Genomic DNA, 809237 nt, shown 5'->3' on the forward strand with positions numbered 1-809237 from the left:
AGCAGCGGCGCCACCTCCGCCTCCGAGGCCTGCACCGCCACCATCACCCCACCCGCCGGCAGCGCCTGCATCAACCGGCCACGCGCCACCACCAACCGCACCACATCCGCCAGATCCAGCACCCCGGCCACATGCGCCGCCGCCAACTCCCCCACCGAATGCCCCACCAGCACATCCGGCCGGACCCCCCACGACTCCAGCAACCGGAACAACGCCACCTCGAACGCCACCAACGCCACCTGAGCGAACTCGGTGCGCCCCAGCACCTCCGCCGCGCCCCCGCCGCCCTGACCCCGGTCCGCGTCCCCGCCCTTGCCCGGGTCCTGGTCCAGGTCCTGGTCCTCGGCGAACATCACCTCCCGCAACGACCGCCCCAGCTCCACGTCCGCCACCGCGCACACCGCGTCCAACGCCTCCGCGAACACCGGGAACGCCGCATACAACTCCCGGCCCATCCCCGCCCGCTGCGCCCCCTGACCCGAGAACAGGAACCCGGTCTTCCCGCCACGCATCTCCCCGACAGGACCGTCCCCGGCCAGCTCCCGCAGTGCACGCACCGCGCCTTCACGATCGGCGGCCGTCACCACCGCACGCCGCTCGAACGCCGCCCGCGTGCTCACCAGCGACAAACCGACATCGGTCAGGTCCAGCTCCGGACGCGCCTCCACGTGCGCGGCCAGCCGCCCCGCCTGCGCCCGCAGCGCCTCCACGCTGCGGCCCGACACCACCAGCGGCACCACCGGCGGCATCGGAATCCGTCCAGGCGCGGGCATCGCCCCGGACACGGGCACGGGTGACGCCTCCGCCTCCGCAGAGGGCTCCTCCGTCGCGGGCGCCTCCTCGATGATGACGTGCGCGTTGGTGCCGCTGATGCCGAAGGAGGACACGCCCGCCCGGCGCGGGTGACCGTTCTTCGCCCACTCGCGGGCCTCGGTCAGCAGCTCCACCCGGCCCGCCGACCAGTCCACATTCGGCGACGGCTCGTCCACGTGCAACGTCTTCGGCATAACCCCGTACCGCATCGCCTGAATCACCTTGATGATTCCCGCGGCGCCGGCGGCGGCCTGGGTGTGGCCCATGTTGGACTTGATCGAACCCAGCCAGAGCGGCCGGTCCTCCGGCCGGTCCTGGCCGTAGGTGGCGATGACGGCCTGCGCCTCGATCGGGTCGCCCAGCCGGGTCCCCGTACCATGTGCCTCCACCATGTCGACGTCCGCGGCCGTCAGGCCCGCTCCGGCCAGTGCCTGCTGGATCACCCGCTGCTGGGAAGGGCCGTTCGGCGCGGTCAGGCCGTTGGAGGCGCCGTCCTGATTGATCGCCGTACCCCGCACGATCGCCAGTACCGGATGCCCGTTGCGGCGCGCGTCCGACAGCCGCTCCAGCAGGAGTACGCCCGCGCCCTCGCCCCAGCCGGTGCCGTCGGCGCCCGCGGCGAAGGACTTGCACCGGCCGTCGGGGGCCAGACCCCGCTGCCGGCTGAACTCGACGAACACCTCCGGCGTCGCCATGACCGCCACACCACCGGCCAGCGCCAGCGAGCACTCCCCGGACCGCAGCGCCTGCGCCGCCAGGTGCAGCGCCACCAGCGACGACGAGCACGCCGTGTCCACGGTGACGGACTGGCCCTCCAGCCCCAGGGCGTAGGAGATGCGGCCCGACACGATGGCGCCTGCGGCGCTGTTGAAGGCGTAGTCGTGGTACATCATCCCGGCGAACACGCCGGTCCGGCTGCCCTTCAACGACGCGGGATCGATCCCCGCCCGCTCGATCGCCTCCCACGAGGTCTCCAGCAGCAACCGCTGCTGCGGATCCATGTACAGCGCCTCGTTCGGACTGATCCCGAAGAACCCCGGATCGAACTCCGCCGCGCCGTACAGGAAGGCGCCCTCACGGGCGTAGGTCTTGCCCTCCACGCCGGGCTCGGGGTCGAACAACCCCTCGACGTCCCAGCCGCGGTCCGGCGGGAACTCCCCGACCGCGTCCGTCCCGTCCGCCACGAGCCGCCACAGGTCGTCCGGCGACTCCACGCCGCCCGGATACCGGCACGCCATCCCCACGACCGCGATCGGCTCACGCAGCGAAGCCAGTAGGTTCCGGTGCTCGGCTCTGATCCGCTCCGTCTCCTTCAGGGACGTACGGAGCGCCTTGACAAGCTGCTCTTCGTTGGCCATCTCGAAGTCACGCCCCTTGAGTCGCGTCGGTGGCGTCGACACCGTCGAGCGCCATGTTGATCAGGCTCTCCAGGTCCATGTCGTCGATGGACCCGTGCGTGCCGTCCGCCTCCGATACGGGCTCGGTGGATCGGGCTCCGCCCAGTTCGAGGAGAACGTCCATCAGCCCGGCGTCTCGGAGCTTGGTGAGCGGAATGCTCTCCAGGATCCGGCGGATCCGCTGCTCGCCGGAGTCATGGCCGTTTCCGGCGCCCGGGTCGGGTGCCAGTTCGGAACCGAGGTGAGCGGCCAGGACCATGGCGTTCGGATAGTCGAACACCAGCGTCGGTGGGAGCCGCAGTCCGGTGACCTCGTTGAGCCGGTTGCGGAACTCGACCGCGGAGAGGGAGTCGAAGCCCAATTCCTTGAACGCCATCTCAGGTTCGACCGCCTCCGGGCCGGCGTGGCCGAGGATGCCTGCGACGTGCGTGCGAACCAGTTCCAGCAGGGCGGCTTCGCGTTCCTGCGCCCCCAACCCGGCCAACCGACGACCCAACCCGCCCGCACCACCACCGCCACCGGCCGCCCGCCGCCGCACCACCGGCACCAACCCCGCGAACACCGACGGCAACCCCGCCCCCGCCCCCGCCAGCACCCGCACATCCAGCCGCACCGCCACCACCGCCGCGACATCCGCCCCCGCAGCCGCATCCAGCAACGCCAGCCCCTGCTCCGGCGCCAGCGCCCCCATCCCCATCCCCGCCATCCGCCGCACCTGCGCCGCCTCCAGCCCGGCACCCATCCCGCCACCGGCCCACAGACCCCACGCCACCGACTGCGCCGCCAACCCCCGCGCCCGCCGATACGCCGCCAACCCGTCCAGGAACGCGTTCGCCGCCGCATAATTGCCCTGACCCGCATTACCCAGCGTCCCGGCCAGCGACGAGAACAACACGAACGCCGACAGACCCAGGTCCGCCGTCAACTCGTGCAGATACCAGGCCGCATCCGCCTTCGGCCGCAGCACCGCATCGATCCGCTCCGGCGTCAGCGCCGCCACGACCCCGTCGTCCAGCACCCCGGCCGCATGCACCACACCCCGCAGCGGATGCTCCACCGGAACAGCGGCCAGCAGATCCGCCAGCGCCTGCCGATCGGCCACGTCACACGCCGCCACCGTCACCCGCGCCCCCAGCGCCTCCAGCTCGGCGGCCAGCTCCACCGCACCCGGCGCCTGAAGGCCCCGCCGGCTGGTCAGCACCAGATGCCGCACCCCGTGCTCGACCACCAGATGCCGCGCCACCAGCGCACCCAAACCCCCGGTGCCGCCGGTCACCAGCACCGTGCCGTCCGCACCCCACACCGGAGCAGGCCCGTCCGCACCCGGCACCGCCCCGCCCGCAGCCGGATCGGCCGCCGCCCGCTCCTGCGGAACCGACACCGCAGCCCCGACCGGCACCCGGGCCAGACGCGCCACCCGCAGCTCACCGCCCCGGACCACCACCTCCGGCTCACCAGAGGCGACGGCCGCCTCCAGAACCTCACCGGACTCGTCCATGCCGTCGGTGTCGACCAGCACGAACCGGCCCGGGTTCTCCGCCCGGACGGCCCGCAGCAGACCCCACACCGGAGCCAGCCGCACATCGACGTCCTCACCCGGCAGCGCCACCGCACCCCGCGTCACCACCACCAGCCGCGACGAGGCGAACCGCTCCTCGGCCAGCCACGCCTGCACCACCCCCAGCACCTCGGCCACGGCCGACCGCACCATCCCAGGCACATCCACCCCGGACACGTCCGGCGCGTCCGATCCGAGAACCCCGCCACCCGGCACCGAACACTCGAACACCACCGCCTCGGGCACCTCGGCCCCCTCGACCAACCCGCTCCACCGCCCCCACGACACCGGGACCGCGGAGGAACCGCCAGAAGCCGCAGGAACCCCGACCCACTCCAACCGGAACAACGAGTCGCCCACCGACACCACCGCCCCACCCAACCGCTCCAACGCCACCGGCAACGACACCAGCGACCCCACCGACACCACCGGCCGGCCCTCCTCATCGGCCAGCACCACCCCGACCGCATCCCCACCCGCCGGAGCGATCCTCACCCGCGCCACCGACGCCCCACCCGCATGCAGCACCACCCCGCCCCACGCGAACGGCAGCACCGCCTCCTCCCGCTCCCCGCCACCCGCCACCAGCAGCGCATGCATCGCACTGTCCAGCAACGCCGGATGCACCCCGAACCCCCCGGCCTCACCACGCACCGCCTCCGGCAACACCACCTCGGCGAACACCTCGTCCCCGCGCCGCCAGGCCGCCTTCAACCCCTGAAACACCGGCCCGTACCCGTACCCCGACCCGGCCAGCACCTCATAGGCACCGTCCACCTCCACCGGCACCGCACCCACCGGAGGCCACTCAGCCAGATCCGCCGTGACCAATGGAATGTCGGCCGCCAGCACGCCCTGAGCGTGCGACGTCCAGGGCAGATCTCCTGCTCCGTCCGGTCGCGAGTAGACGGCGACCGTCCGCCGCTCGTCCTCGTCGGGGGCACCGACTACCACCTGGATCGCGACCGCGCCGCGCTCGGGCAGCACCAGCGGCGCCTCCAGCGTCAACTCCTCGACCGCACCGCAACCGACCTGATCCCCGGCCCGGATCGCCAGCTCCACGAACCCCGTCCCCGGAAACAGCACCACCCCGCCCACCACGTGATCGGCCAACCACGACTGCACCCCCACCGACAACCGGCCCGTCAGCACCACCCCACCGGAGTCGGCCAACGCCACCGCCGCCCCCAGCAACGGATGATCCGCCGCCGACAGACCCGCCGCGCTCACATCCCCCGCCCCCGCACGCGCCTGCAACCAGAACCGCTGCCGCTGGAACGCATACGTCGGCAACTCCACCCGCCGCGCACCCGACCCGGAGAAGTACCGCGCCCAGTCCACGGTCATGCCGTGCGCGTAGGCCCGGCCGACTCCGGTCAGCAGCGTCTCGACCTCGTCCCGGCCCCGCCGCTGCAATCCCACCGCCTGCACGGCACCCGCACCGGCACCGGAGCCCGTACCGCCCGCGGGGTCGGCACCGCCCGGGCCATCCGCAGAGTCCGTACCGGCCGCGGTCGGCAGCTGGGACGCCAGCGCGGTCAGCACCGCGTCCGGACCCACCTCCACCCACCGCGACACACCCAGACCCCGCGCCGCATCCACCGCGTCGGCGAACCGCACCGACCGCCGCACATGCTCCACCCAGTACTCCGCCGACCCCCACTCCCCGGCGACCGGCGCGCCCGTCACCGTGGAAACCGCCACCGGCCCCGACACATCCGGCTGCCGGTAGGTCACCGACTCCGCCACCCGCCGGAAGTCCTCCAGCACCGGCTCCATCAACGGCGAATGGAACGCATGCGACACCCGCAACCGCGACCACCGCCGCCCCCCCGGCAGAGCCGCCACCACCGCCTCCACCGCCGCCTCCTGCCCGGAGACCACCACCGAGGACGGGCCGTTGACCGCCGCGATCCCGACTCCGGCCGTGAGCAGCGGCGCCACCTCCGCCTCCGAGGCCTGCACCGCCACCATCACCCCACCCGCCGGCAGCGCCTGCATCAACCGGCCCCGCGCCACCACCAACCGCACCACATCCGCCAGATCCAGCACCCCCGCCACATGCGCCGCCGCCAACTCCCCCACCGAATGCCCCACCAGCACATCCGGCCGAACCCCCCACGACTCCAGCAACCGGAACAACGCCACCTCGAACGCCACCAACGCCACCTGAGCGAACTCGGTGCGCCCCAGCACCTCCGCCGCGCCCCCACTCTCGCTCTCGCCCTGGCCCCGGTCCGCGTCCCCACCCCGGTCCGCGTCCCCGCCCTCGCCCGGGTCCTGGTCCAGGTCCTGGTCCTCGGCGAACATCACCTCCCGCAACGACCGCCCCAGCTCCACGTCCGCCACCGCGCACACCGCATCCAGCGCCTCCGCGAACACCGGGAACGCCGCATACAACTCCCGGCCCATCCCCGCCCGCTGCGCCCCCTGACCCGAGAACAAGAACCCCGTCCCACCACCACGGACGGCCTCGGCCACCGGCGCACTCCCGTCGGCCAACGCGGCCAGACCCGCCAGCGCCTGCGCCCGGTCGGCGGCCACCACCACCGCACGCCGCTCCAGCGCCGCCCGCGTCGTCACCAGGGAGAATCCGACGCCGGCCAGGTCCGGCTCGGCTTCGGCCTCCACCTGCGCGGCCAGCCGCCCGGCCTGCGCCCGCAGCGCCTCCACGCTCTTACCGGACACCACCAGCGGCACCACCGGCAGCGCAGCGCCCTCGGACGCGGGCGACGGCTCCACCGTCTCTTCGATGATCTCGACCGGCGGCGCCTCCTCGATGATGACGTGCGCGTTCGTGCCGCTCAGTCCGAACGACGACACGCCCGCCCGGCGCGGGTGACCGTTCCGCTTCCACTCCCGCGCCTCGGTCAGCAGCTCCACCCGGCCTTCCGACCAGTCGACCTGCGGCGTCCGCTCCTCGGCGTGCAACGTCTTGGGCAGCACATCGTGCCGCAGCGCCATGACCATCTTGATCACGCCCGCCGCGCCCGCGGCCGCCTGGGCGTGCCCGATGTTCGACTTGAACGAGCCCAGCCAGAGCGGCCGGTCCTCCGGCCGATCCTGACCGTAGGTCGCGATGACGGCCTGCGCCTCGATCGGGTCGCCCAGCCGGGTCCCCGTACCGTGCGCCTCGACGGCGTCGACCTCGGCAGGGGCCAGCCCGGCGTTGGCCAGCGCCTGCCGGATCACCCGCTGCTGCGACGGACCGTTCGGCGCGGAGAACCCGTTCGAGGCGCCGTCCTGGTTGATCGCCGTACCCCGCACGATCGCCAGCACCGGATGCCCGTTGCGCCGCGCGTCCGACAACCGCTCCACCAGCAGCACGCCCACGCCCTCCGAGCAGCCGGTGCCGTCCGCGTCGGCCGAGAACGCCTTGCACCGGCCGTCTGCGGCCAGACCCCGCTGGGTGTTGAAGTACATGAACATGTCCGGCGCGCCCATGACGGTCACGCCGCCGGCCAGCGCCAGTGAGCACTCCCCCGACCGCACCGCCTGCGCCGCCAGGTGCAACGCCACCAACGACGACGAGCACGCCGTGTCCACCGACACCGACGGCCCCTCCAGGCCCAGCGTGTACGACACCCGGCCCGACACCAGACTGCCGCCGCTCGTCGTACCGGCCTCCACCCCCAGGCCGTAGTCGTGGTACATCACCCCGGCGAACACCCCGGTCCGGCTGCCCTTCAACGACGCCGGATCGATCCCCGCCCGCTCGATCGCCTCCCAGGAGGTCTCCAGCAGCAACCGCTGCTGCGGATCCATGTACAGCGCCTCGTTCGGACTGATCCCGAAGAACCCCGGATCGAACTGCGCGGCGTCGTACAGGAAGCCGCCCTCCCGGGCGATGCTCTTCCCGGGCTTGCCCGGCTCGGGGTCGAACAGGTCGTCCAGATCCCAGCCCCGATCGGTCGGGAACCCCGACACCGCGTCGACGCCGCCGGCGACCAACCGCCACAGATCCTCCGGCGAGGCCACCCCGCCCGGATACCGGCACGCCATCCCCACGATCGCCACCGCGTCCTCACCCGCGGCCATCGGCACCGCCGCCACCGCGGCCACCGGCGCCTCCACCCCCGACAGCAGACCACCGACGAACTCCGCCACCGCCACCGACGTCGGATAATCGAAGACCAGCGTCGCCGGCAACCGCAGCCCCGTCACCGCGTTCAACTGATTGCGCAGCTCCACCGCGGTCAACGAGTCGAACCCCAGCTCCTTGAACGCCCGATCGGCCTCCACCGCCTCCACCGAGGCATGCCCCAGCACCGCCGCCACCTGAGCCCGCACCAGCTCCAGCAGCACCCGGCCCCGCTCGGCCTCCGCCAGCCCCGCCAGCCGCCGCTCCAACTCACCACCGGACGCACCCGCACCCGCCCGCGCCGCCTGCCGCACCGGCACCCGCACCAGACCGCGCAACAGCGCCGGTACGGCATCGCTCCGGGTCCGCAGGGCGGCGGTGTCCACCCGGATCGGCACCAGCGCCGCCTCATCGGTGGCGGTCGCCGCGTCGAACAGCGCCAGTCCTTCCTCCGCGGAGAATGCGGGAAGTCCCTGACGGCGCATCCGCTGGAGGTCGGTGTCGCTCAGCCACCGGCTCAGGCCGGTGTCGACGTCCCACAGCCCCCAGGCCAGTGCCTGCGCGGCCAGGCCCCGGGCCCGGCGGTGCGCCGCCAACCCGTCCAGGAACACGTTCGCCGCCGCGTAGTTGCCCTGACCCGCCGCCAGCACCATCCCGCCCGCCGACGAGAACAGCACGAACGCCGACAGATCCAGCTCCGCCGTCAACTCGTGCAGATACCACGCCGCATCCGCCTTCGGCCGGAACACCGCATCGATCCGCTCCGGCGACAGCGTGCCCACCAGCCCGTTGTCCGCCACCCCGGCCGCGTGCACCACACCCCGCAGCGGATGCTCCACCGGAACCGCCGCCAGCAGATCCGCCAGCGCCTGCCGGTCGGCCACGTCACAGGCCGCCACCGTCACCTGCGCCCCCAGCGCGGTCAGCTCGGCGGCCAGCTCCACAGCACCCGGCGCCTCCAGCCCCCGCCGGCTGGTCAGCACCAGATGCCGCACCCCGTGCTCGACCACCAGGTGCCGCGCCACCAGCGCGCCCAGACCACCCGTGCCACCGGTCACCAGCACCGTGCCGTCCGCATCCCACACCGCAGCGGCCCCGTCCGCACCCGGCACCCGCACCAGGCGCGGCACCTGCAGCTCACCGCCCCGCACCGCCGCCTCGCTCTCCCCGAGAGCGGCCACCGCCGGCACCACCTGGGCCGATTCGGCCGCGCCGTCGGTGTCGACCAGCACGAACCGGCCGGGGTTCTCCGCCTGCGCCGCGCGCAGCAGACCCCACACCGGAGCCAGCCGCACGTCCACGTCCTCGTCTCCGACCGCCACCGCGCCCCGGGTCACCACCACCAGCCGCGACGCCGCGAACCGCTCCTCGGCCAGCCACGCCTGCACGACCGCCAGCGCCTCGCCCACGGCCGACCGCACCGCCCCGGGCACATCCGCCCCGGACGCATCCGACACGTCCGGCGCGTCCGATCCGGGAATCCCGCCGTCAGGCACCGGGCACTCGAACACCACCGTCTCGGGCACCTCGGCCCCCTCCGGCAGTGCGCCCCACGGCGCCCACGACACCGAACCGGGCGTGACCGGGACGGGCGTCCACCTCACGCTGAACAGCGAGCGGCCGTGCGCGTTCGGGGAGGCGTCGAGCCGGTCGGCCGCGACCTCCCGGGACACCAGTTCGCCCACCGACAGCACCGGCCGGCCGGTTCCATCGGCGACCTGCAGCGACACGCTCTCCGGACCGGCGGCGACGTTGCGGACGCGCAGCTCCGTCGCGCCGACGGCGTGCAGCGTCACCCCGTTCCAGACGAACGGCAGCACCGTCGCACCGTCGCGACGCCCGTCGTCGTCGAAGAGACCCGCGTGCATCGCGGCGTCCAGCAGCGCCGGGTGCAGGCCGAACCGGCCTGCGTCGGCACGCGCCTTCTCCGGCAGGGCGACCTCGGCGAACAGCTCCTCGCCGCGCCGCCAGGCCGCCTTGAGCCCCTGGAAGACCGGGCCGTAGCCGTAGTCCTGGCTGAGCAGGAAGTCGTAGGCGCCCTCCAGGTCGATCGCGGTGGCACCGGCCGGGGGCCACTGCTCCAGGTCGAAGGAGGGCGCCACGGCACCCGACGCGAGGACGCCCTCGGCGTGCAGCGTCCACGGCAGGTCCGCCTCTTCGTCGCTCCGGGAGTGGACGGTGACGTCGCGCGTCCCGGACGCGTCGCCCGCGCCGACGGCGATCCGCAGTTGCACCCCTCCGCGCGGGGGCAGGATGAGCGGCGCCTGGAGCGTCAGTTCCCGCACCACGTCGCAGCCGACCTGGTCACCGGCCTGGACCGCCAGTTCCACGAAACCGGTGCCGGGGAAGACGACTGCCTCCCCGACCTTGTGGTCGGCGAGCCACGGGTGGGTCGCCAGCGAGAGGCGTCCGGTGAGGATCACGCCGTCCGAGTCGGGGGAGACGACCGCGGCGCCGAGCAGCGGATGCTCGACGGCCCCGAGCCCCATCGACACCGGGTCACCGCCGCCGGCGCGGCTCCGCAGCCAGTACGGCGTGCGCTGGAAGGCGTACGTCGGCAGCTCCACCCGGCGCGCACCCGAACCGGCGAAGAACGTGCCCCAGTCGACGTGACCTCCCCGGGCGTGCACCTCCGCGACGGAGGCCAGGAACCGGCCGAGGCCTCCGTTGTTCCGCTGCAGCGAACCGACGATCACCGAGCCGTCCGAGTCGGAGCCGAGGTCCTCGATCGAGTCCTGGATGCCGCTCTTCAGCACCGGGTGCGGGCTGCTCTCGACGAACCTCCGGTGCCCGTGCTCGTGCAGGAGCCGTACCACCTGCTCGAAGCGGACGGTGTGCCGCAGGTTGCGGTACCAGTAGTCGGCGTCCATGCAGGTGGTGTCGAGCACGTCACCGGTCAGCGTGGAGTAGAAGGCGATCTGCGAGGCGCGCGGTGCCGTGTCGGCGAGGAGCTCCGCGAGTCGCTCCCTGATCGGTTCGACCTGTGCGCAGTGCGAGGCGTAGTCGACCGGGATGCGGCGGGCGCGGACGTCGTCCGCGGCGCAGCGCGCCAGCAGTTCCTCGACGGCGTCGGTCTCTCCGGACACGACGGTCGAGGAGGGGCCGTTGACCGCGGCGACGCTCAGCCGCTCGCCCCACGGGGCCAGGAGCTCGCGCACCCGCTCGACGGGCTGCGGCACGGAGACCATGCCGCCGGTCCCCGCGAGCGCGATGAGCGCCTGGCTGCGCAGCGTCACCACGCGGGCCGCGTCCCGGAGCGTGAGCGCGCCCGCGACGTACGCGGCGGCGATCTCGCCCTGCGAATGTCCGACGACGGCGTCGGGGGTCACCCCGAGCGAGCGCCACAGCGCGGCGAGGCTGACCATGACCGCGAACAGCACCGGTTGCACGACGTCCACCCGGTCGAGCGAGGCCGCGCCGTCCCGCCCGCGCAGCACGTCGACCAGCGACCAGTCGACGAACTCCTCGAACGCGTCGGCGCAGGCCTGGATCTCCGCGGCGAAGGCCGGGGAGGAGTCCAGCAGCTCGACGGCCATGCCGACCCACTGGGACCCCTGCCCGGGGAAGACGAACACCGTCCTGCCCGCGGTGTCGGCACGCCCCCGGACGACGTTGGCCGCGGGCTCTCCGCCGCCGAGCGCGCGCAGACCGGCCAGGAGGCCTTCGCGGTCCTCGGCGATCACCGCCGCCCGGTGCTCGAACGCGGTACGGCCGGCCGTCAGGGAGAAACCGGCGTCCACGGGAGCCAGCTCAGGATCGGCCTCGATGCGGTCCGCGAGCCGTACGGCCTGCGCGCGCAGCGCCTCGGTGCTCTTGCCCGACACGATGAGCGGCACCACCGGCGGGTCCACGCGTCCAGCCGGATCCTCGGCCTCGACCGGCGGCGCCTCCTCGATGATGACGTGCGCGTTGGTGCCGCTGATGCCGAAGGAGGACACGCCCGCCCGGCGCGGGTGACCGTTCTTCGCCCACTCGCGGGCCTCGGTCAGCAGCTCCACCCGGCCCGCCGACCAGTCCACGTTCGGCGACGGCTCGTCCACGTGCAGCGTCTTGGGCAGCAGGCCGTGCCGCAGTGCCTGCACCATCTTGATCACGCTGGCGGCGCCCGCCGCCGCCTGGGCATGGCCCATGTTGGACTTGATCGAGCCCAGCCAGAGCGGCTGGTCCTCCGGCCGGTCCTGGCCGTAGGTGGCGATGACGGCCTGCGCCTCGATCGGGTCACCGAGCGTCGTGCCGGTGCCGTGCGCCTCGACGGCGTCGACCTCGTCGGAGGCCAGTCCGGCGTTGGCCAGCGCCTGCCGGATCACCCGCTGCTGCGACGGACCGTTCGGCGCGGAGAACCCGTTCGAGGCGCCGTCCTGGTTGATCGCCGTACCCCGCACGATCGCCAGCACCGGATGCCCGTTGCGCCGCGCGTCCGACAACCGCTCCACCAGCAGCACGCCCACGCCCTCGGCCCAGCCGGTGCCGTCGGCGCCCGCGGCGAAGGACTTGCACCGGCCGTCGGGGGCCAGGCCGCGCTGCCGGCTGAACTCGACGAACATCTCAGGTGTGCCCATGACCGCGACTCCGCCGGCCAGCGCCAGTGAGCACTCCCCCGACCGCACCGCCTGCGCCGCCAGGTGCAACGCCACCAACGACGACGAGCACGCCGTGTCCACCGACACCGACGGCCCCTCCAGACCCAGCGTGTACGACACCCGGCCCGACACCAGACTGCCGCCGCTCGTCGTACCGGCCTCCACCCCCAGGCCGTAGTCGTGGTACATCACCCCGGCGAACACCCCGGTCCGGCTGCCCTTCAACGACGCCGGATCGATCCCCGCCCGCTCGATCGCCTCCCAGGAGGTCTCCAGCAGCAACCGCTGCTGCGGATCCATGTACAGCGCCTCGTTCGGACTGATCCCGAAGAACCCCGGATCGAACTGCGCGGCGTCGTAGAGGAAGCCGCCCTCGCGGGCGTAGGACTTGCCCTCCACGCCGGGCTCGGGGTCGAACAGGTCGTCCAGGTCCCAGCCCCGGTCCTCCGGGAACTCCGAGATGGCGTCCAGCCCGCCGGCGACCAACCGCCACAGATCCTCCGGCGAGGCCACCCCGCCCGGATACCGGCACGCCATCCCCACGATCGCCACCGCGTCCTCACCCGCGGCCATCGGCACCGCCGCCACCGCGGCCACCGGCGCCTCCACCCCCGACAGCAGACCACCGACGAACTCCGCCACCGCCACCGACGTCGGATAATCGAAGACCAGCGTCGCCGGCAACCGCAGCCCCGTCACCGCGTTCAACTGATTGCGCAGCTCCACCGCGGTCAACGAGTCGAACCCCAGCTCCTTGAACGCCCGATCGGCCTCCACCGCCTCCACCGAGGCATGCCCCAGCACCGCCGCCACCTGAGCCCGCACCAGCTCCAGCAGCACCCGGCCCCGCTCGGCCTCCGCCAGCCCCGCCAGCCGCCGCTCCAACTCACCACCGGACGCACCCGCACCCGCCCGCGCCGCCTGCCGCACCGGCACCCGCACCAGACCGCGCAACAGCGCGGGAAGGTCGTCGCCCCTGCCGCGCAGGGCCGTACGGTCGATCTTGACGGCCGCCAGCACGGGCTCGTCCGCGAGGACGGCCGCGTCGAACAGGGCCAGGCCCTCCCGCACCGAGACGGCGGGCAGGCCCAGCCGCCGCATCCGCTGTTCGGCCTCGTCCAGGAGGTCGCTCAGGCCGGTGCTGGTGGCCCAGAGGCCGTAGGCGACGGCGGTGGCCGGCAGGCCCTGGGCCCGGCGGTGCGCCGCCAGCCCGTCCAGGAACACGTTCGCCGCCGCGTAGTTGCCCTGACCCGCCGCCAGCACCATCCCGCCCGCCGACGAGAACAGCACGAACGCCGACAGATCCAGCTCCGCCGTCAACTCGTGCAGATACCACGCCGCATCCGCCTTCGGCCGGAACACCGCATCGATCCGCTCCGGCGACAGCGTGCCCACCAGCCCGTTGTCCGCCACCCCGGCCGCGTGCACCACACCCCGCAGCGGATGCTCGGCGGGAATCTCCGCCAGCAGTCCCGCCAGCGCTTCCCGGTCGGCCACGTCACAGGCCGCCACCGTCACCCGCGCCCCCAGCGCGGTCAGCTCGGCGGCCAGCTCCACCGCACCCGGCGCCTCCAGCCCCCGCCGGCTGGTCAGCACCAGATGCCGCACCCCGTGCTCGACCACCAGGTGCCGCGCCACCAGCGCACCCAAACCCCCGGTGCCACCGGTCACCAGCACCGTGCCGTCCGCATCCCAGACGGTGCTCTCGTCCGTCTCGGAGACCATCGTCCGGGTCAGGCGCGGCAGCCGGATCCGCCCGGCCCGGACCGCCGCCTCCGGCTCGCCGGAGGCGGCCACCGCCCCCAGCGCCTCACCGGACTCGGCCATGCCGTCGGTGTCGACCAGCACGAACCGGCCCGGGTTCTCCGCCTGCGCCGCCCGCACCAGCCCCCACACCGGGGCCAGCCGCACGTCCAGATCCTCACCCGGCAGCGCCACCGCGCCCCGGGTCACCACCACCAGGCGGGAGTCCGCGAACCGCTCGTCGGCCAGCCACGCCTGCACCACCGCCAGCACCTCGGCGGCGGCCGACCGCACGCCCTCGGGCACGTCCGTCTCGGGCACCGGGCACTCGAACACCACCGTCCCGGGCACCGCACCGCCCTCGGCCACCTCCCACCAGGCCGCCCACGGCACCGCGCCGGAGGCGGCGGCAGGGGCCTGGACCCACTCGACCCGGAACAGCGAGTCGTGATGCGCCGCCGACGAGGTGCTCAGCTGCTCGGCCGAGACGGGGCGGCCCACCAGCGACTCCACCGACAGCACGGGTCCGCCTTCGGCGTCCGCCACCGCCAGTGAGATGTCGCCCTCGCCGACGGAGGAGATCCGTACCCGCAGCTCCGTCGCGCCGACGGCGTGCAGCGTCACCCCGTTCCAGACGAACGGCAGCACCGTCGCGCCGCCGCGCCGCCCGTCGTCGTCGAAGAGCGCCGCGTGCATCGCGCTGTCGAGCAGCGCCGGGTGCAGGCCGAACCGGCCTGCGTCCTCACGTGCCTGCTCGGGCAGGGAGACCTCGGCGAACACGTCGTCTCCCTGACGCCAGGCCGCCTTCAGCCCCTGGAACACCGGGCCGTAGCCGTACCCCTGCTCGTTCAGGAAGTCGTAGGCTCCGTCCACGTCCACCGGGACGGCACCCGCCGGGGGCCACTGGGTCAGGTCGAAGGAGGGCGCGGCGGCGCTCGGGGCGAGGACGCCCTCGGCGTGCAGCGTCCACGGCTCGTCCTCCCCGCCGGAGCGGGAGTAGACGTTCACCGAGCGTTTCCCCGACCCGTCGGGCGCGTCCACGATCACCTGAAGCCGGCGCTCCTCCCGGCCTTCCAGCACGAGCGGTGCGCGCAGGGCGAGTTCCTGGAGGAGACCGCAGCCGACCTGGTCACCGGCCCGGATCGCCAGCTCCACGAACCCGGTGCCCGGCAACAGCACGCTGCCCAGCACCTCGTGGTCGGCGATCCACGAATGGCCGTCCAGGGACAGCCGGCCGGTGAGCACCAGCCCGCCGGAGTCGGGTGAGGCGAGGGACGCTCCCAGCATGGGGTGCTCGACCGTGTCGAGCCCCGCAGCGGTGACATCCCCGATCTCCTCGCCGAACCAGGACGCGATCAGGTACTCACGCGCGTCCATCCAGTACGGCTCGCGCTGGAAGGCGTAGGTGGGCAGTTCCACCCGCCGCGCGCCCGACCCGGAGAAATACCGCGCCCAGTCCACCGTCACACCGTGCGCGTACGCCTGACCCAGCCCGGTCAGCAGCGCCTCGACCTCGTCCCGGCCCCGCCGCTGCAACCCCACCGCCTGCACGACACCCGCACCACTCGCACCGTCCGTGCCATCCGCAGAGCCCGCACCGGCCGCGCCGTCCGCAGGATCCGCGGCCAGGACCTGGGCCGCCAGCGCGGTCAGCACCGCGTCCGGACCCACCTCCACCCACCGCGACACACCCAGGTCCGCCCGCGCCGCATCCACCGCATCGGCGAACCGCACCGACCGCCGCACATGCTCCACCCAGTACTCCGCCGACCCCCACCCCGCAACCGAACCCGACACAGACCCCTCGGAAGCCGCAGAACCGGGCAGGGAACCCCCGGAAACCGCAGAACCCCCGGAAGTCTCGGCACCCGGCACCGCAACCCCGACCCCGGTCACCGGCGCGCCCGTCACCGTGGAAACCGCCACCGCCGCCAGCGACGCCTCGCGGTAGGTCACCGACTCGGCCACCCGCCGAAACTCCTCCAGCACCGGCTCCATCAACGGCGAATGGAACGCATGCGACACCCGCAACCGCGACCACCGCCGCCCCCCCGGCAGCCCCGCCACCACCGCCTCCACCCCGGCCCGCTCACCGGAGACCACCACCGAGGACGGGCCGTTGACCGCCGCGACCCCCACCCCGGCCGTCAGCAGCGGCGCCACCTCCGCCTCCGAGGCCTGCACCGCCACCATCACCCCACCCGCCGGCAGCGCCTGCATCAACCGGCCACGCGCCACCACCAACCGCACCACATCCGCCAGATCCAGCACCCCCGCCACATGCGCCGCCGCCAACTCCCCCACCGAATGCCCCACCAGCACATCCGGCCGAACCCCCCACGACTCCAGCAACCGGAACAACGCCACCTCGAACGCCACCAACGCCACCTGAGCGAACTCGGTGCGCCCCAACGTCTCCGCCGCGCCCCCGCCGCCCTGGCCCCGGTCCGCGTCCCCGCCCTGGTCCGCGTCCCCGCCCCGACCCTCGCCCCGGTCCGGGTCCTGGTCCAGGTCCTGGTCCTCGGCGAACATCAACTCCCGCAACGACCGCCCCAGCTCGGCATCCGCCACCGCGCACACCGCGTCCAACGCCTCCGCGAACACCGGGAACGCCGCATACAACTCCCGGCCCATCCCCGCCCGCTGCGCTCCCTGACCCGAGAACAGGAACCCGGTCTTCCCGCCACGGACGGCCTCGGCCACCGGCGCACTCCCGCCGGCCAGCTCCCGCAGCGCACGCACCGCGCCTTCACGATCGGCGGCCGTCACCACCGCACGCCGCTCGAACGCCGCTCGCGTGCTCACCAGCGACAAACCGACATCGGTCAGGTCCATCTCCGGACGCGCCGCCACGTGCGCGGCCAGCCGTCCGGCCTGCGCCCGCAGCGCCTCGGTGCTCTTACCGGACACCACCAGCGGCACCACCGGCAGGTCCACGTGTCCGGCCGGCTCCACGGCCTTGACCGCGGGAGGCTCCTCGATGATCACGTGGGCGTTCGTGCCGCTCAGCCCGAACGACGACACACCCGCCCGGCGCGGATGACCGTTCTGCGCCCACTCCCGCGCCTCGGTCAGCAGCTCCACCCGGCCTTCCGACCAGTCGACCTGCGAGGTCGGCGCGTCCACGTGCAGCGTCTTCGGCATCAGCCCGTGCCGCATCGCCATGACCAGCTTGATGATTCCCGCGGCGCCGGCGGCGGCCTGGGTGTGGCCCATGTTGGACTTGATCGAGCCCAGCCAGAGCGGCCGGTCCTCCGGCCGGTCCTGACCGTAGGTCGCCAGCAGCGCCTGCGCCTCGATCGGGTCACCGAGCGTCGTGCCCGTGCCGTGCGCCTCCACCACGTCGATGTCCGAGGGGGTGAGCCGGGCGTTGGCCAGGGCCTGCTGGATCACCCGCTGCTGGGAGGGGCCGTTCGGCGCGGTCAGCCCGTTGGAGGCGCCGTCCTGGTTGATCGCCGTGCCCCGCACGATCGCCAGCACCGGATGCCCGTTGCGGCGCGCGTCCGACAGCCGCTCGACCAGGAGCATGCCCACGCCCTCGCCCCAGCTGGTGCCGTCCGTGGAGTCCGCGAAGGACTTGGCCCTGCCGTCGGGGGCCAGGCCGCGCTGCCGGCTGAACTCGACGAACACCTCCGGCGTCGCCATGACCGCCACGCCGCCGGCCAGCGCCAGCGAGCACTCCCCGGACCGCAGCGCCTGCGCCGCCAGGTGCAGCGCCACCAGCGACGACGAGCACGCCGTGTCGATCGACGCCGACGGCCCCTCCAGGCCGAAGACGTAGGAGATTCGGCCTGACGCGATCGCACCCGTGCTGCTGTTGGCCGCGTAGTCGTGGTACATCATCCCGGCGAACACGCCGGTCCGGCTGCCCTTCAACGACGCCGGATCGATCCCCGCCCGCTCGATCGCCTCCCAGGAGGTCTCCAGCAACAGTCGCTGCTGCGGATCCATGACGAGGGCCTCGTTCGGGCTGATCCCGAAGAACGCGGGGTCGAACTCCGCCGCGCCGTGGAGGAAACCGCCCTCCCGCGTGTACGTCGTGTCCGGCCGTTCCCCGGTGGGGTCGTAGATCCGCTCCACGTCCCAGCCCCTGTTCTCGGGGAACTCCGAGATGGCGTCCGTTCCCTCGGCCACGAGTCGCCACAGGTCGTCCGGCGATTCCACCCCGCCCGGATAGCGGCAGGCCATCCCCACGATCGCGATGGGCTCGTCGGTGAGCGCGGTGGTCGCCGCGACCACTGCCGGCTTCCCTCCGTCATCCGACATGAGGTCCAGGAGGTGGTCCACCAGGACGGTCGGCGCCGGGTGGTCGAACACCAGCGTGGGGGACAGGCGGAGCCCGGTGGCCGCGTTGAGCCGGTTGCGGAACTCGACCGCGGTGAGCGAGTCGAAGCCCAGCTCCTGGAACGCCCGGTCGGGTTCGACCGCTTCCGGGCCGTCGTGTCCGAGGACTCCTGCGACGTGCGTGAGCACCAGGTTCAGCAGCGTCTTCGGCCACTCCTCCTGGGGAAGCGCGGCCAGCCTCCCGCGCAGAGCGGCGGAGTCGGCTCTGCCCGCCACACTGCGGCGGCGGCTCACCGGGACGAGGACACGGAACATCCGGGGAAGGCCGTCGCTCAGCGTGCGCAACATGATGAGGTCCAGGTTCACGGGCACCAGCGCCGGTCCGCCCGCATTCTGCGCCGCGTCGAGCAGGGCGAGTCCTTCGTCCACGGACAGAGGGATCACGCCGCCTTGAGAGGTCCGCGGCCGACCCGTCCGCTTCAGCGCGTCGTCCATCCCGCCACCGGCCCACAGACCCCACGCCAGCGACTGGGCCGCCAGACCACGGGCCTGCCGATACGCCGCCAGCCCGTCCAGGAACGCGTTCGCCGCCGCGTAGTTGCCCTGACCCGCGCTGCCCAGCGTCCCGGAGGCGGAGGAGAACAGCACGAACGCCGACAGACCCAGGTCCGCCGTCAGCTCGTGCAGGTGCCAGGCCGCATCCGCCTTCGGCCGCAGCACCGCATCGATCCGCTCCGGCGTCAGCGCCGCCACGACCCCGTCGTCCAGCACCCCGGCCGCATGCACCACACCCCGCAGCGGATGCTCCACCGGAACAGCGGCCAGCAGATCCGCCAGCGCCTGCCGATCGGCCACGTCACACGCCGCCACCGTCACCCGCGCCCCCAGCGCGGTCAGCTCGGCGGCCAGCTCCACCGCACCCGGCGCCTGAAGGCCCCGCCGACTGGTCAGCACCAGATGCCGCACCCCGTGCTCGACCACCAGATGCCGCGCCACCAGCGCACCCAAACCCCCGGTGCCGCCGGTCACCAGCACCGTGCCGTCCGCACCCCACACCGGAGCAGGCTCCACCTCATCGGCCCGGTCCACCCGCGTGTCAGAGGAGGTCCCCGCAGGCACCCGTACCAGGCGCGCCACCCGCGGCTCACCGCCCCGGACCACCGTCTCCGGCTCACCCGAACCGATCACGGCACCCAGTGCCTCGGCCGATCCGGGTGCGTCATCGGTGTCGACCAGCACGAACCGGTCCGGGTTCTCCGCCTGCGCCGCCCGCACCAGGCCCCACACCGGGGCCAGCCGCACGTCCACGTCCTCACCCGGCAGCGCCACCGCGCCCCGCGTCACCACCACCAGCCGCGACGCCGCGAACCGCTCCTCGGCCAGCCACGCCTGCACCACCCCCAGCACCTCGGCCACGGCCGACCGCACCATCCCAGGCACATCCACCCCGGACACGTCCGGCGCGTCCGATCCGGGAACCCCGCCATCAGGCACCGGGCACTCGAACACCACCGCCTCGGGCACCTGCGCACCCTCGACCAGCCCGTTCCACCGCCCCCACGACACCGAACCGGCGGAGGCACCGGCAGCGGTCTGGGCCCACTCCACCCGGAACAGCGAATCATGGAACGCCGAGCGAGCCTCCGCCAGCTGGTCCATGGCGACCGGTCGCAGGGCGAGGGAGTCGACGGACATCACCGGTGCGCCGGCGCCGTCCGCCACGGTGAGGGTGACGGTTCCCGGCCCGATCGGCGCCAGCCGCACCCTCGCCGCGACGGCGCCTGTGGCGTGCAGCGTCACCCCCGTCCATGCGAACGGGAGAACGGCCTGGTCTCCGAGCGAGTCGGTGAACGTGGACGCGTGGAGGCAGGCATCCAGAAGGGCGGGGTGCACGCCGAAACGCCCCACTTCGGAGCGTCCCTGTTCCGGAAGGTCGATCTCGGCGAACACATCCTCGCCTGACTTCCACGCCGCCGTCAGCCCTCGGAAGAGCGGTCCGTAAGCCAGCCCGGACTCCGCGAACTGCTCGTACAGTGTCTCCAGCGATATGGGCGTCGCCTCAGCCGGCGGCCATTGGGACAGCCCCGTCCCCTCGCTCGCCGGTCCGTCGACGAGAACGCCGGTCGCGTTACGCGTCCAGAGCAGGTCCGCGGCGGGATTGTGGTCACGGGAGTAGATGTTCAGCGTCCTGGCGCCGGTCTCGTCGGGGGCGCCGACCACGACCTGCACCTGCACCCCGCCGCGCTCGGGCAGCACCAGCGGCGCCTCCAGCGTCAGCTCCTCGACCGCACCGCAACCGACCTGATCCCCGGCCCGGATCGCCAGCTCCACGAACCCCGTCCCCGGAAACAGCACCACCCCGCCCACCACGTGATCGGCCAACCACGACTGCACCCCCACCGACAACCGGCCCGTCAACACGACTCCGCCCGACTCCGGTGACGCGAGCGCCGCACCGAGCAGCGGATGCTCGACGGCCTCCAACCCGACACAGGCCACGTCACCCGTGGCAACCGTGCTCTCCAGCCAGTACGGCTTGCGCTGGAAGGCGTAGGTGGGCAACTCCACCCGCCGCGCACCCGACCCGGAGAAGTACCGCGCCCAGTCCACCGTCACACCGTGCGCGTACGCCTGACCCAGCCCGGTCAGCAGCGCCTCGACCTCGTCCCGGCCCCGCCGCTGCAACCCCACCACCTGCACGACACCCGCACCACTCGCACCGTCCGTGCCATCCGCAGAGCCCGCACCGTTCGCGCCGTCCGCAGGATCCGCGGCCAGGGCCTGGGCCGCCAGCGCGGTCAGCACCGCGTCCGGACCCACCTCCACCCACCGCGACACACCCAGGTCCGCCCGCGCCGCATCCACCGCATCGGCGAACCGCACCGACCGCCGCACATGCTCCACCCAGTACTCCGCCGACCCCCATCCCACAACCGAACCCGCACCGGAACCCGACACGGAAGTCTCGGACACCTCGGACGCCGCCGAACCGGGCAGGGAACCCTCGGAAACCGGCGCGCCCGTCACCGTGGAAACCGCCACCGGCCCCGACACATCCGGCTGCCGGTAGGTCACCGACTCGGCCACCCGCCGGAAGTCCTCCAGCACCGGCTCCATCAACGGCGAATGGAACGCATGCGACACCCGCAACCGCGACCACCGCCGCCCCCCCGGCAGAGCCGCCACCACCGCCTCCACCGCCGCCTCCTGCCCGGAGACCACCACCGAGGACGGGCCGTTGACCGCCGCGATCCCGACTCCGGCCGTGAGCAGCGGCGCCACCTCCGCCTCCGAGGCCTGCACCGCCACCATCACCCCACCCGCCGGCAGCGCCTGCATCAACCGGCCACGCGCCACCACCAACCGCACCACATCCGCCAGATCCAGCACCCCGGCCACATGCGCCGCCGCCAACTCCCCCACCGAATGCCCCACCAGCACATCCGGCCGGACCCCCCACGACTCCAGCAACCGGAACAACGCCACCTCGAACGCCACCAACGCCACCTGAGCGAACTCGGTGCGCCCCAGCACCTCCGCCGCGCCCCCGCCGCCCTGGCCCCGGTCCGCGTCCCCACCCCGGTCCGCGTCCCCGCCCCGACCCTCGCCCCGGTCCGGGTCCTGGTCCAGGTCCTGGTCCTCGGCGAACATCACCTCCCGCAACGACCGCCCCAGCTCCACGTCCGCCACCGCGCACACCGCGTCCAACGCCTCCGCGAACACCGGGAACGCCGCATACAACTCCCGGCCCATCCCCGCCCGCTGCGCTCCCTGACCCGAGAACAGGAACCCGGTCTTCCCGCCACGCATCTCCCCGACAGGACCGTCCCCGGCCAGCTCCCGCAGTGCACGCACCGCGCCTTCACGGTCGGCGGCCGTCACCACCGCACGCCGTTCGAACGCCGCCCGCGTGCTCACCAGCGACAAACCGACATCGGTCAGGTCCAGCTCCGGACGCGCCTCCACGTGCGCGGCCAGCCGCCCCGCCTGCGCCCGCAGCGCCTCCACGCTGCGGCCCGACACCACCAGCGGCACCACCGGCGGCGCAGCGCCCTCGGGCACGGGCGACGTCTCGACGTCCGGAGAAGACCCCTCCTCGACCGCGGGAGGCTCCTCGATGATCACGTGGGCGTTCGTGCCGCTCAGCCCGAACGACGACACGCCCGCCCGGCGCGGATGACCGTTCTGCGCCCACTCCCGCGCCTCGGTCAGCAGCTCCACCCGGCCCGCCGACCAGTCCACATGGGTCGACGGCTCATCGGCGTGCAGCGTCTTCGGCAGCAGGCCGTACCGCATCGCCTGCACCATCTTGATGATGCCGCCGACGCCCGCGGCGGCCTGGGCATGCCCGATGTTGGACTTGATCGAGCCCAGCCAGAGCGGCCGGTCCTCCGGCCGATCCTGGCCGTAGGTCGCCAGCAGCGCCTGCGCCTCGATCGGGTCACCGAGCGTCGTACCCGTACCGTGGCCCTCCACCGCGTCCACCTGCGCCGCAGGCACACGGGCGTTGGCCAGCGCCTGCCGGATCACCCGCTGCTGCGACAGGCCGTTCGGCGCGGTCAGCCCGTTGGAGGCGCCGTCGGAGTTGACCGCCGAACCACGCACCACCGCCAGCACCGGATGCCCGTTGCGGCGCGCGTCCGACAACCGCTCCAGCAGGAGCATGCCCACGCCCTCGGCCCAGCCGGTGCCGTCCGCGGCATCGGAGAACGCCTTGCACCGGCCGTCGGGGGCCAGACCGCGCTGCCTGCTGAAGGCGACGAACGGCGCCGGTGTCGACATCACCATCACACCGCCGGCCAGCGCGAGGGTGCACTCCCGCTGGCGCAGCGCCTGGACCGCGAGGTGCAGCGCCACCAGCGACGACGAGCACGCCGTGTCCACCGACACCGACGGCCCCTCCAGACCCAGCGTGTAGGACACCCGGCCGGAGATCACCGCCGCCGCGCTCGCCGTGCTCATGTACGCTTCGGCGACCTCCGGAGCGGCGTCCAGCAGGTCCTCGTAGTCCTGGATGCCCGAGCCGGCGAAGACGCCCACCTGCTCACCGCGGACGGATCGGGGGTCGATGCCCGCCCGCTCGAACGCCTCCCAGCAGACCTCCAGCATGAGGCGCTGCTGCGGGTCGGTGGCGAGTGCCTCCCGCGGGCTGATCTCGAAGAAGTCGGCGTCGAAGTCACCGGGTCCGTGGATGAAGCCGCCCTCGCGGACGTAGCTCCCCCCGTCGTTCTCGGAGTCCGGGGCGACGAGCCGGTCGATGTCCCAGCCTCGGTCGGTCGGGAACCCCGAGACGGCGTCCACCCCACCGGCCACCAGCCGCCACAGGTCGTCCGGCGACTCCACCCCGCCCGGATAACGGCAGGCCATGCCCACGATCGCGATCGGCTCCAGGTCCTCGCTCTCCACCTCACGCAGGCGCTGGCGGGTCTGGTGCAGGTCCGCGGTGACCTTCTTCAGGTATTCAAGGAGCTTTTCGTCGTTCGCCATGGAAGCTCACGAGTCCTTTCGTGCCGAAGGCTTTGTCCCGCGCCTGGTCAGGCCAGGCCCAGTTCGGTGTCGATGAAGGTGAAGATGTCGTCGGCCGTGGCGGCCTCTAGTCGGCTGCTGACGTCGGCGCCGGAGTCTCCGGCGAGGTTCTCGTTCAGCTTCGTGATCAGCGCCTGGAGTCTGCCGATGATCCGGGTGCTCTCGATCTCCTCGGGGAGGAGATCGGCTGCGGTCTCTTCCAGCTGATCCAGCCGGGTGAGTACGGGACGGGCCTGGACGCCGCCGCAGAGTTCCGACCTGAGGTACTCGGCGAGCGCGGTGGGCGTCGTGTGGTCGAAGACCATGGTGCTGGGCAGGTTCTTCCCGGTGGCCGCGTTCAGGCGGGTCCGGAGGTCGACCGCCGCGACGGAGTCGAACCCGAGATCGTCGAAGGCGCGGCCGGCGTCCACTTCAGCGGGGTCGTCGTAGCCGAGCAGCGCCGCTACGTGCGTCCGCACCAGATCCAGCAGCTCGCGGCTCTGCTCGGCCTCCGGGAGGGAGGCCAGCCGCGCGACCGGCGAGGTCGCGTCCGCCGTCCCGCCGCTTCCGCTTCCGTCCAGGACCTCCCGCACGTCGGGCAGATCGTTCAGGAGCGGACGGGGACGGGCGAGCGTGTAGGCGGGGATGAACCGCGGCCAGTCGAAGTCCGCGACGACCAGATGGCTCTCGTCGTGAACGGCCGGCTGTCCCAGGACGCCGGCGGCGGCCGCGGCGGGCATGGCGGGTGCTCCGATCCGCTTCATGAGCGCACCGAGCTCCTCGTCCACCATCCCGGCGTCCCACGAGCCCCAGGCGATCGAGGTGGCGCGCAGTCCCCGCGCCCTGCGCCGGTGGGCGAGGCCGTCCAGGAACGCGTTGGCGCCGGCGTAGGCGGCCTGACCCGCGCTGCCCCACACCGCGGCGCCGGAGGAGAACAGCACGAAGGCGGACAGGTCCCGGTCGGCGAGCAGTTCGTCCAGATGCACCGCACCGAGGATCTTCGCCTTCCCGACCTGGGCGAACTCGTCGATCGTCAGGTCGGAGGGCGGTGCGATCCGCTGGGCCGTACCGGCCGCGTGCACGACCCCGGTCAGCGGGAACTCCTCGGGCACCGTGCGGAGCAACGCCGCGAGTTCGTCCCGGTCGGCGACGTCGCAGGCCTCGATCGTGATCCGGGTGCCCCGGGCGGTCAGCTCCTCCACCAGCTCGGCCGCGCCCGGCGCCTTCATTCCCCGGCGGCTGGTGAGGAGCAGGTGCTCCGCGCCGTTGCCGGCCAGCATCCGTGCCACGTGAGCGCCGACGCCGCCGGTTCCCCCCGTAATCAGGACCGTTCCCTCGGGGCGCCAGGAAACCGCAGGGCGGCCTCCGGCCGGAGCCCTGACCATACGGCGGGCGAAGCATCCGTCCTCCCTGATCACGAGCTGGTCCTCGCCGTCCGCCGCGGAGAGCGCGTCGCACAGCCGGAGCGCCACCCGCTCGTCCGGCCGGGCGGGGAGGTCGACCAGCCCGCCCCAGGTGCCGGGGAGGTCCAGCGCGAGCCCCGCGCCCAGACCCCACACCGCCGTCTGACCGGGGCTCACCGAGGCTGCTTCACGGCCGGCGGGCTCACCCTCCCGGTCGACGGCGACCGCTCCGGAGGTGACGCACCACAGGGGTGCGGTGATCCCGGCGTCCTCCAGGCTCTGGACCAGGGTGACCGTGCCCGCGCAGCCGTACGACAGCTGCGGGTGGATCGGGTGCGGCCGGTCGTCGAGCGCGAGCAGGGACAGGACTCCCGCGACGTCCTCTCCCGAGGCCGCCGAGGCGAGCCGTCCGCCGAGCTCCGCCCGGTCCGCGCGGGCGGCCTTGACGGTTACGACCTTCGCCCCGCGCTGGGCGAGGGCACCCAGAACGATCGGGAGCAGCCCTGCGCCGCCGAACGCCTCGGGGACGACGACGAGCCAGGTTCCGTCGAGTGCGCGGGACCGCCGCTCCGCGATCGGCCGCCAGGTGAGGCGGTACCGCCACGAGTCCACGACGGCGTGTTCGCGGTGGCGTCGCCGCCATGCCGTCAGCGCGGGCACGACTTCACCGAGTGCGGAGGCGTCGACGTCCAGCCGCGCGGCCAGGGCGGAGAGGTCCTCCTGCTCCATGGCGTCCCAGAAGCCGCTCATCGGATCGTCGCTCCGGGGAGGCGTGCTGTCCGCCCAGTACGGCTTGCGCTGGAAGGCGTAGGTGGGCAACTCCACCCGCCGCGCACCCGACCCGGAGAAGTACCGCGCCCAGTCCACGGTCACACCGTGCGCGTACGCCCGGCCCAGCCCGGTCAGCAGCGTCTCGACCTCGTCCCGGCCCCGCCGCTGCAACCCCACCACCGCAGAATCCGCACCGCTCGCGGAACCCGCACCGCCTGCGGCGCCGGCACCGCCCGGGCCATCCGCAGAGCCCGCACCGGCCGCGCCGTCCGCAGGATCCGCGGCCAGGACCTGGGCCGCCAGCGCGCTCAGCACCGCGTCCGGACCCACCTCCACCCACCGCGACACACCCAGACCCCGCCCGACGGCCACGGCGTCGGCGAACCGCACCGACCGCCGCACATGCTCCACCCAGTACTCCGCCGACCCCCATCCCACAACCGAACCCGCACCGGAACCCGACACGGAAGTCTCGGAAGCCTCGGAAGCCGCTGAACCGGGCAGGGAACCCTCGGAAACCGGCCGGCCCGTCACCGTGGAAACCGCCACCGGCCCCGACACATCCGGCTGCCGGTAGGTCACCGACTCGGCCACCCGCCGGAAGTCCTCCAGCACCGGCTCCATCAACGGCGAATGGAACGCATGCGACACCCGCAACCGCGACCACCGCCGCCCCCCCGGCAGAGCCGCCACCACCGCCTCCACCCCGGCCCGCTCACCGGAGACCACCACCGAGGACGGACCGTTGACCGCCGCGACCCCCACCCCGGCCGTCAGCAGCGGCGCCACCTCCGCCTCCGAAGCCTGCACCGCCACCATCACCCCACCCGCCGGCAGCGCCTGCATCAACCGGCCACGCGCCACCACCAACCGCACCACATCCGCCAGATCCAGCACCCCGGCCACATGCGCCGCCGCCAACTCCCCCACCGAATGCCCCACCAGCACATCCGGCCGAACCCCCCACGACTCCAGCAACCGGAACAACGCCACCTCGAACGCCACCAACGCCACCTGAGCGAACTCGGTGCGCCCCAGCACCTCCGCCGCGCCCCCACCACCCTCGCCCCGGTCCGCGTCCCCACCCCGGTCCGCGTCCCCGCCCCGACCCTCGCCCCGGTCCGGGTCCTGGTCCAGGTCCTGGTCCTCGGCGAACATCAACTCCCGCAACGACCGCCCCAGCTCCACGTCCGCCACCGCGCACACCGCGTCCAGCGCCTCCGCGAACACCGGGAACGCCGCATACAACTCCCGGCCCATCCCCGCCCGCTGCGCCCCCTGACCCGAGAACAGAAACCCCGTCCGGCCCTCGGCGCCCACCGACCCCGTCACCGCACCACCCGGCACCCGCCCATCGGCCAGTTCCCGCAACCCGGCCAGCGCACCCTGCCGATCGGCGGCCGCCAGCACCGCCCGGTGCTCCAGCGCCGCCCGCGTCGTCACCAGCGACAACCCGACATCGGCCAGACCCGGCTCCGCACCGGCCGCCAGATGCTCCGCCAACCGCCCCGCCTGCGCCCGCAGCGCCTCGGCGCTCCGGGCCGACAGAACCAGCGGCACCGCCGTAAGCGCCACGTGCGCGGACGCGAGCGCGGGCGGCTCCCCGCTTCCCGAGACAGGCTCCACTCCGTCCGGAGAAGACTCCTCGGCCGAAGGATGCTCCTCGGCCGCGGGAGGCTCCTCGATGATCACGTGCGCGTTCGTGCCGCTCAGCCCGAACGACGACACCCCCGCCCGGCGCGGATGACCGTTCCGCTTCCACTCCCGCGCCTCGGTCAGCAGCTCCACCCGGCCCGCCGACCAGTCCACGTTCGGCGACGGCTCGTCCACGTGCAGCGTCTTCGGCAGCAGGTCGTGCCGCAGCGCCATGACCATCTTGATCACACCGGCCACACCCGCCGCCGCCTGGGCGTGCCCGATGTTCGACTTGAACGAGCCCAGCCAGAGCGGCCGGTCCTCCGGCCGGTCCTGACCGTAGGTCGCCAGCAGCGCCTGCGCCTCGATCGGGTCCCCCAGCCGGGTCCCCGTACCGTGCGCCTCCACCGCGTCGACCTGGTCCCCGGACAGCCGGGCGTTGGCCAGGGCCTGCCGGATCACCCGCTGCTGGGAGGGACCGTTCGGCGCGGTCAGCCCGTTGGAGGCGCCGTCGGAGTTGACCGCCGAGCCCCGCACGATCGCCAGCACCGGATGCCCGTTGCGGCGCGCGTCCGACAGCCGCTCCAGCAGGAGCATGCCCACGCCCTCACTCCAGCCGGTGCCGTCCGCCGCGGCGGCGAACGACTTGCACCGGCCGTCGGCGGCCAGGCCGCGGTCCTGGCTGAAACCGACGAACGAGACGGGCGTCGACATGACGGTCGCCCCACCGGCCAGCGCCAGCGAGCACTCCCCCGACCGCAGCGCCTGGCAGGCCCAGTGGAGGGCCACCAGCGACGACGAGCACGCCGTGTCCACGGTGATCGCCGGCCCCTCGAGGCCCAGCGTGTACGCGACCCGGCCGGAGGCCACACTCGCCAGGCTTCCCACGTCACCGCTCGCCGAGTAGTCGTGGTAGACGATCCCGGCGAAGACCCCGGTCCGGCTGCCCTTGAGGGACGTCGGATCGATCCCCGCCCGCTCCAGCAACTCCCACGACAGTTCCAGCATCAGCCGCTGCTGCGGGTCGGTCCCCTTGGCGTCCCTGGGGCTGATCTTGAAGAAGTCGGCGTCGAACTCCGCCGCGTCGTGCAGGAACCCGCCGTGCTTGGAATAGGTCTTGCCGGGGGTGGCGGGCTCGGGATCGAACAGGTCCTCCACGTCCCAGCCGCGGTCGCGGGGGAACTCCGAGACGCCGTCACCGCCCGAGGCGACGAGCTCCCACAGGTCCTCCGGAGAGGTGATCCCGCCGGGATAGCGGCAGCTCATCGCGACGATCGCGATCGGCTCGCTCTGCCTGGCCTCGACATCGCGCAGCCGCCGCCTGGTCTGCTGCAGCTCGGCGGTGGCGCGCTTGAGATATTCCCGCAGTTTCTCGTCGTTCCCCATCGCAACCTCGCATTTCGAACCGTTCACGCTCCGGGCACGTACGCGTCAAGCGATCCCGAGTTCGTCGTCCAGGACCTTGAAGAGCTCGTCGTCGGTCGCCGTCCCGTAGTCCTGGCCGGCCGGCTCCTGCGCGGGTCCGGCCTGCGCGTCGTACCAGCCGCGCAGCAGCGCCTCGAGCCGGGCGGTGATCCTGTCGTGGCTCTCCCCGTCCCGGGGTACCGCGGCCAGCACCTTCTCCAGCCGCCCGACCTCGTCGAGCACCGGTCGCACCGGGTCGGCGGCGGCCGGGGCGAGTTCCGCCGCGATGAACTCCGCCGTCGTCCGGGACGTCGGGAAGTCGAAGACCAGGGTCGCCGGCAGCACCGCCCCGGTGGCCGTGCCGAGCCGCTTGCGCAGTTCCACCGCGGCCAGCGAGTCGAAGCCGAGCTCCTGGTACGCCCGGTCGGGTCCGACCTCGTCGGCGGACGCATGTCCCAGAACCGCGGCCGCGTGCGTCCTGACCACGTCGAGCAGCAGGCGCAGGCGCTCCGCCTCCGGCAGTCCGGCCAGGCGCTCGCGCAGTTCCCGCCCCCCTCCGGGGGACCGCCGCGCGGGCACCCGCGCCACGTCGCGCAGTACGGCGGGCAGATCCTCCCCGATCGCACGCAGGGCGTGCCGGTCGAACCGGGCCCCCAGGACGGCCGCCTCACCGGCGCCCAGCGCCGCGTCGAACAGGTCCAGGCCCCCTGCCTCGGAGATCGCGGGCATTCCCAGCCTCTCCATGCGGCGCAGGAGGGCGCCGTCCGGATCGGCGGTCGCGGTCCAGGGGCCCAGGGCCAGCGAGGTACCGGGCATTCCCTGGGAACGGCGGTGTCCGGCCAGGGCGTCCAGGTAGACGCTCGCCGCGGCTTCGGTGGCCTGGCCCGTGCCGTACACGAGCCCCGCGGAGGAGGACACGAGGACGAACGCGGAGAGTTCCGACCCGCCGGTCATCCGGTGCAGGTGCCAGGCCGGATCGGCCCCGCGCCGCAGCGTATCCGCCAGCCGTTCCCCGGTCAGCGCGCCGAGCAGCCCGTTGTCCCCGGCACCGGCGACGTGCACGACGGCGGTGAGCGGTCGTTCCGGCGGGATGTCCGCCAGGAGCCCGCTCAGGACGTCCGGGTCCGCGGAGGCCGTGGTGACCTCCGCCCCGAGAGCGGCCAGCTCGTCGAGGACGTCCGCCCGGGGTTCCTCCGCACCTGCCAGCAGCAGGTGCCGGACTCCGTGCCGGGCCACCAGATGGCGGGCCAGCAGCGCGCCGACGCCCTCGGTGTCTCCGGTCACCAGGACGGTGCCACCGGCCAGATCGGGGGCCGACCCGGCGGTGCCGTTCCCACCGGTCCCACCGATCCCGCTGGTCCCACCGGTCCCGCCGGTCCCGACCAGTCTGGGCACCAGGACGGTGCCGCCGCGGACCGCCACCTCGTCCTCGTCCGCCGCCAGCGCGGCGGCCAGCACCCGGCGCGGCTCCGCGGACCCGTCGAGGTCGACCAGCGCGAACCGCCCGGGGTGCTCCGCGGCGGCCGCCCTCACCAGGCCGGCCACCGGCGCCTGTGCCAGGTCGGCGGGGATCCCGCCGGCCGCGACGGCACCGCTGGTCAGCACCACGAGTTTCGCGGACGCCAGCCGTTCCTGCTCCGGCCACGAACGGGCCAGCTCCAGTACCTCCGCCACCGGCGCGTCCGCCTGGGACGGGATCTCCGGGTTCCGTGCGGGGCACGGGAACAGCACGACTCCGGGTACGGGGGCCCCCGCGCGGATCGCGTCGTTCAGCGCCTCCAGGCCGGAGTGGACCGGCCAGCCGTACCCCTCGGCGTCGCCGGAACCCAGGACCGCCACCGCCGCGTCGGAGGAGGAGATCGAAGGTGCCTGCACCCAGTCCAGGCGGTACAGCGCCTCCGGGCGCGCTCCGCCCGTCACCGGGAGGAGGTCCCGGGAGATCTGCCGGAACCGCAGGGAGCCCACCGTCAGCACCGGCCGGTCGGCGACGTCGGTCAGCGTCATGGTCACCCGCCCGTCGGCTCCGGGGGCGACCCGCACCCGGGCCTCCACGATCCCCGGTGCGTGGACCGTCACCTGCTCCCACTCGGCCGGGATCGACACCCGTCCGGGCGAACCCGCCCGGTCGCCGTGGAGCAGGTACGCGTGCGTCGCCGCGTCGAGCAGGGCGGGATGGAGCAGGAAGCCCTCACCCGCGGCCTCCTCGGGAAGCGCCACCTCGGCGAAGATCTCGTCGCCCCGCCACCACGCGGCCCGCAGTCCCTGGAACACCGCACCGTGGCCGTGGCCTCGCTCCAGCAGCTCCGCGTAGGCGCCGGACACGTCGAGCACGGTCGCGCCGGCGGGCGGCCACTCGACCGGTCCCGGCTCTTCCCGTACGGCGGTGCGAGCCAGGGTCCCGGTCGCGTGCCGGGTCCAGGACGCGTCGCCGGTCTCGGGACGGGAGGAGATGTCCAGGCGTCTGGCACCGGGCGTCCCGGCCTCGTCGGGAGCGGGACCGCCCACGACCACCCGGAGCACGAGCGCACCCTGCTCGGGCAGCACGAGCGGCGTGTCGACGGTGAGATCGCGCAGAGTGGGGCAGTCCACCTGCTCACCCGCGTGAAGTGCGAGCTCGGTCAGCGCGGCGGCCGGCAGTACCGGGACATCCCACAGATCGTGATCGCCCAGCCAGGAGTCGCCGTCGGCGGTGAGCCTGCCGGTAAGGACCACGCCCTCGGCATCGGGCAGCGAGACGACGGCCCCCAGCAGCGGATGATCCGCCGCCGCCAGACCCGCCGCGCTCACATCCCCCGTCCCAGCACGCGCCCGCAACCAGTACGGCTTGCGCTGGAAGGCGTAGGTGGGCAGTTCCACCCGCCGCGCACCCGACCCGGAGAAGTACCGCGCCCAGTCCACGGTCACACCGTGCGCGTACGCCTGACCCAGCCCGGTCAGCAGCGCCTCGACCTCGCCCCGGCCCCGCCGCTGCAACCCCACCACCGCAGAATCCGCACCAACCGCAGAATCCGCGGTCAGGGTCTGTACGGCCAGCGCGGTCAGCACCGCGTCCGGACCCACCTCCACCCACCGCGACACACCCAGACCCCGCGCCGCATCCACCGCGTCGGCGAACCGCACCGACCGGCGCACATGCTCCACCCAGTACTCCGCCGACCCCCACTCCCCGGCGACCGGCGCGCCCGTCACCGTGGAAACCGCCACCGGCCCCGACACATCCGGCTGCCGGTAGGTCACCGACTCCGCCACCCGCCGGAACTCCTCCAGCACCGGCTCCATCAACGGCGAATGGAACGCATGCGACACCCGCAACCGCGACCACCGCCGCCCCCCCGGCAGAGCCGCCACCACCGCCTCCACCCCGGCCCGCTCACCGGAGACCACCACCGAGGACGGGCCGTTGACCGCCGCGACCCCCACCCCGGCCGTCAGCAGCGGCGCCACCTCCGCCTCCGAGGCCTGCACCGCCACCATCACCCCACCCGCCGGCAGCGCCTGCATCAACCGGCCCCGCGCCACCACCAACCGCACCACATCCGCCAGATCCAGCACCCCCGCCACATGCGCCGCCGCCAACTCCCCCACCGAATGCCCCACCAGCACATCCGGCCGAACCCCCCACGACTCCAGCAACCGGAACAACGCCACCTCGAACGCCACCAACGCCACCTGAGCGAACTCGGTGCGCCCCAGCACCTCCGCCGCGCCCCCACCGCCCTGGCCCCGGTCCGCGTCCCCACCCCGGGCCGCGTCCCCGCCCCGACCCTCGCCCCGGTCCCGGGTCCTGGTCCAGGTCCTGGTCCTCGGCGAACATCACCTCCCGCAACGACCGCCCCAGCTCCACGTCCGCCACCGCGCACACCGCATCCAGCGCCTCCGCGAACACCGGGAACGCCGCATACAACTCCCGGCCCATCCCCGCCCGCTGCGCCCCCTGACCCGAGAACAGAAACCCCGTCCGGCCCGCACGCACCGAACCGGCCGCCACCTCTGCCGACTCGCCCCCCGCGGCCAGCACCGCCAGGCCCCGCGCCAGCCCGGCGCGGTCGGAACCCACCACCACCGCCCGGTGCTCCAGCGCCGCCCGCGTCGTCACCAGGGAGAATCCGACGTCGGTCAGGTCCGGCTCGGCTTCGGCCTCCACCTGCGCGGCCAGCCGCCCGGCCTGCGCCCGCAGCGCCTCCACGCTCTTACCGGAGACCACCAGCGGCACCGCCGGAAGCGGGACACGCGCGGACTCCGGAGCCTCCGCAGCGGGAGAGGACTCCGCTCCGTCCGGAGAAGACTCCTCGACCGAAGGATGCTCCTCGACCGCGGAGGGCTCCTCGATGATCACATGGGCGTTCGTGCCGCTCAGCCCGAACGACGACACGCCCGCCCGGCGCGGATGACCGTTCCGCTTCCACTCCCGCGCCTCGGTCAGCAGCTCCACCCGGCCCGCCGACCAGTCCACGTTCGGCGACGGCTCCTCCGCGTGCAGCGTCCTGGGCAGCAGGTCGTGCCGCATCGCCTGCACCATCTTGATCACACCGGCCACACCCGCCGCCGCCTGCGTGTGACCCATGTTCGACTTGATCGAACCCAGCCAGAGCGGCCGGTCCTCCGGCCGGTCCTGACCGTAGGCGGCGATCACCGCCTGCGCCTCGATCGGGTCACCGAGCGTCGTGCCCGTACCGTGACCCTCCACCACGTCCACGTCCTGCGGCGACAGGCGGGCGCTGGCGAGCGCCTGCTTGATCACCCGCTGCTGGGAAGGGCCGTTCGGCGCGGTGAAACCGCTCGAGGCCCCGTCCTGGTTGATCGCCGATCCCTTGACCACGGCCAGGACCGGGTGACCCTTGCGGCGCGCGTCCGACAACCGCTCCAGCAGGAGGACGCCCGCGCCCTCCGAGCAGCCCATGCCGTCGGCGCCGGCCGAGAAGGACTTGCACCGGCCGTCGGCCGCCAGCCCACGCTGGTTACTGAAGTAGACGAACATCTCCGGCATGCCCATGACGGTGACCCCGCCGGCCAGGGCCAGGGTGCAGTCCCCGCGCCCCAGCGACTGGCAGGCCAGGTGCAGCGCCACCAGCGACGACGAGCACGCCGTGTCCACCGACACCGACGGCCCCTCCAGGCCCAGCGTGTACGACACCCGGCCGGACACCAGGCTGCCCGCGCTGCTCGCGCCGGCCTCCACGCCGAGACCGTAGTCGTGGTACATGACCCCGGCGAACACCCCGGTCCGGCTGCCCTTCAGCGACGCCGGATCGATGCCCGCCCGCTCGATCGCCTCCCACGACGTCTCCAGCAGCAACCGCTGCTGCGGGTCCGTCGCCAGCGCCTCGTTCGGGCTGATCCCGAAGAAGTCCGCGTCGAACTCCGCCGCGCCGTACAGGAAGCCGCCCTCGCGGGCGATGCTCTTCCCGGGCTTGCCCGGCTCGGGGTCGAACAGGCTCCCAAGGTCCCAGCCGCGGTCCTCCGGGAATCCGGACACCGCGTCCGTCCCCCCGGCGACCAGCCGCCACAGATCCTCCGGCGACTCCACCCCGCCCGGATACCGGCACGCCATCCCCACGATCGCGATGGCCTCGTCGTCCGGCTTGCGCGCGGCCTCGTCGAGGCACCGGCGGGCCTCCCTGAGGTCCGCGAGGGTGCGCTTGAGGTACTTGAGGAGCCTTTCCTCTTCTTCGGTCACTGACGGCCGTCCCTCGCCTGTATCGCACCCGCCGTGAGCAGGTCGCCGAACTCGGGGTACTGCGCGATCGCCTGCTCGGCGGTGAGCGGGACGTTGCGCGGACCGCGCATGACCGCCCACATCAGGCCGGGCGTCATCATCTGCTCGGGCGGAGCGCTGAGCGCGGTCACAGCGTAGGTGGCCTCGGCCACCTGGAGGTTGTCCGCGGCGGTACGGGCCCAGCGGGTGCTGAACCCTCGCTGCAGCGGGCCGAGCAGGCCGCCGAGGTCCAGGCCCAGCAGGCGTCTGGACCGGATGTTCGTCTCGGCTCCGGGGAACCAGCGGTCGTTGCCGGTGGCCATCTGCCACGACCACTCACCGGCCTTGGCCACGGCGGCCTGCACCGTCCGCGACAGGCCGGGCCGCAGTCCTCCGTCCTCCAGCCCGTCGCGCAGCGCCTCGGCGCCGAAGGCCGCCATGGACATGCCCGTGGCGTAGTTCGGGCTCAGCACCAGCGCCGCGTCGCCGATGGCGAGGAAACCCTCCGGCACCGGGAGGCGGTCGAAGTACCTGCGCCGGTTCGCCAGCGCCCGCGACGACCTGATCGGGGTGAGCGGGCGCGCGGCGGACAGGAGGTCGGCGACTATCGGGTGCCGCAGCCCGCGCGCGAACTCCAGGAACCCGTCCTCGTCGTTCGGCGGGGTGCCGCCGCGCGTCCCCATCAGGCAGACGATCCACCGGCGGTCCTCCTGGAGCATCAGCGCGGCGCCCCTGCCGGGCCGGCCGGTGCCGGGCTCGGTCTGGATGAGGATTCCGGGGAAGTCGTCGCGGGTGCCCTCGGGGATCTCGTAGAACCGCCCGGCGTAGGTGAGCCCGGCGTCGACGAACTCCTCCTCGACCGGGGGGAGCCCCAGCTCCGCGAGCCACTGCGGGGCCTTGGAGCGGCTGCCCGTGGCGTCCACCACGAGGTCGGCGGTGATCGTCCTGTCGGGTTCGGCGCGGACACCGGTCACCCGGCCGGCGTCGCCGGTCAGTCCCGTCACCTTGGCGGACTCGATGACCTCGATGGTCCCCTCGCGCAGCGCCTGCCCGCGGACGACGTGGTCCACCAGGGGACGGCTGCAGTTGATCACGTAGGCGTCGCTGTGCAGCCGCCGGAACCAGCCCTGGGCCGAGAGCGTGAGCAGCTGCCCGATCTTCCGGTGGTGGGCGCCGCGGGCGTACAGCGCCGCCGTGGTCCCGGGCAGCAGCCGGTCGAGCGCGTCGGCTCCGCCGCCCATCAGCATGTGGTTCTGCTGCGCCTGGGGGACTCCCCGCCGGGGCTGGGGGCCGTCGGGGAACCGGTCGGCCTCGATGACCACGACCTCGTCGGCGTACTGGGCCAGCACCGACGCGGCGAGCATGCCGGCCATGCCGCCGCCGAGCACCACTGCCCTGGTCATCGGCTGCTGCCCGTCTCCGCGGCGCGGCGCCGGGCCTCCTGCTCGAGGGCGGCGAAGGTGTGGTGCATGTCGCGCCGCATCGACTTCATCCAGAACAGCCGGAACACCGGGCCGAACGCGCCGTGCAGCCTGACGTCCCTGCTGACCTCGACCCGGCCGGAGCCGGCCGGCTCGAACCCGTAGTCGATGCACATCTTCCCGAAGGGCATCGGCGACTCGGTGGAGAAGGACCGCTCGGGGTCCACGGCCGTCACCGTGAACGGGCCCCTGGCCTTGCTGGGGGTGCCCTTCAGCCGGGTCCAGCCTCCGGAGCCCGGGGCGAAGGGGCCGTCGAACCCGCAGTCGAGCAGGTGCGGGTCCCACTCGGACCAGGATCCGGCGTCGGTCGAGGTGCGCCAGATCGACGCCAGGTCGCCGCTGATCGTGGCCGATTCGCGAAACGCCAACAACATCGGAACCTCCAGGCTCCAGGGGTGTGAGGACGGAAGCCTCAACACCTGCGGCATCGAGGCGGAAGGGGGGTCACGACTGGGGGAACGACTCCATGTCGGTCCTGATCACGTAGTCGGAGACGTCCGCGGTGTTCGGCTCGATCCGCTCCAGCGCCTCCTTGATCGGTACGGCGAGCCGCTCGCTCTTGACGGCCTCGCTCTCCACGCGCCGCTCGGCGAACTCCGGCATGACCTCGGCGGCGAAGAGCTCCAGCGCCTCGCAGATGTGCTCGTGCCGCGTGCTGCCGATCTGCGTCTGGAAGATGATCTGGTCGACGCCGGCCTCCTCGTAGGAGCGGATCATCTCGGCCAGCTGCTCGGGCGTCCCGATCCCCCGGCGGAGCGAGTCGATCCGCGCCTTCAGCGTCGGGTCCATGCCGGCCGGCGGGTTCCTGGTCAGGCCGATCATCTCGCGCGCCTGCTCGAACCCCGCGGCGATGTCCGTGGTCCCCGGCCGGTGCTGACCGTTGACGTAATAGTGCATGAATCCGTAGAAGAGCGAATACGCGCCGTCGAGACCCCGGTCGAGGGCGATTTCCTCGTCGGAATGGCACATGAAAGGCGTGACGACGGAGAAGTTCGGGTTGACCGCCTTACCGAGCGGAACGCATTCCTCGGAGGTGAGGATCCGGTAATAGGACTCCGCCCATTCCCGGGCCTCCTCGACCGTGACGAAGGCCAGGGAGAGCGCTCCCATTCCGTAGCGCGCGGCGGCCGCGATGGTCTCGGGCGAGCTGCACGCCACCCAGAGCGGCGGGTGCGGCTTCTGCTTGGGCTTCGGGACCACGTTGCGGGGCGGCATGCTGACCCACTCGCCCTGGTGACCGGTGAAGGGCACCTCGGTGAGCATGCGGGTGACGACCTCGATCGCCTCGCGCCACTGCTCGCGCTTGGTCGCCCGGTCGATCCCGAAGGCGCCCAGCTCGTGCTGGGTGCTGCCCTGGCCGGAGCCGAAGTCGACGCGGCCGCCGGAGATCAGGTCGAGGGTCGCGAGGCGCTCGGCGACCCGCGCCGGGTGGTTCACCGAGGGGGGCAGGGTGACGATGCCGTGGGCGAGCCGGATGTTCTCCGTCCTCGCCGCGGCGGCGGCGAGGAAGACCTCGGGCGCGGAGGAGTGGGAGTACTCGTCCAGGAAGTGGTGCTCGGTGGCCCAGACGTAGTCGAAGCCCAGCCGGTCGGCCAGTTCGACCTGCTCCAGGGCCTCGCGCAGCACCCGCTCCTCGCTCTCCTCGGTCCAGGGCCGAGGCACTTGAAGATGGTAGAGAAGTCCGAAACGCATGCTCGCTCCCCATTGTTGCCGTAATTATCAGCAAATTCCCGGAATGATGCCTTAGTGAGTATTCGAGCCCGCCGATCGGCCACGCAAGAGTGACCGCGGAACATAGGAATGGGGCCGCGAATCCTAGGGGGCGGACCGGGGACGCCTAGGGGTTCCGGCGGCGCGATCGCGCGTCCGGAAACAGCCGACGGGACCCGCTGTACCCGTCCGGCGGGGACATGAGGGGGCGGGCAGGGGTTCTTCCCGCCGCTTCCCCGCTCCGACACTCGGTTTGTCCGATAAGCCGCGCTACCGGCGCTGTCCGATGGGCCGTGCCGCCGGCTGAAGCACCGACCCGATGAAAGGCCCGATCCGTGACGTTATCGGCGCCTAGCCCTGTGTCCCTGGTCGACGCTCAACAGTTCCGCGACGCGATGACGCTGATCGCCGGCCCCATCACCATCGTCACCACCATCGACCGCGAGGGCCGCCGCTGGGGGTTCACCGCCAGTTCGGTGACCTCCGGTTCGCTGTCCCCCCCGCTCGTGCTGGTCGGCCTGTCCAGGACGTCCAGCTGCCATGAGGCGCTCGTCTCGTCCTCCGAGTTCGTCATCAACGTGCTGGGCGACCAGCACCGCGACCTGGCGCTGAAGTTCGCCGCCCACGGCGTCGACCGGTTCGCCGACAGCGATTTCGCCGTCTGGCCGGGGGCCCGCCTGCCGTACCTGCCGGACGCGCACGCGTCCTTCCGGTGCGTGCGGTGGGGCACCGTCCCGATCGGCGATCACGATCTGCTGGTGGGGGCACTGGCCGAGATCCGCTCCGGCGGTCCGGGCAAGGCCCTGCTCTGGTACCGGCGGGGTTTCCACACCCCCGGGTGACCCGCCGTCCCCGCCGGGCGGCCGGCCCGGCGGGGACGGGCGCCGGTCCGGCGCCGGGGTCCCCTCAGGCGTCCGCGCCCGCGTCCTCGTCGAAGGCCTTCACCAGCCGCTGCGGGGCGCTCAACCGCCAGGCCTCGGCGACCAGCTCGCGCAGTTCCTCCTCCGCCAGCTCCGCCGTACGCACCAGCATGTACCGGTGGTTCTCGTAGTGCGGGGTGACGAGGAAGACCTCGGGGCGCGCCTCGGTGAGCGCCTTCCGCTCCTCCGGAGAGACCTTGACCACCGTGAGTTCGGGGTCCTCGTAGCGGCGCAGGAAGAGCCGGCCCCGGACCTTCAGCGAGGGCGTGCCCCAGGACACGGACTCCTCGACCTCGGGCAGCTCCAGAGCGATGTCACGCACACGATCGAAATCAGACACGTTCCATGATCGCATGTACCGCGTCCGCAGGACCCCGCCGGGGAAGGCCCGGCCCCGGGCGCGGTCGCCCGGCAGGTCCGGGGGCGGACAGCGGCCGGGTCACTCCTCCTGCGGCGGTTCCGCGGGCAGGCGGACCGTGAAGACGGTGCCGCCGCCCTCCCTCGGCGCCGCCGTCACGGTCCCGCCGTGCGCCTCGACGATCGCCCGGATGATGGCCAGTCCCAGGCCGGTGCCCTTGATCCCGGCCTCCTTGGCGGTGGAGGCGCGGAAGAACCGGCCGAACAACTGCGGATACTGCTCGGAGGGGATTCCGATGCCGGTGTCCGCCACCGTGACGGTCACCTCGTCCCCCTCGCGGCGGGCGGCGACGGTGACGGCGCCCCCCGCGGGGGTGTACTTGACCGCGTTGGACAGCAGGTTGTCCACCACCTGGCGGAGCCGGGCCGGGTCGGCGTGCACGCGCAGGTGGCGGTCCAGGTCGACCCGGACGGTCAGCCGTTTGGCCGCGGCCGCCGGCCGGTGGTCCTCGACGCTCTGGTTCAGCAGCCGGGTCAGCGAGACCGGGCGGGGGTCGATGGCGATGCGCCCGGCGTCCAGGCGGGCCAGGTCCAGCAGATCGTCGACCAGCCGCTGCAGGTCGGCGCTCTTGCGGTCGATCACGTCGGCGAAGGCGCGCTGCTCGCCGCCCAGGTCCGGGTCGTCCAGCAGCATCTCGGCGTAACCGCGGATGGCGCCGATCGGGCTGCGCAGCTCGTGGCTGACCAGCGCCACCAGCTCGTCCTTCATCCGGTCCAGCTCCCGCAGGCGGCGCACCTGCCGCTGCTCCTCCGCCAGCAGCCGTTCGCGCTCCTCGGCCATCCGGTGGCGCTCGGTCACATCGGTGGAGATGCCGTCGACGAACAACCGGTCGCCCTCGCGGCGGGGCAGCGCCCGGATCCAGGCCCAGCGGGTCACCCCGTCCAGCCCGGCGAGGCGGAACTCGGCCTCCGCCGGGCTGCCGGAGATGAGCCGCTCGCAGAAGGCGGTGAAGACCGGCCGGTCGTCGGGGTGCACGTAGCGGCCGACGATGGCGACCATGTCCCCGCCGTCCCCGCCGTCCCCGCCGTCCCCGCCCCCGGGCGGCACCCGCTCGCCGAGGATCCCGGCTCCGGAGGTGCTGACGTACACCGGACGCGCCCTGCCGTCGGGGGTGATCTCGGCGGTCCACACGTCGTCGTTGACGTGGGTGACGATCTGCTCGAACCGGCGGCGGCTGGCGGCCAGCGCCAGGGCCAGCTCCTCGGCGCGGAGGCGCTCCATGTACCGGCCCACGTGGGCGCAGACCCCGTCGAGCAGCGCGATCAGCTCGTCGTCCCGCTCCTGGACGGTGTCGCTGGCGAAGACCAGCACGCCCAGCACCTGCCGGCCGCTGCGCACCGGGAGCGCGACGGCGGCGCGCAGCCCCGCCCGCAGGGCCTCCTCCCTGCGGAGGAAGTCACGGGGATCCCGGGACAGATCGCAGATCCACAGCTCGCGGCCGGTCTCCCACACCCGGCCGAGCAGTCCCCGCCCGCGCTGGAGCCTCAGCCGGGATCCGGCGGTGAAGTCCCGGAGGTCGCGTCCCGGACGGTTCCACAGGCCGATGCGGGTCAGGCCGTCCTCTCCGGGATCCACCTGCCAGTACTCCCCGCAGGTCCAGCCGAGGGCGTCGGTGACCGCGGCCACCACGCCGGTGGCCGCCTCCTCGCTGGAGGAGGCGTCGACCAGCACCTGGGCCACGGCGTGCTGGGCCCGGTGCAGCGCCTGGGTCCGGTGCTGGTCGGTGACGTCGCGGACGGCGACCACCGCTCCCAGGCGGCGCCCGTCGGCGGTCTCGATCGGGCGGCCGTTGACGACGGTCCGGCACGGGCCGCAGTCGCCCGTCCGCACCACCACCTCCTGGCCGTCGACCCGCTCGCCGGCGAACGCCCGCGCCAGCGGCACCTCCTCCGGCCGCAGCGGGGTCCGCCCGTCCGCCGCGAACATGCCGTAAAGCCCGGCCAGGTCGTCGACGTGCACCCCCACCAGGGGCGGCCGGCTCTCCCGCAGCACCCTGTTGACCAGGACGACCCTGCCGTCGCGGTCGCAGGCCGCCACCCCCGTGTCCAGGCTGTCCAGCAGCGCCTGCAGGAAGGTCTGCCCCTCCTCCGGCCGGCCTCCGCCCACCCGCAGCGCGGAGAGCTCCTCCTCCACCGTCCGGGCGAGGTCACCGGCCAGCTCCAGCTGCGCGCGGCTCCACCGGTGGGGTTCGGTATCGATCGCGCACAGCGCGCCGAGCGTCTCGCCGCCGGGTCCGTGCAGCGGGAACGCGGCGCAGGCGGCCGCCTCCAGCCCGCCGATGACCCGGTCGCGGCGCAGCCGCTCGTCGGTCCTCGTGTCGGAGACCACCAGCGGGCCGTCGCCGGCCGCGACGCGCTCGCACAGCGAGGCGGGCAGGGGCGGCCGCGGTCCCGGCCGCCGCCCGGCCGGTCCGGCCGCGCCGACCACCACCTGCCCGCCGTTGCCGGTGAGGGCGACCAGCGCGGCCGGTGTCTCCAGCAGCCGGGCGGCCAGGTGGGTCAGCCGGTCCAGCAGGGCGGCGCCGGGCACGGAGGGCGCACCGGGCGGGTTCTCGGTCCGCGACCGCCGTGCGTCGCCAACGCGCTGTGCTGCCTCCACGGCCCCGTCTCTCCCCCTCAGGTCCCTGCGTCCGATCGGCCCGATCCGCGACTGCGGCCGAAACAGAGGCCATAGACCCATCTTTCCCACCAGGCTATGACAATGCGGACATATACGACTTTTTCTTCCTGCATACAGAATCGAGCCGGTGTATCGCGGGTACGGCTCCGCCATGGTTCAGCGAGAGGCGCCCGTGTCCCGTTCGGGCGACCATGACGAGATCAGGCGGTCGGCGCTGCCGCTGGCCGTACCCGAGGACCTCGACCCGCTGCTGGAACGCATCGGCGACGCCCGGTACGTCCTGATCGGCGAGGCGAGCCACGGCACGCACGACTTCTACGCCTGGCGGGCCGCGCTCACCCGGCGGCTGATCACCGAGAAGGACTTCCGGTTCGTCGGCGTCGAGGGCGACTGGCCCGACTGCCACCGGATCCACCGGGCGGTCACCGGCATCGGCGACGAGTCTCCCGGCGAGGCCGTGTACGGCTTCGCCCGCTGGCCCTCGTTCATGTGGGCCAACGAGGAGGTCGCGGATTTCTGCCGGTGGCTGCGCGGCTGGAACGACTCCCTGCCGACGCGGGCGCGCTGCGGCTTCCACGGCCTGGACGTCTACAGCCTGTGGGACTCGCTGCGGGCCGTGCGCGGCTACGCCCTCCGCCACCTGCCCGAGCAGGCCGACGCGGTGCTGCGCGCGCTGCACTGCTTCGAGGCCCGCGGGCACGACCCGCAGCAGTACGGCCTGGCGCTGCGCCTGCTCCCGGAGTCCTGCGAGGAGGCGGCCGTCGGCCTGCTGACGGCGGTCAGGCGGTCCGCGCCGGACGACGAGGCGGGTTTCGCCGCCCGGCAGAACGCCGAGGTCGTGGCCGGGGCCGAGGAGTACTACCGCGCCATGCTGCGGGGCGGGGCCGAGTCGTGGAACGTCCGCGACGTCCACATGGCCGACACCCTCGACCGGCTGACCGGGTTCTACGGGGACGGCGCGAAGGCGGTCGTCTGGGCCCACAACACCCATGTCGGCGACGCCCGCGCCACCGACATGGCGGCGGCCGGGATGACCAACCTCGGGCAGCTGGTCCGGGAGCGGCACGGCGGGAACGGCGGGAACGGCGGCGGTGGCGGTTCCGACGGCGACGGCGGTGCGGTGGTGCTGGTCGGTTTCGGGACGCACCGGGGCACGGTGGTCGCGGGCGACGAGTGGGGCGCGCCGGCCGAGGTCATGCCGGTCCCGCCCGCCCGGTCGGCGTCTCTGGAGTCGCTGCTGCACGAGGCCGAACCGGAGGGCGCGCTGTTCGTCGTGCCGCCGCCCGGCGACCGGCCCGGGTGGTACGACCGGCCGGTGGGCCACCGGGCCATCGGCGTGGTCTACCACCCGGAGCGCGACCACCTGCGCAACTACGTCCGGACGGTTCCCGGCCGCCGCTACGACGCGTTCCTCTGGCTGGACCGGACGAGCGCCCTGCGCCCCCTGCACGGCGAGCCGCCCGGCGAGGCGGAGCCCGAGACGTTCCCCACGGCGCTGTGAACCACGATCCCGTGAACCACCGCTCCGCGAACCGCCATCCCGTGAACCACCGCCCCGCGAACCACGGCGCTGCCGACCACCGCCCCGTGCGCCCGCCGGATCACCAGCGGTGGTGGACCTGGGGCCGGATCAGCTCGTCGTAGACCTCCCGCACCCGCTGCAGGGTGTCCGCGGGCAGCGGGGGCGCCTCGGCGGCCGCCGCGTTGGCGCGGGCCTGACCGGGGTTGCGGGCGCCGGGGATGACCACGGAGACACCGGGCTGGTCGATGATCCAGCGCAGCGCGAACTGCGCCGTGGTCATCCGCTCCGGGACGAGCGGGCTCAGGCGGCGCACCGCCTCCAGGCCGGTGGCGTAGTCGACGCCGGAGAAGGTCTCGCCGACGTCGAACGCCTCGCCGTGCCGGTTGAAGCTGCGGTGGTCGTCGGGGGCGAAGACGGTGGACTCGTCGTACTTGCCCGACAGCAGGCCGCTGGCGAGCGGGACCCGGGCGATGATGCCGACCCCGGCCTCCGCCGCGGCCGGGAGCACCCGCTCCAGGGGCTTGAGCCGGAAGGCGTTGAGGATGATCTGCACGGTGGCCACGCCCGGCCGCGCGATCGCGGTCAGCGCCTCTTCGCAGGTCTCCACGCTCACCCCGTAGGCGGCGGTGCGCCCCTCCTCCACCAGGGTGTCCAGGGCGTCGAAGACGGCGCCGGAGGAGTAGACCGGCGTGGGCGGACAGTGCAGCTGCACCAGGTCGAGGGTGTCCACGCCGAGGTTCGCGCGGGACCGGTCGGTCCAGGCGCGGAAGTTGTCCAGCGTGTAGGCCGACGGCTCCTGGGCGACGCGCCGGCCCATCTTGGTCGCCACGGTCAGCCCGGGCCGGTCCTTGAGCAGGCGTCCGACGATCTGCTCGCTGCGGCCGTCGCCGTAGACGTCGGCCGTGTCGATGAAGTTCACCCCGGAGTCCACCGCGGCCTCCAGGGTGGCCAGCGCCTCGTCCTCGCCCACCTCACCCCAGTCGGCGCCCAGCTGCCAGGCCCCGAGTCCGACGACTCCGATGTTTCTACCGGTTTTTCCTAGAATGCGCTGTTCCACGTGCCCGATCGTAGCCGTACGGCGCACCCTGGCCGGGCGGGGACCCGCCGGAACGGCCCGGCGGACGGGCGGGCCCGCGGAGCGGACCGTCAGCTCCGCCCGGCGACGGCCTTGCTGACGGCGTTGGGCCCGTCGTACTCCCTGTCCGGGACCTCCTGCAGCGCCTTGATCATCTCGTCGTCGGCCCCTTGCTCCCGGGCCGCCCGCACCAGGTCGTCGCGTCTGGCCGGGTAGTCGACGCCCGAGAGGTGCTTCTGCAGTTCGATCGGATTCGGTGTGCCGGTCATCGGACTCTCTTCCCCCGAGTTCATTCCCTGCCAGGGACCGACTACCCGGAGTGACGGCTGATCACTCATCCGCCGGAGGACCGCGAGGAGCCCCGGACCCGGGGTCCGGGGCCCCGTCTCCAGCAGCCGCCGCGCCGCCTCGATCCGGGGTGGGAGCACCCGGCGGCCCGCCAGCGCCCGGGGCAGCCGCCGGACGGCGTGCCACAGCCCCCGCCGTCCCTCCGCCCCGCCGCACGCGGCGGTGAGCGCGCTGCGGGCCACCACCGGCCACGGCCGCCTCAGGACCGCGGTGAGCAGCGCGTTGCGCACCGCCAGGACCCGCCTGCCCTGCGGATCCCGCGAGGGCGACGGGTGGTGGTGGGCGACGACGTCCTCGACATAGGACAGTCCCCAGCCGGCCGCCGCCAGGTCCACCGCCAGCCGCTCCTCCTCCCCGTAGAAGAAGACGACATCGTCGAAGCCGCCGGCCGCCAGGTACGCCTCCCGCCGCACCACCGCTCCGCACGCCATGAACCCTAGGACGCTCGGGCCGGGAAGGTCCGGTTCCGTCCCGAGCGGGGAACCGGCCATCTCCGCACAGATCGGGTCCGGCCGCTCCTCCGGGCCCACCAGCATCCGTCCGGCCAGCACCGCCAGGCGGGGGTGGGCGTCCAGCACGTCCGCGGCACGCTCCAGCGCGCCGGGGGCCCACCAGGAATCGTCGTCGGCGAAGGCGACGTAGGGGGTCGAGGCGTGCCGCGCGCCGACGTTGCGGGCCTGCGCGCCGAGGTTCCGCCCCAGCTCGATCACCCGGACACGGGGGAAGCGCCGCCGCACGAAGGCCGGGCTGCCGTCGACCGAACCGTTGTCGACGAGGATCACGGGGCACTCGTGGCGCGCCAGGGACCGTTCGAGATCATCGCGGCGGTCCCGGCTGGCGACCACCACCGTCACGCGTCCGGCCGCCGGCCGGCCGGTCCCGTCCGCCGCGTCCCCCCGCCGCGCCGGGCACGCGCAGACCGACGGGTCATCACGGACCGACGGATCATCGCAGACCGACGGATCTTCACCGGCCGACGGATCATCACAGGACAGGGTGCTCACATCCGATCGGTGCCCGGGCCGGGGGGCTCTCGCCCGCGCCCGGCCGGTCGGAGGGCCGCACGTCCGTCTCCCCGAGTCGGGGAGGGCGCGGCGTTGGCGCGACCGGCCTGCCGTGCGCAGCCGCCCGGCAGGCTTGCCGCCGGAGGTCTCCCTCCGGCGCGAGACGGTCGCAAGCCGCCATTTACCCGGCCGGAGAAGACGGGAAACCCCGTCGACCGGCCTCCCGCGCGGAGGATCCGGCCGCCCCCCGGAACCGGCCGGTCCCGGGCCGAACCGGAGCCTCCCCGCCGCGGTCCGGTCGGGCTCCGACCCGGCCCGGTCCCCGGCCCGGTTCGGCCCTCGGTCTGGCCCCGGCCCGGCGGGGTCCTGTGCCCGGCCTCCGACCCGGCGGGGTCCTCCACTCGGCCTCCGGCCCGTCTCAGTCCTCGGTCCTCGAGGGCTTGAGCGGATCGTGGCCGACCTCCATCAGGACACGCCGCCGCTCGTCGTCCTCGGCCGCGGAGGCGCCTGCCTTCAGGCTCCCCACGAGCTCGACGACCCTGCGCATCGTGTCGAGGTCGTCAGGGGTGAGATCGACCTTGCGTTTGGCGAGGACGGTGAGCACCCCGCGGCCGAGCTCCGGCATGGCCTGCTCCGCGTCCACGGGAAGGGCGTCCTCTCCGGAGGCGGACGCCATCAGGAAGGCCCGCAGTTCCTCCGAGGTCATGTTCACGGACCGGTGGAACTCGTCCCACAGGTGGTCGCGCTCCGGGTCTGAACGGTCGGTCATGATGATCCTCCTGTCCTGCCGTCCCGGCGGTGTGCGGTCCGGGTCCGGCGCAACGGTGACCGTACCCACCGGGACCTCGACCATCGCCGGTCCGCGGCATTCGCCGGTCCCTCCCGCGCGCCACGGACCACACGCCACCGACCACCGACCACCGACCACCGACCACCGACCACCGACCACCGACCACGAGCAACGGCAACGGCAACGGCAACGGCAACGGCAACGGCAACGGGCAAGAATCCCCAGCCGGGGAAGATCTGCCGCGCCGCGGGCGTGAAGCCGGGCCGGGTGCGGTACGACCTGAGCAGACACCGGTTCGCATCCGGAAGAAGGACGTGCCGTGACCGAATCCGACCTCTCCCAGCCGCCGACACGCGACCTGTGCGGCACCATGCTCGTGCACCGGAGGCTGCTCAACGAGAGCACGACCTACCGGTCCCGGCGCGCGGTGATCGAGAACCGGGCGCTCCAGTACGAACGGGGGCGGCGCTCCCCGGCCCGCACCGACGTGGTCACCATCCCGGTCGTCGTCCACGTGGTGCACAATCCCGCCGTCCCGGCGCAGAACATCGGCGACGACCAGGTCCACAGCCAGATCGCCGTCCTCAACCGGGACTTCCGCGCCGCCAATCCCGACCTGGACAAGGTTCCCGAGGTGTGGCGGCCGCTGGTGGCGGACGCGAGGATCGAGTTCCGGCTGGCGGCGCTGGACCCGGAGGGCGAGCCGACGGACGGGATCGTCCGGGTCCCGACCGGCCGGACGTCGTTCGGCTTCGACGACGCCGTGAAGTCGTCCGCGTCCGGCGGCTCCGACCCGTGGCCCACCGACGAGTACCTCAACGTCTGGGTCTGCCAGCTGGGCGGCGGGCTGCTCGGCTACGCGCAGTTCCCGGGCGGCCCCCCGCAGACCGACGGCGTCGTGATCCTGCACAGCGCGTTCGGCACCACCGGTACGGCCGCGCCCCCGTTCGACGGCGGACGCACCGCGACGCACGAGATCGGCCACTGGCTGGACCTGTACCACATCTGGGGCGACGACGACGGGGCCTGCAGCAGCGACGACAAGGTCGCCGACACACCGAACCAGGCCGACGCGAACACCGGCTCCCCCGTCTTCCCGCACGTCTCCTGCGGCAACGGCCCGCACGGGGACATGTTCGTCAACTACATGGACTACACCGACGACGCCGCCATGTTCATGTTCACCCGCGGCCAGTCCAAGCGGATGGACGCCTGCCTGGAGGGCGCCCGGGCGTCCTTCCTGGTCGCCTCGGGCGCCCTGACGGCTCCGTCCCCGTCCCTGTCCGCCCTGTCCGCCCCGCCTGCCGCGGGCGGGCCGGTCAGGAACGGGACCGCCCCGGGCGGGATCACCCAGCAGGCCGCGATGCCCGGACCTGCGCACTGGCCCGCACCCGCCGCCGCTCCGGGTGTGACCGGTACGGCGGGCACGGCGGGCGCCGCCGCGGCGGACGCGGCGACGGTACCCGCGCAGCCCGGTCCGGACGGGCATGCCGGACCGGACGGCGAGGTGGGACGGTTGCTGCGGGACAGCGAGCGGCTGGCCGCCGAGGTCCTGAAGGAGATCCGTACCGTGATCGACATGGTCGGCGGCGGCGACCGCCCCGGCGGATGACCGGCCGCCGCGAGGACCCCGCGGACGGCGGAGCGGCGGCCGGGACCCCCGACATCGTCGGCACGTGGCTCCACTCCCACGAGGAGGACACCGGCAGCACGGCGGTGTACCGCCCCGCCGAGCACCCGTTCCAGCCCTCCCGGCGGGTGCGCGACGGGCTGGAGTTCCGGCCCGACGGGACGTTCGCCGAGCTCCGTCCCGGCCCGGACGACCGCCCGCGGGAGACGCTCGGCCGGTGGCGGGACCACGGCTCCGGCCGCGTCCGGGTCTCCTTCCCCGAGGGCCGGGGCGACCCCTTCGAGCTCGTCGTCCTCTCCTGCGAGGACGGCGTGCTCACCGTCGCCCGATGAACCCCGACGCACCCCGGCGAGCCCTGATGAACCCCGGCGAACCCCGGCGAACCCCGGTGGATCCTGATGAACGCGGTCACCGGCACGGTGGGTCGTGGGGCAGGTCCGGGACGTGCTGCCGCCACTCCTTCCCGGTGATCGCTGCCCCGGCCCGCTCGCAGACGTAGCGGACCGACTCCTCGACGCCGGAGTCCCACAACTGGATCCCCTCGTCGCCGGCGGTGGCGATCACGTCCCCCCGGGGCAGGAAGGCGACGTCGCCCATCGGCCGGTCGTCCCGCTGCAGGACCGCGCGCAGTCGCGGGCGGGCCGGATCCGCCACGTCCCACAGCCGCAGGGCGGCCTCCTCCCCGGTGGTGGCCAGCGTCCGGCCGTCGGGGCTGAACGCCGCCCCCATGCCGGAGACCGGGTGTCCGGCGAACGAGGCCAGGCGGGACGGGCGCGCGGGGTCGGAGACGTCCCACAGGCACACGGTGCCGTCCGTCGAGGTGGTCGCCAGCAGGCGCCCGTCCGGGGCGAAGCCCGCCCCCGCCAGTGTGCCGCCGGGGGGTGTGAGTGTGCCCAGCCCGACCGGCCGCCGGGGGTCCCGCACGTCGTACAGGCGGACCGACCGCCCGGTGGGGACCGCCGCCACGACTCCGCCGCCCGGGCTCGGCGCCAGGCCGGAGACCTTCTCCCGCAGGCCGGGCAGGGTCGCCACGGGCCTCGGCCGGGCCGGGTCGGCCACGTCCCACAACCGGACCGTCCCGTCCTGCGAGGAGGTGATGAGGGTCCGGCCGTCCCGGCCGGCGAACAGCACCGACAGCGCCAGGTCCCCGCCGGGGCGGAGGACCGCCAGCGTCCGGGGCCGGGCGGGATCGGCCACGTCCCACAACCGGACCGTCTCGTCCCAGGACGCGGTGGCCAGCAACCGCCCGTCCGGGCTGAAGACGGCCTGCTGGACGCCGTTGCCGTGTCCGCTGAGCGTTCCCATGATCCGCGGCCGCTCCGGGTCCCGCACGTCCCACAGCCTGCCGGTGCCGTCGCCGAACACCCCGGCGACCGTACGGCCGTCCCGGCTGACGGCCATGTCCCACAGCTCCCCCCGCTGCCCGACGAGACGGGGCGTGCCGGGGACGCCGCCCGCCCCGGCGGCGGGCCAGACCCGCAGCGTCAGGTCGCCCGAGGCGCTCACGAGGTCTCCGCGCCCGGCGGCCCCGGAAGCTCCGGAGGTTCCGGACGCCCCGGCAGGGGCGGCACCGCGAGGAGCCGCGGCGACCGCGAAGACGGTGTCGGTGTGTCCCTCGAGGATCTCCGACAGGACCGGTGCGCCCCCGGCCCGCGTCTCCCACACGTAGACGCCGCCGTCGTTCGAGGAACCCGCCATGACACGGCCGCCCGCGCCGAACGCCAGGTCGTAGACGCTGTCGGTGGCGTCGGTGAGGTGCGCGGCCCGCCGGGGCCGGGCGGGGTCGCGCACGTCCCAGATCCGCACCGTGGAGTCCTGGCTCCCGGTGGCCAGCGTGGTCCCGCCGGGTGCGAACGCCACGGCCTGGACGGGCCTGACATGGCCCCGCAGGACGGAGACCGCCCTCGGGCGGGCGGGATCGGTGATGTCCCACAGCCGCGCCGTGCGGTCCATGGAGGCGGTGGCGAGCGTCCGGCCGTCCGGGCCGAACGCGATCCCGCGCACCTCGTCGGCGTGCCCGGCCAGCACGGCCGCCGGCCGGGGGCGGGCCGCATCGCGCGTGTCCCACAGCCGGGCCGTGCCGTCGGCCGACGACAGCGCGAGCAGCGTGCCGCCGGGGCTGAACGCCACCGCGTTCAGGCTCCCGGCCCCGGCGCGGAACTCCGAGACCCGGCGCGGGGAGCGCGGTGCTCCGACGTCCCAGATCCGCACGGCGCCGTCGGCGGAGGAGGTCGCGAGCAGTCTCCCGCCGGGGTGGAAGGCCACCCCGTGGACCTCGTCGGCGTGGCCGGTGAGGACGGCGGCCTGCCGGGGCCCGCCCGCGCCGGTCGTGTCCCACAGCCGCGCCGTGCCGTCGGCCGAGGCCGAGGCGAACGTCCGGCCGTCGGGGCCGAAGTCGACGTCGTAGACGTAGCCCGTGTGGCCGAGGACGCGGGCCCCGAGCGGCCGGGTGCGGGCGGCCATCACCGCTCCGCGCGTCTCCGGGATCGGGGCCAGCCGGTAGGCCTGGAGGCGCAGCTGCGCGGCCAGCGCGGTGTCGGGGACCTTCAGCGCGGTGCCGACCAGCTGACGGGCGGTCGCGCGGTTCCGCTGGTCGAGCGCCTCCTGCCCCTGGACCCGGGCGTACACGCCCGCCGTCACCGCGACCAGGAGCAGGGACGCCAGCGCGGTGATCACCGATGCCGCGACCCGCCTGCGGCGGCGGTCGCGCCGCGCCGACGCCTCCAGGAAGGCCCTCTCCGGTCCGGCTGGCCCGTCCTCGGCGGCGGCGCGGACCGCGGCCCGCGCCGCGGCCAGGCGGCTGTCGGAGTAGAGGTAGGAGGGGTCGCGCGAGTGCCGCTCCCACGCCTCGGCGTCCGCCGTCAGGCGCCGGCGCACGAGCAGGCCCGCCCGGTCGGCGTCGAGCCACTCCCGCAGCCGGGGCCAGGCGTGGATGAGCGCCTCGTGGGTGATCTCGGCGGTGTCCTCGTCCACCGTGACCAGGCGGGCGCGGACGAACTCGTCGAGCACCTCCCGGACGGCCGCCCCGCGGTGGCCGTCCTCCGGCAGCAGTTCGGCGACGGCGACCCTCCGGCGGGTGTCGTCGGTCCCGGCCTCCAGGTGGACCAGGCGCAGGAACAGCTCGCGGGCGACGGGCCGCGCGTCCGGCCCGAGCCGTCGCATGGTGTCGTCCGCGCTCATCGCCAGGGACCGCGAGATGCCGCCGGAGGCCCGGTAGGCGGCGAGCGTCAGGACGGGACCGGTGCGCCGCTGCCAGGTGGAGAGCAGCGCGTGGGAGAGCAGCGGGAGCACCCCGGGCCGGGCCTCCGCCGGGCCGGACGTCCCGAGGTCCTCCAGGAGGAGGTCCACCAGGCCCTCCTCCAGGACCAGGCCCGCCTGCGCCGCGGGCTTCTCGATCGCCTCCCGGAGCTGGGCCGCGGTCATCGGGCCGACCACCTCCGGGTGCTTGAGCGCCTCCAGCAGTTCGGGGTGGGCGGCGCAGTGGCCGAAGAAGTCGGCACGGACCGCGACCACGACCGCGGTGGGCGGCCGTCCCTCCCCCTCCCGCCTCTCGCAGATCCCGGTGAGCGCACCGACGAACCTCCGGCGCAGCGCCTCGTCCGGGCAGGCGGTGAAGAGCTCCTCGAACTGGTCGACGACGACGAGCACTGGCCCGTCACCGCCTTCCCGCCCGTCACCGCCTTCCGGTACGGCGAGCGGCGCGACCCGCCGGACGAACTCCGCCACCGGATCGGTCCCGGGGGTGAGGACGACGCACCGCAGGCCGCCGGCGGTCGCGCGCCGCAGCGCCGGGATCAGACCGGCCTGCAGCAGGGAGGACTTCCCCGACCCGGACGGCCCGGTGACCAGCAGCGGACCGCCTTCCCGCAGCCGCTCCCGCACCCGCCCCACCAGGCTCCGCGTCAGTTCCCGCCTGCCGTGGAACAGCCGCTCGTCGGCGGGGCCGAACGCCCTCAGCCCGCGATAGGGGCTCTCCTCGCCGGACTCCACCGGTCGCGGGGCGGTCGCGGCGGCCGGGGCGCGGTAGGCCGGGTTCACCGCGAACGGGCAGCGGTCGCCGAGGTCGGTGGCCTGCCGCCGGGGGCGGGGGAGGCCCTTCTCCGGCAGCGCCCGCGCCAGGAACCGGTAGACGTGGTCGAGTGTGAGCACCGGCGGGCCCGTGGGGTCGCCCTCACGCAGCAGGCGGAGCAGTTCACCGGTGAACGCCGTGCACCGCTCGCCCGGCAGCGCCCACGACGCCTCGTCCCTGCCGGACGAGGTGAGCAGGTAGGCGCCCGGCCAGGCCGCGTCGAAGGCGTCGCTGGCCCCCGGATGCGGCGCCCCCCGCGCCCGCCCGGCGAAGCAGCAGTCGAGGACGACCACCACGTTCTCGGCCGGGCACTGCGAGAGCACCTCGCGCACCACCGAGTACGGCAGCGCCTGATAGGCGGCCGCACCCCGGGTGAGATCGGCCGTGGCGCAGGTGGCGAGGTGGAGCTCACCGCTCGGGCTGACGACCCCGTGGCCCACGTAGTAGAACATCAGGACCGACGTCGCCTCCCGGGCGCCCCGGACCACGGCCTCGCTCAGCCTCCCCGGATCGGCGGGGTCGACCAGCGTGGTCAGGTCGGCGGGGTCCAGGCCGGCCCGCTCGACGAGACAGCCCCCGAGGTCCTCGATCGTGGCCGGGACGGCGGGGACCGGGGGGAGCCGCGAGCCGGGGCCGTGCGTGCCGGTCCCGGCCAGGAGCACCCTGGTCCCCGGCGCGGACAGCGCGAGCCGCGGAGCCTCCCACGGCTCCGGCGGCGGCCCGCCCGCCGTCACCGCGTCAGGCGGGTGCGGGGCCCCGTCCGCCGCCACGGGTCACCCTCGGCTGCCGGCCTTCTGGAAGGTCTGGACGACCTGCTCGGTGATCTCGTCGACCTGCGTGTGCTCGAGGTTCCGCAGGCCCGAGGCGCCGACCTCGATCTCCCTGTCGCCGTCGGCGAGCCTGACGCTCACCTCTCCGGTGCGGGTGCGCAGCCAGGCGATCACCGTCGCGGCCGTCGAGCAGAGCGTGCCCCCGGCGTCGAGCAGGACCTGCAGCGCCTCGGGGGACGGCCCCATCGTCCCGGGATCGGGCGGCCGCTCCTCCATCACCACGCGGCCGCGCAGGTCCGTCTCCTCCTGCAGCCACGCGTACAGCTCCCGCAGGTGGTCCCGGCTTCCCGTCTCCGCGTTCACCACGATATGCATGACATTTCCCCCGTTTCATCCCCAAAGTAGACAGCGGGGGTCGTTCCGTGAACTCCGCTCTCCTCACAGGGGGGTAAAGAGATCTCTCGCGTGGTCGGCCACGGCCGCGCCGGTCACGGTCGCCCGGATCGGCAGGAAGTCCATGCAGAGCCGGATCGCGCCGGGCAGCACCGCGTGCGGCACCCGCATCGACAGCGTGCAGTGCGGCACCCAGCCGCCCGGCCGGTAGACGTCGAAACCGCCGATCCCCGCCGCGTCGAGCCGCCCGTGCACCGCCGCGTGGTGGGCCAGCAGCTCCGCCGTGGGGACCGGGCCCAGCCAGAGCACCCGGCCCAGGAACTGCCCGACGAAGTCGAACCGCAGCTCCAGCGGCGGGGCGGCGTCCATGCCCGCCAGCGCCGCGGCCACTCCGGGGCCGTCCAGCTCGGCGGCGCTGAGCAGCGAGACGTGCGGGCGGTGCCGGCCCTTCAGCAGCTCCCCCATCGACTGGACGCCGGCCTGGGCCAGCGCCCTCCACAGGGTCCTGATCCGCTTCTCGGCGGCCGGATCGAGGTAGAGCTCCAGCGCGGCGACCATGCCGGAAGACTAGCGCCGCCGGATCGGCACCGGCGATTCCGTCCTGATCTCCCACTGGGCGGAAGACCGGCCTCGGCAGCCGGCGCCGCCGCCCACCATGCTCACCGCATGCGAACTCAGGTCGGGATCATCGGAGCGGGCCCCGCCGGTCTCCTGCTCTCCCATCTGCTCCATCTGCGCGGGATCTCCTCGGTGGTGCTGGAGCGCCGCAGCCGCGAGTACGTGGAGAGGCGGGTGCGGGCGGGCGTGCTGGAGCAGGGGACGGTCGACACCCTCGTCGCCGCGGGGGTGGGCGAGCGGCTCCTGCGCGAGGGCCTCCCCCACCGGGGCATCGAGCTGCGGTACGGCGGCGCGGGCCACCGCATCGCCTTCGAGCGGCTGGTGCCGGGCCGGGCCATCACCGTCTACGGCCAGCAGGAGGTCGTCAAGGACCTCATCGCCGCCCGGCTCGCGGCGGACGGCGACGTCCGCTTCGAGGTGGACGACGTGGCGGTGCACGACATCGGCACCGACCGGCCGTACGTCACCTTCGGCGGCGGCGAGCGGCTGGACTGCGACGTCATCGCCGGCTGCGACGGCTTCCACGGGGTGACCCGGCCGTCGATCCCGGACGGCGTGCTCACCGCCTACGAGCGGGAGTACCCCTTCGCCTGGCTGGGCGTCCTGGCCCGCGTCGAGCCCTCCGCCGAGGAGCTGATCTACGCGCGGACCGAGCGCGGCTTCGCCCTGCACAGCATGCGCTCGCCCGAGGTCAGCCGGTTCTACCTGCAGGTCCCCGCCGGCACCGACCTCGCCGACTGGCCCGACGAGCGCGTCTGGGCGGAGCTGAGGACCCGCCTGGAGACGGTGCCGGGCTTCTCCCTGGCCACCGGCGAGATCTTCGAGAGGGGCGTCACGCCCCTGCGGAGCTTCGTCGCCGAGCCCATGCAGTACGGCAGGCTGTACCTGGCCGGCGACGCCGCGCACATCGTCCCGCCCACCGGCGCCAAGGGCCTCAACCTGGCGGTCGCGGACGTGCGGGTGCTGACCGGGGCGCTGGCCCGCTTCTACGCCGACGGCTCCACCGAACTGCTCGACGGCTACTCGGCGGCCTGCCTGAAGCGCGTGTGGCGGGCCCAGCACTTCTCCTGGTGGATGACGACGCTGCTGCACACCTTCGACTCCGACGACGCCTACGGGCGGCGCCTGCAGCTGTCCCACCTGGACTACGTGACGTCGTCGGAGGCCGCGGCGGCGACGCTCGCGGAGAACTACGTCGGCCTGCCGTACGAGGACGGGGACCCGGCAGGACCGTGAGGACCTGGCCGCCGCGCCCCGGCGCGGCTGGTCAGGGGGCGAGGGCGCGGCGGTCAGGCCCGGGGGCCCAGGCACGGCGGTCGGGCGGGTCCGGGGCTCAGGCCCGGGGGCCGGGGGCGCGGCGGAAGGCGAAGGGCTGGCTCTCGCGGCCCGGGACCACGAACCAGCACTCCCCCGTGCCGTCGCTGTCCAGCAGCCGGAAGAACGTGTCGACGACCTCGGAGACGTCCAGGATCGGGAAGCCCAGCTGCTCCAGCACCGCCTTGCCCTCACCCAGGATCGCGGTGTCGGCGAACGACGGGCACAGGCCCTGCACCTTGATGCCGGAGGACTGCAGGTCCTGGCCGAGCGAGCGGACGAGGCCCACGACGGCGTGCTTGTTGGCCGCGTAGATGGGGTCGTGCGGGATGCCGACGATCCCCGCCATGCTCGCGGTGGCCACGATCGTCCCGCCGCCCGCGGCCCGCAGCGCGGGGAGCGCGGCGTGCACGCCGAACACGACGCCGTCGAGGTTGACGCCCATCGCCAGGCGGTAGCGCCGGACGTCGAAGTCGTCGCCCAGCCCGCAGCCGGAGGAGATGCCGGCGTTGAGGAACGCGAGGTCGAGCCTGCCGTACCGCTCGGCGGCGACGGCCACCGCCGCCTCGTTGTCCTCCAGGCGGGTCACGTCGCAGTGCGTGAAGACCCCGCCGATCTCGTCGGCGACCTCCTTGCCCGCGGCGTCGTCGACGTCGGCGAGCACGACCCGGGCGCCCTTCGCGGCGAGCCGCCGGGCCACCGCCGCGCCGATCCCGTTGCCGCCGCCGGTGACCAGGGCGACCTTTCCGCCGAGCCGGTCGCCGCGGACCTCGTTGAAGCCCGCCGCCGGCCGCTCGCCGGGGTCCGCGCCCATCCCGCTGAGCAGTCCGCCGCCCGCGCCGAACCGGTCCTGCGTGGTCTCGCTCACAGCGGCAGCCCTCCCGTGGCGGCGTTGGTCGAACCGGTGGCCCGGTACGCCGCGATCGTACGCTCGGCGATGCGCATCTGGTGGATCTCGTCGGCCCCGTCGGCGAAGCGGGCCCAGCGGGCGTGCTGGAACATGTGGGCCAGCGGAGTGTCGGTCGAGTAGCCCAGCGCGCCGTGCACCTGGATGGCCCGGTCCACGATCCGGTTGAGGCTGTTGGCCACGAAGTGCTTGGCCATCGAGACCTCGGTGCGGAAGTCCTCGCCCTTGTCGATCTTCGAGGCGGCGTGCAGGACCATGAGCTTGCACTGGTAGAGCTCCATGGCCGAGTCGGCGATCAGCCACTGGATGCCCTGCTTCTCGGCGAGCAGCGAACCGTGGCTGTAGCGGTTGAGCGCCCGGTCGACCATCATGTCCAGCGCGGTCTCGGCCTGCGAGATCCAGCGCATGCAGTGGGCCAGCCGGGCCGGGCCGAGGCGGTACTGGCCGAGCTTGTGGCCGTTGCCGCGCCCGCCGAGGATCTGACTGTCGGGGACCCGCAGGTCGGTGATGACGATCTCGCTGTGGCCGGTCGAGCCGTGCATCGTCTCGACCTCGCGGACGTCGTTCCAGCCCTCCTGGGGGATGTCGACGAGGAACGCGGTGTTGGCGCCGCGGGCGCCCTCGGGCATGTCGGGCTCGGTGCGGGCGATGAGGATGGCGAAGGCCGCCCGGCGGGCGTTGGAGATGAACCACTTGTGGCCGTTGATCACCCACTCGTCGCCGTCCTTGACGGCGTGGGTGCGGATCAGCGTCGGGTCGGAGCCGGCCACCTCCGGCTCGGTCATCGCGAAGCACGACATCTTGTGGCCCTTGAGCAGAGGCTTGAGGTATTTCTCCTTCTGCTCGTCGGTCGCCCAGTGCAGCAGGGTGTGCATGTTGCCCTCGTCGGGCGCCTGGCAGTTGAACACCCACGGCCCCAGCCGGGTCTTGGCCGCCTCGGACTGCACCATGGCCAGCTCGACGTGGCCCAGACCCATGCCGCCCCACTCCTTCGGCATGTGCGGCAGCCAGAGCCCCTCGGCCTTCGCCTTCTCACGCAGCCCGAAGATGGTCCGGATGTACTCGTCGCGGCTGAGGACCTTCTCCTCGTCGTCGAAGCCCTCGACCGCCGGGATGATGGTCTCCTGCACGAAGGCCCGCACCCGGCGGCGGATCTCCTCGTGCTCGGGAGCGAGTGTGAAGTCGATGGCCATGCGTGCGAACCCTCTGTCCTGGTCGATCTGCCCTGGTCGACGTCCCGCGCGATGTCCTCCGCGGCGCCGCCACGATTTGATGCGACTGCATGACGTTTTCAGTCACATGCATGATTAGCTTAACGAGCCCTCCCGCCGCCATCAAGGGCGGTGCGGGACGCGATGATCCGGTGAACCCATGGACGCCAGGAGGAGGAGCACCGATGCCGCCCAACCCCGAGGCCACGTGCAGGCGGCTGGTCGCGGCCGCAGAGCGCCTGTTCGCCGAGAAGGGGATCGAGGGGGTGTCGCTGCGGGAGATCAACGCCGCGGCGGGCCAGCGCAACTCGACGGCGCTGCAGTACCACTTCGGGGACCGGGCGGGGCTGCTGACCGCGGTCCTGGCCAAGCACCAGCCCGAGGTGGAGGTCCGCCGCCACCAGCTGCTCGACGAGTACGAGGCGCGCGGCGGCCTGCCCGCCGCCGAGGCACGCCGCACGCTGGCGGCCGCACTGGTACGGCCGATGGCCGCGAAGCTGGCCGACTCCGACGGCGGCCGGTCCTATCTGCGGATCATGGAGCAGCTGGTGCACCGCAGCCGCCTGCCGGCGCTCCGCGACGCGCAGGACGACCCCGGCCAGAGCATCAACCGCTGGCGGGAGCTGGTGGCCCCGCTGCTCTCCGAGGTCGCCGTGCGCCGGCTGCACCAGCGGTTCATGGCCATCCGGGTGACCTACGTGGAGCTGGCCCGCCGCGCCGAGGGGCCCGGGGGGAAGGACGACCGGCTCTTCACCAGCCATCTGATCGACGTCGTCTCGGCGGTGCTGGCCACCGAGGTGTCCGACGAGACGGCCCGGCTGCTCGCCGAACGCGACGCCCGCCCCCGGCCGGAGCCGGGCGGTCCGGCGGACGGCCTGGGAGGCCTGCGTCGCCGGGAAGGGCGGGGGAACGCGTGAGCGCCCGCCTCCGGGTTTTCCGGGGAGGCGGGCGCTGGGTCGGGGCCGGTCGGGTGCGGCGGGCGGTCGGTTCGGAGTGGGCGGTCGGTGCGGGATGGGCGGTCGGTGCGGGGCGGGTGGTCACTTCAGGATCGGCAGGCGCTCGACCAGGGGGGTGGCGGCCCAGCGGGCGCCCAGGCCCAGGGTGTCGCCGGCGCGGGTGAGGGCCAGGGTGACCAGGACGACGGCGTAGACGATGTGGTCGTCCACGGCGGGGTTGGTCTCCAGGGGCAGGGCCGCGGCCCACATCAGCAGCATCATGGTCGCGCCGGCGCCGGCGGCGACGCGCAGGCCGATGCCCAGGAGCAGGGCGGTGCCGACGCCCGCCAGGCCGAGCATGAACAGCCAGTCCACCCAGGCCTGTCCGGCCAGGGCGCCGAACAGGCCGCCGAGGGCGTTGTCGCCGGTGCCCTTGAGGAAGCCGGTGGTGGGGCTGCCGCCGTTGATCCAGGCCTTGGCGGCGGGGGTGGCGAAGCCCAGGCCGAACAGCTTGTCGACGAAGGCCCACAGGAAGACCCAGCCCAGCGCGATGCGGGCGGCGGCCAGGCCGTGGACGGCGGCCGGGGTCAGGGTGCGGGCGGCGGCCGGGGCGGCCGCGACGCGGATGGCGGTGGGGGCGGTGCGGCGGCCGGTGCGCTGGGTGCGGCCTTCGATGATCGCCATGGTGGGCTCCTCGGGGGGTTTTCGTCTCTCGGTTACGTCACCCAGTACATCAGCTCGCATCCCCGGTTCCGCAGAGCCGTACGGCTCGCCCGGGCCGACCCGAAGTCCCGGCGTGGAAGGACTTTCGGCCCTGCCGGCCCTGCCCCGCGCACCCGCCCGCGCAGGAGGGCCGTGGTCACGACGGAGTGCGGCTTCCGGCCCCGCCCCGCACCCGCCCGCCGGGGAGGGCCGGAGACCGGCCCCGGGCGCCCCGCACCGGGGACCTCAGGCAGCGCCCAGCCACAGGTCGGGGCCGAACACCTCGTAGTGGACGTCGCGCGCGGCGACCCCCGCCCGGAGGAGCTGGGCGCGCACGTCCCGCATGAACGGCAGCGGGCCGCACATGTAGACGACCGCGCCCTCGGGGACGTCCACGTCGGACAGGTCCATCCGGCCGGAGCGGGCGCGGCCGCAGGCCCCCTCCTCGTACCAGAGGACCCGCTCGCCGCCAGGCAGCGCCTCGGTCAGCCGCTCCATGTCCTGGCGCAGGGCATGCTCGGCCTCGGACCGGTCGGCGTGCAGCACCAGGACGCGGCGGGTGGCGCCGGTCAGGGCCAGGTGCTGCAGCATGGCGGTGACGGGCGTGCAGCCGATGCCCGCGGAGACGAGGACGAGAGGCGCGTCCCCGTCCTCCAGCACCACGTCCCCGAAGGGGGCGGACAGGGTCAGCTCGTCCCCTTCGGCCACGGTGTCGTGGAGCAGGGCGGACACCTCCCCGTCCGGGGAGCCCTCCACCCGCGCCCGCTTGACGGTGATGCGGCGCAGCCCGTCCTCGCCGTGCCCCGAGAGGGTGTACTGCCGGAGCTGGTGCACGCCGTCGGGCAGCTCCACCCGCACGCTGACGTACTGGCCGGGGCCGGCCGGCGGGACGGGTTCGTCACCGGTCGGGGCCAGCACGAAGGAGACCGTGTCCGCCGTCTCCTCCCGCCGCTCGACGACCCGCCACCGCCGCCAGGTGCGCCCGCCGCGCGCCCCGGCCTCGGCGTAGATCCTCGCCTCCATCGCGATCAGCCCGCCGGCCATCAGCCAGTAGACCTCGTCCCAGGCGGCGGCGACCTGCGGGGTGACGGCGTCGCCGAGCACCTCGGCGATCGCGGCGAAGAGGTACTTGTGGACGATCACGTACTGGTCGTCGGTGACGCCGACCGCGGCGTGCTTGTGCGCGATGCGGGAGAGCAGGTGGTCGGGGCGCTCGTCGGGATGGTCCAGCAGCGCGGTCGCGAACGCCGCGATGGAGCCCGCCAGCGCCCTGCGCTGCTCGCCGTTGCGCTGGTTGCCCCGGTTGAACACGCCGTCGAGCAGCTCCGGGCGCTCGGCGAACATCGTGTCGTAGAACCGCGCGGTGATCGCGTCGAGGGACGCACCCACCGCGGGGAGAGTGGCGCGGACGGTCGCGGCGGACTCGGCGGACAACATGTCGACCTCCAGGGACGGCGGAACGGAGATCCCTCTTAAATTGGAATCTGAAATACAGATTAAGAGGCAGGTCCGCCGCTCCCCCACCGGGGGTCGTCCGGACGCCGGAGCGACTGCTCCGCCACGGAGGTCAGGGAGAGCAGGACGGGCCCCGTGGGCGCCGCGACCAGGGAGTCGACCGTGACCGCGTCGAGGGAGGCGTAGAAGGCCTCCTGCGCCTGGCGGAGCGCCGCCCGCAGACGGCAGGCCGCCCGGAGCGGGCACGGCGGGTCGTCCTCGCATCCCACCACGTCGTCCGCGCCCTCCAGCGCGCGGACGACGCCGCCGACCGACGCCCCGCGCCCGGCCTCCGACAGCCGCATCCCGCCGCCCCGCCCGCGCCGGGCCTCCACCAGCCCCAGCTCGCTCAGGCGCGCCACCGCCTTGGCCGCGTGGGTATACGGCACGGCGAGCATGTCCGCGACCACCCGGGTGGTCAGCAGCTCGCCCTCCCCCGCCACGGCCAGCCGCATCACGATGCGCAGCGAGATGTCGGTGAAAGCGGTCAGACGCATGGCCTTACGGTAGGCGCTCCGCGTCCCTGCTCCGCGGGCCTCGGCCGTACGGCCCGCCCGTACGGCTCACCGAGCGGCCCGTCCGGGCGGCCCGCGGGACCGGCGGCCCCTCGGAGAACGAGCCGGAACGCGGGCCGGAGCCGCGCCGGAGGCGCGGGGCGCCGGGCGGGGATGGATGGACCCGACCGGGCCGGGTACGTCACCGGTTCGATGTTCCCGAACCGAGGAGTGATCGTCCGATGAGCGAATACCAGCGTTCCCGCACGATGACCGCGCCGCCGGAGACGGTGTTCGACAGGGCCAGCGACCTGGACCGGCTGGACTCCTGGCTCCCCCGGGACCTGCACGTGCGGGCCGAGGACCCGCCGGCGGTGACCGTGCACGAGGACGGCAGCGGCAGGGACGAGCGCGCGCTCTTCCGGGCGCAGCGCGACCAGCTCCGGCTCGAGTGGGGGACGCGCGACGACAGCCGCTACGCGGGCTGGCTGCAGGTCGCGAGCATCAGCGACCAGGCCAGCGAGGTGACCGTGCACCTGTCGTTCTTCGACGAGGAGCACGCCCCCTCCGGCGACGAGGTCGACCACGCCCTGGAGAAGAGCCTGGAGCGGCTGGCCGAGCAGGTGCGGGTGTAGGTCCGCCGGAACCGCACGGGAGAGACCGCACCCGCACCCAGACGGGCCGCCGGAACCGCGCGGGAGAGACCGCACCCGCACCCGGGCGGCCCTCCCGCAGGGGAGGGCCGGGGACCCGCCTCCCGGTCAGAGGTGCAGCTTGCGCTCACCCGCGCCGTGCCATTCCAGCAGCAGCACGGTGGCGTCGTCCTGGAGCTGCCCCTGGTGGTAGTCCAGGACGCTGCGGACGAGGCGGCGCAGGGTCTCCGGCACCGGCAGCCCGTCGGCGTTGCGGCGGATGATGAAGTCGGCGAAGCGGCTGAGGCCGAACTCCTCGCCGTCGCGGTTGCGGGCCTCGGTGATGCCGTCGGTGTAGAGCAGGACGCGGTCACCGGGTTCGAGCTGCTCCTGGCAGAGCGAGACGGGAAGGCCCAGGTCGAGGCCCACGGGGTGGGCGGGGTCGCACTCGAGGGTGGAGACCCAGCGCCCGCCCCGGATCACGATCGGCGGGTGGTGCCCGCGGGTGACCCAGGAGAAGACGCCGCTGCGCAGGTCCAGCTGGGCCAGGATCGCGGTGGCGAAGCGGCTGCCCCGGCCGAACTCCTCGATCAGGGCGTGCTCGATCGCCACGCTCGTGGTGATCAGGTCGGCTCCCTGGCGGCGGCTGTTCCGGCAGGCGGCGACGGCGAGGCTCGCGGTCAGGCCGGCGGAGGCGTCGTGGCCCATCGCGTCGAAGACCGCCAGGTTCACCAGGTCTCCGGCGAGGGCGTAGTCGAAGGCGTCGCCGCCGATCTCGTAGGCGGGCTCCAGGACCGCACCGACCACCACCTCCTCGTTGGCGAAGGTCAGCGGCGGCATGAGGTTCCACTGCATCTCCGCGGCGACGCTCATCGAGCGGGTCCGCACCAGCCGGGCGTAGGAGTCGCTCTGCGAGCGCTTGCTCACCATCAGCAGCGCCACCAGCGACGCCAGGGCCCGCATGTCCTCCTGGACCCGCTCGTCGGCGCCGTCGGCTCCGTCCGCGCCGATCCGCAGCACCCCCAGGCGCTCGGTGCCGTCCAGCAGCGGCACCCACCAGCCCCCGCCGCCGTCCCCGCCCGGCCTGGCGATGATCCGCATCTCCTGGAAGGCGCGGCCGGCGAGGGTCCCCTCGATCCGCAGTTCGTCCCTCTCCAGTTCGGGCTCCTCGTAGGAGTGCACCCCGTGCCCGGTCAGCAGGCGGAGCACCTCCTGGCGCAGGTCGGCCACGTAGATCAGCACCTCGTTCAGCCCGGCGTGGGCGGCGCACTCCTCGACCAGGGACGGCAGCTGCTCCATCCCCGACAGGTGGCTGCCCCCGACCAGCCCCTCCAGCATCCGCACCCGGCCCGCGGAGACATCCATGGCGCCGTCCCCTCCCCGCACGCGACGTCCCGGGCTCCGTCCTCCACCCCCTGGACGCTCCGCGGCCCCCTGCGCGGCAGGCGGGAACGCGGAGCCGGAACGGCCCCGGACCCTTCTCCTACCCCGGCCGCTCGATCCCAAGTCACCGTCCGTCCCGCCGGCGCACCTTCAGCTCACCGTCAGCGCCCCGCGGGCTCCACCACCGGCGCCTCGCGTACGGCGGAGCGGGGCCGCAGGGAGCCGGCCAGCCCGACGCCCGCCAGGGAGACGGCCGCGATCAGGCCGAACGCGGCGGGCAGCGAGGTCACGTCGGCCACCCAGCCGATCACCGCCGGGGCCACCAGGCCGGACAGGTAGGTGATCGTCGCGATCCCCGCCACGCCCTGGCCGGGCGTCGGGGTGGCGTTGCCCCCGGCGGCGAAGACCAGCGGCACGGTCACGGCGACGCCCAGGCCCAGCAGGACGAATCCGGCGACGCCCGGCCCCGGGGTGCGCGCGACGGCGACCAGGACGCAGCCGGCGGCGGCGAGCAGGCCTCCCGCGCGGACGGTCAGGACCGGCCCGAGCCGGTCGACGACCAGGTCGCCCGCCAGCCGGGTGACCGACATGGCCAGGGAGAAGACGGCGAAGCAGGCCGCCGCGAGCCCGGCTCCGGCACCGGTGACGTCCTCGATGTAGACGGCGGCCCAGTTCCGGCCGGCGCCCTCGGCGAAGGTGGCGCAGAACCCGACGACGCCGATCGCGAGGATCGCCCGCGACGGCACGGCGAACCGGGGCGGAGGCTGCTCCCCGGGCTCGGGCCGGGTGTCGAGCAGCCCGCGGCTCACCACGGCGCCGGCGGCCAGCAGCACGAGCGCCGTCGCCGCGTGGTGCAGGCGCGCGTCGACGGCGAACTCGGCGGCGAGCGCGCCCACGCCCGCACCGGCCAGGGCGCCGACGCTCCACATGCCGTGCAGCCCCGACATGACCGAGCGGCCCAGCCGCTGCTCGACGACCACTCCCTGGGCGTTCATCGCGACGTCGCACGTGCCGGCCGCGGCGCCGTACAGGAAGAGCGCCGCGCAGAGCCAGGGGAACCCGGGGGACAGGGTGGGGAGCGCGAGCGCGGCGCACCACAGGGCGAGCAGGACCCGCGTCGCCGTCCGCCCGCCGTACCGGTGGACCAGGCGGCCGGACATCGGCATGGCCACGAAGGCTCCGAGCGCCGGGAAGAACAGGGCGAGTCCCAGCGCGGCGGAGTCCAGTGCGAGGTGGTCCTGCAGCCACGGGATGCGGGTCGCCCAGCTCCCGGCGACCGCGCCGTGCACGGTGAACACCGCGGCGACGGCGATCCGGGCACGTTTCGTGTCGGTATGCATGGGTTCCAAATTAACAGGCAGGCTCCCTGATGAAAAACGTCTTTTTCCGGCCGTGGACAATGGGCGGCATGAGGACCGCCACCCCGCAGCTGGCCCGAGTGATCAACGACCGCCTCGCCCTCGACCTCCTGCTCGAGCACGGGCCGCTGACCGCCCCCCAGCTCCGGGAGCTCACCGGCCTGTCCCGCCCGACCGTGTCCGACCTGATCGAGCGGTTGCAGGCGAACGGGCTGATCGCGGTCACCGGGGAGGCCGGGGGGGACCGCCGGGGACCGAACGCGCGCCTCTACGGCCTCGTCGCCGACCGCGCCCACGTGGCCGGCGTGGACGTGCGCCGCGACGCGGTCAACGTCACGGTCGCCGACATCACCGGCCGGACCGCCGGCTCGGCCGCGCGGCCCCTGCGGGCGGGCGACGACCTGGCCGGGACCGTCACCGGCGCGGTCGCGGAGGCGGCGGGACCCCGGGCCGTGCACGCGGTCGTGCTCGGCGCCCCCGGCCTGTTCCACCCGGCCACCGGGAGCCTGCTGACCGACAACGGCGTGCCCGGCTGGCGGCCCGACCTGCCGCGCGTCCTCGGCGCGGGCCTGGGCGCCCCCGTCACCCTGGAGAACGAGGTCAACCTCGCCGCCGTCGCCGAGCACCGCGCCGGGGCCGCCCGCGACCGCGAGGACTTCGTCCTGCTCTGGCTGGACGACGGGGTGGGTGCCGCGGTCGTCCTCGGCGGGCGGCTGCGGCACGGCGCGTCGGGGGGCGCCGGGGAGATCGGCTGGATCAAGCTGTCCGGAACGCCGTTCTGCGACCTGGTGGGCGCCGCGGCCGTCCGCGACATCGGCCGGGACGCCCTGGCCGCCAGGATCGCCGAGGGCGTCCTGGCCGCGGTCGCCGTCCTGGACCCCGGTCTCGTCGTCCTCGGCGGCCGGACCGGGCGCTCCGGCGGGCAGGACCTGGCGGAGCGGGTGGGCGGGCACCTCGCCGCGCTCTCCCCCGCCCCCACCCTGGTCCGCGCGAGCACCGTGGAGGGCAACGCGGTCCTGCACGGCGCCGTCTTCACCGCTCTGTCGATCGCCCACCGGGACGTCTTCGGCGGCCTGCCCGGCTGACCGCCGGTCACCCGACCGCCCGCCGGGACGCCTCCGGCCGCGTGTCCGGCCGGCGGCGGGCCGCCCGCCGGAGCGCCTCCGGTCAGCCGGAGCCCGCCCGCCGGGACGCCTCCGGCGGCATATCCGGATGGCGCAGGAATGGCCGTACGGCCACGCTCCCCATATCAGGGAATTCCCCGGCGGCCTCCTCCGCGGCATGAATCTTTCATCTGTTCCATGCTTTCCGCCACCCCTGCGAACTGGGCGTACTCCCCCGGAACGGCCCCGCCGGACCGCCTTTCGTTTACACCTTTGTGACGGCGGCTTAGAGTCCGATCCGCGTAAGCGCTTCGCTGCAGTCGATCGGTAAGTCCGCCATCCCCGAAAGGTCGGTCAGTTCAGTGCGCAATTGGCGAAGGATCGCTGTCGCCTGCGCGGTCACGTTCATGTCCGCGCTTCTCGCGGTCGTCCTCGTTCCGAGCTCGGCCTCGGCTCACGGTGCCATGATGGTGCCCGGCAGCCGGACCTACTTCTGCTGGCAGGACGGGCTCAGCCCGCAGGGGAACATCGTCCCCATCAACCCGGCCTGTGCGGCGGCCGTCGCCCAGAGCGGCGCCAACTCCCTCTACAACTGGTTCAGCGTGCTCCGCTCCGACGGCGCCGGGCGGACCCGCGGCTTCGTGCCCGACGGAGAGCTGTGCAGCGGCGGCAACCCCAACTTCACCGGGTTCAACCGCCCCAGCACCGAATGGCCGGTGACCCATCTGACCGCCGGGCGGCAGATCCAGATCAAGTACAACAAGTGGGCCGCCCACCCGGGCTGGTTCTACCTGTACGTCACCAAGGACGGCTACGACCCCACCAAGCCGCTCACCTGGAACGACCTGGAGGAGCAGCCCTTCGACACGGCCGACCACCCGAACAGCGTCGGCTCGCCGGGCACCAACGACGCGCACTACTACTGGAACGCCACCCTGCCTTCCGGTAAGTCCGGCCGCCACGTCATCTACTCGGTGTGGAAGCGCTCCGACAGCGCCGAGACCTTCTACAACTGCTCCGACGTCGTCTTCGACGGCGGCAACGGCGAGGTGACCGGCGTCGGCCGCGACTCGGGCCCCGACCCGGACCCGACCATCACCCCGACGTCGACCCCCACCGACGGCCCGGCCTCCTGCACCGCCTCCTTCAAGACCGTCAGCACCTGGTCGGGCGGCTTCCAGGGCGAGGTCACCGTGAGCAACCCCGGCTCCTCCGCCCTCAACGGCTGGACCGTCAAGTGGACGCTGCCCAGCGGGAGCAGCCTCAACAGCGTGTGGAGCGCCAGCCATACCGTCTCCGGATCCTCCGTCACGGCGAAGAACGCCGACTGGAACCGGGCGGTCCCCGCGGGCGGCTCGACCACCTTCGGGATGACCGGTAACGGCGCCCCCGGCTCCCCGTCCCTGACCTGCACCAGTCCCTGACCGATCCGGGTCCCGGCCGGCCCGCCCGGCCGGGCCCCCTCCCCTCCCGAGGAGGACAGCCGTGACGCAGGGGAAAGCCACCACGATCCTGGGCGCCCTCTCCCTGGGAGCCGCGGTGGCCCTGCTCGCGGCGGCCTGCGTCGGCGGCGGCGATCCCGCGGCCCGGCACACCGCCGCGCATCCGATGGTCCCGGCGGGCACCTCCGCCGCCCTTCCGGCGCCATCTCCCCCGGCGCCGGCGGGCGCGTCCTCCTCGCTCCCCGCCGACCCCTCGGCCCTGCCCGCGCCCCCGGCCCGCAGCTGCAAGGCCACGCTCAAGCTCGTCGAGACCTGGCCGGGCGGGTACCGCGCCGCCGCGACGATCACCAACACGGCCGACACGCCGCTGGGCGGCTGGTACATCCAGTGGGTCCTCCCCAAGGGCGCGACCATCACCCAGGCCTGGAACGGCACCCACATGCAGAGCGGCCCCATCGCGATGATCCACGCGCTCGGGGACGACAGGTCCGTCCTGGCACCGGGCGCCACCGCCGCCGACATCGGCTTCGTCGGCGCCGCCCAGTCGCCCCCCACCTTCACCGAGATCACCTGCGGCTGACCCCGGAAGGACCGGGCGGACCGGTTCCGCCGCCCACATCTACATCGGCGAGAAGGACTGCTGGGGCAAGGGCTGCGGCACCGACGCCACCCGGGTGATCCGCCGGTACGGCTTCGACCGGATGCGGTCGCACTCGATCGCGCTCTGGGTCGTCGCCGAGAACGCGGCCGCGACCCGGGTCTACGAGAAGGCCGGTTTCTCCGCGGACGGCAGAAGGCGCCATTCCTTCCGCCGCGACGGGAAATGGCACGACCACCTCATCATGACCCTCCTGGAAGGCGAGCCGACCGGCTGACGCCCGTACCCCCGGGAAAACATGTCGCGCCGGGCCGTCCCGGCGTGACACGCTCGGTCCGCAGAACACGGAAAGGAAACCGGAATGCGCCTCCGACGCCGAATGAACATGCCCGGGCGGGCTCGCATGTGACGATCGGCGATGTCATGTGCGAGCCGTCCCGGGCATTCGGACCGGGACGGCTCTTCGCATTCCCGGCGGGTGGGGGCGCTGGCGTGCCCGGCGGTTTCATAAGCCGCTCAAGGTGGGTTCGATTCCCACACCCGCCACGCGGCACCCGGCCTCCGCGGCGCACCGGTCATCCGGCGGGCAGGCGCACGGTGAAGGCGGTGCCGCCGCCCTCCCGGGGCGCGGCGGTGATCGTGCCGCCGTGCGCGCTCACGATGGCCTTGGTGATGGCCAGACCCAGCCCGGTGCCCTTGATCCCCGCCGCGCGGCCGCTGGAGGCCCGGAAGAAACGTGAGAACAGGTGCTCGTACTGCTCGGGCGGGATGCCGATGCCGTTGTCGGCGACGGTCACGGCGGCCATGCGCGGAGGGCCGCCGCCGCCGGGCGGAGAACCGCCGCCGTCGTCGTCCGGCGGGACGGCGGTGACGGCGACGGCGCCGCCGCCGGGCGTGTACTTGATCGCATTCGACAGCAGGTTGTCCATCACCTGGCGCAACCGCACCGGGTCGGCCCGCACGTGAAGATAGTGGGGCAGCTCGGCCGTCAGGGCGATGCCCTTGGCCTCCGCGGCCGCCCGGTGGTCTTCGACGGCCTGGTGGATCAGCCGGGTCAGCCACACCGTGCGGACCTCGACGGCCATCCGGCCGTCCTCCAGGCGCGCCAGGTCCAGCAGGTCGTCCACCAGGCGCTGCAGGTGCTCGCTCTTGCGGTCGATCACCTCCAGGAACGCGGCGTGCTCCTCCGGCAGGTCCGGTGCCCCGCGCAGCATCTCGGCGTAGGCGCGGATGACCCCGATGGGGGAACGCAGTTCGTGGCTGACCATCGCCATCAGCTCGTCCTTGAGCCGGTCCAGCTCCCGCAGACGGCGTACCTGCTCGCGTTCGCGGAGCAGCAGGCGCTCGCGTTCGTCGGCCAGCTCGCGGCGCTCGGTGATGTCGGTGGTGATGCCGTCGACCAGCAGGCGTCCGCCGTCACGGCGGGGGGTGGCCCGGCTCCAGACCCACCGGGTGACGCCGTCGATGCCGGTGAGGCGGTACTCGGCCTGGACGGCCCTGCCCGCGGACAGGGCCGAGTTGAAGTCCTCGAACGCCTCCCGGTCGTCGGGGTGGATGTAACGGGTCAGCACGGCGACGATGTCGATGTCGGGGAGCTGGCTGCCGAGCACGCCGACGGTGTTCGGGCTGCGGTACAGCAGCCGGAACCGGCCGTCGGGCAGGGCCTCCGACGTCCAGATGTAGTCGTCGATCTGGGCGACCACCTGGTCGAAGCGGTAGCGGGCGACCTCCAGGGTGCGGGTGAGGTCGTCGGCGCGGCGCCGCTCCGCGTACCGGCCCAGATAGGCGCAGACGCAGTCCAGCAGGTCGGCCAGTTCCTCGTCGGGTTCGGCGACCGCGTCGGTGAAGAGCGTCAGCACGCCCAGCATCTGACGCCCGCCGTGGACCGGCAGGCCGATCGCGGCGTGCAGCTCCGCCAGGCGGGCCTGCCGGACGCGGGCGAATGCCCGGGGGTCGGCCTGCAGATCGGGTGTCCAGATCCGCTCTCCGCCGGCCCAGACCCTGCCGGGCAGGTCCTCGCCGCGGGCGAGGGTGAGCGGCCGCAGGCCGGTGAACGCGGCCAGGTCCCGGTCGGGCCTGCTCCAGGAGGCGACGCGGGTGATCGAGGCCTGGTCGTCGTCGACCTGCCAGTACTCCCCGTAGCACCAGCCGAGGGCGCCGCAGATCGCGGCGATCACCCCGGCCGCGGCCTCCTCGGTCCCGCCGTCCTCGGCCAGCGCGCGGATCACGGCGCGCTGGGCGGCGCGCAGCACCGCGGTGCGGTGGGAGTCGGCCCGGCAGAGTCCGCGGGCGATCTCACTCTCGGCCACCGCGGCCAGGTCCTCCAGCGCCGCCAGCTGCTCCGCGCTCCACCTCCGGGCCGTGGTGTCGATCACGCACAGCGCGCCCAGGACGTGGCCGTCGCCGTGCAGCGGCATTCCGGCGTAGGCCTTCAGCGGCCCGTCCCCGGCCGTCTGCACGGCGTTCCAGCGCTCGTCGGCCGGGACGTCCGGCACGGTCAGCGCCGCACCGGTGGCGACGATGTGCCGGCACAGCGACTGCGACAGCGGCACCGGCTCCTCGCGCCACGGGCCGGCCGGTCCCGCCGAGCTGACGACGGCCTGACGGTCGGCGTCGACCAGCGACACCATCGCGATCGGCACCGACAGCCACCGGACCGCCAGCCGCGTCACCCGGTCCAGCGTCGGCGCCCCGGTCCCCTCCAGCAGGCCGGTGGCGTGGAGCGCCCGTATCCGGTCCCGGTCCTGGACGCGATCGTCCGTGCTCATCCCCTCACCCCGAAAGAGCACATACCCCTCAAACCGCACTTGTCGTCACGGCAATCCGGAGAGGCCGCCGACGCCTCCCGCCGTCCCCCGCCTGCCGGCCGGGATCCGTGACCTGACCGGAGAACCGGCGTCCGTACGGCGGGCGGGCCGATCCGCCCGCCGTACGGGATCGGACCTCCGGGCGGGCGGGGCGCGCGGTAGCTTGGGGGCGTCCATCACAAGGGGAAGAAGACCGTGACGACTTCTATTCATCAGCGGATCGCCGAAGAGCTGGGCGTGCGCGAGCGGCAGGTGCAGGCCGCGGTGGAGCTGCTCGACGGCGGGGCCACCGTGCCGTTCATCGCCCGCTACCGCAAGGAAGCCACCGGCATGCTCGACGACGCGCAGCTGCGTACGCTCGAGGAGCGGTTGCGCTACCTGCGCGAGCTGGAGGAGCGGCGCACCGCGATCCTGGAGTCGGTGCGGAGCCAGGGCAAGCTCGACGACGCCCTCGAGGCGCAGATCATGGCGGCCGACTCCAAGGCCCGCCTGGAGGACGTCTACCTGCCCTACAAGCCCAAGCGGCGGACCAAGGCGCAGATCGCCCGGGAGGCCGGGCTCGAGCCGCTCGCCGACGGCCTGCTCGCCGACCCGTCGGTCGACCCGCAGGCCGCCGCCGCGGCCTTCGTCGGCGAGGGGGTGCCCGACGCGGCCGCCGCGCTGGACGGGGCCCGCGCCATCCTGGTCGAGCGGTTCAGCGAGGACGCCGACCTGGTCGGCGAGCTGCGCGAGCGGATGTGGAGCAGAGGGCGGCTGGTCGCGGCGGTGCGCGAGGGCAAGGAGGAGGCCGGCGCGAAGTTCTCCGACTACTTCGACTTCGCCGAGCCCTTCACCAAGCTGCCCTCGCACCGGATCCTGGCGATGTTCCGGGGGGAGAAGGAGGAGGTCCTCACCCTCACCCTGGAGCCGGAGGAGGAGCCCACCGGCACCTACGAGGCGTCCATCGCCCGCAGGTTCGGCATCTCCGACCGGGGGCGGCCCGCCGACGGGTGGCTGGCCGACACCGTGCGCTGGGCGTGGCGCACCCGCATCCTCGTCCATCTCGGCATCGACCTGCGTATGCGCATGTGGCAGGCGGCCGAGGACGAGGCGGTCCGGGTGTTCGCCGCCAACCTGCGCGACCTGCTGCTGGCCGCCCCGGCGGGAACCCGGCCGACGATGGGGCTGGACCCCGGCCTGCGCACCGGGGTGAAGGTCGCGGTGGTGGACGGCACCGGCAAGGTCGTGGCGACCGACACGATCTACCCGCACGAGCCGCGCCGCCAGTGGGACCAGTCCCTGGCCACGCTCGCGAAGCTGGCCAAGGACCACGGCGTGGAACTGGTCGCGATCGGCAACGGCACCGCCTCCCGGGAGACCGACAGGCTCGCGGCCGACCTGCTCAAGCTGGTCCCCGGACTGACCAAGATCGTGGTCTCGGAGGCCGGCGCGTCGGTCTACTCCGCCTCCGCCTACGCCTCGCAGGAGCTGCCCGGCCTGGACGTCTCGCTGCGCGGCGCGGTGTCCATCGCCCGCCGCCTCCAGGACCCGCTGGCCGAGCTCGTCAAGATCGACCCCAAGTCCATCGGCGTCGGCCAGTACCAGCACGACCTGGCCGAGAGCAAGCTCTCCCGCTCGCTCGACGCGGTCGTCGAGGACTGCGTGAACGCGGTGGGCGTGGACGTCAACACCGCCTCGGCGCCGCTGCTGACCCGGGTGTCGGGCATCACCTCCGGCCTCGCGGAGAACATCGTCGCCCACCGCGACGCGTGCGGCCCGTTCCGCTCCCGCCGGGCGCTCAAGGACGTCGCCCGGCTCGGGCCCAAGGCGTTCGAGCAGTGCGCGGGCTTCCTGCGCATCCCCGGAGGCGACGACCCGCTCGACGCCTCCAGCGTGCACCCCGAGGCCTACCCGGTGGTACGGCGCATCCTGTCGGCGACCGGCGGCGAGATCACCAAGGTGATCGGCAACACCGCGGTGCTGCGCTCCCTCAGGCCGCAGGACTTCGTGGACGACACGTTCGGCCTGCCGACCGTCACCGACATCCTCTCCGAGCTGGAGAAGCCGGGCCGCGACCCCCGCCCGGCCTTCAAGACCGCGACGTTCAAGGAGGGCGTGGAGAAGATCTCCGACCTCACGCCCGGCATGCTGCTGGAGGGCGTGGTCACCAACGTGGCGGCCTTCGGCGCGTTCGTCGACGTCGGCGTGCACCAGGACGGCCTGGTCCACGTCTCGGCGATGTCGCGCACGTTCGTCAAGGACCCGCGCGAGGTGGTGAAGCCCGGTGACGTGGTCCGGGTGAAGGTGCTCGACGTCGACATCCCGCGCAAGCGCATCTCGCTCACCCTCCGCCTGGAGGACGAGGCCGCGGGCCGCTCCGAGCAGGGCGGCGGCCAAGGCGGCCGGCGCGACGGCCGGCCGGGGAACCGCCGGCCGGAGGGCGAGGGGGAACGCCGGGGAGACGGCCGGGAGCGCGGCGGGCAGCAGCGCGGCGGCCAGGCCCGGGGCGGACAGCAGCAGGGCGGCCGGCCCCGGGGAGGCCAGCCGCGCAACGCGCCGGGCGGTGCCATGGCCGAGGCCCTGCGCCGCGCCGGTCTCGACGGCGACGCCCGCGGCCGCTGAAGCCGTACGGCCGCCGCCCCGCCGGGCGGCGGCCGTACTCACCGGATGCCCGCCGGATGTCCACCGCGTGCCCGTCGGCCGCCGCCGGCCGCCGTCGGCCGCGGTGTCCTGCTCCGGGCGCGGTGTCTCCTGTCGCGAGGTCAGCGGCGGAGGTAGAGGTCGCGCAGCAGGGCGATCTCGGCGCCGTGGTGGACGACCTCCCGGTTGATGTGCAGGACCAGCGCCGCCATCGGGTGGTCGGCGAACGGCCCCTCGGCGGGCCCGCACGGACGGCCCAGCCCTTCAGCGCCGAGCCCCCGCACCCCCTCGATCCAGGCCGCGTAGGCCCCGTCGAGCATGTCCAGCGCCTCACCCGCCGTCCCCGCGTACGCGAAGCCCTGGTAGTCCGTCGGCGGCCCGCCGAAGTGCGCGGCGTTCCTGACGCCGAGGACGCCCACGATGAGGTGGCCGAGCCGCCAGGCGATGGTCGTCACCGGCGCCGGATCCGGCTCGGGCCAGGCGTAGTCGATGACGAATTCACCGGCTCCGACGCCGCGGTCCGGGTCGGCCGGGTCGCGAGGGCGGACGTTCCAGCATCCGGGGACGGGCTCCCACAGGTATTCGTCGTCGCTCAGGCCGTCGAGGCGCCGCCGCAGCTGGTTCTGCCAGTGCCAGTCGAGCTGGTCGACGAGTTCCCGGTTCCAGTCGATGGTCATGCCTGCGATGCTACGAGCGGACGCCCGTCTCCGTGCGCGCGTGCCCGCCTCCGATGGCGCCCGGCGGGCACGGGCCGTACCGCAGGACGGGCCGCACGATCCCGCCGCCGTACGGCCCCGGCCCGCACTCGGGCTCTGATCCCCGGACCCGGGGATCAGAGCAGGCGCCGGATGTCGCCGTAGGCGCGGTAGAACCCGCCGCGCCCGGAGGAGCGGACGCCCTCGACGAGATAGCGGGCCCCGGCCTCGCGTACGTTCTTGGGGAACTGCACGTTCCACCGGGAGTCGTAGCCCTCGCTGACCACCCGGACCCGGAGCCGCTCCCCCTCCCGGAAGCACTCCACGACCACGCCGCCGTCCGCTCCGGCCGCGCCCGCCGAGACGCTCTCCACGGAGACGGTCTCCAGCGCCGTCTCCGGCTCCACCGCGGCCAGCCCGGCCGCGGCCTTGACGTCCACCGGCTCGGGGACGGTGCCCGACTGCGCCGCCCTGATCGCCTCCTCGGTGGCGTCGATGCAGGCCAGGGTGCCGTCGGTGGTGACGATGTAGAGGCGGTCGTCGAGGTACTGCATCGAGAAGGCGGAGCCGCAGCCGGTGGCCAGCTTCCACAGTCGCGTGCCGTCGGCGGCGAAGCAGTAGACGGAGGAGTGGTTGTCCCCGGCGAAGACGTACCGGCCGTCGGGGGCGGTGGCGCAGGAGAAGACGGAGCCGTCGCAGCGGTAGACCGCCTCGCTCCGGCCGTCGGACTTGCGCAGGCGGTGCACGGCGCCGCGCGAGGTGCCCGCGTAGACCGAGCCCTCCTCCTGCCAGCCGAACAGCACCTCGCCCTGCACCCCGGTCCGCCAGACGGGGGCGCCGTCGGCGGCGTCGTAGCGGGCCACGCCCGTGGACGTGCCGTGGTAGACGGCCTCGTCGTCGCAGCGGACCATCCAGCCGGAGTCGCCCTGGCCGCCGCGCGCCCACTGGAACTCGTCCTCGTGGTCGATGGTGGTGACGCGCCCGGCCCGGTCGGACACGCCGAGCACGCCGTCGTGGATGTCGAGCCAGTAGATGTCGACGTCCTCGGCGATCTCGTAGGCGACCCGGGGCACCTTGCCGCTGAGGTCGTAGACCTTGCCGTCGTCGGCGCCCGCGTAGATCCAGAAGTCGTCGGCGACGATGCACTTGACGCCGTCGGGCAGCCGGAACCGGCCGGTGACCGTGCCGCCGTGGGTGACGGTGTAGACATCGCCCCGCTGGTTGCCGACCCAGCAGCGCTCGGCGTCCACGAAGATGCCGAAGGCCGCCGCGCCGCTGGCGAAGCGCCACAGCACCGGAGCCTGCTCGGCCGTGGAGCGGGAGCTGACCATGCTGCGCCGGGTGACCGCCCGGGCCTGGCGGACCCCGCGGACCGCCGGGGCGTAGCCCTTGCGGACCTTCTCGCCGATCTTCTTCGCCGCGGCGGCCTCGGCCTTCTCCGCGGTGGCGAAGGCCGACACCTTGGTCTGCCCGCTCTCCCCGATCCGGCCGTAGCTGATCGTCACCTGCGTCCCGTCGAGCACCACCTCGTAGAACTTGTGCGAACCGCCGCCGTCCTCGGACAGTTCCAGGTAGGTGCTCCGCGCCGCCATGTCACGCCTCTTTCGTTGATCGACTTTCGGCGGAGCGTACGGCAGGCGAGCGACAAAACCATAGAAGTCAGGAGAAGTACCGGCGCGGGTTGTCCACCAGCATCCGGTCGATCTGCGCGTCCGTCACCCCGGCCTCCCGCAGCGCCGGGAGCACGTCGTCGTGGATGTGGTCGTAGCGCCAGTCGGGTGCGGCCTGGGTCAGCACGTCGTCCCACGCGCCGCCGAAGTAGTCCATGAAGCAGGCGGCGTCGTGGCTGAGCACCATCCGGTCGGCGTATCCGCGCTCGCAGAGCGCCGCGACCGTCGCCACCCGCTGCGCCGTCGGGTTGTACAGCTCCAGCCCGAACCGGTCCATGCCGAGCGTCGCCCCGGTGTCGGCCAGCCGCATCAGGTAGTCCAGGTCGTTGCTGTCGCCCGCGTGCCCCACCACCACCTTGGTCAGGTCCACGCCCTCCTCGGCGAACAGGTCCAGGGCGGGCAGCCCGCTGCGCGTCCCGGAGTCCGTGTGGACGGTGATCGGCGCGCCGGTCCGCACGTGGGCCTGCGCCACGGCGCGGCAGATCCGCTCGACGCCCGGGGTGAGTCCCCTGCTCTCGACCACGCACTTGAGGAAGGCCGCCCTGACCCCGGTGTCGGCGATGCCCTCGGTCAGGTCGCGGGTGAAGTCCTCGGTCATCGGCTCCGGCATGTCCAGCAGCAGGCCCGGCCCCCGGTGCTCGTACTGGTGCGGGACCTCGTCGTAGGAGTAGAGCCCGGTGGCGACGATGATGTTGATCTCGGGCACCTGCTCGGCCACCCGCCGCACCCGGGGGATGTACCGGCCCAGCCCCCAGACCGTCGGGTCGGCGATCGTCCGCACTCCCTTGGCGGCGACGGCCCGCAGCTTGGCGACGGCGTCGGCCACCCGGACGTCCTCGTCCCACCAGGAGCCCCTGCCGTAGTTGTCCAGGTGCTCGGTGGCCAGGACGAAGACGTGCTCGTGCATGAGGGTCGGCCCCAGATCGGCCGCGGGCACGGGCCCGAGCGCGGTCTCGACGGCGGGGCCCGTCGCGGAGCTGACGGTCGACATGCGCATCCTCCACACCCGTTGCGTACCGACTGGTCGGTGCCGTGACCGTAGATCCGCGGGGCGGGGGCCGTCAACGGTCACCGCGCCCCGCGCCCCGGTGCCCCCGCGCCCCGGTGCCCCCGCGGCGACACCCTGCGGTCACACGAACTCCTCGACGCGGACGGCGTGCCGGTCGTCCCCGAAAGCACCCGTGCGTTGCCGAGGGACGGTTCCGGCCGCCCCACCGGCCGCCGGGACCGGCCTCCCACGGCCGCGGACGGGCCCGCTCCCCAGCACCAGCCCGAGCATCGCCAGCACCGCCACCTCGGAGACGACCACCAGCCGCTGGATCGCCCCGGTGGGCACGCCGGCGGGCTCGAGGCCGAGCATCCGCACCACGTACGGCACGACCACCAGGACCAGCACGCCCAGCGAGGCCAGGCTGAGCGCCTTCACCGCCCTGGCGTACGGCCGGCCCTCGTGCCGCCGGGCCAGGATCAGGCCGGCGACCGGCATCGCCAGGAAGGCCGCGAAGGCGGCGTAGCGGTGGATCCCGCCGGACATCGAGAGCGGAACCCCGGGCCGGTCGGTGGGGAAGGCCCCGACCAGCAGCATGCACAGGCCCCAGACCCCGACCAGCAGCGCCGCCTTGCGGTCCTCGCCGCGGCGGGCCAGCAGCACGGCGAAGGCCGTCGCGCCCACCGCGAAGAGCGTCAGCGAGGTGGGCAGCAGCCAGCCGTCCGGCTCGAACGCGTACTCGCTGATCACGGTGTGCAGCGGGTCGAGGCCCGCGGCCATGTGCAGCCCGATCATGGACACGGCCCCGGCGCCGATCGCCGCGTAGCCGAGGAGCATCGTCCGGGTCCCGGAAGTCTCTGTGCCTGCTGTTCCTGCCATGGCTCAACCATCGCGGCGGGCCAGGTCACGGACCATCCGAGATGATCCCCAGGGATCCCTGAGCGCCCCCGGAGGAACCCCGGGAGGGGGTGGGGCGGGCGTCAGGGGGATGCCCCCGGCAGGAGGCCCGTGAACTGCGCGAAGACCGCCCGGGGTAGGGTCCGCCCCCTCAGGGTCGGCGCGCCGGAAGGGGGCGGCTTGACTTGGAGTGCACTCGAAGGTGCACGGTGGTGCCCATGGGCATGACGGGCATCACCATCCAGGAGGCCTCCCGGACGTCCGGGCTGAGCGCGCACACGCTGCGCTACTACGAGCGGATCGGGCTCGTCCCCGAGGTGGGACGCGACGCGGCGGGGCACCGCAGTTACACCGGCGCCGACCTCGCCTGGCTGGAGTTCCTGACGAAGCTGCGCAGGACCGGGATGCCGATCGCCGACATGTGCCGCTACGCCGAGCTCGTCCGCCGGGGACCGGAGACGGCGGCCGAGCGGCGGCGGATCCTCCAGGCGCACCGGGAACGGGTCCTGGAGCGCATCGCCCAGCTCAACGGGGACCTCGCGGTCCTCGACCGGAAGATCGACATGTACTACGGGATGGAGAGCTCTTGACTTCCTCCCCCGCCCTAAAGGCGGGGGATTCCAGCGGTCGCCCGCTGGGGTTCCTGCTTCACCGACGACCGCCCCGTCCGGGAGGACTCCCGTTGAGGTCTTACACCGTCTCCACAGGCAGACGCCGCCAGCCCGGCGGCCAGGATGTTGCGTGCCGCGTTCACGTCGCGGTCATGCACGGTGCCACAGTCGCACGTCCACTCGCGGACGTTCAGCGGCAGCTTCTCGCGGATCGTGCCGCAGGCTCCGCACAGCTTGGAGCTGGGGAACCAGCGGTCGATCACGACGAGTTCGCGCCCGTACCAGGCGCACTTGTACTCCAGCATGGAGCGCAGTTCCGTCCACGACGCGTCCGAGATGGCTCGCGCGAGCGAGTGGTTCTTCAGCATGTTGCGGACGGTGAGGTCCTCGATCACGACCGTTTGGTTCTCACGGACGAGTCGAGTGGTCAGCTTGTGCAGGAAGTCGCGGCGGCGGTCGGCGATCCGCGCGTGGACGCGAGCGACCTTGCTGCGGGCCTTCTCTCGGTTGGCCGAACCCTTCGCCTTCCGGGACAGCTCACGCTGCGCGCGGGCGAGGCGGGCGCGGTCACGCCGCTCGTGCTCAGGGTTGGCGATCTTCTCCCCGGTGGACAGGGTCACCAGGGACGTGACCCCGGCGTCGATGCCAACCGCGTTCGTAGTGGCGGGCGCGGGCGCGATGGAGTCCTCGCACAGCAGGGACACGAACCAACGCCCGACCGCATCACGGGACACCGTCACGGTCGTAGGCTCCACGCCTTCGGGCAGGGGACGCGACCAGCGGATGTCCAACGGGTCGGCCATCTTCGCCAGCGTCAGCTTCCCGTCACGCCACTTGAACGCACTACGGGTGTACTCGGCCGACGCACGGGACTTCTTCCTCGACTTGAAGCGCGGGTACTTCGCACGCTTGGCGAAGAAGTTCCCGAACGCGGTCTGAAGGTGGCGCAGCGCCTGCTGGAGTGGGACGGAGGACACCTCAGCCAGGAAGGCAAGCTCCTCGCTCTTCTTCCACTCGGTGAGCTCCGCCGAGGACTGCACGTAGGAGATTCTGCGCTGCTCGCCGTACCAGGCCCGCGTGCGCTCCTCCAACGCCTTGTTGTACACGAGGCGGACGCAGCCGAACGTGCGGGACAGCTCAGCTGCCTGCTCGTCCGTGGGGTAAAAGCGGTACTTAAAAGCCCGCTTGACCTGCTGCGTCATGCCTCACATCGTATCAGTTTCCGTGTGAGCGGCGGGTTTCGGCCGGTGGCCGTAGACGCCGAATCGCCCTGGCGGCGATTCGCCTTTCCCTGCCCCGCTATGCGGGAGCTTCGTTTCCTCCCCGGCCTGAAGGCCGGGGTATCCACGAAGGAGGCCCCATGATGAACAAGCGACGTCTCGGCACCGGCGGCCCGGAGGTGTCCGCGCTCGGACTCGGCTGCATGGGGATGTCGGAGTTCTACGGCACGGCCGACGAGTCCGAGTCGGTCGCCGTCATCCACCGGGCGCTGGAGCTCGGGGTGAACTTCCTCGACACCGCCGACATGTACGGCATGGGCCACAACGAGGAGCTGGTCGGGCGGGCGATCGCCGGCCGCCGCGACGAGGTGGTGCTGGCCACCAAGTTCGGCATCGTCCGGAGCGCGAACCCCGCCGAGCGCACCATCGACGGCAGCCCCGAGTACGTCAGGAAGGCCTGCGACGCCTCCCTGCGCAGGCTCGGCGTCGACCGCGTCGACCTGTACTACCTGCACCGCCGGGACACCCGGGTGCCGATCGAGGAGACCGTCGGCGCGATGGCCGAGCTCGTCGCCGCCGGCAAGGTCGGCCATCTCGGCCTGTCCGAGGTGAGCGCGGAGACGCTGCGCAGAGCCCACGCGGTCCACCCGATCGCCGCGCTGCAGAGCGAGTACTCCCTGTTCACCCGCGGCATCGAGCAGGAGATCCTGCCGGCCGCCCGGGAGCTGGGCGTCGCGCTGGTGGCCTACTCGCCGATCAGCCGGGGCCTGCTCGGCGGGACCCTGCCGCCCGCCGGGGAGCTGCCCGACGACGACTTCCGCAAGCACCTCCCCCGCTTCACCGGGGAGAGCGGGGCGCGCAACGAGGCGCTCGTCGCGGAGGTCCGGAAGATCGCCGACGAGGTGGGCTGCACCCCGGCCCAGCTCGCGCTGGCCTGGCTGCTGACCCGGGGTGAGGACGTCGTCCCGATCCCCGGCACCAAGCGGCTGCGCTACCTGGAGGAGAACGCGGCGGCGGCCGGCATCGAGCTGACCGCCGACCAGGTCGCCGCCCTGGAGTCCGCCGTGCCCGCCGAGGCCGTGCTCGGCGACCGCTACCCGGACATGTCCTCCATCGAGCAGTGATCCGGGCACGGTGCGGGACCGGGCACGGTGCGGGACCGGGCACGGCACGGACGCCGGGGCCCGGCCGTACCACGCGTCGTCGAGGCGCGCTCCGATCCTTCATCCGCCTGAAGATGGATTTCAGGGGTGAAAGATCCCTCTACGCTCTGTTCCCATGAGTCACCGCCCGCCTCCCACCGTGGTCGACTGGACGGTCGCGGTGGCCGTCGCGCTGTTCGTCGCGCTGTTCGTCGCGGTGACGGTGTCGGTCACCGGGCCTCCGGGAGCCGGTGACGTGGCTGTCGCGCTGCTGGTGCCCGTCGCCTCGGGCGGCGCGGGCGTCGCCGTACGCCGCCACCGGCGGCTCGCGGTGCGCGCGCGGGAGCTCGCGGTGCAGGCGGAGGAGCGCGGCGAGCTGCTCGCCCGGGAGGCGGTGACCGAGGAGCGGGTCCGCATCGCCCGGGAGCTGCACGACGTCGTCGCGCACAGCGTCAGCGTGATGGTCATGCAGGCGGGGGCGGCGCGGCTGATGCTCGACCCCGGCCAGGCCGCCCAGCGCGAGGCGCTGACCGTGGTGGAGGAGACGGGGCGCGAGGCGGTGGAGGAGCTGCGCCGCATGGTCGGGCTGCTCCGCACCGGACCGGACGGGGAGGGGCTCGCCCCCCAGCCCGGCCTGGCCCGGCTGGACGACCTGGTGGAGCAGGTCCGCGCGGCGGGGCTGGAGGTCGCCCTGAGCGTCGAGGGCGTGCCCTCCCCGCTCCCGACGGGCCTGGACCTGTCGGCCTACCGGATCGTCCAGGAGGCGCTCGCCAACACCCTGCGCCACGCCGGCCCGACCAGATCCGAGGTGACGGTCGCCTACCGGCCCCGGATGCTCTGCCTGGACATCGTCGACGAGGGCCCGCGCGACGGCCGCGCCCCCGCCCCGGCGGGGACGGGCCACGGGCTGATCGGCATGCGCGAGCGCGTCGCCCTGTTCCACGGGCGGCTGTCCGCCGGCCCCCTGCCGGAGGGCGGGTACGGCGTGCGGGTCTCCCTGCCGCTGGCCGGGCGGATGACGGTGGTCTCCTGACCGTCTCCGCCCTGCCCGCCGGCGACCGGGCGGCGATCCGCCGCGGACCCGGAGCCGTCATCGGCGCCCAGCCGGACCTCCGGGTGGCCGACGTGGCCGCGGACGACCGGGAGGCGGTGGAGCCCGCGCGAGCCGCCGGGAGCGTCAGCGGCGGAACCGCTCCGCGATGGCGTTGAGGCTCTCCGCCAGCCCCGCCAGTTCCGTGGCGGCCGCCTCCGTGTGAGCGGCGCCGTCCCGGGTGGTGCGGGTCGCCTCGGCGAGGCTCAGGATCGAGCCGGTGATGTCGTCCGAGGACCGGGAGACCACGTCGATGCCGTCGCCGATGGAGCGGGTGGCCTGACTCTGCACCTCGATCGCGGTGGCGATGGAGCGCTGGATCTCGTCGATGCGGTTGATCACCGATCCGATGCGGCCGATCGCCTCGATCGCGTCCTCGGTCCCGCCGCGCATCGCCGAGACCTTGCTCTCGATGTCCTCGGTGGCGGCGGCGGTCTCCTGGGAGAGGTCCTTCACCTCGCCGGCGACGACGGCGAACCCCCTGCCCTGCTCCCCCGCCCTGGCCGCCTCGATCGTCGCGTTCAGGGCGAGCAGGTTCGTCTGCCGCGCGATGGAGTTGATCATGTTGACCACGGCGCCGACCTCCCCGCTGGAGGCCCGCAGCCCCTCGATCGTGCGGTTCGTGGTCGCGGCCAGCTCCACCGCCTCCGCGGCGACCTCGACGGCCTCGGCGACGGCGCCGTTGATCTCGCGGATGGAGCCCTGCAGGCTCCGGGCCGCCTCGTGGGTCGTGCCGACGCTCCGCCCCACCTGGTCCACGTTGGACGAGGCGCTGTGCGCCTGGTCGGCCGCGGTGCGCGCGCCGCCCGCCAGTCCCCGGCTGGTCTCCGAGAGCCTCCCCGAGGCCGAGATGAGCGCGGCGGCGTTGTCGGCGATCTCGCCGATCGCCTCACGGACCGTGGTGACGACCTCGTCGATGCTTCCGGCGAGGTCGGCGAGCTCGTCCCCGCCGCCGATGTCCGCGCGCGCGGTGAGGTCCTTGCCCGCCAGCGCCTTCATCGCTTGCACGCAGGCGTCGACCCGCCGCGACACGCGGCGCGCCAGCAGTACGGCGGCGCCGCCCAGCAGCACGGCGGCCAGTCCCGCGGTGGCCAGGGTGAGGGCCTTGGCGTCGGAGGCCATCGCCTCGGCCGCCTCGGAGGACTCGTCGGCCTTCTCCGCGATCGACCGCGCCAGTGCGGGCAGCGCCTCGTCGAACCGGGCGTAGCGGCTCTCGAAATCCGGCCGCGCCCCGGCGGCGCCGACCTGCCCGGGATCGCTGACGACCCGGCTGGCCAGGGTCACCACCCGCTGCCCGGCGGCGATCATCTCGTCGACCGTGCCGTCGAGCTCGGCCACCCGGGGAGCCAGCTCCGGCCGGGCGCCGACGACGTCGGCCAGGCCCGCGCGCAGGTTCGCCACGTGCGTGCCCAGCCGGTCCAGCACGGCCTGCCGCTCCGTGCTGTCGCGCGTGGTCAGCGCGTTGAGCACGTCGCCCCGGAACGCCACCCGGGCGCTGTCGGCCGTGCCGACGGCCCGCAGGGCCGTCGCCGAGGCGCGGGCCGCGGCCTGCGCCTCCTCCAGCCGGGAGATGCCCCGGTGACCGATCAGGCCGGCCGCGGTGACCAGGAGGAACCCGGCGGCCGCCAGGGCCAGGATCTGGTGCCGGATCGTGAGTCTCATCAGTGCCTCTCCGCTCTCTCGCAGCATGGATCGGCCGACGATCGACGGAGCTGAGGACTCAGGTGACGCAGGTCACTGCCGATTCCCCTGTCAAGAAGCGACAGCTCCACCGAGTACCCAGGGACGTCCCATGCGCCTGACCCCATGGCTCGCGGCTCTCACCGCCGGCTTCGCCCTCACCGGATGCTCCACCGGCCCGGCCGCGCAGGAGGCCGCGCGGACCCCCGCCCAGGTCTCCTCCGCCCGCGCCCACGTCCCCGACGACATCCGGCGGGCGGGGGTCCTGGTCATCGGCTCCGACCTGTCCTACGCGCCGATGGAGTTCACGGAGGGCGGCGAGCAGAAGGGCTTCGACGTCGACCTGGCCCACGCCGTCGCCGCCCGGCTCGGCGTGCGGGCGGAGCTGCGGCAGACGTCCTGGGGCGACCTGCTGGGCCACGTGGAGTCCGGTGAGGTCGACGCCGCCATGGCGTCCATCACCGACACCGCCGAGCGGCAGGCCCGCGTCGACTTCGTCGACTACCTCAACGTCGGCTCGGTCGTCGTCGCGAAGGGCGCGCTGGACGGCGAGGGGATCACCGCCCTGTGCGGGCGGCGGGTCGCCGTCCCGGCGGACACCATCTACGTCGGCCTCGCCCGGGCGCAGGACGCCCGCTGCCCCGCGGGCCGGAAGATGACCGTCGTCACGGTCGGCGCGCTGGCCGACTCCAAGAAGGCGGTGCTCGCGGGCAGGGCCGACGCCTACCTGGAGGACTTCCCCCCGGCCGCGGTGGCCGTCCGGGAGAACCCCTCGCTGCGCATGTCCGGCGCGCAGATCGAAGCCGCGCCGTACGGCATCGCGATCGGCAAGAATCGGGGCACCCTGGCCAAGGCCGTCCAGCTGGCGCTGTACGAGCTGTTCCGCGACGGCACCTACGACGCGCTGCTGGAGAAGTGGGAGATCGGCGAGGGCTCGCTCAAGACCGGCGCCGTCAACGGCGGCGCGTGAGCCCCGGGGTGCCCGGACCGTCGGCACGTGAGCCCGGGGTGCCCGGACCGGTGGCAGACCTCCGGCCCGATGGCCGCTGACCAGTGAGAACATCGTGACCCGGAAGCGATCTGCGGGGATTACCCTCCGTTGACATGAAGAGTAAGAAGCTCGCCGTCGTAGGCGTGGCCACGGCGGCGGCACTGGCCGTTCCCGCGGCCGCCTCGGCGTCCTCCCCCGAGAAGTCCGTGACGGTGACCGTGATGGGCACCTCCGACCTGCACGGCAACACCCTCAACTGGGACTACTTCAAGAACGCCGAGTTCGCCGACGGCAAGGGCAACCACGTCGGCCTGGCCAAGGTCTCGACCCTCGTCGACCGGGTCAGGGCCGAGCGCGGCGCCGGCCGGACCCTGCTGTTCGACTCCGGCGACACCATCCAGGGCACCCCCCTGGCGTACTACTACGCCAAGATCGAGCCGGTCAGCGAGACCGGGAGACTCCACCCGATGGCCCGCGCGATGAACGCCATCGGCTACGACGCGGTCACCCTGGGCAACCACGAGTTCAACTACGGCCTGCCGCTGCTGGCCACCTGGGTCAGGCAGATGAAGGCCCCGGTGCTCGGCGCCAACGCCGTGCACGCCAGGAGCGGCCTGCCCGCCTACCAGCCGTTCGTCATCAAGACCATGAAGGTCAGGGGCGAGAAGCCGGTCAAGGTCGGTGTGCTCGGCCTGACCAACCCGGGCGTGGCGATCTGGGACAAGGCCAACGTCGAAGGGAAGCTGCGCTTCACCGACCTGGTCGCGAGCGCCAGGAAGTGGGTGCCGGTCATCCGCGGGCTGGGCGCCGACGTGGTCGTGGTCACCGCGCACGCGGGCGACAACGGCCTGTCGTCCTACGGCGGCGACCTGCCGGTCGAGAACGCCTCGGCGCTCGTCGCCGAGCAGGTCCCGGGCATCGACGCGGTGCTGTTCGGGCACGCGCACAACGAGGTGGCGCAGAAGTTCGTCACCAACAGGGCCACCGGCCGGCAGGTGCTGCTGTCCGAGCCGGGCAAGTGGGGCCAGCGGCTGAGCGTGCTGGACTTCACCCTCGCCAAGCAGCGCGGCCGGTGGGTGGTGACCGGCAAGTCCTCCACGCTGCTGAACACCAACACCGTGGCCGAGGACCCGAAGATCGTCGAGCTCATGAAGGAGCAGCACGACACCACGGTCAAGTACGTCAACACGGTCGTGGCCCAGTCCAGGGAGCAGCTGTCCGCGGCGGAGTCGCCGTACAAGGACACCCCGATCCTGGACTACATCCAGAAGGTGCAGACCGAGACGGTCGCCAAGGCCCTGGAGGGCACGGCCGACGCCGCCCTGCCTGTGCTGTCGATCTCGGCGCCGTTCAGCCGGAGCGCGGTCTTCCCGGCCGGGCCGGTCAGCGTCCGCGACATGGCGGGCCTGTACATCTACGACAACACGCTGATGGCGGTGAAGCTCACCGGCTCGCAGCTCAAGGACTACCTGGAGTACTCCGCCCGGTACTTCAACCAGCTCGCGCCGGGCGCCCCGGTGGACCTGGCGGCGCTGACCAACGCCGGCGGGACCCCCGACTACAACTACGACCAGCTGGCCGGCGTCACCTACGACGTCGACGTCGCCAAGCCGGTCGGCCAGCGCATCGCCGGCCTGTCCTACCAGGGGCGGCCGGTCGCCGCCGACCAGCAGTTCGTGGTCGCGATCAACAACTACCGGCAGTCGGGCGGCGGCGGCTTCCCGCACGTCACCACGGCCCCGGTGGTCTACAACGCCCAGGTGGAGATCCGCCAGGCGCTGATCGACCACGCCACCGCCACCGGCACCATCGACCCGGCGGCCTTCGCCGAGGCTAACTGGAGGCTCACCCGCGACGGCACGCCGCTCTTCTAGCGGTTCCCGCCCGCGGAGGTGAAGGGGCGGCCGGTCCTCCGGCCGCCTCTGCACCGGTTCCGGCCAGGGGCCTTTCCTCGTTCCCGGCCGGAGGCGGGGTCGCGGTCCGGGCCACCGGACCGCCGTACGGGTCCCGCTCAGCGGGCGGGGCCGTCCTGGCCGAGCCCCAGGTCGTCCAGCTCCTTCAGCAGCGCGGACCTGGAGTCCTGCGGCAGGGCGGGCGCCTTCGCGCGGCGGCGCTCGCGGAACAGCCAACCGCCCACGAGGCCGCCCAGGAATCCGAACAGGTGGCTCTGCCAGCCGATGCCCTCCTGCGGCAGCAGCCCGACGAAGTAATCGGCGAAGCAGAATGCCATGACCACGCCCACCACGATGTCGATCGTGTTCCGGTCGAACAGCCCACGCACCAGGACGTAGCCGAAGTAGCCGAAGATGACGCTGCTCGATCCCGCGCTCACACTGCCGACGTCCGACGTGAGCCACGAGCCGAAGCCGCTGACCACGATGATGAACCCGGTCACGCCGAGGAACTTGACGACACCCCGGTAGGCGGCCAGGAATCCGAAGACGAACAACGGCCCGGAGTTGCCCTGCAGATGTCCCCAGTCCCAGTGCAGGAAGGGCGCCGAGGCGATGTCGGGCAAGCTGGAGAGCTCGCGGGCCTCCCTTCCGTGCTCGTAGGCCAGCCTGTAGCCCGAGAGCGCGTTGGGGATGTGCAGCGCCCAGATGAGGGCCAGGAAGCCGACCATGACCCAGAACGCCTTCCGGGCCTCGTCGATCATGATCTCGGCCGTGCGGCCCTTGGCTTCCACCCTGTTCCTCCCGGTTGTCCGTTTCCCGCAGCCGGACCAGTATCCGGGCACAAGGTCACGAATGCAGTCGGACCGCTCCCTCCAGCCCGCCGGACGGCGGGGAAGACGGCCTCCCACGCCCCGCAGGCGCAGGCCGGACCGGGGTCGGACCGGGCAGGGCCGCTCCCCCGCCGGGGCGGGTCAGCCCAGCCGGGCGGCGAGCACCTTGGCCCGGGCGAGCTGGACCTCGCGGGCCTTGCGTGCGGCGAAGTTCAGCAGCGGCCGGGCCCAGGCGTGCACGACGAGCGTGTCCTCGACCTCCGTCCCGTCCCCGGACTCCGCCAGCAGGAACCGGTAGTCCATCCGCACCCCGCCGGGACTGGTGACCTTCCCCTCCACGGCCGCCGGTGCGCTCCGCAGCGTCACCCTGATCGGGTTCTCGTAGGTGAGGCCGAGGACCTTGAACCTCTCCACCGCGACGTAGCGCGACTCGTCCTCCCCCTGCTGGATGTCGCGCACCGCGACGACCAGCGGCGAGAGCCCCACGTAGCTCTGCGGCTGGCTCAGGTGCGCCCGGAGCGCGGCCGGGGTGTTCCGAACGTGGAAGGTATGTCGCAAAGTAACTTTCGGCACCGATCTGCCCCCAAATAAAGATCTTTATGGGGAGACAGTAACGGGTTCGGCCATGTACCACCGGGCGTTCTTCTCACCTCGCGCGAGCGAGTCGAGGCGGCGGGGCAGCTCCCTGCGGGAGAAGGGATCGGCGGCGGCGTTGCGGATGTGGATGCCCACGGCGTACATGTCCCGCACCTCCATCAGCGTGGAGTAGCCCGGCCACGACCTCAGGTCGCTGCCGTAGGCGTCGGCGAAGGCGTCCACGTCGGCCGAGGTCAGCCCGAAGCGGCGCTGCCCGTGGTAGGTGTGGACCAGGTCCCACTCCCGGGGTCCGACCGCCACGCCGTCCCAGTCGCACAGGACCACGTGGCCGTCGGCGCAGCGGAGCAGGTTGTCGATCCAGGCGTCGCCGTGCAGCAGCACCGGCGGGCCGTCGGCGTCGAGGTCGGTCCAGCGGTCGGTCAGCTCCGCGATGCGCTCGCTCAGCCAGGCGCGCTGCCCTGAGGTGAGCACCGCCGAACGGCTCACCGCCCCGCGCACCTCCGCCAGCGGGTCGGCGAACCGCTTCAGCGGATGCGGCGGCACCGGCAGCCGGTGCAGGCTGCGCAGGATCTCGCCCAGCTCCGTGGTGGTGGGCCGGCCGCTGGCCGGGACGTAGTGCCAGAACGTGACGACCCGGCCGCCGTGCTCCACCGGCTGCTCGGAGATCTCGTCGGCCGGGCGCACCGCCGGGAACCCCTGGCCCGCCAGCCACCGGGCCACCGCGAGCACCACCGGCAGCCGGGCCCGCGCGCCGGGCGAGGTGGCGATCCGCACCACGATCTCGCTGCGCAGCTTGAAGACCGCGTTGCTGCGCACGCGCAGCAGCCGCGCGCCGCGGTGGTCGATCCCCATCCCGTCGCAGACCTCCCGCAGGATCGCGAACGCCTCCGCGGCGAGTGCGCTCATGAGCCCGCCGGAGAGGTGTCGGCGAGCAGGTCCGCCAGCCGGCGCACCGCCGGCGCCTTCCGCAGCCCCGGCCGGATCGCCGACAGCAGCGCCCGGGCCCGGTCCACCACGATCGAGGTGCGGTGCTCCGGCGGCACCTGGAGCAGGGCCTTCTCCGCCAGCCGGCAGCCCTCCTCCTCCTGGCCGCCGCGCACCCGGTGCGCGGCCTGGTCGAGCAGGATCAGCACCGGGTCGATGGTGTAGGGGCCGGAGGGGCCGGGCGCCCAGTCGACCTCCTCCCCCAGTTCGATCAGCGTGCCGATCCGGTAGAACTGCAGTCTCCGCTCGGAGAAGCGGAACGCCAGGTGGTCGTGGCCCTCCGGAGGCATCCTGGCGAAGATCTGCTCGGCCTCGGCCAGCGCGACCCGGGCCGCCTTGTGCTCGCCCATCCTGGCCAGCGCCCGCGCCTCGGCCGCCGCGCCGAGCGCCGCCGGGGAGCTGGGAGCGTTCCCGGCCAGCATCCTGGCCTCGCGGGCCAGCCGGACCGTCTCGGTCAGGTCGCCGTAGTAGTAGGGCAGCATCGCCTCCTGGGCCCGGACCAGGGCGCGCAGCCGCAGGTCGCCCATGTCGTCGGAGGCGGTGCGGGCGGTGCCGTACCAGGCGTGGGCCTGGCGGGTGTCGCCGAGCTTCATCAGCGCGTCCGCCGAGAGCAGCGCGAGCATCACGGTGGCGTTGAGCAGCCGGCGCTGGAACATCGCGGGCTGCCGGGCGGCGACCAGCGTCCGCACGTCCGACAGCTCCAGCGTCAGCCGGTAGAGCATCGGCAGTGGTGCACTGGTGATGTACTCGCGCCGGTAGCGGACCACCTGCTCGTCGAGCCGGTCGAGCTGCTCCTCGGTCACGCTCGACACCGCCAGCGTGCGGTCCAGGTCCTGGCGGGCCCGCTCGACCTCGGCCATCAGCCGGCCGCTCATCGCGAAGCGCGAGCCGAGCAGCGCGTGGTGGAACAGCGCGCGCCGCTCGGTGTCGTCGTCACCGCGGCCCGCGGTCTCGTGCAGCGTGCGGGCCTCGCCGCCGGCGACCACCACCACCTTGGCGTCGTCCGCGCCGTCCTCGGCGTAGTCGCCGGCCAGGCCGAGCCGTACGGCGTTGGCGCGGTAGAGCCGCGCGAGCAGCTCGATGGTCTGCGGACGGGGGCGGGCGCGGTGGTTCTCCCAGGCGTTGAGCAGGTCGATGCTGGCCCTGGCCTCGCCGAGGCCCTGGCGCTCGCACAGCTCCTCCAGCTCGCGCACCGCCTCCCTGGCCGACCAGCCGCGGGCCAGCCGGTGCGCCTTGAGCAGGCTCACCCCGCAGCAGCCGTGGATCGCCTGCGCGGTCTGCCACGGAGTCCACTGCCGCGACTCCGCCTGCTCCCGCCAGCGTCTGGCGCAGGCGGGCGAATGTTCCCCTCGGGCCACGGCGCCCCTCCCGGTCGCTGTTCGCACAACATTAACGAGGGCGCACCGCAGAGTAATCAGACCTGTGCACCACAGTTCCTTTACCCGTGGTTTCCGCGCGGAATACCGGCGGGTTCCTCAGGTAATCCACGGTTCCGCCCTCCTTCCGGGGAAGGAAACCGATTGCCGTTCTGCTCTCCAGGCCGCACCCTGCGGGAAAGACAGACACCAGCGCCCGTCGGGGGTGATCCGGATGACGACTGACCGGGGCGAGGCAGTCGACCATTTGCGGCGTCTCGCCGCCCAGTTGGAGGCGCAGTCCTTCCGTACGCGCCTGCAGACGCGGGAGGAGCCCTCCCCGCGCCTGCACGTGATCAATCCGATGGCCCCGGCCAGGACCGAGGACGTGCTCGCCGCCCACGAGGAGGACGGCGAATGGTGGTTCTGGCTCTCCTGGGCGGGGCGCATCGGACACGCCGAGGACGTCGCCACGGCGGCCGAACGGGTCGTGAGCGTGCTGCAGGTGATCCGGAGATAGGTGTTTCTTGGGTGGCACATGGGTAACACCCGTGATCAAGAGCAGAAAGGAGCGGCACGTGAAAAGGACCCAGATCATCCAGCGCCCGCGTCCGCCGCGCAAGCCGGTGTCGCTCGACCTCCGGACGCCGTCCGGCCGGGTGCTCCCCTTCTGAGGGGCTCCGGCCCGGCGCGGCCCGTCGGCCCGGCGCCCCGGGGTCCGGCATCCGCCGGTCCGGGGGCATCCGTCAGCCCGGCACCCGTCAATCCAGCACCCGTCAGCCCGGCACCCGCCGGTCCGGCGTCCGTCAGTCCAGCGCCCGGGAGAGGTCTTCGGCGTAGAGCCAGCCGGTCGCCCTCTCATAGAAGTACCGGAGGACCAGCGGCATGACCAGCTCGTTCATCCGGCGGCCGACCGGGCCCGCCGTCTTGGCGTCGCGGTTGGCGCTCGCGGCCCTGGCCATCTTCGTCAGGCGGGCACGCCGCTCGCGGTCGTAGCGGGCCAGCGCGGCGGCCACGACGCCCGCACGCGCCCCGCCCCCGCCCCCGCCCCCGCTCCCACTCCCGTTCCCACGGTCCTCAGCCCCGCGGCCTGCGCGGCCCTCCCGACCCGTACGGATCTCCTCCCGCAGTGCCCGGCCGAGGACGACGGCGTCCTCGATCGCCATGGACGCGCCCTGACCGGCGCCCACGGGATGCGCGGCGTCGCCCACCAGCACCGTCCGGCCGTCCTGCCAGAGCGGCACCTCGGCCAGCACGTGGTGGAGCACGAGCCGGTGGAGCCCGGTCGTCGCCCGCATGATCTCCAGAGGGACCCGCTCCGACCGGTAGAGCTCGGCCAGCCGTTCCAGGCCGATGTCCGAGGGCTCCCGGGCGTCGGCGACCTGCGCCGACCACCAGATCGTCCCGTCCGGGCGGACGATGTGGACGAAGGCCCCGTTGCGGGCGAAGGTCATGTTGAACGTCCCCGGCTCGGTCGCGGCGCTCCGCGGCACCCCCTCCGACACCCCGGAGATGCCGTAGAGGCCGCCGTAGCGCGGCACCGGGGCCGCCGGGTCCAGTGCCCTGCGGACGGCCGACCAGATCCCGTCCGCCCCGACCACCAGGTCCGCCCCCTCGAAGACCCCCTCCGTGAGGGGACCGCCCGCCGGAGAACCCTTCCCGGGGGCCTTCCCCGCCAGGGCACCCCCGGCCGAGGCGGTCCCGGCGGAGGAACCCCCGGCCGAGACGCTCTCCACCAGGACGCCCTCCGGCTCGAACCGCCGGCCCGTGACGATCTCCGCTCCCGCGCGCAGCGCCGCGGCGCGCAGCTCCTCGACCAGGTGGCCCCGCATCAGCGTCACGCTGTTGCGCGGGTCGCCCGACCTGCGCCCGCGGGGCACGTCGCCGAGCAGCCGCCCGGAGGCCCCCCACATCCGCTGGCGCGGCACCTCGAACCCGCGCCCGGCCACGGCCTCCGCGCAGCCCAGCGCGTCGAGCGCGCGCAGCCCGTTGGAGGCGAGGCTCAGGTAGGAGCCGACCTCCCCTGCGGGGTCCTCGTACGCCTCGATGACCGTCACCTCGGCCCCCGCCCGCCGCAGCGCGATCGCACTCGCCGCCCCGGCCACCCCCGCACCCACCACGACCGCCTTCACGACATCTCCCTGAATCTAGATTCACCGAATTCAAATTCAGTATGCGGGTTGCTACGGTCGGGGTCAAGAAGGGGCGAGGAGGACCTGTGGGAGTGCGCAAGGCGAAGGCGGCCGAGACCGAGGCCGCGTTGAAGGACGCGGCCCGCCGCCTGTTCGCGGAGCGGGGATACGTGAACACGAAGATCACCGACATCACCGCCGCCGCCGGCCGGGCCACCGGCTCCTTCTACGACCACTTCGCAGGCAAGGAGGAGCTGCTCCAGGCGCTCCTGCGGGACATGAACGACCAGGCCGACGCCGAGATCGCCGCCTACGACCACCCCCGCGACCACGACCTGACCGACCGCGGGCAGCTCCGCGACCACCTCGCCGTCGCCTGGACGGTCTTCCGCGACCACCTGCCGGTGATGGTCGCCCTCCACCAGTCGGCGATGACCGAGAACCTCGGCTCCGGCCGCGCCTGGAAGAGCCTCACCGAGGACACCGCCGTCCTCCGCGACCACCTGGAGTACCTCCGGGAGCGGGGGCACCGGCTCCCCGGCGACCCCGCCCTGGTGAGCGCGGCGATGGGCGCGATGCTCTCGATGCTGGCCTACGCGGTGCTCACCTCGGGCGAGAAGGGCCCGCAGATCACCGACGACCAGGTGGTCGACACCCTCACCGACCTCCTCCTGCACGGCCTGGCGGGCCCCGGGGCCGACCGGCCGTAGCGGTGTGGCAGGATCGCGATCATGCGTTACATCGTGATCGGGGCGGGAGCGGTCGGCGGCACCATCGGAGGACGGCTCTTCCAGGCCGGCCACGAGGTGCTCCTGGTCGCCCGCGGCGCGCACCGCGACGCGCTCGCCCGCGACGGCCTGCGCCTGCTCACCCCCGAGGCCGAGCACCGGCTCGACGTCCCGGTCGCCGACGGCCCGGTACGGCTCCGCGACGACGACGTGCTCGTCCTGGCCGTCAAGTCGCAGGACACGGTCGCCGCGCTGGAGCCCTGGCCCCGGCACGCGCCGGTGGTGTGCGCGCAGAACGGGGTCGCCAACGAGCGCATGGCGCTGCGGCGCTTCGAGCGGGTGTACGGCATGTGCGTCTGGCTGCCCGCCCTCCACCTCGAACCCGGCACCGTGGCCGCCTACGGCGCCCCGAAGTCCGGCCTGCTCCAGGTCGGCCGCTATCCGGGGGGCACCGACGAGCTGTCGGAGCGTTTCGCCGCCGACCTGTCCGCCAGCGGCTTCCTCGGCCTGGCCGTACCCGACGTGATGCGGTGGAAGTACGCCAAGCTGGTGGGCAACCTGGGCAACGCCTACGACGCGCTCTGCGGGGACTGGACCGGCAGCGACCCGGTGATGGAGCGGGTGTTCGCCGAGGGCAGGGCCGTGCTCGACGCGGCCGGGATCGCCTACGCCTCCGTGGAGGAGGAGCGCGGCAGGCGCGGCGACCAGGTCGAGCCCCGGCCCGTCGGCGGGGCCGGACGCGGCGGCGGCTCGTCCTGGCAGAGCCTGGCCAGGTCCAGCGGCTCGATCGAGACCGACTACCTCAACGGTGAGATCGTGCTGCTCGGCCGCGAGCTCGGCGTCCCGACCCCGGCGAACGAGGTCCTGCAGCGCGAGGCCGGCCGCTTCGCCCGCGAGCACCTGCCGCCCGGCTCGATGCCCCCGCAGGAGCTCGCCGCCCTCGTCGACGCCGCCCTCGCCGGCACCGCCTCCGCCTGACCCGTCCGGCCCCCTCCGCCCGGCCCGTCCGGCGCCGGCGGGACCTCGCGTACCCTTCTTGTCCGTCGTGCCGGGGACCTCCGGAGAACCGGGTGTGACCGGTGTCACTCGAACACCGGGCCGCCGGCGGACAGGGACGGACGTGGACCATTCCCTGCGAGAAAGAGTGCGGTCCGGGGATCCGGCCGCGTTCGGGCAGCTCTTCGACGAGCACGCCCGGACCGTCTACCGCCATGCCCTGCGCGTGTCGGGTGATCCCTCCGCGGCCGAGGACGTCGTTTCGCTGACCTTCCTGGAGGCCTGGCGGATCCGGGAGCGCGTCCTGCCCGGCGACGAGAGCCTGCTCCCCTGGCTGCTCGGCATCACCACCAACGTCCACCGCAACGTCGCCCGCAGCGCCAGGCGGCACCGGGCGGCCCTGGAGCGGCTGCACGAGAACGACGTCAACCCCGACTTCTCGCACGAGCTGGTGGAGCGGGTCGCCGACAGCGAGGAGCTGCGCGCCGTCCGCGCCGCGCTGGGGCGGCTGCGCCGTACCGACCGCGAGATCTTCACGCTGTGCGTCTGGTCGGGCCTCGACCACGCCGCCACCGCCCAGGCCCTGGGCGTCCCCGTGGGGACGGTGCGCTCCCGGCTCTCCCGCGCCCGCGCCCGGCTGCGCGAGCTCACCGCCGAGGAGCTGAGGAAGTCGCGCTCCGGGACGCAACGCCGCGACGGCACCGGACAGGTACAGGCAGGCCGCCGGAGCGCGGCCCGGTCGACACAGGAGACAGCCCGTTGACTTCCTCCCCCGCCCTAAAGGCGGGGGATTCCAGCGGTCGCCCGCTGGGGTTCCTGCTTCACCGACGACCGCCCCGTCCGGGAGGACTCCCGTTGAGGTCTTACACCGTCTCCACAGGCAGACGCCGCCAGCCCGGCGGCCAGGATGTTGCGTGCCGCGTTCACGTCGCGGTCATGCACGGTGCCACAGTCGCACGTCCACTCGCGGACGTTCAGCGGCAGCTTCTCGCGGATCGTGCCGCAGGCTCCGCACAGCTTGGAGCTGGGGAACCAGCGGTCGATCACGACGAGTTCGCGCCCGTACCAGGCGCACTTGTACTCCAGCATGGAGCGCAGTTCCGTCCACGACGCGTCCGAGATGGCTCGCGCGAGCGAGTGGTTCTTCAGCATGTTGCGGACGGTGAGGTCCTCGATCACGACCGTTTGGTTCTCACGGACGAGTCGAGTGGTCAGCTTGTGCAGGAAGTCGCGGCGGCGGTCGGCGATCCGCGCGTGGACGCGAGCGACCTTGCTGCGGGCCTTCTCTCGGTTGGCCGAACCCTTCGCCTTCCGGGACAGCTCACGCTGCGCGCGGGCGAGGCGGGCGCGGTCACGCCGCTCGTGCTCAGGGTTGGCGATCTTCTCCCCGGTGGACAGGGTCACCAGGGACGTGACCCCGGCGTCGATGCCAACCGCGTTCGTAGTGGCGGGCGCGGGCGCGATGGAGTCCTCGCACAGCAGGGACACGAACCAACGCCCGACCGCATCACGGGACACCGTCACGGTCGTAGGCTCCACGCCTTCGGGCAGGGGACGCGACCAGCGGATGTCCAACGGGTCGGCCATCTTCGCCAGCGTCAGCTTCCCGTCACGCCACTTGAACGCACTACGGGTGTACTCGGCCGACGCACGGGACTTCTTCCTCGACTTGAAGCGCGGGTACTTCGCACGCTTGGCGAAGAAGTTCCCGAACGCGGTCTGAAGGTGGCGCAGCGCCTGCTGGAGTGGGACGGAGGACACCTCAGCCAGGAAGGCAAGCTCCTCGCTCTTCTTCCACTCGGTGAGCTCCGCCGAGGACTGCACGTAGGAGATTCTGCGCTGCTCGCCGTACCAGGCCCGCGTGCGCTCCTCCAACGCCTTGTTGTACACGAGGCGGACGCAGCCGAACGTGCGGGACAGCTCAGCTGCCTGCTCGTCCGTGGGGTAAAAGCGGTACTTAAAAGCCCGCTTGACCTGCTGCGTCATGCCTCACATCGTATCAGTTTCCGTGTGAGCGGCGGGTTTCGGCCGGTGGCCGTAGACGCCGAATCGCCCTGGCGGCGATTCGCCTTTCCCTGCCCCGCTATGCGGGAGCTTCGTTTCCTCCCCGGCCTGAAGGCCGGGGTATCCACGAAGGAGGCCCCATGATGAACGCGATCCCGCCACGTCCGGCCGGACCCGGAGAGCACCCGGAACCGTCCGGGCCGCTACCGGTGCCCGCCGTACCGGACCTCTCTGCCGACCGCCATCACGTCCTCAGGGAGCATCTGATGAGCGAGATCCGGACGGCACGCGAGTCCGAGAGGTCCCCGGCCCGGCGCCGGCCCCTCCTCCGGTTCTACCTGCCGCTCACCGCCGTGGCCGCGGCGGCCTGCGCCACCGCGCTCGTGGTCGGCGGCGTCGTGCCCGGAGTCCCCGGCGGCCCCGGCGGCTCCGTCTCCGGCGGCGGGACGGCGGCCGGAGCCGGCGGGACGGGCGCCACGCCCCGGTCCACCGCGGCCACCGTGGTCGAGCTGGGCACCGCCAGCTCCGACGGGGTCGTGCGGCAGCTGGAGCGCATCTCCCTCGCGGCGGCGAAGCGGACCGCGCAGGTCCGCGCCGACCAGTTCGCCTACCAGAGGAGGATGCAGGCGGGCTCGATCCCGGCCCTCGAGCGGACCATGCCCGGCGAGGGCCCCATGGTGCTGACGCCGATGGCCCACCGGCAGATCTGGATCCCCCAGGACCCGCGCGGCGACCACGGCCTGATCATCGAGAACGGGGTCTCCGAGGACTGGGACCTCACCGCGACCGGCAACCCCTACGCCTACGGGCTGCTGGCCGCCTACCCCACCGACCCGGACGAGCTGCTGGCGAAGATCTACGGCGGCCTCGGCTCCGGGCTCCACGACGGCACCACCCGGGACCAGCAGGCGTTCAACGCCGTCGGCGAGATCCTGGACGGGGCGGTGCTGCCCCCGGACCTCGGCGCGGCGCTCTACCGGGCCGTCGCGAAGATCCCCGGCGTGGTCCTCGTCGACCGCGCGCAGGACGCGGCCGGACGCACCGGGATCGCGGTGGCCCGCGAGGACGACGGCGCGCGCACGGAATGGATCTTCGACCCGGAGACCCTGGAGTACCTCGGCGAACGCAAGGTCCAGGTGAAGGCCACCCGGTGGCTCCGGCCCGGGACCCTGCTGTCCACCAGCGCCGTCCTGGAGAACGCCATCGTCGACGGGAAGGGCGAGGTCCCCGGGACGCGCTCCTGACCGTGACGGGCGGCCATCGCTCTCCGGCCCACCAGGGGACCCGGTCTGATCTGGGCTTTTACCCGGCGCGCCGGGCAGGGCGCCCACTAGACGGGACGACAGCGGGTAGAAGTCCCGGACACGCCACGGCGAGAGAGGGGAACGTGATGGCGCAGGCGCCGGCTCCGGACGACGAGGCCGCCCGGTTGCGGGAGCTCGACGAGCTGGGAGCGCTGGAGGTCATCGTGGAGCCGGTCTTCCAGGCCATCGCCTCCCTCGCCTCCCAGATCTGCCGCACGCCCATCGCCCTGGTCAACCTGCTCGGCCGCGACCGCCAGTACTTCAAGGGGCACATCGGCGTCAGCTCCGTCAGCATGGACCGGCGGGTGACCTTCTGCCCCTACACCGCCACGACCCGGCAGACGCTGGAGGTGCCCGACGCGCTGGCCGACCCGCGCTTCCGCGGCGATCCCATCGTGACCGGAGACCCGTATGTGCGCTTCTACGCGGGCGCGCCGATGGTCAACAGCCGTGACATCGTCCTGGGCGTGGTGTGCGTGTTCGACCACCGGCCGCGCCGTCTCGCCGCGGAGCACCTCCGGGCCCTGGAGACCCTGGCCCTCTGCGCCGTCGGCATGCTGGAGCTGCGCCACCACGCCCGCCAGGCCGAACGGGTCATGGCCCGGCTGCGCGAGCTGGAGGAGCTCAAGCACCAGTTCCTGCGCACGGTCAACCACGAGCTGCGCACCCCGCTGACCTCCATCCGCAGCTATCTCCAGCTGCTCCAGGAGGGCGGGCTGGACCCGGAGACCGAGCAGCGGTTCATGCAGGTGATCGAGCGCAACGGCGACCGCATCCTCGATCTGGTCGACGGGCTGCTCCTGATGGCCAGCCTGAACGCCCGGACCGCGATCTTCCATCCGGCCCGGACCGACCTGGCCGAACTCGCCCGCCAGGCGGTCGCCGAGGCCACCGCCAAGGCGTGGGGCAGCGACCAGTCCCTCACCCTGGACGCCCCGGAACGGCTGGACGTGCTGGCCGACGCCGGGCGGATCCGGCACGTGATGGCCCAGTTGCTGGACAACGCGATCAAGTTCACCCCGTCCGGGGGGCGGGTCACCGTCACGGTGACCGGCGATCCCGTCCCCGCCGTGGAGGTCCGCGACACCGGCATCGGCATCGAGCCGGACCATCTGGAGCACGTCTTCGACGACTTCTACCGCGCTCCGCAGGCCGAGTACCACGCGATCGGCGGCACCGGGATCGGCCTGTCCATCGTGCAGAAGGTCATGCGCATGCACGGCGGGAGCGTCCGGATCGTGAGCCGCCCCGGCGAGGGCTCCTCCGTGCGCTTCACCCTGCCCGCCGCGCCCCCGACGCCGTCCCCGTAGGACCGCCGGTCCTCACGCCCAGGCCGCCAGCAGATCCTCCGGCGTCCAGCCCGCGGCGAGGGGAAGCCCCGGCTCGAACCCGGCCCTCGACACGGCCACCTTCGGCGTGTCCGCGGTCGCCCCGGGCACGGCGGCCGAACCGCGGACCAGCTCGTCGTGGTCACGGCGGTCGAACGGCCGGGCGTCCAGCCACTTGATCGATCCGGTGAAGTGCACCCGGTTCGCGACAGGTTCACGGTCCGCGCCCACGAGGTCGATCTCGGGATTGTTCCGCCGGTTCCACCATCCGCCCACGGCCTCGGTGTCCGGCCAGGCGTCGTCCGGGAGCATCCTGGCCAGCGAGTCGCGCACGAGCGGTTCCACCGCGCGGCCCCGCCAGGCCGTCCAGGAGCGTTCGATCCTGCGCAGCGCCAGATCCGGCCTGCCGCGTTCGCTGTCCGCGAGGGCCCGTTGCAGAAAGGCGAGCCAGAACCGGAGATAGTGATCCGCGATCCGGTACCGCTTGTTCTTCGTGTCGGGCTGGTCGGAGAGGGGAAGGTCGGCCGCCACGACCCGCTTGGCGATCAGGTTCGCGAGAATCGGGGACAGGGTGCCGGACGGCAGCGGCGCCGCGCCTCCCACGTTCGCGGCGATCGCGCTGAAGGTGCGTTCTCCGGCCCCGATGGTCCCCAGCACGGCCCGGGCATGGGTCGCCGACGGGAACTCCCCGAGCAGGGACAGTTCTCCCGCCGCGAGCAGAGGGGACAGGGGGTTGGCGAGACTGGCTCGCAGGAAAGCGGTCCTGTCCATACCCGGTTCCCATGAGCGGAGCACCTCGGGGAACCCTCCGGTGATGAGCAGGGCGTCCACCGCGTCGGCGGCGGCGAGTCCTGTCATGTCCGCGACGTCACCGAGGTCGAGCGGCTTCACCGTCATATGTGCGGCCCGGCCGAAGAACGGCCGGCCGTACTCCTGCAGGGCCTCCATCACCGACAGGTCGCTGCCGACCAGGAGGAGCAGGATCGGCCGGCCGGACAGGTGCCTGTCCCAGACCGTCTGGAGCGCTCCCTCGAACTCGCCGTCCTGCTCGATCAACCAGGGGACCTCGTCCAGGACGACGATGCACGGCGTCTCATCGCCCGCGGCCAGCGCCAATGTGCGCAGCGCGTGGTTCCAGTCCTGGGGCACGGCCCCCTGGACGAGTTCGCCCCCCACGAGCCCGGAGCAGGCGACGGCCTCGGCGAAGTCGCTCCGCTCCGCGACCGGGTTCCTCCCCCTCGTCGCCTGGAAGACGACGTACGGGCGGCCCGAGCGGTCGCAGAACTCCTGGACCAACCGTGACTTGCCGACCCGCCTGCGGCCGGTGACGATCACCGCCCTGCCGCGCGTCCCTCCCCGCCCCTCCGCCACCAGGCGCAGCTGGGCGTCGAGCCGATCGAGGTCGGAAGCCCGTCCGGCGAAGTCAGTCGATTTCATCTTAGTAAGATCCCACATTACGTAGATTCAATCTACCTTTATCGGCAGGCCGAGGCGGTCCGGGCGACTTCGCAGAAATACCGGGGCGGCCCAGTCCGTCCCGGTGCCTGAGAGGGGCGCCGCTGGGAAGATGCCGGGCATGGTGGGTGTGCGGGTGGTGGCGGTCGCGGTCGTCGGAGCGTTCCTGGCGGCGGGGTGCGGTGCGGGCCGTACGGCGCGGCCCTCCCCGCCCGCGCCGGAGCGGATGACGGCGACCCTGCCCGCCCCCGCGCCGGGCCGTACGGCCTCCGCGGGCGCGACGCCTGCCGAGAACGCCCGGAGCACCGGCGCCACCGGGGACGCCGGGGCCGCCGGGGCCGCCGGGGACGCCGGGGACGCGGCGGTGGCGCCGGAGTGGCGGGCCGTGCCGGGGGCGGAGCTGGAGGGCGCCGCCGCGCTCGTCGACGTGGCGGTCGCCGGGCCGCGGGACGTGTGGGCGGTCGGCTACCAGGCGAGCGCCGAGGACCGGGAGGGCTCGCCCGCCGTCGTGCGGTGGGACGGGGACCGGTGGCGCGAGGTCCCGCTGGACGGCGGGCACGGGCTCTTCCACGTGGAGGCCGTGAGCGCGGGCGGGCCGGACGACGTGTGGATCGCCGGGAACGGCGAGGGCGCCGTCGCCGGGCGCTGGACCGGCCGGGCCTGGAGCTGGGAGCGGCCGTTCGGGGTGGCGCAGGACTACCGCCTGGCGGACGTGGCGGTGGCCGGGGACCGGGTGTGGCTCGCCGCGAACGGCCCGGCGGGAGCGGTGGTCGTGGAGTGGGACGGCCGGGGGTTCCGCACCGCCCACCGGGCCGACGGGACCGTCCGCGCGATCACCGCGCGGGCGGGCCGGGTCTGGGCCGTGGGCCACGACGACGGCGGGCCGGCGGCCTGGCTCGGCTCCGGAGAGCCCGCCGCCCGGGTGTGGGAGGAGACCGCGATGCCCGCGATCCCCGGCGGGCGGCTGGGCCGCGTCTGGCAGGTCTCGCCGTCCGAGGCGTGGGCGGTGGGCGAGGTCGCCCCCGGCCCGGTGAACGTCTACGGCCGCAGGGAGGGGGAGCCGCTGGTCCTGCGCTGGGACGGGTCGCGCTGGACGCGGTCGCCGGTCCCGGTCGCGCGGGGTGCGCTGCACGGCGTCACGGCGTTCGACGGCGGCGACGTCTGGGCGTCCGGGACCGACGCGGCCCACCCCGGCCAGGCGCTCCTGCTCCGCTTCGACGGCACGCGGTGGAGCGCCGGGTACGGCCCCCGCCTCCGGGCCCGCGAGCAGGAACCGCGTTACGACGTCTCCGCCGACGTCGGGCGGACCGGCATCGCCAGGGTCCCGGGCACCGGCACGCTCTGGGCGGTGGGCTCGGTGGGCTGGGGCGACGACGAGGACGTCTTCGTCCTGCGCCGGGCATCCCGCTGAGCACCGCGCCGCCGACCCGCCCTTGCGGGTTCCCGCCGGGACCCGTCCGCGCTCCCCCGGCCGGGCCGCCGCCCTCGGGACGCGGCTACCTGTGCGCGGGTGGGGAGAAGATGTCGGCGGCCGTGACGGACAGGACGTCGGCGTCCGCGTTGGTGACGCTCTCCCTGGCGCATACCGCATAGCGCAGATCATCCGGATCCGCCGCCAGATGCGTCGCCTTCGCCGCGAGACCCGCCCTGATCCGGGCCGCGTTCACTTTCCCGCCCCATTTGGCCTCGCCCACCAGGATGGGCGTCCTCGACCTCCCGCTGAGCGCCACCGCGTCGATCTGGTGCTGTCCGTCGCCGCGCCACCAGGGGCCGACCGCGACCACCTCGGGCCCGATCTCGGCGGCCCGCAGGCGCAGGTGGTCGCGGAACGCCTCCTCCCACACGCCTCCCATGTGGTCGTCCAACGATGCCATCAGCACCGGCAGGACGGTCTCCCCGAGACCCCGGTCGATCTCCGGCAGCACCCGGGAGAGTGTGCCCAGGTAGAAGGCGAGGAAGTTGTCGGTGATGCGGTAGACCTTCCGGCGGGTCCGCGCCGACTCGGTGACCGGCTGGATCCTTTCCACCAAGCGGAGGGTCAGCAGATCGTTGAGGGTGCGGGTGGGGTCCGCGCCGATCGCGTCGGTGATCTCGTTGTGCTTGGTGCAGCCTTCGGCGATGGCCTGCAAGGTGGCGGCGAGGTGCGCTCCCTGCCCCGCCTCCGTGGCGAGGACCAGGTCCCCTTCACGGATCATCTTCGCGTCGGGACGGCAGGCGAGTCTTCTGATGTTGTCCTCGATCGAGAGCTCCTGACGCCACCACGACAGGTAGAGAGGCGTCCCGCCGAGGATCCCGTAGACCAGTGCCCGATCCGGAGGGGACAGGTCCGGCAGCATCTCCGCCGCCTCGTGGGGGCGGAACGGGTGGAGCTGCATCGTCAGGTCGAAGCGCCCGTAGAGCGGCGCGCGGTACTCCTGGATCGCACGCATCGTGCGCACGGCCGACCCGCACAGGATGATCCGGAGCTTGGTCCGCCCATGCGCGTGGTCGAGGAAGGCCCGGAGGACGCCTTCCAGCTCGGGCGCCCGGCCGATCATCTCGGGGAACTCGTCCAGCACCAGGAGAAGGGGTTCGTCCTCCGCCTCGCGGCCGAGGTGGTCGAGCGCTTCGTCCCAGTTGCCGAAAGGACGCGAGACCAGGTCACGGGTGGAGGACGGCGCGTTGGCGGCGACACGGTGGGAGAGCGCCTCCAGCTCACGGCGGGGCGCGCGGTTCCCCCCCGTATGGAAGACCGCCCGCTTGCCCTCGGCGAACTCCTGCAGCAACGCCGTCTTCCCGACCCGCCGGCGGCCCCAGAGCAGAGCCGGCCGGGCATCCGCCTCCTCCCACCACTCCCGCAGGGCCGCCAACTGCTCTTCACGTCCGACGAAAGCCATGGGACAACGCCAACCGACATCGACGTCGCCGACATCCATGTCGGCGACGTCGATGTCGGTTTCCCTTGAAGTCAATGGCGACCGTGCCTAAGGGACCATCGCACGAAGTTCACAGAGCGCCCGTTTCGAGACAAAGAATCCCAAGGGATGGACGAAACAGTCGGCGGGCTGGCGTAGCCTCCCTACTCTGACAAAAGGGAGCAGGAGATGAAAAAGGAGCAAATCACTCAGAAGCCTCGGCCGCCCCGGCGGCCCGATCCGCTCGACCTCCGCACGCCCTCAGGGCGGCGGCTGCCGTTCTGACCCGGGCTCAGGACGATGACCGCCGTTCTGATCCGGGCCGCAGACCGCCCCCGCCGCCCATGAAGAGCCGGTTCACCAGCCACAGCAGCGCGCCGACGCCCAGCAGCAGGCCCGCGCGGGCGTACACGTCGGCGCCGCGGCCCGTGACGGGCAGCGCCAGCACCAGGCAGACCACCGCGCCCAGCGCCGGCATCCAGCTCGGCGCCCGGAAGTGGTCGTGCGCCACGGGATCCCTCCGCAGGACCAGCACCGCCACGTTCACCATCGTGAACACGCACAGCAGCAGGAGCACCGTGGTGTCGGCCAGGCCCGCCACGTCCCCGGTGGCGACGAGCACCGCCGCGACGGCCACGGTGAACAGGATGGCCACCCAGGGGGTGGCACGCCGGGGGTGGACCACCGCGAAGGCGCCGGGCACGATGCCCTCGCGCGCCATGCCGTACACCAGGCGCGAGGCCATGATCATGTTGATCAGCGCCGTGTTCCCCACCGCCAGCAGCGCGATCAGCGCGAAGAGCTTGGGCGGGAAGGCCAGGCCCGCGACCCTGACGACCTCCAGGAGCGGGCCGGTCGACGCCACCAGCGTCTCCGTCTCCACCAGCATGGTCGCGGTGAACGCGACCGCCATGTAGATCACCGTCGCGGCCGCCAGCCCGCCGAAGAGCGCCCGCGGGAAGTCACGCGGCGGGTCCTTCGCCTCCTCGGCGAGGTTGACCGAGTCCTCGAAGCCGAGCAGCGCGTAGAAGGCCAGGGCCGTGCCGCCCAGCACGCCCATGAAGGCGCCGTGCTCCGGATGGAACTCCAGCGCCCGGGCGGGCTCGCCCTCGCCGGTGAGCAGGGCGTAGACGCCGATCGCGACGATGACCAGCAGTCCGAACGCCTCGATGACCGTCAGGACCACGTTGACCCTGACCGACTCGGAGATGCCGGCCAGGTTCACCAGCGTCACCAGCGCCAGGAACCCGAACGCGCCGACGACGGTCGGCAGCGTCACGAACTCGCCGAGATAGGACCCGCCGAAGGCCCGGGCCGCCGCGCTCGCCGAGGTGACCCCGCTCATCATCACCGCGAAGGCCACCAGGAACGTGACGAACGGGATGCCGAACGCCCGGTTGGCGTAGAGCGCGGCCCCGGCCGCCTTCGGGTACTTCCCGACGAGCTCGGCGTAGGCGGTCGCGGTCAGCGCGGCCAGCACGAAGGCCACCAGGAAGGGCAGCCAGAGCGCCCCGCCGGCGTGCCCGGCCACCTTCCCCACCAGCGCGTAGATCCCCGCGCCCAGGATGTCGCCCACCACGAAGAGCAGCAGCGTCCGGCGCCCGATCACCCGCTTCAGGGAGTGCGGGGCGGCGGGACCAGCGGTCGTCTCGGCCATGCGCCCCCACTACCCGCGACCCGGCCGGGATCACGTCCGAGATCGCGCCCGGGATCACAGCCGAGATCACGGATGAGAACACCGTTGGGATCACGGCTGGGATCACGGCCGCCCCGGGAGCCACCCGTGTAAGCGGCGTGTAAGTGATCCGCAAGGAGGGGGCCTAGAGTTCCACTCGTCACAGATTGCAGTGAAAGGCAAACAATGTTCTCCCTCCTCTCCTCCCGCCGCATCGCCGTCACCCTCGCGGGAGCCGCACTCATCTCCATGACCGCCGCCTGCGGCGGCGCCGCCAACGCCGAAGCCTGCACCGAGGCGCAGAGCATCCTGACCAACGCCACGACCTCGATGTCCACCGCGGGCACCGACCCGGCGAAGTTCAACGAGGCGACCCAGAAGGTCGCCGACGACTTCAAGGCCCTGGCCGCCAAGACCGACGGTGACCTCGCCACCGCGATCACCGGCTTCGCCGACGTCTGGGCGAACATCAAGATCGACACGGCCAACCCCGCCGGGCTCGCCACGTCGATCCAGGACCTCACCTCGAAGAGCCAGGCGTTCAGCACCGAACTCGCCAAGGCCTGCTCCTAAACAGGACCCTGTGCCCCCTGTGGGGAGGGGGCGCAGCCGGGATGCGGCCGCCGTTCCGCCTGCGGGGGGCAGGACGGTTCGGCGGCCGCGCCCGACCCCGCTCGACCGGAGACCCCGGCCCGCCACCACGGGCCGGGGTCTTCGCGCGCCGCCGTACGGCGCCGCACGCGACGATCGGCTCAGCCCCGCAGCGTGCGGGCCTGCTCGTAGCAGCGGTCGAAGCCCTCCAGCACGGCCGGCCACGAGCTGCGGACCGGCTCGGTCTCCCGGTTGTGCGCGGCGATCGACTCGCGCAGCTCCCGGTCGCGGGCCAGCCGGGCCACCGCCGACACCAGCTCCTCGAAGCTCGCGCCGAGCAGCCCCTCCTTGCCCGGCCGGACGAAGTCGGCCACCCCGCTCTCCGTCCTCGCCACCACCGGGACCCCCGCCGCCCGCGCCTCCAGCGCCGCCAGCCCGAACGACTCGCGGGGCGCCGGGGCCACGAACACGTCCGCCGCGGCGAGCAGCTCCCGGATCCGCTCGCGGCTGTAGCGGCCGGGCAGCGACACCCAGCCGGTCATCCCGTTGGACCGCAGGTAGCGCTCCATCTGCGCGCGCGCCGGGCCGTCCCCGACGATGGTGGCCCGCAGCGGCACCCCCGCCGGGACCTGCGCCCGCGCCTGCTTCAGCAGCCGGAGCAGCCGGACCGGCTGCTTGCGCGGGGCCAGCCGCCCCACCGCGACCACGTGCACCGTCCCGTCCGCGGGCCTCGCGCCGATCCCCCGGCCCGCCGCGCCCTCCGGTCCCTCGCCCGGCCCGCCGTACGACGGCTCACCGGCCGCCCCGCCCTCCGGTCCGCCCGCCGGGACGTCATCCGGGGCGCCGCCCGGCGCGGGCCGCACGGCGGGCGCCTCCGGGCGCCAGGCGGACAGGTCCAGGCCGTTGGAGACCACGTGCACCGGCACGCCCGGCCCGGCCACCGCCCGGATCGGCCGGGCCGCGGCCTCGCTCACCGCGGTGCCCACCAGCCCCCAGCGCTGCCAGCCGTACAGCGCCCGCAGGCTCCGGTAGATCCCGCGGGTGACCGGGTCCCACATGCTGTGCACGGTCACCACCAGCGGCAGTCCCGCGCGCGCCGCGGCGCGCACGCCCATCCAGGCGAACGGCGAGACCGCGCCGGTGTGCACGTGCACCACGTCCGGCCGCCGCGCCGCCATCAGCCGGAGCAGGTGCCCCGTCCCGGCGGGGTGGACCGGCAGGTCGAAGGGGAGGTTCGCGACGGTCCGGTGCACCCCCGGCAGCGGCTCCCCCGGGGTGGCGGTCACCACCTCGGCGTCGTGCCCCGCCTCGCGCTGCGCCCGAACCAGATCGGCGACCTGCACCTCGATCCCCCCGAGGCGCGGCAGGTAGCAGTCACTGACGTGGATGATCCTCACGCTGCCAGCGTAGCCCCGCGTGAGATCATGGCCGAGTGCGCGCTTCCACGACCCGTCCGTCCGCCCCCCGCACCGCCGTGTTCTTCCACGCCCACCCCGACGACGAGGCCCTGCTGACCGCGGGCACCATGGCCATGCTCGCCGCCGAGGGCCACCGCGTGGTCCTCGTCGTGGCGACCTCCGGCGAGCGCGGCCAGGCCGACCTCGCGCCCGGTGAGGCCCTCGGCGAGGCCCGGATGGCGGAGCTGTACAAGTCGGCCGCCGCGCTCGGCTGCGCCCGCGTGGTGAACCTCGGCTACGGCGACTCCGGGCTGGCCCCCGGCGGCGGGATCGCCGAGGACCGGCCGCCGAACGCGTTCATCGACGCCGACGGCGAGGAGGCGGCCCGGCGGCTGGCCGCGGTCCTCACCGAGGAGAAGGCCGACCTGCTGACCACCTACGACCCGGCCGGCGGCTACGGCCACCCCGACCACGTGCAGGTGCACCGGGTGGGCGGCCGGGCCGCGGAACTCGCGGGCACCCCGATCGTGCTGGAGGCGACGGTCAACCGCGACCCGCTGCTGCGGGGCCTCAAGCTGGCCCGCCGGTTCTACCCGCAGCTGGACGTGCGGGCCTTCGAGCGGGCCTACTCCCCCGGTGAGGAGATCACCCACCGGGTGAACGTGCGCCGGTTCGCCCGGCAGAAGCGGGCCAGCATGGCCGCCCACGCCACCCAGGCCACCGGGGCCGACACCCGGACCCTGGGCGTGATGCTCAAGGTGCCCGGCCCGCTGTACCGGCTGGTCTTCGGCACCGAGTGGTACGTCCGGCGGGACGTCCCGGCCGGCGCGAGGCTGAGGCACCCCTTCGAAACTCCTCCCAAAGCATGAGGCCCGTACCGGCACACTTGTTCCGGGAGGGCATATGAAGAACAGATGGGTCCAGATCGGCCTGTCGGTCGCGTCGCTGGGCCTGGCCGCCGCGCTGGTGGTCTTCCTGCCGCAGATCGTGCAGGCGCTGACGGGCAAGACCGTCTCCTGGACGGAGATCGGCGCCCGCTTCGCCGCGCTGAGCTGGCAGGCGGTGGCGCTGATGGCCGTCCTCTGGCTGGCCAGCCTGCTCGCCTACACGTTCGTGCTGACCGCCTCCCTGCCCGGCCTGACCCACCTGCAGGCCCTCACCCTGAACGCGGGCGGCAGCGCGGTGAGCAACCTGCTGCCCTTCGGCGGCGCCGCCGGGGTCGCGCTGACCTTCGCCATGACGAAGGGGTGGGGCTTCCCGGCCCGCGCCGTCGTCGTCTCCACGCTCTCCAGCGGCGTCTGGAACACGCTGTTCCGGTTCGTGCTGCCCGCCGTGGGCATCCTGGCGCTGCTGGCCAGCGGCAAGGCGCTCAGCCCCGCCGTCGTCCAGGCGGGCTGGGCCGGCGCCCTGTCCATCCTGGTGCTGGTCTGCGTCGCGGGGGCCGCGCTCTACTGGGACCGCGCCGCCGCCCTGCTCGGCCGCGCCCTCGACGCCCTCATGCGGCTGGCGCCCCCGGCGGTCCGCCCCGGCGAGCACGCCGCCTCGGCCGCCCTGGAGCGGCTGCGCGCCGACACCTCCGCGGTCGTGCGGACCCGCTGGCGCGGGCTGACGCTGGGCATGGTCTCCTTCCTCGGTCTCCAGTGGCTGGTCCTGGTCTGCTGCCTGCACGCGACGGGCGCCTATCCGGGCCTGGCCCAGTCGATCGCCGCCTTCGCGCTGTCCCGGGTCCTGACCACCGCCCTGGTCACCCCGAGCGGGACGGGGATCATGGAGGCCGGGACCATCGGCGCGCTGGTCTTCTTCGGGGTGCCCGCCGATTCGGCGACCGCCGCCGCACTGCTTTTCGGGTTCTGGACCTACACTGTCGAAATCCCCTTCGGAGGTCTGGCCCTGGGTGCGTGGGCGCTCCTGCGCCGACGCGAGGGCGCCCAGGCGGCGCCCGCCGAGGAGCCGGCCGGCCGTTAGGGGGTGCCCGCGGACCCCGCCCCGGCAGGACCCACCGGCACCCCGGGGTGCCAGCACCTGCCAGATGGGGAAAAACCTTGTGCGCGATTCGAAGGCACGCATAGCGTGACTGCTGACATGGTGGCGTTCCGGGTTCTCGGTCCGGTCGAGGCGTACCCCGGTGACAACGGGGGTGACGACGGGCTCGACCTCGGCGGGCTGCGGCAGCGTGCCGTGCTCGCCCGGCTCCTCGTCGCCCGGGGCCAGGTCGTCCCGGTCGACACCCTGCTGTACGACCTGTGGGACGACGACGCCGCCAAGGGCGCGCAGTCGGGCCTGCAGGTCTACATCTCCCGCCTGCGCCGGGTCCTGGAGCCCGGCCGGCCGCGCGGCGGCCCCAACCGGCTGCTGGTGACCGTGGCCTCCGGCTACGCGCTGCGGGTGGCCCCCGACCAGGTGGACGCGCTCCGCTTCGAGTCGCTGGTCCGCGCCGCCGGGGAGCAGCTGGAGGGCGACGATCCCGCCTCCGCCCGGGTCCGGCTGGAGAAGGCCCTGGGCATGTGGCGCGGCACCCCCTACTCCGAGTTCGCCGACCAGCCGTGGGCCGAGGCCGAGGTGAACCGCCTGACCGAGCTGCGGCTGGTCGCCCGCGAGCGGCACGCCGACAGCGGCCTGCGCCTGGGCATGCCGTCGGAGGCGGTGCCCGACCTGGAGGCGCTGACCACCGAGCACCCCCTGCGCGAGGAGGGCTGGCGGCTGCTCGCCCTGGGCCTGTACCGGTGCGGGCGGCAGGGCGACGCGCTGTCCGCGCTGCGCAGGGCCCGCACGATCCTCGCCGACGAGCTGGGCATCGACCCCGGCCCGGCGCTGCGCAAGCTGGAGTCCGACATCCTGTCCCAGGACCCCGGCCTGGAGCTGCCCGTCCCGCAGGGCAGGCAGCGCCCGGTGGTCCCGGCCGACACCTGGCCGCCCCGGCCCGCCGCGCTGGCCCCGGTCGAGCCGCCGCCGCTGGAGCCCGAGCCGTTCGTGGGCCGCGACGCCGAGCTGGAGCGGCTGACCGCGGCCGCGGCCAGGACCGGCCGCTTCACCGTCGCGGTGATCAGCGGGGACGCGGGCGCGGGCAAGAGCACGCTGGTCCGCCAGCTCACCATGCGGCTGTCGGCCGACGGCTGGGGCACCGCCTCCGGCGCCTGCCCGGACAGCAGCGCCACCCCGCCCGGCTGGGCCTGGGTGGAGATCCTGCGCACCCTGGTGGGCATGGCAGGTCCCGGCGAGTACGCCCCGCTGCTCGCCCCGCTGCTGGACGACGCGGCCCCCGATCCCGACGACGACCAGGCGTCCGGCGGCTTCCGGCTGCACCGGGCGGTGGGCGGCTACATCGCCGCGATCGCGCGCGACACCCCGATCCTGCTCACGCTGGAGGACCTGCACTGGGCCGACGACCAGACGCTGGCGCTGCTGCGCGCGCTGCCGAGCCTGCTGGCCGGGAGCCGGGTGCTGCTGGTGGTCACCTGCCGTGACAGCGAGCTGACCGACCGGCAGGCCGAGGTGCTGGCCGCGCTGGCCCGCCTCGGCCCGGTCCGGGTGGCCCTGTCCGGGCTGGACCCCAAGGCGGTGGCGGAGCTGGTCCGGGCGACCTGCGTGCGCGAGGTGGACGAGGAGGCCGTCGAGAGCATCGTGGAGCGGACCCGCGGCAACCCCTTCTTCGTCCGGGAGACCGTGCGCCTGCTCGACGCCGAGGCGGTCAGCGACCGCGCCACGGCCGCCGAGGTGATCTCCGGGGTGCCGTCCGGCGTCCGCGACGTGCTGCGGCGGCGCATCTCCCGGCTGCCCGCCGCCGCCCAGCAGATCCTGCTGCAGGCCGCGGTGATCGGCCGCGACGTCGACGTGGACGTGCTGGTGGACGTGGCCGGCGACGAGGACGCGGTGGTCGAGGCCGTGGAGGCCGCGCTGCTGGCGGGCCTGGTCACCGAGCCGGGTCCCGGCCGGCTCCGCTTCGACCACGACCTGATGCGCGACACGCTCTACTCCGACGCCTCGCGGCTGCGCCGTTCCCGGCTGCACGCCGCGGTGGCGGCGGTGATCGAGCGCAGGAGCCCCGGGGACGTGGCCGCGCTGGCGCACCACTACGACGCGGCCGGGACCACCGAGACCGCGGTCAAGGCGGTGCACTACGCCGGGCTCGCGGCCGAGCAGGCCGAGCGCCGCTTCGCCCACCGGGAGGCGGCCACCCTCTGGGAGCAGGCCGTCGCCGCCTTCGACCGCTCCGGCGTGACCCAGACCCCGGAGACCGCCCGCGAGCGGCTGCTGCTGACGCTGCGGCTGATCAGGGCGCTGGCCCTGTGCGGGGACATGGCGGCGGCCCGCCGCCACCGGCGCGAGGCGATGGAGGCGGCCCGCCCGCTGGGCGACCTGGAGCTCACCGCCCGGGTCGCCGCGTCGCTGGCCGTACCGCACAAGGGCATGGCCCGCGACTTCACCCGGACCGCGTGGGAGATCGTGGACGTCGCCGAACGGGCGCTGGTGGAGTTGCCCGCCGCCGAGCAGTCGCTGCGGGCGAGCCTGCTGGCCACGGTCGCGCTGGAGCTGGAGGGCTCGGCCACCTCCCGGGGTGAGCAGGCCTCGCTGGAGGCCGAGGAGCTGGCCCGCCGGACCGGCGACCCGGCGCTGCTGGCGACCGCGCTGAGCGGGCGCCTGCGCCAGTCGTACGGCATCGCGCCGGTCGGCGAGCGGGAGGTCATCGGGCGGGAGCTGCTCCAGGTCGGCGAGGCCAGCGGGCAGGTCGCGGTGCAGGCCCTGGCCCACCTGGTGCTGATGGAGTGCTCGGCCGCCTCGGGCGCGTTCGCCGAGGCCGACGCGCACGTCGCGGCGGCCGAGCGGCTGGCCCGGCGGTACGGCCTGCCCGCGCCTGTCGCCGTCGGCGCGTGGTACGCCGGTCAGCGCCTGATGATCGCCGGTGACTTCCCCGGCGCGGAACGGGCCTACCGCGACGCCGCGCGGCTGACCGCCCGGGCCGGGATGCTGGAGGGCCGCCAGGACCTGCCGCTGATCACCACCTTCTGCCTGCGGCTGGTCAACGGCCAGGCCGCGGAGATGGTGGAGCCGCTGGCCGAGGCGCACCAGCGCGGCGCCAAGTGGACGCTGGACGCCTACGCGGTGGCGCTGGCCTCGGCGGGGCACGAGCGCGACGCGCGCGCGGTCATCGCGGTGAAGACGCCGGTGCGGCCGGACTTCCTCTACGAGCTGGCACTGATCTGGCGGGCGCTGGCGGGCATGCTGCTCGACGACCGGGAGCGGATGGTCGAGGCCTACGACACGCTGAAGCCGTTCTCCGAGCGGATCGCGGGAGCGGGCACCGGCGTGGTCGCGCTCTGGCCGGTCGCGCTGACGCTCGGCGACCTCGCGCTCCGGCTGGGTTTCACCGACGCGGCGCGGTCCCACTACGCCAAGGCGCTGGAGGTGGCCGAGCGGGTCGGCGTGCCCCGCTGGGTCGAGGCGGCGCAGCGCTCCCTGAACGGCTGAGAAGGACCGGACCCGGCCGGGTCAGCAGCTGACCATGAACTTCTCGCTGCGCAGGGTGGCGCCGCCGTCGACCGAGAGCTTCACCCGGTACAGGCCGGGGTTGCCGACGATCCGGGGCTCCCACTCGGCGGTCCGGCTCGCGCCGGTGAAGCCCGAGCCGGAGGTGAGGTAGGTCCGCCAGGTCCTGGTCGCCGGGCTCCAGCGCTGCAGGCGCCAGCCGTACGAGACGGTCTCCCCGGGGTCGGGGTTGCCGACCAGGCTCCGCACCCGGTAGGTCCGCTCGCAGCGCCCGCCCCCGGGGACCTCGTCGACGGCCACCGTGCCGGGCTCCGGCGTCCGCTCCGCGGCGGACCTCCCCGCCTGCGCCGAGAGGGTCACCGTCCGCACCCGCTCCGGTCCGGCGGCCTCGGCCCGAGCCGAGCCGTCCAGCGACTCCGCCCCCGCGTAGAGCGCGGCGAAGACGAGCGTGGCCGACAGCAGTCTCAGGACGGTCGCGGTTCCGCTGGCGACCACCGGTACGACGCTGCTCCGCGGGCTCATGACAGGCACCTCTCCTTCGTTCCACCCCAGGTGTACGGCGGAGCAGTTGATCCTTGCTTGCGGACTGCTTGCAGTGGCCTTCAAGGTCTAAAGTGAGGTAAGCCTGACCTAAGACCTCAAAAGGTCAGGCACCACGATCATGGCGGTGACGTTCACAGATGCGACCCCTCTCGGCTGCCCTTCCCGATCCCACCTCCGCCTCCGTCTTCGGCCTGCCGCTCTGGCTCTGGGTCGTGCTGGGCGGGGCGGCCCTGTTCGGCGCGTTCCAGGCCTACTACTGGATCGGCCACGCGCTCGGGCCGCGGCTGTACGCCTCCCGGGTCGGGCGCAGGATCAGGCCCGAGCACGTGCGGGCGGCCGAGAACGCGGTGCGCCGCTGGGGCGCGCTCGCCGTCTACGGCTGCTTCTGGGTCCCGGTGCTGCGGCACACGCTGCCGTGGGTGGCGGGCGTGCTGCGCGTCTCCTACCCCTGGTACGTCGTGGCCAGCGCGCTCGGCTGCCTGACCTGGGTGCCGGTCACCTCCTTCGGCCTGTACTCGGTGATCTGGGGGTGGGCGGGGCTGGCCGGGGAGTCGCCCCTCGCGGCGGGCGCCGTGGCCGCCGCGGTGGTCGCCGCGGTCGTCCTGCTCGTCCGGTGGCGCCGCCGCAGGGCCGCCCGGCGCGCCGAGGAGGCGCGGCTCCCGCGGAGCCCCGAGGCGCTCTGCCACGATGACTCGCATGCCTAACGGGGGAATCCTCCTGACCGCCTGCGTCACCGTGTTCGGACTGACCGGACCGACCGGCCCGCCCGCCCTGGCCGGCCCACCCGGACCGACCGGGCCGACCGGGCCGCCCGCCCTGGCCGGACCGGCCGCCCCGGTGGGACGCATCATCCTGGCGGAAGCCGCGTCCCTGACCGGACCGGCGGCACCCGTCGTCCTGACCGGACCGCCCGGCCTCACCGGACCGGCCGTCCCGGCGGCCCCCGCCGTCTCCGCCCGCGCCGCCTACCTGGTCGACACGACCACCGGAACGGCCCACTTCGGCAAGGAGGCGACCCGGAGGATGCCGGTCGCCAGCCTGGCCAAGATCATGACGGCGTACGTCGTGCTGCGCGAGGCCCGGCTGACCGATCTCGTGACGGTCAAGGCCGGGGACGTGGCGTACGCCCGGCGGAACGACGCCACCGACGCCTCGCTGCGCGCCGGGGAGCGGCTGACCGTCAAGGACCTGCTGCACGGCGCGATGCTCCCCTCCGGGGCGGACGCCACCCACGCGCTGGCCCGCGTCTACGGCCCGGGCCAGAAGAGGTTCGTCGCCAAGATGAACGCCACGGCCCGCTCCCTGGGGCTGGCCGACACCGTCTACACCAACGCCGACGGGCTGCCCCGGCCGCGCGGCGGCCACTCCACCGCGGCCGACCAGGTGAGGCTGAGCGACCTCGCGCTCCGCCACCCGGTGCTGTCCGCCATCGCCTCCACCGAGAGGTACGTCGTGCGCAGGACCGCCGCACACCGCCGGCACGTCTGGACCAACACCAACGAACTGCTCGGCGCACCCGGCGTGCTGGGCGTCAAGACCGGCTACACCGGCGCCGCCGGCTACTGCCTGGCCTTCGCCGCCGACCGCGACGGCCACCGGCTGGTCGGCGTGCTGCTGGGCGAGACCCGCTCCAAGCGGCGTTTCCAGACCGCCGGGCGGCTGCTGGACTGGGCCGAGAGGCTGATCGAGGAGGCCCCGGTGCCGAACGGCCCGCCGCCGGGCGGCGGGGAGCCCGCGCCGCCCGCTCCGCCGGGAGGTCTGCCGGACCTGCCGGCCCTGGACTCCACCGTCCTGTGACGCCCTCCTCGCGGAACGAGGGGGACGCCGCCCCGATCCCCGCCCGATGAGGAGACCGGGCCGGGGCTCCCGGTTCACCGGTCCCGGCGCATCAGGCCGTGGCAGGCGATGGCGGCGGCGGCCACCACGTTGAGGGAGTCGACGCCCAGGCCCATCGCGGCCGGGCTCATCGGGATGCACACCGGCAGGTCGGCCTCGTGCAGCCACCGGGAGGAGAGCCCGTCGCCCTCCGACCCCAGCAGCAGCGCCACCCGCTCCGGCATCTCCACCCCGTCCAGGGGCGCGGCGGCCTGGTCGGGGGTGAGCGCCAGCGTCAGGAAGCCCGCCGCGCGCAACTCCGCCAGGCCGTCGTACCAGTCGGCCATCCGCGCGTACGGGATCGCGAAGACCGCGCCCATCGAGACCTTCACGGACCTGCGGTAGAGCGGGTCGGCGCAGCGGGGCGAGAGGATCACCGCCTCGACGCCCAGGGCCGCGGCGCACCGGAAGATGGCGCCGACGTTGCCGTGGTCCACGAGGTCCTCCAGGACCAGGACGCGGCCGGGAGCGCTCCGCTCCCCGGTCGTCCGGGCCCCGCCGTCGCGGCCCTCCCCCGCCGCGGCCTCCTCCGCTCGGACCGGCTCCGCCGCAGCTTGCGCGCGGCCCGGCTCCGCTGCGACCTGCGCGCGCACCGGATCCGCCTCCGCGGTCCGGCCGCCTCCGCGGGGCGGCCCGGCGAGGATCTCCGCCACGGAGGGCAGGACCCGCCGTTCCATCGAGGCGAGCGCGCCCCGGTGCACGGGAAACCCCGTGATCTCCTCCATCACGTCGTCGTCCACCACGTGGACCCGGTCGCCGAGGCCGGCGAGGACGTCGGCGAGGGAGTCGACCCAGCGGCGGGTCAGCAGCACCGAGCGCACCGGGTAGCCGGCGGCCACGGCCCTGCGGATGACCTTCTCCCCCTCGGCGATGAACAGGCCGTGCTCGGCCTCGAGACTCTTGCGGAGCTCGACGTCGCGCAGGTGGACGAAGTCGGTCAGGCGGGGATCCGGGGCGTCGTGCACCTTCGAATCCTGCCACGGCCCGCGGTCAGGCCTCCCGGGAGGGCTCGGCCGGGCTCCCGGGAGGTCCGAGCGGGCGACGCGGCCGGGCGTGGACGGCGGGCGTCCGGCCGGAGGCGAGCGGATCGTTCCGGCGTCTCGCGGTCGGAACCCGCTTCCCCGGAGCCGGAGATGGACGGTCACCGTAGGGTAACGTTCCGTGACGGGCGGAGGGACCGTCACCGGGAGAGGACGGGGGAGCCCGTGGCCGAGCAGGGGGCGGAGCGGACCGCGACAGGTCCGGTACGGCCGGCGCACGACGGCGGCTGGCTCCGCGACGCCCGCCGGGCGCGCACGCTCTCGCTGGTCACCCTCGCCTGGCTGGGCGCCGAGAGCGCGCTCGGCATCGCCGCGGGCCTGCGGGCCCACTCGGTCGCGCTGATCGGCTGGGGGGTCTGGTCCCTGGTGGAGGCGCTCGCCAGCCTCATCGTGGTCTGGCGGTTCACCGGGTCCCGGATGCACTCGGCGGACGCCGAGGACCGGGCGCGCAGGGCGGTGGCGGTCAGCTTCTGGCTGCTCGCCCCCTACCTCGTGGTGCACGTGGCGCACGACCTGGACGCGGGGCACCGGGCGGAGCCCAGCGCGCTCGGGATCGCGGTGACGGCGGTCAGCCTGGTGAGCATGCCGCTGCTGGGCGCGGCGAAACGACGGCTCGGCGCGCGGCTGCACTCGACGGCCACCGCGGGCGAGGGCACCCAGAACCTCATGTGCGGGCTGCTCGCCGCGGGCGTGCTGACCGGACTCGTGCTGAACGGCGCCGGCTGGTGGTGGGCGGACCCGCTGATGGCCGTGTGCCTGGCCGTGGTGGCCGTGCGAGAGGGACTGCGGACCTGGCGAGGGCACTCCTGCTGCCACTGAGGCCGCAGCACCGCCGCCACGGCGGCCGTTGAGGCCGCAGCACCGCCGCCTCCGCGACCGTTGAAGCCGCCGGACGGCACCACCGGTGGCCGCCCGGACGGCACCGCCGCCCTCACCGGTGGCCGCCGGGCCGGCGGCAGGTCGCGACGGTCCGTGCCCCCGGCCGGACGCCGCGCGATCGTCGCACACCATGAGTCCCCTTTTCGTCACGTGAAGTAATACCCACACCAAAAGGGGCGTTTTGCCGTAGTAAGTGTTCCCAGTACAGTTCCGTGAATATTGCGGTTTACCTCCCGATAAGGTGACCGCTGGCTTCAGGACATCGACACCGAAGAGGACATCGTGGGCGGACGCCACCGGACGGATGAACTCGACGACGGCTACACCTCCCCCCGCGAGGCGTCCCGGCGGCGGCGGGGCGGGCGGGGGAAGGTACTGGTCCCGCTCGCGGGATCGGTGGCCTTCGCCGTACTGCTCGGGGTCGCCGCCTTCGTGATCGTCAACCGTGACGGGGGATGCGCGGAGGACGCGACCGGTCTCCGGGTCACCGCCTCGCCCGACATCCATCTCGCGGTCTCCCAGATCGCGGAGCGCTTCAACAAGGCGGGCCAGGAGGACGGCGGCGGGTGCGCCTCCGTCAAGGTGACCAAGGCCGCCTCGGCCACCGTGGCCTCCGGGCTGGGCGGGAGCGGCGGCGAGGTCGGCGCGATGGACCTGTGGATCCCCGACTCCAGCCTCTGGGTCACCGGCGTCCGGGCGAAGAACCCGTCCGTCCCCGAGCCCGCCGTGTCCGTCGCCCAGTCCCCCGTCGTCATGGTGGCCTCCGGGTCGGTGGTACCGAACCTGAAGAAGAGCTTCGGCGACGCCAGCTGGACCGGAATGATCAACGCCACGAACGCGGCCAACGTGGACGGCCCCGGCCGCAAGGTCCGCGTGCTCGCGCTGGACCCCGCGCTCAACTCCGCCGGGCTCGGCGCGCTGCTGGCCGCCGCCGGGGTGGCCACGGCCTCGGGCGTCGGCGACGAGCAGCTGGTCGGCGCGATGAAGACGCTGTCCACCTCGACCGTCAAGGACCAGGGCGCGCTCCTGGCCAGCCTGGGCGTCAAGGGCCGCCGCGTCCCGCTGGGCGTCTCCTCCGAGCAGGGCGTCTGGGCCTTCAACAACACCAAGAAGCCCGAGGTCCCGGCCGTCCCCCTCTATCCGGCCGAGGGCACCTTCAACCTCGACTACCCGGCGGTGGTCACCGCCCAGGACGCCGGCGTCCGCAAGGCGGCCGAGGCGTTCGTCAAGGAGCTCGGCACCCCCGCCGCCCAGAAGACCCTCCAGGACCAGGGCTTCCGCACCCCGGACGGCAAGGGCGGCAAGGCCATCTCCGACGCGGACGGCTTCCAGGCCGAGGCTCCGCAGGCGCTGCCGACCCCCGACCCCAAGACCGTGGCGAGCATGTCCCAGTCGTGGTCGCGGATCAACCTCGGCACCAGGCTGGTCACCCTCCTGGACGTCTCCGGCACGATGGCGCTGCCGATCCCGGGCACCGGGCTCACCCGGATGCAGGCGATCAGCAGGATCGCCATCGAGGGCATGAAGCCGTTCCCCAACAGCAGCGAGATGGGGTTGTGGGAGTTCTCCACCCATCTCGACGGCAAGGGGGTGGACTACCGCGAGACGGTCTCGGTCGGCCCGCTGACCGAGACCGTGGACGGCGTGCTGCGCCGGAACCTGATCAACCAGAAGCTCGCCGGGGTCCAGGCCAGGGCCACCGGTGACACCGGGCTCAACGACACCCTCGCCGCCGCCTACCGGATGATGAAGGACGGCTACAAGAGCGACAAGATCAACACGATCCTCATCATGACGGACGGCGCCGGGAACGACGACCCCGACGGCGGGATGAGCAACCAGGAGCTCCTGAAGCTCCTGAAGGACGAGTTCGACCCGGAGAAGCCGGTCAGCATCCTCATCATCGCCTTCGGCCCCGACGCCCCCAAGGGCAAGCGGCAGATGGACGCCATCGCCAAGGCGACCAACGGCGACGCCTACATCGTCAAGGACATCCTGGAGATCCGGAAGGTCTTCCTGGAGGGCATGAAGCGCCGCCTCTGCTCCCCCCACTGCTGATCTTCCCGCTCTTCCGACGGCCGGCGCCCCACGGGTACCGGCCGTCACGTTCTTCCCCGCCATCCCAGTTCTCCCAGGTCATGCCGGGTCGGCATATCAGGACAACCCCTCCCGGACAGGCGGCGTCCCACTCGCGTGGGGTCTCGGGCGTGTCCCGTGAACGAGCCCGTCTGCGTCGGGGAGGAAATGTCCGTGCCCGGATGGCCGACCGTCGGCCGGACCGACGATCAACGACTCGCGGAGGCGCTCCGGCGCGCCGACGCCCAGGCGCCCGCGCGGCTGTTCGACGCCTACGCCGAACGGCTCGACGACTACGCCTTCTCGCTGCTGGGCGACGTCGACGCGGCGGCCGACGCCGTGCACGACGCCCTGGTCGTCGCGCACGGGTGCGCGGACCGGCTGCGGGACGCCGGACGGCTGCGCCCCTGGCTGTACGCGCTCGTCCGGGTCCGGTGCGCCGCCGACTCCCGCGGCGGACGGGGCACGGGGCCCTCGCCGGTCGTCGACGAGCCCGACGACCCCGGGGAGCGCGAGCTGGCCGCGCTGGTCCGGGAGACGCTGGCGGAGCTGGGCGGGCAGGAGCGGGAGGTGCTGGAGCTCTCCCTCCGGCACGGCCTGAGTTCCGGCGAGGCCGGCGCGGTGCTCGGCCTGACCTCCCGGCAGGCCGCGACCCGCCTCGGCCGGGCCCGCGACCATCTGGAGAACGCCGCCGCCGCGGTCGTGCTGGCCAGGATCGGCCGGGCGCACTGCCCGGACCTGTCGGCGATGGTCGACTCGTGGGAGGGGCCGCTCACCCCGGCGCTGCGCAGGAGGCTGTCGGCCCACATCGCCCGCTGCGAGGTCTGCGCCGGACTGCGCGACCGGCACGTCCCGGCCGGGCGGCTGCTGGACCTGCTCCCCGCCGCCCTCCCGCCGCTCTCCCTGCGCCGCCGGACGATCGCCACCTGCGTGGACCCCGGGCAGAGCGGGACCCGCGCCGCCCTCGTCGCCGCCGGGGACCGCTTCGACCGGACCGGCTTCCCGGTCGCCGGGGAACGGCGCGCCGTACCGAAGGCCGCGCGCCGCAGGAAGCGGACCGGGCGGGCGGCCCCGGTGATCGCGGCGGCCGTGTGCGTGCTGGCCGCGACGGCGGGCGTGATCGTGGTCACCGGACAGGACCTCGTACGGGGTTCTGCGGGCCGGGCGGAGTCCGCGCCCGACCCGGAACCGGCGATGATCGTCTCCCCGCCGGAGCCGGAGCCGGAGCCGGAGCCGGACGCCGCGCCGGAGCCGGAGGAGCCCGGACCCGGCCTGGAGGAACCCCCGGCGGAGGAGTCCGGGCCCGAACCGGCGGAGAGCGCCCGCAGCACCGCACCGGGTCCCGGCACCGGCCGCCCCGCCGCCTCCCGCCCCGCCGTACCCCGCCCGGCGGCGGACCGGCCGCGCACCACCCGTCCGCCCGCGCCCCGGCCGTCCGCCCGGCTGAGCGTCTCGTGCCCGTCGAGCATCGGCGCCGGGGCGGGGCGGATCCGGCTGACGGCGCGGGGCGCCGCGGTCGAGTGGTCGGCGACCACCTCGGGAGGGCTGGTCGTCCACCCCGCCGGCGGGCGGCTCCGGGCCGGCGCCTCGGCGATGATCTGGGTGACCGCCGCCGATCCCGGGGAGAGCGGGTCCGGGCGGGTCGCGTTCCGGTCGTCCGGGGGCGGCACCGCCTGCGCCGTCTCATGGGACGGTCCCGCCCCCGAGGACTCCGAGCCCGCACCCGATCCCACCGAGGCTCCCGAGCCGACCCCTACGCCCTCCGTGAGCCCGGAGCAGGAGGCTGCCTGATTTCCTGACCGGACGCTGAACGACTTCACGACATCCCTTAGCAATTGGGTAAACCATGGGCCTATGGCAAACGTCGCCATTGACGGCCCTGAGGGACGGTTGGTCACATGGGGTGGCGGTCAGCCACGCCCTACCAGTCCGGGAGTCGGGAGATGCGGATCATCCGCAGGGTGCTCCGAGGGGCGCTCGTGTTCGCATGTGCGACAGGAGCGGCCCTGGCACTCACCGGGACCGAAGTTTTCTTTCGTTCTGCCCTGGTTCTTCTGTTTCTTCTGTTAACTCCCGCCGTCGCTCTGATCGGAGTGTTGCGTGATCGTAACCCTCTCAGGGTGATAACGACTGGGATAGCGGTAAGTGTCGCTGTTAACACGCTCCTTGCCATAGCCATGCTCTCTTTTGACGCATGGTCGCCACGTGCCGGAGTGGCGACGATCGCGGTTGTGGGAGCGTTCTTGTGGGTGCTGCGCACGCTGTATCGGGGCGACGGAGGCCTGCGGGCCGAACAGGGGGCGAGGTCAGGGTGAAGATCACTGTTGTTTGTCCGGGGGAGCTCGGCGAGCCGGAGATCAACCGGTGGCGTGAGATCCAGAAGGCCTCTCCGGCTCTCGACAATCCGTTCCTGTCCGTGGACTTCACGCTGGCCATGGGCCGGCTGCGCGACCGCGTCAGGGTCGCGGTCATCGAGGACGGCGGCACGGTCACGGGCTTCTTCCCCTACGAGCGGCACGCCTTCGGCGTCGGCAGGCCGCTGGGCGGCTTCCTCGTCACCTGCCACGGAGTGATCGCGACGCCGGAGTTCAAGATGGACGCGCGCGAGCTGCTCCGGGCCTGCAGGCTCTCGGTCATCGACTTCGACTACCTGGTCGCGGGCCAGCCCACGTTCTCCCCGTACGAGACGGACGTGCGCCCGGCCCCCGTCATGGACCTCGGCTCCGGGTTCGACGCCTACGTCGAGCAGATCCGCGCCGCCTCGCCGAAGAACTACAAGACCGTGCGGTACAAGGAACGCAAACTCGGCCGCGAGCACGGCGAGGTCAGGTTCGACTGGGAGTCCGCGGACCTCGGCGCGCTGCACACGCTCCTGCGCTGGAAGTCCGACCAGTACCAGCGGACCGGCCGGGTCGACCGCTTCGCCCAGCCCTGGATCATCCGGCTCGTCGAGGAGATGCACGCCGCCCGGTCCGACGACTTCGCCGGCGTCCTCACCATGGTCTACGCCGGGGACACCCCGGTCGCCGGTCACTTCGGCCTGCGCACCGCGCAGACCCTCGTCGGCTGGTTCCCCGCCTACGACACCGCCTACGCCCCCTACTCGCCCGGCATCATGCACCACCTGCACCTGGCCGAGCACGCCGCGCGCGCCGGCCTGCACCAGATCGACATGGGCAAGGGCGACCGCGAGTACAAGGACTGGCTGAAGACCGGCGTCCTGATGGTCGCCGAGGCCCGCGTCGCGCGCCCGTCCCCCACCACCGCCGTGCAGTGGGCGGGCAGGGTCCCCCTCAGCCGGCTGCGCACCGCCGTCGTGGACGACCCGCGTCTCTTCAAGGCAGCCGACCGCCTGCTCAAGGCCTACGGGCAGGCAAAATCACGCCTCCGACCGCGTTTCCGCTCGCACCAGTCAACGCGGACACGGTAACCATTCCCTTCACGGCCATTCGATTCCCGATGTGACACCTCTCTCGCTCTCAGTCGCGCTCGTCCTCGTCTCGTGCCGGGAACCGAGCGCGCGGAAGGACCATCCGTCATCATGAACCACGAAACGATCAGAGCCAACGGCAAGCAGAGCGGCACGCTCCGCTCCATCCCGCCCCTCGAGCGGTTCACCCCGCTCACTCCCCACATGGCCATCTCGCCCACCGTGAGCGTCGTCGTGCCCGCGATGAACGAGGCGGAGAACCTCCCGCACGTCTTCGCCACGCTGCCGCAGTGGATCGACGAGATCATCCTGGTGGACGGCAACTCGGTGGACGACACCGTCGCCGTCGCCAAGAGGCTGCGGCCCAACGTCCGCGTGGTCACCCAGACCGGCAAGGGCAAGGGCGACGCGCTGGCCGCGGGCTTCGCCGCCTGCACCGGCGACATCATCGTGATGATCGACGCCGACGGGTCCACCGACGGCCGGGAGATCATCCAGTTCGTGAGCGCACTGGTGGCCGGCGCCGACTTCGTCAAGGGTTCGCGCTACGCCTCCGGCGGCGGCAGCGACGACCTCACCTTCACCCGCACGCTCGGCAACAAGGCGCTGACCGGTCTGGTGAACAGGATCTACGGGACCCAGTACAGCGACCTGTGCTACGGCTACAACGCCTTCTGGGCCCGCCACCTCGGCGTCCTCAACGTGGACTGCGCGGGCTTCGAGGTGGAGACCCTGATGAACATCAGGGCGGCCAAGGCCGGGCTGAAGATCCACGAGGTGCCCAGCCACGAGCGCTGCCGCATCCACGGGGAGAGCAACCTCCGTGCGGTCCGCGACGGCCTCCGGGTGCTCAGGACGATCATCAGGGAGTGGCGCGGCGGTTCCACCGCCAGAGTGCCCGAGCCGCGGACCGCCACCCCCGCCGCGGACCAGGGTGCCGCCTGACCATGAAGATCAGCGTCGTCATCTGCGTCTACACGGAAGACCGCTGGGAGGACATCCGGGAGGCCGTCGAATCGGTCGAACGGCAGCGGCGCAAGCCGTACGAGGTCATCCTGGTCGTCGATCACAACCCGGACCTGCACCTGCGGCTGAAGCAGGAGTACCCCGGCGCGATCGTGGTCGAGAACGCGCACGAGCAGGGGCTGTCCGGTGGCAAGAACACCGGCGCGGCGACCGCCTCGGGCGACGTCGTGGCGTACCTGGACGACGACGCGGTGGCGGAGCCCGGCTGGCTGGAGGCTTTGGAGGAGGGCTTCCAGGACCCGGCCGTCGTGGGGGTGGGCGGGTCGACCAGGCCGCTGTGGGCGGCGGGCCGTCGCCCGCGCTGGTTCCCACCGGAGTTCGACTGGACCGTGGGATGCACCTACGTGGGCATGCCCACGGTCCGCGCGCCGATCCGCAACGTGATGGGCGGCAACGCGGCCTTCCGCCGCGAGGTCGTGGGCGCGGCCGGCGGTTTCCACACCGGCATCGGCCGCAGCGTGCAGGGCCGCAGGAGCCGCCCGCTCGGCTGCGAGGAGACGGAGTTCTGCATCCGCCTCTCCCAGCGGTTCCCGGGAGCGGTGATGCTGTTCGAGCCGGCGGCGGTGATCGGGCACAAGGTCTCGGCGCAGCGGGAGCGGTTCGCCTACTTCAGGTCCCGCTGCTACGCCGAGGGCCTGTCCAAGGCCCTGGTCGCCTCCAGCGTCGGCACCCGGGACGGTCTCTCCAGCGAGAGGGCGTACGCGACCAGGACCCTGCCCGCCGGAGTGCTGCGCGGGATCGGCGCGGCGTTCCGGGGCGACCCGGCGGGCCTGTCCAGGGCCTTCGCCATCGTCGTCGGCCTGGCCTGGACCGGCTGGGGCTATGTGGTGGGCACGACACGTCTGAAGTCGAGGCGATCATGACACGCGTTCCGATCCTGATGTACCACGCGGTGAGCGAGCGGCCGACCGAGGAGACCCGGCCGCTCGCGGTCTCGCCGCAGCGCTTCGCCGAGCAGCTGGAGATGCTCCGGGAGCAGGGTTTCACCCCGATGACCATGTCCGACCTGGTCGCCGGGGTGAACCGGACCGGCCCGCTGCCGGACAGGCCGGTGGCGATCACCTTCGACGACGGCTACGCCGACTTCCACGACGAGGCGCTGCCGCTGCTCGCCCGGTACGGCTATCCCGCGACGGTCTTCGTGACCACCGGCTGGATCCGGGACGCCGGGGCGGAGTCCGCCGGACGGCCGCTGGGCCCCACCCTGGCCTGGAACCAGATCCGGGAGGCGGTCTCCTGCGGCATCGAGATCGGCGGGCACAGCCACAGCCACCCGCAGCTCGACCAGCTCCCCGGCCGGGAGCTCCGTGACGAGCTGCGCAGGAACAAGGCCCTGCTGGAGGACCACCTCGACCGCCCGGTGGCCACCATGGCCTATCCCTACGGTTACTCCAGCGCCCGGGTGCGCCGGGAGGTCCGCAGAGCGGGCTACTGGACCGCGTGCGCCGTGGCCAACGACGCCTTCTGCGAGGGCGACGAACTGCTGGCGCTGCCGCGGCTCACCGTCACCGAGCACACCTCGCCGATGAAGTTCGCCAAGGTGATCGCCGGGCAGGGCCTGCCGCTGCTCTACCTGCGCGAGCGGGCGCTCACCAAGGGATACGCGCTCGTGCGGCGCACCCGCTACGGGTTGCACCGGACCGGCGCCCTGCTGCGGGCCGGGACAGGTAATGGGCGGTGACTGAGACGAGTGCGCCGGCGGGGAGGACGGAGGGCGCGAAGCGGCGGCGAGGGTCGCTGGGCACCCTGCGGGACCGCCTCCCCAAGGACCTGAACGACCCCCTGCTCCGCAACGCCTACTCGCTGATCGTCAACGCCGGTGCGGCCGGCGCCCTCGGGCTGGCCTACTGGACGGTCGCCGCACGCTTCTACGGCGACGCCGACTACGGCCGCGGCTTCGCGCTGATCGCCGCCATGCGGCTGCTCGCGGCGCTCACCGCCTTCGGCTTCGTCGGCGCGCTCACCCGGTTCCTGCCCGAGGGCGGGCGGGCGACGGGCCGCCTGGTCGGCTGCACCTACCTGGTGGGCGGCGGCGCGGCCGCGGCCGCGACGGGGCTCTTCCTCGCCACGCTCCCTTCCTGGGGCGCCAACTTCGGCGGCCTGTCCGGGCTCGCGCCCGCGGCCTGGTTCCTGCTGGCCGTCGTCCTGTGGTGCGTGTTCACGCTCCAGGACGTGGTGCTCACCGCGCTGGGCAAGGCGCCCTGGGTGCCGCTGATCGGGGTGGCCGTCGGGGTGGCGAAGCTCGGACTGCTGATCGTGCTGGCCCCGTCCTTCCCCGCCTCGGGGATCTTCCTGGCCTGGACGATCCCGGTGGCCTTCACCGTCGTGCCGATCAGCATTGCGATCTTCACCAGGCTGGCGCCGCGGGCCGCCGCCCGCAGCGGTCACCGCCCGCCGCCCCCGATGCGCAGGATCGGCCGCTTCCTGGCCGGCGACTTCCCCGGCACGCTGCTCATCCTGGCCAGCGTCTACCTCGTGCCCGCCCTGGTGTCCGGGGGCGTGGACGCGCGCATGGCGGGTTACTACGGCGCGGCGGTGACCCTCGTCGGCGTCTTCGACATGCTCGCCCTCAACATGGCGATCTCCCTGACCATCGAGGGGGCCGGCGACCCGGCGGCGCTCGCGGGCAGGTGCAGGCTCGCCCTCCGGCGGACCATGATGCTCCTGGTCCCCGCGGTGACGGTGACGGCTCTGGCCGCCCCGCTCATCCTCCGGCTCGGCTGGGGGGAGTCCTACGCCGAGCACGGGGCGGACGTGCTCAGGCTGCTCGCGTTCGCCTCGATCCCGCACGCCGTCATCGAGATCTACCTGGGCGTGCTGCGCGCCCGCAGCCGCGTGCGGGCGCTGCTGCTGCTCCAGGCGCTGCTCTGCGTCCTGGTCGTGGGGCTGTCGTTCGTCTTCTTCCGCGCCCACGGCATCACCGGTGTGGGCCTCGGCACCCTCGCCGCCCAGGTGATCGTCGCCGCCGTCATCGCCCCCGGGCTGTTCCGGGTGCTGCGGACGGCCGGCGCACCGGGCACCGGACTCCCGCCGGACGCCGACCTCTCACCGGACAACGTCCCGACCCTGGTGATGATGACGGTCGACGCCCAGCCCACGGTCACCCGGCTCCGGGACGGATCCCCCTTCCCGGACGGCGGCCCCGCGCCACGGCCCCGGCACGCGCGGCCCGCGGCACCGGACCCGGGTGCGGGGCGCACCGCACCGGACCCGGGTGCGGGGCGCACCGCACCGGACCCGGGTGCGGGGCGCACCGCACCGGACCCGGGTGCGGGGCGCACCGGACCGCATCCCGGGCGCGCCGTACCGGCACCGCGCGCGCCCCGCCCGGTGCCGGGTCCGCGGACACGGCCCGCCGTGCCGTGGTGGGAGTGGACGCGCGCCCTGCTTCCGCCGCTGATCGCCGCCGAGGGCCTCGTGATCGTCGTGCTCACCGTGGCGGCGGGCGGGCGCTCGCCCGCCGTACCCGTGCCCGCGGTGACCCTGGCCGGCGCCGGGCTGGTGGCGATGGCGCTCCTGGCCGAACTCGTGATGCGCCACCGGACCTGGCTGCTGTGGGTGCAGCTGCTCACCGTGGCGCTGTGCCTGCACGGGACGGAGGCGCTGTCCGGCTCGACCGGCCGTGCCACCGCCGCCACCGCCGACGCAGTCGTGAGGGTGATGGCGACCGGCGAGGCCGGCCCCGGGGAGTGGCCGCTGGCCCTGCCCGCGTTCCTGGCCCGCGCGATGGGCCTGACCGACCCCACCCCGCTGCTCGTGTGGGCGCCGGTCGCCCTGGCCGTGGCGAGCCTGGCCCCCGCGCTGCTCGCCGCGCGGCTCGTGCACCACGACGAACGCGTCCGCTGGGCGCTGGCGCTCGCGGTGACGACGGTGCTCTGGCTCGCGCCCGCCGAGTCGGTCACGGCCTCCACCGCCTTCCTGCTCTGCCTGTGCGCGCTGGCCCTGGCGCCGGCCCGCGCGCCGCGCCGGACCGCTCCCGCGGCCGCCGAGGACGGGCGTCTGGAGACGGCGGCCTAGATGAGGACCACGACCGGCGACCCGCCCTCCGGCCCGGAGCCCGTCCCCGGGGGCCCGAGAGGGCCCGGGACCGCTCCGGCCTCCATGACCTCCCGAGTTCCCATGAGTTTCCCGAGTTCTAGGAAAGGACCTGCCGTGAACGACTGGCCGGCGATCACCGTGGTGATCCCGACCCGCAATCGCACCGGACTCCTCCAGGAGACGATCGACTCGATCCTCGGCCAGGACTATCCGGGCGACATCACCTGCGTCGCCGTCTTCGACCAGAGCCCCCCGGACGAGTCGTTCGCGACCTCCCGTCCCGGGCGGCGGGTCATGGTGACGCCCAACACGCGGCAGCCGGGGATCGCCGGCGCCCGCAACACCGGCGTGCTGCTCGACGACGGCGAACTGGTCGCCTTCTGCGACGACACCGACCTCTGGCTGCCGCACCGGCTCCGGTCCCAGGTGACGGCGCTCGGCGGCGGCCACTTCGCGACCTGCGGGATCGAGCTCTTCAACGACGAGGTGGCCTTCGCCAGGTCGGTGCCCACGCCGACGGTGACCCTGCAGGACCTGCTGCGCAAGCAGCTGCCCTCGATGCACCCCTCGACCTACCTGATGCGCCGCGACGCGCTCACCGGCGGCTTCGGCCTGGTCAGCGAGGAGCTGCCCGGCGGCTACGGCGAGGACTACGAGCTGCTGCTGCGGGCCGCCCGGTTCGGGCCGATCGTCAACGTGCCGGAGACGGGGGTCAGGGTCAGGCTGCACACGGCCTCGCACTTCTCCGTCGTCGAGTCCAGCGAGACGATCTCCACGGCGCTGCGCTGGATGCTGGAGCGCTATCCGGAGTTCACCGGGGCGCCGGGCGGCTACGCCCAGCTCGCCGGGAAGATCGCCTTCGCCGAGGCCGCGCTGGGCCGCTCCGCGCAGGCGCTGCGCTGGATCGGCAGGGCCGTACGGCGGCGCCCCTGGGAGCCGCGCGCCTACCTGGCGCTGGCCGTCACGGCGGGCATGCCCGCTCCGGCGATCGTGGGCCGCCTGCACCGGATGGGGCGCGGCATATGAAGATCGACGTCATCCGCCCCGGGGAGCTGGGCAAGGCCGAGATCGACGCGTGGCGCGAGATGCAGCACGCCACGCCGCGGCTGGGCAACCCCTTCCTCAGCCCGGAGTTCACGGTCGCGATGGGCGAGGTCTGCGCCGAGGCCCGGGTCGCGGTCGTCTCCGAGCAGGACGGGCCGGTCGGCTTCTTCCCGTTCGAGCGGCACCCCGGCGGCGTGGGCACCGCGCTGGGCGCCTGGGTCTCGCTCTGCCAGGGCGTGGTCCACGCGCCGGGCGCCGAGTTCGATGCCGAGGCCCTGCTGCGCGCCTGCGGGCTGCACGTGTGGGAGTTCGGCTGCATGGTCGACGGGCAGAAGTGGTTCCAGCCGTTCGAGGTGCTGCGCCAGGAGGCCGTGGTCCTCGACCTGGTGGACGGCTACGCCGCCTATCTCGACGGGCTGCGCGAGCGCTCCCCCAAGTTCCTCAAGTCCACCCTCTACAAGGAGCGCAAGCTCGGCCGCGACGCGGGCGAGCTGACCTTCGACTTCGCGGTCCGCGACGAGGAGCAGTTCCGGTTGCTGCGGAGTTGGAAGTCCGCGCAGTACCAGCGGATGGGCCGCCCCGACCGGTTCGGCAGGGCCTGGGTCGTGGAGCTCGCCGAGCGGCTGCACGCGATCGACACCCCCGACTTCGCCGGGCCGCTGTCCATGCTCTACTGCGACGGCAAACCGGTCGCGGGGCACTTCGGGCTGCGCTCGGACACGATCCTGATCGGCTGGTTCCCGGCCTACGACCCGGAGTTCGCCAAGTACTCCCCCGGCCTGATCCAGCACCTGAGGATGGCCGAGGCGGCCGCCGCCGCCGGGCTGCGCTCGATGGACCTGGGGATCGGGACCGGCTCGGAGTACAAGGACGCGCTGCGCAGCCGGGGCGAGCCGGTGAGCGAGGGGTGCGTGCGCCGCCGCTCGGCCGGCGCGGCGGCGTACTGGCTGCGCCGCACGCCGGTGCGCCGGGCCCGGCAGTTCATCCTGGACAGCCCCGCCCTGTACGGCGCGGCCGACCGGGCCATGAAGCGGTACGGGAACCTGCGGGCACGGTTGAAGACGCGATGAGCCGCACCCTCGAATCGATCATGAGTGAGCGGGTCGGGGCCGCGTGCCTGCACGTGCCCTCGGCCCGGTTCGGCCTCTACCTCGCCCTGCGGCACTGGTTCGGCGCCGGAGACCGGGTGCTGATCGCCCCGACCAACTGCGAGACCGTGCTGTTCATCGCGCTGGCCGCGGGCCTGCGGCCCGTCATGGCGCCCGTCTCGGCGGACGACGGCAACATCGACCCGGACCTGGTCGACTGGACCGGCCTGGCGGGCGTGCTCACCACCCACCTGTACGGCCAGCCCGACCGGGTGGTCCGGCTGCGCGCCGAGTGCGACCGCCGCGGCCTGGTCCTGATCGACGACGCCGCGCACGCCATGCTCACCACGGTGGACGGCCGACCGGCCGGCACGTTCGGCGCCGCCGGCGTGTTCAGCCTGGCCAAGCACGGCAGGGCCATGTCCGGCGGGTTCCTCACCGTGGAGGACCCCGGCGAGCTGCCCGCCCTGACCCGCATGCGCGACGGGCTCCTGCTCGACGGCGGCCCGCGCGCGCAGGTCCTCGGCGCGCTCCGCCCGATGCTGCGGGAGACGGTCTACCGGACCGGGCTGGTCCGGCCGATGTGGCGGGCGCTCAAGGCGCTCGGCGTGATCGAGTGGACGGGCCACCGCTGCGCTCCGCGCGAGGAGGAGCTGCTCGCGGCTTTGGAGGCGGTGGGGGACCCGGAGGCGCCGGGCGGGCTCGACGGGCTCGGCCACTGGCTCCGGATCGACCTGGACGACTGGCGGATGCGGCAGGGCGGGCTGCTCCGGGCCTACCAGCGCTCCCGCTTCCGGGTGGTCGACCGGGAGCGCGAGCGCCGGCTGGCCGGGGTGGAGCTGCTGCGCGGGCTGCCGTGGGCCGCGCGGGGCGTGGCCGGGTCGCCGCCGGCGCCGCTGCTCCGGGTGCCGCTGGTGGTCGAGGACCGCGACGGGGTCGTCGCCGCGCTGGAGCGGCACGGCGTGGTCCCGGGGTTCGTCTACGACCCGCCGCTGGACGACTATCTCGGCCTCGTGCCCGCCGGGCCGACCCCGGAGGCCGCGCGCTGGTGGACGCGGCACGTGCTCCCGGTGGACCCGTTGCGCGCGCGGCGCGTCGCCGTACTGCTGGACCGGCTGGGGGTGCGGCCGGCCGGCCCGCCCCCGCCCCGCTCTCCGGGCCCGCCCCCGGCTCCGTCCGCCCCCGCGGCCTCGACGGAGGAGACGGGCGCCCGGACGTGAACACCGAAGACAGCGCAGCGTGACCTTACGCTCACCATAGCCCACCCCCTTCATGATCCATGAGAGCTGATGAGTCAAGCAGAGCGCCCGGAGAGTGATCACCCCATGTCGGCTTCAGCCGGTCCGCTGGACCCACGCGTTCGGAGGACCACATGACCATGCCCGGCAGGGGGAGGCACGCCCGCCGCGACCGGGGGCTGCCCCCTTCCAAGTGGATTCCGATCTCGCTGGTGGCGGCCCTGGTGGCCGCCCTGGCCGTCACCGCCGTGGTCTACATGTACGCCTCCCCCGTCGAACGCAGTGCCGCGCCGCCCCCGCCGACCGTGCCGGGGGTCCGGCCGACCCCCACCTCCTGCGTGCCGACCTCCGACCTGGTGCCGCCGTGCGGGGCCTGGTGGGGGATGCACGTCCCGCCGGACCGGGAGCGCGGGCTGGTGGCCGACGTGACGGCGATGGAGTCGCAGATCGGCCGGAAACTCGACATCACCATCAGTTACCACGACATGTCCGAGACCGACGCGGGCCGCTTCTTCCGGGACGACGAGAGCGACCTCGCCGAGGAGCGCGTGCTGTTCCTCGGCTGGGAGTCGACGATCTGGGCCGGGAACGTGGACATCCCCTGGCACGCCATCGCGCGCGGGGAGCTCGACCGGGTCATCGACGCCCAGGCCGAGCGGGTCAAGGAGTACGGCAAGCCCGTTCTGATCGGCTTCGACGGGGAGAAGGACCGCGAGGAGAGCGGCCAGACCCCCGAGGAGTACATCGCGGCCTACAAGCGCATCGTCGACCGCTTCCGGCAGGCGGGCGCGGACAACGCGCTCTGGGTCTGGGGCGTCACCGGCTACTACCCGTTCCGCGACCGCTGGAAGCCGTACTACCCGGGCGACGACTACGTCGACTGGATCAGCTACGACCCCTACAACTTCGCCACCTGCCGCGGCGCGAAGTGGCAGAGCTTCGAGGAGACCGTGCAGCCCACCTACGAGTGGTTCCAGCAGAACGGCTTCGCCCACAAGCCGCTGATGCTGGCCGAGTACGGGACGGAGAGCGACTCCGCCGACCCCTCCGCGCGGGCCGACTGGTACCGCGGCATCCCGGCTGCGATGAAGCGGATGCCCAACCTCAAGGCGATCATCCAGTGGAACAACACCGACGCCGACGACTGCGACTTCTCGCTCACCGGTCCCGGCGTCCTGGAGGCGTTCGCGGAGGCGGGCAAGGATCCCTACTTCCGGCAGCCCCTCCCCTGACGGAGGGGCCGCGGAGCCGGGGCCGCGGAGCCGGACGCGCCCGGCGGAAGACGCGCGGCGGCACGGACGGACCAGGTCAAGGCCCTCTGTGGCCGTACGGCGGTGATACGGCGAAAGCGAAGCGACGCGGAGTAAAGTCGGCAACGATTAGCTCCCGTCGACTACCCAGGGAAGGGTGCGTGTGGAGGGCAAGCAGGCTGAAGAGGTGATCGACGAGGTGATCACCCGACCGATGAGGCGCCCGGCCTCCACCGCGGTCGAGCCCTCCGAGCCCTCCGAGCCCGGCGAGCCCGGAGCCGGGCCCGCGGCCGGGTCCACGGGTGAGCCCGCGGCCGAGTCCGTGACCGGACCCGCGGCCGAGCCCGGCGGGAGCCCGGCTGGGAGCGCACCTGACGGGAGGGCCCGGGATGACGGGCCCGCCGCGGAGCGCGGAACCGGACCCGACGACTCCGGCGGACTCGGCGTCTCCGGCGTCTCCGGCGTCTCCGGCGTCTCCGGCGTCTCCGGCGTCTCCGGCGTCTCCGGCGTCTCCGGCGGGGAGGACGTCCCGGAGACCGCGGACGAGGTCTCCGGGGACGGGATCTCCAGGGACGGGATCTCCGCGGAGACGATCACCGTCGCGCCGATCGGGCGGGGCGGCGTGAGCGACGGCGCGCCCACCGTCGCCTGGCGGGTGCCGGTCCCGAAGATCCCGGCCGCCCGCGGGGAGCCGGAGCTGGAGAAGACCGCGCCCGAGCAGGAGGAGACCCCGCCCGATGAGACGGTCGTCCCGTCGCTGTCGGTCGTCGTCGTCGCGGGCCCCGCGCAGTCGCGGTTCCGCCTGGCCGTGACGGTCAAGGCGCTGCGGGCCCAGGAGCCGGCCCCCGAGGAGATCGTCCTGGTCGTGGACCGCTCCCCCGAGCTGGCCGAGTGGGCCGAGGCCGAACTCTGCGGGACCGACGGGGCCGGGGAGATCACCGTGGTGCGGGAGCAGGAGGCCGCCGGCGCCGCCTCCGCCCGCAACCTGGGGCTGGCCCGCGTCCGGGGGGACGTCGTCGCCTTCCTCGACGGCGACTCCGCTCCCGAACCGGGTTGGTCGGCGGCGCTGCTGGAGCCGTACGCCGACCACGACGTGGTCGCGGTCCGCGGCCGGGTGGCGCTGCGCTGGAGCTCGGGCAGGCCCGACTGGTTCCCCGCCGAATTGGCCTGGGTGCTGGGGGTGCCGTTCACGGGTTCCCGCATCCAGCCGGACCGCGTCGACGACCTGTACGGCGGTGCCCTGTCGTTCCGCCGGGAGGCGCTGGCCGAGGCCGGCGGGTTCCCCGAGGAGCCCGACCAGCGCCCCGAGGAGATCTCCGCCGAGCCCGCGGGCGGTGTGAAGACCGAGCTCCGCTCCCGCCTGCTCGACCTGCGGCCCGGCGCGAAGCTGCTCCACGAGCCTTCGGCGGTGGTACGGCTGGACGTGCCCGAGCGGCGCTCCCGCCTGGCCTACTTCCTGGCCCGGTGCACCGCCGAGGGCCGGTCGCAGGCGGACGTGGGGCGTCGCACCAACGGGTGGGAAGGGCTCCTGGCCCACCTGGCACCGGTCCGGAACGGCCTGCCCCGGGCGGTGTTCCGCGCGGTCACCTTCACCGGGCCGGCGGACATCAAGGGGTGGAAGGCCCTGCTCGTGATGCTCCTGGGCATGGCGGCGGCCAACGTCGGCTACGTGAGCGGGAGGCTGCGCACGACGCGGGCCGACGGGACCCCTCGGGAGACGGGCCAGTGGACGTGGTTCCTCTCCCGGACGGCGCTGCCGGTCGCCACCGTGCTGTGGGGGCTCTCCCTGCGCGAGGTCGACCTCGACCGGATGACCGACCTGGGACTGATCACCGTCCTGCCCGTCCTGTTCTGGATCGCGGTCGCGGTCATGATCATCGGGTTCGTCGCGCTGCTCGGCGACCGGAAGGCCCTGGAGCTCTGGCACGCGGGCTACACCCTGGTGCTGATCGCGGTCCTGCACGCGACCCCCGCGCTGCTCTACCCCTCGCTGCGCTACTCCTGGGCGTGGAAGCACGTCTCCGTCATCGACTACCTGATCCGGCACGGCGCCACGGACCCGGAGCTCAGCCCGCTGGCCGCCTACCACCAGTGGCCGGGCTTCTTCTCGTTCTTCGCGATGATGACGGAGGCCGCCGGGCTGCCGGACGCCCTCGGCATCGCCGCGTGGGGGCCCGCCGTCTTCAACACCGCGATGCTGCTCCCGCTGCTGCTGCTGTTCCGCACGGTGACGCGCAACCGGCAGCTGGTGTGGGGCGCGGTCTGGGTCTACTTCTCCTGCTCCTGGGTGGGCCAGGACTACTTCTCGCCGCAGGCCACCACCCTGGTCCTCTACCTGACCGTGCTGGTCGTCGTGGTGCGGCGCTTCCGGCGCGGGCCGATCAGGGCGGGCGACGACCCCGAGGGGCTGGGTGCGGAGCCCCCGCCCGTCTCCGGAACGCGCAGGCGCCTGGTCTGGACGATCCTGCTGGCCCTCCCGATCGTGGCGATCGCCTCCTCCCACCAGCTGACGCCGCTCATGCTGGTGGCCGGGCTGGCCGCCCTGTCCGTACTGCGGCGCCACCGCAACCTGGGCATCCTGCTGTTCACCGGGTTCACCGTGCTGGTGTGGGACGCCGTGGCCGCCTGGCAGCTCCTGGAGGCCCGGTTCAGCGACATCGTGGAGTCGCTCGGCGACGCCGGCGGCAACCTGGACGACGGCCTCCTCTCCCTCGGCACCGCCGCCCCCGGACAGGTGATCGTCGCCTACGCCGACCGCGCGCTCTCCGCGGGGCTGTGGCTGCTCGCCGCCGGCGGCGCCCTGCTGCGCCGCCGCTGGCTCAGGCGGCCGGGCCTGCCCCTGCTGGTGATCGGGCTCAGCCCGCTGCTGTTCCTCGCCGCGGGGAGCTACGGCGGGGAGATCATGTTCCGCATCTACCTGTTCACGCTCCCGCTCAGCGCGTTCCTGGCCGCCGCGCTGTTCCTGCCCGCCCGCCGGGCCTTCGTCCGCGTCCTGATCCTGCCGCTGGTCCTCATGCTCATGGTCACGGGCTTCTTCTTCGGCAACTACGGCAAGGAGCAGTCCAACTACTTCACCCAGGACGAGGTCCGGCTCGTGCGCGCGGTGCACCGCGCGGCGCCGGAGGGGTCGCTCATCGTGGCGCCCACGTTCTTCCTGCCCGCCGCCTACGACTACTACGAGCGCTACCAGCACAGCTGGCTGGACGAGCTGCCCCGCTCGCGCGACGCCGCCCCCGGGATGCCGAAGTACGTGCCCACCCGGGTGGAGCTGGTGCAGGACCCGGTGCCGTCGCTCATCGGCCTCATGTCGAGCGTGCCGCCGGACGGCAAGGCCTACCTGGTGCTCAACCGCGCGCAGAAGGCCGCCATCGAGACGGCGGGCATCTTCCCGAAGGGCACGATCGACCGGCTGCGCCGGGGGGTCGAGGCGTCCGACCGGTTCCGGGTGCTCGTCCGCAACTCCGGGGGCGCCGTCTACGAACTGATTCCGAAGAGAGCGGCGGCGACCCCGTGACGGCGGGGCTCCGCGCTGGAGGCAACCGATGAACACCATACGCTGGCCGCTCCTGCTGCTCGCCTCCTCCGGCTGGCTGGCCCTGCTCACGACCGAGACTCCCGGCGGCGCTCCGCTGCGCGTCACCGTCACGGTGGTCTTCCTGCTCACCTGTCCGGGAGCCGCCGTGCTGGCGCTGTTCCGGCCGCTGCTGGCCCCGCGCGACCACACCGGGGACGCCATGGAGAGCATCGCGCTCACGGTGGCGCTCAGCGTCGCGCTGGGCATCCTGGTCAGCGAGGCGTTCTTCATGACGGGCGCGTTCACGGTGTACCGGGTGCTGACGGCGCTGGCCACCATCACCTCGCTCGCCGCCCTCGGCGTGCCGCTCACCGCGTACCGGGCCCGCCGGCGCGCGGCGCGCTCGCCGGAGGCCGCCTGAGACCGTCCGGCGCCGCGCCCCGCCCGGCACCGCCCCGGGGTCCGCGCCGTACGCGCCCCGCCCCGCCCCGGGTCCGCGCCGCCGTACCCCGTCCCGGACCGCCGCCCCGGGGTCCGCGCGGCGTGCGTACGGAGGGTCAGGCCGGGCGCTCGTCCAGCGCCCGGTGGGCCCGCGCGACCAGGACGGGGACGGAGGCGCCCAGGTCGCCGAAGCCCTCGCCGACCGTCTTGCCCTGGACGAAGCGCGCGTGGATGCCCTCCAGGATCACGGCGAGCTTGAAGTTGCCGAAGGCCAGATAGAAGTCCAGGTCGCTCAGGTCGGCCCCGGACACCTTCGCGTAGTGGGCAGCGAACCCCTTCGCGTCCAGGAAGCCGGGGGTGAGCGTGACGTCGCCCGCCACCGGGACGGAGGAGCGCGCGGCGTCACCGGGGTCGTGCCAGTAGGTCAGGGTGAGGCCGAGGTCGGCGACGGGGTCGCCCAGGGTGGACATCTCCCAGTCGACCACGGCCCGGATCTGCGGGTCCGCGCCGGGTGCCAGCCGTACCAGCGTGTTGTCCAGGCGGTAGTCGCCGTGCACGAGAGCGGCGGACGGCCGGTCGGGGAGGCGTTCGCGCAGGCGGGCGACGAGCTCGTCGTACTCGGGGAGCTCACGGGTCTTCGAGCGCTCCCACTGCTGTCCCCAGCGCTCCAGCTGGCGCGCCAGGTAGCCCTCCGGTCGGCCGAAGCCGCCCAGGCCGACCGCCTCGTAGTCGACGGCGTGGATCGCGGCGAGCACCTCGGCGAGCCGCTCCGACAGCGCCCTGGCCCGGGCCGGCGCCAGGTCGGCCTGACCGCGGGAGCGCAGGGCCTCGCCCTCGACGTGGGCCATCAGGTAGAAGGGGGCGCCGATCACGTCCTCGTCGGCGCAGAGGGCGACCGGCTCGGGCACCGGCACGGGGGTCGGCGCGAGCGCGGAGACGACCCGCCACTCCCTGCGCATGTCGTGGGCCGTGGGCAGGACGTGGCCGAGGGGCGGGCGGCGCAGGACCAGCCTGCGGCCCGGCGTCTCGACCCGGTACGTCAGGTTGGACCGGCCTCCCGAGATCAGCGCGATCTCGGTGGGCTCCCCCGCGTCGGGGACGTGGCGGGCCATCCACGCGACCAGGCGGGTCCGGTCGATGCCAGGGATGCTCATGGCCCACTATTAGAACGTTATTCTGCACCGTCCGCCAGTCCCGGCCCCAGCAACCGGGCCAGGATCGCGGCCCCGGCCCGCACCTGGGCGAGCGAGGCGGAGCCGTAACCGATCACCAGGCCGTGCCGGCCGGGCGGCCCGTGGTGGTGGCGGTCGGTGGTGTCGAGCAGGACGCCGCGGGCGCGGGCCGCCTCAACGAGGGGACCGACCCGGTGCTCCGGGAGCCCGACCATGACGTGCAGGCCCGCGGTGTCCCCCGTCACCCGGGAGCCGAGCGCCGCCACGAGCGCGGCCCGCCGCCGGGCGTACTCCAGCCGCATGCGGCGCAGGTGCCGGTCCAGGTCGCCCCGCTCCAGCAGTACGGCCACCGCCTGCTGGGCCGGGCCCCCGGTGCGGTCGGTCAGGTCCTCGCGGGTCCGGGCGACGGCGTCGAGCAGGCCGGGGGAGGCGACCAGCCAGCCGACCCCGATGTCCGGGGACAGGGACTTCGACAGGGTGCCGAGCAGCACCACCTGATCGGGGTCGAGGCCGTACAGGGCGGGCAGCGGGGCGACGTCGTAGCGGAACTCGGCGTCGTAGTCGTCCTCCACGACGAACGCGCCGCTGCGGCGGGCCCAGGCGAGCAGGCGCTCCCGGCGCGCGATGGGCAGGCGCCCGCCGAGCGGGTACTGGTGGGCGGGCGTGGTGTACAGCAGGCCGAGGTCCTCCGGCAGCCCGTCGACGAGCACCCCGTCGGCGTCCACCGGGCAGGGGACGATCTCGGCGCCCCGCGCCCGGAGGATCGTCCGCGCCCTGCGCCAGCCGGGGTCCTCGACGCCCGCCCGGTCGCCGGGGCGCAGGACGGTGGCCGCGAGCAGGTCGAGGCCGTTGCCGGTGCCGCGGGTGACCATGACGTTCTCCGGGCCCGCCGGGACGCCCCTGGTCCTGCGCAGGTGCACGGCCAGCGCCTCCCGCAGCCGCGGCAGGCCGTAGGGGTCGGGGTCGTCCCCCGGCGGCAGGTCGGCGGCCTGCCGCCACGCCCGCCGCCACGCCGCCTCGTCGTAGTCCCGCACCCACGGCCGTCCCGGCCGCAGATCGATCAGGGGCCCGCCGTCCGGAGCCGTCGCCGCGCCCGCGCGGCGCGTCACGGGCCTCCCCCGCGTCGCACCGGCCGGCTCCGCCGCGGGGCCCCCGGGTACGGCGGGCGCGGCGGACGACCCGCCCGGGACCGCGGCGGGGGCGGTTCCCGAGGTGCGGGCCGCCCCGGAGCCGTGCATGGGACCGGAGCCGTGCGCGGGACCGTGCCAGGAGAGGTCGAGGTCGGCCACGTAGGTGCCGGAGCCGTGGCGGCCCTCGATCCAGCCCTCGGCGTAGAGCTGCTGGTAGGCCTCGGTGACGACGGTGCGGCTGACGGCGAGCTGGCGGGCCAGCGCGCGGGTCGAGGGCAGCCGCTCACCGGGCTTGAGGGTCCCGCCGCGGATGGCGGCGCGCAACCGGTCGCCGAGCTGGACGGTGAGGGAAACCGGGGCGGCGCGGTCCACCGCGAGGGGCAGGTCGACGGGGATGGGGGGCAAAGTGGTCTCCCGGATCAGACGGGAAGTGGACGTGTTCCCGGTGTCCACTCCCTGTCTAGGTTAGGACCATGTCCTCACCCTCCTCGCCGCCCGCCCCGTCCTCACCCTCCTCGCCGCCCGCTCCATCCTCACCCTCCTCGCCCTCCGCCCCGTCCTCACCCTCCTCAGCGCTCTCGCCGCCCTCCGCCCCGTCCTCGGCGTCCTCGCCGCCCGCACCGTCCGTCCCGCCGCTCTCGGCGACCCCCCGCACCGTCCTCGGCCGTTCGCGGGAGCGGGCCCGCACCGACCGCGCCGACCTGTACGCCGTGCTGGACGCCGGGCTCATCTGCCACCTGGGCGTGGTGGCCCGTGGCGTCCCGATGGTGGTGCCCACCGGCTACGGCCGCATCGGCGACACCCTCTACCTGCACGGTTCCACCGGCGCCACCTCCCTGCGGGCCGGCGGAGGCGGAGGCGAGGTCTGCGTCACCGTCACCCACCTGGACGGCATCGTGCTGGCCCGGTCGGCCTTCCACCACTCCGTCAACTACCGCTCGGCCATGGTCTACGGCACCCCCCGCCTCGTGACCGACCCCGACGAGCACCTGGCCGGGCTGCGCGCGATCACCGAGCAGCTCGCTCCCGGCCAGTGGGACGCCGTGCGCCCGCCGACCCGCAAGGAGCTCGCCGCGACGGCCGTGCTCGCCCTCTCCCTCGCCGAGGCCTCGGTGAAGATCCGGCAGGGGCCGCCGGTCGACGACGAGGAGGACTACGGGCTGCCGATCTGGGCCGGGGTCCTGCCGCTCCGCACGACGTGGGGCGAGCCCGAGCCGGACCCCGCCCTGACGGCGGACCTGCCCGTACCCGGACATATCGCCTCGCGAAACATAACCATCGGGTAAGGCTGTTCCGGCAAACCGGATACCCGGCCCAGACGTCTCATCAGAGGATCATCGAAGGAGCCTCACCCCGAACCCACTGGAGAGCGTCATGGCCGCCGGCGGATGGAGCGTGCCCGGCTACACCGAGCTGCGCGAGCTCGGCGCGGGCGGTGGAGGCCGGGTGGTGCTCGCCCGGCACGACGAGTCGGGCGTGCACGTCGCGATCAAGTACCTGTCGGAGTCCCTCCGGGACGACCCCGGCTTCCTCGCCCGGTTCCGCGACGAGGCGCGGCTCCTGGTGGAGCTGGCCGACCCCAACGTGACCCGGCTCTACGAGTACGTCGAGGAGGCCGGGAACGCCGCGATCGTGATGGAGGCCGTCGACGCGGTCTCCCTGCGCGAGCTGCTGCGCGAGCACGGCGCGACCGGCCCCGAGGCCGCCCTCGTCGTGCTCAAGGGCTCGCTGCTGGGACTGGCCGCGGCGCACGGGAGCGGCTTGGTGCACCGGGACTACAAGCCGGAGAACGTCCTCGTCCAGGCGGACGGCGCCAGCAAGCTGGTGGACTTCGGCATCGCCGTGCGCGCCGGGCAGGCGGACGCTCCCGCGGGAACGCCGCCGTACATGGCGCCCGAGCAGTGGACCGGCGCGCCCGCCTCGCCCGCCACCGACGTCTACGCCGCCACCGTGGTGTTCTTCGAGTGCCTGACCGGGCGCCGGCCGTACCGGGCGGGTGACCGGGCCGTGCTGATGCACCAGCACGCGCACGCGCCGATCCCGGTGGAGGAGGTGCCCGGGCCCGTCCGGGACCTGGTCGCCCGGGGCATGGCCAAGGACCCGTGTGACCGGCCGGTCTCCTCCGCGGGGTTCGTGGCCGAACTGGAGGCCGTGGCGACGGCGGCGTACGGACCCGACTGGGAGGAGCGGGGACGGTCTCGGCTGGCCGCCCTGGCGGCGCTGCTCCCGCTGCTGTTCCGGCTCCGCGCGCCCGGCTCGGAGGGCGGGACCGCCCTGTTCCAGAGCACGCTGTTCCGCACCGTGCTGGGCGCGTTGCGCGGCAGGTCGGCGGGGGTCGCGGTCGGTGCCGGGCTGGTCCTGGCCGCCGGCGGCGTCAGCGTCTACGTGCTGGCCGCCGACCGGGCTCCGGAACCGCAGCGGATCGACGTCGTGGCCGCCGCGCCGCCGTCCGGCGCTCCGGGTTCACCCGGCCCGGAGAGCCTCTCCCCTCCCCCCACCTCCGGCGCCCCGACCGCCCCCGGGAGCCCTTCTGGAGAGCCCGCGACACCACCCGGCCTGACGACACCGCCCGGGACCGGGGAGCCGTCCTCCGCCGGACCGTCGAGCCCGCCCGCGGCCACCGCCCCCGCCGGCGGCCCCACGACCGCTCCCACGACCGCGCCGGCCCCGGGTCCCACCGCCACCGCCACTCTCAACCCGACCCCGACCCCGACCCCGACCCCGACCGCCACGCCCACGCCCACGCCGACCCTCACACCCACGCCGACCCCGACCGCCACGCCCACCGCGGCTCCGAGGCCGCTGGTCCGGCGGGTGGACGTGGCGCGGGCCGCACTCGACGCCAGGGGCGCGGCCGTCGCCTCGGTCACCGTGGGCGCCGCGAACACCCGGCAGGTGCGGCTGCGCGTCGCCTTCCGGGTGGGCCGGAGCGTCCAGCAGACGACGGTGGCCCTGGCCGGGGCGACGGACTACACCCGGACGGTCAGGTTCTCCTTCCCGAAGGTGCCCTGCGGGTCGGGATGGAGCGTCGTGGCGACCGGGCTGCCGTCGGGGCGTTCCGACAGCGCGAGCGGCAGGACCGCCCCGTGCGCCCGGCCCACCCCGACCGCCGAACCCACCCCGACGCGGCGGCCCACCACCGACCGCACGACGCCCACGGCTGACCGCACGACGCCCGGGACCACGCAGAAGCAGACGGCCAAGGCCACGGTGAAGCCCACGGTCCGGATCACGGTGAAGCCGACGCTCAAGGCGCCCACGACCCGGAAGCCGTCGCCTAAGCCGCCCGCGCCGGCCCGGACGGTCCCGCCCCGCACGAAGAGCACCGCGCCGTCCACGGAGGCCGGGACGGGGCCCGACCGGATCGGATGACCGCCGGTCACTCCACTCTTATGAGATGAATTCGTGATTTATCAGCGCAGCGCGCTGTTTGATGGCTAAGCTACGGTCCGTTCTTTTACGGGTGGGGGTCCCGGCAACGGAGGAGACCGTTATGTACGGCATGCCATCGGCTTGGCGTGTCCCTGGTTACACGGAGATCCGCGAGCTGGGCGCCGGCGCCGCCGGGCGCGTGGTGATGGCCCGGCACGACGCCGAGGGCACGCTGGTCGCGATCAAGTATCTGTCCGACGAGCTCCGCGGCGACGCGGGCTTCGCCGCGCGCTTCCGGCACGAGGCACGGCTGCTCCACCGGCTGAACGGCTCGCACGCCGTCCGGCTGTACGACTACGTGGAGACCAGCGAGGGCGCGGCCATCGTCATGGAGCTCGTGGACGGCGTGTCCCTGCGCGCCATCCTCCGCTCCGAGGGACCGACCGGTCCCGAGGCCGCGCTCGTGGTGCTCAGGGGCTCGCTGCTGGGCCTCGCCGCCGCGCACCGGGCGGGGATCGTGCACCGCGACTTCAAGCCCGAGAACGTCATGGTCGACGCCGGCGGGACGAGCAAGCTGGTCGACTTCGGCATCGCGCTCCCCACCGGCGACGGCGGCGCGCCCGCGGGAACGCCGCCGTACATGGCGCCCGAGCAGTGGGGCGGCGCGCCCGCCTCGCCCGCCACCGACGTCTACGCCGCCACCGTGGTGTTCTTCGAGTGCCTGACGGGCGCCCGGCCCTTCCGCGCGCAGACCGTCGCCGCACTGGCCCGGCAGCACCAGACCCTCGAGCCTCCCGTGGACGAGGTCCCGCCCGCCCTGCAGGGGCTGGTGGAACGCGGCCTGGCCAAGAACCCCGCCGACCGGCCGCCGACCGCCGCCGCCTTCGTCACCGAGCTGGAGGCGGTCGCCGTCGACGCCTACGGGCCGGACTGGCAGGAGCGCGGGCGCCGGCGCCTGTCCGGGCTCGCGGGGCTGCTGGCGAGCCTGTTCCCCGACCAGCCGGAGACCCCGGAGACCGGCACCTCCCTGGCGGAGACCGACCTCGGCGGCGGTGACGAGTCCCTGCTCGGCAGACTGGGCGTCAAGATCGCGATCGGCGTCGCGTGCATCGCGGTGATCACCGGGGTGGCCGTCGTGCTGGTCGGTTCCGGAGACGACCCCGTGCTGCAGTCGCAGAGCTCGGTCACCGCTCCGAGCGACTCCCCGTCCGACCCCGTCGAGTCCCCGGAGGAGGAGCCCGAGGAGCCGGCGGAGCCGGAGGAACCGGAGGACGGGCCCGAGGCGACGCCGACCCCCACCCCGGCCGGGACCACCGCTCCTCCGTCGGCCGCGCCCAGCACCGCCCCCGCCGCCCCCTCCTCGGCCGCACCCAGCCGCACCCCCTCCGTGACGCCCACCAGGAAGCCCGCACCGGCGACGACGAGACCGGCCGCCCCCGCCGAGGAGGAGCAGGACGAGGGCTCCGAGCCCGGCGGACCGGAATCCGTCTCCGCCGACAGACCGACGCGGACGCGGTCCGCGCCGCCGCCACCGGCGACGACCGCGCCGCCCCGGACCTCCGCCCCCTCCACCCCGCCCCCGGCCTCTTCGGAGCCGACGCCCAGCGAGGGCGGTTCCGCCCCGGTCACCGCCTCGCCCGTCGTGCTAGAGACGCCGCGCTGACCTTCCCCGTGCCCCGTCGCACGGCACCCGTCCCGGAACCGGTGACGGGTGCCGTGCGTTCCGTCCACACTGATGGGGGGCGGTGGGAGAACGGGACTGCATCGGAGACGACGGCGGAACGGAAACGATCTTGAGCGACGGGCAGATGGAACTCGCCGGACACCGGCTGACCGGCCGGACGTGGATCGGCGAACTGGGGACGTGGTACTCGGCGGTGGCCCCGGGCGGCCGGCCGGCGAGCGCGCTCAGGTTCGACGCCCGGCCGTTCACCGACCCGGCGGCACGGGACCGGCTGGTCGCGGCCGTGGTCGCCGACCGCAGGCTCCTCCAGGACGGTCTGACGGGGCTGGTCCCGGTCACCGATCTGATCACCGCGCGGGACGAGATCTGGCTGCTCACCGGGGAACCGGTCAGTCCGACCGTGACCGATCTGCTGACCCGGCCGCCCGGCGGTCCGCGGCCCGGCGCGAGCGAGGCGGCCACCGTACTGGCGGAGACCGCACAGACGCTGCTGGCCGTCCACACCGCGGGGCTGGCCCACGGCGCGGTGCATCCCGGCACCGTGGTGATCGCCCCGGGCGGATCGGTGCTGCTGGCCGAGCGCGGCCTGGCCGACGCCCTGCACGGGCGGCCCTCCGTCCCGGACAGGGACGTCGCGGCCTGGGCCTCGCTCGCCCGCGGTCTGGCGGCGAACTGGGCCGTGGACGCCCCCCGGGCGGCCGGATTGTTCGAGCGGGTCGCGGTGACCGCCACCACCCACGGCCTCGCGGCGGCCCGCGACGCCCTGCTCACCGGTCGTGACCTGCTCCCCTCGGGGTTCCCCGCCCGCGACCGGCTGACGGAGACCGCGCACCGGTGGTCCGTGCACGACGAGCCCACCCGGGCGGCGCATCCGGCTCCGGCTCCGGCCCCGCTCCAGGCCGGCCGGGACGAGGAGGAGGCCGTCACGCTGCTCCAGGTTCCGGAGGGTGGCGGCCGTACCGGAGCCGCCGTGCGGTTCGGTCCCGGAGTGCCGGCGGAGACGGCCGCCGCGCAGATCTGGCGGGAGGGAAAGAGCGGACAGGCCACCGTGCTCGGCTCCGGCGGGGAGCGGGCGCCCCGGCCGTCCCGGCCCTCCGCCCGGCGATACCGTACGGCGCTCTCCGCGGCGGTCCTCGCGCTGATGGTCGCGGGAGCGGTGGTGGTCTGGCTGCTGCGGGGCCCGTCCGTTCCCCTGGCGGTGACCGGGGTGGAGGTGCGGGCGCCGAAGCAGACGCAGCGGTGCGGCGAGACCATCACCGTCCGGGGCGTGCTCACCACGAACGGCTCCCCGGGAGAGGTCCGCTACCGGTGGAGGCAGAGCGACAAGAAGGACGAGCCGATCGAGCAGGCCCAGCGGGTGGCGGCCGGGAAGACCGAATACGTGGTTCCCATGCACTGGCGTGTGAAGGGCAAGGGGAGCTTCAGGGGAACGGCCACCCTGGAGGTCGTCTCGCCGGTTCCGGACGGTTCGAAGATCTCCGACAAGGCGAGCATCACCTACAGATGCTGACGGAGCATCCCAAGGTCCACAATGCACTGCATACCGGATTCTTACTACTCTGACCACTATGACCACGCAGACCCCCGCCGGCTGGTACCCCGATCCCTACGGTTCACCGCAGCTGCGGTGGTGGGACGGCAGCCAGTGGACCGACGCCACGCACCCGCTCGACTCGCCGCCCGCCGGGCAGGCCGGGCTCTCGGCGCCGCAGGGACCCCGTCAGGGACAGCCGGGAGCCCAGGGACACCCGGCGGGTCCGTCCCCGGAAGGGGCGGCGCAGAGCGGCATGACGGTTCAGATGGAGCAGCCCCAGTGGAGCTCCGCCCCCGATGCCACCCTCCGGATGCCCCCCGCGGAGCAGGAGGGCGCGGCGCCCGCCGCACCGTACGGAGGACCGGCGCCCGCCGCACCCTATGGCGCACCCGCCCCGGCCGGGCCCTACGGGGGACCCCCTCCCACCGGACCGTACGGCGCACCCGCTCCCGCCGGACCGTACGGCGCACCCGCTCCCGCCGGACCGTACGGCGCACCCGCTCCCGCCGGATCGTACGGCGCACCCGCCCCGGCCGGGCCCTACGGGGGACCCGCCGCACCCTACGGCGGAGGACCCGCCGCTCCGGCGGCCGGACCCTACGGCGGGCCCGGCGGGCCTTACGGCGCGCCTCCCGGACCGCAGCCGGGCGGGAAGAGCCCGTGGCCCTGGATCCTCGGCGGCGGCGGGGTGGTCGTCCTGATCATCGGGGTCGTGGTCGCCGCCATGTTCCTGATCGATGCGGACGGCAGGCCGGCCGCGAGCGGCTTCACCCCCCCGCCCGTGCCGACCGTGACGCAGGAGCCCACTCCCGAGTCGACGCCCGAGCCCTCGCCGACCCAGGAGAGTCCTTCCGGTGACATGCCCCAGCCGGAGAACGGGCGCATCACCGACCCTGTGACCGGTCTGTCCTACGAGTTCCCCGGCGACAAGTGGCAGGTGCCCACCGGAAACCCCTCGGGTGCGCTCGGCTTCACCTGGACCAGCGCGGTGGAGACCACGTCCCACGAGAACTACGACGGCCAGGGCCACAGTTGGCTCGGCACCATTTACAGCGCGGAACTTCCCGCCCGGTACGCCTACGACGGGCCGAAGAGCATGGACTCCGTCACGGCGCAGATCATGCTGGGGCTGGAGCCGATCTTCTACAGCCCCGAGCACCGGCGCGAGCCCGTCGATCGCAAGGCCATCAAGGTCAGCGGCAGGGACGCCTGGCTGGTCTCGTTCGACCTGGACTTCACCGAGCTCTCGGAGAAGAACGGGTGGAAGTGGAAGAAGGAGCGGGCCACCCTCGTGCTCGTGGACCGGGGGGAGGGCAAGCGCCCCGCGCTGCTGTACATGTCCATCCCGGACAACCTCGACACCTCGGTGACCGACCGGCTGCTCAAGTCGCTCGAACTCTCCTGACCCGGGGGCACTACGCTGAAGGTTATGAGTGACCTGCTGGTCTGGATCGACTGTGAGATGACCGGGCTCGACCTCGGCCGTGACGCCCTCGTCGAGGTGGCCTGCGTGGTCACCGACGGCGAGCTCAACCAGCTGGACGAGGGCGTCGACGTGGTCATCAAGCCCCCGCCCGAGTCGCTGGAGCAGATGTCGGAGGTGGTGCGGGAGATGCACACCGCCTCGGGCCTGCTGGACGTGCTGGGCGGGGGTGTCACGCTGGCCGAGGCCGAGGCGCTCGTCCTCGACTACATCAAGGGCCACGTGCCGGAGCCGAAGAAGGCACCGCTGTGCGGCAACTCCATCGCCACGGACAGATCCTTCATCGCGCGGGACATGCCCCTGGTGGACGCCTTCCTGCACTACCGGATGATCGACGTCTCCTCGGTGAAGGAGCTCGCCCGGCGGTGGTACCCGCGGGTCTACTTCGCCTCCCCGGAGAAGCAGGGCGGCCATCGGGCGCTGGCCGACATCGTCGAGAGCATCCGCGAGCTCCGCTACTACCGCGCGGCGGTCTTCGTGCCCCAGCCCGGGCCCGACTCCGCCACCGCCCGCGAACTCGCCGAGAGCGTCTCCACCCCGCCCTCCGCCTCCACCTGAGCCGCGGCGCGCAGCGTCGCCGTGAAACCCGCGAGGGGGCTCCGTCGTCTGGACTGAGGAGCGCGCGCAGCCCGCGAGGGGGCTCCGTCGTCTGGACTGAGGAGCGCGCGCAGCGAAGCGAGCACGCGACGAGGGAAGACGGCGGTTACCGGCCCCCGAGCCGCGACGCGCAGCGCCGCCGCAAAACAGGGTGCGTGACGACTCCCAAAGACCGCTACACTTTTCATGTGCTGCCGCCGCGAGGCGACGGACATGGTGGGCGTAGCTCAGTTGGCAGAGCGCCAGGTTGTGGTCCTGGATGCCGGGGGTTCAAGTCCCCTCGCTCACCCCAGGTGAACGGCCGGTCCTTCGGGACCGGCCGTTCTGCATTTCCCCCAAGGATTCAACTTCCCCACCAAAGAGGGACATCACGGGTTATGCTCGCTGCTACTGCTGCGCCGTAAGACCGGGGGCCTCGGCGACCTGACCGTGTTGCTTCCGCGGAGGCGGGATGAGAGTCGACGATGCAAGGTTCAACGCCGAACCCGGAGTCGTGACGGGCTTGAGCAGGCGCGAGGCCGAGGTCATGGAGCTGATCGCGGACGGTCACTCCAACGGCCAGATCGCCCGTCACCTGTTCCTCAGCGAGAAGACCGTCAAGAACCACGTGAACCGGATCTACGCCAAGCTCGGCGCGGACTCGCGGGTGACCGCGATCGGCCTCTGGCGGGGACGGAAGGCTCCCGGCGCGCCGTCCCGCCGTGAACCCGGAGAGGACCCGCCCCGGTAGCCTCGCCGCCGCTCCGGAGACGGACCGGGCCGCCCGGGTGGAGGGCGGGGGCCGTACCGACGGGCCGAGGCGGGCGGCTAGCGGACCGGGTCCAGGACCCGGGCGATGGCGGCCGCGCCCTCCTGGAGTTCCTCCCTGGTCACCGAGAGAGCGGGGCGGAGCCGTACCGACCGCTCGCCGCAGGGCAGCACGAGCACCCCCTCGTCCTCCCGCAGACGGGCCACCGCCCGGTCCCGGTCCGCTCCCGAGGGCAGGTCGAAGGCGCACATCAGGCCCCGTCCCCGGGCGTTCCCGACCCGCTCGGGGAACTTCGCCTGGATCTTCAGGAGCATCGCCAGGAGTTCCTCTCCCAGCTCTCCGGCCCGCGGGATCAGGCCGTCACGCTCGACGATCTCCAGGATGCGGCGGGAGCGGACCATGTCCACCAGCCCGCCGCCCCAGGTGGAGTTGATCCGGCCGCTGACCCGGAACACGTTGTCCGGCACGAGGTCCACCCTGCGGCCCGCCATCACCCCGCCGACCTGGACCTTCTTGGCGAAGGCGACCACGTCGGGGCGCAGGCCGAGCTGCTGGTAGGCCCAGGGGGTGCCGGTGGTGCCGCCCCCGGTCTGCACCTCGTCCAGGACGAACAGCGCGTCGTGGGCGTGGCAGAGCCGTTCCATCGCCTGGAGGAACTCGGCGCGCATGTGGTTGTCGCCGCCCTCGCCCTGGATCGGCTCGGCGATGAAGCAGGCGATGTCGTGCGGGTGCCGTTCGAACGCGGCCCGCGCCTGCGCCAGCGCCCGCTCCTCGGCGGCCTCGACGTCGCCGAAGTGGACGGCGGGCACGTCGATGCGGGGCCAGCCGAACGTCGGGAACCGGTCGGTCTTGACCGGGTCGGTGTTGGTCAGCGAGAGGGTGTAGCCGCTGCGGCCGTGGAAGGCCCGGGTGAGGTGGAGCACCTTCGTGCCGAGTCCGGCGGGCCGGCCGTTCGCCTCGTTGTGCCGCGACTTCCAGTCGAAGGCGCACTTCAGCGCGTTCTCCACGGCCAGCGCGCCGCCCTCGACGAAGAACAGGTGGGGCAGCTCGGGATCGCCGAGCACGCGGGTGAAGGTCTCGGCGAAGTCGGCGAGGTGGGCGGTGTAGAGGTCGGAGTTGGCGGGTTTGTTCGCGGCGACCCGGCCGAGCAGCGCGAGGAACTCCGGATCGTCGCCGAACGGGTTCACGCCGAGCGGCGCGGACGCGAAGAAGGTGTAGAAGTCCAGGTAGGAGCGGCCGGTCCGGGCGTCGACGAGCCGGGATCCGCGGCTCCGTTCGAGATCGAGAACCAGCCGGTAACCGTCCACGAGCAGGTGGCGAGCGAGGCGGCCGTGCACGTCCATGTCCCCTCCACGGTGAGCTGGACAGATGATTCCCCCGCGTTGATCCTCTTACTTGAAGATATTACGTAATATCCCTGATATTTGTGAAGATTATGCGGTGACCGTCCAGTGACACCGGCGACCTCCGCGACCCCGGCGGGGAGGACCTCACCTCCGCCCGGGGCGCCGGGTTATGGTTCCCTCGGAGAGCCCGTCCGTCCAGGAGGAGTGCCCGGTGTCCCTTCGCGAATCCGCCGCCGACATGCGGGACGAACTGGTCCGTCTCCGCCACGACCTGCACCGGGAGCCCGAGCTCGGCCTCGACCTGCCCCGGACCCAGGAGAAGGTGCTGACCGCGCTGTCGGGCCTCCCCCTGGAGGTACGGCTCGGCGAGGGGCTGAGCTCGGTCACCGCGGTCCTCCGGGGCGACCGGCCCGGCCCCACCGTGCTGCTCCGCGGCGACATGGACGCCCTGCCGGTCTCCGAGCGCGGCAGTGCGGAGGAGGTCTCCCGGCTGGACGGGCGGATGCACGCCTGCGGCCACGACCTGCACACCACCATGCTCGCCGGGGCCGCCCACCTGCTCTCGGCCCGGCGCGACCGGCTCGCCGGGAACGTGGTCTTCATGTTCCAGCCGGGCGAGGAGGGGCACCGGGGCGCGAAGATCATGATCGATGAGGGCGTGCTCGACGCGTCCGGCGAGTGGCCGGTCGCCGCCTACGCCCTGCACGTGATCAGCTCGGTGCTCCCGAACGGCCTCTTCCTCACCAGGACCGGGCCGATCATGGCGGCCGCCGACCGGCTCGTCGTGACCGTGCGCGGCGCCGGAGGGCACGGCTCGGCACCGCACCTGGCCAGGGACCCGATCCCCGCCGCGTGCGAGATGGTCCTGGCGCTCCAGTCGATGGTGACGCGGGGCTTCGACGTGTTCGACCCGGTGGTGGTCACCGTCGGCTCCTTCCACGCGGGCACGGTCGACAACGTGATCCCCGAGGAGGCCAGGTTCGAGGCGACGATCCGGTCGTTCTCCGCCGCCTCCCACGAGCGGGTCCGGGAGCGGGCGGTCGCCCTCGTCGGAGGCATCGCCGCGGCGCACGGGCTCGAGGTGGAGACCGACTTCGAGATGGGCTACCCGGTCACGGTCAACGACCGTGCCGAGGCCGACTTCGTCGGCGAGACCGTCCGCGAGGTCTACGGCGAGGAGCGGTTCGTCCGGGCGCCGCAGCCGTTCACCGGCGCGGAGGACTTCTCCTACGTGTGCGACCGGATCCCGTCGGCGTTCGTGGCCCTCGGCGCGTGCCCGCCCGACCTCGACCCGCGCAGGGCCGCCTACAACCACTCCCCCGAGGCCCGCTTCGACGACGGGGTCCTGACCGACGGCGCCGCCCTCTACGCCGAGCTCGCCGCCCGCCGCCTCGGCCTGGCCGCGGGCTGACCGCCGCCGGAGGGCCTGCCGGGATGTGCGGACCCGCCGCCGGAAGGCCTGCCGGGCCCGGAAGGCCTCTCTCCGCTCCGGAACGCGGCAGGCCGGGCACGGAGCCGGACGGGCGCGGCTCAGCCGGCGGGGGTGATACGGATGCCCACGGTGCCCGCGCCACCCCTGCGGAGCCTGCTGCCGAGGATGACCAGCCGGGCCTGCAGACCGTACTTCCGCGTCAGCAGATCTCGCACCCGCTCGGTCTCCTCGGCGGACATGATCTCCGCCCGGCCCCCGACCTCTTCGCCCCGCGCGTTCCCCCGCACGTCGCACGCCCTGACCACGACCTCCGGGTTGTTGCGGATCCGCTTGACCTTGCCCGCCGAGACCGGCGTCCAGATCACCAGGGCCTCACCGTCGGGAGCCGCCCAGACCGGCGTGGCGACCGCCGCGCCGTTCCTGCGGTAGGTCGTCACGGAGACGTACGGCTCGGCGGCCAGCTCCCGGATGCTCGTCATGGCCGGAATCCTAGGCCGCGGCGGCGCCGTACCGCCCCGCGGACACGCCCCGGCCACGCCCCGGCCGACTGAAGGTCCTCCGTACGGCGGGGCTGATCGACTGCGAGCGGCGCGGCACGCGGGTCCACTACCGGATCGTCCCCGAGACGGTGAACCGGCTCGGCGCCCTGTTCACGCCGCCGGCCGAGCCCGCGCACATCGAGACGGCGTTCCCCGCCGGTAGACCCGGCGCGACCTGGGCATGGACAGGTGGGTACGGATGCTCGGGCACGGATGAGCGCCGACGAGCACAGACCAGCACGACTCGGAACGGACGACCTCGAAGCGAGTCGCCGGAAGACTTTGGACGCGTTGCGGATGCCGAAGACACCGATACCGGCCGACGAGGCCGAGCGGCTGCGGGAGATGGACGACCTGCAGGTGCTGAACCCCGCCCTCGAGCCCGAGCTCCAGGCCATCGCCACGCTGGCCGCGCGCATCTGCGGGGTCCCCATCGCGCTGGTCAACCTGGTGGGCGGGGAGCGGCAGTACTTCAAGGGCCGTGCGGGCATCGCGCTGAGCGGCGTGGACCGTGACAGCGGGTTCTGCCCGTACACCGTCTTCGAACGAGAGCTGCTGGAGGTGACCGACGCGCTGACCGACCCGCGCTTCCAGGAGGACCCCCTGGTCGCCGGCGAACCGCACGTGCGCTACTACGTCGGCGTGCCGATGCTCAGCAGCCGGGGCCATGCTCTCGGCACCGTCTGCCTGTTCGACCACCGGCCGCGCCAGTTGACGCCCGAGCAGCACCAGGTCCTGCGCGTCCTGGCGGCCAACGCCACCATGCTGCTGGAGTTGCGGGGCCACGCCCGGGAGTCGGAGCGGGTCACCCGGAGCCTGCGCGAGGTGCAGGAGCTCAAGGCGCAGTTCCTGCGCACGATCAACCACGAGCTGCGCACCCCGATGACCTCGATCCGCAGCTACCTGCACCTGCTGGAGGAGGACGAAGGACTGGACGAGCGCACCCGGGACAGGTTCCTGCAGGTCGTCGAGCGCAACACCACGCACCTGATGGACCTGCTGGACGAGTTGCTGCTGCTGGCCAGCCTCAACGCCGGGACCGCCGCGTTCACCCCGGCGCGGGCGGACCTGGCCGACATCGCCCGGCGCGCGGTCGACGCCGTCTCCCGGGAGGCCGAGGACAGGGAGCACTCCCTGCGCCTGCACGCTCCCGCCGGGGCGCAGGTGCGGGTCGACGCCGAGCGGCTGGAGCACGCCCTGCGGCACGTGCTGGGCAACGCGATCAAGTTCACCCCGCCCGGCGGCTCCATCGACGTCGCCGTCAGCCGCGACCCCGTGCCCACGCTGGAGATCCGCGACACCGGGATCGCCGTCGGGATGGAGGACCTGGAGCACGTCTTCGAGGACTTCTACCGCGCCTCGAACGCCGAGGAGCAGGCCATCGCCGGTCTGGGCATCGGCCTGGCCGTCACCTCGAAGATCGTCCGGTGGCACGGGGGCGCCGCGCGGATGGAGAACGAGGAGCACGGAGGCATCCACGTCACCCTCACCCTTCCCGTCCCCACACCCCGCACGGCTCAGGACGCCCCGTAGACCACCAGGGAGACCGCGATGTACTGCACCAGGTAGGCGGCGAGGGTGAAGGCATGGAAGACCTCGTGGAACCCGAACCAGCGGGGCGAGGGGTCGGGTCGGCGCAGGCCGTACACGACGCCGCCGGCGGTGTAGAGGACGCCGCCGACGAAGATCAGCGCCACCGCGGCCACGCCCGCGCCCTCCGCGAGCTGGGGCAGCACGAAGACGGCCGTCCAGCCGAGGGCGATGTAGAGGGCCGTGGACAGCCAGCGGGGCGCGCGGGTCCACAGCACCCGGAACAGCACGCCCGCGATCGCGCCGGCCCAGACCACGGACAGGACCACCACGCGGGCGGAGCCGTCCAGCGCGAGCAGCGCGAACGGGGTGTAGGTGCCCGCGATGATCAGATAGATGTTGGCGTGGTCGAGCCGGCGCAACACCTCTTCCAGGCGCGGTGAGAGCGTGCCGCGGTGGTACGTCGCCGAGATGCCGAACAGCAGGCCCGAGGTGATCGCGTAGATCACGGCGGCGAGCCGCGCCTGCAGGGTCGGCCCCAGTGCCACCAGGACGAAACCGGCGACGAGCGTGACGGGCAGCGCCCCGGCGTGCAGCCATCCGCGGAGCCGCGGCTTGATCGACTCCGGGAGCGACGTCTTCTCAGAAGCGGTCGTGGTCATGAACCTACGGTATCGTAAGTTACGCCTACGTAGGTTGTGATCCGCCCTACATCTCCTCCCCTACAGGGCCCGCAGGAAACGGGCCGCGACGGGCAGGGCCGTCCCCGCCCCGCTCCCGCCGTTCTCCACGAACACCGCGAAGGCCACCCCGTCCCGGTAGCCGACGAACCAGGCGTGCTCCCCGGTGGCCGCCTCGGCGGTGCCCGTCTTGCCCGCCGTGCCCTCCGGGAGCGGCACGCCCGAGGCGCTCCCTTCCGTCACCACCGCCCGCATCATCGTGCGCAGCCCCTCGGCGACGCCCGGCGGGAGCGGGCGGTCCTCCTCCTCACCCCGCCGCCGCGTCATGGTCGGGGAGTGCCAGTGCCCGCTCTCCACCGCGGCGGCGGCCAGTGCCATGCACAGCGGGCTGGCCTCCACCGAGTTCTGCCCGAAGGAGTCGGCGGCCAGCTCGTCGCCTGTCGTGTGCGCCCGGATCGAGCCGCACCGGCCCGGGACCCCGGGAAGGGGCCGGTTGAACCCGAACAGCTCGGCGGCCCGCACCAGGCCGCCGTCCTGCAGGCCGGTCACCGCCCGCTCGGCGAAGGCGGTGTTGCAGGAGACGGCGAAGGCGCGGGTCAGCGTGGTCTCGCCGAGCGCGGTGACGGACGAGGCGTTGCGGAACGGGTACCCGCCCGGGGGCGAGTAGGAGTCCGGGCAGGACACCGGCGAATCCGGGGTGAGCCCGGCCGACAGCAGCGCGGCGCCGGTGACCACCTTGAAGGTCGAGCCCGGCGGATACAGGCCGAGGAACGCCTTCCGGCCGCCCAGCCGGTCGGCGACCGCGAGGACCTCGCCGGTGCCGGACTCGACCGCGACGATCGCGGCGGGGCGGCCGACGCCGTCCAGCGCCCGGGCCGCCGCCGCCTGGACCCGGCGGGAGAACGTGGTGCGCACGTCCTCGGCGGGCGGCGGCTCGGACCCCAGGAGCCGCCGGACGCCGCCGCCCGGCTCGACCGCCTCCAGCACGAGACCCGCGGCCTCCCCGTCCTCCTCACCCTCCTCGGCGGCCTCGCCGAGCAGGCCATCCCGCAGCTCCGCGAGGTAGTCCTCCGCCCCGCTGTCGCGCGGGAAGCGGGCGCCGGAGGAGGTGACCAGCCGGGCCTGCGGCGCCGGGATCTCCCTGATCCGCAGCCGCCCGCCGCCGGCGAGCGCCGGGTGGAGGGTCTCCGGCGCCCAGGCCACCTTCCACTCCCCGTCCTCGCGGGCGAGCCTCAGCGTCGAGGCGAACGGCCACTCGCCGAGGTCCTCGACCTCGCGGACCCCCTCGAACGGCAGCTCGGCCGCCCGGTCGCCCCGGAGCCTGATCGCCCCCGGGGTGACGGTCAGCGACTCGACGCCCAGTTCCTCGGCGAAGGCCCGGTGCCGCTCGACGAGGTCCGCCGGGGCGCCGCCCGCGAGCCGTTCCATCGCGGCCAGGTCGCCGCCCTCCCAGGCCGCCAGATAGGACCTGGCCACCTCCTCCGCGCTCGCCGGGCGCCGCTCCTCGCTCCCGGCGGACGGCAGGGGCCGCGTGAGCGCGTAGACACCCCCGCAGATGATGACGAGCACGACGGTGACGAGAGCGAGGAGCGGCCGGGTGCGCATACGGTTTCTCCCAGAAGAGTCTCCACCCGGTGTATATCAGAGGAAAGAGGATCAAAGGGATGTCCAGGCGGGAAGCACAGGGGCCGATGCCGGGCCGTTACCCGGTGACCTTCGGGGAGGTCGACCTGCTGCGCGACCTCGACAGGCCCTCGGGCTGGGTCGTCTCCTCCGGCGGCGTCCCCCAGTCCTACGTCGACCTGGACGACCCCACCTACCTCGACTTCGAGTACGTCCAGCTGATGGCCCTGGTGATCGACCTGCTGGACGAGGGGCCGCTGGACGCCGTGCACGTCGGCGGCTGCGCCTGCACCCTGCCCCGCTACGTCGCGGCGACCCGCCCGGGATCCCGGCAGATCGTCGCCGAGCCCGACGGCGGCCTGGTCCAGCTCGTCCGCGACCAGCTCCGCCTGAAGTCCGTGCCCCGGCTCAAGGTGAAGATCCTCGACGGCCGCAGCGCCACCGCCGGGCTCGCCGACGGCTCGGCCGACCTGCTCGTGCTCGACGCCTTCAGCGGCGCCATGATGCCGCTCGACCTGGCCACCTCCGAGTACATGGGCGAGGTGGCCCGCGTGCTGCGCCCGTCCGGGACGCTGCTGGTCAACATCGCCGACGGCAAGGGACTGGCCTTCGCCCGGCGGGTGCTCGCGACGATCGGCGGGACCTTCCGCCACGTGGCGATGCTGGCCGAACCCGGCGTGCTGCGCGGCCGCCGGTTCGGCAACCTCATCGCCGCCGCCTCACCCGCGGCCCTCCCCCTGGCCGGGCTGACCCGCCGGGCCGCGGGCGGCCTCACCCAGGCCCGCTGCCTGCACGGGGAGGAGCTGTCCCGCTTCGTCGCCGGGGCCCCGCCGCTGAACGACGGCGACTCCGTGGTCGTCCCCGTCCCCCCGCCCGCCGTCTTCGGCTGACGGCGGTCCGGTCCTGTCCCCGGGTCCGAGCGGCCCGGGCCTGTCCCCGGGTCCGAGCGGCCCGAGCGCGGGCCCCGCCCCGGATCCGTGCCCGGGCCTGTCCCCAGGTCCGGGCCTGGGGACAGGCCCGGCCTCAGGCACAGAACGGGACACCGGCACCGGCACCGGCACCGGCACCGGCACCGGCACCGGCACCGGCACCCAGGCTCGCACCCGGGTCCCCTCCCCCGGCGCGCTGGACACCTCCAGGCTCCCGCCGAGCGCCCGCAGCCGGTCGGCCAGCGGCCCGAGCCCCCGCCGGCCGGTCACCGCCGGGTCGAAGCCCCTCCCGTCGTCGGCCACCACGGCCTGGAGCCGCCCCGCGGCGTGCGCCAGCCGTACCTCGATCCGGGTGGCGTCGGCGTGCTTGAGCGCGTTGGCCACCGCCTCGCTCACCGTGAAGTACATCGCGCCCTCGACCTGGTCGGGGAAGCGTCGGGCCCGCAGTTCGGGGGCGGCGGTCACGGTGGTCGCCACCGGCAGGCGCGAGCAGCGCTCCTCGACCGCCTCGGCCAGCCCACCCTGGCTCAGCGCGGACGGGTGGATGCCCGCCGCCAGCTCCCGCAGGTCGGCAAGGGCCTGGCGCGCCTGCTCCCGCAGCAGCGCCAGCAGCTCGGGCTCCCCGCCGGTGGCCCTGGCCAGCTCCAGGCCCGCGATGAGCGCGACGAGCTGCTGCTGCGCGCCATCGTGGATGTCCCGTTCGATCCGCCGCCGCCCCGCCTCCTCGGCGTCGACCAGCCGGGCGGCCAGCGCCGCGCTCCGGATCGCCAGCCCGACCGGTACGGCCAGCGCCCCCAGCAGTCGCCGGTCCTCGGCCGTGACGGGCCCGGCGGTCTTCGGGCCGCAGGCGATGTGCCCCAGCCCGGCCGGCACGGTGAGCACCGCCTCGCCGTCCTCCTCCCCCGCGACCACCCGCGTGCCGTCGGCCAGCGCGACGGCCGCCCACCGGACCTCCAGCCCGGCCCGTACGGCTCCCGCCAGCCGTTCGAGCTGCTCGACCGGGTCGGCGTCCTCCAGTCCCGGACCGATCTCGGTCAGCAGCTCGTCCACCGTGGGCCGCAGGTCGAAGACGAGGAAGAGCCGCGACCCCCGGATCCCCACCCGGACGTCGAGCAGGTTGTGCCGGAACACCGCCGCCGCGATCACGGCGGGCATGGCGGCCATGATGGTGAGGGCGCCGAACCAGCCCGCGGCCTCCTGGCCCTTCTCGGCGAAGAGCCCCGTCAGGACGTACCCGCCGAGGTTGGCGACCGTCCCGGCGATCATCCAGCGCAGCGGGCGGCGCTCGGCCGCCGGGCTCCGCAGGCAGCGCAGGACGAGTGAGGCCAGCACCGCGAGCGCGGCCAGGAAGGTCGCCAGCTGCCCCAGCCCGCCCGCGGCCCCGGCGACCAGGCCGGCCGTCCCGCCGAGGCCGAACGGGTTGCCCCCGGAGAAGAAGGGCGCGTAGACCTCGTCCGGGCTCAGCAAGATGCCCAGCCAGTAGACGGCGATCACCGCCGCGGCGATCCGGGCACCCGCCCGCCAGCGCCGCGAGGGCAGCCGCCCGTCGGGGAAGAGCAGCGGGATGAAGACCCAGCTCAGACCGTAGAAGAGGGGGAAGAACGAGAGCATCAGGACGCCGGCGGCGACCGCCGGTCCCGGGCCTCCGCGCAGCAGGAGGCCGTATCCGGACGCCCCGAGCCCCAGGCAGCCGGCGGTGGCCAGCAGCAGCCAGCCGTACACGTTGTCCGGGCGGCGCCGCGCGATGAGCAGGCCGAGGGCGGGCAGCGACAGGCACGCCGCGATGAACACCCACTCGGTGAACGGGACGGGCAGGCCGGTCTCCATGACCGCGCCCGCGACGATCCCGGCCGAGGCCGCGCCGGCCGCCGCGCCGGAGAGGAGACGGGCCCTGGTGGATGCCATGGAACGCAGCGTGGCCCGCCACCGGGCCCGCCGTCCATGAGGTTGTCCGCACACCGGGTGCAGTTTGCCGCACCCCGGAGGACGGGGGCCTGCCGGGTACTGCGCCGCCGTGCCGCTCCCTAGGTTCGGACCGAGGCCGCCGGAGGGGCGGCCGGCACCACGACGACGAGGAGTCCCCATGCGACCGCTGTCCCGACCGACCCGCCTCCTGGCGGCGGCCCTGGCCGCCGCGGCCGTCCCGGTGATCGCGCTCACCGGCGGGCAGGCGGCGCAGGCCGCGCCGGTCACGCAGGCCGCTCAGGTCACTCGCGCCGCTCAGGCCATCCAGATCACTCACGCCGCTCAGGCCGCCCAGATCACTCACGCCGCTCAGGTCACCGCCTCCGCGGTCACCGCCGCCCCGGAGATCCCCGACAGCCCGGCCGGCCGGCAGCTCCGCTGGTTCCTGGGCGCGCCGGACCGGGCGCCGCTCTCCGGGAGCGAGCTGGCCGAGCACGTCGAGGCCGCCTTCCTGGCGGAGCTGACCGTCGAGAAGTTCAACGCCTTCCTCGCGGACGTGCGCGGGCTCACGCTGGAGAAGCTCACCGAGGTCACGCCCACCGCGCTGACAGGGACGGGGAGGATCGGCAAGGAGGAGGTCACGGTCCAGCTCCGGGTGAACGCGGAGGGGAAGATCGACAGACTCGGGGTGGGGGCCCCGCAGCCGCCGATCCCGGCCGCCCCGAAGAGCTGGGCCGAGCTCGACGCCCGGCTGCGCAAGGCCGCCCCCGAGGTGGGCTTCCTCGCCGCGGAGATCGACTCCCGGGGCCGGTGCCAGACCGTGCACGGCCTGGCCGCGGGCAAGGCCCGGCCGCTGGGCTCGATCTTCAAGCTCTACGTGCTCGGCGCGGTGGCCGAGAAGATCCGGGACGGGAAGCTGAGCTGGGACACCGAGCTCACCATCAGGCCGGAGTGGAAGAGCCCGAGCGAGGGCGGCCTGTTCGAACGGCCGGACAACAGCACCGTCACGGTCCGCGAGGCGGCCGAGCTGATGATCTCGATCAGCGACAACACCGCCACCGACATGCTCATCCACACCGTCGGCCGCAAGGCCGTCGAGGCCAAGGTGCGCCAGTGGTCCGGCCACCCGAAGGGCAACATCCCCTTCCTGACCACCAAGGAGTCGTTCCTGCTCAAGGGCGTCGACTATCCGAAGCACGCCAGGGCCTACCTCGCGCGGGACGCCCGGGGCAGGCGCGCGTACCTGGAGAACGTCGTCGCCGGGCTGAAGCTCACCGACATCAAGGTGTGGACGGCGCCCCGCGAGATCCACACGCTGGAGTGGTTCGGCTCGCCGAAGGACGTGTGCCGCGCCTTCAGCGGGCTGGCGAAGCTGTACAGCGAGCCGCTGCACGGGGCGCTCTCGGCCAGCGACATCGGGATCGGGCTGGACCCCGCGAAGTGGCCCGTCGTCTGGGCCAAGGGCGGCTCCGAACTCGGTGTGTTCGACCTGGCCTACGCCGCCCGCACGGCCGCCGGGCGGACCTACGTCGTCGTCCCGCTGGCGAACGACCGCAGGAAGCCGCTCGACGAGGCCAAGGTCGCCCCCGAGCTCATCTCGCTCAGCCGTGGCGCGTTCGCGCTGCTCGCCAAGGGCTGACCCGGACGGCGGGCGCCTGTGGCACCGGTTCGTGCCCTCCCCCGAGGAAGGCGCGAACCGGTGCCCGTCTCAGCTCGCCGCGAGCGTGACGCAGGCGACCCGGGGTCCGGCGGAGCCCGCGTCGGCCCCGGCCGTCCTGGTCGGCTCGGCGTGGACGACCAGCGAGCGGGGCGGCCGGCCCGGGGCGAACGCCCAGTCCTGCTTCGCCGTCGCGGTGGCCGCGCCCCGCCGGTCGGTGGTGAAGTCGAGCCAGACCTCGCTGGCGGCGCTGGCGTGGGAGTGGTGGCCGTCGCGGTAGTGCGGCCCGGCGTCGTCGGGGTCGGCGCCGCACGGGTTCACGTGCAGGTGCACGCCGTACGTCCGGCCGGGCAGGAAGCCGCGGACCTCGACCTTCGCCGTGGACAGCACCGCCCCGGACTCCGCCGTCACGCGGGCCCACGCCCCGGGCGGCACCAGCGCCCTGTCGTAGGCGATCGCGGTGGCCCGCGGGGCGGGCGCGCCGAACGTGCCGCCGCCGGAGAGCACGGTCCCCCCCGGGGTCACGTCGTGCACGGCCGGCCGGGCCCTGCCCTCCGGGTCGCCCTGCCCGCCGCACGCCGCGGCGAGCAGGGTGACGGCGGTGAGAATCCACGGCAGGCGGCGCATCGGCATCTCCTCGGCCCGGCGGGAAGGACGCCCCACTCTAACGAGTGACCATCCGGGCACGCAGGGTGTTCGCCTGATGGAGCTCCCACTCCTCTCCCGGCGCGCTCACGCCGTACGGCACGCTCACGCCGTACGGCGGGCCCACATCGCACGGCGGGCACCGCAGCACCGGGAGGAGCGGACGGCCGGGAGGGCCGGACGGCCGTCAGGCCCCGTGGGCGGCGGCGATCCCGTCGATGCGGGCGGCCAGTGCGAAGTCGTTCTCGGTCAGGCCGCCGGCGTCGTGGGTGGTCAGGGCCAGGTGCAGGGTGCGCCAGCGGATGTCGATGTCGGGGTGGTGGTTCATCTTCTCGGCCTCGACCGCGATCTCGTCGACGATGCGGATCGCGGTCGGGAAGTCGGGGGCGGTCACCTTCCGGCGGATCTCGTCGCCCTCGCGCCGCCACTCGGGCACCTCGGCCAGCCGCCGCTGCACGGCGGAGTCGTCAAGCAGGTCCATCGCTCCAGGAGATCACATCGGAGGCGGGACGCCGAATCACGCCACGCCCGTTCCCGGGCCCAGGAGGCCGTCGCGTCGCGGGCGCGCCTTCCGCATGACGGAGCAAGTTGCGGTTTGCCCCTTATTACCGGAAAGCCCTACGTTTATGGTCATGCTGCTGGCCGACCAACGCCGTCTGCTGTGCGAGTACGGCCGCCGGGCCGCCGAGACCGGACTGGTCGTCGGGACCGCCGGCAACCTGAGCGTGCGCGTCGGGGACCTGGTCGCGGTCACGCCGAGCGGGGTCCCCCTGGACCGGCTGGAGCCCGAGGCCTGCCCGGTCGTCGACGTGGCGGGCCACCTGGTCGACGGCGCGCTGCAGCCCTCCTCCGAGACGCCGATGCACCTGGCGGTCTACGCGAGCGGCGACGCCGGGGCCGTGGTGCACACCCACTCCGTCTTCGGCGCCGTGGTCGCCGCCACCATGACGGAGCTGCCGCCGATCCACTACACCGTGCTCCTGCTCGGCGGACCGGTCCGGGTCGCCGAGTACGCCACCTACGGCACCCCGGAACTGGCCGCGAACGTCCGCGCCGCCCTGGAGGGCGGCAGGAGGGCTGCGCTGCTGGCCTCCCACGGCGGCGTCACCCTCGGCGACGACCTGGCGGGCGCCTTCGAGGCGACCCGGCTGCTGGAGTGGCTCTGCGAGGTCTACGTCCGCGCCAGGGCGGTCGGCGAGCCCCGGGTGCTCACCGGCGAACAGCTCGCGGCCGTGGCCCACCGCGCCTTCAACCCCCCGACGTTCCCCACCCGCGAGGACTGACGATGCCCCTCCAGCTGACCGGCTCCCCCAGCGACCCGGACCTGCTCCGCCTGCCCTGGGACGTGCCCCTGGAGAAGTGGCCGGAGCACCGCCTGGTCTCGCTGCCGCGCGGCATCTCCCGGCACGTGGTGCGCTTCGCCCGGCTCTCCGGCCGGGTATACGCGATCAAGGAGATCAGCGAGCACTACGCCAAGCGGGAGTACCGCCTGCTGTGGGACCTGCACCGGCTGGACACCCCCGCGGTGGAGCCGGTGGCGTACGTCACCGGCCGGACCGGCGCCGACGGCGAGCCGCTGGACTCCGCGCTGATCACCCAGCACCTGCAGTTCTCCCTGCCCTACCGGGCCGTCATGTCGGGGACCATCCGGCCCGACACCCTCAACCGGCTCCTGGACGCCCTGGCGGTCCTGCTCGTCCGGCTCCACCTGAACGGCTTCTACTGGGGCGACTGCTCGCTGTCGAACGTGCTGTTCCGCAGGGACGCGGGCTCCTTCGCCGCCTACCTGGTCGACGCCGAGACCGGCGAGCTCCACCCGATGATCAGCGAGGGGCAGCGCCGGCACGACATCGACGTCGCGCACACCAACCTCTACGGCGAGATGCTCGACCTGGAGGCCGGCGGCCTGCTCCACCCCTCCATCGACCCGGAGGAGGTGGCCGACTCGGTCTGCTCGCGCTACCACGCGCTCTGGGGCGAGCTCACCTCCGACGAGATCATCGAGGAGGTCGACTGGCACATGATCGACCAGCGGATCCGCCGGCTGAACTCCCTCGGCTTCGACGTCGCCGAGATGATGGTCCGCCGCAAGGCGGGCACCGGCCGGTTGATCGTCCGGCCCAAGGTCGTGGACGCCGGCCACCACCAGCGCAGGCTGCTCCGCCTCACCGGCCTGGACGTGGAGGAGAACCAGGCCCGGCGGCTGCTCAACGACCTCGACTCCTTCCGCGTCTCGTACGGCCTGCGCCACGAGGACGAGGCGATCGTGGCCCACCGCTGGCTGGCCGAGGTGTTCCAGCCGACGGTCGAGGCCGTCCCGGAGGAGATGCGGCGCAAGCTGGAGCCCGCCCAGCTCTTCCACGAGGTGCTCGACCACCGCTGGTACATGTCCCAGGAGGCGGGGGCCGACGTCGGGCTGCAGACCGCCGTGCAGTCTTATGTGAAGAACATTCTTATTTTCAAGCCGGACGAGAAGGCACTTATCTCCGAAGATCAGTAGACGGTGTTGCACACGGAGTGCACTTCCTTCTACCCGGTGGATGAAACTTCCTCCTCCCCACATCTCCATTTTTAATAGGACACATAACCCCCTCGGGAATTCCCTACTCTGGCCGGGCGACGTTTTCCGCAGCCGTCGGCGAGGGAGTTCGAGTGCTCGGAATCGAAGAGTGCCTGACCGAGGTGATGGCCATCCCCGGCGCGCTGGACGCGATCCTGATCGACCAGACCAGCGGGATGGCCGTGGCGACCGGCGGCGGCAGCCGCCACCTGGACGCGGAGAAGTCCGCGGCCGGCCTCAGCGGGACCCTCCAGGCGACTCTGGACGGACTCGCCGCGACCTCCCCCACCGGCACGGTCCGCGTCAATGAAATGATCATTACCGCGGACGATGGGCATCATTTACTGAAACCCCTGGAAACAGTTTTCGATGGCCCATTGGTGATATATGTCCGACTCGATCCCGGCCGTTCGAATCTGGCCCTGGCCCGCCACCGGCTCCAGGCGCTTTCCGGCCGGCTCATAACGACGTGAGCCATGCCGACCGCCGAGAGCGTCCTGCGCGGACTCGCCGACGACCGGGCGACCGGCGCCCTGCGCCTGGGGAAGGCCGGGGTGTTCTACCTCACCGGCGGCCGGGTCACCTACGCCGAGAGCGCCTGCTGCCCCCGGGCCGAGGACCTGCTCGTCGCCGGCGGCCGGATCTCCGCGCACGCCGTACGGCAGGCCAGGCAGGCCGCGTCGGAGCAGCGGCCGGGCGGCGGCCTGCTGGTCGACCGGGGCCTGCTCACCCGGGGCGAGCTGGAGTTCTGCGTGCTGGGCGCGGTGCTCGACGCCGCGTTCTTCCTGTTCGACGCCACCGGCGTCCGGATGCGGTTCCGCCCGGAGGACCGGCACTGGCTCGGACCCCAGTGGTATTTCGACGTGACCGGACTGCTCCGGGAGCACGGGCGAAGGAGGGCACAGTTGGACCAGGCCTGGCCATCCGCCGAGCTGGACACCCTTCCCGTCGTCCCGCTGGCGCGCATCCCCGCCCAGCAGGTCATGCTCACCTCCCTCCAGTGGGAGGTCCTGGTCGGCGCGGACTCCTCCGCGACCCCCGCCGACCTGGCCCGCAAGCTGGGCCGTCCCGCCTACTCGGTACTGCTGGCCGTACGGCAGCTCGGCGCGGCGGGGCTGCTGCGCCGGCCGGAGCCGCCGCCGGAGGCCCCTCCCGCCGAACCGCCGGAGGCCCCGCCGAGGACATCCCCGAAGACGTCTCCGGAGGCGCCGGCCGGGGCGCCTCCGGAGACCCGGTCCCGCGTCCCGTCCGGCCCGCCACCCCAGGCTCCGGCACCCGGGGCGTCCGCTCCGTCCGGGGTCCTCCCCCGGCGGGCCGGCGGCGCCGCCCGCGCCGGGACCGCCCCGCAGGACGGGACCGCCCCGGAGGCCGGGGCCGAAGCGGTCCGGCCCCGGCCGTCCCCGGAGTGGCTCCCCGCCGCCACGGGGGACCCCACCGACGTGAACCTGCTCATCCGGCTGAGGAACGCATTGGAGGCGCTCGCATGAGGTCGGTCTCGTGCCGCTGACCCTGAGGCTGCGGACGCTGAAGCTGATCGGAAGGAGGATGCCCGTGGAACTGCGTGACGAGGTGTACCGGGAGATGGTCCTGCTGCGCCGGCGCATGCCCGACGTGGACGGCAGCGTCGCGTGCAGCGTGGACGGCCTGGTGATCGCCGGTGACATGGCCGGCAGCGTCGAGCAGACCGGCGCGCTCTCCTCCGCCCTGCTGGCCCTCAGCCGCCGGATGACCGGCCTCATCGGCAAGGGCGCCCTGGAGGAGACCCTGATCTCCGGTACCAACGGCTACGCGGCCTTCTACGCCGCCGGCCCCAAGATCGTCCTCGCGGTCACGGCCCGCCCGGGCACCAACCTCGGGCTGCTGCGACTGGAGGGCCGCAGGACGGCGGCGAACCTGGCCGCCATCGGCGAACGCATGTCGGCAACGACCAGACCTTCGACAACACAGTGACTCGACAACTCAGTGATCGGAGAGACCAATGGCCAGCATGGACGTGTCCCTCAAGGAGATGATGGCGATCGACGGCGCCGTCGGCGCGGTGGTCGTGGACTACAACAGCGGGATGGCCCTGGGCGCGCTCGGGGGTTCCAAGGACCTCGACCTCCAGGTCGCGGCGGCGGGCAACACCGAGGTCGTCAAGGCCAAGCTGCGGACGATGGAGTCGCTGGGCCTCAAGGCCACCATCGAGGACATCCTCATCACCCTCACCGACCAGTACCACATCATCCGGCCGATCACCGGCCGGGGCGGCAAGGGCCTCTTCCTCTACCTCGCGCTCGACCGCGGCCGCGCCAACCTGGCGCTGGCCCGGCACACCCTGCGCGGCATCGAGGAGAAGCTCGAAGTCTGAACCTCCGGCCGCGGTCCGCGCCCCGGGAGGCGGGGGCCGCGGCCGGAGCCGCGGGGCCTAGCGCTCCGCGGCGGCGGTCAGGCCGCCGATCTCGGCGGCGAACTCCGGCCAGAGCGGGCGCGGCAGGTCGTGCCCCATGCCCGGGTAGGTGACCAGCCTGGCGCCGGGCACGGCGTCCGCCGTGGCGATCCCGCCGGGCAGCGGCACGAGCTGGTCCTGCTCCCCGTGCAGGACCAGGGCCGGCACCGGCAGCTCCTTGAGCAGCGGCGCGCGGTCGCCCGAGGCCATGATCGCGGCGAGCTGCCGGGCCACCCCGGCGGGGTCGTAGGCGCGGTCGTAGCTCAGGCCCGCGAGCCGGGCGATCCGGTCGGCGTCGAAGGGGTAGCCCGGCGAGGCGATGACCTTCCAGGTCTCCAGGGCCCGCGCGATCGCGGTCTCCCGGTCGGGCGAGGGCGGCGACATGAGCGCCGCCATGGCCGCCTCGGTGGGCGGGGCGGCCTGCGGGCTCGGCGTGGACATGATCGAGGTCAGGCTGCGCACCCGGTCCGGGTGGCGGATGGCCATCGCCTGGGCGATCATCCCGCCCATGGAGACGCCGGCCACGTGCGCCGACTCCAGGCCGAGCGCGTCGAGCAGGCCTGCGGCGTCGTCGGCCATGTCGCCGAGCAGGTACGGCGCGTCCGCACTGGAAACAGGGCCGAAGGAGGGCGTGCCCGCGTCGTGGAAGTGGGTGGACTCGCCCACGTCCCGGTTGTCGAACCGGATGACGTGGTGGCCCCCGTCCGCGAGCAGCGTGCAGAACTCCTCGTCCCAGTGGATCATCTGGGAGCCCAGCCCCATGATCAGGAGCAGCGGGCGCCCTCCCGGGGACCCGAAGGTGTCATAGGCGATCTCGATGCCGTTCGCCGAGGCGCGCAGAGCCATCTCACTCCCACCGTGCTCGTCCGTCGGAACAGAATCTCATTCTGGAAGCGTGACGACAAGAGCCATGTTCTGTTCGCGATCGCGATCACAGCGGCGGCCCCCGGCGGCCTCCCCGTACCGGGCCCACCGGACGGGCGGACGGGCGGACGGGCGGAGCGAACCGAACCGGCGGGCCGGGGCGGGCGGGCGGGCGGGCCGGAGCTGAGCAGGCGGTGCCCGGTCCCGCCGGAACGCCCGGTCGTTCCGGCGGGGCTCAGTCCCACCAGAACGACCAGGCGTTCCTGCCCATGATCTGCTCGGCGTAGTCGATCAGCGTCCCGGCTCCCTGCACGATGCTGTCGGGGCAGAACGTCCAGTGCTCGGCGGCCAGGTGCAGGGCGTGCTCCCGCGTGACCGGAGGGGCCGCGACGCTCAGGTCCAGGGTGTTGAAGCCCATGCCGACCACCCGTGCGCCGAACCGGTCCTCCCAGCTGCGCACCACGGCCGCCAGCGGCACCATCCACTCGTTGTGGTTCAGCGCACCCTGCCAGCCCATGGCCGCCAGCGCGTCGGCCCCCCGGTCCACGGCCACCAGGCCGAGGGGGGTGCGGCGCTCGGCCACGAGCCCGGCGTACCAGTCGGCGACCACGTCCGGGTCCGCCATCGGCGTCCCCGGCCCGGCCGGACCGGGGCACCGCGGGCCGAACGGGTCCAGGATCTCCAGCTGGCCGGGATGGGCCTTCTCGATCCAGTCGGCCCACACCTCGGCCATGAACGCGGCGGTGTTGTAGTTGTCGATCTCGGCGGGGGCGTCCGGGGCGATCTGGCCGGCCGTCCACGGCTGGACGGTGTCCTCCAGCAGCACCGGCCACAGGCCCGAGTGCGGGTGCTCGGCCCGCAGCCTGGTCCACAGCTCGGCGGAGACGACCGTGTCGCTGAGCCAGAACGCCGGCTGGTGGTACGAAGTCGTCAGCAGCGACGTGTAACCGGGGTCGGGCCAGACCAGGTCTCCGGTCGGCAGCTCGACCGCGAGGGTCCGCCCCTCGCCGCCGTCGGCGAACAGCTGCCCCAGCAACGGCGGAAGCCGCTCACGCTCGCAGTCACCCATCTCAACCGTCCCGATCCCGACCACGCCCCAATTTTGCCTGCCGGTCGCCACGCGCACGGCGGAAGCCACCGATGCCCGGCCAGGGACAACTCGCCATAATTCCATCTACCAGCGGAGTGCCGTCCCGCGGAGGCGCCTTCCCCGGGTGCGGCGTTGCTAAAGTTGGCAATTGCCCGGAGTGCCGGGGCGCGCGGGAGGCGGTCGCGACGCGGTGACCGCTCCGGCGTCCGCCGGGATCCGGGGTCCGGGCGGCGCGGCCGTCCGCGCGGAGCCCGTACGGACGTCCACGCGGGACCGCGGGAGACGGCAGTGCCACGGGAGGGAGGGCGCCGCGGTGAGCGCACCGCTGTACCAGCTGAAGGCGGAGTTCTTCAAGACGCTCGGGCACCCCTCGCGCATCCGGGTGCTGGAGCTCCTCAGCGAGCGCGAGCACTCCGTCGCGGAGATGCTCCCCGAGGTCGGCATAGAGCCGGCGCACCTGTCTCAGCAGCTGGCGGTGCTCCGGCGGGCGAACCTCGTCACGGCCCGCAAGGAGGGCTCCACCGTCTACTACTCGCTGACCCATCCGGGCCTCGCCGACCTCCTCGCCGTGGCCCGGTCCATCCTCACCGGCGTGCTGTCCGGGCAGGCGGAGCTCCTGGAGGACCTGCGGGCCTCGGCCCGCGAACGGGGGTGAGCAGACCCCTGGCGTGGGCGATGGCCGCCGGGGTGCCGGGGAAGACCAGCCCGTCGCGGCGCAGGTGCTCGGCGACGCCGAGCGCGGCCAGGACCTGGTCGTGGCCCGGCCGGATGCCCGACAGCAGCACGGTGATGCCGCGGCCCTCCAGACGGGGGGTCGTGCTCATCTGCGGGCCTCGGCGCGCAGCTCGGCCAGGAGTTCTCCCTGCCCGGCCAGCAGGTCGGCGAGGATCCGCCGCGCCGCGACCAGCAGCTCCGCCACGTCCGGGGTGGACAGGGCGTAGACGACGGTGGTCCCCTCGCGCGTGGCGCCCACGATCCCGGCCCGGCGCAGCACCGCCAGCTGCTGGGAGAGGTTGGACGCCTCGACGTCGACCGCGGCGAGGAGGTCCCGGACCGGCAGCGGACCGGTCTGGAGCAGCTCCAGCACCCGGATGCGGACCGGGTGCCCGAGCGTGCGGAAGAACTCCGCCTTGGCCTGGTTGAGCGGCACCGCCATGATCACGCCGTTTCGCCGGCGGGCGCGCCGACCCCGTGCCGCACCTCGACGCCGTGCTGCCCGGCGATGCGCAGCAGGTTGTCCAGCCGGCCGGACAGGACCTCGACCGCGTGGTCGTCGTGCGCCTGGCGCACGAGCCGCAACTCCGCGTCGACCTCGTCGATACGCGCCAGCAACTCAGCCGTGAACTCGCTCATGCATCCTGCTTCCCGTGGACTTCCGGTGGACTTCCCGCGGACCGGCGCCGGTGCACCGGCGCCCGGGTGGCGGGAACATGCTACTTACAAACTCACCAATTGCGTAATTCTTCAAGTCGTAAGGGGCTTGGGTAAGATGGCGGCGGTGGTCCGCTCCCGGAGGTCTCCCCCGCCGGCCCAGGTCCCGATCCGCATCAGGTCAGGACCGGGCGGGGCACGCCGGGTAAGGTCACCGGCGAGCGAGGACCGGCCCGGGATACCGGGCCGCGCTGGCCCGCGATGCGACAATGACGAGAGGCCGGGCACGGTCTACGTGAGGGAGTGCAGCCAATGGGACGGGGTCGCGCCAAGGCGAAGCAGACGAAGGTCGCTCGCCAGCTGAAGTACAGCAGTCACCACATCGATCTCGAGCGGCTGCGTGAGGAGCTCGGCTCCGGAGACGACCGCGCGCAGGACCGCCCCGAGACCGACGCCCCCGCGGGGGAGCCGGCCGACAGATAGCGGCCGGGAGCACGCAGGGCGCGGCGGCGGGTCCCAGGACCCGCCGCCGCCCGCGTCTTCGCACCGCGGCCCGGGCCGGGTCCGCCCCGCATCGTGGACGCCCCGGAGAGAGAACCCGGAAAGAATTCCGGGAGCCGTGTCGAACGGACCACCGCCCGTTCGACGCGTCAGCGGGAGGCCGGGAACGGACCCGGCCGCAACGACAGGGAGCACCACGATGCGGTTCCTCATGATGACCACCGAGACCGAGAGCATCCCGGACGAGCGGATGATGGCCGAGATGGGCCGGTTCATCGAGGAGATGAGCCGGGCGGGGGTGCTGCTGGCCACCGGCGGCCTGGACCCCCGGGCCACCCGTATCACGTCCTCCGGCGGCAAGGTCACCGTGACCGACGGCCCGTACACCGAGGCCAAGGAGGCCGTCGTCGGGTTCGCGCTCATCGAGACGCGCACCAAGGAGGAGGCGGTCGAGCTGTCCAAGCGCTTCTGGCGGATCGCCGGCGACGGCGCGGGCGTGATCCAGCAGGTGTTCGGTCCCGAGGACCCGATGCCCGGGCGGTGAGCCCGCCCGGGTCCTCCGGCCCGGTGTGAGCCGCGGGCCCGCTCCGTGGCCCACATCGGGCCCACGACAGACCCCGCGCCGGAGCCCGCGGCGGAACTTGCGCCGACGGTCCCACCGGTGCTCTCATCGTCGGGGTGACGGCCTCTGACCCCCGGCCGGGGACGCACCGGGACGAGCACCGGAACGCACATAGGGATGCGCACCGGGCGATCGACGCGGTCTGGCGGATGGAGGCGGCCCGGATCATCGCCGGCCTCGCGCGGATGGTGCACGACATCGGCCTGGCCGAGGAACTGGCGCAGGACGCCCTGGTGGCGGCGCTCGAACAGTGGCCGGAGTCAGGCACGCCGGACAATCCGGGTGCCTGGCTCATGGCCGTCGCCAAGCGCCGGGCCGTCGACCGGATCCGCCGGCAGCAGCGGCTGGAGCGCAAGCTGGAGGAGATCGGGCACGGGCTCGATGACGAGGATCCGGCCCCGGAGTTCGACGCCGTCCTGGACACCGACCCCATCGAGGACGACCTCCTCCGGCTGGTGTTCACCGCCTGCCACCCCGTCCTGTCCGCCCAGGCGCGCGCCGCGCTCACGCTCCGCCTGCTCGGCGGCCTGACGACCGAGGAGATCGCCCGCGCCTTCCTGGCCCCCGAGGCGACCGTCGCGCAGCGGATCGTCCGCGCCAAGCGCACGCTCGCCGAGGCGGGGGTGCCGTTCGAGGTGCCCGAGGGCGCCGAGCGCGCCGACCGGCTGGCCTCGGTCCTGGAGGTCGTCTACCTGATCTTCAACGAGGGCTACACCGCGAGCGGCGGCACCTCGTGGATGCGGGTGGACCTGTGCCAGGAGGCGCTGCGCCTCGGCCGCGTCCTGGCCGGGCTCGCCCCGCAGGAGCCCGAGGTCCACGGTCTCGTCGCGCTGATGGAGATCCAGGCCTCGCGCACCCGCGCGCGCACCGGCCCGTCCGGCGAACCCGTCCGGATCCTCGACCAGAACCGCGGCCTGTGGGACCGGCTGCTGATCCGGCGCGGCTTCGCGGCGCTGCTGCGCGCGGAGAAGCTCGGCGCACCGCCCGGCCCGTACGTCCTGCAGGCCGCGATCGCCGCCTGCCACGCGCAGGCCCGCACCGCCGAGGAGACCGACTGGGCGCGCATCGCCGCCCTCTACGAACTGCTCGTCCGGCTGACCCCCTCGCCGGTGGTCGAGCTCAACCGCGCCGTCGCACTCGGGATGGCGTACGGCCCGGCGCGCGGGCTGGAGGTCGTCGACGCCCTCGGTTCGGAGCCCGCGCTCAAGGACTACCACCTGCTGCCGTCCGTGCGCGGGGACCTGCTCGCCCGGCTGGGCCGCCTCGACGAGGCCCGTAGGGAGTTCGAACGCGCGGCCTCCCTCACCCGCAACCTCCCCGAGCGCACCCTCCTGCTGTCCCGCGCCGCCGCGTGCGCGCCCTTCTGACCTGCAACGACCTTCCTCTCACGCGGGCGGTGGGCGGCCGCCGGAAAAAAGTCCCGAGAAAAATCCGGAGTCGTGTCGAACGGGCCGTCACCCGTTCGACGCGTGGTCAGAGAGCAAGAAGACCAGCATCCGGAAGGACAGCCGCCATGGCCGCCGCACAGATCCCCGCCACCGGCACCACCACCGACACCGACACCACCGCCGCGGGAACCGGCACCGGCACCACGGACGCCGCCGGCCGTCACGGTGCCCCGCACGGCACCCCCCGCGGTTCTTCCCGCGGCACCGCCCGCAAGGTCCTGTGGACCCTGCAGATCCTCATCGCGCTGTTCCTGGTCGTCGCCTCCGCCCTGCCCAAGCTCGTCGGCGAGCAGAACGCGGTGGAGACCTTCGAGCTGATCGGCTGGGGTCAGTGGTTCCGGTACGTGACCGGCGTCGTCGAGCTCGCGGGCGGGATCGGCCTGCTGATCCCGCGGCTGGCCGGGGCCGCGGCGACCGGACTCATCGGCCTGATGGCCGGCGCCGCCCTGACCCAGATCCTGGTGATCGAGCCCGCCTGGGCCCTGCTCCCGGTCGCGTTCGGCGCCGTGCTCGCGCTCGTCGCCCGGGACCGCCGGGAGCAGACCCGCGCCCTGGTCCGGTCCCTGTCCCTGAGCCGCTCGCGGCGGCGCTGATCTCCCGGACGGAAAGGCGGAAGGCTCCGGATCCGGCCGGAACGCCGGGTCTCCGAGCCCCGCCGGATCATCGGATCCGCCCCTTCACCGGCCTCCTCCGGCGGAAGAACGGCCCGTGCGCCCCGAGGGCGCACGGGCCGTCCGGCTCCTCCCGGACCCGCCCCGGCACAGGGCCGGTTCCCTCCCGCGTGACGGGCCGGATCGGGTGGTCTCAACGGCGTCCGTGGTGCTTGTGCTTGCCGTAACCGCCGTAGTTCCCGTAGCCGCCGTAGCCGTGGTCGCGGTCGTATCCTCCGTAGTTCCCGTAACCGCCGTACTTGTTCTTGTGCTTGCCGTAACCGCCGTAACCGCCGTAACCATAGCCGCCGTGGTTCCCGTAACCGCCGTAACCGTAGCCGCCGTGGTTCCCGTAACCGCCGTAACCGTAGCCGCCGTGGTTCCCGTAACCCCCGTACTTGTTCTTGTGCTTGCCGTAACCGCCGTGGTTCCCGTAGCCGCCGTGGTTCCCGTAACCACCCTGGGAGTAGCCGGAGCCTCCGTAGGGGTACGGGTGGTCGCTGTCGGCCAGAGCCCCGCCGTGCCCGGCGAGTCCGAGGGCCGCGACGGCGCCCGCGACCACTGCGGCACGCCGAATCTTCATGATCATTACGATTGCCCCCTTTGCGGCCCACGATCGGTGGACACCACAGATCACCAGGAGGGACGCCGCGCGATCAGCCTCCGGGACCGGACACGGTCGACGCCCCAGGCTGAGGGCCGCTCTCCCAGCCAGCCTATGCTCACAGGCCCCGTCGGCCGTCGCAGAAAACCCATATGTCTACAAGGGCAGCAAATGATGATTTGGCATCGGGCACTGCTCTCCCACGACGGTGTGCGAGGATTCATGGCTGTGTCCCGACGATCACCCGGCTCGGGCGACGGAGCCTCCGGGTTCCGCCTCGGACGGATCGACGGGAACGGACAGGTCTCAACGGGTCGGGTCCGCTGACGGGTACCGAAACTCTGGGAGAAGAACATCGTGAAGCACCGGGCCCTCGCCGCAGGCGCCGTACTCACCGCATTCGCCGTGTCCACCGCGACGACCGCCGCACTCGCCGGGCCCGCGCAGGCCGTACCGGCTCGGAGCACGTCCGCGCAGGCCGAATCAGCGCAGGTCGTATCCGAGCAGGCCGTACCCGCCCGGAGCGCGCCCGCGCAGGCCGCGCCGGCTCCGCTGACCGGCGGGGGCGTCTACCTCGGCTACGGCAGCGGCGTCCGCCTGGTGACGGAGAGCGGACGGGCCCTCTGGACCGACCGCTCCGGCTACGGGCAGTTCTCCGTCTCCCCCGACGGCCGGAAGGTCGCCTGGATCGACGGCAGGGGGCGCCTGCACGTCTCCGTTCCCGCCGCCGGCACCGGGAAGGCCTCCGACAAGGTCGTCGCCCGAGGAGCGGCCTCCGGCGGTCCCTGCCTGACCCCCGCCTGGTCGGCCGACTCCCGGCGGATCGCCTTCCCTCTGGCCGGCCAGGCCGACAGGCTGACCGTCGCGGTGGTCGGCGCGGACGGCAGGGGCCTGGACAAGGTCGGCGCGACCCTCGGCGTCTGCCACCTGACCTGGTCCGCCGACGGCCGCACCCTCGCCGGATACGCCGGGACCACCGAGGGCGTCCACCTCCTGGACACCGCCTCCCGCACCTCCCGGCGGGTCCCCGGCATCAGGCTGGCCAACCACGTGGCGGGCCTGTCCCCCGACGGCCGCCGAGTCGTGGTGCACGCGATCGGCCCGGACGACGCCGCCGGAGACGGCTCCTGGCCGACGGAGTTCACCCCGTCGGTGTACGACACGCGGACCGGGAAGAAGATCGCCCTCCCGGTCCGGGGCAGGCTGATCGGCGCCCTGTACCTGCGCGACGGCCGCCTGGCCGTCCGGGTCGCGGGCCGGACCGCCAACACGCTGATGGTCCTCTCCCCCTCCGGCAAGCGCCTGCAGACCCTGTCCGAGAAGCCCCGCAACAGGCGGCTGGGCCTCCTCCAGGTGCGCTGACGGGAACAGCCGTACCGGTGCCACCGGTACGGCTCACACCCCCGGCGAGGCCCCCGACTTCATCGAGCGGCCGGGGGCGGAGCGTCCCGGACGGCGTCCCCGGCGGCGCGGTCACGGTTCCCCGTAGAGCTCCGCCAGGTCCACGAGCAGGACGTCGGAGTCGCTCCGGGCGGCGAGGGCCCGCAGCTCGTCGGTGAATCCCGCGCCGCTGAAGCAGGCGAGCCGGGTCGGGGCCGTGTCGTAGCGGTCCCCGCGGGCGATGAGGGAGCGGACGTGCCTCAGCCGGTCCAGGTGCCCCATCCCCATGACGTCGTTCCACTTCGCCTCGCCGATCAGCAGCAGCGGTGCCTTCCGTCCGTCACCGATGCCGGCCACCGCGACGTCGACCTCGTGACCGGTACGGCGGGCCGCGTCGTTGACGACGCCGTGCCCGACCCGCGCGGGCAGGCCGCCCAGGAGGTCGGGATCGGCGTGGTGCGACGCCCAGTCCCGGAAGACGTCCGCGTCGCGGTGGAGCAGCCCGGCGTCCTCCAGGACGTTGATCGGATGCGCGATGTCCGCGGCCTTCCGCTCCAGATATCCGGCCATGCCGCTGCGGGTGGCGTTGCCCTCGGCCACCGCCGCGAGCACCGAATGGTACAGGGTGGTGTCCCGCAGGTCCGGCTCCTCCGCCAGCAGGTATCTCGCCTCGCGGAACAGGGGGCTCTCCGGGCTCAGTACGGTGCGGACCACCCAGTCGTCGAAGTCCTCCGGCCCGCTCGGACTGTCTCCCCGGGCGAACTCCTTGCGGTAGGCGGGCGTGCCGCCGACGATCGCGTTCACCCGCAGCGCCAGGTGCGGGTCGGTGATCTCCCAGAACCGGGCGGCGAGCCGGTGGTCCAGCGTGCGCACGACCAGTTCGAGACCGGCCCGGCCGCGCAGCGGGGCGTTTCCGGCGAGCAGCTTCCCCATGGAGGAGAGCGCGGATCCGCAGAGCAGCAGCCGCGTCCGCGACTCGGAGCGCTCCCGGCGCAGCGGGCGGAGCTGATCCGGAAGCTCAACGAGGGCGGCGGCCTGCCGTCGACGCGCGGGGACTCGTCCGCCTCCCCGGCGAGCTGGAGGACTCCGAGCTCGCTGGGAGTGATGGTTACATGCGGTGCAGATCCGTGCTGTCGATGACGAAGAACGCGTCGTGCCCGTGGCAGCCTGCGGGTGGTGGGTACCTGGCATAGGCCGGATGATCCGGGCGGATCCACGATCCGCCTCCGCTCACCGTGTCTCCGTCGAGGATCTGCTCTCCCGCGGGGGTGGTGACGCCCCGCCTGCCGTCTGGAGCGCGCAGTGGCACGGTGTTCTCGGGCCACACCGGGATGACGGTTTGTTCCGGCGGATGTTCGGCGGTGATCATGACTAGGCAGGAGCCGTCCTCGATCCACTTCAGGCGCGCGTTCAGCGGCATCATCTGGCTTCCGCGGCGGTTGGCGTGCACGAGGATGATCGGGTCGGTGCCGATTGCCGCAAGGGAGGGAGTGGGTGGTGTTGCGGTGTTGCCGCTGGCTTGACCGTCGGACGTGCAGGCGGTCAATGCCGTGATGCCGGCCAGCATGGCAGCCAGGGTCGCATGTCTCATTGTGGGCTCATCTCTGGCAAGGGTGCTGGGCCACACCAGTCCGTCGGACGGGCAGGCACGGCCCAGCGGCGGAGCTATCGGGTCCAGACGTAGTAACTGGCCCCGTTGTAGTAGCGGTTCACAGGCGTGAAGGCGCACCGGGGGATGCCCTCGGCGTCGTAGAGGTATCCGGTCAGAACCCCGTACGCCTCCCCGCCGTTCCGGTGGAAGGGCCCCCCGCTGTCGCCCCGGAAGCAGTTGTCGAGATCCTCTGCCGGGATGGTCGTCCTTACCAGGCCACCAGTCAGGTCCCCGTCATCCTGGTTGATCGCGGTGACGGTGCCGCAGCTTCGCCCAGTCCGGAACCCGAACTTGCACACCGCATCCCCCACCTTGGGACCTGAGGATCTGGCGTCAGCGTACTTCTTCTGACCCCAGTCCCAGTAGAAGGTGCGGGTGGGCTTGAGCTCCGTGCCGTGATCGAAGAAGCCGACGTCGCCGCCGTTTCCGATGTAGCTCCACCTGCCGGTGACGGTGGTGCAGTCACCGTCGCCGGACTGGTTGCAGTAGGTCCTCTGCCCGCCAGGCGACACGCAGTGCCCGGCTGAGCCGAGCCGCTTGGTGGTGCCGCTTGCGGAGATCAGGTTGAAGCTGGTGGTGCACTGCTGCGAGTCGATGTTGCCGCCTCCGCGGATCCACTCGTCATAGGCGCCGCCAAGCCGCTCTGCGGCCGCGATGGACACGTTGACCTTGATGGCGGGGTTCGCCGCCGTCAGTGACGCCAGAGATGATTGCAGCGTGTCGTCAGTCAACGCTGATGGTGCATCCGCCGAGCGCGTCACAATACCCCCGACCCCTTGCTTCGGGTCATACCAGGTACTCACCGCCTTCACGCCGGGCATGCGCCGCAGGGCGCGGTCGATTCGAGCCTGGGCCTTGGGCAGCTCAACCTCGGCATAGCCGAGATTGCCGCGCAACTCGACTTTGCCGGGGAGAGTCTTGGCCAGCCGGACGGCCTGGTCCGGGACCGCGCCCTTGAAGCCGATCCAGGCGCCGCCTCCGTCCTCGTTGGTGAAGCCAGAGAGCTGATCGGGGAAGGCGGCTTTCAGCTGGTCTGCGACCCGGTCGCCGTAGCGCTGGTAGCTGTACCGTTCGATCGATTCTTCTAGAGTGATCTTCATGGACTCGGCCATCCCCTCCAGATCGTTGATCTGCGAGGCCGACAGGTCGTCGATCATGACATCGGGGATGTCCACCGGGCCGTCCACCCAGTTGGCGGTCGCGGAACGCTCGGTCTTGGCCTTCTCGTCGATGTAGGAGTGGATCGCCTGCTGCAGGGTGATTCCCTGGGCGGCCGCTTCCTGCTTGAGCCGGTCGAGGGTGGGGCGATGAACTTCCGGCTGCTGCTCGACGGCAAGCACCACCGTCTCGGTGGAATCAGGAGAAGCCTGAGCGGGTGATGTCATTGCGATTGGGGTCAGCACCGTGAAAGCCGCCAAGGTGCTGCAGAGGCCGGCCGATAACCGGCGCCGATATGCCACCTATTTACCTCCATGATCGAATAGGCGCGCGACGCCGTAAGTCAACATGATCAATTGATGCGGAGTAAGACTTGACTTCGACATTCCCGAGAGCGGTCCGCGCCGTAAGCGGACTGCCACCCTCCGCGCTCTCCGTCTCGCCGAAGAGACTTGCTTCCACGGCGATCCGTGACGCACTGCTCGGCCGGGCGTGGATGCCGCCCGATCCGGCACCGGCGACGGTCCGTGGCCCTTCACGGCTGAAAGCGGCCACATACCGCGATCACACAGCACCGGAATGCACTGGACGTGAATGCTTGCGGACGCCCCTCTGCGACGGACCGCCGCAGCCGGATCTCTCGTACCGCCCGTCCGCCGCCATGGCCCGACCTCCAGAGTGCTTTCCGAGGCGCGCGACCGGGACGCGGAATGAAACCGTCGCATTCAAGAGCGACCAAACTCGCATGCAACGAAAGGGGATTTTTGATCGGGAGAATCCTCCGCTCGTGCTCGTCGATGCAGGTGTGCCACGCCGCAAAGTCGGTGGAGCCGAGGTAATGCGCGAACAGCTCGGCCACCTGTTGAAGGCTGTACAGAGACCGACCGTCTACATCCAGATCGTCGACCCGGAGCGTCTGACGGGCCTGCTGAGCGCTTTCATGATCGATGAGCTTCCCAACGGACAACCCGATGCAGTTCAGGTGGATTCTTCCGCCACAGGACAGGTCACGACCGAAGATGAAACCGTGAACGCGATCTGGAAGCGCTATGAGGCGATCCGGCGGTGGGCCTATCCTGATCTCATATCCGCCAAAATGATCGGGGAAGCGAGACGGGAATGGATCTGAACGCTGCCGCGTGGCGGAAGTCCTCGCAATCCGGAGACAACGGCGGCCAGTGCGTCGAGGTCGCCGACAATCTGCCCGGGGTGGTCGCGGTTCGCGACAGCAAGGACCCGGACGGTCCCAAGCTGCTCTTCACCCCCGCCGAATGGCGTGCATTCGTCGGCGGCGTCAAGTCCGGCGAGTTCGACTCCGTCGGCTGACGGCTCCACGGGTCCGGGTCACGTCGCGGCGACCGCTTCGGGCGTGACCGCTCCGTGGACCCGCTGGAGATATTCCACGGCGTGCTCCGTAGCCGGGTCGTGGTTCAGCCGGTCGCGGTAGAAGTGGAGGCGGCCCTCGCAGTCATCGATGATCTCGCTCCAAGTCCTCGCCCAGATACGGACGCCGTTCTTCCACTCGGCGATGCACCCGGGCGGGCGGTTCGGCGCACTCGCGTCCTCTCTGACGACGTCGTCCATCTCGGTGGAGACCACCCAGAAATCCCAAGCCACCCGGGCGTCATGGAACTGCGGGTCACCGACGACGGCCTTGGCGTAGCTCTTGATCTGCGCGACCTCCACCTGACCGATCTTGACCTTGGGTGCTTTGAGCTGGACCACCAGGTGCTCCCGCCCGGAGCTTCCCCGATGCGCCCGGCCCAGTAGGAGGTCGATGATGCCCTTTTTGCCGTCCTCGCGGCGCACCGGGTCGAGCCGGCCGTTCTCCGGCTCACGGCCCAGCTCCCTGAGATGCCGTTTGAGCACCGTGTCCAGGCTCTGGTCGCTGACCATCAGCGCGTAGGCGTCACCGAAGATCCACGTCTCACGCTCCAGGATCTTGTGGAGCTCGCTCCGTTCCCTGACCGTCCTGCTGATCTCCGGCTCGAAGACGAGCTTTTTCAGCGCGGCGAGGAAGTCGAGCCGATCGGTCACCTGGCCCGTCGCTTTGATCACTTCGGAGAGGCTGGTCCGCTGGAGGATGCGCTTGAGCTCCTCCTGCTCCGACTGGGGCAGCCGGAAGAGTTCGTCCAGCACGGGGTAGAGTCCGCTCGGATCACGGGAGATGACCTCCCTGAGCAGCCGCAGGGTGGTCTTCTTGCTCTGCGTCGCCCCTGGCAGCCGGCGGGCGATCCTGGTCGCCACCTCGTCGAACATCTCTCGCTCGACCGCCTGTGCGGGCTCGGCCGGCTTTCCCGAGTAGGGGTACACCCCCTCGGTCCTCCACTCCTGGATCAGCCGGACCCGGCGCTCCTGGTCGCGTCTCCTGAAATGGGCCCGGAGCGTTTCCCTGGCGAGCTCCAGCAGCGGGCCGATCTCGTCCATCTCCGCCAGCCGCAGATCGTTTCTGCGTTCGGCGAAGCCGTCCCAGAGCAGGTAGGCCGTGAAGTGGTAGCCGGGTGCCTGGATGCCCGGTGAGGGTTCGTCCAGGACGATGCCGTCGGTGTCGCAGAGGGCGAGCACCCGGCCGACGTCCTTCGGCCATTCGATGACACGGAGCAGCGGTTCGGCGTATCCCGCCGAGTCCGGCCAGGACAGCGGATATTCGGCCATGTCGGTCCAGACGGTGGCCGGGTCGAGCGGCATGCCCTGGTAGACGATCCGCACGTCGGGGTTGGCCGTCAGGAACGGCGCGAACGTCGAGGCGAGTTGCTGGGCCGTGTCGTCCTGGGTGAGGCGGTTCACGAAATCCGCCGGGACCGACGCCTCCACCCGCGTTCCGTACGGCAGCCGGACGACTTCCGGTTCGGAGATGCCGAAGTCCACGGGACGGTCGACGGCACCGCTGATGACCGCGCGTTCGATCCGCCCGTCGGCCGCCTCCGCGACAGTGATCCACCGGACCTGCTCGCCCAGTGCGAACGCACGGAGCCTGCCCTGCCCGCTCCGCCCGTGCAAGCCGCGTTCGAGCTCGGGCGAGACCTTGGCGGACATCTTCCATGATCCGCCCAGACCGCCGAAGTAGTCCGCGCAGGACGCGTTCGGCATCCCGTGGCCGTCATCGGTGACGCTGACCGATTCGACGCCGTCCAGTTCGTTGATCTCCAGATCGACGGTGACGAGCGTCGCCTCCGCGTCCAGCGCGTTCCAGATCATCTCCACGACCGCACCCACCGGATCCTTCTGGCGGGCGAGCCGCAGCAGGTGATCAGGTTCGGCCTCGATGTGAACGGTGCCCATCCGGCCACTATCCCAGTCGACCTGCGGAACCGTACGGAAGATCAACAGAACGGACCCGGCCTCTCCTCCCGGGGCCGGGCCCGCCGTACGGCCCGCCACCGGCGCGGCCGGTGAGCCGAGCCGTACGGCGGAAGGCCATGGTCGCGTCATGGCCGGTCAGGCGGGACGCTGCCACGATTCCTTGAGCGTGCCGAGCCGCCAGGGCGTCATCTTGAGCACGGTGATGCGTTCGTCCCGGTGGTCCTGCCCGCCCAGGATGCGCGGGTCGTAACCGAGCGGCTCGTCGGCGCTCGCGAACAGGTCCCACACCTTCTTCCGCGTCTCCTCGTCGCCGGCGAAGGCCGCGTCGCACTCGGCCACCGCCACCTCCTGGGCCGGGTCCCAGTACGAGCACGACACGTACGGATGGCGTGACAGGTGCGCCACCTTGAGCGGGGTGGGCCGGGTGAACGCCCATCCGACGACGCCTTCGCCGGTCCGCTCCCAGTACGGGTGCATGACGCGCGAGCGCGGCCGACCGCGGCCGTCCACGGTGGCCAGCGTGCACCACACGATGCGGTGCGCGATCCTCACGAACTCGTCGAGGAGTCCGGCGGGCGGGACGATAGGATGCACAACCATGGTTGTGCATCCTAGTGCGGAGAACCTCGACCTGTCTCTGGTGGCCCTGTTCGCCGGCTGGGCTATGACCGACGAGGTGCACCGCCGCTTGACCGACGAGGGCTTCGGCGACCTGCGCTTCAACGACGGCGTGGTCATCCAGCACCTCCTGCGCGAACCGCTGTCCGTCACCGCCCTGGCCCGGTGCATGGGCGTCACCCAGCAGGCGGCGTCCAAGGCCGTCACCGACATGGAGCGCCGCGGCCTGCTCACCCGCGAGCCGGCCCCCGGCGACGCCCGCACCCGCCTCCTCCGCCTGACGCCGCACGGCGCGGCCGCCGTCGAGGCGGCCCGCGCCCACCGCGCCGCGCTGGACGCCGAGCTGGCGGAGCGGTTCGGCGCGGACCGGATCGCCGAGACCCGCGCGCTGCTCGCGGCCGTCCTGTCCCACCTCGACCGCGATGACGCCGTCCGCAACCGCAGAGTCCGCCCGCCCGCCTGAACGGCGGGTCAGGCCGTGCCGTAGAGGGCGTCGACCTCGTGGGCGTACCGGTCCAGCACGTAGTGACGCCGGACCTTCTGCGTGGGGGTGAGCTCCCTGCCGACGGTGAAGACGCCCTCCAGGAGGCGGAAGCGCTTGACCGCCTCGGCCCGCGACACCGCCCGGTTTGCCACGTCGACGGCCTCCTGGATCGTGCGCAGCAGGTCGGGGTCGTCACGCAGCTCGGAGAGCTCCGCCTCCGGCGGTTTGCCGTGGTCGTGCTTCCAGCGCGGGAAGGACTCCGGATCCACCGTGACCAGAGCGCCCACGTACGGCCGGCCCTCCCCCACGACGACGCACTGGTCGACGAGCCAGTGGGCGCGCAGACGGTCCTCGATGACCGCCGGGGCGACGTTCTTGCCGGAGGCGGTGACGATGATCTCCTTCTTGCGGCCGGTGACGCGTACGAACCCGTCGGCGTCCAGCTCGCCGAGGTCGCCGGTGCGCAGCCAGCCGTCGGCGTCGAACGCCTCGGCGGTGGCCTCCGGGTTGCGCCAGTACCCTCGGAACACGTTCGGTCCCTTGAGCAGGAGCTCCCCGTCGGGCGCCACCCGTACGGCGTAGCCGGGCAGCGGCGGGCCCACGGTGCCCATGCGCGGCCGGGCGGGCGGGTTGAGCGTGTGCCCGGACGTGCTCTCGGTCAGCCCCCAGCCCTCCACCACGGTGATCCCCGCACCGCGCATGAAATGGCCCAGCCGGACGCCGAGGGGGGCGGCGCCGCTGACGGCGTGACGTGCCCGGCCGCCCATGGCGGCGCGCAGCTTGGCGTACACCAGCCGGTCGAACACCGCCCGCCGGAGCCGCAGGAACGGGCCCGGACCGCCTCGGTCGAGCGCTCGGCTGTAGGCCACGGCGGTGTCGGCGGCCATCGCGAACAGCTTCCCGTGCCCCTCGCTCTCGGCCTTGAGCAGCGCGGCGTTGTAGGCCTTCTCCAGCACCCGGGGCACGATGAGCATGAGGGTGGGCCGGAAGGCCCGCAGTTCGGCCGGGACGTCCTTCATGTCGGGGCTGTATCCGACGAGTACGCCCCGGTGCAGGGCGGCCAGCTGGACGGCGCGCGCGAAGACGTGGGCCAGCGGCAGGAACAGCAGGACCGAGGCGTTCTCGTGCAGGACCAACTCGCCGACGCCCTCGACGCGCGTCACGTTCCGCACCTCCGCCACCAGGTTCGCATGGGTGATCATGCAGCCCTTCGCGGGACCGGTGGTGCCCGAGGTGTAGACGATCGTGGCGAGATCCCCGGCGGTCAGCTCCCGGCGGCGCGACTCGACCTCGGCGACCGGGACCCCGAACCCCGGCTCGATCACCTCGCCGAGCCGGTCCAGGTGCCACACCTGCCGCACGGCGGAGGGCTCGGCCTGCCGTACCACCGCCTCGCACCGGTCGTCGCCGGCGAACACCGCCACGGCGCCCGAGTCGGCGAAGATCCACCCGACCTGGTCCGCCGACGAGGTCTCGTAGATCGGTACGGTCACCGCCCCCGCCGCCCAGATCGCGAAGTCGCACAGCGCCCACTCCAGCCGGGTCGCCGACATCAGCGCCACCCGGTCCCCGGGCCGGACCCCCGCGGCGATCAGCCCCCGCGCCAGGGACACGACCTGCTCGGCGAGCTCCCCCCAGGTGAGCGGCGTCCAGACTCCGGCCGCCTTGCGGCTCACCGCGGCGCGGTCCGGCCACCGGGACGCCTGCGCGAAGACGTCGTCCAGCGCCGTGCCCGCGTCCCGGGCGTCCTCGCCGGAGACCGCCGGAGGCGTCCGCCACTCACCCACCCCAGAGGAACGCTGCATGTCTCCAGCTTGCTCCGCCCCCGGCTCCGGAGTCAGGGACCGCGGACCCGGAATGGGGAGCAGTTGGACCTCTGTTGGGCCGGGAATGCCGCTCCCGGCGTCCCTCGCCGGTACGGCTTCCGCCCTCCGGGGGCGGTTACCATACCGGATTCTTCGTGGCCGTGAGCATCACGAACAGATGTCCCGGCGCGATTCACCGGGGGAAACGTCCCATGCTCGCCCCCAATGGGCGCATACTGGGAAAGATGAAATCGTCCCACGCCGCGACCCGGCGCATCCTGCCTGGCAGTCCCTTCAACCGCACCATCGTGCCGCCGCCCCCCGTCGAGCAGTACGCCCTGAACGACCGCGTGAGCCACGACAAGTACGGCCTCGGCGTGGTCATCGGAGTCGAGGACGAGCTCGCCGTGCTCGTCGACTTCGGCCCCGAGCAGCGGCGGATCACCACGCCGTTCGCCAAGATGACCCGGCTCTGAGCCCACCGACACCACCGTCCACCGACACCCACCGGGAGTCCACCGACACCCGGCGGCGGGTCCGGTGACGCGTCCGCCGACGCGTCCGGGACACGCCCACCGACGACGACGGAGGCCCGCACGCCGGCGTGCCTCCACCCCGCCCCGGACGCATGCGTCCCGGAAGGCCCGACCCGCCCAGGACGCATGCGTCACCGGAAGGTCCAGGCACATGAGTCCTCACGGAGCCCGGACGACGAGCCGGAAGAAGACGAGGAAGACCCGCGCAAACGAAATCGGCCCGCCGATCAGGCGGGCCGATTCCGGATCCGCCGGTGGACCGGCGGGATGGTGCGCCGCCAGGGACTCGAACCCCGGACCCGCTGATTAAGAGTCAGCTGCTCTAACCAACTGAGCTAGCGGCGCGTGAAGCACTTGAAGAGTAGCGCATCCGCGGGCGTGCTTCGAAATCGGCGGGTTCGACCCGCTAGGCTAGAACAACATTCGGTTCTGCCCGGGAGCACACATGTGGTTCGCCTCGCCCGCCGACGTCCGTGAGCGTCTCGCCGCCGTCGACTACCTCCCCGACGACGCCATCGCGACCTCGGTCTTCCTCGCCGCCGCGCTCGGCAAGCCCCTGCTCGCCGAGGGACCCGCGGGCGTGGGCAAGACCCAGCTGGCCAAGGCCGTCGCCGCCGTCACCGGGGCGCGGCTCGTCCGCCTCCAGTGCTACGAGGGCCTGGACGAGGCCCGCGCCCTGTACGAGTGGAACTACAAGAAGCAGCTCCTGCGCATCCAGGCCGCGGGCGGCCAGGACTGGGACACCACCCACGACGACATCTTCACCGAGGAGTTCCTGCTGGAGCGGCCGCTGCTCTCGGCCATCCGCTCCGAGACCCCCACGGTCCTGCTGATCGACGAGACGGACAAGGCCGACGTCGAGGTCGAGGGACTGCTGCTGGAGATCCTCTCCGACTTCCAGGTCACCATCCCCGAGCTGGGCACGATCACCGCCGTGCGCAGGCCGTACGTCGTGCTGACCTCCAACGCGACCCGCGAGCTGTCGGAGGCGCTCAAGCGGCGCTGCCTCTACCTGCACCTGGAGTACCCGTCGCCGGAGCGCGAGCGGGACATCGTGCTGGCCCAGGTGCCCGCGATCGAGGCGGGCCTGGCCGAGCAGCTCGCCCGCACGGTCGCCACGCTGCGCACCCTGGAGCTGAAGAAGTCCCCTTCGATCGCCGAGACGATCGACTGGGCCAACACCCTGCTCGCGCTGGGCCGGACCGAGCTGGACGAGGAGACGACCGGCGCGACCCTCGGCGTGGTCCTCAAGCACGCCTCCGACCAGCAGCGGGCCCGCAAGGAGCTCGGGCTGTGAACCGGATCGCGGACCGGGCCGGTCAGGCTGTGAACCGGATCGCGAGCCGGGCCAGGCTCCCGGAGGCCCCCCACCGAACGGCGCCTCCGCACGGAACGATCGCCCCCCGCCGCACCACGGCCCCGCGGCCGGGAGAGGCGGCGCGGTGAGCCTGCTGGACCGGCATGTCGGTTTCGTGCACGCGCTGCGCGAGGCGGGGCTGCCCGTGTCGCCCGCCGAGGGGCTGGACGCGGCGCGGGCGCTGCAGGTGATCGACCTGACCGAGCGGGAGTCGCTGCGCGCCGCCTACGCGGCGACGCTGGTCAAGCGACCCTCGCACCGGCCCGGCTTCGACACGCTGTTCGACCTGTGGTTCCCCGCCTCCACCACCGGTCTGTACGGCTCCCGCCCCGCCGCCGGACCCGATCCGCGGACCGCCGGGGTCCCCGAGCTGCGGGACCGGCTGGCCGAGCTGCTGCTGGAGGCGGGCGAGCGGCCCGGAGAGCTGGACGCGTTCGCCCGGGAGATGGTCGAGCGGTTCGGCCGCCAGCCCGCGAGTCCCGGCCGGCAGAACTGGTTCTCCTACCCGGTGCTGCGGGCCCTGTCCCCCGAGACCCTGATGGCCCGCCTGCTCGCCGAGGTCCTGGCCGGGGCCGAGCGCGGCGGCCTGGCCGAGAAGGTCGCCCGCGAGCGCGTCACCCGCGGCATCCGGCGGTTCGAGGAGGCCGTCTCCACCGACGTCCGGCGCCGCATCGCCGAGGAGTCGGGGATCGAGCGGATCGCGCGCTCCGCCGTACGGCCCCCGCTGGAGCAGGTGGACTTCCTCCGGACCACCAAGGCCGACCTGGCCAGGCTGCGCCGGGAGGTGCACCCGCTCGCCCGCCGCCTGGCCGCGCGGCTGACCGTCAAGCACCGGCTGGGGCACCGCGGCCGGCTGGACTTCCGCCGCACGGTCCGGGCCTCGCTGTCCACCGGCGGCGTCCCGCTGACCACCCACCTCAAGCCGCGCCGCCCGCACAAGCCCGAGCTCGTCGTACTCTGCGACGTCAGCGACTCGGTCGCCTCCTTCGCCCACTTCACGCTGCTGCTGACCTACGCGCTGCGCGAGCAGTTCACCAAGGTCCGCGCGTTCGGCTTCGTGGACACCGTGGACGAGATCACCCGCTTCTTCGTCCCCGGCGCCGACGTGGCCGAGGCGATGACCCGGCTGGCCCGGGAGGCCGACATGGTGCGGTTCGGCCGCACCGACTACGGCCGCGCGTTCGAGCGCTTCGCCGAGCGGTACGGCGACGCCGTCGGGCCGAAGACCTCGCTGCTGATCCTGGGCGACGCCCGGTCCAACTACCAGCCGCCCGCCCTGGAGACCCTGAGGCGCCTGAGCGCCGGTGCCCGGCACGCCTACTGGCTCAACCCCGAGCCGGTCGCCCAGTGGGACACCGGGGACTCCTCGGCGACGGCCTACGGCGGGATCGTCCCGATGTACGAGTGCCGGAACGTCGTCCAGCTCTCGGCCTTCATCGAGGAACTCGCCTGAGGGCGGCCCGAGGGGGCACCGGCCGTCCGGCGTCCCCTCTCCCCGTTCTCCCCGCGGCCTGCCGACGGGAGAACCGGGGGTCACCCGCCGAGCCCCGCGACGCCGCCCGCCGCCGTCTCAGTAGCGGAAGCCGGAGACCAGCTGGTGCAGCCGGGTCGACAGCCCGGCCAGCTCGGCCGCGGCCCGCCGGCTCTCGCCCACGCCCCCCGGCGGTGACCTGGGCGGCGTCGGCCAGCACCGCGATGTTGGCCGCGATGTCGGCGCTGCCCTGGGCCGCGTCGGCCACGCTGCGGTTCATCTCGTTGGTGGTGGCGGTCTGCTCCTCCACCGCGCTGGCGATGGTCAGCTGGTAGTCGTTGATCCTGCTGATGATCGAGCTGATCTCGGCGATGGCCGTCACCGCGCTCTCGGTGTCGGCCTGGATCGCCTCGACCCGCTTGGAGATGTCCTCGGTCGCCTTGGCCGTTTCCTGCGCCAGGTCCTTGACCTCACCGGCCACGACCGCGAAGCCCTTGCCCGCGTCCCCGGCCCGCGCCGCCTCGATGGTGGCGTTCAGCGCCAGCAGGTTGGTCTGCTCGGCGATGCTCGTGATGGTCTTGATCACGCTGCCGATCTCCGCCGACGAGGCGCCGAGCTTGGCGACGGTCTCGTTGGTCGACTCCGCCACCTCGACCGCCTGCGCGGCGACCCTGGCGCCCTCGCCGGCGTTGTGCGCGATCTCCCGGATCGACGACCCCATCTCCTCCGAGCCCGCCGAGACGGTCTGCACGTTCTGCGAGACCTGGCCGGCCGCCCCCGCGACGTTGCTAGCCTGAGCCGACGCCTCGTCGGCCGAGGCGGCGATCCGGTCGCTGACCGCCGACAGCTCGGTCGAGCTGGCGGCCAGCGTGTCGGCGTTCTCCGCCAGCGCCTCGATGGTCCGCCGGACGGCGTCGTTGGCCTGGTTGACCGCGACCGCCATCGCACCGGCCTCGTCCCGCGAGGTGATCTCGGCCTTCTGGGTGAGGTCGCCCCGGGCCGTGGCGTCCAGCACCCGGGAGACGGCGTTCAGGGCGCGGACGATCTGGCGGGCCGCCACCCGGGACAGGGCCAGGGCGAGCAGCAGGCCCACCGTCACCAGCGTCAGGATGAGGACCCGGGAGCTCTCGTACTCGTCGATCGCCGTGGCGGCGACCGTCTCGGCGTTGCTCGTCTCGAACGTCGTCAGGTTGTCCATCGCGGCGGTGAAGGCCTTCATGACCTTGTCGAACTGGGCGAGCGCCTCCGGAGTGAGGTCCTGGGGGTCGCCCGTGGACTGCGTGCCGGAGACGTAGGACAGGTAGGCCTGCCACGCCTCGTCGAAGGCGGCGACGTGCCTGCGCGCCTCGGGATCGTCGGAGGCGACGGCCTTGTAGGCCTCGAACGCCCGGCCGATCCCTTCGAAGTCCTCGTTCAGCTGCTGCGCGAGCTGCGCCTTGGCCGCCGGGTCCGTGACGGTGTACATGGTGCTGGAGTTGAGAAGCAGGTCGGTCATGTGGCCGCGGGCCTCGCCCAGGTGGGACAGGCGCTGGACGTTGCCCTGCCGGAGCGCCTGCAGGTCGCCGCTCAGGTCGCCCATGCGGCTCAGCGCCACGAAGCTGACGCCGGCGCCCATGAGCGCCACGACGAACACGGTGATCATGATCTTGGCGCTGATGCGGCGGTCGGCGAACCAGCCGAGCACCGGGTTGCGGTGCACGGTCACCACGGGCCGTGCGGTGTCTGCGGAGAGGTCGGTCACGTCGGATCCTTCCATAGCGGGACCGGGAAGCTGTGCGGCAGCGCGCGGGGTGGAACGCCGCATCGTCCCATCGGCCGCCGGGACCGCGACCTGAGCCGATCGGCCCGGCTCTCCGCCGCCGGGCCGATCGGACCGGGAGGTCAGCCCATACGCCTCAGCACCCGGGCGGCCGTGCGGGTGAGCACCTCCACCTGGCTCTCGTCGAGTTCCTGGCGGGGCGCGCCGAGGATCCAGGAGGCCGCGTGCCGGGGCTTGAGCAGCGTGACGCCCTCGGCGGTGACCGTGCGCCGGCGCTCGGTGCCGTGCACGAGCTGGCCGCCGTGCACGGCCAGCAGCGGCTCGATCGCGACGGGGACGCCCGACTCCCGGCTGAGCACCCCGGCCAGCGCCTCCGCGGCCTCGACGAGCGCCCTGGCCTCCTTCGACCCGTACTTCTCGCCGAAGAACAGCCGCCCGCCGTACGTGGCGATCTCGGTGTCGGGGTCCCACGCCTCGTTGTCCACGACCCAGACGCCGCCGGGGCCGATGACCAGGTGGTCGATCGAGGCCTGCCCGGGCACGGCCCGGCCGTCGAGCACCCGGTAGCCGTGCCTGCGGAGCCGGCGGCGGAGCAGCCGGGCGGTGACGGTCTCGCCGCGCCGCCTGCCCCGCCAGACCGCGGTCGACCTGAAGGACCACCAGTCCCAGGCCAGGTCGGCGACGGCGACCAGCACGCCGAGCGCCGGCCCGAGCACCACCGGCGACAGGCCGAACCGGTAGGCCAGCGCGATGCCCGCGACCAGACCCCCGGCCGCCTTGAGACCGCGCGCCTTCCAGCGCTCCTTGGCCTCCTCGCGCCAGTTCTTCTCGTACATCACCTGCGGTGACAACCCGTGAACCTGGTCATCGGGCGGTACGTAGATAGATCCGCCAGGCACAACGAACCCCCACAGTTCGAGTGGATGGAAGGGCATGGACCTGCCACGCTGAAGATCCTTGGATAATGAAATACCCAAGTGGGAGCTCCAGGCAGGAGAAGGTGACGCAAGTAACACGGCTTCGTCATCCGGTGGGCACTCTGACCGACCAGTCGGTATGCTTTCTCCACCACGTACAAGGGGAGCACATGGCCCAGGACCAGGAGCCGGTACGGCAGCGGCTGCTCAGCGAGGCCACCCGCCTCTTCGCCGAGCAGGGTTTCGAGAGCACCTCGGTGCAGGAGATCGTCACCGCGGCGGGCGTCACCAAAGGCGCCATGTACCACTATTTCGACTCGAAGGACGACCTGCTCCGTGAGATCTACGGCCGGGTCCTCCGTATGCAGATGGAGCGGCTCGTCCAGTTCGCCGACGGTCCCGGCACCGTGACCGAGCGCCTGTACGGCGCCGCCGCCGACGTCGTGCAGACCTCCGTCGAGAACCTCGACGACTCCAAGATCTTCTTCCGCTCGATGCACCTGCTGGCGCCCGACACCCGCAAGGGCGTGCGAGCCGAGCGCCGCGTCTACCACGAGCGCTTCCGGGACCTGATCCTGGAGGGCCAGCGCGAAGGCGTCTTCCGCACCGACACCCCCGCCGACATCGTCGTCGACTTCTTCTTCGGCTCGGTCCACCACCTCAACACCTGGTACAGCCCGGAGGGACCGATCTCCGGCGCCGCCCTGGGCGCCTACTACGCCGACCTCCTGCTCACCTCGCTCCGGCCCCAGGACCGGCCCGCCGGCTGAGACCGGCCCCAGGACCGGCCTGCGGCCTCGGGGACCTGTTCCACGAGCTCGGACCGGCCCGCGGTCTCCGGACCGGCCCGCGGCCTCCGCAACGACCCGCAAGCCGAGCACCGGCCCGGCGGCCCCGGGGAGGAGGTCCCAGGGCCGTCGGGCCTGCCGGACGATCAGGCGGGAGCGGGCAGGTCCGCCAGCTCGGCCACGGCGTCGCGGTGGGCGCCGGGCGAACCCAGCGCGATCTGCCCCGCCTTGGCGCGCTTGAGATACAGGTGCACCGGGTGTTCCCAGGTCATACCGATGCCCCCGTGCAGCTGCACGCTCTCCTCGGCGACGTGCAGCGCCACCTCCGAGCACCACGCCTTGGCCACCGCCACGGCCAGCTCCGGCGACTCCCCGCCGGGCTCGGCCAGCAGGTCGGCGGCGTTGCGGGCGGCCGCGCGGGCGCGCACCACGTCCAGCCAGAGGTCGGCCATCCGGTGCTTGATCGCCTGGAACGAGCCGATCGGCCGGGCGAACTGGTGGCGCTCCCTGATGTAGGCGAGCGTCGTGTCCAGGCACCACTGCGCCACGCCCAGCTGCTCGGAGGCGAGCAGCCCGGCGCCGAACGCCAGCACCTTCCCCCGCTCGAAGTGCCCGAGCACCTCGCCGGGGGCGCCGTCGAAGGTCACCGTCGCGACGGGCCGGGTCAGGTCCAGCGAGGGCACGACCTCGATCCGGGCGTCCCCGGCCTCCACCTGGTAGAGCGCGCCCGGACCGACCGGGACGAGCAGCACGTCGGCGACGTCCGCGCCCGCGACCGCACGCACCCGCCCGCTCAGCGTGCCGTCCGCGCCGACGGTGACGCCCTCCGGCAGCGACCGGTACGGCGAGGCGGCCAGCGGGACCACCAGCGCCGCCGTGGTCTCACCGGAGGCGAGCTCCTGGATCAGGTCCTCCTCGCCGATCTCCAGCAGCGCCTTCGTCGCCAGCACGGCGCTGGTCAGGAACGGCACCGGCGCGACCGCCCGGCCCAGCTCCTCCAGCACCACCGCGACCTCGCGCGCCGTCGCCCCCGCCCCGCCGAGCGCCTCCGGCACCAGCAGGCCCGCCACCCCGATGTCCCGGGATAGCGTCTTCCACAGCTCCATGTCGTACGGCGCGGCCGACTCGATCCGCGCCAGCACGGCGTCCGGCCCGCAGCGGTCGGCGAGCAGGTCCCGCACGGAGGCCCGGAGCTCCTCCTCGACCTCGGTGTACAGCAGTGTCATCGGTCGCTCACCACTCCTCGCTCACTGCACGGGCCACTCGTACCTCGCGGACCGCTCCGCTCACTCCGTCGGGTTCGCTCCGGGTCATCGGGGGAGGTCCTTCCAGGGCACGTCCTTGTCGACGCGGGGCTCCGACGGCAGGCCGAGCACGCGCTCGGCGACGATGTTGCGCAGGATCTCCGAGGTCCCGCCCTCGATCGAGTTCCCCTTCGCGCGCAGGTAGCGGTATCCGGCGCCGCGGCCGAAGAAGTCCACGCTGTCGGAGCGGCGGAACGACCAGTCGTCGTACTCCAGCCCCTCCTCCCCGCGCAGCTCGACGTCCAGCCCGGACAGCGCCTGGTTGAGCGAGGCGAAGGAGAGCTTCATGCCCGACCCCTCGGGACCGGGCTGCCCCGCCGCGAGCTGCTCGCGCAGCCGGGCCCCGGCCAGCCGGGTCACCTCGGCCTCCACCCAGAGCTTCAGCAGCCGCTGGTGCAGGTCGTGGGTGCGCAGCTCGGGCCGGGACCGCCAGATCTCGGCCACCACGCCGACCATGCCGCCGCCGCGCCGTACCGGGGCCCCGCCGATGGCGACCCGCTCGTTCATCAGGGTCATCTGCGCGACCCGCCAGCCGTCGCCGACCTCGCCGAGGCGCAGATCGTCGCCGAGCCGCACGCCCGTCAGGAAGACCTCGTTGAACTCCGCCTCACCGGTGATCTGCCGCAGCGGCCGGACGTCGACACCGGGCGCGTGCATGTCGCAGACGAAGTACGTCAGCCCCCGGTGCTTGGGCACCTCCGCGTCGGTCCGGGCGACCAGGATCGCCCACCGGGAGTGGTGCGCCCCGGAGGTCCACACCTTCTGCCCGTCCACGACCCACTCGTCGCCGTCGCGGACCGCGCGCGTCGCGAGGGTCGCCAGGTCCGAACCGGCGCCGGGCTCGCTGAAGAGCTGGCACCAGATCTCCTCGCCCGTCCACAGCGGCCGCAGGAAGCGCTTCTTCTGCTCCTCGGTGCCGAACGCCAGGATCGTCGGCGCGGCCATCCCGAGGCCGATCCCCTGGACGCCGGTGTCGAGCTGCGGCGTCCCGGCGAGCACGCGCTCCACCACCTGCTGCAACTCCCGGTGGACGCCCAGGCCGCCCAGGCCTGCGGGGAAGTGCACCCAGGCGAGCCCCGCGTCGAACCGGGCCCGCAGGAACTCCAGGCGGTCACCGCCCGGATCGTGCGCGGCCAGGAACTCCCTGGCCAGCGATTCGACCTCTTCAGCCGTCATCAGCGGTCTCCCATGTGCTTCTTCAGTTCGCGGTGGGCGAGCGAACGCTTGTGCACCTCGTCGGGGCCGTCGGCCAGGCGCAGCGACCTGGCCGCGGCCCAGAGGCCGGCCAGCGGGAAGTCCTGGCTGACGCCGCCGGCTCCGTGGACCTGGATGGCCTTGTCCACGATCCACTCCACCTCGCGCGGAGTGGCGATCTTGATGGCCTGGATCTCGGTGTGGGCGCCCCGGTTCCCCACCGTGTCCATCAGCCAGGCGGTCTTCAGCACCAGCAGCCGGAGCTGCTCGATCTTCACGCGCGACTCGGCGATCCAGTCCTGCACGACGCCCTGCTGGGCGATCGGCTTGCCGAACGCGGTCCGGGCCAGGGCGCGGGCGCACATCAGCTCGACGGCCCGCTCGGCCATCCCGATCAGCCGCATGCAGTGGTGGATCCGGCCCGGCCCGAGACGGGCCTGGGCGATGGCGAAGCCGCCGCCCTCCTCACCGATGAGGTTGGCCACCGGCACCCGCACGTCGGTGAAGTCGATCTCACCGTGCCCGCCGTGGTCGGCGTCGGTGTAACCGAACACGTGCATGCCGCGCCGGACGTGCACGCCCGGGGTGTCCGTGGGGACCAGGACCATCGACTGCTGCCGGTGCGACGACGCCTCGGGGTCGGTCTTGCCCATCACGATGAGGATCCGGCAGTCCGGGTTCATCGCGCCGGAGGCGAACCACTTGCGGCCGTTGATCACGTATTCGCCGCCGTCGCGCGTGATCGACAGCGAGATGTTCGAGGCGTCGGAGGAGGCCACGGCAGGCTCGGTCATCGCGAACGCCGAGCGGATCTCCCCGCGCAGCAGCGGCTCCAGCCACTCCTTGCGCTGCCGCTCGTCGCCGAACTGGGCCAGGACCTCCATGTTGCCGGTGTCCGGGGCGGCGCAGTTGGTGGCGGCGGGCGCGATCCTCGGCGACCGGCCCATGATCTCGGCCAGCGGCGCGTACTGCAGGTTCGTCAGCCCGGCGCCGTGCTCGCCGGGGAGGAAGAGGTTCCACAGGCCGCGCTCACGCGCCTCCGCCTTGAGCCCCTCCAGCAGCGGCGGGACGGTCCAGCCGCTCTCGGCGGCCTGGGCCTCGAAGGCCTCCTCGGCCGGATAAACGCACTCGTCCATGAACGCGAGCAGCCGTTGCCTCAGCTCCTCGGTCCTGGCGTCGAACCCGAAGTCCATCGGTACTCCTCACCTCGTCCCACCGGAGCGTACCGACCGGACGGTATGAGTGTCGACCGTCCCTCCCGAATCCGGGTGGTCTTCCGGGAAAACCCACCAAGTGGACCTTAGGTCCGACCGCTTCCCCCTTCTAGGGTCGTCCGCATGACCGCGACCATGCCCTCTCCCGTCACCCTCGAAGGCACCGCCGTACGGCTGGAACCGCTGACCCCCGCCCACCTCCCCGACCTCTTCGCCGCGGGGGGCGGCGACCCGGAGGTCTGGCGCTGGCTGGGGGTCCCCGTGCCGGGGACCGAGGCGGAGCTGGCGGCGATCGCGCGCCACCTCATCGAGGACGACCGGCACGTGCCGTTCGCGGTGGTCCTCCGGGCGACCGGCCGGGCGACCGGCTGGACCTCCTACATCGACGTGCCGGGGTTCGACCACAGCGTCGAGATCGGCTGGACCTGGTACGGCAGGGCGGTCTGGCGCACCGCGGTGAACACGGAGTGCAAGGTCCTCCTGATCGACCACGCCCTCGGCGCACTCGGGTTCAACCGGGTCCAGCTGAAGACCGACCACCTCAACACCCGCTCCCAGGCCGCCATCCGGCGCCTCGGCTGCGCCTACGAGGGCACCCTGCGCCGCCACCGCCGCCGCCCCGACGGCACCTGGCGCGACACGGTCTACTTCAGCGTGCTCGACCACGAGTGGCCCGCCCACCGCGCCCGGCTGACCGCCCGCCCGGCCGCCGGCCCCGAGACCGCCCGCCCCGCCCGCACCTCCGACCCCCACGCCTCCGGGCCCGACGCCTCCGGGCTCACCGCCGGGGCGCCGGTCGGCGCCTCCTAGGCATCCGGCGCGGAACCGGTCGGCGTTCCTCAGGCGTTCCTCGGGCGTTCCTCAGGCGCGCGGCGCGGAGCCGCCGGACAGCATGCCCGCGAGCAGCTCCCGCACGCCGCGGCGGAGGTCGCCGAGGGTGGGCTCGGCACCGGCCCCGACGATGGCGTCGAACATCACGCCCTCCCCGAAGACGACCAGCTGGCGGCCGTGCCGTACCGGATCGGGAGAGCCCGCGGCGGCGAGCAGGGCGACGGCCGGTTCCCGGAACCGGCCCCCCGCCCGGTCGTAGATCGCCCGGAGCTCGGGGCGGCGGGTCGCCTCCAGGGCCAGCTCGTAGCGGGCCACCGTACGGCGGCGGTCGACGGTGAGCTGCGCCCACAGCACCCGGGCCGTCATCTCCGCGAGCGCGTCCAGGGCGTCCCCGCCGCTCCCGGGCTCTGCACCCTCCCCGCCCGGCAGGCCCCCCCGATCCCCCGGACCACCGGACCCGGGCTCTGCACCCTCCCCGCCCGGCAGGCCCCCCCGATGCCCCGGACCACCGGACCCGGACGGCAGGCCCGGGCCTCCTGGAACAGGCGGCCCGCCCACGGCCCCCGCCATGAACGACGAGAAGAGCTCCACCTCCAGTTCGGTGAGCCGGGCGAGGGCCAGCTCCAGCAGGGCCGAGCGGGTGCGCGCCAGGTTGGACGTGGAACCGGGCGGCAGGCCGGCCGCCTCGTCGACCGCCCGGTGGGTCAGCCCGCGCATCCCGCGCTCGGCCAGCAGGGTGATGGCGGTCTCCGCGACCAGTTCAGCGCGTTGGGACTTCACCCACGGGATACTACATTTGTAGTTGGACTACAGGGGTAGTACTGTTCACTACATCCGTAGTGAAGGAGATGGGCATGGCGCGCGCAGTGGTGGTCGGGGCGGGAATCGGCGGACTGACCGCGGCGGTGGCGCTCCAGCGGCACGGCTGGGACGTCACGGTGCTGGAGCGGGCGGCGTCCCTGGAGCCGGTCGGCTCCGGGCTGGCCGTCGCGGCCAACGCGTTGAAGGCGCTGGACACGATCGGTGTCGGCGACGAGATCCGCGGGCTCTCCGCCGTCCAGGGTGACGGCGGAGTGCGCAGCGCGGACGGCCGCTGGCTGGTGAGGACCAGCGCGGAGGCCGTGACCGCGCAGTACGGAGACTCCGTGGTCCTGCTGCGCCGCGCGCAGCTGGTCGACGCGCTCGTCGCGCGGCTGGCCCCCGGCACCGTACGGCTGGACACCACGGTCACCGGCGTGGACCCGGAGGCCGGCGCGGTGACCGCCGTCACGGCCGGGACGGCGGCTCCGGACCCGCGCGCCGCCCGCGCCGGTCGCGCCACCGGCACCGGCACCGGGCCCCGTCCCGGGACCGGCGGCGCGACCGGCGGGCCGGAGGCCGTCCTGGGGGCAGGGGTCGCGGGCGGCGGGCGGGAGACCGTCCTGGAGGCCGAGCTCGTGGTGGCCGCCGACGGCATCCACTCCCCCGTCCGGGCGGCGCTGTTCCCCGGCCACCCCGGCCCGCGCTACTCCGGGACCACGAGCTGGCGGGTGCTCGTCCCCGCCGAGGGCGTGCCCGGCCAGGCGTCGGAGAGCTGGGGCGCCGGCCGGGTCTTCGGGATCATGCCGCTGGCCGGCGGAACGACCTACTGCTACGCCACCGACACCGTGCCCGCGGGTGGCGGGAACGGTGCGGGCGGCAACGGCGCGGGCCGCGGGGACGACGGCGGGCTCCCGGAACTGCGGCGGCTGTTCGGCGACTGGCACGCCCCGATCCCGGCGCTGCTCGCCGCGGCCTCGCCGCAGGACGTGCTCCGCAACGACGTCCACTACCTGGCGACCCCGCTGCCCGCGATGCACCGGGGCAGGGTGGCGCTGCTGGGGGACGCGGCGCACGCCATGACGCCCAACCTGGGCCAGGGCGCCTGCCAGGCGATCGAGGACGCGGTCGTGCTGGCCCACGTCGCCGGGTCCGGGGAGGGCGCCGCGCCCGACGTCTCCTCCCGGCTGGGCGCCTACACCGCCGCCCGCCTGGAGCGGACCTCGAAGATCGTCGCCCGCTCCGCCGCGATCTGCCGAGCCACCAAGATCCGCAATCCGCTCGCCGTACGGCTGCGCGACACGGCGATGCTGCTCGCCGCGCGGCTCGCACCGGGCCAGGCCGCCGGCGCGGCGGACGACATCTTCGGCTGGCGCCCTCCTACGGCGTGACCTGGACGCTCCCGGAGGCAGGGGTCGGAGTGGGGGCGGCGGGCCCGGGGACCGGCTCGGCCTCCGCCGCGCGGGCCGGAGCGGAATCCTCGGAGGACTCCGGGAAGACGGCGGGGGCGGCTCCCGGGGAGAGCGCCGGGGCCTTGCGGCCGGAGGTCTTGCGGTCGAGGCCCTCGTGGCCGGCACCGTCCCGGTCCGAAGCCGTGTGGCCGGAGGTCCCGCGCTCGGAGGCCTTGTGTTCTGAGGCCTTGTGGTCGGGGGCGAGCCGCCCGAGGGTGAGCGTCCCCCAGACCATGAGCGCGCCGGCCAGGAGCGCCGGGAGCACGTTCGACCAGCCGGAGGGCATCGCCTCGTCCAGCAGGAGCGCTCCGGCGAGGATCGAGGTGATCGGGTCGACCACCTGCACGCCCGCGTAGGCGATGCCGAAGTAACCCACCTCGTAGGACTTCTGCAGCAGCACGACCGCGCAGATGAGCAGCACCGGGACGGCGAGGGTGAACCAGCTGAGCAGGTTGGCCCACTCACCGCCGAAGTTCCCGCCCACCACCCGGACGAAGGTGGAGACGCTGGCCGTCACCGCGCCCGCGGCGACCGAGAGCACCAGCGCCTTGGCCGGGCCGCGCGCCCTCCGCCCGGCCAGATGGGTCACCAGCACGACCAGCCCGATGCAGCCGAGGAAACCGAACGCCTCCCGGCCCGTCATGTGCGGCGTCACCGCGTGCGAGGGCACCAGCAGCAGCAGGCCCAGCAGCCCGACCGCCACCGCGGCCGAGCCGACGATCTCCGCCCGGTGGGCCTTCCTGCCGTGCAGCATCGCCGCGAGCGGCACCGCGAACACCAGCGTCGCCACACTGATCGGCTGCACCGCGACCAGCGGCGCGAAGCTCAGCGCCACCGCGTGCAGGGACGCGCCGGTGAATCCGATGACGCCGCCCAGCCACCAGCGGGGGCGCCTCATCAGCTTGAGCGAGGCGCCCTCCGTGACCGCCTCGAACTGCTGGAGCGCGGCGCCCAGGGCGTAGCCGAGCGCGCCGACGAGAGCGATCGAGATCCCGACCCAGGTCATCGCCACCCGCCCTCGGGGGAAGCCGCGCATGGGTAAAAAAGCGATACTCGGGTCATCCATCCAGCTTAGGGCTCTCGACGGCCTGGTAAGGGCCTCCTCAAGTCCGATCGACCGTCTTCGCCGCCTTCCGGAGGCCTTCCGGCCGGTCCCGGCGGCGCCGCCGGGACCGGCCGGGTCGACCTCGGACGGCGCAGAGGAGCCGTCAACCTCGGACGGCGCAGAGGAGCCGGTCGTGACCGCGCTGCCAGAGACAGCCGACCTCGGTGAAGCCCGCGTCGCGGAGGGCCTCGGCGTGCTGGGAGAGCAGCGGGGACTCCGAACCGTGGTGGTCGGCGCCCGCCGTGGTGCGTGCCGCGTGGAGCTCGGCGAAGGCGGGGTCGGCGGTGACCGCGTCCCACCACTGGCGCCAGTCCTCGGGCCGCCGGCCGGCGAACCTGCGCTCGGCCTCCCGCTCGTGCAGGGTGCGCTCGAGTCGGGCGAGAGCCGGGGTGGCGTCGTCGGTCTCCAGGTGGTCGCCGTTGAGCAGGAGCCCGCCCGGACGCAGCACGGTCGCCAGCTCGCCGTACATCTTCGGCAGGTCCGCCGCGGAGATCCAGTGCAGCGCCGTGGTGCTCACCGCGGCGTCGGCGGGCCGGTCCAGGCCCAGGGAGCCGCTCCAGCCGGGGGTGCGCAGGTCCGCGGAGACGAACCTGAGCCGAGGGTAGGCGGCCCGGCCGAGGCTGAGCAGCAGCGGGTCCGCGTCGACCGAGACCACCGTCGCCCCGGGCAGCCGGTCCAGGAGCCGGGCCGACAGCGAACCCGGCCCGCAGCCGAGGTCGACGACCAGCGGATCGGGACGGCCCAGCGCCTCGACGGCGTCGATCAGCGCGGTGAAGCGCTCCTCCCGGTCGGGCAGGTAGCCCTCCTGCTGGCGGTCCCAGCGCGAGATCCATTCGAGTGCGGCATCGTGGGTGAGCACAATCGACTCCCTGTAACTGTCGTATAAACTGATGACAGTTACAAGCTAGACCCGGAGAGGTAACTGGTCAAGTGGATTTCAACAGTCACGCTGACGCGATCGTCCGGGTGGCGGTGGGCCTGGTCAACGAACTGACCCCGGGAGAGAGACGGGGCCGCGACCTCCCTCCCCCGCACGACCTGGCCGCCGCCGCCACCGAGGGCCTGCGCGCCGGTTACCCCGGCCACCGGGAGGTCACCGAGGAGGAGGCCCGCGAACTCGCCGGGGTCGCGGCACGCCTGCGCGCCGTCTTCGACGCCGTCGCGGCGGAGGACGTCGACGAGGCGGCCCTGCGGGTCAACGCCCTGCTGGAGGAGACCCGCGCCCGGCCGCTGCTCCAGCGGCACGACGGGGAGCCGTGGCACCTGCACTTCCACGGCACCGGGGGCACCGCCGCCGAGGACTGGGCGGCGAGCTGCGCCACCGGGCTGGCGATCGTGCTGGGCAGCGAGTTCCACGACCGCCTCGGCGTGTGCACCGCACCGCACTGCGACCGGGTCTACGTGGACGTCTCCCGCAACGGCACCCGCCGCTTCTGCGGCACCGCGTGCCAGAACCGCGTCAAGACGGCCGCCTTCCGCGCCAGGGGCAGGACCCCCTGAGGGCGCGCCGCCGCGGTTCCCCGCTCATCGGCCGGACAGGCAGGTGAAGAAGCGGCGGATGTCCTCGCCGAGCAGGTCCGGGGCGTCGTGCGCGGCCCAGCGGCCGCCGCGGTCGAACTCGTGCCAGGACACGATGTACCGGTGGTCCCGCTCGGCGAGTCTCCGGACCGGGCGGAAGTCGTGGGCGAAGCTCGCCAGGCCGATCGGGAACGTGGTCGGGTTCGGATACGCCGAGGCGCGGCCGCTCTCGTGGTGGAAGCGGGCCGCGGACGCCGCGGTGCCGGTGAACCAGTAGATCGAGGCGTTGGTCAGCACCGCGTCCGGGCCCACGCCGGCCAGCGACCGGCAGATCCAGGCGAGCTGACCGGCCGGTGAGCCGGCCGGCCCGCGGCGGAGGACCCGCGGTCGCTCCCGCCGAGCCCTGTCGTGGACGGCAGGGCCGGCGAAGGAGTGCGGGAGGTCCTGGTACCCCGTGTCCTCCGGAGGGGGACCCTGCGACTCGGCGGGGTCACCGGAGGGGAAGATCTGGTTGACGTGCACGGCGATCACGTGTTCGGGATCGATCCGGCCGAGCACCGGCGAGATGACCGAGCCCGCGTCGTTCCCGTGCGCGCCGTACCGGTCGTAGCCGAGCCGCCGCATCAGCTCGGCCCAGGCCCGGGCGACGCGCACGGCGTCCCAGCCCTTCCCGCGGGTGCGCCCGGAGAAGCCGGACCCGGGGATGGACGGGATCACCAGGTGGAAATCGCGTGACAGCGGCTCGACCAGGGCCAGGTACTCCACGAAGGTGCTGGGCCAGCCGTGCGTGAGGATGAGCGGCGTCGCCGCGGGGTCCGCCGAGCGCACGTGCACGAAGTGGACGGTCTGGCCGTCGATGACGGTCGTGAACTGCGGATAGGAGTTCAGTCTCGCCTCCTGCGCCCGCCAGTCGAAGGAGTCGCGCCAGCGCTCGGCGAGGTCCCGCACGTACGCCGACGGCACGCCGTACCACCGGTCCGGCCGCACGGGGCCGGACGCCGGCCGGTCAGCCGGCTCCGCGGGCGGCGGTTCATCCGTCCAGCGGGTGCGGGCCAAGCGGTCGCGTAGATCGTTGACGGCGGCTTCCGGGATCGCGATCCGGAACGGCCTGATGTCCTCTGCCATGCCTCCACGATCCGGGATCGGACCGGCATGACGGCAGTGCCTGGCGCACCGGTCCAGCTGCCCATCGCATGACACCAACCTGCAAAATGCACATAATCATGGGTTCCGCAGGTGATCGGGGGCTGGATGAGCAGGTTCGGCTGGACGCTCGTCCTCGCCATGGTGTGCGCCCTCGCCGTCGCCCGTGTGGGGGACTTCCTGCGCGAGCCCCTCCCCGCCCGGGACACCGCGCTCGGTGTCGCCGCCATCGCGGCGGTCGCGGCCCTCCACGTGGTGATCGTCATGCGGCCGTGGCGGCCGCACCTCCTGCTGGCGGCCCAGGCGTTCCTGGTCTTCGCACCGTACCTCGCGCTCGGGAGAGCGTGGGGCCCCCTCTCCGGATTCCTGGGCGCGGCGATCCTGCTGACCGTGCCCGCCCCGCTGTCCTGGCCGCTGTTCGCGCTCACCGCGGCCGCCGACACCGCCATCGACGCCTACCGCGGCTCCGATCCGCTCTCCGTGGCGGGCATCGCGATCGTCGTCCTCAACACCGGTCTCGGCATGTTCGCCGTCACCCACCTGGCCAGACGGCTCGACCAGGCGACCGGGCAGCGCGAACGACTCGCCGCGCTCGCCGCCGAGCGGGAGCGGCTGGAGAGCACGGCCCGGCTGCGCGGCACGCTCGGAACCGAACTGTCCAGGATCATCCAGCTGATCCGCGGCGGCCTGACCGCGCCGACCACGGAGCGGCTGGCCCGCGTGGCCGACCTCGGCCGTACGGCGCTGGCCACCGCACGCACGATCGCCGACGCCCAGCGCGTGGTGGTGCCGGCCGTGCCGCCGGCGCCGGACGCCGACCGGACGGCGCGGATCCGGCCCCGCCTCGCCTGGTGGTTCCTGGTCCTCATACTGGCCGACCACTCGGCCATCACCGTGATCAGCCTCGCCCTGGAGCCCCGGACGGAGGCGGGCGTCTGGGCGCTGGCCGGCTCGTTGACGGCGGTCTCGGTGGGGCTGCAGCTGTATCACGGGGCTCCCCGCGCGCCCGGCCCCGAGCCGCGGGCCTGGCCGTGGACCCTCACCCTGCACGGGATCGTCGTGGTCATCGCCACGGCGATCCCGTTCTGGTCGCCGCAGTCCGTCCTGGCCCCGCTCCTCCCCGTGGCCGGCGCCGCCGTCGTCCGGCTGCGCCGCCTCTGGGCATGGGCGATCCCCCCGCTCTTCGCCCTCATGCCGGCTCTCGTCTCCGACCGGCACTGGACCGGTGCCGGCGACTACGTCTACTGGAACGCGGGCGTCATCGTCATCACCATCCAGGTGTACGCCCTGTGCCGCATCCCCGAAGTGACCCGCGAGCTCGAGGAGACCAGCGGCGACGCGGCCCGTGTCGCGGCCGTCACCGAACGCCTGCGCCTGGCCCGCGACCTCCACGATCTGCTCGGCATGAGCCTGTCGGGGATCAGCCTCAAGGCCGAACTCGCCGCCCGCCTGCTGCCGACGGACCCCGATCGCGCCCGGCGCGAACTCTCGGAACTGCTCGTCCTGGCCGAACGCGCCCGCGACGAGGGCCGCTCCCTCACCGCCGAGCTCTCCCTGCCGGAGGAGATCGAGGCCGCCCGCTCGATCCTGGAGGCCGCGGGCCTGCACGTCACCGTCTCGACGTCCGGACCGCCCCCTGACGCCCCGCTCCTGGCCGTCGCCCTCCGCGAGGCGGTGACCAACGTCATCCGCCACTCCACCGCGAGCACCTGCCGCATCTCCGTGGTCTCGATCCCCGGCGGGGTACGGCTGCGCGTCACCAACGACGGCCTCGCACCGGCCGTACCGCAAGGCCCGGGAACCGGGCCGACGACCGCGCCGGAACGCCGGGGGACCGGGCTGGCCGGCCTCACCGAGCGCATCACCCGGGCGGGCGGGCGGCTGGACGCCGGTCAGCGCGACGGCACGTTCACGCTCACAGCCAGCCTGCCGCGGTAGCGATGCGGACCGCGTCCACCCGGTTGCGCGCTCCCAGCTTGGTCACCGCCGAAGCGAGGTAGTTCCGTACGGTGCCATAGCTCAGGTGGAGCTGCGCGGACACCTCGCGCGGTGTCGCACCGGACGCGGTCAGGCGCAGCACGTCGGCCTCCCGAGCGGTCAGCGGGCTGCCCGCCACGTCCAGCGCCGCGTAGGCGAGCTGCGGGTCGATCACCCGCCCGCCCGCGGCCACGGTACGGATCGCGTCGGTCAGATCCTGCGGCCGGGAGTCCTTCACCATGAAGCCCGCCACCTGAGCGGCGATCCCCCGGCGCAGGTTCCCCGGCCGTCCCACCGCGGTCAGGATCAGCGTCCTGCAGTCCGGGAGCCTGTCGCGCAGCTCCGCCGCCGCCTGGAGACCGTCCACCCCGGGCAGCTCGATGTCGATCACGGCGACGTCCGGCCGGTGCTCCAGCGCGGCGGGGACGATGCGGTCACCGGACCCGACCGCGGCCACGACCGCCATGTCGCTCTCCAGCTCCAGCAGGCCGCACAGCGCCTCACGCAGGATCCGCATGTCCTCAGCGATGAGCACCCGGATCATCCGCACCTCACCGCTCGGATCGCACTCGGCAGCCGCACCCGCCGCAGCCTATCGACCTACGGTCCCGTACCGGCCGACCGGCCCACGTCCGCCGTCCGGCGAGCCCCCGGCGGCCGGGGGTGACGTCGCCGAACGGCGGGCCCGGTCCGTGACCGGCCCCCAGGTCACGGACCGGGCCCGGCCGGGTCAGTCGCGGGCCGGGCAGACGCAGAACAGGTGCCCCTCGGGGTCGGCGAGCACCGTCCAGTTCTCCCCGCCGGGCTGGAAGTCCGGCCTGCTCGCGCCGAGCTCCACGTACTCCGCGACCGCCCGGTCCACGTCCGGGACGCGCACGTCCAGGTGGAACTGCTTGTCCGGGCCGGGCCAGGCGGCGGGCCTGCGCTCGGTGTTCTTCTGGAAGTAGATCGTCATGGTGCCGTCACCGATGCCGGCGTACTCGTCCTCGGCGTACTGGACCTCGTAGCCGAACACGGCGGCGTAGAAGTCGGCGAGCCGCTTGGGCTCGGCGCAGTCGAGGGTGACGGCGAGGAACTTGGCTTTCGTGGTCATGAGGGCCATCGTGGCGGCCGTACCTGTCAGATCATGTCAGGTACGGCGAAGATCTTCGCCGCCCCCACGGCGGGACCGGCTCGTGACCCGCTACGGCAGGACCAGCTCGTGGACCTTGACCGCCATCGGACCGGCCGGGTCGTAGACGACCTTCACCGGGATCCTGCCCTTGCGGAGCCGGTCGTACAGGTGGATCGGGTCGCAGCGCCTGGTGCCCAGCTCGTACCTGCTGCGGGTGTCGTACGGATGTCCCGCCGGGGGCCTGCCGCACTTCTTGTTCACCTGGCGGAAGTCGAGCCCCTCGGTGTAGTCGATCCGGACGGGGGCGCCCCTCCGCCTGCCGATGTACCAGCCGCCGTTCTCGCCCTCGCCGTGGCCGTAGCGCCTGACCCGGTGCGGGGTGACGATCATGGCGGAGTTCCCGGACCTCCTCGCCCAGCCGTACACCGTCTTCAGACCGGACTCCCGCTCGGCGGCCGGCGCGGACGCCGCCGGGGCCGAGGCGGGTGCGGCGGCCAGGGCGGGCGCCGCGGAGGCGAGCAGGAGGGCGGCGGCGAGGGCCGCGGTGGCCGAGGTCTTGTTCACGTCTTCTCCGATCGTGGGATCGGGATCATCCTGGCACGGGAAACGCCCTGCACAGAGGGGGTGATCCCGTGATTCATCCCATGCCGGAACGGAACAACCTTCTACCGGAAAAGCGCGTCACAGGATTCTCCGGACCTCGGCGCTCCCGGTCGCGGGCGGCCCGCGGGAACCGCAGGGGCCCTACGAGTCCGCCCGGGCGGCGGCCCGGTCCCCGGCCGTCTCCGCGACCGGCGGGTCCTGCCGCTCGGCGGAGGCCTCCCCGGATCCGGACGGCTCCGGATCCGGCTCCCCGCCGGTCGCCGGGAGGGCGATGACGAAGCGCGTCCCCCCGGTGTATCCGGTGTCGAGCCAGATCCTCCCCCGGTGGTGCTCGACGATCTTCCGGCAGATCGCCAGGCCGATGCCCGTCCCCTCGTAGGCGTCCCGGTTGTGCAACCGCTGGAAGATGACGAAGATCTTGTCGGCGAACCGGGCGTCGATGCCGATGCCGTTGTCCGTCACGGTGATCAGCCACTCCCCGTCCTCGCGCCGCGCCTCGACCCGGACCACGGGCGCGCGGTCGGGGTGGCGGAACTTCAGCGCGTTGCCCAGCAGGTTCTGCCAGAGCATCACGAACTGGGACCGGTCACCGGTCACCTCGGGCAGGGGGCCGAGCTCGATCTCGCCCCCGGACTCCTCCACCGCCGCGGTGAGGTTGCGCAGCGCCGAGGCGATCGTCTCCTCCAGGCCGAACGTCACCGGCTCCCGGGTGATCCGGCCCACCCGGGAGAAGGTGAGCAGTTCGTTGATGAGCACCTGCATGCGCTTGGCGCCGTCCACCGCGAAGGCGATGTACTGCTTGGCCCGGTCGTCCAGCTGCTCGCCGTACCGCTGCTCCAGCATCTGGGTGAAGCTGGCCACCTTGCGCAGCGGCTCCTGCAGGTCGTGGCTGGCGACGTAGGCGAACTGCTCCAGCTCGGCGTTCGAGCGCCGCAGCTCGGTGGTCTGCTCCTCCAGCAGCAGCCGGGCCCGGCGGCTCTCCTCCAGCTCGGCCACGATCCGCTCGCGCATCGCCTCCATGTCGCGGGACAGCGCCGCGATGTCGGCCGGGCCGCCGGTGTCGACGTGGTGCTCGAAGTCACCGCCGGTGACCCGGCGCGAGGCGGCGCTCAGCCGGTCCAGCGGGCGGAACACCACCACGCGCAGCAGCACCGCCACCGCGATGATCGCGAACAGCAGGACCGTGAGGATGCCGAGGAAGGCGGCGTCGCGGAGCAGCCGCGCGTCGCCCAGGTTGGCGCGCGCGTCGTCCCGCGACCGCGTCCAGGCGTCGTTCTGCGCGTCCAGCGCGGCGCGCACGGTCTCGAAGGACTGCCTGCTCGCCTCCGCCTGCGCCGTGCTCACCTTCTCCGCGCCCTCGTCCCGGGTCCGCTCGATCATCGGCTCGGCGTGCCGGGTCCGCCACAGCCCGATGAGGCGCTCCACCTCGTCCAGCTCGCGCAGCGGCCGCCCCTGCCGGATGAGCCGCCTGATCTCGCCCACCGACTCCCGCTCGGCCTCCAGGCCGGCGGTGTACGGCTCCAGGAACTCCTCCCTGCCGGTGAGGACGAAGCCCCGGACTCCGGTCTCCTGGTTCAGCAGGGCGGTCTTCAGCCGCTCCGACTCGACCCGGGCCGGGGAGATCTGGTCCACCAGCCGGTTGGACACCTGCGCGGTGTTGCGCAGGGCGGTGGCCCCCGTCACCGCGGACCCGGCGAGCAGGAAGGCCATGGCCAGGAGCACGACGTTGACCCATCCCTGCGCGCTCCAGCGGCCCGCCCGGGCCCTCGCGGGGGACGGTGCGGCCTTCTCCTCAGCGGTCATCGCCCTCTCACCTTCCGGCGGTACGGCCCCGCGGAGCGCGGGGCCCGGTGCCACTGCCCCGCGCGGAGCGGGACTCACAGCGGGGACAAGATACCGGTACGGGGCCCCGGACCCGGCCCGGAGTCCGGCGGCCGGGCGGCCCGGATCCGCTCCGGTTCCGCGACGCCTCACCGGCGGACGCGACGCCTCACCGGCAGAGAGGAACGCGATCCGGGGAGCGGGCACCGGCGGACGGGAACGCGATCCGGGGAGCGGGCGTTGGAGGGAACGTGGCGTCGATAAAGCAGTTCGTCAGGCGGTTCCTGGAGCGTCCCGGTTCGATCGACCTGACCCCCTTCGAACGGACGGTGGCGGCCTCCCGGGCCCACGAGGAGCGCCTGCGGGCCCTCCCGGAGCTGCCCGAGCCCCGGGTGGACGACCCGGCCGCCTTCTGCGCCCTGCTCCGGGAGGCCGCCGACCGGTCGCTGGGGCTGCGCCCGTACGACGTGCAGCTCGTCGGCACGCTGGCCCTGCTCTCCGGCAACGTCGCGGAGATGGCCACCGGCGAGGGCAAGACCCTCTCCGGGGCGATGGCCGCCGCCGGATACGCGCTGCAGGGCAGGCGGGTCCACGTGATCTCCGTCAACGACTACCTGGCCAGGCGCGACGCCGAGTGGATGGGCCCGCTGTACGACGCGCTGGGCGTCACGGTCGGCTGGATCGACCAGAACTCCACGCCCGAGGAGCGCCGCGAGGCCTACGCCAGGGACGTGACCTACGGCTCGGTCAGCGAGATCGGCTTCGACGTGCTGCGCGACCGGCTCCGCACCGATGTCGCCGAGCTGGTCGTGCCCGAGCCGCAGGTCGCGCTGGTCGACGAGGCCGACTCGGTGCTGGTGGACGAGGCCCGGGTGCCGCTGGTGCTGGCCGGGGCCGCCGATCCGGGCGACGCGGTGCCGGAGATGGCCGCGCTGGTCCGGCAGCTCGTCAAGGGCTACCACTACGAGATCGACGACCAGGCCCGCAACGTCCACCTGACCCCCAAGGGCATCGACACGGTCGAGAACGCCCTGGGCGTCGAGCTCTACGACACCCCCGGGACCCTGGCCGAGGTCAGCCTCGCGCTGCACGCCCACGCCCTGCTCACCAAGGACGTCGACTACATCGTCCGCGACGGCCGGGTCCATCTGATCAACCCGTCGCGGGGCCGGGTGGCGCTGCTGCAGCGCTGGCCGGACGGCCTGCAGGCGGCGGTCGAGGCCAAGGAGGCGCTGCCCGCCTCCGAGACCGGCGAGATCCTCGACTCGATCACCGTCCAGGGGCTGATCACCCGCTATCCCGTCAAGTGCGGGATGACCGGCACCGCCGTGGCCGTCGGCGAGCAGCTCCGCGAGTTCTACGGCCTCGAGGTGGCCGTCGTCCCGCCCAACCGGCCGCTGGTCCGCGCGGACGAGCCGGACCGCCTGTTCGAGCACGCCCTGGAGCGGGACCGGGCGCTGGCCGACGAGATCGCCGAGGCGCACGCGACCGGCAGGCCGGTCCTCATCGGCACCCTGGACGTGGCGGAGTCCGAGCGGCTCGCGCTGACCCTGGCCGGCCGCGGCCTGGAGTGCGTGGTCCTCAACGCCAAGAACGACGCCGAGGAGGCCTCGATCATCGCGGCGGCCGGGGAGCGCGGCGCGATCACGGTCTCCACCCAGATGGCCGGGCGCGGCACCGACATCCGCCTCGGCGAGGGGGTCGACGCGCTGGGCGGGCTGTACGTCATCGGCTCGGGGCGGCACGCCGCCAGCCGCTTGGACGACCAGCTCCGCGGCCGCGCCGGCCGGCAGGGCGACCCCGGCGGCTCGGTCTTCTTCGTCAGCGGCGAGGACGACCTGATCGCCCGTTACGTCGCCGACGAGTACACCGGCGGGGTGCCCTCCCAGCGGCTCGTCGCGCACGCCCAGCGCGTTGCCGAGGGCGTCAACATGGAGATCCACCGCAACACCTGGCGTTACACGCGCCTGCTGGAGCGGCAGCGCGAGGAGGTCCTGGAACGGCGGGACAAGGTCCTGCGCGGGCGTACGGCCTCCGAGGCCCTGGCCGCGGCCGCCCCCGAGCGCTGGGCCGAGGTGTTGGAGAGCCTGAGGACCGGGACCGGGACCGGGGCCGGAGCCGGAGCCGACCGGAGGGACGGGAGCGACGGGACCGACGGGGGCGGGAGCGGCACCGGTCCCGACGAGAACGGGACCGGCGCGGGGCCCGGCGCCGAGGGGGCCGCGGACGTGCTGCACGAGGCGGCCCGGCAGATCGTGCTGTTCCACCTCGACCGCTGCTGGGCCGAGCACCTGGCCTACCTCGGTGAGGTCCGCGAGGGCATCCACCTGCGCGTCCTCGGCCGGGCCAATCCGATCGACGAGTTCCACAAGGAGGCCGTCGGCGCCTACCGGCGCATGCTGGCCGAGGTGGAATCCCGCTCGGTCGCCGCCTTCGAGGCCGCCGAGATCACCGCCGACGGCCTCGACCTGGAGGGCGCGGGCCTCAAGCGCCCCACCGCCACCTGGACCTACCTCGTCCAGGACAACCCCTTCGGCACCGAGCTGGAGCGCATCACCAGCCGGCTGGCCCGCGGGTCCAGGCGCCGCTGACGGCCGCCCGCCCCCGGCGGGTCACCCGTCCCCGCCGGGTCACCCGCCGGGCCGCCCGCCACCAGGCCGTCCCCGGCGGGTCACCCGCCGGACCGGCCGCCGCCGTCGAGGGAGGCCGCGGCGGCCAGGGCCGCGCGGATCTCGGCCGCCGGATCACCCTCGTGGTAGACGCGCTCGCTCGTCTCGATGCCGTCCAGGAACTCCTGGTAGCGCACCGCGTACGCCAGGCGCGCGAAGGGGCCCGCCAGGGCCAGCGCCCTGGCCGGGTCGGAGCCGGGGACCAGCGCCGCCCAGGCCGCGGTCCACGCGCCGGTCACCTCGTGGCGGCGGCCGGCGGGCAGGAACTCGCACGTCCGCAGCGCGTCCAGCGCGGGGTGGCCGAAATGGCAGTCGGCGAAGTCGACGGCGGCCGTGCGCCGCCCGTCCGACCGCCAGTTGCCGGGATGGAAGTCGGCGTGCACCAGGGTGTGCGGCAGGCCGCACTCCTCCAGCGCGGCGGCCGGCCCGGGCAGCCCGTCGGCCAGCCGTCGCGCCGCCGACAGCTCGGCGGCGGACAGGCCGGTCGCGGCCTCGCCGTCCAGGAGCCCGTGCGCCAGCTCCGCCAGGGCCCGCGGGGTGCGGTCCGGCAGGCCGTCCGGGATCCCGTCCCGGCGCCGCGCGACCGCCGCCTGCGCCGCGGCCCAGCGCCCGGTCATCGCGCGGACGGTCTCCGCCGGGGCCTCCCAGCAGTCCTCGCCGGGCAGGTGGTCGAGGATCACCCGGCGGCGGCGGGCGTCGGACGCCACGACGGCGGGGACGATCTCCGGATCCACCGCCGCGAGCGCCTCCATCGCGTCCGCCTCCCACGTCGCGAAGCCGGGTGTCTCCTTCAGCCAGACCGGGCCCTGCGCGGTGGGGATGCGGAACAGTCCCGACAGGTTCCAGGTCTTCACCTGCCGCACGGGTCCGCTCACCGGGCGGCCCGCCGCGCGCAGCGCCTCCCGGGCCCACTCCAGGGACTCCCGGAGGCCGGACGCGGTGGCCCACCCGGCCCGGCGGGCGGCGGGCCGCAGCAGCCCGGCCGCGCCGGCGGGCGGCGGGCCGAGCAGTCCGTCGCGGGGGCGGCCGAAGGCCTCGGCGTGGTAGGTCACGTGCCCGTCCCTGGCGCCGTCCCCGCCCCGCACGTCCACCAGCCGCAGCACCATGACGGGCACGCCGAGCACCTCCGTCAGGTGGTCGGCGACCGGCCCGGCGTCCGCCCACCAGGGGGTCGCCACCGGGAACGGCCCGAGGCTCCCCAGGCACTCGCCCTCCGACGTCACCACCGCGCCGGCCGTACGGCCCCGCTCTCTTCCCATCGGGCCAGTCTGACCGCCCGCGCCCCGCCGACGCGAGCGGTTATCCGGTCCCGCACCCCGGTCGGAGGCCGCCGCGGGGCCGGTCGGGACGACAGCGGCCGGGCATGATCCCGTACGCGGTCAGGCCGGGTAGGCGTGGGTCTCGGTGGCCTTGAGGGCGGCCCAGACCCGCGCGCCGGGCCGGAGGCCGAGCTCGGCGACCGCGGCGGCGGTGACGTCGGCGGAGGCCTCGACCGGACCGGTGAGCAGCACCCGGACGTGGTCGCCGTGCCGTTCCACCCCGCCGATCACCGCCTCCCAGAGGTTGCGCGGGGTGCCGTCCGGGCGGGTGCGGTAGAGGGCGACCGCCGTGGGCGGGAAGGCCACGAACACCGGGCCGTTCTGGGACTCGGCCGCGTTCAGCGTGACGCCGTCCAGCCGTACGGCGTGCCCGTCGGCGACGCCCCGGTAGAGGTTGAGCCCGACCAGCCGGGCGACGTAGTCCGTGCGGGGGCGGCGGGCCACGGCCGAGGGGGCGCCCTCCTGGACGACCGCGCCGTCCTCCACCACGACGAGCCGGTCGGCCAGCACCATCGCGTCGAGCGGGTCGTGGGTGACCAGCACGGCGGCGCCGTCGAAGTCGCCGAGGTGGCGGTGGAGGGCCGCGCGGACCTCCAGGCGGGTGTGCGCGTCGAGGGCGGCGAGCGGCTCGTCGAGGAGGAGCAGGCGGGGCCGTACGGCCAGCGCCCGGGCGAGGGCGACCCGCTGGGCCTGCCCGCCGGACAGCTCGCGGGGCCTGGCCCTCTCGTGCCCGGCCAGGCCGACGCGCTCCAGCCATTCGCCCGCAAGCTCGCGGGCCCGCCGCTTCGGCACGCCGTGGCAGCGCGGGCCGAAGGCGACGTTGTCCAGCGCGGACAGGTGCGGGAAGAGCAGGTAGTCCTGGAAGACCATGCCCACGGGACGGCGCTCGGCGGGGGTCGTGTGCAGCGGCTCACCGTCGAGGCGGATGTGCCCGGCGGACAGCGGCAGCAGTCCGGCCAGCGCCCGCAGGACCGTGGTCTTGCCCGCGCCGTTGGGGCCGAGCAGCGCGACCACCTCCCCGGCGGCGACCTCCAGTTCCAGGTCGAGGCGGAACCTCGGCCGCTCCACCACCAGCCTGCCGCTGATCATGATCCTCCCTCCCGCCCCGAGGGGGCCGGCCCGGCGCTCACGGTGTCCCCGCCCACCGGTCGCGGAGGCTGGCCAGCACGAGCACGGAGACCGCGAGCAGGACCAGGCTGAGCACGATCGCCGCCTCGGGGTCGGTCTCCAGCGCGAGGTACACCGCCAGCGGCATGGTCTGCGTCCGCCCCGGGAAGTTCCCGGCGAAGGTGATGGTGGCCCCGAACTCCCCCAGTGCCCGCGCCCAGCACAGTACGGCTCCCGCCGAGACGCCGGGCGCGACGAGCGGCAGCGTGACGCGGGTGAACACCCGCCACCGGGACGCCCCGAGGGTGGCCGCGGCCTCCTCGTAGCGCAGGTCCGCCGCCCTCAGCGCGCCCTCGACGCTGATCACCAGGAACGGCATGGCCACGAAGGCCTCGGCGAGCACCACCCCGGCCGTGGTGAACGGGAACGAGATCCCGAACACCTCGTACAGCCACCGTCCGGCCAGCCCGTTCCGGCCGAGCACGAGCAGCAGCGCGACGCCGCCGACCACGGGCGGCAGCACCAGCGGGACGGTCACCAGGGCCCGGATCAGCCGCCGCCCGGGCGGGTTCCCCCGGGCCAGCAGCCAGGCCAGCGGGACCCCGAACAGCAGGCAGATCGCGGTGGCGAGGGTGGCGGTGACCAGCGACAGGCGCAGCGCCTCCAGCACGAGCGGTTCGGCCAGCCGCTCCCCCATCTCCGCCCACGGGGCCCTGACCAGCAGGCCGAGCAGGGGCAGGACGAGGAAGACCAGTCCGGCGACCGCCGGGACCACCAGCGGCCACGGCATCCGTCCTCGCATCCGGCCGTCCCCTCCTCTCGCACCACCCGCCCGTGTCCACGGGAGACGAGGAGCACGCGGCGGAGCCGGTCAGGAGCGCCGGCACGGCCGGCGCCGGCACCCGGGACTCCGAGGCCCACGCCGTCCGATCCTGGCACACGCCGCGGCCGCGGCGGCCTCCGGGATGTCACGGTCTCCGTTACATCGACGGTAATGGTTTGGCGGATCATTGCCGGATATTGTGTTATTTGTGACCACCACCAGCGCGAACCGGCCGGTAGGCGAGCTGCTGCGCCAGTGGCGGGAGCGCCGGAGGATGAGTCAGCTGGACCTGGCCATCCAGGCCGACATCTCCACCCGGCACCTGAGCTTCGTGGAGACCGGCCGCTCCAAGCCCAGCCGGGACATGATCCTCCACCTCGCCGAGGAGCTGGACCTGCCGCTCCGCGAGCGCAACCACCTGCTGCTCGCGGGCGGTTTCGCCCCGGTGTTCGCCGAGACCCCGCTGAACTCCCCCGAGATGGCCTCGGTCCGCGAGGCGCTGGGGCAGGTGCTGAGCGGGCACCAGCCGTACCCGGCCGTGGTCGTGGACCAGCGCTGGAACCTGGTGGACCGCAACCCCGCCACCGGGCTGCTGCTGCGCGGCGTCGCCCCGGAACTGCTCGAACCACCGGTCAACGTGCTGCGGCTGAGCCTGCACCCGAAGGGCATCGCGCACCGGATCCTCAACCTGGGCGAGTGGCGCGCCCACCTGCTGCACCGGCTGCGCCGCCAGATCAGCCTGACCGCCGACCCGGAGCTGACCGAGCTCTGGCGGGAGCTCGTCGACTATCCCTGCGACCAGCCGGAGCCCGAGCTGGGCAGCGGCCCCGGGCAGATCGTGATCCCGCTCCGGCTCCGCCGCGGCTATCGTGAGCTGGTCTTCTTCAGCACCATGACGACCTTCGGCACCCCGCTCGACATCACCGTGGCCGAGCTGGCCATCGAGGCGTACTTCCCCGCCAACCCCGAGACCGCCGCCTACCTGCAGCACCAGCACCACCCCGACTAGGGTCCGCCCGCCGTTCCGGCACGGCGCACCCGGCCGGCGCACGGAGACGCCCGCCCGGCACACGGAGACGGCGGGCCGCCCGGCCGGAGACGCGGCTAGTCGATCACCGCGGTGGCCTCGATCTCGACCAGGAGGTCCGGCTCCGCCAGCGCCGCGACGCCCAGCAGCGTGATCGGCTTGACCGGGTCGACGCCCAGCTTCGCCGCCGCCCGGCTCACCCCCTCGCCCAGCAGCTGCATCTTCTCGGGGCTCCAGTCGACGACGTAGGCGGTCAGCTTCGCCACGTCGTCGAAGGAGCCGCCGATCCCCGCCATGGCGGTGCCGATGTTGAGGTAGGCCTGCTCGACCTGGGCGGCGAGGTCTCCCTCGCCGACCCGCCGGCCTTCGGCGTCCCGGGCCACCTGGCCCGCGATGAACACCAGCTTCGACCCGGTGGCGATCGACAGCTGCCGGTAGGCCTCGGGCTTCGGCAGTCCTTCGGGGTTGACCAGCGTCACGGCCATGACTTCTCCTCCACGTCGGGAACAGGATCGATGTCTTCCGAAAGCATAGCAACGTTATGCATTGAAGCATGACAACGCTATGTATTCTGGCGCGATGGCTAGGACGAAAGATCCGGCGGTCCGGTCCCTGCTGCTGGAGCGAGCCGCCCAGATGCTCCGGGCCCGGCAGCCCGTCACGCTCCGCACGCTGGTCGCCGGCACCGGCGTGTCGACGATGGCCGTCTACACCTACTTCGGCGGCATGGACCAGCTGTGGCAGGCGCTGCGACAGGAGGGCTTCACCCGGCTGGCGGCCAAACTCGCAGCCGTCCCGGCGTCCGCGGACCCGGTGCGGGACCTCGCCGCCCTGGCCGCCGCCTACCTGGCCAACGCCCTGGAGAACCCCGACCTCTACCGCGTCATGTTCGACGCGGACTTCGAGCTCGAGGACGCCGAAGCCGCGGACGAGACCCTGCACTACCTCGTCCGGGCCGTCGACCGGGCCAGGGCGGCCGGCCGCTTCCGCGACGACGTCTCCCCGCCGGAACTGGCGACGCAGAGCTGGATGATCGGCCACGGACTCGCGTCGCTCGTCGTCACGGGCCCCCTGCCGCACCAGGCGCTCGGCCACGCCGTGCCCATGCTGACCGCGCTGTTCGCCGGCGCGGGGGACGAACCCGGCAGGTGCCGCCGGTCGGTGGAGCGCGGCTGGGACGGGCCCTGACGGACACGGATCCGGCCGTGCGCCGCCGCGTGCCACCGGGCCCGGCGGCTCGCGGCGGCACCCGAGGGCGTCATGGACGAAAGCCGGCCGGCTCCCGCCGGAGGGTGCCACGGGAGCCGATCGCCTCCCCCGGAGTACGTCACGGAGGGCGACCGTCTCCCACCGGAGGCCGCTCCGGCCGGAAGGCGGTCAGTCCTCTGCCGGGGAGGGCGCGGACGGCATCAGGACGGTGGTGACCACCCTCCTCGTCCGCCCCTCCCCCGGCCCGTTGCCCGCCCTGGCCTGGAACACGGCCCGCAGGTCGGCCGCGAACGCGGCGAACTCGTCGTCGGAGAGCCACAGCGCGGTCTGGCGGTAGCCGACGCCGTCGCGGCGCAGGTCGACGTCGCCCCGGTCGAGATAGCGGTCGTAGCCGGCCAGCAGCCCCGCTACGAAGGCCATGAACGCCCGCCGGTGGTCTTCCGGGGACATCGCGGCCAGGTCCTCGTCGGCGACCTGCGCCGCCGCCAGGTGCAGCGCGTAGGTGCGCTCCACCGCACCCCGCACCCGCTGCTCGCCGACGGTCTCCAGCACGCCCGCGTCGGCCAGCAGCGCGACGTGGCGGTACAGCGTGGCGGTCGAGACGTCGGAGAGCTCCGCGGCGAGGGCCGCGGTGGTCATGCGGCGGTCGCCGAGCAGCGCCTGGACGATGCGCAGGCGGACCGGATGGAGCAGCAGATCGGCCGTCGTCTTCATGGATGAACACTCTCATATTTGACATCAATCTCAAAGATGAGAATACTCATGATTGAACATAGAGGAAAGGACGCATGATGGCGACGATGACGATGACCGGTGGCGAGCTGGTGCTGGCGCTCGGCCGGGGCGAGCAGGTGGCGGGACTGCACGGGGACATCCGGGTGCCGCTCTCCGCGGTCCGCGAGGTCGCCGTCGTGCGGAACCCGATGGCGGAGGTCCGCGGCCTGCGCGCCCCCGGCCTGGCCGTCCCCGGGCGGACGAAGATCGGGACCTGGCGGCGGGCGGGGAGCCGGTCGTTCGTGGTCGCCCGCCGAGACGTGCCCGCCGTGCGGGTGGCGCTGAGCGGCGCCCGCTACGACGAGCTGCTGATCAGTGACGCGGCCGCGACGGAGCTCGCCGCACGGATCCGCGAGTCGGCCGGCCTGCCCGCGCCGGTCGCCGAGGAGCGCGTCACCTTCTCCTCCGGCGACCTCACCCTCGGCGGCACGCTCGCCCTCCCGCCCGCCGGCACGGCCCCGGCGGACCCGGCCGCCGCACCGGCCTCCACCGGCTCGGCCTCCGCGGGAACGGCCCTCACCTGCTCGGCCTCCGTGGGAACGGCCTCCACCGGCTCGACGCCCACGGGAACGGCCTCCACCGGCGCGGTCTCCGGTGCCGGGCGCGAGCCGTACCCGGTCGCACTGATCATCACCGGTTCGGGCCCGCTGGACCGGGACGCGAACCACCCGCGGATGCCCCTGGGGATCAGCCGCGACCTGGCGCACGCGCTGGCCCGGGCCGGGGTGGCGTCCTTCCGCTACGACAAGCGCGGCGCCGGGGAGTCCCAGGGGTCCTTCCTCGCCGCGGGCCTGAACGACAACATCGACGACGCGCGCGCCGCGCTGGCCTGGCTCCGGACCCGCCCGGAGATCGACCCGGCGGCGGTGTTCGTCATCGGGCACAGCGAGGGCGCCGTCATCGCCACCGCCCTCGGCGCCGAGCCCGCCGGGCCGGCGGCGGACCTGGCCGGGATCGTGCTGCTCTCGCCCATGGCGAAGACGGGCGAGGAGACGCTGGCCTGGCAGACGCGGCAGATCGCCGGAGACCTGCCCGCGCCGGTCCGGGTGATCCTGCGCCTGCTCCGCACCGACATCGCCGCCAAGCAGGCGGAGGCCGTCGCCAGGCTCAAGGCCACGACCACCGACGTCGCCCGGATCCAGGGGCGCAGGACGAACGCGCGCTGGCACCGCGAGTTCATCGCCTTCGACCCCGAGCCCGCGCTGCGCGCGCTGCGCGCCCCGGTCCTCGCCGTCACCGGGGCCGGCGACGTCCAGGTGGACCCCGCCGACCTCGACGCCATCGCCGCCACCGCGGGCCGCGACGGCGGCACGGCCGAGGGAGACGCCGCGAAGGGCTACGACACTGTGACGGGCGACGTCACGACCGTGCGCGTGCCCGAGCTGAGCCACCTGCTCCGCCGCGACCCGGACGGCGGCGGCCTGCGCACCTACAAGCAGCAGATCCGCAGGCCCGTCGACCCCGGTCTCCTCTCCCTCGTGACGGACTGGATCACCGACCGCCTCCCCCGGGCCTGAACCGGCCCGCCGCGCTCTCCTGTCTAGACTGGGGCGGTGACTTCGAGCGGCCCCGACAGCGCAGAACCCGGGCGGCAGGGGCTGACCGTCGCGAAGATCGCGCATCTCGCGGGGGTGTCCGCGCCGACCGTCTCCCGGGTCCTCAACGGCCAGCCCGGAGTGGCGCTCGGCACCCGGCAGCGGGTGGAGGCCGTGCTCCGGGAGCAGGGATACCAGCGGCGGGAGAGCGGCCCGGCCGCCATCCTGGAGCTGGTCTTCCACGCGCTGGAGAGCCTGTGGGCGCTTGAGATCATCCGCGGCGTGGAGCAGGTCGCCCGGGAGCACGGGCTCGCCGTGGTGCTCACCGAGATGCAGGGCCGGCTCACCCCCGGCCGGGCGTGGACCGAGCAGGTCCTCGCCCGGCGCCCGGCAGGTGTCATCGCGGTCTTCTCCGAGCTCACCGTCCAGCAGCAGTCGCAGCTGGCCACCCGTTCGATCCCCCTGGTCGTGCTCGACCCGACCGGTGAGCCGCTGCACCGCACGCCCTCGGTGGGCGCCACCAACTGGAGCGGCGGGATGGCCGCGACCCGGCACCTGCTCGACCTGGGACACCGGCGCATCGCCATGCTCAGCGGCCCGACCGGGTGGCCCTGCTGCCGCGCCCGGCTCGACGGCTACCGGGCCGCCATGGACGCCGCGGGCGTGCCGGCCGACCCGGATCTCGTCCGCGTCAGCACCCTCTACGTCGAGGGCGGCCTGCGCGACGGCGGCGAGTTGCTCCGCCTGCCCGACCCGCCGACCGCGGTCTTCACCGCCAACGACCTGCAGGCGTTCGGCGTCTACGAGGCCGCCCGTCAAGCCGGCCTGCGGATCCCGGAGGACCTCAGCGTCGTCGGGTTCGACGACCTGTCGTTCACCCGGTGGGCCGGGCCTCCCATGACGACCGTGCGCCAGCCGCTGGTCCGGATGGGCGCCGCCGCGGCCAGGATGATCGTCGCCCTGGCGGGCGGCGAGGAGCTCGAACAGCACCGCGTCGAACTGGCCACCGAACTCGTCGTACGGCAGAGCACGGCCCCGCCGCCCCGGCGCTGAGCCGCGCGGCGGAACACCACCCGGCCGAGCCGTACGGCAGAGCACCGCCCCCTTCCCTGCCCGGCGTCGGCGCCGACGCCGACGCCGACGCCGACGCCGACGCCGACGAAGAAAGTTTCATCCCCGCCGCGTCCGCCCCCGCAGGCCGTACCAGGTCACCGGCGCGCCTCCGGGCGGGCGTGCCGGAGTGCCTTGCCCGTGGAAATGTTCCGCCGGATACTCCGGAACGTTTCAGAAGGCTCGCGCCGTGCGGCCCGTACCCGGAGGACAGGACAGCCGATGAGGATGAGAAGCAGGGTGATGGGCGCGCTGAGCACCGTAGCCGCCGTCGTGATCACCGCGGTGGCCGCCGTCGTGGCGCTCGCCGTCACGGGACTGGTCGCGGCGCCCCCGGCGTCATCGGCCTCCCTCACCGAGATCACCGGCTTCGGGACCAACCCGACCAACCTGAGGATGCACCTCTACGTCCCGGACAGCGCTCCGGCCAGGCCCGCGATCGTGGTGGCCGTGCACTACTGCACCGGCTCCGGCCCGGCCTTCCACTCGGGCACGGAGTTCGCCTCCCTGGCCGACCGGTACGGCTTCATCGTCGTCTACCCGTCCGCGACGAGGAGCGGCTCCTGCTTCGACGTCTCCTCGCCCCAGGCCCTGCGGCGCGACGGCGGCAGCGACCCGGTGGGGATCATGTCCATGGTCAGGTACGTCCAGCAGCGCCACAACGGCGACCCCGACCGGGTCTACGTCACCGGCGCGTCCTCCGGCGCCATGATGACGAACGTCCTGCTGGGCGACTACCCCGACGTGTTCAAGGCCGGGGCCGCGTTCATGGGCGTGCCGTTCGGCTGCTTCGCCACCGCCGACGGCTCCTCCTGGAACAGCGCCTGCGCCAACGGCCAGGTGGTCAGGACCCCGCAGCAGTGGGGCGACCTGGTGCGCGCCACGTACCCCGGCCACAGCGGCCCGCGCCCCCGGATGCAGATCTGGCACGGCACCGAGGACGCCACGCTGCGCTACCCGAACTTCCAGGAGCAGATCAAGCAGTGGACGAACGTCCACGGGATCGGCCAGACCCCGGTGCTCTCCGACACCCCGCGGCCGGGCTGGGTGCGGACCCGCTACGGGAGCACCGGTGAGCAGGCCCCGGTGGAGGCGATCAGCCTGCCGGGGGTCGGGCACAACCTGCCGATGGGCGGCATGGCCGAGGCCGTCATCCGGTTCTTCGGCCTGACCGGCGGCCCCACCGCCTCGCCCACCCCGACCGTGACGCCGACCGTCACCCCCACGGCGACGCCGACCGTCACCCCGACCTCGACGCCCACCGTCACCCCCGGCACTGGCTCCTGCCGCGTCACCTACACCGTGAACGCCTGGAACACCGGCCTCACCACCGCGGTGAAGATCACCAACACCGGCTCCGCCGCGGTCGACGGCTGGTCCCTGGCCTTCACCCTGCCGGGCGGGCAGACAGTCTCCAACGCCTGGAACGCCGCCGTCTCACCGAACAGCGGCCAGGTGACCGCCAGGAACGTCTCCTACAACGGCACCATCGCACCGGGCGGCTCGGCGGAGTTCGGCTTCCAGGCCGTCCACACCGGGAACACCGGCGCGCCGGCCTCCTTCACCCTCAACGGCACGCCCTGCACCGTCGGCTGACCGGGACGACCGGGTCCTCCCACCGCGGGGGTACGGCATGCCGTACCCCCGCCGGCCGTGGGGTGTTCCCTCCCGCCGGGTAGCGGGTGACGTAGGGGGTAGCCGCGCAGGCGGACGAAGGCGAACGTAGAGGCAGGCCGCCTTTCCCGTGACGGCTCTACCATGAGGACATGGCGGAACTACACGGACTGGCCCACAGGCTTCAGAAGTTCGCCGAGGTCAGGGATTGGGAGCGGTTCCATACTCCGAAGAATCTCACGATGGCACTGGCCGGAGAAGTGGGCGAACTGCTCGCCGAGCTCCAGTGGCTGACACCTGCGGAATCCTCGACCGCCATGGAGGACCCGCGATTCGCCACACGTCTCCGCTCAGAGGTGGGTGACGTCATGATCTACCTGACCCGGCTCGCGGACGTCCTGGGAATCGACCTGGTCGAAGCCGCCCACGCCAAGCTCGACGAAAGCGAAGAGCGCTATTCCGTGGCGGAATATCACGGTTCCGCTCGGAAAGCGCCGCCGCTGGCCTGATTCCATCCTATGATCACGATAATCTTCCTGCTGTAGTGATGCGGCCCGACGGGCTTTCGCCGATCGACTGATCGCGGACACGCCCCCATACCGCACGAGTCTCTCGTGCTGCCTGGGGGTAGGTCCGTGACGGCATTTCGGCACTCCGCCGAAAGTCTGGCCAAGCTGGCGACCGATGTCTCCGTCCCGGAAAGACGACTCGGCGAGGCCGTCGCCGAACATCTCCGCACAACCATGGGCGTCAACCCCTCCCCTTCGGAGCGCAGGTCATGGGACCGGAGCCTGCCGGTCCTGGCCCGCGACCTGGTCGACGCCGGGCTCGGCCACGTCGAGATGCTGGTCGAGTACCGGTTACCGCTGACCAGCAAGCGCGCCGACGTGGTCCTCGCGGGGGTCGACCGTCGTACCGGTGGCGACGCCTACGTGGTGGTGGAGTTGAAGCAGTGGAGCGGCGCCGAGCCATTCGAGGGCGACCCCAGGCTCGTGCTCGTCGAGAGTGCTCCGGGCGGCCCGAAACTGCATCCTGTTCTCCAGGTCCAGGGCTACTGCGAGTACATCGCCGGTTTCGTCGGCGCTCTCGAGGGCCGGGACGACGCGATTCGCGGGGTGGCCTATCTTCACAACGCCGCCGACCCCGATGTCCAGGACCTCTACAACGATGTCCTGGACGACCGCACCCGTCTGTTCACCAAGACGCGGCGGGGCGCGTTCCTGGAGTACCTCCGCGAGCAGTTCGCCCCCCGCTCCGGTGCCGGAGCGGCCGACCGCTTGCTCAACGGCGCCGTCCGCCCCTCCAAGCAGCTCCTCTCTCTCGCAGCGAGGGAGGTCAGGGATCGTGAGCAGTTCGTCCTCCTCTCGGAGCAGCGACTGGCGTACGAGATCGTCCTGAACTCCGTGGAGAGGGCCCGTCGGGCGGATTCGAAGGAGGTCGTCATCGTCACCGGCGGCCCGGGGAGCGGTAAGAGCGTCATCGCCCTGTCTCTGCTGGGCGAGTTGTCCAGACGGGGACGCCGGGTCCTCCACGCCACGGGGTCCCGTTCCTTCACCGAGACGATGCGGCGGATCGCGGGCAGGGGTTCCTCTCAGGTGAAGAGCATGTTCAAGTACTTCAACAGCTTCATGCAGGCCGACCGCAACGGCCTTGAGGTCCTCATCTGCGACGAGGCCCACCGGATCCGGGAGACGTCACAGAACCGCTACACCCCGGCGCGCCTCCGCAGTGACCGCCGCCAGATCGACGAGCTCATCGACGCCGCGAGAGTCCCCGTCTTCCTGCTGGACGAGCATCAGGTCGTACGGCCCGGAGAGCTGGGAAGCGTCGCCGAGATCAGAGCCCATGCGGAGGCACGCGGCTTCCGGGTCCACGAGATCTCACTCGACGGGCAGTTCCGCTGCGGGGGGAGTCGCGCCTACGAGGACTGGGTGCTGCGGCTCCTCGGCCTGCGGGGCGGCGAACCCGTGCCGTGGGCGGGGGACGACCGCTTCGAGGTCTCTCCGGTGCAGTCCCCCCAGGAACTCGAAGCCCTGTTGCGCGCCAAGCTGACCGAGGGATACTCAGCCCGGATGACCGCGGGTTTCTGCTGGCCGTGGAGCGAACCCCGCAAGGACGACACACTCGCCTGCGACGTCCGGATCGGCGATTGGTCGCGCCCGTGGAACGTCAAGGGCGACAGGGCCGTGGGCGGCGCGCCCGCGAGCGCGCTGTGGGCCACCGCGGACGGTGGTTTCGAGCAGGTCGGTTGCGTCTACACCGCCCAGGGATTCGAGTACGACTGGAACGGCGTGATCATCGGCCCGGACCTGGTCGTCCGCGGCGGAAGGTTCGTCACGGTCAGAGCGGCCAGCAAGGACCCCGCTCTCACCCGTGGCACCACAGACGCCGAAGCCGACCGGCTGATCCGCAATACCTACAAGGTGCTCCTCACGAGAGGAATGCTCGGCACACTCCTCTTCTCGGCAGATCCGGAAACCCAGTCCTTCCTCGAAGAACTGCTCGGGAGCGAGTCACTTGAAGAGTGACCGCAGGGGCTTACGGGGATGATCAAGGCGCGATATCCTCCTCATCAGGAAAAGCGGTCCGACGGGCTTCTGCCGATCTGACTCCGGTGGACACGCCCCCATCCGCACGAGCTTCTCGTGCTGCCTGGGGGTACGTTCGTGAAAGTCGGGCACCGGATGACCGCCGAGAGCCTGCGCACCTCTCCGATAGAAAGAATCGTGGCCCATCTGGTCGACCAGGTCCGGGGTCCGACCAAGGCGGAACAGACATCATGGAAGAACAGCCTTCCAAGGCTGGCCGAAGATCTCGTCGAGGCCGGACTCGGCCAGGTTGAAATGCTCATCGAATCCCAGTTCCTCGACCTCAGTCGTGCTGACGTCGTGCTGGCGGGAATCGATCACGACGGGCGGGACACGTATGTGGCGGTGGAACTCAAGCGCTGGCGCAGCGCGAAGCTCTGCGACGACGACCCGGACCACGTTCGTGTGCCAAACCTGAAAAGCAACCCCAAGCACCCGCTTGTCCAGGTGAGGGGCTACTGTGACCGCTTGATCTCTCTTGCCGGTCCACTGCACGGGGAGGCCGACCGCATCGGCGGCGTCGCCTATCTGCACAACGCCGAGGAGTCAGCGGTCATCGACCTCTTCCACCTCGCCGTGGACGAGCACACCAGGATATTCACCCAGAGCACACGCGGCGCATTCATAGAATATCTCCGCATCAGGTTCTCCCCGAAGCCCGGGAAAGATGCCGCGGATCGATTGCTGAAGGGCTCCGAAGGTCCCGCGAAACCTCTGATGCTCTACGCGTCAGACGTCGTGAAAAAACGCGACCACTTCGTTCTGAGCACCGAGCAGCAGGTCGCCTACAACCAGGTGATGAATGCGGTCGAAGACGCCCGTCGGGCGAGACTGCGGCGGGTCGTCGTCGTCACCGGCGGCCCAGGAAGCGGCAAGAGCGCCGTCGCCCTGCAGTTGCTCAGCGACCTCGGAGCCCGGGGAATCACCGCCTCCATCGCAACCGGTTCCCAGTCGTTCACCCAGAGCCTGCGCCGGTTCGCCGGAGGGGGGAACGGCCGACCGCAGCAACTCTTCCAGTACTTCAACAGCTTCGTCGAGGATAAAGGCCCCAGGCAGACAGTTCTTCTCTGCGATGAGGCCCACCGTCTCCGCGCTACATCCAGACTTCATTTCTCGCAGAAGCACCTCGAGACAGGCCGTCCTCAGATCGAGGAGTTGGTGAACGCGGCCTACGTGCCGGTTTTCCTCCTCGACGAGCACCAGGTCGTCAGGCCGGACGAGATCGGCAGTCTCGCCGCGATCCGCGGTTACGCCGACGCGGAAGGACTCGCGTTCACCCATGTACACCTATCCGAGCAGTTCCGGTGCGGCGGCAGCGACCTGTATGACCGGTGGGTGCGCGACCTTCTGGGCCTTCCTCTCAACGGTCCCGCTCGCACACCCGGGGTCTGGCCGGGCGATAAACGCTTCGGGGTGACCCTGGCCGGGACTCCGGCGGAGATGGAGGCGATTCTCCACGAGAAGATGCGGATGGGATACAGCGCCCGTATCTCAGCTGGGTTCTGCTGGCCATGGAGCAAGCCGGTCGACGGCAGACTTGTGCCTGACATCCGCATCAACGGGTGGGAACGCCCGTGGAACGTCAAGGGTGAACGGAAGGTCGGCAACGCCCCTACCCAGTCCTATTGGGCGCTCGCGGAGGGCGGATTCGACCAGGTCGGATGTATCTACACCGCCCAAGGGTTCGAGTTCGACTGGGCCGGGGTCATCATCGGTCCCGACCTCGTCGCCCGAAGCGGGCGGCTCAGGACCGAACGGAATGGCAACTGCGATCCCAAGGTCAGCGCGCGCTCGGTGGACGACCCGAAGTTCGACCTGCTCGTCCGCAACACCTACAAGGTGCTCCTGACCAGAGGGCTGGCCGGTGTCGTCATCTACGCGGTCGACGACGAGACCCGCGAGTTCCTGGCCACGCTCATCAAGTGAGCCGGTCGGCGCAGGCCGCCGCTTCACCGTCCGGTCAGTGCACCGACCAGCGCACCGGTTCGGCGAGTACGGCGGCGGCCCCGCCGAGGTCGGCCAGCCGGGCGGCGAGAGTGGCGGCGGCGAGGCGTCCAGGAAGCGCCACGCTGAACTTCAAGCCGTGCAGGGCCTTGTCGTCCACGTCGGGAAGACAGAGCCTCCCGGCGGCGCCGGCCGTTCCCGCTTTCCACGTCTCGAGAGTGAGGTCGTCGCGCAGGCGGACGGAGGCGTGGTCGACGCGCTGGCCGGGAACCGCGACGCCCTCCAGAGTGGCGGCCAGCGTGGCGTTGGCACGACAACCCGCCCAGGTCCACCAGCGGACGTCACCCGTCCCGGGATCCCGGGTGACGACCGTGCCTGCAGGATCAACGGTGTCGGGCGCGTCCTCCCTGACGGCGGCGAGCCGCTCGGTCGCGCGGCGGCTGAGCCGTACCGGGGGGTCGGCGCCGCACAGGACCGAGCGCATCGCCCGGGACAGTGCGAAGGAGAGCCCACCGTACCCGGGCCCGCCCCAGCGGGCTCTGCCGTGCCCGTCCGCGGGCTCGACGAAGCAGCGCCGTCTCGACCAGTCGATGGAGGTGACCCGCCAGGTCCGCCCGGCGAGCAGTAGCAGGCGGGGACCTTCGACCTCCTCGGTGAGGAGCGCGGGATCGGTCCGCCCGATCTCCTTGCGTCCGGACAGCACGGTGAACTCGGGCGCGGCGGTGAAGACCGCCGTCATGTCCATGAAGTGGCGGCGGCCGAACCGGCGTTCGGCCTCGGGACCGACGAAGAGCATGCCATCGTCCTCGTCCAGATATCCCTGGGCCAGCAGGTGCCGGAGAATCGGCACGGCAGGTGCGCCGAAGGGGCCGAGCCCGCTCCACCACTCCTGCCAGGTCCGGTCACCGATCCGGTGCTCCTGCAGGCAGAGGGCGAGGATCTGCTGGGCGGCGATGTGCCGGGGCTCGGGCGGCGCGGTGACCGGCTCGACGAACCCCTGCCCCCACAGGTGCAGGAGTCCCGCGGCCTGCAGCAGCGACTCCTCGTCCAGTGCCAGGAACAGGCAGTTGCGGACAGAACCGGGCCTGCGGCCGGTGCGGCCGATCCGCTGCAGGAACGAGGCGACCGTGGCCGGCGCGCCGATCTGCACCACCCGGTCGAGGTCGCCGACGTCGATGCCGAGTTCCAGCGTGGAGGTGGCGACGATGACGCAGTCACGCGCCTCGGCGAAGGCCTGCTCGGATCGGTGCCGCTCGTCGGCGGAGAGCGAGGCGTGGGACAGGAACACGGTGACGCCCCTGGCGCGCAGCGCGTGTCCGAGCTCCTCGACCAGCCGCTTGGAGTCGCAGAACACCAACCGCTTCTCCCCGCGGTGCAGCGCGGCGAGGAGCGTCGCGGCGTTGGAGACCGACCCGACGTAGTCGAGTTCGACGTCACCCGGCGGCACTGGCGCAGATCCGGCCGCCCCGTCGGCGCTTCCCGGTCCGGACGCGGCCTTCCCGCCAGGATCCCCCTGCCCGGACGAGGCCGTCCCGTCGCAGGCTGTACGGCTCGGCACGGGCACGGACTCCGTCTCCGGGGCCACGACCGCTCCCGGCCTGGTCCCCGCCCCCGCCCCCTGCAACCAGCCGAGCAGTTCCGGTGGGTTGCCCACGGTCGCCGAGAGACCGACGCGCTGGATCGGTCTCCCGGCCAGGCGGGTGAGCCGTTCCAATACGGCCAGCAGGTGCCAGCCGCGGTCGTCACCCGCGAAGGCGTGGACTTCGTCGACCACGACCGCCCGGAGTCCCGCGAAGAGCCGCCGGTGATCCACGTTCACGCTGACCAGCATCGACTCGATCGACTCGGGTGTGGTGAGCAGGATGTCCGGCGGATCGCGCAGGATCCGCCCACGCTGCGCGGTGGAGACGTCACCGTGCCAGAGCGCGGCGCGGCGGCCGGTCCAGCCCGCGTAGCCCTCCAGCCTCGGCAGGAGATTGTTGAGCAGGGCCTTGATCGGACAGACGTAGAGCACGGACAGCCCGCGCCAGTCCGCGGTGGTCATCCGGCTGATCAGCGGGAACATCGCCGCCTCGGTCTTACCGCCCGCGGTGGGCGCCAGCAGCAGGGCGTCCGACCCGGCGAGCAGCGGTCCGACGGCCGCCTCCTGCAGCGGCCGCAGCCCCGGCCAGCAGAGCGTGTTGACGATGTGGTGCAGGACGACGGGGTGAAGGCCGCCCGCGTCCGGGGACGACCCGGCCTTCACGGCAGGTCCAGCTCGATGTCGTCGGTCGTGAGCGCGTTCCGCTCGATCTCGTTGAGCTCCGCGGAGCGCACGGTGAGCCGGTAGTGCTCGCGGGGGTCGAAGTCGGGGAACTGGTCGACCCGGTCGAGTACGTCGCCGACGAGCTTCTTCAGGAAGACCCGGGGCGCGACTCCCGCCCTGCCGCCGAGCGAACCCGCGACCGCCTCGGCCAACAGCGCGACGTAGGCGTCGTCGACCAGGTCGGGCACCCGGGAGGACGCTCCGGCCGCATACAGGTCGCGGACCCGGCTGCCCAGCTCCAGCAGGCCATCGCGGGTGAAGCCCGGCAGCCGGATCTGCACCGCGCGCGGGTTGTCGAAGCGCGGGTCGGTGGTGAAGTCGGCCGCCAGCCGGGAGGCCAGCGGGGGCAGCCGCTGCAGGCCCTGGTGCCCCTCGAAGAAGGCGGGGGTCCCGGTGACGAGCACGTACAGCCCGGGGAACCGCCCGGAGTCGATCTCGTCGACGAGCTGCCGCAGCGCGTTCAGCGCCTTGTCCCGCACGTCGGAGCGGACCCGCTGCAACGTCTCGACCTCGTCGAGGACGAGCAGCAGGCCCCGGTGGCCGGAGTCGCGCAGGACCGTCAGCAGCCCCTGCAGGAAGCCGAGCGCGCCGAAGTGGTCCAGGTCCCCGCGCACCCCAGCGGCGCGTTTGGCCGCCGCCGACACGTGCGGCTGGCCGCCCAGCCAGGCGAGCACGCCCTCGGCGGTCACCGGATCTCCCCCGGCGACGGCGGCCCGGTAGCCGCGCAGCGCGGCGGCGAAGGTGGGCGCCGAGCGGCTGACCTCGGCCAGCCGTTTCTCCAGCAGCGCCTCGACCGCCCTGTCCAGCGCCTCGGTGTCGGACTCGGAGACGCCGCCGACCAGCGCGTCCTCCTCCAGAGTGAACATCCACGCGTCGACGACCGAGCGGAGCGCGCTGGGCGGGAACTCCGCGGTGGACAGGTTCTCGCAGAGCCGCCGGTAGACGGTCTCCAGCCGGTGCAGCGGCGTCTCGGTCTCGGAGATCTGCACCTCGGCGACGGCCAGGCCGTGCCGCTTGGCCCGCTCGGCGAGCCACCGGGCGAAGAACGTCTTGCCGGAGCCGTACTCGCCGCGGACCGCCTTGAAGACCGCTCCGCCCTGGGCCGCCGTCTCCAGCTCGGCGTCGAGCGCGGCGGTGAAGCGGCCAAGGCCCACCGCCAGCAGGTCGAGCCCGGCGGAGGGGACGGTCCCGCGCCTCAGCGCGTCGATCACCTCGCGGCGGCGGCGCTCACTGACCTTCACCATCTGTCCCCCCCTCACGGTCCGTCCCGCCTCCTCGTGCCCTGCGACGTCGCCTGCGGCCCGCGCCGTTTCCCGGTGTCCTTCCACGGTCTCGTGCCCCGTCACGGCCTGGCGACCCCGAATTGATCGGCGAGCAGGACGGCGTCGAGTTCCACCGTCACCTCGTCGGGGTCGTAACTTATCGGATCGTAACCGTCGACGCTGAGCACCCTCCGCACGGCGGCCAGCACGTTCCGCAGGCGCGCGGCGGGGACCTCCGCGGCGGCCGACAGGGTGCTCTCGTGGAGCCGGCACCCGCCCGCGAGCAGGGCGCCGAGGACGGCGCGGACCCGGGCGTCGTCGGGGGCGGCTCGGCCCGCGCGGGCCTTCTGCGCCGCGTACGGCTCCGATCCGAGCAGGTCGTCGAGGAAGCGCTCCCAGCCGGGAGCGGCCGGTGCGGCCGGTGCGGTCACCTCCTCGATCGCGATCAGCTCGCCCTGCGCCTCGGGGGCCTTCGACCTCGCGGCGGTCTTGGCACCACCCCTGGCGGCGGCCTTCGCACGGGCCGCACCGGTAGGCGGCTCCCCCGCCGGGCCCGCCGTCGCCACCGCGCTGTGCCACCAGGCGGGCTCCTGGGCCGGGGCGGGCCGCCATCCGGCGATCTCGTCGACCGGGGTGGCGCTGAACACCGCGAACGGCACCGCGACCTCGGCCCCGGACACGCCGCCGTGGTAGCCGGCGCGCTTGTACCCGTAACGGATGTCCTCCCGCCAGGGCAGCACGACGCGACCACCGCCGAGGAGCACCCGCCGCCCGGAGACGAGGATCTCTCCGTCTCCGGCTGGCTTGCCCGACGGACGCCAGCGCCCCGACTCCGACCCGGTGCCGGAGCGCAGCTCGCTGTCGCGTTCCACCACGTGGCCGTGGTCGGAGGTGAGGACGAGCAGCCGCCCGGAGATCCGGGCGGCCTCCAGCAGCGCCTCCAGGTGCGTCACCCGGTCGGCCGTCCACGCGATGGCCGGTCCTGTCTTGTCGAGCGAGTCGTCGACCGCGTTGAGCACGACGCCGACCACCTTCGCAGGCCCTTCGACGGCCGCCTTCACCCCCGGGTCGAGGGCGTGCCCGTCGGGGGCGCGCAGGTCGTCCTTGTGGAACAGCCGTGCCTGCGCGTCGCCGACGGCGCCGGGGAACGCGGTCTTCTCGTCGTATTGCCCGCCGGTGTGCAGCGTCCCGGTGAGCAGGCTGGTACGGCAGGCCTCGGTGACGGTGGGCAGCGCCGGGAGCAGCACCCGCCGGTGCCCGAGGGAGGAGTCGACCAGTTCGGTCCAGCGCCGCGCGGCGAGGCTCTCCGCCAGCTCGGCGAGCACGCCTGCGGACATGCCGTCGACGACGACGAGGAGCGACCTGCCGAGCGGGCGCACGAGCGTGGCGAGCGCCGACTCGATCGGGACGAGGGTGCCGGGGTCGCTGTCGGCGGCGATCACCGCGGCCAGGTGCCCGGCGAGCCTGCGGTCATGTTCGCCGCGGCGGGCCGCGACGGCGGCCAGCAGGTCCCGGTAGGCGGCGGCGACCGCGTCGTCGGGGTCACGGACCCCGCGGAAGGCCCACTCCACGTAGGCGCCGGTGCGGACCTGCTCATGCAGCGCGTCGGCGAGGGTGGCGGCCTCCCCGCCGGGGACGGCCAGCCAGCGGAGCAGCCGCAGCGCCATCCTCGCGGCGTCCGTACGCGCGTTGAACCCGGCCAGCTCGTGCGCCGCGACCCGGCCGTGCGCGGCCTCCGCCGCGGCCAGCGCCGCCGCGTCCGGGACCGTGTTCAGCGCCGTGTTCAGCACTGTGTCCGGCGCCGTGTCCGGGACCGCCGTGTCCCGCGCGGGGAGGCAGCGCCGCAGCTCCGTGGCGAACGCGCGCAGCCGCAGCTCGTAGGAGCCGGGCAGGAGGGTGGAGTCGACCAGGAGCCCCTCGGCGTTGAACTCTCGCAGCAGCGCCTCGGCCCGCTCCAGCAGGCTGTCGGGACGGTCGAGCTGGCCGACCAGCGCCTCCGCCGCCCGCGACCAGGCCTGCGCCTGCTCGGCGGGCAGGTCCGCTCCGCCGACCCGGGCCCTCAGCAGGCCGCGGGCCTCGGCCGCGTCCCGGGCGCCGTCCCTCCAGAGCAGCCCCGCGACCAGCGCGAGCGGTACGGCGTCGCCGCTGTGCCCGGCCTCCGCCGCGCGCAGCGTCCAGGTCCCGGCCGCCCCGGTGACACCGCTCAGCCAGCCGGTGAGTCCTTCCCGGACATCGTCGGGCAGGGACGTCAGCCGGTGGACGGCGACCGGGTCCAGGCTCCAGCGCAGCAGCCCGAGCGCGTCGGGGTGGTCCGGGGAGAGGTGGCGGTCACCGTCCCGGGACGCGCCGAGCACGGCCGAGGCCAGATGGCCGAGGGCGTGGTCGCGGGTGAGCGTCCCGCCGGGGGCCTTCGGCCAGCCCTCGGCGGGCTCCCAGCGGGTCAGGGCCCCGGCGGCCCAGCCCTCGTCGAGCAGGAGCGGGTCGATGTCGCGTGCCTGGAAGGACTGCTTGAGCATGTCCCAGGGACGCAGCGTGAGCAGCCGTCCCCGGAGGAGGTGCGCGCGGATCCCGATGCCGAGGTCGGCGTCGTCGAGATCGGTGACGACGACGAGATAGCCGTCGCCGTGCCGGAGCATCGCCTCTCGTACGGCGAGCGGGGACGGGCAGACCTCGACCCGGACGGCGGTCCCGTTCACGGTGAGCTCCCGCTCGGCGGTCCATTCCAGGCGGGCCTGGATGCCGACCACGCCTCTGCGGTGGCCGGACTCCTGGAGCCCGTTGACGATCGTGCGGATCAGCGGCAGGGTCGCGGCGGTCAGGGAGGAGCCGGACGACGGCCGGGGGTGATGGGCCGAGGTCGCGGGCGCGGTCACGGGCGCACGCTCCAGGTGACGGTGATCCGCGCACCGGGGTTGCGCTCGGCGAAGGTCCGCACTTCCGCCAGGGCGTCGGCGATCCGGTCCGCCTCGACGGTGATCGAGCCCGCGGGGGGCGGATCGGGCGGGATCCGGCCGGCCAAGAGCTCCCGGGCGGTGCGGCGGGCCTCCAGCAGCACCGCGCCCAGCGCGGTCTGGAACTCGTCGCGGGCCGCCGCCTCGCGGAGCCGTTCCAGCACCTCGGCCGCGCGCGGCTCGTGCGTCATGGAGGCGACGGCCTCCAGCAGGTCCCAGTCCATGTCCTTCAGCCGTGCCGCGACGTCCCGGGCGGAGCTGAGCGACTTGGCGAGGACCTCCTCCACGGCGGACGCCCGCGCCTGCACGAGGGCCTCGGCGAGGTCTGCGGCATCGCCGTTCTCGTCGAGCAGCCCGGCGACCAGCGCCGCCGCGTCCCGGGCGGTGGCGTACCGGCCCGCGTCCTCCATCAGTCCGAGGACGTCGCGGTGGGTGCCGAGCAGGGCGACGAGCTCGCGGGCGGGGAGCTGGAGGTCACGGGCCCGCTCGCGGACGGCCGTGGCCAGCCGGTTGACATTGGCCGCCGTGCGCAGCGGCGTGACGTGCACACCGAAGAGTTTCGCCGCCCGCTCCACGGCCCGCCTCCAGGTCGCCTCGTCCGGGAGCCGGGGGAGCCGGAGCTCGTAGCCGCCGTCGATGCGCTCCAGCGGCGGCCGGGCGACGGGCCCGCCGCCCTTGGCGTACCACTCGCGGTCCTGGGCGAGCGCGAAGGCCGCGACGACCAGGCCCCGGGTCAGCGGGTCGAGCCCGCGCGGCTGCGGCTGGTCGAGCCACGCGATCAGCCGGTCGACGCCGATGGCCTCGTCGAGGCCCTCCTGTGCGGCCCGCTGGATGAAGTGCCTGCGCAGCGGGAACGTGTCGGCGTTGAACAGGAAGGCGTTCTCCAGCGCCTCGCCGACGCCGAGCGGGTTGGCGACCTTGCGGAGCACCTCGCGGTCCTTCACCGGCATGGGGACGCGCCTGCTCTCCTCCGCGGCGGCTGCGTCGAGATACTGCAGCACGAGGGCCGCCTCGGCCCGGCGGACCTCACCGGCGAACTTCGGATGGTCGGGGTACTGCGAGCCGAGCATCTGGTCGAGCAGGTTCGCCAGGCAGTCCGCCAGCCGCGCGCCGACCGGCGCCCCGAGGGTGAGCCGGGGGTCGAGGGTGGCGTAGAACGCCGTGTGCCCGCGGGTCGTGTCGATGTCGGCGGGGTCCCGCGGCGCCGCGCCGTACGCCTGCTGGACCACCTCCCGGATCTTGGTCTCCAGGGTGGTCCGCCGGTTGGCCAGCAGCGCCCTGGCGGCGGCGCGGTCCTGGACCGACAGGTGGCTGGCGTTCTGCTCGTAGCGGTCGGCGGAGGCCAGCAGGTGGCGGAGCGCGACCAGCTCGCCGAGGTCCCGCTCGCGCTCCTCGGTGAAGAAGGCGGGGACCCACGCCACGCTCCGGCTCTCGACGCCCTCGCGCTCCAGCTTCTCGAAGCGGGCCAGGTCGTGCTCGGGACCGTATCCGGCGTCGTCGAACGGGAAGTCGATGACCAGCTTCCAGCGGTCGCCGTCCGCGCAGAGCGCGTCCCGGCTCAGCAGGTCCTCGTTGCGGATGTTGCCGTAGACGATGTCGACGACCCGGCGGCTGCCCCGCCAGACGAACGAGTGCGTGTAGACGCCGCCGATCGTCTCGGTCGGCACGGTCACGCCGAGCGAGTCGAAGACGATCTCCCGCAGCAGGCGCTGCCGCTCGCCCTTGGTGTCCTGGTTGCGGACCCGCTCCAGCACGCTCTCGTAGTCGACCCCGGCGAGCTGGACGCTGATCAGCGGGTTGGCGGGGTCGTCGGCGAAGTGGATCTCGCTGACCCCGGAGCGGGCCAGGTGCTTGAAGAGCGCCAGGACTCGCTTGTCCTCCTCGCCCCTGAGCGGGGTGACGATGGTGCCGTGGTTGAGCGCGGCCAGCTTCCGCGCGGTGAGCGCGGCCAACGCCGGGACGCCGGGCGCGAGGGCGGCCAGCAGGGCGGTCTTCACCAGGCGGGCGTCGGTGACGAACGGGTGGGTGCGCGGCAGGCCCCGGGTCTCCTCGACGGAGGCGAGCTTGTGCTTCTGGAGCAGCCGGGGCAGCAGCTTCTCCTCGTACAGCGCGCGCGCGTTGGCGAAGTGCCGCTTCATCTCGTCGGTGAGCGGCACCACCCCGGCGTCCATCAGCACGTCGTAGACGTCGCCGACGGGGATGATGTCGTCGACGGTCAGCTCGCCCCGGCCGCGCCGGAGCAGCTCGGCCATGGTGCGCAGCGCCGTGCGCTCCCGCTGGAGCAGCCCGGAGAGCGCGACCATCGTGGAGACCAGCGCCGGGGAGAACGGGTAGGTGCTCTGGAAGGCCGCCGCGTCGGAGGAGCCGTCGGGGCCCTCCAGCAGCACGTTCCAGACCTTCGGCTCACGGGTCACCTTGCGGAAGGCCGCCTCCAGCGTGCCCTCGGCCCCGGGCCGCTCCTGCAGCAGCCGCCGCTTCAGGATCACCGGGAGGTTCCGGTCCTCCAGGGTGATCTTGTTGAAGCGGTCCTCCCACCAGCGGAACGTCTCGCCGATGGCGTACTTCTCCGCGCCGGGGATGTTCGTGCCGAGGAAGTCGCGCAGGTCGCGCTGGCGGGCGACGAAAGACACCAGCGGGATGGCGCGCCGGCCGGAGGCCGACTCGACCAGCTTGGCGACCTTGGCGCCCTCCCGGCCGACGAAGGCCGGGTCGGAGCTGCGGGAGGCGAGCCAGAGCACCAGCTCGTCGAGGAAGAGCACGGCGCAGTCGTAGCCGAGCCTCCGGGCGTGGGCGCTGACCGCCTCCAGCCCCTCGTCGAGCGGGAGGTAGGCGGCGCCGCGCGTGTAGCCAGTGAAGTAGGCCCCCACCAGCGCGGAGACCAGGCTGGCCCGCGTGGGGTCGCCGGCCTCGGCCCGGCGGGCGGCCTCGTAGGAGGCGGCGTCCCAGTTCCCGGCCAGGCCGCCCCAGCCGGGGTTGGACATCGTGCCGAGCCCGGCGAAGAACACCTCGTCGCCGAGGCGGGCCCGGAGGTTGTCGGCGTCGGCGAACAGGCCGTCGGTGCTGTGCACCTCGGGCAGATCCGCCTCCGGGTGGAGCCGGCGGATCTGCTCGACGTAGCCGCCGAGCACGGCCTCCTCCAACGTCTCGACGCCGACCAGGTGGTAGGTGAGGCAGAGGATCCGGCGGCCGGACAGCCACGGGTCGTGCCTGGCGAGCGTCGGCGCCAGGTCCCGCATCCCCCAGGCGTCGGGGTCGTGCCGGAGTACGGCGTGCAGCACCGACATGAAGTGGCTCTTGCCGGAGCCGAACGAGCCGTGCAGGAAGGCCGCGTCGCTCCGGTTCTTCTCCAGCGCGCCCTTCACCAGGGACAGGGCCGCGTCGAAGCTCCCGGCGAGCTGGTCGGTGACGACGTAGCTGTCCAGGGTCGGCTTGACCGCGGAGACGCCTTCGCCGAGCTTGAGCACGAAGTCGTTCGCGCTCAGCTCCTCGGGGATGTGCAGGACGTCCCTGAGCGGGGTCGCCATCGGTCAGCTCTCCTTCCGCGCGGCGTCCGCGGCGGTGTCGGTGTCCACTGTGCTCTTCTTCGCCGCACTCTTCTTCGCCGGGTCCGCGGCTCTCCCGCCGCGCCGCCCGGCCTCGGGCCGCCAGTCGGCCAGCGCCTCGCGGGTGAGCCCCCGCTCGGCCAGTTGACCGTCCAGCCAGGCCGTGAAGTAGTCGGCCGGCGAACCGGCGTACAGATCGGCGTACTCGTGGTGCCACTGGTGCAGCCACGGCTCCAGCTCGGCCAGGCCCGCCAGCAGCGGCACGGCCCGCCCGTCGCCGGCCGGGTACTCACGTTCGATCAGCGTGTTGGCCAGCGCGGTGGCCCGCTGCAGGTGGTCCCAGCCCGCCCAGCCGAGGACGGGGGTGGCGTCGTTCTCCCGCTGCGCGCCGGGGTAGCCGACGAACCGCTCCTTGGGCACGTCGAGCTTGCCGCGGTGCCGCCAGTAGGAGGGGTTGGCGAAGTCCTTCGGGGTGTACTTCGGCGGGACGTCAATCTCGACCTTCTCCCCGGCGTCCTCGCGGCGCTGGCGCGCCCAGACCTCCTCCCAGTCCCGGCGCTTGAGCAGGCCGGTGGGGGTGTGGCGGAGGGCGGCGAGGTAGGGGACGTGCTCGTCCTTCAGCAGGGCGGTCAGCTCGGTGGTGAGGTCGTGGTCGGGGCGGCCGACGTAGAGGTCCATGACCTGCCGGAAGTCGGCGTCGGTGCGGACCAGGTCGGCGAGCTGCGCCACGCTGAGCGTGCGGGGCGTGCCGTGCTCCCGGCCGCCGTCGAACCAGATCTCCTCGGCCTCCAGCCGGTCCAGCAGCCAGGTGCGCAGCGCCTCGGCGCGGGCGTCCTCGTACGGCTCTGACCGCCAGCGCCGCTTGCACTCGGGCGCCTCGACGAGCCTGATCAGCGGCCGGTCCCCGATGACCTCGATCCGGCGGCGGACGAGGTCGCGGTACGGCTCCGGCCAGTCGGCGGGCACGTCCCGGATGGGGGTGGAGCCGTGCCGCTCGAACCACTGGGTGTCGTCCTCCCCGTCGAGCACCCGGGCGCCGAGGACGATCTCGAAGGCCCGCTCGCCGAGCGCCAGGCCGGGCAGGTCGTCGCCGTGGTAGGTCAGGTTCTCGTCCAGGATCCCGTAGAGCCGGTAGACCTCCCAGTCCAGCTCCTCCTGGACGGCGATCATCTCGGCCCGGACGGCGTCGTGGCGCTTGCGCGCCTCGGCCAGCGCCTCGTGGGACGGTACGGCGCGGGCGCAGACGGCCTGGGGGGTGAGGGTGGCGAGCTGCTGGGCGAGGGCGTCGAGACGACGGGCCTTCTCCAGGGGGGCGCCGTCGGGGAGGGGGAACTTGGCGACGTTGGTGGAGTTGAACTGCGCGAACCGCTCCCAGGCCGCGCTCGTGATGCCGCCGCCCTCACCACGGTTGCCCTTGTCATGGCAGACCTGCTTGAGCCAGAAACAGGCCGTGGAGGAGTTGAGCAGGCCGAGCAGCCGGAGGTGGTCGTCTTCCGTCGCCCCCTCCGGCAGCTTGATCACCGGAGCGGTCTGTTTGAAGACCTTTCCGCCACGATCCAGCACGAAGTGATTATGGGTCGCCACTTCCCCAAACGTGATCGACAAAGGTGTAGCGTATGCAGAAGCAGTGTGCTGCATATATTCCCACCACTTCAACCCTGCAGCAGCCATATCTCCTTGGAATGTTCTTCGAGCAGCAAGCAGTGCACGGAATGGCCAAAGCTCGCTCTTGACAGAAGAGTCAACAACACCGTCACGATAGGGGTACCAAATAAACTCAATCGGAGATGCAGACCAGTCTCGAACCACCTCTCCAGCCATAACAGGCTTCAGTAGATCCACACTAGCACCCGACATTCCAAAAGCTAGACGAGATCTAACAAATACATCATCAGCGCCAGCACGAATCGCACGACCAACTGGAGCTTCTACGCAACTCAACAGAGGGGAGCAGCCAGCCTCGATCAAGAGCTTCAAGTCGGCAGCCCCCCCACCCGAAAGCGACCATGGATGGGAAGAGAACCGCTCTCGCGGCAAACTCACCAAAGAAACATACGAACCATCCGCTCGACCATGACTAATACTTTCAATAATGGCAATCCACACCAGCCCTTGACTAGGATCAGCAGGCTGAGCGGGCTCACCGCGAACACCGAGGACAGCACGGATTTCACCGAGGCGATTCCTATCCCGGTTCTTGCCGATCAGAATGACCGTCGGTGTCCCATGACCCGGAATGTAAGCCCCTGATGTGTCGATGACATGCGTGAGGTCGACCTTGTGGGCGAAGAACTCTTCGATCAGCTTCTTGCCGAACTCGCGTTTCATGAACGAGTTGGCGGTGATCTGACCGACATGTCCCGGCCGATCGTTGTCTTTGACCGCGAGCCGGAAGAACAGCTCCGCGAACGGCACCGAGAGCGCGTATGTCCCTGAGCACGTCGTATAGCGATCCCGATACGCCTGGTTGAGCGCCTTGTCCTTGACCGTGATGTAGGGCGGGTTGCCGACGACCACGTGGTAGCGGCCGTAGTCGAGGATGCCGGGGAAGTGGTCGATGTCCTCCCAGGCGTAGAGATGGGAGGCGAGCGGGTCGTTCTCCAGGACGTCCAGGGTCATCTGACGGCCGCCCCCGGCCGCCCTGCCGCCGCCGTACAGCAGCGTGTCCCCGGTCGCGATGTTGAGACTGAGCGCGGGCACGTCCGGCCCGTCGAGGCGGGTGACCCCGCACGCCTTCAGCGCCGCCACCATCAGGCGGAACTTCGTGATCGCCGTCGCGGTCGGGTTGATGTCCACGCCGTGGACGGCGTCGAGCACCTTCTGCACCCGGACCCGCTCGTCCATCCCCGGCTTGCGCGTGTTCCACTCCTCCAGCAGCCGGTCGAACGCGCCCAGCAGGAAGTGGCCCGACCCGCACGTCGGGTCGATCAGCCTGAGCCCTTCCAGCCCGAAGTCGTCCAGCGCCGGGTCGAGGACCCGCTCCAGGATGAACTCCTCGACGAAGACCGGGGTCTGCAGCAGGGCGTAGCGCTTGCGGATGTGCTCGGACAGGTCCTGGTAGAGGTCGCCGAGGAAGCGGGTGTCCAGGTCCGGGCTGTGGAACCCGTCGTGCGCCAGCCGTACGCCCTCCGCGTCCCGGCGGCGGAAGAGCGCGATCAGCTCCTCGGCCTGGTCGGCGGAGAGGTCCCACCACCAGACGAAGTCGGAGTCGGGGAAGAGCGCGTGCCCGGCCCGGGTGGAGCGGAGCCAGGTGAAGGACTCACGCAGCCACTCGCGGGCGGTCAGCCGGGGGTTGCGCTGGATCCAGGCGGCCTCGGCGTCGGCCGCCTCGGACGTGGCGAGACCGGCCACGTCGCGGGAGGCGATCCAGCGGTGGGTGGTCAGGTCGTTGTCCTCGCAGAAGCGGATGAAGGCGCAGGCGACCACCCACGCGCTGGCGGCCTGGGCGCTCTGCGCGATGAGCCAGTCGTTCCAGCTCTCCCCGGTCCGGCCGATGCCTCCGGCCCGGCGGTGCATCTCCTTGAGCCGGTCGCCGATCTCCGGGATCCGGCCCGCCTGCTCGCGCAGGTCGTCGGCGACGCGCCGTGCCTGCTGCTGGAGGTCCTTGAGCAGTGCGGCGGAGATAACCGACACCTGATCACCCTTCCCGTCCCGTCACCCGCCGGCCACCCCACCGCGGCCTGCTGCGCGGCCTGCCGTGCCCGGTCAAGCCCCGCCGCCCCTGTCGCGGTCCGCAGCGGTCCACCGCGCCGGACACGCCCTGCCCTGTCAGTTTCGCAACTCCAGCAGGGCACGCCGAACCAGCGCAATAACAATACGGGCGCATAAGCGACTGACGAAGCCGATCATCGGAAACCGGCCGTGACCATGTCGCATCGGCGGACGGGCCGTGGCATCGATGATGAAGGCAGCCCTGGTGCTCCGAACCGGCGAGCGACCGCCATGCTCGACATCCTCGTCGGCAGAGCCGGATCAGGCTGCACTACACCGAGGCGCGGCCGCCGCAACACGGAAGATCAAATCGGGCGCCCTGGAGCGCGCCCCGACCTGCGCAGCGTCGATCAGTCCTGACCGTCGAACTCGCCGTCCTTCACGCCGGCGAGGAAGGCGTCCCACTCGGACGGGGTGAAGGTCAGCACCGGCCCGTCCGGGTCCTTCGAGTCCCGGACCAGGAACAACCGCTCGGCGTCCGCCTTGTGCCCGCCCACGGCCTGGGCATCATCGGCGAGCGCCACCTCGATGCAGTTGGAGCCGCCCCCGCTGTGACTGCTCTTCCGCCACACGCCGACCTCAACGCAGTCTTGTCCGGCGCCGCTGAGAGAACTCTTGCGCCAGGTGATACGAGACAGATCCACCTCAGCCATTCCATGCCTCTCCCACGAGATCAGCCAAGCCGTGCAGCCGCCTCCTCGATAAGACGCCGGGATTCATCCGGGTCCAGCGCCCTGGCGCGAAGGTGGTCAAATGCCACCGTATAACGGTATACATCCGCGTCCTTCTCGACGTAGAGGCTGTCGGTCAAGTTCTCCAGGAACACCACGTCCGGATCGGCAGGCTCAGGAAACTCCATGATCTGGAACGCCCCGCTTGTTCCCGAGTGTGCTCCGGTCGCGAAGGGCAGGAGCTGGATGGTGATGTTGGGGGCCTCCATCACCTCAAGGAGCCGCTTCAACTGGGCATGCATGACGGCGGGCCCGCCGATGAGACGCCGGATGACGGCTTCGTCCAGGACAGTCCAGAGCCGGAGTGGCTCGTCCCCGGCAAGAACCGACTGACGCGCCATACGGATCTCGATGCGGTGCTCGACCTCGCCAGGCGGTGAGAGGACCAGTCCCGCCCGGATGACCGCGCGAGCGTAGTCCTCCGTCTGCAGGAGACCGGGGAGGACCACGGGCGCGAAGCTCTTCATCGATGCGGCCTCTGCTTCGAGCCCAATATAGGAGGCGTACTCGCTGGAGAGGTCGTCATAGGCGTGCCACCAGCCCTTCTTCCGGGCGTCCCGCGCAAGCTTGAGCAGTTCCTCACGCCTGAGACCGTCCACCCCGTAGAGGCCGAGGAGTCGCTCGACGTCCTTCGGGGTGACTCCTACCCGAGACGTCTCGATGCGGGAGATCTTCGTGGTGGACCACCCGAGCTGCTGGCCGACCTCCTCCAGCGTCAACTGGGAACGTTCGCGCAGGTGACGGAGGTCCGAAGCCAGTCGACGCCTGCGCACCGTGGGACTCCCCGTTTGCCTCATCTTCAGCCTCCTTTGAGTCGAGACCAACGGTAGCGACCTCCTGACACAACGCGCTTACGCTTTCCCAGAAGCAATTTTGCTTTTCTACTGGCACATCGATGAGAGACGGTGCATGCTCTGCGCATACGGCCAGTGACTCTGGGATGACTTCGGGCTTCTCCGATGACGCATGCAGGGTCAGGGATCGACGGAAGGGCGGGCAACGGATGGAGACGTATGACCTTCGCGTGTGGAGCGGCCAGTTGGTGGAGCTGGCCTGGGAGTTGAACGAGCTGGGGTTCGACTCCGTGGTCCGGCTCCCGCCTGGCGGGCGGCCGAGCATGGAGATCTTCCTTCCCGCCGGTCGGCCCTGGGCCTCGACCGCGCAGCACGGCCACGTCTCGGTCTTCACCTGGGAGCGGGGCCGTCCCCGGAAGGTCCGCACCTGGCGGAGCCAGACCTCGCACGGCCGGGAACGGGACCGAGATCTGGACCCGGACCGGCGGAACCGTGATCAGCAGAGCCGCGCTCCGGACGGCCGTACCGCGTGGAGCGCCGCCCTGCGGGACGGCGGCGCGATGCGGGCGGTGGCGGAGCGGATCCTGGAGGTCGCACGATGAACGGACCGCGGCTGCTCGGCCAGACCGGCCTCCCCGGCGAACTCGCCGCCGTGCCCCGGGCGAGACGCTACGTCCGCGACCTTCTCGACACCTTCGGCCACACCCGCACCGACGACGCCCTGCTCCTCGTCACCGAGTTGGTCGCGAACTCCGTACGGCACTCCGACTCCGGCCGCGCCCCCGGCGGCCGGGTGGACCTGGCCGTCATCATCTGGGATGGAACGCTCCACGTCGACGTGATCGACGCGGGCTCCGCCGGGAGCGCACCCCGCCTCCGCACGGACGCCTGCGCCGAGAGCTGCGGTGGGCGCGGCCTCCGGCTGGTCCACGAGCTGGCCACCGCCTGGGGCTGGTACGCCGTTCCGTCCGGGCGGGTGGTCTGGTTCCAGCTCGCCGGGACGGAGGCGTGCACGTGAGCCCGCGCGGTTCACGCCTCCCGGGTCGCGACGTCCCGGAACCAGTCCAGGCAGGCGACCACCACGTCCCAGGCACTCTCGGAGGCGAGCACGGTCACCGGGAAGGACGGGTAGCCGTCCAGCTTCGTCACCGGGACCTCCACCCCCGGGATGTCGTTGAGCCGCTCCCTCATCTCCTCCCGGACCGCGGTGTCGTCGAACGGGCGCCGCGTCATGAAGGTGCCGAACGAGACCTCCACCTTCTTCGGATAGATCCGGAGCGCGGCGAACCGGTCCCTGCCCCGCTTGAGGGCCGCCGCGCAGGAGGCGCCGCCCGCACCGTACTGGATCTCTCCGCCGCCCGCCGACCAGTGTTCCAGCAACCGCTGAACCGCCCCGGCCGCCCGGGGACCGGCCTCCACCCCGAGCTGTCCGAGGAAACGCCGCTGCTTGTCGTCGATGCGCTGGTGCTCACCCCGCACGGGGCCTGTTCCGTCCGGCGCCTCCGGCTCCTCCCACCCCAGCAGTGCCGCCAGCTCTCCCCCGGTGATCCGGTGCTCGGCCTTGGCGCGGCCCAGCTCGTCCAGAGTGATTCCCCGGCTCTGCAACGGTGCCATGGCCTGGCGCAGCTCGGCCCGGCTCACCATGCGGCCCTCCGCGGGCGGCTCCCCGTCCGCCGTCAGCACCCGGTCGCCGTTGGGCAGGTCTGCATTGCCGAGGTACACCCGCACCGCCAGGACGTGCGAGCCCACCAGCCGCGCGAGGTCTCCGTAGGAGATCCACTTCGCGGGCGGGAGCGCGGCGAGTGCGCGGGTGAGCGGCGACCAGTCGGGCACCACCCCCCGGACCTGTTCGGACTCATCCGGTCCCGGCCAGATCCGTACGGCGCGCTCGGCCAGGTCGGCCGCCCTGGCGAGGATCTCCGCCTCCCCCCACCGCTCGCACTCCGCGATCACATGGTTCATCGCGATGGCGCTCCGGCCGAGGATCACGCGCTTCTCCACGAAGGGCGCGTTACTCAGCTCCGAGTTGTAGCCCGTGAGGGTGAGGTTCCCCAACGTGTGAACCAGCCGGCGGTGCGCCGAGCGGGCGTCGCCCTCCAGGACGAGCCCGTCGAGCCAGTCCTGGGTGGGGCTCTGCGGCAGCACGTGCTCGATGCTGATCTCCTTGACGGAGAGGTCGGTGCGCTCTCTGAAGGGGTGGTCCTCCTCCAGCCGCCTCAGCACGGCCTTCCGCTGCGCGTGGGTGCCGTACCGGTAGAAGTCCTTGGCCGCGATGTCCCGGCGGAAGTCGGCGTCCGACGGCCACCCCCACCGCACCGGGGAGAGCTCGTCCCGGACCGTGTGGTCCACGGGCTGGTCGGGCGTCAGCGTCACCGCGAGCCGGTGGAGGACACGGGTCAGCGAGGGCATGGCCACCTGCCCGACGAATCGGCGCACGACGAAACTCTCGACGTACCGCAGGGCGCGGGCGACCTCCTCGTCGGCCGCGTGTCCCTCGTCGTGGAGTTCGAGCAGCCGCATGATGACGGGATAGACCGTGGCCGGCTTGAACTCCTTGAGGAAGGCGATGCTGGAGCCGATCTCCGTCCGCTCGTCCGCCTTCAGGATCCGGTCCAGGTAGCGACCGCGCCGGGCGAGGGAACGGACGTAGTCCTCGACCTTCTCCTCGTCGTCCCGGAACTCCTCCAGCATCTCCTGATGGCCTCGGTAGACGTCCAGGCGCTCCGCCTGCTCACCGTGGTTGAGCACGTGCACCACGTGCATGAGCCGGTCGAACTCCTTGAGGCCGAGCAGGCGCTGGGTCGGTAGCCACTGGTTCTCGTAGACCTCGGCGCCCCGCTCCGGCAGGCACATGAAAACGTAGTTGCGGATGAAGTCGACCGGGCTGAGCCGCATGCCGGTGTTGTTGATCGACTCGAAGATCTGGAAGGCGTTGTCCTCTTTGTCCACCACGATCTGCACCAGGTCGAGCCGGTCGAGGATCACCGTCTCGACGTGCCGGACGTCGTCCGGGGAGGTCAGTCCCTCGAACACGGCCAGCTTCCCCCGGAGGAAGCGGTAGGCGGCGCCGATGTTGCCGTCCGCGTCCTCGATCGCGCCCTCGACGCACGACTGGAACGCCTGCCGGTCCATCCTGGTCGGGCGAAGACGGTACCGGCGCTCTCCGGACTGCTCCTTGTTGATCAGGAAACCGTTGTTCATCCGGCTGCGGTGACCGAGGTCCTCCTCCTCCGCCCGATGGTCGCGGATCGCGCACAGCGCCAGCAGAAGCGTGGTCAGCCGCTGCTGCCCGTCCACGATGACCCACTGCTCGTCCCCGGGCATCAGCTCGGGGGCCGGGGCGAGGACGATCGACCCCAGGAAGTGGCCGGCCTGCCCTCCCTCACCGAGGCTGCACGCCTGCCTGGTGATGTCGCGCCAGAGGCGGTCCAGCTTGTCCTGCTCCCAGGAGTAGGGCCGCTGGTAGATCGGCACGACGTACTGCGGCTCCCCCTTGATCAGCTTGCGCAGTGTGATCGGCCTGGCCTGCACGCGGCCTCCTTCGACAGGAATGCGAGAACTCGCCGGAGATTCGGCGATCATCCTACGAACCGAAAACGGCCACGAACAACCGAATCCGAGATAAGTGAACGGCTTTCATCTTTCCCCGGAACCCGCCTTCGGAGAATTTCGGCCACCCAATGGACGGGGGCGCTAAACCATTACAAGATGCCAGCAAACGGTCAGTCGCGCCCCGCGGAGGACGAACCTTTCTCCGGGACGGATCGGAGCTCCTCCGCCACGGCATCGATGAGGGCCCGGGCCGCCTGGCGGAACCCTACGCGGCGGACGCTCAGGCTCTCGGCGACGGACTCCCACGAGAACCCGACCCGGACAGGTGCCCCCGAGGGCGCGGTCTCCGGACCGCTCCCCACCTCCTTTCCAGGAGCCCGAATAGCCATTAAAGGCCGGTAAAGCGCCGCTAAAGCCATCCGGCGTGCCCATAGATGTCGGTAGAAACCAGCTTCGCGCCAGTCTCATCTCCCAGGGGGAGGCCGTACAGGCCATGGAGGAGGGAGCGCCGGCGGCGTTGCTCCTCTTCTACGGCGTGGAGTGCGGCCTGAAGGCGGCTCTCCTCGACCGCCGGGCGCTGAAATCCACCGCCAAACTGCCACCGCATCTCAGAAGCCACGATCTGCACAGCCTCGCCAAGGAGTTGCGGCTCCCGCCGCAGCTCTGCGGCCGGATGCAGCCGTGCACGAGCCACAAGCAGGAGAACGAGCAGGTGGCCTTCGCGGACCTCCACCAGGCATGGCGGTACGGCCACGCCCTCAGAAAAGACCACGACGCATCGTCCGCACTCTCGGCGAGCCGCTCCCCTATCCGGAGTCCTCGTTCCCGGGCGGTGTGCGGATCGCCGCCCTGCACTCCTTCAAGGGCGGCGTGGGACGCACCCTCCACGGGGTGGCGCTCGCCGACGCCGTCGCCCAGCGCGGCGAGCGGGTGCTCCTGGTCGACGCCGACCTCGAAGCGCCCGGCATCACCTGGATGTTCAGCGCCCAGGGCAGGCGCGTCGACTTCGGCTACGAGGACTTCCTCGCGCTGCTCCACTCCTCCGACGACGGCCGTCCCGACGACGCGGTGCGGCTGGGGGCGGCCTACCTGCCGAACCAGCTGATCGACAATGTGATCGTCATGCCGACCCGGCGCTCACTCCTCGACATCGCCCCGCCGCGCCTCGAACCCACCGATCTGCTGACCCCGGACCGGTCGATCTACTACCTGACCGAGTCCCTCGCCGCGCTCGCCGACCGGCTCGGCGCACGGACGGTCCTGATCGACCTGCGGGCGGGCAGCAGCGAACTCGCCGCCCCCGTCCTGCTCGATCCCCGTGTCCAGCGGGTCTTCGTCACCACCGTCAGCGACCAGTCGCTGTACGGCACGCTCCGGACCATCCGGGAACTCGGCCGCCGCGCGCCGAGCCGTACCGACGATCCGGCGAGCGTGGCCGTCATCACCCAGTTCCGGGAGGACGGGCACCGGGAGCTAGCCGTCTCCGCCGCGACCCGGCTCTGCGATGCGATATCCGGGACCCTGGAGCCGAACAACCACGAGGGTGAGGACCGCACCGTCGACCGTGACGTCACGCTGGAACCGATCTTCAGTGTGTTCCAGGACCGGCTGCTGGCGCTGCCCGCCTCCTGGGACGCGGTGGTGGACCTGGTACGGCGTCAGCGCCTCGCGGAGCCGCTCGCCCCGCTCGTCGAGGGACTCACGGTCCCGGAGGAGCAGACGCTCACCGATCAGGGACCGGCCGCGGAGTCGCTCCACGTCGCAGTGGACGGCGGCGACGTGATCCGCCTCCGGGCGGTCCTCAGCGAGTTCGCCGGACGACTGGCGTACGCCGAGACCACGGACGACACGGACTTCCTGCCGACCGAGTCGCTCCGGAACATGCTCGCCTCCCACCGGACCGAGCCGCCCCTGTGCGTGGTCACCGGAGCCAAGGGCTCGGGGAAGACCTTCACCCAGCTCCAGATGTGCTTCAGGAGAACCTGGCGGGACTACGCGCACGCCGTCGGCGTCGCGGGCGTGGCCCTGGACGCCCCGCTGGCGCCGGTACTCGTCTCCAAGAACCTCAGCGAGTCAGCTCTCGAACGGGTCGGTGAGATCCAGCGGAACGCCGCCGCCTTCCGGAGGGCCGAGCCCGCGACCCAGCTCGCACTGCGCGATCTGATCGACGAGGCCCTGCGTTCACAGCTGACCGACATGCAGTGGCGCCGGGTCTGGCTCACCTGTATGGCCAGAGCGCTGGGCATCGACGCCTCTCCGGAGAACGTCGAGGCGGAACTGGCCGAATTCGCTTCCGTGAACATGCGGATCTTCCTCTTCGACGGGCTTGAGGACCTCCTGCAGGACCTTCTCGACAGCGAGGTCCAGCGGCAGGCGCTCCGCGTCCTCCTGGTCGACTGTCTCGACTGGCTGCGCAGCCTCCGCGGCCGGCCGCTCGGGCTGGTGATCTTCGCCAGGCGTGACCTCGTGCAGTCGGCCATCCGGCAGAATCACGGGCAGTTCCTGGCCCGCTACCGCGACTACGAACTCAAGTGGAACCATTCCGAGGCGCTCCGGCTCGCCCTGTGGGTGGCGCAACGCTCCGAAGCCCTCCCCAGGGGGAGTTCGGTACGGCGGCCTCGGTGCGGAGCCAGGATCTCAGCACGGCTCTCCACCCGCTCTGGGGCGAGAAGATGGGATCTCCCAAATCCCGGGAGGCACGCTCGGACGGCTGGTTCCTCGCCGCTCTGTCCGACTTCAACAAGCAGATCCAGGCCCGTGACATCGTGACCTTCCTCAAGGAGTCGGCTGCCTTGTCCGTGGAGGACAAGAACTGGCCGACCCGGCTGCTCACGCCGGCCGCGATGAGGAAAGCACTCGTACAGTGCAGCCTGGGCAAGATCCGCGCCATCACCGAGGAGAGCCCGCAGGTCGGAGAGCTTCTCAGGCGCCTCGGCAGCCTCCCCGTGGACAAGAAGAAGATCCCGTTCATCCCCGAGACCGTCGGTCTGTCAAGCCAGGAACTGGAGGTTCTCTCCGGTAACGGGGTCGTCTTCCGGGAAGAGGACCAGTACTGGATTCCCGAGATCTTCCGGCACGGTCTCTCGTTCAAGGCCACGGGCCGCCCGAAGATCCTGGCGATCGCCAACATGGTCCGCCGTCAGAACAACCTCGACTGACAGCCCGCAGGAGCATCGACCTGCGAGCAGGCCCCGGGAGCCGGTTCCCGGGGCCTGCTGGGCCGGCTACGAAACCGCCAGGTGGCGGTGGGCGTCGACCCAGTTCGTGGAGACCTTCAGCGCGTCGAGGGTGCCGGGGGCGGGCCGGTCGTCGATGTACGGCGCGCCGCCCCGCTCGACCGGCAGCAGCAGCCACCGGGCCGCGGGCCGGGCGGTCGCCTTGTCCGCCAGGCGCTCCAGCGCGCTCAGCCGGTCGTAGCGGGCCAGCGGCGCCGCCTCGACGACCAGCAGCGGCTCCGGGTCGGAGACCAGGCGCCCCTCCAGGCCGACCGCGGCGAGCGCGACGAGCCTGCGCAGGTTCGCGGCGTCCTGCGGGGCCGCGTCGGGGCGGTCGGAGCGCAGCACCAGCGACCAGTCGACGTTGAAGCTGTCGGCGGTCGTCCGCATCGCGGTGACCAGCTCGGCGGTCACGTCGAGCACCTCGGCGCCGAACCGGGCGCTCAGCACGGCGATCGCGTCGGTGTAGAAGCGGTAGTCCACGCTGAGCGTGAGGAACCCCCGTTCGCGGGCGGCGAGCGTCATGCGCCGCTCGAAGTCGGCGAACTCCCGGCCGCCCGCGCTCCCGCTGAGGCTCGTCAGGCCCCGGCTCCGCGAGGACGGCAGGATGCCGCCCTGCACCTTGCGCGGCTCGTAGGTTCCCTTCGCGAAGACCAGCGGGACCCCGGCCTGCTTCAGCAGCTCGTTGAGCCTGCCCGGCTCCTGGCCCGGAGGGTCGTACGGGAACGGCCCGACCCTCGGGTAGCGGGCGCGCACCCGTTCCTTGAGCTGCTCGGGATTCATGCCGTGGCGGACCACGCCCAGCGAGGAGGCCATCTGCTCCAGGGCCCGGCGCGGGTCCAACCCGTCGGGGTAGACCTCCCCCCGGCCGTTGGCCGCGGCGGTCCGCGAGGCGGCGGCGGCCAGCGGCGCCAGCCGTTCGGCGGGCAGCTCCGGGCACCCCTCCGGCCTCCGTACGGCGCGCAGCCTGGCCTCGGTGTGCGCGGCGCCGGGCAGCGGGCTCTCGGCGGCGAGCTGGTCGGCGACCTTGCCGAGCCGTACGGCGTAGTCGAGCAGGTCCGTGCCGGGCACCGCGTCGGGGTCGGTGGGCTTCTCCAGTGCGACGATCACCGAACGGTGCGAGCGCCGCTGCAGGAGCCTGGCCTCTCCGCCGCGCTCCGCCTCGACCTCGACGGCCGCGCGGACCAGGCCCAGCGCGCCGCGCAACCACCGCTCCCCGACCGCACCGGGGCTGCGGGAAGCGAGCAGCGCCTCGGCGATGCCGGTGGCGTCCATCACCCCTCCGGCACCTTCTACGATCTCCACGATCTCGTCGCGGACCTGGGTGAGGACCCTCTTCGACCGCCAGCCTCGGCGCGCGGTGGGGATGATCTGGCCGACCCTGCCCGGGGTGACCCCGGCGACCCGCGCCAGCTCGGCGTTGCCCGGCCAGTCGGACGTGCCGTGCTCCAGACCGAGGTAGAGCCGGAGCACCCGCGCCCCCGTGGAGTCCTTCCGGACGCTCTTCGGCACCAGGGCGGCGAGGACCGAGCCGATCCCGCGATCGGACCCCTCCTTCAGATCCGCCGGGTCCGGGGCGTCGGTGAGCGGCTGGAGCCGGGCCCGCCACTGCTTGGCCCGGCGCCTGATCTCCCGTTTGGTGGGATCGGCCACGCCGGACAGGCGGGAGAGCTCGAACGGCGAGCGGGCCAGCAGGTCGCGGACGGTGCGCACGTCGATTCGGTGCAGAGCGTCGACCGCCCGCGGGGTGAGACCGGCCGAGGCGATCGCCGTGTCCAGACCCGCTCTGGCCGCGGCCTGGTCGAGCTCCTCCCCCGTCACCGGGTTGACGCTGGTCGGTGTGGCCGCCGCGGGAGGGATGGCGTCGCAGACCGCCTGCCAGGCGATCCGCATGGACTCGATCGAGTCGTGGCGGGCCTTGACGTCCCGGGAGAGCGCGCAGCGGAGGAACGCGACGAGCGCGTCGCGGGCGGGGCCGGGCTCGAAGTCGTCCGGGTCGATCACGACGTCGCCGTCGATCACCGCAGGGTGGCTGCGGCTGCCACCGGCACCGTAGGACGGGGTCCTGCCCGTGGCCATCTCGTGCAGCGTGACGGCCGCCGCGTACCGCTCGGCCGCCGCGTCGTAGCGGGGCCGGTGCACCGGGTCGAAGAACGGGTCGAGGTAGGGCGGGGTGCCCACCCCGGTCTGCTCCAGCGGCGCCCGCGAGAGCGAGAAGTCGAAGAGCGTCAGGTGCACCTCGCGGCTCTTGCCCTGCTCGCGGAAGGCGAGGTTGTCGGGCTTGATGTCGCGGTGGTTGACCCCGGCGAGGTCCAGTGCGGCGAGGATCTCCAGCAGGTCCTTGCCCCAGCGGGTGAGGAAGTCGAGGGAGAGCCGCCCCTCGCGGCGGATCACCGCGGCCAGGCTCTCCCTTCCGGCGTCCTCCAGGAGCAGGGCCGTACGGCCGCCGACGGTCAGCGGGCCCTCTAGCGCACGGGCGATGCGCGGGTCGCGGGCGAGCTTGAGCACCTCGGCCTCGTCCAGCAGCCGTCGGCGCGCGCCGCCCTCGTCCAGCGCCACCTTCAGCACGGCCTGGCCGTGCTGGGGGTCCTTGACGAGCAGGGCCAGCGCGGTGGAGCCCTGGCCGAGCCGCTGGACGACCTCGAACCGGCCGGGCTGCTCCCGGGTGCCGACCACCGAGCCGGGTGTCGCATCCAGCGGATCGACCTGCTGCGCGAGCTCCTCCCGCAGCACGATCTCCTGGACCAGTGCCTCGAGCTCCTGCGTGAACCTCTCCGCCGACTCGGTACGGAGATCGACGTCGCCGGCCGTGGCGTTCCGCACCAGGTCGATCATCGCCTGCGGGGCGCCGTCCAGCTCGACGCCGACGTCGAGGCCTCGCTCACGGGTGAGCCGCTGCTGGAGCTCCTCGCCCGTGACCGCGGGGGCGTTACCAGTGAAGATCAAGAAGGAGACGGCGCCGAGTCCGAAGACGTCGGCCAGGACCGGGTCGGCGTCGGGGGTGTGGAACGTCTCCGGTGCGATGTACCCGTGGGCGGCCCGGTCGGTCAGTGCCTCCAGGGTGCGGGTGCCCGCGACGTAGCTGCCGTGCCCGGGCGAGCCCGGCACCGGGCGTCCGGCGGTGTGCCAGTCGCGGACCCGCACGCCGTACCGGCCCTGGGCGAGGGTGCGGACGAAGACGGACAGTGGGCTGAGCCTGCGGTGGACCAACCGCCGTGAGTGGGCGTAGCGCAGCGTGTTGGCCAGCGTGCGGACCAGGTCGATCCGCGCGTCCAGGGAGAGTTCCGCGGCTCTCTGCCTCAGGAAGTGGTCCAGGCGCACCTCGCTCACGTCGTGGTCGAAGACGACGGCGAGGCCCCGCTCGTGCTCGTAGAACTCGATGGCGCGGGCGATGCCCGGGTGGTTGACGTTCTCCAGGGTGACGAATTCGCGCTTGGCCGCCCGCAGGATCGCGGCGTGCTCTTCCTGGGAGACGCTCCGGTCGACCAGGTGGAAGCGGACCCTCCGAACGCCGTCGAGCAGGGGGTGACGGGCGAGGTAGTCCTGCCAGCCGGGGCCCTCGGCCAGCGGGCTGTCCGCCAGTTCCAGGTTGCCGACCTTGCGGTCGCGGACACTCCGCCGGACGCCCGCCCTTTCGATCAGCCGGGCCAGTTCGACCGAGCGCCTGCGGTCGACGGCGTTGCGCGGGTGCGACGGTGTGGCGGCCAGTTCGTCCCTGATCAGCTCGGCCAGACCGTCCGGGCCCTGGCCGTCGATCCGGTAGACGCCGTGCCTGCCCCGCTCGGTGAGCCTGACCTCGGCGGACGGCTGGTGCAGGACCACGCCCGCGTGCACGAACGGCAGATCCCTGCCGCCGACGTCCTCGAGCAGCTGCTTGAAGTGCTTGGCCTTGGTGTCGGCGAGGACGCGGGGGTGGTCCTCGGCCGCGCCGTTGTGGAACCAGGTCTGGTGGTCACCGGTGATCCGGCCGGACCAGTGTTTGAGCTCCAGGAGGTGGATGCCGCCCCTGCCGATGACCAGCAGGTCGACCTCGTACTGACGCCCGCTGCGGGTGGTGAAGCTGAAGTTGCTCCACGCCCGGTAGGGGTCCTCGTCCGGCAGCAGGGCTCTGATCGCGGTGAGGCCGCTCCGCTCGTGGCTGTGCCCAGAGGGTGCGACCTCCACCCAGCGCCTGCTTCCGGCATCCACGCGCAGTCCTCCGTTCCTCGGTGCGGAGTCTAGTCCCGCGAGGGCTTCCCCTTCTCGGGGAACAGGCCTGCGGCGACCCGGTCGAGCCACTCCGGCATCAGCGCACCGAACGGTACGGCCTGCCAGCCCGGCGCGACGTTGATCATGTACAGCAGTACCGTGTCGACGATGACGGCGACGCTGTAGCCGAATCGGCGTGCGGCGGCGACGGGCACGATCACCGGTGCGGTGGCTCTCGTGGCGGCCTCCAGAGGTCCGGTCGGAATCCCCCGCCGAACCCACGTTATGCCCGGCCAGTCGGGCCGGGCAGAGGCGAAGGTCCATCGGATCCGGGTGGTGGGTCGTCGCGCGGGTCTACGGGAACGCGCGGGCCGCAGCTGCCACGGCCCGGCCTGACCCGCGCGCCGTACGCCCGAGTCGATCTCTGTGGTGGAATGCTCCGGTGGATCGGGCGCGGGTGAGGCAGCTGCTGGGCGAGATGCTGGTCTGCTGTTTCGTGATCGTCGTGCTCAGCGGCGGCTTCCTGGCGTCCTTCTACACGCCCAGCGGCGAGATCATTCCCTACAGCGGAGCCTACGAGCCGCTCCGGGGCATCCCCATGAGCGCCGCCTACCACTCGATCCTGGACATGAGCTTCGAAGGGGGCACAGGGCTGTACGTGCGGCGGCTGCACCACAGCGCCTCGCTCCTGCTCGGCGTGGGCACCGCCTTCTGGGCGCTGCTCGGCCGGTTCCGGTACGCGTTCGCGGTGCTGTGCCTGATCATCCTCGGCGGGATCGCCGGTTACGGAGCCGCCGACGACCTGCTGTCCGGGACCGTCCTGGACCGGGTGCCCGTTCCCCTCTGGTACGGCCTGCACCTGCTGCTGGCTCTGATCGTGGGCGCGGCGCTGGTGCTCTCCTCCCGGCGGGAGGCGGCCCGGCGGCCCAGGACGATCCCCTTCGTGGCGCTGAGCGTCGGCCTCACCCTCCTGGCGGTCTTCGTGCTCTGAGGCCGTCGCCGTCAGCCGGCGACGATCACGTCCCCCACCGCGGAGGTGACGGTGAAGGAGTCGAGCCGCCGCAGCCGGCCCGTCGTCCGGTCCAACCGGTACCAGGTGTAGACGTGGTACTCCTCCCCGCTCCGCCCGCGGTAGGAGTCGGTCAGCACGTCCAGTCGGCCCGCCCTGTCCCAGCGCGCCCGGTAGGGGGCCTCGCCCTTGCGGAGCCGGAGCGGGAACGTGCGCCGCTTCCCGGTGGCCAGGTTGCGGACGGTGACCGCGTTCTTCGAGGGGTGGACGTCGTCCCGCCGGGCCTTGGCCACGGTGACGCCGTCGCGGCCGAGGTCGCCCATCATGTAGGCCGACCGCCGCAATCTCACCGACCAAGTCCCGGTCTTGTAGACCACCGCCCCGCGCACGTGGGTGGCCATCAGGTGCTTCTCGTCCGGGCTGAACCTCGCCAGGTCGTGTCCCCGGGGCAGGTCGAAGGCCTTCCCGGTGGCCGTGTCCACGATCCGGTCGACCGGTTTCAGGGAGACGAGGTGCTCTCCGTCGATGCCGACGAACCGCCCGCGCGGGGAGAGGGTCAGCTCGGTCACCGACACGGACTCCGGCCGCCTCACCGCGGTCCGGCGCGCCTTCCCGGTGGCGGCCTCCCAGATCATGAGCACGCCGTCGCTCCTGCGGAAGTACGCGGCGCGGGTGCCGTCCGGGGAGAGCGCCATGAGCCCCATCGCCGGGTGGTCCCCGTCGGGCCGCTGCGCGTCGGGGAGCGTCCGGACGCGGCTGTCGCTCAGCCAGAGCCTCCACGGCCCGCACGGGTGCCGCCCGACGCCGCCGTCGTTCCGGCAGGCACCGAGGCCTGCGTGGCGGATCACCGGCTTGACCGGCGCGGCCCCGGCCGGGAGGCCGGTCATGAGCACGACCGCGGCCGTGACCGCGGCCGTCACTGTCCGGAACGGCATGCCCGCATCCTCCCACAGCACCGTGGAGTCCGCAGGGCCCGAAAAACCCGCAGAGACCGCGGATCGACCAGGCCAGCCGGTCCCAGAACCGCCGCGGCCGGCGAGCAGCGGGAACTCACCTCTCGGCGGCGACCCGGTCGAGCCACTCCAGCATCAGCGCGTCGAAGAGCTCCGGCTGCTCGAACTGGGCGTTGTGCCCGGCCACGTCGAGCACCGCGTAGCTCGCCCGCGGGTAGTGCTCGAGCAGCGCGAACGCGTCCGCGTAACCGACCACGTGGTCCTGGCGACCGGCGATGATCACGGTCGGCCGGTCGAAGTTCCGGCTCTCAGAGGGTTCCGGATCCAGCCACCGGTTCGGCGCGATGCGCTCCAGCGCCGCGGTGTCGGCGCAGTCGAGGCCGACCATGATCTCGTCGCGGAACCGGCGCAGGGTCTCCGGGGTCTGCACCACGGCCATCTCCGCGAACTCCGCGGCGAGCCGCGGCTCCGTCGAGGCGAGCAACCCGGGGTCGGACCGCAGTACCTGGAAGTCCGGGAGGACACGCTCGGTGGCGCCCAGCCTGTCGGCGACCGGGCAGATCAGCGCCAGTCCCAGCACCCGCTCCGGCCGCAGGCCCGCCAGGGCGCGGGCCAGGTAGCCGCCGTACGACTCACCGGCCAGCAGGAACGGCTCGTCACCGAGGACGTCGTCCACGAAGGCCAGCACGGCGTCGAGCAGGTCGGCGGCGCTCGTCACGGACGGCGGAGCCGGCGACCTCCCCATGCCCGGCAGGTCGGGGTAGAGCCGCCGGTATCCGTCGCGCCGGGCGAAGACCGGCTCCAGGCAGCCGAGCATCAGCCGGTGGTCCGGCGTCCAGCCGTGCAACGCCAGGACCGGGGTGCCGGTCCCGTGCTCCACGAAGTGCAGCGGCGCGGACGTACGTACCGACGACATGACCGACCTCCGATGATCTTGCAGTTGATTCCGCCGCATCCTGCCACAGCGCACTGACAGATCTGCGCACGAGCGCCCGGCCGGCACCGAACGGCCCCAGGGGCGCCACGGCCTCGCAGCCCGGTGTGCGGACTGCTCCGGACGAGGTCGCCCGCACACTGGAGCTCCGCCGGGTCAGCCCTGGCCGGCAGGGCACAAAGGCAACGCGCGCCGGATCGTGCGGGGGGGCGGGAATCATCCCCACATGCGCGGGGAGCACAACGAGGTCGGCGCGAAGCGCATGGGGCCCGAGGGACCATCCCCGCGCGGGGATGGTCCCGGTCCGGGTGTAGCTCTGGCCGTCAGCGGAAAGTGCTCCCCGCGCACGCGGGGATGGTCCTGAATGTCGCCGCCTGCTGCCCGGCCGGCCCGTGTGTTCCCCGCGCACGCGGGGATGGCCCCAGCCGGGCCGGATGCAGGAACGCATTGGCGGGATGCTCCCCGCGCACGCGGGGGTAGCCCCACATTCCTTGTAAACCGGCGATCTATCCCGGTTCTCCATCGCCACGCGACACGAGCGACCCGGCAGCGACCCGGTTTTTCGGAAACCACGGTCGGTCGCGGGGATCTGGGTACGGTCGGGGAGTCGCGAAAGCGAGCACAGACTTCACCGAGGCAGACGCCCGAGGACGCGGTCTCCGGACCGCGTCCTCTTTTCACTTCCCCCGTCTTCCCCGAGGTCTCGCGGTGGGTCTCGATCCGGTTCGTGGAGGTCTTCAGCGCGCTGAGAGTGCCGGGACCGGAGCGCCGGTCTGTGCCTATTCCCATCCGCGCAGGTCCGCCACGTAGCGGTCATGGGCGGCGGCCTCCCACTCCTCCATGGAGGAGTGCCTCCCCCGGCAGTAGCGGCCGACCAGGTGCGCCAGGAACGCATCGCACTCGGCGTCGTCGCGCAGGCGCAGGCCCGGGTCCGCGCTCCCGGCGCGCAGCAGGTGGCCGCCGCCCGGTTCTGCGGTCAGGGTGACCTCGCCGCTCCGCCGCTCCCGGCGGGGTGGGCGCACGGCCAGGTAGGCGGCGTAGACGTGCCGGTAGGCGAACTCGTCGTACGCGTCGTGGATCCGGTCGAGCCAGGAGCCGATCTCGTCGCCGGCGGTCCCCGTTCCGGGTCTCGTTCTCATCGCCCCATTCTGACCGCCGGCAAGAACGATGTGTCTCGATATAGAGCGGGCGGGCGTCGGCGCCGAGGCGGCCGGGCGTCCGGTCACGGCCGGGTGCGCTCACGGTGCACGACCACGTCGTCCCCGCGCCCGGGGTAGGCCATGATCAGCAGCCGCTGCGGACCGGCGTACTCCTCGCCCTTCCACGGGAGCCAGGCGTAGTGCACCCGGATCCGGTAGTCACCGGCCCTGCCGTGCAAGGCGAGGTTCGGGTACTGCGGGCCGCTCATCGGGTCGCCGAGCTCGATCCTCCCGCCGGGACTGCGGTAGCCCACCTCGACGACGTGCTGCCAGCCCCTCGTCTCCACGGGCGGGCGGCGCGAGTAGGTCTCGAGCGTGAGGCACGTCGGCGCGTCGGAGTGGATGTCGATCTCCAGCTGGCCGGGGAGCGCGGACACCAGTCCATTCCCCTCCGGCCGCCCGGACGGATCCTCCTCGGAGGGGTCGAACTCGGCGGTCTCCTCGGACACGCCCAAGACCCCGTAGTCGGTCCACACCGGCTTCCCGACCACCGTCGCCGACGCCGGCCTGATCAGCGGGCGGTGGCGGGGCGCCTCGTCGCACATGCGCTGCCGCTCCGCCTCCCACTCCCGCATCTCGCGCTCCTCCTCCGCCGTCTCCGCCCTGACCACCGCGTCGGCGGCCGGGCAGACCTCGTCGAGGACGTACGTGAACTCGCGCACGTCGACGCCGCTCACCGCGCGGACGCGGGCGATCTCCCCGGGGTCGTTCCGCGTGTAGACGCCGCAGAGCCGGCGGCCGTACGCCACCAGCGCCGGATCGGACAGGTCCTCGCCCACCGGGAGCGTCGTCCGGCCGGCGCGCACCTCGCACACGAAGGCCGGCTCTCCGCTCAGCGGAGGGGTCTCGACGCGCCGCCCGTACGCGTCGGTCGCGGACCGGAGCCGCCCGCACTCGCCTTCGGTGGTGAACGGGCCGCGGGCGAGGTCCGCCGAGGGGAGCAGGCAGAGCGCCGTCACCGACACCGCGCACACCGCCGCCGTCCGGTACGGCGAGCGCCGGGCCGGGCGCCGGCCGTACCGGAGCAGCAGGATCAGCGCCGACGCGGCGCAGGCGGCGCTGTGCCAGAGCGGCGGGACGCCGGTGAAAACCGTCGCACCGCCCTCCCCGGCGGCGGACACCCAGTCGGGATAGAGCTGCGGGCCCCCGTATCCGAAGGACACGTAGCCGGAGGACGGGCCTCCGCCCTCGTCGACGTACCCGGGCTCGGTCCGGGGGACGGGTGCGGCGGTGGCCGCGGTGATCGCCCCGGCCGCGGCCGCCAGGAGCAGGACGCCCGCTGCCGTCCGTACGTGGCGGGGCGTCCGGTGCACCACCGCGGTCAGGGCCAGGAGGGCGAGGCCGCCGATCCCGACGAGGAGGTCGGCGCAGAACCAGAGCAGTGCGAGCTGGGGGTGCAGCGCACCGGTGAGGGTTCCGCCGATCGGCCCCTCCGGCCCGAGCCAGAAGGGGACCCCGCGGGCGAGACCGGCGAGTACGGGCAGCAGCGGCAGCACGACCGCCATGACCGGGAGCGGCCATCGTCCGAGCGGGGCCCGGTCCGGTGCCGGCCGATCCCCGCCCGGTACGGCTCCGGCGTCCGGTACGGCTCCCGCCCTCGACGCGGCTCCCGCCTCCGGTACGGCTCCCGCATCCGGCGCGGCCTTCGCGTGCGGGCCGCCGAGGTCGTGGGCGGACCGGGCCAGCCAGACCGGGACGAGGACCTGGAAAACCACGATGAGGCCGGTGAGCACCGTGCCGGAGTCCCCCCACGGGAAACGGAGGGTGAGGACGAGAGGCGTGACGAGGAGCGACATCGCCGGATCCGCGACTCCGACCCACACGGTGGTCCGGCCCCACCGGCCGTCCCGCGCCTGCATCACCAGGACCAGCACCGTCCACAGCGTCCAGGGCACCCCGCCCAGGCCCCCGAACTGGAAGACGTCCCCGGCCGCGTCGAGGTCGAGGGCGTCGCACACCCTCGCACCGGTCGACGCCGCCGCGGACAGCGTCCCGGCCGCGAGCGCGGTGAACCTCACCCCCCGGGACGCACCGGACAGCACCCGGTGGAACAGCAGCACGAGAGCCAGCTCCGCGAGGCTCCAGCAGATGTCCGCCCACCACGGTGACGAGAGCCCGGTGAACCGGTGGAAGACCAGGTGCAGGGCCAGGTCCGCGTAGAGCACCCGGCGCAACCAGCGCACGGCCTTCCCCGCGGATCTCGCGGACCCCGTAGGAACCGCGATCCCCACAGGGGCCACGGCCTCCGAGGGATCCGTGGCCCCGGAAGGCTCAACGGGTTCCGGGGGCCCGACGGGCCCTGCCGGCGCGGGGGGATCATCGGTCACCGGGCCGCGGAGGATCTGCCAGAGCGCCCAGCCCTGCACTGCTCCGGCCAGGAGCAGCGGCAGTAGGGACCAGCCCGACAGGTTCTCCGCCGGATCGGACTCCGACCACATGCCGAGGGACAGCACCCCGGCGAGGAGTCCGTCGCCCCCCGCCGCCGCGACGACACCCGACACGGCGACCGCGGCCGTGTAGCCGCCCGCGAGCAGTGCCGCCGGCCACCCGAAGCGGTACCGGCGACCGAGACGAGGAAGGCGCACGCGTATCCCCTGGAGACAAGAAGGGTCAACCGAACAAAGCGCCCAACCCTAACGGGAACGTCCCCCGGAGTCGATCACCGCGGTGTTGGGGGTCAGACCCGGAAGTGCGCGACGGACCGGTTCAGGCCGACGGCCAGGTCCGCCAGCTGCCGGGCGGCCCCGGTCGCCTGCGCCGCGCCGGCGTTGGACTCCTCCGCCGCCTGCGAGACGTCGGCGACGCTGCGCGCGATCTGGTCCATGCCGGTGGCCGCCTGGCCGACGCTGCGACTGATCTCCTGCGTGGTCGCCGTCTGCTCCTCCACCGCCGAGGCCACCGTGGTCTGGTGCTCGTTGATCCGCTCGACGATCCCGGTGATCTCCGACAGCGCCTGGGCGGCGTCGGTGCTGCTGCCCTGGATCGCGGCGATCTTGCGGCTGATCTCCTCGGTCGCCTTGGCGGTCTCCTGAGCCAGTTCCTTGACCTCGGTCGCCACGACCGCGAAGCCCTTGCCGGACTCCCCGGCGCGCGCCGCCTCGATGGTCGCGTTCAGCGCCAGCAGGTTGGTCTGCTCGGCGATGCTGTTGATCACCTTGACGACGTCGCCCACCTCGCTGCTCGCCGTACCCAGGGCGGCGACGGAGGCGTTGGTCTGGGCGGCGACGTTCTGCGCCTGCTGCGCGATCTGGACCGCGCTGGCGGCGCTGCGCGAGATGTCGGCGATCGCCGCGTTCATCTCCTCGCTGGCCCCGGCCACGGTGGTGACGCTGGCCGAGACCTGCCCGGCCGCCGAGGCCGCGCTCTGCGACTGCGCCGCGGTGACGGTGGCGCCCGACTCGATCCGCGCCGCCAGGCCGGTCAGCTCCGCGGAGGCCCCGGTCAACCGCCCCGCCTGGTCCTGCACCTCCTGGACGCTGGCGCGCATGGCGCCCAGCGAGCGGCTCAGCGCCTCGGACATCACGCCGACCTCGTCGCGGGTGCCGGTCTGCGGCACCTGGATGGTCAGGTCGCCGTCGGCTACCGCGCCGAGGGCGTCCGCGACCCGGCGCAGCGGGCGGCTGATGCCCCGCGACACCCGTACGGCCAGCGCCAGGCCGAGCAGCACGGCCGCCCCGAGGAAGACCAGGGAGAGGGTCACCGCCGTGTCGTACTTGCCGTCCAGGTCGGCGGCGGTGGCCGCCGCCTCGCTCTTCTCGGCCTCGACCATCTCCTTGAGCAGGGTCTTGCACTCCTCCCAGGGCGCGTTCGCCGCCCCGGTGTCCTTGATCGACATGTAGGTCTCGACGTCGCCCTCGATGGCGGCGGGCAGCATCTGCTGCTCGGCGACCGCGCTGTAGGCGTCGAAGCTCTCGCGGAACTCCGCGACCTTCTCCGGCGCGGCGGCGATCGGGCCGTACTCCTCCAGCAGCCCGTTGATGCTCTCGATGTCACCGTCGATCTTGTCGAGCATCTTCCGCAGGTCCTCGGAGCCCGTCTCCAGCAGGGGCACCTGGTTCTGGTCCAGGCGCAGCACGCGGAGCACGTCGCGCAGGTCGGAGGCCACCACCATCGGCTGGACGTTGCCGGTGTAGATGGACTGGCCCGCCGAGCGCACCGCGCTGGTCTGGGCCAGTGTGACGAGCGTGGCGGCGGACGACACGAGCACCGTGACCAGCACGGTGACGCCGATCTTCACGCCGACCGGCAGATCGCCCCAGGGCCGGCGGCGGCCGCCTGCGGCCGCGTGCGTGTTCATGGATTCCACGGTGTTCCCTTTGTGAGTCAGGTCACAGCAGAAGGCTGTGACCTGACTCATCGGCTTCCACCGGCCCGAACGAAGGAGAAATCCGGAACCCTGTCCTCAGGGTCGCCCCCCCGCCCCGCCCCCGCAGGTCCTTGCAACCGGTCCGCGGAACCGGCCGGCTCGCCCCGTTCCCCCGGCAGCGCAGGGGAAGAGGACCCCGGTTTCGATTTCCTTGACGCCCGGCGGAGACCGTCGCTAGCTTTGGGAGCGCTCCCAAAGATCGGATATCCCGCAGACGCCGCTCGCCCTCGAGCCGGTCCGTCGGAGGAGTCGAGACATATGCCGAGTGACATGGCTCCGAAGGCTGGACTCCCCGGTGAGGACACGCGGCGGCCGACGCCCGGGTCCCGGCCGGGCTCGGAGATCCCGCCCCGCGTCCCCTCCGACGACGTACCGCTCACCCCGGCGCAGCAGCGCCTGTGGTTCCTGGACCGCGTCGGGTTCGACGGCGCCGCCTACCTGCTGTGGCTGGGGGTCCGGATCACCGGGCCGGTCGACCTGGCGGCGCTGCGCGGCTCCCTGGGCGCCCTGGTCCGGCGGCACGAGGCGCTGCGCACCGCCGTCGTGGAGACGGACCGCGGGCCGAGGCAGGTCGTCCGCGACCTGCCCGAGGACGAGCTCGCCGGGCTGCTGCACGTCGAGGATCTCAGCGTGCTCTCCGCGCCGGGCTCCGGGATCGAGGAGCGGGAGTCGCTCGCGCGGCGGCGCACCCGGGAGGTCCTGACCGCGCCGTTCGACCTCGCCCGCCCACCGCTGCTGCGGGTCACGCTGCTCCGCCTGGCCGAGGACGAGCACGTGCTCCTGATGAGCGTGCACCACATCGTCGCCGACGGGCCTTCCCTGGCGGTCCTCTCCGACGAGCTGTTCGCCGGCTACCGCGCCGCCGTGACCGGTGAGCCGGAACCGGCCTCCCCCGGCGACATCGCACAGTTCCCCGACTACGCCGTGTGGCTGGCCGGCCAGGATCCCGAATCGCTCCGCGCCGACCGCGACTACTGGCGCGACCGGCTCGACGGCGTCCCGCCGCTGCTGCCGCTGCCCACCGACCGGCCGCGCACCGCCTCGCAGGGGACGGACTCCGGCCGCTGCTCCGCGCGGCTGCCCGACGAGGTGGCCCAGGGCCTGCGGGCGCTGCTGCGGCGCGAGAGGTGCACGCCGTACATCGTGCTGCAGACCGCTTTCGCGGCGGCGCTGGCCCGGGTGTGCGACGTGGAGGACCTGGTCATCGGGACGCCGGTGGCCAACCGCGACCTGCCCTCGCTGACCCGGTCGGTGGGCATGTACGTCAACACCCTGGCGATGCGCGCCGACGTGCGCGGCAATCCCACGCTCACCGAGCTGCTCCGGCGCACGCGCGCCGGGTTCCTCGGCGCCTTCAAGCACCAGAGGTTCCCGTTCGACCAGGTGGTCGAGCTGGTGAACGCCCCCCGCGACCTCGCCCACAACCCCGTCTTCCAGGTCATGCTGGTCGTCCAGGGGGCCGACCGGTCCGACCACGGCGTGCCCGGCTGGTCCATGCGCGAGTGGGAGACGCCGTCTCCGAGCGCCCGGTTCGACCTCACCATGCACGCCGTCGTGGGCACCGATATGGACATCAGCATCGACTACTCCACCGCCCTCTTCGACGCCGGGACCGCCGAGCGCATGAGGGACCACGTGGTGCGGATGCTCACCGAGCTGGCGGCGCGGCCGGAGACCCGGGTGTGGGACGTCGACCTCACCGGTGACGGGCCCGGCGGCGCCGCGGCCCTGCCGGCGGGCACCGGGCGGGACGAAGCCGGGCGGAGCGAGGCCGTACGGGATGAGGTCGGGCGGGGCGAGGCCGTACGGGATGAAGCCGTACGGGACGCGGCCGCGCGCGCCGCGGAGCCGCGGGTGCACGAGCTGGTCGCGCTCCGGGCCGCGCAGACGCCCGAGGCGCCGGCCGTCGTCGCGGGGGACGGGCGCACCCTCTCCTACCGGGAGCTGGACCGGCGCGCCGACGACCTCGCCGGCGAGCTGGCCGGTGCGGGCGTGGGCCCGGGAACGCTCGCCGGCGTGGTCCTGCCCCCCGGCCCGGAGGCCGTGGTGGCGATCCTGGGCGTGCTCAAGGCGGGCGGCGCGTACCTTCCGCTCGACCCCTCCCACCCGCCGACCCGCCTGCGGGACATCCTGCGGGAGTCCGGAGCCCTCGTGACCCTCTCGGCGGGCGGCGGCGGCATCGAGGTCTCCGCCCCGGCACCCGGCGGCGGTACGGTGGCCGGGACCCCTTCGGCTCCGGCACCCGGCGGCACGGTGAGCGGGACCTCCTCCGCTCCGGTGACCGGCGGCGGCGCGGCATCCGGGAACCCCTCCGGCCGTCCCGGCCCGGACGACCTGGCGTACGTGATCTACACCTCGGGCTCCACCGGCCGTCCGAAGGGGGTCATGGTCACGCACGGGACGCTCTCCCGGCTGACGGAGTCCTTCGTCCGCGTCCACGGGTTCGGCCCGGGGCAGCGGCTGCTCGTGCTCCCGCCGCTGACCTTCGACGCGTCGGTGGGGGACGTTTTCCCCGCCCTGGTCTCGGGTGCGGCCCTGGTGTTCCATCCCGAGCCCGCCCTGCTCGACGGGGCGGAGCTCGTGCGGTTCTGCGCCGAGCGGGGGGTGACGGCCGTGGACACCGCGGCCGCCCTGTGGCGGCGCTGGGCCGGGGAGCTGGACAGGACGGGCGTGCCCGGCGACTGGCCGGTGGACGTCATGATGATCGGCGGGGAGCGCGCGCCCATGGACGCGGTGCGGGCCTGGGCGCGGGCCACCGGCGGCCGGGTGCGGCTCTTCAACCACTACGGCCCGACCGAGGCCACGGTCTGCGCCACCGTCCACGCCACGGTGGACGGCACGGTGAACGACGCTAGCGACGGGACGGTGAGCGGCGCCAAGGACGGCACCGGCGACGGCACCGTGAACAGCGCCAGGGACAGGACGGTGAACGGCACCGGGGACGGCACGGGCGACGGCACCGGGAACGGCGCAGAGAACGGTTCCGAGGAAGGCACGGGGAACGGCGCGGTGGCCGCGGGCACCGCCCACCTGCCGATCGGGCGGCCGCTCCCGCACGTCCGCGCGTACGTCTGCGACCGGCACGGCGGGCGGGCCCCGGTGGGCACGCCCGGCGAGCTGTACCTGGGCGGTGACTGCCTGGCCCGCGGATACCTCGGCGACCCGGCGATGACCGCCGACCGGTTCGTGCCCGATCCGTTCGCCGCCGCGCCGGGCTCGCGCATGTACCGCACCGGCGACCTGGCCCGGTGGCTGGCCGACGGATCCCTGGAGTTCCTCGGCCGGGCCGACCGGCAGGTGAAGATCCACGGTCATCTCGTCGAGCCCGCCGAGGTGGAGGCGGCGCTGGCGGCGCATCCGGCGGTGGGCGAGGCGGCGGTCGCGGCCCTGCCCGACCCGGCCGGCCACCACCGGCTGATCGCCTACGTGACCGGCGGCGAACCCGGTGATCTCCGGCGCCACCTGCGGGACCGGCTGCCGGACTACCTCGTGCCGGCGCTCTTCGTCCGGCTGGACGCCCTCCCCCGCACCGCGCACGGCAAGACCGACTACGCGGCGCTGCCCGCGCCCGAGCCCGGCGGCTCCGGACCGGAGGAGCACACCCCGCCGCGGGGTCCCGTGGAGGAGGCGCTCGCCCGGGTCTGGGCCGGCGTGCTCGGCGTGGAACGGGTGGGCCGCCACGACGGCTTCTTCGCCCTCGGCGGGCACTCCCTGCGGATCGCCGAGGTGGTGACCCGGGTGCACGCCGAGCTCGGCGTACGGCCCTCCGCCCGCGACCTGTTCGAGGCCGCCGACCTGGCCGAGTTCGCGGCGCTGGTCACCGCCCGCGCCGGCGGCTCCCGCGACGGCGGCGCGGACGACGACGCACCGGACCTGCGGGCCGAGGTGAGGCTGCCGGACGAGGTGGCGGTGGCCGCCCGGACCTCCGACCGGCCCGGTCCCGGGACGTTCCTGCTGACCGGCGCCACGGGCTTCCTCGGCGCGCATCTCGTCGCCGAGCTGCTGGAGCGCACGACGGGCCGGGTGATCTGCCTGGTGCGCGCCGGCTCCCCGGAGCACGCCCTGCGGCGGGTGCGGGAGAACCTGGTCCGGTACGGGCTGGAGCGGGTCTCCGGCGACTCCCGGCTGGTGGGGCTGCCCGGTGACCTGGCCGCGCCGCGCCTCGGGCTGGACGCCGAGGCGTTCGGCGAGCTGGCCCTGCGGGTGGACGCCGTCTGCCACAGCGGCGGGCTGGTCAACTTCGCCCAGCCGTACGCCCTGCTGCACCCGCCGAACGTGGCGGGCACGGTGGAGGTGCTGCGGCTCGCGGCGCTGGGCGGCGGGGTCCCGGTGCACCTGCTCTCGACCCTGGGGGTGTACCTCGGCGACGCCTACCGGGGGCGGCCGGTGAGCGAGCTCGATCCGCCGGAGGACCCCGGCGGGCTCGGCGGCGGGTACAACCAGAGCAAGTGGGTGGCCGACCGGCTGGCCGAACCGGCACGGCGGCGCGGCATCCCGGTGACCGTGCACCGGCCCGCCCGGATCGGCGGGGACAGCCGCACCGGGATCGGGGCTCCCGACGACTACTTCGGCCGGTTGCTGATCACCTGCGCCCAGGTCGGCATGGTGCCCGAGCTGGGCTTCGAGGAGGACCTGTCCCCGGTGGACCAGGTGGCCGGCGGGGTGGCCGCGGCGGTCGCCTCGGCCCAGCCTCCCCCTCACGACCTGCACTACTTCAATCCGGCGACGGTCGGCTACGGGCGGATCGCCGCGGCCCTGGCCGAGCGCGGGTGCCCCGCCGACCTGGTGCCCTGGTCCCGGTGGCGGGCCGCCGTACTGGCCCGGCTGGCCGCCGGGGAACCGACCGCGCTCGAGCCGTTCGCCGCCGGGCTGGCCGAGACCGAGCCGCGCTTCGACCGGCCGCTGTTCGACTGCGCCCGGACCGAGAAGTGGCTGAGCGGGGCGGGCGTGCCGCCCGCACCCGACGGGTCGTGGCTGCTCGGCCGCTACCTGGACGCGTTCGCCGCCGCGGGCCTGCTGCCGGGCGCGGGGAGCGGGTCGTGACCGCCCGAGGGGACCTGGTCAGGTTCGGCGGGGTGTGGCTGGCCTCGCTGGTGTCCGGCGTGGGGTCCAGCATCACCTCCTTCGTCCTGGGCGTATGGGTGTTCCAGACGACCGGGTCGGCCACCCTGTTCGCCTTCGTGATGCTGAGCTCCATGCTTCCCGGCCTGGTCGCCGGGCCGTTCGCCGGGGTGGCGATCGACCGCTTCAACCGGCGGACGGTCATGGTGGTCACCGACAGCCTGGCGGCGGTGTCCACCGCCGCGGTCGCGGTCCTGCTGTACCTGGACGCGCTCGCGGTGTGGCACGTCTACCTCAGCGCGACGGTGAGCGCCGCGTGCGGGGTCTTCCACCTGACCGCCTACCAGGCGATGACGCCGATGCTGATCCCCAAGCGGCACCTGGGCCGGGCCAACGGGCTCATGCAGGCCGCCACCGCGATCCAGATCGCCGCCCCGCTCCTGGCCGCCTCGCTGCTCGGGGCCGTGGGCATGGTCGGCGTGCTCGTCGTCGACCTGGCGTCGTTCGCCTTCGCGATGGGCACGCTGCTGGTGGTGAGCCTGCCGGCGCCGGTCCTGCGCCCGGCGGAGCGGGCCGGGCGGCCGTCCCTCGGCTCGGATCTCACCTTCGGCCTGCGGTATCTCCGGGCCCGGCCCGCGCTCCTCGCGTTCGTCCTCATGCTCACCGCGTACAACTTCCTCTTCGGGGTCGCCGGAGTACTGGTCCAGCCGCTCATCCTGTCCTTCTCCTCGGCGGCCACCCTCGGCGTGCTGATGTTCGCGGGCGGGTCCGGGCTCTTCGCGGGCGGGCTGCTCATGGGCGCCTGGGGCGGGCCGAAGCGGCGGGTGGCCGGGATCGCGGTGTTCATGGCGCTCGGCGGAGCGGCCCTGGCCCTGCACGCGCCCTGGACGTCGGCGGTGGTCGTGGGGGCCGCCGCGGCCGTGTTCCTGTTCACCCTGCCCGTGGTCCAGGGCACCGTCGTCACGGTCCTGCAGAGCAAGGTCGAACCGGCCTCGCTGGGCAGGGTCATGGGCACCTCGCACACCCTCGGCCAGCTCGCGATGCCCGCCGCCTACCTGCTGGCGGCACCGCTGGCCGAGAACGTCGTGGGCCCGGCCCTGGAGCCCGGCGGCCCGCTCACGGGCTCGCTGGGAGCGGTCGTCGGGGTCGGTGAGGCGCGCGGCCTCGCCGCGGTGGTGCTGGCGGACGGGATCCTGCTGGTCCTGCTCGCGGTCGTCGTGATGCTGGTCCCCGCGCTCCGGCGGCTGGAGCACGACGTTCCCGACGCCGACGCCGTCCCCGGCGCCGCCCCGGATGACGGTGCGGTCGAGGGCGACGGGGACGGCGGGAACGGGGAGGGCTCGCAGGACGGCGTGCAAGGGACCGGCGTGCGAGGGACCGGAGCGCTGCGGGGAAGCGGCGCCTCAGCCCTCGCGGTCGGCGACGAGCAGGCAGAACGCGGCCGACCGGGTGAGATCGCGGCGTTCGACTGAGCCGCAGCCCGCCGCTTCCATCCACCCGGCGATCGTCTCCACCGGATGGAGCCTGCCGCCCTGGGTGTGGATCAGGTTGAGGTCGAAGCCGCGGGTGAACGCCTCCTCGCGGACGCTGCCGACCGGGTCGGGGAGGGTCTCCATCACGATCAGCCTCCCCCCGGGGCGCAGTGCTCCCGCCGCCCGGCCCACCAGGGCCCGGGCGGTGTCGGCGGGGAAGCCGTGCAGCACGTTGAACAGCAGCACGACGTCCTGTCCCCCGGGCGCCTCGGCCGTACGGAGGTCCCCGGGGAGGAAGGTGAAGCGCTCCGCCAGCCCTGCGGCCTCCACCGCCGCGCGTCCCGGCTCCAGGGCCTCGGGCAGGTCGAGGACGGTCGCGGACAGGCCGGGGTGGCGGCGGCAGTAGGCGAGGCTGTACCTGGCGTGCCCCCCGCCGAGGTCCAGCAGGCGGGCCGGCTCGCCGGGCGGTCCGGCGAGCTCCAGCACCTCCTCCTCCAGCCACTCGGCGATGCGGAGCTGGACCCCCTGGAATCCGGTGAGCACGTCGGGACGTTCCTGGAGCCAGGCGTAGAAGTCCCGCTGCGGCTTTCCGGTGCGCACGGTCTCCTCCAGGTTCTGCCAGAGCCCGCCGATCAGGGAGTGCCAGAAGTCCAGCACGGCCCCGAACCCGTCGTCCGGCCCGGCCAGCCACGCCCCGGCCGGGGTCCGCTCGTAGCCGTCCTCGCCCTCGGCGAGGTAGCCGCCGGTGACCAGCAGGCGCAGCAGCGCGCGGAGGTTCGCCTCGTCCACGGCCAGCTCGCCGGCGAGGGCGCCGAGCTCGCGCGGCCCCCGTTCGAGCGCGCTGAACACGCCGAGCCGCAGCGCGGCCACCGCGGCATGGAAGATCATCGTCTGGATCAGGTCGATCTGGACGGCCGGGCCCTCTCCTCGGCGCAGGGTCGCGGCCTCGTCGGGCGGCAGGTCGAGTGGCACGTCGCTCCTCGGTCGGTTCATCGGCCCGGGTGCCCGGCGGCCCGGGCACCCGGCGGTCTCGTCAGCTCAGGCTCTCGGCGGCGGCGCGCACCGACTCCCTCAGATGCGAGGGCACCTCGTCCCCGAACCACGACAGGTAGGAGCGCACGTGGTCGTCGTCGTCCCGGAGGAAGGGGAAGTCGGTCGCCACCATGCGCCTGATCACCAGCATCGCCACGGGGCTGGACAGCGGGCGCAGGTCGGGGTTCCACAGGCCCGGCTTGTCGGGCGGTCCCGGGTGGAACTCGCCGATCATGAGCCCCTCCGAGACGTACGACGCCTTCAACGCCGCCTGGGCCGCGTCGATGGCCGGGAGGTCCTCCCTGCGCGCGTCCGGGAAGAGGATCATCAGGGTGGTGTAGATGGAGAGGGCCTCCCCCGCCGGGGCCAGCCGCAAGAACCACTCGCGGTACGGCCGGACGGAGCGCACCACCTCCTCCGGGTCGGCCGGGTGGCCCGGCCGTACCGCGAGGAAGGTCCGGCCCTTGTCCATCGACGTCGAGGTGTACGGGCACACCGCTCCCCTGCGGCCCAGCTCGGGCAGCGGCCTGCACAGGTAGTCGCCCATCCACTCCCGCACGGTGCGCAGGACGGGAAGGTGTCCGGCGGCCTCCGGCGGCGGTGTCAGACCGAGGTCCCCCATCTCGAAGAGGACCAGGTCGTCACGGTCGGGATGGCGTATCACCCGGTCCTCCTCGCGGAGGCTCCGGTACGGCGCCGCAGCCGCCGGACGGCCGCGGCCGCGCCCAGGGCGGCTCCCGCGGACAGCGCCGCCGCGGCCGCGCCCAGCAGCGCGTTCTGGCGGCGGGCGCGGTGCAGCGCCTCGCCGTAGGGCATCGAGGTGTGCGAGATCATCGTGTACAACGGCTGCCATCCTCGGGGGAAGATCCGGTTGAGCGTCAGGTCGGCGCGGGCCCGGAGCAGGCGCACGGGAGAGCGCAGGCCGTCGCGCAGTTCCAGGAAGTTCTCCTTCGACAGCTCGGCCAGGACGTCGGTGTGCGGTCGCCTCAGGTCCTGGTACTCCCGCAGCGCGGCGCCCCGGTCCGCGGGATGCCGGGCCAGGCACTCGTCGAGCACGAGGCAGTCCTCGAAGGAGGCGTTCATGCCCTGCCCGTAGAAGGGGTAGACGGCGTGGCAGGCGTCTCCGACGAGCACCACCCGCTCCCCCGCGTGCCATGCCGAGGTGCGCACGCTGACCAGGCGCCCGACCGGGTTGGCCTCGAACTCCTCGGCCAGGTCCGGGATGAGCCGCAGGGCGTCCGGGAATCTGCTCCGGAAGAACCGTTCGGCCTCGGCGCCCGAACCGAGCGAGGCGAAGCTCGACCCGCCCTCGTGCGGCAGGAAGAGCGTGCAGGTCAGCGAGTTGTCGGTGTTGGGGTGCGCGACGATCAGCGCGCGGTCGGCCGGCCAGAGGTGCAGCGCCTCGATCGGGGTCCGCGGGCCGCCGTCCGGCGCCGGCGGGATCGTGAGCTCCTTGTACCCCCATTCGAGGAATTCCTGGTGCAGGTCCGCGGACCTGCCGCGCTGCATGAGCCGGCGCACGGCGGAGAAGGCCCCGTCCGCACCGACCACGAGATCGGCCTCGACCCGCCGCGTCTCCCCCGAGATCGTGTCGGACAGCGTCAGCGTGCCGGTGTCCGCGTCGAGGTCGACGCAGCGCAGCCCGTAGAAGAACGCCACCCCGCCGAGGGCTTCGGCGTGCTCGATGAGCAGCGCGTTGAGCACGCCGCGGCGGATCGAGTAGAGGATCTCGTGGTCCGCCGTGCCGTACGGCTGGAACGTCAGCTCCCCCGAGGGGGAGTGGATCATGCGTCCCCGCATCGGCACGGTGTGCGGCCACAGCTCCTCGAGCAGCCCGGCCCGGCGCAGGGCCCGGATGCCGCGCGCGGAGAGCCCCAGGTTGATGGAGCGTCCGTCGCCCTCGTCCTTGCTCAGGCGCGGGTCGTCCCGGTGCTCGTAGACCTCGACCCGGAAGCCCCGCCGGGCCAGGAACAGGGCGAGCAGGGACCCGGACAGCCCCGCGCCCACGATCGCGGCGCGCGGCCCGGACCGGGTGTTCTCGTGCAGCGGGGGTCGTGAGAGATCGTCATCCGTCATCTGGTCTCCACCGGTTCGTCGTGCCGCGGTAGGGGGTCATGCCGCGGACCTGTGCGGTGGCGCGCACCGGGTGTCCTCGGCGGCTCCGGTCAGCGGCTCCGGGCCCTCGCCCGCGAGCGGTTCCCGGCTCACCGCCCGGCCGTCCGCCCGCCGCACCCGCCCGGTTCCGTACGGTGACCGCGGGCTGGCCGGCCTGTGAATACGGACACGAATCCAGAAACGGTCATTTAAGGAATTGAAGGCGCAGGTCATCACACTCTCCCCGTAGAGGGAAATTCGATTGGCCGTTCGCGAGCCGGGCGATAATGCGCAGAGCTCCGCGGGCCCCGGCACACGGAAGCCCAGGGCTCGCGGCTTCGCGGAAGCGGTACCGGAGGACACCGGAACGTCCCGGCCGGCGGGCGCCGTACCGGGGCGCCGACGCGTCCGGACCTCCGGTTTCAGGCATCGTCGGCAGAAGCCGCGACAGGTCCCCGAGGTCGTCGGAAACCTGCGGACTCCATCGGACGCTCGGTCACGATGGCGACCGAAACGTTTCATGGGAGCGCTCCCACCACCCGTGGGAACGCTCCCACTTGCCGAAGATATGGACACGGGATATCACCCGTCAAGATACTGTCACTAACGCTTAATGACATTAACGATAGAAATTTTCAGTCATGCCCAGTAATCGCAGGTCATGGCCCCATACCGACCGCGGGCACCGTACGGCCCGGGCCCGGCCGCGCCCGGCTGCCGCCGCGAAGAACTCCGCACGCTGTGTCGATCCCGCGGAAGGCCGTTCGTGTAGGAAGTGAGAGGCCGGCCGGGGCCGGCCACGACGTCCGACACGTCAAGGAGACGGGAAGATGAAGCACTATCTGCTCAGCATCCAGCAGCCCGACGGCGGTCCTGCCGCACCCGAGGTCCTGGAGCCGATCATGAAGGACGTGGAGGCCTTCAACGACGAGCTCCGGGCCGCCGGCGCGTGGGTCTTCGCCGGCGGACTGCACGACCCGGGCACGGCCACCGTGGTCCGGGTCCGCGACGGGGAGGTGCTCGTCACCGACGGCCCGTACGCCGAGGGCAAGGAGCACGTCGGCGGTCTGTCCGTCATCGCCGCGCCCGATCTGGACGCCGCGCTGGAGTGGGGAGGCAAACTCGCCCGGGCGACCACGCTCCCGGTGGAGGTGCGCCCGTTCCAGGGCGAGCCCGGTGAGCACCTGCCGTAGGACGCCCGTGAACACCCGCGCGGAGATCGAACGCGTCTTCCGTGAGGAGTACGGCCGCGCGGTCGCCGTCCTGGTCCGCCGCTTCGGTGACATCGACGCCGCCGAGGAGGCGGTCCAGGAGGCGTTCACCGCGGCGCTGCGGCGCTGGCCGGTCGAAGGGCCGCCGCCGAGCCCGGCGGGCTGGATCATCACCACGGCCGCCAACCGGGCCGTCGACCGCCACCGCCGGGAGGCCTCGCGCGACGACCGGCACGCCCAGGCCGCCCTGCTGCACACCCGGGACGAACCGGCCGAGGAGGGCCCCGTGCGCGACGACCGGCTGCGCCTGCTGTTCACCTGCTGCCACCCCGCGCTGGCCCCCGCCGCACGTGTCGCGCTGACGCTGCGGCTGCTGGGCGGGCTCACCACCGCGGAGATCGCGCGTGCGTTCCTGGTGCCCGAGCCGACGATGGCCCAGCGGCTGGTCCGGGCCAAGAACAAGATCCGCGACGCCCGGATCCCCTACCGGGTCCCGCGTGAGGCCGACCTGCCGGACCGGCTGCGCTCGGTGCTGACCGTGGTCTACCTGATCTTCACCGAGGGGCACACGGCCGGCTCGGGCGAGCGGCTGGACCGCGGGGACCTGTGCGCCGAGGCGATCCGCCTGGCCCGCCTGCTCGCCGAGCTCATGCCCGACGAACCGGAGGTCCTGGGGCTGCTGGCGCTCCTGCTGCTCACCGAGTCCCGGCGGGCCGCCCGCACCGGTCCGGACGGCGGCCTGGTCCTGTTGGCCGACCAGGACCGCGCCCGCTGGGACCGCGACCTGATCGCCGAGGGCCAGGCCCTGGTGCGCAGATGCCTGCGGCGCGGCCGGCCGGGGCCGTACCAGGTCCAGGCGGCGATCAACGCCGTGCACGGCGACGCGCCGGACGCCGCCGCCACCGACTGGCGGCAGATCCTGCAGCTGTACGACCTGCTCCTGACCCTGGACCCGAGCCCGGTCGTGGCGCTCAACCGCGCGGTCGCCGTCGCCGAGGTCGACGGGCCGCAGGCGGCGCTGGCCCTCGTCGACGCCCTGGGCCGGGAACGGGCGCTGCACCGGGCGATGGACCGCTACCACGTGTACCACGCCGTCCGCGCCGACCTGCTGCGCCGCCTGGGCCGCGGCACCGAGGCGGTCCAGGCCTACGAGGCGGCGGCGGCCCGCACGCAGAACGCGGCCGAGCGCGCCTTCCTGCTGCGCCGCCGCCGGGAGCTCACCCGGGACCGGTGACCGCGCCCGCCCCGGGAGCACCTCGGGCGGCCCGCCCGGGGCGGGCCGCCGCGCCCGGGCGGGGCGCTCGGGGTCTCCGGCCCGCGCCGGTGCGGATCAGGCGAGGACGCCCGGCACGGACAACACGACCGGCACGACTGGCACGGATCAGGCGAAGGCGCCCGACGCGCGGTGGAGCGCCCCGTACGGCATGCATCCGCCGCCGAGCACGAACCAGACGATCTTCCCGCCGGACTCCGGCCAGGACACGCCCCATTCGGCGGCGAGGGCGTCGACGATCTGCAGGCCCCTGCCGCCGGTGGCCTCCATGTCCGCCTCGCGCATCCGGGGCGCGCCCGTGCCCGGGTCGAAGAGCTCGCCGTACACGTGGGCGCCGTCGCCGCCGAGGCGCAGCGCGCAGGCCGCGCCCCCGTGGCGGACGGCGTTGGTGACCAGCTCGCTCACGATGAGCACGCAGTCGTCCACCAGGTCTTCGGCGCCCCAGCCCGGGAGCTCGCGGCGCACCAGGGAACGGGCCTCGCGCACGCTCGCGGGGGCCGCGGCCAGAAGGCCTTCGAAGGTGTGGACGAGGTCTGCTGGCGCCATGAGCGAGCCGTTCTGGGGGGACACTGGCTTCTCCTCAGCTATGGGAGCGCTCCCATAGCAAATGTAGAACATCCACCCCGGGGATGTGAACCGCTCACGACATTCTCGTTTCGAAAATATGTCGAAATGTCACCTGAGCTGCGGGAGGACCTTCGCGCCGAACGCGTCGATGAACGCCGACTGCTCCTGGCCGACGTGGTGCAGGTAGATCTCCTCGAAGCCCAGTTCCGCGTACTCGTTGATCCGGGCCGCGTGCCACCCCAGATCGGAGGAGACGTTGACCACCTCGGCGACCCGGGCGGGCGCGACCTCCTCCGACACCACGTCGAACAGCTCGGCCGTGTCGAGATCCCAGCAGACCGGGGGGCGGAAGACGTTGCTGCGCCACTGCTCGTGGGCGACCGCCTCGGCCTCCTCCCGGCTCTCCGCCCAGCTCAGGTGGACCTGGAGCGCGAGCTTTCCGCGGCCCCCCGCCTCCCGGTAGGCGTCCGCGACCTCGCGCAGCGTCTCCAGCGGAGCGTTCACGGTGATCAGCCCGTCGGCCCACTCGGCGCACCACCGGGCGGTCTCCACGCTCACCGCCGCCCCCACCAGTTTCGGCGGGGTCTCCGGCCGGGTCCACAGGCGGGCCCGGTCCACGGTGACCAGCCCGTCGTGGCTCACCTCCTCGCCCGCCAGCAGCGCCCGGATGACGTCGACGCACTCGCGCAGCCGCGCCGTGCGCACCGCCTTGCGCGGCCAGCGCTCCCCGGTGATGTGCTCGTTGCTCGCCTCCCCGGTGCCCAGCGCGGCCCAGAACCGGCCGGGGAACATCGCGCCGAGGGTGCCGATCGCCTGGGCGATGACCGCCGGGTGGTAGCGCTGCCCCGGCGCGTTGACCACGCCGAACGGCAGGCCGGTGGCCTGGAGCGCCGCCCCCAGCCAGGACCAGGCGAAGCCGGACTGCCCCTGCCGCTCGCTCCACGGCGAGAAGTGGTCCGACGACATCGCCGCCGCGAAACCCGCCTGCTCGGCCCGCGTCACCGCCTTCAGCAGCTCGGCCGGGTGGATCTGCTCGTGTGATGAGTGAAAGCCGTAGGTCGCCATGGTCTCCATCGCTACCCAGCCGGCGGCGCTCCAGACCGCCTCGGGCGGCCCTTCTCCGGCCGACCGGCCGACCGGTCAGCCGCTCCCCTCGCGGCCGGCGGGGCCGTCCCCGTGGGCGGGGAGCGCTCGCGGGCCGATCACCGTCACCGGGCAGCAGGCGTGGTGCAGCACGCCGTGGCTCACCGACCCCAGGAAGAGCCCTGCGAGCGCCCCCTTCCCGTGGGATCCCATGACGAGCAGGTCCGCCGCCTCCGAGGCGTCGACGAGCGCCTGGACCGGATGGCCCATCACCTGCTCGTGGACGATCTCGAGCTCCGGATGCGCCTTGGCGACCGGGCGCACCGCGTCCTCCAGGATGCGCGTCCAGACGTCCTCGATCTCGGTGAGGTCGAAGAGCGACGGCGGGAGCAGGGTGGACGCCGCGACGGGCAGGTTCCACGCCAGGAGCGCCCGCAGGCGCGCCCCGCGGACCGACGCCTCCTCCGCGGCGAACCTGAGCGCCTCGGCCCCGGCGGGCGACCCGTCCACGCCGACCACGACCTCCCCGAACTCCCGCTCCGGCTCCACCGGGCCGCGGATCACCGCCACCGGGCAGGAGGCCTGGGAGACGATCTTCAGCGCGACGGACCCGAGCAGCAGGCTGGAGATCCGGCCCTCCCCGCGCGAGGCGACCACGAGCAGGTCCCCCGGCCCCGCCTCGGCGGCCAGCGCGTGCGCGGGCTCGCCGAAGGCCACCGCGTCGGCGACCTCCGCCTCCGGCGCGGACTCACGCGCGTGGGCCACCGCCTGGTCGACGATCTCGCGGCCGTTGTGCCACATCCACTGCCGCACCTCCTCGATCTCGCCCTCCGCCCGGGAGTGCAGCCACTCGTGCACGACGTGCACCACCCGGACGGGAAGACCGCGGCGCCCCGCCTCCCGCACCGCCCACTCCACCGCGCGGAGACTGTTCGCCGATCCGTCGACCCCCACCACCACATGTTCCATGGCGGTGCCCATACCCAGTCGTGTACGGACCGTCACAGCCTCCGACGGGGTCCGCGGACGGACCGCCGGGACGGTGCCACCGGGCCGGTGGAAGCCCGCCGATCCGCGCCGGGCCGGTGGAAGCCCGCCGGACCGCGCCGTTCCGGTGAAAGCCCGGCGATCCGCGCCGGGCCGTGGACGGACCACCGCAATCCGCCTGCAACCGGCGTGAAAGCAGATCGCGGTTACCTGTCGGCGGCAGCACGGACGCGGCGCTCCGGAGCGTCACCGCAGAACGGTGACCCGGAGCGGCATACCGGAGAGGACGAGGGAACGTCGATGGCACGCATGGGCAAGCTGGGTGTGGGGGTCGGGATCTGCGGGGGCCTCCTCCTCGCGGCGGGGGTCACCGGGATGACCATGTGGCCGATGCCAACCTGGGCCACTCCGGCCTTCGTCGTCGGGATGATGACGACCTTCGCCGGGGTCTTCACCTCGGCCTGGTCGTTCCACACGACGGCCTTCCGCCGGGGGATGTCGGTGTTCGAGGAGCAGCTCGGCCCGGAGAAGTCCGGCGGGCTCTTCGGCATGGTCCGGGACCTGCAGGACATGGCCCGGGGCAACGGCGACCTGCTCGCCGGCGGGGTGCCCGCCACCGCCGTCGTGCTCTCCATGAGGGACACCGGCATGACCCTGAACGACCAGCCCATGGTCGGCTTCGAGCTGGAGGTCCGCCCCGGGGGCGCGGCCCCGTACCGGGTCGCGCACCGCGAGACCCTGCCCCGGCTGCTCGTCGGCGCGGTGCTGCCCGGCTCCGTGCTGTCCGTGCGGATCGACCCGGCGGACCCGCGGCGGCTGGCCGTCGACTGGAACCGCGCGCCCGGCCGGGAGGAGCCGGTGGTCGCCGAGCACCTGTCCGCAGCCGACCTGCTCGCCCGGGGCCTGCCCGGCACCGCCACGGTGATGGGCACCTTCGACCTGAACGGCATGACCGCCGGCAACGGCGACCCGATCGTGGGGTTCGTGCTGCAGGTGGTCCCCGACGGCGGGGGCGCGCCGTACCAGGTGCGGCTCGGCCACCGCGTGCCCCCGGCCCACCTGCACCGTACGGTGCCCGGCACCCGGCTGCCCGTCCGGATCGCCGCGGAGGACCCGGAGAAGGTCGCCGTCGACTGGGAGGGCGAGGCCGCCGCCCGCGCGAAGACCGCTCCGACGGCGTTCTGAGCCCGGTCCCGCCGAGGATCCCGCCGCCGTGCCCGGGACGGCTCCCCGGGTGGACGGGCCCTCACGACGCGCCCGGCGCGGGAGAGGTCACCGCGCCGTGACGGGTGTGAGCTCGTCGGCCACCTGCCGGGTGACCATCCGGCCGATCATCGCGACGAGCTTGCGGGGCCGTCTCGGCATCAGGTGGGACACCGCGAAGTTGCCGAGGCCCGGCACCACGTAGCCGCGGTCGCGGTCGAGCGCGCGCAGCGCCGAGGTCACGACCTGCTCCGGCGTGCTCATCTTCGCCCCGATCGCCGCCTTCCGCGTGCCGATCCCGTCGAAGAACGCCGTCTCGACCGGGCCCGGCGCGACGGCCAGCACCTTCACCCCGGTGCCGCGCATCTCGCTCCACAGGGCGAGGCTGAAGTTGAGGACGAAGGTCTTGGAGGCCCCGTACGTCGCGAAGTAGGGGGTGATGTTGAACCCCGCGGTCGACCCCACGTTCACCACCGCCCCGGAGCCCCGCGAGAGCATCCCGGGCAGGAAGGCGTGGGTCAGTCCCACCAGGGCCACGACGTTGACCATGAGCTCATCGTGCTCGCGCTCGGCCGCGATGCCCTCGAAACGCCCCGCCGTGCCGAAACCCGCGTTGTTGACCAGCAGGTCGACCGCGATCTCCCGGGCGGCGAGCGCCTCGGCGACCCGCGTGGCGGCGTCGGGGGCGGACAGGTCGTGCGGGACGACCTCGGCCCGGACTCCGTAGGCGCCCCGCAGCTCGGCGGCCAGCGCCTCCAGCGCGGGCACCGAGCGGGCGACGAGCACCAGGTGGTGGCCGCGGGCGGCCAGTTGACGGGCGAACTCGGCACCGATGCCGGAGGAGGCGCCGGTGATCAGGGCGGTGGTGTTCTGCGGCTTCATGAGAGGGAACGTATCAGATAAATACTGATCTGCAACAACTAGTCTCAGTTACACGTCGGAGCCGAGCGAGGTTGTAGCGTCTTCCCATGAGTGGTACAGCAGGCAGGCCATTGCGGGCGGACGCCGAACGCAGCATCAAAGCGATCATGAGAGCGGCCGAGGACCTGCTCGGCACCAATCCGGCCGCCACCATGGAGCAGATCGCCGAGGCGGCGGGGGTGGCGCGGGCGACCGTCCACCGCAGGTTCGCCAGCCGCGAGGCGCTGCTCGAGACGATGGAGGTCACCGCCTGGCGCGAGATCGAGCAGGCAGTCGAGGCTGCCCGACCGAAGACCGCGCCCCCGCTGGTCGCCCTGCACCAGGCCACCGCGAACATCCTGCAGGTCAAGCCGGGCTGGCGCTTCACCCTGACCCGCCCGGTGCCGCTCAGCCCGCGGGCGCAGGCCGTCCACGCCACCGTGATGGCGAACTGCGAGACGGTCTTCGCGAGGGCCGTGGAGTCCGGTCTGCTGCCGCCGGACATCGACACGGCCTGGGCCAGGCAGGCGTACCTCGCCCTGCTGGGCGAGGCCGCGCACCACACCGGCCGGGACGCCGGCACCGCCTGCGCCGTCCGGGCCACCGATCCCGACGCCCTCGCCACCCTCGTCATCGACACGCTGATGTACGGCCTGGCCCGGCCGGCGCCGCCGCAGAACCACCGCACGGAACGGGACGGCTAGCGCTCGGCGACGCCCTCCCGGAGCCGGGTCCCCGACCCCGGCGGGCCGGGCCGTTCATCCCCGCTCCCCTCCGCGGCCGGGCGGGCGGCCGGTCGGACGGGTCCCGCCGTTCGTCGCGTCCGCGAGGGCGTCGACCTGGTCGAACCCCGACCGCCGCCGGACGGCGGCCGAAAGGCCCTGCCGCCGGGGACCTCCGCCCCTCCTCGCCGGACCCGCCCGGCGATGGAATGGAGGGGCGGGAGATCCCGGGCCGGGAGACGGATCCGGCCGGGCGACCGCGCCGAACCGCGGGGCCGCGCGGGCGGGCCGGCGCAGGCCGGGGTCCCGTCCCCGCTTCCCCCGACGCCCCACCGGAGGTTCACCGTGAAGATGACCGTCAAGGACGTCATGACCACCGAGGTCGCGGCCGTGCGGGCGAACGCGCCCTTCCACACGATCGCCGCGCTCCTCATCGACCGGGGCGTGAGCGGCGTCCCTGTCGTGGACGCCGCGCAACGGGTGGTCGGCGTCGTGTCCGAGGCCGATCTGGTCCGCAAGGAGGAGTTCAAGGAGCGCTACTACGGCGAGGCGTACCGCCCGCCGCTGCGCACCCGGCTCCGCCACCGCCTGGGCGAGGACGGCGACGTCGAGCGCCGGGCGGCCGGGGACACGGCCGAGGAGCTGATGACCTCCCCCGCCGTCGTCACCACCCCCGACTCCTCCATCGTGCTGGTCGCCCGCATGATGGACCGGCACGGCGTCAAGCGGCTCCCCGTGGTCGCCTCCGACGGCACCCTGGTCGGCATCGTCAGCCGCCGCGACGTGATCCGCGTGTTCGTGCGCAGCGACGCCGAGATCGAGCGCCGCGTCCGCGACGACGTCATCGTGCGGAACCTCTGGGCGGATCCGGAGGCCGTACGGATCACCTCGCGGGAGGGGATCGTGACGATCTCCGGCGAACTGGAGACGCGCAGCCAGGCCGCCGCGGCCGTCCGCGTGACCCGCAACCTCGACGGGGTCGTCGACGTCGTCGACGAGCTCTCCTGGCGGGCCGACGACACGGTGCCCGTCCCGGTCGTCTGGGGCGGAGCCTGAACTCCGTCGCGTCCGGACGGACCGGAGACGCCGGAGGGGCCAGGGACCCCGGACGGACCGGAGACCCCGGAGAGGGGGAAGGGCTCAGAAGGTGTGGCCTTGGCCGGAGTCCTCGGTCCCGTGCGACCTCTCCAGCTCGGCCTCCAGGCCGGGGACCAGGCGTTCGAGGGCCTCGTGCCACTCCCGGTGGCGTCCGGGGTGTTCGACCATGGCCCCGCAGGTCCGGCACAGGGGCAGCGGATTGATCGTCATATCGTGATCCCTCCGGGGGTGGGCGATCGGCGTGCACGGTCAACTGCCCCCCGGCGGGCCTTCCTATCGCGATCGCCGCGGGAGAAGCCGTTCCGGCCGTCCGGTCCGGGAGCCCGGATGAGTCCGGACGAGTCCGGACTCATCCGGGAGCCAGTGGGCCGGGGGTGCCGGGAGTCAGGGATACCGGGGTACGGGGCTACCGGCGGCGCAGGGGGTCGGCGGGGAGTCAGGAGTTCAGGAGTTCAGGAGAAGACGTAGCACTCCACCTCGGCCCTGCGCTGCGTCAGCCCGCCCGTCACCCACTTCTCGACGCACCCGCGCTCCCGCTCGCTGAGCGGGAGCCGGCCGCACACGGTGACGCCGGAGTACGTCCGGCAGTCCAGGTCGCGGTTCTCCCGCCCCACCCGGTAGCCGCGCCGGACGGCCGCCAGGCACTCCTCCCGCAGCCCGGCCGTGTCGGCGTACCGGCACTGGCCGGTCAGGATCCGGTGCTGCTCCGGGCTCACCTCGGCCCCGCCCGCGGAGGACCCGTCAGGAGACCCGCCCGGCGTCCGGTCCGGAGTCCGGTCCTTGTCGGCCCCGTCCGGCTTCGCCTCGTCCGGCCGGGCCGGATTCACCGCCGTCCCCGCCGCCGGGACCTGCGGCGGCGCCTGCGCCGGGGCGCTCTCCGGTCCGGAACCGCAACCGGCGGCCGCCATGGTCAACGCCAGCACGCAGACGAATGCTCTCATATCGTGACCCCCGGCCCAGAGTAACCCGAGCCAGGTCTGATCCCGGAAAACTCCGCGCATCGCTTGGGTACGCGGACCCCGCCGCGGCCCGGCCGGACCGCCCTCCGCCCGCTCCCGGCGACCCGGCGACCCGGCGACCCGGCGAGCATGCCGGAGGCCCCGGGCGTCCGCGCACGGAAGGAGCCGGACGGGGAAAGGAAAGAGCCCGGGTCACAGGTGACCCGGGCTCTCCGCCGGTGCGCCGCCAGGGACTCGAACCCCGGACCCGCTGATTAAGAGTCAGCTGCTCTAACCAACTGAGCTAGCGGCGCTTGACCAGCAAAAGACTACAGGACTCCGCCCGGTGGTCCGTACATCGCACGACATGTACGGAGTTCGCTGCTCCAGCGCTTCCCGTGTCCGCTGCGGTCCCGGCGTTCCGCGCTCACGGCCAGGCCGGGTCGCCCTCCGAGTCGACGGGGTCGGAGATCACGCCCAGCCGCTCCAGCAGGATCAGGAAGGTCGAAGCGTACGGCGAGTCCCGGACGACCGCCGCCACCCGGTTCCAGTCGACCTGCTCGCGCAGCGCCCGGACCTGCGGGAGCAGGGAGCCGTAGTCGCAGGCGTGCTCCGAGAGCGGCAGCAGCCACGAGATCACCAGGTCGGTCGCCTCCAGGACGGGCACGATCACCGCGGAGGCCTTCAGCGGCTCGGCCCGCTCCAGCAGCGCGGGGGTGACCGCGTTGTCGGCGATCCGGAAGATCAGGTCCACCAACCGGCCCTCATCGTAGGCTTTGACCAGCCAGTCCTCCGGCGGTTTGGCCGTGGTGAAGCCCAGTTCGCTCAGTGCCTCCAGGGCGGTCGGCACGTCCTCCTGCGGCAGGACGAAGTCGACGTCGTGCAGCGAGGGTGCGGCCCCGCGCGCGTAGGCGGCGCATCCGCCGGCGAGCGCGAAGCGGACACCGGCGTCTTTGAGCGCACTGCTCGATCGCTTCAACGTCTCCAGAATGGCGTCGGTGACCTCATGGCTGTGGCTTCCCATAAACGAGTGGCTACCCCCTGGACCGGCCGGTAGTCCCCAGGTATGACCTGGGTAAGCCCGGGTAATGGACTTCGATGATTCAACCTGAAGAAGTCCGTACAGAACCCCCCGCACCCGGTGAGAGTCACAAGGAGCGCGTTGACCGCGAATTGACCGAGCTGCTCCAGGGACTGCGCGTCGCGGTCACCGGGGTGCAGGTCCTCTTCGCCTTCCTGCTGACGCTGCCCTTCTCCGCCGGTTTCGGGAAGGTGGACACCCTCGGCCGCTGGCTTTTCTTCATCTCGCTGCTCAGTTCGGCCTTCGCCTCGGTCTGCTTCATCACGCCGGCCGCCCAGCACCGCCTGCTGTTCCGCACGGGGCTGAAGGAGAGGATGCTGCACCGCGCCAACGAGCTCGGCATCGTGGGTGCGATCGCGCTCGCCGTCGCGATGACGAGCGCGGTCGCGCTCGTCACGGAGACGGTGATCCCGGGCTGGCCGGCCGCGGTCTTCGGCGGGGCCGTGGGGCTGCTCAGCGCCTGGTTGTGGTTCGTCCAGCCGATGATCGATCTTTACCGGGACAAGGACGTTAGTTGACGATTCCTTGGGGCAGTCGCCTTTCATGGCTACCTTGCTCTGGATCATCGCAGTCGTACTGGTCATCTCCGGGATCTACGTGATCCTGGCCCGCCGCGACCTCCTCTGGGGGATCGTGCTCATCGTGCTCGGCTTCCTGGTCGGTCCGGGGGGTGTGAGCATCTTCAACGTCTGACGCGGGCCATGGCCCGCCGGCACCACCACATCGAAGTCCCGTCACAGAGTCCAGATCACAAGACCTAGCGGGCCGGGTTCCCACCCGGCCCGCTTCCGTGTCCGCCTCCCGCCGCCGTTCCCGGCACCGCCGCGTTCGAGGTCTTTCCGGGACCTCGCCTCAGGACCGCCGCGTTCGGGGACTTTCCGGGACCTGCGCCTCAGGACCGCCGCCACCGTCGGCTCAGCGGTCCCGGCGGCGCCTCCGGCGGCCGGCGGCTCAGCACCGGCCGTCGCCGTCGCGGCGGCTCAGCACCGGCCGTCGCCGTCGCGGCGGCTCAGCACCGGCCGTCGCCGTCGCGGCGGCTCAGCACTGGCCGTCGCCGTCGTGGCAGTAGACCGCGTAGGCCCGGCCCAGCACCGGCAGCGCCACGTTGCGCACCCGGATCCCGCCGGGCGTCATGCCCTTCTCGGTCCCCTTGTGCGCGTGGCCGTGCACGATCAGGTCGGCGCCCTCGGCGTCCACGGCCTCGGCCAGCAGGTAGCTGCCTAGGAAAGGGTAGATCTCCAGCGGCTCGCCCTCCAGCGTGTCGTTGACCGGAGAGTAGTGCGACAGGACGACGCGCACGTCGGCCTCGGTCTCCTTGAGCGCGCGCCGCCAGCGGTCCGCGATCCGCTTCGTGTGGTTCACGAACGCCTTGATCTCCGGCTCCCCGAACTCGCTGGCGCACTTGCCGGCGAACCCGCCGCCGAATCCCTTGCCCCCGACCACGCCGAGCCGCGTCCCGCCGATGTCGAGCACGACCGCGTCGTCGTGGAGCACCATGATCCCGGCGTCGCGCAGCAGAGCCGCGATCTCCGCGGGCCGGTCGGAGTGGTGGTCGTGGTTGCCGAGCACGGCGACCACCGGGATGGGCAGGTCGCGGAACTCGTCCGCCACCACCTGGCCCTCCTCCAGTGTGCCGTGCCGGGTCAGGTCTCCGGCCAGTAGCAGCACGTCGGCCTTGTCCTCGATGCCGGCGAGATGCTCTCGGTAGCGGCCCCGGACGTCCTCGCCCAGGTGCACGTCACCGACCGCCGCGATGCGCAGCTTGCTCACAGCTTCTCCTCCCCTCCCGGTTCCCGGATGTCCGCCACGGTGAGCTCGTTGCGGACCGCCAGTCCGGGAGCCGCCTCCTCCGCCACGCCGGCGATCAGATCGCGGCGTTCCTCGGAGGTCACCTGGCCGCGCAGGAAGAGCTGCTCTCCCCTGACGTCCACCCGGATGCCGAGTTCGGTGGTGCGTTCGTCCTCCGCCAGCGCCTGTTGCACCCGCGCGGCGACGTACTGCGGAGCCTCCATGATCGAACTCCTTTCGCCCTCAGAACAGATCGCCTTCCCGCGCTGCCGGAGGGCAAACGGAGAAGGAGACCGACCAGAGGCCGTACCGTCCGGTCCCGGGCAGGCGAAAGCCCCGGCGCCGTCCTGGGGCCGGGGCTTTCGCCGCGGGCACACGGAAGCCCCGGCGCCCTCCTCGGGGCCGGGGACCTCGCGCGGGCCGCGTCGGCGGCTCTACTTCCCGGTGGCCTGGTGCAGGCTCCGGGACGTGGAGCGGTCGATCGCCGCCTTGACCATGCCGTAGATCGCGCCCTGCACGGCCGCCGCGACGAGGATCTCGCCCCAGCCGTACTCCTCGGACGTGGCCTGCGGCGCGTCGTCCTTGCCCGCCGCCAGCTTCCAGACCTGCTTGAAGATGGCTCCGGCGACGAGACCGCCGAGCATTCCGCCTGCGGTCCCCACGCCTCGGGATACGAGAGTGCTCAATGTCCGTCCTCCGTCTCACGTTGCGGGAATCTCACACGACCGGCGGGTCGTCGTAGTGACGCTCCTCGTAGACGCGCCGGTGGGTCACCGGGTCCTCCTCGACGACCACCGTGGTGGGCGCGATGGCCCTGCGGGCGACGTTCATCCGGTAGATGGCGATCAGCAGCCAGACCAGGCCGCCCAGCATCAGGATGACGCCGAGGATGTTGATGTCGAACCCCGCGAGATCGAATTCGACCGCCCATGTGAAGATGGCGCCGAGCATGATGAGGATGATTCCGCCTGCGATGGTCATGGGATTTCCCTCCTTCGTGCCAACGCCACTTCACCTATCCCCCACACGGATCTCAAACGTTGACCTCGGAGGCCGCCGTGAAATTCAACCGTCCGATCGTCGTGACGGGCCTGATGGGCGCGGGCAAGTCCTCCGTGGCCCGCATCCTGGCCGCGGAGCTGGGACGCGAGCTGCGTGACAGCGACCCCGACCTCTCCGCCCGGTACGGCGGCGCCACGGCGGCCCAGACGGCCGAGCGGGAGGGCGTGGAGGAGCTGCACCGCCGGGAGGCCGAGCACCTGCGCGAGTCCCTCGCCGAGCAGCCGCCCCCGGTGATCGCCGCGGCCGCGAGCGTGGTGGAGGACCCGGCCTGCCGGGAGGCGCTGGCCTCCGCGCTGGTGGTCTGGCTGGACGCCCCGGCCGAGGTCCTCGCCGAGCGGATGCTCTCCGGCGGGCACCGCCCGCACTTCGAGCCCGACCTCGACGTGATGCTCACCAAGCAGCGGGCCCGCAGGGGGCCGTTCTTCGCCGAGGTGGCGGACCTGACCTTCGACGTGTCGGCGGCCGAACCCGCGGAGGTGGCCTCCTCGGTGCTCGCGTCGCTCGGCGACCGGTGAGCCGTACCCCGCCCGGCCCGCCCCGCGCGCCGGACGGGCCGGACGGGCCTAGCGCGTCGGATGGGCCGGGTGGTCCGGGCGTGCCGAGCGGCCCGGGCACGCCGGATGGGCCGGAGCGCGCCGCCGGTTCATCCCGGGAGCGTCTCGCCGCCGATCGGAGCCAGGACCTCCCCGGTGTAGTAGGAGGAGAGCCGGTCTGAGGCGAAGAAGACGTACGACGGCGCGATCTCGTCGGGCTGGGCGGGGCGCTTCATCGGCACCTGCTCGCCGAACTTGCCGACCTTCTCCTCCGGGAAGGTCGCGGGGATCAGCGGTGTCCAGACCGGCCCCGGCGCCACCGCGTTCACCCTGATGCGCCGCTCGACCAGGGTCTGCGCGAGCGAGTAGGTCAGGGCGTTGATCGCCCCCTTGGTCGCGGAGTAGTCGATCAGGGTCTTGTTCCCGCGCAGCCCGTTGATCGAGGAGGTGTTGACGATGGCGCTCCCGTCGGGCATGTGCGCGAGGGCCGCCTTGGTCACCCAGAAGTAGCTGTGGATGTTCACGGCGAACGTGCGCTCCCACTGGGAGTCGGACAGCTCCTCCAGCGACTCCACCGGCGCCTGCGTGGCGACGTTGTTGACCAGCACGTCGAGGCCGCCGAGCGCGGAGACGGCCGACTCGACCACCTGGCGGCAGTGCGCGGCGCTCGCCAGGTCACCCGGGAGCAGCACGCAGCGCCGCCCCTCCTTCTCGACGAGGCCCTTGGTGTGCTCGGCGTCCTCGTGCTCGTCCAGGTAGGCGATGGCGACGTCGGCGCCCTCCTTGGCGAACGCGACCGCCACGGCCCGCCCGATGCCGGAGTCGCCCCCGGTGATCAGCGCGCGCTTGCCGGCGAGGAGGTCGCGGCCGGCGTAGTCGCGCATCTCGTCCCTGGGTTCGGGTGTCATCGCCCCGCTCTCCCCGGGGTAGGGCTGGGTCTGGGGCGGCGGCGTGCTGCTCTGTTCCTGTGGCATACGGCCCGCCTACCCGATGTCCCGCGCCGCATTCCGCCGTACCCGGCACGGCGTCCCGCCGTTCTCCGGCCCTCCCGGTCTCCCCCGGTCCCGGCGGGGTCCCGGCCGGGGCCGCGGGGCCGTACGGCCTCAGCCCCCGAGCAGCTCCAGCATCCGCTCGACCTGTGCCGTGCGGGAGGCGTCGATCCGCCCGGCCAGCTCCCTGACCTCGGGATGCAGCCCGGCGATGGCCTCCGCCCTGGCCAGCTGCGCCGCGTCGTCCTGGTGGGCGATCATCATGTTGAGGAAGGCCCGCTCGAAGTCGGCCGGGGCCGCGCCCGCGACCGAGGCGATCTCGCGCGCGGCCGTCTCCGGCATCCCGCCGTGCGCGGCGTGCTCGTCGGGCGGCGCGGTCGGCGGCTGTCCCCAGTCGCGCAGCCTGCCCGCCATGGCGGCCGTCTCGGCCTCCTGCGTCACGGCGATCGCCGCAGCGAGGGTGCCGACCTCCTCGCGGACCTCCCGGCCGCGCGCCAGCCGGGCCAGCTCGACGCCCTGGCCGTTGTGGACCACCATCATCTGCAGGAACATCACGTCGGCGGAGTTGAAGCCCCGGGCGGCGCCGGCCGCGGCCGCCCGCTCGGCCATCGCCTCCCGCGCCCACCGGCCCTCGGGGGCACCGCAGCCGGTGACGGCCACGAGGGCCGCGACGGCGAGCAGGGCCACCGGGAGGGCCGGTGGGACGCGCCGCGCTCCGCACTCCGCACGGGGTCGCGTCATGGCGGTCGGATCAGAGCCGCTGCCAGAGGGCCGGGGCGTTCGGCGGTTCCCAGCCCGTCAGGGAGGTGTGCGCCTGGCGGCACTGGTAGGTCGCCCCGCCGTAGGTCACCCGGGCGCCCGCCGCGTAGGCGGTGCCGGGGGCCCAGGTGCCGCCCGGCTGCGAGGTCGGGGTGGGCGTCGGGGTGACGGTCGGCGTGGGGGTGGGCGTGACCGTGGGGGTCACGGTCGGGGTGGGCGTCGGGGAGGGGTTGGAACCGCCGCCGAAGTCGACGTCGCTGCAGGTGTAGAAGGCCTCCTCGCTGCCGACCACCCGCTGCCAGATCGAGTAGATCAGGGCGCGGCCGCTCCGCTGCGGGAGGTTGATCGTCCAGTTGGTGTAGGTGCCGGGGTTCTGGTTGTTGAAGGTCCTGATGTGCTCCAGGTCCGACCAGCGCAGCGGCTGGGCCGGGTTCCAGCCCGGCTTGGTGATGTAGAACTCGAAGTTGCTGTTCGCGTGCGGCGCGGTCGCGTGGTAGGTGATCGTCAGCGGTCCGGGGCTGACCCGGGTCGCGGGCCAGTCGGTGCGGGCGAGGTTGAGCCCGCGGTACTTGTCCCGCCCGGCGCCGCAGAGCTGGCCGTCCGGGATGATCTCGCGGTGCCGCCCGCCGGCGTCGAGCCGGGACACCTCGTGCCAGTCGTAGAACGCCTGGGTCCCGCCGGCCGCGACGGCTGCCTTGCACGCGGCGGACTTGGGGTTGTCCGGGCCCTCGGTCTTGCAGACGTAGGCGCGGCTGGGCGGGTTCGACATGGATCCGTGGGCCTGCGCGGGGGTGGTGGGGATCACGGCCAGCAGGGATCCGAGCATGAGGGCAGCGGCCCCGGTGGCCGCCTTGGGTCGCACGTACACGTGGACGCCTCCTGATTGGGGGAAATGGAGGTAGAGCATGTCCAACGGCCGACGGATAGCACGTTATTAATAGGAAACCTTACTAAGAATTTCCACCGGGGGCCACCCTCCCGTCCTCAGCCCACGGTCAGGACCACCTTGCCCCGCCCGTGCCGCGCCTCGACCTCGCGGTGGGCCTCGGCGGCCCGCTCCAGCGGGTAGGCCCGGCGGACGTGCCAGGCCAGGGCGCCGCGGACGTGCAGCTCGGCGAGCTCCGCCAGCCGGGAGGCCAGGCGGACGCCCCGGGTCGTCTGCACGCCCAGCTCGGCGGCCCGGCCGTGCTCCACCAGGGTGACGATCCGCTCGGGCGCCACCAGCCGCAGCGAGACGTCGAGCGCCTCGCCCCCCGCCCCGTCCAGGACCGCGTCCACCCCGCCGGGGGCCGCGGCGCGGACCCGCTCCTCCAGGCCCTCGCCGTACGCCACGGGGACGGCGCCGAGGGAGCGCAGGTAGTCGTGGTTCTCCTGGCGCGCGGTGCCGATGACGACGGCGCCGCGCGACCGGGCGAGCTGCACCGCGGCGGTGCCGACCGCCCCGGCGGCGGCGTGGACCAGGAGCGTGTCGCCCTCGGCCGCGCCCAGCTGCTCCAGCGCGATGTGGGCGGTCTGAGTCCCGGCGGTGAAGCCGCCCGCCACCTCCCACGACATGCCCGCCGGCTTGGGCGTGACGTTCTCCGCCGGGACCACGACGTACTCGGCGTAGCAGCCCAGCAGGTCGAAGCCGAGCACCTCGTCCCCCGGCGCGAACCCGGTCACCCCGGCGCCCACCTGGTCGACCATCCCGGCGAACTCGTTCCCCGGCACCCGGGGCAGGTCGCCGGAGACCCCCGGCGGGGTCCAGCCCTGCCGCACCGCCACATCGAAGGGCTGCACACCCGCCGCCCGCACCCGGACCCGCACCTGGCCGCCGCCCGCCTCCGGGGTCTCCATCTCCATCGCCCGCAGCACCTCGGGGCCGCCGAACTCGGAGAACGCCGCCACCTTCATCCCAGACTCCTTCGTCTCGTCCGTGTCACCCCCGACCCTGCAACCTCGACCGAGGTCGAGGTCAATTCCGGACGTCCACCACCGCGCTCTCCCCGCCTGACGTGGCGCGACGTGACGGATACAAGAAGTGAGTCCGCTATCCTCCCGCTATGCCGGACGGGGACGACTTCACGACGCGCTACCGACTGCTGCACCGGTTGGGCAGCGGCGGGATGGGCACCGTGTGGCTGGCCAGGGACGAGATGCTCGACCGCGAGGTGGCGGTCAAGGAGCTGACGCCGCCTCCCGGGATGAGCGAGGCCCAGCGCGCCGAGGCGGTCGCGCGCGCCGTACGGGAGGCGCAGGCCACCGCGCAGCTGCGCCATCCGGCGGTCGTCGCCGTGCACGACGTGGCGGTGCACGACGGCAAGCCGTGGATCGTCATGGAGCTGCTCCGCGGCCGCACCCTCGCCGAGTTCGTCAAGGAGCGTGGACCTCTCCCGCCCGAGCAGGCGGCCGCGCTCGGCGCGCAGCTCCTCGACGGGCTGGACGCCGCGCACGCCCGCGGCATCCAGCACCGCGACGTCAAGCCGGGCAACGTCTTCCTGACCGACTCGGGGCGGGTCGTCCTGACCGACTTCGGCATCGCCCGGTTCGCCGGTGACACGACGCTGACCCAGGCCGACCTGCTCATCGGGTCACCCGGCTTCATCGCCCCGGAGCGGCTCGACGGCGAGCCGGGCGGGCCCGCCTCGGACCTGTGGTCGCTCGGCGCCACCCTGTATCTCGGGGCCGAGGGCGTCCCGGCCATCGAGGGCGAGGCCATGGTGCGGCTGAGCGCGACGCTCTCCGGCCGGATCAGGCCGCCGCACCGGTCCGGCGCGCTCGGCCCGGTCCTGACGGCGATGATGGCCCGCCACCCCGCGCAGCGCCCGGACGCGCAGACCCTGCGCGGGCTGCTCGCCCAGGTCGCCGCCGGGCACACCCCCCAGGTCCCGCCCCCGTCGTCCGTCCTCCCCCCGCCGCCGCGCCCGCACGAGCAGGTGCACGGCCTCCCTTCCCCGCAGATCCACGGTCACCCGGTCCCGCAGGCCCAGGGTCACCCCGCCTCTCAGGCCCACGGTCACCCCGTCCCGCACCATCCCGGGCCGGGCCCGCAGCCCCCCTACGCCCCCGGGCCGCCGTCCCCGCACGGACACGGCCCGCAGCCCCCGCACGGACACGGCCCGCAGTCTCCGCACGGAGCCGTGGCGGACCCGCACGGTTCCGGTGCCGAGCCGGACGCCTCCGGGGCCGCTCCGGTGCGGCGCCGGGGCGGGCTCCGCCTCTGGGCGGCCGTGGCGGCCGTCGCCTGCGTCGCGGGAGCGGGAGCGGGAGCGGCGCTGGCGCTCACCACCGGGCCGGGCGAGCGGACCTCGTTCGACGAGCCCGTGGACTTCTGCAAACTGCTCACCGCCGAGCAGGTCCGCCAGATCATGGGCGTCGCCCAGCCCCCGGCCGGCCGCCCGGACGACGGCGGCTGCGCCTGGACCACCGAGGACACCGGGATCGCGCTGATCCCCGTCACCGACAGCGACACCCCGCAGCCGTGGGCGCTGACCCCGGAGTCGGCGCGCACGCTCTTCGCCAACCTGGACCGGGAACACGCCAAGGCGTCCCAGGTCAACTGGGAGTGGAAGGAGATCGGCGTCAGCGGGGCGACCGCCGAGCGGACCGTCCGCCGGGCGGTGCCGGGCCTGGGCGAGGAGGCCTTCGCCTATGATCTGACCTCTTCCGGAGGCCGCACGCACTCGGGCATCGTGACCTTCCGGCTCCTCGACCTCGTCGTCGAGGCCCAGTACTCCACGCGCTCCTCCCGGCCCACCGACGACGACGTCAGGAACGGCGCGCTGGCGGTGGCGCGGCAGGGCGAGGCGTCACTGCGGGGCCTGAAGTGACCGGCCGCACCCTGGCCGGCCGGTACCGCCTGCTGGAACGGCTCGGCGAGGGCGGCGCGGGCACGGTCTGGCGGGCGCGCGACGAGACGCTCCGCCGCGACGTCGCGGTCAAGGAGCTGCGCGGCGGCGCCGGATTCGCCGAGCGGGCGATCGCGGAGGCCAGGGCCGCCGCCCGGGTGAACCACCCGGCCATCGTCATGGTCCACGACGTGGTGACCGACGGCGGCCTGCCGTGGATCGTGATGGACCTGATCGACGGCGTCTCCCTGGACCGGCTGATCGAGCGGGGCCCGCTCCCCGCGCCCCGGGTCGCCGCGATCGGGCTGCGGGTCCTGGCCGCGCTGGAGGCCGCGCACGCACACGGCATGCTGCACCGCGACGTCAAACCGGGCAACGTCCTGGTCGAGCGGGACGGTACGGCGGTGCTCGCCGACTTCGGCATCGCGGCCCCGATGACCGGCGAGCAGAGCCTGGCCGACCGGGCCGGTTCCGCCGGGTACACGGCCCCCGAGCGGCTCCGGGAGGAGCCGGCGGGACCGCAGTCCGACCTGTGGGCGCTCGGGGCGACGCTGTACGCGGCGGTGGAGGGCCGCGCCCCCTTCCGCCGCGACCATCCCGCCGCCGTCGCCGCCGCGGTGCTGATGCACGATCCGCCCGCACCGGTCCTGGCCGGGCCCGAGCTCGGCGGGCTCCTGCTCGCCATGCTCGCCAAGGATCCGGCCCGGCGCCCCGCCCCCGCGGCGGTCCGGCAGGTCCTCGACCGGATCGCCGCCACGACCTCCTACCGCTCCGTCGCCACCGCGCCGGTCGCCCCGGCCGTCCCGCACGGAGCCTCGGCCGTCCCGCACGGAGCCCTGACCGTCCCCGCGAGGACGGGCCGGCGCCGCCGGCTCCGGGTCGCCGCCGCAGTGGTGGCGGTCTCCGCGGCCGTCGGCGCGGCGATCGCCTGGAGCACGGTCACGTCACCGGGCGACGGGCCGGACCGGGGGCGGTTCGCCGCCGCGCCGGAGGCCTGCGACCTGCTCACCGTCGAACAGGTCCGCGAGCTGGTCGGCCAGGTCACCGATCCGAGGATGACCAAGGTGGACGAGTGCACGTGGAACTACCTGAAGAGGGGCGTCCCCTACCGCTGGATCAGCGTGCAGACGCAGGCCGTACCCCCGCACGGCGAGACTCCCGCGCCCGAGGCGGCGCGGCTGCTCTTCGAGAGCATGCGGCGGGAGACCGACTCCGAGGCGGGCGGCGACACCGCGTTCGGCCGCCAGACCAGGTCCCGGGTCCGCGCGCTGCCCGGCGTGGGCGAGGAGGCGTTCGCCCGGGACTACGTGAGGGAGGGTGCGAACATCTCCCGCACCGTCTGCAGCGTCTGGCTCCGCGTCAGCAACCTGATCGTCAGGGTGGAGTGGACCCGCGCCGAGGACGGCGGGGTCCGCCCGGCCGACCGGCGGACCGTGCTGCGCGCCGCCGAGCGGGTGGCGGCCGGACTCGTCACGCCCGGACCGTCCGGGCCGTCCGGCGGTTGAGCCGCGCCCCCGTCCCCCACAGGAGGTCCCCGTGAGTTCCGGCAGTCCCGAGCCCCCCACCACCCCGGCCACCGCACCGGCCGAGTGGGGGCCGACCGTCCCGTCCCCGGTTCCGTCGCCGGGGCCCCGGCGGTGGCTGCCGCCCGTGGCGGGCGTGACCGCGCTCGCCGTGGCCGCGGGCGGAGGCTCCTACCTGCTGGTGAGCCGGCTGAACGCCACCGGGGCCCCCGCCCCCGCCGCGTCCCCGGCCGCTCCCGCCTCCCAGGGCCCCGCGGGACCTCCGGACGTCTGCGCCATGCTCGACCGGGTCGACGTCGACCGCCTCGTCCCCCAGGCGAAGGTGAGCGACTCCACCAACGACAACCGGGCCTCCTCACCGGCCTACGTGAACTGGAGCTGCTCCTGGCAGAACATGAACTACTCCTACGGCGAGTACCGCCGGAGCCGCCAGATCAACGTCAAGGTCACCCAGTACGAGGGAGAGAAGACGGAGACCGCCGACACCGTCGCCCGGCGGAACTACGGCTACGACCTCGAATCGGCCCGGTACGCCGAGAACCACCCCCAGAAGGACTACTACTACTCCCCCGTCCGCAAGCTCCAGGGCGCCGGCGACGAGGCGCACGTCCAGTACACCTGGTCCAAGGGGAAGACGAAGTACGCCTTCGGGACGGGGTTCGGCCGGGTCGGCGACGTGACCGTCAAGGTGGAGTACCAGGCCGACCAGCAGCCCAAGGACGTCCCGCTCTTCTCCGACGAGGGCAAGCAGTCCGTCACCGAGCAGAACGCGCTGCGGGAGGCCGAGCTCCTGATGCGGCAGGTCTCCGAGGCGGTCGCGGCCTGGCGGCAGGGCAGGCCGTACGCCCGCTCGGCCCCCCGGCCGACGTCCTCGCCGACCCCCTCCCCCACGCCCACCCCGGTGGAGATCGCCTTCCCGAAGGTCTGCGCCGAGGTGACGCCGGTCGCGGCGCCGCTGGTCCCCGGAGCGGCGCTCAAGTCGGAGCGCACGCAGAGCGGCGACCGGACGGCCGTCACCTGCCGCTGGAACAACCGGGAGATCCCCGCCGGGGGGAAGCACCGGCTGCGCAGCGTCTTCGTCACCTTCACCACCTTCGTCGACCGCGTCGGGAAACCCGACTCCTGGGCGGCCAAGCAGCACTACATCGACCGGCGGGCCGAGGCGAAGGAGTGGGAGGGCAGTGGGTTCCAGGGGCTCTTCTGGTACAAGGTGACCGAGCCCAAGGGCTGGGGTGAGCGGGCGTTCCACCAGTACCGGAAGAACCGGACCCCCAGCGCGCACGTCGGGGTGGCCGACGCCGTCGTGCTCTCCGGCCCGACCGTGGTCGAGGTCTCCTTCGGCGGCTCCGACCGCCCCGAGGGCACCGGGATCAACGACCCGAAGTCCGTCCTCATGCCGCAGCAGGAGGTCGTCGCGGGTCTCGTCCCGGTCACCGAGGCGGTCCTCGACTCCTTCCGGCGCAACGGGGTCCGCTAGCGATGCCCGGCCCGGATCCGGCGCCGCCGCCGTGGGAACCGGCGGGCGGCGCGCCCCGACCCGGCGGCACGTCGGGCGGCACGGCCTCTCCGGCGGGCACGGCGGATCGCGTGCCCCGGCGGCGCTGGGCGGCGCCCGTCGCGGCGGGGGCGACCGCGCTCGCCGTCACCAGTGGCGTCCTCGTCCACCTGGCGGCCGGATCCGGCGTCCCGGAAGGCTCCGCAGGGCACCCGGCCGCCGCCTCGTCGCAGTCCTCGGTACGGCCCGCCGACGGGGATCCCGACGTCTGCGCCATGGTCGGCGGCGCCGAGCTCGCCCGGCTCGTCCCGCAGGCGGCGGTGAAACGCGGGGAGAGGGACGACGCGCTGTCCACCGTCTGGAACTGCTCCTGGAACGACTCCGTCCACCCCGCCGGGGACCACACCGAGCAGGCCACCGTCAAGGTCCAGGTGATGCGGTACAAGGAGCAGTACGGCCTGACCGCCGAGGAGCGGGCCCGGGCCGGTTACGCCCTGCACCTGCGGATCGCCCGCACCGGCGCCACCGCCCCGGCCGGCGGCCACCGGATCTCCTCCGTCACCCCGCTCACCGGGGTCGGCGACGAGGCGCACGTCCGGCACACCCGGTCCACCGCCTCCCTCGCCACCGGCGACGGCTTCGGCCGGTTCGGGGACGTCCTCGTCACGGTGGAGTACCGCGCCGTCCGGTGGCCGGGCCGCGGGCCGCGTCCCTTCGGCGGCGGGCAGGACCGGCCGGTCCCCGTCGAGGACGCGCTGCGGGAGACCGAACTCGTGCTCCGGCAGGTCTCCGCGGCCGTCGCGGCCTGGCGGCAGGGCAGGCCGTAGCCGGGCCCTCCTCTTCCCGGACCAGCCGGAGGCTCCGGTTCCGCCGCTGCGAAGACGTCGAGCGAGAGCGGCGGATCACCTGTCGTGTCCGCCGTACGACCGTCCGCACCTCCTGAGGATCACGACACCATGGTTGCACTTTTTGCACTTGAGCTGCGATCCTGGCGAGGAGCCCCAGGAAGGAGAAGCGCTGCATGACAGTCACAGCTGATGCCCTGATGCCCGACCCGGAGGAGTCCGGCGCCCTTGAGAAAGTGACGCGCACACTGCACCGGCAGGGAAATCCACGACTGCGGCTCGTCCGAGGAGACTCGGAGACTGAGCTCCCCCCCTCTCTCGAGTCGGCTCTGGTACGGATCGCCGAGTTGATGTCCGCGGGCCGCGGCGTGGCCATCGTGCCCGTGGACCGGGAACTGACCACCCGGGAGGCCGCAGACCTGCTCGGTGTCTCACGGCCGACGCTGATCAAGCTCCTCGACGACGGGCAGATCGGTTTCACCCGCCCCAACAACAGCCGGCGCATTCCGCTGCACGAGGTTCTCGACTACAAGGAACGGCGCAGTCGCCGGAGGAAGGCCCTTCTGGACGAGATGACCGCCGATGCCGTCGACACGGGCCTTTACGGCGTGCCGTCTTCAGACGCCGGGTGACGGCCGCGCATGACCATCGCGATCCTGGATGCCAACGTACTGATCCCCAACGCTCTGTGCGATCTGCTGCTCCGGCTCGCCGAGGAGAACCTCCTCCAGCCGCGATGGTCTCCCCACATTCTCACGGAGGTACAACGGCATCTGCCCTCGGCGGATCCGAAAGTCCTCAGCAGGAGGGTCGATGCCATGAACGCGGCCTTCGAGAGCGCGATGGTGACCGGCTACGAGCGGCTGATCGCTGAGATGACCAACCATCCCAAGGACCGGCACGTTCTGGCGGCCGCGGTCCACGCCGACGCCGACCTGATCATCACCTGTAACCTCCGGGACTTCCCCGACGAGTCCTGTGATCTCCACGGCATCGAGGTCCAGCATCCCGACGACTTCCTCCTGGACCTGCTGGACCGGGAACCCGGGACGATCGGCCGGGTGATCCGCGAGCAGTCGGCCGCGACCGGACGATCCGGCCCGAAGCTGACACCGCTGGATGTCATGCATTACCTGGCGGCGGCGGGGGCGAAACGGTTCAGCGCCTCTTTGGTCGCCCGCTTCGAACATGATCGGAATCAGCAGGTGGAGTCCGAAGACTGACGCCACGGGTGCGCTTCACCGACCGGGAGCAGGGAGGTCGGCGCCCTCGGCAGGCCCGCCGAGCCCTTCGTTCACCGAAGTGGAGACGAAGGTCTCGATGGCGGCCAGGTCGTCAGGCTGCAGCCCTCTGCGGGGCGAGGGTGCGATCAGCAGGGCCCGCCCGCTTTCGGTCAGCTCGTCGTAGACCGGTCCACAGGTGGGCGTTTCGACGTCGTCGGTCCAGATGAGCCGCCGTTCCTGCGCCAGGATCCGACGTGCGGCGGCGAGTTTGGCCTCCGCCGCGACGACGGCGGAAAGGTGGTCTGTCCAGGCGCGGGCCAGCAGGGGCAGAGCGAACAGCCGCTCCACCTGGTCGGCGTCGGCGCACCAGGTGCTACACCAGCGGATCTCGACGCCGCCCGCCCGATGCAGTGCGCGGATGCGGTCGATCAGAGCCGGAGCCCAGCGCATGCGGTAGGCGCCGCCACCGGAGTAAGCGGTGCCGCTGCGCGGGACGTCGCCCCAACCGGGCCGGGCGACGTTGATCACACCGTCGACGTCGAGCAACCACACCGGCCGATCCATCAGCCGGAATGCTTCGTGTGTGCGCGGTAGAGAGCGGACGTGCTCATGATCTGCCTCCTGGGACTGCGGAACGGAGCACTCCAGCGTCCATCGTGAATGCACCACATCACGTCACCCTGACATCACACGGCATCAGAAGTCTCCGACACGACTTGACAGATCACCACAGAAGTATCAAATTAGGCAAGGCTTTCCTTAATAAGGCATGCCTAACCTAATCGGAAGGTCGTGGAGTGGACGGGATCGGAGGCCGGGTCGCCCTGGTGACCGGGGCGGCCGGAGGCATCGGGAGAGCGGTCTGCGCCGCCCTGGCCGGGGCGGGGGCGCAGGTCGCCGCAGCCGACCTGGACGCCGTGCCGGCGGAGTCCGCAGGCGTTCCGGACGCCGCCGCGGCGGAGGAGCTCAAGGGCGCGACGCCGTACCGGCTGGACGTGCGCGACCCCCGCGCGGTCGAGGAGACCGTCGCGGCCGTCGAGCGGGACCTGGGCCCGATCGACATCCTGGTCAACGTCGCGGGCGTCCTCCTGCCCGGCCGGGCAGCGGAGACCGACGACGAGCGGTGGCGGCGGACCTTCGCGGTCAACGCCGACGGCGTCTTCCACGCCTCCCGCGCGGTCGCCGCCCGGATGACCCCCCGGCGGCGCGGCGTGATCGTCACCGTCGGCTCCAACGCCGCCTCGGTACCGCGGGTCGGCATGGCCGCCTACGCCGCCTCCAAGGCCGCCGCGGCCATGTTCACCCGCTGCCTCGGCCTGGAGCTGGCCCGCCACGGCATCCGCTGCAACGTCGTCTCCCCCGGCTCGACCGACACCGCCATGCTGCGCGCGCTGGCCGGGGACCGCGATCCCGAGGAGGCGCAGAGCGCCGTGCTCGACGGCGACCCGGCCGCCTTCCGGGTCGGCATCCCGCTCGGCCGCGTCGCCGACCCCGCGGACGTCGCCGGCGCCGTCCTCTTCCTCGCCTCCGACCAGGCCAGGCACATCACCATGCACGACCTCCTCGTCGACGGCGGCGCGACCCTCCGCACATGACCGGACAGCACCCTCTCCGGCTGCGGCGCGGCCTCCGCGCCCGGCCGGACAGGACCCCTTCGCCGACGGCGGCGCGGCCCTCCGCGCCCGACCAGATTGGACTTCGATGCATTCGCTGACAACCGCCGCGGATCCGCTGGCGGGATACGCACCCGGCGAGTCGGTGCTCTTCTCCTCGCCGGGCGGCACGCTGCTCACCCGCGGCGTGCGCACCGTCGTCGGCGGTGAACTCGGCTCCCTGCCGGAACGGGTGGCGGCCGCGCTCGGCTCGGACGGTACGGCGAGCGGGACCGCCGACAGGACCGCTGACGGGACCGTCACCGAGGCGGCGGGCAGGGCCGAGAGCGGGGTGGCGGCCGGGGCGATCGGGTTCGACGGCGCGGCGCACCTGGTCGTCCCGGCCGCCGCCACCTGGTCGGGCCCGCTGGAGCCGGTCGCGGCGGCCCCGCGCGGCGGCTGGCGGGTCCGGCCGGTCCCGGCCCCGGAGGACTACCGCAAGGCCGTGCGGCGGGCGGTGGAGATCCTCCAGAGCGCGGACGACGACCCGGACGGCCTGCGCAAGGTGGTCCTCGCCCGGACCCTCGAACTCGACGGCGACGGGCCCCTCGACCTGCGCGAGCTGCTGCGCCCCCTGGCCGGGCGGGACCTGTCCTTCGCCGCGCCGCTGCCCGGCGGCCGCACCCTCATCGGTGCCAGCCCCGAGCTGCTCGTCTCGCGCCGGGGCCGGACCGTGCTCTCCAACCCCCTCGCCGGCTCCGCGGCCCGCAGCGCCGACCCCGCCGAGGACCGCCGCCGCGCCGAGGCGCTGACCGCCTCCGCCAAGGACCTGTACGAGCACCGCCTGGTCGTGGAGGCGGTCGCCGACGCGCTCCAGCCGTACTGCGCGCACCTGGAGGTGCCGTACACCCCCGAGCTGACCTCCACCGAGACGATGTGGCACCTGTCCACGCGCGTCACCGGCGTGCTGCGCGACCCCGGCACCCCCGTCCTCGCGCTCGCCGCCGCCCTGCACCCCACCCCGGCCGTGTGCGGGACACCCCGCGCCGCGGCCCGGCGGGTGATCGAGGAGCTGGAGCCGTTCGACCGCGGCGCCTACACCGGCCTGGTCGGCTGGACCGACGCGGCCGGCGACGGCGAGTGGGCGGTGACCCTCCGCTGCGCCGAGGCGGCGGAGCGGACCCTGCGGCTCTTCGCGGGCGCCGGGATCGTCCCCGGCTCCGACCCCGAGCGGGAGCTCGCCGAGACCTCCGCCAAGTTCCGGACCATGCTGCGAGCCCTGGGAGTGAGCACCGATGCACTGGCCTGACGACGTCGCCACCCGTTACCGCGCCGCCGGATACTGGCGGGGTGAGACCTTCGGCGGCCTCCTGCGCGACCTCGCCGCCCGGTACGGCTCCCGCCCCGCGCTGATCTCCCCCGGCCTCCCCGGCTCCCCGGCCGCCCGGTGGACCTTCCGGGACCTGGACGAGCGGGCCGACCGGCTCGCCGCGGGACTGCACGCCGCCGGGATCCGGCACGGCGACCGGGTCGTCCTGCAGCTGCCGAACGTGCCCGAGTTCCACCAGGTCTGCTTCGCGCTCTTCCGGATCGGCGCGCTCCCGGTCTTCGCGCTGCCCGCGCACCGCTCCGCGGAGATCTCCTACTTCTGCGAGTTCACCGAGGCCACCGCCTACATCTGCCCGGACGAGGAGCACAAGGCGTACGCCCCGGGCACCCGCGCGTTCACCCTGGCCGACCTGGCCGGCCTGTCGGCGCCTTCGGGGACCGACCCGGTGGAGCCGCCCGGCCCCGGTCCCGGCCCCGGCGACCTCGCCTTCCTGCAGCTGTCCGGCGGCAGCACCGGCCTGCCCAAGCTGATCCCGAGGACCCACGACGACTACATCTACAGCTTCCGGGCCAGCGCGGAGATCTGCGAGCTGACCCCGGAGAGCGTCTACCTGTGCGCGCTGCCGGCCGCGCACAACTTCCCGATGAGCTCCCCCGGCGTCTTCGGCGCGCTCAGCGCCGGGGCGGCCAGCGTGCTGGCGCCCGACCCCAGCCCCGGCACCTGCTTCCCGCTGATCGAGCGGGAGCGGGTCACCATCGCCGCGCTGGTCCCCCCGCTCGCGCTGGTCTGGATGGACGCCGCCGCCTCCGGCGGGCACGACCTGTCGAGCCTGGAGGTGCTCCAGGTCGGCGGGGCCAAGTTCAGCGAGGAGGCGGCCAAGCGGGTCGGCCCCGAGCTGGGCTGCACCCTGCAGCAGGTCTTCGGCATGGCCGAGGGGCTGGTCAACTACACCCGGCTGGACGACCCCGAGGACGTGATCGTCTCCACCCAGGGCCGCCCCATCTCCCCGGACGACGAGATCCTCATCCTGGACGACGAGGGCAACGAGAGCGACCACGGCCACCTGCTGACCCGCGGGCCGTACACGATCCGCGGCTACTGGCGCGCCGACGAGCACAACAGGACGGCGTTCACCGAGGACGGCTTCTACCGGACCGGCGACATCGTCCGGCGCGCCGAGGGCGGTTACCTCGTCGTCGAGGGCCGGGCCAAGGACCAGATCAACCGGGGCGGCGAGAAGATCGCCGCCGAGGAGGTCGAGAACCACCTCCTGGCCCACCCGGCGATCCGCGACGCCAGCGTGGTCGCCGTCCCCGACCCCTACCTGGGCGAGCGCACCCGCGCCTACCTGATCTGCCGCGGCGAGGCGCCGAAGAAGGCCGAGCTCCGGGCCTTCCTCCGGGACCGCGGCATCGCCGCCTTCAAGATCCCGGACATGTTCGAGTTCGTCGACGCCTTCCCGCAGACCGCGGTCGGCAAGGTCAGCAAGCGCCACCTCCGCGAAAGGACCTGACAGACCATGGCGATCCCCCAGATCCAGCCCTACCCGATGCCGGACGACCTGCCCGCCAACCGGGTCGAGTGGCACCCCGACGCCCGCCGCGCCGTCCTGCTCGTCCACGACATGCAGAACCACTTCGTGCGCGCCTTCACCCCCGGGCAGTCGCCGCTGGTCGAGCTGATGTCCAACGTCCTGGCGCTGCGCGAGCACTGCGCGGCGCTGGGCGTGCCCGTCGTCTACTCGGCGCAGCCCGGCGGGCAGAGCGCCGAGCAGCGCGGCCTGCTCCTCGACTTCTGGGGCGACGGCATCGGCCCGGACCCGCACGACGCCCGGATCGTCGACGAGCTGGCGCCGCGCGAGGGCGACGTGCTGCTCACCAAGTGGCGCTACAGCGCCTACCAGCGGACCGGCCTGGCCGAGCTGATGGGCTCCCTCGGCCGCGACCAGCTGATCGTCTGCGGGATCTACGCGCACATCGGCGTGCTGATGACCGCCTGCGAGGCGTTCATGCGGGACGTGCAGCCGTTCGTGGTCGCCGACGCGGTCGCCGACTTCTCCGCCGAGCACCACCGGATGGCCCTCGACTACGCCGCCCAGCGCTGCGCCGTCACCGTCACCACCCGGCAGCTCAGCCGCGCCCTCACCCGGGAGGTGGCCGGTGTCTGAGACCGCCGTACGGCTCCGCGCCGAGATCGCCGAACTGCTCTACGTGGACCCCGAGGAGCTGGAGTTCGACGAGAACCTCATGGACGCCGGGCTGGACTCCATCCGGGTGATGACCCTGATCGAGCGGTGGCGCCGCGAGGGCGTCGAGCTGACCTTCGCCGACCTGGCGGAGAAGCCCACCGTCGCGGCCTGGGCGGAGCTGCTGAGTTGAGCGCTTCCGAATCGAGTCCCGCCGGGCCGGGCACCACCGGGTCCAGCGCCGTCGGGTCCAGCGCCGTCGGACCGGATGCCGTCGGGCCGGGTTCCGAGACCTTCCCGCTCACCGGGGCGCAGGCGGGCATCTGGTTCGCCCAGCGCCTCGATCCCGGCAACCCCGTCTACAACACCGCCGACCGGGTCGACATCCACGGCGCGCTCGACCCGGCGCTGTTCGAGCGGGCGCTCCGGCGCGGCCTGGCCGAGGCCGAGCCGCTGCGCCTGCGCTTCACCGAGGAGCCCGCCCAGTACCTGCCGGAGTGCGACTCGCTGCGCGACTCCATCACCGTCCTCGACCTGCGCGGCGAGGCCGACCCGGACGCCGCCGCCGAGGCGTGGATGCGCGCCGACGTGCGCACGCCGGTGGACCCGGTGGACGGCGGTGCCGACGGCTCCCTGTCCCGCCACGCCCTGCTGCGTCTGGCCGACGACCGGTTCACCTGGTACCTGCGCGTGCACCACCTGCTGATCGACGCCTACGCGATGTCGATGCTGGTCGGCCGGGTCGCGGAGATCTACAGCGCGCTGGACGGCGGCCTGCCGAGCGGCCCGAGCCCGTTCGGCGGGCTGGCGCCCGTGCTGGAGGAGGAGGCCGCCTACCTCGGTTCCGAGCGCCACTCCAAGGACCGGGCCTACTGGCTCGGCCTGCTGGACGGCGCCCCCGAGCCCGCGGGCCTGGCGGGCGCGCCCGCGCTCTCGGCGCGCGAGGTCGTACGGCACCGCGAGGAGCTGCCCGCCACCGGGCACTGGGAGGCGCTCGCCCGCGAGACCCGGGCGACCTGGGCCGAGGTGGCCGCCGCAGGCGTCGCCGTCTACCTCGGGCGGCTCACCGGGAGCACCGACGTGCTGGTCGGCCTGCCGCTGATGAACCGGTCCGGCGCCGCGCTGCGGGTGCCGTGCCTGACCGTCAACGTGCTCCCGCTCCGGCTCGACGTGCGCCCCGGCGTCCCGCTCGGCGACCTGGTCCGCCAGACGGCCCGGCGGATGGCCGAGGCCCGCCGCCACTCCCGGTACCGGATCGAGGAGCTCCGCCGCGACCTCGGCCTGTCCGGTTCCTCGCGGGCGCTGTTCGGCCCGCTGCTCAACATCAAGCCGTTCGCGTCCGACGTGAAGTTCGGCCCGCTCCCCGCCACCGTGCGCAACCTCGCCGCCGGACCCGTCGACGACCTGGCCGTGGCGCTCCTGCTCGACGGCGACCGTCTCACGCTCGAACTCGACGGCAACGCCGCCCTCTACTCGGAACGGGACCTCGCCGTCCACGCCCGGCGGCTGGCCCGGCTCCTGTCGGCCCTGGCCGACGTCCCGCCCGGCACCCCGATCGGCCGCCTGCCCCTGCTCACCGAGGAGGACGAGGCGGCCCTGCCCGCCGCCGCGCCCCCTGCCGCGGCCTCCGGCCCCGCCGCCTCCACCGTGTCCCCGGTGTCCCCGGTGTCCCCGGTGTCCCCGGTGGTCTCCGGGTCCACCGCGTCCGCCACCGCGGCCGCCGCCGGGCCGCGCACCGTCGTCGAGGTCTTCGACGAGCGGGTACGGCTGACGCCCGGCGAGCGGGCGCTCGTCTGCTCGGGCGAGGAGCTGACCTTCGGCGAGCTGGGCCGCCGGGCCGACCGGCTGGCCCGGCGGCTGGTCCGGGAAGGGGCCGGACCGGAGCGGATCGTGGCGCTGGAGCTGCCGCGCTCGGCCGACCTGGTGGTGGCGCTGCTCGCCGTACTGAAGAGCGGCGCCGCGTTCCTCCCGGTCGACCCGGCCTACCCGGCCGACCGGCGGGAGTTCATGCTCGCCGACGCGCGGCCGTCGATCGTGGTCACCCCGGAGTGGCTGGCCGCGGACTCCCCGGCCGGCACCGGTCTCCCGGAGGCCCCGGGCGCCGCTCTCCCCCTCCCCCGGCCCGACGACGCCGCGTACGTGATCTACACGTCGGGGTCGACCGGACGCCCCAAGGGCGTGGTCGCGACCCACCGGGGCCTGGCGGCCCTGTTCGCCAGCCACCGCGAGCGGCTGTTCCCCTCCGGAGATCGGGCCGGTGAGCGGCTCCGGGTGGCGCACACCGCGTCGTTCTCGTTCGACGCCTCCCTCGACCCCGTCCTGTGGATGGTCGGCGGGCACGAGCTGCACCTGCTCGACGACGACACCTACCGGGACCCCGAGGCGCTGACCGCCTGCGTCCGCGAGCTCGGGATCGACTACCTCGACCTGACCCCGTCGCACCTGAAGGAGATGCCCGCCCTGCTGACGGCGCCGCCGCGGATCGTCGTGGTCGGCGGCGAGGCCGTGCCCGAACCGCTCTGGCGGCGCCTGCGGGAGAGCGGCACGCTCGCGGTCGACCACTACGGCCCCACCGAGGCGACCGTCGACGCCTACACCCGGCTCGGCGACGGCACCGAGGGCCCCACCCTCGGGACCCGCGCCCACGTGCTCGACCACGCCCTGCAACCGGCCCCGCCCGGGGTCGCGGGCGAGCTGTACCTGTCCGGGGACGGCCTGGCGCGCGGTTACCTCCGCCGCCCGGAGCTGACCGCCGAGCGGTTCGTGGCCGGGCCGGGCGGCTCGCGCCTGTACCGGACCGGCGACCGGGCCCGCTGGACCGCCGACGGGCGGCTCGAACTCCTCGGCCGCACCGACGACCAGGTCAAGGTACGCGGCGTCCGGATCGAGCCCGGCGAGATCGAGGCCGTGCTGGAGGAGCACCCCGGTGTCTCCGCCGCCGCCGTGGCCGTCCGCGGCGGCAGGCTGGTCGCCTACGCGGTGCCCGCCGGGGAGCCCGCCGCCCCGGACACCACGGCGGCACCGGCCCTCCGGGAGACCACGGCCGCACCGGACACCACGGCCGCGCCGGACACCACGGCCGTCCCCGCCGCGGACCCCGCGGCCGCGGGAGCCGCCGGGCTGCGCGAGTTCGCCGCGGCGCGGCTCCCGGCCGGGATGGTGCCCTCGGCCGTCGCCTGGCTGGACGCGCTGCCCCGCACCCCCAGCGGGAAGCTGGACCGGGCCGCCCTGCCCGAGGTCGACGCCGCGACGCGGCGGAGCCGGGAGCCGGAGAACGCCTCCGAGCACGCCATGCGCGAGCTCTTCCGCGAGGTCCTGGGAGTGCCCGGCGCCGGGGTGGAGGACGGCTTCTTCGAGCTCGGCGGCCACTCGCTGCTCGCCGCGCGGCTGGCCGTACGGATCAGGGAGACCTTCGGCGTCCGGATGCCGATCGCGACGATCTTCGAGGCCCCCACGGCCGCCGGGCTCGTCACCCGGCTGCCCTCCGGCCACACCGCCCGGCCGCCGCTGCGGCCCCGGCGCCGGCCCGATCCGGTCCCGCTCTCGTCCGCGCAGGCCAGGCTCTGGTTCCTGTACCGGATCGAGGGGCCGAACCCGACCTACAACATCCCCATCGCGCTGCACCTGCCCGGCCCGGTGGACCGTACCGCGCTGGAGGCCGCGCTCGGCGACCTGGTGGCCCGCCACGAGGTACTGCGCACGGTCTTCCCCGAGCGCGACGGCGTGCCCTGCCAGCGGATCCTGGAGCCCGGACCGGTGCCGCTGCCCGTCTGGCAGCCCGGCGAGCACCTGGCCGAGGCCGTCCGGACCGTCGCGCGCCGCGGGTTCGACCTGGCCGTCGAGACCCCGTTCCGGGCCCACCTGCTCCGGGGCCGCGACGGGGACGGGACCGGCGACGGGAACGGGAACGGGAACGGGAACGACGACAGGAACGGCGGCGGCGCGGAACACGTGCTGGTGCTGGTGCTGCACCACATCGCCGGCGACGGCTGGTCGACGGAACCGCTGGTCCGCGACCTGCTGACCGCCTACGAGGCCCGCAGGGCACACCGGGCGCCCGCGTTCGAACCGCTGCCGGTGCAGTACGCCGACTACGCGCTCTGGCAGCGCGAGCTGCCCGACACCGACCTGTCCCACTGGACCGAGACCCTCGCGGGCCTGCCCGACCGGCTGGAACTGCCCGCCGACCGGCCCCGGCCGGCGGTGTCGAGCGGCGCGGGCGGTACGGTCCCCGTCCGGTTCGACCCCGGTCTGACCGCCGGGATCGAGGCGCTCGCCCGGGCGAACCGCGCCAGCGTCTTCATGGTGCTGCACGCCGCCCTGGCGGCCCTGCTCACCCGGCTCGGCGCGGGCACGGACATCCCGATCGGCACGCCCGTGGCGGGCCGGGGCGACAGCGCGCTGGACGACGCCGTCGGCTTCTTCGTCAACACGCTCGTGCTGCGCACCGACACCTCCGGCGACCCGGCCTTCACCGAGCTGCTCCGGCGGGTGAAGGAGGCCGACCTGGCCGCCTTCGACCACGCCGAGACGCCGTTCGACCGGCTGGTCGAGGTCCTCAACCCGCCCCGGGCCCGCAACCGGCACCCGCTGTTCCAGGTGATGCTGGTGCACCAGGACGCCCCGGCTCCGGGCGTGGAGGTGGTGCACACCGGCACCGCCAAGTTCGACCTGACCCTCAACCTCGACCGGTCCGGCTCCGGCTTCCTGGAGTACAGCACCGACCTGTTCGACCCCGGGACGGCCCGCTCCATCGCCGAGCGGCTGGTCCGCCTGCTCTCGGCCGCCGTCGCCGACCCGGACCGCCCCGTCAGCGGGCTCGACATCCTCAGCGGGGCCGAGCGGCGGACGCTGATCGAGGGCTGGAACGGGGACCTGGTCAGCGAGCCGGGCGCCACCCTGCCCGAGCTGTTCGAGGCGCAGGCCCGCCGCACCCCGGACGCCGTGGCCGTCACCGCCGCCGGGACGGAGTTCACCTACGCCGAGCTGAACGCGCGGGCCAACCGACTGGCGCACAAGCTCGCCGCGCACGGCGCAGGGCCGGAGCGCATCGTGGCGCTCGCGCTGCCCCGGTCGGCGGACCTGGTGACCGCACTGCTCGCGGTGGTCAAGACGGGAGCCGCCTACCTGCCGCTGGACCCGACCTACCCGGCCGACCGGCTCGACTACATGATCTCGGACGCCGCGCCGGTCTGCGTGGTCGACCCCGGCTGGCTGGAGGACCTGGACGACTGGCTCGACCACGACCCCGAGCGGTCCCTGGCACCGGGCAACGCCGCGTACGTGATCTACACCTCCGGCTCGACCGGCCGGCCCAAGGGCGTGCTCGTCACGCACCACAACGTGGTCCGGCTGCTGTCGGCCACCGACCACTGGTTCGGCTTCGGTCCCGACGACGTGTGGACGCTCTTCCACTCCTACGCCTTCGACTTCTCGGTGTGGGAACTGTGGGGCGCGCTGCTGTACGGCGGGCGCCTGGTCGTGGTCCCCTACGAGGTGAGCAGGTCCCCCGAGGACTTCCTCGGCCTGCTGGCGCGCGAGCGGGTCACGGTGCTGAACCAGACCCCGTCGGCGTTCTACCAGCTGGTCGCGGCCGACGACGGGCGCGAGCTGGCGCTGCGGTACGTGGTGTTCGGCGGGGAGGCGCTGGAGCTGGCCCGGCTGTCGGACTGGTACGCCCGCAGGCCCGGCCCCGCCGGACCCGGCCACGAGCCCGGCCCGGCGGGCGGCGGCCCGCTGCTGGTCAACATGTACGGCATCACCGAGACGACCGTGCACGTCACGCACATGCCGCTCTCCCCGGACCACCGGGAGGGCAGCCTCATCGGCCGCGGCATCCCCGATCTCCGGGTCTACCTGCTGGACGGCACCCTGCAGCCGGTGCCGCCGGGGGTCGTGGGCGAGATGTACGTGGCCGGCGACGGCCTGGCCCGCGGCTACCTCGGACGGCCGGAACTGACCGCCGAGCGGTTCGTCGCCGACCCGTACGGCCCGCCCGGCACGCGCATGTACCGCTCGGGCGACCTGGCCCGCTGGAGGCCGGACGGCACCCTCGACTACGTCGGCCGCGCCGACCAGCAGGTCAAGGTGCGCGGCTTCCGGATCGAACTCGGCGAGATCGAGGCGGCGCTGCTGCGCCACCCCGCGGTCGGGCAGGCCGCGGTGATCGTCCGCGAGGACAGGCCGGGCGACAGACGCCTGGTCGCCTACGCCGTACCGGCCACGGTGCCGGGCGGCGTGCTCGACGCCGCCGAGCTGCGCAGGTTCGCGGCGCAGGCGCTGCCGGACTACATGGTGCCCTCGGCGGTCGTGGAGATCACCGCGCTCCCGCTCACCGTCAACGGCAAGCTCGACCGCCGGGCGCTGCCCGCGCCCGCCGCGCCCGCCGCGGAGGGGCGGCCTCCGGCCACGCCCCTGGAGGAGACGCTCTGCGGGCTCTTCGCCGAGGTGCTCGACCTGCCCCGGGCGGGCGCCGACGACGGCTTCTTCGAGCTGGGCGGGCACTCGCTGCTCGCCGTACGGCTGGTCTCCCGGATCCGGGAGGTCCTCGGCGCCGAGGTGACCATCGGCGCGCTCTTCGAGGCGCCCACCCCGGCCGGGCTGGCCGCCCTCGTCCAGGGCGAGGACGGCGGCACCGGCGTCGACCCGCTGGCGGTGCTGCTGCCGCTGCGCGAGACGGGCTCGGCCCCGCCGCTGTTCTGCGTGCACCCGGCGGGCGGGCTGAGCTGGTGCTACAGCGGCCTGATCCGACACCTGCCGGACCGGCCGATCTACGGCCTGCAGGCCCGCCACGACCCGCTGCCCTCCTCCCTGCGGGAGCTCGCGGCCGACTACGTGGCGCGGATCCGCGAGGTCCAGCCGGAGGGGCCGTACCACCTGCTGGGCTGGTCCACCGGCGGCATCATCGCGCAGGAGATGGCCGTGCAGCTCCGGCTGGCCGGACAGGGCGTCGCACCGCTGGCGATCCTGGACGCCTACCCGGCCGAGGGCATGCGGGACCTGCCGCCCTCCGACGAGGCCGAGGCCCTGGAGGCGCTGCTCACCATGGGCGGCTTCGCTCCGGACGCCGCGTCCACGCTGGAGGGCGCGATCGAGGTGCTGCGCCGGGAGGGCAGCCCGCTGGCGGGCCTGCCGGTGGAGACGCTCCGCTCGCTGCGGGACCTCTACCTGAACACCAACCGCCTGGTGCGGAAGCTCGACACCCGGGTGTTCGACGGCGACGTGCTGTTCTTCCGCGCCACCGTCGACACCATCGACGACACCCTCACCCCGAACACCTGGCGGCCCCACGTCAGCGGCATGATCGACGCCCACGACGTGGCCTGCAGCCACAAGGACATGACCCGGCCGGGACCGATCGCCGAGATCGGCGCGATCGTCGCGGCCCGACTCCGGGAGCGCAACCGATGAACCCCTTCGACGACCCCGACGGCGAGTTCCTCGTCCTGGCCAACGACGAGGAGCAGCACTCCATCTGGCCGTCGTTCGCCGCCGTCCCCGACGGCTGGGCGGTCCGCTTCGGCCCCGAGGCGCGCGCCGCCTGCCTGGCCTACGTCGCCGCGCACTGGACCGACCTGCGTCCCCGGAGCCTGACCCGTTGAACGAGCCCGCTTCTCCGAACGACCGCCCGGCGGGTGACGTCGTGGCGACGGCCGCTCCCCCGACGTCCCCTCCCCCGGCACCCCCTCCCCCGGTGCCCGGCCCGGCGGACGACGGACCGGCGGACGACGGACCGGCGGGGGCGGGCCGGGCCGCGCGGTGGGCCGTACCGGTCGTCTACGTGACGGCCATGTGCATGAACGGCCTGGACGCGACGATCGTCAACCCGGCGCTGTTCTCCATCGCCACCGACCTCGGCGTGGGCCCGGCCGCGGCGAACCTGGTGGAGGGCTCCTTCCTGGCCAGCCTGGCGGTGTCCATGCCGGTGGCCGGGTGGCTCTGCGACCGGTACGGCGCGGCGCGGGTGTTCCTCGCCGCGCTGGCGCTGTTCACCGCGGCGTCGGCGCTGTGCGGGCTGGCCTGGAACCTGGACTCCCTGGTGGGCTTCCGGGTGCTGCAGGGCGTCGGCGGCGGGGTGCTGACCCCGGCCGGCATGACGATGCTGTTCACCGCGTACGCCCCCGAGGAGCGCATGCGGCTGTCGCGGTACATCGTCGTGCCGACGGCGCTGGCACCCGCGCTGGGACCGGTCCTCGGCGGGCTGCTGGCCGACCACCTCTCCTGGCGGTGGGCGTTCCTGCTCAACGTGCCCTTCGGCGTGGCCGCGGTGCTCCTGGGACTCGCGGCCGTCCGCGTCCCCTCCCCCGGAGCCGGTACGGCGGGCCGGTTCGACCTGCGCGGCCTGCTGGCCCTGTGGGTGCTCAAGGACCGCGGCTTCCTGCGCGGCGCCGCGGCGGCGTCCCTGGCGGCGGCGGGCCTGATGGGCATGCTCTTCGTCTTCCCTCTGATGTACCAGGACGCGCTGGGCGCCTCGGCCTCGGACGCCGGGCTGGTGCTCTTCCCCGAGGCGCTGGGGCTGATGGCCGCCGGTTTCGCCGTCGACCGGGTCTGCGCCCGGTGGGGCGAACGGCGGGTGACGGCGCTCGGCCTGCTCGGCGGCGCGGCGCTGTTCACGGCGCTGGCCCTGACCGCCCCCGGCCCCTGGACGCTGAGAGCGATCATGTTCTCGGTGGGGCTGGTGCTCGGGCACGCGGTGACGGCGGTCCAGATCTCCGCGTTCGACGACGTCGCCCCGGAGGTGATGGGCCGGGCCATGACCCTGTTCCAGTCTCTGCGCATGCTCGGCGGCGCACTGGGCGTGGGCCTGTGCGCCCTCGCGATCCCCGTCGGCTATCCGGCCGCGCTGCTGGTCGCCGCCGCCTTCCTCGGCGCGGCCTTCCTGAGCGCCGTACTCCTGACCCCGGCGGCGGTCACGGCCCGAGCCGGATGACCGGTCCGTCTCCGTCCCCAGCCGTGCAGGGGACGGAGACGACTCGCCGGAGCCATGCGCTGGATGCTCGTCAGCGGTTCTCTTCGTCCGACTCATCGAACAGGTCGTGCCCGGCCTGGGCGGTCGCCGCGCGGGCCGCCCAGGACTCCAGCCGGGCGAGGTCGGTGCAGGCGGTGATCCGGGCACGGACGTCGTCGGGCACCTCCAGTCCGCGGGCGGCCAGCACCAGCAGCACCAGCCGAGCCGCCTCCTCGGTCTTGCCTTCCGCTTTGCCTTCCGTTCGGCCCCTGCTCTCGCCTTCTTTCAGGCCGCGGCCGTAGTGCTCACGGGCGAAGGGGCTGTAGACCGGCCAGGTGGTGGACGTCATGATCTCCTCCAGAAGGCTCCGCACCTCGGGTGCGGACATGCTGTAAGCGTGTTCATAATACTTCGGAGCGTGTTCGCCGGGCAGTTCGGCGAGCGCCGTGGCGAACGCCTCGACGACCTTGCGCTGGCGGCCGTGCACCATGACCGCCATCGCCGCCAGCTCCGGCTGGGCGGCGGCCTGCTGCGGGTCGGTGATGGCGGGGATGCCGTCCGGGCCGAGCACGCGGGCCTGCAACCGGTAGCCCGTCAGGCCCGAATCGACGGGGCGGGCGTAGTACTCGGCGGTCCTGGCGTCGGGGCAGACGACCAGGACGGTGGCGTCGCAGCCCAGCAGAAGCCAGAGTGCGGCGGCGTAGCGGGCGAGTTGCCGGGGATTCTTCGACTTGTCCTGCTGGATCTCAACGATGATCGCGTGCGCGGGGCCGGTCGGCGGCCCCAGGACGACGACCAGGTCGGCCTCGATGTCGTCGGAGGGCCGGGTGTTGAAGGTGGTGTTCTCCAGCCGGACCAGCGGGGTGGCGGGCAGCTCCTGTCCCAGGAGGTCGCGCAGGATCTCCACGGCCAGTTGGGGGCGGTCGCGGAACAGGTTGATCAGAGAGTCATGTCGGGGAGATGGCACGTCGCTCATTGTTACATGTAGAACACGGAGAGCGATAATATTTGTGATAGGTCGACGATTTGCTGCCGAACAGTGAACTTCCCCAGAACTTCTCGTACGACTAGATTCACCGGCCACCGGACACGAACCAGGTGATCAACTGCCGTGAAGGCCGGTGCAATGGCCACCACCGACGTAGTGATCATCAGGGCATTCGTCATCGCGGCGGTCATCGTCATCGCGGCCCTCGGTTTCCGCTACAACCGGTCCTCCCAGCGGCCGCGCCTCCGCCGGACTCCCCCTCCGCTGCCGCATGACCCCGACGGCTCGGACGGCGGCGGATGCGGCGACGGCGGCGAATGAACCGCCGGGCGAACCGCTGACGGCGGGAGAGGCGAACGGCCTCAGAACCGGTAGCGCATGATCCGCCCCACGTCGCGCAGGCCGGGGATGCGCGCCAGCACCTTCATGCCCAGCCTGCCGGAGAGGGGCAGCTCGTCCAGACCTGGCATGTCGACGCTGCGCAGCGCGTCGAGGCACTCCAGACCCTCGTGCCAGCCCTCGATCTCGTGCGGGTCGTCGATGCCCCAGTGCAGGACCGCGCCCGCGTTGCGCACCGCGGGCACCAGCTTCTGCATCCGGACGCCCAGCGTGCCGTAGCAGTCGAAGAGCAGCTGCCCGCCGGGGAAGCGCCCGGTGATCCACTCGATCAGCCGCCTGCCGTCCTGCTTGCGCAGGTACATCGTCAGGCCCTCGAAGACGGCCACGGTCGGGCGGTCGGCGGGCACCTCGGCGAGCCACCCCTCCTCGGTCACCGAGGCGCCGACCGTCCGGTAGTCCCCACCCGGGCGGGGGAGCAGCCGCTCGCGCAGCTCGACGACCCCCGGGTAGTCGACGTCGATCCAGCGGACCGACGGCGGCGGGGCGAGCCGGTGGACCCGGGTGTCCAGGCCGCAGGCCAGGTGCAGGACGGTGCACTCCGTGCGGGCGGCCAGGAACTCGGCGGTCCAGGCGTCGAGCCGCCGGGCGCGGAGCGCGACCCCGGCCGCAGTGGTGGCCGTCATGCCGGTCCTGCCGAAGTCGTAGTCGATGCGCCGCACCGCCCTCTCCGCCTCGGTGTCGTTCAGGATCGACCGCGGCGAGCGGCTGTCGAGCGCCCTGCCGTACAGCGTGGCGAGCATGGTCTCCTGGGCACCGCGGAAAGTGACCTTCTCGCGTTCCATCGCCCTCCTATCCACTCCGGCCATCGGCCACACGTTACTCCTGCAGGGATCGCGGGACCCCAAGCGACGAGCGACCTCCGGAACGGCTCCCGGCCCTCCTGCGGGGAGTGCACCGTTGTCGGTGCCGTACGGCGTGCACCTCCGCAAGAGGATCACGTTCCCTCAAAGCCGGATCACCGGTCTGCGCGGAAGACGTGTATCGGCGGCGGATGACCGGTGTTACGATCCCGGCACCTCGGTGACCGGGTGGTGACATACCGCGCCACCCGGTGTGCTCCGTGCGCGCGGGAGGTCTGGTGGACGTCGTCGGCACTCGGGCGAACGCACCTGCGGCTCCGGCACCGTGGGCCGAGTTCGGCCGTCAGCTCCGCCGCTGGCGGCAGCGCGCCGGCCTCACCCAGGCGCAGGTCGGGACCAGGGTCGGTTACGACCACAGCGCCATCAGCAAGCTGGAGGGCGGCAGGCGCGAGCCGTCGCCGCGGCTGGCGCGCCACCTCGACGAGGTCCTCGGCGCCGGCGGGGAGCTGCTGGCGGTCTACACGGCCTCCCGGCACGAGGACGCGGACACCGCGCCCCGGGCCGCCGGCGGGACCCGGCCCGGCCCGCTGCCCGGAGACACCGGAGACGGCGGGGACGCCGGAGCCTCCGTCCCGGTCTTCCCGGACGTGCTCGGCTGGCCGTACCGCCTGCCCAGCCACGGCCTCGAGTGCCCTCTGCACGACGACGAGGGCTGTACGGTGCCCGCACCGGCCGACGCGCTCCCGGCGTATCTCGCGTTCTGCGCCGCCGGCCTCCCGGCGGACACCGGTTCCGACACCGTCCACGTGCTCTCCGGGCTCCTGGTGGCCTGCTGGCGCGCCGGCGCCGAGCGGACGTCACCGGAGACGATCACGGCGGTCGAGCAGGCGCTCCACGCGATCGTGCGGCGCATGGAGGGGCTCGCGGGGGCGTCCCGGCGGGCGTTCCGGCGGCTCGCCGCCGGTTACGCGCAGCTCGCCGGGGAGCTGCGGATGCAGCGCGGCCAGAACGGGATGGCGATGGCCTGGCTCCACAAAGGGCTGGGCTGGGCCGCCGTGTCCGACGGCGTCGGGATGTGCGCCACCATCCTCTACGACATGAGCACGGTCGCCCGCCTGGAGTACGACGCGCCCTCGGCCCTGGCGTACGCGCGCGCGATCAGGGCCGCCGATCCCGGCCTGCGCTGGACGTCCGTCGCAGCCGATCTCTGTGAGGCGCGGGCGCACGCCCTCGGCGGCGACGCGCTGGAGTCCCGGCTGCATCTGGCCCGGGCCCGGACGGGCCTGTCCCGGCTGGGGGAACGCGACCTGACTGAGGCGCCGTGGCTGTGCGGGGCCGCCGGAGAGGTCCATCTGGAGTCGGGGACCGGCGGCGCCCTGCGCGACATCGCCGCCCTGACGGCGGACCGGTCGGCGGCCTGCCTGGCGGCCGAGGCGACGGAACGGTCGCTGAGCAGCCTCGCGGAGCGGATGCGTCCCGCCAGGCTGCTCCTCACGCTGCGGCTGGCCGACTGCCATGCCTGCGCCGGGGACCCGGAGGCGGCGCTGGCCGTCGCCGGCCCGGTGCTGGCGGAGGCGAGCGCCGTACCGAGTGCGGTGATCGGCCGGGAGCTTCGCGGGCTGCGCGGCAGACTGGCGACCCGCTGGGGCGGCCGGCCGGACGTGCGCGACTTCATCGACCCGTTCGGCCGCAGCCTCCCCTGACCGCGAGCAGACCGCGCGCTTCCCGGTGGAGCCCGGCCCCCTCCGGCCTGCCACCGCCCGCCGGTGCACTTGCCGATGCGCTTGCCGGTTCGGGGTACGGCAAGCGCCTTCCCTCACCTTCAGTCGAGAAATCAGCACATTGCGTGATCGCTCCGGCTCCTGATCGACAGAAGTTTGCAGCAGCAGTTGAGAATATTGACCAAATCCTGTCTGATATGGGACCTTTCGTCCGCGTTGTTCGCGGCGATCCCTGCCGACAGATCCCGACGGGCTCTGCCGACCGGTCTCGCATCGATGTCCGCGGCGGCGGCCGTACGCCGTCACCGCGGTTCCCCCACATCGTCAGAGAGCGAGAACAGCATGAGAGGGTCCCTCCGGACACCGGCCCTGGCCGGTGTCGCAATCACCCTGGCGGCAGCCACCGTGCTCGCCGCCTCCACCTCCGCCTCGGCCGATCCACCTCCCTCGCCCGCCGACGCGGCCGCCGTGGCCAGGGCCGAGCAGGCCATCGAACGGCACCGCGACGCGATCCGCGGGGCCGGCCAGGACGACTACAAGGTCCAGACCGTCCGGGTGGACGCCGACGGCACGTCGCACGTCCGCTATTACCGGACCTACCGGGGTCTGCGGGTCCGCGGCGGCGACTTCGTCGTCCACCTGAGGCCCGACGGCGCCTTCGCCGACGCCTCGGTCGGACTCACCGAGGCGCTGACGCTCAGCACCAGCCCGAAGGTGTCCGCCGCCACCGCCGCCGGGAAGGCCAAGAGCGCGTTCACCGGGAAGATCACCGGGGTCGGCGATCCGGAGCTGTTCGTCGACGCGTCCTCCGGGCAGGGACGCCTGGCCTGGGAGACCGTGGTCAGCGGCTGGGCCGCCGACGGGCAGACGCCCTCACGGCTGCACGTGATCGTCGACGCCGGGTCCGGTGAGGTCACCGACTCCTACGACGAGATCAGGTCGGCCGTCGAGGGCGCCACGACGGCCACCGCGAGCACCTCGAACGCCCTGGTCGACGGGACCGGGAACTCGATCTACTCCGGCACCGTCACGATCTCCACGACGCAGTCCGGGAGCTCGTACAGCATGGTCGACCCGGACCGCGGCAACGGCAGAACGTGCGACATGAACAACCGCACCAGCGGCACCTGCTCGACCTTCACCGACCCCGACAACACCTGGGGCACCGGTTCCAACGGCAACCGGCAGTCGGCCGGGGTGGACGCCCACCACGGCGCCGCGAAGACGTTCGACTACTTCAAGAACGTGCACGGCCGCAACGGCATCTTCGGCAACGGGAGCGGCGTGCCGAGCCGGGTCCACTACGGCAGCAACTACGTCAACGCCTTCTGGGACGGCTCCCAGATGACCTACGGCGACGGCTCGGGCAACTCCCGGCCGCTGGTCGCCATCGACGTGGCCGGGCACGAGATGTCCCACGGCGTGACCGAGAACACCGCCGGCCTGGTCTACTCCGGCGAGTCCGGCGGCCTGAACGAGGCCACCAGCGACATCTTCGGGAACATGGTCGAGTTCTACGCGAACAGCAGCGCCGACCCCGGTGACTACCAGGTCGGCGAGAAGATCGACATCAGGGGCAACGGCACCCCGCTCCGCTACATGTACGACCCCGCGCTGGACGGCAGCTCGCACTCCTGCTGGTCGACCCGCACCGCGAGCGTCGACGTCCACTACTCCTCCGGCGTCGGCAACCACTTCTTCTTCGACCTCGCCGAGGGCACCGGGGCGACCCCGTACGGCACCTCGCCGGTGTGCGGCTCGGCCCCGGCCGTGACCGGCATCGGCAGGGAGAAGGCGGAGAAGATCTGGTTCCGGGCGCTGGACGCCTACTTCACCTCCAGCACCCGCTACGTCAACAGCGGCAACCCGGCCAACACCGCCCGCGCCTACACGCTCCGCGCCGCCACCGACCTGTACGGCAGCTGCTCCACCGAGTATCGGACCGTCCAGGCGGCCTGGACGGCGGTCAACGTGGCGGGCAGCGACGCCCCGTGCTCGTCCGGGAACGACTTCTCGGTCTCCGTCTCCCCGACCTCGGCCTCCACCGCCCCCGGCGGCTCCGTCACCACGACCGTCTCCACCCAGGTAACCGGAGGCTCCGCGCAGACCGTGGCCCTGTCCGCCGTCGGCCTGCCCTCGGGCGCCACCGCCTCCTTCGACCCCTCCTCCGTCCAGGCCGGCGGCACCGCCAGGCTGACCGTGGCCACCGCCGCCTCCACCCCCGCCGGCACCTACCCCGTCACCGTCACCGGCACCGGCACCGGCGCCACCCGCACCGCGACCTTCACCCTGACCGTCAACGGCCCGGGCGGCGGTGCCTGCCAGGGCTTCGAGACCACCAAGACCGGAACCCTGAGCTCCGGCGCCAGCCAGTACCAGCCTGACGGGGGCTCCTTCCAGACGACCGTCAGCGGGGCGCACCGCGCCTGCCTCGACGGACCGAACGGCACCGACTTCGACCTGTACCTGCAGAAGCGGGGCACCTTCGGCTGGAGCACCGTGGCCCGCAGCACCTCCACCGGCCCCGACGAGAGCCTGACCTACAACGGCACCGCCGGCACCTACCGCTACCGCGTCCACTCCTACAGCGGCAGCGGTGACTACACCCTCGGTTACGACGCCCCGTAACCGCCGATGCCGCCGGACGCCCACCGGAGCCCATGAGCACCGGTGGGCGTCGCACGCTCATCGGAAGCGGTGGCGGACGCCCTCAGCGGTCCTCCCCGACCGCCTCATCGAACAGATCGTGCACGGCCCGGGCGGTCGCCGCGCGGGCCGCCCAGGACTCCAGCCGGGCGAGGTCGGTGCAGGCAGCGTGTTCATAGTACTTCGGAGCGTGATCGTCTGGCAGTTCCGCGAGCGCCGCGGCGAACGCCTCGACGACCTTGCGCTCGCGGCCGTGCACCATGACCGCCATCGCCGCCAGCTCGGGCCGGGCTGCGGCCTGCTGCGGGTCGGTGATGACGGGGACGCCGTCCGGTCCCAGCACCCGGGCCTGCAAGCGGTAGCCGGTCAAGCCGGAGTCGACCGGCCGGGCGTAGTACTCGGCGGTCCTGGCGTCGGGGCAGACCACCAGCACGGTGGAACCGGCATCACAGGACCGGCCCGCGTCGCGCGGGCCTCAGGCGAAGAGCGCCCTCCCCCAGTGGTCGCTCGCGTCCACCACCCCGGGCGGGCAGGCGAACAGCCCGCTGGAGACGTGCTTGATGTACTCGTTGAGCGGGTCGGTGGCGGCCAGCGCCTGCTGCACCGGGACGAACTGCCTGCGCGGGTCGCGCTGGTAGGCCATGAAGAACAGGCCCGCGTCCAGCCGTCCCAGGCCGTCGGAGCCGTCGACGTAGTTGTAGCCGCGGCGCAGCAGGCGCGCTCCGCCGTGCGAGGTGGGGTGCGCCAGCCGGACGTGGGCGTCCCGGGGGATCACCGGCTCTCCGCCGGGACCGGTCTTCGCGAAGTCCGGCTCGTCGAACTCGGCCTTCCCGGTGAGCGGGGCGCCCTCGCCCTTGTCCCGGCCGAAGATCGCCTCCTGCTCCGCCAGCGGGGCGCGGTCCCAGGTCTCGATGTGCATCCGGATCTTGCGGGTGACCAGGTAGGCGCCGCCGTCCATCCAGGCCGGTCCGTCGCCGGGGGCCGCCCACAGGTGGTCGCGGAGCATCGCGGTGTCCTCGAGCTTGAGGTTGTTCGTGCCGTCCTTGAAGCCCATCAGGTTGCGCGGGGTGGCCTGCGTCCGGGAGGTGGACGACGTGCGGCCGAAGCCCAGCTGCGAGTAGCGCACGGTCACCCTGCCGAACCCGATCCGCGCGAGGTTGCGGATCGCGTGCACGGCCACCTGCGGGTCGTGCGCGCACGCCTGGACGCAGATGTCGCCGCCGGAGATCTCGGGCAGCAGCCCGTCGCCCGCGAAGGCGGGCAGGTCGGCGAGCGCGGGCGGCCTCCGCCCGGCCAGCCCGAACCGCTCGTCGAACAGCGACGGGCCGAAACCGACCGTCAGGGTGAGACCGGAGGCGGGCAGGCCGAGGGCCTCGCCGGTGTCGTCCGGCGGAGCCTCCGGGGCCCCGCCGACCGCGCCGAACGCGCCTGCGTCCCTGCCCTGGGTCATCCGCGCGGCGGCGGCCGTCCACTCCTGCAGCAGGTCGACCAGTTCGGCCCGCTCGGTGGTGGTCACGTCGAAGGCGACGAAGTGCAGCCGGTCCTGGGCGGGGGTCGTGATCCCCGCCTGGTGCCGGCCGTAGAACGGCACCGCGTCGGACGCCGAGGACGACGACACCGGGCGGGCGGCGGGCGGCTCGTCCGCGAGCACGCGGGCGGCGACCGCCCCGGCCCCGGCGGCGGCGACGCCCGCGGCGCCCAGGCCGAACAGCGACCGGCGGCTGATCCCGCTCACCGGACCACCACCGCCGCGACCTTGCTGATCGGCTCGGAGAGGCTGTTGATGGCGTCCGACAGCACGCGCAGGTCCTCCTTCGACAGCTCGGTGTGCAGCTTCCAGCCGTCACCGCTGCGGTGCGCCTCCAGGGCGGCCTCGGCGGCGGCGAACCTCTCGTCCAGCGTCTTCACCAGCGCCGGGTCGCGCTCCTCCAGGACCGGGCGGAGCGACTGGACCGCGGCCCTGGACCCCTGGAGGTTGGCGGCGAAGTCCCACAGGTCCGTGTGGGAGTAGCGGTCCTCCTCACCGGTGATCTTCCCGGTGGCCACCTCGTCGAGCAGTTCCTTGGCCCCGTTGGCGAGCTGGACCGGGGAGAGCTCGGCCGCGTTGGCCTTCTCCACGATCGTGGTGACGTCGGTCATCAGCTTGTCGGCCAGCTCGTCGTCGCCCGAGACGTCCTTGGCCACCCAGAGGTCTTTCTCGATCCTGTGGAAACCGGTCCACTCCTCGCCCTCGGCCACGTCGTTCTCCCGGGCGTCGATCGCCGGGTCGAGGTCGCCGAAGATCTCGGCCACCGGCTCGATGCGCTCCCAGTAGGTGCGGGCGACGGGGAACAGCTCCTTGGCCTTGTCGATGTCCTCGGCCTTGACGGCGTCCACGAACTCCTTGGTCTTGACCAGCAGGGTGTCCGACTGGGACTTGACGTACCGCTTGTAGCCGGCGACGGCCTCGGCGAGCTTCGCGTCGTCGGTCAGCGGCTTGTGCTCCCCGCTGACCTTGAGGGCGTTGCGGATGCCCTTGCCCGTCATGCCGGGCTTGCAGGCCGTCTCGTACATGCCCGCCGGGAGCTCCACGACGAGCTCGCGGGTCAGGCCGGGGACGATGTTCTCGACCTCGCCCATCACCCGGTCGCCCGCGGCGTAGACGTAGAACTCCGTCACCTTGGCACCGTTGTTGGTCACGGAGAACGTCGATGTGCCCGCGGCCACCTCGGTGGCGGCGACCTCGCACTCGGTGTCGGTGGCGGCGACGGCGACCGGGCCGCCCCCGGTCCCGGCGGCGGCCGTGGCCCCCGGGCCCGAACCCGGGTCCGCCGACGAGCAGCCGGCGAGACCGGCGAGGGCGAGGACGGCGGCGGCCAGGGCGGTGGGCGCGGCGGTGGGGGTGCGCATTGCGTTGACTCCGGTCAGGAAGCGGCCTGGGCCGACTGGGGGGCGGGGCCCGCCGGCGTCCTGCCGCCGGGCCACAGGAAGAGGACGAGGACGGGCACCGCGTAGGCGACCCAGGCGACGGTCTCCAGGACGCTGGGCTGGGCGGTGACGTTGAACATGCCGCCGAGCACCATCGAGTACCAGGCTCCGGGGTCGAGGACGCCGCTGATGTCGAAGGCATGGGTGTTCAGTCCCGGCAGGAACCCCGCCTCCTGCAGGTCGTGCACGCCGTACTTGAGGATGCCGGCGGCGACGAGGATCAGCAGCAGGCCGGTCCAGGTGAAGAACGTGGTGAGGTTGATCCGCAGGGCGCTGCGGTACAGCCCCCAGCCGAGCGCGACCGAGGTCAGCAGGCCCAGGGTGATGCCGATCAGCGGGCTGGCGGTGGTGGTGGCGCCCTGCACGGCGGCGAACCACAGCAGCGTGGTCTCCAGCCCCTCGCGCGCCACCGCGAGGAACGCCACCACGACGACGGCCACGGGTCCCAGCCGGAGCGCCTCGCCGAGCTTCTCCCGCAGCTCCCCGGACATCCGCCGGGCGGCCGTCCGCATCCAGAAGATCATGGACGTGACGAACACGGTCGCGGCGATCGAGACGACCGCCTCGAACAGCTCCTGCTGCTGCAGGTCGAGGTGGGCGGCGGTGAAGGTGAGCAGCGCGCCGAACGCCACCGAGAGCACGGCCGCGGCTCCGACGCCCGCCCAGACCAGCGGCAGCCGGTCACGGCGGTCGCTCTTGACGAGGAAGGCCACGAGGATGGAGACGACGAGCGCCGCCTCCAGCCCCTCGCGGAGGCCGATGAGATAACTCGCGAGCATGGACGGCCTCCACCCGTAAGCCTTGCCTAACTTAGGACAGGCTTACCATAACCTGGACGTTTCCTGAAGAGTGAGCGGGGGTGGTGTTCAGGCTCCCGCGGGCGGACGGGCCAGGTCGGCCGCCGTCCAGGCGAGCAGGACGGCGGCGTCGAGCAGCGCGCGGTCGGCCGCCGGGGCCGCGGCGGCCTCGGCGAAGGCGGCGTCGTGCGGTACGGCCCCGCCGGCGCCGATGTCGAGCATCGGGTGGATGGCGCGGACCGCGTGGGAGACGTTGGCCATGTCGGTCATGGCGAACGGCTCGCGCTCGACCGGGGCGGGCCGCCCGAGCGCGGCGGCGTTGGCCGCGTACAGCTCCGCCAGCCCCGCGTCGTCCCGGAAGTCCAGATAGTCCGGTTCCGGGCGGGTCAGGTTCAGCTCGCAGCCGGTCGCCACGGCGGCGCCCCGGAAGCAGTCCTCCACCCGGGCGCGGAGCTCCGCGAGGTGCTCGGCCCTGGCGGCCCTGATCTCGTAACTCGCCGCGGCGCGGGCCGGGATGACGTTGGGCGCCTCCCCCGCGGCCGTCACCACGCCGTGCACGTGCCAGTCGCGCGGGAGCTGCTGGCGGAGCAGCCCGATCGCGACCTGGGCCAGGGTCATCGCGTCGGCGGCGTTGCGGCCCTCGTGCGGGGCGAGGGTGGCGTGGGCCGGGCGGCCGAGGTACTCGGCGTCGAGCGTGCCGAGCGCGAACGAGCGGAACCTGACGGTCTCGAACGGCCCGGGATGCACCATCATGGCCGCGTCCACGCCGTCGAAGACGCCCGCCTCCAGCAGCAGCGCCTTGCCCCCGCCGCGCTCCTCGGCGGGGGTGCCGACCACCTTCACGGTCAGGCCGAGCGCGTCGGCGACCGGGGCGAGCGCCAGGCCCGAGCCGACGGCCGCCGCGGCGATGACGTTGTGCCCGCAGGCGTGGCCGAGGCCGGGCAGCGCGTCGTACTCCGCGCAGAACGCCACCGTCACGGGGCCGGAGCCGTACGACGCGGAGAAGGCGGTCGGCAGCCCGCCCGCCCCGGCGGTCACCTCGAACCCGGCCGCGCTCAGCGCCCGCGCCGTCCACTCCGCCGCCCGGTGCTCGGCGAAGGCCGTCTCGGGATGCGCGTGGATCCGGTGGCTCAGCCCGACCAGCTCCCCGGCGTGCGCCAGCACCCGTTCCCTGATCGCGGCCTTCACCGGGTCGCTCCCCGGTCCCCCCGCGCCCGCCCCGGCCGCGTCCGCTCCGCTCACATCCGCGCCGTTCACATGCGCTCCCCCCGCACCCGCCCCGGCCACATCCGCTCCGGGGGCGCTCATCACGACCACCCCGCGGCCAGCCCGGAGAGCCCGGAGGCGAGCCCGCCGAGCCAGCAGGCCGGGTCGTGGCCGCCGTTGTACTCGGTGAACGTCACCTCGTACCCCTTGGCGGCGAGGACCGCGGCGAACCGCCGGTTCTCGGCGAGCAGCATCCACTCCAGCCGCCCGGCCTCCACGTGGAAGCGGACCGGGAGCCGGGGCGCCCGCTCGTAGCGCCGGGTCAGCCATTCGGGGTCGTCGTCGCTCCACCAGTAGGAGCCGGACTGCGAGAGCACGTTGCCGAAGCGCTCGGGAGCGGTGAACGCCGCGTAGGAGGCGGTGAGCCCGCCGAAGCTCTGGCCCGCGACCACGGTCAGCCCGGGATCGCCGGTGACCCCCCACTCCCGTTGTGCCCAGGGCAGCAGGTCGTCGGCCAGGTGCCGGACGAACGGCTCGTGGCAGGCCATCTCGCGCAGCCGGGTCGGCCGGTCCACCGCGTCGGGCAGCAGCACGACCGTCGGCGGGATCCGGCCCTCGGCGATCAGGTTGTCCATCGTCGGCGCGATCCGCCCGGCCCACACGTCCCCGTCGAGCAGGACGAGCACCGGGTACGGCCCGCCGCCCCGGTGTCCCGCCACCCCGCCGCCCCGTTCCGCCGCCGGGGCCGCTGGAGCCACCGGGGCCACCGGGGCCACCGGAACCGCCGAGGATCCCGGCGTCCCCGGGACCTCCCGCTCGGATGTCTCCGCCGCGGAGGCCTCGTGCCCCGGCGGCGTGTAGACCCAGACCCGCCGTCCCGCGACCGCGCTCTCGTGCACCCGTCCTCCGGGCACGCCGGGGCGCCGGTCCCGGTACGGCTGCGCGGGGGCCTCCGGAAGTTCCAGCAGGGAGGAGGGGTTGCGGCCGTGGCTTCCGGGGACCAGGACGGGGTTGCCCGGGTCGGGGAGGGCCGTCGTCATGACACGCAGCCAGGAGTCCCGGTCGGTGCCGGGCACCTGCTCGCACGGGAGGATCTGGTAGCTCGCCCGCAGGTCCCCCTCGAGCTCGTAGGTCAGGCTGAGCACGTCGCCGCCCGGCTCCCGGGTCATCACGTGGGCGCCGATGTCGCCCGCGTGCCGGTCCCGGTCGGTCAGCGTGTTGATCAGGACGACCGCCCGCTCGTCCTCGGACCGGGCCCGCCACAGGAAGGTCACCCGGTACCTGCCCGGCGTCCGGGCCGGCTCGACCAGCGGGGTGGTCCGGCCGTCCCGCGGGGGCACGCCCGGGGAACCGTGTCCGGGGGGTTGCAGCGGCATGTCACGACCTCCGGTCGGAGAGCAGGGTCCACAGCAGGAAGGGGCCGCCCAGGACGCTCGTCACGACGCCCGCCGGGATCTCCGCCCCGGAGGCGATGACGCGGCCGATCGTGTCGGCGGCCACGACGAGCGCGGCTCCGGTGAGGGGCGCGCCGACGAGCGGGAGCCGGGTGGGCCCGGACAGGCGGGCGGCGATCACGGGCGCGGCCAGCGCCACGAAGGCGATGGGCCCGCCGATGCCGATGGCCAGCCCGGCCAGGGCCACGGCCAGGGCGAGGACGGCCAGCCGGGTCGTCCGGGGGTTCGCCCCGAGCCCGGTGCCGACGTCCTCGCTGAAACGCATCACGTCCAGCCGCCGGGAGACGGCCAGCGCGGCGGGCAGCAGCAGGGCCAGTCCGGCGGCCACCGGCAGCGCCACCGGGTAGCCGCGCCCGGCGAGGCTGCCGACGCTCCAGGAGTGGATGGCCGTGGCCGAGCTGAGCCCCTGCCAGGCCAGGATCGACTGGGTCAGCGCCCCGGCCAGGGTGGTGACCGCCAGGCCCGTGACGATGAACCGGTAGCCCTGGGTGCCGACGCCGCCGGAGATCGCGAAGACCACGACGGCGGCGGCGAGGGCGCCGAGCGGGCCGGTCCACCAGTGCTCGAAGAGCATCTCCGCGGACGAGAAGAGCCCGGCCAGCATGATGGCGATGACGGCGCCCTGGTTGATGCCGAGCATGTCGGGGGTGGCCAGCCGGTTGCGGGCCAGCGCCTGGGTCAGGCAGCCGGACAGGCCGAGCGCGGCCCCCGCCACCAGCCCGGCGACGACCCTGGGCAGCCGGATCTCCTGGACGAGCAGGATCTGCCCGCCCGCCCCGATCCCGCGCAGCGCGTCCAGCGCCTGGCCGGCGGTCATCGCGGACTGCCCTGCCACCAGCGCGGTCACCCCGGCCGCCGCCGCGAGCGCGGCCAGCGCCGCGACGGCGAAGGAGGAGCGCACCGGGAGCAGGACCGAGAGGGCGCCGAGCCGTACCGGCAGCGCGTCGGACGGGAGCGGTCCCCGCCCCGGCCCGGACCGCGCGCCCCGGCGCGGGGTCCTGTCCGAGATCAGGTCCCCGGCCCCGGCGGCGACCGCGCGGGAGCGCGCCACCACGATCAGCACGGGTCCGCCGAGGATCGCGATCAGCAGCGAGACCGGCGCCTCGTACGGCCGCATGACCACCCGGGCGAGCACGTCCGCGCCGAGCAGCACCAGCGCGCCGGCCAGGGCGGACAGCACGATCTGCGGGCCGACCCGGCCGCCGAGCAGGGTCCTGGCCAGGTAGCCGGCCAGCAGGCCGAGGAAGCCGATCGGCCCGGCCACCGCGACCGCGGCGGCGCTGAGCAGCGTCACCGCCACGGTCACCGTGACCCGGGTACGGCCGGGCCGGTGGCCGAGGGCCACGGCCATGTCGTCGCCGAGGGAGAGCGCGGCCAGCGGCCGGGCGGCCAGCGCGGCCATGCCGAGTCCGGCCAGGATCGCCGGGGAGACCGACAGGACCCGCTCCAGCGGGACGCCCGCGAGCGAACCGAGCACCCAGAACCGGTACTGGTCGAAGGTGACGGGGTCGGCGACCAGCATGGCCGAGGTGATCCCGGTGAGCGTGGCCGACAGCGCCGCGCCCGCCAGGACCAGTTTGAGCGGGGAGAAGCGGGAGCCGATCAGCAGCACGACCCCGGTGGCCAGCAGCGCGCCGCCGAGGGCCCAGACCAGGTAGGCCCCGCCGGTCTGCGCGCCCGCGTAGACGATCCCGACGACCACGCCGAGGGCGGCGCCCGAGTTCACCCCGAGCAGTCCGGTCTCGGCGAGCGGGTTGCGGGTGACCGCCTGCAGCAGCATGCCCGAGACGCCGAGGGCGGCGCCCACGACGAGGGCGGCCAGCGTACGGGGCAGCCGGAGCGTGGTGACGACCATCTCCAGGTGGTGGTCGCCGCGGGCGCCGAGCAGGTAGTCGACGACCTGTTCCGGCGCGACCCGGCCGGCGCCGGTCAGCACGGAGGCCGCGGCGAGTCCCAGCAAAGCCGTCAGGCAGAGGGCGAACACCGGGAGGGGGGCCCGGGGTTGCGTAAACATAAGGTAAGGCTAACCTAAAGTAGGTAAGACTTGCCTAATCTGGTCTGGAGCTCGCATGTCCCCCCTCCGCAGGGCCGGCGGCCTGTTCGCCGCCCTTCTCGCCGCCTTGACCGTCGCGGCGTGCGGCACGCCGTCCGAGAACGCGTCCACGGACACGTCCGCGGCGCCCGCCGCCTCGTCCTCCGCCGCCTCCGCCACCCGCGAGGTGAAGGACGCCACCGGCACCCTGATCAAGGTCCCCGCGGAGCCGAAGCGCGTGGTCACCCTCACCCAGGAGGACCTCGACGCCGCCCTCGCCCTCGGCGTCACCCCGGTCGGCATCACCAACGGCCAGGGCCTCGACAAGCCCCCGGCGTACCTCGCCGACAAGGTCCAGGGCATCCCCGTCGTCGGCAACCTGCTCCAGCCGGTGATCGACAAGGTCGTCGAGGTCCAGCCCGACCTGATCCTCGCCGGGGACATGCAGGACCAGCAGATGCTCGACCAGCTCCGCAAGATCACTCCCGCGACGGTGGTCACGATGGCGCCCACCGACGACTGGAAGCTCTCGTTCATGGGCATCGGCAACACGCTGAACAGGCTCGACGCGGCCAAGAAGGTCCTCGCCGACTACGACGCCAAGGTCGCCGAGGCGAAGGCCAAGGTCGAGCCCGCCGAGGTGAGCATCGTCCGGTGGAACCCGCAGGGCCCGAGCTGGATGGAGAAGCGGCAGTTCGCCAGCTTCGTCGCCACCGACCTCGGCCTCACCCGGCCCAAGGCGCAGGACAAGGACGGCACCGCCCACTCCATGCCGCTGAGCCTGGAGGCCCTGTCCGACATCGACGGCGAGTGGCTGTTCCTGTCCACCCTCACCTCCGACGGCGAGAAGGCCCTCGCCGAGGTCAAGGAGACCCCCGCCTTCAAGGAGCTGAAGGCCGTCAAGGCCGGCCACGTCGCCACCGTCGACGGCTCCGTCTGGAGCACCCGCGGCGCCCCGCTGGCCGCCCAGGTCGTCCTCGACGACCTGGTCAAGGCCCTCGCCGGCTGACGGGCCCACACCCCGCACCCAGATCACCCGGACGGGCGCCCTCCCCGGTCTCTGCCCCGATCACGCGGGCGAGTGTCCTCCCCCGGTCCCTGCCCCATCACGCGGACGGGTACCCGGGTCACCGCCGCGTCCACGCGGACGGGCGTCCTGCCCCACGCCCCGCCGGTCTCATCGGCGGGGCGTTCGCCCGTCGCCGCCGGTGTTCGCCCGCTCGGCGAAGACCCAGTTGTCGGCGGTCGTCCTCAGCCCCGGCAGCCACGTGCCGGGCACGTCGCGCCCGGCGGCGAGCTGCCGGACCGCGCCGTCCCGCATCTCACCGTGGGCGTGGAAGAGGTGGATCCCGGCCACCCCGAAACCCGGGAACCCCACCTCGATGCCGCGCGCGTCCTCGTACGCGGCGTCGAGGACCCTGCCGGGCCCGGCGTCGAGGTCCTCGCCCAGCGCCCGGATGGAGTCAGGATGGATGCTCCTCATCCCCGCGCGCTGATCCGCCGTGGGAGCCCGGAACCCGCCGGGCACCGCGTCCCCCTCGGCGCCCCCCTCGACGCGTCTCGGCCACTCCAGCGGCGTCGCGGCCCCGCCGGCCGCCGGGACCGCGCGCGCTCCGACGAAACCGCCCAGGCCGCCCGCGCCGAGCGTGCCCAGGCCCGCCAGCACGGCGCGGGAGACGCCGAGCCGGGCCGCGACCCCGGACAGCAGCGCCGCCGCGGGACCGTTCGCCTTGGCCAGGCCCGCGATGAGCGCCCGTACGGCCGTCCCCGCCTCCACCATCCGGGCGTTGGCCACATAGGTCGCCTGCACGTTGAGGGCGGGCACCACCGCGGCGGCCAGGAGCGACTCCACGTGGCGCACGAGCGCCGCCCCGATGACCGCCGACGACAGCCCGACGGACGTGTAGGCCACCGCGGTCAGCTTCAGCGCGGCGTCCATGGCGTCGTACATCTCGGCGGCCTGCCCGAGCGTCTCCTGGTAGGGCCGGACCCGGGCGGCCATGAAGGCGTCCCGGCCGCGCTCCGTCCACCGGTCGGCGTCGGCCCGGCCGTTCACGGCCTCCGTGACCAGGGCGCTTGCGGACCGGACGCGCTCGGCGACGCCCCCGTACCGGTCCCCGGCGTGCCAGATCTGCGCCGGGTCGGAGACGAGCGTGCCCAGCGCGAGCGCGACGGGGGCGGCGAGCGGGAAGACGGCCGCGGCGCTCGAGGCGCTCGCCGCCCCCCAGACGCTCGGAGCCGAGGTGATCACATCACTGGGCGCAACACCCATGGGGCCGCTCCCCTGGTCGGTGGACGCGAGCGGATCGACCAGCAAGCTACAAGATCTCGTGCGCCCTGACAACGGACCGTGCCGGCCGTGCCCCAGCTGTTCACCGCGGCCCTCCTACTCCGCAAGGCGGCCGATCTCCGGACCGCCGCCGGAGCACCGCATCGGTGATCCGGAAATGTCGGTGCCGGTCGGTAGCGTGGAATCGTCGGATCACGCGAACGCCACGGAAGGCGGTCCCCCATGACCATCCAGGACAAGACCATCACCGGCGAGCGGGCCGATCTGCTGCAGACGCTGGCCAGGCACCGGGGCTTCCTGCGCCAGACGGTCGAAGGGCTGACCGACGAGCAGGCGGCGCGGCGCACCACGGTGAGCGAGCTCTGCCTGGGCGGCCTGATCAAGCACGTGGCCGACGTCGAGCAGCGGTGGATGTGGTTCGCGGTCGGCGGGGCCGAGGCGATGTGGGGCGAGCCGGGCGACTGGGAGAACCGGTTCCGCATGCTGGAGGGCGAGACCCTGGCCGGGCTCCTCGACGCCTACGAGCAGGTGGCCCGCCGGACGGACGAGCTGGTCGCGACGCTGCCCGACCTGGACGCCGCCCACCCGCTCCCGGAGGCCCCGTGGTTCGAGCCGGGCGCCTCCTGGTCGGTGCGGCGGGTGCTGCTGCACGTCATCGCCGAGACCTCCCAGCACGCCGGTCACGCCGACATCATCCGCGAGGCGCTGGACGGCGCGAAGACCATGGGTTGAGGACCGAAGGCCACGGTCTGAAGGCCATGATCCGAGAAGGCCGCGGGCCGGAACGCGAAAAGCCCGGGCCGGTGAGACCGGCCCGGGCTTTCACCTCGGTGCGCCGCCAGGGACTCGAACCCCGGACCCGCTGATTAAGAGTCAGCTGCTCTAACCAACTGAGCTAGCGGCGCTTGCGATGGGCCAACTCTAGCAGCCCGGCGGAGGGCAACGCACATCCCCGCCCAGAACGCGCATCCGCCCGGATGCGTCCGGGAGCTCCGGACACAGATGCGGGGCCGGACGGTTCCCCCAACCGTCCGGCCCCGTCTTCACCTGGCGGGCTCTGCCGTCGCCTCCCCCAAGACGACGGCGGCTCCGCTCGTGGACGCGATCCCCCCGCGTCCTTTTCCGGTAAAAGTCTCCGTTGGGTCCCGGTGGTCCTCGCGGACCTCCTTGACCTGCTTCCACACTAGCGAGGCGAAGGCAACGAGAACGTCATACACAGGTTGGTTTTGCCCCTACACCCGGAGTGACCCGGTATAGACCGGGTCAGCCCGCCGGACCGCGGAGGGGCCGTCACACGGGCAGTTCGAGGACGACCTCGGTGCGGTTCCGCAGGGCGTTGCTCACCGTGCAGTGGTTCTCCTCGACGCGGTGCGCGACCGCGCGGAAGACCTCGGCCGCCTTCTCGTCGCCCTCGGGCAGCTCGACGTCGTAGCTCACGGTGATCGGCCCGAGCCTGGTGGGCTCGATCTTCTCGCTGCTGACGGTCATCGCCAGGCGGACCAGCCGGTGGCCGCGCTTGGCGGTGAGGGGCTCCACGGTGACGATGTTGCAGCCGCCGAGCGCGGCCAGCAGCAACTCGACCGGGGTGAAGACGCCCTGCTCGTCACCGCCGCCCATGGCCACCTCGGCGCCGCGCTCGTTGCGCGCGATGTATCCGTCCTCGGTCCGCTCCACGTGCACCGATGCCATGATCCGTCCTCCCTGGTCGCCTGCCGATCACCTTATCCAAGCGTGCGGTACGGCCAGGCGGGGCGCCGGGGCCGCCGACCGTACGCCCGCGGCCGCGTTCGGCGGCCGGGAGGGATCGGGCGGCCCGGCGGAGGCGGGATCTAGGGTTCGGGGGCGGCCATGGCGTCCGGGTGCTCGGACAGGTAGGCGATGTAGAACGGCCGCAGCGCCTCACCGAGCTCTCCCTCGCCCGCCACCATGGCGTCGCTGAGCAGAGCCGAGACCCGGGTGAGGTCGTTGGCCGTCTGGTCGCTGTTCCCGCTCGCCGCCTCGGCCGGCGGGATCATCTTGAGCAGTTCCCAGAGAAAGCCGAAATCCCCGTGGTGCACCGCGTACCCCACTGCTCGGTCGTGGAGCTCCCGGGCCGACAACGCATCCAGCTCATCCGTTTCCAACGATCCCACCCCCTTATGCCCCATCTGCCCCCAGATGTGAGCGATCATGCGTGCTCGTCGTCGATCGAACGGTCAGCGGACGGGCCGATCACGGTAAACGGTCTCCTACCGCAGGTCCCTCCAGGGGAGATCGAGCCCGGTCCGCGCCACGACCGGCACCCGAGTGGCTAGTGTCGAGGCATACCGGTCGGCGCAAAGATCTACGGACCTTCGGGCCTACCGGCCGTCCTCCGACCGTGCGAGGATCCCCGGACGCCCAAGACCCCGGCCTGGAGGCCGGGGCCCCCATTGGAGGTAATCGGTGAAGATAATCATCAAAGTCCTCATCGTGGCGGCCTCCCTGTGGGTGGCCGAACTGCTCGTGGACGGGATCACCGTCTCGGGGGACACGACGCCGAAGAAGATCGGCACGCTGCTCGCGGTCGCCTTCGTCTTCGGTCTCGTCAACGCGGTCCTCAAGCCGATCATCAAGACCATCGGCTGCGCCTTCTACGTCCTGACCCTCGGCCTGTTCGCCCTCGTCGTGAACGCCGGCCTGCTCCTGCTCACGAGCTGGATCGCCGATCAGCTCGACCTGTCGTTCCACGTAACCGGCTTCTGGGCCGCCCTCTGGGGAGCGGTCATCGTCGGCGTGGTGAGCTGGCTGCTCGACCTGGTCCTGGGCCGCGACGACTGACCCGGCGGCCACCCGCCCGGCCCGCCCCGTCGGCTCACCCGCCTCCCGACCGCCCGACCGGAAGAGCGCCCGCGCGCGTGTCCCGTGACGGCACCCCTCCTATTACATGTATTCTAGGTAGGTAATACAAGAAGGAGGGGCGATGAGCGTCGACGTGCACCAGCACCTGTGGACACCGGGGTTCCTCGCCGCCCTCCGATCCCGTACGGCCCCGCCGTGCCTGGAGGGCTGGACCCTCCACCTGGACGGCGAGCCTCCCTACGAGGTGGATCCGCGCGATCACGACCTCGCCGGCCGCCTCGCCCTGAACGCCGGACTCGACCTGGCCCTGGTCTCGCTCTCGAGCCCGCTCGGCGTCGAGTCCCTGCCGCCGGGAGAGTCCTGGCCGGTCATCGACGCCTACCACGAGGACGTGCTCGCGCTGCCGGTCCCCTTCGGGGCCTGGGCCGCGACCTGCCTCACGGACGTCGACCCGGCGCGCCTGGCGGCGGCCCTCGACCGCGGCCTCGCCGGCCTCCAGCTCCCGGCGACGGCCGTAGGGAGCGCGGCGGGCCTGCGCGCGGTGGCCCCGCTGCTGGACGTGCTGGTGGAGCGGAACCTCCCGCTCTTCGTCCACCCCGGCCCCGCCGGAGGACCCGACAGCGGACCCGGCGAAGGACCCGCCGACGGACCCGCCGACGGACCTGACAGCGGACCCGGCGGACCCTGCGGATCCGGCGGCGGACCCGGCGGCGGATCGGAGCGCGGCTCCGGCGGTCCCGGCGACGCTCCCGGCTGGTGGCCCGCCGTCGTGCCGTACGTGCAGCAGATGCACGCCGCCTGGTTCGCGTTCGCCGCGTTCGGCCGTCCCCGGCACCCTCGGCTCCGGGTCTGCTTCGCCCTGCTGGCCGGCCTGGCGCCGCTGCACTCCGAGCGGCTGGCCCGGCGGGGCGGCGGGACCCGGGGGGTGGTGGACACCGGGATGTTCGTGGAGACCTCCTCCTACGGTCCGCGGGCCGTCGACGCGGTCGTCCGCGAACTCGGCGTCGACGTCGTGGTCAGCGGCTCCGACCTGCCCTACGCCACCGCCCCGGACCTCTCCCCCGCCCTCGGCGACGCCGCGTGGCACGCGGTCTCCGTCGCCAACCCCGCCCGTCTGCTCCACCGGAAGGAGTCCCGTCCATGAACCGCCCCCGGCTCCGCGCACGCCGGACACCCGCCGGAGGCCGGCCATGACCGCGACCGCGGTCCCGACCTCGGCCCTGGCCCCGACGGCCGTCCCAGAAGCCCCGGCCCCGGCCTCGGCGGCCGTCCCAGAGGCCCCGGCCGAGTCCGCGGCGGGGGACTTCGCGAGCCTGCCCGCCCGCGACCTCGACCGGCGCGAGCTGCGCGGCCTGGTCGACGGGCTGGCCGCCGAGCCGTCCCGGTGGGAGGAGCACGTGCTCTTCCCGGAGGAGGGCGGGCGGCACTACGCCTCCCTCTACCGGGACTCCCACGTGGACGTCTGGCTGCTGTGCTGGCGGCCCGAGGACGACACCGGCTGGCACGACCACGACGTCTCCTCCGGAGCCGTCCGGGTGGTGGCCGGGGCGCTCCGGGAGTGCAACCCCCGTATCGGCGGCGAGCACCTGGAGACCGTCGTCCCGGCGGGCGAGTCGTTCTCCTTCGGCCCGGACCACATCCACCGGCTGACCGGCGCGGTGCACGGCACCGTGTCGATCCACGCCTACTCGCCGCCGCTGTGGCGGCTGGGCCAGTACTCCATCAGCGACACAGGCGTGATGCGCCGCGTCTCGGTGAGCTACGCCGACGAGCTGCGCCCGCTGGACGACGTCGTCTGATCCCGCCCGGCGGCCCTCCGCGGAGGCTCCCGGGCCGGACGCGTCAGAGGACCCGCTCCCGGACGGCGCGGGCGATGCCCGGGTCGTCGGCGAAGACGCCGTCCAGACCGAGCCGGTAGAGCTTCTCCAGCCAGCCCATCACATCGCCGGTGGCGCGCGGGAAGGCCGGATTGGCCGGGTCGCCGAGCCGGAAGTCCACCGGGAGCTGGGAGTTCTCGTTCCGCACGGTCCAGGTGTGGACCTTCAGCCGGGCCCGGTGGGCGTCGCCGATCAGCGTGGTGGGCGCGAGCAGGCGGCCGTCGGGGCCGGTGGGGACGATCCGCCGGGTGTCCACGCCGATGCCGTCGGCGTACCGCGCGACCTCGCGCAGGCCCTCGGGGGTCACCATCGCGTCGTAGGTGCGCGGGTCCCCCGCCGCGGTCCAGTCGTACGGCGCGCCGCTCGCGCTGATCAGCTGGATCAGCGGGAGCCGGGTCTTCCTCCGCAGCTCGCGCAGGTTGGCCGTCTCGAAGGACTGGATGAAGACGGGGGAGCGCCGCCCGTCCCAGCCGTGCCTGCGGAGGGTCTCCAGCAGCGGCTCCTCCAGGGAGAGGCCGATGGAGTCGAAGTAGGTGGGGTGCTTGGTCTCGGGGTAGACGCCGACCCCGTGCTCACCGGCCAGCAGCAGGACCTCCTCGAAGGTCGGGATCTCCGCCAGCCCGTCGAAGACGGTGTTGCCCGGCCGCAGGTCGGGCACGCGCTCCACCGCCCGGAGGGTCCTCAGCTCGGCGAGCGTGAAGTCCTCGGTGAACCAGCCGGTGACCGGCCGCCCGTCGATGGTCTTCGTGGTACGGCGCGCCGCGAACTCCGGGTGGTCGGCCACGTCCGTGGTGCCGGAGATCTCGTTCTCGTGGCGGGCCACGAGGACGCCGTCCTTCGTGGAGACCAGGTCGGGCTCGATGTAGTCGGCGCCCAGCGCGATCGCGGCCTCGTAGGAGAGCAGGGTGTGCTCGGGACGGTGGGCGCTCGCGCCCCGGTGGCCGATGACGATGGGCTCGCCGCCGCGGCGCTCGGCGGCGGCGGGTTCGGGTCGGTGCAGCACAACGGTGACGGTACCGGTCGCGAGAACGGTCAGCGCCACCGCGAGGAGCCTACGGATCATGGGAGGACCGTAGGGACCCAGGGTGACCGGCGGGTGCCCGGGACACGACCGCCGCGCCACGGCCCGGTGTCGGGAACGTCACTCACCGCGGCCCGGAGCGGAACGCGGCCCGGCTCCCGGCTCCGCCCCGGGCCCGGCGTCCGACGTGGGCCCGGCGTCCGACGTGGGCCCGGCATCCGACGCGGGCCCGGCATCCGACGCGGGATCCGGCCCGGGGTCCCCGGTCCCGCGGGCCTCCCGTCCCGGCCGTCCCGCCGCCGGTGCCGGGCGTCCGGCGAGGAGTCCGGCGGCGAGCTGGAGCCCGCACGCGCCGAGCCCGGCCAGCAGCGGCACCGTCCAGCCGCCGGAGACCTCCCGGAGCAGGCCGATCAGGAACGGGCCGAGCGCCGCCAGGACGTACCCGGCCGACTGGGCGACGGCCGACAGCGCGGTCACCGCCGCCGGGTCCGGGGCCCGCAGGGTGATGATCAGCAGGGCCAGCGCGATCGCGGCGCCCTGACCGATGCCGAGCACGAGCATCCAGAGCCAGGGGACGGTGGCGGGGGCCGCCAGCACCCCGGCGTACCCGGCGGCGGTGAGCAGGGTCGCCGCCGTGACGTGCGGCACCTGCGAGCGCGCCCTCCCGGCGTGCACGGGCACCGCGAGCGTCACCGCCACCTGGACGAGGTTGGACAGGCTCAGCAGGTAGCCGGCCTGGTCGGCGGGGAGCCCCGCCTCCTGGAAGACCGTCGGCAGCCAGGCGAGCGTGATGTAGAAGGTCAGCGACTGCAGCCCCATGAACGCCGTGACGGCCCAGGTCACGGGGGCGCGCAGCAGCGCACGGAACGGCCTGGGCGCCGCCGGTCCGCCCGCCGGGCGGCGCAGCGCCTGGGGCAGCCAGAGTACGGCCGCCGCCACGGCGGGGAGCGCGGCCAGCGCGGTGGCCCCGCGCCAGCCGTACCCGGTGGCGTGTTCGAGCGGGACCGTCAGCCCGGAGGCCGCGGCGGCGCCGAGGACCAGGCCGGAGACGTAGACGCCGGTGAACGGGCCGACCCGCGCGGGGAAGTGCTGCTTGACGATGGCGGGCATCACCACGTTCATGACCGCGATGGCGGTGCCGGCCACGGCCGCGCCCGCGTACAGCGCGGGGACGCTCCCGGCGCTGCGCAGCAGCAGGCCTGCGGCCAGCACCAGCAGCCCGGCCAGCAGTGTGCGGTCCAGGCCGAACCGGCGGGCCAGCAGGGGGGCGAGCGGGGCGAGCACCCCCAGGCAGACCACCATCACCGTGGTGATCGCGCCGCCTCCGGCCGGGCTCAGCCCGAGATCCTCCATGATCTCGTCGAGCACCGGCGAGATCCCGGCCAGGGCGGGCCGGAGGTTGAACGAGGCGAGTACGAACCCGGCGACCAGCAGGAACCATGACAGGCGGACCCGGCGCTCGGACATCGCCCTACTTTCGCACACGCCCCCGGCCGCGCACGTCCCCGGCGGTGACCGGCGGGTCACGTGACACGCTGGAGGTACGCAAGCGGGAGGTGGGCGTCATGATGTCGGCAGGATCGGCGGGGTCACCGGGAACGGACGGGCTGTTTTCCGGGATGTTCGCGCGGGGCGGGGCCGCCGCCGAGGTGACGGACGCGGCCTGGCTGGCCGCGATGCTGGACGTGGAGGCGGCGCTGGCCCGCGCCCAGGCCGGGCTCGGCCTCGTCCCGCGCGAGGCCGCCGAGGCGGTCGGGGCCGCCTGCGACCCGGAGCTGTTCGACCTGGCCGAGATCGGGCGCAGGGCCGCGGACAGCGCCAACCCGGTGGTCCCGCTGGTCGCCGCGCTGCGCGAACAGGTCCGCGGGGACCTGCGCCGGTACGTGCACCACGGCGCCACCAGCCAGGACGTCAACGACACCGCCGCGATGCTGGTGGCCCGGCGCGCCCTCGCGCAGATCCTGGGCGACCTGCGCACCGCCGCCGACGCCTGCGCCCGCCTCGCCGGGGAGCACCGCGACACCGTCATGGCCGGGCGCACGGTCCTGCAGCAGGCCGTGCCGATCACCTTCGGGCTGAAGGCCGCCGGGTGGCTCACCGCGCTGCACCGCTCGCACGCCCGGCTGGCCGCGCTGCGCCTGCCCGTCCAGTACGGCGGCGCCGCGGGCACGCTCTCCGTCCTCGGGGGGCGCGGCCACGAGGTGCCGCCCCGGCTCGCGGCCGAGCTGGAGCTGGCCGCCCCGATCCTGCCCTGGCACACCGACCGGACCCCGGTCGCCGAACTGGCCTGCGCGCTGGGCGTCACCGCCGGCGTCCTGGGCAAGATCGCGACCGATGTGAAGCTGCTGGCCCAGACCGAGGTGGCCGAGGCCGCCGAGCCCTCGGCCCCGGGCCGGGGCGGTTCCAGCGCGATGCCGCACAAGCGCAACCCGGTGGGCGCGGTCTCCGTGCTCGCCTGCGTCCAGCGGGTCCCCGGGCTCGTGGCCTCGGTGCTGGCCGGCATGCTCGCCGAACACGAGCGCGCCGCCGGGCCCTGGCAGGCCGAGTGGGAGACCGCGGGCGAGCTGCTCCGGCTGACCGGGAGCGCCGCCTCCTGGCTCGGCGAACTCCTGGAGGGCCTGACCGTGGACGCCGCCCGGATGCGCGCCAACCTCGACCTGACCCGGGGCCTGCCGATGGCCGAGAACGTCGTCGTCCGGCTCGGCGGCACGCTGCAGGCCCGCTCGGCGGTGGACGCCGCCTGCGCACGCGCCGTCGAGGAGGGCCTGTCCCTACGGGAGGCGCTGCTCGCCGGGCCCGGGACGGACCTGTCGCCGGAGGACCTCGACACCGCCCTCGACCCGGCGCGCGCCCTGGGCTCGGCCGGCGCCTTCGTCGACCGCGCGCTGGAGCACAGCAGGGAGGACACGTGACGGACGGGTGGAGCGCAGGGGACGCCGCCCGCCGCGCCGTACCGGGCCGGGAGCGCGTGGAACGGACCGCGGCGGGCCCGGAGTCCGGCCGGGACGGCGGCAGGTGGGGTCCCGGGACCGGAACTCGGTGACGATGTTGTCCGCGAGCGCGGCCTGGTCCATGATCGGAACGTGACAGAGGGCATCCGGGGCCGGCCCACGATGAAGGACGTCGCGGCGGCGGCCGGGGTGGCGCTCAAGACGGTCTCCCGGTTCGTCAACGCGGAGCCCGGGGTCAGCCCCGCCACCGCCGAGAGGGTCGCCGCGGCCATCGAACGGCTCGGCTACCGGCGCAACGAGAGCGCCCGGGTGCTCCGCCGCGGCCGGACCGCGACCATCGGGCTGGTGATCGAGGACGTCGCCGACCCGTTCTACTCGGAGATCGGCCGGGCGGTCGAGGACGTCGCGCTCCGCCACGGCTCGCTGGTGTTCAGCGGCTCCTCCGGGGAGGATCCGCGGCGCGAGCGGGAGCTCGTGCTCGCCTTCTGCGCACGGCGGGTGGACGGGCTGGTCATCGTGCCCGCCGGGACCGACCACGACTACCTGCTGCCCGAGCTCGACGCGGGCGTCGCCGCCGTCTTCGCCGACCGTCCCGGAGGGCTGGACGCGGACACCGTGCTCTCCGACAACGCCGGCGGCGCGCACGCCGGGGTGACCCACCTGATCCGCCACGGCCACCGCCGGATCGCCTTCCTCGGCGACCGCACCGCCATCTTCACCGCCGCCGAACGCCTGCGCGGCTACCGCCGGGCGCTCTCCGACGCGGGTCTGCCCGCCGACGGGACGCTGATCGCGACGGGTCCGCCGGAGCGGGCCGGGGCCGCGCTGGACCGGATGCTCGCCGAGCCGGACCCGCCCACGGCCGTGTTCGTCGGCAACGGCCGGATCACCGTGGCGCTGCTGCGCTCCGGCCACCGCCCGCCCCTGGTCGGCTTCGACGACTTCGAGCTGGCCGACCTGCTGACGCCGGGGGTGAGCGTGGTCGCCCAGGACCCCGCCGGTCTCGGCCGGACGGCCGCCGAGCTGCTCTTCCGCCGCCTGTCCGGCGAGACCGGTCCCGCCCGGCGGATCGAACTGGCGACCCGGCTCGTCCCCCGCGGGTCGGGTGAGCTGCGGCCCTGACCCCGGGGTCGGAGCCCGCCACGGGGAGGGAGCCCCCGCTCGCGGGAAGGCCGCGCCGCGTCCCGATCAGGACCGCCGGTCCGGGCCGGAGCCGGGCTGCGCCACGCGGGCGAGCATCGACTCGACCCGCGCCATGAACTCCTCGTGGCTGAACGGCTTCATCATGTAGTCGTCGACACCGGCCCGGAAGGCGGCCTCCACGTCCTCCTCCCCCACCCGGACCGTCAGCATCATCACCGCCACCCGGTCGCCGCCGGGCATCGCCCGCAGCCTGCGGCACACCTCGGGACCGGTCATCCCGGGCATCACCCAGTCCAGGATCACGGCGTCGGGCATCTCCCGGGCGGCGATCTCCAGCGCGGCCTGTCCGCTGGCGGCCATCACGACGTCGTGTCCGAACCGCTTGAGCACGAGACCCACCACGAACTGCACGTCCGGATCGTCGTCCACGACCAGAACCCCGGCCATCACCCCACCGTTCGAAGACTCTCGGGGTCCGCCCCGTTCCCGCGTCACCGGCCGGGCCCGCCCCTCCCGCGGACCCCGTCGTCCAACGGTCCTACCCAGCCCCCGCGGACGTTCCGTCCCCGGAGGCAAAAACTTGCCAAGGCCCGCGCAGAACCCCGGCCCGGCTGATCCGGGGCACCGGCCCCGGATCAGCCGAGCCGCTTGTAGTAGAAGCTGCAGTCCCGCAGGGAGCCGGCCGGGTCGGCGGCGTAGTCGGGGACGATGCCGTAGCGGGTCCAGCCGGCGGCGCCGTACAGGCGGTCCGCGTCGCTGCCGGTCTCGGTGTCCAGGAGCAGGAGGGTGGCTCCCGCCTCGGCGGCGGCCCGCTCGGCGGCGGCGAGCAGCCCGCGCCCCAGCCCGCGGCCCCGGGCGCGGGGGTGGACCATCAGTTTGACGACCTCGGCCCGGTGCCTGCCGTTGGCCTTGGCCTCGAAGGCGAGGCTGACCGTGCCGTCGACGCCTCCGGGCCCGCGGGAGACCCAGACGGCGAGGCCGCCGTCGGCCACGGCGGCCTCCCTGGCCCGCCACCAGGCCTCCGCCGCGTCCCGGCCGAGGGGGGCGAGGAAGCCCAGGGAGGCGCCGCCGGAGACGGTGTCGCAGAGGAGCCCGGCGAGTTCCTGCACGCTGTCGCGGAAGTCCTCGACCGACAGGCGGGTGATCGTGTACGGCATGCCGGCCTTCTGTCGGGTGCGGTGCGCGAAAGGGTCCGGAAGGACGCGGGAACGCGCAGGCGGTCCTCCGTAGGATATGAGACGAAGATCCAGCCCGTACCGGCCGGCACCCCCCGTACCGGCCGGCGCCCCCGTACCGGTCAGCGTCCGGGGCCGTCCGGGTGCAGGGACCTGCGCAGGGCCAGCGAGCAGGTGATCGTCGCGGTCCCGGCGAGGGTGACGGCCAGGTGGGGGGCCGTCCACTCGGCGGCGGCCCCCGCCAGCGCGGCGCCCACCGCCTGGCCGGTCATCGCGCCCGTGCCGAGCAGGCCGAAGGCCTGGCCCCGGACCGCTTCCGGGGTCACGTCCACGAACCGCCGCTGCAGCCCGAGCGCGTAGGAGCCGGCGGCCGCCGTGGCGAGCAGGACGAGCAGCGCGGTCCCGGCGAGTCCCGGCTGGAACGCGAACCCGAGCAGGGGCACGCCCCCCGCCACCGCGAGGGGCAGGGCCAGCCGCTCCCGCCCCTCCGGGGAGACGAACCGGCCGACGGCGAAGCTGCCGAGCGCCAGGCCCGCGGACGCGGCGGTGAGCGCGATCCCGGCCGTGCCGCCCAGGTAGGGGACGAGCACGGCCTCGGCTCCCGTCACGAAGGAGACCGGGAGCCACTGCGCCAGCAGCAGCCCGCGCACCCGCGCGTCGGTCAGCAGGGCCCGGTTGACCCGCAGCGTCTCCCGTACGGCGCCGCCCTCGCCCCTGCCCCGGCCGGGCAGGTCCGGCAGCCCGGCCCGCAGGACGACCGCGGCGAGAGCGGAGAGCCCCGCGGTGACCAGCAGGGCCCCCTCCGATCCGGTGGCGGCGAGCAGGCCGCCGCCCAGGGCCAGCCCGCCGACCTGGGCCCCGGCCGCCGTCACGCCCAGCACCGATCTGGCGAGCACGAACGCGTCCCCCGCCAGCAGGTCGGGCAGGAGCGCGGTGCGGGCCGCCCCGAAGACCGGGGAGAGCACGCCGGTGGCCAGCACCAGCGCGAGCATCGCCCAGACGGGCATCCCGGCGAGAGCCAGCAGCAGGCAGGTCGCGACCCTGACCAGTTCCCCGGCGACCATCAGCGGGCGCGGCCGGACCCGGTCGGCAAGCGAGATCAGGAAGGTGCCGCCCACGACGTAGGGCAGGAAACCGAGCATGTACGCCGCCGCCGACAGGCCCGCGGAGCCGGTCCGCGCGTGCACCAGCGCCGCCAGGGCCAGCATCTTGACCTGGTCCCCGGCGACCAGGAGCGCGAAGCTCCCGAACAGCACCCGGAATCCGTCCGCGGCGAAGACGTCGCCGTAGGTCGCGCCGCGTTCCCGTGTGGTCGTCATGCACCGATGCTCGGAGGAGGGCCGCAGGAAGACTAATCTTTCGGATATCCCCGAAAGGCCGGTCGCGGGGACGGCAGGAGGCGCCCGTGGTCTACCGGATCGAGGTCAGCTCCGCGGATCTGGTGGCGAGCCGGTTCGCGATCTCCCCGCTCATCACGACCAAGCAGGCGCTCTGGGTCCTGTCCGGGAAGAAGGAGGCCGGGCCGTGGCGGGCCTGGACCGACCGGATGCGGGAGCCGTACGGCCGGCTGCTGGCCACCGAGCCGGGGCTGGGGCCGATGACCGTGCTCTTCCGCGACCACGCCTACAACGCCGACTTCCCCGCGCCCCCGCCGGCCGGCGTGAACACGCCGATCGAGGAGGAGCTCGCGGTCGTGCGCGCCACGCCCGTCGCCCAGGCGCACGAGGAGATCGCCCGCAACCTGGAGGGCATGGCGCGCCCGCCGGAGGAGATCGCCCGGGTGCTGTTCTCCCCGGACGTGGTGGCGCTGTTCGCCGACGCGCTCCAGCGGGCCTGGGAGGAGATCGTCGCCCCCGCCTGGCCGCGCTTCCATGCGATCCTGGAGCGGGACGTGGTCCAGCGGGCGGGCCGCCTGGCGACGTACGGCTGGGCGGCGGCCCTCGACGACCTGGCACCGAAGGCGCGCTGGCTGCCGGACGGCGTCATCGAGGTCCACTCCGGCCCCGGCACCAGCACCGGCCCCGGCCGCGGCCCCGGCACCGGCCGCGGCCCCGGCACCGGTCTTGGCTCCGACTCCGGTCTTGGCACCGGCACCGGCTCCGGCTCCGGTCCTGGCTCCGGTCCTGGCTCCGACGAGACGTTCCGGCTGGACGGCCGGGGCGTGCTCTTCCTGCCGTCGGTCTTCCCCCTCGGGATCGGCTCCTACTTCGAGCACGACTGGCCGTACGCGCTCTCCTACCCGGCGCGCGGCACCGGCGTCCCGCCCGAACCCGGTGGCGGCGCGGCCGGTCTGGCCGGGCTGATCGGCCGGACCAGGACCCGCATCCTGCTGGAGCTGGCCGTACCGGCGACCACCAGCCGGCTCGCCACCCTGCTCGGCCTGGGTCTGGGCACCGTCGGCGGTCACCTGGCGGCGTTGCGCGGGGCAGGCCTGGTCGCCCGGGCCCGCACCGGCCGCAGCGTGCTCTACCACCGGACCGCGCTCGGCGACGCACTGGCCGGTCCGCCGGAGACCGGCCCGCCGTCGGCGGATGGAGGCCGGTGACGATCGTACTCCGCCCCCGCGGATCCGCAGCGTCAGAGCACATCGGCGCAGGTGTCCCATGCTGGACAGCCCCGGGCCATGGCGACCTCCGGTGAGGCGATTCAGACTGCCAGCGTGACTCCTCCGCTCCCTGAAGGGAGCGGCTTCTCGCTAAGCCGCTTCCGCAGCCTCACGAAGGGCAAGCCCTGCCCTGAGGATGTTGACCGCCGCGTTCACGTCGGCGTGCGCTTCATGCCCACACGCCGTACACCGGAACGCGGCCTGGGTGAGGCGGTTCTCCTTCACGCAGTGCCCGCAGCGCAAGCACGTGCGGGAGGTGTTGCGGGGCTCGACCGCGATCAGCTCGCGACCGGCGCTTTCAGCCTTGTACGCGAGGACCGTCAGGAACACCCCCCAACCCGCATCCAGGATCGAACGGTTCAGCCCGGACTTGGCGGTGACGTTCCGGCCGGGCCGCTCGATCGTGCCGGACGCCGAGCGGGTCATGTTCGCGATCCTCAGGTCCTCGTGCACGATCACGTCGTAGGCGGCCACCAGAGCGAGCGCGGCCTTGTGGGCGTGGTCGAGGCGCTGCCGCCGCACCATGGCGTGCAGCGCCGCGACCCGGGCGACCGCTTTGCGCCGACGCTTGGAGCCCCGCTTCTTGCGGGCGAGGTCGCGCTGGGCGTCCGCGAGGCGGTCGGCGGTGGCGGCGAGGTGGCGCGGGTTCGCCAGGTGCTCATCGTCGCTCGTGGTGACCAGGGAGGCGACGCCCAGGTCGATCCCGGCGGCGGCGCCCGTGGCGGGCAGGGGCTGGGCGGGCACGTCGTCACACGACAGGATCACGTACCAGCGGTTGCCTTCCCGCTTCACGCTGATCGTCTTGACCCGGCCCTTCACGGGCCGGTGCCGGTGGACCCGCACGTGCCCGATGCCCTGCAGCCGCACGAACGCGGCGGTCGGGTGCTGCGGTTGGGAGTCCCACCGGCAGCCGTCGCCGTCCTTGGGCCAGGTGACGGTGCCGAACCGGCCCCGCCCCTTGAACCGGGGAAAACCCGGCGTGCGCCCGGCCTTGACCCGGTCGAAGAACGCGGCGAACGCCTTGTCCAGGCGGCGCAGGGTGGCCTGCTGGCAGGAGAACGACCAGCGGCCCTGCCCGCCGGGGTCGTCGGCGCGGATGTGTTTGAGATCGGCCGACTGGTCGCCGTAGCGGATGCTCACGCCCGCTTTGGCGTAGGCGGTGCGGCGGTGTTCCAGGGCGGCGTTGTAGAGCTGCCGGTGGTCCTCCAGGCACGCCGCGAGCGCCGCCGCCTGTCGGGTGGTGGGGCGCAGCAGGAACGTGTACGACCTGCGCACACCCACCTCCCCTCACGTTCGGTAACGGTAACACCACGACATCGGCGAGCGCCGGCAAAACCGGGAAGGACATCCATGATGCGCGGACCTGACAGGTCAGGGCACGCTCGGGCCTCGGCGGCCCTCCCGCTCCCGATTCCCCCCTCGCCTGAAGGCGACGCTCCCCTCGGGAGGATCTGATGGCGGACACCTCTCCGGACCCTGTCCCAGAACCCCGCAACGGGGAACCCGGCGGCCCGGAGTCCCGCAGCGCGGAACCCCGCGCCCCCGGACCGAACACCGCGGAGCCCCCCGCCCCCGGCCCTCACGTTCCCGGCACCGACTCCCGCGCTCCCGACACCGGCACCGGCACCGGCACCGGCGGGCCCGATGTCCCGGAGCTCGGCGAGATCAACCTCACCGACTGGTACGCGCACGCGGACAAGCTGGTCGGCGTCGGGTTCCTGACCGTCGCCCGGCGGCTGCCCGCCCTGGTGGCCCAGGCCGTACGGCTGGCCTGGCTGGCCAGTCCCCGCGACACCGCCACCACGATCTCGCTGAGCCTGCTGAGCGGCGTCTTCACCGCGTTCGGCCTGCTCGCCACGACCGGGGTGCTGACCGCCCTGTTCGAGGCCGGTCCCACCCCTGAGCGGGTCAGGGCGGCCCTGCCCAGCCTGGTCCTGGTGGGCGTGGCCGCCACGTTGCGCACGCTCACCCAGGCGGGCGCGGGCTGGGCACAGTCCCGGCTGGACCCGCAGGTCAGCCGGATCGCCGAGGAGCGTCTCTACGGGCTGACCAGCCGGGTCGGCCTGGCCGCCTTCGACGACCCCGACTTCCACGACGCGCTGCAGCGCGCCAGGGCGCGGGGCGTGTCCATGGCCGACGTGGTGGTCGGCACGGCCATCGACGTGCTGACCGCGGCGATCGGCATCGTCGCGGCCGCGGGCGTGCTCGGCGTCCTGCACCCCGTGCTGCTGCCGCTGCTGGTGCTCGCGGTGCTGCCGGACGCCTGGGCGGCCGTCCGGGCGGCCCGCATGCGCTACACCACCATGTACCGGCTGATCCCCGCCGCCCGGCGCAAGTGGATCACCGCCCAACTCCTGGCGGACCGCGAGCCGGCCGCCGAGGTGCGCTCGTTCACCATGCGCGGCTTCCTGATGCGGATGTACGACGCGGTCTCCCGCGCGGAGCAGGCCGTCCTGCTGGACCTGGCACGGCGGCAGACGTTCACGCGGGTGCTCGGCGAGGGGCTGAGCGGCGTGGGCACCGCCCTGGTCTACGTCGCCCTCGGCCTGCTGCTGGCCGCCGGAGCGGTCCCGCTGGCCGTGGCGGGCACCGCCGTGCTGGCGATCCGTTCCGGGCAGACCTACCTCGCGAACCTGATGTACGCCACCAACCGGCTGTACGAGGAGGGTCTCTACTTCACCGACTTCCTCGAGTTCTGCGCCGACGCCGAGGCCCGGCTGACCTCCGGGCGCTCCGGCCCGGTCCCGGAGGGGTTCGAGCGCATCACCGCCGAGGACGTCGTCTTCACCTACCCGGGCTCGGACTCCCCCGCCCTGCAGGGGGTCTCGGTCCATCTCGACCGGGGCGAGGTGGTCGCGCTCGTGGGCGAGAACGGCTCCGGCAAGACCACCCTGGCGAAGATCCTGTCCGGTCTCTACGAGCCCGACGGCGGACGCGTCCGCTGGGACGGCACCGACCTGTCCGAGGTGGACCCCGACCGGCTCCGGCGGCACATCGCGGTCATCGCCCAGGACCACACCCGCTGGCCGCTGACCGCCCGCCAGAACATCACCATGGGCACGGACAAGGGGGAGCCCGCGCTGGTCGCGGCGGCCGAGGTGGCCGGGGCCGACCAGGTCGTGGCGGACCTGCCGCACGGCTACGACACGCTGCTGGACCGGCGCTTCAAGGACGGTCAGGAGTTGTCGGGCGGGCAGTGGCAGCGGATCGCGGTCGCCCGGGGCTTCCACCGGGACGCTCCCCTGCTGATCTGCGACGAGCCCACCGCCGCCCTCGACGCCCGGGCCGAGCACGCGCTCTTCGAACGCGTCCGCGAGCACGCCGGCGGCCGTACCGTCCTGCTGATCACCCACCGGCTGGCCAGCGTCCGCTACGCCGACCGGATCTACGTCCTCGACCACGGCAAGGTCACCGAGGAGGGCACCCACACCGAGCTGATGGAGCTCGGCGGCCTCTACGCCGAGCTGTACGGCCTGCAGGCCCGCGCCTATTCCCCCTGACCGGCTCCCGCCGCCCCTCCTGGCCGGTTCCCGCTCCCTCGGGCCGGCGGATCAGCGGATCAGCGGATCGGCATCCGGGCCATCGGTCGGACCGGCACGAGCAGGACCGATGCGGGCCGCCGGGCTCATCCCAGGACCGCCCGCATGATCGCCCTCGCGACGGGCGCGGCCACCCGGCCGCCGGAGCCGCCTCCCTCGACGACGACTCCCACGGCCACCCGGGGGGAGTCCGCCGGGGCGAAGCCCGTGAAGACGGCGTGGTCCCGGCCGCCGTTCTCGGCCGTCCCGGTCTTGGCCGCCACCCCGACGCCCGGGAGGGCCGCGGCGCGGCCGGTGCCGCCCCGCCGGGTGACGCCGGTCATCATGGCGGTGAGCCGCCGGGCGTCGCGGGAGCTCAGCGCGCGGCGGTAGCGGGACGGCTCCGCCTCGCCGATCACCGTTCCGTCACCGAGTCGTACCTCCCGCACCAGATGGGGGCGCATGAGCGAGCCGTCGCCCGCGACCGCCGCCGAGAGCATCGCGAGCACGAGCGGGGTGGCGCGGTCGTCGAACTGGCCCAGCGCGGACATCGCGGTCTGCGCCCGGTCCATCCCGGCCGGGTAGACGCTCCGGGCCACGGGCATGGGCACCGCGAGACCGCCGTCGTTGAACCCGAACGCCTCGGCCCGCTCGCGCAGCGCGTCCTGGCCGAGACCGATGCCGATCATCGCGAACGGGGTGTTGCAGGAGATCTTGAACGCGTAGGCCAGGGACGGGAGACCGTCGCCGCAGGCCGTACCGCGGAAGTTGCGCAGGCGGACGGAGGCGCCGGGGAGCCGGAACGCGGCGGGCGCGGCGACGCGCGTGCCCGGCCGGTAGTCGCCCGAGGCGAGCGCGGCGGCGGTGGTGACGATCTTGAAGACGGATCCGGGCGGGTAGGTCTGCCGGATCGCCCGGTTCAGCAGCGGGCGGCCCGGGTCGGCCTGCAGCCGCCGGTCGGTCCGGTCGAGTTCGGCGACGTCGGGGGTGGTGTAGAGGTTCGGGTCGTAGGACGGGTAGGAGGCCATGGCCAGGATCTCGCCGGTGGCCGGGTCGATCGCGACGGCGGCCCCGGGCCGGCCGGTGGCGCGCAGTCCCGCATAGGCGGCCCGCTGCGCCCGCCCGTCGATCGTGAGCACGACCGCCGCACCCGCCGCCGCCGTCCCGTCCACGATCGCGCGGACCCTCACCCGGGGGTCGGTCCCGGCGAGCACCGCGTCCTCGGCCTGCTCGATCCCGGTGGCGGCGTAGAACGACAGGTGCCCGGTGACCGGCGCGTGGACGGGCCCTTCGGGGTAGAACCGCCGGTACCGGTGGCGGTCTCCGTCCCGGGGGTCCCGGCGGCTGGCCGCGACGACGGTGCCGTCGCGCAACCGGATCTCCCCCCGGGGGCGGTCGAACCGGGCGGTCAGGGCCCGCTGGTTGTGCGGGTCCTCCCGCAGCCCGGCGGCGTCGAACACCTGGATCCAGGTCGCCTTCCCGAGCACCGCGAACAGCATCGCCCCGCACGCCACGGCGACGTGCCTCAGCGGGATGTCGATCCGTCGCGCGCGCGGTGCGGCCATGGGCCCCCTCCCCGAGGTCCGGCTTCCGGTCTAACAGCCGACCCGGAAAGGGCCCCCCGCCGCACGGCAAAAGCCCCGTACGGCCCGCGTCACGACCGTTGGCGGCCCGCCCTCAGGTGCGCCCCGCCGTACCCCCAAGGGGCCCGCGCCCGGGCTCCGCCCGCCGTACCGCGACGGGCGCGCGTCACGACAGCCCGCGGCCCGCCCCGACGACCCCGCGGTAGTAACCGATCTTGTTCCGGATCGCGGTCTGCTTCTCCCGCAGGTTGGCCACCTGTGCCTCCACCCGGCGGTCGTGCGCCTCCAGCAGCGCGATCCGGTCGCGGATCGTGTGCTCACCCTGCCTGGTCAGCTCTGCGAAGCGGAGCATCTCCGCGATCGGCATGCCGGTGTCCCGCAGGCACCTGATCATGCCCAGCCAGCCGATGTCCTCCTGGGTGAAGCGACGCTGACCGGCGGCGTTGCGGCCGATCGGCTCCAGCAGCCCGATCCGCTCGTAGTAACGCAGGGTGTCGAGGCTGAACCCGGTCTCCTCGGCCACCTGTCCCGGGGTGTACACGCTCATGCCCGAAAGCATGGCACCTGGAGCGGGCTCCAGGTCAAGCTCCCCTGCCGCCGCCGAAACGGCTTGAGCGGGCTCCAGATCAAGTTCGCCGGCCGCCGCCGAAACGGCTTGACATGGAGTGCGCTCCAGCTCGCACGCTGGGCCGTATGACGCACATCCCCCTTGCACTGGGCACCATCCCGTTCGGCACCGCCGTCGACGACGGCACGGCTTTCGCGATCATGGACCGCTTCGCCGAGGCGGGCGGCGCGCTGCTGGACACCTCCAACAACTATCCCTTCTGGTTCGACGGGGCGACCGGCGACGAGAGCGAGCTGGCCATCGGCCGCTGGCTGGCCTCGCGGAAGAACCGCGACCGGGTCGTCATCAGCACCAAGTGCGGCGCCCGGCCGACCGTCCCCGGCGACCGCACGCTCGGCTCCGCCGAGGGCCTGTCGGCGCGGGCCGTCGAGACCGCGATCGAGGGCAGCCTGCGCAGGCTGGGGACCGACCGCGTGGACGTCTACTGGGCGCACATCGAGGACCGGTCGGTCCCGCTGGCCGAGACCCTCGGCGCCTTCGACGAGCTGGTCCGGGCGGGCAAGGTACGGGAGACCGGGGCCAGCAACATCCCCGCCTGGCGGTTCGAGCGCGCCCGGAACGTCGCCCGGGAGAACGGCTGGACGGCCTACTCCCACCTGCAGCTGCGCCACTCCTACGTCCGGCCCCGGCCCGGAGCCCCGCTCCAGTCCTCCGGGCACACGGTGGTCAACGACGACACCCTCGACTACCTGCGCGAGGAGCCCGGCATCACCCTGTGGGCGTACAGCACGCTGATGAGCGGCGGGTACACCCGCACCGACCGCCCCTTCGACCCGGCCTTCGACCACCCCGGCACCACCCGGCGCCTGGCCGTGCTGCACGAGGTCGCGGCCGAGCTGGGCGCCACCGTGAACCAGGTGGTCCTGGCCTGGCTGATCGGCGGCTCCCCCGCCGCCGTCCCGATCGTCGGCGCGAGCACCGTCGAGCAGCTCGACGAGGCGCTCGGCGCGCTGGACGTCAAGCTCGACGACGAGCTCCGCGCCCGGCTGGACGCCGTCTCCTGACGGGATCTCCTGGCCGGGCCCCGGAGCGGCGCCCGGCCGGGTCCGGAAGGCCGCGCCTGGCCGGAACCCGGAAGAGGGCTCAGCCGGGCCGGGCGCGGCCGAGCCCGGAAGGCCGCACGCCCCGGCGGGACGCTACGGCAGGCGGGCGGCGAGGTAGCGGCGGACCATGAGCTTGCACTCGTCGATCAGCTCGGGGTCGCCCTCCGGACTGGTCCTGAAGGCGAGCTTGAGCACGGCGTCCGCCGCCTCCACCGCGACGACCAGCGCCCGGTCCAGCTCCGCCCCCGCCGGGGCGCCGAGCACCTCGATGGTGATCCCCCGGAGGCGGTCGGCCACGACGACGTTGTTCTCCAGCGCGGTGTCGAGCATGCGCTCGGTCCCCCGCAGCGCCGGGCCGCCCGGTGCGTACAGCACCTCGCCGAAGTCCACGACGCCGAAGCCGGGGGTGGAGCGCTTCATGGCGACGAACTCGTCGATCGCCAGGTCCACCATGCCGGTCCAGTCGGAGGGTCCGGCGTCGGCGAGCCGGGCGGTGATCCGGCCGAGGAACGCCTCCAGGTTGCGCACGGCGAGCGCGCGCACCAGTCCCTGCTTGTCGGAGAAGAACTGGTAGAAGGTGCCGATCGGCACCTCCGCGCGGCGCGCGACCTCCTTGGTGGTCAGCGCGTCGTAACCCACCTCGTCCAGCAGCCTGGCGCACTCGTCCAGCATGCGCTCGACCCGTTCCACGCTCCGCCGCTGGGCGGGGCGACGGCGCAGTGTTCCCCCGGAGACGTTCGTCATTACCTCATCATCCCCCATGGACCCCTCCCGCGAGCTAACATGAGCAGTACTCATACAACCGGGAGGTGAGGATGTTCCTCTGGGGTGCCGCCACCGCCGCCTACCAGATCGAGGGCGCAGTCTCCGCGGGCGGCCGGGGCCCTTCCGTCTGGGACACCTTCTCCCACGAGCCCGGCCGGGTCCGCGACGGCCACACCGGCGACACCGCCTGCGACCACTACCACCGCTGGCCCGAGGACGTCGGGCTCCTGGCCGGGCTGGGCGTGGACTCCTACCGCTTCTCCATCGCCTGGCCCCGGGTCCAGCCCGGCGGCAGCGGGCCGGCCAACCCCGCGGGACTCGACTTCTACGACCGGCTGACCGACGCCCTGCTCGCGGAGGGCATCGTCCCGGCCGCCACCCTGTTCCACTGGGACCTGCCCCAGTCCCTCCAGGACGCGGGCGGCTGGCTCTCCCGCGACACCGCCCACCGCTTCGCCGACTACACCGCCCTGGTGGCCGACCGGCTCGCCGACCGGATCCCGATGTGGATCACCCTGAACGAGCCCTTCGTCCACATGGCCTTCGGTTACGCCACCGGCGTGCACGCCCCCGGCCAGGTCCTGCTCACCGGGGCCCTGCCCGCCGCCCACCACCAGCTCCTCGGACACGGCCTGGCCACGGCCGCGCTCCGGGCGCGCGGCGCGGAGCGCGTGCTGATCACCAACAACTGCACCCCGGTCCGGCCCGCCTCGGCCGACCCCGCCGACCTGGCCGCCGCCGACGCCTACGACGTCCTGCACAACCGGCTGTTCAACGACCCGGTCCTGCTCGGGACCTACCCCGGCCTCGACGCGTACGGCGCGGCGCTCGACTGCGTCCGCGACGGCGACCTGGAGCTCATCTCCGCCCCGCTCGACGGGCTCGGCGTCAACTACTACAACCCCACCAGGATCGCCGCCCCCGACGCCGAGGCGGCCGCGCTCGGCCTGCCGTTCACCGACGCCGGAATCACCGGCCACCCCGTCACCGCCTTCGGCTGGCCCGTCGTCCCCGACGGCCTGCACGAGCTCCTGACCGGCCTGAAGGCGAGGTACGGCGACGCCCTGCCCCCGGTCTACATCACCGAGAACGGCTGCTCGCAGCCCGACGAGCCCGGCCCGGACGGCACGGTCGACGACCGGGAGCGGATCGCCTACCTCGACGGGCACATCGCGGCGATGGAGCGGGCCGCGGCCGAGGGGGTGGACGTCCGCGGCTACTACGTCTGGTCGCTGCTGGACAACTTCGAGTGGGCGGAGGGCTACCACCAGCGGTTCGGCCTGGTCCACGTCGACTTCGCCACCCAGCGGCGTACCCCCAAGGCCTCCTACCACTGGTTCCGGGAGCACATCACCCGCCAGCGGCCCTTCGGGCGCTGCCCCGGGTGACGGCGTCCTCATCCACGGTGATCAATCGATATCCAATCTTCGCAATCGGCGCCTTGAGCCCATTCCATGGCAACGGCATAGTGGGGCAGATCACAGCGCACCCCCGTCGCGGCCGCGATCCTCGGGGGGCCGACCGCTGCCCGCGGCCGCCCCGTGCAGGACCGCGCGGAATTGGACACGATGAATGAGCACCCCCCGGCCGATCCGCACGAAGATCCTCGCAATCCTCCTGATCCCGCTGGTCTCCCTGGTCGCCCTGTGGGGCTACAACGCCTACTCCACCGCCGCCCAGATCTCCGGCATCGCCCAGAGCCAGAGCCGGTGGCAGGAGGTCGGCGCCCCGGTCCAGCGGCTGGTCGGGGAGTTGCGCCGGGAGCGGCAGCTGTCCGCCGAGGCCGCCGGGCGCACCGGGGGCCGGGCGGTGCTCCAGGAGCAGCGGCGGGCCACCGACGGCGCGGCCACGCGCCTGCGTGAGCTGGTCGTCTCCATCGGCCTGCAGGACGCGACGGGCAGCGACACCGCCGACGCCGCCGCCACCGACGGCATGCGCTCCCTGCTGGGGGCCCTCGACGGGCTCGGCACGCTGCGCTCCTCCGCCGACGGGGGGCAGGCCTCCCCGCTCCAGGTGACCGAGGGCTACAACAACCTCGTCGGTCTCGCCCAGCGGCAGTTCAACACCGCCGAGACGCTCACCGACGTGCCGTCCTACCGCATCATCCGCGGTCTCTCGTCCTACTCCGGCGCCCCCGAGTACCTCGCCCGCCAGCGCGCCGTCCTCACCGTCGCCCTGGCGCGCGGCGAGATGACCCCGGCCGAGCACACCGCCTTCGTCGCGGCGATGACCGGCCGCAGGCTGGTGCTCGCCAACGCCGAGCGCGACATGGGTCCCGAGCTGCGGGCGATGCACCGGGAGCTCGCCGCCGGCACCGCCTACCGGCGCTTCCAGACGGCCGAGGACGAGATCGCCGCCTGGGCCGGGAGCGGGGCGCCGCCGGTGGACGGCGCGGTGTGGAACCGGGACTCCGAGTCCGTCCTCGCCGCCTTCGACTCCAACGTGCAGCGGGAGCTGGCCCGCGCCGGGGCCAAGGGGGACGTGCTCAAGTCCGCGGCGCTGTGGCGGATCGGACTGGTCCTGGGCCTGGGCCTGCTCGCCGTCATCGCCTCGATCGTGCTCTCCTACCGGTTCGGCCGCTCCCTCGTCGACGAGCTGACCCGGCTGCGGGCCTCGGCCGCGGAACTGGCCGAGGAGCGGCTGCCCCGGCTGGTCGAACGGCTGCGCAAGGGCGAGGACGTCGACCCGGCGGCCGAGGCCCCCGAGCTGGCGCCCTCGCAGACCGCCGAGGTGGACGGCGTCGTGCGCGCCTTCTCGGCCGTCCGGCGGACCGCCATGGAGGCCGCGGTCGGCCAGGCCGTGCTCCGCAAGGGCCTCGGCCAGGTCTTCCTCAACCTGGCCCGGCGCAACCAGGCCCTGCTCCACCGCCAGCTCGCGCTGCTGGACGCGATGGAGCGCCGGACCGAGGACCCCGAGACGCTGGAGGACCTGTTCAGGGTCGACCACCTGACCACCCGCATGCGCCGCCACGCGGAGAACCTGATCGTGCTGTCCGACGCGGCGCCCGCCCGCCGGTGGCGCGACCCGGTGCCCGTCTTCGACGTGGTGCGCAGCGCCGTACTGGAGGTCGAGGACTACACCCGCGTCACGGTGCTGCCGATGCCCGACGCGCCGCTGCTCATCGGCGGCGCGGTGACCGACGTGATCCACCTGGTCGCCGAGCTGGTCGAGAACGCCACCGCCTTCTCCCCGCCGGGCACCGCGATCCACGTCCGCGGCATGCCGGCGGCCAACGGCTTCTCGATCGAGGTCGAGGACCGCGGCCTGGGCCTGGGTCAGGTCTGCGTCGACACGCTCAACGGCCGGCTCGCCGACCCGCCGGAGTTCGACCCGGCCGACAGCGACCGGCTCGGCCTGTTCGTCGTCTCCCGGCTCGCGGCCCGGCACGGGATCAGGGTCGTGCTGCGGCCCTCCCCCTACGACGGCGCCACGGCGATCGTGCTGCTGCCCAACTCCGTCCTCGCCGCCCCCGGCCTGCCGTACGACGGGCCGTACGGCCAGCTCCCCGCCCGTACCGACCGCCTGGTCCGCGGCGACGGACCCCGCCGGGCGCTGAGCGCCGTACCGGACGCGGTCCCGGCCGCGGCGCCCGACGCGATCCCGGGGACGACCCCGGCCGCGGCGCCCGGCGCGATACGGGACACGGCACCGGCGGCGACGCCCGGCGCCGTACGGGACACGGCACCGGACCCGGCACCCCGGTCGCTCTTCACTCCGGTGGAGGCGCCGCCCCCGCAGACTCCGCAGGCCCCGCTCCTCCCGTCCCATCCCGTGGCGGAGACCGGGCCCGCTCTCCCCCCGCGGCTCCCCCCGCGGCGCGAACCGGTCCCCGGTGACCCCGACGACCTCGACGACCTCGACGACCTCGACGGGCTGCCCGTACGGGTACGGCAGGCCAGCCTGGCCCCCCAGCTGCGCCGGTCGCACCCGGCGCGGCAGCCCGACCTCCCCGCCGACAACCGATCGCCCGAGGAGATCCTCAACCGCATGTCGTCCATGCAGCGCGGCTGGCAGCAGGGCCGCAGTCAGGCCGAGCGGCACAGCGGGCCGTGGAACGGCCCGCGGAACGGAAAGGAGGGCCACCCCGATGGCCGACCCCAGATCTGAGCTCAGCTGGTTGCTGGACGACCTCACCCGGCGCGTCCCCGGGATCCGGCACGCCATCGTGCTGTCCTCCGACGGACTGGCCATGGGCGGGTCCCAGGGCCTGACCCGGGAGGACACCGAGCACCTGTCCGCCATCTCCGCGGGCAGCCACAGCCTCGCCCAGGGAGCGGGACGGCATTTCGGCCTCGGCGGCGTGCGGCAGACCATCATCGAACTGGAGGGCGGCTTCCTGTTCGTCACCGCGGCCGGGCAGGGCGCCCGGCTCGCCGTGCTCGCCGCGCAGGACGCCGACCTCGGCATGGTCACCTACGAGATGGCGCTGCTGGTCAAGCGCGTCGGCGACCACCTGTCCGCCCAGCCCAGGACCGCGGCTCCGGCGCCGGCCTGGAACGGCGCGCGGCGGTGACGGGAGACGACCCGGGCCCGCTGGTCCGGCTCTACGGGCTGACCGGCGGCCGGGCCCGCCCGGCGGGCGAGTCCTTCGACCTGGTGGCCATCGTCACGACCACGGCCGCGGCCACCGCCGTCGTCGCGGCCGCGGCCGCCGGCGCGCCCGTCGTCACGGCCGCCGGCGCGCCCGCCGAACCGTCCGGGCTGGTCCCCGAGCACCTCGCCGCGCTCGCGCTGTGCCGCCGGCCCGCCCCGGTGGCGGACGTCGCGGCGCACCTCCGCCTGCCGCTCAACGTCACCCGCGTGCTCCTGGGGGACCTGCGGCACCAGGGCCTGGTGACCATCGACCGGCCGCGGCCCGCGGCGCAGACGATCGACGAGAACATCTACAGGGAAGTGCTGCATGGACTACGCAGGCTCTGAGCCGGCGTCGGCCGCGGTCACCGATCCGGCGATGGCGATCAAGATCCTCATCGCGGGCGGCTTCGGCGTCGGCAAGACGACCATGGTCGGCACCATCAGCGAGATCCGGCCGCTGCACACCGAGGAGGTGCTGAGCGAGCGCGGCGTCGGCGTGGACGACGTCTCGGGCGTGGAGGCCAAGACCACCACGACCGTCGCGCTCGACTTCGGCCGCATCACCATCCGCGAGGGCCTCTGGCTCTACCTGTTCGGCACCCCCGGCCAGGACCGGTTCTGGTTCATGTGGGACGAGCTGGCCCAGGGCGCCCTCGGCGCCGTGGTGCTCGCCGACACCCGCCGACTGCAGGACTGCTTCCCCGCCGTGGACTACTTCGAGCAGCTGGGCCTGCCGTTCGTGGTCGCCGTCAACTGCTTCGACGGCGCCCGCCGCCACGACCCGGTCAAGGTACGGCGGGCGCTGGGCCTGGACGGGGTGGCGCCGATCCTGATGTGCGACGTGCGCGAACGCGACTCGGTCAAGGAGGTGCTGACCTCCCTGGTCACCTACTCGGTCGGCGGCGCCTTCCCCGGCGGCTGAATCGCCGGCGGGCAGGGCCGGCGGCACCCGCCGCCGGCCCTGCCCCGTCGGCCGGGGATCAGCCGCGTGTCCACTTCTGGTTGGGCGTGCCGGCGCAGTCCCACAGCTGGAGCCGGGCGCCGTTGGCGGAGTTGCGGTCCACCACGTCCACGCACCGGTTGGAGACCGGGTTGACCAGGTCGCCGGCCGCGTTGAGCCGGAACTGCTGGGCGGCGTTGCCCTTGCACGGGTGGAGCTGGATCGGCGTGCCGTTGGCGGTGCCGGCCCCCGCGGCGTCCATGCACATGCCCATCGCGCTCACCGTGCCGTCGCCGTTGACGGACCACTTCTGGGCGGCGCTGCCGTTGCAGTCGTACATCTGCAGCCGGACGCCGTCGGCGGCCTTTCCGCCGGGGATGTCGATGCAGCGGCCGTTCAGCTTCGACTTCAGGACGCTCCCGCTCCCGGGGGTCCCCGGGTTCCCGGGGTTCGCGGGCGCCTGGTCGGTCGCGGAGACGCGGACGTAGTCGACCAGCATGGTCTGCGGGAACGAGGTGCTCGCGTCGGGGCTACCCGGCCAGTTTCCGCCGACCGCCACGTTGAGGATCATGAAGAACGGGTGGTCGTAGACCCACTTGTTGCCGCGGATGCCGGACGGAGTGAGGCGGAAGTACTCCGCTCCGTCCAGATACCAGACGATGAGGTTGGGAGACCAGTCGACCCGGTAGGTGTGGAAGGCGTCGCCGAGCGGCGCGCCGATCGTGCGGCTCCCGCCGATACCGCCGCCGCCGGAGTAGCCGGGGCCGTGCACGGTGCCGTGGACCGTGTTCGGCGCCTTGCCGACGTTCTCCATGATGTCGATCTCACCGGTGTTCGGCCAGTCGTTGCCGCCGAGCATCCAGAACGCCGGCCAGATGCCCTGCCCCTTGGGGATCTTGATCCGGGCTTCGAACCGGCCGTAGGCCTGGCTGAACTTGCCCGCGGTCAGGATGCGGCCCGAGGTGTACTGGCAGGCCCCGTAGTGGCACTGGAGGTTGGACGGGTTCCCCTTGCGGGCGGTGATCGCGAGGTTGCCCTTGCCGTCGTGGTACACGTTCTGGGTCGAGTTGGTGTAGTACTGCAGCTCGTTGTTGCCCCAGCCGCCGCCCCCGATGTCGAACTTCCACTTGGAGGAGTCGACGGAGGTCCCGGCGGCGCCGTTGAACTCGTCGGACCAGGTCACGGGGCCGGCGGCGGCCTCGGCCCGGTCGCCGCCCGTGGCGGTGACCAGCGTGGTGGCCAGGGCGAGGACCGTGGTCAGGGCAGCGAGAAGTGATCGGCGTTTGCGCATGGGGGATGGTTCCGCTCTGTGGTCGTTGCCGGGCGCGGCCTGCCGGCCCGCCCGCCGTACGGAGGCGCCGTCGCGATGCGGCGCTGTCTGAGAAGACCGTTACGGCTGAAGTCACGAAGATGTAACCGCACGCCGGAACCACTGTCAATACGAAACTTTATTTAAGGTTTATTTATGGTTGACAAGCCTGGTGAAGCCGGTGCCGCGGCCGCCGGACGGGAACGGCGGCCGACTCAGGATCCCTCGCGCACCGGACGGGAACGGCGACCGGCTCAGGACCCCTCGTACAGGCGATCGAGACCGACGAGCTGCAGGTCGTCACGCCCCTGCGCGATCTCCTGCAGCCCGGGCACGAACCCGGCGGCGCTGAAGAGCAGGAGCCGCACGCCGGATCGGGCCCGGTCGTCCCGGCGGACGAGCAGCTCGCGGAGGCGCTCGAGACGTTCGAGGTGGCCCTGGCCGACGACGTCTCCGTACTTCGCCTCGCCGATCGCCAGGATGGCCTCCCTGCCGTCCTCGGTCCGGCCGAAGACGACGACGTCGAGCTCGTGGCCCGTCTTGGCCTCCGGGTCGGGCAGGACGCCGGAGGCGACGCGGGTGCGCAGGCCGCCGAGAGTCTCCGGACCGGCGTGCCAGCGCGTCCATACGCGGGCGAGATGCTCGAAGTGCGGACCGAGGACCTTGCTCCGGAAAGCCGCCTGCGACCGCTCCCATACCTGCTCGGCGTAGCCGGGACGCTCCAGGTCCGTCCACTCCGGCCGCATGATCGCGTGGTAGAAACCGAGAATGGGCTCGGTGATCCGGTACGCGGAGCGCTTGCCGTGGAAGGCGTCCGCCTCCCTGGCGATCATCCCGACGTCCTCCAGCACGGTCAGCGCGTGGCTGAGGTCGGTGGACTTGCGGCCGAGGTATCCGGCGATGCCGCCCCGGGTGTGGTTGCCGTCCGCGACCGCCGACAGGACGCCGTGGTACAGGGCCGTGTCCCGCAGCTCGGGTTCCTCGGCGAGGAGAAAGCGCGCCTCCCGGAACAGCGGACGGCCGGGATTCAGCACGTTCCGGACCACCCACGGGCCGAAATCATCGATGCCGCCGGGGACGTCACCCAGCGTGAACTCGCGCCGGTAGGCGGGGGTGCCGCCCACCACGGCGTTGACGAGCAGGGCCAGGGCGGGATCGGAGATGCCCCAGAAGTCCCGGGCCTGCCGGTAGTCCAGCGTGGGGACGACCAGTTCCAGGCTCGCCCGGCCTCTCAGCGGCGCGGTCCCCGCCAGCAGGGCCCCCATGAAGGACAGCGCCGAACCGCACAGCAGCAGCCGTACGGCACCGCCTTGACGCCGTCCCTGCGGGCCGAGAGCCCGCTGGATCAGCGAGGGCAGTTGCGGAGACGCCTTCACCAGGTAAGGGAACTCGTCGATGACCACGGGGGTCGGCCCGGAGCCGGCGACGGTCATGAGGGTCTCGACGGCTTCGTCCCAGCGCGCGAACCTGCGCGGGACCGGCTCGCCGAGATGGCGGGCGAGCGCCGCGCCGAACTGGTGCAGGGACTCGGCCTCGGTCGCCTCCGTCGCGGCGAAGTAGAAACCTCCCGCCGCGCGGCAGACCGCGTCCAGCAGGAACGTCTTGCCCTGTCGGCGCCGCCCGGACACCACGCCGAGCGTCGCCTCCTCTCCCGGGTAGCGGACGAACCGCGTCAGCTCCGACCACTCGTAGTCCCGGTCGAACATCTCCGCGGGCTTGTCCACGACCACCCTCCCCAATGATGAGGACGCTTATTATAGGCATTCTCCTTATAGCCGCTCAGCCGGATCGGCACAGGTCGGAACTCCATGCGCCACCGTCCACCGCCTTCCCGGAGTCCTCCTCGATCCCGGGCGCACAGGCCGGGCATCCGTCGGCATGGCCGCCGGAGGCGCGCAGCACCAGGACGGGCCGGAACCACCAGGCGACCACCAGCGCGGCTGATCAGCAACGGCTCGATCCAGCTCACCCCCGGTGCGGACACGGCCGACCGGACCGACGCCACGAGACCAAGCGGACCTGCGCCTTACGGCCACATCGATGGGATGACGAGCGCCGTCATATGTCGCATCCGTTCTTGATCACTATCTTGGTCCAGGCAGACTCGCACGAATCACCCGTGCCGTACAGGTGATCGCGATGACCTCAGCCTCGCGTTCGAGAGCGGGACGTACTTCCGGACCGGATCGCCCCGCGCTCCGGGCCGGCTCTTCCCCGGCGAATTTCATTCCGCATTACCGGATGCGAGTGGAATCATCATGCCCATGTTCCCCCTTCGGACGGTCGCGGCCGGATTCCTGATAGCCCTGTTCGCAATCCGCATCAACGGTTTCGACCTCCTCGTCGACGTCATTGGATGGCTGCTCGTCGTCCTCGGGCTCTCACGTATGGAGAAGTCGGTCGATCCCGTCTTCGGTAAGGCCCGGCTGAGCGCCGTCGCGGCATCGGCCCTCTCGCTCGCCGCACTCGTCGGTCTCACCGCGAACGTCGTCATGGGCCTGCTCTACATGCTCAGCGGCACGATCACGATATGGCTGACGGCGGAGGGGATAATCAGTCGGGCACAGGCCGTCGGTGATTCCTCCACGGCTTCGACCTTCAACGCCCTCCGCTGGGTCCTGCTCGCGGTGAACGTCACGGGAGTGGTGACCTTCTACACCGGTGCGCTTCCATCCGGAATCGCACTCATCACCGCGGTCGCCGGAGTGGTCGCGGTCATATGGTTCGTCGTCCGCCTCTACATGTCCGCTCGCCTGCCCTATCTCTCGCAGCCCTCCGCCCCCGCCGATGCGCGGGAGTGAGACTCCCCTCCCCCGGCACGACGGACGCGACCGCTGAACCCGCCCGGAAAGGGCCGCCTCATCGGCGTCCGGAAAACCGCCATCGTCATTCCGGATTCCGGCCGGTTGTCCGAGCCGCGCCTTTCCTGGATGATCCGTACGTCGAGTGGGATATCCCGAAGGGCGACGATGAAGGCATTGCCGGTTCTCCTGAGCATCGCCGCAGTGGGTGCGTTGGCCGCGGTCTTCCTGATATTGCGGAACCCGGCGGACGGCGGTACGGGCGAGCGCATGGCCTCGGGTTCCACCGTCGTGCCCTCGGCCTCCTCCGCGGCCCGGAAGAGCGTGCTGCTGGACGTCGAGGGTGCCGTCATCGAGGAGTTCTCCGGCGACTGCGCGGGCAGCGGACATCCCTACCTCTGCCGGCAGGTCAGAGAGCGGCTTCTCGCCGAGGACCCGCGGCTGCTCACCCGCGACGGCCTGACGATCCGGACGACGATCGACCGGCGGCTCCAGCAGGCGGCGCAGCGGGCCATCGACGCCCACGTCCACCGCGACGACCCGCAGGTCGCCACCCAGATCATGATCGTTCCCGGCGAAGGCGCCATCAGGGCCATGGCCACCAGCCGCGGGACCGCCGACGGACCGGCCTTCCAGCAGGGCACGACGGCGATGCCCTACACCCTCGCCGCCGCACTCTCCGCCGGTCTGCGGTACGACGACGGCTTCCCCGTCTCGGACCAGTACCGCGCTCAGGACCACGGGACGTTCAGGAACTGCGCGGGCCAGACCGTCGGCGAACCGGCCTTCGCCATCTTCAACCTGAAGAAGGACGGGGACCGGTTCGTCACCCTGCGATCGGGCACCCGGGACGCGGTGAACACCTTCTACATGCGCCTGGAGGAGAAGGTCGGTCTGTGCGAGACCGTCAGGACGGCCGAGCGGCTCGGACTCAGGCGCGCCGACGGAGCGCCGCTCCGGGAACTGGAGACGTTCACGCTGGGCGTCGACGAGGTCGACCCCGTCTCGGTGGCCAACTCCTACGCCAGCCTCGCCGCCCGCGGCCGTTTCTGCGAGCCGACGGTGATCACGGAGATCCGCGACGACTCCGGTGCCCTGCGCTCCTTCCCCCCGCGCTGCCGGCAGGTCCTGGACCCTGAGGTCGCCGACGCGGTCACCGGACTGCTGTCGGAGGCCCTGGAGAGGAGCACGCTCCGGGGCCTCGGCCGCGAGGCGGCGGGCATGCCCGGCACGACCGACGCCTTCACCGCCGCCTGGTACGCCGGTTACACCCCCGGCCTGGCCTCGGCCGTCAGCCTCGGCGACCCTCGCGGATACCAGCACCCACTGGTCGACGTCACCATCGGCGGCCGTCACCACCCTCAGGTGGACGGCACGTCGGTTCCCGGCCTGATCTGGAAGGAGGCGATGACCGAGGCGGTGCGGGGGACGCACGAGACCGGCTTCGTCCGACCGGACGCCGTGCGCTTCGGCGCCTGCCGCGACGCCTGCCCGGACTGACCGCCGCGGACCCGGGCTCGCTCCGCGGGTTCAGACCGGCGTCCCTTCTCAGCCGCCCTCTCACGGCCCCGGCGAAACCTACCGCCGGGGCTCGCCGTACCAGCGCCAGGTGGTGAGCCGCGGGTGTCCGGGCAGTTCGGCGCGGCCGGTGGCCCACAGCAGGGCGGGCCAGGGGTCCGTGTCCCGCGGAGCGTCCGGGAAGAGCCGGGCGAGCACCCGCGAGCACAGGCCGGCGGGCGGGTTCCAGACGAGCCCGAGCCCCTGCGCCACATCATGGGTGTGCACCAGGGTCTCCACGATCCCCATGGCGGCGAAGCCCTCCGGGTCGGACGCCCCGAAGACGTGATGGGCGCGGACGTGCGGCGGCGTCGTGCGCACCATGGCGACCAGCAGCGCGCCGCTGGCCTCCAGCACCTGCAGCAACCCGGCCGGTCCCGCCGCGCGGTCGGCGTGGACGACGCTGGCCGGGCCTCCTGGCCTGCGCGACCGCAACACGAAGGGCACCTCGCCGTCCATCGGCGGTATCCTGGGGCCCAGCTGCGCGGCGTACGCGAAGAGGTCGTCGCCGAGGTGCTCGACGGTCTCCCAGCAGTCCCACTCCAGTGTTCCCGCCCTGGCGTCCCAGGCCGCGGCGGGGGCCTCGCGGAGGAGGGCCACGGCGAGCCGCACGGCCTGGTCGAGGTCGTCCGCGGTGACCGGGGATCTGAACGGTTCGGCTGTTCTCGGCATGACAGGGACCGTACCGGCTGCGGCGGGGGCCCGGCCGGCCGCAGCCGGGTCCGGGATCGTCCGCCCCCGCGTGGGAGGCGACCGGTGGCCGCACGGTGTCCGGCATGACGCCGCGTGGCGGCCCCGGGAGACCGGGGCCGCCACGCGGCGCGGGGAAGCCGTCGTCACACGGCCCAGGCGTACAGCGTGCGGATGCCGCCGCACCAGGCCTCGATGTCGGTGATGCCGCGGTTGACGGTGTACGGTCCGCAGTCCCACCAGAACGAGTTCTCCACCATGATCTGGACCGTGGAGTTCGGACCGCAGTGGTTGTACTTCGCCCGCCGGTCGGGGGTCTCGGTGAAGTGGATGTAACCGCAGCCGTACGCCGAGGTGTTACCGGTCGCCGTCTGGGCCGACGCCGACGAAGCGCTGCCCAGCAGGGATCCGGCCATCAGCAGCCCGGCCACGCCCGCGGCGATTCTCGTCGCTCTCATGCGCACTCCTGAATCGTGGTGATCTCCGAACGCAGGTAGCCTGTCACCCCTCCCGGCACGCCGACAGCGGCGCGGCTGCCAAAAAGCAGCGGATCACTGCCAGTCCCGCACCTGCCGCCACCTGGGCGTCATGCGGCGCTCCCAGCGCACGCCGGCCCGCGTTCCTCCTCGCGGCGGCACGATGCGTCATGGTCGATCGGACACCGGAGGGAACCGGTCCGGACGATGCTGCTCCGTTTCCGACGGGGACGTCAGGTCAGAACATCGAGATGTGCACGTGGTCGATGTGGTTGGCGGTGTTGCCACCGCGGTCGGACATCATCCGCCAGCCCGCGCCGGTCCGCACGTCGTAGTACTTCTGCTGCCAGATGACGTACATCACGCCGAGCCGCCGCCCGTTGGTGATCGCCCACTGGGCCAGGCGGTCACCGCGGGCCCTGGCGTCGGGGGTCGGGACCCGGCCTCCGGAGCTCAGCATGAAGTCGCAGGCCCGGCCGCTGCCGTGGTCGCCGGGGTCGCCGGGGCGCAGGCAGCCGTAGCCGTACGGCATCGGGAAGCTCTGCAGCACCAGGTTGCGCATGGTGACCGTGCGGGCGGTCAGGCCGCCGCTCCCCGACGGCTGCTGGAAGCCGTACTTGGCCAGCAGCGTCTCGATCTTGACGCGGTCCTTCTTGAGCCTGGCGATGTCCCGCTGGAGCCGGGTGATCTCGGCGGTGGCCTTCTTCTCCGCCTTCTTGGCCTCCGCGATCAGCTCCTTGACGCGGATCAGCTGGGTGGCGCGCTGGCTGGCGAGGTAGGACATGGCCGCGGCCTGGTCGAGGACGGCTCCGGCGTCGCCCTTGAAGCTCAGCAGGCTGCCGCTGTCCAGCGGACCGCCCATGTAGGTGGTCTGGGCGAAGCGGACCACGTCGGTCTGCGCGGTGGCCAGGGCCCGCTTGAGGCTCTTGGCGGTCTCGGTGGCCTTCTTGGCCTTGACCCGGGCGTCCTCCAGGGTCTGCACCTGGCCGCGGTAGAGCTTGTTGAGCTTGCTCGCCTCGGCGGTCAGCTTCTTCAGCTGGGCCTCCGGGTCGAGCCGGGTGGCGTGTCCGGCGCTCGCGCCCGCCATCGCGGGAGTCAGCAGGAGCGCCGCGAGCAGGACACCCAGCATCGCCGGGCGGCTCGGTCGCACGCTTCGCTCACCTCCAGAGCCCCTTGCGGACCGAGCGAAACTATAGAAGACGATCTTCAAGCCCGCCACCGGAACCGTGGAACTCGTACACCTTTGATGGACTGTCTACCAGTTTGTGAGATTTGAACAAAATTTCCGGACATGCCCTCGGAACAGGGAAAGGAGACGGCCTTCCGCCGGGCGAGGACGCACCACGGCATGACAAGAGGGTACGGCCCCGGCCGCCCTCCTGACGGCCGAGTGCGGAACACCGGCGAGCCCGCGGAGGCCCCTTGCCATCATCCATAGAACATGATTCGGTCTCATGGGCGAGAGGCCTTGTGAAGCGCCTCCTCCCGCATGACACTGTCCGAGCAAGCACTCGCTCGGAAAACCGGCTCCGGTCCGCCCACCAGGAGGCAAGACATCATGCGCCAGCACGACACGCTGTTCATCGGGGGCGACTGGGTCGCTCCCGCCGGCACCGGGACCATCGACGTCATCTCGCCCCACACCGAGGAGGTCGTCGGCCGCGTCCCCGAGGGCACCCCCGCCGACATGGACCGCGCGGTGGCCGCCGCCCGCCGGGCCTTCGACCACGGCCCGTGGCCCCGGATGACGATGGCCGAGCGCGCCGCCGTCGTCGGCAGGCTCGCCGAGATCTACGCGGCCCGGCAGGGCGAGATGGCGGAGATCATCACGGAGGAGATGGGCTCGCCCATCACCTTCTCCCAGATGGCCCAGGCCCCGCAGCCGCTCGGCATGCTGCAGTACTACGCCGAGCTCGGCGCGACCTTCCCCGTGGAGGAGGAGCGGCCCGGCACGTTCGGCCCGGTGACCGTACGGCGCGAGCCCGTCGGCGTGGTCGCCGCGATCGTCCCGTGGAACGTCCCGCAGTTCGTCATCATGATCAAACTGGCCCCCGCGCTCGTCGCGGGCTGCACGATCGTGGTCAAGCCCGCGCCGGAGACCCCGCTCGACTCCTACCTCCTGGCCGAGATGGTCAAGGAGGCCGGGATCCCCGACGGCGTCGTCAACATCGTCGCCGCCGGGCGCGAGGCCGGCGAGCACCTGGTCTCCCACCCCGGCGTGGACAAGGTCGCCTTCACCGGCTCCACCGCCGCCGGCCGCCGCATCGGGAGCATCTGCGGCGAGCAGCTCAAGCGCTGCACCCTGGAGCTCGGCGGCAAGTCCGCCGCGATCATCCTGGACGACTGCGACCTGTCCTCCGCGATGGGCTTCCTGTCGATCGCCTCGCTGATGAACAACGGCCAGGCGTGCGTCGCGCAGACCCGCATCCTCGCCTCCCGCAACCGCTACGACGAGGTGGTGGACGCGGTCGCCGCGATGGTGCGGAGCATGCCGGTCGGCGACCCCGCCGACCCCGCCACCGGCATCGGCCCGCTGGTCGCCCAGCGCCAGCAGGCGCGGGTGGAGGACTACATCAGGATCGGCATCGACGAGGGCGCCAAGCCGGTCGTCGGCGGCCTGGAGCGCCCCCTCGACCGCGGCTGGTACGTGGCCCCCACCGTCTTCGCCGGCGCCACCAACGAGATGCGGATCGCCCGCGAGGAGATCTTCGGTCCGGTCCTGACCGTGATCCCCTACGAGGACGAGGCCGACGCGGTCCGCATCGCCAACGACAGCGACTACGGCCTGGCGGGCACGGTGTGGACCGCCGACACCGAGCGCGGCATGGAGGTGGCCCGCCAGGTGCGCACCGGCACCTACGGCGTCAACCTCTTCATGATCGAGACCAGCTCCCCGTTCGGCGGCTTCAAGAGCAGCGGCCTCGGGCGCGAGCTCGGCCCCGAGGGCCTGGCGGCCTATCTGGAGTACAAGTCCATCGCCCGCCTGGGCTGAGCCCCGGCGGTCCCGCGGCCCGGTGCAGGCACCCCCGCGACCGGCGCCCGACGTCCGGCCTCCCCGCAACCGGTGCCCCCGGCGCTCCGGCGCCCGGCGGCTCGCCGGACGCGCCGGTACGGCTCCCGCCAGCCGTACCGGCGCACCCGCCCGGCGGATGGATCACCCAGCGCGCCCCCGCGACGCTGGGCGACCGCCCGACTGCATGAAGTATGCCCCACGACCACCGGTTGGCAGTGGTTCGTGTCCCGTGGGCTTCTCCCGGCGGATTTCATCCATCCACTGTAGGTAGACGCCTTTTATCCGCGATCGGTTCGAGAGATGACGTCGAGAGTCTGGCGGGCGATCTCCAGTTCCTCGTCGGTGGGGACCACCGCCACCTTGACCCGCGAGCCGCCTGCCGAGATCACGCCCTCGCCCGCCGCGTTGAGGCCGGCGTCCAGGACGATCCCGAGCGCCTCCAGGCCGCTCAGCGCCCGCTCTCTGACCAGGGAGGAGTTCTCCCCGATGCCGCCGGTGAACGCGATCACGTCCACCGTCCCGAGCACCGCGTAGTAGGCGCCGACGTACTTGCGCAGCCGGTGGCAGTAGACCGCGTGGGCCAGCTCCGCCTCCGGGTCCCCGGCGGCCACCCGCTTCTCCACCGCGCGCATGTCGTTGTCGCCGCAGAGGCCGAGCAGGCCGCTGCGCCGGTTGAGCAGCTCGTCGATCCGCTCGACCTCCATCCCGGCCTCGCGGCGCAGGTGCATCAGCACCCCGGGGTCCACGTCACCGCTCCGGGTGCCCATGACGAGCCCCTCCAGCGGGGTCAGGCCCATGGAGGTCTCCACGCACCGCCCGCCCGCCACCGCCGAGGCGCTGGCGCCGTTGCCCAGGTGCAGCACGATCACGTTGGGCCCGCCGGGGCCCGGCCGGTCGGCCAGCCCCGCCGCCGCGCGCGAGACGTAGGCGTGGGAGGTGCCGTGGAAGCCGTAGCGCCGGATGCCGTACCGCTCGGCGGTCTCGCGGTCGATCGCGTAGGTCGCGGCGGCGGCCGGGACGGTGCAGTGGAAGGCGGTGTCGAAGACCGCGACCTGCGGCAGGTCGGGGCGGATCCGCCGGGCCACCTCGATGCCCGCCAGGTTCGCCGGGTTGTGCAGGGGCGCCAGCGGGATGAGCCGTTCGATCCGCTCCGCCACCTCGTCGGTGATCAGCGTGGGCTCGGTGAAGTCCCGGCCGCCGTGGACGACCCGGTGCCCGATCGCGGTCAGCTCCGGCGAGTCGATCCCGAACCCGGCGGAGGCCAGTTCCGCGGAGACCGCGTCCAGCGCCGCGCCGTGGTCGGCGACCGGGGAGCCGGGCTCGCCGATCCGCTCCACCAGGCCCGAGGCCAGCCGCACGGCCGTCCCCTGCCCGTCCCCGTCTCCGTTCCCGCCGCCGATGGAGAGCAGCCGGTACTTCAGGGACGACGATCCGGAGTTGATCACCAGGATGTGGGTCATCGGGTCTCTCCCTGCGCCTGGATGGCGGTGATGGCCACCGTGCTGACGATGTCGGTGACCAGCGCGCCGCGCGACAGGTCGTTGACCGGCTTGCGCAGGCCCTGCAGGACCGGGCCGACCGCGACCGCCCCGGCCGAGCGCTGCACCGCCTTGTAGGTGTTGTTGCCGGTGTTCAGGTCGGGGAAGATCAGTACGGTCGCCCGCCCGGCCACCTGGGAGCCGGGCAGCTTGGCCGCGGCCACCCGGGGGTCCACCGCCGCGTCGTACTGGACGGGCCCCTCCACCAGCAGGTCCGGCGCCCGCTCGGCGACCATGGCGGTGGCCTCGCGGACCTTGTCGACGTCGGCGCCGCTGCCCGAGCGGCCCGTGGAGTACGACAGCATCGCGATCCGGGGCTCGACGCCGAACCGCTCCGCCGTACGGGCCGAGGAGATCGCGATGTCGGCGAGCTGTCCGGCGTCCGGGTCGGGGTTGATCGCGCAGTCGCCGTAGACGAGCACCCGGTCGGCCAGGCACATGAAGAACACCGAGGAGACGATCGAGGTGCCCGGGACCGTCCTGATGATCTGGAAGGCGGGCAGGATCGTGGCGGCGGTGGTGTGCGCGGCGCCGGAGACCATGCCGTCCACGTCGCCCCGGTGCAGCATCATCGTGCCGAAGAAGTTGACGTCGGTGACCACGTCCCTGGCCCGCTCCAGGGTGATGCCCTTGTGCGCCCGGAGCGCGGCGTACTCCTCGGCGAAGGCGTCGCGCAGCGGCGAGCTCAGCGGGTCGGTCACGGTCACCCCGTCCAGGTCGAGGCCGAGGTCGGCGATCCGCCGCCGGACCACCTCCTCGCGGCCCAGCAGGGTGAGGTCCACGATGCCACGGCGGACGAGGACGTCGGCGGCCCGCAGGATGCGGTCCTCCTCGCCCTCCGGCAGCACGATGTGCCTGCGGTCGGCGCGCGCCCGCTCCAGCAGCGTGTGCTCGAACATCATCGGGGTGACCCGCTCGGAGCGGGCCAGCTCGATGCGGTCGGCCAGACCGGCGGTGTCGACGTGCGCGTCGAAGTGGCCGAGCGCCGTCTCGATCTTGCGGGGGTTGTCCGCGCCGAGCCGTCCCTCCAGCCCGGCCAGGGTGGTGGCCACGGTGAAGCTGTCGTCGGCGGCCGCCAGCACCGGCATGCCGGGGGCCAGCCGCGCGGTGAGCGCCCGCACGTTGGCGGTGGGCTTCTCGCCCAGCGTGAGCACCACGCCGGCGGGGCGGGCCGTACCGGCCGCCTCGGCGGCCAGCGAGGCCAGCAGCAGGTCGGGCCGGTCACCGGGGGTGATCACCAGCGCCCCGTCCACCAGGTGCGAGAGGAACAGCGGGATCGTCGCGCCGCCGAACACGAACCCGGTCACGTCCCGGCGCAGCCCGTCCTCCTCCCCCTGGATCCGCTCGGCCCGCACGGCCTGCGCCACCTGGCCGACGGTCGGCGCCGACAGCGACGGGTGCTCGGGGATGACGTAGAACGGCACCGGCAGGTCGGGCTCGACGGTCATCTCGGGCGGGACCCGGTTGGCGATCACCGCCAGGACGGTGCAGCCCAGGTCGGAGAAGACCTGGTAGCCGGTGCGCATCTCCATCGCGATCTCGTCGGCGGAGTCGGCGTGCGCGCCGACCACCACGATCACCGGGGCGCCGAACTCGGCGGCGAGGCGGGCGTTGAAGGCCAGTTCGCGGGGGAGGTCGTCGGTGGCGAAGGAACTGCCCAGCACCAGCAGCGCGTCGCACTCGCGCTCCAGCGTGTGGAAGCGGGCGACCAGCCGGCCGATCAGCTCCTCCGCACCCCGCTGCGCGTAGATCTCGGCCGCGTCCTCGGCGGTCACCCCGATCGCCGAGGCGGCCGGGCGGTATCTGTCGTCGAGGAGCTCGGAGGCGCGCTCGCCCCGGGCGATCGGCCGGAACACGCCGGTGCGGTCGACCCGGCGGGTCAGCAGCTCCATCAGCCCGAGCTCGACGATCTGCCGGCCGTCTCCCGGGCCCAGACCGGCCACGTAGATGCTCCGCATGCGCATTACCCCCGCCTCGACCCGTTGCCGTGCACACCAGGACTAAACCATGGCCGCCCATCGCCCGATCCGGCGGATCAGGGCGGGCGTGGCCGCCGTCTCCGCGTGGCCGTACCCGGGCTCCACCCACAGCTCCTTCGGGTCCCGGGCGGAGTCGTGGATCTGGTGCGCGTGGTCGAGCGGGAAGAACGCGTCGGCGTCGCCGTGCACCACCAGCAGCGGCGCCGGGGCGATGTGCGCGGCGGCCTCGTACGGCGCGGGCGGGACCGGGTCCCACGGTTTGCGGGAGATCCGCGTGCCCTTGCCCAGCCGCGCCGCCAGCCGCCCGGCCGGGCGCTCGATCGCCCAGTGGACCTGGCGCATCGGCCGGGTCCCCCGGTAGTACCAGCGCGCGGGGGCGCTGACCGCGACCACGCCGTCCACGCCCTTCAGCAGGCCCGCGTGCCGGAGCGCCACCGCCCCGCCCATCGAGAACCCGACGGTCACGACCCTGGTGTAGCCGATCGCCCGCGCGTGCCGCACGGCCGCGTCCAGGTCGTGGATCTCCAGGTCCCCGACGGTCGACTCCCCGCCGGACCGGCCGTGCCCCCGGAAGTCGAGCGCGACCACCCCGCCGAAGGCGCTGAGCACGTGGGCGATCCGCCGGGTGGTCCGCTCCCTGAGCGATCCGGTGAAGCCGTGCGCCAGCACGATCCCCAGGTCCCCGCCGCCGTCTCCCGGCGGGGTGTGCGCGGCGTCGATCCGTACGCCGTCCCGGGTGATGAGCGTCGCGGGCAAGGAAGGGGTCAGGGGCATGTGCCGAGCTTAGGCAGTGCCGGTGCGATGTCCGTACGGCGCCCGCACGGAACCGCGCGGTGCCGCGCGGGGCCCGTGCGCAGGTGAGCGAGGGGTACGACCGGGTACCCGGAAGGTGAGCGCGCGGATGTCCGGGAGGTGAACGGGAAGCGCTTGACGCCGAGAGCGCGTTAGCGAAGGCGGGAATCAACTAAAATGGTACGGCCGCACGTCCGCGGCCAGCCTCCACGATCACAGAGTGAGACTCCATCATGCCTTTGAACAGCCGCGACGACCTGCGGAACATCGCGATCATCGCGCACGTCGACCACGGCAAGACCACTCTCGTGGATGCCATGCTCTGGCAGTCCGGGGCCTTCCGGGCCAACCAGGACGTGGACGACCGTGTCATGGACTCCAACGACCTCGAGCGCGAGAAGGGCATCACCATTCTCGCGAAGAACACCGCCGTCAAGCACGGCGGCATGACCCTCAACATCATCGACACCCCCGGCCACGCCGACTTCGGCGGCGAGGTCGAGCGCGGCCTGTCGATGGTCGACGGCGTCGTGCTGCTGGTGGACGCCTCCGAGGGCCCGCTGCCGCAGACCCGGTTCGTGCTGCGCAAGGCGTTCGCCGCCAAGATGCCGGTCATCCTCTGCATCAACAAGGTCGACCGCCCCGACGCCCGGATCAAGGAGGTCGTGGACGAGGTCTACGAGCTCTTCATGGACCTGGACGCGACCGAGGAGCAGATCGACTTCCCGATCGTCTACGCCTCGGCCAAGGCCGGCCGGGCCTCGCTGAACCGTCCCGAGGACGGCGGCATGCCGGACTCCGAGGACCTGGAGCCGCTCTTCCAGGTCATCAAGGACACCATCCCGGCTCCGACCTACGACCCCTCGGCCCCGCTGCAGGCGCACGTCACCAACCTGGACGCCTCGTCCTACCTGGGCCGGATCGCGCTGTGCCGCGTCCACCAGGGCACCATCAAGAAGGGCCAGCAGGTCTCCTGGTGCCGCACCGACGGCACCATCCAGAAGGTGAAGATCACCGAGCTGCTGATGACCGACGCGCTGGAGCGCAAGCCCGCCGAGGAGGCGGGCCCCGGCGACATCATCGCGATCGCCGGCATCCCGGAGATCATGATCGGTGAGACGCTCGCCGACCCCGAGGACCCGCGCCCGCTCCCGCTGATCACCGTGGACGAGCCCGCCATCTCGATGGTCATCGGCACCAACACCTCGCCGCTGGTCGGCAAGGTCAAGGGCGCCAAGGTGACCGCCCGCATGGTCAAGGACCGCCTCGACAAGGAGCTCGTCGGCAACGTCTCGCTGCGCGTGCTCCCGACCGAGCGCCCGGACGCCTGGGAGGTCCAGGGCCGCGGTGAGCTGGCGCTGGCCATCCTGGTCGAGCAGATGCGCCGCGAGGGCTACGAGCTGACCGTCGGCAAGCCGCAGGTCGTCACCAAGACGATCGACGGCAAGCTGCACGAGCCGGTCGAGCGCCTGACCGTCGACTGCCCGGAGGAGTACCTCGGCGCCGTCACCCAGCTGCTGGCCGTCCGCAAGGGCCGCATGGAGCACATGACCAACCACGGCACCGGCTGGATCCGGATGGAGTTCGTGGTCCCGGCCCGCGGCCTGATCGGCTTCCGGACCGAGTTCCTCACCGAGACCCGCGGCACCGGCCTGGTCCACCACGTCTTCGAGGCCTACGAGCCGTGGTTCGGCGAGCTGCGCACCCGCAACAACGGCTCCCTGGTCGCCGACCGCTCCGGCCCGGTGACCGCGTTCGCCATGCTCAACCTGCAGGAGCGCGGCGTGCTGTTCGTCTCGCCGGGCACCGAGGTCTACGAGGGCATGATCGTCGGCGAGAACTCGCGCTCCGACGACATGGACGTGAACATCACCAAGGAGAAGAAGCTCACCAACATGCGCTCCTCCACCGCGGACGAGACCGAGAAGGTCATCCCGCCGCGCCAGCTCTCCCTGGAGCAGGCGCTGGAGTTCATCCGCGAGGACGAGTGCGTGGAGATCACTCCGGAGTCCGTGCGCATCCGCAAGGTCGTCCTCGACGCCGCCACCCGCGGCCGCAGCGCCGCCCGCGCCAAGCGCGGCGGCTGAGCGCCCGTCCGGACCCGGCCACCGGACGACGCCGCCGGAGCGGCCGTAGGGCGGCGCCTGCGCCGCCTCGGAGCCCGGGACCCGGACGGCCCGGCACGACCTGACTGACCGAAAGGGCTGTGGCCCGCCGCACACGGCGGGCCACAGCCCTTTTCCTTGTCCCCTTAAACCCCCTTTGTCGCATATATGGCTAGCTCTAGGGTTGCACCCCATTTGCGGCGGTATGGAGACAGTCGAGATTTCTTCTCCGCACGGAGGCGGAGCACAGCCACGACACATGGGGGATCTTCCATGCACCGCACACCGCATCTGCTCCTGGCCACGGTCCTGGGCGCGGGGGCGCTCGCAGCCGGAGGCGCCCCGGCGGAGGCCTCGCCGGAACCGCCCGACCTCCCCGACCTGCCCGCCCCGACCGGCCCGACGGGCCGGGACCCCGCACCGGACGACACCGTCGACGGCCCTCCCGGCCCGACCGGCACCGCCGAGCAGAGGTCTCCCGATCCGACCGGCACGGCCTCCCCCGGAGCGGGCGGCGCCTCGGGCCGGGCCGACGTCAAGGACGCCGACGGCAGGTCCGTCGGCACCTTCAGCGTCGAGGAGGAGGCCGGCAGGTCCGTGGTCACGATCACCGTCAAGGGACTGCCGGACGGGTTCCACGGCTTCCACCTCCACGGCAAGGGCGTCTGCAGCGCCGAGTCGACCGATCCCGTCACCGGCGGCCCGTTCTCCAGCGCGGGCACGCACCTCAGCCTGGAGGAGGCCTCCCACCCCGACCACACCGGCGACATGCCCGACCTCCTGGTCGGCCGGGACGGCACCGGCGCCGCATCCTTCGTCACCGACCGCTTCCAGGTGCGGCAGCTCTTCGACGGCGACGGCACCGCCGTCATCATCCACGCCCAGCCGGACAACCAGGCCAACATCCCCGACCGCTACAGCCACCCGGAGGCCACGGCGAGTCCCGGTGCCGACGCCGGCGCCATGACGAAGGGCCCCGACGCCGTGACCCGGAGGGGCGGCGACTCCGGCCAGCACATCGCCTGCGGCGTGCTCACCGAGCGCTGACCCCGAGCACCGGCCCTGAGCACCGGCCCCGAGCGCCGACCGCTCTCATCGCCCCGGGCGCACCGGGCCAGGCGTCACCGCTTCAGGCACGCCCGGCCCGGCGTCACCGCTTCAGGCACGCCCGGCCCGGCGTCACCGCTTCAGGTACGCCCGGCCCGGCGTCACCGCTTCAGGTACGCCCGGCCCGGCGTCAGCGCGCGGCCGTACAGCTCCGAGAGCGTCACGAACGTGTAGCCCCTGGCCGCGAGGTCCTCCAGCAGCGCGGGGACGGTCTCCACCGTCACGCGGTGGATGTCGTGCATCAGCACGATGGAGCCCGGCTCCGCACCGCCCGCGCGACGCAGTAGGGCCGCGCCGTCGCGCTCCAGCCAGTCCAGGGTGTCGACGTTCCACAGGATCTGGGCCAGCCCCTCGCGGCGGCTCGTCGAGGCGACCCTGCGGTCGGTGGCGCCGTACGGCGGGCGCATGAAGGCCATCCGCACCCCGGTGACCCGCCGCACCGCCTCCTGGGTGCGGCGCAGCTCCTCCTCGATGCCGTCCTCCGGCAGCCCGGTGAGATCGGCGTGGCTCCAGGAGTGGTTGCCCAGCTCGTGCCCCTCGGCCACCATGCGGCGCAGGTCCGCGCCGTCGCCGTCGGCCACCGTCCGCCCGATCACGAAGAAGGTCGCCCTGGCGCGGTGGGCGGCGAGGGTGTCGAGCAGCGGCCCGGTGTACTCGCCCGGCCCGTCGTCGAAGGTGAGCGCCACACACCTGGTCCTGGCGCAGTCCACCTTCCGGGCGGCGGGCGGGACGGGGAACCGGGCCGCCGGCCACTGCGGCTGGATCTCGGTGAGGTCCCTGGCGAGGGTTTCCGGATCCGGTGGAGGCGGGACCGGTGATCCGATCCCGAGCAGCAGGGCGATAGGCGCCGCCCACAGTCGCATGAGTCCCCCCGAAGCACCGCGGAGGTCAGCGGCGGTCCTCCGCCGCCTCCTCCCGCAAGATCTTGGCCAGGTCCTCCCACCAGAGTGGGACGTCGGTCTGCAGCTCGGCGTGTCGGCGTGCTATCCGAATGGCGCATCCAGTGGGATCTGTACCCAGATGGCGACACTTCACCGAGCCTTCCCGCCACCGGTAGAAACCATCACGGAAGCGCACCACCAGGCCGACCCAGACGGAGAGGGTGACCCCGTCCCCGAGCTCGCAGGCGCCGGTGATCCTCAGCCTCTCCAGCTCCGCCCGCAGGGCGGCCGCCGCCCCGTCCCGCCCGCTCACGCCGTCCCTCCGGCGGACGTCGGCGGCAGCGGACAGCAGCCGGGGAGCGAGTCGGGCACACCCATCCGGAACATCCGAAGTCGCATTCTGCAATCATGCGGCTTCGCACCGTCACCGTGAAGCCCTTCGGCGTTATTGGTCGGGCGTCTCGCGCGGCTCCGTCACGACCATCACGAAGCGGAGCGGGCCTTCGCCCTCGTTGGCGTACCTGTGCGGCCGGTCCGCGCTGAACACGACGGCCCCGTCGGTGCCGACGACGTGGCTGCGGCCGTACACGGTGAGGGTGAGCTCGCCCTCGAGCACCGTCAGCATCTCCCGGGTCCCCGGCGGGTGGGCGTCGCCGTCGTGGTGGTCGCCGGGGGCCAGCCGCCAGTCCCACAGCTCCAGGATGGCGGGCGCGTCGGTGCCGACCAGCAGGCGGGCCGCGCTCGCCCGGCCGTGCGCGAAGGTGACCACGTCGGCCGGGTGCACGACGCGGACCACGGGCGTGTCGGAGACCTCGACCATCCGCGCGACCGTCACCCCGAGCGCGTCGGCGATCCGGGTCAGCGTGTTGATGCTGGGGTTGGTCCTGCCCTGCTCGACCTGGACCAGCATGCCCCGGCTGACCCCCGACCGCGCGGCGAGCTCGTCGAGCGTCATCTGCCGGTGCGCCCGCTGGGCGCGCACGTTGTTGGCGATGGCGGCGGTGATCGTCTCCGGGTCCATGAGTGCAGTGTAGTGAACTTCACGTACATTCCACTGATCTCAGTGTGCTGTACTAACAGTGCAATCCAATGGACTGAGGTGAATGATGACAGCGGTGGTCCTGGCGACGGCCTGCGCCCTGGTGTACGGCACGGCGGACTTCTTCGGCGGGCTCGCCACCCGGCGCTCGCAGGTGCTCGCGGTGGTCGTGCTCTCCCAGCTGGCAGGACTGGCCCTGGTCGCGGCGCTGCTGCCGTTCCTGCCGGGCACGCCCAGCGCCGCGGCCCTCGCCTGGGGCATGGCGGCCGGGGTGGCCGGCGCCGCCGCGCTGGTGCTGTTCTACCGCGCCCTGGCCACCGGCGTGATGTCCGTGGTCGCGCCGGTCACCGCGGCGACCTCGGCGACGCTCCCGGTGCTGTACGGCCTGGCGACCGGCGAGCGCCCCCAGCCGGTCGCGCTGGGCGGCATCGCGCTGGCCCTGGTGGCGGTGGTCCTGGTCAGCCGGGACTCCTCCTCCGCCTCGGCGGGCCGCGCCTACGGCCCGGTCCTGGCCGCGCTGGGCTCCGGCGCGGGCTTCGGCTGCTTCTTCATCCTGCTCGCCCGCAGCCCCGGGGACGGCGGCATGTGGCCGCTGTTCGGCGCCCGGCTGGCCTCGGTGGCGCTGATCGCCCTGCTGGCCGTGGCCACCCGCCGCAGCCTGCGCCCCGGGAACGGCGGCGCGCTGCGGATCATCGTGGTGGCCGGGGCGCTGGACATGGCGGCCAACGTCCTGTTCGTGCTGGCCGAGCAGCGCGGCATGATCGCCCTCGTCGGCGTGCTGGCCTCGCTGTACCCGGCGAGCACGCTGGTACTGGCCCGCTACGTGCTCGGCGAACGGCTCAACGGGGTTCAGCTGACGGGGATCGGGGCCACGCTCGCCGCGGTCGCGCTGATCGCCGCGGGCTGATCTCCGGCCGCCCCGGCCGGGGCCCTCCGACCGCTCGGAGGACGCGGGAACGCGACCGCTCCGGGGACGCGGGATGACCGGACCGGCCCCGCCGATCGCCGCGGGACGACCCCCCGTCGTCCCGCCCGGCCCGGGGACCACCGGCTAGGCGGCCTGGCGCTGCTCCGGAAGCCGGAGCGCGCCCTCCTCGTGGGCGTAGTCGGCCAGCATGGTGCGGAGCTGGCGGCGGCCGCGGTGCAGCCGGGACATGACCGTGCCGATGGGGGTGCCCATCCGCTCCGCGATCTCCTTGTAGGCGAAGCCCTCGACGTCGGCGAGGTAGACGGCCACCCGGAAGTCCTCCGGCAGGGCGCGCAGGGCGTTCATCACCGCGTTGTCGGGAAGCTGCTCCAGGGCCTCGGTCTCGGCCGACTTGAGGCCGGTGGAGGTGTGGGACTCGGCGGCGGCCAGCTGCCAGTCCTCGATCTCCTCGGTGGCCGAGAGCTTCGGCGAGCGCTGCTTCTTGCGGTAGTCGTTGATGAAGTTGTTGGTGAGGATCCGGTGCAGCCACGCCTTGAGGTTGGTGCCCTCGCGGAACTGGTGGTAGGAGGTGAACGCCTTGGTGACGGTCTCCTGCACCAGGTCCTCGGCGTCGGCCGAGTTGCGGGTCAGACGCATGGCGGATGCGTAGAGCTGCCCGGTCACCGGCACGACGTCGCGTTCGAACCAGTCCTGCCGCTGCTCGTCGGTTATCGAGATCATGTCATCCCCCTCGTGTTCTTCCCCCCATGACCGCCTGCCCCGGATGCGGCACAGTCTTCTCGACGGTCCGGCTCATGGTCCCATCGGCGTCGTAAGAGGGCCGTTAAGGATTCCGCACGGTCGAAAGGTCGATGGGTGCCCGTGCCGTGGGCGGACGCGACACGCCCTACAGTCGGACAAGTATCGTTATCGTAACATCCTTCACTCGACTTGACAGAGAATGTGTCTGGTATCACATAACGCCTGGTAGGACTACCTTTGGGGGCATGCGATACGTGGACCGACACGACCCCGAGACCCGCTCCTGGGTGGCCGAGGCCATCCGCCTCGTCGAGGCCGACGCCAACCGTAGCTGCGACACTCATCTCCACGTCTTTCCGCTGCCCGCGCACTGGGGAGTAAACCTCTACCTGAAAGACGAGTCCGTCCACCCCACCGGTTCACTCAAGCACCGCCTGGCCCGCTCGTTGTTCCTGTACGGCCTGGCCGGCGGCTGGATCGGCCCCTCCACCACGGTCGTGGAGGCCTCCAGCGGGTCGACCGCGGTGAGCGAGGCCTACTTCGCCCGCCTGCTCGGCCTGCCGTTCATCGCGGTGATGCCCGCCTCCACCTCGCCCGAGAAGATCGCCCTGATCGAGTTCCACGGCGGCAAGTGCCACCTGGTGGACGATCCCGGGACGATCTACTCCGAGTCCCGGCGGCTGGCCGCCGAGACGGGCGGCCACTTCATGGACCAGTTCACCTACGCCGAGCGGGCCACCGACTGGCGCGGCAACAACAACATCGCCGAGAGCATCTTCAACCAGATGGCGATGGAGCCCCACCCCGAGCCCGCCTGGATCGTGGTCGGCGCCGGGACCGGCGGCACCTCCTCCACGATCGGCCGCTACATCCGCTACCGCCGCCACGCCACCCGGCTGGCCGTGGTGGACCCCGAGGGCTCGGCCTTCTACCCCTCCTGGTGCTCCGGCGACCCCGAGGTCACCGCCCCCGGCTCCATCATCGAGGGCATCGGCCGCCCCCGGGTCGAGCCGTCCTTCATGCCCGCCGTGATCGACCGCATGATCCAGGTCCCCGACGCCCGGTCCGTCGCCGCCATGCGCTGGGTCCGCGAGGTCACCGGCCGGGACGTGGGCGGCTCCACCGGGACCAACGTGGCGGCGGCCGTACAGCTCATCCGGGAGATGCGCGAGGCGGGCGAGCGGGGCAGCGTGGTGACGCTGATCTGCGACGGCGGCGAGCGCTACCGCGGCACCTACGCCGACGACGCCTGGCTGGCCGGCCGCGGCCTGGACATCGCCCCGCACCTGGACGAGTTCCGCGCCTTCCTCTCCGGGTCCTGAAGGCCGGGTCCTGAAGGTCCGGGAAGGGGCCTCCCGGCGGGAGGCCCCGAGAGGCCGCCTCCCCGGCGGGACCGCCGCGGAGGTCGTCCCGCCCGGGCCGGGACGACCTGCCTGCCATAGGGTGAACACCACATGGACGGATCTTGAAGCGGCCGAGAGAAGGGGTGCGCGACATGTCACATGATCGTCCCGGACGGACCGGGAACGCCGACGTCGATCGGCTGCTCGACGATTTCGGCGCGGTCTCCCGGCACTACGAGAAGATCTACGAGGAGCTCGCCGACCTGCGGGGACGCGGCGAGGCCGCCGACGGCCTGGTGCGGGTCGAGGTCGCCCCGGGCGGCGCGCTGCTCGGGGTGGACATCGACCCGCGGGCCATGCGGCTGGGCTCCGCGGCGCTGGCCGAGGCCATCATGGAGGCCTCCACCACCGCCACCGAGCGGGCCACGGCCCGGATGACCGAGGTGCTCGAGCCCGTCATCGGCCGGGCGAACGGGTTCAGCGAGTCGCTCCAGGGCAGGCTGCCGCGCATGGACGTCGACTCCTCGATCACGTCCGACCCGCGCGTCTCCGAGGCGCTGCGCAGCCTGCAGGAGTTGCGCGACAGGTACGGGAGCTGACGCCCGGGCGGCCGGCGGGGCACGCGGTGCCCCGCCGGCCGCCGGTCAGATGCGGCTCCAGCCCTCACTGCCGGACTGCTGCACGCTGCGGCGCCGGATGTCGTCGAAGTCCGTCCTGCCGTCGGTGCCGTCGCTGTCCAGGTTGGCCTGCGGCAGCGGGAACTGGTTGTCCGCGCTCATCAGCGCCGACAGGTTGCCGAGGCTGAAGATGAGCGCCGCGGTCGCGCCGACGACCGCGTTGACCGCCGTGCCCATGAGGATGAGGCCGGAGGAGTCCTTCGTGGCCTCGGCCATGCTCTGGATCGCCTTCCCCTTCACCACCAGCGCGGCACCGGCGGGGGTGGGGTTCGCCGCCCCCACGGCCTGCATGCGGCTCCCGATCAGCTGCATGATCTCCGAGGTGATGATGACGCCCAGCAGGGCGTTGATGACCGTCCCGGCGTTGTCGACGATCTTGTGGATCTCCGACTGGGCGTTCTGCACGGAGGTGGCCATCTGCGCGGCGGCGTTCTCCGTCTGGATGACCTCGTGGAAGACCACCGCCATGAAGCGGTCGAACGCCCTGCGGTCGGCCCCCTCGGGCCAGGCGTCCTGGACCGCCTTGAGCTTGGTGTCCCACTCCCGCATCCGCAGGTGCATCAGCTTGAGGTTGACCGTGCGCCAGTCGTTCCACACCTTGGTGATCTGCTCGTCGCCCCACGGCTGGGCGAGCAGCCAGACGGCTCCCGCACCCGCCGCCGGCTTGGCGAGCTTGCCCGCCAGCTGGATCTTGGCCATGGTCGACGCCCAGGCCGGCCCGTAGGTGCCCAGCGCCTTCATTCCGGCGATGACCGCCGTCTGGCCGATCAGGCCGGTGAGCGGCTCTTCTCCCGCCATGGATCCCTCCCCCGTCCGTGTTCTCCGCCTGCCGTCCGCAGCCGCGCTAGTCCGTCAGTCCCTGGTCCTTCTTGCGGGCCTCCGCCAGGTCCGCCTGGTCCTGGCGGAGCTTCGCCTGGAGATCGGCCACCTTCTGGACCTTGTTCTCCACGTCGGCGGCGGCCTGCAGGGCGGCGAGCTCGGCCGCCCGGTAGTGGGCCACCACGCTGAGCAGGCCCGCGTGGACGCCGTTGAGGCACGCGACGAAGTCCTTCAGCTGCCGGGCCTGGTACTCGCGGGCGGGGGTGTAGTTGCCGGCGACCGTGGCCGCGCCGATGGCGCCCCACTGGTAGGCGCTCAGGTGGGTCCCGTCGGCCAGCGTGCTGGCGTCCTCCGCGAGGGGCAGCAGCGTGGCGATCAGCTCGTCCGTCGCGCTCCTCAGCTTCTCCGCGTCGACCTCGACCATCGGTGCCGGCCTCCCGTCCTCGTCGCGACTTGCATGAACGGGAAGTAAATCAAGAACGGACGGGAGAAGGCCATCCTTATGTGATCTTTCATACGGAAAAGCCCGGCACCCGAACGGTGCCGGGCTCGTCCGCGGGACGCGGTCAGCCGGCCTTGGCCGGGTCGACCTCGAAGATCTTCGCCAGGTCGTCGAGGACGACGTGGGCGCCCTGGAGGCCGACGGCCGCCATCCAGGTGGTGTCGTCGACCACGTGCTGCTCGCCCTTGAGCTTGCCCCAGAGCGGGTTGGTCTGGAACTTCTTCTGGATCGCCTGGACCTCCGGGTCCGGGTAGGAGACGACGAAGATGTGGTCGGCATCGAGCTGCGGGATGTTCTCCTCGCTGATCGGCACCATGATCGTCTCAGTGGTGGTCGGCTGGCCCTCGGGGCGCGGGAAGCCGACGTCCTTCAGCACCAGGCCGGAGTAGGAGTTCTCCACGTACAGGCGGACGGTCGGCTCACCGGCGAACCGGGCGACGGAGACGGTGGGCATCTCCCCCTCCTTGGCCTTGATGGCCTCGCCGATCTTGGCCGCGCGGTCCTCGTAGGCCTTGATCCGCTCGTCGGCGAGGGCCTCCTTGCCCAGGGCCCGGCCCATCAGCCGGAGGTTGTCCTTCCAGATGGCGCCGGTGGTCTCGCTGAACACCGTCGGCGCGATCTGCGTGAGCTTGTCGTACAGCGCCTCGTGGCGGATCTTCGCCGAGACGATCAGATCGGGCTTGAGCGCGATGATCTGCTCCAGGCTCGGCGCCTCCAGGGTGCCGACCGGCTTGATGTTCTGCGCCTGGTCCATGACCGGGGCCAGGTAGTCGGGGAGCTTCTCGTCGATGCCCCGGTAGACGGTGTAGCCGACGACCTCGGTGTCCAGCGTCAGCACCGCGTCGACGAAGCTCTGGTCGAGCGCGACGACCCGCTTGGGCTGCGCCGGGATCTCGGTCTCGCCCATGGCGTGCTTCACCGTCCGCGGGTAGGACGCGCCGTCGGCCGCGGGCGCCGAGGGCGCCGCGGTGGTCGTGCCGCCCGCCGCACCGGAGGTGTCCGATCCGCAGGCCGCTAGTCCGAGAGCCAGTACGGCTCCCGCCACACTCACGGTCAGCGTACGTAGCGCTCTCATCTGGAGATCCTCTCAGGCAGGTAAGGCTAACCTCATTTAGCTTAGCCATGCCTAAACTGGCATACTCGGAGCGGTTCCGGCAAACGACCGGTGGACGAGAGGGGTGCGGGTGAGCACAGCGGTAGCCGCGGCGCGGCCGCCGTCCCCCGGTCGCGCACGGACGCTCCAGGCCCGCCGGGGACGGCTCCTGCTCGTCCTGGCCGGGCTGTCCGCCGCCCTCGCCGCGGCGGTCGTGCTGAGCATCGCGATCGGCGCCAAGTCCGTCCCGCTCTCCGGCGTCTGGCACGGGCTCACCGGGCCGACCGGCACCGAGAGCGACATCATCGTCCGCTCGCTGCGGGTGCCCAGGACGGCGCTGGGCATCCTGGCCGGGGTCGCGCTCGGCGTCGCGGGCGCGCTCATGCAGGGCCACACCCGCAATCCCCTGGCCGACCCCGGGCTGCTCGGCGTCACCCAGGGGGCCGCGTTCGCGATGGTGCTGAGCATCATGGTCCTGGGCGTCACCAGCCTCTACTCCTACGTCTGGTTCGGCATGGCGGGCGCCCTGGTCGCCAGCGTGGGCGTCTTCGCGCTCGGCATGGCCGGCGGTCGCGGCGGGCCCACCCCGGTCACCCTGGCCCTGGCCGGCACCGCGGTCAGCGCCTTCCTCTACGGCCTCACCTCGGCCCTCGTGCTCGCCGACGACCAGGCCATGGACGTCTTCCGGTTCTGGCAGACGGGCTCCATCGCCGCGCGCGGCGCCGAGACCGCCTGGCAGGTGCTGCCGTTCATCGCGGCCGGCCTGGTCCTGGCGCTCGTGAACGCCCCCGGCCTCAACGCGCTCTCCCTGGGCGAGGACGTCGCCCGCGCCCTCGGCCAGAACGTCGCGCTGACCCGCGCGGTCGGCGTCGCCGCGGTCACCCTGCTCACCGGCGGCGCGGTCGCGGCCTGCGGCTCGCTCGCCTTCGTCGGCCTGATGGTCCCGCACCTGGTCCGGCCCCTGTCCGGCCCGGACCACCGCTGGCTCCTGCCGTACTCCGGGCTGGCCGGCGCGACCGCCCTCCTCCTGGCCGACGTGGTCGGCCGGGTCGTCGCCCGCCCCGGCGAGCTGGAGGTCGGCGTCGTGCTCGCGCTGACCGGCGCGCCGTTCTTCGTCGCCCTGGTCCGCCGCAGGAAGCCGGTGCGCCTGTGACCCTCCTCCCCGGCGGCGGCACCGGCGCCCTTCCCGAAGACCCTCCCGGCGGCCTCCGCGGCGGCCTCGCCGAAGACCCTCCCGGCGGCCCTCCCCGCGGCGCCGAGGCGTCCTCCGCCCGCCTGCGGCTCCCGCGCGAGCGGCCGGTCCGCCTCGGTCCCGCCTCGTGGCTGCTCCGCCTGCGCTCGGCGGCCGTCTGCCTGGTCCTGCTGGCCGCCGCGCTGCTGCTGATGGGGCTCGGCATGCGCATCGGCGACCTGCCGATGACGGTGCCCGAGGTGTTCCAGGCGATCGCCGGAGACGGGCCGGCCCACTTCGTGGTGATGGAGCTCCGGCTCCCCCGCGCGCTCACCGGCGCGCTGGTCGGCACGGCGTTCGCGCTGTCCGGCGCGATCACCCAGGCCGTCGCCCGCAACCCGCTGGCCAGTCCCGACATCCTCGGCGTCACCACCGGCGCCAGCGTGGCCGTGGTCGCGGCCATCGTGGCCGCGGGGAGCACCGCCGGCGGGCCCAGCGGCGCCCTGGTCACGTTCGGCATCCCGGCGCTGGCCCTGGCGGGCGGCCTGGCCGGTGCGCTGGCCGTCTACCTGCTGGCCTGGCGGGGCGGGCTGGACGGCTACCGCCTGGTCCTGGTCGGCATCGGCGTCACCGCCGTGTTCGGCAACGTCAAGTACTGGCTGCTGACCGTCGGCGACGTCAACGACAGCAGCCGCGCCATGGTCTGGATCAGCGGCTCGCTGCACGGCCGGGGCTGGGAGCACGTCCATCCGGTCGCGCTCGCGCTGGCCGTGCTCGTCCCGCTGACGCTGCTGGGCACCCGCTCGCTCGGCGCGCTGCGCTTCGGCGACGACACGGTGACCGGGCTGGGCGTGCGGATGAACCTCGCGCGCGGTCTGATGATCCTCGCCGCGGTGCTGCTCGCCGCGGTCGCCACGGCCTCCGCCGGGCCCGTCGCCTTCGTCGCGCTGGCCGCCCCGCAGATCGCGCTCCGCCTGGCCGGTACGGCCCAGCCCCCGCTGGTGGTCTCCGCGCTGACCGGCGCCGTCCTCACCACCGCCGCCGACCTGGCCGCGCGGACCGCGTTCAGCCCCGTCGAGCTGCCGGTGGGCGTGGTCACCGCCGTCCTCGGCGCCCCCTATCTGATCTACCTTCTCGTCCGCGTGCGCAGAGAGGCCCGTTCATGAGACTTCAAGCCGTCGACGTCAGGCTGGGGTACGGCGACCGCGTCATCGTCGACGGACTCGACCTGGGCATCGAGACCGGCACGGTGACCACGATCATCGGCCCCAACGGGTGCGGCAAGTCCACGCTGCTCCGGGCGCTGGGGCGGCTGCTCAAGCCCTCCGGCGGCGAGGTGCTGCTGGACGGCAAGCGCATCGACCGCATGCCCACCAAGGAGGTCGCCAAGGTCCTCGGCGTGCTCCCGCAGGCGCCGACGGCCCCCGAGGGGCTGACCGTGGCCGACCTGGTGGCCCGGGGGCGGCACCCGCACCAGACCTGGTACCGGCAGTGGTCGTCCGACGACGAGTCCGCGGTGAGCGAGGCGCTGTCCATGACGGGCCTGCTCGACCTGGGCGAGCGCCCGCTGGACGAGCTCTCCGGCGGCCAGCGCCAGCGCGCCTGGATCTCCATGGCCCTCGCGCAGGGCACCGACCTGCTCCTGCTCGACGAGCCGACGACCTTCCTGGACCTGGCGCACCAGATCGAGGTGCTGGAACTCGTCCGCAGGCTCCACGGCGAGCTGGGCCGTACCGTCGTGATGGTCCTGCACGACCTCAACCTGGCCGCCCGCTACGCCGACCGGCTGGTCGCCATGCGCGGCGGCAGGGTCATCGCCGCGGGCGCCCCGGCGGAGGTGCTCACCGAGTCGCTGCTCTCGGAGGTCTTCGACCTCGACGCCAAGGTCATCGAGGATCCGGTCGCGGGCACCCCGCTGGTCATCCCCATCGGAGTGCGCCAGCCCGCGGCCCGGAGCTGATCCCGGGGAAAGGGGAAGGGCCGCCCCCGGGTTCCGGGAGGCGGCCCTGTCGTCCGTACGGGATCAGTCGCCCAGCAGCGCGTCCACGAAGACCTCGGGGTCGAACGGGGCCAGGTCGTCGGGGCCCTCGCCGAGGCCGACGAGCTTGACCGGGACGCCCAGCTCGCGCTGGACCGAGATGACGATGCCGCCCTTGGCGGTGCCGTCGAGCTTGGTCAGGGCGATGCCGGTGATGTTGACGACCTCGGCGAACACCTGGGCCTGGCGCATGCCGTTCTGACCGGTGGTGGCGTCGAGGACCAGCAGCACCTCGTCCACCGTGGCCTTCTTCTCGATGACGCGCTTGACCTTGCCGAGCTCGTCCATCAGGCCGGTCTTGGTGTGCAGGCGGCCGGCCGTGTCCACGATCACGACGTCGACCTTCTCCTCCATGCCCTTGGCCACGGCGTCGAAGGCGACGGAGGCGGGGTCGCCCCCCTCGGGGCCGCGCACCACCTCGGCCCCGACCCGGTCGCCCCAGGTCTGGAGCTGGTCGGCGGCGGCGGCGCGGAAGGTGTCGGCCGCGCCGAGCACCACCCGGTTGCCGTCGCCGATCAGGGACCGGGCCAGCTTGCCGGTGGTGGTGGTCTTGCCCGTGCCGTTGACGCCCACCACGAGGACGACGGCCGGGCGCTCGCCGTGCTTGGCGACCCGCAGGGTGCGGTCGGTGTCGGCGCCGATCTGGGTGAGCAGCTGCTCCTTCAGCAGGCCGCGGACCTCGGTCGGCGTCCGGCTGCCCAGCACCTTCACCCGGGTGCGCAGCTCCTCGACCATCGCCTGGGTCGGTGCGACGCCCACGTCGGCGGTGATCAGGGTCTCCTCGATCTCGTCCCAGACGTCGTCGTCGAGGCGGTCGCGGGAGAGCAGCTCCAGCAGGCCCTTGCCGAGGGTGCTCTGGGAGCGGGCCAGCCGGGCGCGGAGGCGCACCATCCGGCCGGCGGACGGCGGCGGGACCTCGATCGGCGGGGCGACCGGGACCTCGACCGGCCGGGCCGGGGGCGGGACGGTGGTCGTCGCCTCGTCCTCGATGACGGCGCCCTTGGACGGCGCCTGCCTCTCCTCCTCGGGGATCGGCGGCGCCTCCGGCGGTCTCACCGGCGGCGGGGCCGCCTTCCGCCCCTGTCGGAACAGCAGGAACATGCCGCCCGCCGTCAGCACGACGACGGCGGCGATGATCAGGATCAGGCCGAGATAGCTCTCCACAACCGCCTAGTTTCCCAGACGCCCGGTGATAGTCCGACCTTTCGAGGTTCGGGACGTTCCGTGTCCTTTCGGCACCGCGTCCTTCCGGCACCGCCCGCCCCGGCCCGGATCCCGCGCGGCACCGCGCCTTTCGGCACCACCCCCCGGCCCGGATCCCGCCGGGCGCCGGGGTCAGGAGTCGGCCTTCAGCCGCTGGCTGATGACCTGGGTGACGCCGTCGCCCCGCATCGACACGCCGTACAGCGCGTCGGCGATCTCCATGGTCCGCTTCTGGTGGGTGATGACGATGAGCTGGGAGGTCTCCCGCAGCTCCTCGAAGAGGGTCAGCAACCGCTGGGTGTTGGTGTCGTCCAGGGCCGCCTCGACCTCGTCCATCACGTAGAACGGCGAGGGCCGCGCCTTGAAGATGGCCACCAGGAACGCCACCGCGGTCAGCGAGCGCTCGCCGCCCGACAGCAGCGACAGGCGCTTGACCTTCTTGCCCGGCGGCCGCGCCTCGACCTCGACCCCCGTGGTCAGCATGTCCTCGGGGTCGGTGAGCAGCAGCCGGCCCTCCCCGCCGGGGAAGACCCTGCCGAAGATCGTCTGGAACTCCCTGGCCACGTCGGCGTAGGCGGCCGAGAAGACCTGCTCGACCCGCTCGTCGACCTCCTTGACCACCAGCAGCAGGTCCCGGCGGGTCTTCTTGAGGTCCTCCAGCTGCGAGGTGAGGAACGCGTGCCGCTCCTCCAGCGCCGCGAACTCCTCCAGCGCCAGCGGGTTCACCTTGCCCAGCTGCGCCATCTGCCGTTCGGCCGCCCTGGCCCGCTTCTCCTGCTCCTGCCGGTCGTACGGCGCCGGCTCGCCGTCGGCCGACGGGACCGGCTCGCCGGGGCCGTACTCGGCGATGAGGACGTCCGGCTCGACGCCGTACTCCTCCACCGCGCGGGTCTGCAGCTGCTCCAGGCGCAGCCGCTGCTCGGTCCTGGCCATCTCGCTGCCGTGCACCCGGTTGACCAGCTTGTCGAGCTCCGCGGAGAGCTCCCGGACCCGGGCGCGGACGGACCTGAGCGAGGCGTCGATCCGGCCGCGGGCCTGCTCGGCCTCGTCGCGCTGGACGGCGGCCGCGGCGATCGAGGTCTCCAGCGCGCGCAGGGCCGACTCCGCGCCCCGCACGACCGCCGCGGCCGCCTCCGCCTGCCGGCGCCGGCGCTCCCGGAGCTCGGCCGCCCTGGCGCGCTCCTCGCGCTCCCGCGCTGCCGCCCGCACCAGCCCTTCGGCCCGGCCCGCGATGCCCTTGACCCGCTCCTCGGCCGTCCGTACGGCCAGGCGGGCCTCCATCTCGGCCTGCCGGGCCTCCGCGCAGAGCTCGGCGAGCTCGTCGCGGACCGCCGTGGACGGCTCGTCCTCCACCTCCGCGGCGTCCGCGGCGGCGACCAGCCGCTCCTCCAGCTCCGCCAGCTCGGCCATGCCCCGCCCGCGCGCCTCCTCGGCGGCCCGCACGCCCTCGGCCAGCCGCAGGCACTCGTCGCGGGCGGCCTGCGCCGCCGCATCGAGCTGGGCGAGCCGCCGGGCCGCCGCCGCGGCCCGCTGGTCGGCGTCGCGCTGCCTGCTCCGGACCTGGTCCAGCGCGGCCTGCGCCGCGTTGACCCCGGCCTGGGCGGTCTGCACGCCCGTCTGGGCCTCCGCCGCCCGGGCGCGCGCGGCGTCCACGGCGAGCCGCGCCTCCTCCTCGGCCCGCGCCGCCTCCTCCATGACCGCCGCGGCCCGCTCGGCCGCCACCCGGGCCCCGGCCAGGTCGGCCGCGGCCTCGTCCAGCGCGGCCCGCACCGCCAGGGCCGACGAGCCCGGCTCGGAACCGCCCCGGGCCGCGTAGGCGCCCAGCAGGTCGCCGGAACGGGTGACGGCCCGCAGTCCGGGGCGCTGCTCGACCGCCTTCCCGGCCGTCTGCAGGTCGTCGACGACGAGCACGTCCGCCAGCAGCGCGGCGGCGGCCGCCCGCAGCTCCTCCGGGGCGTCCACCAGGTCGGCGGCCCACTCCGCGCCCGCCACCGGCACCGGACCGGCCGGCGGGCAGGGCCCCTCGGCGGCGATGACCAGGGACGCCTGCCCCTGACCGGTGGCCCGCAGGAGCTCCATGGCGTCCACCGCGGACTGGAGCGACCCCACCGCGACGGCCTCGGCCGCGGCGCCGAGCACCGCGGCCACGGCCGCCTCCGCACCCGGGCGGACGGTCAGCAGCGTGGCGACCGGGCCGAGCACCCCGGTGCCGGGTTCACCGGCGGCGGCCAGCAGCGCCGCACCGCCGTCCGTGCCCTTGGCCAGGCTCAGCTCCAGCGCCTCGGACCTCGCCTCCAGCGCGGCGACCTGGCGCTGCGCCTCCTGGTCGGCGGTGCGCGCGGCCGCCAGGGCGGCTCCGGCCGCGCTCAGCGCCGCGTTCGGCCCCCCGACGGCCGCCCGGGCCTCATCGGCCGCGGCCTTGGCCGCCTCGACCGCCAGTCCGGCCGATTCCACGGCCTCCAGGGCGATCTCCAGCTCCTCGGCCAGCGCGGGGTCGGCCGCCGGATCGGCCTGCTCCTGGCCGTCGCGCTCGGCCCGGGCCAGCTCTGCCCGGTGCTCGGCCTCGGTCAGCGAGCGGGTCAGCCGGCCGATCTCCTCGGCGGCCGCCTCAGTACGGCTGCGCGCCGCGCCGACCTGCCCCCGGAGCCGGGCCAGTCCCTCGCGCCGGTCGGCCGCGGCGCGCGCCTCGGCGGCCAGTCTCCGCTCCTCCGCGGCGAGCGCGCCCTCGGCCTCGGCCCGCCGGGCCACCTCCCGGGCCAGCGCCTCCTGCTCCTGCTCCAGCAGCTCGGCCAGGACCCGTTCCTGCTCGCGGACCTCCTCCGCCTCGCGCTCGAGGTCCTCCGGATCACGCCCGCGCCGTTCCACACCCGTGTCGGCGGCGTGCCGGTGCCGCTCGGCGGCCAGCCCGGCCAGGCCCCGCAGCCGGTCGCGGATCGAGGAGAGCCGGAAGTAGGTCTCCTGCGCGGCGGCCAGGCGCGGCTGGGCCTCGGCCTCGGCGGCCTCCAGCTCGGTCTCGTCGCGCTGGCCCTGCTCCAGCTCCGCCTCCACGGCTCTGCGGCGCGCCAGGACCGCGGCCTCGTCTGCGGCCTCACGCTCCAGCGCGGTCCGCAGGGTGAGCACGTCGTCGGCGAGCAGGCGCAGCCGCGCGTCCCGGAGGTCGGCCTGGATCACGGCGGCCCTGCGGGCGATCTCCGCCTGGCGGCCCAGCGGCTTGAGCTGGCGGCGCAGCTCGGTGGTGAGGTCCTGGACGCGGGTCATGTTGGCCTGCATCGCGTCCAGCTTGCGCAGCGCCTTCTCCTTGCGCTTGCGGTGCTTCAGGACGCCGGCGGCCTCCTCGATGAACGCCCTGCGGTCCTCGGGACCGGCGTGCAGGACCTGGTCGAGCTGACCCTGGCCGACGATGACGTGCATCTCGCGGCCGATCCCGGAGTCCGACAGCAGCTCCTGGATGTCGAGGAGACGGCAGGTGTCGCCGTTGATGGCGTACTCGCTCTGGCCGCCCCGGAACATCAGGCGGCTGATGGTGACCTCGGTGTAGTCGATCGGCAGGGCGCCGTCGGTGTTGTCGATGGTGAGCGTGACCTCGGCGCGGCCCAGCGGGGCCCGCGAGGAGGTCCCGGCGAAGATGACGTCCTCCATCTTGCCGCCGCGCAGGGACTTGGCGCTGTGCTCGCCCATGACCCAGGCCAGGGCGTCGACCACGTTGGACTTGCCCGAGCCGTTGGGGCCGACGACGGCGGTGATGCCCGGCTCGAAGCGGAGCGTGGTCGCCGAGGCGAAGGACTTGAAGCCGCGCAGGGTGAGAGTCTTCAGATACATGGAAACCCCCTCGTCCCTGGTCTGCGCGGATCATCGGCCGGAGGTCCCGGTGCGGAGGCCGGGTCGGCGCCCCGGCGTCCCCGGGACCTCGCGGGGCCACGGCACCGGCACCCGATCCGGGCCGGCGGCGGGCCCTTAGCGGGGAAGACTACCGTTCTTCGCCCGCGCCCGCCCATGCACGGCTTATGGTGCCCTGCATGGACGTGGAGCGCGGCGAGCGGGGAGCGCCACTACCCCCCCAGAACAGGGAAAATCCGCTTAGAAGACGAAGTTTTATGATCACCGGAGGCTTGGCACTGCTCGGCCTCGGCGCCACCGCCGTGATGGCCGGGCCGGACGGCGTCCGGAAGGCCTACGGGCAGATCAGGTGCGGCAGGATGCCCGACCCCCCCGAGGTGCCGCCGGGCACGCTGCAGCGCAGCACGATGGACGACCGCAGGGTGGTGATCGGCATCCCTCCGGCCACCCGGGGCAGGATCCCGGTGGTGGTCATGCTGCACGGGGCCGCGGGCGACGCGCTGACCCCGTTCGAGCTCTACGCGGTGGACCGCTATCTGGCCGCGGGGGGCGCGCGCTTCGCGGTGGCCTCGATCGACGACTGGCCCTCGGCGGACATCGAGGGGCGGCTCCTGCCCTACCTGCGCGACTGCGGACTGGACACCGACCGGATCGGGCTGATGGGCTGGTCGGCCGGGGGCGCCGGAGCGCTCCGCCTCGCCGCCGAGCTGGGCGAGAAGAAGGTGGCCGTGGTCGTGGCGGTCGCACCGGCCATCACGACGGCGCAGGCGCCGCTGCGCGAGCTGGTGGACATCCCCGTCTGGCTGGGCTGCGGCGACCGCGACGGCTGGGCCAGGCAGACCGAGACGATGCTGAAAGGCCTGAGGGCACTGGGCGCGACGGCCGAGGGCGGGATCTCCGGCGGATGCCACAACGCGGCCTACCGCCGCCGGGTCCTGCCCGAGCAGCTGGCCTTCGTCTCACGCCACATCCACCTCCGAGAAGGCGGATGATGGAGGGAAATGACAAGGGACGCCCCGTTGAGGCGTCCCTGGACAGGTGTTGCTCCGCGCCGGCCTCGGGAACCCGTCCCTGAACCCCGCACATCCGCGCCGGATCCGACTCGGATCCGCCGCCCCGACGGGCGAAGGTTCAGGAGAAGGGCCCTAGGTGAGAGCCGGCTCGCGATCCTGCAGGCGGGGGAACGCCTCTTCGCGGTTGCCTGCCGCGAGTTCGTCGTTCTGGGCCTGGAGCCGGGTGAGCTCTGCCTCGAGGTCGCGGATGCGCTGCTGAAGGCGACGCATTTCCGAGACCATCCGAGGGTCAGGACCGCCGACGTGGCCGAGTAGAGCCTTCGCCATGGTTAAGGGTCCTCCACGCTGAGTGACCAGACTGGTTCGCGCACTTCTTGCCGCGGGAGGGGTGCGCGTGGTTCCTATCAAGAGTCGCACCGGTGAGGGAGACGGTCAAGTTGAACACTCCGCATGGATGCACCTGTGGACACTCTCGACAGCTAAATATACCCCATTAAGGCGTTTCAAGGGAAGTGTCAGCGCTCCACGAAACCGGATAGATTTCCTCTCGCCTCGCTCCAGCGCTCCACGACCGTGTCCACCCGGCCGGGGGTCCCGCCGCCCCGGAGCAGCTCCAGCAGTTCGCCGGCCGCCTTCTCCGGCCCTTCGGCCACGACCTCCACCCGGCCGTCGTCGGTGTTCCTCGCCCAGCCGGCCAGGCCGAGCTCCAGTGCCCGCGCCCGCGTCCACCAGCGGAAACCCACGCCCTGCACCCTGCCTCTGACCCATGCGGTCAGCCGTACCTCCGTCATGCCCCCATCTTCCGGGACCGCCGCGGGGGAGGCTGGCAGCGGGGGCAGCTGTAGGAGGAGCGGTTCATGAACGACTCCCGGACGATCGGGGCGCCGCACCTCCGGCAGGGCAGGCCGCGCCTGCCGTACACGGCGAGTGACCGCTCGAAGTAGCCGCTCTCGCCATTGACATTCACGTAGAGACTGTCGAAAGATGTGCCGCCCTCCGCCAGGGCCTCGCTCATCACCTCGCGGGCGGCCGCCAGCAGTTCCGCGATCTTCGGCCGGGTCAGTGTGTCCGCGGGCCGCGTGCCGTGCAGCCGGGCCCTCCAGAGCGCCTCGTCGGCGTAGATGTTCCCGACCCCGCTGATCAGCGACTGGTCCAGCAGCGCCCGCTTGACCTCGGTCCGCCTGCGCCGCAGGTCGATGGTGAACAGCTCGTCGTCGAACTCGGCTTCGAAGGGGTCCGCCGCGATGTGCGCGATGGGCTCCGGCACCCACCGCGGCAGCCGGAGGGTCATCGGGGCGACCAGCACGTGCCCGAAGGTGCGCTGGTCGACGAAGCGGAGCTCGGGGCCGCCGTCGGCGAATCCCAGCCGGATGCGCAGGTGGCGCTCGGGGGCCGCGTCCGGCTCGACCACCAGCAGCTGGCCGCTCATCCCGAGGTGCGCCAGGATCGCGTCGGAGCCGTCCAGCGGGAGCCAGAGGTACTTGCCCCGGCGCTCGGCCGAGCCGATCGTGCGGCCCGCCAGCCGGGCGGCGAACTCCTCCGCGCCCGGGACGTGGCGCCGGACCGCCCGCGGGTGGAGCACCTCGGCCCGGGCGACGGTCCGCCCGGCGACCCAGCGCTCCAGGCCCCGCCGGACGACCTCGACCTCGGGCAACTCGGGCATGCGCGTCCCTTCCCGCCGACCGGTCTCAGCTCGCCTCGCGCGCGTCCCGGTCGGTCCTGATGCGGTTCCATGCGGCCTCGGCGGCCTGCTGCTCGGCCTCCTTCTTCGAGCGCCCGGCGCCCGAGCCGTACTCCTCGCCGCCCAGGCGGACGACCGCGCTGAAGGACTTGGCGTGGTCCGGGCCGCTCTCCGCGACGTGGTACTCGGGCACGCCGAGCGACTCCGAGGCCGTCAGCTCCTGCAGGGAGGTCTTCCAGTCGAGCCCCGCGCCCAGCGAGGCCGAGTGGGCGATGAGGGGGTCGAAGAGCAGGTGGACGACCCGGAACGACTCGTCCAGGCCCTTGTCCACGTAGACCGAGCCGATCAGCGCCTCGAGGGTGTCGGCGAGGATCGAGGACTTGTCGCGCCCCCCGGTGCCCTCCTCGCCGCGGCCGAGCCGCAGGAACCGGCCCAGGCCCAGGCCGCGCGCCACGTCGGCGAGGGCGCGCATGTTGACCACGGCGGCCCGCAGCTTGGCCAGCTGGCCCTCGGGCAGGTCGGGGTGGTTGCGGTAGAGGGTGTCGGTGACGACGAGACCCAGCACCGAGTCGCCGAGGAACTCCAGGCGCTCGTTGGTGGGCAGGCCGCCGTTCTCGTAGGCGTAGGAGCGGTGGGTCAGCGCCCGCTCCAGGATCGCCGCGTCCAGCCGCACGGACAGGATCTCTTCCAGCTCGTCCCGCACGGCCTCCACGGCCACCGGCTTCACGCTTGCTGCCACGTCTTCTTCTCCTCGCACGACGGTCGATCGGATGCGCGATGGCGAAGAGGCGAGACGAGAGATCGTCCGGATACTCCGAAGACGTGGTGGGCGCCGGGAGGGTACGCGTGACCGCGGACCCCGGCGTCCACCACGGCCGCGGGTGGACCGCCATCGCACTGGCGGGCGGACGGTGACGCCGACCGGGAGCGAAGCGCTCCCGGCCGGCGTCCGTCGGTCAGAATGCGATCAGGCGGAGGGCTCGATCACCTGACGGCGGTTGTAGGTGCCGCAGGTCGGGCACACCATGTGCGGACGCTTCGGCGAGCGGCACTGGGGGCAGCTCACGAGCGAAACCGCGGCGGCCTTCCACTGCGACCGGCGGGAGCGAGTGTTGCTCCGCGACATTTTGCGCTTGGGGACAGCCACGTCAGCTCTCCTGATCGTTGTTATGTTCCGGAACCAGACCTTGCAACTTCGCCCAGCGGGCGTCGATCACCTCGTGCCCGTGGCCAGGCTCGGCATCAGCCAGCCTGACCCCGCACTCCGCGCAGAGCCCGGCGCAGTCCTCACTGCACAGCGGGCTCAACGGCAGTGTGAGCACCACCGCGTCGCGGAACACCGGTTCGAGGTCGAGCAGGTCACCGTCGAGGAGAAGGTCGTCCTCGGCTGCATCCTCAGCCGAGTAGAAGTACAGCTCCTGGAACGACACCTCGTTCTCCGAGGTGACCGGCTCCAGGCACCGTGCGCACTCCCCCCGCAGCGGGGACCGCGCCGTGCCCGTGACGAGCACGCCCTCCATGACCGACTCAAGCCGGATGTCCAGCTCGACATCGGCGTCCTTGGGGACGCCGATCATGTCGACGCCGGTCTCCGCCGGTGCCGGAAGAGTCAGGTGCAGCTGCTTCATGGCCCCCGGACGCCGCCCCAGTTCGTGGGTGGAGACCACCCAGGGGGCGCGAGGATCAAGGTGCAGAGTCATTCCGCTCTCATCAGGCATGGCGAATCACCGCCGTCGTGCAAGGCCGAAATAAGAGAATACCAGGGGTCGGAGTCTGCTTCGCGAGCCCTCTCCCCCCGCACTCCGCGGCGCGGGCCGGCACCGGGCCGCCCGGCCCCCGTCAGCCCCTGAGCCGCTCGACCAGCAGGTCCTGGACGAGATCGGGGACCAGCCCGGCCACGCTCCCGCCGTACCGGACGATCTCCTTGATCCGGCTGGACGACAGGAAGGACACCTCGGGACCGGTCGCCATGAACAGCGTCTCGACCCCGGACATCCGGTAGTTCAGCTGGGCCTGCTGCAGCTCGTAGTCGAAGTCGCTGACCGCGCGCAGTCCCTTGACGATCGCCGGGATCTCCTGCTGCCTGCAGTAGTCCACCAGCAGGCCGTGGAACTTGTCCACGCGCACGTTGCCGTACTCCTTCGTCACGGCCTGGAGCATCTCGATGCGCTCCTCGACCGTGAACAGGCTCTTCTTCTCGATGTTGATCAGGACTGCGACGACGACCTCGTCGTACTGCCGGGAGGCCCGGCCGATGATGTCCAGATGACCGTTGGTGACGGGGTCGAACGACCCCGGACAGACGACGCGACGCAAGGCGAACCCCCAGGTTTACGGATTCCCGGCGGCGCGACCGTACCAAACGGACGCTTCGCCGTAACGACGGACCCTCTCCTCTTCGTATCCGGCCGGCCAGACCAGGTCCTTCCCCCGGCTCTCCCGTTCCACCGCGACCAGCGCGTCCGGAGCGAGCCACCCGCCGTCGCGCAGGCGCTCCAGCACCGCGTCGACCTCCTCGGCCGTCACCGCGTAGGGCGGGTCGGCGAAGACGAGGTCGTACGGCTCGGCGGCGCCCCGGGCGAGCACCCGCTCCACCCGGTCGGCGGCGAGTTCGGCGCCCGGCAGCCCGAGGGAGGCGATGTTCTCCCTGATCGTCCTGACCGCCCTGGCGTCGGACTCGACCAGCAGCGCGTGGTCCGCCCCGCGCGACAGCGCCTCCAGCCCGATCGCGCCGGACCCGGCGTACAGGTCCAGCACCCGGGTGCCGTCCAGCGGGCCGAGCAGCGAGCCCACCGTGGAGAAGATCCCCTCCCTGGCCCGGTCGCTCGTCGGCCGGGTCCGGTTCCCCGGCGGCACGGCCAGCCTTCTTCCCCCTGCGACACCCGCGATGACTCGACTCACCCGTCCATTGTCCCGTGTCGCAGCCGAACACATAACCGCAGGTCAGAGGGTTTTCGCCGGTCGATCCCGGTCAAGAGTGGGCAAGGGACGGCGACGAAAGCGCAAGGGTCGTTCCCTCGGGTCCCGCCGCCCTGCAAGATGAGTCCTGCGGCCTTCGAGTGACCCAGGGGAAGGCCGGCCGGCGTGATCGTGAGCCCTTCCGCACGCCGGTACTCTCGGCACCTGACCCGAGAGATGGGCCCAGGCGGGGACGGCATTCGGGGGGAGGCCGTCCCCGCAACTGGGCGTTCACCCGGCGATCGGGTTCCGGCACCGGCGACCACCGCACGGGAGCGGCCCTCCAGGTCGGCGACTACCGCACAGGGGTCGGGGCGCCACCTAGGTGATCACCGCACGGGGAGCACGTCCGCCGACCGCCGCACCGGGCACCCCCGTCACGCCTTCTCGAGGTACTCCGCCCGCTCGTCGGCGAGCAGCCGGTCGATCTCCGCCCGCAGGACCGGGTGCCCGGCCAGGTCCGGATCGGCCGCCAGCATCGCCTCCGCCTCGTCCCGGGCGGCCTGGATGACGTCCTCGTCCCGGAGCAGCCGGAGCATCTTCAGCGACGACCTGCGGCCCGACTGGGCCACGCCCAGCACGTCGCCCTCCCTGCGCTGCTCCAGGTCCACCCGGGACAGCTCGAAGCCGTCCAGGGTCGAGGCGACCGCGTCGAGCCGCTCGCGCGCGGGGGTGCCCTGCGGCGCCTCGCTCACCAGGAGGCACAGGCCCGGCAGGCCGCCCCGGCCGACACGGCCGCGGAGCTGGTGGAGCTGGGAGACGCCGAAGCGGTCGGCATCCATGATCACCATGACCGACGAGTTCGGCACGTCCACGCCGACCTCGATGACCGTGGTCGCCACCAGGACGTCGACCTCGCCGCGGGCGAAGGCCCGCATCACGGCGTCCTTCTCCTCCGGCGGCAGCTTGCCGTGGAGCACGGCGGTGCGCAGTCCCTTCAGCGGCCCGTCGGCGAGGGTCGCCGCCACGTCCAGCACCGCCAGCGGCGGCCGGCGCTCGTCGTCCGCCTTGGCCAGGTCTCCCTCGTCGCCCTCCAGGTCGCCGATGCGCGGGCACACGACGTAGGCCTGCCGACCGAGCTCGATCTCCTCACGCACCCGGACCCAGGCGCGGTCCAGGTAGTGCGGCTTCTCCGCGACGGGGACCACGTGCGTGGTGATCGGGGCGCGGCCGGAGGGCAGCTGCGAGAGCGTGGAGACGGTCAGGTCGCCGAAGACGGTCATGGCGACCGTGCGCGGGATCGGGGTGGCGGTCATGACCAGGACGTGCGGGCGCCCGCCCCCCGCCTTCTCGCGCAGCGCGTCGCGCTGCTCCACGCCGAAGCGGTGCTGCTCGTCGACCACGACCAGCCCCAGGTCGGCGAACTGGACCCGCTCCTGGAGCACGGCGTGGGTGCCGACCACGATCCCGGCCGTCCCGGAGGCCGCGTCGAGCATCGCCGCCCGGCGGGCCGCGGCCCCGAGCGAGCCGGTCAGCAGGGCGACCGCGGTGCCGCCGAACATGCCGCCGGCGGCCAGGTCGCCGAGCATGGCGGTGATCGACCGGTGGTGCTGCTGGGCGAGCACCTCGGTGGGGGCGAGCAACACCGCCTGGCCGCCGGCGTCGACCACCTGGAGCATGGCCCGCAGCGCCACCACGGTCTTGCCCGCGCCGACCTCGCCCTGGAGCAGCCGGTGCATCGGGTGGTCGAGGGCCAGGTCGGCGGCGATCTCCTCGCCCACGCTCAGCTGCCCCTCCGTGAGCCGGAACGGCAGCCGCCCGTCGAAGTCGGCCAGCAACCCGTCGCCGCGCCGGGGCCGGGGCGTCGCCGACCAGGCCGCGGCGGCCATCTTCCGCTGCAGCAGCACGGCCTGGAGCAGGAACGCCTCGTCGAACCTGAGCCGCTTGCGCGCCCGGCTCACGTCGGCGTGGTCGCGCGGCCGGTGGATCGCCAGCAGCGCCTCGGTCAGGCCGGGCAGCCCGTGCCGGGCGCGCAGATCCTCCGGGAGGGGGTCCTCGAGGGAGCCCATGGTGTCGAGGACCACGCCCAGGGCCCGCCGCAGCGCCCAGGGCGTCACGTCCTTGCCCGCCGGGTAGATCGGCACCAGCGCCGCGGCGAACTCCCCCGCGTCGCGCTCGGCCTCGTCGATCATCTCGAACTCGGGGTGGGAGAGCTGCCACTTGCGCCGCTCGCCCTGGCCGAACGCGCCGACCTTCCCGGCGAACATGCCCCGGGCGCCCGGGCGCAGCCGCGTCTCGGCGATGTGCGAGGCCTTCCCGAAGAACGACAGGTAGATCTTGCTCCGGCGGCCGTCGACGACCTCGACCTCCAGCCAGGTGCCGCCCTTGTTGCGCATCGGCTTGCGCATGACCCTGGTGACCTCGCCCACCACCGTGACGTGCTCGTCGACCCGCAGGTCGTCGAGGTCGGTCAGCTCGCCCCGCTGGGCGTAGCGCCGCGGGTAGTGCCGGAGCAGGTCGCCGACGGTCCGCAGGTCCAGGACGCTCTCCAGCAGCTTGGCCGTGCGGGGGTCCAGCACCTTGCCCGTCGGCTCGTCGAAGCTCGTCACGCCAGCTTTCTACCGCCTCCGGGCGACAGAATTCACCCGCATCCGCCTTCCGCCTCCCCCGGACCGGCTCACTCGACCCCGACGAGCAGCGGGTAACCGCCCTGCCCTGCCCCGTAGCGGACGACCTCGATGTCCGGCCGGGTCTCGGCCAGACGGTCCTGTACGGCCTGCGCCAGCCCGGCGGGCGCGTCCGCGCCCTCCAGCAGGGTGACCAGCTCGCTGCTGGAGGACACCATCCGGCCGACGACCTCCAGCGCGGTCTCCACCAGGTCCGCGCCGACCAGGGCGGCGTCCCCGTCGATCACGCCGAGCACGGCCCCGGGCCGGATCAGCCCCGCGCTCGTCATGACCTCGCGGTCGGCCACCCACACGTGCCCGTGGCGGGTGTGCGCGGCCGCCTCGGTCATCGCGACCACGTCGTCGTCGAACCGCCGCAGCGGGTCGTGGACGGCCAGCGCCGCCAGGCCCTGCACCGACGCCCGGGTGGGCAGGACGCTCACCGCGAGCCCCTCCTCGCGGGCGATTTCGGCGGCGGCCGCCGCGACCTCGCGCGCCCCGCTGTCGTTGGGCAGGACCACGACCTCGGTGCCCGCCCCCCGGATCGCGGCCAGCACCGCGGCCAGGGGCGGGCTGGAGCCCGGCTCGCGCCGGACCACGACGGCTCCCGAACGCTCGAACACCTCGCCCAGGGCGGGACCCGCCGCCACCGCCACCACGCCCCGCCCGCCCGCGGCCGGGTGCGTCCGGCCGGACCCGGCCAGGTAGGTCACCCTGATCCGGTGCGGCCTGCCGCCGGCCCGCAGGGCGGCCTCGATCGCCGCCCCCGCGTCCTCCACGTGCACGTGCACGTTCCACAGACCGTCCCCCCCCACGACCACCAGCGAGTCGCCGAGCGCGTCCAGCTCGCCGCGCAGGGTCTCCACGGCCTCGTCGCCGGCGTCCAGCAGGTACATGACCTCGTAGCCCGGATGCCCCTCGGGCCGGTGCGGCTCCTCCGGCCCCGGCACGACCCTGCGGACCGGCGCGGGGACGTCGGGCCGCTCGGCGTAGGAGCCGGTCACCACCGCGGCGAGGCTCTCCAGAATGAGCGTCAGGCCCGCCGCGCCCGCGTCCACCACGCCGTTGCGGGACAGCACCTCCAGTTGGTCCGGGGTGCGCCGGAGCGCGGCGCGGGCCTCCTGCGCGGCCCTGCCCGCCACCGCGGCGAGGTCGCCGGACAGGTCGCGCACCGCGGCCGCCACCGCGCCGAGCACGCTCAGCAGCGTGCCCTCGACCGGCCGCTCCACCGCGCCGCGGGCCAGCTCCGCGGCCCTGGCCAGGCCCCGGCCGAGATCCGCGCCGCCGCCCTCGGCCGTCCTCAGCACCTCGGCGAGGCCGCGGAGCGCCTGGCTGACGATGACCCCCGAGTTGCCCCGCGCGCCGAGCAGGGCGCCCTGGGCGAGGGTCCGCCAGGTGGTGGCCGCGTCGGCGTCCCCGGGCAGCCCGTCCAGCGCCTCGGCCGCCGAGAGCATGGTCAGGTGGAGGTTGGTGCCGGTGTCGCCGTCGGGCACGGGGAAGACGTTGAGGGCGTCGATCTCCTCCCTGGCCCGGCCCAGCGTCTCCGCGGCCAGCCATGACCACCGCCGGACCGCCGGCGGGTCGAGAACCTGCAGCATGCCTGCCCTCCGTGCCTGCGGGCGCGTTCGCCCCTCGTCCCCGGCGGTCGCGCCTCCCTGCGGGGCACGACCGGCGCGCCCGCCTCCGGACGCGGTCCGCCGCCGCGGCCGCCCGGATGCGCTACGGTTGCCTTTCGGAGATTATCCCCGTTCGGCCAGTCGTGGCAGCTCGCGTTGGCACGCACGGTCAGGCATCGGATATCCTCGTTTGGCCAGCCGGTCGTCCCGGCATGCCCGATGACCGCCCAGCGGATCGGGTCTCTCGACTGATATAAGGAGCGAACCGTGGCTTCCGTCTGCGACGTTTGCGCTAAGAAGCCGATCTTCGGCAACAACGTCTCCCACTCGCACCGCCGCACCCGTCGCAGCTGGAGCCCGAACATCCAGCCCGTGCGCGCGGTCGTGAACGGCACGCCGAAGCGGCTGAACGTGTGCACCTCCTGCATCAAGGCCGGCAAGGTCACCCGCTAGCCCAGGCTCTCCGCACAGCCCGCCGCCCCTCCGCCGAGGGGCGGCGGGCTGTCGGTTTTCCCGGAGGACGGACCGCCGGTTCAACGGAACCGCTGGCGGTGAACATGTTTTCGCAACCCGTCCACCGCACGGACCGTGACTCTCTATCGTCACAGCGTGACCATCACCTGCTTCCCTCGCGGCAACGTACGCGACATGACCAAGAAGATCGGCGTCGACCTCCCCGATGACCTGTACCGGTGGATGCAGTCCGAGGTCAGGGCCGGCCGGGCCCTCTCCATCTCCGGGTTGATCGCGGAGGTCGTCGAGCACCAGCGCAGCCGGGCGGAGCTGTCCGCGCTCGTCGCCGACCTCAGGACGGAGTTCGGCCCGCCGACCGCGGAGAGCAGGAAGCGGATCGACGAGGCCGTCGACGCCCTGTGCACGGTCCAGGAGACCGAGCCGGTCAGAAGGGGGCGGACGGCGTGACGCGCCCCGCCGGCCTGCGGCGCTTCGTGTTCGACACCGGGGCCCTCGTCGGGCTCGAACGGGGCAACCCCGACGTGATCGAGGCCCTGGAACGGATCCTCGCGGGCGAGCTGGAGGGCGTCGTGCCCCGCACGGTGCTGGCCGAGGCCGGCCGGGACGGGACCCGCCGGGTACGGCTGGCCGCGGCGTTCAACCGCGCCCGGCGGATCCGCCACGGCTCGCTGGTGATCGACGAGCTGACCCCGGAGCGCGCCATGGAGATCGGCCGGAAGATCGGCGAGTGCGGCCATGACGACGTGGTCGACGTGAACGTCGCCCTGTGCGCCCGCAGCTCCCCTTCGGGGGTCGTCGACGCCATCGTGCTCACCGGCGACCGCGACGGCATCACCCGCGTCGACGGCGCGCTGGACCGCGTGATCATCGACGTCTGAGAACGGGTCCCGTCAGGCGCGCTGCCGCCAGGCGTGGTCCACCGGGCCGATGCCCGCGCCCAGCGCGAACCCCCGGGCGATCGCTCCGGTGACGTACTCCTTGGCCTTCCCCACCGCGGACGGGACGTCCTCGCCGAGGGCCAGCCAGGAGGCCACCGCCGAGGCCAGGGTGCAGCCCGTGCCGTGGGTGTGCCGGTTGTCGTGGCGTTCCGCGGTGAAGCGGAACTCCCGGTCGCCGTCGGTGAGCAGGTCCACCGGGGCGCCCGGCAGGTGGCCGCCCTTGACCAGTGCCCAGGCGGGACCGAGCGCCAGGATCGCGTCCGCGGCCCGGCGCAGGTCCCTCTCGTCCTCGACCTTCACCCCGGTGAGCTGGGAGACCTCCCAGAGGTTGGGGGTGACGACCGTGGCCACGGGCAGCAGCCGGGACTTGACGGTCTCCACGGCTTCGGGCGCCAGCAGGGCGTCCCCGTGCTTGGAGACGCCGACCGGATCCACCACGACCGGCGCGTCCACCCCGGACAGCGCCTCGGCGACGGTCTCCACGAGCACCGCCGAGGCCAGCATCCCCGTCTTGACGGCCTGGGCCCCGATGTCGCCGAGCACCGAGTCGAGCTGGGCCCGTACCGCCTCGGGCGGGAGCTCCCAGTAGCCCTGCACGCCCAGCGAGTTCTGCGCCGTCACCGCGGCGATGACGCTCATGCCGTGCACGCCGAGGGCCAGCATGGTCTTCAGGTCGGCCTGGATGCCCGCGCCGCCGCCGGAGTCGGAGCCGGCGACGGTCAGCACGCGGGGAGGGGACGAAACGGTCATGAACCTCATCCAACCAGCTTCCGCCGGATTCCGTGGCGCCGTGTCCCCGGCGGGCGGCCGCCACCCGGGCATCGCCCGCCGGGGCACGGCCCCGCTCCGGGACGCGGGTCGCCGGGGCCGTCCTCAGTCCTTCCCGTCCAGCGGGAGAGGGAGCGGGAGAGGGAGCGGGATCTCAATCCCGTCCCCGTCCCCGCTTCCGGAGCCGGGGGACGGAGCGGTCGAGGGCGCCTGCGTGGACGTGGGAGCGGCGGTCTGCGTGGGGGTCTCTTCGCGGAGCGTACCCGGCCTTCCCACGGACAGGCCCTGCTTCCGGGCCTCCTCGTCACCGCCGGACGCCGATCCCGTCCCCCGGGGACGCCGGGTGGGCTCCTGCGTGGCGGGACGGGCCTTCGGGGTGCGGCTCGCCTCCGGGCGGGTCGTCTCCTCGGGAGACGGGGACGACGATGGGGACGGGGCAGCGGTCCGGGACCGCTCCGGCTGCGGGCGCTCCTCCCCGGGGGCGCGTTCCCCGGGCCCGGTGGCGCCGCCCTCCGGGCCCGCCGTCCGGCACTCTCCGGTCGAGCAGCCGAAGAGCGGCCCGGCCGAGTCCTTCCACGCCTGGACGCCGGCCGCGGTCCCGCCCAGCATCGCGGCCGCGGCGGCGACCGTCAGCGCCGCCGCCTTCACCGGCGCCCCGAGGCGCCACCGCCCGCCGGGCCGGTCCGCCTCGGCGGGGCCGGACTCCACGCGGTCCTCCTGCGCCGGGAGGATGTCGCCGGTCGCCGACTGTTCGGGACGGAGCCTGCGCCCGACCGGCACGTCCGCGGGCGGCTCCGGCGCGGCCTCGGGCTCGGGTCGCCCGCCACGGTGAAGGGCGTCCTCCCCCGCCGGCTCGTGACTACCCATGGCACCTCGTTCTCGCAGGACGTCGACCGCCAATCTTCCTACCATTTCGGTAAAGATCTGTCACAATTTTCGCCGATGCACCAGCCGGTGACAGATGTCACGTCCGGAAATGATCCCAGCCGCGGTGCTCCGAGGTCCTGTCCCCGGCTTCGACGCCCTCGCCCTCCGTCACACGCCCGATCTCCGTCCAGGCGGGTGGGAGCCGTACGCCGCCGGGGAAGGTCGCGGCCAGGGCGTGGTCCTCTCCGCCGGTGAGCACCCAGTCCAGCGGGTCGGCACCGAGCAGGCGGGCCGCGGTCTCCAGTTCTTCGGGGACGGTGAAGGCCGAGAGGTCGAGCGCGACGCCCACCCCGCCGGCCTCGGCGATGTGCCCCAGGTCCTGCAGAAGGCCGTCGCTGACGTCCAGCATCGCGGTCGCACCCAGTTCGGCGGCCTGGACCCCGCACGGATAGGGCGGTCGCGGGCGGCGGTGGGCGTCCACCAGGGTCTCCAGCTCCGCCGGGGCCGGATCGCCGGGTCCGGCGCCCCCGGCGCGGCCGGCCTGGAGCAGGGCGAGTCCGGCCGCGGCGTGACCGAGGCGCCCCGCCACCGCGACCACGTCGCCGGGACGGGCCCCCGAACGCGTGACCGGCGCGCGCCCGCCCAGGTCGCCGAGGGCCGTCACGCCGATCACCACCAGGTCGCAGCGGGTGGTGTCACCGCCCACGACGCTCGCCCCGACCAGGTCGCACTCGTCCCGGAAGCCGTCGGCGAGGTCGTCCAGCCAGCCGGCGGCGGTGGTGGCGGGCAGGCCGAGGCCCACCACGACGCCGGTGGGGACCGCACCCATCGCGACGACGTCGGCGAGGTTCTGGGCGGCGGCTTTACGCCCGATATCGTAGGCACTGGACCAGTCAAGACGGAAATGTCTATTCTCAAGCAGTAAGTCCGTTGTGACGACGACCCGTCCGTCGGGCGCACCCACCAGCGCGGCGTCGTCCCCCGGGCCGAGCAGGACGGTCCGGCCCTGCGGCAAGCGTCCGGCAATACGCGCAACGATTCCGAATTCGCCGAGATCTCCGACTGTGATGACGCACCTCCCGTTCATCACAGGGTACGGTTGCCCTCCGGTACTGATCCAATCGCCCGGGAGGACGTGATGGTGCAGGCCTACATCCTTATCCAGACCGAAGTCGGCAAGGCCGCGGACGTCGCGCGCCAGATCTCCTCGATCTCCGGCGTCACGCAGGCCGAGGACGTCACCGGCCCCTACGACGTGATCGTGCGCGCGGAGGCCCGGAACGTGGACGAGCTCGGCAAACTCGTGGTGGCGCAGATCCAGGCGGTGGAGGGGATCACGCGGACCCTCACCTGCCCCATCGTGCACATCTGACCCGCGGGAAGGACGCATGTCTCTCCGGTTCGCCCGCCGGGTCGAGCGGTCTCCCCGCTCCACCCGCGGGGCCGACCGGTCTCCCCGCTTCGCCCGCCGGGCCGGCTGGGCCTGCGCCCTGCTGGCCCTGGCGGGATGCGGCGGGGCGGTCCGCATGGACCCGCCCTCGCCGGAGCCGTCGGCCGCCGCCGCGTGCCGTGCGCTCGCCGGGCGCCTGCCCCAGGTGCTCGACGGCGCCGAGCGGACCGAGTCGGACCCCCCGTCGCCGTACGTCGCGGTCTGGGGGGCCGGCGAGATCGGGCTGCGCTGCGGGGTGCCGCGCCCGGCGAACATGGCCGCCACCGACCAGGTGCCGGTGGTCGACGACGTGGCGTGGTTCGCCGACCCCGCCCGGCCCGCGTTGTTCACCGCGATCGGGCGGGCGGCCTACGTCGAGGTGACGATCTCCCGCGCGCACGCTCCGGAGAGCGTGCTGGTCGAGCTCGCGGTCCCCGTCAAGGCGGCGCTACCGCAGACCGGGTGAGCGCTCCAGGGCGAGCCGGATCAGCCGGTCGACCAGCTCGGCGTACGGCAGGCCGGTGGCCTCCCACAGCTGCGGCGCGGCCGACATCGCGGTGAAGCCCGGCATCGTGTTGATCTCGTTGAGCAGCAGCCTGCCGTCGTCGGTGCAGAAGAAGTCGACCCGGGCCAGCCCCTCGCAGCCCAGCGCCTCGAACGCCCGCACGGCCATGGCCCGCAGGTCCTCGGTCAGCCCGCCGGGCAGGTCCGCCGGCACGACCAGGGACATGTCGTCCCCGACGTACTTGGCCTCGAAGTCGTAGAACTCGTGGTCGCCGTGGACCAGGATCTCCCCCGGGAGGCTGGCCTGCGGCGGCTCGTCTCCCAGGGACTCCAGCACGGCGCACTCGATCTCCCTGCCGGTGATCGCGGCCTCGACCAGCACCTTGGGGTCGTGCTCCCGGGCCAGCTCGACGGCGCGCTCCAGCTCCTCGAGGTCCGAGGCCTTGGAGATGCCCTGGCTCGACCCCGCCCGGGCCGGCTTGACGAAGACCGGCCAGCCCAGCTCCTGGACCTCCTTGAGGACCCGGTCCCGGTCCACCCGCCAGTCGCGGTCGCGGATCGTGACGTACGGGCCCACGGGCAGGCCCGAGGCCGCCAGCACCATCTTCATGTAGGCCTTGTCCATGCCGACCGCGCTGGCCAGCACGCCGGAGCCGACGTAGCGGACCCCCGCCATCTCGAGCAGGCCCTGGATGGTGCCGTCCTCGGCGAACGGGCCGTGCATGACCGGGAAGACCACGTCCACCCGCCCGAGCTCGACCGGGACGTCGGCGGCGTCGTGGACCACCAGCGGGCCGCCGCCGGACGGCAGCACGAGCTCGGCCCCCCGGGCGTCCACGGACGGCAGCTCGCCGCCCTCGATCGCGTAGCTCTGGTCGCCGGAGGCGAGCACCCACCGCCCGTCCCGGGCGATCCCGATGGGGATCACCTCGTATCTGGACCGGTCGATCACCTCCAGCACGCTGCCCGCTCCGAGGATGGAGACGGCGTGCTCGGAGTTGCGGCCGCCGAAGAGGATCGCCACCCGCGGCCGAGGTGTGTGCTGCTCGCTCATGATGACCGAATGTACCCCCTCTGGGAGGTGAATCCGGTTGTCAGACGCGCCTATCTCCCCGAAGCGAGCAGGGAGTCGAGCGCCCTGGTGACGTCCACGATGAGATCCTCGGCGTCCTCCAGCCCGATCGAGAAGCGCACGGCCCCCGCGTCGCCCCCCGCGTCCTCGCCGGATCGGCGGCCGAGGGAGGCGGTGCACACGGCCTTGGTACGCGTGCCGCCCGCCGAGGAGGCGGGCGAGACCAGCCTGAGCGCGCCGGCCAGCCGTACGCCCGCGTCGTGACCGCCGTGCGGGGTCACCGTCACGCAGGCGCCGTACCGGGTGCCCTCCGGGCCGGAGTCGAACAGGTGCCTGGCGAGCCGGTGACCGGGGTGCCCGGGGAGGCCGGGGTAGTCGACCCGGCGGACGGCGGGGTGCTTGGCCACGGCCGCGGCGAACACCATCGCGGTGGAGCACATGCGGCGCACCCGCAGCGGCAGCGTCTCCAGGCCCCGGCGGAGCAGGAAGGCGTCGTCCGGGGAGAGCTCGGCCCCCGTGTCGACGCGGACCCGGCGGAGCCGGGCGATCAGGTCGGGACGGCCCACGACGACGCCGCCGGTGCAGTCGTCGTGCCCCCCGAGGTAGGTGGTCGCGGAGTGGACCACGAGGTCGGCGCCGTGCTCCAGAGGGCGGCACACGACCGGCGTGGCGAAGGTCGAGTCGACCACCAGGAGGGCTCCGGCGGAGCGGGCGATCCGGTAGAGGCCGCGGACGTCGGCCACGGCGGCCGACGGGGTGGAGAGCGTCTCCGCGTATATGATCTTCGTGCTCCGCCGGACCGCCGCGCCCACCCGGCCGAGATCGGCGTAGTCGACGAAGTCCGCGCTCACCCCGAACCTGGACAGCACGTTCGTGATCAGCGAGTGGGTCCGGTCGTGGACCTGGACGGGGGCGACGACGTGCGCCCCCGATCGCAGGAAGGTCATCAGCACCGCGTTGACCGCGGCCGTCCCCGAGGCGAAGGCCTGGCCCGCGACGTCCTCGGGCGCGGCCGCGCCCTCCAGGGAGGCGACGGCCGCGGCGAAGGCGGCGGTGGTCGGGTTGTCGACGCGGTCGGCGGCGTCCTCCCCCGTCGTCTCCGGGCCGCCGGGCGGGCCGGTGCGGCTCCACGCGGAGCTGCGCCACACCGGCAGGCCGAGAGGGCTGCCCGGGGGACCCGCCGGGGCCGGCAGATGCGCCGAGCGGGTGTTCTCGCCCCGTTGCCGGCGTGCGGGGCGGTTCACACGCCGTACCGTTCGGGTTTGGGGGTCCGCGACATCAGCAGCATCGCGGCCTCGCGGGGGGGCATGCCGTCATGGACGACGGCCACCACGACCTCGGTGATCGGCATCTCCACGTCGTGCTTTCTGGCCAGTTCGAGGACCGACTCGCAGGACTTGACGCCCTCTGCGGTCTGCTTGGTGGCGGCGACGACCTCGGCCAGGGTCATGCCCCGTCCCAGATTCTCACCGAAGGTGCGGTTCCTGGACAACGGTGAGGTACAGGTCGCCACCAGGTCGCCCATCCCCGCCAGCCCCGCGAACGTGTGCGGGTCGGCGCCGAGCGCCGCGCCGAGCCGGGAGATCTCCGCCAGCCCGCGCGTCATGAGCATCGCGCTGACGTTGTCGCCCATCCCCATGCCCGCCGAGACCCCGACGGCGAGCGCGATGACGTTCTTGACCGCCCCGCCGAGCTCCACGCCGACCACGTCGGGGTTGGTGTAGGGGCGGAACCACGGCGGCAGGTGGCAGGCCGCCTGCAGCCGCTCCATGGCCCCCTCGTCGGGGCAGGCGACCACCGTCGCGGCGGGCTGGCCGCGGACGATCTCGCCGACCAGGTTGGGACCCGACACCACCGCGACCCGCTCCGCCGGGACCTCGGCGACCTCGCAGATCACCTCGCTCATCCGCTTGGTGGTGCCGAGCTCGATGCCCTTCATCAGGCTCACCAGGACCGCGTCGTCCGGCAGGTCCGGCTTCCAGGCGGTCAGGTTGCCGCGCAGGGTCTGCGAGGGCACGGCGAGCACCACGAAGTCGGCGCCGTCGAGCGCCTCGGCCGGCTCGGTGGTGGCGCGCAGCGTCTCGGGCAGCGCCGTACCCGGCAGGTAGTCGGGGTTCTCATGGCGGCGGTCGATCGCCTCGACGATCTCCGGGCGCCTGCCCCACAGGGTCGTCCGGGTGCCCGCCCCGGCGAGGATCATCGCGAAAGTCGTGCCCCATGAACCCGTCCCGAACACGGCAGCCTTGGTCATTTCATCACCGTACGCCGAAGTCAGCCGTGAGAGGGCTTCTTGAACGGGGCGGCAGGCGCCTTCCGTCCGCGCAGCTCGGCCAGCTGGGCCGTGATCGCCGCCATGATGTCGGCGGTCGCCGCGCGCAGCGCCTCGGCCCCGGGCGGCCGCCCGCCGAGCCCTTCACGGTACTTCGACAGGTCCACCGGGTCCCCGACCTGCACGCGGAACGTCTTGCGGGGCAGGAGGCGGGGCCGCCGGCTGCCGTAGGGCAGGATCTCCTGCGCGCCCCAGTGCGCCACCGGGATCACCGGCACCCCGGTCTCCAGGGCCAGCCGCGCCGCGCCCGTCTTGCCCTCCATGGGCCAGAAGTCCGGATCGCGGGTGCAGGTGCCCTCGGGGTAGAACATCACGCACGCCCCCTCGTCGATCCGCTCCCGGGACGCCTCCAGCGAGCGGGCCGCGTCCGCGCTGCCCCGGTAGACGGGGATCGCCCGCATCGCCCGCACCATGCGGCCGATCACCGGCACCGAGAAGAGCCCGGACTTGGCCAGGACCACCGGCCAGCGCCCGTGGTCGTACAGGAAGTGCGCGACCAGGAAGGGGTCCACCCACGACAGGTGGTTGGTCACCATGATGATCGCGCCCTCGCGCGGCAGCCGCTCCGCGTGCCGCCACTCCTTCTTCACCAGGAGCCACGAGATCGGTTTGACGATCACGACGGCCACCGCGACCCAGAACCTGGTCGGCCATCCAGGGCGTCTCATCCGCTCCTCCATACACTAGGGGGGTACACCTCGAGTCTTCCGGTTGGCTCCGGAGGCTGTCGAGACGGGATGCTTAAGGGTATGCCTCCTTCCGAGAGCCCGGACTGGACCCTCGTCGTCCCGGTCAAGACCCTGGTGGCGGCCAAGACCCGGCTGTCCGAGGCCGCGGGCCCGCACCGCGCCGCGCTGGCGGTGGCGATCGCCTGCGACACCGTCGAGGCCGCGCTGAGCTGCGGCCCCGTCGCGCGCGTCGTGGTGGTGACGGGCGACCCGGTGGCCGCCGAGGCGCTGGCCGGGGTGGGCGCCCGCGTGGTCGGCGACCCGGAGGCGGGGCTCAACGCGGCGCTGCGCCACGGCGCGGGCGAGGCCGTACGGCTGGCGCCCGGCGACGCGGTCGGCGCGCTCCAGGCCGACCTGCCGGCCCTGCGCCCCGCGGAGCTGGCGCTCGTGCTGGCCGCCGCTGCCGAGTTCGACCAGTCCTTCCTGCCCGACGCGGCCGAGGTCGGCACGACCTTCTACGGCACGCGGCCCGGCGTCCCGTTCACCCCGGGGTTCGGCGGCGCCTCCCGCGACCGCCACCTGCGGCGCGGCGCGAAAGAGCTCTGCCTGGCCGGGGCCGACTCGGTGCGCCGGGACGTGGACACCCCCGACGACCTGCGCGCCGCCCTCGCCCTGGGCACCGGTCCGCGCACCCGCGCGGTGGCCCGGCTCATCGGGGTGAGGTCTCCGGAGCCGGGGCCTCCCGGAGACTGAGGATCCCCCGGGAGGTCAGCACCGGCAGGTGGGCCAGGGCGATGCCGGCCGCGGCGGTCCACAGGGCCGTCCGGGCGTCGAGCAGCTCCCCCAGCACCCCGCCGAGCAGGCCGCCGACCGGCGCCGCCCCCCACATCAGGAACCGCATGCTGGCGTTCATCCGGCCGAGCAGGCGCTCCGGGGTGATCCGCTGGCGGTAGCTCAGCTGGTTGACGCTGAACACCGCCGCGCCCATCCCGTTGAGCGCGTTGCCGAGGACGAACGGCGCCAGCGCCCATCCCGGGCCGGCCAGCGGGGCGAGCAGGACGGCCGCGGCGGCCAGTGCGGCTCCGCCGTACATCGCCGGACCGACGCCGGAGCGGGCGGCGGCGCGGGGGGCGAGGAACGCGCCAGCCAGCCAGCCGGCGGGCGCGGCCGCCAGGAGCAGGCCGTACCCCACCGGATCGACGCCGAGGAGCCTGAGCAGGAAGAACGGCTGGGCGACGGACCAGACGCCGTTGGAGAGCATGACCAGGGCGCCGACCAGGGCGATGCGCCGCAGGACCGGGTGGCCGGCGACGTACCGGACCCCCTCGGCGACCTCCTCCCGGAGCCGTCGCCGCTCTCCGGCCGGCGCCGGGTCCTCCTGCGCCCGCACGCCGCCGAGCAGCAGCGCCGAGACCAGGTGGCTGACGCCGTCGGCGAGCAGGGCGACCGGCGCGGTCACCGCGTGCACCAGTCCGCCGCCCAGCGGGGGACCGGAGAGCACCGCCGCGCCGCGCAGCGTCTCCAGGACCCCGTTGCCCCGCAGCACGTCGTCCCGGCCGACCAGGGAGGGCAGGAAGCTCATGTGCGCGACGTCGAAGAAGACTGATCCCAGGCCCATGAGCAGCGCGACCGCGTACAGGTGCGGCAGGGTGAGCGCGTCCAGGAGCACGGCGGCCGGGACGGAGAGCAGCGCGGCGCCCCGCAGCAGGTCGCTCCAGATCATGATCGGGCGGCGCCGCGACCGGTCCACCCACACGCCGGCCGGCAGCCCGACGAGCAGGAACGCGGCCGTCTCCGCGGCGGTGAGCAAGCCCAGCTGGAGAGGGCTCGCCTCCAGCGTGAGCAGGGCGACCAGCGGCAGGGCGACGATGGTGACCTGGGTGCCGAACTGGCTGATCGCGTCGGCGCCCAGGAAGAGCCGGAACGACCTGTTCCGCCACATCCCCGCACGCTCGTCCCCGGTCCGCACAGCCGTGAATGATCGCCGCCCGCGACGCGCCGGTCAAACCCTTTTCCGGTACGGCCGGCGGGCGGAGACGCTCCGCCGCACGGCCGGTGGGAGCCGCGGGGCTGCCGGGCCCGGCCGCGTTAGGGTGGTGGGCGTGCAGGCGACGGTGAGGACCTTCGACCCCGCGACCCGGTCCGGGTCGGTGTTCCTGGACGACGGGACCGAGGTCCCGTTCGGCGCCGAGGCGTTCGACGCCGGGCCGCTCCGGCTGCTGAGACCGGGCCAGCGGGTCAACATCTCCGTGGACGGCGGACTGGTCACCTACGTGACGCTCTCGACGTTCCCGCTGCCGGACTGACCCGCGCACCACCGGACCGCGCGCGGGAGCCGGAGGGCTGCCCGTCCCGGCGGGCGCGCGCCACCCGATCGCGCCCGCGCGCAGGAGAGCGGCCCCCGCACCCGCCCGGTCCCGCCACCGGACGCCGCGCCCGCCGGACACGCCGAGCGCCCGGTCCCACGCGGGGATCCGGGCGCCCGATGTGCGAGTCCGCCGCTCGGCGGATGCCGCCTGCCGGCGGACGCTACTTCTTGGCGGCCTTCTTGCCGCCCTCGTTGACGAGGTCCTTGAAGTCGGAGCCGGCGCGGAACTTCGGCGCCCAGCTCTCGGCCACCTTGATCTCGGCGCCCGTCGAGGGGTTCCGGGCCGTGCGGGCCGGCTTGTGCGCCATCTCGAAGGCGCCGAAACCCGTGATGGAGACCTTGTCGCCGCTGGCGACGGCCTTCTGGATGGTGTCGAGCACGGCGTTCACGGCCTCGGTGGCCGTCTTCTTGTCGCCCACCCGATCCGCGATGGCGTCGACGAGTTCTTTCTTGTTCATGAAGATTGTCCCTTGTTGCCGATGTCCGGGAGTGGGTCTCAAGACAGGAAGCCCGTCTCACCCGATTTGTCGCCGAGAGGGGTCTCAGGTGGAGCGAGAGACCCCTTACCCGCTTGAAATTAGGGGACGGAAGCGTGTGACTCAATCACCTTCCGCAATATTTCCAGCACTCCGTGTGTCTGAAACCAGGTCATCGAGGTCAATCAGGAACGATTCCAGGCGGGTGGCCGCACGGTCCAGGTCGTGCTTGGCCGCTCCGCAGATGGCCAGCAGGTGCTTGGCCAGGCGCTGCCGCGTCTCCGGAGGCACGGGCAGCACGCGGACGCGGCTGTGCGCCTCGCGCAGCAGCCGCGCCAGCTCTCGTTCGGAGCGGGTCAGACCGTCGTCGGCAGCCATGGCTGCCGGCCATTCTCGTACGCCGTCACGTCGTCGGCGTTGCGCAGGGTCAGGCCGATGTCGTCCAGGCCCTCCATCAGCCGCCAGCGGGTGTAGTCGTCGATCTCGAAACCGGCGGACTCGGCGCCCCAGCGCACCCGGCGCTCCCCCAGGTCGACGGTGACCTCGAGGGCGGGGTCGGCCTCCACGGCCGACTGCAGCGCCTCGACGGTCTCGGCCGGCAGCACGACCGGGAGCAGCCCCATCTTGGTGGAGTTGTTACGGAAGATGTCGCCGAACCGGGCCGCGATCACGACGCGGAAGCCGTACTGCTGCAGGGCCCAGACCGCGTGCTCGCGCGAGGAGCCGGTGCCGAAGTCCGGTCCGGAGACGAGGATCGAGGCGCCCTGGTAGGCGGGCTGGTTCAGGACGAAGTCCGGGTCCTCGCGCCAGGCGGAGAACAGGCCCTTCTCGAAGCCGGTCCGGCTGACCTGCTTGAGCCAGACGGCCGGGATGATCTGGTCGGTGTCGACGTTGCTGCGGCGCAGCGGCACGGCCCGGCCGGTGTGCGTGGTGAAGGCTTCCATGGTCGTGTCTCCTAGGCCAGGTCGGCGGGGGCGGTCAGCTTGCCGGTGACGGCGGTGGCGGCGGCGACGGCGGGCGAGACCAGGTGGGTGCGGCCGCCCTTGCCCTGGCGTCCCTCGAAGTTGCGGTTGGAGGTCGAGGCGCTGCGCTCGCCGGGGGCGAGGGTGTCGGGGTTCATGCCCAGGCACATCGAGCAGCCCGCCTCGCGCCACTCGGCGCCGGCGGCCTTGAACACCTCGTGCAGGCCCTCCTGCTCGGCCTGGAGTTTGACCAGCATCGAGCCGGGGACGATCAGCGTCCGGGTCACGACGCTGCGGCCGCGCAGCACCTCGGCCGCGGCCCGCAGGTCCTCCAGCCGGCCGTTGGTGCAGGAGCCCACGAAGACGGTGTCCACCTCGACCTCGCGCAGCGGGGTGCCGGGGGTGAGCCCCATGTACTCCAGCGCGCGGCGGGCGGCCGCCGGGTCGTCGGTCTCCTCGGGCGCCGGCACGGCCGTGCCCAGCGGGGCGCCCTGGCCGGGGTTGGTCCCCCAGGTGACGAACGGGGTCAGGGTCGAGGCGTCGATCTCCACGACGGTGTCGAAGACCGCGTCGGAGTCGGTGACCAGGGACTTCCAGTATTCGACGGCGGCGTCCCACTGCTCGCCGGTCGGGGCGTGGGGACGTCCCTTGAGGTAGGCGAACGTGGTCTCGTCGGGAGCGATCATGCCCGCGCGGGCGCCGGCCTCGATGGACATGTTGCAGATGGTCATCCGGCCCTCCATGGAGAGCTTGCGGATGGCCTCGCCGCGGTATTCGACGATGTAGCCCTGACCGCCGCCGGTGCCGATCTTCGCGATGATCGCCAGGATCAGGTCCTTGGCCGTGACGCCGGGCGGCAGCTCGCCGGAGACCTCGATGGCCATCGTCTTGGGCCGGTAGGCGGGCAGCGTCTGGGTGGCCAGCACGTGCTCCACCTCGGAGGTGCCGATGCCGAAGGCGATGCCGCCGAAGGCGCCGTGCGTCGAGGTGTGAGAATCACCACAGACGATCGTCATGCCGGGCTGGGTCAGGCCGAACTGCGGGCCGATGATGTGCACGACGCCCTGACCGGCGTCGCCCATCGGGTGCAGCCGGACGCCGAACTCGGCGCAGTTCTTGCGCAGCGTCTCGACCTGGGTCTTGGAGACCGGGTCGGTGATCGGGCCGAGCAGGGTCGGGACGTTGTGGTCCTCGGTGGCGATGGTGAGGTCCGGCCGCCGCACGGTCCGCCCCGCCATGCGCAGGCCGTCGAACGCCTGCGGGCTGGTCACCTCGTGGATGAGGTGCAGGTCGATGTAGAGCAGGTCGGGCTCTCCCTCGGCACGTCGCACGACGTGCTGCTCCCAGACCTTCTCCGCCAGCGTGCGGCCCATTGTCGCCTCCCTTTCGTTGCGACGCTGCGCGTCGTCGCCCGACTTGCCTTCTCATATGTCGAGACTGCAGTATCGGTGTATGGACAACTCTAGCGGAGTCGGCGTACTCGACAAGGCCGTTCTGGTGCTCAACGCCCTCGAGGCCGGCCCGGCATCCCTCGCGCAGCTCGTCCAGGCGACCGGCCTGGCCCGCCCCACCGCCCACCGGCTGGCGGTCGCGCTGGAGCACCACCGCATCGTCTCGCGCGACACGCAGGGCCGGTTCGTGCTGGGATCGCGGCTCTCGGAGCTGTCCACGGCCGCCGGCGAGGACCGGCTGCTGGCCGTCGCCTCGCCCGTGCTCACCCAGTTGCGGGACATGACCGGAGAAAGTGCACAACTCTACCGCCGCCAGGGCGACGAGCGGGTCTGCGTGGCCGCCGCCGAGCGCTCCAGCGGGCTGCGCGACACCGTGCCGGTCGGCTCGGCCCTGCCGATGTTCGCCGGTTCGGCCGCGCAGATCCTGCTGGCCTGGGAGGAGCCCGACCGCCTCCACCGCGGCCTGCGCGGGGCCAAGTTCACCGCGGCCACGCTGTCGAGCGTCCGCCGCCGGGGCTGGGCGCACAGCGTCGGCGAGCGCGAGCAGGGGGTCGCCAGCGTCTCGGCCCCGATACGGGGCGCGGGCGGCAAGGTGATCGCCGCGGTCTCGGTGTCCGGGCCGATCGAGCGCCTCACCCGCACCCCCGGCAGGCTGCACGCCGCCCCCGTGGTCGCCGCCGCCGAGCGCATCACCGAGGCGATGCGCAGGAACGGCTGAGCCGTACGGCGCCGCCGCGCCGGACACCGTGCCGGACGCCGCCGGACACCGCGCGGAACACCGTGCGAGAACACCGCGCACCGCGGCCGGGCGCCCACCCGATATGAGGAGGCGAGCACCCCCGCGGGCCCCTAGGCTGGGCGGGTGACAGATCGCATCGAGGCAGCCGCCGCTGAACTGCGTCCCCTGCTCCAAGAATTCATCCTCTGGGCCCGTGAGAACGCGCCCGGCAGCGATTCGAACCTGGTGGGCTCCGTCGCCCTGTGGCACCGGTTGATCGCCTCCGACGACGTCGGCCGCTGGAGGACCTCCGATCTGCGCACGGTGCTCCTGGAGCGGATGCCGAAGGTGGTGGAGGATCCCGAGGCCGCGGCGGAGGGACTGGTGCCCGCCGTCCGCGCCTACCTGGCCTACCTGTCGGATACCGCCCGGCTCTCGGCGGGCTCCTCCCCGCTCAAGGAGATGCTCGCCGAGCTCGACGAGATCGAGGACGACGTCGTCGACGCGATGGAGGAGCTGCTCTCCGAGGACGGCGAGGACGCCGAGGAGTACGACGAGGAGGAGTTCGAGGGGCTGGGCGACTTCGAGCCGTTCGCCGACCGGCTCGCCGCGCTGCCGACGATCCGGCTCCGGCCCGACGCCGAGCTGGCCGCGGCCGCGCGCCGGTCCGTCCTGATCGCCAAGGCCCGGGACCTGGCCGTCTGGGTCGGGACCGAGCGCCGGGTGGGCGAGGAGGACCTGCTCACCGACGCCGAGATCGCCGAGGCGCTGGCCGTCCTCGGGTTCCCCGTGCCGGAGGCGGTGGAGGGCCGGCTGGCCGACGCCGTGCCCGCCCTGTGGAACGTCTGGAACCTCGCGATCGACCTGGACTTCCTCCAGCCCGAGGGCGAGGACACCGTCAGCGTCGACCCCGACACCGCCGACTGGCCCTTCGAGGAGGACGACGACGTCCTGGACGCCTGGCTGGCCGGGCTGCACTCGATCGACTACGGCGACCCCGAGCTGGACGACGAGGACGCCACGATCGCCCTGTCCGGGCTGACCCGGGCGCTGCTGGTCCGGGTGCTGCTGGCGACCGGCTCCAAATCCCTCGACGATCTCCGCACCGAGCTGGCCGAGGCCGCGGCCGAGTACGACGACCTGGGCGCCGAGGCCTGGGACGCCGCCACCGCGCAGTACGGCGACCCGCTCAACCCGGTGCTGGACTGGCTGTCGGGATACGGCATGGTCGAGGTCGAGCACGACCAGGTGCGGCTGACGCCGCTGGGCATGGAGGGCCTCGTCCACCTGGTGGACGAGGCCGACATCGAGCTGGACGCCCGGCCCGCCATCGACGCGATGACGGCCCTGGACCTGCTCGCCTTCAGCGCGGAGCTGCCCGAGGAGGAGGCCGACGCCGAGTTCGCCGCGTGGATGGAGCTCCGCGAGCCCGCCCGGGCCGCCGAGGAGCTGCTGGCGGCCGCGGCGGAGGACGACGCGGACGCGCTGGTCCGCGTCCAGGCGGCCAGCGTGGTCGGCTCGCTGGGCGAGGTGGCCGTGCCGGCCTGGCGCCGGGCCCTGGACGAGCCGTCCCTGCACCCCTACGCGGCCACGCACCTGGCCCAGCTGGGCGTCGAGGACGTCCCCGCGCCGACCCAGGCCGACACGCACTGGCTGATCCTCGACATGCTGACCATCTCCGCCGGACTCGGCCGCCCCGAGTTCGTCAGCAGCCTGGACGACATCGGCCCGACCTCGATGCTGGTCGGCCTGCTGGACGTCATCTGGAAGGTCCCCCACCCGCACCTGGAGGAGCTGCTGGAGACGATCTCCAAGGCCCACCCGGACCGGCAGGTGGGCAAGGCCGCCAAGCGGGCCCTGTTCAAGGCCCGCTCCGGCGACAACTAGTGCGCCGCGCGGAGGGCCCGGCGCGGAGGACCCGCCGGGCCCTCCGCGCCGCCCCCTCCCCAAGGCCTCCCGGGGGCCCTCCGCCCCGCCCCCTTCCCGGACCCTGCGCCGGGCGCCCTCCCGGGCCCCTCACCCGGCGGCCTCCTGCCAGTCGGGAAGCGGCCGGTAGATCGGGATGCCCGCGGCCTCCAGCTCCTCCCGGATCCTGAAGTACTCCTCGCCGAACGGGTCCACCCCGGCCAGCGGCATGAGGCCGCGCCGGACGGCCAGGTCGTGCGGGGCGAGCGCGGCGGCCGCCGCCAGATGCCGCCCGGCCGCGGCGGTACGGCCGGCGCGCAGCAGCCACGCCGCCACCCGGCCGTGCAGCCGGGCCAGGCGCTCGTCGGCGGTGGGAGCGCGCAGCTCGCGCAGCTCCGTCCCCGTGTCGCCCTCGATCACCCACCGGCGCAGGGCGGCGACGGCCCGCTCGGAGGACAGGCCGTTCATCGACCGGAAGGTGTCGGTGGCCGTCATGGTGTCCTGGGGACGGGCGATGCGGCCGTCGGGGTCGATCCAGACCACGGTCGGCACGTTGACCACGTTGTACAGCTCGGCGATCCGGCCGTCGGCGTCGACCACCGCCGGATGGGTCAGGCCGGCGAGCCACTCCCCGGCGTGATCGGGGTCGCGGTCGAGGGAGACGCTGACCACGCTGAAGCCGTACCCGCCCAGCTCGCGGTGGAGCTCCTCCCAGGCCGGCAGGTCGTAGCGGCAGCCGCACCAGGAGGCCCAGAAGACCAGCGCGACCTTGGTGCCGCGGAGCCCGGGCAGCGGGCCGAACTCCGGCGCCCGGTCCAGCACGGGCTCGACGGGCTCTCCGACCGCGACCACGCCCTCGCCCGGGTCGGCCACCGCCTGCCGGCCGAGCAGCCCGGCGAAGGCGACCAGGTCCACCCCGTCGGCCGTCTCGGCCGCCGCGGCCCGGAACGAGGGGATGCACGCCTCACCCCGGCACCAGCCGTGCGGCTTGCGCTCCCAGCCGAGCACCGGCGCGCCGTACGGCACGACCAGGCCGCCGATCGCGTCCTCGCGCCCGTCCGCCAGCAGAGTGATCATCATCGGCCTCCATTGGATAGCTGTGATACCCAATTATCGGGCAGTGGCACTATCCAATCAAGAGGGCGAGCCCGGAAATGCAGAGGACCCCTGGAAGCCGATGCTTCCAGGGGTCCTGCGATGTAGCCCCGACCGGATTCGAACCGGCGCTACCGCCTTGAGAGGGCGGCGTCCTAGGCCACTAGACGACGGAGCCTTGCAAATGTGACAGTGGTAGTCCCGACCGGATTCGAACCGGCGCTACCGCCTTGAGAGGGCGGCGTCCTGGGCCACTAGACGACGGGACCCTACGCACTGTCATCGGATCCGGAGGGGACCGGATCCATGCGATCTCCTTGCGGAGATCGCAGCTGGGGTACCAGGACTCGAACCTAGACTAACTGAACCAGAATCAGTCGTGCTGCCAATTACACCATACCCCACCGCTTCGGACTTTCCTTTCGGAGCGCCCTGGCGACTCCGAAAGAATAGCCCACCTTGAGTGCAAGGACCAAAACGATTGTCCCCGGCCCGCCCGGAACCCAACCCCGTGACGCCGGAGTGCCCGGCGGAGCCCGTCTGTGTAACGCTGCTCAGAAGATCCGTCCGCCGTGATCCGTATGCGAGGAGCCCACGCCTTGACCGTGAACCCGTCCAACCCCTTCTTCACCGCCAGCCCGCTGCCCTACCGGCTGCCGCCCTTCGCCGAGATCCGCGAGGAGCACTACCTGCCCGCGTTCGAGCGCGGCATGGCCGAGCAACTGCAGGAGGTGGCGGCGATCGCGGGCAGCACCGAACCCGCCACCTTCGCCAACACCGTCGAGGCCCTCGAACGCTCCGGGCAGATCCTGAAGCGGACTGCGACCGTCTTCTTCAGCCTCGCCTCCTCCGACGCGACCGACGGCATCCGGGCGATCGAGAAGGAGATCGCCCCCCGGCTGACCAAGCACTCCGACGCCATCCACCTCGACCGCGCGCTCTACGCCCGGCTCAAGCAGGTCTCCACCGACGACCCCGAGGAGGCCTGGCTGCTGGAGAAGTACCGCGAGGACTTCGTCCGGGCCGGAGCCGAGCTGTCGGAGACCGAGCAGGAGCGGCTGAGGGCCCTCAACGAGGAGCTCTCCACGCTCGCCACGGCCTTCTCCCAGAACCTGCTGACGGCCTCCACCGCCTCGGCCCTGGTCGTCGAGGACGCCAAGGAGCTGGACGGGCTCGCCGAGAGCACGATCAAGGCGATCGAGAAGGACGGCCGGTACGTCCTGCCGCTGCTCAACTTCACCAACCAGCCGGCCCTGGCCGAGCTGACCGACCGCGGGACCCGCAGGAGGCTGTACGAGCTCTCGGTGAACCGGGCGCCGGAGAACTTCGGGCTCGCGGCCAGGATGGCGGCGCTCCGCGCCGAGCGGGCGGCCCTGCTCGGCTTCCCCAGCCACGCGGCCTACTCCGTCGCCGACCAGACCGCCAAGACCACCGGCGCCGTCGAGGAGCTGCTCGGCAAGCTGGTGGGCCCGGCGGTGGCCAACGCCCGGCGGGAGGCCGAGGCGCTGAGCGAGCAGGCCGGGTTCGCCATCGAGCCGTGGGACTGGTCGTTCTACGCCGAGAAGGTGCGCAAGGCCCGCTACGACTTCGACGGCGCCGAGCTGCGCCCCTACTTCGAGCTGGACCGGGTGCTGCGGGACGGCGTCTTCCGCGCGGCCGGCGAGCTGTACGGCGTCACCTTCACCGACCGGCCCGACCTGGACGGCTACCACCCCGACGTGCGGGTCTACGAGGTCGCGGACGCCGACGGGTCGCCGCTCGGCCTGTTCGTCTTCGACCCCTACGCGCGGCCCACCAAGCGGGGCGGCGCGTGGATGAACAACCTGGTGGACCAGTCCCGCCTCTTCGGCGAGCTCCCCGTGGTGATGAACAACCTCAACATCACCAAGCCGGCGGAGGGCCCGACGCTGCTGACCTTCGACGAGGTCAACACCGCCTTCCACGAGTTCGGCCACGCACTGCACGGCCTGTTCTCCGACGTGCGCTTCCCGCGCGTCTCCGGCACCACGGTCCCCCGCGACTTCGTGGAGTACCCCTCGCAGGTCAACGAGATGTGGGCGACCTGGCCGTCCATCCTGGAGGGCTTCGCCCGGCACCACGAGACGGGCGAGCCCGTCCCGGCGGAGCTGCTGGAGAAGATGCGGGCCGCGGAGAGGTTCAACCAGGGCTTCGCGACCGTGGAGTACCTCGCCGCGGCGCTGCTCGACTGGGCCTGGCACCGGCTCGCCCCGGGCGAGACGGTCGAGGACCCCGAGGCCTTCGAGGCCGCGGCCCTGGAGCGCGCCGGGATCGCCCTGGAGCTGGTCCGCCCCCGCTACCGGACGAACTACTTCGCGCACATCTTCTCGTCCGGCGTGGGCGGCTACAGCGCCGGCTACTACTCCTACATCTGGAGCGAGGTCCTCGACGCCGACAGCGTCGAGTGGTTCAAGGAGAACGGCGGCCTGAGGCGCGAGAACGGCGACCACTTCCGCGCCACGCTGCTCTCGGTCGGCGGGTCCAAGGACGTGATGGACGCCTTCCGCGACTTCCGCGGGCGCGACCCGCGCATCGAGCCCCTGCTGGAGCGCCGGGGCCTGCTGGCCTGATCCGGGGCGGGGAGCCGCTCCGGCCCGGGGGAGGCGGCTCCCGCCTCCCCCTGACCTCTTTCACGACTCCAGCGCTGCGATCGCCTCCCGCAGCCACTGCTTCTCGGCGGTGCCGGTGGCCCGCGCGATCAGCAGCATGCCGCGGTGGAACGGGTCGGAGACCTCCTCGGCCCGTTGCGGCCGGCCGTCCGCGTAGAAGAAGCTCGCGGGCGTCTGGAGGAAGTCGAGGCGGCGGCGGAGGACCCGGGCCTGGTCCGCGCGGTCGGGAAGCTGCGACAGGAACGTCAGCAGACCGAAGAACCGGGTCTGGTCGCTGATGTCGAGCCCGTCCGGCTCGCGGAGCCGCCGCAGCAGCTCGGCCCGGCCCGCGTCCGTCAGAGAGAGCACCTGGCGGCGGGCGGCGGCCTCTCCCTCCTCCTCGTGCCGTTCCAGCAGCCCGGCCTTCTCCAGCCGGGCGATCGCGGGGTAGAGCGCGCCGTCGCTGACCGGGCGGAGGTGACCGCTCAGCTGGTGGATGCGGCCCTTGAGCTCGTAGCCGTGTTTGGGCCCCTCGCCGAGCAGGCCCAGGATCGACAGGGTCAGATCGCCGCTTGCCATGGATGCATCGTAACGCTATACCTCTAAACGAGCTATATCGAATCGAGGTATGACCATGGCGCTGATCCGCCTCGCCCTGCCCGTCTACGTGGAACTGCTGACCGCCGTGGTCGCGGTAGGCCTGATCGACCTGCTCTGGGTCTCCGGACTGGGCGACCGGGCGGTGGCCGCCGTCACGATCGCGACCAGCGCGGAGAACCTCGTGCTGGGCGTGGTGCTCGCCGTCACCACGGGAACCACCGTCCTGGTGGGCCGGCGCGACGGCCGGCTGCCCACCGCCCCGGTCGTCCGTACGGCGTGGCTGCTGTGCGCGGCGACCGGTCTCGCCGTGGCCGTCGCCGGGGTGCTGCTCCGCGCGCCACTCGCCGGCCTGTTCACCGACGACGCCACCGTGGCCGCCCTGACCGCCGGCTTCCTCCTGGTCTCCATGGCCGGGGTCCCGGTCTTCTACGCCCAGTCCCTCGCCGACGGGATCTTCAAGGGCTTCGGGGACACCAGGACCCCGATGCGCAACGCGCTGCTCTGCAACGCGCTGGTGGTCGCCCTCGACCCGCTGTTCATCTACGGCCTGGCTCTGGGCGTGCCCGGCGCGGCGCTGGCGACCGTGCTGGCCCGGCTGGTCACCCTCGCCGTCTCCCTGACCCTGCTCCTGCGGCGGACGTCCGGCGCCGCCCCCGTGCCCGCGGCCGGGGGGGCCGCGGAGCAGATGGGCACGGGCCGGGAAGCCACCGGACCCGCGGAGCGGGCAACCGCGGGCCGGGAAGCCACCGGACCCGCGGAGCCGGAGCCCCCGGCCCGCGCGCACGCCGTGGAGATCCTCCGCACCGGCCTACCCATGTCCGGCGACTTCCTGGCCAGGGCTCTGGCCGGCCTGCTCATGGTCGACATCGTGGGCGGGCTCGGGGTTGCGGCGCTGGCCGGGTACGGCATCGGCATGAAGATCATGCTGGCGGGGGTGATGGCCTTCTACGCGCTCCGCCAGGCCGCGATGATCCGCACCGCCCGCACCGGCCGGGCCGGACCGGTGCTCCGGTACGGCCTGGCCACCGGGGCGGCGGTCGCCGCCGTGCTCAACGCGGTCGCGGCGCCCGCGGCGGGCCTGTTCACCGGCGACCCCGCCGTGGCCGCCGCGGCCGTGGACTTCCTGCGCTGGATGACGCTCTATCTCGTCCCGTTCGGCGGCCTGATCGCGCTGGGCGGCGTGCTCCAGGCCGAGGGCAGGGGCAACCGGCTGCTCGCCGCCACGCTGGCGGGCTTCGCGGTCCAGCTGCCCCTCGCCGCCCTCCTCGGCTCCGTGCTCGGGGCGACCGGCGTCTGGCTGTCGATGGCGGCCGGGGCCGCGCTCAGCCTCGCAGTCGCGTCAGCGCCGCGCGCAGGCGCTCGATCGAGCGCTCCCGGCCGAGGGCCTCGATCGACTCGAACAGCGGCAGGCCGACCGTCCGCCCGGTGACCGCCACCCGGACCGGGGCCTGGGCCTTGCCGAGCTTGAGCCCGTGCTCGGCGCCGACCTCCTCCAGCGCGGTCTTCAGCGACTCGGGGTCCATGTCCGCCGTCTCCAGCCGGGCGAGGTAGCCGCTGAGGATCTCCTCCGGGGAGTTCTTCATCGCCTTGTCCCACGACGCCTGGTCGAAGACCGGCTCGTCCAGGAAGAGGAAGTCCACGTTGGCGGTGATCTCCGACAGGACCGCGATGCGGGTCTGCGCCAGCGGCGCGACCCTGGCGAACAGCCCCCGGTCCCAGCTCGGGTCGAGCCAGGGCTCGCAGCGCGCGGCGAACTCCTCCGGCGGCAGGGCCCGGATGTACTCGCCGTTGAAGGCACGCAGCTTCTTCTCGTCGAAGAACGCGTTCGCCGAGTTGACGTCCTCCAGCCTGAACAGCGGCACCATCTCCGCCCAGGGCATGATCTCCCGGTCCTCGCCGGGACCCCAGCCGAGCAGCATCAGGTAGTTGACCATCGCCTCGGCCAGGTAGCCCTCGTCGCGGTAGGACTCCAGGGCCACCTTGTCCCGGCGCTTGGAGAGCTTCTTGCGCTGCTCGTTGACGATCACCGGCAGGTGCGCCCAGACCGGCGGGTTCGCGCCGAGCGCGGGCCAGAGCAGCTGCTGGCGCTGGGCGTTGGCCAGGTGCTCCTCGCCGCGGACCACGTGGGTGATGCCCTGGGTGATGTCGTCGACGGCGTTGGCCAGGACGTACAGCGGGGAGCCGTCGCTGCGCGCGATGACGAAGTCCTCCTGCGCGTCGTTCGGGAACTCCACCCGGCCGCGGATCACGTCGTCCACGACCGTGACGCCCTCGTCGGGGGTCCGGAAGCGGACCGCGCCCGCGGACAGGGCCCGGTCGCGGCAGAAGCCGTCGTAGCCCTTGTGCTCGGAACCGGTGCGCTCCTGGAGCAGCTCGCGGGTGCAGTCGCAGTAGTAGGCCTTGCCGTCGGCGAGCAGCTTGGCCACGGCCTCGCGGTGCTGCGGCTCGTTCTCCGACTGGAAGTACGGGCCCTCGAAGACCGGGTTGTCGCCGCTGATGCCGATCCAGGCCAGCGCGGACAGGATGCCCTCGGTCCACTCGGGCCGGTTGCGCGCCGCGTCGGTGTCCTCGATGCGCAGGACGAAGCGGCCCCCGGACTGCTCGGCCAGGGCCCAGTTGAACAGTGCCGAGCGGGCGCCGCCGACGTGGAACATGCCGGTCGGCGAAGGAGCGAAACGAACCCTGATCATCGCGAGACCACCCGGTTGCTGAGAGTGCCGATACCTTCGATGCTGACGCTGACCTCGTCGCCGATCTCGAGCGGCCCGACCCCCTCGGGCGTCCCGGTCAGGATGACGTCGCCGGGGATCAGGGTCATGACCGCGCTCACGTGCGCGATCAGCGCGGGGATGTCGTACATGAGCTTGGATGTGCGCGAGCTCTGCCGTACCTCGCCGTTCACCTTCGTGGTGATGCCCAGGTCGGCCGGGTCGAGCTCGGTCTGGATCCACGGGCCGAGCGGGCAGAAGGTGTCGAAGCCCTTGGCCCGGGTGAACTGCACGTCCTTCTTCTGCAGGTCGCGGGCGGTGACGTCGTTGGCGCAGGTGTAGCCGAAGACGACCTCGTGCGCCCGCTCGACGGGCACCTCCCGGCAGAGCCTGCCGATGACCACCGCCAGCTCGCCCTCGAAGTCGACCCGCCGGGAGAGCCCGACCGGGTAGGCGACGGCCTCCGACGGGCCGATCACCGAGGTGGACGGCTTCAGGAACACCAGCGGCTCGTCGGGGACCTCCCCGCCCATCTCGCGGGCGTGCTCGGCGTAGTTCTTGCCGATGGCGACGACCTTGCTGGGCAGCATGGGTGCGAGCAGCTTGACCTGGGAGAGCGCGTGCCGCTCGCCGGTGAACTGGATCGGGCCGAAGGGGTGCCCGGAGATCCCGGAGACGAACTCCTCGCCGGGGCCGCCCTCGACCACCCCGAATCCGACACCGTCACCTGTGGAGAACCTCGCTATACGCACCCCACAAGGCTAGTCGCGGTCGAGGTCCCGCCGGACCGCCCCCGCCGGGTACGGCCCGGCTCCGGCCCGGGGCCCGCCCCGCCACGCCCGCCGGAGCGGTTCCCCGGCCCCCGGGGCGGAGATCGTAGGGTGACCGGAGAAGACGTCCTGAAAGGAGCCCGCATGTCGGTTGTGAAGATGAACGTGCTCACCGTGCCCGCGGAGATGCGCGAGGAACTGGAGCGCCGGTTCTCCAACCGGGCCGGGATCGTGGAGTCGGCCGACGGGTTCGAGTGGTTCGAGCTGCTCCGCCCGGTCGACGGCACCGATCGCTACCTGGTCTACACGCGCTGGCGGTCCGAGGAGGACTTCAAGCGCTGGACCGAGAGCCAGGCGTTCCAGCGGGGCCACGCCCAGGCCGCGGCCGAGGCCGGCGCGCAGGGCCACGGGCACGGACAGGGCCACGGGCACGAGCAGGCCCACGGACAGGCTCAAGGACAGGCTCAAGGACACGGCCACGGCCACGGCGGCCCCGCCGCCTCGGGGGCCGAGGTGTGGTCGTTCGAGGTCGTGCAGAGCGCCGGGCCCAAGGCCTGAGCACGGAGCCCCGCCGCCGGCCGTACCCGGTGGGGAGACCGGCGGCGGGGCGGGCGGTGACCGGAGCCTGAGCCGGAGCCGGTCGGCCGGCGGGCGGGAGGCAGGCGGGAGGCCGACGGGCGGGAGGTCAGCGGTCCAGCGGGTTGGCCTGGATGCGGCCGACGACGCCGTTGCGGACGAACTCCCCGGCCAGGCTCTCCGGCTTGCGCTCCCCCTGCGCCTTGATGCAGGCGGCGAACTCCTTGCCGATCTCCAGCCGGGGGTGGCGCTCCAGCACCTCGGCCCGCAGGCCGGCGGGCCAGTCCTCCGGCCGCCGCCCGGAGATGTCCAGGCCGGTGGAGAGCTCCAGCAGGTGCCCCTCGGGGTCGGCGGCGACGTCCACCTCGGCCCACATGTGCCGCACGACCACCTCCGAGGCGCGCCTGCGGCGCTCGACCGGCCAGCCCGCGCCCGCGGCGAACACCCACGCGACGTGGCCCCCGGCCTCCTCGAACGGGACCGTGTGGCTGTCGAACTCCGCCACCAGCCCGATGTCGTGGAACATCGACGAGACGTACAGCAGCTCGGCGTCGAAGGCGATGTCACGGGCCTGCGCGTAGGCCGCCGCCCACAGGTAGGCCCGGACCGAGTGGTTCAGCAGGGAGGGCGAGCAGTAGGCCTCGGCCGTCTCCAGTGCGGCGCGGCAGGCGGCGGTGTCGGGGACCGTGATGTCGGCGAGTCTCATGCCGACCAGCATGTCCGCCCGCGCGGAACCGGGCGAGCGGCCGGGAGGCCATCCGTCGATAGGATCCCGCCATGGGTTCTCCGGCAGCGCTCTTCCCCCCGGGCCCTCCCGGCACGGGCCCCTCCTCCGCGGACCCGCCCACGGCGGACCTCCCCGCGGACCGGCCCGCGGACCCGCCCACGGCGGATCTCTCCGCGGCCCCGCCCGCAGCCCCCCTCCCCGCGGCGGCGCCCCTCCCCACGGGCTTCTCGACCGTCGCGGTGCTGCTCTTCGACCAGATCCCCCTCTTCGAGGCGTCGGTGCCGATCGCGGTCTTCGGCGAGCGGCGGGAGGGCATGCCCGAGTTCGACGTCCGGGCGGTGGCCGCGGAGGGGGGCCCGGTGCGCACGGACGCCGGCATGACCCTCGCCGCGCCGTACGCCCTGGACGCCGTCGACGACGCCGACCTGGTGATCGTGCCGACCTGGCGCAACCCGTCCGCGGGCCGCCCGCCGTCGCCGGAGGCGCTGGAGTCGCTGCGCCGGGCCCACGGCAGGGGCGCGACGGTCGTCTCCCTGTGCCTCGGCACGTTCGTGCTGGCGGCCACCGGGCTGCTGGACGGGCGTCCGGCCACCACGCACTGGCGCTACGCGGGACTCCTCGCCTCGGCGTACCCGCGCGTCGAGGTCCGGCCCGACGTGCTCTACGTGGACGAGGGGGACATCCTCACCTCGGCGGGCAGCACCGGCGGCATCGACCTCTGCCTGCACCTGGTCCGCCGCGCGTACGGCACGCAGGTGGCCAACACCATCGCCAGGAGCCTCGTCACGCCGCCGCACCGGGCCGGCGGCCAGGCCCAGTACATCGACCACCCCGTCCCGGCCCCGGCCGCCGGCGACCCGTTCGGCGACGTCCTCGACTGGGCCCTGCGCCACCTGGACCGGGAGCTGAGCGTGGACGCCCTCGCGGCCCGGGCGCTGATGAGCCGCCGCACCTTCGACCGGCGCTTCCGCCGGGCCACCGGGACCACGCCCGCCCAGTGGCTGCTCCACCAGCGCGTCCTGCACGCCCGGCGGCTGCTGGAGACGACCGCCGAGCCGGTCGAGCAGGTGGCCCGCAGATCGGGCTTCGCCTCCGCGGTGGCGCTGCGGCCCCACTTCCGCCGCCAGGTGGGGGTCTCCCCCACCGCCTACCGGGAGGCCTTCGGCCCGGACGGGGCGGACGGAGCGGACGGCCCGGAGCGCACCGGTCACGCGATTGGCGCGAATCTCTCGGTGGTCGGCTGAGCCGGCGCTCACCCGGGACCGGCCCGCACCGCGAGGCTGGACGCGTGAAACGAGCCCTCATCGTCATCGACGTCCAGAACGAGTACTTCACCGGCGCCCTGCCGATCGCCCACCCGCCGCGCGAGGAGAGCCTGGCCAACGTCCTGACCGCGATGGACACCGCCCGCGCGCACGGCGTCCCGGTGGTCGTGGTCCGGCACACCGCCCCGGCCTCGTCGCCGATCTTCGCCTCCGGCGGGCACGGGTGGGAGCTGCGCGAGGAGGTGGCGGGCAGGCCGTACGACCATCTGGTGGACAAGGCGAGGGCCTCGGCCTTCACCGGGACGGATCTCGGGGAGTGGCTGGAGGCGCGCGGGGTCGACACGCTGACCGTCGCCGGGTACATGACCCAGAACTGCGACGAGTCGACCGCCCGCGACGCCTTCCACCGGGGCCTGTCCGTGGAGTTCCTCGCGGACGCCACCGGCACGGTCGCGCTGTCGAACCGGGCGGGGAGCCTGACCGCCCGGCAGGTCCACGAGCACGTGCTGGTGGTGATGGACTCCAACTTCGCCTCGGTGGCCACCACCGCCGACTGGACCGCCGCGGTGCGGGCGGGTGAGCCGCTGCCGCTGACCGGCATCTGGGCGAGCACCCGCCGAACCACCGCGTGAGCCGCGACGTGGGCCGCGGCCGGTCGTCCGACCCGGCCCCTGCCCGGGCCCCGGTTCCTGCCCCGATCCCCGGCCGGGCCCCGGCCCCGACCTGGGCCGGGGCCCGGTAAACCGCCCCTGTGCATCTGGTTGCTAACGATGTGCTGGAAGAGGGCACCCCCGCTTGACCGGTTTGGTGGGATTCGGTCAGCTTGATCCGCCCTCTTCACTCGGCCCGGAAGGAACTGGCGTGCGCCGCCGCACACGAGCACTCGTACTCCCCACCGCCCTCCTGCTGACCTGCGGCGCGATGGTCGGCACCGCCCAGACCGCCGGCGCCGACGGCACCGCGGTCAAACGCACGGCCGAGTGCCAGGGCGACTGGCTGCCCGCGACCCCGACGTCGTCGGACATCATGGCCGGGCAGGTGGAGTTCCTCGGCCTGCCCGCGGTCAAGGTGGGCAAGGACGTCGACTGGCGGACCGACCCCTACCGCAACCGCTCCTGGAGCATGGTCTTCCACTCCCTGCGCTGGATGGGCCGCCTGGTCGCCGACTACGAGACCAACGGGGACAAGGCCTACCTGACCCGTGCCACCGAGATCGCCAAGGACTGGGTGGCGGACAACCCCCGCCGCGGCGGGGGGAGCCCGTACGCCTGGCAGGAGCACCCGATCGCGCTGCGCGCCCCCGCGCTGGTCTGCCTGAGCAAGCACGTCGGCGAGTCCTGGCTGACCAGGAGCCTGGCCGAGCACGCCTCGATGCTCTCCGACCCCAGGCTGTACGAGAAGGGCCACAACCACGGCATCGACCAGGACATCGCACTGCTCGGCATCGGCTGCCGCTACAGGCGCGACGAGTGGTCCTCCCTGGCGATCCGCCGCCTGACCGAGACCGTCGACCTCGACGTCGACTCCCAGGGCGCGCTGCGCGAGCAGGCGCCCCGCTACGCGACCTACGTCCACGACCGGCTCAAGGTGGCCATGGACGACATCAAGGAGTGCGGCCGGAAGGTGCCCCCGTCGATCGAGAAGCGCTGGGAGTCGCTCAAGGACTTCGTCGCCCACTCCACCCAGCCCAACGGCTTCATGGTGCCGATCGGGGACGGCGGCGCCGACGTCCGCCCGGTCGGCTACGACAGCCCGAAGAAGACCGTGAAGGTGTACGGCAACGGCTACGTCTACGGCCGGACCGCCTGGGACAAGCCGGAGGCGGCGTTCTACTCCATCCGGTTCGGCCCGGGCACCAGGTACCACGGCCACGAGGACCACCTGGGCGTCACCTACTACGCCCAGGGCCGCGACGTCCTGGTCGACGCGGGCTTCCACTCCTACGAGAACAGCGGCTACCGCCGCTGGACGATGTCCCCCGAGGCGCACAACGTGCCGGTCGTGGCCGGCGCCCGCTTCCGCCCCCGGACCGCCACGGCCCTGAGCAGGTCGTCGATCGGCGGGGACCGGCAGAGCTTCCGCCTCACCGACAGGGCGTACGGCGTGCCGCGCACCCGCTCGGTCCTGGTCAACCACGGCGAGGACGTGATGGCCGTCCTCGACACGGTGCCCAAGGGCTCGAAGGTCGGCAACCTGTGGCACTTCGCCCCGGGACTGTCGGTGGTCTCCGAGGGGGGCGGCCGGGTCGTCGTCAAGGACAGGACGGGCTGGAAGGCGACGCTGGTCCAGCTGGCGATGCCGGCCTGCACGCCGGTCGGCGGCCAGAAGGTCGTCCGCGGCGCGAGCAGCCCTTACCAGGGCTGGGTCTCCACCGCCTACCTGAAGAAGGAGGCCGCCCCCGCGGTCGTCTCCCCCGCCGTCGCGGGCGCGCTGCTGACCGTGGTGGTGCCCGGCACCGACCGGCCCTCGGTCTCGTGCTCCGGCGGCAGGGTCCGGCTGGAGACCTCCGACGGCTCGGTCTCCTTCAAGGCCGGTCGCGCGGACCTCTCCTGACATGTCCTCCAAGGCCGGCCGGGCGGGCCTCCCCTGACGTGCCCTCCTCCGAGGCCGCCGGCCGGGCGACCACCTCCTGACGCGCGGTGCGGGCGGGGCACGGCCGCGCCGTACCCCGCCCGCACCGCCCCGGCGCTCAGCCCGCCTCGTGCCCCGCGCGCAGCAGGCCGTAGGTGACGGCCTGCTCCAGGGCCTGCCAGGAGGCCTCGATGATGTTCTCGTCGACGCCCACGGTCGCCCATTCGGCGGTCGCGTCGCTGGAGGTGATCAGCACGCGCGTGATCGCGTCGGTGCCGTGCGTGCCCTCGAGGATCCGCACCTTGAAGTCGATCAGCTCGACCCCGGCCAGCTCCGGGTAGAGCCGCTCCAGTCCCGCCCGCACCGCCCGGTCCAGCGCGTTGACCGGGCCGTTGCCCTCTCCGGTGGCGACGATCCGCTCGCCCTTGGCGTGCAGCTTGACCGTGGCCTCGCTGACCAGCTCGCCGCCGCGCGTGCGCTCGACGATGACCCGCCAGGACTCGACCGCGAAGTGCCGGCGCCGCTCGCCCGCCACGGTGTCGCGGAGCAGCAGCTCGAAGGAGGCGTCGGCCGCCTCGAACGTGTAGCCCCGCGACTCCAGGTCCTTGACCCGGTCCACCAGGTCGCGCGAGGTCTCGGGCGACAGCTCGTAGCCCAGCTCGCGGCCCTTGAGCTCGACCGAGGCGCGCCCGGCCATGTCGGAGACGAGCATCCGCATGTCGTTGCCGACCTGCGCCGGGTCGATGTGCTGGTAGAGGTTGGGGTCGACCTTGATCGCGCTGGCGTGCAGCCCGGCCTTGTGCGCGAAGGCGGAGACGCCGACGTAGGGCGCGTGGGAGTTCGGGGTGACGTTGGTCACCTCGGTGATCGCGTGCGCGATGCGGGTCATGTCGGCCAGCGCCTCCCGCGGTACGAGGTCGAAGCCCCGCTTGAGCTGGAGGTTGGCCACCACGGTGAACAGGTTGGCGTTGCCGGAGCGCTCGCCGTACCCGTTGGCGCAGCCCTGCACGTGGGTGGCGCCGGCCTTGACCGCGGCCAGCGTGTTGGCCACCGCGCAGCCGGTGTCGTCGTGGCAGTGGATGCCGACGCGGGCGCCGGTGCCGACCGCCTCGTGGACGACCTCGGCGAGCTCGTCGGGGAGCATGCCGCCGTTGGTGTCGCAGAGCGCGATCACCGACGCGCCCGCCTCCGCGGCGGTCCGCAGGACCTCCAGCGCGTAGGCCGGGTTGGACTTGTAGCCGTCGAAGAAGTGCTCGGCGTCGAGGAAGACCCGCTGGCCCTCCGCCCGGAGGTGGGAGACCGTGTCGCGGATCATCGCGAGGTTCTCCTCCAGAGTGGTGCGCAGGGCCAGCTCGACGTGCCGGTCGTGACTCTTGGCGACGAGGGTCACGACCGGCGCGCCGGATTCGCGCAGTGCGGCGACCAGTGGGTCGTCGGCCGCCTTCACCCCGGCCCGGCGGGTCGCGCCGAACGCGGCGAGCTGCGCGTGCTTCAGGTCGAGCTCGGTCCGAGCCCGCCGGAAGAATTCGGTGTCCTTGGGGTTCGCGCCGGGCCAGCCGCCCTCGATGAACCCGACGCCCAGGCCGTCCAGGTGCCGCGCGATGGCCAGCTTGTCGGCCACCGTCAGGTTGAGGCCCTCCTGCTGCGCCCCGTCGCGGAGCGTCGTGTCGTAGACGTGGAAGCGGTCGTCGGTCATTGAGGATCTCCTTCGCGGTGCGATGATCGCCGCGCGCCCGTCCGGCCCCGGAAAGCAAAAAGACCCCTCACGGACGTGAGAGGTCTGCGCGCTGGCGGTGTCCCTTTTCAGCCAGCGCGCCTGCCGATAATGAGCAGACCGTAGAACATGATGCTCCGAAGTCTGCCACACGCGGCCACCATCTGACACATTGATCTCGGGATACGAGACGTACGGCACAGCCCCGCGGAAGGGGCCCCGCCCCGGGAGATCGACTCCGGCCAGCGAGAATGGCCGGATGAAGGCGACTTACCTCGAACCGGCCGTCGGGCAGTATCTGCTCGCGCACACCGCCCGGCCCGACGAGCTGCTGGACGCCCTGGCCCTGGAGACGCGCGAGCTCATGGGCGAGCGGGCGAACATGCAGATCGCCCCCGACCAGGGCCGCTTCCTCACCATGATCGCCCAGATCTCCGCCGCCCGGAACGCGGTGGAGGTCGGCACCTTCACCGGTTACTCCTCTGTCTGCCTGGCCCGCGGCCTGGCCCCCGGCGGCCGGTTGACCTGCTTCGACGCCAGCGAGGAGTGGACCGCGGTGGCCCGCCGCTACTGGGAGAAGGCCGGCGTCGCCGACCGCATCGAACTGCGGCTCGGCCCGGCCGAGGTGCGGCTGCGCGAGCTGACCGGCGGCCCGCCCGTCGACCTGGCCTTCATCGACGCCGACAAGCCCGGCTACCCGGTCTACTACGAGATCCTGATGTCCGTCCTGGCGCCGGGCGGGGTGATCCTCGTCGACAACACCCTGTGGAGCGGCCGGGTCGCCCATCCCAACGAGCGCGACGAGACCACCCAGGTGATGCGCGAGTTCAACGACCTGGTCATGGCCGACCCCCGGAGCACCTCGATCATGCTCCCCATGGCCGACGGCCTGACCATGATTCGAAAGCACTGACGAGAAGTTTCCCCGACCTCCGGGTGGACGGCAGACTTTGCCGTTACTTTATGCAGCGTGTCAAACACACTGCGTCCGCCCATCAGGAGGGGATGATGGACCCATGGCCAAAGTCCTGCGCGAACACACCGCCTCACCACGGAGAGAGCACACCGTCACACCGGAGAGATACGCACGCGCCGAACTGGAGCGCCTCTACCGGGAGGACTGCGAACGACACCATGACCGGAAGGTCGAAATCATCAACGGTCGGATCGTGGTGAGGGAGTTGCCCACATCCGGTCACGCAGACATCATTTACCAGCTGACGATTCAGCTCATCCCCCTACTGACCAAGCGAGGGTGGAAGATCTGGCAGGACATCAAGATCTTCCTTCATCCTCAGCTGGATCGCTACCGGCCGGACATCACCGTCGTCCCGCCCGGCCCGAAGATGTGGGACGACGAGAACGTGTGGGGCAACGAGACCCTTCTCGTCGTCGAGGTCGTCTCTCCCAGCAGCGTCGAAGACGACCACGTGACGAAGCCGAGGAACTGCGCGCTTGCGGGCGTTCCCCTCTATCTCGTCATCGATCCCTTCAAGCGCGTTACCCGGCTGCTCAGCCACCCCAGTCAAACGGGGTACCGCCAACGACTCGAAATACCGATCGGCGGACTGCTGGAGTTGCCCGCGCCGTGGAACTTCACGATCGACACGGGCACGCTGATCGAAGAGTAGGACCGCTGCATGGAGAAGCCCGGGTGGGACGGTGGGAACAGGCGCGCTCCTCTGCGAGGTGGGCCGACCCGTCAACGGGGCCGGCCCGCGACCACCCATCGGACGCGGTCCGGAATCCGGGAGGGCCCAGACCATATCCTGATGGGTTCCTGACCCGGCCCCGACGGTTCTGGACCGAGAACGCCGGTCAGCAGATCTTGTGGACCCAGCCGTGCGCGTCGGGGCGGGTGCCGTACTGGATGCCGGTGAGCTCCTCGCGGATGCGGCGGGTGACCGGGCCCGGAGTGCCGTCGCCGACCGTCCAGGCGCGGTCGGCGCCCTTGACCGAGCCGACCGGGGTGACGACCGCCGCGGTGCCGCAGGCGAAGACCTCGGTGAGCTCGCCCGACTCGCAGCCCGCCTGCCACTCCTCGATCGAGATGCGGCCCTCCTCGGCGGTGAGGCCGAGGCTGCCGGCCAGGGTGAGGATCGAGTCGCGGGTGATGCCCGGCAGCAGCGTGCCGGTGAGCGCCGGGGTGAGCAGGCGGTCGCCGTAGACGAAGAACAGGTTCATCCCGCCCATCTCCTCGACGTAGCGGTGCTCGTTCGCGTCCAGCCAGACCACCTGGTCGCAGCCCTGCTCGACGGCCTGGCGCTGGGCCACGAAGGCCGCCGCGTAGTTGCCGCCGCACTTGGCGAAGCCGGTGCCGCCGGGGGCCGCGCGGGTGTACTCCGTGGAGAGCCAGACCGAGACCGCCTTGCTGGCGCCGAAGTAGGCGGCGGCCGGGGAGGCGATCACCATGTACCGGTAGTTCCTCGACGGGTAGTTCACGCCGAGCGCGGGCTGCGTGGCGATCATGAAGGGCCGCAGGTAGAGGCTGTGCCCCTCGGTGGTCGGCACCCACTCGCGGTCGGTCTGGACGAGCAGCTCCAGCGACTCGACGAACGTCTCCTCGGGCAGCTCGGGCATGGCCATGCGCAACGCGGAGGCGTTGAAGCGGGCCGCGTTGGCGTACGGCCGGAAGGAGACGATCGCCCCGCTGCTCGGCTGCCGGTAGGCCTTGAGGCCCTCGAAGAGCTCCTGGGCGTAGTGGAAGACCGAGGTCGCCGGGTCCAGGGTCAGCGGGCCGTACGGCGTGAGCCGCGCGTCGTGCCAGCCCTCTCCCTCGGTGTAGTCGATCGAGATCATGTGGTCGGTGAAGACCTGCCCGAACCCGGGACTCTCCATTACCCGCTCCCGCTCTGCCGCGGTGCGCGCGTGGTCGGAGAGCTGCACGTCGAAGCCGAGCTTCTGAGCGGTGGTCATGACGGAGATCCTTCTCTTTGTGGCGGGTCTACCCTTTAGTCCATTCTGCGACGGACCGGGTAACGGGAAACTACTGCATTCCGACCGGTGATCGGCAGGAGGCGGGACCGGCGGAAGGGGCCGCGGACACGAAGACGCGCCCGGCGGCTCGCTGGGAGCCGCCGGGCGCGTCTGGGGTCGGGGTGGGCGGCTTCCTCAGCCGGCTACTCGGGCGGTGATGTCGTCGCCGATCTCCTGGGTGGTCCGGCCGCTCCAGCCGGTCTGCCGCTCGACCAGGTCGTCGGCGACGGCCTGCTCGACCCGGGCGGCCTCCTCGGCCAGGCCCAGGTGGTCCAGGAGCATGGCGACCGACAGGATCGTGGCGGTGGGGTCGGCCTTGCCCTGCCCGGCGATGTCGGGGGCGCTGCCGTGGACCGGCTCGAACATGCTCGGCGCGGTGCGCTCGGGGTTGATGTTGCCGCTGGCGGCCAGGCCGATGCCGCCGGCGATCGCCGCGCCGATGTCGGTGATGATGTCGCCGAAGAGGTTGTCGGTGACGATCACGTCGAACCGCTGCGGCTGGTTGACGAAGAACATCGAGGCCGCGTCGATGTGGCAGTAGTCGGTCTCGACGTCGGGGTACTCCAGGCTGACGCGGTCGACGGTGCGGGCCCACAGGTCGCCCGCGTAGGTCAGCACGTTGGTCTTGTGGACCAGCGTCAGCTTCCTGCGGGGGCGGGAGAGCGCCTTGTCGAAGGCGTAGCGGACCACGCGCTCGACGCCGTGGGCGGTGTTCACCGACTCCTGGGTGGCGATCTCGTGCGGGGTGCCGCGGCGCAGCACGCCGCCGGCCCCGGCGTACAGGCCCTCGGTGCCCTCCCGCACGACGACCATGTCGATCTCCTCCGGGCGGACCCCGCCCAGCGGGGTCTCCACACCGGGGAAGAGCTTGACCGGGCGGAGGTTGACGTAGTGGTCGAGGTCGAAGCGGAGCCGGAGCAGCAGGTCGCGCTCCAGGACGCCCGGGGGCACGCTGGGGTCGCCGATCGCGCCGAGCAGGATCGCGTCGTAGCCGCGCAGCTCGTCCAGGACCGTGTCCGGGAGGGTCTCACCGGTCTCGTGGTAGCGCTTGGCGCCGAGGTCGTAGGTGGTGGTCTCCACCTTCCCCCCGACCGCTTCGAGGACCTTCAGGCCTTCGGCGACGACTTCGGTCCCGATCCCGTCACCCGGGATGACCGCCAGGCGGATGTTACGCGAATCCATGAGGGCACCTTACCGGTCCGTCCCGGTACTCGGACAACGGTCTCACCAATCGGACACTTCGTGTGTCCAGGGCAGATCGGAGCGATCGGGGTGATCGGGGCGGCGTCCCCGCCCGGTCAGCGGTTCGGCGCGCCGCCGTTGTCGCGGCGGTCCAGCGCCGCCTGGAGAGCCTCGGCGGCCTCCTCCTTGGCGTCCTCGGGACGGTTCCAGGGATACATGTCGTACATGGCGACTCTCATCTCGGTCGTACGGAAAGCGGCACGGGACCAGGGGGAGGGGGTCCGGAGGTGCCGATCGCGGCCCCGGACCGGGCCTGGGGTCGCGGGTCCGGATCGCGGACCGGCGACGAGGGGCCCGTCGCCGGGAGGCGCCACCGCAGCGCGGCGGGCCGCCGGCCTGCCCCTCAGGCTCCGCCGTGACAGGTGAGGACGACGAGAACCTGGCGTATTTCATCCCAGACTACCTGGTCACCGCGATGCCGTCTCGCCCGCCGTACGGACTTCCCACATGCTGAGACGGCCGCCGCCCCTCGGACGAGGGACGGCGGCCGTCTCGGAGAGCGTCGCCGCGGGTGCGGTCCGCCGGTCGCCGCGGGCGGGGCCGCTAGTCGGCCAGGTCGACCGTGCGGCCGCCCTCGGCGCCGATCTCGGCGACGATCTGCTCGACGACGTCGGCCGGGATGGCGGTGTCGACAGTCAGCGCGATGAGCGCCTTGCCGCCCTTGGCGTGCCGCGCCACCTGCATGGAGGCGATGTTGATGCCGTGGTCGCCCAGGATGCGGCCGACGACGCCGACGACGCCGGGGCGGTCGGAGTAGGTGAGGAACGACAGGTGGTCGGTCGGCTCGATCTCGATCTGGTAGCCGTTGACCTCGACGATCTTCGTGATCTGCCGCGGGCCGGACAGGGTGCCCGAGACCGAGACCGTGCGGCCGTCGGCCAGGACGCCGCGGACGGTCACCACGTTGCGCCAGTCGGGGCTCTCCGAGCCGGTGACCAGCTCCACCGTCACGCCGCGGTCCTTGGCCAGGAGCGGGGCGTTGACGTAGGTGACGGAGTCCTCGACCACGTCGGTGAAGACGCCCTTGAGCGCGGCCAGCTCCAGCACCCGGACGTCCTGGGCGGCGATCTCGCCGCGGACCTCGACGTCGAGCCTGGTGGCGACCTCGCCGGCCAGGGCGGTGAACACGCGGCCGAGCTTCTCGGCCAGCGGCAGGCCCGGCTTGACGTCCTCGGCGACGGCGCCGCCCTGGACGTTGACCGCGTCCGGCACGAACTCGCCCGCCAGGGCCAGCTTCACGCTCCGCGCGACCTGGGTGCCGGCCTTCTCCTGGGCCTCGTGGGTGGAGGCGCCCAGGTGCGGGGTGACGACCACCTGGTCCAGCTCGAACAGCGGGCTGTCGGTGACGGGCTCCTTGGGGAACACGTCGATGCCGGCGCCGGCGACGCGGCCCTCCTTGATCGCGGAGTACAGGGCGCCCTCGTCGATGATGCCGCCGCGGGCCACGTTGATCAGGCGGACCGACGGCTTGACCAGGTGCAGCTCCTTGTCACCGATGAGGCCGATCGTCTCCTTGGACTTCGGCAGGTGCACGGTGATGAAGTCGGCCTCGCGCAGGGCCTCCTCCAGCGAGACCAGGCGCACGCCCATCTGCGCGGCGCGGGCCGGCTGCAGGTAGGGGTCGTAGGCGATCAGTTCGACGCCGAACGGCTGCAGGCGCTGGGCGACCAGCTGGCCGATCTTGCCGAGGCCGAGGATCGCGACGACCTTCTCGTCGAGCTCCACGCCGGTGTACTTCGAGCGCTTCCACTCGCCGCCCTTGAGCGCGGAGTGCGCCTGGGCGACGTTGCGGGCGGAGGCGAGGATCAGCGCGACGGTGTGCTCGGCGGCGCTGGTGATGTTGGAGGTCGGCGCGTTGACGACCATGACGCCGGCCTTGGTCGCGGCCTCCACGTCCACGTTGTCCAGGCCGACGCCCGCGCGGGCGACGACGCGGAGCCGGGGCGCGTGCGCGATGGCTTCGGCGTCCACCTGGGTGGCGCTGCGCACGATGAGCGCGTCCACGTCGGCGAGGGCGGGCAGGAACTGGGCGCGGTCGGCGCCGTCGGTGTGACGGACCTCGAAGTCCGCGCCCAGGACCGCGAGACCGGCCTCGGAGAGTTCCTCTGCGACCAGTACGACGGGCTTGTTCACTGGTGGTTCCTTACGAGACGGGGAGGGCTGCACCGGATCTCACGCAGTCTATCGACGCTTGTGAACGTGTTCACGAGTGTCCCGCGATCCGAGACGGAGATCACCCCCGGCCTGCGGGCGGAGACTGGTACCCAATCCCCCCGAATCTCATGCATGGAACCTTCAACTTGGTATTGCTGCGATAAATCTTCACGATTACCCTCATAAGCCGTGGTCCTCTACCTATCGTTCGTCATATGAGCATCGGCAACCCCGCTCTCGGCGATGTGCTCGCGCAGCACGGCGGCCCGCACCGGCTGCTGGCCGCGCTTGCCGAAGGGGGGCTCCTCGTCGCCGTGCGACCGGACCGCTCCGTCGTCCTCGGGACGACGCAGGCCGGTGACCGGGTGCTGCTCGGATACACCTCGGCGGGCACCTACGCACGGCACGGCGGCAGCCACTCCCTGTCGGACTGCGACGCCGACACCATCCTCGACATCCAGCGCGTCACGGGCGTGCGCGAGATCGTGATCGACGCCGCCGGGCCCACGGCCGCGGCCGTACCGATCGAGGACCTCCTGCGGTACCTGCGCTCCACCCGCCCCGGTCCCGCACCGGCGCTGTCGGGCACGACCCCGACCGCCTACGCGACCGGGGCGATGGCGACGGTCAGCCGCGCCTCGGCGGTGAGCTCGGCCGGTTCGGCCGGTCCGGTGGGTTCGGCGGCCCCGCTGGCCCCGGCCGGTCCGATGAGCCCGCTGGCCTCGCCCACCCCTCCGCTCTCGCCGAGCCCGCCTGCGCCCCCGAGCCGGCCGCTCCCTCCGGCCCGGCCGATGACCACTCCGGTGCCCGCGGCCTCCGCCCAGCCGTGGATCCCCGCGCCGCGGCCCCACCTGTCGGGGCCGATGCAGATGGTCGACCCCGGCTACAAGCGGTGCGCCCACCCGATCCTGCCCGCGCTGCGCGTGGCGATCGCCCAGCTCCTCGCCGACTTCCCGCTCATCCACCACGTGTGGATCTCCGAGGCCCGGACCGCCTCGGGGGCTCCCGGGATCATGCTCCACGTCAAGGTGCACATGTCCGCGGCCGAGGACGTGGTGCGCGACCTGCACCGCATGGTGCGGGCCCGGCTGCCCCAGCTGGCGGCGAGCGACGCGCCGATCCTCATGGCGCGGGTCGCCGACGCGCGCAGCGAGCAGCGCATGATCGAGGTCGGCGCCCACGTGGTCTGCGCCGACGTACGGGACTGACCGCGGCCTCCATCGGGTCTCCGTGACGCCCCGGGGCGCCTCCGGCGGCTCTCCGGGGCTCTCCGGGGCTCTCCGGGGCGGGGAACGCGATGGACCTGCGCGCCCGCGCGGCGGGTCGCCGTGCCGTACTTCGCGGCGTACGTCCCGGACGCTCCCGGACCGCCGCTGACGGCTCCGCCCCGCGGGGTTCTGGTAACCATGCCCTTGCGGGTCTGGCCGTTCAGCGGCCCGGCGGGCGCCGCGCGCTCCCCGGCAGGCCAGGCCGCCGTCCCCGCGGTGATCAGCTTCACCGCGGCGCCGACGACCTGCAAGCACCGGCTCGCGGAGGTTCAGCAGAGATGACCCGTTCCAACCCGATCCATCAGCTGCGCTATGCCGTACGGCATCCGGACCGGATCGTCCCGCACGTGCGGAGGCTGGCCCGGGACACCTGGTTCCGGCTGCGCACCAGCGACCACGTCAGCTACTACCGGGCCGTGATGAAGTCGGACACGGCGCGCAACCCCGAGGCGGCGGTGGGCAGCAAGTCGCACGAGCGCTGGCTCGCCCTCGGCCGGATGCAGTTCGACTACCTGGTCGGGCACGGCCTGCGCCCCGAGCACCGGATGCTGGAGATCGGCTGCGGCAACCTGCGCGCCGGCCGTCTGTTCATCGACCACCTCGACACCGGCGGCTACTACGGCATCGACATCTCCCCCGACATCCTCGTCGCCGCCCAGAGGACCCTCGTCGAGTACGGCCTGCGCGACAAGCTCCCGCACCTGACCCCGGTCCGGGACCTGAAGCTGGAGTTCCTGCCCGACGCCCACTTCGACGTGGTCCACGCGCACAGCGTCTTCTCCCACTCCCCGCTGCACGTGATCGAGGAGTGCTTCGCCCACGTGGGCCGCGTCATGCGGCCGGGCGGCTGGTTCGACTTCACCTTCGACCGGACCGAGGGCCGCGAGCACCAGGTGCTGCGCGAGGACTTCTACTACCGGACCGAGACGCTGGTGAACCTGGCCGCCCGGTACGGCCTGACGGCCAAGTTCATGGACGACTGGGAGGAGCTCCCGCACAAGCAGTCCAAGATCCGAATCACCCTGCCGTAGGCCGTGCCCCCGGTGCCTCCGGCCCCGCCCGACGCCGTGCGCCGTACGGCCCGGTCCTCCCCCGGCTCGTCGGCGGAGGACCGGGCCGGGGTCAGGCGATCCGGCGGGTGAGCGTCACCTTCGTCCGGGCGAACAGGGCGGCGACCGCCGCGGCGAGCACCGGCAGACCGGCCACCACCGCCGCGAGGAAGAGCCAGGGCAGCTCGACCGTCGGCGCGCCCTCCGGCAGCGGCGGCAGTCCGCCGCCCGGGTTCCCGGCCAGGAAGACGTCGTAACCGCGCATCGAGGCCGTCATCGGCCAGGCCGCGCCGATGCCTGTCACCACCCCGGCCAAGGTCCCGACCAGCACGCCGAGACCGGCGACGAACCCCGCCTGCCCGGCGACGACGAGTCTGCGGGTGCCCGGTGGCGCGCCGACGGCGGCCATGGTCGCCAGGTCGGGCCGCAGGTCGGCCGCGGCCAGTCCGGTGGCGACGAACGTGCCGCCCAGCACCAGGACGAACGCCGCTCCCAGCAGGATCCAGAGCTGGGCGGCGAGGTAGTCGTCCGTGAACCCCCGCTCGAGGTGGGCATTCGCCTGGCCGGCCGAGACCGCCGAGAGGTCCCTCGCGAACCGGATCTCCTGCTCCGGGGAGAACGACCGGGTGCCCAGGTCGGCGTAGAGCCTGCGCGGCACGGTCGTCAACCCGGCCGCGCGGACGGCGGAGGGGGGCAGCACCACGAGGGCGTGCCGGGGGTTCACGGCCTCCGCGACGACCGCGGACACCTCGATCTCGCGCTGCCCGCCCTCCCCGCGGGGGACGGCTTTCATCCTCAGCCGCCCGTCCCGGAGCAGTCCCGGGTCGAACACCACGGCCCTTCCCGAGGTCAGCGCCTCCGCGGCCACCGGGTCGTGCCTGCCCTGGACGAGGCGGAGCAGCCGCTCGTCCCCGATCGGGAGGTCTCCGTGGTCCCCCTCGACGTACGGCGTGCGGCCGGACGGGGGCCTGATGTACAGCGCCATGTCCTGCCCGCCGGCGTCCCGCACGGCGGCGGCCTCGATGAGCGGCACCCCGGGCAGCCGCCGCCGGGTGGCCTCCTCGACCTCGGCCCAGGCGCCGTCGTCCAGTCGCCCGCCACCGACCGTCAGGGTCCCGGCCGGAACCGCCGCCTGGTAGGAGTCCCTGCTCTCGGCGAAGTCGCTGCTCATCGCGACTCCTCCCGCGGTGAACGCGGCGGTCGCGGTCATCACCGCCGCCACGGCCGACGCCGTTCGGACCCCGTTCCGGGAGGCGTCCCGGGCGGCCAGGCGGAACGGGAGCGGGAGGCGGCCCGCCAGGCCCACGGCGGTCCTGACCAGCCGGGGCGTCAGCGCGATCAGCCCGAGCTGGGAGAGCAGGGCCGCGGCGAAGACCCATACCTCACTGAACCTGACGGCCAGGAAGACCGCCGCGACGCCCGCGGCGAGCAGGACGACGCCCAGCACGGGACGGCCGGCCCGGTCGCGGGCGTCGCTCCTGCGCCCACCCAGCACAGCCGCCGGGTTCTGGCGGGCGGCCTGCACGGCGGGCACCACGGCGGCGGCCAGCCCACTGGCCATGCCCAGCACGGCGACGGCCGCGATCCACGGCCAGGGGACGTCCAGCGGACCGACTCTTCCGATCAGTCGTCCCGCCTCCAGCGCCGCGGACAGGGCGGCGAGGCCGACCCCGAGGACGAGGCCCAGCACCGCCGCCCCGCCGCCGAGGACGAGGCCGTCGGCGAGCACCACCGTACGCAGCCGCCCCGGGGAGCCGCCCTGCGCGGCGAGCAGCGCGAGCTCCCGGCGGCGGCGGCGGAGCCCCACCGCGAAGGCGGGTCCGGCCAGCAGCACCACCTCCAGTACGACCATGACCCCGGTCAGGCCGATCCCCGCGACCCGTTCCACGTCCACGTAGGACGACTCGGCGTACGGCGCGGTGCTGGCGGGCGGGTCCTCCGCGACGGCGCGGGAGTGGGCGAGCAGCCCTGCCGCGTTCAGCCTCTGCACCTGCGCCCAGGTGACCGGGCCGGGGGTGTCCGCCAGCCAGCCGGTCCCCCTGCCGTTGCGCTCGCCCGGCAGCAGCGCCCCGGGGAGGCCCACGATCTCCGCCTGATCGGTCCAGTGCGGATGCTCGACCACGCCGACGATCCGTACCGGCCGATCCTGCCGCGTCACCGCCAGCGTCGCGCCGAGCCGGGCCCCCCTCTCCCGCATCCCGGCGGTGATCACGACCTCCTCGGAGGAGGCGGGCAGCCGTCCCTCCAGCAGGCGGTACAGGCCCGCCGCCAGCGGGTCGCGCAGGTCCACCTCGCCGGCGTTCACCTGCTCGTAGCCCTCCGGCGTCCGGAGCTCGACGTCGCCCTCGTTCAGCGGCAGCAGCCGCGTCCCAGGCTCCAGGAGCCCCGCCACCTCCGCCGCCGACCGCGGCCGTGTCGAGGGGACGGCCTCCCCGGAAACGGCCCAGCCCCTACCCGTGACGTCCTGGTACACGTCTGTCTGGAATCCGGTCGTCCTGATGCGGGCGTCGGCCGTGCCGAGTTCCGCAGTGCGGCCCTCGCGGGGATCGACGTCGGCGGTCGCCAGGAGGGTCAGCATCGCGGTGACGACGAGCACGGGCAGACCGATCATGGTCATGATCAGGGCGCTGCGCCCCTTCGCCCGCAGGGCGTCGCGGCGGGAGATCCGCAGGGCGGCGCGGAGGGCGGCCAGCGGGGAGCGGGTGGTCTTCTCCATCCGACCGGCGCTCATCGGGCGCTCTCCAGGGACGCGGCGGTGGAGTCGGCGATCTCGCCGTCGCGCAGGAAGACCACCCGGTCGGCCCAGGCGGCGTAGCGCGGCTCGTGGGTGACCAGCAGCACGGCCGCGCCGGCGTCGCAGCGGGTGCGCAGCAGGCGCAGGACGTCGTCGCCGGTGGGGGTGTCCAGCGCACCGGTGGGCTCGTCGGCCAGGACCAGCCGCCGCTCGCCGACGAGGGCGCGGGCGATGGCGACCCGCTGCCGCTGGCCGCCGGAGAGCTCGTCGGGGAAGCGGCCGGGCTCGGTGATCCCGATCTCGGCGAGGATCTCCGCGGCCTCGCTCCGGGCCTGCCGCGCCCGCACGCCGTCCAGCTCGCGCGGGAGCATCACGTTCTCTGCGGCGGTCAGCGACGGGATCAGGTTGAGGTCCTGGAAGACGTAGCCGACGCGCCTGCGGCGCAGCGCCGCGAGCTCCTTGGCGGACAGCCCGGACAGCGGCGTGCCCTCGACGGTCACCTCGCCCGAGGTGGGCGCGTCCAGCCCGCCGGCCAGGTTCAGCAGGGTCGACTTGCCGGACCCCGACGGTCCCATCACCGCGACCAGCTCTCCGGCGGCGACGTCCAGGCTCACCCCGCGCAGCGCGGGTACGGCCTGCGGGCCGTCGCCGTGGACGCGGGTGACGTCCGCGAGCCGTACGACCGGGTCGAAACTCATCAGAACTCCTCGTCTGGGGCGGGCCCGGATCCCGGCTCCGGGGAGCGGGTGGACTCCGGCGTCTCCTGCGTGCGGGGGGAGGCCGCGAGCACGGCCTCGCAGTGGTCGAGCCAGCGCTGCTCCGCCTCGGCCTGGAAGATCATCGAGTCGAGCACCAGCCGCTGGGCCGGGCCCTCGGCACCCGCCATGGCCCGGGTGAGCTCCTGCAGCGCGCGCATGGTCGCGGTGCGCTGGGCCCGGATCACCGGGCGCGGATCGGCGCCGGCCGCGACCGCCATGGCCAGCTTGACGACCAGTTCGTCCCGGGGCCGGTCGGACCGGGCGACGGGGGTGCTCAGCCATCGCTCCATCTCGGCCCGGCCGGCCTCGGTGATCGTGTAGACGACCCGGCCCTGGGCGTCCTGCTCGCCGGGGGCGACCAGGCCGTCGCGTTCCAGGCGCGCGAGCGTCGTGTAGACCTGGCCGATGTTGAGCGGCCAGATCGCCCCCGTCGACGCCTCGAACTCGGAACGCAACTGGTAGCCGTAGCGGGGCCCCTGGCTCAGCAGGGCGAGCAGCCCTTGTCGGATCGCCATGGATACTGAGTATGCATACTCGGTATGGTCACGGCAACCGAGGGTGGGGATCCGCATATTCTGGACAGGAATCGGGGTTGGGACCGATACTCGGGGGATGAGCTCGACGCATCCCCCGGCCCGCGCATCCGACGGGGACCGCGATCGTGCGATCAACGAGCTCCGGGACCGCGCCGTCGAGGGGCGACTTTCGCACGACACGTTCCTCGGACGCGTCGACATGGCCCTGCGCGCCCGCAACCAGGGCGAGCTGGAGAACCTGGTCGCCGACCTGCCGCAGCGCGGCCGGTTCCGCCGCATGGTGACGGAGGTCGTCTCGTCGATCTCCGACTTCACCACCCGGGTGGAGTCCGCCTGGCGCCGGCCGCGGCTGCCCAAACTGGCCCTGCCCGGTGACGCCCGCAACCGCTACGTGGTGGGCCGGGGTTCGGCCTGCGACCTGGTCCTGGCCGACCTGACGGTCTCCCGGATCCACGCCGAGCTCCGCCGGGACGAGGAGGACTGGATCCTCGTCGACCTCGGCTCGCTCAACGGCACCCGGCTGAACGACTGGCGGCTGGTCGGTCCGGCGCGGGTCCGGCCGGGCGACGTGATCTCCTTCGGCGACTGCGCCTTCGTGGTGGTCACGCCCCAGCCGACCTGAGCTCCTGCTCCGTGAGGAGATAGCGCGTCGTCAGCAGCACCGCGATCCCGGCGAAGAGGGCGGGGACCAGCGTGCCGCCGTACAGCACGGCCCGGACCGCCGACGCGGGCTGCTCCACCGCCGCGCCCGAGCCTGACTCCACGAAGCCCGCCACGCCCAGCAGCCAGCCGAGCACCAGCGCGCCGAACGCGAAGACCACCGTCTCGGCCGCCGTCCACAGGCCGGTGAACACCCCGGCCCGGTTCCTGCCGGTGACCGCCGCATCATGGACGATCACGTCGGAGAGCATCGAGAACTGCAGCAGCTGCAGGCCCGCGTAGCCGACGCCGACGACCAGCACGCACGCGTGCGCGTAGACCGGCCCGAGCTCCTCCGTCAGCGCCATCGCGGCCGCCCCGGCGGCGAACAGCGACGAGGCCGCGAGCATCGCCCCGCGCTTGTCGTAGCGCCGCGACAGGGCGACCCAGCCCGGCATCGTCACCAGCAGCGGCCCGACGATGCACAGCAGGAGGGTGCTGGTCGCCCCGGGATCGCCCAGCGTGTAGGTCGCGAAGTACGGCGCGCCCGCGAGCAGCGTCCCGGCGGCGAACATCTGGGCGCAGCTCAGGCCGAGCAGCAGCAGGAACGGCCGGTTCGTGCGGGCCGCGGCGAACTGCGCGCGCAACGACGGCTCGGACTCGGCCCGGACGACCACCGGGGCGCGGGCCGTACCGAAGAAGGAGGCCAGCATCGACACGAGCAGCACCGCGGCGACGACCACCCCCATGAGCCGGTAGCCGGACACCTCGGTGCCCGCGATCGCGGGGGCCACGGAACCGGACAGCAGGATCGCCAGGCCGATGAAGACCATCTTCCACTGCAGGATCGCCGAGCGCTCGTGGTAGTCGCCGGTCATCTCGGCCGGCATCGCCTTGTAGGGGACCTCGTAGAAGGCGTAGGCCGTGGCGGTGAGCAGGTAGCAGACCGCCACGTACGCCGCGGCGGGCAGGCCGGTCAGCGGCGGGCCCGCGAACGTCGCGGCGAACGCCGGGGGCAGGGTGAGCGCGCCCAGCAGCATCCAGGGGCGGCGGGCGCCGAAGCGGGAGACCGTCCGGTCGGAGCGTTGGCCGACCCAGGGGTTGACGACGACGTCCCAGACCTTGGGGAGGAAGGCCACCAGGCCCGCGATCCAGGCGGGCACGGCCAGCACGTTGGTCATGTAGAACAGCAGCAGCAGGCCCGGGACGGTGCCGAAGGTGGCGGTGCAGACCGAGCCGACGCCGTAGCCGAGGCGCACGCCCGGCGGAACGGTGGAGACCCGGGCACCGGACGCCGGTGTGATCATTGCCACATTGAACCCCACCAAGTGCCCGCTTGGTAGACCTGATCGGCATCCGTCTCGCCCCGCTCTCGTGGAGCGCTCCATCGCCGCGGCCGACGGCGTCGCTCATGTGCCGGAAATATTCCTGGACGTGAACTATCGACGGCTCCATGACATTTTGTCCGAAACTTCGCAAAAGGGGCGTTCGTTGGCGGTGGAATGCGGAATTTATCCAGGTCAGACCATCTGAAGGATGGAGGACCCGACATGCGCAGACCGCTAGGAGCACTCGTGTGCCTCGGCGCCGTGACGGCCCTGAGCAGTCCGGCCGTCGCCGCCCCCGCGGTCGAGCCGACCGCCACGCCCACCGCGACGAGCGGTGTGGCGGCGACCCCCGAGGAGGACGAGGTGGTGCGGCTGACGAACATCCAGCGCCAGAAGGGCGGCTGCCGCGCCCTCGTCAACAACCCGTACCTCCGCAAGGCCGCCTACGGCCACTCGCTCGACATGGCCACCCAGAACTACTTCAGCCACACCTCCAAGGACGGCCGGACCGTCGGCGACCGCATCAGGGCGGCCGGCTACACCGGGGCCCGGCGCTGGGCGGAGAACATCGCCTGGGGCCAGCAGACCCCGTCCGCGGTGGTCACGGCCTGGATGAACAGCTCGGGGCACCGGGCCAACATCATGAACTGCGCCTACGCCGACATCGGGGTGGGCCTGGCCAAGAACAGCAGCGGCCGGCCGTACTGGACGCAGAACTTCGCCGCCAAGCAGTGACCCAGCGGCGACCCAGCGGCGATCCGGAGGCGACCCAGCGGCGATCCAGAGGCGCGGGGAGGTTCCGCCCCTCCGGAGGCGTCCGGCCGGGACGTGCCGCCTCCCGCCGGGAGGCCGGCCGGAGGGCCGTACGTCCTCCGGCCGGTCCTCGCATCCCCAAGATTTTTTCCGGGATTTCCCGATCTTTACGGACGCGTCCGGAATCAGAATATGCCTGGTCGAAATCGGTCCAACGGCGTTCCGTGACGCGTCAGCCACCTCTTCGGTTTACCTGAGCCTCAGATTTTTGTCCGAAATTTCGTGACAAGACATGTCTGTGGGGACCAGAATGCGGACCCATCCAGCGTCCACCCATCTGGAGGAACCCACATGCGCAGACCGCTCGGAGCACTGATGTGCCTCGGAAGTCTGGCGGCCCTGAGCACTCCCGCCGTCGCGGCCCACGCCGCGGCAGGCCCGGGGGACATGTGCGGCGTGTCGGTGAGCGCCCCCTATGTCACGCCCGCCGGGAAGATCGAGGCGTCCGCGGCCCGCGCCGGCTGCGAGAACACCTCTCTGGTCCGGCTCCGCATCAAGCGCGCCCAGCCCGGTCCCGACCGGGTCGTCAAGAGCGGGTCCCAGCGAGGGCTCGTCAACGGTCAGCTCAACGTCAGCCTGCACTGCAGCAAGGCCGTCCGCACGTACTACGCCGAGGTCGTCGACTACCGGGGCAACCAGGCCCGGTCCCTTCCGATCCGGCTGTCCTGCTCCCTCCCGGGCTTCCCGTCCCCCACGGCCACCGCGGTGCCGAGCGCCACGCCCACCACCCCGGCGCCGCCGACCGCCACGCCCACCACCCCCGCCCCGCCGAGCGGCACCCCCACGGCCAAGCCGACCACTCCGGCGCCGCCGAGCGGCACGCCCACGAACAAGCCCACCACCCCCGCCCCGCCGACCGCCAAGCCCACCACCCCGGCCCCGCCGAGCGGCACGCCCGGCAACCCCGGCACGCCCGGCGCCGTGGGCACGGCTGAGGAGAACGAGGTCGTGCGGCTGACCAACGTCGAGCGGGCCAAGGGCGGCTGCGCCCCCCTCAAGCACGACCCGCAGCTGCGCCAGTCGGCCTACGGCCACTCCGCCGACATGGCGGCCAAGGGCTACTTCAGCCACACGTCCCAGGACGGCCGCACCTTCATGCAGCGCATCCGCGGGGCCGGCTTCACCGGGGGCAGGGCCTTCGCGGAGAACATCGCCTGGGGCTACCCGAACCCGGCCGCCGTGGTCGACGGCTGGATGAACAGCTCCGGCCACAAGGCCAACATCATGAACTGCGACTACAACCTCATCGGCGTCGGCGCGGCCAAGAACGCGCAGGGCCAGATCTACTGGACCCAGAACTTCGCCACCAGGTAGGACCCCGGACGGCCGAGGGGTCTCCTCGCCGCTCCCCCGCGTGCCCCGCGGGCCCTTTCGTCCTCCGCCGCCGCCGTCCGGGCGGTCACGGCGGGCGCGGGACCCGCAGGGCGCTCCCGGCCGACCCCCCCACCGGGAGAAGACGACGCCCCCGCGACGGTCATCCGTCGCGGGGGCGTCGTCGTACGGGGGGCTCCCCGTACGGCCGGCACCGGAGGCGTTCCCGGGCCTACTTGTCCTTGAGCCAGCTCATCATCGGGCGGAGCTTGGCGCCGGTCTTCTCGATCGGGTGCTCGGCCAGCTCCTCGCGGTAGGCGGTGAAGCGCTTCTGGCCGCCGTCGAACTCGTCGACGAGCTCCTTGGCGAACTCGCCGGACTGGATCTCCGCCAGGATGCGCTGCATCTCCTTCTTCGTCTCCGGCGTCACGACGCGCGGGCCGCGGGAGTAGCCGCCGTACTCGGCGGTGTCGGAGACCGACCAGTACATCTTGTGGATGCCGCCCTCGTACATGAGGTCGACGATCAGCTTCATCTCGTGCAGGCACTCGAAGTAGGCGACCTCGGGCTGGTAGCCGGCCTCGATCAGGGTCTCGAACCCGGCCTTGATCAGCTCGGAGACGCCGCCGCACAGCACGGCCTGCTCGCCGAAGAGGTCGGTCTCGGTCTCCTCGGTGAAGGTCGTCTTCAGCGCGCCCGCCCGGGTGCCGCCGATGCCCTTGGCGTACGACAGGACCAGCGGCCAGGCGTTGCCGGTGGCGTCCTTCTCGACGGCGACGAGGCACGGCACGCCGCGGCCCGCGGCGTACTGGCGGCGGACGAGGTGGCCGGGGCCCTTGGGAGCGACCATCGCGACGTCGACGCCCTCGGGCGCCTCGATGAGGCCGTAGCGGATGTTCAGGCCGTGGCCGAAGAAGAGCGCGTCGCCCTGCTGCAGGTTCGGCAGGATGTCCTGCGCGTACAGGTGGCGCTGGATGTGGTCCGGCGCGAGGATCATGATCAGGTCGGCCTCGGCGGCCGCCTCCGCCGGGGTCAGCACGCGCAGGCCGTCGGCCTCGGCCTTCTCCCTGCTCTTGGAGCCCTCGGGCAGGCCGACGCGGACGTCCACGCCGGAGTCCCGCAGGGAGAGCGCGTGGGCGTGGCCCTGGCTGCCGTACCCGATGACGGCCACGACGCGGCCCTGGATGATCGACAGGTCGGCCTGGTCGTCGTAGAAGATCTCAGTCACTTACTTGAACCTTTCAGGGTTTTGTACGGCTCTGCTCGCGGTCGGGCTTCCCGCCCCGCGCGCGTCGCGCCGTCCGGATCCGCTCCGGGCGGCTGCTCCGCTCGCTCGGCGATCCGCCCGCTACGCGGTCCGGTCCAGGGCCCGGAGGGAGCGGTCGGTGATGGAACGGGCGCCGCGGCCGATGGCCACCATGCCCGACTGGACGAGTTCCTTGATGCCGAACGGCTCCAGGACCTTGATGAAGGCCTCCAGCTTGTCCGGCGTCCCGGTGACCTCGATGGTCACCGCGTCGGAGGCGACGTCGACGCAGCGCGCACGGAACAGGTTGACCAGTTCCAGCACGTTCGAGCGGGTCTCGGCGTCGGCCCGCACCTTGATCAGCATGAGTTCGCGCTGGACCGACTGGCCCGGGTCGAGCTCCACGATCTTCAGCACGTTGATCAGCTTGTTGAGCTGCTTGGTGACCTGCTCCAGGGGCAGTTCCTCGACGTTGACCACGATGGTCATCCGCGAGATGTCCGCGTGCTCGGTCGGACCCACCGCCAGCGAGTCGATGTTGAACCCGCGACGGCTGAACAGCGCCGCGACGCGCGCGAGCACGCCGGGCTTGTTCTCCACCAGGACGGAGAGCGTGTGCCTGCTCATGGGTTCCTACTCCTCGCTGTCCCAGACCGGCGCCATGTCGCGCGCGAACTTGATGTCGTCGTTGCTGGTCCCGGCGGCGACCATCGGCCAGACCATCGCGTCCTGGTGGACGACGAAGTCGATCACCACCGGCACGTCGTTGATCTCCATCGCCTTCTCGATGGTCGCGTCCACGTCCTCGGGACGCTCGCAGCGCAGGCCCACACAACCGTACGCTTCCGCGAGCTTGACGAAGTCGGGGATCCGGCGGACCGTCTGCAGGTCGGTGTTGGAGTAGCGCTCGTTGTAGAAGAGCGTCTGCCACTGGCGGACCATGCCGAGGTTGCCGTTGTTGATGACCGCGATCTTGATCGGCACGCCCTCGATGGTGCAGGTGGCCAGCTCCTGGTTGGTCATCTGGAAGCAGCCGTCGCCGTCGATGGCCCAGACCGTGGCGTCGGGGCGGCCCATCTTGGCGCCCATCGCGGCCGGGACCGCGAAGCCCATGGTCCCGGCGCCGCCGGAGTTGATGAACGTGCCCGGCTTCTCGTAGCCGATGAACTGCGCGGCCCACATCTGGTGCTGGCCGACGCCCGCGGTGTAGATCGCGTCCGGGCCGACGAGCGCGCTCAGCCGCTCCATGACGTACTGCGGGGCCAGGGAGCCGTCCTCGAACTCGGTGTAGCCGAGGGGGTAGGTCTTCTTGTAGGTGCCGAGGGCCGTCCACCAGTCGGTGTAGTCGCCCTTCCGGTCGTCCGCGCGCACCATGGCGATCAGCTCGGTGAGGACCTCCTTGCAGTCGCCCACGATCGGGACGTCCGCGTGCCGGTTCTTGGAGATCTCGGCCGGGTCGATGTCGGCGTGGACCACCTTGGCGTACGGCGCGAAGCTGGACAGCTCGCCGGTGACCCGGTCGTCGAAGCGCACGCCCAGCCCGATGATCAGGTCGGACTTCTGCAGCGCGCCGACCGCCGACACCGAGCCGTGCATGCCGGGCATGCCCATGTGCTGCGGGTGGCTGTCGGGGAAGGTGCCGCGCGCCATCAGGGTGGTGACCACCGGGATGCCGGTCAGCTCGGCGAACTCCAGCAGCTCCGGCGAGGCGCCCGCCTTGTGCACGCCGCCGCCGACGTACAGCACCGGCCGCTTCGCCTCGGCGATCAGCTTGACCGCCTCGCGGATCTGCTTGGAGTGCGGCCGGGTCACCGGCCGGTAGCCCGGCAGCTGCATCGCCGGCGGCCAGCTCGGGAAGGTCGTCATGGCCTGGAGGGCGTCCTTGGCGATGTCGACCAGGACCGGGCCCGGGCGGCCGGTGGAGGCGATGTGGAAGGCCTCCAGGATCGTCCGCGGGATCTCGGCCGGGTCGGTGACCAGGAAGTTGTGCTTCGTGATCGGCATGGTGATGCCGGAGATGTCGGCTTCCTGGAACGCGTCGGTGCCGATCGCGGCGCTCGCCACCTGGCCGGTGATCGCGACCATCGGGACCGAGTCCATGTAGGCGTCGGCGATCGGGGTGACCAGGTTGGTCGCGCCCGGGCCGCTGGTGGCCATGCACACCCCGACCCTGCCGGTGGCCTGCGCGTAGCCCTGGGCGGCGTGCCCCGCGCCCTGCTCGTGCCGTACGAGCACGTGCCGGACCTTGGTCGAGTCGTAGAGGGGATCGTAGGCGGGGAGGATCGCCCCACCCGGAATCCCGAACACGGTGTCAACCCCGACGTGCTCCAGCGCCCTCACGAGGGCCTGGGCTCCTGTCATCTGTTCGGTCATCGGCTCGTTCCTTGCGTGGCTGATGCGTGGCTGAGCTTCCTGCTGGCATAAAAAATGCCCCGTCCGCCTACGTGAGGCGGAGCCGGGGCGGCGCGCAGGTCGGAGTGCTTCGCTTAACGGCCTGCGCGCCGGCGAAGTACTACGCGGATCCCACGGTGATGCATGGCTCCACCATGACCGACGGAGCGTTCCGGCGTCAAATCCATGGAACGCAAGTCTCAGGATACGAGATGTCAGGCGGTGCCCTGCAGGCTGGAGGCACTGGCCGGCATCAGCGAGTCGACGCCCCGGGCGGTCATCGGCCGCGCCACCAGGTATCCCTGGCCGTGCGTGCAGCCCATCTCCCGCAGCAGCTCCAGCTGCTCGGCTCGCTCGATGCCCTCGGCGACCACGGTGAGCCCGAGGTCATGGCCGAGCCGCACGATCGTGCGGGTCAGCAGCGTCAGCGTCTCGTCCGAGCCGAGTCCCGACACGAACGACGGATCGATCTTGATCATGTCCACGGGGAGCTGGCGCAGGAACGCCAGCGAGGCGTAGCCGGTGCCGAAGTCGTCGATCGCCAGCCGTACGCCCAGGTTCCGCAGCGCCGAGAGACGGTCGATGATCTCCTCGGCGTCCTCGACCAGCATCTCCTCGATCACTTCGAGGGTGAGCGCGCTGGGCGGCAGGCCGCTCTCGGCCAGCGCCGACTCCACCGTCTCCACGAAGCGCGGCGCGATGATCTGCCGGGCCGACAGGTTGAGCGAGAGCCCGATGTCCCACGAGGAGGCCCGCCACGCGGCCACCTCCTGGCACGCCTGGCGCAGGATCCACTCGCTCAGCGGCACGATCAGGCCGGTGTCCTCGGCCGGCCCCAGGAACTGCTCCGGCGGCACGAACGCGCTCCCCCGCCACCAGCGCACCAGCGCCTCCACCGCGGTGACGCGCGAGGTCGCCAGGTCCACCACCGGCTGGTACTCGATGGCGAACTGGTTCTCCAGCAGCGCCCGCTGCAGGTCCGCGGCGAGCTCCAGGCGGCGGACCACGTCGGCGTGCATGTGCGCGGCGAACACCTCGACCCGGCGCCCGCCCAGCTCCTTGGCACGGGCCATCGCCACGTCGGCGTTGCGGATCAGGTCGGCCGAGGGCACGTCGTCGTCGGCGAAGGCCACCCCGACGCTCGCGGTCAGCGCGATGTCGCGGTCGGCCACCCGGAACGGCTCGGAGGAGACCGTGTGGACCAGCAGCTCGGCCAGGTCCACCGCCGTCTGCGCGTCCGCCCCCGTCTCCAGCAGCACCGCGAACTCGTCGCCGCCCCAGCGCGCCAGGGTGTCGTCGGCCCGTACGGCGGCGCGCAGCCGGCGCGCGGCCTGGCCGAGCAGGTAGTCGCCGCTGGCGTGGCCGACCGAGTCGTTGACCGAGGTGAAGCCGTCCAGGTCGAGGAAGACCACGACGGCGCGGCTCTCGCCGGGGCGGGCCAGCACCTCGCGGGTGCGCTCCTCGAAGTAGGCGCGGTTGGGCAGGCCGGTCACGCCGTCGTGGAAGGTGAGGTGGGCCACCTGGTTGCGCAGGGCCTCCTCGTCGCTGACGTCGCGGGCGGTGATCAGCAGCAGGTCCTGCCCGCGCACGTGCCGGGTGACCACCGACTCGGTCGGCCGCCAGGTGCCGTCGGCCGCCCGGACCCGACAGGCGATCATGAAGGCCTCCGGGCCCCGGACCGGCTCCTCCTCCAGGCTCATCGCGCGCAGCGCCTCCTGGATCCCGGGCAGGTCCTCGGGATGGACGTAGTCGAAGACCGGCTGCCCGGTCAGCTCGTCGGGGCGGTAGCCGTACAGGATCTCCACGCCGGCGCCGACCTCGTGCATCACGCCGTCGTAGTCGCACAGCAGGACCACGTCGCCGGTGCTCTCCGCCAGGTCGCGCAGCTGCCGCTCGCCGAGGTCGACCAGGACCCGCGCGCGGCCGATCTCCGCCAGCGCCCCCGACAGCCGGACCAGCAGGACGACCACGACCGACGCCGAGACGACCGCCAGGACCTGCACCGGTCCCTGCGCGCCGCCCCTGAGCACCCGGAGGAGCACGACCGCGGTGGCGACGGCGACCAGCAGCAGCGGCACCGCCGCGATCAGCGGTGAGGCGGGCCGCGGCACGGGCCGCTCCCCGTCGTCCTCCGGCGCGCGCCCGCTCCAGGGGACCGCGGCGAGCAGCAGGAACGCCATCGGGGCGGGCCACGCCCAGGGCATGGACGGGGTCTCCCCGGCGAGCCGGGTCACCGCGGTGGCCGTCTCCGCGACGGTGATCGCCCCGAGCACGGCGAGCGCCGCCAGGCCCACCGGCCAGGCCGACCGGCGGATCGGCACCACCGCCGGGCCGACCACGCAGGTCAGCAGCAGGCAGAGCAGCGGCGGGGCGAAGTTGACCGCGAAGTCGCCCGCCCCGGCCGCCTCCCGGTAGACCGGGCCCAGCACGAGCACCCAGGCGATCACGAGGAGGGAGGCCGCGCAGACGTAGGCGTCCGACAGGTCCCGCATGAACGCCCTGCCGTACGCGGGCCGGGCCGCGGACAGGCCCGTGCCCACCGCCAGCATCGCCGTGCCGGCCAGCAGCACCAGGTCGGCGAAGTTCACCGCGAACGGCGTGCCGTCCGCGAACGGCCGGACGGCGGTGCCGGCCAGCCAGGTCATCGACCCCGCGGCGAGCCAGCGCCAGGCGAGCGCCCTGCGGCGGCCCGTCACCCGGGAGGCCGCGGCCAGCAGCGACACCGCGGCGATCCCCGCCGTCACGGCTCCCGCCACCGCACCCGCGGCCACGGCCTGGACGCCGCTGACGAGAGCGGCAACGAACCCCGTCACGCCGACCGCGGCGGCGGCCGGCAGAGGTGTCCGGGGATCACGCCAGCGGATCAATGTCGTCTGCCCATCCAGTGTCGATTCGTCCCGCTCGCGCGGCGTTTCTCTGTCCGTCGCGCTCACGGTGCCCCTCGGGCACGTCGTCCTGTGCTCTCCGTGTCCTGTGAAGTCCCCGGAAGAGCACAGGGCCAGTGTGTGCTCTCCGTTGAGCGCCGGAGGTGACAACACCGCAGTCGTCACCGTTCTGATAACCATGCGAGCGATCAGTGTCGCAGGAGACCACGATATCCACCGAAGGTCACGGGGCAGCCACGGTACGGATTCCTTTTCTCCCCCGCCTTTCTGTGTCAGTAAGATCCGGTAATGACGTTCTTGAGCGGCTCACCTGCGAGATAGCGCAGGAGCTGTGAGCGGAGCAGGCGCAGCGTGCGCCGTCCCGAGGCGGGGGTGCTGCCCGCGACGTGCGGGGTGAGGAAGACGCCGGGGACCGTCCACAGCGGGTGGCCGGGCGGCAGCGGCTCGGGGTCGGTCACGTCGAGCGCGGCCAGGATCCGCCCCTTCTCCAGCTCGGCCACGAGCGCGCCGGTGTCCACCACTCCTCCCCGGGCCGCGTTCACCAGCAGCGCGCCGTCCTTCATCGCGCCCAGGAACGCCGCGTCGACCAGTCCGGCGGTGTCGGGCGTGGCCGGGACCAGCAGCACCACCACGTCCGCCCGGGGCAGCAGCGCGGGCAGCTCGTCCTGCCCGTGCACGCCTGCCCGCGCGGTCCTGGCCACCCGGACCACCTCCACCTCGAACCCGGCCAGCCGCCGCTCCAGGGCCTCGCCGATCGAGCCGTACCCCACGATCAGCACGGTCGAGTCGGCCAGCACGCCCGTGTGGCGGTAGGTCCACTCCCCTTGCTCCTGGGCCCGGACGAAGCCGGGGAACTCCCGCAGCACCGCGATCATCGCGCCGACCGCCCACTCCGCGGTGCCCGCGTCGTGCACGCCACGCGCGTTGCAGAGCGTCACCCCCTCCGGCAGGTGCGGCCGGTACGGCTCCACCCCCGCGGTGACGGTCTGCAGCAGCCGCAGGGAGGACATCCGGCCCAGCAGCTCCGCGGTCCCCTCCACCGTGATCAGCGGCGGGATCCAGACCTCGACCTCGTCCGCCCCCGCGGGCGCCGGCCCGCGACCGTCGTAGACGACGCACTCCACGTCGGGCAGATCGCTCAGGACATCGGCGGCGGCCTCGGAGGGAACCCAGATCTTCATGGCATGGATTATCGCCGCACGCGCCGAGCCCTTCCGCGGCACCGGTCGTGTATGGATAGAGGGACGGACGAGACGGGAGAGCCCCATGACCGGCATGACCTCACACGGCGCGGGCCGCACGCGCTGGGCGGCCCTCCTGATCGCGGCGTCCGCCGTGCTGGCGGGCGGGTGCTCGGAGGCCCCCGCCCCCGCCGCCTCCCAGCCGACCCGCCCCTCCCCGCCCCCGGGGTCACCGGCGGCGACCTCCCCGGCTACGACCTCTCCGGCCGAGGAGCCCGGACCGGCCGCCGAGCCGCGCGTCCTGGCGAAGGACCTCGCCGTGCCCTGGGGGATCGCGTTCCTGCCCGGCGGCGACGCCCTGGTGACCGAGCGGGACACCGCCCGGCTGCTCCGGGTGACGGCGGCCGGGAAGGTCTCCGAGGTCGCGCGGATCGACGGCGTCCGGCCGGACGGCGAGGGCGGCCTGATGGGCGTCGCGATCTCCCCCTCGTTCGAGCGGGACCGGCACGTCTTCCTCTACTACACCGCCGCCTCGGACAACCGGATCGTGCGCTACCGCTACGACCGCACCCTGACCGGCGCCACGGTCGTCCTCCACGGCATCCCGAAGGGCGCCATCCACAACGGCGGCCGCCTGGCCTTCGGCCCCGACGGCCATCTGTACGCCTCCACCGGGGAGGTCGGCGACCGCTCCCTCGCCCAGGACCGGGACTCCCTCGCCGGCAAGATCCTGCGCATGACCCCGGACGGCAGGCCCGCCCCCGGCAACCCGTTCCAGAGCGTCGTCTGGAGCTACGGCCACCGCAACGTCCAGGGCCTGGCCTGGGACCCGTCGGGGCGGATGTACGCCAGCGAGTTCGGCCAGAACTCCTTCGACGAGCTCAACCTGATCACCAAGGGCGGCAACTACGGCTGGCCCGAGGTGGAGGGCACCGGCGGCGACTCCCGTTTCATCGACCCGATCGCCACCTGGAGCACCGACGAGGCCTCCCCCTCCGGCCTGGCCTACGCCGACGGCTCCCTCTGGATGGCCGCCCTGCGCGGCGCCCGGCTCTGGCGCGTCCCGCTCACCGCGGACGGCGGGGCCGGCGAGCCCGTCCCGCTCTTCACCGACCGGTACGGCCGGCTCCGCGCGGTCGCCACCGCGCCCGGCGGCTCCCTGTGGTTCGGCACCAGCAACAAGGACGGCCGCGGCTCCCCCGCCGCAGACGACGACCGCCTCTTCACGCTCGCCCCCTGACCGCGGCGCGGACGCGGACCGCCCACGACGTCGGTCCGGCGGCGGATCCGCGGGTCCTCCGCAAGATCTACCTCGCAGCGTCTCCATCTGCACATTCGACATAAAAGGATCATTTACCCTCTGTAGGCACACGTTCACGGACGCGAGGAGTCCCGCGTCCGGACGATTCCATCCCCTCAAGGAAGAGGGGATCTACGGGGAGTACATCCATGAGGCGATGGATCGCCACTGTCACCACCACTGCCGCCGTCGCGGTCGCCGCCGCCACGACCGCACCGGCCATGATCGCGCCCGCGCACGCGCAGGCCGCCCCCAAGGGACCGGTGACCGCGCCCAAGCGTGAGCAGGCGCGGGCCCTTCCCAAGGGAACCGTGGCCGCGCTCAAGCGCCGGCAGGAGCGGGCCTCGGCCAAGCAAGCGGTGGCCGCGCTCAAGCGTCAGTTCGTCGCCGGTCGCGGCGTCAAGGTCACGGAGACGATCACCAGCCGGCAGACCGGCAGCGGGGGGGCGTTCACCTCCCGGCTCCGGGCGACGGGCGCGTACATGTTCGGCGCCTCCGGTACGGTCGCCTCCGACTTCACCTACCCCGATTTCGGGATGCGGGCCATCACGACGCGCAATGCGTCCTACACCTCCGGAGGCTTCTTCGAAGGCATGCTGCCCCCGGGCAAGACCTGGCTGCGCTGGCCGGGCCCGGAGAGCCTCTCCTCCTCGGTGGTCAACGCCCTGGAACCCGCCACGCTCAAGGGCCTACTGGCCACCACGGAGAAGAAGCGCCGCGGCGGAAAGATCGACGGCGTCTCCACGACGCTTCGCACGGGATCCATCACGGTCCGCCAGCTCTATGCGGCCTCGCCCTCCCTGCGACGGCTGCTCGGTGAGAAGCCCCAGGGGGCGACCGGCGACCTCGTCATCGACTGGAAGCTGTGGCAGGACGGCAAGCAGCGCACCCGCAAGCTGGTCAGCTCCTACACCGAGTCGACGCAGGGCCTGCAGGGCAGCTGGCGCACGAAGGTCACCTCCACCAGCCTCTTCAGGGCCTGGGGGACCAAGATCACGATCAAGGCGCCGGCGGCCGCCTCGGTCCTGGACATCGAGGACTGGCAGCCCGAGGAGCCGCTGCCGGTGATGCCGGACCTGCGTCCACCCCTCCCCGGCCGCGACCGGTGAGCACCGGGCTCCCTCCCGGGGCTAGTCGCCCTCGGTGGGAGCCTCAGTGGAGGCGACGCACTTGAGGTCGGTCTCGGGCTTGTAGACGGTCTTCTCCGTCTCCCGCTTGACCTCCTTGCCGTCCTTCTTGAAGACGCGGGTCACGTCGATGGTGAACCCCTGCTGGCCGACCATCGGGATGCAGTCCGGGCCGCTGTCGGTCTTCCGCTCGAACGGGGTGATGTTGTAGCGCTCCGAGGAGATGGACTCGATCTCGTAGCGCTTGGTGCTCCAGAAGGCGACGGTGACCGAGGTGCTCGTGGTCGAGGTCTTCACCAGCACGCCGTACGGCGAGTCGTTCTTCCAGCGGAAGTCCGGCGCCGGCCAGGAGACCGTCGACTCGCGCCCGGCCGGGTAGCGGGAGATGTAGAACTCGTGCGCCATGTGCTGGACGTCCTGGAGACCGCCGAAGAACACCGCGTTGTACATCGTCGTGACGAACTGGGAGATGCCTCCGCCCACGGAGGGCACCAGCCGGCCGCCCGCGATCATGGGGGCCTCGACGAAGCCGCGGGCCGTGTCGCGCTCGCCGACGACGCCGTTGAGGGAGAAGGTCTCACCGGGCTTGACCAGGTGGCCGTCCAGCAGCTTGGCGATCGTGCGGATGTTGGTGACCCGGGGAGGGCAGCACTCGAACGGCGTGGTGAACTCGCTGATCTTCTCCTTGATGCCGAGCTTGCGCAGCTCGGCCTCGGAGGTGCGCGGCCGGACCGTCGTGAGGCTGACCGGGATCGTCCGGCTGCCGCCCTCGGAGACCAGCTCGGCCACGGCGGCGGCGAGCTTCTTGTCGTCCACGCCCCGGCCCTTGCGGCCCGGGACCAGCTCCGGCTTGCCGCCGACGATCCGGAAGGTGGGTTCGCGGGGCGCCTGCGCCTGGTCGACCAGGTCCTTCTCGACGGCCGCGACGGCCTTCCTGGCGTCGAAGACGGGCCGCATGCCGCCGGAGTCGCCGGGCTCGAAGGACAGGTGGGCGGCGACCGTCTCGACCGGGAGGACGGCCTGCCGCGCTCCGGCCCTCAGGGTGATCGGGCCGGACAGGGCCTTGCCCGCGGAGGCCGCGGTCTTGGCGACCACGGCGGCGGTGACCTTCGGCTTGATCACGGTGACCGGCAGCTCCACCGGTCCGGCCGGGCCGAGGTAGGCCTTCTGGATCGCGGCGGCCGCGGCCGCCTTCTCCAGCTCGCGGCCGTCCCGGGGCTTCACCGTCACCGGCTCGACGCCCTTGAAGCGGACCGCGCCCTCCACGACCTCCCGGTCGATGTCCTCGGCCAGCGCCGACACGGCGGCGTCCAGCCGTTCGGAGTCGACCGAGTGCCTGGGGTCCAGCTCGGTGGTGCCGGTGAGCGCGCGCCACACCTCTGCCGGGGTGGGGAAGTCGCTGGGCGCCTGGTCGATGGTGGCGACCACGTCGAGTTCGAGGCCCGCCTTCTCGGGGTCCAGCTCGTGGCGCTTGCCGAAAGCCGTCAGCACCATCGGCTCGCCCGCCCGCTCCGCCAGCCGCTCCCTGAGCCGGTCGGCCGCCTCGGTCGCGGTGAGCCCGCCGATGTCGACGCTCCGGACCCGGGTGCCGGGCAGGATCTTGCCGGACATGGCGACCGCGGGGACCGCGTAGGCGAGCGCGGCCAGGACCAGCAGGAGCACGGTGACGAGGAGGAGCCTCCGGCTCCGGCCGCGCGGGGCCCGCTCCTCCCGGCCGGGGGGACCCGCCGGGGAGGGATCGCCGGGGCCGCCCTGCGGCGGGCGGGGCGGAATCGGCTGCTCGGGCGGCGGGGCCGCCATCCGCCAGGGCTGGGGCGGGGACGCGGCCTGCGGCAGGCCCGTTCCTCCCGCAGCCGGTCCGGCGGTCCGGCCGAAGCCGGCGGGCTCCCCGGAGGGCCCGAAGATGTCGGGTGAGACGCCCGGCGGGAGGCGGGGGCCACCGGTGGGGGCGCTCGGAGCGCCGTTCGGGGCACCGTTCGAGGCAGGGCCCGGCCGCTCCGCGGCGGGCCGGCGCGGGTCCCGTGACCCGGCTGCGGCGCCCGGCCGGACGGGGTGCGAGGGCAGGGGGACCGCGGCGAACGGATCCGTCGGTGGTTCGGTTGGCCTTCCGGCGTTCCGCACGGCCTCCGTCCCCTCCTTCACGCTTTCTCCCCTCGGCAACCCTAAACCACAATGGTCGGCCATCGCCCCCGAAGGGGTAACAAATCAACCGGTCCACAGGTAGCGGTGCTCCGGCCGGCCGGCGGTGCCGTACCTCGGCCGGAGGCGGGTCCGGCCGGTGGCGCACAGGTGCTCCAGGTAGCGCCGGGCGCTGACCCGCGACAGTCCGGTGAGCGCCGCCACCTCGGTCGCCGACAGGTCGGCGCCCGCCTCCCTGAGCACGTCCTCCACGAGGGCGCAGGTCGTGCCGGACAGGCCCTTGGGCAGCGGCTGCGGGCCGCCTCCACTCCCGCCCTCGCCGAACAGCCGGTCGATCTCGTCCTGGCCCGCGCCGGAGCCGATCGCGGAGAGCTGCCGGCGCAGGTCGGCGTAGCGCTCCAGCCGCTCGGTGAGCGCGCCGGCCGCGAACGGCTTGACCAGGTAGTTCACCGCGCCGCCGTGCATGGCCGCGCGCACCGTGGCCGCGTCGCGCGCGGCGGTGACGACCAGCACGTCGACGGGGTGGGCGGCGCCTCTCAGCGTCCTGAGCACGTCCAGTCCCGACATGTCCGGCAGGTAGATGTCGAGCAGCACCAGGTCGGGCCGGTGCCGCGCCACCGCGGCCAGCGCCGTCTCCCCGGTGTGCGCGGCGCCGACCACGGTGAACCCGGGCACCCGCGCGACGTACCCGGCGTGGATCCTGGCCACCATGAAGTCGTCGTCCACGACCAGGACGCCGGTCTGCGGCGCCGTTCCCCGGGGGGCGCTCACGCGGCCTCCTCCCTGCGGGGCAGCAGGGCCGTGAAGACCGCGCCGCCCGCGTTGTGCACCCGGATCCAGCCACCGCGCCGCAGGCAGGCCTGCCGGGTCAGGGCCAGGCCCAGCCCGCGGGGGCCGGACCGGGCGACCTTCGTGGTGAAGCCCTCCCGGAACACCTCCTCGGCCAGCGCGGGGCTGACGCCGGGGCCCGAGTCGCCGACGCGGACGTGCAGGCCGTCCTTCTCGGTGCGCACCGAGACCTCCACCGTCCCTCCGATCTCCTCCAGCACGTCCAGGGCGTTGGCCACCAGGTTGCCGACGACGAGCACGGCGTCCTGCGGGTCGCCGAGCGCGCCCTCCTCCACCCGGCAGTCGTCGGCGAGCACCAGGGTCGCGCCCCGCTCGGCCGCCTCGGCGGACTTGGCCAGCAGCAGCGCGGCCAGGGTCGGGTCGGCGACCTTCTCCCTGATGCCCGCGGAGTGGTGGCCGATCACCTCGGTGGTCCGGGTGATGTAGCCGATCGCCGTCTCGTGCTCGCCGAGCTCCAGCAGGCCGACGACGGTGTGCATGCGGTTGGCGAACTCGTGGGCCTGGGCGCGCAGCGCGTCGGTCGTGCTGCTGGCCTGGTCGAGCGCGCGCGCCAGCCGTACCAGCTCGGTCCGGTCGCGCAGGGTGACCACCCAGCCGTTGCTCCGCCCGCGTACGGCCACCGGCATGCGGTTGAGCACCAGCACCCGGTCGCGGTGCAGGACCACCAGGTCGTCGCCCTCGTCCTCCCCGGCCAGCACGTCGCGCATGCGGTCGGAGAGCGGCATCTCCTCGATCCGGCGGCCGACGTCGCAGGGCGACAGACCGAGCAGTTCCCGGGCGGCGTCGTTGAGCAGTGTCACCCTGCCCTGCAGGTCGAGGGCGACCACGCCCTCCTTCACGCCGTGCAGCACGCCTTCGCGCTGCTCCAGCAGGGAGGCGATCTCCGCCGGCTCGAGGCCGAAGGTCTGCCGGCGGACCCGGCGGGCGATCAGCGCGGCCCCGGCCGATCCGGCGAGGAGGACGGCCAGCACGGTCCAGAGCAGCGGCGGCAGGGCCGCGCCGAACTGGCCCGCGACGGTCTCCTCCAGCACCCCGACCGAGGTCAGGCCGATGATCGCGCCGGAGGCGTCGCGGACGGGGGCCTTGCCCCGCACCGAGCGGCCGAGGGTCCCGGTCTGGACGCCGGTCCAGGCGCGGCCGGTGGACAGGACCGGTGAGCCGTCGGTGGACAGCCGCCTGCCGATCAGCTCCGGGTTGGGGTGGGCGTAGCGGATCTGGTCGCGGTTGGCGATCACCACGTAGTCCGCGCCGGTCGCGGCCTGCACGCCCAGCGCTATCGGCTGCAGGACCGACGGCGGGCGGGGGTGGGCGAACGCCTCCCGCACCTCGGGCAGCCCGGCCACCGCCTCGGCGATGGCCAGGGCCCGCTGCTGGTGCCGCCGCTCGAGCTGGTCGCGCAGGTGCTCCGTCCAGACGCCCGCCGTACCGCCCGCCGAGAGCAGCACGACCGCCATCTGCAGCACGAACAGCTGGGTGCCGAGAGAGGCGCTGAGGATCTTTCGCACGAGTACTCCCAGGTCAGAGACCTCATGAAAGCATCCGGAGGTCACGGCCGGGTCGCGGGCGGCCCGGCGGCCGTGACCAATACGACCGATACGACGGCAAGCACGCAAAGCATCGACAGCGCGGCGCGCACCCCCCAGCATCCTCACCACGCCGTTTCTTTCGTTGTCAGGAGATGACATGCGCCTTCGCAGACTCGCGGTCCTGGCGATCCTGCCGCTCGCCGCCCTCACGGCCTGCGGCTCGGGGTCGGCCACGGGTACCAGCGCGCTGAGGATCATGGCCCCCGCCTCGCCCGGCGGCGGCTGGGACCAGACCGCCCGTACGGCGGAGCAGGCCCTCAAGAGCCTCGACCCGTCCCGCAAGATCGAGGTCTACAACGTGCCGGGGGCGGGCGGCACCATCGGCCTGTCCCAGCTGGAGCGGGAGAAGGGCAACGGCGACCTGCTGATGACCATGGGGTTGGTCATGGTGGGCGCGGTCGAGCAGAACAAGTCGCAGGTGACCCTGGCCGACACCACGCCCGTGGCGAAGCTGGTCGAGGAGTACGAGCTCGTCGTCGTCCCCGCCGAGTCCCCGCACCGGACGCTGGCGGACCTGGTCGCGGCGTGGAAGGCGGACCCCGCGAAGATCGCGATCGCGGGCGGTTCGGCCGGCGGCACCGACCACATCGTGGCGGGGCTGATGGCCAAGGCCGCCGGGATCGACCCCAAGCGGGTCAACTACGTCGCACACTCCGGCGGAGGCGAGGCGCTGAACGCGCTGCTGGGCAACAAGGTCGCGATGGGCGTCTCCGGGGTCGGCGAGTTCGCCGAGCACGTGAAGTCGGGACGGCTGCGCGCCCTCGGCGTGTCCGCTCCGGCGCGGATCGCGAGCGTGGACGCGCCCACGCTGAAGGAGGCCGGCCTGGACGTCGAGCTGGCCAACTGGCGCGGTTTCGTCGCCCCCCGCGACCTGGACGAGGAGGCCCAGAAGAAGCTGGTCGACCTGGTCACGAAGATGCACGGGTCGCAGGCGTGGAAGGACGCGGTGGCCAAGAACGGCTGGACCGACGCCTTCCAGGCGGGCAAGCCGTTCGCCGACTTCCTGGCGGCCGAGCAGACCCGGATCAAGGCCATCATCGCCGAGATGGGGCTCGTCTCCTGATGTCCTCCGACATGTCCTCGCACGAGGAGCCGGAGGAGCGCCCCGCCGCCGGAGCCGCCGGAGCCGCCGGAATCGCCGGGGCCGGTGGGGCCGCCGGGGCCGGTGGGGCCGCCGGGGCCGGTGGGGCCGGTGGGGCCGTCGGGGCCGGTGGGGCCGGTGGGGCCGCCGGGGCCGAGGGCGGGACGCCGGAGGGCGGGCCCGCCGTACCGGAGCGGGGAGCCGCCGGGAACGGGTGGGACTGGCGGCGGCCGGAGCTGGTGATGGCGCTGGTCGTCCTGGGGCTGGGCGGGTTCGTGCTCGCGGGCACGGCGGACGTCTCCGCCGCCAGCTCCACGCTGGGGCTGGGGCCCCGCTTCTTCCCGGTGCTCGTCGGGATCGCGCTGCTGCTGATCGGGGTCTGCTACGCGGCCGACGTGGTCCGCGGCGGCCGCGGCGACCCGGAGGAGAGCGAGGACGTCGACGCCGCCGCCCCCGCGGACTGGCGGACGGTGGCCCAGGTCAGTGTGATCTTCCTGGCCTTCGCGGGCCTGGTCGACCCGCTGGGCTGGATCATCGCGGGCGCGCTGCTGTTCTTCGGGCTGGCGGTGACGCTCGGCGCGGAGCACCGGCTCCGGGCGGGCGCGCTCGCGATCGTCCTGTCCACCCTGTCCTACCTGGCCTTCGTCAAGGGCCTGGGCGTCTCGCTGCCCGCCGGGCTGCTCTCGGGGGTGATCTAGGTGGAGTCGTTCCGGTTGCTGCTGGACGGGTTCGCGACCGCGCTCACCCCGGTCAACCTGCTCTACGCGCTGGCCGGGGTGACCCTCGGCACGCTGGTGGGGGTGCTGCCCGGCATCGGCCCGGCGATGACCGTGGCCCTGCTGCTGCCGATCACCTTCAACGTGCCCCCGGCCGGCGCGTTCATCATGTTCGCCGGGATCTACTACGGCGGCATGTACGGCGGGTCCACGACCTCGATCCTGCTCAACACGCCCGGTGAGAGCTCCTCGATGATCACCGCGCTGGAGGGCAACAAGATGGCGCGGCGCGGCCGGGCCGCCCAGGCCCTGGCCACGGCGGCGATCGGGTCGTTCGTCGCGGGCACGATCGCCACCGGCCTGCTGGTGGTCGCGGCCCCCCTGGTCGTGGACTTCGCGATCTCCTTCGGGCCGGAGGACTACTTCGCGCTGGCGGTGCTGGCGTTCACCGCGGTCTCGTCGGTGCTCTCGCGCTCGGTGGTGCGCGGCCTGGCCTCGCTGGGGTTCGGCCTGGTCATCGGCCTGGTCGGGATCGACGAGCAGACCGGGCAGGCCCGGCTGACCCTGGGCGTCCCGCAGCTGCTCGGCGGCATCGAGGTGGTGGTCGTCGCGGTCGGCCTGTTCGCGCTGGGCGAGGCGCTCTACGTGGCCTCCCGCCTCCGCCACGGCGAGCCGGAGATCATCCCGGTCGGGCGGGCGTTCCTCGGCCGCTCCGACTGGTCCCGGTCCTGGCGGCCGTGGCTGCGCGGGACCGCGCTGGGCTTCCCGTTCGGCGCGCTGCCGGGCGGGGGCGCGGAGATCCCGACGTTCCTGTCCTACTCGATCGAGCGGCGGCTGGCCCGCGGGGTCGCCCGCGAGGAGTACGGCAAGGGCGCGATCGAGGGCGTCGCGGGTCCCGAGGCGGCCAACAACGCCTCCGCCGCGGGCACCCTGGTCCCGCTGCTCACCCTGGGCCTGCCCACCTCGGCCACCGCCGCGATCATGCTGGCGGCCTTCCAGCAGTACGGCCTGCAGCCCGGCCCCCAGCTGTTCGACCACAACCCGGCCCTGGTCTGGGGCATGATCGCGTCGCTGTTCCTGGGCAACGCCATGCTGCTGGTGCTCAACCTGCCGCTGGCCCCGGTCTGGGCGAAGGTGCTGCACATCCCCCGGCCCTACCTCTACGCCGGGATCGTGCTGTTCGCCGCGCTCGGCGTCTACGCCCTGAACGCCTCCTGGGTCGACCTGGTGGTGCTCTACGTCCTGGGGTTGCTCGGCTTCGCGATGCGCCGCTTCGGCCTGCCGATCGCGCCCGCGGTGATCGGCATGATCCTGGGCCCGATGGCGGAGATCCAGCTGCGCCGGGCGCTGGCCATCGGCGCGGGCGACGCCGCGGTCCTGGTGCGCAGCCCGGTCGCGGCGGCCCTGCTGGGGCTGTCGCTGCTGGCCCTGCTCACCCCGCTGGTCAGGGCGCTGGTCAGGAGGCTGCTCGCACGCCGGGCGGGGAGCCGGTGACGCCGGGGACCGCCCGCCCCTCCCCGCGGGCGGTCCCGGAACCGGCCGCCCGTCCTCCCCGCGGGGCCGGCACGGGCCGCCCGCCCGTTCTCCCCGCGGGTGGCCCCGGCACGGGCCCGGGAGCCGGTCACCCGCCGGTGCGCCTGCGGACCAGCTCCCTGTCCTCCTCCGGCAGGGCGTCGGCGGCGAGCAGCCGCGGCAGCAGGTCCGGCTCCGCGGTCAGCGCGCGGAAGGCGAGCGCGACGGTGACGTCGTGGCCGGGCCGGTGCACGATCTCGACCGGGTCGCCGCCACGGATGTCCCCCGGCTCGATCACCCGCAGGTACGGGCCCGGCAGCGCCGCCCGGGTGAACCGTTTGATCCACCCCTCCACCTCCAGCCAGCCCTGGAACGTCCCGCAGGGGATGCGCGGGCACGAGACCTCCAGGACCGTGTCACGCCCGATCCGCCAGCGCTCCCCGATCAGGGCGCCGTTGACGTCGAGGCCGGAGGTCGTGAGGTTCTCCCCGAAGGCGCCGTTCGGCAGCGGCCTGCCCAGCTCGGCCTCCCAGAGGTCGAGGTCCTCGCGGGCGTAGGCGTAGACGGCCTGGTCCGAGCCGCCGTGGTGCTTCACGTCGTAGACGCGGTCACCCGCCAGGCCGACCGCGCCGGTGCCCTTGGGGCCGGGTTCGCGCACGGCGACCGGGCCGTCGGCGGGGCGCTTGTCGATGCCCGTCGCGCCCAGGTTCTTCCACGGGTTGGGCCGGGGCCGGCCGATGTTGACGGACAGCAGCTTCATGCGGATGACGGTACGGTCCCCGCTGCGGTCCGTGCGACCCGTTATCTCCCGGTACGGCGGGCGGCACCCCGTCGGCCGCCGCCCGCGTCCGAGGTCTCCGCGCGAGCCGCGTCCGGGACTTCCCTGTGAGGCAGAGACTTGCGGGAACGTGCATTCCCGGTAGTTGACATATCTCGGACACTACGAAGGCGCAGGCCAACCGGGTGTCATCGGTGAACCGCGCCTTCGCAAACCGTTTCCCCCGCCGGGGTCGAGTTCGCCCCCAGGGGTCTCCCGGGACCGTCCGGGTGCCTCCTGGACGGTCCCGGAAACACCTGAGCCGTTCCCGCCCGGCCTCTTCCGCTCGTCCGGCGTCGAGAGGCCTACTCGGAGACGCCGAGCTTCTGCAGGATCAGCTCCCGGGCCCGGCCGGCGTCGGCCTTGCCCCGGCTGGCCTTCATGACGCCGCCGACCAGCGCGCCGGCTGCCGCGATCTTGCCGTTGCGGACCTTGTCCGCCGCGTCGGCGTTGTCCGCCAGCACCTGGTCGATGATCGCCGACAGCTCGCCCTCGTCGTTGACGATCTGCAGGCCGCGGGCGGCCACCACGTCGTCCGGCGAGCCCTCGCCGTTCAGCACGCCCTCCAGCACCTGGCGGGCCAGCTTGTCGTTGAGCGCGCCGCCGGCGACCATCGCGCAGACCCGCGCGATCTCGTCCGGGGTGATCCGCAGCGCGCTCAGCGGCACGCCGGCCTCGTTGGCCCGGCGGGCCAGCTCGCCCATCCACCACTTGCGGGCGTCCGCGGGCGGCGCGCCGGCGGACACCGTCGCCTCGACCAGGTCGATGGCGTCGGCGTTGTGCATGGCCTCCATGTCCAGGTCGGACACGCCCCACTCCTGCTGGAGCCGCTTGCGCTTCAGCCGCGGCAGCTCCGGCAGGGCCGTCTTGAGCGCGGCCACCCAGGCGAAGTCCGGGGCGATCGGCACCAGGTCGGGCTCGGGGAAGTAGCGGTAGTCCTGCGCCTCCTCCTTGGACCGGCCCGAGGTGGTGGTGCCGGTGTCCTCGTGGAAGTGGCGGGTCTCCTGGACGATCCGGCCGCCGCCGGCGAGGATCCCGGCCTGGCGCTCGATCTCGCTGCGGACCGCGCGCTCGACGCTGCGCAGCGAGTTGACGTTCTTGGTCTCGGTCCGGGTGCCCCACTCGGAGGCGCCGCGCGGCATGAGGGAGACGTTGACGTCGCACCGCATGGAGCCCTCCTCCATGCGCACGTCGGAGACGCCGAGGGAGCGCATGACCTCGCGCAGCTCGGTGACGTAGGCGCGGGCGACCTCGGGCGCGAGCCGGTCGGTGCCGGGGATCGGCTTGGTGACGATCTCCACCAGCGGGATGCCCGCGCGGTTGTAGTCGACGATCGAGTAGTCGGCGCCGTGGATGCGGCCGGTCGCGCCGCCCATGTGGGTGGACTTGCCGGTGTCCTCCTCCAGGTGCACGCGCTCGATCTCGATGCGCACCGTCTGACCGTTCACCTCGACGTCGAGGTAGCCGTCGAAGCAGAGCGGCTCGTCGTACTGGCTGATCTGGTAGTTCTTCGGCATGTCCGGATAGAAGTAGTTCTTCCGGGCGAAGCGGCACCACTCGGCGATGGAGCAGTTCAGCGCCAGGCCGATCCGGATCGTCGACTCGATCGCCTTGGCGTTGGCCGTCGGCAGCGAGCCCGGCAGCGCCAGGCAGACCGGGCAGACGTGGGTGTTCGGCGGCGCGCCGAACGTCGTCGGGCAGGCGCAGAACATCTTCGAGGCCGTACCGAGCTCGACGTGCGTCTCCAGGCCCAGCACCGGCTCGAAGCGCTCCAGCGCCTCGTCGTACGGCATGAGCGTGCCTGTACTCATGATTCGTTCACCATTTCCATCAGATCTAGCGAGGGAACTGCCGGGTTCACCCGGCAGGGGAATCGCTTCCCTGTTACAGTTCGTCTGCTTGAAACGGGCAGGGCTTGTCCGTCGCCTACCTCAGCAGAGGAAAGCGAGAAGCCGCTCCCTTCAGGGAGCGGAGGAGTCACCAGTCCGATCCGGGAGAGCCGGAGCGTTCTGCGATGACAGTGCCGTCGTGGGCCGTCGCCGCGGGCGGTGGGGAGCGTCAAAGGTACCCGAGTCCCTTCAGCGCGTTCCGCGTCTCGGCGACCCAGCCGGCGTAGCCGGGGACCCGGGCCAGGACGGCGAGGTCGATGTTGCGTCCGATGTACTCGAAGTAGTCGCCGACCGGCTTGCCCCGCCGGGGCGCGGTCGCGGTCAGCACCTCCCGCGGGTAGGCGATCCGCTCGACGTCGGCCGGACTGGCGGGCAGCCGGGACGGGTCGCTGCCCGGCAGCCCGGCCCACGCGGCGGGGTCCGCCAGCGGCCAGGCCTCGGTGTCGCCCAGGCCGACCACCGGCACCAGGTAGTGCGAGTGGTAGCGGATCCCGTCCGACCGGCCGCGTTCGCGGTCGCCGGACCGGGCGAAGATCAGGTGGCAGTCGCCCGCCAGCTCCTCCAGCGCCGCCACCAGGTGCTCGCGGCCGCACACGATGACCCGCGTGGCCTCGACGTCCACGGTGTACGGCGAGGCCCGCACGAGCTCGCGGAGCTGCCGGGGCACCACCACGCTCAGGAAGCCCCCGTCCGCGTCCCCCTCGGCGACCAGTCCGGGGACCAGGGAGCGGCTGCTCATGCCGCCGCCCCGAGGTACTGGCGGAGCTGCCGGGGCGAGACGAACGTGCCCGGCTCGCCGTCCGGCAGGACCGGCTTGGCCACGCTCACCCGCGACGTCCGGTCGGCCGCCGGGTCGACCCGCACCACCGCGTCCAGGAAGACCAGCGACTCCGGGGCCGTCCGGCCGAGCTCGGCGACCACCGCCGGCGAGTGGCTGGTCACGATCACCTGCCGGTACGGCTCCGCGCCGCCGGGCTCGCGGACCCGCTGCCGGACCCGCCGGAGCAGCTCGCCCAGCCGTCCGGGGTGCACGCCGGCCTCGACCTCCTCCACCAGGAGGGTGGCCGGGTGGTCCGGGTCGTGCAGGGCCGCCAGCAGGCCGGTGATCCGCAGGGTCCCGTCCGACAGCAGCGCGGCCGGGACCTCTCCCTGGCCGTCCAGGACCAGGCCGAAGGACCACTCGCCGCGCTCCAGCCGGGGCAGGAGCCCGGCCGCGCCGGGGACCAGCGCGGCGAGGTCGGCCACCACGTCGGCGAAGGCCGCCGTGCCCGCCATCCGGCCGAGCACCGCGGCGAGGTTCGCCCCGTCGGCGGCCAGCGGCCCGAGGTCGTCCGGCGCGCCCCGCCCGCGCATGGCGCGCGGGACCGGGGCGTGGCGGCGCCACGCGGCGACCGTGCGGCGGGGCGTGCCCGCCGGGTCGGGGTCCACCACCATGAGCTCCAGCAGCTCCGGCGGGAGCCGCCGGGCCACGTGGCTGACGACCGCCCCGGTGGACCTCGGGATGCGCAGCACCATCTCCGCGCCCGTGTCGAACCGGACCGGGAGCAGGGCCCCGGGCTCCGGGGAGACCAGGGCCTCCACCGCGACGGTGAACGCCGCGACGGGGGCGCCCTGCGCGACCCGGTGGAACTGCTCGTTCGGCGCTCCCCGGCGCGCGCCGAGGAGACCGCCGGAGCCGCCGACCTCGTCGGCGACGAAGCCCAGCGCGTCGAACAGGTTGGACTTGCCCCCGGCGTTCGGACCGACCAGCGCGAGGAACGGCGGCACGTCGATCTCGAAGTCCAGGAACGACTTGAACCCGTCGATCTCGATGCGAGTGATCACTCCCCCGTTTCCTCCCCGGTGCCCTGCCCGCGCCTAGAGCGCGGGCGCCTTGGACAGCAGACCGCCGCCCCAGCGGTCCGTCAGGGCCCGCTCCACGGCGGCGCCGACCCGGTAGCAGCGGTCGTCGCCGAGCACGGGCGCCATGATCTGCAGACCGACCGGGAGGCCGTCCTCGTCCGCCAGGCCGCACGGCACCGAGATGGCCGCGTTGCCGGCCAGGTTGGTGGGGATCGTGCACAGGTCGGCGAGGTACATCGCCATGGGGTCGTCGGCGCGCTCGCCGATCGGGAACGCGGTGGTCGGCGTGGTCGGTGAGACGAGCACGTCCACCTGGTGGAAGGCCGCCTCGAAGTCGCGGGCGATCAGCGTGCGGACCTTCTGCGCCTGCCCGTAGTAGGCGTCGTAGTAGCCGCTGGACAGCGCGTAGGTGCCCAGGATGATGCGCCGCTTGACCTCGGGGCCGAAGCCCTGCGCCCGGGTCAGCGCCATGACCTCCTCGGCCGACCGCGTGCCGTCGTCGCCGACGCGCAGGCCGTACCGCATCGCGTCGAAGCGCGCCAGGTTGGACGAGCACTCCGACGGGGCGATGAGGTAGTAGGCGGGCAGCGCGGTGGTGAACGACGGGCAGGAGACCTCGACGACCTTGGCGCCGAGGGACTCCAGCAGCTCCACGGTCTCCCGGAAGCGGGCCAGCACGCCCGGCTGGTAGCCGTCCCCGCCGAACTCCTTGACCACGCCGATCCGCAGGCCCGCCACGTCGCCCTCGCGGGCCGCCTCGGCGACCCGCGGCACGGCGGCGTCGATTGAGGTGGAGTCCAGGGCGTCGTGCCCGGAGAACGCCTCGTGCAGCAGCGCCGCGTCCAGCACGGTGCGGGCGAACGGGCCCGGGGTGTCCAGGGAGCTGGCGAAGGCGATCAGGCCGTAGCGGGAGGAGCCGCCGTAGGTCGGCTTCATGCCGACGATGCCGGTCACCGCGGCGGGCTGCCGGATGGAGCCGCCGGTGTCGGTGCCGGTGGACAGCGGGGCCTCGTAGGCCGCGACCGCCGCGGACGAGCCGCCGGAGGAGCCGCCCGGGATGCGGGACAGGTCCCACGGGTTGCGGGTGACGCCGTAGGCGGAGTTCTCGGTGGAGGAGCCCATCGCGAACTCGTCCAGGTTGGTCTTGCCGAGGATCACCAGCCCCGCCTCGCGCAGCCGGCGGGTCACGGTCGCGTCGTACGGCGGGCGCCAGCCCTCGAGGATCTTCGACCCGGCCGTGGTGGGCATGTCCGTGGTGGTGAAGACGTCCTTGTGCGCGATCGGCACGCCCGCCAGCGGGCCGAGCTCCTCGCCCGCGGCCAGGCGCTCGTCGACCCTCCGCGCCTGCGCCAGGGTCGTCTCGGCGTCGACGTGCAGGAACGCGTTGACCTGCGGGTCGACGGCGGCGATCCGGTCGAGGTGGGCCTGGGCGACCTCCACGGCCGAGGTCTCACCGCTCGCGATCAGCGCGCCGAGCTCGGCGGCGGTCTTGTGGATCAGGCTCATGCTTCCTCCCCGAGGATGCGCGGGACGCGGAAGCGGTTCTCCTCGACGGCCGGGGCGCCGGACAGCGCCTCCTCGGGCGTCAGGCCGGGCCGTACCTCGTCGGGACGGTAGACGTTGGTGAGCGGGAGCGCGTGCGAGGACGGCGGGATGTCGTCGGCCGCCACCTCGGCGACGCGGGCGACCGCACCGATGATCACATCGAGCTGGGCGGCGAAGTGGTCGAGCTCCTCGTCGGACAGCGCCAGCCTGGACAGCCGGGCGAGGTGAGCGACCTCGTCGCGGGTTATGGCGGACATGAGTCGTTGAACCCGTTTCGTGGAATGGCAATCGGACACTCTCATCCTAGAGTGCGTGACCGTACGTGCCCGACTCCTCGGGTTCGGGTCCGGCCCGGCTCCGCCGGAGAGCGTCCCTCCCCACCGTCCGGGAGCCCCGCCCGACGTGCCCGGCGGCCGTTCCACGCCCGCCGCCGGAGTCTCCGCACTTCGCCGAACCCTGAACTCCGCACTGCCGGAAGGAGACAGGAGTGTACTTCGTCGACGTACACTCCTACTTCTTTTCGGAATACTATCGCTGGAAATACTATCGCTGGCGATAGTATTCCCAGGAGAAGTATCAGGGAGGTCGCATGGGCGGGTTCGTCGGCCGGGAGCACGAGCTGGCGTCGCTCGACTCGCTGCTCGGCCAGGTGCGATCAGAGATCTCCACGGCGCGTCCCGGCCGATGCGTGCTGATGCGTGGACGGCGGCGGATCGGCAAGTCGGCTCTGGCCGAGGAGTTCGTCAACCGGAGCGGCCTGCCGTCGCTGTTCTACACGGCGGCGCGCGCCGACGCCCAGATCGAGCTGCGACAGCTCATGGACGACGTCTCCGCTTCCGGGCTACCGGGAAAGGACGTCTTCGCGGAGATGGCGCCGAGCACGTGGAACGGGGCCCTGCGACTCCTCGCCGACGCTCTGCCCGATGACGGTCCCTCCGTCGTCGTGATCGACGAGGTCCCCTACCTCATGGAACGCGTCGACGCCTTCGAAGGCCTCCTGCAACGTGCCTGGGACCGGTTCCTCAGCCGGAAACCCGTCCTGCTCGTCCTCATCGGCTCCGACCTGTCGATGATGGAGGCCCTGAACGGCTACGAGCGCCCGTTCCACCAGCGGGGGACCGAGATGGTCGTCGGACCGCTCAACCCCCACGAGATCCAGCGCATGCTCCAGCTCTCCCCGGCCGACGCGTTCGACGCCGCCGTCGTCACGGGCGGTCTCCCCCTGGTCTGCGGCGAATGGCCGCGCGGGGCGTCGCTCTGGGAGTACCTTCACGGCGCCCTGACGAATCCGGTCTCCGCGCTCCTGGTGTCCGCCGAGCGCTCACTCGCGGCCGAGTTCCCGGTGGAGGCACAGGCCCGCCAGGTGCTGCAGGCGATCGGCAGCGGCGAGCGCACGTTCACCAACATCGCCCGGGAGGCGGGTGGCATCTCCCACAGCACGCTGTCCCGCGCGGCAGATCTACTGACCACCAAGGGGATGGTGGCCGGTGAGCTCCCCGTGTCCCTGCGCCCGTCAAAGGAGCGCCGCTACCGGGTCACCGACCCCTACCTGCGCTTCTGGCTCTCCTTCCTCCATCCGCACATGCCGGAGATCGAGCGCCGCCGGGGCGATCTGACCCTCCGGCGGATCGTCTCGCGGTGGAGCACCTGGCGAGGACGTGCCATCGAGCCGCTCGTACGCGAGTCACTGGCCAGGCTGCTGCCGGACGACAGGCTCCCGGAGGCTCCGACGGTCGGCTCCTACTGGACCCGGAGCAACGACGTGGAGATCGACATCGTCGGAGCCGACCGCGGACCGATCGCGCGGGAGCTCCGCTTCCTCGGATCGATCAAGTGGCTGGAGAACGCCGCCTTCGACGACCACGACCTGGCCGCGCTGGCCAGGCACCGCGCCGCCCTCACCGGTGATCCGGTGCCCCTCGTCGCCGTCTCCCGCAACGGGGTCTCCTGTTCGGGCCTGACCGCGTCGTACGGCCCCGACGACCTGATGAGCGCCTGGGGCTAGGCCGTCTGGGGGTCGAGCAGCCCGGCCGGGTCGGGCACCCGGAAGGCGGGCCGGACCGGGGCGCGGTGCTCGCGGAGCCAGGCCGTCGCGTCGGCGGCGGACATCGGCTCGGCGAACCACCAGCCCTGGGCGAGGTCGCAGCCCATCTCCTCCAGGCGCGCGGCCACCTCGGCCGACTCGACGCCCTCGGCGACCGAGCGCAGCCCCAGCGAGCGGACCAGGTCGACGATGGAGCGGACGATCCGCTCGTCGTCCCCGGACTCGCAGATCCTCCGCACGAACGAGGCGTCGATCTTGACCTCGGCCACCGGGAGCCGCTGCAGGCGCACCAGCGAGGAGTAGCCGGTGCCGAAGTCGTCCAGGGCGAGCGGCACGCCCAGGGAGTTCAGCGCCCGTACGGCGTCGGCGGTGTAGGCCTGGTCGGTCATCAGGATGCGCTCGGTGACCTCCAGCTGGATCGCCTTGGGCGGCAGCCGGTGCTTCGCCAGGCCGGCCTCCAGCCGTTCGGGGAGGGCGGAGTCGAGCAGGTCGCGGGCCGAGACGTTGACGGAGATCTGCTCGTGCACCCCCGCGTGCCACCAGTCGGCGGCCTGCTCCAGCGCCGCGTCGATGACGTACTCGGTGAGCTGGCGCATCAGGTAGGACTGCTCGGCGAGCGGGATGAAGTCGTCCGGGTAGACCGTCCCCCGCACCGGGTGGCGCCAGCGCAGCAGCGCCTCCACCCCCCGCACCTGCCCGGCGGCCAGATCGATCTTCGGCTGGTAGTGCAGCGCGAGCTCGCCGCGGTCGATGGCCCGGCGCAGGTCGCCGAGGAGGCCGAGCCGTTCGGGGCTGTTGCGGTCCTTGTCGGCGACGTAGAGCTCGACGCCGGTCCGGCCCTCCTTGGCGAGGTACATCGCCACGTCGGAGCGCTGCAGCAGCAGCTCGAAGTCCGGCGCGTGGTCGGGGTGGAGCGCGATGCCGATCGAGGCGTCCATGTCGAAGGTCATGCCCTCCAGCCGGACCGGCTCGGTGAGCGCCACCCGCAGGCGCGCGGCCACCTCTCGCGCCGCGGCGGCGTCCCGGACCGAGGGGAGCAGCACCGCGAACTCGTCGCCGCCCAGCCGGGCGACCACGTCCCCCGGCCGCACGCTGTGGGTCAGCCGGTGCGCCACCGTCTGCAGCAGCCGGTCGCCCACCGGGTGCCCGAGCGTGTCGTTGACCTCCTTGAAGCGGTCGAGGTCCAGCAGGAGCAGGCCGACCCGCTCCCCCTGCCGCGCCCGCGCCTCGGCGAGCGCCTCCTCGGTGCGCAGCACGAGCAGCTTCCGGTTCGGCAGCCCGGTCAGCCCGTCGTGCATCGCCTGGTGGTCGCGGCGGACCGAGATCGTGGCGGTGAAGTAGACGGCGGCCATCGGCGCGACGAACAGCGGCACCAGCGCCGGGGAGTGGTTCATGACCACCACGACGAGCGGGGCCAGGCCGAGCAGCGCGGCGTAGACCAGGCTCTGGTGGCCGATCGTGGTCCTGATCACCCGGTGGACCGACCGCCGCTCGTGCAGCGCGACCGCCCCGCACACCAGCAGCCCCCTGGTCACGAAGTAGGCCAGCCCGGCCAGGCCGATGGCGAGCAGGTCGGCGCCGGCCGGGACCCAGGCGGCCCCCGGCCGGTGGCCGAACAGCGCGAGCACCACCCCGGCCGCCGCGCAGGCCAGCGTCACCTGGGCGACGTTGAACAGGATCCGGTGCCACGCCTTGCGGGTGACCGCCCCGTTGAACAGGATGCCGACCGCCTGCATCAGCGCGGCGACCGGCAGCCCGTAGTGGAGCAGCGCGGCGAAGGTGAACATCGTCGACGGGTAGGTGCCCCCCGCCGCCGTCGACGACGAGAGCAGCACCGGTCGCAGGTCCCCCAGCACGATCAGGACCATGAGCGTCCAGAACAGCGGGGAGCGCACGAGGTCCGCCGGGTCGCCGGGACTGATCCACCACAGCGCCGCGACCAGGGCGGCGATCCCGGTGGCGGTGACCGCCGTGAGGTAGGCCCACAGGGGCGAGCCCACACGTGGTCCGGTGTCGCGTGTATCTGTTGGGTCGGCCATGAGTAATAAAACCCCCATTAGTTCACTATGGGAGAGTACGGCCTCCGGGCCACTTCGCGAAACCGATTGGGCACGTTCTGTGACGGAATGCAGAGAACGTGCGCGCAGCGGCTCCCGCCGTCGCGGAGCGTCACCCCTCCGGCGGGACCGCCATCGCCGCCGCGGCCTCGGGCCCCTCCTTGAGGAGGACCTCCAGGCCGCCCTCGTCGAGGATCGGCACGCCCAGCTTGACCGCCTTGTCGAACTTGGAGCCGGCGTTCTCGCCGGCGATCACGAAGGAGGTCTTCTTCGACACCGAGCCGGAGACCTTCCCGCCCCTGCCCGCCAGGGCGGCCCCCGCCTCGTCGCGGGTGTAGCCCGCCAGCGTGCCGGTGACCACGAAGGTCAGCCCGGCCAGGGTCTGCGGCGGCAGGTCGGCCGGCGGCGCGTCCTCCATCCGGACCCCGGCGGCCCGCCAGCGGTCGACGATCTCCCGGTGCCAGCCGACCTCGAACCAGTCGCGGATCGCCGCGGCCACCCGCGGGCCGACGCCCTCGACCGCGGCGAGCTCCTCCTCGGAGGCCGCCATGATCGCGTCCATCGAGCCGAACTCGGCGGCGACGGCCTGGGCGGTGGGCGGGCCGACGTGCCGGATGGAGAGCGCCACCAGCACCCGCCAGAGCGGCCGGTCCTTGGCCTTCTCCAGCTCCTGGAGCATCTTCTCGGCGTTCTTGCTGGGGGTGCCGTTCTTGTTGGCGAAGAAGGTGACGACCTTGGGGGCGCCGGTCTCGGGGTCGGTCTTCGGCAGGCCGGTGTCGATGTCCCGGACGACCGACTCGATCGGCAGCAACCGCTCGATGGTCAGGTCGAACAGGTCGGCCTCGGTGCGGACCGGCGGCTCGTGCGGGGGCAGCGGCTGGGTCAGCGCGGTGGCCGCCACGTAGCCCAGGCCCTCGATGTCGAGGGACTTGCGCCCGGCGGCGAAGTAGATGCGCTCGCGGAGCTGGGCCGGGCAGGCCCGGGTGTTGGGGCAGCGCAGGTCGGCGTCGCCCTCCTTCTCGTAGGCCAGCTCGGTGCCGCACTCCGGGCAGTGGGTCGGCATGGTGAACTCGCGCTCGGTGCCGTCGCGCAGTTCCTCGACCGGCTTGACGATCTCCGGGATCACGTCGCCCGCCTTGCGCAGCACCACGGTGTCACCGATCCGCACCCCCTTGCGCGCGACCTCCGAGCCGTTGTGGAGCGTGGCCCGCTCGACCGTGGAGCCCGCCACCACCACCGGCTCCATGACCCCGAACGGCGTGACCCGGCCGGTCCGGCCGACGCCCACCTGGATGTCGAGGAGCTTGGTGTTGACCTCCTCGGGGGGGTATTTGTAGGCGATCGCCCAGCGCGGCGCCCGGCTGGTGGAGCCGAGGTTGCGCTGGATCTCGACGCGGTCGGCCTTCACCACGACGCCGTCGATCTCGTAGGCCGGGTCGTGGCGGTGCTCCCGGTAGAACTCGATGAACTCGTTGACCCCGTCGAGGTCGTCGACGACCCGGTAGAGGTCGCTCACCGGCAGGCCGAACTCCCGGAGCCGGTCGTAGACCTCCGACTGGGCCCGCGGCCGCTCGCTCCCCTGCCACACGCCGACCCCGTGGACGATCATCCGCAGCGGGCGCCGGGCGGTGACCCGCGGGTCCTTCTGCCGCAGCGAGCCCGCCGCGGAGTTGCGCGGGTTGGCGAACTGCGCCCTGCCCGCCTCGGCCAGCTGCTCGTTCAGCCTGGTGAACTCCGCGACCGGGATGTAGACCTCGCCCCGGACCTCGACCAGGTCGGGCACGCCGTCGCCGGTCAGGCGGTGCGGGATGTCGGCGATGGTGCGCACGTTGGCCGTCACGTCGTCGCCGACCCGGCCGTCGCCCCGGACCACCCCCCGGACCAGCCTGCCCTTCTCGTAGACCAGGGAGATCGCCAGGCCGTCGATCTTCAGCTCGCACAGGTAGGGCCCCGGGTCCTGCTCGGCCAGCCGCTCGATCCGCGCCTGCCAGGAGGCCAGGTCGTCGGCGTCGAACGCGTTGTCCAGGCTCTCCATCCGGCTCAGGTGCTCGACCGGCGTGAAATCCCCCGAGATCGGCGCGCCGACCTTCTGCGTCGGCGAGTCGGGGGTGCGCAGGGCGGGGTGCTCCTCCTCCAGGGCGTGCAGCTCGCGCATCCACGTGTCGTACTGCGCGTCGCTGGCGGTCGGCGCGTCGAGCACGTAGTAGCGCCAGTTGGCCTCCTCGACCAGCTCGCTCAGCTCCGCGTGCCGCTCCAGCGCCGCCACCGGAACGCCCTCGACCTCTACGCCCATCGCCTGTTCTCCCCTCGTCGGACCGGCCAGGGAGAATCTATCGCCGGGCACCGACATCCGGCGGGCCGCCGGGGATCAGCCGCCCTGGCGGTAGACGGTCCTCCAGGACGTGCACCGGCCGGTGGGCCCGCCGGAGGTGCCCCGGCAGACCTTCGCCTTGACCGTCAGGGGGTAACCGATGTTCTTGCGGAACGTGCCCGTGCCCGGCGTGCAGTTGTAGTAGGCCGTCGAGCCCCAGCGGCCGGTGCTCCCGCTCAGCCAGCGCAGTTGCACCCACGAGCAGCCCTTCCCCCGGGTGTCGTAGAGGTCGCCCCGGATCTGGAAGGCGCCCTGGGTGACGACGATCTTCCCCTTCGCGGTGGCGTGGCCGTCGGTGGAGTGGATCGGTCCCCACTTCCAGGAGGAGGCCGCCGCGTCGGCCGAGGCCGCCGTGGACCCGCCGAGGGTGAGGGCCGCGGCGGCGGTCAGGCCGAGCAGGACACGGAACCCGGTGCGCATCGAAACTCCAGACATGTGATCGGTTCAGCGACACGTCCAGAGATAGGGCCTCGCACTTGCACCCCGCTTGAAGCTCCGTAGGACCGCTGGCAGGAGTGGCCGGCCCGCTCCTCCGTCCAGCCGGAAACCTCCGACGGGCCGTGCCCGGAGGCGCCCGTACGGCCCGCGGCGCCCCGGGCGGGCCCCGCCCGGTGAGGACCGGCCTACTCGCCCGGGTCCTCGCGGAGCACCCGGGCCGCCTCCCGGCACTTGGCCAGCGCGGCTCTGGCGTAGGCGGGCGAGGCCCCGGCCAGGCCGCAGGCGGGGGTGAGCACGACCTGGGAGGCCAGGGTCGCGGAGGGGAAGCCCAGGCGGCGCCAGAGCTCGACGGCGGGCCGGGCGACCTCCCCGACGTCCGGGAGCGGGGCGTCGGCGCCGGGCACGACCCCGAGGAGGAACGCCGTCCCCGCCTCGACGGACTCGCCGATCGCGTCCTCGTCGCGCCGTCGCAGCAGGGAGGCGTCCAGCGAGACGCCCTTCACCCCCGCCTCGCGCAGGACCCGCAGGGGCACGCCGGGGGCGCAGCAGTGCACGACCGGGAAGGCACCGTCCGGGAGCACCGACCGGAGCCGCTCGGCGGCCACCGGCGCCTCGACCGCGCGCAGCCGGCCGAAGCCCGACGCCGTCGGCACCGTGCCGGCGAGCACGCCGGGCAGACCCGGCTCGTCGAGCTGGACCACGATCTCCGTCGCACCCGGCACCCGCTTGCGGACCTCCGCGAGGTGCAGGGCGAGCCCTTCGGCGTAGGACGCCACGAGGTCGCGCACCGCCCCGGGGTCGGCGAGCGTCCGGTCGCCGTGGCGCAGTTCGACGGCCCCGGCCAGAGTCCACGGCCCGCACACCTGGATCTTGAAGGGGCCCTCGTAGCCCTGGGCCGCCTCCTCCAGGCCGTCGAGATCGCGCAGCAGGTGGTCACGGGCCCGTTTGGCGTCCCGGCCGGGCCTGTCGGTGAAGCGCCAGCCCGAGGGCTGCACCTCCACGGCCAGCTCCACCAGCAGGGACGCGGCCCTCCCGATCATGTCCGCGCCGACTCCGCGCGCCGGGAGCTCCGGCAGGTACGGCAGAGCGGGCGTCTCGCCGAAGACGATCCTGACCGCCTCGGCGTGGTCCTCACCCGGATGCGACCCGATGCCGGTCGCGGCCGCCTCATCCCACGGAAACACGTTCACGACGGTCAGCTTAGGCCCGGCGGGCGATCCGCACCGATCACCCTGCCCGGCGGGCGGTGTCACCGGTGTTCCGGTACGACCCGGAACGCCAGGGTTCCCGATTCGTTAGGAAATGAAACGTGGAATACCGACGAAGCGGGTGATGAGGACGAGACAGATTTGCTTGGATGGTGCTAGATCAACCCATAGACGCTTATATCGATAGCGGGGATGGAAGGAATTCCATGGGCGATTTACACCCATTGCTACCTAACGATCCGGAACGTATCGGTATATACGTTCTGGTCGGGCGGTTCTCCCCGGATCCGGGGCAGGCCGTTTACCTGGGTCATCTGCTGGACGACGACACGCCTCGCGTGATCCGCATGCTGGAGCCCCGCCCGGACGCCGACCCGCAGGCGCGGGAGCGGATCACCAACGGGCTGAACGCGGCCAAGCGGGTCTCGGGAGCCCACACCGCCCGGCTGGTCGAGGTCGGCTGGTTCGACGACGCGCCGTACGTGGTCCGCGAGCACGTCGAAGGGCGCTCGCTCCGCGAGACGGTGTCCGCGGACGGGCCGCTCACCGGGGACGCGCTGGAGCGGCTCGCCGTGGGCACGCTCAACGCCCTCACCGCCGTCCACATGTCCGGGATCGTCCACGGCGGGCTCACCCCCGACACGGTGCTCCTGGGTCCCGACGGTCCCCGGGTGTGCGACGTCGGCCTCGGCGCGGCGGGGTCCGAGCCGGACTACGTCGCACCCGAGCGCCTCCGTGCGGGGCTCCTCCCCGACGGCGCTCCGGGTGCTCCCGGTGCGTCCCCGGCTCCGGGCGCCCCCGGTGCGTCCACCGCCGCGAAACCCGCCGACCTGTTCGCCTGGGCGGCGACGGTCGCCTACGCGGCCACCGGCCGGCCGCCCTACGGCGGCCGGCCCGAGCTGGTGCTGGAGGGGCCCGCCGACCTGAGCGGCATCCCGGCGGCGCTCCGCCCGCTCATCGCCGCCTGCCTGGACAAGCGTCCGGAGGCCCGGCCGGACGCGGGCGCGGCCATGCTGCGGCTGCTCGGCGAGCGCCCCGAGGACCGCGTGCTGTCCGCCGTCCCCGTCCCGCAGGAGGGCCGCCCGGTCCTCCCCGGCGACGACCTGCGGGGAGAGGTCGTGCCGGGTGCGGCCGGGCAGCCCGGTCCCGGCGCGCCGACGGCCCCCGCCCCTCAGGTCTGGGGCGCGCCGCCCCTGCCGGGGGATCCGCCGCCGGCGAACGTGACCGTGCTCGCCGCACCCGTCAGGGAGCGGCCGAGGACCGGAGGGCTCTCCCTCCTCCTGGCGGCCTGCGTGGGCGTGGTCGCCCTGCTGTCCGGACTCGGGGTCTGGGCCGCGGGGAAGTACACCTCCCTGGACGACGCAGGACGGACGGCCGCCGACGGGGCCGCTCCCCGGATCCCGCTGGAGCTGGCCGGGCGGGGAGAGGACCAGGTCGCGGACGGCGACCAGGGGCAGGGCACCGGCATGGGACAGGGCACCGGAGACGACCCGGTGAACAGGGTCACGGTGCCGTGGGGGACGACCCCGGAGCCGCGGGAGGGCGATGTCGGGCCGCTGCAGCTGCCCACCGACGTCCCCGCCGTGCCCACCGTCGCGCCCGTCCCGACGCTGAGCTCGCTCACACCGCCCCCGGTCCCCGTTCCGTCGACCGCGGCGCCGCAGCAGACGGACCGGCCCGGCACGCAGCAGACCCCCACCGCCGCGCCGGCCCCCACGGCCACCGCGACGCAGCAGCCGGCGACCCCGCAGCCGACGGTGACCCTCACGGTGACGCCGCAACCGGCTCCGGAGTCCCCGCAGCCCACGGGGTCGCCCGCGCCCTCTCCGTCGACCACCCCCGGGGTGACGCCCACCGCCGCTCCGACGCCCTCGGTGGCACCCACTGCGGTTCCGTCGGCTTCGGTGACGCCCACTGCGGTTCCGTCGGCGCCCACGACCCCCGGCGCAACCCCGAGCACGCCGGCGGTGACGTTCACGGCCAAACCGACGCCGACTCCCACCCAGGCCAGGCCGACCGCCACCGCGGCCAAGCCGACGCCCGCTCCCACCCAGAGCAAGCCGGTACCCGCTCCCACCCAGGCCAGGCCGACCGCCACCGCGGCCAAGCCGACGCCCGCTCCCACCCAGAGCAAGCCGGTACCCGCTCCCACCCAGAGCAGGCCGACGCCCACCGTGATCAATTCGGCGCCCACCGTTCGACTGACCAGCGGCGCCGATCCGTCACAGATCTCGGCGACGCCCGCCTCCCCGCCCCCCGTCAGGTCCTTCAGCCCGCAGCAGGTCTGCGGGGCGGGGTACGTCCCGCAGCGGTCCCTGTCGTTCAACGGCGGGACGGTCCACCAGCTCTACAACGCGTCCACCGGGAACAACTGCGTGGTCACCGTCAAGACCAGCGACGTGGGCAAGGCGAGCCAGCTCTGGGCCACGCTCGAGGTGCAGGGCGGCGGTTCCCTGACCGACAGGGGCTCCTTCGAGTACTACGCGGGACCGGTCGTCCTCCCCGCCAAGGGCAAGTGCGTGCGCTTCTCGGGCGGCGGCCCCGGCGGCCAGGCCTCCTCGGACTGGGGGAACTGCCGCTGACCTCGTCCTGAAGGCCCGTTCCGGGCCTGACCCGCCCCCTCCCGGACGGCCCCGGTCTCCGGGAGGGGGCTTCCGGCCGTTCCCGCCGGTCCTCTGCGGAGACCCGGGGAACGGCACCCGACCGAGTTCGGCGGGCGGCCGTACGGAGGCCGCCCGCGCGGAGGTGAAGATTCCGTGATCGCCGGAAGGCTCGCCGCGGGTGTGCTGACACTGGCGGTCGCCGCCCCGCCCGCCGCCGGGAACGCGGCGGCGGGCGGGGCGGCGGGCATGGCGGCGGGGTCCGACTGCACGCCGCAGCGCGGGACGACGAGCATCGGCGAGTCGTGGGCCCAGCGGCGCCTGAACCTGCCGGAGGTCTGGCGGCTCACCAAGGGTGCGGGGGTGACGGTGGCGATCGTGGACAGCGGCGTGGACACCCGGCACCCGCAGCTGAAGGTGGCCTCGTCCGTCGACCTCACCGGCACGCACGGCTACGACTGCGTCGGGCACGGCACGGCCGTGGCGGGCATCATCGCGGGAGCCGAGATCCGCGGGGTGCCCTTCACGGGTGTCGCCCCCCGGGCCAAGTTGATCTCGATCAAGCAGACCAACGAGAGCAACGGCGACGTGGGCAAACTGGCCCAGGGGATCGTGCGCGCCGTCGAGCTCGGCGCGGACGTGGTCAACGTCTCCATCCAGGCGGCCGACCAGCCGGATCTGAAGGCCGCGGTCGACTACGCGCTGGCCCAGGACGTGGTGGTGGTGGCCGCGGCGGGCAACGTCCAGCGGTCCGACGGCTCGGCGGCCCCCGCCTACCCGGCCGCCTACCCGGGCGTGCTCTCCGTCGGCTCGGCGGGTCCCGAGGGCGGCAGGGCGGACTCGTCCAACGCGTCGACCCCCGTCTCCGTCCTGGCCCCCGGCACCGCCGTCACCGCCCCCTGGCCGGGCCTCGCCTACCGGGAGGACCTGGAGGGGACCAGCTTCGCCGCGCCGTACGTCGCGGGGGTGGCCGCGCTGGTGCGGGCCCGGTACCCAGGGCTGGACCAGGTGCGGGTACGGCGGCGCATCGAGCTGACCGCCGACGGCGCCTCCGGCTCCGGGACCGGCGCGGGGATGGTCAACCCGCTGCTGGCCGTGTCCGCGATCCTGCCGGAGACGGTCGCGATCGCGCCGCAGGATCCCGCCCCTCTGCCGCCCGGCGCGGTACGGCCCGCACCCGCCGAGGACGTCAGGGGGATCTCGATCGCGGGCCGGGTCGCCCTGTTCTCCCTCTCCGCGGCGGTCCTGGCCGCCCTGGCCGGCGTCGTCGTCCCGCTGGGCCGGCGGCGCGGATGGCGGCCGGGCGCGCAGCGCCCCGCCACCCGGCCCGCGAGTCCGCAGCGCTCCCCCCTCTAGCCTGGGAGGCCGCGGCGTTCCCGCTCTAACCCGGGAGGCCGCGGCACTCCCCGGCGGGGCGGGGGAGCCGGCGGGCCAGCCGTCCGGGCGGGGAAGGCGCCGCTACGCGGGGAAGCCGCTGCGCCTCTCGAAGTCCCGGCGCGCGCCGCCGAGCAGCTCTCCCAGGCTGGGCAGGCTTCCCAGGCGCAGCCCGTGCATCATCTCGTCCTTCGCCCGGGCCGCGGCCTCCTCCGCGGCCCCGACCGCCGCGACGACGGCTTCGCCGAGGGAGGCGCCGTCGAGCCGGCGCCGGCTGAGCACGTGGATCTCGAGATCGAGGAGCGAACCGAGCGCGTCGACCGTGGCGACGACACGCCCTTCGTCCGCGGTGCCGTGGAAACGCCTGCCGCTCCACGCCTCCACCGCCGCCTCCATCTCCGCGAGCGCCTCGGGGAGCCGTTCGGCGAGGCCGAGGAGTTCGTGCTCCTCCACGGTCACGCCCCTCTCAGCAGCGCGTCGACCGCCGGTGCCAGCGGGTCCGCCGGGACGACCGGGCCGTCCGGGTCCGCCGGATCCGGAGGCCGGGTGCCGGTCGCCTCGGCGACCGCTTCGGCCAGTTCCGCCCCCGCGGCCTCGCGCGCCCGCCGGATCGCCTCCACGACGGCCCGGCCCAGTTCCTCGTGGTCGAGGTCCCGCATCGCCCGGGCGCCGACGGTGACGGCGAGCAGCCTGCCCGACCCCGAGACCCTCACCCGGATCCCGCCGTCGGCCGCGTCCGCCTCCACCTCCCGCCCGCTCAGCCCGCGGAGCGCGGCGGTCAGCCGGTCGACCTGCTCGCCGACCTCCCGCAGGAGGCCCGCGACGTCGCCCTCGGCACCGGCCGCGAACGCGGCGATCTGCCCTGTCCGTTCCATCTTCCGCCCGTCCGCGCTCATCCGGGGCGCTCCCGTCACCGGTGGTGCGGGGCGCGCTTCCAGTAGTCGTCGTTGATGTTGCCGGGGTCGGTCACGCCGGGAGGCAGTCCCAGCCGCCGCGGCCCCCTGTCCGGGGCCCCGCCGGTCCAGAAGGCGGCCCGCAGGTCGTTCAGCTTGAGTTCGAGCTTGTTGAGCTCCGTCTCGTAGCCGTTGTAGACGTCGGCGAACTGCTTGACCAGGTTCCCCAGCCCTCCGGCGAAGGTCGCCACGTAGGCCATGAGGGCTCCCCTGGCGACCGGGTTGGTCGTGCTGAGCGCCGTGAGCGTCTTGAAGATCGGCGCGGAGGCCGCGTAGATCGCGAAGACCGAGAGGTCGTACTCCAGGACCTCCTTGTACTGGCCCTGCATGGTGGTGCTCATGTCGTCGGACACCTTGGTCAGCACGCCGAACAGGCCGTTGGTGTTGAACCGCAGGTGCGTCTGGAGCGCCTGCTTGGCCTCGCCCTGCCAGTTCGGGGAGACCTCGTCGAAGAACGCCCGCCACAGGTCCGCCCGGCCGCTCTCCAGCCGCCCGGAGATCTCCTTCCAGGTGTCCCTGCGGTTCGCGAAGAGGAAGGGGTTGCCGATGTTCGCGGTCGCGGCGACGTCCAGGGCGAGGGCGGCGGCGCCGATGCCCGACATCACCATGGCGGTCCGGGTCGGCTGCCGCAGCACGTTCAGCGACCCCATCAGCTTGCGGAAGAAACCGGGGTCGGTCCGGGCCTGCCCGACCGGCGCGGCCGCGCGGGCCTGCCCGACCGGACCGGGCCCTCCGGCCGGCCCCACCTGCACGGTCCGGCGGACCGTGCCGTGGCGGTCGGTGACGTACAGCGGGCCCTGCCGTGGCTGCTGCCCGCCCGGGAGCAGCGGATTCTCGCTCAGGGCTTCCCTCCCGCCGCGTTCGCCCGCTCCACCTGCACGTACGTGGCGGCCACCCGCACCAGCCGCTCGGAGTCCGAGGTGAGGGTCTCCCGCAGGACCCGCGCGCCCGCCGCCCAGGTGTCCGCGACGGCGTTGAGCCGGTTGACGAAGAGCAGCCCGACGAGCGGGACGCCCGCGAGCGGGGCGAGGTTCCACCCCTCGAAGCGGGGCGTCCCGTCCAGCGCGCCCTGCACCTCGGCGCCCGCGTCCCCCGCGGTCCCCGCGAACTTCTCCAGGTGCCCGGCCGCGACCTCGTATCCGGGGGTCTGAGGAGCCAATCGACCAGCCTCCGAGAATCGTCTCCGTACCGCTGTACCGCTGTACCGCCGTGCCGTCACCGTGTCCCCGGCACCGCCGGGCCGCGCGTCGCCGCGCGTACGGCCGGGCGGCGGCTCAGAGGCTACGGGGCCCCCGTTAACGCCGGGCGGCCTGCGGATGTCCGGGCGCTTTCCGGCTTCCTGCCGTGTTCCTGCCGGCGTCCTGCGATCTCTCCCGTCCAGGCGTCCCGGGGCGTCCCGGGGCCTCCCCGGCCCGCCTCCCCCCCGGCCCCGGAAGAGAGGAAGATCCCTTTTCTGTCTCGGAGGAGGCAACTCCTTGATCGCGCTTCTATGCTGTCGGCTACCGCGTGTCCGGCGAGACGGAGGTGGAATGCAGACCCGTCGCGATCTCTACCAGGCGTACCGGCTGATGACGCAGCGACTGGGCACGGCTCTGCTCCAGGGTGAGCCGGACCTGCCCGAGTCGCCGATGCGCAGGTACAACGTGGCGATGTTCTGCGCGGTGCTGGCCGCCGTCCTGGTGGCGGTCGTCTTCGGCGTGCTGGGGCTGCTGCGCCCGGGCGGCGCCACCGCGCTCACCGAACCCGGCACGGTCCTCGTCGAGGAGGAGTCGGGCGCGACGTTCGTCTACAGCGCTCCGCAGCGGCGGATGATCCCCGTCGCCAACGTGGCCTCCGCCCGGCTGCTCCTGGGCACCCAGGGCGCGAAGGTCCGGACGGTGACCTCGGCCTCGCTCGCCCGCTTCGCCCGGGGCACGCTGGTGGGCATCCCGGGCGCTCCGGAGTCGCTGCCCGCGCCCGACCGCCTGGTCCGCGCGCCGTGGTCGGCCTGCGTGGTGGAGGGCACGGACGCCACCGGCGGGCGCAGGCCGTACACGTCCCTGATCGGCGGCTTCGAGGTCGGCGGGCGCCCGATCGGGCAGGACTCCGCCATGGTGGTCGAGGAGGGCGGGCAGACCTGGATGCTCTGGTCGAACCGGCGGATGCGGGTGGCGTCCGAGAGCGTGCGGGCGCTGCCGGAGGGAGGGCGCCGGCAGGTCCCGGCCGCCTGGCTCAACGCGCTGCCCGCCGGGCCCGACCTGCGCAGTCCCTGGATCCCGGGGCTGGGCCGCGCGGTGCGCGGGCCGGACGGCCGAGGGTCCGCGGCGGGCCGGGTGTACACCGTGCCGCCGGCCGTCGGCGGCCCCGCCAAGTGGTACGTCCTGCTCTCCGACGGGCTGGCGAGCCTCACCCCCGTCCAGGCGGACCTGCTCCTGCAGAACCCTGCAACCAAGAAGGCGTACGGCCGCGCGCCGGTCCGGGCGATCACGCTGGACGCCGCGACCGCGAACGCGACGCGGGTCTCGAAGACCCGGCTGGACTCCACCGGCCTCCCCGAGACCATGCCGAAGGTCATCGAGCCGGACCCGGCGGACCCGCTCTGCGCCGTCTACTCCGGCACGGCGCGGGGGTCGGCGCAGGCGACGCTGACCGTCGAGAGCACGGTACGGATCCCCGCGCCCCCGAACGAGCGCTTCGACCAGGCCACGGTCGACCAGGTGGTGCTCCCGCCCGGTTCCGGCGCGCTCGTGGGGCTGCTGCCGGGGGACGGCAGGCTGGACGCGGTCCGCTCGCTCTACCTGATCGGCGACCAGGGACGGCGGCACGCGATCCCCTCACCGGAGGCGCTGCAGAGCCTCGGCTACGCCGACGGGGACGTCGCCCCGCTCCCGGCCCACCTGGTGCACCTGATCCCGGAGGGACCGGCGCTCGACCCGGCCGCCGCCAGGGTGCCGGTGCGGGTCGAGCAGCCGGCCGCGGCCCGGCCGTAGCGGCCGGGACCCGCCCGTCCCGTACGGGGCCCGGACCCCACGGCTCCGGGTCAGGGGAGACCGGGGAGGTGGAGGCCCCCCTGGTTCAGGTTCATGTTCAGGCTCGGCAGTTCCGTCTTCTTGAGCCCGGAGGCCGGATCGTAGGTCAGACCCGCCTTGGTGAACTCCGGCGTCCCCTCCGGCATGGCCTTCATCCCGAAGAACAGCTTGCCCATGTTGTCCTGGAGGGTGGCCACCCCGTAGAGGATGCCCGCGACCACCCCGGCGGCCGTCATCTTCTTCTTGGCCATCGCCTTGACCGCCTTGTCGATGGAGTTGAGCACGCCGGTGAGGGCGACCTCGAAGGCCACCTTCCCCCCGGGGTGGGCGAGGAAGACGATGGAGAGCGCCGCCAGCGCCTGCATGATGACCGCGACGGACATCGCGATGATCGCGCCCACGTGGTAGACGAGGGCGGTCTGGTCCAGGGCGTCGCCCATGCCCTTGCGGAGGTTCTGCGCGTTGCCCAGTTCGTCGTTGAACTTCAGGACGGCGGCGTCGAACGCGGCGAAGGCCTCGCCCTCCCACTTGCCGTCCTTCCTCAACGTCTCCTTCAGCTCGGTTATCTCCCGCTTGAGCTGGTCGAGGTCCGCCTTGTCCCATTCCTTCGCCGCCGCGTTCATGGCACCCGGGTCGGAGACCATCAGGCCGAGGGTCGCGACGATGGAGAACGCCATGGGACGTCTGAGGACGCCGGCCGCGATGGTCGCAAGCGCCACCGCCGCGATGTACATGTCCTTGTCGTTCTCGTACGCCATGCCGTCAGTCTCCCGTCCCGCCGCGTCCCGTCCGGATCACGGCTCCTGGCCGATCACCGAGGGGGCCACGTCCTCGTCGCCGCCCCAGACCCCCTCGTCCTCCGAGAGCCAGGTGGTCTGGTCGCGGTCGCGCTCCTGCTCACCCGTTCCGGCGCCGCCCATCGGCATCATCGGCATCATCGGCATGCCGCCGTTCGCGCCGGTCCCGCGCACGCCTGCCTGCAGGCCGCCCGGTCCGCCGCTCCCCGCCCCTGCGGGGAGCGCGCCGCCCCCTCGGCCCGCCGTGCCCGTCCCGGCCTGGTCGCCCGTCCAGGTCGTGGCGTCCGGGACCTTGAACTGCGGCACGGACGGCTCGCCGGGCGTGTAGGCGGACAGGTCCGTCCGGCGCGGGTCGACGGCTCCGAGGCCCGGCAGCCCGGTCGCGGTCTGTCCGGGCAGTCCGGGGATCCGCCCGTCGAGTCCTCCGCTCCCCGGGACGCCGCCGGTGCCCGGCAGATTCGCGCCCGGCAGATTCGTGCCCGGGAGATCCGTGCCCGGCAGACCACCCCCCGGCAGGCCGCCTCCGGGCAGGCCGCCTCCGGGGAGGTCCGTGCCCGGCAGACCGCCCCCGGGCAGATCCGTGCCCGGGAGATCCGTGCCCGGCAGACCACCCCCCGGCAGGCCGCCTCCGGGGAGGTCCGTGCCCGGCAGACCGCCCCCGGGCAGACCGCCTCCGGGCAGACCGCCTCCAGGCAGACCACCCCCCGGGAGGCCGCCTCCGGGCAGGCCGCCCCCCGGCAGGTCCGTGCCCGGGAGCTCCGGCAGCTTGTTGGCGTCCTCGGCGGCCTTGTAGGTGTGGCTGGCCGTCTCGAGGGCCGTCCGCCACGACGCCAGCACCTCCCTGCCCGCACCGAGCGCGTCGGCGGCGCTGTCCCGGGCGCGGTCGTGCGCGATGTGCAGCCCGGCGCCCAGGACGCCGAATCCGGGGAAGGGCACGCCGATCGCCTTCGTCTGGTCGGCGACGTTCTCCATCGTGCCGGCGTGGGTGTCGTAGTCCTTCCCGAGCGCCTTCAGCCTCTCCTCGCTGAAGGAGACCCCCGGCCCGTTCAGCCCGTAGCCCCCGAACGTCTGGCCGCCGCCGGGTCCGCCCATCGTCACTCCTCCGCACTCAGCCGATCACCGGCGGGATGGTGTCGCCGCCGCCACCCCAGACGTCGTCGTCCTCCAGGAGCCAGGTGGTGTTCTCCCGGTCCCGCTCCTCCTCGCCTCCCGCGCCGCCCTTCGCACCGACGCCCATCGGCATGAACGGCGTCGCCGGCACACCGCCGCCCGCCTTCATCCTGCCTCCGGCCGCCCCTCCGGCGCCCCCGGCCCCTGCGGCGCCGCCGGTGCCCCCGGGCACGCCCGCGGTGCCGAAGGCCCCGCCCGGGAAGGCGCCGCCTCCCGGCCCGCCCCCGGCTCCGGTCCCGAACCCGCCCGCCCCGGAGGGGCCGCCGGGGAGGTGGGCCGTCCCAGGGAAGGCGGGCGATCCGGTCATCGAGGGGTCGCGCAGACCGGCGAGCGTGGTCGTGGACGATCCCGGCGCGGGGACGCCCGCGTCCGGCGCTCCCGGGAGGCGAGGAGAGGCGTCGCCCGTGTTCACCGCCCCGCCCGCCCCCGGAAGGCCCGGCAGCGCCGGGGAGCCCTCGGGGAGCGGGTGGACGAGCCCGGACGGGTCGAGGCCCGCCGGGACGGTCCCCCCGTCCCCGGGGAGCCCGCCGAGCCCGTACGGATCGTCGTTCAGACCGGGGTCGAAGGCGACGGTCCCGGGCGGCCCTCCTCCCGTGAGGTCCGCGGAGAGGTCCGGGGACGGGCCGCCGGGGAGGCCGGTCGGCTTGTACTCGGGCAGGTCCACCTCAGTGGGGGTGGGCAGCGCCTGCTGGACGTCGGGGGGCAGCTCCGCGTAGAGCTCGCGGATCTTCTCGTTCACCGCGTAGAAGTGGTCCCTGGCCCGGCGCTGGACCCGGTAGACCCCGTAGAACGGGGTGAGGTCGGCCCAGTCGATGTCCCGGTCCGTGCGCGAGTCCCGGCCCTGCTGGACGACCACCTCGCGCTGCGCCCAGGCCATCGTGTCGGCGTACTTGCGCAGCACCGTGCCGGTGGCGTTCAGTTTGCCGGCGAGCTCGCGCATGGTCGCGTGCAGGAACTGCAGCTGCTTCTGGACCTCGACGCCCGCCGGTCCCTTCAGGTGCCGGGCCAGCTCCGCGGCCTTCGCCTTGAGCGCCGCCGCACCGGCCTCGAGCGCTCCGTGGCCGGCGACGTAGTAGTCGCCCGCCCGCCGCACCGCGACCGGGTCGGCGCCGTCGATCCACTCCTGGATCCGCTTCTCCAGGTAGTCGAAGTAGAAGATCTGCGTCTCTTCGGTGGGCAGCGGCCCGTCCGTGGGCTTGACCCTGATCCTCTGCACGTCCGCCATGATCGTCCGTCCCGCACTCAGCGCCGGTCGCCCGGTCGGCCGTAGGCCTGTTCCGCGCCGTCGTAGGACCTGGCCATCTCCAGCAGCGCGTTGATGGACTCCCCGTACTGCCGGGCCAGCGAGGCGTACAGGCCGCCGCCCGGGCTGCCCGGGTCCCCGACGAGGACGGAGTAGGCCGAGACGATCCCCATGGAGAACTGCTGCGCGGTCTGCCACTGGCCGAGCTGGGCCTCGCTGAGCGCGCAGTGGCGCTGCAGGTCGGGCAGCGACCCCGCGCCCGAAGGAGGGGGCGGGGGCGGCGAGAAGTCGTCGCCGGGCTTGTGCTCGCCCGCCGCCGCGGGTTCCGCGCCGCCCGTGGTCAGCGCCTTCAGCGCCTTCTCCAGCTCGCCCGCGATCCGCTTCACCTCCGTGCGGTCCACCTCTGCGCCGTGCTTGCGGTCGGCCTCCGTCAGGCCGGGCCAGTCCGGATCCAGTTGAAACGCCATGCCGTGCCTTCCGGGAGCCGGGCGGGGGTCAGGTGATGACCGGGGGGGTCACCTCGTGGCCGGTGTTCCAGACGTCGTGCTCCTCGGTCAGCCAGCTCGTCCGCTCCTGGCCCTGCGACTCCTCGCCGCCGGCGGCGCCGCCCATCGGCATGAACGGCATCATCGGCGCGCCGCCCGGGGCGGCGCCCCGCAGCGAGGGCAGGGCCGCCCCGCCGCCGGCGCCCGAGCCGCCGCCCAGGACCGGGGGCACGCTCGTCATCGGCCCGCCGATCCCGAGCGGGTTCGGCCGGACCACCGTGCCGGGACCGGAGCCGGGGCCGAAGCCTGAGCCGGGACCGAAGCCGGAGCCGGGCTGCGCGGTGACCGCCGCCGGATTCTGCGTGGTCGTCAGTGCCGTGGCCGGATCGTTCGGGGTGAAGGCGGCGACCTCGGTGGTCCGGGGGTCGCCGGCGTCGGCCTGACCGATCACCGGGGGAACCGTGCCGTCACCGGTGACGCCCGAGCCCGGGAACGCGCCGTTCCCGTTCCCGCCGGGACCGGAGCCCGGTCCACTTCCACCGGGCCCGCTTCCACCGGGTCCGCCTCCACCGGGCTCGGTCCCGCTGCCGGGCCCGCTCCCGCCGGGGTCGGTCCCGCCTCCGGAACCAGGCCCGCCGGGACCGGAGCCCGGTCCGCCGCCCGGGCCGGGGCCGCCCCCGGAACCGCCGCCGGGGCCGCCCCCGGAACCGGGGCCGCCGCCCGAGCCGGGGCCGCCCCCCGTGCCCGAACCGCCGGTGCCGCCGGGGTTTCCGGAGTAGGCCGGGACGGATCCGCCGTTCCCGCGGGGCGAGCCGCCCTCGTAGGGGCTGTCGCCCGGCGGGTACTCCACGGGCGTGTAGCCGCCGCCGGACGCCTCCGGGATGGTCACGGTCGGCAGGTTGTACGTCACGTTCGCCGGAACGCTCTCGTACAGCTGCACGATCCTCGTGTCCAGCTTGCGGAGGATCTCCCGGGCCGCGTGGTCACCGTTCATGGCGGCCTGCGCCGAGGGCGTCAGGCCCGGAGCGGGCTCGTTCAGCGGCCCGATCGTGGGCGGCGCGGTGGAGGGGGACGCCGAGGCGGACGGCGACGGCGACGCGGTGGGCGAGGGTGTCGGCGCCGGTCCGGGTGAAGGGGTGGGGACCGGCTGCTTGGCGGGGTCGGCTTTCAGCCTCTCCAGTTCGTCGATCGCCTGGGGCAGGGCGGCCCCGCCGTACGTCTGCAGGACGGAGGCCATCTGCCCCATCTTCTCGGCCAGTTCCGCGCCGGTGGCGTGCAGCATCTGCAGCGCCCGCTGGACCTCGACGGACGCGGGCCCGCTCCACGCCCCGGCGAGTTCCCTGGCGTTGCGGGCCAGGGCCTCGCGGACGGAGCCGAGGACGGCCACGCCGGCCTGGTAGGAGGCCGCGGCGGCCGTCACCTTCTCCGGCGCCGTGGCGCGCAGCCACCGCTCGATCTCCTCCTTCGACGCGGACACCTGGCCCGCGCTGGGGACCGCGCTGGTGGACCGGACGTCCAGGCTCCCGCTCTCACTGCCCACGACGACCCTCCCGTGATCGCTTCCGCCCGCCGTCAGCCACCGTTGGCGCGGCGGACCCTGTCGTACTCGTCGGCGTTGGCCCGGATCGCCTTGGCGGCGTCCTCCAGCCGGACCGCGAACATCCCGTAGACGTAGGCCAGCGTGTTCGACACCGGCCCGACGTACATGCCCGCGACGCCCTCGGGGGAGTGGTTGCGGCCGACGCTCCGGGCGAACGCGCTGGCCGCCGGCCAGGTCCCCACCTGGAACTCGGTCAGGGCGGAGTCCTGCCAGAGGCCGGTCGCCGACCCGGCTCCGCTCTTCATCTCGCCGGCGCAGCGCTCCAGGTCCTCGGCGACCTTGCGCATCCGCGCCACGTCGAACTCGGTCCCCGTCACGTAGTTGTGCACACCGGGCCAGTTCGGATCCGGGGAGAGCTCGTTACCCATCGTTCTCCTTGAAGACTCCCGTGAAGACTCCGAAGAATCCTCGGCCGACCTCCGCCGCGGCGGCGTGCGGGGCGCACCGGCCGGACGCGGCCGCCGCGTCCCGCGGCGTCCGCGCGGAGCCCGGCCGACGCGCCTCCTCCCGGGTCAGCTGGACCAGATCGCCCGGTTGCGCGCCTCGGCCGCCTTGTAGTTCTCGTTGGCGGTGCCGAGCGCGACGGCGGCCTCGTTGAGCTGGCGCCCCATCTCCTGCTCGGCGGCGTCCCAGATCTTGCGGTGCTCCTCGAAGAAGTTCGCCGCGTCGCCGGCCCAGTTGTCGCCCAGGACCTCCTGGAGCTTCCTGATGAGCTCGTCGGTCGCCTTGTCCATGTTGCTGACGACCTTGAGGAGCCCCAGCTGGGCCTGCTCCATCTGCACGAAGTTGACCTTCGTATAGTCGGACACTGTGCTCTCCGTCCTTGTCGTGGAGGGATCGTGGGGAGGGATGCCGGGGGCCGCGCGGGCCTCAGGTCACCTGGTTCCGGTGTTGATGAGGGCGTCGACCCTGTTCATGCCGCTCTGCACGTCCTGGTCGGCCGCGCTGTAGGTGATGGAGTTGTCGCCCATCTTCTGCGCGATGGACTCCAGGTCGCGCCGGACGATCATCATCTGCTCGTCCCACTTGGTCATGGCCTGGAGGAACTTGGCCGACGCCGTGCCCAGCCACCCCGTGGCCGTCAATTCCTGCGTGGTGGTCTGCACGCCCTTGCGGAGACCCTCGACGTACTGCGCGGTGTCCACGACGAGTTCCGACGCCTTCTTGATCTGTGCCGGACTGGCACCGAAGAAATCCGCCACCGGTCACCTCCGTGACATAGGACCTGTTTGCCGGTCGCGGCTCAGCGCCCGCGCCGGCCGTGCGACCCGATGCCGCATCGCCGACGAGGCGGACTGCTCCCGCGAACATCATCACCAGGCATGCTAGTGATCTCGCCCGCCCTGGATAACAAGAATGCATATTACGGACAGATAACTTTGCCACCTATTAGGTCAGATGTCCCGTCCGAGGCATATATCCAGAAAGAGGAGGCACTGAGGCACGCGTCTGCCCTTACATGCTCCTACAGTCCCAAACGGTGACGAATCCGGTCAAGCTCCCCCATAACATCGTTGAAGGTGCGGTCATAGGCCGTCTCCATCTCCTTGATCCGGTCCTTCAGGGCCTCCGGATCGCGGGCCTCCCGCATCGCGCCGTCCCCGCCGAAGGCGCCGTCCAGCAGGTCCTCGAACCGGGTGTTGAAGTCCTCGGCGGCGGCGCGGACCGTCGCCTTGATCATCTCCGCGAGCTCCCCCGCGCTCAGCCGCATCGCCTTGGGGTGGAGCTCGAGCCCGCTCAGCCCCTGGCTCCCGTACTCCACCGCGACCAGGCCGCTCTCGTCCTCGGCCCGCCCGACCAGCTCGGACGCGGCCTTCTGCACGTCCTGCACGTGGTCGAACCGCATGTTCAGCAGCTTGTCGACATCGATGTTCGCGAAATCCCCGAACCCAGCCGTCATCGCTCATCCCTCCTCGTGGACGCCGCCGGCCCGCGGGCGCGGGCGGCGGCACGCCGGCTTCTCCTCCCGGACCTCGCGGCACCTCCGCGGGCACGGGCCGTACTCCCCCGGACCTCGCGGCACTCCCGCGGGCACGGGCCGTTCTCACCCAGCCAGGCCGCGCACCCAGGCGTAGACGTCCAGCACGCCGAGGGCGAGCGGGAACAGCGCGACCACGAGCAGGACCTCGATGATGTCCCCGGCCCGCCCCCAGAACGGCGACGGCCGCCCCGACGGGAGCCACAGGCCCAGGCCCGCGGGGAGCGCCGCGGCCCACAGCAGCGCCACCACCACGGTGATCGCCGCGGCGCCGCCCCCGGCGACCGCCTGCCCGACCGCGAACACCGCGAGCCCGGCGACGCCGCCGAGCGTCAGCCAGAGCCGCTGGCCGAGCCCCTGGAAGACGCGGGCCCGCATGACGAGCACCGCCGCCAGCACCAGCGCCGTGGCGATCGCGATCCAGCGGCCGTCCAGCAGCAGGTACACCTGGGTGACCAGCGCCGTCAGCGCGATCCCGGCCACCATCCCGGTCGCGTACCGCTGCGCCCGGCCGGTGCGCTCCCGGATGGTCTCGCCGTCGACCCGCTGGTTGTCGGCGCGCAGTTCCTCGGCGTTGGTCGGCATTGCGGGCATCGGCAGCCGGGCCATCCGGAACGACAGCATCGGGACCGCGGAGCCGAGCGCCAGCAGGATCGAGGCCGTCACCGCCGCGACCCCGGCGGGGGAGGCGCCCGAGACCATCACGACCCCGGCCGCCGCCGCCCCGGCCGCCGCCGCCACACCGGTGCCCATGAAGCCCGGCACGCCGTCGGCGATCACGATCCCGCCTGCGGTGGCCACGAAGACGGTGACGGCGAAGCCGGAGAGCAGGTGCGGCGCGCCGAACCCGGCCGGGGAGTCCGTCAGGCCCGCCGGGGCGAGCAGCCCGGCGAGGAAGCCGTACGGCAGGGCCGTGTAGCCGATCAGCGCGCCCGCCGCGGAGTCGCCCAGCGCCCGCGAGACCGCGCCGCCGGCGCCGAGCAGCAGGAGCGCCAGCACCGCGGCGAGCACCGCGGGGACCGTCCAGGGAGGACCGGCGGCCACCAGCGCCACCGTCCCGGTGAGCAGGAGCGCCACCGCGGCTCCCAGCCCGGTCAGCCGGGTGTGCTTCTTCTCCCAGTTGCTCGGCCCCTCCTTGACGCTGGTGGCGACCACGTCGGCCACGTCGTCGAACACGGCCGGGGGCAGTACGGCGTCGCGGGGACGCAGGTAGAGCACCTCGCCGTCGAGCACGCCCAGGGCGCCCAGACTCTGGCCGAGGTCGAGGGGGGCGCCCCCGATCCGCTGGAGCACCCAGACGGGGACCGCGGCGGCGCCGCCGCCCGTCTCGCCCACCGCCTGCAGCAGGCCCGGCAGGATGTGCGGCAGCGGGATGTCCGCGGGCAGCGCCAGGTCGGCCTTCACCCGGGGGGCCACGATCGTGACGTGGCACAGCGGCGGCAGCGGCGCGGCGGACCGGACCGCCACCCCCTGCGGCCCCGGTCCCTGGACGGGTGGTTGACTCAGCGGTAGCACAGCCGTTTCCCTCTCCCGTGGACATCACGAATATCACCGACATAGGGGATATCTCGGATATGGCGGATACGGTAGCGGCACAATGTGGATCACGCGCGGTGGTCGGCCGCAGGCGCCGGCGGCCGCGCGAGTGGACGGGTCCACCGGCGGCAGGGAAGACGTCCGGGCACAGGAGGGCATTTCCAGGGTGAGCATCGTCGTCGTACGGCGTCCCGAGCGCCGTCCCCCGCCCAAGCCACCGCGGGGCGAGATCCTCCTCGAGTCCCCTCCGGAGATCCCCGAGGTCCAGTCGCAGGGCTTCGCCGGGGTGATGACCTACCTGCCCATGCTGGCGGGAGGCGCCGCCATGGGCCTGATGTTCACCGCCGGGGGCAACACCAACCCGGTCATGTACGTCGCCAGCGGCCTGTTCGCCCTGTCCATGGTCGGCATGACCGTCGGCCAGCTCGGCCGCCAGGCCGGGGAGCGCAAGTCCCGCCTGAACGGCCTGCGCCGCGACTACTTCCGCTACCTGTCCCAGGTCCGCAAGCGGGTGCGGCGCGCCGCCGTGCAGCAGCGGGAGGCGCTCGAGTGGAGCAGCCCAGCCCCCGACTCCCTGTGGTGGATCGCCCTGGGCCCGCGCCTGTGGGAGCGGCGGCCCCGCGACGACGACTTCGGCACCGTACGGCTCGGCACCGGCGTGCAGAAGCTCGCGATCCAGCTCATCCCGCCGGACTCCAAGCCGGTCGAGGACCTGGACGCCCTCTCGGCCGGCGCGCTGCGCAGGTTCGTCCGGACGCACTCGACCGTCCCGCACCTCCCGGTCGCCGTGGCCCTGCACTCCTTCGCCCGGATCAGGCTCACCGGCGACCCGGTGGCCGTCCGCGGGCTGGTCCGGGCGATGGTCGCCCAGATGGCCGTGTTCCACTCCCCCGACGACCTGCGGATCATGGTCTGCGCGGGCGGCGAGTGGATGGCGCAGTGGGACTGGGTCAAGTGGCTGCCCCACGCGCTGCACCCCGAGGAGACCGACGCCGCCGGTCAGGCCCGGCTCATGTCCGGCACCCTCGCCGACCTCGACCGGCTGGTCGGCGAGGACCTGAAGGAGCGCGCCCGCTTCCGGCCCGGCGCCTCCGCCGACGCCCTGCCGTACCACGTGCTGATCGTCGACGGCGGGCACATCCCGCACGACTCCCAGCTCGGCGCCGACGCGATCCAGGGCGTGACCGTCATCGACCTGTCCGGGACCGCCGGGGCCGTGGAGGAGAAGAGCACCCTGCGGCTGGACGTCCGGCCGGACGGCTTCTTCATGATCAAGGTCGACCACGCGGGCAAGGAGAGCTCGACCCGGCTCGGCGACCCCGACCGGCTGGACTTCCTGCGGGCCGAGGGCCTGGCCCGGCAGCTGGCCCCGCTGCGCGCCTCGACCGCCAAGGGGGGCGAGGAGCAGGACGTGCTCACGGCGAACACCTCGCTGACCGACCTGCTCGGGGTGGGCGACCCGGCCCGCCTCGACCCGGCGGTGGCCTGGCGGCCCCGGGCGGGGCGCAACCGGCTGCGGGTGCCCATCGGCCTCGGCGGGGACGGGCGGGTGGTCGAGCTCGACATCAAGGAGTCGGCGCAGGGCGGCATGGGCCCGCACGGCCTGGTCATCGGCGCCACCGGCTCGGGCAAGAGCGAGCTGCTGCGCACCCTGGTCCTCGGCCTGGCCATGACCCACTCGTCGGAGATCCTGAACTTCGTCCTGGTCGACTTCAAGGGCGGCGCCACCTTCCTCGGCCTGGACTCCCTCTCCCACGTCTCCGCGGTGATCACCAACCTGGAGGACGAGCTCCCCCTCGTCGACCGCATGCACGACGCCCTGCACGGCGAGATGGTCCGCCGCCAGGAGCTGCTGCGCGCCGCGGGCAACTACGCCTCGCTGCGCGACTACGAGCGCGCCCGCGAGCAGGGCGTGCCCCTGCAGCCGCTGCCCACCCTGTTCGTCGTCATCGACGAGTTCAGCGAGCTGCTCGCGGCCAAGCCCGAGTTCATCGAGCTGTTCGTGATGATCGGCCGGCTGGGCCGGTCGCTCGGCGTCCACCTGCTGCTGGCCTCCCAGCGGCTGGAGGAGGGCAGGCTCCGCGGTCTCGACACCCACCTGTCCTACCGGGTCGGCCTGCGCACCTTCTCGGCCATGGAGAGCCGGGTCGTGCTGGGCGTCGCCGACGCCTACGAGCTGCCGTCCGCGCCCGGGAACGGCTACCTCAAGTTCGACACGACCGGGATGACCCGGTTCAAGGCCGCCTACGTCTCCGGCCCCTACCAGGCGGACCCGAGCCACGGGACGGCGGGCGCGCGCGGACCCGTCCGCCAGGTCGTGCCGTACGGCCCGGCGTTCGTCCCGTTCCCCGTCGTGGAGGAGCCTGCCGGGCGGCCGGAGACGGAGGACGGGCCGCCGGACGGGACCGGCGGGGAAGGCGGCAGGGACGGCAGGGACGCTCCCAGCCTGCTGGACGTCGTGGTCGGCCGGCTGCGCGGCCAGGGCCCTCCCGCCCACCGCATCTGGCTGCCGCCGCTGGGCGATCCCCCCACCCTCGCCGACCTGCTCCCGCCGCTGTCCGTCACGCCGCAGCTCGGCCTCACCACGGCCGGCTGGGCGGGCCGAGGCCGGCTGCACGCCGTCGCGGGCGTCGTCGACAAGCCGTTCGAGCAGCGCAGCGACCCGTTCTGGCTGGACCTGTCGGGCGCGGCCGGCCACGTCGGCGTCGCCGGCGGGACGCAGAGCGGCAAGAGCACGGTGCTGCGCACGCTCATCACCGGCATGGCGCTCACCCACACGCCGCGCGAGGTCCAGTTCTACTGCCTGGACTTCGGCGGCGGCTCGCTCGCCTCGCTGGAGGCCCTGCCGCACGTGGGCGGGATCGCCACCCGCCTCGACGCCGACCGCGTGCGCCGCACGGTGGCCGAGATCGCCGCCCTCCTGGAGCGGCGCGAGCGGGACTTCGCCGAGCAGGGCATCGAGTCGATCGCCGCCTACCGGCGGCAGCTCGCCGACGGCACGATCCAGGGCGACGGCTGGGGCGACGTCTTCCTGGTGGTCGACGGCTGGCTGACCGTCCGGCAGGAGTTCGAGACGCTCGAACCCGTCATCACCGACCTGGCCGCGCGCGGCCTCGGCTACGGCATCCACGTGGTGGCCGCCACCAACAAGTGGTCGGAGTTCCGCCCCGGCATCCGCGACCTGTTCGGCACCCGGGTCGAGCTCAAGCTCGGCGACGCCTACGAGTCGGAGGTCAACCGCAAGGCGTCGCTCGCCGTACCCGAGGGCGTGCCGGGCCGCGGCCTCACCAAGGAGGGCCTGCACTTCCTGTCGGCGGTCCCCCGGATCGACGGCGTCCGCAGCGCCGAGGACCTGCCGGCCGGGGTGCGCGCGCTCGTCCACGCGGTCAGGGACGCCTGGCAGGGCCCCGCCGCCCCGGGTGTGCGGCTGCTGCCGGCGGTGCTGCCCGCCGAGACGCTGCCGGGAGCCGAACAGACCGGGAACCGGATCCCCATCGGCATCGACGAGGCCGCCCTCTCCCCCGTCCTGGTGGACTTCGACACCGATCCGCACTTCATCGTGGTGGGCGACACCGAGAGCGGCAAGTCCAACCTGCTCCGGCTCGTCACCGAGGGACTGGTCGCCCGGCGCACGCCGCAGGAGGCCATGATGATCGTGGTCGACTACCGGCGGTCGCTGCTGGACTCCGCCGCCACCGAGCACCGCATCGGCTACGCCGCCTCCGGAGCGGCCGCGCTCGAACTGATCAACGACGCGCGCGGCGCCCTGCTCAAGCGGCTGCCCCCGGCGAACCTCACCCCCGAGGAGCTGCGGGCCAGGAGCTGGTGGCAGGGCTCGGACCTGTACATCGTGGTCGAGGACTACGACCTGGTGGCGACCTCGTCGAACCCGCTGCTGCCCCTGGTCGACCTGATCCCGCAGGCCCGCGACATCGGCCTCCACCTGGTCATGTCGCGGGCGATGGGCGGCGTGGGCCGGGCGATGTTCGATCCGGTCATCCAGCGGATCAAGGACATGGCGACCCCGGCCGTCATCCTGTCCGGCAACAAGGACGAGGGTACCCTGTTCGGCAACGTGCGCCCGCACCCGCTCCCGCCCGGCCGGGGCTACCACACCGACCGGCGGCACGGCGCCCGCCTGGTCCAGACCGCCTTCCTCGCCCCCCAGCCGCCGCCCGAGGCCGGATAGGCTCGGCTGCGTCCCGCGGAAAGGAGGACATCGTGCTCCGCGACCCGAACATCTGCGACGCCTGTGCCCGCCTGCGGCTGCGCCGCAACCGCGAGGCCGCGACCTCGCTCGACCTGTGGATCCCGCACTGCGAGGCCTTCCCCGACCGGGTGCCGGACGAGATCTTCCTCGGCGGTTTCGACCACCGCGCGGCGTATCCCGGTGACGGCGGCGTCCGCTTCGCGCCGCGCGAGGGCGCGGAGGACGCGCTCCGCCTCTACGAGGAGCGGATCGGCGCCGTCTGAGGCGGCCGCCCGGGCCCCCTCCTCGTACGGGGGCCGCCCCGTACGGACCCGCTCCCCGTCCGGGTCCGGCCGGACCCGGCCCTGCCAGGGACCGCCTCCGCCCCGGTCCCCGCCGAGGGCCGCCCCGGCCGCCGCGCGGCGGTGCTCAGCCGCCCGCGCCGTCCGGCAGGTGGTGGGCCCTCAGCACGACGCCCAGGGCGATGGCCAGCGGGCGCGGCATGCCCGCCCCCATGTACTCGGCGAACGCCTCGGCGACCATCTCGTGCGGGTCGGCGGCGCCGTAGCGCGACAGCGTCCGCCCCACCTCCGCGGCGGTGTCCGGGTGGAACGGCATGTCCACCGCGAGCCGCCGCCCGGTCACCTCCCGGAACGCCTGTGCCAGCTGGCGCTCCGCGCTGTAGGGCAGATCCTGGAGCAGGTGGTGGCCGAACTCGTGGTAGAGGACCGCGCCGAGGTCCTCGTAGCCGCGGGAGAGCCAGCCCACCCGCATCCGGTCGGCGTACAGCTCGGTGACGCGCCGCGGGTCGTCCAGCATCCCGGCGTTCAGGTAGATCCCCTGGTCGGGTCCCCTCAGCACGGAGTAGCCACCGCCGACGCCCCCCTCGAACCTGCCGAGCGGGTCCCGCGTGCTGATCTCGCCGAGCCCGGCCATCACCTCGGGGAAGCCGTCCGCGAGCCGCACCAGCGCGCGGTTGTACTCGCGGGCGATGTCGGGGTGCATGGGCGTGGAGGTGTAGTCGACCACCGGGGCCCCGTCGCCGAACCTGTCGGCGAGGATCCGCTCCGCCTCCGCCTGGGCGTCGGCCAGCTCCCTGAGCTGCTCCGGGGAGAACTGCGCGTCCCCCGCACGCCCGTGCCCGCCGCCCGGGTCCCCACCCGGGTCGCCCACGACCGCGTCCCGGACGCCGGCGGCCTCCCGGGCGCCCGCCGCATCTCGGGCACCGGCGGCCTCCCGGCCACCCGCCGTCTCCCGGCCACCCGCCGTCTCCCGGCCCGGCCCGTCCGCCGGCCGGTCTCCCCAGTTCAGCAACCTGTCGACGGCGGAACGCGGCGCGGTCCCGTCCTGTCCGCCGTGCCCGGCGCCGAAGCGTCCCTCCCCCGCGTGCCCCGCGCCGCCGTACCCGGTGCCGTCACCGGGCCGCCCGGCGCCGGGTACGGCTCCCCCGTCGGGTGCGGCCTGTGCGAGTCGGGTCGCCGATCCGGCGCCCTCCGGAACGCCGGGACCACCGGCACCACCACCGTCACGAGCACCGGAACCGCCGGTACCGCCGGAGCCGCCGGGGCTGCCGCCGTCACGAGCACCGGAGCCACCGGAACCGCCGGAACCGCCGGAACCATCACCGTCACGAGCACCGGGACCACCGGAACCGCCGGTGTCACCGGAAGCGTCCGAGCCCCGGGAGCCGCCCGGGCCTCCGGGACCACCGAGGTCACCGGGGCCGCCGTGATCGCCGCTCCGCCACGAAGGGCTCGCGCCCGCCCAGTGCGCGTCCGCGCCCCCGAGCGCGCCCGCCGTGGTCCCCTTGAGCACCGTCTCCCAGTCGAAGTCGCCGCTCAACCCCAGCGAGACCGCCGTGGCCGCGCCGTTGGCCAGCGCCGACTGGCCCATCAGCCCCCACATCGACCGGCTCGACGCCGCCAGCAGTTTCTCCAGCGCCGACATCTCCGCCCGGGTCAGACCCGCCTGCAGCCCTCCGGTGGCCAGCCGCGACAGGCCGCCCGACAGCCCGGTCAGGAATGCTCCCGTCAGCGCGCCCGTCCCGGCCGACGCCAGGACCTGCTCCCAGTCGATCGAGTCGCGCCGCGACTGGGACGCCTGCACGCCCAGGTCCAGCCCGGCCATGAGTCCCCCGAACAGCCCGATGTTGAGCAGCAGCCGCCGGGCGATCTGCCGGACCGTCATCCTGGCGATCTGCGCCCGCGCACCCACCAGCGTCAGCGACACCGCCCCCCACGGCCCGGCCGCCGCCGCCAGGAGCCAGGCGATCTGGAGGATCAGGAACCAGACCGACACCTCGATCATCCGCTTGGTGTACTCGACCTGCACCCCGACCCGGTTGAACTCCAGCGCCGCCGCCACCAGCCGGTCCACCAGGTCGGCCTGCCTGCCCCCCGAGACGCGCCGAACATGGTCGGCGAACGCCTTCAGCGCCTCGCCGTCCCAGTCGTCACCCGGCCGGACCGGCGCCCCCGAGCCGAGCGGCCCGCCCGAGGCCACCTTCAGCGCCGCCGCCGCGCACGCGTCCGCCAGGCGGAAGCACGCCGACTCGTCCCCCTCCGGCCAGTCCGTGCCCACGACCCAGCCCACCCACGGTTTCGCCCAGTCCGGGACCAGGAAGCCGTCGAATCCCACAGGGCTCACTCACCGGGGACGGTGCCGGCCTGCTCCGCGGCCCGGTAACCATCGGCGTTCGCGATCAGCCCCTTGCGCACGCCCTCCAGTTCGTCGATGTACGCCCGGAATCCGCCGAAGATCGACTCCTTCAGCTTCGGCAGGTTCCGCTCCAGCTCCGCGCCGTACTGGTCGTCCCCGAGCGGCCGCCCCTCCCGGAGGAACACCTCCTCCAGGGCCGCGCACTCCGCGGCCATCCGGTCGCGCTCGTCGGCGAACGCCCGCGCCCGCCGGAGCAGCCCCGCCCGCTCCGCCTGGTAGCCCCCGGACCGCTCCGTCATCCGCGCTCCTCCACCCGGAGGTCGGCGGACCGGGGCAGGAAGGACGCGAGGTCCACCCCCTCGCCGAAGACCTCATCGTACGGCAGGCCCTCCGGCACGAAGGGCGCCATCAGCTCCCGGGTCCCCTCCGCCACCTCGGCCGTCGCCGCGTCGATCTGCTCCATGATCGTCTGCGCCAGCTCCGACGGGGACAGCCTCCGGTAGATCCGGGGATCGAACTCGATCTTCTGCACCCGGCCGCGCGGCCCCACCGTCACCGTGACCATGCGGTCGCGCGAGGAGGCGGTCGCCGACAGCTCGCCGAGCCTGCCGTACACCTCCCGCAGCCGCTCCGCCTGCCGGTCGTACTCCGCGGCGAGCCCGTCCATCGCCGCCCGGAACTCGTCCATCAGCGGTGGCCCCCTCCCCCTGGTGTCACAGGCATGTCACCCATTATCGAGCCGAATACCGGAGTCGAGTAAAAAATGACCGATTCCCGGAAGATCCTTATCTACTATGCTCGACCGGGTCCGACTCCGTAGCGGCCGGAAGGAGACAGCCGGATGGCGGGTGTCGACCTCCACTACGAGGCGCTCGAACGGTGCCGCACCGCGGCCAGGACCCTGGCCGGGAAGTTCGCCGATCTCGGCGCCGGATATCCCGCCAAGGGGACCGACTCGTCCGTCTTCGGAAAACTCGCCGACTCCTCGGCGCTGGCCACCGCCGTAGACGGGGTCGAGACCGCGGTCGACGGCGAACTCGGGCGCGTCACGAGCAGGCTGAAGGGCGTCGAGCGCGCGCTGGACCTCGTGCAGGACAACGTCCGCGGCGCGAACCGGGCCGGCGGGGCGGTGGAAGCATGAGCCTCAGGGACCAGGTCGCCGGCCTGCCCGGCGGCGCCGAGCTGTCCGAGCTCGCGGGCAAGGTCGACGGCGACCCGGCCGCCGTCCGCGCCGTCGCCGCCCGCTGGCGGAGCGCGGCGGGCAAGGTGAGCGACCACACCGGCGGCCTCGGCGGTGCCGTCGCCGAGGTGGACGCCGCGTGGAAGGGCGAGTCCGCCGACGCCTTCGCCACCTACATGCGCCGCTACGGCCGCGCCGGCGACGCGCTGCACGACGCGCTGACCGACTGCGCGACCGCCCTCGACACGGCGGCCGCGGCCCTGGAGAGCGCCGAGACCAGGATCGGTTCCATCATGGGCACCCTCCTCGACGACGTGGCCGCCCACCGCGAGAGGAACCCCGGCAGGTCGGACAAGGACCTGGAGCCGGGCATCAGGTCGCTGGTCGGCCGGGCCGTCTCGGACGCCCGCCCGCACGTCGAGGCCGCCGGCAAGGCCGTGACCGCGGCGAAGGACGCGGTCACCAGGCACATGGCCGAGCGGCCCCTGACCTTCGCCGACATCGCGGCGGCGGGCGACGAGCGGTTCGTGCCCGCGCCGGGCCGGACCGTCGACTGGGAGCGGACCGCGGGCTACCGGCCGCAGGACGGAGCCGGGAGCGGCGGGAACGGCGGGAACGGCGGCGGCGGGAACGGCGGCGGCGGGAACGGCCAGGGCGGCGGCTTCGGCGGCTACGGATCGAGCGGTCCGCCCCCGCCCGGCGGCGGGCCCGCGCCGACCGGGCAGGTCAAGGAGTGGATCGAGCAGGCGGTCGAGATCCTCAAGGCGCAGGGGTACCCCGCCGAGAAGATGAACCCCAGCGACATCTGGATGATCATCCAGCACGAGTCCGGCGGGAACCCGCACGCGATCAACAACTGGGACTCCAACGCGGCGGCGGGCATCCCGTCCAAGGGGCTGATGCAGACCATCGACCCGACCTTCGACCGCTGGTCCCTCCCCGGCCACAAGGACATCTACGATCCGGTGGACAACATCATCGCCGGGGTCCGGTACGCCATCGGGCGCTACGGCTCCGTCTCGGCGGTGCCCGGCGTGGTCGGCACGAAGAACGGCACCGGCTACGTCGGCTACTGATCCCGGACCTGCCGTGCCGGCCCCGGCGCCGGCGGGCTCCCCCGCCCCCGGACCGGCCCCGCCGACCACCGATCCCGGCGGCGCCGTCCGCGGGCTCCCCGCCCCGGGCCGCCGGGCTCCCGGCCCTCCGACCGTCTCTCTATAGGGTGTGACGATGAAGCTCACGAAGTTCGGACATGCGTGCGTGCGCCTGGAGAAGGGTGATTCGGCGCTGGTGATCGACCCGGGTTCCTTCAGCGAGGAGTCCGCGCTCGACGGCGCCCGGGCCGTGCTCATCACCCACGAGCACTTCGACCACGTCGAGCCCGAGCGGCTGCGCCGGGCCGCCGAGGCCGACCCGTCCCTGGAGATCTGGACCTGCGAGGGCGTGGCCGCCGCGCTGGCCGGAGTCCCGGCCGAGATCCACGTCGTGCGGGACGGCGACGCGTTCGACGCGGCCGGGTTCCGGGTGAAGGCGGTCGGCGAGTGGCACGCGCCGAACCACCCCGACCAGCCGATCGTGCAGAACGTCGGCTTCATGGTGGACGACGAGGTCTTCTACCCCGGCGACGCGCTCACCCCGCCGGGCGTCGAGGTGCCCACGCTGCTGGCGCCGACCAACGCGCCGTGGCTGAAGGGGTCGGAGCTGATCGCCTACCTGCGCGAGGTCCGTCCCGCCCGGGCCTTCTCCACCCACGACGGGCTGCTCAACGAGATCGGCCTGGGCATCGTCGACCGGTGGCTGGCGCTGGAGTCGGAGAAGCAGCAGGCCGACATGCGCCGTCTCAGGTCCGGCGAGTCGGTCACCCTGCTCTGAGACGGTACCGGGCCCCGCGACGCCGAGGGACCGCGGCGGACCGGCGCGGAGCCGGACCGCCGCTGCGCCGCTCAAACCGGTCAGGCCGTGCCGGTCAGGCCAAGCCGCTCAGGTCAGGCCGCTCAGGCCGCGGAGGCGATGGTGGCGGAGCCGATCACGGTGTCGCCGAGGTAGAGCACCGCGGCCTGGCCCGCCGCCACCCCCGTCGCCGGGGCGTCCAGCTCCAGGTGGAGCCGCTCCCCGTCCCCGGAGACCTGCGCGCGGCAGCCGTACACCTCGCCGTGCGCGCGGAGCTGGACGATGCAGTCCAGCGGCTCGCGGGGCGCGTCGACCGGGCCGTTCCAGACCGGGCGGACGGCCTCGATGGCCCTGACCTCCAGGGACGAGCGCGGGCCGACCGTGACCGTGTTGGAGACCGGTTCGATGGACAGCACGTAGCGCGGCCTGCCGTCGGCGGCCGGGCGGTCGATGCGCAGGCCCTTGCGCTGGCCGACGGTGAACCCGTAGGCGCCCTCGTGGCTGCCCACGACCTCGCCCGACTCGTCCACGATCGGGCCCTCGGCCGCGCCGAGGCGGTCGGCCAGGAAGCCTCGGGTGTCGCCGTCGGCGATGAAGCAGATGTCGTGGCTGTCGGGCTTGTCGGCCACCATGAGCCCGCGGCGCGCGGCCTCGGCGCGGACCTCGGCCTTGGTCGAGTCGCCGAGCGGGAAGATCGCGTGGCCGAGCTGCTCGCGGGTGAGCACGCCGAGCACGTAGGACTGGTCCTTGCCCTCGTCGGGGCTGCGGTGCAGCACGCCGTCGACGATCCGGGCGTGGTGCCCGGTGGCCACGGCGTCGAAGCCCAGGGCGAGGGCCCGGTCGAGCACCGCCTCGAATTTGATCTTCTCGTTGCAGCGCAGGCACGGGTTGGGCGTGCGGCCGGCGGCGTACTCGCTGACGAAGTCCTCGACCACGTCCCGGTGGAACCGCTCGGCCATGTCCCAGATGTAGAAGGGGATGCCGATCACGTCGGCGGCCCGGCGGGCGTCGCGGGAGTCCTCGATCGTGCAGCACCCCCGGGCGCCGGTCCGGTAGGACTGCGGGTTGGCCGAGAGCGCCAGGTGCACGCCCGTGACGTCGTGGCCCGCCTCGGCGATGCGAGCGGCGGCCACGGCTGAGTCGACGCCGCCCGACATGGCGGCAAGCACACGGAGAGCCATAACCCTCCTGAGCCTACCCGCGTTGGCAGGTGCCCCGTCGTGCTGGGAGAATCCGGGACCATGCGACTGTTCGGGCGCAAGAGCGAGCCCTCCGGCGAATCCGCCGACGGCGTCGCGGGGTTCTGGTCGTGGTGGGAGGGCGCGCGACCGGAGCTGGACGCGATGGTCGCCGCCGGGGAGGCCGACCGGCTGGCCGAGCGGATCGCGCCCGCGGTGCGGTTGGTCCACCCCTCCCTGGTGTGGGAGATCGCCCCCGGCCTGGCCGCCGACCAGGCGCTGGTGGTCACCTCCGCCGGAGACCCCGAGCTGCGTCCCGTCGCGCACCGCTGGGCCGCCGCCGCGCCGCCCGCCGACGCGCGGTGGGAGTTCCACCCGTCCCGGCAGGCCAACCCGGAGGCCATGACCCTCACCCTCGACGTGGGGGGCCACGGGTTCGGGCTGGACGGGCTCGTCCTCGGTCTGCGGGCCCCGCACGGCGCCCCCCGCGTCGACGTGGTCGCCCACCACCCGATCTTCGACCTCGTCGACGAGGAGACCCGGACCGAGGCGACGCTGCTCGCCCTCGACTGGCTGCTCGGCGAGGACGAGGTGGCCCGCTGGGTCGGCGACGTCTCCGCCTCCCGGTTCCCGCCGATCGACGCCGTGCCCGCGGTCCACCTGCCCGCGGTGGTGGCCGACCTGGCCTCCGGCTTCCGGGAGGAGCAGTGGGCGCTGCTGGAGGGCGAGACCACCGGCGGCGCCCGCCTGATCGCCACCGCCCGCTACCCGCTCCGCCCGGTCGACCACCCGCTGTTCGACCAGCACATCGCGATCACCCTGCCCTACCTGCACCGCGACGCCGACGGCCTGCCCACCGGGCCCTCCCTGGACGCGTTGCGCGACTTCGAGGAGCGCCTGGCCGGGCGGATCAGCCGCTTGAACGGCTCCGCCGTGCTCGCCGTGCACACCAGCGCCGAGGGACAGCGGGTGCTGCACGTCTACGCCGACCCGGCGGGGGAGGCGGCGATCCACGCCAAGGAGCTCGTGGTGAGCTGGGAGGAGGGCCGCCCCCGGGTGGACGTCGTCACCGACCCCGGCTGGATCGCCGTCTCCCCGTTCCTGAGCTGAGCACGCCCCCGCGGAGCCGTTCCGGCGAACTCGGCGGGCCGATCGGACGACGCACCGGCGGCACGAGGCACCGGCCGGACCGGTGCCGGGCGGTCGTCGCCGTCGCGGTCGTCGCCGTCGCGGTCGTCGCCGTCGCCGTCGCCGTCGCCGTCGCCGTCGCCGTCGCCGTCGCCTGGCCGAATCCGTACCGCGTTATGCGCATTCCTGCATACCGCCGCGCGCTCGTACCGGAAATCCTGGTGGCGCACCGTCGTCCACCAGGAAGGATCGGCCATGACCGCGCCGGACACCGCCCCCTCCCCGCAGCCGGGGACCGACCGCGGGGAGCTGCTCGCCGAGCGGTTGTTCGACGGCGCCGTCGGCGCCCTGGAGCTCTTCTCGGTCTACCTCGGCACCGAGCTCGGCCTCTACCGGGCCCTCGAACGGCACGGCCCGCTGACCCCGGCCGGACTGGCCGAGCGGGCCGGGATCGCGCCGCGATACGCCCGCGAGTGGCTGGAGCAGCAGGCCGTCGCCGGCCTGCTGGAGGCCGCGGGGGAGGACTCCGCCGGGGAAGAGGCCTCCGGTGAGGAGTCCGCCGACGAGCGCCGCTACCGGCTGGACCCGGCGCACGCCCGGGTGCTGCTGCACGCCGACGATCCCGCGCACGTCGCGCCGTTCGCCCACCTCCTCACCGGGATCGGCGGCGTCCTGCCCCGGGTGGCCGAGGCCTACCGCACCGGCGGGGGCGTGCCGTACGAGGCGTACGGCCGGGCGTTCCGGCACGGCCAGGGGCACATCAACCGGCCGGCCTTCACCCACGAGCTGCCCACCGCCTGGCTGGCCGCCCTGCCCGACGTGGTCGCGCGCCTGGAGGCGGACCCGGGGACGGGCCCGCGGCCGCGCGTCGCCGACGTGGGGTGCGGGCAGGGCTGGGCGGTCCTCGCGCTCGCCCGTGCCTTCCCGCACGCCCTGGTGGAGGGCGTCGACCTGGACGAGGCCTCGATCGCCGACGCGCGCGACCACGCCGCGCGGGCCGGCCTTGGCGACCGCGTCCGCCTGACGTGCGGCGACGCGGCCTCGATGGCCGCCGCCGGTCCCTACGACCTGGTGCTCGTCCTGGAGGCGCTGCACGACTTCGCCCGGCCGGTGGAGGCGCTGCGGGCCGTCCGCGCCGCCCTCGCCCCCGGCGGCGCGGTGCTGGTCGCCGACGAGCGGGTGGCCGACCGGTTCACCGCGCCCGGCGGCAGGGTCGAGCGGATGATGTACGGCTGGAGCGTCACGCACTGCCTGCCCACCCAGCTGGTCGAGCGGCCCTCGGCGGCCACCGGCACCGTGCTGCGCGCCGAAGTCCTGCGCGGGTACGCGGCCGAGGCCGGTTTCCGGCGGTGCACCGTGCTGCCGGTCGACAACGACTTCCTCCGCCTGTACCGGCTCGACGGCTGACCCGGCCCCCGTACGGCATCGGACGCCTCTCCTGCGATCACCGCGGCGATCCGGTACGGCGCCCGCACGGTGCGATCACCGCGGCGATCCGGTCACTCGCCCCTCACCCCGGCGACGGCCTCCCGCCCAGAAGCAGGTAGGCGGCCAGGACGACCGCGCCGAGCAGCGCCTGTCCGGTGAGGAACCCGCCGAGTTCGGTGGGGCGGACCACCAGCGCCGCCCCCAGCGGCAGGGATCCGAGCGCCGCGACGTCGGCACCGGTCAGTCCCCGGACGATCGGTCCCGTGGGGAGCGCCCCCACGGGCGTGTCGAGGACCGGCATCGCGTGGTCGACGGGCGGCCTGCGGGCCGCCCGCAGCGCCCCGGCGGCCGACGCGGAGGCGGTAAGTGCTCCCAGCAGCCACCACGGACCGGCGGGAAGCGCGCCGGCCGCCGTGAGCCCGGCCAGGGCGAGGACCAGCCACGTCCCGCTCAGCAGCCCCGGCAGCAGCGCCCGGGCGGCGAGGAGCCGGCGGGATCCGGGAGCCGGGTCAGGTCAGGCCGGCGCGGCGGGCGCGCTCCACGACCGTGCCGATGACGTCGGCGACGCGGTCGACGTCGGCCCCGGTCGAGGTGTGGCCGAGGGAGAAGCGCAGGGAGCCCCGGGCCCTGATCCCGTCCGCGCCCATGGCGAGCAGCACGTGGGAGGGCTGGGCGACCCCGGCCGAGCAGGCGGAGCCGGTGGAGCACTCCACGCCCTTGGCGTCCAGCAGCATGAGCAGGGCGTCGCCCTCGCAGCCGGGGAAGGAGAAGTGCGCGTTGCCGGGCAGGCGGTTCACCGGGTCGCCGTTGAGGATCACGTCGGGGACCGCCTGCCGTACGCGGCGGATGAGGTCGTCGCGGAGCTCCGTCAGGCGGGCGGCGGTCTCGGCCCGGTGGGCGACCGCGGCCCGCACGGCCGCCGCGAACCCGGCGATCGCCGGGGCGTCGAGCGTGCCCGAGCGCACGTCGCGCTCCTGGCCGCCGCCGTGCAGCACCGGCACCGGCTCGACCCCCCGGGCCAGCAGCAGCGCGCCGACGCCCATCGGGCCGCCGATCTTGTGCCCCGAGAGCGTCAGCGCGTCCGCCCCGGAGTCCGCGAAGACCACCGGGAGCTGGCCGAGGGCCTGGACCGCGTCGGTGTGGAACGGGATGCCGTGGTCCCGGGCGATCGCGGCGAGCACCCGGACGGGCTGGACGGTGCCGACCTCGTTGTTGGCCCACATCACGCTCACCAGGGCGACGCCGTCCGGGTCGCGCTCGATGGCGTCGCGGAGCGTCTGCGGGTGGACCCGGCCGAACTCGTCGACGTCGAGCAGTTCGACGGTGGCGCCCTGGTGGTCGGCCAGCCAGTGCGCGGGGTCGAGCGCGGCGTGGTGCTCGACCGCGCTGACCAGGATGCGGGTCGCCCCGGCCGCCCGCCGCGACCAGTAGAGGCCCTTGATCGCCAGGTTGTCGGCCTCGGTGCCCCCCGCGGTGAAGACGACCTCGCTGGGCCGGGCGCCGAGGGCGTCCGCGATGGACTCGCGTGCCTCCTCCACCACCCGGCGGACGCGGCGGCCCGCCGCGTGCAGCGAGGAGGCGTTGCCCACCTGGCCGAGCCGGGCGGTCATCGCCTCGATCGCCTCGGGAAGCATCGGCGTGGTCGCCGCATGGTCGAGATAGGCGGACTCCACAGCCGCACTCCCCTCCGCAACTCTTTTTCAGCCCTCCAAGCGTATCCGCGACCGCGAGGGACGGACCCCCCGAGCTTGCCGCTGTACCGTCCGGACGGTACAGTGCTCGGCATGAGACGTGAGGAGCTGCTGGACGCGGCCGAGGGCCTGCTGTCCGACCAGGGCTCCTCCGCGCTCACCCTGGCGGCCGTCGCCGAGCGCGCCGGCTGCAGCAAGGGCGGCCTGCTCTATCACTTCGCCACCAAGGAAGCCCTGATCAAGGGCATGGTCGAGCGGCTGATCGGGGAGTTCGACGAACTCGTCGCCGCCCAGGGCCACGACACCTACACCAAGAACTATCTGGCCGCCACGTTCGCCGCCGTCCAGAGCGGCAGGCTCCGCCGCTGGGCGGTGGTCACCGGGGCCTCCGGCAACCTCTATCTCCTCACCCCGCTGCGCGAGGCGATGGCCCGCTGGCACCGCGAGGGGCTGGAGAGCGAGCCCGACCCGGTGGCCGCGCGGATCGTGCGCCTCGCCTGCGAAGGCGTGTGGGACGTGGCCAGCCACGACCCCGGGCTCTACGACGGGCGGCACTACGCCGAGCTGGAACGGCGACTGCTGGACCTGCTCGGCGGCTGACCGCGCCCCGCCACCGGCCTCGCCGGCCCGGCGGGCTCGTGTCCCCCGGCCCCGGTCTCCGGCCCGCTCCCGTCCGCGGCGGACCCCCGCGCACACGGATTGGTGGTCGCTCCCGCACGCGGCGGAAGCGACCGGCTTGTGTCTGCCCGATAGCCGTCACCTGCAAACCTCTTATGAAGGGATCGAGTCATGACCCGCGACCTGAGGAGGGCCCGTAACGGGGCAATCCTCACTTTCGTCCTCGGCGGCCTGCTGTGTGGATCGATGACCGTGCGTCTGCCCGCGCTGTCCGACAAACTCGGCCTGTCCGAGACGTCGATCGGCGTCACCCTGCTCGTGTGGGGCCTGGGCGCGCTGGTGACCATGCAGTCGATGCGCGGCGTGATGACGCGCGTCGGCAGCCGGAGCGTCCTGCGGGTCGGCGCCCCCCTCTGCGCCGCGGCCCTGGTCCTGCTGGCGTTCGCGCCGACCTTCCCGCTGCTGCTGGCCGCCGCCGGGCTGTTCGGCCTGGCGTTCGGCGCGGTGGACGTCGCGATGAACGCGCAGGGCTCGACCGTCGAGCGCGCCCACGGCCGCCCGCTGATGAACGGCATGCACGCCGGCTGGTGCGTCGGCGCGATCGCCGCCGGCGTGGTCGGCACCGCGGCCATCGCGGCGGGCCTGTCGGTCACCGCCCACCTGGTCCTCGTCGCACTGGCCGCGCTGCCCGTGCTGGTCGCCGTCAGCCGCTCCTACCTGCCCGACCCCGCCCCGGAACCGGCCGCCCGCGACGGGGCCCGGCACCGCATGCCCCCGGTGGTCTACCTGCTCGGCGCGATCGCGTTCTGCGCCTTCATGGTCGAGGGCACGATCGCCGACTGGAACGGCCTGTACCTGCGCGACACGCTGGGCGCCCCGGAGGCCGTCGCCGCCCTCGGCTACCCGGTCTTCGAGGTCGGCATGCTGCTGGCCCGTCTCGCCGGCGACCGCGTCCGGGCCAGGTTCGGCGCCCGGAACATGATCGTCCTCTCCGGGCTGGCCACCGCCGCCACCTTCGCCGTGGTCATCACGGTCCCCTCGGCGCCGGTCGCCGTCGCGGCCATGTTCCTCGTCGGCCTCGCGGTGGCGACGGTCTCCCCGGTGGCCATGTCCATGGCCGGCGAGGCGACCCGCAACCCGGGCCCCGCCATCGCCCAGACGGGCGCGATGGGCTACGCCGGCCTGCTGCTCGGCCCGGTGGCCATCGGCTTCCTGTCGGATCTGTCGTCGCTGCGGACCGCGCTCGGCGGCGCCGTCGCGCTCGGCGTCCTGATCGCCGTGGCCGCCCGGTTCCTGCCCCGGACCGGCGCGGGTACGGCCTCCGCCGCCCCGGCCCGCTCCCCCGAGCCCGAGCTCACCCTGGCCGGCTGACGGCGGGGACGCGGCCGGTCCGAGCCTCCGGCGGACCCGCTCCGGGCCGCCCGCACCGCGGCCCCGGAACCGCCGACGCGAAGCACGAGGGGCGGGGAGCCTGTGCTCCCCGCCCCTCGCCTCCGTCCGCGTGCGATCGCCTACTTGCGCTTGGCGATCTCTTCGGTCAGCTGCGGGACGACCTGGTTGAGGTCGCCCACGACGCCGAAGTCGGCGAGCTCGAAGATCGGCGCCTCGGGGTCCTTGTTGACGGCGACGATCGTCTTGGCGGTCTGCATGCCGGCCCGGTGCTGGATGGCCCCGGAGATGCCCGCCGCGATGTAGAGCTGCGGCGAGACGGTCTTGCCGGTCTGGCCGACCTGGAACTGGTGCGGGTACCAGCCGGCGTCGGTGGCGGCGCGGGAGGCGCCGACGGCCGCGCCGAGCGAGTCGGCCAGCTTCTCGATGAGCGAGAAGTTCTCGGCCGAGCCCACGCCCCGGCCACCGGAGACCACGATCGCGGCCTCGGTGAGCTCCGGGCGGGCGCCCTTCTCCTCCTTGACCCGCTCCACGACCCTGGCGGCCTTGGACGCGTCGGAGACGGCCACGCTGACCTGCTCCTCGGCGCCCGCGCCCGCGGCGGCCTCGACCGGGCTCGCGTTCGGGCGAACCGCGATGATCGGCAGGCCCTTGGTGACGCGCGCGCGGACGTTGACGCCGCCGCCGAAGATGGACTGGTCGGCGACCAGGCCCTCCTCGATGCCGACGACGTCGGTCAGCACACCGGAGTCGGTCCGTACGGCGAGCCGGCCGGCGATCTCCTTCGCCTCGGCCGTGGCGGCGACGAGCACCGCGGCCGGGGAGGCCGAGGAGACGAGCTGGGCCAGCAGGTCCACCTTCGGCGCCACCACGTAGTCGGTGATGTCCGCGGAGTCGGCGACGTAGATCTTCTCGGCGCCGTGCCCGGCCAGCGTGGCCTTGGCCTCGGCGGAGTAGCCCGGCCCGGTCCAGACGGCCGACGGGGCGCCCAGCTTGCGGGCGAGCGTCAGCAGCTCGAGCGTGACCTTCTTGATCTGGCCTTCGACGTGCTCGACGAGAACGAGAACTTCGGACATGTCAGCTATTCCCCCGTCCTCAGACGAACTTCTTCGACGCGAGGAACTCGGCGGCCTTCACGCCGCCGTCGCCCTCGTCCTTGACGATCGTGCCGGCCGCGCGCGGCGGGGCCGCGGCGAAGTCGACGACCTCGCTCCAGGAGTTGGCCAGGCCGACCTGGGAGGCGTCGATCCCGGCGTCGGCGACGCCGAGCTTCTCGACCGGCTTCTTCTTGGCCGCCATGATGCCCTTGAAGGACGGGTAGCGCGGCTCGTTGATCTTCTCGACCACGGAGACGACGGCGGGCAGCGTGGCCTCGACCTTGTCGTAGCCGTAGTCGGTGACGCGCTGGACCGCGATGGACGACCCGTCGACCTCGACCTTCTTGGCGAAGGTGAGCTGCGGCACGCCCAGGCGCTCGGCCAGCATGGCGGCGAGCACGCCGGTGCGGGCGTCGGTGGACTCCGAGCCGAGGATGACCAGGTCGAACCCGATCTTCTTCAGCGCCTGGGCCATGGCGTGGGAGGTGCCCAGCGCGTCCGAGCCGTGCAGGGCGTCGTCGACCAGGTGGACGGCCTTGTCGGCGCCCATGGCCAGAGCCTTGCGGATGGTGTCGCTGGCCTTGTCGGGACCCATGGTGAGGACGGTCACCTCACCGCCGTGGGCCTCCTTCAGCAGCAGCGCCTCCTCGACCGCGTACTCACACAGCTCGTTGATGACGCCGTCGGCGGCATCGCGGTCGAGCGTCTTGTCATCGGACCTCAGCTTGCGCTCGGTCGCCGTGTCGGGGACCTGCTTCACGCAGACGACGATGTTCATGGCCGGTGGCCGACCTCCCGTGTTCGCGTGCGCCGCCGCGTCGCCGCGGCTGACGCCGGATGCTCGGTACGCGCACGCGGGGCACGTGCACGCGGATGCCAAGACTGCCAGGTGCCCGAGGGCGTCGTGACAGCGGGTGGCCCGGCCGGGACGTGCCCGATCCTGGTCCCCCGCCCTCATGTTACCCATCGGTAGCTTAGGCGCAAACCGCCGCCCCGTACGGCTTTCGCCGCCCGGTGGGCTCCTACCCGGCGAGTCACCCCCTCCACCATACCGAACTATGTTCCGGAAGCGGCGGGCGGGCGGGGATCAGCTGCTCAGCAGGATGACGACCAGCACGAGGACCACGGTGCCCAGCGCCAGGCCCAGGCTGAGCGGGCTGAAGAACGCCGCCAGGACGGCCCAGAGCAGGACGACCCCGGCGGCGCAGGACAGGTCGAGGACCGCCCGGCCGCGGTTCCGCCGGGCGAACAGGGCCACTCCCCCGTCGACGAGCATCACCGAGCCGTAGACCGTCAGCAGCAGCAGCGAGACCTCGGGCAGCGGGCTCTTGGCAGTGGCCGCCGCCAGCGCCGTGAACAGACCGGTCCCGACGGCCCAGCGCCGGTGGAGCACGGCCCGGCGGCGCTCCCGGGCCTCCGGCGGGAAGGCCGCGGACCGGACGCGGCGGCCCGGGCGCCACTCCCGCGTGCTGAGGCCCTGTACCCCGGTGGCGGGGGCCCCGCGGACCGCCGCCTCCGGCGCGCCGTCGGCGGGCGCCGACGGGCGGGCACCGGACTCCGGCACCGCCGACGGGCGCGCACCGGCCTCCCGGTGTGCCGACGGGCGGGCGCCGGACTCCGAGGCCACCAGCGGCCGGGGACCGGGTTCCGCGGCCACCGGTGGGCGGGCACCGGGCTCCGGGGCCGCCAGGCGGAGCGGCAGCAGGCTCGCGGGCGGCCGGTCGGCCGGGTCGCGGGCCAGGCACTCCCGCAGCAGCGGCTCCAGCCAGGACGGCACGTCGCCGAGGTCGGGATCGTGGTGCACGACCCGGTAGCCGACCGCCGAGGCCGGACCGGTGCCGTACGGGTGGCGGCCGGTCGCCGCGTAGGCCAGCGTGGCCGCGAACGAGAAGACGTCGGCCTCCGGCCCCGCCCCGCCGCCCTCGAGGACCTCCGGCGCGAGGTAGCCCGGCGTGCCGAGGACCGCCCCGGAGGCGGTGACCGCGGCGGAGTCGAGCAGGCACGCGATGCCGAAGTCGATCACGACCGGCTCGCCGCCCTCGCAGATGACGTTGGCCGGCTTCAGGTCGCGGTGGACCACCCCCGAGGCGTGGATCGCGGCCAGCGCCTCGGCCAGGCCGCGCGCCAGCCGTACGAGATCGTCCCCGGCGACCGGGCCGGCGGCGGCGACCACCGCGTCGAGCGGGCGGCCCTGCACGTAGCGGGTGGCCAGGTAGGGGCGGTCGCCGTCCAGCGAGGCGCCGAGGAGCTCGGCGACGTGCGGGCTGCGCACCCGGCGCATGGCCTCCACCTCGCGGGCCAGCCGGGCCAGGGCCGTGCCGTCGGCCGCCACGTGCGGGTGCAGGACCTTGACCGCCGCCGTGCGCCCTCCGGGGTCCAGCGCGAGGTGGACCTCCCCGAAGCCTCCCGCCCCCAGCGGCGAGAGCAGTCGGTACGGCCCGCAGTGCCCGTCGTCCGGCGCTCCCATGCGACTCCCTCCGGCGGCTCCCCTTCATCGTCCCCCAGCGATCGCGGGATCGCACGGGGCGCGGGCAAGAAACCCCCCATCTCCGGACACCGAACCCGGGCCGAACGACACCCGCCCGCCGTGCCCGGCACAAGGGACGGTCATCGGACTCCGCGGGGCGCGGAGACCTCCGCCGCCGGACGGGGCGGAGGAGGTCACTTCCAGAAGGACAGGAACCCGAGGCCCACGCTCTTGAGCAGGTCGTCCACCAGGCCCCCGATGAGGTCCATCACGCCCATCGCGCTCTCGTTCGCCTGGGCCTTCCAGCTCTCGGTCAGCTCGCGGACCGCGACGGACGGCGGTCGCCACGGGTCGAAGGACGGGTTCATCCCCAGCGCCGCCATCACCGTGAAGAAGGCCAGCGTGCCCAGGATGATCGTGGTCACCATGGCGGCGCCCGGGCTGCGGATCACCCCGGTCAGCGCGCGGGAGACGGCCTTGCGGGGCTTGCCCCCGCCGGGCAGCACGAACAGCCCCGCCACGAAGGCGCCCGCCGCGTAGGCGGCGGCCTGGTCGGTGCCCATCTTGCCGATGTAGACCAGCGCCCCCCAGACGCACATGCCGAACATCGCGGCCAGCGGGCCGGTGAGCAGCGTCGCCGTCGCGGCCTTGAGCAGCGCCCAGGGCGTGCCGACCAGCACGAGCAGCGGGTCGGAGGCGCTGCTGCCCCGCACCGAGCGCCGCTCGGCCAGGTCGCCGAAGAGGTTCTCGCCCACCCGGAGGCAGAGCACCGCCACCAGCGCGATCGCGCTCACCGCGACGGGCAGCACGCAGGCCAGCCCGACCGCGATCACCAGCAGCAGCAGCGCGGCCAGCGGGTGGCCGGTGCGGTACGGAGGACGCGCCTGCCGCTCCGGGGCGGGCGGGGTGTGGCGCGGGGCGGGCGGGGCGTAACCCCGGGGCTGGGTGACCGGAGGAGGGTACGGCTGCGCCGGGCCCGTCGGCTGCGGCGCCGGGTAGCCGGCGACCCGCTGGTCGGGATAGGGCGGCGGGGCGGCCCGCCGCGCGGCGGGCGGGGCCGGGACGTACGGCGGCGGCGGGGCGGCCGGGACGTAGGGAGGCGGCGCGGCGGCGGCGGAGCGGCCCCGGTCGTCGCGGGGGTCACGGGGGTCACGGGGGTCACGGACCTTGCGGTCGCGCCGGTCGGGCTTGGCGTACTCCACCGGGGGGAGCAGGTCGGAGAACGTCTCGTCCTGCGCCAGGGCCCGGGCGCCGTTCGCGGGTGCGGACGGGACCGGATCGATGATCTTCGTGCCGTCCGGCGGGACCGGGTCGAGCACCCTGGTGCCGTCGGACGGCATCCGGCCGATCACCTCGGTCCCGTCCGGCGGGACCGGATCGATGATCCTCGTGCCGTCCGGCGGCGGGGCCTCTCCGGGCAGCACCCGGGTGCCGCCGCCGAGCACGGCGGTGCGGGGCGGCGGTTCCGCATGGGACCCGGTGTGGGGCTCGGAGCGGAACGCCGTCACCGCGGGGTCGAGGGAGCGCGCCGCCCGGTAGAGCTCCTGCGCGCCCGGCCGGGCCGCGGCGTCGACGTCCAGCGCCCGCCGGAGCCAGCCGCGCAGCCAGGCGGGGGCCAGGTCGAGGTTGGCCCGGCCCTCCATGATGTTGAAGCAGACGACCTCGAAGCTGCCCGTGCCGAACGGCGGCTTGCCGGTCGCGGCGAAGAAGACCGTGGAGGCCAGCGCGTGCACGTCGGCCGCCTGGGTGATCTCGGAGTCCCGGATGATCTCCGGGGCGAGGTAGCCGGGCGTGCCGACGAACATGCCCGTCTGGGTCAGCCGGGTCGCGTTGACCAGGTGCGCGATGCCGAAGTCGATGACCAGCGGGTCGCCGTCGACGAGCATCACGTTGGCCGGCTTGAGATCGCGGTGGACCACGTCGGCGGCGTGGATGGCCACCAGCGCGGCGCACAGGCCCCGCGCCAGCCGGATCACCTGCTCGTCGGGGAGCGGGCCGTCCGCCAGGACGGTCTCCTCCAGCGTCCGGCCGGGGGCGAAACGGGTCACGATGTACGGCTGCGCGCCGGTCAGCCGGGCGTCCAGCACCTCCGCGACGTGCGGGCTGCGCACCCGCCGCATGGTCTCCACCTCGCGGGTGAGCCGGTCGCGCGCCTTGAGGTCGGCGGCCACGTGCGGGTGCAGGACCTTGACGGCCACCTCGCGCCCGTCCTCGTCGAGCCCCAGGTGGACGGCCCCCATGCCGCCCTCGCCGATCTTCCTCAGCAGCCGGTACGGCCCCAGCCGCTCGGGCGCCTGCGTGTCCCCCGTCATCGCGCCTTCCTCCGTAACCCGTCCAGTTCCTTCACCACCGTCCCGACGTCCGCGGGCCGCCACTCCGCCTTCCTCGCACCGGTCCCCACGGTGTCGCCCGCGAGGTAGACCGTCAGCGCGGCCACCACGCCCAGCGCGGCGGCCACGGCCACGGCACCGTTCCGCGACGGCACCAGTGATGCCAGCGTACGTCGCGTCTGGCGTCCGGGGCCCTCGACTCCGGGACCTGCGCAGACCGTCGCCAGGGCGATCGCCGCCCCCCAGCCGAGCGCGTTGACCGCGGGCATCCGCGGGACCAGCACGGCGAGCAGCAGCGTCACCGGCAGGCCGAGGATGAGCCCGTACGGCACGAGCGCGGCCGTGACGCCGGCCGACTTCAGCAGCGCGCCCGGCATGGCGAGCACCCGGAGCACGTCGGCCGCCGCCTCGCCGGCCGGGCGGCGCGCGTTGAGCCTCGGCTGGGCGATGTCGGCGGCGCGCAGCAGGATGACGACCGGGATCACCGCGAGCCAGACGAGGACCGGGAACACGACCGCCGCGACCGCCACGACCACCAGCAGCAGCGCGCTCGCCACGCCGTGGACCCCGGAGGGCTGCACCGCGTGAGCCCGTCCCTGCCGCTCCGGCTGTCCTTGCCGCCCGTGATGTCCCTGGTGCCCCGGGCCCTGGACCTGCCGCCCGTCCGGGTGGAACGGACCGGGGGCGGCCTGGCCGTGCCGGTCCGCCGGGGGGTAGGGGTACTGCGGCGTCGCGGCCGGGCGGACGTGCGGCGTCCGCTCGAACGAGGCGTGCGGCGGGTACGGCTGCTGTGGCTGCTGCTGCGGCTGCCGGTAGGGGTGCGAGGGCGGCTGCTGCGGCTGCCGGTGCGACTGCGGGGACGGGCCGGGGCCGCGCATGTGCTCCGGCAGGTCCTGGGGGCGGACCCGCTGGGTCGGGATGTCCCCGTCGGGCACCGGGGCCGTGGGACCGAGCAGGCCGGCCGCGCCGGACCCGTGCGGTCCCGCCGGCCGTCCCGGACCGCCGTGGTCCGGGCCGCTCCGCCCGGCCCGCCCTGCCTCGCCTCGCCCTGCCCCGCCCTGACCCGCCTGACCGGTCCGGTCGCGGCCGGGGGCCCTGGTGGTGGGGACGTCCTCCTGGCCGAGCAACCCGGTGGGCAGGTCGTGCGAGGGCCGTGCGGACGGGGAGGGGGCCCCCGCCTGGCGCAGCTCCTCGGACGTAACCCTGCGGGTCGGCCACGGGTCGGGCTGGTCGGAGTCGAGCAGCGAGGAGTATTCGCCCGGCCGGGCCGCCGGGGGCCACGGCGTGGACGGCGCGGGACCCGCCGGCCGCGAGGACACCGGCGTCGGCACGTCCCCCGGGTCGGCGGGCAGGAGCGATCCCGTGGCGAAATCCGCGGCCCCGGCGCCCGCCCCGGCACCGGCCGGCGCACCGTGGCCGCCCGCGCCCCGCCCGCCCGTGCCTCCGCGGCCGCCCGGACCCGCGTGGCCGCCGGTGCCTCCGCGGCCGCCCGGGACCGGGTCGTCGAAGCTCGGGACGGTGGTGATCTCGTCGGGGACGCGGGGGCGGCCCCCGCCCGTCCTGGCCATCAGGCGCGCCGTCTCGGCGGCCAGCTCCGCGGCCGGGGGCCGCTTGGACGGGTCGCGCTGGAGCGCGGCGCGCAGCACCGGCTGGAGCTCCGGCGGGGCGCCGTCCACGTTCGCCCGGCCCGCGGTGATGTTGTAGAAGATCATCTCCAGCGTGCCCTTGCCGAAGGGCGGCTGGCCGGTGGCGGCGAAGACGAGCGTGCCCGCCCAGGCGTGCACGTCCACCTCCGGTCCGGCCTCGTGCCCCTCGATGATCTCGGGGGCCAGGTAGCCGGGCGTGCCGATGAACATGCCCGTCTGGGTGAGCCGGGTGGCGTCCACCGCCTGGGCGATGCCGAAGTCGATGAGGACGGGCCTGCCGTCCAGGATGAGCACGTTGCCGGGCTTGAGGTCGCGGTGGATCACCCCGACGGAGTGCACGGAGGCCAGCGCCGAGGCGACCCCGTGGGCGACCTGGAGCAGCGCGGGGAGATCGAGGGGGCCCTCCTGCTTGACGACCTCGTCCAGCGGGTCGCCGGCGACGTATCTGGTGACGATGTAGGGGCGGTGGCCGGTCACGTCGGCGTCGAGCACCTCCGCGATGTACTCGCTGCGCACCCGCCGCATGGTCTCGACCTCGCGCGAGAGGCGGCGGCGCGCGACGTCGTCGCCCGCCACCTCCGAGCGCAGGACCTTCACCGCGACCTGTCGCCCCTGCGGGTCGACGGCGAGGTGCACCACGCCCATGCCGCCCTCACCGAGCCGCCGCAGCAGTCGGTACGGGCCCAGTCGATCGTCCTGATTCATGGCATGAAGCACCATACCGGCTTAAACCCCGCCTACGAGATGAACCATCAGGCCACATTCCCCGTTCGAACAACGTCTGGCACGCCTCAACGGTTTCCCAAGCGGAGGTAACGCGCAATCTCATTTCGGCGTCAGTTTGCCAGGTGCCGGCCGCTCCCGGCGCCCGGGCGCCGCGATCCGGCCGGACCGGCCGCCGTCGCCGGGCCCGTCCGGCGGCCCCGGCGACCGGGACCGCCGCCTCTCAGGAGACCGCCAGGACCCGCTGGTGCAGGGCGGTCACGGCCTTGCGCGCCGACTCCATGGCACCGGCCTGCCAGGCGACCAGGTGGGTGAGCCAGTCCCCGGCGAAGTGGACCCGGCCGGCGGGCTGCTGCAGGACGGTGAAGGCCCCGCCGTAGGAGGGCCACACGGCCCACCCGCCCTCGACGTGCGGGCGGCGGTGCCAGGCGACGGAGACGCTGGAGCGCAGCTCGGCGCGGTACTTCTCGCCGTGGATCTTCTTGCCCTGGGTGAGCGCGCGGGCCCGGCGCTCATGGTGCGGCAGGCTGCCGTACAGCTCGGCCTCCGCCCCGGTGTTGTAGTAGCCGACGAGCAGGCCGGTCCTGCCGTGGTAGCCGTGCGAGGGGTACCAGATGTGGGTGATGTCCAGGTCGGTCTCGGTGATGCCGCCGTAGATGCGGTCCTCGGTCTCCCACCAGCGCCTGCCGTACTCCAGCCCCAGCTTGCCCGCGGCGACCGGCGTGGGGGTCCGCAGCGCGGCGGTGACCCGGGCGCCCAGGTTGTGCGGGACGCGCGCGAGCAGGTGGGGCGGGAGGGTGGCCACGCAGTAGTCGGCGCGGACCGCCCCGCCGGAGCCGCCGGGGCCGCCGGAGTACGTCACCTCGACGCCGTCCGGCAGGTTCCGTACGCCGGTGACCGGGGCGCCGGTCAGGATCCGCTCCTCGCCGACCTCGCGCACCAGGGCCCGTACGATCGCGTCCATCCCGCCGACCGGCTGGAACATCGGCATGGCCTGCTCGAAGCCGAAGTCCGCGGTCAGGGCCCGCCCGGTCCCCGCGGCGAGCACCTCGCCCAGCGGGGGCGGCCCGGCCAGCGGCTCGCCGCTCCCGTACCCCGGGTAGACGGTGAAACCCCGGCGCGGGGAGCCCCGGTAGGACAGGTCCGGGCCGAGGTCGCCGAAGCGGCGCAGGAACTCCGTCAGCCGCTCGCGGTCCTCCCCCGTCAGCCGCCGGTCCAGCGCGCCCGCGTCGGCGGCCTTGGCCAGCAGCTCGGCGATGTAGCCGTACATGTCCGCGCGGGCCGTGCGGACCCGGACCGGGGCGTCCATCGCGTGGGTGCGCACGTACGCCGAGGCGTTGCCGTTGACGAAGACCTCCAGGGGCACGCCCAGTTCGCGGCAGTAGTCCATGGTGACCATCCACTGCGCGATCCGGCCGGGACCGGCGTTGAAGTAGACGTCCGGCCCGAACTCCGCCGTCTGCGTCTCCCCGCCGAGCTCCGTCAGCCGGTCTCCGCCCCGGACCGTGAGGTTCCTGCCGCCCACCCGGTCCGCGGCCTCCAGGACGGTGCAGTCGTAGCCGGCCTTGCCGAGCTCGTAGGCGCAGGTCAGACCGGCGATCCCGGCTCCGAGGACCACGACCTTCGCCGCGCCCCGGCCGGTGAGGGAGAAGTCGGAGCGCTGCGGCGGGGTGAACGCCCGGTCCTGGGAGTCGGGGGCCAGCCCGAGCGCGCCCATCGCGGCGAACATCGCCCCCGCGCCCCCCGCCGCCCCGACGCCGGCGAGCAGCGCCCGCCGCGTCAGGGTGCCCGGCGCGCCCGCTGCGCCCGGCGCGCCCGGCGCGCTCGGCGTGCCCGGCGCGCTCGGCGTGCCCGCGCCGGACCGGCCGGCCGGTCCGGGAGCCTCCGCCCCGGGCGCCGCTCCGGCCCGCCCGCTCCCCGCGGGTCCGTCCGGCTCAGCCATAGATCCCGCTGCCGCAGGCGACCTGGCCGCCGATCATGGCGAAGACGCCGAACAGGGACATGATCTGCCCGAAGTCGTCGGTGGTGAACTCGGTCTCGCGGGGGCCCGTCGCCCGCACTCCGGGGATGACCGCGCAGCCGGCCGCGATCGCGGTGGAGTTCCACTCCACGCCCAGCGTGTAGGGCGGCTCGACGACGTACGGGCGGAAGTCGCCCAGGCGGCCGAGCGCGCGGGCGGCGGCCTCCCGGATGCGGGCCTGCGCGACGACCGGCGGCAGGAGCTCGGCGGAGAACCGGTCGACGCCCTTCTTCACCTCGGCCGTCTCGACGTCGCCGAGCAGCTCGCGGGCCTCCTCGCAGACGGCCTCGTCCCCGGTCACCAGGGCCACCGGCACGCCGAGCGAGCCGGCGAAGGCCGCGACCAGGCGCGTCTCCCCGCAGATCTCCCCGTTGAGGCGGACGTTCTGGATCTCCTTGCCCATCCAGGTGTGGTTGAGCACGCCGTGCCGCACCCCGGCGCGCGCGTGGTAGCCCGCGAAGCAGGCCGCCGCGTAGGTCCCGTCGAGCCCCTGGCCCATCCGCAGCGGCTTGCCCGGTCCCCGCACGAGCGTGGCCCGCGGGTCGAGCAGGTCGATCCTGAGGTTCTTGGTCGACCCGTGGGCGTCGTTGACGCGTACGGCCCGCGCCCCCGCGTCGAAGGCCCCCTGCACCACCGCGTTGGCGTCGCCGGTCATCAGCTCGCAGCCGCGCTCGTAGCCGCGTCCGCCCGCCCGCATCTCCTCCGGGTCGGTCAGCCCGGTGACGCCCTCCATGTCCACCGACACGTACACCTTCACGACGGCCCCCTCACAGTCCCCCACGTCTCGACCCGGCGCGCCTCATCCTCGCTCATGAAGCCGACCTCGGCGGCCATGAAGGCGCGGACCCGCTCGCGCCACGGCGCGGGGACCTCCTCGACCGCGGGCGGGTAGCAGCGGTCCAGCCAGGCGGTCGACTCCTCGGTGGCGCCCAGGAACGCCGCGGCCTTCGCGAAGGCCGTGTCCTCGATGCCGGGCACCCGGGCGCAGCCGTACTCGATCATCTCCTGCCCGCCGTACGGCGGGGGCCGCTGCCACTTGCGGGCGACCCCGCGGTCCGCGGTGATCGGGGTGCGCAGCGGGCGGCGCTCGATCGAGGCCTGGATGAGCTCCTTGTACAGGCACTTGCCGCACGTCCCGCAGAGTCCGCCGGTCCCGCGCAGGCACCAGCGGACGTGCTCGCGCAGGGGTGAGCCCAGTGCGAGCCGCATGGTTACCGCCTCGCTGACCCCCCCGACCGGGAGCACGATGCGCACCCCCGCTGCGGCGAACGCCCGCCCCCAGGCGCCGTGCGGGGCCCACATCGGGTTGTCGGGGGTGTACCTGTGCAGGTAGCGGCCGCCGCCCAGCCAGCGCGAGCCCAGCTCGTAGCCGAAGGCGATCCCGCCCAGGTCGAGCTCGTCGGCCAGCAGCAGCGCCCCTGCGGCCACCGCGTGGTGCTCGGGGTAGCCGGGGCGGGGTTCGGCCAGGACGAACTCGAGGTCGGAGCGGACGGTCACCGACTCGCGGCCGGTCCTGCCGACCAGCCGGGCCAGGGCGTCCGACCGGTAGTGGGCCCAGCGGTTGGGCACCCGGGGGTGCGGGACCCGCTGGAAGTGCACTAACGGGACGTCGGGCAGCATCGCGGCGACGGCCGCCGAGTCCGCCCCGCCGCTGTAGGAGATCGCCAGCCCGCGCCCGGACCGGGGCGATCCGCCCACCGGCCCCGCCTCGATCCCCCAGCCCTCCTCGATCGCCGCGGCGAACTCCGGCGAGACCGGCCGGTCGAAGACGACCCGCCGCCGCGTCCACGGCGCGACGACCGTCCACGCGGTCAGCGCGAGCAGATCGGGGTGGGTCTCCCCCGGCTCGTACGGCAGCTCGACCCGGCAGGAGTTCGTGGCCATCTTCAGGGGCTGGCCGTCGGTGCACGGGCCGGTGATGCCGTCCTCGGCGTCCAGCCGGAAGGCGAGGTGCCGGAGCCCGTCCCCGGCCGTCCAGGCGACCCTCACGCCGTCCTGCCGACCGGTGCGCTCCCCTCCCCGGCCGCCCGGCCCTCGGAGACGCGGTCCACCGCCTGCCAGAGCAGGACCTCGTTCTGGAGCACCCGCTCCAGCGCGGCCGCCGTCTCCTGCGCCAGCCGGTGGGCGTCGTCCCACCGGGCGGCCCGCTCCGCGTCGATGCCCGTCCCGGCCGACCGGGCCCGGAGCCGGCCGACCTCCCTGCGCAGCCCGTCGGCCTCCGCACGCAGCGCGGTGACCTCGCGACCCAGCGTCTGAACCTCCCACAGGGCGTCCCTGATGTCCCGCCGGTGATCGGCCCGCGAGATGTAGCGGGAGTCGAACCAGTTGCGGACCACCCGCCGCAGGCGTGCGGGAATCGGGATCCATGCCATCAACCGCACCATAACTTTGCACGATATCTGTAAAAGAGGATCTGTTTCAGGTCAAGGTCATATCCTGGCGAAGATCGTGACGCAGCACATGCGTACGGGGCGCGGGATCACAGGAATGGCCAGGCATGTCACGAACGCGAAAACGTCTCACCACCGGATCGCTCGTCGCGGGACTGCTGATCCCCCTCCTATCCGGGGTGTCCGCCGCTCCCGCCTCCGCGGACCGGCTGAGCGCGGCGCTGGTGAGGACGGTCGACCTCTCGGCGCTCGACCCGCCGCTTCCGGACCCGTCGGGCATCGCCTACGTCCCCTCCCGGGACCGCCTGCTGATCGTCGACGGCGAGGTCGACGAGATGCCCGTCTTCGCCGGTTCCAACCTCTTCGAGATCACCCGCTCCGGGACCCTCACGGACCGGGGCCTGACGAACCCGCCCACCAAGGAGCCCGTCGGGATCAGCCACGACCCGGGCAGCGGGCACGCGTTCATCGCCGACGACGACCAGCAGCGCATCCACGACTTCGACCCGGGGCCGGACGGGCGGTTCGCCACCGCCGACGACGTGCGCACCTGGTTCAGCACCGGGGCCTTCGGCAGCACCGACCCCGAGGACGTGGCGTTCCATCCGCAGACCGGCGAGATCTTCGTGCTGGAGGGCACCGACAACGACATCCACCGGGTCGGCCCTGGGCCGAACGGCGTCTTCGACGGGGTGGCGCCGAGCGGCGACGACGTGAGCACGGAGTTCGACGTGCTCGGCCTCGGCATCCGCGACCCGGAGGGCATCGCCGTCCACCCGGTCAGGCACACCCTCCTCGTCGCCGACTTCACCACCCAGCGGGTGTACGAGCTCAACCGCGAGGTGATGCCGGTCAACAGCATCGACATCTCGGCGTCCGGCCAGACGAAGGCGGCGGGGATAGCGGTCGCCCCCGCCACGGACGACCCGCAGCGGCTGAACCTGTACATCGTGGACCGCGGCGTCGACAACGACACCGACCCGGACGAGAACGACGGGAAGATGTACGAGATGTCGGTGGACCTCCCGCCGGTCCCGAACCTCGCCCCCGTGCCGCAGGCCGGGCGCGACGTCGCGTCGCACCTCACCGACCCGCTGACGCTGCGCGGCGCCGTACGCGACGACGGCGGCCCCGCGCCGGTGGCCGTCGCCTGGTCGCAGGCCGGCGGCCCGGGCACCGCCGTGTTCGCGGACGCGGCGGCCGCCGTGACCGAGGTCTCCTTCTCCGCCCCCGGGACCTACGTCCTGCGCCTGACCGCCTCCGACTCGGCGCTGTCCGGCTCGGACGACGTGACCGTCACCGTGCTGCCCGACGGCGCCCCCATCCCGCTGAACGTCCCGGTGGCCAAGGCCTTCGACGACGTCGAGCAGCCGCCGACGGGTTACGTGGACTGGCTCGGCAAGTCGCTCAACATCCCGAACGCGGGCGGCACCGCCCAGACGATCGGGCTGCGCTTCGCCGGGCTCGACGTCCCGCCGGGCTCGACGATCACCTCCGCCTCCGTGCAGTTCACCTCCGCGCGCAGCGGGTCGGCGGCCACGACCGCACGGGTGTGGGCCGTCGCGTCGGACGACACGCCGACCTTCGCCACCACGCCCGGCAGCGTCGCGGCCCGGCCCCGCACCCAGGCGTCGGTGACCTGGAGCCCGCCGGCGTGGACCGGCGCGGGCCAGGCCGGTGAGGCGCAGCGCACCTCCGAGCTGAAGACGCTGGTGCAGGAGGTCGTCGACCGGCCGGGATGGGCCCGCGGCAACGCGATCGCGTTCGTCATGACCGGCACCGGCGAACGCGCCGCCCAGTCCCACGACGGGGGCACGGCCCCGGTGCTGCACCTGAGCTACGTCGCGGGCGGCGCGCCGCCGGTCCGGCCCGTCGCCTTCCGCGCCGCCTCGCACTTCGCCGGGAACGCCACGAGCGCGAGCGTCGGCGTGCCGACCGCGGTCCAGAGCGGCGACGGGATGCTGCTGTTCGCGACCGTCAACACCGTCTCGGCGACGGTCACCGGGCCCGCCGGAGCGATCGGCTGGACCCTGGTCGCCGACTTCACGACCGGCTCCGCCCGGACCCTCGTGTGGAAGAAGGTCGCGGTCGCCGGGGACGCCGGCACCCCCGTCAGCCTGGAGCTCAGCCCCATCACCAAGATCGGTCTGCAGCTCGTCGCCTACGACGGGACCTCGGCGGCCGATCCGGTCGCGGCGGTGGCCACCCGGTCGGACACCACGGCCACGACCTCCCACACCGGCCCGGCGGTCGAGGTGGGTACGGCGGGCGGCTGGCTGGTGTCCTACTGGGCCGACAAGTCCTCGGTCACCACCGCCTGGACCCCGCCCCCGGGCGTGGCCGTCCGCGACCAGCTCGCCGGGTCCGGCTCGGGGCGCGTCACCTCGCTGCTGGCCGACAGCGGCGGCACCGTGCCGATCGGCACCGCCGCCGGTCCGACCGCGACGACCGACGGGGCCTCCCGCGCCGCGATGGTGCGCGTGCTGCTGGCCCGGGAGCCGTGACCCGCACCGCGTGAACCCGCCCGTCCGCGTCGCTCCGGCCACCCGGCCGGAGGGACGCGGCGAAGCGACGGCCCAGGCCGCCCGTCCGAAGCGACGCGGACGCGCGGTCCGGCCGGAGCGACGGTGCAGGACGCAGGCGGCCCGGCGGGCGGCCCGCTCAGCGCCCGGTGAACTTCGCCCGGGTCTTCTCGGCGAACGCGCGCATGCCGATCCGCGCGTCGTCGGTGGCGAACAGCCCGGAGAACGCCAGCCGCTCGATCTCCAGGCCCGTGTCGAGGTCGGCCTCCAGGCCGTGGTCGATCGCCCGCTTGGCGGCGCGCAGGGCCGCCGCCGGGCCGCCGGCGAACCGGGCCGCGTAGGCGAGGGCCTCGGTGTGCACGTCGGCGTCGGGGACGACCCGGTCGACCAGGCCGATCTCCAGCGCCTCGGCGGCGGTCACCTGGCGGCCGGTGAAGATGAGGTCCTTGGCCTTCGCCGGGCCGATCAGCCGCGGCAGCCGCTGGGTGCCGCCCGCGCCCGGGATGATGCCCAGCAGGATCTCCGGCTGGCCGAGCCTGGCGGACTCGCCCGCGATGCGGACGTCCGCGCACAGGGCGAGCTCGCAGCCGCCGCCGAGCGCGTAACCGGTGATCGCCGCGACGACGGGCTTGCCGATCTCCGCCACCGCGGTGAAGCAGTCCTGGAGCACCGAGGAGTGCGCCGACATCTCCGCGTACGGCATGTCCGCCATCTCCTTGACGTCGGCGCCCGCCGCGAAGACCCGCTCACCGCCGTAGAGGACCACCGCGTGCACGCCGGGGTCGGCGTCCACCTGCCGGGCGCAGTCCGCGATCTCCCGCTGGACCTGCGCGCTGAGCGCGTTCATCTTCGGCCGATCGAGCCTGATCGTCGCGACCCCGTCGGCGGACTCGACCCGTACGAACTCACCCATCGCTGTCCCTCCACTGGAAACGCCGTCGTCCCGCATGCCGTCCCACCATAGAGCCGGACCCGCCCGCCCCGGCTCCGGCGGGTGCCGTACGGCGGAAGCTCGCGGGCCTGCGGGCGCCGTACGTGAGCGGACCGGACCTGCGGGTGCCGTACGGCGGGAGCGCGGGCCGCGGGAGGCGTCAGCGGAGGGGTAACACCGTCTCGCCCATGCCGCCGGTGACGCCGGCGGGCCCCTCGGGGCCGGCCGCCGCCGCCCGGTAGACCCTCTCGTACCCCTCGGCCATCACCGCGACGTCGAAGCGGCGTCTGACCCGGGAGCGGCAGGCCCGCGGATCGAGCCCGCCGACCGCCTCGACCGCCTCGGCGAGTTCCTCCGGCCGGCTCCGGACGAACCCGGTGAGGCCGTCGGCGACCACCTCCGGCACCGCTCCCCGGCGGAGGGCGACCACCGGGGTGCCACAGGCCATGGCCTCGATCATCACCATTCCGAACGGCTCCTCCCAGAGGATCGGGAAGAGCAGGCAGCGGGCGCCCGCCAGCAGCTCGCGCTTGCGGACGGCGTCGGCCTCGCCGACGTACACCGCGTCGGGCCCCAGACGGGGGGCGACCTCCCGGTCGAAGTACTCCCGCTCCCCCGGCTCGGTGATCCGCCCGGCGAGCAGGATCCGCCGCCCGGCCGCGCGGGCCGCGTCGACGGCCAGATGCGCCCCCTTGTCCTCGTTGAACCGGCCCAGCCACAGCACCCAGTCCTCCTTACGCTCGCGGAAGGGGAACGAGCCCGTCTCGACGGCGTTGTGGACCACTCCCGCCCAGTTCAGGTCGGGGGCCAGCCGTCGCTGGGCGGCGGAGATGCCGACCATGGAGACCTCGCGGCCGAGCGCCCGGTAGTACTCGCCGAACTCGCCGTCCACCTCGTGGTGGCAGGTGACCACGGTCGGGGCGGTGCGCGCGGCGGCGGTCAGCGGCCCGGCCAGCGAGTGGTCATGGACGACGTCGGCGTCGATCCCCGCGAGCAGGTCGTGCGCCCGGGCCGCGTGCAGCACCTCGGGTAACGCCTGACCGATCCGCCCGGAGGGGGGCGAGGCGTAGGTGCGCAGGAAGCGCGCGGAGGTGCCCGGCCTGCCCGCCGCCACCAGCGTGACCTCGTGCCCGCGCCGGGAGAGACCGGCGATCAGCTCGGCCAGCATCGACTCGATCCCCCCGTAGCCGCGGGGCGGCACCTCGTACCAGGGCGGCGCGACCATCACGATGCGCAGCGCGCCGCGCCGTCCCGGGAGACCCGTTGCGGAAACCATCTCAACCTCGCCTACGGCCGACCGGCCTTCTGAAGGACATCCGGACCACTGATCGGGGAGAGATCGAAAGGGCGTCCGCCCGGAGGGGTCAGTGGATCTCCTCCAGGACGGCGGTCAGCGGCGGCCGCGGCGCGCCGACCACGGTGACGTGCTCCGGGAGCCCGGTGACCGCGACCTCGCCGCCGTCGACGTCGACCGTGACCCTGGCGCCCGCGAGCTGGAGGCCGGCGATCTTCATGCTGGTCAGCCCGACGGGGGACATCCACACCTTGTTCTGCGGCACGCACGGGTCGAGGCGGAGCAGGCTGCGCATCAGCTGAATGGGGGCCGCCGAGGCCCAGGCCTGCGGGGCGCAGGAGGTGGGGAACGGCACCGGTTCGGGGAACTCGTCCCGGCCGAACCCGCAGAACAGCTCCGGCAGCCGCCAGTTGAAGGCCTTGGCCGCGTCCAGCAGGCCGAACGCGACCTGCCTGGCCTCCTCCTCGAAGCCGTAGCGCATCAGGCCCGCGGTGACCAGCGCGCTGTCGTGCGGCCAGACCGAGCCGTTGTGGTAGCTCATCGGGTTGTAGGCGCCCATGCTGGAGGCCAGGGTCCGGATGCCGAACCCGGTGAACATCTCCGGCGAGAGCAGGTGCTCTGCGACGGAGGCGGCCCGCTCCTCGTTCACGATGCCGGTCCACAGGCAGTGCCCCATGTTGGAGCCGAGTCCGTCGATGGGTCGGCCCGCCCGGTCCAGGCCCATGGCGTAGTAACCCCGGTCCGGCAGCCAGAACATCTCGTCGAACGCGTCCCGCAGCCGCATCGCGCGCTCGATCCACTGCTCCTGGAGCACCGGGTCGCCCGCCTCCCGGGCGAAGTGCGACCGCGCGATGTAGGCGGCGTAGACGTACCCCTGGACCTCGGCCAGGGCGATGGGCGGGCGGGCCAGCGTGCCGTCGGCGAAGTTGACGCCGTCCACGGAGTCCTTCCAGCCCTGGTTGAGCAGGCCGTGGTCGGTCTTGCGCCGGTAGTACAGGAACGGGTCGGCCGACCTGGTGATCCAGTCGAGGGCCGCGTCGGCGTGCGGCAGCAGTTCCTCGACCGCCTCCTCGTACAGGCCCCACCGGCGCAGCTCGCCCAGGAGCATCACGAACAGCGGGGTGGAGTCGACCGAGCCGAAGTAGACGTGCCCGTCGTGGGCCGAGACGCCGTCCTGCACCCCGAAGCGCAACTCGTGCATGATCTTGCCCGGTTCCTCCTCCGAGAGCGGCTCCTCCGCCCGGCCCTGCACCCGGGCCAGCCGGCGCAGCGTGCCCAGGGCCAGGGACTGGTCCATCGGGAGCGCCATCCACGAGGTCAGCAGCGAGTCGCGGCCGAACAGCGTCATGAACCACGGGGCGCCCGCGGCGACCGACGGCGGCTCCCCGGGCTTGTCCTCCTCGAAGAGCCGGAGCGAGCCGAGGTCCTCCTTCGACTTGGCCAGGACCTGTGCGACGGTCCGGTTGGAGGTCGTGACGACCGGCGCGAGCCGTTCCCAGTCGGCGCGCCGCCGGGCCGGCTCGGCGTGCTCCACCGGATGGTGGGCGGAGAACCAGGCGGGCGTCTCCTCCCCGTCCACGATCGGGTTGACCTGCAGGGCGACGGTCCAGTCGCCGCGTGCGGGGACCACCACCCGGAACGAGAGCAGGCCCATCGTGGCGACCGGCATGGGGTTGCTCATGATCCTGGCTCCGCGCCCCCGGGTGGCGGAGGCGACCAGCAGGCCCGAGATGTCGGACGTCATCTCCACGTCCGCCACGTGCATGACCCGCCCGCCCTTCACCTCGAACAGGTCGGCCAGGTCGGAGCCGATGTGCAGGGCGATCGTGCACCCGGCCGCCTCGTCGGACATGTTGCGCAGGGTCAGGTCCTCGCGCAGGCCCCCGCCGACGTAGCGGTCCCTGATCACCAGCATGGTGCTCTCCGCCTGGCCCGGCCGGGGCCCGGTGCGGCCGAGGAAGATCGCGTGATACGGCTCGGGGTTGATCGTCCGGAGCGACTCGATCGGCGCCTCGTCCACCTTCAGCTCCAGGCGCGACACCAGGCGGGTGTCGGCGTGGTACAGCCCTTGGGCGCCGCCCGGGGTGATGTCGCCGTTGCAGGTGGACACGCAGAAGGAGCCGCCCTCGACCAGGGTCACCGTGGTGCCGCCCAGCGCCCCCGGCTGGCCCTCGAACGTCCATGCGTTCACTGTTGTCTCCGCGATGTGGAAGGTTCCCGGCTCCTGAGCCATTCCCCCTTCATCCCGAAAGGAACAACGAAAGCGCACTTCAGGGCGTTACGCCCGGGACGGCACGGCCCTTCAGACGCCCCCGGCCCCCTCCGCCTTGGCCCTCTCCGCCCCGGATCCCTCCGCCCCGGCCGCCGGGAGGTCGCTCCGGACGTGGCTCCCCGCTCGGGCCGTCGGGCGGTAACCCCGGACGTAGTCGACGGTGAACCGCTTGGGGTACGGATGCTCCGGCGCCGGCGGGGTGTCCCGCTCCGGCGCCTCCGGGAACTCGTAGATGTTGAGCATGAGCTGCATCGGGTAGCGCGGCGACTGCCGCACGGTCCTGACGTGCCGGCCGTCGACGAGGAAGGAGACCCGCTCGGGGGTCCACTCGGCGGCGTAGACGTGGAACTCCCGCGCGTCGATGGGCAGGGTCTCCACCGTGAAGTCGTCGGTGATCGCCGGATCGCCGAAGGGGTGCAGGCCCATCCCGACCCTCACGGTGTCCGGCCCGACGTCGCGGCCGAAGATCTCGCAGACGCAGATCTCCGCCGACCGCTCGGGCTCGTCCTCGTAGCCGATCATCCAGAGCGCCACCATGGAGCGCGGATCGTCGATCGCCCTGGCCCGCAGCTCGATCAGGCCGTACTGCGGGGTGTAGAGCCGGACGGCGCGCTGCTCCTCGCGGACCGCCATGCCGGAGCCGCGCCCGTGCTGCCCGACCGTGCTCCCGAGCGGCCCGGCGAAGACGCCGGTCTGCAGGGACGAGACGCGCAGCCCCCCTTCCCGTTCGGGGTACCAGGGCGGCTGGTCCTCCTCGATCAGCAGGTCCAGACGGCCCCCGCCGACCTCGTACCGGGCCGCGGAGGCGGCGCGGCCGTTCCACTGCGGCAGGTAGTACGGCACCCAGCGGCCCTCGTCCAGCCGGTCCCCCTCGAAGAGGTCCTCGAACTCCAGCACGTAGCCGGCCTTCGTCACCGGATCGGGCCCGCCCGGCCCCTCCCCCGCCTCGGTCACACCGTGCCCGCCCTCACCCGTTCCCGCCACAGGCCGTCCGCCTTCCCCCCGACCGGCCGGTCCGTCGACCAGCGCCGGTCCTCTTCTCCATCCCAGGACGCCCGCCGCCGCCAGGGCGGGCGAGACGATCATGACATCGGTCCACGGGGAGTCGGTCACCCCGCCCCCGGTCACCGCCAGGACGGCGGCCTCCAGCGCGACCGCGGCGGCCAGGACCACCGCCGCGCAGACCGCCCGCGCCCGCGCCGGCCGCGCCGCCAGCAGGGGGGCCGCGAGCGCCATCACCGCCGCGGCGGGCACGGCCACGACGAGCCCGGCGACCAGCCCGATCAGGGCGCCGATCACCCCCACCTGGACCGAGGCGGGGATCAGCAGGAGGATGCGCTCCGCCCGGTCGCCGACGCCCTCGGCGCCCTCACCTCCGGTGAGGACGGCCACGACGATGACGAGCACCGCCGAGACCGCTCCCGCCGCGGCGCCGCCGAGGAGGCCCGTGGCGAGCGTCCTGCCGGCGACCGCCATCCTTTGAACGCGTTCAACGGCCATACCCCCAGTCTCCACGACGATCGCGCGTCCGCCCAGGGGCGGGCGGCCCCGGATCCGGGACGCCCCGGGATCCGCTTGGCGCCGCCGTTCCCGGATACCGGCACCGGTCTCCGGCGGGCCCTGAAGAGGTCCTTCTACCTGCTCGACAGGGGATTGACCCATTCGAGCTTCGGGAAGCGGGCGAAGTCGGAGTCGAACGAGCAGACGCCGACGCCGTGCTCGATGGCGAGCGCGGCGAGATGCGCGTCCGTGACCAGGTTCCCCCGCAGGTCCCCCTCGACCAGCAGATCCCGCAGCACCTCGGCGTGCCGCGCCGTGGGACCGGGGATCCACACGGCCTCCGCGTCCAGCCAGTCCTGAACGAAGCCCCACGCCTCCTCCACGCCGAGAGGATCAGCCGAGGCCCGGGGGTGGGTCGAGATCCTCACGAACGCGCACAGGGAGTTCCAGGGGAGGCCCACCCGCGACGACCCGTTGAGTGCCCGCTCCAGCCAGCTCTTCGACGCCTCGTGGAACGAACTGCCGCTGTCGACGGCGTAGAGGAGAACGTTCGCATCGACGATCATCAGTCGTGTTCCAGATCATCGAGCAGGTCCAGCGCCTCCGCCACGTTGGAGACGTCGACACGCATCCGCAGCGCCCGGGTGCGCTGCTGGAACACCCGCCGCTGAGGCCGGGCCCGCATCCCCGCCCTGACCAGCTCGTTGAGCGCTTCACTCAGCCCTATGTGCCTTTCGCGCCGCAGTTGCTCGACGGCGGCGACGACATCTTCTTCGAGACGCACCGTGGTCCTCACTTTTCAAGTGTCGCATCAGAGATGCGAGCCCTCAAGCATCATGATGCGCGTAAGCCTACATCGGTGAATTACCAACCGTTCGCACATCGTCACAGAATGCTCTGGTGGTATCGCCTCGGGCGCAGGCTTGTAGAGGCACCGGACGAGGGACGGCACCGCGTTCCCTCCCGGCTTGGCGCCGCGGTTTCCGGGTAACGGCGGATCATGACCGACCTGCTGCCCGAGGCGTTCCTCCGCGAGGCCGTCGACCTGCTCGTCCGCCTCGTCGAGGCCGCAGGCGCGATCGTCATCTTCGTCGGTGCGGCGGTGGCCTTCGTGCGCTTCCTGGTGGTCACCGTACGGCGCCGCGGCCACGACGACTTCGTCGCCGTCCGCCTGTTCCTGGGACGGTTCCTCGCGCTGGGCCTGGAGTTCCAGCTGGCCGGGGACGTGCTGCGCACGGCCATCGCGCCGAGCTTCCCCCAGATCGGGCAGCTCGCGGCGATCGCCGCCATCCGGACCGCGCTGAACTTCTTCCTCAACCGGGAGATCGAACGGGAGGGCCGCACGGTCCGGGACTCCCGCCCCGACCGGCCTGCCGGACCCGAGGGCGATTCCGGACGGGTGCCGCCGAAGGCCTGACGAGAGCGGCGCCGGCCGGGAGAGGGGTGCCCTCCCGGCCGGCCGGTGGTGTCAGCGCAGGGTGCCGTTGGTCATGCCCTCGGGCTCCTGCGGGACGGCGACCAGGCCCAGTTCGGCGGGGGCCGCCATCAGCGGGTGGGACGGGACGACCCGGACGGTGTAGCCGAAGGCCCCGGTGCGCTGCAGCGGGATCGCACCGTTGAACACGGCCCTGCCGTCGTCGCCCCGGGAGTCGGCGTTCAGCGACGCGTACTCGGGGTCCACCAGCTCGTCGTGGAGCCCCACCCGGCCGTAGGCGACCTGGACCTCGATGTCACCGGGATCGAGCTCGCCCAGGGCGATCGTGGCCCGCAGCTCCAGGGAGGCGCCGACCTCGGGGGTGTCGCCCAGGCCGGACGCCTCGACGTGCTCGACCCGCACGCCGGGCCAGGCCCGGCCGACCCGCAGTTTCCAGGAGGCGAAGTCCTTGGCCTGGTCGTGCCCGCCGGCCGACAGGGCGCGCGCGGCCTGGGCCGCCGGGGTGTAGAGGTCGACGACGTAGTCGCGGAGCATGCGGCCGGCCAGGACCTTCGGGCCGAGGGAGGTCAGCGTGTGGCGGACCATCTCCAGCCAGCGGCGGGGCAGCCCGTCGACGGGGCGGTCGTAGAACCGGTCGGCCACCTCGTGCTCGATCAGGTCGTACAGCGCGCCGGCCTCCAGCTCGTCGCGGCGGTCGGGGTCGGTGACGCCGTCGGCGGTGGGGATGGCCCAGCCGTTCGTCCCGTCGTACCACTCGTCCCACCAGCCGTCGCGGATCGACAGGTTGAGCCCGCCGTTCAGCGCCGCCTTCATCCCGCTGGTCCCGCAGGCCTCCAGGGGGCGCAGCGGGTTGTTCATCCACACGTCGCAGCCCTGGACCAGGAGCTGGCCGAGGGCCATGTCGTAGTCGGGCAGGAAGACGATGCGGTGGCGGACGTCCTCGGAGTCGGCGAACTTCACGATCTGCTGGATGAGCTTCTTGCCGCCCTCGTCGGCCGGGTGGGCCTTGCCCGCGATCACGATCTGGATCGGCCGCTCGGGGTGGAGCAGCAGCTCGCGCAGGCGCGCCGGGTCGGAGAGCATCAGCGTGAGCCGCTTGTAGGAGGGCACGCGGCGGGCGAAGCCGATCGTCAGCACCTCGGGGTCGAGGGCCTCGTCGATCCAGCCGAGCTCGGCCGGGGAGGCGCCGCGGTCGAGCCAGGAGCGGCGGAGCCGGACGCGGGCCGCCTCGACCAGGCGCTCGCGCATCCGTCCCCGGATGCTCCAGACGTCCTCATCGGAGATCTTGTTCACGCCCTCCCAGCCCTGGGCGCGGTCCACCAGCGAGGGCAGCTCCCGCCCGGCCAGTTCCATGATCTCCCGGCCGACCCAGGTCGGCGCGTGCACGCCGTTGGTGATCGACCCGATCGGCACCTCGTCGACGTCGAAGCCCGGCCACAGCCCCTGGAACATCCCCCGGCTGACCTCGCCGTGCAGCTGCGAGACGCCGTTGACCCGCTGGGCCAGGCGCATGCCCATCGCCGCCATGTTGAACTTGCCGGGCTCCTCCTCGGCGCCGAGCGCGAGGATGCGGTCCACCGGGACGGTGGGCCAGGCGTTGTCGCCGCCGAACTGCCGGCCGATCAGGTCGGTCGGGAAGCGGTCGATGCCCGCAGGCACGGGGGTGTGCGTGGTGAAGACGGTTCCGGCCCGGACCGCCTCCAGGGCCTCGTCGAAGGAGAGCCGGGCCTCGGTGAGCTCACGGATGCGCTCCAGGCCGAGGAAGCCGGCGTGGCCCTCGTTGGTGTGGAAGACCTCCGGCTCGGGGTGCCCGCCGATCCGGCAGTAGGCGCGGATGGCGCGGACCCCGCCGATGCCGAGCAGCAGCTCCTGCTTCAGGCGGTGGTCGGTGCCCCCGCCGTACAGGCGGTCGGTCACGTCGCGCTCGGCGTTGTCGTTCTCGGCCACGTCGGAGTCGAGCAGCAGCAGCGGGACCCGGCCCACCTGGGCCACCCAGACCTGGGCGTGGAGCGTGCGGTGCTCGGGCAGGCCGATCCGGATCCGGACCGGGGAGCCGTCGGCCTCCTTGAGGAGGGTCAGCGGCAGCCCGCCCGGGTCGAGCGACGGGTAGTGCTCCAGCTGCCAGCCCTCGGGCGAGAGGGACTGGGTGAAGTAGCCGTGCCGGTACAGCAGGCCGACCGCGAGGATCGGCACCCCGAGGTCGCTGGCCGCCTTCAGGTGGTCTCCGGCCAGGATGCCCAGGCCGCCGGAGTACTGCGGCAGGGCGGCGGCGATGCCGTACTCGGGGGAGAAATAGGCGATGGCCCGGGCGGCGTCCGGTAGCGACTGGTACCACCGCGGGGCGGTCATGTACTCGCGGAGGTCGTCGGCCGCGTCGGCGAGCCGCCGCAGGAAGCGGCGGTCGGCGGCCAGCTCGCGCAGGCGCTCGGGCTCGACTGCGCCCAGCAGCGCCACGGGGTCGTGGCCCACCCGTTCCCAGGTGTCCGGATCCACCTCGGCGAACAGGTCGAGTGTCTCGGGATGCCAGGACCAGCGGAGGTTGTGCACGAGCTCGCCGAGGGCGGCCAGCTCCGGAGGCAGGACGGTGCGGACGGTGAACCTGCGGATAGCTCTCACGCTGTCAGACCCTAGTTACTCAACGCCACAGGGGCGACCAAATTGCTCACGCGTGTCCCCCTCACCGCAATCACCGGGCTCCAAACGCGTCCCGGTCGGTTGATGGCCCGGCCGCGGGGAGAACGATGGCCCGGCGACCGGCGGAATGATGGCCCGGCGACGGGAAGGAGAAATCCTCATGAAGGAACCTCTCCGGATCTTCGCTCCGTCAGGTATGAAGAGCCACTATCGGGGCAACCCACATATGAGCCAGCGGCTCCGTCTCCGGGATCCGGCCGTCCACGCGGGAGGCGGTGCCTCGTCCTGCCCCGCGGCCGGTCAGGGGATGCTTGAGAAGCGAAGGGTCTTTCTTGGCCGGACCATCCCGGCGGCACCGGGCGTGCCGCCGCTACCGTGAGACGCGATGATCGGACGAATCCCTATTCAGGACATCCGCCCCGTGGTCGACTGCGGGCGCTATCCCGCCAAGGCCGCCGCGGGCGAGACCTTCGAGATCTCCGCCGTCGTGTTCCGGGAGGGACACGACGCGGTCGCCGCCGGAGTCGTGCTGACCGGCCCGGACGGCACCCGCGGACCGCTGCTGCGCATGCGCGAGCTGGCGCCGGGGACCGACCGCTGGGGCGTGGACGTGACGCTGCCCGACGAGGGCACGTGGTACTTCCGCGTCGAGGCGTGGAGCGACCCCATCGCCACCTGGCTGCACGACGCGGGCATCAAGATCCCGCGCGGCATGGACGCCGACCTGATGTGCGAGGAGGGTGCCCGGCTCTTCGAGCGCGCGGCCCGGGCCGTACGGCCCGCGGACTGCTCCGGGCGCGGCCTGCCCCCGGAGGACGCCGAAGGCGACGGAGCCGAGGGCGCCCGGGGCGGCACCGCCGGGAACGGCGCGGCGCACGGCAACGGCAACGGCAACGGCAACGGCAACGGCAACGGCAACGGCAGGAACGGTCACGCGGCCTGCGGGCACCGGGCGGCGCTCTCGGCGATCGCCGCCGCGCTGCGCGACGAGAGCCGCGACCCCCGGGCCCGGTTCGCGGCGGTCCAGCTCCCGGAGACGGCCGCGATGCTGCGCGCGCACCCGCTGCGGGACCTGGTGACGCGGTCGGCCAGGCACACGGTCCTGGTCCACCGGCGCAGGGCGCTGTTCGGCTCCTGGTACGAGTTCTTCCCGCGCTCCGAGGGCGCGGTCGTCGAGCCGGGGTCCGCGCCCAAGTCGGGCACCTTCCAGACCGCGGCCGAGCGGCTCCCCGCGGTCGCGCAGATGGGCTTCGACGTCGTCTACCTGCCGCCGATCCACCCGATCGGGCACGCCTTCCGCAAGGGGCGCAACAACACGCTGACCCCCGAGGAGCACGACCCCGGCTCGCCGTGGGCGATCGGCTCCGAGGCGGGCGGGCACGACGCGATCCACCCCGACCTCGGCACCTTCGACGACTTCGACGCGTTCGTCGCCAGGGCCCGGCAGCTCGGCATGGAGATCGCCCTCGACCTGGCGCTGCAGTGCTCGCCCGACCACCCCTGGGTCAAGGAGCACCCGGAGTGGTTCAACGTGCGCGCCGACGGCTCGATCGCCTACGCCGAGAACCCGCCGAAGAAGTACCAGGACATCTACCCCGTCAACTTCGACAAGGACCCCGAGGGGATCTACGCCGAGGTCAAGCGGGTGGTCCGGCTCTGGATGGACCACGGCGTGCGGATCTTCCGGGTGGACAACCCGCACACCAAGCCGGTCGCCTTCTGGGAGCGGCTGCTGGCCGACATCCACACCACCGACCCCGACGTGCTCTTCCTGGCCGAGGCGTTCACCCGCCCGCCGATGATGCGGGCCCTGGCCAAGGTCGGCTACCACCAGTCGTACACGTACTTCACCTGGCGCAACTCCCGCCAGGAGATCGAGGATTATCTGAACGAACTGTCCTACGAGACGTCGCATTTCATGCGGCCGAACCTCTTCGTCAACACCCCGGACATCCTCCACGAATACCTCCAGCACGGCGGGATCCCCGCGTTCAAGATCAGGGCCGTCATCGCGGCCCTGGGCGCGCCGACCTGGGGGGTCTACTCCGGCTACGAGCTGGGAGAGAACGTCCCGGTCCGACCGGGCAGCGAAGAATACCTGGATAGCGAGAAATACCAGTACAGACCTCGCGACTGGGCCAAAGCAGAGCAAGAGGGTCGGAGTCTGGCACCTTTCATCACGCGTCTGAATTTGTTGCGAAGAGCGCACCCCGCCCTTCAGGAATTGCGTAATCTACGGTTCCACAGCGTCGACCACCCGGACCTGATCTGCTTGTCCAAGCGGCTCCCGGGGGCCCGCGACACGGCCACACGACGGCACGGCGCGGGTGACGTCGTCCTGGCCGTCGTCAACCTGGATCCCCACCACACCCATGAGGCGACGGTGTCCCTGGACATGCCCGCCCTCGGTCTCGACTGGCAGGACGAGTTCGTCGTCGACGACGAGCTGTCCGGCGAGTCGTACCGCTGGCGGCAGTCGAACTACGTGCGCCTTGATCCCCACATCCAACCAGCGCACGTCTTCACCCTGCGCACGGCGGCGAACCCAAGGTAAGCCGGCCGGGTGCGCGATCCGGCAGAACAGCGGGGAGCCATGAGCCATTTGTCCGAACCCATTCCGAACACCTTCGACGAGGAGGAGCCGCGCGACCCCTACTGGTTCAAGCGCGCGGTCTTCTACGAGGTCCTGATCCGGGGATTCGCCGACTCCAACGGCGACGGCACCGGGGACATCCGCGGCCTCATCCAGAAGCTGGACTACCTCCAGTGGCTGGGCGTCGACTGCCTGTGGCTGCTGCCCCTGTACGAGTCGCCGCTCCGCGACGGCGGCTACGACATCGCCGACTTCATGAAGATCCTCCCCGACTTCGGCGACCTCGGGGACTTCGTGAAGCTGGTGGACGAGGCGCACAAGCGCGGCATGCGCGTCATCGCCGACCTGGTGATGAACCACACCAGCGACGCCCACCCCTGGTTCCAGGCCTCCCGGCACGACCCCGAGGGCCCGTTCGGCGACTTCTACGTCTGGTCCGACACCGACGAGCTCTACAAGGACGCCCGGATCATCTTCGTCGACACCGAGTCGTCCAACTGGACCTACGACCCGGTGCGGCAGCAGTACTACTGGCACCGCTTCTTCTCCCACCAGCCGGACCTCAACTACGAGAACCCGGACGTGCAGGACGCGATGCTGGAGGTGCTGCGCTTCTGGCTGGACCTGGGCATCGACGGGTTCCGGATGGACGCCATCCCCTACCTGTTCGAGGCCGACGGGACCAACTGCGAGAACCTCCCCCGGACCCACGAGTACCTCAAGCGGGTCCGGGCGGAGGTCGACCGGCTCTACCCCGACCGGGTGCTGCTGGCCGAGGCCAACCAGTGGCCGGCCGACGTGGTCGAGTACTTCGGCGACCCGGCCACCGGCGGCGACGAGTGCCACATGGCCTTCCACTTCCCGCTGATGCCGCGCATCTTCATGGCCGTGCGCCGCGAGTCCCGCTACCCGATCTCGGAGATCCTGGCCCAGACGCCGAAGATCCCCGAGAACTGCCAGTGGGGCATCTTCCTGCGCAACCACGACGAGCTCACGCTCGAGATGGTGACCGACGACGAGCGCGACTACATGTACTCGGAGTACGCCAAGGACCCGCGCATGCGCGCCAACGTCGGCATCCGGCGGCGGCTGGCGCCGCTGTTGGAGAACGACCGCAACCAGATCGAGCTCTTCACCGCGCTGCTGCTCTCCCTGCCCGGCTCGCCCGTGCTCTACTACGGTGACGAGATCGGCATGGGCGACAACATCTGGCTGGGCGACCGCGACGGCGTCCGGACCCCGATGCAGTGGAGTCCCGACCGCAACGCGGGGTTCTCCGACTGCGACCCGGGACGGCTGTACCTGCCGGTGATCATGGACCCGATCTACGGCTACCAGGCGATCAACGTCGAGGCCCAGCAGAAGAGCAGCGGCTCGCTGCTGCACTGGACCAAGCGCATGATCGAGATCCGCAAGCGCCACCCGGTCTTCGGCCTGGGCGCGTTCACCGAGCTGAACGCCTCCAACCCCAGCGTCCTGGCCTACGTGCGCGAGCTGGGCGACGACCGGATGCTCTGCGTCAACAACCTCTCCAGGTTCCCGCAGCCGGTCGAGCTGGACCTGCGCCGGTTCGAGGGCTCGGTCCCGGTGGAGACCATGGGCGGCGTCCCGTTCCCACCAATTGGCGAACTTCCGTATCTTCTGACGCTTCCTGGGCATGGGTTCTACTGGTTCACCCTGCCACCCGCGACCCAGGAGGCGTAGACCGTGTTGACGGAGCTCCTTGCCGGTTGGATAGCGCATCAGCGATGGTTCGCCGGTAAGGGGCGCCCCATCGACGAGCTGACGGTCGACTCCGACCTCGAACTCGTCCCGGGACTCCGTCACCTGATCGTCTCCGTGCGCCAGGGGGACGAGCGCGACCGCTACCAGCTCCTGCTGGGCGCCCGCGACGACGTCCCCGACCGGCTCGCCCACGTGCTGATCGGCCACGACGACGGCCGGGGCCTCTACGACGCGGCCCACGACGCCGACCTCACCGGCACCCTGCTGGAGGCCATGGCCGCCGGGCGCGACCTCGGCCCGCTGCGCTTCCGCCACCTGGAGGGCACCGAGCTCGACACCTCGCAGCGCAGCCTGGTGCTCGGCGCCGAGCAGTCCAACACCTCCCTGGTGTACGGCGACGCCTACATCTGCAAGCTGTTCCGCCGGCTGATCCCGGGCGTCAACCCGGAGCTGGAGATCGTCAACGCGCTCGCCCTGCGCAAGGCGGCCCACATCGCGCAGCCGTACGGCTGGATCGAGACCGACCTCGACGGCGAGCCGACCACGCTCGCGATGACCCAGGAGTTCCTGCCCAACGCCAACGACGGCTGGGCGCTGGCGCTGGCGAGCGTCCGCGACCTGTACGGCTCCCCGGAGCAGTCGGCCTCGGACGCGGGCGGCGACTTCAGCGCCGAGTCCTTCCGGCTCGGCACCGCCACCGCCGAGGTCCACCAGGAGCTGGCCGCCGCCTTCCCGACCGGTGTGATGGAGGCGGCCGAGGTCAAGCACCTGATGGAGGACCAGCACCGCCGCCTGCTCCGCGCCGTCGAGGAGGTGCCTCGGCTGGCCGAGTACGCCCCGGTCGCCGAGGAGGCCTACCAGCGGGTCATGGACGTGGCGCACGCCGTCCCCGTCCAGCGGGTGCACGGCGACTACCACCTGGGCCAGGTGATGCGCACCCCGACGGACTGGATCGTCCTCGACTTCGAGGGCGAGCCCGGCCAGCCGCTGGCCGAGCGCCGGGCGCTGTCCTCCCCGCTGCGCGACGTGGCCGGGATGCTCCGCTCCTTCGACTACGCCGCGCGGCACCTGCTGGCCGACCACCCGGAGGCCGCCGACCTGCTCCCGCAGGCCGCCGAGTGGGCCGAGCTCAACCGCTCGTCGTTCCTGGCCGGCTACTCGGCGGGCGGCGGGCGCCTGCTGGGGGAGGACGCTGTGCTGCTGCGCGCGCTGGAGCTGTCCAAGGCGGTCTACGAGGTCGTCTACGAGGCGCGCAACCGCCCCTCCTGGCTGCCGGTGCCCCTGGCCGCGTTCGGCTCCTGAGCCAACGGTTCCCCATTCCCCCTGACCGGCCGCCGCGGATTCACTACTCTTCGCATACGAAAACACGCGGAGAGTAGGTATTAGATGAGACGGGCACGGATCATGATGGCGTTCGCCGTCGCCGGGGCGACGGCCGTCGTGGGGGTGCTGTCCCTGGTGCCGGGGGAGCAGGGATCGCAGGCGGCCCAGTCCGTCGCCCGCCCGCCCTCGCCCGGAGACCCGCTGACCGGTGACGAGATCACCCGGGCGGGCCAGATCGCCTCGGCGACCTGGCGCAGCCACATGACGACCGGGCGGGCCGAGCTGCTCTACGTCGAGCGCGACGACGACAAGGAGGCCGGGGACCGGCGCCGGGCCGACGCCTACATCTACGACTACCGCACCGACCGGCTCGTCGTGCGGACCGTGGACCTGGCCAAGGGCGAGGTCGTGGAGGAGCGGACCGGCCGCGGCGTGCACCCGCCGCCGTCCCGCGGCGAGGAGACCGCGGCGGCCGAGCTGCTGCTGGCCGATCCGGAGTACGGCGAGCGGGTGCGCGCGGCGCACCTCAAGGCGGGCGGCAGGCCGCTGGTCTCCGCCGCCGACCTGGGACTGCGGGCGCTGACCTTCACCCCGCGCCCCGGGGACAAGGTCGCCGGGGCCTGCGAGACCCACCGGTGCGTCCGGCTGTTCGTCCGGCTGCCCGACGGCAGCTGGCTGGACACCAGCCGGATCGTCGTCGACCTGTCCGCCAAGAAGATCCTCACCCTGGAGTGGTGACCGTGTTCCTCCGCCTGACCCTCTCCTGCGCCCTGCTCGTCACCGGGCTCACCGGCGCCGCCGGGGCCACCGCGAACGCGGGCGCCGCCGGGGCCACAGACCCCGCCCGGAACGCGCAGGCCGCGCCGGGCTCCCAGCCGTCGTGCAGCTCGCCGTACCGGATCGACAAGACGCTGCCGAACGGCGCGCGCTGGCGGCTCTGCTGGGAGATGCGCACCATCGAGGGCCTGACCCTCACCGACGTCACCTACACCCCCAAGGGCGGCGAGACGATCGGCGTGCTGCGCAGCACCGCGCTGGCGCAGATCCACGTCCCCTACGACAGCGGCGAGCCGCGCTTCCACGACATCGGGACCATCGGCGACGACGCCATCGCGCTGAAGTCAGCCGACTGCCCCGGCGGCGAGCGCCGCAACCAGTTCGTCTGCGTCACCACCCGGGCACGCGGTCACGGCTACCTGAAGTCGGACGGCGAAGGGGTGAGCAAGTCCGCGCAGGGGACCGACCTGGTGGTGTTCTCCGCCTTCCAGCTGGGCTGGTACACCTACCTGGTCGAATGGGCCTTCGGCGACGACGGGGCGATCACCCCGCGCATCGGGGCGACCGGCTCGCTCTCCGGCTTCACCACCACGCCCGCGCACGGCTGGCCGGTCGGGGTGGGCTCGACGAAGTTCGAGGAGAGCCACAACCACAACGTCTTCTGGCGGCTCGACTTCGACATCGACGGCTCGCGCGGCGACGTCGTCGAGCAGTACGACTTCACCGGGTCCGGCACGTCGAAGCGGAAGCTCTCCAGGACCGTCTTCGACGAGGAGACCAAGGCCGTCAACGGCCGGATGCGGTGGTGGCGGGTGGTCGACTCGGGCGTGCGCAACGCCGACCGGCACCCGGTCTCCTGGGAGATCAACAACCTCGCCAGCGCGGAGTACCGGGGACCCGCCGACGAGGCCTTCACCCGCGCCGACCTCTACGTGACCGACTACCGGGCGTGCGAGCGCCTGGCGAGCACCAACCCCACGCCCGGCTGCGGCAAGAGCGTCGACCGCTACGTCGACGACGAGGAGCGGCTCACCGACCCCGTCGTCTGGGTCAACGTGGGCTTCCACCACGTCGCCCGGGACGAGGACGCCGACCCCATGCCCACCCACTGGCAGGGCTTCCGGATCACCCCGCGCGACGTGACCGCGAAGAACCCGTACTGAGCCGCACCGAGCCCGGTGCGGGTCCGGTGCGGGTCCGGAACGAGCCGTCCCGGGCCCGGTACGGCCCCGGACCGGCCCGGTCCGGCCCGCGCCGCCTCCCCCGCTCCCGGGGAGGCGGCGGGCACGAGAAGATCTTTCCTGGTATGCCCCCCACGGAGTGGGTTGAACGCCGACAGGCGGGCAGGGTTAGGGAATATCGACCAACGGGAGTTGATCCATGAACGCGGACCTGGACCTGAACCGGCTGGCAGGCGGAGCGCACCACGACCCGCACTCGATCCTCGGCGCGCATCCGGGGCCGGGCGGCGTCACGATCAGGGCGCTGCGGCCGTTGGCGGAGAAGGTCCAGGTGCTCGTCGACGGCGACGTCCACGACATGGAGCACCTCGACTTCGGCGTGTTCGAGGTGACGGTCCCGGGGCTGGACAAGGTCCCCGACTACCGGCTCCGGGTGTCCTACGCGGGGGCCGAGCCGTACGAGGCGGCCGACCCCTACCGGTTCTGGCCCACGCTGGGCGAGGTGGACCTGCACCTGATCGGCGAGGGGCGGCACGAGCGGCTCTGGGAGGTGCTCGGCGCGCGGCTCATGCGGCACCAGGACGTGGACGGCACGGCCTTCGCCGTCTGGGCGCCGAACGCGCGCGGGGTCCGGGTGATCGGCGACTTCAACCACTGGAACGGCTCCGGCCACCCCATGCGCTCCCTGGGCGGCTCCGGGGTGTGGGAGCTGTTCGTCCCCGGCGTCGGCGAGGGCGCCCGCTACAAGTTCGCGGTCCTGGGCGCCGACAGCGTCTGGCGGGAGAAGGCCGACCCGATGGCCCGCCGTACCGAGGTGCCGCCCGCGACCGCGTCGGTGGTCGACCGGTCGGAGTACGGCTGGCAGGACGACGAGTGGATGCGGGCGCGCCCGGACCGCCGGGCGCTGGAGGAGCCGATGAGCGTCTACGAGGTGCACCTGGCCTCGTGGCGGCCCGGCCTGTCCTACCTGCAGCTCGCCGACGAGCTGGTCGACTACGTCCGGGACATGGGGTTCACGCACGTGGAGCTCCTGCCGGTGGCCGAGCACCCGTTCGGCGGCTCCTGGGGCTACCAGGTGACCTCGTACTACGCGCCGACCTCCCGGTTCGGCTCGCCCGACGAGTTCCGGCACCTGGTCGACCGGCTGCACCGGGCCGGGATCGGCGTGATCCTCGACTGGGTGCCGGCGCACTTCCCCAAGGACGCCTGGGCGCTGGCCCGCTTCGACGGCACGCCCCTGTACGAGCACTCCGATCCGGCGCGCGGCGAGCACCCCGAGTGGGGGACCTACATCTTCGACTTCGGGCGCAAGGAGGTGCGCAACTTCCTGGTCGCCAACGCGCTGTACTGGCTGAAGGAGTTCCACATCGACGGCCTGCGGGTGGACGCGGTCGCCTCGATGCTCTACCTCGACTACTCGCGGCGCGAGGGCGAGTGGACCCCCAACCAGTACGGCGGGCGCGAGAACCTGGACGCGGTGGAGTTCCTCAAGGAGATGAACGCGGTCTGCTACCGCGAGGCCCCGGGGATCGTCACGATCGCCGAGGAGTCGACCGCCTGGCCGGGCGTCTCCCGCCCCGCCTACCTCGGCGGCCTGGGCTTCGGGTTCAAGTGGAACATGGGCTGGATGCACGACACGCTGGCCTACCTGGCGCACGAGCCGGTCTTCCGGCAGTACCACCACCACCAGATGACGTTCTCCCTGATGTACGCCTACTCGGAGAACTTCGTGCTGCCGCTCTCGCACGACGAGGTGGTGCACGGCAAGGGCTCGCTGCTGGGCAAGATGCCCGGTGACGAGTGGCAGCGCTTCGCCAACCTGCGCGCGCTGCTGGCGTTCATGTGGGCCCACCCCGGAAAGCAGCTGCTGTTCATGGGCGGCGAGTTCGGTCAGGGGGCCGAGTGGTCGGAGGAGCGCGGGCTCGACTGGTGGATGCTGCAGTTCGACGGGCACAAGGGCGTCCAGCAGCTGGTGCGCGACCTCAACCGGGTCTACCGGGAGACCCCGGCCATGTGGCGGCTGGACACCTCGCCCGAGGGGTTCCGCTGGATCGACGCCGACGACGCGCCGGGCAACGTGTTCTCCTTCCTGCGGCAGGCCCCCGACGGTTCGGCCGTGGCCTGCGTGGCCAACTTCTCCGGCGCACCGCACGAGGACTACCATCTCGGCCTGCCGGCCGCCGGCACCTGGACGGAGGTCGTCAACACCGACGCCTACGCCTACGCGGGCAGCGGCATCGGCAACCTCGGCGCGGTGGAGGCCGTCGAGGAGCCCCGGCACGGCCTGCCGTACTCCGCCCGCCTGCGCGTCCCGCCGCTCGGCGCCCTCTGGCTCCGGCGCGCCGCCTCCGAGGAGGCCCCGGAGACGGCCGGGGAGGACGTCGAGGTCGCTCCCAGCGGCGAGATCGCCTGACCGCGCTCGCCGCGGAGACTCCATCCGCCTCCACCGGAGCCGGTGGAGGCGCCGACGCTCTTCGACGACGACCTCGCCGTACCCTGGCCGGCCGTTGACGAGATACCGGCGCCGCCCCGGGAGATGACCGGACCTCCCGGGGCGGTGCCGGGCCGCTCGGCCGCACCGGCAGGCGCGGACACACCGCGATCCTAATTCGAACTCATTGGCGAATCCCGCTTCGCTCTGCGGGCCGCGGTATGCGATGATCACCTCCGTGCGTCCCCTCGCCGACCGGCCACCGGCCGGCCGCGCGCCCGTATCGTTCGTCCCCCACGGAGGATCAGTGAGACTTCGGCGTCTCCTGGCGGGAGCCCTCGCGCTCACCGCCGTCTCGGCGGCTCTCGCCGCCCCGCCCGCGTCCGCCTCGGCCGACGCGGGCCCGGCTCCGGTGATCGATCCGGCGGCCGTCGCCGAAGTCGGGGCGGGCAAGAAGGCTCGCGTCATCGTCACCGTGAGGGACGGCCGGACCGTCTCCCCCACGGCCGGGAGTGCGGAGGCGTTCTCCGCGGGCACCGACGTGCTGTCCGTCGCGGAGGGCGGCGGCTTCTTCGTCATGGAGGCCGATCAGGCCACCCTCGCCGGGCTCGGCAGGGACGGTCGCGTCGCCTCCGTTCGGGCGGACCGGCTCCTCGCTCCGGCCGCGCTGCCCTCCAGCACCAAGGTGATCGGTGCCGACCGGGCGCACGCTGCCGGGGTCACCGGCCGAGGCCAGAACATTGTGATCATGGACACCGGCATCGACCGCGACCATCCGGCCTTCGCCGGCCGGATCGTCGCCGAAGCCTGCTTCTCCCAGGGCGACCAGCGGTGGAGCACCCGTTCGCTCTGCCCCGGCGGCGCCGACCGGCAGACCGGTGCGGGCTCGGCGGACGCGGAGACGGAACTGTGCCTGTCCGGGCAGCGGAACCTGTGCGCCCACGGTTCGCTCGTGGCCGGCATCGCGGCCGGAAAGGGCGTCGGCGGGCACGCCGCGGGCGTCGCCCCCGAGGCGGGGATCATCGCGATCCAGGTCTTCACCCGGTTCGAGAGCGAGGAGCACTGCGGCAAGGGCAAGGCCCCCTGTGTGCTGTCCTGGGCCTCCGACCAGCTCTGGGCGCTGGACTATGTGATCAAGCTCGCCGGGACCCACAGGATCGCGGCGGTCAACGCCAGCATCGACCAGTACGGCTACAGCGAGTACGACGAGGAGGAGACCTGCCTGGTCGACCCGGTCTCCGAGGAGATCGGCACCCTGTCCAGGCTGGGGATCCCCACCATCCTCGCCGCCGGCAACACCGGCAGTGAAGGCCAGATCGCCGTCCCGGCGTGCGTTCCCGCGGCCGTCACGGTGGGCGCCACCGACGACTCCGACGCGATGGCGCCGTTCTCCAACCGGGGAACCATGCTGGACCTCCTCGCCCCCGGCGTCGGCGTCACCGCCGCCGCCCCGGACGACTCGTGGGCCGCCCAGAGCGGCACCTCCCTGGCCGCCGCACACGTGACGGGCGCCTTCGCGCTGCTCAAGGAGCGTACGCCGGAGGCCACCGGAGCCGTACTGCTGAAGAGACTGCAGGACACCGGAAAGAAGATCGCCTACCGGAGCAGGGGTCAGGAGGTGTCCACCGCCCGGATCGACCTCGCCAGGGCACTGGCCCTCCCCGACCCCACGGCGACCCCCACCCCCACCACCGCCTCGCCGAAGCCGACCCCGGTTCCGACGACGAGTCCGACGGCCGGCCCGGCACCGTCCCCGACGGCGGCACGGCCGTCGTCCGGTCCGGTGGACTCCGCGTCCGGGGACCCGGCCCCGGCGGCGTGCGAGCGCGGCAGAGGGCGCAGGGCCCTGAGCGCGGCGGGTTGGGCCAAGGAGATCTCCCGGAACGCCGGGACCCTGAAGGACGCGACCCTGCTGTGCTATCTGAACCTGGCGCAGGAGGGCAGCAAGGTCTTCCCCGAGAAGGTGCGGATCGGTTCCCTCGATGCGGCGTACAGGGTCCTCACGCCGAAGAGCAAGGCCGCCAGAGCGCTGCTCGACCGTGAGCTGCTGGCCGCCTGGCTGAACCACGCCCACGGCGCCTACGACGGCTCCACCAAGGTGAAGGGCGCCACCACGCTCAAGGGCGCCGTGACGGCCGCCGAGCGGCACCGTCTGAGCACCGAGGCGACCTCCGCCCAGCTCCGCAGGGCCGCCGCCTATCTGAACAAGAACGTCAACCGGGCCGAGTAGACCCGTCGAGCTGTGGGCCGGTCGCGCGAGGCGTGGCCGGCCCTCGCCGCATCCGAGGTCGGACACCGGACAGGGCCGGGGAGGGAAGGAGGCGGGGTCGGGCCCAAGCCGCGGCCGAGCACACCTTAAATCTGACTTATGTCCGGCTTATGGGGCCGCCGAAACGTTGACCGCTAGGGGAACATGGACTTACGCTCCAGAATCAATAGGAAACTTTCCTATGAATACGGGGGCTAAGCACTCTCTGACCTGGAGCGATCCTTGCGAAGAATCACCATCGGCTCTCTGGTTACGGCAGCAGCGCTGCTGGTCCCCATGGGAATCGGAACCATGAGCACGGCGAGCGCCGCCGCCTCGGCCACCGCCACCTACGTGACCACCTCCGACTGGGGCACCGGCTTCGAGGGCAAGGTCACCGTCAAGGCGGGCAGCACCGCCCTCAACGACTGGAAGGTCGAGTTCGACCTCCCCTCCGGCACCTCGATCTCCTCCGCGTGGGACGCGGAGATGAGCAAGAGCGGCAGCCACTACGCCTTCACCGGCAAGTCGTGGAACAAGTCCCTGGCGGCGGGGGCCTCGCTGAGCTTCGGCTTCGTCGGCGCGCCCGGCGGGGTGAAGACCCTGCTGAACTGCAAGCTCAACGGCGCCTCCTGCGGCGGCGGCACCACCGAGCCCACCCCGACCGCCACCCCGACGGTCACCCCGACCGTCACCCCCACGGCCACGCCCACCGCGACCCCGACGGTGACCCCCACGGTCAAGCCCACGGTCACCCCGACCGTCGACCCCGACCCGTCGGGCAAGAAGATCGTCGGCTACTTCACCAACTGGGGCGTCTACGGGCGCAACTACCACGTGAAGAACCTGGTCACCAGCGGCTCGGCGGCGAAGCTGACCCACATCCTGTACGCCTTCGGCAACACCACCGGCGGCAAGTGCACGATCGGCGACTCCTACGCCGACTACGACAGGGCCTACACCGCCGACCAGAGCGTCGACGGCGTCGCCGACACCTGGGACCAGCCGCTGCGCGGCAACTTCAACCAGCTCCGCAAGCTCAAGAAGGCCTACCCGCACATCAAGGTGATCTGGTCCTTCGGCGGCTGGACCTGGTCCGGCGGCTTCACCCAGGCCGCGGCCAACCCGGCCGCGTTCGCCAAGTCCTGCCACGACCTGGTCGAGGACCCGCGCTGGGCCGACGTGTTCGACGGCATCGACGTCGACTGGGAGTACCCCAACGCCTGCGGCCTGTCCTGTGACACCAGCGGTCCCGACGCCTTCAAGAAGGTGATCCGGGCCCTGCGCGCCGAGTTCGGCTCCAGCGCCCTGATCACCGCGGCGACCACCGCCGACGGCTCCAACGGCGGCAAGATCGACGCCGCCGACTACGCCGGCGCCATCGGCGACCTCAACTGGCTCATGCCGATGACCTACGACTACTTCGGCGCGTTCTCGCCCAAGGGCCCGACGGCCCCGCACTCGCCGCTGACCTCCTACGCGGGCATCCCGCAGGCCGGGTTCGACTCCGACTCCGCGATCAAGAAGTTCAAGGCCAAGGGCGTCCCGGCGAGCAAGCTCCTGTTGGGCATCGGCTTCTACGGCCGCGGCTGGAACGGCGTGACCCAGGCGGCTCCGGGCGGCACCGCCACCGGTGCGGCGCCGGGCACCTACGAGGCGGGCATCGAGGACTACAAGGTCCTCAAGACCAAGTGCCCGGCCACCGGCACCGTGGGCGGCACCGCCTACGGCTTCTGCAACGGTGAGTGGTGGAGCTACGACACCCCGAGCACCATCGCGGGCAAGATGACCTACGCCAAGAACCAGGGCCTGGGCGGCGCCTTCTTCTGGGAGACCAGCGGCGACACGGCCAACGGTGAGCTGATCACCGCGATCGCCAACGGACTGAAGTAATATTTCGGGCACTCGACCCTCCGCGTGCGCAACGCCGCGGGGGGTCGAGCCGCGTCCGGCCCCGAAGACCCCGTCCGGGGTCCGCGGTCGGAGACCCTGAAGAACCGCTGTGAAGATCCACGAATCCGGGACAAGGGTATTCTCCGGGCGCGAACCGCTGCCTAGACTCCGAATCGCCCGCTTCATCCCCCGGAGGACGTGTGCGACTTCGAGCTGCCGTGGCCCTGGCGATCGTGCTCACCATCACCCCTGCCGTGCCCGCGGTCGCCGAGGACCCCGCCGCACCGGCCCCGGCGGCCACCGGGAGCCCCGCCGTACCACCCCCGGCGTCCGGCGAGGTTCCGGCCACCGGTGGGGCGGCGTCCCCGCCGCCGGAGGCCCCCGCCGACGCTCCCCCCGCCCCGGACGGGACCCCGGCGCCGGAGGCTCCGAAGCTGGAGGACGGCCTCGCCGCCGACGAGGACGGGACCCGCGTCATCGTCGAGGTGACCGCCCCCGCCGAGGCCGCCCCGGTGGCGGGCGCGGCCGAGGCCCTGCCGGAGTCGGAGGTCCTGCTCCGGCCGCCGGACACCTCGTTCATCGTGGTCGAGGCCACCGGCGACTCCCTGGCCGCGCTGGCCGCCGACCCCCGGGTGGTCTCGGTGCGGCGGGACCGCACCTACTCCCCCGTCTCCCTGGCCTCGGGCCTGGCGGTGATCGGGGCCGGCAGGGCGCACGCCGCCGGGGTGACCGGCCAGGGCCAGACCATCGCGATCGTCGACACCGGCGTCGACGCCGACCACCCCGCCCTGGGCGGCAGGGTCGTACGGCAGGCGTGCTTCTCCGCCACGGACGGCGGCGCGCAGTCCCTGTGCCCCAACGGGCAGGCCGAGGACGCCTCCGCCGACGCCGAGACGGCCGCGTGCGTGCACGAGGGCGTCAACCTGTGCGACCACGGCACCCACGTCGCGGGCATCGCCCACGCGGTCGCCCCCGCCGCCGACCTCGTCGCCCTCCAGGTCTTCAGCCGGACCACCGACTGCTGGGAGGGCGAGACCGCCTGCCTGACCGCCTACGAGTCCTCGATCCTGCTCGCCCTCGACCACGTCGCCGCGCTGAAGGACACCGTCCCCGGCCTCGTCGCGGTCAACCTCAGCCTGGGCGGCGGGATGTTCGACGGGGCGTGCGACGCCGTACCGGAGCTGCAGGCCATGCGGGAGCGGGTGGAGACCCTGCGGGCCAAGGGCGTGGCGGTCGTCGCGGCGGCCGGGAACGAGGGCTTCGCCGGAGCCGGGGCGCCCGGGTGCCTCTCCGGCGCGGTGACCGTGGGCGCGACCGCCGACGACGACCACGTCCCCTACTGGTCCAACCACGGTCCGGTGCTCGACCTGTTCGCCCCCGGCGTCGAGATCGACTCCGCGGTCCCCGGCGGCGGCACCCGGGTCTACAGCGGGACCTCCATGGCGACCCCGCACGTGGCCGGCGCGTTCGCGCTGCTGGCCCAGAAGGACGCCGACGACGCCCCCGACGCGCTCCTGGGCAGGCTCAGGGCCTCGGGCCGCTCGGTCTCCTACGACGGGGTGAGCACGCCCCGGATCGACCTGGCCGTCGCGGTCGAGGGCGGGACCCCCGCACCCGGGATCACTCCTCCGGGCCCGGAGCAGGGCGCCGTCCCGGACGATCCCGCCGACGAGCCGGTCCCCGACCCGAGCGCGGGCCCGCAGCCCTCCCCCGACCCGGAGAACCCCTCCCCCGCCGATCCGGCGCCGGTCCCGCTGCCCACCGTGACCGTCACCGTGACCGTGACCGCCACCCCGACCGCCGCGCCCGCCGCACCGGTGGTGTGCACCCGGGGTACGGCGAAGCGGACCCTGACCGCGGCGCAGTGGGCCGTCGAGCTGACCCGGGGCAGGGGGGACCTGCCGGACGGGACGCTCGGCTGCTACCTGCGCCTGGTGGGCAAGGCCAGCGCGGTCTTCTCCGAGACGGTCCGCGCCTCCACGCTGGGCACCGCCTACCGGGTGCTCAAGCCCGCCAAGCGGACGAAGCGGGCCGTGCTGGACAGCGAACTGCTGGCCGCCTGGCTGAACTGGGCGCACGGCGCGGTCGACCTCGGCGCCGGGGCGGGCGGGACGGGCACGGTGGGGGGCGTGCTCGCGACGGCCGAGAAGCGCCGCCTGGCGGGGGCGTCTCCGGGCGGATCCGTCTCCGCCCTACGAAAGTATGCGAACGCACGCCGTACCGCATGAGCCGCGAAAGCGTCGCTTAGGGTGAGTTCATGGACGCGACGAAGGCGATCATCGACACCGTCGACAAGATCCGGCAGCGGCGGACCGCTCCGCTGATCCTCGAGCTCGACCTCAGCGAGGGCCTCATCGACCGGCCCCCGGCCGACCCGCTGAGCGCGGTCCTGTCCATGCGCAGGGCGCGCCTGTCCGACGTGCTGTCCGGGCTGAAACGGGCCAGGACGGACGACCGGGTCAAGGGGCTGGTCGTCAAGATCGGCACCCACCACCTGGGCCTGGCCATGGTGCAGGAGCTGCGCCAGGCGGTGCTCCGGTTCCGGGCGGCGGGCAAGCGGGCGGTGGTGTTCGCCGAGTCGTTCGGCGAGTTCGGCGCGGGCACCGTCCCCTACTACCTGGCCAGCGCCTTCGACCGGGTCTACCTGCAGCCCTCGGGCGACGTCGGGCTGACCGGCATCGCGCTGGAGCAGCGCTTCGTGCGCGGCGCGCTGGAGAAGCTCGGCGTCGAGTACCAACTCGGCCAGCGCCACGAGTACAAGACCGCGGCCAACATGTTCACCCGGGAGGGCATGACCGAGCCGCACCGCGAGTCGGTGGCCCGGATCGCCGAGTCGGTCACCGAGCAGGTCGTCGCGGGCATCGCCGAGGGCCGCCGGCTCGATCCGGCCAAGGTCCGCGAGCTCGTCGACGCCGGGCCGTTCATCGGCGCCGAGGCGGTCGAGGCCGGCCTGGTGGACGGGCTCGCCTACCGCGACGAGGTCTACGACGAGATCAGGCGGGAGGCGGGCGCGGACGCCCTGCTCCTGTACGTCTCCCGCTACCACAAGGGCGCGCTCGCCAGGAAGCTGCCGCACCCCGGTGAGCAGACCGTGGCGCTGGTGCAGGGCAGCGGGCCGATCAAGCTCGGCCGGAGCGGGCGCGGTCCCGTGGGCGGCGGCGCGATGGGCTCCGACACGGTCTGCGCCGCCCTGCGCGCGGCCCGCCGGGACGACAACGTGCGGGCGGTCGTGTTCCGGGTGGACAGCCCCGGCGGCTCCTACGTCGCCTCCGACGCCGTCTGGCGCGAGGTCGTGCTCACCCGCCAGGCGGGCAAGCCCGTCATCGTCTCGATGGGGGATGTCGCGGCCTCCGGCGGTTACTTCGTCGCCATGGCCGCCGACGTGATCATGGCCCAGCCCGGCACGCTCACCGGCTCCATCGGCGTGTTCGGCGGCAAGCCCGTCATCGGCGAGCTGCTGGGGAAGCTCGGCGTGACCTCCGAGACCGTGCGCGAGGGCGCCAACGCGGCGATGTTCTCGCCCTCGCACGGCTTCTCCGACGCCCAGTGGGACCGGGTCAACGCCTGGCTGGACCGGATCTACGACGACTTCGTGGGCAAGGTGGCCGAGGGCCGCGGCCTGACCCGCGAGCGCGCCCACGAGCTGGCCAGGGGGCGCGTCTGGACCGGCGCCGACGCCCACGCGAGCGGGCTGGTGGACGAGCTCGGCGGGCTGGAGGACGCCCTGGCCCTGGCCCGGAAGAAGGCCGGGCTCGCGGCCGACGCCCCGGTGCGCCCCTACCCCCGGCTGAACCCGCTGGAGCGCCTGCGCCCGCCGGAGTCCAGCGAGGACAGGGCCGCCGCGCTCGCCCGGGTCCGGCTGGAGGCCTGGGGCCCGCTGGCGGCCGTCGCCTCCGAGCTCGGCCTGCCGTCGTACGGCCCGCTCACGCTCCCCGGCTCCTGGACGATCCGCTAGGAGCCCGTCCCGGGCCCGGATCCTCTCCGTCGACGCCCCGTCCCGGCGAGAGCCGTACGGCGGGGCGTCGCCGTGTCCGCCGCCGGATCCCGCGGCACCCGCGGAGGGCGCCGGACCGCCTTCCCGTGTGGCGCCGGAGCCGTACGGCCCTCGACGCAGTGCGATGCCCCCGTTTGTAAATGAACGTTCATTTACAAACGGGACGCGGAGCGGTAGCCTTCCCGAGCGGAGATCGGCGAACGCGCGTCCGCCGACGGACGGGCACGGGAGAGGGGAGGACGGCCATGGCGCGACCCCGCACGACCAGTGACGAGGCGATCATGCGAGCCACCGGACGGGCGGTCACCGCCCGCGGGCCGGCGGGCCTGACGCTGGCCGCCGTCGCCGCCGAGGCGGGGTTGTCCCCCGCCGCGCTCGTGCAGCGGTTCGGGTCCAAGCGCGGCCTGCTGCTGGCCTTCGCGGCTTGGGCCGCCGCCGGCGCCGGGGAGGTCTTCCGGCAGGCACGGCGACGGCACGACTCCCCCCTGGCGGCCCTGCACGGCGCCCTGGCCGAGCTGGCCTCGGGCCTGCGCACTCCCGAGGAGGTGGCCAACGGCCTGGCCTTCCTGCAGCTCGACCTGACCGATCCGGAGTTCCGCGAGCACGCCGCCGACCAGGCCCGCCGGGTACGGGAAGAGATCACCGGGTTGCTCGCCGACGCCGTGGCCGCCCGTCTGCTGGCCGGGGACACCGACCCCGTACGGCTGGCCCGCGCGGTCCAGGTCGCCTACAACGGCGCACTCATCCTGTGGGCCGTGACCGGCGGGGAGGACCTCGCCGACGCCCTGCGCTCCGACATCGACCAGTTGCTCCACCCCCACCGGTCCTGACGACCCCGAGGAGACCCACGACATGACGTCCCAGCAGCCGTTCACCGTGTCGGTGTTCATCGCCACCAGCCTGGACGGGTTCATCGCCCGCCCCGACGGCGACATCGACTGGCTCACCAGCCGGGGGGAGCAGGCCGGCGACATGGGCTACCAGGAGTTCATCGCCGGGATCGACACCGTCGTGATGGGCCGCGCCACCTATGAGAAGGCCCTCACCTTCGGCGCCGGGCAGTGGCCGTACGACGGCAGGCACGTGGCGGTCCTGAGCACACGTCTGGACGACGGCGCCGATCCCCGGATCACCGTCCACCGCGACCTCGACGGGTTGACGCGGGACCTCGCCGAGCGCGGCACCAAGAGCGTCTACGCCGACGGGGGCCAGGTCGTGCAGTCGTTCCTGCGCGCCGGACTGGTGCACGAGCTGACCATCACCACGGCCCCCGTGCTGCTCGGTGACGGCCTGCGCCTCTTCGGCGCCCTCGACGGGGACATCGCGCTCGTCCACCGGTCGACCACGGTCCCCGGCGCCGGTTTCGTCCAGACCACCTACGCCGTGCAGGACCGGTTCTGAGGCCTGCCCCGCGGCGCCCCGCCGGCGGCGTCCGCGCGGAGCGGATTCAGCCGACGGACCGGTAGCGGCCGCGGAGCCGGACGAGCGGGGCGGCCGCCGCGTCGACGTAGGCGACGCCCAGGACCCGGGCGACGTAGAGGGTGTGGTCCCCGGCGGGGACGACCTGGGTCGTCTCGGCCTCCAGGGCGGTCACGCCCTTCTCCACGACGAGCGCCTCGCTCAGCGGGCCCCGGTGGTGCGGGGTGCCCGCGAGCAGGAGCCGGGCTCCGGGGCGGCCGGCGGCGGCGAACCTGCTGGCGACGGCCTTCTGCTCCGCCGAGAGCACGCTGGCGGCCCAGCGGTCGCGGCGGAGCAGCAGCTCGTTGAGGTAGCCGCCGCTCGCCAGGCTGACCATGACCAGCGGCGGGTCGAGCGAGATCGAGGTGAGGGTGGTCACGGTCGTGCCCACGTCGTCGCGCCCGTCCCGGACGGTCACCACGGACACCGCCCCGGCGACCTGCGCCATGGCCTCGGTGAACTCGCCCATCACCACCCCCTCACGCCGACCACCCTAGGGTCAGACCAGGCCGTTCTGCGTCAGCCAGTCCTTGGCCACGACGGCGGCGTCGTCCTTGTCGACCGCGACGCGCTTCATCAGCGCGACCAGGCCGGCGGTGTCGAGCTTGGCGGAGACCGCGTCCAGCGTCGTGCGCACCGTGTCGTCCACGCCCGCCTTGTTGACCAGCGGCGCGATGTTCTCGGCGGCGAAGGCGCTCTTGGTGTCCTTGAGCGAGACCAGGTCGTTGAGGACGATCTTGGGGTCGGTGGTGAAGACGTTGCCCACCTGGACGGTGCCGTCCTTGATCGCGTCGGCGGTGGCGGCGCCGGTCTTCTTCCACTCCTTGAACTCCAGGCCGTAGACGTCCTTGAAGTTCTGCTCCTGGCGCGACTGGAACTCCGGCGGGCCGCCCACCGCGTAGCCCTTGGCGACCTTGGCCAGGTCCTCGATCGTGGCCAGGCCCTCCTTCTCCGCGGTGGCCTTGGTGACGGTCAGCGAGTTGTTGTCCTCGGCCGCGGCGGGCTGGAGGATCTCCAGCTCGGCGGGGAGCTTCTCCTTGAGCGCGGCGACGACGTCGTCCTTGGTCCTGGCGGTGCTGCTCTTGTCGACGTAGGCCAGGAGCGAGCCGACGTACTCCGGCAGGACGGTCAGGCCGCCGCCCTTGACCTGGTCGTAGAGGACCTCGCGGCTGCCGATGTTGAGCTTCTTCTCGACCTGCACGCCCTTGGCCTCCAGGGCCTGGGCGTAGATCTCGGCCAACAGGACGTTCTCCGGGAAGTTGGCCGAACCGACGACGACCTTCCCTCCCGGGGCGGATGCGGACCCGGAGTCCGCCGGGGCGGGCGACGCGCTGGTGAGCGGGTCGCCGCCCCCGCACGCGCTGAGCGTGAACGCCGCGGACAGGACGACGACCGCGGTACGGATCAGGCGCTTCATCGAAATTCCCTTCTGAAGCGGGAGGAAAACAGGAGATTATCGGATGCCCGGCCGGCGGCTCACCCCCGGTGACACCGAGACCCGTGACAGGATCGCGAACAGCCCCTGGACCGCCAGCGCGAGCCCCGCCACGAGGACGGCCCCGCCGACGGCGCGCGGGTAGTCCTGGGTCGCCAGGCCGTCGATGACGTAGCGGCCGAGACCGCCTAGACCCACGTAGGCGGCGACCGTCGCGGTCGCCACCACCTGGATGGCGGCCGTGCGCAGGCCGAGCAGGATCAGCGGGAGCGCCACCGGCACCAGCACCCCGAACAGCACCTGGCGGCCGCGCAGGCCCATGCCGTAGGCGGCGTCGCGCAGCTCGGGGTCCACCCCCCGCACGCCCTCGTAGGCGTTGACCAGGATGGGCGGTACGGCCAGCGCCACCAGCGGGATCAGCACCGGGACGATCGTGCCGACCCCCATCAGGAGCACGATCAGCACGAGCAGGCCCAGCGTCGGCAGGGCCCGGGCCGCGTTGGCGCTCAGCACCACCAGCAGTGCGCCCCGGCCGGTGTGCCCGATCCACAGCCCCAGCGGCACCGCGACGGCCATGGCCAGCAGCAGAGAGAGCCCGGCGAACTCCAGGTGCTCCAGCAACCGGGCCGGGACGCCGTCCGCGCCGGTCCAGTTGGCGGGGTTCCCGAGGAACTCGATCAGCCAGTTCACGCCCGCCCCCTCGTCCGGGACCCGGCCCACGGCGTCAGCAGGCGCTGCGCGCCGACCAGCAGCAGGTCGGCGATGCCGGCCAGGAGCACGATCAGCACGATGCCCACGATGATCGGGGTGGGGAACTGCCGCTGCCAGCCGTCGATGAACAGGTAGCCGAGCCCGCCCCTGCCGACCAGCGCGCCCACGCTCACCAGGCTGACGCTGGAGACCGTCGCCACCCGCAGCCCGGCGAGCACGACCGGCACCGCGATCGGCAGCTCGACCTGCAGCAGCCGCCGCAGCGGGGTGAAGCCCATGGCCGTCGCGGACTGGCGGACATGGTCGGGGACCGCGGCCAGCCCGTCCACCACGGCCGGGACCAGCACCGCCATCGCGTAGAAGGTGAGCGGGACCATGACGGTCAGCCGGGTGGCCAGGCCCGTGATCGGGATCAGCACGATGAAGACCGCGAGCGAGGGCAGCGAGTAGACCACGTTCATCACGCCGACGGTGGGCTGGTAGAGCCGGCGCCAGCGCACTCCCGCCAGCCCGAGCGGGAGCGCCAGGAGCAGCCCGGCGAGCACCGGGACCAGCGCCATGACGGCGTTGTCCACCAGCAGTTCCCGGAGCACGGGCAGGTTGCGCCCGATCCAGTCCCAGCGGACCAGCGGCTCCTCACCCACGGGCGTCCCCCGTCGCCCGCGCCAGCGCGGCGTCCAGCGCCTCGCGGGTCACCACCCCTTCGACCCGGCCGGACTCGTCCACCGCGATCGCGTGGCCCGAGGGGGACAGCAGCGCCGCGTCCAGCACGGAGCGCAACGGGTCGCGGCCCCTGACGAACGTCCCGTACGGCTCCGGCCGCAGGTCGGCCGGGGTGCCGGAGTCCGGCAGGCTCCGCGGGGCGATCCAGCCCAGCGGCCTGCCGTCGTCGTCCACCAGGGCCAGCCAGGGCTCGGCCGTACCGCGCGCCGAGGCGGCCGCCGAGACCGGGACGGTCAGATCGGTGCGGAGCGGCAGGTCCCCGCTCGGGACGAACGAGAGCAGGCGGATGCCCCTGTCGCGACCGAGGAACTCGCGGACGAAGTCGTCGGCGGGCTCGGCCAGCAGCCGCGCCGGGGCGTCGAGCTGGGCCAGCCGCCCGCCGACGCGGAGCACGGCCACCCGGTCGCCGAGCTTGATCGCCTCGTCGATGTCGTGGGTCACGAACACGATCGTCTTGCGCAGCTCGGCCTGCAGGCGCAGCAGCTCGTCCTGCAGGCTCGCGCGCACGACCGGGTCCACGGCGCTGAACGGCTCGTCCATCAGCAGCACCGGCGGGTCCGCCGCCAGCGCCCTGGCCACCCCGACGCGCTGCTGCTGGCCTCCGGAGAGCTGGAACGGGTAGCGGTCGGCCAGCGCGGCGTCGAGCCCGACCCGCTCCAGCAGCTCCATGGCCCGCGCCCGGGCCCGGCGCCGCTCCCAGCCGAGCAGGCGGGGCACCGTGGCCACGTTGTCGACCACCTTCCGGTGCGGGAAGAGCCCGGCCTGCTGGATGACGTAGCCGATGCCGCGCCGCAGGGTCGGCGGGTCGATGGTCGTCACGTCCACACCGTCGAGCAGGACCCGCCCGCCGGTCGGGTCGACCATCCTGTTGATCATGCGGAGCGACGTGGTCTTCCCGCACCCGGACGGGCCCACGAACACGGTGATCTCCCCCGTGGGGACCTCCAGCCCGAGGTCGTCCACCGCGACGGTCCCTCCGGCGTACCGCTTGGTGACACCGTCAAATGTGATCATGTCCAACCCCTGGTCTCCGGCAGGGGCACGGCCCCCCTGCCGCAACCGCCCCCATGATCCCTCGCGGAACAGCCTATGGTGCTCCCTTCCGGTCTGTCCCGCTACCTCCCGCTCTTTCAGCGGACCCGCAGGTCTTCGACATCAAATAGGTATCCAATAGTGCGAAGAACCTCGATGACTTGGCATCATTGCCCATATCGTGGGCACTCAGACCACCCACGTCACACATGCCACAGGCCCCGCCCCCACCACACCCCCGCCCGCACCCTTCAGGAACCGGTCCCGCCGTGACCCAACCGCTCCTCGGCCGGCGATCGCTCAGCGACTCGATCGGCGAGCTCTACGATCTCCACGCCTCCGGTCTGTTCGCCTACTGCCACGACCAGCTCGGCGATCCCGACGCCGCCTCCGCCGCCGTCCTGTCCGTCCTGTCCGGCGTGCCCGCCGAGCGGCGGCCCCCGCGCGCCGGGCTGTACGCCATGGCCCGCGGTGAGATCCAGCGGCGCGACGTCGTGCACGCGCCACCCTCCGCCGGCGCCGATCCGGTGGCCGTCTTCGTCCGGCGGGTCCTGCTGGACCTCCGGCCGCACCAGCGCGAGGTGCTGTACCTGTCCGGCGTGTGCGGGATGGACACCGCGGAGCTCTCCTGGGTGCTCGACGTGGCGGCGGACACCGCCGACGAGCTGACCGTGAGCGCCTGCCGCCGTTTCGCCCAGTCCCTGGCCCTGGCCCTGCCCTCGGCACGGCCGCCGGCCCACCTGGCCGGCGTCTTCGCCCTCCTCGGGACCGCCCAGATCCGCGACGTGCTCGCCCGCGCCCCGTGGGCCTCCCCTCCCCGGGGACTGCGCGCCGCCGTGCTTGCCGCCGCGCCCGGCACGGCCCTCGGCACCGCACCGGGTACGGCTCCCGCCGCCCGGGCCTCCTCCCTTCCGGTCAGGAGGCTCTGGCCGACCACCCCCGCCTGGCCGCTGCCGCTCACCGAGCCGCACGCGCTGACCAGCACCCGCCTGTTCCTCCCGCCGGACCCGGAGGCCGTCTCCGCCCACGAGGCGACCACCGAGCCGATGCCCAGGCTGCGCGGCTCGGTCCTGACGGCCCTCGACACGAGCCACGAGACGGCCCGCGACGGCGCCCCCGGCACGACCCCCGCCCCCGATACGGCCTTCGCCCCCGGCACGTCCCCAGCCTCCGACCCGCATCTCGCCTCCGATCCGCCCCTCCGGACGCCCCGTCCCCGGCCGCGACGTCCGAGGCCGCGGCAGGCGACGCCACCGCTGTCCGCCCCGGTCCCCGGCGACGTGCTCGACCCTCCTCCGGCGGCGGACGGCCCCGCCCCGGGGCAGGACCTGTTCCGCCCCCTCACTCCGGAGGCCCGGGCGGCCCTGGCCTACACCGACAAGCTGGTCGCCTCGGCCCCGCTCAGGGCCCGGCCGGAGATCCCGGCGGCGGCCTCCGCCGGGACCCGCGCCCCGGCTTCCACCGGGACTCCGGCCGGGCCCCCGGACCGTGCCGGGTGGGAGGAGCCGACCCGTCCCCTGCCCGGCTGGCCTCTGCCCGCGGACCAGCTGGGCGGCCTCGCGCCTCCTCTGGGAACGCCCCGCACCGGTCATGGCGCGGACGGCGATCCCGCCGGCCCCGTGTTCGCCGCCCCCGCCCGCACCGCTCCCGCTGAGCCGGACCGTCCCGTTCGGCCGGACGACCGGACCGGGCCCCTCGACGCCCCGGAGGTCCGCGAGCCCGGCCGGCGGGCCCGGTCCGCGCCCGCGCCGACCGGGAGCCGCCGCAGGCGCAGGCAGGCCGGGCACGGCGAGCGCCACCACGACTGGGTCTGGGAAGTGGTCGGCTTCATCATCTGCGTCGCGATCGCGATGCTCGTCTTCTTCGCCGTCCCGACCATCGTCACCCCGTAGGGCGCGGCCGGTCCCGTCGTCCTGCGCGGCGTGATCGGCCGCCGCCGTCCCGTAGGTCGCGCGGTCGGCTCCGTCACCCCGCGCGGCGCGGCCGGTCCCGTCACCCCGCGCGGCGCGGTCCCTCGCCGTGCGCCGCGGGCTCCTGCTCCTCGCCGACGGCGGGGCGCAGGGTCCTGAGTGTGCGGCAGGCGAGGTCGAGCTCCTCCCGCAGCGGCCGCAGCGTCTCCACGGTGGCCGAGAGCTCTCCCGACCTGCCCTGCGCCTCCAGCCGGGCGCACAGCTCAGCCAGGGCGGTCGCGCCCATGTTGACGGCGGAGCCCTTCAGGCTGTGCGCCCGCTTCTCCACGTCCCCGGCGTGGCCCCGGGTGACGGCCTCCTCCAGCTCCTCCAGGGCGCCCGGGGCCTTGGCGACGAAGGAGGTCGCCAGGTAGTCGACCATCTCCCAGTCGTCCTCCCCCGCGTCCGGCCCGGCCAGCTCGTCGAGGCGCTCCCTGATGGAGTCCTCGCGCGACGGCCGCCCGGACCCCTCCGAGGACGGCTCGGACTCCTGCGCGGGTCCACCGGCCTCCTCCCGAGGCGGCCCGGGTTCCTGCACGGGTCCACCGGGCTCCTCCGAGGACGGCTCGGACTCCTGCGCGGGTCCGCCGGCCTCCTCCGGGGAGGCCGGGACACCGGATGCGCCCACCTCCGGGACGCCGGACTTGTCGGCCTCCGGGACGGGCGCCGCACCGGCAGGCGGCGCCGTACCGGGCCCCGCCGCAGCGGCCGGGGCGGGCCGTCCCTCGTCGAGGCCGGACCGCGCGGGCCGCAGCGGTTCGAGGAGCTCGCCCAGTTCGTGCGCGCGCACCGGTTTGGCCAGGTAGTCGTCCATGCCCGCGTTCCGGCAGGCCTCCTGGTCCTCGCCGAGCACGCTGGCCGTCAGCGCCACGATGTACGGCCGGGTCCCCGGCTGCTCCGCGCGGATCCGCCTGGTCGCCTCCAGCCCGTCCATGTTCGGCATGTGCATGTCCATGAGGATCACGTCGTAGGAGGCGTGCCGTACCGCCTCCACCGCCTGTGCGCCGTCGTCGACCGTGTCGACCCGGTGGCCGAGCCTGGCCAGCATGAGCTGGGCGACCTTCTGGTTGACCGGGTTGTCCTCGGCGAGGAGCACGTCGAGGACGCCCTTCCCGGCGGCCCCTCCCGGCTCGGCTCCCTCCGTGCGCTCACCGGCCGTCTCCGCCTCGGAGACCGCGGCCCCCCTGCGGGCTATCGCGCCCGCCATCTTCTCCCGCAGCACGGCGCTGCGGGCGGGCTTGGTGAGCACCGCGTCGAACAGTTCCTTCTGTTCGAGCCTGGCCCGCCAGTGCACGCTCGTCAGCAGCACCAGCGGCAGGTCCCGGCCGACGGGGAGATCGCGCAGGACACCGGCCAGTTGCTCCCCGCTCATCTCCGGCATGTGCATGTCCAGGACGGCGACGTCGTAGGAGTGGCCGCCGGTCACCAGGTCCACCGCCTCGCCCGGGGTGCCGACGTCGGTGCACTCCATGCCCCAGCCCGCGAGCTGCAGCCGCAGGACGCGCCGGTTCGTCGCGTTGTCGTCCACGACGAGCGCGGACTTGCCGGTGAGCGCCACGGCGGCGGGCGTGGGCGTGGACGCCGGGCACTCGGGGCAGCCGGCCAGCACCGCGGTCAGCGTGAAGGTGGAGCCGACGCCGACCTCGCTCTCGACGTCCAGGTCCCCGCCCATGGCCCGGGCGAGCCGCCGGCTGATCGCCAGGCCGAGTCCCGTGCCCCCGTAGACCCGGGTGGTCGAGGAGTCCACCTGGCTGAACGAGCGGAACAGCCGGTCCATGCGCTCGGCCGGGATGCCGATCCCGGTGTCCCTGACCGCCACCCGGAGCCGGATCGGGCCGTCGTCCTGTTCCGAGAGCCGCTGCCCGTCCGCGGTGACGACGATCTCCCCCTGGTCGGTGAACTTCACCGCGTTGCTGAGCAGGTTGACGATCACCTGCCGGAGCCGCGTCACGTCGCCGCGCAGCACCCTCGGGCAGTCCGGGGCGACGTCCCCGACCAGTTCGAGGCCCTTGCTCTCGGCGGCGAGGGCCATCAGGGAGAGCGTGCCCTCCACGCACTCCCGCACGTCGAACGGCTCGTCGTCGAGGTCGAGCTGCCCGGCCTCGATCTTGGAGTAGTCCAGGATGTCGTTGATCACGGAGAGCAGGGCCTCACCGCTGTTGCGCACGGTGTCGGCGAGCTCCCGCTGGTCGGTGTCGAGGTCGGTCTCCAGCAGCAGGTCCGTCATCCCGATGACGGCGTTCATGGGGGTGCGGATCTCGTGGCTCATGGTGGCCAGGAACGAGGCCTTGGCCGCCGCGGCGGCGAGCGCCTCGTCCCGCGCCCGGGCGATGACCTGCACCGAGCCGTTGACGGCCGCGGCCATCTCCGCCAGCTCCACCGGCTCGGTCACCTGCGCGGGCCGGGTCACGTCACCGTCCGCGACCCGCCTGGCCGCGGCCGCCACCTCCTCGACGGAGGCGGTCACCTTGCGCGTCGCCCACCGCGCGGCGACGGCGACCAGCAGGGCCGCGAGCAGCGAGCCCCACAGGATGACGTTCCGGGTGTCGGCCGCGCTCTCGGCCCGGCTGCGCTGCTGCGCCTCCAGCAGGCTCTCCTCCCGCTCCTTCAGCTGGTTCAGCAGCGTCTCGGCCTGGATCATGCTCCACACGCCGCGGTCGGTCAGCACGACGTCGCGGGCGGCCTCGAAGCCCCGCTCGCGGCGGAGGCGGATCGTCTCGTCGAGCTCGCCGAGCTTCTCGCGCACCGGCTGCTGGAGCCTGGTGAGGGTCTCCTGCTCGCGGGGGTCGTCCCCGGTCACCCGGCGCAGGGCCGCGAGGTCCTCCTCGATCCCGGTGAGCGCCTGCCGGTACGGGTGCAGATAGCGGTCCTGACCGGTGATGACGTAGCCGCGCTGGCCCCGCTCCGCGTCCTTGAGCCGGTCGCGGAGGTCCTCGATCCGGTCGATGGTCCGCTGGGTGTGCTCGATCGCCCCCCGCTCCTCCAGCTGGGTGCCGATGCGCATGTAGGAACTGATCCCGATGACCGCGAAGGCGACGAACGCGAGGACGTAGCCGACCGCGAGCAGCCCGCCCACCGTCCAGCCGCTCCTGCGCCGTCGCCTGCCCGGATCGGGGGTCTGCCGTTCGGATGAGGTTGAGGGCGCGCCTGTCGCCATGTTCTCGTCCTCTTCTCCACAGTGGACATAAATAGCCGTTTATTCTATATGTCCGCTTTTTCGAAGAGGATGTACCGCCTGCCGGCTCAGCGGGGCGGTCTCGGCAGGCCCAGCCCGAGCATGGCGATCAACTCGCGCTGCACCTCGTTCACCCCGCCGCCGAAGGTCAGCACGAGCGCGCCCTTGGCCAGGTGGTCGAGCCGCTCGGCGAACTCCGCCGTCTCCGGGTCCGCCAGGTCCCCGAAGCGGGCCAGGACGTCCCCGAGGAGCCGGCCGGCCTCCTGCATCGCCTCCGAGGCGTAGACCTTGGTGGCGGAGGCGTCCGGAGCGCCCAGCCAGCCGCGGTCCATGCCCGCCGCGACCTGCCAGTTGAGCAGCTCGTTGGTGCGGAAGAGCACGTGGAGGCGGCCGAGCGCGCGGCGCACCGCGGGCTCGCCGTCCAGGCCCGCGCCCCGCGCCCAGTCCAGGAACCGGTCGCGCAGGCGGCCGAGGTTGCCGGCCGGGCCGAGCGTGACCCGCTCGTGGTTGAGCTGGTCGACGATCAGGTCCCAGCCCCGGTTCACCTCCCCCACCACCATGTCCACCGGCACGCGCACCCCCGAGTAGTAGGTGGCGTTGGTGTGGTGCCGCCCGTCCATGGTGATGATCGGCGTCCAGGAGAAGCCGGGGTCGGCGCAGTCGACGATCATCATCGTGATGCCGCGGTGCCGCTTCGCCGCCGGGTCGGTCCGGGCGGCCAGCCAGATGTGGTCCGCGTGGTGGGCGCCCGAGGTGAACGTCTTCTGCCCGTCCACCACGTAGTGGTCGCCGTCCAGGACCGCGGTGGTGCGCAGGGACGCCAGGTCGGTGCCCGCCTCGGGCTCGCTGTAGCCGATCGCGAAGTGGCACTCCCCGGCCAGGATGCGCGGGAGGAAGAAGTCCTTCTGCGCGGGCGTGCCGTGCTGCATGAGGGTCGGGCCGACGGTCTGCACGGTGATGAGCGGGTAGGGCACCTCGGCGCGCGCGATCTCGTTGGCGAAGATCTGCTGCTCCAGCGGGCCGTACCCGCCGCCGCCGTACTCCTTCGGCCAGCCGAGGCCGAGCCTGCCGTCGCGGCCGAGGCGCCGGCAGTGCTCCATGTAGGCGTCGCCGAACGGGTCGGCGGCGATCTTCGCCCGCTCCTCGGCGGTCAGGCAGCCCTGGAAGTACTCGCGCAGCTCGTCGCGGAGCCGCTTCTGCTCCGCGGTCAGGTCGATCATCATCCGGCGAGCGCTCCGATCTCGTCGAGCCGGGCCTCCGCCCCGCCCAGCAGGTGGGCCTGGTGCCTGGCCCAGGCGAAGTGGCGGTGCAGCGGGTAGGTCACGTCCAGCCCGATCCCGCCGTGCAGGTGCTGGCAGGTGTACAGGGCCTTCAGCCCGGCGTCGGCCGCGGTGAACGCGCCCACCGCCAGGTCGGCCTCGGCCTCCTCGGGCGGCCCCTCCGCCAGCCGCCAGACCGCCGACCAGAGGGCCACGTCCAGGGCCCTGCCCGCGATGTAGACGTCGGCGATCTGCACGGTCACCGCCTGGAACTCGGCCAGCGCCCGGCCGAACTGCCTGCGCGTCCCGATGTAGCCGGTGGTCAGCGCCAGGGCTCCGGCCAGCACGCCGGAGGCGGTGGCCACGGCCCCCGCGGTGGCCAGGCGCCGCAGGCCCCGCAGCGCCTCCCCGCCTCCGCCCCCGTCCGGGCCGACCGGCTCGGCGGGGGCGCCGTCCAGCACCAGCACGGCTCCCGGCTCCCCGGACGGCAGGGGTACGGCCCGCAGCTCCGCCGCCCCGGGTCCGACCATGAACAGCCCGGCCCCGCCGTCCAGCGTGGCCGGGACCAGCACCCGGTCCGCCTGGGCGGCGTAGGGCACGGCGCCGGTGCGGCCGTCGAGCACCCAGCCGCCTCCCGGGGTCCGCCGGGCCGTGACGGCACCGGGACTGCCGGCGGTCTCCGCGGTCCCGGAAGCGGTCTCCGCGCTCCCGGAAGCGGTTTCCACGGTCCCGGGACCGCTGCGGGCGCCGCGCGGGCTGGCGGGCCCGCGCGGCGCCGCGCTCAGCACCAGCCCGCCCTCGGCCAGCGGGGCCAGCGCCCGGCGCTGCGCGGCCGAGCCGTACCCGGCGACGGTCATCGCGGCGACCAGGCTCTGCTGGACGGGGACGGGGGCGACGTGGGCGCCGACCTCGCGCAGGATCACGGCCAGCTCCACCGGCCCGAGCCCGGCGCCGCCCGCCTCCTCGGGGAGGACCGCGCCGAGCAGCCCGGCCCGGGCGAGGGCGCGCCACAGACCCGCGTCGTACGGCTCGCCGCTCCGTTCGTGCGCGTCGAGCCGGGCCGGGGCCGCCTCCCGTCCGAGCAGCCCCGCCGCCAGCCCGCGCAGCTCTTCCTGCGCCTCGTCAAGGGTGAAGTCCACTGGCGCCTCCCGGCGGTGGTGCCCGAATCGCTCGACCAGAAATTAGAACAGATTCCAATAACTGTCCATAGTGCCCACTCGCAACATCGCACAGAATGCCGCCGCGAGACATACCGCATGGAGGATCCAGGAGATTTGTGACTGGCGGGTAACTCATCGGAAGAGGAGGGAATCAGATAACGTGTTCTCATGCGTACTCCGCATACGACCATCGAGGCGTCGGTCACCCCGCGCCTCACCGGCACGTCCGCCCCGAGCACCGCCGGATCCGTCACGAGCAAGGGGGCAGGCGTGCACGGCGAACCCTCGTCCACCGGCGTCCGCACGAGGAGCCAGCACCAGCGGCGCAAGCGCATCATCCAGGCCGCCGCGGCCCTCGCCTCGCGCGGCGGCGTCGAGGCCATGCAGATGCGCACCGTCGCCGAGCGCGCGGGTGTCGCGCTGGGCACGCTCTACCGCTACTTCCCCTCGAAGATGGATCTGGTCGTCGCCGTCGTGGGCGAGGAGATCGACCTCCTCGAGAGCAGCATCGAGCGCCGGCCGCCCAGCGCCTCGGCCCCGGCGGGCCGTGCGGTCGACGTGCTGATGCGGGCCACCCGCGGCCTCATGCGCGAGCCCGAGCTCGCCGACGCGCTCATCCGCTCGCTGATCATGACCGAGGTGGAGACCCCCTTCGGGGACCGCATGGCGGGCCTGCTCGTCCGCGTCGCGGGAGAGGGAGCCGGCGCGGACGGCGCGACCGAGGAGCAGGTGGCCCTGGCGGGGTCGCTGGCGAGCGTCTGGGTCCACGAGCTGCTGGAGATGCTGCGCGGGCGGCGGACGTACGAGCAGATCCAGTGGCGCATCGAGATCGCCGCCGTCCGCCTGTTCGCCGACTTCCCGGACGTCTCCTCCGCCTGAGGCCGTAAAACGCCGCGGAACGCTCCGGAGAACCGCGCGAACGGCGTTCCGGATGGCGCGCGGCCGCCTCCGGACGCCCTCGCGCTCCGGCCCCTAAACTCCTGGGCATCCGATGTACCGGCGAGTCTGGGACGGTGAGGCGTGGCGGTCACCGACGCCGCGATCGACAAGATCAAGCAGATGATCCTCTCAGGCGAGCTCACCCCGGGCAGCCGCCTGCCGAAGGAGGCCGTTCTCGCCGAACGGCTCGGCCTGTCCCGCAACTCCCTGCGCGAGGCGGTCCGCGCGCTGGCCCTGATCAACGTGCTGGACGTGCGTCAGGGCGACGGCACCTACGTGACCAGCCTGGAACCGGGGCTGCTGCTGGACGCCGTGTCCTTCGTGGTGGACTTCCACCAGGACGACACCGTGCTGCAGTTCTTCCAGGTCCGGCGGATCCTGGAACCGGCCGCCACCGCCATGGCCGCGGCCCGGATGGACGAGGCCGGGGTGGCCGAGCTGCGCGGGATCCTCGCCTCGCTGCCCGGCGACCCGAGCGTCGAGCAGCTCGTCGCCAACGACCTGGAGTTCCACCGGCGCATCGCGGCGGGCTCCGGGAACGCGGTGCTCTGCTCCCTGATCGAGAGCCTGTCCGGCCCGACCACCCGGGCGCGCGTCTGGCGGGGGCTCACCCAGGAGGGGGCCCTGGCCAGGACCCGCGAGCAGCACGCCGCGATCTGCGAGGCCATCGCCTCCCGCCGGCCGGAGGTCGCCCGCGCCTGGGCCACCGTGCACATCGCCGATGTCGAGGAGTGGCTCCGCGGCGCCCTCGCCTGATCCCGGCGGAGCGGACGGCACCCCGGGCCTCGTCACCCGGTCCGGCGGAGAGGGCACCACCCCCGGACCCCGCTCACCAGACGGGAAGGGACGGCCCCGGCCTTCCTGCTCAGCCGACGAGGCCCTCGGCGGCGAGGTCGGTCCAGAGGGCCTCGGGGACGGGTGCGGCGGCCAGGGCCGCGTTGCGGGTGACCTCGGCGGCCGAGCGGGCCCCGGCGACCACGGAGACGACCGCCGGATGGCGGAGCGGGAAGGCCAGCGCCGCCTGGGGCAGGGTGACGCCGTGGCGTTCGCAGACCCGGGCGATCCGGCGGGCGCGCGCCAGCAGCGGCCCGGGGGCGGGGGCGTAGTCGTAGGTGCCGGAGGCGCCGTGGGTGGCCAGCAGGCCGCTGTTGAACACCCCCGCCGCGAGCACGCGGACCCCGCGCTCCGCGCAGAGCGGGAGCAGCCCGCGCGTGCCCGACTGGTCGAGCAGCGTGTGGCGCCCCGCCAGCATCACCACGTCCATGTCCGTCTCCCGGACGAACCGGGCGAGCATCTCCCACTGGTTCATGCCGGCCCCGATCGCCCCGACGACGCCCTGGTCGCGCAGCTCGGCCAGGGCCGGGTACGCCTCGGAGACGGCCTGCTCCCAGTGGTCGTCCGGGTCGTGGATCAGCACGATGTCGACCCGGTCGAGACCGAGCCGCCCCAGGCTCTCGTCCATCGACCGGCGCACCCCGTCGCGGGAGTAGTCGCGCACCCGGCGCAGGTCCGCGGGGACGTCGAAGCCCTCCGCGTCCCGGGAGCCTCCTGCCTCCGACGGCACGAGCAGGCGGCCCACCTTGGTGGAGAGCGTGTAGGAGTCGCGGGGGCGGTCCGCCAGGGCCGCGCCGAGCCGCCGCTCCGACAGGCCGAGCCCGTAGTGCGGCGCGGTGTCGAACAACCGGATCCCGGCCTCGTAGGCGGCGTCGACCGCCGCCCGCGCCGTCTCGTCGTCCACCGCGGTGAACAGGTTGCCGATGGGGCCGGCGCCGAAGCCGTACCTGCCGATGTCCGCGCTGACGCCCATCATGTGCTCCGTTCCGCGGGAGATGCCCGGGTACGGCTCCCGCCGCCCGGCGGGAGCCTAGCCGATCGCGGTTCCGGTACCCCGGCCGGCGGATAAGGCGGCGCCGTACGGGTAGTGCGGCGTCACGCGCCCGGACGAGTCCGGGACGGGACAACCACCGGTCCCGCCCTTGACTCTCCCCCCGACCCGTAATAGAACACGTTTCAGAAACGTGATCGATCAGTGATCCCCGGATGCACCGCCGGTCGGGGCGCGGCCGGACCGCGTCCCGGTGCCGCGCGGACACCGGGGAAGCCGCCCGTACGGCCCGCATGGGAGAGCAGATGGACATCAACGTCATCGACCAGGACTTCTACGCGAAGCACGGGCCTCCCCACGAGCAGTTCGCCTGGCTGCGCGCCAACGACCCCGTCCACTGGCACCCCGACCCCGACGGCCCCGGCTTCTGGGCGGTGACCCGGCACGCCGACGTGGTCCACGTCTCCCGCCGCTCCGACCTGTTCTCCTCCCACCGCAAGCTCGCGCTGATCAACGAGATGCCCGAGGAGGAGCGCGAGCTCCAGCGGATGATGATGCTCAACCAGGACCCCCCGGAGCACACCCGGCGGCGCTCCCTGGTCAACCGGGGTTTCACCCCGCGGGTCATCGGGCGGCTGGAGCAGCACATCCGCGACATCTGCCACGACCTGGTGGACGAGGCCAGGGGCCGCGGCCCGGTCGACTTCGTCCGGGACATCGCCGCCCCGCTCCCGCTCTACGTCATCTGCGAGCTGCTCGGCGCGCCCGTCGAGGACCGCGACAAGCTCTTCACCTGGTCCAACCAGATGATCGGCGCCGAGGACCCGGACTACGCGGCCGACCCGTCGCAGGGACGCGACGCGGCCTCGGAGGTCTACGCCTACGCCAACGCCCTGGCCGCCCAGCGGCGCGCGGAGCCTCGCGACGACATCATCACCAAGCTCCTGCAGCCCGCCGAGGACGGCGAGGCGCTCGACGAGAACGAGTTCGACCTGTTCGTGCTGCTCCTGGTGGTAGCGGGCAACGAGACGACCCGCAACGCGGCCTCCGGCGGCATGCTGGCGCTCTTCGAGCACCCCGAGCAGTGGTCCCGCCTGGTGTCCGAGCCGGCGCTGGCGCCCGCCGCGGCCGACGAGATCGTCCGCTGGGTCTCACCGGTCAACCTCTTCCGCCGCACGGCGACCGCCGACACGGTGATCGGGGACCGGCAGGTCCGCGAGAACGACAAGGTCGTGGTCTTCTACGGCTCGGCCAACCGCGACGAGTCCGTGTTCGACTCCCCCGGCGTCTTCGACATCGGCCGCGACCCCAACCCGCACATCGGGTTCGGCGGCGGAGGGGCCCACTTCTGCCTCGGCAACCACCTCGCCAAGCTGGAGCTCCGGGTCCTGTTCGAGGTGCTGGCCGAGCGGCTGCCGAAGATCTCCCAGACCGGCCCGGCCCGGCGCCTGCGCTCCAACTTCATCAACGGCATCAAGGAGCTCCCGGTCGACCTCGGCTGACAGTGAGGATGCAGGGAAACGCCTCCCGGTGGAGCCCGGCTCATCGTCTGACCGACCATGGTGTCTTCAACCCGAGCCGCCTGCTCCGTCCGGGAGGCGCTCATCCGCACTCACCTGACGAGCAGGGACTCCGCCCTGTCGAGGCAGGCGTACGGCAGGCGGTGCAGGGCTTCGGCGGCCTCGGGGTCGGCGATGCCGGGCAGCGTGGCGACGGCGTCCGCCGCCAGATCTCGGCAGTGCGCGATCGTCTCCTCCGCCATGGAGCCCGCCCTGAGCCGGGTCAGGACGGTTCCGATCTCGTCCTCGGTCAGTCTCCGCCCCAGGAACGGACGCAGATCGGCGCAGTCCCCCCGCACGGCCGTGAGCAGCGGCAGGGTGTAGACGCCCTGCCGCAGGTCGTTGCCGGCGGGTTTGCCGAGCAGCTCCGCCGTGGAGCCCAGATCCAGCAGATCGTCCAGGATCTGGAACATCGTGCCGAACCGCTCGCCGTACTCCGCCAGGACCCGCCCGTCCGGGTGCGCGACCAGGCAGCTCGCCCGGAACAGGGAGGCCGTCTTGCGGCGGACGGAGCACAGGGCGCTCTCGGGGGTGCGGCCGGCGTCGAAGAGCTCGGCCGCCTCCTGGAACTGCCCCTCGGCCAGCTCGACGACGGTGGCGGCCAGCGTCTCGGCCACCGGCCTGGAGAGCGAGGAGAGCGCGGTCAGCGCGGCCCTGGCCAGCATGAAGTCGCCCACCACCAGCGCCCGGGCGTCGCCCAGCTCGGCGTTGAGGGTCCGCACGCCGCGGCGCTCGGCCGCCCCGTCCATCAGGTCGTCGTGGACCAGCGACCCCGCGTGGACGAGCTCCACGCACGCCGCGGCGGTCACCGTCCGCCTGTCGATCCGGCCGCCCAGCGCGAGCGCCGCCGCCAGGGTCAGCGCGGGCCGCAGCCGCTTGCCTCCGGCCCCGGTGATCCGGGTGACCGCGCGGCTGACGGACGGCAGCCGGGACGAGGCGCTCAGGCTCCGCAGGCGCCTCTCCACCCGCCGGAGCCCGGCGGAGACGGCCGGACCGGCGAGAACCTCCTCCGGGCCCGCGGGGCGCGTGACGTGGACGGGCATGGCGACCTCCTGGTGGCGGGACCCCTCCTGCGGGGATCACCCGCCACGCTGCCCGAACCCTCCTGAGGAGACGCTGAGCCCTGCTGAGCCGGAGCTGAGAACCGCTGAGACGACTCTCAGCGGGCTCGGCCGCCCCGACGGCTCCGCGGTTCGGACAGCTCGCACGCCTCGGCCGACGGCGATGCAGGTCGACCCCGGCTGAGCCCCGCCGGGCCGGCCTCCTGTATCGGCGGCGATGCCGTGGACGGAGGAGGGGATCCGTCCGAGAATGGGCCTGCGACAGGGCAGGCGGATGGGAACGCTCGCGCCCGCGCATGCCCTGCCCGTGGAACGGTGGAGAGAGGCGGTCCCGTGAGCGGGTATTCCAGGTGGCGGGAGAGCGGGCATCTGCAGCGAGCGATCAAGACCGCAGGCGGCCCCGAGCGGTTCGAGACCGAGGTACGGCGGTTGCGTGCGCGGACGCGGGACGCCTCTCCAGCGGGTCCTGACGCGGGATCACCGGCGGACGCGGGGGCGACTCCGGAACCGATCTCCCACCGGGAGGCGCTGACCGCGTTCGCCGAGGCGTTCACCGCGCTGGACGAGCTGGCCGCCTCCCTCGATGACACCGCGTTGACGGGGCCGAGCCGCTGCCGCGGCTGGGCGGTGTGCGACGTGCTCTGCCATCTGCACCTCGGTGTCCAGGACGTGCTCGTCGCCCTCGCCACTCCGACGGAGGCGGAGCCGGACGGCGACTTCGTCTCGGTGTGGCAGGACAGCGGCACCGACGAGGAGGCCGCGCTGGCGAACCTGCGTTTCGTCCGCCTGGTCGCCTCGGCGTACCGGAGGCCCGCATCGCTCGTCGCGCGCATGTCGCCCGCCGTACAGGCCGCGGTCCGGCAGGCCGGGGTCGTGCCGGAGGAGACCCGGGTCGAGCAGTACGGCCGGAGCATCGCCGTGGCGGATCTCCTCGCCCAGTGGGCGGTCGAGGCCGCGATCCACCATCTCGACATCACCGTCGGCCTCGACGGGACCCCGCCGCCCCCGGCATCGGCGCTGGCCGTCGTCCGGCGGACCTTCGACCACCTCGCCGGCGCTCCCGCCGGCGCCCTCTGGAGCGACGCCGACTACACCCTCAAGGGCGGCGGGCGCCTGCCGCTGACCGGAAACGAACGCGAGCGGCTCGGACCGGCGGCGGACCGCTTCCCGCTCGTCGGATGAGGACGGGCGGCAGCGTCGCGGCGGCACCGGGCCCGTCGCCGTGGGCGGGGTCCGGAGAGATCGTCATGGCCAGGAGGAGTCCTGGTCGGGGTCGCCGCCCTCGGACAGGAGTTTGACGTCGGCCTCGACCATCATGGCGACCAGTTCCTCGAAGGAGACCGACGGCTCCCAGCCGAGCTGGACGCGGGCCTTCTTCGGGTCGGCGCAGAGCAGGTCGACCTCGGCCGGGCGGTGCAGGGCCTGGTCGCAGACCACGTAGCGCTCCCAGTCGAGGCCCGCGGCGGAGAACGCCGCCTCGACGAGCTCTCGCACCGACTGGGTCCGCCCGGTGCCGATGACGTAGTCCTCGGGCGTCCCGGCCTGGAGCATCAGGTGCATCGCCCGGACGTAGTCGCCGGCGTAGCCCCAGTCGCGGCGGGCCTCCAGGTTGCCCAGGCGGAGCTCGGAGGCCAGGCCCAGCTTGATGCGGGCCACGCCGAGGGAGACCTTGCGGGTGACGAACTCGGCGCCGCGGCGCGGCGACTCGTGGTTGAACAGGATGCCGCTGACCGCGAACATCCCGTAGGACTCGCGGTAGTTCTGGGTCAGGAAGTGGCCGTAGGCCTTGGCCACGCCGTACGGCGAGCGGGGGTGGAACGGGGTGGTCTCCGCCTGCGGGGTCTCCCGGACCTGCCCGAACATCTCCGAGGACGACGCCTGGTAGAACCGGATCTGGCCGGAGCCGTTGACGGTCCGCGAGGAGGAGATCCCCGAGCAGACGCGGATGGCCTCCAGCATGCGCAGCACGCCCATGCCGGTGACCTCGGCGGTCAGCTCGGCCTGCTCCCAGGACATCGGCACGAACGAGATGGCGCCCAGGTTGTAGACCTCGTCGGGCTGGACCTTCTCCACCGCGGAGATGAGCGAGCCCTGGTCGAGCAGGTCGCCGCGGACCAGCTGGACGTCCTGCAGGAGCCTGCGCACCCGGGAGACGCGCGGGTTGGCCTGGCCCCGGACGAGCCCCCAGACCTCGTAGCCCTCGTCCAGCAGGCATTCGGCCAGGTAGGAACCGTCCTGCCCGGTGATGCCGGTGATCAGCGCGCGCCTGGCCAACGCGTCCTCCTTGCTCGTCGGGCGGGGCTTGCTCCCGGACCGGGTCCTACCCGGACAATGTGCCGTTGACTGGCGAATGTACCGCCCTGCCCTGCTATGGGCACCATACCGGGCGGCGTGTCACTAGAACCCGTTTCACCGAATTGCGATCGGTCGCGCCAACGTCGCAGCTCGTATGCCCCGAAAGTGACACTGAGCACAATTCCACATTAGAAGGGTGAGACCTACCGAATGGTAGGGTCCGAGGTCTAAGGTCATCTTTCACGGTACCTGTCCTCACCCGGACAGGGTGAGGAAGGGGTTGCCGTGCCAGGTGCGGACTCGCTGCGGATCGCTCTGCTGTCCTACCGGAGCAAGCCGACCTGCGGCGGCCAGGGGGTCTACCTGCGCCACCTCAGCCGTGAACTGGTCGCCCTCGGCCACCACGTCGAGGTCTTCTCCGGCCAGCCGTACCCCGAGCTCGACGAGGGGGTCGTCCTCAACAAGGTCCCCAGCCTCGACCTCTACCGCGACGAGGACCCGTTCCGCACCCCGGGGCTGCGCGAGTTCCGCGACTGGATCGACGTGCTCGAGGTCGCGACCATGTGGACCGCCGGATTCCCCGAGCCGCTGACCTTCACCCTGCGCGCCCGCCGCGAGCTGGCCAGGCGCGTCGGCGACTTCGACGTGGTCCAGGACAACCAGACCCTCGGCTACGGCCTGCTCGGCATCCAGAAGCTCTTCCCGGTGGTCGGCACCATCCACCACCCGATCAGCGTGGACCGGCGGATCGAGCTCAAGGCCGCCCCGCTGCGCAAGCAGTTCTCGATGCGGCGCTGGTACGGCTTCGTGCGCATGCAGGCCAAGGTCGCCCCGCAGCTGAACCCGATCCTGACCGTCAGCGAGTCCTCCCTCGCCGACATCCACCGCGACTTCAACGTCCCGCAGGCCAACATGCGGCTCATCCCGCTGGGCGTGGACACCCGCTACTTCCACCCGCGCCCGGAGATGCCCAAGCGTCCCGGCTCGATCGTCGCGGTGGCCAGCGCCGACTCGCCGATGAAGGGCGTGGCGACGCTGCTGCGCGCGGTGGCCAAGCTCGCCACCGAGCGCGACGTGAACCTGACCGTGGTGAGCAGGCCGACCCCGGGCGGCCCGACCGAGAAGCTGGTGGCCGAGCTCTCCCTGGCCGACCGGGTCCGGTTCGTGCACGGCATCTCCGACACCGAGCTGGGCGAGCTGATCGCCACCTCGGAGATCGCGGTCGTCCCCTCGCTCTACGAGGGCTTCTCGCTCCCGGCCGTCGAGCACATGGCCTGCGGGACCCCGCTCGTCGCCTCGCGGACCGGCGCGCTGCCGGAGGTCGTCGGCGACGCCGCGGTGCAGGTCGCCCCCGGCGACCCCGAGGAGCTGGCCGCCGCGCTGCGCCGCCTGCACGACTCCCCCGAGGAGCGGGCCGAGGTCGGCCGGCGCGGCTACGAGCGCGCCATGGAGCGCTACACCTGGAAGGTCGTCGCGCAGCGGACCGTGGAGGCCTACCGCGAGGCCATCCAGGCCCACCCCGCGACCCGCACGACCTGATCGACCCCCTTTCCCAGCTGGATCTCTGCAAGGAGCGGCAAGTGCTGACTGTCGACTTCGGCCGGTTGCCCGTCGGGCCCGGGACCCGAGTCCTCGATCTCGGCTGCGGCGGCGGGCGGCACGCCTTCGAGGTGCTGCGCCGGGGCGCCGACGTGGTGGCGTTCGACATGGACGCCGAGGAGCTGAAGGGCGTGGCGACCATGTTCGCCGCGATGGAGCAGGCCGGCGAGGTGCCCGACGAGGCGACCGCCGAGACGGTGACCGGCGACGCGCTGGACATGCCGTTCGAGGACGCCAGCTTCGACCGGGTGATCGCCGCCGAGGTCCTGGAGCACATCCCCGACGACATGGCGGCGATGCGGGAGATCTTCCGGGTGCTCAAGCCGGGCGGCCTGGCCGCGGTCACGGTGCCGAGCTTCCTGCCCGAGCGGATCTGCTGGGCGCTGGACGAGGACTACCACACCGCCCCCGGCGGGCACGTGCGGATCTACACGCTCGCCGAGCTCGGCGCGAAGCTCAAGGCCACCGGGTTCGTCATCGGCCCGCACCACCACGCCCACGGCCTGCACGCGCCGTACTGGTGGATCAAGTGCGCCGTCGGCGTGAACAACGACGACCACCCGCTGGCCAAGGCGTACCACGAGATCCTCGTCTGGGACATCATGAAGCGCCCGGCCGCCACCCGCATCGCCGAGGCGCTGCTCAACCCGCTCATCGGCAAGAGCGTCGTGCTCTACGTCCGGAAGCCCGCCTGAGCCGTGGACCGGCAGCGGGTCGCGCAGACCGCGGGCAGCATCGCGGCCGTGCAGGAGGACGACGGCGGCGTCCCCTGGCCCGAGGGCCACGTGGACGCCTGGAACCACGTCGAGTGCCTGATGGCGATGAGCGTGGCCGGATTGGCCGAGCCGGTCCGCAGGGGCTACGACTGGCTGGTCCGCACCCAGCGGGCCGACGGGTCCTGGCCGATGAAGCTGGTCGGGGGCAGGGCCGTCGAGCACGGCGGGGAGTCCAACCACGCGGCCTACGTCGCGGTCGGCGTCTGGCACGAGCTGCTGGTCACCGGCGACGAGGGCTTCGCCCGTGAGATGTGGCCCGTCGTGCGCTCCGCCCTCGACTTCACGGTCGGCCTGCAGACCACCCGGGGCGAGATCGTCTGGGAGCGGGCCGCGGACGGCCGGGCGGCCTCCTATGCCCTGCTGACCGGCTGCGCCTCCATCCACCAGGGCCTGCGCTGCGGCGTGCTGCTCGGCGAGCACCTGGGCGACCCGCAGCCCGACTGGGAGCTCGCGGCCGACCAGCTCGGCCACGTGCTGGCCGCTCATCCCGAGGCGTTCGCCGACAAGAGCCGCTTCTCGATGGACTGGTACTACCCGATCCTCGGCGGCGCCCTGCGCGGCCCGGCGGCCCACGCCCGCCTGGCCGAGGAGTGGGACACGTTCGTCGAGCCGGGCCTGGGCATCCGCTGCGTCTCCGACCAGCCCTGGGTGACCGGTGCGGAGACGTGCGAGCTGGTGCTGGCGCTGGACGCGCTGGGCGACCGGGACCGGGCCGAGAAGCTCTTCACCGACATGCAGCACCTGCGGCACGAGGACGGGTCCTACTGGACCGGCTGGCAGTTCGTGAACGAGAAGTGGTTCCCGCACGAGCGCTCGGCCTACACCGCGGCCGCCGTCGTGCTCGCCGCCGACGCGCTGTACGGCCTCACCCCCGCGTCGGGCCTCTTCCGCGACGCGGGCGCCTACGCGACGGACCGCCCCACCGCGGCCTGCGGCTGCAGCCACGCCCGCTCCCCCGGCTGACCCGGCGGGGCCCGGGAGCCGTGCCGCCGCCCCCGCCCTGCCGAGGGACTCCCCCTCGGCCCGTCAACCGACGCCGGAGCCCGTCAGCCGACGCCACGGCCCGTCAACCGACACCGCGGCCCGTCAACCGATGCCGGGGCCGATCCGCTCCAGCACCCGGAGCGAGCCCTCCCGCCGGACCTCCTTGAACGCCCCGGAGGCCAGCGCCCTCTGGTGGACGCGGTACGGCGCCTGCCCGCCGTCGGCCGGGTCGGGGTAGATGTCGTGGAAGACCAGCGCGCCGCCCGGCACCACGTGCGGGGCCCAGCCCTCGTAGTCCTTGGTCACCGGCTCCTCGGAGTGGCCGCCGTCGATGAACAGCATCCCCAGCGGGGTGTTCCACAGCTCGGCGACCCGCTCGGAGCGGCCGACGATCGCGATGACCTCCTCCTCCAGCCCGGCCGCGGCGATCGTGCAGCGGAAGGTGGGCAGGGAGTCCATCTTGCCGAAGCGGGGGTCGACCAGCGTGGGGTCGTGGTGGGCCCAGCCCGGCTGGATCTCCTCCGAGCCCCGGTGGTGGTCCACGGTCAGGACGACGGAGCCGGACAGGCGGGCGCCCGCGCCGAGGTAGACGGCGGACTTCCCGCAGTAGGTGCCGATCTCGCAGATCGGCCCGCGCGAGCCGTACTCGGCGGCGGTCTCGAACAGGGCGATCCCCTCGGTCCGGGGCATGAACCCCTTGGCGCGGTGGGCGGCCTGCAGCAGGTCCGCGGGCATGCTCGGCGGCGTGCCGGGACGCGGGTCCGCGGGCAGGTCGGAGGGCCCGGTGGCGTTGCTCATCCGAGCAGCCTACCCACGCCGAACAACATTCGGAACGGCTCTTGCCGGGCCTTGTGGAACATGTTCTACTTTGCACCGTGAATCAGCGCGCGCGCATAGCGATGTCCGACGACGAGGTCACCGCCTTCATCGCGGAGTCGCGGAAGCTCCAGCTCGGCACGATCAACCCGGACGGCACGCCCCACATGGTCACCATGTTCTACGGGCTGGACGAGGGGAGGATCGCCTTCTGGACCTACGGCAAGGCCCAGAAGACCCGCAACATCCAGCGGGACGCCCGGGTGAGCTGCCTGATCGAGGCCGGGGACGACTACGCCGAGCTGCGCGGAGTCCTGGTGTACGGCGTCGCGCGCACGATCGGCGACCCGGAGGGCGTGCTGCGCGTCGGCATGGGCGTGACCCGGCGGATGGCCGGGATGCCGGACTCCGAGGAGCTCGTCTCCGAGTACGTCGCCCACACCGGCCGGAAAAGGGTCGCGTTCGTCGTCGAGCCCACCCGGGTGGTCTCCTGGGACCACCGTAAGCTCGGCACGCCGATCCAGTCCGGTTGAGGAGGTTCACGCTCATGAAGATCAAAGTCGACTATCTGGTCTGCGAGGCCAACGCCGTCTGCATGGGACTCGCCCCGGAGGTCTTCGACGTCGACGACGACGACCAGCTGCACGTGCTGCTGCCTGAGCCGCCGCCGGAGATGATGGACCGCGTCCGGCACGCCGTGCGGTCCTGCCCCAAAGCCGCCCTCTCCCTCGAGGAGACCCCCGAGGAGAAGGCATAACCCAGGACCCAGGACCCAGGAGGACCTCTCATGCGCGGTGCGCTGCTCCACGCCGTCGGCGACGACAAGCTCGACATCCGCGACGACTTCACCCTGACCCCGGTGGGCCCGGCGGACGTCCGGATCAAGGTCAGGGCCACCGGCGTCTGCCACTCCGACCTGTCGGTGCTGAGCGGCGTGCTGCCGATGCCGCTCCCGGTCATCCCCGGGCACGAGGGCGCGGGCGAGGTCGTCGAGGTCGGCGACCACGTGACCACCGTCCAGCCCGGCGACCACGTCATCGTCAACTGGACCCCGGCCTGCGGCACCTGCTCCAACTGCCTGGTCAACCAGCCGTTCCTGTGCATGACCTACGTCATGGACAGCTTCGTCAACGCCCGCTTCCGCTACGGCGGCGACACCCCGGCGTTCGGCATGGCCGGCTGCGGCACCTGGTGCGAGGAGATCGTCGTGCCCTGGCAGGGCGCGGTCAAGGTCGACCCGGACGTGCCCTTCGAGGTCGCGGCGCTGATCGGCTGCGGCGTCACCACCGGCGTCGGCGCTGCGCTCAACACCGCCAGGGTCCGCGCGGGCTCGACCGTGGCCGTGGTCGGCTGCGGCGGGATCGGCCTGTCGATCATCCAGGGCGCCCGGATCTCCGGGGCGACCACGATCCTGGCGATCGACCCGCTGGAGTCCAAGCACGAGCTGGCCGAGAAGGTCGGCGCCACCCACGCGGTCACGCCCGACCAGCTGATGGACGCGATCGGCACGCTGACCGGGGGCCGGGGATTCGACTACGGTTTCGAGGCCGTCGGCAAGTCCGCCGCGATCATGACCGCCTGGCAGGCGACCCGCCGCGGCGGCGACATGATCGTCGTCGGCGCGGGCGCGATGGACGACACCGTCCCGCTGAGCGCCTTCAGCCTGCTGTTCGAGGGCAAGAACATCCTCAGCTCGATGTACGGGGGCTCGGACGTCCGCCGGGACTTCCCGTTCCTCGCCGGGCTGTACAAGGCCGGCAAGCTCGACCTGGAGAGCATGATCAGCTCCCGGATCAGGCTCGCCGACCTCAACGACGCCGTCGCGGCCCTGCGCGGCGGCGAGGTCCTGCGCCAGGTCGTCGTCCTGGACTGACGGTGAGGACGCAGGGGAACGCCTCCCGGGAGAGCTTGGTTCTTGGCCTGACCGGCCACGGTGTCCTCGACCCGATGCGCCGGCCCGTCCGGGAGGCGCTCGTCCGCACCCACCGGACGCGGCACGTGACCCATAGGCGCCCGGCCGGAGGCCCCGTCACCGTCCTGTCCGGATCGCCCGGCCGCGATCCGGCCGGGCGGGCCCCTCAGTCCCGCCGGTCCCGCTGGTCCCGCCAGTCGCGCGGCGCCCGGCCGTAGGCCCGGCGGAAGGCCCGGCTGAACGAGGTGGCGTCCGTGAAGCCCCAGCGGGCGGCGATCTCCCCCACCCCCTCGCCGCGGGGCCCCGCGGCGGCCAGCTCCCGGCGGCAGTGGTCCAGACGGCGGGCGCGCACGTGCGCGGTCACCGTGCCGCCCGCCGCCTGGAAGATCCGGTGGAGCTGGCGGACCGAGACGTGATGGGCCTGCGCGATGACGGCCGGGGACAGATCGGGGCGGTGCAGGTTCCGCTCGATCCAGTCCACGATCCGCGCGTACGCCTCGGCGTGCGCGCCGTCGGGCGGCGGCGCGCCGTCGAGCCGCTCGCACAGCGCCCCGGTCACCACGTTGACCAGGGCCTCGCCGAAGTGCACGCCGTACGGGCCCTCCGCCGGACCGCCGTGGACCGCCAGCGCGCTCAGGAAGGAGACCGCCAGGCTCCCCGGGCCCTCCCTGCTGCCCAGCAGCGTGCCCGCCAGTTCCGCCACCCGCGCGGGCGGCAGCGGGATCACGGACCGGGGGATGGTCAGGGCCAGCAGGTGGTGGTCCTGGAGCGCGAACCTGATCGGGCGGGCCAGGTCGTAGAGCACCAGGTCTCCGGAGCCGACCTCGACGTGCCTGCCCGCCTGCTCGACCACCCCCGAACCGCGCAGCAGCAGGGACAGCTTGTAGTGCTCCATGCCGTCCCGCAGGCCGTGCCGCGCGGCGCGGCTCACCACGTGGGCGGGCGCGCGCACGTCGCTGACCTGGACCGGGCCCAGGGTACGGCCCACGATCCGGCCCGCGAACCCCTCCCGGTCGTCGGTCCGCAGCTCCAGCGGGCCGAAGGCCCGTGACACGACGTCCCGCCAGAACGCGGCCTGCTCCCGGGCCGGCGTGCCGGCCGTGCTGACGAAGGTGGGCATGGCCTCTCCCCGGTCTCGTGGGCTCTCCGAGCGTCCCGCTGAGCCTTCCGGTGCCGCCCGGTCGCGGCCCGCCCAGCCTCTCCCCCCGAGCCGGGCGCCGGAAATCCCATCCGTGTCCCCGTCACGGGTTATGGACGACCGGCTGCGCCCTCCCCGCCGGGGCGCGGGAGGAGGGCCGTGGAAGGAGGACCGCGGGAGGAGGGCCGCGGCGGCTCGGCGCTCCGTGCCAACACCTCGGCACGCGCCGCCACGTCCGCGGCGGGTGCGGTGGATATACACGTCAGGGACGGGCCGCCGCGGCCTCCGGAGCGGCCCCCGTCCCCCGACCCCTCCCCCGACAAGGAGCACGATGAGCGAGAACCCGCACCGGGCCGGCGAGGAGCCCGGCCTCAGCCGTAAGAGGTTCATCACCGCGGTGGGCCTGGGCGCTCTGGCCGCGCCGGCGGTGGCCGGCGCGGCCTCCCGGGCGGGGGCCGCGTCGGCGGCCCCGGCGGACGCGCCGCTGGCCTGCACCCCCGGCAGGACGACCGTGGCCCAGACCGAGGGGCCGTACTTCAAGCCGAACTCCCCCGAGCGCGACGATCTCACCGCCGGGGTGTCCGGTACACGGCTGGTCGTCAGCGGTTACGTCTTCGACCGCGCGTGCCGCCCGCTGAGCCGGGTGCTCATGGACTTCTGGCAGGCCGACAACTCCGGCAACTACGACAACGTCCGGTTCACCCTGCGCGGCCACCTGTTCACCGGCGCGGACGGGTCGTACCGGCTGACCACCATCGTCCCCGGTCTCTACCCGGGGCGGACGCGGCACATCCACGTCAAGCTCCAGGCGCCGGGCCAGTCGCGGATCCTGACCACCCAGCTCTACTTCCCCGGCGAGCCGCGCAACAACACCGACACCATCTTCGATCCGTCGCTGCTGATGAACGTGCGCACGGCCGGAGGCGTGCGGGAGGGGACGTTCGACTTCGTGCTCGACGTCGCCGGGACGCCCACGACCAGCCCGTCGCCGAGCACGCCGCCCGGCGGGACCTGGCGGGCCGGTACGGCCTACGCCGCCGGGGACCGGGTCACCTACGGGGGCGTGACCTACCGCTGCCTCCAGGCGCACACCGCGCAGACCGGATGGGAGCCGCCGAACGTCCCCTCCCTGTGGCAGCGCGCCTGACCCGCCCGGGCCGCCGGTCCGCGTTCCCGGCGAGGCACGCGGACCGGCTCCGGCCGGGTTCCGGCGCGGGAGCCGGGCCGGGCACACCGGGCCGGGCACACCGGGCCGGGCACACCGGGCCGCGCGGGAACCGGCCCGCCCGGAGGCGTTCGCCCGTGGACGACACGGGCGCGGTGGAGCCGTCTGCGGCCGTCGCGGGACGACGGTCTACACCGACGGCGGCGGATAGCGGTGGATCTCCGCCCGGTGCCCCGTCGCACCGGCGAACTTGGCGTCGTCGGTGAGCAGCGGCACCCCCAGCAGTTCGGCGAGCGCGACGTACATGCCGTCGTAGGCGGTGAGGTTGTTGCGCAATTCCAGCACACGCGGCTGCAGAGGCAGCATCGGATGGCGGGCGATCCTCAACTGGGCGTACCGCTCCAGCATGATGCCTGCCCGCTCCTCGGAGATGCGCACCTCCGGCTTACTCGTGATCACATGCCCGCGCACCACCGAGGCGATCTCGACGTCGATCAGCGCCGGGGCGTGCAGCCTGCGGACCAGCCGCTGCCGGAGGAGGTCGTCGCCTTTCACGTTGGCCAGCAGGCGGAAGACGATCGAGGCGTCGACGACCAGGCTCACCGGCGGCCCTCGCGCAGCGTCTCGCGGACGAAGTCCGGATCGTACGGCACCGGCTCGTCGGCGGCGATCCTGGCCATGACCTCGTCGAGCGTCGGGGTGGACGCCTCCTCGTTGAGGAGATCGCGCAGGTACGCCGTCAGCGACTTGCCCTCACGCTCGGCCCTCGCCTTCAGCGTCCGTTCGGTTTCGTCGGGGACATCTCGGATCTGCACGGTTCCCATGCACACAAGTTAGCATGCAGTTTGCATGCACTGCAGATGTCTTCATCATCTCGGGAAGCCGGCTCATCGAGCCCTCGCCACCGGTCTCCCGGAGAGCGTGGCCGCCGCAGCGTGCGAACTCATCACCGGTGCGATCGCCCGGGAGCCGTGGCGTGTCGGCAAACCTCTCCAGGAGCCGTACGACGGCCTGCACGTCGCCCGGCGGGGGACCTACCGAGTCGTCTACCGCATCGACGAGGACAAGCACACCGTGTCGATCCAGACGATCGAACACCGCCGGGACGCATACCGCCCCTGACGGCCCGCGGCACCCCGTGCGGCCGCGGGCCGTACCGGGTCAGTCCCCGCTGAAGGCCGCGTCGAACGAGGCCGCGGGGGGCGTGATGGCGTTGAGCCGCCGGACGAAGTCCAGCGCCTCGGGCGCGCCGTCCAGGCGGTCCATCCCGGCGTCCTCCCACTCGATCGAGATCGGCCCGCCGTACCCGATGGAGTTCAGCGCCCGGAAGCAGTCCTCCCAGGGCACGTCGCCGCGCCCGGTGGAGACGAAGTCCCAGCCGCGCCGCAGGTCCGCCCAGGGCAGGTGGGAGGCGAGCCGCCCGCGCCGCCCGTCGCCGCACCTGACCTTGGCGTCCTTGCAGTCCACGTGGTAGATGCGGTCGGCGAAGTCCAGGATGAAGCCGACCGGGTCCAGGTCCTGCCAGACCATGTGGGACGGGTCCCAGTTCAGCCCGAACGCCTCCCGGCGGCCGATCGCCTCCAGGGTCCGCACCGTCGTGTGGTAGTCGTAGGCGATCTCGCTCGGGTGCACCTCGTGCGCGAAGCGGACCCCGACCTCGTCGAACACGTCCAGGATCGGGTTCCACCGGTCGGCGAAGTCGGCGTAGCCCGCCTCCACCATCGACGGCGGCACCGGCGGGAACATCGCGACCGTGTGCCAGATCGAGGAGCCGGTGAAGCCCACGACCGTGTCCACGCCCAGCTTCGCCGCGGCCCGCGCGGTGTCCTTCATCTCCTCTGCCGCCGCCCGCCGCACCTCCTCGGGGTCCCCGGAGCCCCAGATCCGCGCGGGCAGGATGGCCCGGTGCCGCTCGTCGATCGGGTGGTCGCAGACCGCCTGGCCGACGAGGTGGTTGGAGACCGCCCACACCTCCAGGTCGTACTTGGCGAGCGTCTCCAGCTTCCGCCCGACGTAGGAGTCGTCCGCCAGGGCCCTGTCGACCTCGAAGTGGTCGCCCCAGCAGGCGATCTCCAGCCCGTCGTACCCCCACTCGGCGGCCAGCCGGCAGACCTCCTCGAAGGGCAGGTCGGCCCACTGCCCGGTGAACAACGTGATCGGCCTGTTCATCTCACACCACCGTCCAGCGGCTCTCGTCCGCCGCGCTCGCCTCGACCGCCGCCAGCACCCGCTGCACCCGCAACCCGTCCTCGAACGAGGGGGCGGGGTCGGCGCCGGCGGCGACCGCCTCCAGGAAGTCCTTCACCTCGTGGGTGAAGGTGTGCTCGTAGCCGAGCCCGTGCCCCGGCGGCCACCAGGCCCCCGCGTACGGGTGGCCGGGCTCGGTGACCATGATCCGCCGGAAGCCCGCCTCGGCCCCGTCGAGCGTGTGGTCGTGGAACCACAGCTCGTTCATCGCCTCGAAGTCGAAGGCCAGGCTCCCCTTCGAGCCGTTGACCTCGATCCGCAGCGCGTTCTTGCGCCCGGCGGCGAACCGGGTGGCCTCGAACGAGGCCAGCGCCCCGCCCTCCAGCCGCCCGATGAACAGCGCGGCGTCGTCGACGTCGACCGTCCCCTTCTCCCCGGTACGGCTCCCGCCCGCGAGGCCCTCCGAGGCGTCCGCCAGCGGGCGCTCCCGGACGAACGTCTCGGTGAGCGCCGAGACGCCCACCAGGTTCCGGCCGGTGACGAACTGGGCGGTGTCCACGATGTGCGCCCCGATGTCGCCGAGCGCGCCCGAGCCCGCGCGGTCCCGGCGCAACCGCCAGACCAGCGGGAACTCCGGATCCGCGATCCAGTCCTGGAGGTACTGCGCCCGGACGTGGCGCACCTCCCCCAGCCGCCCTTCGGCCACGAACCGCCGGGCCAGCGCCACCGCCGGGACCCGCCGGTAGTTGAAGGCGACCATCGCGCGCACGCCCCGCGCCGCCGCCTGCCGGGCCGCCTCCGCCATCGCCTCGGCCTCGGCGACCGTGTTGGCCAGCGGTTTCTCGCAGATGACGTGCTTGCCCGCGGCCAGCGCCGCGATCGCGATCTCGGCGTGCGAGTCGCCGGGCGTGCAGACGTCCACGATCTGCACGTCGTCGCGCTGGACGAGCCGCTTCCAGTCCGTCTCGGCCGCCGCCCAGCCGAGCCGCCGCGCGGCCTCGGCCGTGCGCTCCGGCGAGCGCCCGCCGAGCACCGCCATGGACGGGACCACGGGCAGGTCGAAGAAGGCGGAGACGCTCCGCCAGGCCTGGGAGTGCACCCGCCCCATGAACGCGTGCCCGACCATGCCCACCCCGAGGACCGGCTTCACGATTCGAACCCCAGCGGGAGGTACTCGGCGACGTTCTCCTTGGTGATGGTCTCCGAGGCCAGCGTGATGGACTGCGGCACCTCGTTCTCCACCAGGTCGCTCATGCCCTTGCCCTGGGCGATGAGCCGGGCCAGCCGGACCGCCGAGGAGGCCATCGTCGGGCTGTAGGTCACGGTGGCCTCCAGCACGCCCGTGCCGGCCTGGATGTCGCGCATCGCGTTGGCCGAGCCCGCCCCGCCGACCATGAAGAACTCGTTCCGGCCGGCCTCCTTGATCGCGGCCAGCACGCCGATGCCCTGGTCGTCGTCGTGGTTCCAGATCGCGTCGATCTTCTTGTGCGCCTGGAGCAGGTTCCCGGCGACCTCGGTGCCGGACTCCACGGTGAACTGGGCGTCCTGCTGGGCCGTCACGCTGAAGCCGTACGTCTTGAGCGCGTCGGCGAAGCCCTTGCTCCGGTCCTGGGTGAGCGGGAGCGTCGCGATCCCCTGGATCTCCAGGATCACCGGGTCCGCCACGCCCTTGTCCTTGAGCCGCTTGCCGATGTAGTGCCCGGCGGCCACGCCCATGCCGTAGTTGTCACCGCCGATCCAGGTCCGGTAGGAGAGCTTGTCGGGGAAGACGCGGTCCAGGTTGACCACCGGGATGCCCGCGTCGCTCGCGCGGCGGGCGATCTGGTTGAGCTGCTGGCCGTCGTTGGGCAGGATCACCAGCGCGGAGACCTTGGCCGCGATGAGCGACTCGACGGCGGAGATCTGCGCGTTGATGTCGTTGGTCGGCTCGACCGGCTTGAACTCCACGTCGGTGTACTGCTTGGCCGCGGCCTCGGCGTTCTTGGCGATCGCGGCGATCCAGCCGTGGTCGGCGGCCGGGGCGGAGAAGCCGATGACGACCTTCTCCCCGGGCGTGTCGTTGCCGTTCCCGGCGGCCGGAGCGTTCGACGGCGCCGCGGCGGCGCTCGGCTGGGCGGCGGGTTCGTTGCTCGTGCAGGCGGTCACCAGGGCTCCCGCTCCGATGACCGCCCCGCCGACGAGGAATCCCCGGCGGGCGAGTGGGTTGGACATGATCGTGCTCCTTCTGCTGCCGTGCGGGGGGTTCCGGGTGGAGGTGCGTCCCCGCGGGCCCCTGACCGGTCCGCGGGGGCACCGGTCTTTCAGGTGGGCGAGCGCAGGCCGCGCCGCTGGAGCAGCACGGCCACGACGATGATCAGCCCCTTGGCGATCAGCTGGTCGCTGGTGTTGAGCCCGTTGAGGATGAAGAGGTTCGTGATGAGCGTGAAGATCAGCAGTCCGAGGATCGAGCCGATGATCGAGCCGCGGCCCCCGGTGAGGAGCGTGCCGCCGATGATGACGGCGGCGATCGCGTCCAGTTCGTACAGGTCGCCGTGGGTGGAGGAGCCGGTGGTGGTCCTGGCCATGATGAGCACGGCGGCGATGCCGCAGCACAGTCCGGACAGCGCGTACAGCAGCATGGTGTGCCTGCGCACGTCGATGCCGGCCAGCCGGGCGGCCTCGGGGTTGCCGCCGACCGCGTACGTGCGGCGGCCGAAGGTGGTGCGGTTGAGCAGCACCCAGCCCGCGGCGACCACCAGCGCGAAGACGTAGACCAGCAGCGGCAGGCCGAGCACCCGGGTCGTGGACAGCTCCACGATGGCCTCGTTGCCCTGCTGGACCAGCTGGGTCCGCCGGTCCGACATGCGCTGGGCCAGGCCCCGGGCCGCCACCAGCATGGCGAGCGTGGCGATGAACGGCACCAGCCGCCCGTAGGCGATGAGCAGCCCGTTGACCAGGCCGGCCCCGGTCCCGACCAGGACCGCGCAGATGATCATCACGAACGGTCCGTAGGACTGGGTGGCCAGCGTGGTCGCCCAGACCGAGGCGAGCGCCATGATCGCGCCCACGGACAGGTCGATGCCGCCGCCGATGATCACGAACGTCATGCCGACGGTGATCACGCCGATGGTGGCGGCCAGGGACAGGATGCTGACCAGGTTGGAGGCGGTGGCGAAGTTGTCCGGCCGGGTCACCAGGCCGACCAGCGCCAGCAGCACCAGCGCCACCACCAGGCCGAGGTGCCGGGCCTCGCCCAGCCGGGCCAGCGGCCCGCCCAGCGCTCCCATCGGGTTCCGCGGGACGCCCGGCCCCTGCGCGGGCGTCCCGGCCTGCGCCTCCGCACCGCTCTTCGCGTCCTCGCCGGCCCGCGGCCCGCGGGTGTCGGTCACAACGCGCTCCCTTCCATGATCATATCGAGGACCCGGCGCTCGTCCAGGTCGCGGGCGTCGGACTCGTGGATGATCCGGCCTTCCCTGACCACCAGCACCCGGTCGGCCAGGCCGAGGACCTCGGGCACCTCGCTGGAGACCAGCAGCACGCCGATCCCGGTGTCGGCCAGCCTGCGGATGACGGCGTACAGCTCCGCGCGGGCGCCGACGTCCACGCCGCGGGTCGGTTCGTCCAGCAGGAGCAGCCGGCGGTCGCCGACCAGCCACCGGGCGAGCACCGCCTTCTGCTGGTTGCCGCCCGAGAGCGTCCGGACCGGCCGGTCCGGATCGACGGGCCGGATGCCGAGGGTCTCGATCAGCTCCCGCGCCTCCGCGTCCTCGCGGCGGCGGTCGAGCCAGCCGAACCGGGAGTAGCGGCCGAGACCGGCCAGCGTGATGTTGCGGGCGACGCTCTGGTCCAGCAGCAGCGCCTGGGCCTTGCGCTCCTCCGGGGCCAGGCCCATGCCGCGCCGGACGGCGGCCGTCGTGCCGCCGCCGCGTCCCAGGGGGCGCCCGTCCAGCACGACGGCGCCCGAGGCGCGGCGCGCGCCGTACACCGCCTCGACGATCTCCGATCGGCCCGAGCCGACCAGCCCGGCCAGGCCCACGATCTCTCCGGCCCGGACCGTGAAGGAGACGTCGGCGAAGAGCCCCGGCGCGGTGAGCCCCTCGACCCTCAGCACCTCGGGCGCGTCCGGGTCCTCCGCGGAGCGCGGGCGGCGCGGCGGGAAGACGTACTCGACCGCGCGGCCGGTCATCAGGGAGACGATCTCGGAGGTGGCGGTGGTCCGGGCGGGCAGGCCGACCGCCACCGTCCGGCCGTCCTTCAGGACCGTCACCCGGTCGCCGATCTCCCGGATCTCCTCCAGCCGGTGGGAGATGTAGACGACGGCGACGCCCTGGGAGGTCAGCTCCCGGACGATCCGGAAGAGGTTGGCGACCTCGTCGTGGGCCAGGGCCGCCGAGGGCTCGTCCATGATGATCAGCCGGGTGTCGTGGGAGAGGGCCCGGGCCATGCTGACGACCTGCTTGGCGGCCGGTGAGAGCCGGCCGACCTCGGTGGACGGGCGGATCTCGGGGTGCCCGAGCCGGGCGAGGAGCGCGTGCGCGGCGCGGTTGGCCTCACCGGAGCGGACGAAGCCGAGCCTGGCGCGCTCGTGGCCGAGGAAGACGTTCTCGGCCACGCTGAGACCGTCGACCAGGTCGAGCTCCTGGTAGATCGTGGAGACGCCGGCCCGGATCGCGGCCGTCGGCGTCGCCAGGCGCGTCTCCTGCCCGTCCAGCGTGATGACGCCCTCGTCGGGCTGGTGCGCCCCGGAGAGGATCTTGATGAGGGTGGACTTGCCCGCGCCGTTCTGGCCGAGCAGGCAGTGCACCTCGCCACGGCGCACCTCCAGGTCGACCCCGTCGAGGGCGCGGACGCCGGGGAACTGCTTGACGATCCCCCGCATCAGCAGCAGAGGGGTGTCTCCGGACACGGGCCCTCCCGTCTCGGAAGCTCCCAACATCCGGGATTCGGAGTTGGTGATGCAGAAGCTAATCCTGTTCCGGCCGCTTGTGAAGACCCTTTTATCGAAAGTCGTCATACTTTCGCTTATTTCAGCAAAAGTAGGAGCACCAGCGGACGGGAACCCGGCGGCCCACCCCTCTCCATGACACGCAACCGATGGTTGCGAAGCTGCGGATCGCCCGCTAGCGTGAGGAGCAACCGAAAGTTGCACATCGAGAGGGCGTGCGGAGCATGGAGTACGGCAGCATCGAACGCGAGATCCACATCGACGCCCCGCCCGAGGTGGTCTTCGAGGTCGTCAGCCGCCCCGAGCACATCACGCAGTGGTGGAGCGACGGCGCCGACGTCGAGGCGACTCCCGGCGCCGTCGGCGAGCTCGTCTGGGGCGACAGGGCGGACGTCCTCCCGATCACCGTGGTGGACGCCGAGCCGCCCCGGCTCTTCTCGTTCCGCTGGTGCTATCCGGACGGCGAGGCCGACGCCTCCGCCGCCTCCCTGCTGATCACCTTCGAGCTCGCCCCGTCGGGCGCGGGCACCAGGCTCCGGCTCACCGAGACCGGGTTCCGGGAGATGGGCTGGGAGGCCGCCAAGCTGGCGGAGCACTACCGCGACCACGTCGCCGGCTGGGACGTCTTCGTCCCCCGCCTCGGGGAGTACGCCGCGCGGCTGGTGTCGGCCCCGTGACCGCCGCCGTCGACGACGACCTGTGGTCCGCGGTCGGGGACCCGACCCGTCGGCGGATGCTCGACCTCCTCCTGGCGGACGGCAGCGGCACCGCCACCAGCCTCAGCGAACGGCTGCCCGTGACACGGCAGGCCGTCGCGAAACACCTCGGCGTGCTCGACCGCGTCGGCCTGGTGCACGCGTCGTCCGCCGGGCGGGAGAGGAGATACCGGGTGGACGAGGCGCAACTCGCCCGCGCGGTCGCCCAGCTGTCCTCGGTGGGGGCGGCCTGGGACGCCAGGCTCCAGCGCATCAAGCGGATCGCCGAGGCGATCCGGCACGGCGAGGGCCCGCGGGGTGAGGACCCGTACGGCGAGGAGCCGCGCGGTGAGGACCCGCGCGGCGCACAGCGGTGAATCCACCGGGTCCGGACGAGAACCGACATCGGAAAGAGGGATCGAAAATGGCGGACATCCTGCACAGGGTGGGGATCGAATCACCCGCGGCCGAGGTCTACACGGCCCTGACCACCACCGGAGGGCTCACCGGCTGGTGGACGGCCGACACACAGGGCGAGGGCGACGGCCTCGGCGGCGTGCTCCGGTTCCGGTTCGAGGCCGGCGGGTTCGACATGAAGGTCGTCGAGCTCCGCCCGGCCGAGCACGTGCGGTGGGAGGTGGTCGACGGACCCGAGGAGTGGATCGGCACGCACGTGGACTGGAACCTCGGCCGGGCCGGCGACCGCACCATCGTCCTCTTCAAGCACGAGGGCTGGAGGGAGCCGGTCCCGTTCATGCACCACTGCAGCACCAAGTGGGCGACCTACCTGATGAGCCTGAAGTCGCTGGTCGAGACCGGCAAGGGCGCTCCGCACCCGCACGACGTCAAGATCGACGACTGGGACTGACGTCCGGTGCGGGACCGCGCGCCTCGCCCCGGACCACCGGGGCGAGGCGCCGCGGCGTCAGAGCATGGCCTTCAGCGACGCGCCCGACTGCTGGCCGAGGGTGGTCGGCGTCAGGTAGGGCTGCTCGGTCATGATGGCCTCCCAGTTGTCCCTGATGTCCTCGGCGGTGTGGTCGTCCTGCTTCCAGCCCGGCCCCTCCGCGACGAACACCCGCGCGACCCGGCCGGCGCCGACGCTGAAGACCTCACCGCTGGTCTCGCAGGACTCGTGCGCCAGGTACGCCACCAGCGGGCTGATCCGCTCCGCGGTGAACCTGGCCTCGAACTCGGCCGGGAGCAGCGACTCGGTCATCCGGGTCCAGGCGATCGGCGCGATCGCGTTGACCCTGATGTCCGCCCGGGCGCCCTCGAGCCCGAGGGTCTTGGTCAGGCCCACCAGCCCCATCTTGGCCGTGGAGTAGTTCGCCTGGCCGAAGCTGCCGAACAGGCCGGAGGGCGAGGAGGTGTTGACGATCCGGCCGTAGGCCTGCTCCTTCATGTGCGAGAAGGCCGCGCGGGTGACCAGGAACGCGCCGCGGAGGTGGACGGCGATGACGGCGTCCCACTCCTCGACGCTCATCTTGCCGAACGACCTGTCCCGCAGGATGCCCGCGTTGTTGACGACGATGTCGACCCGCCCGAAGGCGTCGATCGCGGACTGCACGATCGCCTCGGCGCCCTCCGGGGTGGCGACGTCGTCACCGCTCACGACCGCCTCGCCGCCGTTCTTGGTGATCAGCTCGACCACCTCGGCGGCCGGGCCGGTGGACGCGCCGGTGCCGTCCAGCGCGCCGCCGAGGTCGTTGACGACCACCTTGGCTCCGCGCTCGGCCAGTGACAGCGCGTGCGACCGGCCGAGGCCGTGCCCGGCGCCGGTGACGACCGCGACCCTGCCGTCGAACCGCAGCTCTGACATGAGCAGCCCTCCCACGAGAATAAAGTTCTAGTCGGAGGACAGGATAGCCCGCCCGTCCCCGTGAAGCCACGGCCCCCGCCGTCGGCGACACGCCTGCGTTCCGTGGCGTCGCGGACAGTGAACACGAGGGCGGGTCCCTGCTAAAGTTTCTGGCCCGCACCTGGCGTGGGTCGACGACGACGCACCTGAAGGCACGGCCCCGCCCAGACCCCAGGGCTGGAGGCCCGCATGCCCGCAGCTCCGCCCCTCCGCGTGGTCCAGTGGGCCACGGGCGCCGTCGGCCGCCACTCCCTCCGCAGCCTGATCACCCGTCCCGAGTTCGAGCTCGCCGGGGTGCTGGTCTACGACCCCGACAAGGTCGGCAGGGACGCGGGCGAGATCGCCGGCCTGCCCCCGGCCGGCGTCTCCTGCACCGACGACGTCGAGCGGATCCTCGCCCTGGACGCCGACTGCGTGCTGCACATGCCGCTGCCCGCCTCCTACTTCGGCGGCGATCCCACGGCCGACGTCGAGACCATCTGCGCCCTGCTCGCCTCGGGCAAGAACGTCATCACCACCACCGGTTTCGTCCACCCGCAGTCGTACGGCCCCGGCCTGGTCGAGCGGCTGGAGACCGCCTGCCGTACCGGCGGGACCTCCCTGCACGGCACCGGCGTCAACCCCGGCTTCATGAGCGACCTGCTCCCGCTGGCGCTCACCGGGCTGTCGAGCCGGATCGACCACGTCTACGTCCGCGAGTCCTCCGACTTCCGCGGCCACCCGTCCCGGCAGACCGTCGTCGACCTGGTGGGCTTCACCCTCTCCGCCAAGGACTACGCGTCCGCGGTGCGTCCGTTCCGCGCCTTCCAGCGGGCGCTCTTCACCGAGAGCGTGCAGTTCGTGGCCTCGGCGCTGGGGGTGGCGCTGGACGAGGTGGAGGGGAGCGACGAGTTCGAGCCGGCCGCCGAGGAGTTCGAGATCGCCGCCGGCACGGTCCGCCCCGGCACGGTGTGCGCGTCCCGCTGGACGTTCTCCGGACTGGTCCGGGGCCGTCCCTTCATGACCGCGGAGTGCGTCTACAAGGCCGACGCCGCCAGGGTCCGCCGCTGGCCGAAGCCGGGCTTCGCCGTCCGCCTGGAGGGCGTGCCGCAGATGACGCTCAACGTCGACGAGGTCTCCCACGGCCTGTCCGGCGCCGCCTCCCACGCGGTCAACGCCGTCCCCGCCGTCTGCGCCGCGCCGCCCGGCATCCGCACCCTCCTCGACCTCCCCCTCGTCACCGGCCGCGGCACCGTCCGCCTCGCCTGACCACCTCGACCGCACGCGGGAACGCACGACCGCCCGCGGGAACGCACGGCCGACCGCCGGTGAATCCGGAATCGCATCTCCTCTTTTTCCGCGTTTTCCCTCTTCTCCGGAACCCCGCGGGAACCGCGTACGTTCATCCCGTCGTATCAGAGCGATGATCACCACAGGGGTGCCTTGAAATCCGCGCTGCGTTCGTCCGTCTCGATTCTCATCGCCGTTCTCGCCCTCGCCGCCTGCACCGGATCGCCTCCCGGTACCGGATCCCCTTCCGGGGCCGCCGGATCTCCCCCGCCGGCGGCTCCCACGGCGGCCGTCTCCGAAGAATCCTCCGAAGAGGACGACGGGAGCGAGGGCGAGGAGGGCCACATCGAGATATGCGTGGTGAAGAGCACCCGCATGCGTGCCGCCTACCAGCGGTGCGATGACGCCGGACGCGGCTACGCCTGGTATTTCCTCGCATGGAGCGCGCCCGTTCCGGCCAATGGGAGAACGGCGCGGAAAGGCTCGTTCAGAAGGCCTTCCGGGGGGATCCTGCGAGCGCGGGCGAAGGGCGGGAAGAGCGCGAACGCCTACCTTCCACCGGACGAGGAGGACCGTTTCCAGGTCTGCGTACGGCGGAGCGACCGGATCCGTTTCCCCGATGTGAAATGCGCGTCAGGAAAGACCGGGAAACGCGTCTTCTCCTGGTACTACATACGAATCGACCGGCACGCCCCGGCGGTGGGAGGACGGGCGGAGGAGGGGTCGTTCCGCGCGCCGTACGGCGACGCCTACCGGACCGCCGCGAAGGGCGGCTCCGGGACCGGGGCCGCGATCGGCCATGAGGACGAGGAGGACTTCGAGGGCGACGAGGACTTCGAGGACGGGAGCGGCGGGGATTCCGGCGGTGCGGCCGACGAGAGTGACGACTCCGGCGGATCCGGTTCCGACGACGTGGACGGCGGCGTGACCGGCTGCGGGTTCAACTGCACCTCCCGGTGCACGGGGATCTGCACGGGCAACGACTCCCGCAGCCGGGCCCGTACCCGCTCCGGGCGCCGCTGACCGTCCGGCCGGGCCCGGTCACCGGCCCGCCGGAGGCCGGAGTCAGCCCCGGCGCCACTCGCCAGAGGTGAGGGCGCCGGTCGCCTGCGGGCCCATGAGGACCATGCCGCCGTCCACGAACAGGGACGCCCCGGTGACGTACGACGCGGCGGGGCTCGCCAGGAAGGCGACGACGGCGGCGACCTCGCGGGCGTCACCGGGCCGGTCGATCGGGTATCCGGGGCGGCTGCCGGGCTTCGGCGGTTCGTCCTCCTGCCCCGTCATCGGAGTGGCGATCTCACCGGGCGCGACCGTGTTCACCGTGATCCCGTACGGCGCCAGCTCCAGCGCCAGCACGCGGCTCAGCATCCGCAGGCCGCCCTTGGCCGCGCAGTACGGCCCTGCGCCGATCCGCGGATACTCCTCGTGGACACTGGTGACGCCGACGATGCGGCCTCCTCTGCCGGCCGCGACCATCCGGCGGGCTGCCCGCTGGGCGCACAGGAAGGCGCCGTCGAGGTCCACCGCGAGCACCGAGCGCCACTGCTCGAAGCCCATCTCCAGCAGCGGCGTGGCACTCCCGGTCCCGGCGTTGTTCACCAGGACCCCGAGCCCGCCCAGTTCGTCGGCCAGTTCGTCCACTACCGCGGCGGCCCTCTCCGGATCGGCCAGGTCGTGTCGGCGTACGGCCGCCGTCCGGCCGTGCTCGCGGACCAGCCGTGCGGTCTCGTCGGCGCCCTCCTCGTCGGAGTGGAAGGTGATCCCGACGTCGAAGCCCTGCTCGGCCAGGGTCACCGCGGTCGCCCTGCCGATGCCGGAGTCCGCTCCGGTGACGACCGCGACCCGGTCGTAGCCGGTGGGAGAGATCGGTGCCGGGCGGATCGGCGCTTCGCTCATGCTCACCTCTCACGGGTTTCCCAGGAGGGCCGTGATGCCCGGCCGGAGGGGCCCATAACACCGCGATAGGAAGCTTTTGCTACATCACACGGTCCGGGGCGAGGGAATACCTTGACAGCACCCCTCACACAGGAGTGCACATGTTCAGTCAACGCTCCCTGCTGGCCGGGACCGCCCTCGTGGCCCTCTGCCTGGCCGGTACCACGACCACCGCCTCCGCGCAGTCCGGACCCTCCCCCTCCGCGCCGGGGGCCTCGATGCTCGAGGCCCTCCAGCGCGACCTCGGGCTCAGCGAGCAGCAGGCCGTCACCCGGCTGGCCAACGAGGAACGCGCCGCCCGGGCGGACTCCTCCCTGAACTCCTCCCTCGGCGAGGCCTACGCCGGTTCCTGGCTCAACGGGGACGCCTCCCGGCTCACCGTCGCCACCACCGACCCGGCGCAGACCGAGGCGATCAAGGCGCAGGGCGCCCGGCCGCTGGTCGTCACCCGGACGCTGGCCCAGCTCAACGCCGCCAAGGACCGGCTCGACCAGGCCTCCGAGGAGGCCAAGGCCGGCGCCGCCCTCTGGTACGTCGACGTCCCCACCAACAGCGTGGTGATCAAGGCCGCGGACCGGGCCGCGGGCGAGGCCCTCGCCGCCGCCGCGGGCGTGGACGCCGGCACGGTGCGGGTGGAGGTCTCCGGCGAGCAGCCGCAGCCCTTCATGAACATCATCGGTGGTGCCGCCTACTACATCGGCTCCAGCCGGTGCAGCATCGGCTTCTCCGTCACCCGCGGCAGCACCCCCGGGTTCGTCACCGCCGGGCACTGCGGCAGGGCCGGCGCCACCACCAGCAACCCGTCGGGCACCTTCCAGGGCTCCTCGTTCCCCGGCAACGACTACGCGTGGGTCGCCACCCCCGGCCACACCCCCCAGCCGTGGGTGCGGGGCTCGGGCGGCGCCAACGTCATCGTCCGCGGGTCCGCCCAGGCCGTGGTCGGCGCGTCCATCTGCCGCTCCGGCTCGACCACCGGCTGGCGCTGCGGCGTCATCCAGCAGCACAACAGCAGCGTCCGGTACCCGCAGGGCACGGTCAGCGGCCTGACCCGCACCACGGTCTGCGCCCAGCCCGGCGACTCCGGCGGCTCGTTCATCTCCGGCAGCCAGGCCCAGGGCGTGACCTCGGGCGGCTCCGGCAACTGCACCACCGGCGGCACCACCTACCACCAGCCGGTCAACGAGATCCTCTCGGTGTACGGACTGACGCTCCGCGTCGGCTGACCGCGGTCCGGCCGCGGGGCCGGAGAGGACCACACGAGGCCGTCACCGGATTCCGGTGGCGGCCTCGCCGCCGTCCCCCGCCCGCCTGGAAACGTCCGGTCCGGAGGAGTCCCGCCCGGATCCCTCCGGGCCGGAGGGGGCCGAAGAGGAGGGGGCCCGGGAGGGGGCCCGGCTGGAAGCGTCCGGTCCGGAAGAGCCCTGCCCGGAGGAGTCCGGGGAGGACGCCCGGTCCGGCCCGGGACCCGTGAACGCCGGCAGGACGAGGCGCACGCGGGTGCCCCTGCCGGGTTCGCTCCCCACCCGCACCTCGCCCCCGTGCAGCCGGAGGATCTTGTCGGCGATGGCCAGGCCCAACCCGGTCCCGCCGATGGCCCGCTCCTCCGTCTCCGGAGCCCGGTAGAAGTCCTCCAGAACGTGGTCCAGGTCCTCGGGCCGGATGCCGATGCCGGTGTCGCGGACCTCCACGGCGGGCCGCGGGTCCGCCGTGACCGCGACGTCGATCGCGCCGCCGGGCGGGGTGAACTTGACCGCGTTGTCCAGCACGTGCCGCAGCGCGAGCCGCAGCCGCTCCGCGTCGGCGCGCACCGCCACCCCGCTCCGGGCGTGCACCCGCAGGCTGTGCCGCCGGTGCCGCGCGCCGTCGGCGACGTCGTCCACCGCCCGCCGTACGGTCTCCGCCAGATCGACCCGGCGCGGCGAGAAGGCGGCGGTTCCGGCGTTGAGGCTGGTCACCAGGAGCAGCTCGTCCAGCAGGCCCAGCAGGCGCTCGTTGTTGCGCTCCATCACCAGCAGGAAGCGGCGTTCGGTGTCCTCGTCCAGGCCGCCCTCCCGCAGGAGCTGCAGGGCACTGCGGATCGAGGTCATCGGGGTGCGCAGCTCGTGGTTGATGCTGGCCAGGAACCGGTCCTTGAGCCGCTCCAGCCCCGGCGGGCGCGCGATCCCGGTCCTCCCGGCGCCGCGGGCGCGCCGGTGCAGTTCCAGCATCGTGACGACGCTCCCGGCCAGGATCCCCAGGGTCTCCCGCTGCTCGGCGGTCAGCCGGCGCGGGCGGTGGTCCACCACGCACACGGTGCCCAGGGCGTGCCCCCGGCCGCTGACCAGCGGCATGCCCGCGTAGTAGCGGACGTACGGCTCGCCCTGCGCGACGGCGTTCTCGCGGTAGCGCGGGTCGGCCAGCGTGTCGGGGATCTCCAGCAGCTCCCGCCCGAAGATCGTGTACTGGCAGTAGCCGCTGCTCCGGTCGGCGCAGGTCCAGGTGGTGCCCGCCCTGCCCCTGAAGTGCTGCCGCTCCCCGTCCAGCAGGTTGACCAGCGCGACCGGGGTCCGGCAGATGTGCGCGGCCAGCGTGGCGACGGCGTCGAAGTCGGGTTCGAGCGGGGCCTCCAGCGCCCCCAGCTCGTCCAGATCCCGCAGCCGCTCGGCCTCGTCGGGCGGTGTCGGCGTCTCCGCCATCGATCGCGCCTCCCCCGGGCTTCCGGAACCGCCGCCGGGCCGGGAGGACCCCGTCCGGCCTCCCCGGCCGCCGGTTCACAGCCAGGTTATGCCCCGGACCGCGCCGGGGACCGCCCGGGCTCCGGCGGCCCGCCGGTCGGCTGCCGGTGGTCCGCCGATGGGCCGCCGGTGGGGCCCGCACCCGCCGGAGGGGCTCCGGCGGGTGCGGGGACGTCAGACGTGCGGGGCGAACCGCCCGAACCGGCCCTGGTGGTAGAGGAGCGGGCGGTGCTCCGTGCCGAGGCGGGCCTCGGTCACGAGGCCGACGACGAGGACGTGGTCGCCGATCTCGGCGGTCGAGTGCGGGGCGCAGACCAGGTGAGCGGAGACCCCGCCCAGCAGCGGGACGCCCAGCGGGCCGGGACGCCACCGGGTGGGCGGGGCGAAGCGGTCGACACCCCTGCGGGCGAACCGGGAGGCGAGGTCGGCCTGGTCGCCGGCCAGGATGTTGACCGCGAAGTGCCCCGCCCGGCGGAGCCAGGGCCAGGTGGTCGAGGCCCGGTCCACGTAGAAGGAGACCAGCGGCGGCTCCAGGCTCACCGAGGAGAACGAGGTGGCCGTCAGGCCGACCGGCACCCCCTCGGTCTGCGCCGTCACCACCACGACCCCGGCCGCGTGCACGGCCAGCGCCCGGCGGAACCGCTCCGCGTCGACCGCCTGCTCCGGCAGCGTCTCGGTCATCGGGCCACGCTCCGCTCCGCCAGGAGGGCGGCCGTCTGGGGGGCCACCCGGTCGGCCCAGGGGCCGAGGTGCGCGTCCAGGTCGGCCAGCTGCGACTCCAGCAGTGCCAGCCCCGGCGTGGGCACCGCGGCGCCCAGCTCGACCAGGAGCGGCCGCAGGTGCACCTCCACCGCCAGGGAGTGCCTGGCGTCACCCAGCACCAGCAGCGGGAGGGCGACGGTCCCGGTCAGCGCCCCGCCCGGCAGCCGGTCGAGGAACGCCTTGAGCAGCCCGGTGTAGCTGCCCTTGTAGACCGGGCTCGCCACGACCAGCACCTGCGCCTCGGCGACCTGCTCCAGCGCGACCTCCACGCCGGCCGACGCGCCGGGCGCCAGCAGCAGCGGCGCCAGCGCGGACAGGTCGACCACCTCACCGGGCCCGTCGCGGCCGATGCGCCCGGCCAGCGTCCCGGCGGCGCGGACCGCCGCCTCGTGGGTGCGCGACCCGCTGCGCGGGTTGCCCACCAGGATCACGACGCTCATCGCTCTCCTCCCGTCTCCCGGTCCCGTCCCGTGCCCGTGCTCTTCCCGTCCCGCATGGCGTCCGTGCTCTTCCAGCTCTTCCAGCCCCGCCGGGCGTCCGTGCGCTTCCCGTCTCCTCGCGTGCCCGTGGCCCCGTCCCCTCGCGGCGCGTTCACGAGGCCACCGCGACCTTCCGCGCGTGCCGGGAGGCGGGGCGCTCCAGCCCGTAGTTCTCCCGCAGGGTCCGGCCCTCGTACTCGGTGCGGAACAGGCCGCGGGCCTGCAGCACCGGGACGACGTGGTCGACGAAGTCCTCCAGGCCGCTCGGGAGCAGGGGCGGCATGATGTTGAAGCCGTCGGCCGCGCCGCCCTCGAACCAGGTCTGGATCTCGTCGGCGATCCGTTCCGGGGTCCCGGCCACGACCCGGTGCCCCCGCCCGCCCGCCAGGCGGCCGAGGAGCTGCCGCACCGTCAGCTGCTCCCGGCGGGCGAGGTCGATGACGAGCCTGCGGCGGCTCTGCGCCCCCTCCGTCTCGGCGGAGACCTCGGGCAGCGGCCGGTCCAGCGCGTCCTCCGTCAGCTCGATGCCCACCATGTGGGAGAGCTGGCTGAGGCCGTACGCCGGGATGATGAGCTCCTCCAGCTCCCGTTCCAGGCGGAGCGCCTCCCGCTCGGTGGAGCCGATGATCGGGGAGATGCCGGGCAGGACCAGCAGCTCGTCCTCGTGCCTGCCGTACCGGGCCAGGCGGCCCTTGAGGTCGGCGTAGAACTCCCGGCCCTCGGCGAGGGTCTGCTGGGCGGTGAAGACCGCCTCGGCGAAGCGGGCGGCGAACTCCTTGCCGCCCTCCGACGACCCGGCCTGGACCAGCAGGGGGTGGCCCTGCGGGGGGCGGGAGGTGTTCAGCGGGCCGCGCACCCGGAAGTGGGCGCCGGCGTGGTCGAGGGAGTGGATCCTGCCGGTGTCGGCGTACCGCCCGCTCCGGCGGTCGCCCAGGATCGCGTCGTCCTCCCAGCTGTCCCAGAGCCCGGTGACGACCTCCAGGAACTCCGCCGCCCTGGCGTAGCGCTCGGCGTGCGCGGGGCGCTCGATCCCGAAGTTGTGCGCCTCGGCCTCGCCCGCGGAGGTGACGATGTTCCACCCGGCCCGGCCGCCGCTGATGTGGTCCAGCGAGGCGAACTTGCGGGCCACGTGGAACGGCTCGTTGTAGGTGGTGGAGACGGTCGCGATCAGGCCGACGTGGTCGGTGACGGCGGCCAGCGCGGACAGCAGGGTGAGGGGTTCGAGCCCGCCGAGCGCGTTGTGCCGGACGTCGCCCTGCAGGGCCAGGCCGTCGGCCAGGAAGACCGAGTCGAGCCTGCCCCGCTCGGCGGCCAGGGCGAGCCGCTGGTAGTGCCGGACGTCGGTGAGGTGGGAGGGCTCGGTCCGCGGGTGCCGCCAGGCGGCCTCGTGGTGGCCGACGCCCATCAGGAAGGCGTTCAGGTGCAGCTTGCGGGCGGTCATGAGGTGGTCCTCCACGTCGAGAAGCGGCGCTCCACGGTGACGAGCAGCAGGTTGAACAGCAGGCCGAGCACGGAGATCGTGATGATCCCGGCGTACATGTCGGGGATGCGGAAGCTGAACTGGGCGTCCTGGATGAGGTAGCCGAGCCCGGCCTTGGCCCCCACCATCTCGGCGAACAGCAGGACGAGGATCGAGTAGGCCCCGGCCAGCCGGATGCCGGTGAAGACGGTCGGCACCGCGGCGGGCAGGATGACCTTCTGGAAGAGGCGGAAGGGGCCGAGTCCCATGGACCGGGCCGACTTGACCAGCAGCGGTTCCACGGTCCGCACGCCGCTGATGGTGTTGAGCAGGATCGGCCAGGCGCAGGCGTAGAACACGAAGATGATCTTCGATGGCTCGCCCAGGCCGAAGATCAGGATGAAGACGGGCAGCAGGGCGACGGCCGAGGTGTTGCGGAACAGCTCCAGCACTGGGCTGAGGAAGTCGGCGACCGGCCGGTACCAGCCGATCGCCAGGCCGAGCGGGATGGTCAGCGCGATGGCCAGGGCGAAGCCCGACAGCGACCTGATCAGGGACGCCTGGAAGTGCTCGACGAGCTGCCCGCCGACCAGCAGGTCGTACCAGGCGACCAGGACCTCCGACAGCGGCGGGGCGAACACCCGGTCCACCACGCCGATCCGGGGCAGCACCTCCCAGAGCGCGGCGAGCAGGGCCAGGGCCGCGGTCCGGCGCAGCAGCAGCGCCGGCCGCGCCAGCGCCGGGAAGCGCGTCCCGGCGGCGACCCTGAAGAAGTTGGTCGCCCGGTCGTCGGCGGTGGGCGCGTCCCCCCACGTGGACGCGGAGGCGGGACCGGAGGTTCCGGTTGCGGTTGCGGCGCCGGTTGTTGCGGCGCCGGTGCCGGTTGCGGTGCCGGCCGTGGTGCCGGCCGCCTCCTCCGGGTCGCCTGCGGCGAGGGTCCGGGCGCCGGAGCCGCCGGGGGCGGCGAGCGTGTCAGCCAATGGTCCGCTCCTGTTCCTGGGCCGCGGCGACCTCGTCGCGCAGCAGGGTCCAGATCTCGTGCCGGTAGGCGCCGAAGCGCGGGTCCGCGCGCAGGTCGCCCTCGCGCGAGTCGAACTCGATGTCGATGACCTTCTTGATCCGGCCCGGCCGGGACGTCATCACCGCGACCCGCTGACCGAGGTAGACGGCCTCGTCGATGCCGTGGGTGATGAACACGATGGTCTTGCTCGTCTTCTCCCAGATGCGCAGCAACTCCTCCTGGAGCGACTCCCGGGTCTGCGCGTCGAGCGCGGCGAACGGCTCGTCCATCAGCAGCACGTCCGGGTCGAACGCGAGGCTGCGGGCGATCGCCACCCGCTGGCGCATGCCGCCGGACAGCTCGTGCGGGTAGCGGTGCTCGAACCCGGTCAGCCCGACCAGGTCCAGGTAGTGCCGCGCCCGCTCCCGGCGCTCCTTCTTCGGTACGGCCTTCGCCTCCAGGCCGAACTCGATGTTGGCCAGGGCCGTGCGCCACGGGAACAGGGCGTACTGCTGGAAGACGATCCCGCGGTCCAGGCCGGGGCCGGTGACGGCCCGGCCGTCGATGAGGATCCGGCCGGTGGTCGGGGCGGTGAGGCCGGCGATCAGGTCGAGCAGGGTGGACTTCCCGCAGCCGCTCGGGCCGACCAGGGTGAGGAACTCCCCGTCCCGCACGTCCAGGTCGACGCCGTCGACCGCGGTGAAGGGCCGGTCGGCCCCGCGGATCCGGAAGACCTTGCCGACGTCGCGAATGCCGATCTTCGCCTGGACCTCCGCCGGACTCTCCGCCCGGCCGTGCGTCCGGGTCTCGGTCAGGGTCGGGGTGACGGTCATCGTTCCTCCTGCTGCGCCGTCCGGGCACGCCGCCGGTCGAGGTCCCGGTTCACGAGGTGCTCCCGGGCCTGAAGGGGTTGAACTCGTTGGTGTAGATGTCGGACACCTTGACCTGGCCGGGCTTGACGTCGCCCTCGCGCTCCAGCCAGTCGATCCAGGTCTGGAACTCCCGGTCGGCGATCACTCCGCCCTTGCCGGCCACCCCGCTGCTCTTCCAGAAGTCGATGGCCGAGGCGTCCTCGTTCCGCCCGCGCTTGGCGATGATCTCCTTGTACTTGGCGACCACCTCCTCCCGCGGGCGCGACTGCGTCCACTCGACCGCCCTGGCGAAGGCGTCCACGAACTTCTTCGTGGTGCCCGGGTTCTCCGCGATGAAGTCCTCGCGGAGCACGAAGCTGCCCGCGGTGAACGGCCCGAAGAGGTCGACGTCGGTGTAGAGCGGGTGGATCCCGCCGCGCGACAGCGCCTTGTCGCGGAGGATGCCGCTGAGCGAGGCGACGTCGATCTGCTTCTGCCGCAGCGCCTGCTCGGTGTTGACCGGCGGCACGACGACCAGCTCGACCTTGTCGACCTCCTCCGGGGTGAGGCCGCCCCGCTTGAGGTACTCCTTGGTGATGGCCTCGCTGTGCGCGCCGAGGGTGTTGACGCCGATCTTCTTGCCGATCAGGTCGCGCGGTGTCGTGGCGGGGCTGCCGTCCAGCACGTAGAAGCCGGTGTAGGCCTCCTTGTCGACGCCGTAGTAGCCGACCACCGCCTTGACCCGGGCGCCGCTCGCCCGGAGCTTGACGATCGCGCCGTTGAAGGCGCCGCCGGCGTCGACCTGGCCGGTCGCGGTCGCCTGGATGTCCTGCGGGCCGGAGATCGTGTTGCCGACCCACTTCAGCTTGAGGTCTCCGAGGTAGCCCAGGCTCTCGGCGAGCTCGGGGTAGGTGACCTGGCCGACCCAGCCCTGGTAGCGGATCTCGGTCACCTCGCCGCCGTTCCCGGTGGCCCCGGAGGCGGCGGAGCAGGCGGTCAGGGAGCCGGTCAGCAGTACGGAGAGGAGGACGTGTCTGGTTCTGATCACGGGGATTGGGTCCTTGCGGAATCTGGGCATGCTCGCGCCGGGCGGTGCACGCCGGAGGGCTCACGTCATGAGGGAGGGGGCACGGGCAGCGGCGGCCGTGCCGGGGACGGGACTCGCGTCAGCTCGTGATCACAGACACTGGGCGCTGACGACGCGGCAGAAGTCCACGTGTGCGCACCGGGTCAGGTAAAGGCCCATGCCCATGAAGGTACGCACCCCGGAGCACTAAGTCAACATTTCCTACTCGCTTTACATGGAAATAGGCGAGCGGACCTCCACAAGGACCCCCGCAGGGCCGCCGCCGGGGATCGCCGCGGAGGTCCGCGGGGAGCCCCGGCCCCCGGGGCGGGGAGCGGGTCCAGCGTGCACGGCGTGCGTCACGGCGGCTCGGCCCTCCCGGCCCCCGGGGCGGGCAGCGGATCGGCCACGGGCCGGGCTCGACCGGCCCGACGACCGACCGCCCCGGGGCAGGGGCGGATCAGGCGGGATACCAGAGCTCGGGCTCGTCCGGGCCGCCGGAGACGCGGTGCAGGCGGCCCCGCGCCTCCAGCCAGACCAGGTGGGCCAGGGTCTCGTTGTTGGCCGCCCGGCGCATGTGCGGCGGGATGGTCTCCCACGGCCGCGACCAGGTCAGCCGGGTGGCCGCGGCCCAGCAGGTGACGCCCCCGCCGGTCGCGCCGACCAGCGCCTCGATCTCGGCCAGCCGCTCCTCGTGGTGGCCCGTCACGCGGTCGACCCGCTCGGCCAGCTCCAGGAACCGGTACTCGTGCGCGGGCAGCACCTCGTCCACGTCCAGCTTGCGCACGGCCGCCAGCGAGTCGAGGTAGTCGGCCAGCGGGTTGGGCACGGACTGCGCGTGCACGGCCACGATCGGGGTGATCTTCGCGAGCACGTGGTCGCCGGAGAACAGCAGCCGCCGCTCCCGCTCGGCGAAGCACAGGTGCCCCGGCGAGTGGCCGGGCGTCCAGATCGCGTGCAGGTCCCAGCCGGGCAGGTCGAGGCGGTCGCCGTCCTCGATCAACCGGTCGGGTCCGGCCATGGTCACGAACTGCCGGATCATCAGCGAGGCGCCGGCCAGCTCGTCCAGGGTCTCCGCGGGCACCCCGGAGCGCTCCAGCAGCGCCCGCTCCTGCTCCACCAGCGCGTCGACGGCCTCGGAGTCGTAGCGGCCGTGGATCAGGCGCGCGTCCGCCGGGTGCAGCCCGATCCAGGCCCCGGACACCTCCCGGATCCGCCCGGCCAGGCCGTAGTGGTCGGGATGGATGTGGGTGACCAGCACCGCCCTGACGTCGGTCATCTCGTATCCGGCGACCTTCAGCCCGGCGGCCAGCGCGCCGTACGCCTCGTCGGTGTTCCAGCCCGCGTCCACGAGCGCCACCCCGCCGGGCAGCTCCAGCGCGTAGACCAGCACGTAGCGCAGGGGGATGGGCAGCGGCACCGGGATCGACCACAACCCCGGCCGGACCCGCTCCACCTCCGGCAGCGCCTTGCTCCGCCACGCGTCCCGCTGCGCCTCGCTGGCCGGCGTCACCATGGTCATCGCCGATCTCCCTTCGTCGCCCCCGATTGTGCCCGCTGAACCGAATTATGTTCTAAGCGGGGCCCCTCGCGGGCGGAAGCGGCGGGCCCCGTACGGTCGGAACCATGAAGCTGGAACGTGAGACCTCTGCCGACGGGCGGTTCGTCCGCCAGCCCAACCGCTTCACCGCCCGGATCGAGGAGGGCGGCGAGCACCCGCCCGAGCCCGGCCGCTACCAGATCTACGCCTCCTACGCCTGCCCGTGGGCGCAGCGCGCGCTCATCGTCCGCGAGCTGCTCGGCCTCCAGGACGTCGTCGGCGTGACGATCGTGGACCCGATCAGGGACGAGCGCGGCTGGCGCGTGCCCGGCGGGGACCCGGTCACCGGGGCCGAGTTCCTCTCCGAGCTCTACCTGGCGAGCGACCCCGGATACCGGGGCCGCCACACCGTGCCCTGCGTCTGGGACCGTACGGCGGGGCGCCTGGTCACCAACGACTACCCGCAGATCACGCTCACCCTGGAGACCGCATTCGCGCCCTGGCACGCCGAGGGCGCGCCCGATCTCTACCCGGAGCCGCTGCGCGGACGGATCGACGCGCTGAACGACGTCGTCTTCCACGGGCTCAACAACGGCGTCTACAAGGCGGGGTTCGCCACCTCGCAGGAGGCCTACGACGAGGCGGTCACGGGCGTCTTCGCCACGCTCGGCATGCTGGAGGAGCGGCTGTCGGACGGCCGGCCGTACCTGCACGGCGAGGCGCTGACCGAGAGCGACGTGCGGACCTACACCACGCTGGCCCGCTTCGACGCGGTCTACCACTCCCACTTCAAGTGCGCGATCCGCCGACTGGTCGACCACCCGGCGCTGTGGGCCTACGCGCGCCGCCTGTACGCGATCCCGGCCTTCCGCGACACCACCGACTTCGACCACATCAAGCGGCACTACTACGTGACGCAGACCAACATCAATCCGACCGGGATCGTGCCGCAGGGCCCCGACATCGACTGGACCGCGCCCTGAGCCGCCGGCCCCCGGCATCGACCGGACCACGCCCTGAGCCGCCGCCGGCCCCCGGCATCGGCCGGACCCGCACCCCAGCCGCAGGACCCCGTCGGGCGCCGCGCACCGCACCGGGCCCTGCACTCCGCACCGCCCGCGGCGGACGGGCCGGCGGGGTGCGACGGCGGCGCCGTCCATGAAAGTTTCATCGGGCAAATCGGACATCGGGCCGGTCAGCCGGAAGATCGTGGCGCCGCTCCGTTGACGGGGCGGAAACCGCCTGGAAACAATCGGTGGACTCCACACGTGGGAGCGCTCCCACATGGTCGCGCCACCCTTCCCGAAGGACTCCCCCCGTGATCAGACCCCCCGCCTGGCTCACTCTCTGCCTCTCCACCGCGCTGGCCGCGGTCGCACTGGCGCCGGTCTCCGCGACCGCCGCCGCCGAAGGGCCCGAGCAGATCGTCAACGGCACCTTCGACACCGGCACCGCTCCCTGGTGGAGCACCGCCAACACCACGCTCGAGCTCGACGACGGACGGCTCTGCGCCGACATCCCCGGCGAGACCGCCAACCCGTGGGACGTCATCATCGGCCAGAACGACATCCCCCTGGTCAAGGACGAGACCTACGAGTTCTCGTTCTTCGGCGTCGCGTCCCCCGGCAGGGTCGCCAAGGCCCTGGTCCAGCTCCCCGTGGACCCCTGGACCCAGTTCCTGGCGGTCAACCCCGAGCTGAGCGTGTCCGGCAACGACTACTCGTACACGTTCACCGCGCCCGTGGACCTGCCGAACGCCCAGGTGGCCTTCCAGGTCGGCGGCAGCGCGACCCCCTGGAGGTTCTGCGTGGACAACGTCTCGCTCAAGGGCGGAGCCGAACCCGACGTCTACACCCCCGACACCGGACCCCGCGTCCGGGTGAACATGGTCGGCTACCTGCCGTCCGGTCCGAAGAACGCCACCCTGGTCACCGAGAAGACCGAGGCCGTCGACTGGAAGCTGGAGCGCGACGGCCAGACGGTCGCCAAGGGCGAGACCGTGCCGCGCGGCGTGGACGCCAGCTCCGGCCAGAACGTGCACTCGATCGACTTCGGCTCGGTCGACGCCGCCGGCACCGGCTACACGCTCACCGCCGACGGTGAGACCAGCCGCCCGTTCGACATCGCCGCCGGCCTCTACGACGACCTGAAGACCGACGCGCTGAAGTTCTACTACACCCAGCGCAGCGGCATCGAGATCCTCGACGACCTGCGCCCCGGGTACGGCAGGCCCGCCGGCCACCTGGGCGCCGCCCCGAACCAGGGCGACACGCAGGTGCCCTGCCAGGCCGGCGTGTGCGACTACACCCTCGACGTCCGGGGCGGCTGGTACGACGCGGGCGACCACGGCAAGTACGTCGTCAACGGCGGCATCTCCGTCCACCAGATCATGTCCACCTTCGAGCGGGCCAAGGCCGACGGCACGCACGGCGACGGGGACCTGGACATCCCCGAGAGCGGCAACGGCGTGCCGGACATCCTCGACGAGGCCCGCTGGGAGCAGGAGTTCCTGCTCAGCATGCAGGTCCCGGACGGCAAGCCGCACGCCGGGATGGTGCACCACAAGATCCACGACGCGGCCTGGACCGGTCTGCCGCTCCTGCCGCACCTCGACCCGCAGAAGCGCGAGCTGCACCCCGTCTCCACCGCCGCCACCCTCAACCTGGCGGCCACCGCCGCCCAGGCGGCCCGGCTCTTCGCGCCGTACGACGCCGCGTTCGCCGCGCGGAACCTCGCGGCGGCCAAGAAGGCGTGGGCCGCGGCCAAGGCCGACCCCGCCCGCTACGCCGACCCGGCCGACGGCACCGGCGGCGGCGCCTACCCCGACAACGACGTGACCGACGAGTTCTACTGGGCCGCCGCCGAGCTCTACATCACCACCGGCGACAAGGAGTTCAGGGACTTCGTCGTGGCCTCCCCGCACCACACCGCCGACATCTGGCGCGACCGGGGCTTCGACTGGGGCAACACCGCCCAGCTCGGCAGGCTCCAGCTCGCCGCCGTGCCCAACGCCCTGCCCGACCGCGCCCGGGTGCGCGCCTCGGTGCTGGAGGGCGCGGACAAGTACCTGGCGGTGCAGAAGGCCAGCGCGTACGGCCTGCCGTACAACCCGCCGGACTTCGACTGGGGCTCCAACAACCTCATCCTGAACAACATGGTCGTGATGGCCGTGGCGCACGACATCAGCGGTGAGGCGAAGTACCGCGAGGCCGTGCTGGAGGGCATGGACTACATCCTGGGCCGCAACGCGCTCAACCAGTCCTACGTCACCGGCTACGGCGAGGTCGCCTCGAAGAACCAGCACAGCCGCTGGTACGCCCGCCAGCTCAACCCCGACCTGCCGAACCCGCCGAAGGGCACCCTGTCGGGCGGCCCGAACTCCGCCATCCAGGACCCGGTCGCCCAGGCCAAGCTCCAGGGCTGCAAGCCGCAGTTCTGCTACCTCGACGACATCGAGTCGTGGTCCACCAACGAGCTGACCATCAACTGGAACTCCCCGCTCTCCTGGATCGCCTCCTTCCTCGCCGACCCCGTCCCGGCGGGCGACGTCAAGGTGACCTACACCAACCACGGCCAGTGGCCCGACGGGTTCAACACCCAGATCACCATCACCAACACCGGTGACGAGCCGATCGAGGGCTGGACCCTGAAGTGGGCCTTCCTCGGCGGCCAGCAGGTGCGCCGGCACTGGAACGCCGACCTGTCCCAGGACGGCGCGACGGTGACCGCGAAGAACCTGGAGTGGAACCGCGTGATCAAGCCCGGCCGCTCGGTCACCGTCGGCTTCATCGGCGCCGACGCGCCCGGCCCCAACCCCAAGCCGGAGCGCTTCATCCTCAACGGGACCCTCGCCCGGTAGTCCCCCCTCCCGCCCGGCGGAACCCCGCCGGGCGGACGCCCCCCGAGACCAGGGCGGCCGCACTCCTCCGGCGGCCGCCCTGCCCGTTCCCGGAACCGGCCTCGGAACCACCGTCGCAGTGCCCGCTCCGGTAACGAGTGGGTTCCGGGATGCGTCCACCGTTGCCCTGATCAGGCGATTCCCTCTATAACGCTCGATTAGGCCGAAACGGGAGGATCTATGCGGGAGTTCGGCAAGTGGGCCAAGGTCGCACGGACGGCCGCGGCCGTGCTGGGCGGGGCACTGGTCGCGGGTCTGGTCGTCGGCGTCGCGGCCCGGCTGCTGATGCGCGCCATCCTGCTCGCCGTCGACATGCCGACCTCCTTCTCCGCGGGGGGAACCGCGGCGGTGCTCGTCGCCTTCGCCGTGCTCGCCGTACCGGCCGCCGCGACCGCGACCGCGCGTCCCGCGGTCAGGCATGCGGGACGGTGGGTGACGGTGGCGCTGACCGGGTGGGGCTCCGCGCGGAACGGGCTCGCCGACGCCAAGATGCTGCTGCTGGCGGACGAGGACCGGCTCTCGGTCGTCGCGGGGCTGATCGTGGCCTTCGCGGTGACGGCGGCGCTGCACGGCCGGCTCGCGCAGTACGCGACACGCCGCCTCGCCGGCCCGTCCGCGACCGGCGGGGAGACCGGCCGTGCGGACATCACCCGCGGAGGCACGACCGGCGGAGACGAAGGAGACACGACCGGCGCGGACACGGACGACGGGAACATGAACGACGGGAACACGACGCCGCGCGCGGCGGCCGCTCCGGCGTCCTGAAGCCGTCCGGCCGCACCGCGAGCGGGCGGGCACGTCCCGGACCCGCAGGAGTCCTAAACTGGCGGACGTGATCGAGGACATCTGGGTGGATCCGGCCGTCGCCGAGCTCAGGCCGGACTTCGCGGTGCTGGCCATGGCGGTGTACGGCCTGCGCAACGGACCGACCGACGACAGGTCCCGGGCCTGGCTGGCCGAGGCGGCCGACCGGGCGGTGACGCCGGACGACCCGAGGGTCGAGGCGTGGCGGGACGCCTACCGGGCGTTCGGCGCCAAGCCGCAGCGGACCCGGCCGTCGGTGGACGCGCTGGTCCGGCGGATGCCGCTGCCGGAGATCAACCTGGTGGTGGACGCCTACAACGCGGTCAGCGTCGGCCACGGTCTCCCGATCGGCGGCGAGGACCTGGCCCGCTACGCGGGCACGGCCAGGCTGGTGCGGGCGGCCGGGGACGAGCCGTTCGAGGTCGTCGAGAAGGGCGAGCCCGCGATCGACCACCCGGAGATCGGCGAGGTGGTCTGGCGGGACGACCTGGGCGTCACCTGCCGGCGGTGGAACTGGCGGCAGTGCGTGCGGACCCGGATCACCGAGGAGACCTCCGACGCCCTGTTCCTGCTGGAGCGGCTGGACCCCATGTCACCGGAGGAGCTCCAGGCCGCCGGGAACGAGCTGACCGTCCTGCTGGAGGAGATCACCCCCGGTCTGCACGTCGAGACGCGCCTCGTCACCGCCTGACACGCCCGGCGAAGGGGTGACCCTACTCACACCTTCCGGCCAGACCCCCCGAACGTGACCGCTTTCGGCTGTTCTGAGAGGATCGTTCCGGGGGCTGCGGCCAGATTGGCGCGGGCCCATGCCCAGGAGAGTAGCCTTGGACAGGTTCTCTTATCATCAACGCCGATCTGCGGAAGAGGGCGATTTCCGCCGTGTCGTCTGAGTCGTCGCGGACAAACCCGCTGGCAGCCTTCGGTCAAAACGAATGGCTTGTCGACGAGCTGTACCAGAAGTACCTCCAGGATCCCGAGTCCGTGGACCGCGCCTGGTGGAACTTCTTCGCTGACTACACCCCTGATTCCGGGTCCGGCAGAGCCGCGGCCCAGGGAACGGCCGCGGCCGCTCCCCCGACCCCCGCCACGGCCCCGGCCACCCCGGCCGCCGCGACGACCACCCCCACAGCGCCGAAGGCCCCGGCGGCCCCGGCGGACAAGCCCAAGCAGGAGACGCAGTTGCCCGCCGGTGCCGAGGAAGTCCGACTCCGTGGCGCGGCCGCCAGGACCGCGCTGAACATGGAGGCCAGCCTCGTAGTCCCGACGGCCACCAGCGTACGCGCCGTCCCGGCGAAGCTGCTCATCGACAACCGCATCGTGATCAACAACCACCTGTCCCGCGGCCGCGGCGGCAAGGTGTCGTTCACGCACCTCATCGGGTTCGCCGTCGTCAAGGCCCTCGCGGTCCTGCCGGAGATGAACCACTCCTACACCGAGGTCGACGGCAAGCCGGTGCTGGTCAAGCCCGAGCACGTCAACCTGGGCCTGGCCATCGACATCCAGAAGGGCGACACCCGCCAGCTCCTGGTGCCGTCGATCAAGGCCTGCGAGCAGATGGACTTCCGCCAGTTCTGGACGGCGTACGAGGACATCGTGCGCAAGGCCAGGGGCGGCAAGCTCGGCGTCGACGACTTCGCGGGCACGACGATCTCGCTGACCAACCCGGGCACCATCGGCACCGTGCACTCGGTGCCGCGCCTGATGCCCGGCCAGGGCACGATCATCGGCGTCGGCGCGATGGAGTACCCCGCCGAGTACCAGGGCGCCTCCCCCGAGACGCTCTCCCGCCTGGCGGTGAGCAAGATCATGACGCTCACCAGCACCTACGACCACCGGATCATCCAGGGCGCCCAGTCGGGCGACTTCCTGCGCCAGATCCACCGCCTGCTCCTGGGCGAGGACGGCTTCTACGACGAGATCTTCGAAGCCCTCCGGATCCCCTACGAGCCGGTCCGCTGGGTCCGCGACATCTCGACCACGCACGACGACGACGTGGCCAAGTCCGCCCGCGTGCTGGAGCTGATCCACGCCTACCGGGTCCGCGGCCACCTCATGGCCGACACCGACCCGCTGGAGTACAAGCAGCGCAAGCACCCCGACCTCGACATCAAGTCGCACGGGCTGACCCTGTGGGACCTGGAGCGCGAGTTCGCCACCGGCGGCTTCGGCGGCAAGCCGCTGATGAAGCTCCGCGACATCCTCGGCGTGCTGCGCGACTCCTACTGCCGCACCATCGGCGTCGAGTACATGCACATCCAGAACCCCGAGGAGCGGGCCTGGATCCAGGCGCGGGTGGAGCGGCCGTACGACAAGCCCGCGCGCGAGGAGCAGCTGCGCGTCCTGGAGCGGCTCAACACCGCCGAGGCGTTCGAGACGTTCCTGCAGACCAAGTTCGTCGGCCAGAAGCGCTTCTCGCTGGAGGGCGGCGAGTCGCTGATCCCGCTGGTCGACTCGGTGCTCTGCGCCGCCGCCCAGGACAGCCTGGACGAGGCCGTCATCGGCATGGCCCACCGCGGCCGCCTCAACGTGCTGGCCAACATCGTCGGCAAGTCCTACGGGCAGATCTTCGGCGAGTTCGAGGGCAACATCGACCCGCGCACCTCGCACGGCTCCGGCGACGTGAAGTACCACCTGGGCGCCACCGGCGACTTCGTCTCGCCCGACGGCTCCAAGATCAAGGCCTCGGTCGTGGCCAACCCCTCCCACCTGGAGACGGTCGACCCGGTCCTGGAGGGCATCGTCCGCGCCAAGCAGGACCTGCTGGAGCGCGGCGAGGAGGGCTTCAGCGTCCTGCCGCTGCTCGTCCACGGCGACGCCGCCTTCGCCGGCCAGGGCGTGGTGGCCGAGACGCTGAACCTGTCGCAGCTGCGCGGCTACCGCACCGGCGGCACCGTGCACATCGTGGTCAACAACCAGGTCGGCTTCACCACCAGCCCGGCGAGCTCCCGCTCCAGCGTGTACGCCACCGACGTCGCCCGGATGATCCAGGCGCCGATCTTCCACGTCAACGGGGACGACCCCGAGGCCGTGGTCCGGGTCGGCCGCCTGGCCTTCGAGTACCGCCAGGCGTTCCGCAAGGACGTCGTGATCGACCTCATCTGCTACCGGCGCCGGGGCCACAACGAGGCCGACAACCCCAGCTTCACCCAGCCGCTGATGTACGACCTGATCGACGCCAAGCGCTCCACCCGCAAGCTCTACACCGAGGCGCTGATCGGCCGGGGCGACATCACGGTGGAGGAGGCCGAGGGCGCGCTCCGCGACTACCAGGCCAAGCTGGAGAACGCCTTCGCCGAGACCCGCGAGGCGACCAGGGAGCAGACGGGCGAGTTCGCCCGCCCGGCCGACCTGGAGGCCATCCCCTGGTCGCACGAGGACACCCCGACGGGCGTGTCCGAGGAGACCGTCAAGCGGATCGTCGACACCCAGCTCAATCTGCCGGAGGGCTTCACCGTCCACCCGCGCCTGCTCCCGGTCATCCAGCGCCGCGGCCAGATGGTCGCCGAGGACCGCATCGACTGGGGCATGGGCGAGACCCTGGCCTTCGGCTCGCTGTTGATCGACGGCCACCCGGTCCGCCTGGTGGGCCAGGACTCCCGGCGCGGCACCTTCGTGCAGCGGCACGCGGTGCTCGTGGACCGCGTCACCGGCGAGGAGCACACCCCGCTCAAGGCGTTCAACGAGGGCACCACCAAGTTCTACGTCTACGACTCGCTGCTCAGCGAGTACGCCGCGCTCGGCTTCGAGTACGGCTACAGCGTGGAGCGCCCCGAGGCCCTGGTCTGCTGGGAGGCGCAGTTCGGCGACTTCGTCAACGGCGCCCAGTCGGTCATCGACGAGTACATCACCGCGGGCGAGCAGAAGTGGGGCCAGCGCTCCGGCGTGACCCTGCTGCTGCCGCACGGCTACGAGGGCCAGGGCCCCGACCACTCCTCGGCCCGCATCGAGCGCTTCCTGCAGATGTGCGCCCAGGACAACATGACCGTGGCCCAGCCGACCCTGCCGGCCAACTACTTCCACCTGCTGCGCTGGCAGACGAAGTCGAACCGGCACCGGCCGCTGGTGGTCTTCACGCCCAAGTCGCTGCTGCGGCACAAGGCGGCGGTCTCGCCGGTCTCCGACTTCACGTCGGGCTCGTTCAAGCCGGTCATCGGTGACACCACGGTGGATCCGGCGGGCGTGCGCAAGGTCGTGCTCTGCTCCGGCAAGATCTACTACGACCTGGCCGCGGCCCGGGAGGCGCAGGGCCGTACCGACGTGGCGATCGTCCGCCTGGAGCGGCTCTACCCGTTCCCGGCGAACCCGCTGACGACGGAGCTGGACCGCTACGGCGACGTCGAGCTGATCTGGGTGCAGGACGAGCCGGCCAACATGGGGCCGTGGCCGTTCCTGACGCTCAAGCTGGCCGAGAACCCCCGCGTGTTCGGCGGGCGGCCGATCAAGCGGGTCTCCCGCAAGGCCAACTCGTCCCCGGCCACCGGGTCGCACTCCACGCACGAGGTGGAGCTGCGCCAGATGCTGTCGGAGGTCTACGCCTGATCCGGGTGCCGGGGACCGCGACGGCGGTCCCCGCCCGGATCTTCGGTCCACCCGGGAGGTCCCCCACAGCACGGCTGTGGGGGACCTCCCGCTATCAGGAGGGAAACGATGTACTTCACCGACCGGGGCATCGAGGAGCTCGTCACCCGCCGCGGCGAGGAGGAGGTCGGCATCGGCTGGCTGGCCGAGCGGCTGCGCGAGTTCGTGGACCTCAACCCCGAGTTCGAGATCCCGGTGGACCGGCTGGCCACCTGGCTGGCCCGGCTGGACGACGACGAGGACGAGTAGCGGCGAGGACGGACGGCACGGGACCGGCCGACGGCACGGGAACCGCCCGGGGCGGACCGGCTCCCGGTGGATAAAACACGATATATCTTGACCTCCCGAGTGACGCGACATATCGTGTCTTGCACAAGGAGGTCGCAGACATGCGTGAATGGACGATCGGGAAACCCGAGCAGATCACGTTCGGCGCGGTGAGCGGGCTGAACGTGTGGATCGTGGCGGGCAGGCTGGCGGTGCTGGCCAGCGACGGCCCGCCGACTCTGGAGGTCACCTCCGTCGGAGACCTCCCGCTGATCGTGACGCACGACGACGACGGCACGCTCACCGTCTCCTACAAGGACCTCACCTGGGACGGGCTGCTCAGCTGGCTCCGCCCCGGCCGCCGGGAGAGCGTGCTGACGCTCACCGTGCCGAAGGACTGCCCGGTCAGCGCCGGAGTGGTCTCCGCCTCGGCCGTCGTGGCCGGCTTCGAGGCCCGCACCGCGGTCAAGAGCGTCTCCGGCGAGGTCGTGCTCGACGGGGTGAGCGGCGAGATCCACGCCGACACCGTCTCCGGCCCCGTGGAGAGCCGCGGCCTGGTCGGCGACCTGTCGTTCAAGAGCGTCTCGGGTGACCTGACCGTCGCCCGGGGCAGGCCCCGCCGCCTGAAGGCCGGCACCGTCTCCGGCCGGATCACCGCCGACCTGGAGCTCCCGCCGACCGGCCACGTCACGCTGAACAGCGTCTCCGGCGAGGTCGTGGTACGGCTCCCGCACTCGGTGGAGGCCGACGTCGCGATCCGCTCCACCTCCGGCCGGATCGGCAGCGCCTTCTCCGAGCTCGACCGGGTGGACCAGCCCGGCAGGAGGGCGCTCACCGGCCGGATCGGCGGGGGCATGGCCTCCCTGTCGGCCACCACCCTCTCCGCCGACGTCACTCTCCTGAAGGGAGACCCTTCGTGAACGGCTCGTTCGACACCGGTCGCGCCTCCGGCACGGCTCAGGGCGGGGGGGCGTCGTGAGCCCCGTCTTCGGCCACGGGCGGCTCCGCCTCTACCTGCTCAAACTGCTCCAGGAGAGCCCGCGCCACGGCTACGAGGTGATCCGGCTGCTGCAGGACCGCTTCCTCGGCGTCTACTCCCCCTCGCCCGGCACGATCTACCCGCGCCTGGCCCGGCTGGAGGAGGAGGGCCTGGTCACCCACGAGGTCGTGGCCGGCAAGAAGGTCTTCACCCTCACCGAGGCGGGCCGCGCCGAGCTGGAGGCCAGGATGGACGAGCTGGCCGAGCTGGAGCAGGAGATCTCCGACTCCGTCCGGGACATCGCCCGCGAGGTCAAGGAGGACGTGCGCGACACGGTCCGGTCGCTGCGCGAGGAGCTCACCCAGATGGCCCGCGACGTGCGGCAGAGCGCCAAGCAGGAGGAGCGCTCGGCCAAGGACGAGTTCCGGCGGGCCAAGCGGGAGCAGCGCGAGGCCTGGCGGGAGCAGAAGGCCGAGTGGCAGCGGCACAAGCACGAGTGGAAGCACGAGACCGAGCGCTGGCAGCGGGAGTGGAAGCGCATCTGGGCCGCCGGCTTCACCGGGCCCGGCTCCTCCGCCGGTGACGACCGGCTCGGGCAGCTGCTCGCCGAGTTCGCCGAGGAGGTCCGCGGGGACGCCGCGGGCCGGCAGGTCACCGAGGAGACGCTGGCCGCGGCGCAGGACGCGCTCTACGACGCGGCCCGCCGGATCCGGGACGCCCTGCGGTGATCCTCCTGATGCGGGCGGCCCCGCCCCTCCTCCGGGCGGGGCCGCCGCCGTCCTCGGCACACGCGGCGTGCACGGCGCACCCTGCATGCACGGCGCATCCTGCATGCACGACACACGCAGCGCACACGGCCAACACAGCGCGCCGGGCGTGCACGGCGTGCTCCGTGCACTCCGCGGGCCTCATGCGCCCGGTGCCCCCGGCGCGTTCAGGGAGTGAAGACGATCTTCCCGAAGACCTCGCCCCCGTGCATGGCCGCGAAGCCCTCGCGGGCCTGCGCCAGCGGGAGCACCCGGTCGATCAGCGGGCGGGTGCCGGTCTGCTCCAGGAACCGGGCCAGCCGGGCGAGCTGGTCCCGGCTGCCCATGGTCGAGCCGACCACCGACAGCTGCAGGAAGAAGACCCGGTTCAGGTCGGCCGGGGGCACGGCGCCGCTGGTCGCGCCGGAGACCACGATCCGGCCGCCGGGACGCAGTGACTTGAGCGAGTGGTCCCAGGTGGCCTGGCCCACGGTCTCCATGACCGCGTCCACCCGCTCGGGCAGCCGGGCGCCGGGCTCGAAGACCTGGTCGGCGCCGAGCTCCAGGGCGCGGGCCCGCTTGGCCTCCGACCTGCTGGTGGCCCAGACCCGATAGCCGCCGGCCCGGCCCAGCGCGATCAGCGCGGTGGCCACGCCGCCGCCCGCCCCCTGGACCAGCACGGTCGAGCCGGGCTCCAGCCCCGCCCGGTCGAACAGCATCCGGTAGGCGGTCAGCCACGCGGTGGGCAGGCAGGCCGCCTCCTCGAAGCCGAGCGCGGCGGGCTTGGGCACCAGGTTCCGCCGGGGCACGGCGACCCGCTCGGCGAAGGTCCCGTCGTGCACCTCCGAGAGCAGCGACCGCTTCGGGTCGAGCGTCTCGTCGGCCCCCGAACCGATCACGGAGTGCACGATGACCTCGTTGCCGTCCTCGTCGAGTCCGGCGGCGTCGCAGCCGAGCACGATGGGCAGCCGCTCCTGCCGGATGCCCACGCCCTTGAGCGTCCACAGGTCGTGGTGGTTGAGGGCGGCGGCCTTCACGGTGACGGTGGTCCAGCCGTCGGGGACCTCCGGTTCGGGGTGCTCGCCGAGCGTCAGCCCGGCGAGGGGGTTGTCGGGATCGGTCTGGGTTGCGGTTACGGCGAACATGGCCGCACCCTACGCTCCCGCCCTCTCCGATCCCTTCACCAGGTGGCGACGTTCACCGGCCCGTCGGGGACCAGGCGGATCTCCCTTCCGACGAGTTCGACGGCCTCGGCCTCGGCGACCAGCGCGGGGTCGCGGACGAGGGCGTGCGTGCGCGCGCCGCCCGGCAGGTCCACGACCACGATCCCGCGCTCGGCCGCGCCGTCCCTGCCGTGCGCGACGGTGTAGCCCGCGACGGTCCCCGTCCCCTCGAAGACGTCGGCGATCGGCACGGGCTCGGCGACGTGCACCGGCCCGCCCGCCCCGCGCAGCGCCGCGAGCCCGTCGCCCCGCCCCTCCCGGAAGGCGTCGCCCGGCTCGGTGGACCAGACGGCCCAGGTGTGCTTGGTCAGGTGCATCCCCACCCCGGTGACCAGGCCGTGTCCCGGCGCCCCCGCCCCCTCCCGCAGCCGCTCGGCCATCGCCGCGGTGGAGTGCAGCACGTAGACGCTGACCGGCGCCCCGGCGTACGGCAGGCCGCCGGTGACCGTCAGCCCCCGCCCGTCCAGCGGGTCCAGGCCCATCGCGGCGCAGGCCGTACGGAGGGCGACCGCGAAGCAGCTGTAGAGGTCCAGCGCGCCGATCCCGTCCAGGTCCGTGCCCGCCCGGTCCAGGGCGTGCCGGGCCGCGGCCGCCATCGCCGGGGACTCCCCCAGGGCCGGCCGGGCCGCCACCTCCCAGGTGTCCTCGGCGTACGCCCAGCCCCGCAGGTGGACGCGGCGGTCGCGATCGATCCCGAGCCGGTCGGCGAGCCCCGAGCTGACCATGATCACGGCAGCGGCCTGGTCGACGTCCATGAACGCGACGGTCCGCTTGGTGTACGGCCAGCCGACGACGCGGTTGTCCGGACCCGGGGTGACGAGCTCCTCCGGCGTCCACTCCCGCCGGTGCCAGGCGTGCGGGTTGGCCGCGGCGACCCGGGTCATCGGGGCCATCATCCGGCCCCGCGCCTCCCGCTCGTCCCCGATGGACTCCCCGGCGGCGGCCCGGCGCGCGGTCTCCATGATCGCGTAGGTGTGCACGGGCAGGAAGAGCTCGTGGGCCAGCTCGGCCGGGTGCGGCGGGCGCTCCCAGCCGTAGGGCGGCCGGGGATGGGCGCGGTGGCTCCACGCGGGGCGCTCCCCCGCCCTGCGCAGCGCCTTCTTGGTCGCCAGCGCCTCGCCCCCGGTGACCAGGGCCGCGTCCATCTCCCCGGCGGCGATCGCGGCGGCGGCCGTACCGAGGAGCGCCTGCGGAGCCGTACCGCTCACCGTGGAGTAGGCGCGGTGGCGGGGTGCGGCCTTGAGGCGCTCGGCGAGCCGGGCGGCGGGGTCGTCGTACTGCCAGGACTCGGTGTAGACGACCTGGATCGAGTCGAGCCGCTCCAGCAGGCCGGGAACCCCCGCGTCGGCGGCGGCCCGGCGGGCGACCAGCTCCCACAGGTCCAGCGGCTCCGGTCCCGGCCGCTCGCGGACGGTGTGCTGGGCGACGCCGACGAGGCAGGGGGTCCGTGGGTCCACGCTCATACGGACATCAAACCAGAACGTCATTCGGTTTGGATAGCGCGAAGTGCACGGAGTTACCGGAGAAATGGTCGTCGATCGATGATGAAGGTGGTACGGAAGACGTCTTTCCGCTCCCCCCACAGCGGCCCCTGCCTGCGAAGATGCCCATTCGTTAAATGATAGCGAATCGGCATTTCAATAACGGAATCGCATCGGAGGGAACCGTCCCAGACTTTTTCCCGTCAATTCATGGCCCAACTCGTGATCCACTCAGTAGCGTTCCCAGCGTTTTCCTGGCGACGGGAAGTCCCGCCCGCCGCCGAAGACGAAAGGAGCTCCATTGAATCCCCGAGCACGGCGCCTCACCGTCCCCCTCACCGGCCTCCTCCTGGTCGCCGGGGCGATGGGCGCCACCTCCGCCGGCGCGAGCGCCGCGAGCACCACCGCAACCGCGGCCGGCACCGCCGCCGCCCCCGCCGACGTGGTGACGTCCACCGCGTCGGAGACCCCGGCCGAGGCGACCTCCTTCTGGTCGCCGGAGCGCATGCGCAGGGCCACCGACGCCACCGGCGACGTCGACCTCAGCGTCCGGGGCGGCAAGGCCTCCTCGGCGGCCGGGCCCACCGGCAAGGCCGGGGCCGTCCCGCCGAGCGGTCCGGGAGGCGGCCCGACCACCAAGAGCAAGCAGGTCAACCTGCCCAACACGGTCGGCCGGGTCTTCTTCACGCTGCCCAAGGCGAACCCGCTGGACCCGAAGAGCTGGAAGTACTGCTCCGGCACCTCGGTCCAGGGCAGGTACCGCAACGTGGTCGCCACCTCGGCGCACTGCGTCTACGACGTGAAGACCAATCAGTTCTACGACAACTGGATCTTCATCCCGTCCTACTGGGACGGGAACCAGGCGTGGGACGGGAAGAACCCGTACGGCATCTACGCGGCCAAGTGGTTCAACGCGCACGACGACTTCGTGGTGAAGGAGGACTACGACTACGACTACGCCTTCGTCAACGTCCACTCCGGGTACAAGGTGAACTGGGAGAAGGACAAGGACGGCAAGTGGCAGCCGATCGTCAAGAACGTCGGCCGGCTCGGTGACAACGTCGGCGGCCAGGGCTTCGCCTGGAACCAGAAGGTGAAGAACAAGGTCTTCTCCTTCGGCTACCCGGCCGGGTCCCACCCCGACGGCGACAAGCCGTTCACCGGGCGCACGATGAAGTGGTGCTACGGCACCACCGGCGCCATGCCCGCCGCGCCGAAGTACAACATCCAGGAGCACGTCGGATTCAGGTGCGCCTTCACCGCGGGCGCCAGCGGCGGCCCGTTCCTGCTGAAGTACAAGAGCGCCACGCGGACCGGCTACCTCAACGGCGTCAACAGCGTCGCCTGGGACACCGACAAGAACGACCGCTACGACCGCATCTCCTCGCCGTACTTCAACGGCGACACCTACCAGGTCTACAAGGTCGCGGCCAACCGCTGGACCAAGTAGCCCCGCCCGCAGGACGGCGCCCGGACGACCCGGGCGCCGTCTCCTCCGGAACACGGCGCACGACGGCCGGACGGCCTCCCGCCTCCCCGGGCCGCCCCGGGGAGGCGGGACACTTGACGGGAATCCGCCAGGGACCTGCTGATGGGTTGCCCTCCGGTCGGCGAGACCCCGAATGTGGAAGGTTCCAGCGCTTTCTCCGAGGCGTCCCGTCCGGACGGCGAGCGGTCCGGCGTCTTCGCAGCTCAGGGCGGTTACGCGATGAACATTCCACACGACCGCCAATCCGAATCATCTCTGACGCCGTCCGAGATCTTTCGGTTCCACTGATTCGGCAACGAAAGCATAACGGTCCATACCGATGCCGGATTACTGCTCCTTTACACCATCTTTGCTGAGTACGGTCTCCTCTTGTCTCTTTACGTACGCGTGAGCCACCCGAGCGCTCATGACAAAGAAGGAGCTACCGTGAACCCCCGAGTCAAGCACCTCGCCCTCCCTCTGGGAGGTGCTCTCGTGGCCACCTCCATGGCCGGCGCCGCCCTCGCCGGAACGGCCCAGGCCGCCACCGCCGAGCCGGATCTCAAGACATCGGCCCTCACCCGCTCCGGTAACGCGAAGGCCATCGCGGGCTACTGGACCTCCTCCAAGCTGAAGTCGGCGAAGACCTACCTGTCCGACTCCACCGTCTCCGCCAAGCTGACCAAGCCCGGCGCCGCGCGAGCCGCCGCCGACGGCAAGCCCGGCATCGTCGCCCCGACCGGGGAGGGCGGCAAGTCCGCCGGCCGCTCGAAGAACGTGAACCTGCCGATCACCGTGGGCAAGGTCTTCTTCGTCGACGACAAGGGCCAGGAGCGCTGGTGCTCCGGCACCTCGGTGCAGTCGAAGTTCCGCAACCTGGTCGCCACCGCCGGCCACTGCGTCTACGACACCGACACGAACAAGCCGTTCGACAACTTCGTGTTCATCCCCGGTTACTACCAGGGCAAGGCCCCTTGGGGCATCTACGTCGGCGCCAAGGTCAACACCCACGACGACTTCACCGTCTACGAGGACTACGACTACGACTACGCCTTCGTCAACGTCTACAACGGGATCAGGCAGCAGCCCGAGCGCGAGGTCGACTACAAGACCTACAAGGCGCACATCGCCAAGGGCGGGGCGGGCCGCGAGGACGCCCGGACCGTCGACCGCAAGACCTACGACGAGTGGACCAAGAAGGGCGGCCTCGGCAAAGTCGAGGGTGTCGACTCCGAGGACGAGGTCGGCCCGCAGTACAAGGGCGCGATCGCGGTCGCGGTGGAGACCGGCAAGGCCACCTGGGACGGCGCCTCCGGCAGCGTCTACGGGCTGAAGGACGACAAGGTCACCCTCGGCGGCCGGACGCTGGAGCAGGCCGCCTGGCCGAAGCCCGGCTCCAAGCTGGAGCCCCGCGTCGAGCATGTGACCAAGACCGAGTACGACGACTACAAGGGCCCCGGCCACAAGCAGATCGACTCCCGGGGCAACTACCTCATCACCCGCTACTACGTGGTGAAGTACATCGCGAAGACCTCGTCGGCGAAGTACATCATCTTCCGGCACTACATCACGTTCGTGACCGACGTCGGCCGCCTCGGCGACAACGTCGGCGGCCAGGGCTTCAGCTGGAACCAGAAGCTGGGCAAGAAGGTCTTCACCTTCGGGTACCCGACCTCCTCGCACCTGGACGGGCACCGGCCGTACAGCGGCCACACCATGAAGTGGTGCTACGGCAAGACCGCCGCCGCTCCCGTGGTGTCGGCGTACAACGCCCAGGAGCACCAGGCCGTCAAGTGCGCCTTCACGCCGGGCGCCAGCGGGTCTCCCTTCCTGCTGCAGTACAAGAACAGCAAGCGGACCGGCTACCTCAACGGTGTGGTGAGCCTCACCCTCGACACCGACAAGAACAGCCGCTACGACCGGGTCACCACGCCTTACTTCAACGGTGACACCTACGCCGTCTACCGGCACGCCGCGAACCTGTGGACCGGGAAGCTCCCGCGCTAGGCACGAGGCCGCGGTACAGGAGGGGTCCGGTGACCGCCGGGCCCCTCCCCTTCTTCACGAGGCTCTTACGCCCCGGGGGGCAGGCTTGCGAGCGACGGCGTCAGATCGGATCGGTACACCGAGCTGCCCAAAACCCAGTTGATCTGGAAAAATCACCTTTTACACCTCTACTGAACTCCAACTCCCCGGAAGGAACGCCCCCATGTCCCCCCGCGTCCGGCGGCTCACGGCCACACTCGGCGCGCTGTTCGCCGCCTGTGTGACCATGACGTCCGCCTTCCCCGGGGCCGCGGAGGCAAGTCCCTTCGACGGGGTGCCGAACGGCGTCACGTCCATCACGCTGACCCGCAACAGCGCCGACATGAAGCGGATCGCGGGTTACTGGAGCCCGGTGCGTCTCAAGCAGGCCCAGAACAACACCCCCGCCATCCCAGAGGTCAAGCCCAGCGAAGCCGGCGAACCCGCACCGCCGCCCTCCGTCTCCCCCACACCCAGCGGCACGGGCAAGGCCACCACCGCCGCGGCGGCCGCGGGCGAGCAGGCCACCGCGACGACGGCCACCACGAGCGCCACGGGCGACCCCTCCGTCATCGAGCCCACGGCTCCCAAGAAGCGGACGGCGGACACCGGCGCCGTCCCCGTCACGGTCGGGAAGGTCTTCTTCCGGCTCGGGGGCAAGGACTACTGGTGCTCCGCCTCCTCGGTGGCCTCCGCCAACCGGAACCTGGTCGCGACGGCCGCGCACTGCGCCTACGACGCCAAGCTGGCGAGGGCCGCCGAATACTGGATCTTCATCCCGGGTTACGACAGGGGCGAGACCCCGTACGGGATCTACGTCGGCCACTCGTTGAATCTGCACGAGAGCTTCGTGGGCAAGGGCGACTACGACTACGACTACGCCTTCGTCACCGTGCACGACGGTTTCCGGTGGAAGCCGGGCAAGGCCGCGGGCTCCTATGAGATGGAGGCCGTCGGCAGCCTGGAGGACAACGTCGGCGGGCAGGGCCTGGCCTTCAAGCGCAGCCCCGGCAGGTACACCTTCGCCTTCGGCTACCCCGCCGCCCCCTACCTCGACGGCACCAAGCCCTTCGACGGCCAGGAACTGAAGTCATGCGACGGGCTGACCCGCAGGCAGGCGGCCCCCGCCCGCCTGGTGGAGTACGGCATCGCGCTGAAGTGCGGGTTCACCGCCGGCGCCAGCGGAGGCCCGTGGCTGATCGGCTATGACACCAGGAGCGCGCGCGGCTACCTCAACGGCGTCAACAGCTTCGCCTGGGACACCGACGTCGACAAGCGCTACGACCAGATCTCCTCGCCGTACTTCAGCCTGTCGACCTATGTCGTCTACAGGTACGCGGGAAGCCGCCGCGCGGACTGACCGCGCCCGATCCGGACGTTCCGGACATGATGAAGGGGCCTCGGCGATCCGCCGGGCCCCTTTTGAGCTCTGTTAGACGTACCGGGTCCGAAATCGGTGCCATCTCTTCGATGTGATGTACGTCACATTGTCTTCACTACCGAACGTAAACGACTAATTACGCCACATCAGTCACATCCATCCCAGTCTCTGCTCTAGCTGGGGAAACAGGAGCGTTTTCTCTCAAGTCACCACAAGATCCATTAAGGGGTTCTTGTGTAACGGAACGGTATCGGCAACCGGGGACGTCTCCGTCGTTCCCGGAGCGGCTTCCGCTTTTCAAGATCGGGCCTGTATGTTCCTGGCTATCCCTTTACTGACGCATGGGACGCAAGATGCGTTCCACGACAGACCAAGGAGTTTCCCTTGAAGCGCATCCTCCTCCCCGCCGGTGGCGCCATCCTGGCCACCGGTCTGCTGGCCGCCGGCCTGGCCGGCACCGCTCAGGCCGCCCCGGACTGGGCCCACGACACGATGGCCAAGGGCGCCCCCGAGGCCAAGAACGTCATCGAGTTCTGGACCGCCTCGAACTACGCGGCCCTGAAGAACGCCACCCCGTACTCCTGGGACGTCAAGGCCACCCCGTCGCTGAAGGTCGGCGGCGGCTACAGCCCCGACGGCAAGCCCGGCTCGGTCGTTCCGATCGGCGAGGAGAAGAAGTCCGCCTCCGTCGTCAAGAACATCAACCTGCCGAAGACCATCGGCAAGGTGTTCTTCGTCGACCAGGACGGCAAGCCCCGCTGGTGCTCCGGCTCCTCGATCCAGGGCAAGTACCGCAACCTGGTCGCCACCGCCGGTCACTGCGTCTACGACGAGGGCAAGAACGCCGAGGTCGCCAGCAACTGGATCTTCGTCCCCGGCTACTACCAGGGCAAGACCCCGTGGGGCATCTACGTCGGTAAGACCGCGTACACGCACTACGACTTCGCCGCGTTCGAGGACCGCGACCGCGACTACGCGTTCGTCACCGTCTACAACGGTGTCCAGATCGGTGGCCAGGGCACGGTCAAGGAAGTCTCCAAGGCCGAGTACGAGAAGTACGAGGGCCTGAAGGACGTCAAGGCCGTCGAGATCACCAAGGAGCAGTACGACAAGTGCGTGCTGAACCTGGGCGACTGCTTCTCCGAGGGCGCCGACGCCCCGGCTGACAAGGTCGGCCCCGACTACCCCGGCGCCGTGCTCGAGCGCGAGGAAGTCAACGAGAAGGCCTACACCGACGCCAAGGTCGGCAAGGGCAACGGCAACAAGCTGGGCGAGCCCGAGGTCGAGCACGTCACCAAGACCCAGTACGACGCCTACAAGGGTCTGGGCACCAAGAAGATCGTCGACGGCAACTACACGATCACGCACTACTACGTCCAGAAGTGGGTCAAGCCCGCCACGGCGAAGAAGTACTTCAAGAACGTGTACGTCATCGCCGAGGGCTTCATCAAGGACGTCGGTCGCCTCGGTGACAACGTCGGTGGCCAGGGCTTCGCCTGGAACCAGAAGACCGGCCAGAAGGTGTTCGTGTTCGGCTACCCGGCCGACGCCCACCCCGACGGCCACAAGGCCTACACCGGCATCACGCCGAAGTGGTGCTACGGCACCACCACCGGCAAGACCTACACCCACGCCGCGACCAAGGTCGAGGAGCACGTCGGCCTCAAGTGCGCGATGACCCCGGGCGCCGACGGCTCCCCGTGGCTCATCAAGTACAGCAACGCCAAGCGTCTGGGCTACGTCAACGGTGTCACCAGCCTCTTCGGTGACCAGGACAAGAACGACCGCTACGACCTGAGCACCTCGGCGTACTTCGACGGCGAGACCGCCGCGATCTACAACCAGGCTGCCAACGTGTGGTCCGGCTCGTTCGTCAAGTAAGACCCGACGAACACCTGAACCCGCAGGGGTCCACTCCCTGAAGGTTCACCCAGCTCCACCCGAGGGGCCCGGCGATTCGCCGGGCCCCTCGGCCATTTCCCCGGACGTTTCCCCGGCGGGACTCCGGACGGCCCCGGCCGTTTCCCCGCCCTGGACGCCGCAGCCGGCACGCGACAGCGGGACGGCTCCGGCGCACCGCCTCCTCGGCGCGTTCCGCCTGTCGGCTTCCGGGTCGCGGTCGCCCCGGCCATGGAGTCCGGCCCTCCCAGCACCAGCAGGCACCCGAAGAGGCCGCCCGCCCCGGTGAACCCGGCCCCGGGGCCACAGGGGCGCGGCTCTCGGATCCGTAGCGGGGGCGCATCCGGATCGTCCGATCCGATGGAGGACGCCCTTCCCTTCGGGAGGCGCCCGAAAGTCAGGGGGCCATCCGAAAGTCAGGGGGCCATCCGGAAGCCAGGAGGCCATCCGAAAGCAGCGGGACCCGGCCACCGCCGGATGCTTTCGGGTCCCATTAGACGTGGCAGGTCTGGAATCGGTGCCACCTCTTCTATGTGATCTGCGTCACGTAACGAACATAACCGAGCGTACGTGGACACTCACGGCACATCGGCACCACCTACAACATCCTTATGTTGATCTGCGAAAACTCCGCAGATCACACTCGCCGCCCTCTCTGCCGCAAACCTGAGATCAGGTAACGAAACGGTATCAGCCAGAGCAGGCCTCATTTTCGACCTCGGAGCGGCTTCCGCTTTTCAAGATCGGGCCTGTATGTTCCTGGCTATCCCTTTACTGACGCATGGGACGCAAGATGCGTTCCACGACAGACCAAGGAGTTTCCCTTGAAGCGCATCCTCCTCCCCGCCGGTGGCGCCATCCTGGCCACCGGTCTGCTGGCCGCCGGCCTGGCCGGCACCGCTCAGGCCGCCCCGGACTGGGCCCACGACACGATGGCCAAGGGCGCCCCCGAGGCCAAGAACGTCATCGAGTTCTGGACCGCCTCGAACTACGCGGCCCTGAAGAACGCCACCCCGTACTCCTGGGACGTCAAGGCCACCCCGTCGCTGAAGGTCGGCGGCGGCTACAGCCCCGACGGCAAGCCCGGCTCGGTCGTTCCGATCGGCGAGGAGAAGAAGTCCGCCTCCGTCGTCAAGAACATCAACCTGCCGAAGACCATCGGCAAGGTGTTCTTCGTCGACCAGGACGGCAAGCCCCGCTGGTGCTCCGGCTCCTCGATCCAGGGCAAGTACCGCAACCTGGTCGCCACCGCCGGTCACTGCGTCTACGACGAGGGCAAGAACGCCGAGGTCGCCAGCAACTGGATCTTCGTCCCCGGCTACTACCAGGGCAAGACCCCGTGGGGCATCTACGTCGGTAAGACCGCGTACACGCACTACGACTTCGCCGCGTTCGAGGACCGCGACCGCGACTACGCGTTCGTCACCGTCTACAACGGTGTCCAGATCGGTGGCCAGGGCACGGTCAAGGAAGTCTCCAAGGCCGAGTACGAGAAGTACGAGGGCCTGAAGGACGTCAAGGCCGTCGAGATCACCAAGGAGCAGTACGACAAGTGCGTGCTGAACCTGGGCGACTGCTTCTCCGAGGGCGCCGACGCCCCGGCTGACAAGGTCGGCCCCGACTACCCCGGCGCCGTGCTCGAGCGCGAGGAAGTCAACGAGAAGGCCTACACCGACGCCAAGGTCGGCAAGGGCAACGGCAACAAGCTGGGCGAGCCCGAGGTCGAGCACGTCACCAAGACCCAGTACGACGCCTACAAGGGTCTGGGCACCAAGAAGATCGTCGACGGCAACTACACGATCACGCACTACTACGTCCAGAAGTGGGTCAAGCCCGCCACGGCGAAGAAGTACTTCAAGAACGTGTACGTCATCGCCGAGGGCTTCATCAAGGACGTCGGTCGCCTCGGTGACAACGTCGGTGGCCAGGGCTTCGCCTGGAACCAGAAGACCGGCCAGAAGGTGTTCGTGTTCGGCTACCCGGCCGACGCCCACCCCGACGGCCACAAGGCCTACACCGGCATCACGCCGAAGTGGTGCTACGGCACCACCACCGGCAAGACCTACACCCACGCCGCGACCAAGGTCGAGGAGCACGTCGGCCTCAAGTGCGCGATGACCCCGGGCGCCGACGGCTCCCCGTGGCTCATCAAGTACAGCAACGCCAAGCGTCTGGGCTACGTCAACGGTGTCACCAGCCTCTTCGGTGACCAGGACAAGAACGACCGCTACGACCTGAGCACCTCGGCGTACTTCGACGGCGAGACCGCCGCGATCTACAACCAGGCTGCCAACGTGTGGTCCGGCTCGTTCGTCAAGTAAGACCCGACGAACACCTGAACCCGCAGGGGTCCACTCCCTGAAGGTTCACCCAGCTCCACCCGAGGGGCCCGGCGATTCGCCGGGCCCCTCGGCCATTTCCCCGGACGGTCAGGAAAAGTAACAGAACTCCCAGGAAGCCATGTAGCAGGGCAAAAGCACGAGCCGATAGGGTTTCGGGACCCCTCCTGTGACGCCTGTGACGTACCGGGCGCCCGCACACCGATACGTGGAGAGTCCATGAACCCCCGAGCACAGCACCTCCTCACCCGCGGCGGCGCGCTGACCGCCGCCGGCCTGACCTTCGCCGCTCTCACCGCCGCGGCGACGCCCGCTCAGGCCGCCCCTGACTGGGCCCGCGACAACCTCTCCCCCACCAAGTCCCTCGCCCTCTCCACCGCGAACTTCTGGCTCGACTCCAACGGAGCCGCCCTGAAGAAGGCGACGCAGTACAACCGGGACGCCAAGGCCGTGACCGCGCTGGTCGCGAGCCGCAGCCAGTCCGTCGCCGACGGCAAGGCCGGCGCGGTGGCCCCCATCGGCGGTGAGAAGGCCGCCACCGCCAGGCTCAAGAACGTCAACCTGCCGAAGACCGTCGGCAAGGTGTTCTTCGTCGACCACAAGGGCGAGCACCGCTGGTGCTCGGCCACCTCGATCCAGTCGACCTACCGCAACCTGGTCTCCACGGCCGGGCACTGCGTCTACGACATCGAGGGCAACCGCGATGTCATGGACAAGTGGGTCTTCGTGCCCGGCTACTACCAGGGCAAGGCCCCCTGGGGCGTCTACGTCGGCCAGGCGGCGTTCACCCACTACAACTTCGCGGTCCACGAGGACTTCGACCACGACTACGCGTTCGTGGCCGTCTACAACGGCCTTCAGATCGGCGGCACCGGCACCACCAAGGCCGTCACCAAGGCCGAGTACGACAAGCACAAGGGCCTGAAGCACGTCAAGCCCACCGAGATCGACAAGGAGGAGTACGACAAGTGCCTGCGGGCGCTCGGCGACTGCTTCACCGAGGGCGCCGACACCCCGGCCGACAAGGTCGGCCCGGACTACCCCGGCGCCGTCATGGAGCGGGTCGAGGTCGACGCCCAGACCTACAAGGACGCCGCCGCAGGCAAGGGCAACGGCAACAAGCTCGGCGAGCCCGAGGTCGAGCACGTCACCAAGACGCAGTACGAGGCCTACGTCAAGGGCAAGCAGGACAAGCCCGCCGACTTCCCCGGCACCGTGTCCGACGCCGGCGGCAACTACACCATCACCCACCACTACGTCCAGAAGTGGATCAAGCCGGGTACGGCCAAGAAGTACTTCAAGAACGTCCACGTGATCGCGGACGGCTTCATCAAGGACGTCGGCCGCCTCGGCGACAACGTCGGCGGCCAGGGCTTCGCCTGGAACCAGAAGACCGGCCAGCCGGTCTACGCCTTCGGCTACCCCGGCGAGGCGCACCCCGACGGCGACAAGCCGTTCACCGGCGTGACCATGAAGTACTGCTACGGCAAGACCAACACCCGCACCTACGCCACCAACGCCTACAAGATCGAGAATCACCTGGCGCTGAAGTGCTCGATGACCGGCGGCGCCGACGGCGGCCCCTGGCTCGTCAAGTACGGCAACGCCAAGCGCCTCGGCTACGTCAACGGCGTGACCAGCGCCTTCCACGACCAGGACGGCAACGACCGGGTGGACTTCGTCAGCTCGCCGTACTTCGACGGTGACGCCGCGGGCGTCTACCGCGAGGCCGTCCAGGTCCGCAACGCGCGGATCGTCGGCGACAAGGGCGAGCTCCTCAAGTAGGAGCGGGGAACCGCCCTCGGGAAGGAGAAAGGGGTCCGGCACGCCGCCGGACCCCTTTTCCGTCCTCCCGTTCCCCACACCGCCCCGAGCCGCCGCATCGCCGGGCGGACAGGCGCCGACGGCGGAGCCGCTCCATCGCACCCGCCGAACCCCCGCCCTGCCCGCCGGAGCGCTCCCGCTCAGGCCGGGGTGAGCTCCCTGATCCGCTCGTTCAGCTCCACGACGGCGGGCTCCGCCGCGTGCGGCTCCAGCCTCCGGCGCAGGTCGGTCACGTAGGACCGGGTCCGCGCCGACTGCAACCCTCCCGCCAGCTCCAGCGCCTCGCCCGCCGCCGTGCAGGCCTCCTCCAGCTCGCCGCACTCCAGCAGCCCCGCGGCGAGCAGAGACAGGTTGAACATGCGCCCGCGGACGAACCGTCCGTCCATCTCCAGCGACCGCCGCGCGTGCCGTACGGCCTGCGTCCCGTCGCGCAGGTCGCGGAAGCAGTGGGCCACCTTGGCCGACAGGTAGGCCTCGTCGAAGTAGGCGATCCACTCGGGCTCGTCACCGGGTCTCCTGCGGTCGAAGGCCAGCTCGGCCTGGTGCAGCGCGGCGCGGCAGGCCGTACGGTCGCCCAGCAGGGCATGCGCGTGGGCCTCCAGCGCGTGCGCCTCGGCCAGCAGGGAGAAGACCCCGGCGCGCTGGGCCGAGAGCCGGGCGGCCCGGGCCAGGTCGAGGGCGTGGGCGGGTTGCCCGATGTAGGCGGCCTGGTGGCTCATCCCGGCGAGGATCTCCCCGCCGAGGCCGTGGTCCCCCGCCCCCCTGGCCAGGCGCAGCGCCTGGATCAGGTAGCGCTGGGCGACCCCGTGGTGCTCCAGGTCGTAGGCCATCCAGCCGGCCAGCCGGGTCAGCTCGGCGGCGGCCGAGGCGAGCTCCCTGCCGGTGGCCTCGGCGTAGGAGCCGTCGTTGAGCAGCGGGGCGACCGCGGTGTCGAGGTACTTCACCACCGCCGAGCGGATCCGGCCGCCGCCGAACCTGTTGTCCAGCTCGCCGAAGGACCGGGTGACCTCCCGGATCGCGGCGATGTCGGTCGTGCCCACCCGCCGGGAGCCGCCCGCGACGGGGCGGGACTCCGCGGGGAGGGTCAGCCAGCGCACCGCTCCGACCGAACCGGCCCCGATCGCGAAGGTGGAGTCGACCAGGAACCTGCGCCGCTCCACGTCCGCCCGCCACAGCGCCGTCACGCTCGCCACCCCCTCGTTCCAGGTGTGCGGGAACTCCTGCCCCACGTCGAGGGACGCAGTCGTCGCGGACATGCCCATGTCCTCCGGCGTGACCGTCCGGCCGAGCCGCAGCGAGAAGATCTCCGCGAGCAGGGCCGGGACCGGCTCGCGCGGGCGCTGGCCGCCGAGCCAGCGCAGGACGGAGCTGTGGTCGTACTTCAGCCCGGACAGCCCGCGCGCCCGGCCGAGCTCGTTGAGGTTGCGGGCCAGCCCCTTGTAGGTGAACCCGGCCTCGGCGATGAGCCGCTGAAGTGAGCGGTTCGGCTGGCGTTCCATCGTTCTCCTCGCCGTCGAGAATCACCGAGCGCATGGGGGTGCGCTCGGGCCGCCCGCGGGCACGACGGTGCCCGCGCATGCCCCGGCCCGGAAGGTAAAGGTAACGGAGAGAACTTGTTATAGCACGTTCCGTAAAAGAATTGAGATTCATCGGCAAAGAAGAGCCCCCGCCGGTCGGGCGGGGGCTCTTCGGGGAGTACGCCGGAAGACGGGCCGGTAGGGCCCGGGACCAGAAGCGATCAGAGTGGCCGCCGGATCGACCGGCTCGGCGGGAGCCGACGGCCTTCGGACGGGCGGGCGGTCCTCGGACGGGCGGGCGGGTGGCCCGGCCGCGCGGGACCGGCACCGGGTCAGAGCCGGGCGACCCCGTCGGCGCGGGCCTGGGCGACGACCGCGGCGGTGACCGCGGGGGCGACCCGCTCGTCGAACGGGCTGGGGATCACGTGGTCGGCGGAGAGCTCGTCGTCGCCGACCACCGCGGCCAGCGCCTCGGCGGCGGCGACCTTCATGTTCTCGGTGATGGTGGTGGCCCGCACGTCGAGCGCCCCGCGGAAGACGCCGGGGAAGGCCAGCACGTTGTTGATCTGGTTGGGGAAGTCCGAGCGGCCGGTGGCGACCACCCGGGCGTGCCTCCTGGCGACCTCGGGGTGGACCTCGGGCGTCGGGTTGGACAGCGCGAAGACGATCGCGCCCGGAGCCATCGAGGCGATGGCCCGCTCGGAGACCGTCGAGCCGGACAGTCCGACGAACACGTCGGCCCCGGCCAGCGCCTCCTCGGTGGAGCCGCGCAGGTCCGCCCGGTTCGTGTCGCGGGCCAGCGCCTCCTTGACCGGGTTGAGGTCGCCGCGGCCCCGGTGGACGATGCCCTTGGAGTCGGAGACCGCGATGTCGCCGATGCCCGCGTTCAGCAGGATGCGGCTGACCGCGACGCCGGAGGCGCCGGCGCCCGCCACCACGGCCCGCAGGTCGCCCAGCGAGCGGCCGGTCAGCCGGGCGGCGTTCTTCAGCGCGGCCAGCACGACGATCGCGGTGCCGTGCTGGTCGTCGTGGAAGACCGGGATGTCCAGCAGGTCGCGCAGCCGGTCCTCGACCTCGAAGCACCGGGGCGCGCTGATGTCCTCCAGGTTGATGCCGCCGAACGAGGGTGCGAGCCGGACGACGGTCTCGACCAGGGCGTCCACGTCGGTGCAGTCGAGGCAGATCGGCACGGCGTCGACGCCGGCGAACTCCTTGAACAGCAGGGCCTTGCCCTCCATGACGGGCATGGCGGCGGCGGGACCGATGTCACCGAGCCCGAGCACCGCGGTGCCGTCGGAGACGACGGCCACGACGTTCGAGACCCAGGTGTAGTCGGATGCGAGCTCGGGCTCCTCGGCGATCGCGGTGCAGACCTTGGCCACGCCCGGGGTGTAGGCGAGGGACAGGTCGTCGGCGTTGCGGACCGGGACGGACGAGCGGACCTCCAGCTTGCCCCCGCGGTGCAGGGCGAAGGCCGGGTCCAGATCGAGGGCTTCGAGGGAGATGGAAGATGGCGAGATTGCCACAGCGACCCCTGTAATCAGTCAGACGGACATTTCCTTCGTAGGCGCCGCAGGAGGCTGGCCCGGCTTCGGTAGCCGCTCGGGACGTGCTCGCTGGAGACGGTCGCCTGGAGGGGTTCGGGGGTCACCCGTTGCTCGATTGTGCCACATGGTGAGACTCCGGCAGGTGACAGGTGGCCCACACTTTCGTTACCGCGGACGTTAACCCGCTCACATGTAATACTTGAACCCCTGAACACCCCTTACTCCGACTCCTCTACGGAAACTCCCGGTGGACCTGATCTCCTACGCCGAGCTGGCCGTGCTGCTCGTCAACAACCCCGACCGCCTCACCGGCCTGGAAGGGCTGCGGACCCTGCTGGAGGAGAGCGGCCGCCCCCGGCAGACCGACCGCCTCACCCCCGGGGACCTCGACGCCCTGCGCGGCCTGCGCGAGGAGCTCGTGGCCGTCTTCGAGGCCGCGGCCGGCGGGGACGAGCGGGAGGTCGTCGACCGGCTCAACGCGCTGCTCCGCCGCCACCCGGTCCACCCGCAGATCGCCGACCACGACGGCGAGCCGTGGCACCTGCACCTCACCGAGGGCGGGCGCTTCTGCGACCAGTACATCGTGGGCGCGGTGATGGGCCTGGCCACCATCGTCACCGACCTCGGCCCGGACCGGCTCGGGCTCTGCCGGGCGGCGCCGTGCCGCCGGGCCTATCTCGACACCTCCTCCAACCGGTCCCGGCGCTACTGCTCGGAGCGGTGCGCCAGCCGGGCCAACGTCGCCGCCTACCGGGCCCGGAAGAAGGTCGGCCAGGACAGCGGCGGCCGGTAGCGCGCGACCACCCGCCCCACCACCGGGACCGGGCCGAAGTCCCAGCTGTCCCGGCGGCCGGAGGCGCGCTGGTTGTCGCTCTCCAGCCACCAGCCCTCGCCGTCGCGCCACGCGGCGCGTTTGACGATCAGCCGGGACGGGTCGGCGGGGAGCCGGGCGAGGACGAGGTCCCCGGACCGGACCGGGGCGCCGCGCCGTACCCAGAGCCAGTCGCCGGGGCGCAGCGCGGGCAGCATGGAATCCCCCTCGACACGGACTCTCATGAGCGCGAACCCCCTTCCTGTACGGGCCTGCGAAGGCGAGTAAGGTCGTTCAAGGACCATGCTGATCTCAGCATCAAGGAAGGATTTTCCGATGCTCGCACGACTTCTGCGCCCCCGGCACGTCGCGTCCGCCCACTGCGACCTGCCCTGCGGCGTGTACGACCCGGCCCAGGCCCGCATCGAGGCCGAGTCCGTCAAGGCCATCATGGAGAAGTACGCCGCCAACGAGGACCCGGTCTTCCGCACGCGCGCGCTGATCATCAAGGAGGAGCGGGCCCAGCTGGTCAAGCACCACCTGTGGGTGCTGTGGACCGACTACTTCAAGCCGCAGCACCTGGAGGCCTACCCCCAGCTGCACCAGCTGTTCTGGGAGGCCACCAAGCTGGCGGGCGCCGCCGCGGCCAAGGGCACCGTCGACTCCTCCAAGGCCGACGAGCTCCTGGCCAAGATCGAGGAGATCTCCAAGATCTTCTGGGAGACCAAGGCCGCCTGATCCGCCGCCGCGGCCGGATTCGCGACCGCGCAGGGCACGGCGCACCGGCGTCCCGCGGGGCGCCGGTGGGCCGCTCCTCCCACCTCGCGGAACGTCCTTTTTTCCCGTTCCAAATCATCCCGATCGCGAGTCTGATCGGGCCAACAGCCATCCGGGGGCGGTAGGTTGCAGTCAGCGACCTTGCGAGGAGGAACGTGACTGAGCACACCGAGGCGCCCGCGGTCGACGCGGGCGGGATCCGTGACGTGGTGAGCGTCCGGCTGCCGGCTGTGAGCGCATATCTGTCCGTTTTACGTACGGCCACCGCAGGGCTGGCCGCCCGTCTGGACTTCACGCTGGACGAGATCGAGGATCTCCGGATCGCGGTCGACGAGGCGTGTGCGATGTTGTTGACCCAGGCCGTGCCGGGCACCGACCTGACGGCCGAGTTCGAGCTCACCGGACAGGAGATGCGGGTCCGGGTCGAGGTCAGCACGGTGGGCAGCTCCCCGCCCAAGCGCGACGAGTTCGCCTGGATGGTGCTCACCGCCCTGGCGGACGACGTGGACGCCGTGACCGACTCCCCCGACCGTATGGCGATCGTGCTCCGCAAGCGTCGAGGCGCGGCGAGGCCGGCGTGACGGAAAGGACTCGTGCCATGGCCACCAGCGACCACGCGGTCCCCGACAGGGTTCGCGCGCGCACGCTCTTCGGTGAACTGGCGGAGTTGACCCCCGACGACCCGCGACGCCAGCGCATCCGTGACGAGCTCGTCGAGCTCCACCTGCCCCTGGTCGAATACCTCGCCCGGCGCTTCCGCAACCGGGGCGAGTGGCTCGACGACCTGACGCAGGTCGCGACCATCGGCCTGATCAAGTCGATCGACCGCTTCGACCTGGACCGCGGGGTGGAGTTCTCCACCTACGCCACGCCCACCATCGTGGGCGAGATCAAGCGGCACTTCCGCGACAAGGGCTGGGCGGTCCGGGTGCCGCGCCGCCTGCAGGAGCTGAAGCTCTCGCTCACCAAGGCGATCAGCGAGCTGTCGCAGCGCGAGGGGCGGGCGCCCACCGTCGCCGAGCTCGCGGCGTTCCTGAAGATGAGCGAGGAGGAGGTGCTCGAGGGTCTGGAGTCGGCCAACGCCTACTCCACGGTCTCCCTGGACGCCCCCGACTCCGGCGACGACGACGCGCCCGCGGTGGCCGACTCCCTCGGCATCGTGGACGACTCCCTGGAGGGCGTCGAATACCGCGAGTCCCTCAAGCCGCTGCTCGAGCGGCTCCCGCCGCGCGAGAAGCGGATCCTGCTGCTGCGGTTCTTCGGCAACATGACGCAGTCGCAGATCGCCACCGAGCTGGGCATCTCGCAGATGCACGTCTCCCGGCTGCTGGCCAGGACCCTGACCCAGCTCCGCGAGGGCCTCACGGCCGAGGACTGACCGGCCGGTCCGGCCTGCCGGACCGGCCTGCCGCTCAGGCCCCGCCGCTCCCGACTCCGTCCGACGGCTCCGCGTCCCCGTAGAGGACCCGGGTCGTCGGCGGGGAGAGCAGCGCGACCAGCGCGGTCACCACCGCGGCGGCCAGGAGGCCGCCGAGCGGGGCCCGGTCCGACTGGAAGAGCGTGACCACGACCGGGACCATGAAGATCTGGGTCAGCACCCCCGGGCTCCGCGTCCACTTCTCGGCCCGCAGCAGTCCCCAGGCCACCCGGAGCAGGATCGCTCCCACGAGGAGCCCGAAACCGGCGACGAAGGCCGAGCTCATCGCATCGGACGGGTTCCCGACCACGGTCTCGACCGCGACGTAGCCGCCGAGGAGCAGGGCGGTGAGTCCTTCCAGCGCGAGGACGGCGGCGGCGACGGTGAGGGTCGGCGGGCGGTTCTGCACAGGGCAACCCTACAGCCGACGTCGATAGACACCGCTTTCGCCGCCTCTGGGCTGTTATTGCCGGATACGCTGGCGCCATGCGCGCGATGCTCCTGGTGAACCCCAAGGCCACGACCACCAACCAGCGGACGCGGGACGTGCTCATCAGGGCGCTGGGCGCGACGATGGACCTGACGGTCGAGGAGACCGGCTACCGGGGGCACGCGGCCCATCTCGCCCGTACGGCCCACGCCGACGGTTTCGGCGTGGTCGCGGTGCTCGGCGGCGACGGCACGATCAACGAGACGGTGAACGGCCTGCTCGACGCCGAGGAAGGCGAGGTGGCGGCTGACCGGCCGGCGCTGCTGGTGATCCCCGGCGGGAGCGCGAACGTCTTCGCCCGGGCGCTCGGCCTGCCGAACGACCCGGTCGAGGCCACCGGAGTGGTGCTGGAGGCGGTCGGCCGTGACCGGCGGCGCACGGTGGGGCTCGGCCAGGCCCTGTGGGACGGGCACAGCCGCTACTTCACGTTCTGCAGCGGCCTGGGGTACGACGCCGAGGTCATCCGGGCGGTCGAGGGGATGCGCGGCACGGGCCGCAAGGCCACTCCCGCGCGCTACGTCAACACCGCGCTGCGCCACTACCTGTCGACCGACAAGCGCCACGCCGCGATGCGCCTGGAGGGTCCCGGCGTGCCCCCGGCCGACGGCATCTTCATGGCGGTGGTCTCCAATACCTCGCCCTGGAGCTTCATCGGCCCTCGGCCGGTCTGCCCGACCCCCTGGGCCAGCTTCGAGACGGGGCTGGACCTCCTGGGGCTGCAGCGTCTCGGCCTGCCGTCCATGCTCAGCCTGATGCCGCAGATCATGGGGACGCGCGACACCCTGCCGACCGGCCGGCACCTGGTGCAACTCCACGACGAGAAGGAGTTCACGCTGACCGCCGAGCGGCCGGTGGCCTTCCAGCTCGACGGCGACTATCTGGGGGAGGTCGAGCAGGTGATCTTCCGCTCTACCCCCAATGCGTTACAAGTACTGGCATAGCGGGTTACATATCGTCATTGTGTGACGTATCCGACACTCCTATCCCCCAAAACCTTTTACCAAACCTCTTGCCTGCACTCGGGGTAGCTGACACTCTCAGCAGTGACGTCGGAACGTAGGACCTTTGAGTGGCCACCTTCACTCTGAGGCCACCGGCGATCACCGCGAACACTCCCGGACCGACCCAGGGCCGGGAGGTCGCTCGCGCTTGTTAGTGAAAGTCTTCACAAAGTGAGCCGTCGGAGCCGCGCAAGGGCTCCTCTTACGAAGGAGTGGACGCATGGACTGGCGCCACCGAGCTGCCTGCCGTGACGTGGACCCCGAGCTGTTCTTCCCGATCGGCAACACCGGCCCCGCCCTGATGCAGATCGAAGAGGCCAAGCAGGTCTGCCGTACGTGCACCGTGAGCGAGGCCTGCCTGAAGTGGGCTCTGGAGTCCGGGCAGGACGCCGGCGTCTGGGGCGGCCTGAGCGAGGACGAGCGCCGCGCCTTCAAGCGCCGCACGGCCCGCGCCCGCGCCCGCGCCACCGCCTGACGCACCGCGCAGCCTGACGCGCACCGCACGGCCCGCGCCCGCGCCATCGCCTGACGCACCGCACGGCCCGCGCCACCGTCTGAGGCGTCGCCCACGCCTGAAGCGCCACCCCGCAGCCTGACCGGCACGGGCCCCGGGACCGACCGGGGCCCCGCCGCGGCGGCCCGCACCGCCGCCCGGCCGCTCTCCGCAGACCGCGTCAGGTCCCCGGCAGGGGGATCGCCAGGGTGACCTCGGTCCCGCCGCCCTGGCGCGGCTCGATGGCCAGCCGCCCGGAGAGCTCCCCGACCACCAGGGTCCGCACGATCTGCAGTCCCAGACTGGTGGACGACTCGAGGTCGAACCCCTCGGGCAGGCCGGCGCCGTCGTCGGAGACGATCACGTCCAGCCGGTCGGCCTCCCGAGAGACGATCACCTGGAGCCTGCCCGGCCGCTGCGCCAGCCCGTGCTGGACCGCGTTCTGCAGCAACTCGGTGAGGACCATCGCCAGCGGGGTGGCGATCTCCGACTTCAGCACCCCGAACGTCCCGACGCGGCGCGGCACCACCTGCGCCTCCGGGGCCGACACCTCGCTCGCCATCGCGATCACCCGGTCGGCGATGTCGTCGAAGTCCACCTGCTCCTCGGGCGTGTGGGACAGCGTCTCGTGCACGATCGCGATCGACCCGACCCGGCGCACCGCCTCCTCCAGGGCCTCCCGCCCCTCCGGCACCTGCAACCGCCTGGCCTGCAGCCGCAGCAGCGCCGCCACCGTCTGCAGGTTGTTCTTCACCCGGTGGTGGATCTCCCGGATGGTGGCGTCCTTGGTCATCAGCTCGCGCTCGCGCCGCCGCAGCTCGGTCACGTCGCGGATGAGCACCAGCGCGCCGATCCGCCCGCCCCCGACCACCAGCGGGATCGCCCGCAGCTGCACGACCGTGCCGCCCGCCTCCACCTCGGTCTCCCGGGGCTCCCGGCCGCTCGCCACGATCATCAGGTTCTCGTTGATGGGCTCGTCGGCGTAGCAGAGCGTGGCGGTCGTACGGCCCAGCTCTGCGCCGACCAGGTCCGCGGTCAGGCCCAGCCGCCGGTAGGCCGACAGGGCGTTGGGCGAGGCGTAGGTCACCCGGCCCGCCCGGTCGAGCCGGAGCAGGCCGTCGCCCACGCGCGGCGAACGCACCAGGATCGGCTCCGCGCCGGAGAACGGGAAGCGGCCCTCGGCCACCATCTGGGCCAGGTCCGAGGCGCTCTGCAGGTAGGTGAGCTCCAGGCGGGACGGCGTGCGCGCCGACGACAGGTTCGTCGAGCGCTGGATCACCCCGAGGTAGCGCTGCCCGGGAGCCGCCCCGTTCGCCGGCCCGACGGAGGCGGACCCGTTCGCCGGCCCGACGGAGGCGGACCCGTTCGCCGCCCCGACGGAGGCGGACCCGCCGGACGCGAGCCCACCGGGCACGGGCCCGCCGGACGCGCATCCGCCGAGGGCGCCTCCGGCCGGGTCCGCCCGCCGTACCGGGATGGTCTCCTCCCGCACCGGGACGCCGGTGGACCAGTCGGGGTCGCCCTCACGGCAGATCCTCCGCTCGTCCCAGGCGGTATCGATGAGCTCGCGCTCGCCCCTGGCGATGGTCGTGCCCACGACGTCGTCGTGGTAGACGGTGGGCCCGGTGGTGGGGCGCATCTGCGCGACCGCGATCCACCCCGACCCGTCCTTCAGGGGAATCCACAGGATGAGGTCGGCGAACGACAGATCGGCCAGAAGCTGCCAGTCGGAGACCAGCGAGTGCATCCACTCGAGGTCCGCATCGTCGAGCGCGGTGTGGCGGACCGCCAGGTCGCTAAGAGTCGGCACCCGTGCATCATGCGTTCTTTGCTGGCCTGAACGCGAATCGGCCGATCCGGAACTGCGAAGATGCCCCCATGAAGCAGACCCCGGATCCCCTGGCCCGCCTGCGCACCGCGGCCGAGGCACGGCGCGCGGCAGGACTGAGGCGCACCCTGCGCGCCCGCACGCCCGACGACGAAGGCCTGATCGACCTGGCCTCCAACGACTACCTCGGGCTGGCCAGGGATCCGCGGCTGGCCGAGGCCGCCGCCGAGGCCACCCGCACCTGGGGCACCGGCTCCACCGGCTCCCGCCTGGTCACCGGCTCCACCGCGCTGCACGCCCGGCTGGAGGAGGCGCTGGCCGCCTTCGCGGGGGCCGAGGGCGCGCTGGTCTTCTCCTCCGGCTACCTGGCCAACCTGGCGGCCGTCGCGGCGCTGGGCGCCGGTGCGCTGGTGGTCTCCGACGCGGGCAACCACGCCTCGATCGTGGACGCCTGCAGGCTCTCCCGCTCCCGCGTGGCCGTGACCCCGCACGGGGACGCGGCCGCCGTGGAGAAGGCCCTGGCCGACCGCGCCGAGGAGCACGCGCTCGTCGTCACCGACGCGGTCTTCTCCGTGGACGGTGACCTGGCCCCGCTGGAGGAGCTGCACGCCGCGGCCGTACGGCAGGGCGCGCTGCTGGTGGTGGACGAGGCGCACTCGCTCGGCGTGGTGGGGCCCGGCGGACGGGGCGCGGTGCACGCCGCGGGTCTGGCCGGTGAACGGACGGTTGTGAGAACGGTCACACTGTCGAAATCGCTGGGTTCCCAGGGCGGAGCCGTGCTCGGCGCGCCCGAGGTGGTGGAGACCCTGGTGGACACGGGCCGCTCGTTCATCTTCGACACCGGGCTGGCCCCGGGCAGCGTGGCGGCGGCACTCGCCGCGGTCGATATCCTTCACCATCAGCCCGAACTGCCCGGACGCGTGCGGACCAGAGCGAGGGAGCTGGCCTCGATGGCCCGCGAACTCGGCCTGGAGACCGGCGAGCCGGCAGGTGCGGTCGTCCCCGTCGTCCTCGGCCGGCCCGAGACCGCACTGCGGGCCGCCGCCGTCTGTGCGGAACACGGAGTGCGGGCCGGATGCTTCCGGCCGCCCTCGGTGCCGGTCGGCCGCTCTTGCCTGCGGTTGACCGCGCGGGCCAATCTGAGTTCCGATGATCTCGCGGTGATCCGGGGTGCTCTCACCGCCGTCGCCGAGATGAAGGTGGGCAAGTGAGCGAACGCGGTGAGCGGGCCGGTCGGCACGGCGAGCCCGGCACGGCCGGCCGGGCGGGTTCCGACCCTGCGGGTGAGGAGCTTCCATGACGGACGACTCCCCCCGGATCCCGAAGTACTACGACGTCAAGCGGAGCCTCCTCTCCCTCACCAAGAGCCTGCCGGCGGGCAGCGCGCTGCCTCCGGAGAGGACGCTCGCGGTCCGCTTCGAGACCTCGCGGACCACCGTGCGCCAGGCGCTGTCGGAGCTCGTGGTCGAGGGCCGGCTGGTCCGCATCCAGGGCAAGGGCACGTTCGTCGCGCAGCCGAAGGTCGCCCAGGTCCTCCAGCTCACCTCCTACACCGGCGACCTGCGGACCGTCGGCCTGGAACCCGACACCAAGATCCTGGACATCAGCTACGTCACGGCCGACGAGCCCCTGGCCCGACGGCTGGCGATCAACCCCGGCGGGCGCGTACTCCGCATCCACCGGCTCCGCCTGGCCAACGGCGAGCCGATGTCGATCGACACCACCCACCTGTCCGCCCGCCGCTTTCCCCGGCTCCGGCGGGAGCTGGAGGTGCACTCCTCGCTGTACGAGACGCTGCACAACGCCTACAACGTGCGGCTGATGGACGCCGAGGAGATCATCGAGACCGTGCTGGCGACGCCGTACGACGCCCAGGTGCTGAGCGTCGACGTCGGCCTGCCGATGCTGCTGCTCACCCGGCACGCCTTCGACGCCGACGGCAACCCCGTGGAGTGGGCGCAGTCGCTCTACCGCGGCGACCGCTACAAGTTCGTCACCCGCCTGCGCCGCCCCTGACGGGAGTGTGCGGCACGCCGCCCCGCGCCCGCGGCCGGGCTCCCCGTAGGCTGAGGCGGATGAGCATTCTCGTGGTCACCGGGACCGACACCGGGGTGGGGAAGACGGTCGTCACGGCCGCCGTGGCGGCGCTGGCGCGGGAGCGGGGCTCGACCGTGGCGGTGGTCAAACCGGCCCAGACCGGCGTCGGGGAGAACGAGCCCGGAGATCTGGACGAGGTCATCCGACTGTCCGGGGTGACGACCACGTTCGAGCTCGCGCGGTTCCCCGATCCCCTGGCCCCGGCCGCCGCCGCGCGCGTCGCGGGGCTGCCCCCGGTCTCCCTCGCGGAGGCGGCCGTGCGGATCAAGGAGCTGACCGGGTCGCACCGGCTGGTCGTCGTGGAGGGCGCGGGCGGGCTGCTCGTCCGCTTCGACGAGGAGGGGTTCACGCTCGCGGACCTGGCCCGGATGCTGCACGCGCCGGTGCTGGTGGTGGCCAGGGCCGCGCTGGGCACGCTCAACCACACCGCGCTGACGCTGGAGGCCGTGGCGGGCCGCGGTCTCGACCTGGCCGGCCTGGTGATCGGCTCGTGGCCGGCGGAACCCGGCCTGGCCGAGCGGTGCAACGTGGCGGACCTGGAGATGCTGGCCGCCCGGCCGCTGGCGGGCGTGCTGCCGGAGGGGGCCGGCGGGCTGGACCGCGAGTCCTTCACCCGGGTGGCGCGCTCGGGGCTGAGCCCGGTCCTGGGCGGCGGGTTCGACCCCGCCGCCTTCAGGAGCACCCTTACGCTTTCCCCGTAGTCCCCGTAGTTCCGAGCAGCGCGGAACGGCGCGGAGCGGTACCGGGCGGCGGCCTCCGCGGCTCCGCGCGGTTCCGGGTCCCCCGTTCCCCTCGTTTCCTCCTAGCCGTCACCGCAGAGTGGAGTCAGAAGTTGAGCGACATCCTCGAGATCGCCCGGGTGCAGGTCCTGGACGAGGGCCGGGGCCTCGGCACCGCCCAGGCGCTGGAGTGCCTGGAGCTGCCCGACGACCGCCTGGCCGACCTCCTCGCCCTCGCGCACGAGGTGCGGATGAAGTGGTGCGGCCCGGAGGTGGAGGTCGAGGGGATCGTCTCCCTCAAGACCGGCGGCTGCCCCGAGGACTGCCACTTCTGCTCCCAATCGGGGCAGTTCCCCTCGCCGGTCCGCGCCGCCTGGCTGGACATCCCGTCGCTCGTCCAGGCGGCGAAGGAGACGGCGGCGACCGGAGCCACGGAGTTCTGCATCGTGGCCGCCGTGCGCGGGCCCGACCGGCGCCTCATGGACCAGGTCCGCGAGGGTGTGGCGGCGATCCGGGAGGCGGTCGACATCAACGTCGCCTGCTCGCTGGGCATGCTCACCCGGGAGCAGGTGGAGGAACTGGCCGCCCTCGGCGTGCACCGCTACAACCACAACCTGGAGACCGCGAGGTCGCACTTCGGCAAGGTCGTCACCACCCACACCTGGGAGGAGCGCTGGGACACCTGCCTGATGGTCCGCGAGGCCGGCATGGAGCTGTGCTGCGGCGGCATCGTGGGCATGGGCGAGACGCTGGAGCAGCGGGCCGAGTTCGCCGGGCAGCTCGGCGAACTGGCGCCCGACGAGGTCCCGCTCAACTTCCTCAACCCGCGCCCCGGCACGCCGTTCGAGCGGTTCCCGCTGCTGGAGGGGAGCGAGGCGCTCAAGACGATCGCGACCTTCCGGCTGGCGCTGCCGCGCACGATCCTGCGCTACGCGGGCGGGCGTGAGCTGACCCTGGGCGACCTGGGGACCCGGGACGGCATGCTCGGCGGGATCAACGCGATCATCGTCGGCAACTACCTGACCACCCTCGGCCGCACCGCCGAGCAGGACCTCGGCCTGCTGGCGGACCTGCGGATGCCGATCAAGGCGCTCTCCGACACGCTGTGACCCGGTCGCCCACCCCGGCCATCGGAAAGTAGCGGAAAGTTAACTCTCCGTACGGCTGATCTCGATGCGTGCGCGTGTGACAGGGGGGAATCTGGGGAGGTAGAAGGCCACGAACACCCCCGAGCAACTCCCCTGTCCGGCTAAGTGACTGACTGGTAGGTTTCGCGGTATGGAGTCGTCCCCCAAGCACGCCGGCGACATCGCGGTCGCCGTCTCCAAGGCCTACGGCATCGAAACCATGTTCACCCTGTCCGGCGGGCACGTCTTCCCGCTCTACGACGGGGCGGTGCACGAAGGCGTGTCCATCCTCGACGTGCGGCACGAGCAGAGCGCGGTCTTCGCCGCCGAGGCCACCGCCCGGCTCACCCGCAGGCCCGGCCTGGCCGTGCTCACCGCGGGGCCCGGCGTCACCAACGGCGTCAGCGGCGTGGCCACCGCGCACTTCAACGGCTCCCCCGTCGTCGTCATGGGAGGACGGGCCCCCCGGTCCCGCTGGGGCTCCGGAGCGCTGCAGGAGATGGACCACCCGCCGCTGCTCGCGCCGGTCACCAAGCTCGCCTTCACCGGCTCGGGCGCCGACTCCGTCGGGCAGGACGTCGAGATGGCCTTCCGCACGGCCATCGCCCCGCACCGGGGTCCGGTCTTCCTCGACTTCCACATGGACGACCTGTTCGCCCCGGCGGCCGAGCACCACACCGAGACGCTCACCCCCTCCCCGCTCGAACCCGACGCGGGCGCCCTCGCGCAGATCGCCGCACTGCTCGCCGAGGCGGAGCGGCCGATCCTGGTGCTCGGCTCCGACGTGTGGATGGACCGCGCCGAGGAGGTCGCCCGGAGCTTCGCCGAGGAGTACCGCCTGCCGGTCATCCCCAACGGCCAGGGCCGCGGCATCCTGCCGGCCGGGCACGAGCTGCTGGTCAACCGCGCCCGGGGACTGGCCTTCGCCCAGGCCGACCTGGTGATCGTGGCGGGCACCCCGCTGGACTTCCGGCTCGGCTACGGCTGGTTCGGGGGCAAGGAGGGCGCGCCGCTCGCCAAGGTGGTGCACCTGACCGACGCGCCGTCGCAGGTCGCCACGCACATGAAGCCCGCCGGGGCCGCCGCCGGCGACCTGTCCCTGGTCTTCTGGGGCCTGACCTCGGCGTGCGCCGAGGCGGGCGTCTCCCCCAAGACCTACGCCCCGTGGCTGTCGACCCTGGCCGAGGCGTCCAGGGCCGCCATCGCCGGGGACGTCCAGCTGCTGGAGTCCGCCTCCGACCCGATCCACCCGATGCGGATCTACGGTGAGCTCGGCAGGATCCTCGCCGACGACGCCGTGGTGATCGGCGACGGCGGCGACTTCGTCTCCTACGCGGGCAAGTACGTCGAGCCCCGCCAGCCCGGCAACTGGCTCGACCCGGGCCCCTACGGCTGCCTGGGCACCGGCCTGGGCTACGCGATCGCCGCCCGGCTGGCCCGGCCCTCCTCGCAGGTCGTGCTGCTGCTCGGCGACGGCGCGGCCGGTTTCTCGCTGATGGACGTCGACACGCTCGTACGGCACCGCCTGCCGGTCGTGATGATCTGCGGCAACAACGGCATGTGGGGTCTGGAGAAGCACCCCATGCAGATGCTCTACGGCTACGACGTGGCCGCCGAGCTCCAGCCGCAGTGCCGCTACGACCAGGTGGTGACCGCCCTGGGCGGCGGCGGTGAGCTCGTCACCGACCCGTCGCAGATCGGTCCCGCGCTGCGCCGCGCGTTCGACTCCGGCGTGCCGTACATGGTGAACATCGCCACCGACCCGTCCGTGGCCTACCCGCGCACCACCACCGGCGTGTGAGGTCCCCCGCGCAGCGACTCGGGCCGTGGGCCCGGGCCTCTGCGCGGGGGGCGCCGGGCGAGTTCTCAGCCGGCGCCCCGGCGGGTCAGCCCTTGGTCGCCGTCGGCGTGGGAGTCTGCGTCGGGTCGCCGGCACACGCCACGGCGTCCGCGATGAGCTCGACCGGGACCCGGGGATCCAGCATCTCCCCGGCCGGGGGGTACTGCTGGTAGACGATCCAGCACTTCTGCGTCTCGGATCCGCCGCTCTTCTGGACCTTCCCTCTCAGTCCGGCGGCCTTGAGCTGCTGGAGCGCCGCATCGAGCGGCAGCTGGGTGACGTTCGGCACCTTCTTCTTCGCCACCGGCGTCGGCGTCGGCGTCGGACTGGGGCTCCCCTTGGTGGGGGTGGGCTTCGGCGACGGGCTCTTCGTCGGGGTCGGGGTGGGCTCCGGCTCCTCGGTGACCTCGGGCGTGGGGTCGGGGACTTGGCGGTTCTGCGTCGGAGTGGGCTTGGGACGTGTCCGGGTCGGCTTCGGCGACGGGCTCTTCGTCGGCTCAGTGTCGACGGGCCTCACGGCCGGATCGGTCGCCCTGGCCCTGTCGATGCCCGGCACCTCGGAACTCGCCGCCATGGTGTTGAGCGCCACCGCGACCAGCCCGCCGCAGACCACGACGGCGCCCGCCGAGGCCATGGCCAGCAGCCCGCCCCGGCGCTTGGGCTTCGCGCCCCGGCGGCCCCGCCTCCCGGGGGAGAGCTCGGTGGGCGTGCCGGGCGGCGCCGGCGAGGCCGCCTGCCATCCGGCGGTCGGCTGCGCGGCCGCGCTCCAGCCGGTCTCGGGGTACGGGCCGTCCTGCCGCGGGGCGGCGCCCTGACCGGCCAGGCCCTGGACGGCTCCGGGCATCGGCTGCTGGGCCGGCGGGAGCACCGTCGCCCCGGTCTCCGGGCCGGCGATCGCCTGCCGCGCGGCGGTGCTCATCGCGGCGGCGCTGGGGAAGCGCCGGGCGGGGTCCTTGGAGAGGGCCCGCTCCACCAGGGCCCGGATCGCCGGCGGGATGCGCTCGGGGAGCGGCGGCGGAGCCTCCCGGATGTGCTTGAGCGCGATCGTGACCGGGCTGTCGCCGTCGAAGGGCCGCTGGCCCGCCAGGCACTCGTAGGCGACCACGCCCAGGGCGTAGATGTCCACCGCGGGGGTGACCGGCGCGCCCTCGGCCTGCTCGGGCGCGCAGTAGGAGGCGGTGCCGAGCACCATGCCCGCGTCGGTCAGCCGGCTGGCGGCGTCGGATCTGGCGATGCCGAAGTCGGTGAGCACGAGCGTGCCGTCGGACCGGACCAGCAGGTTGCCGGGCTTGACGTCCCGGTGGACGATGCCCTGGTCGTGGACCGCCTGCAGGGCCGAGGCCGCCTGGGCGATGAGCTCCATCGCGGCGCCGGGGGCGATGCTGCCCAGCCTGCCGAGCAGCCGGTCGAGCGGCTCGCCGTCCACGAACTTCATCACCAGGTATGCCGTCGCCCCCGCGCCGGGCACCTCGTGAACCCCGTAGTCGTAGACGTCGACGACCCCCGGATGATTGATCGTCGCCATCGCCCGGGCCTCGCCCTGGAACCTCACCAGGAACCCCGGATCGTCGGTGCGGCCCGGAAGCAACACCTTCACGGCGACGGTGCGGGCCAGGACCGTGTCCTCGCCACGCCACACTTCGCCCATGCCGCCGGCACCGATGCGGGTATCTAAGCGATACCGCCCGGCCAGCGTCGTGCCTTGGGCCACCATGACTACTCCCCCGTAACCCTCTCCACTCCCACCCCAGGGTTCTCCAACAAAGCGGATTTGTATCGCGGCAACGTCACGGCAGCATAACGAAGGCCTGTATGCCGTTTGCCCGCTCGCTGTGGGACGAGCGGCAGCATGACACAAAAGTCCAAACTTTGGGGGTATTTACATATTTTGCCACGTCCGGCCGGACGGCCCGGTCCGCAACGGGGATCCGCTCCCTCCACGCCGGGCCCGGCACCGGTCACGGCGAGCCTCGCGTCCTCCACCGCGGAGCGGCCCGGCGCGCTCGCGGACCGGTCATCCGCTGAGCGTGCCGTGCTCCACGCACCGGGCCGACCAGCCCAGCGGGGTCACCTGGACCACCATCCGGCGGCGGCAGCGGGAGCAGTAGCGCGGCGGCTCCATCGCCCGCGCGGCGAGGCAGGACGCGTGCTCGCCCGCATCGGCCGGGAGACCGCAGTGATCGCAGTATGAGGTCACGGCTCAGACCCTATGCTGACGCGCATGACGCTCGCTCCCGGTCTGCGCTCCCGGCTGCTCATCATGGTGGAGAAGGAGGACACCGCCGTGAAGGTCGGCAGCGGCGACGTCCCCGTGCTGGGCACTCCCCGCCTGCTCGCCTTCGCCGAACGCGCCACCGTCCAGGCGGTCGCGGACGTCCTCGGGCCCGGCCAGACCTCCGTGGGCACCAGGGTCGCCCTGGAGCACCTGGCGGCCAGCCCGATCGGCGCCCACGTCGAGATCTCCGCCGAGCTCACCGAGGTCGACGGCCGCCGGCTGGTCTTCGCCTTCACCGCACGCGACGGGCAGGCGACCGTCGCGACGGGGACGATCGAGCGCGTGGTCGTCGACCGCGAGCGCTTTCTCGCCAGGCACGTCCGCTGACCGCGAGCGCTCCCTCGCCGACACGTCCGCCGCCCGCACCCGCCGCACCCCGGCCGGTCGCCTCCCGCGCGGCGCGGCTCCGGCCGGGGACTACTCGATGACGGCGATGAGGTCGCCCTCCTGGATGACGTCTCCCTCGGCCACCTTGAGCTGCGCCACCACACCGTCGTCCTCCGCGATGACCGGGATCTCCATCTTCATCGACTCCAGGATGACCAGGGTGTCGCCGTCCTCCACGGTGTCGCCCTCCTTGACGAGCACCTTCCAGACGTTCGCCACCATCTCCGCGCGTACTTCAGCCACCGGGAACTCCCATCACTGTCACTGTCAACGATCGCGCCCGCTCCGGCCTCCGCCGGAGCAGGGACGAGTCATGCCGCGCCGTACGCGCCCGATCCTCCGTGCCCGGCCCGCCGCCCGCACCCTCCAACTGTGCCAGAACGATCAGGCCCTCATACGGGACACCAGTCCGGTGTCGTAGTCGCCGGAGACGAACTCGGGGTGCTCCAGCAGCTCGGCGCAGAACGGCAGGTTGTTCTTGGGGCCCTCGACCAGGAAGCCCGCCACCGCCTTGCGGGCGCGCTCCAGGGCCTCGTCCCGCGTCCGGCCGAAGACGCACAGCTTGGCCATCAGCGGGTCGTAGAACGGCGTGACCGTGTTGCCGGCGGTGTAGCCGGAGTCGATCCGCACGCCCTCCCCGGACGGCTCCTCCCACACGTCGATCTTGCCGGGTCCGGGGAAGAACCGCTTGGGGTCCTCGGCGTAGACCCGGAACTCGATCGCGTGCCCGGCGGGGGCCACCCGCAGGTCCACCGCCTCGCCCGCGGCGATCCGCAGCTGCTGCTCCACCAGGTCCACGCCGGTGACCAGCTCGGTGACGGGGTGCTCGACCTGGAGCCTGGTGTTCATCTCCAGGAACACGAAGTCCTGCGCGTCCGCGTCGACCAGGCACTCCACGGTCCCGGCGCCCAGATAGCCGACGGCCTCGCCCGCCCGTACGGCCGCGGCCAGCATGCGCTCGCGCAGCTCCGGGGTGATGCCGGGGGACGGGGTCTCCTCCACGACCTTCTGGTGGCGGCGCTGCACCGAGCAGTCCCGCTCGCCCAGCGCGACGACCCTCCCGTCCGGGAGACCGAGGATCTGCACCTCGACGTGACGGGCGCGCTCGATGTAGCGCTCGAGCAGGATCGCGGGACCGCCTCCGGCTCCGCCGAACCGCGCCGCGGCGCGCGCGGCCGTCTCGAAGGCCTTGGTCAGCCCCGCCTCGTCGTGGGCGACGCCCATCCCGATGCCGCCGCCGCCACCGGCCGCCTTCACCATGACCGGGTAGCCGATCCCGGCCGCGGCGGCCACGGCCTGCTCCAGGTCGGTGACCGGCTCCCTGGTCCCGGCCGCGACGGGCACGCCCGCGGCCTCCATCAGGTTACGGGCGTTGATCTTGTCGCCCATCCGCTCGATCGCCTCGGGCGAGGGGCCGATCCAGACCAGCCCCGCGTCGATCACGGCACGCGCGAAGTCCGCGTTCTCGGAGAAGAAGCCGTATCCGGGGTGGACCGCCTGCGCGCCGGAGGCGCGGGCGGCCTCGATCACCTTGCCCGCGTCGAGGTAGCTCTGCGCGGGATTGGCGGGACCCAACAGGATCGCCTCGTCGGCCTCCTTCACGAACGGCAGGTCCGCGTCGGCCTCGGAGTACACCGCGATGGCCCTCGCCCCCATGCGGCGGACCGTGCGGATGACGCGCCGGGCGATTTCGCCTCGGTTCGCGACCAGGACAGACTCGAACACGTAGTGGCCCCTTTCGACCGCTCCACCCTATGGCCGAGATCTCGGCACAGCCTTTCGCCCGACGCCACTGATCACAGCGGCGCGAACTGTAGGAAACTTACAATGCGCGGGGCGGGAAACCCCGGTGCGACAAGCCGTGAGAGCTCACCTCGTGAGCGGATCAGTAGCGGGCGAGACGCCCGGTGACCCGCGCCAGCGCCTCGACGACGGCCGGGTCGTACTCCACTCCGGAACCGAGGCGGAGCCGTTCCAGCGCGGCCCCCGCCCGGTCACGGTCGGTGGAGCCGCCGACCAGGTCGTCGTAGGCGTTGGCGGCCTTGATGATGCGGCTCGACAGCGGCGGCGCCGTACCGCAGGGCTCGCACTGGCGGCGGACGATCTCCGCCACCCGGTCCAGCACCCCCGTCTGCCGGATCACCTCGGCGCCCAGCTCGGCGATGCGGCGCGCCTGCGCCGGGTCGGTGAGCACGGTCGCGCCGCCGGGGATCGGGTCGCGGAGCGAGAGCTGGCCGATGTCGTGCATGAGCGCGGCGTACTCCAGCTCCAGCAGTTCGGGCTCCGCCATGCCCAGTTCCCGCCCGGCGGCGACCGACAGGCGGCTCACCCGGCGCGAGTGTCCCGGCTCGACGTAGCCGGCCACCTCGGTCACCTGCGAGAGCGCCCGCACGGTCTGCAGGTAGGTGGCCCGGATCCCCGCGTACTTGCGGAAGGCCACCTGGGTCACCAGCAGCGGAGCGGCGAAGACCAGCAGTGCGGCCATGTCCATGCTGTGCGAGGCGAGCGCCAGCAGGACGCCGGAGGCCGCCACCGCGGTGCCCAGCGGGGCGGCCATCCGCAGCTCGTCGCGGACGGCCACCGCGAACGCGGCGCGCACCTGCTCCGCCCGCAGGACGGCCGCCAGCAACACGTCCACCAGCACCGTCACCAGGATCAACGCGGTCATCACGCCCAGCGCGGGCGTCCAGCTCCCGTCGGGCGGGAGGGTCGTCAGGCGGAGCGGCTCGGCCAGCGGGCGGTAGGCGATGGCCAGCAGGGAGCCGGTGAGGAGCCTGCGGGCCAGCGCGTCGAGCTGCGGCGGGCGCCCGACCGCCAGGTGCGGCAGCGCCCCGGCCACCATCCCGACCGCCGTCACCGCGACGACCTGCAGGGCGGGATGCTCCGCCCGGGTGGTCCCCACGTCCAGCAGCAGGGTGTAGCCGAGCGCCGCGGCGGCTCCGATCGGAGCCACCTCCCGGTTGCCCGGCATGGTGAGCCTGGCCAGTTCCCCCGCCGCGATCAGCGCGCCGAACCCGATGGCGAACTCGGCCTGGACCAGCCCCACCGCCGCCGTGTACGCCACGCCCGCCAGCGCCATCAGACCCGCCGCGGAGATGAGCAGGACCTGCCCGGAGTCGAGCCGCCGGAACGCCCGCGCGGCCGTGAGCGCAGCCGTGTTCGTCATCGTTCCGTCCCCGTGGTCACGTCCGACACCACCTGGATCGGGGCGGTCGGGTCGTCGTGGTCCTTGGTGGTGGTCTCCGCCGCGTCCGCCGGCGGGGCCGCCACCTTGCACGGCGGTTCCCACCCCTGGCGGTCCAGGGCGCGCAGGAAGGCGTTCACCATCACCGGGTCGAACTGGGCGCCCGCCCCCTTGCGCAGCTCCTCCGTGGCGACCTCGACCGACCGCGCGTTGCGGTAGGAGCGGTCGGAGGTCATCGCGTCGAAGGCGTCGGCCACCGCGATGATCCGGGCGAACTCCGGGATCTCGTCACCGGCCAGCCCCATCGGGTAGCCCCTGCCGTCCTGCCGCTCGTGGTGGTGCATGATCCCGGCGAAGGCCTCGTCCAGGAAGTCGATGCCCCGCACGATCTCCAGTCCCCGCATCGGGTGGAGCTGGATGGCGGCGAACTCCTCCTCGGTGAGCGGCCCCTCCTTCTGCAGCACCTTCGTCGGCACGCCCAGCTTGCCCACGTCGTGGAGCATCCCGGCGTAGCGGATCGCGCGCAGCCGCTCCGAGCCCATCCCGATCTCCTCGGCGATCATCCCCGAGGCCCGGGAGACGCGGGTGCAGTGTCCGCGGGTGTAGTAGTCCTTCGTCTCCACCGCCTGGCAGAGCGCGGCGATCGTGGCGTCGTAGGAGCGCTGCTGGGCGAGGTACTGGCCGAAGGCCCAGCGGGCGACGAACAGCGGGATCAGCACCAGCACCGCGGCGATCGAGTTGACCGTCGTCCAGAGCCCGGCGATCAGCAGGCCGAAGGTGGCGTATCCCAGGTAGGAGACCATGAACTGGGCCAGTCCGCGCAGCGGGACCTGGTCGGCCTGGCCGGTCGCCGCCAGGACCAGCGCGATCAGCACGAAGTTCAGCGGCACGAACACCGCCGCCGCGCCCGCGAACGGCACGATCAGGTCGCTGAACTCGACGCCTCCGCCGCCCCCGACGCCCGGCACCCCGGCGGGCCGGCCGAGCAGGCTCTCGTAGACCCAGCCCGCCACGTAGCCGCAGAGCGCGAACTGCGCGCCGTTGAACAGCCGCTTCACCAGCGGCAGCCCCGGGCGCACGCTGAGCACGGCCGTCATGCCGACGAGCGCCGCGCCTTCGGGACCCGTCAGCACCACCGCGGCGAGCGCGGCCGAGAAACTGACCGAGACCGCGGCCTGCCTGACACTGAGGAGTGTCGGCATCGACTCGCACACCAGGAACAGCAGGGCCAGCACCAGCAGGGTGGACCATTCGAGCTGCTCGATCCTGCCGTTCCCGGCCACGCCGTGGACGAGCAGCCCGAAGGCCGTCCCGATCACGGCGACAAGGTAGACCTTGGCAAACCATGGCAGTCCACGCAATGCGGCCACCCTAGGGGTCCTACGGGCGCGTGTTCAGGTCCAGGAGATCCCCGGGTGCGCCCGGCTGACCGTTTCCTTCGACATGCGCTGCCTCCACGTTGATTTCGCGTCTCAGGCTACAGAAGCGAATCGGATCCGGCAGGACGGACCGGCAATCGCAAGCAAAGCGTAACCAACCCAGCACGAGGAGTTGGCCGACGGGGCGGCGCGGATGCCGTCCGCCGTCACCCCTGCCGGGCCGCGGAGCGGGTCATCGCCCACTCGACGGTGCGCTTCAACCCGGTCGCCAGATCCGTCCGGGGCCGCCAGCCGAGCGCCTCGGCCGCGGGGGCGGGGTCGACCGCCATCGCCGGCAGGTCTCCCAGTCGTGCGGGCGCGCTCCCCGGCTCGTCGGCCGCCCCGGCCGCCGTCGCGACCAGGGTGTGCAGCTCCCGGTCGGTGGTCTGCACCCCGGTGCCCAGGTTGAACCGCCCGCCGCCGCCCGCCTCCCCGCACGCGCGGGCGAAACCGTCCACCACGTCGTCGATGTAGACGTAGTCGCGCGTCTGCGTGCCGTCGCCGTAGACCACGGTGGGGGCCCCGTTGAGCAGCGCGTCGGTGAAGATCGCGACCACCCCGGCCTCTCCCTCGGGCGACTGGCGGGGACCGTAGACGTTGGAGAGCACCAGGGTGGTGTAGTCGATGCCGTGCAGCGCCTTGAAGGCGGCGAGATAGACCTCCGCGCTCAGCTTCGAGGCGGCGTACGGCGAACGCGGGTCGGTCGCGGCGTCCCCGGGGACCGGGATGACCGTGGGACGGCCGTACACCGCGACGGAGGAGGCGAAGACGACCTTGCGCGTGCCGCCCCGGCAGGCGGCGGACAGGACCGCGACAGTGCCCTCCACGTTGAGCCGGGCGTCGCGGACCGGGTCCGCCACGCTCTTGCGCACGCTGATCTGCGCGGCGAGGTGGCAGACCACCTCCGGCCGGAAGTCGGCGGCCAGACCGGCCAGCGCGGGGTCGAGGATGTCCATCTCGTGCAGGCTGAAGCGCGGGTCCCCCTCCGCCCCGGCCAGGTTGCGGCGGCTCCCCGAGGACAGGTCGTCCACGACCCCGACCTCGTGACCGTCCGCCAGCAACCGGTCCACCAGGTTCGACCCGATGAACCCGGCCCCTCCGGTGACGAGCACCCGCATGCCGACCCCCGTTCTCGTTGCCTGGCCGCGACCGGGTTCCTGCGGGGGCCTCTCACCTCTTCCGGGGAGGGCTCACCCGCCTGCCCGCGCGGCCGCCGTCGTACGAGAGATCCTAGGGGTCAGGTCGCCGGCTCGCCGCGGATCCCGGCCCGCAGGTCCTCGGGCGCCGCGTCGCACGTACGGGAGGCCCCAGGGGTCAGGTCGCCAGCTCGCCGCGGACCTGATCGATCCGGTCGCGGATCCTGGCCCGCAGGTCCTCGGGCGCCGCGTCGCAGCCGCAGTGCCTGGCCACCAGCTGCTTGACCACCTGGTCCAGGCCGTACTCCCGCAGGCACGGGCCGCACTCGTCCAGGTGCTGGCGGATGTCGGCGCAGTCGCCCTCGTCGAGCTCGCCGTCGAGGTAGGTGTAGACCTTGTCCAGGACCTCGCGGCAGTCCGTGTCGTGGTGATCTCCACAGCTCACTTTGCACCCTCCGCAGGAACCAGGCCACGCTCCCGGGCGTAGTCCTCGAGTTGCGTCCGCAGCTGACGGCGGCCACGGTGGAGCCGCGACATCACGGTCCCGATGGGGGTCCCCATGATCTCGGCGATCTCCTTGTAGGGGAATCCCTCGACGTCGGCGAGGTAGACCGCGATCCGGAAGTCCTCCGGGAGCGCCGCCAGCGCGTCCTTGACGTCGCTGTCCGGCAGGTGGTCGAGCGCCTCGATCTCGGCGGACTTCAGTCCCGTCGAGGTGTGCGACTCCGCCCTCGCCAGCTGCCAGTCCTCGATCTCCTCGGTGCCGGCCTGCTTGGGCTCCCGCTGCTTCTTGCGGTAGCTGTTGATGAAGGTGTTGGTGAGGATGCGGTAGAGCCAGGCCTTGAGGTTCGTGCCCTCCTGGAACTGGTGGAAGGAGGCGAAGGCCTTGGCGAAGGTCTCCTGGAGGAGGTCCTCCGCATCCGCGGGATTCCGGGTCATCCGGAGCGCGGCGGAGTAGAGCTGGTCGAGGTAGGGCATCACGTCCCGCTCGAACCGTTCGCTCCGCTGTTCCAGAGTCTCCGCATCTGTCGCAGGGACCGGACCCACCCCCTTAGGATCTCCGGAGTCCGGCTCACGCGGGACACCGTACTGAGCGGAGGATACCCGCTCGCCAGGGAAAGCCCGGTCACCGGGGCGGGCGACGGGTTCGATCAACGCGAGCATTCGCTTGCCAACCTCCCGGAAGGGTGTGCGCTGTTCGTTGGCAACACGCCCGTCCGGCCGTCTGTTCCCTCAAGATGGAAGGTGACGAACGACCCGGTACGGGGAAAAACATACGTACCGGCAGGTAGCTTCAGACCACCGGAACCCCGACGCCAGGAGCCGCTTGTGCTGCCCATCCCGGCCGAAGAGCTGAACGGCTCAGGAACGCTCGGGCCGTACTGGACCTTTTACCGCGCGGTCGTCGCCGAGCAGCTGAACCGCTGGCTCCCCCGGAGCCCCTCCGTCGTCCTCGACCTCTCCCGCGGCCAGGGCCGCTGGTCCGCGCAGGCCGCCCGGGCCGGGCACCGGGTGATCGAGGTGGTCGACTTCCGCCGGGCGGTGGCGGTGGAGGGCCAGCCCGTCCTGCGCGACGCCGAACGGGTCCGCCAGGTCCGCGCCGACGACCTGCGCTTCCTCCCCGACGGCAGCGTCGACGCCGTGCTCGCCGAGGACCGGTCGATGTCCCTGGAGCTCATGGCCGAGTCCGCGCTCGCCGACGTCGCCCGGGTGCTGCGCCCCGGCGGGCGGGCGCTCGTCTGCGTCGACTCCCTGGTGCTGGGGATGGCGATCCTCGCCGAGCAGAACTACTGGGCCCACCTGCGCCAGACCAGCGAGGTCATGCTCGTGCCCTGGCCCGACGGGAGCATCACCCGCTGCTTCAGCAGCGCCCAGCTGCGCGAGCTGCTCGCCGAGGCCGGGCTGGAGGTCGAGTGGATACGGCCCCGCACGGTGCTGTCCCCCTCGACGGTCGACCACGTCCTCGCGGCCGACTCCCGCGCGCTGAACTGGCTGGTCCGCACCGAGCTGGAGGCCCACCCGGACGACGACGACACCGTGGGCATCCACCTGGTCGCCAGCGCCCGGCGGGTCTGAGGCCCGGCGGGCCCGCCGACGCGGCGGTGGACGACCGGCCCGGACGGCCGACCGGCGGGTCGGGCCGCTGACGGGTCGCGGGGCGGGCCTGTGACGGACCGCGGGGCGGCCGGGAGGTCGGCGGCGACCGGTCAGCGGCGGCGCTCCCTGCGGGACTGGCACTGCACGCACCGGGAGGCCTCGGGACGCGCCTCCAGCCTGCCCTCCGGCACGGGCCGGCCGCAGTCCACGCACAGGCCGTAGCACCCGTCGTCGATCCGCCTGAGCGCCTCCAGGACCGAACGGCGGTGCCGGGTGGCCACCTCCAGCATGGCCTGGTTGCGGTCCGCGTCGACCAGGTCGGACCCGGCGTCCGCCGCCGAGCGGTCGCGCAGGGCCGCGGGGTCCCCCCGCAGGATTCCGATGGAGCGGTCGAGCTCGCTGAGCATGCTCTCCAGGCGCACACGCGCGGTCGCGTCGTTCACGGACCCGCACCTCCGGGACGTGGGGGCGGCCTTCGGCGGGATTCCCCGGATCTCCCGCCGGGCACGAGGGGTGGGCTCCCCGGCGTCCCCGGACCGCGTCGCCGCGGGGGGTTCGGCCGGAGGATTCGCTTTCCTCACCGGATGCCCGCTCCGCACGCTTCTTACACCGGCCACCAGCCGTTTTCCCGGACGGCCCCGGCGCCCGCCCTCACTCCTCCGGCAGCGCCTCGATCAGCTCGGGCCCGTTGTTGCGGACCGAGTTCACCGCGGTGGAGACGGGATGGGCCACCAGCCCCGTCGAACCGGCCGGGATGAGGAACCCCTGCGCGTCGGGCACCCCGGGATCGAGCCACTCGCCCCACCGGTCGCGCTCGATCAGCATCGGCATGCGGTCGTGCACCCTGCCCGCCGCGTCGACGGCGGAGGTGGTGATGACGGTGCACGTCACGAGCCAGGCGTCCGGGTCGTCGTCGGGCCGGCCCCGGTCGCGCCAGAACTCGTACAGCCCCGCCATCGCCATGATCCCGCCGTCCGCCGGCCGGATGTAGTGGGGCTGCTTCTTCGGCCTGCCTTTGGCGTCGGTCTCCTCCAGCACGGCCCACTCGTAGTAGCCGTCGGCCGGGACCAGGCACCGGCGCTCCTTGAACGCCCTGCGGAACGAGGGCTTCTCCGCCACGGTCTCCACCCGCGCATTGATCATCTTGGAGCCGATCGCCGGGTCCTTCGCCCAGGACGGGACCAGCCCCCAGCGCATGACGCGGAGCTGGCGCACCGCCCGGCCGTCCTCGGCGTCGCCCTTCGGCGCCCGGCTGAGCACGGTGTAGACCGGTTTGGTCGGCGCGATGTTGTAGTCGGGCCGGAGCTCGGCGTCGGCGGCCCCGTCGACCTCGACCTCGAACTCCTCCAGCAGCTGCTGCTTACCCCGCGCAGACGCGAATCTTCCGCACATGTCCCCACTCTGCCACCTCCCACGCCTCCCGGGCGCCCCCTCCGCCACTTCGGCCGCGCGGTTCCGCGTCCGGCACCCCCCGCTCCGCCGCCCACGGCGTTTCCCGTCCGACACCTCCGCTCCGCCGCCCACGGCGTTTCCCGTCCGGCGGGCCGGTCTCGGTAGGCTCATCACATGTCGTCCGCTCCGCTGTGGCCCGCCCCGACCGCGACCGAACCCGTCCACGCGACCGTCCCGGTGCCGGGATCGAAGTCCGTGACCAACCGCGCGCTGCTGCTCGCCGCGCTGGCCGACGGCCCCGGCACCGTACGGCTGGCGCTGCGCAGCCGCGACTCCGACCTGATGGCCGACGCCCTGCGCGCGCTCGGCACCACGATGACCTCCTCCAACGAGGGCGGCTCCAGCCTCGACTGGACGGTCGTCCCCGGGCCGGTCACCGCCGGGGGGCGGATCGACGTGGGCCTCGCCGGCACCGTGATGCGCTTCGTGCCGCCGATGGCCGCGCTGGCCGACGGCGAGGTCTCCTTCGACGGCGACCCGCACGCGCGCAAGCGCCCGATGGGCGTGATCCTGGCCGCGCTGCGCGCCCTGGGCGCGCAGGTCACCGGAGACGCGCTGCCGTTCACCGTGCGGGGACCGCTGACCGGCGGGGAGGTCGTGCTCGACGCGTCCGGCTCCTCGCAGTTCCTCTCCGGCCTGCTGCTGGTCGCCGCCCGTTTCCCCAAGGGGGTGACGGTCCGGCACTCCGGACCGCCGATCCCGTCGCAGCCGCACATCCGGATGACGCTCCAGATGCTCCGCGAGCGCGGCGTGCACGTCGACGACTCCGAGCCCGACGTCTGGCGGGTCGAGCCCGGCCCGATCCGGGCCACCGACTTCACCGTGGAGCCCGACCTGTCCAACGCGGCGCCGTTCCTGTCGGCCGCGATGGTCGCCGGCGGCACGGTCGTCATCCCCGGCTGGCCCGCCGAGACGACGCAGCCCGGCGACCAGCTCCGCGGGCTCCTGGCCGGCATGGGCGCCTCCGTCGCGTTCACCGCCGACGGGCTGGCGGTCACCGGCACCGGCCGGATCTCCGGCATCGACGCCGACCTGCGCGACGTCGCCGAGCTGACCCCGACGATCGCCGCCCTGGCGGCCCTGGCCGACTCCCCCAGCCGGATCCGGGGCGTCGCGCACATCCGCGGGCACGAGACCGACCGGCTGGCCGCGCTGGTCGCCGAGATCAACGCACTGGGCGGCGACGCGAACGAGACCGACGACGGGCTGGAGATCCGGCCCCGCCCGCTCACCGGCGGGGTGTTCCACTCCTACGCCGACCACCGCATGGCCACGGCCGGCGCGGTGATCGGCCTGGCCGTACCCGGGGTGCTGGTGGAGGACATCGCCACCACGGGCAAGACCCTGCCGGAGTTCGCCTCGATGTGGGCGCGGATGTTGGGAGGCGACCGCTGAGGAAGCGGCAGTACGACGAGGACGACGTCAGGGTCCGGCCGGGCAAGGGCTCCCGGCCCCGGACCCGGCTCCGTCCCGCGCACGAGGACGCGGTCGAGGGGTTCGTCGTGGCGGTCGACCGGGGCCGCTACACGTGCCTGGTGACCGCCGGGCCCTCCGCCGGCGAGAAGCGGCGCCGGGCCAGGGACCGGGCCTCGGGAGCCGGGGACGACGGCCGGCTCGTCGTCGCGATGAAGGCCCGCGAGCTGGGCCGCAAGGGGATCGTGGTAGGTGACCGGGTCTCGCTGGTCGGCGACGTCTCCGGCGCGCCCGACACGCTGGCCCGCGTCGTCCGGGTGGAGCCGCGCGCCTCGATGCTCCGCCGCTCCGCCGACGACACCGAGGACACCGACGGCATCGAGCGTCCCGTGGTCGCCAACGCCGACCAGCTCGTGATCGTCACGGCGCTGGCGGATCCGCCGCCGCGGCCCCGCATGATCGACCGGATGCTCGTGGCGGCCTTCGACGCCGACATCGAGCCCCTGCTCTGCCTCACCAAGTCCGACCTCGCGCCGCCCGAGGAGCTCGTCTCGCTGTACGCACCGCTCGGCGTGCCGTACGTCGTGGTCGGCAAGGGGGGGACGCTCGACGAGGTCCGGGAGCGGCTGCGGGACCGCATCAGCGTGCTCGTCGGGCACTCGGGAGTCGGCAAGTCGACACTGGTGAACGCCCTGGTCCCGGGGGCCGACCGGGCCGTCTCGCACGTCAACGCGGTGACCGGCCGGGGCCGGCACACCTCCACCTCGGCCGTGGCCCTGGCGCTCCCGGACGGCGGCTGGATCATCGACACCCCGGGGGTGCGGAGCTTCGGGCTGGCCCACGTCTCGGTCGAGACCGTGCTGGCGGGCTTCCCCGACCTGGTCGAGGGCACGGTCGAGTGCCCCAAGGGCTGCAACCACCTGGGTGAGGAGTGCGCCCTGGACGGATGGGTGGCGGCCGGCCGCGCCGACCCCGTCCGGCTCGTCTCGCTCCGCCGCCTGCTCGCCATCCGCGAGGGCGCCCCCGACGACGACCGGCGGCCGGACGCCCCCTGACGCCTCCTGACGCCTCCGTCCCGGCCCGGGCCGTCCTGCCGCGCCCGGCAGGCGGGCCTGAAGCGGGGTTCACCGCGCGGACGACCGCCGGACCAGGAGAGCACGTCCGGAGGCATAGCCTCAGCGGTTGGGGCGCAGGGTCCAGGCGACGGTCATCTCCGCGACCGGGGTGCCGTCGGCGGTCCTGATGCCGACGGCGACGTCGAACTCGGGCCGGCGGCCGGCGTCGAGCAGGGCCACGACCTCCTCCCGGTCCGCCTGGAGCCGGGCCTCGGCCACGACCTCGCCCATCGCGAGCTTCACGTAGCGGATCGCCGCGCTCGCGGCCAGCGGGGTCGCCCGCGACAGCTGGTCGCCGAAAGCCGAGAGCATCGCGGCGCCCGAGGCGGACTCGGCCAGGGTGAACAGGGCACCGGCATGCGGACCGCCCAGGTGGTTGTGCAGGTCGGACCGGTCCGGCATCCGGCAGACCGCGAGGCCCGGCTCCACCTTCTCGAACGCGATGTCCAGCGTCCGCGCGAACGGCACGCTCTGCAGCATGAAGGCACCCACGTCAAAGGTCATGCCCCCGATGCTACTCGTGGGTAATAAAAGTGCCAACGGGTACTGCGCCGGAGTCCGCGCGCCGTCCGGACCGTCCGCGCGCCGTCCGGACCGTCCGTGCGCCATGCCGCCGGACGAGGGCGTGCGCAGGCCGTACCCCTGGAGAAGACCGTCCGCCCGCCGTACCACCGGAGAAGGCCGCCGGTGCGCCTCGGCCCGAGGGCCGGACCGTCCGCCCCTCCCGAACACGCACCGCCCCTCCTGTACGGCACGCCGACGCGATAGCGTTGCCCCCCGTGACGGGTTACAACGACGACCTCCGCCTCGCCCACGTCATGGCCGACGCCGCCGACGACATGACCATGCGCCGGTTCAGGGCCGTCGACCTGCGGGTCGAGACCAAACCCGACCTGACCCCGGTGAGCGACGCCGACCGCGCGGTCGAGGAGGCGATCCGGAACACCCTCCGGCGCGCCCGCCCCCAGGACGCGGTCGTCGGCGAGGAGTTCGGCGCGACCGGCCACGGCGCGCGCTCATGGATCGTCGACCCGATCGACGGCACCAAGAACTACGTGCGCGGCGTGCCCGTCTGGGCCACGCTCATCGCCCTGATGGACCAGGGCCGCGTCGTCGTCGGGCTGGTCTCCGCCCCGGCGCTCGGCCGCCGCTGGTGGGCCGCCCGCGACGGCGGCGCGTGGACCGGCAGGAGCCTGGCCGAGGCCACCCCCTGCCGGGTCTCCTCCGTCACCCGCCTGGAGGACGCCTCCTTCTCCTACTCCAGCCTCGGCGGCTGGGAGGAGGCCGGCAGGCTCGACCGCTTCCTCGACCTGAACCGCTCCGTCTGGCGCAGCCGCGCCTACGGCGACTTCTGGTCCCACATGATGGTCGCCGAGGGCGCGGTGGACCTGTCCGCCGAGCCCGAGCTCTCCCCTTGGGACATCGCGGCGCTGACCGTGATCGTCGAGGAGGCCGGCGGCACCTGGACCGACCTGTCCGGTGTCCCCGGCCTGGACGGCGGGAGCCTGGTCTGCACCAACGGCTCCCTGCACGGCGAGGTCCTCGAGCGCCTCGGCGGCGGCCCGCTCACCCCGTCGGCCTGAGCCGCCCGACCGGTCCGGCACCGCCGGTCCGATCCACCCGCTCCGCCTTCCGCTTCTCCGCCTTCCGCTCCTCCGGCACCGCCGGTCCGCGCCCGCCGATCCGGCCGCGCCCATCCGCCCGCCCGTTCCGCCTCCTGGCCGTGACCCGGCGTCCTCGGGCGCCGGGTTTCCCTGCCACGCCCAGGGGTCTCCCTTCCACCCTCCACGGGCGCGAATTCCCATGTGAGAGCCATGGAGATCACCCGGAACGGTATTCACACGGCAATGCTCACGTCTTCCGGCTCCGGTCATTGGTCGTTTCACTTCCGTTCACTTTCGCTCGCTTTCATCGGAGCCATCGAGAACGGATCTCACTACGGAGAAGGAACATAACCGTGACCAGTGGACAGCGCCGCCTCAGCGCGGTGGCGACGGCCGCGCTCGTCGTTTCCCTCGCGGCGGCCTGCGGCGGCGACGCCAAGCCCACCAGCGAAGGCACCTCCGCCGCCGCCGCCCCGGGCGAGTCCCAGGGCGCCGCGCTGAGCGGTGAGGTCAAGACCGACGGCTCCAGCACCGTGGCGCCCCTCACCCAGGCGGCCTCCGAGCTGTTCGGCGAGGAGCAGCCGCAGGTCAAGGTGCCGGTCGGCAGCTCCGGCACCGGCGGCGGCTTCGAGAAGTTCTGCAACGGCGAGACGGACATCTCCAACGCCTCCCGTCCGATCAAGGACGAGGAGAAGGCGGCCTGCGAGGCCAAGGGCATCAAGTTCGCCGAGCTCACGGTGGCCACCGACGCCCTGACCGTGGTCGTCTCCAAGGAGAACGACTGGGCCACCTGCCTGACCACCGACCAGCTCAAGAAGATGTGGGAGCCGGCGGCCGAGGGCAAGGTCAAGACCTGGAAGGACGTCGACCCCAAGTTCCCCGCCGAGGAGCTCAAGCTCTACGGTCCGGGCACCGACTCCGGCACCTTCGACTACTTCACCGACGAGATCAACGGTGAGGAGGGCGCGAGCCGCAAGGACTACAGCCCTTCGGAGAACGACAACGACATCGTCACCGGCGTCTCCGGCGCCAAGGGCGGCCTGGGCTACTTCGGCTTCACCTACTTCGAGGAGAACGCCGACAAGCTCAAGGCCATCGAGATCGACTCCGGCAGCGGCTGCGTCGCCCCGAGCGTCGAGGCGGCGCAGGGCGGCAAGTACACCCCGCTGGCCCGCCCGCTGTTCGTCTACCCGTCGGCAGCCGCGGTGAAGCGGCCCGAGGTCGCCGCGTTCCTCGACTACTACGTGGCGAACATCGGCACGATCGCCAAGGACGCGAAGTTCATCCCGCTCAACCCCGAGCAGGAGGCCAAGCTCAAGTCCGACCTCGAGTCCCTGAAGAGCCAGGGCTGATGTCGGCACAGCACCGTACGGCCGCGCCAAGGACCTCCGGGTCCCTGGCGCGGTCGCGCCCGCGTTACGGCGAGTTCGCCGTCAAGGTCGTCCTGCTGCTGGCGGCCCTGGTCTCGGTGTTGACCACCGTCGGCATCGTGGTGGCCCTGCTGGAGCCGACCATCGAGTTCTTCTCCGAGGTCGGCCTCGGTGAGTTCTTCGGCTCGACCACCTGGGGACCGCTGTTCAACCCGCCGGCGTTCGGAGTCTGGCCGATCATCGTCGCCACGCTCGAGATCACGCTGATCGCGATCGTGGTCGCCGTGCCGCTCGGCCTGGCCTCCGCGATCTACCTGTCGGAGTACGCCACCCCGCGCGTCCGCAAGGTCCTCAAGCCGGTCCTGGAGGTCCTGGCCGGCGTGCCCACCGTGGTCTTCGGCTTCTTCGCCCTCACCTTCGTCACCCCGCTGCTGCAGGACGTGTTCCCGTTCCTGGGCCTGGACGGCAAGAACGCGCTCAGCGCCGGCCTCCTGGTCGGCGTGATGATCATCCCGATCGTCGCGTCGCTCTCGGAGGACTCGATGGCCGCGGTCCCGAACGGCCTGCGGGAAGGCTCCTACGCCCTCGGCGCCTCCAAGATGATCACCTCGGTGCGGGTCGTCGTCCCGGCCGCCTTCTCCGGCATCGTCGCCGCGATCATCCTGGCGGTCTCCCGGGCCGCGGGCGAGACGATGATCGTCGCGATCGCGGGCGGCTTCAAGTCCGTCTTCACCCTCAACCCGGCGAACGAGATGGCCACGATGGCGGCGTTCATCGCGCAGGCCGGCTCGGGTGACGCATCGGTCGGCTCCACCGCCTACAAGACCATCTTCGCGGTGGGCTCGCTGCTGTTCGTCATGACCTTCGCCATGAACTACCTCAGTGCCCGCATGGTCCAGAAGTATCGCGAGGTCTACGACTGATGGCCATCCTCTCCACGCCGCGCTCCGCCGTACAGCTCGCGAGCAAGGGGCGCCCGCTCAGGGAGCACCTGTTCCGCATCGCGCTGCTGGCCAGCCTGGCGATCGCGATCGCCTTCCTGGCGATGCTGATCGTCTACGTGGTCGAGGAGGGCTGGCCCCGGCTCGACTCGACGCTCTGGGAGAACCAGCCCTCGATCCGCCGCCCGGAGACGGCCGGCATCCAGTCCGGGATCCTCGGCACCCTCTGGATCATCGGCCTGACCGCGCTGATGGCGCTGCCCACCGGGATCCTGGCCGCGATCTACCTGGAGGAGTACGCGGACAAGACCAAGTGGTACAACCGGCTGATCGAGCTGAACATCTCCAACCTGGCCGCGGTGCCCTCGATCGTCTACGGCATCCTCGGCCTCGGCATGATCGCCCGGTGGATGCAGTTCGGCTTCACCGTCATGACCGGTGCTCTCACCGTCTCGCTGCTGGTGCTGCCCATCGTGATCATCTCCGCCCGTGAGGCCATCCGCGCGGTTCCCCCGTCGATCCGCGAGGGTTCGCTGGCACTCGGGGCGACCCAGTGGCAGACCATCTACCGGCAGGTCCTCCCGGCGTCCGTTCCCGGCATCGCGACCGGCTCGATCCTGGCGCTCTCCCGCGCGATCGGCGAGGCCGCGCCGTTCCTGATGCTCGGCGCCGCGACACTGGTCCGGTTCAACCCGGAGGGCGTCTGGAGCACCTTCACCGTTCTCCCCCTGCAGATCTACAGCTTCATCGCCCGTCCGCAGGAGGAGTTCGCCGTCCTCGCGGCCGCCGCGATCGTGATCCTCCTCGCGATCCTGCTGCTGATGAACTCCGTCGCCATCTGGCTCCGTAACCGCTACCAGAAGCGCTGGTGAGAAACGCAATGTCTGACGTCCGCAACCCCCTGCCGACCGGGACCGCTGTGCCCCGCAATCCCATGCCGACTTCTGGGACCGCTGTGCCCCGCAATCCCATGCCGACTTCTGGGACCGCTGAGATCGGAGTCTCCGTGCCGAACGTCTCCGTGCGAGGCCCCGAGGTCCCCCGCACCATCGAAGCCCTCGACCCCGTCTTCACCGTCTCCGGCCTCAGCGTCTTCTACGGCGACTACGAGGCGGTCCGCGGCGTCGACATGACCATCGGCAACCGCGAGATCACGGCCATGATCGGTCCGTCCGGCTGCGGCAAGAGCACCGTCCTGCGCTGCTTCAACCGGATGAACGACCTCATCCCCGGAGCCCGCGCGGCCGGCAAGATCCTCTACCACGACGAGGACCTGTACGGCGACCACGTCGACCCGATCGAGGTCCGCCGCCGGATCGGCATGGTCTTCCAGAAGCCGAACCCCTTCCCCAAGTCGATCTACGACAACATCGCCTACGGCCCGAAGGTCAACGGCGTGAAGGGGAAGATGGACGACATCGTCGAGGAGGCGCTGACCAAGGCGGCTCTCTGGGACGAGGTCAAGGACAAGATCAAGCAGAACGCGCTCTCCCTGTCCGGCGGCCAGCAGCAGCGCCTGTGCATCGCCCGGGCCATCGCGGTCAAGCCCGATGTGATCCTGATGGACGAGCCCTGCTCGGCCCTCGACCCGATCGCGACCACCAAGATCGAAGACCTGATGCAGGAGCTGACGCGCGATTACACGATCGTCATCGTCACCCACAACATGCAGCAGGCGGCCCGCGTCTCCGACCGCACGGCCTTCTTCACCGCCGAGGTGGACGCCGACGGCGTACGGCACGGCCGCCTGGTGGAGTTCGACGAGACCAGCCGCATCTTCACCAACCCGAGCGACAAGCGGACCGAGGACTACATCACCGGCCGCTTCGGCTGAACCACATACCCCTACTTGGAGGATCCGGGTGATCCAGCCGCAGACGGCACCCGAAGTGGACGGGGACACGCGGACCGCGCCCATGCTGCTGGTGGCCGATCCAGAGTCGGCCCTGGTCGAGGAACTCGCCGTGACCCTCGAACGCGAGGGCGTGGAGGTCCTGGGCGTCTCCGACGGCGCCCAGGCCCTGTTGCAGGCCGGAGCGCTCCGGCCCGACGTCGTACTCGTCAGCGCCTCGCTGCCCGTCATCGGCGCGGTGGAGTTCATCCGCGCCGTACGGCTGGCGCGGGCCGTGCCCGTTCTGCTCGGTGTGGGCGAGGGCCACGCCGAGCAGGCCGTCCAGGCGCTCACGGCCGGCGCCACCGCCTGTGTGGCCAGGCCGTACCGGGTGCCCGAGCTCCTCCCTCTCGTGCAGGCCGCGATCGAGGGCGACTCGGGGGTCCGCCGCACGCTCGTGGTCGGCAACGTGGAACTCGACGTCAACGCCTACCAGGTGAGGGTCGGCGGCAGGATCGTCCACCTGCCGCTGCGCGAGTTCGAACTGCTGCACTACCTGATGCGCAACGCGCACCGCACGGTCACCCGCGAGCAGATCATGCGGCACGTGTGGCACTCCACCGACGCCACCTCGACCAACACCATCGCGGTGCACGTCAAGCGGTTGCGCGCCCGGCTCGGGGACAACGACGACCGGCTCATCCAGACGGTGCGCGGCGTGGGATACCGCCTGGTCGAGCACGGCTGACCGCGCCTTCGCCCGTGTCCTCCCTCCGGACCGGCGGGAGGACGCCGGCAGGGGAACGGCGAACCGGCACGGCCGGGAAGTGCCGAGGACACGGGGAAGTGCCGAGCCGGGAACACCGGGAAGGCGCCGGAGAACGCCGCGGAGGGAACCGCGATGCGCCGCACCGCCCGAAGCGGTCGGACGACTCACGCGAACCGGTCGATCGAAACAACCCGGCCCCATGGCCGTGAAATATTCCAATCACCTCCGATCGGCGCGGGGAATCACCCGGATACTCCCGCTACCGGCTCACTTCAAAAGAAGCGCCATCAGCCCTTGACCGAAACCTGGCGCTAATTCGTTGAAGCCGCGCGGCCGGTGCGAGATGTTTATTCGCGACAACGAGCGGTCAGCCGGACACGGCTTTCAGCAGGAGTCTCCAGAAGTTCCCCGTTTCGTTTCCATGGAGGAAGCAACATGATCCGTCGTATTCTCGCAGGTGCGGCCATCGCCGGGATCGCCGCTTTCGCGGGCCTGGCCACGGCCGGTGTCGCGTCGGCCGGTGACTGGGACGACAAGCAGCGTCCCAACTTCACCTACGTCGACGACAGCAACCACAACGAGATCCTGAACGACCTCATCGACCTCGCCCTTCTCGGCATCATCGACAACTGAGCCTCTCCCTTAGAGGCGATGACGCACGCCCGGATTCCCATGCCGGGCGGTGCCGTTCGGAGATGATTCGCCTCCGGGTCATCCTGGCCGGCCGGAACAGCCCGGTGTGAATTATCTCGGAAACGGCGCGGAAGCCCCTGACGTGAGAGTCGTCTGGCCAACGACACTCACCCGTCAGGGGCTTTTTGCCGTTCCCGGCGCCTTTCCCCGCGTTTCTCCGCGCTCCAGGCCTTCCCGGTTCCTCCCGTTCTCACCGCCGCCACCGGCCCGCCGGTCGTCTCCGCGGCATTCCTCCTCGCCGCGGAACGCGGACAGCATCCGCTCGGCCGTACCCTCGACTCTGAGCACGCCCGCGCCCATGCTCCCGTTGTCCTCGGTGAGCACCGCCACGGCGTAGTCGTGGCCGCGCCCTCTGATCAGCCCGGCGCTCACGACCACCCAGCGCCCGTTCGACACGCGCCGCAGCCAGCCGTTCTTGAGCGCCACCCGGTCCCCCTCGCATGCCGCCGCGCTGATCCCCCAGCGCTGCTCGGGGATCACCTCCCCCATCAACCGGACCACCTGTCCGCGGTCCTCCGCCCCCAGCGGGCTCGTCTCCGCGACCAGCGCCGCGAGCAGCCGGAGCTGGTCCTCCGCGGTGGTCCGCGTGATCCCCCAGCAGTAGAGGTCGACGCACCGGCCGGGCGGCGCGTAGGTGCGCTCGAGACCGAACCTCCGGTTCGCCTCGGCCAGTCCCGTCTCCAGGCCGATGCGCTCGTACAGCCGGTCCGCCGCGTCGTTGTCGCTGAGGCGGATCATCCGGTCGGCGTCGCGCCGCGCCGCCGTACCCAGTTCCCGCCAGGGCGTCCGGAGCAGCAGCGCCATCAGGATGTCGACCTTGGAGGTACTGGCGGTCGGCAGCTGCAGGTCAGGGTGGTAGTGATAGGCCCTGCCGGTGGACAGGTCCCGCACGGCGGCCGTGATGTCGCCGCCGTGCGCCCCCAGGAAGCGGTCCAGCGTGCGGGTGAGCTCGGCCCCGGACATCTCGGGCGGTCCCGGTGGCGCGGCGGCCGCGGACGGCGCCGGCCAGACGACGGCGGGCGGTGGACCCGCGCGCGCCTGCCCCGCACCCCGGGAGGCGGCCCGCTGGGACACGCATCCGCAGACCAGCGCGGGCACCAGTACGGCCGCGGCCACGGCGGACGGACCTCGCGGACGCGTCATCGCCCTCACCGCCTTCCCCATGAAGCCACAAATCGGACTTATCCCATTAATGCGGCATATGAGGATGGGTGAGAAGGGCGCCTGCCGAACGGAGGCGGTTTCCTGGAACCGCGGGCCGGTGAGCTACCTAGCCTTGACGCCCCTCGGCGATTAGCCGGAGCACGGCCTCGTCGTCGCAGCTCTCCCAGAACCCGCCGACCACGTCCTCCAGATGCGCCAGCGAGTCCGCCCGGAACAGCACGTCCTGGTACTTCGTGATGTCGTAGTGGGTGGTGCCCATGGCCGCGAGGTCCAGCGGGCGGATGTCCATTCCCCGGAACTCCTCGATCTCGCCGTAGGACGACAGGATGCCCGCGCCGTACGCCCGCAGCTCGCCGTCGTCGGTCATCACCCCGAACTCCAGCGTGAACCAGAAGACCTTCGAGACGAACTCCAGCGCCTCGTCGCTCTCGACCCGGCGCGCCGCCTGTCCGGCCAGCCGGTAGAGCGCCGCGTAGCGGTCGGAGGCCAGCGCGTTGGCGTGCCCGATGACCTCGTGGATCACGTCGGGTTCGGGGGTGTACAGCGGTGTGGAGTGGTGGCGGATGTACTGCGTCGAGTGGAAGAGCCCGTCCGCCAGGACCCCGTAGAAGTCCCGGAGCGGGACGAGCCCGGCCGCCGGGATGTACCGGAACCCGGTGAGGGGCTCCAGCAGGTCGCCCACCTCCTGGAGCTGCGGGATGCGGTCACCCGGCAGCCCCAGCCGCGTCACGGCCCGCTGGTACTCGGCCGTGGCGTACTTGCGGTGCTTGAGCGCCAGCTCCCGGCTGACGATCGCCCACACCTCGTGCTCCTGCTCGGTGTACTCGGCCGTCGGGATGGGCGTGCCGGGCACGTAGCCGACGGCGAGCGCTGCGATGGCGTTGCGACGAGCCCGGTAGACGGGGTCCGCGAAACCGGGATGACTCGCGGCGAGCTGGACCTCGACCGTGCCGTCGTCGTTGGCCGCCACCGGCGCGAAGTACTGTGCTTCCTCGAACATGAATGAAATGACAGCAATTCTCGGATTCGCTGGCAAGAGCGAGCATTAAAAGTAGGCGATCTGCGCAAGATCGCCTGGTCGTGCCTGGTTCTCACTGGTCATATCGCCTAGTCTGGCGACATGGTCATCGACGAGCTGGACAGCCGACTCCTGGTGACCATGCGCGCCCACCCGCGGATCGGGCTCACCGAGCTCGCCCGCCTGCTCGGCGTGGCCCGCGGCACCGTGCAGGCGCGGGTGGAGAAGCTGACCGCACGCGGCGTCATCGCCGACTTCGGCCCCACGGTGACCCCCGAGGGCGTCGGCTACCCGATCCTGGCTTTCGTCTCCCTGCAGATCGCCCAGGGCCGGCTGGCCGAGTCCGTGCAGGCGCTGCGGGCCCTGCCCGAGATCCTCGAGGTGTACGGCACCAGCGGTCAGTCCGACCTGCTCTGCCGCGTGGTGGCGCGGAGCACCCCGGACCTGCAGGAGATCATCGCCCGCGTCCTGGCATCTCCCGCCGTGCAGCGCACCGACACCACGGTCGCCCTGTCGGTGCAGATCCCGTTCCGGATCGAACCGCTGCTGCACGTCGCCGCCGAGCGGGACGGCGGACGGGACCTGTCCTAGACGGATAGGCCCGAACTCCGATACCGCCGGTGGCTGCCCACCGTACCGGCGGCGGGCTCCCGACCGCCCGGAAACCTGAGGACACCCGGAGGGCGGCAACCCGGGGAAACGGAAGAAAGGGGCCGCCCTCGAAGGACGGCCCACCCCGTCCCGGGACCACCCCCGGCTCCCGGGACCACACCCCGGAAACACCCCCGCGAAAACAAGAAAGGGCCGCCCCGAAGGGCGGCCCTCACTCAACAAATGTCCGGCGGCGACCTACTCTCCCACACCCTCCCGAGTGCAGTACCATCGGCGCTGAAGAGCTTAACTTCCGGGTTCGGAATGTAACCGGGTGTTTCCCCTTCGCCATAACCGCCGTAACCCCATGAAACAATCAAACAGGAAACCCGTTTGCCGTCTCAGAATTGCCTAGTGGACGCGAGCAAGAACCCCGGTTTCGCGCTGCTCCGGACCCGGCGAGGATACAGAGCGCTGCAGAAACCAAGCATAAACTTTGAGGTCAAGTCCTCGGCCTATTAGTACCGGTCAGCTCCACACATTACTGCGCTTCCACCTCCGGCCTATCAACCCGGTCGTCTACCGGGAGCCTTACCCCTCACGGGTGGGAGACCTCATCTCAAGGCGAGCTTCCCGCTTAGATGCTTTCAGCGGTTATCCCTTCCGAACGTAGCCAACCAGCCGTGCTCCTGGCGGAACAACTGGCACACCAGAGGTTCGTCCGTCCCGGTCCTCTCGTACTAGGGACAGCCCCTTTCAAGTCTCCTGCGCGCGCAGCGGATAGGGACCGAACTGTCTCGCGACGTTCTAAACCCAGCTCGCGTACCGCTTTAATGGGCGAACAGCCCAACCCTTGGGACCTACTCCAGCCCCAGGATGCGACGAGCCGACATCGAGGTGCCAAACCATCCCGTCGATATGGACTCTTGGGGAAGATCAGCCTGTTATCCCCGGGGTACCTTTTAGCCGTTGAGCGACGGCGCTTCCACATGCCACCGCCGGATCACTAGTCCCAGCTTTCGCTCCTGCTCGACCCGTCGGTCTCACAGTCAAGCTCCCTTGTGCACTTACACTCGACACCTGATTGCCAACCAGGCTGAGGGAACCTTTGGGCGCCTCCGTTACCCTTTAGGAGGCAACCGCCCCAGTTAAACTACCCACCAGACACTGTCCCTGATCCGGATCACGGACCGAAGTTAGACGTTCAAAACGACCAGAGTGGTATTTCACCAATGACTCCACCCGAACTAGCGTCCGAGCCTCATAGTCTCCCACCTATCCTACACAAGACGCTCCAAACGCCAATGTCAAGCTGTAGTGAAGGTCCCGGGGTCTTTCCGTCCTGCTGCGCGTAACGAGCATCTTTACTCGTAGTGCAATTTCGCCGGGTCTGCGGTTGAGACAGCGGGGAAGTCGTTACGCCATTCGTGCAGGTCGGAACTTACCCGACAAGGAATTTCGCTACCTTAGGATGGTTATAGTTACCACCGCCGTTTACTGGCGCTTAAGTTCTCAGCGTCGCAGGCTTGCGCCCGCTAACCGGTCCCCTTAACGTTCCAGCACCGGGCAGGCGTCAGTCCGTATACATCGTCTTACGACTTCGCACGGACCTGTGTTTTTAGTAAACAGTCGCTTCCCCCTGGCCACTGCGGCCCCCACCAGCTCGGGGAGCAAGTCCCGTCACCAGCGAAGGCCCCCCTTCTCCCGAAGTTACGGGGGCAATTTGCCGAGTTCCTTAACCACAGTTCACCCGATCGCCTTGGTATTCTCTACCTGACCACCTGAGTCGGTTTCGGGTACGGGCCGCACTGATGCTCGCTAGAGGCTTTTCTCGGCAGCATAGGATCACCCACTTCGCCACAATCGGCTCGGCATCACATCTCAGGATACATGAGAGGCGGATTTGCCTACCTCTCTCCCTACCTGCTTACCCCAGGACTACCATCGCCTGGGATGGGCTACCTTCCTGCGTCACCCCATCGCTTACCTACTACCAGATCAGGCCAGGCGTTCACTCTGACACCATCCCCGAAGGGACGATCGAGTTAAGGACCCTTAGTATCACTGGATTCGATATGGGCGCATCACCACGGGTACGGGAATATCAACCCGTTGTCCATCGACTACGCCTGTCGGCCTCGCCTTAGGTCCCGACTTACCCTGGGCGGATTAGCCTGGCCCAGGAACCCTTGGTCATCCGGCGCAGAAGTTTCTCACTTCTGATTCGCTACTCATGCCTGCATTCTCACTCGCACGGCCTCCACAACTCGATCACTCGGCTGCTTCGCCGGCCGCACGACGCTCCCCTACCCATCCACACACCCAGACAGCTCACGCTGCCAGGCTCAATGTGTGAATGCCACGACTTCGGCGGTGCACTTGAGCCCCGCTACATTGTCGGCGCGGAATCACTTGACCAGTGAGCTATTACGCACTCTTTCAAGGGTGGCTGCTTCTAAGCCAACCTCCTGGTTGTCACTGCGACTCCACATCCTTTCCCACTTAGCACACGCTTAGGGGCCTTAGTCGGTGGTCTGGGCTGTTTCCCTCTCGACTACGGAGCTTATCCCCCGCAGTCTCACTGCCACGCTCTCACTTACCGGCATTCGGAGTTTGGCTGACGTCAGTAACCTTGTCGGGCCCATCGGCCATCCAGTGCTCTACCTCCGGCAAGAAACACGCGACGCTGCACCTAAATGCATTTCGGGGAGAACCAGCTATCACGGAGTTTGATTGGCCTTTCACCCCTAAACACAGGTCATCCCCCAGGTTTTCAACCCTGGTGGGTTCGGTCCTCCACGCCGTCTTACCCACGCTTCAACCTGCCCATGCCTAGATCACTCCGCTTCGGGTCTACAGCATGCGACTCAAACGCCCTATTCAGACTCGGTTTCCCTACGGCTCCCCCACACGGGTTAACCTCGCCACACACCATAACTCGCAGGCTCATTCTTCAAAAGGCACGCAGTCACATCACGCACAGCAAGCTGTGCACGCTCCTACGGCTTGTAGGCACACGGTTTCAGGTACTATTTCACGACCCCTCACCGGGGTGCTTTTCACCTTTCCCTCACGGTACTAGTGCACTATCGGTCATCAGGGAGTATTTAGGCTTACCAGGTGGTCCTGGCAGATTCACACAGGATTTCTCGGGCCCCGTGCTACTTGGGATCCCCTCCAGCAGTCCAACAGGTTTCGCCTACCCGGCTCTCACGGTCTACGGCGTCCCTTCCCAGAGACTTCGACTACCCACTGGATTTCTCACTGCTCGAAGGAGCGGCAGCTCCTCCCGGAAGGTCCCACGACCCCGCACACGCAACGCCTGCCGGCTATCACACGCATACGGTTTAGCCTCATCCGCTTTCGCTCACCACTACTCACGGAATCACATGTTGTTTTCTCTTCCTACGGGTACTGAGATGTTTCACTTCCCCGCGTTACCACCAACCGCCCTATACATTCAGGCGGAGGCAACACCCCATGACGGGTGCTAGGTTTCCCCATTCGGACATCCCCGGATCAACGTCTGGTTGGCGACTCCCCGAGGCTTAACGCAGCCTCCCACGTCCTTCATCGGCTCCTGATGCCAAGGCATCCACCGTGTGCCCTAAAAAACTTGGCCACAAAGATGCTCGCGTCCACTATGCAAATCTCAAACAACAAACAGCGATCCCACCCGGCCCACCACCGGACACCCGAAACCGAGCCGATGTGATGGAAGGAGGATCCCGTCCGAGGATCATCACGAACCCCCGCCCCGACGACTCGGGGCGAGCCGGAACGCGACCTGCCCGCCATCCGGCGGGAGCCGCGCTCCGCAAGGTCCGTTTCCTCAGGACCCAACAGTGTGCCCGGAACCGCATGACCCCCCAGACCGCCGTTCCCACTCCCGACTCCTCTCCCGAAGAAGAGGCGATCAGGCGGTACTAGCCGGCCGGCGACCACGCCGAACCGAATAACCAGTGCTCCACTAATGAGCGCGCCGTGTGCAGAACACTCGCCTGCAGTCACAGCATGGACCAGAACCGCTTACGCAGGCCCTGGCCGGTGCTCCTTAGAAAGGAGGTGATCCAGCCGCACCTTCCGGTACGGCTACCTTGTTACGACTTCGTCCCAATCGCCAGCCCCACCTTCGACCGCTCCCCCCCACAAGTGGGTTGGGCCACGGGCTTCGGGTGTTGCCGACTTTCGTGACGTGACGGGCGGTGTGTACAAGGCCCGGGAACGTATTCACCGCAGCGTTGCTGATCTGCGATTACTAGCGACTCCGACTTCATGGGGTCGAGTTGCAGACCCCAATCCGAACTGAGACCGGCTTTTAGGGATTCGCTCCACCTCACGGTATCGCAACCCTCTGTACCGGCCATTGTAGCATGTTTGCAGCCCAAGACATAAGGGGCATGATGACTTGACGTCATCCCCACCTTCCTCCGAGTTGACCCCGGCAGTCTCCCATGAGTCCCCACCACCCCCGAAGGAGCGTGCTGGCAACATGGAACAAGGGTTGCGCTCGTTGCGGGACTTAACCCAACATCTCACGACACGAGCTGACGACAGCCATGCACCACCTGTCACCCGGTCCGAAGAGGGCCCTATCTCTAGAGCTTTCCGGGCGATGTCAAGCCTTGGTAAGGTTCTTCGCGTTGCGTCGAATTAAGCAACATGCTCCGCCGCTTGTGCGGGCCCCCGTCAATTCCTTTGAGTTTTAGCCTTGCGGCCGTACTCCCCAGGCGGGGCGCTTAATGCGTTAGCTACGGCGCGGAAACCGTGGAAGGCCCCCACACCTAGCGCCCAACGTTTACAGCGTGGACTACCAGGGTATCTAATCCTGTTCGCTCCCCACGCTTTCGCTCCTCAGCGTCAGGTAAGGCCCAGCAAGCCGCCTTCGCCACCGGTGTTCCTCCTGATATCTGCGCATTTCACCGCTACACCAGGAATTCCGCTTGCCCCTACCTACCTCTAGCCAGCCCGTATCGAATGCAGACCTGGAGTTAAGCCCCAAGCTTTCACATCCGACGCGACAAGCCACCTACGAGCTCTTTACGCCCAATAATTCCGGACAACGCTTGCGCCCTACGTATTACCGCGGCTGCTGGCACGTAGTTAGCCGGCGCTTCTTCTGCAGGTACACGTCAACTTCGTCCCTGCTGAAAGAGGTTTACAACCCGAAGGCCGTCATCCCCCACGCGGCGTCGCTGCGTCAGGCTTTCGCCCATTGCGCAATATTCCCCACTGCTGCCTCCCGTAGGAGTCTGGGCCGTGTCTCAGTCCCAGTGTGGCCGGTCGCCCTCTCAGGCCGGCTACCCGTCGTCGCCTTGGTGAGCCACTACCTCACCAACAAGCTGATAGGCCGCGAGTCCATCCCCGACCGAAAAAACTTTCCACCCGCAGGCCATGCGGCCGCGGGTCGTATCCGGTATTAGACCCAGTTTCCCGGGCTTATCCCAGAGTCAGGGGCAGGTTACTCACGTGTTACTCACCCGTTCGCCGCTCGAGTACCCCGAAGGGCCTTTCCGCTCGACTTGCATGTGTTAAGCACGCCGCCAGCGTTCGTCCTGAGCCAGGATCAAACTCTCCAAACAATGTCTGAACAGTTCCCATCCCGGCTGAAAGCATCCATGATGGATGATCCAACCAAAGGAATCCGTCCTCCCGACCCTCAGGGATCGGGTGGGACGGGGTTGTGCATCATGCACTGGCTTTTAGCACACTGTTGAGTTCTCAAGAAACGGACGCGTTCTCCGTCCGAGCGGACCGTGAGGCCACTCTCGCGGGGCGTTTCGTTCGTTCCGTTGTGTCTTTATTCTTTCAGATCCGCTTTTCCGTGTCAATTTGACCCGGTCTGGCCGATCTTTCTGGAATTCGGACCACCCCGTTTCCGAGGCAACCCCTCGAACTTACCCGAACATTCCGTTCGTGTCCACTCGCGTGGCCGCGACCGATCTGCCGAGGGTTTGGAGAGGGGTGCAGGGGCTCGCCCTGCGAGAAGAAACCTTAGCAGGGCTCGGGAGCAACATGACCAACTTGCCAACCATCCCCGAGGCTCGCGCGTCCCAAACCTGCCGGTGCGGACAACCAGACCGCAAGTCATCCGCAATCGCGCTCGGATACGAAGTAGGCACGAGGGTCAGGACTCTGACTCCGTCACGGAGGTGACCTTGATGACCCGCTCGGAGTTCGACGACATTCGCGCGCACATCGCCGCAGAAGCCGATCACCACGATGACCTCCTCCTGCTCGCCCGGTCCCTGCTGGACGATCTCGAGGCCGCACGGATGCGTGAGGCCACCCTCCGCTCCTACTACCTGCGCCTCCTCACCGCCGCCCGGGCGACGGCCGCCGCGGATGCCGCAGGCCATCCGGAGCCGCTCACGTTCCTCACCGCAGAACTCGGCGAGCGCGGCCAGCTGCCGACCGGCGAGGCGGAGGTGAACCGGATCCTGGCCGACGCCCGCACCGCGGCCGCCCTGGTCGCCTCCCTGGAACGGCTCCCGGCGCGGGAACAGGTTCCGCCGAGGACGACCGGGAAGGGAGCACGTGCCCGGAGGTGTGCCGGCACCAGCCGTACTCTCCCACGATGACCCGTTCCGCGTCGTTGACCTGGCCTTGAACCAAGATCTGTAAGACTTCAGGCATGTGGCAGCAGGGAATGAATTGGGCTGCGACGACCCTCGTGGGCGTCTTCGGCGTTCTCTGGGTCGGTGTCGTGGTCTTCGCAGCAACCGATGTGTCGATATGGGCCCGGATCGGACAGACCGCCTTCGGCTCCATCCTCACCGGGTGGGCCCTGTACAAGGCCGTCCTCCTGCTCCGCCATACCGAGCCGAAGTTCGCACCCCGCCACCGCCGGGTCAGGGGCTGAGGACGAGGAGCGTCAGGAGCCCGTCCGGAAAGCACGCAGCGTGTCGGCGACCTGCTGGACCGGCACTCCGAGGTCGAAACGACTCAGGAGGAAGAGCCCGTCCCGGGTCTCGATCTCCAGCAGCTCCGTCCGGGACGTGAAACGGGTCCGTGTGTCGACCCGGATCCGTTCGACCTGGCTCCACGGCACCCGTTCCGAGCCGGCGAAGCCCTTCGTCACCACGACACCCTCTCCGTCCGCGCTGAGCCGTACCGGGACCAGGAGGTCGCGCAGTGCGAGCACGGCGAGCATGACGGTCCCCGCGCCGGCCAGGAACATCCCGCGCACGTCACCCTGACTCAGCACGGTGGCCACCGCGAGGGCGAGCGCCCCCGCCGCCTTCAGGACGAGGATCTCGCGGCGCACGCGCCAGCGCAGCACAGGGGATCAGGACATGTCGGCCACCCTGGCACGTTACTTGCCCCGCGCGGCCGCCGCGGCGCAGGGAGCGCGGTCGATCGCGCGGAAACGACGAAGGCCCGGATCTCTGTGAGATCCGGGCCTTCCCTTGGTAGCGGGGACAGGATTTGAACCTGCGACCTCTGGGTTATGAGCCCAGCGAGCTACCGAACTGCTCCACCCCGCGTCGGTGTGTGTCTGAAGACTACCCGGCCCTGCGATGAAGGGCAAATCGACTCCCGGCGCAGATCGATCGCGCGGAAACGACGAAGGCCCGGATCTCTGTGAGATCCGGGCCTTCCCTTGGTAGCGGGGACAGGATTTGAACCTGCGACCTCTGGGTTATGAGCCCAGCGAGCTACCGAACTGCTCCACCCCGCGTCGGTGTGTGTCTGAAGACTACCCGGCTTCGGCGGTGGAGGCGAATCGAACGGTGCCGTGTCCCTACGAGGTAGGTGACGGCGAGGGTGCGGGTGTCCCCGAGGACGTCGGCGACGGGGTCGCCGCGGGTGTGGCCGAAGGACTCGGGCTCGCCGTCGGGGACGGGCTCGCGGCGGGGTTCGCCACGCCCTTCAGCTTCTCCAGAGCCCCCTGCAGGTTCTTCTGGGCCTCGCCGTACGCCTGCCAGTCCGGCGGGTTCTTCGCCAGGGCACCCTGCGCCGCCGTGTAGGCGGCCTGCGCGTCGGCGATCGCCTTGGCGAGCTCCGCCTCGGACAGGGCGGGCTGCTCGGGCTTGTCCTCGGCGGGGGTCTCCGGCTTGTCCTCGGCCGGGGTCTGCGGAGTGCCCTCCCCGAAGACCTGCTTCAGCGCGTCCTCGAGTGTGCCGGCGAAGCCGAACTTGTTCCCGTAGCCCACCAGCACCCGGCGGAGGATCGGGTACGGCTCCTGGCCCGGGCCCGGCGCGGTCTCCACGTAGACCGGCTCGATGTAGACCAGCCCGTCGGCGAACGGCAGGGTCAGCAGGTTGCCGTAGCGGACCTTCGCGCCGCCGATGTTGAGCAGGTTGAGCTCTCCGGAGAACTTGTTCCGGAAGTTGTTCTGCACCTGGCCCGGGCCGGGGATCGTGGTGTTGGACGGCATGCGCAGGATGCGCAGCTTCCCGTAGTTCTGCCCCGGCGTGGCGTCCACCGCCATGAACGCGGCGAGGTTGGGGCCCTGACGCGGCACGAACGTCGTGGTCAGCGAGAACGACGGGGCGGCCGCCCCCGGCATCTTGACCGACAGGTAGTACGGCGGCTGCTTGATGTTGCGCTCACCCGACGACGGGTCGTCGGGGACGTTCCAGAAGTCCTGGCCGCCGTAGAAGGCGTCGGGGTCGGTGATGTGGTAGCGGGACAGCACGTCGCGCTGGACCTTGAACAGCGCCTCGGGGTAGCGGACGTGCTGCAGGAGCTGCTGCGACATCTCGGTCTTCGGCTTGAGGACGCCGGGGAACGCCTTGCGCCAGGTCTGCAGGATCGGGTCCTTGTCGTCCCAGGCGTAGATCTGGACGGTGCCGTCGTAGGCGTCGACCACGGCCTTGGCCGAGTTGCGCATGTAGTTGATCCTGTCGCGCGGCTGCTGCACGGCCAGGCGCGGATCGGTCGCGGTGTCCCGCGTCATCTCCTCCAGGCTCTTGCTGGTGGAGTAGGGATAGGCGTTGGAGGTGGTGTAGGCGTCGATGATCCACACCACCCGGCCGTCGACGATCGCCGGGTAGGCGTTGTTGTCCAGGCTGAGGAACGGAGCGACCTTGGCGACGCGCTGGGCCGGGTCACGCTCGTACAGGATCTTGGACTTCGCGTTGACGTCGCCCGAGAGCAGCAGGTTGATCTCGCTGTACTTGGCCGCGTAGAGCATCCGGTTGAAGAACGAGCCGACGGGCACGCCGCCCTTGCCGGTGTAGGTGGTGTTCTGCTGGCCGGTGTTGCCGCTGCCGGGGTAGTCGAGCTCCTGGTTGCGGTCTCCGCCGACGACGACGTACGCCGGGGCGGTCGGGGACTCGCCGTAGTAGATCCTCGACTCCTTCAGGCCCGTCCGCTCCGCCAGGGGACCGGTGACCGGCATGTCCTTGGCGGTGAAGTTGGGCAGGCCCTCGCTGTCGACCTCGTTGCCGGGCGCGGCCACGAAGCCGTAGCCGTGGGTGTAGACCAGGTGCCGGTTGATCCAGTTGTTCTGCTCCGGCGGCGGGCCGGTCAGCTCGCGCACCGCCACCACCGTGTCGCGCATGTTGCCCGACGCGTCCGGGTAGCGGTCGACGTCCAGCGGATCGTGGAAGTCGTAGAAACCGCGGATCCGCTGCTTCTGCGCGTAGGTCTCGGCGACCAGGTTCGGGTCGAGCAGCCGCACACCGGAGATCGAGGTGTCGGCGGTGACGTTGGCCTTGCTCGCGTCGCCCTGCGCCGCGTAGTCGGTGACCTCGGCGTCGTTGACGCCGTACGCCTTCCGGGTGGCCTCGATGTTGCGCTTGATGTAGACCTGCTCGCGCGCCTGCTCGTTCGGCTTGACCTGGAACTGCTGGACGAGCGCCGGGTAGACCCCGCCGATCAGGATGGCGGAGAGCACCAGGAGGCCGAAGGCGACGCCGGGCAGCATGCCGCCGGGCCGTACGATCCCGGCGAAGAACAGCGCGGCACAGATCAGCGCGATGATCGCCAGGATGGTCTTGGCGGGCAGCACGGCGGTGACGTCGGTGTACGAGGCGCCGTGCACGAAGCCCCGGTCGGAGAAGACCAGGTCGTAGCGGTCGACCCAGTAGGCGACCGCCTTCAGCAGCACGAACACGCCGAGCAGCACCGACAGGTGCACCCGGGCCGCGCGGGAGGCGTGCACGCCGGGCGACTGGAGCCGGAACCCGCCGTACAGGTAGTGCACGATCGTGGCCGTCACGCCCGAGAGCACCACCGCGGTGAACAGGAAGTTCAGCACCAGCCGGATGAACGGGAGGGTGAAGGTGAAGAACGAGATGTCCATGCCGAACAGCGCGTCGTTCTCGTTGAACGGCGTGGCGTTGACGAACTCCAGCCAGGTCTTCCACTGGCCTGCGAAGGACGAGCCGGTGAACAGCGCGAGCACCGCGGCGCCGATGATGAAGATCATCTTCCGGTGCGGGTCGAGGGCCATCCGGTAGCGGTCGGCGCCGCTGGCGCCGCCGAACATGCCGGGGCCGAACATGGGCCGCATCCGGTAGGCGAGCAGCATGTTGCCGCCCACGATGCCGGCCATCAGCAGCGCGCCCACGATGAAGAGCACGATCTGCGTGACGACCACGCCGGAGAACACCGCCGTGTAGTCCACCGAGTCGTACCAGAGGTAGTCGGTGAAGATGCCGGCGAAGAGGAAGAAGAACGCCACGAGCGCGACGAGCGCGATCGCGACAGGAAGCATCAGTCGTGGCCGGCGGGGCAAGCGCATCGCCCTACCGGCTCCGGGGGTCCGGAAGCTCAAGGCCAACCCCTTGTCGTAAGAGCACGGTCCGTGTCTGGCAACCTACACCGGCGGGGGTTTCGTCGCGTTCAACCGTTCGGCACGGTGCGGACACGACCTCCGCGGGTCTCGGCTCAGTACGACCAACGCGCGAGAACCGCGATCAGTGCCCCACCGGCCGCATTCGTCGCGCCCGTCCCGGACGGCCCGGTCCCCGGTGCCCTGAGCCCGTGCTCCCGGTTCTCAGCCCGCCGAGCAGGCGGGCACGGCGCCCGAGCCGGTGCGCACCGCGTCGAGCGCCTGGACGGCCTCGTGGAGCGTCTCGACCTTGACCAGCCTGAGCCCGTCGGGGACCGCGGCGAGCGCCTCCGCGCAGTTGTCGGCGGGGGTGAGGAAGACCGTGGCCCCGGCCTCCCTGGCGCCCACCATCTTCTGCTGGATGCCGCCGATCGGGCCGACCCTGCCCTGGGGGTCGATCGTCCCGGTGCCGGCCACGGCCTTCCCTCCGGTCATCGCGCCGGGGGTGAGCTTGTCCACGATGCCGAGGGAGAACATCATCCCCGCGCTCGGCCCGCCGACGTCGCCGACGTTGATGTTGACCTCGAACGGGAACCTGTAGCCGGTCGCCATGGAGATGCCCACGATGGGCGTGCCGTCCGCGGACGCGGCGGTGGGCACGGTCACGGTCACGTCCTGGCCGCCGCGCCTGACGACGAAGGTCACCTGCTCCCCCGCCTTGTGCTTGCGGACGGCCTCCGAGACGGTCTCGCGGTCCTTGGCGGCCACGCCGTCCACGGAGACGATCTCGTCGCCCTGGGTGAACCTGCCGTGGGCGGGGAGGCCCTTCTGTGTGGCGGCGACCGTCACGAACGACGCGTAGGGGATCTTCAGCTCCGTGAGCGCCGCGGCGGTCGCGTCGTCCTGGGAGTTGGTCATCTCCTGGGTGTTCTGCTCCTCGACCTCCTCCGCGGTGGTCGCCGGAGGGAAGATCGTCTCCTCCGGGACGACCGCGATGGTCGGGTCGACCCAGCCCCGCAACGCCGTGAACAGGTCGATCCTGCTGCCGGGCCCGCCCTGGTAGGCGACCGTGACGAGGCTGAGCTTGCCTTCGGTCGGGTAGGTCGGACGCCCCTCGATGCTGATCACCGGAGTGCCCTTGACGTCGCCGATGGTGTTCTCCGTCGGCCCGGGGCTCAGCACGACGTACGGCACCGGCAGCAGGGTGCCGACGACGCCCAGCACGAGTGTGAGGAAGCCGGCCACCATGAGGGTCAGCGCACGTCGGGACATGGGGGAAAGCCTATGCGGTCCCGGAGGCCGGGCGAGATCGGCGGTACGGCGTTCGCATTCTTCGGTCGCGGGCTCTCAGCCGCGGGCTCTCGGTCGCGGGCCCGGGGTCGCGGGTGCCGGGTGCCGGCCGCTCACTCGCAGGCCCCGACCCACTCGGTCGTGCCGTCGGCGAAGAGCTGGTTCTTCCAGATCGGGACCTCGGCCTTGAGGTCGTCGATGAGGCGGCGGGAAGCGGCGAACGCCTCCTGCCGGTGGGGGCAGGCGACGGCCACGATGACCGCGATGTCCCCCAGCTTCAGATCGCCGACCCGGTGGACCGCGGCCAGCGCGGTGACCGGGAAGTCCGCGGCGACCTTCTCGGCCACCCGGTGCAGCTGCTCCTCGGCGCTCGGATGGGCCGAGTAGGACAGCCGGGTGACCGGCTTGCCGTGGTCCTGGTCGCGCACCGTCCCGACGAAGAGCGCGGTCCCGCCCGCGGCGTGGTCGCCCACCGCCGCGAACACCTCGTCCAGGGAGAGGGCGCTGTCGCGAATTCCCAGCAGCCGGATGACGTCCACGCCGGAAAGACTACCTCTCCGGCGTGGAGGACCGGCTGACGCACCGCTAGGTGCGGCGCTTCTTGCGGGCGACGCGGACGATCGCGGCGGTGCCGAGGACCGCGACGGTCGCGCCGGCCGCGGTGAGCGTGGCCTCCTTGCCGGACAGGCGGCGGCCGACGACCGCGTGCCTGCCCCCGCGGAGCTCCAGCAGCTGCGCGAACGCGGCCTCGTTGGTCCACTGGGGCTTCCAGCCCGCCTCGCGGAGCGCCGCGCAGTCGACCACCCAGGGGTAGACGACGTGGTGCAGGTCGGTGGCGGGCGCCGGGGTGACACCCAGCCGGTGCAGGCGCTGGGCCGTGCCGAAGGTCAGCCCGGCGGGCAGCTCCAGCCGGCGCAGCCCGGAGATCTCCTCCACCTGCTCCTGCTCCAGCCAGCCCTCCCCTCCCACCGCGACCACGCCGGAGACCATGCCGAGGGCGGCCAGTTCCAGCGCGGAGACCAGGTCGTCGACGTGGCAGAACTGCCAGCGGGGACTGCAGCCCTTCACGGTGAGCAGCCGGGGCGCCTCGAAGTGCCGGGTGACCACGCTGTCGATGCCCGGGCCGACCAGTGCGGCGGGGCGGAGCACGGTCACCTCCAGCCCCGGATGACTGCGGAGCGAACGCCTGGCCAGCGCCTCGATCTCCAGGTGGTCGCCGACCACGCCGGTGTCGGACTCGGCCGCCACGGGCGAGTCCTCCGGCAGGGGGACCGGGTTGTCGGGCGCCGCGCCGTACACCATGGCGCTGGTGACCAGCACGACGCGGCGCACCCGGGCGGCGGCGCTGGCGGTCAGCACCGTCTGCGCCGCGCGCAGGTTGTGGGCGCGCCGCTCGCCGGGGTCGGAGTCGAGTCCGTAGTCGGCGGTCAGATGGACGAGCACGTCGATGTCGGAGATCCGGTTCGCCAAGAGCGGATCTCGGACATCGATCACCCTCCACGTGACGTCGGGCACGTCGCCGCGTTGCTCGTCGATGGCCACCACTCTGCGGAAATCCGCAGACGAGGCGACCTTCGCGAGGAACGCGCGGCCGACGCCCGAGGCCGCGCCGGTGACGGCGACGACCGGGGGCCGGAGGCGTTTCGAGGTAGGCACCAGGTCCTCACTTTGCACTGATCCGCCGTGCGACGGATAACGTGGCGGATGTGGACTCCTCCATCCTGCACGAGGTAGAGCCGTGACTGACTTCCCAGGTCGGGAAAACGACCCCGACGAGAACCCGTTCGCCATGTTCGGCAACCCGGAGCAGATCGCCGCGGCGATGCGGCAGTTCGCCGACATGCTGTCCGCCCCGCAGGGTTCCGGCCCGGTCAACTGGGACATGGCCAAGAACATCGCCCGGCACGCGGTGGTCGCCGAGGGCGACCCGAGCGTGATGGAGGGCGAGCGCCGCCAGATCGCCGACGCGCTGAACCTCGCCGACCTCTGGCTGAACGAGGTCACCGCGCTGCCCAGCGGCGTGGGCTCGCCCCAGGCGTGGAGCAGGTCGGAGTGGATCGAGAAGACCGTTCCCGTCTGGCGGCAGCTCTGCGACCCGATCGCCGAGCGCATGGTCGAGACCATGGGCGGCACGCTCGGCGCGGCGGGGCTGCCCGCCGAGGCCCAGGCCATGGCGGGACCGCTGATGGGCATGATGAAGCAGATGGGCGGGATGATGGTCGGCCAGCAGATCGGCCAGGCCCTCGGTTCGCTCGCCCGCGAGGTGGTCGGCTCCACCGACATCGGGCTGCCGCTCTCCGGGGACGCCGCCCTGCTCCCGGGCGGGATCGCCGCGTTCAGCCAGGGGCTGGAGACCCCCGCCGAGGAGATCCACCTCTACCTGGCCCTGCGCGAGGCGGCCCACCACCGGCTCTTCCAGCACGTGCCGTGGCTGCGCGGGCACCTGCTCGGCGCCGTGGAGGAGTACGCCAGGGGCATCACGGTGGACGTGTCCGCCCTGGAGGAGCAGCTCCGCGGCCTCGACCTCAACAGCCCGGAGCAGCTGCAGCAGGCCCTCAGCGGCGGCAACCTGCTCAAGCCCGAGGAGACCGAGCGGCAGAAGGCCGCCCTGTCCCGGCTGGAGACGACGCTCGCGCTGGTCGAGGGCTGGGTCGGCACCGTGGTGGAGGCCGCCGCCGCCGGCAAGCTGCCGTCCGCCGCGGCCCTGGGCGAGACGGTACGGCGCCGCCGTGCGACCGGCGGTCCCGCCGAGCAGACCTTCGCCACCCTCGTCGGGCTGGAGCTGCGGCCGCGCCGCCTGCGCGACGCGGCCGTCCTGTGGAAGGCCCTGGAGACGGGCCGCGGCGTGGACGGCAGGGACGCGGTGTGGAACCACCCCGACCTGATGCCCACCGCCGCCGACCTCGACGACCCGGAGCGCTTCGTGCGGGGCGAGCCCGACTTCGACCTGTCGGATCTGGAGGCCTCGCTGCGGGAGGTGCAGGAGCCGGGAGACTCCGGGGACGACGAGGACGACGCCGGCGGCGCCAGGGACGACGGCGCGTGAGCCTTCCCGATCGGGGCGGCCTGCCCGGTCCCGGCGACCTCCTCCCCGGTGGGGACCCGCCCCCAGGTGTCCTGCATGCCGACGCGCGAGCGGTGCTGGGGGCGTGGCACGCGCCGACCGGCGCCGAGGAGGCACTGCGCCAGGAGTTCCTGGCGCACCTGCACGCCCACGGCGACGGGATGTACCGCGAGTGCGTGCCCGACCATCTGACCGCCACCACCGCGGTGCTCTCCCACGACGGGGAGCGCGTGCTGCTGACGCTGCACGGCAAGGCGGGGTTGTGGCTGCCGATGGGCGGCCACTGCGAGCCCGGTGACCTGTCCCTGGAGGCCGTGGCGCTGCGGGAGGCGACCGAGGAGTCGGGCATCCCCGGGCTGCGGCTGCTGCCCGGGCCGCTGGCCCTGGACAGGCACCGCGTCTGGTGCCATCCGCCGTTCAGCCACCACCTCGACGTCGAGTACGGCGCGGTGGCGCCCGCCGGAGCCGAGGCGGTGATCAGCGAGGAGTCCCTGGACCTGCGCTGGTTCCCGGTGGACGGGATCCCGGACCCCAGCGACGAGGCCACCCGCCGCCTGGCCCGCCGGGCCAGGGAGGCGCTGCTCTCCGGCTGATCGGACCGTTTTACGTACGTTTCACATGCCCTCGGATAGCGTCGTCCCCGCAGGGGGGCGATCGATGGATCAGAGCAACGTGGATGTGGACGTCTCGTCCGGGGGGGCCGCCGGCGGCGTGGTCGTGGTCCCCGCCCGGCGCCGGTGGCGTGTCTCCCGGACCTTCGCCTGGGTCGCGGTCGCGCCGTTCGCCCTGTGGGCCGTCGCCCGGGTGGCCGGGCTGGAGCGGGGGTCGCTGCCCACCCAGTTCATGACCGGCACGCCGTACGTGGCGGCGGGTTCGCTGGTGCCGCTGCTCGTCGGCGCGCTGGCCCGCAGCCGGACGGCCACGGCCGTCGCACTGGTCACCGCGGTCGCGCTCGGCTCCAGCGTGATCCCCAGGGCCGTGGGCTCCGCGGGGGCGGCGGAGACCGGGACCGGGACGCCGTTGCGGGTGCTGACCGCCAACCTGCTGTTCGGCGGCGCCGACGCGTCCGCCGTCGTGGACCTGGTCAGGCGGTTGCGTCCGGATGTGCTGAGCACCCAGGAGCTCACTCCGGAGATGGTGGAGAGGCTGGACGCGGCGGGCATCGCCGAACTGCTTCCGCACCGCGTGCTGCAGGCGGACTCGGGCGCGACGGGCAGCGGCCTGTACTCCAGGCACCCGCTGACCCCCCGCGCCGGGCTGTTCCGGGTGATCGGCCACAACATGCCCGCGGCCGTGGTCACACCGCCCGGCGCCGCTCCGGTGGAGATCGTCGACGTGCACACGTACGCGCCGATCGGCGAGCTGGTGGACGGGTGGGAGTCGGGCATCGAGGCGCTTCCGCCGCCCTCCCCCGGCACGCTCCGCATCCTCGCGGGCGACTTCAACGCCAGTCTCGACCACGCGGTGATGCGGGGCCTCCTGGACCGGGGATACGTCGACGCGGCCGACCAGGTCGGGCAGGGACTCGTCGCCACCTGGCCCTCCGGCAGGCGGATCCCGCCGATCATCACCATCGACCACGTCCTGGTGGACCGCCGGGTCCTCGTCAACGAGGTCGGGGTCCACACTCTGCCCGGCACCGACCACCGCGCCGTCTTCGCCGATCTCCGGCTGCCCGCCCGGCTCTCCCGGTAGTGCTTCGTCAGGTGACCAGGGCGCCCGCCCCCGCCCGGACGGCCGGGTCGCGGCGCCGGGCGATGCGCCTGCCCGGCTCTCAGGGCGCCCGCCCTCCCGGCTTCCCGTGGCCCTCGCGGCTTCCGGGCGAGGCCGCCGGGCGTCACGCCGACAGCAGCGCCCGGGTGTTGTCCCAGCCTTCCAGGCCGGGGTCGAGCCGGCCGACGTCGCCGGGGGTCCGCAGCCGGTGCCAGCCGGGGCCGGTGGCGACCATCCGGCTGCCCGGGGCGCGGGCGCGCAGTGCCCCGACCGGGTCGGGGTCGTCGAATCCGGTGTCGGCCCACCCGGGATAGGGCAGGTGGGCCGCGAGCGCCACGGCGCCACCGCCCTGCGCGGGGCAGACGGCGATCCGGGCCCGTCCCAGCGCGCGGAATAGCTTGCCGATCAGGAGCGGCGGCAGGTCCGGGGCGTCCGCGCTGACCAGGGCCGCCTGCCCGCCGTACGGCAGGGCGGCGAAGGCCGCCGCCACCAGGGCGGCGCCGGACAGCCCGGGGGCGATCTCCACGACCGGGGTCCCCGGCCAGACGATCTCCTCCATCCCCGGCACGCTCGTGACCAGGACGGGTGTCACGAAGTCGAGCCCCGCGGCCATCTCGTAGGTGTCCTCGGCGACCGCGGTCAGGAACGCGGCGGGGTCGACGCCCGGAGGCGCGGCGGCGGCCGTCGTCTCGGTGACGAGGACCGCCACCAGCCGCTCCGTGCCCCGCTGCTCGCCGGCCGGGCTCCCGGCCGTCACCACTCCTCCGCGGCACCGTTGGCCGCCATGGAGAATCCTTCGAGGAAGCCGCGCGCCCGCTCGGCCTTGGGATAGCGTTCCACCAGGGTCCAGAACCGGGGGCCGTGGCTCGGCACGAGCAGGTGCACGAGCTCGTGCATGATCACGTAGTCGACCACCCAGGCGGGCATGCCCCGCAGCCGTGTGGAGATCCTGATGGTGCCGTGGTCGGGGGTGCACGAGCCCCAGCGGTGCCGCTGGTTCTCCACCCATCGCACGCTCGACGGCAGTGCGGCGCCCTCGAGATAGCGGGCGGACAGCTCGGCGGCCCGCTCCATCAGATCGTCGTCCGAGGGGCGTCTTCGCTGCTCCTTGGCGGCGAGCCGGTCGAGCATCCGGCGCACCCACTGCTCCTCATCGGTCCTGCTCAGACCGTCTGGGAGCAGCACGATCGTTTTCTCGCCGTCGCGGTATGCGGAAACGGTCCGCCGACGACGAGAACTTCGACGGACCTCGACTGTCTCGGGGGGCACCTATGCACGGTAGCCGAGAATGGTTAATTCCCACCAGAGGGCGGGGGACGTTCCTGCTGGTCAATCACCGTTCGTAGATTGTTCAGCGAGACCGGACGGTTATGACCATGACTTATCGAATTAACGCGGATATCGCCTGTCTCAGGAGTTCCCGAATCGCGGGGCCCGGCGTTCTCTCTGGGCGGCCAGTCCTTCCAGCAGGTCCCCCGTGGCCATGGTCACCGGCTGGGCCAGGGACTCCCAGCGCAACGCGGCGTCGAGGTCGGCGTGGCCGCCGCCCGCGAGGGCGACCTTGGTGAGCCGGGTGGCGACGGGGGCGTTGGCCGCCGTCGCCGACGCGATCCCCAGCACCTCCGCCAGGAGGGACTCGCGGGGGAACGCCCTGGTGACGAGTCCCGTGGCGGCCGCCTCCGCGCCGAGCACGGTCCGCCCGGTCAGCAGCATCTCCCTGGCCACGCCGACACCCGCGGCCCTGGGCAGCAGGTAGGTCGCGGCCATGCCGGGGTGCAGGCCCAGCGAGGTGAAGGGGACGAGCAGCTTGGCGTCCTCGGCCGCGTAGACCAGATCGCAGGCGAGCGCGAAGCAGAGACCCGCTCCGACGGCGGCGCCGTTGATCGCGGCGATGGTCGGCACCTCCAGCTCCGCGATCGACAGCCACGTCCGGTAGAACCCCAGCATCCGGTCGCGCAGGGCGGGCACGTCCTCCGTCCCCCTGTCCGCCAGCCAGGACAGGTCCCCTCCCGAGCAGAACGCGCTCCCCGCCCCGGTGACGACGACGCACCGTACGTCCCCGTCCCGTTTCAGGTCGCCGACGGCCCGCCGCCACTGCTCGGTCATCCCGTCGGTCATCGAGTTGCGCCGATCCGGACGGTTCAGGGTGAGCACCACGACGCCGTCGTCCCGCCGGTCGACCAAGAGCTCGTTCATGCGGGGATCGTAGTGGACGCCGACGCCCTCGCCGCCGTCCACAGCCTGGAGTCCTCTCCGGGGTTTTCCACAGGACCCGGAAGGCCCCGCCGGGCCCCTCCCCGCCCCTGGCACGCTGGACGCCTCCTCCCTAGAAAGGCCGACGGATGAGACCACGTCTGAAGCCCGCGCTCCGCCGGGTCGCCCGTGACGAGCGCACCCTGCAGTTCGGCGCGCACCCCGGTCACGCGGTCGTGCTGACCGACCTCGCGCCCGAGGTGCGGCGCTGGGTCGAGAGCCTCGACGGCGTGCGCGACCTCCCGGGCGTGCTGTCGGCCGCGGCCGACGCCGGGATCGGGGAGGATCGCGGGCGGGTCCTGCTCGACCTGCTGGTCGAACGGGGGCTGGTGGAGGACGCGGGGGCGGCTTCGCGCCCGCCGCGCGCGCTCACGCTGGCCGAGCGCGACCGGCTCCGGCCCGACCTGGACGTGCTCTCCCTGGCCCCCGGCACGACCGACGGCGGGCTCTCCGTCCTGGAGCGCAGGCGCGCCGCCCAGGTGCGGGTGTACGGGGCGGGCCGGGTGGGCGCGCAGATCGTCTCCGTGCTCGCCGCCTCCGGGGTCGGGCGGCTCTGCGTGATCGATCCCGGTACGGCCGGGCCCCGGGACGTCGTCCCCGGCGGTCTCACCCCGGCGGAGGTGGGGATGAGCCGGCAGGAGGGCGCGGTGGCCGTGGCCGGGCGCGTCTCACCCGCTCTCACCGCGTGGACCGGGAAGGAGGCGGCCCATCTCTCCGACGGTTCCCGCCGCCCCGACCTGGTGGTGCTCGCACCGGTGGAGCCGCTGGACGGCCTGCTCGTGCGGGACCTGATCGACTGGGGCATCCCGCACCTGCTGGCCACCGCCTTCGAAGGCGCAGGGTCGGTGGGCCCGCTGGTCGTGCCGGGCAGGAGCGCGTGTCTGAACTGCCTCGATCTCGCCCGGCGCGATCGTGATCCGGGGTGGCCGGTCGTCAGCGCCCGGCTGGGCGGCTACCCGGCGGGCGAGACGGCCTGCGGGACCGCGATGTCGACGCTGGTCGCGGCCACTGCGGCCGGCCACGCGCTCGCCTTCCTCGACGGGGGCGAACCCCCTGTGACCAACAGCACATTAGATATATCGCCTGATTGGAGATGGAAACAGCGATCCTGGAACGTTCACCCTCTATGTCGTTGCTTCCGAAACCAGTTCGGTTCGCCGACAATGGTCGCGTCGGCTACCTGCCGGTGACAGACACCACCGCGAAGGGAGGGAGCGGCGTACCGCGCTCCACGGGGGCACGCCGCAAACCAAGGTGAGTGACCTTCCGCGCCGCGCCGTCACGCGCTCCGCCAAACTGGCGGCTCTTCCCATCGGTTTCGCCGGACGAACCGCCCTCGGCTTGGGCAAACGTATCGGAGGCAAGTCAGCCGAGATCGTCGCCCAGGAGATCCAGGAGCGGACGGCCGAGCAGATCTTCAAGGTCCTCGGCGAGCTCAAGGGCGGGGCGATGAAGCTGGGGCAGGCGCTGTCCATCTTCGAGGCCGCGCTGCCCCCGGAGGTCGTCGGCCCCTACCGGGCGACCCTGACCAAGCTGCAGGACGCGGCCCCGCCGCTTCCCGCCGCGACCGTGCACAAGGTGCTCACCGAGCAGTTGGGGGATGACTGGCGGGCGAACTTCCAGTCGTTCGAGGACCTGCCCACCGCGGCCGCCTCGATCGGTCAGGTGCACAAGGCCGTCTGGCATGACGGCCGCACGGTCGCCGTCAAGATCCAGTACCCGGGCGCCGGAAAGGCGTTGCTCTCCGACTTCACCCAGCTCGCCCGGCTCGGCAAGCTCTTCGGGGTGCTGCTGCCCGGTCTCGACATCAAGGCCGTGCTCTCCGAGCTACGTGAGCGGATCGTGGAGGAGCTCGACTACCTGCGCGAGGCCGAGGCCCAGCACGCCTTCGCCCAGGAGTTCAAGGACGACCCCGATTTCCTGGTCCCGGACGTCATCGCCGCCAACGAGCAGATCCTGGTCTCGGAGTGGGTGGACGGCATCCCGCTGTCCCGGATCATCACCGACGGGACCAAGGAGGAACGCGACCGCGCCGGGCTGCAGTTCGTCCGGTTCCTGTTCTGCTCCCCCGCCCGGGTGGGCATGCTCCACGCCGACCCGCACCCCGGCAACTTCCGGATCGCCGAGGACGGGCGGATGTGCGTGCTCGACTTCGGCGCGGTCAACCGGATGCCCAATGGCTACCCGCCGGTCTTCGGGATACTGACCCGCATCTTCAACCAGGGCGACATGGAGACCGTGATCCGCGGCCTGCGCGACGAGGGCTTCATCCTCCCGCACATCGAGGTGGATCCGGAGGCCCTGCGCGCGTTCCTCGCCCCCTACGTCGAGCCGACGGCGGTGGAGGAGTTCACCTTCAGCCGGGAGTGGCTGCAGCGGCAGGCCGCCACCGCCACCGACCTGCGTCCCGGCAACGTGGTGCGCCAGCTCAACCTGCCCGTCTCCTACGTCCTCATCCACCGGGTGCACGCGGCGGGAGTGGGCGTACTCTGCCAGCTCGGCGCCACGGCCCGCTTCCGCGACGAGGTCATCCGCTGGGTTCCCGGATTCACCGGGGAGGATCCCGACGCGGAGCCCACCGAGGACGCCATCGCGAGCTGAGCGCCTGGATCCCGCGAACGGGGCGCCTGGACCCAGGGCCGGCCCGATCGGGGCGGTCTCCGTCCCCCTGCCGGGTCCCGGGGACCGGGGCCGGTTCCGGAGCGGGCGGGCGCGGACGGCCAGGTGAGCGAGTCAGGTGAGCGAGGTGTCGCCCATGGATTCGAGCAGCACGCGCAGCAGCCCGGCGAGCTGATCGCGTTCGGCCGGTCCGAGCGCGGCCAGCAGGCGTTCCTCGTTGGCCACGTGCGGCCCGACCACCTCGTCGACGAGTTCCAGCCCGCGCCGGGTGAGCCGGATCCGCACCGACCGGCGGTCCGCGCCGTCCCTGACCCGCTCGACCAGGCCCTTGGCCTCCATCCGGTCGATCCGGTTGGTGATCGCGCCCGAGGTCACCATCGCGGCCTTGAGCAGCGCCCCGGCCGTCAGCTCGTACGGCGCGCCGGAGCGGCGCAGCGTGGCCAGCACGTCGAACTCGAACGGCTCCAGTCCGTACTCGGCGAAGGACTCCTTGAGCTCGCGCCCGAGCAGCGCGGACAGCCGTGAGATCCGGCCGATGACGCCCATCGGCCACACATCGATGTCGGGCCGCTCCCGCTTCCACTGCGCCATCAGCGCGTCCACCGCGTCGCTCACCGGCTCTCCTCTCAACCCTAATAATCTCAACGTTAACAGATTTGACGTTCGCACATCCATCGTGCTTTTATCTCAACATTGAGATTATCAATGAGGAGTGATCGGTCATGGCCGTCATCGCAGTCCCGCGCCTCGCGCGGACCCATACCGTGAGCGACCTCGCACTCGCCGCGCTGGCACCGGTGAGCTGGGGAACCACCTACGTCGTCACCGCGACGCTGCTGCCCGCCGACCGGCCGCTGCTGGCCGCGACCCTGCGGGCCCTCCCGGCGGGACTGGTGCTGCTGGCCGCGACCCGCCGCCTGCCCTCGGGCTCGTGGTGGTGGAGGTCCGCGGCGCTCGGCATGCTCAACTTCGGGGCCTTCTTCCCGCTGCTCTTCTTCGCCGCCTACCGCCTGCCCGGCGGGGTCGCCGCCACGATCGGCTCGGTCCAGCCGCTGGTCGTCGCCCTGCTCTCGCTCGCGGTCCTGCGGATCCGCCCGGCCCGCGCCGTGCTCTGCGCGGCGCTGGCCGGCACCTTCGGCGTGGCCCTCATGGCCCTGACCGCCCAGGCCCGGCTGGACCCGCTCGGGGTCGCCGCCATGCTCACCGCCACCTCCCTGATGGGGACCGCCATCGTCCTGGCCAAGAAGTGGGGGCAGCCCGAGGCGCCCCTGGTCATGACGGGCTGGCAGCTCACCTTCGGCGGGCTGGTGCTGGCCCCCCTCACCCTCGCCGTCGAGGGCGTTCCGGCCGCCGTGACCGGTGAGAACCTCCTCGGCTTCGCCTACCTGGGCGTCATCGGCACCGCGGCGGCCTACGCCCTGTGGTTCCGCGGCATCGACCGCCTGCCGCCCACCTCGCTCTCCCTGCTCGGCCTCACCAATCCCATGGTCGCCGTCCTCGCCGGATTCGTGATCCTCGGCCAGACCCTCACCGGCTGGCAGGCCGCCGGCTTCGCCGTCGCGCTCGGCGCGCTCATCGCAGGCCAGGCCCTGGGCCGGAGACCGGCCTGACCGTGCCGCCCCGTCCGCCCCGGTCGGGACCGGGCCGACGGAATCCACCGCTCCCGGCAGCGCGCCGGACCCTCACCGCCTCCGGCCCCGTACCGCCCCCTCGCCGGAAACACGAACCGAAAGCACGAAAGGGCGGCCTCATCGGAGGCCGCCCTTTCTTCAACATCTGCCACTGCGCGTCCCGCAGCGCTTCCCGCCCTCGCCCGCTCCCCGGTGCCGGGCTCCGTCGAGCCCGGCCGCCCGCGGCGGTTGTCGACCCCGGACCGGCGACCTTCGGCGGTCACCGGGCCGGGGGACGCGGCCGCCCCGGACGGGAGGGGGCGGGCGCGGCGGAGAGGATCAGACCAGGGTCAGGAGCGCCTGGCGGAGACGCGCCGAGGCGCGTTCCGCGTCGCGCCGGGCGCGCCGGAGCCGCTGGATCCCGGCCGCGCGGCGCTGCTCCTCCGCCTCCCTGTGGAGCGTCCGTATTCGGTCACGCACCAGTTCCTCATGCATAGATGGCAGGTCCAGGCCTCGGCTGGTGAAGTAGGTCATCGGAAGTGGTCCTCTCTGGGAACTCTCAGAACGTTCGGTTGATCATCGGGTCGGGCTGTGACCGGTCAGGCTGCGACCGGGGTCTTGCGGGGACGTCCGCGCGGACGCTTCCTCGGGACGACGGCCCCCCGCAGGATGAGCTCTCCGCCCCAGACGCCCCACGGCTCCTCGCGCTCGAGCGCGCGGGCCAGGCAGGCCTGCTGGATCGGGCAGCCCCCGCAGAGCGCCTTGGCGAACTCCACGTCCTCCGGGGACTCGGCGAACCAGAGGTCGGGGTCGGTACGACAGGGGATCTCGGCTTCGTCGATCAGGTCCATGATCGTCTGGGCCCCCATCTGCTTCACCTCTCTGTTGGGTGTCGGTCTTGTTGTTACCTCGTGGGTGGGGGTCAGGATGTGCGGCAAAACAAGAAGGCCGCGGATCCTGTCTGCGGATCCGCGGCCTGGTGGCTCTCCCTCGTCAGGTCATATGACCTGAGGGTGCCTCCAGGGTTGCGGACCTCGCAGCCCACCGTTTCCGGTGTGCTCGGTCTGCTGTGCGTAGTCGCCGGCCTCTGCCGCCGGGGCAGCCGGAACGCCCGTCGCCGGAATGGCGAACAGGGCGGCCTCACGGCTGACCTGGACCTGGAAGATGACGGACTTGTCCCGTCGCATGGGAACGACCGCGGCATCCGCGAGGATGGCCTGGCCGCCGAAGACGGGCAGGGTGGTGCCGGGGCACGCGGAAGTGAGCCCCGGCTGCGCCGACATCAGGTTGATCTTCACAGCGGACTCACCTCCATTCGTAGATCGCCGGACGGATTGTCCGGCTCGCTTGTCCAAGACCCTAAACCCGGTCACCGGGAAGGGGCAACATATTTTCTACCTGCAGTTTTACGGCTCCAGCACGCGGATCATCGCCTCCTGCACCACGGACACCGCCAGCTCGCCGGACCGGGTGAACATCTGCCCCCTGGCCAGTCCCCGCGCCGCCCCCGACCAGGGCGACTCCTGGGCGTACAGCATCCAGTCGTCGACGCGGAAGGGCCGGTGGAACCACATGGCGTGGTCCAGCGAGGCCCCGGAGAGGTTGGAGGCCCCCCATGCCAGACCGTGGGCCAGCAGCACGGTGTCGACCAGCGTGAAGTCCGAGGCGTAGGCGGCCAGGACCACGTGGAGCAGCGGGTCGTCGGGCAGGTCCGCGTCGTAGCGGAACCACACGTTCGTCTCCGCCCCGCGCAGCCCGGGATCGCGGTGCGCCTCCCAGGTGAGCGGGGTCACGTAGCGGGAGTCCACCGGGCGCGGCCGGGTCAGCCACTCCCGCCACGGCGAGCCCTCCCCCACGACCTCGCGCATCCGCTCCTGGATCGTGGGCAGGTCCTCCGGCGCGGCCACCGGCGGCATCACCGCCGCCTGGTGCTCGACCCCGCTCTCGGCGACGTGGAAGGAGGCCGACATGGTGAATATGGCCTTGCCGTGCTGGACGGCCACGACCCGGCGCGTGGTGAACGACCGGCCGTCGCGCACCCGCTCCACGTTGTAGACGATCGGGATCGCCGGGTCCCCGGGCCGGATGAAGTACGCGTGCAGCGAGTGGACGTGCCGGTCCGCCGGGACCGTACGGCCCGCGGCGACCAGCGCCTGGGCGGCCACCTGCCCGCCGAAGACGCGCTGGATGCGCTCCTCGGGGCTGCGCCCCCGGTAGATGTCGAGCTCGATCTGCTCCAGGTCGAGCAGGTCCAGCAGCTCCTTGAGAGCCTCGTTCACGCGTCCTCCGTCTGGTCTCCGGCCGCACGGCAGATGGCGAGCACCGCCTCGCCGTACCGCTCCAGTTTGACGCGCCCTATGCCCGTTATCGCCATCAGGTCCTGTTCCGAGGCCGGCGCCCGCTCCGCGATGGCCTGGAGCGTGACGTCGGTGAAGACCACGTACGACGGCACCTTGGCCTCCTTGGCGGCGGCCGCGCGCCACGCCTTGAGCCGCTCCAGCAGGGCCTCGTCGTAGTCGACGGGGCAGGCGGCGCACCGGCCGAGCTTCTGCTCGGCGGCGGCGGCCAGCGTCTTGCCGCAGACGCGGCAGCTCACCGTCGCGGCCACCGTACGGCGCTCGCGGGGGGCGGGAGCCGATGCCCGGACCCGCGCGGGGCGGCCGGTGAGGCCGTCGAGGAAGCGGGACGGCCGCCGGGGCCGCCCTCCCGGGGAGCGGACCAGCGCCCACGACACCGCGAGGTGGACCCTGGCCCGGGTGACGCCCACGTAGAGGAGGCGCCGCTCCTCCTCGATCTGCTCCGGCGTCTTGGCGTGGACGATCGGCAGCATCCCCTCGGTGACCCCCACCAGGAAGACCGCGTCCCACTCCAGGCCCTTGGCCGCGTGCAGGGAGGCCAGGGTCACACCCTCGACCTCCGGCGCGTGCTGCTCGGCGGCCCTCCGCTCCAGCTCGGCGACGAAGCCCGGCAGGCCGGCGCCCCGGGCGGCCAGGTCCTCCGCCAGCTCGGCCAGGGCCCGCAGCGACTCCCACTCCTCCCTGGCCCGGCCGCCGGCGGGGGGCTCGGGGGTGAGGCCGATGCCGGACAGGATGTGGTGCACGGCCGGGGCCAGGTCGTCGCCGGCCCCGGCGGAGCGGGCCGCGCCGCGCAGCAGCACGACCGCCTTGCGGACCTCGGGGCGCTCGAAGAACCGGTCGGCGCCGCGCACGAGGTAGGGGATGCCCGCCTCGGCGAAGGCCTGCTCGTAGGCCTGCGACTGGGCGTTGACGCGGAAGAGCACGGCCGTCTCGCGCAACGGGACGCCGCGGTCGGCCAGGGCCCGCACCGCCCGCGCGACGCCCGCGGCCTCGTCGGCCTCGTCGGCGTACTCGGTGAAGGCGGGCTCGGGCCCGTCGGGGCGCTGGGCGACCAGGGAGAGCCGGTGCGGGGAGCGCGCCACCTCCAGGACGCGGTTGGCGAGCGCGACCACCTGGGGCGTGGAACGGTAGTCGCGGACCAGCTTGATCACGGTGGCGCCGGGGTGCTCGACCGGGAAGCCGGTCAGGTAGTGGGAGGTCGCGCCGGTGAAGGAGTAGATCGTCTGGTTGGGGTCGCCGACCACGCACAGGTCGTCCCGGTCGCCCAGCCAGGTGTCGAGCAGCAGCTTCTGCAGCGGGTTGACGTCCTGGTACTCGTCGACGACGAAGTGGCGGTACTGCTGCCGGACCTGGGCGGCCACCTCGCCGTGCTCGGTGATCAGGGCGGCGGTGAGCTCCAGGATGGTCTCGAAGTCGAGCAGGTGCCGCTCGCGGCGGAGCGCCTCGTAGGCCTCGTAGACGCGGACCATCTCCTCGGCCGGGACCGGGGGCGTGCGGCCGATCTTCTTGACCGCCTCGGCGTAGTCCTCGGGGTAGATCTGGCCGGCCTTGGCCCACTCGATCTCGGCGGCGAGGTCGCGCGGCTCGGCCTGCGCGGCCTCCCGCCCCACGGAGCGGCACACGGTGCGCAGCAGCGGCAGCTTCGACTCGATCACCGCGGGCGGGTCCCCGCCGATGACGCGCGGCCAGAAGTAGGTGAGCTGGCGGAGCGCGGCCGCGTGGAAGGTGCGGGCCTGCACCCCCGGCACGCCGAGCGCGCGCAGGCGCTGGCGCAGCTCCCCGGCGGCCCGTGTGGTGAAGGTCACCGCCAGCACGCCCGTCGCTTCGACCGCCCCGCTGTGCACGGCGTACGCGATGCGGTGCGTGATGGCCCGCGTCTTGCCGGTCCCCGCTCCCGCGAGGACGCAGACGGGACCCCGTACGGCCTGGGCGACCTCACGCTGCTCGGGATCCAGTCCCGCCAGCACGTCAGCGGGCTCCATGGGGACTCCTTAACAAGCCGTGACACGCCGTTCGATGGGCCGGTCGGCGCCGTCCTCGCGGTCGCCGGCCGGGCATCGCCCATTCTGGCACCATCCCGTCGTCCTCCCGAGTCCGTGCTGAGATGCGCGGACAGGGTGCCTTACTCCACAATGGGGTCCTCAAGAGAACCCCGGGGGAAAGGAAAGACTCCTGTGCGAACTGCGGCAACCGTGAGCGCGCTCGCCCTGGCGGCGCTGGTGCTCGCACCCTCCGGGGTGCACGCGGACGTGGCGGCGGTCCCCACAGCCCCCTCCGCCGGCACCGCGGCCACCGCGGCCACCGTCGCCGCGAACGCCGCCCCGGCCTCCACCGCGACCGGGGGGACCCCGTCGCGCAAGGCCGAACCGACGCCCTCGGCGTCGACTCCGGCGTCGGCGTCGACGGATCCCGACGCGCTGGTCCAGGGCACCGTCGTCGACACCGTCGCGTACGGCAGGCACGCCCGGCAGCGCATGGACGTCTGGCACCAGGCCGACGAGCTGCGGCGGCCGGGGGTCTTCCTGATCCACGGCGGCTGGTGGTCGTCGGGTGACAAGAAGTACATGACGGAGATCAGCCGGAGCTACGCCGAGCTCGGATACACCGTCTTCAACATCAACTACCGGCTCTCGACCGACGCGGCGTGGCCCGCCCAGCGCGTCGACACCCTCGACGCCATCGCCACCGCCCGGCGGCACGCCGCCCTGTGGGCCTTCGACCCGAACAACTACGTGGTGGTGGGGTTCTCGGCCGGCGGCCACCTCGCCACCGCGGTCGGCACCTACAAGAACGGCCTGCCGGGGCTGAAGGGCGTGGTCGGCATCTCTCCGGTGGTCTCCCCGCTCACGGCCTACCTCGACGGCGCCGAGACCCTCGACCTGAACAAGCGCAAGCTGCGCGAGTCCGCCATCCGGCTCGCCGGGGGCTGCGAGCCCTCGGGCAGGTGCGCGAGGATCTGGCAGAGCATGGAGGTGCCGGAGCACGCGAGCCGCGGCGACGCGCCCGTGCTGAGCGTGCACTCGGCGGACGAGTTCGTGCCGTCGAGCCACAGCGACCAGCTGCGCGACCGCCTCGGGCAGGTCGGGGTCGAGGTCACGGTCCTGACCGAGGCGGGGATCAACCACAGCGCTCCGCTCTACCGGCTGCCCGGTGTGGCGGAGCGGGTGCAGGAGTGGATCGCCGGCAAGGTCTTCTAGCCCGCCGGGAAGACGGGGCGCCCGCCGCGTGTTGCCAATGAGCGCGAACATCGTCTGAAGGGGTTTCCAACGCCATGGCGCTCACCGTTTACACCACCACCTGGTGCGGTCCCTGCAAGCGGCTGAAGGCTCAGCTGACCAGGGAGGGCATCGCCTACCAGGAGATCGACATCGAGCGGAACCCCGACGCCGCCGAGTTCGTCATGAGCGTCAACAACGGCAACCAGACCGTGCCGACGGTCGTCGTCGAGTCCCCCGCCGGGCGGGTGGCCCTGACGAACCCCTCCGTCGCCGAGGTGAAGCGGCTCCTCGGGAGCGCCGCCTGAACTGCGGAAGCGCCGCCTGAGCCGTCTCCGGACGGTCGCCTGAGCCTTCCCGCGGCCGGGCGGGGACGCCGCGGTCCGCCCGCGGCGGGCGCCGTCCCGCGGCCGGGCGGCCCTGCAGGACCTCCTCCCGGCCGCGGCGGGGACTATCCGGCGCTGGCGCCGCTCCGGGTGCGGTGGACCGTGGCGCCGTTGCGGTCCGCCGTGAAGTGGAGCTCCTCGAAGAAGACCTTGCCCGACCCGTCGGTGTAGGCTCGCACGATCTTCAGACTCGCGCCGTCGATGGTCGCCCGGGCCTGGGTCTGCTGCCACAGCGCCCCGTCGTCGGCCAGGGAGGTCCCGGTCCCGCCGAGCACGAGGGCCGGGGCCAGCGCCCCGACGGCGACGAGGCGGCACGCTGTCTTCTTGATCATTTCTTTCCCTTCGCGAGGGCCTGCAGGGGTTCGGTGTCCGTCCCGGCCGCCTGCCGGCGAGGCGGGCCGGGTTGCACTCTCCATACCCGACGCCCATCAGCCAAAACACGAAGAGTAGTAGCTCAAACACATAAAGTGAATGATGCTCGCGGGGCCGTTCCCGCTCCGCCGCGCCCGCCCGGCCCGGGGCGGGGCGGTGATCCGCCGGCCGGGTGGGCGCGAGGCGGCGATCCGCCGACCGGGCGGCGCGGCCGGTCACCAGTCCCCTTCGAGCTCCCCGCCGTACCAGGCCTCGATCAACCGGCGCGCGATCGACACCTCCGGCGGCAGGCGCACCTCACCGCTCTCCAGCGCGGCCCGCAGTTCGGCGCGGCTGAACCAGCGGGCCTCGGCGATCTCCTCGCGGTCGGGGACGAGCTCGGTGGACAGGGCCCTGGCGAAGAAGCCCAGCATCAGGCTGCGCGGGAACGGCCAGGGCTGGCTGCCCAGGTAGCGCGGGGCGGCCACCCGCACGCCGACCTCCTCCGCCACCTCCCGGGCCACCGCGTTCTCCAGCGACTCGCCGGGCTCCACGAACCCGGCGAGCACCGACAGCCGGCCCTCCGGCCACTGCGGCCCGCGGGCCAGCAGGCACCGGTCCTCCTCGTCGTGGACCAGCATGATCACCGCGGGGTCCACCCGGGGGAAGTGCTGGCTGCCGTCCTGCGGGCAGACCCGCACGTGCCCGCCCGTCCGGACCTCCGTACGGCTCCCGCAGCGCGGGCAGAACTCGTGGGTGGAGTGCCAGGCCTCCAGCGCGACCGCGTAGACCAGCAGGCCGGCGTCCAGGTCACCGAGGAGCGCGCCGACCTGGCGCAGCCCGGCCGCGACCGCCTCCCCCTCCGGCCGGGCCGCCGGGGCCGCCGGTGGAACGATCCGGCGGCCGGGCTCCTCGCGGACGGCGCCCTCGACCGGGGCCGCCACCGCGAAGTAGGCGGTGCCGCCGGCGTCCACGCCCAGCAGGTAGCGCTCCCCCTCCGGTGCGTCCGCGGGGGGCAGCAGGACGAGTTCGGCCGCCCCGTCCCTCATCCTGACCAGGGCCTGGCCGCCGTCGACGACCAGGACCCTGGTCGCGGGGTCCGCCCAGGCCCGCTCGATCCACCCGGCGTCCCCGCGGCGCGCCGCCGACCGGTCGATGGCGCCGCGCGCGAGCAGCAGCGGTCCCAGTAGTCCTTCGTCTGCAGTGATGTCCACGCCGTCACACCCTCCCCGAGCCGGACACATCCTAACGACGCGCCGGCCGCGGACCTCCGCCGCCACGGGCCCGCGGCCGGACGGGAGATCCCGGGAGGCCGCGCGGGCGGCGATAGGGTCATCGCCGTCGCACGGGCGGCGGGAGCGGCATCGTGTCCCGCGGGCCACGGGCCCGCCGGGGCGGCCGCCCGGCCGGGATGACGGCGGGGCGAGCGCGGCTCATGATGTCTCCCGTAGGCGTCGCCCGGGGAGATCGGGATGAGACGACGGTGAGAAGCTTCTCTTCCCCCCGCCAACGGGACATGGATGATGATTCTCCTGTCGCGCCACACGATGATCTCCGTTCGACTACGATGCCGCTGGTTAGGTTAGCCTTACCTGATATCGGGGGTCCGCATTGCGGCTGTACCTCACCGCGCTCAAACCGACCGACTCCGTCACCGACGGATTCCTGCCCGCCGCCCGTGCACTGGGTTGCGACGTCACGGTCCTGACCGACCGGCCGGAGCAGTACGCCGCCTCCGGTGCCGAGGCGCTCGCCTGCGACGTGCGCGACGCACGGGCGGTGATCGACGTCATCGCGCACCACCACCCGCCCGCCGCGGTCTTCTCCAACTCCGACCACATCCAGGCCGAGACCGCCCTGGCCGCCGCCTACTTCGACCTGCCGGGCAAGGACTGGCGGGCGTGCGTCGCGGCCAAGAACAAGGCGCTCACCCGGCGGCGGCTGGCCGCGGCCGGCGTGGAGACCGTGCGCTCCGTACGGCTCGCGCCGGACGCCCCGGTGCCCGGCGGGGAAGTGCCGCTGCCCGCCGTGGTCAAGCCGAGCCAGGGCGTCGCCAGCGAGGACGTCGTGCTCGTCCGGGACGGACGCGAACTGGCCGGGGCCGTGCGAGCGATCCGCGGGCGGCGGCCGGGCGAGACCCTGGTCGTGGAGGAGTACCTCGACGGACCGCTGCACACGCTCGAGACCCTGGGCGACGGCCGGGCCGTCCGGGTGCTCGGCGGCTTCCGGACCACCCTGGGGCCGCTGCCGCACTTCGTGGAGGAGCGCCTGGACTGGGAGCCGCCGCCCGCGGCCGGCCATGTGCTCCGGGCACTGCGAGCCCTGGGCGTGGGCTTCGGGGCCTGCCACACCGAGTACGTGATGACGGCGGACGGGCCGCGGATCATCGAGGTCAACTACCGGGTGATCGGCGACCACTGCGACTTCCTGCTCGCCGACCTGCTGGGAGTTCCGCTCTTCGAGCGGATCCTCGGCGTGCATCTCGGCCGGGGCCTCGGGCCGGACCTCGGACCGGACCGCGCGGCGGGGTCCGGCGGGCGGGGGCGCGCCACCGTGCACGGGACCGCCCTGAGCCTGGTGGCGGAGCGGTCGGGGACCGTGACGAGGGCACCAGGAATCGTGGCGCCCTCCCCCGGCGACCCCGTGCGGCTCTGGCACCGGCCGCTCCGGTCGGTGGGCGACCGCATCGACCGGAGCCACACGAACCGCGACTACCTGGGCATCGTCCGCGCCGTCGGACCCGACCGGGCGAGCGTGGACGAGGCCGTCTCGGCCTTCACCGCCGCCGACCCCTGGGTGATCGCATGATCGCCGAACGCGCCGTCGCCGGGCGGGAGCCGTACCTCGCGGCCCGGGTCCTGGACGCCCTCCTGCGGGAGGACTACGGCGGCCTGGCCGGTCGGGTGGCCCGGCGCAAGGACGGCGTCGTCCTCCACCTGCCCGGACCGGGCGGGCGCCCGGTCCGGCTGGTGCCGGGTTCGCCGTTCCAGGACTTCACCGTCGCCCCCGCCGAGCACCTGAGCCTGGCCGAGGTGCTGGGCGCCCTGCGGGCGGTCGCGCACCCGGCGGACGCCGCCGGGGTCGAGGCGTTCGCCCAGGAGTGCCGCGAGGCCCTGCGCGCACTCGACCTCCACGACGCCCACCGCCGGGACGTGCTCGCCCGGCTGCGGCGCGGCCCGGCCGGGACCGCGTGCTACGAGGCGCTGGCGGCCTTCCTGGACCATCCCGTCTATCCGACGGCGCGCTGCCGGGCCGGGCTCTCGGACGGGGACCTGACGGCCTACGCGCCGGAGTTCGCCCCGAGCTTCGAGCTGCGGTGGGCGGCGGTGCCCCGCGAGCGGGTGACCGGCACCTCGCCCGGGGCACCGCCGATGGCGCCGGACTTCACCCGCGTCGGGCTGGCGGGGGAGCTCGCGGACACGCACGTGCTGTTCCCGGTGCACCCGCTGGCGCTGCCCGCCGTCCGCGCGATCCCGTGGGCGGTCCCGGCGCCGGAGCCGTACCTGACCGTCCGGCCCACCCTGTCCATGCGCACGGTCGAGGTGGACGCCCGCACGCACCTGAAGCTGCCGCTGCCCACCAGCACGCTGGGCCTGCGCAACCGGCGCTCGATCAAACCGGGCACGCTGGCCGACGGGGCGCGGGCCGAGCTGCTGCTGCGCCGGATCGCCGGTCCGCGGATCCTCCTGGCCGACGAGCAGGTCCACGCCCACACCGGGCACGAGTACCTGGCCTGGCTCGTCCGCCGCCTCCCGCCGGGCGAGATCGTCCCCGTGGCGGCGCTGCTCGCCCCCCTGCCGGAGGGCGGCACGGTCGCCGAGGAGCTCGCCGCGCGACGGCACGGCGGCGTCGGTGGCGCCGGCGGCGTCGAGGCGCTGCTGACCGAGTACCTCCGCCTGCTGTTCGCCTCCGGCGTGCGGCTCCTCGTCCGGTACGGCGTCGCGTTGGAGGCCCACCAGCAGAACCTCGCGCTCGTGCTGGACGGCGACGGCCCCCCGCGGCTGCTCGTCAAGGACAACGACGGGCTGCTGGCCTCCCCGGGGCGCCTGCGGGCCGCGGGGACCGCCGTCCCGGACTTCGCCGACGGGCGCATGCTGACCGACGACCCGCACGCGCTCGCCGACGTGTTCGTGACCATCACCCTGCACCTGGCCGCCGCCGCTCCGGCCTTCGGCGCGCTGCCGCCCGCGCGGGCCTCCCGGCTGCTGCGGGACACGCTCGCCGAGGCGCTGGAGCCGTACGGCGACGACCCGGCGGCCCGGCTGCTGCGGGCCAGGTCCCTCGACGCCGCCCGGCTGGTCGGCAAGTCGATGGTCACCGCCGGGACGCTGGTGGACAAGGCGCGCACCGGGGCGCGCGACGTGAACAAGTTCTACGGCACCAGCGGCCCCAACTACCTCCGCCACCCTCCCGCGGCCGTCCGGCCCGTGATCACCCAGGGGACCCCATGACCGCTCCCGTTCTCTGCTCCGTTCTCGACTCCCCGGCCGCCGTCGCCGAGGAGGCGACGCTGGCGGCGCTGCTGCGCTGCGCCGTACGGGAGGTCGCCGGGCCGCGCGGCCGGGTCCGGCACGACGGGCCCCGCCTGCTGCTGCACCTGGCGGGCACCCCGCTGCGGGTGCGGGCGCACGGCGGGCTCGCGCTCCGGTTCACCGGACCCGCCGAGTGGTACCGGGACGGCCGCTGGCGTCCGCTCTCCGCCGACCGGCTCGTCCGGCTGCTGGAGGCCGAGCTGGGCGGGGGCAACGAGGAGTTCGCCGCCCAGGTGCGGTCGAGCCGGTCGGCCGTGGCGGCGCTGCTGGAAGGCCGCCGGGACGCGGGCCCCCCGGCCGACCCCTGGCTGGCGTCCGAGCAGGCGCTCGTCTTCGGGCACCCGTTCCACCCCAGCCCCAAGGCGCGGGACGGCGTCTCCGGTGACGGCTCGGAGGGGGACGGCGTCTCCCGCGGTCCGGAGAGGGACGGGGCGTGCCGTACGGACGATCCGCACGACGGCGGGATCCATGGGGCGGCCTCCGGTGCGGGCTGGCTCGCGTACGCCCCGGAGGCGCACGCGGCCTTCCCGCTCCGGTTGCTCGGGATCCGGCACGACGTGCTGGCCGAGGCGGGTGAGACTGCGGCGCTGGACGCGCTGGGCGGTGCGCCGCCCGGGTACGCGCTGCTGCCCGCGCACCCCTGGCAGCTCGACCTGCTCGCCGCCGAACTCGCCGCGCCGCTGGCCGACGGGCGCCTGGTCGACCTGGGCCGCGGCTCCCGCGAGGCGGTCCCCACCTCGTCGGTCCGCACGGTCTACGAGCCGTCGATCGAGCGGTGCCTGAAGTTCAGCCTGGACGTGCGGATCACCAACTGCGTCCGGAAGAACTCCTGGTACGAGCTGGCCGGGGCGGTCGAGCTGACCGCCCGCCTGGAGCCGGTCTTCCGCGATCTGGCGGAGCGGTTCCCCGGCACCCGCTGGCTCCCCGAGCCCGGCTACCGCTCGGCGGACCTCGGCACCCGGCTGCTGGAGGGGCTGAGCGTGATCGTCCGGGCGAGCCCCCGGCAGGTCTGCGGACCGGGCGTGACCCCGCTGCTGAGCGGCGCCCTCGCGGCCTCCCCGCCCCCCGGCTCCGCCCCCGTGCTCCCCGCCTCCGCCGCCGCCGACCCGGTGCGCTGGTGGCGGGCCTACGTGGAGTGCGTCGCGCCGCCGGTGCTGGAGGCCTACCTGGCCCACGGCGTGGTGCTGGAACCCCATCTGCAGAACGTCCTGGTCGGCGTGGACCCGGCCGGGACGCCGGTGGAGGCGGTCTTCCGCGACCTGGAGGGGACCAAGCTCGTCGCCGGCCGCCACGACCTGTCGGCCCTGCCCCCCCGGGTCGCCGAGGCGCTCACCTACGACGCCGCCGACGGCTGGAACCGGGTGGTCTACTGCCTGTTCGTCAACCACCTCGCGGAGGTCGCCGCCGCGCTGGCCGGCGACGGACCGGTGCGGGAGCTGTGGGCGGCGGCCGGGGAGGTCCTGGCCCGCTACGCGGCCGCCCGGGGGTGGCCGCCGCCCCTGGCGGGCCTGCTGTCGGGCGCGCCGCTGCCGGCCAAGGCCAACCTGGCGGTCCGGTGGTCGCGGGCGGCGGACCGCGCGGCGGGGTACGTCGCGGTGGCCAACCCGCTGGCGACCCCGGCGGCCAGGCCCTTCATCGGCCCACCGGCGGCGGCCGGACCGGGCTCCGCCCGGAGCGCGCACGCGGCGGGTGCCCGATGACCTCCGGGCACGCGCACGACGGGTTCCGGACGACCTCCGGGCACGCGCACGACGGGTTCCGGACGACCTCCGGGCACGCGCACGACGGGTTCCGGGCGGTTCCGGGGGAGCCGCCCGCCTACGTCTACGACCTGCGGGAGCTGGACGCCCATGCGGCGGAGGTCCGGGCGGCGCTGGACGGGGTCGAGCTGCACTACGCGGTGAAGGCCAATCCCGACCCGGAGCTGCTCCGGGTGCTCGCCCGGTACGTGGACGGCTTCGAGGTGGCCTCGGGCGGGGAGCTGGCGCACGTGCGGGCGCTGTTCCCCGAGGTGCCGGTCGCGCTGGGCGGTCCAGGCAAGACCGACGCCGAACTGGCCGCCGCCGTCCGCCCGGCGGACGGCCCGGGCTGCCCGGGAGGCTCGGGCGGTCGGGAAGGCTCGGGCGGTCGGGAAGGCTCGGGCGGCGCTCCGCCCGTCCACCGGTTGCACGTGGAGAGCCCCGGGGAGCTGCGGCGGTTGCTCGCCCTCGGGCGTCCGGCCGACGTCCTGCTCCGCGTCAACCTGGACCTCCCCGTCGAGGGGGCCTCGCTGGCCATGGGCGGCGGCGCGACCCCGTTCGGCATGGATCCCGGCGGGGTCGACGAGTGCCTCTCCCTGCTCCGCGGCCAGGACCTCGTCCGCTGGCGGGGCGTGCACGCCCATCTGGCCAGCGGGCTGGACGCGCCGCGGATGCTGGGGCTGGCGGAGGCCGTACTGGACTACGCCCGCGGGATCGGCGCGACCGAGGTCAACCTGGGCGGCGGCATGGGCGTGTCGTACGCCGACCCGGACGCCCGGTTCGACTGGAAGGCGTACGGCGCGGGCCTGGCCGGCCTCCGGCGGCCCGGGGAACTGCTCCGAGTCGAGCCGGGGCGGTCGCTGACCGTCTACTGCGGGCGGTACGTCACCCGGGTGATCGACGTCAAGCGGGTGCACGGCGAGCTGTTCGCGGTGGTCGCCGGGGGCACCCACCACCTGCGGACCCCGGCCACCAAGGGCCACGACCAGCCGCTGGCCGCCTGGACCTCGGCCGGAGGCCCGGGCGCGCCCGGCGAACCGGTCACGATCGTCGGGCAGCTGTGCACCCCGAAGGACGTGCTGGCCAGGAGGGCACCGGTCCGGCTGGAGCCGGGGGACGTGGTGGAGTTCGCGATGGCCGGGGCCTACGCCTGGAACATCTCCCACCACGACTTCCTGATGCACCCGCGCCCGGACTTCCGCTATCTGCGGCCGACCGGCCCGGATCCGTCACATCGTGCAGACGCTCCCGGTGCGGCAGGCGGCGGCAGGTGAGGGGACCGACGTCCATCGGCGTCGCCGCGCTGTTCGCCTGAGCGTCACCGCCCGGACGCGGGGACCGACTCGACGAGCGCGACCAGTCCGCGCTCGTCGAGGAGGTCCACCGGGCGGACCGTCTCGTTGAAGCGCACGTAGTGGAAGGCCGCCCCCACCCGGTCCAGGGGGACGCCGGCCAGGCGGGACCAGGCCAGGCGGTAGGCGGCGAGCTGGACGGAGGCCGCGGCCCGTGTCGTCTCCATCAGGCGGCGGCCCGTCTTCCAGTCGACGACCTCGTAACCGCCGTCCGGGGTCCGGAAGACGGCGTCCATCCGGCCGCGGACCAGCCGGTCGGCGATCATCATCTCGAACGGGACCTCGACGTCGAGCGGTTCCCGGCCCGCCCACTCGCTCTCCTCGAACCTCTCGCGCAGCTCCGCCAGCAGGCCCTCGGCCTCCTCCGTCTCGTCGCCGGCGCCGGGGAGCTCGAACTCGTCGAGGAGCCGCTGCTGGCCCCAGCGCGTCTCCAGCCAACGGTGGAAGGAGGTGCCGCGGCGGGCCAGGGGTGCGGGCCGCTTCGGGACCGGGCGGCGGATCCGCCGGGCCAGGGCCGCGGGGTCGGCGGCCAGGGCGACGAGGTCCGAGACGGTGAGGCGGGCGGGCAGCTCGACCTGGCGCCCGCCGCGCCGCCGGTTCCGCTCCCGTTCCCGGAGCAGGAGCTCGGTGTCCCGTTCCCAGGCCCTGGCCCGCTCCCGGTCCCAGCCGCGCAGCTCCGCCAGGCGCGGGTCCTCCCCGCCCCCCGGCTCCCCGGGCTCGGCCTCTCCGCCGTCCGGACCGCGCGCGGGTACGGCGGGCGCTCCGGCCCATGAGGGTCCGGCGGTCCGCACGTCCTCGCCCGTCCGCACGCTCTGGCCGCTCCCCGCACTCTGGCCGCTCCCCGCACTCCCGTCCGGTTCCGCGAGGGAGCGGAGGGCGGCCTCGACGAGGAAGGCGCCGTCGACGACGGCCTCGTACCGGGCCCCCTCGGGGGTGACCGGCCAGACGGTCTCAGCGGGTTCGGCGAGGAGGGGGTTGGTGGCGCCCTTCTCGAGCGGCGGCGGCCAGGTGGCCACCCGGCCGCAGGTCTCGCGGATCTCCAGCAGGAAGTCCGACGGCTCCAGGGGCTTGGCCGCGCCGCCCCAGCGGTAGCCCGAGGCGATCAGCAGGTAGTGGGCGCGGGTGACCGCGACGTAGGCGAGCCGCCGCTCCTCCAGCAGGTCGCGGTCGCGGCAGCGCTCGTCGAACTCGGCGAGCTCCTCCTTGGTCAGGCCGGCCAGCCGGGGCAGGTCGGAGGCGTCGCCCCGCAGCGGGTAGGGCAGCCTGCGCGGGTTCTCCGTCCACCTGGGGCTCACCACCGGCCGGGCCGGGAAGATCGTGCCGACGGTCGGCGAGCCGGTCTTCGACAGCATCTGCGACATCCCGGGCACGATCACGACCGGCCACTCCAGGCCCTTGGACGCGTGCACGGTCATCAGCTTCACGCTGTTGCTCTCGCCCACCCGCCCGGCGTCCAGGCCGTTCTCCTCCTCGTCGGCGGCCTTGAGGAACGCCAGGAACGCGCCGAGCGTCGGGTCCTCGGAGTCGCCGGCGAACCGGGAGGCGGCGTCGACGAAGGCGTCCAGGTCGGCGCGGGCGGCGAACGGGCCCGCGGCCGACCCCCGGGCCGCCACCTCGACGTCCAGGCCGAGACGGCGCTCGACCTCGGTGATCAGGTCGGGGAGCGGCTGCCCGACGTGGCCGCGCAGGGTCCGCAGCTCCTGCGCCAGGGCGACCAGCCGCACCCAGGCCAGCGGCGAGAACGCCTCCTGCCACTCGGGCCGGTCGGGCAGCTCGTCCAGCGCGTCGACCAGGCTGCCGCGCTCCTCGGACAGCTCCGCGACGACCTGGTCCAGCAGGTCGGCGACCGGGGAACCGGCCTCGCGGTTCTCCCGGTTCAGCTCGCGGGCCCGCTCGCCCAGCTCCTTCAGGTCGGCCGGGCCGATCCGCCAGCGGGGACCGGACAGCAACCGGACCAGGGCGTCCCCGGCCGTCGGGTCGTAGAGCACGCGCAGGGTGGCCACCAGGTCGGCGACCTCGGGCACGGTGAGCAGGCCGCCCAGGCCGACCACCTCGACCGGGACGCCGCGCTCCTCCAGGGCCCTGCGCAGCGCGGGGAACTGCGAGCGTTTGCGGGCGAGGATCGCCACGTCGTGCGGTTGCAGGCACTGCGGGCCGCCCCACGTGCTCTGCCTGGCCTTCCTGCGCTCCCCCTCGCCCCACGGCAGGCCGTCCGGGGCGGTGTCGCTCCCGAGCAGCCCGCACACCTGCTCGGCCACCCACCTCGCCTCGTCCTCGGCCGTCTCGTGGAAGGCGCACACCACCCGGCCGCGCTCGACCCGGTTGCCGCCGGGCACCAGCACCGGCACCTCCCTGGCCTCCATCCGCAGCGGGATCTGCACCCGGGCGGCGACGTCGAGGACGGCGTCGCCGTTGCGGAAGCTGACCGAGAGCCGGCGGACCGGAGCGGGCTCTCCGGAGGCCGTGCGGAAGTCGCGGGGGAAGCGGGTGAGGTTCCCGGCCGAGGCGCCGCGCCAGCCGTAGATGGACTGGCAGGGGTCGCCGACGGCGGTGACCGGGTGGCCGCCGCCGAACAGCGAGCGGAGCAGGACGAGCTGGGCGTGGCTGGTGTCCTGGTACTCGTCCAGGAGGACGACGGCGAACCGGTCGCGCTCGATCCGGCCGACCTCGGGGTGCCTGGCCGCGATCCGGGCGGCCAGCGCCATCTGGTCGCCGTAGTCGACCACCTCGCGCCTGCGCTTGAGCCGGGTGTAGGCCTCCACCAGCGGCAGCAGCTGCTCCCTGGCCCGCTGCACGGCCAGCGGCCTGCGCTGGGCGAGGATCGGGGAACCGGGCAGCGCGTCGTACCGCTCCTTCAGCCAGGCGCCCACCTCCCGCACGTCCTGCGGCTCGCGCATGTGCTCGGCCAGCTCGCCGGCCAGCTCCAGCACGGCGCGGGTGACCGTGGCCGGTCCCCAGTCGAGCTGCTCCATCGGCCCGTCGTAGGCGCTGACCACGTGCCCGGCGAGCTGCCAGGCGATGGCCGGGGTGATCAGCCGCATGGTGGGCTCCAGCGCCTCGCGCAGGGCGTGGTCGGTCACCAGCCGGGCGGCGTAGGCGTGGTACGTCGAGATGGTCGGCTCGCCCGCCAGCGGGTCCGCGGACACGTCGCGGCCGAGGGCGCCCAGCCGCTCGCGCACCCGGTGGGAGAGCTCGCTCGCCGCCTTCCTGGTGAAGGTCAGGCCGAGCACCTGCTCGGGCCGGACCAGGCCGTTGGCGACCAGCCAGACGACCCGCCCCGCCATGGTCTCGCTCTTGCCCGACCCGGCCCCGGCCACCACGACCATGGGTTCGAGACCGGCCTCGATCACCGCGGCCTGTTCCGGGGTCGGGGGGAGGATGCCCAGCTTGTCGGCGAGCTGGATCGGACTCAGCAACCCCTGCCTCCATCGGTACGGCGCGGCGCGACACGGCCCCGCACGGCACGGCGCGGCGCGACACGGCCCCGCACGGTACGGCCCCGCGCGGCGCGGCGGGGTGCGATGAGGCTCAGCACACCTGGCCCCCGCTCTCGTTGACCGGGCAGCTCACCCGCGCGGCGCAGGTGCGGCAGCCGTCGTTGACCTTCGCGTGGAAGAAGGGCAGGGACATGCCCCGCGCCACGGTGTCCACCATGTCGTGGGCCCAGCCGGGTTCGGGGTCCTCCGCCAGGGGCCGCTGGATCTGCTCCCTGGCGTCCTTGCCCGCCGCGTTGCCGACCTGCACGAGGGCGGCGCCGCCGGGCTCGTGCATGCCGTACCGCTGGAAGGCCCCGAGCAGCGCGGCGAGCTGGTAGACGCCGAGCTGGGGATGGCGGTCGAGGTCGGCGTCGGAGGGCTTGCTCGCGCCGGTCTTGATGTCGATGATCACGGCGCGGCCCTGCCCGTCGCGCTCGATCCGGTCCACCCGGCCCTTGATCTGCACCCCCTCGGTGACCATCGCGACGAAGGACTCCTCGGTGGCGACCAGGGTCCGGGGGTTCTCCCGGTGCCACTCGACGAACCTGGAGATCATCTTCTCGGCGACCCGGCGCTGCTTGCGGTTGTACCAGACGCCGCCGAAGTCCAGCTCGTCCCAGACCTTGTCCAGGTGCTTGGCGAGGGTCTCCTCGCTGGGCATGCCGTCCGCGGCGAGCACGGCCAGCGCGTGGACGACCGTGCCCAGCCCCCGGGCCACGTCCGTGCCGCCCGCGCCCACGGAGGTCTCCAGCAGCCAGCGCAGGCCGCACTTGGTGAAGCTCTCCACCGCCGAGGGCGAGATGCGCACGACGTCGTCGGGCCAGCCGAGCGGGCGGTCGTCGGAGATCGGGGTGAGGGCGTACCACTCGTCGGGATGGGCGCCCCGCACCCCGGCCGCGGCGAGCCGGGCCAGGTGCTCGGCGGCGACCCTGCGCAGGGACTCCGGCCGGGCCGGGTCGCAGACCGCCGCGCGCAGGTCGGCGACCAGCGCGGACATGGTCAGCCAGCGGGACCGCTCGTCGAGGGCCGCCGCCTCCTCGCCCGTGCCGGGCACCAGCTCGCCCAGGAACCGCGACGGCCGCTCCTCGACGTCGTCCCCGCCGACGGCGGTGACGAAGAGCCTGGTGCGCGCCCTGGTGGCGGCCACGTAGAACAGGCGGCGCTCCTCGGCCAGCAGCTGGGAGGCGAGCGCGGCGCGGACCGCGACCGGGTCCTCGTGCTCCGAGCCCTCGGCCCGGGCGCACATGTCGTCGGTGCCCAGGACCGACCCGCGGGGCCGCAGGTCGGGCCAGGTCCCCTCCTGCACCCCCGCGACGACCACGAGGTCCCACTCCAGGCCCTTGGACCGGTGGGCGGTCATGATGTGCACCGCGTCGCTCTCGGGGGCGCGCGCGGCGAGGGAGTCCTCGGGGATCTCCTGGGAGACGAGGTCCTGCACGAACACGTCGACGCCCGCGTGCGGGAGCCGGTCGACGAACTTGGCGGCGCGGTCGAACAGCACCATGACGGCGTCCAGGTCGCGGTCGGCCTGCCGGCCCCGGTGCCCACCCGCGGCGCTGGTCTCGCTCCACCTGCCGGCCAGGCCGGTGAGCCGCCAGACGGCCCAGAGCGCGTCCTCGGCCGTGCCGCCCTGCCGTACGGCCTCGGTGGCGGCGGCGATGAGCTTGGCGAGCCGTTCGGCGGGGAGCGCGATGTGCGGCTCCACCAGGACCAGCTCCCGCGCGTCCTTGAGCGCCGCGACGAGCAGCTCCCCCGAGGACCTCGGGCCGCCGCCGGGCGCCCGGCGGGCGGGCGCCTCCGGATCACCTGGCCCGCGACCTTCGGGCCCGGCGTCCGCGGGACCGGATGCCGCGCCCGCGGACGCCCCGGACGGGAGAGGGCCGGACGGCTCGGCCGCGGGGGCCTCCGGACCGCGCTCCCCGGCGGCCGGTTCCTCGAGCTCCACCGGGAGCGCCATGGCCTCGTGCTCGGCGACGCGCAGCGCGCGGCGCAGCCGGCGCACCCCGATCATGTCGGTGCCGCCGAGGGCACCCGTCAGCAGTTCCTCCGCCATGCCCTCGTCGAGGGTCTCCGGGTGGAGGGCCACCTGGATCAATCGGATCAGCGGGCGCACGCCCGGCTCCTGGATCAGCGGCACGTCGCCGCCGCCCACCACGACCGGCACCCCGGCCGCGACCAGCGCCCGGCGCAGCAGCGGCACCTGCCGGGTCGCCGAGCGGACCAGCACGGCCATCCGCGACCAGGGCACCCCGTCCAGCAGGTGCGCCCGGCGCAGGATGTCGGCGACGACCGCCGCCTCCTGCGCGGGGCTGTCGGACACCACCGCCCGGACGTCCCCGTGTCCGGCGTCCGGGAGCGCCGTCAGCTCGCGGTGCGCGGCGCCGCCGGGCACCGCGGGCAGGCGGGCGGCGACGCGGCGGGTGGCCGCCAGCAGGCCGGGCCCGCTCCTGCGGCAGACGCGCAGCGCGACGATGGGCGCCTTCTCCCCGTGGACGTCGCGGAACCGGTCGGGGAAGTTCATGATGCCGTGGACGTCCGCGCCCCGGAACCCGTAGATCGACTGGTCGGGGTCGCCGACCGCGATGAGGTCGCGGCCCTCCCCGGCGAGCCGCTGGAGCAGGAGCTCCTGGGCCGGGTCGGTGTCCTGGTACTCGTCCACCAGGACGACGTCGTAGGCCGAGCGCTCGCGGAGCCGCACCTCGGGGTCGGCGAGCAGGGCGGCGGCGGCGCGGACCAGCTCGGGGTAGTCGAGGACCGGCTCCGGGTCCAGGTCGAAGCGGGCCTGGTAGCGGTCCGCGAAGCGGCCGGCGGCGACCCAGTCGGGACGGCCGTGGCGGCGGCCCAGCTCCACCAGCTCCGGCCCGTCGAGGCCGCGCTCGGCGGCGCGCGCGACGAAGTCGCGCAACTCGGCGGCGAACCCGCGGGTCTTGAGCGCCTCGCGCATGTCCTCCGGCCAGTACGGCGCGCCCTCCTCCAGCTCGCCGAGGAGCATGCGGCGGATCTCCAGGAGCTGCTCGGGACCGGTGAGCAGCCGGGGCGGGGGCTCACCGGCCAGTACGGCCTCGCGGCGGAGCAGGGCGTAGGCGTAGCTGTGGAAGGTGAGCGCGAGCGGCGTGCGGGTGGTGCGGCGCATCCTGCCGGTGATGCGCTCGCGCAGTTCGTCGGCGGCCTTGCGGCTGAAGGTCAGGACGAGCACCCGCTCGGGATCGACCCCCCGGCGCTCGACCCGGTCCACCACGGTCTCCACGATCGTGGTGGTCTTCCCGGTGCCGGGACCCGCCAGCACGAGCAGCGGGCCGCTCCCATGGGCCACCACCGCCTGCTGGTGCTCGTCCAGCACGGGGGCAACGGCCTTCCCCGCACCCTCACGGCGCACCAGCCGCCAGCTCTGACCCCTCACAGCTCGCCATTCCACCAGATGTCGGGCAGTGATCGGGCCGAGTCGGCCACTCGGGTCCGAATCCCCTGCGCGGCAGGCCCGCTCCCGCCGGGCTTCTCCCTCCCGGCCACCGCCGGGCCGCCACCGGACCGCCACCGGCCCGCTACCGGACGCCTCAGGGAGCGAAGACCCGGTCGACCAGCCGGGCGGTGGCCTTGCCGTCGTCGCGGGGCGCGTAGGTGCGCCTGAAGCGCTCGTAGCGTTCGGCGTGCGCGGCGGCCAGTCCCTCGACGTCCCGCAGCGCCTCGACCACCTCGGCGCCGGTCGACAGCAGCGGCCCCGGGGCCTCCGCGGCCAGGTCGAGGTAGAGGCCGCGCTTGGCCGAGTAGCGCTGCAGATCGTAGGTGAAGAAGAGCATCGGCCGTCCGGTCGCGGCGAAGTCGAACATCACGGACGAGTAGTCCGTGATCAGCACGTCGGTGACCAGCAGCAGATCGGCGATGTCCGGATAGGTGGTGACGTCCAGCGCGAGGCTCTCCGGCACGTTGGGCGCCGCCTGCATCGAGTGCGCCCTGATCAGGAACCGGTGGCCGGGCCCCAGCGCCCGCCGTGCCTGCTCCAGGTCGAACCGGATCGAGTTGCTCCTGCGGTCGTAGTCGCGGAAGGTCGGCGCGTACAGCACCAGCTTGACGTCCTCGGCGGCGCCGAGCCGCGCGCGCACCCGCGCCGCGGCCTCCGGGTCCGGGGACACCAGCGCGTCGTTGCGCGGGTAGCCGCTCTCCACGACCTCGCCCTGGTAGCCGAAGGCCTTGCGCAGGATCGGGGTGGCCCACGGGCTCTGCGAGACCAGCAGGTCCCAGCCCCGGACCTCGACCGCCTGCCGGTGCCAGGCCGGCGGCTTCGGGTCGCGGGACATGTGCGGCAGGTCGTTGCCCATGCGCTTGAGCGGGCTGCCGTGCCAGGTCTGCACGACCACCTGGTCCTCGCGCGCCCGGAACCACGGCGGCAGGAAGCCGTTGGTCACCACGTGGCGCGAGCGGGCCAGCACCTCGTAGTGCTCCCGGCTGCCCGCGCGGACCACGGTCGGCTCGATCCCCGGGCCGAGCCCGAGCTCCCGGGCCCCCGGCGGCGTGAAGGCGCCGTCCTTGACCACCCAGACGTGCTCGCGGTCGTCGCCGCGCCGCAGCCGCTCCTCGTAGACCGCGCGGACGTTGCCCTCGTACTGCCGGCCGTCGTAGGCCACGTAGACGGTGGCCTCGCGCAGCTCCCGGCTGCGCTGCGCCGGGTAGAAGGAGCGCTGGAGCAGGTGCAGCCCGCCCGGCCCCTTCTCGTCGTCGGGGCGGCTCTCGGCCACCGCCAGCACCGGCACGTCGAACCGGGTGGAGACCAGGCGGTACTCGCGCCCGCCGACCGTCTTCGGGCCCTCGTCCAGCGTCTCCAGGGCGGCGTGGTCCATCCGGACCGGGACGATCTCACCGGACGCCTCGCGCGCCGCGATGCTCCAGGTGCCGCTGCCCAGCGGGACGGTCTCGCCGAAGCGGGGCATGGCCGCCGGCGCGAGGCGCACGGCGAAGCGGGAGCCCTCGCGCTCCATCGGCGTCGCGTACAGCAGCCCGCTGCGGTGGCGGAGCGTCAGCTCGGCCGGACCGGAGCCGGGGTAGGAGCCCTCCAGGACGAGGGCGCCGTCCGGCTCCCAGACCGCCGAGGAGACGACCGGCCGGATGCGGTGCGCGGAGACGATCACCCGGTCGCGCCGGTCGCCCAGGACCGTGATCTCCCGCTCGCCGATGACCGTGCGGCTCTCCTCGGCCCTGCCGAGCATGACGGGGGCCGCGGGGTCGCCCTTGGGCTCGATCCAGAGCCTGCCGCCGTCGCGCTCGGAGAGCAGCGACGCCACCGCGAACGGCACGACGACCTCGGTGCCGCCCTCGACCGGGGTGAAGTCCGCCGCCACCCGGTGGCCGTCCAGCCGGGCCTGGCCCCTGGTGAACCTCCTGTCGGGCAGGAACACCCTCAGCTCCAGCCGCTCTCCGTCCAGCCGCACCCCGGTCAGCTCGGCCCGGGTGGGCTGCAGCACGACCTGGAGGGCGCGGTCGGAGGTCCAGACCGGCCGGATCCACCAGCCCGGGCGGGTCTCCAGGCCCGAGGGCCGCTCGGTCCGGCCGCTGGAGGGTCCGCGGAGCAGGCCGACCGCGCGGGCGCCCCGGCTCCAGATCACGATCTCGGCGCGCCAGGTGGTCGTGTCGCGTACGGTCGCCCGGCGGCGGAGCAGCCGCTTGCCCCCGCGGACGACGGCCCGCAGGGCGGCGCGCCAGCGCAGCGCCCACGGGCTCAGCTCGGCGGTGAACCCGGACCAGTCGTAGTTGCAGCCCGCCTCCCGGGCGCCGTGCGTGGCCTCCGGGTGGTGGGTCCTGCGGGTGCGCAGGCGGATCGGGGGCAGCCAGCGCGGGCCGCGCAGCACGACGGTGGCCCGGTTGAAGCGGCGGCTCCGGACCGATAGGCCCGCCAGGTAGGCGTGACCGCTGATCCGCAGCCGCCCGCCGGACCAGGAGACGTCCTCGACCTGCGTGACCGGGATGAGGTCGGCGGCGCGCAGCCGGAACAGCGGCTCCGGCAGCTCTTCGCGGAGCGGCAGGTCGGCGTACCAGCGCAGGCTCCTGCGGACCCGCCGGGACGGTTCGGCCGCGGCCGTGACGAGCTTCTGCAGGGCGTCGCCGTCGGCCAGCTCGTCCATCCCGCGCCGCTCGATCAGGTGGAAGGCCAGCCGCCGTGCGACGGGCAGGTCGCGCTTGACGCGCGCGTCCACCCCGGCGAGGTACGGCTTGACCGCGGTGACGAACTCCCGGCGGCGGGCGGCTCCGCGCTTGGCCGCGATGTCGAGCCTGGAGCCGAGCGGCCCGGCCAGCACCTCGGCGTCGAACCGCCTGCGTTCGGCAGGGGTCAGCCCTTCGGCGAGCACCGCGCTCATCAGCGACTCGAGGGGCTCCCCCCGGTCGCAGAGGTCCTGGACGACCCGCAGACGGTCAGCGACAGGGTCGCCGGTCGCTCGCGCGGGTGAAGCGCCGGTGGCCATGGGGGAGGCACCGCCTTTCGGGCAGAGAGCTGTCCGTCCCCCGCCATGTTAGTGGGCCCCGCAGAAACCGGTTACCGGTCGCGCTCCGGACACGGCGGCCGTTTCCCGGACTCACCGGTCACCTGCGGACGACCGTCCCATCTGGCGAGACGCATGTCCGCCCGCCCGCCCCGCAGCGGGGTGCCCTCCTCCCGCCAGTGGCCGAGGCAGCGCCGCTCGTGGCAGGAGGGCGGGGTGCCGTCGGCGCGCACCACCCGCCACCAGGGGACGCCGCCTCCCCAGACGGACATCACCCTGCCGACCTGCCGGGGGCCGCCCTCACCGAGGTACTCGGCGATGTCGCCGTAGGACATCACCCTGCCGGGCGGGATCCGCTCGACCAGGTCCAGCACCCGCTCGGCGTACGGGGTGGGATCGCCCCGGCGGCCTAGCTCCGCCATACGGCGGGACCGGCCGCGAGGATCTCGTCGATCCTGCCGAACTCGTAGGACGCGGAGCCGTTCACCTGCTCGACGACGCCGTCGCGGACCGTGTAGGACTCGCCGTCCTCGCCGACCAGGTGCGCGCCGAGCAGCGCGGACACCCGGACCAGCTGCGCCACCTGCCAGTCGGACCCGGGCGCGCCGGACAGCGTCCCGTTCCAGGCGGCGACGACGTGGACCCCGTCGCCGTGGCGCGCGAGGACCTCACCCGCCTCCTGCGAACCGCGGTACTCGAACCCCGCCCGCCCCAGCACGTCCGCGAGCTCCGCGAACGTGAGCGGCGCCGGGCGCTCCACCCGCAACTCGTACCCCATGATGCGCGACCCTAGCGAATCTCCCCCGGCCCGCGGAGCCGGAAAGGCCGACACCGGTGCCACCGCGGCCGAACAGTGCCCGAACGGTGTCCGAAACGCGTTCGAATCGAGTCGGCCGCTCCGGACGCACCGGGCGTCCCGGGGAGCTCGGGCGCCCGGGACGCCGCTCCTCACCCCGACGCGGGTCTCCGGGTGAGGACGACCACGGCCCCGGTGAAGGCGAGCACCCCGAGGACCAGACCGGCGCCGTACAGCCGGAGGCGGAACGGGTCGGCGCCCGGCCGGGGCGCCTCCTCCGGGAGCGCTCCCCCACCGAAGCGGTGCTTCTCGTCCACCGGGACCGGGGCCGCGGCCGCCATCAGCTCCCCCGCCCGGGCGAGGGCCTTCCCGGCGTCCACCGTGCCGAACCCGACGTACTCGTCGTATCCGGGTATCGAGCCCGAGTCCGCCGTGGCGGCGATGGCGCGCGCGACCATGTCCGGCGGCATCCGCGGGTGCTCCGCCTTGATGAGGGCGGCGATCCCCGCCACCAGCGCGGTCGCCGAACTCGTCCCCTCCGAGGGTTCGTACTTCCCGCCGGGGGTCACCACCGGCACGTCCACGCCCGGCGCCGAGACCAGGACCGACAGGTTGTCGCTGCTGAACGGGGCGGGCCTGCCCTCCCGGTCGACCGCCCCCACCCCGATGACGCCGGAGTATCCGGCCGGGAAGTTCCAGAAGGAGGTGCCGGCGCGCTCGGTCTGCTCGCTGTCGCCGTCGTTGCCCGCCGCCGCGACGAGCACCACCCCCCGGGAGAGCGCGTAGGAGACCGCCTCCCGCTCGGCCCGGTGCGGGCCGTAGGCGCCCAGCGACATGCTCACGACGTCGGCCCCGTGGTCGGCGGCGTAGCGGATCGCCCGGGCCAGCGGGCTGTCCCCGCGGGTGCGCAGGTCGTCGTCCGAGGCCGCGGGGAGATCCCCGTCGAGCACCAGCGGCAGCGACAGGACCCGTGCCTCCGGGGCGACGCCGAGCAGGCCGCCGTCGCCCCGGCCCGCCCCGGCGATGAGGGAGGCCATCGCGGTGCCGTGCCGCCGCCCGGCGGGCTCGCCGCCGCCGGCGCCGTCCGGCCCGGCCGATCCCATGGCGGGCCCGACGGTGACCCGGCCCCGCAGCTCGGCGACCTCCGCGTCCACCTCGCCGTCCACCAGGGCCACGGTGACCCCCGCGCCCCTGGTGACCTTCCAGGCCTGCTCGACGTTGAGGGCCTCCAGCACCCAGCGCTGGTCCTCCCGGACGTCGGCGGCGGCCGGCGCCGCGACCGGCCCGGCGACCAGCGTGAGGGCGGCGGCCGGCGCGCCCAGCGCCCGGAGCCGCCACCGCCTCAGCACACGTTCCCCTGGGTGCAGCGGGGCACGGCGGGCTCGTCGCCCAGCGCGTGCGCGATGCGCCCGGCCACGGCCTGGGCCGTCGGCCACAGCTCGCTGTGCGGGATCTCCTCGGGGGCGACCGCCTGGCGGGTGCGGCCGTCGGTGTAACCGGCGGTGGAGAAGACGATGTACGGCCCGACCCCCACCCAGGCGTTGCGCTGGCGCTGGGCCGCGCCGAACAGCTCCGTGGCGGTGCCGCGGAAGGCCACCGGCCGGACGCCCACCCGGTCGTCGTTCGACAGGTCTCCCGCCGCCGCCTGCCGCCGCTCGGCGTCCTCCATGACGGCGACGCCCACGGTGACCGCGAACGTGGACGTCTGGTCGACGTACGTGGCGCGCAGCAGCGTGCGGCACCCGTGCTCCTCCAGGACCGACCCGACCGCGGCGTCCGTGCCGGAGCGGCAGGCCGTCTCGGGGGCGATGCCGACCCTGCGGGCGTAGAGCTGGACCCGGCCGAGACCGATGTACTCCAGTTCCGAGGGGAAGACCAGCGTCGCCGGCCAGGTGTGCCACCGCCCGGCGATGTCCTCCTGGACGTAGCGCGCCTTCTCGGCCTCGGTCAGCGGGCGGGAGGCGGTCTCGCGGAGCAGGCCGACCGCGCCGGTCAGCACGTCCGTCGCGGCGATGGCGAGGATCATCCCGACCAGCAGCAGGAAGATCGCGCGGAGCCGGACCCCCTGCTCGATCGAGGCCGCCTCGGCGGGGCGGACCGCCGCCCGGTCGCGGAACGCCTGGGGCCAGGGACGGACCCTGGCCCGGCGGACGGTGGCGCGCGGAGGGCCTTCCCGGGCCCGCGCGGCCCCGGCGCGCCGCACCCCGGCGCCCGCCGGCGGCCAGCCTCCGCGGGCACGCGGCGGTGAGGTTTCCAGGTGCCGTTCCGGCTCCTGGGGCCTCCCGGGCTGCGACATACTCCGATGCTACGTCGCGCCCTTCTCCGGCCCCATCGCCGGACCGTGTTTGTGGCGTCACGGAGAGCGCCCGCGACGCCGTCCCCGCGGGATCCGGAGCCGGGGCCCGCGCCCCTCTCTTGCCGCGGTCCGCCGTACGGGCTCCCGATCGGCGCGGACGCAGGAGCCCGATCAGGGCGCGGCCACGCCGGACCGGCCGGCGCGGGCACAGGATCCCGGTCAGGGCGCGGCCACGGGCTCCGGGGCGGCCGGGACGGGCGCCGGGTCCGCCGCCCGCACCCGCCCGGCGACGACCGCGATCACCGCGAGGGACGCGACGGCGCCGATCCCGCCGGCCAGAGCCACCCCCGCGTGCACGGCGATCCTGCGCCGGTCCCGGTGGACCACCCGGACCGGCCCGGCCGCCCGGGAACCCGCGCCCAGCGGGCGGTCCGGGTCGTGGGCGCCGGGTCCCGAGGCGGTGTGGGTGTGGCGGGAGATCCGGTCCGCCTCGGCGAGCGCCCGGGCGGCGTTGACCACGCCGAAGCCCGTGCCGGTGTCGTAGCCGCCGGCCGGCCGCCGGGTCGCGCCGGCGGTGAGCGCCTGCACCACCAGCGCGGGCGACATCTCCGGATGCTCCGACTTGATCAGCGCGGCCACGCCGGAGACCAGCGCGGTCGCCTGGGAGGTGCCGCGGCCGACCCAGTAGGCGTCGCCGGGGCCCGCGCCGAGGACGTCCACGCCCGGTGCGGCCACCAGGACCGAGGGGTTGGCGTTGGAGAAGGAGGCCCGGCGCAGGCCCGGCCCCGTGGCCGCCACCGAGACCACCCCCGGGAAGGACGCCGGGTAGGAGTAGGGCGCGTACCCCCCGTCGGCGGCCCCGCCCGCGCCCTCGTTCCCGGCCGCCGCCACGAGCACCACCCCCCGGGAGACCGCGTAGCGGATCGCCGCCCGCTCCTCGCCGGTGGCCAGCTCCTTCGAGATCGACATGTTGATCACGTCGGCGCCGCGGTCCACGGCGTACCTGATGCCCCTGGCCACCACGTCCTCGAACCGCTCGGCGGCGTTGAACTCCCGGAAACCGGGCTCCTCGTCCTCCAGGATCACCCGCACCGAGAGCACACGCGCCCGGGGCGCGACCCCGATCACCCCGTCGGCGCCGCCCGGGCCGTGGCCGTGCCCGGCGATCAGGGAGGCCATGTAGGTGCCGTGCAGCCGCGGGGGCACCGTACCCGGCGGGTTGGCCCCCGCCGTGAAGTCCCTGCCCTCGGTCACCGAGCCCGCCAGGTCGCGGTGGCGCGCGTCCACGCCGGAGTCCAGCACCGCGACCGTCACCCCCTGCCCCTGGGAGGTCCGCCAGGCCCGGGGCAGGTCCAGGGTCCGCAGCACCTCCCGCTGCCTGCTCCTGACCTCGTCGGCGTGGGCGCTCCCGGCGGGCAGGACCGGGACGAGCCCGCAGGCGAGCACGGCCGCCGCCCCCGCCGCGGCCGCCCACCGGACCGCCCGGCCGGCCGTCCCGCGGGCCCTCCGCCCGGCCGCCGGACCGTCCGGCCGGCCGTTCGCACGGCGAGCCGCCCGCCGCGGCGTCCACCGCGATGTCCACCGGGACGGCCACCGGGACGTCCGCCTCAGCACCGCCACTCCGGAGCGGAGCAGTCCGGCCGGGCGGGGGTGGACAGGTTCGCGAGGATCCGGTCGGCGATGTCGCCGGTGAAGGCGAACATGGTCGGCCGCTGCCTGCCGGCCGTCTTCGCCGGGCGCCCGTCGACCCGCCCGGCGGTGACCATCACCAGGTACGGCCCGCCCGCGCGCACCGTGCTCGCCTGCCGGCCCGCCTGGGTGAACCGGTCGGCGACCGTGCCGGAGAAGGCCAGGGCCCGCAGCCCCGGGGAGGGGCGCCCGCCCCGGGGGAGCTTCGCCATGGCGGAGGCCGCCGGGCCCTCTCCGGGGAACGCCGCGACGCCGACGGTGAGGACGACGCCCTGGAGCGCGTCGAGGTAGGTGGCACGCAGGATCGCCCGGCAGCCCGCCCGGGTCAGCGCCTTCCGCAGCGCGGCGTCCACCGCCCGGCCGCAGTCCGTCTCCGGTGAGATGCCCACCCGGCGGGCCCGCTCGGTCCCGCCCTGCTCGGCGGAGTAGCGCACCGTCTCGGGGAAGACCTTCCCCGCGGGCCAGACCCGCCAGCGGCGGGCCACCTCCGCGGCGGCCGCCCGGTCCAGCTCGACCGCGCTCGGGCCCCGGGTGAGCTCGGCTCCCGCGGCGCTCGCGGCGACGCCGGCCACGGCCGCGCAGGTCAGGGTGAGCGCGGACGCCGCCACCAGCGCGGACCGCACCCGCCGCCGATCCGGCACGTCGTTCACGCCCCCGACCTTAATGCGGCCGGGCCGGTGCCATTCCCCGTTCCTCTCAGATCAAGGACCACGGAAAGTACTTGACGGTATGGAAAGTAGAAAGTACTTTCCTTCTTGGAAAGAGAAGGGAAGACCCGGCGGGAAGCCGCCCGGAGAAGGAGTCCTCATGAACGCGACCCCCGAGAGCATGGACCTCTCCCCCGAGGAGGCCGCCCGCGCCCTGTCCGGCATCCGCGCCACGCAGGCGCGGGCCGTGCGCACCACCCCGTGGTTCCCCACCTGGTTCGTGGTGGGCATCGGTCTGTCGGTCACCCTGATCCAGGTCGCCACCGACCCCCTCACCCCGGTCCCGCTGCGGATCGCCGGCGCCGTGCTGGCCGCGGCCGGGATCGCCGGCTCCTCCATCGCGATCGGCCGCAGCGGCCGGATGCGCGCCCACAAGAGCGTCATCTCCGCCGCGGGCATGCTGGGCTACACCGGCTGGCTGCTGGTGCTCATCGCCTGCACGGTGGCGGCGGCGGTCTTCCTGACCCTGAGCGGCGTCCCCTACGGCGCGACCTACGCCTGCCTCGGGATGACCGCGGCGATGGCCCTCACCGGCCCGCTCGTCGCCCGCTGGATCTCCGGCCGCAACGCCGACAAGATCGAGAGGGGGCGGTGATGGCACTCGACCCGGTCATCCACGCGCCCGCGCGGCTGCAGATCGTCGCGCTGCTGGCGGCGGCGGACGAGGCCGAGTTCGGGTTCGTCCGCGACCAGGTGGGGGTGAGCGACTCGGTGCTCTCCAAGCACGCGAGCGCCCTGGAGGGCGCCGGATACGTGGAGATCCGCAAGGGATACATCGGCAAGCGGCCCCGGACCTGGCTCAAGCTCTCCCCCCAGGGGCGCCGGGCCTACACCCTGCACGTGGCGGCCCTGCAGGCGATCGTCGCGCGGTCGGGGCTCACCCTCGCCCCTGAGTGACGGAGTCCGTCCCGGACGAGCCGCCGCGCGTCCCGGCCGGGGCCTCTCCTCCGGTGGCGCCCTCCCCCGGAACGGCGAACGCCCCGCGGAGCGGTGCTCCACGGGGCGCCGTACGGACGGCGGTGCCGGACCGGCGGGCCTAGTAGGCCGGCAGGCTCGGGTCGACCGTCTTGATCCAGCTCAGCACGCCGCCGCCGACGTGGACCGCGTCGGAGAAGCCGGCGTTCTTGACGATCGCCAGGCACTCGGCGGAGCGGGCGCCGGACTTGCAGTGCAGCACGATCTTCTTGTCCTGCGGGAGCCTCTCCAGGGCGGAGCCGTTGAGGAACTCGCCCTTGGGGATGAGCACGGCGCCCGGGATGGAGACGATCTCGTACTCGTTCGGCTCGCGGACGTCGACCACGTAGACGTTCTCACCCGCGTCCTGCCAGGACTTGAGCTCGGCCGCGGTGATCGTCGAACCGGAGGCCGCCTCCTGCGCCTCGGCGGAGACCGCGCCGCAGAACGCCTCGTAGTCCTCCAGGAGCTCGGTGACCGTCGGGTTCTTGCCGCAGAGCACGCACTCGGGGTCCTTGCGGACCTTGACCGAGCGGTAGGTCATCTCCAGGGCGTCGTAGATCATCAGGCGGCCGACCAGCGGCTCGCCGATGCCGGTGAGCACCTTGATGGCCTCGTTGACCTGGATGGAGCCGATCGACGCGCACAGCACGCCGAGCACGCCGCCCTCGGCGCAGGAGGGGACCATGCCGGGCGGCGGGGGCTCGGGGTAGAGGCAGCGGTAGCAGGGACCGTGCTCGGCCCAGAAGACGCTGGCCTGGCCGTCGAAGCGGTAGATCGACCCCCAGACGTACGGCTTGCCGAGGAGGACCGCCGCGTCGTTCACCATGTAGCGGGTGGCGAAGTTGTCGGTGCCGTCCACGATGAGGTCGTACTGGGAGAAGACCTCCATGACGTTCTCGGTGGTCAGCACCTCGTTGTGGACGACCACGTCGATCAGGGGGTTGATCTCCCTGACCGAGGCCGCGGCACTCTCGGCCTTGGGCCGGCCGACGTCGGACTGGCCGTGGATGACCTGGCGCTGCAGGTTGGACTCGTCGACGACGTCGAAGTCGATGACGCCCAGCGTGCCGACGCCCGCGGCCGCGAGGTACAGCAGGGCCGGGGATCCCAGCCCTCCGGCGCCCACACAGAGCACCTTGGCGTTCTTCAGGCGCTTCTGCCCGGCCATGCCCACGTCGGGGATGATCAGGTGGCGCGAGTAACGGCGCACCTCGTCGACGGTCAGCTCGGCTGCCGGCTCTACCAGCGGTGGCAACGACACAGTTCTGCTCCCGTTTCAGGGGTCTTGACGGATGCGGCTAGCGCACCACTCACAACCTAGCCGGGGGCTGCGCTCATTCCCCAATCGAGACGGGCACCGTCTCAGATATCAGACGCCGGGCCTCCCGGGCCACCCGCTCGGGCACCTCCATCTGCGCCACGTGCCCCGCGTCCGGCAGCAGGACCAGCCGCACGTCCGGGAACGTACGGCCCGCCCGGGCGGCCATCCGCGGGTTGACGAGCCTGTCGTGGCGGCCGTGGATCACCAGGGTGGGCGCCTGCACCATGGCCGCCTGCCGCCAGAGGCTGTCCGCTCCGCGCTTGACGTACTCCCTGAGGTACTCCGCGACGAGGCCGCGGGCAGAGTTGATCACCGCCGCCCCGGCGTACGGCAGCTCGTCGCGGCGGCGCAGCTCCTCGATCGCCTCGCGCAGCCGCTCCGGGTGGACCCGGCCGAGGTCGGCGTAGCACATGCCGAGCGTGGCGTTGAGCCTGCGCTCCGGGGGCAGGAGCCGCAGCCGGTCGAAGGCCCACTCCCCCAGCACGGGCACCGTGGACAGGGCCACGCGCGCCGGGCCGTACCGCAGGACCAGGTCGGGCAGGGCCGGGGAGACCAGGGTGAGCGAGCGGACCAGATCGGGCCGGGTGGCGGCGAGCCGTACCGAGACGGCGCCGCCCAGGGAGTTGCCGAACAGGTGGACGGGCCGGTCCGCGATCTCCTCGATGAGCGCGGCGACCGTCCGGGCGTGGGCGCCGACGGAGTAGTCGCCGTCGACCGGCTCCGGGGAGTAGCCGGAGCCCGGCAGGTCGATCGCGTGGCCGGTCACCACGTCGGACAGCTCGCCCATCAGGTCGGTCCAGTTGGTCGCCGACCCCGCCAGGCCGTGCACGTAGACCGCCGTCTCCGCGGGGCCGCGGGGCGTCGAGCGCACGTGCACGCGGCGCTCGCCGAGCTCGACCGTCCTGCCGGGCCAGCACGGAATCGGGTTGTCCCCCATGTCTCCTCCTGCGGGTTCACTACCTGTTAGGACGATATCCACCGGACGAAGCAGGAAAAACATCAGCGTTCCGGACTCATCACCACGACATCCGCAAGTCGACGCCACTCCCGCCCGCCGGACCGCTCTTTCATTTCGTCCCTTTTGTCCGATATATACCAAAGACAGAATATTGTAACTCTATGTATTTAGTACATCACTCCCTGTGCCCGTTTTCGCAGAATGAATCCGGACATCAAGGCCTTAGTCACAACATCGATAGAGAAGGAGTGACGAATGCTCTCCAAGCGAATCGCCAGTGCCTTTGCGGCCGCCGCCGTGACCGGCAGCGGCCTGGTCGCCCTCACCGCGGTCACGGCGGCCCCCGCCCACGCCCAGGAAGCCTGCCTCTACCAGGTGCGCAACGTCGCCGCCGACAGCTACCTCAAGGTGCGCAAGAAGCCCGGCAAGACGCCCAAGTCCTGGAACAAGCGGCACAAGACCATCGACGTCCTGTACCCGGGGCAGGTCACCACCGGCAACTGCAAGCGCTCCAGGGAGAACTGGCGCAAGGTGTTCGGCGACTCGGGCGTCGAGGGACACGTCCACAAGGCTTATGTGAAGAAGGGCCCGCGGATCACGACCGAGGAGACCACCAACGGCTCGTAGCCGATCCCGGTGACTCCTGTGCCGTGGCGCCCGCCGGGACGCCACGGCACAGCCGTGCCCGGCCCTCCCGCCGCGCGCCCCGCGGCATCCCGCGTCAGGCGGGCCGGCGGGCGCCGCCCCGCCGGCGCTCCGGCGCGTCCCCGCCCCGCTCCGCCGGGTCGTCCGCCCGGCGCCGCCCGGCCGCATCCCCCCTGTCCCCCCTGTCCCCTCTGTCACCCCGGTTCCGCTTGGCCGCGTCCACGCTGGCCCGCAGCACGGTCATCAGATCGGCCGAGGGACCGCCCTCCCCGACCGGCGCCGGCGGCCGGACCACCTGGCGGCCCGCCGCCTTCGCCTCGACGACCTGCAGCAGCGCCTCCCGGTAGGCGTCCCGGTGCGCGGCCGGGTCGAAGTCCCCGCTCATGGTCTCGACGAGCGCCTCGGCCATCCGCGCCTCCTGCGCCCGGACCTCCACCTCCTCCTCCAGGAAGGCGAAGCCCGCCTCGCGCACCTCGTCGGGCCAGAGCATGGTCTCCAGCACCAGGACCCCCTCCCTGACCCGCAGCGCCGCGAGCGACTCGCGCTGCCGCAGCGCCACCTTCGCGACCGCCACCCGCCCCGACCGCTCCAGCGCGCCGCGGAGCAGCACGTACGGCCTCACCCCGGAAGGCTCCGGCTCCAGGTAGTAGGACTTGGCCAGCAGGACGGGGTCGATCTGGTCGGCGGGACTGAACTGCAGGACCTCGATCCGGTGCGAGGTCGACAGCGGGAGGTCCTCGAAGTCGGCGTCTTCGAGCACCACGGTCTCCCCGGTCGGCAGGCCGTACCCCTTGGCCACCTCGGCGAAGGGCACCTCCTCGCCGCAGACCTCGCAGACCCGGCGGAAGCGGATGCGCCCGCCGTCCTCCCGGTGCACCTGGTTGAAGGCGACGCCGCGCTGCTCCGTCGCGGGGTACAGCCTGATCGGGATGGTGACGAGCCCGAACGACACCGCGCCGTTCCAGATGCTCCGCATGCCGTCTCCCTACGTCGGAACTCCCCCATCGATTTTCGCGCACATGTTCGGAAAAATCGCCAAGCGCATGGAAACACTTACCAACGAGGGACATACCCGCCACGGCGCATCCGATGCCCTGCCTTGCCCGGCCCGGGCACCCGGGGGACGTACGCTGGGTGGCGTCCCTTGTTCACAGCAGGACGGAAGGACGGGCCGATGTCGGAGATGGACGTGAACGACACCACCCTCGAGGAGATCGACGACGCCCTGTCCGAGACGGCGGGCCCGGCGGCGGACCTCGAGACCCCCGAGGCGGACGCGGCCGAGCAGCACCGCGAGGTGCGCGCCGGGACCCGGAGCTGGCCCGACCGGATCCCCTTCGACGCGGACCCCGCCGACGCCACGGACCAGAGCCGCGAGGTGGAGCTCGACGAGGATGACTATCGCTGACCTGGTTACCCGCGCGTAGGATGACCCGAGACGTAGGAGCATCCCGCAAGGAGAACGCCGTGACCACTACCCCGGACGCCAAGCCCCGGGGCACCCGGCTGCCCCGGATGGCCCGCCGCCGTCAGCTGCTCAGCGCGGCGCAGGAAGTGTTCGTGGAGAACGGCTACCACGCGGCCGCGATGGACGAGATCGCCGAGCGGGCCGGGGTCAGCAAGCCGGTTCTCTACCAGCACTTCCCCGGCAAGCAGGAGCTCTACCTCGCCCTGCTCGACCTGCACGTGGACGACATGATCACCCGCTGCCGGGACGCCCTGGCCTCCACCACCGACAACAAGCAGCGCGTCCAGGCGGCGATCGGGGCCTTCTTCGACTTCGTCTCCGGGCAGGGCGAGGCCTTCCGCCTCGTCTTCGAGTCCGACCTGCGCAACGTGGCCCCGGTCCGCCAGCGCATCGAGCGCAACCTCCGCGAGAGCGCCGAGATGATCAGCCAGGTCATCCAGGAGGACACCGGCTGCTCCAGCGACGAGGCCCACCTCCTGGGCGTCGGCCTGGTCGGCATGGCCGAGGTCAGCGCCCGCTACTGGCTCAGCAGCAACGGCTCCATCCCGAAGGACGCCGCCACCCAGCTCATGGCCCGCCTCGCCTGGCGCGGCATCTCCGGCTTCCCCCGCACGGGCTGACCGAGGGCCTCCCCGCACACCGGCCGACCGGGCCCGCCGCGCACCGGCGGGCCTGTTCGCTTGACGCGATCAACCGGCACGCGGAGCTCCCCGAGGGGCGACGATGAGACAGGCAGCCCTCATCGAAAGGGAGCAGCACATGGAAATCAAAATCGGCGTGCGGTCCGTGCACCGCGAGCTCGTGGTGGAGACCGACCTCTCGGCCGAGGAGGTCGAGAACGAACTCGGCAAGGCCCTCGCCGCCGACCGGGGCATCTTCTCCATCACCGACGTCAAGGGCCGCAGGGTCCTCGTCCCGATCACCTCGCTCGGCTTCGTCGAGATCGGCGAGGAGGAGTCCCGGCCCGTCGGCTTCGGCGGCACCCTCTGACCTGTCGCCCGGGGGCACGGCCTCGGGGCCGGGTCCCCGGGACTCACGGCCCCGGGGTCAGCCCCAGGGCGGCCATCCGCCTGCCGTGCGCCTCGGTCAGCCGGTTGAACATCCGGGTGACGTCCTCCCCGTCCGCGCTCACCAGCAGCACCGCCAGCTCCGGCCGCGCCTCGGCCACCCGCCGGGCCTGGCTCAGCGCCTCGCCCACCATCCGCCGGGCCCACAGCGCCAGCCGGCCGGCCGGCTTCGGGTCCTCCTCCAGGGCCGCGCCGACCCGGTCCACCGCGAACTGGCAGCGGCCCTCGTCGGCCAGCACCTCCTCGACCAGCGACCGCGTCTCGGCGTCCACGTGGGCCGCGGCCTCACGGTAGAAGTCGAGCGCGATCCCCGTGCCGACGTACGCCTTGACCAGAGCCTCCAGCCAGTCGTTCGGCGCGGTCCGCTCGTGCCAGCCGTCCAGCGCGTCGACGAAGGGGGCCATCGCCTCCTCCGGGTCGACGCCGAGCGAGGCGAGCCGGTCACGGAGCAGCCGGAAGTGCCCGTACTCGGCCGCCGCGAGGTCGCCGAGGGCGGCCCGGTCGGTGAGCGTCGGCGCGTGCCGCGCGGCCTCCTCGGCGAGGCGGAGGAACGCGGTCAGCTCGGCGTAGGCGAGCACACCGAGCAGGTCGGCGACGCCAGGGCGGGAATCACTCATGGGGGCAGACTACGAGCGTCCGGGGCCGCCGGTGAACCGGTCCCGGTTCCCAGCGGGTCACCGGCGTTATTCATGCGGAATACCAGGAAATCGGTTCCCGGTTGTGGTATCGGGTACACTTCACTGTGAAAGTGCGACCGCACTGTGTTAACCCAGGAGATCCCTCCTGAACGCCCCCCGGAAATCGGCGTGACGCCGCAGCGGTCGCTGATGACATTGAGAGGGCTGGCCCTTCCGCGAGGACCCGGCACGGGGAGTTGTCGGCCCGTGGTCCCGGCAGGACTGCCTTCAACGGAGATTTAGGCAGGCCAAGCTGACGACGTTCCGAGACCTCGGAGTCACACCAGAGATCGCTGACGCCCTCGACACCGAGGGCATCACCACGCCGTTCCCCATCCAGGAGATGGCACTCCCCCTGGCCCTCGCGGGCCAGGACATCATCGGCCAGGCGCGCACCGGCACCGGCAAGACCTACGCCTTCGGCGTGGCGATGCTCCAGCGTGTCGGCAAGCCCAGGAAGAACCGGAAGAAGCCTCGCGGGCTGATCGTCGTACCGACCCGCGAGCTCGCCGTCCAGGTCACCGAGGACCTGGTCACGGCCGCAGGCAAGCTGGGCTCCCGGATCCTCACCGTGTACGGCGGGCGCGCCTACGAACCCCAGATCGAGGCGCTCAAGCAGGGCGTCGACGTCATCGTCGGCACCCCCGGCCGCCTGCTCGACCTGGTCAAGCAGAAGCACCTCGACCTCTCGCAGATCGGCGTGCTCGTCCTGGACGAGGCCGACCGCATGCTCGACCTGGGCTTCCTGCCCGACATCGAGCGGATCATCAAGCTCGTCCCGGCCGAGCGGCAGACGATGCTGTTCTCCGCCACCCTGCCGGGCGAGATCGTCGGCCTGTCCCGGCGCTACCTCAACCGCCCGACCCACGTGCGGGCCGAGAACAACGACGCCGAGGCCGAGGCCACCCCGCAGACCACGCAGTTCGTCTGGCGCACGCACCGGATGGACAAGATCGAGATCCTCGGCCGCCTCCTCCAGTGCGAGGGCCGCGGGCTCACGATGGTCTTCTGCGAGACCAAGCGCGCCTGCGACCGGGTCGTGGAGGACCTCAAGGAACGCGGCTTCGCCGCCGCCGCCGTCCACGGGGACCTCGGCCAGGGCCAGCGCGAGCAGGCCCTGCGGGCCTTCCGCAACGGCAAGATCGACGTCCTGGTCGCGACCGACGTCGCGGCGCGCGGCATCGACGTCGACGACGTCACCCACGTCGTCAACTACGACTGCCCGCAGGACGAGAAGGCGTACGTGCACCGGATCGGCCGCACCGGCCGCGCCGGCCGCACCGGCGTGGCGGTGACCTTCGTGGAGTGGGAGGACCTCACCCGCTGGAAGGTCATCAACAACGCGCTCTCGCTGGACTTCGCCGAGCCCGTCGAGAGCTACTCGACCTCGCCGCACATCTACAGCGCCCTGGGCATCCCCGAGGGCACCAAGGGTGTGCTGCCGCGCGCCAACCGCTCCCGCGCCGGCCTGGCGGCCGAGGAGGTCGAAGACCTCGGCGAGACCGGCCGCACCCGTTCGCGCACGCCCCGCAAGGGCCGCGACGAGGAGCGGGAGGAGCGCCGCGAGCGTCCCGCCCGCACCCCGCGCGAGCGCCGCCGCACGCGCGGCGGCCGGAACGGCGCGGAGGCCTCGGAGACGGCGGTCCCGGAGACGGTCGCCGTCGAAGAGGCCGCAGCGCCGGTCGAGGTCGCGGACGTCCCGAGTCCCGCCGTCGAGCTCCCTCAGGTGGAGGCAGATGTGGCACCGCACGACGGTGAGTCCGCGCCCCGGCGCGGCCGCACCCGCAGGACCGGGCGGAGCCCGGAGACCGCTCCCGTCGAGCCGGTGGCCGCCGAGGACCTCGACGCCCCCGACCCGGACGTCGAGGAGCCGGCGCCCGCGCCCCAGCAGCAGCGCCCCGAGCCAGAGAAGATCATTCCGCCGAGCCCGTTCGCGGTGATCTTCAAGTCTCCCGACCTGGCGACGGACGACGACGAGATCGCCCCCTCGGCGGCCTCCGAGCGCGTCCAGAACCGCCGCCGCCCGGCGGCCCGGGGCCAGCAGCGGGGACCCCGCCGCGGCAACCAGCCGTAACCGCGGGGGAGGGGCTCCGGGCATCCCGCCCGGTGTCCCTCCCCCGTCGGCCGCGGCCGTCCGCGGAGGCGGCAGGCCATCCCGACCAGAGAGGTATCGTGGTCTCACGTGAGTACGCCGCGTTTTCTGACCCTGCCTCCTGGTGTCCGCCCCATCTCGGTCGACACGGCGGCGGGCACGTTCGCCGCACTGGAGGCGATGCCCGTCAGCGGCATCCCGGAGCGCTGGCCCGCCCTGCTGGTCCCCGGTCTCACGGGCAGCAAGGAGGACTTCATCTCCGTCCTCCAGACGCTCGCCCAGTCGGGCCGCCGGGTCATCGCGATCGACATGCGCGGCCAGTTCGAGACGGACGGCCCGGATGACCCCGCCGCCTACACCTGCGCGGCGCTCGGCAACGACATCGACCTGCTGGCGCAGACGGTCGGCGGCGACGAGCCCCTCCACCTGGTCGGCCACTCCTTCGGCGGACTGGTCACCCGGGAGGCGGTCATCGACGGCCGCACCAAGTTCGCCTCCTACACGCTGATGAGCTCGGGCCCGGGCGCGATCGTCGGCCCGCGCGAGCGCTTCGGCCGCGCCATGCTCACCGAACTGCCCGAGTTCGGCCTGGAGCACCTGTGGCACAACCGGATGGAGCCGGAGGCGCTGGCCGCCGGGGTGCCCGACGAGATCGTCGCGTTCCTGCGCAAGCGGCTGTTCTCCAATTCGCCGGTGGGCATGACCACCATGACCCGGCAGGTGCTCTCCGCGCCCGACCGCTGCGGGGACCTCGCCCAGGTCGGCGTGGCCACCCTGGTCCTGTACGGCGAGCACGACGACGGCTGGCCCCCGCACCTGCAGGCCGAGATGGCGCACCGGCTGGACGCCGAGTGCGTGGTCGTCCCCGGCGCGGCGCACTCCCCCGCCGTGGAGGCCCCTGAGACCACGGCCGCCGCCCTCGTCCGGTTCTGGAACGCCGCCGAGGCCCGGCTGCTGAGCTGACCGCCCCGGCGGTACGGTTCCCCGCCACGGGGACGGCATTTCCCGGCGTTCCCCGGCGGTCACGGTGGAACACACGTCACGGGACGGTTCCCTGACCGCGGAGGCAGCGCTGCCAGCGACCGCCAGGCCGACCGCTACCTCGCCGAGCAGCGCCGCAGTGCCGGCTACCTCGTCCCCGGCCGCCGGAGAGCGCCCGACAGGATGAAGCGAGTCGCACCGCGGTCGCCGGTTCCAGGACCGGGGTGACGTGCACGGGCGGCCCCATGAGGAGCCGCCGCCTGCTCCGGACGCGCTTCGGCGGGGCTGCTCACCTCACTCGGCCAGAGCACGGCGCAGGGCGGCGCCCAGCTCGGCGATCTGCAGTTGCGACACCTCGGCGGGCAGGGCCTGCGACCCGTGGAAGGTCCCGGCCCACTGGTGCAGCTCGACCGGGACGCCGGCCCGCAGCAGGCGCAGCGCGTACTCGATGGCCTCGTCGCGGAGCGGGTCGAACTCGGCGGTCGCGATGTAGGCGGCGGGCAGGCCGGACAGGTCGTCGGCCCGCGCCGGAGCCGTGTACGGCGTGGCGGGCGCGGAGCCCAGGCAGTGCCGCCACGCCGCGGCGAGCTTGTCGCGGGTCATCCAGGGGGTGTCGGTGAAGGCGAGCTGCGACCAGGTCTGCTGCCGGTCGTCGAGCATGGGCTGATTGAGCAGCTGGAAGCGGATCGGCGGCCCCTGCTCGTCGCGGGCCCGGAGGGCCACTCCGGTCGCGAGGCCCGCACCGGCGCTGTGACCGCCGACGGCGATCCGCCCGGGATCGAAGCCCAGCTCGGCTGCGTTGTCGAATGCCCAGGTCAGGACTGCGTAGGCGTCGTCGGAGGCGGCGGGGGAGGGGTGCTCCGGCGCCAGCCGGTAGCCCACCGAGATCACCACCGCGCCGGAGCCGCCGGCGATCCGGACCGCCTGCCCGTGCTCGGTGTCGAGGTCGCCGAAGACGCCCGCGCCGCCGTGCAGCCAGACCACCGCCCCCTGCGCCTGCGCCGGGCGGTAGATCCTCACCGGCACCGGCGGCCCGGCCGGCACCGTGCGGTCCTCGACCTCCATGCCGGAGGTGTCGGGCACGGGCCTCGGGATGGCGGCGAGCTGCTTGCGGGAGGTGACCGGATCGGTCAGGTCGATGGACGGAAGGAGCGCCAGGAAGGCTTCGAGTTCGGGATCCGTGGAGTCATCCTCACGGCCGGTCCGCGCCGGATCATCCGCCGTCTGTCGGGCGTCCGGCGCCGATGACGCGACGGTCGGCGCCCGTCCCCCGCCCCACGGGGCAACGGCCCGGCGCTCCCTGACGCTCAGGTGCGGGCCCTGCCCGTCGACCGCGGACGGCGGGCCGGAAGGATCCGGGACCCTCAGGAGTCGGCCAGGCCGTCCCAGGGAAGCTTGTCCGGCGCCGCCGCCCGCCCCTCGGGGCAGTGGCGGCGGAAGTCGCACCACGAGCAGAGCGGGCCGGTCCGCGGCGGGAAGAGCGCGTCGATCTCCGGCGGGACCTCCGGCGGCGTGCGGTCCGCGTTCCCCGCCGCGCCCCTGCCCCGGCCCCTGCCCGCGCTCGCGCGCGAGCTCCGTCCCGCCGCCTCCGCCCAGGTCCCGTAGCGCTCGTCGGCTTCGGCGGCCTCGGTCGCGATCTCCTCCGCCCGGCGCAGGTGGCGCTCCAGGGACTCCTCGGTGTGCTCCCACGCCACGACCGAGCCGGTCGGCAGGTGGTGGAGCTCGACCCGCCTGCACGGCAGGTGCAGCATCCGGGAGGAGGCCAGGGCGTAGACGGCCAGCGCCAGCGAGGAGCGGGCGTCGTCCTCGGTCAGCGGGCGGCGGCCGGTCTTGTAGTCGACCACGGCCAGCTCCCCGCCCCTGCGGTCGAGCCGGTCGACGCGGCCGGACAGCGCGAGCACGGAGGTCTTGGTCGCCACGGTCCGCTCGACGCCGACGGGCTCGTCGGCCGGGTCGAGGGTCGCGGTGTAGCGGGCGACCATCGCCCGCGCCCGGTCGAGCCAGGCCGCCGACTGCCCGGCGTCCCGGAACCCGTCACCGATCCACCCCCTGGCCAGCAGCGCCTCCGCCGTCGCGGGGGTGCGCCGGTCGTACGGCTCCCGCCACCAGCCGGCCAGGGCGTTGTGCACGCTCACGCCCACGCTGGTGTGCGCCCACCGCGGCCCCCGCTGCGGCGCGGGCATGTCGAGGTAGCCGAACCGGTAGCGCCGGGGGCAGTCCAGCCAGCCGTTGAGCCGCGACGGCGTGCAGGAGTAGAGCCGCCGCGGGACGCCCTCCAGGGGGAGCTGGTCCATGGAGGGCTAGTCGCGGTCGAGGTTCAGCCGGATCCCCGCGGCGCGCGTCCCATCCTTCAGCGGGCCCTCGTCCTCGTCCTCCGCCTCCGCGGTGCCGCGGGTCAGCGAACCGGACAGCCAGGCGTCGAACCGCGGCTCCAGGTCGCCGATGACGGCCTCCTCGCCGTGCGCGGGCAGCACGCGGGTGCTGTGGCGCAGGGTGAACAGCCGCCCGCCGATCGTGGAGAGCTGGTCGGCCAGCGCGGGGTACTCACCGCCGATCCTGCCCGGGCCGTCGGCCAGGAGCGTCTTGCCGGTGAAGACCGCGTCCAGCTCCTCGCAGTAGAGCGAGATGCCGCCCAGCGTGACCCCGGGGGTCGTCATGACCTCCAGCTCCACGTCGGCGACGGCGAACACGCCCTCGTCCTCCAGCTCGATGTCCGGCCACGTGTCCGGCCAGGTCCGGCGCCACAGCGGCTTGTCCTTGGGGTGCATGGCGACCACGGCCTCGTCGCGCGCGGCCACCTCGATGGCGGCACCGACGTGGTCGGGCAGGCCGTGGGTGCAGATGACGGCGAGCACCTCCCGCTCGCCGACCTGCTCCAGGATCTTCTCCGCGTCGCGCGCGGGGTCGATGACGATGACCTCCTCATCGTCACCCACGATCCAGGTGTTGTTCTCGACCTTGTGCTCGGTGCCGTCGACGTCGACGGCACCCTCGGTCACCACTCGCTCGATACGGGCTGTCACGCTTCAGAACCTTACCGGGAATCCGGAGAAAGCCTCGGCCTTCAGGACTCCGTTGTCTAATTCGGCGTACCTTCGCCGAGTGGATCGTTTCGGGTTCAAGATGCGCTGTCTGCGCCCGGATCCTTCTTGGCCAGGTGGTGAAAAGGAGCCTGTGGTGTCGATGCAGCCACGTCCGTGGCCGGAGATCCCCGAGCTGACCGCGCGGGTGGCGCGGGCGGCCTTCCCCAAGAACGCGATGGCGATGCGGGGATCCGCGACGCGATGGGCCCGTTGTTCGCCGATGCCGAGTTCGCGGGCATGTTCGGCGTCCGAGGGCGTCCGGGCCTGTCTCCCGGGCAGCTGGCGCTGGTGTCGGTGTTGCAGGACGCGGAGAACCTGTCCGATCGGCAGGCCGCCGACGCGGTACGGGGCCGGATCGATTGGAAGTACGCGCTGGGCCTGGAGCTGACCGATCCGGGCTTCGACTTCTCGGTGCTCAGCGGCTTCCGTGCCCGGCTGATCGAGCACGGCCAGGAGGAGCATGTCTTCGAACTGGCCGTGGAACGGCTGAGCGAGCTGGGGTTTCTGCGCGCGGGAGGACGTCAGCGGACCGATTCCACGCAGGTGCTGGCCGCGGTGCGGTCGTTGAACCGGGCGGAGTTCGTCGCAGAGGTGATGCGTTCGGCGTTGAACGCCTTGGCGGTCTGCGAGCCGAGCTGGCTGGCGGCGTGGGCTCCGGCCACCTGGCAGGAACGGTACGGGGAATGGGTGGACGCCTACCGGCTGCCCGACGGTCAGGCGGCACGGACGGAATACCTGCGCCAGGTCGGCGCGGATGGATACCCGCTGCTGAAGCACATCTATGACCGGAGAGTTCCGGCTTGGCTGCGGCAGGTCCCGGCGGTGCAGGTGCTGCGCGAGGCGTGGGTGCAGCAGTACCACCGGACCGATGGGGAGGTGTGTGTGCGGCAGGGTGCGGACCTGCCGCCGGGAAGACTCCGGCTGGCTTCTCCCTATGATCCCGAGGCTCGGTACGGGGTCAAGCGCGGGGCCGACTGGATCGGTTACAAGGTGCACCTGACCGAGACCTGCGAACCGGACGCCCCGCACCTGATCACGCACATGGCGACCACCGACGCCTGGGTGGAGGACTCCCAGCTGACTCCCGTCGTCCATGACGACCTGGCGGCACGTGGCCTGCTACCCGCCGAGCACGCCGTCGACACCGGCTACACCACCGCGCCCCATCTGGTCCGGGCCCGCGACAGGTACGGCATCGACCTGCTGGGGCCGGTCCAGTTCTCCACCAGTCGCCAGGCTCACACGGGCGAGGGATTCGGCCTGGATGCCTTCGCCGTCGACTTCGACCGCCGGCACGCGACCTGCCCGGCAGGCCACACCAGCGGCAGGTGGCGGGAGGAGATCAAACGCGGCGCACCGGTCATCAAGATCGCATTCCGGAAACGCGACTGCGGCCCCTGCCTCCTGCGCCCGCGATGCAGCACCGCCACGATCGGGCTGCGCCAGCTCACCGTTCGCCCCCGCGACCAGCACGAGGCACTGGAACGCGCTCGCCGCGCGCAGCTCACCGATGATTGGAAAGAACGCTACAAGATCCGTGTCGGTATCGAGGGGACCATCTCCCAAGTCGTCCGGGGCGGCATCGAGGGGACCATCTCCCAAGTCGTCCGGGGCGGCATGCGCCGGACCCGCTACCTGGGTCTGAACAAGACTCACCTCGCCAACACGCTGTCTGCAGCCGCGATCAACCTCATCCGCCTGGACGCCTGGCTTACCGAGACGCCCCTCGGAGCAACCCGGACATCGCATTTCACCCAACTCGACCTGGGGCTAACCGCATGATCCACATAATTGGGCAACGGAGTCCTGCCGAGGATGAATGCGGTCCCCGTCAGGGGATGGCCCGCCGCCAGGCGGGCCATCCCGAGCCCGCAGCGCGGAACCCGCAAACGTCCGAAGAGCGGGACTGCTGGTCGATGCAGGTCCTGAGGACGGCCAGCAGGGCTCCACCGCAGGAAGCGGCCACATAGCCCGGAGATCAGAAGCGGCCGTGCGTGATGGCGCGGTTGGTTCGGCCGGTGGACTCCGTGCGCAGGCCTGGCGAGGAGCAGCCCTCCGGCGAGGTGACCGGGTCACCGCCGATGGCCAGGGACGGGGAGCAGGCCAGGAGATGGACAGGGTCGCCTTCGCGATCGAACGCGCACAGCCCAGCCTCGGTCCTGGAGCCACCGCCCACCCCCGATCGTGATCTCTTCCGGCGGTGCAGCCCCGCATCCTCGGCGGCGTTCCGCCTCTCTGCGGGCACGATGCCCTGCCAGGCGGGCGGCGCGGACACCCGGTGTCCGCCGTGCCGTCATTCACCCTCCTCGATCATGACGCGGCCGCTAACGTGTTCGAGTCCACACACGCAAGCGCGGGCGACCGATGGGATGGGGGAGGTGTTTCGCGTGCTGACCGGGCGCAGGTACCGGCTGGAGTTCGACGCCGGGCAGAAATTGACCGCCGAGCGGGTCGCCGCCATGTGCCGGTCGGTGTGGAACACCGCCCTGGAGCAGCGCCGCGCCTACCGCCGCCGGAGCGCGTTCATCGGCTACGCCGAGCAGTGCCGACAACTCGCCGAGGCCAAAAAGGACTTCCCCTGGCTGACCGAGGCCCCGGCTCAGGCGCTGCAGCAGACGCTCAAGGACCTGGACGCGGCGTGCCGGCGGCACGGCACCTGCAAGGTCCGCTGGAAGACCCGGACCCGGTGGCGGCCGTCGTTCCGGTTCCCCACCCCCAAGCAGATCCCGGTCCAGACGATCAACCGCCGGTGGGCACGGGTGTTCCTGCCGAAATTCGGCTGGGTGCGCTTCCGGCTATCGCGGCCGCTGGGCGGGGCGGCGCGCTCGGCGACCGTCTCGCGTGACGGCGCCCACTGGTTCATCGCGTTCCTCGTCGAGGACGGGCAGTCCACCCCGGACGCGCATGCCCGACCCGAGACGGCGGTCGGCGTGGACCGGGGCGTGGTGACGGCCGCCGTCACCAGTGACGGGGAGTTCTTCGACCGCCGCCACGCCACCGCCTGCGGCGTGTCCTCCCCCAAGCCGCCGAAGGAGGGGAAAGCCGATCGGGGCTACCTGTCGCCCGGCGAGACCGAACGGTACCTGCGCCTGCAACGCCGTCTGGCCCGCGCCCGGAAGGGCTCGGCCCGGCGTAGGCGGGTGGTGCGCGCCCTGGGCGCAATCATGGGGCGGGTGCGGCGGAGGCGCGCGGACTTCACCGTCCAGGCCGCGCACCGGCTGACCCGTGATTACGCGCACATCGTGCTGGAGGACCTGAACGTGCGCGCGATGACCGCGTCGGCGTCCGGCACGGCCGAGGCGCCGGGGGTCCGGGTGGCGCAGAAATCCGGCCTGAACCGGGCGATCCTGGACAAGGGCTGGTACGGGCTGGAGGTCGCGGTCCGCTCGGCGGCCCGTTACACCGGCAGCATCGTCAGTACGGTCCCGGCCGCGTACACGTCCCGGACGTGCTCGGCTCCGGCCTGCGGGCGGGTGGATGCGAAGAGCCGCGAGAGCCAAGCGCTCTTCCGTTGCACCGCCTGCGGGCAGGTCGAGCACGCCGATGTGAACGCGGCGAAATGTATCAAGGCCGGAGGACAGGCGGCCGGGCCGGTCGTCTCAGGGCGTGGAGACTTCGGGGTTGCCCGGGTCGGTGAAGCGTCAAGCACCCGTTCCACAGCGCGCGGCGCGCCGCGCGCTGCCGCGTGAGCGGCACGGGAATCCCTGTCCTTTCAGGGCGGGGAGCAGGTCAATGCCTCTGTCGGTTGCGACGCCGCGTGTCACGGCGCCACCCCCAGGAGCGTGCGCATGGCGGTGATGATGAGCTGTACGGCGAGCGCCGAGAGCAGCAGGCCCGCGATGCGGGTGACGAGCTCGATGCCGTTCTCCTTGACGACCCGGACGATGGCCAGCGAGAAGCGCATGAACACCCAGAGCAGGATGTGCACGACCCCGATGGCCAGGGCGAGCGCCAGGATGCCGCCGCTCTTGGCCCCGGCCTGCTGGGCGAAGACGATGGTCGCGACGATCGCCCCCGGGCCGGCGAGCAGGGGCGTGCCGAGGGGGACCAGGGCGACGTTCACGTTGGACTTCATCGTGTTGGCGGGCGGCTCGGTCTCACCGGTGAGCAGCTGGAGGGCGACCAGCAGGAGCAGCAGGCCGCCGGCGATCTGCATGGCCGCCACCTCGACGTGCAGGTAGCCGAGGATCGCCTGCCCGAAGACCGCGAACAGCACGACGAGGCAGAACGCGACGATGGGCGCCTGCCAGGCGATCCGCCTGCGCTCGGCCGTACCGCGGCCGCCGGTGTAGGCGAGGAAGAGCGGGATGATGCCGGGCGGGTCCATGATGACGAACATCGTGACGAACGCCTCGACGAAGAACTGGATGTCGAACACGCGTCCCCCTGGCCGGAGCGGAGGGGGATCGCCTCAATGCTAGTCATCCGGCCCGCGCCGGGACCTGCGGGGTTCCGCGCCCGGCCGGCCCGACGCCGGGGCATGCTCGGACATCAGGGCATGCCGGGGCGCCGAAGCCGGGCGCACGAGGACGCCGCCGGGCGTGCCGGGGCGTCAGGTCTCCCCGACCTCCAGGCGTGGCGAGAAGGCGCCGAAGGGCAGGTCGAACACCTGTCCGTCGTCGCGCAGGTCACGCAGGGAGAGCTCGAAGAGGGCGACCAGGCAGCCCGCGTCGGCGGGCCAGACGACGGCCCACAGCCAGTCGCCCATCGCCTCACCGGCGTAGACCGCCCGGTCGGAGGGGCCGCTCACGCACCAGAGCGCGGCGGGGTGGCCGTTCACGTCGATCTTCGCGTGCGGCGGGCCGTCACCGAACCCCTCCCCCGGGTCGGGGCCGGGCAGCCCGGCGAACCCCGCGCCGAGTCCCACCCCCGGCTCCTCCGCGATGATCAGCAGATCGGCGGGGCCCTGGGTCAGCGAGGGGCCGGACAGCGCGACGACGGTGGCCCGGGTGCCGGTGCGCTCGTCGCCGGCCGCGGCGAACCCGGTGACCAGCCAGCCGGCCGGCAGCGGCCACGGCATCCAGACCGGGACGTGGGCCTCGCGGGTGACGGCCTCCACGGCCGCCTCCGACGGTTGCCGCGGCGGCTGCAGGGGCAGGACGTCGCCGTGCGGGCCGCATCGCCAGGCGCTTGACCAAGCACTCGGCGGGCGAAGCGGGCCGAAACAGCGTGGGCAGGTAGGCGATGCTCTCACGCCTACCCACGGTGCTCTCCTGATGACCGGTCAGTCAAGAGCGCAGTCCGTTATGGAGCCGTAATCTTGTTCAGGTGCGCGTAAATTGTGTGGGGGCGATCATCTCCGATGATTCCCGGCGGCTGCTCCTCGTCCGCCGCGGCCGCCCGCCCGGCGAGGGGCTCTGGTCGGTTCCCGGCGGCCGGGTGGAGCCCGGCGAGTCCGACGCCGAGGCGGTCGTCCGGGAGGTGGCGGAGGAGACCGGGCTGACGGTGTCGGTCGGGCCGCTGGCGGGCACGGTGGACCGCCCCGGCCCGGGAGGCGTGGTCTACGAGATCCGCGACTACCTGGCCGAGGTCGTCGGCGGCGTGCTCGTCCCCGGCGACGACGCCGCCGACGCCCGCTGGTTCGATCTCGGCGAGCTGCCCCGCCTGCCCCTGGTCTCCGGCCTGCTGGACGCCCTCACCGGCTGGGGGGTCATCGGTCCGCCGCCAGGGTCGACCGCCACAGGGTGAGGTGGTCGGCGTCGTAGGTGGTGGACCGGCCCAGGGCCACCACCTGGTCGCCGGAGACCGCGACGGCGCCGAGCCACTGGAGGCCGCCGCCGGCGAGGTGTCCCTGGGTGGGCGTGTGCAGCTGCCAGGACCGCCCGTCCCCTGAGGTCCACACCGCGCTGTCCCCCTCCCCCCGAGCGCCCTGCCGCCCCACCGCCACCACCCCGTCCTGGGTCGCCGCCAGGTCCTGCACGGCGGCCTCATGGTCGGCGGGGAGCCAGACCGTCTCCCACGTCGCCCCGTTGTCCCGGGAGACGGCGCCGAACGCCCGGCTGCCCTCGGCGGTCTCCGCGGCGCCGATCGCGACGGCCTGCCCGCCGTACGTCACCACGTGCCGCAGTCCCGCCGACGTCGCGCCGACCGGCACGACGGGCTTGCGCGCGGTCCAGGTGACGCCGTCGGCGGAGACCCACACCACGCCGGTCTCGTGCCCCGCCGTACCGGAGCCGCCGACGGCCATGTAACCGGACGAGGTGGGCGAGACGTCGTGCAGGCGCACCCCCGCGCCGCCCGCGGGCAGCCCCGCCGCCCGGGTGAAGCGCTTCAGGTCGGCGGAGAACCACAGGACGGGGACGGCGGTGGCCGCACCCCGTTCCTCACCGGCCAGGACGTAGCCGGACGGGCCGGCCGCGACCGCGTGCGGGGCGAGGAAGTCGCGGTCGCCCGCCGGTCTCAGCGCGTCCGCGGCCGGGACCCGGCGCCAGTCGCCGCCGTCGGCGGAGGTGACGAGCAGGGGCTCCGTCGAGGAGGCTCCGCTCATGGCCCCGCCCACCGCCAGCCAGCCCTTCCTGCCGTACGCCACGTCGCCGAGGGCCTGCCGGTGCGCGCCGCCGAGGGTCTCCGCCGGTCCCGCCGCCTGCCATTCCTCCCCGTCCGGACTGCTCCAGATCCCGGCGTCGCCGAAGACCGAGCCGACGGCGACGAACCGGCCCTCCCCCGCGGCCACCCGGGCCGTCTCGCGGGCGGCCCGGACCAGGCCCCGGATCTCGGCCAGGGGGACCGCCTTCGCCTTGCTCCCCTTGGCCGCCGTGATGAGGACGAGCCGGTTGTCCACCTCGGCGGCGCGCTCGTCGCCGCCGACGACGAGCGTGCCGGTGCCGGAGACCGCCAGGGCCCGCAGCGAGCCGGGCAGCCGCCCGAGGTCGGCGGCCCTGGTCCACTCGCGGCCGTCCGCGCTGGTGTGCACGGCGTAGCGTTCCAGGCCCGTCTCGGTGACCGCGGCCACCCCCTCGGGGGAGGAGGTCAGGCGCTTGACGCCCGATCCCTGCGCGTCCAGTCCCGTGATGGCGCCGCAGGCCTCCCACTTCCCGCCGTCCGCCGAGCAGTGGACCCGTACCTCCCCCTTGGCGCTGCGCTGCTGGAGCGGGACCAGGACGAACCCCTTCCGGGCCACGGCGAGCGTGCCCGGCTGCGCGACGACGCCGTCCAGCGCCACTCCGGACGGCAGCCAGGACCTCCCGCCGTCGCCGGAGCGCAGGACGACCGAGCCCGGACCGCCCTGGGCCGGATCGGCCAGCGCGACCACGGCGTCCCCCCGGGCGGCGACCGCCCTGAGGCCGCGGATCCTGTCCGGGGCGCCGATGTCGCGCGTCTCCACCCTGGTCCAGCTCCGCCCGTCGGGCGAGGTCCAGGCGGCGGCGCCCGAGGTGCCGTCGCCGAGGACGGCGGTGCCGACCGCGACGAAGCCGGAGGAGGTCCGGGCCAGGTCCGTGATCCTGTCGCCGCTCGCGAACGCGGTCAGTCCCTCGGCGTCCACCGCGCTCCAGCGGTGGCCGTCGACGCTGCTCCACAGTCCCACGGTGAGCCCCCCGGCGGGCCCTCCGGTGCCGGACGGCTCGTTGCCCGCCGCCAGCCACCGGCCGTCGCCGCCCGCGACCAGCCCGACCGTGGCCGGTCCGCCCTCCTGGCCCGCGAACCCGGTCACCTTCCCCAGCCGCCAGGTCGTGCCGCCGTCCGGCGAGACGAGGAACAGCGGCCGGGGGACGGGGCTGGTGGTGTCGCTGCCGACCGCCACCACGGTCGGCCCCACCGCGGCGATGGCGTTGAGCACCTGGCTGGAACCGTCGCCGCCGCCGTCGACGGGCGAGGCGAAGGTCCCGTCCGCCGGTTGGAAGTCACCGCCCGCCAGGCGCAGTCCCGTGCCCAGCGAGTCGCTCACCCAGCCCCACAGCGCCAGACTCCCGCCGACCGCCGCGGTGAGGACCAGCACCATCACCAGGGGGACGACCAGCCGGCGTCCGCCCCTGCCCCGCCTCGGGCTGGAACGGCGCACGGCCGAGGGCGCGGCGGCCGGCCGGTGGCGTCCTCCGCCCGGTCCGCGCCGGGGCGGCCCCTGGGCCACCAGGAGGTCCGGCCGCGCCGGTCTTCCGGCCGGCGGGCGGCCGACCCGCCGCACGGGCTCGAAGTCGTCCTCCCGCTCTGACGTCCACCCGGCGGGCTCCCCCGACGGCGCGGCAGGCGGCTCGGGCTCCGGTCCGGGCGTCCACCCGGCGGGCTCCTCCCGTGGCGCGGCGGGCGGCTCGGGCTCCGGTCCGGGCACGGGCACGGCCTGGGGCCGCTTTCCCGGGTCGTCCTGCGGGTCGTCCTGAGGTTCGTCCTGCGGCCTCCGGACCCGGCGGGGAGGTCCGGACGCCACCAACCGGTCCGGCCGGTTCGCCGTTCCCCGGAGCGGCCGGGACTCCGCTCCCGGTTCCGGTGCGAGAGGAACCGGCTCGGTTGGAGCGGACGCCACCAGCCTGTCGGGGCGGCCCGCCGCTCTCCCACGCGGGCGGGACTCCGCTCCCGGTCCGGTGGCGGAGGCTCCCGTCGCGTGCCGGTCGGCGGAGGACGCCTCAGCGGGGCCCGGCGTTTCGGAGGGGCCCCGCCCCGCCGAGGGCTCCTCCGGCTCCGCGGAGCCCGGCGACGACGAGGCGGCCGCGGCGGGCGAGGCGTACGGCTGGGCGTAGGGACGGCGACGGCCGGCGGCGGGCGCCCGGGAGGAGGCGGGGAGATCGGCCTCCTCCGGAGCGGGAGCCGCGAAGGGCGGCGCCACCCAGGGGGAGGAGAGCGGGAGGCCGCGCGGACGGCCGTCGGAGGGACCGGGAGGGAAGTGCTGGATCGTCGGCGGAGAATGGGGGCTCGGAGGCTCCTGGGACAGGTCGGGCCTGCGGAACCCGTGCGGCTCCTGAGACTGCTGGGACTCCGTTCCGTGCGGCGTTCCGCCGGACGCGCCGCCGCCGTCCACCGACCGTTCTCGCGAGCGCGGGTCGTGAGGGCCCGAGGCCACGCTCAGCACCTCCTCGAAGGAAGCCTACGCATCCGGATCCGCTGATTCCGGACCGTTCCAGTCGTCTTCAACGCCCGACCGCAATCCCTTATGGAAACGGCAAATCGCACGCGACCCTACTACTACCCCGTCCCATCGAAACGATCACCTCTCGCCGTCGCGCGACCCCGGCGGGGCGCCCCATCCAGAGCAACACGCCGGAGCCCTCCTGGCGAGACCTCTCTAGCGAGATTCGTGGGCCCGGTGCCGGATTCGTCACCGCCAGAAATGACAAATCCGATTTAGGCCACTCCTGGGGAGCACGGGAATCTCCCCTCTCCGTCCCAGTGCGCATTACTTCACAGACGCCACGGCCGGTGGGAGCTTTCATGAGGGCAGGAAACCCCGACCCCAGGGAGCGAACATGAAACGGCTGGGGCCCGTACTCACGCTGGCGGCCGGCGCGGCGACGACCGTCGCGCTCGGCGCGCTCAGCGCCACCACCTCACCGCCGGCCCGGGACGCCGGCGCGGCGGGCGGGCCCGCCGCGGTGGCCGAGGCCACCTCGGAGGCCTCGGCCGCGCCCGCACCGTCCAGGACCGCCAAGCCCGTCCCCGCCAAGGCCGACTACGCGGGCCGGGTCCGGGGCAACGGCGGCCTCATCGCCGTCTCCATCCGCAACGGCAAGGCCGTCGGCTACTTCTGCGACGGCAGGGTCGAGGCCTGGCTCCGGGGGAAGGCCGCCGACGGCAGGGTCGTCCTGACCGGACCGGAGGGAGCCTCCCTCACCGCCGCGCTCGGCGGCGGCAGGGCCACCGGGACGCTGGAGTTCGGCTCGAAGGAGTGGGACTTCACCGCGCCGACGGTCAAGAAGCCGTCGGGCCTCTACCGGGCCAGCGCGATCGTCCGCGGCGCGAAGGTCCGGGCCGGATGGATCTACCTCGCCGACGGCACCCGCGTCGGCCTGACCCTGGTCGACGGCGCGCCCGCCGACGTCGCCGTCCCCGAACCCGGGGAGAACGCGACCGTCAACGGCGAGCAGGTCGATCCCAAGGACGTCGACGAGTTCATCGAGGAGTTCTGATGAGCGGCACCCCAGCGAACGGCACGGCGGACGGCACGACGGACGACACGCAGGCCCTGCGGACCCCGCCCCGGCAGAACCTCGCCCCGCTGCTCGTCCCGCTCGTCGTCGGCGGGCTGGTCGCGGTCGCGCTCGGCGTCTACGGACGCGCCCACACGCCCACCGGCTTCGCGGTCGGCCCCGCCGGGTTCTCCGGGCCGCTGGCCATGAAGTCCTGGCTCACCACCGGCGCGTTCCTGCTCGCCGGGGTCCAGGTCTTCTCCGCGCTGGTGATGTGGGGCCGGATCAAACTGGACGTGCCGTGGATCGGCGCCCTGCACCGCTGGTCGGGCCGGGCCGCGTTCCTGCTGACGATCCCGGTGGCCTTCCACTGCCTGTACGCGCTGGGCGCCCAGTTCGACGTGACCCGCGTGCTGGTCCACTCGCTGCTGGGCTGCTTCTTCTACGGCGTGTTCACCGCGAAGATGCTGGCCCTGCCCAAGCGCGGGCTGCCCGGCTGGACCCTCCCGCTGCTCGGCGGGCTGGCGTTCACCGCGCTGGCCGGCCTCTGGGTGACCTCGTCGCTGTGGTTCTTCACCACGATCGGGGTCAAGCTGTAGGCGGGGCGCGGGCCGCCGCGGTGCTCCGCCGCCGTCGGAGTCAGGCCGCCGCGGTGCTCTCCACCGTGCTCCGCCGCCCTCGGGGTCAGGCCGCCGGCGGGGTGAAGGCGGTGGTGCGCGGCAGTCCGGCCGCGCGGCCCTTGGCCGCCACCACCAGCGCCATCTTCCGGGACGCCTCGTCGATCATCTCGTCGCCCAGCATGACCGCGCCGCGCCGCTCCACCGTCGTGTAGTACTCGTACGCGTCGAGGATGAGCTCGGCGCGGTCGTAGTCCTCCTGGGACGGCGAGAAGACCTCGTTGGCCGCCTCGATCTGCGTCGGGTGGAGCACCCACTTGCCGTCGAAGCCGAGGGCCGCCGAGCGCGCGGCCACCCGCCTGTAGCCGTCCAGGTCCTTGATCGCGAGGTAGGGTCCGTCGATCGCCTGCAGGTCGTGCGCGCGGGCGGCCATCAGGATGCGCATCAGGATGTAGTGGTAGGCGTCGCCCTCGGTGTAGCCGGGGGGCTGCTCGCCGACGACCAGCGTCCGCATGTTGATCGAGGCCATGAAGTCGGCGGGGCCGAAGACCAGCGTCTCCAGGCGGGGCGACGCGGCGGCGATGGCGTCCACGTTGACCAGGCCGCGGGCGCTCTCGATCTGCGCCTCGATGCCGATCCGGCCGACCGGCAGCCCGTTCGCCCTCTCGATCTGGGTCAGCAGGGTGTCCAGCCAGGCCACCTGCCCGGCGTCCTCGACCTTGGGCAGCATCAGGCAGTCGAGGAACGCCCCGGCGCCCTCGACCACCTCGATCACGTCCCGGTAGGTCCACTGCGTGGACAGGTCGTTGACCCGTACCACCCGGACCCGGCCCGACCAGTCGCCCTCGCGCAGCGCGGCCACGATGTTCCCGCGCGCCTCCTCCTTGGCCAGCGGCGCGACGGAGTCCTCCAGGTCGAGGAAGACCTCGTCGACGGCCAGGCCCTGCGCCTTCTCCAGGAACCGGGGGCTGCTGCCGGGGACCGCCAGGCACGAACGTCGGGAGCGCATGGCCACACCGTAGCGGGCGCCCGGCAGATTCCGCGGGCGGGGGCGCTGTCGCGCCCGCACAAACTCCGACCCCTGTTTCTTGGCGCACCCCTTGAGCGGACCACGGGCCGGATGTCCGAATAATGGGGAGCACGCTTCGGCAAAGGGAGACGAAACGATGGCAAACGCTTCTCCGGCGGCTCAGCCCGCCGTACTGTCCGACCTCATCCCGGGTTCCCGGGTCCGCGACGCCGCGCTCGTCGTGGGCGGCGCCGCCCTCACCGGCCTGGCCGCCCAGCTCGCCTTCCCGATGTGGCCGGTCCCGGTCACCGGCCAGACCTTCGCCGTCGTGCTGGTCGGCGCGGCCCTCGGCATGAACCGCGCGGCGCTGAGCATGGCCCTGTACATGCTCGTCGGCATCGCGGGCGTGCCGTGGTTCGCGGGCGGCGCCTCCGGCTTCGGCGGCCCCACCTTCGGTTACGTGCTGGGCTTCATCGCCGCCGCCGCCCTGGTCGGCAGGCTCGCCGAGCGCGGCGGCGACCGCACGGTCGCCCGCACGGTCGGCACGATGGTCCTCGGCAACCTGACGATCTACGCCTTCGGCCTCCCGGTCCTCATCGCCACCCTGGGCCTGGGCCTGGGCGAGGCGCTCGCCGCCGGTGTGATCCCGTTCCTGGTCGGCGACGCGATCAAGATCGCCGTCGCGGCCGGGCTGCTCCCCGCCGCGTGGAAGCTCGCCCGCCGCTGACCCGTCCCGATCGTGTACGGCCCGCGCCCGGGGCTCGCAAGGGCGCGGGCCGTACATTCGTGTCATGAGTGTGATCGAGGAGGGCGCGAAGAAGTCGGGCGTGCTGTGGCTCTCGCTGGACCGGCCCCGGCTGGCCTGGCACACCTGGCACGACGGCGCGATCTACGTGGTCACCGGCGGCGGCGAGCAGTCGCTGCCCGGGCTGGCCGAGGCCGGCCGGGTCCAGGTGACGCTGCGGAGCAAGGACAACGGCGCGCGGCTGGTCGCCTTCGACGCCTCGGTGGAGGTGGTGGACCAGGCCGAGGCCGCCGACGCGGTGGCCGCGCTGGCCAAGGACCGGCTCAACGCCGCCGACGGCGCGGGCCTGACGGCCCGCTGGGCCGCCGAGTCCCAGGTGGTACGGCTCACGCCGCGGTGACCGGTCCCCGGCCGCGCACGGCCCGCCTCCCGGCCGCGGGCGGCCCGCCTCCGCGATGACCGTCTCCGGGTCAGAGGGGGTCCACCCACACGATGACCGCCTCCGGGTCGGAGGCGGTCCACCTCCACGGTGACCGCCTCCCGGTCGCGGGCCGTACGGCTCACCCCGCCGCGACCGGCTCCGCCACCTCGCCCGTCCGGGCCGGCAGCTCGGCGGTGGCCCGCTGGGCGAGGTAGGCGCCCGTCAGGACGATGAGGCCGCCGAGGATCTGGAAGGCGCCCAGGGCCTCGCCGATGAGGAGCCAGGCGATCACCGCGCCGGCGATGACCTCCAGCGAGGCGACCGTGGAGCCGACCGCGGCCGACAGCCGGCGCACCGCGGTGACGCCGAGGATGTAGGCGGCGACCGTGGCGATCAGGATCATCCAGAGCGCCGCCGCCGCCACCGGCAGGACGGGGGCGTCCGGTGACGGCGAGACCGCGTCGCCGAACGCCCGCCACGGGATGTCCCACGGCCGGGAGACCGGGACGAGCACGACCGCCGCGCCCACCAGGCCCCAGGCGATCAGGCCGAGCGGGTCGACGTCGTCGCCGAAGCCGTCGCTGAGCAGGAAGTACCCGGCGCAGCACGCCGCGGCGCCGAAGGCCAGCAGCAGGCCGAACGGGTCCAGGCTCAGGCCCGACCAGACCTCCACCACGATGCCGAGCCCGGCCACGGCCACCACGGCCCCGGTGAAGGCCGCCCGCGGCAGCCGTACCCTGCGGACGAAGCGCACCCAGAGCACCACGAACACCGGCGCGGTGAACTCGATCAGCAGGGTGACGCCCACCGGCAGCCGGGTGATCGCCGCGAAGTACAGCGCCTGCACGCCCGCCACCGCGACCACCGCGTAGGCGCCGAAGAACGGCAGCCGGGCGCGCGGGATGCGCAGCGCCCGGGGCCTGACCACCGCCAGGATGCCGACGAGCAGCAGCCCGGCCCCGGCCATCCGGACCCAGACGGACTCCAGCGGCGCCAGTCCGCCGCCGCCGAGGTACTTGGCCATCGGTCCGGAGAACGCGAAGCACCAGGAAGACGCGAACGCGATCAGCAGGCCGGCACGCCTCATGTGACACCATCCATGTAACTACCGTTCAGGGGATTTGATGCTGTCATGCCGAGGAGGCCAGGGCAAGAAATGTCCGGCATGTGAGCGTGCCTCGGCCCCCTGTCCCGGACCACCGCCTACGCTTCGAATGTGAGGATCTTCATCGCCCGGCTCGCCGGCACGCCCGTCTTCGACCCGGCCGGGGACCAGATCGGCCGGGTGCGGGACGTGGTGGTGACCGTCGCCGGGTCCGCCCCGCCTCACGTCCACGGCCTGGTGGTGGAGATGCAGCCGCGCCGCCGGGTCTTCCTCCCGATCACCCGCGTGCTCACCGTCGAGGCGGGCGCCCTGGTCTTCAGCGGCCGGCTCAACATGCGCAGGTTCGAGCAGCGGGCCTCGGAGACCCTGGTCATCGGCGAGATGCTCGACCTGTCCGTGGAGGTCGACGGCGAGCGCATGACGGTGCTCGACCTCGCCATGGAGAAGACCCGCACCTCCGAGTGGATGATCACCAAGGTCGCCCTGGCCAGGAGCGGCGGGACGCTCGGCCTGCGGCGGCGCGGCGCGAGCAGGATCGTGGACTGGCGCGAGGTCAGGGGCTTCAGCGCGGTGCAGAAGGACCAGGGCGCGGCGAGCCTGCTGGCCGCCTTCGAGACCATGCGCGCGGCCGACCTGGCCAGCGCCCTGCACACCCTGTCCGACAAGCGGCGGGTCGAGGTCGCCTCCGCCCTGGACGACGTACGGCTGGCCGACGTGCTGGAGGAGCTCCCCGAGCGCGACCAGATCGGCATCCTGAGCCGGCTGCACCCGGAGCGGGCCGCCGACGTGCTGGAGGAGATGCGGCCCGACGACGCCGCCGACCTGCTCCAGGACCTCTCCCCCGAGCAGGCCGAGGCGCTGATGGCACTGATGGAGCCCGAGGAGGCCGCGCCGGTCCGGCGGCTGCTGGTCTACCCCGAGAACACCGCCGGCGGCATCATGACCTCCGAGCCGCTGATCCTGCCCCCGACCGCCGCCGTCGCCGAGGCCCTGGCGGTCATCCGGCAGCAGGACCACATCCCGGCCGTGGCCACGCAGGTCTACGTGACCCGCCCGCCCGTCGAGACGCCGACCGGCAGGTTCCTCGGCCTGGTGCACTTCCAGCGGCTGCTGCGCGAGCCCCCGTCCACCCTGCTCGGCACGGTCATGGACGACTCGCTCGACCCGATCAGGCCCGACCTCACCCTGAGACAGGTGACGTCCTACCTGGCCACCTACGATCTGGTGGCGGTGCCCGTGGTCGACGACGCCGGCCGGCTCGTCGGCGCGGTCACCGTGGACGACGTGCTCGACCACCTGCTTCCCGGCGACTGGCGGGAAGAAGAGGACCGCGGAGGGAACCCGTGACCGAACGGCTCGACCAGCCCCGCGAGCTGGGCCTGCGCCTGCGCCCGCACTACGACCCGGAGGCGTTCGGGCGGCTGTCGGAGCAGATCGCCCGCTTCCTCGGCACCGCGCGCTTCATCGTCTACATGACGGTGTTCGTCGCGGTCTGGATCCTGTGGAACGTCTTCGCCCCGCAGGGCCTGCGCTTCGACCCCTTCCCGTTCATCTTCCTGACGCTCATGCTCTCGCTCCAGGCCTCCTACGCCGCCCCGCTGATCCTGCTCGCGCAGAACCGGCAGGACGACCGGGACCGGGTCCAGAACGAGCACGACCGCAGGGCCGCCGAGCGCAACCAGGCCGACGTCGAGTATCTGACCCGGGAGATCGCCGCGCTGCGCATCGCGCTCGGCGAGGTGGCCACCCGCGACTACCTGCGCTCGGAGCTCCAGCACCTGGCCGAGGATCTCCGCGAGGCGCGCGGGCCGTACGAACCCGTTCCGGTCCGGCCGAAGAGTCCTCGCTGAACCGCCGGGGCCCGTCCCGTCCGGGAGCACGGCCGGCGGCGCCCCGGTGGGAGCCGCGCCGCCGGGGCGTCTCCGGCCGCTATCCGGCGGCCTCCGGGAACAGCTTGTTCAGCATGGCCGCGCACTGGCGCAGTTCGTCCTCGTCGAACACGTCCAGGAACCGGCTGCGGATGCCCCGCAGGTAGGTGGGGGCGGCCTCGGCCAGCCGGTCGGCGCCGGCGTCGGTCAGCACCGCGAACAGGCCCCGCGCGTCGCTGGCGCAGGCCTCCCGCTCCACCAGGCCGTCGCGCTGGAGCCGGTCGATGAGCCGGGTCAGGCCGCTGCGTGAGAGCAGCACCCGCTCGGCCAGGTCGTTCATGCGCAGCCGCCGCCCGGGCGACTCCGCCAGCTGGTTGAGCACGTCGTAGGAGGCCAGCGCCAGGTCGTGGGCGACCATCAGGTCCGCCTCCAGCAGCCGGGTGATCCGCACCTGGGCCCGCTGGAGCATGCGCCAGACCTCCAGCTCCTCCGAGCCGATGGCATCTCTTGACTCGCCCGCCGTCAGGGTCACGCAGTAACCTTAGAACGTTGCACACGCATCTACATAGCGAATTGTCCGGATCGCGCGACGAGGCGCCCCTGGACCCCCGCCCCGGCGGGTAACAGGACGTCAAAGACGCCTCCGCGGCACCGAGCACCCGGAATTCTTCGCACGCCTCCCGGGTTCATACGATGGACCCGCCCGAGGAACGCCCGGACGACACACAGACAAGGAGGGACGGCATCCCCCGTCGCCCTCACCGGTGGCGGTCTCGTGCCCACACTTCGATGGCACCTACCCCGGAACTCGTGACGGCCGCTCTCGCGACCGTCAACGACCCTGAGATCCGTCGGCCGATCACCGAGCTCGACATGGTCAAGAGCGTCGACATCTCCCCCGAAGGGGTGGTGCGCGTCGGCATCTTCCTCACGGTGTCGGGCTGCCCCATGAAGGACACCATCACCCGCGACGTCACCGCCGCGGTCTCGCGCGTCGACGGGGTGACCGGCGTCCAGGTCGAGATGGACGTCATGAGCGCCGAGCAGCGCAAGGAGCTGCAGACCAAGCTGCGCGGCGACCGGGGACCGGAGAAGGAGATCCCCTTCGCCAAGCCCGGTTCTCTGACCCGCGTCTTCGCCGTCGCCTCCGGCAAGGGCGGCGTCGGCAAGTCCTCCGTCACGGTGAACCTCGCCGCCGCCATGGCCTCCAACGGGCTCAAGGTCGGCGTGGTGGACGCCGACATCTACGGCCACAGCGTGCCCCGCATGCTGGGCGTCTCCGAGCGGCCCACCAAGGTCGAGGACATGATCATGCCTCCGGTGGCGCATGACATCAAGGTCATCTCGGTCGGCATGTTCAAGCCGGAGGGCAACACCCCGGTGGTGTGGCGCGGGCCGATGCTGGACCGGGCGCTGCACCAGTTCCTCGCCGACGTCTACTGGGGCGACCTCGACGTCCTGCTGATGGACCTGCCGCCGGGCACCGGCGACATCGCGATCTCGGTGGCGCAGCGCATGCCGTCCGCCGAGATCCTCGTGGTGACCACCCCGCAGCAGGCGGCCGCCGAGGTGGCCGAGCGGGCCGGGTCGATCGCCGCGCAGACCCACCAGCAGATCGCCGGCGTCATCGAGAACATGTCCTGGCTGCCGTGCCCCCACTGCGACGAGCGGATCTCGGTCTTCGGCGAGGGCGGCGGCCAGTCCGTGGCCGACGCGCTGACCCGCACGCTCGGCGCCCGGGTGCCGCTGCTCGGCCAGGTCCCGATCGACATGCGGCTGCGCGAGGGCGGCGACGAGGGCAAGCCTCTCGTGCTCACCGACCCGGACGCTCCCGCCGCGGCCGAACTGCACCGCATCGCCGCGGGTCTGAGCAAGAAGTCCACCAGCCTCAAGGGCCTCCAGCTCGGCATCTCCCCCACCCGGGGCCGCTGAGCGGGCGTCCGCCGGTCCGCGGTCCGCATCCGCGGAGGCACTGCACGGGCAGAGCGCGGCACGGGAAAAGGAGGCGTCCCCACCGGGGACGCCTCCTTTTCGCTTTCCGTGTCCTCCTGTGGCCGCGGCCTGTGCCGTGCCTCAGGTGGCCTCGGAGTCGTACGGCGGGATCTCGCCGTAACCGAGCTCCTCGGCCGCCTCGGCCGCGTACGACGACGGGGCGTAGGCGGGCGTGGCGAGCGCCGCGGCGGAGGCGGCACCGTTCCAGTCGTCCTCGAGGTCGGCCGTCAGGTGCTTGCGGACGAAGTTCTTCGGGTTGAGGTCCGCCGGGTCGAAGTCGGCGAACTCCGGCCCCAGCCCCACCCGGAGGTCGTCCTTGGCGTTGTTGGCCATCCGCCGCAGGTTGCGCAGCGTCCGGCCCGCCTGCGCGGCGGCCTGGGGGAGCTTCTCCGGCCCGAAGACGAGCAGGGCGATGACCACCAGTGCCGCGACCTCAAACCACCCGAGTCCGAACACGGCGATCTCCTAGCGGCTCAGCGCGAGGGAGTGCCCGGCGGATGCGGCCCTTCTCGAGCGCGGGTTCACCGGACCTCCCCTTCAAGGTCAGCGCTCCGGGACGGGTCCCGGAGCGCTTCCAGACTAATGCCCCCGACCGCGCGGACGCTCCCGCGGAGCGCTGGTCAGGAAGGCCGTGGCGTGGGCGTGGCGCGATCGGCCTGCACGATCACGGTGGTCGTCTTCTCCTGCCCGCCCCGCTGGAACTTGACCTCCAGCCTGTCACCGGGAGCCCTGCCCCGGACCAGCGCGATCAGCTCGTTACCGTCCTGCAACGTGAGGCCGTTGACCTCCAGGATGACGTCGCCGGGCTTGAGGCCCGCCTTGTCCGCCGCCCCTCCGGGCGAGACCGGCGCCTGGCCGTCCTGCGCCTCGCTCCTGATCCGCACCCCGGTGCCCTGGTAGGCCTGGTCGATGAGCACGCCGATCCGCGACTTGCTCGCGGAGCCGGTGGTGACCAGCTCCTCGGCGACCCGGCGGGCGTGGTTGACCGGGATCGCGAAGCCCAGGCCGATGCTGCCGCTCTGACCGCCGACCTGCCTGCCGAGGGTGGCGATCGCCGAGTTGACGCCGATCACCTCGCCGCGCGCGTTGACCAGCGGGCCCCCGGAGTTGCCGGGGTTGATGGCGGCGTCGGTCTGGATCGCGCTGAACCAGGTGGTGTCGGAGCTGTTCTCCTCCCCCGCCTGGACCGGCCGGTTGAGCGAGCTGACGATGCCGGTGGTGACCGTGCCGGTCAGGCCGAGGGGGGAGCCGATCGCGATGACCGGGTCGCCCACCACCACGTTGTCGGAGTCGCCGAGGGTGATCTCCGGCATGCCGAAGGTGTCGTCCGGCTTGACCACGGCCAGGTCGGACTCGGGGTCGCGGCCGACGATCCTGGCCGCGGTGGACTTGCGGTTGTTGAACTGGATCTGGATCTGCCCGCCGGTCGCCGCGGCCGCGACGACGTGGTTGTTGGTCACCACGTAGCCGCCCTTGATCAGGAAGCCCGAGCCGGTGCCCGCGCCCCCGCCGGCCTCGACGGCCAGGGAGACCACGCTGGGCAGCACCTTGGAGGCCACGCCCGCGACCGACTCCGGCGGCCGGGCGGTGGAACCGCCGGAGGCCGCGGGGATCCGGTAGGACGGGTCCACGCCCGAGCCGCTCGGCCGGGTGAGGAGGTAGGTGCCGACGCTGCCGAGCGTCGAGGCGAGCAGCGCGATCACCACCGCGAGGGCGACGAGCGTCCTCGTGCCCGGCCCGCGCTGCCCGGCGGCCGCCGTGGCGCCCGCAGGGCCGCCGGGCGGCGGAGGCGGGGCCCAGCCGGGCCCCATGCCGAACGCCTGCGGAGGCGGGGGCGGCGGAGCCGTCAGGACCGCCGTGTGGCCGGAAGCCTGTCCGTACGGCGGGCCCGCGACCGCGGGCTCCGGGCGCGGGCGGCCCGAGGGGTCGCCCCAGCCGCTCTCCTCCGGCGCGTCCACCCAGCCGTCCTGGCGCTGCTGCGCGACCGGGGCCGCCGGCTGCTCGCGGCTCCACCCGCCCGGCGCCGGCGGCTGCCCCAGCTGGCTCCACCCCTCGTCGCCCGGCCGCCCGCCGCCGTGGAGGCCCGTGGTCTCGCCTGCGGGCAGGAAGTCGGGCCGCGAGGACTCCGGAGCCGGGCCCCGCCCGCCGCTGAAGTCCGACGGCGCACGTCCCTCGGCATCGTGCGCCTCGTGGGTGCGGGGATCGTCGGTCGTCATCGGATACTCACTACTCCTTAGCCTCGTATGAGGCCGCTCGCCGGCGGCAGCCAGGCAATCTTCCCCGGAGCTGCATACGAGAGACATAAAGCGCGGTTTGCCCGTCCGGATGCCTCGGATACCAGTATCCCGGAGACTCGCCGTGCACGAGCCGCGACCCCGGCACCCCGCCCGGCGGGACCTCGGAAACCCGGAAACACGGCCGCCCGCCACCGGCTCCGGGGGCGGGACGCCTCCGGGGGCCCGGTGACGGGCGGGCGGATCACCTGGCGGGCGACGGCGTCAGCGAGGGGACGGGCGTCGCCGTACCGCCGCGGTGCACCGTGTTCGCGGGGCTCCCGGGCTGGTTGGCGAACATGTCGACCGGCGGCACACGCGGGTTGGACTCGGCGCCCCCGACGACGAACAACGTGCCGAGCGCCACCGCCGCGGAGGCGAACCCCACGGCCACGTAACCCGCCCGGCGCGACCGCCGGGCTCCGCCGGCCCGGCCGCGCGGCCGGTTGTCCGGCGGCGCGATGCTGTGCATGCTCGGGATCGGCGCCCCCCCGAAGGTCCGGGGGGCGGGGAAGGGCCGCTCCCGCGGCGGCAGCGGGCCGCCGGGCTCGGCCATCCGCAGCAGCGAGACGGTCAGGTCCATCGGCATCGACGGCCCGTCCAGGGACCGCAGCCGGCTCTTCAGCGCTCGCACGGCGTCGACCTCGGCGCGGCAGTCGGCGCAGAAGGCCAGGTGTGACAGGGCGCGGTCGCGCTCATGGTGGTTCAGCTCGCCGTCGACGAGCGCGGAAACGCGTTCTCCGAGATGACTCATGCCGACTCCTTGCCGAGCGGCTCGTCGTGGCAGTCGCCCTTGGTGATCGGGTCCGGTCCGGGTCCTCGTCTCGCGTGCACGCTTTCGCCCTCGGTCCCGGTCCGTCGCTTCGAATGCCTGTGGTCTGTCATGCGAACTCCTCCCCGCGGGTGATGGTCGGGGGGGATGGCTCGCTGCGGGGCGCGCGGTGCTCCAGCGCGTCTCGCAACTGCGCCCGGCCGCGATGGATGCGGCTGCGGACGGTGCCGAGCTTCACGCCGAGCGTCGCGGCGATCTCCTCGTAGGAGAGCCCCTCGATGTCGCACAGCACGACGGCGGCGCGGAACTCGGGGGCCAGCGCGTCCAGCGCCGCCTGGATGTCGGCGTCCAGGTGGGTGTCGTCGTACACCTGGGCGGGGGACGGCTCGCGCCCGCGCAGCCGCTCGGCCGCGTCGTCGGCGAACCCCTCGAACCTGATCCGCTGCTTGCGCCGCGCCATGTCGAGGAACAGGTTGGTGGTGATGCGGTGCAGCCAGCCCTCGAAGGTGCCGGGCGTGTAGTTCGACAGGGACCTGAAGACCCGGACGAACACCTCCTGGGTCAGGTCCTCGGCGTCGTGGACGTTCCCGGTCAGCCGGTAGGCCAGCCGGTAGACGCGCGCCGAGTGGGTCCGGACGACCTCGTCCCAGGTGGGAGGCTTCCAGTCGGACACGGGAGCATCCACCTGGTGGTCGGGCTCGTCCACCAGCACCCCTCTCTTCGGGACCACCGCTATCGCCATAGTGCCTGGTTTCGTCCCTTCGTGCGCGCTCACTACCCACAGGACCGGCAAACGCCGCTTTAATCCATGCAACGTCCCGCCCGGGGCATGAGTTCCCGATCCGGGCCTCCTCCCTTAGGCTGCGACCCAGCGCCCATGCGACTGTGCACGAGAGAGCGGGAGGAGAGGCCGATGGCAGAGACGCCGACAAGTCCGTTGGAGGCCACTCTGGCCTATGCCGAGGACTTCCACCCCGAGGACGAGATCCTCCGCCTCGCCCGGCAGCGGAGCCTGGAGGTGGGGATCTCCCCGACCTCGCCCAGCGGCGGCGCCGCCCTCTGCTTCCTCGCCAGCGCCGTCAACGCCCGCGCCGTGGTGGAGATCGGCACCGGCTGCGGGGTGTCCGGCCTGTGGCTGCTCCGCGGCATGCGCCCCGACGGCACGCTCACCAGCGTGGACGTGGAGCCCGAGCTCCAGCGCCTGGCCCGGCAGAGCTTCGCCCAGGCGGGCTTCTCCGGCGGCCGCGTCCGGCTGATCACCGGCCGGGCCCTGGACGTGCTGCCGCGCCTGTCCGACGGCGGCTACGACATGGTCTTCTGTGACGGCGCCATGCAGGAGTACGGCGACTACCTGGCCGAGTCCGTCCGGCTGCTGCGCACGGGCGGCGTCGTCGTCTTCGACAACGCCCTCTGGCACCACCGGGTCGCCGACCCCGCCCGGCGCGACCCGGACACCGTCGCCGTCCGCGAGCTGGGCAAGCTGGTCCGCTCCGACGAGCGGCTCCGCCCCCTGCTGCTCCCGCTCGGGGGCGGCATCCTCGCCGCGGTCAAGCTCGCCGGCTGACCCGGCGGCCGGCCGAGTCCCGGCAGGCCACGGCGCCGAGGACGGCGGCCGCGCCCCGGCGGCTCCACCGGACGGCCGAGTCCCCGGGTGTGCGACTCCGCCGGGGCGGAATCCCCGGCGGTTTTCTCGCGCCGCCCCGGGTTCAACGGCCGGACAGCCACTCCAGCAGCAGGCGGACGCCGAAGCCGGTCGCCCCCTTGGCGGACAGGCCCTCGTCCACCGTGCTGCGGCCGACGCCCGCGATGTCCAGGTGCGCCCACGGCCGCCCGCCGGTGAACTCGCGCAGGAACAGCGCCGCGGTGATCGAGCCCGCGCCGTAGGCGGACCCGACCTCGATGTTGGCCAGGTCGGCCACGGAGGACTCCAGCGCCGGGACGTAGTCGTCGATCAGCGGCATCCGCCAGAGCCGCTCTCCGCTGGCCTCCCCCGCCCCGGCCAGCTCCGCGGCCAGCCCGTCGTCGGAGGCGAAGAGCGCCCCCAGGCCCTTGCCCAGGGCGATGCCGATCGCCCCGGTCAGCGTGGCGATGTCCACCATGACGTCCGGGTCCAGCTCGGCGTCGGCGTAGGCCAGCGCGTCGGCCATCACCAGCCGGCCCTCGGCGTCGGTGTTGAGCACCTCGACGGTCCGCCCGCCGTACTGCGTGATCACGTCGCTGGGGCGCTGCGCCGTACCGGAGAAGGAGTTCTCCGCCGCGGCGACCAGGCCGGTGACGCGGACCCGCGCGCCGAGGGCGGCCAGCGCGCCCAGGACGGCGATGACGACCGCGCCGCCCGCCATGTCGGTCTTCATGAACTTCATGCCCTCGGTGGGCTTGAGCGAGAGGCCGCCGGTGTCGTAGGTGATGCCCTTGCCGACGAGGACCACGTGCCCGGTGGCCTCGCCCTCCGGCTCGTAGGAGAGCTGGATGAGCCGCGGCGGGCTCACCGAGCCCTGGCCGACGGCGAGGATGCCGCCGAACCCGCCGGCCCGCAGCTCCCGCTCGTCCCAGATCCTGGTGGCGACGCCCTGCTCCGCGGCGCGCTCGGCGAGCCAGGCGGGGGTCTTCACCGAGGCCGGGGTGTTGGCCAGGTCCCTGGCGAGCGCGACCGCGCCGGCCACGGCCCTGCCCCTGGCGATCCCGGACTCGACGGCCGCGGTCCCGGTCTCCCCGGTCTCCCTCGCGTCGCCGGTGCCGGTCTCCCCGGTCTCCGTCGCGTCGCCGGTCCCCCCGTCGTCCCCGGGGGTTCCGGTGACGAGCCGGATCGAGGCCACCGGCCGGGACGAGGGGGCGGTCTCGCCGATCCGGAAGGTGTAGGCGGCCAGCAGCGCGCCCTCCGTGAACGCGGCCACCGCTGCGGCGGACGCCCCGGGCGGCGGCACGACGGCGATCTCCTCGCGGCCCCTGCCCCGGCGGGTCACCGCCGCGCCCGCCTTGCGCAGCGCGTCGGCCGAGCCGTCGCCGATCCCGTATAGCAGGATCCGGCCGACGGCCTCGCCCCGGGCCACCGGCACCTCGACGATCTCCCCGGCCTCGCCCTTGGCCTCGTAGCAGGCCAGCAGCGCGGCGGCGGGCACGGGCAGCCCGACCGGCGGGTCGAGATCCGCCGCGAAGGGCACCGCGAGCAGCGCGGCGTCCTCCGGCGGCCGTGCGGCCGTACTGATCGAGGTCTCCAGGGGCACGTCGCTCATTCCTTCCATCGTGCAGGCCCCGGCCTCGGCACGGGGCCTCGGCGACTCCGGTGCGGGACCGGGGCGGAACGCCGCGGCCCTGGCGCGAGCCGCCGCGGGGGCGGCCCTGCGGCCAGGGCCGTGTCGTCGGACCGTGTCATCGGGCCGGTGTCAGCCGACGACCTTCTTCAGCTCCTCACCCAGGGCGCCGGCCTCGTCCGCGGAGAGCTCGACGACGAGCCGGCCGCCACCCTCCAGGGGAACCCGCATGACGATCCCCCTGCCTTCCTTGACGACCTCCAGCGGACCATCACCGGTCCTCGGCTTCATCGCCGCCATGCGTGTATCCCTTCCTGCTTCGGGCTCCGGATCTCCGACTGACCCGAGGGTGGCCGACGCATTCACGTCTTCTGTGATGTCCTATTATCCCGCCTCCACGCTCGGAATGGGAACGATCAGGTTCCAGGCCGGTTCCACCGGAGGCCCGATACCGTTGTCCGGGACCCCTGCGCCGACCAAACTGGTCCCTGTGAACGCCCGCGCCGCACTCTTCGACCTGTACGGTGACCACCTGCGCTCCCGGGGCGGCCGCGCGTCCGTCGCCGCCCTCGTCCGCCTGCTCGCCCCGTTGGAGATCGCGGCCCCGGCCGTGCGCACCGCCATCTCGCGCATGGTCCGGCAGGGCTGGCTCGCACCCGCCCGGCTGCCTCAGGGCCCCGGATACGAGGTCACCCCGAAATGCGTGCGGCGGCTCGACGAGGCCGCGCTGCGGATCTATCGGGCCGGGGCCGTCACCTGGTCGGGCCGGTGGCACCTGCTCGTGATCGAACCCGTGCGCGAGCGGCCCCGCCGGGAGCGGCTCAGGGCCGACCTGTCCTTCCTCGGCTACGCGCCGCTGACGGAGGGCACCTGGATCGGCCCGCACCCCTCGCCCGAGCTCGACCCGCTGCTCGCGGGCGAGGAGATCCACGCCGAGCGCTTCGAAGCGGTGCTCGACGGCGACCCCCGGGCGCTCGTCGCCCGCACCTGGGACCTGGACGCCATCGCGGCGGCCTACGAGGAGTGGCTGGCCCGGGCGGTGGAGCTGGTCGACTCGCTGCCGGACGACGCCGACGACGACCGGGTCTTCGCCGTCCGGAGCAGGCTGCTGCACGGCTGGCGCAACTTCCTCTTCCGCGACCCGGGCCTCCCCGCCGAGCTGCTGCCGGGCGGCTGGCCCGGGGACAAGGCCAGGGCCTACTTCGAGCGGGAGGCCGCGCGCCTGCTCCCGGCGGCCTCCGCGTTCGTGGACCGCCATCTCACCGAGCCGTGAGGGGATCCGGGTCCGCCCGGCTCCGGACCCGGAGCCGGCCCGCGGGCCCGGAGCCGGGCGGACCGGCGGGCCCGGAGCCGACCGGCGGGCCGCTAGACCCGGTCCCGGACCCAGCAGTCGGCGACGTGGTCGTTGACCAGGCCGATGGCCTGCATCAGCGCGTAGGCGGTGGTGGGGCCGACGAAGCGGAAGCCGTTCTTCTTCAGCTCCTTGGCCAGCGCCACCGAGCCCGGCGTCAGGGCGGGCACGTCCGCGCCGGTCGCGGGCGCCGGGGAACCGGGATCGGCGTGGCGCCAGACGAGGTCGGACAGGCCGACGCCGAGCGCGGCCCGCGCGTTGGAGATCGCCGCCTCGATCTTGGCCCGGTTGCGGACGATGCCCGGGTCGGCCAGGAGGCGGTCCACGTCGTCCTGGCCGAACGCGGCCACGGCGGGGATGGAGAAGCCCGCGAACGCGCTCCGGAAGTTCTCCCTCTTGCGCAGGATCGTGATCCACGACAGGCCCGACTGGAACGCCTCCAGGGTGAGCCGCTCGAACACCCGGTCGTCGCCCTCGACCGGGCGGCCCCACTCCTCGTCGTGGTAGGCGATGTACTCGGGGGCGGAGCTCACCCACCCGCACCGGACGAGCGCGGTCACCCGCGCCCCTCCTCGTCCGCGGGCCCGCCCGCCCGCCGCGCGGAGGCGGCGCCGGGCTCCCCGTCCGGCCCCGCCGGATCGTCCCGCGGGCCCTTCTCGGCCGCCTCCTCGGATCCGGCGCCCTCCGCTCCCCTCCGGGCTCCGGCGCCCTCCGGCTCCTCCGGGTCACCGGGGTCCTCCTGGCCGCCGGGCTCCTCCGGCTCCTCGAGGTCGTCGAGGTCGCCGAGGGAGGCGGGAACGGGGGCGGCGTCTTCGCGCGACTCGGCGAGATCCTCGCGGGGGGCGCCGGGCCGGTGCTCGGTGACCGGCCCGTACGCCGGACCGGCGTGCATCTCCTGCCGCGCCTGGAGCCTGCTCGCCAGCAGTTCCGACACCCGCTGCTCCAGCACCGCGATCCTGGTGTCCCGCTCGCTCAGTGCGGTCGCGGCGCGCTGCAGCGTCTCGTCCACGCTCTGCGTGTGGTAGCCGACCAGGCTCACCGGCAGTTGCAGGGCCATGAAGTCCACCGCGGTGAGCTGCCCGGCGGCGGGCAGGGCGAGCGGGGGCACGTCGGGGGCGAACTCCTTGAGCTCACCGCCCCTCCCCGTGGCGACCAGCACCACGCCGGCGAGAACGGCCAGGGCAGCGAGAACGAGTACGACCAGCACATACGAATCGTGCCACAACTCCCTTCCTCCGGGTTCCGTCCCGCGCATCCGGAAGATCTCGGGGCCAGGACCTATGATCGCCGCATGGCAGATCCCCTGGTGGTCGGAGCGGACGCGGAGGCCGGGCCCGACTGGGTCGAGGCCCACTCGATCGACGAGGTCGAGCGCCTCGTCCGGGCCGGGCGCACCGTCGTCGTCACGCCGTCGGAGCTGGCCCGGTCCTCGGCACGGATCTCCAAACGGGCGGCGGGGCCCGCCGAGGCCCCGGCGGGCACGGCGAACGCGACAGGCATGGCGGACGCGGCGGCCTCCGAGAAGGCCGGGGACGACGAGGCCGCCGAGCTCGCCGCCGCCGCGGTCTGCGCCTGGCTGGGCGCCCGGGTCTTCCGCACCGCCCGCCCGGACCAGGTACGGCTCGCGGTCGCGATGACCGAGTCCCTGGCCGGGAGGCGGCCGCCCGCGCTAGCCCGCCGTGGCCTCGCCTAGTTCGTCGAGGCTCGGCGCCAGACGCCCGGCCGGTTTCTCCAGAAGCTCGAACGCCTCCTCGACCGTGGTGGTCCAGGAGATCGCGTCGAAGACGCCGGCCCGGGTGAAGCCCTCCTCGTGCATGCCCCCCACCAGCGCCTTCAGCGGCGCGTAGAGGCCCCACGGATCCAGCAGGACCAGCGGCTTGTCGTGCAGCCCCAGCGTCCGCGCGGTCCAGATCTCGAAGAGCTCCTCCAGCGTGCCGATGCCGCCGGGGAGCACGAGGAAGGCGTCGGAGCGGGCGTCCATCGCCCCCTTGCGCTCGCGCATGTCGGCGGTGACGATCAGCTCGTCGGAGTCGGTGTCGGCCACCTCGATGTCCACCAGGGCCTGCGGGATCACCCCCACCGTGTGGCCGCCGCCCGCGCGGACCGCGCGGGCCACCGCGCCCATGCACGACACCCGCGCCCCGCCGCTGACCAGCGTGTGCCCGCGTCTGGCGAGCTCGGCTCCCACCTCCTCCGCCAGCCGCAGGTACTTGGGATCGATCCTCTGGCTCGAGGCCAGGAACACGCAGATGAACACCGGACAACCTTATTCCGCGGCGGCCACCGTGCCCTCCGCCGCCTCCTGCTCCTTCTCCAGCTGCTCCGACCTGCCCGCGTCCGCCTCGGCGATGATCCGTACGGCCTCGGCCGGGTCGTCGGTGACCTGGATCAGGTCGACGTCGGCCGGGGAGATCTTCCCCGTGGACACGAGCGTGGTCCTGATCCAGTCGAGCAGCCCGCCCCAGAACTCCGTGCCCAGCAGCACCACCGGGAAGGAGGTGACCTTGCGCGTCTGCACGAGCGTCAGCGCCTCGAACAGCTCGTCCAGCGTGCCGAAGCCGCCCGGCAGCGCGACGAATCCGCAGGCGTACTTCACGAACATCGTCTTGCGGACGAAGAAGTAACGGAACTCGATCCCGAGATCGACGTACTCGTTCATGCTCTGCTCGAAGGGGAGCTCGATGCCGAGGCCGACCGAGATCCCGCCCGCCTCGACCGCGCCCTTGTTCGCCGCCTCCATGCAGCCGGGTCCGCCACCGGTGATGACGGCGTAGCCCTCCTCGGCGAGCAGGCGGCCGATCTCCACTCCCAGGTCGTACTCGGGCGTGCCCGCAGGCGTGCGGGCCGAGCCGAAGACGGTCACCGCCTGGGGCAGTTCGGCCAGTTGACCGAACCCCTCGACGAACTCCGCCTGGATGCGCAGCACCCGCCAGGGGTCCATGTGCAGCCAGTCGGCCGGCCCTCTCCGATCGAGAAGCCGCTGGTCGTAGGTGGAGTCGGGGACGAGGCCGCCGCGGACGACCGCGGATCCCTGACGGCGCTCGGGACGTGTCTTCTTCATGCGATCACGCTAGCGCCGCTCCGGGAAAAATCTTGAAAATTCTCCGCGAAAACACGGAACCGGATTTCGACGAGCCCGCGTCTAACCGGCGAGGGTGCTGCTCGGGACTGAAAGTGGCTTTCCCCGCCAAATGGCCGGCGAGGAAAGCCACTTTCTCGTTTTCACGGCGGGTCCTCCGCCCCCGGAGCTCAGGAGAGCCAGGAGAGCAGGTGCCGCTCGGCTTCGGCGATCTTGGACAGTGAGGCGAACTCCCCGCGCTGGTGGGCCAGGTTCGGGTCGCCGGGGCCGTAGTTGACGGCCGGGACGCCCAGGCCGGAGAAGAGCGAGACGTCCGTCCAGCCGAGCTTGGCCCTCGGCACGCCGCCGACCGCCGTCACGAACGCCGCCGCCACCGGGTGGTTCAGGCCGGGCCTCGCGGCCGGGGCGCCGTCGGTGAAGCGGAGCTCGAACCCGTCGAACACCTCGCGCACGTGCTCGCGCGCCTCCTCCAGCGACAGGTCGGGGGCGAAGCGGTAGTTGACCGTCACCACGCACTCGTCGGGGATCACGTTGCCCGCGACGCCGCCGGTGACGCCGACCGCGTTCAGGCCCTCGTGGTACTCCAGCCCGTCCACGACCGGCGTCCTGGCCCGGTAGGCGTTCAGGACGTCCAGCACGGGCCCGGCGGCGTGGATCGCGTTGACGCCCAGCCAGGACCTGGCGCTGTGCGCCCGCTTGCCCCGGGTGACGACCTGCGCCCGCAGGGTGCCCTGGCAACCGCCCTCGATCACCCCGTCGGTGGGCTCCATCAGCACCGCGAAGTCCCCGGCGAGCCAGCCGGGGTGGTTCCGGCTGAGCCGGAGCAGCCCGTTGCGCTCGGCCTCGATCTCCTCGCAGTCGTAGAAGACGTAGGTCACGTCCCGGTTCGGCGCCTCCAGCGCGGCGGCCAGCTTCAGGGCGACCGCGACGCCGCTCTTCATGTCGGACGTGCCGCAGCCGTACAGCAGGTCGCCCTCGACCCGGCTGGGCAGGTTGTCCGCCACCGGGACCGTGTCGATGTGCCCGGCGATCACCACCCGCTCGCCCCGGCCGAGCTCGGTGCGGGCCACGACCGAGTCGCCGTCGCGCTCCACCCGCAGGTGCGGCAGGGCGCGCAGCGCCTCCTCCACCGCGTCGGCGAGCGCCTTCTCGTTCCCGCTCACCGACTCGACGTCCACGATCCGCGCGGTGAGCGCGCCGACGTCCTGGGTGAGGTCCAGCCGCGTGTCCATGCAGGCGACCCTACAACCGCCCGGCGCCGCCGTCCCGCCCCGTCCTCCGGCGGGCCGCGGACCGGTCCGGCGCCCGGTAGGTTCTTCACCGTGCGACGGCGGTTCTCCCCAGGTGTCATCGCGATCATCGCGATCGTAGCCGTGCTCGCGGTGGCCATCACCGTGGGCCTGTTCGCGTTGCTCGACCGGCCCTCGACGGACGAGGGCTGCCGGGTCACCGCCGCCGGGGGCACCCTCGACCTGGAGATCGAGCAGGCCCAGGTGGCCGCGGCCATCGCCGGCGTGGCCCACCGCCGCAAGCTGCCCGAGCGGGCCGTCGTGATCGCCTACGCCACGGGCATCCAGGAGTCCAAGCTGTACAACCTGCCGTTCGGCGACCGCGACTCCGTGGGCGTGTTCCAGCAGCGGCCCTCGCAGGGCTGGGGCACTCCCGAGCAGCTGCTCGACCCGGTCTACACCGCCGGCAGGTTCTTCGCGGGGCTGGTCAAGGTGAAGGACTACCGGAAGATCCCGCTGCACGAGGCCGCCCAGGAGGTGCAGCGCTCGGCCGACGGCTCGCTGTACGCCCAGCACGAGGAGAACGCGAAGATCCTGGCCGCGGCGTTCACCGGGCGGGCGCCCGGCGCGCTGCACTGCTGGTTCCCCCTGGAGGGCGGCGAGACGCCCGTCCCGGCCCCCGCGCCGGCCAAGGCGACCAAGGAGCTGGCCCGCACGCTCGGCGCCGGGACCACCCTCAAGGCGGCCTCCCGGAGGCAGGGCTGGCTGATCGCCTCCTGGTCCCTCGCCCACGCCCAGAGGTACGGCCTGCGCCGCATCGGCTACGACGGCCGTTCCTGGACCGCGGAGGGCGGCGAGGAGCAGGGCTGGACGGCCGACCCCGGCGCCTCCCGGGGTGCGGTCCGGATCTCCTAGCCCCTGCTCAGGATCGTGATCGACCCGGGCGGCAGCGACCGGGCGTAGGAGGAGTTCCAGCCCTCGCCCTGCACGCGCTCGAAGGAGAGCAGCCGGCCGTCGGCGGCGCGGTAGTCGGCGAAGTCGAGCAGCCCCCGGTCGGGCATCCCGGTGAAGCCCTCCGAGCGGAACGCCGCGGTGCCCCGGTCGGCGGGGAAGAACTCCACCCCCTCCACGATGATCATCGACTTGGCCGGGACCATCCCCTCGGACGGAACCGGCGTCCACAGCAGCACCTCCAGGTGGGGTGCGTCACCGGGGGCCTGGCCGGGGTGCATCTCGACCGAGAGCCACTGGCGGTGGCGGGTCCCGTCGTCGAGGAGGTACTCCGTCCACTGCACGCCCTGCCGCGACAGGTGCATCGCGCCGAGCACGCGGGCCCGCACGCCCTGGTGGTCGATCGTGTCGCCGACCTTGATCGTGCGGGGGTCGGGGTAGTCGATGCCGACATGGCCCGAGGCCTCGGGTCCGGGCGGCGGAGGAGACGGGGCCGCGGACCGCGGCGGCCCGGCCGTCCCGGCGGGCGCGGTGGTCGCCTCGCCGGACGACGCGGGCCCGGACGTCCTGCGGTCCTGGCGGGTGGTCGCGTAGAACGCTCCCAGCAGCAGGACCGCGGTCAGCACGCTCAGGCCGAGTATCACGGCGACCTCAGGGGTCATGCCGCGCGATCCTACTGGAGGCGGCGCACCGCCGCACCGATGCGTTCGTCGCTCGCCGTCAGGGCGATCCGGACATGTCCCTCACCGGCCGTGCCGTAGAACTCCCCCGGTGCGACGAGGATCCCCTTCCCGGCGAGAGCGCGCACCTGGTCCCAGCAGCCGGTGCCGTCGGACGCCCACAGGTAGAGCCCGGCGGCGGAGTGCTCGATCCGCCAGCCCGCGGCCTCCAGCGTGGGGCGGAGCACCGCCCGCCGGGCCGCGTAGCGGGTCCGCTGCTCCTCGGCGTGCGCGTCGTCGTCCAGCGCCGCGGTCATCGCCGCCTGGACCGGCGCCGGGACCATCATGCCCGCGTGCTTGCGGACCTCCAGCAGCCGCTTGACCAGCGCGGGGTCGCCGGCGACGAAACCCGCGCGGTAGCCGGCCAGGTTGGAGCGCTTGGAGAGCGAGTGCACCGCGAGCAGTCCCTCGTGGGAGCCGCCGCACACGTCCGGGTGGAGGATCGAGATCGGCTCCTCCTCCCAGCCCAGCTCGATGTAGCACTCGTCGGAGGCGACGACCGCGCCGTGCTCGCGCGCCCAGGAGACGACCTTGCGCAGGTGCTCGGCGGGCAGGACCCGGCCGGTGGGGTTGGACGGGGAGTTCACCCAGACCAGCGGCACCCGCTCCGGCCCGAGCGCGACCAGCCCGTCCGTGGCGTACGGCTCCGCGCCCGCGAGGCGGGCGCCCACGTCGTAGGTGGGGTAGGCCAGCTCGGGGAAGATCACCCGCTGGCCGGGCCCGACGCCCAGCAGCGTCGGCAGCCAGGCCACGAACTCCTTGGAACCGATCAGCGGCAGCACGGCCGCCGGGTCGACGGCCACGCCGTGCCTGCGCCGCAGCCAGCCGGCCGCGGCGGCGCGCAGCCGCTCGGTGCCATAGGTCAGCGGGTAGCCGGGGCTGTCGGAGGCGTCCGCCAGCGCCCGCCGTACGACGTCGGGCACCGGGTCGACGGGGGTGCCCACCGACAGGTCGACGATCCCGTCGGGATGCTCCAGCGCCAGTTCCTTGTACGGCGTGAGGCGGTCCCAGGGGAAGTCAGGCAGCCCGATCACAGTTCTCTCCGCTGTCGCGCCCCGGCCCGGGGCGAGCGGGGGAAGGTCGTCGGTGGGTCCGGTCGGCGGGGGCCGCGTCCTCGGCGATGTCCTTCGCTACGGCCTTCGACGGCCTTGGCGATCCTTCGCGCGCGCGCCGCCCCCGCCCGAGGCCGTCTAGTGCTCCTCGGCCTGCGGCGGCAGGGCCGCGACGACCGGGTGGTCCTTCTCGATCTTTCCGACCTTGGAGGCGCCGCCGGGCGAGCCGAGGTCTTCGAAGAAGTCCACGTTCGCCTTGTAGAAGTCCTTCCACTGCTCGGGAAGGTCGTCCTCGTAGAAGATCGCCTCGACGGGGCAGACAGGCTCGCACGCACCGCAGTCCACACACTCGTCGGGGTGGATGTAGAGCATGCGCTCGCCCTCGTAGATGCAATCGACGGGGCACTCCTCGATGCACGCCTTGTCAAGCACGTCCACGCAAGGCTGCGCGATGACGTAGGTCACCTCGGGCTCCTTCTTCTTTACGCACCTAGGCACGACTTCGACCGCGGGTTGCTACGCCCTAGTATTGCCGTGCCCACCGGGACTCTGAAACGGGAGGGGGGCAAACGAGATGAATCCTGGCTTCGGCGCCCGCCTCAGCATCACCATAACCCCCGCTGACGTGGGGAAAAGAGTAACGACCCGGAGAAGGGTCCCGGAGGGTTTCCGGGACGCCGTCGGCGAGCTGGAATTCTGGCGGGACGGAGTGCTCGGCGTGCGCAGGCGCGGCGGAGCCCTGGTCGAGATCGACGAGCGGACCCTCGTTGCGGCCAAAGTCGTCCCGGGCCGGGCGTAAGCCGTTCACCAAGAACGGTCGCGCCTCCTCGACCGCCGCGATCACCGCCAAGAGTATGCCCGGTGTGACTGCACGCACCCGATTCGCCATCGCCACCGCCGTGGTCCTCGCCGCCGCGATCACCGGATGCGGCGGCGCGCCGGCCACCGAGGGCACGCCGCTGCCTCCGGTGAAGCTCCAGGCCGCCTCCCTGGAGGAGGGCTTCACCAGCATGGAGCGCCTCGTCGAGGCGGCCAGGAAGGAGGGCTCGCTCAACGTGGTCGGGCTCTCCCGGGACTGGGTGAACTACGGCGAGGTCATCGACGCCTTCTCCGACGAGTACGGCATCGAGGTGAAGGAGCTCGAACCCGGGGCGGGCGGCCGGCGGGCGATCGAGGCGGCCGGGCACCTCAAGCCCGACGTGTTCGACCTGAGCCTGGAGGTGGCGGTCGCCGAGGCGGACTCCCTGGCCCCCTACAAGGTCCGCGGCTGGCAGGACCTCCCGGACCACCTCAAGGACCACTCCGGGAAGTGGTACGCGGCCTACGGCGGCTACATGTCCATCGGGTACGACGCGCGCCGGGTCGCGGCCCCGGCCTCCTACGCCGACCTCCTCAAGCCGGGCCACGCCGTGTGGCTGCCCGGGGACCCGCGGCGGAACGCGGCCGCCTTCGGCGCCGTGATGTCGGCCTCCCTGCGCGGCGGCCGGGCCGACGCGGAGCGGGGCGTGGAGTTCTTCGACGACCTGGCGGCGGCCGGGAACCTGGTGACCGACGGGCGGCCGCCCTCGGTCGCGCTGGACTGGGACTTCCTCAACGCCGCGCGGGCCGCCGGGGAGCCGGGGGCGGGCGGGCCCGACTGGAGGGTGGCGATCCCCGGCGACGCCGTGATCGCCTCCTACCACGTCCAGGCCGTCAGCGCCGCCGCGCCGCACCCCGCCGCGGCCCGGCTCTGGCAGGAGTTCCTGTTCTCCGACCGGGGCCAGAACCTGTTCCTGAAGGGGTACGCCCGGCCCGTCCGGATGGAGGCCATGCGGATGAACGGCACCCTGGACGCCGAGCTCGCCGCCCGGCTCCCGGCGACGAAGGCCCGGCCGGTGGTCCTCACCGTTCCGGAGACGGACGCGGCGAAGACCGTGGTCACGCGCGAGTGGGACCGCGACGCCGGTTGACCGGGGGATCGGTGTGACCGCTGCGTCGCGGGATGTCCGAGGCTCTAAAGTGTCCGGAGGGTACTGGTGAGAGGCCGGGCGGCCTCGGAATGTGAGCTGATCATCGTGCGATACGACACGCCGAGCCTGATGACGTGGAACGCTCGCACCTACGACGGCGGCTTCGGATACGTCTCGGCGCACGGCGCCCCCCTGGTCGACCTGCTGGACCCCCGGCCCGGGGAGCGGATCGTGGACCTCGGCTGCGGCACCGGCGTGCTGACGGCGGAGATCGCCTCCCGGGGCGCGCACGTCCTGGGGATCGACGGCTCCCCCGCCATGATCGAGAAGGCTCTGGCGCAGTACCCCGGGCTGGACTTCATCGTCGGCGACGGACGCGACTTCGTGGTCGCGCAGCCGTACGACGCGGTCTTCTCCAACGCGGCCCTGCACTGGATGGGGAGCGAGCCCGACGCGGTGATCTCCAGTGTCCGGGAGGCGCTGGCCCCGGGCGGCCGGTTCGTGGCCGAGATGGGCGGGGCGGGCAACTGCGCCGCGCTGACGGCGGCGGTCTCCACCGCCTGGCGGGAGCACGGGCTGCCCGATCCGGACCTGCCGTGGTACTTCCCTACCCCCGCCGAGTACGCCGGCCGGCTGGAGAAGGGCGGCTTCGTCGTCCGAATTCTCGAGTACTTCGACCGGCCGACTCCACTTGACGAATGCCCCAACGGAGCGGCGGACTGGGTACGGATGTTCGCCGGTTCGCTGCTGCACCAGCTCCCCGCGGAGCTGATCGAATCCCTGCTGCGACGGGTGAACGAGCTGGCAGCGCCCGCACTGCGGCGGGAGACCGGCTGGATGGCCGACTACGTGCGGCTCCGGTTCGCGGCCGTCCGCCGCTGAGCCCGCTGAGACCACCCGATGCGCTAAGGCGATTTGCCAGACTATGGTCTGTTCCATGAGTCTCGTTCTCCAGCGACGAGGAACGACTCGGGCAAATCAGAGGTGCTGGTGAAGGGTGCGGATGAACGTCTGTCTGAGTGACCTCGTGCCGCCGTTGCGCTGGAGCGACGCGGCCGCGATCCCGCTCCTGCGCGACCAGCCCGATCTGCCGGACGCCTGGTGGCGCAGCCTGCCCTTGCCCGCGGTGCTCGCCGTGCTGGGGCCCGAGCGGCTCGCGGAGATCGTCACGGAGATCGCCCTGGAGCACTGGCCCGCCGCGTCGGTGGGCGACGTCCTGCCCGCCCTGTACGTCCTGGACCCCGACGAGGCCGACGAACCCTGTACGGCCATCGCCCTCGACCGGGCCGGCTCCTGGCCTGGGCTGCTCTCCTTCACCGGTCACGACCTGCGGGACCAGCCCTTCGTGCAGCCCCGCCCGCTGCTGCACACGCTCTTCGGCGCGGTCTTCGCCCGGCTCTCCCCGGTGCCCGGCGGTTCCCGGACCGCGGCCGGATCCGAGGCCGCCCCTGAACCCGTGCGGGGGACCGCGTCCGAACCCGTGCGCGGATCCGGCTCCACGGGCTTCAGCGTCTTCGAGCCCGCCCCCTTCCCGGAGCACACGACCGGGCCGGAGCCGGAAGCCGGGCACGAGCCCGAACCGGAAGCCGAGCACGAACCGGAAGCCGAGCACGAACCCGGGCCCCGGCTCACCGGAGCGGGCGGCGTGCCGGAGGAGCCCGCGGTCCCGGCGTTCGCGGACGAGGCGGAGGACGGGACCGCGGACGAGGCCGGAGCCGAGGCCCGGGACGAAGCCGAGGCCGAGCCCGGGGACGAGGCCGCGGACGCGGACGCGGACGCGGACGCGGACGCGGACGCGGACGAGCCCGGGGATGGGGCCGAGGCCGCCGGGCAGGACGTGCCGCGACGCGCGCCCAGCCTGCACGCGCTGCTCGACACGGCCTTCCTCGACCTGGAGGATCTGAGCTGGGCCGTCGCGCAGAACAGGGTCTTCACCGACGATCCCGCGGCGGTGGAGTCGCTGTCCAAGCTCTTCGCGGTCCAGCCCGAGGTGGTCCGGGACGCCGAGGCCGAGCTGCGCGCACGGCTGCGGCGCTGGCTCGCCTCCGATGAGGCTGCGCCGTACCGCGACCACCTGACCGCGCTCAGGAAGACCCTCGGCAAGGCCGCGCCCGTCGACCGGCTGATCGACGCGGCCGACTGGCACGCGTGGGAGCTGCACTCCCTCGACGTGCCCGCCTGGCAGTTCGTGCTGGCGACCCTGCCCGACTACTACCTCGTCGGCGACTGGCTGGTGGACGGTGACATCGCCGACCTGCGCCACCGGACCCGCGACCTGATCAGCAGCGCCGAGCGCCCGCCGACCGTCGGCCGGGCCCTCGAACTGGTCTCCACCCTCGGCATCCACCCCGAGGTCGCCAAGGAGTGGCTGGAGAACGTGCCGCAGCTGCGCATCCTCGGCGCCGGAGAGTCGGCCCGCCGCGCCAACGGCGCGTCCCCGCGGCAGGCCCCGTCCCGCCCGGAACCGCACCCGGAACCGGACCCGGCGCCCGCGCGGCCCGGTCCGGAACCCGCCCGGCGGGACGGTCCCGAGCCCTTCCGGCAGGACCGCCCGGAACCCGCCCGGCAGAGCGGCCCGGAGCCCTTCCGGGAACCGGCCGGCGAGGCGGGACCGCCGTCGCCGCCCGGGGCCGCGGACCCCTTCGGCGCCGCGTCCTCCCCCGGCAGGCCCGGCTTCTTCGAGTCCTCGTTCCCGCCCGACGCCGCCGCCCGGCCGCTCAAGGACGTGTCGCTCACCCGGCGCTGCTTCCGGCAGCCGGACGGCCGCTGGTGGCTGCGGGTCGACATCACCGCCGACCACCTCGCGGGCGCCGAGTGCCCGCTGCCCAGCGGGTTCGCCGCCTACCTGGGCATGGCCCCCGGCGACAGCCGTACGGTCACCAGCATGGTCGGCGAGATGACGCTGCGCTGGCGCGACCGGCCGGTCCTGGAGTCGCTCGTGCTCCTCCTGCACGACGTGGGCGCCAAGGAGGGCGGCCACCTGTTCCTGACGCTGTCCGAGGAGGGGGTGCTGCGCGCCCGGCACCTGCCCGCCGCGGCCTCCGGGACCGAACCGATCGCGCGGGCCCTGCGGCTGGTGGGCTACACCGCGCCGAGCGGCACGCCCGAGCAGGCCGCCAGGGTCATCGCCACCCGGATCGGGATGACGGGGCCGGTGAGCCAGGCCGACCTCCTGGCCCGCCTGCGCGAGCGCGGTGACCGCGACCTGCAGTCCCTCCTGGCGTAGCCGATGCCCCGACTCGCGATCGCCCCGGAGTTCCCCGTGGAGCTCAGCGCGCTGCCCCAGCCGGCGCGCCGGGACGCGCTGGTCTCCGTACGCAGGTTCCTGCAGAACACGGCCGGTGCGCCGCACCCGGAGCGGGTCAGGGGCGCCAGGGACGACCGCGTCGCGACGCTCCGCCTGGCCGAGCGGCACCGCGGTGTGGTGGTCCGGCAGCGGGACGTCCACTGGCTGCTGACCGTCCTGCCGGACGCCGAGGCGTGGGCCTACGCCCGGCGGTACCGCTTCGGGGTCAACCCCGTGATCGGCGTGGTGGAGGTGTGGGACGCCGAGGCGCTGGAGCGCGTGGAGACGGCGATCCGCAGGTCCGCGGCGTCGTTCCCGGCCCGGCTGTTCGCCGACACCTGCGACACCGACCTGATCGAACTGGGCGTCGACCACCGCTTCCTGCCCCTGGTCCGGCTGATCACCGATGAGCTGACGCTGGAGGCGCTGGAGCCGCTGCTCCCGCCGACGCAGTACGTCCCGCTGGCCGCGCTCGCCAGGGGGGAGTCCGTCGCCGCGGCCTGGCGGGAGCTCGACGCCTGCCGCGCGGTCGACGCCGCCCCCGGTCCGGCCGGCGCCGCCGCCCCGATCGACCCCGACGACCTCGCCGCCGCGCTCGTGCGCAGTCCGGACCGCGCCGTCTTCACCGCGGACCCGCGCGAGCTGAACCACGTGCTCGACGCGCCCGGCTGGTGCGTGTTCCTGCACCCCGCCCAGCACCGGCTCGCCTACCGGGAGTCCTGCGACCGGCCGGTCCTGGTCACCGGCGGCGCGGGCACCGGCAAGACCGTCCTCGCCCTGCACCGGGCCGCCTTCCTGGCCGCGCGCGGCGCGGGCCCGGTCCTGCTGGTCACCTTCTCCCAGGGACTGAGCGGCGAGCTCGCCTCCCGGCTCGACCTGCTGATCGAGGACGCGGTGGTCCGCAAGCGCGTCGAGGTCGGCAACGTGGACCGGCTGGCCCACCGCATCGTCTCCGACGCCGAGGGGCACCCGCCCGTCCTGGTCGGCTCCGAGGAGCTGGGCGCGCTCTGGCGGGAGGCCGCCGGCGGCCGCAGCCCGGCGTTCCTGCTGCGCGAGTGGGAGCAGGTCATCCTGGCGCAGAACCTGCGCACCCTGGACGAGTACCTGTCCGCCCCCCGGCCGGGCCGCGGCGTCGTGCTCCCCGCGGACGAGCGCGCCGCCGTGTGGGCGGCGGTCGGGCACGTCACCGGGCGGCTGGCCGAGCGCGGCAAGCGCACCCTGCTCCAGCTCGCCGCCGAGGCGTCGATCCTGCTCGGCCAGAGCACCGGGGACCTGCTGGAGGAGGCCGCGCCCCGGCGGGAGCCGTACCGGCACATCGTGGTGGACGAGGCGCAGGACCTGCACCCCGTGCAGTGGCGGCTGCTGCGCGCCGCGGTGCCGCACGCGCCGGACGACCTGTTCATCGTGGGCGACCCGCACCAGCGGGTCCTCGACACCCGCGTATCACTCGCCTCGCTCGGGATCGACGCGGTCCAGCAGCGGCTTCAGGTGTCCCATCGCCTTCCGGGGGAAATCCTCTCCTGGGGGGTACGGCTGCGCGGGGGCGGACCGGCCGACGGGCTGGTGGCCGGAGTGCAGGAGCTGTACGGTTTCCGCGCCACCCGACACGGCCCGCATCCCGTGGTCCGCGCCTACGACTCACCGGAGGACGAGCTGAACGGTCTGGTATCCCACGTCTGGCGGTGGATCCGGGAGGACGGCGTGCCTCCGGAGGAGATCGCCGTGGCCGCCAGGACCGCCGGGCTCGTCCGGGAGGCCAGGGCCGCCCTGCGGGATTCGGGGGTGCGGGTGACCACGCTGCACGGCATGAAGGGGCGGGAGTTCCGGCGGGTGGCCGTGATCGGCGTCGCCGACGGGGTGGTGCCCGCCCCCGACTCGCTCACCCCGGCCGAGGAGGACCTCTCGGCGCGGGCGCACGACCTCCAGCGCGAACGGGGCCTGCTGTACGTGGCCTGCACCCGGGCGCGGGAACTGCTCTACGTCTCCCACTCCGGGCGGGCCAGCCCGTTCCTTCCCATCTGATCACATACTCTGAACTGCGGATACATTCCCCTTGCCGGTTGGACCCCAATGAACCTCAGCCTGAGCGACATCGCGCCACCCCTGCGCTGGACCTCTCCCGGCCAGGTAGCGCCGATCGCCAACGACCCCCGCCTCCCCGAGGCGTGGTGGCAGGCGCTTCCGCTGGAGCGTGCCTGCTCCATCGTCGGGACCCCCGAGGTCGCGGGGCGGCTCGCCGACCTCGCCCTGTCGTGCTGGGGCCATCTGATGCTCGGCGACGTCCTGCCCCTGCTCAGGTTCGCCGACCCGGCGTCGAGCGTGCACACGCCCGAGGGGCTCGGCCGCGAGACCGTGCACAAGCTCTTCACCGGGGTGCTGGAGCGGCTGCTCGAACCCGTGACCGAGGACAGCGTCGCCCCCGTCCCGGCCTCCCGGCCGGACCGGCCGCTGCCGGAGCTGATCGACGAGGTCTTCGCCACCCTGGACGAGCGCCAGCGCGCCATCGCCAGGGACCGCCTGTACGCCTCCCAGCGGGTGACGCTGGACGAGCTGGCCCAGCGGTTCTCGGTGACGCGCGAGCGCATCCGGCAGATCGAGCGCGACCTGCGCGACCACGTGGACACCTGGCTCTCCGGCCCGGACGCGGCCCCGCTGGTGGCGCACGTGTCGTGGCTGCGCGGCCGGCTCGGCTCGGCGGTGCCCGCCGACGACCTGGCGGCGGCGGTGCCGTGGCACCGCGCGGAGCTCAAGACGCTCTCCATCCCGGCCTGGCGGTTCGTGCGGACCCTGCTGACCGGCTACGAGCAGGTCGACGGGTGGCTGGTCGCGGGGGGCGCCGACGAGCTGCGGGAGAAGACCCGGCAGCTGTTCACCGACGGGCCCCGGCCCCTGGCGGAGGCCGTCACGCTGGTCAGCCAGCTCGGCATCCGCGAGGACGTGGCCGAGCGGTGGCTCGTCTCGGTGCCCCAGCTGCGGGTGCTGGAGGAGCACGTGGTGCCCTGGCCGCGCAGCGTCAACGACAAGGCGGAGGCCGTGCTCGCGGTGGCGGGCGGCGCGCTGACCCCCGAGGAGATCCAGGAGCGCATCGGCGAGGACTACAGCCTGGTCGGCATCCGCAACCAGCTCACCGCCGACGACCGGTTCCTGCGGCTGGACCGGAACAAGTACGGCCTGACGCGCTGGGGCGGCGAGCAGTACCTCGGCATCCGCGAGATGATCGCCCGAGAGATCGAGCGGGCCGGCGGGGAGGCGCCGGTCAACACGATCGTCACCAACCTGACCTCCCGCTACGACGTGAGCGAGAGCTCGGTGCGCGCCTACGCGGGCGGTCCCGGCTTCGAGCGCACCCAGCGCGGGTGGATCCGGGTGGCGGGGGCCGAGCAGAGCGACTACCAGCCGCGCCGCGACGTCGCCTCTACCCGCCGCTGCTTCCGCAGCCGGGACGGCCGCTGGTGGCACCGGGTGGACGTCAACGCCGAGCACCTGCGCGGCTCCGGCTCGCCGCTGCCCACCGGCTTCGCCGCCTACCTCGGCATGGCCCCGGGGGGCCAGCTCACCGCCTCCACCCCGTCCGGCGACGTGGTGATCAGCTGGCACAACCAGCCGACCATGGGCTCCATCCGCCCGATCCTGGTGGCCGCGGGCGCCTCCGAGGGCGACCACGTCTTCCTGACGGTCTCCGACGGCGGCGAACTGCTCACCCGCTACCTGCCCGCGGCGGTCCCCGGCATCCCGGCGCTGAACCGGGCCCTGCACCTGATCGGCTACACCGCCCCGGTGGCCTCGGAGGCCGAGGGCCTGCGCCTGATCGGCGGCCGCATCGGCCTGTCCGAGGGCGCCGCCCGCGACGAGGTCCTGGCCCGCCTGCGGGACCGCGGCGACCGCGACATCCTCACCTTCCTGGAGGGCGCCGCCTGATGGGCTTTCCCGGCGCACGCCGTCCGACGAGCCGACGGGGGCCGTTCCGTGCTGAGACTCCTTGACCCCGGCGGCCGGGCCGACCGGGTCGTGCCCGAAGGGGCCCGCTCCCTGCGGATGTACACCTGCGCCCCGCCCGCGGACCGCCCCGCCCGGCTGGGCGACCTGCGGCCGCACCTCCTGGCGGACCTGGTCAGGCGGGTCTGCGAGCGGCACCGGCTCCGGGTCGTCCTGCACCGCGTGGCCGGGGATCCCGGCGGGCTCCACGGGACCGGCTCCGGGGCTTCCGGCGGGCTCCACGACGGGGCTCCCGGGAAGACCGGCGGGTCCTGCGACGGGGCTCCCGGGGAGACCGGCGGGGCACCTGGTGAGACCGGCGGGGCTCTCGGCGCGGGCGGGTCCTCCGTCCGGGAGGACGTGCCCTCCCACGAGGAGGCGTTCCGCGCGGACGCGACGGCGCTGAACCTGCGCCCGCCCGAGCACTCGCCCCGCGGGAGCGAGGCCGCAGCCCTGCTCGCCGAGATGGCCGTCGTCTCCGAGGCCCTCCCCCCGGCCGGGGGACACGTCCTGCTGAGCTCCCCCGAGGAGACCGTCCTGCTGGAGGCGGTCGCCCCGGGGGCGGCCCGGCGGCCGGTCCGCAGTGCGCCGCTGCGCTTCGAGGGCGGAACGGCGGGCGGGAGCGCCGGGGCGGGCGTGTCCTTGGGGGACGTGGCGGCGGCGGGCCTCGATCCGCTGGCCGTACGGCTGGCGCTGCTGGGACACCGCCACCGCGAGCCGGTGGACCTCACCTGGGACGCCCTGCGCGCCGCCGACCGGGCGCTGCGGCGCCGGCGGGCGCGTGTCGCGGAGTGGTCGGAGTCCCCCAGCCGGCCGATGCCCGCCGAGCGCGTGGCCCGGATCGAGGCCGCCTTCGACGACGACCTCGACACGCCGCTGGCGCTGCGGTTGCTGGACGAGATGGAGGGGGACGAGTCGCTCGCCCCGGGCTCGCGGTTCGAGGCCTTCCTCCACCTGGACCAGGTCCTCGGCCTGGATCTGCCGCTGGACATCGGCCGGCCCCGGACCCTCCCGCCGGGCGCGGACGAACTGCTGGAGCGGCGCCGGAGCGCCCGCGAGTCCGGCGACCAGACCGCCTGCGACCTGCTCACGCGTGAACTGGCCGGGCTGGGCGTCGAGGTCGCCGACACCCCGCAGGGCCAGTCCTGGACGGTCCGGTAGCGAGTCCCCGGTGCGGTTCGCGGTGAATGTCGGTGCCGCCCGCTAGCGTCCCGTCTCATGAGTGAGATCGGTGTTGTCGTACGACCCGCCCGGGCGCAGGACCTGGACGGGGTGGTGGCCTGCAGCGCGGCGCTGTTCGTCGAGGACGCCGGGACGCGGGACCCGTCACTGAACATCGCCTGGCCGCGCGAGCACGGCGCGGCCAGGTTCGCCGCGGCGATGGACGACCCGGCCCGCCTCGTCATGGTCGCCGACGACGGAGGGCGGATCGTCGGCCACCTGACCGGCTCGCTGTCCGGGCCCACCGCGATGCGGCCGGTCGCGGTGGCGACGCTCGGCAGCATGTACGTCCAGCCGCCCTACCGGGGGCGCGGCGTCGGCTCCCGCCTGGTGGCGGAGTTCCGGAGCTGGGCGCGCGAGCACGGCGCGCAGTACGCCGGGGTGACGGCCTACGCGGGCAACGAGGGCGCCGTGCGCTTCTACCTGCGCCACGGTTTCGCGACCCGCTCCACGGTCCTGGAGACGGCGCTCTGACCGGCATGGCACGTTACCAACGCCGGACGTTGGCAACGTGCCATGTCGGTCTGCCGCCATGCGCGCCGGGCGTCCCATCGGTCGGCCGCGGAGCGCTAGGCGCTGGAGTTCCGGCGGGACGGCGCCTTCCCGCGCTCCGCTTCTTCGCCGGGGCCTACGGCAGGGCGTGCGGGCTGACCACGATGCCGTCCTCGTCGCTGTAGAGCCAGGCGCCGGGGGCGAAGGTGACCTCGCCGAAGGTGACGGGGACGTCGAGGTCGCCCCTGCCCGCCTTGGCGCTCTTGCGCGGGTTGGAGCCCAGCGCCTTGATGCCGAGGTCGAGGCCGGCGAAGGCGGCGGTGTCGCGGACCGCGCCGTTGACGACCACCCCGGACCAGCCGGAGGCGACGGCCGAGGCGGCGATCAGGTCGCCCATCAGGGCGGTGCGCAGCGAGCCCGCGCCGTCCACCACCAGGACCCGGCCCTCTCCCGGCGTGGCCAGGACCTGCTTGACCAGGGCGTTGTCCTCCAGGCAGCGGACGGTGGCGATCGGCCCGGCGAAGCGGGCGCGCAGGCCGTACGAGCGGAACTGCGTCACGCAGCTCGCCAGGATGTCGCCGTGGGCGTCGATCAGGTCGGCGGTCGTGAACTCCATGCGCCGCATTCTCCCGGACGCGATCGCGGCCCTGCCCTCCCGGGTGACCCTCGTACGGGCCGCGGTCCTCCCCGCCCGGAGTGGCCCTCGTCCGGGCCGGGGTGCGCGGAGCCCGTGCCGTCGCGGCGGATCCGGCGGAGGGGCCCTTCCCGGCCTACCTTCGCCGCCGCGCCCGCGCCCGGGTCCACCACGGCGGCGTGCGGGGGTAGTTGCCGTCCTCCAGGTTCGCCAGCCGCTCGAAGACGTTCCAGGAGCCGGGGTTCCCGCAGACCAGCACCGAGACGGCCACCGCGGCGACGTAGAGCGGGAGCATGGGCAGCCCGGCGCACGCGGCGTACTGCGAGGCGTGCCGGTCCTCGTGGCGGAGCAGGGCGCCGGTCAGGTAGCCCTCGCCGTGCCGGGTCAGGACCACGTTGCCGACCGTGAACGCCCCGGCCACCGGGAACGGGATGCGGTAGCCGTGCGCCAGCAGCAGGCCGTCCGGCCCGGCGGTCAGCCGGGCCCGGCCCAGGCGGGCCACCAGCAGCCCCAGCGGGGTGGAGAGGTTCGCGTAGTTGAGCGCCCGCCGCGCCCGGTGCCACCGTCGCATACGGCGATTGTGCGCCCTGCGGACGCCCGGCGACAGGGCGGGCCGGCGGGGGCGTGCGAGCGGGAGGCGGAGCCGGCGGGGGCCGCGAGGGAAGGCGCCGCGGGGGAGGATCGTGGGAAAGGGCCGCGAAGAGGGGACGCGGGAAGAGGCCACAGGGAGGGGACGCGGGAAGGAGCCGCGGGGAAGGGCTCAGCCCAGGCGGCGGTAGCGGCCCTCGTGGTAGAGCAGCGGCGAGCCCTCCGCCGGGGTCGCCACCGCGACCACCGCGCCGACCACGATGGAGTGGTCGCCCGCGTCGTGGACGGCGGTGGTCCGGCACTCCAGGGTGGCCAGCGCGTCGTCGAGCAGCGGGACGCCGAGCCCGCCGTGGTGGTGCGGGCGGCCGTCGAGCTGGCCCGCGAGCGGGCGGCCCCGGTGGGCGAAGAAGCGCGAGACGTCCTCGGCGGTGTCGGGCAGGACCGACACCCCCCACACCCCGGCGGCGAGCACCGCGTCGTGGAACCGGGCGACCTTCTCCGCGCAGAACAGCGCGAGCAGCGGGTCGAGGGAGACCGAGGCGAAGGAGTTCACGGTCATCACGTGGTCGATCCCGCCGAGCCGGGTGGTCACGACGGCGATGCCGGTCGCGAAACGGCCGACGGCCCTGCGGTAGGCGTCGCGGTCCACTGGCTGCTCAACGTGCACGCACGCCACCATACGCAATCAGGACGAATCTGATCTCACCGGGTGCGATCCGTGCGGGTGGCCGCTGAGCAGCCATGATCCGCTCCCCGGCGGGACGAGCAGGGCGCCCGCGAGCGCGGCGAGCAGCCCGCCGTACAGGTAGACGTAACCCGAGACGTCGTCGGCGATGACCAGGTCGCCCTCGGGGCGCGCGGTCAGCCAGAGCGTCGTGACCGCCAGCCAGCCGGCGGCGGGCGCCATAGCCCCCGCCCGGCCGCCCATCGCACGCCCCGCGCCGTGGCAGACGGCGAAGGTCCCCAGGACCCAGCCGATGGCCGAGACCGGGACGGGCCGGAGGTACCACGAGTGCTGGAAGCCGCCCAGGAGTCCCATGAGGGCGCCGAGGAGGACGAGCACGGCGTAGGCCGCGGCGGTGAGCAGCCGCGGCGGCGGCCCCGCGGCCGCCTGCGCCCCGCCCGTCACGGGGCCCGTCGCCGGGCCCGCCTCAGGAATTCCCTCCACGAACACCGAGGCTAGCCGATGCCCGCGAAGAGATCGTCCTCGCGGTCGTACGGCTCGCCGACGCCGCCGGCCTCGACCGGCGCACCCGTCCCCGGGGGGCCCGGCACGCCGCGGCGCAGGATGTACTGCTCGACCCCGAAGGCCTGCTGCCCGATGCCGTTGGACAGGGCGAACCAGGGCGGGTCCACGCTGATCTGGGTGGCGTGCGCGCGCATCGCCTCCAGTTTGGCGCCGACGTGCTCGCGGGCGTCGATCTCGGTCGTGACGTCCTCGTCCGCGCAGCCGTACGGCAGGTCCTCGGCCTCGGCGACCCGGAAGGGCGCGTCCGCCTCGCGCATCGCCTCGGCGGCCCGGCGGACGGCGGACCTGGTCATCGCGGTGAGGTAGAACTTGGCGATCCGCCACGGCTCGCCCTCGCCGAACGCGGGGTCGCCGGCCAGCTCCAGGGCGCGCCAGGAGACGCGGTGGGCCTGGATGTGGTCGGGATGGCCGTAGAAGCCGTTGTCGTCGTAGGTGACGAGGACCTGGGGGCGCACCTCGCGGATCACCTTGACCAGTTCCCCGGCGGCCTCGTCGAGGTCGGCCTGCCAGAAGGCGTTCGGGCGGTGGTTGGAGGCGGCGCCCATCATGCCCGAGTCGCGCCAGCGTCCGGCGCCGCCCAGGAAGCGGTGGTCGGCGACGCCGAGCGCCGCGCAGGCCGCCGCCAGCTCGCCGACGCGGTGCGCGCCCAGCATGTCGTCGCGGTCGGCGGCCAGATGGGCGAGCTCCGGCGGGATGACCTCGCCCTCCTCGCCCAGCGTGCAGGTGACCAGGGTGACCCGGGCGCCCTCGGCGGCGTACTTGGCCATGGTGGCCCCGGTGCCGATCGTCTCGTCGTCGGGGTGGGCGTGTACCAGCAGCAGGCGCCGATCGTTCATGACTCAGAGCGTATCGGGGCACCGGGGGCGACCCGGGCGGGGAGGAAGCCGTGCACCGGCGGCGGCCCTGGTGAGCAGTTAATTCGCATCTTAAGTCGCGTATGCCCATTTTCTTTCATAACAGCCTTCACTCGAACGTCTGCGGGCGCCGTGGAATGCGCTGTCAAGCTGGCAGGATGGGCGGTATGAGTGAGAGCTTCCCTCGTCTCCATGCCCGGACCCGCCGCTTCACCCTGGGGGTGCCGCGTGGCTTCACGATCTCGCCCGACGGCTCCCGGGTCGTCTTCCTGCGGACGAGGAGCGGCTCGGACCCGGTCACCTGCCTGTGGGAGTTCGACGTCGCCGGAGGCGGTGAGCGGCTGATCGCCGACCCCCGCGCGCTCGACGCGGGCGAGGAGGACCTGCCCCCCGAGGAGCGCGCCCGCCGGGAGCGCAGCCGCGAGCAGGCCGGCGGCATCGTCGGCTACAGCACCGACGGCGCGGTCACCACGGCCGTCTTCACCCTCGCGGGCGGCCTGTACGCCGTGGACCTGAAGACCGCGGGCGTGCGCCGCCTGGCCACGTCCGGCCCGGTGATCGACCCGCGGCTGTCCCCCGACGGGAGCTACGTCGGCTACGTGACCGGCGGCGCCTTCCACGTGCAGAGCCTGGCGGACGAGGTGGACCACGTCCTGGCCCGGCCCGAGGGCCCGGGGGTGACCTACGGCCTGGCGGAGTTCATCGCGGCCGAGGAGATGAGCCGCATGCGGGGCCACTGGTGGTCCCCGGCGGGCGACGCGGTGCTGGTCGAGCGGGCCGACGAGTCGGCGGTCCAGGAGTGGTTCGTCGCCGACCCCGCCAACCCGTCCCGCCCCGCCGTCCCGCAGCGCTATCCCGCCGCGGGCACGCCGAACGCGAAGGTCGAGCTCTTCGTGCTCGGCCTGAGCGGCTCCCGCGTCCAGGTCCCCTTCACCGACGAATACCTCGTCAACGCCCGCTGGGACGCCCACGGCCTGGCGATCGTCACCCTCTCCCGCGACCAGCGGTCGATGAGGCTGCTGAGGGTGGACCCGGCCACCGGGGAGTCGGCGCTCGTCCGCGAGGACACCGACGACGCCTGGGTGGAGATCGTCACCGGCGTGCCCGGCCACCTGTCCGACGGCACCCTGGTCTGGGTCGCCGACTCCGACGGCGGGCGCCGGCTGGTCATCGGGGACGAGCCGGCCACCCCGCCCACCCTCCAGGTCCGCGAGGTCCTCGACATCGACGGCGACACCGTGCTCTTCCGGGCCAGCGGCGGCGACCCCGCCGAGATCGCCGTCTGGGCCTACCGCGACGGCCGGATCACCCTGGTCAGCCCGCCCGAGAGCGGCGTCTACAACGGCCGCACCGCGGGCGGCACCCTCGTGCTCGTCGGCCAGACCCTCGACAGCGAGGGCCCGCAGGTCCAGGTCCTGCACCACCACCGGCCGCGCGGCCACATCGCCTCGCACGCCGAGCGGCACGGCCTGGACCTGCGGGTCTCCCTGATCCGCACGGGCGAGCGCGAGCTGTCCACCGCGGTGATCCTGCCCAGCGGCCACGTGCCCGGCTCGGCCCGGCTCCCGGTCCTGATGGACCCGTACGGCGGGCCGCACGCCCAGCGCGTGCTGGCCGCGTCCGGCGCCTACCTGACCAGCCAGTGGTTCGCCGACCAGGGGTTCGCGGTGGTCGTCGCCGACGGCCGGGGCACCCCCGGGCGGGGCCCGGAGTTCGAGCGGGCCGTCCTGCACGACCTGGCGGGGCCGGTCCTCGACGACCAGGTCGACGCCCTGCACGGCGTCGCCGAGCGCTTCCCCGACGACCTCGACCTGTCCCGGGTGGCCATCCGCGGCTGGTCCTTCGGCGGCTACCTGGCGGCCCTGGCCGTGATGCGCCGCCCCGACGTGTTCCACGCGGCCGTCGCCGGAGCCCCGGTGACCGACTGGCGGCTCTACGACACCTGCTACACCGAGCGCTACCTCGGGCAGCCGGAGGAGGGCCACTACGACGCCTCGTCGCTCTTCGCCGACGCCGAGAAGCTCGACCGGCCGCTCCTGCTGATCCACGGCCTGGCCGACGACAACGTGGTCGCCGCGCACACCCTGCGGCTCTCCTCGGCGCTGCTGTCCGCGGGCCGCCCGCACAACGTGCTCCCGCTGTCCGGCGTGACCCACATGACCCCGCAGGAGGTCGTGGCCGAGAACCTCCTCCTGCTCCAGGTCGACTTCCTCAGGAGGTCCCTCGGCATCGGCTGAACCGGTACGGCGCGCGGGCCCGGCCCGGGCCCGCGCGCCGGAGTGCGGCCCGCCGTACCTCGGCGTGGCCCGCCCCGCCCAGGCCCGTGCGCCGGGGCGCGGCCCGCCGCCCGTGCCCGGGCGGCGGGTTCACCCCGGCTGCCGCGGAGTGCCGGCTACCGCGGAGTGCCGTGCCAGCTGCTCCACAGGGCGGCGTAGGAACCGCCCGCGGCGACGAGCTCGTCGTGGGAGCCCAGCTCGCTGATCCGGCCGCCCTCGACCACCGCGACCCGGTCGGCGTCGTGCGCCGTGTGCAGGCGGTGCGCGATGGCGATCACCGTGCGGCCGTCGAGGACCGCGGCCAGCGACCGCTCCAGGTGCCGGGCCGCGCGCGGGTCGATCAGCGAGGTCGCCTCGTCGAGGACCAGGGTGTGCGGGTCGGCCAGGACCAGCCGGGCCAGCGCCAGCTGCTGGGCCTGGGCCGGCGAGACCTCCTCCCCGCCGGAGCCGACGGCGGTGTCCAGGCCGTCCGGCAGGGCCGCGACCCAATCTCCGGCGTCCACCGCCGCAAGAGCCGCCCGGATCGCGTCGTCGTCCGCCTCCGGGCGGGCGATCAGCAGGTTGTCGCGGAGCGTGCCCCGGAACACGTGGTGCTCCTGGGTCACCAGGGCCACCTGGCCGCGCAGGTCGTCCAGGGGGAGCTCGACCAGCGGCGCCCCGCCGACCGTGACCTTCCCGGCACGCGGGCCGTGGATGCCCGCGAGCAGCCTGCCCAGCGTGGACTTGCCCGCGCCGGACGGGCCGACCACGGCCAGCCGCTCCCCCGGCCGGACCGCCAGGTCGATGCCGTGCAGCACGTCGCGGCCCTCGCGGTAGGCGTAGCGCACCCCCTCGGCCCGCAGCTCCCGGCCGTCCGGGGCGGCGGTGCCGGCCTCCCGGTCGTCCGGCACCTCGGAGACGCCCAGCAGGCGGGCCATGGAGGCCCCGCCGACCTGGAGCTCGTCGATCCACATGAGCAGCCGGTCGAGCGGGTCGATGAGCTGCTGCACGTAGATCACGGCTGCGGTGACCTGCTCGATCGAGGCCCAGCCCTCGATGTAGAACGCGCCGCCGGCGACCAGCGTGGCCACGATCGGGATCACGTAGCCGAACTCGACCGCCGGGAACCAGACCGTGCGCAGGCCGAGGGTGTAGCGCTCGGCCGCCCACGACCGGGCGATGTCGGCGTCGGTGCGCCGGTGGCGCCGCTCCTGCAGGCCCAGCGCCTCCACCGTGCGGGCGCCGTTGACCGTCTCGGCGAGGCCGTCGGTCATGTCCGCGTAGGCGGCGCTCTCCCGCAGGTAACCGTCCCGGGCGCGCCTGAGGTACCACCGGGTGGAGAACCAGAGCACCGGGGCGGCCAGCAGCGAGGGCAGCACCAGCAGCGGTCCCACCAGCACCAGCGCGCCGACCGTGACGGCGCAGGTGACCAGCGCGATCAGCGTCTCGGGTACGGCGTGCCGCACGGTCCGCGACAGCGAGTCCACGTCCCGGGAGGTCCGGGTGATGAGGTCGCCCGACCCGGCGCGCTCGACCACCGAGAGCGGCAGCCCGAGCACCCGGCCGACGAACTCCTCGCGCAGCTCGGCCAGGACCTTCTCACCGAGCGCGGAGGAGGCGTAGACGGCGTATCTGACCAGCACGGCCTGGCCGGCCAGGAAGCCGGCCACGGCCAGCGCCACCGCGGCGGGGGCGACCCCGGCGCCGTCGTGCACGTCCTGGACGAGCCCGCCCAGCAGCCACGGCACGGCGAGGCCGCAGGCGGCGGCCAGTCCGTGCAGGACCAGGGCCGCCGCCAGCGCCCGGGGGTGCTTCAGGGTGAGCCGGCGGGCGTAGGCGCGGACCTGTGCCCGGTCGGCGACCGGCAGGATCCGTCCGCCGTCCGGCTCGGCGGATCCTGCGGTCTGTCCGTCCACTCGTTCACTCACGGCGGATCAGTCCTCCCCTCGGGTGACGGTGGCGGCGTAGGCGGGCGCGGTGGTCAGCAGCTCGCGGTGGGTGCCCTGGGCGCGCGCGAGGCCGCCCTCGACGTAGATCACGTGGTCGGCGCGGTCGAGCACCAGCGGGCTGGTCGTGCAGACCAGCGTGGTCCTGCCCTGCCGGGCCTTGGCGAGCCGGTCGGCGATGCGGGCCTCGGTGTGCGCGTCGACGGCGCTGGTGGGCTCGACCAGGATGAGCACCTCCGGATCGGCCACCAGGGCCCGGGCGAGCCGGAGCCGCTGCTGCTGGCCGCCGGAGAACTCCCGGCCGGACTCGGCGACGGGCGCGTCCAGACCGCCGGGGAGCGCCTCGACGACGTCCTCGGCGCACGCGGCGTGCAGCGCCTCGGCCAGGACCTCCTCCGGGGCCGTGCCCGAGACGTCCAGCTCGTCGCGGAGCGTCCCGGCGAACAGCCGCGCGCCGTTGTCGGCCACCAGGATCCGGCGGCGCACCTCGGCGAGCGGCAGCGTGTCCAGCGGCACGTCGCCGAAGTCCACGTCGCCGCCGGCGTAGCGGCCGAGCCGTTCCGCGACGGCGACGGCCTCCTCGGGCGTGGCCGCCGCGACGGCGGTGAGCGTGCCGGGGCGGACCGCGACCCCGGAGGCCACGTCGCGGAGCAGGCCGCCGTCCGAACGGGCGGCGCCGCCGGTCATCTCGGGCTCCAGGTTCAGGATCCGCACCACCCGGCGGGCGGACACGTGCCCCTTGGTCAGCTTGTCGGCCGCCTCGGTGAGGGTCCGCATCGGGGCGACGAGGAAGACCGCGTAGCCGTAGAAGGTGACGAGGTCACCGGGGGTGATCCGGCCCTCGATCGCGAAGGCCGCGCCGAGCCAGGTGACGGCGGCGATCAGCAGGCCGGGCAGCAGGATCTGCGCGCCCTCCAGCGCCGAGTCCACCGCGGCCACCCGGACGCCCGCGCGCCGTACCCTCTGCGACTCGGCGGCGTAGCGGTCGGCGAAGACCTGCTCGCCGCCGACGCCCCGCAGCACGCGCAGGCCAGCGACGATGTCGGCGGCCCGGGTGGACAGCTCGCCCTGCAGGTCGCGGTGGGCGTGCTGGCGCCGGTGCAGCGGCTTGAGCAGCGGTGCCACGGCGGCCGCCATGAGCGGGACACCGGCCAGCACCGTCAGGCCGAGCACCGGCGACATCCCGAACATGATGACGGTCACCGCGGCGACGGCGACGACCGCGCCGGTGCCGCGGAGCAGGATGTCGATCGCGTTGCCGATGTGGGCGATGTCGGAGTTGCCGACGCTGACCACCTCTCCGGTGGACATCCGCCTGGGCAGCGTCGCCCCCAGCCTGGTCGCCTGCCGGACGGTGACCTGGACGGTCCGGTAGGCGGCGCTCAGCCAGTTGTGGACGGCCATCCGGTGCCGCATGACCCCGGTGACCGCCTGTGCGGCGCCCAGGGCGAACGTCAGCGCCCCCCAGGTGAGCAGTCCGGGCAGGTCCCTGTCGGTGATGGCGTCGATGCCGTTGCCCACGAAGGCGGGGACCAGCGCCATCGTGAGCCACCACAGGATGGCGTAGGCGATGCCGACGGCCAGGGGACCGGCCTGGTTGCGGGCGATCCAGAGCAGGTAGCGGACCGGGCTTCGGGCGTCGGGGATGCCGGGATCAGCGGCGGGTAAGGAGCGCATGGCCCGTCCAGGCTGGCAAACTCCGCTCTGACCAGGCAAACCATTTTCCGTCCGCGCGGTGGCCCGCACGCGCGCCCGCGCCGCTCCCGTCGGCCCGAGGGCCGGTCCGCGCACCCGTCCGGCGCCCGGTCGGCGCGACATCGACGTCAACGAGGGTTGACGAAAAGACTTCGTCAACCTACATTGACAATATGAGCGATACGGCACAGCTGGCCTCCGACGCCGGCAGCCGCGACCCCGCCGTCGGCCTGCGGGCCGTGCGGGCGCTGCGGATGCTCGTCGACCGACTGGAGGCCCTCCAGGTGGAGAACGCGCGCGAGCAGGGCTGGTCCTGGCAGGAGATCGCCTACTGCCTGGAGGTCTCCAAGCAGGCGGTGCACAAGAAGTACGCGGGGGGCCGCGGTCTCCTCAGAAGGGAGAAGTAGGCATGTTCGAACGGTTCACCCAGGACGCCCGCCAGGCCGTCAAGCTCGCCCAGGAGAACGCCCGGCGGCTCAACCACCACTTCGTCGGCAGCGAGCACATCCTGCTGGGCCTGCTCGACCGCCCGGAGAGCGTCTCGGCCCGGCTGCTGACCCGGCACGGTCTGGACCACGAGCGGGCCTACCGGGCCGTCTTCGGCATGATCCCGCCGCACGCGGGCGACCGGCTCGACGCCGACGCGCTGGAGGCGATCGGCATCGACCTGTCCGCCATCCGGGAGCGGGTCGAGGCCGCCTTCGGTCCGGGCGCCCTGGACCGGCCGCCGCAGCGCACCAACCGGGGCCGCCTGGTCAGCGGCAGGCACATCGCCTTCACCGCCCCGGCGAAGAAGGCCCTGGAGCTGTCCCTGCGCGAGGCCCTCGCCCTGAAGCACAGGCACATCTCCGACGGACACATCCTCCTGGGCGTCCTGCGCGCCGGTCCCGGCCCGGCCCACCGCGTCCTGTCCGGGGCGGACGTCGACCTGGAGACCCTGCGCCGGGAACTCGTCGCCGAGCTCGGCTGAGGACGGTCGCGGCCGGAGGGAGCGGGGCCCTCCCCGGGGCGAGGGCATCGCCGGCGGCCCCCGGGAGCCGTCGGCGGGGCCGACCCCGCCCCTCTCCCGTCGCGGCCCTCGCGGCCCTCGCAGCGGAGTCTCCGCTCACACCGTGATGACGATCTTCGCCCTCGCGTGCTCCTCCTCGAGATAGCGCATGGCCTCGGGCGCCTCACTCAGCGGATACGTCCTGTCGACGGCCGGGACGACCTTCCCGGACTCGACGAGCTCCTTGAGGGCGGCCAGGCTCTCCGCGGTCGTCTTCGCCGCGAGCGGGCGCAGGCTCTGGCCCACGAACAGCGAGAGCGCGAGCGCGCCGACGATGTGGCCCATGGGGCCGATCCGGCGGCCGCCCTCGCCCGAGCACAGGACGAGCGTTCCGCCGGGGTCCAGCACGCTCCGCAGAGCCCGCAGCGAGCGGCTCCCCGCCACGTCCAGGACGAGGTCGTAGCGCCGCCCGCTCCGGGTGAAGTCCTCCGTCGCGTAGTCGACGACGCGGTCCGCGCCGAGTGAGCGGACCAGCTCGGCGTTCCGCGCGCTGCACACGCCGGTCACCTCCGCCCCGAGCGCCTTGGCGATCTGCACGGCGAACGTGCCCACGCCGCCCGACGCGCCGTTGACCAGGACCCGCTGCCCCGGCCGCACCCCTCCCCGGTCGCGCAGACCCTGCAGGGCGGTGCTCCCCGCCAGGGGCACCGCGGCCGCCTGCTCGAACGTCAGGTTCTCCGGTTTGGGACCCAGCGCGCCCTCCCGGACGGAGACGTACTCGGCGAAGGCCCCGCCGGCCGTCTCGCCGAACACCTCGTCCCCGGGGCGGAAGTTCCCCACGTTCCGGCCGACCGCCTCGACCCGGCCGGCGAAGTCCCGGCCCAGGATCCGCTGCTTCGGCTTGAACACGCCGTACCCCATGAGGCGGACCAGGGACGGCTCGCCCCTCATCAGCTTGCAGTCGGCGGAGTTGACGGCGGCCGCGCGGACGCGCACCAGCACCTCGTCGTCTCCGGCAACCGGCCTGCCGATCTCCTCCAGGCGCAGGACGTCGGGGGAACCGTACCGGTCCCGGACGACCGCCCTCATCGTGGTCCTCCGGTCCGCCGCGGGCGTTGGCATGGCGCGCTCTCCGTTCTCCGTCATTCGACGGTCCTCAGGATCTGCTCGATCGACGCCGTCCGCGACCGCAGCTCGGACAGGTCCGCGGCGGAGCGCTGCTGGGCGTCGAGGGTGTTCTCGGCGAGCTGCTCGTAGCGGCGCACGAGCTGTCGCAGGTCCTCCTCCCGGGCCGCCAGCAGCTTCGTCTTGCGGAGCTCCTGGAGGCTCGCCATCACGGCGATGAGGAGGATCACGGCCAGGAGCAGCACTCCGAGGACGAGGACCGTGCCGGGCCAGGTGGCCGTCTCGGCTGCACCGAGGTTCATCAGGACTGCTCCTTGCGGGCGGGACCCTTCTCCGGGTCCGATCTGGTCAGGGTCTCGGCCGCCTCGGCCAGCACCGAGGGGGTCAGGCGCAGGTCGAAGTCCGCGACCTCGTAGTACTTCATGGCCTTGCCGTCCTCCGACAGCTCGAGGGTGCCGACGATCAGGCCGACGGCCTCCAGCCGCTGCAGGTGCATGTGGAGGAGCGGGCGGCTGACGCCGATCTCGCGGGCCAGGCGGCTCACGTAGTCGCGCCCGCCGGCCAGCCGCGCGACGATGCGCAGCCGCAGCGGATTGGCCAGCGCCGCCAGCATCGCGACCAGCTCGTCACCGGTCGGCCGTGCCGTCGTCATGGCGATCCTTCACATGTAAGAATTTTCTTATAGGTGAAACCGTAGCATGCCACTCCGATCGGTGACAGCCCCGGCGGTCAGCTGTGACGGCGGCGTCGACATGGCAGCATGAGGCACAGGAGGTGCCATGGACGTCGACTTCACGACCATCCATCCGCAGTTGATCAGCCTCTGCGAGAGGTACGGCATCGCCGAGCTGGCGGTCTTCGGCTCGGTCGCCCGCGGTGATGCCCGGGAAGAGAGCGACATCGATCTCCTCTATGTCCTTAAACCCGGCACCGAGATCGGTCTTGAGTTCTTCGGCTTTCAGGAGGAACTGGAAGACCTGCTCGGCCGCAAGGTCGACGTGGTCTCCAAGGAAGGTCTCCACTGGATCATCCGGGATCAGGTGCTGAGCGACGCCCGGGTGCTTTATGCGGCGTGACGGTCTTTACAGCTGGTTTCAAAATGAAAGGCGTGTCGGCTGGTGACAGCCATGCCAACCGAAGAAGATCAGCGGTGTGTCTTCCCCCGACCTGGTTCCCGACGATCTGTGGGAGCGCGTAGCCCCGCTGCTGCCGCCCCATCCGCCCCGGCGCCGACGCCATCCAGGGCGGCTGCCGATCGATGACCGCATGGCCCTGGCCGGCATCATCTATGTCCCGCGCACCGGTGTGGCCTGGCGAGACGTCCCGGCTGCGGTGATCGGCTGCTCGGGCGTGACCTGCTGGCGGCGGCTGCGCGACTGGACCGAGGCCGGCGTCTGGCCGCGCCTGCACCAACTGCTGCTGAGCGAACTGCGGGCCGCGGGCCTGCTCGATCTGGACACCGCTGCCATCGACGGCTCGCACATCCGCGCACTCAAAGGGGGGACCACGTCGGACCGTCGCCGGTCGACCGCGGCCGGCCCGGCTCCAAGCACCACCTGATCGTCGATGTGCACGGCACCCCGCTGGCGGCCTCGGTGACCGGCGGCAACCGCCACGACGTCACACAGCTCCTGCCTCTGCTGGACAAAGTCCCGCCCATCCGCGGCGTGCGCGGCCGTCCCCGGCGCAAGCCCCGCGGCCTGTACGCCGACCGCGGCTACGACTACCCCAGCCGCCGCCGCCTGCGCACACGCGGCATCACCCCGGTCATCGCCCGCCGCGGCACCCCGCACGGTTCCGGGCTGGGTGCCGTCCGGTGGGTGGTCGAGCGGACCTTCGCCTGGCTGCACCAGTTCAAACGGCTACGCGTCCGCTACGAACACCGTGCCGATCTCCATCAGGGCCTGCTCGACCTGGCGTGCAGCCTCATCTGCCTGCGCCGTCTCCGGACCTCATTTTGAAACGATCAGTTAGGAGTTGTAAGCACACAGGAAGCCTGCAACGCCTGCCTACAGCTGTTGTCGTACTCCGACCGCGAAAGTCGCAGTCCTCCGGTCGCCCATTCGGCCGAAGCATCCGCCACCGCCCGCCGCAAAGATCCTTCACATGCCGACATCCGTTCTTCGCGGCGCTTTGGCAGCCGCCGTCGCACTGCTGACATTCGCCACTCCCGCGGCGGCCGATGCCGCCGCGGAGCGCGTCCCGGCCCTGGTCCTGTCGGAGCCCACTGGTCCGCACCCGGTGGGCACGACCAGCCTGCACCTGATCGACGAGTCCCGGCCTGACCCGTGGGTGGCGGAGAAGACCGCACGCGAACTCATGGTCTCGCTGTGGTACCCCGCCCGAACCGCTCAAGGGCGGCGGGCGCCGTACACGACCGCACGCGAGGCAGAGCTGCTCCTGAAGGAACTGCTCATCAAGGACCTGCCGGCCGATGCGTTGAGCCGGGCACGGACCAACGCGTTCACTGACGCCCCTGCGCTCGGGCACGACCGCGGCCTTCCCCTCGTGGTCCTGTCACCCGGTTTCTCCGCGCCCCGCAGTTCGCTGACGACCCTGGCAGAGGACCTGGCGAGCAAGGGCTACGTGGTGGCGGGCATCGACCACACCTATGAGTCGGCCGGAACGGCCTTCCCCGACGGGCGCATCACCACCTGTGTCGCCTGCCGATCCTTGGATTCTCCCGGCTTCGGGAAGAAGGCCACCCGAGGCCGGGCCGCAGACGTCTCCTTCGTGCTGGACCAGTTACTCGGACCCGACCCCGCGTGGAAGGGCGCCCGCCTGATCGACCCGTCCCGGATCGCGATGGCGGGCCACTCCCTGGGCGGCGCGAGCTCGGCGTGGACCATGCTCACTGACGCCCGGGTGCGCGCCGGGATCAACCTGGACGGTGGCTTCCACATCCCGATCCCGAGCAAGGGGCTCTCCCGGCCGTTCCTCCTGCTGGGCGCGGTGAAGAGCCACAAGCCCGGCGGGCAGGATCCCTCGTGGGGACGCGACTGGCGGCGCATGACCGGGTGGAAGCGCTGGCTCACGGTCGACGGCATGGACCACCCGTCCTTCAGCGACTTCCCGCTGATCGCCGACCGGATCGGCGGGGGCCGGCTACCCGGCTCCCGGGCAGTGGAGATCACCCGCACATACGTCGGCGCCTTCGTCGACCTCCACCTTCGTAAGCGACCTCAGCCGCTGCTGGAGGGGCCGTCCCGGCGCTACCCCGAGGTCGAATTCTGGAATGACTCCCGTCGTTCCGGGACCGTTCTCGAGACGGCCTGAGGGAGGTCGAGGAGATCCCGCCTGAGCATTTGGACCGGGCGGGATCTCGTTCACGAGGCCTTCATGACGCTGACCGCATCGATCATCTGCTGGCGGTGCCTCGTCCGCTGATCATTCTGTTAGGAGTTGTAACTGATCGTTTCAAAATGAGGTCCGGAGACGGCGCAGGCAGATGAGGCTGCACGCCAGGTCGAGCAGGCCCTGATGGAGATCGGCACGGTGTTCGTAGCGGACGCGTAGCCGTTTGAACTGGTGCAGCCAGGCGAAGGTCCGCTCGACCACCCACCGGACGGCACCCAGCCCGGAACCGTGCGGGGTGCCGCGGCGGGCGATGACCGGGGTGATGCCGCGTGTGCGCAGGCGGCGGCGGCTGGGGTAGTCGTAGCCGCGGTCGGCGTACAGGCCGCGGGGCTTGCGCCGGGGACGGCCGCGCACGCCGCGGATGGGCGGGACTTTGTCCAGCAGAGGCAGGAGCTGTGTGACGTCGTGGCGGTTGCCGCCGGTCACCGAGGCCGCCAGCGGGGTGCCGTGCACATCGACGATCAGGTGGTGCTTGGAGCCGGGCCGGCCGCGGTCGACCGGCGACGGTCCGACGTGGTCCCCCCTTTGAGTGCGCGGATGTGCGAGCCGTCGATGGCAGCGGTGTCCAGATCGAGCAGGCCCGCGGCCCGCAGTTCGCTCAGCAGCAGTTGGTGCAGGCGCGGCCAGACGCCGGCCTCGGTCCAGTCGCGCAGCCGCCGCCAGCAGGTCACGCCCGAGCAGCCGATCACCGCAGCCGGGACGTCTCGCCAGGCCACACCGGTGCGCGGGACATAGATGATGCCGGCCAGGGCCATGCGGTCATCGATCGGCAGCCGCCCTGGATGGCGTCGGCGCCGGGGCGGATGGGGCGGCAGCAGCGGGGCTACGCGCTCCCACAGATCGTCGGGAACCAGGTCGGGGGAAGACACACCGCTGATCTTCTTCGGTTGGCATGGCTGTCACCAGCCGACACGCCTTTCATTTTGAAACCAGCTGTTACTTGGTGGACATCGTGGAAGCAGCCGAAAAGATCGCTTCCTACCTCGAAGGTGTTTCGCCAGAGGTATGGACTGGAAGATCGTGTACAACGCCGCGACGACGAATGTTCCCGAGTTGGAGCGGCAAGTGGGAGACCTGCTCCGACGCTCCTACCCGGACGTCTTCAAACGTCTACAGGAGCAAGAAGAGGAGTGAAGAACTCCCGGTGGCGGCACGGACGGGACGCACGCCGACGTTCCGGGCCTGGGAAGCCGGTGCGGCCAAGAAAAATGCGGGCCGCACCTCCCCACGAAGGTGCGGCCCGCAATGGTTCACGCCGTCTCCCGCGCCGGCCGCGCGAGCCGGACCGCTGTATCCGCGGTCCGCTCGTCGCGGTCGCCCGCTCGGAGGCCGGGTCACCGCCCGGCGGATCGGAGCATACGCCCCTCAGGTCACTTGGACGCCCTGAGGTAGTCCCGGTTCATCTGCGCGATGGTGTCCAGCGGGATGCCCTTCGGGCAGACCGCGGTGCACTCGCCGGTGTTGGTGCAGCCGCCGAAGCCCTCGGCGTCCATCTGCTCCACCATGGCCCTGGCGCGGGAGTCGCGCTCGGGCTGGCCCTGCGGGAGCAGGGACAGGTGAGTGATCTTCGCGGCGGTGAAGAGGGAGGCCGAGCCGTTCGGGCAGGCCGCGACGCAGGCGCCGCAGCCGATGCAGGTGGCCGCGTCGAACGCCGCGTCGGCGTCGACCTTCTTCACCGGGACGCTGTGCGCGTCCGGGGCCGATCCGGCGGGGACGGAGATGAAGCCGCCCGCCTGGATGATCCGGTCGAACGCCGAGCGGTCCACGACCAGGTCCTTCACCACCGGGAACGGCGCGGCGCGCCACGGCTCGATGGTGATGACCGCGTCGTCCTCGAAGTGCCGCATGTGCAGCTGGCAGGTGGTGGTGGCCACCTGCTCGCCGTGCGCGACACCGTTGATGACCATGCCGCACATGCCGCAGATGCCCTCGCGGCAGTCGTGGTCGAAGGCGATCGGGTCGTCGCCCTCCAGGATGAGCCGCTCGTTGAGCACGTCGAGCATCTCCAGGAAGGACATGTCCGGGGACACGTCCTCGACCCGGTAGGTGACCATACGGCCCTTGTCCTGCGGCCCCTTCTGGCGCCAGACCTTGAGTGTGAGATTCACTTGTAGCTCCGCTGGCTCATCTTGACGTACTCGTATTCCAGGGCTTCCTTGTGCAGGACCGGGCCCTGCTCGCCGTACTCCCAGGCCGCGACGTAGGCGAAGTTCTCGTCGTCGCGCAGGGCCTCGCCGTCGGCGTCCTGCGACTCGGCCCGGAAGTGGCCGCCGCACGACTCGGTGCGGTGCAGGGCGTCGATGCACATCAGCTCGGCCAGGTCGAAGAAGTCGGCGACCCGGCCGGCCCGCTCCAGCGCCTGGTTGAGCTCGTCGGCGGTGCCGGACACCTTGACGTTCTGCCAGAACTCCTCGCGGAGCTCGGGGATCCGCTCCAGGGCCTTGCGCAGGGACTCCTCGGTGCGCTCCATGCCGCAGTAGTCCCACATGAGCTTGCCCAGCTCGCGGTGGTAGGAGTCGGCGGTGCGGGTGCCGTTCACCGAGAGCAGCCTCTCGATCTTGCTCTGCACCGCGGCCTCGGCCTCGGCCACGGCCTCGTCGTCGACCTCTCCGTAGGGGCCGTTCGCGAGGTAGTCGCCGATCGTGGTCGGCAGCACGAAGTAGCCGTCGGCCAGGCCCTGCATCAGCGCGGACGCGCCGAGGCGGTTGGCGCCGTGGTCGGAGAAGTTGGCCTCGCCGACCACGAACAGGCCGGGGATGGTGGACTGCAGGTCGTAGTCCACCCACAGGCCGCCCATCGTGTAGTGCACGGCGGGGTAGATGCGCATCGGCTGGCTGTACGGGTCCTCGCCGGTGATGCGCTCGTACATCTCGAACAGGTTGCCGTACTTCTTCTCCACGGCCTCGCGGCCGAGCCGCCGGATCGCGTCGGCGAAGTCGAGGTAGACGCCCAGCCCGCCGGGGCCGACGCCGCGGCCCTCGTCGCAGACGTTCTTGGCGGCCCGGGAGGCGATGTCGCGCGGGACCAGGTTGCCGAACGCCGGGTAGATGCGCTCCAGGTAGTAGTCGCGCTCCTCCTCGGGGATCTCCGAGGCCGGGCGCGTGTCACCGGCCTTGACCGGCACCCAGACGCGGCCGTCGTTGCGCAGCGACTCCGACATCAGGGTCAGCTTGGACTGGTAGTCGCCGCTGACCGGGATGCAGGTCGGGTGGATCTGCGTGTAGCAGGGGTTGGCGAACATCGCGCCGCGCCGGTGCGCCCGCCAGATCGCGGTGGTGTTGCAGCCCTTGGCGTTGGTGGACAGGAAGAACACGTTGCCGTAGCCGCCGGTGGCGAGCACGACCGCGTCGGCGAGGTGCCGCTCGATCTCGCCGGTCACCATGTCGCGGACGATGACGCCGCGCGCCCGGCCGTCGCTGACGATCAGGTCGAGCATCTCGTGGCGGGTGTTCATCTTCACGGTCCCGGCCGCGATCTGCCGCTCCAGCGCCTGGTAGGCGCCGAGCAGCAGCTGCTGGCCCGTCTGGCCGCGGGCGTAGAAGGTCCGGGAGACCTGGGCGCCGCCGAAGGACCGGGTGTCGAGCAGGCCGCCGTACTCGCGGGCGAACGGCACGCCCTGCGCCACGGCCTGGTCGATGATGTTCACGCTGACCTGGGCCAGGCGGTAGACGTTCGACTCGCGGGCGCGGAAGTCGCCGCCCTTGACGGTGTCGTAGAACAGCCGGTAGATCGAGTCGCCGTCGCCGCGGTAGTTCTTGGCGGCGTTGATGCCGCCCTGCGCCGCGATCGAGTGCGCGCGCCGGGGCGAGTCCTGGTAGCAGAACGACGTGACGTTGTAGCCGAGCTCGCCGAGGGTCGCGGCAGCCGAGCCGCCGGCCAGGCCGGTGCCGACCACGATGACGTGCATCTTGCGCTTGTTGGCCGGGTTGACCAGCTTGGCGCTGAACTTCCGCTTCTCCCAGCGCTCCTCGATCGGACCGGCCGGGGCCTTGGTGTCGCGGATCGGCTCGCCCTCGGTGTAGTGCTTGTTCACTTGATGACTCCGATCATGACCGCGACGGGGACGGCGAGGAAGCCGAGGACCAGTACCGCGGAGATCGTGGCGGCCACGGCCTTCAGCGGACGGTAGCTGCGGCCGCTCGCCAGGCCGAGGGTCTGGAAGGCGCTCCACAGGCCGTGGCGCAGGTGCAGGCCGACCATGACGACGGCGACCGCGTAGAAGGCGGTGACCCACCAGCGCTCGGGCGCGAAGCCCTGCACCAGGCGCTCGTACGGCGTGCCGTCCCAGCCGGCCGGGTTGACCGTGCCGAACGTCAGGTCGAGCAGGTGGTAGACCACGAACAGCAGGATGATGACGCCGCCGTAGCGCATGGTGTGGACGGCGTAGCCGCCGGCCTGGGACCTGCGCTTGGCCGCGTACTTGACCGGCCGTGCCCTGCTCGCCCGCCGGGCCAGCGTGACCGCCGCCCACATGTGCAGGACGATCGCGACGGCGAGCCCGACCTCCACGATCGTCAGCGCCACCCGGTGGGGGAGCATCGGCTCGCCCATGGTGCGCAGGAAGGCGGCGTAATCGTTGAACGAATCGGCGCCGAAGAACGCCTTGAGGTTGCCGGCCATGTGGCCGACGAGGAACAGCACGAGGGCGGCGCCCGTGACGGCCATCACGGCCTTCCTCCCGTTGGAGGAGCCGAGGAACCCGCCCTTCCTCTTGGCGGGCGCGGCTCGGGGAGGCGTCACAGGCTTCGCGGGGGCGCCCGCGGGGGGGTCGACCTGCGCGGTGGACGTTCCGCGCTCAATCATGGCAGTCACGGTCCCGAAGCTAGGAAAAGGACTTTGGTCCCGTCCAAGTCATCGCGGATGTGGTTTCCATAGCCTGCGGCTATTGCTTCTGCGTCCCGGGAACTTGGGTCATGACACCGTGTCAGCAAGTGCGAGCAATCTCACAGTATCCAGGAGGGGCGGCCCCGCCCCGGATCGGGGGGCGGGGGATCCCTACGCTAGGGAAGCGTGCAGCTCCAGCAACTGGCCTATTTCGTGGCGGTCGCCGAGGCTCGGCACTTCACCCAGGCAGCCGAGCGGATGCGCGTCGCACAGCCGTCGCTGAGCAAGCAGATCAAGGCCCTGGAAGCCGAGCTCGGTGCGCCGCTGCTCAGCCGTGCCCGGGGCAACGTCACCCTCACCCCCGCGGGGGAGGCGCTGCTCCCGCTGGCCCGCCGCATGCTCGCCGACGCCGACACCGCCCGGCGCGAGATCGGCGAGCTGGCCGGGCTGCGCAGGGGGCGGGTGCGGATAGGCGCCACCCCGTCGCTCTGCGCCGGGCTGATGGCCGACGCCCTGGCCCGCTTCCACCGCGACTATCCCGGCATCGAACTGCTGGTGGAGGAGGGCGGCTCCCGCGACCTGGTCCGGGCCCTGGCGCGGGGGCAGCTCGACCTGGCGCTGATCATCATGCCGCTGCAGAGCGACGACCCCTCCCTCGTCACCGAGGAGATCCTGCGGGAGAACCTGGTGGTCGTCTCCCCGTCGATCGCTCCGCCGCGCAGGCCGTACCTGCGGATAGAGGATCTGCGCGGGCGTCCGATGGTGATGTTCCGGCGCGGCTACGACCTGCGGGAGGCCACGCTCAGCGCGTGCCGCCAAGCCGGGTTCGAGCCGCGCTTCGCGGTGGAGGGCGGGGAGATGGACGCCGTACTGCGCTTCGTGGAGGCCGGCCTGGGCATCGCGCTCGTGCCCTCGATGGTCCTGGACGGCCGTCCGGGACTGACCGGGACCCCGCTGGCGCCGCCGGGGCTGCGTCGGACGATCGCCATCGCCCACCGCAAGGACGTCGAGCCCATCCGCGCCGCCCGGGCGTTCCGCGCCACGCTGCTGTTCTTCCTCGCCGAGGCCGCCCACGACGGCAGCCTCCCGCCGGGTGTCGAGTTGCTCGGCGAGGGTTCTTGACAAACCTTTAGTTCGATCACCCATCCGCATCATCGGGGTGGCAGCACTATTCTCATAGAGTTGACAGGTTTTCCCCCGACCCCACGAAGAGGCGTTCGTGACCGCCCCTCCCGACGAAACACTCACGCTCCTCCTGATCGAGGACGACGCGGGTGACGCCTTCCTCGTGGAGGAGCTGCTCAACGAGGCGGAGAATCCCCCGAAGATCATCTGGGTGCGCAGCCTCTCCGAGAGCCTGGTGCGGCTGACCGACGAGGTCAGGTGCGTGCTGGTCGACCTCTCCCTGCCCGACGCGAACGGCCTGGAGGCGCTCCAGCAGGTGCTGGCGATGGCCCCGCACGCCGCCGTGCTCGTGCTGACCGGGCTCAACGACTCGCACGTCGGCGTGGAGGCGGTGTCCGCCGGGGCCCAGGACTTCCTCATCAAGCAGGACATCGACGCCCGCCTGCTGGTGCGCGCGGTCCGCTACGCGATGGAGCGCAAACGCGCCGACATGGCCCAGCGCAAGCTGGTCGAGGCCGAGCTCGTCACCAAGGAGAACTCCCGCCTGGAGCACGGCCTGCTGCCCGTCCCCCTGCTGGAACCCGGCACCCTCCACCACGAGTCGCGCTACCTTCCCGGCCGCCAGCGGACCCTGCTGGCCGGAGACTTCTGGGACACCGTGCAGAGCCCCGACGGCGCCGTGCACGTGGTGGTCGGCGACGTCTGCGGACACGGCCCGGACGAGGCCGCGCTGGGGGTGGCGCTCCGGATCGCCTGGCGCACCCTGGTCCTGGCCGGGCACACCGGCAACGACGTGCTGCACACGCTCGACAAGGTCCTCCGGCTGGAACGCAAGTCCGCGGAGATCTTCACCACGCTCTGCACGATGACCGTCAGCCCGTCGCTGGACCACGCCCGCCTGCACGTCGTCGGCCACCCGCCGCCCGTGCTGATCCGCGACGGCGTGGTCGAGGTGACGCCGGGCACCCCCTCCGGGCCGCCGCTGGGCATCTTCCCGGACGTGGACTGGACCCCCATCGACGTGCCGCTCGGCCGGGAGTGGTCCGTCCTGCTCTACACCGACGGCCTGATCGAGGCCACCGTGGGAGGCGGCCCCGACCTGCTCGGGACCGAGGGCCTGCTGCGGCTCATCGCCGACCAGGGCGGCATCCACCTCGACCGGCTCATCGAGCGGGTCATCGAACTGAACGAGGAGGCGCTCACCGACGACCTGGCCACCGTGCTCATCGCCAAGCACGCACGGAGCGTCTGACGGTGGAAGACCCTCCCCCCTCGCAGCCCCCGTCCGTGGCGGGCTCGGAGCGGCTGCCGCTGGGGAGGTGGTTCCTGATCGCCGGCTCGGCCGTGGCGCTGGCCTTCACGGTCGCCTCCGCGGTCGTCGTCGGCACGGTCGGCACGACAGGCGAGGCCCGGTCGGCCCTGGTCGACGTCATCGACCCCGCGGCCCTGCGCGTGCTGGAGCTCTCCGAGGCGCTCACCGTCCAGGGCAGCGCGGTGCGCGCGTACGGCGCCACCGGCGACGAGCGGTACATGGAGGACTACCGGGAGGCGGCCGCCGCGGAGTCCGCCTCGCTCTCCGCGCTCGAGGCCCTGATCTCCCGGATGCCCGAGAGGGCGGCCGTGCGCGCCGAGCTCGACGCGCTCAGGAGCGCCTCCGCGGCCTGGCGGCGGGACTACGGCGACCGGGTCGCGGCGGCCGGTCCAGCCGAGCGCGCCGACCTGGCCGAGGAGGAGTACGCCAGGGTCGGCGGTGAGCGCTTCCGCACGGTCCAGGCCGCGCTGACCGAGCTGCGCGGCCACCTCACCCGGCTGCACGGGACGGCGACCACCCGGCTGGTGCAGGGCTGGCAGACGCTCTACGCCGCCCTCGGCGGGATGGCGGCGATCCTGGTGCTGGCCGGGATCGGCTTCGCCCTCATCGTCCGGCACGCCGTGCTGCGGCCGGTGGCCGAGCTCACCGGCCAGGTCCGCGCGGTGGCGCACGGCGACTTCGGGCACGCGCTCAAGGTCGAGCGCCCCGCCGAGCTGGCCGAGCTCTCCGGGCACGTGGACGCGATGCGCCGCAGGATCGTCGCCGAGTGGCGGCGGGCCAGCGAGGCGCAGGACAAGCTCGAGGAGCAGGCCGACGAGCTGCGGCGCTCGAACGCCGAGCTGGAGCAGTTCGCCTACGTGGCCAGCCACGACCTGCAGGAGCCGCTGCGCAAGGTCGCCAGCTTCACCCAGATACTGGAGCAGCGCTACGGCGACCGGCTGGACGACCGGGCCAGGCAGTACATCGCCTTCGCGGTGGACGGCGCCAAGCGCATGCAGTCGCTGATCAGCGACCTGCTCGACTTCTCCAGGGTGGGCAGGGCCGGCGGCGACCTCGTCCCCCTCGACGTCGCCGTGCCCCTGGATGCCGCGCTGGAGAACCTCGCCTCGCAGATCGAGGAGGCCGGCGCCACGGTGACCCGGGACGACCTGCCCCGGGTGCTGGGCAACCGGGCCCAGCTCACCCAGCTCTTCCAGAACCTCGTCGGCAACGCGGTCAAGTTCCGCTCCCGGGAGGCGCCCCGGGTGCACATCGGGGTCCGCCGCGCCGGGGACGCGTGGGAGTTCTCCTGCTCCGACAACGGGATCGGCATCGAGGACAAGCACTCCGAGCGGATCTTCCTGATCTTCCAGCGCCTGCACGGCCGGGAGGCCTACTCCGGCACCGGCATCGGGCTCGCCCTCTGCAAGAAGATCGTGGAATACCACGGCGGGCGGATCTGGGTGGACAATGGTGAGCCGGACGACGGCAGCCCGGGCGAGGAGGGCGCGCCCGCCGGTCGCGGGACCACGTTCCGCTGGACCCTTCTTCCTGGAGACGCTGATGAACGAGATGCGCTGGATCGACGTGCTGCTGGTCGAGGACGACCCGGGTGACATCCTGCTGACCAAGGAGGCGTTCGAGCTCAACAAGGTCAGGAACAAGCTGCACGTCGTCAACGACGGCGAGCAGGCCATGGCCTTCCTCCGCCGCGAGGAGGGCTACGAGGACGCGCCGCGGCCCGACCTGATCCTGCTCGACCTCAACCTGCCCCGCAAGGACGGCCGCGAGGTGCTCCAGGACATCAAGGGCGACGAGGAGCTGCGCCGCATCCCGGTGGTCGTGCTGACCACCTCCGAGGCGGAGGAGGACATCCTGCGCAGCTACAACCTGCACGCCAACGCCTACGTCTCCAAGCCCGTGGACTTCGACCAGTTCATCAGCGTGGTCCGGCGGATCGACGACTTCTTCGTCACCGTGGTGAAGCTGCCCAGCCTCGACTGAGGGGCCCCTCCGCCGTCAGATCCGAGTGACAGGAATCACACCTGGTCTGTGAAAATGTGAGTGATGCTTCTCACACAATCTCCGGGTCCCGTCGTAACGTATCCCCCACCAATATGCGCGCGCCCGGGTGAGCCGCCGCGGCGGCTCGGCGCGCGGCACAACTGAAACGACCCGGACCCCCTGCGAGCAGGGTCCGCGGGAGGTGGAGAGGTCACCGATGACCCAGACAGCGGCCGACAGCCCGGCCAGAAGGCAGCGCGCGCAGATCAAGGAGCGCACCCTACGCACCGACCAGTGGTGGCGCTATCCACTGGTCACCTTCATCATCTTCACGGCGTTCCTCGTCTACGCCACGTGGGCGATCTTCGATATGGACTACTTCGTCTCGCCGTACCACGCGCCGTTCGCGTCGCCGTGCCTGGCGACGAGCTGTCCCGAGGAGGCGCGCCTGTTCGGCCTCGCCCCGTTCGGCGACTGGTACACCTGGCCGCCGGGCATCCTCATCCTCGGCCTGCCCGCGGGGTTCCGCTTCACCTGCTACTACTACCGCAAGGCCTACTACCGGGGTTTCTGGCTCTCCCCGCCGGCCTGCGCCGTGGGCGAGCCGCACCGCAAGTACACCGGTGAGTCGCGCTTCCCGCTCATCCTGCAGAACGTGCACCGCTACTTCTTCTACGCGGCGATCGTGATCGGCCTGATCCTCGCCTACGACGCGGTGCTGGCGCTCGTCCACAAGCCGGACGGCCTCGGCACGTGGATCCTGATCGCCAACGCGATCCTGATCAACCTCTACACGCTCTCGTGCCACTCCTGCCGCCACATCACGGCCGGCCGGCTGACCCACTTCTCCCGGCACCCCGTCCGCTACAAGGCGTGGACCGTCGTCTCCAAGCTCAACGCCAAGCACCAGGAGCTGGCCCTGGTCTCCATGTTCTCGGTCATGGGCGCCGACCTCTACGTACGGCTGGTCGCCAAGGGCATCATCTCCTTCCCGTTCGCATAAGGATCACCTGTGGAAATCGAGCGTCACGAATACGACGTCGTCGTCATCGGCGCCGGCGGGGCAGGGCTGCGGGCGGCCATCGAGGCCCGGCAGCAGGGCAAGCGCACCGCGATCGTCTGCAAGTCGCTGTTCGGCAAGGCGCACACCGTCATGGCGGAGGGCGGCGCGGCCGCAGCCATGGGCAACGTCAACAGCGACGACAACTGGATGGTGCACTTCCGCGACACCATGCGCGGCGGCAAGTTCCTCAACAACTGGCGGATGGCCGAGCTGCACGCCAAGGAGGCCCCGGACCGGGTCTGGGAGCTGGAGGCCTGGGGCGCGCTGTTCGACCGCACCAAGGACGGCAAGATCAGCCAGCGCAACTTCGGCGGCCACGAGTACCCCCGGCTGGCCCACGTGGGCGACCGTACCGGCCTGGAGATGATCCGCACGCTCCAGCAGCGGGTGGTCGCGCTCCAGCAGGAGGACGAGCGGCTGCACGGCGACGCCGAGGCGTACATCAAGGTCTTCGCCGAGTGCACGATCACCCGGCTGCTGAAGGACCACGGCCCCGCGCACGGCCCCGGCGGCGCGATCGCCGGCGCGTTCGGCTACTGGCGGGAGCACGGCAGGCTCATCCTGTTCGACGCCCCCGCGGTCGTGCTGGCCACCGGCGGCATCGGCAAGTCCTACGTGGTCACCTCCAACTCCTGGGAGTACACCGGGGACGGCCACGCGCTGGCGCTGCTGGCCGGGGCCAAGCTGATCAACATGGAGTTCATCCAGTTCCACCCCACCGGGATGGTCTGGCCGCCGTCGGTCCGCGGCATCCTCGTCACCGAGTCCGTCCGGGGCGACGGCGGCGTGCTGCGCAACTCCGAGGGCAGGCGCTTCATGTTCGACTACATCCCCGAGGTCTTCAAGGACAAGTACGCCACGACCGAGGAGGAGGGCGACCGCTGGTACACCGACCAGGCCAACAACCGGCGCCCTCCGGAGCTGCTCCCCCGCGACGAGGTGGCCCGGGCCATCAACGCCGAGGTGAAGGCCGGGCGCGGCTCGCCCCAGGGCGGCGTCTACCTCGACGTCTCCACCCGGCTCCCGGCCGCCGAGATCGTCCGGCGGCTGCCGTCGATGCACCACCAGTTCAAGGAGCTGGCGGACGTCGACATCACCGCCGAGCCGATGCAGGTCGGCCCGACCTGCCACTACATCATGGGCGGCGTCGAGGTCGACGCGGACACCGGCGCGGCCGCGGTTCCCGGCCTGTTCGCGGCGGGCGAGGTCTCCGGCGGCATGCACGGGTCCAACCGGCTCGGCGGCAACTCGCTCTCCGACCTGCTGGTCTTCGGCCGTCGGGCGGGCGCCGGAGCGGCCGCCTACGTCGACCGGCTGGCGGCCCGGCCGTCGGTCCCGGAGGAGTCGGTGACCGCGGCCAGGGCCGAGGCGCTGGCCCCGCTGGAGCGCGCGGGTGAGAACCCGTACGAGGTCCACCAGGAGCTGCAGCGGACCATGAACGAGCTGGTCGGCATCATCCGCAACGCCGACGAGGTCACCGAGGCGCTGGAGGCCGTCAAGAAGCTCAAGGAGCGGGCGCAGAACGTCGGCGCGGCGGGCAACCGGATCTACAACCCCGGCTGGCACCTCGCCCTGGACCTGCGCAACATGCTGCTGGTGTCGGAGTGCGTGGCCAGGGCGGCCCTGCTGCGCGAGGAGAGCCGCGGCGGTCACACCCGCGACGACTTCCCCGGCATGTCGGCCGAGTGGCGCCGCAAGCTGCTGGTCTGCGCCGCGTCCCCCGACGGCTCGGAGGTCACGGTCGAGGAGAAGGTCCAGCCCGCGATGCGGGACGACCTGATCACCCTCTTCGACCGGGCCGAGCTGGAGAAGTACATCACCCCAGAGGAACTGGCCGACTTCGACGCGCTGGTGAGGGAGTAGAGCCGTGAGCTACAAGGCGAAGTTCCGCGTCTGGCGGGGCGAGGGCGGCGAGGGCAGGCTGGAGGACTTCACCGTCGAGGTGAACGAGGGCGAGGTCGTCCTCGACATCATCCACCGGCTCCAGGCCACCCAGGCCCCCGACCTGGCCGTCCGGTGGAACTGCAAGGCCGGCAAGTGCGGGTCCTGCTCGATGGAGATCAACGGCAAGCCCCGGCTCGGCTGCATGACCCGGATGTCCACCTTCACCGAGGACGAGACCATCACGGTGACGCCCATGCGGACGTTCCCCGTGATCAAGGATCTGGTCACGGATGTGTCGTTCAACTACACCAAGGCGCGGGAGATCCCGTCCTTCACCCCGCCGGCCGACGTGAAGCCGGGCGAGTACCGCATGCAGCAGATCGACGTCGAGCGGAGCCAGGAGTTCCGCAAGTGCATCGAGTGCTTCATGTGCAACAACGTCTGCCACGTGATCCGCGACCACGAGGAGAACAAGCCCGGTTTCGCCGGTCCGCGCTTCCTGATGCGGATCGCCGAGCTGGACATGCACCCCTACGACGTGGTCGACCGCAAGGACTCCGCGCAGGAGGAGCACGGTCTCGGCTACTGCAACATCACCAAGTGCTGCACCGAGGTCTGCCCCGAGCACATCAAGATCACGGACAACGCGCTGATCCCGATGAAGGAGCGCGTCGTCGACCGCAAGTACGATCCGCTGGTCTGGCTGGGCAACAAGATCTTCAAGCGTTCCGGCCCGAAGAGCTAGCCCTCCCCGCGGTCCTTCCGACGGCCGGTCACGCCCGCGTGACCGGCCGTTCGCGTGTCACCCGGCGGCCTCCGCACCCGGCCGCACCCGAACCGCTCCGGGTCGGCCGCCGCCGCGCCCCACCGCTCCGGGGCGTGCGGCTTCGGCCCCGCCGCTCCGGGCCGCGGCGGAAGAGCCCGCGCTTCCTCTTCGTCTCCTGACCCGGCAGGGGATGGACGGCCGTGGCCGCGCTACTTCGGGCCGCGGCGGAAGAGCCCGCGCTTCCTCTTCGTCTCCTGACCCGGCAGGGGGTAGACGGCCGTGGCCGCGGGGCCGGTGGGCGGGGACGGGTCACCGCCGGTCCCTCCCGGGGACCGGTCCTCGGAAGGAGGCGGGTCCTGCGGGAACCGGTCGCCGCCCTGCAGCGCCGGATCCTGCGGGAACCGGTCCTGGGGGAACCGGTCCTGGGACGGCGGATCGGGGAGGGCCGGGTCCCGTGGGAACGGGTCACCGTACGGCGGGAGCGGACCCGGCTGGGAGAGGCCCTGCTGGAACGGACCCTGCTGCAACGGGCCCTGCTGGATCGGGCCCGGCGCGGTCGGCGCGGTCGGATCCGCGGAGAGCGGGCCGTCGAGACCGGGTCCTCCCGGGAACGAGCCGGACTCCTGCGCGAGCGGTCCGCCGTGGGACTCCCCGTAGAACTCGGGTCCGGTCGGCGGCGTCTGCTCCCGGAACATCGGTCCAGGCGTCTCCGGCCCGTGCGGGCCCTGCTCGAACGGACCATGCTCGAACGGGTGCGGGTGCTGCTCGGACGGACCGTGGTGATGCTGCTCGAAGGCGCCGTACGGGTACTGCTCGAAGCCCGGCGGGGGCATGTGCGCGGTCGCCGGGTCGTAGGGCTGGCCGGCCGGGTAGGCCTCGGGGTGGACCTGCGGATACATCTGCATCGGGACGAAGCTGATGATCGGGGCGTAGGCCGTGCCCCCCTGGTGGCTCCCGTACGGCAGTCCCGGAGCGGAGGCGTAACCCGGGCCCGCGGGATAGCCACGGGGACCGGCCCGGCGGACGGCGGCGGCATGCGCCAGGCGGCGCAGCCTCCCCTCGAAGATCAGGACGCCGAACAACACGAGCAGCACCAGGATCAGCGCCGGGATGCCGAGCTGCTGGCTCAGCGCGGCCGGGCTGCTGCCGGAGGTCGCGTTGCGGATCTCGTACGGCACCGTCGCCGGGTCGGGTTCGGCGAACGTGCTGGTGCTCGGCTCGGGTGACGCGGTCGGCAGCGTCTCCGCCGGGCTCGGCTCGGCGGTGGGGAACTGCGGCTCCGTCTCCTCGATCTCGGGGGTCGAGGTCACCGGCGGCTCGACGGGGTTCGAGGGCGGGGGCTGGACCGTCTGCTGGGCGGTCTGCGTCGGGGCCGGCGGCGGAGCCGCGGTGGTCGTGGTCGCAGCGGCCGTCTTGGACGGCTTCTTCGGCGGCGCGGTCACCGTGGCGGTGACCGTCACCTGTCCCGGCGTGCTGGCGGAGGGCTTGGGCGCGGTCCCGTCGGGGTTGGCGGTCACTGTGACCGTGACGACCGGCGCGGGCTCCTCGGGCACCTCGGGCTGGTCCTGGCACTCGGCCGCGGGGTCGACGTCGCACCCCGGGATCTGCGTGGGCTCCGCGAGGACCGTCCTGGCGGCCGCGGAAGCCTGACCGGCCCCGGCGAGCGAGGCGGCGGCGGTCACGATCACGCCGGTCAGCCCCAGGGACACGAGCACGGCCGAGACGGCTGCCGTGCGGTGAGGTCTCGTCACCGGCTGCCTCCGTGCGATTCCCGAATGACTCAGTCAATAAAATACCAGCCGGGTAAAATTATCAGCAAAGCCGCTCTTCTTGCATCGCCCGAATGGCACGTTTTTGCTGCACTTTCGCCTGGAGCCAGAGCAGGCAGAGGAGCCCGCCTATCGCGACCCCCGTGGCGGGCAGGCCCCGCACCTCCACCAGTGGTTCCGCCTCTCCGGCGATCTCGATCTCCCGGCTCCGGCCGCTCACCTCCAGGGGCAGCGGCGCGCCGCCCTGCGGCTGGGCCGCAGCCGGAGAGGGCACGGCCGTCGGCATCCGGATCTCGGGGGTGGGCCATGCCGTGGGCGGCTGCACCGTCGGGACCGGCCACGCCCACGACGGGGCCGGCCAGACCCACGCCGGGGCCGGGGCCGGGGCCGGGGCTGGAGCCAGGGTCGGCGGGGGCACGGGCGCGGTGGTCGCCAAGCCGGTGTCCGCGGCGACTCCCCCGGCCCCCTCGGCGGCCGGGACCTCCTGCGCCGCCGTCTCCGCACCGGTCTCCGCCCTCGGCCGCTTCAGCGCCGCACCGCCCCTGCCGGGACGACGCGGACGCACCGCCCCCGGCACCCCCTCCACACCCTGGAAGTCGTAGAAGACCTCGTACGGCTCCGCATCGGACGTCCCCTCCGCCTCCCCCAGGACGGAGAGCAGGTCCTCGGGCCCGCATTCGCACGGCTGCCCGCCGTCCGCCTCCGGCGGCGTGGGCAGGGGGGCGGGCTCCGGGACGGGCGGGAGCACCGCACCGGCGGGGATCGGGAAGGTGAGATGCCCCGGAGACGGCACGGGCATCATCTCCTCCCCGATGTCCTGGAGGACTCCCGGGGTCCTGGACGGAGTCCGGTCCGGAAGCGGCACGGGCCGGGATGGCTTGGGGGACGGCTTGCCGGGCAGTCTGGTGGGCGTCCTGAACGGGACGGGCGGAACCGGCTCGATGGGCGGCACCGGAGGGACGGGCACCAGGGACGGAACGGGCAGGGCCGCTCCGACCAGGTCGAGCGGGGGAACGACGGGCTCCGGCTCGACCGCGCGACCCGCCGGCCAGCCGGCCGGCAGGAGCACCCCCGTCCCCAGAGCCGACACCATCGCCGCGTACTTCCACCATCTTCTGCACAGTACGGTCACCGCGCGTCTCCGATCCCCCGATGTGAACGCATGACGACAACACGCTCTGTAGCAGTTATGTCACGATCGGCTACCGTTCAATCCCGCCGAGCAGTGCCCGCACGGCTCGTACGATCGGCAGGTCCGCGGGCAGCCAGGCGACCTCGTCCAGTTCGTCGAGGGCGAGCCAGCGGAGCTCCCGGTGCTCCTTCGCCTCCGGCTCCCCCTCCACCACCGACGCCAGCCAGACCCGCAGCACGCGGTCTCCGCCCAGCGGCCAGTCACCGCCGACCGCCTCCCCCACCTCGATCAGGACGCCGAGCTCCTCACGGCACTCCCGGACCAGCGCCGTGCGGTCGTCCTCCCCCGGATCGACCTTCCCACCGGGGAACTCCCAGCCCCCTGCCAGTTCCGGCGGCTGGGCGCGCTGCGCAGCGAGCAGCCGGCCCGCCCCGTCGACGATGGCCGCTCCCACGACGACTCTTCTCATGGGCCCTGATTCTGCTGCATCTGTATCGATGGCGACGCTGCGCGTCGCGGCTCGGGGGCCGGTAACCGCCGTCTTCCCTCGTCACGTGCTCGCTGTGTCATGGCGACGCTGCGCGTCGCGGCTCGGGGGCCGGTAACCGCCGTCTTCCCTCGTCACGTGCTCGCTGTGTCATGGCGACGCTGCGCGTCGCGGCTCGGGGGCCGGTAACCGCCGTCTTCCCTCGTCACGTGCTCGCTGTGTCATGGCGACGCTGCGCGTCGCGGCTCGGGGGCCGGTAACCGCCGTCTTCCCTCGTCACGTGCTCGCTGTGTCATGGCGACGCTGCGCGTCGCGGCTCGGGGGCCGGTAACCGCCGTCTTCCCTCGTCACGTGCTCGCTGTGTCATGGCGACGCTGCGCGTCGCGGCTCGGGGGCCGGTAACCGCCGTCTTCCCTCGTCACGTGCTCGCTGTGTCATGGCGACGCTGCGCGTCGCGGCTCGGGGGCCGGTAACCGCCGTCTTCCCTCGTCACGTGCTCGCTGTGTCATGGCGACGCTGCGCGTCGCGGCTCGGG

General features: G+C 72.9%; 674 protein-coding genes, 10 tRNA genes, 3 rRNA genes and 3 pseudogenes. 316 read left to right on the plus strand and 374 right to left on the minus strand.

Features of this window, described 5'->3' with window-relative positions:
* The 8 genes and pseudogenes from HS048_RS30440 to HS048_RS30540 form a co-directional block, all read right to left on the minus strand.
* On the minus strand, positions 1-2171 hold a 2171-nt coding region (locus HS048_RS30440; protein WP_196469573.1), incomplete at its 3' end, for a type I polyketide synthase.
* Between the two features lie 7 nt (positions 2172-2178).
* Positions 2179-23943, minus strand: a complete 21765-nt coding sequence (locus HS048_RS37710; RefSeq protein WP_230882377.1) for a type I polyketide synthase — start codon at positions 23941-23943, stop codon at positions 2179-2181.
* Between the two features lie 47 nt (positions 23944-23990).
* Complete coding sequence (locus HS048_RS38595; RefSeq protein ID WP_196469574.1) at positions 23991-29156, minus strand: type I polyketide synthase; 5166 nt, start codon at positions 29154-29156, stop codon at positions 23991-23993.
* Positions 29157-29201: 45 nt separating this feature from the next.
* Entirely contained in the window at positions 29202-32834 is a 3633-nt protein-coding gene (locus tag HS048_RS30520) for an acyltransferase domain-containing protein (RefSeq protein ID WP_196469575.1), read from the minus strand.
* A gap of 427 nt (positions 32835-33261) precedes the next feature.
* Positions 33262-34725, minus strand: a pseudogene (locus tag HS048_RS30525) (type I polyketide synthase); the annotation flags it as partial.
* Positions 34726-34847: 122 nt separating this feature from the next.
* Positions 34848-36272 (minus strand): NAD(P)/FAD-dependent oxidoreductase, encoded by a 1425-nt coding sequence (locus tag HS048_RS30530; RefSeq protein WP_153054675.1) that lies wholly within the window; start codon positions 36270-36272, stop codon positions 34848-34850.
* On the minus strand, positions 36269-36724 hold the full coding sequence (locus tag HS048_RS30535; protein WP_068904466.1) for an SRPBCC family protein: 456 nt from the start codon (positions 36722-36724) through the stop codon (positions 36269-36271). Before HS048_RS30535 ends, HS048_RS30530 begins: the two co-directional genes overlap by 4 nt.
* Positions 36725-36794: 70 nt before the next feature.
* The gene (locus tag HS048_RS30540; RefSeq protein WP_196469576.1) at positions 36795-38012 is read right to left on the minus strand and encodes an LLM class flavin-dependent oxidoreductase; all 1218 of its coding nucleotides are present in this window, start codon (positions 38010-38012) and stop codon (positions 36795-36797) included.
* A 407-nt stretch (positions 38013-38419) separates the two neighbouring features.
* Between HS048_RS30540 and HS048_RS30545 the strand changes: the two genes are divergently transcribed.
* Positions 38420-38902, plus strand: a complete 483-nt coding sequence (locus tag HS048_RS30545; protein ID WP_229799033.1) for a flavin reductase family protein — start codon at positions 38420-38422, stop codon at positions 38900-38902.
* Positions 38903-38966: 64 nt separating this feature from the next.
* Here HS048_RS30545 and HS048_RS30550 read toward each other — a convergent pair whose 3' ends face one another.
* Both HS048_RS30550 and HS048_RS30555 read right to left on the minus strand, forming a co-directional pair.
* Positions 38967-39302 (minus strand): MmcQ/YjbR family DNA-binding protein, encoded by a 336-nt coding sequence (locus HS048_RS30550; protein WP_196469577.1) that lies wholly within the window; start codon positions 39300-39302, stop codon positions 38967-38969.
* 117 nt (positions 39303-39419) lie between these two features.
* Positions 39420-41996 carry an ATP-binding protein gene (locus tag HS048_RS30555; RefSeq protein WP_196469578.1) on the minus strand — a complete coding sequence of 859 codons (2577 nt, stop codon included), beginning with the start codon at positions 41994-41996 and terminating at the stop codon, positions 39420-39422.
* Positions 41997-42168: 172 nt separating this feature from the next.
* Between HS048_RS30555 and HS048_RS30560 the strand changes: the two genes are divergently transcribed.
* Positions 42169-43518: an erythromycin esterase family protein gene (locus tag HS048_RS30560; protein ID WP_196469579.1), complete on the plus strand. Its 1350-nt coding sequence runs from the start codon at positions 42169-42171 to the stop codon at positions 43516-43518.
* A 100-nt stretch (positions 43519-43618) separates the two neighbouring features.
* Here HS048_RS30560 and HS048_RS30565 read toward each other — a convergent pair whose 3' ends face one another.
* The 3 genes from HS048_RS30565 to HS048_RS30580 all read right to left on the minus strand — a co-directional run bounded on the left by HS048_RS30565 (position 43619) and on the right by HS048_RS30580 (position 46735).
* Entirely contained in the window at positions 43619-44596 is a 978-nt protein-coding gene (locus tag HS048_RS30565) for an aldo/keto reductase (RefSeq protein WP_068904459.1), read from the minus strand.
* Between the two features lie 89 nt (positions 44597-44685).
* Positions 44686-45816, minus strand: a complete 1131-nt coding sequence (locus tag HS048_RS30575) for a glycosyltransferase (protein WP_307832707.1) — start codon at positions 45814-45816, stop codon at positions 44686-44688.
* Positions 45817-46384: 568 nt separating this feature from the next.
* Positions 46385-46735 carry a DUF3140 domain-containing protein gene (locus HS048_RS30580; protein WP_084009127.1) on the minus strand — a complete coding sequence of 117 codons (351 nt, stop codon included), beginning with the start codon at positions 46733-46735 and terminating at the stop codon, positions 46385-46387.
* Between the two features lie 340 nt (positions 46736-47075).
* On the opposite strand from HS048_RS30580, the gene HS048_RS30585 reads away from it, so the two are divergent.
* Entirely contained in the window at positions 47076-48368 is a 1293-nt protein-coding gene (locus HS048_RS30585; protein ID WP_196469580.1) for a zinc metalloprotease, read from the plus strand.
* The gene (locus HS048_RS30590; protein ID WP_068904456.1) at positions 48365-48718 is read left to right on the plus strand and encodes a hypothetical protein; all 354 of its coding nucleotides are present in this window, start codon (positions 48365-48367) and stop codon (positions 48716-48718) included. The genes HS048_RS30585 and HS048_RS30590 overlap by 4 nt, the downstream gene beginning before the upstream one ends.
* Before the next feature lie 76 nt (positions 48719-48794).
* Here the strand turns inward: HS048_RS30590 and HS048_RS30595 are convergent, their stop codons facing one another.
* The 3 genes from HS048_RS30595 to HS048_RS30605 all read right to left on the minus strand — a co-directional run bounded on the left by HS048_RS30595 (position 48795) and on the right by HS048_RS30605 (position 54176).
* On the minus strand, positions 48795-53225 hold the full coding sequence (locus HS048_RS30595) for a caspase family protein (RefSeq protein WP_196469581.1): 4431 nt from the start codon (positions 53223-53225) through the stop codon (positions 48795-48797).
* Between the two features lie 3 nt (positions 53226-53228).
* Positions 53229-53600: a hypothetical protein gene (locus HS048_RS30600; RefSeq protein ID WP_196469582.1), complete on the minus strand. Its 372-nt coding sequence runs from the start codon at positions 53598-53600 to the stop codon at positions 53229-53231.
* Between the two features lie 63 nt (positions 53601-53663).
* Positions 53664-54176, minus strand: a complete 513-nt coding sequence (locus HS048_RS30605) for a 2'-5' RNA ligase family protein (protein ID WP_068904452.1) — start codon at positions 54174-54176, stop codon at positions 53664-53666.
* A 108-nt stretch (positions 54177-54284) separates the two neighbouring features.
* On the opposite strand from HS048_RS30605, the gene pobA reads away from it, so the two are divergent.
* Positions 54285-55472, plus strand: a complete 1188-nt coding sequence (gene pobA, locus HS048_RS30610) for a 4-hydroxybenzoate 3-monooxygenase (RefSeq protein ID WP_196469583.1) — start codon at positions 54285-54287, stop codon at positions 55470-55472.
* A gap of 97 nt (positions 55473-55569) precedes the next feature.
* Here pobA and HS048_RS30615 read toward each other — a convergent pair whose 3' ends face one another.
* Both HS048_RS30615 and HS048_RS30620 read right to left on the minus strand, forming a co-directional pair.
* The gene (locus HS048_RS30615; RefSeq protein ID WP_307832708.1) at positions 55570-56418 is read right to left on the minus strand and encodes an SDR family NAD(P)-dependent oxidoreductase; all 849 of its coding nucleotides are present in this window, start codon (positions 56416-56418) and stop codon (positions 55570-55572) included.
* Entirely contained in the window at positions 56415-57650 is a 1236-nt protein-coding gene (locus HS048_RS30620) for an acyl-CoA dehydrogenase family protein (RefSeq protein WP_196469584.1), read from the minus strand. Before HS048_RS30620 ends, HS048_RS30615 begins: the two co-directional genes overlap by 4 nt.
* 203 nt (positions 57651-57853) lie before the next feature.
* On the opposite strand from HS048_RS30620, the gene HS048_RS30625 reads away from it, so the two are divergent.
* Positions 57854-58585: a TetR/AcrR family transcriptional regulator gene (locus HS048_RS30625; protein WP_196469585.1), complete on the plus strand. Its 732-nt coding sequence runs from the start codon at positions 57854-57856 to the stop codon at positions 58583-58585.
* 120 nt (positions 58586-58705) lie between these two features.
* On the opposite strand, the gene HS048_RS30630 is transcribed toward HS048_RS30625, so the two are convergent.
* From HS048_RS30630 to HS048_RS30640, 3 genes are all read right to left on the minus strand, one after another.
* Positions 58706-59287 carry a DoxX family membrane protein gene (locus HS048_RS30630; protein WP_196469586.1) on the minus strand — a complete coding sequence of 194 codons (582 nt, stop codon included), beginning with the start codon at positions 59285-59287 and terminating at the stop codon, positions 58706-58708.
* A 264-nt stretch (positions 59288-59551) separates the two neighbouring features.
* Positions 59552-60742, minus strand: coding sequence for a globin domain-containing protein (locus HS048_RS30635; protein ID WP_196469587.1), 1191 nt, complete (start codon positions 60740-60742; stop codon positions 59552-59554).
* A 59-nt stretch (positions 60743-60801) separates the two neighbouring features.
* Positions 60802-61296, minus strand: coding sequence for an Rrf2 family transcriptional regulator (locus HS048_RS30640; RefSeq protein ID WP_196469588.1), 495 nt, complete (start codon positions 61294-61296; stop codon positions 60802-60804).
* Between the two features lie 239 nt (positions 61297-61535).
* On the opposite strand from HS048_RS30640, the gene HS048_RS30645 reads away from it, so the two are divergent.
* On the plus strand, positions 61536-61928 hold the full coding sequence (locus tag HS048_RS30645; RefSeq protein WP_068903462.1) for an SRPBCC family protein: 393 nt from the start codon (positions 61536-61538) through the stop codon (positions 61926-61928).
* A 126-nt stretch (positions 61929-62054) separates the two neighbouring features.
* Here HS048_RS30645 and HS048_RS30650 read toward each other — a convergent pair whose 3' ends face one another.
* Positions 62055-63290 carry a PP2C family protein-serine/threonine phosphatase gene (locus HS048_RS30650; protein ID WP_196469589.1) on the minus strand — a complete coding sequence of 412 codons (1236 nt, stop codon included), beginning with the start codon at positions 63288-63290 and terminating at the stop codon, positions 62055-62057.
* A 179-nt stretch (positions 63291-63469) separates the two neighbouring features.
* Positions 63470-64648, minus strand: coding sequence for an MFS transporter (locus HS048_RS30655; protein WP_196469590.1), 1179 nt, complete (start codon positions 64646-64648; stop codon positions 63470-63472).
* A gap of 68 nt (positions 64649-64716) precedes the next feature.
* Here HS048_RS30655 and HS048_RS30660 point away from each other — a divergent pair, with 68 nt between their 5' ends.
* The 5 genes from HS048_RS30660 (at position 64717) to HS048_RS30680 (ending at position 68355) form a co-directional block, all read left to right on the plus strand.
* Entirely contained in the window at positions 64717-65751 is a 1035-nt protein-coding gene (locus tag HS048_RS30660) for an ROK family transcriptional regulator (protein WP_196469591.1), read from the plus strand.
* A gap of 425 nt (positions 65752-66176) precedes the next feature.
* A complete protein-coding gene (locus HS048_RS30665) occupies positions 66177-67193 on the plus strand; it encodes a lytic polysaccharide monooxygenase (RefSeq protein ID WP_191898367.1) in 1017 nt (338 codons plus the stop codon).
* Between the two features lie 61 nt (positions 67194-67254).
* Positions 67255-67791: a cellulose binding domain-containing protein gene (locus HS048_RS30670; protein WP_068903455.1), complete on the plus strand. Its 537-nt coding sequence runs from the start codon at positions 67255-67257 to the stop codon at positions 67789-67791.
* Between the two features lie 43 nt (positions 67792-67834).
* Positions 67835-68086, plus strand: coding sequence for a GNAT family protein (locus tag HS048_RS30675; protein WP_307832741.1), 252 nt, complete (start codon positions 67835-67837; stop codon positions 68084-68086).
* A gap of 196 nt (positions 68087-68282) precedes the next feature.
* Positions 68283-68355: transfer RNA gene (locus tag HS048_RS30680), tRNA-Met, on the plus strand.
* Between the two features lie 29 nt (positions 68356-68384).
* Here the strand turns inward: HS048_RS30680 and HS048_RS30685 are convergent.
* On the minus strand, positions 68385-70577 hold the full coding sequence (locus HS048_RS30685; RefSeq protein WP_196469592.1) for an ATP-binding protein: 2193 nt from the start codon (positions 70575-70577) through the stop codon (positions 68385-68387).
* Between the two features lie 234 nt (positions 70578-70811).
* Between HS048_RS30685 and HS048_RS30690 the strand changes: the two genes are divergently transcribed.
* Positions 70812-73217 carry a Tex family protein gene (locus tag HS048_RS30690; protein WP_196469593.1) on the plus strand — a complete coding sequence of 802 codons (2406 nt, stop codon included), beginning with the start codon at positions 70812-70814 and terminating at the stop codon, positions 73215-73217.
* Positions 73218-73357: 140 nt separating this feature from the next.
* Here HS048_RS30690 and HS048_RS30695 read toward each other — a convergent pair whose 3' ends face one another.
* From HS048_RS30695 to HS048_RS30710, 4 genes are all read right to left on the minus strand, one after another.
* On the minus strand, positions 73358-73912 hold the full coding sequence (locus tag HS048_RS30695) for a DinB family protein (protein WP_196469594.1): 555 nt from the start codon (positions 73910-73912) through the stop codon (positions 73358-73360).
* A 155-nt stretch (positions 73913-74067) separates the two neighbouring features.
* Positions 74068-75522: a WGR domain-containing protein gene (locus HS048_RS30700; protein WP_196469595.1), complete on the minus strand. Its 1455-nt coding sequence runs from the start codon at positions 75520-75522 to the stop codon at positions 74068-74070.
* Positions 75523-75589: 67 nt separating this feature from the next.
* On the minus strand, positions 75590-76591 hold the full coding sequence (locus tag HS048_RS30705; protein WP_068903449.1) for a phosphotriesterase: 1002 nt from the start codon (positions 76589-76591) through the stop codon (positions 75590-75592).
* 138 nt (positions 76592-76729) lie between these two features.
* Positions 76730-77467 carry a DUF998 domain-containing protein gene (locus HS048_RS30710; RefSeq protein WP_084009022.1) on the minus strand — a complete coding sequence of 246 codons (738 nt, stop codon included), beginning with the start codon at positions 77465-77467 and terminating at the stop codon, positions 76730-76732.
* A gap of 236 nt (positions 77468-77703) precedes the next feature.
* On the opposite strand from HS048_RS30710, the gene HS048_RS30715 reads away from it, so the two are divergent.
* Positions 77704-78075, plus strand: coding sequence for a MerR family transcriptional regulator (locus HS048_RS30715; protein ID WP_068903446.1), 372 nt, complete (start codon positions 77704-77706; stop codon positions 78073-78075).
* A 14-nt stretch (positions 78076-78089) separates the two neighbouring features.
* On the opposite strand, the gene HS048_RS30720 is transcribed toward HS048_RS30715, so the two are convergent.
* The gene (locus HS048_RS30720; RefSeq protein WP_196469596.1) at positions 78090-79298 is read right to left on the minus strand and encodes an RNA-guided endonuclease TnpB family protein; all 1209 of its coding nucleotides are present in this window, start codon (positions 79296-79298) and stop codon (positions 78090-78092) included.
* A 161-nt stretch (positions 79299-79459) separates the two neighbouring features.
* On the opposite strand from HS048_RS30720, the gene HS048_RS30725 reads away from it, so the two are divergent.
* Together HS048_RS30725 and HS048_RS30730 are read left to right on the plus strand one after the other, a co-directional pair.
* On the plus strand, positions 79460-80440 hold the full coding sequence (locus tag HS048_RS30725; protein WP_196469597.1) for an aldo/keto reductase: 981 nt from the start codon (positions 79460-79462) through the stop codon (positions 80438-80440).
* Between the two features lie 154 nt (positions 80441-80594).
* Positions 80595-81491 (plus strand): sensor histidine kinase, encoded by an 897-nt coding sequence (locus HS048_RS30730; protein ID WP_084009021.1) that lies wholly within the window; start codon positions 80595-80597, stop codon positions 81489-81491.
* A gap of 144 nt (positions 81492-81635) precedes the next feature.
* Here HS048_RS30730 and HS048_RS37740 read toward each other — a convergent pair whose 3' ends face one another.
* On the minus strand, positions 81636-83210 hold the full coding sequence (locus tag HS048_RS37740) for a methyl-accepting chemotaxis protein (RefSeq protein ID WP_068903440.1): 1575 nt from the start codon (positions 83208-83210) through the stop codon (positions 81636-81638).
* 130 nt (positions 83211-83340) lie between these two features.
* Here HS048_RS37740 and HS048_RS30740 point away from each other — a divergent pair, with 130 nt between their 5' ends.
* Together HS048_RS30740 and HS048_RS30745 are read left to right on the plus strand one after the other, a co-directional pair.
* Positions 83341-84198, plus strand: coding sequence for an ABC transporter substrate-binding protein (locus HS048_RS30740; protein WP_196469598.1), 858 nt, complete (start codon positions 83341-83343; stop codon positions 84196-84198).
* 134 nt (positions 84199-84332) lie between these two features.
* On the plus strand, positions 84333-86093 hold the full coding sequence (locus HS048_RS30745) for a bifunctional UDP-sugar hydrolase/5'-nucleotidase (RefSeq protein ID WP_196469599.1): 1761 nt from the start codon (positions 84333-84335) through the stop codon (positions 86091-86093).
* 137 nt (positions 86094-86230) lie between these two features.
* Here HS048_RS30745 and HS048_RS30750 read toward each other — a convergent pair whose 3' ends face one another.
* The 4 genes from HS048_RS30750 to HS048_RS30765 all read right to left on the minus strand — a co-directional run bounded on the left by HS048_RS30750 (position 86231) and on the right by HS048_RS30765 (position 89883).
* A complete protein-coding gene (locus HS048_RS30750) occupies positions 86231-86905 on the minus strand; it encodes a rhomboid family intramembrane serine protease (RefSeq protein WP_196469600.1) in 675 nt (224 codons plus the stop codon).
* Between the two features lie 180 nt (positions 86906-87085).
* Complete coding sequence (locus HS048_RS30755) at positions 87086-87502, minus strand: SRPBCC family protein (RefSeq protein ID WP_230882381.1); 417 nt, start codon at positions 87500-87502, stop codon at positions 87086-87088.
* Positions 87503-87541: 39 nt separating this feature from the next.
* Complete coding sequence (locus HS048_RS30760; RefSeq protein WP_068903432.1) at positions 87542-88447, minus strand: phosphotransferase enzyme family protein; 906 nt, start codon at positions 88445-88447, stop codon at positions 87542-87544.
* Positions 88444-89883 carry a helix-turn-helix transcriptional regulator gene (locus HS048_RS30765; protein WP_196469601.1) on the minus strand — a complete coding sequence of 480 codons (1440 nt, stop codon included), beginning with the start codon at positions 89881-89883 and terminating at the stop codon, positions 88444-88446. Before HS048_RS30765 ends, HS048_RS30760 begins: the two co-directional genes overlap by 4 nt.
* A gap of 232 nt (positions 89884-90115) precedes the next feature.
* Between HS048_RS30765 and HS048_RS30770 the strand changes: the two genes are divergently transcribed.
* A complete protein-coding gene (locus tag HS048_RS30770; protein WP_196469602.1) occupies positions 90116-90400 on the plus strand; it encodes a hypothetical protein in 285 nt (94 codons plus the stop codon).
* Between the two features lie 286 nt (positions 90401-90686).
* On the opposite strand, the gene HS048_RS37745 is transcribed toward HS048_RS30770, so the two are convergent.
* Entirely contained in the window at positions 90687-92012 is a 1326-nt protein-coding gene (locus tag HS048_RS37745; RefSeq protein WP_196469603.1) for an NAD(P)/FAD-dependent oxidoreductase, read from the minus strand.
* Between the two features lie 86 nt (positions 92013-92098).
* On the opposite strand from HS048_RS37745, the gene HS048_RS30780 reads away from it, so the two are divergent.
* The 3 genes from HS048_RS30780 (at position 92099) to HS048_RS30790 (ending at position 94499) form a co-directional block, all read left to right on the plus strand.
* Positions 92099-92722: a TetR/AcrR family transcriptional regulator gene (locus HS048_RS30780; protein WP_191898382.1), complete on the plus strand. Its 624-nt coding sequence runs from the start codon at positions 92099-92101 to the stop codon at positions 92720-92722.
* A gap of 21 nt (positions 92723-92743) precedes the next feature.
* Positions 92744-93718 (plus strand): ketopantoate reductase family protein, encoded by a 975-nt coding sequence (locus HS048_RS30785; protein WP_196469604.1) that lies wholly within the window; start codon positions 92744-92746, stop codon positions 93716-93718.
* Positions 93719-93860: 142 nt separating this feature from the next.
* On the plus strand, positions 93861-94499 hold the full coding sequence (locus HS048_RS30790; protein WP_196469605.1) for an RNA polymerase sigma factor: 639 nt from the start codon (positions 93861-93863) through the stop codon (positions 94497-94499).
* A 14-nt stretch (positions 94500-94513) separates the two neighbouring features.
* On the opposite strand, the gene HS048_RS30795 is transcribed toward HS048_RS30790, so the two are convergent.
* Positions 94514-95722: an RNA-guided endonuclease TnpB family protein gene (locus HS048_RS30795; protein WP_196469596.1), complete on the minus strand. Its 1209-nt coding sequence runs from the start codon at positions 95720-95722 to the stop codon at positions 94514-94516.
* Between the two features lie 161 nt (positions 95723-95883).
* Here HS048_RS30795 and HS048_RS30800 point away from each other — a divergent pair, with 161 nt between their 5' ends.
* Complete coding sequence (locus HS048_RS30800; protein ID WP_255529850.1) at positions 95884-96984, plus strand: CU044_5270 family protein; 1101 nt, start codon at positions 95884-95886, stop codon at positions 96982-96984.
* A 146-nt stretch (positions 96985-97130) separates the two neighbouring features.
* Positions 97131-98354, plus strand: a complete 1224-nt coding sequence (locus HS048_RS30805) for a GAF domain-containing sensor histidine kinase (protein ID WP_196469607.1) — start codon at positions 97131-97133, stop codon at positions 98352-98354.
* A 12-nt stretch (positions 98355-98366) separates the two neighbouring features.
* On the opposite strand, the gene HS048_RS30810 is transcribed toward HS048_RS30805, so the two are convergent.
* Complete coding sequence (locus HS048_RS30810) at positions 98367-99809, minus strand: ATP-binding protein (protein ID WP_196469608.1); 1443 nt, start codon at positions 99807-99809, stop codon at positions 98367-98369.
* Between the two features lie 139 nt (positions 99810-99948).
* Here HS048_RS30810 and HS048_RS30815 point away from each other — a divergent pair, with 139 nt between their 5' ends.
* Positions 99949-101238, plus strand: coding sequence for a hypothetical protein (locus tag HS048_RS30815; RefSeq protein ID WP_196469609.1), 1290 nt, complete (start codon positions 99949-99951; stop codon positions 101236-101238).
* Positions 101239-101323: 85 nt separating this feature from the next.
* Here the strand turns inward: HS048_RS30815 and HS048_RS30820 are convergent, their stop codons facing one another.
* Together HS048_RS30820 and HS048_RS30825 are read right to left on the minus strand one after the other, a co-directional pair.
* Positions 101324-102703 (minus strand): ATP-binding protein, encoded by a 1380-nt coding sequence (locus HS048_RS30820; protein WP_196469610.1) that lies wholly within the window; start codon positions 102701-102703, stop codon positions 101324-101326.
* A 310-nt stretch (positions 102704-103013) separates the two neighbouring features.
* A complete protein-coding gene (locus HS048_RS30825; RefSeq protein WP_196469611.1) occupies positions 103014-104378 on the minus strand; it encodes an APC family permease in 1365 nt (454 codons plus the stop codon).
* Between the two features lie 204 nt (positions 104379-104582).
* Here HS048_RS30825 and HS048_RS30830 point away from each other — a divergent pair, with 204 nt between their 5' ends.
* Positions 104583-104969, plus strand: a complete 387-nt coding sequence (locus tag HS048_RS30830; protein WP_191893725.1) for a hypothetical protein — start codon at positions 104583-104585, stop codon at positions 104967-104969.
* A gap of 179 nt (positions 104970-105148) precedes the next feature.
* Here HS048_RS30830 and HS048_RS30835 read toward each other — a convergent pair whose 3' ends face one another.
* A complete protein-coding gene (locus HS048_RS30835; protein WP_068903409.1) occupies positions 105149-106384 on the minus strand; it encodes a glycosyltransferase family 4 protein in 1236 nt (411 codons plus the stop codon).
* A 35-nt stretch (positions 106385-106419) separates the two neighbouring features.
* Here HS048_RS30835 and HS048_RS30840 point away from each other — a divergent pair, with 35 nt between their 5' ends.
* The 3 genes from HS048_RS30840 (at position 106420) to HS048_RS30850 (ending at position 111850) form a co-directional block, all read left to right on the plus strand.
* Complete coding sequence (locus HS048_RS30840) at positions 106420-107253, plus strand: PIG-L family deacetylase (protein ID WP_307832709.1); 834 nt, start codon at positions 106420-106422, stop codon at positions 107251-107253.
* A 34-nt stretch (positions 107254-107287) separates the two neighbouring features.
* Entirely contained in the window at positions 107288-108349 is a 1062-nt protein-coding gene (locus HS048_RS30845; protein ID WP_068903407.1) for a lysylphosphatidylglycerol synthase transmembrane domain-containing protein, read from the plus strand.
* A gap of 105 nt (positions 108350-108454) precedes the next feature.
* Positions 108455-111850 (plus strand): BTAD domain-containing putative transcriptional regulator, encoded by a 3396-nt coding sequence (locus tag HS048_RS30850; RefSeq protein WP_307832710.1) that lies wholly within the window; start codon positions 108455-108457, stop codon positions 111848-111850.
* 21 nt (positions 111851-111871) lie between these two features.
* On the opposite strand, the gene HS048_RS30855 is transcribed toward HS048_RS30850, so the two are convergent.
* The gene (locus tag HS048_RS30855; protein WP_068903398.1) at positions 111872-112390 is read right to left on the minus strand and encodes a hypothetical protein; all 519 of its coding nucleotides are present in this window, start codon (positions 112388-112390) and stop codon (positions 111872-111874) included.
* Between the two features lie 158 nt (positions 112391-112548).
* Between HS048_RS30855 and HS048_RS30860 the strand changes: the two genes are divergently transcribed.
* Positions 112549-113115, plus strand: coding sequence for a DedA family protein (locus HS048_RS30860; RefSeq protein WP_068903396.1), 567 nt, complete (start codon positions 112549-112551; stop codon positions 113113-113115).
* Complete coding sequence (locus HS048_RS30865) at positions 113108-114208, plus strand: D-alanyl-D-alanine carboxypeptidase family protein (protein WP_230882382.1); 1101 nt, start codon at positions 113108-113110, stop codon at positions 114206-114208. The genes HS048_RS30860 and HS048_RS30865 overlap by 8 nt, the downstream gene beginning before the upstream one ends.
* 74 nt (positions 114209-114282) lie before the next feature.
* Here HS048_RS30865 and HS048_RS30870 read toward each other — a convergent pair whose 3' ends face one another.
* Positions 114283-115251, minus strand: coding sequence for an RNA methyltransferase (locus HS048_RS30870; protein WP_196469612.1), 969 nt, complete (start codon positions 115249-115251; stop codon positions 114283-114285).
* A 240-nt stretch (positions 115252-115491) separates the two neighbouring features.
* Here HS048_RS30870 and HS048_RS30875 point away from each other — a divergent pair, with 240 nt between their 5' ends.
* From HS048_RS30875 to HS048_RS30940, 14 genes are all read left to right on the plus strand, one after another.
* The gene (locus HS048_RS30875) at positions 115492-116145 is read left to right on the plus strand and encodes a cation transporter (protein WP_068903394.1); all 654 of its coding nucleotides are present in this window, start codon (positions 115492-115494) and stop codon (positions 116143-116145) included.
* Between the two features lie 342 nt (positions 116146-116487).
* A complete protein-coding gene (locus HS048_RS30880; protein ID WP_084009016.1) occupies positions 116488-118263 on the plus strand; it encodes a substrate-binding and VWA domain-containing protein in 1776 nt (591 codons plus the stop codon).
* Positions 118264-118455: 192 nt separating this feature from the next.
* Positions 118456-120072 carry a sigma factor-like helix-turn-helix DNA-binding protein gene (locus tag HS048_RS30885; protein ID WP_196469613.1) on the plus strand — a complete coding sequence of 539 codons (1617 nt, stop codon included), beginning with the start codon at positions 118456-118458 and terminating at the stop codon, positions 120070-120072.
* Positions 120073-120592: 520 nt separating this feature from the next.
* The gene (locus tag HS048_RS30890; protein ID WP_196469614.1) at positions 120593-121711 is read left to right on the plus strand and encodes a GNAT family N-acetyltransferase; all 1119 of its coding nucleotides are present in this window, start codon (positions 120593-120595) and stop codon (positions 121709-121711) included.
* A 111-nt stretch (positions 121712-121822) separates the two neighbouring features.
* Positions 121823-122656, plus strand: coding sequence for a glycosyltransferase family 2 protein (locus tag HS048_RS30895; RefSeq protein ID WP_068903387.1), 834 nt, complete (start codon positions 121823-121825; stop codon positions 122654-122656).
* Between the two features lie 2 nt (positions 122657-122658).
* Positions 122659-123600 (plus strand): glycosyltransferase family 2 protein, encoded by a 942-nt coding sequence (locus tag HS048_RS30900; RefSeq protein ID WP_196469615.1) that lies wholly within the window; start codon positions 122659-122661, stop codon positions 123598-123600.
* Positions 123597-124418 carry a polysaccharide deacetylase family protein gene (locus HS048_RS30905; protein ID WP_196469616.1) on the plus strand — a complete coding sequence of 274 codons (822 nt, stop codon included), beginning with the start codon at positions 123597-123599 and terminating at the stop codon, positions 124416-124418. The genes HS048_RS30900 and HS048_RS30905 overlap by 4 nt, the downstream gene beginning before the upstream one ends.
* Positions 124415-126754, plus strand: a complete 2340-nt coding sequence (locus HS048_RS30910) for a lipopolysaccharide biosynthesis protein (RefSeq protein WP_196469617.1) — start codon at positions 124415-124417, stop codon at positions 126752-126754. The genes HS048_RS30905 and HS048_RS30910 overlap by 4 nt, the downstream gene beginning before the upstream one ends.
* A 135-nt stretch (positions 126755-126889) precedes the next feature.
* Positions 126890-127801, plus strand: coding sequence for a glycosyltransferase family A protein (locus HS048_RS30915; protein WP_068903378.1), 912 nt, complete (start codon positions 126890-126892; stop codon positions 127799-127801).
* The gene (locus HS048_RS30920) at positions 127798-128889 is read left to right on the plus strand and encodes a GNAT family N-acetyltransferase (RefSeq protein WP_196469618.1); all 1092 of its coding nucleotides are present in this window, start codon (positions 127798-127800) and stop codon (positions 128887-128889) included. The genes HS048_RS30915 and HS048_RS30920 overlap by 4 nt, the downstream gene beginning before the upstream one ends.
* A gap of 20 nt (positions 128890-128909) precedes the next feature.
* Entirely contained in the window at positions 128910-130127 is a 1218-nt protein-coding gene (locus tag HS048_RS30925) for a DegT/DnrJ/EryC1/StrS family aminotransferase (RefSeq protein ID WP_068903502.1), read from the plus strand.
* Between the two features lie 152 nt (positions 130128-130279).
* Positions 130280-131377 carry a glycoside hydrolase family 26 protein gene (locus tag HS048_RS30930; protein WP_084009013.1) on the plus strand — a complete coding sequence of 366 codons (1098 nt, stop codon included), beginning with the start codon at positions 130280-130282 and terminating at the stop codon, positions 131375-131377.
* A gap of 181 nt (positions 131378-131558) precedes the next feature.
* The gene (locus HS048_RS30935) at positions 131559-134909 is read left to right on the plus strand and encodes a glycosyltransferase (RefSeq protein WP_196469619.1); all 3351 of its coding nucleotides are present in this window, start codon (positions 131559-131561) and stop codon (positions 134907-134909) included.
* 28 nt (positions 134910-134937) lie between these two features.
* Complete coding sequence (locus HS048_RS30940; protein WP_191893707.1) at positions 134938-135330, plus strand: hypothetical protein; 393 nt, start codon at positions 134938-134940, stop codon at positions 135328-135330.
* Between the two features lie 136 nt (positions 135331-135466).
* On the opposite strand, the gene HS048_RS30945 is transcribed toward HS048_RS30940, so the two are convergent.
* Positions 135467-136504, minus strand: a complete 1038-nt coding sequence (locus tag HS048_RS30945; RefSeq protein WP_196469620.1) for a phosphotransferase family protein — start codon at positions 136502-136504, stop codon at positions 135467-135469.
* Positions 136505-136521: 17 nt separating this feature from the next.
* The gene (locus tag HS048_RS30950; RefSeq protein ID WP_196469621.1) at positions 136522-138057 is read right to left on the minus strand and encodes a PLP-dependent aminotransferase family protein; all 1536 of its coding nucleotides are present in this window, start codon (positions 138055-138057) and stop codon (positions 136522-136524) included.
* 68 nt (positions 138058-138125) lie between these two features.
* Here HS048_RS30950 and HS048_RS30955 point away from each other — a divergent pair, with 68 nt between their 5' ends.
* The 8 genes from HS048_RS30955 to HS048_RS30990 all read left to right on the plus strand — a co-directional run bounded on the left by HS048_RS30955 (position 138126) and on the right by HS048_RS30990 (position 147052).
* Positions 138126-138938 carry a pyridoxamine 5'-phosphate oxidase family protein gene (locus tag HS048_RS30955; RefSeq protein WP_230882385.1) on the plus strand — a complete coding sequence of 271 codons (813 nt, stop codon included), beginning with the start codon at positions 138126-138128 and terminating at the stop codon, positions 138936-138938.
* An 88-nt stretch (positions 138939-139026) separates the two neighbouring features.
* Positions 139027-141024, plus strand: a complete 1998-nt coding sequence (locus HS048_RS30960) for a serine/threonine-protein kinase (protein ID WP_196469622.1) — start codon at positions 139027-139029, stop codon at positions 141022-141024.
* Between the two features lie 121 nt (positions 141025-141145).
* Positions 141146-142687 (plus strand): serine/threonine-protein kinase, encoded by a 1542-nt coding sequence (locus HS048_RS30965; RefSeq protein ID WP_196469623.1) that lies wholly within the window; start codon positions 141146-141148, stop codon positions 142685-142687.
* Positions 142688-142817: 130 nt separating this feature from the next.
* Positions 142818-144218, plus strand: a complete 1401-nt coding sequence (locus HS048_RS30970) for a hypothetical protein (protein ID WP_196469624.1) — start codon at positions 142818-142820, stop codon at positions 144216-144218.
* A 58-nt stretch (positions 144219-144276) separates the two neighbouring features.
* Positions 144277-145647 carry a DUF2510 domain-containing protein gene (locus HS048_RS30975; RefSeq protein WP_196469625.1) on the plus strand — a complete coding sequence of 457 codons (1371 nt, stop codon included), beginning with the start codon at positions 144277-144279 and terminating at the stop codon, positions 145645-145647.
* A 24-nt stretch (positions 145648-145671) separates the two neighbouring features.
* Positions 145672-146283: an oligoribonuclease gene (orn, locus tag HS048_RS30980; protein ID WP_196469626.1), complete on the plus strand. Its 612-nt coding sequence runs from the start codon at positions 145672-145674 to the stop codon at positions 146281-146283.
* A 255-nt stretch (positions 146284-146538) separates the two neighbouring features.
* Positions 146539-146614, plus strand: a tRNA-His gene (locus tag HS048_RS30985).
* 159 nt (positions 146615-146773) lie between these two features.
* Complete coding sequence (locus tag HS048_RS30990; protein ID WP_068903357.1) at positions 146774-147052, plus strand: helix-turn-helix transcriptional regulator; 279 nt, start codon at positions 146774-146776, stop codon at positions 147050-147052.
* A gap of 77 nt (positions 147053-147129) precedes the next feature.
* On the opposite strand, the gene lat is transcribed toward HS048_RS30990, so the two are convergent.
* The gene (gene lat / locus HS048_RS30995; RefSeq protein WP_191893699.1) at positions 147130-148413 is read right to left on the minus strand and encodes an L-lysine 6-transaminase; all 1284 of its coding nucleotides are present in this window, start codon (positions 148411-148413) and stop codon (positions 147130-147132) included.
* Between the two features lie 214 nt (positions 148414-148627).
* Here lat and HS048_RS31000 point away from each other — a divergent pair, with 214 nt between their 5' ends.
* Complete coding sequence (locus tag HS048_RS31000) at positions 148628-149827, plus strand: M20 family metallopeptidase (RefSeq protein ID WP_196469627.1); 1200 nt, start codon at positions 148628-148630, stop codon at positions 149825-149827.
* A 119-nt stretch (positions 149828-149946) separates the two neighbouring features.
* Here HS048_RS31000 and HS048_RS31005 read toward each other — a convergent pair whose 3' ends face one another.
* Positions 149947-150327, minus strand: a complete 381-nt coding sequence (locus tag HS048_RS31005) for a PPOX class F420-dependent oxidoreductase (RefSeq protein ID WP_196469628.1) — start codon at positions 150325-150327, stop codon at positions 149947-149949.
* A gap of 357 nt (positions 150328-150684) precedes the next feature.
* On the opposite strand from HS048_RS31005, the gene HS048_RS31010 reads away from it, so the two are divergent.
* A complete protein-coding gene (locus HS048_RS31010; RefSeq protein WP_196469629.1) occupies positions 150685-151920 on the plus strand; it encodes a HAMP domain-containing sensor histidine kinase in 1236 nt (411 codons plus the stop codon).
* Here HS048_RS31010 and HS048_RS31015 read toward each other — a convergent pair.
* Both HS048_RS31015 and HS048_RS31020 read right to left on the minus strand, forming a co-directional pair.
* On the minus strand, positions 151905-152579 hold the full coding sequence (locus tag HS048_RS31015) for a hemolysin III family protein (protein WP_196469630.1): 675 nt from the start codon (positions 152577-152579) through the stop codon (positions 151905-151907). The two genes, HS048_RS31010 and HS048_RS31015, sit on opposite strands and share 16 nt — an antisense overlap.
* A gap of 60 nt (positions 152580-152639) precedes the next feature.
* Positions 152640-154202 carry a penicillin-binding transpeptidase domain-containing protein gene (locus HS048_RS31020; RefSeq protein ID WP_196469631.1) on the minus strand — a complete coding sequence of 521 codons (1563 nt, stop codon included), beginning with the start codon at positions 154200-154202 and terminating at the stop codon, positions 152640-152642.
* Between the two features lie 59 nt (positions 154203-154261).
* Between HS048_RS31020 and HS048_RS37760 the strand changes: the two genes are divergently transcribed.
* Positions 154262-155110 (plus strand): spermidine synthase, encoded by an 849-nt coding sequence (locus HS048_RS37760; protein ID WP_230882386.1) that lies wholly within the window; start codon positions 154262-154264, stop codon positions 155108-155110.
* A gap of 201 nt (positions 155111-155311) precedes the next feature.
* Here HS048_RS37760 and HS048_RS39000 read toward each other — a convergent pair.
* Positions 155312-157234: pseudogene (locus HS048_RS39000) on the minus strand (sensor histidine kinase); the annotation flags it as partial.
* Between HS048_RS39000 and HS048_RS31030 the strand changes: the two are divergent.
* Positions 157233-158693 (plus strand): serine hydrolase, encoded by a 1461-nt coding sequence (locus HS048_RS31030; protein ID WP_196469633.1) that lies wholly within the window; start codon positions 157233-157235, stop codon positions 158691-158693. The pseudogene HS048_RS39000 and the gene HS048_RS31030 sit on opposite strands and share 2 nt — an antisense overlap.
* A gap of 69 nt (positions 158694-158762) precedes the next feature.
* Here HS048_RS31030 and HS048_RS31035 read toward each other — a convergent pair whose 3' ends face one another.
* Both HS048_RS31035 and HS048_RS31040 read right to left on the minus strand, forming a co-directional pair.
* Positions 158763-159338, minus strand: coding sequence for a superoxide dismutase family protein (locus tag HS048_RS31035; RefSeq protein ID WP_196469634.1), 576 nt, complete (start codon positions 159336-159338; stop codon positions 158763-158765).
* A 205-nt stretch (positions 159339-159543) separates the two neighbouring features.
* Positions 159544-159837 carry a 4a-hydroxytetrahydrobiopterin dehydratase gene (locus HS048_RS31040; protein ID WP_068903344.1) on the minus strand — a complete coding sequence of 98 codons (294 nt, stop codon included), beginning with the start codon at positions 159835-159837 and terminating at the stop codon, positions 159544-159546.
* 151 nt (positions 159838-159988) lie between these two features.
* Between HS048_RS31040 and HS048_RS31045 the strand changes: the two genes are divergently transcribed.
* From HS048_RS31045 to HS048_RS31070, 6 genes are all read left to right on the plus strand, one after another.
* The gene (locus HS048_RS31045) at positions 159989-160639 is read left to right on the plus strand and encodes a class II aldolase/adducin family protein (protein WP_196469635.1); all 651 of its coding nucleotides are present in this window, start codon (positions 159989-159991) and stop codon (positions 160637-160639) included.
* Positions 160640-160641: 2 nt separating this feature from the next.
* Positions 160642-161856, plus strand: coding sequence for a DUF4032 domain-containing protein (locus tag HS048_RS31050; RefSeq protein WP_196469636.1), 1215 nt, complete (start codon positions 160642-160644; stop codon positions 161854-161856).
* Positions 161857-162008: 152 nt separating this feature from the next.
* A complete protein-coding gene (locus HS048_RS31055) occupies positions 162009-162389 on the plus strand; it encodes a hypothetical protein (protein WP_084009003.1) in 381 nt (126 codons plus the stop codon).
* 3 nt (positions 162390-162392) lie between these two features.
* Positions 162393-163403 carry a DUF4388 domain-containing protein gene (locus tag HS048_RS31060; protein ID WP_196469637.1) on the plus strand — a complete coding sequence of 337 codons (1011 nt, stop codon included), beginning with the start codon at positions 162393-162395 and terminating at the stop codon, positions 163401-163403.
* 64 nt (positions 163404-163467) lie between these two features.
* Positions 163468-163866: a roadblock/LC7 domain-containing protein gene (locus HS048_RS31065; RefSeq protein ID WP_084009027.1), complete on the plus strand. Its 399-nt coding sequence runs from the start codon at positions 163468-163470 to the stop codon at positions 163864-163866.
* Positions 163867-163894: 28 nt separating this feature from the next.
* Positions 163895-164266 (plus strand): hypothetical protein, encoded by a 372-nt coding sequence (locus HS048_RS31070; RefSeq protein WP_068903339.1) that lies wholly within the window; start codon positions 163895-163897, stop codon positions 164264-164266.
* 57 nt (positions 164267-164323) lie between these two features.
* Here HS048_RS31070 and HS048_RS31075 read toward each other — a convergent pair whose 3' ends face one another.
* Positions 164324-165190 (minus strand): alpha/beta fold hydrolase, encoded by an 867-nt coding sequence (locus HS048_RS31075; protein WP_196469638.1) that lies wholly within the window; start codon positions 165188-165190, stop codon positions 164324-164326.
* Positions 165191-165443: 253 nt separating this feature from the next.
* Positions 165444-166301, minus strand: a complete 858-nt coding sequence (locus HS048_RS31080) for a DUF4253 domain-containing protein (RefSeq protein WP_307832711.1) — start codon at positions 166299-166301, stop codon at positions 165444-165446.
* A gap of 310 nt (positions 166302-166611) precedes the next feature.
* Between HS048_RS31080 and HS048_RS31085 the strand changes: the two genes are divergently transcribed.
* On the plus strand, positions 166612-166953 hold the full coding sequence (locus HS048_RS31085) for a metalloregulator ArsR/SmtB family transcription factor (protein ID WP_068903483.1): 342 nt from the start codon (positions 166612-166614) through the stop codon (positions 166951-166953).
* Here HS048_RS31085 and HS048_RS31090 read toward each other — a convergent pair.
* The 3 genes from HS048_RS31090 to HS048_RS31100 are packed head-to-tail and all read right to left on the minus strand — an operon-like array spanning position 166883 to position 167651.
* The gene (locus HS048_RS31090; protein ID WP_196469951.1) at positions 166883-167122 is read right to left on the minus strand and encodes a hypothetical protein; all 240 of its coding nucleotides are present in this window, start codon (positions 167120-167122) and stop codon (positions 166883-166885) included. The two genes, HS048_RS31085 and HS048_RS31090, sit on opposite strands and share 71 nt — an antisense overlap.
* Positions 167119-167454: a helix-turn-helix transcriptional regulator gene (locus tag HS048_RS31095; protein WP_068903481.1), complete on the minus strand. Its 336-nt coding sequence runs from the start codon at positions 167452-167454 to the stop codon at positions 167119-167121. The genes HS048_RS31090 and HS048_RS31095 overlap by 4 nt, the downstream gene beginning before the upstream one ends.
* Positions 167455-167456: 2 nt before the next feature.
* On the minus strand, positions 167457-167651 hold the full coding sequence (locus tag HS048_RS31100) for a hypothetical protein (protein WP_068903334.1): 195 nt from the start codon (positions 167649-167651) through the stop codon (positions 167457-167459).
* 330 nt (positions 167652-167981) lie between these two features.
* Between HS048_RS31100 and HS048_RS31105 the strand changes: the two genes are divergently transcribed.
* From HS048_RS31105 to HS048_RS31120, 4 genes are all read left to right on the plus strand, one after another.
* Positions 167982-168152 (plus strand): DUF3073 domain-containing protein, encoded by a 171-nt coding sequence (locus HS048_RS31105; protein WP_084009001.1) that lies wholly within the window; start codon positions 167982-167984, stop codon positions 168150-168152.
* A gap of 217 nt (positions 168153-168369) precedes the next feature.
* Complete coding sequence (locus HS048_RS31110; RefSeq protein WP_068903332.1) at positions 168370-168714, plus strand: YciI family protein; 345 nt, start codon at positions 168370-168372, stop codon at positions 168712-168714.
* A 227-nt stretch (positions 168715-168941) separates the two neighbouring features.
* The gene (locus HS048_RS31115; RefSeq protein ID WP_196469908.1) at positions 168942-170159 is read left to right on the plus strand and encodes an RNA polymerase sigma factor; all 1218 of its coding nucleotides are present in this window, start codon (positions 168942-168944) and stop codon (positions 170157-170159) included.
* A 146-nt stretch (positions 170160-170305) separates the two neighbouring features.
* Positions 170306-170833 (plus strand): DoxX family protein, encoded by a 528-nt coding sequence (locus HS048_RS31120; protein ID WP_196469639.1) that lies wholly within the window; start codon positions 170306-170308, stop codon positions 170831-170833.
* A gap of 211 nt (positions 170834-171044) precedes the next feature.
* Here the strand turns inward: HS048_RS31120 and HS048_RS31125 are convergent, their stop codons facing one another.
* Complete coding sequence (locus HS048_RS31125) at positions 171045-171473, minus strand: hypothetical protein (protein ID WP_196469640.1); 429 nt, start codon at positions 171471-171473, stop codon at positions 171045-171047.
* A 378-nt stretch (positions 171474-171851) separates the two neighbouring features.
* Between HS048_RS31125 and HS048_RS31130 the strand changes: the two genes are divergently transcribed.
* Positions 171852-172856: a hypothetical protein gene (locus HS048_RS31130; RefSeq protein ID WP_196469641.1), complete on the plus strand. Its 1005-nt coding sequence runs from the start codon at positions 171852-171854 to the stop codon at positions 172854-172856.
* 111 nt (positions 172857-172967) lie between these two features.
* Here the strand turns inward: HS048_RS31130 and HS048_RS31135 are convergent, their stop codons facing one another.
* From HS048_RS31135 to HS048_RS31145, 3 genes are all read right to left on the minus strand, one after another.
* Complete coding sequence (locus HS048_RS31135) at positions 172968-173807, minus strand: ATP-binding protein (protein WP_230882387.1); 840 nt, start codon at positions 173805-173807, stop codon at positions 172968-172970.
* A 175-nt stretch (positions 173808-173982) separates the two neighbouring features.
* Complete coding sequence (locus tag HS048_RS31140; protein ID WP_196469642.1) at positions 173983-174441, minus strand: hypothetical protein; 459 nt, start codon at positions 174439-174441, stop codon at positions 173983-173985.
* Between the two features lie 98 nt (positions 174442-174539).
* On the minus strand, positions 174540-175985 hold the full coding sequence (locus HS048_RS31145) for a S1 family peptidase (protein WP_196469643.1): 1446 nt from the start codon (positions 175983-175985) through the stop codon (positions 174540-174542).
* 443 nt (positions 175986-176428) lie between these two features.
* On the opposite strand from HS048_RS31145, the gene HS048_RS31150 reads away from it, so the two are divergent.
* The gene (locus HS048_RS31150) at positions 176429-176812 is read left to right on the plus strand and encodes a Scr1 family TA system antitoxin-like transcriptional regulator (protein ID WP_196469644.1); all 384 of its coding nucleotides are present in this window, start codon (positions 176429-176431) and stop codon (positions 176810-176812) included.
* The gene (locus tag HS048_RS31155) at positions 176803-177009 is read left to right on the plus strand and encodes a DUF397 domain-containing protein (RefSeq protein ID WP_196469645.1); all 207 of its coding nucleotides are present in this window, start codon (positions 176803-176805) and stop codon (positions 177007-177009) included. Before HS048_RS31150 ends, HS048_RS31155 begins: the two co-directional genes overlap by 10 nt.
* Positions 177010-177027: 18 nt before the next feature.
* On the opposite strand, the gene HS048_RS31160 is transcribed toward HS048_RS31155, so the two are convergent.
* Together HS048_RS31160 and HS048_RS31165 are read right to left on the minus strand one after the other, a co-directional pair.
* Positions 177028-178965, minus strand: a complete 1938-nt coding sequence (locus HS048_RS31160; RefSeq protein ID WP_196469646.1) for an ATP-binding protein — start codon at positions 178963-178965, stop codon at positions 177028-177030.
* Between the two features lie 156 nt (positions 178966-179121).
* On the minus strand, positions 179122-179586 hold the full coding sequence (locus HS048_RS31165; protein WP_068903325.1) for a pyridoxamine 5'-phosphate oxidase family protein: 465 nt from the start codon (positions 179584-179586) through the stop codon (positions 179122-179124).
* Between HS048_RS31165 and HS048_RS31170 the strand changes: the two genes are divergently transcribed.
* Positions 179585-180067, plus strand: coding sequence for a MarR family winged helix-turn-helix transcriptional regulator (locus tag HS048_RS31170; protein WP_068903324.1), 483 nt, complete (start codon positions 179585-179587; stop codon positions 180065-180067). The two genes, HS048_RS31165 and HS048_RS31170, sit on opposite strands and share 2 nt — an antisense overlap.
* 8 nt (positions 180068-180075) lie before the next feature.
* On the opposite strand, the gene HS048_RS31175 is transcribed toward HS048_RS31170, so the two are convergent.
* A complete protein-coding gene (locus HS048_RS31175; RefSeq protein WP_196469647.1) occupies positions 180076-181893 on the minus strand; it encodes a long-chain fatty acid--CoA ligase in 1818 nt (605 codons plus the stop codon).
* A 245-nt stretch (positions 181894-182138) separates the two neighbouring features.
* On the opposite strand from HS048_RS31175, the gene HS048_RS31180 reads away from it, so the two are divergent.
* Complete coding sequence (locus HS048_RS31180; RefSeq protein WP_196469648.1) at positions 182139-182369, plus strand: hypothetical protein; 231 nt, start codon at positions 182139-182141, stop codon at positions 182367-182369.
* A 328-nt stretch (positions 182370-182697) separates the two neighbouring features.
* On the opposite strand, the gene HS048_RS31185 is transcribed toward HS048_RS31180, so the two are convergent.
* Positions 182698-182774 (minus strand) — tRNA-Lys (locus HS048_RS31185).
* A gap of 100 nt (positions 182775-182874) precedes the next feature.
* Between HS048_RS31185 and HS048_RS31190 the strand changes: the two genes are divergently transcribed.
* Both HS048_RS31190 and HS048_RS31195 read left to right on the plus strand, forming a co-directional pair.
* Positions 182875-183726, plus strand: a complete 852-nt coding sequence (locus HS048_RS31190; protein WP_068903321.1) for a MoxR family ATPase — start codon at positions 182875-182877, stop codon at positions 183724-183726.
* 145 nt (positions 183727-183871) lie between these two features.
* Complete coding sequence (locus HS048_RS31195) at positions 183872-185239, plus strand: VWA domain-containing protein (RefSeq protein WP_196469649.1); 1368 nt, start codon at positions 183872-183874, stop codon at positions 185237-185239.
* Here the strand turns inward: HS048_RS31195 and HS048_RS31200 are convergent.
* Both HS048_RS31200 and HS048_RS31205 read right to left on the minus strand, forming a co-directional pair.
* Positions 185220-186998 (minus strand): methyl-accepting chemotaxis protein, encoded by a 1779-nt coding sequence (locus HS048_RS31200; RefSeq protein ID WP_196469650.1) that lies wholly within the window; start codon positions 186996-186998, stop codon positions 185220-185222. The two genes, HS048_RS31195 and HS048_RS31200, sit on opposite strands and share 20 nt — an antisense overlap.
* A 140-nt stretch (positions 186999-187138) precedes the next feature.
* Positions 187139-187867, minus strand: a complete 729-nt coding sequence (locus HS048_RS31205) for a nuclease-related domain-containing protein (protein ID WP_230882388.1) — start codon at positions 187865-187867, stop codon at positions 187139-187141.
* Positions 187868-188103: 236 nt separating this feature from the next.
* Between HS048_RS31205 and HS048_RS31210 the strand changes: the two genes are divergently transcribed.
* Positions 188104-188703, plus strand: a complete 600-nt coding sequence (locus HS048_RS31210; RefSeq protein WP_068903316.1) for a TetR/AcrR family transcriptional regulator — start codon at positions 188104-188106, stop codon at positions 188701-188703.
* Between the two features lie 164 nt (positions 188704-188867).
* On the opposite strand, the gene HS048_RS31215 is transcribed toward HS048_RS31210, so the two are convergent.
* The 3 genes from HS048_RS31215 to HS048_RS31225 form a co-directional block, all read right to left on the minus strand.
* The gene (locus HS048_RS31215) at positions 188868-189947 is read right to left on the minus strand and encodes an acyl-CoA dehydrogenase family protein (protein WP_196469652.1); all 1080 of its coding nucleotides are present in this window, start codon (positions 189945-189947) and stop codon (positions 188868-188870) included.
* Between the two features lie 84 nt (positions 189948-190031).
* Positions 190032-191201, minus strand: a complete 1170-nt coding sequence (locus HS048_RS31220; protein WP_196469653.1) for an acyl-CoA dehydrogenase family protein — start codon at positions 191199-191201, stop codon at positions 190032-190034.
* The gene (locus HS048_RS31225) at positions 191201-192412 is read right to left on the minus strand and encodes an acyl-CoA dehydrogenase family protein (RefSeq protein WP_196469654.1); all 1212 of its coding nucleotides are present in this window, start codon (positions 192410-192412) and stop codon (positions 191201-191203) included. The genes HS048_RS31220 and HS048_RS31225 overlap by 1 nt, the downstream gene beginning before the upstream one ends.
* A 144-nt stretch (positions 192413-192556) precedes the next feature.
* On the opposite strand from HS048_RS31225, the gene HS048_RS38600 reads away from it, so the two are divergent.
* Positions 192557-193243, plus strand: coding sequence for a GNAT family N-acetyltransferase (locus tag HS048_RS38600; RefSeq protein WP_196469655.1), 687 nt, complete (start codon positions 192557-192559; stop codon positions 193241-193243).
* A gap of 51 nt (positions 193244-193294) precedes the next feature.
* Here the strand turns inward: HS048_RS38600 and HS048_RS31235 are convergent, their stop codons facing one another.
* Positions 193295-194044, minus strand: a complete 750-nt coding sequence (locus HS048_RS31235) for a TetR/AcrR family transcriptional regulator (protein ID WP_196469656.1) — start codon at positions 194042-194044, stop codon at positions 193295-193297.
* 74 nt (positions 194045-194118) lie between these two features.
* On the opposite strand from HS048_RS31235, the gene HS048_RS31240 reads away from it, so the two are divergent.
* On the plus strand, positions 194119-195453 hold the full coding sequence (locus tag HS048_RS31240; RefSeq protein WP_196469657.1) for an FAD-dependent monooxygenase: 1335 nt from the start codon (positions 194119-194121) through the stop codon (positions 195451-195453).
* On the opposite strand, the gene HS048_RS31245 is transcribed toward HS048_RS31240, so the two are convergent.
* Positions 195443-196519 (minus strand): DMT family transporter, encoded by a 1077-nt coding sequence (locus HS048_RS31245; protein WP_230882389.1) that lies wholly within the window; start codon positions 196517-196519, stop codon positions 195443-195445. The two genes, HS048_RS31240 and HS048_RS31245, sit on opposite strands and share 11 nt — an antisense overlap.
* Before the next feature lie 202 nt (positions 196520-196721).
* Positions 196722-197477, minus strand: coding sequence for a trans-aconitate 2-methyltransferase (locus HS048_RS31250; RefSeq protein WP_196469658.1), 756 nt, complete (start codon positions 197475-197477; stop codon positions 196722-196724).
* 71 nt (positions 197478-197548) lie between these two features.
* On the opposite strand from HS048_RS31250, the gene HS048_RS31255 reads away from it, so the two are divergent.
* Complete coding sequence (locus HS048_RS31255) at positions 197549-198118, plus strand: CGNR zinc finger domain-containing protein (protein WP_196469659.1); 570 nt, start codon at positions 197549-197551, stop codon at positions 198116-198118.
* 24 nt (positions 198119-198142) lie between these two features.
* Here the strand turns inward: HS048_RS31255 and HS048_RS31260 are convergent, their stop codons facing one another.
* Entirely contained in the window at positions 198143-199261 is a 1119-nt protein-coding gene (locus HS048_RS31260) for an epoxide hydrolase family protein (protein ID WP_196469660.1), read from the minus strand.
* A 126-nt stretch (positions 199262-199387) separates the two neighbouring features.
* Between HS048_RS31260 and HS048_RS31265 the strand changes: the two genes are divergently transcribed.
* Positions 199388-201217: a sensor histidine kinase gene (locus HS048_RS31265; protein WP_196469661.1), complete on the plus strand. Its 1830-nt coding sequence runs from the start codon at positions 199388-199390 to the stop codon at positions 201215-201217.
* Here HS048_RS31265 and HS048_RS31270 read toward each other — a convergent pair.
* The 4 genes from HS048_RS31270 to HS048_RS31285 all read right to left on the minus strand — a co-directional run bounded on the left by HS048_RS31270 (position 201195) and on the right by HS048_RS31285 (position 204776).
* Complete coding sequence (locus HS048_RS31270) at positions 201195-201800, minus strand: DNA-binding response regulator (RefSeq protein ID WP_196469662.1); 606 nt, start codon at positions 201798-201800, stop codon at positions 201195-201197. The two genes, HS048_RS31265 and HS048_RS31270, sit on opposite strands and share 23 nt — an antisense overlap.
* A 186-nt stretch (positions 201801-201986) precedes the next feature.
* On the minus strand, positions 201987-202349 hold the full coding sequence (locus HS048_RS31275) for a VOC family protein (RefSeq protein ID WP_189237818.1): 363 nt from the start codon (positions 202347-202349) through the stop codon (positions 201987-201989).
* Positions 202350-202439: 90 nt separating this feature from the next.
* On the minus strand, positions 202440-202934 hold the full coding sequence (locus HS048_RS31280) for a hypothetical protein (RefSeq protein WP_196469663.1): 495 nt from the start codon (positions 202932-202934) through the stop codon (positions 202440-202442).
* A 180-nt stretch (positions 202935-203114) separates the two neighbouring features.
* Positions 203115-204776: an ATP-binding protein gene (locus HS048_RS31285; protein ID WP_196469664.1), complete on the minus strand. Its 1662-nt coding sequence runs from the start codon at positions 204774-204776 to the stop codon at positions 203115-203117.
* A 278-nt stretch (positions 204777-205054) separates the two neighbouring features.
* On the opposite strand from HS048_RS31285, the gene secA2 reads away from it, so the two are divergent.
* The gene (secA2, locus tag HS048_RS31290) at positions 205055-207385 is read left to right on the plus strand and encodes an accessory Sec system translocase SecA2 (protein WP_307832742.1); all 2331 of its coding nucleotides are present in this window, start codon (positions 205055-205057) and stop codon (positions 207383-207385) included.
* 80 nt (positions 207386-207465) lie between these two features.
* Here the strand turns inward: secA2 and HS048_RS31295 are convergent, their stop codons facing one another.
* The 3 genes from HS048_RS31295 to modB form a co-directional block, all read right to left on the minus strand.
* On the minus strand, positions 207466-208722 hold the full coding sequence (locus HS048_RS31295; protein WP_196469666.1) for an aminoglycoside phosphotransferase family protein: 1257 nt from the start codon (positions 208720-208722) through the stop codon (positions 207466-207468).
* A gap of 120 nt (positions 208723-208842) precedes the next feature.
* Positions 208843-209871, minus strand: a complete 1029-nt coding sequence (locus tag HS048_RS31300; RefSeq protein WP_196469667.1) for an ABC transporter ATP-binding protein — start codon at positions 209869-209871, stop codon at positions 208843-208845.
* A 37-nt stretch (positions 209872-209908) separates the two neighbouring features.
* A complete protein-coding gene (modB, locus tag HS048_RS31305; RefSeq protein ID WP_196469668.1) occupies positions 209909-210691 on the minus strand; it encodes a molybdate ABC transporter permease subunit in 783 nt (260 codons plus the stop codon).
* A gap of 229 nt (positions 210692-210920) precedes the next feature.
* Here modB and HS048_RS31310 point away from each other — a divergent pair, with 229 nt between their 5' ends.
* On the plus strand, positions 210921-211721 hold the full coding sequence (locus tag HS048_RS31310; protein WP_068903291.1) for a helix-turn-helix domain-containing protein: 801 nt from the start codon (positions 210921-210923) through the stop codon (positions 211719-211721).
* 95 nt (positions 211722-211816) lie between these two features.
* Here the strand turns inward: HS048_RS31310 and HS048_RS31315 are convergent, their stop codons facing one another.
* Positions 211817-212224 (minus strand): RidA family protein, encoded by a 408-nt coding sequence (locus HS048_RS31315; protein ID WP_068903289.1) that lies wholly within the window; start codon positions 212222-212224, stop codon positions 211817-211819.
* 94 nt (positions 212225-212318) lie between these two features.
* Here HS048_RS31315 and HS048_RS31320 point away from each other — a divergent pair, with 94 nt between their 5' ends.
* Positions 212319-212927, plus strand: a complete 609-nt coding sequence (locus HS048_RS31320; RefSeq protein WP_196469669.1) for a TetR/AcrR family transcriptional regulator — start codon at positions 212319-212321, stop codon at positions 212925-212927.
* 189 nt (positions 212928-213116) lie between these two features.
* Here the strand turns inward: HS048_RS31320 and HS048_RS31325 are convergent, their stop codons facing one another.
* Complete coding sequence (locus HS048_RS31325; protein WP_191893652.1) at positions 213117-213662, minus strand: helix-turn-helix domain-containing protein; 546 nt, start codon at positions 213660-213662, stop codon at positions 213117-213119.
* Positions 213663-213736: 74 nt separating this feature from the next.
* On the opposite strand from HS048_RS31325, the gene HS048_RS31330 reads away from it, so the two are divergent.
* The 6 genes from HS048_RS31330 to HS048_RS31355 all read left to right on the plus strand — a co-directional run bounded on the left by HS048_RS31330 (position 213737) and on the right by HS048_RS31355 (position 222495).
* The gene (locus HS048_RS31330) at positions 213737-215239 is read left to right on the plus strand and encodes a S9 family peptidase (protein WP_196469670.1); all 1503 of its coding nucleotides are present in this window, start codon (positions 213737-213739) and stop codon (positions 215237-215239) included.
* Positions 215240-215275: 36 nt separating this feature from the next.
* A complete protein-coding gene (locus tag HS048_RS31335; protein ID WP_196469671.1) occupies positions 215276-216310 on the plus strand; it encodes a LacI family DNA-binding transcriptional regulator in 1035 nt (344 codons plus the stop codon).
* Positions 216311-216589: 279 nt separating this feature from the next.
* Positions 216590-217963 carry a PHB depolymerase family esterase gene (locus HS048_RS31340; protein WP_196469672.1) on the plus strand — a complete coding sequence of 458 codons (1374 nt, stop codon included), beginning with the start codon at positions 216590-216592 and terminating at the stop codon, positions 217961-217963.
* A 170-nt stretch (positions 217964-218133) separates the two neighbouring features.
* Complete coding sequence (locus HS048_RS31345; RefSeq protein WP_196469673.1) at positions 218134-218490, plus strand: nucleotide pyrophosphohydrolase; 357 nt, start codon at positions 218134-218136, stop codon at positions 218488-218490.
* Between the two features lie 126 nt (positions 218491-218616).
* Positions 218617-220509, plus strand: a complete 1893-nt coding sequence (locus HS048_RS31350; protein WP_196469674.1) for a DNA/RNA helicase domain-containing protein — start codon at positions 218617-218619, stop codon at positions 220507-220509.
* Positions 220510-220707: 198 nt separating this feature from the next.
* Entirely contained in the window at positions 220708-222495 is a 1788-nt protein-coding gene (locus tag HS048_RS31355) for a DUF2075 domain-containing protein (protein WP_307832712.1), read from the plus strand.
* Positions 222496-222529: 34 nt separating this feature from the next.
* Here the strand turns inward: HS048_RS31355 and HS048_RS31360 are convergent, their stop codons facing one another.
* The 7 genes from HS048_RS31360 to HS048_RS31390 all read right to left on the minus strand — a co-directional run bounded on the left by HS048_RS31360 (position 222530) and on the right by HS048_RS31390 (position 237812).
* Positions 222530-224758, minus strand: coding sequence for a DEAD/DEAH box helicase (locus HS048_RS31360; RefSeq protein WP_196469676.1), 2229 nt, complete (start codon positions 224756-224758; stop codon positions 222530-222532).
* Positions 224755-226062, minus strand: a complete 1308-nt coding sequence (gene brxD / locus HS048_RS31365; protein WP_196469677.1) for a BREX system ATP-binding protein BrxD — start codon at positions 226060-226062, stop codon at positions 224755-224757. Before brxD ends, HS048_RS31360 begins: the two co-directional genes overlap by 4 nt.
* A 98-nt stretch (positions 226063-226160) precedes the next feature.
* Positions 226161-228953, minus strand: coding sequence for a BREX-2 system phosphatase PglZ (gene pglZ, locus HS048_RS31370; RefSeq protein WP_196469678.1), 2793 nt, complete (start codon positions 228951-228953; stop codon positions 226161-226163).
* Complete coding sequence (locus HS048_RS31375) at positions 228950-232555, minus strand: hypothetical protein (RefSeq protein ID WP_196469679.1); 3606 nt, start codon at positions 232553-232555, stop codon at positions 228950-228952. The genes pglZ and HS048_RS31375 overlap by 4 nt, the downstream gene beginning before the upstream one ends.
* A 3-nt stretch (positions 232556-232558) precedes the next feature.
* Complete coding sequence (pglX, locus tag HS048_RS31380; protein ID WP_196469680.1) at positions 232559-236206, minus strand: BREX-2 system adenine-specific DNA-methyltransferase PglX; 3648 nt, start codon at positions 236204-236206, stop codon at positions 232559-232561.
* A 428-nt stretch (positions 236207-236634) separates the two neighbouring features.
* Positions 236635-236928 carry a DUF397 domain-containing protein gene (locus tag HS048_RS31385; RefSeq protein WP_307832713.1) on the minus strand — a complete coding sequence of 98 codons (294 nt, stop codon included), beginning with the start codon at positions 236926-236928 and terminating at the stop codon, positions 236635-236637.
* A 29-nt stretch (positions 236929-236957) separates the two neighbouring features.
* The gene (locus HS048_RS31390; protein ID WP_196469682.1) at positions 236958-237812 is read right to left on the minus strand and encodes a helix-turn-helix transcriptional regulator; all 855 of its coding nucleotides are present in this window, start codon (positions 237810-237812) and stop codon (positions 236958-236960) included.
* A 206-nt stretch (positions 237813-238018) separates the two neighbouring features.
* On the opposite strand from HS048_RS31390, the gene HS048_RS31395 reads away from it, so the two are divergent.
* Both HS048_RS31395 and HS048_RS31400 read left to right on the plus strand, forming a co-directional pair.
* Positions 238019-238411, plus strand: a complete 393-nt coding sequence (locus HS048_RS31395) for a hypothetical protein (protein ID WP_196469683.1) — start codon at positions 238019-238021, stop codon at positions 238409-238411.
* Positions 238408-238827: an ATP-binding protein gene (locus HS048_RS31400; protein ID WP_196469684.1), complete on the plus strand. Its 420-nt coding sequence runs from the start codon at positions 238408-238410 to the stop codon at positions 238825-238827. Before HS048_RS31395 ends, HS048_RS31400 begins: the two co-directional genes overlap by 4 nt.
* A gap of 11 nt (positions 238828-238838) precedes the next feature.
* On the opposite strand, the gene HS048_RS31405 is transcribed toward HS048_RS31400, so the two are convergent.
* Entirely contained in the window at positions 238839-241340 is a 2502-nt protein-coding gene (locus HS048_RS31405; RefSeq protein ID WP_196469685.1) for a DUF262 domain-containing protein, read from the minus strand.
* 855 nt (positions 241341-242195) lie between these two features.
* Between HS048_RS31405 and HS048_RS31410 the strand changes: the two genes are divergently transcribed.
* Positions 242196-244130 carry a KGGVGR-motif variant AAA ATPase gene (locus HS048_RS31410; RefSeq protein WP_196469686.1) on the plus strand — a complete coding sequence of 645 codons (1935 nt, stop codon included), beginning with the start codon at positions 242196-242198 and terminating at the stop codon, positions 244128-244130.
* A gap of 23 nt (positions 244131-244153) precedes the next feature.
* A complete protein-coding gene (locus tag HS048_RS31415) occupies positions 244154-244519 on the plus strand; it encodes a hypothetical protein (RefSeq protein ID WP_196469687.1) in 366 nt (121 codons plus the stop codon).
* 66 nt (positions 244520-244585) lie between these two features.
* On the opposite strand, the gene pglW is transcribed toward HS048_RS31415, so the two are convergent.
* Together pglW and HS048_RS39005 are read right to left on the minus strand one after the other, a co-directional pair.
* Positions 244586-248764, minus strand: a complete 4179-nt coding sequence (gene pglW, locus HS048_RS31420) for a BREX system serine/threonine kinase PglW (RefSeq protein ID WP_196469688.1) — start codon at positions 248762-248764, stop codon at positions 244586-244588.
* A 29-nt stretch (positions 248765-248793) separates the two neighbouring features.
* Positions 248794-248985, minus strand: a complete 192-nt coding sequence (locus HS048_RS39005) for a hypothetical protein (RefSeq protein ID WP_196469689.1) — start codon at positions 248983-248985, stop codon at positions 248794-248796.
* Between the two features lie 236 nt (positions 248986-249221).
* On the opposite strand from HS048_RS39005, the gene HS048_RS31430 reads away from it, so the two are divergent.
* Entirely contained in the window at positions 249222-249755 is a 534-nt protein-coding gene (locus HS048_RS31430) for a hypothetical protein (protein ID WP_196469690.1), read from the plus strand.
* 11 nt (positions 249756-249766) lie between these two features.
* Here the strand turns inward: HS048_RS31430 and HS048_RS31435 are convergent, their stop codons facing one another.
* The 5 genes from HS048_RS31435 to HS048_RS31455 form a co-directional block, all read right to left on the minus strand.
* Positions 249767-250708 carry a hypothetical protein gene (locus tag HS048_RS31435; protein ID WP_196469691.1) on the minus strand — a complete coding sequence of 314 codons (942 nt, stop codon included), beginning with the start codon at positions 250706-250708 and terminating at the stop codon, positions 249767-249769.
* Positions 250709-250823: 115 nt separating this feature from the next.
* Positions 250824-251642: an alpha/beta fold hydrolase gene (locus tag HS048_RS31440; RefSeq protein ID WP_230882394.1), complete on the minus strand. Its 819-nt coding sequence runs from the start codon at positions 251640-251642 to the stop codon at positions 250824-250826.
* A 797-nt stretch (positions 251643-252439) separates the two neighbouring features.
* Positions 252440-252799: a hypothetical protein gene (locus tag HS048_RS31445; RefSeq protein ID WP_196469692.1), complete on the minus strand. Its 360-nt coding sequence runs from the start codon at positions 252797-252799 to the stop codon at positions 252440-252442.
* An 83-nt stretch (positions 252800-252882) separates the two neighbouring features.
* A complete protein-coding gene (locus HS048_RS31450; protein ID WP_196469693.1) occupies positions 252883-255444 on the minus strand; it encodes a hypothetical protein in 2562 nt (853 codons plus the stop codon).
* A 92-nt stretch (positions 255445-255536) separates the two neighbouring features.
* Positions 255537-257156: a methyl-accepting chemotaxis protein gene (locus HS048_RS31455; protein WP_196469694.1), complete on the minus strand. Its 1620-nt coding sequence runs from the start codon at positions 257154-257156 to the stop codon at positions 255537-255539.
* A gap of 339 nt (positions 257157-257495) precedes the next feature.
* On the opposite strand from HS048_RS31455, the gene HS048_RS31460 reads away from it, so the two are divergent.
* Together HS048_RS31460 and HS048_RS31465 are read left to right on the plus strand one after the other, a co-directional pair.
* Positions 257496-262268 carry a thioester reductase domain-containing protein gene (locus tag HS048_RS31460; RefSeq protein ID WP_196469695.1) on the plus strand — a complete coding sequence of 1591 codons (4773 nt, stop codon included), beginning with the start codon at positions 257496-257498 and terminating at the stop codon, positions 262266-262268.
* The gene (locus tag HS048_RS31465) at positions 262265-263758 is read left to right on the plus strand and encodes an MFS transporter (RefSeq protein WP_196469696.1); all 1494 of its coding nucleotides are present in this window, start codon (positions 262265-262267) and stop codon (positions 263756-263758) included. Before HS048_RS31460 ends, HS048_RS31465 begins: the two co-directional genes overlap by 4 nt.
* On the opposite strand, the gene HS048_RS31470 is transcribed toward HS048_RS31465, so the two are convergent.
* The 3 genes from HS048_RS31470 to HS048_RS31480 all read right to left on the minus strand — a co-directional run bounded on the left by HS048_RS31470 (position 263690) and on the right by HS048_RS31480 (position 266866).
* Positions 263690-264730, minus strand: a complete 1041-nt coding sequence (locus HS048_RS31470; protein ID WP_196469697.1) for a cyclopropane-fatty-acyl-phospholipid synthase family protein — start codon at positions 264728-264730, stop codon at positions 263690-263692. The two genes, HS048_RS31465 and HS048_RS31470, sit on opposite strands and share 69 nt — an antisense overlap.
* Before the next feature lie 61 nt (positions 264731-264791).
* Complete coding sequence (locus HS048_RS31475) at positions 264792-265454, minus strand: DUF6875 domain-containing protein (protein ID WP_196469698.1); 663 nt, start codon at positions 265452-265454, stop codon at positions 264792-264794.
* Positions 265451-266866 carry an NAD(P)/FAD-dependent oxidoreductase gene (locus tag HS048_RS31480; RefSeq protein ID WP_084008991.1) on the minus strand — a complete coding sequence of 472 codons (1416 nt, stop codon included), beginning with the start codon at positions 266864-266866 and terminating at the stop codon, positions 265451-265453. Before HS048_RS31480 ends, HS048_RS31475 begins: the two co-directional genes overlap by 4 nt.
* 848 nt (positions 266867-267714) lie before the next feature.
* Here HS048_RS31480 and HS048_RS31485 point away from each other — a divergent pair.
* Positions 267715-268077: a YciI family protein gene (locus HS048_RS31485; protein WP_196469699.1), complete on the plus strand. Its 363-nt coding sequence runs from the start codon at positions 267715-267717 to the stop codon at positions 268075-268077.
* Positions 268078-268084: 7 nt separating this feature from the next.
* Positions 268085-269329, plus strand: coding sequence for an RNA polymerase sigma factor (locus HS048_RS31490; RefSeq protein WP_196469700.1), 1245 nt, complete (start codon positions 268085-268087; stop codon positions 269327-269329).
* Between the two features lie 147 nt (positions 269330-269476).
* Here HS048_RS31490 and HS048_RS31495 read toward each other — a convergent pair whose 3' ends face one another.
* The 3 genes from HS048_RS31495 to HS048_RS31505 form a co-directional block, all read right to left on the minus strand.
* Positions 269477-269938: an ATP-binding protein gene (locus HS048_RS31495; RefSeq protein WP_196469701.1), complete on the minus strand. Its 462-nt coding sequence runs from the start codon at positions 269936-269938 to the stop codon at positions 269477-269479.
* A 105-nt stretch (positions 269939-270043) separates the two neighbouring features.
* The gene (locus HS048_RS31500) at positions 270044-271000 is read right to left on the minus strand and encodes a TIGR03885 family FMN-dependent LLM class oxidoreductase (protein ID WP_196469702.1); all 957 of its coding nucleotides are present in this window, start codon (positions 270998-271000) and stop codon (positions 270044-270046) included.
* A 75-nt stretch (positions 271001-271075) separates the two neighbouring features.
* A complete protein-coding gene (locus HS048_RS31505) occupies positions 271076-271999 on the minus strand; it encodes a universal stress protein (RefSeq protein ID WP_196469703.1) in 924 nt (307 codons plus the stop codon).
* Positions 272000-272305: 306 nt separating this feature from the next.
* On the opposite strand from HS048_RS31505, the gene HS048_RS31510 reads away from it, so the two are divergent.
* Entirely contained in the window at positions 272306-273190 is an 885-nt protein-coding gene (locus HS048_RS31510; RefSeq protein WP_196469704.1) for a hypothetical protein, read from the plus strand.
* Between the two features lie 87 nt (positions 273191-273277).
* Here HS048_RS31510 and HS048_RS31515 read toward each other — a convergent pair whose 3' ends face one another.
* A complete protein-coding gene (locus tag HS048_RS31515) occupies positions 273278-274090 on the minus strand; it encodes an SDR family oxidoreductase (protein ID WP_196469705.1) in 813 nt (270 codons plus the stop codon).
* 86 nt (positions 274091-274176) lie between these two features.
* Between HS048_RS31515 and HS048_RS31520 the strand changes: the two genes are divergently transcribed.
* Together HS048_RS31520 and HS048_RS31525 are read left to right on the plus strand one after the other, a co-directional pair.
* Positions 274177-274812: a TetR/AcrR family transcriptional regulator gene (locus tag HS048_RS31520; protein WP_196469706.1), complete on the plus strand. Its 636-nt coding sequence runs from the start codon at positions 274177-274179 to the stop codon at positions 274810-274812.
* A gap of 369 nt (positions 274813-275181) precedes the next feature.
* Positions 275182-275886 (plus strand): CBS domain-containing protein, encoded by a 705-nt coding sequence (locus HS048_RS31525; protein ID WP_196469910.1) that lies wholly within the window; start codon positions 275182-275184, stop codon positions 275884-275886.
* An 84-nt stretch (positions 275887-275970) separates the two neighbouring features.
* On the opposite strand, the gene HS048_RS31530 is transcribed toward HS048_RS31525, so the two are convergent.
* From HS048_RS31530 to HS048_RS31545, 4 genes are all read right to left on the minus strand, one after another.
* Entirely contained in the window at positions 275971-276138 is a 168-nt protein-coding gene (locus HS048_RS31530; protein WP_157237477.1) for a hypothetical protein, read from the minus strand.
* A gap of 242 nt (positions 276139-276380) precedes the next feature.
* Positions 276381-276869 carry a hypothetical protein gene (locus tag HS048_RS37775; protein WP_230882395.1) on the minus strand — a complete coding sequence of 163 codons (489 nt, stop codon included), beginning with the start codon at positions 276867-276869 and terminating at the stop codon, positions 276381-276383.
* A gap of 237 nt (positions 276870-277106) precedes the next feature.
* Positions 277107-277180 (minus strand) — tRNA-Lys (locus HS048_RS31540).
* 113 nt (positions 277181-277293) lie between these two features.
* Positions 277294-277845, minus strand: coding sequence for a nucleotidyltransferase family protein (locus HS048_RS31545; RefSeq protein WP_230882396.1), 552 nt, complete (start codon positions 277843-277845; stop codon positions 277294-277296).
* A gap of 119 nt (positions 277846-277964) precedes the next feature.
* Here HS048_RS31545 and HS048_RS31550 point away from each other — a divergent pair, with 119 nt between their 5' ends.
* Together HS048_RS31550 and HS048_RS31555 are read left to right on the plus strand one after the other, a co-directional pair.
* Positions 277965-278465 (plus strand): DUF6328 family protein, encoded by a 501-nt coding sequence (locus tag HS048_RS31550; protein ID WP_196469707.1) that lies wholly within the window; start codon positions 277965-277967, stop codon positions 278463-278465.
* A gap of 25 nt (positions 278466-278490) precedes the next feature.
* Positions 278491-278640 (plus strand): GPGG-motif small membrane protein, encoded by a 150-nt coding sequence (locus HS048_RS31555; protein ID WP_184719841.1) that lies wholly within the window; start codon positions 278491-278493, stop codon positions 278638-278640.
* A 345-nt stretch (positions 278641-278985) separates the two neighbouring features.
* Here the strand turns inward: HS048_RS31555 and HS048_RS31560 are convergent, their stop codons facing one another.
* From HS048_RS31560 to HS048_RS31575, 4 genes are all read right to left on the minus strand, one after another.
* Positions 278986-279717 carry a metallophosphoesterase gene (locus tag HS048_RS31560; RefSeq protein ID WP_196469708.1) on the minus strand — a complete coding sequence of 244 codons (732 nt, stop codon included), beginning with the start codon at positions 279715-279717 and terminating at the stop codon, positions 278986-278988.
* Positions 279714-279959: a BON domain-containing protein gene (locus HS048_RS31565; RefSeq protein ID WP_068897500.1), complete on the minus strand. Its 246-nt coding sequence runs from the start codon at positions 279957-279959 to the stop codon at positions 279714-279716. Before HS048_RS31565 ends, HS048_RS31560 begins: the two co-directional genes overlap by 4 nt.
* 210 nt (positions 279960-280169) lie before the next feature.
* Positions 280170-280421, minus strand: coding sequence for a DUF4235 domain-containing protein (locus HS048_RS31570; RefSeq protein WP_068897501.1), 252 nt, complete (start codon positions 280419-280421; stop codon positions 280170-280172).
* A 31-nt stretch (positions 280422-280452) separates the two neighbouring features.
* Entirely contained in the window at positions 280453-280716 is a 264-nt protein-coding gene (locus HS048_RS31575; protein WP_068897502.1) for a DUF6458 family protein, read from the minus strand.
* A gap of 77 nt (positions 280717-280793) precedes the next feature.
* Between HS048_RS31575 and HS048_RS31580 the strand changes: the two genes are divergently transcribed.
* A complete protein-coding gene (locus tag HS048_RS31580) occupies positions 280794-281312 on the plus strand; it encodes a shikimate kinase (RefSeq protein ID WP_196469709.1) in 519 nt (172 codons plus the stop codon).
* Positions 281313-281440: 128 nt separating this feature from the next.
* Here HS048_RS31580 and HS048_RS31585 read toward each other — a convergent pair whose 3' ends face one another.
* The 4 genes from HS048_RS31585 to HS048_RS31600 all read right to left on the minus strand — a co-directional run bounded on the left by HS048_RS31585 (position 281441) and on the right by HS048_RS31600 (position 284971).
* Complete coding sequence (locus HS048_RS31585; RefSeq protein WP_068897503.1) at positions 281441-282304, minus strand: SDR family oxidoreductase; 864 nt, start codon at positions 282302-282304, stop codon at positions 281441-281443.
* A gap of 129 nt (positions 282305-282433) precedes the next feature.
* Entirely contained in the window at positions 282434-283060 is a 627-nt protein-coding gene (locus tag HS048_RS31590; RefSeq protein WP_230882398.1) for a DUF305 domain-containing protein, read from the minus strand.
* A gap of 10 nt (positions 283061-283070) precedes the next feature.
* Positions 283071-283946 carry a lytic polysaccharide monooxygenase gene (locus tag HS048_RS31595; protein WP_307832714.1) on the minus strand — a complete coding sequence of 292 codons (876 nt, stop codon included), beginning with the start codon at positions 283944-283946 and terminating at the stop codon, positions 283071-283073.
* A gap of 116 nt (positions 283947-284062) precedes the next feature.
* Positions 284063-284971, minus strand: a complete 909-nt coding sequence (locus tag HS048_RS31600) for an NADP-dependent oxidoreductase (RefSeq protein ID WP_196469710.1) — start codon at positions 284969-284971, stop codon at positions 284063-284065.
* Between the two features lie 149 nt (positions 284972-285120).
* On the opposite strand from HS048_RS31600, the gene HS048_RS31605 reads away from it, so the two are divergent.
* From HS048_RS31605 to HS048_RS31630, 6 genes are all read left to right on the plus strand, one after another.
* Complete coding sequence (locus HS048_RS31605) at positions 285121-286887, plus strand: serine/threonine-protein kinase (RefSeq protein ID WP_196469711.1); 1767 nt, start codon at positions 285121-285123, stop codon at positions 286885-286887.
* Positions 286884-288410: a serine/threonine-protein kinase gene (locus HS048_RS31610; protein WP_196469712.1), complete on the plus strand. Its 1527-nt coding sequence runs from the start codon at positions 286884-286886 to the stop codon at positions 288408-288410. Before HS048_RS31605 ends, HS048_RS31610 begins: the two co-directional genes overlap by 4 nt.
* Positions 288411-288441: 31 nt before the next feature.
* On the plus strand, positions 288442-289905 hold the full coding sequence (locus HS048_RS31615) for a hypothetical protein (RefSeq protein ID WP_196469713.1): 1464 nt from the start codon (positions 288442-288444) through the stop codon (positions 289903-289905).
* A 110-nt stretch (positions 289906-290015) separates the two neighbouring features.
* On the plus strand, positions 290016-290750 hold the full coding sequence (locus tag HS048_RS31620; protein WP_196469714.1) for a hypothetical protein: 735 nt from the start codon (positions 290016-290018) through the stop codon (positions 290748-290750).
* Positions 290751-290944: 194 nt separating this feature from the next.
* Positions 290945-291400, plus strand: coding sequence for a helix-turn-helix domain-containing protein (locus tag HS048_RS31625; protein WP_196469715.1), 456 nt, complete (start codon positions 290945-290947; stop codon positions 291398-291400).
* A 9-nt stretch (positions 291401-291409) separates the two neighbouring features.
* On the plus strand, positions 291410-291991 hold the full coding sequence (locus tag HS048_RS31630; RefSeq protein WP_196469716.1) for a PIN domain-containing protein: 582 nt from the start codon (positions 291410-291412) through the stop codon (positions 291989-291991).
* 15 nt (positions 291992-292006) lie between these two features.
* Here the strand turns inward: HS048_RS31630 and HS048_RS31635 are convergent, their stop codons facing one another.
* A complete protein-coding gene (locus HS048_RS31635) occupies positions 292007-292555 on the minus strand; it encodes an HAD domain-containing protein (RefSeq protein WP_196469717.1) in 549 nt (182 codons plus the stop codon).
* Positions 292556-292788: 233 nt separating this feature from the next.
* Between HS048_RS31635 and HS048_RS31640 the strand changes: the two genes are divergently transcribed.
* The 8 genes from HS048_RS31640 (at position 292789) to HS048_RS31675 (ending at position 306027) form a co-directional block, all read left to right on the plus strand.
* Entirely contained in the window at positions 292789-293586 is a 798-nt protein-coding gene (locus tag HS048_RS31640) for a 2,3-dihydro-2,3-dihydroxybenzoate dehydrogenase (RefSeq protein ID WP_196469718.1), read from the plus strand.
* 106 nt (positions 293587-293692) lie between these two features.
* Positions 293693-294892: an isochorismate synthase gene (locus HS048_RS31645; RefSeq protein ID WP_196469719.1), complete on the plus strand. Its 1200-nt coding sequence runs from the start codon at positions 293693-293695 to the stop codon at positions 294890-294892.
* Complete coding sequence (locus HS048_RS31650; protein ID WP_196469720.1) at positions 294879-296426, plus strand: (2,3-dihydroxybenzoyl)adenylate synthase; 1548 nt, start codon at positions 294879-294881, stop codon at positions 296424-296426. The genes HS048_RS31645 and HS048_RS31650 overlap by 14 nt, the downstream gene beginning before the upstream one ends.
* Positions 296427-296432: 6 nt before the next feature.
* On the plus strand, positions 296433-297080 hold the full coding sequence (locus HS048_RS31655; RefSeq protein ID WP_196469721.1) for an isochorismatase family protein: 648 nt from the start codon (positions 296433-296435) through the stop codon (positions 297078-297080).
* Entirely contained in the window at positions 297073-297291 is a 219-nt protein-coding gene (locus tag HS048_RS31660) for a phosphopantetheine-binding protein (RefSeq protein WP_068897513.1), read from the plus strand. The genes HS048_RS31655 and HS048_RS31660 overlap by 8 nt, the downstream gene beginning before the upstream one ends.
* Positions 297288-304508, plus strand: coding sequence for a non-ribosomal peptide synthetase (locus HS048_RS31665; RefSeq protein ID WP_196469722.1), 7221 nt, complete (start codon positions 297288-297290; stop codon positions 304506-304508). The genes HS048_RS31660 and HS048_RS31665 overlap by 4 nt, the downstream gene beginning before the upstream one ends.
* Positions 304505-304699 (plus strand): MbtH family protein, encoded by a 195-nt coding sequence (locus HS048_RS31670; protein WP_068897514.1) that lies wholly within the window; start codon positions 304505-304507, stop codon positions 304697-304699. Before HS048_RS31665 ends, HS048_RS31670 begins: the two co-directional genes overlap by 4 nt.
* Positions 304696-306027 carry an MFS transporter gene (locus tag HS048_RS31675; protein WP_196469723.1) on the plus strand — a complete coding sequence of 444 codons (1332 nt, stop codon included), beginning with the start codon at positions 304696-304698 and terminating at the stop codon, positions 306025-306027. Before HS048_RS31670 ends, HS048_RS31675 begins: the two co-directional genes overlap by 4 nt.
* A gap of 70 nt (positions 306028-306097) precedes the next feature.
* Here HS048_RS31675 and HS048_RS31680 read toward each other — a convergent pair whose 3' ends face one another.
* The gene (locus HS048_RS31680; RefSeq protein ID WP_307832716.1) at positions 306098-307012 is read right to left on the minus strand and encodes a hypothetical protein; all 915 of its coding nucleotides are present in this window, start codon (positions 307010-307012) and stop codon (positions 306098-306100) included.
* Positions 307013-307171: 159 nt separating this feature from the next.
* On the opposite strand from HS048_RS31680, the gene HS048_RS31685 reads away from it, so the two are divergent.
* Complete coding sequence (locus HS048_RS31685; RefSeq protein WP_196469724.1) at positions 307172-307354, plus strand: hypothetical protein; 183 nt, start codon at positions 307172-307174, stop codon at positions 307352-307354.
* A 41-nt stretch (positions 307355-307395) separates the two neighbouring features.
* Here HS048_RS31685 and HS048_RS31690 read toward each other — a convergent pair whose 3' ends face one another.
* Positions 307396-308214, minus strand: coding sequence for a class I SAM-dependent methyltransferase (locus HS048_RS31690; protein WP_196469725.1), 819 nt, complete (start codon positions 308212-308214; stop codon positions 307396-307398).
* Between the two features lie 278 nt (positions 308215-308492).
* Between HS048_RS31690 and HS048_RS31695 the strand changes: the two genes are divergently transcribed.
* Both HS048_RS31695 and HS048_RS31700 read left to right on the plus strand, forming a co-directional pair.
* On the plus strand, positions 308493-309935 hold the full coding sequence (locus HS048_RS31695; protein ID WP_196469726.1) for a helix-turn-helix domain-containing protein: 1443 nt from the start codon (positions 308493-308495) through the stop codon (positions 309933-309935).
* A gap of 360 nt (positions 309936-310295) precedes the next feature.
* On the plus strand, positions 310296-312581 hold the full coding sequence (locus tag HS048_RS31700) for a M4 family metallopeptidase (RefSeq protein WP_196469727.1): 2286 nt from the start codon (positions 310296-310298) through the stop codon (positions 312579-312581).
* An 82-nt stretch (positions 312582-312663) separates the two neighbouring features.
* Here the strand turns inward: HS048_RS31700 and HS048_RS31705 are convergent, their stop codons facing one another.
* The 7 genes from HS048_RS31705 to HS048_RS31735 all read right to left on the minus strand — a co-directional run bounded on the left by HS048_RS31705 (position 312664) and on the right by HS048_RS31735 (position 321037).
* Positions 312664-313032 (minus strand): hypothetical protein, encoded by a 369-nt coding sequence (locus tag HS048_RS31705; RefSeq protein ID WP_196469728.1) that lies wholly within the window; start codon positions 313030-313032, stop codon positions 312664-312666.
* Positions 313033-313074: 42 nt separating this feature from the next.
* Positions 313075-314334, minus strand: a complete 1260-nt coding sequence (efeB, locus tag HS048_RS31710; RefSeq protein WP_307832718.1) for an iron uptake transporter deferrochelatase/peroxidase subunit — start codon at positions 314332-314334, stop codon at positions 313075-313077.
* Positions 314331-315488, minus strand: coding sequence for an iron uptake system protein EfeO (efeO, locus tag HS048_RS31715; RefSeq protein ID WP_196469729.1), 1158 nt, complete (start codon positions 315486-315488; stop codon positions 314331-314333). Before efeO ends, efeB begins: the two co-directional genes overlap by 4 nt.
* 14 nt (positions 315489-315502) lie before the next feature.
* The gene (gene efeU, locus HS048_RS31720) at positions 315503-316345 is read right to left on the minus strand and encodes an iron uptake transporter permease EfeU (protein ID WP_068897519.1); all 843 of its coding nucleotides are present in this window, start codon (positions 316343-316345) and stop codon (positions 315503-315505) included.
* Positions 316346-316432: 87 nt separating this feature from the next.
* Positions 316433-317620 (minus strand): amidohydrolase, encoded by a 1188-nt coding sequence (locus HS048_RS31725; RefSeq protein ID WP_196469730.1) that lies wholly within the window; start codon positions 317618-317620, stop codon positions 316433-316435.
* A gap of 50 nt (positions 317621-317670) precedes the next feature.
* Positions 317671-318945 (minus strand): enterochelin esterase domain-containing protein, encoded by a 1275-nt coding sequence (locus HS048_RS31730; RefSeq protein ID WP_196469731.1) that lies wholly within the window; start codon positions 318943-318945, stop codon positions 317671-317673.
* A 1-nt stretch (position 318946) separates the two neighbouring features.
* Positions 318947-321037: an iron chelate uptake ABC transporter family permease subunit gene (locus HS048_RS31735; protein WP_196469732.1), complete on the minus strand. Its 2091-nt coding sequence runs from the start codon at positions 321035-321037 to the stop codon at positions 318947-318949.
* Positions 321038-321092: 55 nt separating this feature from the next.
* Here HS048_RS31735 and HS048_RS31740 point away from each other — a divergent pair, with 55 nt between their 5' ends.
* Positions 321093-322064, plus strand: a complete 972-nt coding sequence (locus tag HS048_RS31740; RefSeq protein WP_068897522.1) for an ABC transporter substrate-binding protein — start codon at positions 321093-321095, stop codon at positions 322062-322064.
* Positions 322065-322232: 168 nt separating this feature from the next.
* Here HS048_RS31740 and HS048_RS31745 read toward each other — a convergent pair whose 3' ends face one another.
* Entirely contained in the window at positions 322233-323327 is a 1095-nt protein-coding gene (locus HS048_RS31745) for a hypothetical protein (RefSeq protein WP_196469733.1), read from the minus strand.
* A 240-nt stretch (positions 323328-323567) separates the two neighbouring features.
* Between HS048_RS31745 and HS048_RS31750 the strand changes: the two genes are divergently transcribed.
* Positions 323568-324077, plus strand: a complete 510-nt coding sequence (locus tag HS048_RS31750) for a DinB family protein (protein ID WP_196469734.1) — start codon at positions 323568-323570, stop codon at positions 324075-324077.
* 99 nt (positions 324078-324176) lie between these two features.
* Here the strand turns inward: HS048_RS31750 and HS048_RS31755 are convergent.
* The 3 genes from HS048_RS31755 to HS048_RS31765 form a co-directional block, all read right to left on the minus strand.
* A tRNA-Lys gene (locus tag HS048_RS31755) sits at positions 324177-324250 on the minus strand.
* Positions 324251-324635: 385 nt separating this feature from the next.
* Positions 324636-325034, minus strand: a complete 399-nt coding sequence (locus HS048_RS31760) for an OsmC family protein (RefSeq protein ID WP_068897527.1) — start codon at positions 325032-325034, stop codon at positions 324636-324638.
* Between the two features lie 140 nt (positions 325035-325174).
* On the minus strand, positions 325175-325477 hold the full coding sequence (locus HS048_RS31765) for a hypothetical protein (RefSeq protein WP_231647395.1): 303 nt from the start codon (positions 325475-325477) through the stop codon (positions 325175-325177).
* 292 nt (positions 325478-325769) lie between these two features.
* Here HS048_RS31765 and HS048_RS31770 point away from each other — a divergent pair, with 292 nt between their 5' ends.
* The 3 genes from HS048_RS31770 (at position 325770) to HS048_RS31780 (ending at position 327964) form a co-directional block, all read left to right on the plus strand.
* The gene (locus HS048_RS31770; RefSeq protein ID WP_068897529.1) at positions 325770-326144 is read left to right on the plus strand and encodes a phage holin family protein; all 375 of its coding nucleotides are present in this window, start codon (positions 325770-325772) and stop codon (positions 326142-326144) included.
* Between the two features lie 142 nt (positions 326145-326286).
* Complete coding sequence (locus HS048_RS31775; protein ID WP_196469735.1) at positions 326287-327309, plus strand: amidohydrolase family protein; 1023 nt, start codon at positions 326287-326289, stop codon at positions 327307-327309.
* A gap of 46 nt (positions 327310-327355) precedes the next feature.
* Entirely contained in the window at positions 327356-327964 is a 609-nt protein-coding gene (locus HS048_RS31780) for a cysteine dioxygenase family protein (RefSeq protein ID WP_196469736.1), read from the plus strand.
* A 43-nt stretch (positions 327965-328007) separates the two neighbouring features.
* On the opposite strand, the gene HS048_RS31785 is transcribed toward HS048_RS31780, so the two are convergent.
* Both HS048_RS31785 and HS048_RS31790 read right to left on the minus strand, forming a co-directional pair.
* Positions 328008-329105 (minus strand): glycerophosphodiester phosphodiesterase, encoded by a 1098-nt coding sequence (locus HS048_RS31785; RefSeq protein ID WP_068897531.1) that lies wholly within the window; start codon positions 329103-329105, stop codon positions 328008-328010.
* 78 nt (positions 329106-329183) lie between these two features.
* Positions 329184-330530 carry an MFS transporter gene (locus HS048_RS31790; protein ID WP_230882401.1) on the minus strand — a complete coding sequence of 449 codons (1347 nt, stop codon included), beginning with the start codon at positions 330528-330530 and terminating at the stop codon, positions 329184-329186.
* A 98-nt stretch (positions 330531-330628) separates the two neighbouring features.
* On the opposite strand from HS048_RS31790, the gene pcaB reads away from it, so the two are divergent.
* Together pcaB and HS048_RS31800 are read left to right on the plus strand one after the other, a co-directional pair.
* A complete protein-coding gene (gene pcaB, locus HS048_RS31795; protein WP_230882402.1) occupies positions 330629-331975 on the plus strand; it encodes a 3-carboxy-cis,cis-muconate cycloisomerase in 1347 nt (448 codons plus the stop codon).
* A gap of 171 nt (positions 331976-332146) precedes the next feature.
* Positions 332147-333136, plus strand: a complete 990-nt coding sequence (locus tag HS048_RS31800) for a LacI family DNA-binding transcriptional regulator (protein WP_307832719.1) — start codon at positions 332147-332149, stop codon at positions 333134-333136.
* Between the two features lie 66 nt (positions 333137-333202).
* Here HS048_RS31800 and HS048_RS31805 read toward each other — a convergent pair whose 3' ends face one another.
* The 3 genes from HS048_RS31805 to HS048_RS31815 all read right to left on the minus strand — a co-directional run bounded on the left by HS048_RS31805 (position 333203) and on the right by HS048_RS31815 (position 335651).
* Positions 333203-333604 carry a response regulator transcription factor gene (locus HS048_RS31805; RefSeq protein WP_196469737.1) on the minus strand — a complete coding sequence of 134 codons (402 nt, stop codon included), beginning with the start codon at positions 333602-333604 and terminating at the stop codon, positions 333203-333205.
* Positions 333605-333792: 188 nt separating this feature from the next.
* Entirely contained in the window at positions 333793-334314 is a 522-nt protein-coding gene (locus tag HS048_RS31810) for a GNAT family N-acetyltransferase (protein ID WP_196469738.1), read from the minus strand.
* Between the two features lie 140 nt (positions 334315-334454).
* Positions 334455-335651 carry an MFS transporter gene (locus HS048_RS31815; RefSeq protein ID WP_068897535.1) on the minus strand — a complete coding sequence of 399 codons (1197 nt, stop codon included), beginning with the start codon at positions 335649-335651 and terminating at the stop codon, positions 334455-334457.
* Between the two features lie 86 nt (positions 335652-335737).
* Here HS048_RS31815 and HS048_RS31820 point away from each other — a divergent pair, with 86 nt between their 5' ends.
* Positions 335738-336877 (plus strand): ArsR family transcriptional regulator, encoded by a 1140-nt coding sequence (locus HS048_RS31820; protein ID WP_196469739.1) that lies wholly within the window; start codon positions 335738-335740, stop codon positions 336875-336877.
* 150 nt (positions 336878-337027) lie between these two features.
* On the opposite strand, the gene HS048_RS31825 is transcribed toward HS048_RS31820, so the two are convergent.
* Positions 337028-338212: a transposase gene (locus HS048_RS31825; protein WP_307832720.1), complete on the minus strand. Its 1185-nt coding sequence runs from the start codon at positions 338210-338212 to the stop codon at positions 337028-337030.
* Positions 338213-338391: 179 nt separating this feature from the next.
* Here HS048_RS31825 and HS048_RS31830 point away from each other — a divergent pair, with 179 nt between their 5' ends.
* Positions 338392-340437, plus strand: coding sequence for an ABC transporter ATP-binding protein (locus tag HS048_RS31830; protein WP_196469741.1), 2046 nt, complete (start codon positions 338392-338394; stop codon positions 340435-340437).
* A 125-nt stretch (positions 340438-340562) separates the two neighbouring features.
* Here the strand turns inward: HS048_RS31830 and HS048_RS31835 are convergent, their stop codons facing one another.
* Both HS048_RS31835 and HS048_RS31840 read right to left on the minus strand, forming a co-directional pair.
* Positions 340563-342020 carry a penicillin-binding protein 2 gene (locus HS048_RS31835; protein WP_084008379.1) on the minus strand — a complete coding sequence of 486 codons (1458 nt, stop codon included), beginning with the start codon at positions 342018-342020 and terminating at the stop codon, positions 340563-340565.
* A 184-nt stretch (positions 342021-342204) separates the two neighbouring features.
* On the minus strand, positions 342205-342585 hold the full coding sequence (locus tag HS048_RS31840) for a MerR family transcriptional regulator (protein ID WP_068897538.1): 381 nt from the start codon (positions 342583-342585) through the stop codon (positions 342205-342207).
* Between the two features lie 146 nt (positions 342586-342731).
* Between HS048_RS31840 and HS048_RS31845 the strand changes: the two genes are divergently transcribed.
* A complete protein-coding gene (locus HS048_RS31845; RefSeq protein WP_084008381.1) occupies positions 342732-343670 on the plus strand; it encodes an aldo/keto reductase in 939 nt (312 codons plus the stop codon).
* Between the two features lie 132 nt (positions 343671-343802).
* Here the strand turns inward: HS048_RS31845 and HS048_RS31850 are convergent, their stop codons facing one another.
* The gene (locus HS048_RS31850; protein ID WP_068897540.1) at positions 343803-344453 is read right to left on the minus strand and encodes a TetR/AcrR family transcriptional regulator; all 651 of its coding nucleotides are present in this window, start codon (positions 344451-344453) and stop codon (positions 343803-343805) included.
* 71 nt (positions 344454-344524) lie between these two features.
* On the opposite strand from HS048_RS31850, the gene HS048_RS31855 reads away from it, so the two are divergent.
* The 5 genes from HS048_RS31855 to HS048_RS31875 all read left to right on the plus strand — a co-directional run bounded on the left by HS048_RS31855 (position 344525) and on the right by HS048_RS31875 (position 349971).
* Positions 344525-345862 carry a GH1 family beta-glucosidase gene (locus HS048_RS31855; protein ID WP_196469742.1) on the plus strand — a complete coding sequence of 446 codons (1338 nt, stop codon included), beginning with the start codon at positions 344525-344527 and terminating at the stop codon, positions 345860-345862.
* Positions 345863-346046: 184 nt separating this feature from the next.
* Positions 346047-348581 carry a nitrate- and nitrite sensing domain-containing protein gene (locus tag HS048_RS31860; RefSeq protein WP_196469743.1) on the plus strand — a complete coding sequence of 845 codons (2535 nt, stop codon included), beginning with the start codon at positions 346047-346049 and terminating at the stop codon, positions 348579-348581.
* On the plus strand, positions 348562-348987 hold the full coding sequence (locus HS048_RS31865) for a roadblock/LC7 domain-containing protein (RefSeq protein WP_068897543.1): 426 nt from the start codon (positions 348562-348564) through the stop codon (positions 348985-348987). Before HS048_RS31860 ends, HS048_RS31865 begins: the two co-directional genes overlap by 20 nt.
* Positions 348984-349394, plus strand: a complete 411-nt coding sequence (locus tag HS048_RS31870) for a DUF742 domain-containing protein (protein ID WP_196469744.1) — start codon at positions 348984-348986, stop codon at positions 349392-349394. Before HS048_RS31865 ends, HS048_RS31870 begins: the two co-directional genes overlap by 4 nt.
* Positions 349375-349971: an ATP/GTP-binding protein gene (locus HS048_RS31875; RefSeq protein WP_068897545.1), complete on the plus strand. Its 597-nt coding sequence runs from the start codon at positions 349375-349377 to the stop codon at positions 349969-349971. The genes HS048_RS31870 and HS048_RS31875 overlap by 20 nt, the downstream gene beginning before the upstream one ends.
* Positions 349972-350029: 58 nt before the next feature.
* On the opposite strand, the gene HS048_RS31880 is transcribed toward HS048_RS31875, so the two are convergent.
* Both HS048_RS31880 and HS048_RS31885 read right to left on the minus strand, forming a co-directional pair.
* Positions 350030-351280 (minus strand): family 16 glycosylhydrolase, encoded by a 1251-nt coding sequence (locus tag HS048_RS31880; RefSeq protein WP_068897546.1) that lies wholly within the window; start codon positions 351278-351280, stop codon positions 350030-350032.
* 272 nt (positions 351281-351552) lie between these two features.
* Complete coding sequence (locus HS048_RS31885) at positions 351553-353022, minus strand: ATP-binding protein (RefSeq protein WP_307832721.1); 1470 nt, start codon at positions 353020-353022, stop codon at positions 351553-351555.
* 540 nt (positions 353023-353562) lie between these two features.
* Between HS048_RS31885 and HS048_RS31890 the strand changes: the two genes are divergently transcribed.
* Positions 353563-354099: a hypothetical protein gene (locus tag HS048_RS31890; protein ID WP_196469745.1), complete on the plus strand. Its 537-nt coding sequence runs from the start codon at positions 353563-353565 to the stop codon at positions 354097-354099.
* A 204-nt stretch (positions 354100-354303) separates the two neighbouring features.
* The gene (locus tag HS048_RS31895) at positions 354304-355599 is read left to right on the plus strand and encodes a penicillin-binding protein (protein ID WP_196469746.1); all 1296 of its coding nucleotides are present in this window, start codon (positions 354304-354306) and stop codon (positions 355597-355599) included.
* A gap of 78 nt (positions 355600-355677) precedes the next feature.
* Here the strand turns inward: HS048_RS31895 and HS048_RS31900 are convergent, their stop codons facing one another.
* From HS048_RS31900 to HS048_RS31910, 3 genes are all read right to left on the minus strand, one after another.
* Positions 355678-356328 (minus strand): maleylpyruvate isomerase N-terminal domain-containing protein, encoded by a 651-nt coding sequence (locus HS048_RS31900; protein WP_196469747.1) that lies wholly within the window; start codon positions 356326-356328, stop codon positions 355678-355680.
* Positions 356329-356492: 164 nt separating this feature from the next.
* Positions 356493-356804 carry a DUF6355 family natural product biosynthesis protein gene (locus HS048_RS31905; protein ID WP_153054274.1) on the minus strand — a complete coding sequence of 104 codons (312 nt, stop codon included), beginning with the start codon at positions 356802-356804 and terminating at the stop codon, positions 356493-356495.
* Between the two features lie 256 nt (positions 356805-357060).
* Positions 357061-357972 carry a hypothetical protein gene (locus tag HS048_RS31910; protein WP_068897549.1) on the minus strand — a complete coding sequence of 304 codons (912 nt, stop codon included), beginning with the start codon at positions 357970-357972 and terminating at the stop codon, positions 357061-357063.
* Positions 357973-358380: 408 nt separating this feature from the next.
* Between HS048_RS31910 and HS048_RS31915 the strand changes: the two genes are divergently transcribed.
* Positions 358381-359814, plus strand: coding sequence for an aldehyde dehydrogenase (locus tag HS048_RS31915; protein ID WP_068897550.1), 1434 nt, complete (start codon positions 358381-358383; stop codon positions 359812-359814).
* A gap of 299 nt (positions 359815-360113) precedes the next feature.
* On the opposite strand, the gene HS048_RS31920 is transcribed toward HS048_RS31915, so the two are convergent.
* Genes HS048_RS31920 through HS048_RS31930 form a run of 3 tightly spaced genes read right to left on the minus strand, consistent with a single transcriptional unit; the run spans position 360114 to position 364126 of the window.
* Positions 360114-361295 (minus strand): acetate/propionate family kinase, encoded by a 1182-nt coding sequence (locus tag HS048_RS31920; RefSeq protein WP_196469748.1) that lies wholly within the window; start codon positions 361293-361295, stop codon positions 360114-360116.
* Complete coding sequence (gene pta / locus HS048_RS31925) at positions 361292-363331, minus strand: phosphate acetyltransferase (RefSeq protein WP_068897797.1); 2040 nt, start codon at positions 363329-363331, stop codon at positions 361292-361294. The genes HS048_RS31920 and pta overlap by 4 nt, the downstream gene beginning before the upstream one ends.
* A 42-nt stretch (positions 363332-363373) precedes the next feature.
* Positions 363374-364126 (minus strand): alpha/beta hydrolase, encoded by a 753-nt coding sequence (locus HS048_RS31930; RefSeq protein ID WP_196469749.1) that lies wholly within the window; start codon positions 364124-364126, stop codon positions 363374-363376.
* A gap of 251 nt (positions 364127-364377) precedes the next feature.
* Between HS048_RS31930 and typA the strand changes: the two genes are divergently transcribed.
* Positions 364378-366231: a translational GTPase TypA gene (gene typA / locus HS048_RS31935; RefSeq protein WP_068897553.1), complete on the plus strand. Its 1854-nt coding sequence runs from the start codon at positions 364378-364380 to the stop codon at positions 366229-366231.
* Positions 366232-366522: 291 nt separating this feature from the next.
* Positions 366523-367296 carry a superoxide dismutase family protein gene (locus HS048_RS31940; protein WP_196469750.1) on the plus strand — a complete coding sequence of 258 codons (774 nt, stop codon included), beginning with the start codon at positions 366523-366525 and terminating at the stop codon, positions 367294-367296.
* 161 nt (positions 367297-367457) lie between these two features.
* Here the strand turns inward: HS048_RS31940 and HS048_RS31945 are convergent, their stop codons facing one another.
* The 3 genes from HS048_RS31945 to HS048_RS31955 form a co-directional block, all read right to left on the minus strand.
* Positions 367458-368219 (minus strand): polysaccharide deacetylase family protein, encoded by a 762-nt coding sequence (locus HS048_RS31945; protein WP_084008383.1) that lies wholly within the window; start codon positions 368217-368219, stop codon positions 367458-367460.
* A 25-nt stretch (positions 368220-368244) separates the two neighbouring features.
* Positions 368245-368550: a hypothetical protein gene (locus HS048_RS31950; RefSeq protein WP_196469751.1), complete on the minus strand. Its 306-nt coding sequence runs from the start codon at positions 368548-368550 to the stop codon at positions 368245-368247.
* Between the two features lie 132 nt (positions 368551-368682).
* Positions 368683-369258, minus strand: coding sequence for a helix-turn-helix domain-containing protein (locus HS048_RS31955; protein ID WP_068897555.1), 576 nt, complete (start codon positions 369256-369258; stop codon positions 368683-368685).
* Between the two features lie 82 nt (positions 369259-369340).
* Here HS048_RS31955 and HS048_RS31960 point away from each other — a divergent pair, with 82 nt between their 5' ends.
* Positions 369341-370183 carry a DMT family transporter gene (locus HS048_RS31960; protein WP_230882403.1) on the plus strand — a complete coding sequence of 281 codons (843 nt, stop codon included), beginning with the start codon at positions 369341-369343 and terminating at the stop codon, positions 370181-370183.
* A gap of 144 nt (positions 370184-370327) precedes the next feature.
* On the opposite strand, the gene HS048_RS31965 is transcribed toward HS048_RS31960, so the two are convergent.
* The gene (locus tag HS048_RS31965) at positions 370328-370924 is read right to left on the minus strand and encodes a sigma-70 family RNA polymerase sigma factor (protein ID WP_068897556.1); all 597 of its coding nucleotides are present in this window, start codon (positions 370922-370924) and stop codon (positions 370328-370330) included.
* 266 nt (positions 370925-371190) lie between these two features.
* Here HS048_RS31965 and HS048_RS31970 point away from each other — a divergent pair, with 266 nt between their 5' ends.
* The gene (locus HS048_RS31970) at positions 371191-372267 is read left to right on the plus strand and encodes a PLP-dependent cysteine synthase family protein (RefSeq protein ID WP_068897557.1); all 1077 of its coding nucleotides are present in this window, start codon (positions 371191-371193) and stop codon (positions 372265-372267) included.
* Between the two features lie 173 nt (positions 372268-372440).
* Entirely contained in the window at positions 372441-372887 is a 447-nt protein-coding gene (locus HS048_RS31975; RefSeq protein ID WP_068897558.1) for a YbaB/EbfC family nucleoid-associated protein, read from the plus strand.
* A gap of 45 nt (positions 372888-372932) precedes the next feature.
* Here the strand turns inward: HS048_RS31975 and HS048_RS31980 are convergent, their stop codons facing one another.
* The 3 genes from HS048_RS31980 to HS048_RS31990 all read right to left on the minus strand — a co-directional run bounded on the left by HS048_RS31980 (position 372933) and on the right by HS048_RS31990 (position 375361).
* Positions 372933-373763 (minus strand): hypothetical protein, encoded by an 831-nt coding sequence (locus tag HS048_RS31980; protein ID WP_068897559.1) that lies wholly within the window; start codon positions 373761-373763, stop codon positions 372933-372935.
* A 46-nt stretch (positions 373764-373809) separates the two neighbouring features.
* A complete protein-coding gene (locus tag HS048_RS31985; RefSeq protein ID WP_068897560.1) occupies positions 373810-374208 on the minus strand; it encodes a hypothetical protein in 399 nt (132 codons plus the stop codon).
* 142 nt (positions 374209-374350) lie between these two features.
* On the minus strand, positions 374351-375361 hold the full coding sequence (locus HS048_RS31990) for an ABC transporter substrate-binding protein (protein WP_196469752.1): 1011 nt from the start codon (positions 375359-375361) through the stop codon (positions 374351-374353).
* Between the two features lie 109 nt (positions 375362-375470).
* On the opposite strand from HS048_RS31990, the gene HS048_RS31995 reads away from it, so the two are divergent.
* From HS048_RS31995 to HS048_RS32005, 3 genes are read left to right on the plus strand one after another with little or no spacing between them, the layout of a single operon-like run.
* A complete protein-coding gene (locus HS048_RS31995; protein ID WP_068897800.1) occupies positions 375471-376532 on the plus strand; it encodes an iron ABC transporter permease in 1062 nt (353 codons plus the stop codon).
* On the plus strand, positions 376529-377716 hold the full coding sequence (locus HS048_RS32000; protein WP_307832723.1) for an iron chelate uptake ABC transporter family permease subunit: 1188 nt from the start codon (positions 376529-376531) through the stop codon (positions 377714-377716). The genes HS048_RS31995 and HS048_RS32000 overlap by 4 nt, the downstream gene beginning before the upstream one ends.
* On the plus strand, positions 377713-378510 hold the full coding sequence (locus HS048_RS32005) for an ABC transporter ATP-binding protein (protein ID WP_068897562.1): 798 nt from the start codon (positions 377713-377715) through the stop codon (positions 378508-378510). The genes HS048_RS32000 and HS048_RS32005 overlap by 4 nt, the downstream gene beginning before the upstream one ends.
* 63 nt (positions 378511-378573) lie before the next feature.
* Here the strand turns inward: HS048_RS32005 and ftsY are convergent, their stop codons facing one another.
* Together ftsY and smc are read right to left on the minus strand one after the other, a co-directional pair.
* Positions 378574-379752 carry a signal recognition particle-docking protein FtsY gene (gene ftsY, locus HS048_RS32010; RefSeq protein WP_068897563.1) on the minus strand — a complete coding sequence of 393 codons (1179 nt, stop codon included), beginning with the start codon at positions 379750-379752 and terminating at the stop codon, positions 378574-378576.
* 171 nt (positions 379753-379923) lie between these two features.
* Positions 379924-383610, minus strand: a complete 3687-nt coding sequence (gene smc / locus HS048_RS32015) for a chromosome segregation protein SMC (protein ID WP_196469753.1) — start codon at positions 383608-383610, stop codon at positions 379924-379926.
* A gap of 290 nt (positions 383611-383900) precedes the next feature.
* On the opposite strand from smc, the gene HS048_RS32020 reads away from it, so the two are divergent.
* The gene (locus HS048_RS32020; RefSeq protein WP_153054275.1) at positions 383901-384620 is read left to right on the plus strand and encodes a hypothetical protein; all 720 of its coding nucleotides are present in this window, start codon (positions 383901-383903) and stop codon (positions 384618-384620) included.
* A 153-nt stretch (positions 384621-384773) separates the two neighbouring features.
* On the opposite strand, the gene HS048_RS32025 is transcribed toward HS048_RS32020, so the two are convergent.
* The 10 genes from HS048_RS32025 to HS048_RS32070 form a co-directional block, all read right to left on the minus strand.
* Complete coding sequence (locus HS048_RS32025; protein WP_068897566.1) at positions 384774-384968, minus strand: hypothetical protein; 195 nt, start codon at positions 384966-384968, stop codon at positions 384774-384776.
* Between the two features lie 188 nt (positions 384969-385156).
* Positions 385157-385432 (minus strand): acylphosphatase, encoded by a 276-nt coding sequence (locus tag HS048_RS32030; RefSeq protein WP_068897567.1) that lies wholly within the window; start codon positions 385430-385432, stop codon positions 385157-385159.
* Positions 385429-386304 (minus strand): bifunctional DNA-formamidopyrimidine glycosylase/DNA-(apurinic or apyrimidinic site) lyase, encoded by an 876-nt coding sequence (gene mutM, locus HS048_RS32035; protein WP_196469754.1) that lies wholly within the window; start codon positions 386302-386304, stop codon positions 385429-385431. The genes HS048_RS32030 and mutM overlap by 4 nt, the downstream gene beginning before the upstream one ends.
* Before the next feature lie 25 nt (positions 386305-386329).
* Positions 386330-387034, minus strand: a complete 705-nt coding sequence (gene rnc / locus HS048_RS32040) for a ribonuclease III (protein ID WP_229798570.1) — start codon at positions 387032-387034, stop codon at positions 386330-386332.
* A gap of 255 nt (positions 387035-387289) precedes the next feature.
* Entirely contained in the window at positions 387290-387469 is a 180-nt protein-coding gene (gene rpmF, locus HS048_RS32045) for a 50S ribosomal protein L32 (RefSeq protein ID WP_084008384.1), read from the minus strand.
* Position 387470: 1 nt separating this feature from the next.
* Positions 387471-388022 carry a DUF177 domain-containing protein gene (locus HS048_RS32050; protein ID WP_084008385.1) on the minus strand — a complete coding sequence of 184 codons (552 nt, stop codon included), beginning with the start codon at positions 388020-388022 and terminating at the stop codon, positions 387471-387473.
* 139 nt (positions 388023-388161) lie between these two features.
* Complete coding sequence (gene coaD / locus HS048_RS32055) at positions 388162-388638, minus strand: pantetheine-phosphate adenylyltransferase (protein ID WP_068897571.1); 477 nt, start codon at positions 388636-388638, stop codon at positions 388162-388164.
* Between the two features lie 15 nt (positions 388639-388653).
* The gene (gene rsmD, locus HS048_RS32060) at positions 388654-389223 is read right to left on the minus strand and encodes a 16S rRNA (guanine(966)-N(2))-methyltransferase RsmD (RefSeq protein WP_068897572.1); all 570 of its coding nucleotides are present in this window, start codon (positions 389221-389223) and stop codon (positions 388654-388656) included.
* A 434-nt stretch (positions 389224-389657) separates the two neighbouring features.
* Positions 389658-391829, minus strand: coding sequence for an ATP-dependent DNA helicase RecG (gene recG, locus HS048_RS32065; RefSeq protein WP_196469755.1), 2172 nt, complete (start codon positions 391827-391829; stop codon positions 389658-389660).
* Positions 391830-391897: 68 nt separating this feature from the next.
* Positions 391898-393484 carry a DAK2 domain-containing protein gene (locus HS048_RS32070; RefSeq protein WP_196469756.1) on the minus strand — a complete coding sequence of 529 codons (1587 nt, stop codon included), beginning with the start codon at positions 393482-393484 and terminating at the stop codon, positions 391898-391900.
* A 285-nt stretch (positions 393485-393769) separates the two neighbouring features.
* Here HS048_RS32070 and rpmB point away from each other — a divergent pair, with 285 nt between their 5' ends.
* From rpmB to HS048_RS32085, 3 genes are all read left to right on the plus strand, one after another.
* Complete coding sequence (gene rpmB / locus HS048_RS32075) at positions 393770-393955, plus strand: 50S ribosomal protein L28 (RefSeq protein WP_068897575.1); 186 nt, start codon at positions 393770-393772, stop codon at positions 393953-393955.
* Positions 393956-394111: 156 nt separating this feature from the next.
* Positions 394112-394423 carry a hypothetical protein gene (locus tag HS048_RS32080; protein ID WP_068897576.1) on the plus strand — a complete coding sequence of 104 codons (312 nt, stop codon included), beginning with the start codon at positions 394112-394114 and terminating at the stop codon, positions 394421-394423.
* The gene (locus HS048_RS32085) at positions 394420-394854 is read left to right on the plus strand and encodes a PIN domain-containing protein (RefSeq protein WP_191893561.1); all 435 of its coding nucleotides are present in this window, start codon (positions 394420-394422) and stop codon (positions 394852-394854) included. Before HS048_RS32080 ends, HS048_RS32085 begins: the two co-directional genes overlap by 4 nt.
* A gap of 12 nt (positions 394855-394866) precedes the next feature.
* Here the strand turns inward: HS048_RS32085 and thiD are convergent, their stop codons facing one another.
* From thiD to HS048_RS32100, 3 genes are all read right to left on the minus strand, one after another.
* Positions 394867-395664: a bifunctional hydroxymethylpyrimidine kinase/phosphomethylpyrimidine kinase gene (gene thiD / locus HS048_RS32090; protein ID WP_153054276.1), complete on the minus strand. Its 798-nt coding sequence runs from the start codon at positions 395662-395664 to the stop codon at positions 394867-394869.
* Positions 395665-395787: 123 nt separating this feature from the next.
* Positions 395788-396549 (minus strand): hypothetical protein, encoded by a 762-nt coding sequence (locus HS048_RS32095; RefSeq protein WP_196469757.1) that lies wholly within the window; start codon positions 396547-396549, stop codon positions 395788-395790.
* A gap of 97 nt (positions 396550-396646) precedes the next feature.
* The gene (locus HS048_RS32100; protein WP_196469758.1) at positions 396647-397636 is read right to left on the minus strand and encodes a thiamine-phosphate kinase; all 990 of its coding nucleotides are present in this window, start codon (positions 397634-397636) and stop codon (positions 396647-396649) included.
* 51 nt (positions 397637-397687) lie between these two features.
* Between HS048_RS32100 and HS048_RS32105 the strand changes: the two genes are divergently transcribed.
* Positions 397688-397921, plus strand: coding sequence for an Lrp/AsnC family transcriptional regulator (locus tag HS048_RS32105; protein WP_068897581.1), 234 nt, complete (start codon positions 397688-397690; stop codon positions 397919-397921).
* A gap of 16 nt (positions 397922-397937) precedes the next feature.
* A complete protein-coding gene (locus HS048_RS32110) occupies positions 397938-398444 on the plus strand; it encodes a DUF3515 family protein (RefSeq protein WP_084008386.1) in 507 nt (168 codons plus the stop codon).
* On the opposite strand, the gene HS048_RS32115 is transcribed toward HS048_RS32110, so the two are convergent.
* From HS048_RS32115 to HS048_RS32130, 4 genes are read right to left on the minus strand one after another with little or no spacing between them, the layout of a single operon-like run.
* Positions 398427-399536 (minus strand): D-alanine--D-alanine ligase family protein, encoded by a 1110-nt coding sequence (locus HS048_RS32115; protein WP_068897582.1) that lies wholly within the window; start codon positions 399534-399536, stop codon positions 398427-398429. The genes HS048_RS32110 and HS048_RS32115 overlap by 18 nt on opposite strands.
* A gap of 50 nt (positions 399537-399586) precedes the next feature.
* Complete coding sequence (locus HS048_RS32120; protein ID WP_068897583.1) at positions 399587-400798, minus strand: PLP-dependent aspartate aminotransferase family protein; 1212 nt, start codon at positions 400796-400798, stop codon at positions 399587-399589.
* Positions 400795-401805: an NAD(P)H-dependent glycerol-3-phosphate dehydrogenase gene (locus HS048_RS32125; protein ID WP_068897584.1), complete on the minus strand. Its 1011-nt coding sequence runs from the start codon at positions 401803-401805 to the stop codon at positions 400795-400797. Before HS048_RS32125 ends, HS048_RS32120 begins: the two co-directional genes overlap by 4 nt.
* A 20-nt stretch (positions 401806-401825) precedes the next feature.
* A complete protein-coding gene (locus HS048_RS32130; RefSeq protein ID WP_196469759.1) occupies positions 401826-402551 on the minus strand; it encodes a 1-acyl-sn-glycerol-3-phosphate acyltransferase in 726 nt (241 codons plus the stop codon).
* 69 nt (positions 402552-402620) lie between these two features.
* On the opposite strand from HS048_RS32130, the gene cofC reads away from it, so the two are divergent.
* Positions 402621-403304, plus strand: a complete 684-nt coding sequence (gene cofC / locus HS048_RS32135) for a 2-phospho-L-lactate guanylyltransferase (protein WP_196469760.1) — start codon at positions 402621-402623, stop codon at positions 403302-403304.
* Here the strand turns inward: cofC and HS048_RS32140 are convergent.
* Positions 403261-404493 carry an MFS transporter gene (locus HS048_RS32140; RefSeq protein ID WP_196469761.1) on the minus strand — a complete coding sequence of 411 codons (1233 nt, stop codon included), beginning with the start codon at positions 404491-404493 and terminating at the stop codon, positions 403261-403263. The genes cofC and HS048_RS32140 overlap by 44 nt on opposite strands.
* 160 nt (positions 404494-404653) lie before the next feature.
* Between HS048_RS32140 and HS048_RS32145 the strand changes: the two genes are divergently transcribed.
* Positions 404654-404857, plus strand: a complete 204-nt coding sequence (locus HS048_RS32145; RefSeq protein ID WP_068897804.1) for a hypothetical protein — start codon at positions 404654-404656, stop codon at positions 404855-404857.
* 223 nt (positions 404858-405080) lie between these two features.
* Here the strand turns inward: HS048_RS32145 and HS048_RS32150 are convergent, their stop codons facing one another.
* The 4 genes from HS048_RS32150 to leuC all read right to left on the minus strand — a co-directional run bounded on the left by HS048_RS32150 (position 405081) and on the right by leuC (position 407730).
* A complete protein-coding gene (locus tag HS048_RS32150; protein ID WP_068897587.1) occupies positions 405081-405377 on the minus strand; it encodes an HU family DNA-binding protein in 297 nt (98 codons plus the stop codon).
* 141 nt (positions 405378-405518) lie between these two features.
* On the minus strand, positions 405519-405773 hold the full coding sequence (locus HS048_RS32155) for a hypothetical protein (protein ID WP_068897588.1): 255 nt from the start codon (positions 405771-405773) through the stop codon (positions 405519-405521).
* A complete protein-coding gene (gene leuD, locus HS048_RS32160; RefSeq protein WP_068897589.1) occupies positions 405752-406339 on the minus strand; it encodes a 3-isopropylmalate dehydratase small subunit in 588 nt (195 codons plus the stop codon). The genes HS048_RS32155 and leuD overlap by 22 nt, the downstream gene beginning before the upstream one ends.
* An 11-nt stretch (positions 406340-406350) precedes the next feature.
* Positions 406351-407730 carry a 3-isopropylmalate dehydratase large subunit gene (gene leuC / locus HS048_RS32165; protein WP_068897590.1) on the minus strand — a complete coding sequence of 460 codons (1380 nt, stop codon included), beginning with the start codon at positions 407728-407730 and terminating at the stop codon, positions 406351-406353.
* 79 nt (positions 407731-407809) lie between these two features.
* Here leuC and HS048_RS32170 point away from each other — a divergent pair, with 79 nt between their 5' ends.
* The gene (locus HS048_RS32170) at positions 407810-408526 is read left to right on the plus strand and encodes an IclR family transcriptional regulator (RefSeq protein ID WP_068897591.1); all 717 of its coding nucleotides are present in this window, start codon (positions 407810-407812) and stop codon (positions 408524-408526) included.
* A gap of 144 nt (positions 408527-408670) precedes the next feature.
* Positions 408671-410413 (plus strand): hypothetical protein, encoded by a 1743-nt coding sequence (locus HS048_RS32175; protein WP_196469762.1) that lies wholly within the window; start codon positions 408671-408673, stop codon positions 410411-410413.
* A gap of 129 nt (positions 410414-410542) precedes the next feature.
* On the opposite strand, the gene HS048_RS32180 is transcribed toward HS048_RS32175, so the two are convergent.
* The 4 genes from HS048_RS32180 to HS048_RS32195 form a co-directional block, all read right to left on the minus strand.
* Positions 410543-411511: a TlpA disulfide reductase family protein gene (locus HS048_RS32180; protein WP_230882404.1), complete on the minus strand. Its 969-nt coding sequence runs from the start codon at positions 411509-411511 to the stop codon at positions 410543-410545.
* Between the two features lie 120 nt (positions 411512-411631).
* A tRNA-Glu gene (locus HS048_RS32185) sits at positions 411632-411704 on the minus strand.
* Between the two features lie 15 nt (positions 411705-411719).
* Positions 411720-411795, minus strand: a tRNA-Glu gene (locus tag HS048_RS32190).
* A 63-nt stretch (positions 411796-411858) separates the two neighbouring features.
* A tRNA-Gln gene (locus HS048_RS32195) sits at positions 411859-411930 on the minus strand.
* 177 nt (positions 411931-412107) lie between these two features.
* On the opposite strand from HS048_RS32195, the gene HS048_RS32200 reads away from it, so the two are divergent.
* The gene (locus HS048_RS32200; protein WP_068897593.1) at positions 412108-414114 is read left to right on the plus strand and encodes a M3 family metallopeptidase; all 2007 of its coding nucleotides are present in this window, start codon (positions 412108-412110) and stop codon (positions 414112-414114) included.
* Between the two features lie 60 nt (positions 414115-414174).
* Here the strand turns inward: HS048_RS32200 and HS048_RS32205 are convergent, their stop codons facing one another.
* Positions 414175-414711 (minus strand): PadR family transcriptional regulator, encoded by a 537-nt coding sequence (locus tag HS048_RS32205; protein WP_189238671.1) that lies wholly within the window; start codon positions 414709-414711, stop codon positions 414175-414177.
* Between the two features lie 49 nt (positions 414712-414760).
* Between HS048_RS32205 and HS048_RS32210 the strand changes: the two genes are divergently transcribed.
* The gene (locus tag HS048_RS32210) at positions 414761-416161 is read left to right on the plus strand and encodes an MATE family efflux transporter (protein WP_196469763.1); all 1401 of its coding nucleotides are present in this window, start codon (positions 414761-414763) and stop codon (positions 416159-416161) included.
* Here the strand turns inward: HS048_RS32210 and gltX are convergent.
* Positions 416055-417422 carry a glutamate--tRNA ligase gene (gene gltX, locus HS048_RS32215; RefSeq protein ID WP_084008387.1) on the minus strand — a complete coding sequence of 456 codons (1368 nt, stop codon included), beginning with the start codon at positions 417420-417422 and terminating at the stop codon, positions 416055-416057. The genes HS048_RS32210 and gltX overlap by 107 nt on opposite strands.
* Complete coding sequence (locus tag HS048_RS32220) at positions 417419-418192, minus strand: fumarylacetoacetate hydrolase family protein (protein WP_068897597.1); 774 nt, start codon at positions 418190-418192, stop codon at positions 417419-417421. The genes gltX and HS048_RS32220 overlap by 4 nt, the downstream gene beginning before the upstream one ends.
* A gap of 162 nt (positions 418193-418354) precedes the next feature.
* Between HS048_RS32220 and HS048_RS32225 the strand changes: the two genes are divergently transcribed.
* A complete protein-coding gene (locus HS048_RS32225; protein ID WP_196469764.1) occupies positions 418355-418768 on the plus strand; it encodes an antibiotic biosynthesis monooxygenase in 414 nt (137 codons plus the stop codon).
* 127 nt (positions 418769-418895) lie between these two features.
* Here the strand turns inward: HS048_RS32225 and HS048_RS32230 are convergent, their stop codons facing one another.
* Positions 418896-419492 carry a cyanamide hydratase gene (locus tag HS048_RS32230; protein ID WP_068897806.1) on the minus strand — a complete coding sequence of 199 codons (597 nt, stop codon included), beginning with the start codon at positions 419490-419492 and terminating at the stop codon, positions 418896-418898.
* 71 nt (positions 419493-419563) lie between these two features.
* Between HS048_RS32230 and HS048_RS32235 the strand changes: the two genes are divergently transcribed.
* From HS048_RS32235 to HS048_RS32245, 3 genes are all read left to right on the plus strand, one after another.
* The gene (locus tag HS048_RS32235) at positions 419564-420757 is read left to right on the plus strand and encodes a helix-turn-helix domain-containing protein (RefSeq protein ID WP_196469765.1); all 1194 of its coding nucleotides are present in this window, start codon (positions 419564-419566) and stop codon (positions 420755-420757) included.
* A 44-nt stretch (positions 420758-420801) separates the two neighbouring features.
* A complete protein-coding gene (locus tag HS048_RS32240; RefSeq protein ID WP_196469766.1) occupies positions 420802-421410 on the plus strand; it encodes a cysteine hydrolase family protein in 609 nt (202 codons plus the stop codon).
* 229 nt (positions 421411-421639) lie between these two features.
* Positions 421640-423331: a heparinase II/III family protein gene (locus HS048_RS32245; protein WP_196469767.1), complete on the plus strand. Its 1692-nt coding sequence runs from the start codon at positions 421640-421642 to the stop codon at positions 423329-423331.
* Positions 423332-423467: 136 nt separating this feature from the next.
* Here HS048_RS32245 and cimA read toward each other — a convergent pair whose 3' ends face one another.
* Positions 423468-425045 carry a citramalate synthase gene (gene cimA / locus HS048_RS32250; protein WP_068897601.1) on the minus strand — a complete coding sequence of 526 codons (1578 nt, stop codon included), beginning with the start codon at positions 425043-425045 and terminating at the stop codon, positions 423468-423470.
* A gap of 277 nt (positions 425046-425322) precedes the next feature.
* Here cimA and HS048_RS32255 point away from each other — a divergent pair, with 277 nt between their 5' ends.
* Together HS048_RS32255 and HS048_RS32260 are read left to right on the plus strand one after the other, a co-directional pair.
* On the plus strand, positions 425323-425976 hold the full coding sequence (locus HS048_RS32255) for an O-methyltransferase (protein WP_068897602.1): 654 nt from the start codon (positions 425323-425325) through the stop codon (positions 425974-425976).
* A 103-nt stretch (positions 425977-426079) separates the two neighbouring features.
* Complete coding sequence (locus HS048_RS32260; protein ID WP_189238661.1) at positions 426080-426694, plus strand: Uma2 family endonuclease; 615 nt, start codon at positions 426080-426082, stop codon at positions 426692-426694.
* Positions 426695-426881: 187 nt separating this feature from the next.
* Here HS048_RS32260 and HS048_RS32265 read toward each other — a convergent pair whose 3' ends face one another.
* The 3 genes from HS048_RS32265 to serA form a co-directional block, all read right to left on the minus strand.
* Entirely contained in the window at positions 426882-427979 is a 1098-nt protein-coding gene (locus HS048_RS32265) for a branched-chain amino acid aminotransferase (protein ID WP_153054279.1), read from the minus strand.
* Between the two features lie 195 nt (positions 427980-428174).
* Entirely contained in the window at positions 428175-429221 is a 1047-nt protein-coding gene (locus HS048_RS32270) for a 3-isopropylmalate dehydrogenase (RefSeq protein WP_196469768.1), read from the minus strand.
* 603 nt (positions 429222-429824) lie between these two features.
* Positions 429825-431414, minus strand: coding sequence for a phosphoglycerate dehydrogenase (gene serA / locus HS048_RS32275; protein WP_068897606.1), 1590 nt, complete (start codon positions 431412-431414; stop codon positions 429825-429827).
* Positions 431415-431650: 236 nt separating this feature from the next.
* Here serA and HS048_RS32280 point away from each other — a divergent pair, with 236 nt between their 5' ends.
* The 3 genes from HS048_RS32280 to HS048_RS32290 all read left to right on the plus strand — a co-directional run bounded on the left by HS048_RS32280 (position 431651) and on the right by HS048_RS32290 (position 433734).
* Positions 431651-432643 carry a hypothetical protein gene (locus HS048_RS32280; RefSeq protein WP_068897607.1) on the plus strand — a complete coding sequence of 331 codons (993 nt, stop codon included), beginning with the start codon at positions 431651-431653 and terminating at the stop codon, positions 432641-432643.
* A gap of 198 nt (positions 432644-432841) precedes the next feature.
* Complete coding sequence (locus tag HS048_RS32285) at positions 432842-432985, plus strand: hypothetical protein (protein WP_196469769.1); 144 nt, start codon at positions 432842-432844, stop codon at positions 432983-432985.
* A complete protein-coding gene (locus HS048_RS32290; RefSeq protein WP_068897608.1) occupies positions 432982-433734 on the plus strand; it encodes a class I SAM-dependent methyltransferase in 753 nt (250 codons plus the stop codon). The genes HS048_RS32285 and HS048_RS32290 overlap by 4 nt, the downstream gene beginning before the upstream one ends.
* A 91-nt stretch (positions 433735-433825) precedes the next feature.
* Here HS048_RS32290 and HS048_RS32295 read toward each other — a convergent pair whose 3' ends face one another.
* Genes HS048_RS32295 through HS048_RS32305 form a run of 3 tightly spaced genes read right to left on the minus strand, consistent with a single transcriptional unit; the run spans position 433826 to position 437759 of the window.
* On the minus strand, positions 433826-436483 hold the full coding sequence (locus tag HS048_RS32295; protein ID WP_230882406.1) for an FtsX-like permease family protein: 2658 nt from the start codon (positions 436481-436483) through the stop codon (positions 433826-433828).
* Positions 436480-437184: an ABC transporter ATP-binding protein gene (locus HS048_RS32300; protein ID WP_068897610.1), complete on the minus strand. Its 705-nt coding sequence runs from the start codon at positions 437182-437184 to the stop codon at positions 436480-436482. The genes HS048_RS32295 and HS048_RS32300 overlap by 4 nt, the downstream gene beginning before the upstream one ends.
* Positions 437184-437759 carry a PadR family transcriptional regulator gene (locus HS048_RS32305; RefSeq protein WP_196469770.1) on the minus strand — a complete coding sequence of 192 codons (576 nt, stop codon included), beginning with the start codon at positions 437757-437759 and terminating at the stop codon, positions 437184-437186. Before HS048_RS32305 ends, HS048_RS32300 begins: the two co-directional genes overlap by 1 nt.
* 97 nt (positions 437760-437856) lie before the next feature.
* Between HS048_RS32305 and HS048_RS32310 the strand changes: the two genes are divergently transcribed.
* Entirely contained in the window at positions 437857-438402 is a 546-nt protein-coding gene (locus HS048_RS32310; protein ID WP_068897612.1) for a DUF1707 and FHA domain-containing protein, read from the plus strand.
* On the opposite strand, the gene HS048_RS32315 is transcribed toward HS048_RS32310, so the two are convergent.
* Positions 438383-439726, minus strand: coding sequence for an MFS transporter (locus HS048_RS32315; RefSeq protein WP_196469771.1), 1344 nt, complete (start codon positions 439724-439726; stop codon positions 438383-438385). The genes HS048_RS32310 and HS048_RS32315 overlap by 20 nt on opposite strands.
* 243 nt (positions 439727-439969) lie before the next feature.
* Here HS048_RS32315 and HS048_RS32320 point away from each other — a divergent pair, with 243 nt between their 5' ends.
* Entirely contained in the window at positions 439970-440482 is a 513-nt protein-coding gene (locus HS048_RS32320; RefSeq protein ID WP_196469772.1) for a CAP domain-containing protein, read from the plus strand.
* A gap of 369 nt (positions 440483-440851) precedes the next feature.
* Positions 440852-441874: a CAP domain-containing protein gene (locus HS048_RS32325; protein WP_196469773.1), complete on the plus strand. Its 1023-nt coding sequence runs from the start codon at positions 440852-440854 to the stop codon at positions 441872-441874.
* 229 nt (positions 441875-442103) lie between these two features.
* Here the strand turns inward: HS048_RS32325 and ilvC are convergent, their stop codons facing one another.
* The 5 genes from ilvC to HS048_RS32350 form a co-directional block, all read right to left on the minus strand.
* Positions 442104-443090: a ketol-acid reductoisomerase gene (gene ilvC / locus HS048_RS32330; RefSeq protein WP_068897808.1), complete on the minus strand. Its 987-nt coding sequence runs from the start codon at positions 443088-443090 to the stop codon at positions 442104-442106.
* A gap of 129 nt (positions 443091-443219) precedes the next feature.
* Positions 443220-443744, minus strand: coding sequence for an acetolactate synthase small subunit (gene ilvN / locus HS048_RS32335; protein WP_068897615.1), 525 nt, complete (start codon positions 443742-443744; stop codon positions 443220-443222).
* Between the two features lie 6 nt (positions 443745-443750).
* Positions 443751-445826 carry an acetolactate synthase large subunit gene (locus tag HS048_RS32340; RefSeq protein WP_269435873.1) on the minus strand — a complete coding sequence of 692 codons (2076 nt, stop codon included), beginning with the start codon at positions 445824-445826 and terminating at the stop codon, positions 443751-443753.
* Complete coding sequence (locus HS048_RS32345) at positions 445724-448321, minus strand: bifunctional diguanylate cyclase/phosphodiesterase (RefSeq protein ID WP_196469774.1); 2598 nt, start codon at positions 448319-448321, stop codon at positions 445724-445726. The genes HS048_RS32340 and HS048_RS32345 overlap by 103 nt, the downstream gene beginning before the upstream one ends.
* A gap of 344 nt (positions 448322-448665) precedes the next feature.
* Entirely contained in the window at positions 448666-449574 is a 909-nt protein-coding gene (locus HS048_RS32350) for a 2-hydroxyacid dehydrogenase (RefSeq protein WP_196469775.1), read from the minus strand.
* Positions 449575-449659: 85 nt separating this feature from the next.
* Here HS048_RS32350 and HS048_RS32355 point away from each other — a divergent pair, with 85 nt between their 5' ends.
* Together HS048_RS32355 and HS048_RS32360 are read left to right on the plus strand one after the other, a co-directional pair.
* Entirely contained in the window at positions 449660-450814 is a 1155-nt protein-coding gene (locus HS048_RS32355; RefSeq protein WP_230882408.1) for a sorbosone dehydrogenase family protein, read from the plus strand.
* 209 nt (positions 450815-451023) lie between these two features.
* Positions 451024-451983 carry a hypothetical protein gene (locus HS048_RS32360; RefSeq protein ID WP_196469776.1) on the plus strand — a complete coding sequence of 320 codons (960 nt, stop codon included), beginning with the start codon at positions 451024-451026 and terminating at the stop codon, positions 451981-451983.
* A gap of 21 nt (positions 451984-452004) precedes the next feature.
* On the opposite strand, the gene HS048_RS32365 is transcribed toward HS048_RS32360, so the two are convergent.
* From HS048_RS32365 to HS048_RS32375, 3 genes are all read right to left on the minus strand, one after another.
* Positions 452005-453801, minus strand: coding sequence for a VanW family protein (locus tag HS048_RS32365; RefSeq protein ID WP_196469777.1), 1797 nt, complete (start codon positions 453799-453801; stop codon positions 452005-452007).
* A gap of 405 nt (positions 453802-454206) precedes the next feature.
* Entirely contained in the window at positions 454207-454851 is a 645-nt protein-coding gene (locus HS048_RS32370; protein WP_068897811.1) for a response regulator, read from the minus strand.
* Between the two features lie 56 nt (positions 454852-454907).
* Positions 454908-456494: a sensor histidine kinase gene (locus HS048_RS32375; RefSeq protein WP_196469778.1), complete on the minus strand. Its 1587-nt coding sequence runs from the start codon at positions 456492-456494 to the stop codon at positions 454908-454910.
* Positions 456495-456672: 178 nt separating this feature from the next.
* Here HS048_RS32375 and HS048_RS32380 point away from each other — a divergent pair, with 178 nt between their 5' ends.
* Genes HS048_RS32380 through HS048_RS32390 form a run of 3 tightly spaced genes read left to right on the plus strand, consistent with a single transcriptional unit; the run spans position 456673 to position 459866 of the window.
* The gene (locus HS048_RS32380; RefSeq protein WP_068897621.1) at positions 456673-457638 is read left to right on the plus strand and encodes a tripartite tricarboxylate transporter substrate binding protein; all 966 of its coding nucleotides are present in this window, start codon (positions 456673-456675) and stop codon (positions 457636-457638) included.
* A complete protein-coding gene (locus HS048_RS37780; protein WP_230882409.1) occupies positions 457638-458354 on the plus strand; it encodes a tripartite tricarboxylate transporter TctB family protein in 717 nt (238 codons plus the stop codon). Before HS048_RS32380 ends, HS048_RS37780 begins: the two co-directional genes overlap by 1 nt.
* Positions 458355-459866, plus strand: a complete 1512-nt coding sequence (locus tag HS048_RS32390) for a tripartite tricarboxylate transporter permease (RefSeq protein ID WP_196469779.1) — start codon at positions 458355-458357, stop codon at positions 459864-459866. It begins immediately after the preceding gene.
* Positions 459867-459993: 127 nt separating this feature from the next.
* On the opposite strand, the gene HS048_RS32395 is transcribed toward HS048_RS32390, so the two are convergent.
* The 6 genes from HS048_RS32395 to gatC all read right to left on the minus strand — a co-directional run bounded on the left by HS048_RS32395 (position 459994) and on the right by gatC (position 466234).
* A complete protein-coding gene (locus tag HS048_RS32395; protein WP_196469780.1) occupies positions 459994-460644 on the minus strand; it encodes an MOSC domain-containing protein in 651 nt (216 codons plus the stop codon).
* A gap of 362 nt (positions 460645-461006) precedes the next feature.
* A complete protein-coding gene (gene gatB, locus HS048_RS32400; protein ID WP_191893525.1) occupies positions 461007-462512 on the minus strand; it encodes an Asp-tRNA(Asn)/Glu-tRNA(Gln) amidotransferase subunit GatB in 1506 nt (501 codons plus the stop codon).
* 247 nt (positions 462513-462759) lie between these two features.
* A complete protein-coding gene (locus HS048_RS32405) occupies positions 462760-463329 on the minus strand; it encodes a hypothetical protein (protein WP_068897625.1) in 570 nt (189 codons plus the stop codon).
* Positions 463326-464414, minus strand: coding sequence for an AAA family ATPase (locus HS048_RS32410; RefSeq protein ID WP_196469781.1), 1089 nt, complete (start codon positions 464412-464414; stop codon positions 463326-463328). The genes HS048_RS32405 and HS048_RS32410 overlap by 4 nt, the downstream gene beginning before the upstream one ends.
* 33 nt (positions 464415-464447) lie before the next feature.
* A complete protein-coding gene (gatA, locus tag HS048_RS32415) occupies positions 464448-465938 on the minus strand; it encodes an Asp-tRNA(Asn)/Glu-tRNA(Gln) amidotransferase subunit GatA (protein ID WP_068897627.1) in 1491 nt (496 codons plus the stop codon).
* Positions 465935-466234, minus strand: a complete 300-nt coding sequence (gatC, locus tag HS048_RS32420) for an Asp-tRNA(Asn)/Glu-tRNA(Gln) amidotransferase subunit GatC (protein WP_068897628.1) — start codon at positions 466232-466234, stop codon at positions 465935-465937. Before gatC ends, gatA begins: the two co-directional genes overlap by 4 nt.
* Before the next feature lie 332 nt (positions 466235-466566).
* Here gatC and HS048_RS32425 point away from each other — a divergent pair, with 332 nt between their 5' ends.
* A complete protein-coding gene (locus tag HS048_RS32425; protein WP_196469782.1) occupies positions 466567-467982 on the plus strand; it encodes an ATP-binding protein in 1416 nt (471 codons plus the stop codon).
* Here the strand turns inward: HS048_RS32425 and HS048_RS32430 are convergent.
* From HS048_RS32430 to HS048_RS32445, 4 genes are all read right to left on the minus strand, one after another.
* Positions 467979-470060: a bifunctional diguanylate cyclase/phosphodiesterase gene (locus HS048_RS32430; RefSeq protein WP_196469783.1), complete on the minus strand. Its 2082-nt coding sequence runs from the start codon at positions 470058-470060 to the stop codon at positions 467979-467981. The two genes, HS048_RS32425 and HS048_RS32430, sit on opposite strands and share 4 nt — an antisense overlap.
* A gap of 130 nt (positions 470061-470190) precedes the next feature.
* Positions 470191-472371 carry an NAD-dependent DNA ligase LigA gene (gene ligA, locus HS048_RS32435; protein ID WP_068897631.1) on the minus strand — a complete coding sequence of 727 codons (2181 nt, stop codon included), beginning with the start codon at positions 472369-472371 and terminating at the stop codon, positions 470191-470193.
* Between the two features lie 75 nt (positions 472372-472446).
* The gene (locus HS048_RS32440; protein WP_068897632.1) at positions 472447-472869 is read right to left on the minus strand and encodes a hypothetical protein; all 423 of its coding nucleotides are present in this window, start codon (positions 472867-472869) and stop codon (positions 472447-472449) included.
* 203 nt (positions 472870-473072) lie between these two features.
* On the minus strand, positions 473073-474077 hold the full coding sequence (locus tag HS048_RS32445; RefSeq protein WP_307832727.1) for a methionine synthase: 1005 nt from the start codon (positions 474075-474077) through the stop codon (positions 473073-473075).
* 224 nt (positions 474078-474301) lie between these two features.
* On the opposite strand from HS048_RS32445, the gene HS048_RS32450 reads away from it, so the two are divergent.
* Positions 474302-476677 carry a serine/threonine protein kinase gene (locus tag HS048_RS32450; RefSeq protein WP_196469784.1) on the plus strand — a complete coding sequence of 792 codons (2376 nt, stop codon included), beginning with the start codon at positions 474302-474304 and terminating at the stop codon, positions 476675-476677.
* 174 nt (positions 476678-476851) lie between these two features.
* Entirely contained in the window at positions 476852-478051 is a 1200-nt protein-coding gene (locus tag HS048_RS32455) for a S8 family serine peptidase (RefSeq protein WP_196469785.1), read from the plus strand.
* A gap of 102 nt (positions 478052-478153) precedes the next feature.
* Here the strand turns inward: HS048_RS32455 and HS048_RS32460 are convergent, their stop codons facing one another.
* From HS048_RS32460 to HS048_RS32475, 4 genes are all read right to left on the minus strand, one after another.
* A complete protein-coding gene (locus HS048_RS32460; protein WP_068897636.1) occupies positions 478154-478528 on the minus strand; it encodes a YbaB/EbfC family nucleoid-associated protein in 375 nt (124 codons plus the stop codon).
* The gene (locus HS048_RS32465; RefSeq protein ID WP_196469786.1) at positions 478525-478944 is read right to left on the minus strand and encodes a YbaB/EbfC family nucleoid-associated protein; all 420 of its coding nucleotides are present in this window, start codon (positions 478942-478944) and stop codon (positions 478525-478527) included. The genes HS048_RS32460 and HS048_RS32465 overlap by 4 nt, the downstream gene beginning before the upstream one ends.
* Positions 478945-478979: 35 nt before the next feature.
* Positions 478980-479774: a hypothetical protein gene (locus HS048_RS32470; RefSeq protein ID WP_196469787.1), complete on the minus strand. Its 795-nt coding sequence runs from the start codon at positions 479772-479774 to the stop codon at positions 478980-478982.
* Between the two features lie 86 nt (positions 479775-479860).
* Positions 479861-480181 (minus strand): hypothetical protein, encoded by a 321-nt coding sequence (locus HS048_RS32475; RefSeq protein ID WP_068897639.1) that lies wholly within the window; start codon positions 480179-480181, stop codon positions 479861-479863.
* Between the two features lie 370 nt (positions 480182-480551).
* On the opposite strand from HS048_RS32475, the gene eccB reads away from it, so the two are divergent.
* Positions 480552-481991 (plus strand): type VII secretion protein EccB, encoded by a 1440-nt coding sequence (gene eccB, locus HS048_RS32480; protein WP_068897640.1) that lies wholly within the window; start codon positions 480552-480554, stop codon positions 481989-481991.
* A gap of 50 nt (positions 481992-482041) precedes the next feature.
* Here the strand turns inward: eccB and HS048_RS32485 are convergent, their stop codons facing one another.
* The 10 genes from HS048_RS32485 to eccD all read right to left on the minus strand — a co-directional run bounded on the left by HS048_RS32485 (position 482042) and on the right by eccD (position 490818).
* A complete protein-coding gene (locus tag HS048_RS32485) occupies positions 482042-482788 on the minus strand; it encodes a WXG100 family type VII secretion target (RefSeq protein ID WP_068897641.1) in 747 nt (248 codons plus the stop codon).
* Positions 482789-482824: 36 nt separating this feature from the next.
* Positions 482825-483919, minus strand: coding sequence for a hypothetical protein (locus HS048_RS38605; RefSeq protein ID WP_196469788.1), 1095 nt, complete (start codon positions 483917-483919; stop codon positions 482825-482827).
* A 16-nt stretch (positions 483920-483935) separates the two neighbouring features.
* Positions 483936-485213 (minus strand): hypothetical protein, encoded by a 1278-nt coding sequence (locus tag HS048_RS32495; RefSeq protein WP_196469789.1) that lies wholly within the window; start codon positions 485211-485213, stop codon positions 483936-483938.
* A 26-nt stretch (positions 485214-485239) separates the two neighbouring features.
* Positions 485240-485707, minus strand: a complete 468-nt coding sequence (locus HS048_RS32500; protein ID WP_068897644.1) for a hypothetical protein — start codon at positions 485705-485707, stop codon at positions 485240-485242.
* Positions 485708-485735: 28 nt separating this feature from the next.
* Positions 485736-487265, minus strand: a complete 1530-nt coding sequence (locus HS048_RS38610) for a WXG100 family type VII secretion target (protein ID WP_196469790.1) — start codon at positions 487263-487265, stop codon at positions 485736-485738.
* Between the two features lie 32 nt (positions 487266-487297).
* On the minus strand, positions 487298-487693 hold the full coding sequence (locus HS048_RS32510) for a hypothetical protein (protein WP_068897646.1): 396 nt from the start codon (positions 487691-487693) through the stop codon (positions 487298-487300).
* A 144-nt stretch (positions 487694-487837) separates the two neighbouring features.
* The gene (locus HS048_RS32515) at positions 487838-488134 is read right to left on the minus strand and encodes a WXG100 family type VII secretion target (RefSeq protein WP_068897647.1); all 297 of its coding nucleotides are present in this window, start codon (positions 488132-488134) and stop codon (positions 487838-487840) included.
* A 66-nt stretch (positions 488135-488200) separates the two neighbouring features.
* A complete protein-coding gene (locus HS048_RS32520) occupies positions 488201-488527 on the minus strand; it encodes a WXG100 family type VII secretion target (RefSeq protein ID WP_068897648.1) in 327 nt (108 codons plus the stop codon).
* A 263-nt stretch (positions 488528-488790) separates the two neighbouring features.
* Entirely contained in the window at positions 488791-489225 is a 435-nt protein-coding gene (locus HS048_RS32525; RefSeq protein ID WP_068897649.1) for a hypothetical protein, read from the minus strand.
* 144 nt (positions 489226-489369) lie between these two features.
* Positions 489370-490818 carry a type VII secretion integral membrane protein EccD gene (gene eccD, locus HS048_RS32530; protein ID WP_084008394.1) on the minus strand — a complete coding sequence of 483 codons (1449 nt, stop codon included), beginning with the start codon at positions 490816-490818 and terminating at the stop codon, positions 489370-489372.
* A 187-nt stretch (positions 490819-491005) separates the two neighbouring features.
* Here eccD and eccCa point away from each other — a divergent pair, with 187 nt between their 5' ends.
* Positions 491006-495028 carry a type VII secretion protein EccCa gene (gene eccCa / locus HS048_RS32535; protein ID WP_068897651.1) on the plus strand — a complete coding sequence of 1341 codons (4023 nt, stop codon included), beginning with the start codon at positions 491006-491008 and terminating at the stop codon, positions 495026-495028.
* A gap of 32 nt (positions 495029-495060) precedes the next feature.
* The gene (locus HS048_RS32540; RefSeq protein WP_196469791.1) at positions 495061-495312 is read left to right on the plus strand and encodes a hypothetical protein; all 252 of its coding nucleotides are present in this window, start codon (positions 495061-495063) and stop codon (positions 495310-495312) included.
* A 145-nt stretch (positions 495313-495457) separates the two neighbouring features.
* On the opposite strand, the gene HS048_RS38350 is transcribed toward HS048_RS32540, so the two are convergent.
* Genes HS048_RS38350 through HS048_RS32555 form a run of 3 tightly spaced genes read right to left on the minus strand, consistent with a single transcriptional unit; the run spans position 495458 to position 498374 of the window.
* Positions 495458-497674 carry a hypothetical protein gene (locus HS048_RS38350; RefSeq protein ID WP_196469792.1) on the minus strand — a complete coding sequence of 739 codons (2217 nt, stop codon included), beginning with the start codon at positions 497672-497674 and terminating at the stop codon, positions 495458-495460.
* A complete protein-coding gene (locus HS048_RS32550) occupies positions 497671-497985 on the minus strand; it encodes a hypothetical protein (RefSeq protein WP_068897654.1) in 315 nt (104 codons plus the stop codon). The genes HS048_RS38350 and HS048_RS32550 overlap by 4 nt, the downstream gene beginning before the upstream one ends.
* Complete coding sequence (locus HS048_RS32555; RefSeq protein ID WP_230882413.1) at positions 497982-498374, minus strand: YbaB/EbfC family nucleoid-associated protein; 393 nt, start codon at positions 498372-498374, stop codon at positions 497982-497984. The genes HS048_RS32550 and HS048_RS32555 overlap by 4 nt, the downstream gene beginning before the upstream one ends.
* Positions 498375-498527: 153 nt before the next feature.
* Between HS048_RS32555 and HS048_RS32560 the strand changes: the two genes are divergently transcribed.
* The 3 genes from HS048_RS32560 (at position 498528) to HS048_RS32570 (ending at position 500738) form a co-directional block, all read left to right on the plus strand.
* Entirely contained in the window at positions 498528-498827 is a 300-nt protein-coding gene (locus tag HS048_RS32560) for a hypothetical protein (protein WP_196469793.1), read from the plus strand.
* Positions 498824-499942: a WXG100 family type VII secretion target gene (locus HS048_RS32565; RefSeq protein ID WP_196469794.1), complete on the plus strand. Its 1119-nt coding sequence runs from the start codon at positions 498824-498826 to the stop codon at positions 499940-499942. Before HS048_RS32560 ends, HS048_RS32565 begins: the two co-directional genes overlap by 4 nt.
* Before the next feature lie 154 nt (positions 499943-500096).
* On the plus strand, positions 500097-500738 hold the full coding sequence (locus HS048_RS32570; RefSeq protein ID WP_196469795.1) for an MBL fold metallo-hydrolase: 642 nt from the start codon (positions 500097-500099) through the stop codon (positions 500736-500738).
* Between the two features lie 122 nt (positions 500739-500860).
* Here HS048_RS32570 and mnmA read toward each other — a convergent pair whose 3' ends face one another.
* Positions 500861-501937, minus strand: a complete 1077-nt coding sequence (gene mnmA, locus HS048_RS32575) for a tRNA 2-thiouridine(34) synthase MnmA (protein WP_196469796.1) — start codon at positions 501935-501937, stop codon at positions 500861-500863.
* Positions 501938-501997: 60 nt separating this feature from the next.
* Between mnmA and HS048_RS32580 the strand changes: the two genes are divergently transcribed.
* Positions 501998-503044: a DUF695 domain-containing protein gene (locus HS048_RS32580; RefSeq protein ID WP_196469797.1), complete on the plus strand. Its 1047-nt coding sequence runs from the start codon at positions 501998-502000 to the stop codon at positions 503042-503044.
* A 273-nt stretch (positions 503045-503317) separates the two neighbouring features.
* Positions 503318-504469, plus strand: a complete 1152-nt coding sequence (locus HS048_RS32585) for a trans-aconitate 2-methyltransferase (protein ID WP_196469798.1) — start codon at positions 503318-503320, stop codon at positions 504467-504469.
* 103 nt (positions 504470-504572) lie between these two features.
* On the opposite strand, the gene HS048_RS32590 is transcribed toward HS048_RS32585, so the two are convergent.
* Together HS048_RS32590 and HS048_RS32595 are read right to left on the minus strand one after the other, a co-directional pair.
* On the minus strand, positions 504573-504791 hold the full coding sequence (locus HS048_RS32590) for a hypothetical protein (RefSeq protein WP_196469799.1): 219 nt from the start codon (positions 504789-504791) through the stop codon (positions 504573-504575).
* Positions 504792-504999: 208 nt separating this feature from the next.
* The gene (locus tag HS048_RS32595) at positions 505000-506163 is read right to left on the minus strand and encodes a cysteine desulfurase family protein (protein WP_084008395.1); all 1164 of its coding nucleotides are present in this window, start codon (positions 506161-506163) and stop codon (positions 505000-505002) included.
* Between the two features lie 111 nt (positions 506164-506274).
* On the opposite strand from HS048_RS32595, the gene HS048_RS32600 reads away from it, so the two are divergent.
* On the plus strand, positions 506275-506781 hold the full coding sequence (locus HS048_RS32600) for a TetR/AcrR family transcriptional regulator (protein ID WP_196469800.1): 507 nt from the start codon (positions 506275-506277) through the stop codon (positions 506779-506781).
* A 189-nt stretch (positions 506782-506970) separates the two neighbouring features.
* The gene (locus tag HS048_RS32605) at positions 506971-508170 is read left to right on the plus strand and encodes an MFS transporter (protein WP_196469801.1); all 1200 of its coding nucleotides are present in this window, start codon (positions 506971-506973) and stop codon (positions 508168-508170) included.
* A 140-nt stretch (positions 508171-508310) separates the two neighbouring features.
* Here HS048_RS32605 and HS048_RS32610 read toward each other — a convergent pair whose 3' ends face one another.
* The 9 genes from HS048_RS32610 to HS048_RS32650 form a co-directional block, all read right to left on the minus strand.
* Complete coding sequence (locus HS048_RS32610) at positions 508311-509264, minus strand: electron transfer flavoprotein subunit alpha/FixB family protein (protein WP_068897664.1); 954 nt, start codon at positions 509262-509264, stop codon at positions 508311-508313.
* A 19-nt stretch (positions 509265-509283) separates the two neighbouring features.
* Positions 509284-510063, minus strand: coding sequence for an electron transfer flavoprotein subunit beta/FixA family protein (locus tag HS048_RS32615; RefSeq protein ID WP_191893487.1), 780 nt, complete (start codon positions 510061-510063; stop codon positions 509284-509286).
* A 309-nt stretch (positions 510064-510372) separates the two neighbouring features.
* Positions 510373-511752 (minus strand): serine/threonine-protein kinase, encoded by a 1380-nt coding sequence (locus HS048_RS32620; RefSeq protein ID WP_196469802.1) that lies wholly within the window; start codon positions 511750-511752, stop codon positions 510373-510375.
* 194 nt (positions 511753-511946) lie between these two features.
* Positions 511947-514064 (minus strand): serine/threonine-protein kinase, encoded by a 2118-nt coding sequence (locus tag HS048_RS32625; protein ID WP_196469803.1) that lies wholly within the window; start codon positions 514062-514064, stop codon positions 511947-511949.
* Positions 514061-516433, minus strand: coding sequence for a serine/threonine-protein kinase (locus tag HS048_RS38615; protein WP_304609724.1), 2373 nt, complete (start codon positions 516431-516433; stop codon positions 514061-514063). Before HS048_RS38615 ends, HS048_RS32625 begins: the two co-directional genes overlap by 4 nt.
* Before the next feature lie 241 nt (positions 516434-516674).
* The gene (locus HS048_RS32635; RefSeq protein WP_230882415.1) at positions 516675-518393 is read right to left on the minus strand and encodes a flavin monoamine oxidase family protein; all 1719 of its coding nucleotides are present in this window, start codon (positions 518391-518393) and stop codon (positions 516675-516677) included.
* The gene (locus HS048_RS32640) at positions 518386-519228 is read right to left on the minus strand and encodes a M55 family metallopeptidase (protein ID WP_068897815.1); all 843 of its coding nucleotides are present in this window, start codon (positions 519226-519228) and stop codon (positions 518386-518388) included. Before HS048_RS32640 ends, HS048_RS32635 begins: the two co-directional genes overlap by 8 nt.
* A complete protein-coding gene (locus HS048_RS32645) occupies positions 519225-520460 on the minus strand; it encodes a DUF6395 domain-containing protein (protein WP_196469804.1) in 1236 nt (411 codons plus the stop codon). The genes HS048_RS32640 and HS048_RS32645 overlap by 4 nt, the downstream gene beginning before the upstream one ends.
* On the minus strand, positions 520457-520843 hold the full coding sequence (locus HS048_RS32650; RefSeq protein WP_230882416.1) for a hypothetical protein: 387 nt from the start codon (positions 520841-520843) through the stop codon (positions 520457-520459). The genes HS048_RS32645 and HS048_RS32650 overlap by 4 nt, the downstream gene beginning before the upstream one ends.
* A 125-nt stretch (positions 520844-520968) precedes the next feature.
* On the opposite strand from HS048_RS32650, the gene HS048_RS32655 reads away from it, so the two are divergent.
* Entirely contained in the window at positions 520969-523365 is a 2397-nt protein-coding gene (locus tag HS048_RS32655) for a hypothetical protein (RefSeq protein ID WP_196469805.1), read from the plus strand.
* Positions 523366-523522: 157 nt separating this feature from the next.
* On the opposite strand, the gene HS048_RS32660 is transcribed toward HS048_RS32655, so the two are convergent.
* From HS048_RS32660 to HS048_RS32685, 6 genes are all read right to left on the minus strand, one after another.
* Positions 523523-524296: an enoyl-CoA hydratase/isomerase family protein gene (locus HS048_RS32660; RefSeq protein ID WP_068897673.1), complete on the minus strand. Its 774-nt coding sequence runs from the start codon at positions 524294-524296 to the stop codon at positions 523523-523525.
* 178 nt (positions 524297-524474) lie between these two features.
* Positions 524475-525590, minus strand: a complete 1116-nt coding sequence (locus tag HS048_RS32665; RefSeq protein WP_196469806.1) for a glycosyltransferase family 4 protein — start codon at positions 525588-525590, stop codon at positions 524475-524477.
* An 88-nt stretch (positions 525591-525678) separates the two neighbouring features.
* Complete coding sequence (locus HS048_RS32670; RefSeq protein WP_196469807.1) at positions 525679-527799, minus strand: amylo-alpha-1,6-glucosidase; 2121 nt, start codon at positions 527797-527799, stop codon at positions 525679-525681.
* A 111-nt stretch (positions 527800-527910) separates the two neighbouring features.
* Positions 527911-529380: a glycoside hydrolase family 16 protein gene (locus tag HS048_RS38620; RefSeq protein WP_304609725.1), complete on the minus strand. Its 1470-nt coding sequence runs from the start codon at positions 529378-529380 to the stop codon at positions 527911-527913.
* Between the two features lie 134 nt (positions 529381-529514).
* Complete coding sequence (locus tag HS048_RS32680) at positions 529515-529946, minus strand: type II toxin-antitoxin system VapC family toxin (protein ID WP_189238219.1); 432 nt, start codon at positions 529944-529946, stop codon at positions 529515-529517.
* A complete protein-coding gene (locus HS048_RS32685; RefSeq protein ID WP_068897676.1) occupies positions 529946-530176 on the minus strand; it encodes a ribbon-helix-helix protein, CopG family in 231 nt (76 codons plus the stop codon). The genes HS048_RS32680 and HS048_RS32685 overlap by 1 nt, the downstream gene beginning before the upstream one ends.
* Before the next feature lie 204 nt (positions 530177-530380).
* Between HS048_RS32685 and HS048_RS32690 the strand changes: the two genes are divergently transcribed.
* On the plus strand, positions 530381-530797 hold the full coding sequence (locus tag HS048_RS32690; RefSeq protein ID WP_068897677.1) for a DUF1622 domain-containing protein: 417 nt from the start codon (positions 530381-530383) through the stop codon (positions 530795-530797).
* Positions 530798-530848: 51 nt separating this feature from the next.
* Here HS048_RS32690 and glgP read toward each other — a convergent pair whose 3' ends face one another.
* On the minus strand, positions 530849-533431 hold the full coding sequence (gene glgP, locus HS048_RS32695; protein WP_196469808.1) for an alpha-glucan family phosphorylase: 2583 nt from the start codon (positions 533429-533431) through the stop codon (positions 530849-530851).
* 403 nt (positions 533432-533834) lie between these two features.
* Here glgP and HS048_RS32700 point away from each other — a divergent pair, with 403 nt between their 5' ends.
* The 12 genes from HS048_RS32700 to HS048_RS32755 all read left to right on the plus strand — a co-directional run bounded on the left by HS048_RS32700 (position 533835) and on the right by HS048_RS32755 (position 553015).
* Positions 533835-536003 carry an alpha-1,4-glucan--maltose-1-phosphate maltosyltransferase gene (locus HS048_RS32700; protein WP_196469809.1) on the plus strand — a complete coding sequence of 723 codons (2169 nt, stop codon included), beginning with the start codon at positions 533835-533837 and terminating at the stop codon, positions 536001-536003.
* A 39-nt stretch (positions 536004-536042) separates the two neighbouring features.
* The gene (gene treS, locus HS048_RS32705) at positions 536043-537746 is read left to right on the plus strand and encodes a maltose alpha-D-glucosyltransferase (protein ID WP_068897680.1); all 1704 of its coding nucleotides are present in this window, start codon (positions 536043-536045) and stop codon (positions 537744-537746) included.
* 3 nt (positions 537747-537749) lie between these two features.
* Positions 537750-539069: a phosphotransferase gene (locus HS048_RS32710; RefSeq protein ID WP_068897681.1), complete on the plus strand. Its 1320-nt coding sequence runs from the start codon at positions 537750-537752 to the stop codon at positions 539067-539069.
* An 84-nt stretch (positions 539070-539153) separates the two neighbouring features.
* Entirely contained in the window at positions 539154-539828 is a 675-nt protein-coding gene (locus HS048_RS32715; RefSeq protein ID WP_153054289.1) for a hypothetical protein, read from the plus strand.
* The gene (locus tag HS048_RS32720; protein WP_307832728.1) at positions 539825-541030 is read left to right on the plus strand and encodes a copper amine oxidase; all 1206 of its coding nucleotides are present in this window, start codon (positions 539825-539827) and stop codon (positions 541028-541030) included. Before HS048_RS32715 ends, HS048_RS32720 begins: the two co-directional genes overlap by 4 nt.
* A 217-nt stretch (positions 541031-541247) precedes the next feature.
* A complete protein-coding gene (gene glgB, locus HS048_RS32725) occupies positions 541248-543461 on the plus strand; it encodes a 1,4-alpha-glucan branching protein GlgB (protein ID WP_084008398.1) in 2214 nt (737 codons plus the stop codon).
* Positions 543462-543786: 325 nt separating this feature from the next.
* Positions 543787-545709 (plus strand): S8 family serine peptidase, encoded by a 1923-nt coding sequence (locus tag HS048_RS32730; RefSeq protein WP_196469810.1) that lies wholly within the window; start codon positions 543787-543789, stop codon positions 545707-545709.
* Between the two features lie 330 nt (positions 545710-546039).
* The gene (locus HS048_RS32735) at positions 546040-547620 is read left to right on the plus strand and encodes a glycosyl hydrolase family 18 protein (RefSeq protein ID WP_230882417.1); all 1581 of its coding nucleotides are present in this window, start codon (positions 546040-546042) and stop codon (positions 547618-547620) included.
* A 200-nt stretch (positions 547621-547820) separates the two neighbouring features.
* The gene (locus HS048_RS32740) at positions 547821-549848 is read left to right on the plus strand and encodes a S8 family serine peptidase (RefSeq protein ID WP_196469811.1); all 2028 of its coding nucleotides are present in this window, start codon (positions 547821-547823) and stop codon (positions 549846-549848) included.
* 29 nt (positions 549849-549877) lie between these two features.
* A complete protein-coding gene (gene sppA, locus HS048_RS32745; RefSeq protein WP_196469812.1) occupies positions 549878-551575 on the plus strand; it encodes a signal peptide peptidase SppA in 1698 nt (565 codons plus the stop codon).
* Positions 551576-551859: 284 nt separating this feature from the next.
* The gene (locus HS048_RS32750; protein ID WP_068897687.1) at positions 551860-552444 is read left to right on the plus strand and encodes a TetR family transcriptional regulator; all 585 of its coding nucleotides are present in this window, start codon (positions 551860-551862) and stop codon (positions 552442-552444) included.
* Positions 552445-552466: 22 nt separating this feature from the next.
* On the plus strand, positions 552467-553015 hold the full coding sequence (locus HS048_RS32755; protein WP_196469813.1) for a dihydrofolate reductase family protein: 549 nt from the start codon (positions 552467-552469) through the stop codon (positions 553013-553015).
* 46 nt (positions 553016-553061) lie between these two features.
* Here HS048_RS32755 and HS048_RS32760 read toward each other — a convergent pair whose 3' ends face one another.
* The 5 genes from HS048_RS32760 to HS048_RS32780 are packed head-to-tail and all read right to left on the minus strand — an operon-like array spanning position 553062 to position 556955.
* Positions 553062-553541, minus strand: a complete 480-nt coding sequence (locus HS048_RS32760; protein WP_068897689.1) for a flavin reductase family protein — start codon at positions 553539-553541, stop codon at positions 553062-553064.
* Positions 553542-553571: 30 nt separating this feature from the next.
* A complete protein-coding gene (locus HS048_RS32765; RefSeq protein ID WP_068897690.1) occupies positions 553572-554489 on the minus strand; it encodes an ABC transporter substrate-binding protein in 918 nt (305 codons plus the stop codon).
* A gap of 36 nt (positions 554490-554525) precedes the next feature.
* Positions 554526-555197, minus strand: a complete 672-nt coding sequence (locus tag HS048_RS32770; RefSeq protein WP_068897818.1) for an ABC transporter permease — start codon at positions 555195-555197, stop codon at positions 554526-554528.
* Complete coding sequence (locus HS048_RS32775; protein ID WP_196469814.1) at positions 555194-555862, minus strand: ABC transporter permease; 669 nt, start codon at positions 555860-555862, stop codon at positions 555194-555196. The genes HS048_RS32770 and HS048_RS32775 overlap by 4 nt, the downstream gene beginning before the upstream one ends.
* The gene (locus HS048_RS32780; RefSeq protein ID WP_196469815.1) at positions 555855-556955 is read right to left on the minus strand and encodes an ABC transporter ATP-binding protein; all 1101 of its coding nucleotides are present in this window, start codon (positions 556953-556955) and stop codon (positions 555855-555857) included. Before HS048_RS32780 ends, HS048_RS32775 begins: the two co-directional genes overlap by 8 nt.
* Before the next feature lie 287 nt (positions 556956-557242).
* On the opposite strand from HS048_RS32780, the gene HS048_RS32785 reads away from it, so the two are divergent.
* Positions 557243-558865 carry a hypothetical protein gene (locus tag HS048_RS32785; RefSeq protein ID WP_196469816.1) on the plus strand — a complete coding sequence of 541 codons (1623 nt, stop codon included), beginning with the start codon at positions 557243-557245 and terminating at the stop codon, positions 558863-558865.
* Between the two features lie 100 nt (positions 558866-558965).
* On the opposite strand, the gene HS048_RS32790 is transcribed toward HS048_RS32785, so the two are convergent.
* The 3 genes from HS048_RS32790 to HS048_RS32800 all read right to left on the minus strand — a co-directional run bounded on the left by HS048_RS32790 (position 558966) and on the right by HS048_RS32800 (position 564495).
* Positions 558966-562079, minus strand: a complete 3114-nt coding sequence (locus tag HS048_RS32790; protein WP_196469817.1) for a response regulator — start codon at positions 562077-562079, stop codon at positions 558966-558968.
* Positions 562080-562165: 86 nt separating this feature from the next.
* A complete protein-coding gene (locus HS048_RS32795; RefSeq protein WP_068897695.1) occupies positions 562166-563320 on the minus strand; it encodes an acyl-CoA dehydrogenase family protein in 1155 nt (384 codons plus the stop codon).
* Positions 563317-564495, minus strand: a complete 1179-nt coding sequence (locus HS048_RS32800) for an acyl-CoA dehydrogenase family protein (RefSeq protein ID WP_068897696.1) — start codon at positions 564493-564495, stop codon at positions 563317-563319. The genes HS048_RS32795 and HS048_RS32800 overlap by 4 nt, the downstream gene beginning before the upstream one ends.
* A 189-nt stretch (positions 564496-564684) precedes the next feature.
* Between HS048_RS32800 and HS048_RS32805 the strand changes: the two genes are divergently transcribed.
* Together HS048_RS32805 and HS048_RS39010 are read left to right on the plus strand one after the other, a co-directional pair.
* Positions 564685-565395: a TetR family transcriptional regulator gene (locus tag HS048_RS32805; protein WP_084008399.1), complete on the plus strand. Its 711-nt coding sequence runs from the start codon at positions 564685-564687 to the stop codon at positions 565393-565395.
* Positions 565396-565536: 141 nt separating this feature from the next.
* Positions 565537-566211 carry a FadR/GntR family transcriptional regulator gene (locus HS048_RS39010; protein ID WP_068897697.1) on the plus strand — a complete coding sequence of 225 codons (675 nt, stop codon included), beginning with the start codon at positions 565537-565539 and terminating at the stop codon, positions 566209-566211.
* Positions 566212-566320: 109 nt separating this feature from the next.
* Here HS048_RS39010 and HS048_RS32815 read toward each other — a convergent pair whose 3' ends face one another.
* Positions 566321-567262: an aldo/keto reductase gene (locus HS048_RS32815; protein ID WP_196469818.1), complete on the minus strand. Its 942-nt coding sequence runs from the start codon at positions 567260-567262 to the stop codon at positions 566321-566323.
* A 323-nt stretch (positions 567263-567585) separates the two neighbouring features.
* Here HS048_RS32815 and HS048_RS32820 point away from each other — a divergent pair, with 323 nt between their 5' ends.
* Positions 567586-568782, plus strand: coding sequence for a cytochrome P450 (locus HS048_RS32820; RefSeq protein ID WP_068897699.1), 1197 nt, complete (start codon positions 567586-567588; stop codon positions 568780-568782).
* 110 nt (positions 568783-568892) lie between these two features.
* Here HS048_RS32820 and HS048_RS32825 read toward each other — a convergent pair whose 3' ends face one another.
* Positions 568893-569882 (minus strand): polyprenyl synthetase family protein, encoded by a 990-nt coding sequence (locus tag HS048_RS32825; RefSeq protein ID WP_196469819.1) that lies wholly within the window; start codon positions 569880-569882, stop codon positions 568893-568895.
* Between the two features lie 351 nt (positions 569883-570233).
* Here HS048_RS32825 and HS048_RS32830 point away from each other — a divergent pair, with 351 nt between their 5' ends.
* Positions 570234-571082: a maleylpyruvate isomerase N-terminal domain-containing protein gene (locus tag HS048_RS32830; protein WP_196469820.1), complete on the plus strand. Its 849-nt coding sequence runs from the start codon at positions 570234-570236 to the stop codon at positions 571080-571082.
* Between the two features lie 63 nt (positions 571083-571145).
* On the opposite strand, the gene HS048_RS32835 is transcribed toward HS048_RS32830, so the two are convergent.
* Complete coding sequence (locus HS048_RS32835; protein WP_068897701.1) at positions 571146-572174, minus strand: GDP-mannose 4,6-dehydratase; 1029 nt, start codon at positions 572172-572174, stop codon at positions 571146-571148.
* 306 nt (positions 572175-572480) lie between these two features.
* On the opposite strand from HS048_RS32835, the gene HS048_RS32840 reads away from it, so the two are divergent.
* Genes HS048_RS32840 through HS048_RS32850 form a run of 3 tightly spaced genes read left to right on the plus strand, consistent with a single transcriptional unit; the run spans position 572481 to position 575533 of the window.
* Positions 572481-573734: a glycosyltransferase family 4 protein gene (locus HS048_RS32840; protein WP_196469821.1), complete on the plus strand. Its 1254-nt coding sequence runs from the start codon at positions 572481-572483 to the stop codon at positions 573732-573734.
* Between the two features lie 41 nt (positions 573735-573775).
* Entirely contained in the window at positions 573776-574489 is a 714-nt protein-coding gene (locus tag HS048_RS32845; protein WP_068897703.1) for a class I SAM-dependent methyltransferase, read from the plus strand.
* A 3-nt stretch (positions 574490-574492) separates the two neighbouring features.
* Positions 574493-575533, plus strand: a complete 1041-nt coding sequence (locus HS048_RS32850; RefSeq protein ID WP_068897704.1) for a prenyltransferase — start codon at positions 574493-574495, stop codon at positions 575531-575533.
* Positions 575534-575656: 123 nt separating this feature from the next.
* Here HS048_RS32850 and HS048_RS32855 read toward each other — a convergent pair whose 3' ends face one another.
* Positions 575657-576289, minus strand: coding sequence for a class I SAM-dependent methyltransferase (locus HS048_RS32855; protein WP_196469932.1), 633 nt, complete (start codon positions 576287-576289; stop codon positions 575657-575659).
* 140 nt (positions 576290-576429) lie between these two features.
* Between HS048_RS32855 and HS048_RS32860 the strand changes: the two genes are divergently transcribed.
* The 3 genes from HS048_RS32860 to HS048_RS32870 are packed head-to-tail and all read left to right on the plus strand — an operon-like array spanning position 576430 to position 578243.
* Positions 576430-576903 carry a pyridoxamine 5'-phosphate oxidase family protein gene (locus HS048_RS32860; protein WP_068897706.1) on the plus strand — a complete coding sequence of 158 codons (474 nt, stop codon included), beginning with the start codon at positions 576430-576432 and terminating at the stop codon, positions 576901-576903.
* A 14-nt stretch (positions 576904-576917) separates the two neighbouring features.
* Complete coding sequence (locus HS048_RS32865; protein WP_068897707.1) at positions 576918-577127, plus strand: ferredoxin; 210 nt, start codon at positions 576918-576920, stop codon at positions 577125-577127.
* A gap of 30 nt (positions 577128-577157) precedes the next feature.
* Complete coding sequence (locus HS048_RS32870; protein ID WP_068897708.1) at positions 577158-578243, plus strand: Zn-dependent alcohol dehydrogenase; 1086 nt, start codon at positions 577158-577160, stop codon at positions 578241-578243.
* 205 nt (positions 578244-578448) lie between these two features.
* On the opposite strand, the gene HS048_RS32875 is transcribed toward HS048_RS32870, so the two are convergent.
* Positions 578449-579402 (minus strand): helix-turn-helix domain-containing protein, encoded by a 954-nt coding sequence (locus HS048_RS32875; protein WP_068897709.1) that lies wholly within the window; start codon positions 579400-579402, stop codon positions 578449-578451.
* 349 nt (positions 579403-579751) lie between these two features.
* On the opposite strand from HS048_RS32875, the gene HS048_RS32880 reads away from it, so the two are divergent.
* Positions 579752-580567 carry a carbohydrate-binding protein gene (locus HS048_RS32880; RefSeq protein ID WP_068897710.1) on the plus strand — a complete coding sequence of 272 codons (816 nt, stop codon included), beginning with the start codon at positions 579752-579754 and terminating at the stop codon, positions 580565-580567.
* Positions 580568-580774: 207 nt separating this feature from the next.
* Here HS048_RS32880 and HS048_RS32885 read toward each other — a convergent pair whose 3' ends face one another.
* Together HS048_RS32885 and HS048_RS32890 are read right to left on the minus strand one after the other, a co-directional pair.
* Positions 580775-581188 carry a type II toxin-antitoxin system VapC family toxin gene (locus HS048_RS32885; RefSeq protein ID WP_196469822.1) on the minus strand — a complete coding sequence of 138 codons (414 nt, stop codon included), beginning with the start codon at positions 581186-581188 and terminating at the stop codon, positions 580775-580777.
* Positions 581185-581409 (minus strand): hypothetical protein, encoded by a 225-nt coding sequence (locus tag HS048_RS32890; RefSeq protein ID WP_196469823.1) that lies wholly within the window; start codon positions 581407-581409, stop codon positions 581185-581187. The genes HS048_RS32885 and HS048_RS32890 overlap by 4 nt, the downstream gene beginning before the upstream one ends.
* 97 nt (positions 581410-581506) lie before the next feature.
* Here HS048_RS32890 and HS048_RS32895 point away from each other — a divergent pair, with 97 nt between their 5' ends.
* Positions 581507-581707, plus strand: coding sequence for a type II toxin-antitoxin system RelE/ParE family toxin (locus HS048_RS32895; RefSeq protein WP_307832729.1), 201 nt, complete (start codon positions 581507-581509; stop codon positions 581705-581707).
* A 39-nt stretch (positions 581708-581746) separates the two neighbouring features.
* Here HS048_RS32895 and HS048_RS32900 read toward each other — a convergent pair whose 3' ends face one another.
* The 5 genes from HS048_RS32900 to HS048_RS32920 form a co-directional block, all read right to left on the minus strand.
* The gene (locus HS048_RS32900; RefSeq protein ID WP_196469825.1) at positions 581747-582754 is read right to left on the minus strand and encodes a sugar phosphate isomerase/epimerase; all 1008 of its coding nucleotides are present in this window, start codon (positions 582752-582754) and stop codon (positions 581747-581749) included.
* Between the two features lies 1 nt (position 582755).
* Positions 582756-583922, minus strand: a complete 1167-nt coding sequence (locus tag HS048_RS32905; RefSeq protein ID WP_231647389.1) for a Gfo/Idh/MocA family protein — start codon at positions 583920-583922, stop codon at positions 582756-582758.
* The gene (locus HS048_RS32910; protein WP_196469826.1) at positions 583919-584983 is read right to left on the minus strand and encodes a substrate-binding domain-containing protein; all 1065 of its coding nucleotides are present in this window, start codon (positions 584981-584983) and stop codon (positions 583919-583921) included. The genes HS048_RS32905 and HS048_RS32910 overlap by 4 nt, the downstream gene beginning before the upstream one ends.
* A gap of 89 nt (positions 584984-585072) precedes the next feature.
* A complete protein-coding gene (locus HS048_RS32915) occupies positions 585073-586140 on the minus strand; it encodes an ABC transporter permease (RefSeq protein WP_307832730.1) in 1068 nt (355 codons plus the stop codon).
* The gene (locus HS048_RS32920; protein WP_068897715.1) at positions 586137-587657 is read right to left on the minus strand and encodes a sugar ABC transporter ATP-binding protein; all 1521 of its coding nucleotides are present in this window, start codon (positions 587655-587657) and stop codon (positions 586137-586139) included. Before HS048_RS32920 ends, HS048_RS32915 begins: the two co-directional genes overlap by 4 nt.
* 263 nt (positions 587658-587920) lie before the next feature.
* Here HS048_RS32920 and HS048_RS32925 point away from each other — a divergent pair, with 263 nt between their 5' ends.
* The 3 genes from HS048_RS32925 to HS048_RS32935 are packed head-to-tail and all read left to right on the plus strand — an operon-like array spanning position 587921 to position 589259.
* Complete coding sequence (locus HS048_RS32925; protein ID WP_068897823.1) at positions 587921-588373, plus strand: SRPBCC family protein; 453 nt, start codon at positions 587921-587923, stop codon at positions 588371-588373.
* Positions 588370-588768, plus strand: a complete 399-nt coding sequence (locus tag HS048_RS32930; RefSeq protein ID WP_068897716.1) for a metalloregulator ArsR/SmtB family transcription factor — start codon at positions 588370-588372, stop codon at positions 588766-588768. Before HS048_RS32925 ends, HS048_RS32930 begins: the two co-directional genes overlap by 4 nt.
* Positions 588769-588815: 47 nt before the next feature.
* On the plus strand, positions 588816-589259 hold the full coding sequence (locus tag HS048_RS32935) for an SRPBCC domain-containing protein (RefSeq protein WP_068897717.1): 444 nt from the start codon (positions 588816-588818) through the stop codon (positions 589257-589259).
* A 57-nt stretch (positions 589260-589316) separates the two neighbouring features.
* Here the strand turns inward: HS048_RS32935 and HS048_RS32940 are convergent, their stop codons facing one another.
* On the minus strand, positions 589317-590213 hold the full coding sequence (locus HS048_RS32940) for an SDR family oxidoreductase (RefSeq protein WP_196469827.1): 897 nt from the start codon (positions 590211-590213) through the stop codon (positions 589317-589319).
* Between the two features lie 228 nt (positions 590214-590441).
* Between HS048_RS32940 and HS048_RS32945 the strand changes: the two genes are divergently transcribed.
* Positions 590442-591500, plus strand: coding sequence for a dihydrodipicolinate reductase (locus HS048_RS32945; protein ID WP_196469828.1), 1059 nt, complete (start codon positions 590442-590444; stop codon positions 591498-591500).
* 720 nt (positions 591501-592220) lie between these two features.
* Positions 592221-592544, plus strand: a complete 324-nt coding sequence (locus tag HS048_RS32950; protein ID WP_196469829.1) for a hypothetical protein — start codon at positions 592221-592223, stop codon at positions 592542-592544.
* Between the two features lie 42 nt (positions 592545-592586).
* Here HS048_RS32950 and HS048_RS32955 read toward each other — a convergent pair whose 3' ends face one another.
* Complete coding sequence (locus HS048_RS32955; RefSeq protein ID WP_196469830.1) at positions 592587-593420, minus strand: SDR family oxidoreductase; 834 nt, start codon at positions 593418-593420, stop codon at positions 592587-592589.
* A 140-nt stretch (positions 593421-593560) separates the two neighbouring features.
* Between HS048_RS32955 and HS048_RS32960 the strand changes: the two genes are divergently transcribed.
* Positions 593561-594682 carry a S1 family peptidase gene (locus tag HS048_RS32960; RefSeq protein WP_068897722.1) on the plus strand — a complete coding sequence of 374 codons (1122 nt, stop codon included), beginning with the start codon at positions 593561-593563 and terminating at the stop codon, positions 594680-594682.
* 42 nt (positions 594683-594724) lie between these two features.
* Here HS048_RS32960 and HS048_RS32965 read toward each other — a convergent pair whose 3' ends face one another.
* The 8 genes from HS048_RS32965 to HS048_RS33000 form a co-directional block, all read right to left on the minus strand.
* A complete protein-coding gene (locus HS048_RS32965; RefSeq protein ID WP_196469831.1) occupies positions 594725-596134 on the minus strand; it encodes a GAF domain-containing sensor histidine kinase in 1410 nt (469 codons plus the stop codon).
* Between the two features lie 213 nt (positions 596135-596347).
* Positions 596348-596854: a flavin reductase family protein gene (locus HS048_RS32970; protein WP_068897724.1), complete on the minus strand. Its 507-nt coding sequence runs from the start codon at positions 596852-596854 to the stop codon at positions 596348-596350.
* Positions 596851-597375 (minus strand): NADPH-dependent FMN reductase, encoded by a 525-nt coding sequence (locus HS048_RS32975; protein WP_196469832.1) that lies wholly within the window; start codon positions 597373-597375, stop codon positions 596851-596853. Before HS048_RS32975 ends, HS048_RS32970 begins: the two co-directional genes overlap by 4 nt.
* 151 nt (positions 597376-597526) lie before the next feature.
* Positions 597527-598855 (minus strand): LLM class flavin-dependent oxidoreductase, encoded by a 1329-nt coding sequence (locus HS048_RS32980; protein ID WP_196469833.1) that lies wholly within the window; start codon positions 598853-598855, stop codon positions 597527-597529.
* Complete coding sequence (locus HS048_RS32985) at positions 598852-599853, minus strand: ABC transporter permease (protein WP_230882418.1); 1002 nt, start codon at positions 599851-599853, stop codon at positions 598852-598854. Before HS048_RS32985 ends, HS048_RS32980 begins: the two co-directional genes overlap by 4 nt.
* Positions 599846-600706, minus strand: coding sequence for an ABC transporter ATP-binding protein (locus HS048_RS32990; protein WP_084008403.1), 861 nt, complete (start codon positions 600704-600706; stop codon positions 599846-599848). Before HS048_RS32990 ends, HS048_RS32985 begins: the two co-directional genes overlap by 8 nt.
* A 49-nt stretch (positions 600707-600755) precedes the next feature.
* Positions 600756-601772, minus strand: a complete 1017-nt coding sequence (locus HS048_RS32995) for an ABC transporter substrate-binding protein (RefSeq protein WP_196469834.1) — start codon at positions 601770-601772, stop codon at positions 600756-600758.
* A gap of 478 nt (positions 601773-602250) precedes the next feature.
* Positions 602251-603312, minus strand: coding sequence for an MBL fold metallo-hydrolase (locus HS048_RS33000; protein WP_230882419.1), 1062 nt, complete (start codon positions 603310-603312; stop codon positions 602251-602253).
* A 104-nt stretch (positions 603313-603416) separates the two neighbouring features.
* On the opposite strand from HS048_RS33000, the gene HS048_RS33005 reads away from it, so the two are divergent.
* From HS048_RS33005 to HS048_RS33040, 8 genes are all read left to right on the plus strand, one after another.
* Positions 603417-604313 (plus strand): glutathione S-transferase family protein, encoded by an 897-nt coding sequence (locus tag HS048_RS33005; protein WP_068897728.1) that lies wholly within the window; start codon positions 603417-603419, stop codon positions 604311-604313.
* A gap of 335 nt (positions 604314-604648) precedes the next feature.
* A complete protein-coding gene (locus tag HS048_RS33010; RefSeq protein WP_196469835.1) occupies positions 604649-607189 on the plus strand; it encodes a glycoside hydrolase family 9 protein in 2541 nt (846 codons plus the stop codon).
* A gap of 219 nt (positions 607190-607408) precedes the next feature.
* The gene (locus HS048_RS33015; protein WP_196469836.1) at positions 607409-607993 is read left to right on the plus strand and encodes a hypothetical protein; all 585 of its coding nucleotides are present in this window, start codon (positions 607409-607411) and stop codon (positions 607991-607993) included.
* A gap of 67 nt (positions 607994-608060) precedes the next feature.
* Positions 608061-608723 (plus strand): B3/4 domain-containing protein, encoded by a 663-nt coding sequence (locus HS048_RS33020; protein WP_068897731.1) that lies wholly within the window; start codon positions 608061-608063, stop codon positions 608721-608723.
* Positions 608724-608914: 191 nt separating this feature from the next.
* A complete protein-coding gene (locus tag HS048_RS33025; protein WP_196469837.1) occupies positions 608915-612574 on the plus strand; it encodes a multifunctional oxoglutarate decarboxylase/oxoglutarate dehydrogenase thiamine pyrophosphate-binding subunit/dihydrolipoyllysine-residue succinyltransferase subunit in 3660 nt (1219 codons plus the stop codon).
* Positions 612575-612682: 108 nt separating this feature from the next.
* Complete coding sequence (locus HS048_RS33030) at positions 612683-612862, plus strand: DUF6104 family protein (RefSeq protein ID WP_068897733.1); 180 nt, start codon at positions 612683-612685, stop codon at positions 612860-612862.
* A gap of 140 nt (positions 612863-613002) precedes the next feature.
* A complete protein-coding gene (locus tag HS048_RS33035) occupies positions 613003-613800 on the plus strand; it encodes a DUF4097 family beta strand repeat-containing protein (protein ID WP_196469838.1) in 798 nt (265 codons plus the stop codon).
* Between the two features lie 55 nt (positions 613801-613855).
* Positions 613856-614587: a PadR family transcriptional regulator gene (locus tag HS048_RS33040; protein WP_196469839.1), complete on the plus strand. Its 732-nt coding sequence runs from the start codon at positions 613856-613858 to the stop codon at positions 614585-614587.
* A gap of 206 nt (positions 614588-614793) precedes the next feature.
* On the opposite strand, the gene HS048_RS33045 is transcribed toward HS048_RS33040, so the two are convergent.
* Together HS048_RS33045 and HS048_RS33050 are read right to left on the minus strand one after the other, a co-directional pair.
* Positions 614794-615750 carry a zinc-binding dehydrogenase gene (locus tag HS048_RS33045; protein WP_196469840.1) on the minus strand — a complete coding sequence of 319 codons (957 nt, stop codon included), beginning with the start codon at positions 615748-615750 and terminating at the stop codon, positions 614794-614796.
* 35 nt (positions 615751-615785) lie between these two features.
* The gene (locus HS048_RS33050) at positions 615786-617291 is read right to left on the minus strand and encodes an acetyl-CoA acetyltransferase (protein WP_196469841.1); all 1506 of its coding nucleotides are present in this window, start codon (positions 617289-617291) and stop codon (positions 615786-615788) included.
* Positions 617292-617610: 319 nt separating this feature from the next.
* Here HS048_RS33050 and HS048_RS33055 point away from each other — a divergent pair, with 319 nt between their 5' ends.
* The 6 genes from HS048_RS33055 (at position 617611) to HS048_RS33080 (ending at position 628206) form a co-directional block, all read left to right on the plus strand.
* A complete protein-coding gene (locus HS048_RS33055; protein ID WP_196469842.1) occupies positions 617611-618759 on the plus strand; it encodes a serine protease in 1149 nt (382 codons plus the stop codon).
* 465 nt (positions 618760-619224) lie between these two features.
* Entirely contained in the window at positions 619225-620784 is a 1560-nt protein-coding gene (locus tag HS048_RS33060; RefSeq protein ID WP_307832731.1) for a hypothetical protein, read from the plus strand.
* 202 nt (positions 620785-620986) lie between these two features.
* On the plus strand, positions 620987-622162 hold the full coding sequence (locus HS048_RS33065) for a serine protease (RefSeq protein ID WP_196469843.1): 1176 nt from the start codon (positions 620987-620989) through the stop codon (positions 622160-622162).
* Between the two features lie 405 nt (positions 622163-622567).
* Positions 622568-624064 carry a serine protease gene (locus tag HS048_RS33070; RefSeq protein WP_196469844.1) on the plus strand — a complete coding sequence of 499 codons (1497 nt, stop codon included), beginning with the start codon at positions 622568-622570 and terminating at the stop codon, positions 624062-624064.
* Positions 624065-624906: 842 nt separating this feature from the next.
* Entirely contained in the window at positions 624907-626403 is a 1497-nt protein-coding gene (locus HS048_RS33075) for a serine protease (RefSeq protein WP_196469844.1), read from the plus strand.
* Between the two features lie 237 nt (positions 626404-626640).
* A complete protein-coding gene (locus tag HS048_RS33080) occupies positions 626641-628206 on the plus strand; it encodes a hypothetical protein (RefSeq protein ID WP_196469845.1) in 1566 nt (521 codons plus the stop codon).
* A gap of 179 nt (positions 628207-628385) precedes the next feature.
* On the opposite strand, the gene HS048_RS33085 is transcribed toward HS048_RS33080, so the two are convergent.
* Together HS048_RS33085 and HS048_RS33090 are read right to left on the minus strand one after the other, a co-directional pair.
* Entirely contained in the window at positions 628386-629744 is a 1359-nt protein-coding gene (locus tag HS048_RS33085; RefSeq protein WP_068897743.1) for a hypothetical protein, read from the minus strand.
* Positions 629745-630094: 350 nt separating this feature from the next.
* Positions 630095-631288, minus strand: coding sequence for an NADP-dependent malic enzyme (locus HS048_RS33090; protein ID WP_153054293.1), 1194 nt, complete (start codon positions 631286-631288; stop codon positions 630095-630097).
* Positions 631289-631556: 268 nt separating this feature from the next.
* On the opposite strand from HS048_RS33090, the gene HS048_RS33095 reads away from it, so the two are divergent.
* Complete coding sequence (locus tag HS048_RS33095; RefSeq protein ID WP_068897745.1) at positions 631557-632102, plus strand: ABATE domain-containing protein; 546 nt, start codon at positions 631557-631559, stop codon at positions 632100-632102.
* Here HS048_RS33095 and HS048_RS33100 read toward each other — a convergent pair.
* Positions 632057-632425: a S24 family peptidase gene (locus tag HS048_RS33100; protein ID WP_255529843.1), complete on the minus strand. Its 369-nt coding sequence runs from the start codon at positions 632423-632425 to the stop codon at positions 632057-632059. The two genes, HS048_RS33095 and HS048_RS33100, sit on opposite strands and share 46 nt — an antisense overlap.
* 31 nt (positions 632426-632456) lie before the next feature.
* On the opposite strand from HS048_RS33100, the gene sodN reads away from it, so the two are divergent.
* The 3 genes from sodN (at position 632457) to HS048_RS33115 (ending at position 634275) form a co-directional block, all read left to right on the plus strand.
* On the plus strand, positions 632457-632858 hold the full coding sequence (gene sodN, locus HS048_RS33105; protein ID WP_068897747.1) for a superoxide dismutase, Ni: 402 nt from the start codon (positions 632457-632459) through the stop codon (positions 632856-632858).
* 194 nt (positions 632859-633052) lie between these two features.
* Positions 633053-633478, plus strand: a complete 426-nt coding sequence (locus HS048_RS33110) for an anti-sigma factor (protein WP_068897748.1) — start codon at positions 633053-633055, stop codon at positions 633476-633478.
* Positions 633479-633495: 17 nt separating this feature from the next.
* A complete protein-coding gene (locus HS048_RS33115; protein ID WP_196451701.1) occupies positions 633496-634275 on the plus strand; it encodes an RNA polymerase sigma factor SigF in 780 nt (259 codons plus the stop codon).
* Positions 634276-634309: 34 nt separating this feature from the next.
* Here the strand turns inward: HS048_RS33115 and HS048_RS33120 are convergent, their stop codons facing one another.
* The gene (locus tag HS048_RS33120; RefSeq protein ID WP_068897750.1) at positions 634310-634723 is read right to left on the minus strand and encodes a hypothetical protein; all 414 of its coding nucleotides are present in this window, start codon (positions 634721-634723) and stop codon (positions 634310-634312) included.
* A gap of 77 nt (positions 634724-634800) precedes the next feature.
* Between HS048_RS33120 and HS048_RS33125 the strand changes: the two genes are divergently transcribed.
* Both HS048_RS33125 and HS048_RS33130 read left to right on the plus strand, forming a co-directional pair.
* Positions 634801-635745 (plus strand): diacylglycerol kinase family protein, encoded by a 945-nt coding sequence (locus tag HS048_RS33125; RefSeq protein ID WP_191898280.1) that lies wholly within the window; start codon positions 634801-634803, stop codon positions 635743-635745.
* 280 nt (positions 635746-636025) lie between these two features.
* The gene (locus tag HS048_RS33130) at positions 636026-636280 is read left to right on the plus strand and encodes a WhiB family transcriptional regulator (RefSeq protein ID WP_068897752.1); all 255 of its coding nucleotides are present in this window, start codon (positions 636026-636028) and stop codon (positions 636278-636280) included.
* Positions 636281-636479: 199 nt separating this feature from the next.
* On the opposite strand, the gene HS048_RS33135 is transcribed toward HS048_RS33130, so the two are convergent.
* Entirely contained in the window at positions 636480-638045 is a 1566-nt protein-coding gene (locus tag HS048_RS33135) for a PAS domain-containing sensor histidine kinase (RefSeq protein WP_230882527.1), read from the minus strand.
* Positions 638046-638176: 131 nt separating this feature from the next.
* On the opposite strand from HS048_RS33135, the gene HS048_RS33145 reads away from it, so the two are divergent.
* The 5 genes from HS048_RS33145 (at position 638177) to HS048_RS33165 (ending at position 643870) form a co-directional block, all read left to right on the plus strand.
* Positions 638177-639337 carry an 8-amino-7-oxononanoate synthase gene (locus HS048_RS33145; RefSeq protein WP_068897753.1) on the plus strand — a complete coding sequence of 387 codons (1161 nt, stop codon included), beginning with the start codon at positions 638177-638179 and terminating at the stop codon, positions 639335-639337.
* A gap of 85 nt (positions 639338-639422) precedes the next feature.
* Positions 639423-640142, plus strand: a complete 720-nt coding sequence (locus HS048_RS33150; RefSeq protein ID WP_068897754.1) for a GntR family transcriptional regulator — start codon at positions 639423-639425, stop codon at positions 640140-640142.
* Positions 640143-640201: 59 nt separating this feature from the next.
* The gene (gene bioD, locus HS048_RS33155; protein WP_068897755.1) at positions 640202-640924 is read left to right on the plus strand and encodes a dethiobiotin synthase; all 723 of its coding nucleotides are present in this window, start codon (positions 640202-640204) and stop codon (positions 640922-640924) included.
* Positions 640925-641055: 131 nt separating this feature from the next.
* Entirely contained in the window at positions 641056-642051 is a 996-nt protein-coding gene (bioB, locus tag HS048_RS33160) for a biotin synthase BioB (RefSeq protein WP_068897756.1), read from the plus strand.
* A gap of 169 nt (positions 642052-642220) precedes the next feature.
* On the plus strand, positions 642221-643870 hold the full coding sequence (locus HS048_RS33165) for an acetolactate synthase (protein ID WP_068897757.1): 1650 nt from the start codon (positions 642221-642223) through the stop codon (positions 643868-643870).
* An 85-nt stretch (positions 643871-643955) separates the two neighbouring features.
* Here the strand turns inward: HS048_RS33165 and HS048_RS33170 are convergent, their stop codons facing one another.
* Both HS048_RS33170 and HS048_RS33175 read right to left on the minus strand, forming a co-directional pair.
* Complete coding sequence (locus HS048_RS33170) at positions 643956-645623, minus strand: serine/threonine protein kinase (RefSeq protein WP_196469846.1); 1668 nt, start codon at positions 645621-645623, stop codon at positions 643956-643958.
* 300 nt (positions 645624-645923) lie between these two features.
* Complete coding sequence (locus HS048_RS33175) at positions 645924-646106, minus strand: hypothetical protein (protein WP_068897759.1); 183 nt, start codon at positions 646104-646106, stop codon at positions 645924-645926.
* Between the two features lie 24 nt (positions 646107-646130).
* On the opposite strand from HS048_RS33175, the gene HS048_RS33180 reads away from it, so the two are divergent.
* Positions 646131-646511 (plus strand): thioesterase family protein, encoded by a 381-nt coding sequence (locus tag HS048_RS33180; RefSeq protein ID WP_230882420.1) that lies wholly within the window; start codon positions 646131-646133, stop codon positions 646509-646511.
* Positions 646512-646601: 90 nt separating this feature from the next.
* Here the strand turns inward: HS048_RS33180 and HS048_RS33185 are convergent, their stop codons facing one another.
* The 7 genes from HS048_RS33185 to HS048_RS33215 form a co-directional block, all read right to left on the minus strand.
* Complete coding sequence (locus tag HS048_RS33185; RefSeq protein ID WP_153054295.1) at positions 646602-646814, minus strand: biotin/lipoyl-binding carrier protein; 213 nt, start codon at positions 646812-646814, stop codon at positions 646602-646604.
* Positions 646815-646955: 141 nt separating this feature from the next.
* Positions 646956-648296: an acetyl/propionyl/methylcrotonyl-CoA carboxylase subunit alpha gene (locus HS048_RS33190; protein WP_196469847.1), complete on the minus strand. Its 1341-nt coding sequence runs from the start codon at positions 648294-648296 to the stop codon at positions 646956-646958.
* Positions 648297-648456: 160 nt separating this feature from the next.
* Positions 648457-649737: an HD-GYP domain-containing protein gene (locus tag HS048_RS33195; RefSeq protein WP_068897763.1), complete on the minus strand. Its 1281-nt coding sequence runs from the start codon at positions 649735-649737 to the stop codon at positions 648457-648459.
* The gene (locus HS048_RS33200) at positions 649734-651071 is read right to left on the minus strand and encodes an HD-GYP domain-containing protein (RefSeq protein ID WP_231647402.1); all 1338 of its coding nucleotides are present in this window, start codon (positions 651069-651071) and stop codon (positions 649734-649736) included. The genes HS048_RS33195 and HS048_RS33200 overlap by 4 nt, the downstream gene beginning before the upstream one ends.
* A 269-nt stretch (positions 651072-651340) precedes the next feature.
* Positions 651341-652291, minus strand: coding sequence for an NAD-dependent epimerase/dehydratase family protein (locus HS048_RS33205; protein ID WP_196469848.1), 951 nt, complete (start codon positions 652289-652291; stop codon positions 651341-651343).
* Positions 652292-652487: 196 nt separating this feature from the next.
* Positions 652488-652754, minus strand: a complete 267-nt coding sequence (gene rsrA, locus HS048_RS33210; RefSeq protein WP_068897766.1) for a mycothiol system anti-sigma-R factor — start codon at positions 652752-652754, stop codon at positions 652488-652490.
* Positions 652751-653473 carry a sigma-70 family RNA polymerase sigma factor gene (locus HS048_RS33215; RefSeq protein WP_255529844.1) on the minus strand — a complete coding sequence of 241 codons (723 nt, stop codon included), beginning with the start codon at positions 653471-653473 and terminating at the stop codon, positions 652751-652753. The genes rsrA and HS048_RS33215 overlap by 4 nt, the downstream gene beginning before the upstream one ends.
* A gap of 165 nt (positions 653474-653638) precedes the next feature.
* Here HS048_RS33215 and HS048_RS33220 point away from each other — a divergent pair, with 165 nt between their 5' ends.
* On the plus strand, positions 653639-654385 hold the full coding sequence (locus HS048_RS33220; protein ID WP_196469849.1) for a methyltransferase domain-containing protein: 747 nt from the start codon (positions 653639-653641) through the stop codon (positions 654383-654385).
* A gap of 131 nt (positions 654386-654516) precedes the next feature.
* On the opposite strand, the gene HS048_RS33225 is transcribed toward HS048_RS33220, so the two are convergent.
* Positions 654517-654849, minus strand: coding sequence for a TraR/DksA C4-type zinc finger protein (locus HS048_RS33225; RefSeq protein WP_084008406.1), 333 nt, complete (start codon positions 654847-654849; stop codon positions 654517-654519).
* 208 nt (positions 654850-655057) lie between these two features.
* Positions 655058-655798 (minus strand): SOS response-associated peptidase, encoded by a 741-nt coding sequence (locus HS048_RS33230; RefSeq protein WP_068897769.1) that lies wholly within the window; start codon positions 655796-655798, stop codon positions 655058-655060.
* 174 nt (positions 655799-655972) lie between these two features.
* Between HS048_RS33230 and aroA the strand changes: the two genes are divergently transcribed.
* Both aroA and rsgA read left to right on the plus strand, forming a co-directional pair.
* A complete protein-coding gene (gene aroA / locus HS048_RS33235) occupies positions 655973-657253 on the plus strand; it encodes a 3-phosphoshikimate 1-carboxyvinyltransferase (RefSeq protein WP_068897770.1) in 1281 nt (426 codons plus the stop codon).
* On the plus strand, positions 657250-658326 hold the full coding sequence (gene rsgA / locus HS048_RS33240; protein ID WP_196469936.1) for a ribosome small subunit-dependent GTPase A: 1077 nt from the start codon (positions 657250-657252) through the stop codon (positions 658324-658326). Before aroA ends, rsgA begins: the two co-directional genes overlap by 4 nt.
* A 120-nt stretch (positions 658327-658446) precedes the next feature.
* Here the strand turns inward: rsgA and HS048_RS33245 are convergent, their stop codons facing one another.
* Positions 658447-658890, minus strand: a complete 444-nt coding sequence (locus tag HS048_RS33245) for a DUF4442 domain-containing protein (protein ID WP_191898269.1) — start codon at positions 658888-658890, stop codon at positions 658447-658449.
* 275 nt (positions 658891-659165) lie between these two features.
* On the opposite strand from HS048_RS33245, the gene hisN reads away from it, so the two are divergent.
* The 7 genes from hisN (at position 659166) to HS048_RS33280 (ending at position 665534) form a co-directional block, all read left to right on the plus strand.
* A complete protein-coding gene (gene hisN, locus HS048_RS33250) occupies positions 659166-659969 on the plus strand; it encodes a histidinol-phosphatase (RefSeq protein ID WP_084008407.1) in 804 nt (267 codons plus the stop codon).
* Between the two features lie 374 nt (positions 659970-660343).
* The gene (locus tag HS048_RS33255) at positions 660344-661342 is read left to right on the plus strand and encodes a PstS family phosphate ABC transporter substrate-binding protein (RefSeq protein WP_068897772.1); all 999 of its coding nucleotides are present in this window, start codon (positions 660344-660346) and stop codon (positions 661340-661342) included.
* Positions 661342-662283, plus strand: coding sequence for a phosphate ABC transporter permease subunit PstC (pstC, locus tag HS048_RS33260; protein WP_068897773.1), 942 nt, complete (start codon positions 661342-661344; stop codon positions 662281-662283). Before HS048_RS33255 ends, pstC begins: the two co-directional genes overlap by 1 nt.
* Positions 662283-663173, plus strand: a complete 891-nt coding sequence (gene pstA / locus HS048_RS33265; RefSeq protein WP_068897774.1) for a phosphate ABC transporter permease PstA — start codon at positions 662283-662285, stop codon at positions 663171-663173. Before pstC ends, pstA begins: the two co-directional genes overlap by 1 nt.
* Positions 663174-663307: 134 nt before the next feature.
* Positions 663308-664135, plus strand: coding sequence for a phosphate ABC transporter ATP-binding protein PstB (pstB, locus tag HS048_RS33270; protein ID WP_307827509.1), 828 nt, complete (start codon positions 663308-663310; stop codon positions 664133-664135).
* 28 nt (positions 664136-664163) lie between these two features.
* The gene (locus tag HS048_RS33275) at positions 664164-664880 is read left to right on the plus strand and encodes a response regulator transcription factor (protein WP_068897776.1); all 717 of its coding nucleotides are present in this window, start codon (positions 664164-664166) and stop codon (positions 664878-664880) included.
* A gap of 456 nt (positions 664881-665336) precedes the next feature.
* Entirely contained in the window at positions 665337-665534 is a 198-nt protein-coding gene (locus HS048_RS33280) for a hypothetical protein (RefSeq protein WP_068897777.1), read from the plus strand.
* Between the two features lie 174 nt (positions 665535-665708).
* On the opposite strand, the gene HS048_RS33285 is transcribed toward HS048_RS33280, so the two are convergent.
* The gene (locus tag HS048_RS33285) at positions 665709-666737 is read right to left on the minus strand and encodes a serine hydrolase (RefSeq protein ID WP_084008431.1); all 1029 of its coding nucleotides are present in this window, start codon (positions 666735-666737) and stop codon (positions 665709-665711) included.
* Between the two features lie 127 nt (positions 666738-666864).
* Positions 666865-667758 carry a phenylalanine 4-monooxygenase gene (locus tag HS048_RS33290; RefSeq protein WP_068897779.1) on the minus strand — a complete coding sequence of 298 codons (894 nt, stop codon included), beginning with the start codon at positions 667756-667758 and terminating at the stop codon, positions 666865-666867.
* 120 nt (positions 667759-667878) lie between these two features.
* Here HS048_RS33290 and HS048_RS33295 point away from each other — a divergent pair, with 120 nt between their 5' ends.
* A complete protein-coding gene (locus tag HS048_RS33295; protein WP_196469850.1) occupies positions 667879-668367 on the plus strand; it encodes an Lrp/AsnC family transcriptional regulator in 489 nt (162 codons plus the stop codon).
* A 245-nt stretch (positions 668368-668612) separates the two neighbouring features.
* On the opposite strand, the gene rrf is transcribed toward HS048_RS33295, so the two are convergent.
* The 3 genes from rrf to HS048_RS33310 form a co-directional block, all read right to left on the minus strand.
* Positions 668613-668729, minus strand: a 5S ribosomal RNA gene (gene rrf, locus HS048_RS33300).
* A 136-nt stretch (positions 668730-668865) separates the two neighbouring features.
* A 23S ribosomal RNA gene (locus tag HS048_RS33305) occupies positions 668866-671989 on the minus strand.
* A gap of 436 nt (positions 671990-672425) precedes the next feature.
* Positions 672426-673949, minus strand: a 16S ribosomal RNA gene (locus HS048_RS33310).
* Together the 16S, 23S and 5S rRNA genes form the textbook arrangement of a ribosomal RNA operon.
* Positions 673950-674528: 579 nt before the next feature.
* On the opposite strand from HS048_RS33310, the gene HS048_RS33315 reads away from it, so the two are divergent.
* Positions 674529-674948 (plus strand): hypothetical protein, encoded by a 420-nt coding sequence (locus HS048_RS33315; protein ID WP_196469851.1) that lies wholly within the window; start codon positions 674529-674531, stop codon positions 674946-674948.
* Between the two features lie 125 nt (positions 674949-675073).
* Positions 675074-675229 carry a hypothetical protein gene (locus HS048_RS33320; protein WP_230882422.1) on the plus strand — a complete coding sequence of 52 codons (156 nt, stop codon included), beginning with the start codon at positions 675074-675076 and terminating at the stop codon, positions 675227-675229.
* Positions 675230-675241: 12 nt separating this feature from the next.
* Here the strand turns inward: HS048_RS33320 and HS048_RS33325 are convergent, their stop codons facing one another.
* The 7 genes from HS048_RS33325 to HS048_RS33355 form a co-directional block, all read right to left on the minus strand.
* Entirely contained in the window at positions 675242-675649 is a 408-nt protein-coding gene (locus HS048_RS33325) for a PH domain-containing protein (protein ID WP_196469852.1), read from the minus strand.
* A 128-nt stretch (positions 675650-675777) separates the two neighbouring features.
* Positions 675778-675854 (minus strand) — tRNA-Met (locus HS048_RS33330).
* A gap of 117 nt (positions 675855-675971) precedes the next feature.
* A tRNA-Met gene (locus tag HS048_RS33335) sits at positions 675972-676048 on the minus strand.
* A gap of 63 nt (positions 676049-676111) precedes the next feature.
* On the minus strand, positions 676112-679060 hold the full coding sequence (locus tag HS048_RS33340) for a UPF0182 family protein (protein ID WP_255529846.1): 2949 nt from the start codon (positions 679058-679060) through the stop codon (positions 676112-676114).
* A gap of 255 nt (positions 679061-679315) precedes the next feature.
* Positions 679316-680362, minus strand: coding sequence for a PDZ domain-containing protein (locus HS048_RS33345; protein WP_068901448.1), 1047 nt, complete (start codon positions 680360-680362; stop codon positions 679316-679318).
* 131 nt (positions 680363-680493) lie between these two features.
* Positions 680494-680919 carry a molybdenum cofactor biosynthesis protein MoaE gene (locus tag HS048_RS33350; protein ID WP_068901446.1) on the minus strand — a complete coding sequence of 142 codons (426 nt, stop codon included), beginning with the start codon at positions 680917-680919 and terminating at the stop codon, positions 680494-680496.
* Positions 680920-680965: 46 nt separating this feature from the next.
* A complete protein-coding gene (locus HS048_RS33355) occupies positions 680966-682039 on the minus strand; it encodes an NAD-dependent epimerase/dehydratase family protein (protein ID WP_068901523.1) in 1074 nt (357 codons plus the stop codon).
* Positions 682040-682118: 79 nt separating this feature from the next.
* Between HS048_RS33355 and HS048_RS33360 the strand changes: the two genes are divergently transcribed.
* The 3 genes from HS048_RS33360 (at position 682119) to HS048_RS33370 (ending at position 685139) form a co-directional block, all read left to right on the plus strand.
* A complete protein-coding gene (locus tag HS048_RS33360; RefSeq protein ID WP_374058805.1) occupies positions 682119-683426 on the plus strand; it encodes a zinc-dependent metalloprotease in 1308 nt (435 codons plus the stop codon).
* A 71-nt stretch (positions 683427-683497) separates the two neighbouring features.
* On the plus strand, positions 683498-684037 hold the full coding sequence (locus HS048_RS33365; protein WP_196469938.1) for an NUDIX hydrolase: 540 nt from the start codon (positions 683498-683500) through the stop codon (positions 684035-684037).
* 64 nt (positions 684038-684101) lie between these two features.
* Positions 684102-685139, plus strand: a complete 1038-nt coding sequence (locus HS048_RS33370) for an endonuclease/exonuclease/phosphatase family protein (RefSeq protein ID WP_230882424.1) — start codon at positions 684102-684104, stop codon at positions 685137-685139.
* A 142-nt stretch (positions 685140-685281) separates the two neighbouring features.
* On the opposite strand, the gene HS048_RS33375 is transcribed toward HS048_RS33370, so the two are convergent.
* From HS048_RS33375 to HS048_RS33385, 3 genes are all read right to left on the minus strand, one after another.
* A complete protein-coding gene (locus HS048_RS33375) occupies positions 685282-685914 on the minus strand; it encodes a hypothetical protein (RefSeq protein ID WP_068901442.1) in 633 nt (210 codons plus the stop codon).
* Positions 685911-686426 (minus strand): M48 family metallopeptidase, encoded by a 516-nt coding sequence (locus HS048_RS33380; RefSeq protein WP_068901440.1) that lies wholly within the window; start codon positions 686424-686426, stop codon positions 685911-685913. The genes HS048_RS33375 and HS048_RS33380 overlap by 4 nt, the downstream gene beginning before the upstream one ends.
* Before the next feature lie 141 nt (positions 686427-686567).
* Entirely contained in the window at positions 686568-687353 is a 786-nt protein-coding gene (locus HS048_RS33385; RefSeq protein WP_196469853.1) for an enoyl-CoA hydratase/isomerase family protein, read from the minus strand.
* A 146-nt stretch (positions 687354-687499) separates the two neighbouring features.
* Here HS048_RS33385 and HS048_RS33390 point away from each other — a divergent pair, with 146 nt between their 5' ends.
* Both HS048_RS33390 and HS048_RS33395 read left to right on the plus strand, forming a co-directional pair.
* Complete coding sequence (locus tag HS048_RS33390) at positions 687500-688600, plus strand: ThiF family adenylyltransferase (protein ID WP_196469854.1); 1101 nt, start codon at positions 687500-687502, stop codon at positions 688598-688600.
* A gap of 64 nt (positions 688601-688664) precedes the next feature.
* Positions 688665-690011 carry an AarF/ABC1/UbiB kinase family protein gene (locus HS048_RS33395; protein WP_068901436.1) on the plus strand — a complete coding sequence of 449 codons (1347 nt, stop codon included), beginning with the start codon at positions 688665-688667 and terminating at the stop codon, positions 690009-690011.
* A gap of 132 nt (positions 690012-690143) precedes the next feature.
* Here HS048_RS33395 and HS048_RS33400 read toward each other — a convergent pair whose 3' ends face one another.
* Positions 690144-690644, minus strand: coding sequence for a MarR family winged helix-turn-helix transcriptional regulator (locus HS048_RS33400; protein WP_068901434.1), 501 nt, complete (start codon positions 690642-690644; stop codon positions 690144-690146).
* A gap of 107 nt (positions 690645-690751) precedes the next feature.
* On the opposite strand from HS048_RS33400, the gene HS048_RS33405 reads away from it, so the two are divergent.
* Positions 690752-691639: an EamA family transporter gene (locus HS048_RS33405; protein WP_196469855.1), complete on the plus strand. Its 888-nt coding sequence runs from the start codon at positions 690752-690754 to the stop codon at positions 691637-691639.
* A gap of 339 nt (positions 691640-691978) precedes the next feature.
* On the opposite strand, the gene HS048_RS33410 is transcribed toward HS048_RS33405, so the two are convergent.
* From HS048_RS33410 to HS048_RS33430, 5 genes are all read right to left on the minus strand, one after another.
* Complete coding sequence (locus tag HS048_RS33410; RefSeq protein ID WP_189235655.1) at positions 691979-692119, minus strand: hypothetical protein; 141 nt, start codon at positions 692117-692119, stop codon at positions 691979-691981.
* 119 nt (positions 692120-692238) lie between these two features.
* A complete protein-coding gene (locus HS048_RS33415; protein WP_068901429.1) occupies positions 692239-692508 on the minus strand; it encodes a WhiB family transcriptional regulator in 270 nt (89 codons plus the stop codon).
* 129 nt (positions 692509-692637) lie between these two features.
* Complete coding sequence (locus HS048_RS33420) at positions 692638-692937, minus strand: hypothetical protein (RefSeq protein ID WP_068901427.1); 300 nt, start codon at positions 692935-692937, stop codon at positions 692638-692640.
* A 108-nt stretch (positions 692938-693045) separates the two neighbouring features.
* Positions 693046-693918 carry an acyl-CoA thioesterase II gene (locus HS048_RS33425; protein WP_068901425.1) on the minus strand — a complete coding sequence of 291 codons (873 nt, stop codon included), beginning with the start codon at positions 693916-693918 and terminating at the stop codon, positions 693046-693048.
* Positions 693915-695978 carry an ATP-dependent DNA helicase UvrD2 gene (locus HS048_RS33430; RefSeq protein WP_196469856.1) on the minus strand — a complete coding sequence of 688 codons (2064 nt, stop codon included), beginning with the start codon at positions 695976-695978 and terminating at the stop codon, positions 693915-693917. The genes HS048_RS33425 and HS048_RS33430 overlap by 4 nt, the downstream gene beginning before the upstream one ends.
* 192 nt (positions 695979-696170) lie before the next feature.
* On the opposite strand from HS048_RS33430, the gene HS048_RS33435 reads away from it, so the two are divergent.
* Both HS048_RS33435 and HS048_RS33440 read left to right on the plus strand, forming a co-directional pair.
* Entirely contained in the window at positions 696171-697193 is a 1023-nt protein-coding gene (locus HS048_RS33435) for an alpha/beta hydrolase (protein ID WP_196469857.1), read from the plus strand.
* A 74-nt stretch (positions 697194-697267) separates the two neighbouring features.
* Positions 697268-697519 carry a mycoredoxin gene (locus HS048_RS33440; RefSeq protein WP_068901419.1) on the plus strand — a complete coding sequence of 84 codons (252 nt, stop codon included), beginning with the start codon at positions 697268-697270 and terminating at the stop codon, positions 697517-697519.
* Between the two features lie 143 nt (positions 697520-697662).
* Here the strand turns inward: HS048_RS33440 and HS048_RS33445 are convergent, their stop codons facing one another.
* Together HS048_RS33445 and nudC are read right to left on the minus strand one after the other, a co-directional pair.
* The gene (locus tag HS048_RS33445; RefSeq protein ID WP_068901417.1) at positions 697663-697929 is read right to left on the minus strand and encodes a hypothetical protein; all 267 of its coding nucleotides are present in this window, start codon (positions 697927-697929) and stop codon (positions 697663-697665) included.
* Positions 697930-698184: 255 nt separating this feature from the next.
* Complete coding sequence (gene nudC, locus HS048_RS33450; protein WP_231647542.1) at positions 698185-699162, minus strand: NAD(+) diphosphatase; 978 nt, start codon at positions 699160-699162, stop codon at positions 698185-698187.
* A 397-nt stretch (positions 699163-699559) separates the two neighbouring features.
* Between nudC and HS048_RS33455 the strand changes: the two genes are divergently transcribed.
* The 4 genes from HS048_RS33455 to HS048_RS33470 are packed head-to-tail and all read left to right on the plus strand — an operon-like array spanning position 699560 to position 705493.
* On the plus strand, positions 699560-700756 hold the full coding sequence (locus tag HS048_RS33455; RefSeq protein WP_196469858.1) for a siderophore biosynthesis protein: 1197 nt from the start codon (positions 699560-699562) through the stop codon (positions 700754-700756).
* Positions 700753-702399 (plus strand): IucA/IucC family protein, encoded by a 1647-nt coding sequence (locus HS048_RS33460; RefSeq protein WP_196469859.1) that lies wholly within the window; start codon positions 700753-700755, stop codon positions 702397-702399. Before HS048_RS33455 ends, HS048_RS33460 begins: the two co-directional genes overlap by 4 nt.
* Positions 702396-704180, plus strand: coding sequence for an IucA/IucC family siderophore biosynthesis protein (locus HS048_RS33465; protein ID WP_196469860.1), 1785 nt, complete (start codon positions 702396-702398; stop codon positions 704178-704180). The genes HS048_RS33460 and HS048_RS33465 overlap by 4 nt, the downstream gene beginning before the upstream one ends.
* On the plus strand, positions 704177-705493 hold the full coding sequence (locus HS048_RS33470) for a type III PLP-dependent enzyme (protein ID WP_196469861.1): 1317 nt from the start codon (positions 704177-704179) through the stop codon (positions 705491-705493). Before HS048_RS33465 ends, HS048_RS33470 begins: the two co-directional genes overlap by 4 nt.
* 44 nt (positions 705494-705537) lie before the next feature.
* On the opposite strand, the gene HS048_RS33475 is transcribed toward HS048_RS33470, so the two are convergent.
* From HS048_RS33475 to HS048_RS33515, 9 genes are all read right to left on the minus strand, one after another.
* Complete coding sequence (locus HS048_RS33475) at positions 705538-708987, minus strand: ATP-dependent DNA helicase (protein WP_196469862.1); 3450 nt, start codon at positions 708985-708987, stop codon at positions 705538-705540.
* A gap of 112 nt (positions 708988-709099) precedes the next feature.
* Positions 709100-712447 carry an ATP-dependent DNA helicase gene (locus HS048_RS33480; protein WP_307832733.1) on the minus strand — a complete coding sequence of 1116 codons (3348 nt, stop codon included), beginning with the start codon at positions 712445-712447 and terminating at the stop codon, positions 709100-709102.
* A 154-nt stretch (positions 712448-712601) separates the two neighbouring features.
* Positions 712602-715499 (minus strand): CDP-glycerol glycerophosphotransferase family protein, encoded by a 2898-nt coding sequence (locus HS048_RS33485; RefSeq protein ID WP_230882425.1) that lies wholly within the window; start codon positions 715497-715499, stop codon positions 712602-712604.
* 71 nt (positions 715500-715570) lie between these two features.
* Positions 715571-715939 carry an MGMT family protein gene (locus tag HS048_RS33490; protein ID WP_068901407.1) on the minus strand — a complete coding sequence of 123 codons (369 nt, stop codon included), beginning with the start codon at positions 715937-715939 and terminating at the stop codon, positions 715571-715573.
* Positions 715927-716295 carry a hypothetical protein gene (locus tag HS048_RS33495; RefSeq protein WP_191895345.1) on the minus strand — a complete coding sequence of 123 codons (369 nt, stop codon included), beginning with the start codon at positions 716293-716295 and terminating at the stop codon, positions 715927-715929. The genes HS048_RS33490 and HS048_RS33495 overlap by 13 nt, the downstream gene beginning before the upstream one ends.
* A gap of 170 nt (positions 716296-716465) precedes the next feature.
* Positions 716466-717662, minus strand: a complete 1197-nt coding sequence (locus HS048_RS33500) for a S8 family serine peptidase (RefSeq protein ID WP_307832734.1) — start codon at positions 717660-717662, stop codon at positions 716466-716468.
* Positions 717656-718609, minus strand: coding sequence for a hypothetical protein (locus HS048_RS33505; protein WP_230882426.1), 954 nt, complete (start codon positions 718607-718609; stop codon positions 717656-717658). The genes HS048_RS33500 and HS048_RS33505 overlap by 7 nt, the downstream gene beginning before the upstream one ends.
* Positions 718610-718828: 219 nt before the next feature.
* Positions 718829-720055 (minus strand): S8 family serine peptidase, encoded by a 1227-nt coding sequence (locus HS048_RS33510; protein WP_068901510.1) that lies wholly within the window; start codon positions 720053-720055, stop codon positions 718829-718831.
* Between the two features lie 161 nt (positions 720056-720216).
* Positions 720217-720948 (minus strand): hypothetical protein, encoded by a 732-nt coding sequence (locus HS048_RS33515; protein WP_307832735.1) that lies wholly within the window; start codon positions 720946-720948, stop codon positions 720217-720219.
* A 157-nt stretch (positions 720949-721105) separates the two neighbouring features.
* Between HS048_RS33515 and HS048_RS33520 the strand changes: the two genes are divergently transcribed.
* Positions 721106-721600, plus strand: a complete 495-nt coding sequence (locus HS048_RS33520) for a hypothetical protein (RefSeq protein ID WP_196469863.1) — start codon at positions 721106-721108, stop codon at positions 721598-721600.
* Positions 721600-721902 carry a transcriptional regulator gene (locus HS048_RS33525; RefSeq protein ID WP_196469864.1) on the plus strand — a complete coding sequence of 101 codons (303 nt, stop codon included), beginning with the start codon at positions 721600-721602 and terminating at the stop codon, positions 721900-721902. The genes HS048_RS33520 and HS048_RS33525 overlap by 1 nt, the downstream gene beginning before the upstream one ends.
* 139 nt (positions 721903-722041) lie before the next feature.
* Here the strand turns inward: HS048_RS33525 and moeZ are convergent, their stop codons facing one another.
* Positions 722042-723223 (minus strand): adenylyltransferase/sulfurtransferase MoeZ, encoded by a 1182-nt coding sequence (gene moeZ / locus HS048_RS33530; RefSeq protein ID WP_068901398.1) that lies wholly within the window; start codon positions 723221-723223, stop codon positions 722042-722044.
* A 73-nt stretch (positions 723224-723296) separates the two neighbouring features.
* Complete coding sequence (locus HS048_RS33535; RefSeq protein WP_068901396.1) at positions 723297-724220, minus strand: alpha/beta fold hydrolase; 924 nt, start codon at positions 724218-724220, stop codon at positions 723297-723299.
* A gap of 276 nt (positions 724221-724496) precedes the next feature.
* On the opposite strand from HS048_RS33535, the gene HS048_RS33540 reads away from it, so the two are divergent.
* Positions 724497-724868 (plus strand): hypothetical protein, encoded by a 372-nt coding sequence (locus HS048_RS33540; RefSeq protein WP_196469865.1) that lies wholly within the window; start codon positions 724497-724499, stop codon positions 724866-724868.
* A 94-nt stretch (positions 724869-724962) separates the two neighbouring features.
* Here the strand turns inward: HS048_RS33540 and HS048_RS33545 are convergent, their stop codons facing one another.
* Entirely contained in the window at positions 724963-725862 is a 900-nt protein-coding gene (locus tag HS048_RS33545) for a Ku protein (protein ID WP_196469866.1), read from the minus strand.
* Positions 725863-726060: 198 nt separating this feature from the next.
* On the opposite strand from HS048_RS33545, the gene HS048_RS33550 reads away from it, so the two are divergent.
* The 3 genes from HS048_RS33550 to HS048_RS33560 all read left to right on the plus strand — a co-directional run bounded on the left by HS048_RS33550 (position 726061) and on the right by HS048_RS33560 (position 727344).
* Entirely contained in the window at positions 726061-726294 is a 234-nt protein-coding gene (locus tag HS048_RS33550; RefSeq protein WP_084008809.1) for a hypothetical protein, read from the plus strand.
* Between the two features lie 59 nt (positions 726295-726353).
* Positions 726354-726974, plus strand: coding sequence for a TetR/AcrR family transcriptional regulator (locus tag HS048_RS33555; protein WP_153054514.1), 621 nt, complete (start codon positions 726354-726356; stop codon positions 726972-726974).
* Between the two features lie 139 nt (positions 726975-727113).
* Positions 727114-727344, plus strand: a complete 231-nt coding sequence (locus HS048_RS33560) for a DUF3107 domain-containing protein (protein ID WP_068901389.1) — start codon at positions 727114-727116, stop codon at positions 727342-727344.
* A 43-nt stretch (positions 727345-727387) separates the two neighbouring features.
* Here the strand turns inward: HS048_RS33560 and HS048_RS33565 are convergent, their stop codons facing one another.
* The gene (locus HS048_RS33565) at positions 727388-728038 is read right to left on the minus strand and encodes a ferritin-like fold-containing protein (protein ID WP_196469867.1); all 651 of its coding nucleotides are present in this window, start codon (positions 728036-728038) and stop codon (positions 727388-727390) included.
* A 403-nt stretch (positions 728039-728441) separates the two neighbouring features.
* Between HS048_RS33565 and HS048_RS33570 the strand changes: the two genes are divergently transcribed.
* The gene (locus HS048_RS33570) at positions 728442-730172 is read left to right on the plus strand and encodes a DEAD/DEAH box helicase (protein ID WP_196469868.1); all 1731 of its coding nucleotides are present in this window, start codon (positions 728442-728444) and stop codon (positions 730170-730172) included.
* A gap of 108 nt (positions 730173-730280) precedes the next feature.
* On the plus strand, positions 730281-731153 hold the full coding sequence (locus tag HS048_RS33575; RefSeq protein ID WP_068901384.1) for an alpha/beta fold hydrolase: 873 nt from the start codon (positions 730281-730283) through the stop codon (positions 731151-731153).
* Between the two features lie 312 nt (positions 731154-731465).
* On the opposite strand, the gene HS048_RS33580 is transcribed toward HS048_RS33575, so the two are convergent.
* From HS048_RS33580 to HS048_RS33590, 3 genes are all read right to left on the minus strand, one after another.
* Positions 731466-732254 carry an alpha/beta hydrolase gene (locus HS048_RS33580; protein ID WP_307832736.1) on the minus strand — a complete coding sequence of 263 codons (789 nt, stop codon included), beginning with the start codon at positions 732252-732254 and terminating at the stop codon, positions 731466-731468.
* A gap of 281 nt (positions 732255-732535) precedes the next feature.
* Positions 732536-733465: a PD-(D/E)XK nuclease family protein gene (locus HS048_RS33585; RefSeq protein ID WP_068901380.1), complete on the minus strand. Its 930-nt coding sequence runs from the start codon at positions 733463-733465 to the stop codon at positions 732536-732538.
* A gap of 6 nt (positions 733466-733471) precedes the next feature.
* Positions 733472-734194, minus strand: a complete 723-nt coding sequence (locus HS048_RS33590) for an MBL fold metallo-hydrolase (protein ID WP_068901378.1) — start codon at positions 734192-734194, stop codon at positions 733472-733474.
* Between the two features lie 154 nt (positions 734195-734348).
* On the opposite strand from HS048_RS33590, the pseudogene HS048_RS33595 reads away from it, so the two are divergent.
* Positions 734349-736036, plus strand: a pseudogene (locus tag HS048_RS33595) (IS1182 family transposase).
* A gap of 605 nt (positions 736037-736641) precedes the next feature.
* A complete protein-coding gene (locus HS048_RS33600) occupies positions 736642-737943 on the plus strand; it encodes an RNA-guided endonuclease TnpB family protein (RefSeq protein ID WP_196469869.1) in 1302 nt (433 codons plus the stop codon).
* Positions 737944-738014: 71 nt separating this feature from the next.
* Here the strand turns inward: HS048_RS33600 and HS048_RS33605 are convergent, their stop codons facing one another.
* Together HS048_RS33605 and HS048_RS33610 are read right to left on the minus strand one after the other, a co-directional pair.
* Positions 738015-738632 carry a MarC family protein gene (locus HS048_RS33605; protein WP_068901376.1) on the minus strand — a complete coding sequence of 206 codons (618 nt, stop codon included), beginning with the start codon at positions 738630-738632 and terminating at the stop codon, positions 738015-738017.
* Positions 738633-738806: 174 nt separating this feature from the next.
* Complete coding sequence (locus HS048_RS33610; RefSeq protein ID WP_068901375.1) at positions 738807-739448, minus strand: DUF6758 family protein; 642 nt, start codon at positions 739446-739448, stop codon at positions 738807-738809.
* Positions 739449-739522: 74 nt separating this feature from the next.
* On the opposite strand from HS048_RS33610, the gene HS048_RS33615 reads away from it, so the two are divergent.
* On the plus strand, positions 739523-739942 hold the full coding sequence (locus tag HS048_RS33615) for an NUDIX hydrolase (RefSeq protein WP_068901373.1): 420 nt from the start codon (positions 739523-739525) through the stop codon (positions 739940-739942).
* Here the strand turns inward: HS048_RS33615 and HS048_RS33620 are convergent.
* A complete protein-coding gene (locus HS048_RS33620) occupies positions 739905-742520 on the minus strand; it encodes a hypothetical protein (RefSeq protein WP_196469870.1) in 2616 nt (871 codons plus the stop codon). The two genes, HS048_RS33615 and HS048_RS33620, sit on opposite strands and share 38 nt — an antisense overlap.
* A gap of 1129 nt (positions 742521-743649) precedes the next feature.
* Here HS048_RS33620 and HS048_RS33625 point away from each other — a divergent pair.
* Together HS048_RS33625 and HS048_RS33630 are read left to right on the plus strand one after the other, a co-directional pair.
* Entirely contained in the window at positions 743650-744309 is a 660-nt protein-coding gene (locus HS048_RS33625) for a hypothetical protein (RefSeq protein WP_068901368.1), read from the plus strand.
* Positions 744309-744908 (plus strand): DUF6529 family protein, encoded by a 600-nt coding sequence (locus HS048_RS33630; RefSeq protein WP_196469871.1) that lies wholly within the window; start codon positions 744309-744311, stop codon positions 744906-744908. Before HS048_RS33625 ends, HS048_RS33630 begins: the two co-directional genes overlap by 1 nt.
* 85 nt (positions 744909-744993) lie before the next feature.
* On the opposite strand, the gene HS048_RS33635 is transcribed toward HS048_RS33630, so the two are convergent.
* Entirely contained in the window at positions 744994-745935 is a 942-nt protein-coding gene (locus HS048_RS33635) for a CoA ester lyase (RefSeq protein ID WP_196469872.1), read from the minus strand.
* Between the two features lie 157 nt (positions 745936-746092).
* On the opposite strand from HS048_RS33635, the gene HS048_RS33640 reads away from it, so the two are divergent.
* Together HS048_RS33640 and HS048_RS33645 are read left to right on the plus strand one after the other, a co-directional pair.
* Positions 746093-746662 carry a biotin transporter BioY gene (locus HS048_RS33640; RefSeq protein WP_196469873.1) on the plus strand — a complete coding sequence of 190 codons (570 nt, stop codon included), beginning with the start codon at positions 746093-746095 and terminating at the stop codon, positions 746660-746662.
* Between the two features lie 64 nt (positions 746663-746726).
* Positions 746727-747080 (plus strand): hypothetical protein, encoded by a 354-nt coding sequence (locus HS048_RS33645; protein WP_196469874.1) that lies wholly within the window; start codon positions 746727-746729, stop codon positions 747078-747080.
* A 160-nt stretch (positions 747081-747240) separates the two neighbouring features.
* Here the strand turns inward: HS048_RS33645 and HS048_RS33650 are convergent, their stop codons facing one another.
* A complete protein-coding gene (locus tag HS048_RS33650) occupies positions 747241-748188 on the minus strand; it encodes a DMT family transporter (protein ID WP_196469875.1) in 948 nt (315 codons plus the stop codon).
* 129 nt (positions 748189-748317) lie between these two features.
* Between HS048_RS33650 and HS048_RS33655 the strand changes: the two genes are divergently transcribed.
* Both HS048_RS33655 and HS048_RS33660 read left to right on the plus strand, forming a co-directional pair.
* Positions 748318-749553, plus strand: a complete 1236-nt coding sequence (locus HS048_RS33655) for a magnesium transporter MgtE N-terminal domain-containing protein (RefSeq protein WP_231647537.1) — start codon at positions 748318-748320, stop codon at positions 749551-749553.
* A complete protein-coding gene (locus HS048_RS33660) occupies positions 749550-750056 on the plus strand; it encodes a DUF1003 domain-containing protein (protein WP_153054511.1) in 507 nt (168 codons plus the stop codon). Before HS048_RS33655 ends, HS048_RS33660 begins: the two co-directional genes overlap by 4 nt.
* A gap of 79 nt (positions 750057-750135) precedes the next feature.
* On the opposite strand, the gene HS048_RS33665 is transcribed toward HS048_RS33660, so the two are convergent.
* Positions 750136-750606: a MarR family winged helix-turn-helix transcriptional regulator gene (locus tag HS048_RS33665; RefSeq protein WP_196469876.1), complete on the minus strand. Its 471-nt coding sequence runs from the start codon at positions 750604-750606 to the stop codon at positions 750136-750138.
* Positions 750607-750863: 257 nt separating this feature from the next.
* Here HS048_RS33665 and HS048_RS33670 point away from each other — a divergent pair, with 257 nt between their 5' ends.
* Positions 750864-752006: an Mrp/NBP35 family ATP-binding protein gene (locus tag HS048_RS33670; protein ID WP_068901354.1), complete on the plus strand. Its 1143-nt coding sequence runs from the start codon at positions 750864-750866 to the stop codon at positions 752004-752006.
* 141 nt (positions 752007-752147) lie between these two features.
* On the opposite strand, the gene HS048_RS33675 is transcribed toward HS048_RS33670, so the two are convergent.
* From HS048_RS33675 to sigE, 5 genes are all read right to left on the minus strand, one after another.
* On the minus strand, positions 752148-752522 hold the full coding sequence (locus HS048_RS33675; protein WP_191895322.1) for a sec-independent translocase: 375 nt from the start codon (positions 752520-752522) through the stop codon (positions 752148-752150).
* 164 nt (positions 752523-752686) lie between these two features.
* Entirely contained in the window at positions 752687-754282 is a 1596-nt protein-coding gene (locus HS048_RS33680; RefSeq protein ID WP_196469877.1) for a S1C family serine protease, read from the minus strand.
* Positions 754283-754544: 262 nt separating this feature from the next.
* On the minus strand, positions 754545-755093 hold the full coding sequence (locus HS048_RS33685) for an anti-sigma factor (protein ID WP_068901350.1): 549 nt from the start codon (positions 755091-755093) through the stop codon (positions 754545-754547).
* Positions 755090-755224: a hypothetical protein gene (locus HS048_RS38365; RefSeq protein WP_255529847.1), complete on the minus strand. Its 135-nt coding sequence runs from the start codon at positions 755222-755224 to the stop codon at positions 755090-755092. Before HS048_RS38365 ends, HS048_RS33685 begins: the two co-directional genes overlap by 4 nt.
* Complete coding sequence (gene sigE, locus HS048_RS33690; protein WP_068901348.1) at positions 755221-755853, minus strand: RNA polymerase sigma factor SigE; 633 nt, start codon at positions 755851-755853, stop codon at positions 755221-755223. The genes HS048_RS38365 and sigE overlap by 4 nt, the downstream gene beginning before the upstream one ends.
* 171 nt (positions 755854-756024) lie before the next feature.
* Here sigE and HS048_RS33695 point away from each other — a divergent pair, with 171 nt between their 5' ends.
* Positions 756025-756675 (plus strand): O-methyltransferase, encoded by a 651-nt coding sequence (locus HS048_RS33695; RefSeq protein ID WP_191895319.1) that lies wholly within the window; start codon positions 756025-756027, stop codon positions 756673-756675.
* Positions 756676-756817: 142 nt separating this feature from the next.
* Here the strand turns inward: HS048_RS33695 and HS048_RS33700 are convergent, their stop codons facing one another.
* Both HS048_RS33700 and HS048_RS33705 read right to left on the minus strand, forming a co-directional pair.
* Positions 756818-758344, minus strand: coding sequence for a M17 family metallopeptidase (locus tag HS048_RS33700; protein WP_230882428.1), 1527 nt, complete (start codon positions 758342-758344; stop codon positions 756818-756820).
* A gap of 150 nt (positions 758345-758494) precedes the next feature.
* Complete coding sequence (locus HS048_RS33705; RefSeq protein WP_068901342.1) at positions 758495-758662, minus strand: DUF3117 domain-containing protein; 168 nt, start codon at positions 758660-758662, stop codon at positions 758495-758497.
* 190 nt (positions 758663-758852) lie between these two features.
* Between HS048_RS33705 and HS048_RS33710 the strand changes: the two genes are divergently transcribed.
* Positions 758853-759635: a PaaX family transcriptional regulator C-terminal domain-containing protein gene (locus tag HS048_RS33710; protein WP_068901341.1), complete on the plus strand. Its 783-nt coding sequence runs from the start codon at positions 758853-758855 to the stop codon at positions 759633-759635.
* 92 nt (positions 759636-759727) lie between these two features.
* On the opposite strand, the gene HS048_RS33715 is transcribed toward HS048_RS33710, so the two are convergent.
* Together HS048_RS33715 and HS048_RS33720 are read right to left on the minus strand one after the other, a co-directional pair.
* The gene (locus HS048_RS33715) at positions 759728-760273 is read right to left on the minus strand and encodes a DNA-3-methyladenine glycosylase I (RefSeq protein WP_068901339.1); all 546 of its coding nucleotides are present in this window, start codon (positions 760271-760273) and stop codon (positions 759728-759730) included.
* A complete protein-coding gene (locus HS048_RS33720) occupies positions 760270-760920 on the minus strand; it encodes a hypothetical protein (protein WP_196469879.1) in 651 nt (216 codons plus the stop codon). Before HS048_RS33720 ends, HS048_RS33715 begins: the two co-directional genes overlap by 4 nt.
* Before the next feature lie 84 nt (positions 760921-761004).
* Between HS048_RS33720 and HS048_RS33725 the strand changes: the two genes are divergently transcribed.
* Positions 761005-761406 (plus strand): hypothetical protein, encoded by a 402-nt coding sequence (locus HS048_RS33725; RefSeq protein ID WP_230882429.1) that lies wholly within the window; start codon positions 761005-761007, stop codon positions 761404-761406.
* Here the strand turns inward: HS048_RS33725 and HS048_RS33730 are convergent.
* From HS048_RS33730 to dapE, 3 genes are all read right to left on the minus strand, one after another.
* Complete coding sequence (locus tag HS048_RS33730; protein ID WP_068901336.1) at positions 761383-761970, minus strand: TIGR00730 family Rossman fold protein; 588 nt, start codon at positions 761968-761970, stop codon at positions 761383-761385. The genes HS048_RS33725 and HS048_RS33730 overlap by 24 nt on opposite strands.
* A gap of 9 nt (positions 761971-761979) precedes the next feature.
* Positions 761980-762774, minus strand: coding sequence for a TIGR00730 family Rossman fold protein (locus HS048_RS33735; RefSeq protein ID WP_196469880.1), 795 nt, complete (start codon positions 762772-762774; stop codon positions 761980-761982).
* 188 nt (positions 762775-762962) lie between these two features.
* The gene (dapE, locus tag HS048_RS33740; protein WP_068901332.1) at positions 762963-764024 is read right to left on the minus strand and encodes a succinyl-diaminopimelate desuccinylase; all 1062 of its coding nucleotides are present in this window, start codon (positions 764022-764024) and stop codon (positions 762963-762965) included.
* 90 nt (positions 764025-764114) lie between these two features.
* Between dapE and HS048_RS33745 the strand changes: the two genes are divergently transcribed.
* On the plus strand, positions 764115-764936 hold the full coding sequence (locus HS048_RS33745; RefSeq protein WP_196469881.1) for a hypothetical protein: 822 nt from the start codon (positions 764115-764117) through the stop codon (positions 764934-764936).
* Here the strand turns inward: HS048_RS33745 and HS048_RS33750 are convergent.
* From HS048_RS33750 to fdxA, 3 genes are all read right to left on the minus strand, one after another.
* Complete coding sequence (locus HS048_RS33750) at positions 764933-765634, minus strand: DUF4178 domain-containing protein (RefSeq protein WP_068901328.1); 702 nt, start codon at positions 765632-765634, stop codon at positions 764933-764935. The two genes, HS048_RS33745 and HS048_RS33750, sit on opposite strands and share 4 nt — an antisense overlap.
* An 11-nt stretch (positions 765635-765645) precedes the next feature.
* Positions 765646-766725 carry a succinyldiaminopimelate transaminase gene (gene dapC, locus HS048_RS33755; protein ID WP_196469882.1) on the minus strand — a complete coding sequence of 360 codons (1080 nt, stop codon included), beginning with the start codon at positions 766723-766725 and terminating at the stop codon, positions 765646-765648.
* Between the two features lie 156 nt (positions 766726-766881).
* Positions 766882-767208 carry a ferredoxin gene (gene fdxA / locus HS048_RS33760; protein ID WP_068901325.1) on the minus strand — a complete coding sequence of 109 codons (327 nt, stop codon included), beginning with the start codon at positions 767206-767208 and terminating at the stop codon, positions 766882-766884.
* A 160-nt stretch (positions 767209-767368) separates the two neighbouring features.
* Between fdxA and HS048_RS33765 the strand changes: the two genes are divergently transcribed.
* From HS048_RS33765 to HS048_RS33800, 8 genes are all read left to right on the plus strand, one after another.
* Positions 767369-767542, plus strand: coding sequence for a hypothetical protein (locus HS048_RS33765; RefSeq protein ID WP_307729019.1), 174 nt, complete (start codon positions 767369-767371; stop codon positions 767540-767542).
* A 55-nt stretch (positions 767543-767597) separates the two neighbouring features.
* Positions 767598-768692 (plus strand): extracellular solute-binding protein, encoded by a 1095-nt coding sequence (locus HS048_RS33770; RefSeq protein ID WP_196469883.1) that lies wholly within the window; start codon positions 767598-767600, stop codon positions 768690-768692.
* A 105-nt stretch (positions 768693-768797) separates the two neighbouring features.
* Positions 768798-769574 carry a trans-aconitate 2-methyltransferase gene (locus tag HS048_RS33775; protein ID WP_084008820.1) on the plus strand — a complete coding sequence of 259 codons (777 nt, stop codon included), beginning with the start codon at positions 768798-768800 and terminating at the stop codon, positions 769572-769574.
* 121 nt (positions 769575-769695) lie between these two features.
* Complete coding sequence (locus HS048_RS33780; protein ID WP_196469884.1) at positions 769696-771918, plus strand: hypothetical protein; 2223 nt, start codon at positions 769696-769698, stop codon at positions 771916-771918.
* Between the two features lie 3 nt (positions 771919-771921).
* Entirely contained in the window at positions 771922-774000 is a 2079-nt protein-coding gene (locus tag HS048_RS33785; RefSeq protein WP_196469885.1) for a UvrD-helicase domain-containing protein, read from the plus strand.
* 48 nt (positions 774001-774048) lie between these two features.
* Positions 774049-775896, plus strand: coding sequence for a sigma factor-like helix-turn-helix DNA-binding protein (locus tag HS048_RS33790; RefSeq protein WP_196469886.1), 1848 nt, complete (start codon positions 774049-774051; stop codon positions 775894-775896).
* A 48-nt stretch (positions 775897-775944) separates the two neighbouring features.
* Complete coding sequence (locus HS048_RS33795) at positions 775945-777114, plus strand: hypothetical protein (RefSeq protein WP_196469887.1); 1170 nt, start codon at positions 775945-775947, stop codon at positions 777112-777114.
* Positions 777115-777171: 57 nt separating this feature from the next.
* Positions 777172-777648 carry a GNAT family N-acetyltransferase gene (locus HS048_RS33800; protein ID WP_196469888.1) on the plus strand — a complete coding sequence of 159 codons (477 nt, stop codon included), beginning with the start codon at positions 777172-777174 and terminating at the stop codon, positions 777646-777648.
* 154 nt (positions 777649-777802) lie between these two features.
* Here the strand turns inward: HS048_RS33800 and rraA are convergent, their stop codons facing one another.
* The 5 genes from rraA to mshB form a co-directional block, all read right to left on the minus strand.
* Positions 777803-778282, minus strand: coding sequence for a ribonuclease E activity regulator RraA (rraA, locus tag HS048_RS33805; protein WP_068901309.1), 480 nt, complete (start codon positions 778280-778282; stop codon positions 777803-777805).
* A gap of 154 nt (positions 778283-778436) precedes the next feature.
* Positions 778437-778871 (minus strand): hypothetical protein, encoded by a 435-nt coding sequence (locus tag HS048_RS33810; protein WP_196469889.1) that lies wholly within the window; start codon positions 778869-778871, stop codon positions 778437-778439.
* Positions 778872-779060: 189 nt separating this feature from the next.
* Positions 779061-779555, minus strand: a complete 495-nt coding sequence (locus HS048_RS33815; protein ID WP_231647534.1) for a flavin reductase family protein — start codon at positions 779553-779555, stop codon at positions 779061-779063.
* An 18-nt stretch (positions 779556-779573) separates the two neighbouring features.
* Positions 779574-780056 carry a DUF6113 family protein gene (locus HS048_RS33820; RefSeq protein WP_153054509.1) on the minus strand — a complete coding sequence of 161 codons (483 nt, stop codon included), beginning with the start codon at positions 780054-780056 and terminating at the stop codon, positions 779574-779576.
* A gap of 11 nt (positions 780057-780067) precedes the next feature.
* Entirely contained in the window at positions 780068-780973 is a 906-nt protein-coding gene (gene mshB, locus HS048_RS33825) for an N-acetyl-1-D-myo-inositol-2-amino-2-deoxy-alpha-D-glucopyranoside deacetylase (protein WP_196469890.1), read from the minus strand.
* A 185-nt stretch (positions 780974-781158) separates the two neighbouring features.
* On the opposite strand from mshB, the gene HS048_RS33830 reads away from it, so the two are divergent.
* Positions 781159-783228 carry a prolyl oligopeptidase family serine peptidase gene (locus tag HS048_RS33830; RefSeq protein WP_196469891.1) on the plus strand — a complete coding sequence of 690 codons (2070 nt, stop codon included), beginning with the start codon at positions 781159-781161 and terminating at the stop codon, positions 783226-783228.
* Positions 783229-783383: 155 nt separating this feature from the next.
* On the opposite strand, the gene HS048_RS33835 is transcribed toward HS048_RS33830, so the two are convergent.
* Together HS048_RS33835 and HS048_RS33840 are read right to left on the minus strand one after the other, a co-directional pair.
* Entirely contained in the window at positions 783384-785174 is a 1791-nt protein-coding gene (locus tag HS048_RS33835) for an ABC transporter ATP-binding protein (protein WP_307832738.1), read from the minus strand.
* Positions 785175-785180: 6 nt separating this feature from the next.
* Entirely contained in the window at positions 785181-786869 is a 1689-nt protein-coding gene (locus HS048_RS33840) for an ABC transporter ATP-binding protein (RefSeq protein WP_196469892.1), read from the minus strand.
* A gap of 191 nt (positions 786870-787060) precedes the next feature.
* On the opposite strand from HS048_RS33840, the gene HS048_RS33845 reads away from it, so the two are divergent.
* Both HS048_RS33845 and HS048_RS33850 read left to right on the plus strand, forming a co-directional pair.
* Positions 787061-787294 carry an RNA polymerase subunit sigma-70 gene (locus HS048_RS33845; protein ID WP_068901296.1) on the plus strand — a complete coding sequence of 78 codons (234 nt, stop codon included), beginning with the start codon at positions 787061-787063 and terminating at the stop codon, positions 787292-787294.
* 2 nt (positions 787295-787296) lie between these two features.
* On the plus strand, positions 787297-787857 hold the full coding sequence (locus HS048_RS33850; RefSeq protein ID WP_068901294.1) for a Clp protease N-terminal domain-containing protein: 561 nt from the start codon (positions 787297-787299) through the stop codon (positions 787855-787857).
* A 135-nt stretch (positions 787858-787992) separates the two neighbouring features.
* Here HS048_RS33850 and HS048_RS33855 read toward each other — a convergent pair whose 3' ends face one another.
* From HS048_RS33855 to HS048_RS33865, 3 genes are read right to left on the minus strand one after another with little or no spacing between them, the layout of a single operon-like run.
* Positions 787993-788964 carry an NAD(P)-dependent alcohol dehydrogenase gene (locus HS048_RS33855; RefSeq protein WP_196469893.1) on the minus strand — a complete coding sequence of 324 codons (972 nt, stop codon included), beginning with the start codon at positions 788962-788964 and terminating at the stop codon, positions 787993-787995.
* Between the two features lie 53 nt (positions 788965-789017).
* On the minus strand, positions 789018-789302 hold the full coding sequence (locus tag HS048_RS33860; protein WP_068901285.1) for a hypothetical protein: 285 nt from the start codon (positions 789300-789302) through the stop codon (positions 789018-789020).
* Positions 789302-789652, minus strand: coding sequence for a winged helix-turn-helix domain-containing protein (locus HS048_RS33865; RefSeq protein WP_068901283.1), 351 nt, complete (start codon positions 789650-789652; stop codon positions 789302-789304). Before HS048_RS33865 ends, HS048_RS33860 begins: the two co-directional genes overlap by 1 nt.
* A 127-nt stretch (positions 789653-789779) precedes the next feature.
* Here HS048_RS33865 and HS048_RS33870 point away from each other — a divergent pair, with 127 nt between their 5' ends.
* The 3 genes from HS048_RS33870 (at position 789780) to HS048_RS33880 (ending at position 792276) form a co-directional block, all read left to right on the plus strand.
* The gene (locus HS048_RS33870; RefSeq protein ID WP_068901281.1) at positions 789780-790076 is read left to right on the plus strand and encodes a nucleotidyltransferase family protein; all 297 of its coding nucleotides are present in this window, start codon (positions 789780-789782) and stop codon (positions 790074-790076) included.
* Between the two features lie 76 nt (positions 790077-790152).
* Positions 790153-790961, plus strand: a protein-coding gene (locus tag HS048_RS33875; RefSeq protein WP_307832739.1) for an IS5 family transposase whose coding sequence is annotated in 2 segments (ribosomal slippage) — positions 790153-790495 and positions 790495-790961 — 810 coding nt in all. Because the reading frame shifts where the segments join, the coding sequence is not laid out codon by codon here.
* Between the two features lie 145 nt (positions 790962-791106).
* Positions 791107-792276, plus strand: coding sequence for an alpha/beta hydrolase (locus HS048_RS33880; protein WP_196469894.1), 1170 nt, complete (start codon positions 791107-791109; stop codon positions 792274-792276).
* Between the two features lie 141 nt (positions 792277-792417).
* Here HS048_RS33880 and HS048_RS33885 read toward each other — a convergent pair.
* The 4 genes from HS048_RS33885 to HS048_RS33900 form a co-directional block, all read right to left on the minus strand.
* A protein-coding gene (locus tag HS048_RS33885; protein ID WP_307832739.1) for an IS5 family transposase occupies positions 792418-793226 on the minus strand; the annotation gives its coding sequence in 2 pieces (ribosomal slippage) (positions 792418-792884 and positions 792884-793226; 810 coding nt in all).
* A 501-nt stretch (positions 793227-793727) separates the two neighbouring features.
* The gene (locus HS048_RS33890) at positions 793728-794465 is read right to left on the minus strand and encodes a succinate dehydrogenase/fumarate reductase iron-sulfur subunit (protein WP_068901278.1); all 738 of its coding nucleotides are present in this window, start codon (positions 794463-794465) and stop codon (positions 793728-793730) included.
* On the minus strand, positions 794462-796390 hold the full coding sequence (locus HS048_RS33895; RefSeq protein WP_068901276.1) for a fumarate reductase/succinate dehydrogenase flavoprotein subunit: 1929 nt from the start codon (positions 796388-796390) through the stop codon (positions 794462-794464). The genes HS048_RS33890 and HS048_RS33895 overlap by 4 nt, the downstream gene beginning before the upstream one ends.
* Entirely contained in the window at positions 796387-797169 is a 783-nt protein-coding gene (locus HS048_RS33900; RefSeq protein WP_307832740.1) for a succinate dehydrogenase cytochrome b subunit, read from the minus strand. The genes HS048_RS33895 and HS048_RS33900 overlap by 4 nt, the downstream gene beginning before the upstream one ends.
* Positions 797170-797367: 198 nt before the next feature.
* Between HS048_RS33900 and HS048_RS33905 the strand changes: the two genes are divergently transcribed.
* The 7 genes from HS048_RS33905 to HS048_RS33935 all read left to right on the plus strand — a co-directional run bounded on the left by HS048_RS33905 (position 797368) and on the right by HS048_RS33935 (position 805293).
* On the plus strand, positions 797368-798303 hold the full coding sequence (locus HS048_RS33905) for a LysR family transcriptional regulator (RefSeq protein WP_068901272.1): 936 nt from the start codon (positions 797368-797370) through the stop codon (positions 798301-798303).
* A 97-nt stretch (positions 798304-798400) separates the two neighbouring features.
* Positions 798401-799558, plus strand: coding sequence for a PP2C family protein-serine/threonine phosphatase (locus HS048_RS33910; protein ID WP_068901270.1), 1158 nt, complete (start codon positions 798401-798403; stop codon positions 799556-799558).
* Between the two features lie 2 nt (positions 799559-799560).
* Positions 799561-801213: an ATP-binding protein gene (locus tag HS048_RS33915; RefSeq protein ID WP_196469895.1), complete on the plus strand. Its 1653-nt coding sequence runs from the start codon at positions 799561-799563 to the stop codon at positions 801211-801213.
* Positions 801161-801601, plus strand: a complete 441-nt coding sequence (locus HS048_RS33920) for a response regulator (protein ID WP_068901268.1) — start codon at positions 801161-801163, stop codon at positions 801599-801601. The genes HS048_RS33915 and HS048_RS33920 overlap by 53 nt, the downstream gene beginning before the upstream one ends.
* A gap of 217 nt (positions 801602-801818) precedes the next feature.
* Complete coding sequence (locus tag HS048_RS33925) at positions 801819-802604, plus strand: hypothetical protein (protein ID WP_196469896.1); 786 nt, start codon at positions 801819-801821, stop codon at positions 802602-802604.
* Between the two features lie 9 nt (positions 802605-802613).
* Positions 802614-804527, plus strand: a complete 1914-nt coding sequence (locus HS048_RS33930; RefSeq protein ID WP_068901265.1) for a fumarate reductase/succinate dehydrogenase flavoprotein subunit — start codon at positions 802614-802616, stop codon at positions 804525-804527.
* A 4-nt stretch (positions 804528-804531) separates the two neighbouring features.
* The gene (locus HS048_RS33935) at positions 804532-805293 is read left to right on the plus strand and encodes a succinate dehydrogenase/fumarate reductase iron-sulfur subunit (protein WP_068901264.1); all 762 of its coding nucleotides are present in this window, start codon (positions 804532-804534) and stop codon (positions 805291-805293) included.
* Positions 805294-805523: 230 nt separating this feature from the next.
* Here HS048_RS33935 and HS048_RS33940 read toward each other — a convergent pair whose 3' ends face one another.
* The 3 genes from HS048_RS33940 to HS048_RS33950 form a co-directional block, all read right to left on the minus strand.
* Positions 805524-807065, minus strand: coding sequence for a hypothetical protein (locus HS048_RS33940; protein ID WP_196469897.1), 1542 nt, complete (start codon positions 807063-807065; stop codon positions 805524-805526).
* Positions 807066-807126: 61 nt separating this feature from the next.
* Positions 807127-808215 (minus strand): hypothetical protein, encoded by a 1089-nt coding sequence (locus tag HS048_RS33945; protein WP_196469898.1) that lies wholly within the window; start codon positions 808213-808215, stop codon positions 807127-807129.
* Positions 808216-808285: 70 nt separating this feature from the next.
* Positions 808286-808684 carry a (deoxy)nucleoside triphosphate pyrophosphohydrolase gene (locus tag HS048_RS33950; protein WP_068901260.1) on the minus strand — a complete coding sequence of 133 codons (399 nt, stop codon included), beginning with the start codon at positions 808682-808684 and terminating at the stop codon, positions 808286-808288.
* Between the last annotated feature and the right edge of the window lie 553 nt (positions 808685-809237).

It is taken from the genome of Planomonospora sp. ID91781, from assembly GCF_015711595.1.
In the GTDB taxonomy this organism is placed as follows: domain Bacteria; phylum Actinomycetota; class Actinomycetes; order Streptosporangiales; family Streptosporangiaceae; genus Planomonospora; species Planomonospora parontospora.

What these genes read in the sequence shown, in the direction of transcription:
- HS048_RS31550 (WP_196469707.1), top strand. Translation starts at nt 277,965, where the DNA reads ATGATTCAACCTGAAGAAGTCCGTACAGAACCCCCCGCACCCGGTGAG.
- HS048_RS32700 (WP_196469809.1), top strand. Translation starts at nt 533,835, where the DNA reads ATGATCGGACGAATCCCTATTCAGGACATCCGCCCCGTGGTCGACTGC.
- HS048_RS31135 (WP_230882387.1), bottom strand. Translation starts at nt 173,807, where the DNA reads ATGGGGAAGCTGCTCGCCGGAAACGCCCCGCTGCGCGGCCGGGCCGGT.
- HS048_RS30640 (WP_196469588.1), bottom strand. Translation starts at nt 61,296, where the DNA reads ATGCGTCTGACCGCTTTCACCGACATCTCGCTGCGCATCGTGATGCGG.
- HS048_RS38620 (WP_304609725.1), bottom strand. Translation starts at nt 529,380, where the DNA reads ATGGCCGTTGAACGCGTTCAAAGGATGGCGGTCGCCGGCAGGACGCTC.
- HS048_RS30945 (WP_196469620.1), bottom strand. Translation starts at nt 136,504, where the DNA reads ATGAGCATCCCTGGCATCGACCGGACCCGCCTGGTCGCGTGGATGGCC.
- HS048_RS31175 (WP_196469647.1), bottom strand. Translation starts at nt 181,893, where the DNA reads ATGCAGCGTTCCTCTGGGGTGGGTGAGTGGCGGACGCCTCCGGCGGTC.
- HS048_RS30960 (WP_196469622.1), top strand. Translation starts at nt 139,027, where the DNA reads ATGGCCGCCGGCGGATGGAGCGTGCCCGGCTACACCGAGCTGCGCGAG.
- dapE (WP_068901332.1), bottom strand. Translation starts at nt 764,024, where the DNA reads ATGGACACGCGGCTGGACCTCACCCAGGACGTCGGCGCGCTCACCGCG.
- pobA (WP_196469583.1), top strand. Translation starts at nt 54,285, where the DNA reads ATGCGAACTCAGGTCGGGATCATCGGAGCGGGCCCCGCCGGTCTCCTG.
- HS048_RS32790 (WP_196469817.1), bottom strand. Translation starts at nt 562,079, where the DNA reads ATGGCGACAGGCGCGCCCTCAACCTCATCCGAACGGCAGACCCCCGAT.
- HS048_RS31965 (WP_068897556.1), bottom strand. Translation starts at nt 370,924, where the DNA reads ATGATCTCGATAACCGACGAGCAGCGGCAGGACTGGTTCGAACGCGAC.
- HS048_RS32855 (WP_196469932.1), bottom strand. Translation starts at nt 576,289, where the DNA reads ATGCCCGCGGACCTGCTGCAGGCCGCCCACCGCGCCAAGGGGTTCATG.
- HS048_RS31320 (WP_196469669.1), top strand. Translation starts at nt 212,319, where the DNA reads ATGGCTAGGACGAAAGATCCGGCGGTCCGGTCCCTGCTGCTGGAGCGA.
- HS048_RS33100 (WP_255529843.1), bottom strand. Translation starts at nt 632,425, where the DNA reads ATGGTCCTTGAACGACCTTACTCGCCTTCGCAGGCCCGTACAGGAAGG.
- HS048_RS32980 (WP_196469833.1), bottom strand. Translation starts at nt 598,855, where the DNA reads ATGACCGCCCGCAAGCTGCACCTGAACGCCTTCCTGATGGGCGTCGGC.
- HS048_RS31700 (WP_196469727.1), top strand. Translation starts at nt 310,296, where the DNA reads ATGAGAGGGTCCCTCCGGACACCGGCCCTGGCCGGTGTCGCAATCACC.
- HS048_RS33585 (WP_068901380.1), bottom strand. Translation starts at nt 733,465, where the DNA reads ATGGACCAGCTCCCCCTGGAGGGCGTCCCGCGGCGGCTCTACTCCTGC.
- HS048_RS31970 (WP_068897557.1), top strand. Translation starts at nt 371,191, where the DNA reads ATGCGATACGTGGACCGACACGACCCCGAGACCCGCTCCTGGGTGGCC.
- HS048_RS33790 (WP_196469886.1), top strand. Translation starts at nt 774,049, where the DNA reads ATGAACCTCAGCCTGAGCGACATCGCGCCACCCCTGCGCTGGACCTCT.
- HS048_RS33195 (WP_068897763.1), bottom strand. Translation starts at nt 649,737, where the DNA reads ATGACGAACACGGCTGCGCTCACGGCCGCGCGGGCGTTCCGGCGGCTC.
- HS048_RS31555 (WP_184719841.1), top strand. Translation starts at nt 278,491, where the DNA reads ATGGCTACCTTGCTCTGGATCATCGCAGTCGTACTGGTCATCTCCGGG.
- HS048_RS38365 (WP_255529847.1), bottom strand. Translation starts at nt 755,224, where the DNA reads ATGACAGACCACAGGCATTCGAAGCGACGGACCGGGACCGAGGGCGAA.
- HS048_RS32155 (WP_068897588.1), bottom strand. Translation starts at nt 405,773, where the DNA reads ATGGCTGCCGACGACGGTCTGACCCGCTCCGAACGAGAGCTGGCGCGG.
- HS048_RS33780 (WP_196469884.1), top strand. Translation starts at nt 769,696, where the DNA reads ATGAACGTCTGTCTGAGTGACCTCGTGCCGCCGTTGCGCTGGAGCGAC.
- HS048_RS31510 (WP_196469704.1), top strand. Translation starts at nt 272,306, where the DNA reads ATGGCACGCATGGGCAAGCTGGGTGTGGGGGTCGGGATCTGCGGGGGC.
- efeU (WP_068897519.1), bottom strand. Translation starts at nt 316,345, where the DNA reads ATGCTCGCGAGTTATCTCATCGGCCTCCGCGAGGGGCTGGAGGCGGCG.
- HS048_RS30855 (WP_068903398.1), bottom strand. Translation starts at nt 112,390, where the DNA reads ATGAGCCCGCGGAGCAGCGTCGTACCGGTGGTCGCCAGCGGAACCGCG.
- HS048_RS32780 (WP_196469815.1), bottom strand. Translation starts at nt 556,955, where the DNA reads ATGATCACATTTGACGGTGTCACCAAGCGGTACGCCGGAGGGACCGTC.
- HS048_RS32975 (WP_196469832.1), bottom strand. Translation starts at nt 597,375, where the DNA reads ATGAGCGTCGTGATCCTGGTGGGCAACCCGCGCAGCGGGTCGCGCACC.
- HS048_RS32270 (WP_196469768.1), bottom strand. Translation starts at nt 429,221, where the DNA reads ATGGATTCGCGTAACATCCGCCTGGCGGTCATCCCGGGTGACGGGATC.
- HS048_RS32760 (WP_068897689.1), bottom strand. Translation starts at nt 553,541, where the DNA reads ATGGGCGAGTTCACCGAGGCCATGGCGCAGGTCGCCGGGGCGGTGTCC.
- HS048_RS31630 (WP_196469716.1), top strand. Translation starts at nt 291,410, where the DNA reads ATGACCATCGCGATCCTGGATGCCAACGTACTGATCCCCAACGCTCTG.
- HS048_RS30645 (WP_068903462.1), top strand. Translation starts at nt 61,536, where the DNA reads ATGAGCGAATACCAGCGTTCCCGCACGATGACCGCGCCGCCGGAGACG.
- HS048_RS30655 (WP_196469590.1), bottom strand. Translation starts at nt 64,648, where the DNA reads ATGCATACCGACACGAAACGTGCCCGGATCGCCGTCGCCGCGGTGTTC.
- HS048_RS32825 (WP_196469819.1), bottom strand. Translation starts at nt 569,882, where the DNA reads ATGCCCGTCCACGTCACGCGCCCCGCGGGCCCGGAGGAGGTTCTCGCC.
- HS048_RS32440 (WP_068897632.1), bottom strand. Translation starts at nt 472,869, where the DNA reads ATGCGCACCGGGTTCCGTGTCCTGCTCGGCCTGACCGCCGCCGCGGCC.
- HS048_RS30805 (WP_196469607.1), top strand. Translation starts at nt 97,131, where the DNA reads ATGGCGCAGGCGCCGGCTCCGGACGACGAGGCCGCCCGGTTGCGGGAG.
- HS048_RS33460 (WP_196469859.1), top strand. Translation starts at nt 700,753, where the DNA reads ATGATCGCCGAACGCGCCGTCGCCGGGCGGGAGCCGTACCTCGCGGCC.
- HS048_RS31915 (WP_068897550.1), top strand. Translation starts at nt 358,381, where the DNA reads ATGCGCCAGCACGACACGCTGTTCATCGGGGGCGACTGGGTCGCTCCC.
- HS048_RS32925 (WP_068897823.1), top strand. Translation starts at nt 587,921, where the DNA reads ATGGAGTACGGCAGCATCGAACGCGAGATCCACATCGACGCCCCGCCC.
- HS048_RS32265 (WP_153054279.1), bottom strand. Translation starts at nt 427,979, where the DNA reads ATGACCACCGCTCAGAAGCTCGGCTTCGACGTGCAGCTCTCCGACCAC.
- HS048_RS31650 (WP_196469720.1), top strand. Translation starts at nt 294,879, where the DNA reads ATGCACTGGCCTGACGACGTCGCCACCCGTTACCGCGCCGCCGGATAC.
- HS048_RS31155 (WP_196469645.1), top strand. Translation starts at nt 176,803, where the DNA reads ATGGATCTGAACGCTGCCGCGTGGCGGAAGTCCTCGCAATCCGGAGAC.
- HS048_RS32430 (WP_196469783.1), bottom strand. Translation starts at nt 470,060, where the DNA reads ATGGCCGACCCAACAGATACACGCGACACCGGACCACGTGTGGGCTCG.
- HS048_RS33440 (WP_068901419.1), top strand. Translation starts at nt 697,268, where the DNA reads ATGGCGCTCACCGTTTACACCACCACCTGGTGCGGTCCCTGCAAGCGG.
- HS048_RS30600 (WP_196469582.1), bottom strand. Translation starts at nt 53,600, where the DNA reads ATGCATATCGTGGTGAACGCGGAGACGGGAAGCCGGGACCACCTGCGG.
- HS048_RS33950 (WP_068901260.1), bottom strand. Translation starts at nt 808,684, where the DNA reads ATGAGAAGAGTCGTCGTGGGAGCGGCCATCGTCGACGGGGCGGGCCGG.
- HS048_RS30700 (WP_196469595.1), bottom strand. Translation starts at nt 75,522, where the DNA reads ATGGCGGCGCGGAGCACCTACCTGGAACTGTCCGAGGACGGCGGCGGT.
- HS048_RS33000 (WP_230882419.1), bottom strand. Translation starts at nt 603,312, where the DNA reads ATGACCATGGTGACGCCGGCCAGCGAGGCGCAGCGGGACGCGTGGCGG.
- HS048_RS33145 (WP_068897753.1), top strand. Translation starts at nt 638,177, where the DNA reads ATGAAGCAGACCCCGGATCCCCTGGCCCGCCTGCGCACCGCGGCCGAG.
- pstC (WP_068897773.1), top strand. Translation starts at nt 661,342, where the DNA reads ATGTCGGCACAGCACCGTACGGCCGCGCCAAGGACCTCCGGGTCCCTG.
- HS048_RS31340 (WP_196469672.1), top strand. Translation starts at nt 216,590, where the DNA reads ATGAGGATGAGAAGCAGGGTGATGGGCGCGCTGAGCACCGTAGCCGCC.
- HS048_RS30740 (WP_196469598.1), top strand. Translation starts at nt 83,341, where the DNA reads ATGCGCCTGACCCCATGGCTCGCGGCTCTCACCGCCGGCTTCGCCCTC.
- HS048_RS30605 (WP_068904452.1), bottom strand. Translation starts at nt 54,176, where the DNA reads ATGGTCGCCGCGCTGGAGCTCTACCTCGATCCGGCCGCCGAGAAGCGG.
- HS048_RS33340 (WP_255529846.1), bottom strand. Translation starts at nt 679,060, where the DNA reads ATGCGCTTGCCCCGCCGGCCACGACTGATGCTTCCTGTCGCGATCGCG.
- HS048_RS32285 (WP_196469769.1), top strand. Translation starts at nt 432,842, where the DNA reads ATGCCCTTGCGGGTCTGGCCGTTCAGCGGCCCGGCGGGCGCCGCGCGC.
- HS048_RS31810 (WP_196469738.1), bottom strand. Translation starts at nt 334,314, where the DNA reads ATGCCGTACACGATCACCCGCCTGTCGGTCGAGGACTTCCGCGACAGC.
- HS048_RS33150 (WP_068897754.1), top strand. Translation starts at nt 639,423, where the DNA reads ATGACGGACGACTCCCCCCGGATCCCGAAGTACTACGACGTCAAGCGG.
- HS048_RS31780 (WP_196469736.1), top strand. Translation starts at nt 327,356, where the DNA reads ATGACCGCGACCGCGGTCCCGACCTCGGCCCTGGCCCCGACGGCCGTC.
- HS048_RS31375 (WP_196469679.1), bottom strand. Translation starts at nt 232,555, where the DNA reads ATGGCGACCCCGCTCAGGGACGTCCTGCACATCCCCGAGGAGCTGAGC.
- HS048_RS32820 (WP_068897699.1), top strand. Translation starts at nt 567,586, where the DNA reads ATGGACATCAACGTCATCGACCAGGACTTCTACGCGAAGCACGGGCCT.
- HS048_RS31275 (WP_189237818.1), bottom strand. Translation starts at nt 202,349, where the DNA reads ATGACCACGAAAGCCAAGTTCCTCGCCGTCACCCTCGACTGCGCCGAG.
- gatC (WP_068897628.1), bottom strand. Translation starts at nt 466,234, where the DNA reads ATGTCCGCCATAACCCGCGACGAGGTCGCTCACCTCGCCCGGCTGTCC.
- HS048_RS31875 (WP_068897545.1), top strand. Translation starts at nt 349,375, where the DNA reads ATGGACTACGCAGGCTCTGAGCCGGCGTCGGCCGCGGTCACCGATCCG.
- HS048_RS32425 (WP_196469782.1), top strand. Translation starts at nt 466,567, where the DNA reads ATGGGCGGGTTCGTCGGCCGGGAGCACGAGCTGGCGTCGCTCGACTCG.
- HS048_RS32100 (WP_196469758.1), bottom strand. Translation starts at nt 397,636, where the DNA reads ATGAACGGGAGGTGCGTCATCACAGTCGGAGATCTCGGCGAATTCGGA.
- HS048_RS33165 (WP_068897757.1), top strand. Translation starts at nt 642,221, where the DNA reads ATGGAGTCGTCCCCCAAGCACGCCGGCGACATCGCGGTCGCCGTCTCC.
- HS048_RS32365 (WP_196469777.1), bottom strand. Translation starts at nt 453,801, where the DNA reads ATGGCGGCCCCGCCGCCCGAGCAGCCGATTCCGCCCCGCCCGCCGCAG.
- HS048_RS32955 (WP_196469830.1), bottom strand. Translation starts at nt 593,420, where the DNA reads ATGAGCGAAGCGCCGATCCGCCCGGCACCGATCTCTCCCACCGGCTAC.
- mutM (WP_196469754.1), bottom strand. Translation starts at nt 386,304, where the DNA reads ATGCCCGAGTTGCCCGAGGTCGAGGTCGTCCGGCGGGGCCTGGAGCGC.
- HS048_RS31730 (WP_196469731.1), bottom strand. Translation starts at nt 318,945, where the DNA reads ATGCCGCTGCAACCCCCCGGACACGGTTCCCCGGGCGTGCCCCCGCGG.
- HS048_RS31215 (WP_196469652.1), bottom strand. Translation starts at nt 189,947, where the DNA reads ATGACACTGCTGTACACCGAGGTCGAGGAGGAGCTCCGGGCCTCCGTG.
- smc (WP_196469753.1), bottom strand. Translation starts at nt 383,610, where the DNA reads ATGTATCTGAAGACTCTCACCCTGCGCGGCTTCAAGTCCTTCGCCTCG.
- HS048_RS33035 (WP_196469838.1), top strand. Translation starts at nt 613,003, where the DNA reads ATGCGTGAATGGACGATCGGGAAACCCGAGCAGATCACGTTCGGCGCG.
- HS048_RS31035 (WP_196469634.1), bottom strand. Translation starts at nt 159,338, where the DNA reads ATGCGCCGCCTGCCGTGGATTCTCACCGCCGTCACCCTGCTCGCCGCG.
- HS048_RS32680 (WP_189238219.1), bottom strand. Translation starts at nt 529,946, where the DNA reads ATGATCGTCGATGCGAACGTTCTCCTCTACGCCGTCGACAGCGGCAGT.
- HS048_RS33785 (WP_196469885.1), top strand. Translation starts at nt 771,922, where the DNA reads ATGCCCCGACTCGCGATCGCCCCGGAGTTCCCCGTGGAGCTCAGCGCG.
- HS048_RS31845 (WP_084008381.1), top strand. Translation starts at nt 342,732, where the DNA reads ATGACGCACATCCCCCTTGCACTGGGCACCATCCCGTTCGGCACCGCC.
- HS048_RS31585 (WP_068897503.1), bottom strand. Translation starts at nt 282,304, where the DNA reads ATGCCACAGGAACAGAGCAGCACGCCGCCGCCCCAGACCCAGCCCTAC.
- HS048_RS32465 (WP_196469786.1), bottom strand. Translation starts at nt 478,944, where the DNA reads ATGGAACGGACAGGGCAGATCGCCGCGTTCGCGGCCGGTGCCGAGGGC.
- HS048_RS32405 (WP_068897625.1), bottom strand. Translation starts at nt 463,329, where the DNA reads ATGAGCAGCCGCTCCCTGGTCCCCGGACTGGTCGCCGAGGGGGACGCG.
- HS048_RS32960 (WP_068897722.1), top strand. Translation starts at nt 593,561, where the DNA reads ATGTTCAGTCAACGCTCCCTGCTGGCCGGGACCGCCCTCGTGGCCCTC.
- HS048_RS32115 (WP_068897582.1), bottom strand. Translation starts at nt 399,536, where the DNA reads ATGAGCGAGCAGCACACACCTCGGCCGCGGGTGGCGATCCTCTTCGGC.
- HS048_RS32970 (WP_068897724.1), bottom strand. Translation starts at nt 596,854, where the DNA reads ATGACCGAGACGCTGCCGGAGCAGGCGGTCGACGCGGAGCGGTTCCGC.
- HS048_RS31575 (WP_068897502.1), bottom strand. Translation starts at nt 280,716, where the DNA reads ATGACCATCGCAGGCGGAATCATCCTCATCATGCTCGGCGCCATCTTC.
- HS048_RS31525 (WP_196469910.1), top strand. Translation starts at nt 275,182, where the DNA reads ATGACCGTCAAGGACGTCATGACCACCGAGGTCGCGGCCGTGCGGGCG.
- HS048_RS31500 (WP_196469702.1), bottom strand. Translation starts at nt 271,000, where the DNA reads ATGGCGACCTACGGCTTTCACTCATCACACGAGCAGATCCACCCGGCC.
- HS048_RS31220 (WP_196469653.1), bottom strand. Translation starts at nt 191,201, where the DNA reads ATGACGGCTGAAGAGGTCGAATCGCTGGCCAGGGAGTTCCTGGCCGCG.
- HS048_RS33680 (WP_196469877.1), bottom strand. Translation starts at nt 754,282, where the DNA reads ATGACGACCGACGATCCCCGCACCCACGAGGCGCACGATGCCGAGGGA.
- HS048_RS33405 (WP_196469855.1), top strand. Translation starts at nt 690,752, where the DNA reads ATGGCCGTCATCGCAGTCCCGCGCCTCGCGCGGACCCATACCGTGAGC.
- HS048_RS32560 (WP_196469793.1), top strand. Translation starts at nt 498,528, where the DNA reads ATGGCGGGTGTCGACCTCCACTACGAGGCGCTCGAACGGTGCCGCACC.
- HS048_RS33880 (WP_196469894.1), top strand. Translation starts at nt 791,107, where the DNA reads ATGCCGACATCCGTTCTTCGCGGCGCTTTGGCAGCCGCCGTCGCACTG.
- HS048_RS31400 (WP_196469684.1), top strand. Translation starts at nt 238,408, where the DNA reads ATGAACGGACCGCGGCTGCTCGGCCAGACCGGCCTCCCCGGCGAACTC.
- HS048_RS32205 (WP_189238671.1), bottom strand. Translation starts at nt 414,711, where the DNA reads ATGGCAAGCGGCGATCTGACCCTGTCGATCCTGGGCCTGCTCGGCGAG.
- HS048_RS31160 (WP_196469646.1), bottom strand. Translation starts at nt 178,965, where the DNA reads ATGGGCACCGTTCACATCGAGGCCGAACCTGATCACCTGCTGCGGCTC.
- HS048_RS33860 (WP_068901285.1), bottom strand. Translation starts at nt 789,302, where the DNA reads ATGAACCTCGGTGCAGCCGAGACGGCCACCTGGCCCGGCACGGTCCTC.
- HS048_RS32910 (WP_196469826.1), bottom strand. Translation starts at nt 584,983, where the DNA reads ATGTCCAACCCACTCGCCCGCCGGGGATTCCTCGTCGGCGGGGCGGTC.
- HS048_RS32935 (WP_068897717.1), top strand. Translation starts at nt 588,816, where the DNA reads ATGGCGGACATCCTGCACAGGGTGGGGATCGAATCACCCGCGGCCGAG.
- HS048_RS31840 (WP_068897538.1), bottom strand. Translation starts at nt 342,585, where the DNA reads ATGAGCGTGTACACCCCGGGACAGGTGGCCGAGGAGACCGGGTTCAGC.
- HS048_RS32295 (WP_230882406.1), bottom strand. Translation starts at nt 436,483, where the DNA reads ATGAGCGCCGGTCGGATGGAGAAGACCACCCGCTCCCCGCTGGCCGCC.
- HS048_RS32525 (WP_068897649.1), bottom strand. Translation starts at nt 489,225, where the DNA reads ATGACGGCTGGGTTCGGGGATTTCGCGAACATCGATGTCGACAAGCTG.
- HS048_RS30990 (WP_068903357.1), top strand. Translation starts at nt 146,774, where the DNA reads ATGAGAGTCGACGATGCAAGGTTCAACGCCGAACCCGGAGTCGTGACG.
- HS048_RS32320 (WP_196469772.1), top strand. Translation starts at nt 439,970, where the DNA reads ATGCGCAGACCGCTAGGAGCACTCGTGTGCCTCGGCGCCGTGACGGCC.
- HS048_RS31975 (WP_068897558.1), top strand. Translation starts at nt 372,441, where the DNA reads ATGTCACATGATCGTCCCGGACGGACCGGGAACGCCGACGTCGATCGG.
- HS048_RS30650 (WP_196469589.1), bottom strand. Translation starts at nt 63,290, where the DNA reads ATGGATGTCTCCGCGGGCCGGGTGCGGATGCTGGAGGGGCTGGTCGGG.
- HS048_RS33850 (WP_068901294.1), top strand. Translation starts at nt 787,297, where the DNA reads ATGTTCGAACGGTTCACCCAGGACGCCCGCCAGGCCGTCAAGCTCGCC.
- HS048_RS33750 (WP_068901328.1), bottom strand. Translation starts at nt 765,634, where the DNA reads ATGACCCCTGAGGTCGCCGTGATACTCGGCCTGAGCGTGCTGACCGCG.
- HS048_RS33390 (WP_196469854.1), top strand. Translation starts at nt 687,500, where the DNA reads ATGAGACCACGTCTGAAGCCCGCGCTCCGCCGGGTCGCCCGTGACGAG.
- gltX (WP_084008387.1), bottom strand. Translation starts at nt 417,422, where the DNA reads ATGATCAGGGTTCGTTTCGCTCCTTCGCCGACCGGCATGTTCCACGTC.
- HS048_RS38615 (WP_304609724.1), bottom strand. Translation starts at nt 516,433, where the DNA reads ATGAATCAGGACGATCGACTGGGCCCGTACCGACTGCTGCGGCGGCTC.
- HS048_RS31850 (WP_068897540.1), bottom strand. Translation starts at nt 344,453, where the DNA reads ATGACGAACGTCTCCGGGGGAACACTGCGCCGTCGCCCCGCCCAGCGG.
- HS048_RS32230 (WP_068897806.1), bottom strand. Translation starts at nt 419,492, where the DNA reads ATGAGACTCGCCGACATCACGGTCCCCGACACCGCCGCCTGCCGCGCC.
- HS048_RS32350 (WP_196469775.1), bottom strand. Translation starts at nt 449,574, where the DNA reads ATGAAGATCTGGGTTCCCTCCGAGGCCGCCGCCGATGTCCTGAGCGAT.
- HS048_RS30865 (WP_230882382.1), top strand. Translation starts at nt 113,108, where the DNA reads ATGCCTAACGGGGGAATCCTCCTGACCGCCTGCGTCACCGTGTTCGGA.
- HS048_RS33770 (WP_196469883.1), top strand. Translation starts at nt 767,598, where the DNA reads ATGCCCGGTGTGACTGCACGCACCCGATTCGCCATCGCCACCGCCGTG.
- HS048_RS33205 (WP_196469848.1), bottom strand. Translation starts at nt 652,291, where the DNA reads ATGCGGGTGCTCGTCACCGGAGGGGCCGGGTTCATCGGGTCGAACCTG.
- HS048_RS33810 (WP_196469889.1), bottom strand. Translation starts at nt 778,871, where the DNA reads ATGCGACGGTGGCACCGGGCGCGGCGGGCGCTCAACTACGCGAACCTC.
- HS048_RS31600 (WP_196469710.1), bottom strand. Translation starts at nt 284,971, where the DNA reads ATGAAGGTGGCGGCGTTCTCCGAGTTCGGCGGCCCCGAGGTGCTGCGG.
- HS048_RS33650 (WP_196469875.1), bottom strand. Translation starts at nt 748,188, where the DNA reads ATGAGGCGTGCCGGCCTGCTGATCGCGTTCGCGTCTTCCTGGTGCTTC.
- HS048_RS32510 (WP_068897646.1), bottom strand. Translation starts at nt 487,693, where the DNA reads ATGGGTAACGAGCTCTCCCCGGATCCGAACTGGCCCGGTGTGCACAAC.
- HS048_RS30975 (WP_196469625.1), top strand. Translation starts at nt 144,277, where the DNA reads ATGACCACGCAGACCCCCGCCGGCTGGTACCCCGATCCCTACGGTTCA.
- HS048_RS31790 (WP_230882401.1), bottom strand. Translation starts at nt 330,530, where the DNA reads ATGTCCGAGCGCCGGGTCCGCCTGTCATGGTTCCTGCTGGTCGCCGGG.
- HS048_RS32210 (WP_196469763.1), top strand. Translation starts at nt 414,761, where the DNA reads ATGACCATGGCGCTGATCCGCCTCGCCCTGCCCGTCTACGTGGAACTG.
- sigE (WP_068901348.1), bottom strand. Translation starts at nt 755,853, where the DNA reads ATGGCGATAGCGGTGGTCCCGAAGAGAGGGGTGCTGGTGGACGAGCCC.
- HS048_RS31945 (WP_084008383.1), bottom strand. Translation starts at nt 368,219, where the DNA reads ATGCGACTGTGGGCGGCGCCTATCGCCCTGCTGCTCGGGATCGGATCA.
- HS048_RS31090 (WP_196469951.1), bottom strand. Translation starts at nt 167,122, where the DNA reads ATGAGCACGACCCCCCGTCTGGAGGGCCGCGGCATCACCGTGCTGCTG.
- sppA (WP_196469812.1), top strand. Translation starts at nt 549,878, where the DNA reads ATGGACGCGACGAAGGCGATCATCGACACCGTCGACAAGATCCGGCAG.
- HS048_RS31690 (WP_196469725.1), bottom strand. Translation starts at nt 308,214, where the DNA reads ATGGAACGCGAGAAGGTCACTTTCCGCGGTGCCCAGGAGACCATGCTC.
- HS048_RS31565 (WP_068897500.1), bottom strand. Translation starts at nt 279,959, where the DNA reads ATGGAGGCTCCGCAGTACGTCGCCGCGCGGGTGCAACAGGCGCTGGCG.
- HS048_RS32370 (WP_068897811.1), bottom strand. Translation starts at nt 454,851, where the DNA reads ATGGTGGCCAGGATCCACGCCGGGTACGTCGCGCGGGTGCCCGGGTTC.
- HS048_RS32125 (WP_068897584.1), bottom strand. Translation starts at nt 401,805, where the DNA reads ATGACCAAGGCTGCCGTGTTCGGGACGGGTTCATGGGGCACGACTTTC.
- typA (WP_068897553.1), top strand. Translation starts at nt 364,378, where the DNA reads ATGCCTTTGAACAGCCGCGACGACCTGCGGAACATCGCGATCATCGCG.
- HS048_RS30710 (WP_084009022.1), bottom strand. Translation starts at nt 77,467, where the DNA reads ATGGCAGGAACAGCAGGCACAGAGACTTCCGGGACCCGGACGATGCTC.
- HS048_RS33855 (WP_196469893.1), bottom strand. Translation starts at nt 788,964, where the DNA reads ATGAGGGCGGTCGTCCGGGACCGGTACGGTTCCCCCGACGTCCTGCGC.
- HS048_RS31040 (WP_068903344.1), bottom strand. Translation starts at nt 159,837, where the DNA reads ATGGACCTGCTTGACGACTCCGCCGTGCAGCGGCGGCTGGCCGAGGTG.
- HS048_RS31140 (WP_196469642.1), bottom strand. Translation starts at nt 174,441, where the DNA reads ATGCTGGCCGGCATCACGGCATTGACCGCCTGCACGTCCGACGGTCAA.
- HS048_RS31020 (WP_196469631.1), bottom strand. Translation starts at nt 154,202, where the DNA reads ATGCGCACCCGGCCGCTCCTCGCTCTCGTCACCGTCGTGCTCGTCATC.
- HS048_RS32300 (WP_068897610.1), bottom strand. Translation starts at nt 437,184, where the DNA reads ATGAGTTTCGACCCGGTCGTACGGCTCGCGGACGTCACCCGCGTCCAC.
- HS048_RS30745 (WP_196469599.1), top strand. Translation starts at nt 84,333, where the DNA reads ATGAAGAGTAAGAAGCTCGCCGTCGTAGGCGTGGCCACGGCGGCGGCA.
- HS048_RS30660 (WP_196469591.1), top strand. Translation starts at nt 64,717, where the DNA reads ATGAGGACCGCCACCCCGCAGCTGGCCCGAGTGATCAACGACCGCCTC.
- HS048_RS33370 (WP_230882424.1), top strand. Translation starts at nt 684,102, where the DNA reads ATGGATCAGAGCAACGTGGATGTGGACGTCTCGTCCGGGGGGGCCGCC.
- HS048_RS33505 (WP_230882426.1), bottom strand. Translation starts at nt 718,609, where the DNA reads ATGTCGCAGCCCGGGAGGCCCCAGGAGCCGGAACGGCACCTGGAAACC.
- HS048_RS32315 (WP_196469771.1), bottom strand. Translation starts at nt 439,726, where the DNA reads ATGATCACACCGGCGTCCGGTGCCCGGGTCTCCACCGTTCCGCCGGGC.
- HS048_RS33845 (WP_068901296.1), top strand. Translation starts at nt 787,061, where the DNA reads ATGAGCGATACGGCACAGCTGGCCTCCGACGCCGGCAGCCGCGACCCC.
- HS048_RS30810 (WP_196469608.1), bottom strand. Translation starts at nt 99,809, where the DNA reads ATGAAATCGACTGACTTCGCCGGACGGGCTTCCGACCTCGATCGGCTC.
- HS048_RS32200 (WP_068897593.1), top strand. Translation starts at nt 412,108, where the DNA reads ATGCGAGGAGCCCACGCCTTGACCGTGAACCCGTCCAACCCCTTCTTC.
- HS048_RS32325 (WP_196469773.1), top strand. Translation starts at nt 440,852, where the DNA reads ATGCGCAGACCGCTCGGAGCACTGATGTGCCTCGGAAGTCTGGCGGCC.
- HS048_RS31300 (WP_196469667.1), bottom strand. Translation starts at nt 209,871, where the DNA reads ATGATCAGCGGCAGGCTGGTGGTGGAGCGGCCGAGGTTCCGCCTCGAC.
- HS048_RS30560 (WP_196469579.1), top strand. Translation starts at nt 42,169, where the DNA reads ATGGTTCAGCGAGAGGCGCCCGTGTCCCGTTCGGGCGACCATGACGAG.
- HS048_RS33005 (WP_068897728.1), top strand. Translation starts at nt 603,417, where the DNA reads ATGAAGCTGGAACGTGAGACCTCTGCCGACGGGCGGTTCGTCCGCCAG.
- HS048_RS33470 (WP_196469861.1), top strand. Translation starts at nt 704,177, where the DNA reads ATGACCTCCGGGCACGCGCACGACGGGTTCCGGACGACCTCCGGGCAC.
- pta (WP_068897797.1), bottom strand. Translation starts at nt 363,331, where the DNA reads ATGCGGAGCATCTACGTGGCCGGTCTGGGCCCGGGAGACGGCCGGCAG.
- HS048_RS30825 (WP_196469611.1), bottom strand. Translation starts at nt 104,378, where the DNA reads ATGGCCGAGACGACCGCTGGTCCCGCCGCCCCGCACTCCCTGAAGCGG.
- HS048_RS33345 (WP_068901448.1), bottom strand. Translation starts at nt 680,362, where the DNA reads ATGTCCCGACGTGCGCTGACCCTCATGGTGGCCGGCTTCCTCACACTC.
- HS048_RS33840 (WP_196469892.1), bottom strand. Translation starts at nt 786,869, where the DNA reads ATGCGCTCCTTACCCGCCGCTGATCCCGGCATCCCCGACGCCCGAAGC.
- HS048_RS32550 (WP_068897654.1), bottom strand. Translation starts at nt 497,985, where the DNA reads ATGACGGAGCGGTCCGGGGGCTACCAGGCGGAGCGGGCGGGGCTGCTC.
- HS048_RS33640 (WP_196469873.1), top strand. Translation starts at nt 746,093, where the DNA reads ATGGCAAACGCTTCTCCGGCGGCTCAGCCCGCCGTACTGTCCGACCTC.
- HS048_RS32765 (WP_068897690.1), bottom strand. Translation starts at nt 554,489, where the DNA reads ATGAAGCGCCTGATCCGTACCGCGGTCGTCGTCCTGTCCGCGGCGTTC.
- HS048_RS32170 (WP_068897591.1), top strand. Translation starts at nt 407,810, where the DNA reads ATGGACAACTCTAGCGGAGTCGGCGTACTCGACAAGGCCGTTCTGGTG.
- HS048_RS30965 (WP_196469623.1), top strand. Translation starts at nt 141,146, where the DNA reads ATGTACGGCATGCCATCGGCTTGGCGTGTCCCTGGTTACACGGAGATC.
- HS048_RS33695 (WP_191895319.1), top strand. Translation starts at nt 756,025, where the DNA reads ATGGCAGAGACGCCGACAAGTCCGTTGGAGGCCACTCTGGCCTATGCC.
- HS048_RS30905 (WP_196469616.1), top strand. Translation starts at nt 123,597, where the DNA reads ATGACACGCGTTCCGATCCTGATGTACCACGCGGTGAGCGAGCGGCCG.
- ligA (WP_068897631.1), bottom strand. Translation starts at nt 472,371, where the DNA reads ATGGGCGTAGAGGTCGAGGGCGTTCCGGTGGCGGCGCTGGAGCGGCAC.
- HS048_RS31750 (WP_196469734.1), top strand. Translation starts at nt 323,568, where the DNA reads ATGACCATCCAGGACAAGACCATCACCGGCGAGCGGGCCGATCTGCTG.
- HS048_RS31270 (WP_196469662.1), bottom strand. Translation starts at nt 201,800, where the DNA reads ATGATCCGGGTGCTCATCGCTGAGGACATGCGGATCCTGCGTGAGGCG.
- HS048_RS33080 (WP_196469845.1), top strand. Translation starts at nt 626,641, where the DNA reads ATGAACCCCCGAGCACAGCACCTCCTCACCCGCGGCGGCGCGCTGACC.
- HS048_RS30715 (WP_068903446.1), top strand. Translation starts at nt 77,704, where the DNA reads ATGGGCATGACGGGCATCACCATCCAGGAGGCCTCCCGGACGTCCGGG.
- HS048_RS31960 (WP_230882403.1), top strand. Translation starts at nt 369,341, where the DNA reads ATGATGACAGCGGTGGTCCTGGCGACGGCCTGCGCCCTGGTGTACGGC.
- HS048_RS31440 (WP_230882394.1), bottom strand. Translation starts at nt 251,642, where the DNA reads ATGTCGTCGGTACGTACGTCCGCGCCGCTGCACTTCGTGGAGCACGGG.
- HS048_RS31105 (WP_084009001.1), top strand. Translation starts at nt 167,982, where the DNA reads ATGGGACGGGGTCGCGCCAAGGCGAAGCAGACGAAGGTCGCTCGCCAG.
- HS048_RS33635 (WP_196469872.1), bottom strand. Translation starts at nt 745,935, where the DNA reads ATGCGCTCCCGACGTTCGTGCCTGGCGGTCCCCGGCAGCAGCCCCCGG.
- HS048_RS32395 (WP_196469780.1), bottom strand. Translation starts at nt 460,644, where the DNA reads ATGAAGCTGCTGTCCGTCAACATCGGCCGGCCCCGGCCCAACCCGTGG.
- HS048_RS32815 (WP_196469818.1), bottom strand. Translation starts at nt 567,262, where the DNA reads ATGGGCGTCAGCGCGGACATCGGCAGGTACGGCTTCGGCGCCGGCCCC.
- HS048_RS31260 (WP_196469660.1), bottom strand. Translation starts at nt 199,261, where the DNA reads ATGGCAGAGGACATCAGGCCGTTCCGGATCGCGATCCCGGAAGCCGCC.
- HS048_RS33545 (WP_196469866.1), bottom strand. Translation starts at nt 725,862, where the DNA reads ATGCGGAGCATCTGGAACGGCGCGGTGTCGTTCGGGCTCGTCACCATC.
- HS048_RS33520 (WP_196469863.1), top strand. Translation starts at nt 721,106, where the DNA reads ATGAACGCGACCCCCGAGAGCATGGACCTCTCCCCCGAGGAGGCCGCC.
- HS048_RS31740 (WP_068897522.1), top strand. Translation starts at nt 321,093, where the DNA reads ATGTCCCCCCTCCGCAGGGCCGGCGGCCTGTTCGCCGCCCTTCTCGCC.
- HS048_RS33295 (WP_196469850.1), top strand. Translation starts at nt 667,879, where the DNA reads ATGGTCATCGACGAGCTGGACAGCCGACTCCTGGTGACCATGCGCGCC.
- HS048_RS32875 (WP_068897709.1), bottom strand. Translation starts at nt 579,402, where the DNA reads ATGCCCACCTTCGTCAGCACGGCCGGCACGCCGGCCCGGGAGCAGGCC.
- HS048_RS32105 (WP_068897581.1), top strand. Translation starts at nt 397,688, where the DNA reads ATGGTGCAGGCCTACATCCTTATCCAGACCGAAGTCGGCAAGGCCGCG.
- HS048_RS33290 (WP_068897779.1), bottom strand. Translation starts at nt 667,758, where the DNA reads ATGTTCGAGGAAGCACAGTACTTCGCGCCGGTGGCGGCCAACGACGAC.
- HS048_RS33830 (WP_196469891.1), top strand. Translation starts at nt 781,159, where the DNA reads ATGAGTGAGAGCTTCCCTCGTCTCCATGCCCGGACCCGCCGCTTCACC.
- HS048_RS32280 (WP_068897607.1), top strand. Translation starts at nt 431,651, where the DNA reads ATGAGCATCGGCAACCCCGCTCTCGGCGATGTGCTCGCGCAGCACGGC.
- HS048_RS32140 (WP_196469761.1), bottom strand. Translation starts at nt 404,493, where the DNA reads ATGTGGCGGAACAGGTCGTTCCGGCTCTTCCTGGGCGCCGACGCGATC.
- HS048_RS33700 (WP_230882428.1), bottom strand. Translation starts at nt 758,344, where the DNA reads ATGAGCGACGTGCCCCTGGAGACCTCGATCAGTACGGCCGCACGGCCG.
- HS048_RS30830 (WP_191893725.1), top strand. Translation starts at nt 104,583, where the DNA reads ATGTTCTCCCTCCTCTCCTCCCGCCGCATCGCCGTCACCCTCGCGGGA.
- HS048_RS31670 (WP_068897514.1), top strand. Translation starts at nt 304,505, where the DNA reads ATGAACCCCTTCGACGACCCCGACGGCGAGTTCCTCGTCCTGGCCAAC.
- efeO (WP_196469729.1), bottom strand. Translation starts at nt 315,488, where the DNA reads ATGCGCACCCCCACCGCCGCGCCCACCGCCCTGGCCGCCGCCGTCCTC.
- HS048_RS30925 (WP_068903502.1), top strand. Translation starts at nt 128,910, where the DNA reads ATGAGTGAGCGGGTCGGGGCCGCGTGCCTGCACGTGCCCTCGGCCCGG.
- HS048_RS30770 (WP_196469602.1), top strand. Translation starts at nt 90,116, where the DNA reads ATGACGACTGACCGGGGCGAGGCAGTCGACCATTTGCGGCGTCTCGCC.
- HS048_RS31655 (WP_196469721.1), top strand. Translation starts at nt 296,433, where the DNA reads ATGGCGATCCCCCAGATCCAGCCCTACCCGATGCCGGACGACCTGCCC.
- HS048_RS30685 (WP_196469592.1), bottom strand. Translation starts at nt 70,577, where the DNA reads ATGAGCACGGACGATCGCGTCCAGGACCGGGACCGGATACGGGCGCTC.
- HS048_RS31435 (WP_196469691.1), bottom strand. Translation starts at nt 250,708, where the DNA reads ATGCCGTTCCGGACAGTGACGGCCGCGGTCACGGCCGCGGTCGTGCTC.
- HS048_RS31285 (WP_196469664.1), bottom strand. Translation starts at nt 204,776, where the DNA reads ATGACCGCTGAGGAGAAGGCCGCACCGTCCCCCGCGAGGGCCCGGGCG.
- HS048_RS31210 (WP_068903316.1), top strand. Translation starts at nt 188,104, where the DNA reads ATGGCCCAGGACCAGGAGCCGGTACGGCAGCGGCTGCTCAGCGAGGCC.
- HS048_RS33565 (WP_196469867.1), bottom strand. Translation starts at nt 728,038, where the DNA reads ATGAGTGATTCCCGCCCTGGCGTCGCCGACCTGCTCGGTGTGCTCGCC.
- HS048_RS33865 (WP_068901283.1), bottom strand. Translation starts at nt 789,652, where the DNA reads ATGACGACGGCACGGCCGACCGGTGACGAGCTGGTCGCGATGCTGGCG.
- HS048_RS32050 (WP_084008385.1), bottom strand. Translation starts at nt 388,022, where the DNA reads ATGACTCTGCACCTTGATCCTCGCGCCCCCTGGGTGGTCTCCACCCAC.
- HS048_RS33685 (WP_068901350.1), bottom strand. Translation starts at nt 755,093, where the DNA reads ATGAGTCATCTCGGAGAACGCGTTTCCGCGCTCGTCGACGGCGAGCTG.
- HS048_RS33230 (WP_068897769.1), bottom strand. Translation starts at nt 655,798, where the DNA reads ATGTGCGGAAGATTCGCGTCTGCGCGGGGTAAGCAGCAGCTGCTGGAG.
- HS048_RS32590 (WP_196469799.1), bottom strand. Translation starts at nt 504,791, where the DNA reads ATGCCGGTCCTCGACACGCCCGTGGGGGCGCTCCCCACGGGACCGATC.
- HS048_RS31685 (WP_196469724.1), top strand. Translation starts at nt 307,172, where the DNA reads ATGGCCACCACCGACGTAGTGATCATCAGGGCATTCGTCATCGCGGCG.
- mnmA (WP_196469796.1), bottom strand. Translation starts at nt 501,937, where the DNA reads ATGGCTCTCCGTGTGCTTGCCGCCATGTCGGGCGGCGTCGACTCAGCC.
- HS048_RS32260 (WP_189238661.1), top strand. Translation starts at nt 426,080, where the DNA reads ATGGCCAAAGTCCTGCGCGAACACACCGCCTCACCACGGAGAGAGCAC.
- HS048_RS31775 (WP_196469735.1), top strand. Translation starts at nt 326,287, where the DNA reads ATGAGCGTCGACGTGCACCAGCACCTGTGGACACCGGGGTTCCTCGCC.
- HS048_RS33525 (WP_196469864.1), top strand. Translation starts at nt 721,600, where the DNA reads ATGGCACTCGACCCGGTCATCCACGCGCCCGCGCGGCTGCAGATCGTC.
- HS048_RS33050 (WP_196469841.1), bottom strand. Translation starts at nt 617,291, where the DNA reads ATGAGCGTGGACCCACGGACCCCCTGCCTCGTCGGCGTCGCCCAGCAC.
- HS048_RS30820 (WP_196469610.1), bottom strand. Translation starts at nt 102,703, where the DNA reads ATGGCTTTCGTCGGACGTGAAGAGCAGTTGGCGGCCCTGCGGGAGTGG.
- HS048_RS31010 (WP_196469629.1), top strand. Translation starts at nt 150,685, where the DNA reads ATGCCGAAGACACCGATACCGGCCGACGAGGCCGAGCGGCTGCGGGAG.
- HS048_RS31955 (WP_068897555.1), bottom strand. Translation starts at nt 369,258, where the DNA reads ATGGACCCGGAGACGATCACCGCCGCCATCGCCAACAACGTGCGCGCC.
- HS048_RS32940 (WP_196469827.1), bottom strand. Translation starts at nt 590,213, where the DNA reads ATGTCAGAGCTGCGGTTCGACGGCAGGGTCGCGGTCGTCACCGGCGCC.
- HS048_RS31180 (WP_196469648.1), top strand. Translation starts at nt 182,139, where the DNA reads ATGAAATCGTCCCACGCCGCGACCCGGCGCATCCTGCCTGGCAGTCCC.
- HS048_RS31395 (WP_196469683.1), top strand. Translation starts at nt 238,019, where the DNA reads ATGGAGACGTATGACCTTCGCGTGTGGAGCGGCCAGTTGGTGGAGCTG.
- HS048_RS32290 (WP_068897608.1), top strand. Translation starts at nt 432,982, where the DNA reads ATGACCCGTTCCAACCCGATCCATCAGCTGCGCTATGCCGTACGGCAT.
- HS048_RS31605 (WP_196469711.1), top strand. Translation starts at nt 285,121, where the DNA reads ATGCCGGACGGGGACGACTTCACGACGCGCTACCGACTGCTGCACCGG.
- HS048_RS31880 (WP_068897546.1), bottom strand. Translation starts at nt 351,280, where the DNA reads ATGCGCAAACGCCGATCACTTCTCGCTGCCCTGACCACGGTCCTCGCC.
- HS048_RS31190 (WP_068903321.1), top strand. Translation starts at nt 182,875, where the DNA reads ATGTGGTTCGCCTCGCCCGCCGACGTCCGTGAGCGTCTCGCCGCCGTC.
- modB (WP_196469668.1), bottom strand. Translation starts at nt 210,691, where the DNA reads ATGCGAGGACGGATGCCGTGGCCGCTGGTGGTCCCGGCGGTCGCCGGA.
- HS048_RS31095 (WP_068903481.1), bottom strand. Translation starts at nt 167,454, where the DNA reads ATGGCGGTGCCGCTCAACCAGGCCAAGGCGGAGTTCTTCCGCACGCTC.
- HS048_RS31930 (WP_196469749.1), bottom strand. Translation starts at nt 364,126, where the DNA reads ATGCCCCTGACCCCTTCCTTGCCCGCGACGCTCATCACCCGGGACGGC.
- HS048_RS32735 (WP_230882417.1), top strand. Translation starts at nt 546,040, where the DNA reads ATGAGCACGGCGAGCGCCGCCGCCTCGGCCACCGCCACCTACGTGACC.
- HS048_RS30815 (WP_196469609.1), top strand. Translation starts at nt 99,949, where the DNA reads ATGGTGGGTGTGCGGGTGGTGGCGGTCGCGGTCGTCGGAGCGTTCCTG.
- HS048_RS30720 (WP_196469596.1), bottom strand. Translation starts at nt 79,298, where the DNA reads ATGACGCAGCAGGTCAAGCGGGCTTTTAAGTACCGCTTTTACCCCACG.
- HS048_RS33385 (WP_196469853.1), bottom strand. Translation starts at nt 687,353, where the DNA reads ATGAACGAGCTCTTGGTCGACCGGCGGGACGACGGCGTCGTGGTGCTC.
- HS048_RS33115 (WP_196451701.1), top strand. Translation starts at nt 633,496, where the DNA reads ATGGCCACCAGCGACCACGCGGTCCCCGACAGGGTTCGCGCGCGCACG.
- leuD (WP_068897589.1), bottom strand. Translation starts at nt 406,339, where the DNA reads ATGGAAGCCTTCACCACGCACACCGGCCGGGCCGTGCCGCTGCGCCGC.
- HS048_RS32310 (WP_068897612.1), top strand. Translation starts at nt 437,857, where the DNA reads ATGAGCTCGACGCATCCCCCGGCCCGCGCATCCGACGGGGACCGCGAT.
- HS048_RS30895 (WP_068903387.1), top strand. Translation starts at nt 121,823, where the DNA reads ATGAACCACGAAACGATCAGAGCCAACGGCAAGCAGAGCGGCACGCTC.
- mshB (WP_196469890.1), bottom strand. Translation starts at nt 780,973, where the DNA reads ATGAACGATCGGCGCCTGCTGCTGGTACACGCCCACCCCGACGACGAG.
- HS048_RS31920 (WP_196469748.1), bottom strand. Translation starts at nt 361,295, where the DNA reads ATGACCCACATCCTGGTGATCAACTCCGGATCGTCGTCCCTGAAGTAC.
- HS048_RS31060 (WP_196469637.1), top strand. Translation starts at nt 162,393, where the DNA reads ATGCCGACCGCCGAGAGCGTCCTGCGCGGACTCGCCGACGACCGGGCG.
- HS048_RS31100 (WP_068903334.1), bottom strand. Translation starts at nt 167,651, where the DNA reads ATGAGCGAGTTCACGGCTGAGTTGCTGGCGCGTATCGACGAGGTCGAC.
- cimA (WP_068897601.1), bottom strand. Translation starts at nt 425,045, where the DNA reads ATGACCGACGACCGCTTCCACGTCTACGACACGACGCTCCGCGACGGG.
- HS048_RS31905 (WP_153054274.1), bottom strand. Translation starts at nt 356,804, where the DNA reads ATGAGAGCGACGAGAATCGCCGCGGGCGTGGCCGGGCTGCTGATGGCC.
- HS048_RS30940 (WP_191893707.1), top strand. Translation starts at nt 134,938, where the DNA reads ATGAACACCATACGCTGGCCGCTCCTGCTGCTCGCCTCCTCCGGCTGG.
- HS048_RS30695 (WP_196469594.1), bottom strand. Translation starts at nt 73,912, where the DNA reads ATGACCATCGACTGGAACCGGGAACTCGTCGACCAGCTCGACTGGCAC.
- HS048_RS32795 (WP_068897695.1), bottom strand. Translation starts at nt 563,320, where the DNA reads ATGATGATCGACCTGACCGCGGAGCAGAAGCGGCTCCGCGACGAGCTG.
- HS048_RS32870 (WP_068897708.1), top strand. Translation starts at nt 577,158, where the DNA reads ATGCGCGGTGCGCTGCTCCACGCCGTCGGCGACGACAAGCTCGACATC.
- HS048_RS33560 (WP_068901389.1), top strand. Translation starts at nt 727,114, where the DNA reads ATGGAAATCAAAATCGGCGTGCGGTCCGTGCACCGCGAGCTCGTGGTG.
- eccB (WP_068897640.1), top strand. Translation starts at nt 480,552, where the DNA reads ATGCAGACCCGTCGCGATCTCTACCAGGCGTACCGGCTGATGACGCAG.
- HS048_RS32565 (WP_196469794.1), top strand. Translation starts at nt 498,824, where the DNA reads ATGAGCCTCAGGGACCAGGTCGCCGGCCTGCCCGGCGGCGCCGAGCTG.
- HS048_RS30635 (WP_196469587.1), bottom strand. Translation starts at nt 60,742, where the DNA reads ATGTTGTCCGCCGAGTCCGCCGCGACCGTCCGCGCCACTCTCCCCGCG.
- HS048_RS30920 (WP_196469618.1), top strand. Translation starts at nt 127,798, where the DNA reads ATGAAGATCGACGTCATCCGCCCCGGGGAGCTGGGCAAGGCCGAGATC.
- HS048_RS31295 (WP_196469666.1), bottom strand. Translation starts at nt 208,722, where the DNA reads ATGGGAAGAGAGCGGGGCCGTACGGCCGGCGCGGTGGTGACGTCGGAG.
- HS048_RS30930 (WP_084009013.1), top strand. Translation starts at nt 130,280, where the DNA reads ATGACCATGCCCGGCAGGGGGAGGCACGCCCGCCGCGACCGGGGGCTG.
- HS048_RS31005 (WP_196469628.1), bottom strand. Translation starts at nt 150,327, where the DNA reads ATGACGAGCATCCGGGAGCTGGCCGCCGAGCCGTACGTCTCCGTGACG.
- HS048_RS32110 (WP_084008386.1), top strand. Translation starts at nt 397,938, where the DNA reads ATGTCTCTCCGGTTCGCCCGCCGGGTCGAGCGGTCTCCCCGCTCCACC.
- HS048_RS31815 (WP_068897535.1), bottom strand. Translation starts at nt 335,651, where the DNA reads ATGACGACCACACGGGAACGCGGCGCGACCTACGGCGACGTCTTCGCC.
- HS048_RS31150 (WP_196469644.1), top strand. Translation starts at nt 176,429, where the DNA reads ATGCAACGAAAGGGGATTTTTGATCGGGAGAATCCTCCGCTCGTGCTC.
- HS048_RS32965 (WP_196469831.1), bottom strand. Translation starts at nt 596,134, where the DNA reads ATGGCGGAGACGCCGACACCGCCCGACGAGGCCGAGCGGCTGCGGGAT.
- HS048_RS32880 (WP_068897710.1), top strand. Translation starts at nt 579,752, where the DNA reads ATGAGCGAGAACCCGCACCGGGCCGGCGAGGAGCCCGGCCTCAGCCGT.
- HS048_RS31050 (WP_196469636.1), top strand. Translation starts at nt 160,642, where the DNA reads ATGCCCCTCCAGCTGACCGGCTCCCCCAGCGACCCGGACCTGCTCCGC.
- HS048_RS30730 (WP_084009021.1), top strand. Translation starts at nt 80,595, where the DNA reads ATGAGTCACCGCCCGCCTCCCACCGTGGTCGACTGGACGGTCGCGGTG.
- HS048_RS32890 (WP_196469823.1), bottom strand. Translation starts at nt 581,409, where the DNA reads ATGGGAACCGTGCAGATCCGAGATGTCCCCGACGAAACCGAACGGACG.
- HS048_RS31735 (WP_196469732.1), bottom strand. Translation starts at nt 321,037, where the DNA reads ATGTTTACGCAACCCCGGGCCCCCCTCCCGGTGTTCGCCCTCTGCCTG.
- HS048_RS31325 (WP_191893652.1), bottom strand. Translation starts at nt 213,662, where the DNA reads ATGAAGACGACGGCCGATCTGCTGCTCCATCCGGTCCGCCTGCGCATC.
- HS048_RS33490 (WP_068901407.1), bottom strand. Translation starts at nt 715,939, where the DNA reads ATGGCGGAGCTAGGCCGCCGGGGCGATCCCACCCCGTACGCCGAGCGG.
- cofC (WP_196469760.1), top strand. Translation starts at nt 402,621, where the DNA reads ATGCTTAAGGGTATGCCTCCTTCCGAGAGCCCGGACTGGACCCTCGTC.
- HS048_RS33245 (WP_191898269.1), bottom strand. Translation starts at nt 658,890, where the DNA reads ATGACCTTTGACGTGGGTGCCTTCATGCTGCAGAGCGTGCCGTTCGCG.
- HS048_RS31170 (WP_068903324.1), top strand. Translation starts at nt 179,585, where the DNA reads ATGGTTGTGCATCCTAGTGCGGAGAACCTCGACCTGTCTCTGGTGGCC.
- HS048_RS31480 (WP_084008991.1), bottom strand. Translation starts at nt 266,866, where the DNA reads ATGACGGATGACGATCTCTCACGACCCCCGCTGCACGAGAACACCCGG.
- bioD (WP_068897755.1), top strand. Translation starts at nt 640,202, where the DNA reads ATGAGCATTCTCGTGGTCACCGGGACCGACACCGGGGTGGGGAAGACG.
- HS048_RS31980 (WP_068897559.1), bottom strand. Translation starts at nt 373,763, where the DNA reads ATGGCGGGAGAAGAGCCGCTCACCGGCCTGATCGGCCAGACGGCGGTC.
- HS048_RS31865 (WP_068897543.1), top strand. Translation starts at nt 348,562, where the DNA reads ATGGCCGACCCCAGATCTGAGCTCAGCTGGTTGCTGGACGACCTCACC.
- HS048_RS31635 (WP_196469717.1), bottom strand. Translation starts at nt 292,555, where the DNA reads ATGGATCGGCCGGTGTGGTTGCTCGACGTCGACGGTGTGATCAACGTC.
- HS048_RS32900 (WP_196469825.1), bottom strand. Translation starts at nt 582,754, where the DNA reads ATGAACAGGCCGATCACGTTGTTCACCGGGCAGTGGGCCGACCTGCCC.
- HS048_RS37760 (WP_230882386.1), top strand. Translation starts at nt 154,262, where the DNA reads ATGTCCAGGCGGGAAGCACAGGGGCCGATGCCGGGCCGTTACCCGGTG.
- HS048_RS32805 (WP_084008399.1), top strand. Translation starts at nt 564,685, where the DNA reads ATGCGTACTCCGCATACGACCATCGAGGCGTCGGTCACCCCGCGCCTC.
- rraA (WP_068901309.1), bottom strand. Translation starts at nt 778,282, where the DNA reads ATGGAGTTCACGACCGCCGACCTGATCGACGCCCACGGCGACATCCTG.
- lat (WP_191893699.1), bottom strand. Translation starts at nt 148,413, where the DNA reads ATGGACGTGCACGGCCGCCTCGCTCGCCACCTGCTCGTGGACGGTTAC.
- HS048_RS33045 (WP_196469840.1), bottom strand. Translation starts at nt 615,750, where the DNA reads ATGTTCGCCGTAACCGCAACCCAGACCGATCCCGACAACCCCCTCGCC.
- HS048_RS31520 (WP_196469706.1), top strand. Translation starts at nt 274,177, where the DNA reads ATGAGTGGTACAGCAGGCAGGCCATTGCGGGCGGACGCCGAACGCAGC.
- HS048_RS31860 (WP_196469743.1), top strand. Translation starts at nt 346,047, where the DNA reads ATGAGCACCCCCCGGCCGATCCGCACGAAGATCCTCGCAATCCTCCTG.
- HS048_RS33485 (WP_230882425.1), bottom strand. Translation starts at nt 715,499, where the DNA reads ATGGCCACCGGCGCTTCACCCGCGCGAGCGACCGGCGACCCTGTCGCT.
- HS048_RS31240 (WP_196469657.1), top strand. Translation starts at nt 194,119, where the DNA reads ATGGCGCGCGCAGTGGTGGTCGGGGCGGGAATCGGCGGACTGACCGCG.
- HS048_RS32180 (WP_230882404.1), bottom strand. Translation starts at nt 411,511, where the DNA reads ATGATGATCACTCTGCTGGCGGACGGGCGCGAGGACGCGATCGGCGGC.
- HS048_RS38605 (WP_196469788.1), bottom strand. Translation starts at nt 483,919, where the DNA reads ATGGGCGGACCCGGCGGCGGCCAGACGTTCGGGGGCTACGGGCTGAAC.
- HS048_RS31445 (WP_196469692.1), bottom strand. Translation starts at nt 252,799, where the DNA reads ATGAGAACGAGACCCGGAACGGGGACCGCCGGCGACGAGATCGGCTCC.
- HS048_RS38595 (WP_196469574.1), bottom strand. Translation starts at nt 29,156, where the DNA reads ATGGGGAACGACGAGAAACTGCGGGAATATCTCAAGCGCGCCACCGCC.
- HS048_RS30620 (WP_196469584.1), bottom strand. Translation starts at nt 57,650, where the DNA reads ATGGCCATCGACTTCACACTCGCTCCCGAGCACGAGGAGATCCGCCGC.
- HS048_RS32025 (WP_068897566.1), bottom strand. Translation starts at nt 384,968, where the DNA reads ATGGCGAAGGCTCTACTCGGCCACGTCGGCGGTCCTGACCCTCGGATG.
- HS048_RS33570 (WP_196469868.1), top strand. Translation starts at nt 728,442, where the DNA reads ATGGCACTCCCCCTGGCCCTCGCGGGCCAGGACATCATCGGCCAGGCG.
- HS048_RS33285 (WP_084008431.1), bottom strand. Translation starts at nt 666,737, where the DNA reads ATGACGCGTCCGCGAGGTCCGTCCGCCGTGGCCGCGGCCGTACTGGTG.
- orn (WP_196469626.1), top strand. Translation starts at nt 145,672, where the DNA reads ATGAGTGACCTGCTGGTCTGGATCGACTGTGAGATGACCGGGCTCGAC.
- HS048_RS33135 (WP_230882527.1), bottom strand. Translation starts at nt 638,045, where the DNA reads ATGCACTCGCTGGTCTCCGACTGGCAGCTTCTGGCCGATCTGTCGTTC.
- HS048_RS32615 (WP_191893487.1), bottom strand. Translation starts at nt 510,063, where the DNA reads ATGAACATCGTCGTCTGCGTGAAGCAGGTCCCCGACACGGCGACCGAG.
- HS048_RS33125 (WP_191898280.1), top strand. Translation starts at nt 634,801, where the DNA reads ATGCGCGCGATGCTCCTGGTGAACCCCAAGGCCACGACCACCAACCAG.
- HS048_RS32095 (WP_196469757.1), bottom strand. Translation starts at nt 396,549, where the DNA reads ATGGGTAGTCACGAGCCGGCGGGGGAGGACGCCCTTCACCGTGGCGGG.
- treS (WP_068897680.1), top strand. Translation starts at nt 536,043, where the DNA reads ATGAGCCATTTGTCCGAACCCATTCCGAACACCTTCGACGAGGAGGAG.
- HS048_RS30625 (WP_196469585.1), top strand. Translation starts at nt 57,854, where the DNA reads ATGCCGCCCAACCCCGAGGCCACGTGCAGGCGGCTGGTCGCGGCCGCA.
- HS048_RS33170 (WP_196469846.1), bottom strand. Translation starts at nt 645,623, where the DNA reads ATGGTGGCCCAAGGCACGACGCTGGCCGGGCGGTATCGCTTAGATACC.
- HS048_RS31115 (WP_196469908.1), top strand. Translation starts at nt 168,942, where the DNA reads ATGGAGGCGGCCCGGATCATCGCCGGCCTCGCGCGGATGGTGCACGAC.
- HS048_RS30530 (WP_153054675.1), bottom strand. Translation starts at nt 36,272, where the DNA reads ATGACCAGGGCAGTGGTGCTCGGCGGCGGCATGGCCGGCATGCTCGCC.
- HS048_RS31165 (WP_068903325.1), bottom strand. Translation starts at nt 179,586, where the DNA reads ATGGTTGTGCATCCTATCGTCCCGCCCGCCGGACTCCTCGACGAGTTC.
- HS048_RS31045 (WP_196469635.1), top strand. Translation starts at nt 159,989, where the DNA reads ATGCTGCTGGCCGACCAACGCCGTCTGCTGTGCGAGTACGGCCGCCGG.
- HS048_RS32585 (WP_196469798.1), top strand. Translation starts at nt 503,318, where the DNA reads ATGACCGCGCCGGACACCGCCCCCTCCCCGCAGCCGGGGACCGACCGC.
- HS048_RS33430 (WP_196469856.1), bottom strand. Translation starts at nt 695,978, where the DNA reads ATGGAGCCCGCTGACGTGCTGGCGGGACTGGATCCCGAGCAGCGTGAG.
- HS048_RS32305 (WP_196469770.1), bottom strand. Translation starts at nt 437,759, where the DNA reads ATGGCGATCCGACAAGGGCTGCTCGCCCTGCTGAGCCAGGGGCCCCGC.
- HS048_RS32500 (WP_068897644.1), bottom strand. Translation starts at nt 485,707, where the DNA reads ATGGCGTTTCAACTGGATCCGGACTGGCCCGGCCTGACGGAGGCCGAC.
- HS048_RS31985 (WP_068897560.1), bottom strand. Translation starts at nt 374,208, where the DNA reads ATGGTCGAGGTCGACGCGGAGAAGCTGAGGAGCGCGACGGACGAGCTG.
- HS048_RS32380 (WP_068897621.1), top strand. Translation starts at nt 456,673, where the DNA reads ATGCGCCTTCGCAGACTCGCGGTCCTGGCGATCCTGCCGCTCGCCGCC.
- thiD (WP_153054276.1), bottom strand. Translation starts at nt 395,664, where the DNA reads ATGACCGTTTCGTCCCCTCCCCGCGTGCTGACCGTCGCCGGCTCCGAC.
- HS048_RS31225 (WP_196469654.1), bottom strand. Translation starts at nt 192,412, where the DNA reads ATGGACTTCGGGTTCGACGCCAGGACCGAGGAGCTGAGGCAACGGCTG.
- HS048_RS31125 (WP_196469640.1), bottom strand. Translation starts at nt 171,473, where the DNA reads ATGAAGATTCGGCGTGCCGCAGTGGTCGCGGGCGCCGTCGCGGCCCTC.
- HS048_RS32130 (WP_196469759.1), bottom strand. Translation starts at nt 402,551, where the DNA reads ATGAGACGCCCTGGATGGCCGACCAGGTTCTGGGTCGCGGTGGCCGTC.
- HS048_RS33735 (WP_196469880.1), bottom strand. Translation starts at nt 762,774, where the DNA reads ATGAAGAAGACACGTCCCGAGCGCCGTCAGGGATCCGCGGTCGTCCGC.
- HS048_RS33705 (WP_068901342.1), bottom strand. Translation starts at nt 758,662, where the DNA reads ATGGCGGCGATGAAGCCGAGGACCGGTGATGGTCCGCTGGAGGTCGTC.
- HS048_RS31900 (WP_196469747.1), bottom strand. Translation starts at nt 356,328, where the DNA reads ATGCCGAGAACAGCCGAACCGTTCAGATCCCCGGTCACCGCGGACGAC.
- HS048_RS31330 (WP_196469670.1), top strand. Translation starts at nt 213,737, where the DNA reads ATGATGGCGACGATGACGATGACCGGTGGCGAGCTGGTGCTGGCGCTC.
- HS048_RS32620 (WP_196469802.1), bottom strand. Translation starts at nt 511,752, where the DNA reads ATGGGAGCGCCGGACGACGGGCACTGCGGGCCGTACCGACTGCTCTCG.
- HS048_RS33870 (WP_068901281.1), top strand. Translation starts at nt 789,780, where the DNA reads ATGGACGTCGACTTCACGACCATCCATCCGCAGTTGATCAGCCTCTGC.
- HS048_RS33800 (WP_196469888.1), top strand. Translation starts at nt 777,172, where the DNA reads ATGAGTGAGATCGGTGTTGTCGTACGACCCGCCCGGGCGCAGGACCTG.
- HS048_RS31110 (WP_068903332.1), top strand. Translation starts at nt 168,370, where the DNA reads ATGCGGTTCCTCATGATGACCACCGAGACCGAGAGCATCCCGGACGAG.
- HS048_RS31070 (WP_068903339.1), top strand. Translation starts at nt 163,895, where the DNA reads ATGGCCAGCATGGACGTGTCCCTCAAGGAGATGATGGCGATCGACGGC.
- HS048_RS33920 (WP_068901268.1), top strand. Translation starts at nt 801,161, where the DNA reads ATGAACGAGATGCGCTGGATCGACGTGCTGCTGGTCGAGGACGACCCG.
- pstA (WP_068897774.1), top strand. Translation starts at nt 662,283, where the DNA reads ATGGCCATCCTCTCCACGCCGCGCTCCGCCGTACAGCTCGCGAGCAAG.
- HS048_RS32360 (WP_196469776.1), top strand. Translation starts at nt 451,024, where the DNA reads ATGAGGCGATGGATCGCCACTGTCACCACCACTGCCGCCGTCGCGGTC.
- HS048_RS31590 (WP_230882398.1), bottom strand. Translation starts at nt 283,060, where the DNA reads ATGACGCGACCCCGTGCGGAGTGCGGAGCGCGGCGCGTCCCACCGGCC.
- HS048_RS31890 (WP_196469745.1), top strand. Translation starts at nt 353,563, where the DNA reads ATGTTCCCCCTTCGGACGGTCGCGGCCGGATTCCTGATAGCCCTGTTC.
- HS048_RS32005 (WP_068897562.1), top strand. Translation starts at nt 377,713, where the DNA reads ATGAGACTTCAAGCCGTCGACGTCAGGCTGGGGTACGGCGACCGCGTC.
- HS048_RS32945 (WP_196469828.1), top strand. Translation starts at nt 590,442, where the DNA reads ATGCCCGCAGCTCCGCCCCTCCGCGTGGTCCAGTGGGCCACGGGCGCC.
- HS048_RS33085 (WP_068897743.1), bottom strand. Translation starts at nt 629,744, where the DNA reads ATGGAACGCCAGCCGAACCGCTCACTTCAGCGGCTCATCGCCGAGGCC.
- glgB (WP_084008398.1), top strand. Translation starts at nt 541,248, where the DNA reads ATGAACGCGGACCTGGACCTGAACCGGCTGGCAGGCGGAGCGCACCAC.
- HS048_RS33130 (WP_068897752.1), top strand. Translation starts at nt 636,026, where the DNA reads ATGGACTGGCGCCACCGAGCTGCCTGCCGTGACGTGGACCCCGAGCTG.
- HS048_RS33215 (WP_255529844.1), bottom strand. Translation starts at nt 653,473, where the DNA reads ATGCTCGCGTTGATCGAACCCGTCGCCCGCCCCGGTGACCGGGCTTTC.
- HS048_RS31645 (WP_196469719.1), top strand. Translation starts at nt 293,693, where the DNA reads ATGCATTCGCTGACAACCGCCGCGGATCCGCTGGCGGGATACGCACCC.
- HS048_RS31940 (WP_196469750.1), top strand. Translation starts at nt 366,523, where the DNA reads ATGCACCGCACACCGCATCTGCTCCTGGCCACGGTCCTGGGCGCGGGG.
- HS048_RS31455 (WP_196469694.1), bottom strand. Translation starts at nt 257,156, where the DNA reads ATGAACACGCACGCGGCCGCAGGCGGCCGCCGCCGGCCCTGGGGCGAT.
- HS048_RS30705 (WP_068903449.1), bottom strand. Translation starts at nt 76,591, where the DNA reads ATGTCGACCGTCAGCTCCGCGACGGGCCCCGCCGTCGAGACCGCGCTC.
- HS048_RS38600 (WP_196469655.1), top strand. Translation starts at nt 192,557, where the DNA reads ATGACCGCGACCATGCCCTCTCCCGTCACCCTCGAAGGCACCGCCGTA.
- HS048_RS30800 (WP_255529850.1), top strand. Translation starts at nt 95,884, where the DNA reads ATGAACGCGATCCCGCCACGTCCGGCCGGACCCGGAGAGCACCCGGAA.
- HS048_RS32225 (WP_196469764.1), top strand. Translation starts at nt 418,355, where the DNA reads ATGTCGGTTGTGAAGATGAACGTGCTCACCGTGCCCGCGGAGATGCGC.
- HS048_RS31485 (WP_196469699.1), top strand. Translation starts at nt 267,715, where the DNA reads ATGAAGCACTATCTGCTCAGCATCCAGCAGCCCGACGGCGGTCCTGCC.
- HS048_RS33725 (WP_230882429.1), top strand. Translation starts at nt 761,005, where the DNA reads ATGGCAGATCCCCTGGTGGTCGGAGCGGACGCGGAGGCCGGGCCCGAC.
- HS048_RS32865 (WP_068897707.1), top strand. Translation starts at nt 576,918, where the DNA reads ATGAAGATCAAAGTCGACTATCTGGTCTGCGAGGCCAACGCCGTCTGC.
- HS048_RS31760 (WP_068897527.1), bottom strand. Translation starts at nt 325,034, where the DNA reads ATGGCATCGGTGCACGTGGAGCGGACCGAGGACGGATACATCGCGCGC.
- HS048_RS32355 (WP_230882408.1), top strand. Translation starts at nt 449,660, where the DNA reads ATGACCGGCATGACCTCACACGGCGCGGGCCGCACGCGCTGGGCGGCC.
- HS048_RS31015 (WP_196469630.1), bottom strand. Translation starts at nt 152,579, where the DNA reads ATGACCACGACCGCTTCTGAGAAGACGTCGCTCCCGGAGTCGATCAAG.
- HS048_RS32255 (WP_068897602.1), top strand. Translation starts at nt 425,323, where the DNA reads ATGAAGGCGACTTACCTCGAACCGGCCGTCGGGCAGTATCTGCTCGCG.
- HS048_RS31785 (WP_068897531.1), bottom strand. Translation starts at nt 329,105, where the DNA reads ATGATCCGTAGGCTCCTCGCGGTGGCGCTGACCGTTCTCGCGACCGGT.
- HS048_RS31460 (WP_196469695.1), top strand. Translation starts at nt 257,496, where the DNA reads ATGGCTCCGAAGGCTGGACTCCCCGGTGAGGACACGCGGCGGCCGACG.
- HS048_RS32610 (WP_068897664.1), bottom strand. Translation starts at nt 509,264, where the DNA reads ATGTCCGAAGTTCTCGTTCTCGTCGAGCACGTCGAAGGCCAGATCAAG.
- gatA (WP_068897627.1), bottom strand. Translation starts at nt 465,938, where the DNA reads ATGAGCCTGATCCACAAGACCGCCGCCGAGCTCGGCGCGCTGATCGCG.
- HS048_RS32235 (WP_196469765.1), top strand. Translation starts at nt 419,564, where the DNA reads ATGGGTTCTCCGGCAGCGCTCTTCCCCCCGGGCCCTCCCGGCACGGGC.
- HS048_RS32650 (WP_230882416.1), bottom strand. Translation starts at nt 520,843, where the DNA reads ATGGCATGGATCCCGATTCCCGCACGCCTGCGGCGGGTGGTCCGCAAC.
- HS048_RS31805 (WP_196469737.1), bottom strand. Translation starts at nt 333,604, where the DNA reads ATGGCCGGGGTTCTGGTCGTGGACGACGATCCGGACGTGCAGTTCGTG.
- HS048_RS33180 (WP_230882420.1), top strand. Translation starts at nt 646,131, where the DNA reads ATGACGCTCGCTCCCGGTCTGCGCTCCCGGCTGCTCATCATGGTGGAG.
- HS048_RS32635 (WP_230882415.1), bottom strand. Translation starts at nt 518,393, where the DNA reads ATGGCTGAGCCGGACGGACCCGCGGGGAGCGGGCGGGCCGGAGCGGCG.
- HS048_RS31245 (WP_230882389.1), bottom strand. Translation starts at nt 196,519, where the DNA reads ATGACCTGGGTCGGGATCTCGATCGCTCTCGTCGGCGCGCTCGGCTAC.
- HS048_RS32600 (WP_196469800.1), top strand. Translation starts at nt 506,275, where the DNA reads ATGAGACGTGAGGAGCTGCTGGACGCGGCCGAGGGCCTGCTGTCCGAC.
- HS048_RS31530 (WP_157237477.1), bottom strand. Translation starts at nt 276,138, where the DNA reads ATGACGATCAATCCGCTGCCCCTGTGCCGGACCTGCGGGGCCATGGTC.
- HS048_RS30580 (WP_084009127.1), bottom strand. Translation starts at nt 46,735, where the DNA reads ATGACCGACCGTTCAGACCCGGAGCGCGACCACCTGTGGGACGAGTTC.
- HS048_RS32750 (WP_068897687.1), top strand. Translation starts at nt 551,860, where the DNA reads ATGGCGCGACCCCGCACGACCAGTGACGAGGCGATCATGCGAGCCACC.
- HS048_RS33015 (WP_196469836.1), top strand. Translation starts at nt 607,409, where the DNA reads ATGCGGGAGTTCGGCAAGTGGGCCAAGGTCGCACGGACGGCCGCGGCC.
- HS048_RS30630 (WP_196469586.1), bottom strand. Translation starts at nt 59,287, where the DNA reads ATGGCGATCATCGAAGGCCGCACCCAGCGCACCGGCCGCCGCACCGCC.
- HS048_RS31315 (WP_068903289.1), bottom strand. Translation starts at nt 212,224, where the DNA reads ATGGCCGTGACGCTGGTCAACCCCGAAGGACTGCCGAAGCCCGAGGCC.
- HS048_RS32690 (WP_068897677.1), top strand. Translation starts at nt 530,381, where the DNA reads ATGACCGACCTGCTGCCCGAGGCGTTCCTCCGCGAGGCCGTCGACCTG.
- HS048_RS33465 (WP_196469860.1), top strand. Translation starts at nt 702,396, where the DNA reads ATGACCGCTCCCGTTCTCTGCTCCGTTCTCGACTCCCCGGCCGCCGTC.
- HS048_RS32150 (WP_068897587.1), bottom strand. Translation starts at nt 405,377, where the DNA reads ATGAACAAGAAAGAACTCGTCGACGCCATCGCGGATCGGGTGGGCGAC.
- HS048_RS30665 (WP_191898367.1), top strand. Translation starts at nt 66,177, where the DNA reads ATGTCCGCGCTTCTCGCGGTCGTCCTCGTTCCGAGCTCGGCCTCGGCT.
- HS048_RS33495 (WP_191895345.1), bottom strand. Translation starts at nt 716,295, where the DNA reads ATGGGGTACGAGTTGCGGGTGGAGCGCCCGGCGCCGCTCACGTTCGCG.
- sodN (WP_068897747.1), top strand. Translation starts at nt 632,457, where the DNA reads ATGCTCGCACGACTTCTGCGCCCCCGGCACGTCGCGTCCGCCCACTGC.
- HS048_RS30760 (WP_068903432.1), bottom strand. Translation starts at nt 88,447, where the DNA reads ATGAGCGCACTCGCCGCGGAGGCGTTCGCGATCCTGCGGGAGGTCTGC.
- HS048_RS31830 (WP_196469741.1), top strand. Translation starts at nt 338,392, where the DNA reads ATGGCGGACACCTCTCCGGACCCTGTCCCAGAACCCCGCAACGGGGAA.
- HS048_RS37780 (WP_230882409.1), top strand. Translation starts at nt 457,638, where the DNA reads ATGTCCTCCGACATGTCCTCGCACGAGGAGCCGGAGGAGCGCCCCGCC.
- HS048_RS32555 (WP_230882413.1), bottom strand. Translation starts at nt 498,374, where the DNA reads ATGGACGAGTTCCGGGCGGCGATGGACGGGCTCGCCGCGGAGTACGAC.
- HS048_RS31855 (WP_196469742.1), top strand. Translation starts at nt 344,525, where the DNA reads ATGTTCCTCTGGGGTGCCGCCACCGCCGCCTACCAGATCGAGGGCGCA.
- HS048_RS30725 (WP_196469597.1), top strand. Translation starts at nt 79,460, where the DNA reads ATGAACAAGCGACGTCTCGGCACCGGCGGCCCGGAGGTGTCCGCGCTC.
- HS048_RS32580 (WP_196469797.1), top strand. Translation starts at nt 501,998, where the DNA reads ATGCGACTGTTCGGGCGCAAGAGCGAGCCCTCCGGCGAATCCGCCGAC.
- HS048_RS37710 (WP_230882377.1), bottom strand. Translation starts at nt 23,943, where the DNA reads ATGGCGAACGACGAAAAGCTCCTTGAATACCTGAAGAAGGTCACCGCG.
- HS048_RS33415 (WP_068901429.1), bottom strand. Translation starts at nt 692,508, where the DNA reads ATGGGGGCCCAGACGATCATGGACCTGATCGACGAAGCCGAGATCCCC.
- brxD (WP_196469677.1), bottom strand. Translation starts at nt 226,062, where the DNA reads ATGGTGAAGGTCAGTGAGCGCCGCCGCCGCGAGGTGATCGACGCGCTG.
- HS048_RS33030 (WP_068897733.1), top strand. Translation starts at nt 612,683, where the DNA reads ATGTACTTCACCGACCGGGGCATCGAGGAGCTCGTCACCCGCCGCGGC.
- HS048_RS30900 (WP_196469615.1), top strand. Translation starts at nt 122,659, where the DNA reads ATGAAGATCAGCGTCGTCATCTGCGTCTACACGGAAGACCGCTGGGAG.
- HS048_RS33535 (WP_068901396.1), bottom strand. Translation starts at nt 724,220, where the DNA reads ATGGGGGACAACCCGATTCCGTGCTGGCCCGGCAGGACGGTCGAGCTC.
- HS048_RS33645 (WP_196469874.1), top strand. Translation starts at nt 746,727, where the DNA reads ATGAGTGTGATCGAGGAGGGCGCGAAGAAGTCGGGCGTGCTGTGGCTC.
- aroA (WP_068897770.1), top strand. Translation starts at nt 655,973, where the DNA reads ATGTCGTCCGCTCCGCTGTGGCCCGCCCCGACCGCGACCGAACCCGTC.
- HS048_RS32665 (WP_196469806.1), bottom strand. Translation starts at nt 525,590, where the DNA reads ATGGTTTCCGCAACGGGTCTCCCGGGACGGCGCGGCGCGCTGCGCATC.
- HS048_RS31075 (WP_196469638.1), bottom strand. Translation starts at nt 165,190, where the DNA reads ATGGCTCTGCGCGCCTCGGCGAACGGCATCGAGATCGCCTATGACACC.
- HS048_RS30845 (WP_068903407.1), top strand. Translation starts at nt 107,288, where the DNA reads ATGAAGAACAGATGGGTCCAGATCGGCCTGTCGGTCGCGTCGCTGGGC.
- HS048_RS32485 (WP_068897641.1), bottom strand. Translation starts at nt 482,788, where the DNA reads ATGGCGTACGAGAACGACAAGGACATGTACATCGCGGCGGTGGCGCTT.
- leuC (WP_068897590.1), bottom strand. Translation starts at nt 407,730, where the DNA reads ATGGGCCGCACGCTGGCGGAGAAGGTCTGGGAGCAGCACGTCGTGCGA.
- HS048_RS31505 (WP_196469703.1), bottom strand. Translation starts at nt 271,999, where the DNA reads ATGGGCACCGCCATGGAACATGTGGTGGTGGGGGTCGACGGATCGGCG.
- gatB (WP_191893525.1), bottom strand. Translation starts at nt 462,512, where the DNA reads ATGAGTACAGGCACGCTCATGCCGTACGACGAGGCGCTGGAGCGCTTC.
- HS048_RS32715 (WP_153054289.1), top strand. Translation starts at nt 539,154, where the DNA reads ATGAGACGGGCACGGATCATGATGGCGTTCGCCGTCGCCGGGGCGACG.
- HS048_RS31745 (WP_196469733.1), bottom strand. Translation starts at nt 323,327, where the DNA reads ATGGGTGTTGCGCCCAGTGATGTGATCACCTCGGCTCCGAGCGTCTGG.
- HS048_RS33280 (WP_068897777.1), top strand. Translation starts at nt 665,337, where the DNA reads ATGATCCGTCGTATTCTCGCAGGTGCGGCCATCGCCGGGATCGCCGCT.
- HS048_RS31835 (WP_084008379.1), bottom strand. Translation starts at nt 342,020, where the DNA reads ATGGCCGCACCGCGCGCGCGACGGATCGACATCCCGCTGAGGCACGTC.
- HS048_RS31990 (WP_196469752.1), bottom strand. Translation starts at nt 375,361, where the DNA reads ATGAGAGCGCTACGTACGCTGACCGTGAGTGTGGCGGGAGCCGTACTG.
- HS048_RS32450 (WP_196469784.1), top strand. Translation starts at nt 474,302, where the DNA reads ATGGGCGATTTACACCCATTGCTACCTAACGATCCGGAACGTATCGGT.
- HS048_RS33550 (WP_084008809.1), top strand. Translation starts at nt 726,061, where the DNA reads ATGTCGGAGATGGACGTGAACGACACCACCCTCGAGGAGATCGACGAC.
- HS048_RS33540 (WP_196469865.1), top strand. Translation starts at nt 724,497, where the DNA reads ATGCTCTCCAAGCGAATCGCCAGTGCCTTTGCGGCCGCCGCCGTGACC.
- HS048_RS33445 (WP_068901417.1), bottom strand. Translation starts at nt 697,929, where the DNA reads ATGATCAAGAAGACAGCGTGCCGCCTCGTCGCCGTCGGGGCGCTGGCC.
- HS048_RS33925 (WP_196469896.1), top strand. Translation starts at nt 801,819, where the DNA reads ATGACCCAGACAGCGGCCGACAGCCCGGCCAGAAGGCAGCGCGCGCAG.
- HS048_RS30535 (WP_068904466.1), bottom strand. Translation starts at nt 36,724, where the DNA reads ATGTTGTTGGCGTTTCGCGAATCGGCCACGATCAGCGGCGACCTGGCG.
- HS048_RS32990 (WP_084008403.1), bottom strand. Translation starts at nt 600,706, where the DNA reads ATGACCGTCACCCCGACCCTGACCGAGACCCGGACGCACGGCCGGGCG.
- HS048_RS31625 (WP_196469715.1), top strand. Translation starts at nt 290,945, where the DNA reads ATGACAGTCACAGCTGATGCCCTGATGCCCGACCCGGAGGAGTCCGGC.
- HS048_RS31390 (WP_196469682.1), bottom strand. Translation starts at nt 237,812, where the DNA reads ATGAGGCAAACGGGGAGTCCCACGGTGCGCAGGCGTCGACTGGCTTCG.
- HS048_RS31030 (WP_196469633.1), top strand. Translation starts at nt 157,233, where the DNA reads ATGCGACCGCTGTCCCGACCGACCCGCCTCCTGGCGGCGGCCCTGGCC.
- HS048_RS31515 (WP_196469705.1), bottom strand. Translation starts at nt 274,090, where the DNA reads ATGAAGCCGCAGAACACCACCGCCCTGATCACCGGCGCCTCCTCCGGC.
- HS048_RS32755 (WP_196469813.1), top strand. Translation starts at nt 552,467, where the DNA reads ATGACGTCCCAGCAGCCGTTCACCGTGTCGGTGTTCATCGCCACCAGC.
- HS048_RS32660 (WP_068897673.1), bottom strand. Translation starts at nt 524,296, where the DNA reads ATGGGTGAGTTCGTACGGGTCGAGTCCGCCGACGGGGTCGCGACGATC.
- HS048_RS32070 (WP_196469756.1), bottom strand. Translation starts at nt 393,484, where the DNA reads ATGCTGCAGGTTCTCGACCCGCCGGCGGTCCGGCGGTGGTCATGGCTG.
- HS048_RS33625 (WP_068901368.1), top strand. Translation starts at nt 743,650, where the DNA reads ATGAAACGGCTGGGGCCCGTACTCACGCTGGCGGCCGGCGCGGCGACG.
- HS048_RS30795 (WP_196469596.1), bottom strand. Translation starts at nt 95,722, where the DNA reads ATGACGCAGCAGGTCAAGCGGGCTTTTAAGTACCGCTTTTACCCCACG.
- HS048_RS32655 (WP_196469805.1), top strand. Translation starts at nt 520,969, where the DNA reads ATGTCACGAACGCGAAAACGTCTCACCACCGGATCGCTCGTCGCGGGA.
- HS048_RS33630 (WP_196469871.1), top strand. Translation starts at nt 744,309, where the DNA reads ATGAGCGGCACCCCAGCGAACGGCACGGCGGACGGCACGACGGACGAC.
- HS048_RS30955 (WP_230882385.1), top strand. Translation starts at nt 138,126, where the DNA reads ATGTCCTCACCCTCCTCGCCGCCCGCCCCGTCCTCACCCTCCTCGCCG.
- HS048_RS31345 (WP_196469673.1), top strand. Translation starts at nt 218,134, where the DNA reads ATGGCGGAACTACACGGACTGGCCCACAGGCTTCAGAAGTTCGCCGAG.
- HS048_RS31265 (WP_196469661.1), top strand. Translation starts at nt 199,388, where the DNA reads ATGAGCAGGTTCGGCTGGACGCTCGTCCTCGCCATGGTGTGCGCCCTC.
- HS048_RS37740 (WP_068903440.1), bottom strand. Translation starts at nt 83,210, where the DNA reads ATGAGACTCACGATCCGGCACCAGATCCTGGCCCTGGCGGCCGCCGGG.
- pcaB (WP_230882402.1), top strand. Translation starts at nt 330,629, where the DNA reads ATGATGTCGGCAGGATCGGCGGGGTCACCGGGAACGGACGGGCTGTTT.
- HS048_RS37775 (WP_230882395.1), bottom strand. Translation starts at nt 276,869, where the DNA reads ATGAGAGCATTCGTCTGCGTGCTGGCGTTGACCATGGCGGCCGCCGGT.
- HS048_RS32605 (WP_196469801.1), top strand. Translation starts at nt 506,971, where the DNA reads ATGACCCGCGACCTGAGGAGGGCCCGTAACGGGGCAATCCTCACTTTC.
- HS048_RS32625 (WP_196469803.1), bottom strand. Translation starts at nt 514,064, where the DNA reads ATGACGGGGGACACGCAGGCGCCCGAGCGGCTGGGGCCGTACCGGCTG.
- HS048_RS30590 (WP_068904456.1), top strand. Translation starts at nt 48,365, where the DNA reads ATGACCGGCCGCCGCGAGGACCCCGCGGACGGCGGAGCGGCGGCCGGG.
- HS048_RS33670 (WP_068901354.1), top strand. Translation starts at nt 750,864, where the DNA reads ATGGCACCTACCCCGGAACTCGTGACGGCCGCTCTCGCGACCGTCAAC.
- HS048_RS32570 (WP_196469795.1), top strand. Translation starts at nt 500,097, where the DNA reads ATGAAGCTCACGAAGTTCGGACATGCGTGCGTGCGCCTGGAGAAGGGT.
- ilvN (WP_068897615.1), bottom strand. Translation starts at nt 443,744, where the DNA reads ATGAGCAGGCACACGCTCTCCGTCCTGGTGGAGAACAAGCCCGGCGTG.
- HS048_RS31120 (WP_196469639.1), top strand. Translation starts at nt 170,306, where the DNA reads ATGGCCGCCGCACAGATCCCCGCCACCGGCACCACCACCGACACCGAC.
- HS048_RS30785 (WP_196469604.1), top strand. Translation starts at nt 92,744, where the DNA reads ATGCGTTACATCGTGATCGGGGCGGGAGCGGTCGGCGGCACCATCGGA.
- HS048_RS33315 (WP_196469851.1), top strand. Translation starts at nt 674,529, where the DNA reads ATGACCCGCTCGGAGTTCGACGACATTCGCGCGCACATCGCCGCAGAA.
- HS048_RS30860 (WP_068903396.1), top strand. Translation starts at nt 112,549, where the DNA reads ATGCGACCCCTCTCGGCTGCCCTTCCCGATCCCACCTCCGCCTCCGTC.
- HS048_RS32030 (WP_068897567.1), bottom strand. Translation starts at nt 385,432, where the DNA reads ATGACGGAGGTACGGCTGACCGCATGGGTCAGAGGCAGGGTGCAGGGC.
- HS048_RS33065 (WP_196469843.1), top strand. Translation starts at nt 620,987, where the DNA reads ATGTCCCCCCGCGTCCGGCGGCTCACGGCCACACTCGGCGCGCTGTTC.